General features: G+C 69.9%; 816 protein-coding genes, 4 tRNA genes, 3 rRNA genes, 1 other RNA gene, 6 pseudogenes and 3 riboswitches (1 of these 833 only partly in view). Of the genes and pseudogenes, 349 read left to right on the top strand and 481 right to left on the bottom strand.

All coding sequences use genetic code 11. The annotated features are described in order from the left end of the window. Positions 1-146: 146 nt before the first annotated feature. The 4 genes from FB561_RS38295 to recA all read right to left on the bottom strand — a co-directional run bounded on the left by FB561_RS38295 (position 147) and on the right by recA (position 3,531). The gene (locus FB561_RS38295; RefSeq protein WP_202880722.1) at positions 147-869 is read right to left on the bottom strand and encodes an antitoxin; all 723 of its coding nucleotides are present in this window, start codon (positions 867-869) and stop codon (positions 147-149) included. A 188-nt stretch (positions 870-1,057) separates the two neighbouring features. Beyond that, positions 1,058-1,552 carry an NUDIX domain-containing protein gene (locus tag FB561_RS23650; RefSeq protein ID WP_145810335.1) on the bottom strand — a complete coding sequence of 165 codons (495 nt, stop codon included), beginning with the start codon at positions 1,550-1,552 and terminating at the stop codon, positions 1,058-1,060. Between the two features lie 52 nt (positions 1,553-1,604). After that, a complete protein-coding gene (locus FB561_RS23645; RefSeq protein ID WP_238335009.1) occupies positions 1,605-2,186 on the bottom strand; it encodes a regulatory protein RecX in 582 nt (193 codons plus the stop codon). 277 nt (positions 2,187-2,463) lie between these two features. Then, a complete protein-coding gene (gene recA / locus FB561_RS23640) occupies positions 2,464-3,531 on the bottom strand; it encodes a recombinase RecA (protein ID WP_145810333.1) in 1,068 nt (355 codons plus the stop codon). A gap of 246 nt (positions 3,532-3,777) precedes the next feature. Here recA and FB561_RS23635 point away from each other — a divergent pair, with 246 nt between their 5' ends. The 3 genes from FB561_RS23635 to FB561_RS23625 all read left to right on the top strand — a co-directional run bounded on the left by FB561_RS23635 (position 3,778) and on the right by FB561_RS23625 (position 7,471). Continuing rightward, a complete protein-coding gene (locus FB561_RS23635; protein ID WP_145810331.1) occupies positions 3,778-4,569 on the top strand; it encodes a hypothetical protein in 792 nt (263 codons plus the stop codon). Between the two features lie 71 nt (positions 4,570-4,640). After that, on the top strand, positions 4,641-5,204 hold the full coding sequence (locus FB561_RS23630) for a GrpB family protein (protein ID WP_145810329.1): 564 nt from the start codon (positions 4,641-4,643) through the stop codon (positions 5,202-5,204). Between the two features lie 191 nt (positions 5,205-5,395). Further along, on the top strand, positions 5,396-7,471 hold the full coding sequence (locus tag FB561_RS23625; RefSeq protein WP_238335007.1) for an MMPL family transporter: 2,076 nt from the start codon (positions 5,396-5,398) through the stop codon (positions 7,469-7,471). A 40-nt stretch (positions 7,472-7,511) separates the two neighbouring features. Here FB561_RS23625 and FB561_RS23620 read toward each other — a convergent pair whose 3' ends face one another. After that, positions 7,512-7,706 (bottom strand): DUF3046 domain-containing protein, encoded by a 195-nt coding sequence (locus tag FB561_RS23620; protein ID WP_145810326.1) that lies wholly within the window; start codon positions 7,704-7,706, stop codon positions 7,512-7,514. Further along, entirely contained in the window at positions 7,703-8,827 is a 1,125-nt protein-coding gene (locus FB561_RS23615) for an LppM family (lipo)protein (protein WP_145810324.1), read from the bottom strand. The genes FB561_RS23620 and FB561_RS23615 overlap by 4 nt, the downstream gene beginning before the upstream one ends. 80 nt (positions 8,828-8,907) lie before the next feature. On the opposite strand from FB561_RS23615, the gene FB561_RS23610 reads away from it, so the two are divergent. The 3 genes from FB561_RS23610 to FB561_RS23600 all read left to right on the top strand — a co-directional run bounded on the left by FB561_RS23610 (position 8,908) and on the right by FB561_RS23600 (position 14,827). After that, positions 8,908-13,506, top strand: a complete 4,599-nt coding sequence (locus FB561_RS23610) for an ATP-dependent helicase (protein WP_145810322.1) — start codon at positions 8,908-8,910, stop codon at positions 13,504-13,506. Then, positions 13,506-14,291, top strand: a complete 786-nt coding sequence (locus FB561_RS23605; RefSeq protein WP_145810320.1) for a DNA-formamidopyrimidine glycosylase family protein — start codon at positions 13,506-13,508, stop codon at positions 14,289-14,291. The genes FB561_RS23610 and FB561_RS23605 overlap by 1 nt, the downstream gene beginning before the upstream one ends. An 86-nt stretch (positions 14,292-14,377) precedes the next feature. Further along, on the top strand, positions 14,378-14,827 hold the full coding sequence (locus FB561_RS23600; RefSeq protein ID WP_145810318.1) for a DUF4262 domain-containing protein: 450 nt from the start codon (positions 14,378-14,380) through the stop codon (positions 14,825-14,827). Between the two features lie 14 nt (positions 14,828-14,841). Here FB561_RS23600 and FB561_RS23595 read toward each other — a convergent pair whose 3' ends face one another. The 10 genes from FB561_RS23595 to FB561_RS23550 form a co-directional block, all read right to left on the bottom strand. Then, a complete protein-coding gene (locus FB561_RS23595; protein WP_145810316.1) occupies positions 14,842-15,132 on the bottom strand; it encodes a helix-turn-helix domain-containing protein in 291 nt (96 codons plus the stop codon). 163 nt (positions 15,133-15,295) lie between these two features. After that, positions 15,296-15,799 (bottom strand): CinA family protein, encoded by a 504-nt coding sequence (locus FB561_RS23590; protein ID WP_145810314.1) that lies wholly within the window; start codon positions 15,797-15,799, stop codon positions 15,296-15,298. 77 nt (positions 15,800-15,876) lie between these two features. Further along, positions 15,877-16,500 (bottom strand): CDP-diacylglycerol--glycerol-3-phosphate 3-phosphatidyltransferase, encoded by a 624-nt coding sequence (gene pgsA / locus FB561_RS23585; protein ID WP_145810311.1) that lies wholly within the window; start codon positions 16,498-16,500, stop codon positions 15,877-15,879. After that, the gene (gene rimO, locus FB561_RS23580) at positions 16,497-18,158 is read right to left on the bottom strand and encodes a 30S ribosomal protein S12 methylthiotransferase RimO (protein ID WP_145810308.1); all 1,662 of its coding nucleotides are present in this window, start codon (positions 18,156-18,158) and stop codon (positions 16,497-16,499) included. The genes pgsA and rimO overlap by 4 nt, the downstream gene beginning before the upstream one ends. Positions 18,159-18,392: 234 nt before the next feature. Then, complete coding sequence (locus tag FB561_RS23575) at positions 18,393-19,145, bottom strand: helix-turn-helix domain-containing protein (RefSeq protein ID WP_145810306.1); 753 nt, start codon at positions 19,143-19,145, stop codon at positions 18,393-18,395. Between the two features lie 88 nt (positions 19,146-19,233). After that, complete coding sequence (locus tag FB561_RS38760) at positions 19,234-20,049, bottom strand: hypothetical protein (protein WP_238335006.1); 816 nt, start codon at positions 20,047-20,049, stop codon at positions 19,234-19,236. A gap of 3 nt (positions 20,050-20,052) precedes the next feature. Further along, a complete protein-coding gene (locus FB561_RS23565; RefSeq protein ID WP_145813303.1) occupies positions 20,053-22,518 on the bottom strand; it encodes an FtsK/SpoIIIE family DNA translocase in 2,466 nt (821 codons plus the stop codon). A 274-nt stretch (positions 22,519-22,792) separates the two neighbouring features. After that, a complete protein-coding gene (locus FB561_RS23560; RefSeq protein WP_145810304.1) occupies positions 22,793-23,584 on the bottom strand; it encodes a DUF4184 family protein in 792 nt (263 codons plus the stop codon). 48 nt (positions 23,585-23,632) lie between these two features. Further along, positions 23,633-25,723 carry a DUF6351 family protein gene (locus tag FB561_RS23555; RefSeq protein ID WP_145810302.1) on the bottom strand — a complete coding sequence of 697 codons (2,091 nt, stop codon included), beginning with the start codon at positions 25,721-25,723 and terminating at the stop codon, positions 23,633-23,635. A gap of 90 nt (positions 25,724-25,813) precedes the next feature. Continuing rightward, the gene (locus tag FB561_RS23550; protein WP_145810300.1) at positions 25,814-26,329 is read right to left on the bottom strand and encodes a DinB family protein; all 516 of its coding nucleotides are present in this window, start codon (positions 26,327-26,329) and stop codon (positions 25,814-25,816) included. A 97-nt stretch (positions 26,330-26,426) separates the two neighbouring features. Here FB561_RS23550 and FB561_RS23545 point away from each other — a divergent pair, with 97 nt between their 5' ends. The 3 genes from FB561_RS23545 to FB561_RS23535 all read left to right on the top strand — a co-directional run bounded on the left by FB561_RS23545 (position 26,427) and on the right by FB561_RS23535 (position 30,259). Then, a complete protein-coding gene (locus tag FB561_RS23545; RefSeq protein ID WP_170284746.1) occupies positions 26,427-27,356 on the top strand; it encodes an N-acetylglucosamine kinase in 930 nt (309 codons plus the stop codon). A 67-nt stretch (positions 27,357-27,423) separates the two neighbouring features. Then, entirely contained in the window at positions 27,424-28,716 is a 1,293-nt protein-coding gene (locus FB561_RS23540) for a neutral/alkaline non-lysosomal ceramidase N-terminal domain-containing protein (protein WP_145810296.1), read from the top strand. A 47-nt stretch (positions 28,717-28,763) separates the two neighbouring features. Further along, positions 28,764-28,877, top strand: a riboswitch (SAM riboswitch). A 14-nt stretch (positions 28,878-28,891) separates the two neighbouring features. Beyond that, positions 28,892-30,259 (top strand): aminotransferase class V-fold PLP-dependent enzyme, encoded by a 1,368-nt coding sequence (locus FB561_RS23535; RefSeq protein WP_145810294.1) that lies wholly within the window; start codon positions 28,892-28,894, stop codon positions 30,257-30,259. A gap of 52 nt (positions 30,260-30,311) precedes the next feature. Here the strand turns inward: FB561_RS23535 and FB561_RS23530 are convergent, their stop codons facing one another. The 5 genes from FB561_RS23530 to dapA form a co-directional block, all read right to left on the bottom strand. Then, the gene (locus tag FB561_RS23530; RefSeq protein WP_145810292.1) at positions 30,312-32,378 is read right to left on the bottom strand and encodes a prolyl oligopeptidase family serine peptidase; all 2,067 of its coding nucleotides are present in this window, start codon (positions 32,376-32,378) and stop codon (positions 30,312-30,314) included. A gap of 126 nt (positions 32,379-32,504) precedes the next feature. After that, entirely contained in the window at positions 32,505-34,034 is a 1,530-nt protein-coding gene (locus FB561_RS23525; RefSeq protein ID WP_145810290.1) for an alkaline phosphatase D family protein, read from the bottom strand. An 85-nt stretch (positions 34,035-34,119) separates the two neighbouring features. Then, positions 34,120-35,151 carry a LacI family DNA-binding transcriptional regulator gene (locus FB561_RS23520; protein ID WP_145810288.1) on the bottom strand — a complete coding sequence of 344 codons (1,032 nt, stop codon included), beginning with the start codon at positions 35,149-35,151 and terminating at the stop codon, positions 34,120-34,122. A gap of 37 nt (positions 35,152-35,188) precedes the next feature. Beyond that, positions 35,189-36,883: a ribonuclease J gene (locus tag FB561_RS23515; protein WP_145810286.1), complete on the bottom strand. Its 1,695-nt coding sequence runs from the start codon at positions 36,881-36,883 to the stop codon at positions 35,189-35,191. Then, positions 36,880-37,794: a 4-hydroxy-tetrahydrodipicolinate synthase gene (dapA, locus tag FB561_RS23510; protein ID WP_145810284.1), complete on the bottom strand. Its 915-nt coding sequence runs from the start codon at positions 37,792-37,794 to the stop codon at positions 36,880-36,882. The genes FB561_RS23515 and dapA overlap by 4 nt, the downstream gene beginning before the upstream one ends. 230 nt (positions 37,795-38,024) lie before the next feature. Between dapA and FB561_RS23505 the strand changes: the two genes are divergently transcribed. Further along, positions 38,025-38,549 carry a hypothetical protein gene (locus FB561_RS23505; protein ID WP_145810282.1) on the top strand — a complete coding sequence of 175 codons (525 nt, stop codon included), beginning with the start codon at positions 38,025-38,027 and terminating at the stop codon, positions 38,547-38,549. Between the two features lie 20 nt (positions 38,550-38,569). Here the strand turns inward: FB561_RS23505 and FB561_RS23500 are convergent, their stop codons facing one another. The 7 genes from FB561_RS23500 to paaA form a co-directional block, all read right to left on the bottom strand. Continuing rightward, complete coding sequence (locus FB561_RS23500) at positions 38,570-39,304, bottom strand: leucine-rich repeat domain-containing protein (RefSeq protein ID WP_145810281.1); 735 nt, start codon at positions 39,302-39,304, stop codon at positions 38,570-38,572. Then, the gene (locus FB561_RS23495) at positions 39,301-40,107 is read right to left on the bottom strand and encodes a metal-dependent hydrolase (protein ID WP_238335004.1); all 807 of its coding nucleotides are present in this window, start codon (positions 40,105-40,107) and stop codon (positions 39,301-39,303) included. Before FB561_RS23495 ends, FB561_RS23500 begins: the two co-directional genes overlap by 4 nt. A gap of 94 nt (positions 40,108-40,201) precedes the next feature. Further along, positions 40,202-41,293, bottom strand: coding sequence for a 1,2-phenylacetyl-CoA epoxidase subunit PaaE (gene paaE / locus FB561_RS23490; RefSeq protein WP_145810279.1), 1,092 nt, complete (start codon positions 41,291-41,293; stop codon positions 40,202-40,204). Positions 41,294-41,311: 18 nt separating this feature from the next. After that, complete coding sequence (gene paaD, locus FB561_RS23485) at positions 41,312-41,791, bottom strand: 1,2-phenylacetyl-CoA epoxidase subunit PaaD (RefSeq protein WP_145810277.1); 480 nt, start codon at positions 41,789-41,791, stop codon at positions 41,312-41,314. Further along, on the bottom strand, positions 41,785-42,528 hold the full coding sequence (gene paaC / locus FB561_RS23480; RefSeq protein ID WP_145810274.1) for a 1,2-phenylacetyl-CoA epoxidase subunit PaaC: 744 nt from the start codon (positions 42,526-42,528) through the stop codon (positions 41,785-41,787). The genes paaD and paaC overlap by 7 nt, the downstream gene beginning before the upstream one ends. Next, on the bottom strand, positions 42,525-42,803 hold the full coding sequence (gene paaB / locus FB561_RS23475; protein ID WP_145810272.1) for a 1,2-phenylacetyl-CoA epoxidase subunit PaaB: 279 nt from the start codon (positions 42,801-42,803) through the stop codon (positions 42,525-42,527). Before paaB ends, paaC begins: the two co-directional genes overlap by 4 nt. Continuing rightward, complete coding sequence (paaA, locus tag FB561_RS23470) at positions 42,800-43,735, bottom strand: 1,2-phenylacetyl-CoA epoxidase subunit PaaA (RefSeq protein ID WP_238335003.1); 936 nt, start codon at positions 43,733-43,735, stop codon at positions 42,800-42,802. Before paaA ends, paaB begins: the two co-directional genes overlap by 4 nt. A 188-nt stretch (positions 43,736-43,923) precedes the next feature. Here paaA and FB561_RS23465 point away from each other — a divergent pair, with 188 nt between their 5' ends. Then, a complete protein-coding gene (locus FB561_RS23465) occupies positions 43,924-45,141 on the top strand; it encodes a DUF418 domain-containing protein (protein ID WP_238335002.1) in 1,218 nt (405 codons plus the stop codon). A 90-nt stretch (positions 45,142-45,231) separates the two neighbouring features. Beyond that, a complete protein-coding gene (locus tag FB561_RS23460) occupies positions 45,232-45,837 on the top strand; it encodes a GNAT family N-acetyltransferase (RefSeq protein ID WP_145810268.1) in 606 nt (201 codons plus the stop codon). Positions 45,838-46,950: 1,113 nt separating this feature from the next. Here FB561_RS23460 and FB561_RS23455 read toward each other — a convergent pair. From FB561_RS23455 to FB561_RS23435, 5 genes are all read right to left on the bottom strand, one after another. Further along, a complete protein-coding gene (locus FB561_RS23455) occupies positions 46,951-47,394 on the bottom strand; it encodes a DUF5655 domain-containing protein (RefSeq protein WP_145810266.1) in 444 nt (147 codons plus the stop codon). A 4-nt stretch (positions 47,395-47,398) separates the two neighbouring features. After that, positions 47,399-47,659 carry a hypothetical protein gene (locus FB561_RS23450; RefSeq protein ID WP_145810265.1) on the bottom strand — a complete coding sequence of 87 codons (261 nt, stop codon included), beginning with the start codon at positions 47,657-47,659 and terminating at the stop codon, positions 47,399-47,401. Between the two features lie 37 nt (positions 47,660-47,696). Then, positions 47,697-48,134, bottom strand: a complete 438-nt coding sequence (locus tag FB561_RS23445) for a VOC family protein (protein WP_145810263.1) — start codon at positions 48,132-48,134, stop codon at positions 47,697-47,699. Next, complete coding sequence (locus FB561_RS23440) at positions 48,131-48,688, bottom strand: DinB family protein (protein ID WP_145810261.1); 558 nt, start codon at positions 48,686-48,688, stop codon at positions 48,131-48,133. Before FB561_RS23440 ends, FB561_RS23445 begins: the two co-directional genes overlap by 4 nt. Before the next feature lie 119 nt (positions 48,689-48,807). Next, positions 48,808-49,101, bottom strand: a complete 294-nt coding sequence (locus tag FB561_RS23435; protein WP_145810259.1) for a hypothetical protein — start codon at positions 49,099-49,101, stop codon at positions 48,808-48,810. Between the two features lie 55 nt (positions 49,102-49,156). On the opposite strand from FB561_RS23435, the gene FB561_RS23430 reads away from it, so the two are divergent. Both FB561_RS23430 and FB561_RS23425 read left to right on the top strand, forming a co-directional pair. After that, on the top strand, positions 49,157-49,798 hold the full coding sequence (locus FB561_RS23430) for a TetR/AcrR family transcriptional regulator (RefSeq protein WP_145810257.1): 642 nt from the start codon (positions 49,157-49,159) through the stop codon (positions 49,796-49,798). A 115-nt stretch (positions 49,799-49,913) separates the two neighbouring features. Further along, entirely contained in the window at positions 49,914-51,632 is a 1,719-nt protein-coding gene (locus FB561_RS23425; RefSeq protein ID WP_145810255.1) for an alpha/beta hydrolase, read from the top strand. Between the two features lie 501 nt (positions 51,633-52,133). Here FB561_RS23425 and FB561_RS23420 read toward each other — a convergent pair. The 15 genes from FB561_RS23420 to FB561_RS23350 form a co-directional block, all read right to left on the bottom strand. Next, positions 52,134-54,626, bottom strand: a complete 2,493-nt coding sequence (locus FB561_RS23420; RefSeq protein WP_145810253.1) for an ATP-binding protein — start codon at positions 54,624-54,626, stop codon at positions 52,134-52,136. Positions 54,627-54,785: 159 nt separating this feature from the next. Then, on the bottom strand, positions 54,786-55,226 hold the full coding sequence (locus FB561_RS23415; protein ID WP_145810251.1) for a hypothetical protein: 441 nt from the start codon (positions 55,224-55,226) through the stop codon (positions 54,786-54,788). Next, positions 55,223-55,969 (bottom strand): 4-hydroxy-tetrahydrodipicolinate reductase, encoded by a 747-nt coding sequence (gene dapB, locus FB561_RS23410; protein WP_202880720.1) that lies wholly within the window; start codon positions 55,967-55,969, stop codon positions 55,223-55,225. Before dapB ends, FB561_RS23415 begins: the two co-directional genes overlap by 4 nt. Before the next feature lie 181 nt (positions 55,970-56,150). Beyond that, positions 56,151-56,597, bottom strand: coding sequence for a GNAT family N-acetyltransferase (locus FB561_RS23405; protein ID WP_170284745.1), 447 nt, complete (start codon positions 56,595-56,597; stop codon positions 56,151-56,153). A 4-nt stretch (positions 56,598-56,601) separates the two neighbouring features. Next, positions 56,602-57,606 (bottom strand): ABC transporter ATP-binding protein, encoded by a 1,005-nt coding sequence (locus FB561_RS23400; protein ID WP_145810243.1) that lies wholly within the window; start codon positions 57,604-57,606, stop codon positions 56,602-56,604. After that, positions 57,606-58,604: an ABC transporter ATP-binding protein gene (locus FB561_RS23395; RefSeq protein WP_145810241.1), complete on the bottom strand. Its 999-nt coding sequence runs from the start codon at positions 58,602-58,604 to the stop codon at positions 57,606-57,608. The genes FB561_RS23400 and FB561_RS23395 overlap by 1 nt, the downstream gene beginning before the upstream one ends. Further along, a complete protein-coding gene (locus FB561_RS23390) occupies positions 58,601-59,497 on the bottom strand; it encodes an ABC transporter permease (protein WP_145810239.1) in 897 nt (298 codons plus the stop codon). The genes FB561_RS23395 and FB561_RS23390 overlap by 4 nt, the downstream gene beginning before the upstream one ends. Then, positions 59,490-60,416, bottom strand: coding sequence for an ABC transporter permease (locus tag FB561_RS23385; protein WP_145810237.1), 927 nt, complete (start codon positions 60,414-60,416; stop codon positions 59,490-59,492). Before FB561_RS23385 ends, FB561_RS23390 begins: the two co-directional genes overlap by 8 nt. Further along, positions 60,413-61,996, bottom strand: a complete 1,584-nt coding sequence (locus tag FB561_RS23380; protein ID WP_238335001.1) for a peptide ABC transporter substrate-binding protein — start codon at positions 61,994-61,996, stop codon at positions 60,413-60,415. Before FB561_RS23380 ends, FB561_RS23385 begins: the two co-directional genes overlap by 4 nt. Positions 61,997-62,352: 356 nt before the next feature. Beyond that, entirely contained in the window at positions 62,353-64,134 is a 1,782-nt protein-coding gene (locus tag FB561_RS23375; RefSeq protein WP_145810232.1) for an ABC transporter ATP-binding protein, read from the bottom strand. Between the two features lie 179 nt (positions 64,135-64,313). Further along, complete coding sequence (locus tag FB561_RS23370; RefSeq protein WP_145810229.1) at positions 64,314-65,717, bottom strand: FAD-binding oxidoreductase; 1,404 nt, start codon at positions 65,715-65,717, stop codon at positions 64,314-64,316. 62 nt (positions 65,718-65,779) lie between these two features. After that, positions 65,780-67,093, bottom strand: a complete 1,314-nt coding sequence (locus FB561_RS23365; RefSeq protein ID WP_145810226.1) for a M16 family metallopeptidase — start codon at positions 67,091-67,093, stop codon at positions 65,780-65,782. Further along, on the bottom strand, positions 67,090-69,300 hold the full coding sequence (locus tag FB561_RS23360) for a polyribonucleotide nucleotidyltransferase (protein WP_145810225.1): 2,211 nt from the start codon (positions 69,298-69,300) through the stop codon (positions 67,090-67,092). Before FB561_RS23360 ends, FB561_RS23365 begins: the two co-directional genes overlap by 4 nt. A gap of 280 nt (positions 69,301-69,580) precedes the next feature. After that, positions 69,581-69,853 (bottom strand): 30S ribosomal protein S15, encoded by a 273-nt coding sequence (gene rpsO / locus FB561_RS23355; RefSeq protein WP_145810222.1) that lies wholly within the window; start codon positions 69,851-69,853, stop codon positions 69,581-69,583. 116 nt (positions 69,854-69,969) lie between these two features. Continuing rightward, positions 69,970-70,932 carry a bifunctional riboflavin kinase/FAD synthetase gene (locus FB561_RS23350; protein WP_145810220.1) on the bottom strand — a complete coding sequence of 321 codons (963 nt, stop codon included), beginning with the start codon at positions 70,930-70,932 and terminating at the stop codon, positions 69,970-69,972. A 120-nt stretch (positions 70,933-71,052) separates the two neighbouring features. On the opposite strand from FB561_RS23350, the gene FB561_RS23345 reads away from it, so the two are divergent. Continuing rightward, positions 71,053-72,087, top strand: a complete 1,035-nt coding sequence (locus FB561_RS23345) for an SGNH/GDSL hydrolase family protein (RefSeq protein ID WP_238334998.1) — start codon at positions 71,053-71,055, stop codon at positions 72,085-72,087. A gap of 88 nt (positions 72,088-72,175) precedes the next feature. Here the strand turns inward: FB561_RS23345 and FB561_RS23340 are convergent, their stop codons facing one another. The 8 genes from FB561_RS23340 to rimP form a co-directional block, all read right to left on the bottom strand. Beyond that, positions 72,176-73,018 carry an NAD-dependent protein deacetylase gene (locus FB561_RS23340; RefSeq protein WP_238334997.1) on the bottom strand — a complete coding sequence of 281 codons (843 nt, stop codon included), beginning with the start codon at positions 73,016-73,018 and terminating at the stop codon, positions 72,176-72,178. Between the two features lie 80 nt (positions 73,019-73,098). Then, a complete protein-coding gene (locus FB561_RS23335; protein WP_145810213.1) occupies positions 73,099-73,962 on the bottom strand; it encodes an LLM class flavin-dependent oxidoreductase in 864 nt (287 codons plus the stop codon). 311 nt (positions 73,963-74,273) lie between these two features. Further along, the gene (gene truB, locus FB561_RS23330) at positions 74,274-75,191 is read right to left on the bottom strand and encodes a tRNA pseudouridine(55) synthase TruB (protein WP_238334996.1); all 918 of its coding nucleotides are present in this window, start codon (positions 75,189-75,191) and stop codon (positions 74,274-74,276) included. 4 nt (positions 75,192-75,195) lie between these two features. Further along, a complete protein-coding gene (gene rbfA, locus FB561_RS23325; RefSeq protein ID WP_145810209.1) occupies positions 75,196-75,633 on the bottom strand; it encodes a 30S ribosome-binding factor RbfA in 438 nt (145 codons plus the stop codon). A gap of 139 nt (positions 75,634-75,772) precedes the next feature. After that, the gene (gene infB, locus FB561_RS23320) at positions 75,773-79,000 is read right to left on the bottom strand and encodes a translation initiation factor IF-2 (RefSeq protein WP_145810206.1); all 3,228 of its coding nucleotides are present in this window, start codon (positions 78,998-79,000) and stop codon (positions 75,773-75,775) included. Positions 79,001-79,113: 113 nt separating this feature from the next. Further along, complete coding sequence (locus tag FB561_RS23315; RefSeq protein WP_272952559.1) at positions 79,114-79,437, bottom strand: YlxR family protein; 324 nt, start codon at positions 79,435-79,437, stop codon at positions 79,114-79,116. Positions 79,438-79,488: 51 nt separating this feature from the next. Continuing rightward, entirely contained in the window at positions 79,489-80,481 is a 993-nt protein-coding gene (gene nusA / locus FB561_RS23310; RefSeq protein WP_145810203.1) for a transcription termination factor NusA, read from the bottom strand. 1 nt (position 80,482) lies between these two features. Then, complete coding sequence (rimP, locus tag FB561_RS23305; RefSeq protein ID WP_145810200.1) at positions 80,483-81,010, bottom strand: ribosome maturation factor RimP; 528 nt, start codon at positions 81,008-81,010, stop codon at positions 80,483-80,485. Positions 81,011-81,161: 151 nt separating this feature from the next. On the opposite strand from rimP, the gene FB561_RS23300 reads away from it, so the two are divergent. The 9 genes from FB561_RS23300 (at position 81,162) to FB561_RS23255 (ending at position 90,883) form a co-directional block, all read left to right on the top strand. Next, positions 81,162-81,713: a cell division protein FtsK gene (locus FB561_RS23300; RefSeq protein ID WP_145810197.1), complete on the top strand. Its 552-nt coding sequence runs from the start codon at positions 81,162-81,164 to the stop codon at positions 81,711-81,713. Then, a complete protein-coding gene (locus FB561_RS23295; protein WP_145810193.1) occupies positions 81,710-82,120 on the top strand; it encodes a ferritin-like domain-containing protein in 411 nt (136 codons plus the stop codon). Before FB561_RS23300 ends, FB561_RS23295 begins: the two co-directional genes overlap by 4 nt. A 350-nt stretch (positions 82,121-82,470) precedes the next feature. Further along, positions 82,471-82,875 carry a cupin domain-containing protein gene (locus FB561_RS23290; RefSeq protein ID WP_145810191.1) on the top strand — a complete coding sequence of 135 codons (405 nt, stop codon included), beginning with the start codon at positions 82,471-82,473 and terminating at the stop codon, positions 82,873-82,875. After that, entirely contained in the window at positions 82,868-84,259 is a 1,392-nt protein-coding gene (locus tag FB561_RS23285) for a class I tRNA ligase family protein (protein ID WP_145810190.1), read from the top strand. The genes FB561_RS23290 and FB561_RS23285 overlap by 8 nt, the downstream gene beginning before the upstream one ends. Before the next feature lie 3 nt (positions 84,260-84,262). Beyond that, a complete protein-coding gene (locus FB561_RS38290) occupies positions 84,263-86,689 on the top strand; it encodes an FAD-dependent oxidoreductase (protein ID WP_202880719.1) in 2,427 nt (808 codons plus the stop codon). Continuing rightward, the gene (locus FB561_RS23270; RefSeq protein WP_145810187.1) at positions 86,686-87,060 is read left to right on the top strand and encodes an avidin-fold protein; all 375 of its coding nucleotides are present in this window, start codon (positions 86,686-86,688) and stop codon (positions 87,058-87,060) included. The genes FB561_RS38290 and FB561_RS23270 overlap by 4 nt, the downstream gene beginning before the upstream one ends. 2 nt (positions 87,061-87,062) lie before the next feature. Next, positions 87,063-88,328: an ATP-grasp domain-containing protein gene (locus tag FB561_RS23265; protein ID WP_145810184.1), complete on the top strand. Its 1,266-nt coding sequence runs from the start codon at positions 87,063-87,065 to the stop codon at positions 88,326-88,328. Further along, entirely contained in the window at positions 88,325-89,611 is a 1,287-nt protein-coding gene (locus FB561_RS23260; RefSeq protein WP_145810181.1) for an MFS transporter, read from the top strand. The genes FB561_RS23265 and FB561_RS23260 overlap by 4 nt, the downstream gene beginning before the upstream one ends. Positions 89,612-89,623: 12 nt before the next feature. Then, the gene (locus FB561_RS23255; protein WP_145810179.1) at positions 89,624-90,883 is read left to right on the top strand and encodes an ATP-grasp domain-containing protein; all 1,260 of its coding nucleotides are present in this window, start codon (positions 89,624-89,626) and stop codon (positions 90,881-90,883) included. An 84-nt stretch (positions 90,884-90,967) separates the two neighbouring features. Here the strand turns inward: FB561_RS23255 and FB561_RS23250 are convergent, their stop codons facing one another. Continuing rightward, positions 90,968-91,999 carry a LacI family DNA-binding transcriptional regulator gene (locus tag FB561_RS23250; RefSeq protein WP_145810177.1) on the bottom strand — a complete coding sequence of 344 codons (1,032 nt, stop codon included), beginning with the start codon at positions 91,997-91,999 and terminating at the stop codon, positions 90,968-90,970. A 171-nt stretch (positions 92,000-92,170) separates the two neighbouring features. Between FB561_RS23250 and FB561_RS23245 the strand changes: the two genes are divergently transcribed. From FB561_RS23245 to FB561_RS23225, 5 genes are read left to right on the top strand one after another with little or no spacing between them, the layout of a single operon-like run. After that, positions 92,171-93,133: an ABC transporter permease subunit gene (locus FB561_RS23245; RefSeq protein WP_202880718.1), complete on the top strand. Its 963-nt coding sequence runs from the start codon at positions 92,171-92,173 to the stop codon at positions 93,131-93,133. After that, positions 93,130-94,011, top strand: a complete 882-nt coding sequence (locus FB561_RS23240) for a carbohydrate ABC transporter permease (RefSeq protein ID WP_145810175.1) — start codon at positions 93,130-93,132, stop codon at positions 94,009-94,011. The genes FB561_RS23245 and FB561_RS23240 overlap by 4 nt, the downstream gene beginning before the upstream one ends. An 18-nt stretch (positions 94,012-94,029) precedes the next feature. Then, a complete protein-coding gene (locus FB561_RS23235; protein ID WP_145810172.1) occupies positions 94,030-94,848 on the top strand; it encodes a twin-arginine translocation signal domain-containing protein in 819 nt (272 codons plus the stop codon). Between the two features lie 18 nt (positions 94,849-94,866). Next, positions 94,867-95,664 (top strand): type 2 periplasmic-binding domain-containing protein, encoded by a 798-nt coding sequence (locus FB561_RS23230; protein ID WP_145810170.1) that lies wholly within the window; start codon positions 94,867-94,869, stop codon positions 95,662-95,664. 46 nt (positions 95,665-95,710) lie between these two features. After that, positions 95,711-99,127 (top strand): CBM96 family carbohydrate-binding protein, encoded by a 3,417-nt coding sequence (locus FB561_RS23225; RefSeq protein WP_145810167.1) that lies wholly within the window; start codon positions 95,711-95,713, stop codon positions 99,125-99,127. 304 nt (positions 99,128-99,431) lie between these two features. Here FB561_RS23225 and FB561_RS23220 read toward each other — a convergent pair whose 3' ends face one another. The 5 genes from FB561_RS23220 to hisD all read right to left on the bottom strand — a co-directional run bounded on the left by FB561_RS23220 (position 99,432) and on the right by hisD (position 104,643). Next, positions 99,432-100,850 carry an alkaline phosphatase PhoX gene (locus FB561_RS23220; RefSeq protein WP_145810164.1) on the bottom strand — a complete coding sequence of 473 codons (1,419 nt, stop codon included), beginning with the start codon at positions 100,848-100,850 and terminating at the stop codon, positions 99,432-99,434. 89 nt (positions 100,851-100,939) lie between these two features. Then, positions 100,940-101,581 (bottom strand): imidazole glycerol phosphate synthase subunit HisH, encoded by a 642-nt coding sequence (hisH, locus tag FB561_RS23215; RefSeq protein ID WP_145810162.1) that lies wholly within the window; start codon positions 101,579-101,581, stop codon positions 100,940-100,942. A gap of 10 nt (positions 101,582-101,591) precedes the next feature. Then, a complete protein-coding gene (gene hisB / locus FB561_RS23210) occupies positions 101,592-102,191 on the bottom strand; it encodes an imidazoleglycerol-phosphate dehydratase HisB (RefSeq protein WP_145810160.1) in 600 nt (199 codons plus the stop codon). Next, a complete protein-coding gene (locus tag FB561_RS23205; RefSeq protein ID WP_145810158.1) occupies positions 102,188-103,306 on the bottom strand; it encodes a histidinol-phosphate transaminase in 1,119 nt (372 codons plus the stop codon). The genes hisB and FB561_RS23205 overlap by 4 nt, the downstream gene beginning before the upstream one ends. Beyond that, the gene (gene hisD / locus FB561_RS23200) at positions 103,306-104,643 is read right to left on the bottom strand and encodes a histidinol dehydrogenase (RefSeq protein ID WP_145810155.1); all 1,338 of its coding nucleotides are present in this window, start codon (positions 104,641-104,643) and stop codon (positions 103,306-103,308) included. The genes FB561_RS23205 and hisD overlap by 1 nt, the downstream gene beginning before the upstream one ends. Before the next feature lie 127 nt (positions 104,644-104,770). Here hisD and FB561_RS23195 point away from each other — a divergent pair, with 127 nt between their 5' ends. From FB561_RS23195 to FB561_RS23185, 3 genes are all read left to right on the top strand, one after another. Beyond that, positions 104,771-105,439 (top strand): LON peptidase substrate-binding domain-containing protein, encoded by a 669-nt coding sequence (locus tag FB561_RS23195; protein WP_145810152.1) that lies wholly within the window; start codon positions 104,771-104,773, stop codon positions 105,437-105,439. Positions 105,440-105,503: 64 nt separating this feature from the next. After that, positions 105,504-105,740: a ribbon-helix-helix domain-containing protein gene (locus FB561_RS23190; RefSeq protein WP_145810151.1), complete on the top strand. Its 237-nt coding sequence runs from the start codon at positions 105,504-105,506 to the stop codon at positions 105,738-105,740. Further along, entirely contained in the window at positions 105,740-106,045 is a 306-nt protein-coding gene (locus FB561_RS23185; protein ID WP_145810148.1) for a type II toxin-antitoxin system PemK/MazF family toxin, read from the top strand. Before FB561_RS23190 ends, FB561_RS23185 begins: the two co-directional genes overlap by 1 nt. Positions 106,046-106,105: 60 nt before the next feature. Here FB561_RS23185 and ilvD read toward each other — a convergent pair whose 3' ends face one another. Beyond that, a complete protein-coding gene (gene ilvD, locus FB561_RS23180; protein ID WP_145810143.1) occupies positions 106,106-107,956 on the bottom strand; it encodes a dihydroxy-acid dehydratase in 1,851 nt (616 codons plus the stop codon). Between the two features lie 152 nt (positions 107,957-108,108). On the opposite strand from ilvD, the gene FB561_RS23175 reads away from it, so the two are divergent. Genes FB561_RS23175 through recQ form a run of 3 tightly spaced genes read left to right on the top strand, consistent with a single transcriptional unit; the run spans position 108,109 to position 111,253 of the window. After that, positions 108,109-108,954 (top strand): AraC family transcriptional regulator, encoded by an 846-nt coding sequence (locus tag FB561_RS23175; protein ID WP_145810140.1) that lies wholly within the window; start codon positions 108,109-108,111, stop codon positions 108,952-108,954. After that, the gene (locus FB561_RS23170) at positions 108,951-109,373 is read left to right on the top strand and encodes a VOC family protein (RefSeq protein WP_145810138.1); all 423 of its coding nucleotides are present in this window, start codon (positions 108,951-108,953) and stop codon (positions 109,371-109,373) included. Before FB561_RS23175 ends, FB561_RS23170 begins: the two co-directional genes overlap by 4 nt. Positions 109,374-109,420: 47 nt before the next feature. Then, positions 109,421-111,253 (top strand): DNA helicase RecQ, encoded by a 1,833-nt coding sequence (gene recQ / locus FB561_RS23165; protein ID WP_145810135.1) that lies wholly within the window; start codon positions 109,421-109,423, stop codon positions 111,251-111,253. Positions 111,254-111,291: 38 nt separating this feature from the next. Here recQ and FB561_RS23160 read toward each other — a convergent pair whose 3' ends face one another. Together FB561_RS23160 and FB561_RS23155 are read right to left on the bottom strand one after the other, a co-directional pair. Beyond that, the gene (locus FB561_RS23160) at positions 111,292-111,663 is read right to left on the bottom strand and encodes a VOC family protein (RefSeq protein ID WP_145810133.1); all 372 of its coding nucleotides are present in this window, start codon (positions 111,661-111,663) and stop codon (positions 111,292-111,294) included. Between the two features lie 23 nt (positions 111,664-111,686). Then, on the bottom strand, positions 111,687-112,562 hold the full coding sequence (locus tag FB561_RS23155) for a helix-turn-helix transcriptional regulator (RefSeq protein ID WP_145810131.1): 876 nt from the start codon (positions 112,560-112,562) through the stop codon (positions 111,687-111,689). 78 nt (positions 112,563-112,640) lie between these two features. On the opposite strand from FB561_RS23155, the gene FB561_RS23150 reads away from it, so the two are divergent. Both FB561_RS23150 and FB561_RS23145 read left to right on the top strand, forming a co-directional pair. After that, on the top strand, positions 112,641-113,843 hold the full coding sequence (locus tag FB561_RS23150) for an MFS transporter (RefSeq protein WP_145810129.1): 1,203 nt from the start codon (positions 112,641-112,643) through the stop codon (positions 113,841-113,843). Continuing rightward, the gene (locus FB561_RS23145) at positions 113,834-114,619 is read left to right on the top strand and encodes an alpha/beta fold hydrolase (RefSeq protein ID WP_145810127.1); all 786 of its coding nucleotides are present in this window, start codon (positions 113,834-113,836) and stop codon (positions 114,617-114,619) included. The genes FB561_RS23150 and FB561_RS23145 overlap by 10 nt, the downstream gene beginning before the upstream one ends. Here the strand turns inward: FB561_RS23145 and FB561_RS23140 are convergent. The 3 genes from FB561_RS23140 to dnaE are packed head-to-tail and all read right to left on the bottom strand — an operon-like array spanning position 114,612 to position 120,721. Beyond that, positions 114,612-116,438, bottom strand: a complete 1,827-nt coding sequence (locus FB561_RS23140) for a DUF3352 domain-containing protein (protein ID WP_145810125.1) — start codon at positions 116,436-116,438, stop codon at positions 114,612-114,614. The genes FB561_RS23145 and FB561_RS23140 overlap by 8 nt on opposite strands. A gap of 49 nt (positions 116,439-116,487) precedes the next feature. Further along, a complete protein-coding gene (locus FB561_RS23135) occupies positions 116,488-117,102 on the bottom strand; it encodes a hypothetical protein (protein WP_145810123.1) in 615 nt (204 codons plus the stop codon). 46 nt (positions 117,103-117,148) lie between these two features. Then, entirely contained in the window at positions 117,149-120,721 is a 3,573-nt protein-coding gene (gene dnaE / locus FB561_RS23130) for a DNA polymerase III subunit alpha (RefSeq protein WP_145810121.1), read from the bottom strand. A 178-nt stretch (positions 120,722-120,899) separates the two neighbouring features. Here dnaE and FB561_RS23125 point away from each other — a divergent pair, with 178 nt between their 5' ends. Together FB561_RS23125 and FB561_RS23120 are read left to right on the top strand one after the other, a co-directional pair. Beyond that, positions 120,900-121,523, top strand: a complete 624-nt coding sequence (locus FB561_RS23125) for a DJ-1/PfpI family protein (RefSeq protein WP_145810119.1) — start codon at positions 120,900-120,902, stop codon at positions 121,521-121,523. 17 nt (positions 121,524-121,540) lie between these two features. After that, entirely contained in the window at positions 121,541-121,990 is a 450-nt protein-coding gene (locus FB561_RS23120; RefSeq protein ID WP_238334994.1) for a MarR family winged helix-turn-helix transcriptional regulator, read from the top strand. 4 nt (positions 121,991-121,994) lie between these two features. Here the strand turns inward: FB561_RS23120 and FB561_RS23115 are convergent, their stop codons facing one another. Genes FB561_RS23115 through FB561_RS23100 form a run of 4 tightly spaced genes read right to left on the bottom strand, consistent with a single transcriptional unit; the run spans position 121,995 to position 124,745 of the window. Beyond that, entirely contained in the window at positions 121,995-122,618 is a 624-nt protein-coding gene (locus FB561_RS23115; RefSeq protein WP_145810115.1) for a Type 1 glutamine amidotransferase-like domain-containing protein, read from the bottom strand. Then, complete coding sequence (locus FB561_RS23110) at positions 122,615-123,523, bottom strand: RluA family pseudouridine synthase (protein ID WP_145813292.1); 909 nt, start codon at positions 123,521-123,523, stop codon at positions 122,615-122,617. Before FB561_RS23110 ends, FB561_RS23115 begins: the two co-directional genes overlap by 4 nt. A 20-nt stretch (positions 123,524-123,543) precedes the next feature. After that, positions 123,544-124,320, bottom strand: a complete 777-nt coding sequence (gene lspA, locus FB561_RS23105) for a signal peptidase II (RefSeq protein ID WP_145810113.1) — start codon at positions 124,318-124,320, stop codon at positions 123,544-123,546. Next, entirely contained in the window at positions 124,293-124,745 is a 453-nt protein-coding gene (locus FB561_RS23100) for a TraR/DksA family transcriptional regulator (RefSeq protein WP_145810110.1), read from the bottom strand. Before FB561_RS23100 ends, lspA begins: the two co-directional genes overlap by 28 nt. Here FB561_RS23100 and FB561_RS23095 point away from each other — a divergent pair. Together FB561_RS23095 and ileS are read left to right on the top strand one after the other, a co-directional pair. Beyond that, the gene (locus tag FB561_RS23095; RefSeq protein ID WP_145810108.1) at positions 124,744-125,022 is read left to right on the top strand and encodes a hypothetical protein; all 279 of its coding nucleotides are present in this window, start codon (positions 124,744-124,746) and stop codon (positions 125,020-125,022) included. The two genes, FB561_RS23100 and FB561_RS23095, sit on opposite strands and share 2 nt — an antisense overlap. Positions 125,023-125,490: 468 nt before the next feature. After that, complete coding sequence (ileS, locus tag FB561_RS23090; RefSeq protein WP_145810106.1) at positions 125,491-128,670, top strand: isoleucine--tRNA ligase; 3,180 nt, start codon at positions 125,491-125,493, stop codon at positions 128,668-128,670. Between the two features lie 209 nt (positions 128,671-128,879). Here the strand turns inward: ileS and FB561_RS23085 are convergent, their stop codons facing one another. The 6 genes from FB561_RS23085 to FB561_RS23060 form a co-directional block, all read right to left on the bottom strand. Continuing rightward, a complete protein-coding gene (locus FB561_RS23085; protein WP_145810103.1) occupies positions 128,880-129,644 on the bottom strand; it encodes a DivIVA domain-containing protein in 765 nt (254 codons plus the stop codon). A gap of 206 nt (positions 129,645-129,850) precedes the next feature. Further along, positions 129,851-130,156, bottom strand: a complete 306-nt coding sequence (locus tag FB561_RS23080) for a YggT family protein (RefSeq protein ID WP_145810101.1) — start codon at positions 130,154-130,156, stop codon at positions 129,851-129,853. Between the two features lie 37 nt (positions 130,157-130,193). After that, positions 130,194-130,781 (bottom strand): cell division protein SepF, encoded by a 588-nt coding sequence (locus tag FB561_RS23075; protein ID WP_145810099.1) that lies wholly within the window; start codon positions 130,779-130,781, stop codon positions 130,194-130,196. A gap of 70 nt (positions 130,782-130,851) precedes the next feature. Next, positions 130,852-131,580, bottom strand: a complete 729-nt coding sequence (locus FB561_RS23070) for a YggS family pyridoxal phosphate-dependent enzyme (RefSeq protein WP_238334993.1) — start codon at positions 131,578-131,580, stop codon at positions 130,852-130,854. Next, positions 131,577-132,317 (bottom strand): purine nucleoside phosphorylase YfiH/LACC1 family protein, encoded by a 741-nt coding sequence (locus FB561_RS23065; RefSeq protein WP_145810097.1) that lies wholly within the window; start codon positions 132,315-132,317, stop codon positions 131,577-131,579. The genes FB561_RS23070 and FB561_RS23065 overlap by 4 nt, the downstream gene beginning before the upstream one ends. 74 nt (positions 132,318-132,391) lie before the next feature. Next, positions 132,392-133,363, bottom strand: a complete 972-nt coding sequence (locus FB561_RS23060) for a S41 family peptidase (protein WP_145810094.1) — start codon at positions 133,361-133,363, stop codon at positions 132,392-132,394. A 58-nt stretch (positions 133,364-133,421) separates the two neighbouring features. On the opposite strand from FB561_RS23060, the gene FB561_RS23055 reads away from it, so the two are divergent. Next, positions 133,422-133,955 (top strand): ArsR/SmtB family transcription factor, encoded by a 534-nt coding sequence (locus FB561_RS23055; protein WP_145810092.1) that lies wholly within the window; start codon positions 133,422-133,424, stop codon positions 133,953-133,955. Between the two features lie 803 nt (positions 133,956-134,758). On the opposite strand, the pseudogene ftsZ reads toward FB561_RS23055, so the two are convergent. From ftsZ to mraZ, 13 genes and pseudogenes are all read right to left on the bottom strand, one after another. Continuing rightward, a pseudogene (ftsZ, locus tag FB561_RS38755) lies at positions 134,759-135,781 on the bottom strand (cell division protein FtsZ); the annotation flags it as partial. A 187-nt stretch (positions 135,782-135,968) separates the two neighbouring features. Continuing rightward, positions 135,969-136,730 carry a cell division protein FtsQ/DivIB gene (locus FB561_RS23045; RefSeq protein ID WP_145810087.1) on the bottom strand — a complete coding sequence of 254 codons (762 nt, stop codon included), beginning with the start codon at positions 136,728-136,730 and terminating at the stop codon, positions 135,969-135,971. Positions 136,731-136,743: 13 nt separating this feature from the next. Then, a complete protein-coding gene (gene murC / locus FB561_RS23040) occupies positions 136,744-138,183 on the bottom strand; it encodes a UDP-N-acetylmuramate--L-alanine ligase (protein WP_145810084.1) in 1,440 nt (479 codons plus the stop codon). After that, on the bottom strand, positions 138,180-139,268 hold the full coding sequence (gene murG / locus FB561_RS23035) for an undecaprenyldiphospho-muramoylpentapeptide beta-N-acetylglucosaminyltransferase (protein ID WP_145810082.1): 1,089 nt from the start codon (positions 139,266-139,268) through the stop codon (positions 138,180-138,182). The genes murC and murG overlap by 4 nt, the downstream gene beginning before the upstream one ends. Positions 139,269-139,273: 5 nt before the next feature. Next, positions 139,274-140,551, bottom strand: coding sequence for a putative lipid II flippase FtsW (gene ftsW, locus FB561_RS23030; RefSeq protein ID WP_145810079.1), 1,278 nt, complete (start codon positions 140,549-140,551; stop codon positions 139,274-139,276). A gap of 4 nt (positions 140,552-140,555) precedes the next feature. Then, positions 140,556-142,013: a UDP-N-acetylmuramoyl-L-alanine--D-glutamate ligase gene (gene murD / locus FB561_RS23025; protein ID WP_420371346.1), complete on the bottom strand. Its 1,458-nt coding sequence runs from the start codon at positions 142,011-142,013 to the stop codon at positions 140,556-140,558. After that, entirely contained in the window at positions 141,998-143,089 is a 1,092-nt protein-coding gene (mraY, locus tag FB561_RS23020; protein ID WP_145810074.1) for a phospho-N-acetylmuramoyl-pentapeptide-transferase, read from the bottom strand. Before mraY ends, murD begins: the two co-directional genes overlap by 16 nt. Continuing rightward, entirely contained in the window at positions 143,086-144,480 is a 1,395-nt protein-coding gene (locus tag FB561_RS23015; RefSeq protein ID WP_145810072.1) for a UDP-N-acetylmuramoyl-tripeptide--D-alanyl-D-alanine ligase, read from the bottom strand. Before FB561_RS23015 ends, mraY begins: the two co-directional genes overlap by 4 nt. Further along, on the bottom strand, positions 144,477-146,006 hold the full coding sequence (locus tag FB561_RS23010; RefSeq protein WP_238334992.1) for a UDP-N-acetylmuramoyl-L-alanyl-D-glutamate--2,6-diaminopimelate ligase: 1,530 nt from the start codon (positions 146,004-146,006) through the stop codon (positions 144,477-144,479). Before FB561_RS23010 ends, FB561_RS23015 begins: the two co-directional genes overlap by 4 nt. A 65-nt stretch (positions 146,007-146,071) precedes the next feature. Beyond that, on the bottom strand, positions 146,072-147,802 hold the full coding sequence (locus FB561_RS23005) for a peptidoglycan D,D-transpeptidase FtsI family protein (RefSeq protein ID WP_238334991.1): 1,731 nt from the start codon (positions 147,800-147,802) through the stop codon (positions 146,072-146,074). A 529-nt stretch (positions 147,803-148,331) separates the two neighbouring features. Beyond that, a complete protein-coding gene (ftsL, locus tag FB561_RS23000) occupies positions 148,332-148,979 on the bottom strand; it encodes a cell division protein FtsL (RefSeq protein ID WP_145810068.1) in 648 nt (215 codons plus the stop codon). Beyond that, positions 148,979-149,953, bottom strand: coding sequence for a 16S rRNA (cytosine(1402)-N(4))-methyltransferase RsmH (gene rsmH / locus FB561_RS22995; protein ID WP_145810065.1), 975 nt, complete (start codon positions 149,951-149,953; stop codon positions 148,979-148,981). Before rsmH ends, ftsL begins: the two co-directional genes overlap by 1 nt. A gap of 351 nt (positions 149,954-150,304) precedes the next feature. Further along, the gene (mraZ, locus tag FB561_RS22990) at positions 150,305-150,736 is read right to left on the bottom strand and encodes a division/cell wall cluster transcriptional repressor MraZ (protein ID WP_133800118.1); all 432 of its coding nucleotides are present in this window, start codon (positions 150,734-150,736) and stop codon (positions 150,305-150,307) included. A 318-nt stretch (positions 150,737-151,054) separates the two neighbouring features. Here mraZ and FB561_RS22985 point away from each other — a divergent pair, with 318 nt between their 5' ends. From FB561_RS22985 to FB561_RS22975, 3 genes are read left to right on the top strand one after another with little or no spacing between them, the layout of a single operon-like run. Beyond that, positions 151,055-151,993 (top strand): AAA family ATPase, encoded by a 939-nt coding sequence (locus FB561_RS22985; RefSeq protein WP_420371362.1) that lies wholly within the window; start codon positions 151,055-151,057, stop codon positions 151,991-151,993. 4 nt (positions 151,994-151,997) lie between these two features. Beyond that, the gene (locus FB561_RS22980; protein WP_145810063.1) at positions 151,998-153,284 is read left to right on the top strand and encodes a DUF58 domain-containing protein; all 1,287 of its coding nucleotides are present in this window, start codon (positions 151,998-152,000) and stop codon (positions 153,282-153,284) included. After that, complete coding sequence (locus FB561_RS22975) at positions 153,281-155,650, top strand: transglutaminase TgpA family protein (RefSeq protein ID WP_145810061.1); 2,370 nt, start codon at positions 153,281-153,283, stop codon at positions 155,648-155,650. The genes FB561_RS22980 and FB561_RS22975 overlap by 4 nt, the downstream gene beginning before the upstream one ends. A 98-nt stretch (positions 155,651-155,748) precedes the next feature. On the opposite strand, the gene FB561_RS38285 is transcribed toward FB561_RS22975, so the two are convergent. The 7 genes from FB561_RS38285 to FB561_RS22940 all read right to left on the bottom strand — a co-directional run bounded on the left by FB561_RS38285 (position 155,749) and on the right by FB561_RS22940 (position 160,749). Then, positions 155,749-156,264, bottom strand: a complete 516-nt coding sequence (locus FB561_RS38285) for a DUF6458 family protein (protein ID WP_202880717.1) — start codon at positions 156,262-156,264, stop codon at positions 155,749-155,751. Between the two features lie 239 nt (positions 156,265-156,503). Then, on the bottom strand, positions 156,504-156,980 hold the full coding sequence (locus tag FB561_RS22965) for a DUF3040 domain-containing protein (protein ID WP_238334990.1): 477 nt from the start codon (positions 156,978-156,980) through the stop codon (positions 156,504-156,506). Positions 156,981-157,241: 261 nt separating this feature from the next. Next, positions 157,242-157,988, bottom strand: a complete 747-nt coding sequence (locus FB561_RS22960; RefSeq protein WP_145810056.1) for a class I SAM-dependent methyltransferase — start codon at positions 157,986-157,988, stop codon at positions 157,242-157,244. A gap of 290 nt (positions 157,989-158,278) precedes the next feature. Further along, the gene (locus FB561_RS22955) at positions 158,279-159,202 is read right to left on the bottom strand and encodes a hypothetical protein (RefSeq protein ID WP_145810054.1); all 924 of its coding nucleotides are present in this window, start codon (positions 159,200-159,202) and stop codon (positions 158,279-158,281) included. After that, positions 159,199-159,720 carry a SigE family RNA polymerase sigma factor gene (locus FB561_RS22950; protein ID WP_145810052.1) on the bottom strand — a complete coding sequence of 174 codons (522 nt, stop codon included), beginning with the start codon at positions 159,718-159,720 and terminating at the stop codon, positions 159,199-159,201. Before FB561_RS22950 ends, FB561_RS22955 begins: the two co-directional genes overlap by 4 nt. Positions 159,721-159,919: 199 nt before the next feature. Continuing rightward, a complete protein-coding gene (locus tag FB561_RS22945; protein ID WP_145810050.1) occupies positions 159,920-160,393 on the bottom strand; it encodes an SAV_6107 family HEPN domain-containing protein in 474 nt (157 codons plus the stop codon). Further along, on the bottom strand, positions 160,390-160,749 hold the full coding sequence (locus tag FB561_RS22940) for a DUF6504 family protein (RefSeq protein ID WP_145810048.1): 360 nt from the start codon (positions 160,747-160,749) through the stop codon (positions 160,390-160,392). The genes FB561_RS22945 and FB561_RS22940 overlap by 4 nt, the downstream gene beginning before the upstream one ends. Before the next feature lie 346 nt (positions 160,750-161,095). Here FB561_RS22940 and FB561_RS22935 point away from each other — a divergent pair, with 346 nt between their 5' ends. The 3 genes from FB561_RS22935 to FB561_RS22925 all read left to right on the top strand — a co-directional run bounded on the left by FB561_RS22935 (position 161,096) and on the right by FB561_RS22925 (position 163,273). Then, positions 161,096-161,698, top strand: a complete 603-nt coding sequence (locus FB561_RS22935; protein ID WP_145810046.1) for a DM13 domain-containing protein — start codon at positions 161,096-161,098, stop codon at positions 161,696-161,698. Positions 161,699-161,767: 69 nt separating this feature from the next. Beyond that, on the top strand, positions 161,768-162,793 hold the full coding sequence (locus tag FB561_RS22930) for a DUF4037 domain-containing protein (protein ID WP_145810043.1): 1,026 nt from the start codon (positions 161,768-161,770) through the stop codon (positions 162,791-162,793). A gap of 9 nt (positions 162,794-162,802) precedes the next feature. Further along, positions 162,803-163,273 carry a YbaK/EbsC family protein gene (locus tag FB561_RS22925; RefSeq protein ID WP_145810040.1) on the top strand — a complete coding sequence of 157 codons (471 nt, stop codon included), beginning with the start codon at positions 162,803-162,805 and terminating at the stop codon, positions 163,271-163,273. On the opposite strand, the gene FB561_RS22920 is transcribed toward FB561_RS22925, so the two are convergent. From FB561_RS22920 to FB561_RS22895, 6 genes are read right to left on the bottom strand one after another with little or no spacing between them, the layout of a single operon-like run. Beyond that, positions 163,266-164,141, bottom strand: a complete 876-nt coding sequence (locus tag FB561_RS22920; protein WP_145810038.1) for a nucleotidyltransferase domain-containing protein — start codon at positions 164,139-164,141, stop codon at positions 163,266-163,268. The two genes, FB561_RS22925 and FB561_RS22920, sit on opposite strands and share 8 nt — an antisense overlap. A gap of 4 nt (positions 164,142-164,145) precedes the next feature. Further along, positions 164,146-165,678, bottom strand: a complete 1,533-nt coding sequence (locus FB561_RS22915; protein WP_145810036.1) for an alpha-N-arabinofuranosidase — start codon at positions 165,676-165,678, stop codon at positions 164,146-164,148. Next, on the bottom strand, positions 165,675-166,628 hold the full coding sequence (locus FB561_RS22910) for a glycoside hydrolase family protein (protein ID WP_145810034.1): 954 nt from the start codon (positions 166,626-166,628) through the stop codon (positions 165,675-165,677). Before FB561_RS22910 ends, FB561_RS22915 begins: the two co-directional genes overlap by 4 nt. Then, the gene (locus tag FB561_RS22905) at positions 166,625-167,443 is read right to left on the bottom strand and encodes a carbohydrate ABC transporter permease (RefSeq protein ID WP_202880716.1); all 819 of its coding nucleotides are present in this window, start codon (positions 167,441-167,443) and stop codon (positions 166,625-166,627) included. Before FB561_RS22905 ends, FB561_RS22910 begins: the two co-directional genes overlap by 4 nt. Next, positions 167,440-168,399 (bottom strand): carbohydrate ABC transporter permease, encoded by a 960-nt coding sequence (locus FB561_RS22900; RefSeq protein WP_202880715.1) that lies wholly within the window; start codon positions 168,397-168,399, stop codon positions 167,440-167,442. Before FB561_RS22900 ends, FB561_RS22905 begins: the two co-directional genes overlap by 4 nt. Then, a complete protein-coding gene (locus FB561_RS22895; protein ID WP_145810032.1) occupies positions 168,396-169,628 on the bottom strand; it encodes an ABC transporter substrate-binding protein in 1,233 nt (410 codons plus the stop codon). Before FB561_RS22895 ends, FB561_RS22900 begins: the two co-directional genes overlap by 4 nt. A 92-nt stretch (positions 169,629-169,720) precedes the next feature. Here FB561_RS22895 and FB561_RS22890 point away from each other — a divergent pair, with 92 nt between their 5' ends. Beyond that, on the top strand, positions 169,721-170,752 hold the full coding sequence (locus FB561_RS22890; protein WP_202880714.1) for a LacI family DNA-binding transcriptional regulator: 1,032 nt from the start codon (positions 169,721-169,723) through the stop codon (positions 170,750-170,752). Positions 170,753-170,915: 163 nt separating this feature from the next. Here FB561_RS22890 and FB561_RS22885 read toward each other — a convergent pair whose 3' ends face one another. Beyond that, positions 170,916-172,835: an N-acetylmuramoyl-L-alanine amidase gene (locus FB561_RS22885; RefSeq protein WP_145810030.1), complete on the bottom strand. Its 1,920-nt coding sequence runs from the start codon at positions 172,833-172,835 to the stop codon at positions 170,916-170,918. Between the two features lie 192 nt (positions 172,836-173,027). Between FB561_RS22885 and FB561_RS22880 the strand changes: the two genes are divergently transcribed. The 3 genes from FB561_RS22880 to FB561_RS22870 all read left to right on the top strand — a co-directional run bounded on the left by FB561_RS22880 (position 173,028) and on the right by FB561_RS22870 (position 177,268). Then, positions 173,028-173,639, top strand: coding sequence for a DUF4126 domain-containing protein (locus tag FB561_RS22880; protein ID WP_145810027.1), 612 nt, complete (start codon positions 173,028-173,030; stop codon positions 173,637-173,639). Then, positions 173,639-174,946 (top strand): phytoene desaturase family protein, encoded by a 1,308-nt coding sequence (locus tag FB561_RS22875; protein WP_145810024.1) that lies wholly within the window; start codon positions 173,639-173,641, stop codon positions 174,944-174,946. Before FB561_RS22880 ends, FB561_RS22875 begins: the two co-directional genes overlap by 1 nt. A gap of 114 nt (positions 174,947-175,060) precedes the next feature. Beyond that, a complete protein-coding gene (locus FB561_RS22870; protein ID WP_145810022.1) occupies positions 175,061-177,268 on the top strand; it encodes a HelD family protein in 2,208 nt (735 codons plus the stop codon). Here FB561_RS22870 and FB561_RS22865 read toward each other — a convergent pair. Both FB561_RS22865 and metF read right to left on the bottom strand, forming a co-directional pair. Further along, positions 177,265-177,795 carry a SixA phosphatase family protein gene (locus FB561_RS22865; protein WP_145810020.1) on the bottom strand — a complete coding sequence of 177 codons (531 nt, stop codon included), beginning with the start codon at positions 177,793-177,795 and terminating at the stop codon, positions 177,265-177,267. The two genes, FB561_RS22870 and FB561_RS22865, sit on opposite strands and share 4 nt — an antisense overlap. Before the next feature lie 66 nt (positions 177,796-177,861). Continuing rightward, positions 177,862-178,776: a methylenetetrahydrofolate reductase [NAD(P)H] gene (gene metF / locus FB561_RS22860; protein WP_145810017.1), complete on the bottom strand. Its 915-nt coding sequence runs from the start codon at positions 178,774-178,776 to the stop codon at positions 177,862-177,864. A 56-nt stretch (positions 178,777-178,832) separates the two neighbouring features. Here metF and FB561_RS22855 point away from each other — a divergent pair, with 56 nt between their 5' ends. Next, positions 178,833-179,903 carry a polyprenyl synthetase family protein gene (locus FB561_RS22855; protein WP_145810015.1) on the top strand — a complete coding sequence of 357 codons (1,071 nt, stop codon included), beginning with the start codon at positions 178,833-178,835 and terminating at the stop codon, positions 179,901-179,903. A 26-nt stretch (positions 179,904-179,929) separates the two neighbouring features. Here the strand turns inward: FB561_RS22855 and FB561_RS22850 are convergent, their stop codons facing one another. After that, positions 179,930-180,340 (bottom strand): helix-turn-helix domain-containing protein, encoded by a 411-nt coding sequence (locus FB561_RS22850; protein WP_145810013.1) that lies wholly within the window; start codon positions 180,338-180,340, stop codon positions 179,930-179,932. A gap of 79 nt (positions 180,341-180,419) precedes the next feature. Here FB561_RS22850 and FB561_RS22845 point away from each other — a divergent pair, with 79 nt between their 5' ends. Next, entirely contained in the window at positions 180,420-181,163 is a 744-nt protein-coding gene (locus tag FB561_RS22845; RefSeq protein WP_145810010.1) for a YqjF family protein, read from the top strand. On the opposite strand, the gene FB561_RS22840 is transcribed toward FB561_RS22845, so the two are convergent. Genes FB561_RS22840 through thiE form a run of 3 tightly spaced genes read right to left on the bottom strand, consistent with a single transcriptional unit; the run spans position 181,141 to position 182,656 of the window. Then, complete coding sequence (locus tag FB561_RS22840; RefSeq protein WP_145810007.1) at positions 181,141-181,569, bottom strand: barstar family protein; 429 nt, start codon at positions 181,567-181,569, stop codon at positions 181,141-181,143. The genes FB561_RS22845 and FB561_RS22840 overlap by 23 nt on opposite strands. Next, positions 181,566-182,000: a guanyl-specific ribonuclease gene (locus FB561_RS22835; RefSeq protein WP_202880713.1), complete on the bottom strand. Its 435-nt coding sequence runs from the start codon at positions 181,998-182,000 to the stop codon at positions 181,566-181,568. Before FB561_RS22835 ends, FB561_RS22840 begins: the two co-directional genes overlap by 4 nt. Further along, the gene (thiE, locus tag FB561_RS22830) at positions 181,997-182,656 is read right to left on the bottom strand and encodes a thiamine phosphate synthase (RefSeq protein ID WP_145810005.1); all 660 of its coding nucleotides are present in this window, start codon (positions 182,654-182,656) and stop codon (positions 181,997-181,999) included. The genes FB561_RS22835 and thiE overlap by 4 nt, the downstream gene beginning before the upstream one ends. A gap of 86 nt (positions 182,657-182,742) precedes the next feature. On the opposite strand from thiE, the gene thiO reads away from it, so the two are divergent. The 7 genes from thiO (at position 182,743) to FB561_RS22795 (ending at position 190,561) form a co-directional block, all read left to right on the top strand. Then, positions 182,743-183,939, top strand: a complete 1,197-nt coding sequence (gene thiO, locus FB561_RS22825; protein WP_145810002.1) for a glycine oxidase ThiO — start codon at positions 182,743-182,745, stop codon at positions 183,937-183,939. Beyond that, positions 183,936-184,148 (top strand): sulfur carrier protein ThiS, encoded by a 213-nt coding sequence (gene thiS, locus FB561_RS22820; protein WP_238334989.1) that lies wholly within the window; start codon positions 183,936-183,938, stop codon positions 184,146-184,148. The genes thiO and thiS overlap by 4 nt, the downstream gene beginning before the upstream one ends. A gap of 10 nt (positions 184,149-184,158) precedes the next feature. Then, the gene (locus FB561_RS22815; protein WP_145809999.1) at positions 184,159-184,935 is read left to right on the top strand and encodes a thiazole synthase; all 777 of its coding nucleotides are present in this window, start codon (positions 184,159-184,161) and stop codon (positions 184,933-184,935) included. Positions 184,936-185,127: 192 nt separating this feature from the next. Continuing rightward, positions 185,128-186,141, top strand: coding sequence for a LysM peptidoglycan-binding domain-containing protein (locus tag FB561_RS22810; protein WP_145809997.1), 1,014 nt, complete (start codon positions 185,128-185,130; stop codon positions 186,139-186,141). A 147-nt stretch (positions 186,142-186,288) separates the two neighbouring features. After that, entirely contained in the window at positions 186,289-188,355 is a 2,067-nt protein-coding gene (gene pknB, locus FB561_RS22805) for a Stk1 family PASTA domain-containing Ser/Thr kinase (protein WP_145809995.1), read from the top strand. Between the two features lie 90 nt (positions 188,356-188,445). Then, the gene (locus FB561_RS22800) at positions 188,446-189,327 is read left to right on the top strand and encodes a DMT family transporter (RefSeq protein ID WP_238334988.1); all 882 of its coding nucleotides are present in this window, start codon (positions 188,446-188,448) and stop codon (positions 189,325-189,327) included. Positions 189,328-189,337: 10 nt separating this feature from the next. Next, positions 189,338-190,561 (top strand): glycoside hydrolase family 15 protein, encoded by a 1,224-nt coding sequence (locus FB561_RS22795; RefSeq protein ID WP_145809990.1) that lies wholly within the window; start codon positions 189,338-189,340, stop codon positions 190,559-190,561. Positions 190,562-190,664: 103 nt separating this feature from the next. Here FB561_RS22795 and FB561_RS22790 read toward each other — a convergent pair whose 3' ends face one another. Further along, positions 190,665-191,738: a glycoside hydrolase family 172 protein gene (locus FB561_RS22790; protein WP_145809987.1), complete on the bottom strand. Its 1,074-nt coding sequence runs from the start codon at positions 191,736-191,738 to the stop codon at positions 190,665-190,667. Positions 191,739-191,812: 74 nt separating this feature from the next. Beyond that, a complete protein-coding gene (locus FB561_RS22785; RefSeq protein WP_145809985.1) occupies positions 191,813-192,340 on the bottom strand; it encodes a hypothetical protein in 528 nt (175 codons plus the stop codon). Positions 192,341-192,484: 144 nt separating this feature from the next. Here FB561_RS22785 and FB561_RS22780 point away from each other — a divergent pair, with 144 nt between their 5' ends. Further along, positions 192,485-195,607 carry an amidohydrolase family protein gene (locus FB561_RS22780; protein ID WP_145809983.1) on the top strand — a complete coding sequence of 1,041 codons (3,123 nt, stop codon included), beginning with the start codon at positions 192,485-192,487 and terminating at the stop codon, positions 195,605-195,607. A gap of 33 nt (positions 195,608-195,640) precedes the next feature. Here FB561_RS22780 and FB561_RS22775 read toward each other — a convergent pair whose 3' ends face one another. The 6 genes from FB561_RS22775 to FB561_RS22750 form a co-directional block, all read right to left on the bottom strand. Further along, a complete protein-coding gene (locus FB561_RS22775; protein ID WP_145809980.1) occupies positions 195,641-196,420 on the bottom strand; it encodes an ANTAR domain-containing protein in 780 nt (259 codons plus the stop codon). A gap of 80 nt (positions 196,421-196,500) precedes the next feature. After that, positions 196,501-197,478, bottom strand: a complete 978-nt coding sequence (locus FB561_RS22770; RefSeq protein ID WP_145809978.1) for a ribose-phosphate diphosphokinase — start codon at positions 197,476-197,478, stop codon at positions 196,501-196,503. An 84-nt stretch (positions 197,479-197,562) separates the two neighbouring features. After that, complete coding sequence (locus FB561_RS22765; RefSeq protein ID WP_337692319.1) at positions 197,563-198,594, bottom strand: threonine aldolase family protein; 1,032 nt, start codon at positions 198,592-198,594, stop codon at positions 197,563-197,565. Then, positions 198,591-199,964 carry a class II 3-deoxy-7-phosphoheptulonate synthase gene (locus FB561_RS22760; protein WP_238334987.1) on the bottom strand — a complete coding sequence of 458 codons (1,374 nt, stop codon included), beginning with the start codon at positions 199,962-199,964 and terminating at the stop codon, positions 198,591-198,593. Before FB561_RS22760 ends, FB561_RS22765 begins: the two co-directional genes overlap by 4 nt. A gap of 69 nt (positions 199,965-200,033) precedes the next feature. Next, positions 200,034-200,426: a DUF2237 family protein gene (locus FB561_RS22755; RefSeq protein ID WP_145809976.1), complete on the bottom strand. Its 393-nt coding sequence runs from the start codon at positions 200,424-200,426 to the stop codon at positions 200,034-200,036. A gap of 35 nt (positions 200,427-200,461) precedes the next feature. Next, a complete protein-coding gene (locus tag FB561_RS22750; RefSeq protein WP_202880712.1) occupies positions 200,462-201,262 on the bottom strand; it encodes a lysophospholipid acyltransferase family protein in 801 nt (266 codons plus the stop codon). A gap of 262 nt (positions 201,263-201,524) precedes the next feature. On the opposite strand from FB561_RS22750, the gene FB561_RS22745 reads away from it, so the two are divergent. Genes FB561_RS22745 through FB561_RS22735 form a run of 3 tightly spaced genes read left to right on the top strand, consistent with a single transcriptional unit; the run spans position 201,525 to position 204,362 of the window. Next, on the top strand, positions 201,525-202,289 hold the full coding sequence (locus tag FB561_RS22745) for an alpha/beta hydrolase (protein ID WP_145809973.1): 765 nt from the start codon (positions 201,525-201,527) through the stop codon (positions 202,287-202,289). Next, positions 202,282-203,082 carry a hypothetical protein gene (locus FB561_RS22740; RefSeq protein WP_145809970.1) on the top strand — a complete coding sequence of 267 codons (801 nt, stop codon included), beginning with the start codon at positions 202,282-202,284 and terminating at the stop codon, positions 203,080-203,082. The genes FB561_RS22745 and FB561_RS22740 overlap by 8 nt, the downstream gene beginning before the upstream one ends. A gap of 50 nt (positions 203,083-203,132) precedes the next feature. Then, the gene (locus FB561_RS22735) at positions 203,133-204,362 is read left to right on the top strand and encodes an ornithine cyclodeaminase, nickel-pincer nucleotide-dependent (protein WP_145809968.1); all 1,230 of its coding nucleotides are present in this window, start codon (positions 203,133-203,135) and stop codon (positions 204,360-204,362) included. 3 nt (positions 204,363-204,365) lie between these two features. Here the strand turns inward: FB561_RS22735 and FB561_RS22730 are convergent, their stop codons facing one another. After that, positions 204,366-204,743, bottom strand: a complete 378-nt coding sequence (locus tag FB561_RS22730; protein ID WP_145809966.1) for a VOC family protein — start codon at positions 204,741-204,743, stop codon at positions 204,366-204,368. Positions 204,744-204,770: 27 nt separating this feature from the next. On the opposite strand from FB561_RS22730, the gene FB561_RS22725 reads away from it, so the two are divergent. Further along, positions 204,771-205,520 (top strand): enoyl-CoA hydratase family protein, encoded by a 750-nt coding sequence (locus tag FB561_RS22725; RefSeq protein WP_145809964.1) that lies wholly within the window; start codon positions 204,771-204,773, stop codon positions 205,518-205,520. 3 nt (positions 205,521-205,523) lie between these two features. On the opposite strand, the gene FB561_RS22720 is transcribed toward FB561_RS22725, so the two are convergent. The 5 genes from FB561_RS22720 to FB561_RS22705 are packed head-to-tail and all read right to left on the bottom strand — an operon-like array spanning position 205,524 to position 211,556. Then, positions 205,524-206,870 (bottom strand): type 2 periplasmic-binding domain-containing protein, encoded by a 1,347-nt coding sequence (locus FB561_RS22720; RefSeq protein WP_202880710.1) that lies wholly within the window; start codon positions 206,868-206,870, stop codon positions 205,524-205,526. Next, the gene (locus FB561_RS38280) at positions 206,795-207,205 is read right to left on the bottom strand and encodes a hypothetical protein (RefSeq protein WP_202880709.1); all 411 of its coding nucleotides are present in this window, start codon (positions 207,203-207,205) and stop codon (positions 206,795-206,797) included. The genes FB561_RS22720 and FB561_RS38280 overlap by 76 nt, the downstream gene beginning before the upstream one ends. Positions 207,206-207,239: 34 nt before the next feature. Then, a complete protein-coding gene (locus tag FB561_RS22715) occupies positions 207,240-208,163 on the bottom strand; it encodes a carbohydrate ABC transporter permease (RefSeq protein WP_145809962.1) in 924 nt (307 codons plus the stop codon). Then, positions 208,160-209,155: an ABC transporter permease gene (locus FB561_RS22710; protein WP_145809959.1), complete on the bottom strand. Its 996-nt coding sequence runs from the start codon at positions 209,153-209,155 to the stop codon at positions 208,160-208,162. Before FB561_RS22710 ends, FB561_RS22715 begins: the two co-directional genes overlap by 4 nt. 25 nt (positions 209,156-209,180) lie before the next feature. After that, entirely contained in the window at positions 209,181-211,556 is a 2,376-nt protein-coding gene (locus tag FB561_RS22705) for a glycoside hydrolase family 95 protein (protein ID WP_170284744.1), read from the bottom strand. A gap of 147 nt (positions 211,557-211,703) precedes the next feature. On the opposite strand from FB561_RS22705, the gene FB561_RS22700 reads away from it, so the two are divergent. From FB561_RS22700 to FB561_RS22690, 3 genes are read left to right on the top strand one after another with little or no spacing between them, the layout of a single operon-like run. Continuing rightward, positions 211,704-213,023 (top strand): L-fuconate dehydratase, encoded by a 1,320-nt coding sequence (locus FB561_RS22700; protein WP_145809955.1) that lies wholly within the window; start codon positions 211,704-211,706, stop codon positions 213,021-213,023. Beyond that, on the top strand, positions 213,020-213,775 hold the full coding sequence (locus FB561_RS22695) for a FadR/GntR family transcriptional regulator (RefSeq protein WP_145809952.1): 756 nt from the start codon (positions 213,020-213,022) through the stop codon (positions 213,773-213,775). The genes FB561_RS22700 and FB561_RS22695 overlap by 4 nt, the downstream gene beginning before the upstream one ends. Before the next feature lie 40 nt (positions 213,776-213,815). Then, positions 213,816-214,571, top strand: a complete 756-nt coding sequence (locus FB561_RS22690) for a phytanoyl-CoA dioxygenase family protein (RefSeq protein ID WP_145809950.1) — start codon at positions 213,816-213,818, stop codon at positions 214,569-214,571. Here FB561_RS22690 and FB561_RS22685 read toward each other — a convergent pair. The 6 genes from FB561_RS22685 to FB561_RS38745 form a co-directional block, all read right to left on the bottom strand. Then, positions 214,540-215,364: an endonuclease/exonuclease/phosphatase family protein gene (locus FB561_RS22685; RefSeq protein WP_238334986.1), complete on the bottom strand. Its 825-nt coding sequence runs from the start codon at positions 215,362-215,364 to the stop codon at positions 214,540-214,542. The genes FB561_RS22690 and FB561_RS22685 overlap by 32 nt on opposite strands. Then, complete coding sequence (locus FB561_RS22680) at positions 215,361-216,530, bottom strand: ROK family glucokinase (RefSeq protein WP_145809948.1); 1,170 nt, start codon at positions 216,528-216,530, stop codon at positions 215,361-215,363. The genes FB561_RS22685 and FB561_RS22680 overlap by 4 nt, the downstream gene beginning before the upstream one ends. 85 nt (positions 216,531-216,615) lie before the next feature. Next, complete coding sequence (locus FB561_RS22675) at positions 216,616-217,581, bottom strand: ROK family glucokinase (RefSeq protein ID WP_145809945.1); 966 nt, start codon at positions 217,579-217,581, stop codon at positions 216,616-216,618. Further along, positions 217,572-218,120 (bottom strand): hypothetical protein, encoded by a 549-nt coding sequence (locus FB561_RS22670; protein WP_145809942.1) that lies wholly within the window; start codon positions 218,118-218,120, stop codon positions 217,572-217,574. The genes FB561_RS22675 and FB561_RS22670 overlap by 10 nt, the downstream gene beginning before the upstream one ends. Continuing rightward, complete coding sequence (locus tag FB561_RS22665; protein ID WP_145809939.1) at positions 218,117-219,445, bottom strand: ArsA family ATPase; 1,329 nt, start codon at positions 219,443-219,445, stop codon at positions 218,117-218,119. Before FB561_RS22665 ends, FB561_RS22670 begins: the two co-directional genes overlap by 4 nt. A gap of 5 nt (positions 219,446-219,450) precedes the next feature. Continuing rightward, the gene (locus tag FB561_RS38745; RefSeq protein WP_145809936.1) at positions 219,451-220,374 is read right to left on the bottom strand and encodes an SRPBCC family protein; all 924 of its coding nucleotides are present in this window, start codon (positions 220,372-220,374) and stop codon (positions 219,451-219,453) included. 101 nt (positions 220,375-220,475) lie between these two features. On the opposite strand from FB561_RS38745, the gene FB561_RS22655 reads away from it, so the two are divergent. From FB561_RS22655 to FB561_RS22630, 6 genes are all read left to right on the top strand, one after another. Then, positions 220,476-222,266 carry an AMP-dependent synthetase/ligase gene (locus FB561_RS22655; RefSeq protein ID WP_145809934.1) on the top strand — a complete coding sequence of 597 codons (1,791 nt, stop codon included), beginning with the start codon at positions 220,476-220,478 and terminating at the stop codon, positions 222,264-222,266. 81 nt (positions 222,267-222,347) lie between these two features. Continuing rightward, positions 222,348-223,064, top strand: a complete 717-nt coding sequence (locus FB561_RS22650) for an alpha/beta fold hydrolase (RefSeq protein WP_145809931.1) — start codon at positions 222,348-222,350, stop codon at positions 223,062-223,064. A gap of 116 nt (positions 223,065-223,180) precedes the next feature. Further along, entirely contained in the window at positions 223,181-223,630 is a 450-nt protein-coding gene (locus tag FB561_RS22645) for a hypothetical protein (protein WP_145809929.1), read from the top strand. A 92-nt stretch (positions 223,631-223,722) separates the two neighbouring features. Then, a complete protein-coding gene (locus FB561_RS22640; protein WP_145809926.1) occupies positions 223,723-224,466 on the top strand; it encodes a nucleotidyltransferase domain-containing protein in 744 nt (247 codons plus the stop codon). Between the two features lie 111 nt (positions 224,467-224,577). Then, complete coding sequence (locus FB561_RS22635; protein WP_145809924.1) at positions 224,578-225,009, top strand: hypothetical protein; 432 nt, start codon at positions 224,578-224,580, stop codon at positions 225,007-225,009. A 249-nt stretch (positions 225,010-225,258) separates the two neighbouring features. Continuing rightward, positions 225,259-226,455 (top strand): lipid II:glycine glycyltransferase FemX, encoded by a 1,197-nt coding sequence (locus tag FB561_RS22630; RefSeq protein ID WP_145809922.1) that lies wholly within the window; start codon positions 225,259-225,261, stop codon positions 226,453-226,455. Positions 226,456-226,462: 7 nt separating this feature from the next. On the opposite strand, the gene FB561_RS22625 is transcribed toward FB561_RS22630, so the two are convergent. From FB561_RS22625 to FB561_RS22600, 6 genes are read right to left on the bottom strand one after another with little or no spacing between them, the layout of a single operon-like run. Next, complete coding sequence (locus tag FB561_RS22625) at positions 226,463-227,014, bottom strand: cysteine hydrolase family protein (RefSeq protein WP_145809919.1); 552 nt, start codon at positions 227,012-227,014, stop codon at positions 226,463-226,465. A gap of 31 nt (positions 227,015-227,045) precedes the next feature. After that, entirely contained in the window at positions 227,046-228,362 is a 1,317-nt protein-coding gene (locus FB561_RS22620; RefSeq protein ID WP_145809917.1) for a winged helix-turn-helix domain-containing protein, read from the bottom strand. Positions 228,363-228,416: 54 nt separating this feature from the next. After that, positions 228,417-229,307: a carbohydrate ABC transporter permease gene (locus FB561_RS22615; RefSeq protein ID WP_145809914.1), complete on the bottom strand. Its 891-nt coding sequence runs from the start codon at positions 229,305-229,307 to the stop codon at positions 228,417-228,419. A 4-nt stretch (positions 229,308-229,311) separates the two neighbouring features. Beyond that, positions 229,312-230,364 carry a carbohydrate ABC transporter permease gene (locus FB561_RS22610; protein ID WP_202880708.1) on the bottom strand — a complete coding sequence of 351 codons (1,053 nt, stop codon included), beginning with the start codon at positions 230,362-230,364 and terminating at the stop codon, positions 229,312-229,314. Positions 230,365-230,372: 8 nt separating this feature from the next. Then, a complete protein-coding gene (locus tag FB561_RS22605; protein WP_145809912.1) occupies positions 230,373-231,635 on the bottom strand; it encodes an extracellular solute-binding protein in 1,263 nt (420 codons plus the stop codon). Beyond that, a complete protein-coding gene (locus FB561_RS22600) occupies positions 231,632-232,906 on the bottom strand; it encodes a hypothetical protein (RefSeq protein ID WP_145809909.1) in 1,275 nt (424 codons plus the stop codon). Before FB561_RS22600 ends, FB561_RS22605 begins: the two co-directional genes overlap by 4 nt. A 125-nt stretch (positions 232,907-233,031) precedes the next feature. Between FB561_RS22600 and FB561_RS22595 the strand changes: the two genes are divergently transcribed. Further along, positions 233,032-234,798: a glycoside hydrolase family 36 protein gene (locus tag FB561_RS22595; protein ID WP_145809907.1), complete on the top strand. Its 1,767-nt coding sequence runs from the start codon at positions 233,032-233,034 to the stop codon at positions 234,796-234,798. Positions 234,799-234,834: 36 nt separating this feature from the next. Further along, positions 234,835-235,842 carry a LacI family DNA-binding transcriptional regulator gene (locus FB561_RS22590; protein ID WP_170284743.1) on the top strand — a complete coding sequence of 336 codons (1,008 nt, stop codon included), beginning with the start codon at positions 234,835-234,837 and terminating at the stop codon, positions 235,840-235,842. Here FB561_RS22590 and FB561_RS39035 read toward each other — a convergent pair. Together FB561_RS39035 and FB561_RS22580 are read right to left on the bottom strand one after the other, a co-directional pair. Then, positions 235,775-236,110: a helix-turn-helix domain-containing protein gene (locus FB561_RS39035; protein ID WP_202880707.1), complete on the bottom strand. Its 336-nt coding sequence runs from the start codon at positions 236,108-236,110 to the stop codon at positions 235,775-235,777. The two genes, FB561_RS22590 and FB561_RS39035, sit on opposite strands and share 68 nt — an antisense overlap. A 26-nt stretch (positions 236,111-236,136) precedes the next feature. After that, positions 236,137-237,330: an MFS transporter gene (locus FB561_RS22580; RefSeq protein WP_238334984.1), complete on the bottom strand. Its 1,194-nt coding sequence runs from the start codon at positions 237,328-237,330 to the stop codon at positions 236,137-236,139. A 73-nt stretch (positions 237,331-237,403) separates the two neighbouring features. Here FB561_RS22580 and FB561_RS22575 point away from each other — a divergent pair, with 73 nt between their 5' ends. The 3 genes from FB561_RS22575 to FB561_RS22565 all read left to right on the top strand — a co-directional run bounded on the left by FB561_RS22575 (position 237,404) and on the right by FB561_RS22565 (position 241,031). After that, entirely contained in the window at positions 237,404-238,381 is a 978-nt protein-coding gene (locus FB561_RS22575; RefSeq protein WP_202880706.1) for a DUF5937 family protein, read from the top strand. Positions 238,382-238,531: 150 nt separating this feature from the next. Beyond that, complete coding sequence (locus FB561_RS22570; RefSeq protein ID WP_145809901.1) at positions 238,532-239,560, top strand: EamA family transporter; 1,029 nt, start codon at positions 238,532-238,534, stop codon at positions 239,558-239,560. A gap of 49 nt (positions 239,561-239,609) precedes the next feature. Further along, complete coding sequence (locus tag FB561_RS22565) at positions 239,610-241,031, top strand: carboxylesterase/lipase family protein (protein WP_202880705.1); 1,422 nt, start codon at positions 239,610-239,612, stop codon at positions 241,029-241,031. Here the strand turns inward: FB561_RS22565 and FB561_RS22560 are convergent. The 7 genes from FB561_RS22560 to FB561_RS22530 all read right to left on the bottom strand — a co-directional run bounded on the left by FB561_RS22560 (position 241,028) and on the right by FB561_RS22530 (position 249,804). Further along, complete coding sequence (locus FB561_RS22560) at positions 241,028-242,191, bottom strand: alanine--tRNA ligase-related protein (RefSeq protein WP_145809897.1); 1,164 nt, start codon at positions 242,189-242,191, stop codon at positions 241,028-241,030. The two genes, FB561_RS22565 and FB561_RS22560, sit on opposite strands and share 4 nt — an antisense overlap. A gap of 214 nt (positions 242,192-242,405) precedes the next feature. Next, positions 242,406-243,515 carry a glycosyltransferase family 4 protein gene (locus FB561_RS22555; RefSeq protein WP_145809895.1) on the bottom strand — a complete coding sequence of 370 codons (1,110 nt, stop codon included), beginning with the start codon at positions 243,513-243,515 and terminating at the stop codon, positions 242,406-242,408. After that, a complete protein-coding gene (locus tag FB561_RS22550; RefSeq protein ID WP_238334983.1) occupies positions 243,512-244,801 on the bottom strand; it encodes a M48 family metallopeptidase in 1,290 nt (429 codons plus the stop codon). The genes FB561_RS22555 and FB561_RS22550 overlap by 4 nt, the downstream gene beginning before the upstream one ends. Beyond that, positions 244,794-246,656, bottom strand: a complete 1,863-nt coding sequence (locus FB561_RS22545; RefSeq protein WP_238334982.1) for a DUF4412 domain-containing protein — start codon at positions 246,654-246,656, stop codon at positions 244,794-244,796. Before FB561_RS22545 ends, FB561_RS22550 begins: the two co-directional genes overlap by 8 nt. 144 nt (positions 246,657-246,800) lie before the next feature. Then, on the bottom strand, positions 246,801-247,853 hold the full coding sequence (locus FB561_RS22540; protein ID WP_145809892.1) for a C40 family peptidase: 1,053 nt from the start codon (positions 247,851-247,853) through the stop codon (positions 246,801-246,803). A 244-nt stretch (positions 247,854-248,097) separates the two neighbouring features. Beyond that, the gene (locus FB561_RS22535) at positions 248,098-248,313 is read right to left on the bottom strand and encodes a hypothetical protein (RefSeq protein WP_337692318.1); all 216 of its coding nucleotides are present in this window, start codon (positions 248,311-248,313) and stop codon (positions 248,098-248,100) included. A 183-nt stretch (positions 248,314-248,496) separates the two neighbouring features. After that, entirely contained in the window at positions 248,497-249,804 is a 1,308-nt protein-coding gene (locus tag FB561_RS22530) for an NYN domain-containing protein (RefSeq protein ID WP_145809888.1), read from the bottom strand. A 217-nt stretch (positions 249,805-250,021) separates the two neighbouring features. Between FB561_RS22530 and FB561_RS22525 the strand changes: the two genes are divergently transcribed. The 5 genes and pseudogenes from FB561_RS22525 (at position 250,022) to FB561_RS38725 (ending at position 258,083) form a co-directional block, all read left to right on the top strand. Beyond that, complete coding sequence (locus tag FB561_RS22525; RefSeq protein WP_145809886.1) at positions 250,022-251,827, top strand: DEDD exonuclease domain-containing protein; 1,806 nt, start codon at positions 250,022-250,024, stop codon at positions 251,825-251,827. A 79-nt stretch (positions 251,828-251,906) separates the two neighbouring features. Further along, positions 251,907-252,194, top strand: coding sequence for an Lrp/AsnC family transcriptional regulator (locus tag FB561_RS22520; RefSeq protein ID WP_145809884.1), 288 nt, complete (start codon positions 251,907-251,909; stop codon positions 252,192-252,194). Positions 252,195-252,244: 50 nt separating this feature from the next. Then, a pseudogene (locus FB561_RS39260) lies at positions 252,245-252,346 on the top strand (DUF2510 domain-containing protein); the annotation flags it as partial. 1,173 nt (positions 252,347-253,519) lie between these two features. Next, positions 253,520-255,583 (top strand): hypothetical protein, encoded by a 2,064-nt coding sequence (locus FB561_RS38730; protein ID WP_238334981.1) that lies wholly within the window; start codon positions 253,520-253,522, stop codon positions 255,581-255,583. Between the two features lie 589 nt (positions 255,584-256,172). Further along, on the top strand, positions 256,173-258,083 hold the full coding sequence (locus FB561_RS38725; RefSeq protein ID WP_238335216.1) for a mediator complex subunit 15 domain-containing protein: 1,911 nt from the start codon (positions 256,173-256,175) through the stop codon (positions 258,081-258,083). A gap of 92 nt (positions 258,084-258,175) precedes the next feature. Here FB561_RS38725 and trpD read toward each other — a convergent pair whose 3' ends face one another. The 3 genes from trpD to FB561_RS22495 are packed head-to-tail and all read right to left on the bottom strand — an operon-like array spanning position 258,176 to position 260,629. Then, positions 258,176-259,234: an anthranilate phosphoribosyltransferase gene (trpD, locus tag FB561_RS22505; RefSeq protein ID WP_145809879.1), complete on the bottom strand. Its 1,059-nt coding sequence runs from the start codon at positions 259,232-259,234 to the stop codon at positions 258,176-258,178. A 10-nt stretch (positions 259,235-259,244) separates the two neighbouring features. After that, positions 259,245-259,664, bottom strand: coding sequence for an Rv3143 family two-component system response regulator (locus FB561_RS22500; RefSeq protein WP_145809878.1), 420 nt, complete (start codon positions 259,662-259,664; stop codon positions 259,245-259,247). 47 nt (positions 259,665-259,711) lie between these two features. Next, positions 259,712-260,629: a cytochrome c oxidase assembly protein gene (locus tag FB561_RS22495; protein WP_145809876.1), complete on the bottom strand. Its 918-nt coding sequence runs from the start codon at positions 260,627-260,629 to the stop codon at positions 259,712-259,714. 65 nt (positions 260,630-260,694) lie between these two features. Between FB561_RS22495 and ctaE the strand changes: the two genes are divergently transcribed. From ctaE to qcrB, 4 genes are read left to right on the top strand one after another with little or no spacing between them, the layout of a single operon-like run. Next, the gene (gene ctaE / locus FB561_RS22490; RefSeq protein ID WP_202880704.1) at positions 260,695-261,408 is read left to right on the top strand and encodes an aa3-type cytochrome oxidase subunit III; all 714 of its coding nucleotides are present in this window, start codon (positions 260,695-260,697) and stop codon (positions 261,406-261,408) included. After that, positions 261,405-262,274, top strand: a complete 870-nt coding sequence (gene qcrC, locus FB561_RS22485) for a cytochrome bc1 complex diheme cytochrome c subunit (protein WP_145809871.1) — start codon at positions 261,405-261,407, stop codon at positions 262,272-262,274. Before ctaE ends, qcrC begins: the two co-directional genes overlap by 4 nt. A 16-nt stretch (positions 262,275-262,290) precedes the next feature. Beyond that, on the top strand, positions 262,291-263,334 hold the full coding sequence (qcrA, locus tag FB561_RS22480) for a cytochrome bc1 complex Rieske iron-sulfur subunit (protein ID WP_202880899.1): 1,044 nt from the start codon (positions 262,291-262,293) through the stop codon (positions 263,332-263,334). Then, complete coding sequence (gene qcrB, locus FB561_RS22475) at positions 263,331-265,022, top strand: cytochrome bc1 complex cytochrome b subunit (protein WP_145809867.1); 1,692 nt, start codon at positions 263,331-263,333, stop codon at positions 265,020-265,022. The genes qcrA and qcrB overlap by 4 nt, the downstream gene beginning before the upstream one ends. Positions 265,023-265,087: 65 nt before the next feature. Here the strand turns inward: qcrB and FB561_RS22470 are convergent, their stop codons facing one another. Then, a complete protein-coding gene (locus FB561_RS22470) occupies positions 265,088-265,564 on the bottom strand; it encodes a MarR family winged helix-turn-helix transcriptional regulator (protein ID WP_145809865.1) in 477 nt (158 codons plus the stop codon). A 40-nt stretch (positions 265,565-265,604) separates the two neighbouring features. Here FB561_RS22470 and FB561_RS22465 point away from each other — a divergent pair, with 40 nt between their 5' ends. Beyond that, the gene (locus FB561_RS22465; protein ID WP_202880703.1) at positions 265,605-266,465 is read left to right on the top strand and encodes an alpha/beta fold hydrolase; all 861 of its coding nucleotides are present in this window, start codon (positions 265,605-265,607) and stop codon (positions 266,463-266,465) included. A gap of 14 nt (positions 266,466-266,479) precedes the next feature. Next, complete coding sequence (locus FB561_RS22460) at positions 266,480-266,917, top strand: GNAT family N-acetyltransferase (protein WP_145809863.1); 438 nt, start codon at positions 266,480-266,482, stop codon at positions 266,915-266,917. Positions 266,918-267,065: 148 nt separating this feature from the next. Here FB561_RS22460 and FB561_RS22455 read toward each other — a convergent pair whose 3' ends face one another. The 4 genes from FB561_RS22455 to ctaC form a co-directional block, all read right to left on the bottom strand. Then, positions 267,066-268,295, bottom strand: a complete 1,230-nt coding sequence (locus tag FB561_RS22455; protein ID WP_238334979.1) for a L,D-transpeptidase — start codon at positions 268,293-268,295, stop codon at positions 267,066-267,068. A 225-nt stretch (positions 268,296-268,520) separates the two neighbouring features. Continuing rightward, positions 268,521-268,916 (bottom strand): cytochrome c oxidase subunit 4, encoded by a 396-nt coding sequence (locus tag FB561_RS22450; protein ID WP_145809861.1) that lies wholly within the window; start codon positions 268,914-268,916, stop codon positions 268,521-268,523. Further along, on the bottom strand, positions 268,913-270,697 hold the full coding sequence (gene ctaD, locus FB561_RS22445) for an aa3-type cytochrome oxidase subunit I (RefSeq protein ID WP_145809858.1): 1,785 nt from the start codon (positions 270,695-270,697) through the stop codon (positions 268,913-268,915). The genes FB561_RS22450 and ctaD overlap by 4 nt, the downstream gene beginning before the upstream one ends. Next, positions 270,694-271,593, bottom strand: a complete 900-nt coding sequence (gene ctaC, locus FB561_RS22440; protein ID WP_145809855.1) for an aa3-type cytochrome oxidase subunit II — start codon at positions 271,591-271,593, stop codon at positions 270,694-270,696. Before ctaC ends, ctaD begins: the two co-directional genes overlap by 4 nt. 94 nt (positions 271,594-271,687) lie before the next feature. On the opposite strand from ctaC, the gene FB561_RS22435 reads away from it, so the two are divergent. From FB561_RS22435 to pulA, 6 genes are all read left to right on the top strand, one after another. Continuing rightward, positions 271,688-272,815 (top strand): cysteine desulfurase family protein, encoded by a 1,128-nt coding sequence (locus tag FB561_RS22435; protein ID WP_145809853.1) that lies wholly within the window; start codon positions 271,688-271,690, stop codon positions 272,813-272,815. Beyond that, on the top strand, positions 272,812-273,021 hold the full coding sequence (locus FB561_RS22430) for a sulfurtransferase TusA family protein (RefSeq protein WP_170284741.1): 210 nt from the start codon (positions 272,812-272,814) through the stop codon (positions 273,019-273,021). Before FB561_RS22435 ends, FB561_RS22430 begins: the two co-directional genes overlap by 4 nt. 50 nt (positions 273,022-273,071) lie before the next feature. Then, positions 273,072-273,638: a GNAT family N-acetyltransferase gene (locus tag FB561_RS22425; RefSeq protein ID WP_145809851.1), complete on the top strand. Its 567-nt coding sequence runs from the start codon at positions 273,072-273,074 to the stop codon at positions 273,636-273,638. Further along, a complete protein-coding gene (locus FB561_RS22420) occupies positions 273,631-274,335 on the top strand; it encodes an SIR2 family NAD-dependent protein deacylase (protein WP_145809849.1) in 705 nt (234 codons plus the stop codon). Before FB561_RS22425 ends, FB561_RS22420 begins: the two co-directional genes overlap by 8 nt. Before the next feature lie 131 nt (positions 274,336-274,466). Continuing rightward, positions 274,467-275,486: an ATP-binding protein gene (locus tag FB561_RS22415; protein WP_202880702.1), complete on the top strand. Its 1,020-nt coding sequence runs from the start codon at positions 274,467-274,469 to the stop codon at positions 275,484-275,486. Between the two features lie 81 nt (positions 275,487-275,567). Continuing rightward, positions 275,568-281,291, top strand: coding sequence for a pullulanase-type alpha-1,6-glucosidase (gene pulA, locus FB561_RS22410; RefSeq protein ID WP_145809844.1), 5,724 nt, complete (start codon positions 275,568-275,570; stop codon positions 281,289-281,291). Positions 281,292-281,342: 51 nt separating this feature from the next. Here pulA and FB561_RS22405 read toward each other — a convergent pair whose 3' ends face one another. After that, positions 281,343-281,723 (bottom strand): DoxX family protein, encoded by a 381-nt coding sequence (locus FB561_RS22405; RefSeq protein ID WP_145809842.1) that lies wholly within the window; start codon positions 281,721-281,723, stop codon positions 281,343-281,345. Between the two features lie 121 nt (positions 281,724-281,844). Between FB561_RS22405 and sigJ the strand changes: the two genes are divergently transcribed. After that, entirely contained in the window at positions 281,845-282,699 is an 855-nt protein-coding gene (gene sigJ, locus FB561_RS22400; RefSeq protein ID WP_145809840.1) for an RNA polymerase sigma factor SigJ, read from the top strand. A gap of 3 nt (positions 282,700-282,702) precedes the next feature. Here the strand turns inward: sigJ and FB561_RS22395 are convergent, their stop codons facing one another. Continuing rightward, a complete protein-coding gene (locus FB561_RS22395; RefSeq protein WP_238334977.1) occupies positions 282,703-283,818 on the bottom strand; it encodes a diacylglycerol/lipid kinase family protein in 1,116 nt (371 codons plus the stop codon). Between the two features lie 35 nt (positions 283,819-283,853). Between FB561_RS22395 and FB561_RS22390 the strand changes: the two genes are divergently transcribed. Continuing rightward, the gene (locus FB561_RS22390; RefSeq protein ID WP_145809838.1) at positions 283,854-285,230 is read left to right on the top strand and encodes a serine hydrolase domain-containing protein; all 1,377 of its coding nucleotides are present in this window, start codon (positions 283,854-283,856) and stop codon (positions 285,228-285,230) included. 72 nt (positions 285,231-285,302) lie between these two features. Beyond that, complete coding sequence (locus FB561_RS22385) at positions 285,303-286,241, top strand: NAD-dependent epimerase/dehydratase family protein (protein ID WP_145809836.1); 939 nt, start codon at positions 285,303-285,305, stop codon at positions 286,239-286,241. 12 nt (positions 286,242-286,253) lie between these two features. Here FB561_RS22385 and rox read toward each other — a convergent pair whose 3' ends face one another. Continuing rightward, on the bottom strand, positions 286,254-287,699 hold the full coding sequence (gene rox / locus FB561_RS22380; protein WP_145809834.1) for a rifampin monooxygenase: 1,446 nt from the start codon (positions 287,697-287,699) through the stop codon (positions 286,254-286,256). A gap of 243 nt (positions 287,700-287,942) precedes the next feature. Here rox and FB561_RS22375 point away from each other — a divergent pair, with 243 nt between their 5' ends. Continuing rightward, on the top strand, positions 287,943-288,386 hold the full coding sequence (locus FB561_RS22375) for a class I SAM-dependent methyltransferase (protein ID WP_170284740.1): 444 nt from the start codon (positions 287,943-287,945) through the stop codon (positions 288,384-288,386). 6 nt (positions 288,387-288,392) lie between these two features. On the opposite strand, the gene FB561_RS22370 is transcribed toward FB561_RS22375, so the two are convergent. Genes FB561_RS22370 through FB561_RS22360 form a run of 3 tightly spaced genes read right to left on the bottom strand, consistent with a single transcriptional unit; the run spans position 288,393 to position 291,538 of the window. Continuing rightward, positions 288,393-288,893 carry a DUF3830 family protein gene (locus tag FB561_RS22370; protein WP_145809829.1) on the bottom strand — a complete coding sequence of 167 codons (501 nt, stop codon included), beginning with the start codon at positions 288,891-288,893 and terminating at the stop codon, positions 288,393-288,395. Beyond that, on the bottom strand, positions 288,890-290,326 hold the full coding sequence (locus FB561_RS22365) for an amidase (RefSeq protein ID WP_272952557.1): 1,437 nt from the start codon (positions 290,324-290,326) through the stop codon (positions 288,890-288,892). The genes FB561_RS22370 and FB561_RS22365 overlap by 4 nt, the downstream gene beginning before the upstream one ends. A gap of 33 nt (positions 290,327-290,359) precedes the next feature. Further along, complete coding sequence (locus FB561_RS22360; RefSeq protein WP_238334975.1) at positions 290,360-291,538, bottom strand: D-2-hydroxyacid dehydrogenase; 1,179 nt, start codon at positions 291,536-291,538, stop codon at positions 290,360-290,362. A 768-nt stretch (positions 291,539-292,306) separates the two neighbouring features. On the opposite strand from FB561_RS22360, the gene FB561_RS22355 reads away from it, so the two are divergent. The 4 genes from FB561_RS22355 to FB561_RS22340 are packed head-to-tail and all read left to right on the top strand — an operon-like array spanning position 292,307 to position 296,582. Further along, positions 292,307-292,990 carry a maleate cis-trans isomerase family protein gene (locus FB561_RS22355; protein ID WP_238334974.1) on the top strand — a complete coding sequence of 228 codons (684 nt, stop codon included), beginning with the start codon at positions 292,307-292,309 and terminating at the stop codon, positions 292,988-292,990. Continuing rightward, positions 292,991-294,178 carry a M24 family metallopeptidase gene (locus tag FB561_RS22350; protein WP_145809822.1) on the top strand — a complete coding sequence of 396 codons (1,188 nt, stop codon included), beginning with the start codon at positions 292,991-292,993 and terminating at the stop codon, positions 294,176-294,178. It begins immediately after the preceding gene. Between the two features lie 4 nt (positions 294,179-294,182). Next, on the top strand, positions 294,183-295,388 hold the full coding sequence (locus tag FB561_RS22345) for an aminotransferase-like domain-containing protein (RefSeq protein WP_238334973.1): 1,206 nt from the start codon (positions 294,183-294,185) through the stop codon (positions 295,386-295,388). Between the two features lie 15 nt (positions 295,389-295,403). Continuing rightward, positions 295,404-296,582, top strand: coding sequence for a M20 family metallopeptidase (locus FB561_RS22340; protein ID WP_145809820.1), 1,179 nt, complete (start codon positions 295,404-295,406; stop codon positions 296,580-296,582). A gap of 40 nt (positions 296,583-296,622) precedes the next feature. Here the strand turns inward: FB561_RS22340 and def are convergent, their stop codons facing one another. After that, positions 296,623-297,246, bottom strand: a complete 624-nt coding sequence (gene def / locus FB561_RS22335; protein WP_145809817.1) for a peptide deformylase — start codon at positions 297,244-297,246, stop codon at positions 296,623-296,625. Positions 297,247-297,305: 59 nt separating this feature from the next. Here def and FB561_RS22330 point away from each other — a divergent pair, with 59 nt between their 5' ends. Then, on the top strand, positions 297,306-297,779 hold the full coding sequence (locus FB561_RS22330) for an ArsR/SmtB family transcription factor (RefSeq protein WP_145809815.1): 474 nt from the start codon (positions 297,306-297,308) through the stop codon (positions 297,777-297,779). 8 nt (positions 297,780-297,787) lie between these two features. Here FB561_RS22330 and FB561_RS22325 read toward each other — a convergent pair whose 3' ends face one another. Beyond that, positions 297,788-300,754, bottom strand: coding sequence for an FAD-binding and (Fe-S)-binding domain-containing protein (locus FB561_RS22325; RefSeq protein WP_145809813.1), 2,967 nt, complete (start codon positions 300,752-300,754; stop codon positions 297,788-297,790). Between the two features lie 46 nt (positions 300,755-300,800). Between FB561_RS22325 and FB561_RS22320 the strand changes: the two genes are divergently transcribed. Together FB561_RS22320 and FB561_RS22315 are read left to right on the top strand one after the other, a co-directional pair. Next, entirely contained in the window at positions 300,801-301,520 is a 720-nt protein-coding gene (locus FB561_RS22320; RefSeq protein ID WP_202880701.1) for a maleate cis-trans isomerase family protein, read from the top strand. Beyond that, positions 301,517-302,164: a GntR family transcriptional regulator gene (locus FB561_RS22315; protein WP_145809810.1), complete on the top strand. Its 648-nt coding sequence runs from the start codon at positions 301,517-301,519 to the stop codon at positions 302,162-302,164. The genes FB561_RS22320 and FB561_RS22315 overlap by 4 nt, the downstream gene beginning before the upstream one ends. 97 nt (positions 302,165-302,261) lie before the next feature. Here FB561_RS22315 and FB561_RS22310 read toward each other — a convergent pair whose 3' ends face one another. The 3 genes from FB561_RS22310 to FB561_RS22300 all read right to left on the bottom strand — a co-directional run bounded on the left by FB561_RS22310 (position 302,262) and on the right by FB561_RS22300 (position 304,873). Further along, positions 302,262-302,726, bottom strand: a complete 465-nt coding sequence (locus tag FB561_RS22310; protein WP_145809807.1) for a VOC family protein — start codon at positions 302,724-302,726, stop codon at positions 302,262-302,264. 12 nt (positions 302,727-302,738) lie between these two features. Continuing rightward, positions 302,739-303,332, bottom strand: a complete 594-nt coding sequence (locus FB561_RS22305) for a TetR/AcrR family transcriptional regulator (RefSeq protein WP_238334972.1) — start codon at positions 303,330-303,332, stop codon at positions 302,739-302,741. 74 nt (positions 303,333-303,406) lie between these two features. Beyond that, positions 303,407-304,873, bottom strand: a complete 1,467-nt coding sequence (locus FB561_RS22300; protein WP_145809805.1) for an NAD-dependent succinate-semialdehyde dehydrogenase — start codon at positions 304,871-304,873, stop codon at positions 303,407-303,409. An 85-nt stretch (positions 304,874-304,958) separates the two neighbouring features. Between FB561_RS22300 and FB561_RS22295 the strand changes: the two genes are divergently transcribed. The 3 genes from FB561_RS22295 to FB561_RS22285 all read left to right on the top strand — a co-directional run bounded on the left by FB561_RS22295 (position 304,959) and on the right by FB561_RS22285 (position 308,794). Continuing rightward, entirely contained in the window at positions 304,959-306,212 is a 1,254-nt protein-coding gene (locus FB561_RS22295) for an aspartate aminotransferase family protein (protein WP_145809802.1), read from the top strand. Between the two features lie 172 nt (positions 306,213-306,384). Continuing rightward, positions 306,385-307,920, top strand: a complete 1,536-nt coding sequence (locus FB561_RS22290; protein WP_145809799.1) for an amidase family protein — start codon at positions 306,385-306,387, stop codon at positions 307,918-307,920. 31 nt (positions 307,921-307,951) lie between these two features. Then, positions 307,952-308,794, top strand: a complete 843-nt coding sequence (locus tag FB561_RS22285) for a MerR family transcriptional regulator (protein ID WP_238334971.1) — start codon at positions 307,952-307,954, stop codon at positions 308,792-308,794. Between the two features lie 224 nt (positions 308,795-309,018). Here the strand turns inward: FB561_RS22285 and FB561_RS22280 are convergent, their stop codons facing one another. Both FB561_RS22280 and FB561_RS22275 read right to left on the bottom strand, forming a co-directional pair. After that, on the bottom strand, positions 309,019-310,428 hold the full coding sequence (locus FB561_RS22280) for an MFS transporter (RefSeq protein WP_145809795.1): 1,410 nt from the start codon (positions 310,426-310,428) through the stop codon (positions 309,019-309,021). Positions 310,429-310,759: 331 nt separating this feature from the next. Next, positions 310,760-311,461, bottom strand: coding sequence for a TetR/AcrR family transcriptional regulator (locus tag FB561_RS22275; RefSeq protein ID WP_145809793.1), 702 nt, complete (start codon positions 311,459-311,461; stop codon positions 310,760-310,762). 349 nt (positions 311,462-311,810) lie between these two features. On the opposite strand from FB561_RS22275, the gene FB561_RS22270 reads away from it, so the two are divergent. From FB561_RS22270 to FB561_RS22255, 3 genes are all read left to right on the top strand, one after another. Beyond that, the gene (locus tag FB561_RS22270) at positions 311,811-313,181 is read left to right on the top strand and encodes a DHA2 family efflux MFS transporter permease subunit (protein WP_202880700.1); all 1,371 of its coding nucleotides are present in this window, start codon (positions 311,811-311,813) and stop codon (positions 313,179-313,181) included. Between the two features lie 705 nt (positions 313,182-313,886). Continuing rightward, positions 313,887-314,771, top strand: a complete 885-nt coding sequence (locus FB561_RS22260) for a hypothetical protein (protein WP_145809789.1) — start codon at positions 313,887-313,889, stop codon at positions 314,769-314,771. Then, complete coding sequence (locus tag FB561_RS22255; RefSeq protein WP_145809787.1) at positions 314,768-316,579, top strand: Dyp-type peroxidase; 1,812 nt, start codon at positions 314,768-314,770, stop codon at positions 316,577-316,579. Before FB561_RS22260 ends, FB561_RS22255 begins: the two co-directional genes overlap by 4 nt. 147 nt (positions 316,580-316,726) lie before the next feature. Here FB561_RS22255 and FB561_RS22250 read toward each other — a convergent pair whose 3' ends face one another. Together FB561_RS22250 and FB561_RS22245 are read right to left on the bottom strand one after the other, a co-directional pair. Next, the gene (locus tag FB561_RS22250) at positions 316,727-317,089 is read right to left on the bottom strand and encodes a HesB/IscA family protein (RefSeq protein ID WP_145809785.1); all 363 of its coding nucleotides are present in this window, start codon (positions 317,087-317,089) and stop codon (positions 316,727-316,729) included. Positions 317,090-317,266: 177 nt separating this feature from the next. Continuing rightward, positions 317,267-318,361 (bottom strand): glycerate kinase family protein, encoded by a 1,095-nt coding sequence (locus FB561_RS22245; protein WP_145809783.1) that lies wholly within the window; start codon positions 318,359-318,361, stop codon positions 317,267-317,269. Between the two features lie 81 nt (positions 318,362-318,442). Here FB561_RS22245 and nfi point away from each other — a divergent pair, with 81 nt between their 5' ends. Beyond that, positions 318,443-319,096: a deoxyribonuclease V gene (gene nfi, locus FB561_RS22240; RefSeq protein WP_145809781.1), complete on the top strand. Its 654-nt coding sequence runs from the start codon at positions 318,443-318,445 to the stop codon at positions 319,094-319,096. A 30-nt stretch (positions 319,097-319,126) separates the two neighbouring features. Here nfi and FB561_RS22235 read toward each other — a convergent pair whose 3' ends face one another. The 9 genes from FB561_RS22235 to FB561_RS22195 all read right to left on the bottom strand — a co-directional run bounded on the left by FB561_RS22235 (position 319,127) and on the right by FB561_RS22195 (position 329,026). Next, positions 319,127-319,876, bottom strand: coding sequence for an SRPBCC family protein (locus FB561_RS22235; protein ID WP_145809779.1), 750 nt, complete (start codon positions 319,874-319,876; stop codon positions 319,127-319,129). Continuing rightward, positions 319,873-320,727, bottom strand: coding sequence for an FAD binding domain-containing protein (locus FB561_RS22230; protein WP_145809777.1), 855 nt, complete (start codon positions 320,725-320,727; stop codon positions 319,873-319,875). The genes FB561_RS22235 and FB561_RS22230 overlap by 4 nt, the downstream gene beginning before the upstream one ends. Next, positions 320,724-323,108, bottom strand: a complete 2,385-nt coding sequence (locus FB561_RS22225) for a xanthine dehydrogenase family protein molybdopterin-binding subunit (RefSeq protein WP_145809775.1) — start codon at positions 323,106-323,108, stop codon at positions 320,724-320,726. The genes FB561_RS22230 and FB561_RS22225 overlap by 4 nt, the downstream gene beginning before the upstream one ends. Beyond that, positions 323,105-323,572, bottom strand: a complete 468-nt coding sequence (locus FB561_RS22220; protein WP_145809773.1) for a (2Fe-2S)-binding protein — start codon at positions 323,570-323,572, stop codon at positions 323,105-323,107. The genes FB561_RS22225 and FB561_RS22220 overlap by 4 nt, the downstream gene beginning before the upstream one ends. Positions 323,573-323,641: 69 nt before the next feature. Then, positions 323,642-324,865 carry an XdhC family protein gene (locus tag FB561_RS22215; RefSeq protein WP_145809771.1) on the bottom strand — a complete coding sequence of 408 codons (1,224 nt, stop codon included), beginning with the start codon at positions 324,863-324,865 and terminating at the stop codon, positions 323,642-323,644. Beyond that, the gene (locus FB561_RS22210; RefSeq protein WP_145809769.1) at positions 324,858-325,988 is read right to left on the bottom strand and encodes a vWA domain-containing protein; all 1,131 of its coding nucleotides are present in this window, start codon (positions 325,986-325,988) and stop codon (positions 324,858-324,860) included. The genes FB561_RS22215 and FB561_RS22210 overlap by 8 nt, the downstream gene beginning before the upstream one ends. 6 nt (positions 325,989-325,994) lie before the next feature. Further along, on the bottom strand, positions 325,995-327,047 hold the full coding sequence (locus FB561_RS22205) for an AAA family ATPase (protein WP_145809768.1): 1,053 nt from the start codon (positions 327,045-327,047) through the stop codon (positions 325,995-325,997). Between the two features lie 38 nt (positions 327,048-327,085). Beyond that, positions 327,086-327,784 carry a nucleotidyltransferase family protein gene (locus FB561_RS22200; protein WP_145809766.1) on the bottom strand — a complete coding sequence of 233 codons (699 nt, stop codon included), beginning with the start codon at positions 327,782-327,784 and terminating at the stop codon, positions 327,086-327,088. A gap of 24 nt (positions 327,785-327,808) precedes the next feature. Continuing rightward, positions 327,809-329,026, bottom strand: coding sequence for an NAD(P)/FAD-dependent oxidoreductase (locus tag FB561_RS22195; RefSeq protein ID WP_145809765.1), 1,218 nt, complete (start codon positions 329,024-329,026; stop codon positions 327,809-327,811). A 77-nt stretch (positions 329,027-329,103) separates the two neighbouring features. Between FB561_RS22195 and FB561_RS22190 the strand changes: the two genes are divergently transcribed. From FB561_RS22190 to FB561_RS22180, 3 genes are all read left to right on the top strand, one after another. Continuing rightward, on the top strand, positions 329,104-329,805 hold the full coding sequence (locus FB561_RS22190; protein ID WP_145809762.1) for an MBL fold metallo-hydrolase: 702 nt from the start codon (positions 329,104-329,106) through the stop codon (positions 329,803-329,805). 45 nt (positions 329,806-329,850) lie between these two features. Further along, complete coding sequence (gene nadA, locus FB561_RS22185; protein WP_145809760.1) at positions 329,851-331,032, top strand: quinolinate synthase NadA; 1,182 nt, start codon at positions 329,851-329,853, stop codon at positions 331,030-331,032. A gap of 118 nt (positions 331,033-331,150) precedes the next feature. Continuing rightward, the gene (locus tag FB561_RS22180) at positions 331,151-331,861 is read left to right on the top strand and encodes a helix-turn-helix domain-containing protein (RefSeq protein ID WP_202880699.1); all 711 of its coding nucleotides are present in this window, start codon (positions 331,151-331,153) and stop codon (positions 331,859-331,861) included. On the opposite strand, the gene FB561_RS22175 is transcribed toward FB561_RS22180, so the two are convergent. From FB561_RS22175 to FB561_RS22150, 6 genes are all read right to left on the bottom strand, one after another. After that, positions 331,843-332,418: a dihydrofolate reductase family protein gene (locus FB561_RS22175; RefSeq protein WP_145809758.1), complete on the bottom strand. Its 576-nt coding sequence runs from the start codon at positions 332,416-332,418 to the stop codon at positions 331,843-331,845. The genes FB561_RS22180 and FB561_RS22175 overlap by 19 nt on opposite strands. A 96-nt stretch (positions 332,419-332,514) precedes the next feature. Further along, entirely contained in the window at positions 332,515-333,702 is a 1,188-nt protein-coding gene (locus FB561_RS22170; RefSeq protein ID WP_145809756.1) for a glycosyltransferase, read from the bottom strand. After that, positions 333,702-334,118 carry an FAD synthase family protein gene (locus FB561_RS22165; protein ID WP_145809750.1) on the bottom strand — a complete coding sequence of 139 codons (417 nt, stop codon included), beginning with the start codon at positions 334,116-334,118 and terminating at the stop codon, positions 333,702-333,704. The genes FB561_RS22170 and FB561_RS22165 overlap by 1 nt, the downstream gene beginning before the upstream one ends. Continuing rightward, positions 334,118-334,876, bottom strand: a complete 759-nt coding sequence (locus FB561_RS22160) for a CDP-alcohol phosphatidyltransferase family protein (protein ID WP_145809748.1) — start codon at positions 334,874-334,876, stop codon at positions 334,118-334,120. Before FB561_RS22160 ends, FB561_RS22165 begins: the two co-directional genes overlap by 1 nt. Continuing rightward, positions 334,873-335,313 (bottom strand): adenylyltransferase/cytidyltransferase family protein, encoded by a 441-nt coding sequence (locus FB561_RS22155; protein ID WP_145809746.1) that lies wholly within the window; start codon positions 335,311-335,313, stop codon positions 334,873-334,875. The genes FB561_RS22160 and FB561_RS22155 overlap by 4 nt, the downstream gene beginning before the upstream one ends. Before the next feature lie 148 nt (positions 335,314-335,461). Then, a complete protein-coding gene (locus tag FB561_RS22150; protein ID WP_238335191.1) occupies positions 335,462-336,646 on the bottom strand; it encodes a glycosyltransferase in 1,185 nt (394 codons plus the stop codon). Positions 336,647-336,768: 122 nt separating this feature from the next. On the opposite strand from FB561_RS22150, the gene FB561_RS22145 reads away from it, so the two are divergent. Further along, a complete protein-coding gene (locus tag FB561_RS22145; protein ID WP_238334969.1) occupies positions 336,769-338,475 on the top strand; it encodes a right-handed parallel beta-helix repeat-containing protein in 1,707 nt (568 codons plus the stop codon). A 1,240-nt stretch (positions 338,476-339,715) separates the two neighbouring features. After that, a complete protein-coding gene (locus FB561_RS22140; protein WP_238334968.1) occupies positions 339,716-340,942 on the top strand; it encodes a right-handed parallel beta-helix repeat-containing protein in 1,227 nt (408 codons plus the stop codon). 192 nt (positions 340,943-341,134) lie between these two features. Here the strand turns inward: FB561_RS22140 and rpsR are convergent, their stop codons facing one another. From rpsR to FB561_RS22105, 7 genes are all read right to left on the bottom strand, one after another. Continuing rightward, entirely contained in the window at positions 341,135-341,341 is a 207-nt protein-coding gene (gene rpsR, locus FB561_RS22135) for a 30S ribosomal protein S18 (RefSeq protein ID WP_238334967.1), read from the bottom strand. Positions 341,342-341,432: 91 nt separating this feature from the next. Beyond that, positions 341,433-342,428 (bottom strand): ABC transporter substrate-binding protein, encoded by a 996-nt coding sequence (locus FB561_RS22130; RefSeq protein ID WP_145809738.1) that lies wholly within the window; start codon positions 342,426-342,428, stop codon positions 341,433-341,435. Then, a complete protein-coding gene (locus FB561_RS22125; protein ID WP_145809736.1) occupies positions 342,428-343,216 on the bottom strand; it encodes an ABC transporter ATP-binding protein in 789 nt (262 codons plus the stop codon). Before FB561_RS22125 ends, FB561_RS22130 begins: the two co-directional genes overlap by 1 nt. A gap of 1 nt (position 343,217) precedes the next feature. Then, positions 343,218-344,306, bottom strand: coding sequence for a FecCD family ABC transporter permease (locus FB561_RS22120; protein WP_145809733.1), 1,089 nt, complete (start codon positions 344,304-344,306; stop codon positions 343,218-343,220). Continuing rightward, complete coding sequence (locus FB561_RS22115; protein WP_145809731.1) at positions 344,303-344,746, bottom strand: class I SAM-dependent methyltransferase; 444 nt, start codon at positions 344,744-344,746, stop codon at positions 344,303-344,305. Before FB561_RS22115 ends, FB561_RS22120 begins: the two co-directional genes overlap by 4 nt. A gap of 72 nt (positions 344,747-344,818) precedes the next feature. After that, positions 344,819-346,219 (bottom strand): mannitol dehydrogenase family protein, encoded by a 1,401-nt coding sequence (locus FB561_RS22110; protein WP_145809728.1) that lies wholly within the window; start codon positions 346,217-346,219, stop codon positions 344,819-344,821. Between the two features lie 91 nt (positions 346,220-346,310). Further along, entirely contained in the window at positions 346,311-347,306 is a 996-nt protein-coding gene (locus FB561_RS22105) for a LacI family DNA-binding transcriptional regulator (RefSeq protein WP_145809726.1), read from the bottom strand. A 153-nt stretch (positions 347,307-347,459) separates the two neighbouring features. On the opposite strand from FB561_RS22105, the gene uxaC reads away from it, so the two are divergent. Then, complete coding sequence (gene uxaC, locus FB561_RS22100) at positions 347,460-348,866, top strand: glucuronate isomerase (RefSeq protein ID WP_145809724.1); 1,407 nt, start codon at positions 347,460-347,462, stop codon at positions 348,864-348,866. A 396-nt stretch (positions 348,867-349,262) separates the two neighbouring features. Beyond that, positions 349,263-350,597, top strand: a complete 1,335-nt coding sequence (locus tag FB561_RS22095) for a right-handed parallel beta-helix repeat-containing protein (RefSeq protein WP_238334966.1) — start codon at positions 349,263-349,265, stop codon at positions 350,595-350,597. A 65-nt stretch (positions 350,598-350,662) separates the two neighbouring features. Here FB561_RS22095 and FB561_RS22090 read toward each other — a convergent pair whose 3' ends face one another. Both FB561_RS22090 and FB561_RS22085 read right to left on the bottom strand, forming a co-directional pair. After that, a complete protein-coding gene (locus FB561_RS22090; protein ID WP_238334965.1) occupies positions 350,663-352,138 on the bottom strand; it encodes an O-antigen ligase family protein in 1,476 nt (491 codons plus the stop codon). 10 nt (positions 352,139-352,148) lie between these two features. After that, complete coding sequence (locus FB561_RS22085) at positions 352,149-353,780, bottom strand: Wzz/FepE/Etk N-terminal domain-containing protein (RefSeq protein WP_145809721.1); 1,632 nt, start codon at positions 353,778-353,780, stop codon at positions 352,149-352,151. A gap of 235 nt (positions 353,781-354,015) precedes the next feature. Between FB561_RS22085 and FB561_RS22080 the strand changes: the two genes are divergently transcribed. Further along, complete coding sequence (locus tag FB561_RS22080; RefSeq protein WP_145809719.1) at positions 354,016-356,214, top strand: LamG-like jellyroll fold domain-containing protein; 2,199 nt, start codon at positions 354,016-354,018, stop codon at positions 356,212-356,214. A gap of 129 nt (positions 356,215-356,343) precedes the next feature. Next, entirely contained in the window at positions 356,344-357,873 is a 1,530-nt protein-coding gene (locus FB561_RS22075) for a PQQ-binding-like beta-propeller repeat protein (protein WP_145809717.1), read from the top strand. Between the two features lie 97 nt (positions 357,874-357,970). Here FB561_RS22075 and FB561_RS22070 read toward each other — a convergent pair whose 3' ends face one another. The 5 genes from FB561_RS22070 to FB561_RS22050 all read right to left on the bottom strand — a co-directional run bounded on the left by FB561_RS22070 (position 357,971) and on the right by FB561_RS22050 (position 363,631). Next, positions 357,971-359,245, bottom strand: coding sequence for an MATE family efflux transporter (locus tag FB561_RS22070; RefSeq protein WP_145809715.1), 1,275 nt, complete (start codon positions 359,243-359,245; stop codon positions 357,971-357,973). After that, positions 359,242-360,051 (bottom strand): WecB/TagA/CpsF family glycosyltransferase, encoded by an 810-nt coding sequence (locus tag FB561_RS22065; protein ID WP_145809713.1) that lies wholly within the window; start codon positions 360,049-360,051, stop codon positions 359,242-359,244. Before FB561_RS22065 ends, FB561_RS22070 begins: the two co-directional genes overlap by 4 nt. A 96-nt stretch (positions 360,052-360,147) precedes the next feature. Then, positions 360,148-361,131 (bottom strand): GDP-mannose 4,6-dehydratase, encoded by a 984-nt coding sequence (gene gmd / locus FB561_RS22060; protein WP_145809711.1) that lies wholly within the window; start codon positions 361,129-361,131, stop codon positions 360,148-360,150. Then, positions 361,128-362,072 carry a GDP-L-fucose synthase family protein gene (locus FB561_RS22055; RefSeq protein WP_145809709.1) on the bottom strand — a complete coding sequence of 315 codons (945 nt, stop codon included), beginning with the start codon at positions 362,070-362,072 and terminating at the stop codon, positions 361,128-361,130. The genes gmd and FB561_RS22055 overlap by 4 nt, the downstream gene beginning before the upstream one ends. Further along, on the bottom strand, positions 362,072-363,631 hold the full coding sequence (locus tag FB561_RS22050) for a sugar transferase (RefSeq protein WP_145809707.1): 1,560 nt from the start codon (positions 363,629-363,631) through the stop codon (positions 362,072-362,074). The genes FB561_RS22055 and FB561_RS22050 overlap by 1 nt, the downstream gene beginning before the upstream one ends. Before the next feature lie 352 nt (positions 363,632-363,983). On the opposite strand from FB561_RS22050, the gene cysC reads away from it, so the two are divergent. The 5 genes from cysC (at position 363,984) to FB561_RS22025 (ending at position 370,113) form a co-directional block, all read left to right on the top strand. Then, positions 363,984-365,351: an adenylyl-sulfate kinase gene (gene cysC / locus FB561_RS22045; RefSeq protein ID WP_238334964.1), complete on the top strand. Its 1,368-nt coding sequence runs from the start codon at positions 363,984-363,986 to the stop codon at positions 365,349-365,351. A gap of 2 nt (positions 365,352-365,353) precedes the next feature. Continuing rightward, on the top strand, positions 365,354-366,328 hold the full coding sequence (locus tag FB561_RS22040; protein WP_145809703.1) for a sulfite exporter TauE/SafE family protein: 975 nt from the start codon (positions 365,354-365,356) through the stop codon (positions 366,326-366,328). Beyond that, positions 366,318-367,400, top strand: a complete 1,083-nt coding sequence (locus FB561_RS22035) for a CDP-glycerol glycerophosphotransferase family protein (RefSeq protein WP_145809701.1) — start codon at positions 366,318-366,320, stop codon at positions 367,398-367,400. The genes FB561_RS22040 and FB561_RS22035 overlap by 11 nt, the downstream gene beginning before the upstream one ends. A gap of 262 nt (positions 367,401-367,662) precedes the next feature. Continuing rightward, positions 367,663-368,810 (top strand): IS3 family transposase gene (locus FB561_RS22030; RefSeq protein ID WP_145801226.1). Its coding sequence is split into 2 segments (ribosomal slippage): positions 367,663-367,942 and positions 367,942-368,810, totalling 1,149 coding nucleotides; the frame shifts between segments, so codons are not numbered across the junction. A 220-nt stretch (positions 368,811-369,030) separates the two neighbouring features. Next, positions 369,031-370,113 (top strand): IS110 family RNA-guided transposase, encoded by a 1,083-nt coding sequence (locus FB561_RS22025; RefSeq protein ID WP_145813238.1) that lies wholly within the window; start codon positions 369,031-369,033, stop codon positions 370,111-370,113. A gap of 199 nt (positions 370,114-370,312) precedes the next feature. On the opposite strand, the gene FB561_RS22020 is transcribed toward FB561_RS22025, so the two are convergent. The 4 genes from FB561_RS22020 to FB561_RS22005 all read right to left on the bottom strand — a co-directional run bounded on the left by FB561_RS22020 (position 370,313) and on the right by FB561_RS22005 (position 380,342). Continuing rightward, complete coding sequence (locus FB561_RS22020) at positions 370,313-371,128, bottom strand: LamG domain-containing protein (RefSeq protein WP_145809699.1); 816 nt, start codon at positions 371,126-371,128, stop codon at positions 370,313-370,315. Then, complete coding sequence (locus FB561_RS22015; RefSeq protein WP_145809697.1) at positions 371,125-373,938, bottom strand: PKD domain-containing protein; 2,814 nt, start codon at positions 373,936-373,938, stop codon at positions 371,125-371,127. Before FB561_RS22015 ends, FB561_RS22020 begins: the two co-directional genes overlap by 4 nt. A 130-nt stretch (positions 373,939-374,068) precedes the next feature. Continuing rightward, positions 374,069-376,906 carry a PKD domain-containing protein gene (locus FB561_RS39030; protein WP_145809695.1) on the bottom strand — a complete coding sequence of 946 codons (2,838 nt, stop codon included), beginning with the start codon at positions 376,904-376,906 and terminating at the stop codon, positions 374,069-374,071. A 79-nt stretch (positions 376,907-376,985) separates the two neighbouring features. Beyond that, positions 376,986-380,342 carry a PKD domain-containing protein gene (locus tag FB561_RS22005; protein WP_145809693.1) on the bottom strand — a complete coding sequence of 1,119 codons (3,357 nt, stop codon included), beginning with the start codon at positions 380,340-380,342 and terminating at the stop codon, positions 376,986-376,988. 428 nt (positions 380,343-380,770) lie between these two features. Here FB561_RS22005 and FB561_RS22000 point away from each other — a divergent pair, with 428 nt between their 5' ends. Genes FB561_RS22000 through FB561_RS21965 form a run of 8 tightly spaced genes read left to right on the top strand, consistent with a single transcriptional unit; the run spans position 380,771 to position 391,203 of the window. Then, positions 380,771-382,102, top strand: a complete 1,332-nt coding sequence (locus FB561_RS22000) for a hypothetical protein (RefSeq protein WP_145809692.1) — start codon at positions 380,771-380,773, stop codon at positions 382,100-382,102. Further along, positions 382,099-383,328, top strand: coding sequence for a hypothetical protein (locus FB561_RS21995; protein ID WP_145809689.1), 1,230 nt, complete (start codon positions 382,099-382,101; stop codon positions 383,326-383,328). Before FB561_RS22000 ends, FB561_RS21995 begins: the two co-directional genes overlap by 4 nt. Next, positions 383,325-384,233: a sulfotransferase family protein gene (locus FB561_RS21990; protein ID WP_145809688.1), complete on the top strand. Its 909-nt coding sequence runs from the start codon at positions 383,325-383,327 to the stop codon at positions 384,231-384,233. The genes FB561_RS21995 and FB561_RS21990 overlap by 4 nt, the downstream gene beginning before the upstream one ends. Continuing rightward, positions 384,230-385,549, top strand: a complete 1,320-nt coding sequence (locus tag FB561_RS21985; protein WP_145809686.1) for a GumC domain-containing protein — start codon at positions 384,230-384,232, stop codon at positions 385,547-385,549. Before FB561_RS21990 ends, FB561_RS21985 begins: the two co-directional genes overlap by 4 nt. Continuing rightward, positions 385,549-386,502: a glycosyltransferase family 2 protein gene (locus FB561_RS21980; RefSeq protein ID WP_145809684.1), complete on the top strand. Its 954-nt coding sequence runs from the start codon at positions 385,549-385,551 to the stop codon at positions 386,500-386,502. The genes FB561_RS21985 and FB561_RS21980 overlap by 1 nt, the downstream gene beginning before the upstream one ends. Beyond that, positions 386,499-388,241 (top strand): hypothetical protein, encoded by a 1,743-nt coding sequence (locus tag FB561_RS21975; protein ID WP_170284737.1) that lies wholly within the window; start codon positions 386,499-386,501, stop codon positions 388,239-388,241. The genes FB561_RS21980 and FB561_RS21975 overlap by 4 nt, the downstream gene beginning before the upstream one ends. Beyond that, a complete protein-coding gene (locus FB561_RS21970; protein ID WP_145809680.1) occupies positions 388,241-389,827 on the top strand; it encodes an oligosaccharide flippase family protein in 1,587 nt (528 codons plus the stop codon). The genes FB561_RS21975 and FB561_RS21970 overlap by 1 nt, the downstream gene beginning before the upstream one ends. Next, positions 389,827-391,203, top strand: coding sequence for an RCC1 domain-containing protein (locus tag FB561_RS21965; protein ID WP_145809678.1), 1,377 nt, complete (start codon positions 389,827-389,829; stop codon positions 391,201-391,203). The genes FB561_RS21970 and FB561_RS21965 overlap by 1 nt, the downstream gene beginning before the upstream one ends. 26 nt (positions 391,204-391,229) lie before the next feature. On the opposite strand, the gene FB561_RS21960 is transcribed toward FB561_RS21965, so the two are convergent. The 10 genes from FB561_RS21960 to FB561_RS21915 all read right to left on the bottom strand — a co-directional run bounded on the left by FB561_RS21960 (position 391,230) and on the right by FB561_RS21915 (position 401,649). Further along, positions 391,230-392,375 (bottom strand): glycoside hydrolase family 26 protein, encoded by a 1,146-nt coding sequence (locus FB561_RS21960; RefSeq protein WP_145809676.1) that lies wholly within the window; start codon positions 392,373-392,375, stop codon positions 391,230-391,232. Positions 392,376-392,434: 59 nt separating this feature from the next. Next, positions 392,435-394,243, bottom strand: a complete 1,809-nt coding sequence (locus tag FB561_RS21955) for a CBM96 family carbohydrate-binding protein (protein ID WP_145809674.1) — start codon at positions 394,241-394,243, stop codon at positions 392,435-392,437. 7 nt (positions 394,244-394,250) lie between these two features. Beyond that, positions 394,251-394,447: riboswitch (cyclic di-AMP (ydaO/yuaA leader) on the bottom strand. Between the two features lie 315 nt (positions 394,448-394,762). Next, positions 394,763-395,332 (bottom strand): glycosyltransferase, encoded by a 570-nt coding sequence (locus FB561_RS21950; protein WP_145809672.1) that lies wholly within the window; start codon positions 395,330-395,332, stop codon positions 394,763-394,765. Continuing rightward, the gene (pssD, locus tag FB561_RS21945; RefSeq protein WP_145809670.1) at positions 395,332-395,829 is read right to left on the bottom strand and encodes a PssD/Cps14F family polysaccharide biosynthesis glycosyltransferase; all 498 of its coding nucleotides are present in this window, start codon (positions 395,827-395,829) and stop codon (positions 395,332-395,334) included. The genes FB561_RS21950 and pssD overlap by 1 nt, the downstream gene beginning before the upstream one ends. Continuing rightward, a complete protein-coding gene (cysN, locus tag FB561_RS21940) occupies positions 395,826-397,070 on the bottom strand; it encodes a sulfate adenylyltransferase subunit CysN (RefSeq protein WP_238335189.1) in 1,245 nt (414 codons plus the stop codon). The genes pssD and cysN overlap by 4 nt, the downstream gene beginning before the upstream one ends. A gap of 8 nt (positions 397,071-397,078) precedes the next feature. Next, a complete protein-coding gene (gene cysD, locus FB561_RS21935) occupies positions 397,079-397,984 on the bottom strand; it encodes a sulfate adenylyltransferase subunit CysD (RefSeq protein WP_145809666.1) in 906 nt (301 codons plus the stop codon). After that, positions 397,981-398,745: a 3'(2'),5'-bisphosphate nucleotidase CysQ gene (locus tag FB561_RS21930; RefSeq protein ID WP_145809664.1), complete on the bottom strand. Its 765-nt coding sequence runs from the start codon at positions 398,743-398,745 to the stop codon at positions 397,981-397,983. Before FB561_RS21930 ends, cysD begins: the two co-directional genes overlap by 4 nt. 77 nt (positions 398,746-398,822) lie before the next feature. Beyond that, entirely contained in the window at positions 398,823-400,334 is a 1,512-nt protein-coding gene (locus FB561_RS21925; RefSeq protein ID WP_238334963.1) for a sugar transferase, read from the bottom strand. A gap of 224 nt (positions 400,335-400,558) precedes the next feature. Continuing rightward, positions 400,559-400,834, bottom strand: coding sequence for a PspA-associated protein PspAA (gene pspAA / locus FB561_RS21920; RefSeq protein ID WP_145809660.1), 276 nt, complete (start codon positions 400,832-400,834; stop codon positions 400,559-400,561). Next, on the bottom strand, positions 400,831-401,649 hold the full coding sequence (locus FB561_RS21915; RefSeq protein ID WP_145809658.1) for a PspA/IM30 family protein: 819 nt from the start codon (positions 401,647-401,649) through the stop codon (positions 400,831-400,833). The genes pspAA and FB561_RS21915 overlap by 4 nt, the downstream gene beginning before the upstream one ends. A gap of 184 nt (positions 401,650-401,833) precedes the next feature. On the opposite strand from FB561_RS21915, the gene FB561_RS21910 reads away from it, so the two are divergent. From FB561_RS21910 to FB561_RS21850, 13 genes are all read left to right on the top strand, one after another. Continuing rightward, positions 401,834-402,424 carry a DUF3043 domain-containing protein gene (locus tag FB561_RS21910; RefSeq protein WP_145809656.1) on the top strand — a complete coding sequence of 197 codons (591 nt, stop codon included), beginning with the start codon at positions 401,834-401,836 and terminating at the stop codon, positions 402,422-402,424. Between the two features lie 426 nt (positions 402,425-402,850). Further along, a complete protein-coding gene (locus tag FB561_RS21905; protein ID WP_145809654.1) occupies positions 402,851-403,864 on the top strand; it encodes an aldo/keto reductase family protein in 1,014 nt (337 codons plus the stop codon). Next, entirely contained in the window at positions 403,861-404,070 is a 210-nt protein-coding gene (locus FB561_RS21900; RefSeq protein ID WP_145809652.1) for a hypothetical protein, read from the top strand. The genes FB561_RS21905 and FB561_RS21900 overlap by 4 nt, the downstream gene beginning before the upstream one ends. A gap of 337 nt (positions 404,071-404,407) precedes the next feature. After that, the gene (locus FB561_RS21895; RefSeq protein WP_145809650.1) at positions 404,408-405,118 is read left to right on the top strand and encodes an SCO2322 family protein; all 711 of its coding nucleotides are present in this window, start codon (positions 404,408-404,410) and stop codon (positions 405,116-405,118) included. Then, positions 405,119-406,216: a CbiQ family ECF transporter T component gene (locus FB561_RS21890; RefSeq protein ID WP_145809648.1), complete on the top strand. Its 1,098-nt coding sequence runs from the start codon at positions 405,119-405,121 to the stop codon at positions 406,214-406,216. Then, entirely contained in the window at positions 406,213-407,823 is a 1,611-nt protein-coding gene (locus FB561_RS21885) for an ABC transporter ATP-binding protein (protein ID WP_145809646.1), read from the top strand. The genes FB561_RS21890 and FB561_RS21885 overlap by 4 nt, the downstream gene beginning before the upstream one ends. Then, positions 407,820-408,629: an ECF transporter S component family protein gene (locus tag FB561_RS21880; RefSeq protein WP_145809644.1), complete on the top strand. Its 810-nt coding sequence runs from the start codon at positions 407,820-407,822 to the stop codon at positions 408,627-408,629. Before FB561_RS21885 ends, FB561_RS21880 begins: the two co-directional genes overlap by 4 nt. Next, positions 408,622-409,326 carry a bifunctional adenosylcobinamide kinase/adenosylcobinamide-phosphate guanylyltransferase gene (locus FB561_RS21875; RefSeq protein ID WP_145809642.1) on the top strand — a complete coding sequence of 235 codons (705 nt, stop codon included), beginning with the start codon at positions 408,622-408,624 and terminating at the stop codon, positions 409,324-409,326. The genes FB561_RS21880 and FB561_RS21875 overlap by 8 nt, the downstream gene beginning before the upstream one ends. 90 nt (positions 409,327-409,416) lie before the next feature. Beyond that, positions 409,417-410,271, top strand: coding sequence for an adenosylcobinamide-GDP ribazoletransferase (locus FB561_RS21870; protein WP_238334962.1), 855 nt, complete (start codon positions 409,417-409,419; stop codon positions 410,269-410,271). A gap of 228 nt (positions 410,272-410,499) precedes the next feature. Beyond that, positions 410,500-411,675, top strand: a complete 1,176-nt coding sequence (locus FB561_RS21865) for an ROK family transcriptional regulator (protein WP_145809640.1) — start codon at positions 410,500-410,502, stop codon at positions 411,673-411,675. A gap of 127 nt (positions 411,676-411,802) precedes the next feature. Beyond that, positions 411,803-412,876, top strand: a complete 1,074-nt coding sequence (locus FB561_RS21860) for a substrate-binding domain-containing protein (protein WP_145809638.1) — start codon at positions 411,803-411,805, stop codon at positions 412,874-412,876. 88 nt (positions 412,877-412,964) lie between these two features. Then, entirely contained in the window at positions 412,965-413,780 is an 816-nt protein-coding gene (locus FB561_RS21855; protein ID WP_145809636.1) for an ATP-binding cassette domain-containing protein, read from the top strand. Further along, on the top strand, positions 413,777-415,093 hold the full coding sequence (locus FB561_RS21850) for a sugar ABC transporter permease (protein WP_202880697.1): 1,317 nt from the start codon (positions 413,777-413,779) through the stop codon (positions 415,091-415,093). The genes FB561_RS21855 and FB561_RS21850 overlap by 4 nt, the downstream gene beginning before the upstream one ends. 166 nt (positions 415,094-415,259) lie before the next feature. Here the strand turns inward: FB561_RS21850 and FB561_RS21845 are convergent, their stop codons facing one another. From FB561_RS21845 to gcvT, 6 genes are all read right to left on the bottom strand, one after another. Continuing rightward, entirely contained in the window at positions 415,260-416,318 is a 1,059-nt protein-coding gene (locus FB561_RS21845; protein WP_145809634.1) for an ABC transporter ATP-binding protein, read from the bottom strand. A gap of 8 nt (positions 416,319-416,326) precedes the next feature. Next, positions 416,327-417,448: an ABC transporter ATP-binding protein gene (locus tag FB561_RS21840; RefSeq protein WP_202880696.1), complete on the bottom strand. Its 1,122-nt coding sequence runs from the start codon at positions 417,446-417,448 to the stop codon at positions 416,327-416,329. A 41-nt stretch (positions 417,449-417,489) separates the two neighbouring features. Then, complete coding sequence (locus FB561_RS21835; protein WP_145809632.1) at positions 417,490-418,482, bottom strand: ABC transporter permease; 993 nt, start codon at positions 418,480-418,482, stop codon at positions 417,490-417,492. A 104-nt stretch (positions 418,483-418,586) separates the two neighbouring features. Next, on the bottom strand, positions 418,587-420,347 hold the full coding sequence (locus tag FB561_RS21830) for an ABC transporter substrate-binding protein (RefSeq protein WP_145809630.1): 1,761 nt from the start codon (positions 420,345-420,347) through the stop codon (positions 418,587-418,589). 40 nt (positions 420,348-420,387) lie between these two features. After that, positions 420,388-421,395, bottom strand: coding sequence for an ABC transporter permease (locus FB561_RS21825; RefSeq protein WP_145809629.1), 1,008 nt, complete (start codon positions 421,393-421,395; stop codon positions 420,388-420,390). 498 nt (positions 421,396-421,893) lie between these two features. Continuing rightward, the gene (gene gcvT, locus FB561_RS21820) at positions 421,894-422,991 is read right to left on the bottom strand and encodes a glycine cleavage system aminomethyltransferase GcvT (RefSeq protein ID WP_145809627.1); all 1,098 of its coding nucleotides are present in this window, start codon (positions 422,989-422,991) and stop codon (positions 421,894-421,896) included. A gap of 144 nt (positions 422,992-423,135) precedes the next feature. Here gcvT and FB561_RS21815 point away from each other — a divergent pair, with 144 nt between their 5' ends. Continuing rightward, a complete protein-coding gene (locus FB561_RS21815; protein WP_145809625.1) occupies positions 423,136-424,629 on the top strand; it encodes a leucyl aminopeptidase in 1,494 nt (497 codons plus the stop codon). 228 nt (positions 424,630-424,857) lie between these two features. On the opposite strand, the gene FB561_RS21810 is transcribed toward FB561_RS21815, so the two are convergent. After that, positions 424,858-425,175 (bottom strand): hypothetical protein, encoded by a 318-nt coding sequence (locus FB561_RS21810; RefSeq protein ID WP_145809623.1) that lies wholly within the window; start codon positions 425,173-425,175, stop codon positions 424,858-424,860. A 272-nt stretch (positions 425,176-425,447) separates the two neighbouring features. Between FB561_RS21810 and lpdA the strand changes: the two genes are divergently transcribed. The 3 genes from lpdA (at position 425,448) to FB561_RS21795 (ending at position 430,051) form a co-directional block, all read left to right on the top strand. Then, a complete protein-coding gene (lpdA, locus tag FB561_RS21805) occupies positions 425,448-426,830 on the top strand; it encodes a dihydrolipoyl dehydrogenase (protein WP_145809621.1) in 1,383 nt (460 codons plus the stop codon). A 102-nt stretch (positions 426,831-426,932) separates the two neighbouring features. Continuing rightward, positions 426,933-428,792 (top strand): 2-oxoglutarate dehydrogenase, E2 component, dihydrolipoamide succinyltransferase, encoded by a 1,860-nt coding sequence (gene sucB / locus FB561_RS21800; protein WP_145809619.1) that lies wholly within the window; start codon positions 426,933-426,935, stop codon positions 428,790-428,792. A gap of 368 nt (positions 428,793-429,160) precedes the next feature. Continuing rightward, positions 429,161-430,051 (top strand): TIGR01777 family oxidoreductase, encoded by an 891-nt coding sequence (locus FB561_RS21795; RefSeq protein ID WP_145809617.1) that lies wholly within the window; start codon positions 429,161-429,163, stop codon positions 430,049-430,051. Between the two features lie 59 nt (positions 430,052-430,110). Here the strand turns inward: FB561_RS21795 and FB561_RS21790 are convergent, their stop codons facing one another. After that, complete coding sequence (locus FB561_RS21790; protein WP_145809615.1) at positions 430,111-430,950, bottom strand: polysaccharide deacetylase family protein; 840 nt, start codon at positions 430,948-430,950, stop codon at positions 430,111-430,113. Between the two features lie 58 nt (positions 430,951-431,008). Here FB561_RS21790 and FB561_RS21785 point away from each other — a divergent pair, with 58 nt between their 5' ends. After that, positions 431,009-431,440: a MerR family transcriptional regulator gene (locus FB561_RS21785; RefSeq protein ID WP_145809613.1), complete on the top strand. Its 432-nt coding sequence runs from the start codon at positions 431,009-431,011 to the stop codon at positions 431,438-431,440. Positions 431,441-431,511: 71 nt separating this feature from the next. Here FB561_RS21785 and FB561_RS21780 read toward each other — a convergent pair whose 3' ends face one another. Then, a complete protein-coding gene (locus FB561_RS21780) occupies positions 431,512-431,736 on the bottom strand; it encodes a helix-hairpin-helix domain-containing protein (RefSeq protein ID WP_145809612.1) in 225 nt (74 codons plus the stop codon). Between the two features lie 52 nt (positions 431,737-431,788). Continuing rightward, the gene (locus FB561_RS21775) at positions 431,789-433,687 is read right to left on the bottom strand and encodes a protein kinase domain-containing protein (protein ID WP_145809610.1); all 1,899 of its coding nucleotides are present in this window, start codon (positions 433,685-433,687) and stop codon (positions 431,789-431,791) included. A gap of 119 nt (positions 433,688-433,806) precedes the next feature. On the opposite strand from FB561_RS21775, the gene lipB reads away from it, so the two are divergent. Both lipB and FB561_RS21765 read left to right on the top strand, forming a co-directional pair. After that, positions 433,807-434,529, top strand: coding sequence for a lipoyl(octanoyl) transferase LipB (gene lipB, locus FB561_RS21770; protein WP_145809608.1), 723 nt, complete (start codon positions 433,807-433,809; stop codon positions 434,527-434,529). A 260-nt stretch (positions 434,530-434,789) separates the two neighbouring features. Beyond that, positions 434,790-436,253 (top strand): prolipoprotein diacylglyceryl transferase, encoded by a 1,464-nt coding sequence (locus FB561_RS21765; protein ID WP_145809606.1) that lies wholly within the window; start codon positions 434,790-434,792, stop codon positions 436,251-436,253. Between the two features lie 76 nt (positions 436,254-436,329). Here FB561_RS21765 and FB561_RS21760 read toward each other — a convergent pair whose 3' ends face one another. From FB561_RS21760 to FB561_RS21735, 6 genes are all read right to left on the bottom strand, one after another. Beyond that, positions 436,330-437,298, bottom strand: coding sequence for a LysR family transcriptional regulator (locus tag FB561_RS21760; protein WP_145809605.1), 969 nt, complete (start codon positions 437,296-437,298; stop codon positions 436,330-436,332). Between the two features lie 108 nt (positions 437,299-437,406). Next, on the bottom strand, positions 437,407-438,585 hold the full coding sequence (locus FB561_RS21755) for an ABC transporter permease (RefSeq protein ID WP_145809603.1): 1,179 nt from the start codon (positions 438,583-438,585) through the stop codon (positions 437,407-437,409). After that, positions 438,582-439,463, bottom strand: coding sequence for an ABC transporter ATP-binding protein (locus tag FB561_RS21750; RefSeq protein WP_145809601.1), 882 nt, complete (start codon positions 439,461-439,463; stop codon positions 438,582-438,584). The genes FB561_RS21755 and FB561_RS21750 overlap by 4 nt, the downstream gene beginning before the upstream one ends. A 130-nt stretch (positions 439,464-439,593) precedes the next feature. Further along, positions 439,594-439,968, bottom strand: a complete 375-nt coding sequence (locus FB561_RS21745; RefSeq protein WP_145809600.1) for a sigma-70 family RNA polymerase sigma factor family protein — start codon at positions 439,966-439,968, stop codon at positions 439,594-439,596. Then, a complete protein-coding gene (locus FB561_RS21740) occupies positions 439,965-440,837 on the bottom strand; it encodes an RNA polymerase sigma-70 factor (RefSeq protein ID WP_238334961.1) in 873 nt (290 codons plus the stop codon). Before FB561_RS21740 ends, FB561_RS21745 begins: the two co-directional genes overlap by 4 nt. Before the next feature lie 47 nt (positions 440,838-440,884). Further along, entirely contained in the window at positions 440,885-441,106 is a 222-nt protein-coding gene (locus FB561_RS21735; RefSeq protein WP_145809596.1) for a hypothetical protein, read from the bottom strand. Positions 441,107-441,303: 197 nt separating this feature from the next. On the opposite strand from FB561_RS21735, the pseudogene FB561_RS38715 reads away from it, so the two are divergent. Then, positions 441,304-442,398 (top strand): annotated as a pseudogene (locus tag FB561_RS38715) (low temperature requirement protein A); the annotation flags it as partial. 30 nt (positions 442,399-442,428) lie between these two features. Here FB561_RS38715 and FB561_RS21725 read toward each other — a convergent pair. Together FB561_RS21725 and FB561_RS21720 are read right to left on the bottom strand one after the other, a co-directional pair. Then, on the bottom strand, positions 442,429-443,088 hold the full coding sequence (locus FB561_RS21725) for a response regulator (protein WP_145813233.1): 660 nt from the start codon (positions 443,086-443,088) through the stop codon (positions 442,429-442,431). Positions 443,089-443,111: 23 nt separating this feature from the next. Further along, positions 443,112-444,593, bottom strand: coding sequence for a histidine kinase (locus FB561_RS21720; RefSeq protein WP_145809594.1), 1,482 nt, complete (start codon positions 444,591-444,593; stop codon positions 443,112-443,114). A 92-nt stretch (positions 444,594-444,685) separates the two neighbouring features. Here FB561_RS21720 and lipA point away from each other — a divergent pair, with 92 nt between their 5' ends. The 4 genes from lipA to FB561_RS21700 all read left to right on the top strand — a co-directional run bounded on the left by lipA (position 444,686) and on the right by FB561_RS21700 (position 448,192). After that, complete coding sequence (lipA, locus tag FB561_RS21715) at positions 444,686-445,630, top strand: lipoyl synthase (protein ID WP_145809592.1); 945 nt, start codon at positions 444,686-444,688, stop codon at positions 445,628-445,630. A gap of 21 nt (positions 445,631-445,651) precedes the next feature. After that, positions 445,652-446,347 (top strand): DUF4191 domain-containing protein, encoded by a 696-nt coding sequence (locus tag FB561_RS21710; protein WP_145809589.1) that lies wholly within the window; start codon positions 445,652-445,654, stop codon positions 446,345-446,347. Between the two features lie 126 nt (positions 446,348-446,473). Further along, complete coding sequence (locus FB561_RS21705) at positions 446,474-446,818, top strand: VOC family protein (RefSeq protein ID WP_238334960.1); 345 nt, start codon at positions 446,474-446,476, stop codon at positions 446,816-446,818. A gap of 87 nt (positions 446,819-446,905) precedes the next feature. Next, on the top strand, positions 446,906-448,192 hold the full coding sequence (locus FB561_RS21700) for an SAM-dependent methyltransferase (RefSeq protein ID WP_145809585.1): 1,287 nt from the start codon (positions 446,906-446,908) through the stop codon (positions 448,190-448,192). A gap of 134 nt (positions 448,193-448,326) precedes the next feature. Here the strand turns inward: FB561_RS21700 and FB561_RS21695 are convergent, their stop codons facing one another. Beyond that, positions 448,327-448,800 (bottom strand): RDD family protein, encoded by a 474-nt coding sequence (locus tag FB561_RS21695; protein ID WP_145809584.1) that lies wholly within the window; start codon positions 448,798-448,800, stop codon positions 448,327-448,329. Between the two features lie 168 nt (positions 448,801-448,968). Here FB561_RS21695 and glnA (FB561_RS21690) point away from each other — a divergent pair, with 168 nt between their 5' ends. Further along, on the top strand, positions 448,969-450,393 hold the full coding sequence (glnA, locus tag FB561_RS21690; protein WP_145809582.1) for a type I glutamate--ammonia ligase: 1,425 nt from the start codon (positions 448,969-448,971) through the stop codon (positions 450,391-450,393). A gap of 120 nt (positions 450,394-450,513) precedes the next feature. Here the strand turns inward: glnA (FB561_RS21690) and FB561_RS21685 are convergent, their stop codons facing one another. The 5 genes from FB561_RS21685 to FB561_RS21665 all read right to left on the bottom strand — a co-directional run bounded on the left by FB561_RS21685 (position 450,514) and on the right by FB561_RS21665 (position 457,054). Continuing rightward, positions 450,514-452,061, bottom strand: coding sequence for a DHA2 family efflux MFS transporter permease subunit (locus tag FB561_RS21685; RefSeq protein ID WP_238334959.1), 1,548 nt, complete (start codon positions 452,059-452,061; stop codon positions 450,514-450,516). A 17-nt stretch (positions 452,062-452,078) separates the two neighbouring features. Beyond that, complete coding sequence (locus tag FB561_RS21680) at positions 452,079-453,032, bottom strand: DUF5996 family protein (RefSeq protein ID WP_145809579.1); 954 nt, start codon at positions 453,030-453,032, stop codon at positions 452,079-452,081. A 26-nt stretch (positions 453,033-453,058) separates the two neighbouring features. Continuing rightward, positions 453,059-453,796, bottom strand: coding sequence for a flavodoxin family protein (locus FB561_RS21675; protein ID WP_145809578.1), 738 nt, complete (start codon positions 453,794-453,796; stop codon positions 453,059-453,061). Continuing rightward, on the bottom strand, positions 453,793-454,125 hold the full coding sequence (locus tag FB561_RS21670) for a GNAT family N-acetyltransferase (RefSeq protein WP_145809576.1): 333 nt from the start codon (positions 454,123-454,125) through the stop codon (positions 453,793-453,795). Before FB561_RS21670 ends, FB561_RS21675 begins: the two co-directional genes overlap by 4 nt. A gap of 196 nt (positions 454,126-454,321) precedes the next feature. Next, positions 454,322-457,054 (bottom strand): AAA family ATPase, encoded by a 2,733-nt coding sequence (locus tag FB561_RS21665; protein ID WP_145809574.1) that lies wholly within the window; start codon positions 457,052-457,054, stop codon positions 454,322-454,324. Between the two features lie 201 nt (positions 457,055-457,255). Here FB561_RS21665 and FB561_RS21660 point away from each other — a divergent pair, with 201 nt between their 5' ends. The 6 genes and pseudogenes from FB561_RS21660 to FB561_RS39255 all read left to right on the top strand — a co-directional run bounded on the left by FB561_RS21660 (position 457,256) and on the right by FB561_RS39255 (position 461,570). Continuing rightward, complete coding sequence (locus FB561_RS21660; protein WP_145809572.1) at positions 457,256-458,134, top strand: ABC transporter ATP-binding protein; 879 nt, start codon at positions 457,256-457,258, stop codon at positions 458,132-458,134. A 50-nt stretch (positions 458,135-458,184) separates the two neighbouring features. After that, on the top strand, positions 458,185-458,904 hold the full coding sequence (locus FB561_RS21655; RefSeq protein WP_145809570.1) for an ABC transporter permease: 720 nt from the start codon (positions 458,185-458,187) through the stop codon (positions 458,902-458,904). 78 nt (positions 458,905-458,982) lie between these two features. Next, on the top strand, positions 458,983-459,822 hold the full coding sequence (locus tag FB561_RS21650) for an alpha/beta fold hydrolase (protein WP_145809568.1): 840 nt from the start codon (positions 458,983-458,985) through the stop codon (positions 459,820-459,822). A gap of 4 nt (positions 459,823-459,826) precedes the next feature. Then, positions 459,827-460,225 (top strand): DUF4260 family protein, encoded by a 399-nt coding sequence (locus tag FB561_RS21645; RefSeq protein ID WP_145809566.1) that lies wholly within the window; start codon positions 459,827-459,829, stop codon positions 460,223-460,225. Between the two features lie 53 nt (positions 460,226-460,278). Next, positions 460,279-461,135 (top strand): annotated as a pseudogene (glsA, locus tag FB561_RS38710) (glutaminase A); the annotation flags it as partial. 45 nt (positions 461,136-461,180) lie between these two features. Further along, positions 461,181-461,570, top strand: coding sequence for an STAS domain-containing protein (locus FB561_RS39255; protein ID WP_420371361.1), 390 nt, complete (start codon positions 461,181-461,183; stop codon positions 461,568-461,570). 3 nt (positions 461,571-461,573) lie between these two features. Here the strand turns inward: FB561_RS39255 and FB561_RS21635 are convergent, their stop codons facing one another. Then, on the bottom strand, positions 461,574-462,512 hold the full coding sequence (locus tag FB561_RS21635) for an SDR family oxidoreductase (RefSeq protein WP_145809564.1): 939 nt from the start codon (positions 462,510-462,512) through the stop codon (positions 461,574-461,576). Between the two features lie 123 nt (positions 462,513-462,635). Here FB561_RS21635 and FB561_RS21630 point away from each other — a divergent pair, with 123 nt between their 5' ends. Further along, positions 462,636-463,466: a helix-turn-helix transcriptional regulator gene (locus tag FB561_RS21630; protein ID WP_170284736.1), complete on the top strand. Its 831-nt coding sequence runs from the start codon at positions 462,636-462,638 to the stop codon at positions 463,464-463,466. 12 nt (positions 463,467-463,478) lie between these two features. Here the strand turns inward: FB561_RS21630 and FB561_RS21625 are convergent, their stop codons facing one another. Then, positions 463,479-464,354 (bottom strand): aldo/keto reductase, encoded by an 876-nt coding sequence (locus FB561_RS21625; RefSeq protein WP_145809561.1) that lies wholly within the window; start codon positions 464,352-464,354, stop codon positions 463,479-463,481. 88 nt (positions 464,355-464,442) lie between these two features. Between FB561_RS21625 and FB561_RS21620 the strand changes: the two genes are divergently transcribed. Further along, positions 464,443-465,054 (top strand): TetR/AcrR family transcriptional regulator, encoded by a 612-nt coding sequence (locus tag FB561_RS21620; protein ID WP_145809559.1) that lies wholly within the window; start codon positions 464,443-464,445, stop codon positions 465,052-465,054. 36 nt (positions 465,055-465,090) lie between these two features. Here FB561_RS21620 and FB561_RS21615 read toward each other — a convergent pair whose 3' ends face one another. After that, positions 465,091-466,089: an aldo/keto reductase gene (locus FB561_RS21615; protein ID WP_145809558.1), complete on the bottom strand. Its 999-nt coding sequence runs from the start codon at positions 466,087-466,089 to the stop codon at positions 465,091-465,093. A 123-nt stretch (positions 466,090-466,212) separates the two neighbouring features. Between FB561_RS21615 and FB561_RS21610 the strand changes: the two genes are divergently transcribed. After that, positions 466,213-467,274 carry an LLM class flavin-dependent oxidoreductase gene (locus FB561_RS21610; RefSeq protein ID WP_145809557.1) on the top strand — a complete coding sequence of 354 codons (1,062 nt, stop codon included), beginning with the start codon at positions 466,213-466,215 and terminating at the stop codon, positions 467,272-467,274. A 45-nt stretch (positions 467,275-467,319) separates the two neighbouring features. Here FB561_RS21610 and FB561_RS21605 read toward each other — a convergent pair whose 3' ends face one another. Further along, positions 467,320-468,750 carry a DUF2252 domain-containing protein gene (locus FB561_RS21605; RefSeq protein WP_145809555.1) on the bottom strand — a complete coding sequence of 477 codons (1,431 nt, stop codon included), beginning with the start codon at positions 468,748-468,750 and terminating at the stop codon, positions 467,320-467,322. 157 nt (positions 468,751-468,907) lie between these two features. Here FB561_RS21605 and FB561_RS21600 point away from each other — a divergent pair, with 157 nt between their 5' ends. Next, the gene (locus tag FB561_RS21600) at positions 468,908-469,822 is read left to right on the top strand and encodes a peptidoglycan recognition protein family protein (RefSeq protein ID WP_170284735.1); all 915 of its coding nucleotides are present in this window, start codon (positions 468,908-468,910) and stop codon (positions 469,820-469,822) included. A 99-nt stretch (positions 469,823-469,921) separates the two neighbouring features. On the opposite strand, the gene FB561_RS38700 is transcribed toward FB561_RS21600, so the two are convergent. The 3 genes and pseudogenes from FB561_RS38700 to FB561_RS21590 all read right to left on the bottom strand — a co-directional run bounded on the left by FB561_RS38700 (position 469,922) and on the right by FB561_RS21590 (position 473,655). Next, on the bottom strand, positions 469,922-470,341 hold the full coding sequence (locus tag FB561_RS38700; RefSeq protein ID WP_475422035.1) for a transposase: 420 nt from the start codon (positions 470,339-470,341) through the stop codon (positions 469,922-469,924). A gap of 337 nt (positions 470,342-470,678) precedes the next feature. After that, positions 470,679-471,251: pseudogene (locus tag FB561_RS38695) on the bottom strand (IS110 family transposase); the annotation flags it as partial. Between the two features lie 502 nt (positions 471,252-471,753). Next, positions 471,754-473,655 (bottom strand): DUF2264 domain-containing protein, encoded by a 1,902-nt coding sequence (locus FB561_RS21590; protein ID WP_145809553.1) that lies wholly within the window; start codon positions 473,653-473,655, stop codon positions 471,754-471,756. 183 nt (positions 473,656-473,838) lie between these two features. On the opposite strand from FB561_RS21590, the gene FB561_RS21585 reads away from it, so the two are divergent. Both FB561_RS21585 and FB561_RS21580 read left to right on the top strand, forming a co-directional pair. After that, the gene (locus tag FB561_RS21585) at positions 473,839-474,174 is read left to right on the top strand and encodes a nucleoside triphosphate pyrophosphohydrolase family protein (protein ID WP_202880695.1); all 336 of its coding nucleotides are present in this window, start codon (positions 473,839-473,841) and stop codon (positions 474,172-474,174) included. Positions 474,175-474,215: 41 nt separating this feature from the next. Then, positions 474,216-474,449, top strand: coding sequence for a hypothetical protein (locus FB561_RS21580; RefSeq protein WP_145809550.1), 234 nt, complete (start codon positions 474,216-474,218; stop codon positions 474,447-474,449). Positions 474,450-474,459: 10 nt separating this feature from the next. Here the strand turns inward: FB561_RS21580 and FB561_RS21575 are convergent, their stop codons facing one another. The 3 genes from FB561_RS21575 to FB561_RS21565 are packed head-to-tail and all read right to left on the bottom strand — an operon-like array spanning position 474,460 to position 477,289. After that, positions 474,460-476,013 (bottom strand): DUF6297 family protein, encoded by a 1,554-nt coding sequence (locus tag FB561_RS21575; protein ID WP_238334957.1) that lies wholly within the window; start codon positions 476,011-476,013, stop codon positions 474,460-474,462. Then, positions 476,010-476,651 carry an ABC transporter ATP-binding protein gene (locus tag FB561_RS21570; RefSeq protein ID WP_145809548.1) on the bottom strand — a complete coding sequence of 214 codons (642 nt, stop codon included), beginning with the start codon at positions 476,649-476,651 and terminating at the stop codon, positions 476,010-476,012. Before FB561_RS21570 ends, FB561_RS21575 begins: the two co-directional genes overlap by 4 nt. Next, positions 476,648-477,289 (bottom strand): O-methyltransferase, encoded by a 642-nt coding sequence (locus tag FB561_RS21565; protein ID WP_145809546.1) that lies wholly within the window; start codon positions 477,287-477,289, stop codon positions 476,648-476,650. Before FB561_RS21565 ends, FB561_RS21570 begins: the two co-directional genes overlap by 4 nt. A 95-nt stretch (positions 477,290-477,384) precedes the next feature. On the opposite strand from FB561_RS21565, the gene FB561_RS21560 reads away from it, so the two are divergent. Then, positions 477,385-478,365: a carbohydrate kinase family protein gene (locus tag FB561_RS21560; protein WP_145809544.1), complete on the top strand. Its 981-nt coding sequence runs from the start codon at positions 477,385-477,387 to the stop codon at positions 478,363-478,365. A 55-nt stretch (positions 478,366-478,420) separates the two neighbouring features. After that, complete coding sequence (locus FB561_RS21555; protein WP_145809542.1) at positions 478,421-478,768, top strand: TraR/DksA family transcriptional regulator; 348 nt, start codon at positions 478,421-478,423, stop codon at positions 478,766-478,768. A 2-nt stretch (positions 478,769-478,770) separates the two neighbouring features. Here the strand turns inward: FB561_RS21555 and FB561_RS21550 are convergent, their stop codons facing one another. Both FB561_RS21550 and FB561_RS21545 read right to left on the bottom strand, forming a co-directional pair. Then, complete coding sequence (locus FB561_RS21550) at positions 478,771-481,296, bottom strand: polynucleotide kinase-phosphatase (protein ID WP_145809541.1); 2,526 nt, start codon at positions 481,294-481,296, stop codon at positions 478,771-478,773. Next, positions 481,296-482,723, bottom strand: coding sequence for a 3' terminal RNA ribose 2'-O-methyltransferase Hen1 (locus tag FB561_RS21545; protein ID WP_145809539.1), 1,428 nt, complete (start codon positions 482,721-482,723; stop codon positions 481,296-481,298). Before FB561_RS21545 ends, FB561_RS21550 begins: the two co-directional genes overlap by 1 nt. A 268-nt stretch (positions 482,724-482,991) precedes the next feature. Between FB561_RS21545 and FB561_RS21540 the strand changes: the two genes are divergently transcribed. Next, complete coding sequence (locus FB561_RS21540; RefSeq protein WP_145809538.1) at positions 482,992-483,303, top strand: hypothetical protein; 312 nt, start codon at positions 482,992-482,994, stop codon at positions 483,301-483,303. 1 nt (position 483,304) lies between these two features. On the opposite strand, the gene folE is transcribed toward FB561_RS21540, so the two are convergent. After that, complete coding sequence (gene folE / locus FB561_RS21535) at positions 483,305-483,952, bottom strand: GTP cyclohydrolase I FolE (RefSeq protein WP_145809536.1); 648 nt, start codon at positions 483,950-483,952, stop codon at positions 483,305-483,307. Between the two features lie 73 nt (positions 483,953-484,025). Here folE and FB561_RS21530 point away from each other — a divergent pair, with 73 nt between their 5' ends. The 8 genes from FB561_RS21530 (at position 484,026) to FB561_RS21495 (ending at position 493,746) form a co-directional block, all read left to right on the top strand. Then, entirely contained in the window at positions 484,026-484,682 is a 657-nt protein-coding gene (locus FB561_RS21530) for a helix-turn-helix transcriptional regulator (protein ID WP_145809535.1), read from the top strand. A 196-nt stretch (positions 484,683-484,878) separates the two neighbouring features. Further along, positions 484,879-486,129: an MFS transporter gene (locus FB561_RS21525; protein WP_202880694.1), complete on the top strand. Its 1,251-nt coding sequence runs from the start codon at positions 484,879-484,881 to the stop codon at positions 486,127-486,129. A gap of 21 nt (positions 486,130-486,150) precedes the next feature. Further along, on the top strand, positions 486,151-489,855 hold the full coding sequence (locus tag FB561_RS21520; RefSeq protein WP_145809533.1) for a nitrate reductase subunit alpha: 3,705 nt from the start codon (positions 486,151-486,153) through the stop codon (positions 489,853-489,855). Next, positions 489,855-491,519 carry a nitrate reductase subunit beta gene (gene narH, locus FB561_RS21515; protein ID WP_145809532.1) on the top strand — a complete coding sequence of 555 codons (1,665 nt, stop codon included), beginning with the start codon at positions 489,855-489,857 and terminating at the stop codon, positions 491,517-491,519. Before FB561_RS21520 ends, narH begins: the two co-directional genes overlap by 1 nt. Next, positions 491,516-492,166 carry a nitrate reductase molybdenum cofactor assembly chaperone gene (narJ, locus tag FB561_RS21510; protein WP_145809530.1) on the top strand — a complete coding sequence of 217 codons (651 nt, stop codon included), beginning with the start codon at positions 491,516-491,518 and terminating at the stop codon, positions 492,164-492,166. Before narH ends, narJ begins: the two co-directional genes overlap by 4 nt. After that, on the top strand, positions 492,163-492,879 hold the full coding sequence (gene narI, locus FB561_RS21505) for a respiratory nitrate reductase subunit gamma (protein ID WP_145809528.1): 717 nt from the start codon (positions 492,163-492,165) through the stop codon (positions 492,877-492,879). Before narJ ends, narI begins: the two co-directional genes overlap by 4 nt. Before the next feature lie 88 nt (positions 492,880-492,967). Continuing rightward, a complete protein-coding gene (gene ybaK / locus FB561_RS21500) occupies positions 492,968-493,459 on the top strand; it encodes a Cys-tRNA(Pro) deacylase (protein WP_145809526.1) in 492 nt (163 codons plus the stop codon). A gap of 26 nt (positions 493,460-493,485) precedes the next feature. Beyond that, positions 493,486-493,746, top strand: coding sequence for a hypothetical protein (locus FB561_RS21495; protein ID WP_145809525.1), 261 nt, complete (start codon positions 493,486-493,488; stop codon positions 493,744-493,746). A gap of 533 nt (positions 493,747-494,279) precedes the next feature. On the opposite strand, the gene FB561_RS21490 is transcribed toward FB561_RS21495, so the two are convergent. Beyond that, the gene (locus tag FB561_RS21490; protein WP_145809523.1) at positions 494,280-494,471 is read right to left on the bottom strand and encodes a hypothetical protein; all 192 of its coding nucleotides are present in this window, start codon (positions 494,469-494,471) and stop codon (positions 494,280-494,282) included. A 65-nt stretch (positions 494,472-494,536) separates the two neighbouring features. Next, positions 494,537-495,625 carry a 3-deoxy-7-phosphoheptulonate synthase gene (locus FB561_RS21485; protein ID WP_145809521.1) on the bottom strand — a complete coding sequence of 363 codons (1,089 nt, stop codon included), beginning with the start codon at positions 495,623-495,625 and terminating at the stop codon, positions 494,537-494,539. Positions 495,626-496,221: 596 nt separating this feature from the next. Here FB561_RS21485 and FB561_RS21480 point away from each other — a divergent pair. From FB561_RS21480 to crcB, 5 genes are all read left to right on the top strand, one after another. Further along, on the top strand, positions 496,222-496,743 hold the full coding sequence (locus tag FB561_RS21480) for a GNAT family N-acetyltransferase (protein WP_145809520.1): 522 nt from the start codon (positions 496,222-496,224) through the stop codon (positions 496,741-496,743). A gap of 145 nt (positions 496,744-496,888) precedes the next feature. Beyond that, positions 496,889-497,686: a hypothetical protein gene (locus FB561_RS38690; protein ID WP_238334956.1), complete on the top strand. Its 798-nt coding sequence runs from the start codon at positions 496,889-496,891 to the stop codon at positions 497,684-497,686. Positions 497,687-497,695: 9 nt separating this feature from the next. Beyond that, positions 497,696-498,244, top strand: coding sequence for a histidine phosphatase family protein (locus FB561_RS21470; RefSeq protein ID WP_145809518.1), 549 nt, complete (start codon positions 497,696-497,698; stop codon positions 498,242-498,244). Beyond that, on the top strand, positions 498,234-498,614 hold the full coding sequence (locus FB561_RS21465; protein ID WP_145809517.1) for a FluC/FEX family fluoride channel: 381 nt from the start codon (positions 498,234-498,236) through the stop codon (positions 498,612-498,614). The genes FB561_RS21470 and FB561_RS21465 overlap by 11 nt, the downstream gene beginning before the upstream one ends. Next, positions 498,611-498,967, top strand: coding sequence for a fluoride efflux transporter CrcB (crcB, locus tag FB561_RS21460; protein ID WP_145809515.1), 357 nt, complete (start codon positions 498,611-498,613; stop codon positions 498,965-498,967). The genes FB561_RS21465 and crcB overlap by 4 nt, the downstream gene beginning before the upstream one ends. A gap of 24 nt (positions 498,968-498,991) precedes the next feature. Here the strand turns inward: crcB and FB561_RS21455 are convergent, their stop codons facing one another. After that, positions 498,992-499,942: a MerR family transcriptional regulator gene (locus FB561_RS21455; protein ID WP_170284734.1), complete on the bottom strand. Its 951-nt coding sequence runs from the start codon at positions 499,940-499,942 to the stop codon at positions 498,992-498,994. Positions 499,943-500,104: 162 nt separating this feature from the next. On the opposite strand from FB561_RS21455, the gene FB561_RS21450 reads away from it, so the two are divergent. Further along, the gene (locus FB561_RS21450) at positions 500,105-500,398 is read left to right on the top strand and encodes a WhiB family transcriptional regulator (protein ID WP_083933465.1); all 294 of its coding nucleotides are present in this window, start codon (positions 500,105-500,107) and stop codon (positions 500,396-500,398) included. 158 nt (positions 500,399-500,556) lie between these two features. On the opposite strand, the gene FB561_RS21445 is transcribed toward FB561_RS21450, so the two are convergent. The 6 genes from FB561_RS21445 to FB561_RS39250 form a co-directional block, all read right to left on the bottom strand. Next, the gene (locus FB561_RS21445; RefSeq protein ID WP_145809350.1) at positions 500,557-501,009 is read right to left on the bottom strand and encodes a PLD nuclease N-terminal domain-containing protein; all 453 of its coding nucleotides are present in this window, start codon (positions 501,007-501,009) and stop codon (positions 500,557-500,559) included. 91 nt (positions 501,010-501,100) lie between these two features. Further along, positions 501,101-502,000 (bottom strand): sulfite exporter TauE/SafE family protein, encoded by a 900-nt coding sequence (locus tag FB561_RS21440; protein WP_145809349.1) that lies wholly within the window; start codon positions 501,998-502,000, stop codon positions 501,101-501,103. A 127-nt stretch (positions 502,001-502,127) separates the two neighbouring features. Then, positions 502,128-503,027 carry an ABC transporter permease gene (locus FB561_RS21435; RefSeq protein WP_145809346.1) on the bottom strand — a complete coding sequence of 300 codons (900 nt, stop codon included), beginning with the start codon at positions 503,025-503,027 and terminating at the stop codon, positions 502,128-502,130. Beyond that, a complete protein-coding gene (locus tag FB561_RS21430) occupies positions 503,014-503,811 on the bottom strand; it encodes an ABC transporter ATP-binding protein (protein ID WP_145809345.1) in 798 nt (265 codons plus the stop codon). The genes FB561_RS21435 and FB561_RS21430 overlap by 14 nt, the downstream gene beginning before the upstream one ends. Positions 503,812-503,839: 28 nt before the next feature. Further along, positions 503,840-504,916 (bottom strand): ABC transporter substrate-binding protein, encoded by a 1,077-nt coding sequence (locus FB561_RS21425; protein WP_238334955.1) that lies wholly within the window; start codon positions 504,914-504,916, stop codon positions 503,840-503,842. A gap of 79 nt (positions 504,917-504,995) precedes the next feature. After that, positions 504,996-505,082 (bottom strand): putative leader peptide, encoded by an 87-nt coding sequence (locus FB561_RS39250; protein ID WP_420371360.1) that lies wholly within the window; start codon positions 505,080-505,082, stop codon positions 504,996-504,998. A gap of 166 nt (positions 505,083-505,248) precedes the next feature. On the opposite strand from FB561_RS39250, the gene FB561_RS21420 reads away from it, so the two are divergent. The 5 genes from FB561_RS21420 to FB561_RS21400 all read left to right on the top strand — a co-directional run bounded on the left by FB561_RS21420 (position 505,249) and on the right by FB561_RS21400 (position 511,953). Continuing rightward, a complete protein-coding gene (locus tag FB561_RS21420; RefSeq protein ID WP_145809343.1) occupies positions 505,249-506,511 on the top strand; it encodes an NAD(P)/FAD-dependent oxidoreductase in 1,263 nt (420 codons plus the stop codon). A 35-nt stretch (positions 506,512-506,546) separates the two neighbouring features. Next, complete coding sequence (locus FB561_RS21415) at positions 506,547-507,236, top strand: DUF1365 domain-containing protein (RefSeq protein ID WP_238334954.1); 690 nt, start codon at positions 506,547-506,549, stop codon at positions 507,234-507,236. Then, on the top strand, positions 507,233-508,471 hold the full coding sequence (locus tag FB561_RS21410; RefSeq protein WP_145809339.1) for an SAM-dependent methyltransferase: 1,239 nt from the start codon (positions 507,233-507,235) through the stop codon (positions 508,469-508,471). The genes FB561_RS21415 and FB561_RS21410 overlap by 4 nt, the downstream gene beginning before the upstream one ends. 4 nt (positions 508,472-508,475) lie before the next feature. Continuing rightward, entirely contained in the window at positions 508,476-509,210 is a 735-nt protein-coding gene (locus tag FB561_RS21405; protein WP_145809337.1) for an SDR family NAD(P)-dependent oxidoreductase, read from the top strand. A gap of 94 nt (positions 509,211-509,304) precedes the next feature. Then, positions 509,305-511,953, top strand: a complete 2,649-nt coding sequence (locus FB561_RS21400; protein WP_145809335.1) for an alpha-L-rhamnosidase — start codon at positions 509,305-509,307, stop codon at positions 511,951-511,953. Here the strand turns inward: FB561_RS21400 and trmB are convergent. The 3 genes from trmB to FB561_RS21385 all read right to left on the bottom strand — a co-directional run bounded on the left by trmB (position 511,931) and on the right by FB561_RS21385 (position 516,305). After that, positions 511,931-512,638, bottom strand: coding sequence for a tRNA (guanosine(46)-N7)-methyltransferase TrmB (gene trmB / locus FB561_RS21395; protein WP_145809327.1), 708 nt, complete (start codon positions 512,636-512,638; stop codon positions 511,931-511,933). The genes FB561_RS21400 and trmB overlap by 23 nt on opposite strands. 51 nt (positions 512,639-512,689) lie before the next feature. Beyond that, positions 512,690-513,217, bottom strand: a complete 528-nt coding sequence (locus FB561_RS21390; protein WP_145809325.1) for a SigE family RNA polymerase sigma factor — start codon at positions 513,215-513,217, stop codon at positions 512,690-512,692. Between the two features lie 103 nt (positions 513,218-513,320). Continuing rightward, complete coding sequence (locus FB561_RS21385; RefSeq protein ID WP_145809322.1) at positions 513,321-516,305, bottom strand: bifunctional [glutamine synthetase] adenylyltransferase/[glutamine synthetase]-adenylyl-L-tyrosine phosphorylase; 2,985 nt, start codon at positions 516,303-516,305, stop codon at positions 513,321-513,323. A gap of 187 nt (positions 516,306-516,492) precedes the next feature. On the opposite strand from FB561_RS21385, the gene FB561_RS21380 reads away from it, so the two are divergent. Then, complete coding sequence (locus FB561_RS21380; RefSeq protein WP_238334953.1) at positions 516,493-516,903, top strand: hypothetical protein; 411 nt, start codon at positions 516,493-516,495, stop codon at positions 516,901-516,903. Positions 516,904-517,016: 113 nt separating this feature from the next. Here FB561_RS21380 and FB561_RS21375 read toward each other — a convergent pair whose 3' ends face one another. Continuing rightward, positions 517,017-520,661 (bottom strand): outer membrane protein assembly factor BamB family protein, encoded by a 3,645-nt coding sequence (locus FB561_RS21375; RefSeq protein WP_145809318.1) that lies wholly within the window; start codon positions 520,659-520,661, stop codon positions 517,017-517,019. Beyond that, entirely contained in the window at positions 520,658-521,740 is a 1,083-nt protein-coding gene (locus tag FB561_RS21370; RefSeq protein ID WP_145809315.1) for a HupE/UreJ family protein, read from the bottom strand. Before FB561_RS21370 ends, FB561_RS21375 begins: the two co-directional genes overlap by 4 nt. A 132-nt stretch (positions 521,741-521,872) precedes the next feature. Here FB561_RS21370 and FB561_RS21365 point away from each other — a divergent pair, with 132 nt between their 5' ends. After that, the gene (locus FB561_RS21365) at positions 521,873-522,475 is read left to right on the top strand and encodes a peptidylprolyl isomerase (RefSeq protein ID WP_202880692.1); all 603 of its coding nucleotides are present in this window, start codon (positions 521,873-521,875) and stop codon (positions 522,473-522,475) included. A 4-nt stretch (positions 522,476-522,479) separates the two neighbouring features. Here FB561_RS21365 and glnA (FB561_RS21360) read toward each other — a convergent pair whose 3' ends face one another. Beyond that, entirely contained in the window at positions 522,480-523,820 is a 1,341-nt protein-coding gene (glnA, locus tag FB561_RS21360) for a type I glutamate--ammonia ligase (protein WP_145809308.1), read from the bottom strand. A 123-nt stretch (positions 523,821-523,943) separates the two neighbouring features. On the opposite strand from glnA (FB561_RS21360), the gene FB561_RS21355 reads away from it, so the two are divergent. Further along, positions 523,944-524,348, top strand: coding sequence for a hypothetical protein (locus tag FB561_RS21355; RefSeq protein ID WP_145809300.1), 405 nt, complete (start codon positions 523,944-523,946; stop codon positions 524,346-524,348). On the opposite strand, the gene FB561_RS21350 is transcribed toward FB561_RS21355, so the two are convergent. Together FB561_RS21350 and FB561_RS21345 are read right to left on the bottom strand one after the other, a co-directional pair. Beyond that, entirely contained in the window at positions 524,274-525,272 is a 999-nt protein-coding gene (locus tag FB561_RS21350; RefSeq protein WP_145809292.1) for an HTTM domain-containing protein, read from the bottom strand. The genes FB561_RS21355 and FB561_RS21350 overlap by 75 nt on opposite strands. Beyond that, positions 525,269-525,745 (bottom strand): hypothetical protein, encoded by a 477-nt coding sequence (locus FB561_RS21345; protein ID WP_145809284.1) that lies wholly within the window; start codon positions 525,743-525,745, stop codon positions 525,269-525,271. The genes FB561_RS21350 and FB561_RS21345 overlap by 4 nt, the downstream gene beginning before the upstream one ends. 141 nt (positions 525,746-525,886) lie before the next feature. On the opposite strand from FB561_RS21345, the gene FB561_RS21340 reads away from it, so the two are divergent. Beyond that, on the top strand, positions 525,887-526,249 hold the full coding sequence (locus FB561_RS21340) for a nuclear transport factor 2-like protein (protein WP_145809277.1): 363 nt from the start codon (positions 525,887-525,889) through the stop codon (positions 526,247-526,249). Between the two features lie 40 nt (positions 526,250-526,289). Beyond that, complete coding sequence (locus FB561_RS21335) at positions 526,290-528,128, top strand: DUF2207 domain-containing protein (protein ID WP_145809275.1); 1,839 nt, start codon at positions 526,290-526,292, stop codon at positions 528,126-528,128. A 12-nt stretch (positions 528,129-528,140) separates the two neighbouring features. Here FB561_RS21335 and FB561_RS21330 read toward each other — a convergent pair whose 3' ends face one another. Continuing rightward, a complete protein-coding gene (locus FB561_RS21330; protein ID WP_145809273.1) occupies positions 528,141-528,635 on the bottom strand; it encodes a hypothetical protein in 495 nt (164 codons plus the stop codon). Between the two features lie 131 nt (positions 528,636-528,766). On the opposite strand from FB561_RS21330, the gene FB561_RS21325 reads away from it, so the two are divergent. Beyond that, a complete protein-coding gene (locus FB561_RS21325; RefSeq protein ID WP_145809271.1) occupies positions 528,767-529,033 on the top strand; it encodes a hypothetical protein in 267 nt (88 codons plus the stop codon). Between the two features lie 71 nt (positions 529,034-529,104). On the opposite strand, the gene FB561_RS21320 is transcribed toward FB561_RS21325, so the two are convergent. Then, positions 529,105-530,256: a DUF418 domain-containing protein gene (locus tag FB561_RS21320; RefSeq protein WP_238334952.1), complete on the bottom strand. Its 1,152-nt coding sequence runs from the start codon at positions 530,254-530,256 to the stop codon at positions 529,105-529,107. A 146-nt stretch (positions 530,257-530,402) separates the two neighbouring features. Between FB561_RS21320 and FB561_RS21315 the strand changes: the two genes are divergently transcribed. Next, positions 530,403-532,175: an NAD+ synthase gene (locus tag FB561_RS21315; RefSeq protein WP_145809269.1), complete on the top strand. Its 1,773-nt coding sequence runs from the start codon at positions 530,403-530,405 to the stop codon at positions 532,173-532,175. Between the two features lie 152 nt (positions 532,176-532,327). Next, positions 532,328-534,712 (top strand): 3-methyl-2-oxobutanoate hydroxymethyltransferase, encoded by a 2,385-nt coding sequence (panB, locus tag FB561_RS39300; RefSeq protein ID WP_475422032.1) that lies wholly within the window; start codon positions 532,328-532,330, stop codon positions 534,710-534,712. 21 nt (positions 534,713-534,733) lie between these two features. Here the strand turns inward: panB and FB561_RS21305 are convergent, their stop codons facing one another. After that, positions 534,734-535,639: an aldo/keto reductase gene (locus FB561_RS21305; RefSeq protein WP_145809267.1), complete on the bottom strand. Its 906-nt coding sequence runs from the start codon at positions 535,637-535,639 to the stop codon at positions 534,734-534,736. Positions 535,640-535,746: 107 nt separating this feature from the next. Between FB561_RS21305 and FB561_RS21300 the strand changes: the two genes are divergently transcribed. Continuing rightward, positions 535,747-536,244, top strand: coding sequence for an NUDIX hydrolase (locus FB561_RS21300; RefSeq protein ID WP_145809265.1), 498 nt, complete (start codon positions 535,747-535,749; stop codon positions 536,242-536,244). A gap of 3 nt (positions 536,245-536,247) precedes the next feature. On the opposite strand, the gene FB561_RS37960 is transcribed toward FB561_RS21300, so the two are convergent. Next, a complete protein-coding gene (locus FB561_RS37960; protein ID WP_170284538.1) occupies positions 536,248-536,424 on the bottom strand; it encodes a hypothetical protein in 177 nt (58 codons plus the stop codon). Between the two features lie 62 nt (positions 536,425-536,486). Next, a complete protein-coding gene (locus tag FB561_RS21295; RefSeq protein WP_145809263.1) occupies positions 536,487-537,233 on the bottom strand; it encodes a helical backbone metal receptor in 747 nt (248 codons plus the stop codon). Positions 537,234-537,621: 388 nt separating this feature from the next. Between FB561_RS21295 and FB561_RS21290 the strand changes: the two genes are divergently transcribed. Beyond that, positions 537,622-538,248: a histone H1-like repetitive region-containing protein gene (locus FB561_RS21290; protein WP_145809261.1), complete on the top strand. Its 627-nt coding sequence runs from the start codon at positions 537,622-537,624 to the stop codon at positions 538,246-538,248. Between the two features lie 67 nt (positions 538,249-538,315). On the opposite strand, the gene FB561_RS21285 is transcribed toward FB561_RS21290, so the two are convergent. Then, a complete protein-coding gene (locus FB561_RS21285) occupies positions 538,316-538,504 on the bottom strand; it encodes a hypothetical protein (RefSeq protein WP_145809259.1) in 189 nt (62 codons plus the stop codon). A 52-nt stretch (positions 538,505-538,556) separates the two neighbouring features. Between FB561_RS21285 and map the strand changes: the two genes are divergently transcribed. Next, positions 538,557-539,405 carry a type I methionyl aminopeptidase gene (gene map, locus FB561_RS21280; protein ID WP_145809257.1) on the top strand — a complete coding sequence of 283 codons (849 nt, stop codon included), beginning with the start codon at positions 538,557-538,559 and terminating at the stop codon, positions 539,403-539,405. A gap of 6 nt (positions 539,406-539,411) precedes the next feature. On the opposite strand, the gene FB561_RS21275 is transcribed toward map, so the two are convergent. After that, positions 539,412-540,911, bottom strand: a complete 1,500-nt coding sequence (locus FB561_RS21275) for a S10 family peptidase (protein WP_202880690.1) — start codon at positions 540,909-540,911, stop codon at positions 539,412-539,414. A gap of 49 nt (positions 540,912-540,960) precedes the next feature. After that, positions 540,961-541,770, bottom strand: coding sequence for a maleylpyruvate isomerase N-terminal domain-containing protein (locus FB561_RS21270; RefSeq protein WP_202880689.1), 810 nt, complete (start codon positions 541,768-541,770; stop codon positions 540,961-540,963). 61 nt (positions 541,771-541,831) lie between these two features. Between FB561_RS21270 and FB561_RS21265 the strand changes: the two genes are divergently transcribed. Continuing rightward, positions 541,832-542,200, top strand: coding sequence for a DUF952 domain-containing protein (locus FB561_RS21265; RefSeq protein ID WP_145809255.1), 369 nt, complete (start codon positions 541,832-541,834; stop codon positions 542,198-542,200). Between the two features lie 9 nt (positions 542,201-542,209). Next, positions 542,210-542,611, top strand: an RNA gene (gene rnpB, locus FB561_RS21260) — RNase P RNA component class A. Between the two features lie 2 nt (positions 542,612-542,613). On the opposite strand, the gene FB561_RS21255 is transcribed toward rnpB, so the two are convergent. Then, entirely contained in the window at positions 542,614-542,811 is a 198-nt protein-coding gene (locus tag FB561_RS21255) for a DUF899 family protein (protein ID WP_145809253.1), read from the bottom strand. A gap of 101 nt (positions 542,812-542,912) precedes the next feature. Between FB561_RS21255 and FB561_RS21250 the strand changes: the two genes are divergently transcribed. Continuing rightward, complete coding sequence (locus FB561_RS21250) at positions 542,913-544,058, top strand: alpha/beta hydrolase family protein (protein WP_145809251.1); 1,146 nt, start codon at positions 542,913-542,915, stop codon at positions 544,056-544,058. Here the strand turns inward: FB561_RS21250 and FB561_RS21245 are convergent. After that, positions 544,055-544,570 (bottom strand): GNAT family N-acetyltransferase, encoded by a 516-nt coding sequence (locus FB561_RS21245; protein WP_145809249.1) that lies wholly within the window; start codon positions 544,568-544,570, stop codon positions 544,055-544,057. The genes FB561_RS21250 and FB561_RS21245 overlap by 4 nt on opposite strands. Before the next feature lie 55 nt (positions 544,571-544,625). Here FB561_RS21245 and FB561_RS21240 point away from each other — a divergent pair, with 55 nt between their 5' ends. Further along, complete coding sequence (locus FB561_RS21240; RefSeq protein ID WP_170284732.1) at positions 544,626-545,183, top strand: TetR/AcrR family transcriptional regulator; 558 nt, start codon at positions 544,626-544,628, stop codon at positions 545,181-545,183. Here FB561_RS21240 and FB561_RS21235 read toward each other — a convergent pair. From FB561_RS21235 to FB561_RS21215, 5 genes are all read right to left on the bottom strand, one after another. Then, positions 545,172-546,608, bottom strand: a complete 1,437-nt coding sequence (locus FB561_RS21235; RefSeq protein ID WP_145809245.1) for an RNB domain-containing ribonuclease — start codon at positions 546,606-546,608, stop codon at positions 545,172-545,174. The genes FB561_RS21240 and FB561_RS21235 overlap by 12 nt on opposite strands. A gap of 217 nt (positions 546,609-546,825) precedes the next feature. Beyond that, the gene (locus FB561_RS21230; protein WP_145809243.1) at positions 546,826-547,944 is read right to left on the bottom strand and encodes a bifunctional RNase H/acid phosphatase; all 1,119 of its coding nucleotides are present in this window, start codon (positions 547,942-547,944) and stop codon (positions 546,826-546,828) included. Further along, complete coding sequence (locus FB561_RS21225; protein WP_145809241.1) at positions 547,941-548,654, bottom strand: zinc ribbon domain-containing protein; 714 nt, start codon at positions 548,652-548,654, stop codon at positions 547,941-547,943. The genes FB561_RS21230 and FB561_RS21225 overlap by 4 nt, the downstream gene beginning before the upstream one ends. A 90-nt stretch (positions 548,655-548,744) precedes the next feature. Then, on the bottom strand, positions 548,745-549,878 hold the full coding sequence (locus tag FB561_RS21220; RefSeq protein ID WP_145809239.1) for a Nif3-like dinuclear metal center hexameric protein: 1,134 nt from the start codon (positions 549,876-549,878) through the stop codon (positions 548,745-548,747). 122 nt (positions 549,879-550,000) lie between these two features. Continuing rightward, on the bottom strand, positions 550,001-551,656 hold the full coding sequence (locus FB561_RS21215; RefSeq protein WP_145809237.1) for a glycoside hydrolase family 13 protein: 1,656 nt from the start codon (positions 551,654-551,656) through the stop codon (positions 550,001-550,003). A gap of 131 nt (positions 551,657-551,787) precedes the next feature. Here FB561_RS21215 and FB561_RS21210 point away from each other — a divergent pair, with 131 nt between their 5' ends. Next, on the top strand, positions 551,788-552,990 hold the full coding sequence (locus tag FB561_RS21210; RefSeq protein WP_145809234.1) for an ROK family protein: 1,203 nt from the start codon (positions 551,788-551,790) through the stop codon (positions 552,988-552,990). A gap of 21 nt (positions 552,991-553,011) precedes the next feature. Here FB561_RS21210 and nagZ read toward each other — a convergent pair whose 3' ends face one another. Next, positions 553,012-554,469, bottom strand: coding sequence for a beta-N-acetylhexosaminidase (gene nagZ, locus FB561_RS21205; RefSeq protein ID WP_145809232.1), 1,458 nt, complete (start codon positions 554,467-554,469; stop codon positions 553,012-553,014). A gap of 1,299 nt (positions 554,470-555,768) precedes the next feature. On the opposite strand from nagZ, the gene FB561_RS21200 reads away from it, so the two are divergent. From FB561_RS21200 to FB561_RS21180, 5 genes are all read left to right on the top strand, one after another. Then, positions 555,769-557,352: an alkaline phosphatase D family protein gene (locus FB561_RS21200; RefSeq protein WP_145809231.1), complete on the top strand. Its 1,584-nt coding sequence runs from the start codon at positions 555,769-555,771 to the stop codon at positions 557,350-557,352. A 381-nt stretch (positions 557,353-557,733) separates the two neighbouring features. Next, positions 557,734-561,993, top strand: coding sequence for a glycoside hydrolase family 38 N-terminal domain-containing protein (locus tag FB561_RS21195; protein ID WP_145809229.1), 4,260 nt, complete (start codon positions 557,734-557,736; stop codon positions 561,991-561,993). Continuing rightward, complete coding sequence (locus tag FB561_RS21190) at positions 561,990-562,655, top strand: DUF7158 domain-containing protein (RefSeq protein ID WP_238334951.1); 666 nt, start codon at positions 561,990-561,992, stop codon at positions 562,653-562,655. The genes FB561_RS21195 and FB561_RS21190 overlap by 4 nt, the downstream gene beginning before the upstream one ends. Before the next feature lie 10 nt (positions 562,656-562,665). Further along, positions 562,666-563,583, top strand: a complete 918-nt coding sequence (locus FB561_RS21185) for an ROK family protein (protein ID WP_145809227.1) — start codon at positions 562,666-562,668, stop codon at positions 563,581-563,583. A 437-nt stretch (positions 563,584-564,020) separates the two neighbouring features. Then, positions 564,021-564,572, top strand: coding sequence for a hypothetical protein (locus FB561_RS21180; RefSeq protein ID WP_145809225.1), 552 nt, complete (start codon positions 564,021-564,023; stop codon positions 564,570-564,572). A 342-nt stretch (positions 564,573-564,914) separates the two neighbouring features. On the opposite strand, the gene FB561_RS21175 is transcribed toward FB561_RS21180, so the two are convergent. Further along, the gene (locus tag FB561_RS21175; protein WP_145808826.1) at positions 564,915-565,883 is read right to left on the bottom strand and encodes an IS481 family transposase; all 969 of its coding nucleotides are present in this window, start codon (positions 565,881-565,883) and stop codon (positions 564,915-564,917) included. A 160-nt stretch (positions 565,884-566,043) separates the two neighbouring features. On the opposite strand from FB561_RS21175, the gene FB561_RS21170 reads away from it, so the two are divergent. Next, complete coding sequence (locus FB561_RS21170) at positions 566,044-566,616, top strand: P-loop NTPase family protein (RefSeq protein ID WP_145809223.1); 573 nt, start codon at positions 566,044-566,046, stop codon at positions 566,614-566,616. 6 nt (positions 566,617-566,622) lie between these two features. Here FB561_RS21170 and FB561_RS21165 read toward each other — a convergent pair whose 3' ends face one another. The 6 genes from FB561_RS21165 to FB561_RS21140 all read right to left on the bottom strand — a co-directional run bounded on the left by FB561_RS21165 (position 566,623) and on the right by FB561_RS21140 (position 580,391). Further along, a complete protein-coding gene (locus FB561_RS21165) occupies positions 566,623-577,824 on the bottom strand; it encodes a non-ribosomal peptide synthetase/type I polyketide synthase (RefSeq protein WP_145809221.1) in 11,202 nt (3,733 codons plus the stop codon). A 515-nt stretch (positions 577,825-578,339) separates the two neighbouring features. Next, the gene (locus tag FB561_RS21160) at positions 578,340-578,885 is read right to left on the bottom strand and encodes a DUF1697 domain-containing protein (protein ID WP_145809219.1); all 546 of its coding nucleotides are present in this window, start codon (positions 578,883-578,885) and stop codon (positions 578,340-578,342) included. Beyond that, positions 578,882-579,292 carry a RidA family protein gene (locus tag FB561_RS21155; RefSeq protein ID WP_145809217.1) on the bottom strand — a complete coding sequence of 137 codons (411 nt, stop codon included), beginning with the start codon at positions 579,290-579,292 and terminating at the stop codon, positions 578,882-578,884. Before FB561_RS21155 ends, FB561_RS21160 begins: the two co-directional genes overlap by 4 nt. Before the next feature lie 76 nt (positions 579,293-579,368). Then, positions 579,369-579,440, bottom strand: a tRNA-Val gene (locus tag FB561_RS21150). A gap of 20 nt (positions 579,441-579,460) precedes the next feature. Next, positions 579,461-579,937 (bottom strand): peroxiredoxin, encoded by a 477-nt coding sequence (locus FB561_RS21145; RefSeq protein ID WP_145809215.1) that lies wholly within the window; start codon positions 579,935-579,937, stop codon positions 579,461-579,463. Between the two features lie 7 nt (positions 579,938-579,944). Then, positions 579,945-580,391, bottom strand: coding sequence for a DUF3052 domain-containing protein (locus tag FB561_RS21140; RefSeq protein WP_145809213.1), 447 nt, complete (start codon positions 580,389-580,391; stop codon positions 579,945-579,947). 297 nt (positions 580,392-580,688) lie between these two features. Here FB561_RS21140 and aceE point away from each other — a divergent pair, with 297 nt between their 5' ends. From aceE to FB561_RS21125, 3 genes are all read left to right on the top strand, one after another. Next, positions 580,689-583,421, top strand: a complete 2,733-nt coding sequence (gene aceE, locus FB561_RS21135) for a pyruvate dehydrogenase (acetyl-transferring), homodimeric type (protein ID WP_238335185.1) — start codon at positions 580,689-580,691, stop codon at positions 583,419-583,421. 151 nt (positions 583,422-583,572) lie between these two features. Beyond that, positions 583,573-585,069 carry a peptide MFS transporter gene (locus tag FB561_RS21130; protein ID WP_145809209.1) on the top strand — a complete coding sequence of 499 codons (1,497 nt, stop codon included), beginning with the start codon at positions 583,573-583,575 and terminating at the stop codon, positions 585,067-585,069. Positions 585,070-585,170: 101 nt separating this feature from the next. Continuing rightward, entirely contained in the window at positions 585,171-585,731 is a 561-nt protein-coding gene (locus tag FB561_RS21125) for a hypothetical protein (protein WP_145809207.1), read from the top strand. A 37-nt stretch (positions 585,732-585,768) separates the two neighbouring features. Here FB561_RS21125 and ykgO read toward each other — a convergent pair whose 3' ends face one another. Both ykgO and FB561_RS21115 read right to left on the bottom strand, forming a co-directional pair. Further along, positions 585,769-585,891, bottom strand: a complete 123-nt coding sequence (ykgO, locus tag FB561_RS21120; protein WP_145809205.1) for a type B 50S ribosomal protein L36 — start codon at positions 585,889-585,891, stop codon at positions 585,769-585,771. A gap of 73 nt (positions 585,892-585,964) precedes the next feature. Continuing rightward, a complete protein-coding gene (locus FB561_RS21115) occupies positions 585,965-586,975 on the bottom strand; it encodes a pirin family protein (protein WP_145809203.1) in 1,011 nt (336 codons plus the stop codon). A 139-nt stretch (positions 586,976-587,114) separates the two neighbouring features. Between FB561_RS21115 and FB561_RS21110 the strand changes: the two genes are divergently transcribed. The 8 genes from FB561_RS21110 (at position 587,115) to FB561_RS21075 (ending at position 595,521) form a co-directional block, all read left to right on the top strand. Further along, positions 587,115-588,158: a PHP domain-containing protein gene (locus FB561_RS21110; protein ID WP_145809201.1), complete on the top strand. Its 1,044-nt coding sequence runs from the start codon at positions 587,115-587,117 to the stop codon at positions 588,156-588,158. A gap of 54 nt (positions 588,159-588,212) precedes the next feature. Then, a complete protein-coding gene (locus tag FB561_RS21105; RefSeq protein WP_145809199.1) occupies positions 588,213-588,767 on the top strand; it encodes a cysteine hydrolase family protein in 555 nt (184 codons plus the stop codon). Positions 588,768-588,809: 42 nt separating this feature from the next. Beyond that, entirely contained in the window at positions 588,810-590,003 is a 1,194-nt protein-coding gene (locus FB561_RS21100; protein WP_420371359.1) for a PucR family transcriptional regulator, read from the top strand. 79 nt (positions 590,004-590,082) lie between these two features. Then, positions 590,083-591,273 (top strand): acyltransferase domain-containing protein, encoded by a 1,191-nt coding sequence (locus FB561_RS21095; protein WP_145809197.1) that lies wholly within the window; start codon positions 590,083-590,085, stop codon positions 591,271-591,273. A gap of 2 nt (positions 591,274-591,275) precedes the next feature. Further along, positions 591,276-592,274, top strand: a complete 999-nt coding sequence (locus FB561_RS21090) for a beta-ketoacyl-ACP synthase III (protein ID WP_145809196.1) — start codon at positions 591,276-591,278, stop codon at positions 592,272-592,274. Positions 592,275-592,346: 72 nt separating this feature from the next. Next, positions 592,347-592,595, top strand: coding sequence for an acyl carrier protein (locus tag FB561_RS21085; protein WP_012920191.1), 249 nt, complete (start codon positions 592,347-592,349; stop codon positions 592,593-592,595). A gap of 166 nt (positions 592,596-592,761) precedes the next feature. Then, a complete protein-coding gene (fabF, locus tag FB561_RS21080) occupies positions 592,762-593,997 on the top strand; it encodes a beta-ketoacyl-ACP synthase II (protein ID WP_145809194.1) in 1,236 nt (411 codons plus the stop codon). Between the two features lie 90 nt (positions 593,998-594,087). Beyond that, positions 594,088-595,521, top strand: coding sequence for an acyl-CoA carboxylase subunit beta (locus FB561_RS21075; RefSeq protein ID WP_145809192.1), 1,434 nt, complete (start codon positions 594,088-594,090; stop codon positions 595,519-595,521). 223 nt (positions 595,522-595,744) lie between these two features. Here the strand turns inward: FB561_RS21075 and FB561_RS21070 are convergent, their stop codons facing one another. The 5 genes from FB561_RS21070 to FB561_RS21050 all read right to left on the bottom strand — a co-directional run bounded on the left by FB561_RS21070 (position 595,745) and on the right by FB561_RS21050 (position 602,277). After that, positions 595,745-596,242, bottom strand: coding sequence for a DUF3145 domain-containing protein (locus FB561_RS21070; protein WP_145809190.1), 498 nt, complete (start codon positions 596,240-596,242; stop codon positions 595,745-595,747). A gap of 153 nt (positions 596,243-596,395) precedes the next feature. Continuing rightward, complete coding sequence (locus FB561_RS21065) at positions 596,396-599,158, bottom strand: AfsR/SARP family transcriptional regulator (RefSeq protein ID WP_145809188.1); 2,763 nt, start codon at positions 599,156-599,158, stop codon at positions 596,396-596,398. A gap of 104 nt (positions 599,159-599,262) precedes the next feature. Next, positions 599,263-600,216, bottom strand: a complete 954-nt coding sequence (locus tag FB561_RS21060; RefSeq protein WP_145809186.1) for a VWA domain-containing protein — start codon at positions 600,214-600,216, stop codon at positions 599,263-599,265. Continuing rightward, a complete protein-coding gene (locus FB561_RS21055) occupies positions 600,216-601,205 on the bottom strand; it encodes a DUF58 domain-containing protein (RefSeq protein ID WP_238334949.1) in 990 nt (329 codons plus the stop codon). Before FB561_RS21055 ends, FB561_RS21060 begins: the two co-directional genes overlap by 1 nt. A gap of 37 nt (positions 601,206-601,242) precedes the next feature. Then, positions 601,243-602,277 carry an AAA family ATPase gene (locus FB561_RS21050; RefSeq protein ID WP_145809183.1) on the bottom strand — a complete coding sequence of 345 codons (1,035 nt, stop codon included), beginning with the start codon at positions 602,275-602,277 and terminating at the stop codon, positions 601,243-601,245. A 282-nt stretch (positions 602,278-602,559) separates the two neighbouring features. Here FB561_RS21050 and FB561_RS21045 point away from each other — a divergent pair, with 282 nt between their 5' ends. Then, on the top strand, positions 602,560-603,450 hold the full coding sequence (locus FB561_RS21045) for a hypothetical protein (RefSeq protein WP_145809181.1): 891 nt from the start codon (positions 602,560-602,562) through the stop codon (positions 603,448-603,450). 73 nt (positions 603,451-603,523) lie between these two features. On the opposite strand, the gene FB561_RS21040 is transcribed toward FB561_RS21045, so the two are convergent. From FB561_RS21040 to FB561_RS21010, 7 genes are all read right to left on the bottom strand, one after another. Further along, on the bottom strand, positions 603,524-603,784 hold the full coding sequence (locus tag FB561_RS21040) for a CBU_0592 family membrane protein (RefSeq protein ID WP_145809179.1): 261 nt from the start codon (positions 603,782-603,784) through the stop codon (positions 603,524-603,526). 21 nt (positions 603,785-603,805) lie between these two features. After that, positions 603,806-603,875: riboswitch (guanidine-III (ykkC-III) riboswitch) on the bottom strand. Positions 603,876-604,102: 227 nt separating this feature from the next. Further along, complete coding sequence (locus FB561_RS21035; RefSeq protein WP_145809177.1) at positions 604,103-604,999, bottom strand: aldo/keto reductase; 897 nt, start codon at positions 604,997-604,999, stop codon at positions 604,103-604,105. A gap of 111 nt (positions 605,000-605,110) precedes the next feature. After that, positions 605,111-606,064 carry a PD40 domain-containing protein gene (locus FB561_RS21030; protein WP_145809175.1) on the bottom strand — a complete coding sequence of 318 codons (954 nt, stop codon included), beginning with the start codon at positions 606,062-606,064 and terminating at the stop codon, positions 605,111-605,113. Positions 606,065-606,173: 109 nt separating this feature from the next. Next, positions 606,174-607,253, bottom strand: coding sequence for a lactonase family protein (locus FB561_RS21025; RefSeq protein WP_145809173.1), 1,080 nt, complete (start codon positions 607,251-607,253; stop codon positions 606,174-606,176). Continuing rightward, a complete protein-coding gene (locus FB561_RS21020) occupies positions 607,250-608,836 on the bottom strand; it encodes a CocE/NonD family hydrolase (RefSeq protein ID WP_238334948.1) in 1,587 nt (528 codons plus the stop codon). Before FB561_RS21020 ends, FB561_RS21025 begins: the two co-directional genes overlap by 4 nt. Before the next feature lie 77 nt (positions 608,837-608,913). After that, positions 608,914-609,834, bottom strand: coding sequence for an oxidoreductase (locus tag FB561_RS21015; RefSeq protein WP_145809171.1), 921 nt, complete (start codon positions 609,832-609,834; stop codon positions 608,914-608,916). Between the two features lie 39 nt (positions 609,835-609,873). Then, positions 609,874-611,367 carry a M4 family metallopeptidase gene (locus tag FB561_RS21010; protein WP_145809169.1) on the bottom strand — a complete coding sequence of 498 codons (1,494 nt, stop codon included), beginning with the start codon at positions 611,365-611,367 and terminating at the stop codon, positions 609,874-609,876. Between the two features lie 205 nt (positions 611,368-611,572). Here FB561_RS21010 and FB561_RS21005 point away from each other — a divergent pair, with 205 nt between their 5' ends. After that, the gene (locus tag FB561_RS21005) at positions 611,573-612,724 is read left to right on the top strand and encodes a winged helix DNA-binding domain-containing protein (RefSeq protein WP_145809167.1); all 1,152 of its coding nucleotides are present in this window, start codon (positions 611,573-611,575) and stop codon (positions 612,722-612,724) included. Positions 612,725-612,742: 18 nt separating this feature from the next. On the opposite strand, the gene FB561_RS21000 is transcribed toward FB561_RS21005, so the two are convergent. Genes FB561_RS21000 through FB561_RS20965 form a run of 8 tightly spaced genes read right to left on the bottom strand, consistent with a single transcriptional unit; the run spans position 612,743 to position 622,817 of the window. Next, on the bottom strand, positions 612,743-613,765 hold the full coding sequence (locus FB561_RS21000) for a M48 family metalloprotease (RefSeq protein ID WP_145809165.1): 1,023 nt from the start codon (positions 613,763-613,765) through the stop codon (positions 612,743-612,745). Positions 613,766-613,780: 15 nt separating this feature from the next. Further along, positions 613,781-614,917: a VldE C-terminal domain-containing protein gene (locus tag FB561_RS20995; protein ID WP_145809163.1), complete on the bottom strand. Its 1,137-nt coding sequence runs from the start codon at positions 614,915-614,917 to the stop codon at positions 613,781-613,783. A 25-nt stretch (positions 614,918-614,942) separates the two neighbouring features. Further along, the gene (locus FB561_RS20990; protein ID WP_145809161.1) at positions 614,943-615,836 is read right to left on the bottom strand and encodes a hypothetical protein; all 894 of its coding nucleotides are present in this window, start codon (positions 615,834-615,836) and stop codon (positions 614,943-614,945) included. 7 nt (positions 615,837-615,843) lie between these two features. Continuing rightward, a complete protein-coding gene (locus FB561_RS20985; protein ID WP_145809159.1) occupies positions 615,844-617,841 on the bottom strand; it encodes a hypothetical protein in 1,998 nt (665 codons plus the stop codon). Then, positions 617,838-620,990 (bottom strand): ATP-binding protein, encoded by a 3,153-nt coding sequence (locus FB561_RS20980; RefSeq protein ID WP_145809157.1) that lies wholly within the window; start codon positions 620,988-620,990, stop codon positions 617,838-617,840. Before FB561_RS20980 ends, FB561_RS20985 begins: the two co-directional genes overlap by 4 nt. Next, positions 620,987-621,550: a hypothetical protein gene (locus FB561_RS20975; RefSeq protein ID WP_145809155.1), complete on the bottom strand. Its 564-nt coding sequence runs from the start codon at positions 621,548-621,550 to the stop codon at positions 620,987-620,989. The genes FB561_RS20980 and FB561_RS20975 overlap by 4 nt, the downstream gene beginning before the upstream one ends. Continuing rightward, on the bottom strand, positions 621,551-621,841 hold the full coding sequence (locus FB561_RS20970; protein ID WP_145809153.1) for a hypothetical protein: 291 nt from the start codon (positions 621,839-621,841) through the stop codon (positions 621,551-621,553). 49 nt (positions 621,842-621,890) lie between these two features. After that, entirely contained in the window at positions 621,891-622,817 is a 927-nt protein-coding gene (locus tag FB561_RS20965) for a conjugal transfer protein (protein ID WP_170284731.1), read from the bottom strand. A gap of 729 nt (positions 622,818-623,546) precedes the next feature. Here FB561_RS20965 and FB561_RS20960 point away from each other — a divergent pair. Together FB561_RS20960 and trxA are read left to right on the top strand one after the other, a co-directional pair. Next, positions 623,547-624,422 carry an aldo/keto reductase gene (locus FB561_RS20960; protein WP_145809149.1) on the top strand — a complete coding sequence of 292 codons (876 nt, stop codon included), beginning with the start codon at positions 623,547-623,549 and terminating at the stop codon, positions 624,420-624,422. Positions 624,423-624,602: 180 nt separating this feature from the next. Next, entirely contained in the window at positions 624,603-624,992 is a 390-nt protein-coding gene (gene trxA / locus FB561_RS20955) for a thioredoxin (RefSeq protein WP_145809147.1), read from the top strand. Positions 624,993-625,133: 141 nt separating this feature from the next. On the opposite strand, the gene FB561_RS20950 is transcribed toward trxA, so the two are convergent. The 4 genes from FB561_RS20950 to FB561_RS20935 all read right to left on the bottom strand — a co-directional run bounded on the left by FB561_RS20950 (position 625,134) and on the right by FB561_RS20935 (position 629,608). Next, positions 625,134-625,859, bottom strand: coding sequence for a hypothetical protein (locus tag FB561_RS20950; RefSeq protein WP_145809145.1), 726 nt, complete (start codon positions 625,857-625,859; stop codon positions 625,134-625,136). After that, a complete protein-coding gene (locus FB561_RS20945) occupies positions 625,856-627,187 on the bottom strand; it encodes a hypothetical protein (RefSeq protein ID WP_145809143.1) in 1,332 nt (443 codons plus the stop codon). Before FB561_RS20945 ends, FB561_RS20950 begins: the two co-directional genes overlap by 4 nt. Next, positions 627,178-628,035 carry a hypothetical protein gene (locus FB561_RS20940; protein ID WP_145809141.1) on the bottom strand — a complete coding sequence of 286 codons (858 nt, stop codon included), beginning with the start codon at positions 628,033-628,035 and terminating at the stop codon, positions 627,178-627,180. The genes FB561_RS20945 and FB561_RS20940 overlap by 10 nt, the downstream gene beginning before the upstream one ends. A 307-nt stretch (positions 628,036-628,342) precedes the next feature. Continuing rightward, positions 628,343-629,608, bottom strand: a complete 1,266-nt coding sequence (locus FB561_RS20935; RefSeq protein WP_145809140.1) for an NAD(P)/FAD-dependent oxidoreductase — start codon at positions 629,606-629,608, stop codon at positions 628,343-628,345. Between the two features lie 90 nt (positions 629,609-629,698). Here FB561_RS20935 and FB561_RS20930 point away from each other — a divergent pair, with 90 nt between their 5' ends. After that, positions 629,699-631,252, top strand: coding sequence for a PucR family transcriptional regulator (locus FB561_RS20930; RefSeq protein WP_145809138.1), 1,554 nt, complete (start codon positions 629,699-629,701; stop codon positions 631,250-631,252). A 474-nt stretch (positions 631,253-631,726) separates the two neighbouring features. Here FB561_RS20930 and FB561_RS20925 read toward each other — a convergent pair whose 3' ends face one another. The 3 genes from FB561_RS20925 to FB561_RS20915 are packed head-to-tail and all read right to left on the bottom strand — an operon-like array spanning position 631,727 to position 634,316. Continuing rightward, positions 631,727-632,743, bottom strand: coding sequence for an NAD(P)/FAD-dependent oxidoreductase (locus tag FB561_RS20925; protein ID WP_145809136.1), 1,017 nt, complete (start codon positions 632,741-632,743; stop codon positions 631,727-631,729). After that, entirely contained in the window at positions 632,740-633,267 is a 528-nt protein-coding gene (locus FB561_RS20920; protein ID WP_202880688.1) for an isoprenylcysteine carboxyl methyltransferase family protein, read from the bottom strand. The genes FB561_RS20925 and FB561_RS20920 overlap by 4 nt, the downstream gene beginning before the upstream one ends. Continuing rightward, a complete protein-coding gene (locus tag FB561_RS20915) occupies positions 633,267-634,316 on the bottom strand; it encodes a type III polyketide synthase (RefSeq protein ID WP_145809134.1) in 1,050 nt (349 codons plus the stop codon). The genes FB561_RS20920 and FB561_RS20915 overlap by 1 nt, the downstream gene beginning before the upstream one ends. Before the next feature lie 18 nt (positions 634,317-634,334). Here FB561_RS20915 and FB561_RS20910 point away from each other — a divergent pair, with 18 nt between their 5' ends. Next, positions 634,335-635,156 carry a UbiA family prenyltransferase gene (locus FB561_RS20910; protein WP_238334947.1) on the top strand — a complete coding sequence of 274 codons (822 nt, stop codon included), beginning with the start codon at positions 634,335-634,337 and terminating at the stop codon, positions 635,154-635,156. A 5-nt stretch (positions 635,157-635,161) separates the two neighbouring features. Here the strand turns inward: FB561_RS20910 and FB561_RS20905 are convergent, their stop codons facing one another. After that, the gene (locus tag FB561_RS20905) at positions 635,162-636,037 is read right to left on the bottom strand and encodes a LysR family transcriptional regulator (protein WP_145809132.1); all 876 of its coding nucleotides are present in this window, start codon (positions 636,035-636,037) and stop codon (positions 635,162-635,164) included. 129 nt (positions 636,038-636,166) lie between these two features. Between FB561_RS20905 and FB561_RS20900 the strand changes: the two genes are divergently transcribed. Together FB561_RS20900 and FB561_RS20895 are read left to right on the top strand one after the other, a co-directional pair. Beyond that, positions 636,167-637,702, top strand: a complete 1,536-nt coding sequence (locus tag FB561_RS20900; protein ID WP_238334946.1) for an MFS transporter — start codon at positions 636,167-636,169, stop codon at positions 637,700-637,702. A gap of 24 nt (positions 637,703-637,726) precedes the next feature. Next, entirely contained in the window at positions 637,727-638,140 is a 414-nt protein-coding gene (locus FB561_RS20895) for a hypothetical protein (protein ID WP_145809130.1), read from the top strand. Positions 638,141-638,226: 86 nt separating this feature from the next. On the opposite strand, the gene FB561_RS20890 is transcribed toward FB561_RS20895, so the two are convergent. After that, on the bottom strand, positions 638,227-639,693 hold the full coding sequence (locus FB561_RS20890) for a lysyl oxidase family protein (RefSeq protein ID WP_238334945.1): 1,467 nt from the start codon (positions 639,691-639,693) through the stop codon (positions 638,227-638,229). Between the two features lie 276 nt (positions 639,694-639,969). Between FB561_RS20890 and FB561_RS20885 the strand changes: the two genes are divergently transcribed. Then, positions 639,970-642,177, top strand: coding sequence for a fibronectin type III domain-containing protein (locus FB561_RS20885; RefSeq protein ID WP_238334944.1), 2,208 nt, complete (start codon positions 639,970-639,972; stop codon positions 642,175-642,177). A gap of 55 nt (positions 642,178-642,232) precedes the next feature. After that, positions 642,233-642,955: a DUF427 domain-containing protein gene (locus FB561_RS20880; RefSeq protein WP_145809128.1), complete on the top strand. Its 723-nt coding sequence runs from the start codon at positions 642,233-642,235 to the stop codon at positions 642,953-642,955. A gap of 24 nt (positions 642,956-642,979) precedes the next feature. Here the strand turns inward: FB561_RS20880 and FB561_RS20875 are convergent, their stop codons facing one another. Continuing rightward, on the bottom strand, positions 642,980-643,753 hold the full coding sequence (locus FB561_RS20875; protein WP_145809126.1) for an SDR family NAD(P)-dependent oxidoreductase: 774 nt from the start codon (positions 643,751-643,753) through the stop codon (positions 642,980-642,982). Between the two features lie 89 nt (positions 643,754-643,842). On the opposite strand from FB561_RS20875, the gene FB561_RS20870 reads away from it, so the two are divergent. Both FB561_RS20870 and FB561_RS20865 read left to right on the top strand, forming a co-directional pair. Next, on the top strand, positions 643,843-645,042 hold the full coding sequence (locus FB561_RS20870; RefSeq protein ID WP_145809124.1) for a mandelate racemase/muconate lactonizing enzyme family protein: 1,200 nt from the start codon (positions 643,843-643,845) through the stop codon (positions 645,040-645,042). A 257-nt stretch (positions 645,043-645,299) separates the two neighbouring features. Then, the gene (locus FB561_RS20865; RefSeq protein ID WP_170284730.1) at positions 645,300-647,513 is read left to right on the top strand and encodes a bifunctional SulP family inorganic anion transporter/carbonic anhydrase; all 2,214 of its coding nucleotides are present in this window, start codon (positions 645,300-645,302) and stop codon (positions 647,511-647,513) included. Positions 647,514-647,654: 141 nt separating this feature from the next. Here FB561_RS20865 and FB561_RS20860 read toward each other — a convergent pair whose 3' ends face one another. From FB561_RS20860 to FB561_RS20850, 3 genes are all read right to left on the bottom strand, one after another. Then, positions 647,655-648,596 (bottom strand): neutral zinc metallopeptidase, encoded by a 942-nt coding sequence (locus FB561_RS20860; protein ID WP_145809120.1) that lies wholly within the window; start codon positions 648,594-648,596, stop codon positions 647,655-647,657. A 2-nt stretch (positions 648,597-648,598) separates the two neighbouring features. Next, positions 648,599-650,701 carry a S41 family peptidase gene (locus FB561_RS20855; RefSeq protein WP_145809118.1) on the bottom strand — a complete coding sequence of 701 codons (2,103 nt, stop codon included), beginning with the start codon at positions 650,699-650,701 and terminating at the stop codon, positions 648,599-648,601. Positions 650,702-650,815: 114 nt separating this feature from the next. Then, positions 650,816-651,466 carry a dihydrofolate reductase family protein gene (locus FB561_RS20850; protein WP_145809116.1) on the bottom strand — a complete coding sequence of 217 codons (651 nt, stop codon included), beginning with the start codon at positions 651,464-651,466 and terminating at the stop codon, positions 650,816-650,818. A gap of 131 nt (positions 651,467-651,597) precedes the next feature. On the opposite strand from FB561_RS20850, the gene FB561_RS20845 reads away from it, so the two are divergent. Continuing rightward, positions 651,598-652,305, top strand: coding sequence for a M50 family metallopeptidase (locus tag FB561_RS20845; RefSeq protein WP_145809114.1), 708 nt, complete (start codon positions 651,598-651,600; stop codon positions 652,303-652,305). 14 nt (positions 652,306-652,319) lie between these two features. Beyond that, complete coding sequence (locus tag FB561_RS20840) at positions 652,320-652,886, top strand: hypothetical protein (RefSeq protein WP_145809113.1); 567 nt, start codon at positions 652,320-652,322, stop codon at positions 652,884-652,886. Between the two features lie 58 nt (positions 652,887-652,944). Here the strand turns inward: FB561_RS20840 and FB561_RS20835 are convergent, their stop codons facing one another. After that, entirely contained in the window at positions 652,945-653,976 is a 1,032-nt protein-coding gene (locus tag FB561_RS20835) for an aldo/keto reductase (RefSeq protein WP_145809111.1), read from the bottom strand. Positions 653,977-654,103: 127 nt separating this feature from the next. On the opposite strand from FB561_RS20835, the gene FB561_RS20830 reads away from it, so the two are divergent. Next, entirely contained in the window at positions 654,104-654,604 is a 501-nt protein-coding gene (locus FB561_RS20830; protein WP_145809109.1) for a mycothiol transferase, read from the top strand. Here FB561_RS20830 and FB561_RS20825 read toward each other — a convergent pair. Then, the gene (locus tag FB561_RS20825; protein WP_238334942.1) at positions 654,597-655,802 is read right to left on the bottom strand and encodes a hypothetical protein; all 1,206 of its coding nucleotides are present in this window, start codon (positions 655,800-655,802) and stop codon (positions 654,597-654,599) included. The two genes, FB561_RS20830 and FB561_RS20825, sit on opposite strands and share 8 nt — an antisense overlap. Before the next feature lie 9 nt (positions 655,803-655,811). Further along, complete coding sequence (locus FB561_RS20820) at positions 655,812-656,681, bottom strand: exodeoxyribonuclease III (protein ID WP_145809108.1); 870 nt, start codon at positions 656,679-656,681, stop codon at positions 655,812-655,814. A gap of 211 nt (positions 656,682-656,892) precedes the next feature. Between FB561_RS20820 and FB561_RS20815 the strand changes: the two genes are divergently transcribed. Continuing rightward, positions 656,893-657,636 carry a GAF and ANTAR domain-containing protein gene (locus tag FB561_RS20815; protein ID WP_145809107.1) on the top strand — a complete coding sequence of 248 codons (744 nt, stop codon included), beginning with the start codon at positions 656,893-656,895 and terminating at the stop codon, positions 657,634-657,636. On the opposite strand, the gene FB561_RS20810 is transcribed toward FB561_RS20815, so the two are convergent. From FB561_RS20810 to FB561_RS20795, 4 genes are all read right to left on the bottom strand, one after another. Beyond that, positions 657,633-659,555: a SpoIIE family protein phosphatase gene (locus FB561_RS20810; RefSeq protein WP_145809105.1), complete on the bottom strand. Its 1,923-nt coding sequence runs from the start codon at positions 659,553-659,555 to the stop codon at positions 657,633-657,635. The two genes, FB561_RS20815 and FB561_RS20810, sit on opposite strands and share 4 nt — an antisense overlap. 200 nt (positions 659,556-659,755) lie before the next feature. Continuing rightward, the gene (locus FB561_RS20805; RefSeq protein WP_145809104.1) at positions 659,756-660,418 is read right to left on the bottom strand and encodes a formylglycine-generating enzyme family protein; all 663 of its coding nucleotides are present in this window, start codon (positions 660,416-660,418) and stop codon (positions 659,756-659,758) included. Positions 660,419-660,491: 73 nt separating this feature from the next. Then, a tRNA-Asn gene (locus FB561_RS20800) sits at positions 660,492-660,564 on the bottom strand. Positions 660,565-660,679: 115 nt separating this feature from the next. Further along, positions 660,680-661,150 carry a hypothetical protein gene (locus tag FB561_RS20795; protein WP_238334941.1) on the bottom strand — a complete coding sequence of 157 codons (471 nt, stop codon included), beginning with the start codon at positions 661,148-661,150 and terminating at the stop codon, positions 660,680-660,682. A gap of 133 nt (positions 661,151-661,283) precedes the next feature. Between FB561_RS20795 and FB561_RS20790 the strand changes: the two genes are divergently transcribed. Then, positions 661,284-661,357, top strand: a tRNA-Ile gene (locus FB561_RS20790). Positions 661,358-661,515: 158 nt separating this feature from the next. Beyond that, entirely contained in the window at positions 661,516-662,706 is a 1,191-nt protein-coding gene (locus tag FB561_RS20785) for an IS481 family transposase (protein ID WP_145806691.1), read from the top strand. A gap of 156 nt (positions 662,707-662,862) precedes the next feature. Here FB561_RS20785 and FB561_RS20780 read toward each other — a convergent pair whose 3' ends face one another. Together FB561_RS20780 and FB561_RS20775 are read right to left on the bottom strand one after the other, a co-directional pair. Then, entirely contained in the window at positions 662,863-663,537 is a 675-nt protein-coding gene (locus tag FB561_RS20780; RefSeq protein WP_145809097.1) for a hypothetical protein, read from the bottom strand. A gap of 185 nt (positions 663,538-663,722) precedes the next feature. After that, a complete protein-coding gene (locus tag FB561_RS20775) occupies positions 663,723-664,868 on the bottom strand; it encodes a glycerol dehydrogenase (protein WP_145809095.1) in 1,146 nt (381 codons plus the stop codon). A 277-nt stretch (positions 664,869-665,145) separates the two neighbouring features. Here FB561_RS20775 and FB561_RS20770 point away from each other — a divergent pair, with 277 nt between their 5' ends. Beyond that, on the top strand, positions 665,146-665,940 hold the full coding sequence (locus FB561_RS20770) for a nucleotidyltransferase domain-containing protein (protein WP_145809093.1): 795 nt from the start codon (positions 665,146-665,148) through the stop codon (positions 665,938-665,940). 60 nt (positions 665,941-666,000) lie between these two features. On the opposite strand, the gene FB561_RS20765 is transcribed toward FB561_RS20770, so the two are convergent. Both FB561_RS20765 and FB561_RS20760 read right to left on the bottom strand, forming a co-directional pair. Then, a complete protein-coding gene (locus FB561_RS20765; RefSeq protein WP_145809092.1) occupies positions 666,001-666,837 on the bottom strand; it encodes an alpha/beta hydrolase in 837 nt (278 codons plus the stop codon). Positions 666,838-667,138: 301 nt separating this feature from the next. Next, the gene (locus tag FB561_RS20760) at positions 667,139-667,954 is read right to left on the bottom strand and encodes an alpha/beta fold hydrolase (RefSeq protein WP_170284729.1); all 816 of its coding nucleotides are present in this window, start codon (positions 667,952-667,954) and stop codon (positions 667,139-667,141) included. Positions 667,955-668,094: 140 nt separating this feature from the next. Between FB561_RS20760 and FB561_RS20755 the strand changes: the two genes are divergently transcribed. The 4 genes from FB561_RS20755 to FB561_RS39245 all read left to right on the top strand — a co-directional run bounded on the left by FB561_RS20755 (position 668,095) and on the right by FB561_RS39245 (position 670,395). Then, complete coding sequence (locus FB561_RS20755) at positions 668,095-668,886, top strand: class I SAM-dependent methyltransferase (RefSeq protein WP_145809089.1); 792 nt, start codon at positions 668,095-668,097, stop codon at positions 668,884-668,886. Positions 668,887-669,042: 156 nt separating this feature from the next. Continuing rightward, complete coding sequence (locus FB561_RS20750) at positions 669,043-669,486, top strand: Hsp20/alpha crystallin family protein (RefSeq protein ID WP_145809087.1); 444 nt, start codon at positions 669,043-669,045, stop codon at positions 669,484-669,486. Positions 669,487-669,518: 32 nt separating this feature from the next. Beyond that, on the top strand, positions 669,519-669,815 hold the full coding sequence (locus FB561_RS20745) for a hypothetical protein (protein ID WP_145809085.1): 297 nt from the start codon (positions 669,519-669,521) through the stop codon (positions 669,813-669,815). Between the two features lie 217 nt (positions 669,816-670,032). After that, positions 670,033-670,395: a J domain-containing protein gene (locus FB561_RS39245; protein WP_145809084.1), complete on the top strand. Its 363-nt coding sequence runs from the start codon at positions 670,033-670,035 to the stop codon at positions 670,393-670,395. Between the two features lie 82 nt (positions 670,396-670,477). Here the strand turns inward: FB561_RS39245 and FB561_RS39025 are convergent, their stop codons facing one another. The 4 genes from FB561_RS39025 to FB561_RS20720 all read right to left on the bottom strand — a co-directional run bounded on the left by FB561_RS39025 (position 670,478) and on the right by FB561_RS20720 (position 673,715). Then, positions 670,478-670,768, bottom strand: a complete 291-nt coding sequence (locus tag FB561_RS39025) for a DUF2231 domain-containing protein (RefSeq protein ID WP_272952555.1) — start codon at positions 670,766-670,768, stop codon at positions 670,478-670,480. 134 nt (positions 670,769-670,902) lie between these two features. Continuing rightward, on the bottom strand, positions 670,903-671,628 hold the full coding sequence (locus FB561_RS20730; RefSeq protein WP_145809082.1) for a GAF and ANTAR domain-containing protein: 726 nt from the start codon (positions 671,626-671,628) through the stop codon (positions 670,903-670,905). Between the two features lie 240 nt (positions 671,629-671,868). Next, complete coding sequence (locus FB561_RS20725; RefSeq protein ID WP_145809080.1) at positions 671,869-672,621, bottom strand: GAF and ANTAR domain-containing protein; 753 nt, start codon at positions 672,619-672,621, stop codon at positions 671,869-671,871. A 221-nt stretch (positions 672,622-672,842) separates the two neighbouring features. Beyond that, the gene (locus FB561_RS20720; RefSeq protein ID WP_145809079.1) at positions 672,843-673,715 is read right to left on the bottom strand and encodes a LysR family transcriptional regulator; all 873 of its coding nucleotides are present in this window, start codon (positions 673,713-673,715) and stop codon (positions 672,843-672,845) included. An 82-nt stretch (positions 673,716-673,797) separates the two neighbouring features. Between FB561_RS20720 and FB561_RS20715 the strand changes: the two genes are divergently transcribed. Both FB561_RS20715 and FB561_RS20710 read left to right on the top strand, forming a co-directional pair. Continuing rightward, positions 673,798-674,676, top strand: a complete 879-nt coding sequence (locus tag FB561_RS20715) for an EamA family transporter (RefSeq protein ID WP_145809077.1) — start codon at positions 673,798-673,800, stop codon at positions 674,674-674,676. Between the two features lie 110 nt (positions 674,677-674,786). Further along, complete coding sequence (locus FB561_RS20710; RefSeq protein ID WP_145809076.1) at positions 674,787-675,809, top strand: Gfo/Idh/MocA family protein; 1,023 nt, start codon at positions 674,787-674,789, stop codon at positions 675,807-675,809. A gap of 69 nt (positions 675,810-675,878) precedes the next feature. Here FB561_RS20710 and FB561_RS20705 read toward each other — a convergent pair whose 3' ends face one another. Then, positions 675,879-676,268 (bottom strand): hypothetical protein, encoded by a 390-nt coding sequence (locus tag FB561_RS20705; protein WP_145809075.1) that lies wholly within the window; start codon positions 676,266-676,268, stop codon positions 675,879-675,881. 128 nt (positions 676,269-676,396) lie between these two features. Then, complete coding sequence (locus FB561_RS20700; protein ID WP_145809074.1) at positions 676,397-677,158, bottom strand: HD domain-containing protein; 762 nt, start codon at positions 677,156-677,158, stop codon at positions 676,397-676,399. Positions 677,159-677,313: 155 nt separating this feature from the next. On the opposite strand from FB561_RS20700, the gene FB561_RS20695 reads away from it, so the two are divergent. The 3 genes from FB561_RS20695 to FB561_RS20685 all read left to right on the top strand — a co-directional run bounded on the left by FB561_RS20695 (position 677,314) and on the right by FB561_RS20685 (position 681,423). Further along, on the top strand, positions 677,314-678,471 hold the full coding sequence (locus tag FB561_RS20695; protein ID WP_238334939.1) for a flavin-containing monooxygenase: 1,158 nt from the start codon (positions 677,314-677,316) through the stop codon (positions 678,469-678,471). Next, the gene (locus FB561_RS20690; RefSeq protein WP_145809072.1) at positions 678,455-680,086 is read left to right on the top strand and encodes a multicopper oxidase family protein; all 1,632 of its coding nucleotides are present in this window, start codon (positions 678,455-678,457) and stop codon (positions 680,084-680,086) included. Before FB561_RS20695 ends, FB561_RS20690 begins: the two co-directional genes overlap by 17 nt. 122 nt (positions 680,087-680,208) lie before the next feature. Then, on the top strand, positions 680,209-681,423 hold the full coding sequence (locus tag FB561_RS20685; RefSeq protein ID WP_145809070.1) for a chymotrypsin family serine protease: 1,215 nt from the start codon (positions 680,209-680,211) through the stop codon (positions 681,421-681,423). Here the strand turns inward: FB561_RS20685 and FB561_RS20680 are convergent. Next, the gene (locus FB561_RS20680) at positions 681,399-682,496 is read right to left on the bottom strand and encodes a serine hydrolase domain-containing protein (protein WP_145809069.1); all 1,098 of its coding nucleotides are present in this window, start codon (positions 682,494-682,496) and stop codon (positions 681,399-681,401) included. The genes FB561_RS20685 and FB561_RS20680 overlap by 25 nt on opposite strands. Before the next feature lie 82 nt (positions 682,497-682,578). Further along, positions 682,579-683,256, bottom strand: a complete 678-nt coding sequence (locus FB561_RS20675; protein WP_145809067.1) for a DUF899 domain-containing protein — start codon at positions 683,254-683,256, stop codon at positions 682,579-682,581. Between the two features lie 117 nt (positions 683,257-683,373). On the opposite strand from FB561_RS20675, the gene FB561_RS20670 reads away from it, so the two are divergent. Both FB561_RS20670 and FB561_RS20665 read left to right on the top strand, forming a co-directional pair. Next, positions 683,374-684,864 carry an FAD-dependent monooxygenase gene (locus FB561_RS20670; protein WP_145809065.1) on the top strand — a complete coding sequence of 497 codons (1,491 nt, stop codon included), beginning with the start codon at positions 683,374-683,376 and terminating at the stop codon, positions 684,862-684,864. Beyond that, positions 684,861-685,424, top strand: coding sequence for a TetR/AcrR family transcriptional regulator (locus FB561_RS20665; RefSeq protein ID WP_145809064.1), 564 nt, complete (start codon positions 684,861-684,863; stop codon positions 685,422-685,424). The genes FB561_RS20670 and FB561_RS20665 overlap by 4 nt, the downstream gene beginning before the upstream one ends. Positions 685,425-685,493: 69 nt before the next feature. Here FB561_RS20665 and FB561_RS20660 read toward each other — a convergent pair whose 3' ends face one another. Next, on the bottom strand, positions 685,494-686,108 hold the full coding sequence (locus FB561_RS20660) for a DedA family protein (protein ID WP_145809061.1): 615 nt from the start codon (positions 686,106-686,108) through the stop codon (positions 685,494-685,496). A gap of 261 nt (positions 686,109-686,369) precedes the next feature. Between FB561_RS20660 and FB561_RS20655 the strand changes: the two genes are divergently transcribed. The 4 genes and pseudogenes from FB561_RS20655 to FB561_RS39240 all read left to right on the top strand — a co-directional run bounded on the left by FB561_RS20655 (position 686,370) and on the right by FB561_RS39240 (position 689,641). Beyond that, positions 686,370-686,921, top strand: a complete 552-nt coding sequence (locus tag FB561_RS20655) for a phosphatase PAP2 family protein (protein WP_238334938.1) — start codon at positions 686,370-686,372, stop codon at positions 686,919-686,921. A gap of 55 nt (positions 686,922-686,976) precedes the next feature. Beyond that, on the top strand, positions 686,977-687,657 hold the full coding sequence (locus FB561_RS20650) for a response regulator transcription factor (protein ID WP_145809059.1): 681 nt from the start codon (positions 686,977-686,979) through the stop codon (positions 687,655-687,657). After that, positions 687,654-689,081: a sensor histidine kinase gene (locus tag FB561_RS20645; protein WP_145809055.1), complete on the top strand. Its 1,428-nt coding sequence runs from the start codon at positions 687,654-687,656 to the stop codon at positions 689,079-689,081. The genes FB561_RS20650 and FB561_RS20645 overlap by 4 nt, the downstream gene beginning before the upstream one ends. A 36-nt stretch (positions 689,082-689,117) precedes the next feature. Continuing rightward, a pseudogene (locus FB561_RS39240) lies at positions 689,118-689,641 on the top strand (vitamin K epoxide reductase family protein). 77 nt (positions 689,642-689,718) lie between these two features. Here the strand turns inward: FB561_RS39240 and FB561_RS20635 are convergent. From FB561_RS20635 to FB561_RS20590, 11 genes are all read right to left on the bottom strand, one after another. Next, positions 689,719-690,174 carry a YciI family protein gene (locus FB561_RS20635; RefSeq protein ID WP_202880686.1) on the bottom strand — a complete coding sequence of 152 codons (456 nt, stop codon included), beginning with the start codon at positions 690,172-690,174 and terminating at the stop codon, positions 689,719-689,721. Positions 690,175-690,282: 108 nt separating this feature from the next. Next, a complete protein-coding gene (locus FB561_RS20630) occupies positions 690,283-691,866 on the bottom strand; it encodes a glycoside hydrolase family 43 protein (protein ID WP_170284728.1) in 1,584 nt (527 codons plus the stop codon). Positions 691,867-692,021: 155 nt separating this feature from the next. Next, positions 692,022-692,522, bottom strand: coding sequence for a hypothetical protein (locus FB561_RS20625; RefSeq protein WP_145809049.1), 501 nt, complete (start codon positions 692,520-692,522; stop codon positions 692,022-692,024). After that, complete coding sequence (locus tag FB561_RS20620) at positions 692,519-693,301, bottom strand: class I SAM-dependent DNA methyltransferase (protein WP_145809046.1); 783 nt, start codon at positions 693,299-693,301, stop codon at positions 692,519-692,521. The genes FB561_RS20625 and FB561_RS20620 overlap by 4 nt, the downstream gene beginning before the upstream one ends. Before the next feature lie 131 nt (positions 693,302-693,432). Further along, the gene (locus tag FB561_RS37955) at positions 693,433-693,573 is read right to left on the bottom strand and encodes a hypothetical protein (protein WP_170284727.1); all 141 of its coding nucleotides are present in this window, start codon (positions 693,571-693,573) and stop codon (positions 693,433-693,435) included. Positions 693,574-693,662: 89 nt separating this feature from the next. Continuing rightward, on the bottom strand, positions 693,663-694,544 hold the full coding sequence (locus FB561_RS20615; protein WP_145809043.1) for a sigma-70 family RNA polymerase sigma factor: 882 nt from the start codon (positions 694,542-694,544) through the stop codon (positions 693,663-693,665). Positions 694,545-694,728: 184 nt separating this feature from the next. Next, positions 694,729-696,699, bottom strand: coding sequence for a DNA primase (gene dnaG, locus FB561_RS20610; RefSeq protein ID WP_145809040.1), 1,971 nt, complete (start codon positions 696,697-696,699; stop codon positions 694,729-694,731). A gap of 16 nt (positions 696,700-696,715) precedes the next feature. Then, on the bottom strand, positions 696,716-697,957 hold the full coding sequence (locus FB561_RS20605) for an NAD(P)/FAD-dependent oxidoreductase (protein WP_145809037.1): 1,242 nt from the start codon (positions 697,955-697,957) through the stop codon (positions 696,716-696,718). Positions 697,958-697,989: 32 nt separating this feature from the next. Then, positions 697,990-699,216: a deoxyguanosinetriphosphate triphosphohydrolase gene (locus FB561_RS20600; RefSeq protein WP_145809034.1), complete on the bottom strand. Its 1,227-nt coding sequence runs from the start codon at positions 699,214-699,216 to the stop codon at positions 697,990-697,992. A 270-nt stretch (positions 699,217-699,486) separates the two neighbouring features. Next, entirely contained in the window at positions 699,487-699,918 is a 432-nt protein-coding gene (locus tag FB561_RS20595; protein ID WP_145809031.1) for a nuclear transport factor 2 family protein, read from the bottom strand. 111 nt (positions 699,919-700,029) lie between these two features. Then, a complete protein-coding gene (locus tag FB561_RS20590) occupies positions 700,030-700,641 on the bottom strand; it encodes a dihydrofolate reductase family protein (protein ID WP_145809028.1) in 612 nt (203 codons plus the stop codon). Between the two features lie 71 nt (positions 700,642-700,712). On the opposite strand from FB561_RS20590, the gene FB561_RS20585 reads away from it, so the two are divergent. Continuing rightward, positions 700,713-701,258, top strand: coding sequence for a winged helix-turn-helix domain-containing protein (locus FB561_RS20585; RefSeq protein ID WP_145809024.1), 546 nt, complete (start codon positions 700,713-700,715; stop codon positions 701,256-701,258). After that, positions 701,255-702,538: an MFS transporter gene (locus FB561_RS20580; protein ID WP_145809021.1), complete on the top strand. Its 1,284-nt coding sequence runs from the start codon at positions 701,255-701,257 to the stop codon at positions 702,536-702,538. Before FB561_RS20585 ends, FB561_RS20580 begins: the two co-directional genes overlap by 4 nt. Here FB561_RS20580 and FB561_RS20575 read toward each other — a convergent pair. Next, positions 702,478-703,113, bottom strand: a complete 636-nt coding sequence (locus tag FB561_RS20575) for a TetR/AcrR family transcriptional regulator (protein WP_145809017.1) — start codon at positions 703,111-703,113, stop codon at positions 702,478-702,480. The two genes, FB561_RS20580 and FB561_RS20575, sit on opposite strands and share 61 nt — an antisense overlap. 162 nt (positions 703,114-703,275) lie before the next feature. Here FB561_RS20575 and FB561_RS20570 point away from each other — a divergent pair, with 162 nt between their 5' ends. Beyond that, the gene (locus tag FB561_RS20570) at positions 703,276-704,157 is read left to right on the top strand and encodes an alpha/beta hydrolase (RefSeq protein ID WP_145809014.1); all 882 of its coding nucleotides are present in this window, start codon (positions 703,276-703,278) and stop codon (positions 704,155-704,157) included. Here FB561_RS20570 and FB561_RS20565 read toward each other — a convergent pair. Next, positions 704,119-705,645, bottom strand: a complete 1,527-nt coding sequence (locus FB561_RS20565) for a helix-turn-helix domain-containing protein (RefSeq protein ID WP_145809011.1) — start codon at positions 705,643-705,645, stop codon at positions 704,119-704,121. The genes FB561_RS20570 and FB561_RS20565 overlap by 39 nt on opposite strands. Positions 705,646-705,802: 157 nt before the next feature. Here FB561_RS20565 and FB561_RS20560 point away from each other — a divergent pair, with 157 nt between their 5' ends. Beyond that, positions 705,803-707,011, top strand: a complete 1,209-nt coding sequence (locus FB561_RS20560) for a hypothetical protein (RefSeq protein WP_145809009.1) — start codon at positions 705,803-705,805, stop codon at positions 707,009-707,011. A gap of 10 nt (positions 707,012-707,021) precedes the next feature. Here the strand turns inward: FB561_RS20560 and FB561_RS20555 are convergent, their stop codons facing one another. The 8 genes from FB561_RS20555 to FB561_RS20520 form a co-directional block, all read right to left on the bottom strand. Next, positions 707,022-707,300 carry a YciI family protein gene (locus tag FB561_RS20555; protein ID WP_145809006.1) on the bottom strand — a complete coding sequence of 93 codons (279 nt, stop codon included), beginning with the start codon at positions 707,298-707,300 and terminating at the stop codon, positions 707,022-707,024. Between the two features lie 113 nt (positions 707,301-707,413). Next, positions 707,414-708,244 (bottom strand): class I SAM-dependent methyltransferase, encoded by an 831-nt coding sequence (locus tag FB561_RS20550; RefSeq protein ID WP_145809005.1) that lies wholly within the window; start codon positions 708,242-708,244, stop codon positions 707,414-707,416. Between the two features lie 59 nt (positions 708,245-708,303). Further along, entirely contained in the window at positions 708,304-710,970 is a 2,667-nt protein-coding gene (gene ppdK, locus FB561_RS20545; protein ID WP_145809003.1) for a pyruvate, phosphate dikinase, read from the bottom strand. A 281-nt stretch (positions 710,971-711,251) separates the two neighbouring features. After that, positions 711,252-713,219: a vWA domain-containing protein gene (locus FB561_RS20540; RefSeq protein WP_145809002.1), complete on the bottom strand. Its 1,968-nt coding sequence runs from the start codon at positions 713,217-713,219 to the stop codon at positions 711,252-711,254. Position 713,220: 1 nt separating this feature from the next. After that, positions 713,221-714,618, bottom strand: a complete 1,398-nt coding sequence (locus FB561_RS20535; protein ID WP_145809000.1) for an ATP-binding protein — start codon at positions 714,616-714,618, stop codon at positions 713,221-713,223. Between the two features lie 45 nt (positions 714,619-714,663). Beyond that, positions 714,664-715,362 (bottom strand): MerR family transcriptional regulator, encoded by a 699-nt coding sequence (locus FB561_RS20530; protein WP_145808998.1) that lies wholly within the window; start codon positions 715,360-715,362, stop codon positions 714,664-714,666. Positions 715,363-715,386: 24 nt separating this feature from the next. Then, entirely contained in the window at positions 715,387-716,673 is a 1,287-nt protein-coding gene (locus FB561_RS20525; protein ID WP_145808996.1) for a serine hydrolase domain-containing protein, read from the bottom strand. A 10-nt stretch (positions 716,674-716,683) separates the two neighbouring features. Next, on the bottom strand, positions 716,684-717,400 hold the full coding sequence (locus tag FB561_RS20520; RefSeq protein WP_145808994.1) for a Clp protease N-terminal domain-containing protein: 717 nt from the start codon (positions 717,398-717,400) through the stop codon (positions 716,684-716,686). 73 nt (positions 717,401-717,473) lie between these two features. Between FB561_RS20520 and mug the strand changes: the two genes are divergently transcribed. Further along, positions 717,474-717,983, top strand: a complete 510-nt coding sequence (gene mug, locus FB561_RS20515) for a G/U mismatch-specific DNA glycosylase (RefSeq protein WP_202880685.1) — start codon at positions 717,474-717,476, stop codon at positions 717,981-717,983. A gap of 3 nt (positions 717,984-717,986) precedes the next feature. On the opposite strand, the gene FB561_RS20510 is transcribed toward mug, so the two are convergent. Both FB561_RS20510 and FB561_RS20505 read right to left on the bottom strand, forming a co-directional pair. Beyond that, positions 717,987-718,700 carry an alpha/beta hydrolase gene (locus tag FB561_RS20510; protein ID WP_145808992.1) on the bottom strand — a complete coding sequence of 238 codons (714 nt, stop codon included), beginning with the start codon at positions 718,698-718,700 and terminating at the stop codon, positions 717,987-717,989. Between the two features lie 30 nt (positions 718,701-718,730). After that, a complete protein-coding gene (locus tag FB561_RS20505) occupies positions 718,731-719,660 on the bottom strand; it encodes an alpha/beta hydrolase (RefSeq protein ID WP_145808990.1) in 930 nt (309 codons plus the stop codon). A 118-nt stretch (positions 719,661-719,778) separates the two neighbouring features. Here FB561_RS20505 and FB561_RS20500 point away from each other — a divergent pair, with 118 nt between their 5' ends. Both FB561_RS20500 and FB561_RS20495 read left to right on the top strand, forming a co-directional pair. Beyond that, positions 719,779-720,351: a TetR/AcrR family transcriptional regulator gene (locus tag FB561_RS20500; RefSeq protein WP_145808987.1), complete on the top strand. Its 573-nt coding sequence runs from the start codon at positions 719,779-719,781 to the stop codon at positions 720,349-720,351. Between the two features lie 25 nt (positions 720,352-720,376). Then, the gene (locus FB561_RS20495; RefSeq protein WP_145808983.1) at positions 720,377-723,712 is read left to right on the top strand and encodes a hypothetical protein; all 3,336 of its coding nucleotides are present in this window, start codon (positions 720,377-720,379) and stop codon (positions 723,710-723,712) included. A gap of 302 nt (positions 723,713-724,014) precedes the next feature. Here FB561_RS20495 and ligD read toward each other — a convergent pair whose 3' ends face one another. The 5 genes from ligD to FB561_RS20470 form a co-directional block, all read right to left on the bottom strand. Beyond that, positions 724,015-724,986 (bottom strand): non-homologous end-joining DNA ligase, encoded by a 972-nt coding sequence (ligD, locus tag FB561_RS20490; protein ID WP_145808980.1) that lies wholly within the window; start codon positions 724,984-724,986, stop codon positions 724,015-724,017. Between the two features lie 25 nt (positions 724,987-725,011). Continuing rightward, the gene (gene dusB, locus FB561_RS20485) at positions 725,012-726,133 is read right to left on the bottom strand and encodes a tRNA dihydrouridine synthase DusB (protein ID WP_145808977.1); all 1,122 of its coding nucleotides are present in this window, start codon (positions 726,131-726,133) and stop codon (positions 725,012-725,014) included. A 1-nt stretch (position 726,134) separates the two neighbouring features. Beyond that, positions 726,135-726,788 (bottom strand): hypothetical protein, encoded by a 654-nt coding sequence (locus FB561_RS20480; protein ID WP_145808974.1) that lies wholly within the window; start codon positions 726,786-726,788, stop codon positions 726,135-726,137. A gap of 2 nt (positions 726,789-726,790) precedes the next feature. Continuing rightward, positions 726,791-728,176 carry a glycine--tRNA ligase gene (locus FB561_RS20475; RefSeq protein WP_145808971.1) on the bottom strand — a complete coding sequence of 462 codons (1,386 nt, stop codon included), beginning with the start codon at positions 728,174-728,176 and terminating at the stop codon, positions 726,791-726,793. A 92-nt stretch (positions 728,177-728,268) separates the two neighbouring features. Further along, complete coding sequence (locus FB561_RS20470) at positions 728,269-728,562, bottom strand: antibiotic biosynthesis monooxygenase family protein (protein WP_145808967.1); 294 nt, start codon at positions 728,560-728,562, stop codon at positions 728,269-728,271. A 73-nt stretch (positions 728,563-728,635) separates the two neighbouring features. Between FB561_RS20470 and FB561_RS20465 the strand changes: the two genes are divergently transcribed. Further along, complete coding sequence (locus FB561_RS20465; RefSeq protein WP_145808965.1) at positions 728,636-728,944, top strand: DUF6703 family protein; 309 nt, start codon at positions 728,636-728,638, stop codon at positions 728,942-728,944. Between the two features lie 3 nt (positions 728,945-728,947). Here the strand turns inward: FB561_RS20465 and FB561_RS20460 are convergent, their stop codons facing one another. Next, positions 728,948-729,487: a TetR/AcrR family transcriptional regulator gene (locus FB561_RS20460; protein ID WP_145808962.1), complete on the bottom strand. Its 540-nt coding sequence runs from the start codon at positions 729,485-729,487 to the stop codon at positions 728,948-728,950. 100 nt (positions 729,488-729,587) lie between these two features. On the opposite strand from FB561_RS20460, the gene FB561_RS20455 reads away from it, so the two are divergent. Next, positions 729,588-730,811: an FAD-dependent monooxygenase gene (locus FB561_RS20455; RefSeq protein WP_145808959.1), complete on the top strand. Its 1,224-nt coding sequence runs from the start codon at positions 729,588-729,590 to the stop codon at positions 730,809-730,811. Between the two features lie 332 nt (positions 730,812-731,143). Here FB561_RS20455 and FB561_RS20450 read toward each other — a convergent pair whose 3' ends face one another. Next, positions 731,144-732,478: a YibE/F family protein gene (locus FB561_RS20450; RefSeq protein ID WP_145808955.1), complete on the bottom strand. Its 1,335-nt coding sequence runs from the start codon at positions 732,476-732,478 to the stop codon at positions 731,144-731,146. 52 nt (positions 732,479-732,530) lie between these two features. Between FB561_RS20450 and FB561_RS20445 the strand changes: the two genes are divergently transcribed. The 4 genes from FB561_RS20445 to FB561_RS20430 all read left to right on the top strand — a co-directional run bounded on the left by FB561_RS20445 (position 732,531) and on the right by FB561_RS20430 (position 735,774). Continuing rightward, positions 732,531-733,511 carry a metal ABC transporter substrate-binding protein gene (locus tag FB561_RS20445; RefSeq protein ID WP_238334936.1) on the top strand — a complete coding sequence of 327 codons (981 nt, stop codon included), beginning with the start codon at positions 732,531-732,533 and terminating at the stop codon, positions 733,509-733,511. Beyond that, positions 733,508-734,305: a metal ABC transporter ATP-binding protein gene (locus tag FB561_RS20440; RefSeq protein WP_238334935.1), complete on the top strand. Its 798-nt coding sequence runs from the start codon at positions 733,508-733,510 to the stop codon at positions 734,303-734,305. Before FB561_RS20445 ends, FB561_RS20440 begins: the two co-directional genes overlap by 4 nt. Then, a complete protein-coding gene (locus tag FB561_RS20435) occupies positions 734,302-735,306 on the top strand; it encodes a metal ABC transporter permease (RefSeq protein WP_145808948.1) in 1,005 nt (334 codons plus the stop codon). Before FB561_RS20440 ends, FB561_RS20435 begins: the two co-directional genes overlap by 4 nt. Positions 735,307-735,378: 72 nt before the next feature. After that, positions 735,379-735,774, top strand: coding sequence for a Fur family transcriptional regulator (locus FB561_RS20430; RefSeq protein ID WP_238334934.1), 396 nt, complete (start codon positions 735,379-735,381; stop codon positions 735,772-735,774). 3 nt (positions 735,775-735,777) lie between these two features. Here the strand turns inward: FB561_RS20430 and FB561_RS20425 are convergent, their stop codons facing one another. Further along, positions 735,778-736,413: a TetR/AcrR family transcriptional regulator gene (locus tag FB561_RS20425; protein ID WP_170284726.1), complete on the bottom strand. Its 636-nt coding sequence runs from the start codon at positions 736,411-736,413 to the stop codon at positions 735,778-735,780. A gap of 127 nt (positions 736,414-736,540) precedes the next feature. Here FB561_RS20425 and FB561_RS20420 point away from each other — a divergent pair, with 127 nt between their 5' ends. From FB561_RS20420 to FB561_RS20405, 4 genes are all read left to right on the top strand, one after another. After that, positions 736,541-737,554 (top strand): alpha/beta hydrolase, encoded by a 1,014-nt coding sequence (locus FB561_RS20420; RefSeq protein WP_145808938.1) that lies wholly within the window; start codon positions 736,541-736,543, stop codon positions 737,552-737,554. Further along, the gene (locus FB561_RS20415; protein WP_170284725.1) at positions 737,542-738,900 is read left to right on the top strand and encodes an ABC transporter substrate-binding protein; all 1,359 of its coding nucleotides are present in this window, start codon (positions 737,542-737,544) and stop codon (positions 738,898-738,900) included. Before FB561_RS20420 ends, FB561_RS20415 begins: the two co-directional genes overlap by 13 nt. 182 nt (positions 738,901-739,082) lie before the next feature. Beyond that, positions 739,083-739,895 (top strand): carbohydrate ABC transporter permease, encoded by an 813-nt coding sequence (locus FB561_RS20410; protein WP_202880683.1) that lies wholly within the window; start codon positions 739,083-739,085, stop codon positions 739,893-739,895. Continuing rightward, positions 739,892-740,716 carry a carbohydrate ABC transporter permease gene (locus FB561_RS20405; RefSeq protein ID WP_145808931.1) on the top strand — a complete coding sequence of 275 codons (825 nt, stop codon included), beginning with the start codon at positions 739,892-739,894 and terminating at the stop codon, positions 740,714-740,716. The genes FB561_RS20410 and FB561_RS20405 overlap by 4 nt, the downstream gene beginning before the upstream one ends. Positions 740,717-740,723: 7 nt before the next feature. Here FB561_RS20405 and FB561_RS20400 read toward each other — a convergent pair whose 3' ends face one another. From FB561_RS20400 to FB561_RS20360, 9 genes are all read right to left on the bottom strand, one after another. Then, positions 740,724-741,653: a HEAT repeat domain-containing protein gene (locus FB561_RS20400; RefSeq protein ID WP_238334933.1), complete on the bottom strand. Its 930-nt coding sequence runs from the start codon at positions 741,651-741,653 to the stop codon at positions 740,724-740,726. 31 nt (positions 741,654-741,684) lie between these two features. Next, a complete protein-coding gene (locus FB561_RS20395) occupies positions 741,685-742,350 on the bottom strand; it encodes a HEAT repeat domain-containing protein (protein WP_238334932.1) in 666 nt (221 codons plus the stop codon). 120 nt (positions 742,351-742,470) lie between these two features. After that, positions 742,471-743,490 carry a LacI family DNA-binding transcriptional regulator gene (locus tag FB561_RS20390; protein ID WP_238334931.1) on the bottom strand — a complete coding sequence of 340 codons (1,020 nt, stop codon included), beginning with the start codon at positions 743,488-743,490 and terminating at the stop codon, positions 742,471-742,473. Positions 743,491-743,535: 45 nt separating this feature from the next. Further along, complete coding sequence (locus FB561_RS20385; RefSeq protein WP_238334930.1) at positions 743,536-744,450, bottom strand: carbohydrate ABC transporter permease; 915 nt, start codon at positions 744,448-744,450, stop codon at positions 743,536-743,538. Then, positions 744,447-745,358, bottom strand: coding sequence for a carbohydrate ABC transporter permease (locus tag FB561_RS20380; RefSeq protein ID WP_145808926.1), 912 nt, complete (start codon positions 745,356-745,358; stop codon positions 744,447-744,449). Before FB561_RS20380 ends, FB561_RS20385 begins: the two co-directional genes overlap by 4 nt. Further along, on the bottom strand, positions 745,355-746,638 hold the full coding sequence (locus FB561_RS20375) for an ABC transporter substrate-binding protein (protein WP_145813203.1): 1,284 nt from the start codon (positions 746,636-746,638) through the stop codon (positions 745,355-745,357). The genes FB561_RS20380 and FB561_RS20375 overlap by 4 nt, the downstream gene beginning before the upstream one ends. A gap of 39 nt (positions 746,639-746,677) precedes the next feature. Then, entirely contained in the window at positions 746,678-748,132 is a 1,455-nt protein-coding gene (locus tag FB561_RS20370; RefSeq protein WP_145808924.1) for a sulfatase-like hydrolase/transferase, read from the bottom strand. A 225-nt stretch (positions 748,133-748,357) separates the two neighbouring features. Further along, complete coding sequence (locus tag FB561_RS20365; RefSeq protein ID WP_202880682.1) at positions 748,358-748,963, bottom strand: MBL fold metallo-hydrolase; 606 nt, start codon at positions 748,961-748,963, stop codon at positions 748,358-748,360. Then, on the bottom strand, positions 748,963-750,057 hold the full coding sequence (locus FB561_RS20360; RefSeq protein WP_145808919.1) for an S-(hydroxymethyl)mycothiol dehydrogenase: 1,095 nt from the start codon (positions 750,055-750,057) through the stop codon (positions 748,963-748,965). Before FB561_RS20360 ends, FB561_RS20365 begins: the two co-directional genes overlap by 1 nt. A 125-nt stretch (positions 750,058-750,182) precedes the next feature. On the opposite strand from FB561_RS20360, the gene FB561_RS20355 reads away from it, so the two are divergent. From FB561_RS20355 to FB561_RS20340, 4 genes are all read left to right on the top strand, one after another. After that, positions 750,183-751,070 carry an ABC transporter ATP-binding protein gene (locus FB561_RS20355; RefSeq protein WP_145808917.1) on the top strand — a complete coding sequence of 296 codons (888 nt, stop codon included), beginning with the start codon at positions 750,183-750,185 and terminating at the stop codon, positions 751,068-751,070. After that, complete coding sequence (locus tag FB561_RS20350; protein WP_145808914.1) at positions 751,070-751,894, top strand: ABC transporter permease; 825 nt, start codon at positions 751,070-751,072, stop codon at positions 751,892-751,894. Before FB561_RS20355 ends, FB561_RS20350 begins: the two co-directional genes overlap by 1 nt. A 72-nt stretch (positions 751,895-751,966) precedes the next feature. Next, positions 751,967-753,184 carry a sensor histidine kinase gene (locus FB561_RS20345; RefSeq protein WP_238334929.1) on the top strand — a complete coding sequence of 406 codons (1,218 nt, stop codon included), beginning with the start codon at positions 751,967-751,969 and terminating at the stop codon, positions 753,182-753,184. Further along, entirely contained in the window at positions 753,181-753,834 is a 654-nt protein-coding gene (locus FB561_RS20340; protein ID WP_145808910.1) for a response regulator transcription factor, read from the top strand. Before FB561_RS20345 ends, FB561_RS20340 begins: the two co-directional genes overlap by 4 nt. A gap of 18 nt (positions 753,835-753,852) precedes the next feature. Here FB561_RS20340 and FB561_RS20335 read toward each other — a convergent pair whose 3' ends face one another. Then, positions 753,853-754,569, bottom strand: coding sequence for an isoprenyl transferase (locus FB561_RS20335; RefSeq protein ID WP_238334928.1), 717 nt, complete (start codon positions 754,567-754,569; stop codon positions 753,853-753,855). 361 nt (positions 754,570-754,930) lie between these two features. Between FB561_RS20335 and FB561_RS20330 the strand changes: the two genes are divergently transcribed. The 5 genes from FB561_RS20330 to FB561_RS20310 all read left to right on the top strand — a co-directional run bounded on the left by FB561_RS20330 (position 754,931) and on the right by FB561_RS20310 (position 758,485). Then, on the top strand, positions 754,931-755,545 hold the full coding sequence (locus FB561_RS20330; RefSeq protein WP_145808906.1) for a hypothetical protein: 615 nt from the start codon (positions 754,931-754,933) through the stop codon (positions 755,543-755,545). Beyond that, positions 755,539-756,273: a hypothetical protein gene (locus FB561_RS20325; RefSeq protein WP_145808903.1), complete on the top strand. Its 735-nt coding sequence runs from the start codon at positions 755,539-755,541 to the stop codon at positions 756,271-756,273. Before FB561_RS20330 ends, FB561_RS20325 begins: the two co-directional genes overlap by 7 nt. A gap of 32 nt (positions 756,274-756,305) precedes the next feature. After that, positions 756,306-757,453 (top strand): IS3 family transposase gene (locus FB561_RS20320; RefSeq protein ID WP_145806198.1). Its coding sequence is split into 2 segments (ribosomal slippage): positions 756,306-756,585 and positions 756,585-757,453, totalling 1,149 coding nucleotides; the frame shifts between segments, so codons are not numbered across the junction. Between the two features lie 42 nt (positions 757,454-757,495). Beyond that, entirely contained in the window at positions 757,496-757,807 is a 312-nt protein-coding gene (locus FB561_RS20315; protein WP_145808902.1) for a hypothetical protein, read from the top strand. Between the two features lie 69 nt (positions 757,808-757,876). After that, positions 757,877-758,485 (top strand): hypothetical protein, encoded by a 609-nt coding sequence (locus tag FB561_RS20310; RefSeq protein ID WP_145808900.1) that lies wholly within the window; start codon positions 757,877-757,879, stop codon positions 758,483-758,485. A 2-nt stretch (positions 758,486-758,487) separates the two neighbouring features. Here the strand turns inward: FB561_RS20310 and recO are convergent, their stop codons facing one another. The 4 genes from recO to FB561_RS20290 are packed head-to-tail and all read right to left on the bottom strand — an operon-like array spanning position 758,488 to position 761,786. Continuing rightward, positions 758,488-759,249 (bottom strand): DNA repair protein RecO, encoded by a 762-nt coding sequence (gene recO, locus FB561_RS20305; RefSeq protein ID WP_145808898.1) that lies wholly within the window; start codon positions 759,247-759,249, stop codon positions 758,488-758,490. 12 nt (positions 759,250-759,261) lie between these two features. Next, a complete protein-coding gene (locus tag FB561_RS20300) occupies positions 759,262-760,119 on the bottom strand; it encodes an SDR family oxidoreductase (protein WP_145808896.1) in 858 nt (285 codons plus the stop codon). Beyond that, on the bottom strand, positions 760,116-761,105 hold the full coding sequence (locus tag FB561_RS20295; protein ID WP_145808894.1) for an aldo/keto reductase: 990 nt from the start codon (positions 761,103-761,105) through the stop codon (positions 760,116-760,118). The genes FB561_RS20300 and FB561_RS20295 overlap by 4 nt, the downstream gene beginning before the upstream one ends. Before the next feature lie 48 nt (positions 761,106-761,153). Then, on the bottom strand, positions 761,154-761,786 hold the full coding sequence (locus FB561_RS20290; protein WP_145808892.1) for an alpha/beta hydrolase family protein: 633 nt from the start codon (positions 761,784-761,786) through the stop codon (positions 761,154-761,156). A 203-nt stretch (positions 761,787-761,989) separates the two neighbouring features. Here FB561_RS20290 and FB561_RS20285 point away from each other — a divergent pair, with 203 nt between their 5' ends. Beyond that, complete coding sequence (locus FB561_RS20285; protein ID WP_145808890.1) at positions 761,990-765,109, top strand: FtsX-like permease family protein; 3,120 nt, start codon at positions 761,990-761,992, stop codon at positions 765,107-765,109. Between the two features lie 11 nt (positions 765,110-765,120). Here FB561_RS20285 and FB561_RS20280 read toward each other — a convergent pair whose 3' ends face one another. Beyond that, a complete protein-coding gene (locus tag FB561_RS20280) occupies positions 765,121-766,374 on the bottom strand; it encodes an IS110 family RNA-guided transposase (protein WP_145801888.1) in 1,254 nt (417 codons plus the stop codon). 266 nt (positions 766,375-766,640) lie between these two features. Between FB561_RS20280 and FB561_RS20275 the strand changes: the two genes are divergently transcribed. Both FB561_RS20275 and FB561_RS20270 read left to right on the top strand, forming a co-directional pair. Further along, positions 766,641-767,480: an ABC transporter ATP-binding protein gene (locus tag FB561_RS20275; RefSeq protein WP_145808888.1), complete on the top strand. Its 840-nt coding sequence runs from the start codon at positions 766,641-766,643 to the stop codon at positions 767,478-767,480. Then, complete coding sequence (locus FB561_RS20270) at positions 767,477-768,133, top strand: ATP-binding cassette domain-containing protein (RefSeq protein WP_145808886.1); 657 nt, start codon at positions 767,477-767,479, stop codon at positions 768,131-768,133. Before FB561_RS20275 ends, FB561_RS20270 begins: the two co-directional genes overlap by 4 nt. 118 nt (positions 768,134-768,251) lie before the next feature. On the opposite strand, the gene FB561_RS20265 is transcribed toward FB561_RS20270, so the two are convergent. Together FB561_RS20265 and leuA are read right to left on the bottom strand one after the other, a co-directional pair. Further along, on the bottom strand, positions 768,252-769,718 hold the full coding sequence (locus FB561_RS20265; RefSeq protein WP_145808884.1) for an NUDIX domain-containing protein: 1,467 nt from the start codon (positions 769,716-769,718) through the stop codon (positions 768,252-768,254). 69 nt (positions 769,719-769,787) lie between these two features. Beyond that, positions 769,788-771,461 (bottom strand): 2-isopropylmalate synthase, encoded by a 1,674-nt coding sequence (gene leuA / locus FB561_RS20260; RefSeq protein WP_202880889.1) that lies wholly within the window; start codon positions 771,459-771,461, stop codon positions 769,788-769,790. 293 nt (positions 771,462-771,754) lie between these two features. Between leuA and FB561_RS20255 the strand changes: the two genes are divergently transcribed. Further along, entirely contained in the window at positions 771,755-772,195 is a 441-nt protein-coding gene (locus FB561_RS20255; protein ID WP_145808880.1) for a PPOX class F420-dependent oxidoreductase, read from the top strand. Positions 772,196-772,236: 41 nt separating this feature from the next. Beyond that, complete coding sequence (locus FB561_RS20250) at positions 772,237-773,235, top strand: GNAT family N-acetyltransferase (RefSeq protein ID WP_238334927.1); 999 nt, start codon at positions 772,237-772,239, stop codon at positions 773,233-773,235. Between the two features lie 6 nt (positions 773,236-773,241). Here FB561_RS20250 and FB561_RS20245 read toward each other — a convergent pair whose 3' ends face one another. After that, complete coding sequence (locus tag FB561_RS20245) at positions 773,242-773,622, bottom strand: phage holin family protein (protein ID WP_145808876.1); 381 nt, start codon at positions 773,620-773,622, stop codon at positions 773,242-773,244. Positions 773,623-773,728: 106 nt separating this feature from the next. Here FB561_RS20245 and FB561_RS20240 point away from each other — a divergent pair, with 106 nt between their 5' ends. Continuing rightward, positions 773,729-774,235, top strand: a complete 507-nt coding sequence (locus tag FB561_RS20240) for a hypothetical protein (RefSeq protein ID WP_145808875.1) — start codon at positions 773,729-773,731, stop codon at positions 774,233-774,235. Positions 774,236-774,259: 24 nt separating this feature from the next. Here FB561_RS20240 and FB561_RS20235 read toward each other — a convergent pair whose 3' ends face one another. The 9 genes from FB561_RS20235 to FB561_RS20195 form a co-directional block, all read right to left on the bottom strand. Then, positions 774,260-775,180: a phosphotransferase family protein gene (locus tag FB561_RS20235; protein WP_145808873.1), complete on the bottom strand. Its 921-nt coding sequence runs from the start codon at positions 775,178-775,180 to the stop codon at positions 774,260-774,262. Between the two features lie 432 nt (positions 775,181-775,612). Continuing rightward, the gene (locus tag FB561_RS20230) at positions 775,613-775,885 is read right to left on the bottom strand and encodes a hypothetical protein (protein ID WP_202880681.1); all 273 of its coding nucleotides are present in this window, start codon (positions 775,883-775,885) and stop codon (positions 775,613-775,615) included. A 41-nt stretch (positions 775,886-775,926) separates the two neighbouring features. Then, entirely contained in the window at positions 775,927-776,643 is a 717-nt protein-coding gene (locus FB561_RS20225; protein WP_145808871.1) for a GNAT family N-acetyltransferase, read from the bottom strand. Beyond that, positions 776,644-777,573: a GTPase Era gene (gene era, locus FB561_RS20220; RefSeq protein WP_145808869.1), complete on the bottom strand. Its 930-nt coding sequence runs from the start codon at positions 777,571-777,573 to the stop codon at positions 776,644-776,646. Continuing rightward, positions 777,557-777,892 (bottom strand): cytidine deaminase, encoded by a 336-nt coding sequence (locus FB561_RS20215; protein ID WP_145808867.1) that lies wholly within the window; start codon positions 777,890-777,892, stop codon positions 777,557-777,559. Before FB561_RS20215 ends, era begins: the two co-directional genes overlap by 17 nt. Before the next feature lie 16 nt (positions 777,893-777,908). Next, positions 777,909-779,222 carry a hemolysin family protein gene (locus tag FB561_RS20210; protein ID WP_145808865.1) on the bottom strand — a complete coding sequence of 438 codons (1,314 nt, stop codon included), beginning with the start codon at positions 779,220-779,222 and terminating at the stop codon, positions 777,909-777,911. 33 nt (positions 779,223-779,255) lie between these two features. Next, positions 779,256-779,729, bottom strand: a complete 474-nt coding sequence (gene ybeY, locus FB561_RS20205; protein ID WP_145808863.1) for an rRNA maturation RNase YbeY — start codon at positions 779,727-779,729, stop codon at positions 779,256-779,258. Then, positions 779,726-780,652 (bottom strand): PhoH family protein, encoded by a 927-nt coding sequence (locus tag FB561_RS20200; RefSeq protein WP_238335182.1) that lies wholly within the window; start codon positions 780,650-780,652, stop codon positions 779,726-779,728. Before FB561_RS20200 ends, ybeY begins: the two co-directional genes overlap by 4 nt. 197 nt (positions 780,653-780,849) lie before the next feature. Next, positions 780,850-781,821, bottom strand: a complete 972-nt coding sequence (locus FB561_RS20195) for a hypothetical protein (RefSeq protein ID WP_145808860.1) — start codon at positions 781,819-781,821, stop codon at positions 780,850-780,852. Positions 781,822-781,942: 121 nt separating this feature from the next. Here FB561_RS20195 and FB561_RS20190 point away from each other — a divergent pair, with 121 nt between their 5' ends. Together FB561_RS20190 and FB561_RS20185 are read left to right on the top strand one after the other, a co-directional pair. After that, the gene (locus tag FB561_RS20190; RefSeq protein WP_238334926.1) at positions 781,943-782,452 is read left to right on the top strand and encodes a SigE family RNA polymerase sigma factor; all 510 of its coding nucleotides are present in this window, start codon (positions 781,943-781,945) and stop codon (positions 782,450-782,452) included. After that, complete coding sequence (locus FB561_RS20185) at positions 782,449-783,570, top strand: Gmad2 immunoglobulin-like domain-containing protein (protein ID WP_145808858.1); 1,122 nt, start codon at positions 782,449-782,451, stop codon at positions 783,568-783,570. The genes FB561_RS20190 and FB561_RS20185 overlap by 4 nt, the downstream gene beginning before the upstream one ends. Here FB561_RS20185 and FB561_RS20180 read toward each other — a convergent pair whose 3' ends face one another. The 6 genes from FB561_RS20180 to FB561_RS20155 form a co-directional block, all read right to left on the bottom strand. Further along, complete coding sequence (locus FB561_RS20180) at positions 783,571-784,218, bottom strand: class I SAM-dependent methyltransferase family protein (protein WP_145808856.1); 648 nt, start codon at positions 784,216-784,218, stop codon at positions 783,571-783,573. Positions 784,219-784,295: 77 nt separating this feature from the next. After that, positions 784,296-785,018: a 16S rRNA (uracil(1498)-N(3))-methyltransferase gene (locus FB561_RS20175; RefSeq protein ID WP_145808854.1), complete on the bottom strand. Its 723-nt coding sequence runs from the start codon at positions 785,016-785,018 to the stop codon at positions 784,296-784,298. A gap of 13 nt (positions 785,019-785,031) precedes the next feature. Continuing rightward, on the bottom strand, positions 785,032-786,174 hold the full coding sequence (dnaJ, locus tag FB561_RS20170) for a molecular chaperone DnaJ (protein ID WP_145808852.1): 1,143 nt from the start codon (positions 786,172-786,174) through the stop codon (positions 785,032-785,034). Positions 786,175-786,214: 40 nt separating this feature from the next. After that, positions 786,215-787,234: a heat-inducible transcriptional repressor HrcA gene (gene hrcA / locus FB561_RS20165; RefSeq protein WP_145813201.1), complete on the bottom strand. Its 1,020-nt coding sequence runs from the start codon at positions 787,232-787,234 to the stop codon at positions 786,215-786,217. A gap of 137 nt (positions 787,235-787,371) precedes the next feature. Continuing rightward, positions 787,372-788,463 carry a Gfo/Idh/MocA family protein gene (locus FB561_RS20160; RefSeq protein WP_238334925.1) on the bottom strand — a complete coding sequence of 364 codons (1,092 nt, stop codon included), beginning with the start codon at positions 788,461-788,463 and terminating at the stop codon, positions 787,372-787,374. After that, positions 788,460-789,101 (bottom strand): ThuA domain-containing protein, encoded by a 642-nt coding sequence (locus FB561_RS20155; RefSeq protein ID WP_238334924.1) that lies wholly within the window; start codon positions 789,099-789,101, stop codon positions 788,460-788,462. Before FB561_RS20155 ends, FB561_RS20160 begins: the two co-directional genes overlap by 4 nt. A 172-nt stretch (positions 789,102-789,273) precedes the next feature. On the opposite strand from FB561_RS20155, the gene FB561_RS20150 reads away from it, so the two are divergent. The 3 genes from FB561_RS20150 to FB561_RS20140 all read left to right on the top strand — a co-directional run bounded on the left by FB561_RS20150 (position 789,274) and on the right by FB561_RS20140 (position 792,268). Then, positions 789,274-789,687: an EF-Tu/IF-2/RF-3 family GTPase gene (locus FB561_RS20150; RefSeq protein ID WP_145808849.1), complete on the top strand. Its 414-nt coding sequence runs from the start codon at positions 789,274-789,276 to the stop codon at positions 789,685-789,687. A 56-nt stretch (positions 789,688-789,743) separates the two neighbouring features. Next, a complete protein-coding gene (locus FB561_RS20145; RefSeq protein WP_145808847.1) occupies positions 789,744-790,628 on the top strand; it encodes an MBL fold metallo-hydrolase in 885 nt (294 codons plus the stop codon). A 104-nt stretch (positions 790,629-790,732) separates the two neighbouring features. After that, the gene (locus FB561_RS20140) at positions 790,733-792,268 is read left to right on the top strand and encodes an NCS1 family nucleobase:cation symporter-1 (protein ID WP_145808845.1); all 1,536 of its coding nucleotides are present in this window, start codon (positions 790,733-790,735) and stop codon (positions 792,266-792,268) included. A gap of 60 nt (positions 792,269-792,328) precedes the next feature. On the opposite strand, the gene rrf is transcribed toward FB561_RS20140, so the two are convergent. The 6 genes from rrf to FB561_RS20110 all read right to left on the bottom strand — a co-directional run bounded on the left by rrf (position 792,329) and on the right by FB561_RS20110 (position 800,538). After that, positions 792,329-792,446, bottom strand: a 5S ribosomal RNA gene (gene rrf / locus FB561_RS20135). Positions 792,447-792,595: 149 nt separating this feature from the next. Then, positions 792,596-795,720: ribosomal RNA gene (locus FB561_RS20130) — 23S ribosomal RNA — on the bottom strand. Positions 795,721-796,162: 442 nt separating this feature from the next. Continuing rightward, positions 796,163-797,682 (bottom strand): 16S ribosomal RNA (locus tag FB561_RS20125). Together the 16S, 23S and 5S rRNA genes form the textbook arrangement of a ribosomal RNA operon. 492 nt (positions 797,683-798,174) lie before the next feature. Next, the gene (locus FB561_RS20120; protein ID WP_145808843.1) at positions 798,175-799,446 is read right to left on the bottom strand and encodes an RNA polymerase sigma factor; all 1,272 of its coding nucleotides are present in this window, start codon (positions 799,444-799,446) and stop codon (positions 798,175-798,177) included. A gap of 12 nt (positions 799,447-799,458) precedes the next feature. Next, positions 799,459-799,830 (bottom strand): YciI family protein, encoded by a 372-nt coding sequence (locus tag FB561_RS20115; protein ID WP_145808841.1) that lies wholly within the window; start codon positions 799,828-799,830, stop codon positions 799,459-799,461. Between the two features lie 48 nt (positions 799,831-799,878). After that, positions 799,879-800,538, bottom strand: a complete 660-nt coding sequence (locus FB561_RS20110; RefSeq protein WP_145808839.1) for a DUF998 domain-containing protein — start codon at positions 800,536-800,538, stop codon at positions 799,879-799,881. A gap of 184 nt (positions 800,539-800,722) precedes the next feature. Here FB561_RS20110 and FB561_RS20105 point away from each other — a divergent pair, with 184 nt between their 5' ends. From FB561_RS20105 to FB561_RS20090, 4 genes are all read left to right on the top strand, one after another. Further along, a complete protein-coding gene (locus FB561_RS20105; RefSeq protein ID WP_238334923.1) occupies positions 800,723-801,208 on the top strand; it encodes a hypothetical protein in 486 nt (161 codons plus the stop codon). An 81-nt stretch (positions 801,209-801,289) separates the two neighbouring features. After that, a complete protein-coding gene (locus tag FB561_RS20100; RefSeq protein ID WP_145808837.1) occupies positions 801,290-801,544 on the top strand; it encodes a type II toxin-antitoxin system Phd/YefM family antitoxin in 255 nt (84 codons plus the stop codon). Next, a complete protein-coding gene (locus FB561_RS20095) occupies positions 801,541-801,936 on the top strand; it encodes a type II toxin-antitoxin system VapC family toxin (RefSeq protein WP_145808835.1) in 396 nt (131 codons plus the stop codon). The genes FB561_RS20100 and FB561_RS20095 overlap by 4 nt, the downstream gene beginning before the upstream one ends. A 48-nt stretch (positions 801,937-801,984) precedes the next feature. Then, positions 801,985-802,809: a DUF3097 domain-containing protein gene (locus FB561_RS20090; protein WP_145808833.1), complete on the top strand. Its 825-nt coding sequence runs from the start codon at positions 801,985-801,987 to the stop codon at positions 802,807-802,809. Between the two features lie 3 nt (positions 802,810-802,812). Here the strand turns inward: FB561_RS20090 and FB561_RS20085 are convergent, their stop codons facing one another. Beyond that, the gene (locus tag FB561_RS20085) at positions 802,813-805,398 is read right to left on the bottom strand and encodes a DUF3376 domain-containing protein (RefSeq protein ID WP_145808831.1); all 2,586 of its coding nucleotides are present in this window, start codon (positions 805,396-805,398) and stop codon (positions 802,813-802,815) included. A 139-nt stretch (positions 805,399-805,537) separates the two neighbouring features. Between FB561_RS20085 and FB561_RS20080 the strand changes: the two genes are divergently transcribed. From FB561_RS20080 to FB561_RS20070, 3 genes are all read left to right on the top strand, one after another. Then, complete coding sequence (locus FB561_RS20080) at positions 805,538-806,308, top strand: hypothetical protein (protein ID WP_145808829.1); 771 nt, start codon at positions 805,538-805,540, stop codon at positions 806,306-806,308. Next, the gene (locus FB561_RS20075) at positions 806,301-807,134 is read left to right on the top strand and encodes a hypothetical protein (protein WP_145808828.1); all 834 of its coding nucleotides are present in this window, start codon (positions 806,301-806,303) and stop codon (positions 807,132-807,134) included. Before FB561_RS20080 ends, FB561_RS20075 begins: the two co-directional genes overlap by 8 nt. Positions 807,135-807,240: 106 nt before the next feature. After that, a complete protein-coding gene (locus FB561_RS20070) occupies positions 807,241-808,209 on the top strand; it encodes an IS481 family transposase (protein WP_145808826.1) in 969 nt (322 codons plus the stop codon). Positions 808,210-808,242: 33 nt separating this feature from the next. Here FB561_RS20070 and FB561_RS20065 read toward each other — a convergent pair whose 3' ends face one another. The 5 genes from FB561_RS20065 to FB561_RS20045 all read right to left on the bottom strand — a co-directional run bounded on the left by FB561_RS20065 (position 808,243) and on the right by FB561_RS20045 (position 815,100). Then, positions 808,243-809,262, bottom strand: a complete 1,020-nt coding sequence (locus FB561_RS20065) for a LacI family DNA-binding transcriptional regulator (protein ID WP_145808824.1) — start codon at positions 809,260-809,262, stop codon at positions 808,243-808,245. A 195-nt stretch (positions 809,263-809,457) separates the two neighbouring features. Then, complete coding sequence (locus FB561_RS20060) at positions 809,458-810,774, bottom strand: ABC transporter substrate-binding protein (RefSeq protein WP_145808823.1); 1,317 nt, start codon at positions 810,772-810,774, stop codon at positions 809,458-809,460. 270 nt (positions 810,775-811,044) lie between these two features. Further along, complete coding sequence (locus FB561_RS20055; protein WP_145808821.1) at positions 811,045-812,142, bottom strand: LacI family DNA-binding transcriptional regulator; 1,098 nt, start codon at positions 812,140-812,142, stop codon at positions 811,045-811,047. After that, complete coding sequence (locus FB561_RS20050; RefSeq protein WP_145808819.1) at positions 812,102-814,132, bottom strand: DUF2264 domain-containing protein; 2,031 nt, start codon at positions 814,130-814,132, stop codon at positions 812,102-812,104. The genes FB561_RS20055 and FB561_RS20050 overlap by 41 nt, the downstream gene beginning before the upstream one ends. Then, positions 814,129-815,100: a hydroxyacid dehydrogenase gene (locus FB561_RS20045; RefSeq protein WP_145808817.1), complete on the bottom strand. Its 972-nt coding sequence runs from the start codon at positions 815,098-815,100 to the stop codon at positions 814,129-814,131. The genes FB561_RS20050 and FB561_RS20045 overlap by 4 nt, the downstream gene beginning before the upstream one ends. A gap of 215 nt (positions 815,101-815,315) precedes the next feature. On the opposite strand from FB561_RS20045, the gene FB561_RS20040 reads away from it, so the two are divergent. From FB561_RS20040 to FB561_RS20025, 4 genes are read left to right on the top strand one after another with little or no spacing between them, the layout of a single operon-like run. Continuing rightward, positions 815,316-816,266 (top strand): ABC transporter permease, encoded by a 951-nt coding sequence (locus FB561_RS20040; RefSeq protein ID WP_238334922.1) that lies wholly within the window; start codon positions 815,316-815,318, stop codon positions 816,264-816,266. Continuing rightward, positions 816,263-817,291, top strand: coding sequence for a carbohydrate ABC transporter permease (locus tag FB561_RS20035; protein WP_238334921.1), 1,029 nt, complete (start codon positions 816,263-816,265; stop codon positions 817,289-817,291). The genes FB561_RS20040 and FB561_RS20035 overlap by 4 nt, the downstream gene beginning before the upstream one ends. A 10-nt stretch (positions 817,292-817,301) precedes the next feature. Beyond that, the gene (locus tag FB561_RS20030) at positions 817,302-818,969 is read left to right on the top strand and encodes a type 2 periplasmic-binding domain-containing protein (RefSeq protein WP_145808815.1); all 1,668 of its coding nucleotides are present in this window, start codon (positions 817,302-817,304) and stop codon (positions 818,967-818,969) included. After that, positions 818,966-820,237 carry an alpha-L-fucosidase gene (locus tag FB561_RS20025; protein ID WP_145808813.1) on the top strand — a complete coding sequence of 424 codons (1,272 nt, stop codon included), beginning with the start codon at positions 818,966-818,968 and terminating at the stop codon, positions 820,235-820,237. Before FB561_RS20030 ends, FB561_RS20025 begins: the two co-directional genes overlap by 4 nt. 68 nt (positions 820,238-820,305) lie before the next feature. On the opposite strand, the gene FB561_RS20020 is transcribed toward FB561_RS20025, so the two are convergent. The 6 genes from FB561_RS20020 to FB561_RS19995 all read right to left on the bottom strand — a co-directional run bounded on the left by FB561_RS20020 (position 820,306) and on the right by FB561_RS19995 (position 830,686). Continuing rightward, complete coding sequence (locus tag FB561_RS20020) at positions 820,306-821,703, bottom strand: M60 family metallopeptidase (RefSeq protein ID WP_202880680.1); 1,398 nt, start codon at positions 821,701-821,703, stop codon at positions 820,306-820,308. 173 nt (positions 821,704-821,876) lie between these two features. After that, positions 821,877-824,267, bottom strand: coding sequence for a polysaccharide lyase 8 family protein (locus FB561_RS20015; protein WP_145808811.1), 2,391 nt, complete (start codon positions 824,265-824,267; stop codon positions 821,877-821,879). A gap of 162 nt (positions 824,268-824,429) precedes the next feature. Beyond that, positions 824,430-825,638, bottom strand: coding sequence for a radical SAM family heme chaperone HemW (hemW, locus tag FB561_RS20010; protein ID WP_145808809.1), 1,209 nt, complete (start codon positions 825,636-825,638; stop codon positions 824,430-824,432). Positions 825,639-825,814: 176 nt separating this feature from the next. Continuing rightward, positions 825,815-826,168 (bottom strand): hypothetical protein, encoded by a 354-nt coding sequence (locus FB561_RS20005; protein ID WP_145808808.1) that lies wholly within the window; start codon positions 826,166-826,168, stop codon positions 825,815-825,817. An 85-nt stretch (positions 826,169-826,253) separates the two neighbouring features. After that, on the bottom strand, positions 826,254-828,494 hold the full coding sequence (locus FB561_RS20000; RefSeq protein WP_170284724.1) for an MMPL family transporter: 2,241 nt from the start codon (positions 828,492-828,494) through the stop codon (positions 826,254-826,256). 356 nt (positions 828,495-828,850) lie between these two features. Then, the gene (locus FB561_RS19995; protein WP_145808804.1) at positions 828,851-830,686 is read right to left on the bottom strand and encodes an AMP-dependent synthetase/ligase; all 1,836 of its coding nucleotides are present in this window, start codon (positions 830,684-830,686) and stop codon (positions 828,851-828,853) included. A 243-nt stretch (positions 830,687-830,929) separates the two neighbouring features. Between FB561_RS19995 and FB561_RS19990 the strand changes: the two genes are divergently transcribed. Continuing rightward, complete coding sequence (locus tag FB561_RS19990; RefSeq protein WP_145808802.1) at positions 830,930-832,486, top strand: hypothetical protein; 1,557 nt, start codon at positions 830,930-830,932, stop codon at positions 832,484-832,486. Positions 832,487-832,489: 3 nt separating this feature from the next. On the opposite strand, the gene FB561_RS19985 is transcribed toward FB561_RS19990, so the two are convergent. The 3 genes from FB561_RS19985 to FB561_RS19975 all read right to left on the bottom strand — a co-directional run bounded on the left by FB561_RS19985 (position 832,490) and on the right by FB561_RS19975 (position 835,778). Next, entirely contained in the window at positions 832,490-833,521 is a 1,032-nt protein-coding gene (locus FB561_RS19985) for an aspartate-semialdehyde dehydrogenase (RefSeq protein WP_145808800.1), read from the bottom strand. Between the two features lie 491 nt (positions 833,522-834,012). After that, positions 834,013-834,198, bottom strand: a complete 186-nt coding sequence (locus tag FB561_RS19980) for a tautomerase family protein (protein WP_145808799.1) — start codon at positions 834,196-834,198, stop codon at positions 834,013-834,015. 65 nt (positions 834,199-834,263) lie between these two features. Further along, complete coding sequence (locus tag FB561_RS19975; RefSeq protein WP_145808797.1) at positions 834,264-835,778, bottom strand: sodium:solute symporter family protein; 1,515 nt, start codon at positions 835,776-835,778, stop codon at positions 834,264-834,266. A 154-nt stretch (positions 835,779-835,932) separates the two neighbouring features. Between FB561_RS19975 and kduI the strand changes: the two genes are divergently transcribed. The 3 genes from kduI to FB561_RS19960 are packed head-to-tail and all read left to right on the top strand — an operon-like array spanning position 835,933 to position 838,331. Then, positions 835,933-836,772 carry a 5-dehydro-4-deoxy-D-glucuronate isomerase gene (kduI, locus tag FB561_RS19970; protein WP_238334920.1) on the top strand — a complete coding sequence of 280 codons (840 nt, stop codon included), beginning with the start codon at positions 835,933-835,935 and terminating at the stop codon, positions 836,770-836,772. Then, positions 836,769-837,521: an SDR family oxidoreductase gene (locus FB561_RS19965; protein WP_145808793.1), complete on the top strand. Its 753-nt coding sequence runs from the start codon at positions 836,769-836,771 to the stop codon at positions 837,519-837,521. Before kduI ends, FB561_RS19965 begins: the two co-directional genes overlap by 4 nt. Before the next feature lie 45 nt (positions 837,522-837,566). Continuing rightward, positions 837,567-838,331 carry an IclR family transcriptional regulator gene (locus FB561_RS19960; RefSeq protein WP_238334919.1) on the top strand — a complete coding sequence of 255 codons (765 nt, stop codon included), beginning with the start codon at positions 837,567-837,569 and terminating at the stop codon, positions 838,329-838,331. Here the strand turns inward: FB561_RS19960 and FB561_RS19955 are convergent. From FB561_RS19955 to lepA, 4 genes are all read right to left on the bottom strand, one after another. Next, positions 838,328-839,539 (bottom strand): MFS transporter, encoded by a 1,212-nt coding sequence (locus FB561_RS19955; protein WP_145808789.1) that lies wholly within the window; start codon positions 839,537-839,539, stop codon positions 838,328-838,330. The two genes, FB561_RS19960 and FB561_RS19955, sit on opposite strands and share 4 nt — an antisense overlap. Then, positions 839,536-840,162, bottom strand: coding sequence for an MOSC domain-containing protein (locus FB561_RS19950; protein ID WP_145808787.1), 627 nt, complete (start codon positions 840,160-840,162; stop codon positions 839,536-839,538). Before FB561_RS19950 ends, FB561_RS19955 begins: the two co-directional genes overlap by 4 nt. Positions 840,163-840,371: 209 nt before the next feature. Next, complete coding sequence (locus tag FB561_RS19945; protein WP_145808785.1) at positions 840,372-841,283, bottom strand: aminoglycoside phosphotransferase family protein; 912 nt, start codon at positions 841,281-841,283, stop codon at positions 840,372-840,374. Positions 841,284-841,333: 50 nt separating this feature from the next. Then, positions 841,334-843,220: a translation elongation factor 4 gene (lepA, locus tag FB561_RS19940; protein ID WP_145808783.1), complete on the bottom strand. Its 1,887-nt coding sequence runs from the start codon at positions 843,218-843,220 to the stop codon at positions 841,334-841,336. 135 nt (positions 843,221-843,355) lie between these two features. On the opposite strand from lepA, the gene FB561_RS19935 reads away from it, so the two are divergent. The 5 genes from FB561_RS19935 (at position 843,356) to FB561_RS19915 (ending at position 847,792) form a co-directional block, all read left to right on the top strand. Continuing rightward, a complete protein-coding gene (locus FB561_RS19935; protein ID WP_145808781.1) occupies positions 843,356-843,892 on the top strand; it encodes an RNA polymerase sigma factor in 537 nt (178 codons plus the stop codon). Continuing rightward, positions 843,889-845,112, top strand: coding sequence for a hypothetical protein (locus FB561_RS19930; RefSeq protein ID WP_145808779.1), 1,224 nt, complete (start codon positions 843,889-843,891; stop codon positions 845,110-845,112). Before FB561_RS19935 ends, FB561_RS19930 begins: the two co-directional genes overlap by 4 nt. Positions 845,113-845,350: 238 nt before the next feature. Next, positions 845,351-846,106, top strand: a complete 756-nt coding sequence (locus FB561_RS19925; RefSeq protein WP_170284723.1) for a phosphotransferase family protein — start codon at positions 845,351-845,353, stop codon at positions 846,104-846,106. A 46-nt stretch (positions 846,107-846,152) separates the two neighbouring features. Beyond that, positions 846,153-846,680 (top strand): RNA polymerase sigma factor, encoded by a 528-nt coding sequence (locus FB561_RS19920; RefSeq protein ID WP_145813195.1) that lies wholly within the window; start codon positions 846,153-846,155, stop codon positions 846,678-846,680. Next, complete coding sequence (locus FB561_RS19915) at positions 846,677-847,792, top strand: YncE family protein (RefSeq protein WP_145808775.1); 1,116 nt, start codon at positions 846,677-846,679, stop codon at positions 847,790-847,792. Before FB561_RS19920 ends, FB561_RS19915 begins: the two co-directional genes overlap by 4 nt. Here the strand turns inward: FB561_RS19915 and FB561_RS19910 are convergent. Further along, positions 847,789-850,740 (bottom strand): S8 family serine peptidase, encoded by a 2,952-nt coding sequence (locus tag FB561_RS19910; protein ID WP_238334918.1) that lies wholly within the window; start codon positions 850,738-850,740, stop codon positions 847,789-847,791. The two genes, FB561_RS19915 and FB561_RS19910, sit on opposite strands and share 4 nt — an antisense overlap. A 220-nt stretch (positions 850,741-850,960) precedes the next feature. Between FB561_RS19910 and FB561_RS19905 the strand changes: the two genes are divergently transcribed. Further along, the gene (locus tag FB561_RS19905) at positions 850,961-851,449 is read left to right on the top strand and encodes an SRPBCC family protein (RefSeq protein ID WP_170284722.1); all 489 of its coding nucleotides are present in this window, start codon (positions 850,961-850,963) and stop codon (positions 851,447-851,449) included. 136 nt (positions 851,450-851,585) lie between these two features. Next, positions 851,586-851,846, top strand: coding sequence for a 30S ribosomal protein S20 (gene rpsT, locus FB561_RS19900; protein WP_145808768.1), 261 nt, complete (start codon positions 851,586-851,588; stop codon positions 851,844-851,846). Positions 851,847-852,493: 647 nt separating this feature from the next. On the opposite strand, the gene holA is transcribed toward rpsT, so the two are convergent. From holA to FB561_RS19880, 4 genes are all read right to left on the bottom strand, one after another. Beyond that, the gene (gene holA / locus FB561_RS19895) at positions 852,494-853,477 is read right to left on the bottom strand and encodes a DNA polymerase III subunit delta (RefSeq protein ID WP_145808766.1); all 984 of its coding nucleotides are present in this window, start codon (positions 853,475-853,477) and stop codon (positions 852,494-852,496) included. Between the two features lie 57 nt (positions 853,478-853,534). Further along, a complete protein-coding gene (locus FB561_RS19890; protein WP_145808764.1) occupies positions 853,535-855,955 on the bottom strand; it encodes a ComEC/Rec2 family competence protein in 2,421 nt (806 codons plus the stop codon). Further along, positions 855,942-856,715 (bottom strand): ComEA family DNA-binding protein, encoded by a 774-nt coding sequence (locus FB561_RS19885; RefSeq protein WP_145813194.1) that lies wholly within the window; start codon positions 856,713-856,715, stop codon positions 855,942-855,944. The genes FB561_RS19890 and FB561_RS19885 overlap by 14 nt, the downstream gene beginning before the upstream one ends. An 80-nt stretch (positions 856,716-856,795) precedes the next feature. Then, complete coding sequence (locus tag FB561_RS19880; protein WP_145808761.1) at positions 856,796-857,638, bottom strand: DegV family protein; 843 nt, start codon at positions 857,636-857,638, stop codon at positions 856,796-856,798. A 52-nt stretch (positions 857,639-857,690) separates the two neighbouring features. On the opposite strand from FB561_RS19880, the gene FB561_RS19875 reads away from it, so the two are divergent. After that, on the top strand, positions 857,691-858,203 hold the full coding sequence (locus FB561_RS19875) for a pyridoxamine 5'-phosphate oxidase family protein (protein WP_145808759.1): 513 nt from the start codon (positions 857,691-857,693) through the stop codon (positions 858,201-858,203). 550 nt (positions 858,204-858,753) lie between these two features. Here FB561_RS19875 and FB561_RS39020 read toward each other — a convergent pair. The 9 genes from FB561_RS39020 to FB561_RS19830 all read right to left on the bottom strand — a co-directional run bounded on the left by FB561_RS39020 (position 858,754) and on the right by FB561_RS19830 (position 870,293). Next, positions 858,754-861,324, bottom strand: coding sequence for an ATP-binding protein (locus FB561_RS39020; RefSeq protein ID WP_145813193.1), 2,571 nt, complete (start codon positions 861,322-861,324; stop codon positions 858,754-858,756). Positions 861,325-861,518: 194 nt separating this feature from the next. Further along, positions 861,519-861,725 (bottom strand): hypothetical protein, encoded by a 207-nt coding sequence (locus FB561_RS19865; protein WP_145808758.1) that lies wholly within the window; start codon positions 861,723-861,725, stop codon positions 861,519-861,521. A gap of 100 nt (positions 861,726-861,825) precedes the next feature. Beyond that, entirely contained in the window at positions 861,826-862,230 is a 405-nt protein-coding gene (locus FB561_RS19860; protein WP_145808756.1) for a YjbQ family protein, read from the bottom strand. After that, positions 862,230-864,710, bottom strand: coding sequence for a leucine--tRNA ligase (gene leuS / locus FB561_RS19855; protein WP_202880679.1), 2,481 nt, complete (start codon positions 864,708-864,710; stop codon positions 862,230-862,232). Before leuS ends, FB561_RS19860 begins: the two co-directional genes overlap by 1 nt. A gap of 214 nt (positions 864,711-864,924) precedes the next feature. Continuing rightward, positions 864,925-866,439 carry an alkaline phosphatase family protein gene (locus tag FB561_RS19850; RefSeq protein WP_202880678.1) on the bottom strand — a complete coding sequence of 505 codons (1,515 nt, stop codon included), beginning with the start codon at positions 866,437-866,439 and terminating at the stop codon, positions 864,925-864,927. 104 nt (positions 866,440-866,543) lie between these two features. After that, positions 866,544-867,461, bottom strand: a complete 918-nt coding sequence (locus tag FB561_RS19845) for a helix-turn-helix domain-containing protein (protein ID WP_145808754.1) — start codon at positions 867,459-867,461, stop codon at positions 866,544-866,546. Continuing rightward, entirely contained in the window at positions 867,458-868,225 is a 768-nt protein-coding gene (locus FB561_RS19840; protein ID WP_145808752.1) for a phytanoyl-CoA dioxygenase family protein, read from the bottom strand. Before FB561_RS19840 ends, FB561_RS19845 begins: the two co-directional genes overlap by 4 nt. A gap of 102 nt (positions 868,226-868,327) precedes the next feature. Next, positions 868,328-868,594: a hypothetical protein gene (locus FB561_RS19835; RefSeq protein ID WP_145808750.1), complete on the bottom strand. Its 267-nt coding sequence runs from the start codon at positions 868,592-868,594 to the stop codon at positions 868,328-868,330. 19 nt (positions 868,595-868,613) lie between these two features. Further along, on the bottom strand, positions 868,614-870,293 hold the full coding sequence (locus FB561_RS19830; RefSeq protein ID WP_145808748.1) for a sodium:solute symporter family protein: 1,680 nt from the start codon (positions 870,291-870,293) through the stop codon (positions 868,614-868,616). Positions 870,294-870,453: 160 nt separating this feature from the next. Here FB561_RS19830 and FB561_RS19825 point away from each other — a divergent pair, with 160 nt between their 5' ends. Both FB561_RS19825 and FB561_RS19820 read left to right on the top strand, forming a co-directional pair. Continuing rightward, a complete protein-coding gene (locus FB561_RS19825; RefSeq protein ID WP_202880677.1) occupies positions 870,454-871,617 on the top strand; it encodes a sensor histidine kinase in 1,164 nt (387 codons plus the stop codon). Beyond that, positions 871,614-872,258, top strand: a complete 645-nt coding sequence (locus FB561_RS19820) for a response regulator (RefSeq protein WP_145808746.1) — start codon at positions 871,614-871,616, stop codon at positions 872,256-872,258. The genes FB561_RS19825 and FB561_RS19820 overlap by 4 nt, the downstream gene beginning before the upstream one ends. A gap of 18 nt (positions 872,259-872,276) precedes the next feature. Here the strand turns inward: FB561_RS19820 and FB561_RS19815 are convergent, their stop codons facing one another. Continuing rightward, positions 872,277-873,272 (bottom strand): endonuclease/exonuclease/phosphatase family protein, encoded by a 996-nt coding sequence (locus FB561_RS19815; RefSeq protein WP_145808744.1) that lies wholly within the window; start codon positions 873,270-873,272, stop codon positions 872,277-872,279. A gap of 279 nt (positions 873,273-873,551) precedes the next feature. Here FB561_RS19815 and FB561_RS37950 point away from each other — a divergent pair, with 279 nt between their 5' ends. After that, positions 873,552-874,157, top strand: a complete 606-nt coding sequence (locus FB561_RS37950; RefSeq protein WP_170284721.1) for a hypothetical protein — start codon at positions 873,552-873,554, stop codon at positions 874,155-874,157. A gap of 6 nt (positions 874,158-874,163) precedes the next feature. Here the strand turns inward: FB561_RS37950 and FB561_RS19805 are convergent, their stop codons facing one another. Further along, positions 874,164-875,189, bottom strand: a complete 1,026-nt coding sequence (locus FB561_RS19805) for an ABC transporter substrate-binding protein (protein WP_238334917.1) — start codon at positions 875,187-875,189, stop codon at positions 874,164-874,166. 110 nt (positions 875,190-875,299) lie between these two features. Between FB561_RS19805 and FB561_RS19800 the strand changes: the two genes are divergently transcribed. Continuing rightward, positions 875,300-875,626 carry a hypothetical protein gene (locus FB561_RS19800; protein ID WP_145808742.1) on the top strand — a complete coding sequence of 109 codons (327 nt, stop codon included), beginning with the start codon at positions 875,300-875,302 and terminating at the stop codon, positions 875,624-875,626. Continuing rightward, positions 875,623-876,003, top strand: coding sequence for a MerR family transcriptional regulator (locus FB561_RS19795; RefSeq protein WP_145808740.1), 381 nt, complete (start codon positions 875,623-875,625; stop codon positions 876,001-876,003). The genes FB561_RS19800 and FB561_RS19795 overlap by 4 nt, the downstream gene beginning before the upstream one ends. 184 nt (positions 876,004-876,187) lie before the next feature. Here the strand turns inward: FB561_RS19795 and FB561_RS19790 are convergent, their stop codons facing one another. The 5 genes from FB561_RS19790 to FB561_RS19770 form a co-directional block, all read right to left on the bottom strand. After that, on the bottom strand, positions 876,188-877,846 hold the full coding sequence (locus FB561_RS19790) for a type 2 periplasmic-binding domain-containing protein (protein WP_145808738.1): 1,659 nt from the start codon (positions 877,844-877,846) through the stop codon (positions 876,188-876,190). A 28-nt stretch (positions 877,847-877,874) separates the two neighbouring features. Then, the gene (locus FB561_RS19785) at positions 877,875-878,786 is read right to left on the bottom strand and encodes a carbohydrate ABC transporter permease (RefSeq protein ID WP_145808736.1); all 912 of its coding nucleotides are present in this window, start codon (positions 878,784-878,786) and stop codon (positions 877,875-877,877) included. After that, positions 878,783-879,781, bottom strand: a complete 999-nt coding sequence (locus FB561_RS19780) for an ABC transporter permease (RefSeq protein ID WP_145808734.1) — start codon at positions 879,779-879,781, stop codon at positions 878,783-878,785. The genes FB561_RS19785 and FB561_RS19780 overlap by 4 nt, the downstream gene beginning before the upstream one ends. A 417-nt stretch (positions 879,782-880,198) precedes the next feature. Then, positions 880,199-881,197 (bottom strand): Gfo/Idh/MocA family protein, encoded by a 999-nt coding sequence (locus tag FB561_RS19775; protein ID WP_145808732.1) that lies wholly within the window; start codon positions 881,195-881,197, stop codon positions 880,199-880,201. Next, positions 881,190-881,930: a ThuA domain-containing protein gene (locus FB561_RS19770; protein ID WP_145808730.1), complete on the bottom strand. Its 741-nt coding sequence runs from the start codon at positions 881,928-881,930 to the stop codon at positions 881,190-881,192. The genes FB561_RS19775 and FB561_RS19770 overlap by 8 nt, the downstream gene beginning before the upstream one ends. 100 nt (positions 881,931-882,030) lie before the next feature. Between FB561_RS19770 and FB561_RS19765 the strand changes: the two genes are divergently transcribed. Then, on the top strand, positions 882,031-883,023 hold the full coding sequence (locus FB561_RS19765) for a LacI family DNA-binding transcriptional regulator (RefSeq protein ID WP_202880676.1): 993 nt from the start codon (positions 882,031-882,033) through the stop codon (positions 883,021-883,023). On the opposite strand, the gene FB561_RS19760 is transcribed toward FB561_RS19765, so the two are convergent. Continuing rightward, positions 882,936-883,562: a GNAT family N-acetyltransferase gene (locus tag FB561_RS19760; protein WP_145808728.1), complete on the bottom strand. Its 627-nt coding sequence runs from the start codon at positions 883,560-883,562 to the stop codon at positions 882,936-882,938. The genes FB561_RS19765 and FB561_RS19760 overlap by 88 nt on opposite strands. 297 nt (positions 883,563-883,859) lie before the next feature. On the opposite strand from FB561_RS19760, the gene FB561_RS19755 reads away from it, so the two are divergent. After that, positions 883,860-885,128, top strand: a complete 1,269-nt coding sequence (locus tag FB561_RS19755) for an MFS transporter (RefSeq protein ID WP_145808726.1) — start codon at positions 883,860-883,862, stop codon at positions 885,126-885,128. On the opposite strand, the gene FB561_RS19750 is transcribed toward FB561_RS19755, so the two are convergent. Beyond that, positions 885,125-886,102 carry a TerC/Alx family metal homeostasis membrane protein gene (locus FB561_RS19750; RefSeq protein WP_145808724.1) on the bottom strand — a complete coding sequence of 326 codons (978 nt, stop codon included), beginning with the start codon at positions 886,100-886,102 and terminating at the stop codon, positions 885,125-885,127. The genes FB561_RS19755 and FB561_RS19750 overlap by 4 nt on opposite strands. Before the next feature lie 430 nt (positions 886,103-886,532). Between FB561_RS19750 and FB561_RS19745 the strand changes: the two genes are divergently transcribed. Next, positions 886,533-886,766: a DUF6458 family protein gene (locus FB561_RS19745; RefSeq protein ID WP_145808722.1), complete on the top strand. Its 234-nt coding sequence runs from the start codon at positions 886,533-886,535 to the stop codon at positions 886,764-886,766. Positions 886,767-886,772: 6 nt separating this feature from the next. Here the strand turns inward: FB561_RS19745 and FB561_RS19740 are convergent, their stop codons facing one another. Both FB561_RS19740 and FB561_RS19735 read right to left on the bottom strand, forming a co-directional pair. Further along, entirely contained in the window at positions 886,773-887,567 is a 795-nt protein-coding gene (locus FB561_RS19740; RefSeq protein ID WP_145808720.1) for a siderophore-interacting protein, read from the bottom strand. Beyond that, positions 887,564-888,553: an ABC transporter substrate-binding protein gene (locus FB561_RS19735; protein ID WP_145808718.1), complete on the bottom strand. Its 990-nt coding sequence runs from the start codon at positions 888,551-888,553 to the stop codon at positions 887,564-887,566. The genes FB561_RS19740 and FB561_RS19735 overlap by 4 nt, the downstream gene beginning before the upstream one ends. A gap of 115 nt (positions 888,554-888,668) precedes the next feature. Between FB561_RS19735 and FB561_RS19730 the strand changes: the two genes are divergently transcribed. The 4 genes from FB561_RS19730 to FB561_RS19715 all read left to right on the top strand — a co-directional run bounded on the left by FB561_RS19730 (position 888,669) and on the right by FB561_RS19715 (position 891,371). Next, the gene (locus FB561_RS19730; RefSeq protein ID WP_145808716.1) at positions 888,669-889,478 is read left to right on the top strand and encodes a helix-turn-helix transcriptional regulator; all 810 of its coding nucleotides are present in this window, start codon (positions 888,669-888,671) and stop codon (positions 889,476-889,478) included. Positions 889,479-889,520: 42 nt separating this feature from the next. Further along, positions 889,521-890,129, top strand: coding sequence for a hypothetical protein (locus FB561_RS19725; protein WP_145808714.1), 609 nt, complete (start codon positions 889,521-889,523; stop codon positions 890,127-890,129). 36 nt (positions 890,130-890,165) lie between these two features. After that, positions 890,166-890,324, top strand: coding sequence for an FCD domain-containing protein (locus FB561_RS39235; RefSeq protein WP_145813186.1), 159 nt, complete (start codon positions 890,166-890,168; stop codon positions 890,322-890,324). A 288-nt stretch (positions 890,325-890,612) separates the two neighbouring features. Further along, positions 890,613-891,371, top strand: a complete 759-nt coding sequence (locus FB561_RS19715) for a class I SAM-dependent methyltransferase (RefSeq protein ID WP_145808712.1) — start codon at positions 890,613-890,615, stop codon at positions 891,369-891,371. Between the two features lie 104 nt (positions 891,372-891,475). On the opposite strand, the gene FB561_RS19710 is transcribed toward FB561_RS19715, so the two are convergent. After that, positions 891,476-892,915, bottom strand: a complete 1,440-nt coding sequence (locus FB561_RS19710; RefSeq protein WP_145808709.1) for a GuaB1 family IMP dehydrogenase-related protein — start codon at positions 892,913-892,915, stop codon at positions 891,476-891,478. Between the two features lie 165 nt (positions 892,916-893,080). Between FB561_RS19710 and FB561_RS19705 the strand changes: the two genes are divergently transcribed. Continuing rightward, positions 893,081-893,153: transfer RNA gene (locus FB561_RS19705), tRNA-Ala, on the top strand. Between the two features lie 80 nt (positions 893,154-893,233). Here FB561_RS19705 and FB561_RS19700 read toward each other — a convergent pair. Continuing rightward, positions 893,234-893,722: a GNAT family N-acetyltransferase gene (locus FB561_RS19700; protein WP_145808707.1), complete on the bottom strand. Its 489-nt coding sequence runs from the start codon at positions 893,720-893,722 to the stop codon at positions 893,234-893,236. Positions 893,723-893,931: 209 nt separating this feature from the next. Here FB561_RS19700 and FB561_RS19695 point away from each other — a divergent pair, with 209 nt between their 5' ends. The 7 genes from FB561_RS19695 to FB561_RS19665 all read left to right on the top strand — a co-directional run bounded on the left by FB561_RS19695 (position 893,932) and on the right by FB561_RS19665 (position 899,871). Then, the gene (locus FB561_RS19695) at positions 893,932-895,170 is read left to right on the top strand and encodes an MFS transporter (protein ID WP_145808705.1); all 1,239 of its coding nucleotides are present in this window, start codon (positions 893,932-893,934) and stop codon (positions 895,168-895,170) included. Between the two features lie 28 nt (positions 895,171-895,198). Then, on the top strand, positions 895,199-895,672 hold the full coding sequence (locus FB561_RS19690; protein ID WP_145808703.1) for an SRPBCC domain-containing protein: 474 nt from the start codon (positions 895,199-895,201) through the stop codon (positions 895,670-895,672). Beyond that, on the top strand, positions 895,669-896,001 hold the full coding sequence (locus tag FB561_RS19685; protein WP_145808701.1) for an ArsR/SmtB family transcription factor: 333 nt from the start codon (positions 895,669-895,671) through the stop codon (positions 895,999-896,001). Before FB561_RS19690 ends, FB561_RS19685 begins: the two co-directional genes overlap by 4 nt. 474 nt (positions 896,002-896,475) lie before the next feature. After that, on the top strand, positions 896,476-897,030 hold the full coding sequence (locus FB561_RS19680) for a MauE/DoxX family redox-associated membrane protein (RefSeq protein ID WP_170284720.1): 555 nt from the start codon (positions 896,476-896,478) through the stop codon (positions 897,028-897,030). A 16-nt stretch (positions 897,031-897,046) separates the two neighbouring features. Continuing rightward, complete coding sequence (locus FB561_RS19675) at positions 897,047-897,598, top strand: TlpA family protein disulfide reductase (protein WP_145808697.1); 552 nt, start codon at positions 897,047-897,049, stop codon at positions 897,596-897,598. 12 nt (positions 897,599-897,610) lie between these two features. Further along, complete coding sequence (locus tag FB561_RS19670) at positions 897,611-898,075, top strand: S26 family signal peptidase (RefSeq protein ID WP_272952551.1); 465 nt, start codon at positions 897,611-897,613, stop codon at positions 898,073-898,075. Then, positions 898,072-899,871 carry an ABC transporter ATP-binding protein gene (locus tag FB561_RS19665; RefSeq protein ID WP_145808694.1) on the top strand — a complete coding sequence of 600 codons (1,800 nt, stop codon included), beginning with the start codon at positions 898,072-898,074 and terminating at the stop codon, positions 899,869-899,871. The genes FB561_RS19670 and FB561_RS19665 overlap by 4 nt, the downstream gene beginning before the upstream one ends. Here the strand turns inward: FB561_RS19665 and FB561_RS19660 are convergent. Together FB561_RS19660 and FB561_RS19655 are read right to left on the bottom strand one after the other, a co-directional pair. Then, a complete protein-coding gene (locus tag FB561_RS19660; protein ID WP_202880675.1) occupies positions 899,856-900,305 on the bottom strand; it encodes a DUF6069 family protein in 450 nt (149 codons plus the stop codon). The genes FB561_RS19665 and FB561_RS19660 overlap by 16 nt on opposite strands. Before the next feature lie 42 nt (positions 900,306-900,347). Next, on the bottom strand, positions 900,348-901,343 hold the full coding sequence (locus FB561_RS19655; RefSeq protein ID WP_145808692.1) for an RNA polymerase subunit sigma-70: 996 nt from the start codon (positions 901,341-901,343) through the stop codon (positions 900,348-900,350). A 187-nt stretch (positions 901,344-901,530) separates the two neighbouring features. Here FB561_RS19655 and FB561_RS19650 point away from each other — a divergent pair, with 187 nt between their 5' ends. Then, positions 901,531-901,905, top strand: a complete 375-nt coding sequence (locus FB561_RS19650) for an alpha-isopropylmalate synthase regulatory domain-containing protein (RefSeq protein ID WP_145808690.1) — start codon at positions 901,531-901,533, stop codon at positions 901,903-901,905. A gap of 7 nt (positions 901,906-901,912) precedes the next feature. Here FB561_RS19650 and FB561_RS19645 read toward each other — a convergent pair whose 3' ends face one another. The 5 genes from FB561_RS19645 to FB561_RS19625 all read right to left on the bottom strand — a co-directional run bounded on the left by FB561_RS19645 (position 901,913) and on the right by FB561_RS19625 (position 907,602). Next, entirely contained in the window at positions 901,913-902,296 is a 384-nt protein-coding gene (locus tag FB561_RS19645) for a nucleoside kinase (protein ID WP_145808688.1), read from the bottom strand. A 5-nt stretch (positions 902,297-902,301) separates the two neighbouring features. Further along, on the bottom strand, positions 902,302-903,333 hold the full coding sequence (locus FB561_RS19640) for an alpha/beta fold hydrolase (RefSeq protein ID WP_145808686.1): 1,032 nt from the start codon (positions 903,331-903,333) through the stop codon (positions 902,302-902,304). A 42-nt stretch (positions 903,334-903,375) separates the two neighbouring features. Continuing rightward, positions 903,376-904,647, bottom strand: a complete 1,272-nt coding sequence (locus FB561_RS19635; RefSeq protein ID WP_145808684.1) for an adenylate/guanylate cyclase domain-containing protein — start codon at positions 904,645-904,647, stop codon at positions 903,376-903,378. Between the two features lie 128 nt (positions 904,648-904,775). Then, the gene (locus tag FB561_RS19630) at positions 904,776-906,767 is read right to left on the bottom strand and encodes a hypothetical protein (protein ID WP_145808682.1); all 1,992 of its coding nucleotides are present in this window, start codon (positions 906,765-906,767) and stop codon (positions 904,776-904,778) included. Between the two features lie 121 nt (positions 906,768-906,888). Further along, positions 906,889-907,602 (bottom strand): hypothetical protein, encoded by a 714-nt coding sequence (locus FB561_RS19625; RefSeq protein ID WP_145808680.1) that lies wholly within the window; start codon positions 907,600-907,602, stop codon positions 906,889-906,891. A gap of 506 nt (positions 907,603-908,108) precedes the next feature. On the opposite strand from FB561_RS19625, the gene FB561_RS19620 reads away from it, so the two are divergent. Then, entirely contained in the window at positions 908,109-908,657 is a 549-nt protein-coding gene (locus tag FB561_RS19620) for a hypothetical protein (protein WP_145808678.1), read from the top strand. Positions 908,658-908,674: 17 nt separating this feature from the next. On the opposite strand, the gene FB561_RS19615 is transcribed toward FB561_RS19620, so the two are convergent. The 9 genes from FB561_RS19615 to FB561_RS39015 form a co-directional block, all read right to left on the bottom strand. Beyond that, complete coding sequence (locus FB561_RS19615) at positions 908,675-911,089, bottom strand: ATP-binding protein (protein ID WP_145808676.1); 2,415 nt, start codon at positions 911,087-911,089, stop codon at positions 908,675-908,677. Positions 911,090-911,282: 193 nt separating this feature from the next. Then, positions 911,283-911,582: a hypothetical protein gene (locus FB561_RS19610; protein WP_145808674.1), complete on the bottom strand. Its 300-nt coding sequence runs from the start codon at positions 911,580-911,582 to the stop codon at positions 911,283-911,285. Between the two features lie 12 nt (positions 911,583-911,594). Continuing rightward, complete coding sequence (locus tag FB561_RS19605; protein ID WP_145808672.1) at positions 911,595-912,782, bottom strand: epoxide hydrolase family protein; 1,188 nt, start codon at positions 912,780-912,782, stop codon at positions 911,595-911,597. After that, the gene (locus FB561_RS19600) at positions 912,779-913,225 is read right to left on the bottom strand and encodes a MarR family winged helix-turn-helix transcriptional regulator (protein ID WP_238334916.1); all 447 of its coding nucleotides are present in this window, start codon (positions 913,223-913,225) and stop codon (positions 912,779-912,781) included. The genes FB561_RS19605 and FB561_RS19600 overlap by 4 nt, the downstream gene beginning before the upstream one ends. A gap of 42 nt (positions 913,226-913,267) precedes the next feature. After that, positions 913,268-913,915 (bottom strand): histidine phosphatase family protein, encoded by a 648-nt coding sequence (locus FB561_RS19595; protein ID WP_145808670.1) that lies wholly within the window; start codon positions 913,913-913,915, stop codon positions 913,268-913,270. After that, positions 913,912-914,295, bottom strand: coding sequence for a ribosome silencing factor (rsfS, locus tag FB561_RS19590; RefSeq protein ID WP_145808668.1), 384 nt, complete (start codon positions 914,293-914,295; stop codon positions 913,912-913,914). Before rsfS ends, FB561_RS19595 begins: the two co-directional genes overlap by 4 nt. A gap of 19 nt (positions 914,296-914,314) precedes the next feature. Then, positions 914,315-914,926, bottom strand: a complete 612-nt coding sequence (gene nadD / locus FB561_RS19585) for a nicotinate-nucleotide adenylyltransferase (RefSeq protein WP_145808666.1) — start codon at positions 914,924-914,926, stop codon at positions 914,315-914,317. 20 nt (positions 914,927-914,946) lie between these two features. Beyond that, positions 914,947-915,105 carry a hypothetical protein gene (locus FB561_RS37945; protein ID WP_170284719.1) on the bottom strand — a complete coding sequence of 53 codons (159 nt, stop codon included), beginning with the start codon at positions 915,103-915,105 and terminating at the stop codon, positions 914,947-914,949. 158 nt (positions 915,106-915,263) lie between these two features. After that, positions 915,264-915,395 (bottom strand): hypothetical protein, encoded by a 132-nt coding sequence (locus FB561_RS39015; protein WP_272952549.1) that lies wholly within the window; start codon positions 915,393-915,395, stop codon positions 915,264-915,266. A gap of 143 nt (positions 915,396-915,538) precedes the next feature. On the opposite strand from FB561_RS39015, the gene FB561_RS19580 reads away from it, so the two are divergent. The 3 genes from FB561_RS19580 to FB561_RS19570 all read left to right on the top strand — a co-directional run bounded on the left by FB561_RS19580 (position 915,539) and on the right by FB561_RS19570 (position 918,064). Then, positions 915,539-915,988, top strand: coding sequence for an Lrp/AsnC family transcriptional regulator (locus FB561_RS19580; RefSeq protein ID WP_145808664.1), 450 nt, complete (start codon positions 915,539-915,541; stop codon positions 915,986-915,988). Positions 915,989-916,494: 506 nt separating this feature from the next. Next, positions 916,495-917,331, top strand: a complete 837-nt coding sequence (locus FB561_RS19575; protein WP_238334915.1) for a winged helix-turn-helix transcriptional regulator — start codon at positions 916,495-916,497, stop codon at positions 917,329-917,331. A 43-nt stretch (positions 917,332-917,374) separates the two neighbouring features. Continuing rightward, positions 917,375-918,064 carry a 4'-phosphopantetheinyl transferase family protein gene (locus FB561_RS19570; protein WP_145808648.1) on the top strand — a complete coding sequence of 230 codons (690 nt, stop codon included), beginning with the start codon at positions 917,375-917,377 and terminating at the stop codon, positions 918,062-918,064. 39 nt (positions 918,065-918,103) lie between these two features. Here FB561_RS19570 and FB561_RS19565 read toward each other — a convergent pair whose 3' ends face one another. The 5 genes from FB561_RS19565 to rpmA form a co-directional block, all read right to left on the bottom strand. After that, complete coding sequence (locus tag FB561_RS19565; RefSeq protein ID WP_145808646.1) at positions 918,104-919,348, bottom strand: glutamate-5-semialdehyde dehydrogenase; 1,245 nt, start codon at positions 919,346-919,348, stop codon at positions 918,104-918,106. Between the two features lie 43 nt (positions 919,349-919,391). Next, on the bottom strand, positions 919,392-919,901 hold the full coding sequence (locus FB561_RS19560; protein ID WP_145808644.1) for an HXXEE domain-containing protein: 510 nt from the start codon (positions 919,899-919,901) through the stop codon (positions 919,392-919,394). Further along, a complete protein-coding gene (gene proB, locus FB561_RS19555) occupies positions 919,901-921,013 on the bottom strand; it encodes a glutamate 5-kinase (RefSeq protein ID WP_145808642.1) in 1,113 nt (370 codons plus the stop codon). The genes FB561_RS19560 and proB overlap by 1 nt, the downstream gene beginning before the upstream one ends. 4 nt (positions 921,014-921,017) lie before the next feature. Next, positions 921,018-922,604, bottom strand: coding sequence for a GTPase ObgE (gene obgE, locus FB561_RS19550; protein ID WP_145808639.1), 1,587 nt, complete (start codon positions 922,602-922,604; stop codon positions 921,018-921,020). A gap of 113 nt (positions 922,605-922,717) precedes the next feature. Then, positions 922,718-922,746: the final stretch of a 50S ribosomal protein L27 gene (gene rpmA / locus FB561_RS19545; protein WP_145808637.1), read on the bottom strand. It continues 232 nt past the right edge of the window; 29 of the gene's 261 nt are visible here — the last part of the coding sequence; its start codon lies beyond the right edge, outside the window — the gene reads right to left on this strand; the stop codon is at positions 922,718-922,720.

Here is a 922,746-nt window from a genome sequence, read left to right as displayed (position 1 = left end):
GCCCGCCTTCGTCGAAGGCGGGCTCTCCGTCAGGCGATGTCTGGCGCAGTTTCGCTGTCAGCTCCACCTTGATTCGCAGTGCGTCGCCGGTAGAACTGCCGTGCGTCGGCCGGCGGTCGCGTGGTCGTGCTGCTGCTACTGCGGTGTCAGCTGTCTCGAGGACCGGGGAGGCCACCCTCGTCGGTCTTGTCCTGGCTGGTGGCGCCTGGCTGGGTCGAGGTACCGCCGGTGCCGGCGCCTTCGGTGGTGGAACCGGTGGACGCGGCCGGCTGGTCTGCCGGGTTCGGGGTTTCGCCGCCGACCACGCCGCCGCTCGAACCGCCGGCGCCGTCCTGGGTCGCCGCGTCCGGGGCACCGTCGCCTCGACCGGCTGCTGATTCCTCACCCGTCTCGGTCGGCGACTGGTCGGCCCGGGCCTCACCGGTCTGGTCCGCTTCGGCGCCCAGCGGATCAGCGGAGTCGTCCGCGGATCCGGCCGGCTCGGAGTCGTCGCTCATCCCTTCCGGAGGCGGCGTACCTCCCCCGGGCGCTGCCGTGTTCCCGGAGCCGGCGGTATCGCCGGGCGCCTCCGAGGCGGTGGATCCCGAGGCGGATCCCGAGGTGCTCGAGGCCGTGGTGGTCGAGTCCGAGGTGGTGGAGTCCGGGGTGCTCTGGTCGCCGGAGGAGGTGGACCCGGACTGGTCACCGGACTGGGAGTCGACGTATTGGCCGACCTTCTCCTGCACGGAGTCGACCTTCTCGGCGTACTTCCCGCCCGTCTGCTTGTCGATCAGGTCGCCGGCTTTCTCGACTCCGGCTTTGATCTTGTCCGGGTTCTGCTTGACGACGTTCCGGAGCCAGTTCTTCGCCTGTTCCTGGAAATCGCTCATTGCACCCTCCGCGAGGTGTCAGGGGCGGATCGACAAAAAGCCCAGCCTACGGACCGGTCCCAAGAACCGCTCCGTACTTCGGATGACACACCGCCCACCCCCAACCGTCAACAACCCTCGCCGTCCGCCACCCCACTTCTCCTCCCCCACCCGCCCCAGCAACCACCCTCCTCACTACCCCGTTTGAGCTAGTTCGCTTGGAAGGTGTTGGTGCGGCGGTAGGCCGTGAAGAGATTCAGGACTGCCCGGGTTTGGGGCTGGAGGGGTTCGGGCGGTTCGGCGGGGTTCTGGAAGGTCGCTTGCCGGACTTCAGTGGGATCCGCGGTGAGGGTGCCGGTCCATCGGCGGGTGTAGAAGCAGAGCGCGAAACAGTGCATGCGGTCGCCGTTGGGATACGTGATCTGGTGGACGGCCGGATCGGAGAGGGACGCGAACGGGATCAGGTCGGATTCCTCGACCTGGAGACCTGATTCTTCGCGGAGTTCCCGAGCTGCCGTACTGCGGAATGTGGTGCCCGGCTCGGCAGCGCCGGCGGGGAACTCCCACAGGCCGGAGTCCGCGCGTTGCTGGAAGAGGATGCGGTCCTCATGGTCGATGACGAGGACTTGCGCGCCCGGCATCAGCAGGAGTTCCGAACCGACGTGCTGGCGCAATTGCCACGTGTACGAGCCGACGTATCCCATGACGGGAGTATCCCGGCGATGCGAGCCGCGGAAGGCTGTCGGGGTGTTGGGCCTACTCCGCCTCGAGGCCGGAGTCGTTGAGGAGCGGGAGCTCTTCTTCGGAGGCGGCCAGCTCTTCCTTGACGACCTTCATCGCGAGGGGGCCTGGGTACCCTTTGCGGCCCAGGAGACCGAGCAGGCGGCGCATGGCGACTTCGCGTTCGAGGGAACGCATCGAGCGGAGCTTCTTGCGAACCAGGGCACGTGCCGTTTCTTCTTCCTGGTCCTGGTCCAGCTCTTCGAGGGCGTCGCGGGCCAGTTCGTCGTCGACGCCGCGGCGGCGGAGCTCCTGGGCGAGAGCGCGTTTGCCGAGACCACGGCCGCGATGACGGGACTCCACCCAGGCGGTCGCGAACGCGGCGTCGTTGATCAGGCCCACCTCGACGAAGCGGTCGAGGACTTCGTCGGCCACGTCGTCCGAGATCTCCCGCTCGGCCAGGACGTCGGCCAGCTCCGCGCGGGTCCGCGGCTGGCCGGTGAGCTTGTCGAGCAGGATCGTGCGGGCCGCCGCGTGCGGATCCGCCGGTGGGTCGAGCTCTGGATCGACCGGTCCGTCCGGGTCATCAGGCGTCCTGGCTCGGCCACGCTTGGACAAGGTGGAACCGAAGCGCCGGGTCCGAGGAACCCGCCGCGTACTCCCACCGCGTTCTCCCGTGATCGAGTCAGCGCGACCAGCCGGGCGGGCTCCAGGTGCGGTCTCCCCCGCAAACGATCCTCCCGCCGAAGACTCCGATGGGGTCGCGGGAGCTGGGGAGACGGGACCTCGGGCCAGCAGCTCGCGGGCCATGGCCAGGCGCTCGGACTGGTCCAGGGCGAGCCGCCCGGGGGCAGCGTCTCCCGATGTGGAGGCGCTGCTTCCCGGGGTAGCGGAATCAGAAGTCGACATCGACCTCGGCCGGTGCCGCGGCCGGCTCGTCCACGGTCGGGCCGATGCCCATCTTCTCCTTGATCTTCTTCTCCAGCTCGTTGGCCAGATCGGGGTTGTCGCGCAGGAAGTTCCGCGCGTTCTCCCGGCCCTGGCCGAGCTGGTCGCTCTCGTAGGTGAACCAGGCGCCGGCCTTGCGGACGAAGCCCTGGTCGACACCGAGGTCCAGCAGGCTGCCCTCACGGCTGATGCCCTGGCCGTAGATGATGTCGAACTCGGCCTGCTTGAACGGCGGGGCCACCTTGTTCTTCACGACCTTGACGCGGGTCCGGTTGCCGACCACGTCGCTGCCGTCCTTGAGCGACTCGATCCGGCGGACGTCCAGCCGCACCGACGCGTAGAACTTCAGCGCCTTACCACCGGTCGTGGTCTCCGGCGAACCGAACATGACGCCGATCTTCTCGCGCAGCTGGTTGATGAAGATCGCCGTGGTCCCGGTCCCGCTGACCGCACCGGTCATCTTCCGCAGCGCCTGGCTCATCAGCCGGGCCTGCAGACCGACGTGGCTGTCGCCCATCTCGCCCTCGATCTCGGCGCGCGGCACCAGCGCGGCCACCGAGTCGATCACGACGATGTCGATCGCGCCGGAGCGGACCAGCATGTCGGCGATCTCCAGCGCCTGCTCACCGGAGTCCGGCTGGGAGACCAGCAGCGCGTCGGTGTCGACACCGAGCTTGCGGGCGTACTCCGGGTCGAGCGCGTGCTCGGCGTCGATGAAGGCGGCGATCCCGCCGGCCCGCTGGGCGTTCGCGACCGCGTGCAGCGCGACCGTCGTCTTACCGGAGGATTCCGGGCCGTAGATCTCCACCACGCGACCGCGCGGCAGACCGCCGATCCCGAGCGCGATGTCGAGCGAGATCGAGCCGGTCGGGATGACCTCGATCGGCGCCTTGCCCTGCTCACCGAGCCGCATCACCGAACCCTTGCCACACTGCCGCTCGATCTGCGTCAGCGCGGTCGCCAGCGCCTTCTCACGATCCGCCGCGGCGCGCTCCGCACTCGCTGCACCAGCCATGTGACTGCCACCTAACCCATCTAGTGATCGGGGCCGCTGTGCCAGCCGCCCGAAGGAATTTCGTTGTCGCCAGAGACGGTACGGGTCACGTCGGACAGTTTTCGGAGCAGTTCCGGATCTGTGGAAAACCCCGGGCCACCCGACGCACACCACAACATAGCCCGAACACGTGTTCGAATCACAACTGACACGCCGGAACTTCGCAGAACGTCCGGGCTGGCCCTGTCCGTCCTTACCCTGACGGTCGTGACCGACCGCCCCGACATCCCGGACTCCGCCGTCGTGCTCGCGTTGAGCCGGGCCGAGTTCGGCATCGACTCCGTCCTCGACGCGCTCCGCACCCAGGACCCGTTCGGCATCCGCAGCATTCTCACCGAGTACTCCGACCAGGAGAAGCCGAACCTCGCGGAGAAGGCCCTCATCGTGGCGATCGATCGGCTGCTGCGGATGCGCGTCCCCGGCCACACCGAGTGGCCCACGTTGCCCTTGTCCGAGCGGTGCGACTGGTGGGTCGAGCGGCTCGGCGGATTCGCGGCCGTGGTCGCCGGACTCCCCCGGCTCAGTGGTGCGGCCGCCGATCGCCTTCCGCTCAAGGACACGCTCGGCGCGTCGGTCCAGGCGATGGTGATCGGCGCGGTGTGCCGCGAGTACGGCGTGGAGGACCACGCGGAGCGCACGGCGATCATGGCCCGCGTCCTGACGTCCCGGCCGATCACCCCGGACGACGTGCTCAAGTACGACGACCCCACGACCGCCGGTAAGGACGTCGCCGTGCAACTGGGAATCGGCGACGAGTCCGAGGAGAAGGGACTTCGCAAGAGCCTGCGCCTCGTCTGGCGGCTCTCCAAGCTCTTCGGCGGGCTCGGCGAGGTGTTCGAGGAGCGGCCGCGTGGCAGTATCGGCGCCCGGATGCTCGGCCAGCTGCCGATGGTCGGTTTCGTCGGCGGCTTCTTCGACGAGCGCAAGGGCATCCGTAAGGCCGCGTACGCCGCCGCCGAGTTGCTCCACACCAGCGCATACCGCCTCAAGCCGGTCTGACAGCGGCCGCACGCCCGATCCCGCGGACAACACCTGTCGGCGGGACGGTGAGCGCTGCCATGATCTTGCGCATGAACGCGATCACCATCGTCCGGCCCGACCCGACGTGGGCGGCGCAGTTCGACAAGACCGCCCGCACCCTGCAGGGCATCCTCGGCGACACGGCCCTGCGGGTCGACCACATCGGCTCGACGTCGGTACCAGGGCTCCCGGCCAAGGACGTCCTCGACATCCAGGCGACGGTACCGACCGAGCCGCAGCTGGACGACGCCGCGCAACTCCTCGCCGAGGCCGACTGGGAACTCCGTCCACCTCGCCGCGACCACCCCGTACCAGGGCTGCCGCAGGACGAGTTGCAGTGGGTCAAGCGGCTCGTGGTGGAGCCGATGTACCGGCGACGCGTGAACCTGCATCTCCGCGTCGACGGACGCGCCAACCAGCGGTACGCCCTGCTGTTCCGCGACTATCTCCGCGCGCACCCGGACACGGCCACGGCGTACGGGCTGTTCAAGCAGCGGGCCGCGAGGCTGCCGATCGAGACGACGGGTGAGTACGCCGACCTGAAGGACCCTGTCTGCGACCTGATCTACCTGCCGGCCGAGGAGTGGGCTGCGCGCACCGGCTGGACGCTCTGATCGGTACTGCGCGCACAGTGATCGCAGGACTACGCGACGCCCGTTGACGCGTTCCCGGGCACCCACCAGGCTGGTCGAGGGGGATCAGTCGTCGGCAGCTCGGCGGATGACGGGCGGGCGGTCCCCTGAGGGTGGGGGCGTGGTACCCGATGGGCGGAGCAGGACGACTGGCAGCGTTGCCGTGCGGCAAGGTGTCGAAGTGGATCGTGCTGGCGCTGTGGATCGTCGTGATGGCGGCCGCGGCCGGACCGGCGAGCAAGCTGACCGGTGCGCAGGAGAACGATGCGGTCTCCTGGTTGCCCGGCAACGCCGAGTCCACCGAAGTCCTGAAGACCACCGAGCAGTTCTCCTCACCGGACGAGATCCCCGCGGTCCTGGTGTACGAACGCCCGGCCGGATTGACCCTGGCCGACCGGCAGGCCGTGGCCGCGCAGGTCGCCCAGTTCGCCGAAGTGGAGAACGTGGACCGCGAGGTCGTCGGGCCGATCCCGTCCGAGGACGGCAAGGCGCTGCAGGTGATCGTGCCGATCAATGCGGGTTCGGGTGGCTGGGAGACACTCGGCGATCGTGCCCAGGACATCCGCCGGATCGCGGCCGACCGGCCGGAGGGGTTGTCGTTCCACCTGACCGGCCCGGGCGGATTCGCCGCGGACTCGCAGGAGGCGTTCGCCGGGATCGACGGCAAGCTGCTCTACTCGGCCGCGGCCGTCGTCATCATCATCCTGCTGTTCACGTATCGCAGCCCCGTGCTCTGGCTGTTGCCGGTGCTCTCGGCAGGTACCGCGCTGTTCTCCGCGCAAGCCGTCGTGTACCTGCTCGCGACGAAGGCCGACCTCACCGTGAACGCACAGAGCGCAGGCATCCTCACTGTGCTCGTCTTCGGTGCGGGGACCGACTATGCCCTGCTGCTCGTCGCCCGCTATCGGGAAGAGCTCCGCAGACACAAGGACCGGCACGAGGCGATGGCGTTCGCGCTGCACCGGGCGGGACCCGCGATCCTCGCCTCTGGTTCGACGGTGGTGGCCGGCATGCTCTGCTTGCTGCTGGCCTCGATGAACTCGACCAGGGGCCTCGGACCGGTCGCCGCTGTCGGCATCGTGATCGCCCTGATCGCCATGCTGACGTTGTTGCCCGCGCTGCTGGTCATCTGTGGGCGCTGGGTCTTCTGGCCGATCCGTCCGACGTTCGGATCCGCGGACCACACCGAGACCAGCGTGTGGGGCCGTATCGGCCGCCGGATCGCCATCCGTCCACGGCTCACGTGGATCACCACCACGGTCGTTCTGCTCGCCGCGTCGCTCGGCATGCTGACCCTGGACGCGAACGGCCTGTCCAACGCGGAGTCGTTCACCGGTACGCCGGACTCGGTCGTCGGCGAACGTGTCGTGGCCGCGCACTTCCCAGCGGGCGCGGGTAGTCCGCTGGTGGTGGTCAGCAACGCGGACAAGGGCGCGGAAGTACGTGCTGTGCTCGCGTCCACCCCAGGAATAGCGGCTGTCACCGAGCCGGTCACAGGCGGCGGACTCGCTTATCTGGAAGGGACTCTGGCCGATCCGGTGGACAGCCAGGCCGCCAAGGACACCGTGGACCGCGTACGGGCGGCCGTGCACGCCGTACCAGGTGCGGACGCGTTGGCGGGCGGCGGTACGGCGATCCTCCTGGATACGCTGCGCGCGTCCTCGTACGACAACAAGGTGATCATCCCTGCCGTGCTGCTGGTGGTCTTGTTGATCCTGGCTGTCCTGCTCCGTGCGATCGTGGCGCCGATCATGCTGGTGGCGACCGTGGTGTTGTCGTTCGGAGCCGCGCTCGGGCTGAGTTCGCTGGTGTTCCAGGCGCTCGGCTTCGGCGGGACGGACACGTCGTTGCCGCTGTTCGTCTTCGTCTTCCTCGTTGCCCTAGGCATCGACTACAACATCTTCCTGATGACCCGCGTCCATGAGGAGGCCAAGCAGCACGGGACCAGGCGCGGCGCCCTGATCGGGGTGGCGGCGACCGGCGGCGTGATCACGTCGGCCGGACTGGTCCTGGCCGGCACGTTCGCCGTCCTGGCCACGCTGCCGGTGGTCGCGTTCGCGGAGATCGGCATCGCGGTCGCGCTCGGGGTGCTGCTGGACACGATCGTCGTACGCTCGGTGCTGGTCACCGCGCTCAACCTCGACATCGGCCGGCACCTGTGGTGGCCGAGCAAGCTGGCGCAGAAGCGGGACCCCGACGACGGCGTCCCGCTCACCGAGGAACCCGAGCGCACGCTGGCCGGAAGCTGAGTCCGTCAGCGCAGGCTCGGCGGGAGCTGAGCTGAGTCCGTCAGCGCTCGCTGGGCGGCAGTTGCTGGTGTGCCCAGACCGCGCGCCAGACGGTCTTGGCGGACTCACCCTGGTCCAGCGCCTCGGCCACCGTGCGGCCGCCGAGCTCGCTGAGGACCTGGGTCTCGGCCCAGGTCCGTGCGTACGCCGAGCCGAGATGCCGGTTCATCCGCTCCCAGAACTCGGTGAGCCTCATGCCCGCCCGTCGTCCCGGGGCGGCTGGTTCCAGCCACCCTGCTGCGGGGGCTGCTGACCCTGCTGCGGAGGCTGGTTCCACCCGCCGCCCTGCTGCGGAGGCTGCTGTCCCTGCTGCGGCTGACCCTGCTGCGGCTGACCCCAACCACCCTGCTGCTGAGGCGGCGGACCCTGCTGCGGCTGCTGCGGACCGCCCCACTGCCCCTGACCAGGCTGGCCCTGACCCGGCTGACCCTGCTGGGGCTGGCCCGGGTACTGCGGCTGGCCCTGCTGCGGCTGTCCGGGGTACTGCGGCTGTCCGGGGTACTGCGGCTGGCCCGGGTACTGCTGGCCCGGCTGGCCGAAGCCCGGTCCCTGCGGAGCACCCGGCTGACCGTACGGACCAGGCTGGCCCTGCTGACCGTACGGACCCGGCTGACCGCCGTACTGCGGTCCCCACTGGCCCGGCTGGCCCTGGAACTGGCCCGGGTACTGCTGCTGGCCCTGCTTGGTGCGGCCGCGCAGGACGAAGAAGACCACGGCGGCGATCGCGAGCAGCAGCAGGACGACGATCAGGATGATCGCCCACACCGGGAAGCCACCGCCGGACTCCGAGACCAGCGAGACGTTGCCGAGCTTGTCCAGGCTGTCGTACGTCGCGGTCCGGCCGCTGACCTGGGCGCCGGCGTCGTGCTCGACGATCTTGCCGGGCATGGTGATCTTGAAGTTGATCACCGGCTGCGCGTTCTGCGGCACCTGACTGCTCAGGTTCGCGCCCTTGACCGAGACGCGGAACTTGTCGCCGTCCTTCTGGAAGCTGACGCCTTCGCCGGTGGAACTGCCCATCTCGCTGAACGGCACGCTGTCGAACTCGCACTTGGACCCGACGTACTGGTCGTCCTCGGAAGCGGAGCAGCTGACCCCGTCGGTCGCGGTCTGCTTGATCTGCTTCTCGATCTGCTGACGGACCGTGTCCAGCGACTGGCCGCCCGCCGCGACGATCTTCTTGTCGACGCCGATCTGCATGGAGCCGGAGACGGTCTCGTCCGAGTTGACCTTGAGATCGGCATCCAGCTTCACGCAGCCCGTCAGGGCGAACAGACAGGCCACGGTGACCAGTGCGATGCGCACGCGGTTCTTCATGGCCCCGATCATTCCAGACAACGGGGACACTGCGGCGCCCGGACTCCACCGGCCGGAAACTGTCGGCGGGACCCGGCAAGATGGTCGGTGTGAAGAAGTCAGACGCGTTCAGCCGCTTCTCGCCCGCGACCCGGGCGTGGTTCGGCGACGTCTTCGAGGCGGCCACCCCGGCCCAGCTCGAGGCGTGGGACGCGATCACCGCGGGCCGGGACGCGCTGGTGGTCGCGCCCACCGGTTCCGGCAAGACGCTCGCCGCTTTCCTCTGGGCGCTGGACCGGTTGTCCACGACGCCGCCGCCCGACGAGCCGAAGCAGCGCTGCCGGGTGCTCTACGTCTCCCCGCTGAAGGCCCTCGCGGTCGACGTCGAGCGCAACCTGCGCGCCCCGCTCATCGGCATCCGCGAGACCGCGCGCCGGCTCGGTGAGGCGCCGCTGGACGTCGAGGTCGCGGTGCGGTCCGGGGACACACCGGCCGCCGAGCGGCGGAAGTTCGCGAGCAAACCGTCCGACGTCCTGATCACCACCCCCGAGTCGCTCTTCCTGATGCTGACCTCGCAGGCGCGGGAGTCGCTGCGCGGCGTCGAGACGATCATCGTCGACGAGGTGCACGCGGTCGCCGGGACGAAGCGCGGCGCCCACCTGGCCCTCACGCTCGAGCGGCTCGACGCCCTGCTGCCGAAGCCGGCCCAGCGGATCGGCCTGTCCGCGACGGTCCGGCCGGTCGAGGAGGTGGCGCGGTTCCTCGGCGGTGAGCGGCCGGTGACGGTCGTGCAGCCCAAGTTCACCAAGCAGTGGGACCTCGGCGTCGTGGTGCCGGTCGAGGACATGGCCGAGCTGGCGAACACGGAGATCGAGGAGTCCGGGCCGGCCGCGGGTCCACCTCGGCACGCGTCGATCTGGCCGCATGTCGAGGAGCACGTCTTCGACCTGATCGCCGAGCACCGGTCGACCATCGTCTTCTCGAACTCCCGCCGGCTCGCCGAGCGGCTGACCGCCAGGCTGAACGAGATCGCCGCCGAGCGCGCGGAGCTGGAGCTGCCCGAAGCCGGATCGCCGGCCCAGGTGATGGCGCAGTCGGGCGCGTCCCAGGCCGCTCCACCGCTGGTCGCCCGCGCGCACCACGGCTCGGTGAGCAAGGAGCAACGGGCCCTGATCGAGGCCGACCTGAAGTCCGGCCGGCTGCCTTGCGTCGTGGCGACCAGCAGCCTCGAGCTCGGGATCGACATGGGCGCGGTCGATCTGGTCATCCAGGTCGAGGCCCCGCCGTCGGTCGCGAGCGGCCTGCAGCGCGTCGGCCGAGCCGGGCACCAGGTCGGCGCGATCTCGCGCGGCGTGCTGTTCCCGAAGTTCCGCGGCGACCTGGTCGACACGGCCGTCGTGGTGCAGCGGATGCGGGAGGGGCTGATCGAGAGCCTGCACATCCCGGCGAACCCGCTCGACGTGCTCGCCCAGCAGATCGTCTCGATCGTCGCGCTGGACACCCTCGACGTGGACGAGTTGTTCGCGCTGGTCCGCCGGACGGCACCGTTCGCGACGCTGCCGCGGTCCGCGTACGACGGTGTCCTGGACATGCTGTCGGGGCGGTACCCGTCGGACGAGTTCGCCGAGTTGCGTCCCAGGATCGTGTTCGACCGGGTCAGCGGGGAGATCTCCGGCCGGCCGGGCGCCCAGCGGCTCGCGGTGACCAGCGGCGGGACCATCCCGGACCGCGGGCTGTTCGGCGTGTTCCTGGTGGGTGAGTCGAGCAACCATCGCGTCGGCGAGCTGGACGAGGAGATGGTGTACGAGTCCCGCGTCGGCGACGTCTTCACGCTCGGCGCGTCGAGCTGGCGGATCGAGGACATCACCCACGACCGCGTCCTGGTCTCCCCCGCCCCCGGGCAACCAGGGCGACTCCCGTTCTGGAAGGGCGATGCCGTCGGGCGTCCCGCCGAGCTGGGGGCCGCGACCGGTGCGTTCGTGCGGACGATGGCGGCCCTGCCGGCGGCCAAGGCGATCAAGCGGGCCCGCGACGCGGGTCTCGACGAGTACGCGGCGAACAACCTGGTCGCGTATCTCGGCGAGCAGCGCGAGGCGACCAGCCGGGTGCCCGACGACGTGACGATCCTAGTCGAGCGGTTCCGCGACGAGCTCGGTGACTGGCGGGTCTGTATCCACTCCCCCTACGGCGGCCAGGTCCACGGCCCGTGGGCGCTGGCGATCGCGGCCCGCCTGCGCGAGCGGTACGGGATGGACGCGCAGTCGGTGTCGGGGGACGACGGGATCGTGCTGCGGTTGCCCGAGACCGACGAGGCTCCGCCGGGCGCCGAGCTGATCCTGTTCGACCCGGCGGACATCGAGGACGTGGTGACCGCCGAGGTCGGTGGGTCGGCCCTGTTCGCGTCCCGGTTCCGCGAGTGCGCCGCGCGGGCGTTGCTGCTGCCGCGGCGCAATCCGGGCCGTCGATCCCCCTTGTGGCAACAGCGGCAGCGGTCGGCGCAATTGTTGAGCGTGGCAAGCAAGTACGGCTCGTTCCCGATCGTGCTGGAGACCCTGCGCGAGGTCCTGCAGGACGTGTACGACCTGGACGCGCTGAAGGATCTGCTGACCGGTATCGGTGAACGCCGGATCTCCGTGGTCGAGGTGGAGACCCCGGAGGCGTCGCCGTTCGCGAAGTCGCTGCTGTTCGGGTACGTGGGCGCCTTCATGTACGAGGGCGACGCGCCGCTGGCCGAGAAGCGGGCGGCCGCGCTTGCGCTCGACCAGAGCCTGCTCGCCGAGTTGCTCGGCCGGACCGAGCTGCGCGAGTTGCTCGACGCCGAGGTCGTGCTGCGGACCGAGGCCGAGCTCCAACGCCTCGCCGAGGACCGTCGTGCGCGGGATGCGGAGGGCCTGTTCGACGTACTACGCCTCGTCGGGCCGCTGTCGATCGCGGCGGCGTCGCAGCGTTGTGTGGACGGGTCCGATGCCGAGGCCTGGTTGACCGATCTGGCCGCGGCTCGTCGGGTGGTGCGCGTCCGGATCGCCGGCGAATACCGGTGGGCCGTCGTCGAGGATGTCGCCCGCCTGCGGGACGCGCTCGGTGTTCCGCTGCCACCTGGTGTCGCAGAGGCGCATGCGGAGCCGGTCGCGGATCCGCTCGGCGATCTGGTGTCGCGGTACGCACGGACGCACGGTCCGTTCCGCGCTGTCGATCTGGCGACCCACTTCGGCATCGGGGTCGCCGTGGTGACCGATGCGCTGCGGCGGCTGGGTGCTGTCGGGCGGGTCGCGGAGGGCGAGTTCCTGCCGGGTGGCATCGCGATGGAGTGGTGCGACTCCGAGGTGCTGCGGTTGCTCCGGCGGCGCTCGCTCGCGGCTCTGCGCAAGGAGGTCGAGCCGGTTGATCCCGCGGCGTTGGCGCGGTTCCTTCCCGCCTGGCAGGGGATCACGAGCAGCCGCGGCCGTGGGTACGACGTCCTGTTGGGTGCCGTGGAGCAGTTGGCGGGATGCGCGGTGCCGGCGTCGGCGCTGGAGTCGATCGTGCTGCCCTCGCGGGTCCCTGGGTACCAGCCCTCGATGCTGGACGAGCTGACCGCGACCGGCGAGGTGGTGTGGGCCGGTTCGGGTTCGCTGCCTGGCACCGATGGGTGGGTGTCGCTGCACCTGGCCGACAATTGCGACCTGACCTTGCCGGATCCGGATCCCGCCTTCGAGCTCGGCGAGACGCATCAGGCGGTGCTGGACGCGTTGGCGACCGGCGGGGCGTTCTTCTTCAGGCAGTTGAGCGACGCCGTCGGGTCCGCGGTCGGCGTGGTCGACGACGAGACGATGGTGAGCGTGCTGTGGGATCTGGTGTGGGCCGGACACCTCACGAACGACACCCTGACCCCGGTGCGTTCCCTGGTAGGCGGTGGCCGCGGGAGTCACCGTGCCCGGCGTGCGACGCCACGGACGCGCCCAGGGCGACCGACGCGACCAGGGCGGCCTTCCATGCCCTCACGGACCGGGCCGCCGACGGCCGGCGGTCGATGGTCCCTGCTTCCCGAGCGGAATCCGGACGCCACTCGCCGTGCGCATGCGGCCGCCGAGACGCTCCTCGACCGGTACGGGATCGTCACTCGGGGTTCCGTGATCACCGAGCGGACACCAGGTGGGTTCGCGGCCGTGTACAAGGTGCTGAGTGCGTTCGAGGAGTCCGGGCGCTGCCGTCGTGGGTACTTCGTGGCTGGGCTCGGGGCGGCGCAGTTCGCCTTGCCAGGCGCCGTTGATCGGTTGCGGGCGATGGCTGACGTACTGCCTGACGCCGCCTCGGGATCACCTGGTCCCCGGGGGAAGCGGGAGGAGCCGGTCGCGCGGGCGGTCCTGCTCGCCGCGTCCGACCCGGCGAACCCGTACGGCGCCGCGCTGCCGTGGCCCGAGCGGGAGAACGCGGGCGGCCATCGGCCCGGGCGGAAGGCGGGTGCGTTGGTCGTCCTAGTGGACGGTCGACTGATCGTGTACGTCGAACGTGGCGGCCGGACCGTGCTGAGTTTCACCGAGGACCCCGATCTCCTTCAGCCGGCGGTGGACGCGCTCGCGCTGGCGATCCGGGACGGGCATCTCGGCAAGCTCGCGGTGGAGACCGCGGACGGCGAGCAGGTCCGGCATACCGCGTTCGGTGACGCGCTGGCGAAGGCGGGCTTCCACGCGACACCGCGAGGCCTGAGAATGCGGGCCTGATGCCTGAAGGAGACACCGTCTGGCGGGCGACCAAGCGGCTGCACCAGTCCCTGGCCGGCAAGGAGCTGACCCGGACCGACTTCCGGGTGCCATCGCTGGCCACGACCGACCTGAGCGGCCGGACGATGCTGGAGGTCGTTGCACGCGGCAAGCATTTGCTGATGCGGGTGTCGGACGGACTGACGATCCACAGCCATCTCCGGATGGAGGGCAGCTGGCACCTGTACCGGACGGGTGAACGCTGGAAGGGTGGACCAGGCCACCAGATCCGGGCCGTGCTGGAGACCGAGTCCTGGGTCGCCGTGGGGTACCGGCTGCAGGTGCTCGACCTGGTGGCGACTGACGACGAGGACAGCGTCGTCGGCCATCTCGGGCCGGACCTGCTCTCCCCCGACTTCGACCGCGCACTCGCCGTCGCCAACCTGGCCGCCGTGCCGGAGCGCACGATCAGCGAGGCCCTGCTCGACCAGCGCAACCTGGCCGGCATCGGGAACTTCTACCGCAACGAGGTCTGCTTCCTGCTCGGGCTCCACCCCTGGCGGCCGGCCGGTTCGGTGGATCTCGGCGCCGCTGTCGACCTGAGCCGCCGGATGCTGAAGTCGAATCTCGTCCACGCGGCCCAGGTCAGTACCGGCGTGGATCGGCCGGGCCGGCGGACGTACGTGTTCGAGCGGGCCGGCAAGTCGTGCCGGCGCTGTGGGACCAGGATCCAGATGGGCCCGATCGGCGAACCGCCGCGCGAGCGCATCACGTACTGGTGCCCCACCTGCCAACCCGAGAACTGACCTGTGGACAACGGTCGTCCCACCTCGGAACACGGATACCTTCTCTGACAGATCGAACATTTGTTCGAACAGAGAGGAGATCGACCATGTGCGACCTGTGCAACGGGGCGACCGAGCACGACTACCGGCAGTACGTCATCCGGGCCATCCAGCGGTACGGCTGGGCCGTGCAGTACGTCGAGGGCGACGGGGCCCGCAATCCGAGCTTCGCCTACACCGTCGGCCTGAGCCGGGTGCGCCATCCGGAGTTCATCGTGTTCGACTGCTCAGCGCAACGCGGGTACCACGCGCTCGCGCAACTCGCCTGGCAAGTGGCGGCCGGGATGAGCTTCGACGAAGGCGACAACGTCAACACCTTCTACCCGCCGCCTGAGCGTGCCGCGTTGCTGCGCTTCCCCGACTCGTCCACGCACCTGTTCACCGCGAACGATCTGTATCGGCGAGACGGCGACCCACCACTCCCGGCGCTCCAGCTTCTCTGGCCGGACCCACTCGCGCTGCTCCGCAGGCCCGTCGAAGGCGAGGGCGTGCGGTGAAGCGCGGGGACGACTCAGGCAGCCGAGGCGACGACAGCGGGCTCGATGGCCGGGTGCGCCAGAACCAGCGCCTCTTCCCGAGCCAGGTCCTCGCTCACCTCGGCGAAGATCGTCGAGAGCGGGACGTCCAGCGCCGTGCAGATGGCCGCGAGCAGCTCGCTCGACGCTTCCTTCTGACCGCGCTCGACCTCGGAGAGGTAGCCCAGGCTGACCCGGGCCTCGGCGGACACCTCGCGCAGAGTACGCCCCTGGCGCAGCCGCTTACGCCGCAGCACGTCGCCCAGCAGGCCACGAACCAGCACCATGAGGTTTCTCCCTTCCACCTGTCCGGCCGAATCTACTCGCACGGTAGCTCGACCGTGAGGACCAACGGTACCCGTTGCTGGGTCACTACTCGTCACTCTGTCCAGCTTCGGTGCGCCGTGGCGTCGTGGCCTACCTCCACCCATGCTGGTCTCAACACCGCGATCAGCCCGGATCTTCCATCACCACCTCCGCCGCGAGCCGCAGCACGGCGTCCACACTCCCCTGCCGGATCGCCGCCCGGTCACCGCTCAACGCCAGCTCCCGCACCCGGACGCCGCGCGGACCGGCCGCCGCGACGTACACCGTGCCGGCCGCGATTCCCGCCTGCGGATCAGGTCCGGCCACCCCGGTGGTCGCCAGCCCGTACGTCGCGCCGAGACGGTCACGGACGCCCGTCGCGAGGGCGGCCGCCGTGTCGGGGTGGACCGGTCCGACCGCGGCCAGGAGCTCGTCGGGGACGCCGGCCAGCGTGGCCTTCAGGTCCGTGGCGTAGACGACGACCCCGCCGCGGTAGACGGCCGACACGCCCGACACGTCGGTCAGGGTGGCGCCGACCAGGCCGCCGGTGAGCGACTCGGCGGTGGCGAGGGTCTGCTGCCGGGCCTTGAGCTCCTGGATGAGGGTGTGGAGAGCTTCCCCGGCCTCACCGTGTTCGTCGAGGTTCACCCACCCAGTGTCCGCCACGACCGAAACCAAGGGCTCGACGGTACTTGGTCAGGGCAGGGGTGTCCGGACGAGCCTTGTCAGGGCAGGGGGCGTTTGGCGGCGGCGCGGAGGCGGAGGGCGCGGCCGACGTAGTCCAGGCCGGTGACGACCGTGACGATCACGGCGGCACCCATGAACACCACGGCGGTCCAGTGCAGGATCGCCACCGACTGCCACGGAAGGAGGTAGAGCCCGAGTGCGATCGCCTGCAGCACGGTCTTCAGCTTGCCGCCCCGGCTGGCCGGCATCACGCCGTGCCGGATCACCCAGAAGCGGAGCGCGGTCACTCCCCACTCCCGGACCATGATCACGATCGTCACCCACCAGGGCAGCTCGCCGAGAATGGACAGCCCGATGAACGCGGCCCCGGTCAGCGCCTTGTCGGCGATCGGGTCGGCGATCTTGCCGAAGTTGGTGACCATGTTCCACCGGCGCGCGATGTCGCCGTCGAACCGGTCGGTGACGATCGCGACCACGAACGCCGCCGTGGCGAGCAGCCGGTTGCCCTCGTCGGTGCCGCCCTCGCGCAGCAACAACCAGACGAACAGCGGGACCAGGACAAGCCGAAGGACGGTCAGCGCGTTCGCCACGTTCCAGGCGCTCGGCGCGCTGATCGGCCCGGGTGCGGCATGCGGCACCGGGTTCGTCGGCGGGTTGGTCACGCGGTCAGGTTAGCTGCCGGAGCGACTTCACGGGGTCGCCCGTGCGCGGCGTATTCCGCGACCAGGTCGACTCCTTCGCTCCCGATCACCTCGGCGACGACCAGATCACCGACAGCGAGCCCTTCCGGGAACCCGGTCAGCGTGGTCGATCCGTCGACCTCCGGACCCTGGTGCGCGGCGCGACCTTCGGCCGTGTCGCCGTCCAGGGACTCGACCAGGACCTCGACGGTCTCGCCGATCCGGGCCTCGGCACGGACCGACGTGACGTCCTCGGCGAGCCGGGTGACCCGGTCGAGCCGGGCCGCGATCGTGTCCTCGTCCAGCTTGCCGTCGTACGTCTCCGCCTCGGTGCCGTCCTCGTCCGAGTACCCGAACACCCCGATCGCGTCCAGGCCGGCGCGGGAAAGGAAGTCGCAGAGAATGTCCACGTCCTCCTCGGTCTCCCCTGGGAAGCCGACGATCACGTTGCTCCGGATCCCAGCGGCCGGCGCCTCGGCACGCACCATCTCGATCAGCTGCAGGAACCGCTCCGCGTCACCGAACCGGCGCATCCGCCGCAGCAACGGGCCGGACGCATGCTGGAACGACAGGTCGAAGTACGGGACGACGCCTGGGGTCGACGTCATCGCCTGGATCAGCGTGGGCCGCATCTCGGCCGGCTGCAGATACGAGACGCGGACGCGGGACAGGCCCGGCACCTCCGCGATCTCGGCGACCAGCGTCTCGAGCAGGCGGAGGTCGCCGAGGTCCTTGCCGTACGAAGTGGAGTTCTCCGAGACCAGGAAGACCTCGCGGACGCCCTGCCCGGCGAGCCAGTGCGCCTCGGTGAGGACCTCGGTCGGACGCCGCGACACGAACGCGCCGCGGAAGGCGGGGATCGCGCAGAAGGCGCACCGCCGGTCACAGCCCGATGCGAGCTTCAACGGCGCCATCGGCCCACCGTCGAGCCGCCGGCGAACCACCCGCGGTCCGCTGGCCGGAGCGGAAGCCAGGTCCGGCGCGTCGATCGTCAGGGCGGTGTCGTCCCCACTCGAGCTGACGACGCGGCCCTTCAGCGCCCGCGGCTCACCACCAGCCGCAGTGCCGGCGAGTGCCCCGTCGGCGCCGTCGGCGTCACCGGCGACCAAGCCGTCGACCAAGCCGTCGACCAAGCCGTCCGCCGTGCCGTCGACCTCACCGTTGGTGTCGCCGTGGCCCGGGAGTGCTACGCCGTGGTTGGTGGCGCGGTCGGCCGGTGCCAGCGGGAGGAGCTTGCGGCGGTCGCGGGGTACGTGCGACTGGTGCTTGGTGCCCGCGAGGATGGAGCGGAGGCGATCGGAGATGTCCGCGTAGTCGTCGAAGCCGAGGACCGCGTCGGTCTCCGGCAGGGCTTCGGCGAGCTGCTCCCCGTACCGCTCGGCCAGGCATCCGACGGCGACGACGGCCTGGGTCCGGCCGGTGTCCTTGTAGTCGGAGGCGGCGAGCAACGTGTCGACCGAGTCCTTCTTGGCGGCCTCGACGAATCCGCAGGTGTTCACCACCACGGTGTCCGCGTCGGCGGCGTCCTCGACGAGCCGGAAGCCACCGGCCTCGAGCCGGCCGGCCAGTTCCTCGGAGTCGACGTCGTTGCGAGCACAGCCCAGCGTGACCAGGGCGACGGTGGTGGGAGTCTTAGTCATCACCCCCGAGTATGACGGCTCGCCCGCCGGCACAGAAACTCGCGGTCTGGACCACGGGCCCACTCCCCGCACCCATCAACCACCCCACCAGCCACCCAGAGCAACGCTATGGCTGGTGAACCGGCCGCATCAGACGGCGTGAGTGGTCAACAGCTCGGCCCACGCCGGCCTCCCGGCCCACTCCGGACAACGCCGACTTCCCGGCCGGTCCGTGGATCGGCCGGGAAGAGCAGGTCAGTCCGCCTTCGCGATCGCCCCGGTCGGCGTGATCATGAAGCGCTCGGTCTTCGGGTACACCCGCTGGCCGTTGACGAAGACCGCGAGGTTGCCGATGTTGCCCACGGTGACCCGGATCGAGCCCGGGTACGTCACCGTCTGCGTCGAACCGCGGCCCAGCAGGCCCTGGAACAGCCGCTCGCCGTAGTAGTTCCGCAGGGTCACGTACGAGCCGTCGCGGGCCGCCTTCAGCGTGATCACGACCTTCGGCGACTTCGGCGTCGGCTTGACCGTCGGTTTCGCGGGCGGCTTCGGCGCCGACGGCTTCGCGGTCGGGGTGGTCACGGCGACCGTCGGGGTCGTCTTCGACGCGTTCGCCTCGACGTCGTTCGGCACGGTGAACAGACGGACCATCCCCCAGCCCATCAGTCCGACCAGGATCGCGCCCAGGACGACCGCCCACCGCGGCCGGGCCGGGTGCAACGCCGGCTTCTTCTTGAGCTCGGCGCGCTCCTCCTGCCGGTTCAGCTCCGGGTCAGCCTGCGGATGGCTCTCGTCGAAGGCGGCCAGCAGGGCCGCCGGATCCGCCTGGACCGCGCGCGCGATCGAGCGGATATGACCGCGTGCGTAGAAGTTCCCCCCACAGCGAGTGAAGTCGTCGGCTTCCATCGCGACGATGAGCCCGGATCTGATCCGGGTCGCCGCGCTCAGCTGCTCGACCGTCATGCCCGCTCGCTCGCGGGCCGCCGTGAGCTCGCTGCCGATGCTCACGTCCCCACCGCCTTTCCACCGTCCAACAACTCCGCAGATCCGCCGACATCACAGTCAACGGCCATGGCACGACGGGGTCACGCAGAGGTCAGAGCTGTTCCCTGACCGGACACCTGGCGTCCGCCAGCATGTGCAGTGCCTGGACCACTTCCCCGTTCGACGGTTTTGCCGTCACTCCGAACGGTACCGCGAGTGACGACCCGGTCAACCGACGGTTCGCATCGGTCGTCCGTCGTGACTTGGCCGACATCTCGCTGAGGACCGGCCCCGGATCGAGCAGATGCACCGCGATCCGGCCGTCGTCGAGCGGATGCCGGCGCCGCAGTACGGTGACTTCCTCGATCTCTTCCCAGCGCGTCCCGATCCAGTCGTTGCGAATCCGCAACCTGATCCCGACCTGGTCGGCGACCAGCATGTCCCCCACCGTCAACGCCCGGGCGCAGACCACCGCGAGGACGCCGAAGCCCGCGGCCGCGATCCAGCGCAGGATCCCGGTCGCGCTGGTCGACGCCGAAGTGGCGAACCCGATCGCCACCAGCCCGGCCCCGATCGCGAGTCCGCCGTGCACCTTCTGCGAGGCGCGGATGGTGAACTGCTGGGCCCGGTCCTCGTCGACGGCGAAGCCCTCGAAGTGCGCGGGCTCGGCACTCCCCGCCTCGTACACCTCGACCCGGCCCTCGTCGCCCCCGGCCACACCCGACCGATCGCCGGGCAGCTCGCCGGACTCCTCGTCGAGCTCCTGGCCGGACGAGGTCTCGTCGACGTCCACCCGGGCGTCGCTCGAACCATCACCGGCGTCGTGGCCGTCCTCGGGCCGGCTGTCGCCGTACGGGTCGGCCTCGTACGGCGCGGGCCGGGGTTGGCGGGGTTCACCGGACCGGGGCATCGCGGTTCGCGCGGTCACGACTCACTCTCCTCGCAGGGTGGCGACGAAGTCCTCTAGGTCGTCCGGTTTCACCAGGACGTCGCGGGCCTTGGACCCCTCGCTCGGCCCGACCACGCCCCGGCTCTCCAGGATGTCCATCAGCCGGCCCGCCTTCGCGAAACCGACCCGGAGCTTACGCTGCAGCATCGACGTGGAGCCGAACTGCGTGGAAACGATCAGCTCGGCCGCCTGGACCACCAGGTCGAGGTCGTCCCCGATCTCGTCGTCCAGGTCCTTGCTCGGGCCGGGCGCTGCCGTGACGTCCTCACGGTAGGTGGGCTGCAACTGCTCCTTGCAGTGGTCCACGACGCCGCGGATCTCGCCCTCGGTGACCCAGGCGCCCTGGATCCGCATCGGCTTGCTCGCGCCCATCGGCAGGAACAGCCCGTCACCCTGGCCGACCAGCTTCTCCGCGCCCGGCTGGTCCAGGATGACCCGGCTGTCGGCCAGCGAGGAGGTCGCGAACGCCAGCCGCGACGGCACGTTCGCCTTGATCAGACCGGTGACCACGTCGACCGACGGGCGCTGGGTGGCCAGCACCAGGTGGATGCCCGCGGCCCGGGCGAGCTGGGTGATCCGGACGATCGAGTCCTCGACGTCGCGCGGGGCGACCATCATCAGGTCGGCCAGCTCGTCCACGATCACCAGCAGGTACGGGTACGGCGCCAGCACGCGTTCGCTGCCGGCCGGCGGCTTCACCTTGCCGGAGCGGACCGCCTTGTTGAAGTCGTCGACGTGCCGGAAGCCGAACGCGGCCAGGTCGTCGTAGCGCATGTCCATCTCGCGGACGACCCACTGCAGCGCCTCGGCGGCCTTCTTGGCGTTCGTGATGATCGGCGTGATCAGGTGCGGGATGCCCTCGTAGTTGTTCAGCTCGACCCGCTTCGGGTCGACCAGGATCATCCGTACCTCGTCCGGCGTGGCCCGCATCAGGATCGAGGTGATCAGCGAGTTCACGAACGACGACTTGCCGGAACCGGTGGCGCCCGCGACCAGCAGGTGCGGCATCTTCGCCATGTTCGCGACGACGAACCCGCCTTCGACGTCCTTGCCGAGCCCGGCCACCATCGGGTGGTGGTCGTTGCGCGCGGTCGCCGACCGGATCACGTCGCCGAGGCTGACGATCTCCTTGTCGGTGTTCGGGATCTCGATGCCGATCGCGGACTTGCCCGGGATCGGCGACAGGATCCGCACGTCGGCCGAGGCCACCGCGTAGGCGATGTTCTTGGACAGCGCGGTGACCTTCTCGACCTTCACCGCGGCGCCGAGCTCGACCTCGTACCGGGTGACCGTCGGGCCGCGCGTGTACCCGGTGACCTGGGCGTCGATGCCGAACTGCTCGAACACCTCGGTGAGCCGGTCGACGACCTGGTCGGACGCCTTGGTCCGCGCCTTGTGCACCGAACCAGGCTTGAGCATCTGGCCGTCGGGCAGGGTGTACGTGATGTCGCCGGACAAGCTGAGCTGCTCGACTCGCTGCGGCAGCGGCGTGTGCGGCGGCGGCTCCGGCGCCGACTCCGGCTTCGAAGCTCGCGAACCGGCACCCCCGCCGACCACCGGGCCGGCCGCGGCCGCACCAGCGACGGCAGCATCGGCACCGGAAGCAGAGGATGAGTCACCGTCGACGTCGTACGCGTCCTCGTCGGCGGCCTTCTTCGACTTGCGGCCGCGCTTGGACAGCTCGCGGCCCTCGAGCACAGGCGAGTCGTACGGCCGGACCGTGGGCTCCCCGTCCTCGTCGGTGCCCGCGGACTTGCCGCGGCGCTCCTTGCGGGTGAGGCGCACGGTGTCGTCGGTCGCGGCCCGGTCGGCCGCCACCGACGGCGAGTCCTCGGGCAGTTCGGTCCGGCCGAGCAGGACGTCGAACGCGGCGCGCACCCGCAGCGGGATCGCGTACACCGGGGTCCCGGTGACGACCAGCGCGCCGAAGATCGCGAGCAGGACCAGCAGCGGCGCGGCGACGTACTGGGTGAGCAGGTCGGACAGCAGCGAGGAGACGACGTACCCGATCGCGCCGCCCGCGTCCTGCAGCGGCGCGTCCTCCGGGTTGTTCGGCCGGGGGATGCCGTTGGCGATGTGGACCAGGCCGAGCACGCCGAGCGCGATCGACGACCAGCCGATCACCTGACGGCCGACCGGGCCGTTGCGATCCGGGTTCCGCAGGGTTCGGACCGCGATGAACAGCAGCATCAGGGGCACGGCCCAGCCGAGCATGCCGACGCTGCCGCTGACCACGGTGCGCAGACCGTTGCCGACGGCTCCGGGCAGCTCCCACCAGATCGCGGCGGCGACAACGACCGCCAGCCCGATCAGGAAGAGGCCCGCTCCGTCGCGCCGATGCGCCGGGTCGAGGTCGCGGGCACCGTTGCCGATGCCGCGGACGAGGCCGCCGAGCAGGTGCGCGATCCCGATCCAGACCTTCACCAGGCCACGGCCGAGGGCGAGCATCGCGGCGGCGAACGGACCCGCACCGCCACCGGATTTGGGCGTGCTGTTCCGCGCGGTGGTGCTGCCACCGCGCTTCGCGCTCTGCCCACGTTTCTGGGCGCCTGACGGACGGGAGCGTCCACCGGCAGTCGACCGCGCCGAACTCGGGCGGCTGGCTGCCGACTTCTGCGCCCGCGCCGGGGAAGACGTGCGGGTCGCCATGTTTAGCAGGCTACCCCGAGCACCACTGCAGTCACACGTGTCACACGCCGATCACGCCGCCCCATCCGTAGCGTCACGGCCGGGCTACTCCCCCGCGCAGCCGCCGCAACCGGGTCAGGTGCCAGAGCACGACGTACCAGCCGAGTGCGGCCACGACGCCCGAGGCGAGACCGGTCAACGCGAACCGGGCGACCGCCTCCCCGACCAGGTCCTCCCCCGCGCGCTGGACCTGCACGACGGCCCCGGTGAGACCGATCGCCACCATCGCGCCGAGCACGACGTACCGGGCCCAGGACGGGACCTGGTCCCTCGGCTCCACCAGACGCGGCTCGGTTCGGCGGAACCAGCGGTAGCACCAGATCGCCAGGACGACGCAGCCGCCGACCGTACTGACGTACTGCAGCACGCGGTTCACGTCCCCGGCGAAGAAGTCGCGGTAGCGCTGGACGAAGTACCCGTCGTAGTGGGTGAACGAGTCCCAGAGGACGTGGGTGAACGCACCGATCACGGTCGACACCACGATCCAGAACAGCACGACCAAGGACGGCAGCCGGACCGCGGTACCCGGTGAGGGAAGACGTGCGGCCAGGGACGCCGGGGCCAACGCCAGCAGGGGCCGCTTGAGGACCAGGGTGAAGGTGGCGAGCAGGATCAACGCCAGCAGCGGATCGAGCCAGAGCACCGACGTGAGCTTGTGCGTGAGCGTCAGGGTCAGGTTGCCGTGGATCTCGCGCGTCGCGAACCGGTACAGCGGGTCGAGGTAGAGCAGATCGGGAGCGACCGAGCCCGCCACCAACGCCGACGCGATCAAAGGCCGTCGGACGAGGGGGAGGACTGCTGCCGGGTGCGCGAGAGTGAAGGGCACCCGGCGCAGCATAGGACCTCAGGGAGTCGCCGCTCCGCGATCAGTACCTCAGAACGTCGGCCAGGCAGGCCCCAGTCCCCGCTGGCCGACACCGCGCGCGTCCCAGTCGCAGACGCCGCCGCGGAAGACCTGCCGCAACCGCTGCGACTGCTCGGCCGTGAAGGGCACGCGGTAGTCCGTCGGCGACGCCGGACGGACCTTGCACTTCACGATGTCGTTGACGACCTTCCCACCCGCGACCTGGCGCGGCGACGGCCAGACCGGGTACAGCGTGTTGCAGCGGGTCGTGCGGACGCCGTCGATCTGCGGTTCGGCGATCTTCTCCCCCGCCGGCGTCCAGCAGGCGTCGACCAGCTCGGCCGGCTTGTTGCGGACCACCTTGGCGTGGGCGCTGCCGGGGCGGTCGTCCGCGTCGGTCGACTCCAGCCAGCGGTCGAGCGACGCGAGCGCGTCCGCCATCACCGGGTTCGCGGTACTGAACCCGGGCCCGCTGTTGCTCTGCACGAGCATCACGTGGTTGCCGACGTCACCGTTCGCCTTGCGCAGCCGCTCCCGCAGCGAGAACGAGTGGAACCGCAGGTGGATGTCGCCGTTGGCCAGCTCGTCGGTGTACTGCCGGTAGTCCACGATCGGCGTACTCGCCAGCCCGCCCCCGCCGTTGGTGAGCTGCCCGGTCCGGTACGCCGTGTCGACGGCTCGCGCGTCGGCCACGGTCCGGCCGGGGACGAAGTTCGCGTCCTGGTCGAACCCGCCCACCTTCGCGTTCAGGTCCAGGAACTGGTCCACCGAGATCGTGCCCGCGTTGAGCGCGGCCAGGCCGTACTGGATCCCCACGTTGTCGAGCGGACGCCGGGCCGCGCCGTCCGCCGTACCCCAGACGTTCGCCTGGTGGTCGTACACGTCGCAGCGGGCGCCGTCCGGGTTCTTCACCGGGTCGTACCGCAGCTCGGCCGGGAGCTGGGCCGGGCAGTAGACGCGCGGGTCGATCCGTTTCCCGGCGCCGGCCAGGTTCGCGATCGTGCCGACCTTGCCGAAGCCGGACGCGGCCCGCTTCTGCTCGTCGGTCCACCCGGTCGCCGTGCCGAAGTAGTGGTCGAGCAGCAACGCGTCCGTGATCGTGTGCAAGGTGGCGAACCCGACCTCGGGGAACACGCAGGCCGCCAGGATCCCGTCCAGCAGGCCCGGGTAGTTGTCGGCGATCTGGAACACCTGGTACGAACCGCCGGAGCAGCCCCAGCCGATCGTCTGCCGCGGTACGCCGATCGTCTCGATCACGTGCTCCCGGGTCATCGCCATCGTCTCGGCCGCGAGTACGCCGTTGCAGTTGATCCCGAACACGTTCAGGCTCGACGAGGCCACCGCGTACCCCCGGCCGAGCATCACGTCGTCGTTGATCCCGCCGGTGTTGCCGCCCTGCTGGTACCACCCGCCGGGGCAGCCGCCGCCGAACGTGTAGACGAGCCCGCCGTTCCACCCGGTCGGCCCGGTCCGCGGAGTCGGCTCACCGGCCTCCGGATCGTGCAGCACGGCGTACTCGTAGATGGACCGGTTGATGACGCCGGTCTCGACCCGGACGATGTACGGCACGGTGCGTCCCGTGGTCGTGGTCGTGGTGGCCAGATCCGGCGGAGTCGTTGCCGGGAGCACCTTCAGCTTGCGGTCGACGGTGGAGCGGTAGAGGTAGTCGACCCGGGTCGGCGCCGAGCAGTTCGCGTCGGTCGGCGCACCGAGCTTGGCCCCGGCGAGCGTGGTGAAGCCGGCCGTCCCGCAGACGAACGGCTTCTCGTGCGGACCGGCCAGCATCGGGCCGGTGCGCGGGTGGTTCGTGAGGACCAGCCGGGCGGTCGCTGCGGTCACCGTGGCGCGGCCGGGCTTCAGGCCGTCGACCAGGCCGGTCATCGACCCGCCACCTGGATCCACCGTGAACGCGGACGTCACGTCGCGCCCGTCGACCCGGACCTTGACCCGGTCCAGCCCGGCGCCGGACACCCGGAGCAGGGCGTTACCGTCGCTGACCTGGTCGGGGCGAGGCGAGGACAGCAGGTCGATCCGGACGCCGTCGGACGCGGCGGCCGGGGCGACGGCGAGTCCGAGCAGCAGGGTGAGGGCGAGCACGATCAGGGCGGCTGGTCGCTTCATGCGACGAGTCGATCACAAGAAGCGACCCGGTGGAAGGCTTCGCGGCAATCGGTTTCCATCGATCGCCGCGATCCGGTGAAGCGTTGACGATCAGGCGCCGGTGGTGCCGTCCAGGTGCTCGCGGACCAGGTCCGCGTGACCGCAGTGCCGGGCGTACTCACCGATCAGGTGGATGTAGATCATCCGCAGCGTCGACTCCGTCCCCGCGAAGGTGAACCGGTCGTCGAGGTCATGGCCGGCGGCCGCCTCGTCGGACAGCTTCCACTCGGCGATCAGGCCCTCGTACTCGGCCTGGGCGCGGGCCGGGTCGATCAGCTCGAAGTCCGCGTCCTTGCCGAGCTCCGGCGCGAACAGCGGCTCGGCCGGGACCTCGGCGAAGTGGATCCGGAACCAGATCCGCTCCACCTTGGTCAGGTGCCGGATCAGCCCGAGCAGGGACAGGGTCGACGGCGGCGCGCTCCGGACCGCGAGCTGCTCGGCGGTCAGGCCGGCGCACTTGTAGAGCAGGGTGGCGCGGTAGAAATCGAGGTAGCCGGCCAGCAGATCCCGCTCGGGGGCCACCAGCGATCCGGAGGGGCGTTCCACCTCGGGCGCGGTCCAGGTCATCCGGGCATCCTCTCCCGGGCCGCCGGGACGACAGCCGGTGGGGTGACCCGCCGATATCGGACTGGACCAGTAGGTAACCGGGATGCTACAGAGAGGTATGCCGTCCACCAGCCGCGGATCCGTGGCGGACAACGGTCCGGCGACGGTCGCGATCGACGGCGGCCAGTCGTCGCTGCGGCTGCGCGTGCTCGCGGACGGCCGGACCGGCGAGGGGCCCGGCTTCGTGCACGGCGGCGACACCGTCCAGGACACGCTCGCCGCGGTCCGCCAGGCCGCGACCGACGCGCGCCTGGACGAGCCGGTCGACGTGGTCGCGCTCGGCCTCTGCGGACTGCCGAACGACGTCGTCCAGGCGGAGGCGCTGGCCGACGGCGTCGCCGAGGTCCTCGGCGCCACCGAGGTCCGGGTCTGCGAGGACATGGTCACCGCGCACGCGGGCGCGCTCGCCGACGGGTACGGCGTGGTCGTTGCCGCGGGCACCGGAGTGGTCTGCCTGGCGATCGACCGGGACCGGTCCTGGCACAAGGTGGACGGGCACGGCTACCTGTTCGGCGACGCGGGCAGCGCGTTCGCGATCGGCCGGGCCGGACTGGTCGCCGTCCTGCGAGCCCGGGACGGACGTGGTCCCGCGACCGCGCTGGCCACGGCACACCTGGACCCGTGGACGTACTACTCCTCCCCCACGGTCGTCGACGACGTCGCCCGGTTCGCGCCGACGGTGCTCGGCCACGCCGCCGACGGGGACGCGGTGGCCGGCGGCATCGTCGACCAGGCCGTCGCCGATCTGGGCGAGACGATCCGGACCGCCGTCGCGACGATGCGTCCGGGCGAGGAGATCCCGGTCGCCTGTGTCGGTGGGCTCTTCGACGCCGGTGACCAGCTGCTCGAACCACTGGCCCGGCAGCTCGACGACCGCGCGGCGCTGACCAAGCCCCTCGGGACACCGCTGGACGGCGCGGCCCGGCTCGCCCGCGGAACGCTGCAGCCGTACGACGACCTGGTCACCGTGCACCGCCGCCCGGAGTGACCCCTTCCGCCGACCGGTCGGTGCGGTCATCGTTGGTAGCCGTCGCCGACAGGCAGAGGACACGACGATGAGCAGACGACAGCACCCACCCTTGTTGCTTGGCGCAACCACCTTGGACATCACGCCGCCCGCCGGGCATCCGATGGACGGGTACGCCGGCCGCCTCGGCCCCGCGACCGGTACGGCGGACCCGCTGCGCGCCACCCTCGTCTGGCTCAGCACCGAGGACGACTCCGGCGTGCTCTGGCTCAGCCTGGACGCCGTCGCCACCACGACCGAACTCGCCACCGAGCTGGCCGAAGCGGCAGCCACCGCGACGGGCATCCCCGCGGAACGCGTCCTGGTCTGCGCGTCCCACACGCACTCGGGTCCGTCCGGGTGGTCGGGCCGGATCCACCCCGTGATGACCGCCGAACGCGAACCCGACCTGGTCCGCGCCCTCACCACGACCGTCGCTACCGCCGAGATCGCCCGCATCCCGGTCACAGCGAGCTGGCGATCCACCGAGGTTCGCGGCGTCGGGACCAACCGCCATCACCTCGATGGTCCGCACGACGCCACGGTCGGCATCCTCGCCCTGACCGACCAGGCGGGGACCACGGCCGCGGTGTTGGTCGACTTCGCCTGTCACCCGACCGCGTACGGCGCCGAGAACCTGCTCTGGTCCGCCGACTGGCCGGGCGCCGCACGGGATCGGCTCGACAGTCCCGTGGTCGGCTTCCTGCAAGGGGCGGCCGGCGACGTCAGTCCGCGGTTCACCCGGCAAGGTCGGGACGCGGCCGAGATCGGCCGACTCGGCGGACTCCTGGCTACCGCGGTCAACGACGCCCTGGCCGAGGGCGGGATCCCGTTGCCGTCGATCGCGCCGACCGTGCGGCGGACGACGATCCGCCTGCCCGTTCGCGAACTCCCTTCTCCTGAAGAGGTCTCCGCGATGGTCGACGCAGCCGAGGCCGCCGTCCGCAGCGGAGACGGACCAGCCGCCCGAATCGCCCGCACCCGGTTGGAGGGCGCGCGTGGTCAGGCCGCGATGCTCGCCGCGGACCTGCCGGCCGAGCTCGTGGTGCCGATCACGGTCGTCTCGCTCGGCCACGTCGCCTGGATCCACCTGCCGGTCGAGCCCTTCGCGATCCACGGCCGCCGGCTGCAGGACGGAAGCGAGTACGGCGTCACCCGGGTGATCGGCTACACGGACGGGTACTTCGGGTACCTGGTCGACGCGGAGGCCCGCCGGACCGGTACGTACGAGGCGCTGATCAGCTACTTCGACCCGGCCGCGACCGATCGTCTCCTGGCGGCGGCGACCACGCTGTCGATCCGAGCACCTTCTCACGATGTGTCCACAGATCTCATTGAATGAGATAGCTGCTGGCGCGCGGACCGGGCTGTTGGTTACCGTCTTCGGCAGGTCATGAGTGCCAGCGACAAGCCCCGGCTAGCTGGCCGGCAACCCTCCTCCGCGGTGGGGTGCCCCGGGTGAGGACCAGGCCGTGCGGACACCCCGTTCGGCAAGTGCGGACCCACCGGGAGCCAGCGTGTCCATCCTCTCCATCCTCGAGCCTGCCAATCACACCGCCGTCGTCCGGCCGTCCGTGGCCCGGCTCAGCACCGGTAGCATCCCCGCGACCGTCGGCGCCGACCTGCTCGTCCCGCTGGCCGACGGCCGGGTGACGGACTACGCCAACTTCGACCACGGGGCCAGCGCGCCCTGTCTGGAGTCGGTGCGCGCCGCCGTCGAGGCCGCGCTGCCGTCGTACGCCTCGGTGCACCGCGGCAACGGGTACGCCTCCCGGATCACCACCCAGTGGTACGAGCGGGCCCGTCGGCAGGTGCACGAGTTCGTCGGCGCGCGGGACGACTACCAGGTGATCTTCACCCGGCAGACCACCGACGCCCTGAACCTGCTCGCCCGCGCGGTCCCGGCCGACGCGACCGTGATCGTCTTCGAGTCCGAGCACCACGCGGCCCTGCTGCCCTGGCCCGCGGAGCGCACCGTCCGGCTAGCGGCGCCCGAGTCGCCGGCCCAGGCCATCACCGCCGTCGCCGACGCGCTGCGGACGGCGCCCGAGGGACCACGGCTCGTGGTGGTCACCGGCGCCTCGAACGTCACCGGCGAGATCTTCCCGATCGCCGAGCTGGCCGCTGTCGCGCGAGCCCACGGTGCCCGGATCTGCCTCGACGCCGCACAGCTCGCCCCGCACCGCGAGGTCGACATCGCCGCGCTCGACGTCGACTGGGTCGCCCTGAGCGGCCACAAGCTGTACGCCCCGTACGGTGCGGGCGCGCTGGTGGGCCGGACCGACTGGCTCGACGCGGCCGACCCGTACCTGCTCGGCGGCGGCGCCACCGCGGCCGTAGCGGGCGACACCACCGTCTGGAACGAAGGGCCGGCCCGGCACGAGGGCGGCTCCCCCAACGTCATCGGCGCGATCGCCCTGGCGGCGGCCTGTGCGGCGATCAGCGAGCACCGTGATGCGATCGAGCAGCACGAGCGCAGCCTGCTAGCCCGGCTCCGGACCGGACTGGCCCAGCTCCCCGGCGTCACCACGTACTCGGTCTTCGGCGAGGACGCCGACCGCGTCGGTACGGTCTGCTTCACCGTGGACGGCCTGACGTCCACCCTGGTCTCCGCGGCGCTGTCGGCGGAGTACGGGATCGGGGTGCGGGACGGGAAGTTCTGTGCGCACCTGCTCGTCGGTCACCTGCTGAACGACTCCCCCGAGCACGGCACCGCCGTCCGGGCGAGCCTCGGCCTCGGGACCACCCGCGAGCACGTCGACCGCCTCGTGAACGCCGTCCGCACGCTCACGACGAGCGGCCCGCGCACCGCGTACGAGGAGTCCGCGCACGGCTGCCAGCCGGCCGAGGACCCGCGCGACCTCGAGGCTCCCAAGATCTGGTGAGCCCTGCTGTGCCGGCCGGCCCACCGCTCGGGTGGACCGGCACAGCGACAAGCTACTTCGGCGACAGACCTGTGTGGTGAGCGGCGAACGCCAGCAGGTCGGCCCACTCCGAGGCGACCATGGCGGCGGGTTTGCCGAAGCCGTGGCCGGTGTCGACCTCGACCCGGGTCAGGACCGGAGCAGTGCCCGCCTGCGCGTGCTGCAGGGCGGCGATGAACTTGTGACTGTGCAGCGGGACGACGCGGTCGTCGTGGTCACCGGTGACCACGAGGGTCGCCGGGTACCGCGTCCCGTCGCGCAGGTTGTGCAGAGGTGAGTACGCCAGCAGGTCCTCGAACTGGTCGGGGTCCGACGGCAGACCGTAGTCCGAAGCCCAGCCCGCGCCGACGGTGAACAGGTGGAACCGCAGCATGTCCAGCACGCCCACCCCGGGCAGCGCGACCGCGAACAGGTCGGGCCGTTGCGCCAGCACCGCACCGACGAGCAGACCACCGTTGCTGCGCCCGTGGATCGCGAGCTGCGCGGCCGTGGTCACCTTGGTCGCCTGCAGGTGCTCGGCGACCGCGATGAAGTCGTCGAACACGTTCTGCTTGTTCTTCAACCGGCCGTCGTCGTGCCAGGTGCTCCCGTACTCGCCGCCGCCGCGCAGGTTCGCGATCACCAGCACGCCCCCGGCCGCGAGCCACCCGGCCCAGCCCGGCTTGTAGTCCGCGAAGATCGGGATCCGGAAGCCGCCGTACCCGTACAGCAGGGTCGGCCGTGGTTCGGAGAGGTCGAGATCGGCCCGGTGGATCAGGAAGTACGGCACCTCGCGGCCCGGTTCGACGTGCCGGGTCACCGTGACCTCGGGCGGCGTGAACCCGGACCCGCCGGACGGCACCAGCTCCGGCAACGCGCGGATCGACCCTGTCGCGGCGGACACGACGTACGCAAGGGTCGGCTCGGTGGTCGAGGACAGGCCGATGAAGACCTCGTCGTTCTTCACCGAGGCGTTCACCCCGACGACGCCGCCACCGGGAAGGTCGACGGTCCGGGTGGTCCCGCCGTCCAGGTCGTGCAGTCGAAGAACCGGTTGCGCGTCGACCAGCGTCACCGTGGCGAGGCCGGCCTCGGTCGCGCGGACCTCGATCAGCGTGCCCTCGTCCTCGGGGACCAGGTCGGTGAAGTTCGCCTCCAGGTCGCTGCTGACCACACGGCCGCGCGGGGCGTCGCGGTCGGTCCGCAGGACCAGCTGGTCCCCCGCCATCCGGACGAACTGTGCCTCGTACGCGAACTCGTCGATCACCTTGACCGGCTCACCGAGACCGCTGCCCTCGGTGATCGGGTAGAGCCAGAGCCGGGTCCGCGGGTCCGTGCCCTCGAAGATGTGCAGCACGGCGTACCGGTCGTCGTCGCTGATCTCGACGTCCAGGTACAGGCGCTCGCCGTTCGGGAGCCGCAGGATCAGCTCGTCCTCGGACTGCGGCGTCCCGATCCGGTGCAGCTTGAGCTCGCCGGTCCCGAGCGCCTTCGTCTCGGTTCCCTCGCTCCGCCCGCCGGACGGGTAGTGCACGTACAGGTACGCGGACGAGTCCGGCAACCAGGTGGCCGTGCAGAACTTGGCCTCGGTGACCACGTCCTCGACGGCGGATCCGGTCGCGACCTCGAGCAGCCGGAAGGTGATCCAGTCGCTACCGCTCTCGTTGATCCCGTACGCGAAGTACTTGCCGTCCGGGCTGACGGTGAAACTGCCGAGCGAGTCGGTGCCGCTCTCGGACAGCTGGTTCGGGTCGATCAGGACCCGGCCGCCTTCGAGCAGTCCGGCCAGCGAGTCCGCCACGAACACCCCGTCCTGAGCCTGCGTCCCGTCGTTGCGGCCCACGAAGTACCAGCCGGACTTCTTCGCCGGGACACCTGCGCGCGGCCGGGCCAGGACCGCGGCCATCGTCCGCTGGAACCACGCCCGCTCCTGGTACCCCGCGAGCTCGGCCTGGGTGAACGCGTTCTGCCGGTCGACCCAGTCCCGCGTCGCGGCCGAGTCCGGGTCCTCGAGCCAGCGGTAGGGATCGGCGATCCGGTGTCCGTGCAGGGTGTCGGCGACGTCGTCGCGCCGGCTCTCCGGGTACTCAGCGGCGGTCATGGGAGACAACCTAACCCGGCTCCGGTGACGGGCTCACCGGGTTTGCGGATCCCACCCGCCGGGCCGCCGGTGGGCGGCATCCCGCACAGGCGCCGGGACCCGGCGGGTGGGACCTCACCGGGATGGTCAGCGGCGGCCGGCCGGGTCGAGGTCCTTGCGCCACAGCACCTCGCCGAACAGGTTGCGCAGCGACACCGTGAAGACCTCGGTCCGCGGGTCGATCGCGACGTGGCCGAAGAACTGGTTCCCGCCGCTCGGCGGCTGGTTCGGGAAGTCGGCCGCCTTGACGAACTCGAGCCGCGGCCCGAACGTCGGATCCAGCGGGTTCGGGCCGAAGGTGCCCGCGTTGACCGGGCCGGCCACGATCTCCCAGAACGGGTCGAAGTCGGTGAACGCGGCGCGGGCCGGGTCGTAGTGGTGCGCGGCGCAGTAGTGCACGTCCGCGGTGAGCCACACAGTGTTGCGGACGTTGCGCCGCTTGAACTGGCTGAGCACCCACGCGATCTCGTGCTCACGACCACCCGGCGCCCCACCGAGCCCGTTCGCGACCGCCTCGATCAACGGGCCGTCCGGGACCAGCACGCCGAGCGGCATGTCGCTGGCGATCACCTTCCACGCCGCCTTCGACGCGGCCACCTCGCGGACCAGCCACTCCAGCTGCTCCTGGCCGAGGATCGGCACCGGTCCCGCGACACCCGGCTCCGGGTTCGTCCCGCGGTACGTGCGCATGTCCAGGCAGAACACGTCCAGCAGCGGGCCGTAGCTCACCTTGCGGTAGATCCGGTTCCGGCCGCCCGGGTGCACCATCGGCAGGTACTCGCCGAACGCCTGCTTCGCCCGGGCCGCGAGCACGTCGACGCGCTTCTCGGTGTAGCGGGCGTCGGTGAGGACCTCACCGGGGTACCAGTTGTTGACGGTCTCGTGGTCGTCCCACTGGCTGACGATCGGCACGTCCGCGTACAGCGCGCGGACGTTCTCGTCGAGCAGGTTGTACTTGTACCGGCCCCGGTACTCGGCCAGCGTCTCGGCCACCTTGGCGACCTCCTCGGTCACCACGTTGCGCCAGACGGTGCCGTCGGCAAGCTTCACCTCGGCCTCGATCGGCCCGTCGGCGTAGATGTTGTCGCCGGAGTGCAGGAAGAAGTCGGGCCGGGTCTCGTGCATCGCCCGGTACGCCCGCATCCCGCCGAACTCGGGGTTGATCCCCCAGCCCTGGCCGGCGGTGTCACCGGTCCAGACGAAGCTCACCGGCTTGTTCCGGCCCGGCGTCACGAACGAACCGGTCGCGGTCTCACCCCGGCGCCCGGACGCGTCCTCGAACCCGACCCGGTACTCGTACCGCTGCCCCGGCCGCAGACCCCGGACCGGGAGCTGGGCGGTGAAGTCCGCCTCGGGACCGGTCACGGGACCCCGCAGCCGGATCGCCCGGTCGAACCGGCCGTGGCTGGTCAGGTCCACGACAAGACGGGCCCGACGGTCGGTCCGCGACCACACCACGGCCGAGTTCGCGGTGACGTCGCCGGACATGATCCCGGACGGCAGCCCGGGCCGGTCGCGACGGACGACGGCCGGGACCGCGGAGGCGGTGACGGGCAGGGCGAGCGAGGCACCCGCGACAGTGGAAGCGGTGAGTAGCTGGCGGCGGCTCAAGGTCATGAGCAGAAGGTGCTCCGCCCTGATGACAGCCAGGTGAAACGCAGGAGAACCGGGCGCCAAACCCGCTGGTACTAGCCCATCGGGACTAGCCCACCGGGGCGATCTCGCCGGAGCCGCGGATCGTCAGCTTCACCGGGACGCGGACCGTCCTGCCGGGACGGTGCGGCTCGGGCAGGCGTTCGGTCATCAGCTGGATCGCGGTGCGGGCCATCACGTCCGCGGACTGGGCGACCGCGGTGAGACCCGGGCTGAGCAGGTCGCCGAGGGCCAGGTCGTCGAAGGAGACCAGGGCCACCTGGTCGCGGCGGCCGGCCAGGCCGCGGAGTACCTCGGCGGTGGTCATGTTGTTGGCCGAGAGCAGCGCGGTGGCCGGCTCGGGCCGGTCCAGCACGGCCGACAAGGTGATGCCGATCCCCTCGGTGGTCGGCTCGGACAGGTGGACCAGGTCCTCGTCCACGTCGATCCGGTGCCGGGCCATCGCCGCCCGGTACGCGACCACGCGTTCCCGGGCGGTGAAGATCCGCTCGTCGTCGCCGAGGTACGCGATCCGGCGATGTCCCTGCCGGACCAGGTGGTCGATCGCCTGGTCGATCCCGCCGGCGTTGTCGGCGAGCACGGCGTCGGCCTCGATCCCGTGCGCGGGCCGGTCGATCGTGACCACGGCCATGCCGGCGTCGACGTGCGGCGCGAGGTAGTCCTGGGTCTCCCCGATCGGGGCCATGATCAGCGCGTCCGGGCGGCGGGCGACGAACTCCAGGCAGACGTCCTTCTCCCGCTCCGGGTCCTCGTCGGTCAGGCCGATCATCACCACGGATCCGCTGGACCGGGCCCACAGCTCGACGGCGCGGCCGAGCGAGGCGAAGAACGGGTCGCCGATGTCGCGGATGACGACCGCGATCGTGCCGGTCTTGCCGCGGCGCAGCATCCGGGCGCTCTCGTTCGGCGTGTAGTTGAGCTCCTTGATCGCGGCCTGCACCTTGGCGGTCAGCTCGGGGCTGACGTTCGGCTCCTCGTTCACCACCCGGGAGACGGTCTTCAGGGCGACCCCGGCGCGGGCCGCGACCTCCTTCATGGTGGGCCGGCGCTGCCCCGTGCTGCTCAAGCCGTTGATGCTCATGCCTGGCCCACCCTCTCTGGTTCCGTCAGCGACCGGCTCAACTCTCCACGACGACCGGGATGATCATCGGGCGGCGCCGGTGGGTGTCGCTGACCCACTTGCCGACCACGCGGCGGATCACCTGCTGCAACTGGTACATGTCGTCCACCCCGCTCCCGATCGCCTTCTCGATCTCGGCCTCGATCCGCGGTTTGAGTTCGTCGAAGACGGCGTCGTCCTCGGCGAACCCGCGCGCGTGGATCTCCGGCCCTGCCGTCAGTTTGCCGGTCACCGAGTCCATCACGGCGATCACCGAGATGAAACCCTCGTCGCCGAGGATCCGCCGGTCCTTCAGCGAGGTCTCGGTGATGTCGCCGACCGTGGAGCCGTCGACGAACACGTACCCGCACTCGACCTTGCCGGCCACCTTCGCCCGGCCCTCGACCAGGTCGACGACGACCCCGTCCTCGACCACGACCACGTTCTCCGCCGGGACCCCGGTCTGCCGGGCCAGCTCGGCGTTCGCGTGCAGGTGCCGGATCTCGCCGTGCACCGGCATCACGTTGCGCGGCTTGACGATGTTGTAGCAGTACAGCAGCTCGCCCGCCGACGCGTGGCCGGAGACGTGGACGAGCGCGTTGCCCTTGTGTACGACGTTCGCGCCGTGCCGGGTCAGGCCGTTGATCACCCGGTAGACCGAGTTCTCGTTGCCGGGGATCAGCGAGGACGCCAGGACCACGGTGTCGCCGGGCTGGATGTGCACGACGTGGTGGTCGTTGGCCGCGATCCGGGACAGCGCCGACATCGGCTCGCCCTGCGACCCGGTCGACACCAGCACCACCTGCTCCGGCGGGTAGTTGTCGAGTTCACGCATGTCGATCAACGTGTCGCCCGGAACGGTGAGGAACCCCAGGTCGCGGGCGACGGCCATGTTGCGGACCATCGAGCGGCCGACGTACGCGACCTTGCGGCGGTGCTTCACGGCGGCGTCCATCACCTGCTGGACGCGGTGCACGTGGGAGGCGAAACAGGCGACGATGATGCGCTGGTTCCGCGCGTTGGTGAAGACGCGGTCGAGCACCGGCGCGATGTCGCGCTCGTGGGTGGTGAAGCCGGGGACCTCGGAGTTGGTGGAGTCGACACAGAACAGGTCGACGCCCTCCTCGCCGAGCCGCGCGAACGAGCGCAGGTCGGTGATCCGGTTGTCCAGCGGCAACTGATCCATCTTGAAGTCACCGGTGTGCAGGACCAGGCCGGCCGGGGTCCGGATCGCGACCGCCAGGGCGTCCGGGATCGAGTGGTTCACCGCGACGAACTCGCACTCGAACGGGCCGAGCCGGATCGTCTCTCCCTCGGCCACGGTCTGCTGCGGGACGTTGCGGTGCCGGTGCTCCTTCAGCTTGCCCTCGAGCAGCGCCAGGGTCAGCTGCGAACCGATCAACGGGATGTCGCCACGCTCGCGAAGCAGGTACGGCACGCCGCCGATGTGGTCCTCGTGGCCGTGCGTCAGGACGACCGCGACGATGTCGTCCAGCCGCTCCCGGATCGGCTCGAAGTCGGGCAGGATCAGGTCGACGCCGGGCTGGTTCTCGTCCGGGAAGAGGACGCCGCAGTCGACGATCAGCAGCTTGCCGTCGTACTCGAAGACGGTCATGTTCCGGCCGACCTCGCCGAGGCCGCCGAGCGGGATCACCCGCAGCGCGCCAGGGGTCAGCGGGCCGGGCGCCGCCAGGTCCGGATGGGGATGGCTCATACGGTCAGTCCTGCGTTCTTCAGATCGGTGGTGAGGCCGTCGACCAGCCCGGCACTCGCCTCGACCAGCGGCAGCCGGACGGTCGTGTGCTCCAGGATCCCGGTCAGCTTCAGCGCGGCCTTCACCATGATGGCGCCCTGGGTCCGGGTCATGATCGCCTCGACCGCCGGGATCACCTGCCGGTCGATCCGCCGGGCGGTCTCCAGGTCGCCGGCGACGGCGGCGTCGATCAGCTGCCGGTACTGCGGGCTCGCGACGTGCGCGACGACGCTGACGATGCCGACCCCGCCGATCGCGAGGGTGGCCAGGTTCAGTTCGTCGGCGCCGCAGTAGTAGACGAGGCCGGAGTTGGCCAGCACCTTCGTCGTGGCGGCGAGGTCGCCCTTCGCATCCTTGACCGCGACGATCCGCGGGTGCTCGGCGAGCGCCAGCAACGTCTCGGTCCGGATCGGCACCCCGGAGCGGCCGGGGATGTCGTACAGCATGACCGGCAGGCCGGTGGAGTCGGCGACGGCGGTGAAGTGCGCCTTCAGCCCGTCCTGCGGGGGCTTGTTGTAGTACGGGGTGACGACCAGCAGCCCGTGCGCGCCGGCGGCCTCCGCGGCCTTGGCGCCCTCGATGGTGTGCGCGGTGTCGTTGGTCCCGACGCCGGCGACGACCTTGGCCCGGTCGCCGACCGCTTCCAGCACGGCCTCGATCAGCTGGACCTTCTCGGCGTCCGAGGTGGTCGGCGACTCGCCGGTGGTCCCGTTCACCACGAGTGCGTCGTTGCCCTGCTCGACCAGGTGGTTCGCCAGCTTCTGCGCAGCAGCCAGATCGAGTGCGCCGTCAGGCCGGAACGGGGTGATCATCGCCGTGGTCAGCCGGCCGAAAGGCAGGGCCGCCGAGGCGGGAGTTGCTGCTGAGGACATGGGGGTCAGATTACCGCTCCAGCAGCCTCGGGAAATGAGTAGGCCTGGTGGCTGTCCGCTCGGGGGTCCGGGCAGCCACCAGGCTCACTCGTCCTATCGGGCCGGGCCCAGCAGTCGTTACAGCTTCATCCAAAAAAATCCGAAAAAGTTCCTGCAAGCACTGTGCGCGACCAATTGATCACTCTGTGACGACGAAACCCCTTCATCCGCTACCGTTTCACCCTGTGTCGATGCCCCTGAACTCCCCGCGGCCCCCGGCGGCCGCCTCGCTGACCATGGTGACGGCCTCGATGATCGCGGCCGTCCCGATGATCACAGTCGTCATGTACTTCGTCCTCGCCCCCGACGACGGTCTCGGCGAGTTCCCCACCACGGTCGCGCTGATCCTGCTGGCGGCCGCGGTCGCGGCGTACTCGGTCTGTGAGCTGGCCGGGTTCCGGACCGCGCCGATGCAGCACGGTGGGACGCCCGCCCAGGTCGAGGCGGCCTCGTGGCAGCGGTTCACCGCATCGACGTTCGTCCGGTTCGCGATCTGCGAGGCCGTGTTCCTGGTATCGATCCCGCTCGCCTTCATCGTGAAGAGCTACTGGCTCGTCCTCGTCGGCGCGGTCCTGGGACTCGCCCTGTTGGTCTGGGAGGTCTGGCCCGGCGCCCGGAACCAGCGCCGCTTCGCCGCCGCCCTGGAGGCCCGCGGCGTCCCGTCGTACCTGACCGGCCGGCCGCAGGACTACACCCGGCCGCGGGACCTGGGCTGACCTACAAAGGCGGCCAGGCGTCAGGCCGCGGTGCGGTAGACCAGGCAGCCGCGTCGCTCGAGCTGGTGCACCCACTCGGGGACCACGGGGAGGTCGAGCCAGCGCAGGTCGAGCTTCTCCAAGGCCGGGAACGCTTCCGGCCCGAGGTCGGGCAGCCAGGTGATCCTGTTCGCCCGCAGATCGAGGTGCCGTAGGCGCGGGAGCCGGGCGAGCTGGACCGGCAACTCGGTCAGCGCGTTCGCCCGGAGGCTGAGCACGCGGAGCTCGGTCAGCTCGTCGAACGTCCCCGGCAGATGCGCGAGCTGATTGCGATCCAGGTGCAGCTCGCGCAACGCCGTCAGCCCGCCGTACGTCTCGGGCAAGGTGGTCAGGCGATTCCCGTACAGCCGGAGCTCGGCGAGCTCGGTCAGCCGGCCGAGCGACGCCGGAACCTCGGTCAGGGCGTTGCCGGTCGCGCCCAGGTACTGCAGGGAGCCGAGGTCGCCGAGGGACTCCGGCAGTACCGAGATCTCCAGCTCGCTGACATAGAGGAACTCGAGCCGGCCGAGACGCCCGAGAGTCTCCGGGAGAACCAGCAACGGCTGGTGGCTCAGATCCAGGATGCGCAGCTCGGCGAAGTCACCCAGCCAGTCCGGCAAGGTGGTCAGCCGATTGCCGTGCAGGTACAGCTCGCGCAGACCGACGTGCTCGCGAATCGCCGGATCGAGGTCGTCGATCCCGGACTCACCCAGGTTGACGGTGCGCCCTGGCGTCATCCCCCGGCCACCCAGACCGAGGTGGTCGACACGATCGCGGCCAGCAGGCCCTGAACCACGGACAGGGCACCGGGCAACAAGAGGACGCCACCGATCACCAGCAGCGGCGCGATCACCGCCTTCTCCACCCAGCCACCGGTCCGGAACCTGAGCAGCTTCGGCAGCCGGATCTCGTACCAGGTCTCGCCGCGGATCGGCAGCGGCCACAACCACGGGCAGCCGGCCCGGGTGAGGCTGTCGCCGAGACAGTGCACGAAAATCCCGACCGCGACCGCGACCCCGATCCAGCTGCCGATCTCGGCCAGCCCGGCCTGGACCGCGTCGGCTGCCGTGGTGCCGGGGATCGCGGCGCCCGCGACCGACCAGACCGCGGCGCCGATCACGATCGTGATGATCCAGTCGCCGAGCACATCGGCCGCGAGCAGCAGACCCGCGAGCGCCACGGCCAGGACGGCCCACCGTCCACTCGATCCGGCGCCGGCCGCGAGGAACCCGAGACCGACCGCGGCCGCGAGCGTGTGGGTCGCGTGCCGGTGTTTGCCGGTGCTGTCCTCGTCGCGCGGGCCCTTGGTGATCCGGTAGAGCAGACCCGAGAACGTCCGCACCGCGCCGGAGACGATCCGCGTGATCGGGCCGAGCAACGAGGACGCCTTCGCCCCCGGGTGGTCGAGATCGGGCACCAACGCGTACCCCGCGGTCGCGGCCGCGAACGGCACCACCTCGGCGACGCTGGTGAGACCGATCAGCGGAGCCACCGCCAGCCCGGCGCACCACCCGGACAGCGCGTGCGAGCGCCCCATCATCTGCCGCAACCCCCTTGTTTTGTGGAGGGTTGAGTATCGCAGCGGCCGCCGACAGTTTCGGCCCGACACACCATGGTGCCGGTGGCCGGAACCGTCAGGCGTCGAAGTCGAGCGTGACCTTCGGGCTGGTCGGGTGGGACTGACAGGTGAGCACGTACCCGGCCCGGATCTCGTCCTGCTCGAGCGCCCAGTTGGTGTCCATCCGGACCGTGCCCTCGGTCACCTTGGCGCGGCAGGTCCCGCAGACACCGCCCTTGCACGCGAACGGCGCGTCGGTCCGGACGGCGAGCGTCGCGTCGAGCACCGCCTTCGCGTGCTCGCCGAGCGGGAACGTCGACCGCCGGCCGTCCAGGATCACGGTCACCTCGGCCGCGTCCTCGTCGGCCACGCTCTCCTCGACCCGGGCCACCGGCGCCTCGTCGCCAATGTGGAAGAGCTCGGCATGGACGTTCTCGCGCGGGACGCCCTCGGACAGCAGCAGGTCCTGAGCGCCGACGACCATCGCGTACGGCCCGCAGAGGAACCACGCGTCGACCGTGTCGGCCGGCAGGATCGTGTCGATCATCCGGCGCAACCGGTCACTGTCGATCCGCCCGCTGAACAGCTCGACCTCGGTGGACTCCCGGGACAGCACGTGGACCAGGTGCAGCCGCTCGGCGTACCGGTCCTTCAGGTCGGCGAGCTCGTCGGCGAACATCACCGATCCCGCGGTCCGGTTGCCGTACAACAAGGTCACCCGGCTGAGTGGTTCGACCTGCAGGATCGTCGCCACCAGGGAGAGCACCGGCGTGATCCCGCTGCCCGCGGCGACGAACGCGTAGTGCTTCACGTGGCCCGGATCCAGCGGCGTCCCGAACCGGCCGAGCGGCGTCATCACCTCGAGCGTGTCGCCGACCTTCAGCTCGGTCGCGGCGTACGAGGAGAAGTCGCCGCCGGGGATCCGCTTGACCCCGATCCGCAGCACGCCCGACCCGGCCGGCGCGCAGATCGAGTAGCTGCGCCGGACGTCCTCGCCCGCGCGTCGCACGGTGAGGTGCTGGCCGGCGGTGAAGTCGTACTCCGCGGCCAGGTCGGCCGGGACGTCGAAGGTGATCGCGACCGAGTCGTCGGTGATCGCCTCGATCGCCTGGACCTTCAACGGGTGGAACGTCGCCCTCCGGCGGGGCAGCGTCGTGGTGGACGTCATCGGCTCGCCTCGGGGGGGTCAGAGGTTCTTGAAGTGGTCGAAGGGTTCGCGGCAGGAGTTGCACCGCCACAGCGACTTGCAGGACGTGGATCCGAACCGGCTCAGCTCGGCCGTGTCCGGCGAACCGCACAGTGGGCAGCGGACCGACAGGGTGAGCGGGATCGGCCCGTCGACGGCGCGCGTGCCGGTCGGCGGGGCGATGCCGTACTCGACCAGCTTCGCCTTGCCCTCGTCGCTCATCCAGTCCGTCGTCCAGGCCGGCGACAACACCGTCTCGACCCGGCCGTCGACGCCGAGGTGGTTCAGGGTCAGCTCGACCTCGTGCCGGATCACGTCCATCGCCGGGCAGCCCGAGTACGTCGGGGTGATCGTCACGACCACGTCGTCGCCCTCGTGCCGGACCCCGCGGAGAACGCCGAGGTCCGCGATCGTCAGCACCGGCACCTCGGGGTCCGCGATCTCACCGACCGCGTCCCGGATGTCCGTGTCGGTCACCATGTTGCCCCCGGGTGTGAGCGGGCCACGTGCTGGAGCTCGGCGAGCAGGTAGCCGAGGTGCTCGGTGTGCCGCCCGTCGCGACCACCGGAGTGCTGGTACGCCGACTCGGGACGGATGCAGGTGGACTCATCGATCACCTGCATGACCCGACGCAGCCACGCGTCCTCCAGCGTCGACGGATCGACGGCGACACCCGGCAGGCGCAGTACGAGGTAGTCGGTGGCGAACAGCTCGGCCGTGTACGGCCACGACGCGTCCAGGCCGTCCTGCATGCGCCGGTGGCTCTCCTCGGTGCCGTCGCCGAGGCGCAGTACCCACTGGGTCGCGTGGTCGACGTGGTACGCGACCTCCTTGACCGCCTTGCCCGCGACACCGGCAAGCGTCTCGTCCGTGGACGACCGGAGCTCCTCGTAGAGCAGGTGCTGGTACGTCGCGAAGTACAGCAGCTTGGCGATGGTGTGTGCGAAGTCGCCGTTCGGGAGCTCGACCAGTTGCGCGTTGCGGAAGTCGCGCTCGTCGCGGAAGTACGCGAGGTCGTCCTCGGTCCGGCCGGCGCCCTCGACCTCCCCGGCGTACTGGAGCAGTGCGCGGGCCTGGCCGAGCTGGTCGAGCGCGATGTTGCCGAGGGCAACGTCCTCCTCGAGCTGCGGGGCGGCCGCGATCCACTCACCGGTGCGCTGCGCCGCGATCAGCGCGTCGTCACCGAGCCGGAGCGCGTAGCCGAACAGGTCGTTCACAGGTGATCGACGCCTTCCGGGACCTGGTAGAAGGTCGGGTGCCGGTACACCTTGTCGCCGGCCGGGTCGAAGAACTCGTCCTTCTCGTCCGGGCTGGACGCGGTGAGGTCGGCGGCCCGGACCACCCAGATCGACACACCCTCCTGACGCCGGGTGTAGACGTCGCGGGCGTTGCGCAGCGCCATCGTCGCGTCCGGCGCGTGCAGGCTGCCGACGTGCGTGTGCGACAGGCCGCGACGGGACCGGACGAAGACCTCCCACAGCGGTTCGGTCATGCGGCACTCTCCCCCGCGGCCTTGCGCGCCGCCTGCTTCTCGGCGTACGCCGCCGCGGCCTCACGCACCCAGGCGCCGTCCTCGTGCGCCTTCACCCGATGGGCGAGCCGCTGCTTGTTACAGGGGCCGTTGCCCTTCACTACCTGGTACAGCTCCTCGTAGTCGGGCTCGGTGAAGCTGTAGTGCCCGGTCGCCTCGTCGTAGCTCAACCCGTCGTCCGGGACGCGCAGGCCGAGCACGTCGGCCTGCGGCACGGTCATGTCGACGAACCGCTGCCGCAACTCGTCGTTGCTGTGCCGCTTGATCCCCCACGCCATCGACTGCTCGGAGTGCGTCGAGCTGGCGTCCGGCGGACCGAACATCATCAGGCTCGGCCACCACCATCGGTCCAGTGCGTCCTGCGCCATCGCCTTCTGCGCGGCGGTGCCGTTGCACAAGGTGTGCAGGATCTCGAACCCCTGCCGCTGGTGGAACGACTCCTCCTTGCAGACCCGCACCATCGCCCGCGCGTACGGCCCGTACGAGCAGCGGCACAGCGGTACCTGGTTCACGATCGCGGCGCCGTCGACGAGCCAGCCGATCGCGCCGATGTCGGCCCAGGTCAGCGTCGGGTAGTTGAAGATGCTGGAGTACTTCTGCTTCCCGCTGTGCAACAGGTCGAGCAGCTCGGCCCGGTCCACGCCCAGCGTCTCGGCCGCGGCGTACAGGTAGAGCCCGTGCCCGGCCTCGTCCTGGACCTTGGCCATCAGGATCGCCTTGCGGCGCAGCGACGGGGCCCGGCTGATCCAGTTGCCCTCCGGCTGCATGCCGATGATCTCGGAGTGCGCGTGCTGCGCGATCTGCCGGATCAGGGTCTTGCGGTACCCCTCCGGCATCGCGTCGCGCGGCTCGATCCGGCCGTCGGCGTCGATGGTCGCCTGGAAGCTGTCCATGCCGGTCAGCATAGCCCAGGTGTGACACTTCGTCTGCAAAATCGACAACAAGTGTCACAAGAACGGACAAGGTGGTGGTAGCACCACCTCGGGAGTGGGCGCAGGCCGCTGGGTCCGCCGATCCGGCGGCGACAGGATTCCAGGTAACAGCTCAAGGCATACACAGTTTCCCGAAGGGACGGTCTCCCGTGACCACCACCTCAGCCGCCACCCAGCCCAGGACCGATCACCGCGGCCCGGTCACGGGGAAGGAGCGGGCCCTTGCTCCCGACCTGATCCGCGGCGCGATGCTGCTGCTGATCGGCCTCGCCAACAGCGCCAACTTCGCCTTCGCCGGCCAGCCCGGTGTCGACGGCGCCCCGACCGGTCTGCTCCGCGTCTTCAACCTGCTCAAGCTCACCCTCGTCGACGCCCGCGCGTACCCGGTGTTCGCGGTGATGTTCGGCTACGGCCTGATCCAGCTCGCCCGCCGCCAGTCGAACTCGGGCGCCACCCCCGGCGCGGTCCGCAAGGTCCTGCTGAAGCGCAACGTCTGGCTGATCGCGTTCGGCCTGGTGCACGCGACCCTGCTGTACTTCGGCGACTTCCTCGGCGCGTACGGGATCGTCGGAGTGCTGTGCACGCTCGTCCTGCTCAACCGGGGCGACCGGTTCCACAAGATCGTGCTGTGGATCTGGGGATTCCAGCTGGTCTACGTCCTCGTCGCCGGGGCGCTCGGCGTCCTCGCGGTGCTGAACTCGTCCGGCCCGGCCCACCAGCTGTCCAACAGCCCGAACCCGTCGCTGGCCGCGACCTCGTACGGCGCGAGCCTGGTCGACCGGCTGCACGAGTACCCGTCGCACACCGCGTTCGTGCTCGGCTTCGTCGTCGTCGTCTGGTTGGGCATGTACGCCGCCCGGCAGCAGATCCTGGAGCGCCCGGCCGAACACCGCACCCTGCTGACCCGCGTCGCCGTCGTCTGCCTGGGCGTCACCGTCCTCGGCGGTCTCCCGCTCGGCCTGGTCGGCGCCGGCTGGCTGCACGTCGACGAGAACGCGGTGGGTTCGCTGGAGTTCCTGTCCCACATCAGCGGCCAGTTCGGCGGCCCGGGGTACGTCGCCCTGTTCGGCCTGATCGTCGCCAAGCTGACCGCCCGCCGCCCGGCCGACCAGCTCGGCCTGCCGCTGACCGCGATCTCGGCACTCGGCCAGCGGTCGATGACCGGGTACCTGTTCCAGTCCGTCTGCTGGCTGGTCCTGCTGGCACCGTTCACGCTGCACCTGGGCGAGCGGCTCGGCCACACCGCCTTCACCGCGGCCGGCTGCGCGACCGCCGTCTGGGTGGTCTCGGTGATCGGCGCCCAGCTGATGCGCACCCGCAAGTACCGCGGTCCGGCCGAGACGCTGCTGCGGCGCCTCGTGTACTGATCGCCTCGCCGGGTGCTTCTCCGCGGCGGCCTTCGGTGGGACAGCGGTCCTGCCGGAGGCCGCCGCCGTGTGCTTTGCGAGGATGGGCACATGAGCAACGAGTTCGGCGTACCGGAACCGGAGAGCCTGACGGCGATGAACGAGGCGCCGATCGCGGAGAGCAGCGTGCGGCTCGCCCTGCCCGCCGAGGCGAACCGGATCGGCGAGATCCAGGTCGCCGCCTGGCGCCAGTCGTACCAGGGCCTGCTGCCGGACGACGTCCTCCTCGACCTCAACCCGGCCCAGTTCGCCGCCCAGTGGCGCGCCGCCCTCATCTCCCCCGGCGAAGCCCGCAACCGCGTCATGGTCGCCCTGGCCGGTCGCGACCTCGTCGGCTTCGCGGCCATCACCCCCTCCGACGACCCCGACGCCAACCCGAAGCACGACGCCCTGATCGCCGAACTCGCCATCGACCCGGCGGCGACGCGGTCAGGTCACGGATCGCGCTTGCTGCACGCGGTGGTCGACACGATCCGGGCGGACGGCTTCACCCGGCTGACGCTCTGGGTGAACTCGACGGACGACATCCTGCGCGCCTTCCTGACCGAAGCAGGCTGGGGCCCCGACGGCGCCCACCGCGAACTGGACCTCTACGGAGACGAGTCGATCCGCATCAAGCAGATCCGCATGCACACAGACCCCGGCACCACCGACTGACCCACCGCGGGTCGCCCGTTGCGCCTCGGGTTGTGGATGACGGGTTGTTGGACGAACAGCGCGCTACAACCCGCCAGACACCCACCAAGCCCGTCAACCACCCAACAACCCGCCAGCCGCCAGCCGCCAGCCGGACGCTCACCGAGCTGACGCTCACCGACGCCCCCGGGGACCTGAGTCACCCACTGGGTGGGGACCCAGGACACAAACCAGGGACCTGGGACACCAACTGGGACCGCAGCTGGGTGCCACACCCGCACACCTCGGACACCACCCGGGCACCTCGGACGGTTCGCACACCGGAAACCTCGGACACCAACTGGGGACCTGGCTCAGGAACCCGGGGGTGAGCACAGGGCAGAGCCTGTTCACGGTCCCGGTTGGGTGGTCACGCGAGGGCCGAGTGCGATCACGCTCCACCACGGAGTACGCCGAGGGGCCGGTCGGCAGCGGCCGCGTCGACCGGATCGGTACCTGCTACCCAACCGAGGCAAGTCCGGCATTCGTCGGGGCTGCTAGGTGTGATGGTCGCCGGGCGGCGCTGGTCTTGGTGGATGACGGGTTGTTCGACCGCTAGCGCGCTACAACACGCCAGGCACCCAACAACCCGCCAGCCACCAAGCACCAAGCCGACCCCCAAGCTCCCGCCGACAACGCCCGAGCCGGGACCTGAGTCACCCCCTGCGGGGACCCGGGACCAAACCAGAGACCTGGGACACCATCCGGGGATCGTGGCCGGGTCGCCCACCCGCACACCTTGGACACCATGTGGGGACTTCGCACACCAGCTGGGGACTTCGGACGGGTGGCTGACCGGCAACCTCGGACACCAACTGGGGACCGTGGGTTAGGAATCTGGGAGTGACGACAGGGCACAACCTGTTCACGGTCCCGGCTAGGTGTTCACGAGGAGGCGAGGGCAGCAAGGTCCCAGCTCGCCGGCCGCAACACATCCGCCATCCGCCGGGCGGTCCGGCGGGTGACGGATGCCGGGTTATTGGACGGGATAGCGCGCTACAACACATCAGTCGCCCAACAACCCGCCAGCCGCCAGCCGCCAGCGTTGGCCGAGCCTGGCGACGGTGCAGGTCGTCGAGAAGCGGCAGGTTCGGTTTATCCGTTCAGGTGGTGTTGGCGGCCGACCGCGTACGCCTGGGTCAGCCACGCCTTCACCTCTTCGTCTACTTCGGTCGGGGTGTAGAGGCGGAAGGCGTGGAGGATGTTGTGGCGGGAGTACGTCTCGATCCTCAGGAAGCGGGCGCTTTCGAATCGCTCGGCGAGCACTACGTGGCCGTCCAGCCAGTGCCTGCGCGGGACGAACGCGGCGAAGCTCATCCTTGTGTGGAAGGCGATGCGGGACTTCTCCGGCAGGATCTCGAACGGGCCAAGTAGCCGGACCACCTCGACCACGCGGTCGAAGGTCTCCCGGACCACTTCGTCCTTGCCGGCGAAGTGGGTGGGGAGTTTGCCGAGGGGTTGGCAGGTGTGGGACTGGTTGCGGTTGGCGAAGGTCCGGCCGCAGTTCGGGCAGATCCACAGCGCCCGCTCGTCCGGCATCGCGCTAGTCCCCCGGTCGGCCGAGGCGGTTGTACGCGTCGGCGGCAGTAGCTTGCTGGACCCGGCCCTGGGCGACGGCCCAGGTTCGGGAGGCTCGGTCGACCGCGATGACGGTCCAGCCTTCGCCGTCTTCGTCGCTGAGGTGGATGAGCACTGTCTTCGCGTCGTGCTCGACCCGCAGACGGTGGTCCGGGTTGCCGGACTCGCGCAGGATGCGTGGTGGATGCTCCCCCGGATCCGCCACGAACGACGACCATCTCGCCATCTCGCACCCCCAACCGCCGGCCAGGAACCGCCCTGCCCTAGGCCAAGCAGAACTCGTTGCCTTCAGGATCGCGCATGATCAGGTGAAACCCGTCCTCTTCCGCGAACCGCTGGGCCACGCTCGCCCCGAGCTCGACCAGTCGCGCGGACTCGGCCTCGATGCGCTCGCGCCGGTCGGCACCGTCGAGACCGGGTGCGACCTTGAGGTCGAGGTGGACGCGGTTCTTTCCGGCCTTCGCTTCCGGGACTCGGAGGAAGAAGATGTCGGGACGGCTCCGCTCCCGATCGACCAGGGTGCGGCCGGAGTTGCGGTCCTCTTCGGGGATGCTGTTCGCGTCCGCCCACTCCTCCCAGCTCGCGAATCCGTCCGGGACGCCGACGGGGAAGTCGTACCCACCGAGGGCCGCCATCCAGAAACGGGCCAGCCGATCCGGGTCGGCGCAGTCGAAGACGACGTGGAGGTCGAAGGCGGTCATCGGGCCGCACCGGCTCGGTAGAGGTCGCGGAGCAGGCAGATCTCGGCGCCGTGGTGCATGACCTCACGGTTGAGGTGCGTGATCAGGGCGAGCATCGGGTCGTCGGCGTACTGGCCGCCCTTGGGACCCAGTGGCTTCCACAGCGCTTGCTCGTCGAGACCGCGGATCGCGTCGTGCCAGCGCTCGTACCAGTGGTCGAGGAACGCGAGGCCGTCGGTGGCGGTGAGCGGCAGGTCGGTCGGGCGGTGGCGGGGATCGAACATGTCCGCGTCGGCGGGCACATTGCCGTCGCCGAAGAAGGTGCTCCAGCGGATCGCGAAGCAGCCGACGCCGATGTGGACGAGGCGCCAGGCGATCGTCGGCACCGGCGGCGGTGTGGGCTCGGGGTACTCGAGATCGAAGACGGCCTGGCCGGTGCCGTCCTCGTGCACGGTCCAGCTGGGTTGGGCCGGCGCCCACTGGTACTCGTCGTCGGTCAGACCGTCGAGCCGGGGTCGGAGGTGGTAGTCCCAGTAGAACTCCAACTGGCCGATCAACAGGTCGCCGCACTCCATGGGGTCCACCTCCGGACGAGTTCGTTCCCCAGAGGCTAGGCGTCCCCACCGACAGCCCGACACACCGACAGCCCTGGTACGCCGACACCCCCAGCGCCGACGTACCAGGAGAGCGGGAATCAGCGTTCGTCGACCAGGTCGTACCGCTCCACCGTCGCGTCCTTCACCAGCGCGAAGGCAGCCTTCGCCTCGGGCAGGTTCGGCGCGACAGCGGTGACCTGGTCGAGTGCCTCGCCGGACTCCCAGCGCCACACGTCCAGCCAGGTCTCGTCGTCGACGCGGGCCAGCTTGGTCTCGGTCAGGCTGTCGGTCGTGGCCCGGACCGCGGCGATCAGGGCGGCCCGCGCGGCCAGGATCTCGTCGACCTGTTGCGGGTCGGCGGCGACGAAACGGGTCAGGCGCAACACACTCATCGAAAACTCCTTGTAGTTGAACTCTAGTGACTAACTCTAGAGATAGACTACAACCATGAGTCCGGTCAAGAAGGTCGACGGCAGAGCCGAGAAGTCCCGTCTCACCCGCGCCCGCATCCTCGACGCGGCGGCCGAGCTGTTCGTCCGGGACGGGTACGGCGCGACCTCCTTGCAGGACATCGCCGGGGCGGCCGGGGTCGCGGTGCAGACGATCTACTACGGGTTCGGCAACAAGCAGACCGTGCTGAAGCAGGTGGTCGACCGGACCATCGCGGGCGACGACGAGCCGGTCGCCACGCTGGACCGGCCGTGGTTCCAGGAAGTGCTCGCGACCGGCACCGCGGCCGAGCACGTTCGCCGGCACGTCCAAGGGACGCAAGCCGTCCTGGAGCGGGTCGCGCCGATCACGAAGATGCTCGAAGCGGCCGGCGCGAGCGATGCGGGGATCGCGAACCTGTGGCCGCACGAGCAGGATCCGCGCCTCACCGTCCAGCGCGCCGCGGCCGAGAGCCTGCTCGGCAAACCAGGGGCGCGATCCGATCTGACGACGGAGCGGGCGGCCGACATCCTGTTCGGGTTGCTGAGCACGGAGTTCTACCTGCTGATGGTCGGCGATCGTGGCTGGGACCCGAAGGACTGGGCCGCGTGGGTGACCGACCTGCTCCTTCCCCAGCTCTGCACACCGCCGTTCAGCTGAATCCCCTTACCACCAGGGCGATCACGCGACGGGCCGGGGGTGGTGCTCGACGGGATCAAGAGGGCATGACAGATTGCGACGGTCCCGTCACGCTTGGCCATCCGTTGGAGGATGTATGAAGTTCCGTACCCTGGCCGTCCTCGGCCTCGGTATCAGCCTTCCCGCCCTGCTGATCGTTCCCGGATCCGGCGCCACCGCCTCGGTCGGTACCGCCGCCGGTCAGGGCCGCGAGAGACCGGCGTACGTGGCGAAGAAGTACCTGGAGCAGAAGCTCACCTGGAAGCCGTGTGGCGAAGCGGAACTGCGGACGTACTGCGCGAAGGTGAAGGCGCCCCGGGACTGGTGGAGCGCGGCCGCTCCCGAGGAGATCGAGCTCGCGGTCAGCAAGGTCGCGCCCAAGAAGGGCAAGCCGAGCCGGGTCGTGTTTGGCAATCCGGGCGGGCCAGGTGGCGCGGGGCTCGGGATGGCGCCGTACCTCGCCAGCCAGCCCGCGCTCGCCAAGAACCACCTCGCCGTCGGCTTCGACCCGCGTGGGACCGGCGACAGCACGAACGTCAGCTGCGACGGCGCACCCGGGTACTCGATGGACGCGCGCGACCGCGACCGGGACAACCTCGACCTCATCGCCGAGGCGTCCGGCCTGGTCCAGCCGTACTGCGAGACCCAGTCGCGCGGCCTGCTGCCGTACGTGAACACCGCGCAGACCGTGCAGGACATGGACCTGATCCGCCGGCTGCTCGGCTTCGACCAGGTGGACTACGTCGGGTACTCCGGCGGCACCTGGCTCGGCGCGTACTACCAGACCTACTTCCCCGAGCACGTCGGCCGGTTCGTGCTCGACTCCAACACCGACTTCACCCGGTCCTGGCTCAACACGTTCGAGGCGCAGCCGCAGGCGTTCGAGCGGCGGTTCCGCGAGGACTTCGCGCCCTGGGCGGCCAAGTACGACCAGCAGCTGAAGCTGGGCCGGACGCCGCGGCAGGTGATCCGGATGTACGAGAAGCTCCGCGCGGACCTCAAGGAACAGCCGGCCGTGGAGGAGTTCCTGGACGGGTCGATCAAGATCAGCTACGACCAGAACACCCTCGACAACCTCGTCGTCGGCGACCTGTACACCAAGCAGGACTTCACCTCGCTCGCGATCGACCTCGCGTTCTTCCGCGACCTCGCCGAGGCCCAGCGCGAAGGCGGTCCGCGTGCGGCTCAGCGCAAGGTGGACGCGCTGTCGCCCGCGCGGCAGCAGCAACTGGTCAGCCGGGCACAGCGCGGTACGGTCGGGCTGCCCGCGATCGGGGCCACCCGTCCGTTCGCGGACGACGCGGAGGACGCCACCTTCACCGCGGTCACCTGCAACGACTCGGTCTGGCCGCAGGGCCGTGAGTACGGCGACCTGATCTCGGCGCAGCAGGGACCGAAGTACCCGTTGCTCGGCTGGGGCATGAACGAGAACCCCTGCTTCTACTGGGCCCGCCCGCAGCTCACGACGCCGACACCGGACGGCAAGGGCCTGCCGCCGACCTTGATGGTGCAGTCCGTGAACGACCCGGCGACCAACGTCTCGCTGGCCCGGTCCGCGCACAGCCGGTACGCCGGATCGCGGCTGGTGACCGTCACGGACGAGGGCGACCACGGCATCTACGGCGGGGTGAACAAGTGCGCGGACAAGGTGGTGAACACGTTCCTCACCACCGGCAAGGCGCCGGCCGCGGACGTCACCTGCAAGGGTGAGGGCATCCCGGCACCGAGCGCGCCGGACCCCGGCGAGTACACCGGCTCCGCCCCGTTGCACCGGATCGCCGGCTTCACCAGGTCGGTGTCGGGCTACCTGCACTGATTCTCGGTCACCGAGCGCATCCGTCGGGTGAGTTCGGCCACCACCCTTCGGGAGCGCCCGATCACGGTCCGCGCCGCCTGATCCGAGTCAACGTTGTCAGGACATGTTTGTCAGGGCGATGTCAGGGTTCCGTCCCTGTGCGACGCTGCGTGACCAGGACAACCTTGAGTCAGCGCGGGAGAACCAACCGTCGACTTGGGAGGGCTCGACGGGAGGGGGACATCGCCGACGCGGCTTCGGCCGGCTGTGGAGGTGGGGGGACTGCCTGGGGGGTCAGACAGTGCACAGCCGGCCGTGAGCCGCCGCTTTCGTCCATTCCGCGGAGACCCTCGCGGGGTGCCGTCGATCCCCCAGGTCGTGGTGCTCCGCGAGGCAGGACCACTCCGCTACCGATCCGGTACCACGACGCGCGACGCGTCGCCCGTTCGGTGAGCGGTTCGAGCCCGGGACGTGCGCTCTGGTGGGCGCACACCCCGGGCTCGGCTTCTGTCCACGACCCGATCAGAAACGGGTCGAGCGATCGGGCGCGGCGGCCGGACCGGGGTAACCGTCAGCGACCGCCGACAGCGGCGTCGCCCGTCCCGCGGACCACGCCGCCTTGAACGCCCGGTGGTCCAGCGCCCGCTCGACCGCCTCCCGGGTCGCCCGCAGATCGGCCTGCTCGACCTCGGGCACCGGCGCGCCGATCACCTCGCGGATCCCGTCCGCGGCGCCGAGCAGGAACGCGGCGTACTCCGCCCGGTCCCGGTCCCGCGCGACGGTCGCCAGCTCCTCCAGCACACTCGCCGAACGCCACCGGTCGCCGAGATCGCGGTGCTCGGCCAGGCTCTCGTCGAGCAGGTGCACGGCGCGATCGGTCAGCCCGCGGCGGCGTTCGACGATGCCGAGCTGGTTGAGCGACCACGCCACCCCCTCGCGGTACCCGAGCCGCTGCGACAGCGCCAGGCTCTCCTGCAGCAGGTCCTCCGCCTCGGTCAGATCGCCCCGGTACTGCGCGATGGTGCCGAGGCTGATCAGCGACCAGGCCAGCCCTTCGCCGTCGCCGAGCACGCGGAAGCTGTCCCGCGCCTTGCGGCACCGCCGGGCGCCGATGTCCAGGTCACCGCGCAACCAGGCGACGAAGCCGAGGTGGTTGTGCGCCCACGCCATCCCGGACCGATCACCGAGGCTCTCGAACAGGTCGAAGCTCTGGCAGTGCAGGGCTTCCGCGGCCCCATAGTCACCGCGCTCCCGAGCGACTCCCCCGAGCCGCTGCATGACCAACGCGGCACCGGCCGTGTCACCGAGCTCCTGGTACTGCGTGAGCGCCGACTCCAGCCGCTTCGTGGCCCCGTCGTACTCGCACTGCAGGAACGCGAGCATCCCCGCACCGAGCCGCGCCTTCGCCTGGTACGGGCGCAGATCCGCGGCGTCGTCGGTGAGAGCGAGCGCGCGTTCGAGCCACTCGCTGCCCTCGGCGTAGTGACCGCGCAGGTAGCAGAACAGCCAGAGTGCGCCGGCCAAGCGGATCGCCTCGGCACTCGCCCGGGTCCGCAGCGCCCAGCTGATCGCGGCTCGCAGGTTGTCCAGCTCGCCGTCCAACCGGTCGAGCCAGTCCCCCTGGTTCGACCCGCGCAGATGGGCCTCCGCCTCCTCGGCGAGGGCGAGGTAGAAGGCCGCGTGGTGCTGGGCCGCGTCGTCGGCCCGGCCGCTCACCGCGAGCTGGTCGACGGCGAACTCCCGGATCACCGCGAGCATGTCGTACCGCGCGCTGCCGCGATCGCGGTGGACCCGGATCAGCGACTTGTCCGCCAGCCGTCCGGTCAGGTCCAGCGCCTCGGCGCGTTCGAGCGGACCCGCCTTCGTCTTGCCGGCGAACACGGCAGCGGCCGCGTCCAGGCTCCAGCCGCCGACGAACACCGACAACAACGCGAACAGGCCCCGCTCCGTCCGGGTGAGCAGCTCGTGGCTCCACCCGATCGCACCGGCCAACGACTGCTGCCGTGGTCCCGCCGTACTCGCGCCGCCGCTGAGGATCGCGAACGAGCTCTCCAACTCGGCCGCGAGCTCCTCCACGGTGAGCACGTTGGTCCGGGCGGCGGCCAGCTCGATCGCGAGCGGCATCCCCTCCAACCGGCGAACCACCTTCGCCACGTATTCGATCTGGTCTCCCGGTCGATGGCCACGGGCGGTCGCGCGATCCATGAACAAGCGGACCGCCGGGGACGCGTCGAGCTGTTCGTCCGTCTCGGGCACGGCCAGCGGCGGGACGACGTACACGCACTCGCCGGGGATCCGCAAAAGTTCGCGGCTGGATGCGAGGACGGTCAGGTTCGGGCAGTACTCCAGCAGTGCGGCGCAGACGGCGGCCGTGTCGGCGACGACGTGCTCGCAGTTGTCCAGTACGAGCAGGAGGTGGCGGCGGGCGATCTGCTCGGCGATCTCCTCGACCAGGCGTGCGCCGTCCACCGGATGCAGGCCGAGGCCCGCGGCGATCGCGGGTGCGACCGCGGTCGACTCTGAGATGGTGGCCAACGGCACCCAACACACGCCGTCCTCGAAGCCGGCGGCGACCGCACCGGCGACGGCGAGGACGAGCTGGGTCTTGCCGACGCCACCGGGACCGCTCAACGTCAACAGCCGGGTCTGCCGCTCCCCCACCAACCGGCCCGCCTCGGCGACCTCCGCGGCGCGGCCGACGAGCTCGACGGTGGCCACGGGGACCGGGCGCACCGGTGACCGCTGGGCCTCGCCGTCACTGTGCGCGGCCGAACCGAGCGCGGCCCGATCGGAGGCGCCCAGCTTCAACGCGTCGGCGAGCAGCCGCAAGGTATGCGGCCTCGGCGCCCGACGACGACCCCGCTCCAGCGCCGCGATCGCGTCGACGCTCAGTCCGGCGAGTTCCGCCAGCCGCTCCTGCGACAACCCGGCGTCGCGCCGGTGCCGGCGGAGCAGATCCCCGAAACCCGTCCCCTGAACGTCGTCCGTGCCACGGCGAGACCCGTCTGATGGCAAAGGACGGCTCCACCCAGTCTCCGACCTCACGTGGCGGTCGCCACGTCCCTTGAAGGTATCCCGTCCGGAACCGGGTTGTCAGGCACTGTCCGGAGTTCGCGGACAACTCACCGGCCGGTCCCAGCAAGCGCCCTCGGCAAGCAAACGCGTGCTTGAGGATCAGCGACGATCGTGGTGCCCGATCGCCGTCCGCATCGCCGCCCGCGCCCGCTTCCGGTCCCCCGCCGCGTCGTACGCCGTGGACAGCCGGAACCACGCCCGCCAGTCGTCCGGCGCCGCCTCCGCCTCGGCCTGGTACTTCGCGAACGCCGCGTCGGCCGCGGACCGCTCGATCCGGCCCGACGGACGGCGTGGCAGATCGTCGACGGGGAGCAGGCCCTGCGCGTCGAGCTCGCGGGCCAGGTCCTCGGTCCGGCGGCCGAACTGGAGCTCCCGCCAGACCAGGTACGCGCCGACGACCGGGATCACCAGCACCGCGAGGCCGAGCACGATCGCGACCGGATCGCCGGTCCCGATCAGCAGCACACCTCGCCAGCCGAGCAGCACGGCGTACGCGACGAAGACCACCGCGAGGACGATCGCCGCGCGCTTGGCGGTCATCCGACGTCGAGGAAGTTCTCGAGGCCGACGGTCAGGCCCGGGGTGTCGACGATCCGCCGGACCCCGAGCAGGACGCCGGCCATGAACGACTCCCGGTGCATCGAGTCGTGCCGGATCGTGAGGGTCTCGCCGGTGTCGCCGAACAGCACCTCCTGGTGCGCGACCAGACCGCGCAACCGGATTCCGTGCACCCGGACCCCGTCGACGTCGGCGCCGCGGGCCCCGTCGAGCCCGGTGGTGGTGGCGTCCGGACTCGACCCGAGCCCGGCCTCCCGGCGCGCGGCCGCGACCAGCTCCGCCGTCCGCCGCGCCGTCCCGGACGGGGCGTCGACCTTGTCCGGGTGGTGCAGCTCGACGATCTCGACCGACTCGTAGTACTTGGCGGCCTGCGCGGCGAACTGCATCATCAGCACGGCGCCGATCGAGAAGTTCGGCGCGATCAGGACACCGGTGCCGGGGCTCTGCTCCAGCTGGGACCGCAGCGTCGCGAGCCGCTCGTCGTCGAACCCGGTGGTCCCGACGACGGCGTTGATCCCGTGCCCGATGCACCAGCCGAGGTTGTCCATCACGACCTCGGGCCGGGTGAAGTCGACCACCACCTGGGCCCCGGCCGCGGTCAACGCGTCCAGGTCGTCGCCCAGATCGAGCCGGGCCACCAGCTCGACCCCGTCCGCCGCCTCCACCGCCAGACAAGTCTGGGCTCCCATCTTGCCCTGAGCACCCAGCACCCCGACCTTGATCATCCGCACCCTTCCTCGCACACACCGAACCCGCCCAAATATCTCACCCCACCACCCGCACCCCTTCCGCGCCCGCCGACTTTGAGCACGTACCGGTCACCTCGGCGCGCGGAATTCGGCCGGTGCGTACCCAAAGTCGGGCTCGGCGGCTGGTGCGTGCACGAAGTGGGGTGGGGGCGCGGGGTCAGGCGAGGGACTTGAGGTAGCAGAGGGCGGTGGGCTGGCGGGCGTACTTGCCGTACGGCTGGGTGGGTCGGTACCCGGCCGACTGGTACAAGGTCATCGCTTCGGGCTGGCGGCTGCCGGTGGCGAGGCGGAGGGTGATGGCGCCGCGGTGCCGGGCCAGGGCCTCGGCGGAGGTGATCAGCCGGCGGGCGATGCCCTGGCCGCGGTGGTCGGGGCGGACGTACAACCTCTTGATCTCGCCCACCCCGTCCACCACCGGCATCAGCCCGACGCAGCCGACCGCGTCGCCGCCGGCCACGGCCACCAGGAAGGTGGTGGCCGGGTCGACCGGGTGCGACCGGCTGGCCGGGTACCGGGTGAACAGCTCCTGCAACGCCAGGTCGAGCAGCAGGACGAGGCCCAGGTCGTCGCGTGGGCGCGGCTCGATCAGGACACGGGTGAGCACGCGGTCAGGATGGCACGGCCGTGGTGTACGCGGCTTGTGCATTTTCGGCGAAGTGGCACGCGACCTCCTGACCGGACGGGATCACCCGCAACTCCGGCACGTCGACCGAGCACTTCGCCTCGGCCCGCAGGCACCGGGTGTGGAAGCGGCACCCCGACGGCGGCGACACCGGCGAGGGCGGGTCGCCGGCCAGCACGATCCGCTGCCGGCCCTGCCGCGCCATCCCCGGTTCCGCGGACAGCAGCGCCTGCGTGTACGGGTGCGCCGGCACGTCGTACACCTCGTGGTGCACGCCCAGTTCGGCGACGCGGCCCAGGTACATCACCGCGACCCGGTCCGAGACGTGCCGGACCACCGAGAGGTCGTGCGCGACGAAGATGATGCTCAGCCCGAGTTCACGCTGCAGCCGCATCAGCAGGTTCACCACCTGCGCCTGCACCGACAGGTCGAGCGCGGACACCGGTTCGTCGCAGAGCAGGATGTCCGGGTTCAGTGCGATCGCCCGCGCGATCCCGATCCGCTGCCGCTGGCCCCCGGAGAACTGGTGCGGGAACTTCGTCTCGTCCTCGGCCCGCAACCCGACCAGCTCGAGCAGTTCGCGGACCCGGGTCCGGATGTCCATCCCCTGGGAGACGTCCGGGTGCACCTCCAGCGGCTCCGCGACGATCTCGCCGACGCGCATCCGCGGGTTCAGGCTGGAGTACGGGTCCTGGAACACCACCTGGACGTTGCGGCGCCACTTCCGCAGGTCCTTGGCGCCCAGCTTGGCCACGTCCACACCGCCGTACCGCAGCTCCCCCGAGGTCGGCTTCTCCAGGGCGGCGAGCAGCCGGACGAGGGTGGACTTGCCGCAGCCGGACTCGCCGACGATGCCGAGCGACTCGCCCTTGCGGAGCACCAGGTCGACGCCGTCCACGGCCCGGACCAGGGTCTTGGTCCCGAACGAGAACGCCGGGCTGATGTCGTAGTGCTTCACCAAATTCGTTGCTACCAGCAACTCTTCGGCCATCAGACCGCCTCCTTCGCCGAGATCGTGGTCCGCCGGATGCAGGCGGCGTCGCGGCCGGGCGCGACCGTGAGCAACGGCGGGACCTCGGCCGCGCACTCGTCGATGGCCTGCGGGCACCGGGTCCGGAACGCGCAGCCGGACGGGATCGCCCGCAACGACGGCGGCGTGCCTGGGATCGTCGGCAACTCCTGGCCCTTCAGGTCCGCCGACGGCATCGAGCCGAGCAGACCCTCGGTGTACGGGTGGACCGGATTCTCCAAGGCGTCCGCCGTCGACGCCCGCTCGACCACGTGACCGGCGTACATCACCACCACGTTGTCGGCGACGTCCGCGACCACGCCGAGGTCGTGCGTGATCAGCACGACGCCCATGTCCCGCTCGGCCTGCAGCTCCGCGATCAGCTCGAGGATCTGCGCCTGGACGGTCACGTCGAGCGCCGTCGTCGGTTCGTCGGCGATCAGTACGTCGGGGTCGAGCGCGAGCGCCATCGCCAGCATCACCCGCTGCCGCATGCCGCCGGAGAACTCGTGCGGGTAGTCGCGGACCCGTTTGGCCGCGGCCGGGATCCGGACCCGGTCGAGCATCTCCGCGGCCTTCTTCATCGCGTCGGCCTTGGACGTCCCGCGGTGCACCCGGTAGCACTCGGCGATCTGCTTGCCGACCGACTGGACCGGGTTCAGCGCGGACAGCGAGTCCTGGAACACCATCGTGATCCGGTCCCCGACGATCTTGCGCCGCTCCTTGACCGACATCGCGATCAGGTCGTCGCCGCGGTACTCGGCGGTGCCGGACACGATCCGCCCGGGCGGCATCTCCAGGATCCCGGTGAGCGCCTGGGTGGAGACGCTCTTGCCGGACCCGGACTCACCCAGGATCGCCAGCGTCTCCCCGGCCCGGACCTGCCAGGACACCCCGTCCACCGCCCGGACCGGACCACGCGGGGTGTCGAACTCGACGCTCAGGTCACTGACCTTCAGCAGTACTTCGCCGCTCGTCATCTCATCAACTTCGGGTCCAGGGCGTCGCGGATCGCGTCGCCGATGATCATGAACGAGATCGTCATCGTGGAGATGAACAACGCCGGCCAGATGAACAGGTGCGGCGTGTCCCGGTACGACGCCGCGACGCCGAACTGCGAACCCCACGAGATCGACGGGGGCTGCAGGCCGACCCCGAGGAACGTCAGCGCCGCCTCCAGCCCGACCATGCCGCCGATGCCGAGCGTGGTCATCGCCAGCAACGGCGCCATCGCGTTCGGGAACACGTGTTTGCGCAGGATCCGGACCGGTGGCACCCCGATCGACCGGGCCGCCAGCACGTACTCGCGGTTGCGGACCGAGAACACCGTGGACCGCATCAGCCGCATCCCGCCCGGCCAGCCGATCACCAGGATCACCCCGACGATCACCCAGATACTGCGGTTCGGCACCGAGTTCAGGATGACGATCAGCAACACGATGCCGGGGACCGCGAACAGCACGTCCGCGGTCCGCGAGATCAGCCCGTCGACGAAGCCCGGGAAGTACCCCGCGAGCAGGCCGAGGGTGCCGGCCAGCAGGAAGATCCCGAAGCTCGCGATGATGCTGACCAGGACCGACGGCCGCGCGCCGTAGATCACGTTGGCGAAGTAGTCGCAGCCCTGGATGTCGAAGCCGAACGGGTGCCCGGCCGACCGGCCCTGCCGGCTCTTGGTCAGCTCGCAGAACCGCGGATCCACCGAGGTGAACAGCTTCGGGAACGCCGCCATCGTGAAGAACACGAGCAGCAGCAGCGAGCAGAGGACGAACTGGGGTTTGCGCAGCAGCGCCCGCAGGAGTTCGGTGTTGGACAGTGTCCGGCCGTCGCCGAGTTCCTGCGCCTCGGCGCCGACCACCGCCTGGACCTCAGACATTGCGCACCCGCGGATCGAGGATGCCGTACAGGATGTCGACGGCGAGGTTGATCAGGATGAAGGAGCCGAACGCCAGGGTCGACAGCAGCACCACGACACCACCTTCCTTCAGCTTGATCGCCTGGAACATGAACTGACCGAGACCGGGCAGGTTGAAGATCGACTCGGTGATGATCGCGCCGCCGAACATGCCGGCCAGGTCGATCCCGATGAAGGTGACCACCGGGAGCAGCGCGTTCGGCAGGATGTGCCGCCACAGCACCCGCTGCTCCCCCAGTCCCTTCGCCCGGGCCGTCTTGACGAAGTCGGCGTTCACCGTCTCCACGATCGACGTCCGCATCAACCGGGCCAGCCCGGCGAACCCGAGCAGCCCGATCACCAGCGCCGGCAGCAGGTACGAGCGCGGGAAGCCCTCCAGCACGCCCGACACCGGGAACCATTTCAGCTCGACACCGAACACGTACTGGGCGGCGAAGTACGCCACCAGCCCGGGCACGGCGAGCAGCACCAGCGTTGCCAGCAGCAACGACTTGTCGATCATCCCGTTCCGCTTGAAGCCGGCGTAGATCCCGAAGAACAGGCCGAGGGTCCACTGGAACGCGTTCGCCAGCAGGGTCAGCTTGAGCGTCACCGGGATCCGCAGCCGGAGCTGGTCGGCGATGTCGGCACCGGCGAACGTGGTGCCGAAGTTGCCGGTGACGATGTCCTTCATCGACAGCAGGTACTGCACGATGAACGGCTGGTCCAGGTGGAACTGGGCCCGCTTGGCGGCCAGCACGGCGGCCGGGATCGGCTTGTCCCCGGCCAGTTCCCGCAGGGGGTCTCCGGGCATCGCGAACACGAGCGCGAAGACCCCCAGCGTGACGATCACGCCGATCGGGATCGCCGTCAGGACACGGCGGGCGACGAACCGGGTCACTTGAACGTCGCGTAGAGCGCCGACACCCCGACGTACTTCGAGACCCGGGGCTCGATCTTGGCGGAGTGCAGGTAGGCGTTCTGCTTGGCGTACAGCGGGATCAGCGGCAGGTCGGCCAGCGCGATGTCCTCGGCCTGCTGGTACAGCGCGATCGCCTTCTCCTGGTCCGGCTCGGCGTCGCCCTGGGCCAGCACCTTGTCGAGCGCGGGGTTGTTGTACCCGGAGAAGTTCGCGTCACCGCTGGACTTGAACATCGGGGTCAGGTAGTCCTCGATCGACGGGTAGTCGTGACCCCAGCCGCTGAACCGCAGCCCGTCCAGCTTGCGGGTGTCGGCCAGCTCGGTGATCTCCGAGCCCTGCTTGCCGGTGTACTTCACCTCCAGGCCGAGGTTCTGCCGGATCATGTTGCCGATCGCCTCGGCGAAGATCTGGCCGGTGGCCGAGCTGGTGTTGTAGTTGATGTTCACCGGACCGGAGAAGCCGCCGGCCTCCTGCAGCAGCTGCTTGGCCTTGCCCGCGTCGAACGAGCAGACCTTGCAGGCGTCGGCGCGGTAGCCGTTGATGTCCGGCGCGATCAGGCCGGTGGCCGGGGTGGCCAGGCCGACCAGGTCGGCGAACGCCTTGCGGTCGATCGCCTGCGAGAACGCGGCCCGCAGCTTGGGGTTCTTGAACCGGGCGTCCCAGGCCGGGAAGACCAGGTAGTTGGCGCCCGAGCTCTCGCTGGTGACCCACTGGTCCGGCGCGTCGGTCTTGAAGGTCTTGATCTTGGTCGACGGCACGTCCACGAAGTCGACGGTGCCGGCCAGGAACTCGTTGTACGCGGTGTCGGCGTTCGGGATGAACCGGTACGTGATCGCGTCGGCCGCGGGTGCGTTCGGGCCCTTGTACCCGTCCCACTTGGCCAGCTTGATGTCGTCGCCGGCGTTCCACTCACCCTCGAGCTTGTACGGGCCGTTGCCGATCGGCTTGCGCTTGTACGCGTCGGGGTCCTTGCGGACCTCCTCCGGCAGCGGGGCCAGGCCGAGGTACTGCAGGGTCAGGCCGAACTGGGAGAACGGCACCTTGAGCTTGACCGTGAAGGTCAGGTCGTCGACCTGCTTCAGGCCGCTCAGCGCCTTCACCGAGGTCGGCTTCGGGGTGGCCCCGTCCGGCGTCGGCGGGTTCAGCGCCTCGTAGCCCTCGACCTTGGAGAAGAAGCCGTTGTTCTTCCAGCCGTTCGAGCCCTGCGCGGTCAGGTTCCAGCTGTCCACGTAGTCCTTCGCGGTCAGCGGCTGGCCGTTCTGGAAGGTGTTGCCGGACTTCAGCTTGATCGTCCAGGTCTGGCTGGTCTTGTCCGGCGTGACGGACTCGGCCAGCACGTTGACGGTCTTGCCGGTGTTCGGGTCGGTGGTGACCAGCGGGGCGAACATCGCCATCGCGACCTGGATACCCGGGCTGCCGTTCTCGTTCAGCGGGTTGATGTACTCCAGCGGGTCGGCGGCGATCGCGATCGTCTCGCTCTTCGCCCCACCGCTGCCGCTGCTTGCGCTGCTGCCGCCGTCGCCACAGGCACTCAGGGCCAGGGCGAGACCGAGAGTCACCCCCACTACTCCACTCAGACGTCGCACGGTCGTACCAACTTTCTCGGCGGGGGGCCGCTAGGCGGGGAAACCAGTCGTCATGTTGGCTGGTCGAAACTGCGCATGTCAACGTTGTCTTGAACAAACGTCATGCACGTAACACACGCGTTACTTTCAGCACTCACCACGAGACCTCAGAGCACCCGCGGAACTCGGGGCGCAACATCCGAAGATAATCCCCGAAATCGGAGAAGTCATCAGATGTCACGTGAGATCTTTCCCAAAGATCACGCACACAATCGATCACCACCGAAGGACTTTCGGTAGCGCCCCACCCCGGCCGTCCTTCGTTGTCGTGACGCAGTCGACCTGCCTTGTCACCGCGAGCGAGCAGCGCCGCGTTCCACTTCGAGCTCCTGGTCGGTGAAGATCGCGGCGAACCGGCTGCCCTGGTCCGCCAGCAGGCTCGCGTACGTGCCCTGCTCGACCACGGCGCCGTCGTCGATCACGTAGATCCGGTCCATCTCGCGCAGCGTCCAGGCCCGGTGCGAGACGACGATCGTGATCCGGTCCGCGCCGGATCCGCGGAGTCCGGCGAAGATCTCCCGCTCGGCCTCGGCGTCGACGGCCGAGGTGGGTTCGTCGAGGATCCACACCGCCGCGTCCCGCAGGTAGATGCGAGCCAGGGCGAGCCGCTGCCACTGGCCGCCGGAGATGCCGGTACCGCCCCACTGCTGGCCGAGTTGGTCGTCGAGCCGCAGTCGCCGGGTGAACACCTCCGCCTCGGCCGAGCTCAGTGCCCGGTACACCTCGTCGTCGGTGACCGGACCCGGGCGGCCCAACGCGACCACGTCCCGCAGGCTGAACTCGAACCGGCCGAACTCCTGCACCAGCAACCCGACGTACCCGAGCCGCTCCGTCTCGGTCAGCTCGTCCGCGTCGGTCCCGCCGATCAGTACCCGGCCCTCGTCAGCGGTGAGCAGGCCGACCAGGACGTTGATGAGCGTGGTCTTCCCGGCCCCGTTCACGCCGACCAAGGCGATCAGCTCGCCGCGGTTCGCGTGGATCGACACGTCCTTCAACGCGGGCTCGGCGGCGCCCGGGTACGTGTAGCTGACGTGCTCCAGGCGCACGGACGCAGCTTCCCGCGTGACGGACTGCGGTTCGGCCGGGCGAGCCGTCGCGAGGAAGTCCCGGTAGATCGTGGCCTGTGGGGTCGCGGTGATGATGACCCCGACCGCGTACCCACACAGCCGGATCGCGTTCAGGCCCGAGATCGCACCGGCGACGGCCGCCGCCGCATCCGCACCGGTCGCTCCCCCGGTCACCAGGGCGACCAGGGCGGCACCGAAGATCACCGCGGTTCCCAGCGCCGCGACCAGCTCCATCCGCATCGCCGTGCCGATCATGCGGTCCAAGACGCGCATCGCCTCACCCCGCCGAGCCGCGACGGTGGCCGCCACCTTCGGCCCGGACCCGAGCACCGCCAGCTCGGTCGCCGGCCGCTGCTGGACGAGTTGTTCGGTGGCGTACTCCGCCGCGCGCTCGAAGGTCGCGACCGCCGGCCACTCGCGCGCCTCCATCCGGGCGATCACGGTGAACGCGAGCACGGTCGGCAGCAGCGCCGCCACGATCAACAGGCCCGCGACCGGATCGATCCGCCAGACCACGGCACACAGGACGGTCGAGGTGATCCCAGCGCCGACGACCTGGAGGACCTTGCCGGCCACGTGGTCGATCGCACCCGTTGCCGTCTGGCTGGCCGTCAGAGCCGCGCCGACGTCCGGCCGGGCGATCCGGCTCGGTGCCAGCCGCGCGATCGCGAAGGCCAGATCGGACCGGTACCGCAACCGCAGGCGGAGCGCCATCCGATGGGTCGACGCCAGGTACACCTGGCCCATCGGGTACATCAGCCCCACGACGGCCGTGAGTCCCAGCAGCGGGCCCCACAGCGGCGCCTGGTCCGAGGACGTGAGCGCGTTGATCAGCTGCTGCAACAGCACCACCTGCGCACCGGGGAGGAACGCCTGCGCGATCGTCAGCACCGAGCACAGCACCAACCAGGAGGTGGCGTACCGCGCGGCGTCGCGAACGGAGTCGGTGGCGGTCCGGACGGTCAGCCGGAGGGATTCACGGGTGGACAGGTCATCGGTGCGCACGGGGGCTGCTCCTCGAGCATCGCGGGCCAGGTCCCATGCCGGATCGGGCGGCCTGCGAGGCCACCGGGCACGGGATACAGGACCGCCAAGTGCGATGCGATTCCGTCCAGCGGGAATCCAGAGGCAGATGACGTGTCGGCGTATCGCCGAATCAGGAAACTAACACACTCCGGGCCGGATCAGGCCGGCGAGATGTTCTGGTTCAGGTGGAAGAGATTGGCCGGATCGTAGTGCCGCTTCAGCGCCTTGAGCCGATCGAAGGCCGCGGCGCCGTACGCGGACCGGATCCGATCCTCCCCCTCGTCGGACAGGAAGTTGACGTACACCCCGGACTGGTGCGGGGCGAGCCGCTGCCAGGACTGCCGGGCCCAGTCCCGCTGCTCCGGGAAACCCTCGGCTCCGACCGTCGAACCGACGAAGTTGAAGGTGTGCCCGCTCGACCGGCCGCCGAACGCCGTCGCCTCCGGAGCGACCCGGGCGACGGCGCCACCGAGCTGGAAGATCGGGTACGAGCTCCACGGCGCATTGATCGCCCTTCCACGCTCGACGGCGATGTCGATCACCTCGTCGGACAACTCGTCGACGTCGCAGGAGCGCATGTGGTACCAGCGGCCGTGCGGGTAGCTCGCGTCGAACATCGACTGCAGCGCGAGGTACGGTCTCGGCGCGCAGAGGTCCAGCAGCGGCGGCGCGAACGCCTTCAGCGGAGCCAGCACCCGCTCGCCGTCCTCGATCGGACCGGCGTAGCACGCGAGGACCATCACCACCGGGCGGCCGTGATGCTCCGCCGGGATCGTCGGCAGCGGCGGCAGCCACCGTTGGATCACGGCGGTGGTGAGCTCGTCCGGTACCGCGGTGATCCAGTCGCGGTAGAAGTGCAGGAGATCGACCGCCGACTCCATCGGCCAGATCACGGGGCCGGCCGGCAGGATCGGTCCGACCGGGTGCAGCCGGAACTCGAACTCGGTGACGATGCCGAAGTTGCCCCCACCGCCGCGGACGCCCCAGAACAGCTCGGTGTTGGCCTCTTCGTCGGCGGTCACCAGTTCGCCCTCGGCGGTGACCAGGTCGACGGAGAGCAGGTTGTCGACACTGAGCCCGTACTTGCGCATCAGCCAGCCGATCCCACCGCCCAGGGTGAGCCCTGCGACGCCGGTATGGGTGACGATGCCGGACGGCGTGGCGAGGCCGAACGCCTGGGTCTCGCGGTCGAGCTCCCCGAGCAGGACCCCGGCCTGTGCCCGGACCGTCCGGCGGACCGGGTCGACCCGTACGCCCTTGAGCAGCCCGAGGTCGACGAGCAGCCCGCCGTCGCAGGTCGAGTGGCCGGGGAAGCTGTGGCCCCCACCGCGTACCGCCACCGTCAGGCCGGTCCGCCGGGCGAAGGCGAGGGCCGCGCGGATGTCGGCCACCCCGGTACACCGGGCGATCAGCGCCGGTCGCCGGTCGATCGCGCCGTTCCACACTTTGCGCCGCGCGTCGAAGGCCGGATCGGCCGGGCGGATCAGCTCACCGTGAAAGTCCGAGACCAATGCGTCGAGCGCGGCTGGATCGAGATGTACGTCCGCAGCGGTGGTACTCATGGCTGGGCCCTCCCTTCTCGCCAGTCTGCGCTTGCCGCGCAGACGTGTCGAGGAGGGTGCGGTCAGAGGTCGAAGGCGGTGGTGGACTCGTCGTACGGGCCCATCACGGTGAGCGCCGGGGTGCCCGCGTACAGCTCGGCGGCGAGGTCGACGACGTCGTTCAGGGTGACCGTGTCGATCCGGTGCAGCACCTCGTCGACGGTGGGCAGCTCGCCGTAGACCAGCTCGGCCTTGGCGATCCGGGTCATCTTGGCGCCGGTGTCCTCCAGCCCCATCACCACGGAGCCGCGCATCTGGCCCTTGCCGCGGAGCAGTTCGTCGGCGCTGATCTCGCCCTTCGCGATCGCGGCCAGCTCGGCCCGGACCACCTCGAGCACCTCGGGCGCCTTCTTCGGCAGGCAGCCCGCGTACACGCCGACCATGCCGGAGTCCGCGTACGCCGACCCGAAGGTGAACACCGAGTACGCCAGGCCGCGCTTCTCCCGGACCTCCTGGAACAGCCGCGACGACATCCCGCCGCCGACGATGCCGTGCAGCACCCCGGCGACGAACCGGCGCCGGTCGTTGCGGGCCAGCCCGGGCAACCCGAGCACGAGATGCGCCTGCTCGGCGTCGCGATGGTGGACCCGCGTTCCCCCGTACGTCGGGACGCGGCGCGCCGACCCCCGGCGTACCGGGGTAGGCTCGGCCTCCGCGGTGACCCAGTGCCGCTCGAACGCCTTACGGACCAGCCGGACCACGTCGGAGTGCTCGACGTTGCCCGCGACCGAGACGACGATGTTGTCGGGGCGATAGCGGCGCCGGTACCAGCCGACGACCTGCCGGCGGGTCAGGCCGGCCACCGACTCTGGCGTCCCGGTGATCGACCGGCCGAGCGGGGACTCGCCCCACAGTTGCTCGGCGAACAGGTCGTGGATGTGGTCCGACGTCTCGTCGGCGTGCATCGCGATCTCTTCGTCGATCACGTCCCGCTCGCTCTCGACGTCTTCGGGAGTGAGGGTCGCCGAGGTGATCATGTCGCAGATCACGTCCACCGCGAGCGGCAGGTCGGAGTCGAGGACCCGCGCGTAGTAGCAGGTGTACTCCTTGCCGGTGAACGCGTTCATCTCGCCGCCGACCGCGTCCAGCGAGGCGGAGATCTCCAGCGCGTCCCGGCGCTCGGTGCCCTTGAACAGCAGGTGTTCTAGGAAGTGGGTCGCACCGGCCAGGTGGACCGGCTCGTCCCGCGAACCGACGCCCACCCAGACGCCGAAGGTGACCGAGCGGAAGCCTGGGACGGACTGGGAGACGACGCGGAGCCCGGAGGGAAGGACGGTCCGTTTGACCGGACCGCCCTGCTCCGGGCTCAGCAACGTGCTGGTGATCGCTCGGGTCACTCGGCGGACTCGTCGGCCTTCTTGTCGTCGTCGCCCTCGACCACCGGAATCAGCGACAGCTTGCCGCGGTCGTCGATCTCGGCGATCTCGACCTGGAGCTTCTGGCCGACCGAGAGCACGTCCTCGACCGCCTCGACCCGCTTGCCACCGGCCAGGCCGCGCAGCTTCGAGATGTGCAGCAGGCCGTCCTTGCCGGGCAGCAGGCTGATGAACGCCCCGAAGTTGGTGGTCTTGACGACGGTCCCGAGGTACCGCTCGCCCTTCTCCGGCATGGTCGGGTTCGCGATCGCGTTGATCGCGGCCCGGGCCGCCTCGGCCGAGGGACCGTCGGTGGCGCCGATGTAGACGGTGCCGTCGTCCTCGATCGAGATGTCGGCGCCGGTGTCCTCGGTGATCTGGTTGATCATCTTGCCCTTCGGCCCGATCACCTCGCCGATCTTGTCGACCGGGACCTTCACCGAGATGACCCGCGGCGCGAACTCGCTCATCTCACCCGGCGCGTCGATGGCCTTGGCCATCACGTCCAGGATCGTCAGGCGGGCGTCCTTGGCCTGGGTCAGCGCACCGGCGAGCACGCTGGCCGGGATGCCGTCCAGCTTGGTGTCCAGCTGCAGGGCGGTGACGAAGTCCTTGGTACCGGCGACCTTGAAGTCCATGTCGCCGAACGCGTCCTCGGCGCCCAGGATGTCGGTCAGCGCGACGTACTCGGTCTTGCCGTCGACCTCACCGGAGATCAGACCCATCGCGATGCCGGCGACCGGGGCCTTCAGCGGCACACCGGCGGACAGCAGCGACAGCGTGGAGGCGCAGACCGACCCCATCGAGGTCGAGCCGTTCGACCCGAGGGCCTCGGACACCTGACGCAGCGCGTACGGGAAGTCCTCGCGCGACGGCAGCACCGGCACCAGGGCCCGCTCGGCCAGCGCGCCGTGACCGATCTCGCGGCGCTTCGGCGACCCCACCCGGCCGGTCTCACCGGTCGAGTACGGCGGGAAGTTGTAGTTGTGCATGTACCGCTTGCGGGTCTCCGGCGACAGCGTGTCCAGCTGCTGCTCCATCCGGAGCATGTTCAGCGTGGTGACACCCATGATCTGGGTCTCGCCGCGCTCGAACAGCGCCGAACCGTGCACCCGCGGCAGCACCCGCACCTGGGCCTTGAGCGGCCGGATGTCGGCCAGCCCGCGGCCGTCGATGCGGACCTTGTCCTTGAGCACGCGCTGCCGGACCAGCTTCTTGGTCAGCGACCGGAACGCCGCGGACAGCTCCTTCTCGCGGCCCTCGAAGTCGGCGGCCAGCTTGTCCACCACGGCGGCCTTGACCGCGTCGGTGGCGCTCTCGCGCTCGTGCTTGCCGGCGATGGTGAGGGCCTGCGACAGCTCCTCGGTCGCGGCGGCCTCGACGGCGGCGAACGCGTCGTCGGCGTAGTCCGGGAAGACCGGGAACTCGCCGGTCGGCTTCGCGGCCCGCGCGGCCAGGTCGGCCTGCGCCTCGACCAGGGTCTTGATGAAGCCCTTCGAGGCCTCCAGGCCCTGGGCGACGATCTCCTCGGTCGGCGCCTGGGTGCCCGCGGCGACCTTGTCGAAGGTCTCCGGGGTCGACTCGGCCTCGACCATCATGATCGCGACGTCACCGGAGTCGGTGACCCGGCCCGCGACCACCATGTCGAAGACGGCGTCCTCGAGCTCGGTGTGGGTCGGGAAGGCGACCCACTGGCCCTCGATCAGCGCGACGCGGACGCCGCCGATCGGGCCGGAGAACGGCAGGCCGGCGAGCTGGGTGGACATCGACGCGGCGTTGATCGCCAGCACGTCGTACAGCTTGTCCGGGTTCAGCGCCAGGACGGTGATGACGACCTGGATCTCGTTCCGCAGGCCGGACACGAACGACGGCCGCAGCGGGCGGTCGATCAGCCGGCAGGTCAGGATCGCCTCTTCCGAGGGCCGGCCCTCGCGGCGGAAGAACGAGCCGGGGATCCGGCCCGCGGCGTACATCCGCTCCTCGACGTCGACCGTCAACGGGAAGAAGTCGAACTGGTCCTTGGGCTTCTTGCTGGCCGTGGTGGCCGACAGCACCATCGTGTCGCCGTCGAGGTACGCGGCGGCCGAACCGGCGGCCTGCTGGGCCAGCCGGCCCGTCTCGAAGCGAATGGTCCGGGTGCCGAAAGTGCCGTTGTCGATCACGGCTTCGGCGAATTCCGCGCCCTCCATGGGCGCGCTGGTGGATCCCGACACGGGATACCCCTCTCTCACAGTGGACGACTGCGAGGCGCGAGCTTCCGGGGTGCCGGTCTTCGATCGAGGCCCGCGGGTGTCGTGCTACCTGTCACCCGAAAGCCACTACCGAGGACCGGTCGTCCTCCCGCCACGCGCTTCGCGTCGCCTCGTTTCGTCTTACTACTTCCGTGCTTTGTTCAGTTGTGGGACCGCCACCCGGGGCGGATACGCCAGGAGCGGCCACCCGGCGTACGGGAGGCCGCTCCTCGCGACGTCAGCGGCGGAGGCCGAGCCGCTCGATCAGCGATCGGTAGCGGTTGATGTCCTTCTTCGCCAGGTAGTTCAGCAGCCGGCGGCGCTGGCCGACGAGCAGCAGCAGACCACGACGGCTGTGGTGGTCGTGCTTGTGCTCCTTGAGGTGATCGGTGAGGTGCGCGATCCGGTGGGTCAGCAGCGCGACCTGGACCTCGGGAGAACCGGTGTCACCCTCGGTCAGAGCGTACTCACCCATGATCTTCTTCTTCGTTGCGGCATCAACAGATGACACGGAGTTCCTCTCGATTTCCGTTGCGCGGCGCACCGGGGCATTCGTCACCCGAGCACTCTCTTTCCGCGGCCGTTCAGACGGCAGCGCCCAGAGTATCAGCCTGTGGACAACGACCCCTAATCACCCTGGAGCGAGCGGCGCGCCGCGTCCACGTCCTTCTTCATCTGGACCAGCAGGTCGTCGATCGAGTCGAACCGGATCTGGGTGCCGCGGAGCCGGGCCACGAAGTCGACCGCGATCTTCGAGCCGTACAGCTCGAGGTCGTCGCGGTCCAGCACGTACGACTCCACCCGGCGGTCGACGCCGTCGAAGGTGGGGTTGCTGCCCACGCTGATCGCGGCCGGCAGCGGTTCGCCGTACGCCGGGCTGCCGGCGGCCGGTTCGAGCACGGTCACCCAGCCGGCGTACACCCCGTCGAGCGGCACCGCGGCGCCGGGATCGGCCGGGATGTTCGCGGTCGGGTACCCGAGCTCGCGGCCGCGCTTGTCGCCCTCGACCACGACGCCGGTGACCCGCAACGGCCGGCCGAGCGCGTTCGCGGCGCCCTCGACGTCACCGGCGGCGATCAGCTCGCGGATGTACGTCGACGACCACGGCTGCGCCTCGCCCCGCAGGGTCAGCCCGACCACCTGGAACCCGGCCGACGCCCCCGCCTCGGCCAGGGTGTCGACATGGCCCGCGGCCTTGTGACCGAAGCGGAAGTTCTCCCCAACCACGACGGCCTTGACGTGCAACGTGTTCACCAGCACGCGCTCGATGAACTCCTGCGGGGACCAGTTCGACACGTCCTTGTCGAACGGCAGCACCAGCACCGCGTCCGCGCCGGCGGCACCGAGCAACTCGGCCCGCTGCGCGGCGTCCGTGATCGCCGCGGGAGCCCGGTCCGGCCGCAGGACGACCATCGGGTGCGGGTCGAACGTCAGCGCGACGACCGGGAGGCCACCGAGCTCGGCGGCCAGCGTCCGCGCGTGACCGAGCACCTCCTGATGACCGCGGTGCACGCCGTCGAAGTTGCCGATGGTGACGACCGAGGGGCCGAACTCAGGGCCGACCTCGTCCAAACCGTGCCAGACACGCATGACAGCAGGATTCCATGCCACCGGCCGATCCGTCGCAGCAGGTCCATGGTCACCCCTTGTGATCAGGCGCTCACTCAACCTAGGGTGGGCCGCGCACTGGTCGCTTCCCCGGGAGGTCTTGTGAGATTCCACCGCGTCGCCGCCGCGCTGACCGCGCTGGTGAGCGTGAGCACGTTGTCGATCACGAGCACCGCCCAGGCCGTCGCGCCGACGCGGGACGCCGCCCCGGCGTACCAGAAGTACGTCGCGCTCGGTGACTCGTACACCTCGGCCCCGCTCGTCCCGCTGCCCGAGCTGCTGTCGCTCGGCTGCGTGCGCTCGACCAGCAACTACCCGAAGCTGGTCGCCGCGATGTTGCGGATCACGGACTTCACCGACGTGAGCTGCGGAGGCGCGGACACCACGAACATGACCGAGCCGCAGGACACCGTGCTCGGCAGCAACCCGCCGCAGTTCGACGCGCTCACCCCGGACACGGACCTGGTGACGCTGGGCATCGGCGGGAACGACTTCGGCGTCTTCGGCCGGATCATCGACACCTGCCCGAAGCTGCGGGCGAGCGACCCGACCGGGTCCCCGTGCCGGGAGAAGTTCACGGTGAACGGCGTCGACACGTTGAAGGCCGACCTGGCCAAGACCCAGGCCCGCATCGTGGATGTTGCCAACGGCATCAAAGCCAGGGCGCCGCAGGCAACGATCGTGCTGGTCGGCTACCCGCAGATCGCGCCCGCCTCCGGGACCTGTCCGAGCATCCTGCCGTTCGCGGACGGCGACTACGCGTACCTGTACTCGATCGAGCAGGAGCTGAACAAGGCCGTCGCGTCCGCGGCGAGCGCGACCGGCACGCAGTACCTGGACACCTTCGGCCCGTCCACCGGCCACGACGCCTGCGCCCCGGACGGCCAGGCCTGGATCCAGGGCAAGGACGTGAACCTGCTCCGCGCCCTGAACTACCACCCCCGCTTCGAGGGTCAGGCCGGCGTCGCGCTGCTGACGGCCAAGCAGCTCACCGGCGCCGACCCGACCGTCACCGCCGCGGAGCAGGCCGGGTTCGCCCGGCAGGCCCGCGAGCTGAGCCGGCAGGCGGCGAAGGCCGACCTGCCGCAGGCCTACGAGGCCTCCCTGAACCGCCTACGGACCGGCGCGCAACGCTGACCCTTTCCAACCGTACGGCGGACGCCGGGCCGGGCCACTTCACGCGTGGCCCGGCCCGGCGGTTCTTTTCCCGTACTGGCTGATCGGGTCAGTTGAGGGCGGCGGTGAGGTCGGTCAGGGCCTGGCCGAGCGGCAGGTCGATCCGGTGGGTGGCGTAAAGGTCCCCGCGGGTGATGCCCTGGTTGACGATCAGCACCTGCTTGCCCGCCTTCGCCGCGTACCGGACGAACCGGAACCCGGACATCACGGTCAACGAGGACCCAAGGACGAGAACCGAGTCCGCCGCGTCGATCAGCCGGTAGCAGCGTTCGACGCGGTTCTTCGGCACGTTCTCGCCGAAGAACACGACATCGGGTTTGAGCACCCCGTCCTCACAGCGCGCGCACTCGACGACCCGGAACCCGGCGACCGCCTCCTCCGGTAGATCGACGTCCCCGTCCGGGTTGATCCGCGTCGCCTCGGCCTCGAACACCGGGTTCGCCGCGCGCAGCCGCCGATCCAGCTCCTCCCGCCCGAATGTCCCCTGGCAGCCCAAACAGATCACCCGATCCAGGTTGCCGTGCAGCTCGACCACGTCGCGCGCCCCGCCGGCCTGGTGCAGCCCGTCGACGTTCTGCGTGATGATGCCGTCGACGTACCCCCTGGCCTGCAGCGTGGCGACGGCGCGATGCCCGTCGTTGGGCGAAGCGCGAGCGATGGTCCGCCACCCGAGGTGACTGCGTGCCCAGTACCGCTGCCGCCCGCCCGGACTGCCGACGAAGTCGCCGTACGTCATCGGGGTATGCGTGCGCAGGCTGCCGGTCTCGCCGCGATAGTCGGGAATCCCGGACTCGGTGGAGATCCCGGCCCCGGACAGGACCACGGTCCGGCCCCGCGCGACCACCTCGGCCAACGGCCCGACATCCGAGGCCCCGGGCGCAAGCGCCAGCACCTCAGGACCAGGAGTCCAACTCAAAGTAGGCCGCGACCGCACCCCACCAGATTACGCACGCCCGGAAACCGGCTGGTCGCTCAGGCGATTCGGGGTGGGCCGGCGGTGAGGCGGCGCTCGGCTTCGGCGCGGACGACGACCGGGTCCATCGAGGACCAGTCGGCGTCGATCCACCAGGTCGCGCCGGCCTCGGCCCACGGGCGGACGGTTGCGGCGGCGTCGGGGTCGTCGGCCTTGGTGGTGCCTTCGCTGACGATGTCGTAGCCGTCCATCGAGAGCCCGTGGTCCGCGCGCTCCTTCCGGATCCACTCGACACCCTCGGCCAGCTCCTTCGGGGTCAGCTCCCCCGGCTTCTCGCCGGGCTCGACGACGGGAGCGAAGTTCGGCAGCCAGCCGTCCTGCAAGGCGGCCCGCCGCATCGACCGCGGTCGAGGCCAGGCACCGACCACCCAGGTCGGGATCCGCGGCTGCTGCACGGGCGGCGGCGGAGCGGGCGGCATGAGGTCCGCGATCTTCCGGGAGCGATAGTGCTTGCCGGTGAACTCGAAGGCCTCGTCCCGCCAGAGGTACCGCAGCATCTCGAGCGACTCGTCCATCAGCTCGGCCCGGACCTTGCGCCCGGGATCGTCCTCGAACAGCCAGAACCGATCGTCACCGGTCACCCCGAGCCCGACGGAAAGAATCACCCGCCCGTTGCTCAGGTTGTCGACCGTCGAAGTCTGCCCGGCGACATCCCAGGGCTTCCGCCGAGGCAGCGGCGTGAGCATGGTCCCGAGCCGAATCCGCTCGGTCGTCATGGCGGCGGCGGCCAGCATCGCCCAGGCATCGATCCCCCAGATCGACTCCCAGACGAAGAACCCGTCCCACCCATGAGCCTCCGCAATCCCAGCCAGCTCAGCCGCGGCACGAGCATCCCCATAAGGCATCACGAATCCATACTTCATACGAACGCACGCTAACGCCCCCCACCGACAGAACCCGCACACGAGCAGTACCCGGCGCCCACTGTCGACTTGTTTGCCCGATAACGCCCCTACAACAAGCCACCCACCAAACAACCCGCCAGCGACCGAAACGAAAGCGCTCCAGCAAACCGCACGCCGCAGCACGCCAGCCGTCAAGGAAGCCGCCAGCGGGCGAGGCCTCGATGCTTCGGCTGGCTGGGAGGTGGAGGCCGACGCCCGCCTGCAGTGCTGGGGTGCTGGAGGGATGGCGTGCTGCATCAGCGCCATCCGTCCGACAACTTGTCAGGTGGTCAGCTCACGAAGACTGCTGTTGGTTTGGCTACTGGGCCGTGGGGTTCGTAGAGGGCCAGGAAGACGCCCGACGGGTCGAACATTGCTGTCTGACCCGGCTCCAGCTTCAGCCCGGACAACGGGCGCCCCGTCCGGATGGCCGCCGCCTGCTCAGCATCCGCGTCGTACCGGGGGAACGTCTCCCCCGCCACCTGCGCGATCGGCAGCCAGGTGAAGTCCTCCGCCAGCTCCTCCAACGTGTGCGCCGTGTCCATCCCGAACGATCCGACCCGGGTCCGCCGGAGCATCGTCAGGTGGCCGCCGACCCCCAGCTCGGCCCCCAGATCGCGGGCCAGAGCGCGGATGTAAGTGCCGCTCGAGCAGTCGACCGTGACGTCGACCTCGATCGCGGCGACACCCGGCCGGACATCGGTCACGTCGTACCGGCTGACCGTCACGCTGCGAGCCTTCAACGCGACCTCTTCGCCGTCGCGCACCCGCTGGTACGCCCTGCGCCCGTCGACCTTGATCGCGGACACCTTCGACGGCACCTGGGAGATCTCGCCGCGGAATCCCGCGACGGCCGCTTCGATCGCCTCGGCCGTGACCGCGCCGACCGCGGTCGGTGCGGCGGTGTCGACGATGGTGCCTTCGGCGTCGTCCGTGGTCGTGGTCGCGCCGAGCAGGATCGTGGCGTCGTACGACTTGTCGGCGAGCTGGAGGTGGCCGAGCAACCGGGTGGCCCGGTTGATGCCGACCACCAGGACGCCGGTCGCCATCGGGTCCAGGGTGCCCGCGTGGCCGACCTTGCGGGTGCCGGCCAGTTTGCGGATCCGCGCCACCACGGTGTGCGAGGTCAGCCCGGCCGGCTTGTCCACCACAACGATGCCGTCGGCAACCGGCGGTTCCACGGAACCCGTCGGTGCGGGGGTCACCACGGAGTCAGTCTTCGTCGCTGTCATCGTCCTCGCGGCGCTTGTACGGATCGGCCTCACCGGCCGGGCGGGCGTTCACGGCCGACTTGGCCACCTCGGCGTCGGCCTCGCGGGCCTTGGCGAGCAGTTCCTCGATGTGGCCGGCGTTCTCCGGGACGGCGTCGAGGAAGAACGCGACGCTCGGGGTGTGCCGCAGGCCGAGCGCCTTGCCGACCTCGCTGCGGATCAGCCCACGGGCCGACTCCAGCGCGGCAGCGGTGTCCGCGCGGGCCTGCTCGTCGCCGTACACCGTGTAGAAGATGCTGGCTTCGCGCAGGTCACCGGTGAGCCGGGCGTCGGTCACGGTGACGAAGCCCAGCCGCGGGTCCTTCACCCGGCGCTCCAGCAACTCCGCGACGAGGACCTGGATCCGGTCGGCCAGCTGCTTGGCCCTTGCTTCACCCATCCGGGCTCACTCCCTCTATTCATGCGTAACGTCCGCAACGGCGGCGCGAAAACCGCCACTGCGGACGTTACCCCGACTGCTTCGACGTTCGGTCACTCGGGCAGCCGCCGCGACCGTGGCCGCGGCGGCGGTACCCGGATCAGCTCCGCGGCTTCTCGCGCAGCTCGAACGCCTCGACGACGTCGCCGATCTTGATGTCGTTGAAGTTGTTGATGGTCAGACCGCACTCGAAGCCCTCGCGGACCTCGGACGCGTCGTCCTTGAACCTCTTCAGCGACGACAGCTCGGTGTTGTCCACCACCACCGCGCCGTCCCGGATCAACCGGACCTTGGCGTTGCGGCGGAGCAGACCACTGGTCACCCAGCAACCGGCGATGTTTCCGACCTTCGAGGAGCGGAAGATCTCGCGGATCTCCGCCTGGCCGAGGACGGCCTCCTCGTAGATCGGCTTGAGCATGCCCTTCAGGGCGGCCTCGATGTCGTCGATCGCCGAGTAGATGACCGAGTAGTACCGGACATCCACGCCCTCGCGCTCGGCCAGGTCACCGGCCTTGCCCGCCGGCCGCACGTTGAAGCCGATGATGACGGCGTTCGACGCGATGGCCAGGTTGACGTCGTTCTCGTTGATCGCACCGACACCGCGGTCGATGATCCGCAGGTTGACCTCATCGCCGACCTCGATCCGGACCAGCGCGTCCTCCAGCGCCTCGACCGAACCGGACACGTCGCCCTTGAGGATGAGCAGCAGTTCCTGCGTCTCGCCCTTCTCCATCGAGGCCATGAAGTCCTCGAGGGTACGACGGGCGCGCCGCTTGGCGTTGGCGGCCGCACGAGCGCGGGCTTCCCGCTTCTCGGCGATCTGCCGGGCCATCCGGTCGTCGTCGACCACCAGGAACTTGTCACCCGCACCCGGGACCGCGGTCAGACCGAGGACCAGGACCGGACGCGACGGGGTCGCCTCCTCGACGTTGTTGCCGTACTCGTCGAGCATGGCCCGGACCCGGCCGTGCGCCGGACCCGCCACCATCGAGTCGCCGACCTTCAGCGTGCCGCGCTGCACCAGCACGGTCGCCACCGGACCACGGCCCTTGTCGAGGTGCGCCTCGATCGCCAGACCCTGGGCCGGCATGTTCGGGTTGGCCCGCAGGTCCAGCGCCGCGTCCGCGGTCAGCACGACGCTCTCGAGCAGACCGTCGATGTTGATCCGCGACTTCGCCGAGACGTCGACGAACATCGTATCGCCGCCGTACTCCTCGGGCACCAGGCCGTACTCGGTCAGCTGACCGCGCACCTTGCTCGGGTCCGCGTTCGGGACGTCGATCTTGTTCACCGCGACCACGATCGGGACGTTCGCCGCCCGGGCGTGGTTCAGCGCCTCGATCGTCTGCGGCATCACGCCGTCGTCGGCCGCGACCACCAGGATGACGATGTCGGTGGCCTGCGCACCACGGGCACGCATGGCGGTGAACGCCTCGTGACCCGGGGTGTCGACGAAGGTGATGGCGCGCTCGGCGCCGTCCACCTCGGTCGTCACCTGGTACGCACCGATGTGCTGGGTGATGCCACCGGCTTCCTTGGCGACCACGTTCGCGTGCCGGACCGCGTCCAGCAGCTTGGTCTTACCGTGGTCGACGTGACCCATCACGGTCACCACCGGCGGCCGCTGGACCAGGTCGGAGTCGTCGCCCTCGTCGGACCCGAAGTCGATGTCGAACGACTCGAGCAGCTCGCGGTCCTCGTCCTCCGGGGACACGATCTGGACGTCGTACTCCAGCTCGGTGCCGAGCAGCTGCAGGGTCTCCTCGTTGACCGACTGGGTCGCGGTCACCATCTCGCCGAGGTGGAACAGCACCTGCACCAGCGACGCCGGATCCGCGCCGACCTTCTCGGCGAAGTCCGTCAGGGACGCACCGCGGGCCAGCTTCACGACCTCGCCGTTGCCGTGCTTGACGCGCACGCCACCGACGGCCGGAGCCTGCATGTTGTCGAATTCCTGGCGCTTGGCCCGCTTCGACTTGCGACCCCGCCGGGCCGGACCACCCGGACGCCCGAAGGCACCCTGGGTCCCACCGCGACCGCGGTTGCCCGGACCCGGACGACCGCCGCCACCACCGGGCGGGCCGCTCGGGCCGCCGCCACCGGGACGGAAGCCGCCGCCACCGCCACCACCGCGCGGACCGCCACCGGGACCACCCGGGCCACCGCCCGGACGGCCGCGGCCGCCGCCACCCGCCGGAGCGGACGGGCGACCGGTGAACGTTCCGGCCGAGGACTTCGGCATCATCGCCGGGTTCGGCCGCGGGGCGCCCGGCACACCGCCGGAGCGCGGGCGGTCCGAACCGCCGCCACCGCTGCGGGCCTGCGGAGGCCGCGGCGGCATCCCGGCCGGGCTCGCACCCGCCGGAGCGTTCGAACCCGGACCCGGACGACCGCCACCACGCTGCATGCCCTGGGTGGAACTGAACGGGTTGTTGCCCGGCCGCGGGGCGCCGGGACGGCCACCTCCGCCGCCCTGACCACCCGGACGCGGACCGCCGCCCGGACGGGGAGCACCGGGACGGCCACCGCCACCCGGCGCGGCCGGACGCGGAGCACCCGGGCGCGGGCCGGCACCCTGACCACCGGGACGCGGCGCCGGACGACCGGCGTCGGCCGCCGGACGCTGCGGAGCGGGAGCCGGTGTCGCGGGCTTGGCCGGAGCCGGAGCCGGCGTCGGCGCGGTCTTCTCGGCCGGAGCCTCGGCGCGCGCGGCCGGAGCCTCGAACGCGGGCTGACCGCTGCTGCTGCCCCCACCGGCCGGACCCGGACGGGCCCCACCCGGCGTGGGGGTCTCGGTCCGCGGACCCGGCCGGGGGCCAGGACGCGGGCCCGGACGCGCCGCACCGGTGCCGGTGGCACCACCGCGAGCGGTCTCGGGCGTGTTGCTCCGCGACTCGGCGGCCGGCGCCGCCGGAGCGGGCGTCGCACCAGCCGGCGCGGCGTCCGTCGCACCAACCGGCGCGGCGTCGCTCGGGGTGGCCGGAGCCTTCGGCGCAGGGGCCGCCGGAGCCTCGGCGGCCGGCGCGGCACTCGCCGCGGGCCGAGCGGTCTCGGCGGGGGTCGCCGGCGCCTTGGGCGCGGCGGTCTCCGCTCGCGTGACCGGTGCGGTCGCCTGCGGCGCCGCGGACGTGCTGGCGGCGGCCTTCTTGGCCGCGCGCTTCTTCGGCGGGTTCTTCTCGAACTCCTCCGCCAACCTACGGACTACGGGTGCCTCGATCGTCGAGGACGCCGATCGGACGAACTCTCCCATGTCGTTCAGCCTGGTCAGGACGACCTTGCTGGTAACTCCGAGCTCCTTCGCGAGCTCGTAGACCCGGACCTTTGCCACTACTCTCCCTCTGGTCCGAGCCTGGGGCGCGGACCGTTAGTTGACGTACATGCTCATCGCATTGCACTCATCGTTCGACACTCATCGAGTGGTCATGAGTCGATGACCCGCCTTCATGTCGTCGCGACGGTTGTCGCGGGCGGCCGGGTGGCCGCACTTGTCGTTGCGTACTGCTCGACCTGTGCCCGCACAGCAGACACGTCAAGCGCCCCGTGGACCCGGAAGGCCCTCGGGAACGCCTTGCGCCGCTCTGCGAGGTCGAGACACGCGGTCGCCGGGTGCAGGTGCGCCCCGCGGCCGGGTGCCCGATGCGCGGGATCCGGGAGGACCAGACCTCCGGAAACCGTCATCCGCAGCAGGCCGGACGGACTGTCCCGCTTCCTGCACCCTATGCAGGTACGCTCCCGGACCTTGCCGGGGCGTGCCTCCGCAGTCACTGTCAGGTGATCCTCAGGGTGTGGTTGCGACTCAGTCGACCGACCGAGAGGTCAGTCTACCTTCTCGTCCCCACGAGTCACATCGGTATCCGGCCGGATGTCGATCCGCCAGCCGGTCAGCCGGGCGGCGAGGCGGGCGTTCTGCCCTTCTTTGCCGATCGCCAGCGACAACTGGTAGTCGGGGACGATGACGCGCGCGGCGCGAGCCGCCGCGTCGACAACCTCTACAGATGAAACCTGCGCCGGGGACAGCGCATTCCCGACGAAGGTCGCCGGGTCGTCGCTGTGATCGATGATGTCGATCTTCTCACCGTGCAGCTCGTGCATGATGTTGCGCACCCGCTGCCCCATCGGGCCGATGCACGCGCCCTTGCCGTTCACCGACGGGTTCAGGGTGCGGACCGCGATCTTGGTCCGGTGGCCGGCCTCGCGGGCGATCGCGGTGATCTCGACCGTCCCGTCGGCGATCTCCGGGACCTCCAGCGCGAACAGCTTCTTCACCAGGTTCGGGTGGGTCCGCGAGACGGTGATCTGCGGTCCCTTGAAGCCCTTGCGGACTCCGACCACGTACACCCGCAGCCGGGCGCCGTGCTCGTACTTCTCCCCCGGTACCTGCTCGGGCGCCGGCAGCACGGCCTCGATCTTGCCCAGGTCGACCATCACCGACCGCGGGTCGCGGCCCTGCTGGATGACGCCGGAGACGATGTCGCCCTCCTTGCCGGAGAACTCGCCGTACCGGACCTCGTCCTCGGCGTCGCGCAGCCGCTGCAGGATCACCTGCTTGGCCGTGGTCGCCGCGATCCGGCCGAAGTCGGCGGGCGTGTCGTCGTACTCGCGGGCCAGCGTGCCGTCCTCGGCCAGCTCGCGGGCGTACACGGTCACGTGACCGGTCTTGCGGTCCAGCTCGGCCCGGGCGTGCTGCTGCGCGCCCTCGGTGCGGTGGTACGCGACCAGCAGCGCCTGCTCGATCGCCTCGACCACGACGTCGAAGGAGATGTCCTTCTCCCGCTCCAGCGACCGCAGCACGGCCATGTCGATGTCCATCTCAGCTCTCCTCCGCCGGGCCGTCGGCCGGCGCTTCTGGGGCGGGGTCGTCGGTCCCGGCCGCCCGGTTGAACTCGATCTGGACCTTCGCCGTCGCCACGTCGGCGTAGGCGATCGTGCGCGGCTTGCCGTTCACGTCCAGCTCGGCAGCGTCGTCCGCGGCCGACTTGATCCGCCCGGTCAGCTTGTCGCCGCCGGTGAGCGTGATCTTCACCAGCCGGCTGACGTTGCGGCGCCAGTGCCGCGGCAGCGTCAGCGGGCGGTCCACACCGGGGCTGGAGACTTCCAGGGTGTACGGGCCGTCGCCCATCACGTCGGCCGCGTCGAGCGCCTTCGAGAGGGCCCGGGTCACGTCGGCGACGTCGTCCAGGCTGATCCCGCCGTCGCGGTCGACGAGCACGCGCAGCAACCGGCGTCGGCCGGCCGGCGTGACGTCGGCGGCCTCCAGGTCGCAGCCGAACTGCTCGACGATCGGCCGCAGGAAGTTCTCGAGGCTCGAGGGGTCCGTGTGGTCAGTCCTTCGGCTCACAGGTAGACCTGCCTCTCTCTCCAGTTGTGCACCCGTTGCCGCCTCGGCGATCCGACCGAGGGCAGTAGCCCACCCTATCCGGCCGCGCGCCGAGTCCCCAGCACCGCCCTGGCCGCCTGCGTCGTGCCCTGCCCCGGGATAGGGTGCGGGCGTGCCGAACCATGCCCTTCGTCCGTCACGCCGCGCCGTCCTGACGACCGCGACCCTCGCCGCCGGGACCGCCGTACTGGTCACCGGCTGCGACGACGATCCGGGCGACTCCGGGACCGGCCGCACCCCTCCGGGCGGCAAGGACGGTACGCCCGAGCCGGCGCCGCCGAGCAAGGATCCGGCCGCCGTCGCCGCGTTGACCACGGCCGCCACCCAGGTCGAGCAGATCGCCCTGCGGTACAGCGCGGTCGGCCAGGCGTTCCCGGCCCTGCGGACTCAGCTCGCCTCGGGGGTGAAGTCCCGCGCCGCGCATCTGGCCAAGTTGAAGGAGATCGGTGGCTCCGAGCCGCCGCAGCCCGGCAAGCTGCCGGCGCTGCCGAAGACCGCCGTCGCCGCATTGAACGATCTCGCCGTCCGGGAGCAGAAGCTGTCCGTCGCCCACGCGACCGCGGCGACCAAGGTCTCGGGCGAGGCGGCCCGGCTACTGGCGATGCTGGCCGCGGCCGAGAGCCAGCTGGCCCTCACCCTGGGCCGGAAGAAGACGGCCACGTGACCGAGGTCGAGGCGCTGCAGGCGGCGATCGCGGGCGAGCACGCGGCCCTGTACGGCGTGGGCGTGGCGGGCGGGAAGCTCAACGGAGCCCGGTTCCGCACGGCCACCACCCTTTACGAGCGGCACCGCAAGCGCCGGGACCAGCTCGCCGATCTCCTGCTCGCGGCCGGCCAGACCCCGGCGGCGGCCGAGCCGGCCTACGACCTGCCGGTGACCGTGACGACCGCGGCCACCGCGGTGGCCCTGGTCCTCGGGATCGAGCGGCGGCTCGGCGCGGTGTACGGCGACCTGGTCGAGGCGGCCGAGCAGGACCGGATCCGGTCGTTCGCGGTCCAGGCGCTGATCGCCACCGCACAGGACCAGCTCTCCTGGAGCGGGACGCCGGCCACCTGGCCGGGCCAGGTCTGACCGAATCCGTCCGGCCCGGGCAGCCGTAGCTGTCTGGTCCGGTTGCGATCTGTGCCCGCCCGGGCACCCATAGCAGCCAGGAAAGCGCGCACACGAGTAATTTCCTGTGCGCTGACGCCGTTTCTGGATCTCGTTGCGTACCGCCCTTTACTCCGAGCGTTACCTTCCCTATATTTCCGGTCACGGAGACTGGGGGGTCGCCGGAGTTTCACCCTTGGCCGCAAGGGCTTACGCCGTTGGCGGCGCTGGTGATGATCCAAGGCTGAATCAAAGCGTCTGTTCGTACTTCCTTTTGCAAATTGCCGACTTCTCGTGTCGCGCCCTGCCGCGGCTACGGAGGGTAGTGAAGCATGCGTACATTCGAATTGGTCTCCGGCGAAAGCCTGTTCGTGAACGATCTGCGCGTGGTCAGGTGGGAGCAGTACGGCCTCGGCGCGGAGCTGCCGTTCCAGGCGATGTGGTACTCCGTGCCGCCCGGCTCGGAGTCCCCCACGGACCAGCACCCGGAGCTGGAGTTGTCCATCGTGGTCGCGGGCACCGCCCACGTCCTCGTCGGTGGTGAGGTGCGCGAGGTCCCCCAGGGCGACGCGTTCCTGCTCGGCAGCGAGGAGGCCCACGTCGTCCAGAACCGCTCGGCCGACGAGGTGCTCACCGTCTTCAGCGCCTACTGGTACCCCGAGGCGGCCACCGCCGCGGCGGCCGTGCTCGCCGACCGCGACCGGCCCGCCGAGACCGTGGCGGCCGGCCATGACTGATCCGGTCACCGGCGCGGTCCCTGCCCCGCCGGACGGCAAGGTCACCGTCATCACGTTCCCGCAGCCGACCGCGAACGGCCCGCTGCACGTCGGTCACCTGTCCGGCCCGTACCTCGCGGCCGACATCGCCGCCCGGGCAGCGCGCACCCGGGGTGAGCAGGTGGTCGTCACCACCGGCCTGGACGTGCACCAGAACTACGTCCTCACCCGGGCCGAGCACGAAGGCGTCGAGGTCGGCGTGATGCTGGCCGATTTCCGCGCCGACATCATCGACACGTACCGGCAGGCGCGGGTCGGGTACGACCGGTTCAGCGACCCGCTCACCGACGAGCACGCGCCGATCATCCGCGACCTGATGAACCACCTGGTCGCGAGCGGAGCCGCTCCGCTGCGCGAGGTCACCCTGCACGCCTGTGAGGACTGCGGGCGCACCCTGCACGAGTCGTACCTGTCCGGGCTCTGCGGATGCTGCCACGCACCCGCGGCCGGTGGCGCGTGCGAGCAGTGCGGGAGCTTCACGCAGGTCGGCACGATGGTCGATCCGGTCTGCGGGCGCTGCGGTGGAGCACCCCGTCCGTACCGGGCGACGGTGCCCGTGCTGCGGATGGAGGACTACCGGGCCACGCTCACGTCGGTCTGGCTGCGGGCCCAGCTGCCGCCCGCGGTCCGCGCCCTGATCGGCCGGCAACTCGCCGGCGAGCTGCCCGAGATCGCGCTCGCCTATCCGACCAACTGGGGCATCGAGGGCGACGGCGAGCTGGCCGGGCTGCGGATCGGCTCGTACACCGAGATCGCGCTCACCGACCTCTACAACGTCGCGCGGGCGATCGACCCGGAGGCCACCGACCTGCCCGCGTACCTGGCCGCGCTCGGCCGGGCCGACCAGCTGTGGCACTTCCTCGGACTCGACAACGCGTACTGGTACGCCGTGTACTGGCAGGCGATCTGGGCCGCCGTCGGGGTGAATCCGCTACCTCTTTCCGGGCTCGTGGTCAACGAGTTCTACACGCTCGACGGCAGCAAGTTCTCGACCAGCCGGAATCACGCCATCTGGGCCGGCGAACTGCTCCGGAAAGAGAATCCCGCCGTCGTCCGGTTGTTCCTGGCCTGGGACCGGCCGGACCGTTATGCCAGCGACTTCACCTGGAAATCCTTCCAGGCGTTCAGCGACCGGGTGGAGCCGTTGCTTGACGGCAGCCGGGCGATCACCGAACCGCTCCCGCCCGCGTTGGCCCAGCGTGAACTGGCCCGCGGGGAGGCGGCGTTGCGGCCGGCCGGGTTCGATCCCGCGCTCGCGGTCCGGAGCCTGATCACGTTGCTGGCCGGCGGTGCCGAGGACACCGGGCACCTGCGCGCGGCGCTCACCGGGACGGGTGGCGAGTAGGCCATGCGGGTCTGCGTGATCGGCGCCGGGATCGCCGGCACGTTGCTGGCCTGGCGTCTCGGTGCGTACCCCGGCGTCGAGGTCGACCTCGTCACCGGGGTCCCCGGACCGGACGCCACCGCCGCGTCGGGAGGTGGGGTCCGGGGCTTCGAGACCCATCCCGAGCAACGCCGGCTGGCGGTCGAGAGCCTGGCCGAACTGTTCGAGACACCCGGCCTGCTGGACCGGGCCGGGTACACCGAGACCGGATCGACGTACCTGCTCGCGCCGTGGGCAGGGTTGGCGGACGCCGTCGCCGAGGTGGAGCACGCGCACCCCGGCTCGGCCGAGCTCGTCGACGGCGGCACCCTCTACCGGCTCGGCTGGCGCGGGTTGCCGGACGGGACGGTCGGGGTGCTGGAGAAGCGGGCCGGGTTCATCCGGCCCGATCAGCTGCGGACGCTGGTCCTGGACCAGCTCGCCCGCGGCCGGAGAAGCAGGGTCGTCAGCGGCCCTGTCCTCGGGCTCGTCCCCCGCTCCGACGGATCGGTCAGCTGCCGTGTGCCGCACGGCGACGACCGGTACGACGTGGTCGTCGTGGCGGCGGGTCCGTGGACGCCGGGACTGCTCGCCGGGAACGCGTTGCCGGCCGAGCCGTACCGGACCAAGGCGATCCAGGTCGCCGTGCACCAAGTGGCCGGCGCCCTGCCGACCATGTTCGTGGACGAGACCAGCGACCTGTACGGGCGCCCGACAGCGGACGGCGGTCTGCTGCTCGGTGTCGACACGCACCGCTGGTCCGTTCCCCCGGGCAGCAGCGAACCGATCCCCGACCTGACGGCACGCGCCGTCCGGATCGCCGGTGAGCGGCTGCCGCACCTCCGGCTCCTGGAGACCGCGCACACGGTCACCAACGCCGACTGTTATGCCGATCCGCCGGTACTGACCCTGTGGTCGGTGCTCGGCAGCACACATCGGCTCTTCACCTTCACCGGTGGGTCCGGCGGCAGCGTGAAAACCGCGCTCGCCGCGAGCCGGACGGCCGCGAGCGACCTGCTCGGGCCTTCCACCACCGGTGGGATCTCGCGCACCACCACTTCGCGGACGGAGAACAAGCGCATGACCATCATGGAACCAGGCACCCAGCCCGCCAGCACCGAGCCCATGCTCGGGCCGGACACCACGACGCCGAGCGTGACCCGGTACCACACCGTCGGGATCGGCGCCGGCCCCTCGAACCTGTCGCTGGCGGCTCTGTACAAGAACGTCACCACCGAGAAGCTCGCCCTGTTCGACTCCCGGCCCGTCGCCGGCTGGCACACGCCGCTGCTGTACCCCGGCGTGCGGATGCAGACCGGCTGGATGAAGGACCTGGTGTCGCTGGTCGACCCCCGGCACGAGCTCTCGTTCCTCAACTACCTGGTCACCTCCGGACGGCTCTACGCGCTGATCAACTCCCAGTTCGACGCGCTCCCCCGGATCGAGTACGAGCGCTACCTGGCCTGGGCAACCGAGCGGCTGGGCGTGGTCCAGTTCAGCTCCCGGATCGACCGGATCTCGGTCACCGACGACGGGTTCGAGATCTGCGTCGACGGTGAGCCGGTGGCCACCTCGGAGCACCTGGTGCTCGGTCTCGGCACCCGGCCGGTCTGGCCCGAGTACGTCCGGAACCTGCCCGGCAGCCAGGCCTTCATCGCCGACGAGCTCGGGGTCCGGCTGCCCGACCTCGAGGCGACCAAGGCGGACCCGATCGCGGTCGTCGGCGGTGGCCAGACCGGGCTGGAGTGCGTGCTGCGGCTGCTCGGTTCGGGCTTCACCGACATCCGGTGGCTCGGCCGGAACCAGTGGTTCCGCAGTATCGACGACTCGCCGATGGCGAACGAGCTCTACCGCCCGTCGCACATCGAGTACCTGCAGGGCCTGAATCGCGGCAAGCGGCGCGAGATGATCGTCGACTCCCGCTACAGCGGCGACGCGATCACCCCGGGTGGACTCCGGGCGCTCTACCAGGGCAACTACGACGGGCTCCTGACGCTGGGCCGGTTCCCGGTCACGCTGCTGCCGGGCCGCGACGTCACCTCGTCGGAGCTGCTGCCGGACGGCCTGCTGCGGCTGCGCTGCTCGACCACGTCCGCGCCGGAGGAGCACGACGTGCGGACCGTGGTCGTCGCCGCGGGCCGTGAGCACGTGCGGGCGCCGTTCGACGACGACCTGCGGGACCGGATCGATTACGACGACGACGGCGAGATGCTGGTCGAGCCGGACTACTCCGTGCGCTGGAAGGGGATGAACGGGCACCGGATCTACTCGTTCAACGCGAGCCGGTACAGCCACGGCCTCACCAACGCCGGCCTGACCCAGCTGCCGGTGCGTGCGGCGATGGTGCTCAACTCCATGTTCGACCGGGAGATCTACCCGATCTCCGACGAGCTCTGCGCGGTGCAGTGGTGACCGCGGCCGCTTCCGAATCGGTGGCTCCGGACGTCGACGGCGTCTGGTTCCAGCTCGTCGTCGACGACCCGGCCGGCGGTGCGCCGTACGGGCAGTACCACCGGGAGGACGACCTGGTCTGGGCGGAGTTCTTCGCCGGCGGCCGGCTGCGCAGCGGCCGGCTGGTCGGTCACCTGCAGGCCGACGGGTCGATCAAGGCCGCGTACTGCCTGCTGATGGCGACCGGCGACCTGGTCAGCGGCGAGTGCCTGAGCGTCCCCGAAGTCGATGCCCGGGGCAACCTCCGGATCGCCGACCACTTCCGCCGCAGCGACGGCACCACCGGGATCAGCTACATCGAGCAGATCCCCGCACCAGTCCGGGAGGCCTGACCATGAATCCGACCACCGAACGACCCCACCTGCTGGTCGTCGCGACCGGGATGCGGCTGTTCCGCGAGTACATCCTGCGCTCCGTCGCCCCGCAGTACCGGATCCACATGTTCCTGCACGCGGAGCCGACCTGGGAGCAGGAGTACATCGAGGGGTGGACCGTCCTCGAGACCACCCTCGACGCGGACCTGCTGGTCGAGGCCGCGAAGAAGCTGCACGCCGAGCAGCCGATCGACGGCGTGCTCTGCTGGGACGAGGCCCGCATCCTGCAGACCGCCCACATCGCCGAGGTGCTCGGGCTGCCGGGTGGTGACGTGGCGATGATCAACCGCTGCCGGGACAAGCACCTCACCCGGACCGCGCTCGCCGAGCACGGCGTCCCGCAGCCCGAGTCGGTGCTGGTCGAATCCGTGGACGACGCGCTCGTCACCGCCGACAAGCTCGGGTACCCGGTGATCCTCAAGCCACGCGCGCTGGCCGCGAGCCTCGGCGTGGTGAAGGTGAACTCGGCCGCGGAGCTCAAGGACAACTGGGACTTCGCGCACGACACCACCGTGCCGGAGGCACCGCACTACGACGTCAAGGTGCTGGTCGAGGAGTTCGCCGACGGGTACGAGATCAGCATCGACGCGGCCGTGTTCCAGGGCCAGGTGACGCCGTTCTGCCTGGCCCGCAAGGAGATCGGGTACCCGCCGTACGCGGAGGAGATCGGCCACTTCGTCGACGCGGCCGACCCGTTGCTGGCCGACGAGCACCTGATGCAGGTCCTCGTCGACGCGCACACCGCGATCGCGTTCACCGACGGGATCACGCACACCGAGATCATGATGACCGCGGACGGGCCGAAGATCATCGAGATCAACGCCCGGATCGGCGGCGACATGATCCCGTACCTCGGCCTGCAGGCGACCGGCGCCGACCCGGGTCTGGCCGCGGCCGCGGTCGCCACCGGCCGGGCGCCCGAGCTCGTACCGGACCGCGCGGTGGTCGGCGGGGTGCGGTTCTTCTACGTCGACGAGAACGACACCGTGCTGGAGTCGGTCGAGTTCGACGAGACCGGGCTGCCCGGCACGATCGACCAGCTGGTCCCGCTGATGACCGCCGGTCAGACCACCAGTCCCCCGCCGGACGGCACGTTGTGGGGCCGGATCGCGTACGCGACGGTGGTGGCCACCTCGGTCGACGAGTGCCGGGCCGGCCTGGACGCCGCGGAGAAGGCGCTGCGCTGGTCCGGCAACCCGAAGGAGCCAGAGGAGGCCGCCCAGTGAGTACCGGCACCGACGGAAGTACCGAGATCTGGGCGACCATCAAGGACGCCCCGGTTCCGGTGAAGGCGCTGCTGGTCGGCGTCTTCGTGAACAAGCTCGGCTGGTTCCTGCAGGTCTTCCTGGTGCTCTTCCTGACCACCTCGAAGGGCTTCACCGACGTCCAGGCCGGCACCGCGCTGGGCATCTACGGGGCCGGTTCGGTGCTCGGCCTGATCATCGGCGGTTCGCTGTCCGACAAGGTCGGGCCGCGGGCCGCGGTGATGATCAGCATGTTCGGCATGGCCGCGTTCGTGCTCGCGATCGCGTACGTGCCGAGCTACCCGGCCGTCGTGGTCGTGGTCGCGCTGGCCGGTGCGGTCGGGCAGTTCTACCGGCCCGCGTCGGCGGCGCTGCTGACCGAGCTGACACCGAAGAACCGCCAGGTGATGATCTTCGCGGTCTACCGGCTGGCGATGAACCTCGGGACCACGGCCGCACCGCTGATCGGTGCGGCCCTGGTCGCGGTCTCGTGGAACCTGCTGTTCATCGGCGAGGCACTGGCCGCGCTGGCGTACGCGGTGGTCGCGATCGTCGCCCTGCCGAAGCGGCGGCCGTCCGAGACCGCCGAGGTCCAGGACACCGTGGCCGGCGAGACCCCTGCGGCCAACGGCGGCGGGTACCTCGCGGTGCTGCGGGACTACAAGTACGTGCTGTTCCTGCTGTGCATGTTCATCAACGCGGCCATCTACATGCAGTACCTGGCCGTGCTGCCGTTGCACATGAAGGCGGACGGGCTGTCCACGTGGTGGTTCAGCGCGGTAGTCGCGCTGAACGGCTTCATCGTGATCACCTGCGAGTTGCTGGTGACCAAGGTCGTGCAGAACTGGCCGGCCCGGACCGTCGCGATGATCGGTTTCGTCCTGCTCGGCGGCGGCCTCGCGTTCTACGCGTTGCCGGGCGGGATCGCGATCTTCGTGATCGGCACCCTGCTCTGGACGCTGGCCGAGATCATCGGCGGGCCGACCATGTTCGCCTATCCCGGCATGGCCGCGCCGAAACCGTTGCTCGGCCGGTACGTCGGGTCGGCACACGCGATGTTCGGACTCGGCTCCGCGCTCGGTCCGTTCCTCGGTGTGTGGGCGTGGAACTCGGTCGGCACCCAGGTGTGGGTGTGGTGCGGCCTGGCCGGTGCGGTCGGGATCGCGCTCGCGTACTTCGGGATGTCCCGCGCCGCCGCGTCCGACGAAGAACCCGCAGTGGACATCACCCCGGCCGCCGAGCCGTTGCCGAGCGAGAGCTCGTAGGAGGACCCCGAAATGACTGAGCAACTACCTTCCCCCGGCCGGTACACGATCATCGTGGACCCGCTGTCCACCGGCCAGGAGTACCCGGCCGCCTTCGAGGAGGCCGGCCAGATCCCGGTCGCCGTGCTGAGTGGGACCGAGCCGCCGCCGGCGTACACGACCAGCTGGCACCCGGACGACTTCGAGCACGTGCACTACTTCACCGGCGACGTGGCCGCGTTGGCCGAGGAACTGCGGCAGTACGAGCCGGAGTACCTGGTCCCGGGCGCCGAGAGCGGCGTGGAGCTGTACGACCAGCTGGTGGAGATCCTGGTCCCCGGGACCGGGAACGTCCCCGAGCTCGCCGCGGCCCGGCGGGACAAGTGGGAGATGGCCGAGGCGCTCCGCGTCGCGGGTGTCCCCCGGCTCCGCCAGCTCCGGACCGCCGACCCGGCCGAGGCCGAGCGGTGGCTGAAGGAGAACGACCTGCTCGGCCGGCGGCTGGTGATCAAGCCGCCGAAGAGCGCCGCCGGCGACGAGGTGTACGTCGTCTTCGAGGACGGCGACTGGCGCGAGCGGTTCGACCGGGTACTCGGCCGGACCAACAAGATGGGCCTGGTCAACGACGCGGTGCTGATCCAGGAGTACGCGGAGGGCACGGAGTACCTGGTCGACAGCTACACCGTCGACGGCAAGCACTCGCTCGTCGACGTGTGCCGCTACACGAAGATCAGCCGCGGCGACAAGATCGGCATCTACCACCGGATCGACTTCCTCGCGGCGGACGACCCGGAGGTGCTGGCGATCTGGCCGTACACCCAGCAGGTGCTCGACGCGGTCGGCATCCGGACCGGCTGCGGCCACGCCGAGGTGATGATGACGGCTGACGGGCCACGGCTGATCGAGGTCGCGGCGCGGCCGGCCGGTGGCGGTCACCAGATGGTCAGCGAGCTGGCCACCGGTGACAACCACATCAAGCGGACGGTCGCGCACCGGGTCCGCGGCGAGGTGCGGGACAGCTTCGACCTGGTCCAGCACCTGCGCGGCATCTTCGTCTCGGCCTACCGGGACGGATACTTCCGCAACCGCGAGGTCTTCGACGGGATCGAGAACCTCAAGTCGTTCCACTGGATGAAGATCCTGCACGACGAGGACGCGGTGGTCCCGGAGACCGTGGACCTGTTCACCTGTCTCGCCTGGGTCATCCTGATCCACAGCGACGCGCAGACCCTCGACGACGACTACCGCCGGGTGCTCGAGATGGAGGCCGCCATCGTCATCGACGAACCGTAGGAGCTGAGGATCAGCCGAGACCCCCCAGGCCGACCGCTGATCCGGACCCCGGGTACGCCGTGCGTACCCGGGGTCCTTTGCGTTTCAGGTGGTCCGGCGGGTGACGCTCTCGCGCAGGACGAGATGGGTGCCGAGTTTGAGCCGGGTGTCGGCGTTGCGCTCACCGGTCGCCATCTGGGCCGCGATCTGGCCGAGCTGCTGGGCCGGGATGTGGACCGTACTCAGCCGCAGGTCGGCCGCGAAGGCGGCGTCGTCGAAGCCGATGATGGACAGGTCCTCGGGGACGCGCAGCCCGGCTTCTCGGATCGCCTGGATCGCGCCGGCGGCCACGTTGTCGGTGTACGTCGCGACGGCGGTGAAGTCGCGGGTCCCGTCCTGGAGGACAGCGCGCATCCGTTGGTACCCGGTCTCCCGGTCCCAGGCCTGGCCCGCCTCGAGCGCGGGATCGGCGTCGCCACCGAGCGCCTCGATCGCGCGGCGGTACCCGGCAAGGCGTTGCAGGCTGGTGTTCTGCCCTTCGGGTCCGCCGAGGTGCAGGATGCGCCGGTGGCCCTGGACCAGCAGGTGACTGGTCGCCGCGTACGCGCCGCCCTCGTTGTCGTACTCGACCACGGACGTCCCCGGGGCCTCGTCGATCGGCGGGCGGGCGCACAACACGAGCCGGGTGCCACTGCCCGAGAGCGAGGCGGCGAACCGGCCGAGGAAGTCCCGGTACTCCTCGGTCTCGACCACGGCGCCGATCAGGATGATCGACTGCACGCCCTGGCCGCGCATCTGTTCCAGCACCTCCAGCTCGCGCTCGGCGTCGACCCCGGTGGTACCGATCAGGCAGAGCCGGCCGGCCGCGGCGAGCTCGGCCGCGATCGACTGGACCACCTTGAGCAGGAAGCCGTCGTCGAGCATCCGGAGCACCATCGCGACCGTGGTCGACTCCTGCCGGATCAACGCCCGGGCGTGCGGATTCGCGACGTACGACAGCTCCTGGACCGCGCGCATCACCCGGTCCCGGGTCTTCGGCGCGGGTGAATAGCTGCCGTTCAGGATGCGCGACACGGTCGAGACCGACACGCCTGCCCGTTCGGCGACGTCGCGGATACTCGCTCGGCCCTGGGCCATCACCACACTCCCTCGTCCCCGGTCCTGGTGACCGAAGTAAAACGGTTGCGCTTCTCTGACCTGCCCAACAGTAACGCACTCGGGGAGCACGCGGTGGACTCTTGACAGCAAAAGATGGAAAACGCTTTACTCGCTGCCACCCACCCCTCCGTCAGGATGCCGAGCAGACACATGGCTGTTACCGCGCCAGTCGACGTCGACGCGTCGACCCGGCCTCGCACCACCACCGGACGAGGCCGCCTCACCCGCCTCGTCCGGGACCGCACGTTGCTGCTGATGATGCTTCCCGGCCTCGTCTTCTTCCTGCTGTTCGAAGGCGCCGCCCTGCTGGGCAACGTGGTGATCTTCCTCGACTACGTGCCGTTCCTCGGCTTCTCCGGCAGCCGCTGGGTCGGCCTGGACAACGCGGTCGAGCTCTTCGCCGATCCGAGTTTCTGGCAGGCGCTGGTCAACACCGTCGCACTCGCCCTGCTCCAGTTGATCTTCTTCTTCCCGTTGCCGGTCGCGCTGGCGTTGTTGCTGCACAGCATCACCCGGGACTGGATCCGCAAGTCCGTGCAGAGCATCGTCTACCTGCCGCACTTCGTGTCCTGGGTGATCGTGGTCGCGATGTTCCAGCAGGTGCTCGGCGGCGCCGGGCTGCTGAACGGCGTGCTCGCCGACAACGGCCTGCACACGGTCAGCATCTTCAGCGATCCCGCGCTGTTCCGGCCGTTGATGGTGGCCGAGCTGATCTGGAAGGACTGCGGCTGGGGCACGATCATCGTGCTCGCCGCCCTGCACAACGTCGACGACCAGCTGTACGAGGCGGCCGCGATGGACGGCGCGTCGGCCGCCCGCCGGCTGTGGCACGTGACGCTGCCCGCGTTGCGGCCGATCCTGATCCTGCTGCTGATCCTGCGGCTCGGCGACATCCTCAACGTCGGCTTCGAGCAGGTGCTGCTGCAGCGGGACAGCTTCTCGCCGCGGGTGGCCGAGGTTCTCGACACCTTCACCTACTACCACGGCGTGATCGGCGGGAACTGGGGCGGCGCGGCCCTGGCCGGCGTGATCAAGGGCCTGATCGGCCTCGCCCTCGTGATCGTCGCCAACCGGATCGCGCACCGGCTCGGCGAGGAAGGGGTGTACCGATGAGCCGCCCGGTCTGGCAGGAGAAGCCCCGGCCGATCACCTTGGCAGGCAAGGGCATCGGGCTCGTCGTCACCGTCCTGCTGATCGTGCTGCCGTTCTGGGTGGTGATCGCGACCAGCCTGTCCCCCGACGCCCAGGTGATCCGCAACGGCGGCTGGTCGATCTGGCCCGAACGCCTCTCCCTCGACGCGTACCGCTTCATCTTCGCCAGCGGCGTGGTCGGTCACGCGATGGCGATCTCCGCCCTCGTCACCGTGATCGGGGCCCTGGCCAGCCTGGCCGCGACGGTCCTGCTCGCGTACGCCCTCGCCCGGCCCGGCGTCTTCGGCGGCAAGCCGATCATGCTCGGCATCCTGGTGACGTTCCTCTTCCCGGCCCAGATGATCCCCAGCTTCCTGGTGGTCGACGCGCTGGGCCTGCGCAACAACTACGCCGCCCTGATCGCCCCGGTCCTGATCAGCACCTTCAACCTGGTGATCATGCGGGGCAGCTTCCAGGGCCTGCCGGCGGAGCTGTACGAGAGTGCCCGCCTCGACGGCGCCGGCGACTGGCGGGTGCTGTGGAACGTGACGCTGCCGTTGTCGAAGGCGGTGATCGCCGTGGTCGGCTTCTACTACGCGGTCGGCTACTGGAACCGCTTCTTCAACGCGATGCTCTACCTCGACGACCAGAACAGCTGGCCGTTGCAGCCGCTGCTGCGGCAGATCGTTCTGCTCGGGGCCAACCCCGACACCTCGATGGCGGCCGGGGCGGCCGAGCTCGCCCCGCAGACCACCACCATGGCCACCGTCGCGGTGGCCGTGTTCCCCATCCTGGTCGCCTTCCCCCTGGTGCAGCGGTTCTTCGCCAAGGGTGTGCTGACCGGGGCCATCAAGAGTTGAACCCAGGCAGGAGAAGTCATGACCAGAATCTCCCGGCGATCGGCCCTCAAACTCGTCGGCGCCGCGGCCGTCGCCGTCGGTACCGGCGGACTGACCGGCTGCGGGACCGGCTCCGGCCAGGTCGGCAACGCCGGCAAGGACGCCGCACCGTTCCCCGAGTACCACCCGCGCACGTTGGTGAAGCCGGATCTGCCCGGCACCGAGGGCGGGATCCAGGACGCGTTCCTCAAGTACCCCCGGCAACCGGTCCGGACCGTCGCGGAGAAGCCTGGTGACGGCTCCGTGGTGACCGCGGTCGTGATCACGTACGGCAGCGCGCCCGCCCCGGCCGAGCGGAACCGGCTGTGGGCCGCGCTCAACCAGGCGATGGGCGTCGATCTGCGGCTGACGATCGTCAACGCGGCCGACCTCAACGCCAAGTACGCCACCCTGATGGCCGGCGGCGATCTGCCCGACATCATCGCCACCATCGACACCACGATGCCGAACGCGCTCGCGTTCACCCAGGCCAAGTGCGCGGACCTGACCGAGTACCTGTCCGGCGACGCGATCAAGGCGTACCCGAACCTGGCCAACCTGCCCGCGTTCGCCTGGCAGTCGGTCGGCCGGATCGGCGGCCGGCTGTACGGCATCCCGGTCCCCCGGCCCCGGATGGGCGGCGCGAACTTCGGCAACGCCGAGGCGCTCACCCGGGCCGGCATCACTGGATCGGGGATCAGCGCCGAGCAGTTCGGCGCCGGACTCGGCCAACTCGTCGGCGGCCGCCGGTACCCGCTCGGCGGCAACTCCTTCGGGACCTACTACCACCTGTGGGCCGACGGGATCGCGGGCAGCTAGTCGCTGGTCGACGGCACCGTGAAGACCGCGTACGACGACCCGCGGTACCCCGAGACGCTGAACCGGCTGCGCGAGTGGAACGCCAAGGGCTACTACTACCCCGACATCCTGGCCACCCAGATCACCCAGGCGCAGACGCTGTTCATGAACGGCACCACGTACTCCATCACCAACGGCATCGGCAGCTACCCAGCACTGGTCTCCGGCGTCGGCAAGGCGTTCACCGTCGACGTCGTTCGGCCGTACGGCACGAAGCCGTCGGTCGGTCTCGGCAACGGGATCTTCTCCAACAGCGGCCGGGGTGGCTTCACCGCGTTGAAGCAGGCCGCGCCGGAGCGGATCAAGCTGCTGCTGCGCGTCCTCGACTTCCTGGCCGCGCCGTTCGGCAGCACGGAGTACGAGCTGATCAACTACGGCGTCGAGGGCGTGCACTTCACCCGGTCGCCGGAAGGTGATCCGCTGCCGACCAAGCTGGCCACCGACGGCGGCGAGAACAACACCAACCTGCCATTGCGCTACATCGCGGCCGGCCCGTCGGTGCTGTACTTGCCGGGGGCACCGGAAGCGACCCGGCGCAACCACGCGGCGCAGAGCGAGATCGTCCCGCTCGGGATCGCCGATCCGACCGTCGGTCTGGTCTCGGAGACGCAGGCCGCGAAGGGCCCGAAGCTCACCCAGCTCGTCAACGACGCGCTCAACGAGATCATCGGCGGCAAACGCCCGGTGTCGGACTGGGCCTCGGTCGTCGAGCAGTGGAAGCAGCAAGGCGGCTCCGCCGTCACGAGCGAGTACGCCGAGCAGTACACCGGCCGCTGATCCTCCCGCAGTCCCGCCTTCCGACGAAAGCGAAGGTCGTCCCGTCATGCCCTCATCCTCGTCACGCCTGCTCCGGCCCCTCTCCGTCGCGCTGGCCGGCCTCCTGGTCCTGGCCGGTGCGGTGACCGCGGCTCCGGCCGAGGCCGCCGCGCCGATCGAACCACCGGCCAGCGTCGTCGACCTGGTCTCCCCCACCCATCCCCGCGTGCTCGCCACGCCCTCGACGTTCACCACGCTCGCCGATCGGCTGCGCACCGACCAACGGCTCCAGCGCTGGCAGGCCGAGCTACGGCGTGACGCCGACGCCATCCTCACCCTGCCGGTCCCGAAGGAGGACGGCTCGAACGTCTCCGGCGAGCTGGAGGACGAGATCAAGCGCCGCGTCTACACGCTCGCGCTGGAGTTCCGGCTGACCGCCGACCAGCGGTACGCCGACCGCGCGATCGCCGAACTGCTCGCCGTCGCCGGCTTCACCGACTGGAACCCGTCGCACTTCCTCGACGTCGGCGAGATGGCCAGTACCGTTGCCGTCGGCTACGACTGGCTGTACGACGAGCTGACCGCCGGCCAACGGTCCACGCTGCGAGCCGCCCTGGTCGCCAAGGCACTCCGGCCGGCGCTGACGTACTACGCGCAGCCCACCAGCTTCTTCACCCAGCCCCACAACTGGAACCTGGTCTGCAACGCGGTAGCGCTCGCCGCTCTGGCGATCGCGGACGAGGAACCGGAGATCGCCGACCAGGTGCTGCGGGCCAGCATCACCTCGATCCAGAACGGCATCGAGGAGTACCACCCGGACGGCGGCTACGCGGAGAGCCCGGTGTACTGGGCGTACGGCACCGAGTTCCTGGTCGCCTACCTGGCCGCGATGACCACGGCCACCGGGACCGACTTCGGTCTGAGCAACCTGCCGGGGCTGGCCGGCACCGGCGACTTCGCGATCCACGCCACCGGCCCACTCAGCCAGGCGTACAACTTCGGCGACGGCGGGTCCGACTTCTTCGGCTCGGTCACGCCCAGCTGGCACCTACCGTCCATGCAGTGGCTGGCCGATCGGTACGACAAGCCGTACCTCGCCGCGTGGGCATCGGAGCGCGCCGACCAGTCCCCGAGTCCGCTCGACCTGATCTGGTACGACCCGGCGACCTCTGGTGGTCCGACGCATCCGGGCACGACCGACTCGACGTTCGACGGGGTCGAGTTCGCGACCGCCCGCAGTGCGTGGGACGACCCGTACGCGGTCGGCGTCGCCACCAAGGGACTGCGCGCGGGGTACGACCAGGTGGTCGCGCACGAAGGGCTCGACGCCGGCAACGTCGTCGTCGACGCGAACGGGGTCCGCTGGCTCGACGAGCTCGGCAGCGACGGCTACGGCCTGCCCGGGTACTTCGACTGGAGGCTCGATTCCGGCGGCCGCTGGGACTACTACGTGGCGCGGGCCGAGGGCAACAACACGATGGTGCTCGGCAACGGACCGGTCCCGTCCCGCGCCCTGACCGCCGGCGCCCCGATCCGGACCGTCGAGTCCAGCCCGCACCGCTGGTCCACGATCACCGATCTCACTGCGATGTACGGCGTGCCGCGGGCGCAGCGAGGTGTGCAGCTCTTCGACGATCGACGTCAGGTGCTGATCCAGGACGAGGTGCAGGCGTCGTCGGCCATCGACTACACCTCGATCCTGCACACACGGGCCGACGTGGTCACCGCCGCCGACCAGCGATCCGCGATGCTCTATCGCTCGGGACAACGGCTGTGGCTGCAGGTCCTGACCCCGGGCGCCAAACTGACCGTCGGTACTGCGAAGCCGCTGCCTGGTAGTCCCGCGCCCGCTGGTCAGAGCAGTCAGCCGGGGGTTCGTACGGTGCGGATCTCGCTCCCGTCGATCACGAGCACGACGGTCGCTGTCCGGCTCGTACCGCTGGCCGCGGGCGAGGAGCCGCCGACTTCGGTGCCTGCTGTTGTGCCGTTGTCCGACTGGGGCAACGAGGCGGCCGCGAGCTCGGCCGGCCCTCAGCGGATCGCGGTCGGTGGTGCCGCGTTGCCCGGGTACTCGCCGAACCGCTTCCGGTACGACGTGACGCTGCCCGCTTCGGCAACCGTTGCGCCGCGGATCACGGTGGCGAGTGGACCGGACGTGCGGGCGACCGTGAGCCAGGCGAGCGGGGTCGTCGGGGTTGCCACGGTCGCTACGTCGCGGCGGGTTGACGGTCGGTGGGTGGCGGGGGCCAGGTACCAGGTGCACTTCCATCAGCCTGGCCGGGTCGGTCGCGCGGTGCCGATCGCGAACGTCAGCGCCGACGTGGAGGACGGGACCCCGGCGGCGAACGTGGTCGACGGGAGTCTCGGGAGCCGGTGGTCGGCCGCGAAGGACGGTGCGTCGGTGACGCTGGATCTCGGGAATCGTCGGACAGTTGGTGCGTTCGCGACCGCCTACTACAACGGCTTTGCGCGGACTTCGACGTTCGATCTGCAGGTGTCGACCGATGGGAAGGCGTGGACGACCGTCCTGGATCGCGTGACGACGTCGGGGCGGACGGACGACCTCGAGGTGTTCGGGTTCGCCCCGCGGCCGGCCCGGTACCTGCGGCTGGTCGGCCACGGGAACTCGGTGAGCTCCTTCACGTCGATCCTGGAGCTCCGCGTCTACGCAAATCAGGCCGAGGCTGATGCGCCGCCACGGCAGGACCGGTTGACCACCGTGATGGCGACGCCCTCGACACCTACGTTGCTGGTCGGCGCAGGCGTACGACTCCAGCTGGCTGGTACCGCCTCGGACGGGAGCGTTGTCGACCTGTCCACGGCGAAGGTCTCGTGGTCGAGCGACGGTCCCGGGATCGCGTCAATCGATGCCTCAGGCAACCTAACCGCGGTCGGTGGCGGCCGGACCACGGTGACCGCCCTGGTCGAACTGGGCTCCGCATACGCCGTCGCGCGTGTCCCCGTGACCGTCGACGACCCGTCCCACCTCGAACCCAGCGCGGACGGGTACGTCTACGCCGGTACCCCGGACACGACCACCAGCAAGGGCACGACGCTGGAAGTCCGCAACAACCCCGACCTCGGCAGCGGCTTCGAACGCATCGCCTACCTGACCTTCAAGGCCGACCGCTACGGCTGCACCATCCAGCAAGCCGTCCTCCACCTCTACGGCGTGATCGGCAGCGGCAACGAGGTAGCGGCGGTGGACACGATCCGCGCAGTCACCACGCCCTGGTCCGAATCCACCCTCACCTGGAACAACCGCCCGGCCGTTGGCACTCCCCTGGCCACCATCAACCTCACCAAAACCCCAACCTGGTCAACAGCAGACCTCACCACCTACGTCCGCACCCAACTCTGCGCAGGCCAGGACATAACCCTCGCCCTGACCTCCGCAGCAACCACCTACGGCCCCCTGACCCGCTACCCCAGCCGAGAAGCCCAAACCAACCGCCCCTACCTCCAACTAACCCTCCAGAACTGAGCTCACCATGCCGCGCGTGCCTTTGGGGTGGACCTGCACCACTCATCAACCCCCCACCCGGCCGGCCAGCTGTGGCCCCCCACGCCTACTGCAGTCCGACACCCATGCGGCCGCGCAGGTTGATGAGTGCTGCAGGTCCGCCATCTCGGCCAGACACCTGCCAACCGCCTAGGAGAACAACTGCAAGCTTGCTTGCGTACCCAGCCCACGTCCACCGCAACTGTCCGAGCGGCGGCCCGGTGGCAGAGACCAGAAACCTCCTACAGCGCAAGGGCTGTAGGAGGTTTTGGCTCATCTCAGGTACTTACCGCCGCCGGCGCCACGGTCCCGTGATGGCGTAGGTGATGCCTGGGTTGTAGACGTTGAAGAACATCGTCCGCCCGTCGGCCGAGAAGCCCGCGCCGGCCAGTTCGCCGTACTCCGGCTCCTCCGCGGTTCCGTTGTTCACCCGGTTGCGGGCGAACTTGAAGACTTCGCCGTCCTCGGTGGTGCCGAGGATGTGCTGGTCGCCGAGACCGTCCTCGCACATCATCAGCCCGCCGTACGGCGACATCGTGATGTTGTCCGGGGCGTCGAACTCGGGGTTGTCGGAGCCGGGCGACGGGCGGGTGAAGATCACCTCGAGCCGCAGCGTCTTCTTCCGCGGGTCGAACCGCCAGACCTGGCCGTCGTGGTCGACCTTCGGGCCGAGCTCGGTCCGGGCGAACGACGACACGAAGTACACGCAGCGGTCCCGCGTCCCCCACCAGCAGCCTTCCAGCTTGTACCCGCCGGTGATCGGCTTGCCGTAGTCCTGCGCGCGGACCGACTCGGTCGTCGCCAGCGGGTCCGGCACCTTGATCCACTGCACACCGTGGAACTCGGCCCCGGCCTCCTGGACCACGGACAGGTCGGGCAGCCCCGGGATGTGCATCGCCTGCAACTCACCGCCGGCCCGCAGACTCCCCCACCCACCGCGCGGCCGGTTCGGCAGGAACCGGTAGAACCCGCCGAGCGGTGCGACGAACGCGTCCTCGGTCTCGTACACGATCCCGGTCGCCGGGTCGATCGCGACCGCCTCGTGCTGGAACCGGCCCATGTCCTTCAGCGGCGTCGGGTTCACGTTGCGCCGGTCGTCGTACGGGTCGACCTCGAAGATGAAGCCGTGGTCCTTGGTGTACCCGGTGGTGCCGGCCTTCGCCTCGGTCTCCTCACACGTCAGCCAGGTGCGCCACGGCGTGATCCCGCCGGAGCAGTTGATCGCCGTCCCGCCGAGGCTGACGAACTCCTTGGACGTGTGGTTGTGCCGGTCGACCACGAGCGTGCTCGTACCCCCGGCGCCGCCCGGGTCGTACGTCCGCTCGGGCGGCGCGACCACCTTGATCGTGGCGGTCGGGCTGCACTCGTGGTTGCGGACCAGCCGATTCCCACCCTGCCGGTCCGGGAAGGTGCCCATCCCGTCGAACCGGCTCGGCGTCTTCAGCCCGTCGGGGCGGACCGTGCCTTCACGGGACAGGACGTTGTAGCTGAACCCGCGGGGCAGGTCGAGCATGCCGTGCGGGTCCTCGATCAATGGGCCGTACCCGATCTTCGGGCCGGACGTCCCGAGCGCCGGCTGGGCCGTGTACAGCGCCTCGACCGACCCCGCGACGCTGACGGCAACACCCGCCACGGCGGCTCGGGCGACGAACTGCCGCCGGGACAGGGGCAACTTGTCGGAGGGGGACTGCGACTCTACGGACACGGGCGAGCCTCCTAGTCTGCGCAAGCAGTGGACGCCAGTGAACGTACGGTAAACATCTGCCCAACGGCAAGAGAACGAGTGTCAGGTACTCACAGTGAGCGGACCCAGTTGGCCAGCAGCTCCGCGCCCGCGTCGCCGGACTTCTCCGGGTGGAACTGGGTCGCGCTGAGCGGGCCGTTCTCGACCGCGGCGACGAAGCGGTCGCCGCCGTACTCGGACCAGGTCACCGCCGGCCGCACCGACTCGCGGGTGTCGTTCAGCTGCCAGTCGCGGACGCCGTAGGAGTGGACGAAGTAGAACCGCTCCTTGTCGATACCCTCGAACAAGCTCGACCCGGTCGGAACGTCGATCGTGTTCCAGCCCATGTGCGGGACCGGCTCCCCCGTCTGCGGCTGGAGCCGCTCGACCGTCCCCGGCCACTGCTCGCAGCCGTCGGTCTCGACCCCATGCTCGATGCCCTTGGCGAACAGGATCTGCATCCCGACGCAGATCCCGAGCACCGGCCGCGACCCGGTCAGCCGCCGGTCCACCAGCTCGTCACCCCGGACCGCGCGGAGCCCCGCCATACAGGCCTCGAACGCGCCGACGCCCGGGACCAGCAGGCCGTCGGCGTTCAGGGACTGCTGGTAGTCGGACGTGACGGTGACGTCGGCGCCGACGCGTTGCAGGGCCCGCTCGCCGGATCGGATGTTGCCCGACCCGTAGTCGAGCAGCACGACCTTCTTGGTCACAGCGCCACCCTCACAGAGCGCCCTTGGTGGACGGGATGCCCGGCTGCCGCGGGTCCGGCTCGGCCGCGTCCCGCAGCGCCCGCGCGAACGCCTTGAACTGGGCCTCGACGATGTGGTGCGGATCGCGGCCGGACAGTACCCGGATGTGGATGCAGATGGCCGCGTTGAACGCCAGCGTCTCGAACACGTGCTGGGTCAGCGAACCGGCGTAGTCGCCGCCGATGATCGCGTACACCTGGCCGTCGGGCTCGCCCGTGTGCACGCAGTACGGCCGGCCGGACAGGTCGACGGTGCAGTGCACGAGCGCCTCGTCCAGCGGCACGGTGGCATCGCCGAACCGGCGGATGCCGCGCTTGTCGCCGAGCGCCTGCTTGAGCGCCTGGCCGAGCCCGATCGCGGTGTCCTCGACGGTGTGGTGCGCGTCGATCTCCAGGTCGCCGACCGTGTTCACGTGCAGGTCGAGCAGCGCGTGCTTGGCCAGCGCGTTGAGCATGTGGTCGTAGAAGCCGACACCGGTGGAGATGTCGGCCCGGCCGGTCCCGTCCAGGTCGAGCTCGACCAGGACCTTGGACTCGCTGGTCTCCCGGTCGATCCGCGCCGTCCTGCTCATGATTGCCTTCCCACGTCGGTCTTCAGCACTTTCTCCAGCGCGGCGCGGAACGCCGCCATCTCGGCGCCGGTGCCGATCGAGACCCGCAGCCAGCCGTCCGGCCCGGTCTCACGGATCAGCACCCCGTCGTCCAGCAGCGACTGCCAGACCGCGTGCCGGTCGGCGAACGTCCCGAACAGCACGAAGTTCGCGTCCGAGTCGACCGCCCGCAGACCCTGGGCCCGCAGCCACTCGACCGTCTCGTCCCGCTCGGTCCGCAACTGCTCGACCCGGCTGAGCAGCTCGTCGGAGTGCCGCAGCGCCGCCCGCGCAACCGCCTGGGTCACCGCGGACAGGTGGTACGGCAGCCGGACGATCCGCAGCGCGTCGACGAGTTGCTTGCTCGCGGCGAGGTACCCGACCCGGGCCCCGGCGAGCGCGAACGCCTTCGAGGTGGTCCGGGCGACGGCGAGGTTCGGGTACTTCGGCAGCAGGGTCACCGCACTCGGCGTCCCGGCCCGGCGGAACTCGGCGTACGCCTCGTCGACCACCAGCACGGCGCCGGTCGCCGCGGTCCGTTGCGCGAGCGCCTCGATCACGTCGATCGGCAGCGCCGTCCCGGTCGGGTTGTTCGGCGAGGCGACCAGGACGACCGACGGGTGGTGCCGGGAAATCGCTGCCAGTGCCTTGCTCTGGTCCAGGGTGAAGTCCTCGGCCCGGCGGCCGGCCACCCAGCCCGTGTTCGTGTCCCGCGCGTACTCCGGGTACATCGAGTAGGTCGGCGCGAACGACAACGCGGTCCGGCCCGGTCCGCCGAAGGCCTGCAGCAGGTGCAGCATGACCTCGTTCGACCCGTTGGCGGCCCAGAGTTGCTCGGCGGTCAGGTCCGCGCCCGACTCCCGGCCCAGGTACGCCGCCAGATCCGCGCGCAGGGCGAGGAACTCACGGTCCGGGTACCGGTTCAGGCCGCGGGCCGCCTCGGCCACCGACGCGGTGATGTCGGCGACGGTGGCCTCGCTCGGCGGGTACGGGTTCTCGTTGACGTTGAGCAGGATCGGGACGTCCAGCTGCGGGGCGCCGTACGGCTCGAAGCTCTTCAGCTCGTCGCGGATCGGCAGCCCGTCGAACCGGCCCATCAGCGCTCCCCCGGGAACCGGGCGGACACCGCGGCACCGTGCGCCGGCAGGTCCTCGGCGTGGGCCAGCGTGACCACGTGACCCGCGACGTCCCGCAGCGCATCACGCGAGTAGTTCACGACGTGCACGGCCTTGAGGAAGCTGCGCACCGACAGACCGGACGAGTGGCACGCGCACCCCGCGGTCGGGAGGACGTGGTTCGACCCGGCGCAGTAGTCGCCGAGTGAGACCGGCGACCAACTGCCGACGAAGATCGCGCCCGCGTTGCTGATCAGGCCGGCCCGCTCCTCGGCGTCGGCGGTCTGGATCTCCAGGTGCTCGGCGGCGTAGGCGTCCACCAGCGCGGTGCCCTGGTCGAGGTCGTCGACCAGCACGACGGCGGACTGCTGCCCGCCGAGCGCCTCCTCGACCCGCTCGCGGTGCTTGGTCCGGGCGACCTGGACGGACAGCTCCGCCTCGACCGCGGTGGCCAGCGCCTCGCTCGGGGTGACCAGCACGCTCGCGGCCATCGGGTCGTGCTCGGCCTGGCTGATCAGGTCGGCGGCGACGTGGGTGGGATCCGCGGTGTCGTCGGCCAGCACGGCGATCTCGGTCGGCCCCGCCTCGGAGTCGATCCCGACCTCACCGAGCAGGAACCGCTTGGCGGCGACGACGTAGATGTTGCCCGGACCGGTGATCAGGTTGACCTTCTTGCAGGCCGACGCACCGGTCCCGAAGCCGTACGCGAACCCGGCGATCGCCTGCGCGCCGCCCATCGCGTACACCTCCTCGATCCCGAGCATCGCGCAGACCGCGAGCACGGTCGGGTGCGGCAGACCGCCGAACTCCTGCTGCGGCGGCGACGCCACGGCCAGCGACGGCACCCCGGCGACCTGGGCCGGGACCACGTTCATCACCACGCTGGACGACAGCGGCGCGCGGCCTCCGGGAACGTACAGCCCGACGCGCTGGACCGGGACGTACCGCTGGGTCACCCGGCCACCCGGCGCGGGCTCGGACGCGACGTCCGCGGTCAGCTCGTCCTGGCTCACCTCGCGGACCCGCCGGATCGATTCCTCGAACCCGGCCCGGATCGCGGGGTCCAGCTCCTCCAGCGCGGTCTTCAGCGCCTCCGCGGGGACCCGCAGGTCCTCCACCCGGACATGGTCGAACCGCTCGCCGTACTCCCTGATCGCCTCGACTCCGCGATGGCGGACGTCCAGGCAGATCGGTCGGGCGACGTCGAGAGCCTTCTCGACGTCGAACACAGCTCGGGGGACGAGGGCGTTCACTTCGGCTTGGAGGTCGGTCACCTCTCCGGCCGCCACTCGGCCCCGCAGGTCGACGCGGCGAATCATGGGGCTCAGTCTAGTGGTCACCGCGACCCGGCCCGCCCCGGCGTCCACGGGCTGTGACCCTGGTCGTGACCAGGCCCGCCCGTGGTTCGCGGTACGCGCCGCCGGTCGTTGCCATAGGCTCGGGCGCATGGATTCGCGCCTGCCTCTTCTCACCGTCGAAACGGTGATCTTCCCTGGGCTGGTGCTCCCCATCCCCGTCACCGACGTCCAGGGCCGCGCGGTGGTCCGCGACCTGGTCGAGAACGGGGGTGAACTGGCCTGCGGCGCGGTCGCGGTCCGGGACGGGTACGAGCTCGGCGACCGGGTGTTCCGCTCGCTCTACGGCACCGGCTGTGCCGCCACCATCTCCGAGATCACGCTGGAGGCGGGCGACGAGGCGCCGGTCGAGATCACCCTCACCGGCAACCGCCGGTTCAAGGTCGACCAGCTCGACAGCAGCGGCGACTACCTGATCGCCGACGTCGAGTGGCTGCCCGAGGAGCTCGGCGAGGACCCGCTCGGGACGGCGACGATCGCGGTCGAGCGGTTCCGCCGGTACGCCGCCGCGGTGACCGAGATCAGCCGGCCCGGCCTGCACATCGGCTCCCTGCCCGACGACCCGAGCACGCTGTCGTACCTGATGTCGGCCGCGATGACGCTGCAGACGCCGGATCGGCAGAAGCTGCTGGAGGCCGAGGACACCACGTCCCGGCTCGTCCACCTGGTCGGCCTGCTCGACGCCGAACTGGCCGCGATCGCCGCGCTGCCGTCGCTGCCGGACGACGAGATGTCCTGGTCGACGATGCACCCGAACTGACCGAGGCGGCAACCCCGGGACGCGGGCGGTGGAGAATCGAATCCCAGCCCGGTATGGTTTTGGTATGAGCAAACAGATCACCGTGCGGCTGCCGGACGAGCTGGTCGAGTTCATGGACCGGCTGGTGGACGACAACAAAGCCTCGTCCCGGGCCTCCGTGGTGGCCCGGGCGATGGAGCGCGAGCGCCGCCGGGAACTGGCGGCCCGCGACCTGGCGATCCTGACCGAGCGGGGCGAGGACCCCGAGCTCGACGGGCTCGCCGCCGCCGCGAGCGGCACCGTACTGTCCGACCTCGACTGATGCGGCCGATCCACGTCGCCCGCTTGGACAAACCACGGCCGGTGGTCGTGCTGACCCGGGAGCTGATCCGCCCCCGGCTGACCAACGTCACCGTCGCGCCGATCACCAGCACCATCCGCGGCCTCTCCACCGAGGTCCCGGTCGGGCCGCGCAACGGCCTGGATCACCCCAGCGCGATCAGCTGCGACAACATCCAGACCATCCCCAAGCTCCAGCTCGGCCGCCTGATCGGCTACCTCCTCCCCGACCAGGAGCCCGAACTCGCCGAAGCCATCACCCTCGCCTTCGACCTCGACGCCCTCTGAACCGACGAGCCGCCGCCAGGACCGTGGTCCCGGCGACGGCTCGCTGTGGTCCGGAGCGGGTCAGCCCAGCTTGGTGACGTCGCGGACAGCGCCCTTGTCGGCGCTGGTGGCCATGGCCGCGTAGGCGCGGAGGGCCTGGCTGACCTTGCGGTCGCGGTCCTTGGGGGCATACACCCCGCCCAGGGCTTCGCGGCGCGTGGTCAGCTCCTCCTCGGACACGAGCAGGTCGATCGAGCGGTTGGGGATGTCGATCCGGATCCGGTCGCCGTCCTGGACCAGGGCGATGGTGCCGCCGGACGCCGCCTCGGGCGAGGCGTGGCCGATGGACAGTCCTGACGTACCGCCGGAGAACCGGCCGTCGGTGACCAGGGCACAGACCTTGCCGAGGCCGCGGCCCTTCAGGAACGAGGTCGGGTACAGCATCTCCTGCATCCCCGGGCCACCCTTGGGACCCTCGTACCGGATCACCACGACGTCGCCCGGCTGGATCTGCTTGGCCAGGATCTTGTCGACCGCTTCCTCTTGCGACTCGCAGACCACGGCCGGTCCTTCGAAGGTCCAGATCGACTCGTCCACGCCGGCCGTCTTCACCACGCAGCCGTCGACGGCCAGGTTGCCCTTGAGCACGGCCAGGCCGCCGTCTTGGGAGTACGCGTGCTCGAGGTCGCGGATGCAGCCGCCCGCGGCGTCGGTGTCCAGCGTCTCCCAGCGCTCCGACTGCGAGAACGCCGTCGCGGACCGCACGCACCCGGGCGCCGCGTGCCACAGCTCGACGGCCTCCGGCGACGGCGACCCGCCACGCAGGTCCCACGTCTTCAGCCACTCGTCGATCGAGTCGCTGTGCACGGTGTGGACGTTCTCGTTCAGCAGCCCGGCCCGGTGCAGCTCGCCCAGGATCGCGGGGATGCCGCCGGCCCGGTGCACGTCCTCCATGTAGTACGTGCCGCTCGGCGCGACGTTCGGCGCGACCTTGGCCAGGCACGGGACCCGGCGGGACACCGCGTTGATGTCGTCCAGGTCGAAGCCGACCTCGGCCTCCTGGGCGGCCGCGAGCAGGTGCAGGATCGTGTTCGTCGAGCCGCCCATCGCGATGTCGAGCGCCATCGCGTTGCCGAACGCCTCCTTGGACGCGATGTTGCGCGGCAGCACGGTCGCGTCGTCGTTGTCGTAGTACCGCTTGGTGATCTCGACGACGGTCTCGCCGGCCTTCTCGTACAGGGCGCGCCGGGCGGTGTGGGTGGCGAGCACCGAGCCGTTGCCCGGCAGCGACAGGCCGATCGCCTCGGTCAGGCAGTTCATCGAGTTCGCGGTGAACATGCCCGAGCAGGAGCCGCAGGTCGGGCAGGCGTTCTCCTCGATCCGCAGGATGTCGGCGTCGGAGACGTTCTCGTTGACGGCCTCGGACATCGCGTCGATCAGGTCCAGCTTGCGCACCGTGCCGTCGACCAGGGTGGCCCGGCCGGCCTCCATCGGGCCGCCGGAGACGAACACGGTCGGGATGTTCAGCCGGAGCGCGGCGTTCAGCATGCCCGGGGTGATCTTGTCGCAGTTGGAGATGCAGACCAGCGCGTCCGCACAGTGCGCCTCGACCATGTACTCGACCGAGTCCGCGATCAGGTCCCGCGACGGCAGGCTGTACAGCATGCCGCCGTGGCCCATCGCGATGCCGTCGTCGACCGCGATCGTGTTGAACTCGCGCGCGATCCCGCCGGCCGCGTGGATCGCCTCGGACACGATCCGCCCGACCGGGGCCAGGTGGGTGTGGCCGGGGACGAACTCGGTGAAGCTGTTCGCTACGGCGATGATCGGCTTGCCGAAGTCCTCCCGGGCGACACCGGACGCCTGCATGAGGGCGCGGGCGCCCGCCATGTTGCGGCCGTGGGTGACAGTGCGGGATCTCAGCTGAGGCACGACGATCTCTCCCAAACGTGTTCCGTGAGCGGCACCCGCCGCCCAGAGCATCGTGCCACTTCTGTCCGGATGACGGTACAGCGGTCCCGTATGCCGGCCGTCGTGGCCGCGTCCGGATCCGGATTGTCGGCATCCGGTTCTACCCTCGGGACATGGAGCCGGTGTTCGAGCACCACGTCCGCGCGGCGGTCCCCGCGTTGCGGCCGTACGTCGCGGCGCTGACCGGCTACGCGTACGCGGGTGAGCCACCGGCCGTCCACCGCGGCCTGCCCTCGCAGTACCTGACGATGGTGATCACCTTGGACGAGCCGCTCGGGGTCGCATGGCCGGGGGCGCCGGTGGACAAGTTCCACACCCTGGTCGGCGGGCTGCACTCGACCGCGGTCCGGATCGGCGACTCCCCCAACGTCGCCGGGATCCAGCTCGCCCTGACCCCGGCCGGATCGCGCGCGCTGCTCGGCGTACCGCCGGGTGAGCTGGCGTCGACGGTGATCGACCTGGACCTGCTGCTCGGCCGGCCGGCGCGCGAGTTGACCGAGCGGATCCGCGAGCTGACGAGCTGGGACGAGCGGTTCGGCCTGGTGGAGTCGCTGCTGCTGAACGCGTGGCGGGACGAGCCGGTTCCCGAGCCGCGGGCCGAGCTCGGGTGGGCCTGGCAGCGGTTGTGCGAGACCGCCGGCGGCGTCGGCGTCCAGCAGCTGGCGAGCGAGGTCGGGTGGAGCCGCCGGCATCTGAGCGAGCGGTTCGGGCAGGAGTACGGGCTGCCGCCGAAGGTCGTCGCGCGGGTGCTCCGGTTCGGGCAGGCGGTGGATCGGCTGAAGCGCCGGCCGCGGACCCGGCTGGCCGACCTGGCGGCCGACCTCGGGTACGCCGACCAGGCGCACCTGACCCGCGAGTGGCACGCGCTGGCCGGGTGTTCGCCGCGGGTCTGGATGACCGAGGAGCTCCCATACGTACAAGACGCCGCCGCCTCCGGATCGGCAGAGTCGGAGGCATGAACATGACCAAGAACGAGACCGTGATCGGAGTCTGGCCGACGCTGGTGTACCGCGACGGGCAGGCCGCGCTGAAGTTCCTCACCGAAGGCCTGGGCTTCACCCTGGTCGCGTCGTACCCGGGAGCCGCCGAAGGCTCGATCGCGCACGCCGAGCTGGCCTGGCCGCCCGGTGGTGGGGTGATGGTGAGCTCCGCCGACCGCAACGCCGAGCCGAACGAATTCGACAAGCTGACCGAGCAGAGCCAGTCCGTGTACCTCGTGCACGACGCACCGGATGCCCTGCTGGCACAGGCGATCGCGGCAGGTGCGACCATCGTCCGCGAGCTGCGTGACGAGGACTACGGGTCCCGCGGCTTCAGCGTCGCGGACCCGGAAGGCAACCTCTGGAGCGTCGGCACGTACCGCGGCGAGATCCGGTAATCCACAGGGGTCCCGCGGATCCGCGCGGACCTCCGTAGAATCGCCGGGTGGCTGAGACAACGCAACTGCCCGAGTCGGAAGCTCTGCAGGTCCTGCACCGGGTGTTCGGCTACGACGCGTTCCGTGGCGAGCAGGGCGACATCATCGAGACCGTGGTCGCCGGTGCCGACGCGCTGGTGCTGATGCCGACCGGTGGCGGCAAGTCGCTGTGCTACCAGATCCCCGCGTTGGTGCGCTCGGGCGTCGGCGTCGTCATCTCGCCGCTGATCGCGTTGATGCAGGACCAGGTGGACGCGCTGACCGCCCTCGGCGTCCGGGCCGGCTTCCTGAACTCGACCCAGGACTTCGAGCAGCGGCGCGAGGTCGAGCGGGCGTTCCTGGCCGGTGAGCTGGACCTGCTCTACCTGGCGCCCGAGCGGCTCCGGGTGGAGGCCACGGTCCGGTTGCTCGACCAGGGCAAGATCTCGTTGTTCGCGATCGACGAGGCGCACTGTGTGTCCCAGTGGGGGCACGACTTCCGGCCCGACTACCTGATGCTGTCCGAGCTGCACGAGCGCTGGCCGGAGGTCCCGCGGATCGCGCTCACCGCGACCGCGACCGAGGCGACCCACCGCGAGATCGCCACCCGGCTGAACCTCACCGACGCGAAGCACTTCGTCGCCAGCTTCGACCGGCCGAACATCCAGTACCGGATCGTCGGCAAGGACAACCCGCAGCGGCAGTTGCTCGACCTGCTGCGGACCGAGCACGCGGGCGACGCCGGCATCGTGTACTGCCTGTCCCGCAACAGCGTCGAGAAGACGGCCGCCTTCCTGACCCAGAACGGGATCGAGGCGCTGCCGTACCACGCAGGGCTGGACAGCAGGACCCGCGCGGCGAACCAGGCTCGCTTCCTCCGCGAGGACGGGCTGGTCGTGGTCGCGACGATCGCGTTCGGGATGGGGATCGACAAACCCGACGTCCGGTTCGTCGCCCACCTGGACCTGCCGAAGTCGGTCGAGGGCTACTACCAGGAGACCGGACGGGCGGGCCGTGACGGTCTCCCCTCGACCGCCTGGCTCGCGTACGGGCTGCAGGACGTCGTCCAACAGCGCAAGATGATCGACACCTCCGAGGGCGACGCTGCGCACCGGCGCCGGCTCGGTACGCACCTCGACGCGATGCTCGCACTGTGCGAGACCGTGGAGTGCCGGCGCGCCCAGCTGCTCGCGTACTTCGGCCAGCACGGCGAGCCCTGCGGGAACTGCGACACCTGCCTCACCCCGCCGGAGTCGTGGGACGGCACGATCCCGGCGCAGAAGCTGCTCTCGACCGTGTACCGGCTGCAGCACGAGCGCAATCAGAAGTTCGGCGCCGGCCAGGTGATCGACATCCTGCTCGGCAAGCAGACACCGAAGGTGAGCCAGTTCCGGCACGACGAGCTGACCGTGTTCGGGATCGGGACCGAGCTGAAGGACACCGAGTGGCGCGGCGTCGTCCGGCAACTGCTGGCCCAACGGCTCCTCGCGGTCGAAGGCGACTACGGCACCCTGGTCCTCACCGCCGACAGCGCGGAGGTGCTCGGCCGGCGGCGCGACGTGATGATGCGCCGCGAGCCTGAGCGCGTGTCCCGGAGCCGGTCGTCGAGCAGCAGCAAGAAGACGGTGGACCTCCCGGCCGAGGCGGCCCCGGTCTTCGAGCGTCTGCGCACCTGGCGTGCGGCGGTCGCCAAGGAGCAGGGCGTCCCGGCGTACGTCATCTTCCACGACGCCACCCTGCGCCAGATCGCCACCGACCTACCCGCTTCCCTCACCGACCTCGGCCGCATCAGCGGCGTCGGCGAGAACAAGCTCGCCAAGTACGGCGAGGGCGTTCTGGAAGCACTGGCCGAGGTCGGGTAGTCCCACGCCGTACCGACAGCCGCGCGCAGTAGGCGGGCCTACTGCTCGACCAGGTACAGCGTGTTCGCGTCGGGATCGCGGAAGGTGAACATGGGTGGGACGCCGGGCCAGGAGATGAGGTCGTCGGTGGCCACGCCGGCCGCGGTGAGGCCCTGATGTGCGGCCGCCGCGTCGGAGGTGGTGAAGCGGATCCCGGTGTCGCCGCCGGCCGGGTCCTCCGGGGTCGCCGGGACGAGGGCCAGGCTGGTCGTACTACCGGGGGGCGCGACGACGATCCAGCGGCCGCCGAGTTGCGGCAGCGGGGCGTCGAGGTGCTTGTCGAAGCCGAGCGTGCCGACGTAGAAGTCGAGGGCGCGGTCCTGGTCGGTGACGGGGATCGCGACGGTACCGATACCGGTGATGGCGTTCATGGTTACTCCTCCTGAGGTTGCTCTCACCCCTGGGTAGAAGCCGGCGGCCGGATTTCGACATGCTCCGGGAGAAGTTTCTCGAATCGGGCGGCCGTGCTCCCGTCGAACGTGTAGACGACCAGCCACTGACCGGGGACGTCGAGCACCGCGGTCACCTCGTAGCCGATCGTGATCCGGCCGAGCCGCGGGTGGTCGAGCCGTTTAGCACCCGACACGCGTTCCCGCACGTCGCGCCTGGTCCAGCGAGCGGCGAACTCGGGGCTCGCCGCGGTCAGCTCGTCCACCAGTGCCCGCAGGGCGGGATCGTCGACCAGATGGCCGGCGGCCGAGCGGAGATGGGCGACCGTGTCGTCGGCGACCTCCGGCCAGTCGACGAAGAAGTCCCGCGCGACCTCGGTACAGAAGATATAGCGCGCGTTGTTCGAGGCCGGGCCCGGCCGCTCCCCCGGCGCCGGCAACCGGCCGGGGAAGAGCACGGTGGCGGCGTGGTTCCAGGCGAGGACGTCGCCGGTCCGGCCGAGCACGATCACCGCGGTCGGCGGGACGAACAACTCCAGCAACCGCACTGCCGAGGCGGAGACCCGTTCACCATCCTCCGCCCGGACCTGCGTCGGCGCTGAACCACCTAGCGCCCGCAGATGCCGCGTCTCGTCCTCGGTGAGGTGGTACGTCCGAGCGAGCGCGTCCAGCACGCTGTCGGACGGATGCGGGGCGTGGCCCTGTTCGAGCCGGGTGTAGTACCCGACGCTCAGGCCGGCCAATTCGGCGACCTCCTCGCGCCGCAGTCCCGGCGTCCGCCGTGGTCCGTCCGGGAGGCCGACCGTGGCCGGGGTCAGCCGGTGCCGCCGCTCCCGCAGGAACGCGCCGAGCTCGCGCGACCGGCCGGCGTACCTCGACATGCCGTTCCTCCTGACTGTCCCTGACAGGTGCACCCGGCAACCTTTCCCCGGCGCCCGGCACCGACCACGGTAGTCGGTATGCCCTCCCGCATCCCCGCGTTGTCCGCGGTCACAGCGTTGCCCGCGGCCTGTCTGTCGTTCTTCCTGATCACCCTGAACGCCTCGATGGTGACCACCGCGCTGCCCACCATCGGCCGGGACGTCGGTGGCGGACCGCGGCTCGCCTGGGTACTGACCGGGTACTCGCTCGTCTTCGCCCTCGCGCTGCTCCCCGCCGGATCCTGGTCGGACCGGATCGGCGCCCGCCGCGCGTTCCTCCTCGGGACCAGCGTCTTCGCGACCACCTCGGCGGCGTGCGCGCTGGCCGACGACCTCGCCTTCCTGCTCGCCGCCCGGGCGATCCAGGGCCTGGCCGCGGCCGCGATCCTGCCGTCCGGGCTGGCCCTGCTGAACACGGCCCTCCCCGATCCGGTCCGCCGGGCCAAGGCGATCGGTCACTGGGCCGCGGCCGGCGCGGTCGCCCTGGTCGTCGGCTCACCCGTCGGCGGCGCGATCACGACGACGCTCGGGTGGCAGGGCACCTTCTGGCTCACCGTCCCGCTCGCCCTGCTCGCTTTGGCTTTCGCGCTGCCCCTCTCCCCTGTACGCCGGGCGCCGGCTGCCCGTGGTTCGACCCGGTCCCACCGGCCGACGTTGGTGGTCAGCACGGTCACCGGGTTCGCGGTGAACTTCAGCTCGTACGGCGCGATCTTCGTGGTCACGTTGTTCCTGCAGAACGAGCTCGGCCGGTCGGCCTGGATCACCGGCCTCGTCTTCGTCCCGATGACGCTGCTGATCATCCCCGCCAACCTGCTGGCCGGCTCGTTCGGGACCCGGCGGATCCTGGTCGTCGGTCAGACCCTGATGGCCGTCGGCCTGGTCGGGCTGTGCACGGTCGGCCACGAGGTCGCGCTGTGGGTCGTGATCACGTGGCTGCTGCCGATCGGGATCGGGGCCGGCCTGGTGGCTCCGGCGATGACGACGGTGATGCTCACCGGCGTACCGGCCGAGCGCAGCGGGTTCGGGGCGGGCCTGCTCAACGCGAGTCGCCAGGTCGGCAGTGGGATCTCGGCCGCGCTGTTCGGCGTCCTGCTCGGAGCCGGATCCTTCCTGACCGGATTCCGGGTGAGTCTGGTGCTCGCCACGATCGCGGTCGTGGTCAGCACGATCCTGGCGGTGCGTGTCCCTGTCAGGAGTACCCAGCCGGCCGCCGGGTCGGAGAGGGTGGACGCATGCCAGTGATTGCCTTGCACAACAGACGGTTCCACTACGAGGACTCCGGTGGTTCCGGGACCCCGGTACTCGCCCTGCACGGGTCCTTCGGTCGGGGGACGACGTTCGCCCGGATCGCCGAACTGCTGGCCCCGGAGTACCGGGTGATCGCGCCGGATCTGCGCGGACACGGGCTGTCCGAGGGTGGTGGGCCGTTCGGCCGGGACGAGTTCGTGGCCGACGCGGCCGGGTTCGTCGAGGCGTTGGAGTTGGCGCCGGTGCTGCTACTCGGTCATTCGCTCGGCGGGGTGACCGCGTACCAGTTGGCGGCACGACGGCCGGAGTTGGTCCGTGCGGTCGTGGTCGAGGACGTGGGCGCGGTGACCGACGTCCCCGAGGTGGAGCAGCCGGTGCTCGACGTGACCAGGTGGCCACGGAGCTTCTCGACGTACCAGGAGGCGGTGGAGTTCTTCGCGATGACGCCGGCGCCGGGGTACTTCCTGGAGAGTGTCGTGGAGCGGGGCGGCCGGTGGGAGTTGCTGTACGACCTCGACGAGTTGATGGCCGTCCAACGCGGCAACACGGGAGCGTGGTGGGACGACTGGGTCGCCGTTCCGCGGCCTCTTCTGTTGCTTCGAGCAAGCAAGAGCTTCCTGCTGAGCTCCGGCCAGGCGGCGGAGATGGTGGCCCGGCGGCCGGGGACCGAGCTGGTCACGCTCGACTGCGGGCACTGGATCCACAGAGAAGACCCGGACGGCTATGTCGCTGCCGTCCGGGCCTTCCTCGCTGCTGTGCGGACTACTTGACGACCACGCGGAGGGTGAAGTCCGCCTTGCCGTCGTCGGTGGTCCGGACCGAGAAGCCGCCGGACCGGAGCGCGGCCGCGTCCTTGTTGTCGCGCAGGTCGTTGCTCAGGCCGGACGCCGCCTCGAAGTCGACGTAGCCGACCATCACGGCGCCCTTGGGGTCCGGCACCGCCTGCTTGAAGTTCTCGGACTGGCCGAGGGTGCCGCCCTTCAGCACCTGCTCGGCGTAGCTCTGGTCGGTCGCGATCACCAGCGTGTCGTCGTCCTTCGCCTGCTCGATCGGGATGTTCGTCCCGGTCTTGGCGCGGATCGCGGACATCACCTTGGCGACGGTCTCGCTCGCCTTCGCCGGGTCGGTCTCCATCCGGGCCGCGATCTTCGGGCCGTCGGAGCTGTTCTTGTCCACCGCGACCGCGAGGTTGCGGCCGAGCAGCGGCTTGAGGTCGTCCGGCAGCGCCAGCCCGTACTCCTCGGTGAAGTCCGAGGTCAGCTCCTTCAGGTTCCCGCCGGCCGACTTCTCCAGCTGGGTCCAGACGGTGTTGAGCAGGTTCTCGCCGTCGGACAGCGCGATCGCACCGGCGGTCGTGTCCGGCAGCTGCGAGATCAGGTCACCGGCGTCGGACGAGTTCACCTTGACGCTCTGGTCGCTGTGCACGATGCCCTTCAGCTCGACGTACGAAGCGTCGAACCGGAGCGCGGCGGCCATGCTGCCGTTCGGCAGGGCGGACCGCTGCTCGTCGCTGAGCGAGCGACCGCCGACCGCGGCCAGGCCCTTCATATCGGCCCACACCGAGGCGAACCCCTGCTCGCCGAGCGCGTTCATGTCCGCCTCGAAGGTCGGGTTCTTCGCCAGCGGGTTGTCCTTGCTCGCGGCCACGGCGGCGTCGACGACCTGCTGGTCCTCACCGAGCAGCACGTACCCCTCGGTGAACGCGCGGCCGGGCTTGTCGTCCTCCTTGGCGAACAGCTTGTCCAGGCCCTCGTTGGCCTTGCCCTCGTTGGTCACCTGGACCGCAACGATCGCGTCCGGCGACTTCCCGCCGTCGCTCGCCGGGACCGCGGCCACCCCGGCCCGGTCACCGAGCCACGGCTTGACGTCCTGCTCGAAGTCGACGTCGGCCAGGTCGTCGCCGGCTTCCTTCTTGATCAGCTCGAACAGCTTCTGCCGCAGGTCGTCGTCGTCGCTGCTGAGCCCGATCTTCTCCTTGGCGGAGGGGAACTTCATCAGGAACCGGAGCGCGGCCACCCGCTGCCCGGCCGACGGGTTCAGGTCGATCCGCGAGTACGCGATCGCGTTGCCCGGCAGGACCGCGGCCGGCTGCTCGCCACCACCGTTCAGCCGCGCGTACGCGAACACGGCGCCGCCGCCGATCACGGCGAGTACGGCGACGATCGCGACCAGCGGGATCAGCTTGCCGCGCTTCTTCTTCGGCTCCGGCTGCCACTGCTGGGCCTGCGGGTACCCGGGTCCGAACGGCGGCTGCCCACCACCCTGCCCCTGCGGCCCGAACTGCTGCTGCTCGTACTGACCGTACTGCTGGCCGTACTGCTGGCCGTACTGCTGGTTCTGTCCGTACTGCGGCTGCCCTTGCTGCGGACCCTGGGGACCACCCTGCTGCGGACCCGGCTGGTACGGCCCGGACTGCTGACCCTGGTACGGCTGCTGACCCTGGTACGGCTGCTGACCGGTGTACGGGCTTTGGTTGCCCTGTGCACCGGATTGGTTGCTGGGTGCACCCTGACCGTACGGGCCGGGCTGCGGACCACCGGCCGCACCGGGATGGTGCGGGTTGACCGGCGGGGTGGTGTTGTCGGACATCAAGCCCCCTCGCGTCGTCCGGTGGCCTCACCCACCGGGCCCGATCAGGCTATTTCACCTGCGGCGAGGTTTCTGACGCGCCCGATACCGATGTGGTTGCAACTGGTTCGGCCCGCCAGGTGGTGGCCGCGATCAGGGCAGTCGCCAGCGCGGCGCCGACCAGCCAGGCGGCCAGCGGCGTCCAGGTGTGCAGCTCGAGCGGTGCCGGAAGCAGGTCGCCCGGTTTCGCCGCCTCCAGCCGGGGCTCCAGCGGGTCGTGGCCGAGCAGCATGCCGACGCCCCAGGCCACACCCGAGCCGAGCGCGGCACCGAGGACGACGATCCCGACCGCCCACGGGCCGTAGTCGCGCAACCACCAGAACAGCGCGGCGCCGAGCACCAACGCGGTCAGGAACCCGATCGCGACGAAGGTGCCGTCCGGCCCGAACACCCGGGTCATCTGCTCTTCGCCGAGGGAGCCGCCGTTCTCGTCGACGGTGTACTGCGCGAGCGGGGCGAACTGCTGCCAGGCCCAGCCCGCGATCGCGCCGGCGACCAGGAACACGGCCAGCGTGACCCCGATCGCCTTGCTCCACGGCAGGCTCGGCGCGGACGGGGGCGGCGCCCCGTACGCCGCTCCGAACGACTGCGGAGTGTACGGACCCGGTTGCACTGGCTGACTCACCTCGCCAGTGTGACTCATCCCCACCAATTCCTCCCCAACGACCCGGTCAGCTCTGCAGGGCGGACGGGCCGAGCAGCTGCTTCATGTCGGCCATGAAGGAGCTGCCGCCGTCGACCTTCCAGCCCGGCAGGGCGAACTTGAGCACGCCGCCGCCGCGCTGCCGCAGGTGGATCTGGACCGGCCGGTCCCCTTCGTGCGCCTGCAGGATCTCCTTGATCTCGGAGACCAGGTTCGGCACCACCTGGGTCGGGCGCATGGTGACGACGATCGGCGGATACTGCGAGTTCTCCACGCTCGAGATGTCGAGCGGGGCCAGCTCCTGACCGTAGATGTTCAGCGAGCCGTCCCGCTCGTTCAGCCGGCCGCGGACCGAGATGACGGCGTCCTCCATCAGCTCCATCGAGACGGCCAGGTACGACGACGGGAAGAACAGGATGTCGATCCCGGTGTCGTGGTCCTCGATCGTCACGATCGCCCAGGTGTCGCCGCGCTTGTTCACCCGGCGGTCGACCTTGGTGATCATCCCCGCGACCCGGACCTCGCCCTCGGTCCGGTCGCCGTCGATCAGGTCGATCAGCCGGACGTCGCGGTTGCGCTCCAGAATCGGCTGGGCGCCGTCGAGCGGGTGCGCGGACACGTACAGCCCGAGCATGTCCCGCTCCTGGGCGAGCAGGAACTTGCGGTTCCACTCCGCGATCGTCTCGTCGATGTCCACGCCGAACTGGTCGGCGTCGTCGCCCGCGGCCTCCGGCTCGTCCATCGACGCGAACAGGTCGTACTGGCCGTACTGCTCGGCCCGCTTGACCTCGACCACCGCGTCGACCGCTTGCTCATGGCAAGCGATCAGCGCGGACCGGCGGTGCCCGAGCGAGTCGAACGCGCCGGCCTTGATCAGCGACTCGATCACCCGCTTGTTGCAGACCGTCAGCTCCACCTTGGCGAGGAAGTCGGAGAACGAGGTGAACTTGCCCTTCGCCTCCCGGGTCGCCACCAGCGACTCGATCACGTTCGCCCCGACGTTGCGGATCGCCTTGAGGCCGAACCGGACGTCGTTGCCGATCGCGGTGAAGTCGGCGATCGACTCGTTGATGTCCGGCGGGAGCACCTTGATCTGCAGCCGGCGGGCGTCGGCGAGGTACACGCCCATCTTGGTCTTGTCGTCGTCGACCGAGGTGAGCAGCGCGGCCATGTACTCGGCCGGGTAGTTCGCCTTCAGGTAGGCGGTCCAGTACGAGACCAGTCCGTACCCGGCGGTGTGGGACTTGTTGAACGCGTACCCGGAGAACGGGAGCATGACGTCCCAGAGCGCCTGGATCGCCTCGTCGGAGTACCCGTTGCCGCGCATGCCTTCCTGGAACTCGGCGAACGACGCCTCCAGGACTTCCTTCTTCTTCTTGCCCATCGCCCGGCGCAGGATGTCCGCGCCACCCAGGCTGTACCCGGCCAGCTCGCGGCTGACCGCCATGATCTGCTCCTGGTACACCAGCAGGTGGTACGTGGTCCCGAGGATCGGCTCGAGCGCCTTCTCCAGCTCGGGGTGGATCGGGGTGATGACCTGCCGGCCGTTCTTGCGCTCGGCGTAGTTGATGTGCGCGTTCGCCGCCATCGGACCCGGCCGGTACAGCGCCAGCACCGCGGCGATGTCCTCGAACCGGGTCGGCTCCATCAGCTTCAGCAGGTTCCGCATCGCGGTGCCGTCGAGCTGGAACACGCCCAGGGTGTCGCCGCGGCCGAGGAGCCGGAAGGTGGTCTCGTCGTCGAGCGGGATGTTCTCGGTGGTCAGCTCGGTGCCGCGGTTCTCCTTGACCACCTTGAGGGCGTGGTCGATGACACCGAGGTTGCGCAGGCCGAGGAAGTCCATCTTGACCAGGCCCATGGCCTCGCAGGACGGATAGTCGAACCCGGTGATGATGGTGCCGTCCTTGTCCCGTCGGTGCAGCGGGATCAGGTCGAGCAGCGGCGTCGAGGACAGGATCACGGCCGCGGCGTGCACACCGGTGCCGCGGATCAGGCCCTCGATGCCCTTCGCGGTGTCGATCACCTTGTGCACGTCGGGATCGGTCTCGTACAGCGACCGGATCTCGCCGGCCTCGCCGAACCGCGGGTGCGCGCTGTCGAACATGCCGGTCAGCGGCATGCCCTTGCCCATCACGTCCGGCGGCATCGCCTTGGTGATCTTGTCGCCGACGGCGAACGGGTACCCGAGGATGCGGGAGGCGTCCTTGACGGCCGCCTTGGCCTTGATGGTGCTGAAGGTGTTCACCTGGGCCGTGTACGCGGCGCCGTACTTCTCGGTGACGTAGCGGACCATCCGGTCGCGCTGGCGGTCGTCGAAGTCGAGGTCGACATCGGGCGGGCTGATCCGCTCCGGGTTCAGGAACCGCTCGAACAGCAGGCCGTGCTCCAGCGGGCAGAGCTCGGTGATGCGGATCGCGTACGCGATGATCGAGCCGGTCGCCGAACCACGGCCGGGGCCGATCGGGATGCCGTTCTCGCGGGCGTAGCGGCAGATGTCGGCGACGACGAGGAAGTAGGAGTCGAAGCCCATCGGCGAAATGACGCTGAACTCCTTCTCGACCCGGTCGAGCACCTCCTGGCTCGGGTTCGGGCCGTAGCGGAGCAGGATCCCCTTCTCGGTCTCCTTGCGCAGCCAGGACGACTGGGTCTCGCCCTCGGGCACGTCGAACTGCGGCATCCGGTCGACGTAGTCGAAGGCCTCGGAGTAGTCGCCGACCCGCTCGGCGATCAGCAGCGTGTTGTCGCAGGCCTCGGGCAGCTCGGAGAACAGCTGCCGCATCTGGTCCGCGGTCTTGATGAAGTAGCCGGAGCCGTTGAAGCGGAACCGGTTGGGGTCGTCCTTGTTCCGGCCCACGCCGACACACAGCAGCGAGTCGTGCGCGTCGGACTGGTCCTCGGTGACGTAGTGCGAGTCGTTGGTCGCCAGCAGCGGGATGTCCAGCTGCTGGGCGATCTTCAGCAGGTCGGCCCGGACGTTGCGCTCGATGTCGAGCCCGTGGTCCATCAGCTCGAGGAAATAGTTGTCCTTGCCGAACATGTCCTGGTAGTCCGACGCGGCCTTGATCGCCTCGTCGAACTGACCGAGCCGCAGCCGGGTCTGCACCTCGCCGGACGGGCAGCCGGTGGTCGCGATGATGCCCGCGGCGTGCTCGGCGATCAGCTCCCGGTCCATCCGCGGCTTGCCGTAGTACCCCTCGTAGGAGGCCAGCGACGACAACCGGTACAGGTTCCGCAGGCCCTGGACGTTCTCCGCCCACATCGTCATGTGGGTGAACCGGCCACCACCGGAGACGTCCTTGCCGCCCTCGCCGCCGTCGTCCTGGGTCTTGGTGCGGGTGTCGGCCCAGAACACCTGCTTCTTGTGGAACCTCGACGCCGGCGCCAGGTACGCCTCGATCCCGATGATCGGCTTGACGCTGCTCTGCTTCGCGGTCTGGAAGAACTCGTAGGCGCCGAACATGTTGCCGTGGTCGCTCATCGCGACGGCCGGCATGCCCAGCCGCTCGACCTCGGTGAACAGCTTGCTGTTCTTGGCGGCGCCGTCCAGCATCGAGAACTCGGTGTGTACGTGCAGGTGCACGAAGCTGTCGGCTGACGCCATGTCTACGCAGACCTCCCAGGGCGCGGATGAGCGGGACGGAGATCAGCTTATGCGGGCCCTCGGACAGTTCCCGACCAACCCTCCGGGCACCTGCCGACCGGCCCCCGAAACGCCCGATATCCGGGCGGTGTGCCTCACAAGGATTGACAACACCTTGTCAAAATGACAAGGTGTTGTCATGACCGAGAACACCCTTCGCACCGTCCACGTCGCCGTCTACGACACTCTCGCCGACTGGGAGATCGGGTTCGTCACCGCCCACGTCAACAGCCCCGCCTGGCACCGCACGCCGGGCCGGTTCGCCATCCGCACGGTCGGTGCGACCGACGCGCCCGTCACGACGATGGGCGGACTGCGGGTCCTGCCCGACCTCACCCTCGACGCCCTCACTCCGGCCGACAGCGCGATGCTGATCCTGCCCGGCAACGAGTTGTTCGCGACCGAGGCGTACCACCCGTATTTGGCCAAGGCCCGCGAGTTCCGGGCGGCCGGGGTCCCGGTGGCGGCGATCTGCGGCGCGACCGGCGGGCTCGCACTGGCCGGGTTGCTGGACGACCACGAGCACACCAGCAACGCGGCCGAGTTCCTCAACGGGCTCGGGTACGGCGGGGCGCACCTGTACCGCGACGAGCCGGCCGTGAACGATCGCGGCCTGATCACCGGTGCGGCACAGGCACCGATCGAGTTCGCCCGGGCGATCTTCGCCGAGCTGGGCATCTACGAGCCGGGCGTCCTGGACTCCTGGTACAAGCTGTACGGTCGGCAGGACCCGGCCGGCTTCTACGAGCTGATGTCGGCCTGACCGTCGGAGGTGGCAGCGTGGTGAGTCGCGACCAGGAGTTGCTCAGTGCGGCGGCGCTGACCACGTTCAAGCTCAACGGCCAGTTCCTCGAGGTCGCCGAGGGACTGGCCCGCCCGGCCGGACTCACCGCCACCTGGTGGCAGGTCCTCGGCGCCGTCCTGCAGACCCCGTTGCCGGTGTCCGCGATCGCGCGCGAGATGGGCATCACCCGCCAGGCCGTCCAGCGCACCGCGGACGTCCTGGTCGAGCGCGGCCTCGCGGAGTACCGGGACAACCCGGCCCACAAACGGGCGAAGCTGGTCGCCGTCACCACCGACGGGCTGGCCGCCGTCCGGGCGATCAGCCCGGACCACGCCCGGCAGGCGAAGCGGTTGAGCAACCTGCTCGGCCAGGAGGAGTTCGCCCGGGCCGTCGAGGCGCTCACCCTCCTGTCGAAGGCGCTCGACACCTTGGCCAAACAGCCCTGACTGGTCAGACCAGCTCGCGCCGATCCCCGTCGACGACGTACGCCTGCCCGTCCCGCATCGGCAGATACGGCACGCCGGTCCGCTCGTACGAAGCTCGCACCTTCTCCACCAGCTCCGTCTCGGGATGCCCGGGTGAGTCGAGGTGCGGCACGATCGCCTCGTCGAGCAGGCCGAGCCCGTCCCAGATCGGCTCACCGTCCACCGCGGTGACGTCGTCGCACAACTCCAGGCCCCGCAGGCTCGGCGCAAGGACACACGGACCCGCGCTGTACCCCGCGTAAACGAGCTGCTCCGACCTGATCAGCTCGGGCAGCACCTTGTCGGCCCCGCTGCGCGCCAGGGCGACCCGGAGCACGAACACGTTTCCGCCGCGCACCCAGAGCCCGTCGTACTGCGTGAGCCGGGCGGCTACGTCCTCCGGTGAGCATTCACGCAGGTCGACCCCCTCGGGCCGGAGACCGAGGTCGGTGAGCCACTCGAGCTCGGCGGTGACCTTCTCGGCCCGCAGTACGGCGTCCTCGCTGTCGAGCGCGTTGCAGATCACCGCGATCCGGGCAGCCGGCGGCAGCAACGCGACCAGGTGCTCCGGGTGGTCGCCGAGCCGGAACGACGACAGGTACAGCTTCACTGCGCGTCGACGAGACGGTCGAGGGCCTGGTCGAGGTCCTCGGGGTACTCCGAGGTGAACTCGACGTACTCGCCGGAGCCGGGGTGGGTGAAGCCGAGCCGCATCGCGTGCAGCCACTGCCGGCCCAGCTGGAGACGTTCGGCCAGGACCGGGTCCGCACCGTAGGTCAGGTCGCCGCAGCACGGGTGGCCGATCGCGGACATGTGCACGCGGATCTGGTGCGTGCGGCCGGTCTCCAGGGTGATCTCGAGCAGCGTCGCGAACCGGAACGCCTCGAGCGTCTCGTAGTGCGTCACGCTCGGCTTGCCGCCGGCCACGACGCCGAACTTGTAGTCGTGGTGCGGATGCCGGTCGATCGGCGCGTCCACGGTGCCGGTGAACGGGTCCGGGTGACCCTGCACCAGCGCGTGGTAGATCTTCTTCACCGTGCGCTCCTTGAAGGCCCGCTTCAGCACGGTGTAGCTGTACTCCGTCTTGGCGACCACCATCAGCCCGGAGGTGCCGACGTCCAGGCGGTGCACGATGCCCTTGCGTTCGGCGGCGCCGCTGGTGGAGATCGCGAACCCGGCGCCGGCCAGGTGGCCGATCACGGTCGGGCCGGTCCAGCCCGGGGACGGGTGCGCGGCGACGCCGACCGGCTTGTCGACCACCACGATCTCGTCGTCGTCGTGGACGATCCGCAGGTTCTCGACGGTCTCGGGGACAACGGTGACCTCGGCGGGCGGCGGCGGCAGCTCGACGTCGAGCATCACCCCGGCCGCGACCCGGGACGACTTGGGCGCCGGGGATCCGTCCACCTGGACCAGACCGGACTCGATCAGCTCGGCCGCCTTCGTCCGGGAGACCCCGAAGAGCCGGGACAGTGCCGCGTCCAGGCGTTCGCCGGCCAGGCCGTCCGGCACCATCACCGTGCGGGAGTCACCGCTCACTTCTTCGCCACTTCCCGGGTACCGTCCAGGCGGATCCCGCGCAAGGTCTGGACGATCAGCAGGATCGCGGCCGAGGTGACGGCCATGTCGGCGATGTTGAAGATCGCCCAGTGCGGCAGCTGGAGGAAGTCGACCACGTGCCCGTGGAACGGCGACGGCTCGCGGAACACCCGGTCGGTGATGTTGCCGACGGCACCGCCGAACAGGAAGCCGAACGCGACCGCCCAGCCGAGCGACCCGAGCCGGCGGGAGAACCAGATCACCGCCACCGCGACGACGATCTGGATCGTGCTGATCACCGGGGTGAAGTCCGACCCGAGGCTGAACGCGGCGCCCGGATTCCGGATCAGGTTGAACCGCAGGAAGGTACCGATCACGTCGACCGGCTCGCCCGGCGTGAGGTGATGCAGCGCCAGGACCTTGGTCAACTGGTCCAGCCCGAGCACCACCAGCCCGACCACGGCGAACACCGCCGTCAACCGCCAGGACCGGCCGCCAGGAGCCACGCCCCCGGCCGACGCTCCGTCATCGGAAGCGTCTGGGTCCTTCGCGGCGTCGTCCGTGGCCGCGTCAGCGGTGGTGGGCTCCGTCAGGTCGGCGTCGTCCGGGTGGCTCTCCCCCGCTTCGGCGGCAGGCGTGGCCGCCGCTGCCGAAGTGGGGTCCGGAGACGACGACGAACCGGCCGACGTGGGGTCGGCCGGTTCCGTCTGCTCTTCGGCTGGCTGGCGGGTCGAGTCGGAGTCGCTCAGCGGCGTTCTTCGCGTTCTTTGCATGACACGCACAGTGTCGCACGCGGGAACGCCTGCAACCGCCCCTTGCCGATCGCCTTGCCGCAGCTCTCACAGATGCCGTAGGTGCCGTCGTCGATCCGGGCCAGCGCCCGCTCGATCTGGTCCAGCATGTCCCGGGCGTTGTTCGCCAGCGACATCTCGTGGTCCCGCTCGAGCGTGGTCGAGCCGACGTCGGCCTGGTCGTTGCCGGCCCCGTCGCCACCGTCGCGGAGCAACCCGACGATCTCCAGCTCGGCGTCGCGGATCTCCTCCTTGAGGTGCACCACGTCGGCCTCGAGCTCACCGCGCAGTTCCTCGAGCTCGACCGGGGTCCACGGGCTCTCGCCCTCCCGGACGCTCAGGGCCTCGGCTTTCTTGGGCGACTTGGCCGGCGCCGTTGCCGGGGTCCTGTTCTCGTTCGTCTTCATGGCCACCCTCTTCGTCGAAGCTGCTTGCTTGGCAGGGGATTTCTTGGCCGGGGCTTTGGTCGCCGGCGTCTTCTTCGTCGGTGTCTTGGCCGGCTCGGTGGTTTTCGCGGCGCTCTTCTCGGCCGCGGCACTTCGTTTGGGGGCGGACTTCTTCGCCGATGTAGCCATGCTCGACTACCCCCTGCCTTCGTCGGAGACTGAAGCGGACTGGTCGCAAGACAGTAGGCCACGTGGCGCCTACGTGCCAGCCGACGCGCAGACCGTGGACATACGGTAGTCGCATCGTGCGGGCCCGCTCGATCATCGGCGCGTCACAGCCGGATCTCGGACCGGTTCCGCCGACCCAACGCTTCGGCGTCACCCCGAGTGCGCTTTCTCCCCCTCCAGTTGCGCCAGTTCGTCCCCGGCCGCTGGCACCGTGCACCAGGGTAACCGCCAAAGCGCGAACCCCGAAGAGCACACCGGGAGCATTCTTGTCCGGTCAGCGGCCGCCGGCCACCCATTAACGATTCGTAGTTGCCTGGGCCACGGTCGTACACTGCGAGTGCCACCGCAAGGCAGTGATGGGGCCATCACCCCGGAGCCGCCGGAAGAACGGTCCCGCAGCGGACTCACTAGACCCGGCCGCGGAGCACAACGAAGTGGGTGACCCCCGGTCACCAAGGAGGGTGGTACCGCGGAGCCCGGCGACGTCGCCGGCGCCTCGTCCCTTCGTCCGGCAGCAGCGACGAAGGACGACGGAACAATGGCGGACAGCCCCAGTACTTCCAGCGGGCCCAGCACCCCGTGGCAGCAGGTCCCGGCCCAGGTCGACCTGCCCGCGATCGAGCGTGAGGTGCTCACGCTCTGGGACACCCACGACACCTTCGCCAAGAGTCTCGAGCAGTCGGCCGGCGGGACGCCGTGGACCTTCTTCGAGGGTCCGCCGACCGCCAACGGCATGCCGGGCACCCACCACATCGAGGCCCGCGTCTTCAAGGACGTCTTCCCGCGCTACCGGACCATGAAGGGCTTCTCGGTCGAGCGCAAGGCCGGCTGGGACTGCCACGGCCTGCCGGTCGAGGTCGCGGTCGAGAAGGAGCTCGGCTTCAGCGGCAAGAACGACATCGAGGCGTACGGCATCGCCGAGTTCAACGCGAAGTGCCGTGAGTCCGTGCTGCGGCACGTGGACGCCTTCGCCGACCTGACCACCCGGATGGGCTACTGGGTGAACATGGACCACCCGTACCGGACGATGGACCCGCAGTACGTCGAGTCCGTCTGGTGGTCGCTGAAGCAGATCCACGACAAGGGCCTGCTGGTCGAGGACTACCGGATCACGCCGTACTGCCCGCGCTGCGGCACCGGGCTGTCCGACCACGAGCTCGCCCAGGGGTACGAGACGGTCGTCGATCCGTCGGTGTACGTGCGGTTCCCGCTCACCTCGGGTCCGCTGGCCGGTCAGGCGTCGCTGCTGGTCTGGACGACGACCCCGTGGACCCTGGTGTCCAACACCGCGGTCGCCGTACACCCGGACGTGGAGTACGTGGTCGCCACCGACGGCACCGAGTCGCTGGTCGTCGCGAAGCCGCTGCTCGGCACGCTGGGCGAGGGCTGGACCGTGACGGACGAGTACGCCGGCCGCGAGATGGAGCGGTGGACGTACCAGCGCCCGTTCGAGCTCGTCCCGTTCGACGAGCCGGCCCACTTCGTCGTGCTGGCCGAGTACGTCACCACCGAGGACGGCACCGGTCTGGTCCACCAGTCCCCCGCGTTCGGCGCCGACGACCTGCTGGTCTGCCGGGCGTACGGGCTGCCCGTGGTCAAGCCGGTCGGCCCGGACGGCCGGTTCGACGCGGACCTGGACCTGGTCGGCGGCCAATTCTTCAAGAAGGCGGACGAGGACCTGGTCAAGGACCTCGGCGCTCGCGGTGTGCTGTTCCGGCACGTGCCGTACGAGCACCCGTACCCGCACTGCTGGCGCTGCCACACCCCGGTCATGTACTACGCGCTCCCGTCCTGGTACATCCGCACCACCCAGGTCAAGGACGCGCTGCTCCGCGAGAACGAGAAGACCAACTGGTTCCCGGAGTCGGTGAAGTGGGGCCGCTACGGCGACTGGCTGCGCAACAACATCGACTGGGCCGTCTCCCGCTCCCGCTACTGGGGTACACCGTTGCCGATCTGGCGCTGCGGTGAGGACCACCAGGTCTGCGTCGGTTCGCTGGCCGAGCTGAGCGAGCTGGCCGGCCGGGACGTCAGCGCGACCGACCCGCACCGCCCGTTCGTCGACGACATCACCTTCGCCTGCCCGACCTGTGGCGGCGAGTCGCACCGGGTCGCCGACGTGATCGACGCCTGGTACGACTCGGGCTCGATGCCGTTCGCACAGTGGGGCTACCCGTGGGTCGAGGGGTCCAAGGAGCGGTTCGAGAAGGCGTACCCGGCCGACTTCATCTCCGAGGCGATCGACCAGACCCGGGGCTGGTTCTACACGCTGATGGCGATCGGCACGCTGGTCTTCGACGAGTCGTCGTACCGCAACGTCGTCTGCCTGGGCCACATCCTGGCCGAGGACGGCAGGAAGATGTCCAAGCACCTGGGCAACATCCTCGAGCCGATCTCGCTGATGGACGCGCACAGCGCGGACGCGGTGCGCTGGTTCATGGCCTGCTCCGGCTCGCCGTGGAAGGCGCGCGGCATCGGCCCGAACGTGCTGAACGAGATCGTCCGGAAGGTGCTGCTGACCTACTGGAACACGGTCGCCTTCCACGCCCTGTACGCCCGGCTCGCCGACTGGGACCCGGCCGACGTGCCGCCGGTCGCCGAGCGGTCGGTGCTGGACCGCTGGCTGGTCAGCGAGACGCACCGGCTGGTCCGGGACGCCGACGACGCGTACGCCACGTACGACACGCAGAGGCTGGGCGCCGTCATCGGCAGCTTCGTCGACGTGCTGTCGAACTGGTACGTCCGCCGCTCCCGCCGCCGGTTCTGGGCGGGTGACGCCGGTGCGCTGGCGACGCTGCACGAGACGCTCGAGGTCCTGACCCGGCTGATGGCGCCGCTCACCCCGTTCGTCACCGAGCGGGTCTGGCAGGACGTGTTCCGCCCGGTCACGCCCGGGCTGCCGGAGTCGGTGCACCTGGCCGAGTTCCCGAAGTACGACGCGGCGTTGATCGACGACACGCTGGCGACGCACGTGTCGATGGCCCGCCGGGTCGTCGAGCTGGGCCGGTCGGCCCGGGCCGAGGCGAAGGTCCGGACCCGGCAGCCGCTGAGCCGGGCGCTGGTCGGCTCGGCCGCGATCGCGGACCTGTCCGGCGAGCTGCTGCGGGAGATCGCCGACGAGCTGAACGTCGGTTCGGTCGAGCCGCTGTCGTCCGCCGGCGCCGACCTGGTCGAGCACTCGGCCAAGGGCAACTTCCGCGAGCTCGGCAAGCGGTTCGGCAAGCAGACGCCGGTGGTCGCCAAGGCGATCGCGGCCGCGAACGCGGCGGAGCTGGCGGCTGCCTTCAAGGCCGGCGGTACGGCGACCGTGGTGGTCGACGGCGAGAACGTCGAGGTCGGCGCCGACGAGGTGGTGCTCTCCGAGCGGCCGCGGGAAGGCTGGTCGGTGGTCAACGAGCAGGGCGAGACGGTCGCGCTCGACCTCGAGGTGACCCCGGAGCTCAAGCAGGCCGGTCTGGCCCGCGAGGTGGTCCGGACCCTGCAGGAGGCCCGCAAGAACGCCGGGCTGGAGGTCTCCGACCGGATCGACGTCTGGCTCGACGCCACCGACGCCGAGCTCGCCGACGCCCTCGGCAAGCACGCCGACGACGTGGCCCGCGAGGTGCTGGCCACCAGCCTCACCCCGGCGGCCCCGGCCGACACCGACGGCCTGGCCACCGGGACCGACGAGGAACTCGGCCTGACCTACTGGCTCACCAAGGCCGCCACCACGGCCTGACCGGTCAACGCAGCGGGGCCCGGCCTGGGGTTCAGGCTCGGGCCCCGCTGCGTTGCTCCGTTCGGCTTCGGTCAATCTTCGGGCTGACCAGTCCCCGGACTCGTCACTGACAGTGTGTGACTCCGGTAGGACGGTCAGTCAGAAGTTCCCGGACATGACGAAGAGGCGGTGCCGCCGGAAAGCACCGCCTCCAAGTCCGAGGTGTTGTCCTACACGCCGTGACCGTGGGCCTGGGCGCGGGCCTCCGGGCGGAAGCCGTTGCGCGGGCTGAGCGTGTCGTCGCCGTTGCCGAGCGCCTTGAGCTGCTCGGTGAAGTACGTCTTCAGGCGGCTGCGGTACTCGCGCTCGTAGGCGTGCAGGTCGTCGATCGTGCGCTCGAGCTGACCCTTCTGCTTCTCCAGGGTGCCGAGCATCTGCGCGCGCCGCTCGGCGATCTCGCCGTCGAGCTTCTCGGCGCGGGCACGGGCCTCACCGGTCATCCGGTCGGCCTTGCCGCGGGCCTCGTTCTCCAGCCGCTCCGCCTTGGCGCGGGCCTCGCCGATGATCTTGTCGGCGGTGTCCTTCGCCTCCTGGACCAGGTCGTCGGAGTGCTTGGTGGCCATCTCCAGCAGCCGGACCGCGGAGCTGGACGCGTCACCAACGGTTCCAGCTGCCGCAGCAGCCCCCGCGGCCGCTACAGCCGGTGCGACGGGCGGCTTCTCCTCGGGCTTCTCGACGATCGGAGCGGGCTTGGGCTGTTGCACCACGGGCGGCAGCGCGGCGGTCTGGTCGACCGGCCGTTCCTGCTGCTGCCCCGCACCAGCGCGCTGCGCCGCCGCGAGCTTCGCGCGCAACTCCTCGTTCTCCGCGAGGAGGCGCTCGAGCTCGGCTTCGACCTCGTCGAGGAAGGAGTCGACCTCAGTGACGTCGTAGCCCTCCCGCAATCGGACGGGCGTGAATTGCTTCGAGCGGACGTCATCCGGCGTCAGCGGCATCTTTCACCTCGTTTGTCTGTGTCTTGGCGGAGTCCCCGTGGCCTTCACCTCGGCGACTCAGTAGATCACGTTATCGCTTCGTTGTGTTGTGACGGAATCCGGGCGGGCGATAACGATCCCCGTCTCCCCGTGTTCGGGTCCTTCCTACCCCTTCCGCGGGTCCATCAAGCTCCGACTCCGCCGCCGGTCACCGGGTTCGGTCCGGTTCACAGCGACCTGAGCGCGGTCGAGTTGATCGACATCGCCAGCGAGACGAGGACGAACAACATCAGCATGGACAGATCGATCCGGATGCCGCCGGCCCCGATCGGGGGCAGGATGCGCCGGAGCGGCCGCAGGAAAGGATCCGTGACCGAGTAGACCAGTTCGAACAACAGCAGCAACGGCCCCTTGGGGTGCCACTGCGGTGCGAACATGACGATCAGGCTGAGGACGAAGCGCGCCACCAGAATCAGGAAGAAGGCGAGCAACACCCAGCTGAGAACACTGAGGACCAGCGCGAGAGCAACCATGTCAGGGAAGAGTGTAGAGGGCCGGAAAAGTCACCGGTCAGCTCTGGTTGTAGAAACCGTCCGCGGCGATCTTCTCCTTCTCCTCGGCGGCCACCGAGACGTTCGGCGGGCAGACGAGGAAAACCTTCGTGGTGATCCGTTCGATCGAACCACGGCAGCAGAAGATCAGTCCGGCCGCGAAGTCGACCAGCCGCTTGGCGTCGGCGTGGTCCATCTCGGTCAGGTTCATGATGACGGGCGTGCCGTCGCGGAAGTGCTCACCGATGACGCGCGCCTCGTTGTAGCTGCGCGGGTGCACGGTGGTGATGCGGGCCAACTCGGTAACCTCCGGGGACGGTACGACTCCACGCCGTTCTGGAAACTTGGAGACCGTGCCCACCTGCTCGTCGCGGGCGTCACGACTGTCGCGATTGTCACGACTGTCGCGATTCTCACGCTCGCGGCCGTCGCGGTCGCGCGTGTCCCGCGGGTCGCGGGCCGGCTCGGTCTCCTGGGACTCCCCGTCGACCACTTCGTCGTCATAGTCGTCGTAGTCGTCGTACTCGTCGTCGTAGCGCGCGTTGTAGCGCTCGCCGTCCTCGACCAAGCCGAGGTACACACCCATCTTGCGCAACGCGCCGCTCATGGCCCTCCAGCCCTTCGATCCGGTTTCTACGCCGACAGCGAGCCGGTCGGAAACCTGCTCGCAGTTGACACTAGCCCAGAGGGGGACGCGTTCCGAGTAATGCGCGCCCGAGCCGAACGTGTGTCGCCCCGTGCCTGATCGCGGCGTCCAGATCGCCGCTCATCCCGGCCGAGATCCAGTCGGCACCGGCATGTTCGGAGCGTAGCCGCGAGGCTACTTCACGCAGGCCGGCGAACGCCTCGCCGGGGTCACCACCGAGCGGCGCGACGGCCATCACCCCGCCGAGCTCCAACCCGTCCGCGGCCGCGACGCCGGCCGCCAGCTCCGCCACATCCTCCGGTTCCACGCCGCCTCGGGCGCGCCCGGTCGCGGCGTCCCGGGGCCCGAACGAAGCCAGGCTCACCTGCAGCAGGCAGCGGACGACGCGCTCCTCGGCGACCGCGGCCTTCGACAACGCGGCGACCAGCGACGCCCGATCCACCGAGTGGACGACCGCGGCATGGCGGACCACCGAGCGCGCCTTGTTGGTCTGCAGCTGCCCGACGAAGTGCCACGTGACGTCCTGGCAGTCCGGCGCCTTCGCCTTGAGTTCCTGCTCGCGGTTCTCGCCGAGGTCCCGCACTCCGAGCGCCGCCAGCGCCCGTACGTCGCTGATGGGGAAGGTTTTGGTGATCGCGACGAGGGTCACGTCGTCCGCGGGCCGCCCGGCCGCCGTACAGGCCGCCTGGATCCGCTCACGGACCAGCCGCAGGTTGTCGCGCAGCTCGTCCTCGCGCGTCGTCACGCCGGCATCGTTCACGGGTACAGCCTGACCAGACCGGCGTGCCGGCCGCTCACCTGGCCCTCACGCCGGTATGAGTAGACGTCCTTCGACTCGATCGTGCACGTGGTCGCGTCGACCACCGCGACCCCGAGCTCGCCGAGCTCGCCGAGCTGCGCGATCACGCCGGCGGCCACGTCGATCGACGGAGTACCCCAGCTCGTCTCGGCGTACGACGCCGGCACCCGCTCGGCGACTTCGGCGCGCATCTCGGCCGGTACCTCGTAGCAACGGCCACACGCGTACGGACCGAGGACGGCGGTGATCGCCTCGGCCCCGAGGGCACGCATCGCGTCCACAGCGGCCGGCACCACGCCGGCGTACAGGCCGGGGCGACCGCAGTGCGCTGCCCCGATCACGCCGTTGACCGGATCCGCGAGCAAGACCGGGAGGCAGTCGGCCCCGCGAACGCAGAGCACGACATCGGTCCGCGTCGTCACGATCGCGTCGGCCGACGGCTGCGGGCGGACCGGGAGGTCGTCGCCGGGCCGGACCACGTGGACCGCGCGGCCGTGCACCTGACTGACCCGGATCACGGCCTCCGGACCGACACCGAACTCCTCGCCGACCCGGCGGAAGTTCTCCGCGATCGCGTCCGCCTCGTCACCGGCCGCGCTGCCCAGGTTCAGTTCGCCGTACGGCTCCGCGCTGACGCCGCCGTACCGGTCGGTGAACGCGAACCGGACTTTGTCGAGAACCTCGTCGTAGCCGAGCACACCTGAAATCTACCCAGGCACGGCATCCGGCAGCGCGGCGGCCCGGTAAGTGACCGAACTCGCCGCGAACCCGCTCATCCCCGCAGCGCAGCGACGGGCCTCAGCTCGTCGGCCGCCGCGCTGCGCCCCGAACCGGGGGGAAGCGCGAGCACGTACTCGACCGCACGCCGGCGCGCCTCGTCGAAGGCGTCAGCGGCCGCGACATCCACCTGCGGCCAGACACCAACCCCCTCCCAGTTGGTGCCGGTGAGGGGGTTGATGGAGCGTTGGACCGGGATGGTGGCTTCGAGGTTGGGGTGGAGGCTGAAGCCGCGACGGGGATGGGCGCCGCCGCCGGTGCGTTCGCCGACGACGGTGGCGCGGCCGAGTGTCTGGAGGTTGTACGCCAGCTCCTCGCCGCCCGAGAACGTCGCCGCGCTCGTCAGGACCCAGATCGGCTTCGTCCCGCCGTACCGCGGACCCGGCAGGGCGGGCGTCGTCCAGAACTGGCGGACCGTGCCGTCGGCGGGAGTGACGAGGTCGTTGAGGTGGACCGGTTCGGAGCCGACCAGATGGCTGCAGAGGTACGCGACCTGGTCCGGGGAGCCGCCGATGCAGCCACGCAGGTCGACGATCAACGCATAGGTTGCCGAGAGCAACGACATGGCCGCGGACACGGCCGGGGCGGCGTGCTGCGGCGGGTAGAGGATCGGCCGGATCTCGAGCACGCCGATGTTGCCGGGCAGCCGTTCGGCCCGGGCCATCCCGCCGGCGTGCAGCCTGGCCTGCCCGAGCCAGTACGCCTCCTCGGCGGCCGGATCCGCCTCGTCCGGCACCTCCTCGCGGTTGTACTTCAGGCGCAGGTGCTTGTCGAGGTTCCCCTCCTGCAGGTCGGCGGTCACCCGCTCGGCCAGCTGCTCGGGCTCGGTGAGCTCGTCGTACCGGCCGGCCGCCGATGCCGCGGCCAACCGAGCGGCGACTTTCTGGCCGACTTCGGGGAAGACGTAGTGCACGGCCACCAAGGCGGCCAGCCGGTCGGTGATGGTTCTGATCTCGTCGGTGCGCATGGTGGCGAGTGAAGCACGCGGTTTGACAAAGCGTCAATAGTTCTTGACGCTTGATCCCATGACCGAGAACGCGGAGTCGGCGGAGCAGTACGAGGTCTCGTCGGCGGCTCAGTTCAAAGCGCTGGCGCATCCGCTCCGGCACCGCCTTCTGTTCGCGCTGGGCCAAGAACCGGCGACGATCAGCCAACTCGCCACCACCCTCGGCACAGCAAAAGGCAACATCAACCACCACCTCGGCGTACTACGCGACGCAGGCATGGTGCGCGTAGTCGCCACGAAGCAGGTCCGAGGCGGGACGGAGCAGTACTACCGCCGAACGGCCCGCAAGTTCATCTTCTCCGGCGAGGGCGCGCGCGCAAATACGACTGTCGCGCTGCAGGCCGTCGCGGCAGACCTCGAAACGGCCTCAGGCAAGCCCCTCGTCAACGTCCGCAACCTCCGCCTCACCGAACACCAAGCAACCGAGTTGGCCGCACGGCTGGACGACCTGGTCACCGGCCTGACCGACGCGGGCGCAGGCGAGGCCCGCTACGGCGTGGTCGTCTCCGTCTACCGCCCCCATCAGGCGGAGCCAGGCACTCCCCCGAGCTGACCCGCCGGCCGACTCACGCCACACCCACCTGGTACCCCCAGCGTGCTGGGGTGCTCAGCCACGTACTGCGTGCCCCTGCCTGTGCCGTAGGTGGTCCTCGGCTGGGAACCCGAGCGAGCTCGCGGCCGAGGTCGGGGCGGACGCGCAGCACCCACCAACCTCTGCTGAGAGGTGGTCTTCGGCGCTTCGCACGCCTGGGACGGGCGGGGTGCCCGGGATTGGTGAGTGGTGCAGGTCCGCCCGCGCCAGACATGCAGCACCCCCGGTGGTTGGGCCGGGGGTGCTGGGGGTCACTTCAGGAAGTCTGGAATGTCCAGGTCTTCTTCTGGTTCTTGCTTGCGGGGTGGGCGGGCCGGCGTCGGGTTGGAGTACGGGGCCGGGTTGCTCGGTGGGGTGCGGACCTCGCCCGGCTGGGGGCGGGCCGAATTGGTCGTGCCCGCGCCGGAGCGGGGTTCGGTCGGGGTGGGGACCGGGACCGTGTCGTCGGTCGGCGGCTGGGTGCCGAACTGGCCCTGGGTCACCTGGCCGTTGCCCGTCTGCGGTGTGACCGGCTGAGGCGCCGGGGTCGACGCGGCCGGGGCCGTCGATGGCGTGCCTGCGCCCGGCGCACCGGTCGAAGGCGTTCCCGGAGTACCGGTTGTCGGTGCCGCCGGCTGGCTGGTCGACGGAACCGGGGAGACCTGCGGCGGGGTCGCCGAGGTTGCCGGAGTCGCGGCCGGGCCCGGCGCGGCCGCAGGCGGGGTGCTCGGTGGGGCCTGCTGCTGGTGCATCTGGACCGAGTACTGGCCGTTGTCCGGGCGTGGAGCCGGGTCGGCCGCCGGTGGGCGTTGTTGCTGCTGGGGGCGGGCGCTGTTCATCGCCTGCTCGCGGCGCTTGGGCATGCCGCCGTCGAAGCCTGCCGCGATGACCGTCACCCGCACCTCGTCGCCGAGGGCGTCGTCGATCACGGCGCCGAAGATGATGTTGGCGTCGCTGTGCGCGGACTCCGAGACCAGCTGGGCCGCTTCGTTGATCTCGAACAGGCCCAGGTCGGAGCCGCCGGCGATCGAGAGCAGGACGCCGTGCGCGCCCTCGATACTTGCCTCAAGCAACGGTGAGGAGATGGCCGCCTCGGCCGCCGCGACGGCGCGGTCCTCGCCCCGGGACGAGCCGATGCCCATCAGCGCGGAGCCCGCGTTGGACATCACCGCCTTGACGTCGGCGAAGTCCACGTTGATCAGGCCGGGCGTGGTGATCAGGTCGGTGATGCCGGAAACACCTTGCAGCAGCACCTGGTCGGCCTGCTTGAAGGCGTCCAGCACCGAGACCGCGCGGTCCGAGATCGTCAGCAGCCGGTCGTTCGGGATCACGATCAGCGTGTCGACCTCCTCGCGGAGGGTGCTGATGCCGTCCTCGGCCTGGGTCGCCCGGCGCTTGCCCTCGAAGGAGAACGGCCGGGTCACCACACCGATCGTCAGCGCGCCGAGGGACCGGGCGATCCGGGCCACCACCGGCGCACCACCGGTGCCCGTGCCGCCGCCCTCGCCCGCGGTGACGAAGACCATGTCGGCGCCCTTCAGCGCCTCCTCGATCTCCTCCGCGTGGTCCTCCGCGGCCTTCTGCCCGATCGCCGGGTTCGCCCCCGCGCCGAGGCCACGGGTCTCCTCGCGGCCGATGTCGAGCTTGACGTCCGCGTCGCTCATCAGCAGCGCCTGGGCGTCGGTGTTGATGGCGATGAACTCAACGCCCTTCAACCCGTGCTCGATCATCCGGTTGACGGCGTTCACGCCGCCGCCGCCGATGCCGACGACCTTGATGAGTGCCAGGTAGTTCTGCGGTGCCGCCACGTCCGCGCCTCTCGCCTCGTTCTGTCCCGTTGTGACCAATTGGCCGTGTCCAGCGAAAGTTCCAGCGAAAAGACTGAACCTCAAGTGGATGCTTAGACTTATGTCAACTTTAGATTACGTCGCACGCTACGGGACGTCTTCGGGCCGAGTCCAAGCGACTCGCCGCCGTGTCCCGGGATGTGTCCTGCTACTTCTTTTCCCCTTTGGTGACAGGGAGATCGGGCGCCGACACGTCGTACACCTTCGCGTCCCGCCGCATCAGCACGCTGAGTACCTCGGCCTTGCGCGCGCTGTCATCGGAGCTGCCCCACACGACCCTCACCCCGGACGGGAGGTTGAGGGTGATCGAGTCCGGTGAGCTGGCCGAGATCGACCGTACTTCGGAGCGCAGCCCGGCCGGCAACGCGGCCGACACGGTGACCACCGAACGGATCGTGACATCGCGCCGCGAGCCCACCACCAGCGCCTCCGGCAGGCCCTCCGGCCGCTCCGGCACACTGCGGAACGAGACCCCGGTCGCGTCCACCAGCTCGTACGAACTGCCGTCGGTGACCACCACCACCGGGACCCGCTCGGTCACCACGATCACCAGCTGGTGCGGCCACGCCCTGGTCACCTGGGCGTCGGCCACCGCCGGGATGGTCCGGACCCGGCCCGCGATCGCGTTCAGGTCGACCTTGGCCAGCGGGGTCCCCAGCGGCGCGTCGGCCACTTGCGTAACCGTTGCCGTGGGCACCGTTTCGGCCCCGGTCACCCGGACGCCTGTGACGGCCAGCGCCGAGGAGAAGTAGAACAGCCACACCGTGATCCCGCCGGCCAGCAGCAGGAACCCGCCGATCGCCCACGGCAGCCAGGCCCGCCAGCGCACCAGCCGCTGCCGGCGCGCGAACCGCTCCTGAGCCCTCGCCAGGTCGCCGCTCGCGTCCGCTCCCCCACCGCGCTGACTCATTCCGGCCCCGGGCTCACTCGATCAGGGCGGCGTTCACCGCGGCCCGCTCGGCCAGCAACCCGACCACCTCGGGCCCGATCAACGTCACGTCACCGGCCCCGAGGGTGACCACCAGGTCGCCCGGCAGGGCGAGATCGGCGACCACCCGCGGTACCGCGGACCAGGACGGCTCGAACCGGACCTGATCGGGCTTCAGCGGCACGTGGTTCGCGATCAGGGCGCCGGTGATCCCTGGTTCGGGGTCCTCGCGGGCCGCGAACACGTCCATCACCACGACCTCGTCGGCCAGCGCCAGCGCCTCGGAGAACTCCGCGGCGAAGATCCTGGTCCGGCTGAACAGGTGCGGCTGGAAGCACGCGATCACGCGGCCCTCCCCCGCGACCTGACGTGCCGCGGTGAGGTCCACGGCGAGCTCGGTCGGGTGGTGCGCGTACGAGTCGAACACCCGGACGCCGTCCTCGAGGCCCTTGAACTCGAACCGCCGGCCGGTCCCGGTGAACGACGCGAGCCCCTCGGCCAGGTCGGCCGCGGAGAACCCGAGCCCGAGCCCGACCATCAACGCGGCCGAGGCGTTCAGCGCGTTGTGCTTGCCCGCCTGCTGCAACTGGACCACGGGCAGCTTGCGGCCCCGGTACACCGGGACGAAGCTCTGCGTGGCCCCGGTCGCGGTGATCTCGGTGACCCGCAGGTCCGCGTCCGCCGACTCGCCGTACGTCCGGACGTCGAGGCCACGCTTGCGGGCGTACTCGGCCAGCTGCCGGGCGCCGGCGTCGTCGTGGCAGATCACCATGAACCCACCCGGCTGGACGCGGCCGCAGAAGTCCTCGAAGGCCTTCCGGTAGCTCGCCTCGTCGCCGTAGTTGTCCAGGTGGTCCGGCTCGACCGACGTGACGATCGACACGACCGGGGAGTACGTCAGGAACGACTTGTCCGACTCGTCCGCCTCGGCGACGAAGAGGTCACCGGTCCCGTCGTGGGCGTTCGAGCCCGACTCGTTCAGGTTGCCGCCGATCGCGTACGACGGGTCGGCCGCGCAGTGCTGCAGCGCGACGGTCAGCATCGAGGTGGTCGTGGTCTTGCCGTGCGTCCCGGCGACCGCCAGGGTCCGGCGGCCCACCATCACCGAGGCGAGCGCGGCCGCGCGCGGCAGGATCGGGATCCCGGCGGCCTGGGCGGCGACGACCTCGGGGTTCGTCTCGCGGATGGCCGTGGAGACGACCACGGTGTCCACGTCCTGCACGTGCTCGGCGGCGTGGCCGACCCAGCAGGTGGCGCCGAGGGCCCGGAGTGCGGACAGCACCTTGCCGTCCTTGGCGTCCGAGCCGGACACCTCGATCCCGCGGGAGGCCATGATGCGGGCGATGCCGGACATCCCGGCGCCGCCGATTCCGACGAAGTGGACCCTGCCCAGCTTCTCGGCGGGCAGGGTCGTTTCAGGGGCGGTGACGATCACGAACCAGACCTCACCACATCGAGGACGATCTGCGCCAACCGGTCGTCGGCATCTGTACGGATGACGCCCTGTGCTGCTGCGGACATGCTGGACAGACGCACCGGGTCGTGCAGAAGTTGCGGCACGGTGGCGCGAACCCAGTCCGGCGTCACCTCGGCGTTGTCGACCAGCAGGCCGCCGCCGGCGTCGACCACCGGTTTCGCGTTCAGGCGTTGCTCGCCGTTGCCGTGCGGCAGCGGCACGTAGATGGCAGGCAAGCCCACCCCCGAGACCTCGGTCACCGTGTTCGCCCCCGATCGGCAAACCGCCAGGTCGGCCGCCGCGTACGCGAGATCCATCCGGTCGACGTACGACAGCACCACGTACGGCAACGGCCCCGTCTGCTGAACCTCCAGCGTGTTCTTCGGGCCGATCGCGTGCAAGACCTGAACCCCGGCCGCCTGCAGATCCGCGGCAGCACCGGCGAACGCCTCGTTCAACTGCTGCGCACCCTGTGATCCGCCGGTCACGAACAGCGTCGGGGCGTCCGGGTCGAGGCCGAAGAACTGCCGCGCCTCGGCCCGGGCCGCGGCCCGGTCGAGGGTGGAGATGGCGCGGCGGATCGGCAGCCCGACGTACGACGCGTGCGGCAGGTCGGTCCCGGGGAACGACACGGCGACGTGCTCGGTGCAGTACTTCGCGGCGAACTTGTTCGCGATGCCCGGGACCGCGTTGCCCTCGTGCACGACGATCGGCGTCTTCCGCCGCCAGGCCGCGACGTACGCCGGAGTCGAGACGTACCCGCCGAATCCGACCAGGACGTCGGCCTTGGCCTCGTCGAGCACCTTCCGGGCGGCGCTCACCGAGGCGAGCATCTTGCCCGGGACGGCGAACAGGGCCGGCGTCGGCTTGCGCGGCAGCGGGACCGGCGGGATCAGCTCCAGCCGGTACCCGGCCTCGGGCACGACCTTGGTCTCCAGGCCGCGCTCGGTCCCGACGGCGACGATCTCGATCGTCGGGTCGATCCGGCGCAGCGCGTCGGCGGTGGCGATCAGGGGTGAGGTGTGGCCGGCGGTACCTCCACCGGCCAGGACGATGCTGGGCACAGCTCTCAACGCTCCCGCGTGGTCTCACGGCCGGTAGGGCCAGGCGTACGCCACGACGACATCCACCCGAACAACGGCCGCCGGGTCTCCTTCAGGGCGGCCTGCGCGCCGGGCTCGGCCTTCGCGAAGGACAGCAGCATGCCGACCGCGATCAGGGTCGGCAGCAGTGCGGACCCACCGTACGACAAAAGCGGCAGCGGGATCCCCACGATCGGTAGCAGTCCGATCACGGCGCCCAGGTTGACCAGCGTCTGGGCCATGATCCAGACGGTGATCCCAGCCGCGCAGTACCGGACGAACGGCTCCGTGGTCCGGGTCGCGATCCGGACCCCGGCGTAGGCGAGGGTGAGGAACAGGCCGAGCACGGTGAGCGAGCCGATCAGCCCGAGCTCCTCACCGATCACCGCGAAGATGAAGTCGGTGTGCGCCTCGGGCAGGTTGCCCCATTTCTGCCGGCTGTTGCCGATCCCGACACCCCACCAGCCACCGGTGGAGAGCGCGTAGAACGCGTGGTACGCCTGCCAGCCGACGCCGCCCGGGTCGGCGAACGGGTTCATGAACGACTGGACCCGGTCCATCCGGTGCTGTGCGGTGGTGACGAAGTACGCCGCGATCGCGCTGACCACGATCATCGTGCCGACGAACAACCGGGTGGGCGCGCCGACGACCCAGATCATCCCGATCATCACGGCCATCAGCACCAGCGACGTGCCCAGGTCGTGCTGGCCGACGATCAGCGCGATCACCAGACCGCAGACCGGGACCATCGGGACCAGCAGGTGCTTCCACTGGGTGAGCAGCTTCTGTTTGCGCGCGTACAGGTCCGCGCACCACATCACCAGCGCCAGCTTGGCGAACTCGCTCGGCTGGATCTGCAGCGGACCGCCGAAGGTCAGCCAGTTCGTGTTGCCGTTGACGTTCTTGCCCAGTGCCGGCACGTAGGTGAGGACGAGCAGGAACACCGACCCGAGCAGCGCGACGTACGCGAGCATCCGGAAGTGCCGCGGCGTCATCCGGGACGCGACGTAGGCCATCGGCAGCCCGACGCCGACCCAGATCAGCTGCCGGTAGAAGATCGCGTACTGGTTGCCGTGGTTGACCTTGTACGACAGCACGCTGGACGCGGACAGCACCATCAGCAGGCCGAGGATCATCAGCAGCCCGGTCGCGCCCAGCACCAGGTGGTACGACGTGAGCGGGCGGTCCAGCAGGTTGCGCAGCGCGACGAGCCAGGTGCGCTCGGTACTGGTCTTCTGCTCCGGCCCGTCCGCGATCGAGGTCACCCGATCACCCCTGGGCGTCGCCCAGCCGGTGGACGGCTGCGGCGAAGGCGTCTCCGCGGGCTCCGTAGTTGGCGAACATGTCCCAGGACGCGCAGCCCGGCGCGAGCAGCACGGTGTCGCCCTGCTGTGCCAGCTTCGTCGCCTCCCCCACCACGGTCTGCATGGCACCAGTGTCCGTTGCCTCGACAGTGATCACCGGGACATCGGGCGCGTGTCGGGCAAGAGCTTCGGCGATCACCTGCTTGTCCTGGCCGAGCAGGACCACGCCGCGCAACCGGCCACGGGCGGCCGTGACCAGGTCGTCGAACGTGGCCCCCTTCGCCTGGCCGCCGGCGATCCACACCACGTGCTCGTACGCGAGCAAGGACGCCTGCGCCGCGTGCGGGTTCGTCGCCTTCGAGTCGTCCACGTAGTTGACCCCGGCAACTTCCGCGACGTGCGCGATCCGGTGCGCGTCCGGCCGGAACCCGCGCAGCCCGTCGCGGACCGCGGTCGCCGGGACGTCGAACGCCCTTGCCAGCGCGGCAGCGGCGAGCGCGTTGGCCACGTTGTGCGGGGCAGGGGGCGTGACGTCGTCGATCGAGGCCAGCTCCAACGCGGACGAGGCCCGCTGCTCGACGAATGCGCGGTCCACCAACAGCTCGTCGACCAGGCCCACCATCGACATCCCGGGAGTCCCGAGGGTGAAGCCGATCGCGCGGCAGCCCTCGATCACCTCCGCGTCCATCACCAGCTGCTCGGTGGCCGGGTCGGCGACGTTGTACACGCAGGCTACCTGGCAGTTCTCGTAGATCCGGCCCTTGTCCTTGACGTACGCCTCCAGCGAGCCGTGCCAGTCGACGTGGTCGGGCGCGATGTTGAGGACGGCGGCCGAGTGCGCCGACATCGAGTCGGTGAAGTGCAGCTGGTACGACGACAGCTCGACCGCGATCACGTCGTACGGTTCGGGGTCCATCACCGCCTCCAGCAGCGGCAGCCCGACGTTGCCCGCGGCAACGGCACGGTGGCCCGCGGCCTGCAGGATCGCGGTCAGCATCTGCACCGTGGTGGTCTTGCCGTTGGTCCCGGTGACGCACAGCCACGGGGCCGCGGTCGCCGGGTCACGCAGCCGCCAGGCCAGCTCGATCTCGCTCCAGATCGGCAGCCCGCTGGCGGCCGCGGCGGCCAGCAACGGGGCGTACGGCGGGATCCCGGGCGAGGTGACGACGACCTCGGTCCCCTCGGGCAGCCCCGCCGTACTCCCCGGGCCGAGCCGGAGCTCCGCGCCGAGCGTCTCGAGGATCTGCGCCTTCTCCCGCAACTGCTCGTTGTCCCGGTCGTCCAGGACCACCACGTACTCCGCGCCCGCCTGCAGCAGCGAATCGGCGCACGCGTAGCCCGCGGTGCCGAAACCGAGCACGACGAACCGGGTCGTCGCCCAGCCGTCGGCGGTCCGTGTCTCGAGGCTCATCCGGCCACCCATTCCGCGTAGAACAGACCGAGGCCGGTGGCGACGCACAGACCCGAGACGATCCAGAACCGGATCACGACGTTGACCTGTTCCCAGCCGAGCATCTCGAAGTGGTGCTGCAGCGGCGCCATCCGGAACAGGCGTTTACCCACTCCGCCGGTCCGCTTGGTGATCTTGAACCAGCTGACCTGGAGGATGACCGAGGCGGTGATGATGACGAACAGGCCGCCCAGCAGCAGCACCAGCAGCTCGGTCCGGGTCATCACGCCGAAGCCGGCCACCGCGCCGCCCAGCGACAGCGACCCGGTGTCACCCATGAAGATCTTCGCCGGCGACGCGTTCCACCACAGGAAGCCGAACAACGCCCCGGTGAGGGCGGCGGCCACCACGGCCAGGTCGAGTGGATCGCGGACCTCGTAACACTTGGATCCCGGCGCGGTCGCGCAGCTCTGGTTGAACTGCCAGATGCAGATCAGCGTGTACGCGCCGAACACCATCATCGACGCGCCGGTGGCCAGCCCGTCCAGGCCGTCGGCCAGGTTGACGCCGTTCGACATGCCGGCGATCAGCAGCAGGATCCAGATCACCACGAGCACCGGCCACAGGTGCAGCCAGTTGATGTCGCGGATGAACGAGATGAACGGCGACGCCGGGCTCTGGCCGCGCTCGTCCGGGAACTGCAGCGCGAGCACCGCGAAGACCACCGCGACCATCGTCTGACCGGCCAGCTTGGCCTTGCTCCGCAGGCCCAGGCTGCGCTGCCGGAAGATCTTGATGAAGTCGTCCAGGAAGCCGACCGCGCCCATCCCGGCGAACAGGAACAGCACCAGCAGGGCCGACGCGCTCGGTGGGGTCCCGCCGCCGAGCGCCCAGGTGAACAGCTTGGCCGCGAAGTACCCGATGATCGTGGCCATGATGAACACGGTGCCGCCCATCGTCGGCGTGCCGCGTTTGGTGTGGTGCGAGGTCGGGCCGTCGTCGCGGATCTCCTGGCCGTAGCCGCGCCGGGCCAGCACGTTGATCGCCAGCCGGGTACCGAGCAGCGTCAGCACCATCGACACGGCGCCCGCGAACAGGATCGAGATCACTGCGCGTCCTCCTCGACCAGCGCGTCGGCCAGACTTCGCAGCCGCGCCGCCTTCGACGACTTCACCAGGACCACGTCACCGCTGCGCAACTCCTTGCGGAGCAGTTCCAGCGCCTCGTCGATGGTGGGGACGTACGCCGATTCGTTGCCCCACGAGCCCTCCAGGGACGCGCCGAGGTGGATCGGTTTGGCGCCCTCGCCGACCGCGATCAGCCGATTCACGTCGAGGCGGACCGCGAGCCGGCCGACCGCGTCGTGCTCTTCGCTGCTGGTGTCGCCGAGCTCGAGCATCTCGCCGAGGACGGCCCAGGTCCGTGCCTCGCGGGCCCGGCCGATCGCGATCAGCGCCTTCAGGGCGGCCCGCATCGACTCGGGGTTGGCGTTGTAGGCGTCGTTGATCACGGTCACGCCGTCGGACCGCTCGATCAGCTCCATCCGCGCCTGCGAGATCCGGCCGGCCGAGTTCAGCCCGTCGGCGAGCTGCTCAGGGGTCAGCCCGACGGCGAGGGCGACCGCGGCCGCGGCGAGCGCGTTGGCGACGTGGTGCTCGCCGATCAGCTGCAGCTGGATCCGGCTGCTGAATTCGCCGACATGCAGGGTGAAGCTCGGCCGCCCCTCGGCGTCGAGGGCCAGGTCGGACGCCCGGACGTCGGCGCCCGCCGCCTCGCCGAAGGTGAGGATCCGCTGCTCGGTCCGGCTCGCCATCGCGACGACCCGGGGATCGTCGGCGTTCAGGATCGCGGTCCCGCCGGGCCGGACGTTCTCGATCATCTCGCCCTTGGCCTGCGCGATCGCGTCCTGGCTGCCGAACTTACCGATGTGGGAGTGGCCGACGTTCAGCACCAGGCCGACCTTCGGCGGCGTGATCCGGCACAGGTAGGCGACGTCGCCACGGTTCCGCGCACCCATCTCGGCGACCAGGAACCGGGTCTCGCGGTCCGCCTGCAACGCGGTCAGCGGGTGCCCGAGCTCGTTGTTGAACGAGCCCTCCGGCGCCACCGTCGCGCCGTACGGGCGGACCAGCTGGGCGATCAGGTCCTTGGTACTGGTCTTGCCCTGCGACCCGGTCAGCCCGATCACGGTCAGGTCGGGCAGCTGCGCGACCACGAACCGGGCCAGCTCGCCGAGCGCCGCCTGGGTGTCCGCGACGACGATGCAGGGACAACCGTCGACCGGCCGGGTGGTCAGCGAGACGGTCGCACCGGCCGCCGTCACCGCGGGGACGAAGTCGTGCCCGTCGACGTGTTCCCCGGGGAGGGCGACGAACAGACCCCCGGGGACGATCTCGCGCGAATCCCGCACCACCGCGGCGTCGACGACGGCGGCCGGTTCGACACCGGCCAGCTCACCGCCCACGGCCGCGGCGATCTGGCCGCAACTGACTCCGATCACCGGGACTCCTCCAGCAACTCACGTACGGTCTCGCGATCGTCGAACGGGTGGATCACACCGCCGACGTCCTGCCCTGTCTCATGGCCTTTACCCAGCACGACGACGGTGTCGCCCGGACCGGCCAGCTCGATCGCGGTCCGGATCGCCGCCCGCCGGTCACCGACCTCGCGCAGGTCCGCGGCCGGGACCGCTGCCCGGGCTCCTTCGAGGGCGGCGGCGCGGATCGCCGCCGGGTCCTCGCTGCGTGGGTTGTCGTCGGTGACGATCACCGCGTCGGCCGTCCGGGCCGCGGCCGCGCCCATCGCGGGCCGCTTCCACGGGTCGCGGTCGCCGCCGCAGCCGACGACGGCGTACAACCGGCCCTTCGTCGTCCCGCGGGCGGCGCGCAACGCCAGCTCGACCGCGTCCGGGGTGTGCGCGAAGTCGACGATCACGGCGAGCCCGTCCGCGCCGAGGAACGTCTCCATCCGGCCGGGGACCCGCGCGGTCCGCAGCCCCGCGGCGATCTTGTCCGCCGGGACGTCGAGCTGCCGCAGCATCGCCACCGCGAGCAGCGCGTTGGCCACGTTGAAATCGCCGGGCAGCACGATCTCGACCGTCAGCGTCTCCCCCGGACCCTGGATGTCGATCACGGTGCTGCCGTGCTCCGACTGGTGCGTACCGGTGACGGTCCAGTCCGCTTCACCGGTCGTCGACACGGTGACCAGCGGGACGACGGTCTGCGCGGCCAGCCGGCGGCCGTACTCGTCGTCGATCGACACCACGGCCAGATCACACCGCTGCGGGGTGAACAACGACGCCTTCGCGGCGAAGTACTCCTCGAACGTCTTGTGGAAATCCAGGTGGTCCTGGCTCAGGTTGGTGAACCCGGCCACGGCGTACCGGGCGCCGTCCACCCGGCCCTTGGCGAGCGCGTGGCTCGACACCTCCATCGCGCACCAGCCGACGGCCTGCTCGCGCATCACCGCGAACAGCGCCTGCAGGTCGGTCGCCTCCGGCGTCGTCATCGCGCTCTTCACGACCTGGTCGCCGATCCGGGTCTCGATCGTGCCGACCAGCGCCGCCTTGCCGAGTTCGCGCAGGACGGAGTCGAGCAGGAACGTCGTGGTGGTCTTGCCGTTCGTCCCGGTGACGCCGAGCAGGTGGAGCTCGCTGGTCGGTTCGCCGTACACCTTCGCCGCGACCGCGCCGAGGACGCGCCGGGGATCGGCGACCACGAGGACCGGCAGCCCGGCGGACCGGGCCCGCTCCTCGCCCTCGGGATCGGTCAGGACCGCGACCGCGCCGGACGCCGCGGCACCGGCGACGAACGCGGCTCCGTGGGTGACGGCACCCGGGAGCGCGGCGTACAGGTCACCCGGAAGGATCGACCGTGAGTCGAGCGAGACACCGGTCACGGCGACGGCACCGATGGCCGCGGGAACCTTGGCTCCCGCGGCTTCAGCGAGGTCGGCGAGCGCGACCGGTACGGTGTGCCGCGGCCTGATCGCGGCAACGGCGCCGCCTGCGGCAATGGGGTTGGACACGGCCCCAGAGGCTACCGCTCCGGACCCTGTGACACCTACCTGACCCTCAGTCACCAGCCAGCGCGTCACCAGGTAATGGGCACGACGGGCTGCTTCGCACCGGTCGGCGGGACGGCGTACTTCTGCAGGGCGTAACTCATCACATCGCGGAACACCGGGCCTCCTTGACCTCCACCGCTGCGCCCGTTGGTCGGGTTCTGCAGTACGACGTAGGTCACGAAGCGTGGGTTGTCGGCCGGCGCGAATCCGGAGAAAGAAGTCGCCCACTTGCGGTAGCAGCCGCACGCCGAGTCCACTTCCTGCGCGGTCCCGGTCTTACCGGCGACCCGGTACCCGGGGATCGCGGCCTGGGTCGCGGTCCCGCCCTTCGCGGTGACGGCCTCCATCATCGTCGAGACCTGCTTGGCCGCGTTCTCGCTGACCACCCGGCGCGGCTCGGCCGCCTGGTTCGGGGTGAGGTTGCCGTCCTCGTCGACCCAGTCCTTGACCAGCTTCGGCGGCATGTACACCCCGCCGTTGGCGACGGCGTTCACCGCCGCGGTCATCTGCACCGCGTTCGCGGACAGCCCCTGACCGAACGCCACGTTCGACCGGGTCAGCTCGCTCCACTCGTCGCCCGGCGGCATCAGGCCGCGGCTCTCACCGGGGAAGTCCAGCCCGGTCGGCTCGCCGAAGCCGAAGTCCTTCAGGTAGTGCACGAAGTCCTGGATCGGCATCTGCTGCGCGGCCATGATGGTGCCGACGTTCGACGACTTGGCGATCACACCGGCCATCGTCAGGTTCAGCGTGCCGTGGTCGAAGTGGTCCCGGATGGTGCGCCGCTGCACGGTGTACTCGCCGGGCACCTTGAGCTTGGTGTCCAGCGAGATCAGCCCGGCGTCGGCGAGGGCGGCCATCGTGACCACCTTCTGCACACTGCCCGGCTCGTAGACCTGCTCCAGCGCCGGGTTCTTCAGCGCGCTCGCCTTCACCGGCTTGTTCGGGTCGTAGGTCGGGTAGTTCGCCATCGCCAGCAGCTCGCCGGACTTGACGTCCATCGTCACCACGGTGCCCGAGCTGGCCTTGTACTGCTTGACCGCCTGCTCGATCCGCTTCTCGGCGAACCACTGCAGGTCCGCGTCCAGGGTGAGCTGCGCGGACACGCCCGGCTTCGGCTCCTCGACGGTGTGGTCGGCGTTCGGGATCTTGTTGCCCTTGGCATCGACCTCGTACATCGCCTTGCCGTCCCGGCCGGACAGCTTGTCGTTCAGCCCGTACTCCAGTCCGGCCAGGCCCTTGCCCTCGGCGCCGACGACGCCGACCACGTTCGCGGCGATGGTGCCGTTCGGGTGGCTGCGGATGGGGTCCTGCTCGGTGTACAGCCCGACCAGCGACGGCAGCTTGCGCTCGACCGGGAGCTCCTTGTTCTGCTCCTTGATCTTGGCGTTCTGCTGCTTCATCTCCTCGGTGACCTGGTTCCAGGTCTGCGGGCTGACCTGGCGCGCCAGCACCACGTACCGGCCCTTGCGGGTCAGCTGACCGAGCAGCTTGTCGTAGCTGGTCCCGCTCAGCTTCGGCGCCAGGATCGCGGCCAGTTGCGGCGCGACCTTCGTCGTCTGGCTCGGGTCGGCGGTGATCGCGACGGCGTCCTCGGAGACCGAGAACGGCACGCCGTTGCGGTCCAGGATCGCGCCGCGGGAGGCGTGCAGGTCGAACGGCCTGGTGTTCTCCTTCGTCGCGGCCAGCGCGTACGAGTCCGGGTCCACACCCTGCAGCAGGACGAGGCGGCCGGCGAACAGCGAGAGTACGAACGCCATCACGCCGAACGTCACCCGCAGGCGCAGCGTCGGACGGCCGAGCTTCAGTGTCCGCGGTGGCCTCGGCGCGCGTGGTGGCCTGCGCTTCTGCGGTGGCCGCTTCCGCGGAGCCGCCGCCTTCTTCGCCGCCGGGCGCCCGTCCTTGCGGACCAGCGGCCGACCGTCCGGCCCGGTACGCCGCGGCGCGGATCTCCCGTTCCCGCGCGCGGCCTCCTTCCTGGGCCTGTTCGGCGCTGCCTTCTTGGCCGCTGTTCGCCGGGGATCCGGCTGCTGCCTGGGGCGGCGCTGCTCCCCCTCGGGAGGTCGCTTGCGAGGAGCGTCCCTGGCCGCGGCTGTTTTCCGGGGCCGCTGCTCCCCGGGTGCGGCCTTGCGCGGCCGGGGCTTACCGTCCTCGGCGGGACGGCGTGCAGCGGACCGGTTGCTGTCGGTAGCAGACGAACGGCGAGACGAAGTTTTTCGAGGCGGGTTGTCCCGCTCCGGCCGACCACCACGGCGTGGTGGTTCGTTACCCCGTCGGTCCGTCATCCGATCAGCCCCCGGTCGCTGTCGTACTCGTCGCCGGTGGCGTGGTGTTGGCCGCCGGCGGCTTGCTGGTGGTCGTGGCCGGCGGCTTCGTTGCCGTCGCGGCCGGTGGTTTCGTCGCGGTGGTCGCCGGTGGCTTGGTGGCCGTCGCCGCCGGTGGCTGGACCGGTGTAGTGGCCGGTGGTGCGACCGGTGGCAGCACCGGGGTCGACGGCTTGGCCGTCGGTGTCCCCGGGCCGAACATCGCCGCACCCGTACCCGCTTTGCCCTCCGCCGGAACGCCCAGCACCTGGCCGTCCGGCAACCGCAGGAACACCGGGTTCGGGTTCGGCACCATGCCCATCCGCAGCGCCCGATCGGCCAGGTTCTGCGGTGACTCGAGCGTGCGGACCTGCCGCTCCAGCAGCTCCTGCTGGTCCCGCAGCCCGTCGGCCTGCTGGTTCAGCGCCGTCACCTGGAACGTGCCGCGCTGCAGCTCGGTGTTGAGCAGCAGCAGGCCGACCAGGCCGGCGGCGAGCAGCGACACCACGAACAGCACGAACGGCATCCGCGGCGGCCGGAACGGCGCACCGTAGACGATCCGCAGCTTCGGCTCGGACCGCTGCGCCGGCGCCGGAGTGACCCGCGCCTTCGAAGGACTGAAGACAGTACTCATCAGGCCACCAACCCCTTCGCCCGTACCCGCTCAGCTGCCCGTACCCGCGCGGAAGCAGCTCGCGGGTTGACCGCCACCTCTTCCTCGGTCGGCCGCTCGGCCCCACGCGTCAGCAGCTTCAGGTACGGCTCGTGCCCGGCCGGGATCACCGGCAGGTCGTCCGGTACGTCGGTCCTGGTGCCGGCCGCCAGCGTCTGCTTGGTGATCCGGTCCTCCAGCGAGTGGTAGCTCATCACCACGATCCGGCCGTGCAGGGCGAGCGCGTCGATCGCGGCCGGCAGCGCACGCCGGAGCACGTCGAGCTCACCGTTGACCTCGATCCGCAGCGCCTGGAAGGTCCGCTTCGCCGGGTGTCCCCCGGTCCGCCGGGCCGCCTGCGGGATCGCGTCGCGGACCAGCTCGGACAGCCGGGCGCTGGTGGTGAACGGCTCGGTCTCCCGGGCCCGGACGATCCGGTCCGCGATCCGGCGGGCGAACTTCTCCTCGCCGTACTGGAACAGGATCCGGGCCAGGTCGGCCGCGCTGTAGGTGTTCAGGATGTCGGCGGCCGTGGTCGGCGCGGTCGAGTCCATCCGCATGTCGAGCGGCGTGTCCTGGGCGTACGCGAACCCGCGCTCGGCCTCGTCCAGCTGCATCGACGAGACCCCGAGGTCGAACAGGATCCCGTCGATCGCGGGCACGCCGAGCTCGGCCAGGACGCCCGGCAGCTCGTCGTAGACGGCGTGCACGAACGTGGTCCGCTCGGCGTACGGGGCGAGCCGCTCGCCGGCCAGGCGGAGCGCGTCGGGATCACGGTCGAGGCCGATCAGCCGGGCCTCGGGGAACTCGCGCAGGAACGCCTCGGAGTGACCACCGAGGCCGAGAGTGGCGTCGACGACGACAGCGCCAGGCTGCTGGAGCGCGGGCGCGAGCAGGGCGACGACGCGGTCGAGCATGACCGGGACATGGCGATCGGACGGCTGGGGACCGGGCATGTCAGCCCACCTGCCCCTGCGCGTACCGCCCAGCACCGTCCATCTCGACCCTTCCATAGCCGCGGGTGCGACCCTGCCCCCGCGGGTTCTCGACTGCTGTCCTGCTGTCTGCCGGCTGCGCTTGCGGGGGCGGTTTGGAAGGCCGGTGACCGTCCGGGTGGTGCGAAGTGGAGTGCCTTGGCTGGACTCCGGTGGAGCAAAGTGGAGCGCCGGTGGCTCCGGCCCTTTCGTCCGGTCAGATCGCGGGTACGCCTCCCGGGGAAGTACCCGAGGTCTTGGCGCCGGGGAAGTGACGCCAACACCCGAGTCGGAAGTCGGACCCGTGATCTCACCGGACGACCGGTGCGGTGCTCAGAAGATGCCGGGCAGGACCTCCTCGGAGAGATCGGCGAACGCCTGCTCCTGCTCCGCTGAGTACCTGTTCCAGTTCTCCGTGTTCCAGATCTCCACCCTGTTCATCGCCCCGATGACGACGCAGTCGCGATCCAGTCCGGCGTAATCGCGCAGCATCGGCGGGATGGTGACCCGGCCTTGCTTGTCGGGCACTTCGTTCGAGGCTCCGGCGAACAGCATCCGCAGATAGTCCCGCGCACCCTTGTTGGTGATCGGCGCCTGCTTCAACTGCTCGGTCAGCTGGACGAACTCGGCCTCGGGCCACACGAACAGCGACCGCTCCTGTCCGCGGGTGATCACCAGACCCTCCGCCAGCTCGTCCCGGAACTTCGCCGGCAGGAACAGTCGGCCCTTGTCGTCGAGCTTGGGGAAGTGAGTTCCGAGGAACACGCTCCACCTCCCCGTTGCGGACTCTCCGTCTCAGGTCGAGCTGTTTCCACCATTCCAGTACCACTGCGCTCCACCTTACTCCACTTTGCCCCACCGTCAACCAAATCCATGCTGTTTCGCGCCCGGTTACGCTGGAGGTCACAGATTTGCAACGTGGGGCGAGGGCAGCGCTGGATGGACGCCGAAACGACTGGTAACGAAATCCACGCAGGGCTAGGCCGTGCCCCGGGGCCGGGTCAGAATGAGTCGGCTATCAACCAATGGGGAGGACTCAGGGTGAGCACCACCGCGACCAGCTCGGCCATGGACTTCGACGAGCTGACAGAGGTGGCGGGACGGGTCCGCCGAGCCATCGAGCAGGTCATCGAGGGCAAACCCGACGTCGTCGAGACAGCCGTGACGGTGCTGCTCGCCGAGGGACATCTGTTGATCGAGGACGTGCCGGGCGTCGGCAAGACGATGCTCGCCAAGGCGCTGGCCCGGTCGATCGACTGCAGTGTGCGCCGGATCCAGTTCACGCCCGATCTGCTGCCCTCGGACATCACCGGCGTGTCGGTCTTCAACCAGGAAGTCCGGGACTTCGAGTTCAAGCCGGGCGCGGTGTTCGCGAACATCGTGGTCGGCGACGAGATCAACCGCGCCTCGCCGAAGACGCAGGCCGCGTTGCTGGAGTCGATGGAGGAGCGCCAGGTCACCGTCGACACCACCACGTACCAGCTCGAGGCGCCGTTCATGGTGATCGCGACGCAGAACCCGATCGAGATGGAGGGCACCTATCCCCTCCCCGAGGCCCAGCGGGACCGGTTCATGGCCCGGGTCTCGATGGGCTACCCGGAGCCGGCCGCCGAGCTCCGGATGCTCGACGGGCACTCCGCGACCGATCCGCTCAGCACGCTGCAGGCCGTGACCGACGGGCAGGAGATCCTCCGCCTGGTGAAGACGGTGCAGTCGGTGCACGTGTCGGAGTCGGTGAAGGAGTACGCCGTCGCCCTGGTCGGCGCGACCCGCCGGTCCCAGGAGCTTCGCCTCGGCGCGAGCCCGCGGGCCACGCTGCACCTGATCCGGGCCGCCCGGGCCGCGGCCGCGCTGGACTCGCGCGAGTTCGTGCTGCCGGACGACCTGCAGGAGCTCGCGGTCCCGGTCCTGGCGCACCGCGTCCTGCCGGCCGCGGAGGCGCACCTCGGTGGGCGGGGTTCGGCCGAGATCGTCTCCGGGCTGGTCGGCTCCGTGCCGCTCCCCCGCACGCGTCGGGACTGAGGACATGCGGCAGGCACTGCGTGGGCTGACCACCAGAGGCCGGGCGTTCGTGGCGGCCGGGATCACCGCGTCGTTGTGCGCGCTGCTGCTCGGCCAGAAGGACCTGTTGCGGGTCGGCATCCTGCTGGTCGCCCTCCCGGTGGTGGCCGCGTTGGTGGTCGGCCGGACCAGACTGCGTCTGCAGGTACGTCGCAGCCTGGCGCCCGACCAGGTACCGGTCGGCACCCAGGCCACGGTCGAGCTCGCGCTGAGCAACGAGGGCCGGATGCCGGCCGGGTTGCTCCTGCTCGAGGACCGGATCCCGTACGTGCTCGGGCACCGGCCGCGGTTCGTGGTGGACCGGGTCAGCCCGAACTGGAAGCGCACGGTCACGTACCCGGTCAAGTCGGACGTGCGCGGGTTGTTCCAGGTCGGCCCCTTGATGCTGACCGTGGCGGACCCGTTCGGTCTGGTCGAGACCAGCCGCACGTTCACCCGGAGCCAGCACCTGCTGGTGACGCCGAAGGTGCACCGGCTGCCCGAGGTACGGCTCGGTTCCGACCGGGCCGGCTCGGGTGAGAACCGGCCGCGCGCGATCGCCGCGGCCGGCGAGGAGGACGCGACCGTCCGCGAGTACCGCGACGGCGACGACCTCCGCCGGGTGCACTGGCGGTCGACCGCCAGGCGTGGCTCGCTGATGGTGCGCCGGGAGGAACAGCCCTGGCAGAGCCGGTGCGCGATCTTCCTCGACGCGCGGACCGTGTCGCACCACGGGCACGGACCGTCGTCCAGCCTCGAGTGGGCGGTCAGCGCGGCCGCGTCGATCGGCGCCGACCGCATCCGCCGCGGGTACGTGACCACTCTCCTCGGCGGACCGACGACGCTGTCCGCGATCAGCCACCGCAGTTCGGCCGCGATCCACCAGCCGCTCACGAACCAGACGCTGCTCACCGAGTGCGCGACGGTGGAGGAGCACAAGTACGCCGAGATCGGTCCGCTGCTGACGGTGGACCGCAACGCGCAGGAGCCGAGTCTCGCGATCGCCATCCTCGGTGCGTGCGGGACCGACGACGTGATGGCGCTGAACCGGTGGCGGACGGGTCAGGCGACCGGGGTCGCGCTGTTGCTGGACGCGACCAGCTGGGCGGTCGGCGCCGAAGGGACCGAGAAGGCGGCCCGGCTGACAGCGGCCACGGACGCCACCGAGCAGGAGCTGCGGCGCAACGGCTGGCGGGTCGCCAGGGCGCGTCGCGGTGACCACCTGCCCACCGTGTGGTCCAGCCTCGGACTGCGGAGCGGAAGGATCGCATGACCGGCCACGTCAGGATCTCCCTCGCCGCCTGGGCGGCCACCGTGCTGGGCTCACTGGTGCTCGCCCCGGTGTTCTCCGGCCCGTTCCTCTTCATCAGTGCGTTCCTCTGCGCCGCGGTGACCGGCACCGGCATCCTGCTGCAGAATCTGCGCGCCCCCCGGTTCGTCGTACCGATCGTGCAGCTCGTCGTCCTGATCGAGCTGCTCTCGCTGTTCTTTCTCTCCGAGACGCTGAAGTTCGGGATCGTGCCGTGGACGGACACGGCACTCGCGTTCAACCAGCAGATGGTCGACGCGCTGGACGCGATCAACCGCTTCAGCGCACCGCTGCCGCCGGACGAACACCTGACGCTCTTCGCCGCATCCGTCATCGCGGCGACCGGGCTGCTGATCCATCTGATCGCGGTCCAGCTCCGGCAGGCCGCGTGGGCCGGGCTGCTGCTGCTCACCATGTACACCGTGCCGGCCGCGACCGTGCACGGCGGACTGCCCGCGCTCCTCTTCATCCCGCCGGCCGTCGGGTACATCGTGCTGCTGGCGGCCGAGGGCCGGACCAGGCTGAGCCGCTGGGGCCGGCGGATCTCCGGGGTCTCGCACCTGGACGCGGCCGAGCCGATCGAGGCGTCCGCGCTCGGTCAGGCGGGCCGCCGGATCGGTCTCAGTGTGGTCGCGCTGGCCGCGGTGCTGCCGGCCTTGCTGCCCGCGTTGCCGGAGGGTGTCGTGGGCAACGGTCTGGCCGGTGGCGGGTCCGGGTCCGGGATCGGTGCGTCGATCTCCTCGGCGAACCCGATGCTGGACATGGGCAAGAACCTGAAGCGCGGCGACAACGTGACCGCGCTGACGTACACCGGCGGACCGCCCGGCGGCATGTACCTGCGGCTCACCGCGCTCGACATGTTCGACGGCCGGACCTGGCAGCTGTCGCCGCGTCCCGAGGGCCGCAAGATCACCAACGACGACCTGACCCCGCCCCCGGGGTACACGGGTGACCTGAGCAAGGTGCAGAGCAGCAAGGTGAAGGTCGAGGTGACCCGGAACTTCCGGTCCCAGTTCGCGCCCGCGCCGTACCCGTTGCGCAACATCTCGCTGAAGGACCAGTGGCAGTTCGACCCGGGCGCGCTCGACGTGGTGTCCCGGAACGGTCGCGGCGTCGCCGGCAAGGACTACACGCTGCACTTCTACGAGCTGAACCCGACGCCCGAGCAACTGCGGGACACGATCCCGTCGGCCGAGCCGGACCAGTACACCAGCGAGGTGCCGCGGAGCACCCCGGAGCGGATCAAGGCGCTCGCCGCCGAGGTGACGGCCGATGCCAAGGGCAACCGGTTCGGCCAGGCCGTACTGCTGCAGAACTGGTTCCGCAACGGCGACTTCACGTACAGCACCGACACCGACAGCACGAGCGGGATGCGGGCGCTGAACGCGTTCCTGTTCGAGAACAAGACCGGGTACTGCGAGCAGTTCGCGACCGGGATGGCGCTGATGGCCCGGACGCTCGGGATCCCGGCGCGGGTCGGGATCGGGTTCCTCCCCGGGCAGGCCGGCAAGAACGGCCAGCACATCGTCCGGATGCACGACATGCACGCGTGGCCGGAGCTGTACTTCACCGGGATCGGCTGGATCCGGTTCGAGCCCACCCCGTCGGCGCGGGTCGCGTCCACGCCGAGCTGGACCGAGCAGGCGGCGCCGTCCCCGACCTCGCCGACCTCCGGTCCCAGCACCGCGCCGACGACGCCGACCCAGTCCGAGGAGCCGGACATCAGCCGGCCGAACCAGGACCGCAACCTGCCGGACGACAACGGCGTCGCGGTCGTCGACCCGGGGAACTGGTTCACCAACGGCGGCAACAAGATCATCGCCGGAGCGGCGGCCGTCCTCATCCTGCTGTCGATCCCCTGGCTGGTCCGCGCCCTGACCCGGCGTAAGCGGTTCGCCCGCGAACCAGGGCGGCTCGGCGTCGAGGGACTGTGGGCGGAGATCCGCGACACCGCCCGGGACCTGCGGCTGGACTGGTCGGACAGTTCGACGCCACGGCAGCTCGGTGACTGGCTGGACGAGCGGCTCCCCGAGGATGTCCGGCCGCAGGCTCGCCGGCTCGCGCGCGGGCTGGAGGCGGTGCGGTACGCCGGGTTGGCGGATGACAGCTCGATTGATCTGCGGTCCGAGGCGCGCGACGTCCACAAGGCGTTGTGGAGCCAGGCGAAGGTGCTGGCCCGGATCCGGGCGACGGTGTTGCCGCCGTCGTGGCGGTGGTACCTCAACCGGGGCAGCGCCGAGGCGACGGATCTGCTGGACGACTTCGATCTGTTGCTCGCGCGGTTGCGTTCGACACTGCTCCCCCGATCCCGCCGAGGCGAAGCGAACTAGGTCATTTTGAAAGGCTCCGGTCCCCCGCTGGTTCGCGGGAGACCGGAGCCTTTCTGCTGGCCCTGTGCTCTTGGGTCTGTTGGTGCTGTGCTCCTCGGTCAGCGACGGACGCGGCGACGGACCGGGTGCTCCGGCAGGCCACTCGCCGTCGGGTCCAGGTCGATGGTGCGCGCGTCCGCGGACACTTCTTCGCTGTACTCCTCGCTCGGACCGCCCTCGACGACGGTGCGCTCGACGGCCGTCTCTTCGGCGACCGGCTGCTCGGCAACGCGCTGCTCGGCGGCACGTTGCTCGGTGGCGGGTTGCTCAACGGCAGGTTTGTCGGTGACCGGTCGTTCGGTGACGGGCGTCTGCTTCGGCTCCACCGGACGCGTCTCGGTGGCGAGGTCGTCCTCGACGATGCGGTACTCCTCCTCGACGGCGGGATCGATCGCGCTGTTCCGAACCCGGCGCTTGGCGTTGGTGAGGTGGTACGACAACCAGATCCCCGCGGCACCGGCCAGCATGATCACCACTCCCACCACGGTCAGGTTGACTGTGCTGGACGTGTCCCGGATTCCGAAGGCGAGAATCGCCCCAGCGGCAATCAGGAAGATGCCAACCCCGATACTCATGCGCGGCTCCTAACCAGCTCTGCGTGAGACCTTCCGGTACCCACAGCCACCACGCCGACACCCCCAACGGCAGCGGGCACCGGTTCAGCTGGGGTGTCGGCGTGCCGTTCACCTCAGGCCGCGCGGAATCCGATCAGGGCCAGCGGCGGCCCGCACGCGGTCCGCGGGGAAACCAGAACCACACCCGGCGCGGGGCGCGGGTGTGGTTCGGAGTGACTCGAAGTCGGCCTAGGGCGCGCTCAGAGGTCTTCGTCGCGACGACGACGCCAGCGGTCTTCCATCCGCTCCATGAAGCTCCCGGAGGAGTCGTGTTTGGTCCGGTGCCGCTTGGTCGGCGGCGGCGGAGGGGCGGGCGCGTCGTCGCCATCACCCGCGTGGCTGATCCGCTTCATGCTCAGCGCCGCGATGTACAGGCAGGCGACCATCACCACGAAGCCGATGACTCCGATGATGGTGTTCGGGATGATCGCGCCGGCCATCAGGATGCCGATGCCCAGCACGAATCCAACGCCGGCAAGAACTGCCCGGCGCTTGTAGTACAAGCGCACATTGGTCCCTCGCATGGCGGAGACGAACTTCGGGTCTTCCGCAGCGAGGGCTCGTTCGAGCTGCTCGAACTGGCGCTGCTCTTCTTCCGAGAGGGGCACCGTCGATCCCTCCATGGTGAGCGCGATCTCGATAGGCCGAGTCCAGTCTAGGACGCGGGTGCGGTCCACGAAACCCTGACCGCCTGTCCCGCGCGTCACGGTCCCACAACTCCGCGCTGTAATCATGCGCCCTGCACCCCCGATCCCCCAAGAGCCCCGCCTGAAAGAACCGAAATCGGCCGCTTCGGAGCGGTGGATCCGGGCCCGCGTCCGGGAACCACGCACGCACTGTGACAACAGGACTTTGCAGCACCTGTGAGCGATCCCACAGGTCGGTGCGCCCGAACCGACCCGCGGATCCGCGACCACGGAGGGCCGAGGATCCGGGCGTCAGCGAGTGGCGAGGATGTGGAGCTGGGTGGCGATGGCGCGGAACGCCGGGTGCTCGCTGGCGGCGCGTTCCAGCTCGGCGAGCGCCTCCCCCGCGCGCGGCTCGGAATCCACGAACGCGGCCGGCACCAGGTCGGCGAACGTCCGGACCCCGTGCACTGTCCGCACGTCGAACCCGGCCTCGGCCAGCTCACCGGTGATCCCCGCCTCGTCGAAACGCCGCGGCATCGGGTCGGCCGCCCCCCAGCGACCCTCGGGGTCCTGCAGTGCGACCCTCGCCTCGGCCAGGTGCCCGGCCAGGGCCCTCGCCAGGACCACCGCGTTGCGCTGAGCAACCAAGAGGCTGAGCACACCACCCTCCCGCAGGACCGACGCCATCGCGAGCAACGCCTGCGCGGGATCGTCGACGACCTCGAGCACGCCGTGGCACAGGACCGCGTCCGCGGTGGCCTTCCCCGCGAGCCCAGGCAGCTCAGCAGCGTCACCCTGGACGCCGCGAACCAGCTCGCTGACCCCTTCGTCCCGGGCCCGCCGCTCCAGCGAAGCCAGCGCGTCCGGACTCGGGTCGACCACGGTCACCCGATGCCCCTCGACCGCCAACGGCACCGCGAATCCGCCGGTCCCACCGCCGAGGTCGACGATGTCCAGCCCGCCGGCCGGATCGGTCTGCGCCCGACCGGCCAGAGCCACCCGCAACGCCTCCGCGACCAGCGCGGTACGCACCGATCGGCGTCGTCGGTCGACCATCCTGAGTGCCCTCCTCGCCTCCAGAACCCTGCAGCCCACACCCTACTTCCCCACCACTCCCACACACCGAGCCGCCACCAGGCACCAGGTACCCGGTGGCGACTCAGGGTGCGCTGGACCGTCACCAGCGTGGACATCGAAGGCGGAGTGGGGATGCAGGTGCACGACGACTTGCTCTACCCGTGTCCGTCCAACCCGTTCGCGACGGTCTGCGCCGATGCCGGCGGCAAGCGCCAGGCGTACTGCGGCTGGGAGATCTTCACCGGCGTCGACCGTGGCGGCGCCGTGGGCTACTCGGCTGTGTCCAACGTGGGGTCGGTGACCGTGGCGATCAGTTGGGCGAGGGTGACGCTGGGGGCTTCCACCGGGTTCTCGGTGGACGGGTCGAGGCCGGCGAAGGTGCCGGGGTCGGCCAGGCGCGCGTCGCCTTCTACCGTGGCGACGGCCAGTTGGCCGTCGGGGCGGACGTAGCCGGCCCAATAGGCCTGCTTGCCTCGGGTGCCTACGCGGACCTGCTGGCCGGCAGCCGTTGTGGTGACCCAGCAGGCGGTGAACTCGGAGCGGTCGTCCATCAGGCCACAGGTGTCGGCGCGGGGGTGGGGGATTCCGTTGCCATTCGGGGGCTCGTGGGCGGATTTCGGGATGACCGCGATGGCGGCCCAGCCGAGGCCGCCGGTCTCCGACCAGTCCGATCGGGCTCCTGCAGAGCCGGTGCGGCCGCAAGGCCCGGTGTCCGTGGGAATGACCGCAGTGCTCGAGCGTCCGACCAGGTGCTGGCGGTTCGGGTCGGCGTGCGAGGCGAAGACATCCAGGTGGTTCGACGGGGGCGGCAGCGGACGCCCGGGCGCCCCTGCGGGTGGCACGAACTTGCTCGCAGGACACGTGTACTTCGGCCCGCCCGGCGTCGGCTGGACGACGTAGCTCCCGTCCGGCCGGAACTCGATGCTCGCCCCGGGCGGGACCAGGCTGTGCTGGACCGTCGCCTGGTTCTGCCCGGACCCAGCCGGGTCCGTCGTACCACCTAGGTGCGCGGTGGCCAGGCTCCCACCCGTGGCGACCAGCGCAACAGCGCAAGCGCTGCCGGCTCCGACAAGAGCCCGGCGCCGGCGCAACCGCCGGCGACCACGCAGAAGGTCAGCAGTCGGATCGGTAGACAGCGAATCGGTCCACGCCGTACTGCGGGCCAGTTGCTCGTGCAAGTCGTTCTCGTTCATGAGGCGTCCTCCATCAGTTCCGCGAGTCGGGAGTCGGCCAACTGACCCCTGAGGTTCTGCAGGGCCTTCGAGCACTGGCTCTTCACCGTGCCGGCGGTGATGCCCAGGTCGGCGGCGGCTTCCTCGACGGAAAGACCCAGCCAGTAGCGCAGGATGATGACCCGCCGCTGGCCAACCGCCAGCGTGCTCAGTGCCGCCATCAGCTCGTCGCGGTCCTCCAGCCCGAGCCCCTCGTCCATCGGCCGCTCCGGCAACTCGCCGGACGTCTGCTCGCGCCGCCAGGGCCGTCGGCTGGCGTCGATCCCGGCGTTGACCAGGATCCGCCGGACGTAGGCGTCGGCGCCGTCTGCGCGCCGGACCCGCGGCCAGGCGACGTAGAGCTTGGCCAGTGCTGTCTGGACCAGGTCCTCGGCCTGGTGCCGGTCCCCGCAGAGCAGGTAGGCGGTGCCCACCAGCCGCGACCGGCGGGTCGCGACGTACTCGGAGAACTCCTGGTCCCGCCGCTGTTTCCCCAGCATCTGCGCGTCCCGTCGTCGCCGGATCAGTTGACGATCACAAGTACGGGACCCGGTCCCAACAGGTTGCCTCGGCCAGGGGGTCGTGTCGGCCCCTGGGCGGCGGGATGCCGAATCGGCAACCTTAGATTTCCTCCGGCCCGGCCCGGCAGTTGGAGAGTTCGTGATGCCGCGCCGGCCGTTCAGGCCCGCTGCGCGACGGTCAGCTGGCCTGCATCCAGGGCTGGGCCAGGACGGACTGAGGGTCGGAGGCTTCCGGCAGGACGGGTTGGGCGGTGAGGCGAAGGCTGGACTCGACCAGCTCGTAGAAAGTCTCCACGGCGCGGATCAGGTCGTCGGCCTCCCGGGTCGTGACTGCTCGCTCGAGGCCGGCCTCGGCGGCAGCGCGCCGAGACGCACCGGCGGCGAAGAACGTCGCCCACTCGCCGAACTCGGGCGCCACCTCGGACAGCAGCACCCAGGCGTTGCGCTGGACCCGGCGACGAGCACCGGAGCGCACCGGACGGGCGCGGACGGCGAGCACCGCGGCGGCCACCCGGAGGGCGGCCACGTGGGCGCTCGAGTACTTGATGAGGTGGTCGTCGGTCTCCCGGGCCTCGGCGAGCGCGTGGCGGGCGCGGGACAGATCGCGGCGGGCCGCGGGCGCGGCTGCCGGGGACACCGGTGAGACTGTCATCGGTCGGTCACCCTCTCCAGTTGCCAGCGGCCGGAGTCCGGGTCGTGGGCGAGGTCGAACACCTCGCGCCGCCCCTGCCGGCCGCAGCCTGCTTCCACTCGGTAGACCGCACGCTGCGGTCCCCACTTTTCGTCCAACACCCCGACGGCCGCGGATGATCCCGCCACCGCCGTCGCGGTCGCCGCGCCGACGCCGGAGCCGATCACCCCGCGCTCCCACCAGGCGGCGGTCTCCACCCAGTACGACTGCACGGAGCAGACTCGCCAGAGCCGGCCGCGCCACAGGAACTGCGCCGGAGCCTCGACGCCGTTCACGACGCCCGAACGCACCTCGACAACCTCGTCGAACTCCCACATGCTCCATCGCCTCCTGTGCCCGAACTTCCCCTGGTCGACGGCCCGGCGGGTGGACGCGAGGTGGGGGTCGAGGTCCACCTCGGCGCCCGGCCCACCGGGACCGCCTGAGACCGATGCGGCCGCAACTCCGCACCGGGACCGAACAGTCGTCCTGATCGCTCCGGACCGGCCTCCCGACGAAACCGGCAGCGACTCAATCGAACATCTGTTCGAACACTGAAAGCGTAGCCGCGCCCGCCGACAAACGTCAACGGGCCGTAAGCCCGGCGCGTCCCCGTCCGGCCGCTTCCCCGGCCAGACTGATACCAGCACCGAATCGGCGGAGCAGGAGCGAGGGAGCAGCAGCATGGCGAAACCCGGTCGTCGAACGCTCGTGGTGAGCTTCGTTGCCCTGGCAGCGGTAGGAGCGGCCGTGGCGCTGCCGCTCTTCCAGCCGTGGCGGATCTTCACCGACAAAGTCGTCGACGAGGCGCTGCCCGGCGCTGCTCCGATCTCCATGCCCTCATCCTCACCGGCGGCACCGACAGTTTCCGGCGATCCGTCCGGAACCCCGAGCCGTCGCCCGTCCGCGAGCACCTCGGCCAAGCCGGCCACGCCGAGTACGGAAGCAGGGGGTCGGCTGATCAGTCACGAACACGAGACCACCGGGTCCGTCGCGATCGTGCGGCTCCCTGACGGCTCACGGATCCTGCGCCTGCAGGATCTCGACACGTCCGACGGCCCCGACCTCGAGGTCTGGCTGAGCGACGCCGCGGTCCGGCCGGGCCGGGCGGGCTGGCACGTCTTCGACGACGGCGAGTACCGCAGCCTCGGCCAGCTGAAAGGCAACAAGGGCAACCAGAACTACGTCATCCCCGCGGACGTCGACCTGACGGACTTCCGCAGCGTGTCCATCTGGTGCAACCGGTTCAACGTCTCGTTCGGAGCCGCCGAGCTCGTCGCATCCTGAGGAAAACCCCACCCAGGGCTACGGAAAACCGGATGTTGTGGGGTCTCGGCCCGAACTACTGTCGCCGGTATGACGACCTTCACTTCGGCCAGAGACCTCGGGGCCGGCTTCCATGCCGAGGTGATCCGCCCGCTGCTCGGCGACGTGCCGTATGCCGCCGGGCTGGTCGGTTGGGGGTCCGATGTCCTCGGCTACGACACGGCCCGGTCGACGGACCACGGGTGGGGTCCGCGGCTGCACGTCTTCGTGGACGCCGACGAGGTCGAGCGGGTGCGGAAGCGAATCGACGACAACCTCCCCGATCTTTACCAGGGCCACCCGATCCGCTTCGGGTGGGACACCCAGACACCGATCCACCACATCACCGTCACGACGATGGCCGACTGGTTGACCGGGCACCTCGGCTTCGACGCCACCCAAGGGATCAGGACGCAGGACTGGCTGATCACGCCGCAGCAGATGCTGCTCGGCGTGACCTCGGGCGCGGTGTACGCGGATGACGGGCGGCTCGCGCCGGTTCGCGAGGCGCTCCGGTGGTATCCGGACGACGTCTGGCTGTGGATGCTGGCGTGCCAGTGGTCCCGGATCGGGCAGGAGGAGCCGTTCGTCCAACGCACGGACGAGGTGGGCGATCACCTGGGTTCGCGGGTCCTGGCGGCTCGGTTGGCCCGGGACGTGATGCGGCTGGCGCTGTTGATGGATCGCGCGTACGCGCCGTACTCGAAATGGCTGGGGACGGCCTTCGCAAGGCTCGACCATCCGGACGGGCTGGATCGGAGGCTGGCCGAGGTGCTCGCCGCGGACGAGTTGGCGGATCGCGAGCGCGCGCTGGTCGGGGCGTACGAGGTGATGGCGCGGCGGCACAACGCGTTGGGGATCACGGCGGCGGTGGATCCTTCGGCGCGGCAGTTCCACGAGCGGCCGGCGACGGTGCTCGGGGCGGAGCGGTTCGTGGCGGCGTGCCTGGAACGGGTCCGGGATCCGCGGCTGCAAGAGCTGGAGCTGGTGGGGTCGGTCGACCAGTTCGCGGACAACACTGATTTGCTGACTACGACCGCTGCGTACCGGCGGTTGATCGGGATCTACGAGAAATAGGGTTACGACGTGAGCACACATCCCAACGTCCAGCGGGTGGCCGACGCCTTGGCGGCGGCCGGGGCCACCGGTGAGATCCGGATCCTCGACGAGGCCGTCCCGACCGCGGCCGCCGCGGCGGCGGAGCTCGGCTGCGAGGTCGGGGCGATCGCGAACAGCCTGATCTTCGACGGGGACGGTGAGCCGGTCCTCATCCTGACGTCGGGCGCGCATCGGGTCGACACCCAGAAGCTGGCGGCCGAGCTCGGGATCGGGAAGTTGCGCAGGGCAACTCCGGAGTTCGTCAAGCAGCACACCGGGCAGTCGATCGGCGGCGTGGCACCGGTCGGGCACCCGGCGCCGGTGCGGACGCTGGTGGACACGGCCCTCGAGCAGTACGACGAGGTGTGGGCGGCCGGTGGGATCCCGCACTCGATCTTCCCGACGACCTACCAGGAACTCCTCGACCTCACCTACGGGACCCCGGTCGTCGTCAGGTGATGCGGCTGTCGTCGACCGAGCCCGTGGCCGTCGGGTCGGCGAGGAGCCTTGGAATCGCGGTGTGCAGGTAGGTGCGGGTGAGGTGTGCTCGCCGCGCACGCCACCGCGGCGAGTAGGCAGCGAGCGATCGTGGAGTGAATCCAGCGCTCCACCCGGTTCCACCGGGCCGCTCGCGCTCACGGCCGCGGAAGAACTGCTGCGGGTCGACCTGCTCGGACGCGGTGCCGTAGCGGCGGTGGTGGATGTCCGCGACCACCTCTTCGGGCGCGCCCAGCTCAGGGAGCAGGGCGAGGGCTTCTCGTTTGGTGATGAGGGTGCCCGATTGCAGCGTCCGCGTCGCTCGGGCGTACGTGATGAGCGAGAGGTCCACCCAGATGTCGCGGTACCACGGGAGCCGTTTGGTGGTGACCGGGTGCCAGAAGGTCCCGAGGTCCGCGCGGATGAACGCCGCCAGGTCCTCGTCGGACGTTGCCGGCAGCAACTCACTCGGTGGCGGGCCCGAGAGTGACCGGTCGGCCAGGGTGAGTTCGCGGCGGGCGACCAGGCCGACCGGGCGGTCGAAGTACCGGCGCTGGGCGAAGGTCGGGTGCCGGAGTGAGGGGTCGGCCAGCGCGTTCACCGGGACGTACGTGCAGTGGAGCCGCGGGCCCACCGGCGACGAGCGCATCAGCCGCCGGTGGAACTTCGCCAGCGCCGAGGGGTCCGGGATCGGCCCGTCGGTCAAGCAGACCAGGTCGAGGTCGCTCCGCGCGGGGACGAAGTCGCCGAGCGCCAGCGAACCGTGGACCCAGATCGCGACCACCGGGACCACGTCCACCACCGAGGCGACGAAGCCGTCCAGCAAGGTCCGTACAGCTTCGTCGGTCATGGCCTCAGACTAGCCGCAGGCTCACAGTCGCGAAGGAGTGCGGCGGCAAGTTCACCCGCAGACCACGCGGATCCTCGGTCACGTCCAACTCCGAGGGGACGACGGCCGCCGGTTCGGCGAAGGTGTTGTGCGCGTGCAACTTCGGCGCGGCCAGGATCCGGCCCACCGACGACGCGAGTCCGGCACCCCGCAGATCGAGGACGACGTCCAACGCCGACGTCGGATCCAGGTTCGTCAGCGAGACGAGCCCAGCACCGTCCTTGACGCTCGCCGAGGCCGAGACGAGTTCCAGGTCCTTCCCATCCACCGAGTACGCCGCGGGCCGGTCGACCACGTGGACCGGGACCGAGGTGGCGTCGTGGTGCCCCTTGTTCATCTCGAACACGTGGTACGTCGGGGTGAGGACCAGGCCACCGGTCTCATCGGTCAGCAGCATCGCCTGGAGGACGTTCACCGTCTGCGCGATGTTCGCCATCACCAGTCGCTCGGCATGCCGGTGGAACACGTCGAAGTGCAGCGACGCGACCAGCGCATCCCGGAGCGCGTTCTGCTGGTACAGGAAGCCCGGGTTCGTCCCCGCCTCCACATCCCACCACGTGCCCCACTCGTCGAGCACCAGGCCGACCTTGCGCTGCGGGTCGTACGCGTCCATCACCGCGGAATGGCCGGCGATCACGCGCTCGACGTCCTGCGCCTTGAGCATCGTCCGGTAGTAGTCGTCGACGTCGAACGAGGTCGCGCTGCCCTTGTGCGCCCACGGCCCCGGCACCGTGTAGTAGTGGAACGAGACCGCCTGGAAGATGTTCCGTGGCTCCTTGCCACAGCCGAGACAGCTGATCACCTTCATCAGCGCCTCGGTCCAGGCCAGGTCGTCGTCCGCCGCGCCGGCCGCGATCCGGTACAACTTGTTGTCGCCGTGGTCCTTGAGGAAGGTCGCGTACCGGGTGGCGAGGTCGGCGTACGCGTCGGCGCGGAGGTTGCCGCCACAGCCCCAGGCCTCGTTACCGATCCCCCAGAACGGCACCGTCCACGGTTCGTCCCGGCCGTTCTCGCGCCGGAGCCGGACCATCGGGCTGTCGCCGTCGCGGGTCAGGTACTCGACCCACTCGCTCATCTCCTGGACCGTGCCGCTGCCGACGTTGCCGTTCACGTACGGCTCGGCGCCGAGCAGCTCGCACAACGCCATGAACTCGTGCGTACCGAAGTGGTTGTTCTCCTCGACGTCACCCCAGTGCGTGTTGATCATGCCGGGCCGCTGCTCCTTCGGCCCGATGCCGTCCTTCCAGTGATACTCGTCCGCGAAGCAGCCGCCCGGCCAGCGCAGGTTCGGGATGTTCAGCGCCCGCAGTGCCTCCACCACGTCGAGCCGGAGCCCCGCCTCGTGCGGCAGCTCGGACGACTCGCCGACGTAGAAGCCGCCGTACACGCACCGGCCGAGGTGCTCGGCGAAGTGACCGTAGAGGTGACGGCTGATGGTCGGGCCGGGCACGTCCAGGTCGATCACGACACGGGCGCTGGGGGTGGACTCCGTGGTCAAGAGGGATCTCCTTCGAGGGATCGTCGTAGGTCCAGGGCGACGGGTTCGTCGCGGTCACAAACAAGCTGGTCGCCGTCGGCACGCAGCACGGCGACATGCACGTCGGTCAACCGACCCGGATCGGCAACCACCGGATCCGGTACAGCGCGGTGGGCGAAGTAGAAGACCCACCCGACCTCGCCCCCACCGGGCTCCGTCCCGACCACCACGTCGGCGTGATGACCGAAGCCCTGGTCGAGCGGATGGGTCCCAGGCGCCGCGAGAATCAGGCCGCTCCGCTCCCACCGGGTCAGGTCGTCGGACCGATGAACGGCCTGTCCGCGCCACTCGTCGGTGATCATCCAGTAGTACCTACCCAACCGGAACACGTTCGGCCCTTCGTGCGGCGCCCCTGTGATCACCGGCACCGGTTTCGACCACTCGGACAGGTCAGCGGAGTCCACCGACCACGTGGTCGACCCCCGCGCCTCGTCCTTGTACCAGAGCCGCCAACCACCCGACGGCAACCGATGAACGCAAGCGTCGATCACCCGGTCGGACTCCAGCGGCAGCGCCCCCTCGTACCGCCAGGTCAGCAGGTCGGTCGACGAGTGGTGCAGGATCGACCGCGGATGACCCTCCCACCGATCCGGCACACCCGGGACGTAGCTGGTGAAGATGTGGAACCGCCCGTCGGCGCTGACCACCTCCGGCGCCCACAACGTGTTCCGGCCCGGCCGTGGATCGAGGCCTTCGGCAACACCTTCGTACGCCCAGGTGAGCCCGCCGTCGGGCGACGTGGCGATCCCGATGTCGGTGCCGTGGACCCACCGCACTCCCCCGTCCGGCTCGGCAGCGCGGCGCTGGGTGTAGAACATCCACCACCGCCCGTCCGGTCCCGCGATCAGGGTCGGGTCGGTCGGTGCCCGGTGCAACGGATCCGTGTACAGCGGGGACGGTGCCCGCCTCACGACTTCACGCTGCCGGCCAGGAGCCCGCTGACGATGTGCCGCTGGGTCAGGATGAAGAAGACCACCATCGGCACCAGCACCAGCACGCTCATCGTCATGAACGCCGGCCAGTCCGTGGTGAACTCCCCCACCGAGTTGTAGACCTGCAGCACCAGCGTGCGTTTCTCCGGTGAGCTCAGGAACACGTTCGGGGTGATGAAGTCGTTCCAGATCCACATCGTCTGGAACACCCCGACGGTGACCAGGATCGGCCGGATCAGCGGCAGCACGATCCGCCAGTAGATCTGGAACGGCCCGGCCCCGTCGATCCGGGCCGCCTCGATGATCTCGAACGGCAGCCGGCTGATGTACCCCTGGATCAGGAAGTAGCAGAAGATCGCGCCGCCGGTGTAGATCACCACCAGCCCGCGCAACGTGTCCACCAGCTCGACGTCGACCAGCATCCGGTACAGCGGGATCAGCGTCGACTGGCCCGGCACGATGAACCCGAGCAGCAGCACCGCCCCGAAGATCCGGTTGAACCGGCTCATCCGCATCGCCATCGCGTACGCGGCCGTGGACCCGACGAACAGCTGGGTCAGGATCGACGCCGCCGTCACCAGGAACGTGTTCAGGAAGCTCTGCCCGAGCGGCACGGTCTCGAAGATGTGCCGGTAGTTGTCCAGGAAGATCCCGGTCGGCAGCGCGAGCGGCGACGCCGTCATCTCCGCCTGCGTCTTGAAGGTGTTCACCACGATGTAGTAGAGCGGGACGCCGACCACAGCGGCCAGCGCGAGCATCACCACACTCGTGAGCGGGGACCGTCGTTGCTTCACAGCACCCTCCGTTCGATCCGCCGCGACACCCACAACTGGGCCACGGCCACCAGGCCCACCGCGAACGTGAACAGCACCGCCAGCGCCGACGCCAGCCCGTACCGGCCCTGGGCCACGCCGCTGGTGATGATCGACTGCGTGATCGTGTACGTCGAGTATCCGGGCCCGCCCTTGGTCAGCGTGAACGGCAGGTCGAACACCTTCAGCCCGCCCGTCATCAGCAGGAAGTTGCTGATCACGATCGCCGGGGTGAGCAGCGGCAAGGTGATGTGCACGAACTGCTGCCGCGCCGAGGCGCCGTCGATCGTGGCCACCTCGTAGTAGTCCGCCGGAATCGACTGCAGGTACGCGAGGTACAGCACCGCGTGCCAGCCCATTCCGCCCCAGACGGCCACCACGATCACCGACAACCGGGCCAGCGTCGCGTCCGACAACCACGGGTACGGCCCGGCCCCGAACAGGCTGTCCAGGACCGAGTTCAGCACGCCCGAACCGAGCGGGGACAGGATGTACCCCCAGACCAGGCCGAGGATCGCGATACTCGGGACGGCCGGGAAGAAGAACACCGAGCGGACCAGGTTCCGGGCGAAGAACTTCTTGTTCAGCACCACGGCCAGCGGGATCGCGAACGCGGTGATGAGGACCGCGGTCCCGATCGTGTAGGCCAGCGTGAAGCCGAGCCCGGCCAGCATCGACGGATCGGTCAGCACCTTGCCGTAGTTGCTCAGGCCCACGAACTTCGCGTCGGCCGAGTACCCGCTGAAGTCGGTCAGGCTCCAGTAGAACGTCTGGGTCAGCGGCACCACCAGGAGCACCACGAACACCAGCGCGACCGGCACCAGGAAGAGCTGGTTCGCCGACACCTCGCGCGCCCGGGACCAGCTGAACCGCCTGGTCGCCTCCGTGGCCGTCGGCGCACCGGCCGTCGGCACGGAGGCGAGAAGGCGACCCGTCACGACGTGCTCGCCAACTTGGTGTCGAGGGCAGCGGCGACCTGCTCGGGCGTGGCCTTGCCCTGGACCAGCAGCTGCAACTGCGCGGTGGCCTCGACGTTGAGGATGTCCTCGGCCCGCTTCCAGGCGATCTGCGGCAGGTACACGTTGCCCGCCCGCACGTCGGACACGATCGGCGTCAGCGCCTCGTCCAGTTGCGGCTGGAAGTCCTTGGTCACGGTGATCGCGCCGGTCGCCTTCTGGTACAGCGCCATCGCCTCGGGCGTGTCCAGGAACGCGAGGAACTTCTCCGCGGCCTCCTTGTTCTTCGCCTTCGCGTTGATCGCGTACCCCGGGCTGGCCGCGCCGGCCAGGTACGGCTTGCCGCCGGCGATCCCCGGGATCGGCGCCATCGCGATCTTCAGCTTCGGCGCCTCCTTGCGCACGCCCGGCACGTCCCACGGCCCGGCCACAATCATCGCGGTCCGGCCGTTGCTGAACTCGGTCCGGACCTGATCACCGGTCAGGCCCGTCACGCTCCGGGTCACCAGGCCCTCCTGCCACAGCCGGGACCACTGCGTCAGCGGCTCGACCCAGTAGTCGGTGAACTTCGCCGACCCGTCGAAGATCTTGCTGTCCATCTGGTTCCCGGCCGCCGCGTTCTGGGCACCGAGGAAGGCGGCCAGCGGCGTCGACATCGCCTGTACCGACTCCAGGTACGGCGTGATCCCGGCGTCCTTCAGCTTCTTGCAGAGGGCAAGGAACTCGTCCCAGGTCTTCGGCACCGAGGTCGCGCCGACCTTGGCCAGCAGGTCCTGGTTGTAGAGCACCCCGGCACCCCAGGACGCGACCGACAGACCGTAGACGGCGCCGTCCGGCCCGGAGTACGTGGTCTTGTTGAAGTCGGGCACGTTGGCCAGGAACGGCTTGTCCTTCAGGTCCACGACGTGCTTGCCGTTGATCAGGTTGGTCTTGTTCTCGGCCGCGATCACGAACACGTCGGCCGCCGTCCCGGACAGGATCCGCGACTGCAGCGTGGAGATGTACTCCGCGACCGGCGGGGCGTTGGAGAACTCGACCTTGACGCCCGGGTTCTGCTCCTCGAACTTCGCGATCACCGGCCGCATCGTCTCCTCGTTGTCCCAGGAGAAGAACGTCAGCTTGCCGTCACCACCACCGCTGCCACCACTGCCGCCGCAACCGGCCAGCATCACCAGGGCCGTCAAGGCGGCCAGGATCGAGCGCAGTTTCATCGCATCTCCCAGGGGTTCGAAGGGGAACTAGGTCGTGTCTGGTGATCCCGCGCCGTAGGCGGGGACTGCCCGACGCGGCCTAAGGTGAGGTCATGAAGAAGCCGTCCAGCGTCGTGACGATGGCCGACGTGGCGCGGTCGGCGGGGGTGTCGACGATGACGGTGTCGAACGTCATCAACGGCCGGCCGCGGGTCGGCGCCGAGACCCGCGAACGGGTACTGGCGGCGATCACCGAGCTCGGGTACCAGATCAACCTGGCCGCCCGGCACCTGCGGGCCGGCCGGACCGGCGTGGTCGGGCTCGCCGTCCCCGAGCTGGAGCGGCCGTACTTCGCCCAGTTGGCCGCGCGGCTGGCGGACCGGTTCGAGCGGCACGGACTGCGGATCGTGGTCGAGCGGACGAAGGCCAGCCGGCAGGGCGAGCTCGACGCGGTCGCGTTCTCCCGGCTCCGGATGTACGACGGGCTGATCCTCAGCGTGGTCGACCTGGATCCGGCCGAACTGGCCCAGGTCGGCACCGAGTCGCCGGTGGTCGTGATCGGCGAACGGGTGACGCCGTCGCGGTTCGACCACGTGATGATGGACAACGTCGACGGCGCCCGGCAGGCCACCGCGCACCTGCTCGCCACCGGGTCCCGCCGGATCGCCCTGCTCGGCGGCACCCCCGGCACGGAGGCGACGAGCATGCCGACCCTGCGGGCCCAGGGTTGGGCCGAGGCCCATGCGGCGGCCGGTGTCCCGACCGACTCGCGGCTCGTCGTCCCCTCGTCCTTCCGGCTCGAGGACGGGTACGAGGACGTGAAGTCCCTGCTGGAGCGCGGGATCGGCTTCGACGGCGTGTTCGCACTGACCGACGTCGTCGCGATCGGCGCGCTGCGAGCCCTGGCCGACGCCGGGCTGAGTGTGCCCGGTGACGTCCAGGTGGTCGGCTTCGACGACGTCGACGAGTCCCGCTACCTGGTCCCCTCGCTCACCTCGGTGAACCCGGGCCACGACGCGATGGCCGACGCCATCGTCGATCTGCTGCTGCGCCAGATGGGCGACGCGCAGCCCACCGAGCCGCACGAGCACGTCGTCCCCGCCCGCCTGGTGGCGCGGGAGACGACCAGGCCGCTCCAGGCCTGACAGCGCGGGCTTCCTCATCGCGAGCACCTCCTCGACGGCGATTCGTTGCGATGAGGTATATCGATAAACCTCCTGCGCGGCAAGACCTCACGGCGAACGAAAACAGCGGGCCGCCCAGCCCCACGGCTGGACGACCCGCTGTGACGAACGGGTGGACGAACGACTACACGGCCGGTCGAAGATCCACGTCGGCGGCCCGGACGTACGCCATCCGGTGGCCGAACCAGATCTGGTAGTACCGGTCCTTGCCGAGTACCTGGACGTGGTCCGTCGGCGGCTCCCCGGCGAACGTGGTCGCCCGGTAGTAGTCGGTCTCGATGGACGCGTCCCCGACCGGGTACGCCTGGCCCGCGCCGATCGAGTACTGCAGCGGCGTCACCGTCTGGTACGGGATCCCCGCCGGGTACGCGGCCTGCTCCGGGTACGCGCGGCCGTACACCGGCACCGTGGTCCTGCCCGCCTTGGGCTTCACCACCAGCCCCGGCTTGGCGAACGCGTCCGGCGCCGCGGCCGGGCTCTTGAACCACGCCAGCGCACCGAGGTACCAGACCGCGACCCAGTCACCCTGGCGCTGCGCCACCACGTACTGCGAACCGGCGGCCGCGCGGGCGCCGATGTCGGACACCTGCGTGGTCGAGGCGGACGCGCCGGGCCGCAGACCGATGTCCTTCACCAGCGGAGCCGCGTCGTCCGGGCCCTGCCGGAGGTACACGAAGTTGGTGCCCTGCGGGGTGCAGGTGGTCCCGGCGCCGGTGCAGCCGGTCACGACCTGCGCGTTGTCGGCGAACCCGGGCTTGATCGTGACGATCGAGCCGACCTTCACCGGGAAGACGTTGTGCCCCCAGATCGGCGCGCCGAGCAGGTCGAAGTAGTGCTCCCAGTCCCAGTACGGTCCCGGGTCCCAGTGCATCCCGGCGACGGTGGTCGGCAGCGTGCCCGGGACCTGGTCGTGGCCGATGATGTGGGCCCGGTCCAGCGGGATGTCGTTCTTCTGCGCGAGATAGCGGACCAGCCGGGCCGAGTTCCGGTAGAGCGCCTCGGTGTACCAGGTGGCGCCCTGGGCCGCGAAGCCCTCGTGCTCGATCCCGATGCTGTGCATGTTCACGTACCAGTTGCCGGCGTGCCAGGCGACGTCGTCGGCCTTGACGTGCTGCCAGGTGTGGCCGTCGGACGAGCGCATCGTGTACTGCCAGCTCACGTACGTCGGGTCCTGCACCAGGTTGAGGGTGCCTTGCCAGCCGCCCTCGGTGTCGTGGATGACGATGTAGTCGATCTTGCCGGTCTTCGGCCGGTTCGCCAGGTCGTGGTTGCCGTAGTCGCCGCCCCCGGTCTCCTGGTACGGCGCCGGCAGCGACTCACACGCGAGGGCGGCCGGGCACTCGACGCCGGCCGCGCCCTTCTGCTGGGCCACCCCGGCAGACAGCTTCAGCCGGGCGACCTGGTCCTTCGCCGGGTTCACCCGCTGGGCCGGCATCGCGACCTGCTGGCCGACGTTCGTGGTCCGGGCCGCGCCGCGGGCGAGGATGGCGTACACGTCGTCGGCGAAGGCCGACGCGCCGGTGCGGTTCGACGAGCCGGAGTACGCCGCGACCGCGCCGTACCAGTCGGCCGGCGAGGTCTCGCTCCCGACCGGGAGACCGAGCTCCTTCTGGTACGAGGCGAGCACGGCGGCGCCACCGGCCACGTTGGCCGAGGCGTCGTTGCGCAGGGCGGCCGGGTCCAGGCCGGTCAGGTCGGATGCCTTGTAGAGCGTGCGGAGCGAGTCGCCCTTCGCGAGCTTCTGCCCGGCGGACCGCTCGACCAGCGCGCTCGGCTCGACCGCGGTCAGGTGCATCGGGCCGTAGCCGCCGGATGTGCTCGACTGGCCCTGATGGTCGTCCCACCGGGTCTCCGCGTAGGAGACGGCCAGCAGGACGGACTCCGGTACGCCGTACTGCTGGGCGGCGGCCTGGAACGCGGCGGCCAGCCCGGGCGACGGTGTGGACGCCACCGCTGCCGGGGGGCCGCCGGACGACACGCCGGTCACGGCCATCGGCAGCGCTACCGCTGCCAGTGCGGCGAGAATCTTCGGACGACGACGCATGTTCGCTTCTCCCTGATCTGGAGTGCCAGTTACTCAGACTGGCAGCCCGTTCACTGTGGGTCGCGGCGCGGAGGATGTCAACGCTTAACCAAAAGTCGGGCCGGTCGGTTCGATTCTGACTACCTCCAGGCCCGGATACTGGCGGCAGGCGTGGTCCACGGGGGCCGCGACAGAAGGTGATGGAGCAGGACGATGGAAGCGTTGCCGTTGGCGTTCACGACGGGCTGGGCGAGCGGCATCAACGCGTACGCCTGTGTCCTCGTCCTCGGTCTGCTCGGCCGGTTCGCCGGGGCCGACGACGTCCCGGTCGCACTGACCGGCAACGGCGTCCTGATCGGGGCCGGTGTGTTGTTCGCCTTCGAGTTCGTGGCCGACAAGATCCCGTACGTCGACTCCGCGTGGGACACGATCTCCACCTTGATCCGGCCGACCGTCGGCGCGATCATCGCGGCCCTGATGTCCGGCCAGGCGAGCACCCTCGAGCAGGCCTTCATCGCCACCACCGGCGGCCTGGTCGCGTTGCTGTCGCACCTGGTGAAGTCGAGTCTGCGGCTGGCGATCAACACCTCCCCCGAACCGGTCACCAACATCGCGGCGTCCTCCGGCGAGGACGTGGCCGTGCTCGGTGTCGTCTCGCTCGCCGCCGTGAACCCGACCGCGGCGCTGATCGTGGCCGGGGTCCTGCTGCTGATCGGCCTGGTCGCCGTCTACTTCGCCTTCCGCGCGATCAAGCGCGGGATGGCCCGTTTCCGTGCCTGGCGAGAACGCCGGCGCGCCCCGCTGACAGGGAGCAGTGCCGTCTGATGGCCCGCGTGATCGTGATCGGGGCCGGCCTCGCCGGGCTCGCGAGTTCCGTCCGGCTGGCCAAGCTCGGCCACCAGGTGACCCTGTGCGAGGCCGAGGACCGGCTCGGCGGGGCCCTCGGCCGGATCGAGGCCGACGGCTTCAGCTGGGACGCGGGCGCGGCCAGTACGACGTTGCCGGCCGCGCTGCGGGACCTGTTCCGCAAGTCCGGCCGGCCGATGGAGTCGCTGGTCCAGCTCGACCCGATCACCGAGCCGCGCCGGCATCTGTTCGGCGACGGGTCGATCCTGGACCTTCCGGTCGGCGACCGCGGCGCGCAGCAGGAGGCGTGGACCGACCTGGCCGGTGAGCCGGTCGCGAAGGCGTGGACCGACCTGGTCGACGGATACGGCGAGACCTGGCAGATCCTGCGCAAGACTTCGCTCGAACCGCCGCTGACGGACCGCTGGTCGCTGGCGGCGATCCGCGGACTCAAACCGTGGCAGTCGCTCGACCGCGTCGCCGAGCGGCGGCTGCCCGACGACCGGGCCCGCGCGGTCCTGCGGTACTTCGCGACCCAGCACGGTTCGGAGCCACGGCTGACCCCGGGGTACGTCGGGGTGTGGTCGTACCTCGAACGCACCTTCGGCCGGTGGACCGTGGCCGGCGGCTTCGGCGCGATCGCGGACGCACTCGCGCAACGGACCAAGGAGCGCAAGGTCGACGTCCGGACCGGGACCGAGGTGGTCGGGATCGACACCTCCGGCGGCCAGGTCACCGGCGTCCGCCTCGCCGACGGCGGCACGCTGCCGGCCGACGTCGTGGTCAGCGACGTCGATCCACGGGTGCTCTACACCCAGCTGATCACCGACCCGGCCGCGAAGAAGCTGCGGAAGACGGTCGAACGCACTCACCAGGCGCAGGCGGCGTACGTGGTCCACCTCGGCCTGCGGGAGCCGGTACCGAGCCTGCCGTTCGAGACCGTGCTGCACGGCTCGCCGACGGTGACCGTGCGGACCGGCGGCCAGGCGCCTGCGGGCCACCAGGCCTGGTCGGTCCTCGTGCACGGGTACCCGACCGACGACGTCCTCGATCTGCTGGTCGCACGCGGACTGCACGTCCGCGACCTGGTCGTCACCCGGCAGACGTCCGCGTCCTGGCTGGCCGGCGTCGCCTGGGAGGGGTACCGCACCGCCCGCCGACGCGCCGCGAACGTCTCCCCGGTCAAGGGCCTGTACTGCGTGGGCGCGGGCGCTCATCCGGGCTCGGGGGTCCCGGCGACCACGCTCGGTGCCGCGATCGTCGCGGACGCGATCGGCAAGGCCTGACCATCCGCGACCGCCGAGGCCGGACCGGACTGGGGTCCGGACGACGGCCGCACTAAGATTGACCGTTCATGTGTTCCGTGTCGGGGAAGTCGCCCGGCAGTAGAGAGGACCCCGGTGGATCAATCCCCCACGTCACCCGATCTCGAAACCGTCGAGCGGGCTGAGCTGGAGGCCGAGCAACAGCACGTCGATCGGGTCTACGACCGGGTCGCGGAAGCCGCCCGATCGGCGTCCCGGATCGCGGTCGAGGGCCACCAACGCGGCCAGGCGCAGAACGTCGGCCGGGTCCGCGAAGAGGAGCAGACCGGCCTCTACGAGCGCGACGTCCTGGTGTTCGCGGCGGCCCGGCGGATCGCGGAGCTGGACGCCGAGCACGAGGGCCTGGTCTTCGGCCGGCTCGACTCCGACGGCGGCGACGACAAGCCCGCGGCCGAGCAGGCCACCGACCTGGAGAAGCTGTACGTCGGCCGGATCGGCGTCCGCGACGCGGAGTACGAGCCGCTGGTGATCGACTGGCGGGCCCCGGCCGCGGAGCCGTTCTACCGGGCCACGGCCGCGGACCGGCTGGGTGTCGTCCGCCGCCGCGTCCTGCGCAACAAGGGGGCCCGCATCATCGGGATCGAGGACGACCTCCTCGCGCCGGAGCGCGCCCCGGAGGATCTGCCGGTGATGGGTGAGGGCGCGTTGATGGCGTCACTGTCACGGGCTCGCGGACACACGATGCGCGACATCGTCGCCACCATCCAGGCCGAGCAGGACAAGGCGATCCGGGCCCCTGCCCGCGGTGTCACGATCATCGGCGGCGGTCCCGGGACCGGGAAGACCGTGGTCGCGCTGCACCGCGCCGCGTACCTGCTGTACAGCGACCGCCGCCGGTTCGAACGCGGTGGCGTCCTGGTGGTCGGACCGTCGGCCGCCTTCATGGCCTACATCGAGCGCGTCCTGCCCAGCCTCGGCGAGAACACCGTGTCCCTGCGGGCCGTCGGCGAGCTCGTCGACGGGGTCCGGGCGACCGCGGTCGACGAGGCGGAAGTTGCCGCGATCAAGGGTTCGCTGCGGATGCGGACCGTGCTGTCGAAGGCCGCCCGGGACCGGGTACCGGGGGCACCGACGACGCTGCGGCTGTTCGTCGGCGGGACGACGATCGAGCTGGACGCGAACCAGCTCGACAACGTCCGCCGCAACGCCCTCCGCCGGACGCCGCGGAACAGGGCCGCCGCCGAAGCGCGGAAGGGCCTGGTCGGCGCCCTCTGGCAGCGGTTCCCCGAGGACCTGCGGAACGGCGTGTACGCGGATCGCGAGTCCTTCGGCGACGTGGTCTCCGACCTGCCGGCGTACCGGTCCTTCCTGGCGTCGTGGTGGCCGATCCTCACCCCGCAGGCGGTACTGCGCTGGCTGGGTGACGCGCGCCGGTTGTCCCGGTGGACGCGGACCGACTTCACCCCGGCCGAGGTGGACGCGCTGGCCGCGGCGATCCGCGGGACGGACGAGTTCACCGTCGCCGATGTCGCGTTGCTGGACGAGCTGGTCCACCAGCTCGGCCGGCCGCCGGTCACCGAGCAGGGCAAGGACGAGGAGTTCGACTGGCTCGAGGGCCTGTCCGACGGGGTGAACGAGGTGCTCACCACGTCGGAGCGACGGGCCCGGGCCGCCGCGGCCGCCGACGCGGACGAGCCGGAGGAGTACGCGCACGTCCTCGTCGACGAGGCGCAGGACCTCTCCCCCATGCAGTGGCGGATGGTGACGCGGCGTGGTCCGCAGGCGAGCTGGACGATCGTCGGCGACCCGGCGCAGAGCTCGTGGCCGGACCCGGACGAGGCGCGGCAGGCGATGGAGTCGATGCTGTCGCACCTACAGCGGCACACGTTCCGGCTGTCCACGAACTACCGGAACTCGGCCGAGATCTACGCCTTCGCCGGCGAGGTGATCCGGCGGCAGATCCCGGACGCGGACCTGCCCGACGCGGTCCGGCAGACCGGCGTCGAGCCGGAGCACCGGGTCTTCGACGCCGGCAAGGTGGCCGAGGCCGCCGCCGACGCGGCGGGCGAGCTGCTCAGGCTGGTCGAGGGCACCGTCGGCGTCATCGTCCCGCCGAAGCTCCGCCCGTCGATCGACCCGGCGCTGGCCGACCTCGGCGACCCACGCGTGGTCGCGGTCAGCCCGCTGGACTCCAAGGGCCTCGAGTACGACGCGGTCGTGGTGGTCGAACCCGACCGCATCGTCAGCGACACCCTGGGCGGCGTCCGCGCGCTCTACGTGGTGCTGACCCGGGCGACCCAGCGCATGATCACCGTCAACAGCACCACCAACTGGCTCCCTTAACCGCGGGGCACCGTGTAGCTGACCAGGTCGCAGTCGTTGGCGGCCAGGTCGGCCCAGCGGGACTGGTGGTGGAGGACAGCGAGGCCGGTGGTCGGGTACTTGCGGGTGAGCTCGACGCGTTCGGGGCTGGTGCCGTCGAGGGCCAGCTCGTCGGCGAGCCACGGCACGCCCGGACCGTGGCCGACCAGGATCACCGTGCGCGCCTCGGCGGGTGCCTCGTGGATGACGGCGAGCAGCTCGTCGCTGTCGGCGTTGTAGATCCGCCGGTCGTACCAGACGTCCGCGGCGGTCGCGCCGCCCTCGGCGGCGTACTTCCAGGTCTGCCGGGTCCGGGTCGACGGCGAGCACAGGACCAGGTCCGCTTCGATGCCTTGGGCAACGAGATACCGGCCGGCGGCGGCCGCGTCGGCGCGGCCGCGATCGGACAACGTGCGGTCCAGGTCGGGCATCGTCTCGGGCGGTACCGCCTTGGCGTGCCGGAGCAGGACGAGGGTGCGATCGATCAGCAGATCGGACGGGTCGGCCATCGCCTCACCATAGCCGCCCGGCACCGCCGACGGGCAGTACACACCGGGCGAGCCAGGCCGATCCGGTCAGACCGTGGTGCCCTGCAGGTTGAGGTACACCTGACGGGTCGCGGTCGAGCGGTTCAGGGTGATGAAGTGGATCCCCGGCGCGCCGCCCTCGAGCAGCCGGTCGCACAGCTCGCTGGCGATCTCGATCCCGGCCGCGCGGACCGCCGCCGGGTCCTCCTCGACGGCGTGCAGCCGGTCGGTCACCGCGGTCGGCAGCGCCATCCCGGTCAGCTCGGCCATCCGCTTGATCTGCTTGATGTTCGTCACCGGCATCACGCCCGGCAGGATCGGGATGTCGCACCCGTACGCCGCGGCCCGGTCGACCAGCTGGAAGTAGTCGTCCGCGCCGAAGAACATCTGGGTGATCGCGTAGTCGGCGCCCGCCTTCGCCTTCGCGGCCAGCATCCGGGCGTCGAAGTCGAGGTCGCTGGCCTCCGGGTGCTTGTCCGGGAAGGCCGCGACGCCGACACAGAAGTCCCCGAGCTCGCGGACCAGCTCGACCAGCTCGATCGCGTGGTTGAGGCCCTCCGGGTGCGCGACCCACGGCTTGGTCGGGCCACCGGGCGGGTCGCCCCGCAGCGCGAGCACGTTGCGGACGCCGGCGCCGGCGTAGGCACCGATCACCGAGCGGAGCTCGTCGCGGCTGTGCGCGACGCAGGTGAGGTGGCCGAGCGGGGTCAGCGAGGTGTCCTGGGCGACCCGCTCGGTGACCCGGATGGTGCCGTCGCGGGTGGTGCCGCCGGCGCCGTACGTGATCGAGACGAAGGTGGGGCGGAGCTGCTCGATCTCGCGGATCGACCGCCACAACACCTCTTCGGCCTCGGGCGTCTTCGGCGGGAAGAACTCGAACGAGAAGGACCGGTCCCCTGATCCGAGCAGTTCACGAATCGTCGGCGTGCTGCCGGGGCGCGTCGAGGGAAGACCGTTGACCATCCCCCAAGGCTACCGGGACGTGGGCGCACCAGGGCGGACCGACTACCCTCCGAGACGTGCATGCCGACGCAGACATCCCGACCGAGATCCAGCGGGCGCTGACCGAGTTCCTCGACGTCCAGCAGACCCGGCTGGCCGAGATCGGCCCCGAACTGACCGAGGTGGTCCAGGCCGCCCGCGACGCCACCAGTGGCGGCAAACGCCTGCGGCCCTCCTTCTGCTACTGGGGATTCCGGGCCGCCGGCGGTGATCCGCGCGAGCCCATCCTGACGGCCGCGGCGAGCCTGGAGATGCTGCACGTCAGCGCGCTGGTGCACGACGACGTGATGGATTCCTCCGACGTACGCCGTGGCGCGCCGGCCGCGCACAAGCGGTTCGAGGCGCTGCAGCGGGCCCGGTCGGAGGCGAGCGGACTCGGCGCCGACCCGGTCGGCTTCGGCCTCGGCGCGGCGATCCTGCTCGGCGACCTGTGCCTGATCTGGGCCGACGAGATGCTGCACACCTCCGGGTTCGACGCGGCCGCACTGGCGGCGGCGTCCAAGTTCTTCGACGCGGTCCGGGTCGAGGTCACCGCCGGCCAGTACCTCGACCTGGTCGCGCAGGCGAGCGGCGAGTCCGACATGGATCGCGCGTTGCGGGTGCTGCGGTTCAAGGCGGCCACCTACACGATCGAGCGACCGCTGCACATCGGCGCCGCGCTCGGCGGTGGCGGCCAGCACCTGGTCGACTCGCTGTCCGCGTACGGCCTGCCCCTGGGCGAGGCGTTCCAGCTGCGCGACGACCTGCTCGGCGTCTTCGGCGACCCGACGGTCACCGGCAAGCCGGCCGGCGACGACCTGCGCGAGGGCAAGCGGACCGTGCTGATCGCGTACGCCGTGGACCACGCGTCCGAGGTGCAGCTGGCCGAGTTCGACCGGTTGTTCGGCCGGCCGGACCTCGGCGACGACGAGATCCAGCTGCTCCGCGAGATCCTGCAGGACAGCCGCGCGGTCCAGGCCTGCGAGGACCTCATCACCGAGCGGACCGAGGACGCCCTGGACGCGCTGGACCGGGCCCCGATCGAGGACGAGGCGGCCCGCAAGGCGCTGGCCGATCTCGCGGTCGCCGCGACGTCCCGCAAGCTCTGAGCACGGGGCACCAGTGGCCCAGCGCCTCAGGAGTCGGCGAGCATCGCGACCAGGTGCAGCAGCTCGGCGGTCGACCGGGGATCGCCGAGCAGGATGACCTTGAGCACGCCGCGTTCGGTGTCGTGGATCAGCTCGGCCCGGATCCGGCCGATGCCGTCCTGCTCCAGCGTGGCGGTCACGTAGGTGCTGATCCGGTCGGCGCCCGCCTTGTCGATCGCGTCGATCTGCACGATCGCGGACACCTCGACCGAGCGACCAGCCGCGCCCGGGGCGACGCTGGTCCCGGTGAACTCCTCCAGGTCCTCGCGGGCGATCCGGTACTGCTTGCCGATCCGGTGCGCCTTCAGCCGACCGTCGCGGATGTAGTTGCGCACGGTCCGGACGTGCAGGCCGAGCCGGTCAGCCACCTGGTCGACGGAGAGCAACTCCTGCGGCATCGGACTCCTTAGAATTCCCTAGAGATGAGCCTGTGAGGAAGTTTACGGAACTTTGAGGACATGCTCTAGATTGCGCGGTATGGTGGAACCGGTCACCGCGGTCGCGCCGGCGTTGCGGCGGCTGCGGATCCTGCGGCAGGACTGGCTCGACCTGTCCTTCCTGCACTGGGCCGTGGAGCCGTCGAGCATCGCCCGCTTCTTCCCGCCCGGCACGGTGCCCGACGTCTTCGACGGTGCCAGCTATGTCGGGCTGGTGCCGTTCCGGATGGCCGACAGCGGGTTCCCGCACGGCCCGGCGTTGCTCAGCACGTTCCTGGAAACGAACGTCCGGCTGTACTCCGTCGACGTCACCGGTCGCCGTGGTGTCGTCTTCCTCAGCCTCGACGCCAACCGGCTCGACGTGGTCGCCGCGGCTCGGACGGTCTTCGGCCTCCCCTACCGATGGGCGCGGATGCGGTACCGCCGACAGGGTGCCCACCACGCGTACAGCACGACGCTGCGCCGGCCGGGAGTCAGCGCGGCCAGCACCGTCGAGGTCCAGGCCGGCGCCGCCTTGTCCGCGGGACCACTGGAACACTTCCTCACCGCGCGGTGGGGTCTGCACGTCGCCCGCGCCGGACGGACGTGGTACCTCCCGAACGACCACCCCGCGTGGTCCCTGCGGACCGCCGAGCTCACCGCTTTCGAAGACGACGGCCTGCTCGCCTCGGTCGGACTCGGCGAGCTCGGCACCCGTCCACCGGACCACGTCGCGTTCAGCAACGGCGTACCGGCTCGCTTCGGCCTACCCGTCCCAGCGACTACAGCACGGGCAACGCGCTGACCAGGTCCGGCACGTCGGCCGCTTCGCGGAGCAGGATCCGCAACTGGCCGGACTCGTTCGCGTCCTCGGCGAAGATCTGCAGCGCCACGTCGACGGTGTCACGGTCGTGGTCGAGCAGCTCGCGCCAGCCCTCCCACAGCACCACCTCGGGCTCCCCCGTCGACCGGTCGCTGAGGGAGTCGGCCAGCGCGTCCCAGTTCCGGCCGAACCAGCGCGGCAGGTCGAACGCGGTCGCGCAAACGTCGAGGAACCCGGCCTTGTCGAGCACCGCCGTGGTGTCCAGCAGCACGAACCCCCAGCCCTCGGTGGTGACCGTCTGGCGGACCTGGTCGGCCGGCTGTGTGGACAGCAGGCGGTAGACGCCCGGGCGGACTCCCTCGTCGAGCACCTTGCGCAGCTCGGTCATCCGGCCTTCCCCTTGTCCTCGGCGATCCGGCGGAACGACTCGTAGTGGTCGTCGGTGTAGTAACGCTCACCGTTCTTCCCGGTCACGATCCGGCGCGCGCCGCGACTTTTCTCGCCCGGCGTCTTCACGGTGTACTCGCGGTAGTACCCGCGGTCGTGCTGCGGCAGGATCTTCTCGAAGTTCCCGAACACCACACCGTCCCGGTCGTACGGGTACGGCCCGCCCTGGTCGATCAGCTCGAGCGTCTGCCGCGCCTCGGACGGCAGGTCGGCCGCCGCGACGTACGTCAGCCCGCTGTCCGGGTCCTTGCCGGACGCGCCGCTCCCCTTGTCCGCCGCCGCGCAGCCGAACAGCGACGCGGCGAGCGTGATGACCAGCATGGCGATCACGACGACCGCGATGATCCGGGCCGTCTTCGGGTTGTTGATCACCCGGCACCCGCCAACCGCCGGACGAACTCGGCGGCCGCGGCGCCCGGGTCGTCGGCCTCGGTGATCGCGCGGACCACGACCACCCGGGTCGCGCCGGCCTCGACCACCTCGTCCAGCCGGCCGAGGTCGATCCCGCCGATCGCGAACCACGGCTTCGGCTGCGTCCGGCTGGCGGCGTACGCGACCAGCTCGAGTCCGGCGGCGGACCGGCCCGGCTTGGTCGGGGTCGCCCAGGTCGGGCCGACGCAGAAGTAGTCCGAGCCGACTTCCTCGACGGCCGCGTTCACCTGGCTGAAGGTGTGGGTGGACCGGCCGACGACCGGCTCCGGCCCGACGATCGCCCGGGCCGCGTGCACCGGCAGATCGCGCTGGCCGAGATGCAGGACGTCGGCGCCGGCGGCGAAGGCGAGGTCGGCGCGGTCGTTCACGGCCAGCAGCTTGCCGTGCCGCTTGCACGCGTCGGCGAACACCTCCAGCGCGGCCAGTTCGTCGGCCGCCTCCATCTCCTTCTGCCGGAGCTGGACGATGTCGACCCCGCCGGCCAGCGCCGCGTCGAGGAACTGCGGCAGGTCGCCCTGCCGTTCCCGCGCGTCGGTACACAGGTAGAGCCGGGCTGCTTCGAGTCGGTCACGGGGTCCCGCGGTGTGGTCTGTCACAACGCTCAGCCTGCCATGTCTGTCATCTGTATACCGACGTCCTGACCGGGGCGGTGGGGCGGGGAAGGCATTAGTACTGTTAGCGCATGGTCGAGGAAACCACCGATGTCGTCGTGGTCGGCGCCGGGCTGATCGGCCTGGCCGTCGCCTGGCGGCTCGCGGCATCCGGTATCCAGGTGACGGTATGTGACCCGACACCCGGCACCCAGACCTCCTCGGTCGCGGCCGGCATGCTGGCCCCGGTCACCGAGGTCGAGTACGGCGAGGACGACCTGCTCGCGTTGAACCTCGACAGTGTGGCCGCGTGGCCCGCGTTCGCCGAGGAGCTCGAGTCCCTCACCGGGCTCCCCGCCGGCCTGCACCGCACCGGGACGTTGTCGGTCGCGTACGACGTGGACGACGCGGCCGCGATCCGCCGGCTGGCCGAGTACCAGGAGCGGCTGGGCCTGGACGTCCAGGTACTGACCGGCCGGGAGACCCGCAGACGCGAGCCCCTGTTGGCTGCCGGAGTCGCCGGTGGAGTGTGGGTCCCGGGCGACCACTCCGTGGACAACCGCCAAGCCGTTGCCGCACTGCTCCGCGCGGTCGAGGTGACCGGGGTCCGCCTGGTCCGGCAGAAGGTGGCCCGTGTCCTCACCAGCGGCAACAGAGCCCTCGGGGTCGAGCTGGAGAGCGGCGACACGATCAGGTCCGGCCAGGTCGTCGCCGCGGCCGGTCCGTGGACCGCGCAGCTGGCCGGAGTCCCCGACGAGCTTCGGCCGCCGGTCCGGCCGCTCAAGGGCGAGATCGTACGGCTCCGCGTTCCCGAGGCGTACCGGCCCGCGTTGCAGCACACGGTGCGCGCGACCGCGAAGGGGTTCTCGGTGTACCTGGTCCCCCGGCCCGGCGGCGAGCTCGTGGTCGGGGCGACGACGTCCGAGCTCGGGTACGACACCCGGGTGCTCGCCGGTGGGGTGTTCACGTTGCTCCGGGACGCGCGGATGGTGCTGCCGATCACGGACGAGCTGGAGCTGGTCGAGACGGTCGCCGGACTGCGGCCCGCGACGCCGGACAACGCGCCGATCCTCGGTCCGTCCGGCCTGGACGGACTCGTCTGGGCGACTGGGCACTACCGCAACGGCGTCCTGCTCACGCCGATCACCGCGCAGCACATCGCCGAGACCGTGCTGACCGGCTCCGTCCCGAAGGCGGCCGGGTCGTTCCTGGCCGAGCGGTTCCGCGGATCTCACGGTGGGCACCGAGCGGACGGCGACGCGTCCGGCCGACCTAAGCTAGCGAGGTGAGTGAGGCCATGAAGGTACTGGTCAACGGCAGCGCCGAGCAGCTGGACGCGGGGACCACGGTCGCCGAGGTCGTCGACCGCTGGGCCCGTAGCCCGATCGGGGTCGCGGTCGCGGTGAACGAAGCGGTGGTGACCCGGGCGGAGTGGCCCGGCACCACCTTGGCCGATGGGGACCGGGTGGAGATTCTCACCGCGGTCCAGGGCGGGTGAGGAGGATCCGATGAGTGACGACACCCTGGTCCTGGCCGGGATCGAGCTGACGTCGCGGCTGGTGATGGGGACCGGCGGTGCCCCCAGCCTCGAGGTGCTGGAGGAGGCCCTGGTGGCGTCCGGCACGCAGCTGACCACGGTCGCCCTGCGCCGGCTCGACCCGGGCCAGCAGGGCTCGGTACTGGACGTGTTGCGCAAGCACGACATCGCCGTCCTGCCGAACACGGCCGGTTGCTTCACTGCGGGCGAGGCCGTCCTCACCGCGCGGCTGGCGCGGGAGGCCTTGCAGACCGACCTGCTCAAGCTGGAGGTCGTTGCCGACGACCACACGTTGCTACCCGACCCGGTGGAGCTGCTCGACGCCGCCGAGACGCTGGCCGCCGACGGTTTCCAGGTACTTGCCTACACCAACGACGACCCGATCCTGGCCCGCCGGCTGGAGCAGGCCGGGTGTGCCGCGGTGATGCCGCTCGGTTCGCCGATCGGTTCGGGCCTGGGGATCCGGAACCCGCACAACATCAGCATGATCGTCGAGGCCGCGCAGGTTCCGGTCGTCCTCGACGCGGGGATCGGGACGGCGAGCGACGCGGCGCTGGCGATGGAGCTCGGCTGCGACGCCGTCCTGCTCGCGACCGCGGTCACCCGCGCGGAGCGGCCGGCCCTGATGGCCGCGGCGATGCGGGACGCGGTCACGGCGGGACGCGGTGCGCGGCTGGCCGGCCGGATTCCCCGCCGGTTCCACGCCGCGCAGGCCTCGTCCCCGCTCGAAGGCCGCGCCTCGTTCTGATCCGTACCCCGATCGGTTGCTCTCGGCACCTGTTGCCGAGAGCAATTTTATGTGGGGGTGAACAACACCGATGTAGTTCAGGCGTCAACTGTCAAGGTTGGATAACAGCCGTAACAAAAGCCCCACTCGCACCTGTTGTCACATCAGCACCACCACTTACGGTCAAGGGACGTTGACACGGGGAGATGGATGATGAGCAACCCGAGCGAGCAGACACCGGAACCCGGCCAGGACGTCCACCCGAGCAGCCGCCGACGGACGATCGCGCGAGTGCTGACCGGCCTCGCGGTCCCGGTCATCGCGGCCGCCGTCATGACCGCGGGCTCCCCCGGACTAGGCCAGTACCGGGTCAAGCAGGGCGACACCCTGAGCCACATCGCGGCCCGGCACGGCACCACGGTCAAGGCACTGGTCTCACTGAACAACCTGCCGGGCAACGGCAACGCGATCTACGCCGGCGAGGTCCTCCAGGTCCCCGGCCCGAGGAGCACGCACAACCAGCCGAAGCAGGCCCCCGCGCAGTCGAGCCGCGGCCGGATCACGTACGTGGTGAAGTCCGGTGACACGATCAGCGGCATCGCCAAGCGGTACCACGTGACCCAGGGGTACCTGCTGTCGGTGAACGGGATGAAGCCCTCGGACCACATCTTCATCGGCAAGCCGATCCAGGTCCCGGTGCCGGTCCCGGCCGCGAAGCCCAAGAAGAAGAACAACACCTTCGCCGGCCGGACGTACGCCGACCACGTGGTCGAGGCCGCCGACCGGAACCGGGCGACGCTGAAGAAGCGCAAGCTGCCCGGCCGTGGCCAGGTCCGGTCGATGATCATCGCCACCGCCAAGAAGCACGGCGTGGACCCGGAGCTCGCGCTGGCGATCTCCTGGCAGGAGTCGGGCTGGAAGCAGCGGGTCGTCTCCCCGGCCAACGCGGTCGGCGCGATGCAGGTGATCTCGTCGACCGGGCGGTTCGCGTCGGACATCGTCGGCCGCGACCTGGACCTGCTGCGGACCCAGGACAACATCACCGCCGGCGTGGTCCTGCTCGACCGGCTCACCGCGGCGGCCCCGCTCGACGTGGCGGTCGCGGCGTACTACCAGGGGCTCGGCGGGGTCCGGAAGAACGGGATGTACGCGGACACGAAGGTGTACGTGCAGAACGTGCTCCGGATCAAGGCCAAGCTGGAGTCCGGCTGGAACCCGGCCGCCTGAGCGGGTCCCGGTCACGGGGCGTCAGCGGCGTGGCCGGGTCGCCCGGAGGCTGTGACTGAGCGTGGTCCGGCGCGGCGACCCGGAGCGGCGTGGGCGCCTTATTTACACTCTCAGAGCAGACAGGCTTCGAGAGGCGGCTCACCGCACGTGACGGACGACGTAGACACCCAGGTCGGCGATCGCCTGGTCGGGCGCGTGCTCGACGGGCGGTACCGCGTGGGTGCGCGCGTCGCCAAGGGCGGGATGGCGACCGTCTACGAGGCCCTGGACATGCGGCTGGACCGGGTCGTCGCGCTCAAGGTGATGCACCTCGGGATGGGCGACGACGCCGAGTTCGGCCGCCGGTTCGTGGCCGAGGCGCGGGCCGCCGCCCGGCTGTCCCACCAGAACGTCGTCGCCGTGTTCGACCAGGGCGAGGACGACGGCACGCTGTTCCTCGCGATGGAGTACGTCCCCGGCCGCACCCTGCGGGACGTGATCCGCCAGCACGCCCCGCTCTCCCCAGGTCGCGCGCTCGACCTGCTGTTGCCGGTGCTGTCCGCGTTGTCCGCGGCCCACGACGCCGGCATCGTGCACCGCGACATCAAACCCGAGAACGTGCTGATCTCCCACGACGGCACGGTCAAGGTCGCCGACTTCGGCCTCGCCCGCGCCGTCACCACCACCGGTCAGACGGCGACCCAGGGCCTGTTGATGGGTACCGTCTCCTACCTCGCCCCCGAGCTCGTCACCGACGGCAGCGCCGACGCCCGGTCCGACGTGTACTCCGCGGGGATCCTGCTGTACGAACTCCTCACCGGGTCCAAGCCGCACACCGGCGAGACCCCGATCCAGGTCGCGTACGCCCACGTCCACACGGACGTCCCGCCGCCGAGCCAGGTGCAGCCGGACATCCCGCCGTACGTCGACGCGCTGGTCCAGCGGGCGACAGCAAGAGACCGGGACCACCGTCCGTCCGACGCGCGGGTGCTGAGCCGCCAGGTCCGCCGGGTCCGCAGTGCGCTCGAGGAGGGCCTGCCGGACGACCCGGAGCTGACCGGGGACCTGACGATCCCGCTGCAGCAACTGCGCGAAGAGGGCGGGTACGACGACGACGGGTACACGCGCGGTGCGGGGTACGTCGAGCACCGGCCGAACGAGTACGACGCCGACGAGTACGGCCCCGGTCGGTACGGGTACGCGGAGTCGGAGGGGTACGGCCGGGGGCAGGAGCGGCCGCGGCGGAACGACACGATCATCGTGCCGGTCGACCGTGGGCGTGATCCCGGTCAGGCCTCCGGTCGTGGTTCCGGCTCCGGTTCGACGCCGCGGGTGCAGCCGATCCAGCCTCGCCGGGGACGCGGCCTGATCGCGCTGATCGTCGTGCTCGCGCTGGCGCTCGGCGTCGGCTCGGCCGCGTGGTACTACGGCATCCACCGGTACACCGCGACCCCCGTCCTGCTGAACCTCAGCGCCGCCGAAGCGAACACCAAGGCCGGCGAGCTCGGCCTGCGGACGACGTTGCGGGGCCAGGACTTCTCCGAGACGGTGCCGCGCGGTCAGGTGATGAGCACCGAGCCGGGCCCGGGCGACCGGATCCGCAAGAGCGGCGAGGTCGGCCTGATCGTGTCGAAGGGTCCCGAGCGGTACCGGGTGCCCCAGCTGGCCGGTCTCGAGACGGACGCGGCCAAGCGCGCGATCGAGGCGCTCAAGCTGGTCACCGGCAAGGTCACCGAGGCGTACAGCGAGACGGTGCCGGTCGGCCGGGTGATCACGTTCACGCCGAAGTTCGACACGGTGATGAAGCCGGGCAACACGGTCAATCTCTGGGTGTCGCTGGGCCGCAAACCGATCCAGGTCCCGGACCTGACCGGCAAACCGTTCAAGGAAGCCAACCGCACGCTGCGCAAGGCCGGCTTCGGCATCGAGCGCACCGACGCGTACGACGAGAAGGTCCCGGCCGGGTCGGTGGTGAGCCAGACGCCGAAGGACGGCACCCTCTTCGCCAGGGACAAGGTGAAGCTGGTCGTCTCGAAGGGCCCGCCCCTGGTCGAGGTCCCGAACGTCCGCCGCAAACAACTCGCCGAAGCCCAGAAGCTCCTCACCGACGCGGGCTTCAAGGTCAAGGTCGAAAAGGCCCCCTTCCACCTGGGCCTCAACCTGGTCGCCGGCCAGAACCCCGCCGCCGGCCAGAAGGCCCAACCAGGCACCACCATCACCGTCACCATCCTCTGACCCCAGCCGCGGCCGCGGGGAACGTGATGCCGGCTACGTCCGGTGCAGGTGGGCGGTTCGGGCCGGTTCGGGGTCTGGTTAGCTTTGGCCGTGAATCGGGCGCGGGTTGCTGTTCTTGCCTTGCTGGCGGTGGCCGCCGCTTGGGGATCGACGTTCTTCCTGACCAAGGATCTGCTCACGCGGATGGACGTCGCCGACTACCTCGCGGTGCGGTTCCTGATCGCCGCCGTCGCGCTGATCCTGGTGCACCCGCCGGCGATCTCGAAGTTGTCCCGGCTCGACCGTGGTCGTGGGGTCGCGCTCGGTGTCACCTACGGCATCGCGCAACTCGTCCAGACCGAGGGCCTGCGGCATACGTCCGCGAGCGTGTCCGGGTTCGTCACCGGGATGTACGTCGTGTTCACCCCGCTGCTCGCCGCGGTCATCCTGCGGCACCGGATCGGCCGTTGGGCCTGGATCGCGGTAGGTCTCGCCACCATCGGTCTCGGGGTGCTCTCGCTGCGCGGGCTCAGCCTCGGGACCGGGGAGATCCTCACCCTCGCCTCGGCCGGCCTGTACGCGCTGCACATCATCGGGCTCGGCGCCTGGTCCACCCCGTCGAACGCCTTCGGCCTGTCCGCGTTGCAGATGGTCGTGATCACCGCCGTCTGCGCGATCGGGGCGATCCCGGGCGGGTTCTCGTTGCCCAGCGGCGGTGGTGACTGGGTCCGGGTGATCTACATGGCCCTCGTCGCCGGCGCGCTCGCGTTGATCGTGCAGACCTGGGCGCAGGCTCATCTCACCCCGACACGGGCCGCGATCGCGATGACAATGGAACCTGTGTTCGCGTCGGTGTTCGCCGTACTGTTCGGGGCGGACCAGGTCACCGCGCGGCTGCTGATCGGGGGTGCCCTGGTGGTGAGTGCGATGTACCTGGTGGAGCTGGCGCCGCGACGGAAGATCGAGGCCGAGGTCCAGCATCTCGGGCAGTAGGAGGGTAGTGATGCGGGACGACAGCGCGCGGCGGATCCGGTGGTACCCGGTCGCCGTCATCGCCGTCCTGGTCGCCGTGCTCGCGGCCGGGACGGTCGCCAACCTGCGCCGTAATCCGCAGCCTCAGCTCGTCGCCGACGGGATCCCCGGCCGCCCGTTGCCAGCGGCAAGCACGTTGACCGCGGCCAGCCCCTTGTCCGCGTCCAGCGACCTGGTCCGGTACGCACTCGCCGACCTGGACGCGCTCACCCTGCCCAACGGCGCGACCCTGGCCGGCTGGGACGGACCCTGGCGGTACGTGTGGCCGCGGGACGCCTCGTTCGTCGCCGCCGCGTACTGCTCCGTCGGCCGGTACGCCGAGGCGGCCGGCGTTCTCGGGTTCCTCGATCAGGTGCGGCCGTCCGCGGGGCGCTGGGCCGCTCGGTACTCCGCGGAGGACGGCAAGGTCATCGAGGACGGCCGGGAGGACCAGTTGGACGGGTCCGGCTGGGTCCCGTGGGCGACGTGGTTCTGCGGGCGGGACCTGTCACGGTACTGGCCGATGGTGAAGCAGTCGGCGGATCAGATCGTCGCCGAACTCGGTCCGGACGGCCTGCCCGCCGCCTCCCCCGACTACTGGGAGCGCCCCGAGAACGAGGTCACCCTCGGTACCGTGGCTCCCCTGCTCACCGGGTTGCGCGCCGGGATCGCGATCGCGCGGACCCTCGGTCACCGGACCGAGCTGGACAGCTGGCAGAACGCGCTGGACCGGTTGTCCAAGGCAACGGACACCGCCTTCGGCCCGGAGTACCCGAGAACGCCGGCCCGGGCGGTCTCCGCGCTGGAGCCGGGGCTCGGGCGGAGCAGGATCGGTGGTGGGGCGGACGCGATCGTGACCGTGCTCGGCCCGCCGTTCGCACCGGAGCGCGCCGAGGTCCGTACCGCGATCGAGCGGACGCACGGAGTCCTGACGTTGCCGAACGGCGGCGTGACTCCGGGCGAGCAGTGGCGGGCCGACGGGGTCGCGTGGACTCCGCAGACCGCGTTGTTCGCGCTGAGCGCGGCGGCCCGTGGTGACCGCGAAACCGCCACGGACCTGCTGCGCTGGATCGATGATCACCGGACGCCGTCGGGCGCGATCCCGGAGAAGGTCAACCGCGATCTCCAGCCGGCCGGCGAGGCGCCGCTGGGCTGGACGTCCGCGATCGTCGTCCTCACCGTCGCCGCCCTCGACCGACCGCTACCGACTCCGTAGCGGTCACCCACCACTCACCAAGCTGCGCACGACCGCCGCCCCACCGCGGAGTTCAGCGGTGGGGCGGCGGTGGGGCGAAGGTTAGTGAGTGGTGGGTGCCCGGTCAGCAGATCTCCATCACGTCGTGGGTCGGCGCCTCGGGGCGGTTGGTGCTCGTGCGGGAGCTGTAGAAGAAGGCGGTCGAGGCGATGTCGTCCTGGAGCGGCAGGTAGCGGCCGCCGGAGCGCCAGCCGAGGGCCTGGACGTCGGCACGCAGCTTGCTGCTGAAGCGGATCGGGTCGGGCAGGTGGAACCGGTACATGCCGAACCGCTGCTGGCTCGCGTACAGACCGTCGGGCCGGATGACCTGCGGCATGCCGAGGTACGGCGTGCTGAACTCCGCGTAGCCGCCGCGTTCGACGCCGAGGTCGAAGTTCCAGGCGCCGCCGAAGTAGTCCTCGGTCCCGGTGCCGCAGATGGTCGGGAACTCCTCGTCGTCGTCCAGGTAGAACTTGACCTCGCCCTCACCCCACCAGCCGGAGCTGTTCACGCCCCACGCGATGTACGTGCCGACGTAGTGCCCCGGCCCCTCGACGCCGTCCAGCAGCACATGCGTGGTCTTCGACGGGAGCGGGTTGCTCCGGCGCCACTGCGCGTGCAGGTACGCCGACTCCTCGGCGACGTCGCCGAGCCAGTAGTCCACCTGGAAGTAGACGATCACCGGCTCGTCGTGGGTGTTCTCCAGGGTCAGCCGGGCCTGCGAGCGGAACGGCATCTCCCAGTAGCAGTTGAAGCCGCCGTTCGGGTTGACGGCGACCGGCAGCGAGTTGACCTGGGCGAACCGGCCCCAGCCGGAGCAGAAGAAGTCGCCGACCGGTGCCTCGATCGCGGGCGCCTCGTCACCGTCCCAGTGCGCCCGCAGGACGAGCTGGCGCCAGTGGTTGCGGTGGGTGGTGAGCCAGATGTGGGTGATGGCGCCGGAGCCGGCGATGTCGGCCAGCGTGACCGTCTCGCCCGCTCCGATCTCGATCGACGGCGACACCTTCCAGCCCTGGCCGAGGTCGCGCGCCGCCCGCGCCCCGGTGCCTTCGGTACGGCGCCCGCCCTGGCCGGGCTCGCCGGTCGGGTTCTCCGCGCTGATGGACCGCGTCCGGGCGGCCGAGATCGCGCTGATACCGGTCAGGTTCCCAAGAGTCATGCCAGCGACCCTAACAAGAAATCGATTTCCAGCGCGATGGTTCGCCCCGGAGTACCCGACCTGGGTACTGCCGATCAGCAGGGCCGGACCTCCGCGGTGAAGCCGTGCACGAAGGAGAGGCAGGCCCACGGGCGGCCCTGATCGGCCTTGGCTCGGACGATGAGCGGGTACGCGTCCGCGCCGCGGATCTCGGGACTGCGCTCGGTCTTCAGCGAGCCGACGGCACCGCCGCGCGCTTCGGCGGCGGCGCGAACGTCCTCCACGGTGACGGCGCTCGACCCGCCCTTCGCCGCGGCGGCCTCGGCGTCGTCGGCGACCGCCAGCGCGAAAGCGATCTCCGGCGGTTCGGACCACACCGTCGACGTCACCGGGAAGACCACGCCGAACATCACCAGCCCGACGACCGCGATGATCTGCCGGGCACGCCGGCCCCGGTCGGCGGCCAGGATCCCGGCGCACCCGAGGGCCATCGCCAGGGTGAGGCCTCGCAGGACCCAGTGCCGGTCGAGGCGGACGTCGACCGCCAGAGCGGCGACGACGGCGATCACCAGACAGGCCGCGGCGGCCAGGCCCGCGCGGGCGCGCGGCGAGAGGGAGGTCATGGGCGCAGACGATAGTGCGCCACCGTTCGTCGCAGCGAACCAGCCGTTCGGCGCGCCGATCCGGGTACAGGTTCAACCAGTGCGGACGCTGCTGGCAGATTCGTCGGTGTCGTCCCACCCGCCCCCGAGGGATTGGACCAGTCTGTGAACGACGTCCCCGAAACCCCAGGCCCCTGGAGCATCTCGCGTCGCCGTGCCCTCCAGCTCACCGGCGGTCTGGCCGCCGCCGGCACCGTCTCGACCACGACGGCGACCTCGACCGCGTCCGCAACCGGTACAACCGAGTCGGCTCAGGCAGGCCCCGCGACCTTGACGCAAGGCACGAACTTCATGGTGTCGGTGTCGCCGGACGGCCGGTGGCTCGCGGTCGACCTGGTCGTGGCGATCTGGGTGATCCCGGCCGCGGGTGGAGCGGCGCGGCGGCTCACCGACGACCTGCAGGACGCGACCCGGCCGCGCTGGTCGCCGGACGGCCGCGAGCTGGTGTTCCAGTCGTACCGGGACGGGAACTTCCAGCTCTGGACGATCCGGCCCGACGGCAGCGGACTACGCCAGCTCACCACCGGCAGGTACGACCATCGTGAACCGCACTTCACCCCGGACGGTCGCTCGATCGTGTTCTCGTCGGACCGCGGCGGCAGCTACGGCGTCCACCGGCTCGACCTGGCGACCGGCGAGATCGTCGCGCTGACCGACGAGCCGAGCGAAGAGGCCGAGCCGACCGTCTCGGCGGACGGCGGCAAGATCGCGTTCACCGTCGACACCGCCTCGATCGCCGAACTCGACCTCACCACCGGACAGCGGCGGACCGTCGTCGCCGCGCAGACCGGCGTCACCCTCTTCGGCCCGTCGTACTCCCCGACCGGCGAGCTCGCCTACGTCCGGCTCGGTGGACCGATGTGCGACCTGGTGATCGGCGATCGGACCGTGACCAGTGGCAAGGACGTGTTCGCGGTACCGCCGTCGTGGGCGTCGGCCGAGGCGCTCTACTTCACCGCCGACGGCCTGGTGATGAAGCACACCGTCGGTGGTGCGGCCGAGGTCGTACCGTTCACCGCGAGCGTTCCGGTGACGTCACGGCGCCCGCGTCCGAAGACACCCGACCTCGACTCCGGCCGGCGACGGCCCGTTCTCGGGATCGCGAGTCCGACCGCCTCGCCGGACGGCAAGTGGCTCGCGTTCCGGGCGCTCAACGCCCTCTGGCTCGCACCGGCCGACGGACGTGGCCGGCCCCGGAAGATCGTTGCCGACGGCTACTTCAACTCGGACCCGGACTTCTCCCCCGACGGCCGCAAGCTGCTCTACGCGAGCGACCGGGATGGTACCGCGGACCTCTGGCTGCACGATCTCGCGACCGGTGCCGACCGCAAGCTCTCGTCGTTGCCCGGGGCCCAGACCGCGCCGCGGTTCTCGCCGGACGGCCGGCAGGTGGCGTACCAGGACCAGGACGGCATCGCCTGGGTGCTCGACCTCGCCTCCGGGAAGCCGCGGCAGGTGTCACCGACCTTGTTCCAGCCGGGCCGGGTGAGCTGGTCGGCGGACGGGCGGACCCTCGTACTCGCCGCGGTGAAGCCGTTCTCGAAGCGGTTCCGCGAGGGCACCAGCCAGCTGTTGTACGTGGACGTGGCGACCGCCGAGTTCGAGTACGTCGCGCCGATGCCGTTCCGCTCGCTCGCGACCCGGGGCGACGACGGCCCCGTCTTCTCGCCCGACGGCGAGCGGCTCGCGTTCGTGGTCGAGAGCGTCCTGTACGTCGTACCCGTGGACGCGCGTGGCCGGTTCACCGGTGAGCCGAAGGCGGTGACGTCCGAGGTCACGGACTCGCCGCTCTGGCTCGACGACACCACGGTGCTCTACCTGAACAACGGCCGGTTGCGGCGTACCGATGTGGACGGGGCCCGGCCGCGGACCGTGAAGCTCGACCTGCAGTGGGAACGCGCCCAGGTGAACCAGCGGCTGACGATCCACGCCGGCGCCCTCTGGGACGGCCGGGCCGGGGAACTGCGCGACGACGTCGACCTCGTGATCGACGACGGGAAGATCGCCGCGGTCCGCCCGCACCGGGGTACCGCCGACGTCGATGCGTCCGGGCTGACCGTGATGCCCGGACTGATCGACGCGCACAACCACTGGCATCTCCGCGGTCGCGCCTGGGGAGCTCGCCAGGGCAACCTCTGGCTGGCCTACGGGATCACGAGTACGCGCTCACCCGGCGATCCCGTGTACCAGATGCAGGAGACCCGGGAAGCGCTGGCGCACGGCACGCTGACCGGTCCGCGGTACTTCGCGACCGGCGAGGCGATCGACGGGTCGCGGGTCTACTACAACTTCATGCGGCCGACCCTGTCGTTGCGCCAGTTGGAGCTGGAACTGGACCGCGTCGAGGGACTCGGGTACGACCTGGTGAAGACGTACGTGCGGCTGCCGGTCGAGTACCAGCGTCGCGCGGTCGCCGCCGTCCACCGGCTCGGGCTGCAGCTGTCGTCGCACTACCTCTACCCGGCCGAGCACTTCGGGATGGACGGGATGGAGCACACCGGCGCGACCAACCGGCTCGGGTACTCGCACACGGTCAGCCGGCTCGGCCGCGCATACGCCGATGTGGTCACGTTGTTCACCCGGGCCGGGCTGTCGGTCACGCCGACGTTGTTCAACTCGACGATGGCGCACGTGGACGACCCGTCGCTGCTCACGGATCGGCGGACGACGACGCTGTTCCCCGAGTGGGAGTACGCCGCGTTCCAGGCCGAGGTGGACACCGCATCCGGACCGGCCGGGGTGACGACGCGCGAGCTGCTGCGGGGCAACGTCGACATGGTGCTGCGGATCCACCGGGGTGGTGGGTTCGTCATCGCCGGGACCGACGCGCCGCTCGACAACGTCGCCGTCTCGCTGCACGCGAACCTCCGGTCGATGGTGGCCGGCGGGTTCACCCCGTACGAGGCGTTGACGACGGCGACCCGGAACCCGGCCCGCTGGCTGAACCTCGAGGACCAGCTGGGCGTGATCAGGCCGGGTGCCCAGGCGGATCTTGCGTTCGTCCAGGGAAACCCGCTCGCCGATATCCGCGCGGCGGCCGCGGTCCAGCAGGTGATGATCGCGGGCAAGCTGCACACGGTCGACGAGTTGCTCAAGCCCTTTACGAGCACCGCGCGCACCACGGCGGCCGGGCCGAGGCCGTTGCAGCGAGCCAAGGCGCATGCGCACGACAGCGAGTACTGGTGGCACGAGCCGGAGTGGTTGCACCGAGTCTGCTGCGAGGGCTGAGCCCGGGCACCGGATCCGATCGGGACGCCCTGGTCAGGAATGTTCGACGCGGTCGGTGGCCAGACCGCGGCTGGCCAGGGCATCCGCGAGGGTGCCCCGCTCCTGGGCGGCGACGAGCTCGGCGGCCAGGTCGCGCAGCTTGAGGTTGGAGTTCTGCGAGCCGCGCTTCAGCACCTCGAACGCGACCTTGGCGTCCACCTCGTACCGGTGCATCAGCAGGCCCTCGGCCTGGCCGATGACCGTCCGCGTGTCCAGCGCCTTGTACAGCTGGTCGATCAGCGACCGGCTGTCCAGGAACATCTGCGCGTTGTCGAACGCCACCCCGGCGTGCATCGCGAACAGCAGCGCCAGGTCGTACGTGATGTCGCCGAACGCCTCGGGCTTGGCGGCGAACAGCACGAACGCGGCGCCCGACCCGTTGCGCGCCGGCAGCGGCAGCAGCAACGCGCTGCGGTACCCCGCGTTGAGCATCGCGGCGGTGAACTCCGGCCAGCGCCGGTCCCCCGCCGCGTCGCCGATCCGGTGCGGTTCGCCGTACGCGAGGACGTCCTGGAGCGGGCCGTCTAGGCGGAGCAGCTGGTCGCCGAGGGTCGCCCGGGCCGGCTCGATCGCCTCTGGTGCGGTCGAGTGATGCCGCGCGATCACCTCGAAGCGTTGCTCGGTGCCGATGACGATCTCGGCCTCGTCGCAGTCGGGCACCCCGCCCACGACCCGGCGGACGAACCGGTCCAGGGTCGCCGCGACGTCGTCGGTCTCCACCAGGCGGCTGACCTCGGCCAGCTCCTGCGCGATTGCGATGATGTGCTCTGCCACTCTTGCATTTTGCCCTGCCAAGCCGTCATTCCCTACATCGTCGGCCCAGAACGACGGGCTGTCGTCAGGCCGTCACCGGATCAGAACGGCAGCTTCGGCTGCGGCGGCCCGTGCGTCGGGTCCACACCGTCGAACAGGCTGCTCACCGACTCGCCGACGTGGATCCGTTTGATCGCCTCGGCGAACAGCGTGGACACCGAACGGGTCTTCAGCTCCGGGAACCCGTGCGGCCGCGGCACCGTGTCGGTACTGATCACCTCGGTGATGGACGGGTGCGACCGGAGCCGCTCGACCGCCCGGCCCGCGAACAGCCCGTGTGTACAGGCGATCGCGGCCTGCGTACAGCCGAAGTCCTTCAGCCGGTCCAGCAGCTCGATGATCGACCCGCCGGTGGCGATCTCGTCGTCCAGCACGATCGCCTTCCGGCCGGCCACGTCACCGACGATCGCGTCGATCACCACCCGGTCGTCGGCCAGCCGCTGCTTGCTGCCCGCGGCCACCGGCAGCCCGAGCAACCGGGCGAACTGGGTCGCGGTCTTCGCGTTGCCCAGGTCCGGGCTGACCACGACGGTGTCGCGCAGGTCGGTGGCGCGGAAGTGCTCGGCCAGCTCGCCGATCGCGGTCAGGTGGTCGACCGGGACGGAGAAGAACCCGTGCACCTGCGGCGCGTGCAGCGCCATCGTCAGCACCCGGTCGACGCCGGACGCGACCAGCAGGTCCGCGACCAGCCGACCGCCGATCGAGATCCGGGAGGCGTCCTTCTTGTCCGACCGGGCGTACGCGTAGTGCGGGATCACGGCGGTGATCTGGGCCGCCGACGCGCCGCGGGCGGCGTCGGTCATCAGCAGCAGCTCCATCAGGTGCTCCTGGGTCGGCGGCACCAGCGGCTGGATGATGTACACGTCCCGCTGCCGGCAGTTCGCCTGCAGCTGGACCTGCAGGCAGTCGTTGCTGAACCTGCTGATCTCCACCGGCGAAAGCTCCACGCCGAGCTCGGCGCAGATCCGCTCCGCCAACTCCTGATGGGCATTTCCGCTGAACACGACGATCTCTCGCACGGCTCTCCCCGAACGCTGTGACCCGACGCCCCGCAGCTTATCCCGATCGCGTCCCGTCCCCGACCACGCGTCCACAGCCCAGCGTCAGCTGGTCAGCAGGCGCGCCAGGGTCTGGGCGGCGGTACGGCAGTCGGCCGTGGACGCGTCGAGATGGGTGACCAGGCGGAGCTGGGTGGCACCGACGCCGCCCACGAGGACGCCTTCGGCGCGCGCTGCCTCGACCACCTCGGCGACCGACCTGCCGGTGGCAGCCAGGTCGGCGACCACGATGTTCGTCTCCACCTGGTCCGGCTTGACCGAACCAGGCGCTGCGTCGGCCAGTACCGCCGCGATCAGGCGGGCGTTCGCATGGTCCTCGGCGAGGCGATCGACGTTGTGCTCCAGGGCGTACAGGCCGGCCGCTGCGAGGACTCCCGCCTGCCGCCAGCCGGCGCCGAGACGCTTGCGCCAGACGCGGGCTTCGCGAATCAGCTCGGCGGATCCGACGAGCACCGAGCCGACCGGAGCACCGAGCCCCTTCGACAAGCACACGCTCGCCGCGGCCGCCCGGGACGCGTACGCCGCGACCGGTACGCCGGACGCCACCGACGCGTTCCAGAGCCTGGCGCCGTCGAGGTGTAACGGCAACTCGGCCTCGTCGAGCAGGTCGGCGAGGGCGTCGAAGCCGTGCTGGATCGCGCCGCCGCCGAAGTTGTGCGTGTTCTCCACCGACACGGCCGCCGTGGTGACGAAGTACGGGCCGAGGTCCGGGGCGATCAGGGCGCGGACCTGCTCCAGGTCGATCTGGCCGGCCGGGGCGCTCCACGTCCGCGTGGTGACCCCGCTGACGGCCGCGTGGGCACCCAGTTCGGCGCGGGCGATGTGGGCGCTCGCCTCGCACAACACCTCGGTCCCTGGCGGTGCGAGGGCGCGAACGCCGAGCACGTTCGCGAGCGAGCCGGTCACGGTGAACAGCCCGGCCTCGTGCCCGAGCAGGTCGGCCACCGTCTCCTCGAGCTGGTTGACCGTCGGGTCCTCGGCGTACACGTCGTCGCCGAGTGGGGCGCTCGTCATCGCGGCCAGCATGCCCGCCGACGGGCGGGTCACCGTGTCCGACCGGAGGTCGATCACGGTCACGCCCGGGCGCCGTGCAACCGCTCGGCGACCAGGAACGCCAGCTCGAGGGACTGGTGCCTGTTCAGCCGCGGGTCGCAGGCGGTCTCGTACCGGTTGACCAGATCCTCGGCAACCAGTTCCTCGCCGCCGCCCAGGCACTCGGTGACGTCGTCGCCGGTGAGCTCGACGTGCAGGCCGCCCGGCCAGGTGCCGACCTGCTCGTGCGCGTCGAAGAAGCCCTGGACCTCGTCCACGACGTCGTCGAAGTTGCGGGTCTTGTACCCGTTCGGGGTCTCGAAGGTGTTGCCGTGCATCGGGTCGCACACCCACGCGATCGGCGAACCGTGGTCGCGGACGGCCTCCAGCAACGGCGGCAACGCCGCGCGGATCTTGCCGGCGCCCATCCGGGTGATGAAGGTCAGCCGGCCCTCGACACCCTTCGGGTTCAGCTTGTCGATCAGGGCGCGGATGTACTCCGGGGTCGTGGTCGGCCCGATCTTGACGCCGAGCGGGTTGCTCAGCGAGGCCAGGAACTCCACGTGCGCGCCGTCCAGCTGGCGGGTCCGCTCGCCGACCCAGAGCAGGTGGCCGGACACGTCGTACGGCTGCTGGGTGCGCGAGTCGATCCGGGTCAGGGCGTGCTCGTACTCCAGGATCAGCGCTTCGTGGGACGCGTAGAAGTCGACCGTCCGGAACTCCTCGGAGTTCGCCCCGCAGGCGCGCATGAAGGCCAGCGCGCGCTCGATCTCGGTGGCCAGCCGCTCGTATTTCTGGCCGACCGGCGAGGACTTCACGAAGTCGGTGTTCCAGGCGTGCACCTGGTGCAGGTCCGCGTACCCACCGGTGGTGAAGGCGCGGGTCAGGTTCAGCGTGGCGGCGGCCGCGTTGTAGACGCCGCGGAGCCGCTCCGGGTCCGGGATCCGGGCCTCGGGGGTGAAGTCCAGCCCGTTCACCGCGTCGCCGCGGTACGACGGCAGCGTGACGCCCTCGCGGGTCTCGTCGCCGGAGCTGCGGGGCTTGGCGTACTGGCCGGCGATCCGGCCGACCTTCACCACCGGCACGCTGGCGGCGTACTGGAGCACGACCGACATCTGCAGCAGCACCCGGAGCTTGGCCCGGATGTTGTCCGCGGTCACGCCGTCGAACGTCTCCGCGCAGTCACCGCCCTGGAGCAGGAACGACTCGCCGCGCGTCACCGCGCCGATGCTGGTGGTCAGGTCGTCGCACTCGCCGGCGAACACCAGCGGCGGCAAGGTCCGCAGCTGACCGATCACACCCTCCAGCGCCGCCTGGTCCGGCCACTCGGGCTGCTGCAGCGGCTTCAGGGCCCGCAGCTCGTCCAGAGTCGGGACTCCCGGTACGACCCCCGCGCTCAATGTCGCAAAATGCATGGGCCAACCATATTCGAGCGGCTCCGGACCGTGCGCGGCCGTCTCACCTCAGCCGACTCCGCTGACCGCTCAGCTCAGCGTGCTCAGGTCCGGCGGCACGTCGACCGCGTGCGCCTGCAGCACCGACAACGGGATCGTGTCCAGCGACCGGGCGTGGGTCGCGGCCAGCACGACGGGCGCGGCGACCCCCGCGTGGTACGCCTGCAGCCAGCGCACCGCGACCACGCACCACCGGTCCCCCGGCCGCAGTCCCGGGAAGTCGTACTCGGGGCGCGCCGTGGTCAGGTCGTTGCCGATCGATTCCTGATGCGCCAGGAACTCCGCGGTCATCACCGCGCAGACCGTGTGACTGCCCTGGTCCTCCGGGCCGGTCGCGCAGCAGCCGGTCCGGAAGAACCCGGTCATCGGCTCGGTCCCGCACTCGTCCAACGGCCCACCGAGGACGTTCCGCTCGCTCTCCACCCGCCCATCCTCACCCGGCGGCGCGGAGTTCGGGGTCAGGAGGCCTTGGTGTCGTCGAGTCGCGGCTTGAGGTGGTCGTCGACCTTCTCGCCGGCCTTGATCAGGTCCTTGGCCTTCTCGGCGTACATGTCGACGTACTCCTGGCCGGACAGCTCCATCATCGCGTACATGATCTCGTCGGTGACCGAGCGGAGCACGAACCGGTCCTTCTCCATGCCCTCGTACCGGGAGAAGTCCAGCGGCTTGCCGATCGCCACGCCCGGGCGGACCAGCCGCGGCAGCCGGCGACCGGGCTCGCGGATCAGCCACTGCGGCCAGAGCGTGCCGGGCGGCTGCAGCTTCTCGGTGTCGATCATCGCGACCGGGATGACCGGGACGCCGGCCACGATCGCCATCCGGGCCACACCGGTCTTGCCCTTGTACAGCCGGCCGTCCGGTGAGCGGGTGCCCTCGGGGTAGATCCCGAACAGCTCGCCCTTGTCCAGGATCTCCAGGCCGGTGTTCAGCGCGGCCAGCGAGGCGCGGCCACCGGACCGGTCGATCGGGATCTGCCCGACGGACCGGAAGAAGGTGGCGACCAGCTTGCCCTTCAGACCGGGTGCGGTGAAGTACTCCGACTTGGCCGGGAAGACGATCTGCCGGGGCACGGCCACCGGCAGGAAGATCGAATCGCAGAACGCGAGGTGGTTGCTCACCAGCAGCGCCGGGCCCTCACTCGGGATGTTCTCCAGCCCCGTCACCTTGGGGTGGAACAGGAGCTTCACGATCGGGGCGACGAAAAACCGTCTGAGGAACAGGTACAGCACGCCCTTCACCTCCGCCGTTCGGGCTGACATCCAGTGTCCAACAGCGGTAGTCCACAGGCCATCCGCACCGCCGAGGGAGGACACTACGTTCCAGCTTCCTCCTCAGGCAATGTCACCGCCAGGGATTCTGGGGTTGCACTCTGTGTTGAACTGTGGTTGCAGACTGGGTTCCGGACCCGGTGCGACCTCGATCACTCCGGGACCGGCGACACCCGAGCGGGGCTGGGCGAGGCGGCCCCGGGCTGCGACCATGGCCTCTCGGGAACCGAGTTTCACTGCCGAGGAGTGACCTGTGCCAGTGCAAGCCCACGCGGAGGAGTTCCGCAGTCCCGGGAGCGGCCCGGAGGCCGCCACCGGAGTGCTGCTGAGCCACGGCTTCACCGGATCGCCGAAGTCGATGCGCCCGTTCGCGGAGCACCTGGCCGCCGAAGGCTTCGGCGTGTCGGTGCCGCGGCTGCCCGGGCACGGTACGCACTGGCGGGAGGCGAACAACACCCGCTGGCAGGACTGGTACGCCGTGCTCGACAACGAGCTGGAGCGGCTTCGCAAGGAGCACGACCGGGTGGTGCTGGCCGGTCTGTCGATGGGCGGCTGCCTGGTGCTGCGGCTGGCAGAGGAGCACGGTGCGGACGTGGCGGGTGTGATTCTTGTCAACCCGTCGGTGCAGACCGACGACAAGCGGCTGGCCCTGCTGCCGGCGCTGCAGCGGGTCGTCCCGTCGTTCCCGGGCATCTCGAACGACATCAAGAAGCCGGGCGTCGACGAGGGCGCGTACGACCGGATGCCGCTGCGCGCGCTGTACTCGCTGTCACAGCTGTGGAAGGTCACCCGGGAGGATCTGGCCAAGGTGACGCAGCCGGTGCTGCTGTTCCGCAGTACTGTCGATCACGTGGTGGAGCCGAGTTCGGGCCGGACGGTGCTGGCCCGGATCTCGTCCCGCGACGTGACCGAGACCCTGCTCGAGGACAGCTACCACGTGGCCACTCTGGACAACGACGCACCGCGGATCTTCGCGGACTCGACCGCCTTCGTGCGACGGATCGCCGCCGATGCGTGACAACGGACTCACCGCCGCGGCGTACACGTCGATGGGCGGCATCGACCCGCTCGTCACCGAGCCGGTGCTGACCGCGCTCGCCGAATCGGGCATCGCCGCGTACTGCGGTCCGCCCGGTGAGGCGGAGGCGACCGGCGACCCGGCCGCACCGGACCAGGCCGACAGCGGCGACCCCGCGGACCAGCCGGCCACCGGCGAGGGGCAGGCGGAGGCGCCGGCCGAGGCCCCGGACAAGAAGACCGAGGCGCCGGAGAAGAAGATCCCCGCCGGGTTCGAGGAGATCTTCGTCGACGCCGAGTCGGTCGAGGCGGCCCGCGGCGTGATCGACCGCAGTACCGAGGACGCCGAGTGGGCGTCGCTGGTCGAGCAGTTCAACGCGCCGTCCGCGCCCGGCCACGACACGCCGCCGGTCCCCCGGTGGCCGGCCAGCGAGGACGTCGACGACGACTCGTACGAACCGCTGATCGACGTCCCCGCCGGGCTGATCGTCGGCGACGCCGACGAGGACCCGCCGGAGGAGCCGCCGGCCCGCAGGACCGACGACCCGCATGACCACTACGTCCCGCCGGAGCCGACCCGCGGCCCGCGGCTGGACTGGATCACCCGGGCCGCCTGGCTCGGGCTGCTCGGTGGCCCGCTGCTGCTGATCGTGGCGGCCGTCTTCGACTTCGGCACCAGCCGGATCCAGCTGCTCGGCGTGGTCGGGTTCATCGCCGGCTTCCTCACCCTGGTGATCCGGATGAAGGACCGGCTGCCCCCGGACGACACGCCCGACGACGGTGCGGTCGTCTGAGTTACAGTGCGGATCGTCGGACAATCCGACGAACTCCGAGGGAGGTCCCCGTGCAGGTCACCGAGACCGTCGAGATCACCGGCCATCTGATGGACTCCGGGCTACTGTCCCGGGTGCTGGACGACATCCGCGGCTACGGCGGCGAGTACACGCTGGACAAGTTCGACCTGGGCTACGACAAGGACGATCCGTCCACGGTCCGGATGACCGTCGGCGCCGAGGACGAGGAGTCCCTGCAGCGGCTGCTGATGCGGATCCAGACCAAGGGCGCGAACCTGGTCCATCCCGGCACGCCGGAGATCTCCGAGGTGACCCAGGACGGGGTCTTCCCGGACGGGTTCTACTCGACCACGAACCTGCCGACCAGCGTGCGGCTCGGCGGTCGCTGGGTGCAGGTGCGGAACCCGGAGATGGACTGCGGGCTGGTGGTCGAGGGTGATGCGGTGCGGACCATCCCGATGTCGGACGTGAAGGCGGGGATGCGGATCATCTCCAGCGCCCAGGGCGTCCGGGTGACGCCGCCGATCGTCGCGAACACCGAGGAGTCGTTCGGCTTCATGGAGTCGGACGTGTCCAGCGAGAAGCCGCAGCGGGTGCTGGTGATGCAGGTCGCCGACGGGATGCGCGAGGCCAAGGCGAACGGCCAGAAGGTGCTCTGGGTCGGCGGTCCCGGCATCGTGCACACCGGGGCCGCGCCGGCCATGGTCGCGCTGGTCGAGGCCGGTTTCGTCGACGTGCTGTTCGCCGGGAACGCACTGGCCACGCACGACATCGAGTCCTCGTTGTACGGCACCTCGCTGGGCGTGGACCTGTCCCGTGGCCGCGGGGTCGAGCACGGGCACGAGCACCACATCCGGGCGATCAACACGATCCGCAAGGCAGGGTCGATCGCGGCCGCCGTCGAGCAGGGCGTGCTCACCTCCGGGGTGATGCACGCGCTGGTCCGGAACGGGAAGCGCTTCGTCCTGGTCGGCTCGGTCCGCGACGACGGCCCGCTGCCGGACGTGTACACCGACGTCCTCGACGGTCAGCGGGCGATGCGCGCCGAGCTGCCCGGCGTCGGGTACTGCCTGATGGCGGCGACCATGCTCCACTCGGTGGCCACCGGCAACATCCTGCCGGCCTCGGTTCCGCTCAGCTGCGTCGACATCAACCCGGCCACCGTGACGAAGCTGGCCGACCGTGGCTCGTCCCAGGCGCGCGGCATCGTCACCGACGTCGGCCTGTTCATCGAGCACCTGGCCCGCGAGCTCTGCCGGGAGTACGCCGCCGGGAAGTAGCCGTCAGAGGTAGAGGCAGAACGGGTGCCCGGCCGGGTCGAGCATCACCCGCACCTTCTCCTGCGGCTGGTACTCGGCCAGCTCGGCACCCGCCTCGACCGCGTGCGCGACGGCCTCGTCGAGGTCGTCCACCTGCAGGTCGAGGTGCATCGCCATCTGCGGCTTGCCGTCCTCGGCGGGCCAGACCGGGCGGACGTACTTGGTCTCGGTCTGGAAGGCCAGGTTGTACCCGGCGTCCCTACTCGGCGCCAGGGTCACCCAGTTCGGGTCGTCGGCGAACAGTTGCCAGCCGAGCAGGCGCTGGTAGAAGTGGCCGAGTTCGCGGGCGTCGGGGGCGTCCAGCGCAACCCCGAACCAGTGAGATTTCGTTCGCAGTGCCATGTCTCCACGATGAGGCAGGATGAGGCCATGACCGAACTGGTGCATGTCGCGGTGGCGGACGGGGTCGCGACGATCACGCTGGACTCGCCGCACAACAAGAACGCGCTGTCGCAGCAGCTGACCGGTGAGCTGCTCGCGCATCTGGAGACGGCCGGGACCGACGACGCGACCCGGGTGATCGTGATCCGGTCGGCCGGGGACGTGTTCTGCTCCGGCGCGGACCTGTCCGAGGCGACCACGGTCGGCATGGGGGTCGGCGCGCAGCGGATGGTCGACGTCCAGCGCGCGATCGTGGCGAACCCGAAGCCGGTCGTCGCCCGGGTCACCGGCCCGGTCCGCGCGGGCGGCATCGGGATCGTCGCCGCGGCCGACATCAGCATCGCCGGGACCGGCGCCAGCTTCGCTCTCACCGAGGTCCGCCTCGGCCTGGCCGCCGCGACCATCTCGCTGACGGTCCTCCCCCGCCTCACCGACCGGGCCGCCGCGCTGACCTTCCTCACCGGCGACACCTTCGACGGCGCGAAGGCGGCCGAGCTCGGGCTGGTCACCCAGGCGGTCCCGGACGAGGAGGTCGACACCGCCGTCGCGGCCGTCCTGAAGTCCCTGCTGAAGGGCGCGCCGCAAGGTCTGCACGAGACCAAGAAGCTGCTCACCCGCGAGCTGCTCGCCGACATCGATGCCCGTGGCAAGGATCTCGCCGAGCTCTCCGCCGCGCTCTTCGGCAGCCCGGCGGCCCAGGAAGCGATGCTGGCCTTCCTGAGCCGCAAGAGGGGCTGAACTCTACTTCGGGACCTTGTCGTACGCGGTCTGCTGGATCTCCAGGTACCGCTTCAGGCCGAGACCCTCCAGCCCCTTCACGTAGGCGTCCCAGTCCTTGCTGATGTCCTTCGAGCCGGTGATGAACTGCAGCGCGTTCTGCTGGACGTAGTTCTCGATGTTCGTCTGCAGCGTCGCCACCTCGGTGCCGAGCGACGGGTCGATCCACACCTTCCAGTACGGGTAGACCTGCGCCTTGTCCTCCTTGCCGTCGTACAGCTTGGTCGCCTCGAACAGCCGCCGCTCGTAGCCGGACTGCGCGTACAGGTCGGTGCTGATCGACTCGGCGGCGCGGAAGTCGGCGGTGTTGTTGTACTGCGCGAGCGGACCCCAGGACGCGTTCGGCGGTGTCGCGCCGGCCTTGGTCGGGATCTGCCGGTACAGCGGCTTCATGCTCTGGTCCAGCGCCACCTCGCCGGCCTTCGGCTTGGCCCAGGTCTTGCCCTCGGTGCCGAACATGCCGTTGATCTCGCCCTCGGGGGTGAAGATGTAGTCGAGCATCTTGATCGCCTGGATCTGCTCCTCCTGCGTCGCCTTGCTGGTCAGCACGAAGGTGGCGCCCGGCACGCTCGGGAAGTTGTACCCGGTGAACGCGGACCCGTTCGGCCCGGTCAGCGGCGGCACCGCGTCGTACTGCTTGTCCCGGCCGTCCGGCGATCCGATCGTCACGAAGATGCCGGGGTGCAGGACGGTGGCCGAGCCGAGCACGACGGTGCCGGCGTTGTCGCCCTGCTGCTGCAGCGCGTCGGAGTTCTGGGTGAAGGCGCCCTTGTCGATCAGGCCCTCCTTGTAGAGCGAGTTCAGGTACGTCAGGCCCTCGCGCCAGCCGTCCTTGTTCGCCTGCAGGTCGATCTTGCCGTCCTTCAGCACCAGCGTCGAGTTGTTGTTGCCGCTGGTGCCCTGCGGGTCGTAGATGAAGGCGTTCATGAAGTACGGGATCAGCGAGTCCCGGACGTTGGCGCTGATCGGGATCTCGTCGGCCTTGCCGTTGCCGTTCGGGTCCTGGGTCTTGAACGCCCGCAGGACCGTGCGCATGTCCTCGGTCGTCTTCGGCTGCTCCAGGCCGAGCTTCTTCAGCCAGGCCGAGTTCATCCAGAGCTTGCCCTGGTAGGAGCAGTGGTAGCAGTCCACCCACTGCGGCATCCCGTAGATCTTGCCGTCCGGCGCGGTCGCCATCGCCTTGAAGTCCGGGTTGCCGTCGAGCGCCTTCTTGATGTTCGGCGCGTACTGGTCGATCAGCTGTTCAGCGGGACCACGACGCCCTGGCCGGACAGCTTGAGCAGATCGGCCTGGGTGAACTGGTCGACCCACGGGATCAGCAGGTACAGGTCCGGGTAGTCGCCGCTGGCGAGCGAGATCTGCCGCTTCTCCTTGGCCGGACCGGCGTCCCAGGTCGCGGTCTGCCATTTGAAGGTGACGTTGAACTGCTTGCCGATCTTCTGGGTGAACTCGTTCTTGGCCAGGTCCGTGTCGGGCCCCTGCTGGGAGAACACGTCGAGCGTGACGGCCGGGTTGCCGGTGATGGTGGGCAGCGGTTTGCTCTGGTCCGCCGCGTCGGATCCGCCGGAACAGGCGGCCAGCGCGAGGGCGAGTACGCCGAGGCCGGCGACGGCCGCGGACTTCTTCCTTCCGAGGTGCACAGACATAGGTCCCTCACAGGGGTCGAAACGGTGCGGAGGATCAGCCCTTGACGGCGCCGATCAGGATTCCCTTGGTGAAGTAGCGGGCGACGAACGGGTAGATCAGCAGGACCGGCAGGCTCGAGACCACGATCAGCGAGCACTTGAGCAGGTCGGCCAGCTGCTGGCGTTGCAACGCGACCGACGCGTCCATCGCGCCACCGCTGTAGGTGTTCAGGATCAGCACGTTGCGCAGGACCAGCTGGAGCGGGAAGAGGTCCTGGTTCTTCAGGTAGATCAGCGCGTCGAAGTACGAGTTCCACTGCAGGATCGCGTACATCAGCGCGACCACCGCGATCATCGGTTTGGCCAGCGGGATCACCACCGACCAGAGGAACCGCAGATCGCCGCAGCCGTCCAGCTCGGCCGCCTCGACCAGTTCCTCCGGGATCGCGGTCCGGAAGTAGGTGCGGGCGATGATGACCTGCCAGACCCCGATCGCCTGCGGCACGATCAGCGCCCACCGGGTGTCGAGCATGCCGAGCGACTGGACCACCAGGTACGTCGGGATCAGGCCGCCGGTGAACAGCATCGTGAACAGGATCAGGCTCATCACGACGTTCCGGCCGACCAGCGTCCGGCGCGACATCGGGTACGCGATCGCGATCGTCAGCGTGACACTCACGATCGTGCCGACCACCGTGTAGAACAAGGAGTTCCCGTACCCCTGGATCACCTGCGGGTTGCTCAGGACGGCCTCGTACCCGCGCAGCGAGAAGTCCACCGGCCAGAACAGCACCCGGCCGGCCGAGACCGCCTCGGGACTGCTGAACGAGCTGGCCACGATGTAGAGCAGCGGCAGCAGGACGACCAGCAGGAACCCGATCAGCAGGATGTAGACGCCGAACAGGAAGATCCGGTCGGTCTTCGACTCCTGGATCCGGCGGGCCTTGGCCGCGCGCCGTTCCAGCACCCCGGCCCTCATGACCACAGCCCGTTCCCCGTGACCCGCTTGGCGATCACGTTGACGAACAGCAGCAGGAACAGGTTGATCACCGAGTTGAACAGGCCGACCGCGGTCGCCATGCTGAAGTCCGCGTTCAGCAGCCCGGTCTTGTAGACGTAGGTGGCGATGATCTCGGCCTGGCTCAGGTTCAGCGGGTTCTGGAACAGGAACGCCTTCTCGAACCCGATCGCCATGATGTTGCCGACGGCCAGCACCAGGATGATCACCGCGGTCGGCATGATCCCAGGCAGGTCGACGTGCCAGATCCGGCGCAACCGGCCGGCCCCGTCCACCTTCGCGGCCTCGTGCAGCGCGGGGTCGATCCCGGCCAGGGCGGCGAGGTAGATCACCGCGGAGTACCCGGCTGTCTGCCACACCTCCGACCACACGTAGATGTGCCGGAAGTAGTCCGGATTGCCGAGGAAGTCGATCGCCGGGATCCCGAAGAACCCGAGGCCCTCGTTGACGATGCCGAGCCGTGGCGACAACACCAGGATCGTCATCGACACCACGACCACCGTGGAAATGAAGTACGGCGCGTACGTCACCAGCTGGACCGTCTTCTTGAACAGCCCGACCCGGATCTCGTTCAGCGCCAGCGCCAGGATGATCGCGATCGGGAAGCTCGCGAGCACGGTGTAGAAGGACAGCAGGAAGGTGTTCTTCACCAGGGTCCAGAACACCGGGTTGGCGAAGAACAGCTCGAAGTTCCTGGTCCCGATCCAGTCGCTGCCCCAGATCCCGCGGACCACGTTGTAGTTCTTGAACGCGATCACCGCGTTCGACATCGGGATGTACTTGAACACCGCGAACCAGATCAGCGGCAGGACCATCAGCAGGTACAGGGTCCAGTGTCTGCGCAGACTGCGGCGCAGACCGCGGATCCCGGGGCGTTCCCGCTTTCGGCGGCGCCGGTCGCGTCCGAGCGGGACGTCGGGCGCCGGTGGCCGTACGGGGGTCAGTGTCGTCATGGGGCCTCCTCGTCCGGGTCTGCGGTCAGCTCCAGGTCACCCGGTGGCCGGTACCTGCGGTCAGCCGGACCGGGACGCGCCGGTCACCGTGGCGGACGATCCGCTCGGTGTCCCGGTCGGCGGTGAGGACGGCGTCGATGCCGTCCGGAGTCCAGCTGAGGTCGACGGTCAGGCCGCCGCGCGCCCGTAGTCCGGTCACCCGGCCGCTCGTCCACTCGGCGGGCAGCGCCGGCAGCAGGTCGACCTCGTCGGTGTGGCTCTGCAGCAGCATCTCCGCGATCCCGGCGGTGGCACCGAAGTTGCCGTCGATCTGGAACGGCGGATGCGCGCAGAACAGGTTCGGGTACACGCCGGCCCCGATCCCGACGTACCCGGTCCGGGTGTCGTCGGCGGGCATCAGGAACCCGCGGATCAGCCGGTGCGCCGCGGCCGCGTCGCGGAGCCGGGCGCGCAGGTTGACCCGCCAGGCCAGCGACCAGCCCGTCGACTGGTCACCGCGCAGGTCCAGCGTGCGCGCGGCCGCGGCGGCGAGTGTCGGCGTACCGTCCGGGGTGATCGCCTCGCCGGGGTGCAGGGCGACCAGGTGGGACGTGTGCCGGTGGTGCGGGTCCTCCTCGGGCAGATCGGCGGCCCACTCCTGCAGTTGCCCCTGGCCGCCGACCTTCGGCTCCGGGATCCGCTTGCGGGCCGCGGCGAACCGCTCGACCAACGGGTCGGAGATGTCGAGCAGGTCCGCGGACAGCTCGCAGCGGTGGAAGAGATCGGCGATCAGTGCGAGGTCCATCGTCGCGGACACGGTGACCGAGGCAGGCTTGCCGTCGGCGGCGATGTAGTCGTTCTCGGGCGAAGTGGACGGCGCGGTACCGAGGCTGCCGTCAGGGAGTTCGACCAGCCAGTCGAGGCAGAACTCGGCGGCCCCGAGCAGCACCGGCCAGGCCCGGCGGAGGAAGTCGAGGTCCTCGGTGAACGCGTAGTGGTCCCACAGGTGGCGACTCAACCAGGCACCGGCGAGCGGCCAGTTCGACCACCGCGGGTCGCCGTCGACCGGGATCGACCAGCACCACGCGTCGGCGTTGTGGTGCGCCGTCCAGCCACCGCATCCGTACCGCTCCCGGGCCGTACTCCGGCCCGCCTCGGCGAGGTGCTCCAGGTACGTGAGCAGCGGTTCGTGGCACTCGGACAGGCCGGTCGACTCGGCCGGCCAGTAATTCATCTCGGTGTTGATGTTCACCGTGTAGTTCGAGCTCCACGGCGGCCGGAGTTCCTCGTTCCAGATGCCCTGCAAGGTCGTCGGCAGCCCACCGGGCCGCGAACTGGCGATCATCAGGTACCGGCCGTAGTTGAACACCAGCGCGGCGAGACCGGGATCGTCGTGCTCGACCGCGCGGGCCAGCCGCCGGTCGATCGGCAACGCCTCGGCCTCGGCCTCGATCACCAGCTCCAACGCGGACCGCCGGAACAACGCCTGGTGGTCCGCCTGGTGCTCGGCCAGCAGGTCCGCGTGCTCACGACCGAGCGCGGCGACGACCTTCTCGTCGGCCGCGGACCAGCACTCGAACCCGGTCCGGGTCGGGGTGACCAGCGGCCCGTCGTACCCGGTGGCGGTGGAGAGGACCAGGACGACCTCGCCCGCGCCTTCCACGGTGAGCTGGCCCGCGCCGCGGAGTACGCCGTCGGTCTTGCCGCGCAGGGCGATGGCGGCCGCCATGCCACGATCAGCGCCCTCGGAGTACCGGATCGGCTCGTCCTCCCGGACGTGCGGCGGGGCCACGTTCGCCGGCGCCTGCAGGAGGAGGCTGAGGCCGTCCTCGACGACCTGCGGCTCCGATCGCAGCGGTGATGTCAGTCGGGCGGCGAGCGACAGGGCGCCCGGCTGCGACGCGGTGATCCGGTAGACGAGGACCCCGGCGGGTGCGCTGACGAAGACTTCCTGCCGGACCGTCACTCCCCCGATCTCGTACTCCGCGACCGCTGTCGCCGCGTCCAGGTCGAGCACCCGGCCGTACCGGGTGAGGTCTGCCTCGCTGGCCGCGGTGCCGTTGACCTCGAGGTCGATCAGCAGGTCGCCGAGCGGCAGGTACGCCTGCGAGTAGCCGGAGTGGAAGCCCTTGGCCAGGTCCTCGGCCGTCCGGACATCGCCGGCTGCGATCGCCGCCCGGACTGCGTCCACGGCCTCGGCGCCGACGGCCCCGTGCGACTCGGCCAGCCGGCGCGCGGTCTCCGGACTGCCGGACCAGCAGGTCTCGTCGTTCAGCCCGATTCGCTCGTGCCCGACGCCGCCGAAGCACATCGCGCCGATGTGGCCGTTGCCGAGCGGTACAGCTTCGAGCCAGGTGCCGGCCGGACGGTCGTAGCTCAACCGCGTTCCCGCCGTCCGGTCCGAGCCCACCAGGTTGCTCATTCCAGGACCTCCGTCGATGATGAGGAGATAATCGTCATATGAATGACGGGGATCGTAGCGAGGAGGCTCGCTGTGGTCCAGACTGAGACCATCGAAAATCGTCGAAATCATAGGATCTATTTCTCTCGACCGCCCAGAGGGGGCTCCATGGCACGCATCACGTCGGTGGAAGTCGTCGACGTCCGCTTCCCGACTTCGCTGACCCGCGACGGTTCCGACGCGATGAACAAGGACGGTGACTACTCCGCCGCGTACGTCGTCCTGCGCACCGACGACCCGGCGCTGAGCGGGTACGGCTTCACGTTCACGATCGGCCGCGGCAACGACCTCTGCGTCGCCGCCGCCGCCCAGCGCGCTCGCCCCCTGGTCGGGCGCGACGTGGACGCGCTGTGCGCCGATCCAGGCGGCGTCTACCGCGAACTGCAGTCCGACTCGCAGTTGCGCTGGCTCGGCCCGGACAAGGGCGTCGTCCATCTCGCGCTCGCCGCGGTGATGAACGCGTTGTGGGACCTGGCCGCCCGGCGAGCCGGCAAGCCGCTGTGGCGGTTGCTGGCCGACATGTCCCCCGCGGAACTGGTGGCCGCGGCGGACCTGCGGTACCTGTCCGACGTCCTCACGCCGGAGCAGGCGATCGCGTTGCTGGCCGACCGCGTACCCGGCCGGGCCGCGCGGATCGAGGAACTCGAGGGCAGCGGGTACCCCTGCTACACCACGTCCGCGGGCTGGCTCGGCTACTCCGACGACAAGCTGCGCCGGCTCTGCGAAGAGGCTGTTGCCGAGGGCTACAAGCACGTGAAACTCAAGGTGGGCGCGGATCTGGACGACGACATCCGCCGCTGCGGGATCGCCCGCGAGGTGCTCGGACCGGACGGTCATCTGATGATCGACGCGAACCAGGTCTGGGACGTCCCGGAGGCGATCGAGTGGGTCCGGGAACTGGCCCGGTTCGACCCGCTCTGGATCGAGGAGCCGACCAGCCCGGACGACATCCTCGGCCATGCGGCGATCCGGACCGCGGTCGCGCCGATCGGCGTCGCCACCGGTGAGCACGGGATGAACCGGGTGCTGTTCAAGCAGCTCTTCCAGGCCGGCGCGATCGACTACTGCCAGCTCGACGCGGCCCGGCTCGGCAGCGTCAACGAGGTCCTCGCCGTGTACCTGCTGGCCGCACATTTCGACGTCCCGGTCTGCCCGCACGCGGGCGGGGTCGGGCTGTGCGAGCTCGTCCAGCACCTCGCGATCTTCGACTACGTGGCCGTCTCGGCGTCCTTGGACCGCCGGGTCACGGAGTACGTCGACCACCTGCACGAGCACTTCACGGACCCGTGCGTCGTGCGCAACGGAGCGTACGTCCTGCCCTCCGCGGCCGGGTACAGTGCCGAGATGCACGCACTGTCACTAGCGGAGTACGCGTTCCCGCACGGGACGTACTGGGCCTCGCGCGACGGCACGGAGTCGGTCGCGTGAGCCCGAAGGCGCCGCGGACGGCGGAGGAGGGCCGCGGCGGCGGTTCGCAGACCGACGTCGTCGTCCAGGGGATCAAACGCCTCATCATCGAGGGGACCCTGCGGCCAGGCGACCGGCTGCCGGTCGAGAAGGACCTCGCCGAGGCGCTCGGCGTGTCCCGAAGCCCTTTGCGAGAAGGGGTTCGGGCGCTGTCGATGCTAGGCGTCCTGGAGACCCGGCAGGGTGACGGGACGTACGTCACCGCGCTCGACTCCTCGTTGCTGCTGGCCCCGATGGGGTTCGTGGTCGACCTCCAGGACCGGAGCGGCGCGCCGCATCTGCACGCCGTCCGCCGGATCCTGGAGACCGAGGCGGCCGCGCTCGCCGCGACCAGGATCAGCGCGGACGACCTGGCCGCCGCGGACGAGGTCCTGCGCCGGACGGAGGCCGAGCTGGCCGACGGCGAACCGGACCACGAGGTGCTGATCGACAACGACATCGCCTTCCACCGGATCATCGCGAAGTCCGCGGCGAACCCGGTACTCGAGGCGCTGATCGAGGCCCTCGGCGGCCGGACCACCCGCGACCGGCTGTGGCGCTCGATCAGCCAGAAGGGCGCCGACGAGTCCACCCACAGCGAGCACCGCGCGATCCTCGCCGCGCTGCAGGGCCACGACCCCGACCGGGCCCGGACCAGGATGGCCGCGCACCTGTTCGGCGTCGAGGACTACCTGCACCAGCGCCCCGTCGACACCGAGGCGATGGCCCGGTAATTCGGTTGTCCCACCGCGTCGTCACTGGTGCACTGGTCCGATGCCAGTGATCAGCGACGACCAGCGGAAAGCCTTTCGTACCCAGGGTTTCGTGGTCGTACCAGGTGTGCTGACCGACGACCAGATCGCCGCCGGCCGGGCCCTCGTCACGCGCGAACTGGACCAGCAGCCACCACCACCCGGGCACGTCGGTATCCACTTCACCTGGCCGCGGTTCGAGGACGGCGGACATGCGCTGCTCGACTTCTACCGCGAGACCGGTGTCGGCGGACTCGCCGCACAGCTCGTTCGTACCGACCTCGGGCTGGACGAGCCGGACTTCGCGCAGGTCGCGACCACGACGCCGCCCTGGCCGCACCGACCAGGTGGACCCCATGTCGACGGACTCAACCCGCCCGCGCCCGACGGGACGCCGTACACCTTCTCGCTGCTCGCGGGGATCTGGCTGACCGACCACGAAGAGCTTGACCGGGGCAACCTCTACGTCTGGCCGGAGACGCACCTGCGGTTCGGCGAGTACCTGCGCGAGCACGGTGGCGCCGACGCGATGATCCACCGGGACGGCTGGAACGAGGGCCCGTACCCGAAGGTGGATCTCGGTGAGCGGACCCAGGTCAGCGGTCCGGCCGGCAGTGTGTTGTTCGCGCACTACCTGCTCGCGCACAACATCGGCGGCCACTCGGGGACGTCCGACGACGAGCGCCGGGAGACCTTGTACTACCGGCTCAGCGCCGCCGGCCACCGGGAGCGGTGGCGGGACGTGGTCACCGATCCGCTGCTCGAGTTCGCGGAGTAGTCAGCTCGATCAGCATCGGCAGGTGATCGGAGGCGGCCGCGAGGTCGGCTTGGGTGATGCCCTCGATCTCGTCCAGGGGGACGACGCGGCCGGTGAGTCCAGGGGCCAGGTGGGCGCCGTCGATCCGCTTGTGCGGGTCGGCGGAGCTGAACGTGGGCCCCGCGTCCTGGCCGAGGTCGGTGAGGCCTTCGTCGGCGAGGCGCTTCCAGACCGGACCGTCGGGTTCCTCGTTCAGGTCGCCGACCAGCAGGTACGGCAGGCCGAACGACTTGCAGCCGCGGAGCACCTGGTCGAGTTCGTGCTGGCGACCGCGAATGTGCAGGCCCAGGTGACAGACGACCAGCGCGAGCTCGGTACCACCGAGGGTGACGCGGCCGCCGACCGCGCCGCCGGGGAGCTGGGTGGCGATCAGGTTGAGCCGGCGCCGGACGAACGGCCGCCAGACCCGCCAGTGCAGGGCCGCCGCCAATTCGGTGCCCTTGGCAACCAGGATCGCGTTCCGCGCCGAGGCGGCGACATACGTCATCCCGAAGGTGGCCGCCATCGCCCGCCGCTTCCGCCGGGTCCCCCACCAGGTCGGCGCCTCCTGGATCAACGCGACCTCGGCAGCACAAGCCCGCACCACCCGGGCCAGCGCGGCCCGATCATCACCCCACCTATGCACGTTGTACGACAGCACCCGCAAGGTCGGCCCCTCAGGCACCAGGCTCCGATCAGGCGACCCCTCCGCCAGCGGGTCAGCCGGGCGGTCCCCCGAGCCGGCGTCGCCGGAGTCGGGCGGGCTGGTCGTCATGCGTCGTGGTCGCCCGGGACGTCGGCGGGGTGCTTGTGGTGCAGGTCGTCCGGGTCGTCGAGGCGCAGCTCCGGCTCGGCCGTCCGCATCCCGGTCCGGCGGCTCGCGGACTTGCGGGCCGCTCGCTCCATCCGCGCCCCGCGACCGCTGCGGGCCGCCGTCTTCGCCGTGACGGCCGTCGTCTTCACGCGGACCCGGCGCAACCAGGTCGCCTCTTCACGAGCCAGGTCAGCCGCGCCGACCAGGCCGGCCTCCGGACCCAGTACCGCGCGCACGATCCGCGCCTCGGGCCGGAACCCACGCCCGGTCAACGTCCGCTTGAACGCCTCCCGGGCCGGCGCCAGCAGCAACTCCCCCGCGTCCGACACGCCCCCACCGATGACGAACGTCCCCGGATCCAGCGCGGCCGCCAGGTTCGCCAGCCCGATGCCGAGCCAGCGGCCGACGTCCTCGAGCAGCTCGACCGCGACCGGGTCGCCGTCCTTGGCCAGCTCGGTCACCATCGGCCCGTTGATCTTGCGCGGATCCCCGTCGGCCCGGCGGAGCAGGTTGTGCGCGACCGGCGACCCGGACAAAGCCAGCTCCCGCGCCTCCCGGGTGAGCGCGTTCCCCGAGGCGTACTGTTCCCAGCAGCCACGGTTGCCGCACTCGCACCGATGACCGCCGGGTACCACCTGCATGTGCCCGAACTCGCCCGCGATCCCGAACTTGCCGCGCTGCAACGCTCCGTCGTTGAGGATGGCGCCGCCGATCCCGGTCCCGAGCGTGACGCAGACCAGGTGGCTCTCGCCCTGGCCGCCGCCGAACCGCCACTCCGACCAGGCGGCCGCGTTCGCGTCGTTCTCGACCACCACGGGGAGCCCGAGCCGGCGCTCCACCGCGTCCCGGAGCGGCTCGTGCCGCCAGGCCAGGTGCGGCGCGAACAGCACCGACGACCGCGTCCCGTCGACGAACCCGGCGGCGCCGATCCCGACCGCGATCACGTCGTGCCGCGACTCCAGGTCGTGCACGACCTCGGCGATCGCGTCCTCGGTCTCCTTCGGGTCCTTGGTCGGCGTGTCCCGGCGGAGCCGGTCCAGGATGTTGCCCTCCGGGTCGACCACCCCGGCGGCGACCTTGGTGCCACCGATGTCGATCCCGATCGTCAACGCCTGCGTCAGAGCCATCGCCCGAGCCTCCTCGCGGTACCCCCAGATCCCAGCCAACCAGTTGTCAGGTCCAGCCAACCACGACACGCCAACCGCGCCGGCCTCACTGCCGCGGCTCCGGCGCCTCCAAGCGGGCCAGGTCGGCGGCACCGATGATGCCGGCGTCGTTGCCGAGTTCGGCGATCCCGAACGGCGGGTGCGGGCGGTTCGCCTTGGCCGGCAGGTTCCGCTCGAAGGCGACCAGCGCGGACTTCGTGACCAGGTCCTTCGCCGCGCTGACCCCGCCGCCGAGCACGATCAGGCTCGGGTCGAACAGGGTCACGATGCTCGCCAGACCCTCGCCCAGCCAGCGGCCGAGGTCGTCCAGCAGCTCGACCGCGCACGGGTCGCCCTGGGTCGCGGCCGTGGTGATCATCGGGCCGGTCAGCTCGGCGGAGTCGGTGATGCCGCACACGCTCAGCATCTGCGCCGCGGCGAGCGACCCGGAGTCCGCCTGCGCCCGGCCCTCGCGGACCAGCGCGCGGCCGGAGGCGTACTGCTCCCAGCATCCGCGCGCACCGCAGCCGCACCGGTGTCCGCCCGGGACGACGCGCATGTGCCCGAGCTCGGCGCCGACACCGTGGGCGCCGCGCAGCATCTCGCCACCGAGCACCACGCCGCCGCCGATCCCGGTGCCGACGGTGATGCAGACCATGTCCTGGACGTCGCGCGCGGCGCCGAACGCGAACTCGCCCCAGGCGGCCGCGTTCGCGTCGTTCTCCACCACCACCGGGACCTTGAGCGCGTCGCCGACGCGGGCGCCGAGCGGCTCGTCCCGCCAGGCCAGGTTCGGCGCGAACAACACGGTGGAACGGTCCGCGGAGACGAAGCCGGCGGCACCGATGCCGACCGCCTCGATCTCGTGGTCCGCGATCAGCTCGGCGGCCGCGTCGATGATCGCCTTCGCGGTCTGGTCGACCGAGTCGGCCGGCGTGTCCCGGTGGGTCCGGGCGCCGATCTTGCCGTCCGGGCCGACGACGCCGGCCGCGATCTTCGTTCCGCCGACATCGATGCCGATGCTCAGTCCCATGGTTCGGGGTCCTCACTCACGTCGATCCGGTCCACCCGGGACCGCACCGGTTCGTCCGCCTCCGGCTGACCGGCGGTCCGCGACTCTGCGTCCGTCCGGGCCTGGCGCGCCGCCTCGGCGGCCGCCTCCAGCAAAGATCTCATCGACCCGAGCACCCCGGCCGCGGCCGTCGACAGCTGCTCGATCGTCTCAGGACTGGTACTCCGCACCCGGTTGATCAGCTGACAGACCGGACACCACTGACACTCCGGCCCCCGCCCGATCCCGTGCAGATGCTCCTCACCACGCCCAGCATCCGCCTCTCCCCCGCCGTCACCTTCGTACGCGTCGGCACCCCGCCCCGCGCCGCCGCGGGAGGCGCGACCCGCGCTCGGGTCGGCCACGTCCTCCCCCGCACCGCCGGCTGCCGCCGGACCGGGCGCCTCAGCGCCTTCCGCACCGTGTGCGTGCGCGCCGCGGGCTTCGGCGGCGGCTTGCTGGAGGACGGCGAAGAGTTTGGCGGCTTCTTCGGCGACGGATCCGACCGGGTCCTTGCTCACCTGGTGCCCTCCGTCATCGCCGCATGCTCCGCAGCGAGCTCGGAGTCCATCTGCTCGCGGATCTCCTGCGCCAGCTCCTGCGCGGACTCCAACGGCCCGGCCCCGGTCGGTACCTCCGCCGCCGGCGCCCCGACGCGCTGCGCCGGCTCCCGCGGAGCGAAGCGCACCTGCAGCCGCCCGTCGTCCAGCCGCGCCCCCGCGACCACGCCGCGCGCCAACGCGGCCGGCAGCGGGATCACCCGGCGGTACGACCCGACCGTGATGATCAGCTCGTCGCCGTGCCGGGCCAGCTCGAGATCGGCGGCGGATGCCAACGGCAACGGCATCGTCAGCGTGTACGTCCGCCCGTCGGTGTCGATGTGCCGGTCCACCAGCAACGAGGTCGCGTCCGAGGCCCGCGCGAACGGGTCGTCCCCGCCGTACATCTCGACCGCGAACGCGGCCAGCTCCTCCACGCCGACCGGCTCGCACGCGCGGTACGGCGACTCCCAGATCGGCAGCGGGCTGAACGAGTCGGCCACGTCCTCCAGGATCCCGCGTTGCGCGGCGACCCACTGCCGGCGCCAGTTGTCCGCGCCGGCCGCCGGGAACACCCGGTTCGCGACGATCCCGTCCACCCGGTACCCGTACAGCGACAACGTCGTGAGCGACCGACGCGCCTCGGCAACGACCACGGCCTCCGGCGTCAGCACCAGCCGCACGGACGCGTCCGGCCCGGCCAGCAGCGCCCGGATGTCGGCCAGGTCGCGCTGCAACCGCCGGAGCGCGTCGAACACGTTGTCGTCCGGCATCGGCAACCCGGACGCCCGCCCGAGCAACGGCCGCAGGCTGCGGATCACCTTGCGCTCGGCGTGGATGATCCGGTCCATGTACCAGTTGAGCGCCTCCGGCAACGCCAGCAGTCGCAGCGTCTCGGCGGTCGGCGCGCAGTCCACGACCACGACGTCCCAGCGGCCCGAGCGGACGTGATCGCGCACTTCGAGCAGCGCGAGCACCTCCTCGGCCCCCGGCAGCACGGTGAGCTCCTCGGCCTCGATCGGGTCCACCCCGACGACGTGCAGCACCGACCGCAGGTACGCCTGAATGTCGCCCCAGGACCGCTCGAACCGGCGTTGCGTGTCGATCTGCTGGACGAACAGCAGGTCGTCGATCTCGGTCGGCTCCTGGCCGACCTCGGAGTCGAACGCGTCCGACAGCGAGTGCGCCCCGTCGGTGGACAGCACCAGCGTGCGCAGTCCCCGCAATGCGGCCAGCGTGGCGGTGCCGGCCGCGGACGTGGTCTTCCCCACGCCGCCCTTACCTGTGTACAGCAGAACCCGAGTCACTGGAATCAGGACTCGACGCGCTTCTTGAGCCCCTTCAGGGCCGTGTCGATGATGACCTTCTCGGCCTTGCGTTTGAGCATGCCGATCATCGGGATCGCGACATCCACCGCGAGCCGGTACGTCACCTCGGTCTGCCCGTCGCCGGCCTCCCGCAGCACGTACGCCCCGTCCATCCCCTTCACCATCTTGGCCTGCACGAGCGACCAGGTGACCTCGTTGCGGGACCAGACGTAGTCCAGCGTGTACTCGTCGGAGATCGCCCCGGCGTCCACCTTGAACCGGACCTGTTTCGGCCGGCCGGCCTCGTCGGTGGACAGCACCTCGGTCTCGCGCATCGAGTCGGCCCACTGCGGGTACGCCTCGAAGTCCGCGATCACCGCCATGATCGCCTTCGGGGTCGCGTTCACGACGATGGTCGAGGTGGTCTGCTCTGCCATCGATTCACCTCTTCGCTGCCGGGACGGTTGCTCTGACGCTCCGGCCGCTGGCCTGGTCGGCGGCACAGCCGGTCGCGGGGCGCCGGGGCCCCCACCGGAGACTATCGCGGGTTCCCAGCCGGGCCTGCGCTCGCCCGCGGCGCGGCCCGTCTCGATCTCGTCCTTGAACCGCCAGATGTTGGCCCGGTACCGCGCGACGTACTCCTCCTGGAGCCTGCGCAACGCCCGCGGACGCAACGGCCGCGCCGGGTCGACCCGGAGGTACCAGTGCACCACCACGCCGTCGCGGACCTGCTCCAGCCACCACTCCGCCGTACCGGTCGCGGCGCCGGTGACGGCCCAGCGGACGCCCTCCAGGCCGCGGCGCTCGGACGGCGTCAGGACCAGGTCCGGCCACCACTCACGCCACAGGGTGTCCGAGCCGAGCCGGTCCGCGACGTAGGCTGGTTCGGCAACGACCAAGTCGTCGCAACTGATGTCGAGCGATGGCATACGTACCTAGTTCCCTGGGTCACACTCGTCTGGCTACTTACGGGTAGGTGACTGTAGCGTGCGCCGGAGTCGACAAATCGTGACCGACTGAGGAGACGCGGATGCGTGAGTACACCGTTCCTGCTGTGATCGAGCCCCCGACGACCGGCGGGCTGGGCGACGCCGTCTGGGCGAACGCGTCCTCTCATCCTGACACCGCCGTGTTCAGCCGCCGGGTCCAGGGCGGCTGGCAGGACGTGTCGGCCGCCGAGTTCGCCCGCCAGGTCGGCGCGGTGGCCAAGGGCCTGATCGCGGCCGGCGTCCAGCACGGTGACCGGGTCGCCCTGCTCAGCGCCACCCGGTACGAGTGGACCCTGGTCGACTACGCGATCTGGTCGATCGGCGCCGTCACCGTCCCGATCTACGAGACGTCGTCCGCGTCCCAGATCCAGTGGATCCTGACCGACTCCGAGGCCGTCGCCGCGATCGTCGAGAACGCCGCGCACGGTGCCGTCGTCGAGTCCGCCCGGTCCGACGCGCCGTCGCTGCAGGAGGTCTGGCAGCTGGACTCCGGCGCGATCGAGGAACTCACGGTCATCGGCCAGAACGTCACCGACACGGAGCTGGACAAGCGCCGGAGCGCGGTGACCCCGGACGACCTGTCCACGCTGATCTACACCTCGGGGACCACCGGCCGGCCGAAGGGCTGCCGGATCACCCACGCGAACTTCATGGACGAGCTCGGGACCGCGGTGAAGGTGCTCGACGACCTGTTCGACGTGAACGGCGCGTCCACCCTGCTCTTCCTGCCGCTGGCGCACGTGTTTGCCCGGATCATCCAGGTCGGCTGCGTGATGATGCGGGTCAGGCTCGGCCACAGTTCCGACGTGAAGAACCTGGTCACCGACCTCGGTGAGTTCAAGCCGACGTTCATCCTCAGCGTGCCGCGGGTGTTCGAGAAGGTCTTCAACACCGCCAGCCAGACCGCGCACTCCGCGGGCAAGGGCAAGATCTTCGACGCCGCCGCGGAGACCGCGATCGCGTACTCCCGGGCCCAGGACGACGGCGGCCCGGGCTTCGGGCTGAAGGCGAAGCACGCCCTGTTCGACAAGCTCGTGTACGGCAAGCTGCGGACCGTCCTCGGCGGCCAGGTCGACTACGCCGTCTCCGGTGGCGCCCCGCTCGGCGAACGCCTCGGCCACTTCTTCCGCGGTATCGGCGTCCCCGTCCTGGAGGGGTACGGCCTGACCGAGACCACGGCCGCGTTGTCGGTCAACCTCCCCGACGACATCCGCATCGGTACCGTCGGCCGGCCGCTTCCGGGGGTCACGGTCCGGGTTGCCGACGACGGCGAGCTCTGCTTCAAGGGCGGCCAGGTGATGCAGGGCTACTGGAAGAACGACGAAGCCACCGCGGCCTCGATCGATGCCGACGGCTTCTTCCACACCGGCGACCTGGGCGAGTTCGACGCCGACGGCTTCATCCGGATCACCGGCCGCAAGAAGGAGATCCTGGTGACGGCCGGCGGCAAGAACGTGGCCCCCGCCGTCCTCGAAGACGCGATCCGTCTACACCCGCTGGTCAGCCAGTGCATGGTCGTCGGCGACGGCAAACCGTTCATCGCCGCCCTCGTCACCCTCGACCCGGAAACCATCCCGGCCTGGGCCACCCAGCACGGCAAGCCGACCGACCTGCAAGCGCTCGTCGACGACAAGGACCTGCTCGCCGAGATCCAGAAGGCGATCGACGAAGCCAACACCGCGGTCTCGAAGGCCGAGGGCATCAAGAAGTTCACGGTGCTCCCCACGGACTGGACGCAGGAGAACGGCGAGCTGTCCCTCAAGCTCTCCCTCCGCCGCCACATCGTGATGAAGAAACACGAAGCCGACGTCGAGGCGCTGTACGCGAAGTAGCCCCCACGCCCAGCTCCGCCGTCGCTCAGCTCACCGCCCGGCAGCCGACACCCTGTCTCCAACGCATTCGGAGCACCGTAGATGCAGCTGGCAAGCACGGTCTGGGACGGCGGCGGGCGGGTCGTCGTCCTGCTGCACGGGATGATGGGGTGTGCCGAGCAGTTCTGGCAGGTCGGGCCGGCCTTGGCCGAGCTCGGCTATCGAGCGGTTGCCCTCGATCTGCCGGGCCACGGTGAGTCGCCTTCGGCGGCGGCCGCGGACCTGGGGTTGTTCGCCTCCTCGGTGGTGGAAGCGGTCGGCGCGGAGCCGGAGTTGGCCATCGGGCATTCACTCGGTGCCGTTGTGCTCGCCGAGGCGCTGCCTGCTCTTCGGCCGTCCAGGGTCGTGTACGTCGACGTCCCGCTGGCCGATGATCGCGGGTCCTCCCCGTCGGCCCAGGAACTGGCCGCGACGTTCGCCACGGCAAAGGCGGGGCGCACCGTGGAGGCGCTCACGATCAGCCGGCCGGAGTGGACCGACCAGGATCGCCAGGTCGAGGCGGCTGCGGCTCGTCGGTTCGATGTCGGTACCGCGGTCGCGGTCGAGCTCGCGTACGCGAAGAATCCGCGCACGCGGCCGCCTGGTACCGACAGACCGTCATTGGTGATTCGCGCCGAGCCGAGCCGGTACGTGTCCGCGGCGCGCGCTGCCGTACTGCGGGAGCTCGGCTTCGAGGTTCGTTCGATCGCCGGGGCCGGGCACAGCGTTTGGTACGGGCATTTCCCCGAGTTCATGGCGGCGCTGGACGGCTGGGTCTGACCGAGGTCTTCAGGCTGTCGGAATCTGTCAGTGTTCTGACAGTGGGGTGGAGTTAGGTGAGGGCAGCACCGCGGATTCGTTCGTAGGGCTGCTCGCCTTTCGCCTCTGGAGGACTCATGTTGAAACGTCGTCTCGCCGCCCTGGCGTTGACGTTGGGTATCGCGGTCGCCGGTCTGGTCACCGTCACGCAGCCGGCCAACGCTGCGACAACAGCCGCCACGGCCACCTGCAACGCGGGGAGTGCCTGCCTCTACTGGTACAACACCGACGGCTCCGCCACCCTCAAGTACCAGAACGCCGGCAACATCCACGGCCTGCTCGGGGTCGGGTACTGGGGTGGTTACGTCTGGAACAACGGAAAGAAGTACCCCGGCGCAGACCACATCACGCTCACCACGAAACTCTATGACGTTCGCTGGCGGATCTGCCTGCACTACGGCGCGGTGAACTTCACCCAGGGGACCGGTGTCGCGACGGCCGGCAAGCTCCAGGACGAAGAGACCGTCACCGGCTGGACCTGGCGCGGTGAGTGCGCCGCGGGCGAGGACCGCTGGCACAGCTACTGACCCACAGACCGCCTCGGCCGGCGGTAGGCCCCCCGATTCCCGCCGGCCGAGGCGCCGTTCCTTGAAACCGCGCCGCCCGTACAGTCGGGGCCATGTCGACCGACGATGCGTTCCTCGCCGACGTCACCTCCCGCCTCGCCGCACTGCCGGCCGTCGAGGCGGTGGCACTCGGTGGATCGCGGGCCGTGGGCAACCATCGACCCGACAGCGACTGGGACTTCGCGATCTACTACCGCGGCCCCTTCTCCCCCGGCGACCTCCGCGCGATCGGCTGGCCGGGTGAAGTCTCCGAGCTCGGCGGATGGGGCGGCGGCATCTTCAACGGCGGCGCCTGGCTGACCGTCGACGGGCGCCGGGTCGACGTGCACTACCGCGACCTCGACGACGTGGAGCACCAGCTCGCCGAGGCGCGAGCGGGCCGGTTCGGGATCGAGCGGCTGATGTTCCATCTGGCCGGCGTCCCCACCTACATCGTGGTCGCCGAGCTCGCCCTCAACCAGGTACTCCACAGGGCCCTCCCCCGCCCCGAATACCCCGAGCTCCTCAAGCAACAAGCCGGCCGGCGCTGGCGGGACGAGGCGCGCTTGACCCTCGACTACGCGCGCACCGCGTACGCAGCTCGCGGCCTCGTCACCGAGACGGCAGGCGCGATCGCGACCGCGGCCTGCATGGCGGCGCACGGAGTACTGGCTTCTCGTGGCGAGTGGGTCACCAACGAGAAACGCCTCCTCGAGCGAGCCGGGTTCCGTACCGTGGACTCGGTTCTCGCCACGGACAACCTGACCGCTGCCATCGACGACGCCTCCTCGCTCCTGGGGCTCACCTCACCGCGCTGAGCCGCTGTCCGTTGGTGTCAGTGATCTGACAGCGCGACGGAGTTGGGTAATGGCACGCCCCGCGAAGCCGGTTCGCGGGGCGACTCATCGCATCGCTCCAGGAGGACAGAAATGTTGAAACGCCGTCTCGCCACTTCGGTGGTGACGTTGGGCATCGCTGTGGCCGGTCTGGTCACCGTGACACCCGCGGCCAACGCGGCCACCTGCAACTCGGGCAGCGGCTGCATCTACTCGACCAATCCCGATAACAGCGACTCCCTCATGTACCAGACCGCGGGCAACCTCCGGACGGCGAAGACCGTCGGCTACTACGGCGGGTTCGTCCGGAACAACGGCACGCGGTATCCCGACGCCGACCACCTCACCGTCACGACCTTGCACAACGGCGAGCGCTGGCGGATCTGCCTGCACTACGGCCCGGTCAGCTTCACGGAGGGAACTGGCGCCACCACGGCAGCTCACCTCCAGAGCGAGGAGACCGTCACCGGCTGGACCTGGCGCGGTGAATGCGCCGCGGGCGAGGATCGCTGGCGCCGCTACTGACCCGGACCGTTCCGGCCGATTCCGCCGGCCTCGGCCACGATGCCGGGACCGCGGACAAGCTGTGCCTTGTCCGTGGTCCCCAGTACCTGTCCGCGGTCCGGTCCCCACCCGCTCCGCGTAACGAATTCCTGCTCTCACTGCGTCTGAAAAGTCAAAGGGCGAACGCGAACAGAACTATTTCGGCGCCTGCTGCCGTCTTCTCAGTAGGACGGCACCGAAGGTTGGCTCGACTTCGACGGGAGCTTGTGGATGAGGGCGAATGGGTGGACCGGCTCTGCGCCAGAGGGCTTCGACTCGGCAACAGTGCGGGGCGAGTTGACGATCGGTGAGATCGAGCCGGCGGAGTACCAAGGCGCGGCGGACCTTCATGGTGGAAGGAGTTTCCTGCAGCTCGCGTCCTGGGCAGAGGTCAAGCCCGACTGGTCGTCCGACCTGCTGGCTTGGCGGGATGCGGACGGCCGGGTCGTCGGTACGACTCTCGTCCTGTTCCGCCGGTTGCCCGGGCTGTCCCGGTGGTACGCGTACGTGCCCGAGGGACCGGATATCGACTGGGCCGATCCCTGGCTGGAACGCTGGCTGGACCCGTTGCTCGATCACCTGGAACGGCGCGGCGCCTTCGCGGTACGGATCGGCCCGCCGGCTGCTCTCCGACGGTGGCAGGCGACCACCCTCAAAGCTGCCGCTGGTCGTCGGCGACACGTCGATCACGTACTGGCCGACGTCGTCGAACCGGCCGGCTCAGCTGCTTCCGATCGGCTCAGATCCCTTGGCTGGCAGCGATGCGGCGCGGGACGCCTGGCGATCGACGCCCAGCCGCGGTACCAGTTCCAGGTACCGATCGGTGGCCGGGACCACGACCTGCTGGCCGGGTTCGGCAAGGAGTGGCAGCGCAACATCCGCAAGGCGATGAAGGTGGGCGTCCGGACCCGGCGTGGATCCGAGCACGACCTGGCGACCTTCCACGAGTTGCTGCGGCAGACCGAACTACGCAACGGCTTCCGCCTCGGCAGGTCGTTGGCGTACTACCAGCGGCAGTACCGGGCCCTCAACCGCGATGCGCCGGACCGGATGCGGCTGTACCTGTCGAGCTGGAACGGCGAGGTGCTCGCCGCCCACACGATGAACGTCGTCGGGCGCCGGGCCTGGTACCAGACGGGTGGATCGGCCAGTCATCGTCGCGAGGTCCGGCCGAGTCACATCCTGCAATGGACGATGATGAGGGACGCACAGAAACTCGGCGCCGAGCGGTACGACATGCGCGGCGTGTCCGGATGTCTCGACCCCGAGGACCCGGCGTTCGGCCTGCTGCGCTGGAAGCTGGGCACCGGTGGCGAACTCGTCGAGACCGTCGGCGAGTGGGAGCGGCCACTTCCCGGACCGATGAACCTCGCCCTGCACCGCGCGATGCTCCGCTACCGCGACCGGCCGAATTCCCTCGACGGCTAGGGCAACGTCAGCTCGGGCGGAAGCTGACCTCGGCGGCGTGCGGTACCGACTCGAGTTCGTCGCCGAGGGCCCATTCGGCGACCCGGGAAACCACCTCGGCCGGTACCGGGTCGGCACCGTTCATCGCCGGGATCCCCGTCGTCGCGTGGGCGTCGCGCGGGAGGACGACACGGAAGCCTCGAGCCAACGCGGTCCGCGCGGTCGCGCTCACGCACATCTCGGACATCAGGCCGCACACCACCAGCGAACCCACGTCCCGCTGCGCCAGCAACTCGGTCAGCCCGGTGTCCGCAAAGGCGTCGTCATGCACCTTGCGTACCACGGGCTCGCCGTCGACGACCGGGAAATGCAAGTCCCAACCCGGCGTACCGGGCGCATCGGACAGGCCCTCGGCACCGTCGTTCTGGACATGGACGACAAGCGCACCGGCCGCGCGAGCGTGATCCAGCAAGGTCGTCGTCTGCGCGACCAGCGCATCGGCGGAAGGGACCGCGCCGGGTCCGGTGACATGGGCCACCTGGACATCGATGATCAGCAGCGCGTCGACGGGCTCTCGCATGGCCCGATCCTCAGCGCTCATTCCGCCCAGGTCAAACCGATTCCCGCCCGGTCAACTCCGCCAGCAGACGACCCAGTTCGGAGGACGCGGTCACCTGGACCTGTTCGAGGTCCAGCCAGTGAGCCATCAGGGTCAGCTCGGCGGCCAACTCCGGCGCGATCGCGGAATCGGCCACTCCTGGTTCGGGCGTGACGGTCGGGACCAGCAACGCGGAGTTGCGGCGGTCGGACTTCAGGTCGACGCGCGCGACCAGGCGATCGCCGAGGAGGAACGGGAGCACGTAGTACCCGTGGACCCGTTGCGCGGCCGGGGTGTAGATGCTGATCCGGTAGAAGAAGTCGAACAGCCGGTGCACCCGATCGCGGTTCCAGATCAGCGTGTCGAACGGCGACAGCAGGGCGCGCGCGTGGACCGGCCGATCCTCCGCGTCCCGCCATCGGTAGCTCTGCCGGCTCTCCCCCTCGACCTGTACCGGGACCAGCTCCCCGGCCTCCACCAACTCCCCGATCACCCGCTTCCCAGTTGCCGTGAGCAAAGGAAAGTGACCCTGGGCACCGCACAACTCCCGCGCCGTGGCCACGCCGAGAGAGCGGGCCGAGATCCGTACCAGCTCCCGCAGCGCCTCGTCGGTACCGAGGTCACCCCCGGCCAGGACAGCCGCAGGCAGCACGCGCTCGGTGAGGTCGTAGTGCCGCTCGAAATTGCGCCGGCCCGCGATCGTCACCCGGCCCGCGCTGAACAGGTACTCCACCGCGATCTTCGCGTCCTGCCAGTTCCACATCCGGCCCGTACTCGGATCCGGGTCCGGTTCGTCGCGGCCACGGCGTACCCCGTCCGGGCTGGCCTGACCGGCGGTGACCGGGCCGCGGTCCGTCACCACCCCGAGCACCTCGTCGACGAACCCGGGCCGCTCGACGGTCAGCCGGCGCATCCCCGCGACGACCGACCACGGCGCCGACAACTCCGGGTCGAGCTCGGCGTCCCAGTCCTGACGTTCGGTGGCCCGCATCCGCCAGCGCAGCAGGGGGTACTGGCCGACCGGGATCAACGCCGCCTTGTGACCCCAGAAGTACTCGAACAGCGTCCGGTCGTCGCTCCAGCACATTCGGTCGAGCGTCGCCCGCGAGTACGGTCCGAGCCGCGCGAACAGCGGCAGGTAGTGCGAGCGGCAGAGTACGTTCACCGAGTCGAGCTGCAAGACTCCGAGCCGCTCGACCACCCGCCGAAGGTGCCGTCGATCGACCCGCCCAGCCGGTCGCGGCTCGGCGAATCCCTGCGCCGTCAGCGCGATCCGGCGCGCAACCTCGCTCGGGATCCGCTCGCCCGCCGGGCGCCCAGCCGCTGCCATACCGCCGAACCTACCGCCCGTCCAACGCACTTGGGAACGACCGGGGCCCGGGGATCACCGGCCGCCCGTGAACGTGATCCCGTTCGTGATCTGCTTCTGCGCCAGGAAGAAGATCGCCAGACACGGCAGCGTGATCAGCACCGAGGTTGCCATCAGCAACGGGGTGTCGGTGCCGTTCACCGACTGGAACCCGGCCAGTGCCAGCGGCAACGTCTTCCACTGGTCGGAGTTGATGTAGATGGCCGGCCCGAGGAAGTTGTTCCAGTACCCCATGAACAGCAGGATCGACACCGCCACCACCGCGGGCCGCGCCAGCGGCAGGTACACCAGCAGGAACATCCGGAACCAGCCGCAGCCGTCGACCACCGCCGCGTCGGCCAGCTCCCCCGGCATCCGGGCGAAGAACTGGCGGAACAGGAAGATGTAGAACGGCGAGCCGAAGAACGCCGGCAGGACCAGCGGGTACAGCGTGTCGATCATGCCGAGGTTGTTGAACAGCATGAACTGCGGCACCATCGTCACCTCCCCCGGCAGCAGCATCGTCGCCAGCACGACGGCGAAGATCACGCCGGAGAACCGGACCCGCAGCCGGGCGAACGCGAACCCGGCCAGCGCGCACGAGAAGACCGTGCCGACGATCGGGATCACCGTCGTCAGCACCGAGTTCAGCGTGTACCGCCAGAACGGGAACGACGTGATCGCCCGGGTGTAGTTGTCCCAGAGGAACTCGTCCGGCCAGATGCTCGCGCCGGCGCTGCCGACCCCGGCCAGCGAGCGCAGCGACGTCGCGATCATCCACAGGAACGGGTACACGAACGCCGCCGACCCGAGCACCAGCACGACGTACAACAACAGCGTCGTCGGCAGGTTCCGGCGCCAGTACGGGCGGTCGGCGCGCCGGATCGCCGGCGTCTCCGCCGGACGGGTCTCCACCAGCACAGCCATGACGTCAGCCCTTCCTCAGCCGCGGCCGGCGCCGGCCGCCCAGCTCGGTCTCGTAGTAGACGGCGAAGGCGCTCCCCCGCAGCGTGACCGCGGTCAGCGCCATGATGATCACGAACAGGATCCAGGCCAGCGCCGACGCGTACCCCATCCGGAAGTTCTGGAACGCGTTGTCGTACAGGTAATAGACGAAGAACAGCAGCGAGTCCTTCGGGCCGCCGTTCGCGATGAAGCCCTGGGTGAAGATCTGCAGCGCGCCGATGATCCCGGTCAGCACGTTGAACAGGATGATCGGGCTGAGCTGCGGCAACGTGATGTGCCAGAACAGCCGGACCACGCCCGCCCCGTCCAGCGCCGCCGCCTCGTACAGGTTGCTCGGTACGTCCTTCAGCCCGGCCAGGTAGATCACCATCGCGCCGCCAACGGTCCACAGACTCATCAGGATCACCGTCGGCAGTGCCCAGGACGCGTCGTTGAACCAGCCCGGCCCCTCGATCCCGGCCTTGCCGAGTAGGTCGTTCGCCAGCCCGTACTGCGGGTTGAAGACCCAGAGGAACAGCACGATCTGCGCCACCCCGGACACCAGGCTCGGCAGGTACCAGATCGTCCGGAACAACCGGATCCCCGGCAGGTCCACGTTCATCAGCAGCGCGACCAGGAACGCGAGCGCCGTCTGCAACGGCACGCTGATCAGCGCGTACAGCAGCGTCACCTTGATCGCCTGGGCGACCCGCGGGTCCTGGAACGCCTCGGTGTAGTTGGCGATGCCCACGTACTTCGGCGGCGTGATCAGGTCCCACGAGGTGAGGCTGACGTACACCGACGACAGCATCGGGCCGACCGTGAAGACCAGGAAGCCGATCAGCCAGGGCGAGATGAACAGCCAGAACGCGATCGTCTTGTCGGCCCGCGGCCACTTCCGCTTGGCCCCGTACGCCGCCAGTCCGATGACGGCGTACAGGACGGCCAGCAGGACCAGGAACGGGACCAGCGGCACCAGGACTCCCGGGACACCCCAGGACTCCGCGAGCTGCCGGATCCAGCCGATGGTCGGATTCACGTCCTACCTCACTGCTTCAGTGCCGCGGTGCACTTGTCGTTGAGCCCGGGCAGCACCTTGGCCACGTCGTCCTTGCCACTGCCGAGCGGGGTGTAGCTGGTGATGCCCTTGTCCGCGTCGCCGGAGATCTGCGCCTCGCGCGGAACCGAGGGGCTCACCAGGCCGGTCTTCATCGCGGTGGTGAACGCGGCCAGGTTCTTGTCGGCCGGCAGCACCTTCTCCAACGTTCCCGTCGACTCCGCGATGATCGGTACGCCGAGCGCGGTGTTGCCCTGGATCAGCTGGTCCTGTGCCTCCTTGGCGGTGCTGGCGAACTCGACGAACTTCTTCGCCGTCTCGGCCTGCTTGCCGCTCGCCGTCTTCGAGATCGCCAGCCCACCGACCTCCATCGGGAACCCCTTGCCGGGGACCGGGACGAGGGTCCAGTTCGGCTTGGTGAACTTCGCGAAGTCCGCGACCGTCCACGGCCCGAAGTCGCTGAACGTCCCGAGCCGCCCGGCCGCGAACCACTGCGCCTGGTCCTGACCCTCGACGTCCAGCGAGGTCGGCGCGGACCCCTCCTTCTGCAGGTCCACCACGTACTGCGCGGTCTGTACGCCCTGCTCGTCGCCGAAGGTGCACGCGGTCGCGTCGGCGTTGTAGAACCCGCCACCGGCCGCGGTCAGCCAGCCCTTGAACCACAGGTTGCTGGCCCCGTACACCCGCTTCTTGCCCTCACCGTGGGACAGCTTGGCGGCGATCGTCTTGTACTCCTCCAGCGTCAGCGGCGTGGTCGCGCTGGGCAACGGCAGCCCGGCGGCCTTGAACGCGTCCACGTTGATCGCCATCACCTTCGGCTTCGCGGTGAACGGCGTCGCGTAGTACTTGCCGTCGAACTTCAGCGCCGCGGAGATGTTCGGCTGGACGAACTTCGCCGGGTCCACCTGCTGCTCGGCGAAGCTGGGCGCGAACCCGGCCAGGCTGGTGTTGCTGATCTCCATCACGGTGGACTGGGTCCCGGCCGCGATCGACGTCTGCAGCTTCTGCTCGTAGTCGGCCTGGATCCAGTTCGTGGTCACCTTGGTGCCGGGGTTCGCCTGCTCGAACGCGGCCGCGATCGCCTTCAGCGAGGCCGCCTCGGAGTTCGTGCCCCAGAAGGAGAAGCTGATCTCGGCGCTGTCGTTCTTGCCGCCGTTGTTGGCGGCGGGCTGGCTGCCGGTCGCGCAGCCGGCGGCGAGCAGGAGTGCTGCCAGACCGGCGCCGGCCGGGAGCAGGCGGTTGCGAAGCTTCATGAGGGGTCCTTCGTCTGAGAGGTCACCCGGGCGGTCTCGCCGGGTGTGAGGGTCGTCCGTCCGGCGGTGCCGACCCGCACCGTCAGCGGCCCCGGTCCGCTGTGCACGGTGAGCTCCGTCGTGTGCCGGCCGGTCTGGCTGATGCGGAGGTCCCACGCACCGACCCGGACGTGGTCCGCGGTCAGCCGGCCGACGGCGGCCGGCAGGTGGGAGTCGATGGTCAGAGTCGCCGTCGCCGCGTCCGGCCGGAGCCCCAGCAATCCCGCCACCAGGTGCTGGACCACCGTGAAGGAGATCTCCGGGTAGTCGTCGCGGCTGTCGATCAGGTGCCGCAGCCAGCGCCAGGCCGACTCGTCGCGGCGGTGCCGGAAAAAGACCTCCGGCAGGTAGCTGAACGCCTCGATGTTCGCCGGCGGCGCCAGCTCGAGCTGCTGCTCCACGAAGTCCAGGTACGCCTCGGTCCGCGGGCCGTCGCCGGTCAGGCCGGTCATCGGCGCGATCCAGCTCGCCTCGAGCCCCCAGGCGAAGTCCAGCTCACCGCTCACCGAGCGGCCGCGGGCGAACCGGCCGAGCGACTCGCTCCACCAGCCGTCCAGGTACCGGCGCTGGATCCGCTCGGCCTGCTCGCGGTACGAGTCACCGTGCAGCCGGGCGACCGCGAGCAACGCGGCGTAGTGCAGCGCGAGCCCGTCGGACGCCACGGTCAGCGGCGCCTCCGAGTGCTCGTTGTACGTCGCCGTGCCGACGAAGATGTCGCCGGTCCCGGACGCCTCGGGAATTCCGTCCCCGTCGCCGTCGTGCCCGGCGACGAAGTCCTCGACCGAGCGCCGGTAGTACGCCGCCAGGTCGGGGTCGTCGATCCAGGCCCGGTCGCCGGTCCAGGCGTACTGCTCCAGCGACCGCCAGGTCAGGTCGAACACCGCGGGGATCTCCCGCACGAAGTCGTCGTCACCCCGGTAGTCGAGCGCGGCCGGCGTCCCGTCGAAGTGGAACGCCCACAGCGGGTACCACTTGCGCGCCGCCGTCGCGGACCGGGCGAAGTGCCGCAGCATCGCGAAGTTCTCCGCGTCCAGCCCGAGCAGGTGCGCACCGACGGCCTGGTGACAGACGTCCCGCGAGTAGAACATGTCCCGCGACGGGTAGCCCGCCCAGTACGACGGCAGGTTGCCCTTGGCAACGTCCGTCTGGACCCAGCCGAGGGCCCGCTTCCGGGCCCAGGAGAACGCCTCCTCGACCAGCGGGTTGTCCGACGTGACGGTCAGCGCGACCATTCCGGCCACCTTCCGTGGAATCGACTATTAGCGCTAAAATTAGGCATCCGATCCCCGATAGTCAATATGTTCGGCGGGACGGATTTTACCGCTATAGTCGGCGGTGACGACGAAGGAGACCCAGCATGACGCCTGCCCCGCCCGCGGCCGGATTCGAGGTCCGCTCCCCCGCCGGGACCCTGCGCCGGACCGGTGCGGTCACCGGTGCCACGGTCACCGAGCTGCCCGTCCAGGAGCCCGGTGTGCTGCGGTTCGAGCTGATCGCCACCGACCTCGCGACGGAGCCGGTGCGGATCCGCTGGACCTGGCCGGTCGAGACCGCGGCGACGTTGTGGCGGGCGACCCAAGGCTCCCACCGCGAGCTGCCGACCGACTGGGGTTCGCACCGCGACATCCGGTCCGTCCGGTCGGCGCCGGTCGCCGCGTTCGTCGGCACCGACGACATCAGTCCGCTCGCCGTCTCGCTCTCGTCGGCCGTACGCGGCTGCGACTTCGCCGTCGGGGTAAACGAGGAATCCGCCGAGCAGTTGGTCCAGCTCACGGTCGACGACGTCGAGGCGGTCGACGGGGTGCACCGCTTCGTGCTCCGGATCGACCTTCGCGGGCTGCACTTCGCCGAGGCGCTCCGCGGCGTCACCGCCGACTGGTCCGCCGAGCTCGGTGACCGCGTCGTCGAGGTGCCGGCGCTCGCCCGGGAGGCGATGTACTCGACCTGGTACTCCGACCACCAGCACGTCTCGGCCGAGTCGGTCGAGCGGCACGCCGCCGAGGGCGCGGAGTACGGGTGCCGAGCGGTGATCGTCGACGACGGCTGGCAGACCGAGGACACCGCCCGTGGGTACGCGCACTGTGGTGACTGGGAGCCGACGAGTTCGACGTTCCCCGACATGGCCGAGCACGTCCGCCGGGTGCACGAGCTCGGCGTGGACTACGTGCTGTGGATCGCGCCGCCGCTCCTTGGCGAACACTCGAAGGCCTGGGACCGGTTCGGGGACCGCGTCCTCGGCTACGTCGACGGGCTGAGCGCGTGGGTGCTCGACCCGCGCTGTCCCGAGGTGCGCGAGCACATCGTCGAGTGCTGCGTGCGGCCGGTCCGCGACTGGGGTGTCGACGGGCTGAAGATCGACTTCATCGACTCGTGGGCGTGGACGAATCCCCCGGCCGCCCCGGACGGCGACTGCGCGACCGTCGACGAAGGGGTCGAGCTGATTCTCGCCGCGGTCACGGCCGAGCTGCGCCGGTTGCGGCCGGACCTGCTGATCGAGTTCCGGCAGGACTACGTGAACCCGCGGCTGTGGCAGTTCGGCACGTTCCTCCGAGCCGGCGACTGCGCGATGGACGCGGTGGAGAACAGGGTCCGTACCATCGACGCGCGGCTGCTCGCGGGTGACCGTGCGGTCCACTCCGACATGCTGATGTGGCATCCGGAGGCTTCACCTGTGGCCGTGGCCGAGCAGTTCATCGGCGCGTTGTTCAGTACGCCGCAGGTGTCGGTCGAGTTGCGGTCCCATTCCGCCGAACACCAGCAGGTCGTGCGGTACTGGCTCGACTTCGCCGGCGAGCACGCGGACACGTTGCTGCACGGCGTACTGACTCCGGTGCGGCCCGATGCCCGGTACACGCAGGTCGCCGCGTTGTCCGAGGACAAGGCGATCGTGGCCGTGTACTCGAATCCGGTTGTCCGGCTGGCCACGCCGGTCGCGGTGACCCTGTTGGTGAACGGCGGCAACGAGCCCGCGATCTTCCTCGACGGTGCCGGCCCTGGACCCGTCGAACTCGTAGTGTCTGACTGCTCGGGGGCCGAGGTGTCGCGGACGACCACGACGCCGCCGCCGGGGTTGTGGCCGATCGGAGTCCCGGTCGGTGGGGTGGCCCGGATCGAGCGGGTCTGACGGAGGGGGCCGGCCTTGGCCGAGCGGAGGAAGACGGTGACGCAACGGCGGACGACCGTGGCCGACGTGGCCCGGAAGGCGGGCGTGTCCGCGATGACGGTGTCGAACGTGCTGAACGCGCCGCACCGGGTGAGCGACCAGACCGTCCAGGTGGTCCGGGCCGCGATCGACGAGCTCGGCTACATGCCGAACCACGCGGCCCGGGCGCTGTCGTCCGGACGTAGCCAGGTGATCGGCCTGCCGCTGTACCAGGAGGACGACACCTTCAGCGACCAGAACCCGGGCCTCGGCGGCTTCCTGCACGGGCTGCTCGGTGGACTGGTCAAGGCGGCGGCCGTGTCCGGGTACGGCGTGCACGTGACCACGCCGACCGAGGGCGCGACCGAGATCGCCCTGTACGAGAAGCTGATCGCGGCCCGGCAGGTGGACGCGATCGTGGTACTGGAGACGATGCCGCACGACCCGCGGATCGAGTTCCTCAGCCAGCGCGGGTTCCCGTTCGTCGCCTTCGGCCGGACCGGTCCCGGGCAACGGCAGTGCTGGGTGGACGTCGACAACGCGGCGTCCATGGCCGGGATCGGCGAGCACCTGCGGTCGACCGGCCGGGAGCGCGCTGCGTACCTGGCTACGGACACCTCACTGCCGTGGGTGCATCAGCGGCAGGAGGGTTTCCTGCAGGCGTTCCCGGCGCCGCGGTCGATGGAGTCGTTCGGCGATCTCACGGCCGTGGCCGGGCACGTGGAGGCCTTGTTCGACGCCGCCGATCACCCGGACGTGGTCGTCGCGGACAACGACGCGTTCGCCGTGATCGCGATGCGGGCGCTCCAGCGGCGCGGTGTCAAGGTGGGCCAGGACGTCGCGGTGACCGGGTTCAACGACTTCCCGTTCGCGAGCATGCTGGACACTCCGCTGACCACGGCCCGGATTCCCCTGCGGGACATCGCGTCCTGCTTGTTCGACCGGGCGCTGCGGGAGATCAGCGGGGATCCTGACCAGCCGGGTCAGCTGGTAGTGGCTCCGCTGGTGGTTCGCTCGAGCGCCTGACCGCGGCGTCCTGGGTCTTGCGGACGGCGGCGTCGAGGGCCGCCAGGACGGCGACCGCCTCCGCGGCCAGCGTCTCCCCCGCCTCGGTCAGGGCCAGCCGGGCCGAGGACCGGTCGAAGAGGTCCACGCCGACGCGTCGTTCGAGCTGGCGCATCGCGCGGGACAGCGGGGGTTGGGCGATGCCGAGCCGTTCCGCCGCCCGGGTGATGTTCAGGTCCTCGGCGACTGCCTGGAAGTAGCGCAGCTCGCGGATCTCGGGTTCCGGCACCCCACCAGAGTATGGGCGGCAGGCAATCAAGGCGTGGTCAGCGCGCGCCGGGCCAGCCAGAGCGTCACGCAGGTCCCGAGCACGCCCGCGATCGCGATCGTCAGCCCCGGCCGGATCAGCGTTCCCACCACTCCGGCGAGCGCGATGCTCACCCCCTGGATCGCCATCAGCCCGCTGGTCTGCACGGTGAACAACCGCCCCCGGTACGCCGGATCGGTGGCGCCGAGGATGAGCGGGTCGATGCCCTGGTTGAACGCGAACCCGCTGCCCGCGATCGCCAGCAACACCGCCGCGACCGGGACCGACGGCGTGGCCAGGAACGCGATCGCGGGGACCTGGCTCGCGAGGACCAGCGGCAGCACCAGGCGGCGCCGGGTCTCGGGTGACAACCGGGCGACGACGAGCTCGCCGAGGACGGTCCCCGCGGCGTACCCGGTGAAGAGCGCACCGGCTGCGGTCGCGGCGGCCCCGGCTTCGGCGGTGTACGCGACCGCGAGGCCGTCCGGGACCGAGGAGAACGCCGGTGCGACCCAGGTGAGCAGGATGAGATTGCGCAACCGCCGTCGGCCGAAGAGGTACCGCAGACCAGCGAGCGAGTCCTGCACCGTGCCGCGGTCGGAGGGGACCGCGGGGGTGAAAGGCGTCCCGAATCCGATCAGCGCGGCCGAGGCCACGAACGTCACCACGTCGAGCGCGAGCAACCAGGTCGGGCCGATCGCGGCGACCGCGACCGCGCCGACGGCGAACCCGGTCAGCACGGTCAGCTGACTGATTGCCCGGAGCAACGACCTGCCGATCGGGAAGAGGTCGGCCGGCAACAGGTGCGCGAGGCTGGCGGCCCGGGCCCCGGCGAAGATCGGCGCGACCACCCCGGTAAGCAGGAGCAGCCCGAGCAACGCGGCCACCGGCAGTCCGGGGATCAGCATCAGCGTGATCGCGGCCGCGCTGACCAGATCGCACCCGACCAGCACGCGCCGCGCCGGGAACCGGTCCGACAGCGACGAGAGCGCGGTCCCACCGAACGCGTACGGCAGGAACGAGCAGACCAGGACCAGGGCCGAGAGCAACGGCGACGCGGTCCGCTCGAACACCAGGATGGACAGCGCCACCTGGGCCGCGACGGTACCGAGCATCGAGACCGCGTGCGCGCCGAAGACGGCCGGCATCCCGGCGATGCGGAGCACCGTGCGATAGCCGTTCGCCGGCAGGGTTGTCGTCATGGCTCCGAGCTTCGGGCCGTTCGCCGCTCGGGAGTAGACTTTCGGGTCACGCCGAAACAACGAGGTGGCCCCGATGACCGTGCTGCGGTTCAGCCAGGCCGATACACTGCGCTGCCGGTTCGGCCTGTCCCCGTTGTGGGAGACGATGTCGGCGGTCCGGGTCCTGCACAGCCGCCGGCACCGGCCGCTGTACGCCGGATGGGTGGCCGCGAAGGCGGAGACGGCGGCCAAGCTCGACCTGGGCATGCTGAAGGCGGTCCAGCCACGGACCGGGTTCACGCCCGACTTCCTGACGCCGCCACCGAAGGCGAGCCGGGCCAGATTCGGGACGGAGCTCGCCCGGGTCCGCGCGACCCCGCTCGACCTGGTCCGGTCCGAGCTGATCCGGTCACGGGACGAGCTCGGCAATCCCGGCGGCCCGCAAATCGACCGGATGCTGGCCGATCTCGCCGGGACCCGGGAGCGGTTCGCCGACCAGCTCGAGACCGCGTGGACGGCGTTGGTGGAACCGGACTGGCCGATGCTCAGCCGGGTGCTCGAGGACGACATCGCGTACCGCGGACAGCAGCTGACCACGGGCGGACTGGCCCGGCTGTTCGACGATCTCCACCCGACGCTGTCCTGGCAGGGCGATCAGCTGGTCGCCGCCAAGTACCGCGAGCCCGACCACGAGCTGACCGGACAAGGGCTGCTGCTGGTACCAGGCGTGTTCGCGTGGCCGCATCTCGTCGCCGTGGTCGGACCCAGCTACCAAACGACCCTGGTGTACCCGGCACGGGGTGCGGCCCGGCTGTGGTCGGACGCGCCGGCTCCCCCGGATCCGCTGGCCCGGTTACTCGGCCGGACGAGGGCGACACTGTTGGTCGCGTTGGACCCGCCGGCGACGACGAGCGCGCTCGCGGCCCAGTACGGGCTGGCCCTCGGGACGGTGGCCGAGCACCTGGCGGCGTTGACCGGGGCGGGGCTCGCGGCGCGGCGACGGACCGGTCACCAGGTGCACTACCGGCGGACCGAGGTCGGGCAGGCTGTGGTCGACGCGTCGGTCGGCTGATCCTGACCTGCGGCGACGACCGTGGTGCGTGGCGCCATCTTGCGGTTCACCGGCTGAGAATGCTCTCGACGGCGTGTAATGAGTGTGAGAGCGTTATGCCCATGTACAGGCGCCGGCCTCGCGCGGCCGGATGAGGTAGTGGGAGTGGACATGCAGGACGCGGCTCGCAGGAAGTCGATCGGGCTGGGGTTCGCCGTGTTCTCGGCGATCACGTTCGGTGGGTCGGGGCCGTTCGCGAAGGCCCTGATCGGGGCCGGGATGTCGCCGCAACAGGCCGCCTGGCTGCGCATCCTGGGCGCCGCCGCCTTGCTCGTCCCGCTCGCCCTGATCCTCCGCGGCAGTGCCGGGATCCGCGCTGCCCGGGCGTCCTGGCCGCAGCTCGTGCTGTACGGCCTGACCGGGATCGCCGGTTGCCAGACGCTGTTCTTCATCGCGGCCAGCCGGCTGCCGGTCGGGATCGCGATCCTGCTCGAGTTCTCCGGCCCGGTGCTGGTGGTCGGCTGGCTGAAGTTCGGCCGCAAGGTCGCCGTCCCGCGCTCGGCGGCGCTCGGCGTCGGAATCGCGCTGGCCGGGCTGGCCGTGGTGGTCGAGATCTGGTCCGGGTTGCAGCTCGACCTGATCGGCCTGCTCGCCGGACTCGGCGCGGCCGCCTGCCAGGCGACGTACTTCCTGCTGATCGACAAGCTCACCGGGGTCGCCGATCCGCTGGTGATGACAGCGGCCGGCAGCATCGTCGGCGCGCTCCTGCTGACCGCGATCGCGGCGCCGTGGGGGATCCCGTGGCACGCGCTGACCGACACGATCGCGATCGGTCAGCGGTCCGCGCCCGGCTGGGTACTCGCCGCCTGGCTGATCGTGATGAGCACGGTGATCGCGTACCTGGCCGGCGCGGCCGCGGTACAACGGCTGTCCGCGGCGATCGGCGGCGCGGTGGCGTACGTCGAGGTGGTGGCGGCGAGCCTGTTCGCGCTCGTGCTGCTGAACGAGACGTTGCGGACGAACCAGATCATCGGCGGCGCGATCGTGCTGCTCGGCGCGTTCGTCGCGCAGTCCTCGGTCGGCAAGGTCGCGCCCCCAGAGATCCCACCGGCAGAGGAGTTCGACGCCGACGACGAGGCCGCGCTGCTCGGCGATGCGGGCAAGACCGGGCGGACCGATCTGGACCCCGCCGGCCTCTGACGTCGACAGGCCGCGGCCCGGCCCGGCCCGGCCCGAGAGGATGACGACCATGGAATCGATCGTCACTGTGCCGGGCGGCCAGGTCCGCGGAGCCACCGACCACGGAGTCGCCCGGTACCTCGGCATCCCGTACGCCGCGGCCGCGGCCGGCCCCGCCGCCTTCGAACCACCCCGCCCGGTGGTGGCGTGGGACGGCGTGCGCGACGCAACGGTTCTCGGTCCGACGGCACCGCAACCACCGTACGAGCCGCCGTTCGACGGGCTGCTGGCGAACCCGTTGCTCCCTGGTGACGAGTTCCTCAACCTGAACGTCTGGACTCCCGGTGGTTCCGGGCTGCCGGTGCTCGTCTTCTTCCACGGTGGCGCGTTCCGGAACGGCTCCAACGCGATCCCGGCGTACGACGGAGCCGCCTTCGCCCGGGACGGCGTGGTGCTGGTCGGCGTGAACTACCGGCTCGGGGTGCAGGGCTTCGGCGTGGTCGAGGACGCGCCGAGCAACCGTGGCCTGCTCGACCAGGTGGCCGCGCTGGAATGGGTGCGGGACACCATCGCGACGTTCGGCGGCGACCCTGACCAGGTGACGATCTGCGGGCAGTCCGCCGGGGCGATGAGCGTGGCCACGCTGATGGCCGTCCCGGCCGCGCGAGGGCTGTTCCGACGCGCGATCGTGCAGAGCGGCAAGGCCGATGCGACCGCGAGCGAGAGCGACGCCGCCCTGGTCACCGCCGAACTGGCCAAGCGCCTCGGCGTACCGGCCACGGTGGCGGGACTCGGATCGGTCCGGGTCGAGGACCTGATCGCGGCTCAGCGTCAGGTCGCACTCGAACTGCGGCAGGCACCCGACCCGCAGCGGTGGGGAGCGACCACGATCAGCGCGGGCGGCGGGATCATGCCGTTCTTCCCGGTGATCGACGGGGACCTCCTGCATGAGCAGCCGTTGGCCGCGATCGCCGCCGGTGCGTCGTCCGGACTCGAGTTGCTGGCCGGGACGACGCGGGAGGAGTTCAACTTCTTCATGGTGCCGACGGGTCAGGCCGCCGCGATCACCGCCGAGGCGCTGCCGCTGTTGCTCGCCCGGCTCGGCCTCGATCCCGCGGTCGCCGCGACCTACGCTCCCGGCCGGACCCCGGGCGAGATCGTGATGGCGATCACCGGCGAGTACTTCTTCACCCAGCCCACGATCCAGCTGGCCGAGGCCCAACGCGCGGCCGGCGGGACGGCGTACCTCTACCAGTTCACGTGGCCGTCACCGCTGGAGGGTATGGGCGCGTGCCACTCGCTGGAGCTGCCGTTCGTGTTCGACAACCTCGCGACGGCGACCTCCCCGCTCTACGGGACCGAGCCGCCGCAGGAGCTGGCCGATCGGATACACGCCGCCTGGGTGGCGTTCGCGACCACCGGGGACCCGGGCTGGTCACCGTACGAGGCGACCGCCCGGGAAGTCCAGGTGTTCGGCCAGACCCTTCCCTAGATCGCCGGTTCGAGCAGGGAGACGACGAGATCGCGGGGCAGGCCGTGGGTCTCGTGCAGGTACTCGAAGTCGCTGTCGTCGAGGGTCTTGTCGAACCGGTCGTGGCTGAGCACCTTGCGGCCGCGCTCCAGCAGGTTGGTGAACCGGATCTCCTCGTCGATCAGGATCCGCCGGACCAGCGTGACCAGCTCGCCCTGGTGGAAGTGCTCCAGGGTGTGCTCGAACAGCTCCAGCGGCAACTCCGACAGGCTGCGCGACTCGTCGGTCCGCCAAAGGATCGTCAGCACCCGGCGGATCAGCCGGCGCAGCACGTACCCGCGGCCGGTGTTCGACGGGTGCACGCCGTCGCCGACCACGACGATGCTGGACCGCAGGTGGTCGATCACGATCCGCTCGTCGGTCTCGTCCAGCTTCCACAGCCGCGGGATCGTCCGCCGCCACGGCTCGAACAAGCTGGTGTCGTAGACCGAGTCCTTGCCTTCGAGCAGCATCGTCAGCCGCTCCAGGCCGAGCCCGGTGTCGATGTTGCGGCGCTCCAGCGGTTCCAGCGAACCGTCGCCGAGCCGGCGGTACCGCATCATCACGTGGTTCCACACCTCGACCCAGCGGTCGTCGGTGGTCGGCGTCCCCTCGGGTGAGCCGTCGCCGGTCCACAGGAAGATCTCCGAGTCCGGGCCACACGGTCCGGTCGGGCCGTTGGACCACCAGTTGTCGTCCGTGGTCAGCTCGATCGGGACCCCGAGCGACTGCCACGTCCGCAGCGACTCCTGATCCAGCTCCACCTGGTCGTCACCGCCGAACACGGTCACGTACAGCTGGCCCGGGTCGATCCCGAATCCCTCGGTGAGCAGCTCGTACCCCCAGCGCAGCGTCTGCTCGGTGCCGTAGTCACCGAGCGACCAGGAGCCGAGCATCTCGAACACGGTCAGGTGGGTGGAGTCGCCCACTTCGTCCAGGTCGGTGGTGCGCAGACATCGCTGGATCCCCACCAGTCTCGGGCCGAGCGGATGTGGCTCACCCTCCAGGTAGGGCGTGAGCGGATGCATGCCCGAGGTCGTGAACAGCACCGGATCGCCCGGCCGCGGGATGAGCGAGGACCCGGTGGTCGGGACGTGGCCGCGCTGGTGGAAGAAGTCGATGAAGGTCTTGCTGAGGTCCATGGCAGGTGTCCTTGTCGGTGAAGGACCGGAACGGAACCCTGGCCTCGGCAACGAGAAAACCGGCGAACCGTTTCCGGTCGCCGGTTTCTGGAGGAAGACGTCAGGCAGCGGCAGCCGGTGAGCACTGAGCTCGTACGGCTGCGGCAAGGCGCGACATCTGATGCATGGAGCCCAGAGTACACGCTCCGCGCCGGTTGTCCTCGTGGGTTCCGGATCAGAGCGCGAGCAGCTCGCGGAGCAGGGCGCCGGAACGCTCCCAGGTCCAGGTGCTCCGGACCCACTCCCGGCCGGCCGCGCCGAGCTCGCGGGCGTGCGCCGGATCGGTGAGCAACTCGACCAGGCGGACCGCCGTCGCGACCGGGTTGTACGGGTCGGCCAAGTACCCGGTCTCGCCTGGCAGCACGGTGTCCGCGGTACCGCCGGAGTCACCGATGACGACGGGCTTGCCGGTGGCGGACGCCTCCAGGGTGGCGATCCCGAGGGCCTCCGGCTCGAGGCCGAATCGCCTTGTCCTGCTGGGCATTGCGACCACATCGGCGGCGTCGAGGTACGGCGGGATCTCGGTCCACGGCACCGCGCCGGTGAACCGGACAGATTCGTGGCCGTCGGCAAGCTTCTCCAGGCGGGCCCGGTCCGGTCCACCGCCGACCAGGAGCAGCACCGCGGCCGGGACTTCGGCGAGCACGCGCGGCCAGGCACGGATCAGGGTGTCCTGACCCTTCCGCGCGACCAGCCGCGCCACGCACGCGACCACGGGCCGGCCGTCGAGACCGAGCCGCTTGCGGATCAGAGCTCCCCCGCAGTCCGGGTGGAAGCGGGCCGTGTCGACCCCCGGGGTCAGCCGCCGGATCCGCCGGGCCGCTGCCGGTGAGAGCGCGGGGGCGATCTGCTCCTCGCACCAGGACGAGACCGTGGTGAGCGTGTCCGCGGCGTCGCCGATCCGCCGCAGGGCTTGACGGGCCGCCGGGAGCTTGGCCCACCAGGTCTCATGGCCGTGGGTGAGCCCCACGATCCGCTCCGCCCCGGCCTCGCGCAACGCCGGTCCCATCAGTCCGAGCGGGGCGGCCGCCCCGAACAGTACCCGGTCGGCGCCGTGCTCGCGCATCAGCTGGACGGCCCGCCGGGTCACGCGAGGCGTCGGGAGCAATACCGTGCTGCGATCCCGGACCACGCGGAACGGGAGCGTCGCGTCGTACTGCTTGTCGTCTTGGGCCCGCGAGGTCAGGACGACCAGGTCGTCGAGTTGGTCGCACAGGGAGCGGACGAAGGTCTCGATGCCACCTTGCCGCGGGGGAAAGTCGTTGCTGACAACGAGAACGGTCATCGCTGGACCAGTGGCGGGACGGGGTCGCCGTGCTCGTCGCCCCAGGCGCGGCCCATCGCGATCCGCTCCGGCGGCGTCGGGTGGCTGGCGAACATCCAGTACCGCCAGCGGGCCGGGTCGAGGCCGGAGATGTTCCGGACCGAGAGCGCGTGCTGCATCTCGACGAAGGTCCGCGGGTCGTCGGTCAGCCGCAGCGAGTGGTAGTCGGCGCGGGCCTCGATCTTGCGGCTGATCAGATTCTGCACCGGGGCGGCCAAGGTGGTCCCCAGGACGATCAAGGCGAGCAACAGCGCGGTACGCCGTGGATCGGCCACCTTCGCTCCGAGCAGCAACCGCAGCAGGATCACCGCGAACGCCGCGCCGAGCGCACCGATCGCCGTCCCGTGCAGCACGTCCCCCTCGGCGGCATGCCCGAGCTCGTGCGCCACGACCAGCTTGACCTGAGCGGGTGACGCGCCGTTGAGCAACGTGTCGTAGATGACCAGCCGGCGGGTCGACCCGAAGCCGGACACGTACGCGTTGAGCGCGGTCGTCCGCTTCGACGCGTCCGCGACCAGCACGTCTTTCACCGGGACGCCGTCCTCGCGCGCCATCTGCAGGAACTCGTCCCGTTGCGGGCCGGGCGCGAGCGACGTGAAGTCGTTGAAGCGCGGCTCCACCAGCACCGGGTACGCGAACGAGACGCCGAGGACCAGGACCGCGGCCGCGATCGAGGCGGGCACCCACCACCACGTCCGCCAGCGCTTCGCCAAGGCGATCAGGCCGACCGCGATCGCGATCAGCGCGAGCGAGGTCAACGCCCAGTTCACGGCACGATCGCGGAGCCACAGCCCCCAGCTCTCGGTGGACAGTCCGTAGTCGCGGGTGACGCGCTCGGCCATCACGTCGAACGGTGCCGTCAGCACGCTGGTCAGCAGGACGAGCCCGGCGACCAGGACGGGGACGGCGAGGTACCAGCGGCGGAGCGGCAGCGCGTCGTACATCCGGCGGCCGAGCGGGCTGAACCCGATCACCAGCGGGACCAGCAGCGAGACGATCCAGGAAGCCGTTGACCAGGGCAACAACTCGGCCCGGAACCGTTGCTGGCGGTCGATCTCGGCCGTGGTGAAGTCGAGCGCCGGATCCGGCTTGGGCAGGTCGATCAGGTGCCACGGGGTGGTCGTGACGATCACCACGACGAGCGCCGCCGCGACCAGCACACCGGCCAGCCAGGGCACGCGCCGGCCCAGCTCGCGCGACCTCGGCGGCTCGGCCCCGGTGGCGGGACCGGACGGCCGCTCAGACACCCGCGAGCCTCTGGATGTACTTCTGCCAGTCCGCGACGAACTGCTGCTCGGTGGTGCCCAGCACGGTGCGGAACGCGTCGGCGAGACCGGTCGGGCTCTTCGACGCGTGCACGGTCCGGTAGAACTTGACCAACTTGCTCTGTCCCTCCCGCTCGGCGATCAGGCGGCACGCCAGCCAGCCCGACTCGTAGGCCTGCGGGAGTTCGGACGACGTCGCGGCGAACGCCTCCGGCGGCGGCAGGGTCTTCGGTACCTTGCCGGCCCGGACCGCCTTGAACAGTTCCTTCGCCGCCGACTCGTCCTGCACGGAGACGGCGGTGAACGCGACGTAGTCGGCGAATCCCTCGGCCAGCCACAACGGTACCGGCGAGGCGGTAGCGGTCGACGCGACGTGGGTGGTCTCGTGGGTCAGCACGATCCGCCGGCCCTGCTTGCCGAGCTCCTCGAAGAGCTTCGGGTTGGCCACGATCCGGACCGGGGCGCCGGCCGCCGGCGTGTCCAGCTCGGCCATCGTCACCGCGGCGATCTGGCTGTACGTCCCCTGCGGCGCGCCGAGCACGTACTCCATCTGGGACTGCTTGGCGGGCAGGTAGACGACCGCCTTCTTCCGCCAGTTGTCGCCCCAGACGTCACTGACCGCGTCGACCGCGCGATCGGTCACCGTGGCGTAGTCGTCCGCGTTCGCCTGCGAGTTCAGGCTGATCACCAGGGCGTGGTCGCTCTTCGCGACGTCGATGGCACCGAGCGCCCAGATCGGCCGCCGCTGCCCGGCGACGAACCGCTCCGAGAACGACGCCGCGTACGTCGTCCCGCCGCGCTGCACGAACGTGACCGGCAGCGTCTCCCGAGCCGGCTTCGCGTCGTACCCGCTGAGCTGCCAGGACACCTCGATCTGGGCCAGCCAGGACTTCTCGCCACCGAGCGTTCGCTGCCGGTCGGGCTCGAGCGCGCCGGGGTCGTCGCTCACGTACCGCAGCTGGAACGTGGCCAACGGCAACTTGTCCAGGTTGGTGTAGATCATCCGGGCCTGGTCGTCGAAGTCCTTGGCCTGCGGGTCGATCGTGTCGAGGAACGCGCTGCGGTCCTGCGTCCGTACGGCCTCGACCATCTTCCGCAGCACGGCGCCACCGTCGGTAGCGCGCTGCACACCCGCGGCAGCCTCGTCCGGCGTCGCGCTGGTGTGCCCGGGCACGGTGGAGTGCGACCCGACCGGCGCGGCCGGCGCATCGGCGAGCTGCCGCAACCCGGCGAACGCGGCCACCGCGACGACCAGTACTGCCGCGCCGAGCGCAACCCGCTTCGCCAACGGCTTCGGCATCGGCCAGATCACGGACGACCCGAGCCGCACCTCCCCCGGCGGCCAGGATCCGCTGCCGCCACCACCGACCCGCTTGGCGGCGTGCTGGGCCGGGATGATGATCGTCGTCTGATCCGAAGAGAGCTTCCGCCCGAGCGCCTCGGCCCCGTCCCCGTCCCCGTCGGAACCTTCGGAGCCCCACGCGGCCACCGGCACAGCAAGCCGCTGAATCCGCTCCCCCCGCCCGCCTTCCGTCGAGCGGTCCGGCGGCGTCCCCTCAGGCTGCGCCCCAGACCGCCGCACCACACCCTCGCGCGACTCCTGCGGCGTGCCCTCATGCTGCCTCGGGTCCCCCGGTGCGGATTCGTGCGGCGCTGGGTCCCGCGGCGCGGACTCGCGCGACGTGCGCTCCGACGACGCTCGGTCCCGCGGCGCCGGCTCGTGGGGTGTGTCGGGTTGGGTGGGGAGGACGACGGTGGGCTGGTCGGCGGACGTGGGGACGTGGCCCTCGCGCGTCGAGGCGCGGGGCGGCGCGGTCCGCCGTTCGTCGTCGTTCACCTCGGCCCCTCGCTCCTCACCTGCCCCAGTCAGGGGAGTCACTCTAGGTGCCTCCACCGACAACAGTGAAGCACGCGGTTGGTGAAACGACGCGGCCCCGGGGAATCCCCGGAGCCGCGATCATGATCGGGAGTGCGACCGGGCTCAGCCCGGTCGAACGGCCGTGGTGTACGGCATCAGGTCGACGTCGTCGGTCTTCACCGGCTTGCCCGGGCGGCTCGCGTGCACGATCCGGCCGCCGCCGATGTACATCCCGACGTGGCTGATCGGCTGGTAGTAGAAGACCAGGTCACCCGGCTTCAGCTGGCTCTTGCTGACCCGCCGGCCCTCGCTGGCCTGCGCCTTCGAGGAGTGCGACAGCGACACGCCGGCCTTGCCCCAGGCGTACAGCATCAGGCCGGAGCAGTCGAACGAACTCGGCCCCTCGGCACCCCACACGTACGGGTCGCCGAGCTGGGCCAGCGCCACCTGGACGGCGGTGCCGGCGCGACCGCTGACCGGCACGTCCGGCAGGTCGTCCATCCGGTCGCCGTTGCGGCTCGGGCGGCTCTTGCGCGCCTCTTCGGCTTCCTTCTCGTTCTCGGCCTGGATCCGGGCCCGCTCCGCGTCGCTCAGCTTGTCGAGCACCTTCTCGGCGGCGTCGAGATTGGTCTGGATCTGCTTCTTCAGCGCGTCCTGCTTGGACTGCACGGTCTGCAGGGACGCCAGCTCGGCCTGCTCGCTGGCCTGCAGGTCGTTCAGCTTGCCCTGCGCGGCCTGGAACCGGCGGAGGGCCGAGTTCTGCTGACCGGCGTACGCCTGCGCGGTGGAGGCCTGGCTGAGGAACTGGTCCGGGTTCGTCGACAGCAGCAGCTGCGCCGTCGTCGTCATCCCGGAGGTCTGGTAGCCGGCGACCGCGAGCGAGCCGATCTGCCGCTTCACCCCGTCGACCTGGACCTGCTGCTTCTTGATGCCGGCCTGGAGCGCCTTGACCCGGTCGTTCGACGACTTGATCTGGCCCCGGAGGTCGTTCGCCGACTCGCCGGCCTGCTCGGCCTTGTGCTGCAGGTCGGCCACCTGGGCCCGGGCCTGCGCGATCGTCGGTTTCGGATCGGCGTCGGCTGCTCCCTGGATGAACATCACCCCGGCGGCGACTGCCGTGCTCGTGATGGCGGCGAGAGCGATTCCCTTGGTGCGGTTGATGCGGCCGATGGACACAGCTCCGGTCGATCCCTTCCTCTGCGCGACGCCGTCCCCGTCACCACGCTGGGAAGCAGAGCACTACCGCAGTACTCCGACGACCTGGCGGGTCACCCTCGGCTGGTGCTGCCCGGCCGGCCAGGACGGCCGACACGCTGAGGCAACGAGAGGTAACAGTAGTAACCGATTCGTGACCAGTGCAATTCGCCCCTCGGGTTTGATCCAAAATTAACGTCGGATCCGCCCGCGCCGCCCCACCGGATCAGACCGCATCCGCCGCCGCGTCGCCGTCGGCAGCCACGTCCGGCTCGACGCTGCTGACAGCGTGGACCAGGCGCAGCGGTGGAACCAGGCCCGACTCGGCCAGCGTCGCGAGGGCCGCCGCCTCCTCGTCGTCGATCCGCAGCACACCGGCACGCTCGGCCGACAGCCCGAGCACCACGGTGACCACGCAGTCCTGGCACCCAGGACCTCTCATCACACAAGCGTCGCAGTCGATCAGCACAACGTCCTCCAAAGTGGGGAAGCCCCGGACTTGCATCCGGCTGCCAAGGACGCTAGAGACACCCACCGACAATTCCCGGCCGGACACCTTCTCGTTGCCCTCGGCCCGCGCCACCCAGCGGTACGTCTGCGCAGGTCAGGCGCAGTCAGGCGCAGGTCAGGCGCGGGCGATCCGGCTGAGCAAGGTGGTCGCCGAGAGGGCGCGCGCGCCGAGGGCCTTGATGCTCTCGGCAACTTCCCGGTCGGAGGAGACGACCACGATCGGCCGGCCCGGCGGTTCGGCCCGGACCAGCTGGCGGATCACGTCGTCCGCGATCACACCGGCCGGGCTGAACCGCACGCGGACGCCCCGCGGTGGATTCAGCTGGACCGGCCCGGACAGCTCCGCGCCGTCGAACACCACGGTGACCTCGATCCGTCGCTGCGCCGCGAGCGCGCCCAAGGCCGTCGCCAGCCGCTGCCGCTGGGAGTGCAGGGGTGAGTTCGGCCATGCGGTCTTCGTCACGTTGTACCCGTCGACGATGAGGTGCACCTGCGGCAACGCCAGCAACTCGTCGAACAACGCGGGATCGTCGTCCGGCGCCGACCGCCCGACCGGAGCCGCCGACGGCTCGACCCCGGCGACCGTGTCCGCGGGGCGCAGCTCTCCCCCGGGTGGCAGGGCGAGCTCCCGGCGGAGACCGGCGGCCGCCTCGACCATCGTGTCCAGCAGCAGCCTGGTCCGTGTCGACGCCAGCTCGCGCTCCTGTCCCGCAGTACGCCGGGCCGCGTGTTCCACCGCTTCCAGCTCGGTGATCCGGGCCCGGAGCTTGCGCAGCTCACGCTCGACCTCGGCGCGCGCCGCGTCGACCCGCTCGTCGGCGGACGCGGCTTCCGCGGTACGCACCTCGAGGTCGCCCTGCAGAGCACTGATCCGCTGCCGTGCTTCGTTGAGCTTGCGGCGGAGCGTCGTGTTCTCGGTCTTCAGCTCGGCCACCTGCTCGCGCAGCCGGTCGCGGACCTGGCGGGTCTCGGTCCGCGCCTGGTCGAGCTGCTCGGTGAGCCGGCCGACCACCTGCTCGTCCACGGTGGGCTGCTCGGGCCGCAGCTGCGCGGCCGCGCCGACCAGCTTCTCCCAGTCGTCCGGCCGGAGCAGGTACGCCAGCGCGGCCACCTCGACCGGCTCGGCCGCGGGCACGGCGACACCTTCGGCCACCGCGTCACCGAGTTCCGGGTGCTCGCGACGGACCTCGAACGCGACCAGCCGCCGGAAGTGCTCGTCGGTCTCCAGCACCGGACCGAGGACGGACGCGGACAGCTTGGCGCGCCTGCCGGGCGCGAAGCTGGCGAACCGCCGCAGCGGCGCGGGGATGTCGGTCGCGGGCAGCTGACCAAGTGCCTGGGCGGCCAAGGTGAGTACCCGTTGGCGCACCGGTTCGGGCAGGGGCGTGGCAGCGGAGCCGGCGGCGGTGCCTGCCTCAGCCACCGGTCCGCAGTCCGGCCGGAACGGGGGCCTGGCTCCGCCAGTGAGGCAGACCACACCGACCCACGGCACGGGCCGGGGACGCGGTGGTCGCTTGGATACGCATACACAGAGCCTAGTGCCCCGCGTCGGAAGTTGTGTCGGCAATAGCGGTGTCCCTGGCCGGTCGCCGCGCGTGTCACCTGCGGAATTGTCGGCGGCGCCTTCTAGCGTCGTCGGCATGAGCAGCCCCGTGCCCGACTCCGCCGCTGCCCCGGCGCCCGACCCGGTCCCGCCGATCCGCGGCGTGCAACCGAGTTTCGACGATCTGGGCACTCCGCTGCGCGACGTCACGTTCTGCGTGGTCGACCTGGAGACGACGGGCGGCGCGCCGGGCGATTCGGGCATCACCGAGATCGGCGCGGTCAAGGTCCGGGCCGGCGAGCTGGTCGGCGAGTTCCAGTCCCTGGTCAACCCGGCCGAGCCGATCCCGCCGTTCATCGCGGTGCTGACCGGCATCACCGACCTGATGGTTGCCACGTCACCGCGGATCGGGTCGGTGCTGCCCGCGTTCCTGGAGTTCGCCCGCGGGTGTGTCCTGGTCGCGCACAACGCCCCGTTCGACGTCGGGTTCCTCAAGCACGACAGCCAGGTGCACGGCTACGACTGGCCCGACTTCGCCGTCGTCGACACCGCATTGCTGGCCCGCCGGGTGATCACGCCCGACGAGGCCCCCAACTGCAAGCTCGGCACGCTGGCGAAGCTCTTCCGCGCGACCACCACGCCGAACCACCGCGCCCTGTCCGACGCGCGCGCCACGGTCGACGTACTGCACGGGCTGTTCGAGCGGGTCGGCTCGCTGGGCGTGCAGACGCTGGAGGACCTGCAGACGTTCTCCGCCAGGGTCGCGCCGCAGGTCCGGGCCAAGCGGCACCTGGCCGAGTCGTTGCCGCACGCACCAGGTGTGTACCTGTTCACCGACGACCGCGGCGAGGTGCTGTACGTCGGCAAGTCCAAGGACCTGCGGACCAGGGTGCGCTCCTACTTCACCGCCTCCGAGACGCGGACCAGGATCGGCGAGATGATCGGGATCGCGTCCGGCGTCCGCGGGATCGAGTGCGGGACGTCGCTGGAGGCGGAGATCCGCGAGCTCCGGCTGATCGCCGAGCACAAACCGCGGTACAACCGGCGCTCCAAGTTCCCCGAGCGGCAGCACTGGCTGAAGGTGACCGTCGAGCCGTTCCCGCGGCTGTCCCTGGTGAAGCAGGTGCGCGACGACGAAGCGGGGTACCTGGGTCCGTTCAGCTCCCGCAAGACGGCCGAGCGGGCGATGGCCGCGTTGCACGAGGCGTTCCCGATCCGCCAGTGCACGGCCCGGATGTCGCGGACACCACGGCTCTCCCCCTGCGTCCTCGCCGAGATGAACCGGTGTGTCGCGCCCTGCGACGGCCGGATCGACATGGACTCGTACGGCGAGTTCGTGGCCAGGCTGCGGACCGCGTTGACGACGGACCCGACGCCGGTGATCACCGCGCTGACCAAGCGGATCGACGTCCTCTCCGCCGACGAGCGGTACGAGGACGCCGCGGTGCACCGGGACCGGCTGGGCGCGTTCGTCCGCAGCAGCGCGCGGATGCAGCGGATGGCCTCGGTCACGGGATGTGCGGAGATCTGCGCGGCCCGACGCCTCGACGACGGTGGCTGGGAGCTGCACGTGATCCGGCGTGGCCGGCTCGCCGCGGCCGGGATCGCGGTCCGCGGCACCGACCCCCGCCGGTACCTCGACATGCTGCGCGCCTCGGCCGAGACGGTGCTGCCCGGTGTCGGACCGGTCGCCTCCGCCTCGCCCGAGGAGATCGACCTCGTGCTCCGCTGGCTGGACCAGCCCGGCATCCGCCTGGTGGAGATGGACGGCACCTGGACCTGCCCGACCAGCGGCGCCGGCCGCCACCTCAGCCGCCTCGACCCACCCAGGTCGGAGGAGCACCACCACCCCGGCGAACGCCGCCGCCGGCTCCGGCCACTCGGAGCGGCCCGGGCGAGCTGACGACGGCTGGACGCGGCTCCGGCATCACGCCCGCACTATGCTTCACGGCGGTAAACCCCTGCACCGAGGAGAGGACGACATGGTCACGGCGATCGTGTTCATCAAGGCCGATGTCGCGCGGATCCCGGAGGTCGCCGAGCAGGTCGCGGCGATCGACGGCGTCAGCGAGGTGTACTCGGTGACCGGTGGGCTCGACCTGATCGCGATGGTCCGGGTCGCGCACCACGACGACCTCGCGACGGTCATCCCCGACCACGTGAACCGGGTCCCCGGCGTCGTCAGCACCGAGACCCACATCGCGTTCCGGACGTACTCGACGCACGACCTGGAGGCCGCGTTCAGCCTCGGTCAGGAAGACGGTGTCTGAGGGCCGGAGCACGGGCCGGGATTGACACGAGTCGAAGTTACGGTGAACCCATGAGCAACCCTCCCGCCGGCTGGTATCCGGACCCCACCGGACAGCCGGACACCATCCGCTGGTGGAACGGGACGCAATGGACCAACAAGACCGAGAAGGAAACCCCGGACCAGGAGCCGAAGACCAGCCGGCCGTCTGACGCTGCGTCGGGGTCGGCTGGGTCGTCGTCCGGGTCTTCGACGAAGTCGTCGCCCGGGCCGGCCTCGGGGTCGTCGTCCGGACCGGCGTCGGGGTCGTCGTCCGGTGCGCCTGTGACTTCGATCGGTGGCGCGGCGCAGGGCGGTACGAACTCGGCTCAGGGTTCAGGGCAAGGCTCGGCCCAAGGTTCCGGTACGGATCCGGGCTGGGGCCAGGTCGGCGCCGCCGCGGCAGGGTGGACCGCCGACGGAGGCGCCCCTGCGGCGGGCAGCACCAACCAGCCGACGCCCGAGCCCGACCCGTCGACCCCGAAGAGCAGCGCGGCCGACCGAGCCAAGGCCACCTGGACCCAAGCTCAGGGAACCCCCACCGGCGGCAGCCACTGGACGCAGAAGCCGGCCGCCGACCCCTCCACCGAATCCCCGACCCCCACCCAGCCGACCGACCAAACACCCGAGTTCAACCGCACCCTGACCCTCGCCACCGACCCGACGACGGACCCGCAGGCCACGGGCGCAGCGGGTACGAATTCGCCGGTGGATGCCGCGGGGGCGGGCTCGTCCGACTCCGGTTCGGAAGGCGTACAGGCAGCAGGCGCAACGGGTACGGAACCGCAGGCGAGCACCGCGGGACCGGGCTCACCCGACGCTGGTTCGCAGGATGCGGGCTCACAAACGGCGGGCGCGACAGGGACCGGTTCAGCCGACGCCGGCTCGCAAGGCGCGGGTGCACAAGCAGCGGGCGCGACGGGAGCGGGTTCGTCGGATGCCGGCTCGCAAGGAGCGGGCGCGGCGGGCACGGGCTCGCAGGCAGGCTCCGCGGGAACGGGCTCACCCAACGCCGGTACGCAAGGTGCCGGTTCGCAGGGTGCGGGCGGTAGTGGCTCGCCGGCGACCGGTGCGGCGGGTTCGCAGGCGACGGGTACTGGTGGGTGGGCGGCTGAGGGGGCCGCGCAGGGGCAGCAGGGTGGTCAGGACGAGCCCACGCAGCAGATCCCGCTCCCCGACAATCAGGACACCGGCGGGCACTGGACCTCCGCCGACCCGCAGACCGGCGACACGGTCGCCAACAGTTCCCCGGCGAGTTCCGGTGGATCGCCAGCCGAGCAGAGCCAGTCCGGCAACAGCGGCTGGGGCATGGAGCCAGCACAGCCCACGAACGGCGGATGGGGTGTCGACAACGCCCAGTCCGAGGACAACGGCTGGGGCGTCGGCGGCGGTCGGGCCGCGAGCAACGACTGGGGCGTCGACGGACAGGATTCCGGCAACGACGGCTGGGGCACCGACCAGAACAGCGGCTGGGGCGTCGACACCCCCGACCAGCCGGACAACAACAGCTGGGGCAGCAACCAGCAGACCGGCCAGACGGAACCCCAGACCACCAACAGCGGCTGGGGCGTCGACAATCAGCAGGGCGGTCAGCCGGAGTCCCAGACGACCAACAGCGGATGGGGCATCAGCGACCAGCAGGGCGGTCAGCCGGATTCGCAGTCCACCAGCAGCGGATGGGGCGTCAGCGACCAGACCGCCGGACAAGGCGACGCCTCATCCACCAACAACGGCTGGGGCTTCGACAACCAGCAGGGCGGTCAAACGCAGTCCCCGACGCCCAACAGCGGCTGGGGTGTGAGCGGCGAGCCCGCCAACCAAGGTGGATCCGCCGACGGCTCCCAACCCACCAGCGGCTGGGGCGTCAGCAGCACGCCGACCGGTCAGGACAGCTCGCAGGCCGACGGCGCGCAGTCCGGCGGCTGGGGCATGAGCGGTACCGACCAGCAGGCAGACCACGCCCAGACCAGCAGCGGCTGGGGCGTGAGCAGCGGTCAAGGCGATCCGCAAGCTGACAACTCGCAAGCCGGCGACGGCTGGGGATCCAGCAACCAGCAAGCGCCCTCCAACCAGTGGTCCGCCCAACCCGCCGACGGCGCGCAGGGACAGTCCAGCAGCGACCAGTGGGGTACGGACGCGAACCAGCCGGCGGACGGTAGTACGTCGAACCAGTGGCAGGCTTCCGGAGACCAGGCCGACGGCAACCAGTCCCAGACCGGTACCAACCAGCCGGTCGGGAACCAGTGGGAGCCGGACAAGCAGTGGGAGGTCGAGCAGGCGCACGGTGCCGACGGCAACGGATGGCAGCAGACCGGCGGCGGAGCCGGCACGGACCAGTCGCAGACCGGTAGCAACCAGTGGAACACCACCGCGCACACGACCGAGAACCCTTGGGCCACCGCTCCGAACCAGGGCGGAGATGCCTCCGGCAACCAATGGCAGTCCGGTGGGACAGCGGCTGGTTCCTGGCAGTCGGGCGGGCAGCAGAGCACCCAGCACGGCGGCGGCTCCGGCGGAGGCGGCCCGTGGGGCGGTGGCGGTGAAGGCGGCAGTCAGTGGCAGGGCGGTCCGCCACAGCTCGGCGGGAAGCGGCAGAAGCCGGACGACGGGAAGGGCGGCGGTCCGCCGAAGGCGATGATCGCCATCGCGGGCGCGGTCGCGCTGGTCCTGATCGCCGTCGCGGGCGTGTTCTTCTTCGTCAACCGCGGCGACGACAAGACGACCGGTGGCGACCCCTCGCCGACCGGTCAGCCGACGCAGCAGCCGACCGGTTCGCCGTCGACGAGTACGTCGCCGAGCAGCCAGCCGACCTCACCGGGCAGCCAGAACACCCAGCCGCCCGGCCAGTCGAAGAACCCCAAGCTGCACGAGGGCAACCGGATCGCCTCGGACGCGATCTCGTTCCCGCGGGTCGGCCCACCGTGGTCGGACCGCAAGCGCCTCGTCCCGCAACTGCAGAACTCCAGCGGCCAGTACGTCCTGCTGCAGGAGAACTTCGACGGCAAGAACGACTGGTACGCCGACATCTTCGTCGGCTCGCTCGGGACGTCGGTGCTGTTCAACGGCGACCCGCAGGCGACCGCGTCGGAGCTCATCTATCAACTGCACGGCGCGATGTACGGCAAGATCCCGGTGACCTTCAAGCAGCTGCGCAACGCGGCGGCGAAGCGCTCCGGGAAGAACGGCTGGTACTACCAGGAAGCCGTCACCGTGAACAACGCCAAGGTGACCACGCGCACCCTGACGCTGACCGTCGCCGTGTTCGATCTGGGTGACGGGACGGCGGTCGCGTACATCAGCGACATCCCGACGAACCGGCCCGACCTGGTAGCGGCCGAAGCCAAAGTCTTCCAGGGGATCACCGTTGGCTGACAAGGAGAATCCACCCCCGTTCCACCCCACCCGACCAGCCGACCAGACCCCACCCCCCAGCAACGCCCCACAGCCGGGAGCCCCCATGCCCAACGACCCCAACCGCCCCGACCCCCTGTCCGGCCCCCACCCAGGCGACTCCCTCTCAGGCACCTCCCACCCGATCAGCTCACCCCCGGAGCACCCCCGTTCCACCGACCCGCTGTCCGGTGGGTCGCTGTCCGGTGGGTCGCTGCCCGGTGGATCGCACTCTGGTGATGCGTTGTCGGGTGGGACTCAGTCGGGTGGTGCGTTGTCGGGTGATTCTTCGGGTGGGGATGCGTTGTCGGGTGGGACGCGGCCGCCGGAGCCGGCGTTCGCGCCGCCGCGGTCGGAGGACAAGCGGTCCGTCGAGCCGCCGGTTGGAGACGCGTTGTCGGATCCGTTGCTGGGCGAGTTCTCGGCACCCGCTCCCCCACCGCCGCCTCCCCCGCGCCCCCGCACCGAACCGCAGGCCCAGGCGTACGGCGATCGCCCCGCCCAGCCGCAGCAGCCGTCCCACGCGCAGCAGCCTGGTGTGGCGCAACCGTCCCCGGCGCAGCAGCCTGGTGTGGCGCAACCGCCTTTCCCAGCGCAGCAGCCTCGCCGGCCCGAGCCGCAGCGCGCACAGCAGCCGGACCAGTGGGCCCAGCAGCAGGAGTACCGCGGCCCGGCGACCGGCGGCACCCAGGCGACCCCGTACGGCCAGCCCCCGGTCCCGCCCAACCAGCCGCAGCAGCCCCCGCGCGCAGCCGGGCAGCACGCCGCAGCTCCGTCCACCCAGCCGAACCTCGGCGGACCGGCCCTCGGCGGACAGAGCCTCGGTGGACTGCAGGCGTCTGATCAGCAGCCAACGAGCAGCAATCAGCCTCAGCACTCGGCCGGCCAACCCCCACGTTCGGGCGACCAGCGCGGCGGCGACCAGCAGCGGCTGAACCCGCAGCACTCGAGCCAGAACCCGCAGCGGGCTGAAGGCAACCAACCGCAGTTCCCCGGTCAGCCGTCGCAAGATGGTCCGGGCCAGTCTCCGGTCGGTCAGCCGTTCGGCGCGGGCCAGCACCCGACGGGCGGCGGACGACCGCAGCAAAGCACCGGTCCGCAGGCATCGAACCAGTGGTCCGGCCAGCAGTCCCCAGGCAACCCGGCCCAGCGCCCGTCGGCCCAACAACCGCAGCCCGGCCAACCAGGTGTCGGCACCAGCCCGCAATACGGGCAGATGCCGCAGAGTGGGTCGCAGCATGGGCAGTTCTCGCAGGGCGGGTACCAGTACGGCCAGGCGCCGCAGGGTGGAGCTCCGCAGGGACTGCCGCCGCAGGGTGGTTCGCCGTACGGGCAAGCGCAGCAGAGCGGTCCCCAGCACGGGCAAGCGCCGGGTCGTCCTCAGTACGCCGGCGGTCAGGGCGGACCTGCGCAAGGCGGGTACGGCCAAGGCGGACACGGACCCGGCGACCGTGACCAGAGTGGGTACGGCACGAGCGCACAGAGCGGCGGACCCGCCCAAGGCGGATACGGCCCCGGCGGACCCGCCCAAGGCGGATACGGTCCTGGCGGCCACGACCAACGCGGATACGGTCCTGGCGGTAACGACCAAGGCGGGTACGGGCCTGGTGGTAACGACCAAGGCGGGTACGGGCCTGGTGCGTACGGCCCGGGTGGGTATGGGCCCGGTGGGGAGCAGGGTTCTGCGCGGGCTGGTGCGGGTGAGTGGGTTGCGCAGGAGTACGGGCAGACTCGGCGGCCGAAGGGTCCGGCCGATCCCGACGGTGGGAACCGGGCGCGGTTGGTCGGCGCGCTGGCACTCGTCGTGGTCGCGGTCCTGACCACCGTGCTGTCGGTCAACTGGATCTGGAGCAAGGCCGACGCCGTCACGCCGGTGGACCTGCCGGCGGCGAAGGGGTCGCCGTTGGAGACGATCAGCCCTTCGGTGAAGCCGACGCCGACGCCGCCGCCGACCGGCAAGGTGGTCGGCAGCAAGATTCTTGCCTCGAACAACGACTCGATGCCGCTGATGGGTTCGGCCTGGGGCGACTACGGCGAGAACACCGGTCTGTACGGTGGCGCCGCGACCTGGCTGACCGTGCACGAGAAGTACGACGGCAAGAAGGCCAGTTGGGGCAACTACGTCGCGTTCGGCGGGCTGAACAAGAAGATCCCGTACACGAACACGCCGGCCGGGCTCCGGGAGGCGACCATCCAGGCGGCGAGCAACGCGATCGTGCGGCTGTACGACGACAAGGTGAAGCTGCTCGGCAAGGCGACGCACCGGCCGATCACCGTCCAGGGGCACCGCGGCCACGAGCTGACCGTCAAGGTCGAGGTCAAGCAGCCGATGCTGAAGGAGACGTTCTCCACCGTCATGGTCGCCGTGATCGACCGCGGTGACGGCACCGCCGACGTGGCGATCGCCGACATCGCCGGCTCCACGCCGCAGTGGCTGCCGGTCTGGCGCACCAAGGTCTCCCAGATCCAGTTCGCCAACTGACCCGACCAAGCCGACCAAGCCGACCAAGCAAGAACGAACGAAGCGGCCCCCGAGGAGATCCTCTCGGGGGCCGCTTCCTTGCCCAAGAGACGTCAGCCCGGGTTCTTCACCTCGGCGCAGGCCGTGACCCACCGATCCAGGACGTCCTTGGCCGCGCCGGAGTCGATCGCCTCGGCCGCCTTGTCCATCCCGGCGCGGATCCGCGTGACCACGCTCCCGGTCGACGCGTCGTACGCCGCCAGGGCCGCACCCGCGTTGAGCAGGACCACATCGCGGACCGGGCCGGTCTCGCCGTCGAGCAGGGCGCGCACGACCTTCGCGTTGTACGGCGCGTCGGCACCCTTCAGCGAACCAGCAGGCACCGGCTCGATCCCGAGATCGCGGGGGTCCAGTGTCACCGGGCCGTCGACCTCGCCGCCCGCGATCGACCACACCTGGGAGGTCGTCATCGTGGTGAGCTCGTCGAGGCCGTCGTCACCGTGGAACACCAGCGCGTCGATCCCGCGCCGGGCCAGCACGCCGGCCATCAGCCCCGCGATCCGGCCGTCCCCGACGCCGACCGCCTGGGCCGACGGGTTGCCCGGATTCGCCAGCGGGCCGAGGAAGTTGAAGGTCGTCGGTACGCCCAGCTCGCGCCGGGGTACGGCGGCGTGCCGGAGCGCCGGGTGGAACGCGGGCGCGAAGCAGAACGTGATCCCGGCCTTCTCCCCCACCGCGGCCACCTGAGCCGCCGTGAGGTCGAGCGGGATCCCGAGCTCCTCCAGGACGTCCGCGGCACCGCACGCCGAGGACGCGGCCCGGTTGCCGTGCTTGAGGATCTTCGCGCCGGCGCCGGCCGCGACGATCGCCGACATGGTGGAGATGTTCACAGTGTGGGCTTGGTCACCTCCGGTCCCGACCACGTCGAGCGTCCGGCCGGGCACCGTGATCCGGGTGGCGAAGTCCCGCATGGTCGTGACCAGGCCCTCGACCTCGGTGACCGTCTCGCCCTTGGACCGCAGGGCGATGACGAACCCGGCCAGCTGGGCCGGTGAGGCCGCGCCGGAGAGGATCTGTTCCATCGCCCAGGCGGTCGCGGCGGCGTCCAGGTCCTGATGCCGGAGCAGCGGGCCGAGGACCTGCGGCCAGCTCTGGGCGGCGGCGGCAGTCATGGCCGGCGGATCAGGAGCTGATCGCGGCGCGCGCGGTGACCCGCTGCCGGAGCAGGTCGGCGGTCACCTCGGCCAGCCGGATCGGGTCGATCGGGTGCGAGACCGCGGCCTCGGCGCGCGACCAGGTCGCCAGCCAGGCGTCCTGCGGCCGGCCCGTGAGCACCAGCACCGGCGGGCACTGGAAGATCTCGTCCTTCAGCTGCCGCGCGATCCCCATCCCACCGGCCGGTACCGCCTCGCCGTCCAGGATGGCCAGGTCGATCCCGCCCTTGTCCATGGTCTTGATCACGGCCGGCTCGGTCGCGCACTCGAAGTACTCGAGCTCGGGCAGGTCGGCCCCCGGGCGCTTGCCCAGGGCCAGCCGGACGGACTCCCGGGTCGTACGGTCGTCGCTGTAGACCAGGACCTTCAGCGGACGCTCTGAACTCATCGATCCATCCCAAGCTGTGTGTCTGTGACGAGTGGACACCGCGAATGCTACCGGGGCGCCTGGTCCGCCTTGCGCGCCTGTTCCTCCAACCGGTCCAGCCGGCGGTCCTCACGCCTGGCCTCCCGCTGCGACTGCTTCACCCATTGGACGAACAGCACGCCGAAGAACAGGATGCCGACGATGTCACCCGTCCCCCACAGCAGCCCACCCGCGATGTACTGGTCGCGCAGCGGCGACGGCGGCCAGGCGCGGCCGAAGCTGGTGTACCAGTCCTCGGCGATCAGCGTGGTCGCGCTCATGATCGTGATGCCCAGGAAGGCGTGGAACGGCAACGACAGGAAGATCAGCAGCAGCCGGAACGGGTAGATCACCCGGCCCGGGACCGGGTCCAGGCCGACCAGCGGCCAGAAGAACAGCGCGCCGACCGCGATGAAGTGCACGTGGAGCAGGTCGTGCAGCAGGGTGGACTGCAGGGTCGCGTCGTACCAGTTGCTGAAGTACAGCGCCCACGGGCTGAGGACGAAGAACGCGAAGCCCACCAGCGGGAAGCACAGCACCTTCGCGAACCGCGAGTGCAACACGGAGAGCAACCAGCCGCGCGGCTTCTGTGGAAGCGTGCGCAGGGCAAGGGTCACCGGGGCGCCGAGCGCCATCGCCAGCGGCGTGAGCATCGACAGGATCATGTGCTGCGCCATGTGCACGCTGAGCAGCACCGTGTCGTACGTCCCCAGCGCGGACTGGGTCGCGATCACTGCACTGCCGAGACCCACTCCGACGAACGAGAAAGTCCTGGCCCGGGACCACGAATCACCGCGGGCGCGGAGCCGGTGGACGCCGTACAGGTACACCGCACCGGTGAGGATGATCACTGCCAGTAACACCGGCTCGAACGTCCACGCCGTCAGCAACCGCAGCGCGGTGAACGGCTCGATCTGGTCGCCTGGCTCGGCGTGGAGGGGAAGCACCCTTCAACAGTAGTCAGGACCGAACGGCGTGCGGCGGCTGGTATCGGAAAGGTGAAGTCGCCGACATGCATGGGGGTGGGCGTGCCGTCAGATACCTCGACAGACATAATGACCGCGTGGCCACTGCAACCGCACTCCCAGCGTCCCGTGAGCACGGACATCACGACCGTCCCAGCATGGTCAGTGTCGGCACGATCGTCTGGCTCTCGAGCGAACTGATGTTCTTCGCCGCGCTGTTCGCGGCCTACTTCACGATCCGGTCGGTGACGACCGCCGCCGCGGCTCCTGGCGCGGACACCCTCTGGCACACGTCGACGGAGATGCTGAACATCCCGTTCGCCTCGGTGAACACGTTCATCCTGGTCGCGTCGTCGTTCACCTGCCAGGCGGGCGTGTTCGCCGCCGAGCACGGCAAGGTGGGCCGGACCGGCTCGCTGCTGAACATCCGTGCCTGGGGCATGCGTGAGTGGTTCATCCTCACGTACCTGATGGGCGCGGTCTTCATCGCCGGTCAGGTCACGGAGTACGCCACCCTGGTCCACGAGGGGATGACGATCTCGTCCTCGCCGTACGGATCGGTGTTCTACCTGACCACCGGGTTCCACGGTCTGCACGTGACCGGCGGTCTCATCGCTTTCATCTACGTCCTCGCGAGGACGTACATGGCCCGTAAGTTCACCCACGAACAGGCCGTCTCGGCGATCGTCGTGTCGTACTACTGGCACTTCGTCGACGTGGTCTGGATCGCCCTGTTCGCGACCATCTACCTGCTCAAATGAGTGAGAAGAGACTTTCCTTGTCACCGGCGCGCTTCCTCTCCGCGCGGCGACGGCACCGGTCCGCCGGCCTCGTCGTGCTCCTGTTCGGCCTCCTGGCAGTGGGTTCGGCGTACGCCGCCTTCGCCCCTGACAACGCGGTCGCGGACAACTCGGCCCAGTCCCAGCAGATCGAGGAGGGCAAGAAGCTCTTCGCGGTCGGCTGCGCCAGCTGCCACGGCCTGAACGCCGAGGGCGGCAACAACGGCGAGGGCGACCTGGCCGGGCCGTCCCTGATCGGTGTCGGCGCGGCCGCCGTCGACTTCCAGGTCGGGACCGGCCGGATGCCCGCGATGCAGCCGGGCGCCCAGATCCCGCGGAAGACCCCGGCCTACACGCCGGAGGAGATCGAGGCCCTGGCCGCGTACGTCGCGTCGCTGTCGCCGGGCCCGGCGGTCCCCGCGGAGGAGTCGTACGACATCAGCAAGGCCACCGACGAGCAGGTCACCCGCGGTGGCGAGCTGTTCCGGACGAACTGCACGGCCTGCCACAACTTCGCCGGCAAGGGCGGCGCCCTGCCCAACGGTCGGTACGCGCCGTCGCTGATGGGGGTCGACCCCAAGCACATCTACGAGGCGATGCTCACCGGTCCGCAGCAGATGCCGGTCTTCTCCGACCAGGTGCTGCAGCCGGAGGACAAGCGCGACATCATCGCGTACCTGAACGCACTGCAGGAGCAGAAGGACCCGGGCGGCTTCGGCCTCGGCCGGCTCGGCCCGGTATCCGAAGGGCTGTGGGGCTGGCTGGTCGGTATCGGCCTGCTGGTCTGCATGGCCGTGTGGATCGGCGCCAAGGGCGTCAAGGCCAAGGGAGCGAAGGCCAGTGAGTAACGACGACAAGCCGAACCTGCCCGCGGTCAGCGGGGAGGACGAGCACGGTCACGGCTCCGCCGTCGAGGTGGCGGAGCCGATCCCGGACCCGGGTATCGAGCCGCACGAGCCGCGGATCACCGACATCGACCCGAAGGCGGCCGACCGGGTCGAGCGCCAGGTCGCCACGATGTTCACGCTCGCGGGCCTGCTGTCCGTGGGCGCGTGTGTGGCGTACTTCGCGATCCCGCGCGACGCCGAGATCGCCTTCGGTCCGCTGTCCGGCAACGCGAACAACATGACGCTGGGCCTCACCCTCGGGCTGGCCCTGTTCCTGATCGGCGCCGGCGCGATCCAGTGGGCCAAGAAGCTCATGGTCGACACCGAGATCTCCGAGGACCGGCACCCCGCCAGCTCCTCCCCGGAGCAGCGCGCCGAGATCATCGACGCGTTCCAGCAGGGCGTGGCCGAGTCCGGCTTCACCCGGCGCAAGATGATCCGCCGCTCGCTGCTCGGCGCGATGGCGCTGCTCGGGCTGCCGGCCATCGTGCTGCTGCGCGACCTGGGCCCGTCCCCGGGCCGCAAGCTCTACGACACCATCTGGGCCAAGGGCATCCGGGTCGTGAACGACGTCACTCTGCGCCCGATCAAGCCGTCCGACCTGATCGTCGGCCAGCTGGTCAACGCGGCGCCGGCGAACCTGGCCCCGATCCAGGAGGAGAGCCCGGTCGAGTACCAGAACGCCAAGGCCAAGGCCGCTGTGATCGTGGTGCGGATCGCGCCCAACGAGATCCGCACGGCTCCCGGCCGGGAGAACTGGGGCATCGACGGGATCCTCTGCTACTCCAAGATCTGCACCCACGTCGGTTGCCCGATCTCCCTGTACGAGCAGACCACGCACCACGTGCTCTGCCCGTGCCACCAGTCGACGTTCGACCTGGCCGACGGTGCCAAGGTCGTCTTCGGCCCGGCGGCCCGTCCGCTGCCTCAGCTACCCTTGGCGGTGGATGCAGAGGGCTACATAGTCGCGCAGAGCGGCTTCACCGAGCCGGTCGGCCCGAGCTTCTTCGAACGAGGGTGACAGCAGTGGCAGACAAAGACTTCCCCGCTCCCGTCGCATGGGCCGACGACCGGCTCGGGATCGGCAAGATCGGCAAGAAGAACCTGCGCAAGGTCTTCCCCGATCACTGGTCCTTCATGCTCGGCGAGATCGCGCTGTACAGCTTCATCATCCTGCTGCTCAGCGGCGTCTTCCTGACCCTGTGGTTCAAGCCCTCGATGGCCGAGGTCGAGTACCAGGGCTCGTACAGCCTGCTCAAGGGCCTGCACATGTCGGAGGCGTACGCCTCGGCGCTGGACATCTCGTTCGACATCCGCGGCGGTCTGCTGATGCGGCAGATCCACCACTGGGCGGCCGTGCTGTTCGTCGCCTCGATGATGGTCCACCTGCTCCGCATCTTCTTCACCGGCGCGTTCCGCAAGCCGCGTGAGCTGAACTGGGTGATCGGCTTCGGGATGCTGTTCCTCGGCATCATCGAGGGCTTCATCGGCTACGGCCTCCCCGACGACCTGCTCTCCGGTACTGGTCTGCGCATCACCCAGGGCATGATCCAGGCGTCCCCCGTGGTCGGTACCTGGATGAGCTTCTTCATCTTCGGCGGCGAGTTCCCCGGCGACGACTTCGTGCCCAGATTCTTCACGATCCACGTGCTGCTGATCCCCGGGTTGATCCTGGCCCTGGTCACGGCCCACCTGTTCCTGGTCGTGTACCACAAGCACACCCAGTACCCGGGTCCCGGCCGGACCGAGAAGAACGTCGTCGGCTACCCGCTGATGCCGGTGTACATGGCCAAGGCCGGCGGCTTCTTCTTCGTCGTCTTCGGCATCACCGCGCTGATGGGCGCGCTGCTCCAGATCAACCCGATCTGGTTGTACGGCCCGTACAACCCGGCGGAGGTGACCGCGGGCTCGCAACCGGACTGGTACATGGGCTGGCTGGAAGGGTCGGTCCGCATCATGCCGGGCTTCGAGTCCGAGTTCTGGGGCATAACTCTGTCCTGGAACCTGATCATCCCGGCCCTGCTGATACCCCCCGCGTTCGTCACCCTGGTGGCCCTCTACCCGTTCATCGAGCAGTGGATCACCGGTGACAAGCGCGAGCACCACCTGCTGGACCGGCCGCGCAACATGCCGACCCGGACCGGTATCGGCGCCGCGTTCATCACCTTCTACGGCCTGCTCTGGATCGGTGGCGGTAACGACCTGATCGCGACCCACTTCGGCATCTCGCTGAACTCGGTCACCTGGTTCCTGCGCGTCGCGGTGTTCCTCGGCCCGGTGCTCGCGTTCTGGGCCGCCCGGCGGATCGCGATCTCGCTGCAGCGCGCCGACAACGAGCGGCTGCTGCACGGCCTGGAGTCCGGCGTGATCATGCGGTCCCCCGACGGCGAGTACACGGAGAAGCACACCCCGATCTCCAAGTACGAGGCGTACGAGCTGACCGCCCGGGAGCGCATCCTGCCGCTCGAGGTCGGTCCCGAGACCGACGAGAACGGCGTCGCGGCCCCGCACCGCGGGATCAAGAAGGTCCGGGCCGCACTGTCGCGGTTCTACTTCGCGGACGCGGTCCAGAAGCCGACCCGCGAGGAGATCGAGGCGGCGCACTCGCACGGTCACGGTCACGGCGACCACGACGAGCTCGGTCACTCCGACGAGGCCGAGGTCGAGGCCGGCGAGGCGACGACCCGCGAGCAGGTCACCAAGCACTGACCAGCGCACCACCCAGCACGACCGAAAGGCCCCGCCCAGGCGGGGCCTTTCGCTTTGCCCTCGTGTCAGTCCGCCTGGACGGCCGTGGTGACCGCGTCGAGGTACTTGGTGACGGCAGCGCGTTCGTCGGGGGTGAGTGCTTGGGTAGCGTCGACGAGGCGGTCGAGCAGGGTGCCGAAGAAGGTCCAGCCGAGGTCGACGGCTTCCGCGCTGACGCGGAGGTGGGTGCTGCGGCCGTCAGACGGGCTTCTGACGCGTTCGACGTGGCCGGCCGCTACCAGGCGATGCAGGACGGCTGTCGTCGCCTGAGACGTCATTCCAAGCTGTTTGGCTAGCCAACTCGGCGTCGCCTCCACTCCCCCGCGCTCGGCATCGAGCAATCGGATGAGCGCCCGCACGTCCGTCGCGTGCAGCCCGGTCTCCTTGGCGAACGCCGAAGCAGCCAGCTCGAGCCGCAGCGCGACCTCCCGCAGCCGGTGCACGACCTCCAACACGGCCGCCCGCTCGGGATCCGCCGGGGTGACACCTTCCCGTCCACTCACGGCCTCGAATTTACCTCACTGAGTGAGCTATCGTGCGATCGTGAGCGCCTTCGACGTTGCGTACGACGACCTGCTCGGGCGCTGGGGAGTACCGGTCGAGCAGCTCGAGGTACGAGGCGAGTTCGGCACGACCCACGTGAACGCGTGCGGGCCTTTGGACGGCCCGCCGGTCGTCCTTCTCGCCGGACATGGGGCGACGTCGGCGGTCTGGTTCACGGTGGCGCCGCGGTTGGCGGCGACCCATCGCGTGTATGCCGTGGACCTCCTCGGCGACGCGGGCCGGAGCGTGATCGACTCAGGCTCGGGTACAGCCTCAGGCTCGGGGCGTGGTGGTGCTCCCCCGCGTTCGGTCGTCGAGCTGATGAGCTGGCTCACCGGGGTGCTGGACGGGCTCGGGCTCGATCGGGTGACCGTGTGCGGTCACTCGTACGGGGCGTGGATCGGGCTGACGTACGCGCTCGCCTCGCCGGAACGAGTGGACCGGATCGCGCTGATCGACCCGACCGACTGCTTCCTCGGTCTGCGCGCGGGGTACGTGGCTCGCGCATTGCCGATGCTGCTGAGGCCGTCTGTGCGGCGCTTTGAGGCGTTCTTGCGGTGGGAGGTGGGTGGGGTCCAGGTCGAACCCGCCTGGATCCGCCTGGCGGCCCTGGGGACGCTGGAGGACACGGCCCGCCCGGTACGACCCCGGCGCCCTACAGCCGACGCGCTGCGCGGGCTCCAGGCGGACCTCCAGGTGGTGGTTGCCGGCCGCACCAGAGCCCACGATCCACGAAAGCTGGCGGATGCGGCCGCGGAGTACGGCGCGGACGTGGTGTGGATCGACGACGCGACCCACCATTCGTTGCCTGCCGCCCACACCGACGAGCTGCTACCCGTACTCCTGAAGCACCTCGGCTGAGCGAAGATGAGCGAGTGTCTGGGGACCAAGTACTCGTCCGTCCTGCCCGTACCGGCGATCGCGACCAGGTGTGGCCACTCGCCCGCGACTTCGCCACGTCCTTCCACCCGGAACGCGAGGCCTTCAACACCACGTGGTCCCGGCTGCTCGAGTCACCGGAGTCGCTCCTGCTGGTGGCGGAGCTGCCCGAGCGCGGGATCGTCGGCTATCTCCTGGCCAACAGCCACCTGACGTTCCTTGCCAACGGCCCGGTTGCCTGGGTCGAGGAGCTGATGGTCGACGAAACCCAGCGCAAATCCGGAGTCGGCCGCAGCCTGATGGATGCCGCCGAGCACTGGGCCCGATCCACCGGCGCCGCCTACCTGGCTCTGGCCAGCCGCCGCGCCGGCCCGTTCTACCTGGCCCTCGACTACGAAGACTCCGCCGTCTTCTACAAGAAGAACCTCGGCTGACCGACGCGATCTGCTCGGCTGACCACCTGCACCTTGAACAGGGACCGGGGACCTCGGACAAGAAATAGCTTGTTCAAGGTCCCCGGTGGGTGTTCGCGAGAGCCGGCGTGGGGCCGGATCAGGCCCGGTGCTGGGTCAGGGTGCTGGGTCAGGCGAGGGCCGAGCCCTGCTTGTACTGGCCCCAGGACTGGTTCCAGTCGGTCCAGCCGTTGCCGGTTTCCATCTTGCGGCTGGTGCCGGTGACGATGACGGGGTCGCCGCGCAGCGTCTGGGAGAAGTACCAGGCGCCGTCCTTGAGGCTCATGCCGACGCAGCCGTGGCTGACGTTCTCGCTGCCCTGGCTGCCGCTGGACCACGGAGCGCCGTGCATGAACTCACCGGAGCTCGTCACACGCTGGGCGTACTGGACGTCGTGGATGTCGTAGTATTCGGGGTCGCCGGGCTGGATGCCGACGGTGCGGGCGTCCATCCGCTTGGTCCGGTACTTCTCCATGATGACCTTGACGCCGCTGCGGGTGGTGAAGCCGTCCTTGCCCGCGGTGATCGGGATCGTCCGGACGTGCTTGCCGTTGATCGCGACGTACATCTGGTGCTTCTTCACGTCGACCTTGGTGACCACGGACTTGCCGATGGTGAAGCCGATCTCCCGGCTGGCGGCGCCCCAGACGTTGCCGCCGGCGTTGACGCCCTGGGTGTCGATGTTCACGGTGACCTTGGTACCGGCCGGCCAGTAGTTCTTCGGGCGGTAGTTGACCTGCTTGCTGTTCAGCCAGTGCCAGGTGCCCTCGACCGGGACCGACGTCGTCACCTTGAGCCGCTTCTCGACGGCGGCGCGGTCCTTGACCGCGTAGTTCCAGAAGATCTGGATCGGCATCGCGACGCCGACGGTCTCGCCGTTGAGCGGGGCGACCGACGCCTTCAGTCCGCTGCCCGCGGTCAGGGTGCGGAAGGTGGAGTTGATCGGGACGTCCTTGCCGTCGCCGCCCTTCGCGGTGCCGGTCAGGGTGTACTTCGCGCCCGGCTTGAGCTGGGCCGCGGAGGTCCACTGCGACTTCTCGTCGTTGAAAGTGCCCTCGACCTTGTCGCCCTTGCTGTCACGCAGCGTAACGTTCTGCAGGGTACCGCCGGTGGTCGCGACGGTGACCGGCTTGTCCGGCCGGACCGACGACGCACCCTTGGCCGGCACGATCGAGACCGTGGCCGCCGCCTGCTCCTCCTTCGGGGTGGAGGAATCCCCTGGTGTGGTGGACGCGCCCGGGGTGGAACTCGTCTGCGGTGTGCCGGACGGCGACGAGTCCGCCGCGCCCGTGTCGCTGCACGCCGTACCGGCGGCCAGCATCACGCAGATCCCCACCACGGCCAGCCCGTGCTTCTTCACCGAACCACCGAACAACATTCCCCTGTGCTCCCCTGTATGCATTCAGTCGCCGGGACAGACTAACCCGCCCTGTACCCCGACCCACGGAAACACCGCCATCGGCAAGCGCGTCAGCCCTTGCAGATGACGGTGCGTAGTGGTACCGCACGGTCCCGGGACGGTCTCCCGGGTCCGTTCATAAGACGCACACCACCGGCCGTTGGTTGGCCGGTGGTGTGCGGTTTGTCAGTGCGCGTGGTCTCCGCGGTAGTACTCGAAGACCCAGCCGGACAGCGTGACGATGCCGATCGCGCTGCCGATGATGAACAGCCACCACCCGAAGACGATGCCGAGCACGATGACCGACAGCGTCAGCGCGCACCACAGCGGCCACCAGGAGTACGGCGGGAAGAAGCCGAGCTCGCCGGCACCTTCCACGATCTCGGCTTCCTTGCGGTCCTCCGGACGGGGGTCCATCCGGCGGGCGGTGATGCTCAGGTAGAACGCCACCAGCAACGACAGGAAGAACGTCATCACCAGGGCGGTGGTACCGGTCGGGTCCTCGGACATGAACCAGTAGATCGGGGTGACGACCACCAGGAACAGCGTCAGGATGCCGAAGACCCAGGCCTCGACCTTCATGCCTTACCCTCTCCATCCGCGCCGGTCGAGCCGGTGCCTGCGTTCAGGTTGCGCTCGAGGTTCTCCACCCGGCCCTGGTCCTCACCCGCGTCGAGCAGGTTGTCCCGCGGCGCACCGCTGTCGGCGTACTCCGCGAGGGCGATGTCCGGGTGATGCAGGTCGAACGCCGGGCTCTCGGACCGGATCCGCGGCAGCCGGGTGAAGTTGTGCCGCGGCGGCGGGGAGCTGGTCGCCCACTCCAGCGAGCGGCCCCAGCCCCACGGGTCGTCGACCCCGACGAGCGGCGCCTTACGGGACTTGTAGACGTTGTAGAAGAACGGCAGCATCGACAGGCCGAGCACGAAGGCACCGATGCTGGACACCTCGTTCAGCGTGGTGAAGCCCTCGTTGGCGCCGTACGACGCGTACCGCCGCGGCATGCCCTCGACGCCCAGCCAGTGCTGCACCAGGAACGTCGTGTGGAAGCCGATGAACAGCAGCCAGAAATGCAGCTTGCCGAGCTTCTCGTCGAGCATCCGGCCGGTCATCTTCGGCCACCAGAAGTAGAACCCGGCGAACATCGCGAAGACCACGGTGCCGAAGACGACGTAGTGGAAGTGCGCGACCACGAAGTACGAGTCGGACAGCTGGTAGTCCAGCGCCGGCGAGGCCAGGATGACGCCGGTCAGCCCGCCGAAGAGGAAGGTCGTCAGGAAGCCGATCGACCACAGCATCGGGGTGTCGAAGGAGATCGACCCGCCCCACATCGTGCCGATCCAGTTGAAGAACTTCACCCCGGTCGGGACCGCGATCAGGAATGTCATGAACGAGAAGAACGGTAGGTTCACCGCGCCGGTGACGAACATGTGGTGCGCCCACACCGCGACCGACAGGACCGCGATCCACAGCGTCGCCGCGACCAGACCGATGTAGCCGAAGACTGGTTTGCGGCTGAACACCGGCAGGATCTCGGTGATGATGCCGAAGAACGGCAGCGCGATGATGTAGACCTCGGGATGCCCGAAGAACCAGAACAGGTGCTGCCACAACAGTGGCCCGCCGTTCGCGGCATCGAAGACGTGAGCGCCGAGTAGTCGGTCGGCCTCCAGCATCAGCAGCGCGCCGGCCAGGATCGGGAAGGCGATCAGGACCAGGATCGACGTGACCAGGATGTTCCAGGTGAAGATCGGCATCCGGAACATGGTCATGCCCGGCGCCCGCATCGTGATGATCGTGGTGACGAAGTTGACCGCGCCCAGGATGGTGCCGAGACCGGCCATCCACAGACCCATGATCCACAGGTCACCGCCGATGCCCGGCGAGCGGACCGCGTTCGACAGCGGGGCGTAGGCGAACCAGCCGAAGTCGGCCGCGCCGCCCGGGGTGAAGAACCCGCTGATCGTGATCAGGCCGCCGAACAGGAACAGCCAGAAGCTGAACATGTTGAGCCGCGGGAACGCGACGTCGGGGGCGCCGATCTGGACCGGCATGATCACGTTCGCGAAGCCGACGAACAGCGGCGTCGCGAACAGCAGCAGCATGATCGTGCCGTGCATCGTGAAGAGCTGGTTGTAGACCTCTTCGTTCACGATCTGCAGGCCCGGCCGGGCCAGCTCGGCGCGGATGACCAGCGCCATCACACCGCCGATCAGGAAGAACGCGAACGAGGTCAGCAGGTACAGGTGACCGATCAGCTTGTGGTCGGTGGTGGTGAGCCACTTGACCGCGATCTGGCCCTTGCTGCGCCGCAGCGGTCGCGCGGTCGCCCCGATGGCGCCCGTGCGCTCGGCGTAGTCGGTCACTTCTCGCCCTCCTGCTCCCCGTGGCCGGGAATGGTGGTCGCGTCCTGACCACCGGTCGCGGCGCCGGTCTGGCCCTTCGCGGCCAGCTCCCGCAGGTGCGCCTGGTACTCGTCGGCCGTGACCACCTTGACGGTGAACACCATCCGGCTGTGGTAAAGCCCGCACAGCTCCGCGCACTTACCCGCGAAGGTGCCGGTCTTGGTCGGGGTCAGCTCCAGCTTGTTGGTGCGCCCCGGGATGACGTCGAGCTTGAAGTAGAACGACGGAACCCAGAAGGAGTGGATCACGTCCGGCGAGGTCAGCTCGAAGTGCACCGACTCGTTCACCGGGAGCCACAGCTCGGCCGGCTTGTCCAGGGTGCCGGTCTCCCAGACCCCGTCCTGGCCGTCGACCGTCTCCTTGTAGTTGAAGGTCCACTGCCACTGCTGGCCCACCACGTTGATGGTGTGCTGCGGGTTGTCCGACATCGCGGTGATCTTGTTGCCGTGCTCGACGGTGTAGAAGAAGAGCACGCCGATGATCGCGAACGGGGCCAGCGTGTACAGGACCTCCAGCGGGAGGTTGTAGCGCGTCTGCCGCGGGGCGTCGTCGTTCCGCTTGCGGTACCGGACCGCGGCGTACAGGATCAGCGCCCAGACCAGCACGCCGATGATCAGGGCGGCGATCCAGGCGCCGATCCACAGACTCCGGACGGCTTCCGTCCGATCCGTTGCACCCTCCGGCAGACCAAGTCGTTTCCACTGCGCATTGGTCTCGGCCGAGCAGCCGGCCAGCACAAGCGTGCCGACCACCACTGCTGCGGGGACCAGCAGGCGTCGCTTCGCCGGACGTGCGGCGGCGCGGATCTTCCGACCCGTCGCGCGCGCGACCACTCCGGGCGTGCCGTTCGAACCCACGGGGCGCCTTTCCCTTCCCAGGTGAGACTGACGACAGAACACTACTGGACACCACTTCGCGTTCTGCGCACAGGTAGCCCTTAGCGTTTCTCTTATGAACGAGCGTGCGTACCTGGATGCGGCGACGTCCGAACCGTTGCACCCGGCGGCGCGCGAGGTGTTGCTGTCGGCCCTGGATTGCGGCTGGGCCGATCCGGCCCGTCTGCACCACGAGGGGCGGACCGCGAGACTCCTGCTGGACAACGCCCGCGCGGTCCTCGCCGACGCGGTCGGAGTGCGTCCGGACGAGCTGTATCTGACCACCTCCGGGACGGCCGCGATCCAGGCCGGCGTGACCGCGATCGCGGCCGCCCGCCGCCGGATCGGGGCCACGGTCGTCCACTCCGCCGTCGAGCACTCCGCCGTACTCCACGCCGCCGCCGCGGCCGGTACGCCGTCCGAGGTGGGCGTGGGTCTCACCGGCAGGGCCGACCTCGCCGCGTTCGGTGACGCGGTGAGTGCGCCCGGTGTCGCGTTGGCGGCGCTGCAGTCGGCCAATCACGAGGTGGGGACGCGGCAACCGATCGAGCAGGCCGCGGACCTGTGCCGGCAGGCCGGGGTACCGCTGCTCGTGGACGCCGCCGCGTCGATCGGGCACGAGGACGTACCGGCGGGCTGGTCCGCGTTGATCGGGAGCGCCCACAAGTGGGGTGGTCCGGCCGGGGTCGGGCTGCTCGCGGTCCGCAGGGGGACGCGGATCACGCCCTCCTGGCCGATGGACGAACGCGAGGACGGTCTCTCCCCCGGTCACCCGAACATACCGGCCGCCCTCGCCGCCGCGGCCGCGCTGCAGGCTCGCCGGGTCGAGGCGGCCGACCTCGGCGAGCAGCACCGCGCCTGGATCGACGAACTCCGGCACCGCCTGGCCGCGGAGCTCGAGGACGTCGAGGTCGTCGGCGACCCGGACGACCGGCTCCCGCATGTCCTGACCTTCTCCTGCTTGTACGTCGACGGTGAGGCACTCGTGACCGCGTTGGACGCCGAGGGGTTCGCGGTGTCGAGCGGATCCGCCTGTACGGCGAGCACGCTGCGCCCGTCCCACGTCCTCGCGGCGATGGGCGTCCTGACCCACGGCAACGTCCGCGTCTCGCTCGGCCGGACCACCACGTACGACGAGGTGGACCGGTTCGCGGCCGTACTCCCCGGCATCGTCCGCCGGATCCGCGCGGAGGTCGGCCTGTGACGACGCTCGACTGCCGCGGGATGCTCTGCCCGCTGCCCGTGATCAAGCTGGCCCAGGCGTTCCCGGGTCTCGCGGTCGGCGACACCATCACCGTGCTCGCCGACGACCCGGCCGCGGCCACCGACATCCCCGCCTGGTGCCGGATGCGCTCGCAGGCACTGGTCTCCGCGGCCGGCGGGACGTACGTGGTCCGCAAGCTCGCGTGACGGCGTAAAGGGTTGGCGCGAGCTCGGTGGTTGCGCCCAAGCTACGTCTCGTGACCGACTTCAGCCACAAGCCCACGTTGGCCGGCGAGCGGGTGATCCTGCGACCGCTGGACGAGGCCGACTTCCCGATGATGCGGGCGGCGATGGCCGATCCGGAGGTGGCCCGGCTGACCTGGAGCCAGGCCGCGATCAGCGAGGAGAAGGCCCGCGAGTGGTTGCGGACCCGCAAGGACCAGCCGGACCGGCTCGACCTGGCGATCGTCGACAAGGCGAGCGGTGAGTCCGTCGGCGAGGCGGTGCTGAACGAGTACGACCCGGACAACCTGTCCTGCAACTTCCGGATCCTGATCGGCCCGGGAGGGCGGGACCGCGGTCTCGGCACCGAGGCGACCCGGATGATCGTCGGGTACGGGATCGAGGAACTCGGGCTGCACCGGATCAGCCTCGGCGTGTACGCGTTCAACCCGCGCGCCCAGCGGGCGTACGAGAAGGCCGGGTTCGTGGTCGAGGGCCGGCTCCGCGACGAGCTGCGCTGGGAGGGCGAGTGGGTGGACTCGATCGTGATGTCCGTCTTGGCCCCGGAGTGGAAGGCTGCGCTACGTTCGTCGGGTGAGTGAGCGCATCGCCGTCCTGACCGGCGCCGGCATCTCGACGGCGTCCGGGATCCCGGACTTCCGCGGGCCGCAGGGGCTGTGGACGAAGGACCCGGGAGCGGCGGCGCTGTTCGACATCGACGAGTACGTCGCGGACCCGGCGATCCGGGTCGCCGCGTGGAAGCAGCGCCTCGCCGGACCCGCGTGGTCCGCCGAGCCGAACGCGGGCCACCGCGCCCTGGTCGAGCTGGAGCGGCAGGGCCGGTTGACCGCGCTGATCACCCAGAACGTCGACGGCCTGCACCAGAAGGCGGGGTCCAAGAACGTCCTCGAACTGCACGGCACCGTCTGGTTCGTCGACTGCCTCGCCTGCGACCACCGGATCCCGATGGCCGAGGTGACACCCCGCCTCGAAGCCGGCGAGCAGGACCCGGCCTGCAGCCTCTGCGGCGGCATCCTCAAGTCCGCGACCGTCTCCTTCGGCCAGTCCCTCGACCGGCAGGTACTGGACGCCGCGACCGCCGCCGTCGAAGCCTGCGACACCTTCTACGCCATCGGCACCTCCCTCCAGGTCTACCCGGCCGCCGGCCTCTGCGACGTGGCCCTCTCCGCCGGCAAACGCCTCGTCATCCTGAATGCCCAACCCACCCCGTACGACGAGGAAGCCGACACCGTCCTGCACTCCCCCATCGAAACCACCCTCCCCACCCTCGTCACCTGACCGACGGACCGTCCCGCACGAACCAACGGGACGAATCCGCAGCTAGGCACGGGACGAATCCGCAGCGGGACCCCGGACGAATCCGCAGTAGGATCCGTCCGTGGAGATCGTGAAGCGGGCTGTCGCCGACCTTGTGCGACGAGGCGCAACTGGAGCCCAGCCTGTTCCGGGCGATCAAAGCCGAGATCGACCGGGACCGGCGGCCGGGGCGTTTCCTCCTGACCGGCTCCTCGCGGCTGCTCTCCGCCCCGGACATGGCCGCCTCGCTGGTGGGCAGGGTGGAGACGATCGAACTTTGGCCCTTCTCCCAGGGTGAGCTGCTCGGTACCAAGGAAGACTTCGTCGATCTCATCTTCGACTCTCCCGCCGATCTCATTCGCACGACGCAGGTCACCAGAACCGAACTCGTCAAGCACGTCGTCACCGGCGGGTACCCCGAGGTCGTCCGGAGGCAGCCCTCCCGTCGGCCGGCCTGGTTCGAGAGCTACCTGACGACGATCACCCGATCGGTGATCGGCGGGCTGTCTGCGATCGAACGTCTGGCCGAGATGCCCAAGCTCCTCAGGTTGTGCGCTGCCCGAACCGGCAACGAGCTCAACGTCAGCGCGATCGCCGGCGACCTCGGGTTCCCGGCCCGGACGGTCGACGGGTACTTGAGCTTGCTGACCGAAGCCTTTCTCATCGATCGGATCCCCGCGTGGTCGACCAACCTGAGTAGCAAGGTGGTCCGACGGCCGAAGCTCGTCGTCACCGACACCGGCCTGGCCGCCCACCTGATCGGCGCGCACTCGGCAACCATCGACCGGCCAGGTGGACCGTTCGGCCAGTTGCTCGAAACCTTTGTCGCCAATGAGATCCGCAAGCAGGTGACCTGGTCCGCCGCGCGGCCGACTGTCTGGCACTTCCGGGATCGCAGCGGCGCAGAGGTCGACCTGGTTCTCGAACATCCCGACGGCCGCATCGTGGGTCTTGAGATCAAGGCGACCAGCAGCCCCGGACTCGACGATCTGCGCGGGCTGCGGTTCCTGGCGGACCGGCTGGGTGATCGCTTTCATTTCGGGGTGCTTCTGCACAGCGCACCCGAGGCGACGCGATTCGGGCCGAAGCTGGCAGCTCTGCCGACCGCGGCTCTGTGGAACACAGTGACCTGACCGCGATCTTCGAGGTCTTCCGTCGGGCGGGGGGCCGGGTTAGCGTCCCCGCAGGTTGTTCCGGTTGGGGAGGGGACCCGCATGGTCAGGTTCGTACGGTTTCGGGCTCGTTGGGTCGCCGGGGTCACGGCGGCCGCTGTTGTTGCTGTCGGCCTCGGTACGCCGGCTTCCGCGCCTGCTGGACCGGCCGCGGACCGGGTGATCACGCTGGCCGGTTCGCTGCAGAGCGAGCTCGGGTGTGCCGGGGACTGGGATCCTGGCTGTGAGCAGACCCGGCTGGGCACGGCCGCGCCGTACGGGAAGGTGTTCGACGTCCCGGCCGGCTCGTACGAGTTCAAGGTGACCGTCAACGGGAGCTGGGACGAGAACTACGGCGCCGGTGGCGTCCTGAACGGGCCGAACCTGCCGCTCCGGATCGAGGGACCGGCGAAGCTCAGGTTCAGCTACGACGACACGAGTCACGTGGTCAGCGTGCAGCCGGTCGACCTGGCCGGTGGCCTGAGCCCCGCCGACAAGGCGCTCGCGACGCCGAGTCTGCGGCAGGACCTGACCAAGGAGCGGTTCTACTTCCTGATGGCGGACCGGTTCGCCAACGGGGACCGGTCCAACGACGCGGGCGGTCTCACCGGCGACCGGCTGAGTACCGGGCTCGACCCCACCGACAAGGGCTTCTACCACGGTGGCGACCTGGCCGGCGTGATCCAGAAGCTCGACTACATCAAGTCGCTCGGGACGACGAGCATCTGGCTGACCCCGTCGTTCAAGAACCGCCCGGTCCAGGGCGCCGGCGCGGACGCGAGCGCCGGGTACCACGGGTACTGGATCACCGACTTCACCCAGATCGACCCGCACCTGGGCACCAACGCGGACATGCGCCGGCTGATCGATCTCGCGCACCGCAAGGGGATGAAGGTCTTCTTCGACATCATCACCAACCACACCGCGGACGTGATCGCGTACGAGTCCGGCCAGTACGGGTACATCCCGAAGGCGACCAGCCCGTACAAGGACGCCGCCGGCACCGTCTTCGACGACAAGCAGTACGCCGCCGGGGACACCTTCCCCGCCCTGGACCGGAACACGTCGTTCCCGAACGTGCCGGTGTTCCGGACCCCGGCCGACGCGACCGTCAAGGTACCGGCCTGGCTCAACGACCCCACGCTCTACCACAACCGCGGCGACTCGACCTTCGCCGGCGAATCGAGCGAGTACGGCGACTTCGTCGGACTGGACGACCTGTTCACCGAGCAGCCGAAGGTCCGGGACGGGATGACCGACGTCTACAAGGCGTGGGCCGAGTTCGGCATCGACGGGTTCCGGATCGACACCGTCAAGCACGTGAACCTGGAGTTCTGGCAGAAGTTCTCCCCCGCGATCCTGGCCGCGGCCAAGGCGAAGGGGTCGAAGGACTTCTTCATGTTCGGCGAGGTGTTCGACGCGGACCCGAGGTTCATGTCGACCTACACCACCAAGGGCGCCCTGCAGGCCACCCTCGACTTCGGGTTCCAGCAGAACGCGGTCGCCTTCGCCCAGGGCAAGCCGACGGCGCAACTGCGCGACTTCTACGCAGGAGACGACTACTACACCGACACGGACTCGAACGCGTACCAGCTGCCCACGTTCCTCGGGAACCACGACATGGGCCGGATCGGGCTGTTCCTCAAGCAGGGCGGCGCGGCCGGTACGGAACTGCTGCAACGGGACAAGCTGGCGCACTCGCTGATGTTCCTGACCCGCGGCCAGCCGGTGGTCTACTACGGCGACGAGCAGGGCTTCACCGGGCCGGGTGGCGACAAGGACGCGCGGCAGGACATGTTCGCCACCAAGACCGCGGACTACGCGGACGACGAGGTGGTCGACGGGACCGGGACGACCACGATCGGCAGCAAGGACCGGTACGACGTCAACGCGCCGATGTACAAGCACATCGCGGAACTGCAGAAGCTGCGCGCGAAATACCCGACCCTCGCCGACGGGACCCAGGTGCACCGGTACTCGTCGACAGCGGGCGGCCTGTACGCGTTCAGCCGGATCGGTGCCGACAAGGTCGAGTACGTCGTGGTCGCGAACAACTCCACCTCGGCGAAGACGGCGACCATCCCCACGTACGGCTCGAACAGCAACTTCCGTCCGGTGTACGGCGGGACGAAGACCGTCCGGACGGACCGGGAAGGCCGGGTTCAGCTCACCCAGGCCCCGCTGTCCGTCACGGTGTACCAGGCCCAGTCGAAGGTCCCCGGTCGCAGCAAGGCGCCCGCCGTGTACCTGAGCGCACCGGAGCCCGGCGGTACGGTCGGTGGTCGCGCGGAGATCGCCGCGGCCGTCCCGGAGAACACCCCGGCCACTGTGACCTTCGGATACCGCCCTGTCGGTACCACTGCCTGGCAGTGGCTCGGCTCGGACGACAACGCGCCGTACCGCGTGTTCCACGACGTCTCCGCTCTCCCCAAGGGGACGCTGCTCGAGTACCGCGCGGTGCTGAAGGACTCCTCCGGCAACTACTCCGTGTCCGGCTCGTACGGCCTGGTCGGGGATGCCCCGGCTCCCGGTGGCGGCGGGGGCGGTGGCGGCGGCCCCGTGGTGCAGCCGGCGAACGTCAGCGTGCCCGGTGACCACAACAGCGAGATGGGCTGCCCGGCGGACTGGTCCCCCGACTGCGACCAGGCGCAGCTCACCCTGGACGCCAACGACAAGGTGTGGAAGGGCACGTACTCGCTGCCCGCCGGCGAGCACGCGTACAAGGCGGCGATCAACAAGACGTGGGACGAGAACTACGGAGCCGGCGGGGACCGGAACGGCGCCAACATCTCGTACACCGCGCCCGGCACCCCGGTGAAGTTCTACTACGAGCACGGCCGGCACTACGTCACGTCCGACGCCCAGGGACCGATCGTCACGGTGCCCGGGTCGTTCCAGTCCGAGCTGGGCTGTTCGGCGGACTGGTCACCCGACTGCATGCGACCCTGGTTGACCGACCAGGACGGCGACGGGACGTTCACCTGGTCGACGACCGAGTTGGGAGCGGGCAGCTATGAGGCGAAGGTCGCACACGGCCTGTCCTGGGACGAGAGCTACGGCGCGGGCGGCAGTCCGACCGGGGCGAACATCCCGATCAACGTGCCGGGCGACGGGCTGGTCGTCACGTTCTCGTACGACCTCGCGACCCACGTGCTCACCGTGACCACGGCGAAGCCCGGCGCGCAGCCGGATCTCAAGCAGGCCAAGGCGTACTGGCTGACGAAGGACCTGCTCGCCGTACCGGCCGTGGCGCACCCGGAACGGTCCCGGTGGCGGCTGCACTGGTCGCCCACCGGCGAGCTCGCCGTGGACGCGGGCGACCTCGGCGGCTCCTCCTCGGCCCTGCGGTACGACGCGGCCGGGATCCCCGCGAAGGTGCTCGCCAAGTTCCCGGCGCTGAAGGACTACGTCGCACTCCGGCTGGACAAGGCGGACGCGCGGAAGATCCTCACCGGCCAGCTCGGCCTCGCCCAGTACGACGACGCCGGTCGGCTCCTCGACGCGACCGGCGTCCAGATCCCCGGGGTCCTGGACGACCTGTACGGCGGATCCGCGGCGAACCGCTCGTACGGTGTCACCTGGCACGGCGGCGTCCCGCGGTTCACCGTGTGGGCGCCGACCGCGCAGAAGGTGGACCTGCTCGCGGGTTCGCAGCGGATCGCGATGCGGCCGAACTCCGACGGGTCGTGGTCCGTCGACGGCCGCCGGAGCTGGGCGAACGCCTTGTACCGGTACGAGGTGACGGTGTTCGCACCGAGTACCGGCAAGGTGGAGACGAACGCAGTCACCGACCCGTACTCGGTCGCGCTGACCACCGACTCGACGTACTCGGTGGCCGTGGATCTCGACGACCCGGCCGGGAAGCCGTCGCTCTGGTCCCACACCCCGGCTCCGAAGCTGGCTCGTCCGGTGGACTCGACGATCTACGAGCTGCACGTCCGGGACTTCTCGATCAACGACCCGACCGTGCCGGCCGCACACCGCGGGAAGTACCTCGCGTTGGCGGACGAGGGGAACGGGACCAAGCACCTGCGCAAGCTCGCGCAGGCCGGGCTGAACACGGTGCACCTGTTGCCGACGTTCGACATCGCGTCGATCCCCGAAGGCGTCCAGTCCTCGCCCGACTGCGACCTGAAGGCGATGCCGCCGGACTCCGAGCAGCAGCAGGCCTGCGTGACCGCGACCGCGGCGACCGACGGGTTCAACTGGGGCTACGACCCGTACCACTGGCTCGCGCCCGAGGGGTCGTACGCGACGAAGAAGGACGGGCTCGATCGGGTCGCCGAGTTCCGCACGATGGTGGGTGGGCTGCACAAGTCTGGGCTGCGGGTCGTCCTCGACCAGGTGTACAACCACACCCCGTCCGCCGGGCAGGCGCCAACCTCGGTGCTGGACAAGGTGGTCCCGGGGTACTACCAGCGGCTGAACGCGAGCGGCTCGGTGGAGACCTCGACGTGCTGCAGCAACATCGCCACCGAGCACGCGATGGCCGAGAAGATCATGGTCGACAGCACGGTCAGCTGGGCCCGGAACTACCGGGTGGACGGCTTCCGGTTCGACCTGATGGGCCATCACAGCAAGGCGAACATGCTCAAGGTCCGGGCCGCCCTGGACCAGCTCACGCTCGCCAAGGACGGCGTCGACGGCAAGGCGGTGTTCCTCTACGGCGAGGGCTGGAACTTCGGTGAGGTCGCGAACGACGCCCTCTTCGTCCAGGCGCGCCAGGGCAACCTCGGCGGGACCGGGATCGGGACGTTCTCCGACCGCCTTCGCGACGCGGTCCGGGGCGGTGGACCCTTCGACGAGGATCCGCGCGTGCAGGGCTTCGGATCAGGTGCCGCCTCCGACCCGAACGGTGCCCCGGTCAACGGCTCACCCGCCGACCAGGCCAAGCGGCTCGCGCACGACACCGACCTGGTCCAGCTCGGCCTGGCCGGGAACCTGCGCGGCTTCACCTTCCGGTCGGCCGACACCGGTGCCGTGGTCCGCGGCGACGGCGTCGACTACAACGGCTCCCCCGCCGGGTACGCCGACCAGCCGGTCGAGGTGATCACCTATGTCGATGCCCATGACAACGAAACGCTGTGGGACTCGCTGACCTTCAAGCTGCCCGCGACGCTGCCGATGGCGGACCGGGTCCGGATGAACACGGTGTCGCTGGCCACGACCGCGCTGGCCCAGACCCCGTCGTTCTGGCATGCCGGGTCCGACCTGCTGCGGAGCAAGTCGCTCGACCGGAACTCGTACGACTCGGGCGACTGGTTCAACACGCTGGACTGGACCGGCGCCGACAACGGGTTCGGGCACGGGCTGCCACCGAAGCCGGACAACGAGGAGAAGTGGTCGTACATGCGGCCGCTGCTCGGGAACCAGGCGCTCAAACCGTCCGCGGCCGACGTGGCGGCGGCCGGTGGGCAGGCGACCGACCTGCTGAAGCTCCGGTTCTCGACGCCGCTGTTCCGGCTGGGAACGGCCGAGCTGATCAACCAGAAGGTGTCGTTCCCGCTCAGTGGTACCGCGGCCGCCAAACCCGGGGTGATCACGATGCGCGTCGACGACACCGTCGGGCCCGACGTCGACCCGGCGCTGAAGGGCGTCCTGGTCGTCTTCAACTCGTCCGGCGCGGCCGTCACCCAGCAACTCGACGGCCTCACCGGGGCGGACCTGAGCCTCTCCCCCGTCCAGGCGGCCGGCTCGGATCCCGTGGTCAAGCAGACCAGCTGGAACGCGGCCACCGGTACGGTCACCGTCCCGGCCCGCACGGTCGCCGTCCTGGTCCAGCGCTGACCACCCCGATCAGGAGCTTCGCCGCCACAGAATCTCGACCAACGTGCCTGGTCAAGACAGCTGACCGAGGGCGGCGAATCGAGTCGCGGCGACGAACACGCATCCGCTCAGGATCAGCAGGTTCACCGCCACCGATCCCGGCTCCCTCAAGGAGGCGTGGCTGATCGCGGCACCCACCATCACGACGCCCAGGCCGACCGCGGCGAGCGGCGTGAGGTACCGCGCGGTGTCCGTGAGCCACGGCGCGAACAGCCCGGCGACGGCGAGCAGTTCGCAGATCGCGACCCCGCGGACCAACGGCAACGGGAACGGCGCGATCCCGGTCTGCCCGGACGCGATCAGACGGTCCCGGGACATCGTCGACTTGGCGACCCCTGACACGGTGAAGACGGCAGCGAGCAGGCCGGTGACGACCCAGGTGGCGAAGGTCATGGTGTCTCCTCTGGTGTGGGGATACGGTCGGAGACGATCGACCAGACCTGGCTGTGACTGCTTCCGGGACGATGACCTGGACTGTCACGGGCGGATGCCGTGGATCGTCCTAGAGGGTGTGATGGATCAAGCCGGTACCTCGCTGCGCCCGTTGCTGCTGTCGATCGCGTACCGCATGCTCGGCCGCTTCGGCGACGCGGAGGACGTCGTCCAGGAGGCGTACCTGCGCCTGCACCGGGAGACCGACGAGGTCGCGTCGCCGAAGGCGTTCCTCACCACGGTGACCACACGGCTAGCGATCGACCAGTTGCGTTCGGCTCGCCGCCAACGGGAGGTGTACGCCGGGCCGTGGCTGCCGGAGCCGGCCGTGGACGAGTACGTCGACCTCGCGGATCGCGTTGCCTTGTCCGACTCGCTCGCCACCGCGTTCCTCCTGGTACTGGAGCGGTTGTCGCCGGATCAGCGGGCCGTGTTCCTGCTGCGGGACGTGTTCCAGTACCCGTACGACGAGGTGGCCGCGATGCTGGCGAAGAGTCAGCCGGCCGTGCGGCAGCTCGCGGTCCGGGCTCGGCGGTTGCTCGCAGAGGAGCGGCCGCGGTTCGAGCCGTCGGAGTCCGAGCGGGACGAGTTGACGCGACTGTTCGTTGCCGCGTGTGAGGACGGCGAGCTGGAGCCGTTGGTCACTCTGCTCGCGCCCACGGTGACGTTCGTCGGCGACGGCGGCGGCAAGGCGCAGGGATTGCCGCGCCCGGTGGCCGGATCGGACCGGGTCGCGCGGCTGCTGATAGGGGCCTTCAGCAAGTTTTCGGCCGTGGGGGTGACGGTCGAACCGGTCCATGTCGGCGGGCAGCCCGCGCTGCGGATGCTCGGGCCGGACGGGCGGACCGTGGCGGTATGGTCGATGGTCCTCGCCGACGGCCGGGTGGCCGCGATCCACGGGGTGGTCAACCCCGAGAAACTCGGCCACCTTCCCTGAGCGTCAGGGGATGCGGACCACCAGGGCGGACGGGTCGACCTTGGCGCTGAGCGTGGTGCCGTCGGCGATGGCGTCGCCGTCGAGTTGCCGACGAACCGTCTTCGTGGCCTTCACCTGGATCCGCTCGCCGGTGAAGCGCTCGATGTGCCGGCCCTCGTTGATCGACTTGACCACCAGGCCGAGCGCGAGCCGGGGCCAGTGGCTGAGCCGCCGCGGCGCCAGGACCACGGCGTCGATCCGGCCGTCGTCGGGCGCGGCCTCGGGCAGCAGCGGGATGTTCGCCTGCAGGGTGCCGACGTTGCCGATCACCACGGTCCGGGCCCGCCGCGTCACCGGCGGCTGGTCGTCGACGACGATCTCCACCTTCACGAACGGGTGGTTCAGGTTCTTCAGCGTCGACACCACGTACGCCGCCCAGCCGACCCGCTTCTTCAGTTCGTCCGGCGCGTCGGCGATGATCGCCGCGTCCAGGCCGAGACCGGCCATCACCACGAACCGGTCGGTGGTCAGCTCGTCGCCCTCGATCAGCACGCTGTCGATCCGCTGCTCGGCCCCGTCCAGCAACTCGCCGAGCGCGGCCTCGAGGTCGAGCGAGATGCCGAGGTTGCGGGCGAGCAGGTTGCCGGTCCCGGCGGGCAGGACGGCGACCGGGATGTTGGTCCGGGCCAGCTCGGCGCAGGCCACCCGGACGGTCCCGTCCCCGCCGGCCACCACGACCAGGTCCACCGTCTCCTCGATCGCGCGGCGCGCCATCGTCACGCCGGCGTCGTCCTCGGTCGTCTCGAGCCAGAGCGGCTCGTCGAACCCACGCTTGGTCAGCGCGGCCCCGACGGTGTCGCGGAACACGTCGGCGTCCCCGACCTTGATCGGATTCAGGATCACCGCCACCCGCCGCGCCTCGTCGTCCACGGCTTGATCGGCCGCCGCCTGGCCGGCTGCGCCCTGATCGGTCGAGGCTTTGTCCGTGGTGGCCTGGTCCGCGGGTGGCTCGGTCGGTTCGTCGTCGTCCGCGGTGGCTTGCTCGGACTGGGGGTGGTCCGACGTCGCCGGGTTGTCGTCCGGGGTGGCGTCCGGCGCGGGGCAGCCGTCGAGGTCTTCGGGCGGGGTGGACTCTGTCACCTGATTTTGTCCGTTCGGAGCGCTAGCGTGCTGGCGTGAGCAGCCTTCCACGGAGTACGCCCGAAGCCCAAGGCCTGACGGCCACCGTCCTCGACGATTTCGTCGCGGCCCTCGACGCGTCGAGCCAGGAGATCCAGACCGTGATGCTGGTGAAGAACGGTCACGTCGTGCTCGAGGAGGAGTGGTCGCCGTACCGGCTGGCCGATCCGCACCTGCTGTTCTCGGTGTCGAAGAGCTTCACCTCGATGGCGGTCGGACTGGCGATCGAGGCCGGCCTGCTCACGCTCGACGACAAGGTGGTGTCGTTCTTCACCGCCGACGAGCTGCCCGCGACGATCGGCGAGCACCTCGCCGCGATGGAGGTCCGGCACCTGCTGACGATGACGACCGGACACAGCGAGGACACCGTCGAGGCGCTCACCCGCGACCGCCGGATGGTCCGGATCTTCCTCGGCCTGGAGGTCGAGCACGCTCCGGGCACCGCTTTCGTCTACAACAGCGGCGCGACGTACATGCTGTCCGCGATCCTGCAGCGGCTCACCGGCGAGCGCCTGCTCGACTACCTGCGCCCGCGGCTGTTCGAGCCGCTCGGCGTGACCGAGGCGACCTGGGACGTGTCCCGCGAGGGCATCACCACCGGCGGCTGGGGTCTGAGTATCAGCACCGAGTCGCTGGCCAAGTTCGGCCAGTTCCTGCTCCAGCGCGGTGAGTGGGAGGGCCGGCAGCTGGTCCCCGCCGCATGGATCGACGAGGCGACCGCCGGCCAGGTCGACAACAGTCACCGCGACACCGCGGACTGGCGGGTCGGCTACGGGTACCAGTTCTGGCGGGCCCGCCACAACGCGTACCGCGGCGACGGCGCGTTCGGTCAGTTCTGCCTGGTCCTGCCCGACCACGACACCGCGGTGATCATCACCAGCGCCGGGTCCGACATGCAGGCCACGATGGACACGATCTGGGCCCACCTGCTGCCCGCCCTCGAAGGTCGTGCGCCGGAGACCCCCTTGGCACCTCGACCCGAGAAGCTGGAGCTGCTCCCACCGACGGGTCCGGCACCCACAGCCGGCGACGGGAGGACGTACACCTTCGAGCCGACCGTGACCGGCCTCGTCGCCGTACGCCTCGACCCGGACGGCACCGGCACGTTCACGTTGTCCTCGGGGCAGGGCACCCAGGAGATCCGGTGCGCACCGGGCGACTGGCAGGAGCAGTACGACGTCCTCCAGGAGCCCAAGCAGCGCATCGTCACCTCGGCCCACGGCGGCGACGGCACGTTCACGGCCACCATCCGGTTCCTGGAGACTCCCTTCGTCGCCACCTTCACCTGTCGTCCGGCCGATCAGGGGATGACGGTCGACGCCGCCGTCAACGTCGCGTTCGGCCCGACGGAGCACACCCTCACGTCGTTGTGACCCAGGTCATGTCACACCTTCGTCCGGCTGCGTGTCCTCCGCGATGACAAGCAGTCGACAAGGAGGACCGAGATGAAGGTCTTGGTGGCAGGCGCAACCGGCGGACTAGGACGCTCGCTGGTACCGAAGCTGGTGGCGGCCGGGCACGAGGTGACCGGGATGATCCGGTCGGAGTCCGGCGCGGCCACGGTCCGGGCGCAGGGAGCCGACGTGGTCCTGGCCGACGGGCTCGACACGGCCGCGGTGAAGGCGGCCGTGGCCGGGGTGGCGCCGGAGGTGGTGGTGCACCAGATGACCGCGCTCAAGGGCGGCATCGACTTCAAGCACTTCGACGACAGCTTCGCCCTGACGAACAAACTGCGCACCGAAGGCACCGACAACCTGCTCGAGGCGTCCCGCGCGGCCGGGGTCCGCCGGTTCGTGGTGCAGAGCTACGCCGGGTGGAACCTCGCGCACGGCGGCTCCCCGACCAAGTCCGAGGACGTACCGCTCGACCCGCACCCGCTCCCGGCCACGCGTCGGACGATGGCGGCCATACAGCACCTGGAGTCCACGGTCACCGGCGCGACCGGGATCGAGGGCATCGTGCTTCGGTACGCGAGCTTCTACGGGCCGACCGGCGACATCGGCCAGGGCGGTTCGATGGTGGAGCTGATCCGCAAACGCCGGCTCCCCCTGATCGGTGACGGCAGCGGCATCTGGTCGTTCGTCCACTACGACGATGCCGCCGACGCCACCGTCAAGGCGATCGAGAGCTCGGCCACGGGGGTGTACCAGATCGCCGACGACGATCCGGCGGCCGCGTCGGTCTGGCTGCCGGAGTTCGCCCGCATCCTCGGCGCGAAGCAGCCGCTCCGGCTGCCCACCTGGCTGGCGCGACTGGCCGTCGGCGACGTCGGGGTCTCGGCGTTCACCGAGATCCGCGGCGCCGACAACTCCCTGGCCAAGAAGACGTTCGACTGGCAGCCCGGCTACGCCAGTTGGCGCGAGGGATTCCGCAAGGGCCTGTGACCGCCCAGCTGCTCAGCCGGTGGGAGCGCCGAACCACTTCGGCAGCCGGCTGAGCAGCTCGTCCTGGTCATCGCCGACCCAGGCCACGTGGCCGTCCGGCCGGAGCAGGACCGCGGGGACGTCGAGCTCCTCGCTGACGTCGACGAGGTGGTCGACGCGATCGGCCCAGCCGGTGACCGACAGACGGCCGGTCTGGTCCAGGAGCAGACCACGGCCGGCGTGCAGCTCGGCGTACAGGCGGCCGCGCTTGAGCTGGATGTCCCGGAGCCGCCGGCCGAGCAGTTCGTGGCCTTCGCCATGGCCTTCGCCTTCGCCGAAGTCGTAGCAGATCCCGATCGCGATGATCTTCTCGATCAGGTAGCGGTTGACGTCCTCGAAGTCCATGAGTTCGGCGAGCAGCCGGCGGACCGATGCGGGCCCTGGTTCGAGGGACAGCAACTCCATCTGGGCTCGGGTGTTGTCCAGTACCGCGGCCGCGACCGGGTGCCGTTCCGCCTCGTACGTGTCCAGCAGGCCGTCCGGCGCCCAGCCGTTGAGGTCGGCGGCCAGCTTCCAGCCGAGATTGAACGCGTCCTGGATCCCGAGGTTGAGGCCCTGTCCTCCGGTCGGCGGATGCGTGTGCGCCGCGTCCCCGGCCAGAAGGACCCGACCGACCCGGTACCGCTCGGCCTGACGGGTCCCGTCGCCGAACCTCGAGAGCCACCGCGGCGAGTGCGCACCGAAGTCGGTCCCGGCGTGCACCCGAAGCTGCTGCTTGAACTCCTCGAACGTCGGCGGGACCCCGCGGTCCTCGGCGACCCCCTCGGCGGGCACGCCCACGCGGTACACCCCGTCCTCCAACGGCATCGCCCCGAACCGCAGCTGCGTCTTGCGGACCTCGGTCACCACGGCCATCAGCGTCTCGGGCGAGACGTCCACCTCCATCTCGCCGAGCAAGGTCTCGACCCGGCTGGGCTCACCCGGAAAGCCGATCCCGACCAGCCGGCGCACCGTACTGCGGCCGCCGTCGCAACCGACCAGGTACCGCGCTCGGAGCTGCGTTCCGTCGGCCAGCTCGACGGTCACCGCGTCGTCGTCCTGGCTCAGCCCGGTCACCTCACAGCCCCGCTGGATCTCGGCACCGAGCTCCGTGGCGTGCTCGGCCAGCAGGCGGTCCGTGATGGTCTGCGGGATGCCGAGAACGTACCCGTGAGCGGTGTCCAGCCGCTCCGGCGCGGGCTTCTGGATCCCGGCGAAGAAGCCACCGAGCGGGTACTGCTTGCCGAGTGCGAGGAATCGGTCCAGCAGACCCCGTTGATCCATCATCTCGATGCTGCGCGCGTGCAGTCCGAGCGACCGCACCACCTTGGTCGGTACGCGGTCCTTCTCCAGCAGGAGTACCTCGATGCCGTGCAACCGCAGTTCCGCGGCGAGCATCAATCCGGTCGGTCCCCCACCGGCAATGATCACGTCGAACATGAAACCCCCGAGTCACGAAGATGCGTTTCCGCCGGTCGATCCGGCTTCGGCGGGAGATTCTGCAGCACGCACCGGGGCTTGCGGCAAGTCCCCCAGTGAGCTATATCTTGAAAGTGGCAGGGAGATTCGCTCTCCTTGCCGCTTCTTTTTGGGTTGCCTGGAGCAACGGGTGGAGAGGCGCGGATGATTCCTGAGCGGATCAGGTGGGCGGTCGACGTGGTCGCACCACAGCCCGCGGAGCGCTTGCTGGAGATCGGTTGCGGCCCGGGCGTGGCCGCCGAACTCGTCTGCGCCCGGCTCACGCGCGGGCATCTCCTCGCGACGGACCGCTCACCTGTCGCCGTCACGCGGACGACCAATCGCAATCGCGCGGCGGTCTCGTCGGGCCGGCTCGCCGTCCGGCAGGTCGCGCTGAACGACCTCGACCTGGTCGACGGCGAGCTCGACAAAGCCTTTTGTGTGAACGTGAATCTCTTCTGGGTCGGCTCGGCCCAGCGTGAATTGCAACTACTGGGCCGAGCACTTCGATCAGGCGGCCGGTTGTTCATTCTCTACGGCGCTGACGGCCCGACCGGCTCGGACCGCATCACGCCGAAAGTCGCCGAGGCTTGCCGGACGGCCGGCTTCGCCGACGTCGAGACCCTCAGTGCGGATCACGGCATCGGCGTCACCGCGCAGGCGCCCTGACGATTCTCAGTCCCGGCGGGTGAAGCTGAGGGTCTCGCCGCGGACGCCGCCCATCCAGAGGTCCTGGCAGGCGGCGGCCAGTTCGTCGAGCCCTTCGACGATCGTGCCGAAGACATTGCCCGGGATCCAGCCCTGGTCCCCGTTGATCAGCAGGTTGTTCCGGCCGTAGAACAGCGCCAGGTCGACGATCGCGCCGGTCGTCCCGGTCCCGGTGGTGTTCTCGTACCCGTACGCCGGGTTGCCCAGGTCGTCGGAGTCGAACGAGAACCAGCACAGGTCGCCCGGGATCGGCGTCACCGTGGTGTTCTCCTTGCCCGGGGCAACCGCTGTGAACCCGGGCAGCAACGTGTAGATCTCGTTCCGCGCGTACTTCCCGTGGAACACCTGACCGCTCAACGGCAACGCGTCCCATACCGCCGCGCAGGTCCGGGGCGCCGCGTCGTCGAGCAACCGGGCGACCCCGCTCACCCCGCGCTTGTCCAGCGACACCGTGATGTACCTGCTCATCGAGCCTCCTCAGCCAGAAGTACGGGAGTACGGTCGTGCCAGTCGGTCGCGGCCTGGTACGCCTGGCCGACCCGCAGGACGAGCGCGTCGGCATGCCGGGCGCCGACGATCTGCAACCCGATCGGCAGCCCCGCGGACGTGAACCCGCACGGCACGCTCAACGCGGGCTGCTGGGTCAGGTTGAACGGGTAGGTGTACGGCGTCCAACTCGTCCAGTCCGGCGAGGTGGATCCGTCCGGTACGTCCTGCCCGACGGGGAACGCCGCCAGCGGCAGCGTCGGCGTGATCAGCACGTCGTACGTCCGGTGGAACTGGCCCATCAACCGGCCGAGCTCCATCCGGACCGCGGTCGCGTCGAGGAAGTCCGACGCGGTGTAGTCCGCCCCGGCTTCGGCGGTCCGCCGGAGTCCCGGATCGACCTTGTCGCCCACGGCGTCGCCGTACCCCTGGAGGACCTTCGCCGCGCCGGAGAACCAGAGCACGTTGAACGCCTCGATCGGATCCGCGAACCCGGGATCCACCTCGTCGACCTTCGCGCCGGCGTCGGCGAGTACGTCGATCGCGGCGCGGACCGCGGCATCCACCTCGGGGTCGTTCCGGACGAACCCGAGATCCGGGGAGAACCCGATCCGCAGCCCGGCGACCCCGTCGTCCAGGCCGTCCAGGAACGAGGAGATCGGGGTCGGCATCGCGGACCAGTCGCGCGCGTCGTACCCGCTGATCACGTCGAGCAGGGCCGCGTTGTCCTTCACGGTCCGCGTCATCGGTCCCGCGTGCGACAACGTGCCGAACGCGCTCGGCGGGAAGAGCGGGATCAGCCCGTACGTCGGTTTGAGCGCGACCGTCCCGGTGAACGCCGCCGGGATCCGCACCGATCCACCGCCGTCCGTCCCGACCGACCACGCCCCCATCCCGAGCCCGACCGCGGTCGCCGAACCACCGCTCGATCCACCACTCGTCTTCGCCGGATCCCACGGGTTGCCCGTCGCACCGAACTTGGACGAGTCGGTGACGCCCTTCCACGAGTACTCCGGGGTGGTGGTCTTGCCGAGGATCACGGCGCCGGTCTCCCGCAACCGCGCGACACAAGGCGCGTCCTCGTCCCACGGTCCGGCCTCGTCGATCAAGGTACTGCCGCGCAACGTCGGCCAGCCGCGGGTCCAGAGGGCGTCCTTGATCGAGGTCGGTACCCCGTCACCGGGACCCAGTGGTTCCCCTGCCCGCCACCGGGACTCCGACTCCTTCGCGGCGGCCAGAGCACCCTCGGCGTCCACCAGCACGAAGGCGTTCACCCGCTCGCCGAATCGCTCGATCGCCTCCAGCGCAGCCCTGGTCGCCTCCACCGGCGACACCGTCCCGAGCCGATACTCGGCCACCAACTCAACAGCCTGCGGAACCCTCAACCCAAACCTCCAGCACCGTCGAACCCTCACCGACCCCCGCAAGACCACCGCACGACCGACCCGTCACCCCCACCCGACGCCGATCCCACCAGCCCCCACCCCACCACCACCACGCCCGGAATCTTCAGACCCGGACTCTCCTGTCCTGCCGGCCCTCGCGCGACCCCCGGCCGGGCCGGCGGCATCCGCTGTCGACGCATCGCCTGCCGAGGCGTTCGGAGGTACTGGTCCGGGGACGTAGCCGAGCTTCTTGTCCACGACGTTCAGGAGCGGCTCGTCCGCCAACCAGCGGCGGACGTTCTCGGCGAACTGGGCGGCGAGCACCTCGCGCCAGCCCACGACGTCGCCGGACATGTGCGCCGTGATCGTCAGGTTCGGCGCGTCCCACAACGGGTGATCGGCCGGCAACGGTTCCTCGTCGAACACGTCCAACGTCGCCCCCGCGAGCTGCCCGTCCTCGAGCGCCGCCAGCAACGCCGCGTTGTCGACAATCGGACCGCGAGCAATATTCACCAGTTGCGCATCCGGCTTCATCGCCGCGAGCACGGCCGAGTCCACCAACCCCCGCGTCTGTTCGGTCAACGGCACCGCCAGCACCAGGTGGTCGCACCACCCGACCTCGCCGGCAAGGTTGCTACTAGCAACCACCTCGCCGAAGTCGGGATCCCCGGATCGCGCCGTCCGGCCGACGCCGCGGACCTCCGTCCCGACGGCCCGCAGCAACCGGGCGATCTCCCGCCCGATCCCACCGGTACCGACCACCAGCGCCCGCGAACCGGCGACACTCCGGGTCTCCCGATACCGCCACTCGTGCCGCCGCTGGTACTCGTAACCGCGCCGTGAGTCCTTGGCGTGCGCGATCACCGCGCCGAGCACGTACTCCGCGATCGGCCGGTCGAAGACTCCATGGGCATTCGTCACCACCACGTCGGAGTCCCGCAGTTCGTCGAAGAGCAACGTGTCGACACCGGCCGCCGTGACGTGGATCCACTCCACCGATCCGGCATCCGGCCACACGTCACGGAGCGCCGTCGAGAAGTAGTCCCACAACATCAGCCCCCGAGCACCGCGGACCGCCTCGGCCAATCCGGCGGCGTCGCAGTACCGGAACACGACGCCGAGCGACTCCAGATCCTCAAGCCCTGGGGGCCGATCCGTGGCCCGCTCGCACAACACGGCTACGACGGACCGCACACCACGGTCCGCCCTGTCGTGGCCCTCACGGCCCGTGGTCGTCGGCACACGTTCGAGGCTAGGAATCGATCCGTAGGATTGTCAACAATCCCTTGCTGGACGCCAGCCAAGGACCCCACACTGAGTCCCATGACCGAAGCTCACCCCGGCACCCCCGCCGCGGCCGGCCAAGACTCCGCCGCTCTGCAAGCGGCCTCGGAGCACCCTGAGCCCACCGCGCCGGCACACCGCCGTCTCCGCGCTCCCCGTCGGATCCGCCCGGGAACAGCCGCGCCCCTCGCACCCCACCCCGACCCGTCCACCCGGACAGCACCCCCGACCCGGTCCGGTGCAGGAACCGAGGCGCAAACGGTCGACGCGGCGACGGAGGCTTCGACGGAAGCGTCGGCTGGAGGGCAGGCGACGGCTGCGGCGAACGAGGCTGCGCCTGGAGCTGTCCCGCGTGTCACGGCGGGAGCTGTACCTGGTCTCGCGCCGGGTGCCCAGGCTGGAGCTGTGGCTGGAGCTGTGGCCGGAGCCCTGCCCGGTGCTGCGCCGGTTGGAGCTTCAGATGGGCATGAGGGTGTGGTTGGTGGGGGTGGGGTGACGGCTGGGCTTGGGGTTGCTCGGTCTGGGGTTCTGCATCTTGTGGAGCCTGCTGTGCTGCGGGCTGTTTGGCCTGCTGAACCTGAGCTCGACTCACCGCACGTGCGTCCGCCTGCAGGGCGGCGTCAGGCCGCGGGCGGCTCGGGAGCTGGGATTGGTTCTGATCGGGTGGGGGTGAGTGGTTTGCCTTCAATTGGTTCGGGTCCGCCGCTACTGCAGACGGGGATCGGGGTGGTTGCCCCTTACGACTTCGCGCTGGACCGGGAGCTGTGGCGCTGGGTTCCGGACGACGTCAGCCTCTACCTGACCCGGATGCCGTACGTGCCGCTCGCCGCGACCGTCGAGATGGCCATGCACATCTCCGAGCCGGCCCTGGTCGCCCGTGGTGCGATCGACGTCCTCGCGGTCTCGCCACTCGTCACCGCGTACGCGTGTACCTCGGGCAGCTTCATCGGTGGGCTGTCCGGCGAGGCGGCCCTGGTCGCCGCGATGGAGGAGGCCGGTGCTCCCGCCGGCGTCACCACGAGCGGGGCCCTCCTGATCGCGCTCCGGCATCTGGGGATCACCCGGATCGCCGCCGTCACGCCGTACACCGAGGACCTGACCGACGGCCTCGGCGCGTACCTCGCGGAGGCCGAGGTGGAGGTCGTCGCGACCGCCGGGCTCGGGTTGACCTCCGAGATCTGGACGGTGCCGTACGCGACCACGATCGACCTGGTCCGCGACACGGACACGCCTGACGCCGAGGCCGTCTTCGTGAGCTGTACGAATCTGCCCACGTACGACGTGATCGCCGCGCTCGAGGCGGATCTGGGCAAGCCGGTGCTGACCGCGAACCAGGTCACGATGTGGGCCGCGTTGACGCTCGCCGGGCGCAAGGCCGTCGGTCCTGGCCAACGTCTGCTGGAGCGGTGAATGCCTGCCGACATCCTGATCCAGGCGGTCGACGCCGGGGAGTACGCGGATCGGCTGCGGCGCGTGCGCGAGCGGATGCGGGAACACCAGTTCGGGGCGCTCGTCGTAGCCGACCCGGCGAACCTCTTCTACCTCACCGGGTACGACGCCTGGTCCTTCTACACACCGCAGTGCCTCGTCGTACCGCTCGACGGTGAGCCGCATCTGTTCGCGCGGGCGATGGACGCGGCCGGGGCGGCCTTCACCTGCAACCTCCGGGCCGAGCAGATCCACGGGTACCCCGAGGAGCTCGTCCACCGGCCCGACGTGCACCCGTTCGACTGGATCGCGGCCATCGCCCGTGAGCTGATCCCGAAGGGCGAGCTGGTCGGGTTCGAGGGCGACGCGCACTTCTTCTCGGCCCGCGCGTACCTTGCCCTCAGCAACGGGCTGCCCGGGCACCGGCTGGTCGACTCGGCCGAGCTGGTGAACTGGGTCCGGCTGGTCAAGTCGCCGCACGAGCTCCAGCAACTCCGGATCGCCGGCTCGATCGCCGAACGCGCGATGCGGATCGCCTGCGACCAGCTGATCCCCGGCCGGCGGCAGTGCGACCTGGTGGCCGAGATCCTCGCGGCCCAGGCGATCGGGACCCCGGAACACGGCGGCGACTACCCCGCGATCGTGCCGATGCTGCCGACCGGCGACGCGGCCGGTACCCCGCATCTGACCTGGACCGATCGCCCGTTCCGGCAGGGCGACGCGACCACGATCGAGCTGGCCGGTGTCTTCGGCCGGTACCACGCGCCGCTCGCCCGGACGGTGATGCTCGGCGAACCCCCGTACCGCCTGACCGAGACGGCCAAAGTGGTTGCCGAGGGCATGCGGGCCACGCTGGAAGCGATCCGCCCGGGGGTGACCGCCGAGAGCGTGCACCGGGCGTTCGACGACGTGATCCGGGCGCACGGGCTGCGCAAGGAATCACGGATCGGGTACTCGATCGGGATCGGGTACCCGCCCGACTGGGGCGAACGGACCGTGAGCCTGCGCCCGGCCGAGACGACCGAACTCGCGGCCGGGATGGCGTTCCACGTCATCCTCGGGATGTGGATGGACGGCTGGGGCTACGAACTGTCCGAGCCCGTCGTCGTCTCCCGGACCGGGGTGGAACGCCTGACCGATCTTCCGCACGAACTGACCATCAGGAGGTAACCAAGTGCCGACCAGGGTGAAACTCCCGTACGCCGAACGCGCCGCCGGGCTTGTCGGATCGGTGATCGACTCGAGTACGTCGCTGCTGCACAAGCAGTCGCACGACATCGTTCGGCTAGCGATGGGCAGCCCGGCGGCCGAGGCGGTCCCGTCGGAGATCCTGGCCGGGATCGCCGAGGTCGAGCTGAGCAAGTCCGACGCGTACGACTACGCCGCGACCGAGGGCGATCCGCCGTTGCACGCCGCGTTGCTGGAGATGCTGCGCGGGACCAGCGACGAGACCACCGCGGATCGGCTGACGATCACGGCCGGCGGGATGCAGGGGCTCGACCTGTTCTGCAAGATCTTCGTGGACCCGGGCGACCTGGTGGTGGTCGAGTCCCCCACCTATACGAACGGCAGCGCGACCGCCCTCTCGTACGGCGCCACACTGCTCGAGGTCCCCGTCGACGACGACGGGATGGACGTGGACGCGCTGGCCGACCTGGTCGCCGCGGCCGGGCGCGTCCCGAAGGCGATCTACACGATCCCCACGTTCCAGAATCCGTCCGGCGCTACCCTCTCGCTGGAACGACGGCACCGCCTCCTCGACCTCGCGCGCGAGTGGGGTTCGATGGTGCTCGACGACGACCCGTACGGGCTGCTCCGGTTCGAAGGCGACCCGTTGCCGACGTTGCGGGAACTCGGTGCCGGTGATCCGCTGGTGTTCGCGGTCCGCACGTTCTCGAAGATCGTTGCCCCCGGCCTCCGGGTCGGCTGGGTGGACACGGTGCCCGAGTTGCAGCCGCTGCTGATCAACGCGAAACAGGCGATGGACACCTGTACGAACCTGCCCGCGCAACGGCTCCTGCACGGGTTCCTCACCGGCGGCCATCTGGAGGACCACCTGGTCACCCAGCGCGCGGAGTACAAGCGGCGCAAGGAGGCCATGCACGAGGCGCTGCGCGAGCACTTCGGCGACATCGCGCGATGGACCGATCCGGAGGGTGGGTTCTTCCTCTGGGTCACGCTGGACAACGGCGTCGACGCGGAGAAGCTGTTCCCGGTCGCGCTGACCGAGGGGGTCGCGTTCATCCCCGGCTCGGCCTTCTCCCCCAGCGGCCGCTTCACGGACGCGCTCCGGTTGTGCTTCGCCTCGACTCCCCCGGATCGCATCCACGAGGGCGTCCGCCGCCTTCGCCGTGCCGTCGATCTCCTCGCCAAATCCTGACCCTGAGGTGACCGCGTGACCATCTCCTCCGCCGAGCAGGCCGTGCTCGACACCATCGACGAGGCCTGGCTCGTCGACCTGACCCAGTCGTTGCTCAGGGCTACTGGGCAGAACCCGCCGGGCGACGAGGCCGCGACGGTGGCGGTCCTCGGCGACGCCGCCCGCAAACTCGACCTGGATGTGGTCGAGACCGTCGTCGAACCAGGCCGGTCCAACCTCAGCATCACGGTCGAGGGCGGCGACGGTCCCGGCCTGCTCCTGCTCGGCCATACGGATGTCGTTCCGATCGGGGACGGGTGGACGAAGGATCCGTTCGGCGGCGTCCTGGAGAACGGTCGCCTGTACGGTCGCGGCGCCTCCGACATGAAGGGCGGTCTCGCGGCTTCGCTGGCGGCGATGTCCGTACTGCGCGGCGCCCGGCTGAGCGGGCCGATCGAGCTCGCCGCCCTGGTGGACGAGGAGGAGACGGGCAAGGGCATCCGCGCGTACGTCGAGACCACGCGGCGCCCGTTCCTCGGTTGCATCACCGCGGAACCGACCGACCTGCAGACGATCATCGGCGCGCGCGGCGACTCGTACCTGCGGGTCGAGGTGCACGGTCGCGCCTGCCACGCGGGCAACCCCGGCGACGGCGCGAACGCGATCTACGGCGCGGCCGCGGTCGTCGCCGAGATCGAACGCCTGCACGCGGAACTTGCCGAGAGCCCCCATCCGCTGCTCGGCCCGGCCACCTGGAGCGTCGGCCGGATCGACGGCGGTACGGGCGGCTCGATCGTGCCGGCTGAGTGCGTGATCGTCGCCGACCGCCGGTTGTTGCCGGGCGAATCACCGGCCGCCGTGCTCGACGATCTACGCACCCGGGTCGCGGCGCTGCGGCTGGAGGATCGTGGCCTCACCGTCGACCTGGTGATGCCGATGGAGATGCCCGCCTTCGAGACTCCGGCCGATGCCGAGCTGGTCCGGGCCACGGACGCCGCGCTGTCGGCTGCTGGTGGTCCGGGTCTGCCGCTCGGTGGTTGGACGGCCGCGTGTGACGGCGGGTTCGTGGCGCGCGATCTCGGCGTACCGGTCGTTGTCCTCGGCCCCGGTTCGGTGACGACGCAGGCACATCGGGCCGACGAATCCGTTGCCGTGGACGACCTTCTCGTGGCCACCCGCACCTACGTCCTGACCGCGTTGCGCCTGCTGGGCTGAGGGTTTGGTGTTGGTGCGAGAACCGGTCGGGGCGTGACTGCTACTTGCCGAGCAGCTGCTGTCGTGCTGCGCGTTCCTCGAAGACCTCGTCCCGGCGTACCGCGGACTCCGCGAGTGCACGCTCTCGGTCAGCCGGCGTGAGGTGGTCGACGTACAAGGTGCCGTCGAGGTGCTGGGTCTCATGGATGAGGCAGCGGGCGAAATAGCCCGCGGCCTCGAGCGTGAACGGGCGGCCGTCCAGGTCGAACGCGTGCAGGGTCGCCCTGGCCGGACGTGCGAGCGGCGCCCTCGCTCCCGGGACCGAGAGGCATCCCTCGCTCGCGTCCTCGTCACCGAAGAACCCGGACGCCGCCTCGACGCGCGGGTTGAACGCGTGCCCGAGATGCCGAACCCCGTCCTCGTCGGTCAGGTCGTACACGAACAACCGGGCGTCCAGGTCGACCTGGTTCGCCGCCAGGCCGCAGCCCTCGGCGATCCACATCGTCGTGAACAGATTGTCGACAATCCCCGCCCACCGCTCGGCGCCGAACTCGGTCACCTCCCGGCAAGGCCGGTGCAGGATCTCCTCGCCGTACTCGGTGATGCGCAGCGGCGTACCCCGCCGGATCTCGTCGGTGAGCTCGGGCAGACGACGGACCGGACGGCCCTGGACGAAGGTCGGCATGCAAAGACCGTACTTTGCAAAGCTGGCTCTTTGCAAAATCTGCGACTAGGGTTGTCCACGTGCCTATCCGAAGGTCGAGCCGGCGAGGTCCCGTGCACGGCCACCCGCTGCGCGACGCTCTGCTCGAGCTGATCGACCGCGACGGCACGACCACGTCGACCCTCGCGGCGAAGGAGCTGGGTGAGAGCACCGGGTCCTGTTCGTTCCACCTCCGCCGACTGGAAGTACTCGGCCTGATCGAGCCGGATCCGGAAGCAACCGGCCGGGTGAAACCGTGGCGCCGGGTCCCGACCACGCAGGCGTCGCTGAACCGCGAACTGGAGGACGTCGCGTACGCGTCGTGGCTGCAGCAGAAGTCGTCGGACGATCAGGACTTCGCTTTCAGCGAGGTCGTCGCCCTGACCGAAGGCCAACTCACCGAACTCCGAGCCCGCCTGCACCGAGTCCTCCACGACTTCACCAGGACGATCCCGATCCCCAAAGACACAACCCCCACAGCAGTCATCATCCGTGCCTTCCCCATCCAGGAGTAGGACCTTTCCTACTCGTCACGGTCGAGGGCGTCGGCGAGGAGTTGGGCGAGGTGGAGTGGGTGTCGGGTCGTGCCGTGGGTGATCTGGGTGCGGCAACTGAACCCGTCGGCAACGATCGCCGTCTGCTCGTCGGCCTCGCGCACCGCCGGCAGGAGGACCCGCTCCCCCACCGCCTTCGACACCTCGTAGTGATCCCGCTCGAACCCGAAGTTCCCCGCGAGCCCACAACACCCCGCATCCGGCACGACCGCCTTGATCCCGGCCGCCGCCATCACCGACCGATCCGCGTCGAACCCGAGCACCGCATGCTGATGACAATGCGTCTGCACCAGCGCCTCTCCCCCGACCTGGGGCGGCTTCCACTCCGCCTGGTCGAGGAACTCCGCGAACGTGTACGTCGAAGCCGCCGCCGCGACTGCGAGCTTGCTCCCCTCAAGGAGCTCGGGCGCGTCCTGCCGTAGTGCCGCCGTACAACTCGGCTCCAACCCGACGATCGGCGTACCGGCGGCCAGGTGCGGAGCCAGCGCACGCAGCGACCGCTCCATCACGGTCTTCGCCATCCCCAACTGCCCGGTGGAAACCCAGGTCAGCCCACAACACACCGGCTTCTCGGGCAGCACCACCTCGTACCCAGCAGCCTCCAGCACCTCGACCGCGGCCCGCCCGATCTCCGGCGCCAAGTAGTTGGTGAACGTATCCGGCCACAACACCACCCGCCCCTTGCCACCCCCGACCTCGCCGCCCGGCACCTCACCGCCCTGGCCCTCGGCGCCGCGGCGGCCGGCCATCGCGTCCTGGCTCGGCTGGGAGTTGCCTCGGGCAACGAACCAGTCGGTGAAGCTCTGCTCGGCGAACGCCGGCACCTCACGCTGCTCTGCGATACCTCCGAGCCTCTTGACCAGCGCCGACTTCGTCACCTTGTTGACAATCCGCGGCGCCCGCGACGCGATCCGGGACCAGACCGGCAACCACCCCATCGACCAATGCGACAACGGCCGCGCCCACGGCCTCCGCGCGTAGTGGTGATGCGTGAACTCCGCCTTGTACGTCGCCATGTCCACGTTCACCGGGCAGTCCGACTGGCAGCCCTTGCACGACAGACAGAGGTCGAGCGCATCGCGGACCTCGGTCGACCGCCAGCCGTCCGTGACCAGGTCGCCCTCGAGCATCTCCCACAGCAGATGCGCCCGGCCGCGGGTGGAATGCAGTTCCTCACGCGTCACCTGATAACTCGGGCACATCACCCCGCCCGACGTCTGGCGGCACTTGCCGATCCCGACACACCGCCGCTGCGCCTGCGCGAAGTCGTGATTGTCGTCCGCATACGCGAACACGGTCAGCAGCTTGCGATCCTTCGCCGGACCGTCGTGCCTGATCCCCGCGTCGACCGGAAGAGGGTCGACAATCACACCAGGGTTCATCACCCGGCGCGGATCCCAGATGTCCTTCATCTCCGTGAGCAGCCGCACCCCGTCCTCGCCGTACATCCGGGCGAGCAGCTCCGAACGCGCCCGGCCGTCGCCGTGTTCGCCGGACACCGAGCCGCCGAGCGAGACGACGAGGTCGGTCGCCTGTTCGACGAAGTCCCGGTACGTCGCGAGCCCGCGGCGGCTGAGCAGGTCGAAGTCGATCCGCATGTGCATGCAGCCCTCGCCGAAATGCCCGTACGACGCGCCCGACAACCCGTGCTGCCCGAGTACCTCGTCGAGCCCGCGCAGGTAGTCGCCCAGCCGCTCCGGTGGTACGGCGGCGTCCTCCCATCCGCCCCAGGCCTCGGCGCCGTCGGCCCGGCGAGTCGCGAGGCCGGCCGCGTCGGTACGGCATCGCCACAGCACGCTCTGAGCACCAGGATCGGTGACGAGCGAGGCGGACGCCGGCGAGCCGGAATCGCGGAGTTCCTCGAGCATCTTCCGCGCGGCAACGGCGGCCGACGCCTCGTCCTCACCGCCCATCTCGACCAGCAACCAGGCCTGTCCCGCGGGCAGCCCGGCCTCGACCGCGGCGTCGCGAACCTCGGAAGGAAGCCGTTCGACGAGGTCGAGGTTGATCGACTCCATCGTCAGCGGGCCGTGCCGCAGCACCACGGGCACGCAGTCCGCCGACGAGATCGAGTCGGCGAAGCCCAACACGCAGAGCACCTTCGCCGCCGGCAACGGAGTCAGTGCAACGGTCGCCTGCAGAGTCGCGGCGAACCCGCCCTCGCTTCCACAGAGCAGCCCGGCGACGTCGTACCCGTTCCCCGGCAGCAGCCGGTGCAGCGCGTACCCGGAGATCTGCCGCGTGAACTGCCCGAACCTCCGCCGGATGATCAGCTCGTTCCGATCGACGAACCCCTGCAACCGCCGATGCAGCTCCCCCTCCGCCCCACCCCGCCCAGCAAACCCTTCCCGGTACCGAGCAACCTCCTCTGCCGATCCGGCGAGTCCCGCGTCGAAGGTGCAGCGGGTCCCGTCGGCGAGGAGAACGTCGAGGGAGCGGACGTTGTCGGCCGTCGTCCCCCAGGCGACCGAGTGGGCGCCGCACGCATTGTTGGCAATCATCCCGCCGAGCGTCGCGCGACTCCCCGACGACGGATCCGCGCCGAACGCGAGCCCGTAGGGCCGAGCCGCGGCCAGCAGATGGGTGAGCACGACCCCCGGTTCCACGATCGCGGTCCGGGCCTCCCGATCGATGCCGAGGATCCGGTTCACGTGCCGGGAGGCGTCGATCACCACCCCACCGATCGCGTTCCCCGCCATCGACGTACCGCCGCCGCGCAGCGTCACCGGAGCACCCGCGGCGGCGGTCAGCCGGACCGCGGTCGCGAGGTCGTCCTGGTCCGCCGGGACCACGACGACATCGGGCACATCGCGGTAGTTCGACCCGTCGGCCGCGTACAAGGCCCGGCTTCTCGTGTCGTCGCCGACCGTGCCACGAAGGTTCCCCCGCAGCTCGCGGGCGAGACCGGTCACGTCGTACGCAGCTGGGGTTAACATTGTCGACAATCTACCTATTTCGTTGTCGATCATCCAGGGAGACAGCATGGTCACAGTAGGCCTCCTCTACCCGGGTCACAGCGCGGAAGACGACTACCCGGCCCTCGAGGCCAGACTGGACGGTGCGGTCCGGCTCCCGGTGGTGATCACTTCCGTCGGCGAGGACGCCCACCGGGTGGACGCGCTGCTCGACCTCGGCCGCGCGGAACGTCTGGCCGACGGCGCCGCCGAGCTCGCGGCGGAGCGACCCGACGCGGTGATGTGGGCCTGTACCTCGGGCAGTTTCGTCTTCGGTCCCGAGGGCGCGCGCAACCAGGCGTCCGGCGTCGCGGCCGCGGTCGGTGCGCCGGCCTCGTCGACCTCGATCGCGTTCGTGGACGCGCTGAACCATCTCGGCCTCACCAAGGTCGCCATCGCCGCCTCGTACCCCGAGGACGTGGCCGGTCACTTCGTCCGGTTCCTCACCGCCGGCGGGACCGAGGTGGTGTCGATGGGCAGCCACGGGATCATCACCGCGGCCGAGGTCGGCACGCTCGCGGCCGACCAGGTGATCTCGATGGTGAAGGCGGCCGACCACCCGGACGCCGAGGCGATCCTGGTGCCCGACACCGCGATGCACACACTGGCGATCGTCGACGAACTCGAGGCCGCGGTCGGCAAACCGGTCCTCACCGCGAACCAGGTGACGGTCTGGAAGGGGCTTCAGCTGGCGGGCCCGGTACCTTCTCTCCCAGGGTTGGGATCACTCTTTGGAGAGCAACAGTGACAAACTTCATCGAGCCGCTGGTTCAGCAGTCGACGCCGAGCATCATCGCCGACAAGCTGCGCCAGGCCATCGGCCACGGGGAATTGAAGCCCGGCACCCAGCTGGGCGAGGCCGACCTGGCCCGCAAGCTCGGGGTCAGCCGCGGGCCGCTGCGCGAAGGCATGCAGCGGCTCACCCAGGAAGGGCTGCTGGTCGCCATTCGCAACCGCGGGCTGTTCGTGGTCGACATGACGCCCGAGGACGTCCGCGACATGTACCTGGCCCGCGAGGCGGTCGAGCGCGCCGCCGCCCGGAAGATCCTCGAAGGCGACGACCACGCCGCGGCCGGCGACGAGCTGCTCCTCGTCGTCGACCGGATGGCGGCCGCGATCACGCCGGCCGAGGTCGGCGAGGTCGACATCACGTTCCACGAGCGGCTGGTCGAGCTCGCCCGCAGCCCGCGGCTGTCGCGCATCCACCAGACGTTCATCACCGAGACGCGGATGTGCATCCACGCCCTCGAGGAGACCTACTCCGCGTCCGAGGTCCGCGTCGAGGAACACCGGGCCCTCGCCACCGCCATCCGCGCCGGCGACCTCCAACTCACCGACGAGCTCGTGATGGCCCACATGGACGACGCCATCGAGCGCCTCACCACCCGCTGACCGCCGCCAGTACGACCAGCGCGCGGCCGTCGAGCGAACGCGCGCTGTCCGGGTGTACCGGAACGCGCCGCCCGGACGACGCGCACCGTCCGGCGAGCTACGGCTGGATCGGGGCGAAGAGTTCCAGCTGGATGTTGTCGTGATCGCGGAACACCAGCACCGAGGCGTACGGCTCGTCGGCGATCGGTGACTGGGTCAGCGGCTTGTCGGCCGTCTCGGCCCGGACGACGCCGTGCGCTTCGAGGTGGTCCTGCCAGGCTTCGAGGTCGGCGCGGGTCGGGACGCTGAAACCCGCGTGGTCGAGTCCGGTCCGGATCTCCGCGCACAACCGGCCGTCGTTCGCGTCGTGGTGATGCAGCGCGATCATCAGCTGCTGGTCGGGGTCGGCGAGGATCCGCCCGACGCCGCCCGGATGCGGGACGTCCATCACCGGATGAACGCCGAAAACCTCCCCGTACCAGCGGACGCTGGCGTCCAGGTCGGTGACGGTCAACGCGAGGTGGTGCAACCGGGCCGGGCTGACAGTGCTCGGCGCGGGCGGGTTCGTGGGCGTGGTGGACATCGGGTGCCCCCTTCAGGAACTGGGTCTCGCGAACTCCGCGAGGAACATCCGGACCACGTCGTCGACGAGCCGGGTCCACCGGTCGCCGCCCGGGTCGTTCGCGACCTGCTGGTCGACCAGACCGGTCGTCACGGCGGTCCAGATGTCGAGGTGCCGCTGGTCGTGCACGCCGTTGCGTGCGAGGAGCCCGCGGGTCGCCTCGAGGGCGCGCACCGCAAGCTCGTACGACTCCGCCGACGGTACGAAACCGGGGACGGAGTGCTGGAACAGGAGCTGGTACCGGGGGACGTCGGACACGCCGAACTCGACGAACGCCCGCGCGTCCGTGAGCAGGTCCTGGCGCGGGTCGTCGGTCGTCGGCAGCGCCGCCTTGAGATCGGCGAACGTCCGCGCGGCCTCGGCGAACATCGCGTCGACGATCGCGTTCTTCGACTCGAAGTACGCGTACACCGTCGGCGTGGTGATGCCGGCCCGCTTGGCCAGTTCGCGCAGGGACAATGCGGTCAGCCCGTCCTCGCGGACCAGCTCCCAGGCAGCCGCCAGTACCGCGGCCCGGGCGCCCTCCCGCCGAGCCTCACGCCACCCTCCGGACGGCTGCCTTACCACAGTTCGAATTATTTGTACGCCGTATAAGATTGTCAACAATCCAGTGGTGGCCACCTTGTGCGGCGTGATCCCGCCTACTGCAGCGTGATCCCGATGTACTTCGTCTCCAGGAACTCGTCGATCCCGACCGACCCACCTTCGCGCCCGAGGCCGGACTGCTTGATCCCGCCGAACGGCGCCGCCGGGTTCGACACGACGCCCTGGTTGAGTCCGACCATGCCGGTCTCGAGCGCCTCGGCGACCCGCAGCGCGCGGCGCAGGTCGTTGGTGAACACGTACGACACCAACCCGTACTCGGTGTCGTTGGCGGCCGCGACCACCTCGGCCTCGTCCGTGAACGGGGTCAACGGCGCGACCGGGCCGAAGATCTCCTGGTCGGCCATCCGCGCGTCCCGCGGTACACCCGTGAGCACCGTCGGCGGGTAGAAGTACCCGTTGCCTTCGGCCACCGATCCCCCGGTGAGCACGGTCGCACCGCGGTCGACGGCGTCCGCGACCAGCGACCGCACCTTGCCCAGCCCGGCCTCGTCGATCAGCGGTCCGACCTGCACGCCTTCGGTGGTGCCGCGGCCGACCGTCATCGCGCCCATCCGCTCGGCCAGCCGGCGGCCGAACTCGTCCAGGACCGACGCGTGCACGTAGATCCGGTTGGCCGCGGTACACGCCTCGCCCATGTTCCGCATCTTCGCCGCGATCGCGCCGGTCACCGCCTCGTCCAGGTCGGCGTCCTCGAAGACGATGAACGGGGCGTTGCCGCCGAGTTCCAGGGACGTCCGCAGTACCTTCTCGGCGCACTGCTCCAGCAGGATCCGGCCCACCTTGGTCGAACCGGTGAACGACAACTTCCGCGCCTGCCCGGACCGGATCAGCGGTTCCATCACGCCACCGGCGTCCATCGCGGTGACGCAGTTGACCACGCCGGCCGGGACGCCGGCCTCGTCCAGGATGCCCATCAACGCGAGCATCGACAGCGGCGTCTGGTGCGCCGGTTTGATCACGCTCGTACAACCGGCCGCGATCGCCGGGCCGAGCTTGCGCGTCCCCATCGCCATCGGGAAGTTCCACGGCGTGATCAGCAGACATGGGCCGACCGGCTGCCGCGCGACCAGGAACCGCGCTCCCCCGGCGGGCGCGGTCTGGTACCCACCGTCGATCCGGACCGCCTCTCCCGCGAAGTGCCGGAAGAACTCGGCCGCGTACGTGATCTCGCCGCGCGCCTCGGCGAGCGGCTTGCCCATCTCCAGCGTCATCAGCAGCGCGAGCTCGTCGATCCGCTCGTGCAGCAACTCGAAGGCGCCGGTGAGCATGTCGGCGCGTGCCCGTGGCGAGGTCGCGGCGAACGCGGCCTGCGCGGCGACGGCCGCGTCGAGCGCGGCCCTACCATCCGCAGGCGTGGCATCCGCTACCGCGCACAGCTTCCCCCCGGTGGAAGGGTCCACGACGTCGAAAGTTCCCCCGTCCGACGCCTCGACCCATTGCCCGTCGATGAACAACCGCTTCTCGACGTTGTCGACGACCTTGGCCTCGTCCTGCTCGCTCATCCGAACCCCTTCACCGGCGCGATCACCTCAGATACGCTGATTGTCGACAATCTACCCGTCGACAGGCAAGGGGAAGGGGAAGGCCGTGGCTGAGCTCTCGCAGATCCTCAAACAGGCGACCGGCGTCATCGCCGCCCGTGGTGAGGGCGTGCTGCTCTACGACGAGGACGACCGCAGATACCTCGACTTCACCGCCGGCATCGGCGTGACGAGCACCGGCCACTGCCATCCGCGGGTGGTCGAGGCCGCCCAACGTCAGGTCGGAACGCTCATCCACGCCCAGTACACGACCGTGATGCATCGCCCGCTGCTCACCTTGGTCGACCGGCTCGGCGAGGTCCTCCCGGCCGGGCTGGACCGGATGTTCTTCGCGAACTCGGGCAGCGAGGCGATCGAAGCGGCGCTCCGCCTCAGCCGGCAGGCGACCGGGCGGCCGAACGTCATCGTGTTCCACGGCGGCTTCCACGGCCGGACCGTGGCGGCGGCGTCGATGACGACCTCGGGGACCAAGTTCCGGTCCGGGTTCAGCCCGCTGATGTCCGGCGTCCACGTGTCCCCGTTCCCGGATCCGGGCCACTTCGGCTGGCCGGTCGAGCAGGCGACCGACTTCGCCCTCGCCCAGCTCGACTACGTGCTGCAGACCCTGAGCACGCCGGCCGACACGGCCGCGTTCTTCGTCGAGCCGGTGCTGGGCGAAGGCGGATACGTGCCCGCGAACGAACGGTTCCTCGCCGGACTCCGCGAGCGAGCCGACCAGCACGGGATCCTGCTGGTCGTCGACGAAGTACAGACCGGCTTCGGCCGGACCGGGAAGTTCTGGGGCGGCGACCACTTCGACGCCAAGCCCGACATCCTGGTCACCGCCAAGGGCCTCGCGTCCGGATTCCCGCTCTCGGGGATCGCGGCGTCGTCGGCCCTGATGGAGAAGGCGTGGCCCGGTTCGCAGGGCGGCACGTACGGCGCGAACGCGGTCGCCTGCGCCGCCGCGATCGCCACCCTCGACGTGATCCAGGACGAGCACCTGGTCGAGAACTCCGCCGAACGGGGCGCCCAACTCAAGCAAGCCCTGCAGACCGTCGCGGACAAGCACGAGCAGATCACCGACGTCCGCGGACTCGGTCTGATGATCGGCAACGAGTTCCGCGACGCCAACGGGAAGCCGGACCCGGTCACGGCGGCCGCTGCTCAACAAGAGGCGGCGCGTCGTGGTCTGCTCCTGCTGACCTGCGGGGCGTGGGGCCAGGTGGTGCGGTTCATCCCGGCGCTGGTGGTCAACCCGGCCGAGATCGACGAAGCAGCAAGCATCTGGTCCGACGCGGTGAGCGCCGTCGTCTCCTGATTCGCCGCACCCCGGTACCGAGGTCGGCGCCGGGTGCGGAGGAGAGACGGAATCAGGGGGCGTCGGTGGGTACGGGGACCCGGGGACCGGGATCGGAGCCCCGGTCCCCGGGACCGACGGACCCGGGGACGGTGGTTGACTCTGACACGGTGTCAGGGCCTAGACCGGTGGCATGAGAGAACTCGCGTACTGGACCGCCACCGAGCTCGCCGACGCGATCCGGGCCGGCGAGGTGACGTCGCTCGAGGTGACGACCCAGCTCCTCGATCGGATCGCGGCCGACACCACCGTCAACGCCATCGTCGAAACCCGCACCCCACAAGCCCTCGCCGCCGCCACCGCAGCCGACGAAGCAGCCAATGATGCAGCAGGTGAAGTAGCCGACAATGTGGTCGATCCGGCGGCTGATCGCGAGCTCGGGCCACTGCACGGAGTACCGATGACAGTGAAGGAAGCCTTCAACGTCGCGGGGCTGCGGACGACCTGGGGTGAGCCTGCGTTCGCCGAGTTCGTGGCCGGCTGGGATGCGACCGTCGTCCAGCGGCTGGCCGCGGCCGGGGCGATCATTGTCGGCAAAAGCAATGTGCACACGATGCTTGCCGACTTCGGGCAGACGACGAACGACCTGTACGGCCGGACGAACAACCCGCACGACCCGACGCGGACTCCCGGTGGTTCCGGAGGCGGAGGTGCGGCCGCACTCGCCGCCGGGCTCACCTATCTCGAATTCGGCTCGGACCTCGTCGGCTCGATCCGCCTCCCGGCAAGCTACTGCGGCGTCTACGGCCTCCGCCCAACAGCAGGCGTCGTACCCCTCCGCGGCTTCCAACCGCCCGACGCCCCGTCGCCGACAGAACCATCGAACTCGTCGGCCGCGGACCATGGATCGCAGCCGGGGTCGAAGGCGGCGGCCGAGTCGAAGGCGGCGGCCGAGTCGGCTGGTTCACCGACGTCGGCACAGGCTGACTCACCGGCACCGGCGCAGGTTGCTTCGCCGGTGTTGGAGTTGGAGGTTCCGCAGTTGTCTGTTGTCGGGCCGTTGGCGCGGTCGGCGGCGGATCTGCGGACTGCTCTCGTGGCGACCGGTGGACCCGTGGGTGCGCGTGAGGCTTGGCGGTTGCGGCCTTGTCGGCGTACTCGCCTGAACGAGTTCCGCGTTGGTGTTGCGCTCGATCATCCGGCGGCGCCGGTGACGAGCGAGGTGGGCGCGGTGTTGTCCGACTTGATGGACGACCTGGCGCGGCGGGGCATGCAGATTGTCGACAGTTGGCCGACCGGTGTCGAGGCGGGCGAGATGTCGGAGGAACTCGGATTCCAGGTCGAGCTGTTCTTCGCGCTCTACGGAGGCGACCCGAACTTCGCCTCACTTGGCGAGATCCTCGACCACGAACGTCGGCGGATGGCCGCGCGGGAGAGGTGGCGCACCTACTTCGAGGACGTCGACGTGTTCTTGAGTCCGACCTCCTTCACTGCGGCGCCTCCGCACGACGATCGCCCGTACGACCAACGAACGATCAGCACGTCCCAGGGCGAGCGGCCGTACACCGACCAGGTGTTCTGGATCGCCCCGGCGTCGTGGCTCGGCCTCCCCGCGTTGAGCATGCCGGCCGGGCGTACGCCGGGCGGACTGCCGGTCGGACTCCAGGTGATGGGCGACCGGCACGCCGACGACACCGTGATCACGTTCGCGGAGCTGGTAGCTGGCTGACACTTTGCTGGACAGGCGGGAGCGACTTTTGTTGACAATCGGCGACTTCGCACGGCACGGCCGGGTGTCGGTACGAATGCTGCGGCACTACGACGGTCTCGGCCTGCTGCGACCGGCGCACGTGGACTCGGCGACGGGATACCGGTACTACGACGCGAGGCAACTGTGGGACCTCAACCAGATTGTCGCGTTGAAGGATCTCGGGTTCTCGCTCGACCAGGTCGGCGCATTGCGTGCGGCCGATCTCAGTACCGATCAACTCCGTGGATTGTTGACAATGCGCCGCGCGGAACTGGAGGCCGAGCTCGCCGATCGCGAATCCCGGCTGCTCGAGGTGGAGTCCCGGCTACGGGCGCTGGAACTGGAGGACCAGTCCGCGTTCGACATCGTGGTGAAGGAGCTGCCGGCGGTACGGCTGGTCGCACTCACGGCGACGGCGGCGACCTTCACTCCCGAGGACATCGGCCCGGTGATTCGTCCGTTGTGCGCCGAGCTCGGTGATCGGTTGTCGGCGGCAACTGTCCGCCCAACTGGCCACCTTGTCTGCTTTTACGCACGAGTTCCAGACCGCCGCAACTCTCCGGACGATCGGCAGGCGGACGAGGACGAGGTACGGATCCACGCCGCGGTACCGGCCGACGTCTCCCCCGGCGACGAACTCAACGGGCTGATTGTCGTCGATCTACCGGCTACGTCCGCTGCCACGACGATTCACCGGGGCCCGATGAGCGGCGTACTCCCAGCCTGGCAGGCGTTGGCGCGATGGGTCGACGAAAATCGTCGACAATCCGGCCGGCCATCCCGCGAGCTCTACCTCGAATCCCCCGAAGACGAGTCCCACTGGGTCACCGAACTCCAGGAACCACTCGCCTGAGGCAATCGATGGATTCCGCCGAACAGCGCTTGCGCACCGACCGCCGCGTCCCCTACGTACTGGCTTTCACCGCTGGGATACAGGGCTGTCGCCGCTGGGGATAGAGAGCTGCCATCGCTGGTGATACACAGGGCTGTCGCCGCTTGGTGCCAGGTGTGCGAGACCGGCCGCACACCTTCAGGTCGGGGTGACCTGGAGATGTGCGGCCGGTCCGTTTCAGCTGGTCAGGCTCTGGTGGGTTCGGGCTCCAGGGCAACCGGGGGCGGGGCGTCTTCGGTCCCCGGGGTTTCCGTTCCGTTGAGCGGACAACGGGTGGTCTCCGGGACCTTGAGCAGGGCGATGCCACCGACGATGCAGGCGGCCATCATGTAGTACGCCGGCACCAGACCGTCGCCGGTCTTCTGGGCCAGCCAGTCGTTGATCGCCGGCGCGGTACCGCCGAACAGCGAGGTGGAGACGTTGTACGCGATCGCGAACCCGGCGTACCGGACGTGGGTCGGGAACATCGCGGGGAAGGTCGCCGAGATCGTGGCCAGCTGGGGCACGTAGAGCAGACCCAGGACCGCGAAGCCGATGATCGCGCCACCGACACCCGAGCCCATCAACAGGAACATCGGGACGCCGGCGATGAACAACCCGATCAGCGAGAACCACCACAGCGGTTTGCGGCCGACCCGGTCCGACAAGCGGCCGGCGAACGGGACGAACACCATCATCGCGAGCATGCCGATGATCGGTACCACCAGCGACTGGTCGGAGCTCAGCCCGATCTCGCTCTCGAGGTACGTCGGCATGTAGGTGAGGAGGGTGTAGTTGACGACGTTCAGCGCGACAACCAGGCCGCCGAGTTGCAGGATCGGCTTCCAGTAACCGGAGAGCAGATCCTTGAACTGTGTCGCGGTCTGCTCCTCCTTCTGGCCCTTCGCCTCCAGCTCGCGGAACACCGGAGTGTCCTCGAGCTTGCTCCGCAGGTAGATGCCGACGAGGCCGAGCGGCGCGGCGACGAGGAACGGAAGTCGCCAGCCCCACGCGTGCATCCGGTCGTCACCGAGGATCAGGGAGAAGCCCAGCATCAGCAGGGCACCGAACGCGAACCCGGACAGGGTGCCGAACTCCAGGAAGCTGCCGAGGAATCCCCGGCGACGGCTCGGCGCGTACTCCGCCATGAACGTTGCCGCGCCACCGTATTCACCACCGGTGGAGAAGCCCTGGATCATCCGGAGCAGCACCAGCAGGATCGGGGCCCAGAGGCCGATCGAGTCGTACGTCGGCACGAGTCCGACGCACAGGGTCGCGCCGGACATCAGCAGGATCGTGATCGCGAGTACCTGCTTGCGCCCGAGCCGGTCGCCGAGCGGGCCCCAGATGAGCCCACCGAGCGGCCGGACCAGGAACGAGACCGCGAAGGTCATCAGAGCGAGCAGTGTCGCGCTCTCGGTGTCACCGGGGAAGATCGCCGCGGAGATGTACGTGACGCCGTAGGCATAGATGCCGTAGTCGAACCACTCGGTGGCGTTTCCGATCGCCGATGCGGCGATCGCTTTCTTGAGCACACCTGGGGGCGGCTCGGTCTCGACTGTGGGTGGCTGCGCCTGTTCGGAACCCACCGGGTCCTCCTCGTCGTAGTTCGACATACCTCCCGCAGGTGCCCACCTCACGCCACCGCATGCAGTGACGAACACCGCAGAGGAATGGTCGTAGTTTTGTTGACAATCCGAAGGTTAGCCATGTGCGATCGTGAACCACAAGCGATTGGCCGCTACCTGACGGTGAGTTTGTGACCTTGATCGGCCGAGTCGGACACGCGGTGGCGAACGGGGTTATCACGGGTCACAGGGGCCTGGAAGCCCCCGCGCCGCGCATGTCTGGATTGTCGACCGGCGAACAATCCGGCCGTCGACGGACACCTCTGGTGACGACACGGGTACTTACTGCGCCCGTTCGCCTCCGGGTCCGGGTGTCGGTTTATGGGGCCAGGGAGGCGAGGCCGGCGGTGATGATCTGGATGCCGAACTCGAAGCGTTCGTCGCCCGACCCCCCGGCAGTGAGAGCCGGCGCCAGGGCGACGGTGAGCGGGAAACGGCTGGAGTCGAGGGACTCGAAGTACGTGCGGAGGTCGGCGACGAAGGTCTTGATGTCCGCTTCGGTCCACTCGGCGGCGCGTTGGACGCTCTCCTCGAAGGCGGTCGCGGTGACGTAAAGCGGGATCAGGTCGACGGCCCACGCGGCGGCCTGGTCGGGGACGTTGCCGGCCTTGAGGATCGCGAGGAGCTGCTCGGTGGTGAGCATCGCGCGCTCCCCCAGCGGGACCTGGCCGATGGCGGCGCGGGCGACCCCCGGGTACGCGCGCAGGACGCGGAGCATCTCGCGCATCGCTTCCTTCAGTTGCTCCTGCCAGCGGGCCGGATCGGGTTCGGGGAAGCGCATCTCCTGGGCGGCGCGGTCGACGAGGAGATGGTCGAGCTCCTGCTTGTTCGCCACGTGGGCGTAGAGGGAGGCCGGGCCGGTACCGAGCGCCTGGGCGACCTTGCGCATCGAGACGGCCTCGTAGCCCTGGTCGACCAGGAGCCCCATCGCGGCGTCGACGATGCGGTCGCGGGTGAGCGGCTCGCGGGAGGGGCGGGCCGGCTTCGCGGGGCTGATGGGCTGCCAAGGCGACTGACTCATGCGGACCACTGTAGCGAACACCGTACTTGACTAGAACGGTGTTCGCGCGTAGAACGGTGTTCGTTAGCGAACACCATTCGTCATTCTGGGAGCAACGATGACTACCTCAACCACTCCGCCGGGTCAGGCCGGTGAATTGAGAAAGGACCGCAGGCCCGCGCCGGACGTCGAGGACGCGCAGCGCGGCACGAATCCGGCCGATGCGAAGGCCGGCACGTCAGCGGGCCGGCAGCCTGGTTCGGCTTCTGCGGATGCGCAGGCTGGTTCGGCTTCGGCGGGCGGGCAGGCTGGTTTGGCTTCGGTGGATGCGGAGGCTGAAACGACGCCGGCGTATCGGTGGCGGTGGATTGTGCTCGGGACCGTTCTGGTCGCCGAGATCATGGATCTTGTCGACGCGACGATTGTCAACATTGCGGCGCCGTCGATCCGGAACGAGCTGGGCGGGTCGACGTCCGCGCTGCAGTGGATGCTCGCGGGGTACACGCTCGCCTTCGCGATCGGGCTGATCAGCTTCGGCCGGCTCGGGGACCTGGTCGGGCGGCGACGGCTGTTCGTGATCGGTGCGGTCGGCTTCACGGTGGCTTCGGCGTTGTGCGGGGTGGCGAACTCCCCCGAGATGCTGATCGGGAGCCGGGTGGCGCAGGGGTTGCTCGGAGCGGTGATGATCCCGCAGGGGTTCGCGATCATGAAGGCGGTGTTCCCGCCGCACGAGATCGGCAAGGCGTTCGCGATGTTCGGGCCGGTGATGGGATTGTCGGCAGTCGCCGGGCCGGTACTCGCCGGGGTGCTGATCGACGCGGACTGGTTCGGCGCCGGGTGGCGGATGATCTTCTGGATCAACGTGCCGATCGGGATCGTCGCGATCGCCGGCGCGCTGCGGTATATGCCCGAGGTGAAGACGCCGGGAGCTCGCGGTCTCGACGCCGCCGGAGTGATTCTCGTCAGCCTCGCGTCCGGGTTGCTGATCTACCCGCTCGTCCAGGGGCGCGAGCTCGACTGGCCGCTGTGGTCGATCCTGATGATGATCGCGTCCGTGCCCGCGTTCGCGCTGTTCGGCTGGCGCGAGCGGCGGTCGGGGAACCCGGTGATCGACCCGTCGCTGTTCCGCAGTCGCGGGTACGTCGCGGGGCTCGGCGTGATCACCACCTTCTTCCTGGCGATGTCCGGATTCACGCTGGTGTTCAACCTGTTCACCCAGCTCGGTCTGCACTACAGCCCGCTCAAGGCCGGGCTCGCGATGGTGCCGTTCTCGCTCGGGATCGCGATCGGCGCGCCGCTGTCCGGCGGACTGCTCGCGCCGAGGCTGGGCCGGCGGGCGCTGCAGCTCGGGATCGTGGTGATGACGCTGGCGATGGTCGGCGTGTGGTTCACGCTGCGGGCCCACGGGACCGCGACGACGATCTGGGACCTGGTGCCGGCGACGCTGTTCGTGGGGATCGGGGCGGGCATGGTGTTCGCGCCGCTGTTCGACATCATCCTCGCGTCGATCGACGACCAGGCGGCGGGTTCGGCGTCCGGCGTCCTGACCGCGGTCCAGCAGTTCGGCGGCGCGATCGGGATCGCGGTGATCGGGACGATCTTCTTCCAGCTGCTGCCGGCGCACGAGTTCCTCGGCGCGGCGAAGACGAGCACGCTGGTGTCGGTCGGGCTGTTCGTGGTGAGCCTGCTGGTCTCGACGCTGCTGCCGGCGCGGGCGCGGCAGGGTGCACCGGCGCACTGAGGTGAGGACGATACGCGCCCCACGCAACGAACCTCGCGGTGGGGCGCGTCGCCATCAATGGGTCGGAGCGCGGTACGCCGGTGCGGGGTCATGGGCGTGGGGGTCGGGTTGCGTGGGGTGGGTTCGCTGGGGGCGTGGGAGTGTTTGGGTGTGGAGATTCGGGCTGAGGTTGGGGCGGCTTTGGGTGAGGCTTCTGCGGCTTCTTGGGAGCGGCGGGCTTTGGCTGGGCGGGCGTTGGCTTCTTTTGCGGCCGTTCCTGAGGTTGCTGAGGCTTTGGCCAGGTTGTTGCTGGATGATGAGGACACCGCGGTGACTCGGCGGACGGCGGCAGCGTTGGCTCGGGTGGGGTCGGTGGATGCTGTTCGGTTGATTGCGGTTGCGGTTGATCGGGCTGATGAGAATCACGCGGATTGGTTGCAGACCGGGGTTCTTGACGCGGTTGCGGGTTCAGCCGACTCGACGGACTTCGTGAGGGTTTGCGGTGAGGTCGGCCGGGACTCGGAGGACGGTGTTCGGCGGGGAGCTGCCGAGATCTTGAGCTGGGTGGGCGGCGTCGGAGGCTGAGCCGCCGGGCGGCGGTCATCGCGGACCTGGGGTGGATTCGGGCTTACCAACGGTGGGTTCGGGGCCTAGGGTTCCGCCATGGGGATGGTGGGGAGATTTGAGACGCCGGGGGCTGTTCGGGATGTTCCACTGGGATCGCCGTTGTACGAGCGATGGCATGCGGCGATCGACGGGCTGATCGCGTCGTCGACCGCGCTGAGTGGGACCGGGGCATATGTCGATCCGAGTGAGCACGAGCTGAAGGTGAGTGCGGGCCGGGCTTGTACCTGGACCGGGTTCTCGCGGCCGTTGTTCATGAAGCATCGTGACGATCGGGAGGCCGCTTTCGCCGAGGGTGAGGATCGGCGGACCCAGATCGAGTACCTCGAGTGGCATGTGGAGCGGGATGCCGACGAGGTGATCCGGCGGGTGACGTTCACGACGGAGACGCCGGAGTACTGGTCGTTGCTGGCGGCCGTGGATCCGGAGCGCGTCGTCGCGCTGTATCGGGAACTGGTCGGGGCCGCGGTTCGGCGGGAGGACCTGTTCGATGCCGAGGGCAACTACCTGCCGTTGAACCGGTGGAACACGATCGACGGGATCGTGCACTACGTGATGCCGATCAACTCGATGAAGGACCTGCTCGGGGTTTCGCAGGAGGTCGAGCGGAGTGGGCGGGCGGTCGACGGGTACGACGCGTTGCCGTATCGGCGGGAGACCGGGGCGGATGCGCGGATCAACGTAGATCTCTGGTCGATCAGCCGGAAGGGGTACCGCGTCGGGACGGAGGATCCGCCGGGGCCGCTGATCATCGACTGGGACGACTCCGGGTGGAGTACGCCGGACGGGTTTCCGGTGGGCGATCACTGGACTGTTGTCCGGGGCAAGCGGGGTGCGGCGCTGCGGGTGGTGTACGAGGTGCCGGCGGGGCTGGGGTATCGGGTTGGGGACATTCGGATCGGGGGGCGGCGCGTGGAGTACGGCGGGCAGTTGGCGGAGCACGTGATCATGTCGGCTCACGGGGTGATCGATCGGGGTACCCGGTGAACGGCGAGGCGGCGGCCGCGCTGGCCGCGCTGGCGGAGACGCAGACGGCGTTGCTGTCGGGGGTCGAGCTTCCTACCAGCAACGGAGGCACGGCGGCCGACGGCCGGCGCGTTGAGCTGAGTCGCGAGGACGCGGCAGCCGAGACGGATGGTGGGGATCTGGCCGGTGAGGGGCCTGTGCGTGAGCGGGTCACCGCTTTGCGGCGGGGAGCGGTGCGGGCGCGGGTTCTGCCTGGGGAGCCTGTTTACGGGGTTCGGGCTGCTGGGGCCATTCAGGGGAATGTCGTTCCTGGGTTCAACAAGGACCATCAGCAGTTCCTGTTCCTGCGGTTCGGCTCGCCCGAGCGGGCTCGGGACTGGGTGGGCTGGCTGGCGCCTCGGGTGACCGGCATGGACGAGGTGCTCGACTTCCGGCGCGAGTTCCGCGCGCTCCGGCTGCGGCTCGGGGTACGGGAACCCGGGCTCACCGCCACCTGGACCGCGGTCGCGTTCTCGTACTCCGCGATCGTCGCGCTCGCCGGTGAGGAGGACGCGCGGGCTTTCGGCGAGCAGAGTTTCCGGCAAGGTCTGGCCGAGCGGTCCACGTACCTCGGTGATCCGACCGACCCCGCGCACCGCGGGCATCACCGGAACTGGGTTGTCGGCGGACCGGACAACCAGGCCGACGTACTCGTCATCGTCGCGGCCGACGACCCGAGCGACCTGGAGACCGCGGTCGCCGAGATCCTCGACCGCGCCGACGACCACGGGCTCACCCTGGTCTTCGGGCAGCGCGGCGACACCTTGCCCGGGAATCTCCAGGGGCACGAGCACTTCGGGTTCAAGGACGGCATCTCGCAACCGGGGATCCGCGGCCGGCGGGCGACGTCGCGGGACGACCAGCTGACACCGCGGTTCCTGGCGGCCGACGATCCGCACGCCGAGTTGTTCGCCAAGCCGGGTCAGCCACTCGTCTGGCCCGGGCAGTTCCTGCTCGGCGAACCACGCCAGCACCCCCAGGACCCGACGAAACCGGCCCCGCCCAGCAAGGCGTACCCGAAGTGGGCGCGTCGTGGTTCGTACCTGGTGTGCCGGCGCCTCGACCAGGACGTCGTCGGCTTCTGGGAACTCGCGGCGACGGCGGCGGCCGCGATGGGGACGACCCCTGTCCGGCTCGCGTCGATGCTTGTCGGGCGATGGCCGAGTGGTGCGCCGTTACTGCGCTCCCCCGGTACGGACGACGCCGCGCTGGCCGGGGACGAGTTCGCCAACAACCACTTCCTGTTCGACGACGACACCCGGCCTTCGTCGATGACGCCGTTGCCCGGGTACCCCGGCGACACGCATCGCCCGGCGACCGAGGACCTGCTCGGCGAGGTGTGCCCGTTCGCGGCCCACGTCCGCAAGGTGAATCCACGCGACAGCGCGACCGACTTCGGCGCGCCCGCGGACACCTTCCTGCGGTTGATGGTGCGCCGCGGCATCCCGTACGGCGAACCGATCGCCGGGATCGCCGATCCCCCACCCGACCTGGTGAAGGCCGAACGCGGCCTGCTGTTCGCGGCGTACATGGCGTCGATCGAGGACCAGTTCGAGTTCGTCACCCGCCGCTGGGCCAACTCCCCCGTCCAGCCCAACGTCGGCGGTGTCGACCCGATCATCGGCCAGCGCGACCGCCACGGCGACCGCAAACGCACCCTCGACCTACCGCATCCCGACGGCTCGACCACCACCCTCGAACTCCCCGAAGACCTGGTCACCCCCACCGGCGGTGGCTACTTCTTCGCCCCACCCATCACAGCTCTTCGCACCGTCCTCGGCCGACGCTGACAGAACCTGGAGGCCGACGGTCGCGCCGGCTAGTCGCCTCGTCAGGTGACCGGCGAGGTCCGGACAGCAACTGCGCAGAGGTTCTGAACAGGTTTGGACAGGACGAAGCCCCCGGCACCTCAGGGTGCCGGGGGCTTCGGGTACGGCTCAGTTGAAGGAGTCGCCGCAGGCGCAGGAGCCGGTCGCGTTCGGGTTGTCGATCGTGAAGCCCTGCTTCTCGATCGTGTCCACGAAGTCGATCGACGCGCCCTTGAGGTACGGAGCGCTCATCCGGTCGGTGACCACGCTCACGCCACCGAAGTCGGCCACCACGTCACCGTCGAGCTGCCGCTCGTCGAAGAACAGCTGGTACCGCAGACCGGAACAACCACCCGGCTGTACGGCGACACGCAGCGACAGGTCGTCGCGACCCTCCTGGTCCAGCAGCGCCTTCACCTTGGCCGCGGCCCCGTCGGTCAACAGGATCCCGGTCGCGGTGGTAGCGCCCTGGTCGGTCTGCGCTTCGGTCATTCCTGACTCCAGTCATCTCTTGAGCGCCCGGCCGCCGGTCAGCAGGCGGTCGCGCGCGGAAAGTTCCGCTGTCAACCGGGGCAACAGCACCCGCCCCGGATCCATTCCCATGGTCGCACACATATTTCACCGATCAACCACGCGCCTCGCTCACCGGACGCCGGCCGATCCGGGCCGTCAGCGGGCCCAGGTCCGGGCCACTCGCTCGGCCACCGCGGCGAGCGAGCCGTGCGGGTCCGCGAAGGCCTTCTCCTCGCCGACGGCGTCGACCAGCGAGTACGCCGACTCGACCCCCATCGTGCGCATCTCGCGGGACCCGATCTGCACCTTGCCGGCCAGCACCACGCACGGCCGCATCGCCTCGTTGGCGACCTTCGCGACCCCGGCGATCACCTTGCCGTCGCGGGACTGGAAGTCGAACGCGCCCTCGCCGGACAGCACCAGGTCGACCTTGCTCGCCTTGTCCTTCAGCCCGGTCAGCTCGGCGACCAGGTCGATCCCGGAGATCCGCTCCGCGCCGAGCAGCAGCAGGGCGTACCCGAGTCCGCCCGCGGCGCCGGCGCCCTTCGCGTCGGCGGTCTTGCGGCCGGCCAGTTCGGCGAACCGGGTCAGCCAGCCGTCGACCTCGGGCTTGCGCTCGTCGGTGATGCCCTTCTGGGTGCCGAAGACGTTGGTCGCCCCGCGGAGTCCGAGCATCGGGTTCTCCACGTCGCTCGCGGCGACGAACTCGATGCCGGCCATCCGGGTCCGGGCCGGTTCGAGGTCCACCTCGGTCAGGTCGGCCAGGCCCCGGGCCCCCGCATCCAGGCTGCCGCCCGCGCCGGTAGCACCGAGCGCGGCGAGCAGGCCGGCGCCCGCGTCGTTCGTCCCGGAGCCGCCGAGGCCGAGGATGATCCGCTTCGCACCGGCGTCCACGGCCGCGGCGATGAGCTGGCCGACGCCGTACGTCGTGCCGTCCTCGGGGCGGCGGTCCGCCTTCTCGACCAGGTGGAGCCCACAGGCCTGCGCGGTCTCGACGTACGCCGTCTCGCCCGCGAGCAACACGGTCGCGGGGACCTCGTCACCGAGCGGACCACGGACCGTGACCGAGAGCAACGTCCCGTCGACGACGGCCTCGAGCACGTCGATGAATCCGGGCCCGCCGTCGGCCATCGGCGCGACCAGCACCTCGGCCTCGGGATCACGGCGCCGCCAGCCCTCCTCGATCGCGGCCGCGGCCTCGACCGCGGTGAGCGTTCCAGCGAACTTGTCCGGAGCAATCAGCACGCGCATGCCGACATCCTCCCAAACCGCCCCCGGGTTCCGCCCGCCGCCAACCATCTGGCGGACGCCACCCCGAGTACCCTCACCCGCGTGCACCCGTGGCCGGCAACTCCCGAGCAGGCGATCGCGCTCCAGGAAGAACTCCGCCACCAGGTCGACCCGACCGATTCCGGCGCCGAACCACCGCGCTACGTGGCCGGCCTGGACGTCGCGTACGACGGGGACCGGCTGGCCGCGGCCGTCGTCGTCCTCCAGGAACTGCGCGAGGTCGACCGGGCCGTGGTTCTCGGGCGGACCACGTTCCCGTACGTCCCCGGGCTGTTCGCGTTCCGGGAGATCCCCGCGCTGGTCGAGGCGCTCGGCCGGTTGCGGATCACGCCGGACCTGCTGGTCTGTGACGGCCAAGGGCTCGCACATCCGCGCCGGTTCGGCCTTGCTTGTCATCTCGGGGTACTGACCGGGTTGCCGAGTGTCGGGGTCGCGAAGACCGCGTTCGTCGGGAGTTGGGCCGAGCCGGGTCCCAGCCGCGGTGCCACGAGTGACCTGGTCCTCGACGGCGAGGTCGTCGGCCAGGTCGTGCGGACGCAGAACAAGACGAAGCCGGTGTTCGTCTCAGTGGGGCACCGGATCGGTCTGGGGACGGCGGTCGAGCGCGTCCTCGGACTGACACCGCGTTATCGGCTGCCGGAGACCACCCGGGCTGCCGACCACCTGTGCCGTCAGGCGTTGAAAGGGAGCAGCTGACGGCGTTCGGCCTCGCGCCCGCCCTGTTCTTCAACCGGCCTTTCTGACGAAGAAGCGCCGCAGGATCAACGCGACCGCCGCCCCGATCAGGTACGGCGCGATCCGGCGAGCGAGGACCGGGACGACTGCGGCCCCCAGATCGAGCTCGACGTCGGGCGCCGGCGCCGGTTCCTCGGACACCTCGCCGTTCGGATGCGGCCAGTCGGACTCGGCTCGCTGCGAGGTCACCGAGGTTCGCCGGGCGGATCCGGCGGTCGTCGCCGACGGAGCGAACGCGGTCTGCTGGGGCGCGTCCGGCGAGACCCCGGCGGTCCGCTCGGCCTTCTCGGTGGCCGGTCCGCCCAGCCGCTCGGCCAGGCAGGCGACGAACTGGTCCAGCAACTTGTCCGAGATCTCCTGCATCAGCCCGCGCCCGAACTGGGCCGGCCGCCCGGTCACCGTCAGCTCGGTCTCCACCGACACCGCGGTCCCGCTCGCCCCCTCGGGCGCCAGCCGCGCGGTCACCCGGGCCGTCGCGGTCCCGTTGCCCCGGCGATCCTTGCCCTTGGCCTCGACCACGGCGCGGTGGTTCGCCGGATCACGGTCCACGAAGGTCCCGTTCCCCGCGTACTGCAGGGCGACCGGGCCGACCTTCACCTTGACCGACCCGGCGAACCCCTCCCCGTCGTACGAGGTCAGCGTCGCGCCCGGGAAGCACGGCACGACGCGTTCGAGCTCGTTGAACGCGGCCCAGGTCGCGTCGACCGGAGCCGGGACCGAGAAGCTGTGCTCGAGCTTCATCCCGTACCCGCTGCCGCCAGGACGGCCCGCCGGGTGAGCACCGAGGCGAGATGCCGCCGGTACTCCGCGTCGCCGTTGAGGTCGGTGGGCGGTGACGTCCCCTCCGCCGCGTGACTCGCGGCCGCGCGGATCGCCTCGACGGTCGCCGGTCCCCCGATCAGTACCTCCTCGACGCCGCGCGCCCGGACCGGTACCGACCCCATGTTCGTCAGGCCGACGCGCGCCTCCGCGATCGTGGTGCCGTCCAGCCGGACCGCTGCCGCGACCGCGACGATCGACCACTGCTGGGCGACCCGGGTGAACTTCTCGTAGCACGCACCCCAGCCGGTGTACTTCGGGACACGGACCTCCACGAGGACCTCGTCCTCGCCGACCGCGGTCGTGAACACGCCCTCGAAGAACTCGGCCGCCGGGACCGTCCGCCGGCCTCCTCCCCCGGCGATCACGAACGACAGGTCCAGCGCCACCGCGACCGCGGGCAGATCGCCGGCCGGGTCCGCGTGTGCCAGCGAACCGCCGAAGGTCCCGAGATGCCGTACCTGGGGATCCCCGATGGTTGCCGTGGCCAACGAAATCAGCCGGGCGTGCTCGGCGACCAGCGGGTCCGCCTGGACCGCACTGTGCGGGGTCGTTGCCCCGATCACCAAGGCGTCACCGTCGTCCCGGACGCCACGGAGCTCCGCGATCTTGCCGACGTCGACGATCGTTTCCGGCGCGGCCAGCCGCATCCGGAGAACGGGCATCAGGCTCTGACCGCCGGCGAGGACCTTGGCGTCGGGGTGCTCGGCGAGCAACCGTACCGCCTCGTCCACCGACGTCGGCGCGAAGTAGTCGAAGGATGCGGGGATCATGACGAAGCTCCTTCCTGCAAGGCCTTCCAGACCCGGTACGGCGTGCACGGCATCGGCACGTCGGTCACGCCGAGATGCCGGACCGCGTCGAGGACGGCGTTCACCACGGCCGGGGTCGAGGCGATCGTGCCGGCCTCACCGACACCCTTCACGCCGAGCGGATTCGTGGTCGCTGGCGTCTCGGTCCGCGACGACTCGATCGTGGGCAGATCGGCCGCCGACGGGACCAGGTAGTCCACGAAGGTGCCGGTGAGCAACGTCCCGGATTCGTCGTGCACCGCCTCCTCGTACAGGGCCTGCGCGATCCCTTGCGCGACGCCGCCGTGCACCTGTCCTTCGACGATCAACGGGTTCACCGCGACACCGACGTCGTCGACGCACACGTACGAGCGGATCCTTGTCCCACCTGTCTCGGTGTCGACCTCGATCGCGCACAGGTGGGTCCCATGGGGGAACGAGAAGTCGTCCGGTTCGTGGGTCGCCTCGGCGTCCAGCGAGCCCTCGCCGGCGCCGCCCAGCTTGTGGCCCTGGAAGACGGCGAAGGCGAGTTCGCCGAGCGTCATCCCGGCCTCGGTCCCGCGGACCCCGAACCGGCCGCCCGCGTACTCGAGGTCGTCGACGTTGGCCTCGAGCAACTGGGCCGCGACCGGCTTGGCCTTCTCGATCACCCGGTCCGCGGCCGCGAGCACCGCCATCCCGCCGACGGTGAGCGAGCGCGATCCGTACGTGTCCAGGCCGCGCGCGGCGACCTGGGTGTCACCGTGCAGGACCTCGACGTCCTCGAACGCGACCCCGAGCCGATCCGCGACCAGCTGACTCCACGCGGTTTCGTGGCCCTGGCCGTGCGGACTCGTCCCGGTGATCACCTCGACCTTGCCGGTCGGCAGCATCCGGACCGACGCGTGCTCCCAGCCGCCACCGACGTACCCCATCGAGCCGAGCCAGCGCGACGGGGCCAGCCCACACATCTCGGTGTACGTCGAGACGCCGATCCCGAGCTGGACGGGATCTCCGGCGGCCCGTCGTTCGGCCTGCTCGGCGCGCAACGCGTCGTACCCGAACAGCTCCTTCGCCTTCGCGGTCGCGGCCTCGTAGTTGCCGGAGTCGTACTGCAACCCGGCGACCGTGGCGAACGGGAACTCCTCGTGCTTGATCCAGTTGCGCTCCCGGATCTCCAGCGGGTCCACGCCGACGACGGCGGCGAGCTCGTCCATCGCCCGCTCGACCACGAACGTCGCCTCCGGCCGCCCGGCGCCGCGGTACGCGTCGGTCCAGGTCAGGTTGGTGAAGACGTTGGTACAGGTGAAGCGGTACGCGCCGAACTTGTAGATGCCGTTGTACATGAACGCGCCGAGGATCGGGACGCCCGCCGTGACCAGGCCGAGGTACGCACCCATGTTGGCGAGCAGGTCCACCTTCAGCGCCCGGACGGTCCCGTCCCTATCGGCCGCCAGGGTGACCTTCTGCCACTGGTCGCGCCCGTGGTGGGCCGCGGACAACGACTCGGACCGGGTCTCGGAGTACTTGCACGGCTTGCCCAGCCGCCGGGCCGCGGCGACGGTCAGCACCTCCTCGGGGATGAACTGCAGTTTGCCGCCGAAGCCGCCGCCCACGTCCGGCGCGATCACCCGGATCTTCTGCTCCGGGATCCCGAGCACGAGAGCGAGGAACACCCGGACGAAGTGCGGGACCTGGGTCGAGGACCAGACCGTCAGCTGCTCGCCGGTCGGGTCGGCCACGATCGAGCGCGGCTCCATGAACGACGGGATCAGCCGCTGCTGCCGGAACTCGCGTTCGATCACGATCCCGTCGGTCCGCGCCGCCTCGATCGCGGCGTCGACGTCACCGCCCGAACCGCTCTCGGCCGAGTCGTACCGGAACACCGCGGACACGTTCGACCCAAGGTCGGGATGCGCCAGCACCTCGTCCGCGGCCGCCGCCTTCAGGTCGAGCGCGGCCGGCAGTTCCTCGTAGTCCACGTCCACCAGCTCGGCCGCGTCGATCGCCTCGGCCGCGGTCCGGGCGACCACCATCGCGACGACCTCCCCCGCGAACGCGACCCGGTCCACCGCCATCGCGGGATGCGTGGGCTGCTTCTGCTCGGGCGTCGCCGTCCACGCGAACGGCATCGCGCCCTGCTCGTCAGCCAGGTCCGCGCCGGTCAGTACCGCCTGGACGCCGGGTGCCGACCGGGCCGCTTCGGTGTCAACAGCAACGATCTTCGCGTGTGCGAGCGGGCTGCGCACCATCGCCAGGTGCAGCAGCCCGGGGAGGACGACGTTGTCGGTCCACTTGGTCCGGCCGGTGATCAGCCGGGCGTCCTCCTTGCGCCGGCGCGGCGTACCGACCTCGGTCCGCGGACGATCCTGGGTCGCGGTCATCGGTCATCTCCCGCGGCCGCCGCCCGGACAGCGCGGACGATGTTCTGGTACCCCGTGCAGCGGCAGAGGTTGCCCTCCAGTCCCAGCCGGATCTCGTCGTCGCTGGGGTCGGGGTTCTCGGCCAGCAGGTCGATCGACTGCATGATCATGCCGGGCGTGCAGTACCCGCACTGCAGGCCGTGGTTCTCGTGGAACGCCTGCTGCATCGGGTGCAGCTCGCCGTTCGTCCCGAGACCCTCGATCGTGGTCACCTCGTGGCCGTCGGCCTGGACCGCGAGCAGCGAGCAGGACTTCACGCTCCGCCCGTCCAGGTGCACCGTGCAGGCGCCGCAGTTGCCGGTGTCGCAGCCGACCACGGTGCCGGTCTTGCCGACCAGTTCCCGCAGGTACTGCACCAGGAGCATCCGTGGCTCGACCTCGTCCACGTAGCTGTTTCCGTCCACCTTCATGCTGATCCGGCTCATCCCCGCCCCTCCAGAACTGTCGGTTCCGTGTCTCCGATCGTGCGCCAGCCGTGACGTGCATCACAAGACTCAGTGGTGGATCGGGCCCGCCTGGTGCGAGAGCCGGTCGCCTGCGCCGCCCCAGCGCAGCGCGATGATCTCGGCGGCGATGCTGACCGCCGTCTCCTCCGGCGTCCGCGCCCCCAGGTCCAGGCCGATCGGGCTCGCCAGCCTGGCCAGCTCGGCGTCCGTCAGCCCGGCCTCGCGCAGGCGTTTGAGCCGGTCGTCGTGCGTCCGCCGCGACCCCATCGCCCCGACGTACGCGACCTCCGGCAGCCGCAACGCCACCTCGAGCAGCGGGACGTCGAACTTCGGGTCGTGGGTGAGGACGCAGATCACGGTGCGGGCGTCGATCCGGCCGGCCGCGACCTCGCCGGCCAGGTACCGATGCGGCCAGTCGACCACCACCTCGTCGGCCGACAGGAACCGCGAAGCCGTCGCGAACACGCCCCGCGCGTCGCACACCGTGACGCGATATCCGAGGAACGAACCGACCCGCGCGACCGCCGCCGCGAAGTCGATCGCGCCGAACACCAGCAACCGCGGTACCGGCGCGAACGAGGACACGAACACCCGCATCCCCTCACCTCGCCGCTGCCCGTCCGGGCCGTACTCCAGCGTCTCGGTCCGGCCGGCCGCGAGCAGTCCGCGGGCGTCGTCGGCGACCGCGTCGTCGGCCCGCTCCGATCCCAGGCTCCCGGCCGTCGCCGCCTGGTCGATGGTTGCAGCCCGGTCGATGGTTGCCGCCTCGTCGGTCGTCGCCGGCTTCTCGCTGGTCGCAGCCCGGTCGGTGGTCGCAGCCCGGTCGGGGGTCGCCACCGGGCGGACGATCATCCGGCGGCCGACGCGGGTGGGATCGGGATGCGCGACGACCGTGGCGACGGCGACGGGGCGGCCCGCGGTGATGTCGGCCGCGACCTCGCCGAGCTCGGGGTAGGAGGTCCGGTCGACCCGCTCGACGAACACGTCCAGGATGCCGCCGCAGGTGAGGCCGACCGCGAACGCGGACTCGTCGCTCACGCCGTACCGCTCCAGCACCGCGGTCCCGCTGTCGAGAACGTCCTCGCCCAACTGATACACGGCGCCTTCGACACATCCACCCGAGACGCTGCCGACGGCCTCCCCGTCCGGGCCGACCAGCATCACCGCGCCCGGTGGCCGCGGTGCCGACTCGAACGTCGCAACAACGGTGCCCACGGCAACCGATTCACCCTCGCCCCACCACTTCACCAGCTGCGTCAGCACGTCACGCATCCGCCACCACCCCCAACAACTCCGCGAAGCTCGCCAGACTGTGCCCCGCGATCAGGTCGTCCACCGACGGCAGCACGGCCACGATCCCGGCCTGAACGGGCAGGTACCCGGGCTTGCCGCGATGCGGGTTCAGCCACACCACCCGATGCGCCAGCCGCGCGAGCCGCCGCAGCTGCGCCCCGAGCAACGCGGCGTCCCCGCGTTCCCACCCGTCGCTGCAGACCACGACCACCGCACGCCGCGCCGTACCCCGCTGACCCCACCGATCCAGGAACACCTTGAGCACTTCACCGAGCCGGGTGCCACCCGACCAGTCCGGGACGACCTCACCCGCCTTGCGCAGGGCGTACTCCGCGTCGCGATGCCTGAGTGCGGACGTGATCCGGGTGAGCCGGGTCCCGACGGTGAAGACCTCGACCTGGCGCGGAGCCACCCGGACCATCGTGTGCGCCAACCGGATCAGGCTGTCCGCGTACGGCCGCATCGACCCGGAGACGTCGATCAGGAACACCACACGCCGCGGCCGGGTCCCTCGTCGGCGATAGAGGACGCGCGCTGGTTCCCCGACCTGCTGGAGCTGGGCCCGGAGCGTACGGCGCGGGTCGATCTCGCCCGAGGACGAGGGGCGCCGGCGCGGGCTGCGTCGTGTCGGGGCGCGTGGTTTCAGGGTGGCGAACTGGCGGGCGAGGGTGGCTCGGTCGGCTTCGGACAACTCGGCGATGTCGCGGTGACGCAGTATTTCGGTCGGGCTGGCCGACATCGCCAGAGACCGGCCCTCGTCATTCGTGCCGCCTGGGTTGACGTCGAGGGTGGCCTGGGCCTTCGCCGGCGCGAGGTTCATCGTCCGGACCACCCGGCGGGGCCGCTCGCCCGAGAACCAGGCGTCGAACACCTCGTCGTACCGCGCCGTGTCGTCCGGCCCGGAACAGAGCACGGCCCGTCCGGCCCAGTACACGTCAGCCGTGAGCCCGGCATCCAGAGCAGCCACGGCGCGGAGGAAGACGTGCACGCGGTCGGCGGTCACTGCCAAGCCGGCCGACCTCAGGGCAGCGGCGAATCCGGTCAGCACGAGGTCTGCCGACAACTCCGCGCCGTCTGGTCGATCGTCCTTCCCCCGGGTCATTTTGGATCAGCTCGCCAGGAGTCGGTCCAGGGATTCGCGGACCCGGTCGGTGTCCTCGCGATATTTGAGTACCGCGCCCAGCGTCGCGGCGGCGGCTTGGATGTCGAGGGTGTCGGTCCCGAGCGCCTCGATCGCACGCGCCCAGTCCAGCGTCTCCGCGACCCCGGGCGGCTTCAGCAGATCGAGCTCGCGCATCCGATGGACCGACAGCGCGACCTGTTCGGCCAACCGACGCGACACACCGGGTAGGCGGGTACGGACGATCTCGACCTCGCGTTCCAGGCCGGGGTGGTCGATCCAGTGGTACAGGCACCGGCGTTTGAGCGCGTCGTGCACCTCGCGGGTCCGGTTCGAGGTGAGCACGACGATCGGCGGTACGGCCGCGGTGATCGTCCCGAACTCCGGAATCGTCACCTCGTGCGTCGACAGAACCTCCAGCAGGAACGCCTCGAACTCGTCGTCCGCCCGGTCGATCTCGTCCACCAGAAGCACCGCGGGACTCTCCCGCAAAGCCCGCAGCACCGGCCGCGCCAACAAGAACCGCTCGTCGAACAAGGACCTCTCGATCTCCTCGACCTCGTCCCGCCGCCCCCGCCCCTCCCGGAAGCCGTCCCCACCCCGACTCGGCCGGCCACCCGAGCCGTCACCATCCCGACTCGACCCACGCCCCGAGCCGTCACCATCCCGCCCCCGCACATCCTGCGAGCCGTCGTCGGGTGCGTCCGGTGAGCTTTCGGATTGTCGACGATCGACAACCGTTCCACGGCTGGTTGCCTCGATGGTGCGCAGGTGCAGGATCTGGCGCGGGAAGTCCCAGTCGTACAGCGCCTGAGTCGCGTCGATCCCCTCGTAACACTGCAACCGGATCAGCGGCAGCTCCAGCGCCTCCGCGAGGGCAGCCGCGAGGGCCGTCTTCCCGGTCCCCGGCTCGCCTTCCAGCAGGAGCGGGCGATCGAGAGCGAGCGCAAGGTAACCGACGGTGGCCAATCCACCGTCGGCGAGGTACCCGGTGCCGCGCAGCCGCTCGGCCAGCTCCTCAGCGCCGCCGACGACGTTCATCTGCTCAGGATCACCCCGCCCACCCCGAATGTGAAGAATCACCGCACCCGATGCCCCGGCGGCAACTCGCGAGGATTGTCGACATCCCGACCGTCGACAAGGTCCCCACACTCGACCTCGACCACAGCCCGCCCCCGTAAGTACTCCCGAGCCCCCGAATCACCACCAGCCGAAGCAACCACCCCACCCCAATGCCCCCGCCCCAGAACCACCGGATGCCCCACCACCCCGCCATAAACCGCCCGAACCAGAACAGCCGCCGGCTCCGGAGCATCTGTCGCGGCTCGGATTCGGTGGACAACCTCGGCGGTCAGGCTCGGCATGTCGACCGGTACAACCAGGACGGCAGCGATCTCGGACACCGACCGAGGCTCCTCGCCGTCTGGGTTGGGCCACGCCTCCGGGTCGACGGACCCCGCGCGTCGCCGACCGTAGACCTCCAGCGCTTCCAGGCCGACGCGGAGCGAGGCTCCCATGCCCTCAGCCCAGTTCTCGGCTGTGACGATCTCGACCGGTTCCCCGAACAGTTCGTGCCGGACTCGGTCAGCCTCCGCGCCGACGACCACCAGCACCGGCGTACAGCCGCCCCCGAGCACCGCGCGAACTGTACGAACAACCCACGCGACCCCGTCCGCATCCCGCACCAGCGCCTTCGGCCCACCCATCCGCCGACCAGCACCTGCGGCGAGTACCAGCCCAGCTACCGCCCTGGATCCCTTCCCCACATCCGCCCCCATCCCACGCGGGCACTCACCGATCCATCAACCAGCCAGCGCGGCAGCGACCGTGTTCGCCGCGCGCCGTCCCGAGACCAGCGCTCCCTGGATCGACGCGGTATCCCGGTGGTCGCCCGCCACGTACAGACCGTCGCCCAGATCCACCGGCTGCCGCGCCTCGAGCGGAGGGAGCTGATCCGGCAGCGCCTCCGCGATGTCATGCCGTACGACGACCTCCCACGCCCCCGCCGACCGCCCATACATCCGCGTCAGCTGGATCCGTACCTCGCTCTCCGTCGCCTCCGTCGGATAGAGCGTCGTCGCCTGGATCAGCTGCCGGCCCGCCGGTGCGTACGACGGCGCCGCGGTCGTCATCACCGCCGTGTTCACCACGGGCCCGTCCCGGCGACCGTCGACCACCAGCAGATTGTCGGTCCGCGGCGCATCGTCCGCGGCGAACCAGTACGTACGCAGCCCCTTCATCCGAGGCGCCCGCACCCGGACCACCGCGCCCGCGGTCGTCGGATCCGTCGCCACCACCACCGCCCGCGCTGGCTCCTCGCCCGCCGTCGTCCGCACCTTCGGCCCCGACTCGATCGCGGTCACCGTCTCCCCCAACCGAACCGGTTCCCGCAGCCGCCCCGCCAACTGCTCAGGCAGTGCCGCCATCCCGTCAGCCGGCACCGCCGGAGTCCCGAGCAGGAAGCTCCGCACGAGCAGTCGCACAAACTTCGCCGACGTGCTCCCGTCGTCCGAAGCGAGCACGCCCGCCAGGAACGGTTCGAGGATCTCCCGCCGGATCCGCCCGTCCACGCCTGCCTCGTCGAGCGACTCCTTCAACGTCATGTCCGGCCCGTCGAGCAACCGCGACACCGGACCGAGCGCGGGCGCCGCCCAGGCCGCCAACCGGGTCAGCTCCAACGGCCGGGCGAACCCGCTCAGCAGCGAGCGACCGATCAACCCCGGCTGCCGACGCGGATCGCCGACCACCGTCGTACCGGCGTCACCCGCCACCGCGACTCCGGCCGCGAAGGATCGCAGATCCAGGGCGGGCAGGTCGACGTACCTCCGGACCGCCGGGTACGACGGGTTGAGCAGCTGGAACCCGCGATCGCAGCGGTACCCGTCGATCACGTCCGTCCGGACCCGCCCACCGACCGCGTCACCGGCCTCCAGCACGGTGACCGAAAGCCCTCGGTCCTGCAGCGTGAGCGCGCAGTTCAGTCCTGCGAGTCCGGCTCCGACCACGATCACATCAGCCATGCCTCGATGCTGGCACAGCCGTCTGCCCGGAGCAGATCTCCTCGGTCCCCGGCCTGTCGCCGCCTATTGTCGACAATATGGAGCTCGTCGAACTCACGCCGCGCCTGCACCTGCTCCTATTCGCCGTCGGCCAGGCGTACCTCTGGCAGGACCGCGACCAGCTCACCCTGATCGACACCGGCCCGATCGGCGTGGGCGACGCGATCCGGCTCGCGATCCAGGACCTCGGCCGTCGCCCGGAGGAACTCACCCGGATCGTCCTCACCCACGCACACGGTGACCACGCCGGCTCGGCCGCCGAGATCCGGACCTGGAGCGACGCGGACCTCCTCGCCCACCACGCCGACGCTCCGCTGGTCGAGGGCCTGCTCCCGGTACCACCGCCGGTACTGCGGGACTGGGAGCGGCCGCTGTACGCCCAGGTCGACGGGCACCTCGCGGCCCCGCCGATCCAGGTGGACCGCGAACTCGGCGACGGCGACGTCCTCGACTTCGGCGGCGGCGCCCAGGTCGTCTGGATCCCCGGTCACACCGCGGGCAGTATCGCGGTCCACCTACCGCAACACGGCGTACTCCTCACCGGTGACGCGGTCGCGGAACACGGCGGCGACGTGATCCTCGGTGTGTTCAACCAGGACCTCACCGCGGCCGCGCATTCGCTGAGCCGGCTGGCCGGACTCGACACCGAACTCCTCGGCTTCGGCCACGGCGATCCGGTCCTCACCCACGGGACGAAACGGCTCCGCGAACTGGCCCTGGTTTCGCATCCTGAGCAGTGACGCGGACCACGCGAGGTGCGCTGATCATCGTGCGAGGATATTGACGTGACGACGATCGCAGACGGCCCGAAGTCCCTCCCCCTGCTGTTCCTGGGCAAGGACACCGACCCGCACTCGGAGCGCGGCGTGGAGTGCCCCGGCGCGTTGCCACCGGCCTCCGACCCGGACCTGGTCGAGCGGGCCCGGAAGGCGAAGGAGGCGCTCGGCGACAAGGTGTTCGTGCTCGGGCACCACTACCAGCGCGACGAGGTGATCCAGTTCGCCGACGTCACCGGTGACTCGTTCAAGCTCGCCCGCGACGCCGCGGCCCGGCCGGACGCGCCGTACATCGTCTTCTGCGGTGTGCACTTCATGGCCGAGTCCGCCGACATCCTCACCAACGACGACCAGACCGTGATCCTGCCGGACCTGGCCGCCGGGTGCTCGATGGCCGACATGGCCCGGATCCAGCAGGTCGAGGCCGCCTGGGACGCGCTCGCCGACGCGGGTGTCGCCGACGTGACGGTCCCGGTGACGTACATGAACTCCAGCGCCGACATCAAGGCGTTCTGCGGCCGCAACGGTGGTGCCGTCTGTACGTCGAGCAACGCCGACGTCGCCCTGGACTGGGCGTTCCAGCAGGGCGAGAAGGTGCTCTTCCTCCCCGACCAGCACCTCGGCCGCAACACCGCCGTCCAGAAGATGGGCATCAGCCTCGACGAGTGCGTCGTCTACGACCCGCACAAGCCGGGCGGCGGCCTCACCGCCGACCAGCTCGCGGCGGCCAAGATGATCCTCTGGCGCGGCCACTGCTCGGTCCACGGCCGCTTCACCGCCGAGTCCGTCGACGACGTCCGCGCCCGCGTCCCCGGCGTCAACGTCCTGGTCCACCCCGAGTGCCGGCACGAGGTCGTCACCAAGGCCGACCTGGTGGGCTCCACGGAGTACATCATCAAGGTCCTCGACGAAGCCGAACCCGGCACCTCCTGGGCCGTCGGCACCGAGCTCAACCTGGTCCAGCGGCTCGCGAAGCAGCACCCGGACAAGAACATCGTCTTCCTGGACAAGGCGGTCTGCTACTGCGCGACGATGAACCGCATCGACCTCCCCCACTTCGTCTGGGCCCTGGAGAACCTCGTCGCCGGCACTGTCGTCAACCCGATCAAGGTCGACCGCGAAACCGAGCACTACGCCAAGCTCGCCCTCGACCGCATGCTCGCCCTCCCCGGCAAAACCGCCCGCGACTGACCGGCTACAGCCGTCGTCCGCAGTGGGCGCTGACGAGTTCCAGGGCCGTGGTCCGGCCCAGGTCGCGGGGCGCGGTGGTGCAACAGAGCTTTCGACGCGGGCCACTACGATCAGGACCGTGGGGTTGATTCTCGAGACGCGCGCGTCCGACTCGCCGTGGCTCGAGTCCGTCTGGACCTGCCGCAGCGAGCAGGTCTCGGAGATGACCTCGGTCGCGTCGGAGACCTGGGGACTGGTGTTCTGGCAGAGACAAGGGCAACGGTACGCGGCGATCACCGGACCGGAGCGCCGCACGAGTACGGCGCCGGTGCCTGAAGAGGCCGACTTCGTCGGTCTCCAGTTCGCGGTCGGGACGTCGCTGCGGGCGGTGGCGCTCAGGTCACTGGTCGACGGTGGAGTGGTGCTGCCCGACGTGACCGGCAGGACCTTCTGGCTCGACGGTGCCCACCGTGAGATCCCGCGCCCCGACGATGCGGAGGCATGGGTGGACCGGCTCGTCCGAGAGGGGGCAGTGGCCGGCGACCCCCTGGTGTCGACGACGCTGCGCGGGACGGCCCCTGAGGTGACCGAGCGGACACTCGAGCGTCGTTTCCGCGCAGCAACGGGACTCACCCAGGGCGCAGTCCGGCAGATCGGACGTGCGCGGACCGCCGCGCAGCTGCTGATCTCTGGAGAGACGGCCGGCGACGTCACCGCGAAGCTCGGGTACTACGACGAACCCCATCTGGCCCGGGCGCTGCGCCGGTACATCGGCCGCACCGCCCAGCAGCTACGGGCCGGGACCGGCGGCCCGATCGCGCTCGCTCCCGGTCAGCGCACGACGTCGTAGACGAGCTTGGTCACGCCGTTGGAGTAGGTGGCCGAGTCCCGCAACTCGAGGGTCTGCTTGGCACGGTCCGCGCGGCTGAACAGGTGTTTGCCGGCACCCAGCAGCACCGGGAACACGAGCAGGTTGTACCGGTCGATCAGGGCGGCGTCCGAGAGGTTCCGGGCCAGCTCGGCGCTGCCATGGATGTAGATGGCGCCGCCTTCGGACTCCTTCAGCTTCGCGACGTCGTCCGTGCTGCGCAGGATCGTGATCGGGCCCCATCCGTCGATCAGCGCGTCCTCGCTCAGTCCGGCCGAGACGACGTACTTCGGCAGATCCCTGTAGTCGACGTGATCCTCCGAATCGCGCCAGATCGGAGCGAAGGCCTCGTAGCTGCGGCGGCCGAACATCAGTGCGGTCGTATCGGCGAGTTCCTCACCTTTGAGGGCGAATGCCTCGGGCACGAGCTCGGTGTCCACCACCCAGCCGCCGCTGCGGTGTCCCTCGGCCTCGCTGCCCGGCGAGTCCACCACACCGTCCAGCGAGATGAAGCCCGTGTAGACGAGTTGGCGTGTCATTGGTGCCCTCCTGATCATGGGCCGCGTTTCGGCCTGCGGCCAGCTTAGGAGCGACCATCGCCGCTGTCTTGGATGAAACCGACACGGCGGTGACAGTCAGCGCGGTACCTCGGTGCAGCCGTACCACTGGGCGAGGATGTCGGGCAGGCGGTCCGGGCCCCAGCGGTCGACCGGGGTGATGCGGCCTTCGAGGGAGCGCAGGGCTTTGGCGAGTTCGCCGACCACGTCGCCTCGCCAGCCGACGACCGCGCCTTCGTCCGGGCCGACGATGACCGAGGGGCCGCCGCGATCGAGGCACACCACCGGGCAGCCCGACGCCAGCGCCTCGGTGACCGCCCAGCCGGCTGCCTCTCGCATCGCCGGTGCCAGCAGGGCGTCGGCTCGGAGCATCGCCGCCAGCACTTGCTCCCGCGGCAGCGCGCCCGCGAACTCCACGCGATCCCGGACGCCCAGACTCTCGGCCAGCCGCTCGGCGCGACCCCACTCGGGTCCGTCACCGACCACCCGCAGCTCCCACCCGTCCGCCTCCGGGCGCGCCAACGCGCTGATCGCCAGCGCCACGCCCTTCCACGGGATCAGCCGTCCGACGAACAATGCCGTCCGTACCCCGTGCGAGTACGGCTCGTACGGCCCGGACGCGCTCGCGAAACGCCGGATCGCGACGTTGGGCTGGACCGTGATCTCGCGGGCGTACCGGCCGAAGACCTCGGCCACATCCTTGTTCTGGGCAACGACCAGGTCGGCGGACTGGGCCAGCCGGCGCCCGACCACCTTGCGCGTGAACCCGGTCCACACCCGCCGGACCAGCTCGCCCGCAACCCCTCGACCGCCGAGCCAGTGCGCCATCGACAACGGGACCGCGGTCGAGCCGCCGACCGGGCCCCAGATCACCTTCGCCGTCGACGGCTGCACCACCCCCGCCGGCATCCAGTCCGTCGCGAACGTCAGGTGGTGGATCACGTCGAACTTCTGCTCCGCGTGCAACCGCGCCGCCGTCCGGCCGGCCAGGCGCTGCCAGAGCGGGTAGTACCAGTACACGTCGGCGTGGCGGCGTCGGAGGTTGAGCAACCACTTCGGCAGTTCCAGCGGGACCACGGTCAGCGACGGGATCGGGCGCTGCGCCAGCTCGTCGGCGATCTCGTGCGCGAACTTGCCCCGGGTCAGCAGCCACACGTCGTGGTCCCGCGCGGCCGCCTTCGCCCAGGCCCACCCGGCGCCCGGCTCGGATCCACCTTGCGGCCGACACGCGTACGCGCTGAGCAGGACCTTCGGCCGGCCCGCCATCAGAGGGTGCCCTCCAGCAGCCGGCGCAGATCGGTACTGGAGGTGGAGGCCGTGTACGGGAAGTAGTGCACGCGGGCGCCGACCTCGCCGAGCAGCTTCTCCAGCCGGAGACCCTTCTCGGTCCCTTTCCAGTCGTCGCCCTTGAACAGCACGTCGTACCGCAGTTGCTTCCACAGCTCGAACTTGTCGCTGGACCAGTCCGAGACCACCTCGTCGACGATCCCGATCGCGCTGACGACCTCCATCCGCTCGTCCTGCGGCACCACCGGCGGCCGGCCCTTGATCCGGGTCACGACGTCGTCCTCGACCACCCCGGCGATCAGGTGGTCGCAGTGTTCGCGGGCGCGCCGCAGGATGTTGAGATGACCGATGTGGAACATGTCGTACACGCCGGGCGCGTAACCGACGACGCCCATCAGCCGGCCGTCCCGGGCGAAGACGGGACCTGCGCGGCCGGCCGCAGTGCGGCCATCTCCCGGTACCACTTGGCGATCGCGGCCAGGAGGAACAGCAGGTTCGCCGCCAGCAACAGCCCGTACAGGAGGACGAACGCCGTCGGCCACCCGAACGCGAGGAACACCAGGCACAGGATGCCGTAGTCGGTCGGTGCTATCAGCAACGACTTCACGATCGAGTCGCCGCGGACGTTCGCGGTCACCCCACCGTGCCGGCGGCGGAGCTGGTCGATCAGGATCAACCCGAAGAACATCACCGCCGACACGCACAGGTACGCCAACGGGACCAGCAGCACCACATCGTTGCTGAAAGCATCGAACCGGAAGAACGAGATCAGTACCGCGCTGTGCAGCAGGCAGATCTTCACGCAGTCGATCATGTGGTCCAGCCACTCGCCCAACGGCGACCCGCCACCGCGGAGCCGGGCCAGCTGCCCGTCGGCGGAGTCGAGTGCGTAGCCGAGGACCAGCAGCAGCGTGACCCCGATCGCCAACGGCACGCTCGGCTCGGTCAACGCGATCAGCCCGATCCCCACCAGCGAGCAGAATCCGCTGGCCAGGCTGACCTGGTTCGGGGTCCGGCCGAGCAGGAACGCGCCCGCGGCCAGGTACCGTCCGAGGCGCCGGTTGAGGAACCGCGAGTACGCCGGGGTCCCGGCCGACGGCTTCTGCGCCTGCGCGAGTTGCGCGACGACCGCGCCGAAGGAACGGCCGCTCATGCGACGGAGCTGCGGGACTGCCGCTGGTCGATCGCGGCACGCAGGATCTGACTGCGGGACTCGCGTCCGGCCGGCAAGGTACTGATCAGCTCGGTGGGTACTCCGTGCAGCTCGTCCGGGCCGAGTACGCCGTCCGTCCCCTCGACGGCGAAGACTGTGGCGGCGGCCAGGTCGGCGAGCCAGGCCGCCTCGATCTCGTCGACCACGACGACCTCGTCGACGCACCGCAGCTGTTCGACGATCTGGGCCCGCTCGACCAGTGGTACGAACGGGTGGGTGCCCCAGGCCTGGACGGCCCAGTCGTCGGACAGGACGCCGACCACCAGGCGGTCGCACAACCCGCGCGCGCGTTCGAGCACGTCGAGGTGGCCGACGTGGAACAGGTCGAAGACCCCGGCCAGATACCCGACCCGCTGCCGCACCGTGTGCTCCCCCACTGACCCTCCGTGGATTCGTCCGCGCGACCCCGCCACGCTGCCGGACTTCTGCGATCCCAGCTCCTGGTCGGACCCCGGCCGACCGGCCCCCACCGGGCTTGCCGGGACTTTACACCGGGTGATCGGATTCGCCCCAGCGCGCGGTGCGTCAGGCCCGGCCGCGGGGGTCGCCGGCGGCTGCCCGGGCGATCGCATCGGTGTAGATCCTCTCCGTCGCCGCCAGGTCCCGCTCCGGCGTGAAGCGGTCGAGATAGACCTGGCGAGCTCGCTGGCCGCAGGCTATCGAAGTCTCGGGGTCGCCGATGACGCGCAACGCCTTGCGCAACCCCTCCCGATCACCGGGCTCGGTCAACGCCCCGGTCTCCCCGTCGTCGACCAGCTCCGCGAGCGCCCCGATCCTGGACGCGACCACCGGTACCCCATGCGCGAACGCCTCGACCACGACGAGCCCGAACGACTCGTACGACCGCGCCGGGACGACGACGAGGCGAGCGGTCCGCAGGACGGCCATGCACTCGTCCCACGGCAATGCGCCGAGGACTCGCACCGAGGAATCGCGGGCAGCCAGCGCGTCCGCCTCGGCGCGCAGCGGCCCGTCACCGATCACGACCAGCTCGCCGAGCGACGCGTCCCAGGTCTCGAGCAGGTCGGCGAACCCCTTGTCCTCGGTCAGTCGGCCGAGGAACACGACCGGACCACCCGCACCCTCCCGGACCACACCCGAGAACGGCACCGCGTGGGGCTTCACCACGATCTGGTCCGCGGCGTACCCGGCGGCGACATAACGGGACCGGACGAATTCCGACGGGGCCACGAAAGTCGTGACATAGCGAGGCCAGGTGTGCAAGGCGTTGTGCACGGTGATTCCGGCGACCAACGGCAGGCTCTGCACCTTGGAATCGCGATAGCACCCGTGCACGGCACCACGCCACGGAATGCGGCCGATGCACGCCTCACAAGGACCGCCGTTGCGTTGCAGGACGCCGTTCGCGCACAACAACCGGAAATTGTGGAACGTGACCACGACCGGGAGCTCCAGCCGGCGCGCGGCCCGCAGGACCGATGGGCTCATCAGCGGGAACGTGTTGTGCACGTGGACGACGTCGGGACGCGATTCTTGCAATCGGAAGGTTAAATCGCGTTCCGTCACCGGTGACCAGATGGAGCGGAGAGGTAGCAGAGCGCGATCTTTCCGGCCGTACTGCGCGATGTCGTCGCTGTTCCACGCGTACAACGTGACTTCGTGCCCTGATTCGCGCAGAAAATCAGCCGTTTGATCGACGACCGTGTTCTCGCCGCTGGGTTGACCCGATCGATAACGGTTGTGCAGCATGGCGACCCGCATGACACCACCCTAAGTCCTCAGGTGGTGACAACTGGCACGTGCTCCGGCGTGGGGAAGCCCGGACCGCGTGCGGTATATCCGCCCCGGAGGGTGACTTGAGGAAGTTGTTGTTGGCAGCCCCCATCGCCGTCGTGGTCGCTGTCGCCGCAGTCGCCTACCCCGTCCTCGCCGACCATCGGAACGCCGCCGACGCCGGCAGGTCCCGCAGTACCGAGGACACGGCCGCGAGCGGATCGGGCGTCCTCCCTTCGAAGCAGCCCAGCTCCCCCTCGACTCAGCCGCCGGGCACCGTGTCGACCAAGCCGCCAACGGTCACGCCTCCGGGCAAGACGGCTGCGCCTAAGGCGAGTCCGACCGCTCCGAAGGCGACCAAGACGACCGGTACTGGCCCTGGTACTGGCACCGGTACGACGAAGCCGGTCGTCGGCGACGGAAGCGCGGGACCCTCCAAGGCCGGACCGTGCAGCGGCGTCTCGATCAAGCCGAGCCAGAACGCGCAGTCCGTGGTCAACGCCCACCCCGCCGGTACGACGTTCTGTTTCACCGCCGGCCTGCACCGCATCACCGAGACGATCCGGCCGAAGTCGGGTCAGACGCTCGCGAGCGCGTCGCGGGCCGTCCTCACCGGTTCGATCCCGCTGACCGGCTGGAGCAAGTCGGGCGCGGCCTGGGTACTCCGCGGCGCGCTGCCCTCGGCGTACGGCAAGGCGGGGCAGTGCGAGGACGACGCCGCGAACATCTGCAGTCTCCGCGAGCAGCTGTACCTCGACGGCGCCCACCTCACCCGGGTCGCCTCCCTCGGCGCCGTCAAGGCCGGCACGTTCTACGCCGATTACGCCGCGGACGCGATCTACCTCGGCAGCAACCCGGTCGGCCGCGCGGTCGAGATGGCGAAGACGGCGACCGCGATCGAGTCGAACCAGCCGGGCGTCACGGTCCGCGGCCTCACCATCGAGCACTTCGCCAGCGCCGCCCAGGCCGGTGCGCTCGTCTCCGGTCCGGGCTGGAAGGTGAAGGCGAACGAGGTCCGCTGGAACAAGTCGGTCGGCCTGATGCTGGTGAACGCCGACAACGCCCGGATCGAGCGGAATCTGGTCCACCACAACGGTCAGCTCGGCCTCGGCCAGTACAGCTCGGCGAACGCGACCGTGTCGGCGAACGTGATCAGCGCCAACAACACCGACGGCTTCTGGATCGCCGACTGGGAGTCCGGCGGGATGAAGTCGACCCGCTCGTCCGGCACCGTCAGCGGCAACCTGATCCGCGACAACCTCGGCGTCGGGATGTGGGCCGACGTCGCCGACGACGGCCGGGTGATCAGCAACAACCGGATTGTCGACAATGCGGCGGACGGGATCCGATTCGAGATCAGCCGCAACGGTGTCATCGAGAACAACACGATCACCGGCAACGGCTTCGGCACCGGCCGTGGCTCCGGGACCTCGCTGTGGGACGGCGGCGGCATCAACGTCAACACCTCGTCCAACGTCCAGGTCCGCAACAACACCGTCAGCGGCAACGTCAACGGCATCACGATCCAGTCCCGCACCCGCGGCGACGGCCCCTGGGGCCTGTACGTCCTCCGCAACGTCCGCGTCACCAACAACCTGATCAAGATGACCGGCGGCACCCAAGCCACCGGCATGGTGCAGAACTCGGGCTCCCCCGTCCCAGCCGGCCAACTCACCTTCACCGGCAACCGCTACATCCTCGACGGCCTCGCCACCGCCCGCTTCGCCCGCTTCGGCACAAAACTCACCCCCACCGGCTGGCAAAAGGCCGGCCTGGACACAGGCGCCACCTTCACCGCCAATTGAGCCGCCCACCACGAGCCTCATCCCATCCGGATTCCTCCCGCCGGACCCTCCCCACCGGTTGTCTGCCGGGCCTCCCCCCGGCCCGGCAGACAACCCTCACCATCGCAAGAACCTTCGCGCGACCCCTTCCGGCTCGTCGCTCTCCGCAATAGACTCAGTGCCCTCGGCAACGTATTGCCCACAGCAACCGAATCCACCGGGTCCGGTCGTTGCCACCGGCCCGAACACGGGGGCACCATGCACAACTTCACACAGCTGAACGGTTTCTCCAGGTACTAGGTCTCTGCGGCCGCACCAATGGGGGGTGCAGACAAGAGACCAACCCCGGAGGCACACCGTGAAGAATCCAGCGACCATCACCATCGTCGCCCTCAGCGCCATAGCTCTGACCCCAGCGGCACCAACAGCAACCGCAGCCGCCGGAACACCAGGTCCCGCGCAATCAGCACCCCGCGCCGCAGACCCAACACAGGCAGCGCGAGACGCCGCCGAGCCCGGCCGGCCTGATACGCCCGCAGCAGCTGATCCGTTCCTGGCGTTCCTCGAACCGCCCTGGTCCGCATCCCCGGCCGCGCAGAGCCTGTCCCCGTCCAACCCGGACCGGCTCCGACGGTCGAACGCCCCGAACTCCCCGGGGCAGTCCTTCCCGAACGCCGCGAACGGAGGCGCGACGAACGGGAACGAATGGATCACCGCCACCAGCAACGACACCGGCGGCGACAGCGCGAACGGAAGCACAAGCGACCCCTCGACCAACGAGCACTACACCAGCTCCGGTGGGGCCGCCGGGGACGGCACGACCGCAAACGGCACGCCCGGTGGCGAGTCGGCCGACGACGTGTGGACCAGAGGCATGTCGACCGGCGATATGTCGAGAGGCGGCATGTCGACCGGCGGCGAGTCGACAATCGACAATCCGACGAATGACTATGGGCTCCAGAGCGGAGCAGCCGGCGGCTACGGTCAGACTGACCGGCCCACCACTCCGACGGATAAGCCGATCGGGCCGACGAGTCTGCCGACCAGGCCGCGCAGTCCGCTCGATGATCCGCCTCCACCGGGCCTCGGCGCCGACGCAATCCAAGCCGGCCCTTCTCAGGCGCCCGCCTGTACCGGCGTCCGAATCGCGCCCACACAGGACGCCGCGGAGATTGTTGACAATCATCCGAACGGAACCACGTTCTGCTTCGCCGCCGGCCTGCACCGGATCACGCGCACCCTCAAGCCGAAGACGAACCAGGTGCTCGCCAGCGACCAGGGCGCGATTCTCACCGGATCAGTCCGACTCACCCGGTGGACCGCAACCGGTGGCGACTGGGTGACGAAGGGCGTGCTGCCCGCGGCGTACGCGCGGACGGGGCAGTGCGAGGACAACGTCGCGAACATCTGCTACCTCCGCGAGCAGCTCTTCCTCAACGGCAAGCACCTGCAGCGCGTCGCCAGTCGAGACAAGGTTGCCTCTGGCACCTTCTTCGGCGACTACGCGAACAATCTCGTCTACGTCGGCGACAACCCGGCCGGGAAGTCGGTCGAGATGTCGAAGACCGAGACCGCGATCGAGTCCGACGCATCCACCGTGACGGTGCGCGGCCTGACCGTCGAGCACTTCGCCTCCGCACCGCAGGGCGGCGCGGTGGTCCTCGGTCCCAGCTGGACGGTGTCCGCGAACGAGATCCGCTGGAACCACGCGATCGGCGCCATGCTCGTCAACGCCGACCGGGCCGTCCTGGAGAAGAACTTGATCCACCACAACGGCCAACTCGGCGCCGGTCAGTACAGCAGCGTGAACGCGACCATCACCAGCAACGAGATCAGCAGCAACAACACCGACGGATTCTGGATCGCCGACTGGGAGTCCGGCGGCATCAAGACCACCTGGTCCACCGGCGGTTCGGTCTCGCGGAACCTGATCAAGGCCAACAAGGGCGTCGGCCTGTGGAGCGACGCCTACGACGACGGCCGGACCTTCGCGAACAACGAGATTGTCGACAATGCAGCCGACGGCGTTCGGTACGAGATCGGCCGGAACGGGGTGGTCGAGTCCAACGTGGTCAGGGGCAACGGCTTCGGTACCGGTCGTGGTTCCGGGACGTCCTTGTGGGACGGCGGCGGGATCAACGTCAACACGTCGGCGAACGTTCGGGTCCGCTACAACACGGTCGCCGACAACGTGAACGGGATCTCGATCCAGTCCCGCACTCGGGGCGACGGACCCTGGGGACGCAACCTCCTCCGCGACGTGATCGTCACCGGCAACCAGGTCACGATGGACCGCGGCACCACGTCCACCGGACTCGTGCAGAACTCCGGCGCCGCCATCCCACCCGGCGAGGTCACCCTGAGAGGCAACACGTATCTCCTGGACAGCCTCACCGCCAACCGCTTCCAGAAAGCCGGCCGCTGGTACACCGCCACCCAGTGGCGCCAAGCCGGCTACGACACCGACAGCAAGTTCACCACCCGCTGAACCAACTGGCAGGCGGCATCGGTATGAGCGGTGCAACCGGCGGCGACACGGGCGACGCCTGACGCCGAACCGATGAGGTCCGGCGCGACGGCTCGGTCGCCTGGAAGGACCTGTGCCGTTGGCCGCATGCCGTCACGCATACGGCCAACCGCCCGGCTGGGAGCTCGACCCAACCGCACAGGTCAGAAGAGCTCAGCGCTGGGATGAGTGGTACGGCAGGAGCGCCATCTCTCGGGCGTTCTTGATCGCTCGGGAGACCTGCTTCTGCTGTTGCACGGTCAGGCCGGTGACGCGCCGCGATCGGATCTTGCCACGGTCGGAGATGAACTTCCGCAGCAGCGCCGTGTCCTTGTAGTCGATCACGGTCACGCCGTCGCGGACGAGAGGGTTCTGCCTCACCTCCGTCCTGCCGGCCGGACCCACTCCTCGTCGGGCCATCACTGGCCTCCTTCCTCGCGGCACTCGTTCCGGTGCTCGTTCGCGGACGGGTTCACCGTTGGAGGCCGCGGACATAGGTGGCGAACTTCTCCAGGCCGTCGATGTTGCGGGGTCCGCTGATGCCCTCGTTGTAGTCGAGGACGAAGAACTTGTTGTTCTTCACGGCGGGCAGGTTCTTCGTGCGGGCGGAGGTCTTCAGGAACTCGATCTTCTTCGCGGCCGGCTGGTCGCCGTAGTCGAGGATGATGATCACTTCCGGCGCCGCCTTCGCGACCGCCTCCCAGCCGACCTGGGTCCAGCGCTGCTCGAGACCGGCGAAGATGTTGCGTCCGCCGGCGAGCTTGATGATGTCGTTCGGCGGTACCTGGTTGCCCGCGGTGAACGGCTGGTCGGTGCCCGAGTCGTAGAGGAACACCGACACCGGGTTCTCCTTCGGCGCCTGCTCGACCACCTTCCCGACCCGCTGCTTCAACCCACCGACGACCTCGGTGGCCTTGCCGGAGACACCGAAGATCTGGCCCAGGCGTTCGAGGTCGGAGTACAGCGCCTCGAACGGGGGCAGCTTCTGCGGGAAGCCCGGGTAGTTGTAGCAGCTCTCGGAATGCATGAAGCTCTGGATGCTGAGCCCGTCGAGGATCTCCGGCGTGATTCCGCGCTGCTCGCTGAATCCGGACCGCCATCCCGCGACCACGAGGTCGGCCCGGGCCTCGACGACGACCTCCTTGTTGAGCAGGTCGTCGCTCAGCATCTTCACCTTCGCGTAGTCGGCGGCCCAGGGCGACTCACTCACCGGCGGATTGGCCGGCGGCATCACGTACCCGGCGACCTGATCGACCAGGCCGAGCGAGAACAACTTGTCCGCGCTGCCACCCTCGTACGCGACCGCACGTTCGGGTTTGCGGTACTCGACCGATTCCCCGCATCGCATCACCTGCACGCGATCGGAGGCTTGCGGGTCGTCCTGGACCGAGGCGCCGCAGCCGGCCAGCAAGGCGGCCACGACAGCGGCGGCGAGCGTGGTTCGTACGGGTCGTTCATGCGCGAACATCAGTGGGCGTCCTTCACAGGTTGAGCGGTCACGGAGTACAGAAGTTGGGGATCCCCGGTCAGGGGATGACGGACGACGCTGGCGCGCACGCCGAACACGGAGGCCATCAGCTCCTCGGTGAGTACCGACTCCGGCGTGCCGCTGGCGACCAGCGCACCGCCGGACAACACAGCGAGCCGATCGCAGGCGGCCGCGGCCAGATTGAGATCGTGCAGAACGACCAGGACGGTCGGTCCCAGGCCTCGCAACAGCGACAGGAGTTCGAGCTGATGACGGATGTCGAGGTGGTTGGTCGGCTCGTCGAGGACCAGGACCTCCGGCTCCTGGACGAGCGCCCGGGCGATCAGTACCCGCTGCCGCTCGCCGCCGGACAGCGTCATGATGCTGCGACGTGCCAGCCGCTCGACATCGAGACGCCGCATCGCCGCCGTGCAGAGCTCGACCTCCCGCGCGGTCAGCGGCTCGGTGCCCTTGAGGTACGGGGCCCGGCCGAGCGCGACGACCTCCTCGACCGTGAAGTCCAGCTCGATGCCGGCTTCCTGGGTGACCGCGGCAACAAGCTGCGCACTGCGCCGCAACGACAGGGAGGCGACGTCCGTCCTGCCGACCCGGACCACTCCCGTCTTCGGCCGCAAAGCGCGGTAGATGCTGCGCAGTGCAGTGGACTTGCCGCTTCCGTTGGGTCCTACCAGCCCGACGACCTCACCGCTGCCGACCTGCAGGGACAGGTCTCGCAGGATCTTGCGGCCGTCGAGGTCGAGATCCACGTGCTCCAAGGCGAGTTCCACGTCAGCGTCCTCCGAACAGGTAGCCGCGTCGCCGCATCAGGGCCACGAACACCGGTACGCCGATCAGTGCCGTGATCACGCCGAGCGGAAGTTCGCGCGGCGCCACCACCGTCCGCGCGAGCAGATCGGCCCAGACCATGAAGACGGCCCCGACGAGCGCGGTCAGAACGGTCACCCGGGCATGCCGCGCGCCGACCACGAGCCGGACCAGATGCGGCATGACCAGGCCGACGAACCCGATCGCCCCGCTCACCGCGACCATCGCGCCCGTGGTGATCGATGACAGCAGCAACAACTCCTTGCGCAACCGGTCCGGCGAGGTACCGAGGCTGGCGGCTGTCTCGTCCCCGAGCGCCATCACGTCGAGGGATCGGCTCCGCCGGCGCAGCACCTCGAGCATCCCGACCACGACCACGCAGACGATGGGCAGGGTCGACCAGGTCGCGGCGCCGAAGCTGCCCATCGACCAGTAGAGGACCGTGCTGGTCGACTCGCTGTTCGGCACCAGGTAGACCAGCAGACTCATGACGGCCTGCAGACCGAACGACATCGCCACCCCGGTCAGTACCAGCCGCAACGGCGACAGCGTGGCCTGTTGACGGGCGGCCAGGTACACCAGGATCGACGCCAGCATCGCCCCGGCGAACGCACCGGCCGACAGCGCGTACACGCCAAGCCCGGCCAGCGACCCGGTGATCATCACCCCGACAGCGCCCACCGACGCCCCGGACGAGATCCCGAGCACGTACGGATCCGCGAGCGGGTTGCGCACCAACGCCTGCACCGCGACACCGACAGCGCTCAGCCCGGCGCCCACGATCGCGGCAAGCAGTACGCGAGGCGTCCTGATCTGCCAGATGATCTGGTACGTCGAGACCTCGTCAGCGGTGATCGTGCCTCCACTGATCGCGGCCCACAGGTACCGCGCCGTGTCCGCCGGCGAGATCGCCGCCGGTCCCAAACCGATCGCGACGATCACCGAGGCGAGCAGGACCAGCAACAGGCCCGTCGACGCCAGCACGATCCCCCGGCGTCGCGGCGCCCCGGGGGCAAGCTCGTCCGTCCGGACCGCCTCGGCAACCTCGGTCACGCCGCCACCACACCGTCGACGTGGCCGGTCGCGATCAGTGAGTCGGCAACGAGTTCCCAACCGTGCCGCAAGCGCAGCGGCGGAGTCACCTCCGGCCGGACCGTCCCGACCGCTTCGTACACCAACCCGACGAACGCCATCGCGCCGCGATTGGTGACGTCAGCCGTGTGGGCGTGCAGGTGCTGAAGGCCGGCCTGCTTTGCGGCGACCTCCGGTCGTTGCACCAGGTGCGTCGTCAGATCGACGGCATCGACGCGTCCGGCCGCTCCTACCCTGCGCGCCGCCGGGAGGGCCGAGCCGCCCGCGCCTGAGCAGGCGTCGAGGACACGCTCACCCCGCTGCGGCGCCGCGGCGTCGACCAACTCGGCACCCAAGGGATCCCTGAGCAGGGGTGGCCAGCGGAGGAAATCTTCGGCATCAGCGTCATAGACAGGCGGCACCCGCCGAACTGTACATGACAATCATTATCAACAAGGCGCGCTCCCACAGTCTGGAGGAGCGCGCAGCCGAGGTCAGCTGGTCAGGCGGGTGACATGGTCGACCAGCAGGCTGCGGAAAACGTCGTTGTCGCGGAGGTCGGGGGTGAAGATCGTTTCGACGGACAGCAGGGCGTCGACCGTCGCGGTGGCTGTGGTCACACCCTCCAAGGCGGACTTGAGCCGGGTCGCCTGCGGGTCGTCGACCTCGGCGGACTTGGCGACGTAGACCATCCACGCCGCGACCGCGAGGGAGATGACGGTGGGCTCGGCTCCGGCGGAGAGGCGGTCGCGGACCGTGCCGAGGAGGCGGACGGGGAGCTTGACCGAGCCGTCCATCGCGACCTGGGCCGTGCGGTGCTTGAGGGCCGGGTTGGCGAAGCGCTCGAGGACGCTGGCGCCGTACGCCGGGAGGTCGAGGCCGTCGGGCGGGGTCAGGGTCGGGATCACGTCGGTCCGCATCAGGTCCTGCGCGAGACCGGAGAGCTCTTCGTCGCGGACCGCCTCGGCGATCGTCTCGTACCCGCGGAGCGCGCCGAGGTACGCGAGCATCGAGTGGGTCGCGTTGAGCATCCGGAGCTTGGCCTGCTCCCACGGGGCGACGTCCCGGGTGAGGACGGCACCCGCGGACTCCCAGGCAGGGCGGGGACCGGCGAACTCGTCCTCGATGACCCACTGCAGGAACGGCTCGGCGACGACGACGGCCTCGTCACGGACACCGAGGAGGCGGGCCGCTTCGGCGCGGTCGGTCTCCGTGGTCGCCGGGACGATGCGGTCCACCATGCTCGCCGGGAACGTGGCCAGCTCGAGCTGCTCGGCCAGGCCCTTCAGGTCGGCCGCCTCGGCGTAGTCCTGGACGAGCCTGCGAAGAAAGGGGCCGTTGGCAACGAGGTTGTCGCAGGACAGGATCGTCAGCGGCTCGCCGTGCTCGGCGCGGCGGGCCAGACCGGCGGCAAGCTGGCCGACGACGGTCCGCGGGGAGCGCCCGGCCAGGTCGGCCTGGATCTCCGGGTCGGCCAGGTTGAGGCCGTCACCGGACGCGCGATACCCCTTCTCGGTCACGGTGAGCGTGACGACGGAGACCGCGGGGTCGGCGATCCGCGCGACCACGGCGTCCGGGTCCTCCGGGACGGTGAGCACGTCGCGGACGCTGCCGATCACCTCGATCGACGGGTCGCCCTGGCCGCGGGTGAGGACGGAGTACAGGCCGTCCTGCGGGGCGAGCTGGTCGCGGACCGTGGTGGACCGCTGGCTGACCCCGGTGATCCCCCACCGGGTGTCGCCGCTGATCCGGGCGGCCTGCTCGGTGAACACCGCCTGGTGGGCCCGGTGGAACGCACCGATGCCGAGGTGGACGATGCCGACGGTGAGACCGCGCGGATCGACGGCCGGCCCGGTGGGCAGCTCGGTCAGGGTGGTCAGGTCGAGGCGGTTCATGCCGATACCTCCGCTGTGGCGGCGTGTGCGCGGATACGTGCGGTCGCCGGGGCACGGCGAGTACCGCGCCCCGGATCGTCGTGGACAGGTCTCATCGGGCGGCGTCCGCGGTGGAGTCGCGGACCATCAGCTCGCCGGTCAGGGCTCGGTGGGCAGGCCTCTCCCGCTCGGTGGAAGCGGGGATGTCCAGCAGGCTGAGCAGCAGCTCCACCGCAATCCGGCCGGCCTGCTGCTTCGGGAGCCGGACCGTGGTCAGGGTCGGCCGGGCCATCGCGGCCATCTCGATGTCGTCGATCCCCACCACGCTCAGGTCGTCGGGGACGAAGAACCCGCGGAAGTGGAGCCGGCCGAGCAGGCCGATCGCGACCAGGTCGTTGTACGTGATCACCGCGGTCGCACCGGTCGCGACGACCTGGTCCGCGGCGGCCATGCCTCCGTCGTAGTACGGCGGGAAGTGGCCGACCTCGACCAGCTCGACCCCCTGGGCGGCGGCCGCGGCGGCCAGGCCGGCACCACGTTGCTCGCTGGACCAGGAGTTCGCCGGTCCGCCGACCCAGGCGATCCGGCGATGCCCGAGCGCGACCAGGTGGGCGACGGCCTGCCGCATCCCGTCGCGGTGGTCGAACACCACCGCCGGCAGATCGTCGACCAGCCGGTTCACCAGGACGACCGTGGTCTCGGCCGCGATTTCGCGCAGCTCGTCGTCGGTGGAGCGCGGGGAACACAGGATCAGCCCGTCGACCTGTTTCGCCAGGGCGCGGACGAGTCCGATCTCGGCCAGGTCGTCCTCGTCGGTGTCGGCGACGAACACGGCGACGTCGGCCGCCCGGGCCCGCGCCTGGACGCCCTTGACCACACTCGGGAAGAACGGGTTGGCCAGATCCGGCAGCACCAGACCAAGATTCCCGGTCCGGCCGGTGATGAGGCCGCGGGCCGCGCGGTTCGGCGCGTACCCGAGGGAGGCGGCGGCGGACTGGACCTTCGCCCGGGTCGCGGCGTTCACCAGCTCGGGCACCGAGAGGGCGCGGGAGACGGTCGAGGTGGACACGCCCGCCAGCCGGGCGACGTCGCGGATGGTCGCGGCCACGCCCACCTCCCGAGTCGAGTCCTGGGTCGAATGCTGGTCCGCCGAGTGTGCAATCGGTTGTAGTGCCGTGTCAATCGACACCCCGACTTGTGCTGTAAAACAAGGACTGCAATCCTTTGCGGTAGTTGTTGCAGCCGAGTCGTGGAGGATCCGATGCCGAAGCCCCTGCAGCCCCACCCGGACCGCGCCCTGCCGGCCGGCGAGGCGCGCGATCTCGCCCGCCGGATCCACCGGTCGACCAAGGACCTGCCGCTGCTGTGCCTGCACGGCCACGTCGACGCGAACCTGTTCGCCGCCGACGAGGCGTTCGGTAACCCGGCCGACCTGCTGGTGGTCCCGGACCACTACGTGACCCGGATGCTGATCTCCCAGGGCGTCGCGCCGGACCGCCTCGGCCTGCCCCGCCGGGACGGCAAGCCGGCCGCCGAGCCACGCGAGATCTGGCGCGAGTTCTGCTCGCACTGGCACCTGCTCCGCGCGACCCCGAGCCGGTACTGGCTGGAGCACGAGTTCGCCGAGGTCCTCGGGCTGACCGTGGCGCCGTCCGCCGAGACGGCCGACGCGCTGTACGACGAGATCTCGGCGCGGCTGGCCCAGCCCGACTTCCGGCCGCGGGCGCTGCTCGACACCTTCAACATCGAGCTGATCTCCACCACCGACGCGGCGACCGACGACCTGGCCCCGCACGCGAAGGTGGCCGCGGACCTGCCCGGCCGGGTGATCCCGACGTTCCGGCCCGACGCCGTCGCGTACGTCGACCGGCCCGGGTGGAGCGACCTGATCCAGCGGCTCGGCGAGCTCGCGGACACCGACACCACGACGTACGCCGGGTTCCTGCAGGCGCTGCGGCAGCGTCGTCAGGCGTTCATCGCCGCGGGGGCGCGAGCGACCGACCACGGGCACTTCAGCGCGGCGGCCACTCCCCTGTCCGACGCGGAGGGCGAGCGGATCTACGCCAACGCGCTGCGCGGCGAGGTCACGGCGGAGGACACCGCCGCGTTCGCCGGGGACATGCTCTTCCAGATGGCGACGATGTCCGCCGAGGACGGGCTGGTCATGCAGCTGCACCCCGGTGTGCTGCGGGATCACCACCCCGACATCCACGCGACGTACGGGCCGGACCAGGGCCACGACATCCCGGTGGCGACGGAGTTCACCCGGTCGCTGCGGCCGGTGCTCGAGCGGTTCGGGCACGTCGAGGGGTTCCGGCTGGTGCTGTTCACGGTGGACGAGACCGTGTACTCGCGGGAGCTCGCGCCGCTGGCCGGGGTCTACCCGACCGTCCGGCTCGGTGCGCCGTGGTGGTTCCTGGACAGCCCCGACGGGATGCGCCGGTTCCGCGAGCTGGTCACCGAGACGGCCGGCTTCTACAACACCTCCGGCTTCGTCGACGACACCCGGGCGTACCTCTCGATCCCGGCGCGGCACGATCTCGCCCGCCGCATCGACGCCGGGTACCTGGCGAACCTGGTGCTCGAGCACCGGCTGGACGAGGACGACGCGTTCGAGGTGGCGAAGGACCTGGCGTACAACCTCGCCAAGGACACGTACCTCAGCTAGGCACGTCGGCCGCTGATCACCTCAGCTCGCGGCAACCCCGGCGCCGACGCGGCCTTGGGCGATATCCCGTAGCTGTAGACCCTTCTCTCATCGAGCGGTGGGAGGAGGGTTTAGGGTTGGGCGACTTCGGCTGGGGTGCGCAGTGTGAGGGCGGTGGGCTTGGTGGGTGTGGGGCGGCTCCGGGGTGCCTCGGTCCGTGCAGGACGGGGCTGGGCTGCGCTCGGACTGGCAGTCGCTCTGGTCGGCGTTGCGGGCTGTACCGACACGCCCGATGCGGGTGGCGATGCACCGCCGACAGAGGTGACGGTGACCGTTCCTACCGCACCGCCTGCCGCCGCGTCGGTCGAGTTGGGCACCACCGGGCCCGCGAGTGCGCCACCTTGTACGGGGATTGCCGTGCGGCCCGGCGCTGACGTGCAGGCAGTGATCGACGGGCATCCGGCGGGGTCGACGTTCTGCTTCGCCAAGGGGTTGTACCGGCTCGGCAAGGCGATTCGGCCGACCGAGGGTTCGACATTGGCCAGCGCAGAAGGGGCCGTGCTCAGCGGGTCGGTCGTGCTCACCGGCTGGCGGCGTGAAGGAGCGACGTGGGTACTGCGGGGAGCGCTGCCGCCCGCGTATCCGTTGAAGGGCCAGTGCGAGGACCAGGCGACGAACCCTTGCCGGCCAGGTGAGCAACTCTTCCTCGACGGGAAGCACCTGCGCCGGGTGATGTCGCCTGATGCCGTCGTCCCCGGGACGTTCTACGGCGACTATGCCGCCAACGCGATCCACCTCGCCGACGACCCGACGGGCGTCCAGGTGGAGATGGCGAAGACGCGCACCGCGATCGAGATCTCGGCCACCGGCGTGACCGTCCGGGGGTTGACGATCGAGCACTTCGCGAGCCGGCCGCAAGGGGGTGCGCTTCAGGTCGGGACCGGGTGGAAGGTCGAGAGCAACGAGGTCCGGTGGAACCACGCCGTCGGGATCATGGTGATCGAGGGCGACCGCGCCGAGCTGCAGCGGAACACGGTCGCCGACAACGGGCAGCTCGGAATCGGGCAGTACAAGTCCGCCGACGTCCGCATCACCGAGAACCTGGTCACCCGGAACAACACGGACGGGTTCTGGATCGCCGACTGGGAGTCCGGCGGGATCAAGTCGACCCGCTCGTCGGGTGTGGTCGAGGGCAACGACATCGTGGCGAACCGCGGGATCGGGTTCTGGAGCGACATCGCGGAGTACGACCGGCGGATCGTGGCGAACCGGATCCGGGACAACGCGGCGGACGGGATCCGGTACGAGATCAGCTACCAGGGCTCGATCGAGCAGAACGTGGTGGAGAAGAACGGGTTCGGGACCGGGCGGGGTTCGGGGACGAGTCTGTGGGACGGCGGCGGGATCAACGTCAACACGTCCACCGGGGTTCGCGTCGTGGGCAACCTGGTCCGCGCGAACCGGAACGGGATCTCGATCCAGTCGCGCACCCGCGGTGAGGGCCCACGGGGGAAGTACGTCCTGCGGGATGTCGTGGTCGAAGGCAACCAGGTCGTGCTGGACGGCGCGACCGCGAGCACCGGTGTCGTGGAGAACAAGAAGTCGCCGACCGACGACGCTTCGGTGCGCTTCCGCCGGAACAGCTATCGGGTCGAGGGCGGGGCGCAGAAGCGGTTCGCGTACAAGGGCCGGACGATGAGCTGGTCCGAGTGGCAGGCGGCCGGCTTCGACACCGACAGCGTCACCAGCTGACCGCGCGATCACCCAGCGGCCGCAGCGGGACGAGCCGCTGAAGCGCGGCCGGCGGGGTCGGGCAGCTACAGCGGCGGGATGGTCCTGCGGCGTTTGCCGGTCTGGACGATGGTGTCGTCCATCGCCCACTCCGTCTGCGCCGCCATCTCCGCCGTCTCCTCCAACGCATCCGGACTCGGAGACCGGCGAGCGGCAGCAGCTGCAGCAGGACGTGGAGGAGCCGCAGGAGGCGAGGAAGGCAGTACCCCAGCACGCCGCGGTGGCGGAGGTGGTGAGGCGGTCGCCAACCGCGCCCGATGTCGGAGCCGATCCGAATCACAGACCGCCGCCGCCACCAGCAGATGCAGCGTCATCGAGCTCAGGTCCGACAACCCGCTCTCGTTCAGCGAAGCCGCGGTCACGTAACCCAGCAGCAAAGCCCCGCACGCCTTCACGTACGGCGTCGGCGCCCGCAGCACCGACACCCACGCCACGATCACCGCGATCCCCACGATCGCCACCGCGAGCAGACCGGTCTCCCAGTACAACCCGAGCCAGCTGTTGTCGATCGCCATCACGTCGATGTCGCCCTCACCGCGACGCAGCAGGACCCGCTTGTTGCCGAGGCCGTGGCCGATGATCGCGGTCTGCAGCGACACCTCCTCGTCGATGACGGCCTGCCAGCTCGTGGTCCGGCCACTCAGCGAGGTGATCTGCCGGGTCCCCTGACCGCGCACCAACCAGGTGTGCAACGTCGGGACCACCATGAAGAGCAACCCGATCAACCCTGGTACGCCCAGCGCCACGATCCGCCCGAACCACGTCTTCCGGGTCAGCAGCAACGCGAGGAACAGCCCGAAAGCGATCGCGGCCGCCGCCGTCCGGGTCCGGCTCAGCGCGATCAGCGTCATCCCGAGCCCGATGAACGCGGTCGCCGGGATCAGCGCGAGCTTGCGGCAGACGAACGCGATGATCGCCAGGCCGAGCAGGATCGCGCCCACCTCGCCGACGCGCGGCGGCAGCATCGGGATGATCACGCCCTGCAGGCGGTAGCCGGTACCGAACGCGGACAGCGGCCGCCACGCCTGTCCCGGTGCGTACGCGAGGCTCGCGACGATCGTTGCGGCGAGCAACAGGTGGGCCCAGAGATGGGCCCGCAGCAGCCGCTCCGGAGTCTGCAGCAGCGGACGCCACAACAAGAAGAGCAGCACCAGGCCGACCATCAACCGGGCCAGCCGCAACAACGGCCCGACCGGGTCGGCCAGCAGGAACACCGTCGCCGACGCGAACAGCACGTACATCACGTACAGGGTGGTGACCGGGCTGATCCGGGTCCGGAAGCCGGGCCTGGTCGCGGCCAGCACGATCAGGAAGATCGCGCCGAGCAGGACACCCTTCATCAGGCTGTTCGTCGAGCCGGTCGTGCCCTGCGGAGCGGCGGCCCGGGAGGACCAGGGCTGGACGCCGAGCACCAGCAGACACCACAGGATCATCCAGAAGAACGTCGGTTTCTCGCTCTCCTCGACGGTGGTCCCCGGCACCGGTGGCGCCGTCAGCGTCATCGCGACACCGTCAGCGCATCGGCGGCGGAGAGGGTACGCCGGTGTCGGCCGGCGTGTAGTTCAGCGGGATCCCGAGAGTCTCGTCGTGCTGCGAGGCGCCGACCAGGACGACGCCGAGAACGGGCGCGCCCGCGAACGCCAGCGCCGCGGTGAGCCGGCTGACGTCGGTGTCCTTGTCGTGGCCGACCTGGACCACCAGGACGGAAGCGTCGACCGCGGCCGCGAGCGGGGTGATGCCGTGCCGGCCGACCGAGGCGGGGCCGTGGATGACGACCGAGTACCCCGGCGGCAGGTCCGCGATGATCCCCGGGACCAACGACGGGCCGACCGCCAGGGCGGAGTCGTCGAAGGTCAGACCGGGCGGCAGCACGTACAGGTCGGCGACCGTGCCCGGGCGGAAGAGCTTGCGCGCCCGGACCGCCCGCGTACCGGCCGGCTCGGCGACCAGATCGGTCAGTCCCTCGTGGTCGGTGACGTGGGACAGGACCGGCGTACCGTGCAGGTCGGCGAGCACCAGCAGGGTCTCGCGGCCGTCGCGCGCGCTCGCCTCGGCCATCGCCAGGGCGATCCCGGCCGAGTTCGGCGTCGGGGAGGCGGACACCACGAGCAGGGCGCCCGCGCCGCCGGTACCGATTCCGCGGGGGTTCAGCTCGCGGCGAGCGAGCGCGCCGCTGGCCTCGGTACCGAGGGCGGTGAGCTCGGACGGCGGGAGCTGCGGTGCGGCCCTTCGCCAGAACCGGCGGCGGCCGATCGACGCGGTGATGACCGGTGCGCTCGCGGCCTTGGCGGCCTGGTCGCGGGTCAGGACGAACGGGCTCAGGTGCGTACTCACCAGGGCGAGGCCGAAGCCGAGGACGAGACCGAGGATGCCGCCGACGGTGATGTCGCGGGCCACCTTCGGCGAGGAGGTGGCCGTCTCCGCGGTGGCCGGGGTGACCAGCTGGCTGCTCGACCCGACGCCCGTCAACGCCTTGCGCATCGCGGACGCCTCGTCGGCGGCCTGCCGGGCCTCGGTCGCCAGACCGACCCGCTGGTCACGCAACGCGGCCGCGGTCTGCGAGTCGCCCCGGGCCACGGCCTCACCGATCTGGCTGACCAGGCTCCTCGACTGCGCGTTCGCCGTCTTGGACCGATCCGTGGCCTGGGTCGCCAGCGTGGTCAGCAGCACCTTCGCCTCGTTCGTGCGCTGGGCCAGGTAGATCCGGGAGATCGCGTTCGCGCGGCGGGCGGCCTCGGAGGCGGTCGGGCCGTCGATGGTGACCAGGTACGCGTTGTCGGTGACCGCCTTGACCCGGGTCACCGCGGCGAGCTCCTGGACCGACTCGTCCGTCGTCGGCAGCTCCAGCGACTTCGCCACCTCGCGCAGCAACGTGGGACTGGCCATCACCCGGGCCTGGGTCTCGGCCGGCAGGTCCATACCGAGCGGGCCGGTCTTGTCGGTCCCGGTGGGGAGCTTGCCGACCAGCGCGGGCGGGACCGCCGGGCCGATCACGACCTGGCTCGAGGCGGTCCACCGCTCGGTCTGCGACAGCGAGAAGAACGACGCGCCGACCAGGCCGAGCAGGACGCAGCCGAGGATCAGCCACTTGTGCCGCAGCAGCGACTGGGCCGTGTCCCGCCAAACCACCGTGCCGGGCTCCATCCGGTCCCCCAACTCCTTCGCCGATGACCGGCATCACGATGGGTGACCGGCTCCCTGCCGCAGCACAGGATATCCGGAACGTCATTCCCACGAAACCGCGCCGGACGCCCGGGACGCACCGGGAGTTTCCCCTCCGTTGGGCCCGGTGACCTACGCTGCTCCCCGGGGGTCCGGGGCAGCTGTGTCGGATCGGGGACGCCGGGGTCGGCGTCACGTGGAGGGGGACTACCTCAGCATGAAAAGAAGATGGCTCGTCGCACGCCTCGGTGTGGTGGGTGCCCTGCTGGCGACGGCGCTGACGCCGACGCCCGCGCAGAGCATCGGCGCCTCGCTCTCGGCCGCCGACAGTCCGGTCTGGCAGACCAACGCCAGCGTGCAGGGCATCACCGTGGCCGCGGGCAGGGCGTACGTCGGCGGACGCTTCACCAGTGTGCGGCCGCCGGGTTCGCCGGCCGGCACCAACGAGGTGGGCCAGGCGTACCTGGCCGCCTTCGACGCGGCCACCGGGAACCTGGTCACCGCGTTCACCCCGGTCCTCGACGGCCAGGTGTACGCCGTGGCCGCGTCCGCCGACGGCTCCCGGTTGTACGTCGGCGGTGACTTCACCACCGTCAACGGCGTCACCCGGAACAGGATCGCCGCGTTCGACACGGCCACCGGCGAGCTCGTCCCGACCTGGAAGCCGTCGGTCTCCTACCGGGTCAAGTCGATCGCGGTCAGCGGCGGCACGGTGTACTTCGGTGGCTCGTTCGGCCTCGTCAACGGACAGGACCGGCCCCGGCTCGCCGCGGTCTCGCAGGACGGCACGTTGTTGCCGTGGGCGCCGGCCATCGACGGCGACGTGTACGCCGTGGACGTGGCCGACGACGGCTCCAAGGTGTACGCGGGCGGCCAGTTCAGCACGGTCAACGGCACCAGCCAGAACACCGTCTCCAGCCTCGACCCGGTGAGCGGCGCCGTGCTGCCGTTCCCGGCCGCCGCCGCGGTCCCGCCGCCGAACGGGCAGTGCAAGACCCGGGTGAAGGCGATCGACACCAGCGGCGACAAGGTGTACTTCGGCAACGGCGGCGACGGCCAGGGCTGCTTCGACGGCACCTGGGCCGCGGACGTCGGGACCGGCGCGCTGATCTGGAAGAACGAGTGCCTGGGCGCCACCGAGGCCGTCAAGGTGGTGGACGGCTGGCTGTACAAGGGCTCGCACGCGCACGACTGCGCTTACAACGGCACCGGTGGTTTCCCGCAGGGCTTCGGGTACCGGTTCCTGCTGACCCAGTCCCTCACCGACGGCAAGCTGGGACCGTGGTTCCCGAACACCAACGCCGGAGCGCCCACCGAGGTCGGCCCGCTCGCCTTCGCCAGCGGCGGCTCGGACCTGTGGGTCGGCGGTGACTTCACCACCAGCAACGGCGTCGCACAGCAGGGCCTCACCCGGTACACCACCGCCGGTCCGGGCACCGCTCCGGCCAAGCCGGCCAAGCTCATCCCGTACAGCGTGCAGCCCGGTGTCGTGCAGATCCACTTCCCCACTGTCGTGGACAACGACGACAGCACGCTGACGTACCGGCTGCTCAAGGGATTCAGCAACACCACGATCGCGACCTTCACGGCCACCTCCACTCCGTGGGACCGGCCGTGGCTGCACTACACCGACACCGACGTGACGCCGGGTGAGGTGACGAACTACCGGGTCGAGGTGACCGACGGGACGAACACCCTGCGCGGCAACTACTCCGACCCGATCACCGTGGCGAGTACCGCGTCCACCGCGTACGACCAGCTCGTCGGATCGGACGGGCCGCAGGCGTACTGGCGGCTGGGTGAGTCGTTGGGCACCACCACGTCGGTGGACTCGTCCGGGCAGAGCAACAACGGCACGTTCACCGGGATGACGCTGGGGACGGCCGGGGCGATCGCGGGCAACACGGCGGCGACCGTGAACTCCAGTACCGGGCGGATGGTCGGCGAGAAGGCGTACAGCTTCCCGCAGCAGTTCACCGTCGAGGCGTGGGTGAAGCAGAGCTTCCTCCGCGGCGGCCGGATCGTCGGATTCGGCAACAACCGCACCGGCAACGGCGCGAACGGTGGCGACCGGATGCTCTACATGCGCAGCAACGGCGCCATCACCTTCGGCGTCAACGACGGCAGCCAGCGCACCCTCACCAGTGCGAGCGGCAAGAACGACAGCCAGTGGCACCACGTTGCCGGGACGTACGACAACGGCACCATGAAGCTGTACGTCGACGGCGTCCAGGTCGGTAGCCAGACGGTCGGTTCGCTGGCCACGTACTACGGCTGGTGGCGGGTCGGGTACGACAACATCGGCGGCTGGCCCGGCGGCGGCGCGTCCCAGACCGGCATGGTCATCGACGAGGCCGCGGTCTACCCGTACGCCCTGGACGCGGCCCGGATTCAGGCACATCACGCGGCCCGCTGAGCGGATCGTCACGCGCTAACAGCACAACGTCATAACGCTGACGGCAGGCCGCCTTCCTGGTGGCCTGCCGTCACCGCTAGATTTTCGCGGGTCACAGAAGCCCGCCCGCTTTCAGTCCGAAGGACGTTGATGAAGAAGTTAGTCCTGGCCCTGGTCACCGTCGGAGCCGTCGTGGCCGCCGCGCTGATCCCCGCAGGTCCGCCCGTCCAGGCGGCCTCGCCCGGATTCGGCACCGCGGTGTCCGCGCTCAAGCAGAGCTCCTGGCAGACCAACGCACCCGTCAACGCGGTCGCCGTCGCCGGTGGCTCCGTGTTCATCGGGGGCCTGTTCAGCCGGGTCCGTCCGCCGGGCAAGCCGGCCGGTCAGGGCGAGGCGGTCCGGACGTACATCGCGTCCTTCAACCGGACCACCGGCAACGCGTCCAGCTTCGCGCCGAAGCTGAACGGCCCGGTCTGGAGCATCGCCGCCTCGCTGGACCAGAAGTGGATCGTCGTCGGCGGCGACTTCACCACCGTCAACGGCCAGCCGCGGAACCGGATCGCGATGTTCAACGCGGCCACCGGCGCGCTGTCCAGCTTCCGCCCGTCGGTCAGCTACCGGGTCAAGGCGGTCGCGATCTACGGCAACAGCGTCTTCATCGGCGGCTCCTTCGGCCGCGTCTCCGGCGTCGTCCGGAACCGGCTCGCCGCCCTCGCGCTGAACAGCGGCGCCCTGCTCCCGTGGAACCCGAACGCCAACGACGAGGTGTACGCGATCGACGTCGCCGACAACGGCACCAAGGTGTACGCCGGCGGCCCGTTCACCACCGTCTACGGCCAGCACCACAACACCCTGGTCGCGCTGAACAACAGCACCGGCATCCCGTACGCGATGGCGGCCGCGTCGGCCATCCCCGAACCGACCAGCCGCTGTGTCACCCGGGTGAAGGACATCGACACCTACGGGTCCAAGGTCTACGTCTCCAACGGCGGCGACGGGACCGGCTGCTACGACGGCATCCTGGCCGCGGACGTGGCGACCGGCAAGCTGCTCTGGCAGAGCAAGTGCCTGGGCGCGACAGAGGCGATCAAGGCGATCGGTGACTGGGTCTACAAGGGCTCGCACGCGCACAACTGCCAGATGGACGACCCGGCGTACTTCCCGGACGGCACCGGCACCCACTACCTGCTGGTGCACAGCGGGGTGACCGGCAAGCTCGGGGCGTGGTTCCCGAACACCGACGCCGACCAGAACAGCGCGACCAAGGTCGGTCCGCTGGCGATGGCCGCCGGCGGGAGCGACCTGTGGGTCGGCGGTGACTTCCTGCACGTGAACGGTGTGGCGCAGCAGGGCATCACCCGGTTCACCAACGCGGCGCCGGGAGCGAAGGCGAAGACGCCGGCCGCGCCCAAGTCGAACAGCCCGGTCGCGGGCAAGGTCGGGCTGTCGTTCAACACCGTGGTGGACCCGGACAACATCACCCTGACCTACAAGCTCTACCAAGGCACCCGCCTGGTCGGCCAGTGGAACCGGAACTCGTACGGCTGGCACAGCTCGACGCTGGTCACCCACACCGACACCGGCGCCAAGAGCGGCTCGGTGGTCAGCTACCACCTCGAGGTCCTCGACGGCCGCAACGTGGTCAAGTCGGCCACCTCAGCACCGATCACGGTGAAGTAGAAAAAGGCGCTGAAAGAGAGGCCCTCGCCCGGCACCGGGCGAGGGCTTCTTGCTGCCGCGACACTCGCTTGGGGTGGAGGTGAGGGGCGACGATTGGTCAGAGTCTGTCGGGGTTCGGGACCGGGGTGGGGTTGTTGCGGTGGGCTTTGATTGCTCGGTGGGCTTCGTGCCACCAGAGCAGCAGGGTGCAGAAGGCGGCCAGGGCGAGGCCCCAGGCGGCGCCGGGTGGGCCGCCCAGGTACGCGCCCGTGATGCCTGAGGCGATCAGGACGACCGACGAGATCAGCCTGACCCGGAGACCACGGGACGCGGCGGCCAGGGCGCGGAGGATGGCGAAGGCGCCCGCGTTGGAGGCGCCGAGGGCCTGCAGCAGGATCACCGGGATCATCACCGCGCTCGCCTCGGCCCACACGCCCGGACCGAGCAGCTCGCGCCCGACCGCTTCAGGCAACAGCAAGAAGATCGCGCCCCACCCGAGCGCCCCCGCGCCGACGCCGGCCGAGATGACCAGCCCGACCCGCCACAGCCGACGGTACGAATGCCGCAACGCGCGCGCCGCCTCCGGTACGGCGACCGCCCGGATGCCCTGGTTGAGCACGTTCACCGGGCCCAGCAGGACCTGCGCCCCGCGGATGCCGGACACCGCCGCGATCCCCGCGACCGCGGTGATGCCGAGCATGTACACCTGGATCGTGCCGCTCACCGCGAGCATCTCGCCGACGTACTTCGGAGTCAGGTCACGGTTCGCCCGCAACCAGTCCTTCACCAACTGGAACCGCGGCGCCACGCCGGCCTGGAACCGCCCGGCGATCGCCGCGATCACCGCCCCGAGTCCCCAGCTCAGCGTCAACGAGAACGCCGACGCCGACCCGGTCAGGTACAACGCGGCGAACAGCACGCCCATCGCGACCAGCCAGATCAGGTCGTTGACGAACGCCTTCCGCCCCTCCCCCACCACGAAGAACGCCCACCGCCACGCGTCCTGCAGCAACAACCCGGGCATCGTCACCGCGAAGGCGAGCAACACCAGGTGCGACGGTACCCCCGGAACGGCCGCGATCACCAGGCCGACGATCATCGCCGCGACGCCGGCCAGGAACGCGGTCGCCGTACTCGCGCGAACCGCCTTGTGCCAGGTGGGGGTACGGCTGCCCGCGTGCCGGACGCCGAGCGGTTCGGTGGCGATCGCGCGGGAGACGTTCAGCGCGATCGTGTAGCCGCCGAACGCGAGCGCGTACACACCGAAGTCCGCGACACTGCTGCTGCGGGCGACGAGGACGCCGACCGCGAGGTTGCTGAGGCTGGACAACCCCTGGTCGGCCAGCCCCCAGCCCGCGCGACTCGCCGGGCCCGCGAACCTGCGGAGGTTCAAGAAACCGGCCGCGGTGGCCGGCGCAGGATGGCGAGGCAGAACCGCGGAATGCCCAGCACGTACCGCTTCCAGAGCCGCCGCGGCTCCTTGGAGAGCCGGTAGCTCCATTCGAGCCCGGCCTTCTGCATCCACACCGGGGCCCGGTCGAGCCGGCCGGTGTGGAAGTCGAACGCGGCGCCGACGCCGATCAGGATCGCGGCGTCCAGCCGGTCCCGGTGGTCGGCCATCCAGCGCTCCTGCTTCGGTGCGCCCAGCCCGACCCAGACGATGTCCGGCGCGGCCGCGTTGATCCGGTCCACGACCTCCGCGGTCTCCTGCGGCGACAACGCCCGGTACGGCGGGGAGTACACGCCCGCGACCTTCAGCCCCGGGTGCTTCGCGGTGAACGTGTCCCGCAACTGCTCGACGACGCCGTCGGCCCCGCCGTAGAAGTACTGCGACCAGCCGCGCTCGGCCGCCTCGGCCATCACCCGCTCGAGCAGGTCGGGACCACAGACCCGAGCCATCTGCCCGAAGCCGGCCTTCTTCCCGGCCCAGACCAGCGGCATCCCGTCGGCCAGGGTGAGGCCGGAGGTGTTGTACACCTCGGTGAGCCGCTCGTCGGCGCGGGCGTGCAGCAGGGCGTTCATGTCCGAGACGCAGACCAGCTGCCGGTCGTCGTTCGCGATCCACTTGCCGAACCGGTCCACGGTGTCGTCCATGTCGGTGACACTGACGTGGATCCCGAGCACGTCGACACGCGCGTCTCCGGTCCGGGCTCGATCGGCGTGGCCGGTCGCGGGCGGGCCCGTCATCTCGGCGGTCATTGTTGTTCCTCAGTCCTGTGGGGGGCTCAGTCCTGTACGGGGTGGTGCGAGGCGCGCCGGTAGTGGGAGGGCCGGCGCTGAGTCGGTCGTGCTGGGTCAGTCTGGCTCGGCGAGGGCGGCGAGGTCGGCGTCGACCATGATCCGGACCAGTTCGGGGACGTGCACCTGGGCCTTCCAGCCCAGCTCGGTCTGCGCCTTCGACGCGTCACCGATCAACGAGTCCACCTCGGTCGGCCGCTCGTACCGGGCGTCGTAGTCGACGTGCGCCTGCCAGTCCAGGCCGGCGTGCTGGAACGCGAGCGCCACGAAGTCGCGGACCGAGTACGACGTCCCGGTGGCGACCACGTAGTCCTCGGGCTTGTCGTGCTGCAGCATCCGCCACATCGCCTCGACGTACTCCGGTGCGTAGCCCCAGTCGCGGCAGGCTTCCAGGTTGCCCAGGTAGAGCCGCTTCTCCCGGCCGAGCTTGATCCGCGCGACCGCCCGGGTGATCTTGCGGGTCACGAACGTCTCGCCGCGGCGCGGGCTCTCGTGGTTGAACAGGATCCCGTTCACCGCGAACATGCCGTACGCCTCGCGGTAGTTCCGGGTCATCCAGTACCCGTAGACCTTGGCCGCGCCGTACGGCGAGCGCGGGTAGAACGGGGTGTCCTCGTTCTGCGGTGGGGCCGCGGCGCCGAACATCTCCGAGCTGCTCGCCTGGTAGAACCGGCAGTCCAGCCCGATCATCCGGATCGCCTCGAGCAGCCGGGTGGTGCCCATCCCGGTGGTGTCACCGGTGTACTCCGGCTCGTCGAAGCTCACCCGGACATGGCTCTGCGCGGCCAGGTGGTACACCTCGTCCGGCTGGATCGTGGCCAGCAGGGTGACCAGCCTGGATCCGTCGGTGAGGTCGCCGTAGTGCAGGAACAGCCGCTTGTCCTGCTCGTGCGGGTCCTCGTACAGGTGGTCGATCCGGTGCGTGTTGAAGGTGCTGGCCCGGCGGATCAGGCCGTGCACCTCGTAGCCCTTCCCGAGCAGCAACTCGGCCAGGTACGAACCGTCCTGGCCGGTGATCCCCGTGATCAGGGCCTTCTTCATTCCGCTCCTCCCAGCTGGCCGCGGTACCAGGCGTACGTGCTCGCCACGCCGTCCGCGAGATCGATCCCCGGCTTCCAGCCCAGCGCGCTCAGCCGGCTCACGTCGAGCAGCTTGCGCGGGGTCCCGTCCGGCTTCGACGGGTCGGTGCTGATCGTGCCGGTGTAGCCGATCGTCCGGGCGACCAGCTCGGCCAGCTCGCGGATGGTCACGTCGGTGCCGACGCCGACGTTGATCGGCTCCGGCTCGTCGTAGTGCTCGAGCAGGTGCAGGCACGCGTCGGCCAGGTCGTCCACGTGCAGGAACTCCCGCCGCGGCGTCCCGGTCCCCCACAGCACCACCTCGGCGGCGTCCGTCGACGCGGCCTCGTGGAACCGGCGGATCAGGGCCGGCAGGACGTGCGAGCTGGCCGGGTCGAAGTTGTCGTTCGGCCCGTACAGATTGGTCGGCATCGCCGAGATCCAGGGCAGGCCGTACTGCCGGCGGACGGCCTGGACCTGCATGATGCCGGCGATCTTCGCGATCGCGTACGCGTCGTTGGTGGGCTCCAGCTCGCCGGTCAGCAGGCTCGACTCGCGGATCGGCTGGTCGGCGTACTTGGGGTAGATGCAGGACGAGCCGAGGAAGAGCAGCCGGGGCGTCCGGACCGCGAGCGCGGCGTCCATCAGGTTCACCTGGATGCGCAGGTTGTCGCTGAGGAACTCGGTCGGGTGGTCCCGGTTCGCCAGGATCCCGCCGACCCGGGCGGCCGCGTCGATCACCACGTCCGGCCGGTGCTCGGCCAGGAAGGCGAAGGTGGCGTCCCGGTCCCGCAGGTCCAGCTCGGCCGAGGTCGCGCCGATCAGCCGGCTGAATCCGGCCGCCTCGAGCCGGCGCCGGACCGCGGAGCCGACCAGGCCCCGGTGGCCCGCGACGTACACCACGGACCGTGGGTCGATCGTCATCAATAGGCTCCTGATCCGTAGAACACCGCGCGCAGCGTCTTCCAGAGGATGAGCAGGTCCAGCGTCATCGACCAATTGTCCACGTAGCGCAGGTCCAGCCGGACCGATTCGTCCCAGGACAGGTCGCTGCGGCCGCTCACCTGCCACAACCCTGTCATGCCCGGCTTGACCAACATCCGCCGGGAGTCGTCCGCCGCGTACAGCGCGACCTCCTCGGCCAACGGCGGCCGCGGCCCGACCAGGGACATGTCGCCGCGCAGTACGTTGATCAGCTGCGGCAGCTCGTCCAGCGAGAACCGCCGGGTCCACCGGCCGAGCGGCGTGACCCGTGGGTCCTGGCGCATCTTGAAGTGGACGCCGTTGCCGTCGCTCAGGGTGTACAGGTCGCTGAGCCGCTGCTCCGCGTCGGTGTACATACTGCGGAACTTCAGCATCGTGAACTCGGTCCCGGCCCGGCCGACCCGGCGTTGATGGAACAGCACCGGACCCGAACTGGTCAGCTTGACCGCGAGCGTCAGCCCGATCAGCAGCGGTGCCATCAGGACGATCAGGGCGAGCGCCACGATCCGGTCGAAGATCGCCTTCATCAGGTGCGGACCACCACTCACCGACGGCCGCTCCAGGTGCAACAAGGACAGGCCGGCGACCGGGCGGACCGAGATCCGCGGCCCGGCGACCTCGATGATGCCCGGCGACACGATCAGCTCGATCCCCCGTTGCTCCAACGCCCACGACAACCGGCGCAGGGACTGCCCGGCGAGCTCTGGGTCGGTGGCGACGGCGACCACGTCGACAGCATGCCGGTCGACGGCGGCCAGGATGTCCGGCTCGTCCAGCTCGTCCGGGCGCAGCGGGCCGGTGCCGCGGCTGTCGTCCCGTGGCCGGCAGGTCGCGACGACGCGGAACCCGTCCGACGGGCGGCTCTCGAGGTGCTCACACAAAGTTGCGGCCGGCCCCCTTCGGCCGACCACGAGAACCCGGTGCATGCAGCGACCTCGGAGCCGATGCCGATGCAGGTCCTTGCGCAACCCGTACCGCAGCAGCAACGCCGCGAGCACCGTGACCGGGATCGCCAGGACCACGAAGCCGCGGGCGATCTCGCTCCTGGTCGCGTACGACGCCATCGCGATCGCGGCGGTCAGACCGACCCCGGCGCGCAGCAGGGATCGCAGCTCCTCCGGCCCGGCGCCGAAGTACCGCGGGTCGTAGCCCTTGGTGAGCGCGACCGCGGCGACCCAGGCCAACGGCAGCAGACTGCCCATCACCAGGTACCCGTTGCCGACGTGGTAGCCGAAGCGGGTCAGCAGCGCGATCGAGATCCCGATGACCGCGGCCAGCAGGTCGCCGCCGACGGCGGCCCAGCGGTACACCCCGATCCAGCGCGGCTCGGTCGAACTGGACGGCAGCGGGACGATCGCCGGGACCTCGTGCGGGACCACCCACATCGGGCCGTGCCCGTCGGCGAGGTCGGAAGGCCGGACCGGAGTCCTGGATCCGGGCGGGTCCTGCTCGGGCGGGACGTCCTGGGGCGTCGCGGGTACGTGTTTCCCTCCGCTCACACCAGCCCCTCGTCTCCAGCCGTCATGCACACTCAACGGCGTCCGACGGCAGTGGCCCCTAGGGGAGTTTGCAGGCTGCCGGACAGCCGTGTCAAAACCGCTTCGGAGCACAGCCGGTAGCCGGTGCGGTACCAACCGTAGAGCAGGCTTCCGGCTGCCGACAGCGCTGACACCAGGACGATACGCGACCGTTGCCGATCGCCTCCGGAGGTTGCTGGCGCGGCGGCCGTCGATGGGTCAGACTAGGCGGGTCGGATGACCGAGAGTCACCGGCGGGGGAGATCGAGCGGGGGCCCGGCGGCGCGGAGGGTGTGACCGCGGGACGGGCAGTTTCACAGCTGGGGGGCTGGTTGTGCTGGAAAACGTCACTAGACCGTTGCTGCGCGCGGATCCTGGCCGGCCGGTGCTCTGTCCGGGTGACCAGGTGATCGCCGACGTCGGGCTGTCACTGTCCGGAATCAAGGTGCCGTTGGCGGTTCTCGGCGACGCCGTGCTCGGGCACCCGCCCGCGCCCGGCCGGGTCCGGGTGCCGGCCACCGCCGACGAGATCGGGCGCGCCCTGCTCGCGAGCGAGGTGGTGATCGCCGACGGCGAGTCCACGCCGGTCGCGATCCTGTCCGAGCTCGCCATCTCGTCGCCGGACGCCGGCTGGATCGAGGGCCGGCTGCACCCGGTCGGGCCCGAACCACTCGGCCTGCCCGCCCGCGTCGGCGGAAGCCGCGTCGTCGTCGTCCCCGGCCGGCCGCTCACCGCCGCCGACCTGAAATCGCTGCGGGCGTTGGAGGCCGAGGAACTCGTCCTGGTCGTACCGACCGCGGGGCCGACCCCGGACGGGATCCCGGCGGACGTCCTCGGACAATGCTTGGCCAAGGTCGTCCCGAACACGTTCACCGTCCTCCCCCTCCCCGTCCACTGGCGGGGTACGGACGTCGACCACGCCCTCGCGCTGGCCGTGACGGCCGGGCTCGAAGGAACCCACCTGTGGCATCCGAAACCGGCCACCGGGCGAGCCGCGAACTCCGCGACCGAGCCGGCCGATCGCCGCTGGTCCGACGTGCTCGACGCCGTCCGGCAGGCGACCACCGAACCGGCGACCAGTACGGACCGGCTGCTCGCCGCGGTCCTGCCGATCCTGACCCACTGGCGGCCGCCCCGGCAGTACCGCGGTCTCGTCGTCTTCTTCACCGGGTACTCCGGCTCGGGCAAATCGACGCTGGCCAAGGCACTCGCGGACCAGCTCGCCGCCACCACCGACCGCAAGGTCACGCTGCTCGACGGTGACCTGGTCCGGCGGATGCTCTCGTCCGGCCTCGGCTTCGACCGGTCCGGGCGCGACCTCAACGTCCGGCGGATCGGCTTCGTCGCGGCCGAGGTGGCCCGGCACGGCGGGATCGCGGTCTGCGCACCGATCGCGCCGTACGCCGAGAGCCGCGCCGCCGTCCGCGCGATGGTCGAGGCGGTCGGCGACCTGGTCCTCGTCCATGTCGCGACACCGCTGGAAGAGTGCGAGCGCCGGGACGTGAAAGGCCTGTACCGCAAGGCCCGCGCGGGCGTGGTCACCCAGTTCACCGGCATCAGCGACCCGTACGACGAACCGCTGGACGCCGAGATCCGGGTGGACACGACGCAGCGGGACCCGGCCGAGACGCTCGCCGTGATCACCGGGTACCTCACCCGCGGCGGCTGGCTCGGCGGAACCGATCAAGCTCCCGGCGGCTGACCGTGGATCTGGCACTCGCGGCCGCCGCGTTCGGGGTCGGGGTCGTCGTCGGGCTGACCGGCATGGGCGGCGGCGCGCTGATGACGCCCGTCCTCGTCCTGTTCTTCGGCGTACCCCCGTTGGCCGCCGTCTCCAGCGACCTGGTCGCCGGTGCGGTGATGAAGCCGGTCGGCGCGGCCGTCCACCTGCGCCGCGGCACCGTCCATCTCAAGCTGGTGTTCTGGTTGTGCATCGGCTCGATCCCGGCCGCCTTCGGTGGGGTACTGATCGCCCGTGCGCTCGGCGACGGCGAAGAGGTGCAGGCGATCATCCAGCGCGCCCTCGGTGTCGCCCTGCTGATCGCGGCGACCGGGCTCACCGTCCGCGCGTACATCCGGCTGGTCGAACGGGCCCGCAAACGCGACGGCCTGCTGCCGCCACTCCCCCAGGGCCGGCCGCGGATCACGGCGCGGCCGATCCCGACCGTCCTGGTCGGCGTCGTCGGCGGACTCGTGGTCGGGCTCACCTCGGTCGGATCCGGGTCGCTGATCATCATCGCGTTGATGGCGCTCTACCCAGGGCTGAAGGCGAGCGAGCTCGTCGGGACCGACCTGCTGCAGGCGGTACCGCTGGTCGCGTCGGCCGCGCTCGGGCACCTGTTGTTCGGCGACTTCGAGTTCGGGCTGACCGTGGCGATGCTGGCCGGCTGCGTCCCCGGGGTGTGGGTGGGCGCGCGGATCTCGTCGCGGGCTCCCGGTGGGCTGATCCGGCGGATCCTCGCGTTCGTGCTGCTCGCGTCGGCGCTGAAGCTGCTCGGTGTACCGAACCAGGAGACCGTGGTGATCCTGCTGGCCGCGCTGCTCGTCGCTCCCCCGTTGTGGATGCTGATCCGCCGCCGGCACGGGTTCCCGTTGCTGACCGAGCGGCACCTTGTCCGAGCGCTGCAGGGCGCCCACGTCGTCCCCGAGAAACCAGGAGGTCCGGCCGATGAGCGCTGACACGGTCGTGTTCGAGAGCTGGCGCGGCAAGTACTCCGACAGCCCGCGCGCGGTGTCCGAACGCCTAGCCGTCCTACGGCCCGACCTGCGCCGCATCTGGGTGGTCTCCGGGCCCGACGTCGATCTGCCCGACGACGTGGAGCGGGTGGTACGCAACACCCCGGCGTACTTCCTGCGGATCGCGACCGCGCGGTACTTCCTCGCGAACGACATGATGCCGCGCTATCCGCTGAAGACGGCGCGCACGACCTACGTCCAGCTCTGGCACGGCACGCCGTTGAAGCGGATCGGCTTCGACGTGCCGGACGCGCAGTACGCGGGTGCCGACGTCTATGCCAAGCGGCTGGCGAAGGACATCCGGCGCTGGGACCACCTGGTGTCGCCGAACCGCTTCTCGACCGACAAGTTCCGCCAGGCGTTCCGGTACACGGGCTCGGTCCTGGAGATCGGGTACCCCCGGAACGACGTGCTGTCGGGGCCGAACGCGGACGATCTGCGGGAGAAGGTGCGCGCGGATCTCGGGCTGACGCCGGACACGCGGGCTGTGCTCTACACGCCGACTTGGCGGGACGACGCGTTGACGGGATCCCCGGCGCCGAATCCGCTGGCCGCCGAGGTGGAGCAGGTGCTCGCGGGGTTGCCGGAGAACACGGTGCTGCTGTTCCGCTTCCATCACCTGGTCGCGGCGGCGTCCCCGGTACCGCGGCACCCGCGCGTGCGGGACGTGAGCGGGCACCCGGACATCCAGGCGCTGTACCTGGCGGCCGACGCGATGGTCACGGACTACTCGTCGACGATGTTCGACTTCGCGATCACCGGGCGACCGATGGTGTTCTTCACGTACGACCTGAAGGACTACCGGGACCAGCTGCGCGGCTTCTACTTCAATCTGGAGGAAGAAGCCCCGGGCCCGCTCGTGACGACGACCGGCGAGCTGACGGAAGCCTTGGCGGAAGAGGAAGCGGTCGGCCGGCAGCACGCAAACGCCTACGAAGCCTTCCGAACCCGCTACTGCCACCTGGACGACGGCCAAGCCTCGGACCGCCTCATCGAATCAATCTTCGAGAACTGAACCGAGCAACACAGGCGGTCGCGGTCAACCTCACCCCGCCGAACGGCCGAGGACGCGAGCAAGCTCGCAGCAGTTGTTGAGGCACGCGGTCCGGCGGTCGTGGGTGGGAGCGGACCTGCACCACTCACAGTGAGGATGATGGGTGTGGTCCCCCGCGGTGGTCGTCCTGACTCAAGCACTCACTGACTTCGGGGGGACTGCCCCGGGTTCGGTTGACTCCTGATCTGTGAGGACTTGGGTCCTTGCTGGAAGGATGTCTGTCGTGCCGAAAGCGTTTCCGTTGGAGTTCCGTCGTGATGTGGTCGCGGTTGCCCGCAAGGGTGAGGCGCCGATCGCGCAGGTCGCGAAGGACTTCGGGATTTCCGTGTCGTGTCTGCAGCGCTGGCTGAAGCTGGCCGATATCGAGGACGGTCACCAGTCGGGCGCCACTCGGGAGGAGTCGGCTGAGCTGCGCGAGGTGAAGAAGCGCAACCGGCAGTTGGAGCAGGAGAACGAGATCTTGCGGCGCGCCGCGGCCTACTTCGCCCGCGACGTCAACCCAAAATGATGTACCCGCTGGTCCTTGACCTCGCCGCCGACGCGATCCCTGTCGCGGTGACCTGCCGGGTACTCGGCTTCACCACCCAAGCCTTCTACAAGTGGCGCAAGAATCCTGTCACGCAAAGAGATTTCGACGATGCGCACCTGATCAACGTCGCCATCGACATTCACGCCGATGACCCGACGTTCGGGTACCGGTTGATCGCCGACGAGCTCGCCGACGCCGGAGTCGCCGCGGGTGAGAACCGGGTCGCCAGGTTGTGCTCGCAGGAGCGGATCTGGTCGATCCACGCCAAGAAACGCGGCCTGACCCGCAAGGCCGGCCCACCGGTGCACGACGACCTGGTGAAACGCGGGTTCAGCGCGGCCGGACCGAACCTGATCTGGCTGACCGACATCACCGAACACGCCACAGCTGAGGGCAAGCTCTACCTCTGCGCGATCAAGGACGTCTACTCCAACCGGATCGTCGGTTACTCGATCGGGTCACGAATGAAGGCGTCCCTGGCGGTGTCAGCGCTGCGGAACGCGATCGCCTTGCGGGCACCAACTGCCAATCTGATCGTGCACTCGGATCGCGGCAGCCAGTTCCGGTCCACGAAATTCGTCCGGGTCTTGAAGGCCTACCAGCTGCGCGGATCAATGGGCCGCGTCGGAGCTTGCGGCGACAACGCCGCGATGGAGTCATTCTTCGCCCTGCTGCAGAAGAATGTTCTGGACCGACGACGCTGGACCACCAGACACGAACTGCGTCTGGCGATCGTGTCCTGGATCGAGACCACCTACCACCGCCGACGCCGCCAACGCGGCCTCGGCAAACTCACACCCATCGAGTTTGAGACACTTCAACCGGTCGTACTCGCGGCCTGAACCACCACACCCCACGAGTCAACTGAACTCGGGGCAGTCCCGGGTCTTGAATTGGATATGTCGGTCGACCACTGCGGGGGTCACGTGCACTCACCGGACGAGGGGTTTGTGACCTCATAGGAGCCTGTGCCAGCAGGCACCCATCACTGTCTTGTCCGCTCGCCTCGGCTGGTGCGTGCCGCCCTCATCCCTAGCCAGTGGAAGGACGGCAGTACCCACCATGCCACGAGCAGAGGCCCGGTCCCAGGTCGAGATCACCGGTGGTGTCGACACCCACCGAGACACTCACACCGCGGCCGCGATCGATCAGACCGGCCGGATGCTCGGCCATGCCACGTTTCCCACCACCCGGGCCGGCTATGCCGCGCTGCTGGCCTGGCTGCGGTCGTTCGGGCGGCTGGTCCTGGCCGGAGTGGAGGGCACCGGCGCCTACGGGGCCGGTCTGACGACCTATCTGAGCGAGCAAGGCATCACGGTCGTCGAGATCGACCGGCCGAACCGTAAGACCCGCCGCCGGGCCGGGAAATCCGACCCGATCGATGCCGAAGCCGCCGCCCGCGCCGCCCTGGGCAAAGTCCGCACCGGCACCCCCAAAAACCGCGACAGCCAGGTCGAGGCGCTGCGGAACCTGCGGGTCGCCCGCACCAGCGCCGTCGACCAACGCGCCGGCTGCATGCGCCAGATCAAAGCCCTGATCGTGACCGCACCCCATGGTCTGCGCGACCAGCTACGAGGCCTCACCACCGCCCGCCTGATCCACACCTGCCGCAACCTGCGACCCGATTCCACCCAGATCGGCGTCCCCGAACAAGCCGTCAAAACCGCGCTGCGTTCACTGGCACGCCGCTACACCACCGCCCAACAAGAGATCGCCGAGCTCGACACCCTCATCACAGCACTGATCGAAACGATCAACCCGGCCCTTCTCCAGCTCACCGGAGTCGGCCCCGACATCGCCGGGCAGCTCCTGGTCACCGCCGGCCCCAACCCCGAACGGATCCACTCCGAAGCCGCCTTCGCGATGCTCTGCGGCGCCGCCCCGATCCCCGCATCCTCAGGCCAAACACAACGCCACCGCCTCAACCGCGGCGGCGACCGCCAAGCCAACAAAGCCCTCTACCTCATCGTCATCAACCGACTCCGCTGGGACCCACGCACCCACACCTACCTCGCCAAACGCACCGCCGACGGCCTGTCCAAAAAAGACACCATCCGCTGCCTCAAACGACTCATCGCCCGCGAGATCTACTACACACTCCGCCAAACACAACCCACCACCAACAAGCAACCAGCCACTACTTGACATCCATAGGAGCATCCAACCTCCCCACCAACCGACCGCCCCACGCCCTGCACGCCTACTCCAGTCCGACACCCAGCCGGCCGCCCAGGTTGATGAGTGCTGCACGTCCGGCAGCCCCGGCCCAACTCCCCAGCTTGCTGGGTGGTTGGGCGCTGGGCTCGCGTCACCTGCGTGCCGACATCAACCACGCGCAGACACTTCAGATTCTCAGGTAGCTGACGTTGTCGATCCAGCCGTTGAACTGGTCTGTGCTGGAGCGGACTACTTCGCCGTCTGCTCCTATTTTGGCTCCTATGGAGAGCGGCTCGGTTCCGATCAGGTCGAGGGTGCCGATGGCGCCTGTCTTCTCCACCACGAGAGGTGCCGCGTCCGACCCCACCTCCGACACGGTCAGCGTGACCGTGCGGTCCAGGCGGTGGCAGCTCAGGCGGTACCACTTGGCCGGGTCCAGGTCTTGTTTGGACTTCACCACCACCGCGCCCTCGCTGCCGCGGATCACGCAGGAGGGGCGGTGTTTGTCGACCTGGATCTTGTACTGGGCCGAGTCGGCGAAGAGCCCCCTTTGGAGGACGTTGTCGCCGTTGTCGATCTCGCTGCCGTTGGTGAGCTTGTTGAGTCTGATGTCGGCGCCGAACGTGAACTCCGCTTCGCCCGGCGACAACCACTCCTCCGGCTCGATCCGCAGTGCCGCGAACGAGCCTGACGACGTGCCCGAGTACGCCGGGAACCTCAGCGCCGTGCTGCCGTTGCTCCCCTTCTCGAAGGCGGCCGTGGCCTTGTTGACGGTGAGCATCTCGACGATGGCCGCGGAGCCGCCGTCGCTGCGGATCTCGCGTCCCGCGGCTGATCCTGCTTCCTGGTCGTCGAACGTGAGCAGCAACTGTGGCGGCGGCGGTGTCGCGGTGGACGCGATCTCGTCCATCGCACCGTCCTCGCCCGCGGCCGGACCGCACCCCGTTGCCGTACCGAGGACGACCAACGCCGTCCCCACGGCGATCCACCCTCTTCGGTTCATCGCGGACTCAACAGCAGGGTCCACATGGTCGCGGAGGAGTTCGAGCTGTTCGCGGTCGCGGTGAGGCCGCCCTGCGATCCCGTCGGTACCGCGGCACCCCGGTCCGTCAGCAGCGTGGAGATGTAGCCGCTCGGCAGACCGAAGGACGTACTGCGGACCTGCTCCCCCGCCGGCGCCGTCCAGGCCGTCGTCGCCGAGGACTTGTCCGCCCAGTACGACACGCGCCACGCGCCCGGGATCGTCGAGTTGATCACCGGGGTCGTGTGACCGGCCCTGGTCACCGTCTCGGTCGCCGAGGCGAAGGCGCCCACCGGGCTCGTCTGGCTCGTGCCCGAGTACGCCGCGACGGTGAGACCCGCCTTGCTGTAGGCGGACAGGTTCACCGACACGCTCTGGTTCGCGTCGTTCGGTCCAGCCACCTTCTGCCAGACCCTGGTGACGTACCCCGAGCCGGTGACGGTCCGGAGCAACGTCCAGCCGGTCACGCCGGTCGGTCCGGTCAGGGTCGCCGAGGTGTTCTGGGTGAAGAACAGCAGCAACCCGTCGCCCGCACTCGTTGCCGGTGGCACCGTCACGGTATGGGTCAACGCGTTCTGGTTCGACGAGTTGGCGCCGACGAACTCGATCGGGTTCGCGACGTCGGACACGGTCAGCGGCCGGCTGTCGGTCCCGGTCGCGCCCTCGTTGTCGGTCACCGTCAGCGTCACCGTGTACGAGCCGGGCGCCGTATACGTGTGCGACGGGGTCGCCCCGGTCGCCGTACTGCCGTCGCCGAAGTCCCACTCGTACGTCGCGATGCTGCCGTCCGGGTCGCTGGAGCCGGTCCCGCTGAAGTCGCAGGCCAGCAGGTCGCAGGTCCCGGACCAGGCGGCCGACGGTCGGATGTTCGGGACCGGGCCGGTGCCGGCGAGCAGGAACGAGCCCTGCGACCGCCAGTCCTGGCCGTCGATCCCCGGACCGCTGACCACGACCGCGGTCCCGGCCACCGGGACGTTGTTCGCGAAGTTCACCCGGTGCAGGTTGCCGTCACCGCTGGTCGCCCAGTACAACTGGTTGCCGGACAGGAACATCCCGGCCACCTGGCTCCAGTTCACCCCGGTGAGGTTGCCGCTGGCCACGAACCGGCTGGCGCCGACCACCTGGCTCTCCGGGGTGAAGTACCGGTAGTACAGCGAGGACTGGCCGGCCACGGTATAGAACAGCCGGCCGTTGCTGAAGTACATCCCGGTCGCGTTCCGCAGGTCGGTCGCGAAGGCGGTCAGGCCGCGCAGGTTCACGGTCGCCGCCGGACCGAACGTGGTGCCGTTGAAGGTCCGGCGGGTCAGCGTGCCGTCGGTCGTCCCGGTGTACAGGTTGCCGTCGATCATCACCGCGCCGCGCGCGTTCGCGAAGCTGGTGGTGCCGGTGTTCACCGGGTTCGCCGAGCCGGCCGTGGTGCCGTCGTACGAGCGGACCGTCGTGGTCGCGCCCAGCCGGTACACCGGGCCGGGCAGCTGGCCGGTGTACCCGGGCGGCGGGACCAGGGACGAGTTCGGGAACATCGCCAGCCGGCCGTGGAACTCGTAGTTCTGGCCGACCCGGTCGGTGTCGCTGCCCATCAGCAGCCCGCCCGGGACCGCGGTCAGGTCGAAGACGCCGACCCCGCGGGTCCGGGTCGGGTTCCAGGAGAACGGCAGGCCGTTCAGCGGGTCGAGCGCGGCCAGACCCTCCCGGGAGACCGCGCCCGGCGCCGCGTTGTTGCTGCCGCCGGTGTTGTTGACCCAGCGCTGGTGACCACCGATGTACACCGCGACACTGGTGATCCCGACGCTCCAGAGCGTGTCACCGCCCGTGTAGTTGATCCAGCTCGGCTGCAGGTTGCTCCCGGTCGCGTTGGTCTCCCAGCGCGACGCCGAGTCGCACAGCCGGTTCGGTGGGGTGCCGCCCGTGGTGACGACGACGAAGTACGCGCCGTCCGGCGAGAAGTCGACGTCGTGCACGTACGTCCAGAACTGCGAGGAGCAGTCCGGTTCGAACCGGGCCGTGTGCCAGTTGCGGACCGTGGCGGTGGCGCCGGCCAGGTCCAGCATGACGATCTGGGTCCGGGACAGCCCGCCCACCTGCGAGAAGTTGCCAATGGCAATCAGCTTGCTGCCGTCCGGGGTGATGTCGAACTTGTCCACCTGCAGCTCGGCCCCCCGGACCGGCGCGGCGAAGGTGATCGCGAGGAACGGGTCGACCGCGCCGGTGTCCGGGTCGACCGCCGCCAGGACGGTCCGCGGCTGGCCGCCGACCGCCGTGAACAGCCCGCCGAGGTACAGCCGCCCGCCGGACTTCTTGAGGTCGTACACCTGCCGGTTGACGCTCGGCCGGAACGTGGTGACCAGGCTGCCGTTGTCCAGGTTCACCCGGGCCAGCCGCGGCTGGCTGGTGCCGTTGACGGTCGTGAAGCCGCCGCCGATGTACACCGACTGCCCGTCGTCACTGGCCAGCAACGTGTCGACCGACCCGTTCACCACCGGCAGGAAGGTGGGATCCAGGGCGCCGGTGGTCGCGTTGTACGCGAAGATCGAGCGCCGGCTGATCTGGGTCGAACTGGTCGCCGACCGGATCGTGGTGAACGTCCCGCCGACGATCACCCGGTTCCCGATCTGGATCAGCGCGTGGACCTCTCCGTTGAGCGCGTGCGGGGTCCAGTCCACCGGGTTGTCGCTGACGATCGTGGTCTGCGGCAGCTGGACTGCGTCCGCTTCCCGTTCGGTCGCCGCGAGGCCGAGTGCGGCCACCAACGCGAGGACAACGGCGAACAACGGCCAACGGCGTAAGGCCATCTCAACCCCCTGTACACGGGCTCGGCTGGAACGCCGGTGTCCGGCGCCTCCCCCCAGCCAAGGCCCTCGGTGTGGTGGACCGGAACGCGCTCCGCGGGAAGAGCTCCGGTCCACCGGTTGTCCCGCTGTACTACGGCGCCGGTGCCACCACGACGCTGAACATCAAGGCCCGCGCCGACGCGGAGTCCGCGACCGCGGTCAGGCCGCCGAGCGTGCCGGGGCTGAACGGGCCGCTGTCCCCCACCAAGGTGGTGATCCGGCCCGACCCGCTACCGGTCGTGGCGGCACGCACCGTCAGACCGGCCGGCGGGGTGAGGGTCGTCGTGGCGGACGACTTCTCGCCCCAGTAACTGATCAGGCGCGCGCCGCTGACCGAGGAGGCCACCGTCGGCGTCGTGTGGGCGTTCTGCGCGACCGTCTCGCTCCCCGCCGCCGACGCCGCGACCGGTGTGGTCCCGGAGACGCCGGAGTACGCGAGGACGGTCGCACTGCCCTTGGTGAGTGCGGACGTCGTCACGCCGACGACGCTGCCCGCGTCGGCCGCGGTGGCCGTCTTGCGCCACACCCGGCCCTGCTGGTTGGTCGAGCTCGCCGTATGCACCTGGGTCCAGCCGGCCGGACCCGTCACCGTCGGCGCCGGGTCGTTGTCGGTGAAGGTCAGCAGCAGCAACGCGCCGGCCGGAGTCCCTGGTGGCACGGTGACGTTGAACTGCGTGGCGTTCGTGTTCACGCTGTTCGCCCCGACGAACGTGATCGGGCTCGCGCCCACCGGTGCGACGCTGACGGACTGGGTCCGCTGTCCGGTCCCACCGGAGTTGTCGGTGACGGTGAGCGAGACCGAGTACGTCCCGGCCGTGGTGTAGGTGTGCGTCGGGTTCGCCGCGGTCGACGTCCCGCCGTCACCGAAGGTCCACGCGTACGACGCGATGGAGCCGTCCGGGTCCGACGAGCCGGCCGAGGAGTACGTGCAGCTCAGTCCGCTGCAGCTGATCCCGACCTGGGCCACCGGGTTCTGGTTCGGAGGCGCCTGGACACCTAGAAACAGGAAGAGTGCCCGGGACCTCCATTCTCCGGTCGAGACCACGGTCGACGACCCGGTCGGTACCCCCGTCGCCTGGGACCAGCCGGCCCGGCGCAGATCGCCGTCCACCGAGCTCGCCCAGTAGATCGCGGTCGGAGTGACGAACATGCCCTGGACCTGGGACCAGTTGATCCCCGCGACGTTGCCGGTCGCGGTGTACCGGAGCGCGCCGACGACCCCGCTCTGCGGCGTGAAGTACCGGTAGAACAGGCTCGACTGCCCCGCGAGCGTGTAGTAGATCCGGCCGCTGTCGAAGAACATGCCGGAGATCTGGGCCACCTCACTGTGCCAGGTGGTCATGTTCACGAGCAGGTCCCCGGTGTTGATCGCCGTCGGCGTCCCGAACGTGGTGCCGTTGTAGGTGCGCCGGTTGAACGTCCCGTCCGACCAGCCGGCGTACAGCGACCCGTTGAGCATGAACGCACCGCGGTTCGTCGAACCCCAGGTGATCCCGCCGTTCCCGGCCGAGGCCGGCGTCCCGAACGTGGTCCCGTCGTACGTCGTCCGGGTGACCGTGTCGGCCTGCGGGTTCCGCGGACCGGCCTGGTAGATCGTGCCCGGCAACGTCGGTGTCACGTTGGGCTGGATCAGCGTGCCCCCGGAGAGCGGGAAGAACGCGATCCGCGGGTGGTACTCGAAGTTCTGCCCGAGGTGCTCGGTGTCCGAACCGACCCACAACCCGGTCGAGGTGGCGAGCAGGTCGAACACGCCGACCCCGCGTTCCCTGGTCGGGTTCCACGAGAACGGCAGGCCGTTGGCCGGATCGAGGGCGGCGATGCCCGGCCGGGACACGGCGCCCTGACCGGCCCGGTCACCGGCGAACGGGTTGTTCTGCCAGCGCTGGTGCCCGCCGACGTAGACCGCGGTCCCGGTGGCCGCGACGGCGTACGTGGTGTCGCCGCCGGTGTTGTTCAGCCAGTAGTACGTCAGGCCGCTGCCGCGTGCGTTGGAGTTCCAGCGGGCGGTCGAGTCGCACGCCGTCCCCGCCCCGCCGTACGCGCCGGTGGTGGAGATGACGAAGTACGAGCCGTCCGGCGAGAAGTCCAGGTCGCGCATGTAGGTCTGGAACGAGCGTGAGCAGGCGGTGTTGTAGAAGTTGGTCTGCCAGTTCTCCACCGCCGCGGACGCGCCGCTCAGGTTCAGCATGAACGCCTGGTGGTGCTGCGACCCGGAGATGGTGTCGAAGTTGCCGATGGCCACCAGCTGGTTGCCGTTCGGGCTGACGTCCATCTTGATCACGGTGGTGTTGCCGCCGTTGTGCACGCCGGCGATGACCAGGCTCATGTACGGGTCGTACGCGCCGGTGGTCGCGTTCACGGTGGCGAGCGCGGCCTGCGCCCGGCCCTGCACGTGCGTGAAGGTGCCGGCCAGCCAGAGCCGGTTGCCGACCAGCCGCATGTCCTTGATCCGGCCGGTCAGCGCCGGCGGCACGAAGGTCGTCACCCGGGCGCCGGTGGTGGCGTTGATCCGGGCCGTGCTCACCGAGGCCGCGCCGCTGACATTGTTGAACGAGCCGCCGATGTAGACCGTCGACCCGTCACCGGACGGGATGATCGTGGTCACCTCGCCGTCCGGATTCGGCGCGAAGCTGGTACTGATCGCGCCGGTGGTGGCGTCGAACGCGGCGAGGTTCCGGCGGGCCAGGATCGGGCCGCCGGAGGCCGCTTGGATCTGGGTGAACACACCGCCGATCAGGATCGTGTTCCCGACCTGCACGATCGACTTGACCGAGCCGTCGAGCACGTTCGGCGTGAAGTTGGCCGGATCGTCGCTGACGACCCGGTCCTGTGGCACCTGGACGGCCTGTGTGGCCTGAACGGGTACCAGCCAGACGGCGATCGCGGTCGCGATCGCCAGCACGACAGAACTCAGACGTCTACCTGCCACTTCCACCCCTCATCCCCAGTCTCGTTCCTTCCCCCGGTGGTCCGCGGTCACCGTCGTGACCGCGGACCCTTCCTGTCTCTCAGTTCGGCGCCAGCACGACGGTGAACATCAGCGCCCGCGCGCTGGCCGAGTCGGCCGTCGCGGTGAGACCGCCGACCGTCCCCGGGACCACGGGGGCGTTGCTGTCCACGGCGAGTGCCGTGGTCCGGCCCGACCCGCTGCCGGTGCTGTTCGCCCGGACGGTGGTCCCGGCCGGTGCCGTCATCGTCGTCGTCGCCGAGGACTTCTCGGCCCAGTAGCTGACCAGCCGGCCGCCCACGGTCGACGTGGTCAGCGTCGGCGTGGTGTGCGCGGCCTGCGTCACCGTCTCGCTCGCCGTGGCGGAATTCGCGATCGGGTTCGCCGCCGTCCCGCGGTACGCGAGCAGTGAGGCGTCCGCCTTGGTGAGTGCCGAGGTGGTCACCTGCACGGTGGTCCCGGCGTCGGTCGCGGTCGCCGTCTTCCGCCAGAGCCGGCCCGCCTGGTTGCTGGAGGCAACCGTATCGACGAGCGTCCAGCCGGCCGGCCCGGTGATCGCCGGGGCCGGGTCGTTGTCGGCGAAGAACAGCAGCAGCGCGTCACCGGCGGTGACCCCGGCCGGGACCTGGACCGGGAACGTCGTGGCGTTCGCGTTCACCCGGTTCGCGCCGACGAAGTCGATCGCCCTGGCCGGGTCGACCACGGACACCGAGCGCGTCGTCGAAGCGGTCACGCCGTCGTTGTCCGTCACGGTCAGCCCGATCGTGTACGTCCCCGCCGCCGCGTACGTGTGCGATGCCGTGGCCCCGGTCCCATTGTTGCCGTCACCGAAGTCCCAGGCGTACCCGGTGAGGGTGCCGTCCGGATCGGCCGAGGCGCCCGCGTCGACCGAGCAGGCCAGGTCCGTGCAGCTCGCGGTGAAGCTCGCCGTCGGCGCCTGGTTCACCCGACTCACCGTGACCTGGTGCGAGGTGGTGTTGGTCCCGCCCTCGTTGTCGGTGACGGTCAGGCTGACGGTGTACGTCCCGCTCGCCGGGTACGTGTGCGACGGGGTCGCCCCGCTGCCCGTCGTGCTGTCGCCGAAGTTCCACGCGTACGTGGCGATCGTGCCGTCGGTGTCGGTGGACCCGGATCCGTCGAACGCGCAGGTGAGGCTGTCGCAGGACTGGCCGAAGCCGGCTGTCGGCAGCTGGTTCACGTGGGTCACGGTGACGTTCTGGGTCTTGGTGTTCGTACCGCCCCGGTTGTCGGTGACGGTCAGCGCGACCGAGTACGTCCCGGCGGCCGCGTACCGGTGCGTCGGGTTCGCGTCGGTGCTGGTGGCGCCGTCGCCGAAGTTCCACGCGTACGAGGCGATCGTGCCGTCCGGGTCACTCGAACCCGTCGACGAGTACGCGCAGCTCAGGTCGGTACAGGTAACTCCGGCCTGGGCGGTCGGCAGCTGGTTCGTGCCCTGGCCGCCGCCGTCCTGGTAGAGGAACAGGGTGCGCGCCCGCCAGTCGATGCCGGTCGTCAGTGTCTGCGCGGTGCCGGCGACCGGGAGGCCGGTCGCCGGGTTCCAGGTCGCCCGGCGCAGCGTACCGTCGGTCGACTGGGCCCAGTACAGCGTCGAGCCGGCCAGGAACATCCCGTTCATCTGGGAGAAGTTGATCCCGGTCAGGTTTCCGGTGGCGGTGAAGACGTTCGCGCCGACCACGTCGCTCTCCGGCGTGAAGTACCGGTAGAAGAGCGAGTTGCTGCCCGAGCGGGTGAAGTAGATCCGGCCGGAGTCGTAGAACATGCCGGTGATGTTCGGCACCTCGTTGTTGTGCCAGGTGGTCATGTTCGTCAACTGGTCGGCGGTGTTCACCGGCGTCGCGGCGCCCAGCGTCGCCCCGTCGAAGCTGCGCCGGTCGAAGGTTCCGTTGGACCAGCCCGCGTACAGCTGCCCGTTGAGCATGAACGCGCCGCGGTTCGTCCCCCAGCTCACCCCGCCGTTCGGGACCGAGGACAGCGGCGACGGACTCGTCCCGTTGTGGAAGGACTTGTTCAGCGTGTTGTCCCAGTTGACGATGATCGTGCCGGTCCGCCGGCCCGCGACGTAGATGTCGTTCGGCAGCGTCGGGGTGGCGTTCGGCGCGATCGTGGTCCCGCCGGTCAGCGGGAAGAACGCGATCCGGGCGTGGTACTCGGAGTTGCCGATCCGGTCGGTGTCCGAGCCGACCCACAACCCGTTGGGCGTGGCCAGCAGGTCGAACACGCCGACGCCACGGTCCCTGGTCGGGTTCCACGACAGCGGCAGCCCGTTGACCGGGTCGAGCGCCGCGATCCCCGGCCGCGACACCGCGCCCTGGCCGGGCGTGTCCCCGGCGAACGGGTTGTTCTGCCAGCGGGCGTGACCACCGGTGTAGACCACCGTGCCGGTGATGGCGACCGCGTACGTGGTGTCGCCGCCGGTGTTGTTGATCCACCGCGCCGTCAGTCCGGAACCGCGGGCACTGGTGTTCCACCGGGCCGTCGAGTCGCAGGCGGCCATCGACCCGCCGTACGCGCCGGTCGTCGAGACGACGAAGTACGAGCCGTCCGGGGAGAAGTCCAGGTCGCGCATGTAGGTGTCGAAGGAACTCGAGCAGGCGGTGTTGTAGAAGTTCGTCTGCCAGTTCTCCACCGCCGCCGACGCGCCGGTCAGGTTCAGCATGAAGATCTGGTGGTGCTTGGTCCCGCCGACGGTGTCGAAGTTGCCGATGGCCACCAGTTCGCTGCCGTCCGGGGTGATGTCGATCTTCATCACGGTGGTGACACCGCCGTTGTGCAGCCCGGCGATCGGCAGCGACATGTACGGGTCGTACGCGCCCGTCGTCGGGTTCACCGTGGCCAGCGCCGGCCGGGCGTTCCCGGCCACCGTGCTGAACAGACCGGCGATCCACAGCCTGCCGTTCGACAGCCGCAGATCCCTGATCCGGCCGTCCAGCTTGGGCGGCTTGAAGCCGGACACGCGGGCACCGGTGGTCACGTTGATCTTCGCCAGGCTGGCGGACCCGCCCCCGCTGATGTTGTTGAAGTATCCGGCCACGTACGCGGTGGTGCCGTCGCCGGACGGGATGATCGTGGTCACCTCGCCGTCCGGGTTCGGCGCGAACGTCGCGTCGATCTCACCGGTGGTCGCGTTGAACGCGGCCAGGTTGTTCCGGGTGTAGGTGGTGGTGCCGTCGCGGGACTGGATCTGGCTGAACACGCCGCCGATCAGGATCCGGTTGCCGAACTGCTGGATCGACTTCACCGACCCGTCCAGCACGTTCGGCGTCCAGTTCGCCGGATCGTCGCTGACCACCCGGTCCTGGCTGACCTGGACGGCGTCCGCCGGCGGTCCCACCAGGACCAGCCAGCCCGCCAGCGCCGTCACCAGCGCCGTGAGCCCACACAAAAGCGTCTTGCGCACAGTCGTACTCCCCCCACCCGGACGGCCTCGCGACCCGCCGAACGGACACACCCGATGCCTGGCGCAGCCCCCCAGCCCTCCAGGTCCCCTTGGACGGACAGTAAACACCCTCGGAGCACGGCCCGGCAGTCCCTGCAAGGCATAAACCGGGCCCCTGGAAGCAAATCGCGTTACAAAGAACTTCAGGCCACGCCCAGATCACCGAAAGTGACGGTTTCGGCCCCGCTCCCGAGGGGAAGTCCACCCGGTCGTCACGGACAGGTGCAGAAATCGTCACCGATCATTGGCGATCCGTATCCCTTCACCTATCCTCGTCTGGGGAGAGCACGCGGGCCGGGGGGCTCAGCGCGTGCTCGGGAGCAACGGGTGGGGGAATCCAGTTGTCGTCACACAACATTGTCGCGTCCACTGACGCTGTCAGCGCGGCCGTGGCGCCGCGCCGGCGTCGTCGCTGGTCCGCGAGCTGGCCGCTGTCCGCGCTCTTCCTCGGCTTCCCGTTGTGGTGGGTGCTCGGCATCGCCGACTTCGCCTTCTTCCTCGCCGCGATCCCGATGGCCTGGTCGCTGATCAGCCGCCGGACCGTCCTCGCACCGCGCGGCTTCGGCTGGTGGATCGGCTTCCTGGTGGTCGTTCTGGTCAGCGGCACGATGCTCACCACCGACGCACCGTTCAGTACCACCGGCCCGCTCGGCGGTTCGCTGCTGACCTTCTGCTACCGGCTCTGCTGGTACCTCGCGGTCACCGTCGTCCTCTTGTACGTCGGCAACACCAGCTCCAAGGACCTGCCGACCGGCAAGGTGGTGCGGCTGCTCGCGTACATGTTCGTGGTGACCGCGTTCGGCGGCCTGCTCGGGGTGCTGATGCCGCACCTCGAGTTCAGCTCGTTGCTCGAACTGGTGCTGCCGAAGTCCGTGGCGAACAACCGGTTCCTGCACGCGCTGATCCACCCGGCGACCGCCGACATCCAGAACGTGCTCGGGTTCGCCCAGCCACGCCCCCGGGCGCCCTTCGCGTACGCGAACTCCTGGGGCGCGAACCTCTCCTTCTTCCTGCCGTTCTTCCTGTACTCCTGGTTCAGCAAGGACGCGGGCTGGCGCCGGATCGCCGGCTGGCCGGTGCTCGCGGTCGCCGCGGTCCCGGTCGTGTACTCGCTCAATCGCGGCCTGTGGGGCGTCCTGGTCGTCGGCGCGCTGTACGCCGTGGTGCAGGTGATCCGGTTGCGCGGCTTCAACGCCGTCGTCTGGCTCGCCCCGGTCGCCGCGATCGCGGTGGTGGCGATCCTGATCTCGCCGTTGCCCGGCATGATCAGCGAACGGTTCGCCCACCAGCACAGCAACGACCGGCGCGGCGAGCTCGCGTTCAAGACGGTCGAGTCGACGGTCAAGGGCTCACCGCTGATCGGTTTCGGCAACACCCGGGACGTGGAGGGCAGCTTCGGGTCGATCGCCGGTGGCGCGACGCTGGGCTGCCCGGCGTGCGCGGTGCCGCCGTTCGGGACCCAGGGACACCTGTGGCTGGTCGTGTTCGCGCAGGGCCTGCTCGGGACCTTCTTGTTCCTGGCCTTCTTCCTGGTCCGGTTCGCCCGACACGTCCGCAGCCGCGAACCGGTCACCATCATCGGGCTCGCGGTGCTGCTGTTCTTCCTGATCGAGATCATGGTCTACGACACGCTGGGGTCTCCCCTGTTCACGCTGATGATCGCGCTCGGGCTGATGTGGCGGACGGATCGCGAGGCGCAGCTGGGGGTGGCGGCCCGATGACCTCCGCTGCCGATGCCACCGTGGATCGCTTGCTGAGCACGGTTTCCCGGCTCTGGCCCGGGCACGCGGTCGACCTGGTCCACGGCCGCCGGTCCGCCGATCGGGAACTGATCTTCGTCCCGTCGAGCGCGTCGCCCCGGCTGCTCGTACCGGCGGGACATCCGGCCGCGGCCGCGAGCGGACTGCGCCGGTTCAGCCGCGCCCTGTCCACCAAGGAGCGGGTGATCCGGCTGGCCGGTTCGGTCGGCCTGCGGGTCGGGGCGGAGCGGTTGCTCGCCGACCGGATCCGGATGACACCGGTCGGCATTCCGGGCGACACGATCGAGCAGCACCTGTCCACGGTGCTCGGGACCGAGGTCGTGGTCGGGCTGGGCGTCGGCTCGCTCCGCGCCAACCAGAAGCCGATCCTGCAGGTGTTCGACCGACGCGGCCGCTGCATCGCCTACGTCAAGGTCGGCGACTCCGAACTCACCACCGGCCTGGTCCAGCAGGAAGGCGCGAACCTGGCTCGTCTAGGTCAGCACGACTGGCGGCTGCTCGAACTCCCGGAGTTGCTGCACCTGGGGACCTGGGAAGGCCTTGAACTGTTGGTGATCTCGGCCCTCGACACCGCGATCCGCCCGGCCGGTGGTCCGCTGCTGCAACCACCGCTCGCACCGCTCGACGAGTTGTACGACCAGTTCGACGAGGGATCCGAGGCACTCGGCGGCACGGTGTACTGGGCCGACCTGGTCGGCACGGCGAAGCGGATCGAGGACGACTGGCAGCGCACGGCGTACCGGGAGGCGCTCGCGCGGATCGAGGCCGGGCACGGTGACACCGCGATCCGGATGACGGCGTGGCACGGAGACTTCGCACCGTGGAATCTCGGCCACCGGCGCGGCCGCCTGCAGCTGTGGGACTGGGAGCGGTTCGCGACCGGCGTACCGGCCGGGCTGGACCGGATCCACTACGTGCTGCACACCAGCACCCGGGCCGCCGGCTTCTCGGACAGCGTGGTCGACACCGCGCTCGCGAGTCCGTACACCCATCACCCGGACTGTTCGCCGACCCTGCAGGACCTGACCGCGGTCCTCTATCTCGCCTCACTCGCCGCGCGCTACCTGATCGGGAGTCAGGGCCCGCAGGGCGAGGTACTGCGCCCGACCACCCGCACCGTGCTCGACGCACTGACCCGGCACAGCCGGCGGATCACCGCCCCGGCGCCGAAGGGAGCCACCCGATGACCAGTACCGGCCTGACCGCCAAGCGCACCGCCGTCCTGCGGTCCACCCGCGACATCGTCCCGGACGGGACCCAGGAGGCGATCCGCAAGGCCACCCGCGCCGTCGGCCGGGCCACCTCGGGCGTCCGGATGTTGCCGGACTTCCTCGTCGTCGGCGCCCAGCGCTGCGGCACCACCACGCTGTACCGGTTGCTGGTCGACCACCCCGCGATCGTCAGACCCCTGTTCCACAAGGGCATCGGGTACTTCGACATCGGCTACGACCGGCCCTGGTCGTGGTACCAGGGCCACTTCCCGGTGGCGGCCGTGGCGGCGGCGCGGACCCGGCGGACCGGGGCGCCGATGACGTTCGACAGCAGCGGGTACTACCTGTTCCACCCGCTCGCCCCGGAACGGATCGCGGCGCACCTGCCCGGCGTGAAGATCGTCGTCCTGGTCCGGGACCCGGTCGAGCGGGCGTTCTCGGCGTACAAGCACGAGCGGGCCCGCGGGTTCGAGACCGAGGACTTCGAGACCGCGCTCGCGCTCGAGCCGGCCCGGTTGTCCGGTGAGGTCGAGCGGATGCGCGAGGACCCGGCGTACCTGAGCTTCCACCACCGGCACCACGCGTACGTCGGCCGCGGCCGGTACGCCGAGCAGATCGTCCGGTTCCAGCAGGCGTTGTCGCCGGAGCAGGTGTTCGTGATCGACGCGAACCGGTTCTTCGACCAGCCGGTCGAACAGTTCGCCCGGTTGCAGGAGTGGCTCGGTCTGCCGGTCCACCACCCGGCCAAGGTCGAGCAGGCGAACGCGCGGCCGAGCAAGCCGATGCCGGCCGGGCTGCGGACGGAACTGCTGGCCGGGTTCGAGTCCTCCGACGCCGAGCTGACCACGATCCTCGGCACGACCCCGAGTTGGCGCTTGTGAGGACCAGCCGGCCGGCGCGCGACGACGCCATCGAACTGTCCGCCTACCTGCGCGCGATGCGCCGGGGGCTGGCAGCGGTCGTCGTCTGTGCCGTGGCCGGCGCGATCGTCGGCGTCGCCTGGATGGCGCGCACCCCGAAGGTGTACTCGTCCACGTCGGCCGTGTTGGTCGCCGACGCGCCGCTCTACCTGGCCCGCAAGGGCGAGGAGGGCGCGAAGTGGTTCACCATCGACACCGAGTCGTCGCGGCTGATCTCCGCACCGGTGCTGGCGGCGGCCCGCAAGGCCACCGGCGAGCAGAACATCCAGGCACACGCGCACATCTCCGCGGTCCCGACCACCAAGGTCCTCAAGGTCACCTATCGGTCCACCAACCGGGTCGCCGCCGAGAAGGGCGCGGCGGCGATGACCGCGACGTACCTGCAGCTGCGGCGGGCCGAGTTCGAGGCGCGCCGCGACGACCGGGTCGAGGTGATCGGCCAGCAGATCACCACCCTGAACGCGCGGCTCGACGAGACCGTCGTGCGGGGCAAGGCCAGTGCCGGCAAGATCGCCGAGATGCGGGCCAGCCGGCAGGCGATAGCGGCCCAGATCGCGGCCCGGCAGACCGAGTCCCGCCAGGTCCGGACCACCAGCGCGTACCCGGGCCAGGTGCTGCGGATCGGCGGTACCACCACCGCGACCCGCGACAACCCGTTGGTACCACCGGTCGCGGGCCTCGTCCTCGGCGGACTGGCCGGCCTGCTGATCGCGGCGTTCCGGTCGTCCCGCCTCGGCAGCCCGTCCGACGTGGCCCGCCTGGTCCCGGGCGGCTCGGTGGTCAGCGTCCCGCAGTACCGGATCGGCCGGCCGAGTCCGCGGGCGTGGGACCCGATCACCACCGGCGTCCTCGGGATCGGCTCCGGCACCGTGATGGTCGCGCCGCCGGACCACCCGCCCACCGACCTCGAACGCACCGCGGCGGACCAGCTGTCGGCCGCGCTCCGGTCGCACGGCCGGGAAGCGCGCGTCGTCGACCACACCGTGCTCGCCACCGACAGCGTGCCGTCCCCCGGACCCGCGACCGAAGGACGAGCGAAGGCGAGCACCGTCCTGGTCACCGGCGGCGGCGTGACCAGCGAGCCCGGTTCGGTGCTCGCGGCACTGGCCGGCCACGTCGTCCTGATCGTCACCCCGCGCACCCGGCAACGGGCACTGGCCCAGGCCGTGCACCGCAGTGCCGAGGTGGGCGCCACCATCCACGGAGTCGTGTTGCTGACCCGGTTCGCTTTCACCGGCGGCCGGTTCGTGCCCGCTGTGCTGAGAAGGAGTACCTGATGACCACACCGCCTGCCCCGCACAGCACCGCGTCGCCGCCGGTCAGTGTCGTCGTCGCGACCCGGAACCGGCCCGAACTGTTGCGCAAGGCCCTCACCTCGATCGCGGTCCAGGACTACGCCGGGCCGATCGAGCTGGTCGTCGTCTACGACCAGAGCGAACCGGAGACCGGGCTCGGCGCCGACCTGCCGCTCACCGGCCAGGCCGGCGAGCGGACGGTCCGGGTCGTCACCAACACCCGCAACCCCGGCCTGGCCGGCGCCCGCAACAGCGGCGTGACCGCGTCGGCCGGTGAGCTGCTCGCGTTCTGCGACGACGACGACAGCTGGCAGCCGGACAAGCTGCGCAGCCAGGTCACCATGCTGACCCTGTCCGACGCGGGCCTGTCGGTCTGCGGGATCCGGATCACGATCGGCGACCAGACCCACATCCGGATCCCGGCGCCGGCCGACGTGACCGTGGACGAGCTGGCCCGCCGCCGGGTGATGGAGGCGCACCCGTCCACCGTCGTGGTGACCCGGGCCGCGTTCGACCGGATCGGCTGGGTCGACGAGGACCTGCCCGGCGGGTACGCCGAGGACTACGACTGGATGCTGCGCGCACTGGCCGCCGAGAAGGTGGCCGTGGTGAGCAAGCCGCTGGTCGAGGTGCTCTGGCACCCGGGCTCCTTCTTCACCACCCGATGGGCGGTGATCATCGAGGCACTCGACTACATGGTCGACAAACACGCCGTGATCCGGAACAGCCCGCGTGGGCTGGCCCGGATCTACGGCCAGAAGGCGGTGGCGTACGCGGCGCTGCGGCGACGGACGGACTCGTCGCGGTGGGCGTTGCGGGCGCTCCGGCTGGCACCTGGGGAGAAGCGCGGATACCTCGCGCTGGCGATCGCGTCTGGGGTCGTCCCGGCGAACAGAGTTCTGCAATGGGCGAATGCGAGAGGGCGGGGAGTATGAGCACGATGACCGAGACGGCCGGGCCGGCGCCCGGGAGCAGGTTCAACTGGGCGGGCCTGGTTCGCCGGCTGCCGATCGTGGTGCTGCTGGCGGCGGTGGGGACCGCGCTGGGCCTGCTCGGCGCTCGGCAGCAGCCGGCCTCGTACACGGCGACCGCGACCGTGCTGGTCGAGCCCGCCGACGGCAACCCGTACGCCCCCGGTACCCGCGGCCAGAACCTGGCCAACCTCGGGACCGAGGCGCAGCTGGTCAGCTCCGACGCGGTGGCCCAGATCGCGAAGACGTCGCTGCGCAGCAACGCGTCGGTGGCCGCGCTGGTCGAACAGCTCGCGGTGACCACCCCGCCGAACTCGCAGGTGCTCGAGGTGGCCTACACCGACAGCACACCCGTTGCCGCGCGCAACGGTGCGAACGCGTTCGCGAACGCGTACCTGGTCGCCCGCGAGCGGCGCGCGGCCGAGTCGGTGCAGGCGCAGATCAACAACCTGACCAAGGCCCGCACCGCCAACCAGTCCGCGCTGCAGCGCAACGTGGCGGCGCTCGGCAAGACGGCCGCCGGGTCACCGGCCCGCGCGCTCGCCGAGCAGCGGGTGCAGGCGGCGACCGCCGAGGCGTCCAAGCTGGAGGGGCAGATCAGCGACCTGCGGCTGTTCCAGGGCGACCCGGGCCAGGTCCTGTCGCCGGCCACCACGCCGACCTCGACCGCCGGACTGCCGAGCTGGATCATGCCGGTCGCGGGAGCCGCGATCGGCCTGCTGCTCGGGCTGGTGCTGGCGATCTGGCGCGCGCTGAACGACAGCACGCTGCGGACCGTCGACGATGTGTTGGCCCTCGGGTACCCGGTGCTCAGTACCGTCCGGACCTCGGCCGGCGGCGGGACCGACGTCCTGCTGACCGACGCGGCCGCTGAACTCCCCGAGGGAGCACGGTTGCTGCGCAGCGTCCTCGGGGTGAGCAGCCCGGACGGTGACGCCGTCCTGCTCGTCCCGGCCGGATCCACGGCCTCCCACACCGGTACGCCGATGGCCCTGGCGGCCGCGTTGGCCCGGGCGGACCAGACGGTCACCCTGGTCGACGCCGAGGGCGACCTGACCGAGGCCGCGCGGCTCACCGACGTCGCCGGGCTGACCGAGGTGCTGAACGGTGCCGAGCCGGGTTCGGTGGTGAAGGAGTACCAGCCGAACCTGCGGTTCGTCCCGGTCGGCAGCGGGTACGCCGGATCGGTCGACAAGCTCGCCTCGCCGCAGATGCGCGAGTTCCTGGCCGCGTTGACGCCGGACGCCCGGTGGCTGCTCGTCGCCGGACCGATCGCCTCGGCCCCGGAGACGCTGACGCTCGCCGACCTGTGTTCTGACGTGGTGATCCTGGTCAGCCTCCGGCACACCACCGCGGCCGACCTCCAGCGGGCGGCCGAGGCGGTCACCCGCGGCGGCGCCAAGCTGGTCGGGGTCGTCGTCGACACCCCGGCGCCGAGCCAGTGGTTCCGCAAGTCGCAACCTGCCAAGGTCGTTGCTTCTGACAACGTCACCGAAACCGACACCGTAGACGGCGAGGTCGTCACGGCGGAGGACGAGTCCACCGGCGTCGTCGCGACGAGTGGCGACGACCGGACCGAGGAGATCGCGAAGGTCGACGCGGCGGCGCCGGACCGGGCCGACCCGGTCAAGCCCTGGTTCCCGGACGACGGGGACGAGGCGACCGACCAGACCGACTTCGCCGGATCACGGAGAACGATGTAGTGACCGCACCGCTCGCCGGGACGGCCGGCTCGCACCCGGCCAGCCTGGGGAAGATCGCCCGCAGCGGCTCCGCCAACCTGGTCGGCGCCGCGGGCGGGGCGATCCTGACCCTGCTGCTCACCTGGGTGGTCACCCGGTCCACCGAGGCGGACGTGGCCGGCAGTCTGTTCGCGCTCACCTCGGTGTTCCTGATCGTGGCGGCGATCGCCGAGCTCGGGTCGGACGTGTCGCTGTCCAAGTTCCTGCCGCACTTCCTGGTCGAGGACCGGCTGGCCGACGCCCGCTCGACGGTCCGGATCGCCGCCGGAGTGTCGTTCTGCGGTGGCGCCCTGGTCTCGCTGGTGCTGATCCTGCTGCGCGGCCAGGTCGCGGACGCGATCGTCGGGACGAACGGCGGCGGGTCGAGCGCGGTGGTCGTGCTGTCGATCTGCATCCCGCTCACCGCCGTGATGAACACGATGCTCTCGGCGACCCGCGGGCTGACCACGATCCGGCCGACCGTGCTGGTGGACAAGATCGGCCGGGCCGCGATGCAGGTCGGCTGCATCCTGGTCGCGGTCGCGGCCGGCGCGGATCTCGGCGGACTCACCCTGGCCTGGGCGTTGCCGTACGCGATCGGTACGGTCGTCGCGATCTGCTGGTACCTGGCGATCGAGCGCCGGCTGGTGGCCCAGCGCGGACTCGGCCGGCCGGGTTCGGCCAAGAAGGCGCTCTGGCGGGAGTACGCCGTGTACACCTGGCCGCGGGTGATCTCGCGGATCAGCCAGAGCATCCTGCAACGCGCCGACATCGTGCTCGTCGCCGCGCTCCGGTCCCCCGCCGAGGCCGCGGTGTACACGGTCGCCACCCGGCTGTTCGTGATCGGCCAGCTCGGGACCCAGGCGATCCAGCAGGTCGCGGCACCGCATACCAGCGCGCTGCTCGCGTCCGGGGACCAGCAGGCCACCAAGCGCGTCTTCCAGACCGTCACGGCGTGGACGATGTCGCTGACGTGGCCGTTCTTCCTGGTCTGCCTGACGCTGGCGCCGTTCCTGCTGCACGCGTTCGGCGGCTCGGCGTACCGGACCGGGGAGGACGTCGTCGTGGTGCTGGCCGTGGCCGCGTTGCTCGCCGCGGCCGGCGGACCGGTCGACCTGATCCTGCTGATGGCCGGCCGGAGCGGGCTCAGCCTGGTCAACGCACTCGTTGCCCTGGGCGTCAATCTGTCGCTGAACCTGCTGCTGATCCCGCGGATCGGGATGGTCGGCGCCGCGATCGCCTGGGCCGCGGCCGTGGTGGTCCGCAACGTGCTCGGGATGATCCAGGTGTCGGCGAACCTGCACTGGCTGCCGTTCAGCCGGCTGTCGGTGTACGTCGGCGGGCTGGCGCTGCTGTTCTTCGGTGTCCCGGCCCAGTTCCTCGAGCTCGTCGCGGATCCGTCCGACGGACTGCTCGTGGCCGTCCTGGCGGTGGGGGCCGCCGGGTACCTGGCCGCGCTCTGGAAGCTGCGCGACCAGCTCGCGCTGACGGCGTTCACCGCGATGCTCCGGCGCCGTCGTGACCCCGACCTGGCCGGTGTCCTGCCGGCCCTGGAGAAGAAGACGTGATGACCTCCGGCACCGCCTCGCGGACCTCTGGGCGTTTCCCCCACCTCCCGCGGGCCACCTTCCGTACCTCGTCCTCGCCGCGCGCCTTCGTGCGGTCCTGCCTCGGCGCGCTGGGCCTGGTGACCGCGGTCGCCCTGGCCGGGTGCGCGGAGGCCCAGCCGCTCGCCGGTCCGACCGCGGCCGGGCCCGTGAACACCGGCGGCCTGGTGCTGTCCACCGGGTTCTCCGACGCGGGCCAGCTCGGCCGGTCCGCGCCGACCGGGATCCGGACCGGCTTCGGCCCCGTGGTCGACGTGAACGGGACGAACCTCGTCGGCGTCGTCGACCTGGCCGCCGGCGAACAACACTCGCTCGCCCTCCTGCACGACGGCCGCGTCCTCGCCTGGGGCGCGAACGAGGACGCCCAGCTCGGCATCGGGACCCGGGCGCCGACCGAGGTCCCGACCCTGGTCCGCGCACCCGAAGGCGGCCCCGGCACGTTGACCGGGGTGGTCGAGATCGCCGCCGACTCGAACACGTCCGTTGCCCTGCGCAAGGACGGCACCGTGGTCGTCTGGGGCCGGGCGAACTCCGGCCAGCGCGGCAACGCGGAGACCAGCTCCGACCCGCTGACGCCGAGCATCGTGCTGAACCCGTCCGGCTCCGCGCCGCTCACCGGGGTCCGGGCCATCTCGGTCGACGGTGGGACCGAGCTCGCCCTCACCGATCAGGGCACCGTCCTCGGCTGGGGCGACAACACCTACGGCCAGCTCGGGACGTCGGCGCCGCTGGTGGCCAAGCTGCCGGTGCCGATCACCGGGAAGGACCGGGCTCCGTTGACCGGCGTCCGCGCGATCGCCATCGGCGGGCAGCACTCGGTCGCGTTGCTCGGGGACGGTCGCGTCGTCGCGTGGGGCCGCAACGAGGTGCACCAGCTCGGCGACGGCGGCCGCGTCGATCGCAGCGAACCGCAGGAAGTGCTCGTCTCGCCCGGGCAGCCGTTGTCCGGCGCGACCGAGATCTCGTCGGCGGAGAAGCACACACTGGCGCTGCTCAAGGACGGCACCGTGGTCGCGTGGGGCCGCAACACCGGCGGCCAGCTCGGCGAGGGCACGATGAAGTCCCGCTCGTACGCGACCCCGGTCCGCGGCCAGGGCAAGGACGACAAGCTGCAGGACGTGTCCCACGTGATCGCGGGCGAGGGGTACAGCGTCGCGGTGATGCAGAACGGCGCGATCCTGACCTGGGGCGCGAACGGACGCGGCCAGCTCGCCACCGGCGATCGCACCGACCGCCGCAAGCCCGGCCCGATCACGGTGGAGAACGGCGTCCCACCGCCGAACTGGGTGACCGCGGTCGGTGCCGGCCGGCGTCACCTCCTGATCGCGCTGCGCTGAACCCCTTGGGCTGAAGGGGATCCGGCTCAGCCGGGGACCGGTGGCGGCTTGAGCTCAGCGGAGCCGAGGGCGTCCCGGAGCACCTGGATCGACGGGTCGCCCGGCCGGAGCTCGGTCGCGCCGACCGGGTCGAAGTCGGTCTCGTTCCAGTAGACCAGCGCCTTCACCTGACCGAACGCGGCCAGCTGGGTCGCCATCATCGCGAACACCGCCTTGCGCTTGGTCTCGCCGAGGTGCCGGTCGACGCCCCACTCCCCCAGCATGATCGGCTTGTCCGGATGCCGTTTGCTCGCCCAGGTGTAGAAGCCGGGCCAGGCCGGATAGCTCTTCTGGACCCGGTCGATCGCCCGGCCGAGACCGGTGGCCCACTCCGGATCGGAGCCGAAGATGTACGGGTCCTCGGCGATCCAGTCGACCACGTCGTCGCCCGGGTACAGGTCCTCGAACCACGGCTGCGAACCCCAGTGCGGCGTCCCCATGTAGTTCATCACCGTGATCGCGTTGGTCACTCCCTGGGAGCGCAGCCGCTCGACCACGTGCCGGTACATCGCGGCGTAGTCCTTCGCCGTGTACCCCGAACCAGGTGCCGGGACGACCTCTTCCTCGGGCTCGTGGTGGATCGTGAGGAAGAACTTCTCCGGGAACGTGGTCTTCAAGTACTGCGCCTCGGCGTCGATCGCCTGGTCCACCTCGGGATCACCGGCGGCGACCTGGGCCCAGGTGCGGCCCATCTCGGGCTTCCAGTTCAGCAGCAGGATCCGCTTCTTCCCCGGTTCGCGGGCGCGCTTGATCATCTCCGCGGTGGGGAACAGCTTGGGGCTCGCGTTGTAGTAGTGCGCGATGTCCACCGTCCGGCCGAGCGCGGCCTCGAACGCGGGCAGCGCCTCGTCCCAGGACTCGTCACCGAGCGGGTTCGCCGCGACACCGAACCACACACCGCACGACGGTACGAGGATCGCGGACACGGTGCACCCGGCCGCGCTCTTCCCGGGCGTCGGCCGATCCGGTGCGGAGCTGGGCCCCGCGACCGATGGTTTGCCGCCCGACGACTTCCCGCCGTCGGACACGATCGCGCAGCTCACCAGCGCAAGAACGACCGCAGCGGCGATCACCGCTGCGGTCGTCAGCCAGCGGCCCCATCGGGGCCCTCCGGCCGGGAAACGCACGCTCATCTGGAGATGTTACTCCGCGCGCCTCCCGAACCGGAGCAGTCCGGATGGCCGGATATCGCCTAGTTCAGGCGACGGGCCAGCGGTCCGCTGTCCAGGACCTCCTGGGCGGCGGACCTGGCACCACTGGACGAGTCCAGCCGGGTCTCGCCGACCGGGTCGAAGTCGGTCTCGTTCCAGTAGACCAGCGCCTTGATGGCCGGCCGCTTGGCCAGTCCGTCGTGCACCGTGCGGAGCATGTCGGCCTTGTTCTTGCCGAACATGGTCTGCTCGTCGACGCCCCACTCACCCAGCATGATCGGCTTGCCCGGGTGCTTGGTGGTGGCCCAGGTGTAGAAACCCGGCCAGTTCGGGTTGGTGTAGGTGTCGGTCCGGTTCACGGCCTGGCCGAAGTCGGTCCACCAGTTCGCCGAGTCACCGAAGATGTACGGGTCCTCCGCGATCCAGTCGACCACGTCGTCACCCGGGTACAGGTCGTTGAACCACGGCTGCGAACCCCAGTGCGGGGTGCCCATGTAGTTCATCACGAACACCGCGTTGGTGACGCCCTTGGCCTTCAGCCGCAGCGCCACGTGCCGGTACATCGCCGCGTAGTCCTTGGCCGTGTAGCCCGAGCCGGCGGCCGGGCGGACCTCGTCCTCCGGCTCGTGGTGGATGCCGAGGAAGAACTTCTCCGGGAACGTGGTCTTCAGGTACTCCGCCTCGGCGTCGATCGCCTTGTCCACTTCCGCGTCACCGGCGGCCACCTGGGCCCAGGTGCGGCCCATCTCCGGCTTCCAGTTCAGCAGCAGCATCCGCTTCTTGCCGGGCTCCCGGGCGCGCTTGATCATCTCCGCGGTCGGGAACAGCTTCGGGCTGGAGTTGTAGTAGTGCGCGATGTCGACGGTCCGGCCGATGGTCGACTCGAACGTCGGCAGCGCCTGGTCCCAGGACTCGCTGCCGAGCGGGTTCGCCGCCGCACCGAACCAGGCGCCGCAGGACGGCACCAGCTTCTCGGACACCGTGCACCCGGGACCGGCCGTCGGGGTCGACGTCGGCGCCGTAGTAGTCGGGGTGACCGTCGGTTTGGGGGTCGTGGTGGTCGGCGTGGACGTCGGCTGCGTCGTGGTCGGCGTCGTCGTCGGCTTGGTGGTCGTCGGCGTCGACGTCGGGGCCGTGGTCGGCGGCTTGGTCGGCGACGTCGTGGTCGTCGGCGCCGAGGTCGGCGTGGACGGCTGCGGGGAGCCGCCGCCCTTGACGTAGCTGATCTCCAGCTTCGACTGCTTCACGCCGGACTCGCGGGCACCGAACACGGCACCGCCCCGGCCGACCGGCTGGGTGATGGCGAGGTTCAGCGTGCCGGCCTGGGTCACCGCCGCGGACACGTCGATGCGCAGCTGCGCCGACCTGCCGTCGTCGTCAGCCGTCGTGACGGTCGCACCCGGGGTCGGCGCGGTCGCCGCGGTGACGCTCTCGGTCCAGCCGCCCGGCGCCTTGGAGACGCGGATCTTGCTCGGGTTGCTGGTGGTGAGCCGGTTCAGGACCAGGGTGGCCTTGCGGCTGTAGCCGTCCGCCACCGCGGGCACGGAGTACCGGACGAAGCTGGTCGACTCACCCTGCTTGACCACGAGGCGGGTGGACCAGCCGTGGCGCTGGGTCGGCGACTTGGTGGAGACGTACGCGTCGGCGGTCGGGTTCACGCCGACCGGGGCCGGATCCTGGGTGGGCGTCAGGGCGGCCACGCCCAGCCCGGCGGTGGTGATCAGCAGGCTCACGCCGGCGACGATCGGGACGATCGTGCGACGGCCGGCCTTGGCGACCGGCTCGTTCAGTGCGTCGGAGGGAACGGCAGCGCGATGTCGTGCGTGCCGACGGGAAAAGGCATCCCCCATGAGGGGCAAGTCCTTCCTGCACGCCTGTGAGGTTAGCTGTCGGGCTCGGATCGGAAGTGTTACCCGGCCGCGGGGGTGCGGCTTCGCCCCAAGGACCGGCCGTGGGCGTGGCCGGTCCGGAGAACCTGTGGTTTCCCCACTTCCGCCCTCGGATGCCATTGAGGGGTCACCGGCCCGGAGGGCGGAACTCGGCGTTGCGAGCCGGCGGAGTACTCGGTCTGCTGGCCGCCCCCAGGCCGGTCCAGGCGCGGGTGAGCTTACGCAGGTCCGCGCGCGGGCCTCAAGACATCGGACGGCGCCCTTAACATCACTCTCGGTAGCCGATTTACCCAGCGTTACATCACAGCTGGATAACGGCCCCGAAAGTGACGCAGCGTCGACCATGTCCGGGTATGCGGACACCGAGGGCAACTATTCGAACTTGCTCCGAGGTCGAGATCCGCCGACTCTTTACATCACACCGGGCCTGTCGCGAACCTTTCCACCACTGCTCAAACGCTTGCTTCGCAAGGGTTTCCGCTACGACCGGGCCAACCGGCGTCGCGCGTGCGAGACCGCCAGGCCGTCGATGATCCGGCCCGCGGCGTCGACCGCCGCGGCCACTTGCAGGCTGTCACGACGATTCTCCTCCGCCGAGACCGCGTGCCCCTCGGGGTCGGCGAGCACGGCACTCAGCGCCGTCTCGAACGAGGACCGATCCTCACAGAGTGTGACCAGGCCCAGCTTTCCCATCCGGCGGGAGAACTCCTGCTGGTGCTGGTCGATGTGCTCGCCGAGCAGCGGGTCACGCGGCACCACGATCGGCTTGCGGCCCTGCCGGCGGACCTCGAGCATCGTGGCCGGACCGCCGTGGCTGACCACGGCGGTCGCCTGCCGCATCCGGTCCTGCAACTCGGTCCAGGCGATGATGCCGACGCCCTTGGCCCGGCGCGGTGGCATGCTCCCGCCGTACTGGACCAGGGCGCGCAGCGACTCGTGACCGGGCTGCTCCAGGTAGTCGTCCAGCCAGCCGATCAACCGGTCGAACCGATGGTGATCCGTGCCCAGGATGACCAGGACATCGAGCTGGTCGGCGTTCTCGGCGGGCATCACAGCAACCTCCCGACCACGGTGGAATCGGCGTACAGCTCCTGCTGCTCGTCCCACTGGACGAGCATCCGGCTGGTGAACGGTTTGCACAGCCGCGCGGTCAGCGGGGCGTGGTCGATCCGGTCGAAGACCTCGATGTAGACGGTCGGGATCCGGCCGAGCTTGCCGAGCACGAAGAACGGCAGCGCGACCCCGGCGCCGGTGGTGACGATGACGTCCGGCCGTTCCCGGGCCAGCACCCGGACCGCGAGCACCGCGTTGCGGACCAGGTTCTTCAGGCTGCGCGTCGTCGGGTGGTACGCGTACACCGTGCGCTGGCCGGCCAGCAGCGACTTGCCGTCCTCGGTCGCGAAGGTCACCCAGCACACGTCGCGCTGCGACCACCACGGCCGCAACGTCATCAGCTGGGCCAGGTGACCGCCGCTGGAACACACCATCAGGACCCGGGTCGACGCCGCCAGCTCGTCGTCGGTCTGCGGGGACTCGAGAGTCGTCATCGTGCCTCGTTCACCATGCCGGCGCCGACCGTCCGGTTCGTCGCCTCGTCGATCAGCACGAACCCGCCGGTGGACCGGTTCCGCTTGTACTCGTCGCACAACAGCGGCTGGGTGGTCCGCAACCGGATCCGGCCGATGTCGTTCAGGCCGAGGTGGTCCGCGGCCATGTCCCGGTGCAGGGAGTTCACGTCGAGCCGGTACTGCAGGTCCTTCACCATCGCCCGGGCCGACCGGGTGGTGTGCTTGATCGCGAACTTCTGGCCCGGGCGCAGCGGCGCGTCGTCCATCCAGCAGACCATCGCGTCCACGTCCTGGGTGACCGTCGGGGCGTTGTTGACCCGGCAGATCATGTCGCCGCGGGAGACGTCGATCTCGTCGGTCAGCCGGATCGTCACCGACATCGCCGGGAACGCCTCCTCGACCGGGCCGTCGGCGGTCTCGATTGACCGGATCGTCGTACTGAACCCGGACGGCAGCACCATCACCTCGTCCCCGGCCCGCAGCACCCCGCCGGCCACCTGACCGGCGTACCCGCGGTAGTCGCGGTGGGTGTCCGACTGCGGCCGGATCACGTACTGGACCGGGAACCTGACGTCGATGAGGTTGCGGTCGCTGGCCACGTGCACGTGCTCGAGGTGGTGCAGCAGGCTCGGCCCCTCGTACCAGTCCATCCGCTCGGACCGGGTGACGATGTTGTCGCCGACCAGCGCGGACACCGGGATCACGGTCAGGTCCCCGATGTCCAGCTTGGCCGCGAACTGGGTGAAGTCCGCGCGGATCGCCTCGAACACGTCCTCGGCGTACCCGACCAGGTCCATCTTGTTGACGCACAGCACCAGGTGCGGCACGTGCAACAGGGTGGCCAGGAACGCGTGCCGCCGGCTCTGCTCCAGCAGGCCCTTGCGCGCGTCGACCAGGATCAGCGCCAGGTCCGCGGTGGAGGCGCCGGTGACCATGTTCCGGGTGTACTGGATGTGGCCCGGGGTGTCCGCGACGATGAACTTGCGCCGTGGTGTCGCGAAGTACCGGTACGCGACGTCGATCGTGATGCCCTGTTCGCGTTCGGCCCGCAGGCCGTCGGTCAGCAGGGCCAGGTTCACGTAGTCGTCGCCGCGGTCCCGGCTGGCCCGCTCCACCGACTCGATCTGGTCGGTGAACACCGACTTGGTGTCGTACAGCAGCCGGCCGATCAGGGTGCTCTTGCCGTCGTCGACGGATCCGGCCGTCGCCAGTCTGAGGATGTCCACGATCAGAAGTACCCTTCGCGCTTGCGATCTTCCATCGCGGCCTCGCTGAACTTGTCGTCGCCCCGGGTGGCGCCGCGCTCGGTGATCCGGGTACTCGCCACCTCCGCGATCACCTTGTCCACCGTGTCCGCGTCCGACCGGACCGCCGCTGTCAGCGACGCGTCCCCCACCGTCCGGTACCGCACGGTTGCCGTGAACGTCTCCTCGTCACCGCGCGGCCGGCAGTACTCGTTGGCCGCGAAGAGCATCCCGTTCCGCTCGAACACCTCGCGCTCGTGCGCGTAGTAGATCGACGGCAGCTCCAGCCGTTCCCGGGCGACGTACTGCCAGATGTCCAGCTCGGTCCAGTTCGACAGCGGGAAGACCCGGATGCTCTCGCCCAGGTGGATCCGGCTGTTGTACAGGTTCCACAGCTCGGGCCGCTGGTTCTTCGGGTCCCACTGGCCGAACTCGTCGCGGAACGAGAACACCCGCTCCTTCGCCCGCGCCTTGTCCTCGTCCCGCCGGGCCCCGCCGAACACCGCGGTGAACTGGTGCTTGTCCAGCGCCTCCAACAGGACCGGGGTCTGGATCCGGTTCCGGGTCCCGTCCGGCGGCGCCTGCACCACGCCCCGCTCCAGCGCGTCCGGCACACTCGCCACCACCAGCTGGACCCCGAGCTCGGCGACCCGCCGGTCCCGGAACTCCAGGACCTCGGCGAAGTTGTGTCCGGTGTCGACGTGCATCACCGGGAACGGGATCCGGGCCGGGTGGAACGCCTTCTGCGCCAGCCGGAGCATCACGATCGAGTCCTTGCCGCCGGAGAACAGCAACACCGGCCGCTCGAACTCGGCCGCCACCTCGCGGAAGATGTAGATCGCCTCGGACTCCAGCGTCTCCAGCTGGCTCAGTTGGTAGCTGCGGCTCATCGGGATCCCACCTCCTCGGCGATGTGTTTGCCAATGGCAAGCAAAAGGTCGGTGGCGAACTCCGGCCGGCAGACCAGCAGGTCCGGCAGGGTCGGGTCCGGCTGGTTGTACCGCAGCGGCGACCCGTCGATCCGGCTGCAGAACAACCCGGCGGCGCGGGCGACCGCGACCGGCGCGGCCGAGTCCCACTCGAACTGGCCGCCCGCGTGGACGTACGCGTCCACCTCGCCCCGCAGGACCGCGGTCGCCTTGACGCCCGCCGATCCCATCGGGACCAGCTCCGCGTCCAGGTCGGCCGCGAGGCTCTCCACCAGCGCGGGCGGCCTGGTCCGGCTCACCGCGATCCGCAGCCGGTCGTCGTGCTGCCGTGGTTGGAGCCACGGTTCGTTGGTGTCGTGCACGATGCGCTGGGCGGGCAACGAGACGGCACCGGCCGCCAGCTCCCCGTCCTCCCAGAGCGCTACGTGCACGGCCCAGTCGACCCGCGGCCTCTCGCCGTACTCGCGGGTGCCGTCGAGCGGATCGATGATCCACACGCGCCGGGCGGTCGTCCTCGCCGCGCTGTCCACGGACTCCTCGCTCAGGACCGCGTCGTCAGGCCGACGCTCCCGGAGTCCGCCGATCAGCAGATCGTTCGACAGCTCGTCGCCCTGGGCCCCCAGCTCGCGGCCGGACAACCCGGTCGCGCGCAACTCGAGCAACAGGTCCCCCGCCGCGACAGCCAGTTCAACGGCGAGCAGGCCGTCTTGTCTCGTCGCCATCCATCCCCCTCCGTCAAATCCCCCCGAGCCGGCCGACTGCTGTCGCCGGGCCCGTCGTCGCTGTTCCCCAACAGCGACTAGTACGCGCCGGAACCCTTCAGCACCGCGCGCGCCGTCTTCCACAGGATCAGCAGGTCCAGCGTCATCGACCAGTTGTCGACGTACCGCAGGTCCAGCAGCACCGAGTCGTCCCAGGACAGGTCGCTGCGTCCGCTCACCTGCCACAACCCCGTCAGCCCCGGCTTGACCAGCATCCGCCGGGTGTCGTCGGCGGCGTACTTGGCCACCTCGCTCTCCAGCGGTGGCCGCGGCCCGACCAGCGACATCTCCCCACGCAACACGTTGAGCAACTGCGGCAACTCGTCCAGCGAGTACCGCCGCAGGAAGCCGCCGACCTTGGTCACCCGCGGGTCGGACCGGAGCTTGAACAGCACCGTGTTCCCGTCGCTGTGCGGGGTCAGGTCGGCCAGTCGCGCCTCCGCGTCGACGACCATCGTGCGGAACTTGAACATCGTGAACGTCGTGTTCCCCCGGCCGACCCGGCGTTGCCGGAACAGCACGGGACCCCGGCTGGTCAGCCGCACGGCGAGCGCGAGTCCCAGCAGCAACGGCAACGCCAGCGTCACCAGGATCAGCGCCATCACGCGGTCGAAGACGTTCTTCAGCAGATGCGGCCCGGCACTGGCCGACGGCCGTTCCAGGTGCAGCAACGACAGCCCGGCGACCGGGCGGACCGAGATCCGCGGGCCGGCCACCTCGATGATGCCGGGCGACACGATCAGCTCGACACCCTGCTGCTCCAGCGCCCAGGACAACCGGCGCAGCGACTGCCCGGACAACTCGGGGTCGGCCGCGATCGCGACCACGTCCACCGAGTGCCGGTTCACCGCGGCCATGATGTCGGCCTCGTCCAGGCTGTCCGGCGGGTTCGCCGTGCCGGGCCGGATGTCACCCCGCGGCCGGCACACCGCGACCACCCGGTACCCGTCGGCGGGCCGCTTCTCCAGCCGCTCCCGCAGCGTCGCCGCCTCGCCGTTTCGGCCGACGACGAGCACCCGGCGCATACAGCGGCCGCGGTACCGGTGCCGGCTCAGGTCACGGCGCAGTCCGTACCGCAGCAGCAGCGCGATCACGACCGTGACCGGGATCGCCAGCACGACGAAGCCGCGCGCGATCTCGCTCTTGGTCGCGTACGACACGATCGCCACCACCGCGGTCAGCCCGACCCCGGACCGCAGGATCGAGCGGAACTCCTCGGCCCCGGACCCGAACGACCGGGACTCGTACCCGCGCGCCAGCCCCACCGCGGCCACCCAGGCCAGCGGCAGCAGACTGCCGAACACCAGGTACCCCGCGCCGACCTGGTAGCCGAACCTGGTCAGGAGCGCCACCGACGCCCCGATCACCGCGGCCAGCAGGTCACCGCCGATCGCGGCCCACCGGTACACCGCCACCCACGGCGGCTGCGTCACCCACGTCGACCGCGGAACGATGGCCGGCACCGTGTCCGGTACCACCCAGACCGGCCGCCGCCGATCCGCCAGGTCCGCCTCGCCCGAAGAGCCGGCCTGTGTCGCGTTTTCCCCCACGACGGCACTATCCGTCACCCTCAGTCACCCCCCGGTGAACTCCGTACCCCGTCTCCCCCGGGTACGGTTTCCCGCCTGTTCGCCGCCCCGACAGCGGCAGTTCAGCCGAGAGTACTACGCACGTTCCATGTGGGATAGCAGAAACGAACGTTCGGCCGCAGCCGATCCGGAACGCACGAAGGGCCGACCCGCAATGGGTCGGCCCCGCGAGGAATCCGTTGCTGTCAGCCCGCGATCAGACCGTCACCGCTGATCAGCTCACGCATCTCGGCCAGGCTGCTGTCACCCGGCGGCAGGATCGCGTCGGAGTCGTGCAGTTCGTCGTCCGGCACCCGCTCGCCGGAGCGGACGAAGGTCAGCAACGCGGCGAAGGCGGTCCGGAAACCGTCCTCGTCGCCGGCCGAGACGGCCTTCTCCAGGTCGGTGTCCACCGCGTTCAGCTCCTCGAGCTTCTCGTCGGCGAGCCGCCACTGGCCCTCACCCATGATGCGAACGATCATCGAACGTCTCCGTCCTGCGGTCGAGCCGGCTGAGCCTCCGGCGTGGCCTGCTGCGCGGGCTGCTGCACCTGAGCGGCGCCCGGGGTGTCGCCGGCCAGCTCCTTGGGGGTGCTGGGACCGGACAGCTGGGCCTTCATCGCGGCCAGCTCGCTCTCGACGTCGGAGTTGGACGACATCCGCTCCAGCTCGAGGGTGATGCTGTCCTTGCTGGTCCCGGTGGCGTCGTCGAGCGCGCCGGAGGCGAGCAGCTCGTCGATCGCGCCGGCCCGGGCCTGCATCTGCTGGGTCTTGTCCTCGGCCCGCTGGACCGCCAGACCGACGTCGCTCATCTCCTCGGAGATCCCGGAGAAGGCCTCGTTGATCCGGGTCTGCGCCTCGGCCGCGGTGTAGGTGGCCTTGATCGTCTCCTTGCGGGTCCGGAACGACTCCACCTTCGCCTGCAGCCGCTGGGACGCGAGGGTGAGCTTCTCCTCCTCACCCTGCAGCTGGGCGTGCTGGGCGGTCAGGTCGTCGATCTGGCCCTGCAGGCCGGACTTGCGGGTCAGGGCCTCGCGGGCGAGGTCCTCCCGGCCCACCGAGAGCGCCTTCTGGGCCTGGTCCTGCAGCTTCTGCGACTGGGACTGCAACTGCGACGCCTGCAGTTCCACCCGCTTCCGGCTGGTGGCCACGTCGGCCACACCACGGCGTACCTTCTGCAACAGTTCCAGTTGCTTCTGATACGAGTAGTCAAGGGTTTCGCGAGGATCTTCGGCCTTGTCCAAAGCTGTGTTCGCCTTGGCCTTGAAGATCGTCGACATCCGCTTGAAGATGCTCATCGATATCCGTACCCCTTCTGTGCCGGCGAGTGGACCCGGCGTGCGTGTCAACCACCCTATGTCCCCATGGGTCACCACACCATCAGGACCGGCCCCGATAAAGTGGTGCAAAGGTCCGGGGACCACCCCGAGTGACCAGGCAGGCCCCGACCGCGCAGCACAGCCCGAATGAGGTTCAGACCCCGTGTTCCGTCGTACCAAGTCTGAGACATCGCCCGCACCGGCCGAACCGGCCCCCCAACCGAAGCCGGGCGGCAAGGGTCGCCCGACCCCCAGCCGCAAGGAGGCCGAGGCGGCCCGCAAGGCCACGTTCAAGAAGCCGCGGAACCGCAAGGAGGCCGCGGCGCTGCGGCGCGAGAAGGTCCGCACCGAGCGGGCCAAGATGCAGGACGCCATGCGCACCGGCGACGACCGGTACCTGCCCGCCGCCGACAAGGGCCCGGTCCGCCGGTTCGCCCGCGACTACGTCGACGCCCGCTGGTCGGTGATGGAGTTCGCGCTGCCGGTGCTGCTGGTCGTCTCGCTGCTCGGCGTCGTCTTCTCCGGCGTCTTCACCTGGCTGCCGGCGGTGGTCAACCTGCTCTTCCTGGTGATGATCGCCGCGATCGCGCTGGACTGGCTGATCCTGACCAGCGGCCTGAAGAAGTCGGTCACCGCCAAGTTCCCGAAGGAGTCCCCGAAGGGCATCGGCTTCTACGCCGTCCGGCGCACCATGCAGATGCGCCGCTGGCGGTTGCCGAAGCCGATGGTCGCCCGCGGCGAGAAGCCGGCCTGACCCACGCCGGCCCCGACACCACAGCCGCCGTGCCCCCACCGGCACCACGGACACCTACTGGGGACCGCGCACCACTCGCCCGGGACTTCGGACACCCAATTGCATGGTCACGGTCCCCATAATTTGTTCACGGCCAGCCGCGATACCAGTCATGGTGGCTCCGGACCCCACCAACCCGGCGTCTTCGGACACCATCCAGGGACCTCGGACATCAAAGAACGTGTCCGAGGTTCCCAGTAGGTGTCCGAGGTTCCCAGTAGGTGTCCGCGGTCCCGCATGGTGTCCGCGGTCCCCGCTTGGTGTCCGCGGGCCCCGCTAGGTGTTCACGGGTGCTCGGAGTGGCGGGTTGGGTCGGGTCGTGGGCGGTGGGGTCGGACCGCGCGGGTTCGGAGGGCTTGTGGGGGTGGTGGGAAGTAGGGTCGGTCCATGGACTTCCGTTATCTCGGGAACAGTGGACTGAAGGTCAGCGAGATCTCCTACGGGAACTGGCTGACGCACGGATCGCAGGTGGAGAACGAGCAGGCCGCGGCCTGTGTGCGGGCCGCGCTCGAGGCCGGCATCACCACGTTCGACACCGCGGACACGTACGCGAACACCGCCGCGGAGAGTGTGCTCGGCGAGGCGCTGGCGGGTGAGCGCCGGGAGTCGCTGGAGATCCTCACCAAGGTGTACTGGCCGACCGGCCCGGGCGGGCCCAACGACACCGGGCTGTCCCGCAAGCACCTCCACGAGTCGATCAACGCGTCGCTGAAGCGGCTCCGGACCGACTACGTCGACGTGTACCAGGCCCACCGGTACGACACCGAGACGCCGCTCGAGGAGACGATGGAGGCGTTCGCCGACGTCGTCCGGGCCGGCAAGGCGCTGTACATCGGCGTGTCGGAGTGGACCGCCGACCAGCTCCGCGAGGGGCACCGGCTGGCCCGCGAGCTGCGCTTCCCGTTCGTCTCGAACCAGCCGCAGTACAGCATGCTCTGGCGGGTGATCGAGCCCGAGGTGGTACCGGTCTCGGAGGAGCTCGGGATCGGCCAGGTGGTGTTCTCGCCGATCGGCCAGGGCGTGCTCACCGGGAAGTACAAGCCGGGCGAGCAGCCGCCGGCCGGGTCCCGCGCGACCGACGAGAAGGGCGGCGCGAACTTCATCAAGCGGTACCTCACCGACGACGTGCTGACCCGGGTCCAGGAGCTCCGGCCGGTCGCCGACGAGGCCGGGCTGAGCCTGTCCCAGCTGGCCGTCGCCTGGGTCCTGCAGAACCCGAACGTCTCCTCCGCCATCATCGGCGCGTCCCGGCCCGAGCAGGTCGCCGAGAACGTCAAGGCGGCCGGCGTGAAGCTCGAGGAGAGCGCGCTGAAGCAGATCGACGAGATCCTCGGCGGCGTCGTCGAGCGGGATCCGGCCAAGACCGCGCAGAACGCGCCGACGACCCGGCCGGGCTCGTGAGCTGGACGTGGCGGTTCGAGACCGCCGCCGGTGAGCCGGCCGATCCTGGCGACCTCGGCGGCGCCGAGTTCTCCGCCCAGGGCGACGCCGAGAGCTGGCTCGGGGAGATCTGGCGGGAGCTGGCCGACCAGGGCGTCGGCCAGGTGTACCTGATCGAGGACGACCGCGAGGTCTACGGCCCGATGAGCCTGGCCGCGCCCGAGTAGCACCCAAGGCCGACAGCCCGTACTGCGAACCGCGCGCCGCCGCGGCCCGCGGTACGGGCTCGGTGTTGTGGGCTGTCGCACGTTCGCAGGGCCGGGCCGGGTCCGGGTGGATCGCTGAGCGGTAAGCTGCGCTCGAACCACTGCCGTGTCACAGGGAAGCCGGTCCGAATCCGGCGCTGACCCGCAACCGTAGGCCGCGCACCGTCGCGGCGAGCCGGAACACTGCGGCACCAGGCAGCAGGCTCACCTACCCGCCGAGGTCCGCGGGAGGAGCCGGCCCGTGCCTCCGTGTCATGGTGCCCTCCTCCGTCGGGCCCGGCCCGATCGAGGACACGAGATGACTGCACACCGGACCGTACGACTGGTCCTCAGCCTGCTGGCGGGTCTCCTGCTGGCTGGGACCGTCACCACCACCGCGCATGCCGAGGACGGCTACCGCTTCTGGGGCTACTACCAGTGGACGAACGGCCAGTGGGCCTTCGCCCAGAAGGGGTCCGAGGCCGTCGTCCCCGCCGACGGCGCCGTCGAGGGCTGGCGGTACGCCCTGGGCGGTACGAAGCCGCGGGTACCGCGGGCGGCCGGCGACTTCGCCGCGATCTGCGGCCCGACCCCGGCCGAGTCCGGCAAGAAGCGGGTGGCCGTCGTCGTCGACCCGGGGACCCCGGAGGACGCCCCGGCCGGTGCGACCCCGAAGGCGGCGACCGGGACCTGTGTCGTCACCGACCCGGCCGCGACCGGTGCCAAGATCCTGGCCGCGATCGAGCCGGTCCGGATCGAGAAGGGCCTGAGCTGTGGCATCGGCGGCTACCCGGCCCAGGGCTGCGGTGAGCCGGTGAAGAACATCAAGGTCCCGGCCACCGACGCGCCGGTCCAGCTGCAGGTCGGCGCCGCGGTCGGTTCCACCGCCAAGCCGGCCACCGACAACCCGGCCCAGACCGAGGACAGCGGTACGCCGTGGGCGGGCATCGTGATCGCCGCGCTCGTGGTGCTGGTCCTGGCCGGAGGCGGCGTCGTGGTCGCCCGGCGTCGCGCGAGTCAGCAGGGCTGAGTGCGCTCCGTCCACCAGCCGACCGTCCCCCGGGCCCTGCACCCGGGGGCCTGGTGGCTGTGGGCGATCGGGCTGGCCGTGGCCGCCAGCCGGACCCGGAACCCGGTACTGCTGATCCTCATCCTGGCCGTGGCCGGCTTCGTCGTCGCGGCCCGCCGGAGCAACGCGCCCTGGGCGAACAGCTACCTGGCGTTCCTCAAGCTCGGTCTGGTCGTGATCGGGGTGCGGATCGTCCTGCAGGCGTTGCTGTCCACGCGTTCGCAGGGGAACGCGGTGCTGTTCACGCTGCCGCTGATTCCCTTGCCGGACTGGGCGAACGGGGTCAAGCTCGGCGGTGAGGTGACCGCCGAGGCGTTGCTGACCGCTCTGTACGACGGCCTCCAGCTCGCCGTCATGCTGTGTTGTATCGGCGCCGCCAACGCCCTGGCGAGTCCGCGCCGGCTGCTCAAGTCGTTGCCTGGGGCCCTTTATGAGATGGGTGTCGCCTGCGTGGTCGCGCTGACGTTCGCGCCGCAGCTCGTCATCGACGCCAGGCGGATCCGCGCGGCCAGGCGGCTGCGTGGCCGGACCCGGGGATCCTTCCGGACCACGGCGATCCCGGTCCTGGAGGGCGCGCTCGACCGGTCCGTCGAACTGGCCGCGGCGATGGACTCCCGCGGGTACGGCCGGACCGCGCACGTCCCGCGCCGGCAGCGTCGGATCACCGGGACCTCGGTCCTGCTCGGGCTGCTCGGCATCATGCTCGGCGTGTACTCGCTGCTCACCGACGCGATGGCCGGTCCGCTCGCCGCCGGCTTCCTGGTCCTCGGTCTGCTGCTGGCGACGGGCGCGCTGGCCGTGGGCCGGCAACGGGTGACCCGGACCAGGTACCGGCCCGATCCGTGGGCGTTGCCCGAATGGCTGGTCAGCGCGTCCGGGGCGGCGGTCGCGGCGACGATGATCATCGCCTCCGCCCGCGGCGTCGAAGGCCTGTACCTGGCCGGCCCGCTGGTGATCCCGCCCGTACCGGTCCTCCCGGTCCTCGGCCTGTTGCTCGGCCTCGCCCCGGCGGTCGCCGCCCCTCCGCTGACCCCCCGACGGGAGCTGGTACCGGCATGATCGAGTTCAACCGGGTGACGATGACGTACGACGGCGCGGACCGGCCCGCGTTCCGCGACGTCAGTTTCACCGTGCCCGAAGGGGAACTGGCGCTGGTGATCGGCCGGACCGGCTCGGGCAAGTCCACCCTGTTGCGCGCGATCCACGGGCTGGTCCCGCACTTCACCGGCGGCACCCTGGCCGGCCGGGTCCTGGTGGCCGGCCGTGACACCCGCGAGCACCGGCCGCGGGACCTGGCGGACGTGGTCGGCATCGTCGGGCAGGACCCGATGGCCGGCTTCGTCACCGACACGGTCGAGGAAGAGCTGGCGTACAGCATGGAGTCGATCGGCATCGCGGCCGACGTGATGCGCCGCCGCGTGGAGGAGACGCTCGACCTGCTCGGACTGGCCGAGGTCCGGGACCGCCCGCTCACCTCGCTCTCCGGCGGACAACGGCAACGGACCGCGATCGGCGCGGCGCTCACGTCCCACCCGGCTGTCCTGGTCCTCGACGAACCGACGTCAGCGCTCGACCCGCAAGCGGCCGAGGAGGTCCTCGCGGCGTTGCAGCGGCTGGTGCACGACCTGGGCGTCACGGTGATCATGGCCGAACACCGCCTCGAGCGCGTGATCCAGTACGCCGACCGCGTGATCGAGGTCCCTGGTGGGAGCGAGCCGGTGTCGACCGGCTTGCCCGCCGACCTGATGGTCACCGCGCCCGTCGCCCCGCCGGTGGTCGAGCTCGGCCGCCTGGCCGGCTGGTCCCCGCTCCCCCTGTCGGTCCGGGACGCCCGGCGCGCCGCCGGTGCGCTGCGGGACCAGCTCGATGGGACCACGCCGCCGCAGCGGGTCGCGGCCGCCGGTACCGAACTTGCCAAGTGCAACGACCTGGTCGTTGGCTACGGCAACGTCCTGGCGTTGCGCGGGGTGTCGCTGAGCCTGCGGTCCGGCGAGATCGTCGCGCTGATGGGCCGCAACGGCGCCGGCAAGTCCACGCTGCTGAACGCGCTGGTCGGCCTGGTCCAGCCGCGCTCCGGCAAGGTCACGGCCTCCGGACTGGACCCGCGCCGGACGAAGCCCGCGCAGCTGGTCAAGGCGGTCGGTCTGGTCCCCCAGGAGCCGGCCGACCTCCTGTACGCCGCCACCGTGGCGGGCGAATGTGCGGCCGCCGACGCGGACTTCCAGGTCACCCCCGGGCGCTGCCGGTCGCTGCTGGACCGGCTCGCACCGGACATCGACGACCAGCTGCATCCGCGGGACCTCTCCGAGGGACAGCGGCTCTGTCTGGCGTTGGCCGTGGTCCTCTGCGGCGCTCCCCCGCTGCTGCTGCTCGACGAGCCGACGCGCGGCCTGGACTACGGCGCCAAACGACGACTCGTCGCGATCCTGCGCGAGCTCGCCGCCGAGGGCCACGCGATCGTGTTGTCGACGCACGACGTGGAGCTGGTGGCCGAGGTCGCGACCCGGGTGCTGGTCCTGGCCGAGGGCGACCTGGTCAGCGACGGCGAGACCGCGACCGTGATCGCCGGCTCCCCCGCGTTCGCGCCGCAGGTGGCGAAGATCCTGGCCCCGTTGCCGTTCCTCACCGTCGGCGAAGTGGAGACCGCATTGGAACGCGCGTCGTGAGACTCGTCCAGCTCAAGCCCCGGAGTACGGCGACGCTGATCCTGGCGTCGCTGGTCGGCGTACTCGCCTTCGGCTGGCCGCTGCTGTGGCAGACCTCGCAGGCGGGTGAGTCGGCGATCGGACACACGACGGACGCGCCGTGGTTGTTCGTGCTGCTGCTGCCGTTGCTGGTGGCCGTCGTCCTCGCCGAGCTGGCCGAGTCGGGCATCGACGCGAAGACGATCTCGCTGCTCGGGATGCTCGCCGCCGTCGGCGCAGCGTTGCGGGCGCTCGGACCGGGGACCGCGGGACTCGAGCCCGGGTTCTTCTTGCTGGTGCTGGCCGGCCGGGCGTTCGGGGCCGGGTTCGGGTTCGTGCTGGGGTCGGTGTCGTTGCTGGCGGGCGCGCTGATCAGCGGTGGCGTGGGACCGTGGATGCCGTTCCAGATGTTCGCCTGCGCCTGGGTCGGGTGTTTCGCGGGGCTGCTTCCCCGGATCGGCGGGTGGCTCGAGATCCAGGTACTCGCGCTGTACTCGCTGGTGGCGGGGATCGGGTACGGACTGGTGATGAACCTGTGGTTCTGGCCGTACGCGACCTTCGGCAGCGACTTCTCCTTCATCCCGGGCGACTCCCTGGCCGAGAACCTCCACCGGTACGTCCTCTTCGTCATCGCCACATCACTCGGCTGGGACATCCCGCGCGGCATCCTCTGCGCGACCCTCGTGCTGCTGCTGGGCAAGCCGGTCCTCGCCGCCTTCCGGAGGACGGCGCGCAAGGCCGCGTTCGACGTACCGGTGGTGTTCGACCGCGGGAGGGCCGATGGCTGACCTGGTGACGGGACCCGACGGCGCCGTGGTCGACGGCGTACTCCGCCTCGGGGTCGAGGGGACCGTCGGCGCCGCGGGGTACGAGGTCCGCAGTACGGCGACACCCGAGGGCCTCAGGTACGACGTGCGCACGCCAGACGGGAGCCTGGTCTCGTGGACGGCGCCCGGTCTCGGGGATCAACGGACCCTCGTCCTCGGCGGAGCCCGCTCGGGCAAGTCGACCGAAGCCGAGCGCCTTCTCGCCGGGCACCCGGACACCTTGTACGTCGCGACCGGTGGTGACGGGTCGGCCGATCCGGAGTGGGCCGACCGGATCGCGATCCACCGGGCCCGTCGCCCGTCGACGTGGGGGCTGGCCGAGACCATCGACCTGGTGCCGTTGCTCGCGGAACCGGGGCCGCCGTTGCTGATCGACTGCCTGACGCTCTGGCTCGCCCGGACGATGGACGCCGCCGAGGTCTGGACGGACCACGGCCGGGTCGTGATGGTGGAGCGGGCGATCGACGAACTCGGCACCGCCTGGTCCGTGACTCCACGCAAGGTGGTGGCCGTGAGCAACGAAGTGGGCACCGGCATCGTCCCGCCCGACCCCGGCACCCGCCTCTACCGGGACCTGATGGGCCGCCTCAACACCACCATCGCCCACCACTCGACCACGGTCCTCTGGTGCGTGGCCGGCCGGGTGACCACCCTGTGAACCGGATCCTCACCACTCACCAACCTCGCCCGGGCTGCCTCTCCCGCGTCGCCGAGTGCGCGGCACACCCTGGCCGCGCAGGGTTGATGAGTGCTGCACGTCCGCACGCGGGTGACGGGCGTGCGTGGCGAGCGGGGTGACGGCGTGACGGGCGTGGGTGACGGACTGCGGTTGGCGTTCGGCACGTTGACCGTTCTGCCGGCGCCGATGCCGACCCGGGTCGACCGGCGGGTGGCCGGGTGGGCGATGGTGCTGGCTCCCGTGGTGGGGTTGGTGCTCGGGGCGATCGCGGCCGCGGTGGTCGGCCTGGTTCAGCTGGTGAAGCCGGACGCGGAGCTGCTGGCCGCGGTCCTCGGGATCGTCACGCTGGTGGTGTTGTCCGGGGCGCTGCATCTCGACGGGCTGGCGGACTTCGCCGACGCGCTCGGTAGCCGGCGGGATCGCGAGACGATGCTGCGGATCATGAAGCAGAGCGACATCGGCCCGTTCGGGGTGATCGCGATCTTCGCCGTCCTGCTGATCGACGTCGCCGCGCTGACCACCTGCCTTCAAGCCGGCTTCGGCTGGCAGGCGATCCTGATCGCGACCACGGCCAGCCGACTCACCCTCGCTTGGTCCTGCCGCACCACGATCCCCACCGCCCGCCCCGACGGCCTCGGCGCCCTCGTAGCTTCCACGGTCCGCCCGGCCACTGCGGTAGTCGTCACCGTCCTCGCCGTCTTGGCCGCCCTCAACCTGACCTGGCTGACCTCGCTCGTCGGTGACGGCACCCATCTGCGGACGATGATCGGCGCGCCCCTCGTTGTGCTGGCTGCGGTTGCCGCCGGCATCGCGGTCACCCGCAAGGCCCGCAGCTCCCTCGGCGGCATCACCGGCGACACCCTCGGTACTGCAGTGGAGATCGCCCTCCCCACGGCGCTTCTCGCCCTCGCCCTCATCGCCTGAACTCGGCCGCTCTCCGCAACTATCTCGGTACAGCGAGTGGGATCAGTCCACCGTGCAGGCGGGTCTGGTGCCACTGGGGCTGTTGGTGCATTACTGTCGCGGCGAGCGTCCTGGTGGGCAGGACCACGCGGAACGGCGAGGGCGGATGACGATCACGAGCAGGGCCGGCGCGGGCTCAGCGCCCGCCGACCACTCGGTGTGGACCTTCGGATCCGTTATCTTTATGTAATGAACGCAACCCGCCCAGCACCTGGCTCACAGGCTTCGCTCCGCGAAGCCAATCGTGAGCGTGTCCTGGGGGTTGTCCGGCAGCACGGACCGCTCACCCAGGTCGAGATCGCTGCCGCCTCCGGGCTCTCCGCCGCGACCGTGTCGAACATGGTGAAGGAGCTCGACCAGGCCGGCCTGGTCGGCCTGGCCCGCAGCATCCGCAACGGCCGCCGCGCCGTCCTGGTGTCGCTGGCCTCGGGCGGCGGACTGCTGGCCGGCGTCGCGTTCGGCGAGCGGGACGTCCGCGTCGCGATCGCGTCCGAGAGCCGCGAGATCCTCGCCCAGCAACTGATGCCGCTGCAGGCCGACCACGTCGCCGACGAGGGGATGGAGCGGGCCGCCCGGCTGCTCGCCGACCTCGCCGAGACCGTCGGCCAGGGCGTCGAGGACATCAGCGGCGTCGGCTTCGGCCTACCCACCCCGGTCGACTCGGTCAGCGGCCAGGCCGGGTCCGACACCGTACTGCCCGGCTGGCGCGGAGTGAACGTCGCCGAGGCGATGTCCGGGTACGTCAACGCGCCCGTCGGCCTCGACAACACCGCGAACCTGGCCGCCCTCGGCGAACTCCGCAGCGGCGCCCTGCGCGGCGTCCAGCACGGCTGCTACCTGAAGTTCTCGTACGGCGTGGGCGCGGGCCTGGTGCTCGGCGGCGAGGTGTTCCGCGGGTCCGCCGGGACGGCCGGCGAGATCGGCCACCTCACCATCGACGAGAACGGGCCGATCTGCCGCTGCGGCAACCGCGGCTGCCTGGACACGTTCGTCGGATCCCGCGCGTTGATCGGTTCGCTCGCGGCTTCGCACGGACCGCTGCGGCTGCGTGACGTGATCACCAAGGCGCTGGCCGGGGATCTCGGCTGCCGCCGGGTGATCGAGGACGCCGGCCGCCGGGTCGGGCTCGCGGTCGCCGGCCTGGTGAACCTGGTCAACCCCGAGGTGATCGTGGTCGGCGGCAAGATGGCCGAGGCGGGCGACCTGGTGATGGCCCCGTTGCGCGAGGCCCTGGACCGGTGCGCGATCCCGAGCGCGGCCGCCTCGGTCGAACTGCGGCCCGCCGAGCTGGGCGACGAGGCCGACGTCCTCGGCGCCATCCAGCTGGCGTCCACGCTCTCCCACGCCCAGGCGGCCCGCGGCTGACCGACCTTCCGAGACGCAGGTGTTACCGCAATATGTCTATTTCTTGAATTCAAGTCTTGACGCCAAGCCTGGACCCGGCTTGACTCTGCTCAGGCCTACTCGGGCTTCCACGTCAAGGAGTCACCGCATGTCCGTCACACCAACCCGTCTCGTCGGCCTCGGCATCGCCGTCTCGGCCCTCGCACTCTCCCTGGTCGCCTGTGGGTCCGGCGACTCCGGTTCGGCCGGCAGCGGCTCGGGCGGCAAGAAGGTCGCCCTGCTCCTGCCCGAGTCCAAGACCACCCGGTACGAGGCCCTCGACCGGCCGCTGTTCACCGAGGCGCTGAAGACCGCCTGCGCCGACTGCGAACTGATCTACAGCAACGCCGACCAGGACGCCGCCAAGCAACAGCAGCAGGCCGAGGCCGCGCTGACCCAGGGCGCCAACGTCCTCGTCCTGGACCCGGTCGACGGCAAGGCGGCCTCCGCGGTCGTTGCCTCGGCCAAGAGCCAGAACGTCCCGGTGGTCGCGTACGACCGGTTCATCGAGGGCGCGAACTACTACGTGTCGTTCGAGAACGAGGCCGTCGGCAAGCTCCAGGCGCAGACCCTGGTGGACCTGCTGAAGGCGGCCGGCAAGACGTCGGGCAACCTGGCCATGATCAACGGCTCGCCGACCGACCCGAACGCGGCCGACTTCAAGAAGGGCGCGCACAGCGTGCTCGACGGCAGTGGTTTCAAGATCGCGGCCGAGTTCGACACCCCGGACTGGAGCCCGGACAAGGCGCAGGCCTGGATGGAGGGCCAGCTCAGCGCGATCAAGAACGGCCTGGTCGGTGTGTACGCCGCGAACGACGGCACCGCCGGTGGCGCGATCGCGGCCCTGAAGGGTGGCGGCGTGAAGCCGCTGCCGCCGGTCACCGGGCAGGACTCCGAGCTGGCCGCGATCCAGCGGATCGTCGCCGGCGACCAGGCGATGACCATCTACAAGGCCGTGAAGCCGGAGGCGGAGGCGGCCGCCAAGGGGGCGGTCGCGCTGGCGAACGGCGGCAAGCCCGAGGCCACCGGCGACAAGGAGGGTGTGCCGGCCACGATTCTCGATCCGGTCGCCGTGACCAAGGACAACATCAACGACACTGTGGTGAAGGACGAGCTCTACAAGGTGTCCGACATCTGCACCGCGTCGTTCGCGACCGCCTGCGCAGCCGCCGGCCTCAAGTAAAGCCCTGTTCCGGCGGCACCCCGGCCCGGATGAGGCCGGGGTGCCGTCCGGGTGCAGGCCTGAACGTTAGCCCCAGGAGGCTGAATCGATGACCGTCACTCCCACCCCCGCCTCGGTTGCCGCCGGCACCGTACTGGCGCTGCGGGGTGTCTCCAAGCGCTTCGGCGCGGTCCAGGCACTGAAGAACATCGACCTGGACGTCCGCGCCGGCGAGGTGCTCGCCCTGGTCGGCGACAACGGCGCCGGCAAGTCGACGCTGGTGAAGACGATCGCCGGGGTGTACACCGCCGACGACGGCACGATGGTGTTCGACGGGCAGGAGGTCCGGGTCGGCAGTCCGGCCGAGGCACAGCAGCTCGGTATCGCCACGGTCTTCCAGGACCTGGCCCTGTGCGACAACCTCGACGTGGTCGCGAACCTCTACCTCGGCCGCGAACTCCGGCAAGGCCGGGTGCTCGACGAGGTGGAGATGGAGCGGTCCTCCTGGGAGCTGCTCCGCCAGCTGTCCGCGAAGATCCCGTCGGTCCGGATCCCGGTGGCCAGCCTGTCCGGCGGCCAGCGGCAGACCGTCGCGATCGCCCGCAGCCTGCTCGGCCAGCCCAAGGTGGTGATGCTGGACGAGCCGACCGCCGCCCTCGGTGTCGCCCAGACCGCCGAGGTGCTGAACCTGGTCGAGCGACTGCGGGAACGCGGTCTCGCGGTGATCCTGATCAGCCACAACATGGCCGACGTGATGGCGGTCGCCGACCGGGTCGCGGTCCTGCGCCTCGGCCGCAACAACGGCGTCTTCACGGTCAGCGAGACCAAGACGCAGGACATCATCGCCGCGATCACCGGCGCCACCGACAACGCGGTGTCGGAGCGCGCGGCACGCCGTACGCACCAGGAGGGGTCGGCTTCATGAGTGTCGAGAATTCCGAGGCACGGGTCCAGGACACGGTCCCGCCGGGTGCCGACGGCAACGGAAAAGGGGCAGCGGGCAACGAGACCGCGCTGCCGGCCGACCTGCAGGACGAGCGGCTGATCGCGAGCCACGGGGTCGGCGGGGCGATCTCGGCGTTCACCGCGCGGCTGAAGTCCGGTGACCTGGGCTCGGTACCGGTCGTGGTCGGGCTGATCATCATCTGGGCGGTGTTCCAGATCGCGAACAGCTCCTTCCTGTCCAGCCGCAACCTGGTGAACCTGACCCTGCAGACCACCTCGGTCGGCGTGATCGCGATCGGCATCGTGCTGGTCCTGCTGCTCGGCGAGATCGACCTGTCCGTCGGCTCGGTCAGCGGCCTGGCCGCCGCTGTCCTCGGGGTCACTTTCGTCAACGAGGGCTGGCCACTGGTCCTGTCGCTCGTCGCCGCCGTCGTCCTCGGTTTGGTGATCGGGTTGTTCTACGGCGCGCTCTACAACCGGTTCGGCGTCCCCAGCTTCGTCATCACGCTGGCCGGTCTGCTCGGTTTCCTCGGTCTGCAGCTGCTGGTCCTGGGCAAGGAAGGTTCGCTCAACCTGCCCTTCGACTCCGCGCTCGTCGGTTTCGCCACCCGCAGCTTCCTCTCCCCCGCACTGGCCTACGGGCTGGTCGCGGTCGTCGTCGCGGTGTACGTGCTGACCCGGCTGCGCGGTAGAGGCGCCCGCGTCGCGGCCGGTCTGTCGGCGGCACCGAACTCGATGATCGCGGTCAAGGCCGGTGCCCTCACCCTGGTCCTGCTGGTCCCGGTCCTGGTCCTGAACGGCGACCGCGGCGTCTCGTCGATGTTCGTGCTGTTCCTCGCCCTGGTGGTGGCCACGGACTTCGCGGTCCGCAAGACCCGGTGGGGCCGCTCGGTGATGGCGGTCGGCGGCAACGTGGAGGCCGCGCGGCGAGCTGGGATCAACGTCCGGATGATCTACCTGTCCGTGTTCGCCGCGTGCTCCACCTTCGCGGCCGTCGGCGGCCTGCTCGCGGCGGCCCGGCTGGTCGCGGTGAACCAGAGCAGCGGTGGCGGTGACACCAACCTGAACGCGATCGCGGCCGCGGTGATCGGCGGGACCAGCCTGTTCGGCGGCCGCGGTTCGGCGTACTCCGCCCTGCTCGGCGCGCTGGTGATCATGTCGATCTCCAACGGCCTGGCGCTGCTCAGCCTGGACTCCAGCGTGCGGTACATGGTCACCGCCGGCGTGCTGCTGATCGCCGTCACCATCGACTCGCTCAGCCGCCGCAGCCGGCAGGCCCACGGCCGGGCGTAGACCCTCGAAGTCCATCCGGTCCCCGGGGCAGCTGCCCGCTCGGCCCCGGGGACCACGGGTCGCCGCTCTCCGCCCGAGCGGCGACCCGTTTCCTTTGCCTCAGGCCCATTACGACGAAGACCCTCACCCCGCTCGGGGTGAGGGTCTTCCTGGTCGTGCGGCCGGCTCAGGCCGTGGCGGCGGTCAGGTCGACCTTCGGCTCGGCGAAGTGGCAGGCCGCGGTGTGGCCGCCGGTCGAGCGCGGCTTGATCTCCAGCAGCGGCTCCTGGGTGGCGCAGATGTCCTCCGCCTTCCAGCAACGGGTCCGGAACCGGCAGCCGCTCGGCGGGTCGATCGGCGACGGGACGTCCCCGACCAGCCGGATCCGCTCCTTCGGCGGGACGCCGCGGATGGTGCCCAGGTCCGGCGCCGCGGACAGCAACGCCTGCGTGTACGGGTGCTGCGGGGCGCCGTAGATCTGCTCCCGCGGTCCCTGCTCGACGATCTTGCCCAGGTACATCACGGCGACCTGGTCGCAGAAGTGCCGGACCACGCCGAGGTCGTGCGCGATGAAGACGAAGGCGATCCCGAGGTCGCGCCGCAGGTCCTCCATCAGGTTCATCACCTGGGCCTGGATCGACACGTCCAGCGCGGAGACCGGCTCGTCGGCGATGATCACCTCCGGCTCCACCGCCAGCGCCCGGGCGATCCCGATCCGCTGCCGCTGGCCGCCGGAGAACTCGTTCGGGTACCGGTTGTGGTGCTCCGGGTTCAGGCCGACCCGCTCGAGCAGCTCCTGGACCCGCTCGAGCTCCTTGCCCTTCTTCACCAGGTTGTGCACCCGCAACGGCGTACTGATGATGTTGCTGACCGTCTGCCGCGGGTTCAGCGAGCTGTACGGGTCCTGGAAGACGATCTGCAGCTCCCGCCGGAACGGCCGCAGGTCCTTCTCCTTCAGCCGGGCGATGTCGGTGCCCTTGAAGAGGATCTGGCCGGACGTCGGGGTGAGCAGCCGGGTGATCATCCGGCCGGTGGTCGACTTGCCACAGCCGGACTCGCCGACCAGGCCGAGGCTGCCGCCGGGCTTCAGGTCGAAGCTGACCCCGTCGACGGCCTGCACGACCTTCTTGGTGCGGCCGAGACCGGCCGCCTCCTTGATCGGGAAGTGCATGGTCAGATCGCGGACCTGCAGCAGCGGGGTGGTGCCGGCGGAGGTCGCGGTGGTGTCCTGCGCGTTCGTGCTCATCTCTCTCCTCAGCCCAGTCTCGGTGCGACCTCGGCCTCGTAGACGGAGGCCTTGTCGTGCAGGTGGCAACGGGACGTGTGCGCGCCGGCGCCGTCGACCGGCAGCAGCTCGGGCAGCTCGGTGGTGCAGCGCTCGCCCTTCACCCGGTCCTTGTACGGGCACCGCGGGTTGAAGGAACAACCGCCGGGCAGGTTCAGCAGGCTCGGCGGCAGGCCCTTGATCGGGCGCAGCCGCTCGCTCGCGGCCGACACCGTCGGGATCGACTCGAGCAGACCCCAGGTGTACGGCATCCGCGGGTTCGCCAGCACGTCCTCGGCGGTGCCGTACTCGACGCAGCGGCCGGCGTACATGACCAGGACGTCGTCGGCCATCTCGGCGACCACCCCGAGGTCGTGGGTGATCAGCACGATCGCCGAGCCGAACTCCTTCTGCAGGTTGTTCAGCAGGTCCAGGATCTGCGCCTGGACGGTGACGTCGAGCGCGGTGGTCGGCTCGTCGGCGATCACCAGCTTCGGGTCGTTGACCAGGCCCATCGCGATCATCGCGCGCTGCCGCATCCCGCCGGAGAACTCGTGCGGGTACTGCTTGAACCGGCGCTGCGGGTTCGGGATGCCGACCAGGTCGAGCATCTCCAGGGCGCGCTTCTTGGCGACCTCCTTGCCGACCTTGTGGTGCACCAGGTAGGCCTCGGCGATCTGGTTGCCGACGGTGTAGAGCGGGTGCAGCGAGGACTGCGGGTCCTGGAACACCATCGACACCGCGTCGCCGCGGATCTTCATCAGGTCGTTCTCGGACAGGCCGACGATCTCGTCGCCGCCGAGCCGGATCGACCCGGTGATCTGGGTCCGCTTGCGGTCGTGCAGGCCCATCACGGCCATGCTCGAGACCGACTTGCCGGAACCGGACTCGCCCACGATCGCGAGCGTCCGGCCGAGCGGCACGGTGTAGCTCAGCCCGTTCACCGCGCTGACGAGGCCGTCGGCGGTGGGGAACTTCACGGTGAGGTCGCTCACCTCCAGGTACGGCTTCTCCCCGCTCGGGTTGAGCGAGGCCTGGCGGCGTTCGCGGGTGGCGATGGCCGGGCCGCGCCTGGCGTCCGGCGCGGCCGTCGCGTCTGCGGAGTCGGCCATGGTGTCCTGGATGTCCTTCCGTCCGTCGTCCGCCGGGGTGCTCACGAGAGCCTCACCCGCGGGTCGACGATGCTGTAGGCCACGTCGACGAGGAAGTTCATCGCGACGAGGATGACCGAAGCGACCAGCACGGTGCCCATGATGACCGGCAGGTCGTAGTTGTTCAGGCTCTCCAGCACGAGGTTGCCGAGACCCGGCAGATCGAAGATCCGCTCGGTGAAGATCGCGCCGGCGAGGCTGCCGGCGATGTCCAGGCCGAAGATCGTGATGACCGGGATCAGGCCGGAGCGCAGCGCGTGCTTGTAGGTGACCTTCCGGTCCGACAGGCCCTTGGCCCGGGCGGTCCGGATGAAGTCCTCGCTGAGCGTCTCCACCATCGAGCCACGCGAGTAACGCGCGTACTGGGTGCAGTTGTAGATCCCGATCACCAGCCACGGCGTGAGCAGCCCGAGGAACCACTTGGCCGGGTTCTCGGACAGCGGCGTGTAGCCGCCGCGCGGCAGGATCGGGTACAGGATCGTCAGGTACAGCGAGATCATCAGCGCGACGATGTAGTACGGGACCGAGCTGAGGATCAGCGTGCTGGACATCAGCACCCGGTCCCCGACGGTTCCGCGTCTCTTCGCGGCCATCGAGCCCACGAAGACACCGATGGTGAGGACCAGCACCGCGTAGCCGGCCACCAGCGACACCGTCACCGGCAACCGGTCCTTCAACATCTCGGTGACCGGCCGGTCGTTCTTGAAGGAGAAGCCCAGGCAGGGCGCCGCGCACTCCTGCGTGGTGCCGGACGTCTCGAAGGTCCGCCCGGCGAAGATGCCCGCCGTGTACTCGGCGAACTGCTGCACCTTCGGCTTGTCGAGGTGCAGGTTCTGCTTGATTTCGTTGTAGCGCTCCTGGGTGCAGTTGCGCTCACCACAGATCGCCGCCGCCGGGTCCGTCGGCGCGACGAAGAACAGCGTGAAGGTCGCGATCAGCGTGACCAGCACGACGCTGAGCGCGCTCACCAGCCGGCGCGCCACGAAGTAGAGCACGAGGGATTCTCCTCACCGATCGGGGTGGTGACCGAACCGAGGTCCGGTCACCACCCCACCATCAGATGATCAGACTGCTAGATGTTGCTCGACCGCAGTCCGGATCAGGGCTGCTTCAGGTACAACGAGGTGAACTCGGGCAGGCCCTGGGTCACGTCGTTGATGGCGTGGCCGATGTTCTTGCCGACCGGGAACGCGGAGCCGGCGTAGTACAGCGGAACCGCCGGGAGGTGCTTCTCCAGGATGTTGCGGTCGACCTTCATCCACTCCTTGAGCTGCTCGTCCGGCGTCAGGTTCGCGACGCGGTCGATCTCGGTGTCGAGGGCCTTGTCCTGCAGCTGACCGACGGAGTTGCCCAGGCCGATCGCGTCGGACTTGAACAGCACCGGGTACCAGGAGGTACCGGCCGGCCAGTCGGAGCACCAACCGGTCGGGGTCTTGCCGACGTTCACCGGCGCGTTCTGGTCACCGGTCAGGGTGCGGATCTTCGCCTTCGGGACACCGATGGCCTTCACCTTGAAGCCGGCCTTCTGGAAGACCTGGGTGCGCAGCTGGTTGACCTGGGTGGCGATCTTGTCGTCGTTCGAGTAGTACCAGCTGAGCTCGAAGTTCTCCTTGCCGAGCTCCTTCAGCTTCGCCTTCACCTCGTTGGCGACAGCCTCGTCCTCGGCGCCCTTACCGGTGCCGTTCAGGCCCGGCAGCTCGTACTTCTCGTAGCCCGGGACGGCCGGCGGCAGGATCGTCGAGGCCGGGATCGCGGTCTGCGGGTCGAGACCGGCGACCTTGCGCCACGAGTCGTACGGGTACGCCTTGGCGATCAGCTGACGCACCTCGAGCGGGATCTTGCGGGTGTCCATCGGCCAGGTGATCGTGCACGGCGAGGCGCCCTTGATGATCTGGCTCTGGTCCTTGACCTCGGGGTAGAGGCTGACGTCCAGGTTCGAGTAGTTCAGCGCGCTGGCGTCCGGGCCGGAGGAGGCCAGGACCTGACGCTGCACCTTGATGGTGTCCTGCGCGAACTTGAAGTCGAACGCGTCCGGGTACTGGTGCCGGACCGGGTCGCTGTTCGCGTCCCAGTTCGGGTTCTTGCTGAGCTTGAGCTGCGAACCCGGGGTGTACGACTCGACCTGGTACGGGCCGGTCGCCATCGGCTTCTGCTCGTAGTTCTTCTTGGTGTCCTTGGCCTTCGGGATCGGCGTGAACATCGGGAACGCCGCGTAGAACGGAAGGTCGTCGAACTTCTTGGCCAGGTGGATGACCAGGGTGCTGTTGTCCGGGGTCTCCACACCGGCGTAGGCGTCGCCGCCGGCCGCGTACGGGCCCTTGTACTTGTCGCCGTCCTTGAAGAACTGCATCTGGTACGTGGGTCCGGCGTCGTACAGGTCGTGCGCGAAGGACCGCTTGATCGCGTACGCGAAGTCCTCGGCCTTGACCTCGGAGCCGTCCATGTACTTGATGCCCTGCTTGAGCTTGAACGTCCAGGTCAGGCCGTCGGCCGACTTGGTGCCCAGGTCCTCGGCGAGGTCCGGTACCAGGACCGGCTTACCGGTCTTCTCGTCCAGCTGGTACTGGGTCAGCGACCGGTACATCAGCTTGGCGATCTGGTTGCCGTCGGTGTAGTAGATGTTCGTCGGGTCGAAGGTGTCCGGCGTCACGTCCGACAGGACGGTGATCGTGCCACCCTTCTTCGCCCCGTCGATCTCCGCCGCCGGGCCCTTGAGGGTCGGGTCGGTGGCCTTCTCCTGGGCCTGGCCGGCATCGCCCGTGTTGTTGCCGCCGCTGTTGTTGTTCGACGAGGGGCTACCGCAGGCCACGGCGGCCAGCATGACCGTCGCCGCGACAGCGGTGATCCGCTTCCACTGCATTGTCGTGTTTCTCCTTTTCTGCCGCTGGGGCAACGCCGGGCTACCGGCGGGTCTTGGGGTCGAAGGCGTCTCGGACGGCGTCACCGAGCAGCGCCAGTGCGAGCACCAGCGAGGTGATGCCGAGCACCGGCAGCCACAGGTACAGCGGGTCGGCCTTGAACCAGTTCGTCGCGGTCGCGATCGTCTGACCCCACGACGGGATCGGCTCGATCAGACCGACGCCGAGGAAGGACAGCCCCGCCTCCGCGGTCACGTAGGCCGGCAGCGCCAGCGATGCCGAGATCACGATCGGCGCGACCAGGTTGGGCAGCAGCTCCTTGAAGAGTACTTGCCGGGTCGGCACGCCGATCGCCTTCGCAGCGAGCACGAACTCGCGCTCACGCAGGGACAGCACCTCGCCCCGGATGATGCGGGCCAGACCCGCCCAGCCGAAGAACGAGAGTACGAAGATCAGGACGAAGAACCTCGTCGAGGCCTGCTCGTCGGGTGTGAGGTTGAACGAACCGCCGCGCAGCGACTCCACGATCGGCACCATCGCGATCGCGAACAGCAGGTACGGCAGGCTCAGCACGAAGTCGATGCACCAGGAGATGACCCGGTCCACCCAGCCGCCGAGGAAGCCGGCCAGCAGGCCCATCACGACGCCGACGACGGTGCCGAAGATGGTCGCGGTGAAGGCGACCATGAGCGACGGGCGGGCGCCGTACACCCAGCGGGCGAAGTTGTCCCGGCCGGTCTTCGGCTCGACGCCGAACCAGTGGTCCGGGGTGATGCCGATCACCGGGAAGCCGTAATCGTCGACCAGATCCGGCTGGAAGGTACCGATGTCGGCGCCCTCGAGCTTGGCCAGCAGCGGCGCGAAGATCGCGATCAGGATGAAGAACAGCACGATGCTCGCGCAGACCACCGCGACCCGGTCCTTGCGCAACCGGTCCATCGCGATCCGGGTCGGCGACTTGCCGTGCGCGACGGTCGCGTCGCGGACCGGCTCCGCCGAGGCCGGGTGTTCCTCGACCCCTACGGTCGAGTCGGGTGAACCGATGCTCATTCGCGCTCCGTCAGCTCTGTCAGCCAGATTCCCGATGCCGGTCCGGCCACGGTCTGTAGATCGGGCCGAACCTTGGTCCTGCGGTGGTTCGGGGCAAATCCCCTTGACACCCCGGTCCCCCACAACCGCGCGCTAGCCTGCCCGACGATGTGACAGCAGACCAGCGGTGTCCGGCAGCAGTGTACAAATCGTTACCGGAACGCATATCGCACCGGTACATTTCGTTCCAATGCTTACGGTGTGCAACCGATCGTCCACGAAAAGCGGCGGCACAGCACCGACACTGGCCCATTTGTGCCAGAATGTCACACACCGTGAAGAAAGTTGAGCGGCTCGTCGATCATTACAGCGAGTGATCAAACGACGTTTTCCGGGCCGCTCAGCTGCCGTCGAAGAGCATAGACGGCGGCCGCAAGGCCCCCGGAATCCGCACCGCTTCCCCCGGGCAGACCGAAGCCCCGGCCACCTCGTCGAGGCGGCCGGGGCTTCGTGGCCCGGTCAGCTCTCGCGGACGTGGACCGTGACGAACGGGGGCTTCACGACGTCGAACAGCTCCTGCCGGCCGCGGATGTCGACGGCGACCTGGTCGCCCTCCTTGACGCTCGCGTCCAGCAGGGCCAGCGCGATGCCCTTCTTCAGGGTCGGCGAGAAGGTGCCCGACGTGACCTCGCCGAGCGCGCCGCCGTCGGGACCGACGACGTTCATGTGCGGCCGCGGGATGCCCCGGCCGACCGCGCGCAGGCCGCGCAGGATCCGGGCCGGGCCGGCCTCCTTCTCGGCACGCAGGGCCTGGTCGCCCCAGAAGTGCTCCTTCTTCCAGCCGACCGCCCAGCCGGACCGCGCCTGCACCGGGGTGATGCTCGGCGAGATGTCCTGCCCGTGCAGCGGATAGCCCATCTCGGTCCGCAGGGTGTCCCGCGCGCCCAGACCGGCCGGGACGATGCCGTACTGCTCCCCCGCGGCCAGGATCGCGTCGAACACGGCGACGGCCGCCTCGTTCGGGACGACGAGCTCGTACCCGCGCTCGCCGGTGTACCCGGTCCGGCAGACGACGACCGGGGTACCGGAGAAGTCGGCGACCGCGAAAGCCATGTAGTCGTGGCCGATCGGCAGGCCGAGCGCGGAGACCACCTCGTCGCTGTGGGTGCCCTGGACCGCGAGGATCGCGTAGTCGTCGTGCCGGTTCGTCACCTCGACGCCCTCGGGCGCGGACTCCTGCAGGCGCCGGACCACCTCGGCGGTGTTGGCCGCGTTCGGGATCAGGAACACGTTGTCGTCGGCGTGCAGGTACGCGATCAGGTCGTCGACCACACCGCCGTCCTCCGCACAGCAGAGCGTGTACTGCGCCTGGCCGGAGGCGATCTTGCCCAGGTCGTTGGTCAGGCAGGCGTTCACGTATGCCGCAGCGCCCGGACCCGTCACGGTCGCCTTGCCGAGGTGGCTGACGTCGAACACACCGACCGCGGTCCGGACCGCGGTGTGCTCGGCCACCACCCCGCCGTACTCGAGCGGCATCTCCCAGCCGCCGAACTCGGCGAACTTGGCTCCCAGGGCGACGTGCCGTTCGTGCAGCGGGGACTTCTTCAAGGTGCTCATGGAGCGGAACCTACCTGAACGTGCCCTGCCGCGACGGTCGGGCAAGCCACTGCGGGGCACCGGCGCGTAGCATGCGGAGGCAGCATGCACGTACCGTCACGACCGGGCACATCTGCCACCCGGTCAAGGAGGACTGAGGATTCCGTGAGCACCATCACCCTGAGCAAGTCCGATGCGGCGAGCGTCAAGACCGACGTCGTCGTCATCGGCGTCGTCAAGCTCGACGGCGGCGTCGCCCTGCCGGCCGGCACCGAGTCGCTGAACGCCGCGTACGACGGCAAGCTGGTGGAGGTGCTGTCGGGGCTCGGCGCCACCGGCAAGGCCGGCGAGGTGACCAAGGTCCCCGGCCCGAAGCCCGGCAAGTCGGCGCTGCTGGTCGCGGTCGGCCTCGGCACCGCCCCGGACGGCGAGCTGAAGACCGAGGACCTGCGGACCGCGGCGGGAGTGGGCGTACGTGCTGCCAAGGCCTCCCAGTCCGTCGCGTTCGCGCTGCCGACGCCGGACGCCGATTGCGTCCGCGCCGTCGCCGAGGGCGCGCTGATCGGGCGGTACGCGTTCACCGCGTACAAGTCCGAGGCGACCAACGACGCCCCCGGCAACCTCACGGTGCTCACCGACCTGGCCCGGAACAAGGACGCCAAGGCCGCGCTGGAGCGGGCCTCGATCGTCGCCGACGCGGTGCACCAGGTGCGCGACTGGGTGAACATGCCGCCGTCCGACCTGCACCCGGCCGAGTTCGCCGAGCACGTGCAGAAACTCGGCAAGGAGTACGGCGTCAAGGTCGAGGTGCTGGACGAGAAGGCGCTGGCCAAGGGCGGGTACGGCGGCATCCTCGGCGTCGGCCAGGGCTCGAGCCACCCGCCGCGGCTGATCCGGATCAGCTACACGCCGAAGAAGCCGGTCACCCACCTCGCGTACGTGGGCAAGGGCATCACGTTCGACTCCGGCGGCCTGTCGCTGAAGACCGCGAGCGGCATGATCAGCATGAAGGCGGACATGGCCGGCGCGGCCGCCGTCGTCGGCGCGACCCTGGCGATCGCGCGGCTCGGCCTGCCGGTCCAGGTCACCACGTACGCCGCGATGGCGGAGAACATGCCGTCCGGTTCGGCGGCGCGGCCGTCCGACGTGCTGACGATGTACGGCGGCAAGACGGTCGAGGTGCTGAACACCGACGCCGAGGGCCGCCTCGTCCTCGGCGACGCGCTGGTCCGGGCGTCCGAGGACCAGCCCGACCTGATCGTCGACGTGGCCACCCTGACCGGCGCCTGCGTCGTTGCCCTCGGCACCAAGGTGGCGGGCGCCTTCGCGAACACCGACACCGCCCGCGAGCGCGTGGTGGACGCCGCCCTGGCCGCGGGCGAGGCGATGTGGCCGCTGCCGATCCCCGCCGAGATGCTGGACAAGCTCAAGAACCACTCCAAGGTCGCCGACCTGGCCAACATCACCGGCGAGCCGTGGGGCGGCGCGCTGGCGGCAGCAGCCTTCCTGGGCGACTTCGTCGAAGAAGGCATCGACTGGGTCCACCTCGACGTAGCGGGCCCGGCCTTCAACGACGGCGGCCCCTCCGGTTACACCCCCACCGGCGGCACCGGCTACGCAGTCCGAACCCTGGTAGAGCTGGCCGCAGCCACAGCCTGAAGTAGTGCAGTACCACCCGAGCCGCCGGAAGCCTGAGGGCCCCGGCGGCTCGGCCGTTCCAACCGTTGGTTGCCGGCGGCGCGGGTTGCTCTGAGCAGATAGCTGACCGGGCTCCACAGGTGGGTGTACGACCCACAGACGAGCATGCTCGCGTCCCCAGCCCCCCAGACCAGCGATCAGCTGACCGCCGCGCCAACTAGCTGAATCCGCGTGCGAGGTTGGTCGTGGTCAGGCCAGGCCGTTCTTCTTCTGGCGGGCGTTGTACTCGCGCATGCGGGGTGGATAGCCGACGACGGCCGCGTCGTACGACGGGATGCCCAGCTTGTTGGCGAAGGAGTGGGCCCACTCGACCGACGGCACGCGGCGCCGCGTCCACTCGCCGTCGATGGCGACAAGCAGCATCGTGTAGTCCGTCACCGCCGTGCGCGGCTCGACGAACCCCTCGACGCCCTGCCGCGTCTGGGCGAACTCCCGGAGGTGCGCCTGGTCCGGATTGTCCGACCGGCGCATCGTGCCCGGCCTCTGCCGGCGACCGAACCACTTCATGACGTAAGTGTCCCCTATCACCGCAAGTCCCTCCCAGCACCACGCCCACCAACGAAACGCCCGCCCCCGGCCGGTACGACAGCTCGACCACGCCACGCCGGCAGCACGCAGTACGCGAGTGGTCACCAGCTACGACGCCGACAACGCCCCGGAAGTTGTCTCACCGGGCATCCCGGGCGGCGCGGAGCGGGGTGACGGTGACAAGATGACGCCCGGGCCGGTACTCCGCGATCCGGGGCCGCCCCGCCGACCAGAAGCCCACGGAGGAACTCGTGACGAACACGGCAGACAGCACGTACGACCTGGTGATCCTCGGCGGCGGCAGCGGTGGGTACGCCGCCGCACTGCGGGCCGCGACCCTCGGCCTGTCGGTGGCGCTGGTGGAGAAGGACAAGCTGGGCGGTACCTGCCTGCACCGCGGCTGTATCCCCACCAAGGCGCTGCTGCACGCCGCCGAGGTGGCCGACTCGGCCCGCGAGGGTGAGCAGTTCGGGGTCCGGACGACGCTCGAGGGTGTCGACATGGGCGGCGTGAACAAGTACAAGGACGGCATCGTCGACCGGTTGTTCAAGGGGCTGCAGGGCCAGATCAAGGCTCGCGGCATCACCGTGATCGAGGGCGAGGGCCGGCTCACGTCGCCGACGACGGTCGAGGTCGCCGGTGCGACGTACACCGGGAAGAACGTCATCCTCGCCTCCGGGTCGTACTCGAAGTCGCTGCCCGGGCTCGAAGTGGACGGCCGGCACGTCATCGCCAGCGAGCACGCGCTGACGCTGGACCGGGTGCCGGAGTCCGCGGTGGTGCTCGGCGGTGGCGTGATCGGGGTGGAGTTCGCCAGCGCGTGGACGTCGTTCGGGACCAAGGTGACGATCGTCGAGGCGCTCCCCCGGCTGGTTCCGGCCGAGGACGCGGACTGCGGCAAGACGTTGGAGCGAGCATTCCGCAAGCGCAAGATCGCGTTCAGGACGGGCACGCCGTTCGAGTCCGTCGAGACTTCCGAGAACGGCGTGAAGGTGACCGTCGCGGGTGGTGAGGTGATCGAGGCCGAGGTGCTGCTGGTCGCCGTCGGCCGCGGCCCGAACACCAGCGGCCTCGGGTACGAGGAGGTCGGCGTCGCCCTGGATCGCGGGTTCGTGACCGTCGACGAGCACCTGCGGACGAGTGTGCCGGGCGTGTACGCGGTCGGCGACATCGTGCCGGGGCTGCAGCTCGCGCACCGCGGCTTCCAGCAGGGCATCTTCGTCGCCGAGCACCTCGCCGGGCTGAACCCGACCCCGATCGACGAGGCCGGCATCCCACGGGTCACGTACTCCGAGCCCGAGGTCGCGTCCGTCGGACTCACCGAGGAGCAGGCGAAGGCGAAGTACGGCGACGTCGAGGTGCTCAACTACAACCTGGGCGGCAACGGCAAGAGCCAGATCCTCAAGACCCAGGGCTTCGTCAAGCTGGTCCGGGCCAAGGACGGCGCCGTGGTCGGCCTGCACATGGTCGGCTCCCGGGTCGGCGAACTGATCGGCGAGGCCCAGCTGATCTACAACTGGGAGGCGTACCCGGCCGACGTGGCCCCGCTGGTGCACGCCCACCCGACCCAGAACGAGGCCCTCGGCGAGGCGCACCTGGCGCTGGCCGGGAAGCCGCTGCACTTCCACGACTGACGGCGCGGCCGGTTCCGGTCACCGGGTGACCCGGCTCCGGTTGGCGCGCGCGACACCGTAGGCTGACAACGAGTCCGATCAGACGAAGGAGCAACCACCGTCATGCCGACCTCTGTAACCCTGCCGGCCCTCGGGGAGAGCGTCACCGAAGGAACCGTCACCCGCTGGCTCAAGCAGGTCGGCGACACGGTAGCCGTCGACGAGCCCCTGCTGGAGGTCTCGACCGACAAGGTCGACACCGAGATCCCCTCGCCGGTGGCCGGCACCCTGCTGGAGATCAAGGCCGCCGAGGACGAGACCGTCGAGGTCGGCGCCGAGCTGGCCGTCGTCGGCGACGCCGGCGAGAGTACCGGCTCCTCGGCCCCCGCCGAGGCCGCCCCTGCCGAGGCCGCTCCGGCTCGCGCCGAGGAGGCCCCTGCTGAGGAGGCTGCCCCGGCTCCGGCCGCTGAGGCTGCGCCCGCCGAGGAGGCCGCTCCGGCTCCGGCCGCCGAAGCCCCCGCCGCTGAGGCCGCCCCCGCCGCTGGGTCGGGTTCCGGTACGCCGGTGACGCTGCCCGCGCTGGGTGAGAGCGTCACCGAGGGCACCGTGACCCGCTGGCTGAAGCAGGTCGGCGACGATGTGGCGGTGGACGAGCCGCTGCTCGAGGTCTCCACCGACAAGGTCGACACCGAGATCCCGTCGCCGGTCGCGGGCAAGCTGCTCGAGATCAAGGTCGCCGAGGACGAGACCGTCGAGGTCGGCGCCGAGCTGGCCGTCGTCGGTTCCGGCGACGCGGCGCCCGCCCCGGCCGAGGCCCCCGCCCCGGAGGCTGCCCCGGCTCCCGCCGCTGAGGCCCCCGCTGCCGAGGCCCCGGCTGCTGCTCCGGCTCCCGCTGCTGCTCCTGCACCGGCTCCGCAGGCCGCTCCGGCTCCCGCTGCTGCTCCTGCCGCGGCTCCGGCCCCGGCCGCTGCGCCGGCTCCGCAGTCCGCTCCCGCCGCGGCTCCGGCTGCGTCGGCTCCGGCCCCGTCGGCTCCGGCGGCCGCGTCGAACGGTTCCTCCTCCGAGGGCCCGAACTACGTGACCCCGCTGGTCCGCAAGCTCGCCGCCGAGCACCAGGTCGACCTCGGGTCGGTCCAGGGCACCGGCGTCGGTGGCCGGATCCGCAAGCAGGATGTCATCGCCGCCGCCGAGGCGAAGAAGGCCGCCCCGGCGCCTGCCGCCGAGGCCCCGGCCGCCGGCCAGGCGAAGTCCGCGGCGCCGGCGATCAGCCCGCTGCGCGGTACGACCGAGAAGATGAGCCGGATCCGCAAGGCCATCGCGAACCACATGGTCAACTCGCTCAAGGTGTCGGCCCAGCTGACCACCGTGGTCGAGGTCGACGTCACCGAGATCGCCAAGCTGCGGAACGCGAAGAAGGCCGAATTCCAGGCCCGCGAGGGCGTCAAGCTGTCCTTCCTGCCGTTCTTCGCCCTGGCCGCGGTGGACGCGCTCAAGCAGTACCCGAAGCTGAACGCCTCGATCGACGACGAGAAGGGCGAGGTCACCTACCACGCCGCCGAGCACCTCGGCATCGCCGTCGACGCGGAGAAGGGCCTGATGGTCCCGGTCGTCCACAACGCCGGTGACCTGAACATCGCCGGCCTGGCGAAGAAGATCGCCGACCTCGCCGACCGCACCCGCAACAACAAGGTGCTGCCGGACGAGATGGCCGGTGGCACGTTCACGATCACGAACACCGGCAGCCGCGGCGCCCTGTTCGACACCCCGATCCTGAACCAGCCCCAGGTCGGCATGCTCGGCACCGGTGCCGTGGTCAAGCGCCCGGTCGTCATCACCCACCCGGAGCTCGGTGAGACCATCGCCATCCGCCAGATGGTGTACCTGGCCCTCACCTACGACCACCGCATCGTCGACGGCGCTGACGCGGCCCGCTACCTGACCGCGGTCAAGCAGCGCCTCGAAGAAGCCCAGTTCGACGTCTGAGGTTGCCGTCAGCACCAGCTGACTCAAGCACGACCTGAAGCCGGCCCGCCGCCCACCGCGGCGGGCCGGCTTTCGTTGCCCCCAGCTACTTCCACCGACCGCGACCCAGTCCCGCAGCCGTCGCCCGGCGCGTCGGCGACCGATGCGACTCATCAGCAGGTAGCAAAGGGGCAGACGACTCCGCGAGCTAGTCAGAGGCGGGCTGGCCGAGCTGGGCTGGGGCGTGGATTGGTGAGTGGTGGGTAGTTGTTGCTGGTGGCCGCGTCGGAGGTGAAGACGCGGCTTTGGAGGGACGGTTGGTGCGCGCGGAGTACCGTGCGGACCGTTGGCGTTGGATGGCGAACAGGGCGATCCCGGGAGGATCCGAGATGAAGTACGTGCTGGCCGGTTCGTCCGGTTTCCTCGGCAAGGCGCTCGCGCGTGACCTGCTGGCCGACGGGCACCAGGTGACCCGCCTGGTCCGTCGTGCGCCGAGCCAGCCCAGTGAGGTCCGCTGGGACCCGGCCGCGGGCACTCTCGACCCGACCGCCCTCGAGGACGCCGACGTCCTCATCAACCTGGCCGGTGCGAACATCGGCCGCCCGTGGACCCCGAAGTACCGCAACGTCATCCGTGAGAGCCGCGTCAGCACCACCGGCACGCTGGCGGCAGCCGCCGCGAAGCTGGATCGGAAGCCCGTCTTCCTCACCCAGAGCGGCGTCGGCGGCTACGGCAAGGACTGCGGCGACCGCATCCTGACCGAAGAGTCCGAGCTGGGCGATGGCTTCCTCTCCGACGTGGTCCGCCTCTGGGAAGGGGCCGCCGACCCGGCCCGTGAAGCCGGCGTCCGCGTTGCGGCCCTTCGTACCGGCGTAGTCCTCGACCATGCCGCGCCCGCCTTTCAGCTCATGTCTCTCCCCTTCCGTCTGGGCTTCGGCGGCCGCCTCGGCTCCGGTGATCAGTACTTCCCCGTCATCTCCCTCACCGACTGGCTCCGCGCGGTCCGCCACGTCGCCGAGACCGAGTCCGTCGAGGGCCCGGTCAACCTCACCCTCCCGAACCCCGTGACCAACAAGGAGTTCACCAAGTCGCTGGCCGGGGCCCTCCACCGCCCGGCCGCCATCCCGGTGCCGTCCTTCGTCCTCACCACCGTCCTCGGCGAATTCGCGTGGGAACTCCTCGGCAGCAACCGAGTCCTCCCCCAGAAGCTGGAGTCCACCAACTTCACCTTCGACCACCCCACCGCCGACCAAGCCATCGCCGCGGCCCTCAAGCAGTAACGGCATCCACCTCGGCCACCACCGCGATCCGCCTGGGCGCCGACGTGTCGACCTTGGTCTCAGCTCGTCAGATAGTGGGTTGCGATCTCGTCCGAGGTCGTCAGCCAGACATCTGGCCGCGCGGCGATGTACTCCAGCGCGAGGTCGAGGTACTTCGCACGGAACGCCTGACCGATGACGAACGGATGCAGCGCGAGTGCCATCACTCGACCGCTCGCGGCCGACTCGTCGCGTAGTACGTCGAACTGGTCCTTGACCATCTGGAGAAAGTCGGGACCGCTCAGGCCGCGGAGGAACAACCCAAGATCATTGAGTTCGACGGTGTACGGCACGCTGATCATTCCGGGGACGTTCAGATGGTAGGGCTGGTCGTCATTGGTCCAGTCGAGGACGTACTGGTAGCCATGCTCCCGCAGCAGCGCCGGCGTATTGACAGTCTCGGTGAGTGCCGGCCCCATCCACCCTCTCGGCCTCCGGCCGGTGGCGGACTCGATCGCGGTCGTGATTTCGGTCAGGATGGGGCGCTCGTCGTCCGGCAGGTAGCCGGTGTGCAGGATCGAGTTGGTCTGGCCGTGCGCAAGCCATGCCCAGTCCCGCTCGACGCCGGCCCGGATGATCTGCGGGTTGTGCTCGACAACCATCGAGTTGACCAGTGCGCTGGCGCGAATCCCGTAGCGGTCGAGGATGTCGATCGTCCGCCAGATTCCGACCCGCGCGCCGTAGTCCCGCCAGCCGTGGTTCAGCGGGTCGGGTGTGACGTCGAGTGGCCAGATACTGGTTGACGGCTCTCCGGGCAGGAAGTGCTCGAGATTGAGTCCGACATAGAAGGCGACCCGCTTACCGTCAGGCCAGGCGATCGGTGGGCGTTCAGTGATCGGGCTGTAGTTGAACAGAGTCATACTCTGACGGTAAGAGTTGACATCAGTGTCAGGTTCAAGCGGCGAAGTGGAGTGGCTTGTGCGGATCGGTGAGCTGTCTCGTCGGACCGGAGTCAGCGAACGGTCTCTGCGCTACTACGAGACGCAGGGGCTGCTCAGCTCGGACCGCAGTCACGGCGGTCACCGTCAGTACACCGAATCCGCGGTCGACCGGGTCATCCTGATCCAGCAGCTTCTCGCGGCCGGGCTGTCCAGCAGGAAGATCGGGCAGTTGCTGCCGTGCATGCGCGACGCCGACGGCGGCCCGAATCAGCACGCGACCCCTGCGTTGGTCACCGAACTGAAGGTGGAGCGTGACCGCATCGACCAGATGATCATTCACCTGGCTACGTCGCGCACCGTGCTCGAAGACGTGATCGCGACCGCGAGCCGCGAACTGAACATCACAGGCCCGGACCAGCCAGTCTCACTCGCCTCCACTACCTCGAGTCGCTCGCACCCTCATCGATGAGCTCCTCTGCAGTCGCCTCCGACCTGTCGGCAGGGACTGCCGCCGCCATGATCTGCCCCTAGGCGCCGCCGTTAGTGAGGTTGGCCCCCGGCGAAGGACTGCCCCCTGGCGGTGAGCTCTTCGGTGAGGAGGCGGACTGCTTTGGGTCCGACCCCGTGGATCTCGAGCAGTTCGGCCGGTGTGACCTTCGTGAGTTGGTCGAACGTGGTGAAGCCGTTGAGGGCCAGTTCGCGACGTGCCGTTCGGCCGATGGACTGCGGGTACTCGGTGGGGACCGGGGAATCCTCTGGGGGCATCACGGCTCCTTGGTTATCAGTGCTCGCGCCGATGGTCGGCGTGTGGTGGTCGTCAGGCCTTGGTGATGGCGGCGATGCGCCAAGTGTTGTTGGTGGCGGTGAGGGTGATCCGGCGGGGTGTGGGTGTGCCTGGCTCGAAGGTCGTGCGGTGGCCCGCTTTGTCTGTGGCCGTGCCTGAGTAGAGGCGGTCGGTGACGCGAAGGACCGTTGTGGTGGGGTCGGCCTTCTCGATCGTCAGGTGCTGGATCTGGATCTGCAGGTTGTCGATGCGGACTTGCTGGGCCTTGTAGGTGGCGAGGAGAGCTCGGTCGGCGGTCCAGGGTGGCGAGCCGGGGTGGTAGACCGCGCTCAGGGCCGTGGGATCGAGGGAGGCGAAGGCGCGGGATCTCTGCTGGTCAAGGGATTTCAGGATCTGTAGCCAGGCCGAGGGTTGGTTGCTGGTGGCATGCGGAGCTGAGGGATTCACCGCCGTTGTGGTTGATGGCGGCGGTGTTGTCGAGGTGGTGGGTGCGGGGGTCAGGGCTGGGGTTGTTGGGGTCGGGGTTGTCCGGGTCGGATCGGCCGTGGGGGTTGAGGCCGCGGCGGGGTTGGTGGTCGGGGTGCCGAGGACGTCGAGGGTGATGAGGCCGAGGACCAGGACGATGACCGCGGCGAGCGCGGCTGCGGCGAGGATGCCGTAGGCGGCTTGCTTACGGCCGGCGGCTTGGCGGGCGGTGGTGAGGATCCGGTCGAGGCGCTGGGATGTGGTGCGGCGTGGCTTACGGCTCGGACGGCTGGTGCGGCGGAGTTGGCTCCTTCCTCGGCTGTGACTGCGGCGGGCTTTGGCCGGGCGGGATCGGCGGGTCTGGGCAGGACGGTTCGAGGAGGTAGCCGATCCAGGGCTGGGTGACGACAGGTCAGGCGTGGGCAGCGGTCCGTTTGGCGTGGCCAATGAAGCAGACGTTGGCGGCGAAACGTCTGCTGGGCGGGCTGATGGGGTGGGGGCGGCCAGTCTGGGGATGGGGCTCGTCGGGGCGGCATTCGTCGGAGCGGGGTTTGTCGGGGCGGGGTTTGGCGCGTTGGGGTTGGGCGGGGTTCGGGTGGGCGTTTCGGGCCGGTGGTGGTCTGTGCTGGGGACGACGAGGAAGGGTCTGCGGGCCAGGGCTTGGCTGCTCGGGGTGGTGGGTTTGCGGCGGGGTGGGAGGCGCCGGGCTGTCAGGTTGATCGGCTTGGGCTGGACCTCCTTTGTGTCGGTGGGTGGACTGGTCGAATCGGTAGCGAGTGAGGTGGTTTCTGCTTCGAAACCGAGGTTGAGGGCTACGGGTTCGGCCAGCCGGAAGACCGTCTGGGCGAGGGTTCTGGCGTCGGCGGCGAAGAGGCCGTCCGGGAGCAGGTCGATGTCGGCGCCGGCTCGGCGGGCGAGGGTGGCCAGGACTGCGAGGTCCTCGGCTGCTGTTCCGGTCGGCTGGGTCGCAGTGGGTTGGGTCGCAGCCGGTTGGGTTCCGGTGGTTTGGAGGGTGCGGAGGCCGGCGTCGGTGATGACGGGGCGGCCGTCGGCGTCGAGCATGATGTTGGTCAGGCTGAGAGCACCGTGATGAAGATCCAGCTGGTGCAGCGTGGAGAGGGCTTGCGCCAAGGGACCCATCAGGGTGACGAGCTCGCCTCGGGTGAGGTCCCCTCGACGTTTCAGCAGAGCGCCCAGGGTGCCGGCGGGGACGTACTGGCTGAAGAGGAGCCAGTCGGTCTCGGTCTGGCGGACCTCGATCAGGCGGGCGATGTGGGCGTGGTCGATGCTGCGGATGAGGGTCAGGTCACGGTGGAACTCCTCCGGGTCGTGGATCGCGGTGGTGGGGATGCGTTTGAGCACGGCGTGCCGGCCGGAGGCGAGGTCGCGGAGCAGCCAGACAGTCCCGACTGATCCGGCCCCGAGCCTCCGGCGCAGGCTGTAGCCGGCGATGTCTTCGAGTGCCATGCAAAGAGAGTGCACGACTCGGCCGGAGCAGCGCGGAAGTTATCCACAGCGGCCTGTTCCGACCTGGGCCTGTGGATGGGGAGACAAGGGCCGGAGGCGGCAGGCATACACTCGAAGGCGTGAGGGCTATCAAGTACGTGGAAGCCGGATTCGGCGCCGACGCGGTCGACTACGAGAGCGCGTGGGCGGAGCAGCGGCGCCTGCACTCGGCGGTTGCCGAGGGCACGGAGTCGGACACGGTGATCCTGCTCGAGCACCCGCCGGTGTACACGGCGGGCAAGCGGACGGAGCCGCACGAGCGGCCGATGGACGGTACGCCGGTGGTCGACGTCGATCGGGGCGGCAAGATCACCTGGCACGGTCCGGGGCAGCTGGTGGGGTACCCGATCGTGAAGCTGGCCTCACATGTGTACGTCGTGGACTACGTTCGGCGGCTGGAGGAAGCGCTGATCGCGGTCTGCGCCGAGCTCGGGGTGACGACCGGACGGGTGAAGGGCCGCAGCGGGGTGTGGGTGGCGGCCGACGATCGTGGCCGGGAACGGAAGATCGCGGCGATCGGGATCCGGGTCTCGCAGGGTGTGACGATGCACGGGCTCGCGCTGAACTGCGACAACGATCTGGGCTGGTTCGATCGGATCGTGCCGTGTGGGATCTCCGACGCGGACGTGACCACGCTGTCGAAGGAGCTCGGCCGCGACGTGAGCATCGCCGAGGTGCTTACGCCGGTGCGACGGGAGCTCGATCGCATGCTCGCGTGGGACGAGTACGACCGCACACCTGACCTCGACCACGAGGACACGGCGCCGACGGGCATCACGTACGGGCTCGCCGTCACGCCGTAGTCGGCCAGCTCGCGGGATCTGGGGACAGCGTCTGCTCTCCCCCACGGCGGCGCTTCCCCGCATGCTGCGCGTTCGCGGGCTCGAATCGGCTGGCAGGGTCGGTGGATTGGTCCGGAATCCCCGCTGACGTTGTGGGTTGGTGTGTGGGGCTGTGGGTTTGCGGGTGGGATCAAGTGTTTGTGTGAGCGCACGTCGCAGCGTGTAAAGGTTTCGCGAAGTGTCTGCGGGGTGTCGGGCTCGATCGTCGCTACGGTGGGCACGTGTCCAAATTCCTTGGGTTCCTTCTGGGAATCGCTGTGGCGGTGGCTCTGCCGGCCGGGTTCGGAGTGCTGGCCGCCGAGGGCGGTATCGAGCTGAGTGCGAAGGAGATGGCGCTCGCCTACGGCATTGCGGCGCTGATCTTCTGGGCGGTGGTTTCGTACTTCGCGGGAGCTGCGGCGCTCGGGGCGGCGTTGACGTTCGGGCTGATGATCTACGCGGTGCACTGGATCCCGAATCGGACGACGAACTTCCTGAACGACGTTCCCGGGGTCACGACCGGGATGATCGACGGGCTCAAGCAGTACGTGCTGAACGGTGTCGTGCCGATTCTCGCGGTGATCTCGCTGGTGTACTCGATCCAGTTGATGACTCGGGCCGTTCAGCGGCGACGGGCGCGGCGGGCCGAGGCCGAGCGGTTGCAGCGCGAGCAGGAGGAGGCCGCCGCGGCCGAGGCTGCTCAGCTCGCCGGGGCGTACCCGGCGGCGGCCGCCGGGGGTGAGTACGGGGCGGAGAACCGCTTCTCGAACTTCGGGAACACCAGCTACGACGACCTGTTCGACGAGGAGCCGGAGCCGGTGCGGCCGCGGAACCAGGCGGACGAGCACACGATGCAGTTCGCGCCGTCCGAGGTTGACGATGCCGAGGGCAACGATCTGGACCGGACGGTGTTGGTGCCGACCGATCGGGACGAGACCGTCGCGGTTCCGGTCGCCGAGGAGTCGGGCGATGCTGGTCGGGCGGTTCAGGCTGAGGCGCCGGTACAAGCTCCTGTCGAGGATCAGGCTCAGGCTGCGGACGCGGGGCAGGTTCCGGCTGAGGCTGATCGAGACGTGACGGTTCAGGAGCCCGGGCAAGCCGACGAGGTACCGGAGGCGCCTTCGCAGGAGCCGCAGAGCGGCAGTTCAGATGAGTTGCAAGGTTCGCCGTCGCAGGGTGGTGACGGTCGCGAGGGTGGTGGCGACGGTGACACTGGTGCTCGCGATGCCGCTGATGGTGCTCGTGACGGCGGTGATGATCGCGGTGCGGGTGGTGGTAGTGGCGACGGGGTAGTGGGTGGTGGCTCTGGGCAACCGAGTCAGCAGGCGGCTGGTTCGCAGTCGGCGGCTTCCCCTCAGCAGGCGGCTCCTTCTCAGCAGGCTGGTCCTGTGGGGCGGGCTGAGGATGTTCGGGAATCTTCGCCGGAGGCGCCCAGTGGTGAGGCTCAGGGAGTTTCCCGTGCTGGGGGTGCTGGGGGTGCGCCCGTTGCCAAGGCTGGTGTGGAGGGTGAGGTGAAGGCTGCTTCGGCTTCTGTCGGCAAGGTGCAGGAGGTTGGGCAGCAGTATCGGGAGCGGATGGAGGGGTTCAATCCTGAGGACACCGGGGAGATGTTCTTCGGCGGGTTCGTGAATCCTGGGTTCGGGGTCGACAACTCGTCGATGGGTGGGAATCCGATGATGAACTCGCCTCGGGCGGCCGGCGCCTAGCCGGGTTCCAAGACCCGACGACGAAGTCAGCGCAACGAGAGAGGGCCCGCCGGTCGGCGGGCCCTCTGTCGTTGCGTCAGGCTACGTGCATGCGTTGTTGGTGCCGGCCTCGGCGGGCGTGTTCGGCGAAGGCTTCGTCGTAGGCCTGGATCGCCATCTGGCAGACGTCGGAGGCCATCTGGGCGCGGGGCGACTCGGTGCTCCAGGCCAGCAGGAGGCGGCGGTGGATCGGGTCGCCCTCGAGGGCGCGGGTGGTCACGTCGCTGGAGAGCATGCGGTACGAGGTCGGTGAGACCAGGGCGACGCCTTGTCCGCTGGTCACGAAGCCCATCAGGACCGAGGTGTCGACCGAGTGGTGTTCGACGCGCGGGCTGAAGCCGGCGGTCTCGCAGGCGGCACGGAAGAGGACGTGGAAGCCGCTGTCGTCCGGTGGTTCGCCGATCCACTCCTCACCGGAGAGGACGGCCAGGTCGATCTCGCCGCGGAGCCGGGTGGCGACCGCTTGCGGATGATCGGCGGCCAGGACCACGTAGGCCGACTCGGACTCGACGATCGTGCAGGCCTCGACACCGGTCGGAAGGCGGAGCTCGAAGCCGGGGAACTCGCGCAGCAGGGCGAAGTCGAGGCGGCCGCTCTCCAGCTGCTGCAGGAGCACGCTGGTCGACCATTCGACCTCGATGCTGACCTGCTCGATCTCGCCGTGGTCGCGCAGCCGGCTGGCGATGCCCGACATCGGTGCGGTCGGGAAGCCGCCGAGGCGGACCGCGCTCGACTCCACCGCGGTCATCGCGGACACGGTGGCCGAAAGATGGTCGACGTCGACGAGGATCGCGCGGGCCCGGTCCACGGCGTACCGGCCCAGGGCGGTGGGGGTGACACCGGTGCGGGAGCGCTCGAACAGCTCACCGCCGAACGCGGTCTCGATCCTTTTCAGCTGCGCCGTGAGGCTCGGCTGGCTGACCTTCAGCCAGCGGGCGGCCCGTCCGACGGACCCCGCTTCTGCCACCAGGACCACCACCCGCAGGTGGCGCAGCTCGACGTTCATGCGTTGAGACCGTAGTCGAGGTCCGGACACAGCTCACAGTGATCACGTGTTGCGGTTTCGTCACAGCCGGGGAGTTTCCTGTAACGCTTCCCCGGCTGTGACGATAAGTCATGACGCCTTCAGCGCCATCGCCTCCCGGTACCCGAGCCGGCGGCCGGTCTGCAGCAGGGTCCGCTCGTACAACTTCGCCCCGAGCCGCACGATCAGGACCGTCGCCAGCAGCAACAACACGATCGCGACCAGCGGCTGCCAGAGCGGCACGTCCTCGGTCAGCATCCGGCCCGGCATCGCCATCGACGACGCGATCGGGATGAACGAGGCCACCGTCTTGGCCGACGAGCCGGCGAACACCGAGAAGAAGAACGGCACCATCAGGATCATCTGGCCCGGCAACGTGGTCGAGCCGAGGTCCTCCTGCCGGGTGGCCAGCGACCCGGCCACCGCCCACAGTCCGGCGAGCGCGACGAACCCGAGCACGAAGAAGACCACGAACCAGCCCGCGACCGGCGCGATCACCTCGAGGATGTCCGCCTGGCCGGTGACCAGCAGGCCGACCATCGACGCGGCCGCGATCACCACGATCTGGGAGAGCGCGAGCACGGTGTTGCCGATCACCTTGCCCCACAGCAGCGCCCGGATCGGCACCGCGGCGGCGAGGATCTCGACGACCCGGCTCTCCTTCTCCTGGACCACGCTCTGCGCGATCATCATGCCGAAGCCGAGCGCGGTCATGTAGAAGACCAGCGCGAGCCCGATGTTCACGAACTCGGCGACCACGTCGGGCAACGGGCCCGGGTTCAGCAGTTCCTCGGTGAGGGCCGTGTTCGCGCGCAGCTGCTCGGGGGTGAGGCCGGCGCCGGCGGCGTTCTGCTCCATCCCGAGGTTGACCACGGCCTCGCGCAGGCTGGTCTGGATGCCGGAGTCGACCCGGTCGTCGCCGAGCACGATGTACCCGTTGTCGGCCGGCAGCAGCGCGGCCTTCGCGTCTCCGTCGGTCACCGAACGCTCGGCCGCGGCCCGGTTCGCCACCTGTACCGGCTCGAAGCTGTCGCCGCCCTTGATCAGGTCTGCGGTCTGCACGATCTTCGCGCCGGCGTCGTTCAGGACAGCGATCTTGTCCGCGCCACCGCGGCCCGCGATCATCGCCGGGATGATCACGGCAGCCAGCACGATGATCAGCATGAACGCGGTCGACCCGAGGAAGGTCTTGTCCCGCAGTTTCGTACTGACCTCGCGGTGGGCCACCAACTGCCAGGGGTGCCGCAATCGGCTGTGCTGCTCGCTCATCGGGTCGCCTCCCGGAACACGTCGCTCAACGCCACCCGCTCGGGACCGAACTCGATCACCGAACCGCGGCTCATCGCCTCCTGCAGTACCTGTTGCTCCCGGCCCGCGTCCGTGACGTCGAACAGCGCGCTGCCGCCGGCCACGTCGCGGACCTGGATCCCCGGCACGTCGCGCAACCAGCCGGCGTCACCGTCGACCACCAACCGGTACGTCGCGGTGGAGGTCGCGGCCAGCTCGGAAACCGGGCCGGCGGCAACCACCTTGCCGCGGGACAGCACGACCAGGTCGTCGCACAGACGCTCCACCAGGTCGAGCTGGTGACTGGAGAACAGCACCGGGACCTCAGGGCTGACCTCTTCGCGGAGCAGGTCGACCATGGCGTCCACGGCGAGCGGGTCGAGTCCGCTGAACGGCTCGTCCAGCACCAGCGCGATCGGCTCGTGGACGAGCGCCGCGGCGATCTGGACGCGCTGCTGGTTACCGAGCGACAACGTCTCCAGCATGTCGCCGGACCGCTCGGCCAGCGACAGCCGTTCGAGCAGCTTGTCGGTCCGCTCCCCCGCCCGGACCGGGTCCAGCCCGTGCAACCGGCCGAAGAACACCAGCTGGTCACGGATCTTCATCTTCGGGTACAGCCCACGCTCCTCGGGCATGTACCCGAAGTCCTGCCGGACCTGCTGGGTCAGCGGGCCGCCCTGCCACCGCACCTCGCCGGCGGTCGCCCCGAGTACCCCGAGGATGATCCGCATCGTCGTCGTCTTGCCGGCCCCGTTCGCCCCGACGAACCCGGTCATCCGGCCCGGCACGACGTCGAAACTCACGTCGTCCAGGGCGAGGTGATCACCGAACCGCCGGGTCAACCCAGCAACGCTCAGCATCCGTTCACCGTTCCTCTGCTGCCTCGGCCCCCGGACCGGACCCGTGTCCGGCCACTCCCGACGCGGGAGCATCTCCAAAGCTAGTGATCACGGCTGCCGCACACGTCGGCCCGCAGGGTGATCGGTCACATCATCCGTGGGACGGACTCCGGTGGTTCCAGTGGCGCAGCTTGTCCGGGTTGAGCACGATCCAGACGGCGGTGACGAGCGGACCGTCGACGGCGAGGCTGATCACCGCCTCGGTCACCCCGGCGCGGAGTACGACGAGGCCCGTGCCGCCGTTGACGTCCGCGAGCTCCACTTCGGCAGCAGGGCGCGCGGCGAACAAGGCGATGACTCGTTCGGCACTCGCGGACCACCCGCGGATCGGGCGCAGCGGTGCGAGGACACGGCCACCGCTGTCGACGACGAGCTCGACGTCGACGGCCAGTACCCGGACCAGCGCCTCGGTGTCCCCCGCCGCGCACGCCTCGGCGAAGCGGAGAACGACCTCGCGCGTGGTCACCCAACCGCCCCCAGCTTGCCCGGGTTCATCATCCACAGCACCTGCTCGATCCCCTCTGCGGAACCGTGGACGGTGAGGACCGCGAAGGTCTCCCCGTCGTGCCGCAACAGCGCGGCCGCCTGACCGTTGACCGTGGCGAACCGTACGTCGACGTCCACCCAGAAGCGGTCCTTGAAGGCAGCGATGTACCGCGCGACCCGGTCCGCGCCGAGCACCGGGATCCGCGAGGCCCGGACGATGCCGCCCCCGTCGGACAGGCTCTTCACGTCCGGCGCGAACAACTTCTCCAGGGCGGCCAGGTCACCCGACCTCGCCGCGGTCACGAAGGCGCTCAGGAGTTCCCGCTGCTCAACACCGCTCACCGGCTTCCGCCGATCGCCGGTGACCTGCTTGCGGGCGCGGCTGACGAGCTGGCGGACCGCGGGTTCGCTGGTCTGGAGGATCTCGGCGATGTCCGAGTACGGGTAGTCGAACGCCTCCCGCAGGACGTACGCGGCTCGCTCGTTGGGCGACAGGCGTTCCAGCAGGAGCAGTACGGCGAACTCCAGCGCCTCACCGCGTTCCGCACCGAGGAGCGGGTCGCTGCTGGTGTCGACCGGCTCGGGCAACCACGGACCGACGTACGTCTCCCGGCGGACCCGGGCGGACTTGGCCACGTTGATCGCGAGCCGCGTGGTGGCCGTCGCCAGGTATGCCCCCGGGTTGGTGACGACGCCGCGGTCGGTCGCCTGCCAGCGCAGCCAGACGTCCTGGACCAGGTCCTCGGCCTCGCTCGCGCTGGCCAGCATCCGGTACGCGATGCCGAACAACCGCGGCCGCAACTCCGCGAACACCTTCGCCGCCTCTTCGAGGTCCTCCCAGTCGGTCACCCGCGCTCCTCCGCCGTCCGCCGGTTCGCCGTCTCCCACATCTTCGGTCATACGTCGCCGTGGTGGTACGCGTCGCCCTCCAACGCCTCGACGGCTCCCAGCAGGCTGCGCAGACCGATCTGCTCGCGCTCGACCTCGGCCGGGTCGACCAGCCACTCGGTGACCGGTGCGGCCGCGGCCTCCTCCGGGCGGCTGTCCGCGATCATGCCGAGATCGGCTTCCACCTCAACCTCCAGGCCGTGCAGGAACTCGCCGGGTCCGGTGCTCATCGCGACACCATGCTCTGCATGCTCGTCCTCCTGTCCGCGGGCACCTGATGGCCGCCCTGGTGCCAGCTAAGACAGGACAGCAGGCCGCGTTGTGACCACTGCAGGAAAGTCGCCGGTCACAAATCGCCGGTCTGTCCGGTCTGTGTGGACGGACCGAGAGGAGTCACACCGTGCCCGTAGCCAGGATCAGGATCCGGATGACCGCCCGCGCGATCGACGAGCCGCATCGAACGGCGAGCCCGCTGGAGCTGCTGTTCGATCTGACCTTCGTGGTGGCCGTCGCCGCCGTCACGGCCGAGCTGGCCCATGAGATCGAGGCCGGGCACGCCGTCGACGGGCTGGTGCCGTTCCTGCAGGTGTTCTTCGCGATCTGGTGGGCGTGGATGAACTTCACCTGGTTCGCCTCGTCGTACGCCATCGACGACGTCCCGTACCGGTTGCTGACGATGGTGCAGATGGGCGGTGTCCTGGTCCTGGCCGCGGGTGTACCGGCGGCGGCCGCGGACGGGGACTACCGGGCCGTGCTGCTCGGCTACCTGATCATGCGGGTCGCCCTGGTCGCGCAGTGGGTACGGGCCGCGCTGGAGGATCAGGCCGGACGGCGGACGGCGCTGCGGTACGCGGGCGGGATCGCGTTCGCCCAACTCGGGTGGATCCTCGGCCTCGTCCTGGCCGGCGGAGCGCTCCAGCTGCCGGTGTTCCTGCTGCTGGTTCTGCTCGAACTAGTGGTCCCCCTGTGGGCGGAGCGAACCCACCCGACGACCTGGCACCCGCACCACATCGCGGAGCGGTACGGCCTGTTCGCGATCATCCTGCTCGGCGAAAGCGTGCTCGCGGCAACCAGGGGCGTGCAGGTCGCCGTGACGCGCGGGGACGTGAACGGCTCCGTCGTCCTGATCGCCGCGTCCGGGCTCGTCCTGCTCTTCGCGCTGTGGTGGCTCTACTTCCTCCAGCCGGCCGCGGGTGGACTGAGTGAACGGCGCGAGCGCTCGTACCGGTGGGGGTACGGGCACTACGGGATCTTCGCCGCGCTCGCCGCTGTCGGTGCGGGCCTTGAGGTGGCTGTCCAGCCGAGCAGTCACGAGCTCTCCCCCATACTGCTGAGCTACACGGTCGCCGGACCGGCGGGGGCGTTCCTACTGTTGCTGTGGGCCGTCCACCGGCCGATCGTGACGACACCCGTACTGAGGCCGCGCGTCGTCCTCGGCTCGGTCGCCGTTCTCGCGGGGCTGCCGCTGCTTGCCGAGCAGGTCACCGCGCCGGCCGTGGTGGCGTTGACGGCGCTAGTGGCCGTGGTGGTGATCGTGCTGACCGGGATCGGATCAGGAAGCTGGGTCGTCGCCGGGGACGACGAGGCCGCACTCGTAGGCGAAGACGACCGCCTGGACGCGGTCGCGGAGACCGAGTTTGAGCAGGACCCGGGAGACGTGCGTCTTCACGGTGGCCTCGCCGACGAACAGCTGGGCCGCGATCTCGGTGTTGGTGAGGCCGCGCGCGATCAGGCCCAGGACCTCCCGTTCGCGCTCGGTCAGGTCGGCCACCAGGTCCGGCCGGTAGACGCGCTCGCCGCTGCCGGTGAACCGCTTGATCACCCGCCGGGTCACCTCGGGGGCGAGCAGGGCGTGGCCGGAGTGGACCACCTGGATCGCCTCGACCAGGTCCTCGGGCGCGGTGTTCTTCAGCAGGAACCCGCTGGCCCCGGCGCCGAGTGACTCGAACAGGTAGTCGTCGCGGTCGAACGTGGTCAGGATGACCACCTTGCCCGCGTTCGCGGCCACGATCCGCTGGGTCGCGGCGATCCCGTCCAGCCCGGGCATCTGGACATCCATCAGCACCACGTCGGGGCGCAGCTCGGCGGCCAGCTCGACCGCCTTCTCGCCGTCGGCGGCCTCACCGACCACCTCGATGTCGGGCTCCACCGAGAGGATCATCCGGAAGCCCGCGCGGACGAGGTCCTGGTCGTCCACCAGCAGGACCCGCATCGGCGGACTGGGGTCGGTCGCGGTCACGGCTGATCTCCTTCGGTGCGGCGGTCACCGGTCGCGCCGGTCGGTACGGCATCGAGCGGCTGGTCGTCGGGCAGGTCGGTCGGGGCCTTCAGCGGGATCCGGGCGCGGACCCGGAAGCCACCGACCGGGCGCGGTCCGATCTCGCTCTCGCCGCCGAGCAGGCTGACCCGCTCCCGGATCCCGACATGGCCGAGCCGGCTTCCGACCGGGGCGTGCTTGGGGCGGCCGTCGTCGATCACCTCGACCTCGACGGCGACGTCACCCAGGTACCGCAAGGTGACGTGGGCGCTGCGGGCGGTGGAGTGGCGGCGGACGTTGGTGAGCGCCTCCTGCGCGATCCGGTACACCGAGACCGACACCGTCTCCGGCAGCTGGACCGGCGTCCCGATCTGGTGGAACCCGACCGACAGACCGTCGTCGCCGACCGTGGCGACGAGCGCAGGCAGCCGTTCCGCCCCGGCCTGGGGCGCCTTCGGATCGGGACCACCGAGGTCGAGGTCGGGGTCCGCGGCCCGGAGCATGCCGAGGAGCTGGCGCATCTCGTTGACCGCGGTGCGGCTGGAGTTCTCGATCACGCTGAGCGCGTTCTTGGCGGCCTCGGGGTCCTTCGCCATCACCCGGCGGGCGCCGCCGGCCTGGACGCCGATGCTGCTGATGTGGTGGGCGACGACGTCGTGCAGTTCCCGGGAGATCCGGAGCCGCTCGTCGATCACGGCGCGGCGGGCGTTCGCCTCCTGCTGGGCGGCCAGCTCGGCGGCCTGCTCCTCCAGCTCGTGCCGCTGCCGGGCGATCCCCCAGGCGGTCCGGCCCCAGAAGTACGCCCCGAAGAAGTACACGACGTTGAGGGCGAAGTTGAGCAGCACGAACGAGACGTACGGCGGCAACATCCCCTCGTTCGCACCCTGGATCGCGTCCTCGCGGAGCGCCTTGACGAAGCCGTAGAAGAGCCAGCAGAACATCCCGGCGAAGATCAGGACGACCGTCACCTTCATCCGCCGGCGGTTCCGCGCCCAGGCCACGGCGGCGTAGATCGCCATGAACTGGGTGGCCTGGGTGACCAGGTTGCCCGCGAAGGCGAACGGGGTGCGCTCGCCCGAGACCACGAAGAGCGCCGCCACCGCGACCAGTGCCATCAGCGGGTACCGGCGGCGGAAGCACAGCGGCAGCGTGATGGCCACGCTCAGTACGTACGCCTCGACGCCGCCGAGCCCCATCTGCACCGGACCCGGGGAGATGGCCTTGGCGAGCTCGGTCCCGATCAGGCCCGCGACGGCCATCGCCAGCCCGAGGAAGACGTCGAACCGGCGCTCCCGCTTCGTCGGGCCCGGCCGCTGCCAGTCCCCGCTCACCCCGGCCGCCGGCGGCTGACCCGGCTGGGCGCCGATCAGCGTCTCGGCGGCTGCGGCGGACTTCGTCCCGGCGGGGGCCGCCGAGGCGGTGCCGGCCGGGGCGGCGACGCCGGGCTGAGGGGTGGACATGGGTCCCAAGACTAGGTGGTGTCCGATCTTCGGAGCGCGTGGACGGCGTCCGGGTGGCCGGGCGCGCTGAGGCGGCGCGTACTCTGGGGGGCGTGACGATCGCCCCAGAAGGACGGAAACTGCTCAGGCTCGAGGTGCGCAACGCGGAGACCCCGATCGAGCGCAAACCCGAGTGGATCAAGACGCGCGCCAAGATGGGCTCGGAGTACCAGAAGCTGCAGAAGCTGGTGAAGTCCGAGGAACTGCACACGGTGTGTCAGGAAGCGGGCTGCCCGAACATCTTCGAGTGCTGGGAGGACCGCGAGGCCACCTTCCTCATCGGCGGTGACCAGTGCACCCGGCGCTGCGACTTCTGCCAGATCGACACCGGCAAACCGCAGGCGCTGGACCGGGACGAGCCGCGCCGCGTCGCCGAGTCGGTCCGGACCATGGGCCTGCGCTACGCCACCGTGACCGGCGTCGCCCGCGACGACCTGGACGACGGCGGCGCCTGGCTGTACGCCGAGACGATCCGGCAGATCCACGAGCTGAACCCGGGCACCGGGGTCGAGATGCTGGCGCCCGACTTCAACGCGGTGCCCGAGCAGCTGGCCGAGGTGTTCTCGTCCCGGCCGGAGGTGTTCGCGCACAACGTCGAGACGGTGCCGCGGATCTTCCGCCGGATCCGCCCCGGCTTCCGGTACGAGCGCTCCCTCGACGTGATCACCCAGGCCCGCGACTACGGCCTGGTGACCAAGTCCAACCTGATCCTCGGCATGGGCGAGACCCGCGAGGAGGTCAGCCAGGCGCTGACCGACCTGCACGACGCCGGCTGCGAGATCATCACCATCACCCAATACCTGCGCCCGTCGGTGCGGCACCACCCGGTCGAGCGCTGGGTCCGGCCGGAGGAGTTCGTCGAGCTGCAGGCCGAGGCGGAGGAGATCGGCTTCGCCGGGGTCATGTCCGGTCCGCTGGTGCGTTCGTCGTACCGGGCCGGTCGGCTGTACCGTCAGGCGGTGGAGTCGCGGATGACCGCCGCGACCCAGGACGCGTAGAGACAACGGACAAAGGTAGAGATGGCCAAGAACGACGCCCCCGCCGAGAAGACCGGCCGGCTGAAGCAGATCCGGTCGGCGTACCAGCTGACCAAGAAGTCCGACCCGCGGATCGGGCTGCTGCTCGCCGCGATCTTCCTCGGCCTGGTCGCCGTGTTCGTCGTCCTCGGCATCTTCGTCGGCCCGCTGCTGGTGTGGATCCCGCTGGGCGTGGCGCTCGCGTTCCTGGCCACGACGATCGTGTTCGGCCGCAGGGTCGAGAAAGCGGCGTACAGCCAGATCGAGGGTCAGGCCGGTGCCGCCGCGTCCGCGCTGCAGACCCTGCGTCGCGGCTGGAACGTGACGCCCGCGGTCGCGGTCACCAAGAACGCCGACATCGTGCACCGGGTGGTCGGCCGGCCGGGCATCGTCCTGGTCGGTGAGGGCCAGCCGAGCCGGGTGAAGAACCTGCTCACCGCGGAGCGCAAGAAGCACTCCCGGGTGGCCGGCGGCGCGCCGGTGATCGAGATCATCGCCGGTCAGGGCGAGGGCGAGGTCGACATCCGCAAGCTGACCAAGCACGTGATGAAGCTGCCGGCCGCGCTGCAGCCGTCCGAGATCACCGACCTGCTGCAGCGGCTCAAGGCGCTCGACGCGGTCCGCCCGCAGGTCCCGATGCCGAAGGGGCCGGTCCCGACCAGCCTCAAGGGTGCCCGCCAGGCGATGAAGGGCCGCTGAACCAGCCCCGATCGGTCGCCTGCTGGGCGGTCGGGCGTCGATTTCCGGTCTCCTCGTTCGTCAGGTTGAGGTCCTACCCTGCGAACGAGGAGGTAACCGATGGCCGCCGACGACGTTTTTCCTATCGTGACCACTGCTGGCCTGGAGCGGCTGCTGCCGTTCTACACCGACGTGCTCGGTGGCGAACTGACCTACCAGTTCCCGCCCACCGGGCCGCCGGCGTACGTCAGCCTACGGTTCGGCAAGGCGTCGCTCGGCCTCGGCCACGACCCGGAGTACCGCCGGACCGACGGCACCCCCGCGATCGCGCTGTGGCTGTACGTCGACGACTGCCAGGCGGCCGTCGACGCGATCCGGACGGGTACCGGCAGGGTCACCGAGGAACCGACCGAGCAGCCGTGGGGTGAGCGGGTCGCGCGGGCCGAGGATCCCGACGGCAACCGCCTCGTCCTCGGCCAGCGGGGCAGCTGAGACCACCGTGTCCTCGTGTCGCACCTTTTCGTCGCCTCGCGGCCTTAAGGTGCGACCAGGACGCCGCGAAACCAGAGGTAGACAGACATGACGGATCTCATCCCGGCGGTGCACCAGCCGGTGGCCGAGACGTGGCCGACGCTGGTCGCGCCCCGGTCGAACCCGGTCCGGCGCGCGGGCGCGCTGGCCGCGATCCGTTTCATCGGCAAGGACCTGCCGGCCACGATCACGATGGACAACCGCACGTACGGACGGGGTGGGACCGGCGATCCGGCGATGCGTGTCCACCGCAGCGGCCCGTTCCTGGACCGGCTCAGCCAGGACGCCGGATCCGGCTTCGGCGAGGCGTACCTGGCCGGCGACTGGGATCCCGCACCCGGGACCGACCTCGGGGACCTGTTGCTGCCGTTCGCGCAGCGGTTCAGCGACGAGGAGAAGCGGCAACTGCTGCCGAAGTGGGCGCAGTCGCTGCGCTGGCTGGTGACGCGGTCCCAGCCGGGCGAGCAGGAGAACGACCGAGCCGGCTCCCGGCAGAACATCAGCCGTCACTACGACCTGTCCAACGCGATGTTCTCCGAGTTCCTCGATCCCACCCTGACGTACTCCGCGGCGTACTTCGGTGAGCGGGCGACCGCGGATCTCGCGACCGCGTCGTACGACGAACTCACCGCGGCCCAACTGGCCAAGCTGGACGCGATCCTGGACGCGGCCGGGGTACGGTCCGGGTCCAGGGTGCTCGACATCGGGTGCGGGTGGGCGAGCCTGGCGATCAGGGCGGCGCAACGGGGTGCGTGGGTCACGGCGATCACGATCGCGTCCCAGCAGGCGCTGCTCGCCCAACGCCGGATCGCCGACTCCGGGGTGAGCGACCGGGTCCAGGTCGCGCTGCGGGACTACCGGGACCAGATCGGCGAGTTCGACGCCGTGCTCAGCGTGGAGATGATCGAGGCGGTCGGCGAGAAGTACTGGCCGGTCTACTTCGACGCGATCGAGCGCCGGCTCGCGCCCGGCGGAGTTGCCGTGGTCCAGGCGATCGTGATGCCGCACGAACGGATGCTGGCGACGCGGAACACCTTCACCTGGGTGCAGAAGTACATCTTCCCGGGCGGACTCATCCCGTCGGTGAAGGTGATCAAGGACGTCACCACCGAACACACCGGCCTGCAGGCCCAGGTCCTCCGCCACCTCGGTCCGGACTACGCCCGCACGTTGCGGATCTGGCGCAACCGCTTCGTCGACCAGTGGCCGAACATCGCGGCGCTGGGCTTCGACGAGACCTTCAAGCGGATGTGGGAGTTCTACCTCGCGTACTCCGAGGCAGGCTTCCGCTCCGGCTACCTCGACGACGTCCAACTGCTGCTCACGAAGCGCTAGGTACTCCCCACGCTCGCCAGGCAGCGCTTGCCTTTCCTCTGAAACACAACCAGTCACCTGAGGATCGCGAAGAATCCTTAGATGATCCTCGTCACATTCCCGCCATCCCCATCACCACCTCACAATCCGGATCTTCAGCGGCGGACGATGATGGTGTTGGCGGCTCGGTCGTGGAGGCCTCGGTGGTCGCGGTCGTAGATCACCGCGGGCAGGACCAGACTCACGAGCAGCGCGCGGATCGCTCCCGACAGCAGGCCGACCTGCGCCGCGTACCCCTCGGCTTTCACGTCGGTTCGCTTGGTCGTGATCACGCGCATGCCGAAGACGCGGTGGCCGATCGTGGAGCCGACCAGGCCTACCAGGATTGCTGTCATGGCGAAGAAGACGACCAGCTGGGCGGTGTTGTAGTCGTTGCCTCCGGCCCAGATCGGCTTGCTGGTGACGGCGCTCGCGACCAGGCCGGCGATGAACCAGTCGAGGAAGAGGGCGAGCACTCTGCGTCCCCAGCCGGCCACCGAGCCGGGGCCCTCCTCGGGGAGGCCGAGACGGTTGCCCGGATAGCGGAACTCTTCGGCGGGTCCTGTTCCGGACTGCGGGGATGATGCCATGATGCAACCTTACGGAGGACGGGCGAGATCTCACTCCCCTCCCCCGCGTACACCAGTGGGTCAGCGCGGACACGCTGGGCGTAACATCCGCGAAACATTGGGGTCACGGCCGAGTAATCGGCAGGGCCTACGTTCAGATCAATCTCTGAGCCACCCCGAGGAGTACGAATGTTTTCCAGCGCTGAGGAGCTGCTCGCCTACGTCAAGGACGAGGGCGTCGAGATCGTCGACGTCCGATTCTGCGACCTGCCGGGCATCATGCAGCACTTCACCGTCCCGGTGTCGTCGTTCGGACCCGAGGTCTTCGAAGAGGGCCTGGCGTTCGACGGGTCGTCGGTGCGCGGATTCCAGCAGATCCACGAGTCCGACATGAAGCTGCTGCCGGACCCGACGAGCGCCTACATCGACGAGTTCCGCACCGCGAAGACGCTGGTGATCAACTTCTTCGTGCACGACCCGCTGACCGGTGAGGCGTACTCGCGTGACCCGCGCAACATCGCCCGGAAGGCGCAGGAGTACCTGAAGTCGACCGGCATTGCCGACACCGCGTTCTTCGCCCCCGAGGCCGAGTTCTACGTCTTCGACGACGTCCGGTTCGAGACCAAGTCGAACAGCTCACACTACTCGATCGACTCGATCGCCGGCGCCTGGAACACCGGCCGGGTTGAGGACGGCGGCAACCGAGGGTACAAGGTCCGCTACAAGGGTGGCTACTTCCCGGTCGCGCCGACCGACCACTTCGGCGAGCTGCGCGACGACATCACGCTGGCGCTGGAGCGGTCCGGTCTGATCGTCGAGCGCGCCCACCACGAGGTCGGCACCGCGGGTCAGGCAGAGATCAACTTCCGCTTCGACGAGCTGCTCAAGGCCGCCGACGACGTGATGAAGTTCAAGTACATCGTCAAGAACAAGGCGTGGGAGGCCGGCAAGACCGCGACCTTCATGCCGAAGCCGATCTTCGGTGACAACGGGTCCGGCATGCATTGCCACCAGTCGCTGTGGAGCAACGGCGACCCGCTGTTCTACGACGAGTCCGGGTACGGCGGCCTGTCCGACACCGCCCGCTGGTACATCGGCGGCCTGCTCAAGCACGCCCCGTCGCTGCTGGCCTTCACCAATCCGACGGTGAACTCGTACCACCGCCTGGTCCCGGGCTTCGAGGCGCCGGTCAACCTGGTCTACTCGTCCCGGAACCGCTCGGCCTGCATCCGGATCCCGATCACCGGGTCGAACCCGAAGGCAAAGCGGATCGAGTTCCGCTGCCCCGACCCGTCGGCGAACCCGTACCTGGCCTTCGCGGCGCAGCTGCTGGCCGGCCTGGACGGTATCCGCAACAAGATCGAGCCGGCCGACCCGGTCGACAAGGACCTCTACGAGCTGCCGCCGGAGGAGCACGCGGGCATCGCCCAGGTGCCGACCTCGCTGCCGGCCGTGATCGACGCCCTCGAGGCCGACCACGAGTTCCTGCTCGAGGGTGACGTGTTCACCGCGGACCTGATCGAGACCTGGATCGACCTCAAGCGCGAGCAGGAGATCGCCCCGATCCAGCTCCGCCCGCACCCGCACGAGTTCGAGCTGTACTACGACGTCTAGTCACAGCTAGGCGTAGCGCTCGAACCCACCGTTCGACAACGAGGCTCCGGCATTGCCGGAGCCTCGTTGCTTTTCTCAAGTCTCGTCGGGCCAGACGTAGATGACGCCCGGACCAAGCCGTCAGGTCTGAGCGAGCGGGCCTTGACTCGGTCGTCCGGAAGCCGCCTCGGCGGGTGGGTGGATCTGTGGTCCTGCCACGCCGCAATGCGTAAGCTTTTCGACCCGGATCCGTGGCCCGTCGTCAGGTTCGATCGGCCCCCGCATGAAGACGGCAGCCAGCACGGCTCCACCCACGAAGAGGGCTGCGATCAACGTTGTGGCCTTGGAGAATCCGCCGGCGAAGTCCGCCGGGCTGGTGTACGCGTCGCCGCTCAGTCCGACCATGACCGGGATCACCGCGACTGCGAGCAGTCCTGCGGCGCGGGCCACTGCGTTGTTCACCCCGGAGGCGACACCGGCCAGACGGTCCGGCGCGGCGCTGAGTACGGCGGCGGTCAACGGCGCCACCATCACGGCGAGGCCCGCCCCGAGAACAGCGACGGGCAGCAACACGTCGACGATGTACGAGGCGCCGGCGTCGATCCGTGCCATCCACAGGACCCCGAGCGCAGCGATCAACGGACCGACCGTCATCGGCAGCCGCGGTCCGATCCGCTGGGCCAAGGCGCCGGCGCGGGAGGAGAACAGCACCATGATCACCGTGACGGGGAGCATGGCGACGCCGGCCAGCAGTGGGGTGAATCCGGCGACCACCTGGAGCTGGAAGGTCAGGAGCAAGAACAGCGCTCCGAGAGCGCCGTAGACCAAGAGTGTCACGGCGTTGGCCGCGCTGAATTGACGAACCCGGAACAGCGCGAGCGGCACGAGCGGATGCCGGCTGCGAGCCTGAACGACCACGAAGCCGGTCAGAGCGAACAGGCCGACGAGGACACCGGCGATGGTCGTCGTGTCGAAGCCTTCCTCACCTGCGGCGGTGAGGCCGAAGGTCAGGGCCCCGAGACCGACGACGGTGAGTATCGTGCCGGTCAGGTCGAGCCTGCCCGCAGCGCTTTCGTCGCGGCTCTCGGGGACGTGCCGGGACGCCACGGCGACGATCAGCACGGCGACCGGAAGGTTGACGAGGAACACAGCACGCCAGCTCCACTCGACCAGCCATCCACCGACGAACGGGCCGATCGCGCCGGCCAGCCCCCCGAGACCCGACCAGGCACCGATGGCGGCGGCGCGGTCCTGCCCGCGGAAGGAAGCGGAGATGATCGCGAGACTCCCCGGGGTGAGCAGCGCGCCGCCCACCCCCTGAAGGGCGCGGGCAACCACCAGCGTCTCGATGTTCGGGGCCAGCCCGCACAGGAGGGAGGCAACCCCGAACCACACCACTCCGACGACGAAGACCCGACGTCGCCCGTACCTGTCGCCCAGGGAGCCCCCGAGCAGGATGAGCGAGGCCAGAGTCAGGGTGTAGGCGTTGACGGTCCACTGCAGCCCGGCAAACCCGGCATCGAGATCGGTGCCGATCTGGCGCAGAGCCACGTGGACGACAGTGGCGTCCAGCATCGCCAGGCCCGAGCCGAGCACCGTGGTCAGCAGCACCCAGCGACCCCGAGCGGTCCCCATCCGCAGCGGCGTCTGCGGGTTCGCAGACGATCGGCTCGCCGGCGGCAGGCGCACGGAGTCACCGTCGGTTGTCACCGCCGGTGCCCGTGTCGGTGTTGTGGCCATCGGGCCGGATCGTCCTCCAGGCTCTTCCGATCCCAGCCACCGAGATCCGCGGCAGCCTGATAAGTGGTGTGCAGGAACTGCTCAAGACTCTGGTCGGGGTCCTCGGCATCGGCCACCGCCTCGTAGGGCAACAGGAACTGGCCGTTCTCGACGCTGTAGTACGCCCCGTCCGGGCCTACCGGAAAGTCGGGGAAACCGTCGGGCTCGGGGTAGGCGTAGGCGTAGAAGGCGCCTTCCTCGCCACCACCGGGCCAGAACCCGCAACTGCTCAGCTCCCGGGAGTACCCCTCGACCATCACCCAGTCCCCACAGTTGGGGGCGCCGCCGGGATGCTCGGGCGCCGCACGCCCGGAGAAACGGGTACAGGCCAGGTCCATCGCGCCCCAGAAGAAGTGCACGGGGCTGACCTTGCCGACGAAGTGGGAGCGGAACTCGCCCATCACCCGATCGGCTTGCACGAGCTGGCCCCAGAACAGGTGAGCCGCCTCGGGGTCGTAGGTGGCGTTCCGATGATTCTCCGCGAACGGGATCGACGGCTCCACCTCGTTGGGTCGTGCGCCGATCGTGGCCTCGATGCCGAGTTCCTGCAGCGCTCGCATGGTCTCTTGGTAGAAGTCGGCCACCGGACGCGACGACAAGGCGACCAGACGCTCGCCACCGTTGCTGCTGCGCGCCCTGAGGCGGTGCTCGACGAAGTCGAACTCCAGGTCGAACATTCCGCCACGGTGAGGGATCGCACCGGTCGTCAGCCCGCGCGGACTGACGTACAGGGTGACCTGCCACCAGTGGTTGAGCAGCGGGGCTTGCGAAAGCCGGATCTTTCCGACGATCTGGGTCCACATGTGCACGGTGTCGCGGGTCTCGGTCCAGTCGTCGACCCGGAGCCGCGGCCACAACTTTGCTGGGCTGATGGTGGCCATCAGGTGTTCTCCTTCTCGGCAGGGTTCTATCGGTGCTCGGGGTTGACCTGATCCGGGGCACAGCCGGCGTCCCACTCGCTGCGTCTGTTGCCGTACGCCGGGATGCCACCCGCGGCACGCAGCATCGCCGCGAGGTGCATCAGGTTGTAGGTCATGAACGTGGTGTTGCGGTTGGTGAAGTCGTTCTCGGGGCCGCCCGACCCGGGGTCCAGGTGGGACGGCCCCGGTCCGACCGGCCCGATCCAGCCCGCATCGGCCTGCGGCGGAACGGTGAAGCCGAGGTGTTGCAGGCTGTAGAGCACGTTCATCGCGCAATGCTTGACGCCGTCCTCGTTGCCGGTGATCACACAGCCGGCCACGCGTCCGTAGTAGGCGTACTGACCCGCGTCGTTCAGCGAGCCGGAGCAGCCGTAGAGCCGCTCGATCACCCGCTTCATCACCGAGCTGTTGTCTCCGAGCCAGATCGGCCCCGCCAGGACCAGGATGTCCGCGGCCAGCACCTTGCCGAACAGCGCCGGCCAGTCGTCGACGTCCTCGCCGTGCTCGGTCATGTCCGGCCACAATCCGGTCGCGATGTCGTGGTCGACGGCTCGGACGACGTCGACCACAACCCCGTGCTCCTGCATGATGCGCCCGCTGAGACGGACCAGCCCCTCCGTGTTGCTGGGCTCCGGCGAGCGCTTGAGGGTCGCGTTGATGAAGACGGCCTTCAGCCCGTCGAACCGTGGCGGCACAGCTGCGGCGGCTGCTGCGGATTCCGTCATGACTGCTGCCGCTGGTCACCAGCTGCGGACCGCGGCGCGTTGTACAGCAGGTCCCGGTACTCCGGGTGGTTGCGCAGCCAACCGACGATGAAGGGACAGATCACCAGCGCCCTCAGTCCCCGCTCGCGGATGTCGTCGAGCGCGGCGCGGGCGAGGGTGCTGCCGATCCCTCGGCCCTCGAACGCCGGGTCGACCTCGGTATGGGCCAGGACGACCAGCTGACTGGTCTCTTGGTAGTCGACGAACCCGGCGACCGTCGCCGACCCGGTGACGGCCTCGTACCGCTGACGAGCAGCGTTGTTGGTCACGGTGACATCGTTCGTGGACATGTGGGTGGGGCCCTTCCTTCGTTGATTTGATGCAGGTCGTCAGCTGGTACTTCCGCGCCGACCTCGACGAGCCGGCCCGGGAGCGCGCCCGACCGCCCCGAGCCTGGTGCCTGAAGCGATGACTTCGCATCGGTGAAGATCACTGAGTACTCGACGCTGCGACGCCGAGCTGACGAAGGTGAAGGGTCGATCGTGCTCAGGTGAGGCGCAGATCCTTCAGGTGGCGACGTGAGGTGATGCCCAGTTTGCGGAAGATGTTGCGCAGATGGGCCTCGATCGTCCGGGGGCTGAGGAACAGTTGCGCAGCCACCTCACGCGAGGTCGCCCCGGTGGCTACCACGCGCGCGATCTGCAGTTCCTGTGCGGTGAGGACATCGGTGGGTTGGGCGAGGCGTTTGCGCGGGTGCTCACCGGTGGCACGGAGTTCCCGGGCGGCTCGCGCGGCGAACGCCCCCGCACCCATGTCCGACAGCATCTGGTGGGCGGTGCGGAGCTGTTCGCGGGCATCCTGGCGGCGACCCTCGCGGCGGAGCCACTCGCCGTAGACGAGATGCGTGCGGGCGAGGTAGACCGTCATCCGGCAGTCTCGGAGTCGCTCGATCGCCTCCCGATAGTGCGCTTCAGCGGACGGGCCGACGCTCATCAGCGCCCGCGAGCGTGCGGCCAGCCCGATCGCCCAGGCCGTTCCTGTCGCGTCGGCGCGCGCATCGATCTCGTCCGCCGCCGCTTCCGCGCGTGCTGGGTCGTTGGACCGAACACAGGCCTCCACGAACTCGGGCAGACCCGCGCTGCTGAGCGACAGCTCATGGGACTCGCAGGCACGCGACGCCGCATCCCTCGCGGCCGCATAGTTCCCCAATCCGTTGTGCAGGACCGACATCGCATAGCGGGCCAGAGAAGCATCGGTGCCCTCGTCCGGGTGGGCAGGATCCTGGGCGGTGACAGCACTGAGCGCTGTGGTCTCCGCCTCGTCGCCGCACCACGCGCTCAAGATGATGTGAGCGTGCCGCAGGTGCACACCACCGGTGTCCCGGGTGATGGCCTTCGCCTCCGCCGCGAGCTCGCCGGCTCGGGCGAGCTCGCCCATCAGTACCGAGGTGATCGACAGGAAGCTCAGGGCCGCGGGAAGCGTCGCCAGCGCACCGGCTGCCCGGGCGAGCTGAACGTTGCGACTGGCAAGGACGTACACCAGTTCGTCGTCGAGGATCGCCACCGCGTTGCGGCCGGCCAGCCACAACCAGCGGTCGTCGTCGGGATCGTGGAGGCGATCCTCGTGCGGGCTGTCACGAAACGCCTCGAGGGCTCGGCGCAGCTTGGGCGCTCCCGCCGCGAAGCCTCCCGTCAGGGTGGCCACGAGACCGTCGAGCAGGCGGTCGACGGGTCGCGGTGGAGTGCCGGCGGCGGGGGCGGTCAAGGCCGCTTCGGCAATACGCACAGCCTCACCTCCGCCGTTGATGATCGCCGCATCCAGCGCGTGCAGGTACGTCTCCCGGGCCAGCGCACCGTCGAGCGGAGCGAGCGAACCAGCGGCGGCGACCATCATTCCCGGCGAGTCGAGGTCGCGTGAGAGATGGAACCTGATCTGCGCGTCCAACAGGTCGCTACGGCCCTGCTGGAGAGAATCCAGCGGTCCCACCCTCGCGACAGCGAGCAACTGGAGGGCGGCCTCGGACGCGCCTGCCTCGTGCTTGGCGAGTGCGGCTTCCAAAGCCCGCCTCGCGCGATCGGCGGGCTCGGGTGACAGATCGGCGGCCTGCTGGAGGAACGCCGCCGCGGCCGCCACACCACCCCGTGCACGCGCCCGCCCCGCCGAATGCTCCAGCTGAGCTGCCACCGATTCGTCGACTCCCCGCACAGCCTGCGCGCTGTGCCACGCACGGCGGTCAGGATCGAGCCGTGGATCAGTGGCCGCGGCCAGTGCGCGGTGCGCTCGGCGACGATCCGGTGGCGAAGCCGCTCGGTAGACCGCCGAGCGCACCAACGGATGGCGGAACCGTACGCGAGCGTCGATCATCACCAGCTCGGCGGCTTCGGCCGGCTCAGCCGACTCGGGAGCGATCCCGAGCTCGCCCGCCGCGCGCCACAACAGCTCCGCGTCACCAGTCGGCTCCGCCGCGGCGACCAGCAGCAACAGCTGGGTCTCCGCGGGCAGGCTGACGGAGCGGAGCCGGAACATGTCCTCGATCCTGCGCGGCAGGCCCATGGTGTCCGGCAGTGCGAAACCTCCGGCCAGACGGGCGGGCGAGGCGCTCCGTGGCAGCTCCAGCAGGGCGAGAGGGTTGCCTCGTGCCTCGGCGATGATCCGCTCCCGAACCCGCTCGTCGAGGGGTGTGGGCACGACGTCGGCCAGTAGCTCCCGCGCGTCCCGCAGGCTGAGTCCGTCCAGGCGGAGCTCCGGCAAGCCCTCGAACGAGCTGACATCGCCGCCGTCGCTGGGGTCACGGAGCAGGATCAACAGGGCCACCCGCTCGGCCGCCAGCCGCCGGGCAACGAAGGCCAGCACCTGGGCGGTACCTTCGTCCTGCCACTGCGCGTCGTCCACGAGGCACAGCAACGGGCCGTCCTCAGCGACCTCGGCCAGCAGGTTCAGCACAGCCAGCCCGACCAGGAACCGGTCGGGCGCAGGACCGGCCTGCTGCCCGAACGCGACATTCAGCGCGGCCTGCTGTGGCGGCGGCAGGGCATCCAGATGGTCCATCAGCGGCAGGCAGAGCTGATGGAGACCTCCGAAGGCGAACTGGGACTCGGACTCGATCCCGACCGAGCTCTCGACCCGGAAACCCGAGGCGGTGGCGATCGCGCGCGTGTGCTCGAGCAGCGCCGTCTTCCCGATGCCCGCTTCTCCTCGCACCACGAGCACACGGCTCCGGGCGGCCCGAGCACCTTCGAGCAGGTCCTCGACCGCTTCGCGCTCGGCGCGCCGGCCCACGAGCTTCACCAGAAACGCTCCTGTCCGTCGGGTCGGCGGCCTAGGTGATTCTTACCGATGCGAACCAGGCCCGCCAGGTCACCCCCTCGCCGCACCGGACGAGGGACCGCTCCACCATCGGGGCCTTTCACCGACGCGAAGACTCCGCGAGCTGGGCGAACCTGATGACACGGCACTCGGAAGAACGACAGGAGCGGTCCCATGCCCGAAACGCCCGTGATCGACGTCGAAAGCCTCACCGTCACCTACGGCGACTTCACTGCCGTCCGGGACCTCTCCTTCCAGGTCAGGAGCGGGGAACTGTACGCGTTGCTCGGCACGAACGGGGCCGGTAAGACGTCCACGCTGGAAGTCGTCGAAGGTCACCGCCAGGCCACCGGCGGTACCGTGCGAATCTTCGGCGAGAGCCCGCAGAATCGGCGTGCGGTGCGGCCACGGACGGGGATCATGCTGCAGGAGAGCGGCCTCTCCCCCGACCTGACGGTCCGTGAGTCGGTGGGTCTCATCGGCACGCTGAGCGGACGGCGCGACGACGTCGACCGGGTACTCGGCGTCGCCGGTCTCACCCGCAAGGCCGGCACCCAGGTCTCCCAGCTGTCCGGCGGCGAGAAGCGTCGGCTGGACTTCGCCACCGCCGTCTACGGCGGCCCCGCCCTGGTCATCCTGGACGAACCCACGACAGGCCTGGACATCCAGTCCCGCGACGCGCTCTGGGCCGCTGTGGACAGGCTCCGCGAAGAGGGGTCCACGGTCGTTCTCACCACCCACTACCTGGAGGAGGCCCAGCAGCGCGCCGACCGGATCGGAGTGATGCACGAGGGCACGCTGCGCCGGGAGGGGACCATCGCTGAGCTCACGCAGACCCTGCCCGCGGTGATCAGTTTCGCGTTGCCGCCAGGAGCGCCCGAACCGCCGACCGTAGGTGCGCTCAACGGCGGCTTCCACATCGAGACGTTCAGCCTCCAGCAGGACCTCCACCGACTCCTGGACTGGGCTCACGACGCCGATGTGGAGCTGCTCGACCTCAAGGCCGGCCCGACCCGCCTCGACGACGTGTTCCGCACGCTCGACGCCGCCTGAACTCCGGTCCGCTCACCACCACGACACCTCACCGCGAAGGGAACGCTGCCATGCTCGCCATCGCTCGTTCTGAGCTGATCCAGATCTTTCGGAACCGGCTGGTGCTGGTCACCGGGCTGCTGATCCCCGTCGTCGTCAGCGGTTTCTTCGTCTACCGGCACGACCTGTTCGCCGACGAAGCCAGTCTCGGCTACATCGCGGCCATCGTCGTGTTCACAGTCATGGCGTTCGGGCTCTACACCACGGCAGTGACCACCGTGGCCTCGCGGCGGCAGAACCTGTTCCTCAAGCGACTGCGGTCCACCACTGCCGGCGACGCCGAGATCCTCGCCGGGCTCGTCCTGCCCATCACCGCCATCGCACTTGTCCAGGTGGTCGCGATCCTGGTCGTGTTCGGCGTGGTCGCCACCAGCCCGGCCAACGTCCCCTTCCTCATCGCGGCGGTCCTGGCGACGACAGGCATGATGGTCGCGCTGGCCTTGGCCACGGCGGGACTCACGAACTCTCCCGAGCATGCGCAGGTGACCACCCTGCCCGTCAGCCTGGGAGTCATCGCGGTAGCCAGCTGGGTGGGGCTCACCGGCACCGAGGAGCTCGGTCTGCTCAAGCGCCTTCTGCCCGGCGGCTCGGCCACCGTACTGGTCGTCGACTCATGGAACGGTGGCGTTCCCGTTGCCGACTCGCTGCCACTGGTGGCCGTCACTTTGATCTGGCTCGTCGTCGCCGCCGGGGTGGCTGCCCGCCTGTTCCGCTGGGAACCGCGTCGATGAGCACTCCCGAATACTGCGGGCGCTACGAAGCCCAGTTCCCAGTGTGAAGCAGCAGCACTTATCAGGAAGGACCAAGCCATGGGACGCATCACCGTCGGGGAAGAGAACTCCACTCCGATCGACCTCTACTACGAGGACCAGGGGACGGGTCAGCCCGTCGTCCTGATCCACGGGTACCCACTGAACGGTCACAGCTGGGAACGGCAGACCCGGGAACTCCTCGCCGCCGGCTACCGCGTCATCACCTACGACCGCAGAGGTTTCGGCAGTTCCTCGAAGGTCGGCTCCGGCTACGACTACGACACCTTCGCCGCCGACCTCAACACGTTCCTGGAGGCCCTCGACCTGCGCGACGTCGTGCTGGTCGGGTTCTCGATGGGCACCGGCGAACTGGCCCGCTACGTCGCGCGCCACGGCCACGAGCGGATCGCGAAGCTGGCGTTCCTCGCCTCGCTGGAGCCCTACCTGCCCCTCCGCGACGACAATCCCGACGGCGTGCCGCAGGAGGTTTTCGACGGCATCGAGGCTGCGGCGAAACAGGACCGCTACGCGTGGTACTCCCAGTTCTTCGCCAACTTCTACAACCTGGAGGAGAACCTCGGCAAGCGCATCAGCCAGGAGGCCGTCACCGCCAGCTGGAACGTCGCCGTCGCCAGCGCACCGGTCGCGGCCTACGCCGTGGTGTCGTCGTGGATCGAGGACTTCCGCGGCGACGTCGAAGCGGTGCGTGCGAGCGGGAAGCCCGTGCTGATCCTGCACGGCACCGCGGACAACATCCTGCCGGTCGACGCGACGGCTCGCCGATTCCGTACCCTGCTGCCCGACGCCGAGTACGTCGAGATCGAGGGCGCGCCACACGGGCTGCTCTGGACGCATGCCGACGACGTCAACGCGGCGCTGCGCGCGTTCCTCGGGTGAGTCGATGACCGGCCAGGTCCGTGTGACCCAGCGGATCGAGGCGGGGGCGGTGGCACTCGTCGCCCTCGCCGCCGCCGTCGCGCTGTATCCCGACTGGTGGTGGGTGGTCTTCGCGGCGTTCCTCGCCTTCGACCTGTCGATGCTGGGATACGTGCGATCGACCGTCATCGGCGCCACGACGTACAACGCGGTGCACAACTACGCGTTTCCGGCGCTGGCGGCGCTGGCCGCACTCGTCCTCGAGGGGGTGCCGTCGACGGCGGCCGGTGTGCTCGCGTGCGCGTGGGCCTTCCACGTCGGTGTCGACCGCGCCCTCGGGTACGGACTGAAGCTGCCGGACTCGTTCCAGCACACCCACCTCGGACGCATCGGCGGCGATCGGGCGAAGGAACGACCATCCTGACCTGGAGGCCCAAGGAAGCCGGCGTTCTCACCACCCGATGAAGGGGCAGCGGCATGCGTTCACCCATTCCCGTCTACCTGGCCGAGGCCGTGGCGGGGGTCGCAGCGGACACCTCCGGTGCTCCGGCGGGGTACATCCCCGAACTCGCCACCGCGGAGCCCGAACGCCTGGCCGCGGTCTTCGCCACCGTCGACGGCGAGATCTACGGTGCCGGCGACATCGACGTCGAGTTCACGATCCAGTCGATCTCGAAGCCCTTCACCTACGCGCTGGCCCTGGCCGACCGCGGCTTCGACGCCGTACTGACCAGGGTCGGCGTCGAGCCGTCCGGCGAGGCGTTCAACGAGATCTCCCTCGAGGTCGGGTCCGGTCGTCCACGCAACCCGATGATCAATGCCGGCGCGATCACTACTCACTCCCTTGTTGGTCCCGAGTCGCTGGACCCCGCGGGCCGGTTGGAGCGGGTGGTCGCCGGTCTCTCGGCGTTCGCCGGTCGTCGCCTGGAGCTGGACGAGTCCGTGTACCGCTCGGAGCTGGCGCACGCGTACCGCAATCTCGCCATCGCCAACATGCTCCGCAGTCACAACATCCTCAGCGAGGACCCTCCGTCGTTGTCGACGGGTACACCCGGCAGTGCTCGCTGCTCGTCACGGCCCGCGACCTGGCCCTGATGGCCGCGACGCTGGCGAACCGCGGGATCAACCCCCGCTCCGGCCGGCGAGTGGTGCCCGAACCGGTCGTACGCCAGGTGTTGAGCGTCATGGCCACCTGCGGGATGTACGACTCCGCCGGTGACTGGGCGACCCAGGTCGGCATTCCGGCGAAGAGCGGCGTCGCCGGCGGAATCATCGGTGCGCTGCCGGGCCAGCTGGGACTTGCGACGTTCTCACCACGGCTGGACTCGCACGGGACCAGTGTGCGAGGAGTTTCCCTGTTCGAACGATTCTCGTCCGACATGGGCCTGCACGTCATGGAGGTTCCCCCGGCGGCCCGCGCGGTCGTCCGCTCCCATCACGTCGTGGGTACCGGGCCCGATGCGACCAGAGTGCTGCAACTCCAGGGCGGGATCCGATTCGCCGCAGCCGAGAGAGTTGTGCGGGAGGTCGTCGACGCGGGTCCAGCAGAACCACGGGTGGTTTTCGACCTCACGGCCGTCTCTTCGATCGACGACGTGGCACGGCGCATGCTCCTGGAGGTCGCCCGACGACTCACCCTCGACGGTCTGGCCATCTACCTCATCGACCCGGAATCGATCCTCCCCGACCCCGACCCAGGCGACGGCGGCCACATCATTGCCATCAGCAACCTCGAGGACGCCGTCGACGCCGTCGCGAAGATTCCGTAGACGTCAGCTGAACGGAACGGCTGTCAGTTGTTCGGAGGTGGTCCAGAGGCGGGTTGCTTCTTTGGGGTTGCGGAGGGGTTTCCACAACTTCTGCGGGCCGGGTGGGCCGCCTACGTTGCCGGGCCATTGGGGGCCGTAGAAGGCGCCGTCTTCGGTGGTTGGGCCGGTTGCGGCGAGGAGGGCGGGGAGTTTGGCTGTTTCGACGGTGCCGACTACGAGGCCGTGGGTGGAGAGCCAGCGGATGATTCGTACTCCCCTGGTGTCTGCTGATCGGCCGACTTCCGGGCGGGCGGCGAGGAGGTTGGTCGGGGCTACGCCTGGGTGGGAGATGGTGCTCGTGATGCCCCAGCCGGCGGCGGCGCTTCGGCGGGTGAGTTCGAGGCCGAAGAGTCCGCAGGCGATCTTGGACTGCCGGTAGGCGCTCATCCCGTCGTACGAGCGCTCCCAGTTCAGGTCGTCCCAGTTGATCGCACCGCTGCGGGCGGCGATGCTCGCCTGTGTCGTCACCCGGGCCCGCCCGGCCACTAGCAGCGGCAGCAGGTGCGCGGTGAGGGCGAAGTGGCCGAGGTGGTTGGTGCCGAACTGCAGCTCGAACCCGTCCGCCGTGGTCTGGCGGTCCGGTGGGGTCATCACGCCCGCGTTGTTGATCAGGAAGTGGATCGGTTCGTCCTCGGCCCGCAGCTTCTCGCCGAGGGCCGCCACCGACGCCAGCGAGGACAGGTCCAGCTCGGCCAGGACGAGCCGCGCCCCCGGTACCTGCTCGCGGATCGTGGCCGCGGCCCGTTCGCCCTTGGCCGGGTTCCGGACCGGCATGACCACCTCGGCACCGGCCGCGGCGAGCCTGGTCGCGATACCGAGGCCGACGCCGTCGCTGGCTCCGGTGACCACCGCTCGCCGGCCGGTCAGGTCGGGAACCGTGATGTCGTACTCCCTGCGTGGCATGCGCCTTCTCCTCCGTCGTCCGCTGCGACCCTTGCGGTACCCAAGCTCGCCGACCGCCGGGAAGTTATCCACGGCCTGACGATCCGTGGCTCACCGGTCCGTTCGCACGAGACCATGGCGAGCATGATCGATCGAAGCGGACTCGCCGCGTTCCTCCGAAGTCGCCGGGAGGCGTTGCAACCGGAGGACGTCGGACTGCCGCGGGGGCAGCGCCGGCGGACCGACGGGCTGCGCCGCGAGGAGGTCGCCGTGCTCTGCCACATGTCGACCGACTACTACTCGCGCCTGGAACGGGAGCGCGGGCCGCACCCGTCGGAGCAGATGATCGCGTCGATCGCCCAGGGACTGCACCTGTCCCTCGACGAACGCGACCACCTGTTCCGGCTCGCCGGGCACCAACCGCCGACCCGTGGACCAGGCAGCGACCACATCAGCCCAGGAATGCTGCGGATCCTCGACCGCCTCGTCGACACCCCGGCGGAGATCGTCACCGAGCTCGGTGAGACGTTGCGCCAGACCCCGCCGGGGATCGCGCTCGTCGGGGATCTGGCCAGGTTCAGCGGACCGGCGCGGAGCATCGGGTACCGCTGGTTCACCGAACCGGCCGCCCGCGACCTTCACCCGGCCGAGGACCACGCCTTCTACTCACGGATGTACGTCTCGGGCCTCCGCCGGGTGGTCACCCTGCGCGGACCCGGCTCCCGCGCGGCGTACCTCGCGGACCTGCTCTCCGGGCAGAGCGAGGAGTTCCGTGCTCTGTGGAAGGACCACGAGATCGGTCTGCGGCCGCGCGAGGTCAAGCGGTACCAGCATCCGACCGTCGGGCTGCTGGAACTGAACTGCCAGATCCTGCAGGACCCCGACCAGTCGCACTCACTGCTCGTCTACACCGCCGTACCGGGCAGCGACAGCTACGAGCGGCTGCAGCTACTGTCCGTCCTCGGCACGCCCTGAGGACAGCCCGGCTCAGGATGCGATGCCGTCCAGGAGCCTGAGCGCTTCGGCATCGAGGCGTACTTCGGCGGTGCGGACGTTGTCCTCGAGGTGCTCGATGCTGCGGGTGCCGGGGATGAGCGCGGTGTACTCGTCGTGGGCGAGGATCCAGGCCAGGCTGACTACGGCCGGCGAGACGCCGAGCTCTGCGGCGATCTTCTGGACCACCGCATGCTCGGTGGGCGACGGCAGCCCGTCGAAGGCCGAGCCCAAGGGGAAGAACGGGATCCACGCGATGCCGTTCGCCGCGCACAGCTTCAGCAGCTCCTCCGAGGAGCGGTCGAGCACGCTGTAGGCGTTCTGGACGCAGACGATCCCGGCCGGCAACGCCTGCTCGAGCTGCTCGGTACCGACGTTGCTCAGACCGATCCCGCCGATCAGTCCTTCGTTGCGCAGGGCAATCAGCTCGGCGAGCTGGTCGTCGAGCGGGACGGCCTGGTCCCCCTCGACGCTGATCCCCGGGCCCCGGTCCGCGCGACGCAGGTTGACGACCGGCACCTGCTCCAGCCCGAGCGTCGCGAGATCGAGCTGAACCTGCTCCCGCAACTCTTCCGGCCGCTGAGCGGGGACGAGCGGAAACGGCGCGTCCACGCGGCGCGCTCCGACCTTGCTCACGAGGACGAGGTCGTCCGGGTAGGGGTGGAACGCCGCGCGGAGATGGCCGTTGACGGTCGCGTGACCGTAGAACGAGGCGGTGTCGAAGTGGTTGACGCCCAGCTCGACGGCCCGGCGGAGGAGGTCCCCGGCTGCTGCGCCGTCGACGTGCTCGAGCTGCATCGCGCCGTACCCGATCCGGCTGATCTCGTACGGCCCCAGTCGCAGGGTGCCGCCTGGTCGTTGAGGTGTCATCAGCGTGCTCCCCAGGTAGAGTGGTGGCGGAAATGGAGATTTCTCCGTTCTGAACCGACCGTACCACGAACTGGAGGTTTCTCCACTTATGCGCAGGGACGCAGCGCGGAAACGCGAACAGGTGGTGACCGCGGCCGGTGACGAGCTGGCCGAGCTCACCCAGGCCGCGCGCGACGGCGAGGCTGTACGCCTGTCCCTCGACAAGATCGCGGCCCGGGCCGGCGTGGGCATCGCGACGCTGTACCGGCACTTCCCGACCAGGGAGGCGCTGCTCGAGGCGGTCTACCGCCAGGAACTCGCCCGGGTATGCGACGCTGCACCGGCCCTGGCGGAGGCCGGTCCGCCCGATGCGGCGTTGCTCACCTGGATGCAGCACTATCTCGACTTCGTCGACTCGAAACGGGTGATGGGCGACGACCTCCGGGCATTGGTTGCCTCAGGCACCATCACCCAGACCGACACCCGGGCCCGGCTCGCCGACGCGGCCCAGTACCTCCTGGCCGCCGGCGTGACCGCCGGAACGTTCCGGGACGACGTCACCCCCGACGACCTCGTCGCCGGGATGGCCGGCGCGGCGATCGCTGCCGCGCCTGACCGGCAGCGGGAGCAGTCGCAGCGCCTGATCACCCTCCTCGTGGACGGTCTGCGCGTTCACCGTGCAGCCGGACAGGACGTGGTGGACCCAGCCAGGCCCACCTGACCGAGCCGGACGCTCAGCCATACCGGCCGACAGCGCCTACGTCCTGTCGATCTGTGCGAGCTCTTCCTCGGTGAGAGGTGGGAAGTCGAGGGCGGCGAGGTTGTGGTCGAGCTGGGCCGTGGAGCTCGCACCGAGGATCGCGCTGGTGACCTCGGGTTGGCGGAGGACCCATTGAAGGGCGAGTTGGGCAAGGGACTGGCCGCGATTCAGGGCGAGCTGGTTGAGCGCCGTGGCGCGCTCCCGGTATGACTCGTCGAGCTGGTCGGGCGAGAGGAAGGCGCTGTTCGCGGCGCGGGCGTTCGGCGGGATCGTGCCGTCCAGGTACTTGTCGGTGAGCAGACCCTGGGCGAGCGGGCTGTAGACGACCAGGCCGAAACCGTCGACGGCCGCTTGTTTGAGCAGGCCGGACGTCTCCGTGGTGCGGTCGAAGAGGGAGTACCGCGGCTGGTGGACGAGCAGCGGGACCCCGGCTCGGCGGAGAAGCGCAGCCGCTTCATGAGCGCGATCGGTCGGGTAGTTGGAGAGGCCGACGTACAACGCCTTGCCCTGTTCGACCGCGCTGACCAGGGCGCCAACCGTCTCCTCCAGCGGCGTCCCGGGGTCCGGGCGGTGGTGGTAGAAGATGTCCACGTAGTCGGTGCCGAGGTCGCGCAGGCTGTGGTCGAGCGAGCTCAGCAGCGACTTGCGGGAGCCACCCTTGAAGTACGGGCTCGGGCCGATCGGGTTGCCGGCCTTGGTTGCGATCACGAGTTCGTCGCGGTACGGCGCGAGGTCGGTCCGGAGCAGGCGGCCGAGGAGCTTCTCCGCGGCGCGGTGCGGCGGACCGTACCGGTTGGCGTTGTCGATGTGCGTGATGCCCAGGTCGAACGCGTGCAGCACGATCTCGCGCTGTGTCGTGAACGGGTAGTCGGTACCGAACTTCTGCCACAACCCGAGCGAGAACGCGGGCAGGTCGAGCCCGGAGGCGCCCGCGCGGCGGTACTCCAGTCGCTCGTATCGCTGGTCGGCGGCGTGGTAACTGGTCTCGTGGGTCATCGGTGGGTCCTTCTGTTCGGGCGATGAGACGACGCAATGTCTACTAATCAGATTGAAATAGAATTTTTTGCAGTCCCGCTCACCGTCTCAGCCGGCGGTCACTCCGCCACGAAGGGCCCGCGCATGAGTCTCGAGTTCCTCTGGTACATCCCCAATCAGGTCCAGCCCGGTCACCGCGGCGACGACACCGTCGAGGGCCACAACAGCCTGAACCGGCTGACCGACCTGGCCCGCCTCACCGAGGACCACGGGTGGGGCGGCGCGTTGCTCGGCACCGGCTGGGGTCGCCCGGACACGCTCACCGTGGGGACCGCGCTCGCGGCGCGGACCAGTACGTTCCAGCCGCTGGTCGCGATCCGCCCGGGCTACTGGCACCCGGCCCACTTCGCCTCGGCCGCGTCCACGCTCGACCAGCTCAGCGACGGCCGGCTGCTGATCAACATCGTCTCCGGCCAGGACAACCTCGCGGCGTACGGCGACTCCGAGGGCGACCAGGCACAGCGGTACGCCCGGACGAAGGAGTTCCTCCAGTTGGTCCGTCGGCTGTGGACCGAGGAGGACGTGACGTACCAGGGCGAGTACTTCTCGGTCACCGGATCGACGGTCGCCACCCGCCCCGCTGTGCGCGAGGGTCGGCGGCACCCGCGGCTGTACTTCGGCGGTGCGTCCGCGGCAGCCGAGCGGGTGGCCGCCACGGACGCGGACGTGCAGCTCTTCTGGGGCGAACCGCGCGACGGCATCGCCGAACGCATCGACCGGCTCCAAGGACTGCAGTCCGAGCTCGGCCGCGACCACGCCCCACTGGAGTACGGCCTGCGGATCACGACGCTGATCCGCGACACCACCGAGCAGGCGTGGACCGACGCCGAGGCCAAGGTGGAGCAGATGGCGCGGGACAACAACTTCCGCGACGAGCGCCGCTTCAGGGCCGTCGGCCAGCAACGCCTGCTCGAACTCGCCGACCGCGGCGACGTCCTCGACGACAACCTCTACACCGCCCCCGGCAAGTACGGCGGTGGCGGCGCGGGCACCACCTGGCTGGTCGGCTCGGCCGAGGACGTCGCCAAGTCACTGCGCAAGTACCAGGACCTCGGCATCACCCACTTCATCCTCTCCGACACCCCGTACCGCGAGGAGATCATCCGCGTCGGCAACCAACTCCTGCCGCTGCTCGAAGACCAGTAAGGAGGCGATCGGTCAGCCCTCGGTCGAGAGTGGTCCCGATCCCGGTCAGAGCCCGGTGGACGCGGTCGCCCGTCCCGACGCGATCGCATCGGCGAGCGCCTGGTGGTCCAGTTCGTTCTGGTCGGCGTAACTCTCCGCGAAGTCGGCGACGGCGTGGTCGAACGCCTCCGACTTGCCCAGGTACGCGGCGATCGCGAACCGGTCACCGGCTCGCGCGTGCGCCCGGGCCAGGGTCCAGCCGCAGAGTTCGGCGTACCGGTGCAGGTCCTTCGGACTCAGCTCGGCGATATCGGCGGAGAGCTTCCAGTCCCGCAACTGGCGGACGTAGTAGTCGTCCTCGGTCCCCTCCGGCGTGATCGTCCGCAGCCAGCCCAGGAAGATGTCGCTGGTCGCCTGCATGACCCGTTGCCCGGCGACCACCCGGTGCCCCTGGTTCTCGTACTCCGACGTGCCGGCGAACCCGCTCAGGACCGACGGGCCGGCCTGCTTGGCCTGGAGCAGCAGCGCGTCGTTCTCGACGGTGGACTCCATCAGCAGGATCCACGCCCGGGTCCCGACGCTGCCGACCCCGACCACCTTGTGCGCGATGTCGGACAAGGTGAAGTGGTCGAGCAGGTGGCCGCGATCCGACTGGAGCGTCTCGCGGTAGGCCAGGACCAGGTCGCGGAGCCGGGTGAACACGAAGTCGGTGTCCACCCCGGCCAGGTTCTCGACCGGGACGATCAAGGGCGGGTCGGAGACGATCCGCCGGCGCCCCTCCGCCGGTCGGGTCAGCTTGCCGATGGCCTGCAGGCGGTCGTGGCTGTGCGCCTTCGCGACCACCGAGTCGGCCCGCTTGAACCGGTCCTTGCGCTGTTTGAGCTGGCGCGCGGACAGCGACGCGCGATAACTGGCGACGACCTCCTCGACGTCCAGGTGCGCGTACCAGACCGCGAGGATCGGCTGCCGGGCGAAGTCGCGGATCGCCTCGCGGTAGCTGGTCACCGAGGCGAGCGCGGCCTTGCGGCACTGCTTGCGGCCGAATCCGTTGTCCCGGCCCGCGACCACGAAGCTGGTGGCCAGCCGTTTGACGTCCCACTCGAACGGGCCGGGCAAGGTCTCGTCGAAGTCGTTGATGTCGAACACCAGCCGCCGCTCGGGCGACGCGTACGCCCCGAAGTTCGACAGGTGGGCGTCCCCGCAGAGCTGGGTCCGCAGTCCCGACGTCGGCGTCGTACTGAGGTCCGCGGCCATCACCAGCGCCGCCCCGCGGAAGAACGCGAACGGCGAGGCCAGCATCCGCCCGTGCCGGATCGGGACCAGTTCGGGGACCCGGGTCTCGTCCTGACTGAGCAGCAACCCGACCGGATTCCGCTGGTCACCCGGCTTGAACTCGGAATGCGCCGAACGCGGAACGTCGGCGCGAGCAGCCTTCCCCGACGCCGCCCGGTCCTTTGCGCTCGCCGGTCCGTCCGTCGCCCGTCCTCCGCTCACCATGGTCCCCCTCCTCGTGCTCGGCCCCTCGTCCAGCGTCTCGCCGGGCCCGGCGATTGGCCAGAGAGGTTGATGCCTGGCCGACCTGGGCCATACGGTACGTGGAAGGCTCACCACTGATGGTGACGGCGGGCCCCTGTGAGGCGAGTGAGGTGTTGTCTTGGCCAGGCCGATGACGGCTGATCAGTTGGTGGCGGCCCTGAAGAAGTGGGGCGTCAAGTACCGCGAGTACCCAGGCTGGCGGACACGTGGGCGACCGGGCGGGATCACGGACGCGCGCGGCATCCTCGTCCACCACACCGGCAGCAACTCGCAGAGCAACGACTACCTGGATTTCCTCTTCGTCCGCGGCCGGCCCGAGGACGGCATCCCGGGTCCGTTGTGCAACGTGGCGACGGACATGGACGGCGATCTGCATCTCGGCGCGGTCGGCCGGGCGAACCACGCCGGCAGCGGATCGCAGACGACGCTGAGCCGGGTGACCGCGCAGAACTACGCGGGGTACACCTCGGAGCTGCGCCCTGGTGCCGACGGGGTGAACGGCAACGCGCACTACTACGGCAACGAGATCCGGTACGACGGGGCCAAGCCGATGACGGCAGCCGCGTACCGGACGGCGCTGCTGTACGCGGCGGCCGTCTGCGACTTCCACGGGTGGAGTGCGCTGTCGGTGATCGCGCACCGCGAGCACACCCGCCGCAAGAACGACCCGGGCCACTGCCCGATGAACAAGTTCCGCACCGACCTGGCCACCGTACTGAAGGCCGGACCCGATGGAGACGACATGGCAAACGCCGACGAGGTTCTCGCCGAGCTGAGGAAGTTCCAGGCCGCCGAGGCGCAGCGCTACGCGGACCTGGCGAACCGCGTGCAGGCGCTGATCGACCAGGAGGAAGGGCGCTACGCCGACATGCAGCGGCGGGTCCAGGGGTTGGTGAACCAGGAGGCCGGGCGGTACCAGGACTACGTTCGGCGGTTCAACGCGATCCTGGCGGCGCTGCCGAACGCGGCCAACATCCCACCGGTCGAGGAGCCGCCCGCCACGGCTCCTGACGAGACCGAGCCAAAAGCCTAAGTACACAAGAGAAAAACCTTCGAAGAGTGAACTGCCGGCTGGATCCCGGCGGTTCACTCTTCGTTGCTCTGGGCTGGGTACGCGAGCAAGTGTCCTGTGTCAACGTGGGTGGTTGGTTTGGGGTGTGAGTAGGCGTTGGAGTGCGTGGTGGTGGGTGGGTTGGTAGGGGGTGTGTTGTTGCCAGCAGTGCCAGATGATGTGGAGCCAGGCGCGGGCGAGGATGCGGACGGCGTGGGGGTGGGTGTGTCCGCGGTTGCGGGCTTGGTGGTAGAGGTTGGCGGCCCAGGGGTTGGTTTTGCGGGAGTCGGCGGCGAAGTCGCAGATGGCGTCGCGGAGTTGTTTGTCGGCGGCGAAGCGGTAGTGGACGGTGCGTTGGGTGCCTGATTGGCGGGTGGTGGGAGCGACGCCGGCCAGGCAGGTCAGGGCTTGTGGGGTGGGGTAGCGGGCGCGGCAGTCGCCGAGTTCGCTGAGTAGGCGGGCGGCGCGGATGGTGCCGGAGCGGGGCAGGCTGGTGAAGATGTGCGCGTCGGTGTGGTGGGCGAGTTGGGTGGCGATCTGGTCGTTCAGGGTGGTGATCTGGGTGTTGAGACAGGTCAGGACGGCGACCAGGGCGTGGGTGATGTGGCGGTTGGCGGTGCTGGCGGGGCCGGTGGTGCCGCGGGGTGCGGTGGTTAGCCGGGTGTGCAGGACGGCGGGGCTGGTGCGGCCGCAGTAGCCGGTCGAGCGGAGCCAGGCGGCCAGCCGGGTCGGGGTGAGCCAGTCGGCGCGGTCTTGGCAGTCGAACCGGGGTCAGGAACCGCAGGCTGATCGGGGCGTCGATCCGGTTGAACAGTCCGACCGCGCCGGGGAAGTTGATCAACAGGTGGGCGCGTAGCTGGTTGGCCACGGCCACGCGGTGTTCGACCAGGTCTTTGCGGGCCCGGCAGGTCTGGCGCAGGGTGATCGTGGCGGGGCTGTCAGGGGTGAGTGGCCGCAGCCGGGCCCGGTCGGTGCGCAGGGTGTCGGCCAGCACGAACGCGTCGAACCGGTCGTCTTTGTTCCCGGCCGATCCGTACCGGCCGCGCAGGTTCCTCAACTGGTTCGGGCTGATCACCACCACGGTGAGTCCGGCCTCGAGCAGTGCCGCCACGACCGGGCCGTCACCGCGTTCGATCGCTACCTCGGCCACGCCCAGTTTCTGCAGCCGCTCGACCAGCCGCCGCAGCTGCGGGCCGGTGTTGGGAACCGTCCAGCGCTCACACTCGACACCGCGGCCATCGACCACCGCGACCGCATGATCATCACGCGCCCAGTCCAGACCGGCGGTCACACCGTTGAGTGGTTCCTCGGACAGGGTGTTTCTGGCAGACTCCACGTCAGCCTCCTCGCTGCTAGTCCCAGTGGGGAGGCACCCCTTTTGGGTGCGGGGTCCAGGCCACGACTGCCGCATCGCTCACTGTCGGCGCTCCACGGCGCAAAGCCCTGTCGACGGTCGGCATGACCCAGAAACCGCCGAACCCCGCACAACTTGCTCCGGACATCCCCCAGCATCCAGCTCGCACGGCGATGATCCGACGGCCCCCAGGGGTGCATCGGTAACCATCCACGGCCACCAACACCACCAGGGTCCACCAGTGAGCTCGCGGGTGGGTTGAGGCGGAGCGTGCGGTCGGGTGAGGCGGTGCGGTCGTGCTGCCCGGCGGTTCACACTTCGGTGCTCTGGGCTGGGTACGCGAGCGAGCTCGCGGATCGGTGTCCCCTGAGCGTGAGGCCAGGCGGCGGTGATCGGCTGGTGGTCGAGCCGTCGGTGGTCGGCAACCACCCGCCTCGGCCCGGGCGCACGCTCTACCTTCATCCAGCCGCGAGCTTGCTCGCGTACCCGGCCCGAGACGACGAGGAGCAAGCCGCCGAGCGGCATGACCGCCCTACCTCATCGCGATGGTTTCTGGGTTTCAGCTTTTGGTGAGGTTCAGGGGGTCTGTGGTGGTGTCGGGCCAGTGGATTTCTTGGGGTTGGCCTTCGGGGGTGTGGTTGAGGGTTGGAGAGGGTTGGAGCGGGCCTCGGCCTGTTGCCAGGGCTGCGGCGTACCAGTGGCCCTCGATGGGGCTGCCGTCGGTCGTGCGGCAGGGGACTGTGGTTCGGAGCGACAGCGGGGTTGCGTTGTCGGCTTCGACGTCGGAGGCGATCGGTAGGCCACCGAGGTCGAGTACCAGTGATTGCAGGGTGTCGTCGTCGGTGGGGATCGCGGTTCCGCCGACGCGTAGAGCTGCGCCACGGTTGCCTGGGCCGACTCTGATCAGGCGTACTTCCCAGTCGCCGCGGACGTAGGACCAGACCTCCAGGTCGGCGGCGGGTTCGGCTGGTCCTGGGCGGCCCCAGCCGAGGTCGTTGTCGGTGTGGTCGGCTTCGACCCAATGCGCTTTCCCGTGGGACGCGGCGTACATCGTGCCCGAGGGAAGGCGGCCGATCGGGCCTCGGGTGAAGCCGGTTCGTGAGGTGGCGCGGCCTTCGTCGTCGAGCAGCACCACCGAGGCGTCGAGCGGACTCTCCAGCCCTTCCCCGGCCAGGATCGGACTGGTCGCTGTGGAGTACGTCAGCCGCGCGTACAGCGGCCCGTCGCGCAACACATCACCGGGCGACGCGTGATCGGTGCCGTGGTTGACCACGCGCACGATGCCGTCCCGTGGCGTCGAGCTGACCAGCCAGCCCGGCGACTCCATCACGACCGCCTGCTCCCCCACCTCCACCGGCAGCGGCTGCTCGACTGCGGTCCAAGCCGGGTGATCCGCGGGCAGGCTCAGGCCGAGCAGGCCCTTCGACGCCCAGTACGGCGAACCGGGGCCCGAGTAGTTCTGCGCGATCGGACGCCAAGCGCCGTGCCATCCGAGGGTGAGCAGGCCGTCCTCGTCCGGGGCGCCCGCGTCCACGAAGTGCCGAGTGATCCCGCTCGCGGCCCGCCGGAGCTGACCCGGATCGGCGGCGACCTCGGCCCGCGCGGCCGCCCAGAAAGGCGCTGCCGCCGCGAAGCGATAAGTCAGGCTGCGCCCCTGGATCAGCGGTGAGCCGTCGGCCCCGATCAACCGCAGCCCGTCCCCCAAGTACTGCTCGGCGCGTCGCAGGTAGGTGGCCCGCATCTTTTCGGCCGCCGCCTGCCCCTCGGCCATCTCCAGCCACAGCAGCGGATAGAACTGCAACGCCCAGCCGGCGTAGTGGTCGTACGAGCGGGCGGCACCGTCGGAGTACCAGCCGTCGGGTTGCGCCCACTCCTCCAGCGCAGCCAGGTCGGCCTCGATGTCGGTCGCCGACGACGGCCCGCCGACCGAGGCGAGGAAGGTCTGCGTGACGATCTGGAACCACAGCCAGTTGTTCGGGTGGTACGGCACCCCGACCGCGGCGGCCAGGTAGTCGACGGTCTGCTCGCGGACCCGGTCGTCGAGGCGGTCCCACAACCACGGCCGGGTCAGGTGCAGCACCAACGCGATCGACGCGGCCTCCACCTTCGCCTGGTCGTGCTCGTCCAGGCGGACCCACCGCTCGGGTGACTCCGGATCGACCCCGGCCGCCAGCCCCTCGGCGTACCAGTCGAGGAAACCGTTCGGATCGGCCCCGCCCTCACCCGCGACCCGGAACCCGGCCGCCAGGAAGGTACGGGCGAACCCTTCGAGGGCGTCGACGCGACTCCCGTACCCGCCGGGCGCGCCCGGGAACGCGATGCCGGCCCGCAAGGGCGTGCCGTGGCGGCGAGCGGCGAGCAGTAAGTCGTCGGCGAGCAGACCCCAGGTGTCCCGGGTCCAGCCGGTGATCGGCGAGAGCGTGCGGTCCTCGGTGGCGCGGAGGCGATCGGACAATGACATCAGCAGGCGGATCCTTCCGGGACGGGGCCGGTCGAGTCGCACACCCGGAGCACCGGCAGCAGCCGGATCCGTTGCGCGGGACAGTCGATCGAAACCGATCGAATCATCGCATGCGACCCGCCAGCGCTGATCAGCGTGATCCGCCGACGCGGTCTTGTCGGTGCAGCCTGGTTGGGTTGCGCGGTGGACATCACGGAGCTGACCGAGCGGCTGGAGAAGTTGTCGGCGAACTACGCCGAGCACTACGGATTCGAGCGGACCGGGGACTGGTTCCTGCTCAAGTTGCAGGAGGAAGTCGGCGAGCTGACCCAGGCTCATCTGCAGACCACGGGCCGCGCTCGCACCAAGGGGCGTACGCCCGAGGAACTGCGGGAGACACTCGAGCTCGAGTTCGCCGACGCACTCTGTCAGCTCATCCTCTTCGCCCGCCACCACGACGTCGACCTGCCGTCCGCGGTCGAGCGCAAGTGGCTCAGCAAGGAAGCCGGCTGGACGAGGCAGGTTTTGGACGCGACCTAGACTCGCGGCAACTGGTGGGCGAGGACGTGGAGGGACGGTCGATGGCAGTGGCGGAGCAACCGGTTCAGGTCGAGGTCGACGGAGAGCGGTTCGAGATCACCCCGCGCCAAGGGCAGCCCGGAACGTACGACTACAGCTGGCTCTCAGGTCCGGACGCCGGCTACGGATACAGCTCGTCCTCCTCCGACCCTCGCCCCCTGACCCCGGCCGAGCACGAGCAGTCGATCCGCGACTTCCTCGCCCAAACCAACCCAGAAACAGGCCACCTCGACTGAGGCTGCGAGCCTAGGCGGCTTGTTTTGGTTTGACGGCGAAGAGGATGGCCAGGACGACGGCTGGGATCAGGAGGATCCAGCGGTCGCTCCAGCCGAGCAGCACGGGAGCCAGACAGAGCAGGAGGAGGTCGGGGCCGCGCATCGGCTGGGAGAACAGGCCGGGCGGGATGGCGCCTGCCGGTGAGGTGATCAGGGGGCCGCTGTACGACGGGGGCGGTGCCGAGGCTTGCCGGACCACTCCGGTCAGGACGCCCGCCGCGACCGCGAAGGCGGTGGCCGGGCTGCCGAGGGCCGGTGAGGCGATCGCCATCCACGCGGTGACGAAGACACCCGGGACGACGGCCATCGCGACACGGAGTTCGCGCAGCTCCATCCCGAGGGCGCGGACGAGGCCGGTCGAGCGGCAGACCGAGCGCAGTCCGTCCATCAGGGGCCGGGTCGCGATGAAGCCCGCGATCCCGGCCGCGAGCGGGACCAGTACCTCGTACCCCGTGCCCGCGACCGCGTACGGGACGACGAGCAGCCCGGCGGCCACGATCAGCCGGCGCGGCCAGCGCAGGACCCGGCGGAACTCGCGATGGACGATCGCCTGGACCCGCGCCCCGCGACCGCGGCGCGACTTCAGCCGGCCGACCGTCCGCCAGTGCCGGCCGGCGACGACGTCGGCGAGCAGGCTGACGTCGAGTGTGATCGCCGCCCCCGCCATCCCGGCGAGCAGTTCCCCACCGGCGATGACGCTCTGCTTCGGCAACCGGTTCAGCTGCCGCGCGGTCAGCACGACCAGGGCTATCGCGACCACGAGCGCGACAGCGGAGAGGATCAGCAGCCGGACCTGCTCCGGGGTGAGCAGCGGGTCCGGCTCAACACCGATGAAGCGGCCCTTGAAGGTGTCCCCGCTCTCGACGGACCGGTTCCGGAAGGCGAGCACCAATGCGGGGATCGCGGCCACCACCAAGAACCCGTCGGCGACGCGCAGCGCCCACCGCGTCCGCGCGGCCTCCTGCTGCGCCCAGACGGTCGCGCACGCCGTACAGACCAGCAGCACGATCGTCAGCAGCGCGGCCTCGCCGACCGTCGTCCACCCGGCACCGAAGAGCGCGAAGCCGACCAGCGCGGCCACCATCCCGGCGACCGCCGCGCCGAACATCACCAGCCGGTACGTCGGCCGCAGCAGCGCTGCGCGATCCACCGGAGTGGAGAGCAGCCAGAACCCGGTCGCCCGGGACGCGGAGACCGGGCCGATGCTCAGCAGCACGCGCAGCATCGACGAGACGAGCAGCGGCAGCAGGATCCACGGCACGGTGTCGAGCAGCCAGGAGCACGAGGCCGACGCACAGGCGGAGGATCGCTCGTTCAGGTTCAGCAGGACGTTGCCGCCGGTCGCGCCGAGCATCACCAGCGCGAAGATCACCAGGTAGACGTCCTCGAACACCTGCCAGAACGAGCGGTCCGCCTTGCCCCGCCGGACCTTGCGCATCCACCGGCGCAGCTCCTTGGCCCGCGGGACGGCGCCGAAGTCGGCCGGATCGAAGACGACCGGGCCCTCGTTGTCCACCGCGCTCACGACCGTGGGGTGAGCTCGACGGTGTCGTCCGCCACGGCCGCCACCAGGTCCGGGTCGTGACTGGCGAACAGGATCGACGTACCGGCCGCCTTCTCCTCCTGCAGGCGCTCCGCGAGCCAGGCGACCCCGGCCGTGTCCAGCCGGGCCTCCGGCTCGTCGAGCACGAGCAGCTTCCGGGGCCGGACCAGGGCCGTCGCGAGGGCGAGTCGCCGGCGCTGACCGGACGACAGCGAACTCGGCAGCTGGTCCGCGGCCGCCAGCAGCCCGACGTCGTCGAGCAGGGTGTCGACGAGGTCCTCGGGCTCCGGGTTGCCGTGGGCGCGGGCGAGCAGGTCGAGGTGCTCGGCCGCGGTCAGGTCGGGGAAGAAGTCGAGGTCGTCGAGCAGCGCCGCGACGTCCCGGCGGACCGTCTCGGCCCGCTCGTCGACCGCGACGCCGTCCAGCAGGATCTTCCCGGCGGCCGGCTCCGCGGATCCGACGACGCAGCGCAGCACCGTGGTCTTGCCGGAGCCGTTCGGGCCGACCAGGGCGATCGCCCGGCCGGCCGGCAGCGTGAACGACAGGTCCTCGATCACCGCGCGGTCGGCGTACAGGTGCCGCAGGCCGGCGACGCTGAGCCGGGGCGCGGTGCGGCTCACCGCTTGCGGACCAGGGTCAGTCCGTCGCCGATGCCGAGCATGACGACGTCGACACGCTCGTCCTTGGCGATGTGGGCGTTGAACTCCTTGCGGTCCACCGGGTCCTCGTCGTGCTGCCCGACCACCTTGCCGCCGGCCAGCGTGTTGTCGAACAACAGCAGCCCGTTCGGCCGGATCCGCGGCACCAGCCGCTCGAAGTACTCGATGTACCCCGGCTTGTCGGCGTCCACGAAGGCCAGATCGAATTCGCCGTCCAGCTCGGCCACCGACTGGTGCGCGTCGCCGATCCGCAGGTCGATCTTGGTGTCCACCCCGGCCCGCTCCCAGTACCGGCGGGCGATCGACGTCCACTCCTCGCTGACGTCGAGGCAGATCAGCTCACCGTCGTCCGGCAGCCCGCGCGCGATCGCCAGCGCGGAGAACCCGGTGAACGTGCCGATCTCGACCGCGCGCCGGGCCGAGACCAGCCGGGTCAGCGTGGTCAGCAGGCCCGCCTGGTCGGGCGTGGTCAGCATCCGGGCCGGGCCGCCGAGCTGCTCGGTCTCGGCCACCAGCTCCTCGGCGATCGCGTCCAGCGGCATGCCGTGCCGGATCATGTAGTCGTGCAACTGCTCGGTCACCTGTACCTGATGCCCCATCGGTTCCCGCCGTCCTGATCGTGATGGTTCCGTCGCCTGTAGTCTCTACGGGTTGCCCGACCGACCGACAACCACCCCTCCGAGGAGACCCCCGCATGCGTATCGCCGTCGCCGGATCGATCGCGACCGACATCCTGATGACGTTCCCCGGACGGTTCAAGGACCAGTTCCTCGAGGAGCAGATGCACAAGGTGTCGCTGTCGTTCCTGGTCGACGAGCTCGTCGTCCACCGCGGCGGCGTCGGCGCGAACATCTGCTACGGGATGGCCCAGCTCGGCCGGGAGTCGCTGCTGGTCGGCTCGGTCGGCTCCGACTTCGCCGACTACGGCGCCGCGCTGACCGAGGCCGGCGTGGACATCTCGCACGTCCGGATCTGCGACAACCTGCACACCGCCCGGTTCACCTGCACCACCGACCTGGACGCGAATCAGATCGCGTCCTTCTACACCGGCGCGATGGCCGAGGCCCGGGAGCTCGACCTGGGCGCGATCCACGCCGCGACCGGCGGGATCGACCTGGTCCTGGTCGGCGCCGACGACCCGGACGGCATGCTCCGGCACACGGCGCTGGCCAAGGAGCACGGGATCGCGTTGGCGGCCGACCCGTCGCAGCAGCTGGCCCGGATGGAGGGCGAGCAGATCAAGCAGCTGATCGACGGTGCGACCTACCTGTTCAGCAACGAGTACGAGTCCGGCCTGATGGTGCAGAAGACCGGCTGGAGCCACGCCGAGATCCTGGACCGGGTCGGTGTCCGCGTCACCACCCACGGCGGCGACGGTGTGGTGATCGAGAACTCCGAGGGCGTCCTGGCCAAGATCCCGGCCGTCCCGACCCCGGGCCTGGTCGACCCGACCGGTGGCGGCGACGCCTTCCGGGCCGGCTACCTGACCGGCCGGGCCTCGGGCCTGGACCACGAGGCCGCCGCCCAGGTCGGCTGCACCCTGGCCACCACGGTCCTGGAGACCGTCGGCACCCAGGAGTACAAGCTGGACCGCCCCGCCTTCCTCCAGCGTCTGGCCGGCGCCTACGGCCAGGAAGCGGCCGACGCCGCGGGCACCGCCCTCGGCCTGGTCTGACCAGCTCACCGGCCTGATCGGGCCCGTCACCCGATCAGGCTCCCGGGGAGGATCGATGAGCCCGGACGACCAACAGGTACGGACGGCGCTGGCCGCCGATCGAGCGGCGACCGCCGAGCGGGTGGCCGCGTTGACGCGGGACCTGGAGGCGATCGTCGAGGCCTCCCGGCTGGTGGCGACCGACGACGAGCACGACCCGGAGGGGTCGACCATCGCGTTCGAACGCTCCCAGACCACGACCCTGCTCGCCGACGCACGCCGGCGCCTGGCCGAGCTCGACCAGGCGCTGGTCCGCGTCGAGGCCGGGAGCTACGGCCGCTGTGAGACCTGCGGCAGGCCGATCGCGACCGAGCGCCTGCTCGCCCGCCTCACCACCCGTACCTGCATCGACTGCGCCTCCTGACGTCAGAGGCGGGGGTCGACCGGCTCCGACTCGAGGGCCAGGACGGCGAACACGCACTCGTGGATCCGCCACAGCGGCTCGGATCGGGCCGCCCTCTCCAGAGCCTCCAGGCCGAGGGCGTACTCACGCAGTGCCAGTGAGCGTTTGTGGCCGAGGTTGCGGCTGCGGAGGCGGTCGAAGTTGGCCGGCTCGGTGTAGTCGGGCCCGTAGATGATGCGCAGGTACTCCCTGCCGCGGACCTTCAGGCCGGGTTGCGCCAGCCCCTTGGCGGTACGGACCAGGTTGGCGGCCGGCTTGACCACCATGCCCTCACCACCGACCCCGGTCAGCTCCTCCCACCAGGTGATGCCCGCGTCCCACGACGTCGCGTCCACGAACAACCGCCGGGTCGGCGTGACCATCGACGGCCCGGCCGCGACCAGGCGATCCGCGATCCCGAGATGCCACGCGTGCGGCCGGTCGTGGTACGTCGCCCCTTCGGACGCGAGCACCTGGAACGGCGCGATCCGGACCCCGTCCAGCCCCTCGGTCGGCCAGCAGTACTGCCGGTACGCCGCGGTGAAGAGCCCCGCGTTCTCGGTCCGGCGCTTCGTCCGGTCCAGCAGGTCAGTCACGTCGAGCCCGCCCGCGGCCGCCGACTCCAGCGCAGCCGTTGCCGCGGGCAAGGAGGCACGCGCGGCCGCACCGACCGCGGCGTACTGGTTGCGCAGCAGGTCACCCGCCTTCGCACTCCACGGCAGCAGCTCGGCGTCCAGCAACAGCCAGGACGTGTCCAGCTCCTCGAACAGCCCGGCCTCCTCGACGACGGTACGGAGCCGGAGCAGCAGCTCGTCGGTGAGCTCGGGACCGAAGAACGATCGCCCGGTCCGTGTGTGCACCGCGCCGCGCCCGGCCAGGCCGAACCGCTTCTCCGCGACCGCGTCGTCCCGGGTGACCAGGACGACGGCCCGCGACCCCATGTGCTTCTCCTCGCACACCAGCTCGGTCACGCCCTGACCCTGGTACGCCTCGAACGCCTGCCGCGGGTGTTCCAGGGTCCCCGGCTCGTTCGACGTCGCGACCGGGCTCATCGTCGGCGGCAGGTAGAGCAGGAACCGCGGGTCGATCGCGAACCGGCTCATCACCTCCAGCGCCGCACCGGCCTGCTCCGCGCGGACGCTGAGCCGCCCGTGGGTCGACGTCTCGATCACCCGGCGGCCGGTGACGTCGGTGATGTCGAGGACGTCGGGCTCGCGACCCGGCGCGGCCACCGCGTGCAGCGGCTTCGCGGGCGCGTAGTACTCCTGGGCTGCCTGGACCGAGACCAGCTCGCGCTCGGGGTACCGGAGGGCGGTGAGGGCGCCGCCGAAGACGACGCCGGTGTCGAGGCAGATCGTGTTGTTGATCCACTCCGGCTCGGGCGTCGGGGTGTGCCCGTAGACGACGGTCGCGCGGCCGCGGTAGTCCTGCGCCCACGGGTACCGGACCGGGAGGCCGAACTCGTCGGTCTCTCCCGTCGTCTCGCCGTACAGGCAGAACGCCCGGACCCGGCCGGACGCGCGGCCGTGCATCCGCTCGACCAGGCCGGCGTGCGCGACGACCAGGTTGCCGCCGTCGAACACGTAGTGCGAGATCAGCCCGTCGATGAACTTCTCCGTCGCGGCCCGGAACTCGGCCGGCTCGGCGGCCAGCTGGTCCAGCGACTCGGCCAGGCCGTGGCTCAGCTTGACCTTCTTGCCACGCAACGCCCGGAGCAGCTTGTCCTCGTGGTTCCCGGCCACGCTGTACGCGTTGCCCGAAGCAACCATTCCGCTGACCAGCCGGAGTACGCCCGGGGTGTCGGGGCCGCGGTCGACCAGGTCGCCGACGAACACGGCCCGGCGCTCGGGGTGCCGCGCGTCCACCGGGCGGCCGAGCTCGTCCCGGGTCAGCTCGTAGCCCAGGTCCGTGAGCAGAGTCTCAAGCTCGGCCCGGCAGCCGTGGATGTCGCCGACGATGTCGAACGGGCCGGTCTGGTCGGTGAGGTCGTTGTACAGCTTGGTCCGCTCGATCCGGACGGCGTCGATCTCCTCGACCGATCCGAGCACGTGGACGCCGCGGAACCCCTCGCGTTTCAGGCTGCGCAGCCCACGCTTCAGCTGGGACCGCTGGCGGACGATCACCTTCGCGCCGAACTGCCGGTCCGCGCGCTGCTCGTTCCGCTCGACGCACACCCGCTCGGGCGGATCGAGCACGATCGCGACCGGCAGCACGTCGTGCTCGCGGGCCAGCGCGACCAGCTCGCGCCGGGCCTCGGGCTGCACGTTGGTCGCGTCGATCACGGTCAGCCGGCCGGCCGCCAGCCGCTTGCCGGCGATGAAGTGCAGGATCTCGAAGGCGTCCTTGGTCGCGGCCTGGTCGTTCTCGTCGTCGGCGACCAGCCCGCGGCAGAAGTCGCTGGAGACCACCTCGGTCCCGAGGAAGTGCCGGCGCGCGAACGTGGACTTGCCGGAACCACTGGCGCCGACCAGCACGACCAGACTCAGCGCGGGAAGCTCGAGCGTCGTCATCACACGGCCTCCTTCCGGCGGAACAGGGCGAGCTGGGTCGGCGGACCGACCTCCGGGTCGTCCGGACCGACCGGCCGGAACGACACTTCGTACCCGTGCCGGCGGCAGACCTCGTCGGCCCAGTCGCGGAACTCGGCCCGGTCCCACTCGAACCGGTGGTCCCGGTGCCGGAACGTCCCCGGGGGCAGCGACTCGTACCGCACGTTGTACTCCGAGTTCGGCGTCGTCACGACCACGTTCGCCGGGCGCGCGGCACCGAACACGGCCCGGGCCAAGGCGGGCAGCCTCGGTGGGTCGACGTGCTCGACCACCTCCATCAGCACCGCGGCGTCCAGGCCGGCCAGCCGGTCGTCGGCGTACGTCACCGACGACTGGAACAGCCGCAGCCGCTCGCGTTGGCGGTCGGACATCTCGCGAACGTTCAACCGGCGCTCCGCCCTCGTCAGCTCACCCGCGGACACGTCGGTCGCGACCACCTCGTCGTACCGGCCGTCGCGCAGCAGCTCGGCGACCAGGGCGCCCTCACCGCAGCCGAGGTCGGCGACGCGGCGCGCACCGAGCTCGCGCAGGACCTCGACCACCGCCGTCCGCCGCTCGACGGCCAGCGAGACCGGCCGCTCGGCCGGGACCGCGTCGTCGCCGACCTCGGCCGTGCTCTCCTCGGTCAGCTCGAGGCCGTCCGCCTCGGCGAACCGCTCCAGCGCCGCGTTCGCGAGGGATCGCCGGTGCGCCAGGTACCGACGGCTGATCAGCTCCTTGTCCGGGTGCGCGCCGAGCCAGCCGTCGCCCGCGCGGACCAGCTTGTCGACCTCGTCCGACCCGACCCAGTAGTGCTTGGCGTCGTCGAGCACCGGGAGCAGTACGTACAAATGGTTGAGCGCGTCCGCGAGCCTCAGCGTCCCGCGAAGGGTGAGCTGGACGTACCGCGAATCGCCCCACTCGGGGATCTCGGGGTCGAGCGGGACGGGCACCGCGTCAACCGACCAGCCGAGTGGCCCGAACAACGTCTCGGCGAGCGCGGGACCGCCGTTGCAGGGCAGCGCGGGGATCTCGATCGTCAGCCCGATCGGCCGGGCGGCCAGCTCGGGACGGGCGTCGCAGCGGCCGCTCATCGCGGTCCGGAAAAGCTTGCCGAGGGCCACTGCCAGCAGGCTGGACGCGGCGTACGGGCGGTCGTTCACGTACTGGCCGAGGGTGAAGCCCTCGGTCGCCTTGCCGCGCCCGGCGCGCACCAACGCGATCGGGTCGATCTCCAGCAGTACCGCGACCGTGCAGCGCTCGTCGGTCGCTTCCGGGTAGACCACATGGACGCGGCCGGCGGTGACCTCCAACGACTGCGGTCGCGCCGGGTTCTTGTGCAGCAGGTACCCGAGCTCCGCCGCGGGGGCGCCGAGCTCTCCGGTCGTGGTGGAGATCGTCAGGAACACCCGGCCATTCGATCACGCGCACCGGTCCGTCCTCCGCGATCCGGCCGGGCGGGCTCGGTGAGACACGCGGGCCCAGCTCTGGCGGTCCGGCCGGATTGGTTCTAGCTTGGTGGACAGAAGAACAGTTGCTACAGACCGTCCTTCCCCGTTGACAGCCCGTAATGTTCCGGTTTGTGGCGAGCATGCCCAGTCACGCCGACCACGGGGAAAGGACCATGTCTTCAGCTCGCTTCGGCCGTTCGGCCGCCGGCACCACGGGGGTCCGCCGGTGAAACCTCAGACCTTTCAACTCGTCCGCTTCACCGATGTCAGTGGTGTCTCCGGGACCGGGGTGGTGGCGGAGGGGTGCGTCTTCACCGACGGCTCCGTCGCGCTGCGCTGGCACGGCGACAACCCGTCGACCGCGGTCTGGCCGGACCTCGACTCGATCCTCGCCGTGCACGGTCACGCCGGCGCGACGGTGGTCCGCTGGCTCGAAGACTCCGACCTGGAGCCGACGGCCGGAACGCACCTGCTGCCCGGCGAGGTCGCGCACGCATTGGCCACCGGCCGGCGCCCACCGGTCGTCGCCACGGCCTGAGTCAGGCCGCGATCCCGGTCAGCGCGAAGAACTCCTGACGCGAGGCCGGGTTGGTCCGCAGCACCCCGTGGACCGACGAGGTGACCGTGCGGGAACCGGTGGCGCGGACCCCGCGCAACGACATGCACTGGTGCTCGGCCTCGATCACGACCCCGACGCCCTTCGGGGCGAGGTGGCCCTGCAGCCAGTCGGCGACCTGCTTGGTCAGCCGCTCCTGCACCTGCAGGTCGCGGGCGAACAGCTCGACGACGCGGGCCAGCTTGGACAGCCCGAGGATGCGGTCGCCGGGCAGGTAGCCCACGTGCGCCACGCCCTCGAACGGGAGCAGGTGGTGCTCGCACAGCGATTGCACCGGGATGTCCCGGGCCAGCACCAGCTCGTCGTACCCCTCGTCGTTGGGGAACGTGGTGAGGTCGAACTCGCGTGGCGTCAGCATTTCGGCGTACGCGTTCGCGACCCGGCGCGGGGTGTCGGCGAGGTGGGCGCTGTCCGGGTCCCGGCCGAGGGCGCGGAGCAGATCGGCGACCGCCTGCTGGGCGGCGGGCAGATCGATCCCGGGGCGGCCGCCGACCACGTGCAGTTTCGCCGGTGCGTCCGGGTCGGCGAGCTGAGTGGTGGGATCGGCGAGTTCGGATCGGATCGTGGTCATCGGGGCCCCTCCAGGTCGGGTGTCGCCCCCAGCTTACTGTTTTATCAACGAAAGTTGGCGATAGAATCATTCCGTGGACAGGCAAGCGCGGCTGCAGGCGGTCGCGGCGCTCGACGAACCGACCCGGCGCCGCCTCTACGAGTACGTCGCGGCGCGGGCCGAGCCGGTCGGCCGGGACGAGGCGGCTGCCGCGCTGTCCCTCCCCCGCACCACCGCGGCCTTCCACCTCGACAAGCTCGCCGCCGAGGGCCTGCTCGACGTCGCCCTCGAACGCCGCTCCGGCCGGACCGGTCCCGGCGCCGGCCGCCCGGCCAAGCTGTACCGCCGCTCCGAGCAGGACATCGAGGTCACCCTGCCCGAGCGCCAGTACGCCGTCGCCGGCCGCCTGCTCGCGGGGGCCGTCGAGGACGCCGAGGCCGACGGCAGCTCGCCCCGCGAGGCGCTCGAACGCCGGGCCCGCGAGTACGGGCGGTCGCTCGCGCAGACCCCGGCGGGTGGCAGTCCCGTGCTGCGGGTGCTCGAGGAGCACGGGTTCGAGCCGCGGCGGGAGGGCGAGACGGTCGCGCTGGGCAACTGCCCGTTCCGGGTGCTCGCCAAGGACCATCCCGGCCTGGTCTGCACGATGACGCTGCGCCTCGTCGAGGGTCTGCTCGACTCCGACCCCGGCTTCGAGGCCCGGCTCCAGCCGACGCCCGGGCACTGCTGCGTCCGCCTGCACCCGACGCTCTGACTCTCGACTCGCCGTTTGCGGATAAGTACGGTGGGTAACGGGTAGCGGCTCTGCGGGGCAGGGCATTTCGGCGGGCGGGCGGAGGACTCCCGGCCCTTCCGTCGATGCCGCCCGGCCCGCAGGCTGTGGGTGTCACCGCGATACGGCCGGCGAAGTGGCCGTCGGCAACGTCTCGGAGCGGGCGGAGGGGGCAGCGATGGCGAGTCGAACCAGTGTCACCGGGGCCGGTGGCAGCGAGAGCACCGTGGCCGCGCCGCGCTCGCCGTGGCTGATGCTGACGATCGCGACGATCGGGTTCGCGGTGAACTTCTGGGCCTGGGCGCTGCTCAGCCCGTTGGGACCGTTGTTCCGGACCGAGGGCACGGTCGGCACGTTGTCGGAGTCCGACGTCGCCCTGCTGGTCGCGGTCCCGGTGCTGGTCGGTTCGGTCGGCCGGATCCCGATCGGCGCGCTGACCGACCGGTTCGGTGGCCGGCTGATGTTCCCGCTGGTCTCGGCGGCGACCATCGTCCCGGTGCTGTTCCTCGCGTTCTTCGGCCTGGACTCGTACGCCCTGCTGCTGGTCGGCGGTTTCTTCCTCGGCATCGGCGGCACCACGTTCGCGGTCGGCGTCCCGTTTGTGAACGCGTGGTTCCCGCCGGAACGCCGCGGCCTGGCGATCGGGATCTTCGGCGCCGGCATGGGCGGGACCGCGATCAGCGCGCTGACCACGGTCAAGCTCTACAACGGCCCCGGCCACAAGGTCCCGTTCCTGCTCACCGCGGCCATCCTGGCCGTGTACGCGGTCGCGTCCTGGGTGCTGCTCCGGGACGCCCCCGGCCGTACCCCGCCGAGCGGCTCGCTCGTCACCCGGCTCGTCGCGACCGCGAAGCTGCCGATCTCCTGGCAGGCCTGCATCCTCTACGCGGTCGCCTTCGGCGGGTACGTCGCGTTCTCCGTCTACCTGCCCTCGTACCTGAAGACCGCGTACGACCTGACCGCGGCCGACGCGGCGAACCGGATGGCCGGCTTCGTGGCCGTCGCCGTCCTGATGCGCCCGGTCGGCGGCTGGTTGTCGGACCGGCTCGGCCCGATCCCCGTCCTCGCCGCCGGGTACGGCGTGGTCGTGGCCGGCGCGGCCGTCGCGGCGTCCACCCCGTTGCTGGAGTGGATCGGCACGGTCGCGTTCCTGGCGATGGCCGCCGCGCTCGGTTCGGGCAGCGGGGCCACCTTCGCGCTGGTCGCACGCGTGGTCGAGCCCTCCCGGGTGGGCGGCGTGACCGGTCTGGTCGGCGCCGCCGGCGGTCTCGGCGGCTTCGTCCCGCCGCTGATCATGGGCTACGTCTACGGCCGCACCGACTCGTACGCGATCGGCCTCGGCCTGCTGTCGGTCACTGCGGCCCTGACCCTGCTTCTCACCCTGACCGTCGTCAGATCCACGGCGAACAAGGCAGTCCAGCAGCGGTAGCCGACCAGCGAGGGGAACGACATGGGCAGTGAGGCTCGTCCGAACGGGCAGCACGGCGAGATCGGTCTGGACAGCGGGCTGAGCGAGGCCCTGGTCCGCACCCGCCGGTACTTCACCCGCGGCGAGGTGTCCGCCGACCTGCGCACCCTGCACCAGATCGGCGGTCGCGACGCGGACGACTTCTACCGGGACCGCTGGAGCCACGACAAGGTGGTGCGGTCGACGCACGGGGTGAACTGCACCGGCTCCTGCTCGTGGAAGGTGTACGTCAAGGACGGCATCATCACCTGGGAGACCCAGCAGACCGACTATCCCTCGGTCGGCCCGGACAAACCGGAGTACGAGCCCCGCGGTTGCCCGCGCGGCGCCGCCTTCTCCTGGTACACCTACTCGCCGACCCGGATCCGCTATCCCTACATCCGCGGGATCCTGCTCCAGCTCTACCGCGAAGCCAAGGCCGAACTCGGTGATCCGGTCGCCGCCTGGGCGAGCATCGTCGACGACCCCGCCCGCGCCGCGCAGTACAAGGCGGCCCGCGGGAAGGGCGGGTTGGTGCGAGCGAGTTGGGACGAGGCGACCGAGCTGGTCGCCGCGGCGTACGTGCACACGCTGAAGAAGTGGGGCCCGGACCGGATCGCCGGGTTCTCGCCGATCCCCGCGATGTCGATGGTGTCGCACGCGTCCGGGGCCCGGTTCACCTCGCTGGTCGGCGGCACCATGCTGTCCTTCTACGACTGGTACGCCGATCTGCCGGTCGCGTCGCCACAGGTCTTCGGCGACCAGACCGACGTGCCCGAGTCGGCGGACTGGTGGGACGCGGGCTACCTGATCATGTGGGGCTCGAACCTGCCGGTCACCCGGACCCCGGACGCGCACTGGATGGCCGAGGCGCGGTACCGCGGCCAGAAGGTGGTCGCGGTGGCGCCGGACTACGCCGACAACGTGAAGTTCGCCGACGAATGGTTGCCTGCGGCCCCTGGTACCGACGGCGCGCTGGCGATGGCGATGGGCCATGTGATCCTGCGCGAGTTCTTCGTCGACGCGCAGACCCCGTACTTCACCGAGTACGGCAAGACCTACACGGACCTGCCGTACCTGATCCGGCTCGAGGAGACCGCGGACGGGACGTACCGGCCGGGCAAGTTCCTCACCGCGGCCGACCTGCCCGCCTTCGTCGCCGAGGAGAACGCGCAGTTCAAGCCGATGCTGCTGGACGGCCGGACCGGCGATCCCGTGGTCCCGAACGGATCCCTCGGGCACCGCTTCGGCGAGACCGGCGCAGGCCGCTGGAACCTGGACCACGGCGACGTCGATCCCGTCCTCACCCTGCTCGGCGACCAGGCCGAGCCGGTCCCGGTCGAGCTCGCCCGCTTCGACGACGGCACCGCGGCCGCCGAGATCCGCGGCGTCCCGGCCCGGCGGATCGAGGGCCACCTGGTCACCACCGTCCTCGACCTGATGCTGGCCCAGTACGGCGTCGCGCGGCCCGGGTTGCCGGGCACCTGGCCGACCTCGTACGACGACGCCGACGCGCCGTACACCCCGGCCTGGCAGGAACGCATCACCGGTGTCCCGGCGGTCGCGGCGGCCCGGATCGCACGCGAGTTCGCCCAGAACGCGGCCGACTCCAAGGGCCGCTCGATGATCGTGATGGGGGCCGGGACGAACCACTGGTTCCACTCCGACACGATCTACCGGGCCTTCCTCGCGCTGACCACGTTGACCGGCTGCCAGGGCGTGAACGGCGGCGGTTGGGCGCACTACGTAGGCCAGGAGAAGTGCCGCCCGGTCACCGGCTGGGCCCAGCTGGCAGGGGCGCTGGACTGGTCCCGGCCGCCTCGGCAGATGATCCAGACCGCGTACTGGTACCTGCACACGGACCAGTTCCGGTACGACCGGTTCGACGCCGGCACCTGGTCCGCCGGAGCGGGCAAGCTGACCGGGCGATCGACGGCCGAACTGATCGCGCTCAGCGCCCGGCTCGGCTGGATGCCGTCGTACCCGACCTTCGACCGGAACCCGCACGACCTCGCCGACGAGGCGCGCGCGGCCGGTCGCCCGGTGGCCGAGCACGTGGTGGACCAGCTGAAGTCGGGCGCGCTGCGGTTCGCCTGCGAGGACCCGGACGCGCCGGAGAACTTCCCGCGGATCCTGGCGATCTGGCGGGCGAATCTGCTCGGCTCGTCGGCCAAGGGCAACGAGTACTTCCTCGAGCACCTGCTCGGCGCCGGATCGTCGTTGCGGGCCGCGGAAGCACCACCGGAGCACCGGCCTCGTGAGGTCGAGTGGCACGACGAAGCACCGCGAGGGAAGCTGGATCTCCTGCTGACGCTGGATTTCCGGCAAACCAGCACGACCTTGTTTTCCGACGTCGTGCTGCCGGCCGCGACCTGGTACGAGAAGCACGATCTCAACACGACGGACATGCATCCGTTCGTGCACTCGTTCAACCCCGCGATCGCTCCACCGTGGCAGACCCGGACGGACTGGGACGCGTGGCAGACGATCGCGGAGAAGTTCAGCGAGCTCGCGGCGTTGCACCTCGGCGTCCGGCACGACCTCGTCGCGGTCCCGCTGCTGCACGACACCCCGGACGAGCTCGCGACTCCGCACGGCATCGTCAAGGACTGGAAGGCCGGTGAGTGCGAACCGGTCCCGGGTCTCACGATGCCCAAGCTGGTCGAGGTCGAACGCGACTACCCGGCCGTGGCCGCGAAGATGGCCGCGCTCGGACCGCTGCTCGACAAGCTCGGCGCGACCACCAAGGGCGTGACCTACGACGTCAAGGAGTCGGTCGACTACCTGCGGGCGAAGAACGGGCCGATCCGCGGTGGACCGGCCGACGGGCGGCCCTCGTTGCGGCGCGACATCCACGCCTGTGAAGCGATCCTGGCGTTGTCCGGGACCACCAACGGCAAGCTCGCGACCGAGGGGTTCAAGACCCTCGAACGCCGGGTCGGCAAGCAACTGCACGACCTGGCCGCCGAGCACGAGGGCAAGCAGATCACCTTCGCCGACACGCAAGCCGCGCCGACCCCGGTGATCACCTCGCCGGAGTGGTCCGGGTCCGAGACAGGCGGCCGGCGGTACTCCCCGTTCACCGTCAACGTCGAGCGGCTGAAACCGTGGCACACGCTGACCGGGCGGCAGCACTTCTTCCTCGACCACGACTGGATGGCCGAACTCGGCGAGAACCTCCCCGTGTACCGGCCGCCGCTCGACCTCGGCGCGTTGTTCGCCGAGCCGGAGCTCGGGTCCGTCACCGAGCACGGCATCACGGTCCGGTACCTCACGCCGCACAGCAAGTGGTCCATCCACTCGGAGTACCAGGACAACCTGTTCATGTTGTCGCTGTCCCGCGGCGGCCAGACGATCTGGCTGAGCGACCGTGACGCCGCCAAGATCGGGGTCGCGGACAACGACTGGATCGAGGCCGTCAACCGCAACGGCGTCGTGGTCGCCCGGGCGGTCGTCTCGCACCGGATGCCCGAGGGCACCGTCTACATGCACCACGCGCAGGACCGGTTGATCGACGTCCCGATCGCGGAGACGTCGAAGAAGCGCGGCGGCATCCACAACTCGCTGACCCGGTTGCTGATCAAACCGAGCCACCTGATCGGCGGGTACGCGCAGCTGTCGTTCGCCTTCAACTACCTCGGCCCGACCGGGAACCAGCGCGACGAGGTGACCGTGATCCGCCGGCGCTCGCAGGAGGTGACGTACTGATGCGCGTGATGGCCCAGCTCGCGATGGTGATGAACCTGGACAAGTGCATCGGGTGCCACACCTGCTCGGTGACCTGCAAGCAGGCGTGGACGAACCGCACCGGCACGGAGTACGTGTGGTTCAACAACGTCGAGACCCGGCCCGGCCAGGGGTACCCGCGCACGTACGAGGACCAGGAGACCTGGAAGGGCGGCTGGACGCTGAACCGGCGCGGCCGGCTCGCCTTGAAGGGCGGCGGCCGGCTGCGCAAGCTGCTGACGATCTTCTCGAACCCGAAGCTGCCCTCGTTGCAGGACTACTACGAACCCTGGACCTACGACTACGCCACGCTGACCGACGCGCCGGCCCAGGAGCACACCCCGGTCGCGCGGCCGCGGTCGCTGATCACCGGCCAGGAGACCAAGGTGACCTGGTCGGCGAACTGGGACGACGATCTCGGCGGCTCCAAGGCGACGGCCGAGCGGGACCCGATCCTGAAGGCGGTCGGCGACAAGGTCCGGTTCGAGTTCGAGCAGACGTTCATGTTCTACCTGCCGCGGATCTGCGAGCACTGCCTCAATCCGTCGTGCGCCGCGTCCTGCCCGAGCGGGGCGATCTACAAGCGCGAGGAGGACGGCATCGTCCTGGTCGACCAGGACCGCTGCCGGGGCTGGCGGATGTGCGTGTCCGGCTGCCCGTACAAGAAGGTCTACTTCAACCACCGGACCGGCAAGGCGGAGAAGTGCACGTTCTGCTTCCCCCGCGTCGAGGTCGGCCTGCCGACGGTCTGCTCGGAGACCTGCGTCGGCCGGCTGCGGTACATCGGGCTGGTGCTGTACGACGCGGACCGCGTGCTCGCCGCGGCGTCGACGACGGACGAGCACGGCTTGTACGAGGCACAACGTGAGGTCTTCCTCGACCCGAACGACCCCGAGGTCCGCCGGGAGGCCGAGCGCGCCGGGATCCCGCACGACTGGGTGGAGGCGGCCCAGCGGTCCCCCGTGTACGCATTGATCAACAAGTACAAGGTCGCGCTGCCGTTGCATCCGGAGTACCGGACGATGCCGATGGTCTGGTACATCCCGCCGTTGTCGCCCGTGGTCGACGTGGTCAAGGAGACCGGCGAGGACCCGGAGGACCGCGGCAACCTGTTCGCCGCGATCGACGCACTGCGGATCCCGATCGAGTACCTGGCCGAGCTGTTCACCGCGGGCGACGTGGCTCCTGTCGACGCCGTCCTGCACAAGCTGGCCGCGATGCGCTCGTACCTGCGGGACATCAACCTCGGCCGGGACCCGGACGCCCGGATTCCGGCGAGCGTCGGGATGAGCGAGGAGGACCTGTACGACCTGTACCGCCTGCTGGCGTTGGCGAAGTACGACGAGCGGTACGTGATCCCGCCGGCGCACGCGGAGCAGGGGCACGCGCTGGAGGAGCTCGCGACGGAGTGCTCGCTCGACTACGAGGGTGGCCCGGGGATGGGCGGATCCGGGCCGTTCGGCGAGGGTTCGGGGGCGCCGACGCCGGTCGCGGTGGAGAACTTCCGGATGCTGCGGGACCGCCAGACCGCCGACACGATGGCGTCGCCCGAGGACAAGGGCGAGCGGGTGAACCTGCTCAACTGGGACGGCAAGGGCGCGCCGCAAGGGCTGTTCCCACCGCGGTCCGACGGAGATCCGCAATGACCGGCAAGCGTCCGGGGCCGCGGTTGCCGGCCGAGCAACTGGCGATCGCGTGGCAGTCCGCGTCGTTGCTGCTCGACTATCCGGACGAGGAGCTCGCGTTCCGGCTCGACCTGATCCAGCGGTTGTCCGGCCAGTTGCCCTTCCCCGTCGGTGAGCCGTTGCGACGTACGGTCGCGCGGCTCGGGGCGATCGCGCTCCCGCTCGCGCAGCGCGAGTACGTCGAGTGCTTCGACTCGCGAAGGCGAACGAACCTGTACCTCACGTACTTCGCGCACGGCGACACCCGGCGACGAGGGGTCGCGCTGCTGCGGTTCAAGCAGACGTACCTGCGCTCCGGGTACGTCCTCGACGACACCGAGCTGCCCGACCACCTGTGCGTCGTCCTGGAGTACGCCGCGACCGTGGACCAGCGACTCGGCTGGCGGCTCCTGCTCGACCACCGCGCCGGGCTCGAACTCCTCCGGCTCGCGCTGGCCGACGCGGACTCCCCCTGGCTCGGCGCGGTCGAGGCGGTCACGGGGACGCTGCCGCCGTTGGTGGGTGACGAACTCACCGCCGTCCGCCGGCTCGCCGCCGAAGGCCCACCGCGCGAAGAGGTCGGCCTCACCCCGTACGCCGTGCCGCCGATGCCGGGAGCCCGCCGATGAACGAGATCCTCTGGGTGGTGTTCCCGTACATCTGCCTGACCGTGTTCGTGGTCGGGCACGTCTGGCGGTACCGGTACGACAAGTTCGGCTGGACCACCCGGTCGTCGCAGCTGTACGAGACCCGGTTGCTGCGCTGGGGCAGCCCGTTGTTCCACTTCGGCATCCTCGCGGTCTTCCTCGGCCACGTGATGGGACTCGGGATCCCGAAGTCGTGGACCGAGGCGGCCGGCGTCTCCGAAGGGCTGTACCACTTCTTCGCCGTGTCGATCGGTGCCGTGGCCGGCTTCTGCACCGTGGTCGGGATGACGATCCTGATCTACCGGCGGCGGACCGTCGGCCCGGTGTTCTCCGCGACCACGGTGATGGACAAGGTGATGTACCTCTTCCTGGCCACGGTGATCCTGCTCGGCCTGGCGAACACCGTGGTCGCCAACCTGGTCGGCGACTACGACTACCGGGAAGGGGTGTCGGTGTGGTTCCGCGGCATCTTCCGGTTCGACCCGCACCCCGAACTGATGGCCGACGCGCCGTTGACCTTCCAGCTGCACGGCCTGGTCGCGATCGCCCTGTTCGCGCTCTGGCCGTTCACCCGGCTCGTCCACGTCTTCAGCGCGCCGCTCGGGTACCTCACCCGGCCGTACATCGTCTATCGCAGCCGCGACACCGCCCGGCCCGGTACGCACGCACCGCGGCGGGGCTGGGACAACCGCTGACCGCACCAGATGGTCCTGGGTCTAGGGCGTGGCTGGTAGTTCCGCGCAGTAGGCGGGGAATTGCCAGACATGCCCTAGGCTCGGCGTCGTGGCGAAAAGCAAGCAGGCCGGGCAGGGAACGCCGGCGACGGTCGCGCTGATCAAGGCGGGGTTGCCGTTCACGACGCACGCCTACGAGCACGACCCGGCCGCGAAGTCGTACGGGCTGGAGGCGGCCGAGGTGCTCGGGCTGCCGGCCGAGCAGGTGTTCAAGACGCTGCTCGTCGAGGTCGACGGCAAGCTCGCCGTCGGCGTCGTCCCGGTCGACCGGCAGCTCGACCTGAAGGCGGTCGCGGCCGCGCTCGACGGCAAGAAGGCCGTGATGGCCGACCCGGCCGCGGCGGAACGCACCACCGGGTACGTGGTCGGCGGGATCAGCCCGATCGGCCAGAAGCGCCGGCTCCCGACGGTCGTCGACACGACCGCCACGCAGTACCCCACGGTCTACGTCTCCGGCGGGCGCCGCGGGCTCGACCTCGGCCTGACCCCCACCGACCTGATCACCGTCACCACCGCGCGCACGGCGGCGATCGCCCGCTGACCCCCACCCCTTCCCAGGAGTCCGCAATGGACGACCCCCACATCGAGACCGAGCCCTCCCTGCGCGGCTACCTCGAGCTGTACGCCGCCGGCTTCGTCGAGCGCGAGGAGATGCTGTCCGCCGTCGCCGCCTGGCCGTTTCAGCAGGAGGACCACGACGAGGGCCGGATCGAGCCGTCCCACCAGGACAACACCCTCTCGGTGGTCTCCGGCGCCCGCCTCCTCGGCCAGCTCACCCGCGAGGACGTCGAGGAGATCCAACGCCGGATGAGCGGCCCGTTGTTCTAACCACACCACCCCACCGCGCCCCAACCTCGCGTCCTCGCCCCCCCCCACCACACCGCGCGCCACCCTCGCGTCCTCACCCTCGCGTCCTCGCGCGCCACCACCACACCGCGCCCACCCCTGCTCGCCCGCTCCCTGCACCTACCCCGCTTGCCGCCCTCCCCACCGCCCCTCCCCGCCGCCCTCCCCGCCGCCCTCCGCACTTTGTGCGCGGGTCAGCTGTTTCTGGCCGTTCGACATGCCTGGCGGGTGCACAAGGAGAGTTGGGCACGACCGACCCGCGCACAAAGTTCGTCAGCAGGAACACCCACCTCACCGCCCAGCTCTCCCGCCGCGCGCCGTCACTTCCCGAGCCTGTACTGGCCGCGCCGACCGCACTTCGTGCACAAGCCCGCCATCTCTCACGCTCCGACGTGGCCGATGCGCGCCCAAAGTGATCCGGGTACGACTGATCCGTGCACAAAGTGCGCGGGTGGGGCTGGTGACCGCGGGTGGGACCTAGGCGGTGAGGCCGCGGCCGGATTCGACGTGGCCGGTCAGCCGGCGGCGGTACGTCGGGTCCTCGGCGACCTGTTCTCCTGCATCAGCACGATCACGTGCTCGACAGCCTTCAGTCCACCCGATCGCATCGGTTGCGCCATCGCCTGGTGCAGCGACGGTGGGAGCAACGAGAACGCTGCCCCACCGGCCGCCGCACCGAGAACCCGACGGCGGGAGATCTCAGTCATGGCCCGGACGCTAGTTCAGCCCGGACCGGTCGCGGGATCCCTTCTGCTGTGGGTTCCGCAGAGGTTCACGCGTTGGTACGACGGCGGGCCAGCACCGCGTCGCGCAGTCCCTCGAGCACGGTCTCGGTGGTCTCCCAGCTCAGGCAGGCGTCGGTGATCGACTGACCGTAGATGAGCTCGCGGGTCGGGTCCAGGTCCTGGCGGCCCTCGACCAGGAACGACTCCAGCATCACGCCGACGATCGCGCTGTTCCCGGCCGCCACCTGGGCCCCGATCTCGGCCGCGACCTCGGGCTGCCGGCGGTGGTCCTTGCGGGAGTTGCCGTGGCTCGCGTCGACGACGACTCGCTCGGGCAGGCCCGCCTTGCGGAGCAGCTCCAGCGCCCCCTCGACGGACTCGGCGTCGTAGTTCGGGCCGGCGTCGGAGCCGCGCAGGACCAGGTGGCAGTCGGGGTTGCCGCGGGTGTGCAGGATCGCCGGGGCGCCGTCGTGCGCGATACCGGTGAACACGTGCGGGACCGCGGCCGCCTTGATCGCGTCGACCGCCGTACCGATGCTGCCGTCCGGGCGGTTCTTCATCCCGATCGGCATCGACAGCCCGGACGAGAGCTGCCGGTGCACCTGGCTCTCCACCGTGCGGGCGCCGATCGCGCCCCAGCCGACGGTGTCCGCGATGTACTGCGGGGTGATCGGGTCGAGGAACTCGCAGCCGACCGGCAGGCCCTTGTCCAGGACCTCCAGCAGCAGCGCGCGGGCGGTCCGCAGCCCGGTGTTCACGTCACCGGAGCCGTCCAGGCCGGGGTCGTTGATGAGCCCCTTCCAGCCGAGCGTGGACCGCGGCTTTTCGAAGTACACGCGCATCACGACCAGCAGGCCGTCGGACAGCCGCTCGGCGACGGGACGCAACCGGTCGGCGTACTCCAGCGCGGCCTGGGCGTCGTGGACCGAGCACGGGCCGACGACGACGAGCAGCCGGTCGTCGGTACCGTCCAGCACGCGGGCGACCGCGTCCCGGCCGGCCACGACGGCGTCGGCGAGCTTGTCGGTCAGCGGCAACTCGTCGTGCAACGTCGCCGGGGTGACCAGCGGGACGGTCTTCTCGATCCGTCGGTCGACGACCGCGCCCTGATCGGTACGGTGCGGCAGGGTGTTCATCCTGGGGGACCTTTCCGCCGGCACCTGAACCCGAGGACAGCGCCGGCTGACATGACAAAAGGCAAGGACGGTTGTCCTTGCCTTCGGGCCGGCTCTGGTGCGGGGAGGTGGGCGTCAGCGATCGGCTGAGTCGCCCGGCACCAAGGCCGGCCACTCAAAAAATCGCCAATAGCTGCGCTTCACGTGCCTCAACCTACCACCCTCCTCCCACCCACTCCCCCACCTGTCCACTCCCCGGGCTCCCACCGGGCTCCCCGGGTTTCCACTTTGTGCACGCGTCGACCACCCAACAGCACCGAAAACGACCGGCCGGTGCTCAAAGTCGGCAGAACTCGAGGTCGCTGACGGCTTGTTGAACGGATGGCGCGTTACAACCCGCCAGCTGGCCAACAACCCGCCAGCCATCACCGAGCCCAACCCCCACTGGCTACCGAGCTACCTTGTGCACGCACCGACCACCCAGCTGCACCGCGGACAACCGGTCGGTACACAAAGTCGGCGGGCCTCGCCGGCCGGCGGCCGGCGGACCTTGCGCACGGAGTCGGCCGGCCATTATCCCGTCGCTCGGTCGGGGCCTGGCGTGCTTTGCTGCGCGAGTGCCCGAACGCCTTGCGCTCCCCAGTGATCTGCCCAGCCTCCCTGCCCTCGAAGTCGCGGCCGGCGATCTCTTCCGGCAGATCGGCAGGGTCGAGGTCGCCGAGCATCCACCGCCGACCGCCGAGGTGTTCGAGCATTTCCAGGCAGCCGGCCGCGCGTGGGTCAGTACCGACGCCGACGACCGGCCGGTCGGCTTCGTCCTGGTGAAGCTGATCGACGGCGCCGCTCATGTCGAGCAGGTCAGCGTGCATCCCTCGTCCGCGCGCCAGGGCCGCGGCCGGGCGCTGATCGACACCGTGGACGCTTGGGCTGCCGCGCGTGGGCTGCCGGCCCTCACCCTCTCGACCTTCAGCAGCGTGCCGTGGAACGCGCCGTACTACGCGCGGCTGGGCTTCCGCGAGCTCTCGGCAGACGAGCTGACGCCGGGCCTGGTCGAGGTACTGACGGCGGAAGCCGCGATCGGGCTCGACCCGGCCGAGCGGGTCTGCATGCGGCGTGAGACAACTCGGGTCGCGGTGTGAGACAGCTGCTTTCCGGTCAGTAACCAGGGGCCGGGGTCCGTCGTTGAGGGTCGCAACGACAGTCGACGATCGAGGAGTCGAGCACGGTGGCGGGTCCGGCGGGCGAGCTACGAACAGGCAACTGCGACCTGGTCGAGGACCCGAGATGAGGCCGCGGACGTTCGAGCTGGTCCGGTACCGCGACCTGAGCGGCGTCTCCGGCACCGGCGTGGTCGCCGAAGGCTGCGTCTTCACCGACGGCTCCGTGGCCCTGCGCTGGCGCGGCAGCAACCCGGCCACGGCCGTCTGGCCCGACCTGGACTCCATCCTCGCCGTCCATGGTCACCAAGGCGCCACCGAAGTGCACTGGCTCGATCCCGACGCCTCCCCCACGCCAGACCCGCTGGAGACAACGACCGACCCGCTGGCGGCCTCTCCCACCTCAGTCGGTACGACCACGCTGGGGACCCTGACCGCCCGCCTCGCCCCGAGCCAGACCGCCGCGGCCACCACCCGCCCGGCCCCGCCTGCGATCCCGCCGAGCCTCGCGCCGCGCCCAGCTCCGGCGTCGGAGCCGACCCCGCGCTCTGTCCCCGCCACACTCACGCCGCGCCCCGCGCCCTCGTCCGTCGCCGCCGGCGCCCCGCCGGTGTCCGCTGGTCGGGCTGGGCACGGTCCCCGCCTCGAGGACGCCGGCTCGCGGCCGACGGAGGCGATTCCTACCGGGTTCGCGCCGCGGTCAGGCTCTGGTTCGCCGACCAGCTTGGCTGGGGTCGGGCCGCGGCCTGTTCCGCACCATGGGGCAGCGCATCGGGCCGACGGCGAGGCAGCTCCTCCGTACGGTGGGTCGGCCGAGCGGTACTCCGACAACGACCCGCTGTTCGGGGTCCAGCATGCGGTGCGGCCGCCTGGTGAGCCCGGGAGCCACGCGCGCGGGTGGGCTGGTGCTCGGCATCTCCGGTAGAACTACGCCGTGACCCACATCTACCTGGTCCGGCACGGCGCACCGGACTACGACGCCGTGGACTCCCGCGGCTGGCCCGGCGTGGCGGCCGGCATGGCTCCGCTCAGCCCAGCCGGGATGAAGCAGGCCGAAGAGGTCGCCGACCTGCTCGGCGGCATCGGCGCGACGTACCTGGTCAGCTCGCCGTTCACCCGGGCCCTGCACAGCGCCTCGATCATCGGGCACCGGCTCGCCCTGGGCGTCCGGGTCGACCACGAGCTCCGCGACTGGCTGCCGGACAGTACCGGGTGGTGGCGCGGGGTCGCGGACGTCCGGGCGGCCCAGGCCGAGTTCGAGGAGTACGCCGGCGAGTGGCCGGAGGGGATCCCGCGACCGTGGGAGCCGCTGTCCCAGGTCCGCGAACGCGCCCGCGCCGCCCTCGCCCGGCACACCGCGCACACCGACGGCCCGGTCCTCGTGGTCACGCACGCGATGGTGATCCGCGCCTTGTCCGGCGAGCGGGACACCGCACACGGCGCGCACGAGTACTACCGCTACGATCCCGCTGATGAGCGCTGATCCCGGCCTGCCGCGGATCCTCGGAGTGATCGCGGCGGGCGGGATCGCCGGATCGCTGGCCCGCTACGGTCTCGCCGAGGCGATTCCGCACAGTCCGGGCGGGTTCCCCTGGTCGACGTTCGTCACCAACGTGGCCGGCTGTTTCGCGATCGGCCTCCTGCTCGCCCGGATCACGCCCCGCACCCACTCGCTGCTCCGGCCGTTCCTCGCGACCGGCGTCCTCGGCGGGTTCACCACGTTCTCCACCTTCGCGGTCGACACCGAGCGGCTGCTCCCCCACCACGCGATCGTTGCCCTGGTCTACTTCTTCGGCACTCTCCTGGCCGCCCTGCTCGCGGCCGCGCTCGGTGACTGGGTGGCGAGCCGGTGAACGTCCTCCTGGTCGCCGCCGGCGCCGCGGTCGGGGCACCGCTGCGCTTCCTCACCGACCGGTACTTCGTCACCCGGATGATGCGCGGCCGGACGAAGCCGTTCCCGTGGGGCACGCTCGCGGTGAACGTCCTCGGCAGCTTCGTCCTCGGCCTGATGACCGGCATCACGGACGACACGGCCACGCTGCTCGTCGGCGTCGGGTTCTGCGGCGCGTTCACGACGTACAGCACGTTCGCGGCCGAGACCGTCCAGCTCGCCGTCGCGGGTGGACGCGGCCGGGCCGTGCTCAACGTGGCCCTCAACCTGGTCCTCGGCCTCGGCGCCGCGATCCTCGGCGCCCTCATCATTTGAAGCAAGGCCGCGACAACAAAGCCTCTACGGGCGGACGGCGAGCATCAGCGCGTCCACGGCCTCCTCCAGCGTGCCGACCCAGCCGTGCGGCCGGCCCATCGATTCCCAGCCCGGTCCGCCGACGACCAGCGCGTACGGCGGGCGGGTGCGGGCGAGCACCTTCAGCGCCGACAGGTCCGCGGTCGCGGGCGCGCTGGACCAGATGAACACGGCGGCCGGCCGGATCCGGCGGACCGCGGCCGACAGCGAGCTGACCGGGGTGGCGGCGCCGAGGGTACGGACCCGGACGGATCGCTCGGCGAGCGCGGCCGCGAGCGCGAGCAGCGGCAACGCGTGGTCCTCCCGCTCGAGGCAGGCGAGGACGACGGCGCGCTCGGACTCGTCCGGGCGGAACCGCTCGACCGCGCGGCGGGTGTGGTACCGCAGGCCGGCCGCGACCGCGTCGGACGCGAGGTGCTCGACCTCGACACAGGCACCGGTGGTCTCCCACTGGTCGCCGACGTCGACGAGCAACGGCGCGAGCCGGTTCGTCCAGGACTCGACCGCGCCGGCCCGGTCCAGGCTCCGCGCGACCTCGTGGGTCAGCCGCTCGCTGTCCATCGCGTTGGCGAGCGCGAACAGGTCCGCCGGACGGGCCGGTTCGCGCCGCACCTTCGGCCGCGGCTGGGCCAGCGGACGCGTCACGACCTGGGTGTCGGCGACCGAAGTGGTGGAGATCACAGTCGAGGCCGCGGGCGCGTACACGCGGTCCCGGACCACCGACGCCGCCTCGGCCGTCGGCACGCCCTCGTTGACCATCCGGAGCATCGCGCGCAGCCGCGCCAGATCCTCCAGGCTGTACCGCCGATGACCGCCTGTACTCCGCGCGCTCGGGCGCAGTCCGTACCGGCGCTCCCAGCTCCGCAGGGTGGGCGCGGCGATCCCCAGACGACGCGCGGTGGCGCCGACAGTGAGCGTCTCCGTCTGCGACTGCACGGACTTCATGATGCCCGGTTTACGCCTCGAAGCGACGGAAATCCGCACCCGCCGATAACGAATGGACCGAAGTTCGAGACAACAAGGGTTGAACTACGCATGAGTTGAGCATAGTTTTCACCGAGCGCCCGTCCGCGCTCACGGTGAGTCAAGGAGGTTGCCATGTCGAGAGGGATGCCTCGCCTACCCCGCCCGCTCATGGATCTGTGGGACTGGCAGTCGCAAAGCGCTTGCCGCGACGTCAACCCGGAGCTGTTCTTCTCCCCCGAATCGGAGCGTGGCGTGCGCAAACGCGCCCGCGAGATGGTGGCGAAGTCGCTCTGCGGAACCTGCCCGGTTCAGCCCGAATGCCGCCAGCACGCGCTCTCCGTCGGGGAGCCGTACGGCGTCTGGGGCGGGACCACGGAGTCCGAGCGGGACAACGTCGTACTCGCCGAGCACCGGAAGTCCGCCTGACGCGGCCGCCGGGAGCTGAACCACCCCGACCCACCCGGGTCCGGTCCCACCAGGCCGGACCCGGCCCGTCCTCAGCACTGCGCTGAGGCCCACCGTCCGCAGGACCTCCGACACGCGGGCCAGCTCCTGCCGTCGTCCTCAGGGCCCCGACCGGCCGGCTAGCTCTTGCCGTCGTCCGGTTCGGTCGGGGCGCCCGACTCGGAGTCCTCGGGCTTCTTCTTCTCCGGCCGCGGCTTCTTCTTGTCCTCGGCCGGCTTCGGCTGCTCCGGCGGCTTCGGCTCGTCCTCGGCCGGGTGCTCGTCGCCCGGCTCCGGGTGCGGCGTCATCCGCGGATCGCGATAGCGCTCCAGCGACGCGAGGAAGTCGGGATCGTCGTCGGGCGCGACCGGCCGCGCGGGCGGACCGGCGGGCCGGGCCGGGCGCTCGGAGCGCTGCACCCGCCGCGCCATCAGCAGCCAGATGATCGGGCCGGCGAACGGCACGAACACGATCAGCACGATCCACACCAGCTTCGGCAGGTGCGGGACGTCCTCATCGCGCGTCTGGATGCAGGAGAAGAGCGCGTAGACGGTCAGGACCAGGCTGATCAGGAACGGCAGGAATCGGACCACGCTCCAACAGTACGGCGCCGCGCGAACACCCACCGCCGGAACCGGGCCGAGGCGCGGTCGTCCCGCCCAGAAGTGGCCAAGCCGTAATCGTTCAGCGGCTCGCGGAGGTCTCCAGCTCGGGCTCCGGCTCCGCCTCGGTCCGCCGGCCGAAGCTCTTCACGCAGTACGCGACGAACCCGGCCCACAGCAGCACCAGCGCGGCGTAGATCGCGTACCGCGGGCCGGCGCTGACGTCGAGCCCGTTGAGCAGGGTCCGCGTGTTGGTGAGGATCAGCACCAGGCCGATGCCCACCCCGAGCCAGCGCGTCGCCAGGCGCGACACCAGCCAGGCCGCGAGCGGTGCGGCCAGCACGCCACCGACGAGCAGCGCCGCGACGAGGTCGAAGGGCACGTTCTCGTTGCCGAGCCCGAAGAGGAAACCGATGCTCGCGGCCACCGACACGATGAACTCGGCCGCGTTGACCGAGCCGACCGTCTTCCGCGGCGCGAGCTTGCCGCTGCTCAGCAGGGACGACGTGGCCACCGGACCCCAGCCACCGCCGCCGGTCGCGTCGACGAACCCGGCGAACAGCCCCAGCGGGCCGAGGAACCGGCCACCGAGCTTGCCCTCCAGCACGGCCCGGGTCTTCCCGGTCGCGAAGCGGGCCAGGATGTAGACGCCGAGCAGGATCAGCAGCGCGGCCACCCACAACGAGGCCGACTCGGTCGACAGGCTGGACAGGAAGGTCGCTCCCGCGAACGCGCCGACTCCGCCGGGCACGCCGATCAGCGCGACCACCCGCCAGTCGACGTTGCCGAACCGCCAGTGCGACAGCCCGGACGCCAGCGTCGTACCGACCTCGGACAGGTGCACCGCCGCCGACGCGATCGCCGGCGTGATCCCGGTGATCAGCAGCGCCGTCGTGGCGGTGACGCCGTACGCCATGCCGAGCGTGCCGTCGACGAGTTGGGCCAGCGAGCCGAGCAGGGCGACGAGGATCAGACGACGCACAGGAAGGGTCCTTCCGGTCGTGACTTCCGGGCCGTGGTGCGGGAGTTCCCCATGGAAGCAGACAAAGTCAGCCGAATTTGTCGGGTATTGCGATCTGAGACGCCACCCCGCTCCCCCGCGCGCCGGGTTACAAGAGGCCGCGGGTCCGCAGCACGCGGTTCTCCAGCGGCCGGAAGACCAGCAGCTCGATTCCGACCCCGACCACGAAGATCAGGAAGATCCCGGCGAACACCATCGAGATGTCCGACAGCGACATCCCGTTGTGCAGGTACTGGCCGAGGCCCTCGCCGAGATCCGGTGAGGTCGCGATCAGCTCGGCCGCCATCAGCGACCGCCAGGAGAACGCCCAGCCCTGCTTGAGTCCGCCGAGGAACCCGGGCAACGCGGCCGGCAGCAGGATGTACCGGATCCCGTCCAGCCGGCCGGCGCCGAGGGCCTTGCCGACCCGCGGCAGGATCGGCGGGACCTGGTCGAGCCCGGACACCAGGCCGTTCGCGATCGACGGCACCGCGCCGAGCAGGACGACCCAGTAGATCGCCCGGTCGTTCAGGCCGAACCACAGGATCGCGGCCGGTACCCAGGCCACCGACGGCAGGCTCTGCAGCCCCGAGACCAACGGGCCGATGCCGCGCCGGACCACGGTGATGTTGGCGATCGCGAGCCCGAGCGGGACCGCGATCAGCAACGAGATCGCGAACCCGATCACGGCCCGGTGCACCGACGTCCAGAACAGTCCGAGGATCTCCCCGGACGTCACCAGCTGCCAGATCTGCGCCCAGACGTCGACCGGTGCCGGCAGCTTGAACTCCGGCCAGAACGCGGCCGCCCAGAGGATCTGCCAGATCAGGACGAACAGCGCGATCGCCCCGATCGGCGGCAGCACCTTGCCGACGATCCGCCGGAGCAGGCTGGGCCGGCGATCCACCAGCGGCGTATCCAGCGCGTCCAGGCCCGCGCCGACCGACCCGGCGTCCAGCTCGGCCGGTGCGGCGGTTCGGTCCTTCAGGTCGCTCTCAAGCCGCGGCATGGCTGCTGATCACCTTCCGGAGCGCGGCGTTGATCTCCTCGATCGCGGTGTTCTCGGCCGCGCCGGAGAGGCCGTCGACCTCCCACTCCCGCACGACCCGGCCGGGCCGCGACGACAACAACACCACGCGCTGGCCGAGCCGGACGGCTTCGCGGACGTCGTGGGTGACGAAGAGGATCGCCGTCCCGGTCGCCCGCCAGATCCGCAGCAGCTCACCCTGCAGGACGTCGCGGGTGATCGCGTCCAGCGCGGAGAACGGCTCGTCCATCAGCAGCAGCGACGGCTTGCCCGCGCCCGAGCCGGTGTTGTCGGTCGTCGAGGCGAGCGCCCGCGCCAGCGCGACGCGTTGCCGCATCCCGCCGGACAGCTCGTGCGGCCGCTTGTCGCCGAGGCCGGCCAGCCGGACGAGCTCGAGCAGCTCGGCCGCCTTGGCGCGCCGCGCCGCCTTGCCGACGCCGGCCATCCGCAGCGGCAGCTCGACGTTGCCGGCCGCGGTCAGCCACGGCATCAGCGCGGCCTCCTGGAAGACCACCGCCGGCCGGGACGTGTCCAGCTCGATCCGCCCGCTGGTCGGCCGGTCCAGCCCGGCGACCAGGTTGAGCAGCGTGGTCTTGCCGCAGCCGGAGGCGCCGACCAGGGTGGTGAACTCCCCGGCGGCGACCGCCAGGTCCACCTGCTCCAGCGCCACCACGGCCTTGTCCCCCTGGCCGAACGTCTTGCCGACCTGATGGAAGCGCACCGGTGCCGTGGTCCGGGTCACCGGGGTGTCGATCGTCGCGGTCATCGGGTGCTCCCCCACTCCTCGGCGTCCGCTACTTCTGGTCCAGCCCGGCGGCGTCCACCGCGGGCTTGCCGGCCTTGCTCAGGACCTCGTTCAGCGCGGTCAGGTCGGCGAAACCGGCAACGGCCGGCGCCTCCTTCGCGATCCCCGCGGTGACCTGGTCCTTGGCGAGCTGCGGGAACTGGCCGGCGACCGGGTCGGCGGTGATCGAGATGTTCGCGAACGCGCGGTCGATCACGGCCGGCTTGAGCGCCTTGCCGGTCAGCTCCAGCAGCTGGTCGTTGACCACCTTCTTGGTCGCCGCCTGGTCCTTGCCGCTCGCGTCGATCGCCGCGACCAGGCCGGTCAGCAGGGCCTTGACGCTCTGCGGGTGCTCGCGCAGGAACTGGGTCCGGACGATCAGCACGGTGGTCGGGAACTTGCCGCCCGGCCACAGCGACGCCTCGTCCAGCAGCACCTTCGCGCCGGCGTCGAGGACCAGCCGCGACGACCAGGGCTCGGGCAGCCAGGCCGCGTCGACGTCGCCCTTCTTGAACGCGTCCAGCGTCTGCGCGTTCTCCAGGTTGGTCACCTTGACCTTGCCGGTCAGGTTCTTCTCGGCCAGCCACTTCTTCAGCGACACGTCCTGGGTGTTGCCCAGTTGCGGCGTGACCACGGTCTTGCCGGCCAGGTCCTCGGGCTTGGCGATGCCCGGCTTCACCACCAGCTGCGCCCCGCCGGAGGTGGCGCCCGCGATCAGCCGGACCGCCTCGCCGTTGGACTTCGCGTACGCGTTGATGGCCGGGCCGGAGCCGATGAACGAGGCGTCCAGCGAACCGCCGAGCAGCGCGCCGACCGCCTCGGGTCCGGCGTTGAACTTGGTCGGTACCAGCTTGGTGCTGCCGAGCTCCTTGGTGAACAGTCCCTCGCCGAGCCCGACGAGGGCGGCGGCGTGCGTGACGTTCGGGAAGTAGCCGAGCCGCAGTTCGGTGGCCGGGCCCTTGTCGTTCGCGGCGACCGGGGCCGGATCCTCCTCGGCCCGGGAGCAGCCGGCGACGGCTGCCAGGAGCGAGACGACGGCGACGGACGCGGCTGCCACGCGGGTGGCGGAGATACGCAGGTTCCTCACGATGTGACCTTCAGGTGCGGGCGACCGGGCGAGTCGCGAGCTGACATGTACTGGCCGTGCAGGGGGGCACCGTCGGGGGTCAACACACCGCGGAGGCGACGCGGAGCAGATCGACATGCCGCCGGCGTGTCAGTACGCCGGTGGCGGGGGTGGTGACGACCTGCATGTCCCCATGAAAGCAAAGAAAGTTCATCAATTGCGTTTTGTTTCAGATGACGAGACAGGAAAATCACTGACCGAGACGACCCATCAACCCGGCAACCGGCTCCGAAGTCCTGGCGGAGCAGAGCTGAGAAATTGTGCAGAACTTATGCAGCCGGGAGACTTTCGCCATGACCGGACATCGTCGTTCCGCCGCTGTCATCGGCTCGGGGGTCGCCGGACTGACCGCGGCCCACCTGCTCCGCAACAGCCACGACGTCACCGTCTTCGAGGCCGACGACCGGCCCGGTGGCCATGCCCACACCCATAACGTCATCGACACGACCGGCTCGGCCCTGCGGGTCGACTCCGGCTTCATCGTGCACAACGACCGGACCTACCCGTACCTGCTCAGGTTGTTCGCCGAGCTCGGAGTCGAAACCCGGCCGACCGAGATGAGCATGAGCATTCACTGCGACGGCTGCGGCCTCGAGTACGCCGGGGGCCGCGGCGCCACCGGCATCCTGGGCCAGCCGCGGCGCTCGCTGGATCCGCGGTTCCTCCGGATGCTGACCGAGGTCCCCCGCTTCCACCGGGCCGCGCGGGAGGTGCTGGCCGACGGCGACGACGGCCTCACCTGGTCCGAGTTCCTCGCGACGCGTGGCTTCTCGGCGTATTTCGTCCGGCACTTCGCGGTCCCGCTGGTGTCGTGTGTCTGGTCGAGCGGATCGGCCGACGCGGGCCGCTACCCGGCCCGGTACCTCTTCCGCTTCCTCGACCACCACGGGATGCTCACCGTCAGCGGATCGCCCGAGTGGCGCACCGTCGTCGGCGGCTCCCGGACGTACGTGGACCGCGTGGTCGAGCGGATCGGCGACGTCCGCACCTCCACCCCGGTACGGACCGTGCTCCGGCACGCGGACGGCGTCGAGGTGACCACGGCGGATCGGACCGAGGAGTTCGACCACGTCGTCCTAGCGACTCACGCCGACACCGCGCTCGACCTGCTCGGTGACGCCACCGCGGACGAGAAGGCCTTGCTCGGCGCGTTCGACTACTCGGTGAACCCGACCTGGTTGCACACCGACGCGTCCGTCCTGCCGAAGGCCCAGCGGGCCCGGTCGTCCTGGAACTACCGGATGCGGGACTGTGGTGAGGACCAGCCGCAGGTGCTCGTCAGCTACTGGATGAACCGTTTGCAGGGCCTCGATTCCGGCGACCAGTACCTGGTGACGCTGAACCCCGACGGCTGGGTCGATCCCGACCGCGTGCTTCGGCGGATGACGTACGCGCATCCGGTCTTCACGCCCGAGTCGGTGGCCGCGGCGGACGGGCTGCGGTCGGCCGGCGGTCCGCGGCTCGCGTTCGCCGGGGCGCACCTGGGCTGGGGGTTCCACGAGGACGGCTGCCGGTCCGGGGTCGAGGCGGCGGAGAGGTTCGGCACCAGGTGGTAGCCCTCCCCCAAGTTCCTGCGATCGTTCCCGGGTACGTGAGCCACGCCCGCAGGTTCCCCCAGGACCACCGGTTCCGGTACCGGACGTACCAGTGGCTCGTCGATGTCACCGATCTCCCGGAGCACCGGCCGCTCGCGTCGTTCCGGGTCTCCGACCACCTCGGCGATCCGGACCGCTCGTTGCGGGAGAACGTGGCCACCTTCACCGCGGCGCACGGCGTCCCGCTGGCCGCCGACGACCGGGTCCTGATGCTCGCGAACGCGCGCAACCTCGGGTACGTGTTCGACCCGCTCACGGTGTTCTGGTGCTTCACCGCGACGGGCGAGCTGCGCTGTGTCGTGTTCGAGGTGCACAACACGTACGGCGAACGGCACGCGCAGCTGGCGAAGCCGGACGACCACGGCCGGTTCTCGCTGGCCAAGGAGTTCTACGTCTCGCCGTTCTTCACCGTCGACGGGCGGTACGACGTGACGCTGCGGCTGGAGCCGGACCGGGTCGCCGTAGTGGTCGAGCTGACCCAGGACGACCGCCGGGTGTTCTCCGCGACCTTCGCCGGGCGGCCCCGGCCGGCCCGCGGCGGGGCCGTGGTCAAGGCGGCGCTGCGGGTGCCGTTCGTGACCTATCAGGTCTGGGCGCTGATCCGAATGCACGGTGTCTGGCTCTGGTTCCGCCGCCTGCCGGTGATCCAGCGCCGTCGTCACGTTCCGCCGGAAGGAGTCCGATGAGCACCACCCTGCAGCTGGTCGACGCAGAACGGTGGCCCGGTGTCGCCCGGGTCCCGCACAGCCCGGTTCGGGCCGCGGCCGCGCGCCGGATCCTGCACAGCGCCGTCCGCGACCTGCCGCTCGTCGTCCAGTTGCCGGACGGGACGAAGCTGGGTGCGGGCGCCACGGGGGCGCCCGAGCTCCGGATCGTCTCGGACGCGTTCTTCCACCGGATCGGCACCGACCTGAAGATCGGGTTCGGCGAGGCGTACATGGCCGGCGACTGGCGGGCCGCCCCGGGCACCGACCTGGCCGAGCTGCTCACCGTCTTCGCCCGCAAGCTGGCCGTGCTGGTGCCGCCGGCCCTGCAGCGGTTCCGCCGGCTGCTCGAACGACCGATTGCCGAGCGCAACGACCGGACCGGGGCGCGGGCCAACATCGCCCGGCACTACGACCTGTCGAACGAGTTGTTCGGTACCTTCCTCGACCCGACGCTGTCGTACTCCTCGGCCTGGTTCAGCGACGACCGCGGTGACAGGCCCGGCGCGCTGGCCGAGGCGCAGCGGCGCAAGATCGAGGGCGTGCTCGACTACGCCGGGGTGCGGGACGGATCACGGGTCCTGGAGATCGGGACCGGCTGGGGCCAGCTCGCCATCCAGGCCGCCCAGCGCGGCGCCACGGTCCGCTCGATCACGCTGTCGGCCGAGCAGCGCGACCTGGCCCGCAAGCGGATCGCGGAAGCCGGGGTGACGGCGACCGTCGACCTGTGCGACTACCGCGACGTCCAGGGCCAGTACGACGCGATCGTGAGCGTGGAGATGATCGAGGCGGTCGGCGAGCAGTACTGGCCGACGTACTTCGCGACCGTGGACCGGTTGCTCGCGCCCGGCGGCCGGTTCGGGCTGCAGTCGATCACGATGCCGCACGACCGGTTGCTGGCGACCCGGCACGCGCAGGGCTGGATCCACCAGTACATCTTCCCGGGCGGCCTGATCCCGTCGCTGGAGGCGATCGAGCGGATCGCCGCGGCGTCCGGCGGCCTGGCCGTCACCGACCGGCGTGACTTCGGGGCGGACTACGCGCGCACGCTGCGGCTGTGGCGCGACCGGTTCACCGCCGAGGCCGCGACCGTGGCGAACCTCGGGTTCGACGCGGTGTTCCGGCGGATGTGGGAGTTCTACCTCGCCTACTCCGAGGCCGGTTTCCGGTCCGGGTACCTGGGGGTTTTGCAGTTGTCACTGAGCCGGAGGAGCTGACCGGATGGACCTGGCCGGACGCAGGATCTGGATCGTCGGAGCGTCCTCCGGCATCGGCGCGGCGGCGGCCCGCGAACTCGCCGACCGCGGCGCGCGGGTGGCCGTCTCGGCGCGTCGCGAGGACGCGTTGCGCGAGGTTGCCGGGGACCGGATGGCCGTGGTGCCAGTGGACATCACCGACCGGGCCGGGGTGCGGCGGGCCGCCGAGGAGGTGGACCGCGCGCTCGGCGGGCTCGACATCGTGGTGCTGAGTGCCGGCTTCTGGGAACAGATGAAGGACTTCGACGTCGACTCGTTCCAGCGGCACCTGGACGTCAACCTGACCGGGACGGCGAACTGCCTGGACGCGGTGATCCCGCGGTTCCAGGCCGCCGGCGCCGGCATCATCGTCGGCATCTCCTCGGTCGCGGGGTACCGCGGTCTGCCCGGGGCGGAGGCGTACGGCGCGACGAAGGCCGCGCAGCTCAACCTGTTCGAGGCGCTGCGGGCGAGACTGCGGCCGGACGGGATCGACGTGCTGACCGTCTGCCCGGGGTTCGTCGAGACCGAGATGACCGAGACGAACACGTTCCCGATGCCGTTCATCATCCCCGCCGACCAGGCCGGCCGGGCGATCGCGGACGGGATCGCGAAGCGGTCGGCGCGGATCGTCTTCCCCTGGCAGATGGCCTGGCTGATGCGGTTGGCGAAGCTGGTCCCGGACCGGCTCTGGGCGCTCGCTCTCACCCCTCGGTCCTGACCTGTCCGAATCAGGACACAGGTGTTGCCGCGAGGACCGCGGCCTGCCTACGGTCCTGCCGGACGTTGCCGCCTGCCCTGAGGAGCCCGCTCACATGGCCGACCGCGATTCGTTGGACGGGTGGCGCCTCGGCGGCCCGCTGACCGTGGCCAAGGTCACGACCGAGTACGCCGAGACCCCGCTCGGGACCGACGTCGGCCGGCCGCGGCTCGGCTGGGTCGCCACCGCCCCCGGGTACGGCGCGACTCAGTCGGCGTACCAGCTGCTGGTGGCGACGGATCCCGGACTCCTGGCCGACGGACGCGCCGACGTCTGGGACTCGGGCCAGGTGGAGTCCGCCGCGATCCAGACCGAGTACGACGGACCGGCGCTGACCCCGAGGACCCGGTACCACTGGGCCGTCCGGCTCTGGGACGGGACCGGTGCCGCCGGCAACTGGAGTGAGCCGGCCTGGTTCGAGACCGCCTTGCTGGACGAGGGATTCGGCGCCGCGGAGTGGATCGGCGGACCCGGTGACGCGGCTCCCTTGCTGCGCCGTGAGTTCGCCGTGACCAGTCCCGTGGTTCGCGCGCGGCTCTATGCCTGCGGTCTCGCGTACGCCGATCTGCGGCTCAACGGTCGAGCGGTGGGCGACGCCATTCTCGATCCCGGGTTCACCGACTACGACAAGACGGTGCTCTACGTGACCCACGACGTCACCGAGCTGATCGGCACCGGCGGCAACGTCCTCGGCGCCGAGCTCGGCCGCGGCTTCTACGGGCTGACCACGCCGAACGTCTGGCGCTGGCACGAGGCACCGTGGATCGGCGATCCACGGTTGCTCGCCCGGCTGGTGATCGAGCACGAGGACGGTTCGGTCAGCGAGGTGGTCACCGACTCGAGCTGGCGGTTCGCCGCGGGGCCGACGGTGTCCGACTCGCTGTACGCCGGAGAGACGTACGACGCCCGCCTCGCCCGGCCCGGCTGGGATGCGATCGGTTTCGACGACTCCACGTGGTCCCCGGTCGCCACCTTGCCCGCACCGCGAGGTTCGCTGGTCGCCCAGGCGCACGAGCCGATCCGCGTGATCGAGGACGTCCGGCCGATCGCGGTCACCTCACCGCGGGACGGTGTGCGGGTGGCCGACTTCGGGATCACCACGGCGGGCTCGGTGGCGATCCGGGTGACGGCGCCGGCCGGGACGCGGATCAGCCTGCAGTACGGCGAGACGGTCGGCGCGGACGGGTTGGTCGAGGCGTTCAGCCATCACGTCGAGGGCGGCCGGTTCCAGCGCGACGAGTACGTCGCCGCGGGCCACGGCGTCGAGGAGTGGGAGCCGCGCTTCTCGTACAAGGGCTTCCGGTACGTGCAGATCGACGGGCCGGGTGAGGTGGAGCTGACCGCCCGGGTCGCGCACTCCGACGTCCGCGACATCAGCCGGTTCACCGCCGACGCGCCGCTGTACGACCAGTTCGAGCAGGCGATGCGCCGGACCGTGCTGAACAACCTGCACGGGATTCCCACCGACACCCCGATGTTCGAGAAGAACGGCTGGACCGGGGACGCCCAGGTCGGCGCGCCGACGATGCTGGCCCAGCTCGACCTGGCCCGGTTCTTCACCAAGTGGCTCGGCGACATCCGGGACAGCCAGCAGGACGACGGCAAGCTGCCGGTGATCGTGCCGAGCGGCGGCTGGGGATTCACCGAGCTCTCCCCCGCGACCGAGTGGCCGACGGTGTACCCGTTCCTGCTCCGCGAGATGCACCGGACGTACGGCGACTCCCGGCTCCTCCACGACCACTGGGACGCCGTCCTGCGGTACGTGGACTGGGAGCTCGCCCGGGTCGAGGACGGCCTGTCCGTCAGCGTTCTCGGCGATTGGCTGCCGCCCGGATACGGTCAGGGCCCGGCCCCCGAGGACCGCCGGCTCACCGGCACGGCGTACCTGTACCGCGCAGTGCTCGCGACCGCGGAGATCGGTGACCTGATCGGCCGGGCGGGCGAGGCCGAGCGACTCCGCAAGGCCGCGGCCGAGCTGGCCGAAGGGCTGAACCGGGCCTTCCTCGACCGCGAGGCGGGGATCTACCGGACCGACTCGGACCCCGACTACCGGCAGACCTCGAACGCGGTCCCGCTCGCCTTCGGGCTGGTCCCGGACGACCTGGTCCCGCGGGTCGTGGCGAACCTGGTCGCCGACATCGAGGCGCGTGACTTCCACCTGAACACCGGCTGCCTCGGCGTCGGCGTCCTGTTGCCGGTGCTCACCCAGTACGGGCGCGCGGACGTGGCCACCAAGGTCGCGCTGCAGCGGACGTTCCCGAGCTGGGGGTACTGGATCGACCAGGGCGCGGACACGATGTGGGAGAAGTGGGAGCTGGACTCACGGTCCCGCAACCATTACTTCCAGGGCACCGTGGTCCAGTGGCTGCTGGAGAACGTGGCCGGGGTCCGCAACCTCGCCAACGGGTGGGAGCGGATCCTGGTCCGGCCCGACGCGCGGGCCGAGGTGAAGTCCGCGTCGCTGCGGACCGACACGGTCCGCGGCAAGGTGGTCGCGACCTGGAAACGGTCCGGCCGGGTGCTGCAACTGGAGGTCCAGGTCCCCGTCGGCTCGACGGCCGAGGTGCACGTCCCGGCGCGGGCGGTCGCGGACGTCAGTGCGGTCCCGGCGCCGTACGCGGGTGAGCCGGTCTGGCGGGACGGCTACGCGGTCTTCACCGTGCCGGCCGGGCAGTGGAACTTCACGACCCGGACCGCTTCGTGAACAGCAGGTCCCGGCAGTCCCGGCCCTCCGCCTGAGCCCGCGCCTCGAACTTGGTGACCGGCCGCCATTCGGGGCGCGGCGCCCAGCCGTCGTACTGGTTGGCCAGCGACGGCTCGGCGGTGCAGATCTCCAGCATCCGCTCCGCGTAGTCGGCCCAGTCGGTGGCCAGGTGCAACGTTCCGCCGGGGCGTAGCCGGGATGCGACCAGGCGGACGAACGGGCCGGTGACGAGGCGGCGTTTGTGGTGCCGCTTCTTCGGCCACGGGTCGGGGAAGTAGATCCGGACGCCGTCCAGCGACTCCGGCGGCAGGTGGTCGCGGAGGAAGTCGAGCGCGTCGCCCTGCAGCAGCCGGACGTTGGTGAGGTCGTACTTCTCCACCCAGAGCATCAGCTGCCCGAGACCGGCCGGGTACACCTCGGCGGCCAGGTGGTTCACGTCCGGGGTGGCGACCGCGAGCTGGGCCGTGCCTTCGCCCATGCCCGAACCGATCTCGAACACGGTCGGCGCCTCCCGGCCGAACCAGGCGGCCAGATCGACGGCGCCGGGCGGCAGGTCCTCCTGGGTCCGGCCGAGCTCGGACCACCGGGTGGCCCAGACCCGCTTCTGTCCGACGGTCATCCGCACGCTCCGCCGGACGGTGCTGAACACCCCCGCCTGCCGTACCTGATCCAGCGTCGTCTCCACCGGCCAAACCTAACCCGGTACCCCGGGCGCGGCCGAAATCGGCGACGACCGTCAGGCCGTCCTCCGCCGGCTCGGGCGGCCGTACTCGTGCAGCACCGGGTCGACGCGGAGCCGGGCGAGACCACGGCTCGACTGACTCTTGACGGTCCCGACCGAGCACCCGACCACGGCGGCCGCCTCGGCCTCGGTCAGCTCGGCCAGGTAGCGCAGGACCACGACGGTACGCATCCGCCGCGGCAACCGGCCGAGCGCCTCGGTGAGCACCTCCTCGTGCTCGATCCGGGCGAAGTGGTCCACCGGGACCACGGTCGCCGGCAGCTCGTCGGTCGGGAACTCGAGCTTGCCCTTCTTCACCCGCCACCAGGCCCGGCAGGTGTTGACCAGCACCTGCCGCACGTACGGCCCGGGGTCGGCACCGTCGATCGTCGGCCAGGCCCGCCAGCACTTGGCCAGCGTCGTCTGGACCAGGTCCTCGGCCAGTCCCCGGTCCTGCGTCAACGCGTACGCCGTCCCCAGCAGACTGCCGTACCGGGTCGCCACGAAGTCACTGAACTCCGTGGCCGCCGGCAACTCCTCCATGCGATCGCCCCCCAGGCGTGCACTGCCCTCGTACCGCAGCAGGCTCGCGCAGAGCGCTTTCACCGCGCATTCATCACCGGCCACCCGATGAATGCGCCCGCCGTCACTCGCCCCAGAACAGGTGGTCCACCACGATCCGGGCGCGCCGGGTCCGGCGCCGGTAGTCGTCGGCGAACCGGCTGCTCTCCCCCGGCGGATAGCCGCAGATCTGGGCCACCGCGGCGAGGTCACGTGGATCCCGAGGCAGCGAGTCGCTCGGCCGCGCCCGGACCAGCATGATCGCGTTCCGGATCCGGGTCGCCAGCTCCCACGCGGAGCGCAGGACCGCCGCGTCCTCCGCGTCGACCAGACCGGCGTCGACACCCGCCTGCAGAGCTCGGAGGGTCCGGGTCGTCCGCAGCCCCTCGACGCGATGGGCCTCACGCATCTGCAGCAGCTGGACCGTCCACTCGATGTCGGCCAGGCCGCCGCGCCCGAGCTTGGTGTGGGTCGCCGGGTCGGCACCGCGCGGCAGGCGTTCGGCGTCGACGCGCGCCTTGATCCGGCGGATCTCCAGCACGTCCGAGTCCTTGATGCCCTCCTCCGGGTACCGCAGCGGATCGATGAGGGCGCGGAACTTCTCGCACAGGTCGGCATCCCCGCACAACGGGTCCGCCCGCAGCAACGCCTGCGCCTCCCACACGGCCGACCAGCGCGCGTAGTACGACGCATAGGAGGCGAGTGTCCGCACGAGCGGGCCCTGACGTCCCTCCGGCCGCAGGTCCGCGTCGACCGCCACGGCCGGGTCCGCGCCGGGCAGGGCGAGCAGGCGGCGCAGCTCGGTGGCGGCCTGGGTGGCGAAGTCGGTCGCCGCCTTCTCGGAGGCTCCCGGGACCGGGTCGTGCACGAACATCACGTCCGCGTCGCTGCCGTAGCTGAGCTCGTGCCCGCCGAACCGGCCCATCGCGACGATCGCCATCCGGGTCGGCTCCTCGCCGCCCTTGGCCACCGTCCGTCGGGCCACCTCGAGCGCCGAGGTCAGGGTCGCGATCGAGACCGTGGTGAGCGCCTCGCCGACCGCGTGCACGTCGAGCATCGACGACAGATCCGCCGCCGCCACCCGGAACAGCTCGCGCCGCCGGACCGCGCGGATCGCGGCCACCCCGGCCTCCGGCTCCTCCTGCCGCTTCGCCGCGGCCGCCATCTCGGTCTGCAACGCGGGCAGCGTCCGGGGGACCAGCTCGCGTTCGTCGGCGAGCATCGCGGTCGCCTCGGGCGCACGCTGCAACAGGTCCACGGCGTACCGGCCGCTGGCGAGCAGGTGGGCCAGCCGCTCCGCCGAGGCGCCCTCGTCGCGGAGCTGGCGCAGGTACCAGGGGGTGGAGCCGAGCCCGTCGGAGATGGTCCGGAACGCGAGCAGCCCGGCGTCCGGGTCGGGCGACTCTGCGAACCAGCCGAGCATCGCGGGCAGCAACGCCTTCTGGATCGAGGCCCGCCGGGACACCCCCTCGGACAACGCCTCGATGTGCCGCAGCGCCGAGGCGGGATCGGCGTACCCGAGGGCGGTGAGCCGCTCCTTCGCGGCCTTCGGGGTGAGCCGGATCTCCTCCCCCGGGATCCGCGCGACCGCGTTCAGCAGCGGCCGGTAGAACAGCTTCTCGTGCAACCGGCGGACCTCGAGCGCGTGCTTCTTCCACTCCGCGGTCAGGTCGGTGACCGGGTTCTTGGTGAAGCCGAGCGACCGTCCGAGCCGGCGCAGGTCGTCCTTGTCGTCGGGAACCTGATGGGTCCGCCGCAACCGGTACAGCTGGATCCGGTGCTCCATCAGCCGCAGGAACCGGTACGCGTCCGCGAGCACGGCGCCGTCGGTCCGGCCGACGTACCCCGATCCGGTCAGCTCCTCCAACGCGACCAGCGTCGTCCCGCTCCGGACCGACTCGTCGCCGCGCCCGTGCACCAACTGGAGCAGCTGGACCGCGAACTCCACGTCCCGCAGTCCACCGGGACCGAGCTTGAGCTGGCGGTCCACGTCGGCCGCCGGAAGGTGGTCGACCACCCGCCGGCGCATCGCCTGGACGTCGTCGACGAACCCGTCCCGGTCGGCGGCCGACCAGGTCAGGCTGCCGATCCGCTCCACGTACTCCTTGCCGAGGTCGGCGTCACCCGCGATCGGCCGGGCCTTCAGCAGGGCCTGGAACTCCCAGGTCTTGGCCCAGCGCTGGTAGTAGGCCAGGTGGCTGTCCAGCGTCCGGACCAGCGGGCCCGCCTTGCCTTCGGGACGCAGTGCCGCGTCGACCGGCCAGAGTGTGCCCTCGGCGGTGTGCGCCGAGCAGATCCGCATCGTGGCCGCGGCCAGCTGGCTGCCCGTCTTCAGCGCGGCCGCCTCGTCCTCGTCGGCCAGCGGCTCGGCCACGAACAACACGTCGACGTCGCTGACGTAGTTCAGCTCCCGGCCACCGCATTTGCCCATGGCAATGATCGCGAGCCGGCAGTCGGCGGCGTCCGGGTGCTTCGCGAAGTAGTCGTTCCGCGCGATCCGCAACGCCGTCTCCAGCGCACCACCGGCGAGGTCGGCCAGGACCGCGGCGACCTCGTCGACGAGCAGCCCTTCGGCCAGGTCGCGCGCGGCGAGTCGGAGCAACAACCGCCGGTACTCGACCCGCAGCGCGTCCACCGGGTTCTCCGCGTCGACCGCGGTGGCCAGGCACGAGGCCACGTCGTCCGGGGTCGGCCGGACCTGGGCGAGAGCGGGATCGGCGAGGTCGTACCAGTGCCGGGGATGCACGCTCAGGTGCCGGCCGAGCGCCTCGCTCGCGCCCAGGACGCAGCACAGCCGGCGGCGGAAGTCGTCGTCCATGTCCAGCGTCCGCGCGAACGCGGCCAGGTCGTGGCCGTGCTGGTGCAGCGATTCGGCCAGGCCCAGCAGCCCGTGCAGGGCCAGATCGGGATCGGCCGTCTCCGACAGCGAGGCGACCAGCTGGTCGGTCGCCATCGGGCTGTACGAGTCGAGCGCGTCCAGCTCCTCGAGTGTCCTGCCGGCCCGCTGCGGGTCCGCGAACCCCAGCCGGGCCAGTCGCCCCTCACCAGAAACCTTCCGCGACTCTGCCACCCCCGCAGGTTATCGAGTCCCGCCCGGGCGGCCGGACGGCAGATTGCGATGGGATTGCGGAAAACACACGGAGTCGTGTAGCGAAAACGCTCGGTGACGGGCATGATGCTTGGTCATGGTCATGATGACGGGGTCGCTCTCTGTCCGGGGCTCGGTGGTCTGGTTGACGCCCCAGCAGGGTGGGCGAGTGTCCGGGCCGCCTGAGCCGGACTACGACTACGACTACACAGCCACCGCCTACCTGCCGCCGCGCACCGTGGAGGACGAGCAGGTCGGCATCGCACTGCGCCGGTTCGCGCCGGGTGCCTGGCGGTCCGCCGCCGAGGGCATCCTGGTGCCCGGGCACGGGTACCGCGCTCAACAGGTGGTCCCTGGATGCCTGGTGGTGGTTACCGAGGGAGTCCGTCCGGTCGGGTTCCTCACGATCGAGGAGGTGTCCGCGTTGGCGCCCGACGGCACGCCCGTTCCCGAGCCGCGCCGCACCGACCCGGCCATCACCGGACTGACCCGGCTCGAACCGGTCCCGGCGGACCCGCCGTACCGGCACTCCACCGCGGCCTCGCGGTGGACCACCCAGGAGCCGGCCGCCATCCCTTAAAGAAGGAGACGCGCCCCGACAGCACCTCACCTGCCGGGCACGTTCCGAGACAACCCGAAAGGCCGGCGGTCGTCGCGACCGCCGGCCCTCCTCTTGGCGTCCAGCCGGTCCGCTCAGAAGGCGAACTGGTTCAGCACCGCGAACTTGTCCGTGCCACCGCCGTTGGCGGCGACCACGATCCGCCGGGTGATGGTGTGGCTCGCCGTCGTGGCGAGGTCCAGCTTGAACTTGCTCATCGTGAAGTTGCTCTGCGAGTACCCGGTGAACGCGCCGCTGTCGGCGGAGTACACGAGTCCGTAGGTCTCGTTGTCCGCGCTGGTCCCGGCCTGGCCGATCCACCGCTTCACGTCCGGTACCTGGCTGAACGGACCGCCGCTGGTGACGACCGGGGAGCCCGACACGGCCGATCGCGAGCCCGGTCCGTCGTGGTCGAGCGCGTCACCGGCCCAGACCGACAACGCCGCGCCGGAGTCGTTGGTGAACGTCGTCGCCGCCGTGACGTACTGCTCGTCGGCCGTCGCGGTGTAGGTGGTGACGATCTTCAGCCCCGGGTGTTCCGCGGAGGTGCCGGTGACCCGGACGACCGCCTTCTCGCCGGTGTTCTCGACGATCCGCACGTCGTTCGACCGGGTCTGCAGCTGCGCCCACGCGTTCCCGCCGGTCGGCTCCGCGGTGCTCACGTAAGGCAGATTGATCCAGTCGATCTGGTCCGGCCGGCCGGTGATCGCCAGGTCCAGGACCTTGCCGGTGGTGGACTGGTTCAGCTGCGGATCGTTGTAGACCTTGGCGATCGCCATCGCCAGGTGCTTGTTCTCGATCACCACGTCACCCGGCCCACCTTCGACCAGGCCGCTCGGCAGCCGCTTGCCGATACTCGCATCGACGGTCACCGGGGCCACCTCGAGATCCACCTGGGCCGAGCCGCCCTCGCCGACCTCGATCTCCCGGGCCGCGGTGCCGAACCCGAGCTGGGCGACCTGGATCGTGTACCGGCCCGCGCCCTGCGGCAGCCCGACCCGGTAGTTGCCAGCGGCATCCGTCGTGGTGCGGCCGATCGCCGTCCCGTTCTGGACCACCAGCACCGTGCTGCCGGCCGCGGCGCCACCGGTCGCCTTGTTGGTGACCTTGCCGGAGACCAACGGCCACGGCTTGGCCGCGACCCCGCCGGGCGTGAACGCGTACAGGTTGCCATCGAACGCCCCGGCGACCACGGTGTTCCCACTGACCGCCGGACCCGCGGATACCCAGGTACCGATGTTCTGCGACCACAACGGCTGCCCGGTGCGGAGGTCGAGCGCGGAGAACCCGCCACTGTTCGCGCCGACGAACAACGTGTTCCCCGACACCGCCGGTGAGGTGAAGGAGCCACCCCGGTACTGCGAGCCCGGCAGCAGCTGGTCCCAGATCACGGCACCGGTGTTCGCGTCCAGCGCGGTGACCGCACCGCTGGGGAAGGACATGTACACGGTATTGCCCTTGATCGCGGCCGCCGACGGCGTCGCACCGCTGCTCGCCAACGACGGGTGCGCGCTGGTGTAGCTCCACAGCACCGCGCCGGTCGCACCGTCGCGGGCCACGATGCCGTTGTTCGACCCGATGTAGACCTTGCCGTCAGCGGCGGACGGTACGCCGTCCTGCCAGCCGCCGAGGGTGTCGCTCCCGGTCCACAGCTTCTGACCGGTCTTCAGGTCGTACGCGATCACGACGCTGCCGTCCTGGTTGCCCACGTACACCCGGCCGTCCGCGACCGCGGGCGTCCCGTCGGACATGGTGTTGCCGGCCATCGGCGAGGCCCACACCCGCTGCCCGGTCTTCGCGTCCAGAGCGAGCAGCAGTCCGGCCGCCGCCTCACCGAAGCGGGTCTGGAACGGGAAGAGCACCTTGCCGTCGGCAACGGTGACGCCGTAGTACCCGTAGGTGCGCTGGTTGCTGCCGGCCGGCGCCGTCTCCGGGTCGTGCCGCCACTTCAGCCGACCCGTCTTCGCGTCCACCGCGAACAGCGTGCCGCGCAGGGTCGGGACGTACACGAGCCCGTCCGCCACGGCCACACTGCCGTGCACCGACGACGGCACGGAGTAGCTCCACAGCTTCTTGCCGGTGGCGAGGTTCACCGCGTGCACCGCGCTGTTGCCGTCGCCGTTCTCGTCCCGGGTGCCGGCGTAGACCACCCCGCCGGCAATCGCGGGCGAGCCGGTGAGGAAGGTGCCCTTGGTCCGGTACGACCAGGCGAGCCGTTGTCCGGCGGCGATGGCGTCCTGGGCGACACCGCCGTGCGACGCGTCCCCGTGGTGCTGGGACCAGTCAGCGCCGGCGACCGGACGGATCGCCTTCTCGGCGGTGAGGGTGAACTTCGACGTACCCTTCCAGGTCGCCCCGGTCCGGTCGGCGGCCTCCACTTCGAGGGTGTGCCGGCCGACCTTGGCGCTGGGCGGCAGCTCGGAGTACCAGGTGAACTCACCGGTGGAGGTCAACGGGTGCCAGCCGCCGTTGTCGAGGCGGTACCGGACCTTCTTCGGCGCGTCGGTGGTGTCGTACGCGTTCACCTGGATCCCGGGGAACCGGTCCAGCGGGACCGACGACCCCGGGGCCGGGCTGACGATGGTGAGGTCCTTCTCGGCGCCGTAGATCCGGAACGGGTTGTCGAAGGTCTTGGTGTCCATGTTCACGAACCGGAACCCGCGGGGCGAGTTGTCGATCGTGTACGAGCTGGACACCGTCTGGATGTGCTTGGCGGTGCCGGCGAAGTCGCTCTTCGGCTCGACGTCGTTGCTGTGCTCGTGCCCGACCAGCACCAGCTCGGCGCCGTACTGCTCCAGCACCTTGCCGTACTCGTCGTACACCGACGGTGAACCGAACGGCACGTTCATCGGCTGGTGGGCCAGCACAACCAGGTGCTTGCCCTTCTTCATGTGCAGGGCGAGGTCGGCCTTGACCCACTCGAGCTGCTCGGCGAACGGGGCGGCGCCGTTGTTCTCCAGAACCAGGAAGTGCCGGTCGCTGTAGTCGAAGGAGTACCACTCCGGGCCGACGTGCTGGCGGTAGTTGTTGATCCGCGCCCCGTACGTCGAGCCGGCCGAGTACTCGTGGTTCCCGACGGCCGGCCAGACCGGCACCTTGGACTTGGCCGTGCCTGCCTTGTACGTGCTGAACTCGGCGTCGGTCGCGTTGTTGGTCAGGTCGCCGCTGACCTGGATGAAGGCGAGGTTCTGCCGGGTCGAGTTGATCTCGGTGATCTGCTCGGGCAGCTGCGCGTTGACGTGCGGGTCGGCCACGTTGCCGAAGGTGAAGCCGCCGTTCGCCGACTGCTTGTCCTTGCGCAGACCGAAGTCGGCCAGCTGGCTGTCCCCGGCCGCGAGCCGGCCGAGGTTCCGGTAGAACCTGGGCGTCATGGTGTCGTCCGTACCCACCGAGTAGCCGGACGGCTGGTTGACGAAGACCAGGTCGACGTCACGGCGTTCGACGTCGGTACTGAAGCTGTAGTGGCCCTGGGCATCGGTCACGACGATCTGCTGACCGTCCGAGACGCTGACCCCGGCCAGCGGGGTCTCGCCCTGGTCGAACCGGTTGTCGTTGTCCCGGTCCTCGAACACCGTGCCCGAGATCGTCGCGCTGGGCGCGTCGACGGCATCGGCGATGACGCCGGTCAACGGAACCGCGACGACCAGGGCGGTCAGACCGCCGGTGAGGCCGTACAGGAGTTTGTGCCACTTCGTCGTGGCAGCTGGGTGATCGCTCGACTTACGGGTCAGGCGGATCATGCGAGGAAGAACCTTTCTACGAACCAGCAGAGGCCGAAGGCGGCGACGACCCCGGTCGCCGAACGCACCGCCGGAACCGAGAAACGGGTCCGGCGGATCAGCAGGACCAGCGGGAACACGGCGACCAGCAGGAGCGCCTGGCCGACCTCGATGCCGACGTTGAAGCTCAGCAGCGAGACCAGCAGTTCCGGACTGACCCGATCGGTGATCCGCAACGACCCGGCGAACCCGAGGCCGTGCAGGAGACCGAATCCGAACACCACCGGCAGCCGGTGCCGGGTGGAGCCGAGCAGGTTCTCGACGGCGACGAACGCGATCGAGAGCGCGATCAGCGGTTCGACCACCACCGCCGGTACCGTGAACCCGCCCAGCAGGGTGGAGACGAGCGTGACGCTGTGCGCCACGGTGAACATCGAGACCACCTGGACCAGGCTGCGGAAGCTGGTCGCGCCGAGCATCAGGGCCACCACGAACAACACGTGGTCCAGCCCGAGCAGGATGTGCTCGACGCCCATCTTGCCGAACTGCAGACTCGACCCGGCCAGCGTGTTGTCGCCGACGGTGAAGTCGTGGTGGCCGCGGTCGAACACGGTCCGGCCGGTCTCACCGCCGAAGGAGTACTCGACCAGGTTGGTGTGGTCGTCGGCGACCGCCTCCTCGTCGCCGAACACGGTGTACTTCAGGTGGTACGACCCGCCGTCCCCGGCACACGTGTACACGAGCCCGAGTTCGGCGTACGCCTTCTGCGCGCGCTGACCGACGGACGTGGTCTCCAACTCTGGCTCGCAGGCGGCGCCGTCGAGCGCCACCACCACCCGGTCGTGCAGGTACTCCGCGATCGCCGGCTTTCCCGCGTCGAGGGCCTGGGCGCGCCGGCCGTCGTCGGTGGCGGGGGCGCCGAGGTCGACGGCCCGCGCGAGCACGGCGTACTCGAGGCTGAGCTGATAGGTGACCCGGTGACCGTCCTGGTGGACGGTCGCGTACCCGGTGGAGGCGATCACGTGGGCGGAGGCGGTGGCCGCTCCCCCGGCGAGGAGGAAGAGGACCAGGCCCGCGACAGCGAGGAGGCGGCGGCGCATGAGACCCCATCCCACGCGGCCCCGGCGACCAATCAGTGACAGCTCAGGAAACTATTTGCCGCCGGATCACGGCCAAATGTCACCAGGTGCGAACCTGTCGCAGCACGTACACACAGTGTTACCGTCATCACTATGCGTCGATGGAAGCGGGTCCTCGCAATCGTCGTTGTCGCCGCTCTCGCGTTCGCGCTGGAGGGCTGGATCGCCAGTGCGCAGGCCGCGTCACCGATGTTCCACACCTGCACCTACACCCGGACGGCGGCGACCGGGGCCGAGCGGCCGCCGTACTCGCTCGCGCCGACGCTGGGCCTGGTCAAGGTGGTGGTCGACACCAGCGCCGGACCGATCGAGCTCGAGCTGGATCGGCGGCAGGCACCGTGCGCGGTGCACAGCCTGGACCACCTCGCGCTGCGCGGGTTCTACGACGGGACGTCGTGCGACCGGCTCACGGCCACGCTGCTGGAATGCGCGCCGGCCGACGCGGGGTACACCTTCCGCGCCGAGGCGAGCGGGCGCGAGACGTATCCACGAGGCACGGTGGCCCTGTCCGGTACGGGCTCACACGGCAGCAGGTTCTTCGTCGTCCATCAGCAGGTCGACCTACCCGCGCGGTACACCGTGGTCGGCCGAGTCGTCGCCGGGATCGGCGTGCTCGACAATGTGGTTGCCGGCGGCATCGGCGCCGATGGTAGGCCGCGGACGCCGGTGACGATCACCGACGTCCGCGTGGGCTGAGCCGCTACAGGACCGGCAGCAGCTTGTTCAGCTCGAACGGGGTGACCTGGCGGCGGTAGTCCTGCCACTCGACCCGCTTGTTCCGCAGGAAGAAGTCGAAGACGTGCTCGCCGAGCGTCTCGGCGACCAGCTCGCTGTCCTCCATCGCGCTGATCGCCTCGGCCAGGCTGCTCGGCAGCGGCTTGATCCCGAGGGCGCGGCGCTCCCGGTCGGTCAGCGACCAGATGTCGTCCTCGACCTCGCGCGGCAGCTCGTAGCCCTCCTCGATGCCCTTCAGCCCGGCCGCGAGCATCAGCGCGAACGCGAGGTACGGGTTCGCCGCCGAGTCCAGCGAACGGAACTCGACCCGGCTGGACTGGCCCTTGTGCGGCTTGTACATCGGCACCCGGACCAGCGCGGACCGGTTGTTGTGGCCCCAGGAGACGAACGACGGCGCCTCGTCACCGACGGCGAGCCGCTTGTACGAGTTCACCCACTGGTTCGTCACCGCGGTGATCTCGGCCGCGTGGTGCAGCAGCCCGGCGATGAAGGCGCGGCCGGTCTTGGACAGCTGGTACTGCGCGCCGCCCTCGAAGAACGCGTTCCGGTCGCCCTCGAACAGCGACATGTGGGTGTGCATCCCGGACCCCGGCTGGTCGCTCAGCGGCTTCGGCATGAACGACGCGTTGATGCCCTGGCTGAGCGCGACCTCCTTCACCACCACCCGGAAGGTCATGATGTTGTCGGCGGTGCTCAGCGCGTCGGCGTACCGCAGGTCGATCTCCTGCTGACCCGGGCCGCCCTCGTGGTGGCTGAACTCGACCGAGATGCCCATCGACTCCAGCATCGTGATCGCCTCGCGGCGGAAGTCGTTGCCGATGCCCTGCGGGGTGTGGTCGAAGTACCCGGACGAGTCCACCGGCTCCGGCACCGTGCCGGGCGCGCCGGTCAGCGACTTGAACAGGTAGAACTCGATCTCGGGGTGGGTGTAGAAGGTGAACCCGAGGTCGGCCGCCTTGGCCAGGGTCCGCTTCAGCACGTACCGGGGGTCGGCGAAGGACGGCGAGCCGTCGGGCATGTTGATGTCGCAGAACATCCGCGCCGTCCCCATCGTCTCGCCCCGCCAGGGCAGGATCTGGAACGTCGACGGATCCGGTTTGGCCAGCATGTCCGCCTCGGTGACCCGGGCGAACCCCTCGATCGCCGACCCGTCGAACCCGATGCCCTCGGCGAACGCACCCTCCAGCTCGGCCGGCGCCACCGCCACCGACTTGAGGAAGCCGAGCACGTCGGTGAACCAGAGCCGTACGAACCGTACGTCGCGCTCCTCGAGCGCCCGCAGGACGAACTCCTGCTGCTTGTCCATCGGCGTGTCCACCTCTCTTCTCAGACGAATCCGCGGGACCTCACACAGTGTGCCCCCGCTCTGTTAAGCAGACGTTACGTGCAGGCCGGGACAACCCGGTGGTGAGGGGCCTAACGTTCTCCCGTGCAGACGATCTTCCACACCGCGCTCATCGTGGCGGCCGTGCTCTGCATGAGTGATCTGCTGCTCAGCACCGGGCGGTTCGTCCGGTCCGTCCAGCGCCGCCGCCCCGCCGAACTCGACGTCCTCGGCCGCCGCTGGCTGCCGTTGCCGGAGCTCGGGTTCGGCATGTTCGCGTTCTGCTGTCCTGGCCTGGTCACGCTCGGCCTCACCTCCGACGGCGAGACCCTGCCGACCGTCCGGATCCTGCTCGCCGCCCTGGTCTTCGGGTACGCCGGGGCAGTGCTGTCCCGGATCGTCCGGACGCCGGGCCCGGGCGGCCGCCGGTTCCGGCTACGCGCCGGGCTGCTGCTGGGCCTGCCGGCCTTCTTCGGCCTGGTCTTCGGGCTCTCCGGCGTCGCGACCTGACGTCGCCTGCTCCGTCGGCGCGTCGCCCGCCCGGGCCGCCCGCCGCCGGCGGAACCACGGCACGATCCGCTCCATCGGCGCGAAGGCGAGCCAGCACACCACCGTCGGCAGGAAGTGGATCAGCAGGATCGCGGTGTTCGCCGCGTGGAAGCCGACGAAGAACAGGGCCCCCAGCAACTGCCAGCGCCCCTTGAGCCAGAGGATCACCGGCGACAGCAGCTCGGCCACGAACCCGACCCACTGCATCACGTGCAGCATCCACGGATGGTGCAGCAGCCACTCCCCGACCGGATGCGGGCGCCGCACGATCGCCCAGGTCAGGACCGCGCTGCCCGGCCAGGTCAGGGCCCAGCCGGCACTGCGGAGCTTGGCGACCGCGGACAGGAAGTACGTCGCGATCACACTGATCTGGACACACCGGATCGCCCAGCCGGCCGCCTCGGACCGGGTCTGGTCGCCGTACGCGCTGAAGCCGCGGGCGGCTGGCTTGACGGTCGGCAGCACCCAGAGCGCGACCACGAGCGCGAGGTGGTCGTGGTCGACCTTGCCGTCGCTCATCCCGATCAGCACCCACCAGGTGAACGCGGGCGCCACGATCCAGCCCGCCAGCCGGGGCAGCCGGTTGCTCGCCCCGAGGAGACAGGCGGCGATCAGGACGAAGTACAGGATGGTCGTGTTCGTCACCGACGGCTTCGGCAGGTCGAACAGGCGGGCCAGGAACAGCGGCTGGTACAGGCCGGGGTGCTCGCCCTTCAGCCGGGTGTCGCGGACGAACGCGTGCATGTCGAGGATGACGAAGAGGTACAGCACCGTCCGCAGCCAGGCGATCCGGCCGAGCGCGATCGCCGGTGTGAACCAGCCCGCGACCGCCTTCACCCTGCTGGGCCTGTCCGTGCTCGTGTCCGGGCTCGTGGTCGCGGTCATCGGCGCACCTGCCAGGTCGCGAGGACCTCGGAGGTCGGCGGCCCGTCCACCCGGCCCTCGACCAGCTGGGTGGTGTCGCGGATCAGCTCGAGCTTCACGTACTTCGGCTTGTCCGGGTGTTTGCGGGCCCACCCGTCGGCGACCTGCTGCAGCAACGACGGGTCCTTGACGATCTCCCCGGTCCGCGCCTCGATCTCGGCCCGCGCGACCCCGGCGCCCTCGATGTTCAGCGGCACGTCCACGGTGGTCCCGGCGTCGGTCTGCGCGTCGATCCGCGTGTAGGTGACCGAGGCGTCGTCCGGCACGCTCATCGCGTACTGCGACATCGGCCCGAACGGCCAGACGTCGTCCGTGGCCCGCACCGACCCGTTCACCAGCAGAACGATCCCGGTCACGACCACCAGCACCCGGACAACCCGCCCAGCAACCCCGAGCCGAACCACCCCGCCATCACCCTTCGTCACGCCCGCCATTACACACCACTCTCACAGCCCGAACCCCCAGCACTCACGAACCACCAGCACTGCGCGTGATCAAGCGGTCCACCAGCGGGCGCCGCGGACTGACCCTGAGGTTGGTGAGTGTTGGGGGTCCGGCTCTGAGAGGATCGCGGGATGGCGACGATTCAGCAGGTGGCGGAGGCCTTCGCCACGCACCGGTACTCGGAGGTCTATCCGTTCCTTCATCCGCAGGTGACCTGGACGCTGGTCGGGGCGGCCCGGTTGCAGGGGCGCGACGAGGTCGTGGTGGCCTGTGAGGGTGCGCTGGAGCGGATGGCGCGCAGCTCGAAGCAGTTCCTCCGGTTCAAGACCATCGCCAGCGCGGACGCCGTCGTCGTCGACGCGGTCACCCGGTACGTCGACCAGCTGTGGCAGTCGTCGTTCATCTCCTCGTGCGACATCCTGGAGTTCACCCAGGGCAACCTGACCGCGATCACCTCGTACACCGCCGCCGTCGATCCGGACACGCTCGACTGATCCATGCAACCGCGGGCCCACCGCGCGCATCTATTCGGGCATGAGATGCCGGTTGCTGTGGGTGTTCCTCGCGCTGGCGGCCACCACCCTCGGGCTGGCCGCCCCGGCCGCGGCGGCGAAACCGCCCCGGCCCTCGGGAGACCAGGTCGACACGTTCTCGGTCACGTACCGGGTCGACTCCGCCGGCGTGCTGCACGTCGAGGAGAAGATCGTGTACCGGTTCGGTACCCGCTCCGGGCGCCACGGGATCGTCCGCGACCTGCTCGTCCGGGAGCCGTTCGACGATCACCAGGACCAGCGGTACGACGTGTCCGACGTGCGCGCGAGCAGCCCGAGTGGCGCCGACGCCTCGGTCCAGCTCGAGCGACTCACCTTGGGCGGCCGGCGGACCGAGGTCCAGCGGGTTCGCATCGGGTCCGCCGATCGCACGGTCACCGGCCCGACCGCGACGTACGTCATCAGCTACCAGGTCCGTGGAGCGCTGCGGCATTTCGACGATCGCAGTGAGCTGTACTGGGACGCGACCGGCCGGAACTGGGCCGGACCCCTGCAGACGGTGGACGTCACCGTCGACGTCCCCGGCGGCGTCACCCGAGTCGGTTGCTTCGCCGGTGTCGTCACCACCGAGAGCCCGTGCGCTCGCGCCGAAGTCGCCGACGGCCGCGGCCGGTACGGGCACGGCGTGCTGCCACCCGGCCAGCAGCTCACGATCGTCGCCGCGATCCGGCCCGGCCAGGTCGCCCACGACGTCCCGTTGATCGAGCCGGCCGCCGAGCCGCCGCCGCTCACCTCGTGGGCGCTGGTGCGGGTGCTCGGGTCGGTCCTCGCCGTGATCCTCGCCCTCGTCGCCGCTGTCGCCGCGTACTTCCGCTGGAACCGCCGGGGCGAGCGACCCAAACCGGTGACGACTCCCCCGCCGATCAGCGTCGCCGAGGCCTGCCTCCTGGTGAACTCCACCCTGCATCCCGAGGCCACCCAGGCGACCATCCTCGAACTCGGCCTGCTCGGCGCGCTGCGGATCGAGGAGGAGGACGCCGAGGACGACGACGCACCGCAGACCCTCGTCCTGGTGGACTCGGACCTGGCGAAGCGGCCGCATCACCGTGCCTTGCTGAAGGGGCTCTTTCCACTCCTCAAGCCCGGCTCGACCGTCCAACTACGGCGCCGCTTCAAGGAGAACCGCCGCCTGCTCGACGCGCAGAAGGCGATGGTCACCGCACTGCGCGAAGAGGTGGCGACCAAGGGCTGGTACCACGAGCTGCCGTCGGCCCGGCGGAAACCACCGGTGCTCGGCCGGACCCTCGGACGCCGGCTGACCCGGATCGCGATCGCGGTACCGATCATCGCCACCGTGCTCGGGTTCGCCGGCGCGATCACCGAGACGGCCACCCAGCGCCCGCTCGACGGTGTCCTGATCGCGGCGGTCGTCCTGGTGGCCGGCCTCGCGGTCTACGTTCTGCGCCGGGTGGTCTCGCGGGGCCGGTTGACCTCGCGAGGACGGGAGCTGGCGGTGGAGGTGCGGCGGTTCCGCGCGTACCTGGCCGACGTGCCCGCCGACGCGGTACCGGAGCAGCAGCTGATCGAGTTCCTGCCTTGGGCGATGACGCTCGACCTCGGCGATCGGTGGGAGCAGATGCTGGCCGGCGGTGACCCGGTCCGGTTCTGGAGCACGATCGGGCTCTTCCGGGTCGGCAAGTTCCGGCGCACGGTCGCCGCGTTCATGGCCGGCACCCTCGTCACCGGATCGGGCCCGGGAGCTGCTGCCTACGCGGACGATCGCGCCAACTCGTACGGGGGCGGTGGTGGTACGTCGTCCGGGTTCGACAGTGGAGCGGGCGCGGGCGGTGGTGGAGGTGGCGGTGGTGGCAGCTCCTGGTGAGTGCTGCCGACGTCAGCCCCGTTCGTACCGGGCGATCGATCGGTAGTTGCCGAACACCGGAAGGTCCTCCCACTGCGAGTCCATCGGCACGTCGGTGTACTCGAAGACTTCCTGGGACCGTTCGACCTTGTTCTTCACGACCCGCTTGACGGTGCCGTCCTCGCGATAGTTCACCGTCTCGTGCCATGACGAACTCGAAAGCCGCAGCCCGGGCTCGTCGGTGGGATAACCCCACAAACTGACGCGGGACAGGAACAGCCTCGGGTCGGTCTTCTTCAGGAAGGTGTACTCGGCCGCCTTCCGCCCCGGCTCGTCGAGAAACGTCACCACCACGACACCGGTCTTCCGCACGACCGTCACCAGTACCGGCGCGGTCGTCCCGTCCCGAGGCGGCAGGACCGCGGTGTACTCCTCACCCGCACTGTCGCGCGAACGCGCCTCCTCCTCGGTCAGCAGGTCGCCAGGGCAACTGTCGGCGTAGTTCCACTTGAAGCAGTAACGCACCATGACGTCAGCCTCGCACCTACGCCCTGCCTTCGTGCTGGCGCGACGGCAGCGGGCCGACAGTTCGGCGGCAGTCGGCACTGCTTCGCTTCCCCGCAGTCAGTCCAAGCTTTTTCCCCTGAGGAGTTGAGGACATGGTTCGAGCCAAGCGCATGCTCGCCGTCGCCGGTATCGCGGCCGCGGGCTTCGTACTGCCGGTCGCCACGGCCGCCAGCGCCCACGCAACGACGACACCGGCCGCGTCCGGTCCCGTCGTGACCGCGAGCAAGGGCACCTGGGGCTGTGGGTGGAACCGGCCGGCTTGTGTGGCCAAGCAGAGCGAGTTCAAGCGCTTCCTGTGCAAGGTCGACCCGATCTACTACCTGCCGACGAGCGGCTACTGGTTCAACTGGTACTGCTGACGGTGTAGATCGGACGGAGAACCTCCGGACGGGTACGGCCTGCGACGCCGAACCACGGCCGGAGGTTCTTCTTATCTCGACGGCACCCTCTGCTTCGAGCGGTAGGTGAAGCGGCGGATCAGTAGCTCGAACGGGCCGCGGTAGCCCGCGCGGTTCATGCGGTCGGCGGCGAGGACCGTCGCGGCCCAGGTCGCGGTCGCGAGGACTGCGGTGCCGGTGATGCCGAGGTCGTCGGAAAGGTCCAGTAGGTAAGGGGTGAACACGATCGTCCACACCACCGACTGCGCAAGGTAGCAAGTCAGGGATCGCTGTCCGGTCGCCGCGATCGCGCGGGTGATCGGGCCGGGTGCGTCGGCGAGACGGATCGACCACAACGCGATCAGGGCCGCGTACCCGAAGCCGCCCAGGACGCCGGTCGCGTCGTGCAGCGGGCCGAAGTAGTCCAGGTGGTCCTGCCGGTCGATGACCCGGGCAATCATCAACGCGACCGGCTGGGCCCCGAGGACGGCCGCGGTGATGCCGACGATCGCGGTACCGCGGAGCAGGGTCCGGTGCCGGTCCGGGAACTCGAGGATCCGGCGGCGACCGGCCCACAGACCGATCAGGAACGGACCGGCGAACCCGATCGGCCCGAGGGCGGCGATCAGTGGCGTCACCTTGATCCGCTCGACGAACTGGGTCGCCAGGTCCGGCGGCACCATGGAGACATCCGGCCCATCCGTGGTGATCGCCAGCGACCCGTCACTCGGCAACGCGGTCAGCACGAAGACGAGGACGGCGATGATCCACAACCACCGGTCCTTCCACCGCACCGTCCACGCGCCGAGCAGCAGCAGTACGCCGTACGCGCCGAGGATGTCGCCTACGTACAACAGCGTGCCGTGCAGGAGTCCGAGGACGATGAGAACGAGACTGCGGCGCCAGAGCAACCGCCGGGTGTCGCGGGGACGGCCGCTCTGCCGTCGGACGATCTGCGCGACGCCGTACCCGAAGAGCAGGCCGAACATCGGGAACGCCCGGCCGTCCACGAAGGTGGCGATCGTCCAGCTGATCGCGCGGTCCACCACCCCGCCGTCCTGCGGGAAGCCGCCGAAGTACGACGTCCCGCGGACGAAGTAGTGCGAGTTCGCCAGCGCGATGAACAGCAACATGAACCCGCGCGCCAGATCCGGTCCGAGGGCGCGCTCCCGGACCTCGGTCGGCCCTTCCCGAAATGTCGTCACAAACTCAGTCAAGCGACCACCGGTCCGGGCCACAGCCGCAGAAAGTATCGACCGGATCGAACCTTCGTCGCCGATCCGTCGTCGGACCCGGCGAACGGTCCACAGGTGTGAAGGCGCGGACGCGTCTCAACCAGTAAGGTGCTCCCGTGCCTCAGCTACGCCTTGCTCTCGCTCAGCTCGACGTGACGGTCGGTGATCTCGACGGGAACGTCGAGAAGCTCGTCGCGTGGACGCGCAACGCGGTCGAGCGAGGCGCGCACGTGGTGGCCTTCCCGGAGCTCGCGCTGACCGGCTATCCGGTCGAGGACCTGGCCCTGCGCGGCTCGTTCGTGGATGCGTCCCAGGCCAAGGTCCGGTGGCTCGCGCAACGGCTCGACGAGGAAGGACTCGGCGACGTCGTCGTGGTCTGTGGGTACCTCGACCGCGCGACCGGGACCGCGATGGGGCTCGACCGGCTCGGCCGGCCGAAGGGCTCCCCGACGAACTCGGCCGCCGTCATCCACCGCGGCCAGGTGATCACCTCCGCGGTCAAGCACCACCTGCCGAACTACGGCGTCTTCGACGAGTTCCGGCACTTCGTCCCCGGTAACACCCTGCAGGTGATCCGGATCCACGGCGTCGACGTCGCCCTGGTGATCTGCGAGGACCTCTGGCAGGACGGCGGCCCGGTCGCCGTGGCCCGCGCGGCCGGGGCCGGCCTGCTGCTCGTCGTGAACAGCTCGCCCTACGAAGCCAACAAGGACGACCTCCGCGGTGAGCTCGTCACCCGGCGGGCCCGCGAGGCCGGCTGCTCGCTCGCGTACGTGAACCTCGTCGGCGGCCAGGACGAGCTGGTCTTCGACGGCGACTCGCTGATCGCCGACGCCGACGGCAAGGTGATCGCCCGCGCCCCGCAGTTCGAGCAGGGCAGCATGGTGGTCGACCTGGACCTGCCCGCCCCGACCGGGACGCCGCACGGCGAGTACGAGGGCATCGCGATCGTGCACACCGTGCTGCACGAGGAGCCGCTGCCGGCGTACGAGCCGATCGAGGCCGCGCAGGCGCCCCGGCTGTCCGACGAGGCCGAGATGTACGGCGCGATCGTGCTCGGGCTGCGCGACTACGTCCGCAAGAACGGCTTCAAGTCGGTGCTGCTCGGGTTGTCCGGTGGCATCGACTCGTCCCTGGTCGCCGCGATCGCCTGTGACGCGATCGGGGCCGAGCACGTCTTCGGCATCTCCAACCCGAGCGTGTACTCCAGCGACCACTCCCGCGACGACGCCGCCGAGCTGGCCGCGCGGACCGGGCTGAACTACCGGGTGATCCCGATCCAGCCGATGGTGCAGCCGTTCCTGGACACGCTCGGCCTGACCGGGCTGGCCGAGGAGAACCTGCAGGCCCGGGTCCGGGCGGTGATTTGGATGGGGCTGTCGAACGCCGACGGCCACCTGGTGCTTGCCTGCAGCAACAAATCCGAGCTGTCCGTCGGCTACTCGACCATCTACGGCGACGCGGTCGGTGGGTACGCACCGCTGAAGGACCTGCCGAAGACGGCGGTCTGGCGGCTGGCGAAATGGCGCAACGCCGAGGCGCGCAAGCGCGGCCAGCAGCCGCCGATCCCGTCGAACGCGATCGCCAAGCCGCCGTCGGCCGAGCTCCGGCCGGGACAGAAGGACACCGACTCGCTGCCGCCGTACGAGTTGCTCGACGACCTGCTCGACGACTACGTGGAGCAGGACCGCGGCAGTGCCGAGCTGGTCGACGCCGGGTTCGACCCGGAGCTGGTGAGCAAGGTGATCCAGCTGGTCGACAAGGCGGAGTACAAACGGCGGCAGTTCCCGCCGGGCCCGAAGATCACCCACAAGGCGTTCGGCCGGGACCGCCGGCTCCCGATCACCAGCGCCTGGCGTGAGGACGCGCGAAAGGCGGCCGACAACTGAGTGGATCATGGCGGAACCGCCCTTCCTCCGACAGCCCGTGGAGTCCTGCCGAGGACTTCCCGGATCGCTCCGGCCTGCCCGCCGACGACGTGAGCGACCGCTCACGCACAGCCGGTGGTGCTCACCCTCCGCAACGGTGGGACGATGAAGACATGGTTGACAACTTCCTGTCGGCCGGTACCAACGGCGACGCCGACGACGAACTGCCGGCGCCGTACGGGACCGGACCGAAGAACCGGACAACCGAGGAGCGCGCCGACTACGGCTACTCCGGCGACGACTCGGGTGCGGGCTGGCGCGACCGGCCCACCTCACTCGAGGGCCTCGACCCCTCACCGTCCCTGCCGAACGCGCCCCGCAGTTACGAACGCGGCCCGGTACCGCAACAACCGTACGTGCCGAAGCCGCCATACCTGTCCGGCCCGGAGCGCGGGTACCCGAGCCAGTCCGCCGAGCCCCAGCAGCCGTCGTACGACGAGCCGTCCCGGCAGGCCGACCCTCAGCGGTACGACGAGTCGCCGTTCGCGCCGTCGTCGTACCAGGAGCAGGCCAACCCGTTCCGGCCGTCGACGCCTCAGGGCCAGCCACCGCAACCTCAGCAGCAGCAGGGGCGGCCGAGTCCGTTCGCACCGCAGCCGGGGCAGAACGGGACCGGCGCACCGCAGAACAGACCCCCGCAGCAGGGACCAGGCGGACCGTCACAGCAGGCACCGCGTCCCGCTGGACCACCCGGAAGCAACGGTGTGTCCGCGCCACACGGTTCGAACGGATCCAGCAGCAACGGCTGGAACAACCCGGGCCCGGGTCAAGGCAGCAACACGCCGCCGTCGGCGTCGAACGGGTTGAGCAGCAACGGACTCAGCTCCGCCAACAGCCTCACCGGCGGCAACGGCCTCGGCGACGACGGCAGCAGCTACGGACTTGGTCACGGCAGCAACGGTTTGAGCCGTGCCGGCAATGGGCTCAGTGGTGGGAGCAGTGCTCCCCCGCCACCCAGCAACGGGCCGCACCACCCGCACGCGCCGCAACAGCACCGGCCGTCCGCGGCGCAGCCGACTCCTCCGCAGACAGCGCCGCCGGCGGCACCGCAGTCGTCCTCGGCCCAGTCGTCCGCGCAGTCCGCGCCGCCCTCGACTCCGCAGCAAGGTTCGCAGGCCGGATCCCGGCCGGGATCGCCCAGTGAATCGCAGGCCGCGGCGCCGTCGGGCCCGCACCCAGGCTTGCCGTCAGGTTCGCAGTCAGGGCCGCACGCAGGATCGCAGTCGGGCTCGCCGTCAGGCTCACAAGCCGGGTCGCCGTTGGGCTCGCAGGGCGGGTCCCGGCAGGGATCGCAGGCCGGGCCGCAGCAAGGATCACAGCAAGGCTCGCAGGCCGGCGCAGAGGCTGAGGCGTTGTCGGGCTCGCAGCCTGGGCCGCAGTCGGGTGCGCAGACCGGACCGCAGGGTCCGGCCCGGTCGAACTCGGCGACGAACGGCTACCCGACCGACCCGAGCGCGGAGTACGAGAGCACCGCATCGGAGAGCAAGCCGGTCGGCGCGCGTCGCCGGGCGGACGTGCAGCAGGACGCGCCGAGCCAGGTGCGTACCGAGTCGATCAGGGCGCACCGCGCGGCACGCCGGGCCCAGCCCGCGGCTCAGGTCGACCCGACTCCCACCGGCAACCTGGGCCAGCCCCTCACCCCGACCGCCTCCAGCACCCCGCCATCGGGTGGCTCCGCGTCGACGGGTGAAGGCAGCAAGCGGCCGCGCAAGTACCGCGTCCACCACCTGCGGGACATGAAGAACCGCGGCGAGAAGTGGGCGATGCTCACGGCGTACGACCAGTACACCGCCGAGATCTTCGACGAGGCCGGGATCCCGGTCCTGCTGGTCGGCGACTCCGCGGCGAACAACGTGTTCGGCTACGAGACCACGCTCCGCGTCACGGTCGACGAGCTGATCCCGCTGGCCCGTGCGGTGGCCACCGCGGCACCTCGCGCCCTCGTGGTCGCGGACCTGCCGTTCGGGTCGTACCAGGCCTCCCCCGAGCAGGCGTTCCACACGGCCGTCCGGTTCATGAAGGAGGCGGGCGTCCAGGCGGTGAAGCTGGAAGGCGGGCGCACCGTCGTCCCGGCCGTCGAGAAGCTGACGCAGTCGGGCATCCCGGTGATGGCCCACATCGGCTTCACCCCGCAGAGCGAGCACAGCATCGGCGGCTATCGCGTCCAGGGCCGCGGCGACCAGGCCGCCGGTCTGATCGACGACGCCGTCGCGCTGGCGGAGGCGGGCGCGTTCTCGGTGGTGCTCGAGATGGTGCCGGGGGACGTCGCGGCCGAGATCAGCAAGCGGATCCCGGTCCCGACGATCGGTATCGGCGCGGGCCGCGACACCGACGCGCAGGTGCTGGTCTGGCAGGACATGGCCGGCCTGCGCTCCGGCCCGATGCCACGGTTCGTCAAGCAGTACGCGAACCTCCGTGGCATCCTCACCCAGGCCGCCACCCAGTACGCCGCCGAAGTCGGCAACGGCACCTTCCCCGCCGACGAGCACACCTTCTGATCCGAGCGCTCGGCCCTAGCCCTAGATCCAGGGCAGGGCCGAGCGCTCGGTCCAGTACTCGTCGCGCTGCTGGACGAACTCCGCCGTCGGGCCGACGGTCACCGGCCTGAGGTTGCTCTCCAGCTGAGCTTTCGTGGTCGCGCCGCTGAGGACGATGTCGGTCCACGGGTTCGCGAGTGCGGCACCGAGGGCGATCGCGTCCGGGGTCGCGTTGTGCTGGCCGGCGAAGACCGTGAACGGGGTGCGGCCGGCGCGACCGGTGAGGCGGCCGTTGGCGACCGCTTCCTTGAGGACGACGAACCAGCCGGCGTCGTGCGCTTCGGCGAGCGCCGGACCGACCGACGGTTCGAGGACGTTCCAGGTGGACTGGACCGCCGTGAAGGGACCGTTCGACGCGAGAGCGGCGCGGAGCGTCTCGGCCTGTCGCGGGCCGCTCGTGGACAGACCGACGCGGACACCTTCGGCCGCGAGCTCGCCCAGACGATCCAGCAGCGCCTTGTCCGCGAGCGCCGGGCTGTCCGAGGTGAGGCTGTGCACCAGGTAGAAGTCCGGCGGACCGCCCAGCGCTTCGAGAGTCTCGGGCCACTGCCGTTCGAAGGTGGCGAGCGAGTGGTCTTTCACCTCGTGCACGTCCGCGTCGGCGCGCCAGTCTGCGACGTACGTGTAGCCCCACTTCGAACCGACGGTCACCTGGTCGCGGCGCCCGGTTCTCCGCAGCCACTCCCCGAGGAAGCGCTCGGCCAGACCGTACGAGCGGGCCGCGTCGAAGTACCGCACGCCGGCCTCCCAGGCGGCGTCCAGGAGTTCGTGGGTCCGGGCGCGGAGGTCGTCCACCGCGCGACCGGCGGACAGGTCCTGGTCGTGTCCGAGGTTGATGTACCCGGGCCGGCCGAGGGCGGCCAGACCGAGTCCGATGCGCGCTGTCATACCGCGATCGTCTCACCCTCGCAGGCGGCCCAGCTGGTGGGACGGCGGGACGAGACGCGCCGCGTGAGGAGTCGGAGGACGGGATGGTTCGTCTAGCGTTCTGAGCTGTGACAGATTCCCGCCTGCCTCCGCCCGGCACCGTCGTCCGGCGTACGACGGCCCGTGTCCTGCCTGTCCGACCGGACGGCAAGGTGCTGTTGCTGCACGGCTGGGATCCGCTGAAGCCAGACGTGCCGTACTGGTTCACCATCGGTGGCGGCGTCGAGGCGGGCGAGACCGCGGCCCAGGCCGGCAGCCGGGAGCTGCGCGAGGAGGTCGGCATCGTGCTGCCGCCCGAGGCGCTCGGCCGGCCGGTCGCGACGAACACGATCGAGTTCGAGTGGGGCGGTTGCCCGATCATCCAGCGGCAGACGTTCTTCGCGGTCGGCGTGGACGCCGTCGAGGTCACGTTCGCGAACCAGGAGGAGCTGGAGCTGGAGACGATCAGCGCGCACGGCTGGTGGGACGCCGACGCGCTGGAGGCGACCGGTCAGGCCGCGCACATCACCATCCCCGGACTGCTGCGCCAGGCCGTCTCCGCGATCGACCTGCGCAAGGCGTCCTGAGACTCAGCGCTCGCGCGCCGTCTTCAGCACCTTCTTCTTGACCTTCTTGTCGACCACGTAGTGGCGCAGGTCGAGCCGCTCCGCGCAGCCGGCATCGGCCAGCCGCTTGAGGACGACCGGGCACTTCTTGCACCTCGGCTTGTCCTTGCAGCACTTCTTCTTGGCGGTCATGGTCGGCACACAGCGAGAGTAGGTGAGGCAACCCTTACCGTCTAGCTGAGGCGGCAGGGTCGTGGCGCAGCTCACGCGAGCTGTCCGCTCAGCAGTTCGCGCGCGCCGACCAGCGACGGCCCGTACCAGGTCAGGTGCCGGCCGGACACGCAGTGCGCGGGACCGCCGAACGCCTCCGGCCCGTCGTCGGGCGAGAACGCATACGGCTCGTCCGGCAACACCACCACGTCGTACGCCGGCAGCTCGGCCGGATCGAACCGCGGATAGCGGTCGGCGGATTCCGCGAGCACGTTGTCGATCCCGAGTTTGTCCAGCAGATCACCGGCGAAGGTGTTCCGGCCCAACGCCATCCACGGTCGTCGCCAGATCGGAATCACTGCCCGCCGGCGCGGACCCGAGTACGGCGGACTCCACACGGCCGCGGCCTCGTCGACCCAGCCGGGCACGGTGCCGGTGATTGCCGAGAGCATTCGGCGCAGTGATTCCAGTGACTGTTCGACCGTTGCCGGCGACGTCACCCAAACGGCCAGACCGGCCGCTCGCAACGCGTCCAGATCGGCGCCGCGATTCTCCTCGGCATTCGCGATCACGACATCGGGTCCGAGCCGGCGGATGAGGTCGACGTCGGGATTCTTCGTACCCCGGACCCGGGTCACGTCGAGGTCTTCGGGATGACTGCACCAATCGGTCGCACCGACCAGCAACGACGCGTCGGTGACAGCGATCGACTCGGTCAGCGACGGCACGATGCTCACCACCCGGCGCACCCGCGAAGGCAGCTCGACAACGAGATCCAGGTCGTCGCGCAACGGTGTCATCAGCTACCTCACAAGGTCGTTGGCACCAGCATCACAGCACACTTCAAGGACGCTTCGCGAGACCGCGCACAGCGCGCTTCGCGACCCGTTCGTCGGGTCGTCCGGCAAGACGTTGCCCAGGACAACACTCACCGAAAACGTGCCGGCGACCCACAACAGCGGCCAGTTCGTGCGCGTGTCGCCAACATTTCTTGCCGCCGGTCCGGCATGCTCGACGTGCACCGAAATCCCTTCTGCACAAGGATTTTCGGCATTACCGCCCGAATTGACGGCTCAGAGGCCTTGACCTGCTGGCGTTTCAGGTGCTTTACGTGGGCACCAACTGTTGTCATCATCATGACGACGAGGAATCCACCGTGGTTTTCCTCAGCCGCACCAAGGAGGCAGAGTGCCAGCCAAGAAGGCAGCCGCAGGGAAGGCGACAGCCAAAAAGGCTTCTCCCGCCAAGAAGACTGTCGCCAAGAAGTCCCCAGCCGCGAAGACGACCGCCGCGCGCAAGGTCACCGCTGCGAAGAAGACAGTGACGAAGAAGGTGAGTGCGGCGAAGAAGACGGTGGCCAAGAAGGCCCCCGCCAAGAAGGCGACCGCCACCAAGGCCGCGGCGAAGAAGACCACGGCGAAGAAGGCGACGACCGCCCGCAAGACGGTGGCCAAGAAGGCCCCCGCGAAGAAGACCGCGGCCAAGAAGACGACCGCCGCCAAGAAGGCGCCGGCGAAGAAGGCGACGACGGCGAAGAAGACCGTGGCCCGCAAGACCACCGCCGCGAAGAAGGCGCCGGCCAAGAAGGCCACCACGACCCGCAAGGTCGCGGCGAAGAAGGCGCCGGCCCGCAAGGTGGCCGCCAAGAAGGCGCCGGCCAAGACCGCGGCGAAGAAGACGGCGACGAAGCGCGTCGCCGCCAAGAAGGCGCCGGCGAAGACCGCGGCCAAGAAGGCCACCACGGCCCGCAAGACGGTCGCGAAGCGCGCCCCCGCGCGCAAGGCACCGGCGAAGCGCGTGGCCAAGAAAGCCTGACGCCAGTCACGTTCTGAGGGGCACTACCCGGCCCGGGTAGTGCCCCTCAGAACGTCTGGTGCGAAGCTCAGTCGTCGTCCCACTTCGGGTCGTTGTCCCAGGACTCGTTGCGTTCCTGCACCTTGTCCAGGGCGCGCGCCGCTTCCTCCGGGGAGTTGTACGGGCCGAGCCGGTCGGCCGACTTCGACCCCTGGTACGGCTCCACCTTGCCGGTCTTGACGTTGTAGTACCACTCGTTGCTGTGATCGTCGCTCATCGGGATGACCACCTCCTGGAGTCTTGTCACCGCTCACTAGAATGATCTCACCATGTCGCTTCTCACTCCCGGCCTCATCTCGCCGCGCCGTCCGGTACCCGCGTCCATTCCCCGACCGGAGTACGTCGACAAGCCCGCCCCCGCGCCGTACGACGGGTCGTACGTCACCGCGCCGGAGCTGATCGAGAAGATGCGGGTCGCGAGCAAGCTCGCCGCACAGGCCCTGCAGGCCGTCGGTGCGGCCGCCAAGCCGGGTGTCACCACCGACGAGCTGGACGCGGTCGGCCACGACTACCTGGTCGAGCGCGGCGCGTACCCGTCCACCCTCGGCTACCGCAGCTACCCGAAGTCGTTGTGCACGTCGGTCAACGAGGTGATCTGCCACGGCATCCCCGACGACCGCCCGCTCGAGGACGGCGACATCGTCAACGTCGACATCACCGCGTACCTCGACGGTGTGCACGGTGACACCAACGCGACGTTCCTGGTCGGCGACGTCGACGAGGAGAGCAGGCTGCTGGTCGAGCGCACCCAGGAGGCGCTGAACCGCGGCATCAAGGCGGTCAAGCCCGGCCGCCAGGTCAGCATCATCGGCCGGGTGATCGAGTCCTACGCCAAGCGCTTCGGGTACGGCGTGGTCCGCGACTTCACCGGGCACGGCATCGCCACCGCGTTCCACTCCGGCCTGATCATCCCGCACTACGACGACGAGCGGTTCGACGACGTGATCGAGCCGGGGATGACGTTCACGATCGAGCCGATGCTCACCCTGGGCAGCTACGACTACGACCTGTGGGACGACGGCTGGACCGCCACCACCAAGGACAAGTCGCGCACCGCCCAGTTCGAGCACACCCTGGTCGTCACCGACACCGGCGCCGAGGTCCTCACGCTGCCCTGATCGGGGTCAGCGGTTCGAGGCCGCGCGGACGAAGGCGGCGAGGTCCTCGGACTGTTGGACGCGGGTCGGTTCGTGGACGTACATCATGTGCCCGGCCGGGTAGTACCGGACCTCGATGTTGTCGCGCAGTTCGGCCGGCACCTGCAACCGGGCGAGCGTGTGCTCGGTGGCGAAGTACGGCGTCGCGCAGTCGTAGTGGCCGGACGAGACGTGCACCCTGAGGAACGGGTTCGCCCGCATCGCCTCGGCGAGTTTGTCGGCCACGGTGACCTGCTGGTTCTCGAACTCCTTGAACGACCAGTCCTTCGCGGCCTGGCTGCTCAGCACCTCGTACGGCACGTCGTTGAGGTACCCGAGCTCGGCGCGGACGTAGTGGTTCAGCGCAGCGGTGTACGGCCCGGTGATCGCGCGGAACGACGGGTCGTCGACGGACTGCTCGCCGGCCGAGTCCGCATCCCACCCGGTGAACCGTCCGTCGAGGCGCCCGACGACCTGACGCCGGGAGCGCAGCAACTCGGCGAAGAAGCGGGTGTGCTCGATCCGCAGGTTCACCCGGTCCAGGTAGTCCTCCGACAACCCGGTCAGCCCGGCCAGCCGGGTGATCACCTCGGCCCGGTAGTCGGCCGGCAGACGGTTGCCCTGGGCAAGCGCATTCGGGTACCGGCCGCCGGCGTACCGTTCCGCGTCGGCCAGCACGTCCGCGAGCTCCCGGTCCGGGATCAGCCCGTGGTAGTGCGCGACGGCCGCGTACGAGGGCAGGAAGAGCGCGTACGGCAGGTCGTTGCCCGGGGTGAAGTCGAGGGTGCCGAACTCCAGCACCGCGGAGATCAGCATCACCCCGTTGAGGTACATCCCGTGCCGGTCCTGCAGGTGCGCCGCGAGTCCGGCCGCACGGGTGGTCCCGTACGACTCGCCGGCCAGGAACTTCGGCGACATCCACCGGCCGTTGCGCGAGGTCCACAACCGGATCACCTCGCCGACCGACTCCAGGTCGCGGGTGAACCCGTGGTACTCGCCCGGTTTCTCCCCCTCGACGGCGCGCGAGTACCCGGTGGAGACCGGGTCGATGAAGACCAGGTCGCTGTGCTGCAGCAACGTCTCCGCGTTGTCGGCCAGCCCGTACGGCGGCGGCGCGAGCTCGCCCGCGTCGCCGGACACCACGCGCCGCGGTCCGAGCAGACCGAGGTGCAGCCAGATACTCGACGAACCAGGGCCGCCGTTGAACGCGAACGTCACCGGGCGCTGCGCCGCGTCCGCGCCATCGAGCGTGTACGCGGTGAGGAAGACCTCGGCCTTCGGGACGTGCCCGTCGAACTTCCCGTCGGTGAGCACCTCCTGCCGGAGCACGACGCGGCCGGTCGTCGCGGTGTACCGCAGCTTCTTCCGGCCGATGGTGAGGGTGTGCTGTGTCGTGGTCAGGTCGTCCGTGGGCTTCGTCTTCGCCGGCCCCGGCTCCGCCTTGGCCTCGTCCGGCGTACCCGTCGATCCCTGCTCAGCCGTCGTCATGCGCCGACCCTAGTCCAGCCGGTGATCCCGCCGCGTCCGCACCGCGAGGTCAGATTCGGAAGAACAGATTCAGGTACCGATCGGCGACGGCCCGGTCGCCGCGGATCGTGCCGGCGTTGCTGCGGCCGAACGCGGTCAGCACGAAGCTGCCCGGGTCGAACTCGAGCACGGACTCCAGGTCGTCCACCGAGCCGCTCGCGTAGTCCATCCCGTCCGGGCCGACCCGGACCCGGGTGTCGCCGGCGTTCGGGCCGCTGGTGATCCGGATCCCGAGCTCGCACGGTTCGAGGTTGCCGGTCGTGGCCTGCCACAGGACGAACATGAACGGCACCAGCAGGTCGGCCGCGTCCCCGGCCAGCCCGTGCGCGCGGCCGGTCCCCTGCCGGACGTCCCACGAGTGCACGCCGTAGTCCATCAACTGGAAGGCCGGGTAGAAGAAGGCCGGCAACGGGCCCATGTAGAAGTGCGCGACCGTCAGTCCGGCCCAGTCGTCCGGCCCGAGTGCGTCGAGGATCTCGGACATCCGGTCGAAGTCCTGGCGCAATCGCGCGACCAGTTCGGGCCGCGGTACGTCGCGCAGGGCGAGCGCCCGCTGGTCCACCCGCTCGGCCATCCCCGGCAACCCGTAGGCGGCCGGCAACTCGTGGCCCGACCGGGCCGCGTCGAACCCGATGAAGTACGCCTCGGTGGTGTCGACGAGATGGGCGACCACGTCCCGGACCTGCCAGTGCCCGGCCCCGGTCGGCGCCCGCCAGCTCGCGTCGTCGTCGACCAGCGCGAAGAACTGCTCGGCCTCGCTCCGGACCACTCGCAGCAGATTGTCCTTGCCGTCGAAGGACATGGCGTTCCACCCGCCCATGCTGTCAACGTACTCCGCAACCTGACGTCCGGCGAGGGTCCCAGGCGTTATGGTCGGGCGTATGGCGAGGATCTTGCACATCGCGTTCGTGGCCGAGTGGGAGGCGGCGAAGGCCGCGCGGGCCTATCGGATCTCCACCCGCGGGCAGTCGCTCGACGACGGGGCCCGGTTCATCCACGCGTCCCGGCCGGAGCAGGTCAGCCTGGTCGCGAACATCGCCTACGCCGACGTGACCGACCCGCTGTGCCTGTTGGTGATCGACACCGAGCGGCTCGTGTCCGCGGTCTGCGACGAGGACCTGGACGGGACCGGGACGACGTTCCCGCACATCTACGGCCCGCTGAACCCCGACGCCGTCGTCGACGTCCTGCCGTACGTCCGCGGTGCCGACGGTCGTTGGCCGGAGGTGGCCCCGCAGGCCGTATCCTGAGGGACGGAACGGGCCGGCCGGGCGACCGCGTCGTCCACCGCGAGGTGGGCGCCGAGGAAAGTCCGGACTCCGAAGGGCAGCGTGGTGGGTAACGCCCACCCGGGGCAACCCGCGGGACAGTGCCACAGAGAACAGACCGCCAGCGGCCTCGATGGACCCCGTGGTTCATCGAGGTGCGGGTAAGGGTGAAACGGTGGTGTAAGAGACCACCAGCTCCGCAGGTGACTGCGGAGGCTCGGTAAACCCCACGCGGAGCAAGGCCAAGAAGGGCGACGGGCAACCGCCGCCCGCGCGAGCGTTCGAGGGCTGCCCGCCCGAGCTCGCGGGTAGGCTGCTGGAGGTGACCGGCAACGGTCACCGTAGATGGATGGTCGCCTGAGACAGAATCCGGCTTACGGGCCGGCCCGTTCCACTCAGTGGCAGTGCGGCTCCCCCGCGCGCAGGGTGATGCCGGGGTCGCCCGCCTTGGCGCCGAGCCCGGTGCTGCGGCCGGCCGGCAGCTCCCACGCCTCCTGACGTCCGAACGCGGTCAGGTCGAGCACGTTCGGGACGAACCCCATCGAGTCGGTCCCCCGCCCGTACGTGGAGTACGTGTGGTCGACCCGCACCATCGGCAAGCGCCGCGTGGGCGTTTCGCCGATCTGTTCCGACGCGCCTTCGGACACACGCCGGGACACACGACCGGACGCCGTCCGGATGGCACGATCGAGGCATGAGGCTGCGACGAGTCCTGCGAAAGGTGGCCCTGCTGGTCCTGGTCGTGCTGTTCGCCGGCGCGGGGTACCTCGGCTGGGTGGGGATCCAACGCTCCCAACCGCTCGATCTCCCCGCGCCCACCGGTGCGTACGCGGTCGGCCGGACGACGTACGACTGGACCGACACCGCGCGCAAGGACCCGTTCTCCCCCGAGGCCGGGACGCCGCGGAAGCTGTCCGTCTGGATCTGGTACCCGGTCTCCCCCAGCACGACCGGGCCGCGGGTCCCGTACGCCCCGGGGCCGTGGGACGGGCTGCACCTGAAGGGACCGGCCGGCCTCCTGCAGGGTTCGTTCGACACGTTCCGGGACCGCGCGCTCGACGACGCCCCGGTCGCCCCGAGCCGGTTCCCGGTCGTCGTCCTCCAACCAGGGATGGGCTTCTCGGCACCGCAGTACGCCGCCCTCGCCGAGGACCTCGCCAGCCACGGGTACCTGGTCGCCGGCTTCACCCCGACCTACAGCGCGAACCTCACCGTGCTGGACGGCCAGACCGTCGGCAGTACCGAGCAGGCCAAGCCCGACGACCTGGACGAGCACGGGGACCGGATCGTCCAGGTGTGGGCCGCGGACGCCCGCTTCGTCGCGACCACGCTCGCCGCCCTCGACGAGGGACCGTTGGAGGGCCGGGTCAATCCGGCCACCAAGGTCAGCTACGTCGGGCACTCGTTCGGCGGCGCGGCCTCGTTGGAGGCGTGCCGGCTGGATCCACGTTGCGGTGCCGCGATCGACCTGGACGGCACCCAGTACGGCGAGGTGGTGAAGACCGGGCTGAAGGCCCCGTTCCTGCTCGTCGGCTCCGAGGACTCGTGTATCACCGGCAGCTGCGGACAGCAGGCGAAGGACGACACCGCCGACCTCGAACGCGCCCGCTCGTTGATCAAGGCAAGCACCGCGGCGAAGTGGTGCGCCACCGTCGACGGCGCCCGGCACTTCAACTTCACCGACTACGGCGCGTACTACCTGGCCTGGCCGTTGCGGGCGGCCCTTCCGCTCGGTGACATCGACCCCGAGCGCGCCCTGACGATCCAGAACGGGTACGCCGTCACCTTCCTCGATCACGCGATCCGCGGTACCGCGGCTCCGGGCGCGCCGACCTGTTAGCTCAGATCCAGCTCGTAGGTCTGGCTCAGCAGGTCGTTGCCGAAGAGGTCGTGCGGCTCGGAGCCGGTCAGGCGGAAGCCGCGGGCCAGGTAGATGTGCCGGGCCGCGACCAGCGGGTCGTTGGTCCACAACACCATCCGCTTGTACCCCGCCGACCGGGCGAACTCCAGGCAGGTGTCGACGAGCCGCCCACCGAGGCCCTGCCCACGGCCGGACGGCGCCAACAGCAACAACCTGAGCTTCGCGGTCGCCTCGTCGTCACCGCGGACGCAGAAGACACACCCGACCCGCTCGCCGTCGACGGTCGCGATCCACGCCGCCTCCCGACCCAAGTCCTGATCGGCGTTCTGATCCGCGTTCTGATCGGCCGCGAAGTCCGCGACGATCCGCGCCACCAGGGTCTCGAACGCCGGCCCCCAGCCGTACTCCGCGGCGTAGATCTCGCCGTGTGCCTGGACCACCCAGCCCAGATCGCCGGGCTCGCCCAGCCGCCGGACCACCGCTTCGGACATCCGCACCACCCACTCTACTGACACGACTGTTTCAGTGAGCGATACTAGCCGGGTGGTGACGACGAATCCAGCCCCCTCGGCCCGTGAGCGCGAACTCCTCGAGCTCGCCTACGAGTACGCGCTGACGCACGGGCTGGCCGAGTTGTCGTTGCGCCCGCTGGCGGCCGCGATCGGCTCGAGTCCACGGGTGCTGCTGTTCCTCTTCGGCAGCAAGGACGGCCTGATCCGGGCGTTGCTGGCCCGCGCCCGGACCGATGAGCTGGCCCTGCTCCAGCAGCTCCGGTACGACGACAAGCCCGGCCTCGACGTGGTCGCCCGCGAACTGTGGACCTGGCTCGCCGCCCCCGAACGACGCTCCCTGATGAACCTCTGGGTCGAGGCGTACGGCCGCTCGCTGGTCTCCCCCGACGGCCCGTGGGGCGACTACGCCCGCTCCACCGTCGACGACTGGCTCGAACTGCTCCAGACAAGCCAGCCCGACGGCCACACCGCCAAAGCCCGGGCACGCCGAACCGCGGTCCTGGCCCTGCTCCGTGGCGCCCTGCTCGACCTGCTCGCCACCGGCGACCTGGACCGCACCACGAAGGCGGTCCGGCAGGCGTTATCCGACTAGCTCGAACGCGATCGTGCGCTTGGCGATGTCGGCTTCGGTGAGCTTCACGCGGGCCTGCTGTCCCAGCGGCAGCGGGCTGGTCCCGGTGACGCGGCCTTCGATCGCGAGGGTCGACAACGCGACCACGCCACGGGTCTCCTCGCGTTCGTCGACGTCGGTGATGACGCCGTCGAACGTCGCGCCGACGTGTTCGGCGACCAGGCCGGCCTCGACCATCGAGACGATCGACCGTTCGTACGCGTGCGCCTTGCGGTCCGCCTCGTCCATGATCTTCGGGATGTCGTCGAGCGACTCGCGGATCCACTCCGGCACCTCGGCGCCCGCGGACAACGCGACACAGATCTCGCTGGTCCAGCGATCCACCAGACGCCGCAACGGAGCGGTGACGTGCGCGTACTCCGCCTTCATCGCCGCGTGCTGCGGGTGCTCCGGCACACCACCCGCGAACGACGTGTACCCGGCGCCGCGGAACAACACCGTGCACGCCGCCAGCATCGCCGCGTGCGCCGGGACCTTCGGGTCGAGCCCGTGGATGAACTGCGCGTACGAGGTCTCGGCGGACCAGGAGATGCCGAGCGCCTTCGCGGTGTTCTCCAGCTTGCGGCGCAGGTCGTCGGGTGACTCGGGCAACGTTCGCAGGATGCCGATCTCGCCCTGCATCATCAGGTGCGCGGCCGCCATCCCGGTGAGCAACGAGATCTGCGCGTTCCAGCCCTCGACCGGCAGCGGGGCGCGGAACTCCAGGGTCCACTCGCCGTCCGACGCGACCACTTCCTGGTCCGGGATCGGCAGGTTGACGCCGCCGCGGTCCAGCTCGCGCTGCTCGCGGAGCTTGCCGACCTCGCGGAGCAGCTGCAGCGATTCGGAGGCGGTCCCCGCGTCGAGCTCCTCTTGCACGCCCGCGTAGTTGAGCTTGGCCCGCGACTTCACCAGGGCACGCTGGCAGAGCACGTCGGTACCCTCGCCGGTCGCGTCCACCGTGATCGTCCACAGCACCGCGGGACGTACCTCGCCGGCGAGCAACGACGCGGCGCCCTCGGACAACTCGGGCGGGTGCAACGGAGTCCGCTTGTCCGGTGCGTACAAGGTCTCGCCGCGCTTGCGGGCCTCGACGTCGATCGGGTCGCCCGGCTGGACGAACGCGCCGACGTCCGCGATCGCGTAGTACACCGTGAAGCCGTCGCCGGCCCGCTCGATGAAGACGGCCTGGTCGAGGTCCATCGAGTCGGGTGGATCGATCGTGACGAACTCGAGGTCGGTCCGGTCCAGCTCCGGCAACCGCGGCTGCGCCGCCACCTCGAGCGCGGCCGCGACCACCTCGGCCGGGAACTCCGCCGGCACCTCGAGCTCGGTCCGGATGTCCTGCAACGACGCCCGGAAAACCTCAGGAACGTCCTCGGCGAAGTGCACTCTCTGCAACGGCACCCGATCACTCCGTCCTGTCCACCCGTACCTCGATGTACGGGTGGGGTCAGACTAGGCCCTGTCCGGTCATCCGGTGCAGTAGCGAGCAGGTGCTCGGTGCGGTGGCTCGGCGCGCTGGAGGGAAGGCCTCGATGCTGGTGCATCGTGGCCTTTGCTCCAGTGCGGCGAGGTGCCGTGCCGAGTGCCGCGCAGCACGCACGGGATGACCGGACAGGGCCTACAGGCCAGGTTGGAGGTTGAAGGACCTGAGGGACGCGAGGCCGTCGGCGTACCAGTGGATCTCGGTGAGGGTCGCCGGGCGCAGCTCCATCCGGAACATCGAGGACATCGGCGCCTGCAGGACCCCGCGGACCATCAGCTTGATCGGCGTCACGTGGGTGACCACGACGACCGTCTTGCCGGGGTACGACGCGAGCAACCCGTCGCGCGCCGAGCGGGCCCGCCGGGCGCAACTGTCGAACGACTCACCGCCGGGCGGCGCGACCGTGGTCGACTCGAGCCAGTCCTTGAGTGCCTCCGGCCACTTCTCCTGCACCTCGGCGAAGGTGTGCCCGTCCCAGTCGCCGAACGAGCACTCGACCCAGCCGTCCCGCACGTCGACCTCGAGCCCGAGCCTGTCGGCCACCACCGCGGCCGTCTGCCGGGTCCGCCGCATCGGCGACGTCACGACCGCGTCGACCCCACCGAGCCGGTCCAGGTACTCCGCGGCCGCCCGCGCCTGCGCCTCGCCGGTCTCGCTCAGCCCCGGGTCGTCCCCGCCCGAACCGGAGAACCGCTTGTCCACCGTGTGCGGGGTCTCGCCGTGCCGCAGGAAGAGCAGCCGCGTCGGCGGTTCGGCCGGCGCACCCCAACCACGCAAGGCCTTCTGCAGGTCCGACGGCTCCGTGGCGACCGGGGCCGCCGAGCTCTCGGCCGGCTTCAGCGGTACCGGCTTGCCGTCGAGCGCCATGTTCGCGAGCGCGTCGGCGGCCGCGTTCTTGGCCCGCGGCACCCACGTCCACTCGGTACCGAACGGAGCCAGGCCCTGCGCCTTGATCGCGAGCGGCTTGAGGTCCGGGTGCTTGACCTTCCACCGGCCGGCCATCTGCTCGACGACCAGCTTGGAGTCCATCCGGACCTCGATGGACGCGTTCGGCGCGTACTCCGCGGCCAGCTCGAGCCCGGCGATCAGACCGCTGTACTCGGCCACGTTGTTCGTCGCGACACCGATCGTCACCCCGGCCTGCGCGATGACCGCGCCGGTGGCCGGGTCCCGCACCAGCGCACCGTACGCCGCGGGGCCCGGGTTGCCCCGGGAGCCACCGTCGGCCTCGACGATGACGTGGTCCGGGCTCATACGCCGCTCTCCGAAGTCCGGACGAGGATCCGCCCGCACTCCTCACACCGCAGCACCACGTCCGGCGCGGCCGCGCGGATCCGGTTCAGGTCGGACGGGGCGAGCTCCATCCGGCAGCCCATGCACCGCTTGCCGACCAGCGGCGCGGCACCGATCCCGCCGTTGCGCTCACGCAGCCGCTGGTACTGCGTGACCAGGTCGTCCGGCAGCTCGGCGGCGACGGTGGCGCGCTGGTCGCCGACGGTGGCGCGCTGCTCGTCGAGGTCCTTGGTGGCGGCGTCCCGGCTGGTCTCCAGCTCGGCCTGCCGACCCGCGAACGCCTCGGCCCGGGTACGCAGCTCGGCCTGGGTCGCCTCGGCGGCCTCCAGCTTCTCCATCACCTCGAGCTCGGCGTCCTCCAGATCGGCGATCCGCCGGTCCAGCGAACCGATCTCGTGCTGCAGTCCCTCCAGGTCCTTCGGCGACGTGACCTGGCCGGAGTCGAGGCGCTGCTGGTTGCGCGCCTTCCGCTGCCGGACCTGCTCGACGTCGCTGTCGGCCTTCTTCTGTTCGCGTTGCAGGTCGGACACCTCGGTGTCGGCGGTGACCAGCTCGCGGTCGACCACCGACTTCTCGGCGGCCAGTGCGGTGAGCGCCTGGTGCTCGGGCAGCGACTTGCGCTTGTGGGCGACCTGATCCAGCTGCAGGTCGAGATCCTGCAGGTCCAGCAACCGGCGTTGGACAGCGGGCTCGGCGTTCAGGGTCGGCTCCTTCGCTACGGCGCGTTCAGTTGTTCAGCTGCTGCCGACGCGGTCCCGGGGTCAGAGCCGCAGGGTCCAGGCGTCCGTGCAGAGCGTCGAGATGTGAGTGTCCACGGTACTGCCCTGCTCTGCCAACCCCGCGACCAGGAGGCGTTCGGCGTCCCGCAACCACGGCCACTCGCTGGCCCAGTGCGCGACGTCGACCAGCGCGGGTCCCTCGGCGTACGCGCGGGCCTCGGTCGCCGGGTGGTGCCGCAGGTCGGCCGTCACGTACGCGTCCACGCCGGCCGCCCGGACCCGGTCGAACTCCGAGTCCCCTGCTCCCCCGACCACGGCGACCGACTCGATCAGCCGCTCCGGATCACCCGAGACGCGCACCCCGTGCTCGGTCCGCGGCAGACCGTCCTGGACGATCCGCGCGAACTCGGCCAACGGAACCGGCCGCGGGAGTACGCCGATCCGGCCACCGCCGCGCACGCTCGGCAACGACGCCATCTCGTACACGTCGAAGGCCGGTTCCTCGTAGGAGTGCGCGGCCCGCATCGCCGCGACGACCGCGCGCCGGCGGGACCGCGGCAGCACCATCTCGACCCGCGACTCGGGCACGACCTCGATACCGCCGACCTCGCCGATGGTCGGGTTCGCGCCCGCCAACGGCCGGAAGGTTCCCTCGCCGGTGGTGGACCAGGCGGCCCGGTCGTAGTCGCCGATCCGGCCGGCGCCGGCGGCCGCGAGCGCGTCGATCATCGCCTGCGTCTCGGCGACGGGGACGTACACGACGAGCTTGTCCATCGCCTCGGCCGGCATCGCCTTCAACGGGCGCGTCCCGGTCAGGCCGAGCGCGGCCGCCAACGCGTCGCTCACACCCGGGTTCGCGTTGTCCGCGTTGGTGTGGCAGACGTGCAGGGCGACGCCGTTCCGGATCAGGTCGTGCACGACCCGGCCCTTCGGCGTGGTGGCGGCGACACTGTTCACGCCACGCAGGAGCAGGGGGTGGTGACTGACGATCAGGTCGAACTTCCCCTCGATCGCCTCGTCCACCACCGCGCGCATCGGGTCGACGGCGAAGAGGATCCGCCGCACCGGCTGACCAGGATCCCCGCTGACCAGGCCGACGGCATCCCAACTCTCGGCCCAGGCCGGGTCGTACAACGCGTCTAGTACCCGAACGACATCCCCAAGCGAAGCAGTCACCCGCCCATCCTGCCGCACCGGGCGGACGGGCGGGTGGCCGGAGTGAAACCCCCGCGGACGCGTGACCGGGCTGAGGGGAGGTACCCGGTCGCGCGTCCGCAGTCTTTACTGAGCCGGTCGGCTCAGATCAGCCAGGCGGTCGTGTCGGTCGGCAGCTTCGCGCCTTCGAGCGGACCGCTCGACAGCACGACCACCGCACCCTCGGGCAGCTCCACCGGGGCCGCGCCGAAGTTCGTCACCGACTGCCAGCCGCCGGGCCGCTTGAAGTGGAGCAGCCAGTCGACACCGTCCACCCACTCCAGCCCTTCACCGGTCTGCAGGCCACGACGGACCGCGAGCGCCTTGCGGTACAGGCTCAGCGTCGAGTCCGGGTCGCCGACCTGCGCCTCCACGGAGTACCCGCCGAACCAGGTCGGCTGCAGCAGGTGCGACCCGCCGGTGCCGAAGCCGAACGACAGCCCGCCGACCGTCCACGGCAGCGGCACGCGGCAGCCGTCCCGGCCCTTCTCGGCACCCTTCGAGCGGAAGTACGCCGGGTCCTGCAGGTTCGCGGCCGGCAGCTCGCCGACCTCCTGCAGCCCGAGCTCCTCGCCCTGGTACAGGTACGCCGAGCCCGGCAGCGCCAGCATCAGCAGCACCGCCGCACGAGCCCGGCGCAGCCCCTGCTCGACGTCGACCGTCGGCTCGGTGCCGTTGCTGAGCAGCCACGCCTTGCCGTCCTGCCAGCGCCCGTTCGGGTCCTTCGGCAGCCCGTACCGGGTCGCGTGCCGAACCACGTCGTGGTTGGAGAACACCCAGGTCGAGGACGAGCCGTTCTGCTCGACCAGCGCGAGGTTCTCCTTGATCACCTGGACGAACCGGTCGTAGTCCCAGTCCGCCTGCAGCAGGTCGAAGTTGAACGCCTGCCCCAGCCCCTGGGCACTTGCGTACCGCGCGCGGCGGGCGGCCGGTACGAACGCCTCGGCGACCGCGGACCGCGGCGGGTCGTAGTCGTTCAGGACCTCGCGCCACTCCTGGTAGATCTCGTGCACCTCGTCGCGGTCCCACAGCGGGTGGATGCCGTTCGACTCCGACTGCCGCGGCAGCGTGGTCTTCGACGGCAGCGGCTCGGTCAGGTCCTTGACCAGCGCGTGCGCCACGTCGACCCGGAAGCCGTCCACGCCACGGTCGGACCAGAACCGCAGCGTCTTCAGGAAGTCGTCGCGGACCTCCCGGTTGTCCCAGTTCAGGTCCGGCTGCTCGGCCGCGAACAGGTGCAGGTAGTACTGGCCGTCCTCGATCCGGGTCCACGCGGAGCCGCCGAAGACCGAGTCCCAGTCCGACGGCGGCTCGTCGCCGGCACCCTCGCGGAAGATGTACCGGTCCCGGGCCGCCGAGCCCTTCGCGGCCTTGAGCGCCTCCTGGAACCAGACGTGCCGGTCGGAGGAGTGGTTCGGCACGATGTCGACGATCAGCTTGATCCCGGCGCCGTGCAGCGCGCCGACCAGTTGGTCGAAGTCGGCCAGGGTGCCGAGCCGCGGGTCCACGTCGCGATAGTCGTCCACGTCGTACCCGCCGTCGGCCAGCGCGGACGGGTAGAACGGGCTCAGCCAGACCGCGTCGATGCCGAGCTCGACCAGGTACGGGACCCGGCTGATGATGCCCTGCAGGTCGCCGACGCCGTCGCCGTTGGAGTCGGCGAAGCTGCGCGGGTAGATCTGGTAGACGACGGCCTGGCGCCACCAGTCCGGGTCGGAGGGGCTCACTGCGCGGGACGCCTGGAGGTCGGTGCTGGTCAAGGGGGCCTCACTCAGGATCGGCGGTGGTGTTGCCTGGAGGTGACGGCGACATTGCCGCGAAATTTATATAGACTCTATATTTAGATTCTGCAGTATTGTGCGCGGGGTTCTGCGAGGAGGTCAAGAGGGTTATGCCGAAGACTTCGGCGGCCACGCCGCCCCTGTTGCGCCGGGTCAATGCCGGCAAGCTACTCGGCGTGCTCTCGACCGCGGGGGTGATGACCGGAACAGGCCTGATCGAGGCCACCGGACTGACCCGCGCGACCGTGCACGCGGTCTGCAACGACCTGATCGAGATGGGCTGGGTGGTCGAGCTCGACCCCGGCCGCGACGACACCACCGTCGGCCGGCCGTCCCGCCGGTTCGAGTTCAACAGCCAGGCCGGGTACGTGCTGGGCATCGACGTCGGCGCGAGCAAGACCATCGTGGTCGCGGCGAACCTGCGCGGCGAGACGCTGGCCCGGGCCGGCCGCTCGTTCACCGGCCAGGAGACCCCGCAGCAGCGGACCGACCTGGTCGACCAGGCGGTGGCCGAGGCGGTCGCGGAGGCCGGGGTGACCGACTCCGACGTGATCGCGGCCGGGGTCGGCGTCGCGGCCCCGGTGGACCGGACCGGCAACATCCTGGCCGACGACGAGTTCTGGCGCCGGTTCGACACCGGGCTGACCGCGCGGCTGTCCCAGCAGCACGGCTGGCCGGCCTTGTTGGAGAACGACGCGAACCTGGCCGTCCTCGGCGAGCACTGGCGCGGGGTCGGGCGCGACGTCGACGACCTGGTCGTACTACTCGCGGGCGAACGCTTCGGTGCGGGCCTGATGGATTCCGGCCGGCTCCTGCACGGCAGCCGCGGCGGTGCCGGCGAGATGGTGTACCTCAAGCTGGTCGAAGGCGTCGGCGACACCCACGGCATCGCCCGCACCGCCCGCGAGCTCGGCACCGCCGCCCTGGCCGATCCGGCCATCGACACGATCCTGCGCGACCTGGCCGGGCCTGATCCGGTCACCGCCGAGCTGGTCTTCGCGGCCGCCGCCAAGGGCGATCTCATTGCCCAAGGCATCCTTGCCGAGGTGGCCGCGCGGACCGCCCGCGTGGTCGCCACCCTCGCGATCCTCTTCAACCCCGAGCTGATTATCCTCGGCGGCGCCGTCGCGGAGGCGGCCCGCGCCCTGCTCCCCGCCGTCGAGGAGCAACTGGCCACCTTCACCACGACCCCACCCCGCGTCGCGGCCTCTCCCCTGGGCGACACCATCGTCTCGGTCGGCGCCGTACGGCACGCCCTCAACTACGTGGAACAGAACGCCCTGGACCTCACCCTGACCGCCCGCCGCTTCTGACCACGACGGGCGGTACGTCGCTCAGGCGTTGCGGGTGAGCACCTCGGCGACGGACTCCAGGACGACCAGGTTGCGGCCGTAGGTGACCGCGGTGGGGACGCCGGCCGGTACGAGGGCGCGGTCCTCGGGGATGCCGGTGCACAGGACGAAGACGTCACGCTCGCGGCCTCGCAGGAGTTGTTCGAGCGCCGCGCGCATCCACGGCGTACGGACCGCGTCCTGGATCGCGATGACGAGTGGCCGGCCGGTCGCGGCGGCCTGGGCTTCGGCGAGGGCGGCCGGGTCCTCGGCGCGGAGTACGACACCGGCCGAGTCGGTCGCGATCCGGCGGAACACCTCCGGGAGGCCGCTGAAGTACGGGTTCCAGGCCGGGTGCAGCCCCTGCGTCAGATCCACCACGTACGGCGCGCTGCCGAGCGCGGGGAACTCCTGACCGGCCACCACGCGAGCAGCAACCTCACGCACCGGGGCGCCGTCGAGCCCGGACTGACGGGTCCGTGTCGCCAGCGTCGCACCGAGATCGCGGACCCGGGACGCGGCTTCGGCGACCCGGGCGGCGTCCAGGGATCCGGTCCGGACAGCCTCGACGATTCGGTCGGTCAGGGCCTGCGGATTCGCGTCGCCGACCGCGATCATCGCCAGGTCCGCGCCGGCCCGGATCGACGCGACCGCGGCGTCCTCGATCGAGCGGGTGTTGGTGATCGCCTGCATCTCCAGCGCGTCGGTCGTGGTCACGCCGGTGAACCCGAGCTCGTCACGGAGCAGGCCCTGCAGGATCCGGTGGGACAACGTGGCCGGCTGGTCGTCGTACGCGGAGAAGACGATGTGCGCGGACATGATCACGTCGGCGCCGGCCTCGATGGTGGCGCGGAACGGCGCGAGTTCGACGGCGCCGACCTCCTCGATCGACCGGTCCACCCGCGGCAGCGCGAGATGCGAGTCGACCGCGACGTCACCGTGCCCCGGGAAGTGCTTCGGGCAGGCGGCGATCCCGGCGTCCCGGACCCCCTGGACGAAGGCGACCCCGTGCCGCGAGACGAGATCCGCGGTGGTGCCGAACGAGCGGGTCGAGATGATCGGGTTCGCCGGGTTGCTGTTCACGTCGACCGACGGCGCGAGCATCACGTCGATCCCGAGCAGGGCCAGCGTGGCCGCGGCGTCGCGGGCGGACGCGCGGGTCAGCTCGACGTCGTCCAGTTCGCCGAGCGAACGCGGGGAGGACAGCGGCCACGGGTTCGCCGGCGACAGATGGGAGAACTCGCCACCCTCGTGATCGATCGCGATCAGCAGATCCGGCCGCTCGGCCCGCAACGCCGCCGTCAACGCGGCGACCTGGTCGGCGTCGACAACGTTCCGGGTGAACAAGATGACGGCCCCAAGCCCAGCCGCAACCGCACGCCGAAGCTCATCCGAAGGCGTCGCCCCATGAAAACCGACAATCAACGCACCAGCAGCATCCCGCTCGAGTTGGTCGCTCATCCCGACACCCTCTCACCCCCACCCCAACCCCGCCCCGCCACTCCACCCTCCCCACCACCTCACCCGCACTCCGCCGCACCTCCCCAACGCCCTTCACCGCACCCCGCCGCATCCACCCCCGCCTCGCCCCGCCCCGCCGCACCCGGTCGCATCCCGCCCAGCCTCGCCTCGCGCCGCCGCACCCGGTCGCATCCCACCCCGCCCCGCCTCGCCTCGCCCCCTCGCCTCGCCCGCCTCGCCTCGCCGCCCCACGCCTCGCCGCACCTTGTGCACCCACCAGCCAACCCCCTCCGTACCTTGAGCACGTGCCGTCCACCGCGAGACCACACGACCGACCGGCCCGTGCACAAGGTCGTACGCCCCGCCCCTCCCCAGCTTGCTGGGGGTGCTCAGCCACAAACCCGCGCCCCTTGCTCTGCCTACATCGCCCACCGCCGTCTCCGGCCGGGCACGCGAGCTAGCAGCCGCGGTCGCCGACAGCCGCCTCGGCGCACTTTGTGCACCCACCAACCGTTGCCCCACGCACTTTGAGCACACACCAGCCACGGACAGCCCCCTCCGTCCACCGGCCCGTGCACAAAGTCATACGCCCCAGCCGCCGGCTGCCTCGGCGCACTTTGTGCACCGACCAACCGTTGCCCCACGCACTTTGAGCACACACCAGCCATGGACAGCCCGCTCCGACGACCGCCACGTGCACAAAGTCGTACGCCCCGGAGCTGCCCCGGCTTGCTGGGGTGTTCAGCCCACAAACCCGCGTCACGATCTCCATCTGCAGCACCCGGCGCTGTCTTCGGTCGGGCACGTGAGCTCGCAGCCGCGGTCGCCGCCGGCTGCCTCGGCGCACTTTGTGCACGCACCAACCGTTGCCCCACGCACTTTGAGCACGCACCGGTCGCGGTGGACCTGCTCCGCCGACCGGCCCGTGCACAAAGTCGTACGCTCCCGGCCTTCCCCAGCTGGTTGGGGTGCTCAGCCCACAACCCCGCGCCACGATCCGCAGCTGCAGCACACGGCGCCGTCTTCGGCTGGGTGCGCGAGCTCGCAGCTGTGGTTGAGGCCCGGCTCGGTCGGGTGGCGGGCGAGCGGGTGGGCGGGTGGTCAGGTGAGTGGTCGAGGTGGGGTGGGTGGTCGAGGTGGGGTGGGTGGTCGAGGTGGGCGGGTGGCCAGGTGGGTGGTCGAGGTGGGTGGGGTCGGGTGGAAGGTTCACCGGGGGCATGCCGGGGTGTCACCTGGGGTTCTTGGGCGGAGAGAAAGGTGTCGGGGAATCCTTTTCCCGATCAGTCACGGAGCTCCGCCATGCCCGTTACACCGATCAACCGCCCGCTCACCCGGCGCGGCCTGCTCGCCGCTACCGCTGTCGGCGCCACCGCTGTCGCCGCCGGTACCGTCCCGGCCTCCGGGTCGCCCGTCCCGGTGGAGTCTGCCGGTTCGCGGCAGACTCTGACCGATCCTTTCACGCTTGGTATCGCGTCCGGTGACCCCGACTTCCGGAGCGTCGTGCTGTGGACCCGGCTCGCGCTCGACCCGCTCGCGGCCGACGGTATGGGCGGGATGCCCAGCCGCCGGTACAACGTGCAGTGGCAGGTCGCCTTGGACCCGCAGATGCGGCGCGTCGTCCGCGCCGGCGTCGTCTCCGCCGGGCCGGAGTCGGCTCACGCCGTGCACGTCGAGGTCGGCGGGTTGCTGCCCGGCCGCGAGTACTACTACCGCTTCCGTTGCGAGAAGCACCTGTCCGCCATCGGCCGCACGGTGACCACGCCGCTGCCGGGGACGTACGGGAGCCCGCTGCACATGGCGTTCGTGTCGTGTTCCAACTACGCCGGCGGGTACTTCACCGCGTACCAGCGGATGGCCGAGGAGCACCCGTCGCTCGTACTGCACCTCGGTGACTACATCTACGAGGGTGCCGGTGGCAGTGGGGCGCGTGCGCACTCCCCCGCCAAGGAGATCTGGACGCTGGCCGACTACCGGGTCCGGCACGCGCAGTACCGGACCGACCCCGACCTGCAGGCCGCGCACGCGGTGGCGCCGTGGGTCGTGGTGTGGGACGACCACGAGCTCGAGAACAACTACGCGGACGAGATTCCGTCACCCGCGGGTCAGGCCGGCTTCCTGGAGCGGCGCGCGGCGGCGTACCGGGCGTACTACGAGAGCATGCCGTTGCGCCGGTCGAGCATCCCGCGCGGGATCGACATGCAGATCTACCGGCGGATCCAGTGGGGGCGGCTCGCCGAGTTCCACATGCTCGACACCCGGCAGTACCGCAGCGACCAGGCGTGCAGCGACACCGCGTCGGACTGCCCGGCCGCGTTCGACCCGGCTCGGTCGATCACCGGACCCGACCAGGAGAAGTGGTTGCTCGACGGGCTCGGCCGGTCCTCGGCGACCTGGGACGTGATCGGGCAGCAGGTGTTCTTCGCGGCTCGCGACTTCACCGCCGGACCGTCCGTCACGTACAGCATGGATGCCTGGGACGGGTACGTCGCGTCCCGCCAGCGCATCCTCGACGGCATCCAGCAGCGCAACGTCACCAACCCGGTCGTGCTCACCGGTGATGTCCACAAGCACTACGCGAACGACCTCAAGGCCGACTTCCGCAACCCGGACTCGGCCACCGTCGGCGTCGAACTGGTGACCACCTCGATCACCTCCGGCGGCGACGGCCAGGACATGCCGACCGGCGGCCAGCTCCAGCTGGACGAGAACCCGCACATCAAGCTCATCAACAATCAGCGCGGCTACGTGAGCACCACCATCACCCGCGACTCCCTGCGCGCCGACTTCAAGACCATCCCCTACGTGACGACCGCCGGCGCGCCCGTCACCACCCGCGCCACCTTCGTTGTAGAAGCCGGCAACCCCGGCCTCAACCAGGCCTGAACTCCCGCCCGGCCCGGGGTGCCTTGCGCATCCCGGGCCGGCTCTTGTCCTGAGCGTGCACGAGGACAGGAGGTAGTCCCCAACTCGCGAACTCGGCCGGCGGACCCTGGCCGCTCGCTCAGCCGAGACGCGACATCCTCCTGTCCACCTGCACACCGCGACCGGTGGTTCGGCTGATCTGGTGGTCAGGGGTGATTCTGGGGGTTGATTGGCTTGTCAGGACGTTCGTTGTCAGGGGGTTGTCAGGCGGCTGACGGCGGATTCTTCGCTGGTTGGGGCGCGGTGATGGGTGATTAGCTGGGCTTACCCCTCGCTGTATCGGCCTCTTGCGGATAACGTTGTCTCTCGACCTGACCGCCTGCCAGACGGAGTCCGATCGCCTTGACCGTTCAGATCACCCGTGTCTCCTCGCCCGAGTTGTTCGTCGGGAGTGACGACGATCCGCGCCAGGTGCTGCGGATCGAGCTCCACCGGACGAGCGCCGACGGGGTACTCGGTGTGCGCGTCGAGGGCGACGGCGTGAGCGGTACCGCGGAACTGCCCGCCGGTGACGGGGACGCGCGGGTCGAGGTACCGCTGGACGTCGACGCCGAGCTACGGACCCGGTACGGCGCGGAGGTCGCGGCCACCGTCACGGTCGAGGCCGGTGGGGCCGAGGTCGCGCGGGACGCCGGGGTGATCGTCATCGCGGAGCCGGGCTGGACGATGGTGATGGTCAGCCACTTCCACTACGACCCGGTCTGGTGGAACACGCAGGCGGCGTACACGACCAGCTGGGACCTGCAGGGCCCCGACGGCACCACCCGGCCGGTGTACACGCACAACGCGTTCAGCCTGGTCGACGCGCATCTCAAGCTCGCGCTGCGGGATCCGGCGTACTGCTTCGTACTCGCCGAGCTCGACTACCTCAAGCCGTACTTCGACACCTTCCCCGAGAACCGGGCCGTGCTGCGGCGGTTGATCGCGGAGGGCCGGGTCGAGATCATCGGCGGTACGTACAACGAGCCGAACACCAACCTCACCGGTGCCGAGACCACGATCCGCAATATCGTGTACGGGGTCGGGTACCAGCGCGACATCCTCGGCGGCGACCCGCGGAACGCGTGGCAGCTGGACGTATTCGGGCACGACCCGCAGTTCCCGGGGTACCTGGCGAAGGCCGGGCTGACCGGGTCCGCCTGGGCGCGTGGCCCGTTCCACCAGTGGGGCCCGCTGCGGCAGGCGTGGGGCGACCCGAAGTCGGGGACGGCCGCGGTGATGCAGTTCCACAGCGAGTTCGAGTGGATCAGCCCGAGCGGCGACGGCGTCCTCACGCACTACATGCCGGACCACTACGGCCCGGGCTGGGACCTGCAGCACGCACCGAGTGTCGAGGCGGCCGGCGACACGGCGTACCAGCTGTTCGCCACGCTGAAGACGGTCGCGGCGACGAAGAACACCCTGCTCCCGGTCGGCGGCGACTACACCCCGCCGAACAACTGGATCACCGCGCTGCACCACGACTGGGCCGAGCGGTACGCGTGGCCCAAGTTCGTCTGCGGCACCACCAAGCACTTCATGGACCGGGTCCGTGCCGAGCTCGACACCGAGGGCCGCAAGCCGTCACCGCAGTCGCGCGACATGAACCCGATCTACACCGGCAAGGACGTGTCGTACATCGACACCAAGCAGGCCCAGCGCGCGGCCGAGGTCGCGGCGGTCGACGCGGAGAAGCTCGGCACGTACGCCGATCTGCTCGGGCTCGGCCGGTTCGCCGAGGCCTCGCTGGACAAGGTGTGGCGGCAGCTCGCGTACGGCGCGCACCACGACGCGATCACCGGGTCGGAGTCGGACCAGGTGTACATCGACCTGGTCACCGGCTGGCGCGAGGCGCACGACCTGTCCGACGAGGCCCGGACCGCGTCGCTCGAAGCGTTCGCGGCCCGGATCGACACCAGCGCGTTCGGCGCGCACGCGATCGTCGTCACCAACACGCTCTCCTTCGCCCGGACCGACCTGGTCACCGTCGAACTGCCCGACGACAGCCCCCGCACCGTCGTCGGCGCCGACGGCGAGCAGGTCCCGTCCGTTGTCGAGGGCAACAAGCTGACCTTCCTCGCGGAGGACGTCCCCTCGCTCGGCTGGCGCGGCTACGGCCTCGTCGACGGTACGGCGGGAACGTGGGGCCCGGCCGAGTCCACCGACGCCGTGGAGAACGAGTTCTTCACCGTCACCGTGGATCCGTCCCGCGGCGGCGCGGTGAGCGGGATTGTCGACAAGCGGACCGGTCGACAGGTCCTCAAAGGTCTCGGCAACGAGCTCCGCGTCTACCAGGAGTACCCGGACCACCCGCGGTTCGGCGAGGGGCCCTGGCACCTCACCCCGTCCGGCCCGGTGGTCGGCTCGACCGAGGCGCCGGCCAAGGTGTTCACCCAGTCCGGGCCGCTCGGCAGCCGGGTGATCAGCCGCGGCGAGGTGGACGGGATCTCGTACGAGTCGGTGATCACGGCGTACGCGGGGCTGGACCGGATCGAGTTCACCACCCGGATCCTCGACCACGCCCAGTCGGACCGGCTGGTCCGGGTCAAGTTCCCCGCGGACGTCCCGGGCGCGCTGCCGTTGAGCGAGGTCGCCGGGGCCGTGGTCGGGCGCGGGTTCGGGCTGATCGACGTGGACGTCGAGCAGGCGCCGTGGACGCTCGACAACCCGGCGAACACCTGGTTCGGCCTCGGTTCGACGGCGCGGATCGCCCTGACCGATGCTGACGGCAACCACGTCGGCACCCGCCCGCTGGCGGTCGCCGAGATCGTCGTGCCGGACGGTTCCGAGCCGGCCGACGTCCGCGACCTGGTCGTCGCCCTGGCCCGCGTCGGGGTCACGGCGACCACCTCGCTGGCCGGCGGCTCGCGGTACGGTTCGCTCAAGGTCGACTCGAACCTCCCCGACCTCCGCATCTTGGTCGCCGACGCCGCCGCACTCCTCGGCGACGACACGGGCTCCGGGTCCGATCCGTACTACGTGCCGCCGCGGACCGCGCTCGCCGAGGTCTGGCAGCCGAACGCGGACGTCCGCGACGTCCGCGCGATCCCCGCCCTGGTCCTGCCGACGGCCGAGGCTGTCGCGACGGCCGTCGAGCAGCTCGGTCAGGCACGCATCACGGCGACCGTCTCCGGCGACGGCGTGATCGAGGACTTCAGCGATGTCACCGTCGCGCTGCTCACGTACGGGCTGCCTGGGTTCGCGGTCGACGCGACCGGCGCCCTGCACGCCTCGCTGCTGCGGTCCTGCACCGGGTGGCCGTCGGGGATCTGGATCGACCCGCCGCGCCGGTCCACGCCGGACGGTTCGTCGTTCCAGCTGCAGCACTGGACCCACGAGTTCCGGTACGCGCTGTCCACCGGCGAAGGCGATTGGCGGGCGTTGCAGCTCCCGGCCCGCGGCCAGGAGTTCTCCTCACCGTTGCTGGCGGCAACCACCACCGCGCACGACGGGACGCTGCCCGCGACCCACTCGCTGCTCCAGGTCTCCCCCGAGCGGGACGTGCTGGTCTCCACGCTCAAGCCGGCCGGCAATCCGATCGCGCACGGCTCCGGCCGCGCCTCCGACCCGCGGGACGGGGTCACCTTGCGGTTGATCGAGGCAACGGGTCTCGGCGGTACCGCCACCGTCACGTCCGCCCTGCCGATCACCGGCGCCACCCACGCCGACCTGCTGGAGTCCCGCGGTGCGCCGATCGAGGTTGCCGACGGCAAGCTCACGGTCGAGCTGACCGGCTCGGCGGTGGACACCTTCGTGCTCGACCTCGACGGCGCCGCGGCCGAGGGCGAAATCCTCGGCCAGGCCGGCGAGCTCGCGCAGCCGTCGTACTCGCGGTACTGGCTGCACAACCGCGGCCCCGCGCAGATGGGCTTCCTGCCGGTCAGCCTCTCGGTGTCGCCGACTGTCGCCCGGACGGCGGGCAAGCCGTTCGAGGTCTCGATGGTGATCGCGAACCAGTACGTCGACGCGGTGGCCGAAGGCACCCTGACCCTCGATCTGCCGGCCGGCTGGACCACCGATCAGCCCGACCGCGCCGTGCGCCTGGAACCAGGCGGCTACGTCCGCCACCTGGCGTACGTGAACCCGCCGGAGAGCTGCGAGCCCGGCCAGTACTTCGTCGCCGCGCGCGTCGTCACCAAGACCGACGAGCTCGCTGGTGGCGCCGGCGTCCAGGCGGTCGAGGACGTGGTCACCGTGTTCGTCGGGGAGAGTCCGGAGCTGACCGCGGTGCTCGGATTCGGGATGGCGCCGACCGAGCCACCGGACCACGGCGCCGGTGCCGTCGAAGGCGAGCCCGGCCGCGCGACCGGGCTGACGGTCTCCCCGTCGACCCGGGATCTGCGGCTCACCGCGGGGACGACCGAGACGCTCGAGCTGGAATTCCTGAACTCCACCTCCTCGGAGATCCGCGCCGAGCTGCAGCTGGCCTCGCCGTACGGGACGTGGTCGTGGCTGCCCGAGCCGGTGCGCTCGGTCGTCGTCCCGCCGAAGGCGTCGGTGACCGTCCCGGTGCCCGTCGTGGCCCCGGCCGACGCGGGTCCGGCGCACGCGTGGGTGTTGCCGAAAGTGATGTGGTTCGGCCGGGCCCAGTACGCCCCGACGGTCCGGCTGGAGATCCGGTGACGGCCACCCTCGCCGTCGGCCACGGTCATGGCCACGGCCACGGTCATGGCCACGGTCATGGGCAGGGCCACAGTCACGGGCACAGTGAGGCGCCGGTCGCGCCGCCGGAGGTGATGGCGTACCTCAACGGTGAACCCGTCGCCCGCGAGTTGCTCGACGAGCGGCTCGCGGCGCTCCGGGCCAGTGACGCGGCCTGCGTGCTCCCCCGCCCGGACAGCCGGGAGGGACGGCAGCTCGCCCGCTGGGTCGCCCAGGTCGTCCTCACCGAGCAGCTCTGCCTCGACGAACTGCGCCGGCGCGGTGACGACGCGTCGCCGGCCCCGGTCACCCCGCTCGACGTGTCCACCGCCATCGCCGTCGGCTCGATCACCGCGGCGGCGCTGGCCGGGTCCGCGGCGGTCCGGCGGGTGGCCGAGCTGGTCAGCGCGGACGTCCGGATCCCAGCCGGTCAGCTCGCGTACGCGGCCGACGTCCTCGGTGAAAAACCGCCTGCGGATCCTGCCGTCCCGGTGGCACGGTGGCATCGGGAGCTGGTGGACAGCGCGCGACTGGAGGCGTTCGCGCGGTGGCTGAACCGGGTGATCGCCGAGCGGGTCCAGCTGGTCCGCGGGCTGGAGCATCCCGGCGACAGCAATCAACCTGACAACCTGCACCGGCACTGACGGGGGGACCATGAGCGACGTTGCAGCGACCGTTCTCGGCATCGACATCGGCGGCACCAAGATGGCCGCCGCGCTGGTGGCCGAGGACGGCGAGATCATCACCGAGGACCGGATCATGACGCCGCCGGGAGACGCCGAGCAGGTGTTCGCGGCGCTCGCCGAGCTGATCGGCCGGGTCCGGGGGGACGTCCGGCCGGTCGCGGTCGGCATCGGTTCGGCCGGACCGCTGGACCTGCGGCACGGCCTGGTCTCACCGGTGAACATCGTCGGCTGGCGGAACTTCCCGCTGGTCGACCGGGTCCAGGCGCTGGTCGGTGACCTCCCGGTCGCGCTCGGCGTCGACGGTCACTGCTTCGCGCTCGGCGAGTTCTGGACCGGCGCCGGCCGGGCGGCCGAGAACCTGCTCGGCATCGTCGTCTCCACCGGGGTCGGCGCCGGCCTGGTGGTGGACGGCGAGCCGATGCTCGGCCAGTCCGGCAACGCGGCCCACCTCGGCCATATGGTCGTCGACCTGGACGGCGAGGCCTGCGCGTGCGGCTCGTACGGCTGCGTCGAGACGTACGCGAGCGGCCCGCGGATGGTGGCCCGGGCCCAGCGGCGCGGCTGGCGGTCCGGCGAGGCCGTGGACGCGGCGGTACTCTCCGCCGACGCGGCGGCCGGTGACGAGGTCGCACTCGCCGTGTTCGACGACGGCGCCCAGGCGCTCGCCGCCGGGATCGTCGCGACCGCGGTCACCGTCGACCTGACCAGCGTCGTGATCGGCGGCGGCGTCGCGAAGGCGGGCCCGGTGCTGTTCGACCCGGTCGAGCGGTGGGTCAAGCGGCTCGCCCAGCTCCCGTTCGTCACCGACCTCACCGTCGAGCCGGCCCAGCTCCCGAACGCCGGTCTGCTCGGCGCCGCCCGGCTCGCCTGGAACACCGCCGCCTGACCCCACCCGGCCCCGCGCCGGGGTTCGATGCACCGGATCGGCCGGATGGATGTTGTCGGACAAGCTGACATTCCGTCCGTCCGGCAGTCCGGATCGCTGCCGTCGCAGCGACCAAGGCCGTGGTGACGAATCGTCGTCCGGTCGGCGACGTACCGCACACAGAACTGCGGTGCGGAAACGGATCTCCCGCGCAATTTTGTGCAATTTTTACTCAATCCCGCAATCTGTGTAACGAGCTGCCCTTGGGGCCCGATGCAACGGATGGATGGGGTGGGGGGCACGCCGTCCGAGGGCAATCAGGGGGCCTGCATGTCAGGGATTGGCCGTTCGCGTGTGCGGTGGAGGGGTGACCCTTCGCCGCTCGCGTGGACAACCGGGTCGTACGTACGTCCACCAGCGTTGTCCGGGGCAACGCTCGACCGTAGGGACAGGTCCTGATGGACGTCGCGGTACTGCTCGTCTTCGCCTTCTTCTTCTCCGGCGTGGTCGTGCTCGCGATCACGCCGCACGGCCGGCTCCGGACCTCCGTCCGCCGGCCCCGGCTCCTCCAGCTCGCCGTCGTCGCCGCCGCCGCTGTCACCGTTCCCGTGGACCTGTACGCCGTCGTGTACGGCACTCTCGGTCCGCACGGGGCGTCGCTCGGTGAGGTCGCCGACCGGTTGCTGCTGCTCAACGTCGCCGCCTCCTGCGGCGTCGCGGCCCTGCACGAGTCCATCCGTGGTTCCGCTGTACCCCCGACCTCGGCCGACGAGGCGCCGGCCGAGGACGAGCAGCCGGTACGGATGGGCGTGCTGGGCTGGACCGGCCCGCTGATCGCGCTGGTCGCGGTCACCGCCGTCGTCGCCCTCGGCTCCCGGGGGAACGGACCGGGCCTGGGAAACGTCGGATCCGTCTGGGCGGTGTACTCGCTGCTCATCTGTGTGATCAGTGCGTTCGCGCTGCTCCGCCGACGGACCCCGGCGACTGCGATCGATCCTCGGGAGGGATGAGGATCGCACGCGGGTTCTGCACCACGGACGGTGGGCCGGTGCCGACGGGAGGGCCGGCATCGGGCCGCTCCCCCGTCCGCGGTGCAGAACCAACCCCTCGAGACCGGCCGGGCCGCACCCCGAGGCGGCCCGGCCCTTCGAGCCATAACCTGATCCGTTACCGCTAGTGCCCCGTGTTGGAAGTTTCTTGAGTGATTGCGGTGGTCAGGTGCGTGCATCGCGGTGCCGGACGAGCGTCCTCGATGCGGTGCCATCGTGGATGATCGGCCGGTGCCGCGAGGTGCGTGCCTGGGCGCCGCAAGCGCCAAGCAACTTCCAACACGGGGCACTAGATGTACCCGGTCATGAGGTTGGTTGCAGTCGGGTGATGGGTGGGTGTCCTCCGAGTGCGGTGTGTGGGCGTTGAGTGTTGTAGGACTCGAGCCAGGGTGCAAGTGCGGCGGTGCGTTCGGTGTTGGTGGTGAAGACCTGCCGGTAGGCCCACTCTGTTTGCAGGGTCCGGTTGAGGCGCTCGACCTTCCCGTTCTGCCAGGGGCAGTGGGGTTTGATGAATTTCTGGGTGATGGCGTGGGTGGCGCAGACCTCGCGCAGTGACCAGCGGTAGGACCAGGCGTTGTCGGTCATCAACCGTTCGATCCGGGTGATGCCGTGCGCGGCGAAGAAGGCGATGGCGCGGGTCAGGAAGCCGGCGCAGGTGGGGCCTTTCTCGTCGGGCAGGATCTCTGAGTAGGCCAGCCGGGAGTGGTCGTCGACGAGTGAGTGCACGTAGTCGAACCCGACCCGGGTGCTGCGGTCGCGGCGGGTCGAGGCGCTGGCGCGGCCGTGTGCGCGCCAGCCGCCGCCGTCGGGGATCCGGCCGATCTTCTTCACGTCCATGTGGACCAGTTCGCCTGGCCGGTCCCGCTCGTACCTGATCGCGGTGGTCTTGGAGGCCCGGATCACCTGACCGGTGATCGGGTCACACACGGCCAGATGCGGCACCCGGTGGCGGCGCAGGATCCGCGACACCGTCCGGGCCGGTACCCCGGTCTGGGCCGCGATCGGTTCCGGACCGAGCCGCAACCGCTCCCGCGCGTCCAGGACCCGCTGCTCGACCTCGGCCGGCGTACGCCGCGGACACCGATGCGGCCGCGACGACCGGTCCCGCAGACCCGCCTCGCCTTCAGCCTCGTACCGATCGAGCCAGGTCTTCACACACTTGCGCGACACACCCATCGCCTTCGCGATATGCGCCTGCGCCCACCCGGCCCGGTGCCGCTGCACGATCAGCAACCGGCCATGAAACGTCGTACGCGCGTTACGGTGGGACACGAGAACCTCCGGTGAGTGTGAAGCCTTCGACAAGCCACACCCCAACCGGAGGTTCTCCTCACGTCAACCCCACCCCACCTGCCACCAACGTCTCGACCCGGTACAACTAGAGCAGTTGCGTCTTGGACCGCCAGGACCCGGCGACTCCAGAATCGGCGCCATGAGTACCTCGGGTCCATCACCACGCAAAGTCCTCATCGCCGGCCTGGGCGGATCGGGCAAGACGACGCTCGCTCGCCGGCTCGCGCCACTCCTCGGCCTGCCGCTGTACGAGCTCGACGCGCTGTACTACGGGCCCGACCTGCGGATGGCGCCCAGCTTCGAGGCCGAGATCGACCGGATCACGGCGGGCGGGGCTTGGCTGTTCGACTCGCAGGGACCGCCGGCCGATTCCGAGGCGCCACCGCGGATCCGCGAACAGCTGTGGACCCGGGCCGACACGCTGCTCTGGCTCGACTATCCGCGACGGGTGGTGGTGAGCCGTGCGGCCAAGCGGTCGGTCCGGCGGATCGTCACTCGGGAACGCTTGTGGCACGGGCACCGCGAGACCCCGTTGTGGTGGCTGCGGCCCGAGCACCCGATCCGCCGGTCGTGGCGGCTCAGCGCGGTACGGCATCGCGAACTCACCGAGCGGACCCGGCAGCCTCGCTGGTCCCACCTGGCCGTCGTCCAGCTGACCGATCCGCGAGCCACTTCGGAGTGGCTGGCAACTGTCGAGCGGACGCGGTGCTAGTACGGGTCAGTCCTTGAGCCATTCCGGTTCGGGGAGGCGGGCGCGGTCGAGCTTGCCGCTGGCGTCGAGCGGGAGATCCTCCAACGGGATCAGGTCGGCCGGGACCAGGTAGATGGGCAGCTCCTTGGTCAGCTCCATCATCAGCCTGGTCAGCACCGCGGGATCCCCGTCGGCCAGCACGACGTACCCGATCAGGCAGGTCTCGCCGCCCGGATCGGTACACGCGACCACGACCGCGTCGGTCACGCCCGGCAGGTCGGCGAGGACGTGCTCGGTCTCGCCCGGCTCGACCCGGTGGCCGCGGATCTTCACCTGGTCGTCGACGCGGCCGAGGTAGTCCAGCGTGCCGTCCGGACGCCAGCGGGCCAGGTCACGGGTCCGGTACAGCCGGCCGCCCGGATGCCCCGGGTCGCCGACGAACACGGTCAGCGTCTCGTCCGGCCGGCCGACGTAGCCGTGGGCAACGGCCAGGCCGCCGAGGTGGATTTCGCCGATCGCGCCGACCGGGACCGGCCGGAGTGCCTCGTCGAGCAACCGGACCACGACGCCGTCGATGGGCCGGCCGATCGACGGCCGGTCGTCGTCGGGGTCGACCCGGTGGATCGTGGTGACCACGGACGCCTCGGTCGGCCCGTACTCGTTGTAGAGCACGCAGTGCGGGTGCGCGGCGAGGAAGTCGCGGATCCCGTGCGTCATCACCATCGCCTCACCACCGGCGACGATCTCGCGCAACGCGGGCAGCTCCGGCATCTCCTCGAGCGTGGCCAGCAACGCGGTCAGCGGGGTGAACGTCATGAACAACCGCTGCACGGAGTACTCCGTGAGCGCGGCCAGCACCGCGTCCGGGTCGTACCGGTCGTCCTCGCCGATCAGCACCAGCGCGGACCCGGAGGCGAGCGCGGTGAACATCTCCTGCACGTGGACGTCGAACCCGAACGAGCTCCACTGCAACGTCCGCAGCGACGAGCGGGTCCGCAGGTAGTGCCGGATCAGGTTGACCGGGCCGCGATGCGGGACGAGGACACCCTTCGGGCTGCCGGTCGAGCCGGACGTGTAGATGCAGTAGGCAACGTCATCCGCGGCGGCCTGGACCGGCGGTGCCTGCTTGGCCCGGGCGTCCGCGTCGCCCGCGCCGACCGGGATCAGCCGCAGGCCGAGCCGATCCGCGAGCGCCGCGTCGTCCCCGACCATTGCGACCGCGGCCGCGTCGTCGGTCATGAACGCCCACCGCGACTCCGGCACGCCCGGGTCGAGCGGGAGGTAGGCGGCGCCGGACTTGAGCACGGCGAGGACTGCGATCACGAGCTCGGCGCTCCGGCCGACGCGGACCGCGACGACCTGGCCCGGCTTCACCCCGAGATCGACGAGCTGCCAGGCGACCGCGTTCGCGCGACGGTCGAGCTCGGCGTACGTGATCTCGCGGGCGCCCTGGATCAGCGCGATCGCGTCCGGCGTCCGGGCGACCTGCTGCTCGAACAACGTGTGCAGCCCGCTGAGTTCACCGGCCACGACGGCGTCCCGGCGGGACCGGCCGACCGGACCGGACGCGGGCGGCTCGCCCTCCAGTTCGCCGAGGAGGTCGAGGTCGTTGCCGATCGGGGCCATCAGCTCGGGCAGCGAGCGACCGAACTCGCTGGTCGCGCGACGCAGGACGGCTTCCAGGTACGCGAGGACGCGGACGATCGTCGACTCGTCGAACAACCCGGTCCGGTAGGTCGCGGTACAGGTGATCCCACCGGGCTGATGGGTGAGCGTGAGCCGGAGATCCAGGTCGGCCGCGAGCTCAGCGTCCGACGGCTCGAACTCGACGAGCACCTGGAACAGCGGATCCTGCTCGAGGACGGCGAGGTCGGCGCCGGCGTGGTCGAACGCGGCCGTCGTGGTCTCGCGGACGCGCTGCGCCAGTTCGCCGAGATCCGGCTCACCGGACAGGTCGAGGCGGAGCGGCAACGGCTTGGCGCCCTGGCTCCGCAGCGCGGCGGCGCCGATGGTGACGTCGTCCTGGGCGGCGAACCGGCCGAGCACGGTACCGACGGCGGCGAGCATCGTCATCAGCGGACTGACCCGGCGATCGCGGCTGAACGCGAACACGGCGTCGCCGAGCGCGGCGTCGAGATGATGCACGACTTCGGCCGTCGCGGATCCACCGGCCGGGCGCGGGCGATCCGTGGGGAGGACCAACGGCTGGGCGCCACTCAGCGCGGCCTGCCAGTACCCGAGGTCAGACTGCCGCTTGCTGTCGGTCCGCAGAACCGGTGCGGGGGTGGCGTCCTGCTCGGTGCCGGGGATCGGCGCCGAGTCCTGTCTTTCGTCCTGCTTCTGGGTGGCCGTGGCTTCGTCGAGTGCGTCGAGGACCTCGGTGTTCGCCGGCTTTGCCTGGTTGGGGTTTTCGGGCGGGGCGGTCGCGGCCAACGGGGTCGCTTCGGTCAGGAGGGCGAGCTGTTCGTGCATCAGCTTGGTGACGCCCTCGACCAGTTGGCTCGCGACGCGCAGCTGCTGCGACATCAGCGCGGCCATGCCCGATCCGGGGAGCTCGGCCTCGCTGGTCGCTGCGGCGGCCGCGTCGACCTTCGCCGCCAGTTCGGCGAGCCCGGAACCGAGAACCGCGAGCGCGGCCCGCGAGTCCTGCGGCTCCTCGACCGGGGCCGGCGGAGTGAGCAGGTCGAGGGGATCGACGGGGCCGCCCGGGTTCGTCCGCGAAGCCACCGCGGAGGCGAGCTGGTGCGGGGTCTTCAGCTCGTCGAACAACTCGCTGACCGCGACCTCGACGTCGAACCGCTGAGCCACCACCTCGACGACCCGCAGCATCGACAGCGAATCCGCGCCGAGCTCGACGAAGGTGTGGTCCACGGTGACGTCGTAGGGATCCAACCCCAATTGCTCACCCGTCAGGTCCAGGACAACGCCCAGCGCCTCCCGGTACCGCTCAGCCGCATCCAGAGCATCCGCCGCAACGTCCCCGGCGTCAGCAACCTCCGCGTGGGCAGCTCGGACTTCAGCAGCCTGTACTTCAGCGGTCTCGGCACCCTCTGCTTCAGTGGCCTCTGCTTCAGTGGCCCTTTCGTCAACAACCTCCGTGTCAGCGACCTGCGCTTCAGCACTGACACCCTCAGCAGCAGCAACCGCATGCTCGGAAGGTTCGGCTGCTACGTCCGCCGCGGCCATCTCGGCGCCCGGCTCCGCCGCCTGCAACGGACGGCTCTCGGCCTCAGCGGCAGGGGTCGCCTTCGCGGATACCGCCGCGGCCTCGCCCGGCACGCCGGCCTTCGCGTCGACGTCGGCCTTCGCGTCGACTCCGGTCTGGATGGCCTCGGCGGCGCGTTGGGACTTCTTGCCGGTGACCAGCTTCACCTTGACTTCGGTGCCTGCGGCAACCTCTGGGACGGTCGGGCGCACGGTGGCCGGCCGGTCGTGGTCGTCGGCCGGGATGGCGAACGGGGAGCTGTCCGGCTCGGCCGGCTCGACCTCCGGCTCGGCCGCCTTCGCGCTGGCCGGCGGCGGGTCCAGCGGGATGCGCTTGAGCGATCCCGACGTCCGCTCGACCGGGCGCTCCTCCTCCACGGCCGGCTGGTGGATCCGCGCGACCGGGCGGGCGCTCGGGTCGACCGGGTGGTGGATCCGACGGAACGGGTACGTCGGCAGCGGAACGCGCCCACCGTCCGGGTACACCTTCGACCAGGTGATCTCTGTGCCCTGCAGATACAGCTCGGCGAGGCCGTTCATCGTCGCGAGGACGGGGTCCTGGCCGAGACGCTGGGCCGGGATCCACGTGCTGTTCGGGGCGATCCGGCGGCCGGCCGGGCTGAGTACGGCGTCCGGGCCGAGCTCGAGGAAACGACGGCAGCCGGCCGCGGTCAACGCCTCGACCGCGTCGCCGAAGAGCACCGGCTGGCGCAGTTGCCCGACCAGGTAGTCGCTGTCGAGGATCGTGCCGCTCTCCAGCAGTTCACCCGACCACGACGACACCATCGGCAGCCGCAACGGCTTCAGCTTGATCCCCGCGACCACGGCCGCGAAGTCCGCGAGGATCGGGTCCACCAGCGAGCTGTGGAACGCGCGATCCACGTCCAGCCGCTGCCACGCGACCTCGAGCCGGTCGAGCTGTTCGGCCAGCTGCCCGACGATCACCTCGGACCCAGCCAGGACGAACGACTGCGGACCGTTGCCCGCAGCAACCTCAACGCCTGGCGTCTGCGCCAGCTCCCGCACTCGATCCGCGTCGGCGCGGACCGCGACCATCGCGCCCGGCACGGTACCGCGCTGCATCAGCTCGCCGCGCTTGGCCGTCAACCGGACGCCGTCCGCCAACGACAGCGCGTCGGCCACGCACAGAGCGGCGTACTCGCCCACGCTGTGCCCGACGACCAACGCGGGCTGCACCCCGAACGACTGCCACAACCGCGCCAGCGCCAACTCGAACGCGAACAACGCGGGCTGCGCCGTCTCGGTCGGCCAGACCCCGTCGGTACCGGCGGGGGTGAGCAGCAGGTCGAGCAGGCTCCCACCGAACTCCTCGGCGTACACCTTGTCGCACTCGTCCAGGACGGCCCGGAACACCGGGAACCGGGAGGCGAGCGCGGCCGCCATCCCCCGACGCGCCGCGCCCTGGCCGGTGAACGCGTACCCGAGCGGACCGGGGCCACCCCGCGGTACCTCGGACGCGATCGCCGTCCCGAGTCCCTCGGCCAGCTCGCGCTCCGACGATCCGGTGACCGCGATCCGATGCCGATGCGCCGGCCGGCCGAGCGCCGCCGTACTCGCGAGGTCGATCAGGCGATGCCCGGTGCCGTCCTCGAGATCGGTACCGAACAACGCCGCGAGATCGGTCAGGCCATGCGAATCCGGCGCCGACAACGGAAGGACCACCGGTCCGTCGTCGCCGCGGCGAACCTGGCGCGGCGCCTCTTCGAGGATGACGTGTGCACTGGTGCCGTGGGCATCGAGTGCGCTGACGCCCGCGCGCAACGGGGTCCCGGACTCCCAGTCGCGGACCTCGGTCCCGATCGTCAGCGGGCCGCCGGCCAACGGGAGCTCGGGATGCGGCTTGTCGACGTTGATCGTCGGGACCAGGGTCCGGTGCTGCAGCATCAGCACGGTCTTGATCAGGCCGGCCATCCCGGCGGCGCTGTCCAGGTGGCCGATGTTCGGCTTGACGGAGCCGATCGTGCAGAAACCCACCTTGTCGGTGTGCTTGCGCAATGCGGTCGACAACGCGCGGAACTCGGCGACGTCGTCGGCAGCCGACCCGGCCGCGTTGGCCTCGAGATAGCTGATCGACTCGGCCGGTACGCCCGCCTTCTCCAGCGCCCGCTCGACGAGCTCGACCTGCCCGTCCCCGTTGCTCACCGCGGAACCCCGGATCACGGCGTACACCGTGTCCCCGTCCGCGATCGCCTGGTCGAGCCGCTTGAGCAGTACCGCGGCGACACCGTTCCCACCGACGGTCCCGTCGGCTCCCGCGTCGAACGCCCGCACCTGCCCGGTCGGCGACATGATCGACTCGGGGGTCGCGTGATAAGCCGTTGCCTGCGGCACGTGGACAGCGGCGGCACCGGCGAGCGCGAGATCCGCGTCCCCACTGCGCAAGGCCTGACATGCGAGGTGCACGGCAACCAACGACGAGGACGACGCGGCCTGGACGCCGATCGCGGGCCCGGTCAGCCCGAGCCGGTACGCGACCCGGGTGGCGAGGTTCTCCCCGGCCTGGTTCTGCTGGGCGTACAGGTTCATCCCGGATCCGGCGAAGATGCCGATCCGCCCACTCGGCCCGGCGTACCCACCGTGTTCGAGCGCCTGCTGGCAAACCTCCAGGAACAACCGCTGCGCGGGATCGGTCAGCTCGGCCTCGCGTGCACTGAGCCCGAAGTAGGCGGCATCGAACGACTCGACGTCATCCAGCGCGCCACTGACGGCAACCAGCTCGTCGTCCCCGAAGGCCTCACCGCCGCCCCGAACCTCATCCGGAGCGAACCGGCGAATGCTCTCGACCCCACCGACCAGGTTGTCCCAGAACTGCTCCAACCCATCAGCCCCGGGCAGCCGCGCGGCAAGCCCGACAACGGCGACGGCATCGCCTTGTCCAGCAGCACTAACGGCCTTCGCCCGGGTCGCAACGGGTTGCTCGACGGCGGCCCGCTCGGGCGCGGGGGCGGTCGGCAACTCGTCGACGACGGCAGCTTCATCAACGGCGGGCGCCACAACCAGCCCATCGCCAACACGATCCTTGAGGGGTGCCGCGCCGTCGGCAACCTGGTCATCAACAGCGTCGCCTTCAGCCCGCGCGACCTGCTCCACCGGGCTGTTCTGGTTGCGCTCAGGAACCTCACGCACTGCGGCAGTACCAACCGGCGCGCTGACCCCAGCAAACTCCGCCGCAACTGGCTGCCCGCCCTCCGCCCGCCTTTCGGGAGCCCGCGCAGAACCGTCGACAGCCCGCTCGAACTCAGCAGCAACCGGCCCGCGACGCACCTCCGCAGTGCCAGCGGACTCATCGTCAGTCCGTACACCACCGCGCGCCTCAGCAAGCGAACCCGCCCGCGTCCGCGTCGGCGAAGCAACCTGCTTGTCGCCAGCCAGAACAACAGGCCCATCGGCAGACGCATCCGCCTCAGCGGGTACTCCACCTGGCACGTCGTCGGATGTCACCGCATCTGCGTCGCCGGACTCGCCTGCTACCGCATCAGCGGATACCGGAACGATCGCGGCGTCAGCGGACGCATGCGCCTGAACCTCGGCAGCTCGCTCGCCATCGGCAGCACTCGCCTCGGCCTCAGCGGTTCCGTCCGCCGTCGGGTCGTCCGACTGCTCTTCACTGGCCGCGACCTCTTGCGCCTCGGCGGGTGCAACAGTCTGCACATCCTCAGCTTCGGCATCCGACTCGTCGTCAGTGATTCCGTCCCCGCGCACGACAGGAGACTGCTCATCAGCATCGGAGGGCTTCTGCTCATCGGCATCGGATGCCGTCTGCTCATCAGCGGAATCATCTGCCCGAGCGGCGACAGACGCCGTCTCGCTCCCGTCGTCGGCAGGGACACTCTCCTGCAGGTCGGCACGAGGTTCAGCGCTGCCCGTTTCCTCAGCGCCCTCGCTAGACGGCTCGTCCGAGGTCCCAGCGAGCTGCTCCCCAGAACCAACGACCTGCTCGCCTCCCGTACCGGCGACCTCCTCGGCACCGGCAGGCCGCTCACCTGCCGCACCAGCAAGCTCCTCCGGACCGACAGGGTGCACACCCGCTGCACCGGAGACCTCCTCCGGACCGACGGGCTGCTCACCTGTCGTACTGGCGAACTCCTCGAGACCGACGAGCTGCTCACCAGCCGTACGGGCGAGCTCCCCGGACGCGGCGAGCTGCCCGACTCCGGTACCGGTCGTCTGCTCCCCGGGCGCAGTGACAGGCCGCGCCTCGGCAGAATCAGCCAGCTCTTCGTCAGCCGTGCCGGCGTCCAGCGCGTCAGGCTCACCGGCAAACGGCTCCTCTGCGGCATCCGCCTGCACATCCGCCGAACCGTCAAGCTGCTCGTCGGTCGTCTCGGCGTCCTGCTTGTCCGACGCGCCAGCGGTCCGGTCCTCGGCGGTAGCGCTTGCCGCTTCCGCCGCGCGAGCGAGCTGCTCGTCGGTCGTCTCGGCGTCCTGCTTGTCAGGCGCCTCGGCGAACTTCTCGTCCGGGGCTACCGCCGGACCAACCAGCTCGTCGGCCATGCCGGAGTTCTGCTCGTCCTGTGCATCGGCGAGCTGTGGCTCCGCGGCGGTCGGCTGTTCCACCAACGAACCAGCCAACAGCGCCTCCGTGGCGCCGACGGACGACTCGTCCTCGGAACCGGCGGCGATCTGGTCTGCCGTACCAACTGGCTGCTCTTCCGTCGCACCGACGGGCTGCGCGTCCGTGGTGATGGCGGCCAGCTCGTCCTTACCGGCGAGAGGTTCGACGTCTGTCGACGCGGCCGAGTCGGCGAGAGTTACGCCAGGCGCTTCGGCAAGGCGCTGATCGTCGAACTCGGCCGGCAGCTGAGCGTCGGCTGGTACGTCGGGGGTTGCGCTGGCGTCGGCGGTGGTTTGCGCGGCTGCGGGATCGGCCGTCGTGGCGTCCGTGGTCGCGGTCGGCAGACCGTCGGCCGGCGCCTCCGACTCGACATCCGCGAGTACCTCCGGCTGGTCGTCCGTAGTTGCTGCGGACAGACCGTCGACGCTCAGCTCCGGCTCGGCGTCCGCGGGTACGTCCGGCTGAGCGTCAGTCGATACCGCCGACTCAGCGTCCGCGGGTACGTCCGGCTGATCGTCAGTCGATACCGCCTGTACGTCCGGCTGAGCGTCAGTCGATACCGCCGGTACGTCCGGCTGAGCGTCAGCTAGTACCTGTGGCTGGGTGTCGGCCGGGACGGCTTCCGTTGGTTCGGACGGAGCTGCAGAGGCCTGTTCCGCCGAGGTCGGAACCTCGGCCGGTACGTCCGCGACTGCTTCCGGCAGGCCGGGCACCTCATCGTCGGTGTTGCCTGGAGCAGATGCGGCTTCTGCAGCTTCGGCAAGCGCGGGGGCGTTCGTGTCGGCGGAGGGCTCGGCGTCCGCCGGTGCGGTTGATTCGGTGTCCTGCGTGGCCGGCTCCGCTGCCGTCACCTCGTCCGCAAACTGACCGTCGGCAGGTACCTCTGGCTCGGCGCTCTGCTCGAGCGTGAGCGCGCTCGCGTCGGAGGACGGTCGAGCGTCGGCGGGTCCAGCCGGGTCGGCTTCCTGCGTGGTCGGCGTCGACGCAGCCGACCGGGCCTTGGATTTGATGGCAGGGAGGACTGTGGTTTCGGCGTCATCCAGCTGAGCCGAGGCTGCCTGCTCCGATGCGGTAGACGCCTCAAGTGTCGCCGCGCCGTCCGGGGCCGGTGCTTCAGTGGACACCTCGTCGGCTGCTTCCACGAGCGCCGCCGACTGCCCATCGTCGGTCAGCCGAGTACTGTCCGTCGGCTCGGCACTGTCCGTCGGCCCAGCGCTCTCGGTCGACCCAGCGCCCTCGGTCGGCTCAACGCTCTCGGTCGGCTGAGCGCTGTCGGTCAGCTCAGCGTTGTCAGTCAGCTCAGCGTTGTCAGTCGGCTCAGCGTCGTCGGCCGGCTGAGCTGCTTCGGTTTCCTGCGTCCCGTCGTCCGACGGTGCAGCAGTGTCGGATGCCTGGGCGTCGGCAAGCTTGGACCTCACAGCTGGAAGGAGCGTCGTCTCGGCATCGTCCACGGCCGCGGCACCACCCGCGTCGGACTCGGACGGCGGCGTGGAGAAGGCCTTGCCGTCGAAGAAGTGCTCTTCCTCGTCGGGCTCCTCGTCCTCGCGACTCCCGCCCAACGTCGGGCGTTCCGGCGGCTTCGGGATGGATTCCTTCAGCTCACGACGCCACGCCAGCCGCACCACCGGCAGCTCCGTGGTCCGCTCGCTCGGGTCGTCCTCCTGGACGCGCGCGGCCGGCTCAGGCACCGGACGGTCGAGTGTGCCTTCGATCAGTCGCTGCTTGAGCAGCGGCCGGATGACCTTGCCGCCGGGAGTCGTCGGGAAGTTCTCCCGCGGCACCGGCACCGGCTGAGCGGTCAGTCCGAGACGTTCGTACAGCACCAGGCGAATGCCCTCGGCAACGGATTCCGGCGACTCCGGCGTGACGGCGTAGAACACGACCAAGCGGTCCGACCCGGTCCCGGGGTCGGCGACACCACAGGCCGCGACGAGGCCGTCGACCGTACCGGGGACGGCGCCGGCGAGGGCTTCGAGGTCGTGGGCCAGGTGGTTCTGGCCGTCGAGGACGATGCGGTCGCTGTCCCGGCCGGTGATGACCACCTGGCCGCCGGTGATGAACGCCTGGTCGCCCGTCGCCAGCCACTTCCGGGCCGGCCAGTTGCCCGCGGGGAACGCGGCGCGATCGGCGTCCGGGTTGCCCAGGTACCCCGGGGTGACGCGGGCGGAGGCGATCTGCAGCTGACCGATGCGGCCTTCGGGCAGGACCGCGCCGTTCGGGCCGACGATGCGGACCGTCGTCCCCGGTGCCGGGGCGCCCACCGAGACCAGGCTCAGGACGCCGGGTGCCTCGGTCCGCGCCTTGCCTGGGCGCGCGACGGCGACCTTGCCCGGGGTCGTTGCCTGGTCCACCCATTCGACGGCACCGGACGCGGAGATCCGGACCCGGTGCACGTTCGGCGTCAGGCCGGGCCGGGCGAACGTGATCCCGGTGACGGTCTCGGTCATCCCCCAGGCCGCGACGAAGGTCTCCGGAACGACACCGAAGCGGTTCGTCAGCCGGAGGAACTCGCTCGTCACCGGCACCGTGATCTGCTCGCCGCCGCTGACCAGGCTGCGCAACGCTGACAGGTCCCAGTGCCGGTCCGGGTCCTCCGCGATCGCGCCGGTCACCAGGCGGTAGCCGAAGTTCGGCGCCCAGGAGTGGTTCACCCGGTGCTGGTCCATCAGGTCGAGCCAGCGCAGCGGGGCGGCCCGGATCCAGTCCGGGCTGACGTGGATGTTCGTGCAGCCGGTGAAGACGGGCAGCAGGTGGTACAGCAGGAACGCGCCGCTCTGGTCCAGCGGCAGCCAGTTCAGCGTGACCTGGCCCGGCCGGACCGGCAGCATCGCCGGCGTCCCGGCGGCGAACTCGACCAGGCCGCGGTGGGTCAGCTGGATGATCTTCGGCGTACCGGTGGTGGTGCCGGACGACGTCATCAGCAGCGCGACGTCGTCGGCGGCCGGGCGGTGGTACTCCGAGGTCGGCTCGTGTCCGGCGAGCGCGTCCGGGTCGAGGACGGGCAGGCCGAGGTCGTCGGGCAGGTCGGCGGGGCGGCCGATCAGGACCGTCCAGCCCAGCAGCTCGGTGATCCGGCGGAGCCGCTCGCGGCCCTCCTCGGACCGGTCGCCCTCGGGAGCCGGTGCGATCGGCAACGGCCTGATCCCGCCCAGCGCACAGGCCCAGAACGCGGCGAAGAAGCCGACCGGCTCGGTGCAGTGCACGACCGCTGGGTCGCCCGCGCGCACGCCGTTCGCCCGCAGGCCGGCCAGGATCCGCGCGGCCAGCTCGAGCAGGGTCGGGAAGTCCAGCCGGGTCTCGCGGCCGTCCGGGCCGATCTCGACCACGCCGGCCGCACCGAAGTCCCGCGCCGCCCGCAGCAGCGCGCTGGGCAGGTCGCGGGGATAGCCGGCCGGGATCATCAGGGCCGGTCCGGTACTGATCGCCGGCCGGTCCACGCCGTTCCTCACCACGCCGATCCCACCACCAGCACGGCCGGGGCCGAAAGGGGCAGTCTGCAGTGCGAGAAGAGGTCGGGGCGGAGGGGCTGGGCGGGGGCAGAGCTGGTCTTCCGAAGCTCGGAGACGCCTGTCAGTCGGCGACCCACGGACACGTGCCTCCCCAACTGGACGGAGCCGGGCTCAGGGCACACCCGTCTCGCTCTCACCGACAGAACAGGCCCCGTTCCGCCGGACGGAACCACGCCGCGCACCGGTCCGAACCGGGTGCGTCATCGTGCCGACCGACAGCCGTGAACCCTACCAGCCGCGAGCCGGGCCGGAGGAGTCCGATCGGGACAGCCGATGGTTAAGAAATCAGCGGCCGTCACCACCTGGACAACGAGCGGGCGGCGTGGACGACACGGCTGACCGGGAAGGAATCTCGACCGGTGAGAAGGGGCGGACGCAATGGGGCGCTCCGGGAACAGGCGACCAAGGTTGAGAGGCTTGTTCCAGCTTGGGGTCGGTCTTGGATCGGCCGGCAATCAACCTGGGGTCGTGGACAGCTCGAGCAGCCGTGTTGTCGTGCGCCAACTGCGTACAGTCATCTGTCGGAAGACAGGCAGGCTCATGAATCGGGTGATGCGCGTTTTTCTTGCCTGTGCTGCTACACGCGAGAAATAGAGCACATCAGCACCGGGAGTGATTGAGTCCACGCCCTCTCGCAGTTCGGGCATCTGTTGCATCGCGGCTTCGACGGTCAGGGGTCGTTTCAGAAAGAACACTTCGCTCCGCAGCTCTTCGGAGTCGTGCCCGTCAGGAGCATTGGCGACCGTTCCGGCCAGATCATCTTTCGACCGGACCACGGTGGGAATCGAGATACCGAATCTCTCGGAGAGCAAGCCGTCCAGCCTGGCTTCCAGCTCAAGGCCGTCCGTCAAGTCGGTATCGAACAGGACATTGCCGCTTTGTAGATGCGTCCGCACATTCAGGTACCCGGATTCCTCGAAGCACTCGACAAGCGCGGGCATTCCGACCGGGTTTCGTCCGCCGACGTTGATCCCTCGAAGCAGGGCAACGTACGAGGTCATCGGCGGCTCACGGCGGCGACCACGGCGATCTCGACCAGCGCACCCGGAACTCCAAGGGCTGAAACGGTGGCACCCGTAACAAGTGCCGGTTCGTTGCCGGCGAGTTCAGGAGCGATCGCGCGATATGCCGCACCAACATCGACACCGTCCACGAACAGCACCGTCCACTGCACAACATCAGCGAACGTGGCATCCGCAGCGGCAAGGGCTGTCTTGACGTTCTCCAGGGTTCGAACAGACTGTGCCGCGACATCGCCCTCACCAACCAGTACGCCGTCGGCATCGACGGAGTTCTGACCACCGACGTAGATTGTCGTTGCGCCGGGCGGGATGACAGCGACATGACTGAAAGCCGGGCTTTGCACCAGACTCGGCGGGCTGAGACGTTTGATCGACACGTTCGTCATGCTACGTAGTCGCAAGATCACCGGCCAGCCCCAGCAGGTACGCCCGAGACCGGCCGAACCCGTAGGACACTTCGGGTGGGTGCTGAGGGGATCGAACCCCCGACATCTTCCTTGTAAGGGAAGCGCTCTACCGCTGAGCTAAGCACCCGAAGACCGCGAGCGCGCAGTCTATCCGAGATCGAGACCCAGACTCGCCAACGCGTCGGCGTAGTCGTCGACGCTGCGGGCCTCCCCGATCGGATTGACCACGGACCAGCGGATCACGCCGCCGGGATCCACCACGAACGTCCCCCGCACCGCGGCCCCCCGGTCGGCGTCGAACACGCCGTACCGGGACGCGATCGCGCCGTGCGGCCAGAAGTCGCTCAGCAGGCCGAACTCGAGCCGCTCGGCCTCGGCGTACGCGCGGAGCGTGAACATCGGGTCGCACGAGACGGCCAGGAAGTCCGCGGCCGCGAGCAGGTCCGGGCGGTCCCGCAACGCGCCCAGCTCGCTAGTACAGACACGGCTGAACGCGTACGGGTAGAACACCAGCACCACGGCGCGCCGGCCCCGGTGGTCCGAGAGCCGGAACTGTTCGCCGTGCTGGTTCCGGGCGGTGAAATCCGGTGCCTGACTGCCGACCGCGGGGACGGCAGTGGTCACCGCGACGTCACTTCTTGACCCGGGGCGACTTCGGCATCACCAACTTGGTGGCGGACCAGTTCTCGGTCACGGTCAGGCTGCTGGTCGTGGACAGACCGGCCGTCGGCGCCGCCTCGGCGATCTCGCTGGCGTCGACGTACCCGTCCCGGCCGACCTTGGGGGTCATCAGCCACACCACCCCGCCGGCCTTCAGGTCGGTCAGTACGTCGAACAGGGCGTCGACCAGGTCGCCGTCGTCCTCCCTGAACCAGAGCAGCACGGCGTCCACGACGTCGTCGGTGTCCTCACCGGCGAACGCCTCGCCCGTCATCGCCTGGATGGCGTCGCGGAAGGCGTCGTCGCAGTCGTCGTCGTAGCCGAGCTCCTGCACGACCGTGCCGCTCTCCAAACCGAGCCGCGCAGCCATGTTCGGCTCGCCGCCCTTGTCGTCCGCGTGGTCCGCGGTCGCGCTCACGTGTCCTCCTCCGTCGTCCCCGTCTGGCCGGGGCTAGGCGTCAGTAGCAGTAGTCCATCGTGGCCTACCGCGTCGCGCAAGTATGCACGAGGGTTCCGTGACGTGTCCGGTATCCGCGTGGCGCAGACTGTGCGTGTCCGGTATGACATGGTCGCCCGGACCGGAACCTGCAGCGGAAGGGACGCAAAGTAGAACGCATTCCGAACAGGTGACAGGATTGCTTGGAGTACCTACTAGACAGAACGGCAGGACACCGTGGCTTCCGGACACGAACCACCAGCCATCATCACCGAGGGGATGCCGACCCAGCTCCCCGACATCGACCCCGACGAAACTCGTGAGTGGGTCGAATCGCTCGACGCGGTCCTCGACGAACGGGGCAAGGCGCGAGCGCGCTACCTGATGCTCAAGCTGATCGAACGGGCCCGGGAGCGACAGGTCGGAGTGCCCGCACTGCGGAGCACCGACTACATCAACTCGATCCCGCCCGAGCGCGAGCCGTGGTTCCCGGGAGACGAGCACATCGAGCGGCGGATCCGCGCCTTCATCCGGTGGAACGCCGCCGTGATGGTGAGCAAGGCCAACCGCAAGGGCCTGGAGGTCGGCGGCCACATCGCCACCTACCAGTCCGCGGCCAGCCTGTACGAGGTCGGGTTCAACCACTTCTTCCGCGGCAAGGACCACCCGGGCGGCGGTGACCAGGTCTTCATCCAGGGTCACGCCTCCCCCGGCATCTACGCCCGCGCCTTCCTCGAGGGCCGGCTGTCCTCGGACCAGCTGGACGGGTTCCGCCAGGAGGTCTCGCGCGGTCCCCGGAAGGGCCTGTCGTCGTACCCGCACCCGCGGCTGATGCCGGACTTCTGGGAGTTCCCGACCGTCTCGATGGGGCTCGCGGCGCTGGACTCGATCTACCAGGCCCGGTTCAACCGGTACCTGCACAACCGTGGCATCAAGGACACCAGCCAGCAGCACGTCTGGGCGTTCCTCGGCGACGGCGAGATGGGCGAGCCGGAGTCGCTCGGCGCGATCGGCCTGGCCGCCCGCGAGGAGCTGGACAACCTCACCTTCGTGATCAACTGCAACCTGCAGCAGCTGGACGGTCCCGTCCGCGGCAACGGCAAGGTGATCCAGGAGCTGGAGGCGTACTTCCGCGGCGCCGGCTGGAACGTGATCAAGGTCATCTGGGGCCGGGAGTGGGACTCGCTGCTCGCGCAGGACCACGACGGCGCCCTGGTGAACAAGATGAACACCACCCCGGACGGCCAGTTCCAGACCTACTCGGTCGAGTCCGGCGAGTACATCCGGAACAACTTCTTCGGCGGCGACCAGCGGCTGCAGCAGATGGTCAGCAACCTGTCCGACGAGGACCTGCGCAAGCTGCCCCGTGGTGGGCACGACTACCGCAAGGTGTACGCGGCGTTCAAGAGCGCGACCGAGCACGTCGGCCAGCCGACGGTGATCCTGGCCCAGACGATCAAGGGCTGGACGATCGAGGCGCTGGAGGGCCGGAACGCGACCCACCAGATGAAGAAGCTCACCTCGGACGACCTGAAGGCGTTCCGCGACCGGCTGTACCTGCCGATCGAGGACAAGGACCTCGAGGACGCCTACAACCCGCCGTACTTCCACCCCGGCACCGACTCGCCGGAGTACCAGTACATGATGGAGCGGCGGCACCAGCTCGGCGGTTCGCTGCCGGAGCGCCGGGTGCAGCCGAAGACGTCGCTGAAGCTGCCGGACGACACGGTGTACAAGCCGCTGGCCAAGGGCAGCGAGAAGACGCCGGTGGCGACCACGATGGCGCTGGTCCGGCTGTTCCGCGACCTGATGAAGGACCCGGAGATCGGGCACCGGATCGTGCCGATCGCGCCGGACGAGTACCGGACCTTCGGGATGGACTCGATGTTCCCGACGGCGAAGATCTACTCGCCGCACGGCCAGCAGTACGAGGCCGTCGACCGCAACCTGCTGCTGTCGTACAAGGAGCACGAGACCGGTCAGCTGCTGCACGAGGGCATCAGCGAAGCGGGCGCGATGGGCTCGATGATCGCGGCGGGTACGTCGTACGCGACGCACGGTGAGCCGATGATCCCGTTCTACATCTTCTATTCGATGTTCGGGTTCCAGCGCACCGGTGACTCGCTGTGGGCGTTCGGCGACCAGCTCGGCCGGGGCTTCCTGATCGGCGCGACAGCCGGCCGGACCACGCTGACCGGTGAGGGCCTGCAGCACGCCGACGGGCACTCCCCGCTGCTCGCCTCGACGAACCCGGCCGCCGTGCACTACGACCCGGGCTTCGCGTACGAGGTCGCGCACATCGTCAAGGACGGCCTGCGCCGGATGTACGGCTACGGCACCGACGAGAGGCACCCGTACGGCGAGGACGTGTTCTACTACCTCACCGTCTACAACGAGCCGGTCGCGCAGCCCGCGGAGCCGGAGAACCTCGACGTCGCGGCCCTGCTCAAGGGCATGTACCGCTTCAGCGAGTACCCGGCCGCCGAGGGCGACGACGCGCCCCGGGTCCAGCTGCTCGCGTCCGGCGTGGCGCTGCCGTGGGTCCGCAAGGCGCAGGAGATCCTCGCCGAGGAGTACTCGGTGGCCGCCGACATCTGGTCGGTGACCTCGTGGAACGAGCTGCGGCGTGAGGCCGTCGCCGCGGAGGAGCACAACCTGCTCCACCCGGAGGAGGACGAGCGGGTTCCGTTCGTCACCGAGCAGCTGAAGGACACCAAGGGCCCGGTCGTTGCCGTCAGCGACTACATGCGCTCGGTCCAGGACCAGATCTCCCGCTGGGTGCCGAACGACTACACCTCGCTGGGGACCGACGGCTGGGGTCTGGCCGACACCCGGGCGGCGGCGCGCCGGCACTTCCAGGTCGACGCCGAGTCGGTCGTGGTCGCGGCCCTGGAGATCCTGGCCAAGCGCGGCGACGTCAAGCGCGAAGTCGCCGCCGAGGCCGCCCGCAAGTACCGGATCGACGATCCGACCGCGGTCGCCGGTGTGAAGCAGGAGGGCGCGGGCGCCTGACGCACAGCAGCAAGGCCTGAAGGGTCGTCCACCGTCGAGGTGGGCGGCCCTTCGGCTTGCCGGTGGGTTTTCCCACCCCGTTTCGTGGTTGGGAAGTGCAACCAACTACCGTCGGTCCGGTACCTGTTCGCTCTACCAGGAGTAATCGACCGTGTCCGCACCGCAATCGTCCGCAGCCGGCGAGAAGACTTTTCTCGGCCATCCGCGCGGGCTGATGACGCTGTTCACCACCGAGTTGTGGGAGCGCTTCAGCTACTACGGGATGCGGGCCATCCTGCTGCTGTACCTGACCGACCAGGCGTACGGGCTCGGGCTCGGGCAGTCGCTCGGTGAGGCGGTCGTCTCGATCTACGGCGCCTCGGTGTACCTGCTGTCGGTGCTCGGCGGCTGGTTCGCGGACCGCGTCTTCGGGGCCCGGAAGACGGTGCTCTACGGCGGGTCCGTGATCGTGGCCGGGCACCTCTGCCTGGCCCTGCCGGCCACCGCGACGGCGTACGCCGGGATCGCGCTCGTTGCCCTCGGCACCGGGTTGCTGAAGCCGAACGTGTCCACCCTGGTCGGCACCCTGTACGAGGCCGGCGACGACCGGCGCGACTCGGCGTTCTCGATCTTCTACATGGGCATCAACATCGGCTCGTTCACGGCGCCGTTCGTGGTCGGGTTCCTGCGCCGCGAGTTCGGCTTCCACGTCGCGTTCGCGGCCGCCGCGGTCGGGATGACGCTCGCGCTGATCGCGTACCTGCTCGGCCGGCGCACCCTGCACGGCCGCGGCGACACCCCGCCGAACCCGCTCACCGCCGAGGACCGGCCGACGATGCTGAAGATCAGCCTGGCCGTGCTCGCGGTGCTGGCGGTCGTGTTCGCCTGGTCGGCGTGGCGGTCCGGCGGGATCGGGCCGAAGCCGGTCGTCGACGCGATCTCGTACCTGTGCTTCCTCGCCCCGATCGCGTACTTCGTGATGCTCCTTCGCAGCCCGCTGGTCACCCCGGTCGAACGGCAGCAGGTGCGGGCGTACATCCCGTTGTTCGTCGCGGCGATGTTGTTCTTCATGCTGTTCGAGCAGGCGGCGACGACACTGACCACGTTCGCGGCAGACCGGACCGAGCTGGACCTGTTCGGCATCACGATCTCGCCGGAGTTCTTCCAATCGGTGAACCCGTTCACGATCATCGTGCTCGCGCCGGTGTTCGCGGCGATCTGGATCAAGCTCGGCGACCGCGGACCGGGGCTGGGGCAGAAGTTCGCCACCGGGCTGCTGCTGGCCGGGATCTCGTTCGCGGTGATGGCGCTGGCGTCGTCGATCACCGGGACCGGTCTCGCCTCGCCGTTGTGGCTGGTGCTGGTGTACGTGATCCAGACGCTCGGCGAGCTGTTCCTCTCCCCCGTCGGCCTGGCCGCGACGACGGTGCTGGCCCCGAAGGCGTTCCTCAGCCAGATGATGGCGCTGTGGTTCCTGGCACCGGCCGCGGGTCAGGCGATCACGGCCCAGCTGGTGCAGGCGACCGAGGACGCGTCGGACACGGCGTACTTCGGCGGGCTGGCCGTGGTGACGATCGCGTTCGCGGTCATCCTGTACTTCCTCTCGCCGTGGATCCGCCGGCACGCCGACCCGCGGAAGCTCTCGGCGCAGGCGCGACAGCAGCACTGACCGGACGGGCGTCTCGCGAGTGCGAGGCGCCAACCGTCGGAGGGAGGCGCTTCACCCCCACGGGTGAGGCCGCACCGGTCGTCCGGCCAGAGGCTTGGACCATGACGACGACCTTTCGCGGGACCCAGCGCCGGACCAAGGCCGGAACCGAGCGACCGGTACCGCGCTGGGCTCTCGTCCTCGCCCACGTCATCCCGCTGCTCACCCTGCCGTCCGGACTGTGGCGCCTCGGCCTGGCGGCTGGTTCGTCGATGGGGATGCTGGACGACGCCGGCAACCCGGCTCACGTCCACGGCTGGGAAGTCTGGTACATCGTCGGCCTCAGCCTGTTCTCCGAGGCGGTCGCGCTGACCGCGTTCGGCCTGGTGAAACCGTGGGGCGAGGTCGCGCCGCGCTGGATCCCGCTGATCGGCGGACGAAGGGTGCACCCACTCGCCGCGGTCGTCCCGGCGACTCTCGGCGGACTAGGGCTGATCGCGATCTGGACCTACGGCTTCCGCGACGCGTTCAGCGGCGACTTCATCCCCTTCGCCACCGACGCCGGCGCCGCCCTGATGATCGCCTGCTACGCGCCCCTCCAACTGTGGGGACCAGCCCTCCTCGTCCTCACCTGGGCGTACTACCGCCGCCGCACGCGCGAGCACGCCGGGACCCTCGACTAAGGGTCAGGGCTGCTCGCGCTGTACCGACGCTGGTTGGTCAGGCCTGGCGGGACTTGAAGCGGGGGTCGCGGCGGTTGATCACGTAGACGCGGCCCTTGCGGCGGACCACCTGGGCGCCGGGCCTGGACTTCAGGGCTCGGAGTGAACGACGGACCTTCATGGCTCCTCCTTCGATCGGCTGACCGACTCAACACCGGAGGACGCCTTGATGTTCCCGCTGGATGAACGTCCTCTCAGCGGGACCGTGGGCGGGGTTTGAGGCGAGTGGCCGGGAGCGGTGGGGCGGGGAGCGGGTCGCCTTCGTAGCCCCGGACGACCGGGAAGCGGGCCGAGCCGCCGGACTCCAGGGACGCCATCCAGTCATTGCGTGCGGCAACCACCTCGTCGTGGTCGCGGCCGATGAAGTTCCACCACATCACCAGCTGCTCGTCGAACGGTTCGCCACCGAGCAACAGGCAGCGCGCGCCCTCCGCCGACGCGGTCACGTCGATCGCCTCGCGCCCCGTCCCGAAGTACGCGAGCTCGCCGAACCCCGGCGCCAGCTCCCCGGCCGAGAGCGACCCCTCGACCACCAGGACGCCGTACTCGAACTCGGGGCTGAGCGGGATCGTGACCGTCCAGCCCGGCTCGATCGTCAGGTCTGCGCCGACGAGGGGTGAGTACGCGGGAGCGGGCGAGGTGACTCCGCCGACGGCGCCGACCATGACCTTGGCACGGGCGCCGTCCAGCTCGAGGACCGGGAGGTCGGCGTACGCGTTGAAGGCGGGGGTGACCGTGTTCCGGACCGAGTCGGGCAGCGCGACCCACAGTTGGACACCGTGCAACCTCGGCGGCGCGGCCGGCGACGACACCTCCGAATGCGCGATGCCCGGACCCGACGTCATGATGTTCAGCTCGCCGGGCCGGACCAGGGCGTGCGAGCCCGCGCTGTCCCGATGCTCGATCTCGCCCTCCAGCAACCAGCTCACCGTCTGCAGGCTGGTGTGCGGGTGCGGTGGGACGAGCATGCCGCGCTCGCCCGGGACGCCGTACGAGTCGACCCTGCTGGTCAGGTCCTCCGGTCCGTAGTGGTCCACGAAGCACCAGGCGCCGATCATCCGGCGGTTCTTGTTCGGCAGCAGTCGGCGGACCGTGGTGGTCCGGCCGAGGACGACGTGCCGCGGCTCCAGCAGTTCCAGGACCGGTCCGTCGACGCCGGGAGCCTCGACGACCAGTTCGGCCGGATCCTTCTCCAGATCGCTCATAGGGACGAGTATGACCGCGCTCCGGTAGTCCGGCGGCCGATAACCGGTTGTTCCACCGCTGACCCTGGTGCAGCACGTCAGGGATCCGACAACCCGCCAGTCGCCGGGAATGGTCCGTGCCGCACGTCATGATGGGGAGATGAGCGACAAGGCAGGTGTTGCGGACGCGGTCGAGGCACTGCGCGCGATCGGGTACTACCTGGAACGCGACCGGCAGCCCACGCACCGGGTGAAGGCGTACCGGCGCGCCGCCGACACGATCGAGGCCCTGCCCGCGGCCGAGGTCCGGGCCCGCCGCCGGGCCGGTACGTTGACCGAGCTGCCCGGCATCGGTCCGAAGACCGAGGCCGTCATCCTCGAGGCGATGGACGGCACCACCCCGTCGTACCTGGTGAAGCTGGAGGAGGCGGCCAGCGAGCTGACCGAGACCGGGACGGCGCTGCGCTCGCAGTTGCGCGCGGATCTGCACCTGCACTCCGACTGGTCCGACGGCGGCAGCCCGATCGAGGAGATGGCGCGGACGGCGGCACGGCTCGGGCACAGATACATCGCGCTCACGGACCACTCCCCCCGGCTGACCGTGGCGAACGGGCTGTCCCGCGAACGCCGGCTCCAGCAGCTCGAGGTGGTTGCCGAGCTCAACAAGAAGCTCGCCGACGAGCTGGACGGATTCACCATCCTGAACGGGATCGAGGTCGACATTCTCGAGGACGGCTCGCTCGACTGCGACACCGAGATCCTGGCCCGGCTCGACGTGGTCGTCGCCAGCGTCCACTCCAAGCTCCGGATGCAGTCCGAACCGATGACCGAGCGGATGGTCCGCGCGATCGCGAACCCGCACGTCGACGTCCTCGGGCACTGCACCGGCCGCCTGGTCACCGGGAACCGCGGGACCAGGCCGGAGTCCGAGTTCGACGCCGAGGTGGTCTTCGAGGCCTGCCGCCAGTTCGGGACGGCGGTCGAGATCAACTCCCGCCCGGAACGCCTGGATCCCCCGAAGCGGCTGCTGTCGATGGCGGTCGAGACCGGGTGTGTCTTCTCCATCGACACGGACGCGCACGCCCCGGGCCAGCTGGACTGGCAGGTGTACGGCTGCGAACGCGCCGAGGAGTGCGAGGTCCCGGCCGACCGCGTGATCAACACCTGGGAGTCCGGCAAGCTGCTCGACTGGACGAACGCCTGATTTCTGTCCCCGGCCGGGTCTAGGGTCCGAAGTACCGATCTCCGGGGAGGAACCATGGCCACACTCGAGAACCGTCCGCACCAGGCGCTGGTCGTCATCGACGTCCAGAACGGCGTGGTCAGCGGCGGTCACCACCGCGACGCCGTCGTCGCCAACATCGCCACCCTGGTCGACCGGGCCCGGCAGGCCGAGATCCCGGTGGTCTGGGTCCAGCACTCCAGCGAGGAGCTCGCCAAGGAGTCGGAGCAGTGGCAGATCGTTCCCGAGCTGAAGCCGGCCGACGGCGATCCGGTGGTGCACAAGACCTGGGCCGACTCGTTCGAGGAGACCGACCTCGAGGACGTCCTCGCCGGGTTGCGGGTCGGGCAGCTGGTCGTGACGGGCGCGCAGACCGACGAGTGCGTGCGCTCGACCCTGCACGGCGCGATCGTCCGCGGGTACGACGCAACCCTGGTCGAGGACGCACACACGACGGAGGACCTGAGCGAGTACGGCGCCCCACCACCGGACCAGGTGATCGCCCACACCAACCTGTACTGGAAGTACCACCGCGCTCCGGGCCGGACGGCGGGCACGGTGGAGACGAAGGACGTGAGCTTCGGGAAGTAGCAGGCGGGTCCCCCGGAGGACGTGGGTAGGGTCTGCAGCGTGGTGACGGGTACGGGTAAGGCCCATCTGGCGCGCGCCGACCGGTTGCAGAAGGCGACCGGGGCGTTGGCGACCGCGGCGATGGCCGCGATGGACGATGAGCTGCCCTGGTTCGGGCAGCTGTCGGCGCAGGACCGGTCCTGGATCGGCCTCGTGGCCCAGTCCGGGATCACCGCCTTCGTCGACTGGTTCCGGGATCCGGAGGCGCACTCGTCGATGCCGACCCGGATGTTCGGGTCGGCGCCGCGGGAGTTCACCCGGGTGATCAGCCTGCACCAGACCGTCGAACTGCTCCGCACCACGATCGAGATGATCGAGAACACGATCGGCGACCTGCTGCCCGAGGACGACGTCCCCGTGGTCCGGGAGGCGATGCAGCGGTACGCGCGGGAGGTCGCGTTCGCCGCCGCGACCGTCTACGCACAGGCCGCCGAGATGCGCGGTGCCTGGGATGCCCGGCTGGAGGCGCTGGTCGTCGACTCGGTGATCCGCGGTGAGGCGGACGAGTCGGTCCGGTCCCGCGCGTCGGCCCTGGGCTGGACCGGGACGGCGAACTCGGAGGTCGCCGTGGTCGTCGGCCGCGCGCCGTCGTCGGACACGGGCGGCACGAACGTGGCCGACGCCGTCCGGCACGTCGCCCGGGAGTCGGGTGCCGACGCGTTGTGCGCGATGCAGGGCGACCGGCTGGTGGTGGTACTCGGGGGTACGAGCAAACCTGTCGAGACCGTACAAAGACTGACCGACTTCTTCGGACCGGGACCGATCGTCGTCGGGCCGGTCGTCCCGGACCTGATGGCGGCCGTGACGTCGGCGCGCGCGGCCGTCGCGGGACTCCGGGCCGCACCGGCCTGGCCGGCGGCGCCACGGCCCGTGCAGGCCGACGAGCTGCTCCCCGAGCGGTCGTTGTCGGGTGACGGTCACGCGCGGCGACAACTCGCCTCCGACGTGTACGGCCCGCTCACGTTGGGCGACGGGGTCCTGCTCGACACCGTCTCGACGTACCTGGACTCGGGTGGTTCGATCGAGGCGACGGCCCGGGCGCTGTTCATCCACCCGAACACGGTCCGGTACCGGCTGAAGCGTGTGGGCGATCTCACCGGGTACTCCCCGGCGAGTCCCCGCGACGCTTTCACGTTGCGTGTCGCACTGACCTTGGGCCGCCTGCTCAACCCGGACCCCGGATCGTCGATTTTGTAGAATTCCTACAAAGTCGGGGCAGTAGAATTCGTGCGGCGTCCCGGCCCGCGAACGGCCCCGGCTCAGGGAGAGTTGTCACGTGCTCGTCATCGTCGCGCCCGGACAGGGCGCCCAGACCCCAGGTTTCCTCGAGCCGTGGCTGGAGGACCCCGCGTTCGAGAGCCGGCTGCACTGGCTCTCCGCGGTGGCCGGCCTCGACCTCGCCCACTACGGCACCCAGGCGGACGCGGAGACGATCCGCGACACCGCGATCGCCCAGCCGCTGCTGGTCGCGTCCGGCCTGCTGGGGGCGCTGTCGGTCTTCCCGCACCCGGCGGACGCGTTCGCCACCATCGGCGCCGCGGCCGGCCACAGCGTCGGCGAGATCGCCGCGGCGGCCGGGGTCGGCGTGATCAGCGCCGAGCAGGCGATGGTGCTGGTCCGTGAGCGCGGCAAGGCGATGGCGGCCGCCGCGGCCCAGACCGCGACCTCGATGACCGCGGTGCTCGGCGGCGACCGCGACGAGGTGCTCGCGAAGATCGCGGAGCACGGCCTGACCGCCGCCAACGACAACGGCCCCGGCCAGATCGTCGCGGCCGGTACGGTCGAGGAGCTCGCCGCGTTCGCGGAGGACCCGCCCGCCAAGGCCCGCCTGGTCCCGCTCTCGGTGGCCGGCGCCTTCCACACCAAGCACATGGAGCCCGCGGTCCAGACCCTCGACCGGTACGCCGCGGCCGTCAGTACGCACGACCCGCGGACCCGGCTGATCTCGAACCGGGACGGCCAGGTCGTGCACGACGGTCGCGAGGTGCTCCACCGGCTGGTCCAGCAGGTCAACTCGCCGGTCCGCTGGGACCTGTGCCTGCAGACCATGGCGGACCTGCAGGTCACCGGCATCCTGGAGATGCCGCCGGCCGGCACCTTGACCGGTATCGCCAAGCGCGCCCTCAAGGGCGTCGAGACGTTCGCGCTGAAGACGCCGGACCAGCTGGACGACGCCCGCACGTTCGTCGAGAAGCACGGCAGCCCGTCGGAGATCGACGCGTCGCCGACCTGGCGCCTGCTGGTGGCACCGTTGAAGGGCACCTTCACCCGCGAGGGCCGGGTCCGCCGGGAGTCCGGCGACACGGTCGAGGCGGGCGAGGTGGTCGCCACCGTGAAGAGCCTCCGCGACGAGCTCGAGGTCCGGGCCCCGCACGGAGGCATCGTGGTCGAGTGGCTGGCCGAGGAGGGTGACCCGGTCGCACCCGGTCAGCCCCTGGTCCGGCTGCACCCGAGCGGGGGAAACTGAACATGACCGGCACCATCACCACCGCCACCGGCTCCACCCACACCGCGGTCCTCGGCCTCGGGTCGTACCGGCCGCGCCGGGTGGTACCGAACGCGGAGATCCTCGAGCACATCGAGTCCAGCGACGAGTGGATCCGGACCAGGTCCGGGATCCGCGAACGCCGCTGGGCCGAGGCCGACGAGACCGTCCTGATGATGTCGGTCGAGGCGGCGAAGTCCGCGCTGGCCGACTCCGGGATCGACCCGGCCCAGATCGGCTGCGTCGTCGTCGCCACCGTCACGCACCTGTACCAGACCCCGGCGATCGCGACCCGGATCGCCACCGAGATCGGGGCGCCGACGGCGGCCGCGTTCGACATCTCGGCCGCTTGCGCCGGGTTCTGCTACGGCGTCGCGCTGGCCAGCGACCTGGTCCGGGGCGGCAGCGCCAAGTACGTGCTCGCCATCGGCGTGGAGCGGCTCAGCGACCTCACCGACCGGACCGACCGCAGTACGGCGTTCATCTTCGCCGACGGTGCGGGCGCGGCCGTCGTCGGTCCGGCCGAGGAGCAGGGCATCGGCCCGGTGGTGTGGGGCTCCGACGGCAGCCAGCACGAGCTGATCAGCCAGAAGGAGTCCTGGCAGGAGGCGGCCGGCAGCTACAACTGGCCGCATTTGCGGATGGACGGCAACCCGGTCTTCCGGTGGGCGGCGTTCGAGATGGCCAAGGCGGCCCAGCAGGCCCTCGACGTCGCCGGCGTCAGCGCGGACGACCTGGACCTGTTCGTCCCGCACCAGGCGAACATGCGGATCACCGACGCGATGCACCGCGCGCTCAAGCTGCCCGCCCACATCAAGGTGGCCCGCGACATCGAGCGGCAGGGCAACACCTCGGCCGCGTCGATCCCGCTCGCGATCAGCGCGATGCGGGAGAACGGTGAGGCCAAGAGCGGCGACCTCGCCCTCATCATCGGCTTCGGCGCCGGGCTGGTGTACGCCGCCCAGGTGATCCGGCTGCCGTAACCTCCAGCTGTCCGGGACCGGCCCAGCCGGGTCCGGAATCCAAGGAAAGAAATCCGAAAGGGAATCGAACAGATGGCCAGCACCGAAGAGATTCGCTCCAGCCTCGCCGAGATCGTCAACGAGATCGCGGGCATCCCGGTCGAGGACGTCCAGCTGGACAAGTCCTTCACCGACGACCTCGACGTCGACTCGCTCTCCATGGTGGAGGTCGTGGTCGCGGCCGAGGAGAAGTTCAGCGTGAAGATCCCCGACGACGAGGTGAAGAACCTGAAGACCGTCGGCGACGCGGTGGCGTTCATCGAGCGCGCCCAGAACGGCTGATCGAACCCTCGATCGTGCTGGCAGCCGGGGAGCTCATCGGGCGGACCATCCGCCCGGTGGGCGACCGCGCCGGCCGGGCTCCGGGCCCGTTCTCCCGGACGGCGGCCCGGTCCGCCACCCACCCCTCGTTCACCCACCAGCTCTCTCGCCGAAGGATGAGGTAACCATGTCGAAGACCCGAGTCGTCGTCACCGGGCTCGGAGCCACCACCCCCCTCGGGGGCGACGTGTCCAGCACCTGGGAAGGACTGCTGGCCGGCCGGTCCGGGGCGAAGCGGCTGACCCAGGAATGGGTGGAGAACCTACCGGTGCAGATCGCCGCGCCCGCCGCGGTCGAGCCCACCGAGGTGATCGAGCGGGTGAAGGCGCGCCGGCTCGACCGGAACGCGCAGTTCGCCGTCGTCGCCGCGCGGGAGGCGTGGGCCGACGCCGGTCTGGCCGACGCCGACCTGGAGCGCGAGCGGCTCGGCGTGGCCGTTGCCTCCGGCATTGGTGGCCTGCACACCACGCTGGCCAACTACGACGCGCTGAAGTCGAACCCGCGGCGGGTCTCGCCGCTGGCGATCCCGATGCTGATGCCGAACTCGGCGGCGGCGTACGTGAGCCTGGAGTTCGGCGCCAAGGCCGGGGTACACACCCCCGTCTCGGCGTGTGCCTCCGGCAACGAGGCGATCGCGCTGGCGCTGGACCAGATCCGGCTCGGCCGTGCGGACGTCGTCCTGGCCGGCGGCACCGAAGGCTCGATCCACCCGCTGCCGCTGGCCGCGTTCGGCCAGATGATGGCCCTGAGCAAGCGCAACGACGAGCCCGAGCGCGCGTCCCGGCCGTGGGACGTGGACCGGGACGGCTTCCTGCTCGGTGAGGGCGCGGGTGTCCTGGTGCTCGAGTCGTACGAGCACGCCAAGGCCCGTGGCGCGAAGATCTACGCCGAGCTGGCCGGTGCGGGGATCTCCGCCGACGGACACGACATCGCCCAGCCCGACCCGACCGGATCCGGCGCGCGCCGGGCGATGGAGCGGGCGCTGCGCGAGGGCGACCTGACCCCGGCCGACATCTTCCACATCAACGCGCACGCGACCTCGACGCCGCAGGGCGACATCGCCGAGTCGCTGGCGATCCGGCAGGCCCTCGGCCAGGACGCCGACCACGCGATCGCGACCGCGCCGAAGTCGATGATCGGTCACCTGCTCGGCGCGGCCGGCGCGGTCGAGTCGCTGGCCACCGTGCTGGCGATCCACCACCGGGTGTCGCCGCCGACCATCAACGTGGACAAGCTCGACGACCAGATCGAGCTCGACGTCGCGACCGAGCAGCGCAAGCTGGCCGACGGGGACATCGCGGCGCTGAACAACTCCTTCGGCTTCGGCGGACACAACGCCGCCCTGGCCTTCAAGTCGGTCTGACCCTGGACCAGGCGGTCCGACGCGTACGGCGGGATGGCCGGCCGAACCATGGCCGGTCGTCCCGACAGCCCCTGTGAACCGGGAGGACCCATGACGACCGCCCCGCAAGCGCCGGCCAGACCGCAGAAGGTCCCGCGGGAGCAGGATCCACGGCATCCGGTCACCCGGCTCACCGCACTCTTCGACCCGGGCAGCCTCGAGCTGATCACGCCCGACGACCTCTCCGGCATGCTCGCGGCCCGCGGGACCGTGGCGGGCGCGCCCGTGGTCGCGTTCTGCTCCGACGCGACCGTGATGGGCGGCGCGATGGGCGACCAGGGCTGCGAGGTCGTGGTCCGTGCGTACGAGGTCGCCCGCGCCGAGGAACTGCCGATCATCGGGCTCTGGCACTCCGGTGGGGCCCGGCTGGCCGAGGGCGTGCTCAGCCTGCACGCGGTCGGCCGGATCTTCTACGCGATGACCCAGGCCTCCGGCAAGATCCCGCAGATCTCCGTGGTCCTCGGCCCGGCGGCCGGCGGCGCGGCGTACGGGCCGGCGCTGACCGACGTGGTCGTGCTCGGGCCCGAGGGCCGCATCTTCGTCACCGGGCCGGATGTGGTCCGCTCGGTCACCGGCGAGGACGTGGACATGCTCCGCCTCGGCGGACCCGAGCCGCACGGCCGGCGGTCCGGCGTCGTCCACATCACCACCGACACCGAGGCGGCCGCGATCGAGCAGGCGCGGCGGCTCGCGGACCTGTTCGCGAATCAGGGCGAGGTGGCCGCCGACGTCCCCGACACCGACCTGTCCGGATTACTGCCCGAGTCGGCCAAGCGCGCGTACGACGTCCACCCGTTGGTCGGCGGGGTCCTCGACGACGGAACCGGCGTCGAGCTCCATCAGCGCTGGGCCCCGAACATCGTCACCACGCTCGGCCGCCTCGGCGGACGGACGGTCGGTGTGATCGCGAACAACCCGCTCCGCCTCGGCGGCTGCCTGGACGCGTTGTCGGCCGAGAAGGCGTCCCGGTTCGTCCGGATGTGCGACGCGTTCGGTGTCCCGCTGGTCGTGCTGGTCGACGTCCCCGGGTACCTGCCCGGCGTCGGTCAGGAGTGGGACGGCGTGGTCCGGCGCGGCGCCAAGCTGCTGCACGCGTTCGCGGAGTCGGTCGTCCCGCGGGTCACGCTGGTGACGCGGAAGACGTACGGCGGGGCGTACATCGCGATGAACGCGCGGTCGCTCGGTGCGACCCGGGTGTTCGCCTGGCCGCGGGCCGAGGTGGCGGTGATGGGAGCGATCGCCGCGGTCCGGATCCTGCATCGGCGCAAGCTGGCCGAGGTGGAGCCGGAGCTGCGTCCCAAGGTGGAGGCGGAGCTGGCCGCCGAACACGAGAAGATCGCCGGCGGGATCGAGCGGGCCCGCCAGATCGGGGTCGTCGACGAGGTGGTCGAGCCGGGGCTGACCCGGTCCAAGCTGGCCGCGGCGATCGCGGCCGCCGAGGCGGGCGGCCGCGTCCGCGGGCGGCACGGCAACATCCCGCTCTGAAGCAGGCCTGAAACAGCGGAAGGGCGCGAACCCGTTGGGGTTCGCGCCCTTCTCACGTGGTGCGGCCGCTGTTGTTCACGACAACCGGGGGTGTCCCGACACCCGGTGGCCCAGCGGCCACGGCTCCTCACCCTTGGCGGGAAGTCTGACTCACAGCCTGGTGGAAAAGTTCGCTCCTGTCTGCGGAGGACGGCGCTTTCTTCAGAAGTTCTCAGGTTCGCGGTCAGACCACCTGGTGGAGCCAGCGGACCGGAGCACCGTCACCGGCGTACCGAAACGGTTCGAGCTCGTCGTCCCACGGCCGGCCGAGCAACCGCTCCACCTCCTCGGTCAGGTCCGCCTCGCCGCCGGCCGCCTTCAGCATCGCGGCCTTCAACCGGTCCTCGGGCACCATGATGTCGCCGTGCACGCCGATGGTCGCGTGGAAGACGCCGAGCGTCGGCGTGAACGAGTACCGCTCGCCCTCGACCCCGTTGCTCGGCTCCTCGGTGACCTCGAACCGCAGCTTCTGCCAGCCGCGCAACGCGGACGCCAGTTTGGCCGCCGTGCCGGTCTCCGCCTGCCACGACAGCTCGGCCCGGTACGTCCCCTGGGCCGCGGGCTGCGGCGTCCAGTCCAGCTTCACGGGCACGCCGAGAACGCCGCCCGCGGCCCACTCGACATGCGGGCACAACGCGGACGGCACGGTGTGGACGTACAACACGCCACGAGTCGTCGCCACCGGGACCTCCTGTGCTCGAGGGGCGCCTTCCCCAGCGTTCTCGAACAGGTGTCTGAAAATCCCGGACAGCTAGTACATACTGCACCACAGACCCCACGGATACCAGCAACTTGGCCGTGTCAACTACATCACCGTCGTGTCGCGGCTCGCCGATCAGAGTGTTCGCAGCACCTGGGTGATTTCGGACCGGCTGAGTTTCGCATTGTCCGGGGCGTCCAGGTCGTCGAGCAGCCAGAGCGCGCGGGCGAGCACCGTCCTCGCCTCGGCCGCCCGGCCCGCGTCGCGCAGGACGAGGCCGAGATTGCGCAGGCTGTCGGCCTCGATCCACCGGTCGCCGCTGTCCCGCGCGATCTCGAGCGAGCGCTCGAACCAGCGCAACGCGTCGTCGTACTCACCGCGGGCGGCGTACGCGGTGGCCAGGGTGTCGGCGGCGTACCCCTCGAAGTCCCGATCCCCTGCCTCCGCGTGGATCTCGACCGCACGCCGCGCCGCGGTCACCGCCTCGTCGGTCCGGCCGAGATCCAGGTAGGCCATCGCCAGGTTGTTCAGCGTGACGGCCTGGTCGTTCGCCGTCCCGCTGACCTCGTGCAGTTCCAGCGAGCGGGCCTGATGCGTGGCCGCGGCCTCCGGATCGCCCATCAGCCGGAGCACCAGACCCAAGTTGCCCTCGGCAATCGCTTCCCGGAACCGGTCCTCCAGCCCGGCGAAGAGCCGGACCGCCCGCTCCAGCGAACGGATGGCGCCCGGATAGTCGGCGGCCCGGCTCTGGCTGTTCCCCAGCCGGTTCGCGATGCTCGCCTCCGCGGCGCGATCGCCGAGCCGTTCGGCGGCCGCCGCGGCCAGGGTCAGTACCTGCACCGCCTCGGCCGGCGAGGACCGGCGGTTGAGATGGACCGCGGTGGCGACCGCAAGCTGGACCACCGCCTGATCGTTGCCGTCAGCCACCAACCGCGGGAGCAGCCGGCCGAGGCTCTCGCGCTCCTGGTCGAACCAGCCGAGCGCGGCATCGAGATCACCGAACTCCGTCGCCACCACTCCGGGGACCCCGGAACGATCACTCAGGACCGGGTTGAACGGCTGGATGGCACGCCGCGCGTTCTCGGCCGACCGCGCGTACCAGTCGCCGAGCCGGTCGGACGCGGCCGCCCGCTCGTTCGGGCCGAGCTCGGTGAGCAACTCGGCCGCGTAGAGCCGGACCAGGTCGTGCACCTGGTACGTCCGCGGCTCGGGGCTCCGGAGCAGGTTCACCGAGCAGAGCGTGTCCAGGGCGAGCCGTGCCTCCCGCTCGGACACAGCGCCGAGCGCCGCCACCGCCGGTACCCGGAACACGGAGTCCGGGCAGAGCGCCAGCAAAGGGAACAAGCGGCTCGGCCAGGCGTCCTTGGGGAGCGCCCGGTACGACCAGGACAGCACCACCCGGACGTCCGCGTCGGGATCGTCGGGCGGCGCGAGCTCGTCGAGCCGGCCCCGTTCGTCGCGCAGGTCGTCGAGCAGGCCGGCCAGGTGGTCCGGCCCGCGCTCGACCTTCTCCGCGGCCAAGGTGAGGGCCAAGGGCAACCTTCCGCAGATCGCCGCGATCTCGGTGAGGGCCTCGGTCCCACCCTGGACCGTCCCGTTCGCCGGGAGACGTCGTCCGAGGAGGGCGACGGCGGAGGACTCGTCCAACTCGGCCAACTCCAACCGGTGGACGCGATGCCGGGCCGCGAGTCCGGTCAGCCGCGTCCGTCCCGTGATCACGACGACCGGACCAGGACCGGGCAGCAGGGTCTTCACCTGCGCGGTGTCCCGGACGTTGTCGAGCACGATCAGCATCCGGCGTCGAGCGGTCAGGCTCCGGAGCAGCGCCGACCGCTCGTCGGCCGTGGCCGGGATCCGCTGGTCCGGCACACCCAGGTCGCGGAGCAGCCGGCCGATCACCGTCGCCGGCTCGCTGGGCTCCCCCGCCGAGTACCCGTGCAGGTCGACGTACAGCCGGCCGTCGGGGAAGCGGTCCCGGACCAGGTGGGCCCAGTGCAGGGCCAGGGTTGTCTTCCCGACGCCGGCCGGGCCGGTGACGATCACGACGCCGGGCTCGGTGGAGTCCTTCGGGGCCGGGGCGAGCGCCTCGTCGAGCACGGCCAGCTCGGCGTCCCGCCCGTACAGGCGCTCCACACCGGGCGGCACCTGCTGCGGTACGACGACCGGCTGGACGCCCAGCACCGGCGGCTCCTCGGCCAGGATGCTGGACTGGATCCGGCGCAGCTCACGGCCTGGTTCGACGCCCAGTTCCGCGACGAGCCGGTCCCGGGTCTGCTGGTAGACGGCGAGCGCCTCGGCCTGGCGGTCCCCCTGGTGCAGGGTGATCATCAGCTGGGCGGCGAACCGTTCCCGCAGCGGGTGCTCCTCGGTGAGCCGCTTCAGCTCGGCCGTCGGCGTACTCCCGGTCGCCAGCTCGGCGTCGTACATCGCCTCGAGGGTGTCCACCCGCAGCTCGTCCAGCCGAGCCGCCTCGGCCCGGACCGACGGCAGGTCGACGTCCGCGTACGCCGGTCCGCGCCAGAGCTCGACGGCTTCGCGGAGCAGGTCCCGGGCGGTCTGTGGGTCGTTGGCCGCGAGCGCCTGCAGCCCGTCCCCGTGGAGTCGCTCGAACCGCTCGGCGTCGTGCTCACCGGGGCGGGGCCGCAGCCGGTACGTGCCCTGCTCGTGCTCGATCCGCTCGGGGTCGTCCAGGACCTTGCGCAGCCGGTGGACCTGGGTCTGCAGCCGCGGCAGCGGGGCACCCTCACCCGGCCACAGCTCGTCGGCGAGGACCTCGGCGGGGACCGGACGGCCCGCGCGGGACAGCAACAGGCTGACCAGCTGGCGCTGGATCGACGAGCCGACCGGCTCCCCGGCACGAGCCAGGATCCGCACCGGGCCCAGCACCAGGAACCTCATCCACCAAGCCTCCCACGGTCAGCGGGCCGTCCAGGCCGGCCAGGGCGAGCCGTGACGAAGGCTTGACGAACGGTTCGCCGGCCCGGGACCGCCGGCCCCGGGTCCTACGGGAACCTGGAGGCCAGCGCGATACAGGCTCCGGCGGCGGCCAGGGTCAGCAGCATCGCGATCCCGGCGAACCGCGAGGTGACCTCCTTGTCGACCTTGTCGTAGCCGACCGAGCTGCCGATGTCCTTGTAGACGTCCTCCAGCTCGCCCGCGGACTCCGCCGTGTACGCCTGGCCGTCGGTGATCTCGGCGACGCTGCGCAGCTCGGCGCGGTCCGGGGGAACGCGCTGGCGGATGCCGTCCATCTCGATGAAGCCCGAGTCGGTACCGAAGGTGATCGTGTACACCGGGGTGTTCTTCGACTTGGCTGCCTGCGCACCTTCCTGCGCGGTCCGCCCGACGGTCCGCTTGCCGTCGGACAGCAGCACGATGCGGGCGGGGGCCGGGTCGTTCGGGTGCTCCGGGTCCGGCGGGACCTGGGTCAGCGCCTGCAGCGAGGTGAAGATGCCCTCACCGGTCGCCGTCGACTCGGCCAGCTCCAGCCCGTCGATCGAGCGCTGCACGGTGGCCCGGTCGGTGGTCGGCGGGACGATGATCGACGCCGTCCCCGCGAAGCTGACCAGCGAGACGTTGAACTTGGACGGCAGCTGGTTGACGAAGTTCTTCGCCGACTTCTTCGCGGCTTCGAGCCGGTTCGGGTCGACGTCGGTCGCCATCATCGACAGCGACACGTCGATCGCGACCACGATGGTGGCCCGCTCCCGCGGCACCTTCACCTCGTCCTTCGGCTGCGCGAACGCCACGATGCAGGAGGCCGCGGCCAGCAACGCCAGTACGACGGCCACGTGCCGCCGCCACTGCGGACGCCGCGGCGCGACCCGGTCCAGCAACGCGATGTTGGTGAAGCGCAGGGCGTACTGCGCGCGCCGGTGTTGCAGGTAGACGTACGCTGCGACGACCAGCGGAATCAGCAGCAGGAACCACAGTCTGGCCGGAGACAGGAACTCCATCAGCGAGCCACTCCCTTCGGCGGTTGGTGCAGGCGGGGGGCGACTCGGCGGTACGCGAGCACGAACCGCACGGTGTCGGCCACCCAGTCACGGTCGGTCCGCAGAACCAGGTGTCCCGCTCCTACCCTACGCAGGGCGGTCCTGGTCCGTTCCCGCTGCGCGAGCGCGGCCGCGGCGTACTCCTCGCGGACGCGGCGCTTGCGGGTGTCGAGCTCGCGGATCGCGCCGGTCTCCGGGTCGCCGATCATGACGACACCGATGTTCGGCAGTTCGAGCTCGCGCGGGTCGACGATCTCGACGGCGAGCACCTGGTGCTGGACGGTGAGCTTGCGCATCGCGCGCTCCCAGGACGGCTCCGCCCGGCTGTCGGTCTCGCCGTCCTCAGGGGTGAGGAAGTCGGACACGACCACCCGCAGTCCCCGCTTGCGCTGGGTCCGCGCCATCGACTCCAGCGCCCCGGCCAGGTCGCTGCGCGCCTGCTGCTCGCCGTGGTCCTTCTCCGCGAGCAACGCCCGCAACAGCCCGTACAGCGCGAGTCGTCCCGAGCGGGCCGGCCAGCGGCGCAACGCCGAGTCGCGCAGCATCAGTCCACCGAAGCGGTCGCCGAGCCGGTGGGTCAGGAAGCCGACGGTCGCGACCGCGGCCACGGCCAGTTCCCGCTTCTCCAGCTGGGTGGTGCCGAAGTCCATCGACGCGGACAGGTCGACCAGCGCCCAGGTCTCCAGCTCACGGTCCGCGATCAGGTCGCGGACGTGCGGCATCGTGGTCCGGGCGGTGACGGCCCAGTCCATCCGGCGGACGTCGTCGCCGACCTGGTACTCGCGGGCCTCGGCCAGCTCGGTCCCCGGTCCCGGCAACAGGCCGAGGTGCTCACCGTGCAGGTACCCCTCGAGGCGCCGGACGACGGTGAGTTCGAGCCGGCGCAGCGCGCGTTCCGGGGCGAGCTGCGAGATCGTCATCGCAGCCCGTGGGTCCGGTCGGTTCGCCATCAGCGCGCCGTACCGGTCGGTGGTGGGCAGCCGCGCACTAGACGAACTCCGGGCGTCCGGAGCCGTCGTTGCCGTCCCGCCAGACCGGCTGCGGCGGCGGCACGGTGGCCAGGATGCGCTCGACCACGGCGCGCGGGTCGATGTTGTCCGCGATCGCGTCGAAGGTGAGGCCGAGCCGGTGCCCCATCACGTCCAGGGCGACGGTCTGGATGTCGCTCGGCAGCAGATAGTCGCGGCCGTGGATCAGCGCGAGCGCGCGACCGGCCGCGATCAGGCCCAGGGTGGCCCGCGGGCTGACGCCGAGCTCGATGATCGGCTCCAGGTCGGGCAGGTGGAAATCGGTCGGCGTCCGGGTCGCCATCACCAGCCGGACCGCGTACTCGGCGACCAGGTTGTGCACGAACACCTGCTCGGCCGAGCGCTGCAGCTCCAGGATCGTCTCGGGCTTGAGCACCTGGCGCGGCTGCGGCGGGTCCACGCTCATCCGGCGGAGGATCTCGAACTCCTCGTGCCCGCGCGGGTGCGGTACGTCGATCTTGACCAGGAAGCGGTCCCGCTGCGCCTCGGGCAACGGGTACACGCCCTCGGACTCGATCGGGTTCTGGGTCGCGATCACGATGAACGGCTTCGGCATCGGGAAGGTCTGGCCGCCGATCGACACCTGCCGCTCGGCCATCAGCTCCAGCATCGCCGACTGCACCTTGGCCGGGGCCCGGTTGATCTCGTCGGCGAGCACGAAGTTCACGAACGTCGGGCCGAGCTCGATGTCGAACGTCTCCCGGGTCTGCCGGTAGATCCGGGTGCCGACGATGTCGGACGGCACCAGGTCCGGGGTGAACTGGATCCGGGCGAACGTCCCGCCGACCACCGAGGCGAAGGTCCGGACCGCGAGCGTCTTGGCGACCCCCGGCACACCCTCGAGCAGGCAGTGGCCCTTGGCCAGCAGCGAGACCATCAGCGTCTCGACCATGTGCTCCTGGCCGACGATCACACGTTTGACCTCGTTGATCGCCTCACTGACCAGGTGGGACTGCTGGGCCACAGACCCTGCCGGCACAGTGGTTTCGGTCATGCCTGTCCTTCCGGGGTCCCGAAGGACCATGTACGGTCGCGAACACCTGCCATTCCATCAGATCTCCGGGTCCGCGCACGGCACGCCCCGCCCGGTCCCGCATCCCATCCTCCCCGTCCGCGCAAATCCCCATGCGTCCCGACCGGGCCCGGGAGCGCGGTTCCGGCGGGCCGGCGGTGGGCCGGGCGGGGTACGGGTGGGGCGCGGCGGACTGGTGAGGTCGGCGGGGTTCGGGCTGGGTTGGGGGACAGTGTTACCGGTCATGTGGTGGGATTGGTGCTGATGACCGCGACCGAATCCCAGCCCGCCGCGCCGCCGGCCACCCCCACAGAGGGTGCGCCGCCGCGGTTGGTGCCGGACGCACTGCCGCTGCAGCCGGAGGACCCGCCGCGCGTCGGCGAGTACTGGTTGCGCGGGCGGCTCGGTGCGAACGCGGCCGGCTACCTGTACGTCGCGAGGACCGATGACGGCCGCGGGGCCGTGATCGCGATGATGACCGAGGGGTCCGCGGACGACGCCGCCGCGCGGGACCGGTTCGTCACCGCGGTCGACGAGCTGCCCGGGTCCGCGGTGCTCGCGCACAACGACGCGGACGACGACGACCTGGCGCTCTGGGTCGCACTGGGACCGGTCCGCGAGGACGACGGGTCGAGTTCGGCGACGGACGAACGCTCGATTGCCGAGCGGCGCGGCGAGGACGTGCTCTCCGCCGTCCTGATGGACCGGATTCCGCAGCTCGGCCGCCTCCGGGGCCCGGACTTCCGGCACCATTGGGAGAACCGCCGCCGCCCGGGCCTGTTCCGGATCTGGCCGCTGCCCTGGCCCGCGGTCCTGCGTCCGGCCTCGCGAGTGGCGCTGATGCTGTCCCTGCTGGCGATGGCGCTGATCATGGCGCTCGCGGTCCTGATCGCGTGGCTGTTGTTCCGCAACGCGCCCGAGGTCGACCCGGGCCCGGTGATCCCGCCGAACACGAACGGCACGGCCACCGTGACGATCACCCCGACGACGCCGCCGCCCGGGACGACGGGCTCGCCGACGCAGGGGCCGAGCAGCAGCCCGAGCCAGACCAGCCCGGGCCAGACCCCGAGCCCGACCGGGACCGGCACCCGCCCGGCCCCGACCGGTACGCCCGACAGCCCCGGCACACCGGCCGATCCCGCCGACCGCTTCTGACCGGTCCTGGGCTTCGGTCCAGTCCTGGGCCTCGGCTCAGGACTGGGCTCCGGCTCAGTGCTGGAGGGTCGGCTCAGTGCTGGAGGGTCGGCTCGGGTTTGCGGCGGAGGACGGCGATCAGGCCGAACAGGCTGACTACAGCCCAGGTCCCTTCCAGCAGCAGGAAGCCCCAGGACGCCTGGACGAGGGCGATCGCGGCCAGCACCGCCGAGCCGACCAGGTTGAGCAGCTGGTAGCTGCGGGTCTTGGTCGCCAGGCGGCCCGTCTGGGAAGCGGTGAAGGCGATCAGGATGGTGATCGCCCCGACGATCTCGAGAATGTCGACTGCGTGCATCGCGTACGCCCCTCCAGGGGCTCAGCGCCGTCTTTGCGTCGACCGGGTACGGCGCCCTCGTCCGGGGTCCGGCCAAGAACGGCGGACCTGAGTTTCAGAGTAGCCAGCCAGCCGGCCGAAGGTGGTGGCCGGGGTCACCGGACGCTGGTGATCCCGCCCACCACCTCGCTCGCCGCCCCGGCTTCGATCAGGAGCAGTGGTCAGACGCTTCGGTCAGATGCTTCCGTCGGTGCGCTTCGGTCAAGCACCTCGGTCAAGCACCTCGGTCAAGCACCTCGGTCAAGCGCCTCGGTCAAGCGCCTCGGTCAAGCGCCTCGGTCAGGGGCCGGTCAGGAGGGCGGTGAGGTCGGGGTCGTCCCAGAGCTGGGCCGGGATCGGCCGGCGGACCAGGGCCGCGTCGGCGCGGATCTCGGCCGGGCTGCCCGCTTCGACCAGGACCGACGTCACCGCGGGATGCCGGCTCGGGAACGCGACCGCGAGCTGCGGCAGCGACACGCCGTACGGCTCGCCCGCCGCCGCGATCCGCCGCGCCCTGATCTCCTCCAGGACGGACGGCGCCGCGGTCCCCGATCCGGAGATCACCGGCCCACCGGACGAGAGCGCACCCGAGGACAGGGCCCCGGCCACGATCGCGCTGATCCCTCGCTCCGCGCACAGGTCGAGCAGCGGTGCCGCGGTCCGGTCGAGCAGGGAGTACCCGCCGTCGAGCTGGACGGCGTCCGGCTCGGTGTCGCGGGCGAACGTCTCGAGTCGGCGCCAGTCCTTGCTCTCGGCCCCTATCGCGCCAATGACACCCTGGCTGCGAAGTTCCTGCAGCACCGGGCAGATCTCGACCAGGGCCCGCTCACCCGGCTCGGCCACGAGCACGAGGTCGACGAATGACGTGCCCAACCGACCCAGGCTCGCGTCCAGCGATCGCCGGACCTCATCAGCGGTCAGGTCACCCCCGACCTTGGTCGAGACCAGGAACTCGGCTCGCGGGGATCCGGCCAGCGCGGTCCCAAGACGGGCCTCCGCCCGTCCGTCGCCGAACCACGGGGCTGTGTCGAAGAAGCGGAGCCCGGCCCGGTACGCCGCGGCGACGGTGTTCGTCGCGGCCCGCTCCCCCTCGACGTCCGCGGGCAGGCGGCCGAGCGGTGCGCCGCCCAGCCCGAAGTGGGGCGGACGGAACCGGACGGTGGAACGTGGTGCGAGTACGCGGCTGGGAGCTGTCATGGGGGTCCTCCCTGGTCGGCTCTTCCAGCATCCGTCCTCGCCGACCACTTCGCATCCCGAATTCCGCCCGCGCGCCGGGCCGCACCAGCCCGGCCCGCGGACGGTACGGAATCAGGACACCCGGGGCGCCCAGTCGAGTCCCTCGGGCCCGTCGTCACCGACGATCGGCCCGACCAGCGTGTAGCTGTACGACCCGTCCGGCAGGTACGCCCGGACCTTGAACCGTTCGTCGCTGTCCACCTCGTCCGGCAGCGCGTCCCGGTTGAACTGCATCGCCGCGATCTTCAGCCCGTCCGGCGACCACGCGACGCCGTTGAAGAAGATCCCGTTCGGATACGCGCGGAAGCTCACCCGGTACGGCTCCCCCGCCCCACTCCGCGGCAACGTGACCAGCTCGCTCCGGTACGACCCGCGGTACCGGTTGGTGACGAAGGCGATCTTCTGCGAGTCCGGCGACCAGTCCGGGTAGTTGTTCAGCACGCCGGCCGGGCTCGCCGTCAAGGTGCGCAGGTTGCTGCCGTCGGGGTGGACCAGCTTGATCGTGTTCCCGGTGCTGAACGCGATCCGGCTGCCGTCCGGCGACCAGGCCGGCGCGTCGACCACGGTTCCCGCCGGCGCCGTCCAGATGGTCGAGACGGCACCGGTCGCGAGGGTGATCCGATCCAGTTTGGCCCCGTCCGACACGACCAGCGAGCCCGCGTCCGGCGACCACGCGAGCGCGTGCTTGTTGCTCGTCCACGGGTACTGGTAGATGCGTTGCTCGGCGCCGGTGGCCAGGGTGCGCAGGTAGATCCCGTCCACCTGTTGCGGATTGCCCGGGTTCTGCTCGGGCCGTACGAACGCGAGCCGCCGGCCGTCCGGCGAGTGCTTCGGCCGGATCCCGTCCGACGGCAGTACGGTGCGCGTCCCGGTACTCCCTGCCTGGATGGCCAGCAGGCTCCCGTTCGACACGAAGACCACGTCCCCGTTCTTCGGAAGTGCCGCGGTAGCCGCTGTGGCCGGTGCGGTGCCGATGATCGCCAGCCCCGCGATCAGGGCAGCGGTCAGCCTTGTTCTCCCCCTCATCCGATTCCCCCTCGGAGTTCGAGCGCGATTCCCCCCACGCTTTCGGCGCACGATACCGCCGACGGTGCCGGTCCCGCGCCCTTTCGGGAGCACGGGACCGGCCTCGAAATCAGCGGCCCGACCGGCTGAGCGTGCAGGCCGGGACCGGCGTACTGAACTCGGCCGCCGGAGTCAGAGTTCCGGTCTGTTGGTTTCTGTGAAAGGTGGTGATCGTGTTCGACCGTTGGTTCGCGACGAACAGCAGCGCGCCGGACTTGTCGAGTCCGCAATGCCGGGGCCAGTCGCCGCCGCAGGACGGGGTGTCCACCAACCGCAGCTCCGCTCCCCCGGCTTCGACCGCGAACACGGCGATGCTGTTGTGACCGCGGTTCGTCAGGTACACGAACCGGCCGTCCGGCGACACGAGCACCTCGCCCGGATAGTTCTGCGGCGCGCCCGGTGGCGTCGTCGGCAGCGACGTCCCCGGGGTCAGCCGGCCGGCGTCGTACCCGCAGATCGTGATCGTGCTGTCCAGCTCATTCGCGACATAGGCGTACACGCCCGACGGGTGGAACGCGAGGTGCCGCGGTCCGGCGCCTTCGTTCATCGTGGCCGTCGCTTGGAGCGCGAGCTTGCCCGCTGTGGAGAGCTCGTAGGTGTAGACCGAGTCGGTGCCGAGATCCACGGCCAGGACGTACTCGCCGGCCGGATCCTCGACCACCTGATGAGCGTGTGGCGCGGCGCCTTCGTGCTGGACCAGATCGGTCCGCTCGCCGAGGCTGCCGTCCGCGTTCACCGGGTGTACGGCGACGTCGCCCGAACCGTAGTTCGCACTCAGCAGGTAGTTGCCCTTGGCTACCAGGGCGAGGTGGCAGGGCGCGGAACCACCGGTGGGTTGGCGATTCAGGATCCGGAGTTTGCCTGGGGCATCGACTGCGATCGCCGTTACGCCGCCGTCGGGTTGCTCGTTGACGGCGTAGAGGAAGCGGTCCGTGCCGATCAGGAGCGACGGCTCCGCGACGCCGGCGAGGACACCTGTGGAGGTGATCATGCCGGACGCGGGGTCGTAGGTGGCGACGCCGAGGCCCCCCGGGGCGTAGGCGCCGATGTACAGGGTCTGGCTTTCGGCGGCTCGGGCGGTCGGGGCGCCGACGATCGCGGTGCCGACCGCGGTCGCGCCGAGTCCGAGGAAGGTGCGGCGTGACGTCATGCGATCGGCACGCTGAGCCAGGCTGGGTCTCCTGCGGGCGAGCTGAAACTGACCGACGAGCCGAGCGCACTGCGGCCGAGGTACCGCGGATCCACCGTGTCGACGACGAGGACCAGCCGATGCCCGGCCGCCACCTGCCAACTGGTCGCCTCGAGCCGGAAGTCCAGCGGAACCGCCTTGCCAGGTGTTGCCCCGCGCACCGTGTACGGCTTGTGTGTGACCAACGACCCGACGCCCAGCGCGTCCACGTCGTACAGGTAGGCGAACAGCGACGTGTCCCGCGCGCTCGGCGTGACGGTCACGTGCAACCGAGGCGCACCGTTGACCACGGCCCCTTGTTGGTAGACCGGTCCGGCCCACACCCCGGCGAACGAGCGATCCACCAACGGCGTGGCGACCCCGGTCGGGATCGACAGCAACCCTTGCAACGCACCCGAGACGAGGGCGACACCGCTGTCCGCGCGTGTGGGTACGCCCGCTCCGATCCGGTTGCTCCATCCCGTCGACGCCTGCCCCTGCAGCCCGCCGGTACGCGACAGGCCGACCGGCTTCGACAGGTACGACGTGCGCTGTTCGCCGACCGCCGCCCAGTTCGGGTATCCCCGCCAGACGCCGCGCTGGTCCTTCACCTGGACCGCGGCACCGTCGTCGCCACCCGTCCCGGTCAGGTGCTGCCGCAACCAGGGCACGAGCTTGTCCCACGTCTCGTTCGGGAGCCCGATCCCGCCGGTCGCCTCGGGGGTCGCGTGATCCCCGTGCGCCAGAAGCAGCCGTTTCGGACCGGTCAGCCGGGTGAAGAAGTCGGTGTACTGGGTCGGCGGGAAGATCGAGTCCTCGAACGCGCTCGCGAGGAACACGGCCGGCCGGTTCCGGTTGGTCTCGTCGACGACCGTGGCCGCCGACCGGACCGGGGACAGCTGCCGCGCGTCCGCGATCGCGCCGTCGTAGTCGCCGGTGAGGAACTTCGTCTGCAGCGACCGCATCTCCGGACCCGGCCGGCCGGTGACGTTGCCAAGAGCAAGCAGGCCCGCGACCGCCTGCAGCGCGACGCTGTCGTTCGGATTCAGCGAGCCGATCAGGTCGGCCCAGCCACTCAGCGCGCCGACCGCCTTGATCCGGTCGTCCCGCGCACCCGCGAGCAAGGACACGCCCGCGCCGTACGAGATGCCGACAGCGGCGACCCGGTCCGTGTCGGCCGGCGTGTACTCGTCGGCCCAGTCGATCACCTTGCTCACGTCGGCCACGGTCGGCGGCCCGGCGATGTCGATGCCGCCGCCCGAGTCCCAGAACCCGCGACTCGAGTACGAGATCACCTGGAATCCCGCCGTCGCCAGCTTCGCCCCCTGCCCGACGTACTCGACATTGGGCACGCCCCAGCTGGACGGCATCACGACCAGCGGAAACGGTCCCTCGCCCTGACCCGTCGGCGTGAGCACGACCGCACCGAGCTGCGAGCCACCGTCCCCGGGGATGCGCTGGTACGCCGTACTGAAGCCCGCCGCGGTCTGGGCTTGGGTCTCGGCGATCGGCGTGACGACGGTGAAGGCGAGAACTGCTGCGACGACCGGGGCGAGTCTGCGCACGGTGAACCTCCGGGGCTTCGGCGATTACTGCACAGTAACCACGAAGCTGCCCGGTGTCACTAGTGGAGTACGGTGCGTCAGAAGGCGTCGACGCCGGTGGCCTCGACGGTCCACTCCCAGAGCCGCCGGGCCAGTTCGGGGTCACGGGCGGTCCGGGTCGGGGTGACTTCCTTCGGCGCGCCGCGGTACTCGAAGAAGCTCGGCCCGTAGAAGGCGCCAGGGCGGACCTCGGGCGCCGTGGCCGCGTACAGACTCGGCCAGGCGCCGGCCGCGGCAGACTGGGCAACGAGCTTGGTGAAGCCACCGATCACCCGCGCCTCCAGCGCGTTCCCGGCCAGCACGGGACCGGCCGTCTGCAGATGGGTGGACGCGTACCCGGGGTGGGCGGCGAGGCTGAGCAGGTGCGAACCGGCGGCCCGGGCGCGGCGGTCGAGCTCGAGCGTGAAGAGCACGTTCGCGAGCTTCGACTTGCCGTACGAGTCCCACTTCCGATAGCCGCTCGCGGCCCGGAAGTCGCCCTGGCTGATCCCGCGCACCGTCTTGTGCATGAACGAGCTGACCGTGACGACCCGCGGTTCGCCGGCCGCCTGGAGCAGCGGCAGCAACCTGGCCGTGAGGGCGAAGTGGCCCAGGTGGTTGGTCCCGATCTGCAGCTCGTACCCCTGGGCGGTGGCCAGGTGCGGCGGCGCCATCACACCCGCGTTGTTGATTAGCAGATCAAGCTGGTCGTGATGCTCGGCAACCGTCTTCGCGGCGCGCTCGACGCTGTCCAGATCGGCCAGGTCGAGAGCGACCACCTCGGGTCTCGGCCGTCCGGTGACCGCGGCGAGCCGGTCGGCGGTCGCGGCCGCCTTGTCCGCGTTCCGCGCGGCGAGGAGCACCGTGGCGTCGTGCCTGAGCAGCTCGGCCGCCGTCTCGTAGCCGAGGCCGCTGGTCGCCCCGGTGACGAGGGCCCGGCGTCCGGTGAGGGTGGGGATGTCCACTGTGCTCCAGGTCATGCGCCCACAGTAGCCGTGGACGCATGACCCGAACCGTGGTTACAGGATCTTGCGGGCCTTGAACGCCTGCGTCACCTGGTCGGCGGTCGGCTTGCCGTACAGCAGCCGGGCGGCCTGGACGGTGACCCGGGCCGCGTCGGCGAACGAGGTGTCCGGCGCGTAGAAGAACGTGCCCTGCAGGATCACCTTGTTCGCCTTGTTCCGGCCGAGCGCCTGGTGGATGTCCCACAGCGCGTTCGACCAGATCTCACCGTCGGCGTGCACCTGGCCGACGATGTCGTCCGTGGTCTTGCCGGTGTCGGTCCGGCGCAGGCAGTGCTTCGGGCCCTCGGTGTACGAGGTGGCGTCCCAGTCCATCACGCAGGGCAGGTCGTACCCCTTGCTGACCGGGATCGACATCGTCACGGCCCAGTAGTCGCCGAAGCCCTCACCGATCGAGCCGGCCTGCAGGGATTCACCGAAGCCGGGTACCACGTCGTCCTGGATCGCGTGACCGTACTCGTGCCAGATCACCTCGGCGTCCTCGGCGTCGTCGACCCCGCCCTCGCCCATCGTGATCAGGTCGATCGACGGGTCGTAGAACGAGTTGTCGCCGGCGAAGGTGTTGATCGAGAAGTCCTGCGACTCGTTGTTCACCTCGGTGAAGCCGAGCTGGTGGATGTACTCCTGGGTCTGGTTGACCTGGTAGTACGCCATCACCTGCTCGAACTTGTCGTTCTGCCGCTGGTAGACGAACGTGTTCGTCTTGCTCTGCGCCAGGCCGCCCTTCGCGTCCTTGATGTTGACGTAGCTGCCGTTGAGCTTGCCGCTGCCGTCCAGGTTGCGCAGGATCACGTTCTTCTGGGCCAGGAACAACGCATCGGAGTTCTTGTCGTTCTGGTCGGTCAGGTCCTCGTTCTTCTCGCTGACCACCGGGTTCGGGTCGAACACCGAGCCGCGGCCGTCGACGTTGTCGCTGATCACCTTCGACTCGACCACGGACCCGCTCTTGGCGTCGACCAGCGAGCGGGTGACCCCCTCGGCCGACCGCGAGGTGACGTTCCAGACCAGCCGGGCGTTCGGCCCACCGACGACGGCGAGCTGGGCCGCGCCGCTGGTGGCCGTCGGAGCCGGGGTGACGTTCTTGTTCGGCCCCGCGATCCGGGTCCGCGCAGCGCGGGCGCTGACGGTGTCGTTGGCCGACTTGGTCGCCGTTGCCGACGGCACCTTCGCGCTGACGTCGAGGTCCGCCGGTACGGCGTCCCGGCCGTCGGCGACCTGGAGTACCTGGCCTGCCTTGTCGACGTGCTTGGCGTAGTACCCGTTGACGACGGGCAGGCCCTTGAAGGTCTGCTGGTACCAGTAATGCTTGCCAAGTAGCGAGCTCTTCGTCCGGATCAGCTTGAGGTTCGCCGGTACGGCGTCGGCCGCGACCGCGGTACTGCTGGCCGGCGCCGCCCCCGCGACGCTGGTGTACGAGATCCCCAACGTGACGGCGACGAGCCCCGCGGTGACGGCGGCGACCGCCTTGCGGCGATCCACGCGCTTCGTCATGGTCCCTCCCTAGGTAGACGAACGTGGTGGTACGACTACGATCCGTCGCGAGATTAGTTCGCCGCCGACCTTGCTGGGAAGCACTTCCGCCGGTGAATCCCCACGGGCAAGGGAAAACATCTCTTGGTTCGAAGGTCGCCGAAGCGGACAAGAGCTGGCCGCTTCTCGTCCTACCGTTGTCCTCGTCCGTGAGAGAGGATCAGCCATGCCGAAGTCGAGCCGTCCCGCGCCCAGCCGTACCACCGTCCGCTCCCGTGCGCTGAGCCGGCGCGCGCTGAGCCGCGCCACCCTGGTCCGGCAATGGCTGGTCGAACGCCAGGACGCGACCGCCCTCGAAGCGATCGAGCACCTGGTCGGTATGCAGGCCCAGGCACCCCTCGCCCCGTACGTCGGCCTGTGGTCCCGCCTCCGCGACTTCGACCCCACCGAACTCGCCACCCTGCTGGAGAACCGCGAGGCCGTCCGCGGCTCCGCGATGCGCGCCACCATCCACCTGATGTCGAGCCGCGACTTCCTCGCCATCCGCCCGCTCATCCAGCCCCGCCTGGACCGCGAGATCTACCAGAACCAGACCTACGGCCGGCACCGCCTCGAAGGCCTCGACATGGACGCCGTCCTCGCCGCCGGCCTCGAGGAACTCACCGCCGGCCCCAAAACCGCCACCCAACTCCGCGAAGCCCTGGCCCCCCGCTTCCCCGACCGCGAACCGGCCGCTCTGGCCCACGCGGTGCGCTGCCTCCTCCCCACGATCCAGATCCCGCCCCGCGGCATCTGGGGCAAAGGCGGCAACCCCACCCTCTCCACCGCCGACCTCTGGCTCGGCCGGCCGATCGACCCCAACCCCTCGGTCGACCAGGTGATCCTCCGCTACCTCGCCGCCTTCGGCCCCGCCTCGGTCCAGGACATCCAAACCTGGTCAGGCCTGACCCGCCTCACCGAAGTCGTGGACCGCCTTACCCCCGACCTCCAGATCTACACCGACGCCGAATCCGGCCGCACCCTCTACGACCTGGCCACCATCACCCTCCCCGAAGAAGACCTGGAAGTCCCCACCCGCTTCCTCCCCGAGTACGACAACCTCCTCCTCTCCCACGCCGACAGAACCCGCTGGATCGAAACCGAAACCCGAGCCCGCCTAACCCTCCAAGAAGTCCTCACCCGAGGCTCAATCCTCCACGAAGGCACTGCAGTAGCCCTCTGGCGCCTGGACCGCAAAACCAAGAAGACCGCAGTCCTAGAGATCGAACCAATCGTCAAACTCACCAAGAAGGCCCACCAGGAAATCGAAGCCGAAGCCGGTGAATTGCTGACCTTCGCGGCCTCAAATGCTCAAGCTGAGATCAGGATCACCAACTGAGCGCACGAACTCGCCTGATTAGAACCGCTGAGCGTAGGTCTCCAACGCTCGAATCCGCTCGCTCACCGAGGACTGCCCACCCAGCCACTCAGGCTGTGCCAGGCCGAGTCGCCGTGACGTCTCCTGATGCTGGGCTTGCCATCCGTAAAAGACCTCGAGCAACTGTCGCCCATAGCCAAGGTCTGCCACCGCGCGATCGGCCATCCGCTCGTTCCAGTGGGAGAGCATGGCAAAAACCAGTGGCAGCACCAGGGGCGAGAGGAACTGCAAAGGCACGGAGAGACTGTCGTAGAACACCAGCGCGAAGAGAATGATGCCGATGTAAGAGAGCAAAAGGAACCCGACGAGGGTACATCCGACGGCGGGAACCGTACGGCTCAATTTGAGCAGCTTCTTGATCCCGTAGGTGACCACACGCGCGGGCAGGGAATACCACATGGCCAACCTGCTGAGCCAGGTGTGACCGCGAAGACTGCTTGCGAGACTGAATGCCATGACCGCCTCGAGATGGCCCGGCGGCAACGTGTACATGGCCCAACCAGTGATGCCGACGGGTCGTCCGCCCATTGCGGCAGCTGTCGCACTCTCCGAGTTCTGGATCCAGAGGAGTCGACTCCTGGGGTCGATGCCGGCTCGCCCGGCCAGCGCGTACCAACTCGGCGTCAGACGTTGTGATTCGACCATCGTGGGTTGCCGTAGCCCAAGCAGATAACGGCCGGCCAGGACTTCCGCATTGGGCCAAACAAGGGCCGCCCCCGACGCCAGCCACAGCAGGATGAAGATCCATGTCGACCCCTCGGCGCCGAACAACTGCGTGAACCAGTAGATGATCAAGAAGCTCGTCGCGGTCCAGGCAAGTGCGTTGGCAATCTCCGATGCCAGGAGTCCACCACCACCGGGCGCGCCAGGCTTGGCCTCCGGATAGGGGGCCGAGTCCGGCTGCTGTGGGGTGTGGGGCGGTCGATACTCCTGGGGCCTGTCGTCGCCCGGCTCGTGCGGACGCCGTTCCGGCTGATTCGGCGCTCCATCAACACCACTCATGCAAAGCCTCAACCATCAGTAAAGTGACACGTGGACGTGGTCGAAGTGCCCACCTGTCGCATTGTTCGGGTCGTAGATGCCGCCACCGTTATAGGTCTTCCATTGCCCGGTGCGAGCACTCCAGATCTTGCCGTACCAGATCAAGTACCTGATGCCGGTCGTGCCTGCGGTCTGAATCGTCCAGTTCGCGATCGCGTCGCCCTTGGCCCGGGCTGCGACAGAGCGACGTCCATCACCACCGACGAAAACATCACATGCCTTGCCCTTCGGATGATCGCTGGTCGGATTCCAGACGTGCGCGTCCCAGCAGCTCATCGGAGGATTGCTCAACGTGCTTCGAGCCTGGGCCACCCACTGAGCGGTCCGGGGCGTCACCATGCCGCCCGTGCCGGTCGGATCTGTCACAGACGCATCCTCCGGCGGCCAAACGCCGTTGACCGGCCGCCCGGAGATCAGTCCCTGACCGACCGCGCATTCGTCGATCTGCTGAGGATCGGCAGAAACTGCCGAGTCCGCGGGTTTCGGGCCGGCGCGGCCCGCATAGGGGTCGCCCGATCGATCCAGGTCGATTCCTGCCTGAGCGGCGATCTGCCTTGCCCTGCGTTCATGCCGCGCGTACGCGTTGGGGAAGGCCGAGACCTGAACCGCCTGAGCTGCCTCGGTGAAAGACATCGCGGGCCAACCGTCGATGTCCACCAGGCCGGGTGGGCTCGGCGGGTTCACACCTCCGAAGAACGCCTCGCTCGCGTAGGTTGGATCCAGGATGTCATCGACAGTTCCCCAACCGGCTGAAGGACGCTGCTGGAAGAGCCCGACCGAGTCACGGTCGCCGTAGTCGATGTTCTCCAGCTGGGATTCCTGCAACGCCGTCATCAAGGCAACAAGTGTTGCCCGGCCCGGGAGCCCACGGGCAACGGCAACATCGTCGATGATCTTCGCGAACGCGATCTGCCGAGCCAGAACCGACGCATTGGCCGGCGGGTCAACTCCGCGCCCAGAATCACCGCTCGGACAAGCAGCAGCGACATGGTTGCCACCCGCCCCGAACGGCACAATCATCACGAATCCGAGGAGACCCACCAAGGCCGCTACGCCAATGAACTTGTAGATCAGGGTGCTTCCACCTTGGATGGCGTCCGTTGCTCCGGCCATGAACATAGTTAGCCCACCAGCCCGCTCATGGTCCGGCCCCGCCGTTCATGTCACTGATCACCCAGGTCGAGCCCTCGGGAACGAGCGTAACCAGTAGGGGCAACTGAATACGCCTGGGCTCATTGCCGGTGACATCGATCGTGATATTCACCAATCGACTGATTCTGGTTGGTGTGTCGACCGGCGCTGACTCGGGTCTCGGTGGGGTTACCGTGATTGCGGCCACCGCAGACTTGCCACTGCTGGTCTTCAACGCCTCGTAGGTCGTGTCTCCCGCCGCTATCAGGCTCTCCGCAACCTCGTCAGTGACGTAGGGTGCGGTCTTCCCGACCAGGTCGGCATAGGCCTCCGCGGCGGGATCTCGCGTGTAGAAGGTTCGAGCCCAGGACTTCACCACCTCGTCCGTTGCTGCGGCCGACGCCGCTGGCGGTCGCTCGGTCAAGATCGGTGGTGTCGAGTTCGTCGCCGACGGCGCGGAGGTCGGGCTTTGTTCAGTTGTTGTCACCGTGGCACCAGGCTGCGTCGGCCCGGCCGTAGGCGTTAGTAGGCCGATCGGTTCCCCGCTCGATTCGTCTCCCCCGAGGATGCGGGGCAAGCCTCCGCCCAAACCGAGTACGACAATCGCAAGGATGATCACGACGACGACAATGGTGACAGGGCTCGTCGGCTCTGCCTGACGCTGTTGCCGGAGCCACGCCATTCGCTGAGCATGGTCGTCGCGACGCCAGGTGCGTTTCGCTCGGCGCCTGTCGCGGCGACCCAGTTCGTCCAGTTCCTCGGGATACTCATAATCGGAACGGACAACATCCCGCCAGGACTCCGGCTCGTCCGGACGCAATCGACCGTTCTCGCGGGCTCCGGCATCCCGATCATCCGGGAACCGGCCGCGCCGTTCCTCCTTGCGGTCGCGCCTCCTCATCCCAAACTCATCTGCGGTTCGGCACCATGACGGTCACGCCGTCCTTGGTCACGCTCGAGTAGTCCCGGAAGCGACGCGGCCCACCGGAGGACGAACCGCGGTGCTCACGACTACGCTTCGGCGGTCCATCACGCAAGCTCGCCGTGTGCACGCGAGACCTCGGCTCGAAACGGCTTGGTGCCGCTGGTGCGGTACGGGATTCGCGGGATCGTCGAGTCCGCTTCGCCTCTCCTGTTCCCTTGCTCGAGGAGCCGCCCGTAGCGGCGGCGGAAGTACGTGCCGACCCGGACGGAATGCCAACAGCGATGGCTTTTCGTCCGCCGCTCGAGCGGTCGGTGTCGCCAGAGGCGGAGGAAGCGACGCTCCCTTGAAGGATACGAGCCTGATCCTTCAACCGACCGGACTGCGCGTCGTTGCGACTTCCGAACGCTCCCGCCTGCCCACTGTCCAAGGCCCGCCGTTCTTGGGGAGATCCCAGCTCATGAGCCGGTCGTTGGCGCGAGACTATCGACGTGCCTGCTCCAGGCGCGGGCGCCTGACGGAATATGCGGACTGCGGTCGCCCGCTCGACTGCGCTCTCGTTCGTCGACTTCCGCGCGGTCGGTCGATCCGTGACGCTCGGGCTCGCAGCCCTGCTGCCCATCGCGCCCATGACACGTCGAACTGCGGTCATAGCACCGCGTCGCGCGAGTCCTCCCATCACCAGACTGCCCATTCCCGGGCGCATCATCGTTCCCATGCTCTCGAACATCCGTCGGAGTCGGAATCCGGCGATCAGTACGGCGATCGCCAGACCGCTGACAGGGAGCCAGCCGAGAGTGTCCGTCAAGCCGAAGACAGCTGTGACCAGAGCCAAGGTGGTCGAGAATACAAGCAGAGCAAGGATGGACTGCAGGATCAGTCCCAGCAGAGTCTCGAACCAGTTCATCGCCCACTGTCTTGGCCGGCCCGGGATTGCCCAAAGGCAAGCAAAGAGAACTCCCACGACCAACAAGAGCATGCATCCGACGAATGCCATCAACGCGGTAAAGGCTAACGAGACAGCCAGGAAGGCAAAAAGGGTGGCCGCGATCGCACCGAGGGTCAAGACTCCAACTCGCCCGAAAGGGCTCTTTCCCTTGGCCCACTCGACGGTCGCAGCGCTACCACCACCTTCGGCCTTGCTCATGTCCCCGCGGATGTAGTCCAGCCGGGCATCGCCGTCCGTACCACGATCCAGAATCTCCTTGCCGTAGCGCTGGCACGCGGCGATCGAGCCGAATTCCGCGACGCACCATGGCGTGGCCGCAAACGCACGCCAAGTCGCATCGCCGGACTTTCGGAGCAAGGTGTCCTGCTTTGTCCCAGCGAAACTTGGCTCCGGGAACTCCATCGGCTGCTTCATGGTGCTACCGAGGACCTCGGTCGAGGTGCTCACCACGGCACTCGAGCCAACCTGGCGTGCGCCGTCGACGCCGTTCAGCCAGGTCGCCGGAGCCATCGCGAAGCTCGTGGCGATCAGGCCGGCGGCGAAGACCCACACCAGCTGACCCATGGCGCTGCCATTGGCGCGACGCTGCGCGTACGCGGCAATCGCGCCGAAGGCGAGGGCGGACGGCAACAGCCAGCCGACGAGTTCAGTGTTGACGTTCCCGATCGCCGCCGAGGCCGTGTCCGTGAGGGACTGGATGTTGGTGAAGGAGAACAACCACCAGCCGACTGCGATGGCTCCGCGAGTGATCGCGATGATGTACAGCATCATCATGTTCGCGTAGCCGTTGAACACTCCTTGGAAGGGATCTCGGAGGCTCGTCTCCGAATCGAGGCCGTACGCCATTGGGCTGTACTGCTCGAACAGAGTTCTCGTGTCCCCGTGGACCAGGTCAGGCGTCGGGAGCAGATCGGCGAAGCCGGTCGGGTTGGTTGGCTCGGTGTTGGGGTCGGCGGCGAGGGCTGCTTGGCTGGTGAGGATTAGGGAGATTGCTAGGACGGTTAGCGCCGTTCTTGTGCGGCGCTGCCATCTCATGCGACGTGCTCCTTGTTGCCTTTGGGCTTTTCTCCGGTGTTGCTTTCGTAGGCGTTGTACATCGCCTCGTTGTAGGCGGCTTCGTCGGCTTCCTGGTCGTAGACCTCGTCGGGGCCGATGGGCTCTTCGTAGCGTGGGGGGTGGGGGCGGTCGTGGCCGTTGGGGTCGGCTGGTGGGGGTGGGGTTGCCGCGGATTGGTGGGCGGCGGGGGTTTGGTGCTGGTTCTTGGTGAGGGCCGGCTGGGGGTCTTGGGCCGGGGCGTCGGGCGGCTGCGGGGCGCTGTGGCGGGCGGGCGGCGGGGTTGCGCCGTTCGAGCCGTTCGAACCAGTGGTGCCGTTGGCCGTCGAGGCAGCAGGCGCTGAGCCAGTCGGCGTCGAGGCAGCAGGCGTTGAGGCAGGGGACGTCGAGGTAGCGGGCGTTGACGCGATGGGCGCCGACGCGGTCGAGGCTGTGTCGCCCGAGGCCGTGCCGTTAGGGGATGCGCCGTTCGAGGCCGTGCCGTTGGGGGTGCCGTTGGCCGACGTGGGGTGGGAGCCGTTGGCGGGCACCGGGGTGTGGTGGGGCTCCAGGGTGTGGGCTTCGGCCTGGGCTTGGGCTGTCGCGGCCGGCTCGGCTTCTTCCTCGTACTCGTCTTCCGCGAAGGGGTCGACTTCTTCGTACTGGGGGGCGATCGGCTGGGTCGGTTCCAGGTCGTGTTCGGACTCCGGGGTGGTGCGGAGGAGTTCGGCGACACGCTGGCTCGGGATGTCGATCTGGACCGTGGCGACCTCGTCCCAGCGGTCCCGCATGATGCAGTGGCCGTGCCGGATGCTCTTGCCGTTCGCGGCGGTGTTGATGCCGCGGACCAGGGTCTGGTACGGCGGGGTCTGCGGGCGGCCGAGGAGTTCGAGGAGGGAGTCGACCTGTTCGCGGGAGCGCAGACTGAACGCGAACAGGGTGGTGATCTGCTCGACCAGGCCGGGCAGTTTGAGGATCGAGGCCGGGTCCTGGGTGTCCAGGACGAGCGAGGCACCGAGGGCACGGCCGACGCGGGCGATGTAGTCGAGGAAGCTCGCGCCGTCGGGGGTCTTGGTGAGCAGGTGGACCTCGGGGACGATGACGACCTTCGAGCGGCCGCGGAACTCACGCCGGCCGGTGGTACGGATCATCCAGGCGAGGCACCCGCGCAGGCAGGCCATGCCGACGCGCTCGATCGGGGACCACGACTCGGGCGCGGACTCCGGCGAGGGCAGGGTGAGACCGGGCATCTGGACGACCCAGAGACCCGGGTTCGTGGTCAGCGAGGACAGGCCGGAGGGCGGACCCGCGACGACTGAACCGAGGCCCGTCTCGACCAGGTCGCGCAACGCGAACCCGACCGTCCGGGTGGTCTCCGAATCGGATGCGCAGAGCCGCTGGATGACGCCCCAGGAGGACGGGTCCGGCGACTGGATCTCGGCCCGGGTCGCCGCGACGACCGGGGCTTCGGCGGCACCGCGAAGGTGCGGCGGGAGCAGCAGCATCAGCTGGGAAGGTGCCTGCAGCAACGCATCGTCGACGGGCAGGACGCGGAGCAGGTCCGCGGCACCCGAGAACTGGGCCGTGATCTCGATGACGGCGGTGGGTACGCCGTACTCCGCGGCGACCGCCGAGACGCCGGCCGCGTCACCCTTCAGGTCGAGCAGCGGCACCCAGGCACCGGCGAACGCCGAATCCAGGCCGCCCATCATCGCGGCGGTCGTCTTGCCCCGCCCGGATCGGCCGAGGAAGAGCGTCGTGGTCGCGTCGCCGAGGGCCGAACCGGCGGCCGCGTCGAAGCGGACCAGGCCGGGCGTGGAGCCGGTGAGGTACCCGATCGCGGGGCCGGTGGCGTCACCGATCGACGCACCGCCCCAGAACCAGGACCCGAAGAACGCCGTGGACTCCCGGACGTGGCCGAGGTCCGGGACGCGGAGTTGGTCACCGGGCAGCGATTCGAGCCAGAGGTCGCGCTGCTCGTCGGCACCGGCGGCCACGGTGATGCCGCGGTCGGCGTAGTGCGCGATGACGGCGTCGACGTAGGTCTCGAGGTCCTCGCGGGTGTCCGCGCTGACCAGCAGGCGCGGGTGGTCCTCGACCAGGGTGAGGCCGCTGCGGTTGATGTCCCGCTTGACCTCGCGCATCACTCGCTCGGTCTCGACGATCTCGTCGGCGGTCTCCTCGGCCGTCCCCTTCGCGGCGGACCGGCGCTGCTCCTTCGCGCTCTTCCGGGTCTCGTCGACGAGGCTCCGCGCGGTCTTCTTGGTGAGCACGCGGAACCGCACCGACGCCTCGACGGTGACATCGATCTCGTCGCCGTCGTCGTCGATCGCCTTGATCTCCGACAGCGTCCGCAGCCACTCCCCCGCGCCCGGGGTCTCGAGCTCCTCGGGGAAGTCGGTCATCGCGAGCACAGTCGTGTACGCCGCGATCTGGCCGCGGGTGTCGTAGATGCGCAGGTGGTCGGTGTACGGGACGACCCGGCCGGCCGTGAGGCGGGCCAGCGAGGCGCCGGTGATCAGGCCACGGCGCGGAGCCGCGACAGCGCCACGGTGCATCTCGCGGCTGACCAGCCAGGAGATCACCTCGGCGGGGGCGGTGTGCGCGCGCCAGACGGTCGAACCGAGCTGGCGGGCGAGCTTGCGGACCCGCTCGTCCAGGTGGGCGAGCTCGCGGGCGCTGACCCGCCAGGACGTGGTCCCCAGGGCGTCGCTGATAGAGCCGCGCACCTGGGCGGTGGCGCGCGGATCCCGGTCGCTCAGGTGCACGCCGAGCGCGACGTACCGCTCCGGCATCCGCATCTCGTCGATGCGGTCCGCGCGGGTCTGCGCCCAGGCGTCGTGGTCGCCGAGGCGGTAGTGGCCGGACATGCTGTCGATGTAGTCCTGGCCGGTCGACCGGCCCCAGACCACCTTGAGGTGGCTGAGCCGGTCGCCGAGGATGGTCGCGGCGGCACTCACCGCGGCGTCCAGGGCCGCGTCCTGCTCGGCCTCGGTGGCCAGGTCCGTGTTCGCGACCGAGATCAGGAACCACGCCTCGGCGCTCCGCTCGGTCACCAGCAGGCCGTCGGCGATCGCCACCAGCCGTGGTGGCGGCAGGCCGCGCTCACGGCCCACACCGACGAGGTTCAGGAGCTTGTCAGCGATCTTCATCCGTGCCTCTTCCCCGACGACGTCCTGCGACTGACCCTCTGCACGTGATCCGCCCCCAGGAGGCGGGCCCGCTGGTTCACGGTGATGTCCGAGCCGGCCCGGACCTGGGGGTCGAGTTCCACCACAACCTCGCGTTCCCATTCCGGGGTCACCCTGGCCTTCGCCAGACTGGCCACCTTCTGGGTCGCGACGCGCTCACGCCATGGCAGGTACTCCGTCTTGTCGGCGGCCCGGGCGCCGAGTCCGATGATCGGGCGATGGGCGCGCAACGCGTAGCGGACGGCGAGCGCCCACTCGGTCACGCGGCGGCGGCGTTCGTGGTGCTTGCCGGCCCGCCAGCCGAACGCGGTGATCACGAACGGCGGTACCACGTACAGGCTGACCGTGGGTTTTTTCGGCACCCCGATGAACGGGATGAGCAGGGCGACCCAGAGCAGGATGATCACGGCCCCGAAGATGATCATCCGCCGACGGGCACCCTCTCCGAGGTCGATGCCGAGCAGGTCGTACTGCCGGGTCTCGATCTCGAAGTGGTGGGTCAGGGTCCGGCCGACGCGCATTCAGTTACCCCCGGAGAGCAATCCCCAGAAGCCCTTCAGCACGTTGATCGTCTGGTTGTTGGCATAGATCAGCCCACCGACCAGGACGCCAGCGGCGATATGGCCGAACAGCTCGCCCCACTCGCGCTTGAAGTAGTGGCCGATGGCCCGCAACACGAGGATCGCGATGAAGATGTTGCCCGCGATGACCAGGACCCAGTCCTTGAAATCCGCGCCGGTCGGGACGTTGGGATCGGCCAGCGGCGCGGCGAGCTCCACCACGCTCGCGACCAATGGGTGAGTCGTCATCATTGCGGTGTCTCCCTTGTTGCTCCGGTGGTTGGACGGCAGTGAGCTGTGATCATCCGACGGCAGCCACTTGCCATCGCTGTGCCCCGTTGGCGGCGACGGTCCGCCGCAACGTGAGCTGGTAGGTCTGGTCGAGGGTGGTGTCCCCCGTCCCGGCCCAGGTGACGGACGCGGTCGCCTTGCGTTCGTCTTCGTTGCCGGTGAAGACCTGCCAGTTCTTCAGGTCGCCGAGCTTGACGACACCGTTGAGACTGCGGATCTCCGCTCCCGGGGCGGCCACCGCCTCGACCTTCGCGTCGGACTCGGCGTACGCGCTGAAGAAGGCCTCCGCGTCCTTCAGCGTCGCGGCGGTCAGGTCGTCGTCGGGCACACCGGCATCAGGCATGTTGTCGGGCAGGGCGACGCGCGCGTCGGCCACGAACGTCGGCGGGCCGCTGGCGACGACCCGTGATGACGTCCGCGCGACCGGCACGGAGACGCGCTGCCAGGAGTAGTCGCCGCCGGCCCAGCCACGCCCCTTCTTGGTGAAGGGCCGCACCTGGACCCGGACGTCGACGACCGCGGTGACGCCACCCGGGTCCACCTCGACCTCACCCGGGTACGCCGCGTTGGCGGTCTGCTTGCCGCGCCCGTTCCACCCGGCGCGGGCGTCCAGGCCCGCGGCCAGGTCGATGCCGACCTGGGCCGGCCGGGCCTCGGGCTTGTCCTCGTCCCAGTTCAGGTAGGACACCGCGTACCGGGTCGCGACCGCGCGGGCCTCGTCGGCCGGGAAGCCGGACTGGTTCGTGACGACCGTGTCGGGCGGGTTGTTCGGCCGGATCCAGGACCGGACGCCGCTGATCGCCGCCAGCAGCAGCACGGCGACGACCAGACCCCGGAAGAACCGCCGGGCCCAGGTCGAGAACGACGACTCCGGCTCGGTCGACCAGGGTGGCTGCTGACCGGGATCGACGGGACCACGTGGCGGCTGGGGTGCCACGTTGTCTGCGTGCGGCGATCGCTGCCGAAGCCGTTCGGGTGACCGGGGACCGGGTGCCTGCTGGCCGTCCGTACGGGCCGCCGGTTGCGGGCGGCGTGGAGGGGCCATCACGTTGCCGTTGCCGGGCGGGGGTGCGCTGTACTGCGCGGCTACACCCTGTGCCTGTCGAGGGGTCGGCGACACCGGACCGTCGGGGTGCTCCCACCACTCCGGCGCGGTGCTCTGCGGGCGTCCACGGCCCGACTTCTTCGGACGGCGTTGGTCCGACCAGTGCTCACCTTTTGGCGGCAGGTTCAGCAACGTTCGCCACCAACTCATCGCTACCCGCCCCTCAGACAGCAGTTACGCGGACAGTAGCCGGGAGAATACGGCAAGCAACTGCCCTCCGGGAGTCCTGGGACCAGGATCCGGATGCTCCATCGCTCCCCGCAGCCATACTGTTACTACCCCGGGGAAGGGGCGGGTCACACTTCTCGGTGAAGCGTGACAGCTTCGGTACCGTCGCCATAGCTCCTCTCTCACGTCCGGCCGGCTCGACCTGGCAGCGCACACCATGCCACACCGCAAGGACAGGTTCGAAAATCCGTGCGAACAACATGGTAAAGAACGTATCAACCTCGTCACGCATAGTAACCGCTGCCGGCATCCGGCCTGTGGAAAACTCTGTCGTGGCGCGGGGTCAAAGTAATAGGTTCTTGGCTGACTTGCAGGCCACTGAGAGGACATCTGATGGAGACTCGACGGCTGGGGCGGCTCGGGCACCACAGTTCGGTACTGATCTACGGTGCGGCATCACTCGGTGGGGTGGACCAGGATCGTGCGGACGCGTCGATCCAGGAGGCGCTCGATGCCGGGATCAACCATTTCGACGTGGCCGCGGACTACGGCGACGCGGAGCTGCGGCTGGGGCCGCGGATGGGTGAGATCCGGGACCGGATCTTCCTGGCCACGAAGACCGGCCGGCGGACCGCCGAGGAGGCCTGGTCCGAGATCAATCGTTCGCTCGAACGGTTACAGACAGATCAGGTGGATCTTCTGCAGATGCACGCCGTCTGCGACCTGGAGAATCTGGACCTCGTGACCGGCAAGGGCGGGTCCCTCGAGGCCGCGATCCGAGCCAAGGAGGAAGGCCTCGTCGGCGCGATCGGGATCACCGGTCACACCGCCCAGGCACCGGCCGTGCATCGGGAGGCGCTGCACCGGTTCGACTTCGACTCGGTGCTGACCCCGTTGAACTACCGGCTGGCCAAGGATCCGCGGTACGCGGCCGACTATGCGGCACTGGTGGAGGCGGTCCAGGCTTCGGACGTGGCGCTGATGACGATCAAGATGATCGCCCGGCGGAACTGGCAGGACGGCGAGGAGAGGACGTACGACACCTGGTACCGCCCGTTCGACGAGCAGCGGTACGTGACGGCGGCGACCGCGTGGCTGCTCAACGGGCACCCGGAGATCACCGGGCTGGCGACGGCCGGGGAGACCAGGTTGCTGCAACAGATGGTCACGGCCGAGCAGGAGCGGGCCGAGCTGAGCCCGGAGGACGCGGCCGCGATCCTGGACGAGGTCCAGGACTACGCGTCACCCTTCGTCGACGCCCCGATCTGAGCCACGCCCGCTCCGGGTCGGGCCCGGGCGGTGCGGGTGGGGTGGGTGCTTGGGCGTGGGGCTGGTGGGGCAGGCTTGGGTGGTCGGACCGGCGGGTCCGGGTCGGGGTGACGCGCCTGGGGAACACCGGAGGGGTCGGCGCTGTTGCAATGACCGTATTCCCTAACTTCGGAGGTCGTAGTGGCAACGGTCGAGCTGTCCCAGCAGAACTTCGACGAGGTCGTCGGTTCCGACGGGCTCGTCCTGGTGGACTTCTGGGCGGAGTGGTGTGGTCCGTGTAAGCAGTTCGGGCCGGTCTTCGAGAAGTCCTCGGAGACGCACACCGACATCACGTTCGGAAAGGTCGACACGGACGCACAGGTCGAGCTGGCCCAGGCGTTCCAGATCCGCTCCATCCCGACGCTGATGGCGGTCCGGGACGGCGTGGTGCTGTACTCCCAGCCGGGCGCGCTGCCGCCGGCCGCGCTGGAGGACCTGATCACCCAGCTGCGTGCGGTGGACATGGAAGAGGTCCGGGCCCAGATCGCCGCCCACGAGGCGGAGCACGGCACGGAGCCGCACACGCACTGAGCCCACGTACTGAGTCGTCGCACCAGAAGCACGACGGGACCCGGCAGGCCTGAGCCCCTCAGGCCCGCCGGGTCTGCGCGTTTCGAGGCGCCTACCCGCCGGGTCGGCGGATTGTGGCCCGCGCACCCTCAGCCGCAGGGGTCAGTTGGTGACAGGGCGGGCGAGGATGCGTTGGGCCAGCCGGGTGCGATCCGGGTCCTCGTGGATGTGGACGTCGGATCTGATCAGGGCCGAGAGCTCGGTGCGGGTCGGTTGGGACAGCCGCGGCCAAGCCCGTTCGGCAAGCTTGAGACCGTGGTACTGCTCGTTGCCGGTGCGTGATTCCGCGATCGCCGACCGGAGGATGTCCGGGCTGAGCAAGGACGGATCACCTTCCATCAGCCCCAGCGCCAGGACCCGCATCACCGGAGACCCGGCGTAGAAGAGCTTGTGGACCTCCTCGGCGTCGAAGCGGTGCGTCGTCGCGGCCGAGGTGGCCTCGGCCACGAGTTTGTCCAGCAGGCGTTTGCGGTACGGGAGCAGGTCCGGGTCGGTCAGCTCGTTGTAGACGAACGCGTACGTCTCGAGGTCGCGGGCCATACCGGTCTGTTCGAGCAGGCCGGCCGTCTTCGGGGCGCCGAGGTTCGCGACCTGCTGGGTGAACTCGAAGTCGAAGCCCTGGGGCGTGACCGAGAACTTCTCCAACCGATCGACGACGAGCGGCAGGACGAGCAGTACCGCGCCGACGATGAGCGCCGCGGTGCTGACCTCGTCGTCGCGGAAGAACTCGATCACCACGGCGACGATCAGCGCGGCGCCGGTGAGCAGGACGAGGGTGCGGGCGACGAAGGTCACCCACTCGGTACTGCGCCTCGGGAAGTCGCTCATGCGTTCATCGCCGCCGGTGGTGGTTCGTCGGTGGTGTGCAGCCGGATCTTCGCCGGCGGCTGCGGATCGTCGACCAGGGTCCAGCCGGGATAGACCGCGTCTTCGATCAGGTTCCAGATCGGCCCCTCCGTCGACCGGTCGTCCTCCTCTTCCGCGACGAAGGTCACCGGGGACGAGGTCACAGCAGAAGCAGCCGGAGTCACCGGTGCAGGGTCGGCCCGAGGTGGGGTGGTCGAAGGGCCGGGGCGGTCGGTGGGGGCCGGGGTCCCGCCAGGGTCAGGGAAGTCGGGTGGTTCTTGGAGCCAGCCGCGAGCGAAGGAATTCAGGAGCTGGTCGGCCGCCGAAGGGACCGCCGTGGTCGGGAGTTGGTGGTCCAGCCAGGCAACGGCTTGCCGGAGGCGGTGATCGAGGAGCTCGTCCGCGCCGTGCCAGAAGGTGGTGAGGTCGCCGCTGCCGGAGCCGACGAGCAGGGCCGGGATCAGGATCTGGGCGGCTTTCGCCAGTCCCCCGTCCAGCAGGTACTGCGAGTCGCACAGGCTCAGCTTCATCGGATCCGACAGGCGGCTGTAGTTCCGGCCCGGCGGGATCACGGGGCAGGGCGCTGTCCCGATCAGCTGTTGAGGCGAGAAACGCCGCGCCGGCCCGATCGCGGGATCGCTGCCACGGTGCTCGAAGTACCGGCTGCCGACCGCAAGACCGTGCAGGCCGGCGAACTCGCCCCGATGCGGCCCCGATCGCCAGATGCCCGCAGCGGTCAGCTCCACGTACAACTCCGCCAGCGCAGCGGCCTCCGAAGACGCGAGCGAGTACTCCCAATCGAGCAGGACAGCCTCTGCGTACACCCGTACCGCGTGGCGTAGGCGATCCGGTGCTCCCTCGATGAGTCCGCGGATCAGGCTGAGCGGCGGGCCGTTCCCTTCCAGCTCCAGTTCCCGCGTGGCGTCCTGGAAGTACAGACCACCCGCGGTCGGCCCATCGGACGCGGGCGCCGGCGTCGGCCGACCCGGCAGGCCGGCGCCGCCGGGACCGAGACCTGTGGCCAGGTAGGCGCGACGGATCGCCTCGCGGATGCCGTCGAGGGAGCCGAAGGCGATCTCCGTGCCCTCGTCGTCGAAGAAGCCGTCCTGGAACGACGCCCGGGCCGCGCGGAGTCCGGTGGTGATGCGGCCGAGCGGGATCGGTTCGAGTTCGGGGACACTCAGGAAGACCGTGGTCTCGGCCTCGGTGACCCGGTCGGTCCGCCGGATCGCCGGGTCGCTGCGGGAGGCGAACGCGACTCCGTCGAACACGGCCCACGCGTCGATGAACCAGGGCGTCGCTACTTCCACTGGTACCCCCTCCCGTGCAGCGTGACGATCCGGTGCCGGAGGCCGTACCGCGCGAGCTGGTCGCCGATCCAGTCCCGCCGCTGGAGCCACTCCTGATCGACCTGGTCCAGCGGCGTACCGCGGTCGCGGCAGTTGCGGAGCGAGGTCTCGATCGCGGTCTCGTCGGGCGACTCGCGGACCTCCTCCACCGAGCGTGGCGCGAACGACCCGTCCAGGTGCACCTCGATGAACTCCTGGTCCCTGAGCACCGTGTCCGAGACGGTGCCGCTGGTGACGAGGCGGAGGTCGTGGCCGAGTTCGAGCAGGACGCGGAGGACGGCCATGTCGACGCGGTCGGTGTCCCAGTCGCCGCGGAGGGCCCGCAGCCGGTCCTCGGTGAGTGGCAGGCTCCGGAACGGCTCCAGCTCGATGTCGAACGAGTCGCGGTCGAGGAGCCGGGCGCGTCCTTCCACCTGGTCGAGGGAGAGGACGAGGCAGTACTCGCCGTAGTACCGGACGCCGGCGCCGCCGAGTGCGGCCGCGCCGAAGTACGTGCGGGGCCCGAGGCCGAGGGCGTCGTCGACCCGCTTGCGCATCGGGGACGGTTCGCGCGGCCGGCCGCCGATGGCGGGGCGGTCGTAGAGATTCTTGTACGCGTTGTCACGGAGCACGATGTGGAGCGAGAACGCGGTGATGTTGACGACCATCCGCAGCCCGGTCTCGAGGTCGCGCAGGACGTCCCGGACGACCTTCGCGTTGCCACCGGAGAAGCCGGCGCGGTGCTTGGCGATCCAGCGGTCCACCCGGTCCGACCAGTCGTCCGCGCTGAAATAGGTCTGGTCGAAGCCAGCCGGGTACAACTTCACCATTCCGCCCGAGCCCCCCTCGGCGAATCCACCCCTGGATGGGCCTGATGATCCTCCCGGCCCCGGTCCCGGGCAAGGCATCACCCGACGGGACTTTCCTACCGTTCGAAGGTGATTGCCGTCGACATCCGCCGACGGCGCGCGGAGCGGCAACTGCCTGAGAGCGCGACCCCGGACACCTCGCGCCTTGCAGGGAGGCGGTGATCCGGGGTCGCGCTCTCGCCTCGTCAGGTCCCCCGCCTGACGTGGCGGCCCGCTTCAGGGGTGCGGGTGAGACCCTCCTCAGCCGACCTGGAGGAGGGGGTTCGGGTCAGCGCAGCGGGTTGAAGGGCGCCAGTTCGGCCGGAGCGCGGCCCGTGGTGATGGTCTCGGCGAGGAGCTGGCCGGTGATCGGGCCGAGCGTGATGCCCCACATGCCGTGGCCGCCGGCCGCGTAGACGCGCGGGGACGAGGTCGCGCCGATCAGCGGCAGGCCGTCCGGGGTGCACGGCCGCGGGCCGACCCACTCGAACGTCCGGGCGTCGAGGTCAGCGTCGCGCAGGAGCGGACGGGCGGCCTCGACGATGGCGTCGATCCGGCGCGGGTCCAGCTTGGCCTCGGGCTTGCGGAACTCCATCATTCCCGCGACGCGGAGCCGGTCGCCGAGCGGCGTGCAGGCGACCCGCTGGGCCGGGAAGTACACCGGGCCGGCCGGGACGTGCGCGATCGGGACGCTGAAGGAGTACCCGCGGCCCGCCTGGACCACGGTCTTCACGCCGTACTGCCGGGCCAGGTCGCCGAGCCAGGCGCCGGTGGCCATCACGACCGCGTCGTACGGCTCGCTCTCGCCGTCGGCGGTGACCACGCGGACCCCGCGGATCTCGTCGACGACGTCGTGGACGGCCACCCCGGTCCGGATCTGGCCACCGCGGGCCACGACCGAGTCGGCCAGCAGCTGGACGTACTCGCCGGGGTTGATGAAGCGCTGGCCGTGCAGCCGGATCGCGGCGCCGATCTCGTCGGACAGCGACGGCTCGATCTCGCGGGCGTCGTCGCCGGTGATCGCCTCGAACTCGATGCCCTGGCCGGCCGCGTGGATCTGCTCGATCTCCTCCAGCAGCACGGCCCGCTCGGCCTCGGTCCGGTACGCGGCGAGGAACGACTTGGCCTCGTACGTCTGCGCCTCGACGCCGGCCTTGGCCAGGAAGTCGAACGCGTGCAGCGCCTGCCGGTTGATCGGAACCAGCGCGCCCATCGCACTCTGCCAGCGGCGGGCGGTGCTGTTGCGGGCGAACCGGGTCAAGAACGAGAGCAACCGCGGGTTCGCGGTCGGCGGGACGTACACCGGCGAGGACGGGCTGAGGACCGCGCGGACGCCGTACTTGAGCACGGCCGGCTCCGGCAGCGGGGTGGCCAGGCCCGGGGTGAGCCAGCCCGCGTTGCCCCACGACGCCCCGGCCGCGACACCGTCGCGGTCGAGAACGGTCACCTCGATACCGCGTTCCTGGAGGAACCAGGCGGTGGCGAGGCCGACCATGCCGGCGCCGACGACGGCGACCTTGTCGGGGACGATGTGGGTGCCCTGTGCTGCGACCATGCTTCGATGGTCCGTCGGTCCTGGACCGCTGTCATGGTGCGATCGCACCAAGGATGGCGCGAATGACAGTGCTCATCGCACAATAACTCCATGATCACCGCACCAGACCTGGTCGTCGCAGTCGGCCCGGCCCTGTTCGAGGTCGTCGTGACCGGCCGCGGCGACGGCGAGGTCCGGGACGTGTTCCTCGCCGATCCGCAGGAGCCCGCCACCGGCCAGCCCGGCGACCTGGTCCTCGGACTCGGCCTGCGCAACGCGGAGGAGGCCGTCGAACTGCTCGAGCGGTGCGCCGCGACCAACGCGTCCAGCGTCGTCCTGCGGACCGGGCTGGCCCAGGATCCCGAGGTGGTGGCGACCGCGGAGCGATGGCTGCTCACCCTGATCGCGTTGCAGCCGAGCGTCACCTGGGCGCACGTGGTGTGGCTGCTGCGCGGTGTCCTCGACCGGGCCGCGGCACCGAACTCCCCGGCCGCCGGTGACGCCGGGGTGCACCAGGAGCTGTTCGCGCTCGCCGACGCCGCCGCGGCGATCGTGGACGCCCCGGTGACGATCGAGGACAACCAGTCCCGCGTCCTGGCGTACTCGTCCCAGCACAACATCTCCGACACCGACCCGGCCCGGGTCTCCACGATCGTCGGCCGCCGGGTACCGCCCGAGGTGATCTCGCACTACCGCGCTCGCGGGGTGTTCCGCCGGCTCGCGCGATCGAGCGAGCCCTTCTTCGTACCGCCCGGTCCCAACGTGCGTCCCCGGCTCGTCGTCCCGGTCCGGGCGGGCGGTGAGTGGCTCGGGTCGATCTGGGCGATGGTGGGTGGCCCGGTGACCGACGAGGTGACCGCGGAGCTCAGCAACGCGGCCTCCGTACTCGCCCTGCATCTCCTGCGGCTCCGTGCTCAGGCGGATGTGGCCAGGCGCAGCGCGATCGACCGTCTGCGGACCGTACTCCGTCAGTTCTCCCCCGACGCGCCCATGGACGTACGGCTCCCGCAGCCGCCGTGGCGCGTCGTCGCCCTGGCCACCCCGGACGGGTACGACGAACCGCAGCAGCTGGACCTGTGGGAGTCGAACGGCCGCCGTCACGGCTGGAGCGAACCGTTGCTCGCCGACCTCGACGGCACCGTCCTCGCCGTGGTCTCCGACGACACGGACGGCCCTGGTTCGTGGCGGTGGCTCCGCAAGCTGGCGATCGACCTCGCCAAGGACTCCCCCGGTACCGCGGCAGCCGCCGGCGGACTCGCGAGGTACCCGGCCGACCTCCCGAGTTCCCGGGCCGAGGCCGTCGAACTGCTCGGTCTGGTACGCCGTGGTGTCGCCGAGGGGCCGGCGCTCCGGGTCGAGCAGGCGTGGCACCTCCTCACCGTGCACCGCGCGGTCACGTCGTTGGACACGACCAAGCTGGACGGGCCACTGGCGACGTTGCTGCGGCACGACATCGCGCACGACACCGGGTTCGTGGAGACGTTGCAGGCGTGGCTCAACTACCCGGGTCAGCCGCAGCAGGCCGCCAAGGAGCTGCACCTGCACACGAACACCTTGCGGCACCGGATGAAACGGATCGGTGAGATCGCGGACCTCGACCTGTCGGACCCGCGGGAGCGGCTCGCGCTGCAGCTCCAGATCGCGGCGGTCCGCACCGAACACTGAATTCCCTGTGCTACCGCGGAATGCACTGAAACCACTGCCCACACTGGTTTGCCCGGCACCACCATCACGACCCACAAAGGGGTCACGAACCCCCTTGTGGCGTTGAGATCTACACCACAGGCCCAGGTAACAAGGCTTTACATTCCGGCAATCGATGGGCAATGTCCGGCTGGAAAAGTACTGCTCAGAGGGAAACGGGATCCACCGCTCGCACAGCAGGATCTCCCCTCCCGGATCGTCCCAGCATTTCACCAGGATGCTGGGGCCACCGTCCCAGCTTTTCACCAGGAAGCTGGGCCGGACCGGTCCGAGCTTTTCACCAGGAAGCTCGGGCCACAGCGTGCGGCCCGGCGGTTGTCTGAGCGACCGCCGGGCCGATCGCCGTTTCCCGGGCCGGCCGGCATCACGCCCGCGCGGATCAGGCCCGCACGATCAGGCCGCGCGGATCAGGCCCGCACGATCAGGCCGCGCGGATCAGGCCAGCCGGTTCACGATCGCCCCGTAGACCCGCGGCAGCCGCACCGCCGCCGGCACGATCCTTGGCGCGAGCAACGACCTGTTACGGGCCCACAGCAACGAAGCCGTCAGCAGCCGGCACTCCCACGACACCCGCCGCCACGCCGCTTCGTACTCGGCGGCGTCGTCGCGTTCCACGCAGCGGACCAGCTCGGCCGACGTGCGCAGCGCGACCGCGATCCCTTCTCCGGTCAGCGCGTCCACGTACCCGGCCGCGTCGCCGACGAGCATCACCCGGCCCGCCACGCGACGCCGTACCACCTGGCGCAACGGTCCGGCCCCCATCACCGCCGACGCCGGGGTCGCCTCCGCGAGTCGCCGCTGCAACCGCGGGAAAGCCCGCAGATGCGACTTGAACGAACCACGCGCGGAAGTGAGCACGGCGACCCCGACCACGTCATCGGCCACCGGGGTCACGTACGCCTCGCCCAGCGCGGACCAGTACACCTCGACCAGATCGGTCCACGGCGCGATCGCGAAGTGCTGCCGTAATCCCCGTCGCCTCGAACCCTCCGGGGCACCGAGCAGACCGAGCTGCCGCCGGATCGGCGAATGCAGCCCGTCCGCGGCCGCCAGGTACCGAGCCGTGTGACCCGCCGCGCTCACCGACTCCGCGTCCTGCGTCACCCTGCTGACCCGATCCCGTACAACGGGGACGCCGAGCGCCTTCAACCGATCGTGGAGTGCCTGATGCAAGACGGTCCGCCGTACGCCGAGGCCGGGGCCGGCGTGGAACCGCGCGTCCACGCAGGACCGGTCGTCGAGGTACCGGATCCCGCGGAACGGCCGGCCCTCCAACTCCACCCCCAGCCGCCCGAGGTACTCGACGGCGCTGCGCGCGATCCCCTCGCCGCACGCCTTGTCGATCGGCGTCTCCCGCGGCTCGATCACCACCACGGACAGCCCCGCCAACGCGGCGCGGATCGCCGTCGCGGCCCCGGCCGGACCGCCACCCGCGACGAGGAGGTCGATCATTTCGTCAACGCCGAGGTCAGCGCCGCCTCCTCGGTCCGGATCCGGACCGCGAGCAGCGGGATGTTCAGCACCGTGAAGACCAGCGCGGTGATCCACGCGGTGTGGACCAGCGGCAGCGCGATCCCCTCCAGCACCACGGCCACGTAGTTCGGGTGCCGCATCCACTGATAAGGGCCTGCAGCAACCAGATGGAGGCCGGGGACGACGATCACCCGGGTGTTCCACTGCTTGCCCAGCACGGTGATGCACCACCACCGCAGCCCCTGGGCCAGGAATACCAGCACCAGCATCGGCCAGCCGAGCCACGGGATGAACGGCCGGTCCGCGCCGATCGCCTCGACCAGGCAACCGACCAGCAGTCCGGTGTGCAGCACCACCATGAACGGGTAGTGGCCCTGCCCCGACTCCACACCGCCCTGCGCGAAACTCCACTTCGCGTTCCGCAGTGACACCACCAACTCGGCGACCCGTTCGAGGCCGACCAGCAGGACCAGGACGACGTACCACCACAACGACGGATCCATCACCACTCCAGCAGGACGAGCTCGGAACAGAAGCCGGGGCCCATCGCCAGCAGCAACCCCGTCCCCGAAGGATCCAGCCGCAGGGTGTCACCGAGCACGTGCAGCACCGACGACGAGGACAGGTTGCCCACGGCGTCGAGCGACTTCCATGTCATGTCCAGCGCCCCCGGTCGCAGGCGGAGCGTGTCCGACACGGCCTCCAGCACCTTCGGCCCGCCCGGGTGACTCACCCAGGTCCCGATCTCGGGCACGGTCAGCCCGTACTCCGCCAGGAACGCGGTCACGTCGTCGCCGAGATAGCGCCGGACCACGTCGGGCACGTCCGCGCCGAGCACGATCCGGAACCCGCCGGACCCGACGTCCCAGCCCATCACCCGCTCCGAGTCCGGGTACAACCGGCTGCGGGTGGCCAGGACGGTCGGCCCCTCGGTCGACCCGGACACCTCGGACCCGGTCATCACGACTGCCGCGGCCCCGTCGCCGAAGAGCGCGCCGCCGACCAGGTTCGGCAACGACGAGTCGTCCCGTTGCAACGTGAGCGAGCACAGCTCCACCGACAACAGCACGGCAACGTGCCCGGGCCACGCCGTCAGGTAGTCGTGCACGCGCGCGATCCCGGCCGCTCCACCGACGCAGCCGAGTCCGAACAAGGGCAGCCGTTTCACGTCCTCGCGCAGTCCGAGCCGGACCGCGACCCGCGCGTCGATCGACGGCGCGGCCACGCCGGTCACCGTGGTGAACATCAGCAGGTCGACGTCCTCGACGCCCAGCCCGGCCGCCGCCAACGCACCGCCGACCGCCTCGGCGCCGAGCTCCACCGCGGTCGCGATCCACTCGTCGTTCGCCTCGCCGAAGTCCTTCAGCACGCCGTACCGCTCGAGCGGCAGGGCCAGATGCCGGTACGAGACGCCCGCGTTCTCGTGCAGGCGGCGCAACAGCGCGTGGCCCTTGCCGTCGGGCAGGCAGATCGCGGCGAACGCGTCCGTCAGCTCGGCCTGCTCGTACCGGTACGGCGGCAACGCTGCGTGGACCGCTGCGATCCTCGTCATCGTGGCATCGTTACGTCGGTGAGCAACGATGTCGGCCGTACCGTCAAAGGTCTGGCCCTGGCCTGCCACCCGGGCCCGACCGTCGCCGTGACCGCCCTCGTCACCGCGGTCGCCTGGTCGGCGGGCCGCAGCCCGGCGGGGTGTCTCCTCGTCGCCGCAACGATCCTCACCGGCCACCTCTCGATCGGCTGGAGCAATGACGCGATTGATGCTGCCCGCGACACCATTGTGAACCGCCGTGACAAGCCGGTGGTGCGTGGCTTGGTGAGTCGGCGGACGCTGTGGATCGGTGCGTACGTGATGCTCGTGGTCACCATCCCCGTCTCGCTGGCGAACGGGATCGCCGCCGGCCTCGTCCATCTGCTCTTCGTCGCCTGCGCCTGGGCGTACAACCTGGGCCTCAAATCCACCGCGTTCTCGTGGGCCCCGTACGCCGTCGCGTTCGGCGGGCTGCCGTCGTTCGTCACACTCGGCACGACCCGGACCTGGGCGCCGTGGTGGGCCACCGTCGCCACGGCCCTGCTCGGAGTCGGTGCCCACCTGGCAAACGTGGTGCCCGATCTCGACGACGACCTGGCCACCGGAGTCCGGGGCTGGCCGCAACGACTCGGCTCCGCGGCCCGCCTGCTCGCACCTCTCCCCCTGGCCGTCGCCACAGCCCTGCTCGTCCTCGCCCCGCCAGGACCACCGGGTGTCGTCGGCTGGCTCGCCCTCGCGGTCAACGCGGCCCTGCTCCTGGTGATCCTGTTCTGGCCGAAGGCCCCCTTCCTCCTCACTATCGCCGTCGCCGCGGTCAGCGTCATCACCCTGATCGCCCGCGGCGACAGCTTGGTGCCCTAGGCCAACTAGTTGCTGGCGGGTTTGAGCGGGGCGTTGCTGCCGAGGATCGCGGCGGTGAGGGCTTCGGCCGGTTCCTTCGCGGCCCGGGGGTTGGTGATCAGGACCAGGTCGATGGACGGCAGCTCGGGCAGACCGGCGCTCGGCGGTGGCTCCTCCAGGTCGGCCGGCAGCAGGGAGCGGGCGAAGATCGCGATGCCGAGGCCGGCCCGGACCGCGGCGAGCACCCCGTTGACGCCGCGGACGATGCAGGTGATCCGGCACGAACGGCCCGCCTGTTCCAAAGTCTGGACACCGAGCGAACGGCTCAGGCTCGGGGCCTGGTACGCGACCAGCGGGACCGGGCCGTCGGGCGCGATCCGGGTGCCGTTGATCCCCGCCCAGACCAGCGGGTCGCGCCGGACCAGCCGGCCGTTCGGCTCGTACCCGCCGCCGCTGGGGTGCTTCACGTACGCCAGGTCGAGGTGACCCGACTCCACCCGGCGGAGCAGGTTGGGGCTCTGGGCCACGGTCAGCTCGAGGTCGATCCGCGGGTAGAGCTGGCGGAAGTCGCGCAGGATCCGGGGCAGCGGGGTGAGCGCCAGGTCGTCGGTCACCCCGAACCGCAGCCGGCCGCGCAACTCCGAGCCGGTGAAGTAGCCGACCGCCTCCTCGTGCGCGGCCAGGATGGTCCGGGCGAACCCGGCCATCGCCTCGCCGTCCGCGGTCAGCGTCACGGTCCGGGTGTCGCGGACGAACAACGGCCGCCCGACCGCCGCCTCGAGTTTGCGGATGTGTTGACTGACGGTCGGCTGCCGGATGCCCAGTCGTTCGGCCGCCTGGGTGAAGCTGAGGGACTGCGCCACCGCGAGAAACGTGCGCAGCTGGTCCGGATCGTAGGCCACCGCTCCTCCTCCGTCCCGACATCATTGCGAGACGCAATAAGACTAATAGGAGTAATTCGCTGTAGGAATTCGGGCCCGAGCAGCGAGGATGGTACGGACCTCCCCTGCACGTCCACTTTCTAAGGGTTCATGTTGAGCACCCGGGCCACCGGCTCCGTCCAGTCCGTTCCCGATTTCCACACCCATAACCCTCCCCCGGCGACCCCGGACACCCTGCCCCCGGCCCAGCGCCGACCCGGCTTCCGGGACACCTTCAGTGCGTTGCAGGTCCGCAACTTCCGGCTGCTGGTCAGCGGCCTGCTGGTCAGCTCCACCGGCGGCTGGATCCAGCGCATCGCGCAGGACTGGCTGGTCCTCACCCTCACCGGCAGCGCCACCGCCGTCGGGATCACCACCGCGCTGCAGTTCCTGCCCACCCTGCTGCTCGGCCTGTACGGCGGTGTGATCGCCGACCGCTTCCCGAAGCGCAAGGTGCTGCTGGTCACCCAGACGACGATGGGCGCCGCCGCCGGTGTGCTCGCGGTGCTGGCCTTCAGCGGCCAGGTGCAGGTCTGGCAGGTCTACCTGATGGCGTTGTTCCTCGGTCTCGCGACGGCGGTCGACAACCCGACCCGGCAGTCGTTCGTCACCGAGATCGTCGGCAAGGACCGGGTCCGGAACGCGATCAGCATGGTGTCGTCGACGTTCCAGCTCGGCAGCCTGATCGGCCCGGCGCTGGGCGGCGCGCTGCTCGGCACCATCGGGACCGGCTGGGCGTTCGCGCTCAACGCGGTGACCTTCTTCGGCTCGATCTCGGCGCTGCTGATGATGCGGGAGTCCGAGATGCCCGGGCTGCAGGCGGCCCGCAAGGCGAGCGCCGGCATGCGGATCCGGGACGGCCTGCGCGACGGTCTGCGGTACGCGTTCCACGAGCCGGCTGTCCGGTGGGCGATCGCACTGGTCGGGATCTACGGCATGTTCACCATCAGCCTCCCGGTCACGCTGACCGCCTTCGCCGACCGCGTCTTCCACACCGGCGCGTCCGGGTACGGCGTCCTGAACTCGGTGGTCGCGGGTGGCGCGCTGGCCGGTGCGCTGCTGTCCGCCCGGCGGGTCCGCCCGACCCGGCTGCGGAACCTGGTCGGGATCGCCGCGCTGCTCGCGATCGCGCAGATGGTGGCCGCGATCCAGCCCTCGCTGTGGACCTTCATGCCGCTGCTGGCCCTGCAGGGCACCGCCACGCTGATGTTCCTCACCGCGGCGCAGTCGATGGTCCAGCTGACCACGCCGGACGGTCTGCGCGGCCGGGTCTCCGGGATCTACAACCTGGTCTTCATCGGCGGCGGCGCGATCGGCGGGCCGATGGTCGGCGCGCTCGCGCAGCACTTCGGCGCCCGCTCCAGCCTGTTCCTGGCCGGCCTGGTGCCCGGGATCGCGACGATCGCGATCGGGATCAAGCTGGCCCGGGCCGGCCGGTTTCGGGTCGTCCTGGTCCGGTCCACCCGGTCGCCGTGGCGGCAGCCGCCGGTCACCCTCGGCCTCGAGCAGACGCCGATCCGGGTCGCCGCGCCGGAGGCGCCGCTGGTCACGCCGTCCCGCCCGTTCGTCATCGGCCGCCGCCGGCACGCCCGGACCGACCCGCACACCCGGCCGGTACGGACCAGGCGCAAGCCGTTGCACCGCTGACCCGCGGTTGGGTACCACGGGGGTATGAACCGAGCAGAGCACGAGCGCCCCGACGGAGTGGACGACCTCACCGTGTCCGCCGTCGGGGCCCTGACCGAAGCGCTGGAGACGGCGGCCCGGGCGCGCGGCCACCTGTACTCGTTCCACCAGCTGACCGGGTCGGCCGACCTCAAGCTGGACCGGGCCGTCGAGCAACTGCGGAAGGCGGGCCACGACGCGCTCGCCGACCGGATCGAGACCGAGCTGATCGGGCGCAACGTGATCCCGGGCCGCTGGACGTTCCAGATCGTCGAGGAGTACGACGACGACTACTTCGCCCTGTTCACCGAGCTGGAACGGCAGGCCCGGGACCAGCTCACCGGCGGCCGGCGCCACCTGGCCGAGGCGGAGATGAAGCGCCGCCGGATCACCCCCGGCGAACCAGGGCACGAGTTCTGACCCGCGGCCCCTCGGACGGAGAGGGGACCGCGGGCCCGGACCGGTCCCCGGCGGGCGGGCCGGGGCCGGTGGTCAGGACGACGGCGTCACGGCCGGTCGACCACGCCGACCGGCGGAACGTCGACCGTGCGGTGATGCGGCGTCCCGCCGAGGACCACCTTGCGCAGCGCCACGTTGTTCGCCGTACTGGTCTCGTAGAGCCGCTTGTCCGGGTTCGCGACGACCTGGATGTAGTACGTGCCGTTGGGCAAGCCGGTCACGTCGAACGACTGGCCCGGCAACGACTGCACGTAGGTGTCACCCGATCCGACATCGAGGACCTCGCGGACCGACAGCGAACTGTGGTCGCCGCACGCGGTGTGCAGGTCGGTGTTGGACGGGTGCCAGTTCGCGTTCTCGACGGTGTAGTCGATCGAGTCGGTCGCGGCCAGGCAGAACGCCTCCTTCTGGCTCCGGACCGCCTCGCTCTGGTCCGCCTTCAGCAGGCTGTACCGGGCGAAGTCGGTGAAGTGCCAGTGGTTGTGGCCGTCCCGCGCGTCCCACTCCATCGTGCCGGTCTTCTGGTACCCGACCTGCCGGCCGTGGTCGTCGTAGAAGTACTGGAACGCGTCCATCAGGTCCTTGCCCTGCTGCCGGAACCCGTCCAGCACCAACGGCGACGGTCCCGCGTTCCACACGTTCGCGGAGAACTGCAGGAAGTCGCGGTTCGCCGCGGGCGTCCCCTTCTCGCCCGGGCCGACCGAGATCTCCCACGCCGGCAACGCCCGCAGGTCCGGCTTGGGCCCCTTCGGCACCCCGGCCGTCCCGGTCGGGCGGGCCGGATTCGGCCGCGGCTGAACGGCCGGGCGGTCCGTGTCGTCACCCATCAGGCTCTTCGGGCGAGCGGCCGTACGACACCCCTCCGTACTCGCGGCCCCGCAGCCCTCTCCGTCCTTGACGGTGAGGTTCAGCGAGACCGCCGAGTCGTACGCGCCGATCTTGAAGAAGTCCCGGTACGCCTTGCTGATCGTCACCCGGGCCTTGTACTTCCCGGCCGCCAGGTCCACCGGCTCGGCGTCGACGGCCGTCGTGTTCGCCGACCACCCGGCCTGCAGCCCCCAGACCGCGCCGAGCGTGAACGGGTTCGCCGTACAGTCGTCCGGGTACGGCGAGGTGTCCGGCGCGTCCGGCCGGGTCCGTGAACCCTCGCCGTTCAGGCAGACGGTCTGGTCCCGGTCCAGCACCTTCTTGCCCGCGGCATCGGTGATGGTGACGTGCAGGAACTTGCCGAGTCCACTGAAGTCGGTGACCGCTCCCGGTGGCAACGGCCGGTCCGCCCCGGTGACGACCTGGCGGGCGATCACCTGGTCGGCGTACGACGCGCGGCTCGCCCGCACCTCGACCGGTTTCGACCCGGCGACCAGGTGGGTGCCGAGATCGAGATCGACGCCGTACTCCGGCACTCGTTCCACCGTCACTTCGGTGCTTCCGGCCACCAGTTTCAGCGGCGACTCACCGGCCGCGCCGGCCATCGCCGTGGTCCCACCGGCGGCCAGCGCCGCGAGTGTGACCACGCCGGCGACACCGAGCGCCGTCCGCCTGTTTCCCTTGGACGCGTTGATGATGAACCCCTCCCGCCGCGGGCCTGGTCCGCCCCACACGGACCACCGAGCCCTCTCGCGAAGTACGACGCGGGCCGGCGCGGGCGGAGTTCGTCTCAGTTCGCGCGCGGTTCGATCACGGTGATCGCCGACCGGGATCACTCAGAGTTATCGCCGCTTGTTACTTGACCATGTAAATTAACCACCCCTAGGCTCAGCGGAACCCGCCCGACGAGTCGGAGGAGATCCATGTCAGTCCCCTCTGGTGCCGCCCCCGGCGCCGCCCATCGCCGAGTCCCCCGCCCCCACCGCCGCAGCCGCCGGACCGCGGTCGCCGCCGTCGCCGTGTCCGCCCTGGTGTCGGCGGCGCTCGCGATCGCCCCGGCCGACGCGAGCGTTCCGCGCAGCAACTCGGACCGCAGCCCCGTGACCGGGCAGCCCGGACCGAAGCCGGCGCTGGTGGAGCCGGACTCCGCGTTCCAGGGCCAGGCGCCGCTCGAAGCACCACTGGCCCAGCGCGCCGTGCCCGCGAAGTACCCGCAGCTCGCCGCCAAGCCGTACCTGGGCTGGAGCAGCTGGAGCCTGCAGTCCACGAACTACCCGGGCGTGAACCCCGACGGCCCGGGCAGCTTCATCAGCGAGAAGAACGTCCTGGCCCAGGCCCAGGTGATGGCCTCGAAGCTCAAGCCCTTCGGCTACGAGTACATCAACGTCGACGCCGGCTGGCAGAACGGCGGAGACGAGTACGGCCGGCCGGTCGCGAACACCGCCCGCTTCCCGCGCGGGATGAAGGCGATCGGTGACGACCTGCACAAGCTCGGCCTGAAGTTCGGGATCTACACCGTGGTCGGCCTCGGCTTCGACGTCTACCGCGACGGCAACACCCCGATCCACAACGCGCCCGGCTGCTTCACCCGGGACATCGTCTACCCGGACCTGCGGACCACGAACGGCTGGGACCAGGCGTACAAGATCAACTACGCCAGCCCGTGCGCACAGAAGTACGCGGACTCGATCGCGAAGTTGTTCGCCAGCTGGGGCGTCGACTTCATCAAGATGGACGGTGTCGGCCCCGGCTCCTGGAAGGGCGCGCCGGACGACCCGAACCACAACAACACCGCGGACGTCGAGGCCTGGTGGCGCGCGGTCCAGAACGCCGGCCGCCCGATGCTGTACACGCTGTCGTGGTCGCTCAGCCACCGGTACGCCGAGACCTGGAAGGCGAACTCGCATGGCTGGCGGATCGACACCGACGTGGAGTGCTACTGCGACACGATCGTGCGCTGGAACGGCTCGCTCGTCGGCCGCTGGTGGGACCTGCCGCAGTGGGTCGACGACGCGGGACCGGGGCACTGGAACAACCTCGACGCGATCAACGTCGGCAACGGCGAGATGGACGGCATCACCGAGATCGAGCGGCAGAGCTACATGACGTTCTGGGCGATGAACGCGGCACCGCTGTTCATCGGTGACGACCTGACCAAGCTGGACGCGTACGGAATGAAGTTGCTGACCAACCGCGAGGTGATCGCGATCAACCAGGCCGGCGTCCCGGCCCGCCCGCTCAACCAGGACCAGCTGCAACAGGTCTGGCACGCGAAGAACCCGGACGGATCCGTCACTGTCGGCCTGTTCAACCTGGCCGACTCCCCCGCGACGGTCACCGGCCGGTTCGACCAACTCGGCGTGACCGGCCAGGCGACGGTCCGCGACGTCTGGGCGGCGAAGAACACGGCGGGTGTGACCGGCCAGGTCAGCGCCGAACTCCCGGCGCACGGCTCGAAGCTGTACAAGATCACCCCGGCCAAGGTGGCGTCGCCCGGGAAGCCGGCCGACCTGACCGCGACCGACGCCGACAGCACCACGGTCTCCCTGGAGTGGCAGCCGAGTACCGGCGCCACGTCGTACGCCGTGTTCGCGAACGGCCGCCAGGTCGGGACCAGCTCGTCCACCACCGTCGTCGCGAAGGGCCTGCAGCCGCAGACGGAGTACACGTTCACGGTGAAGGCACTGCACAAGGGCAAGACGTCGGAGCCGAGTGCGCCGATCACGCTGCCCACGTCCAAGGCGGACGGCCCGGTCCGCTACGAGGCGGAGGCGCCGACCAGCACGCTGACCGGCAACGCTGGGATCTCCGACTGCTCGCTGTGCTCGGGTGGCAAGAAGATCGGCAACATCGGCGGTGACGCCTCGGTGACACTCAACGGCATCACCGTGCCGACCACCGGTACCTACCTGGTCCGGATCGCGTACACCGACGGCGACACCAGCCGGCAGAGCATGCTGACCGTGAACGGCCAGGACAGCTACTGGGTGAACTACCACGGCCTCGGCGACAACGACTGGGGAACTCCGCAGGTCACCTACCTGCCGATGAAGCTCCAGGCCGGGGAGAACTCGATCAAGGTGCACAACCCGACCGGGTACATCGCCGACATCGACTGGATCGCGGTCTGATCCGCTCGCGGGGCCGGCCTTCCCTGGGGCCGGTCCCGCGTTCTTTACTGGAGACATGACGTACCCCGACCCGATCGTCCCGCCCGGCCTGGTCGCTCCGGTTCCCCGGCGGATCCGCGCGACGCTGGCCGGCCGCTTCGTCCTGGACACCACGGATGCCCTGTACCTGTGGGAGTTCCCGCCCTATCCGCAGTACTACGTACCGGTGGCCGACGTGGCGGAGGGTGTGCTGACCGACACGGGAGAGACGCGGACGTTCGGCCATGGCATCGCGCGGGTGCACACCGCGGGATCCGGCCGGGCCTGGGTGTACGACGACGGCGTGGCGAAGGACCGGGTGCGGTTCCAGTGGGACGCGCTGGACCACTGGTTCGAGGAGGACGAGGAGGTCTTCGTCCACCCGCGCAACCCGTACGCACGATGCGACGCGATCCGGTCCGGCCGGCTGGTCCGGGTGTCGGTCGACGGCGACGTGCTGGCGGAGTCGCGGTCCACGGTGATCGTGTTCGAGACCGGGCTGCCGCCGCGGTACTACTTCCCGCGGACCGAGGTGAACTTCGACCGGCTCACCCCGAGCGACACCCGCACCGCCTGTCCGTACAAGGGCCGCACCTCCGCGTACTGGTCGCTGGGCGGCCGCGATCTCGCCTGGTCCTACGACTTCCCCACCTCGGCACTGCTCCCGGTCGCCGGCCTCGTTGCCTTCTTCAACGAACACGTGGACCTGGACCTCGACGGCACCCCGATCCCCCGCCCGATCACCCCGTTCTCGGACTGACCGCTGCCGGGCCTTGCGCGGTCATCAGATGGCCGAGGTGACGCCGCCGTCCATCACGATGACGGCGCCGGTGACGTAGCTGGCCAGTGGGGAGGCCAGGAAGACGGCGACGTTGGCGACCTCGGCCGGGTCTCCGGCGCGCCCGAGGGGGATCTCCGCGACCATCTCGGTGAGCAGCTCGTCCTTCGGCCGGCCGCTGGCGCGAACCGCCGCCTCAAGGCCTTCGTCGACGCGGTCGGTCAGCGTCATCCCGGGGTTGATCACGTTCACCCGGACCCCGCGACCCGCGTACGCCTTGGCGTAACCGACCGACGCGAGCATCAGTGCCGCGTTCGCCGCGCCGCCGCCGATGTGCAGCGGGTTCGCCTGCCGGCCGCCCTGGCCGACCACGTTCACGATCGCGCCGCTGCCGCGCTCTGCCATCCCGCGGATGATCGCCTCGGTCGCGTGCATGTAGGTGAAGTACTTCGCCTCCATCGCCGCGTGCAGCGCCTTGCTGTCCAGCTCGTCCACCGGCGTCCGGCGGGCCGCGCCCGCACAGTTGATCAGGATGTCGGGCACGCCGATCCGGGCGAAGACGGCGCCGGTCGCGTCGGCGTCGGTGAGGTCGACGGCCTCGACCTCGTACCCCAGCCCCTCCTCGGCGAGCTGCTGCTTCGCCTTCGCGAGATTGGCCGGGTCCCGGGAGATGCCGGTCACCTGGGCGCCTTCCCGGGCGAGTGCGGCGGCGCAGGCCAGCCCGATCCCTTTGCTCGCACCGGTGACGACCGCGGTCCGCCCTGACAACTGAAGATCCATCAGCTCTCTCCTGGTTGGTTGCCCCGATCGTAGTTTCCGCCGGCCGCGACCTTGGTACGGATGTCCAAAACGAGCGAGGGAGCACACGGATGCGGATCACCGCCGTCGAGACCATCAGGCCCGAACTCCAGCCGAACCTGCTGTTCGTCCAGTTGCACACCGACGACGGGCGGTGCGGACTGGGCGAGGCGTTCTTCGGCAGCCGCACGGTCGAGGCGTACCTGCACGAGTCCGTCGCCGGCGTCCTCTTCGGGATGAGCGACCCGACACCCGAGGCGGCGGCCCGTGCGCTCGCGTCGTACACCGGGTACGCGGGTGGTGGCGCCGAGACGCGGGGTAACGGGGCCATCGACCTGGCGCTGTGGGACCTGGTCGGCCAGGAGGCCGGGCTGCCGCTGGTCCGGTTGTTCGGCGGACCGGTGCACGAGTCGTTGCCGACCTACAACACCTGCGCCGGACCGGGGTACATCAGTACGAGCACCCAGCAACGCTCCGACAACTGGGGCGTACCGACCGGGCGGGCGCAACGGTACGACGACCTGGACGCGTTCCTGCACCGGCCCGCGGCGCTGGCCCGTGACCTGTGGGACGAGGGAATCCGCGGGATGAAGGTGTGGCCGTTCGACCAGGCGGCCGAGCGGACCGGGGGTACCGACCTCTCCCCGGCCGAACTCTCCCGCGGTCTCGCGGTGATCGAGGCGATCCGGACCGAGGTCGGCTTCGACATGGCGTTGATGGTCGAACTGCACGGACTGTGGAACCGGCGCGGCGCGACCACGATCCTGCAGGCGCTCACCGAGTACCGCCCGTACTGGGTGGAGGACCCGATCCGGCCCGACGCCGTGGACGCGCTCGCCGCCCTCTCCGCCGACACCGACGTCCCGATCGCGACCGGCGAGACCGTCGTCGGCCGGCGCGGGTTCCTGCCGTTGCTCCAGCGCGACGCCGTCGACGTGGTGACGATGGACGTGCAGTGGACCGGCGGACTCACCGAGGCCCGCAAGATCGCCGCCCTCGCCGACACATTCGGGGTCCCGGTCGCGCCGCACGACTGCACCGGACCGGCGACCCTGGCGGCCTGCGTCCACCTCACCCAGTCCGTGCCGAACGGCCTGATCCAGGAGACGGTCCGCGCCTTCCTGCGAACCTGGTACGCCGAACTGGTGGAAGGGTTGCCGGAGATCGTGGACGGCCGGGTCACCGCGACGCCGGTACCGGGGCACGGGGTCCGGCTGCGGGACGGGCTGGCCGAGAGCGACCAGGTGGAGCGGCGCGTCTCCACCCCCTGATCCGACGTACTGGGGGCTGACGGCAACCACAATGTTGCCGGCGGATGTCCTCCGATTGCGCACAGATGTCCGAGCCGTGGCCGGTACGGGCAGGAGGCAACGATTTCGCCACGGCGCCAGGGGATCCGCGCCTGCGGCAACGAATTCGGGCTCGTCGGGTCTTGAACGGATGGGTACCATGAGTAACCAGATCGACACTCTTTGTTTCGACGTTCCGATGCTCTGTTGCACCGACGCCGGAGGGACCCGTGCCGACCATGGCCACTTCTCATTCCCCACCCACTTCTACGCCTGCGCCCGATCGCAGGACCTGGCACTCCGTTCTCCGCCATGACTTACCGGCCTCGCTGGTGGTCTTCCTGATCGCGATCCCGCTCTCCCTGGGGATCGCCGCAGCTTCCGGAGCCCCGCTCATCGCGGGGCTCGTCGCCGCCGTCGTCGGCGGTGTCGTCGCCGGCGCACTCGGCGGCTCCCCCTTGCAGGTCAGCGGTCCCGCCGCCGGCCTCACCGTTGTCGTCGCCGGGCTGGTCAGCCAGTTCGGCTGGGCCGCGACCGCCGCGATCACCTGCGCGGCCGGCCTCCTGCAGATCCTGCTGGGCGTGACCCGCATCGGCCGGCTCGCCCTCTCCCTGTCCCCCGCGGTCGTGCACGGCATGCTCGCGGGGATCGGCGTCACCATCGCCGTCCAGCAGTTGCACGTCGTGCTCGGCGGTCAGGCCCAGAGCTCGCTGATCGCCAACCTGGCCGGGCTTCCCGGCCAATTGGTGGCCCACCATCCGGCCTCCGTCGTGGTCGGTGTGCTGACCGTGGTGATGCTGCTGATCTGGCCGCGACTGCCCAAGGTGAAGGTGATTCCGGCTCCCTTGGTCGCCGTCGTCGCCGTCACCGTGCTGGCCGCGAGCCTGCGGCTCGACGTGATCCGGGTCAGCCTGCCGGACAACCCGTTGCAGGAGCTCGTCGTGCCCGCGATGCCGACCGGCGGGCCGCTCGCGATCGGGACCGCGGTACTCACCGTCGCCCTCGTCGCCAGCGTCGAGTCGCTGTTGTCGGCCGTTGCCGTCGACAAGCTTCATCGCGGCAAGCGGAGCAACCTGGACCGCGAACTGATCGGACAGGGTGCCGCCAACGCGGTGTCCGGCGCTCTCGGTGGGATGCCGGTCACCGGAGTCATCGTGCGCAGTTCGACCAACGTCGCCGCGGGGGCGCGCAGCCGCGCGTCGGCGATCATGCACGGCATCTGGATCGCCGTGTTCGTCCTGGCCGCAGGGGCGTTGCTGGAGCTCATCCCGATGGCCGCACTGGCCGGCGTCCTGCTCGTCACCGGGCTGCGACTCGTCCAGCTCGCCCACATCCGGACGCTCAGACGCCACGACGAGTTGCTCGTGTACGTCGTGACCGCGGCCGGCGTGGCTGTCCTCGGTCTGGCCGAAGGCGTCCTCGCGGGACTCCTCCTCGCGCTGGGGCGCGTCCTCTACCGGCTCGCCCGGGCGACCGTCACCGCGACCGAGGAGGACGGCGTCTGGATCGTGAGGATTCGCGGCACCCTGGTCTTCCTGGGCGTCGCTTCCTTGGTACGCACACTGCGGACGATCCCGGTGGGCGCCACGGTCCGGGTCAAGCTCCAGGTCGATCACCTGGATCACGCCGCGTACGAGGCGATCGAGGACTGGCAGCGCGGACACGTCGCGCGTGGCGGGACGGTCGAACTCAACCGGTCCGCGTTCCGGGCGGCCCTGCACGGCGGTACGACCGGGCCCCGCTGGTTGACCAGGTGGCAACACGACCAGGTGGTGCCCGCGCCGGACCAGCGGGTGTCGACGCTGGACGGCATCCGTGAGTTCGAGGACTCGGCCGACCTGATCCGGCCGATGCTGGCCCAGCTCGCGGCCGACGGGCAGAAGCCGGCGCAGTTGTTCATCACCTGTGCCGACTCGCGGATCGTGCCGAACATGATCACCACCACCGGCCCCGGCGAGCAGTTCTGCGTCCGCAACGTGGGCAACCTGGTCCCGCCGTACGGGTCGAACAGCAACTCGGTCGACGCCGCCGTCGAGTACGCGGTCACCGTGCTCGGGGTCTCGTCGATCGTGGTCTGCGGGCACTCGCACTGCGGTGCCGCGGGCGCCGCGCTCGACGGCCCGCCCGACGACGGCTCCGGTCTGCGGACCTGGCTCCGGCATCTCGAACCGTCGGTCCGCCGGGCCGTCGCGCTGCCGGACATCGTCGACCCGGCGACCGGGGTACGGCTCTCCCCCGCCGACAAGCTGTCGGTCGCGAACGTCGCCGTCCAGCTGGAGAACCTGCGCAGTTTCGCCAGTGTGCGCAAGGCGGAGGACGAAGGGCGACTCGAGCTCGTCGGCCTCTGGTTCGACATCGGCGCCGCCGCGGCCCGGCTGGTCCTCGACCGCCGGCCGTATCTGGTCCGCGCCGACGAGGAGCTGGCCGCCACCGCGGCCCCGGCCGACCTCTGATCCACCCCCTTTCCCGCGGGACCGGCGTCACCCTCGCCGGCCCCGGGACCACCCTTGACCCGGCGGGCGCGCGTCCCGGCGCGCCCGCCGGCTTCAGCTACCCGCACCTGGCCGGCTTCAACTCACCCGCGCCCGCCGGCTTCAGCTCACCTCGGCCGACGAGGCCGTGAAGGTGTTGCAGCGGGCCGGGCTCGCGCTGTCGAGACCGGCCAGGGACCAGCGGTTGTGGTTCGCCTTGTTGCCGTGGTCGCGTCGGCCGCTGCCGTCGTCGCCGGTGTTGCGGACCGTCCAGCGCCAGTTCTCCAGCCGGCTGGTCCCGGCCCGGAACCAGGTCCGGTTCGCGCCGAAGAACACCCCGCTCAGACAGGACGCCTGCAGCTCCATCCGGCGCAGTTCCTCGTGGTACGGATCGATGCTGGACAGGATGCTGAGCCGCTCGCCGAGATGGGCGAGGATCCCGGTCAGCGTCTGCACGTGATGCCCGTACTCGTGCGCGATCAGGAACGCCATCGACGCCAGCGTCCAGCTCGGGTCCGAGTCACGGTAGTTCCGCAGATCGCGCGAGGCGTCGATGTAGATCGTGCCGTTGGCGCAGTAGAAGGCGTAACTCTCGGCCACGTTGCACGGTGCCGCCTTGGCCCGGCCGACACTGACCACGAGCTTGGGCGGCCGGAAGGTGTACCCGGCGCGCTGGACGACGGGCGCCCAGGTCCGGTCGAGACAGGCGAGCGCCGCGGTGTAGAAGGCGCGGACCTGGGCCAGCGACGTCGGCCGCGCGGCCGGCTCACGGCAGGTCCCCGACGGCAACCGCCCCACCTGGTAGAGCGGGTTCGCCGTCAACGCGGCCGGCTCGGGACGCTTGGTGGGCGACGCCTTCGCGGCTCCCCCCTGCGAGGACGGCATGGTCGGCGGCGTGCTCGTCGGTACGGCGGTCGCCGGGCCCGCGGACCCTGGACCGGCGGACTCGCCGGCCGACGTACAGCCCGTGCCGACGGCAACAATCGCGAGGAAGGTGGCGAGCGGTCCCCGTCGCCCGAGGAGATGACCGAGCCGACGGGGACCGCTCGCGAGCTCGAACCCCAACCTCAGACCCGTACCCGGCGCGACGCGACCAGGTCGTCGGTGGCGTACCCGTCGGCGCGCAACAGCTGCCCCGCGGTCACGTCCAGGATGTCGATACCGAGTGGCGCGGCGGTCAGGTCCTCGGAGCTGATCGGCCGGTCGTCCAGGTAGAGGTCGACCCGGTTGATCCCGGTCACGCTCAGCCCGACCGTCAGCGTCGTCCCGGCCAGCGAGGTGGTCACGTCGAGCCGGCGCGCGGGCATCGTCGCGAGCAACGCCCCGGCCGCCTCGAGCAGGTCCACGTTGCCGGACAGCAGGTCCGCACGGGTCATCTGGTGGGTCACGTCCGGCCGGACCCCGAGATCCTCGACCGGCGTCCCGGACAGCTCGCCGACCCGCAGGGTCCGGCGGATCGCGACCCGCAGGTTCGCACCGTTCGGCAACGCGACATACGGCGAGGTCGGGTCGGGTGGCGGTGGTTCGTTCAGCAGGGTCGCGAGCAGGCCGTGGGTCCAGACGTTCGCGCCGCCGGCTCCGGTGTTGTCGTCGACGCCGAGGATCATCCCGATCCGGTGGTCGGCGAACCCGGCCGCGAAGATGTCGGTCGCCGAGTAGCAGCGCGCATCGGTGACCAGCACGACCGGCCCGTGGTACGTCTGGCCGATGTCGTTCGCGCCGGCCTCCGGGGTGATCGGCTTCGCCGCGGAGAACCCGGCCCCGGTCTCGGTGGCCAGGTCGAGCGAGTCGAACCAGGGCCCGAGGTCGATCCCGGACGGGTTGTCCTTGTGCCGCCGGCAGATCCGCAGGTTCAACGGCGAGCTGATGAACTGCACCGGCTCGGGCGCGATCCGGCGCGGCGTCATCGTCTGCAGGGTGAACTCGCTGGCGTGGATGTGGCCGCCGCCGTTGTCCCGGACGTCGACGATCAGCCCCTGCTGCGGAAGGGCCGCGATCAGCCGGACGAACTCGTCCCGGAACGCGACCGGGTCGGTCACGCTGAAGGTGAAGATCCGCACGTGCCCGTAGGTCCCGGCCGAGGTGGTGACCGCGCGGGCCCGGAAGACGCCCGGCATCGTGGTCGGCAGATCGGCCCCACCGACGGCGACCGGATCGTCCAGAGCTGCCGAACTCCGGCCGCCTTCGAGCTCGACCACCTCGCGGACGTACAGCGCCTTCTTGGCCCGCGCCTTCTCGTCCGAGTCGAGGTCGAGCCCCATCGACGCCGACGCCTCGGACAGCGCGTCCAGGTCGGTCATCGGCGGCAGGTTCGTGGTCACCATCCACTGCTCGCGCAACTCCTGCTCCGACCCGTCCAGGCCGAGGTAGGACAGCGTCACCCAGTCCTCGTCCGGCGGGGCCTGGATCACCAACGGACGCAGGGTCAGCGACTCGAGTCCGCGGGCCAGGTTCGCCGCGTCGTTGCTGCCGGCGAAGGCCGCACCGTTGAGCGCGACGGCCCGCGCGATCGGCGTACCGTTCCAGTGCGTCACCTCGGCGCCCGGCCCGAACTGCGGCGCGGTGTACCCCGCGACCGTGCGGCTGACCAAGTAGTGGTCACCGGTGGCGTCGTGGCACTTCTCGATCATGAACGGCAGGAACGCGATCTTGCCGGCGAACGGCGCGGGCAGCAGGTAGTTGGTGTGCAGGTCGCGGACCGAATGGAAGATGCTCGACATCTGCCGGTGGAAGATCCACTCGGCCTCCATCGTCTCGGCGGTCTGCCGTTCCATCCTCGCGCGCATCACCCGCAGCCGCTGCAGCGGATTGACGGCGTGGATCGCGGCCTTCAACGGCAGGTGCACGTAGTTCTGTTCGAGCAGCAGCAAGGCCTGGTCGACGAGCAGCTTGCGCTGGCCGATCGTCAGGGTGCCGGCCGACGCGAGGAACTGCGGCAACGGGGTCGCCGCGGCGGCCTCCGCGGCGACCGCCTGCCGGGTCTCCGCGGTTCTGGTCCGGGCCGCTCTGGTGGTGGCCGGTTGGCGGGCCGTGGATCCCTTGCGGGCAACGGTTTTCGGCTGATCCTTCGACTTGGACCCGCGCTTGGCCGAACTGCTCTTGGCTGTCCTGCTCTCGGCTTTGGAGTCGGCTGCGGCCGACTTGCTGACGGTCCTGCGTGGCTGTGCCATGACATCCCCCAACGGGCGGCCTCACCCCTGAGCCGCGACCCCTCCACGGTCCGCCGCCGCCTGCCGGATGTCAACGACAGACGGCGGTGGATCCAGACCCCTCGGTAAGCCGTTCTAGACCACTGTTTCCTTGCCGTCCACGACGGCGAACTCGCCGGCGCCGGTGGTCCCGAATCCGGTCTGCCGCAGGGTCAGCGAGACGACGCCCGCACCACCGGGGAGTACCTCGCCCTCGGTGATCTTGTACGAGGCCGGGAGGCCGTGGCCGAACAGGCGCTTGCCGTCGCCGACGACGACCGGGAACTGGATCAGCCGGTACACGTCGACCAGGCCGGCGTCGTGCAGGGTCCGGGCGAGCTGCCAGCTGCCGTGGACCTGGAGTTCGCGGCCCGGCTGCTCCTTGAGCTTGCGGATCTCCTCGACCACGTTCGCCCGAATCACGGTGGTGTCGCCCCAGGCGGCGTCCTCGTCGGACAACGTGGTGCTGACGACGTACTTCTTCCCGGCGTTGAGCGCGGTGGCAACGGTGTTGTCCGGGTCGGTGACCTGGGGCCAGTAGGCACGCATCATGTCGAAGGTGCTGCGGCCCAGCAGAACGGCGTCGGCCTGCTTGAACCAGCCGTCGACCGAGTCCAGTTGGCCTTCTCCACTGTGCGGAACCAGCCAGCCGCCACGGTCGAAGCCGTTGCTGGCGTCCTCGCCGGGGCCGCCCGGGCCCTGCATGACACCGTCGAGGCTGACGAAGACGTTGACGCTGAGTTCCATGATTCTCTCCTTGGTAAGTGCGCTTCTTGCCCCTGCGTCGAAGGCTCCGGGCGGGGATCGACATCTCGGTCAGAAGTTTTCTCGGGGTGCGGCGCTCGGGTTGTCGACCACCGGCCTGCAAGGATGTCGAGGTGAACGACGTCTGGGACAGCATCACCAGCACGCAGCCCGCCCCGTCGCTGCGAGTGCTGATCGGGACCGGGGTCGTCGCGCTGCTGCTGATCGCCTGGCGCCCGATCTGGCGCTACACCCGGCAGGTGGTGACGATCGCGCACGAGGGCGCGCACGGTCTGGTCGCCGCGCTGGCCGGGCGCAAGCTCGCCGGGATCCGGCTGCACTCAGACACCTCCGGCGTCACCGTGTCCCGCGGCAAACCGACCGGCGCCGGGATGATCGCGGTACTGCTCGCGGGGTACCCGGGTCCCGCCCTGTTCGGACTCGCGGCCGCGTTCGTCCTCGGCCAGGGGTACGCCGTCGCGTTGCTGTGGGGACTCCTGCTCGCGTTGGTGGTCCTGCTGCTGCAGATCCGGAACCTGTTCGGGCTGTGGTCCGTGGTGGTGTTCGGCGCCGTGGTATTCGCGGTGTCGTGGTGGGGGTCGGCCGACGTGCAGTCCGCGTTCGCGTACCTGCTCACCTGGTTCCTGCTGCTGGCGGCACCACGGGCGGTGATCGAGTTGCAACACTCCCGGCGCGGAGGAGGCGGCCGCAGCTCCGACGCGGACCAGCTCCGCCGTCTCACCGGTGTCCCGGCGCTGGTCTGGGTCGCCTTCTTCGGGCTCATCACCCTGGTCTGCCTCGGCCTCGGCGTTCTCTGGTCCGGCGTCCTTCCCAGTCAGTGATTTAGTCTCAAGGCGTGGGGAGAGGGCCGTGGACCTTCGATCCGGTGCTGGTGGGGAACCGCGAGACGGATGCCTGGGTCGCCTATTACCGACGTGACTGGATCAGGTTCCTGGTCGCGTCGGTCGGGCTCGTCGCGGCCGGGTTCGGGATGGGACCGCTGCGAACGCTCCAGGGGGCCTGGTACGTGCTGCGCGCCAACCAGGCGTGGTCGCCGTACCCGGACAACCAGCCCGACGTCGCGCGGGCGTACATGCGCCGCTTCTACACGCTGATCGGGATCCCGCCGGACGCGGCCGAGGCGGCGCGGCGGGAGGTGGAGTGGTGGCGGGTCCACCGCGAACACCAGCACGACCCGACCGTCAGCGAAGGACAGCTCATCGACGCGCTGGTCAGTCTGTACTCGTACGTGTACGCGGTGGACAAGGTCGACATCCGGCCCGCCGCCCTGCACCGGGTCGAGGCGATGACCCTGTCCGACCAGTGGGTCGCCGGCGGCTGTCGCGCCGACGACCCGACCCTGATCAAGGAGCGGCAGGCACTCGTCGCCTCGTACTCCGCGCTCCACCAGGCCGTCGCCTGACATTCCTTGTCAGCACCCTTGGTCGGCGCGGCCGGCCGGCGCCGATGAGGCGGTGTGGTCAGCCGCGGCCGCCGGTGACCGGGCGGTCCCGCTGGGCGACGCCCGGGCCGCCGTACGGGTAGTCGGCCGCACCCGGGTCGCTGGCGGCGTCCAGGTGGGTGCGCTCGTCGTCGGTGAGATGCAGGTCGGCGGCGGCCAGGTTGTCGTTCAGCTGGTCGAGAGTGCGCGCACCAAGGATCACGGACGTCACGGCCGGCCGGTCGACGAGCCAGGCGAGCGCGACCTGCGCCATCGAGATCCCGCGCTCCGCCGCGATCTTCCGGACCGTCTCGACGACCGCCCGGACCCGCTCGTTCTTGTTCCGCCGCGCCCACGCCTCGACGCCACGCTCCGGGTTCTCCCCCAACCGCGTGGCGCCCGTCGGCGCCTCGTCGAACGAGTACTTCCCGGTGAGCCACCCACCGCCGAGCGGCGACCACGGCAACAGCCCGAGCCCGTTGTCCTGCGCGGCCGGCACGATCTCCCACTCGATCTCGCGCACCAGCAGGTTGTACTGCGGCTGCAGCGTGACCAACGGCGACCAGCCGTACTTCTCGATCAGCCCGCACGCCTTCTGCAGTTGCCAGCCGGTGAAGTTCGACAGACCGCCGTACGCGATCTTGCCGTCGCGGACCGCGTCCTCCAGGAAGCTGAGCGTCTCCTGCAACGGCGTCACCGGGTCCCACGCGTGCAACTGGTACAGGTCGACGTGATCGACCCCGAGCCGCTGCAACGAGGCGTCGAGCGCCCGCCGCAGGTGCCGCCGGGAGGTACCGACGTCGTTCGCGCCGTCGCCGGTCGGGAAGCGGCCCTTCGTCGCCAGGACCACGCCGTCCCGCGCCGAGCTCTTCGCCAGCCAGCGGCCGACGATCTCCTCGGACACGCCCGCCGAGTACACGTCAGCGGTGTCGATCAGGGTGCCGCCGGCCTCCACGTACCGGTCGAGCTGAGCGTGCGAGCCGTCCTCGTCCGTCTCGTGCCCGAACGTCATGGTGCCCAGCGCATAGGTCGACACGACGGCGCCGCTCGTGCCCAGGGTGCGGTATTCCACAGGGAACTCCTTCGAGGGGGTGGGGGTGTGTCAACCCTAGCGCCGGGGAACACGGTTCCCGGGATCGGCGGAACTGTCCGGGGTCCGGACTACTGTGGCGGAACGTCCAGCTGACGAAGGGGAAGCGATGAACACCAGCGAAGTGCTGGCCGACGCGTTCGGCCGGATCCAGGAGGTCGTGCACGAGGTCGCCGACGGGCTCGCCGACGACCTGGTGGGCACCCGGCCGGACGACCGGGGCAACTCGATCGGCTGGTTGCTCTGGCACCTGACCCGGATCCAGGACGACCACCTCGCCGACGCCGGAGGGTACGAGCAGGTGATCACGGCCGACGGCTGGCACGAGCGACTCGGGCTGCCGTTCGACGCGGCCGACACCGGGTACGGCCACACCGCCGACCAGGTCGCCGCGGTCACCACCCCGATCGCCGTGCTCGTCGGGTACTACGACGCCGTGCACGCACGCACCCTGGAGTACCTGAAGGGCCTGACCGACCAGGATCTCGACCGGGTCGTCGACACCCGGTGGAATCCGCCGGTCACGTTGGGGGTGCGGCTGATCAGCGTGATCTCCGACGACCTGCAGCACGCGGGTCAGGCGGCGTACGTCAAGGGACTGATCAGCTGAGCTCGGTCTTCCAGAGCGCGAGTTGCCCGTCGGCGGGACCGGCGACCAGGTAGAGCGTCCGGCCGACCAGCCGGGCGTCCTTCACGATGCCCTCGGGTCCGGCCGCGCCGTTCGCCCCGGTCGAGTCGTGGACGGTCCAGGTGCCGTCCCCGGACCGGACCAGCTTGACCTGGTTGCCTTGGGCAATGAGCTGGACGGTCTGGCCGGCGTCGTCGATCGGCGGCGGCAGCTTGTCCTTGTCGCCGACGGTCAAATCGGGGACCCCGGCGAGCCGCTTGGCCCCGGCGTCACCTGACTTGTCCGGCTCGAGCTGCCAGAGCGCCAGCTTGCCGTCGACGTACCCGGCGATCGTGCAGAGCGAGGTGGAGCAGCTCATGCTCACTCCCTGGCTCCGGTTCCCTGGCTCCGGAAGAGCGACGCGACTCCACCCCTGGTTCAGATCCGCCGATCGCCAGACCGCGGCCTCCTGCTGGACGACGTTCGGCGCGATCCGGACCTGCGACCCCGTCTGCACGATCGACGGCCCCGCCGAGGTCCCGTAGCTCGGCCCGACCAGCAACGACGGCGTACTGCGGAGCGCGGTACCGGCCGAGTCCTGCCGGACCCACTTGGCCGGCCCCTCGGGCAACCACACGGCGCCGTCCAGGCCGGAGGTGGAACTCCCCCACGATCCCAGCAACGCCTGACCGGTCGACGCGATCACCGCGGAGAACAAGGCGCCCGCGGTCTGGCCGCCGAACGTGTTGAACTCCTGCGGGTACTCGGTCAGCTTGCTCGTCGTCCCGGTCCAGACGGTCCACCGGGTGTTGGAATGCGCGCCACCCGCGGCCCCACCGAGCGCGACCAGCCGGCGCCCGTCGTACGCGATCGACTGCCAGATCGCCTCGAACGCGTACGGGCTCTTCGGCGCGACCGCGATCTCCTGCTGGCGTTCGCCGTCGAACAGGACGAGCCGCGGCGCCACCTTCGCGTCGCGGTCCCGTAGTCCGACGAGGAGCTGGGCACCGTTCCCGGACAGGACGACGGGCTCGGCGGGCAGGTCGACCTTGGTCCACGCGACCGGCTCCGGCGCGGCCGCCTCGTCGTCCGAGCACGCGGCCAGCGAAGCCGCGACCAGGAGGAGCGCGGACCACGTCGCGCGACGTCGTCCGGCCGATCCGGTCCGGCGGGCTGCGGCGTACCCCAGAACGCTGCGCATCCCGGCGGCTCAGCGGTTCTGCGGGAGCTTGGTGGTGCGCTTACGCGTGGTCCGCGGCGCCGACGGGGGTGGTACGACCGGACCGAGGTCGCCGTCGGGAGCGACGTCGAGATCGACGATCACGGGCGCGTGGTCGCTCGGTCCGGTGCCCTTGCGGGCCTTGCGATCGATCCACGCTGCCTTGACCCGCCCGGCCACCGGGTCCGACGCGAGCATCAGGTCGATCCGCATCCCGAGGTCCTGGTGGAACATGCCGGCGCGGTAGTCCCAGTAGCTGAAGACCCGCTCGTCCGGCCACCGGTCGCGGACGACGTCATGCAGTCCGGCGCTCGCCATCAGCTCGGTCAGCGCCTTCCGCTCCGGCCCGGTGACGTGCGTCGACCCGACGTACGCGGCCGGGTCGAACACGTCCGCGTCGGTGGGTGCGATGTTCATGTCGCCACAGACGATCTGCTCGCTCGGTCCGGCGCCGACGACCTCGGTCAACGCGGCGAGCCAGGCGAGCTTGTACTGGTAGTGGTCCGAGTCCGGCACGCGCCCGTTCGGTACGTAGAGGGAGTGCACGCGGATCCCGCCACACGTCGCCGCGACCGCCCGCGCCTCCGGCTTCGGGAATCCCGGCGCACCGGCGACCCCGGTGACGACGTCCTCCAGCCCGACCTTGGACAACAGGGCGACGCCGTTCCACTGGACCTCGCCGGACAACGCTGTCTCGTACCCGCGCGCGGTGAGCTCCGCTCCGAGCAACGCGGTGAACGCGTCGTCGGCGAGCTTCGTCTCCTGCAGGCAGACGACATCCGGCTGCCGCTCGTCCAACCACCCGAGCAACCGCGGCATCCGCTGCTTCACCGAATTCACATTCCAGGTCGCTACTCGCACCCGACCTACGGTAGCCCGGGTAGGGGACGAAACCGGGCGAGTACGGAGCCGGTCCTCTCGATCGCGGAAAGATTGTGTTGCGACTTCCCTGGAGGTGGCGTGTCCCTGCGATCCGTGCCACGGTGGACGGAGTCGCGGTTCCCCTCGGGCGGTCGTCGCGGGCCATCAGGCAGTGGCGTCCGAAACATCCGCGGCGGAGAGCCGACAGCTCATGACGCTCACACGGAAAGACCCGCTGTCGCCGACCCAACTGGCGCAGCTGGCCGCCGACCTGCACGCCTGTCCCGATCAGACCCACACCGAAACCGCCGCCGTCGAAGCGGCGGCCGCCTTGCTCGGCTCACCGGTCGGGCTGGTGATGACCCACCGGCGACAACCGGTTGCCGTCACGGCGACCGACCCTGGCCTGCACGCGGCGAACCTCGAGCAGATCCGGCTCGGCGAAGGCCCCGCACTCGATGTCCTGCTGCGCCAGGCCAACCAACCGACCGCGGCCGACCTGGTCGTCGACTCACCGTGGCCGGCCTGGTCACCGGCGGCGATCGAGCTCGGCTGGCGCAGCGTGCTCGGCGCCCGCCTGACCAGCCGGAACAAACACGTGATCGGGGCGCTGATCGTCGCCGATCCCCGGCCGGACATGTTCGGCCCGGCCACGATCCGCGCGACCGGGCTGCTCGCCGCGCACGTCACGGTCGCGCTGGACGCCGCCCGGATCCTCGACAACCTCGAGCTCGCCAGTGACAGCCACGGCCTGGTCGGGCGCGCGGTGGGCATCCTGATGGAGCGGTTCAACCTGGACAGCGAGCAGGCGTTCACCGTGCTGCGCAGGTACTCGCAGGACACCCAGACGAAGCTCAACCAGGTCGCGGCCCACCTCGTCGACACCCGACAACTCCCCGACGACCACGTACCGCGGACCCGCGCCGGCTGGCCCAACAGCAGACCACCGGACTAGCCGGAGCCGTTCATCGTCGTGTGCGGCAAGGCGGTCAGCACCATCACGTGATGCGCCGGGCTGCCCGCCGGCGCCTGCAGGATGATCCTGTTCCCGTTGCTCCCGGCCCGGGCGACGGCGTCGAACAGCACCTGGACCCCGGCGCTGGCCAGGTGCGTAACGTTGCCTAGGTCAACGGTCACCGGACGGACGGCGTGCCGTGCGACGCGGCGCAGGACCCGGTTCAGCTCGGCGGCGCTGCCGATGTCGACCGGCCCGCTCACCGCCACCGTCGGTCCGTCGACGGCGACGGTGAAGCCGTGGCCCGGTCCCCGCACCGGCCTGGCCGCGACCCGGCTCGTCCGGCCCGGACGGCTCACCCGTTGCTCGATGACGACCTCGGTCCCGGTCTCTCCGTGGTCGACGGTGAGTCGCTCGACCATCGACCCGGCCATCGCCAACCCGCGTCCCCCGGGCCGCTCCCCCGGCTGCCGCCAGGTCCCCTGGTCCGCCACCGTTACGCGGACCACCCCGTCGGTGGTGAGCCGGACGTCGAGCGCTACGGGTCCCGCTTCGCCCGCGTACGCGTGCTCGACCACGTTCGAGGTCACCTCGAGGACCGCGTGCTCCAGCCCGATCATCGTGGCGAAGTCGATCTCCAGTTCGTGCAGCCACCGATCCAGCTCGACCCGCCAGCCCCCGACCGTCCGCGTGGTCGCCGTTCCTTCACGATGCAGCGGCTCGATCGGCGGACAGCGGTGCGCGACGAGCAGGGTGACGTCATCGCTGTGCCCGGTGACTCGGGTGATCAGCTCCATCGTCTGCTCTGCGACGCGCGCACTGGTCCGAGCGGGCCCCGGCAAGGCGAACGCCTTACCGGCCGCCGTCTGGGTGGCCGCGCTGAGTAGGTCCACGGTCGCCTGCTTCGCCGTACGCGCCGGCCGCTCGACCAGGCCGTCGCTGTAGAGCAGGAGGACGTCCCCGAGGTCCAGGTGCTCACTGACGGACACGTACTCACCGGACGACGCCAGCGGCCGGCTCCCCGGTGCGAAGAGGAAGCGGGCGGCACCGCCGTCCCCCGGGACCACCATCGGAGGCGGATGCCCGGCGGAGCAGTACGTGAGGGCGCCGCTGCTCGGGTCGATCACGGCGACGCAGACGGTCGCGGTGGTCGTCGCGCGGGTCGTGGTGGCGAACCGGTCCAGCCGTTCCACCGCGGCCAACGGATCCGCGGTCTCCAGCAGGAACGCGCGCAGTACGGCGCGGAGCTGGCCCATCGCGGCAGCCGCTCGCACTCCGTGACCGACCACGTCCCCGATCACCAGACCGACCCGGCCGCCGGGCAGCGGGATCGCGTCGTACCAGTCGCCGCCCGCCGCGTTGTCCGCCTCGGCGAGCAGGTACCGCGCGTCGATGTCGAGCCCGGGAACCACGGGCAGCCCGGTCGGCAACAACGCCTGCTGCAGGGTGCCCGCGATCTCGCGAGCGGCCAGGATCTGCCGCCGGAACCCCTCGGCGTCCAACTCCGCCTGCCGCTGCTCCAGCACGTACTCGGTGACGTCCTGTGCGACCGCGGCCACGCCCCGGATCCGCCCGTCGGGGTACCGCCACGGACTGAGGACGAAGGTCATGTACCGCTCGACGAACCCGCCGTCGGCGGTGGGGAGCTGGATCCGCCACTCGGTCCCGGTGTACGGCTCGCCGGTCCGCAGGACGTCCTCGAGCCGCTCGAAGTACGTCTGCCCCTCCGCCTCCGGGAACACCTCGCGGACCGAGCGGCCGATCGCGTCCCGGCCGCCCAGGTTGGCGAGTGCCGCCGGATTCGGCGCGACCATTCTCAGCTCGGGTCCCTCCAGGCCCATCAGCAGCACCGGCAGCTGGTCGTAGAGGGACCCCACGGTCGCCGGTCGCTCGGCGTCCTCCGGTTCGGTTCCGGCCATCGCACCCCTCAAGCCGCATCGTGGGGACGACACCAGACAACACTCCGCACCCGCCTCGGCTCAACCCCTTGCACCACTTCGCCCCGGTACCCGCCGCAGCGCATTCCACCCATTACTTGGGGTATCGGCTGACCGGTGTGGACCGGTTTGCGTCGAACACGTTTGCCGCTGGCAACACAACCGGTTGCCCTCAGCCCGGGTCAGGCGGTGCGCGCGACCCGGAACCCGACATCGTCGATCGCCAGGGTCGGGTGACTCCGCCGCCGCACCGATGCACGGCAACTCCAGTGCTCGTCGTACCACCCGCCGCCACGCAGGACGCGGTAGCTGCCGTACACGTCGGGGTCGTACAGGTCCCAGCACCACTCCCACACGGTGCCGAGGAGATCGTGGAATCCCCACTCATTCGGCTGCTTCCCACCGACCTCGTGCACGCGCTCACCGGAGTTCGCCCGGTACCATGCGATGTCGTCGAGCCGGCCGTACCGCGCCCCCGTCGTCCCGGCCCGGCAGGCGTACTCCCACTCGGCCTCGGTGGGCAACCGGTACCCGTCGGCCGCCCGATCCCACCTGACATCGTCGGCCGCCAGCTCGTACGCCGGGACCAGGCCGGCCTGCTCGGACAGCGCATTGCAGTACCGGACCGCGTCCCACCACGACACCGACTCGACCGGCAATCGCCCACCGTCCGACGCACTCGGCCGATCACCCGTCACCGCGGCGTACTCGGCCTGTGTCACCGGATGGACGGCCAGCCGGTACGCCGCGAGCTCGACCGTCCAGGCCTGCTCGGTCCGCCGGTCCGACAACGTCACGCGGCCGGGTCCGACGAGACGCGTGGTGACGTCCAGGTGGGGGTCCATCGGAGGTGGTCCTCAGGGTGTGCGGGAACGAAGAAGGCCGGTTCCTGGTGTGGAACCGGCCTGTCTGTGATTGCTCCCGCGACTGGACTCGAACCAGTAACCTGCCGGTTAACAGCCGGCTGCTCTGCCAATTGAGCTACGCGGGATCAGTGGTGTTTCCTGCCCCCGATCCCCGAGGACCGGATTAGGTTAGCAGGCGGACGCCGAACTACAAAAACGGGATTCGGGCCCCCGGATCCGGCCGTCCAGGTGCCTGCCGGATCAGATTCCGAACTCCTCCCGGACCGCCCGCAACGCCCCCTCCGCGGCCTCGATCAGACCCGGCCGATCCGGCTCCAATCCCTTGTCCAGAACGAAGTTCCACGTCACCGCCGCGTCCCGCTCGGCCGGATTCCGCCGCCCGACGATCCGGACGCCCTTCTTCCCGACCAACGGCACGTGCCGCTGCACCAGCACACTCGCGTCGACCCGCTCCCGCAGCAGCTGCCCGAACCGGCCCGGGTCCTCCACCGCGAGCTCGGTCACGTTCAGCGGGGTACCGAACGCGGTGGTCTCGAAAACCCGGAGAACGGACGCGTCCGCGTCCCAAGCCGCCCGCTCGATCGCCTCCCACCCGACCCGCCGCAACTTGTCCCCGTCCGGCAGGAAGACCGCGGCCCGCGACCCGGCCACCCACCCACCATCGGCGAGCTGCACGGCCGCAAGCACCTCCTCCTTGCCACCAGCAGCCACCCGGACACTCTCGACAACCTCAGCAGGCCACGCAGTACGACGGAATCTCACCCCTCCATCCTCCCAGCCCACCCAACCGCCCCACCCCCGCCCCGTCCGATACCATCACCCAACCGAGCGTCACCAAAAGCAAGGGGCGGTAGCTCAGCCGGTCAGAGCAGAGGACTCATAATCCTTGGGTCGTGGGTTCGAGCCCCACCCGCCCCACCCCACAAATGTGCAGTCTCGCCTGATGATGGACAGATCCGTCTCGGGTGAGGCTTTCCACCGTCTCGGCTGATGGTTTACGCCGTCTCGGTTGATGCTTGACACCCACTCCCTGCTCGTTCTCGGCTTGATTGCTGAGGAGCAGAGGGGGTGGGCTGATGCTTCGGGAGCTCAGCGTGGTCGAGCAGCGATATCAGGCAGTTCTTGCGGTCGTCGAGGACCGGTTGTCGGTGACCGAGGCGGCGGCGAAGGTCGGGGTTTCGCGGCAGACGCTGCACAACTGGTTGCGCCGGTATGCCGAGCAGGGTCTGGATGGTTTGGCTGACCGGTCGCACCGCCCGGTGTCGTGTCCGCATCAGATGGCCGCCGAGGTCGAGGTGCGGCTGGTCGAACTGCGGCAGCTACATCCGGCCTGGGGTCCGGATCGGCTGCTGTATCGGTTGGGGCGCGACGGGGTGGAGCCGCTGCCGTCGCGGGCGGCGGTGGGCCGGGCGTTGGCCCGGCTGGGGCTGGTGGCCCCCGGGCGGCGGCGCCGTAGCCGGGACAGGGTGTATCGGCGCTGGGAGCGGGGCCGGCCGATGGAGCTGTGGCAGTTCGACGTGATGGGCGGCGTCTTGCTCAACGACGGTCGGGAACTGAAGGCGGTGACCGGCGTCGATGATCACTCGCGGTTCTGTGTCGCGGCCGGGCTGGTGGAACGGGCCTCGACCCGCCCGGTCTGCGCGGTGTTCGCGGCCGCGCTGGGCCGTCACGGGATCCCGACCCAGGTCCTGACCGACAACGGCAAGGTCTTCACCGGCAGGTACAACAGCCGTCCGGTGGAGGTGTTGTTCGACCGGATCTGCCGCGAGAACGGGATCGAACACATCCTGACCGCGCCGCGGTCACCGACCACGACCGGGAAGATCGAACGCTTCCACGGCACCTTGCGCCGCGAATGCCTGGCCGGGCGGACCTTCGCCTCGATCGCCCAGGCGCAGGCGGTGATCGACGCCTGGGTGCACGAGTACAACACCGACCGGCCACACCAATCGATCGGCCGCTGCACGCCGGCCGAACGCTTCGCCACCCGCGCCACCGACCCCGGCCCCGCCCTCGACCTGACCGCCCTGGCCGACCGACGCACCGGCACCGACTGGATCACCCGGCGCGTCGCCTCCAACGGCGTCGTCTGCGTCGCCTGGCAACAGGTCTCCGTCGGCAAACACCGCTACGGCGAACTCGTCGACGTCCATGTCACCGACCGAATCCTCGAGTTCTGGTCCGGCAACGACCTCCTCCGCACCGTCGTCCGCGAATCGAGAGGAGAAATCCGTAAGAAGCGGGCCGCCAAACCCGCCTCAACCTAACCAAAACCGTCAAGCATCAACCGAGCACCGCACGTCAACCATCACCCGAGACTGGACAGCCCCACCCCACAAACCCGCGTCTGCGGCCCGGATCAGGACCCATCAGGTGGTCCGGGGGTGCATCGCCGCGCGTCGGCCGGGGGTGGCGTTGCGGTGTCAGCCAAGCGCTCGAGGATCGCGGGGCGTGTTGGTCGTTGCTGGTGGGCGGCGTGGTGCCTCGCCGTGTCGGGCGGCCGCGTTGTTTTCGGTCTGCTGGGCGCCGCTTTTGTTGTCGAGGCCTCGGGTGGAGGCTGCGAGGTGAGCAGGTGCTTGGCCGGCACTGGCGAATCTGTCCGGCGAGACCTCTTCGGCGTAGGTCTGCTTCAGTTCGGCGCGCCCGATGATGTACGGCTTGGCAAGATCGAGTGACCCATCGGCCAGTACGGAGCAGGCGAATCGGCAATCGGCGGAACCGTACTGCGGCTCGCCCCACGGCGCGTTGATCCAGACCGGGCCACCGGTCGGGTTCTCGATAGCCCGGATCCGCCCCTTGGCCTGAAACACTCCCGGCTCGCTCGTGGCGTCGTAGAGTGCCTCGAACTTCTCCGGCTCGACGGCGTACTGCTCACCACCGGGGTTCTCCACCACCCAGTGCTCCGCCGGTGCCATCCGATCAGTCTCCCGCGTCCCATCCGCCAGCACCGTGGCCAGGGGTGTGTCCTGAGTGAGCTGCCATGCCTTCACCTTGGTCGTCTTGCGATATGTCCTGGCCTGGCTCGACGCGAATCGGCCGGCGTACTCCGACGAGGTCAGGTCGACGTAGGTGTGACCCCTGTGGTCCGGCTCAGTCATATTTGCGCCCTCGAGTGGTCGAATAATCCGGATAACGCTGTCGCAGCCCGGCGACCTGAGCGCACTTCCCGATCAGCTCAGCGAGTGCCTCCAGATCCGCAGCGCAAGGATTCCACGGCCGCAGGCCATCGCTGCCGAGACGACGCAGACGATGTCGAATTTGCGGTTCCCTCGAATCCCGTCGGTCAGTGACCTGCCACGTAAGGGACCGGGGCCGGCAGACCGGCGTCGGCACGAACCTGGACGGCGAACCGCTCGATCGAGGCGAGCGCACTCACGACGTCGTCGCTGGCGACGTCGAACGGCATCGAGTGGATCGTCTCGCCAGGCACGGTCGCGGCGGCGGCCACAATACGCAGCGAGTCGAGATCGTCGGCTCGGAGTCCGACCTCGGTGAGTGTGTTCGGCAGCCCGACCCGCGTGGTGAACTCGATGAACTCGCGGATGTCGCTGGTCGGCGCGCCCTCGAGAACGAGCTGGGTGACCGAGCCGATGTTGACCTTCTGTCCGTGCGCCAGACCGTGCGTGGCGCCGACAGCGGTCAAGCCGTTGTGGATCGCGTGCGCCGCGGCGAGGCCACCGGACTCGAAGCCGAGCCCGGAGAGCAGCGTGTTGGCCTCGATGACCTTCTCCACGGCGGGCGTCACCTGATGGTCCCGTACCGCGTCGATGGCCGGGAGCGCGTTATCCCAAAGGACCTGCCAACTCAGCTCGGCTAGAGCCGTTCCGGTGACGGTGGGCAGTCCCCCGGCCATCGTCTTCGAGCCCGACCGCGCGGTAGCACGCGCCTCGAGCCAGGTGGCCAGCGCGTCGCCGACGCCGGCGACCAGGAGCGAGACCGGCGCGTTGGCGACGACCTGGGAGTCGACGAGCACGAGGTCGGGGTTCCGGGGAAAGAAGCGGTACTCCTCGAACTCGCCGTCCTCGGTGTAGATGACCGACAACGCGCTGCACGGCGCATCGGTCGAAGCGACTGTCGGCACGTTGGCCCAACGGATGCCGGCCAGGTGCCCGGCGGCCTTGACAGCGTCGATCGTGCTGCCGCCGCCTGCGGCCACGACGATGTCGGCCTTGGCGTCCTTGATCGCGGTGACCAGCCGCTCAACCTCCTTGGCACTGGGGATGCCACGGAACTGCTCACGCTGAAACGGCAAGCTGGCGCTCTTGAGTGACGCCTCGATGTCGTGCCCGACGAGGCCCCAGACGAGATCGTCGGCGACGAAGAGCGGGGTCGAGCCCAGCTGCGCAAGGTATTCACCGATCGTATGAATGGCACCCTTGCCTTGTACGTAGCGACCTGGGCTGATGACAGTGCGAACGGTATTCGACATCTGATGCTCCTGCTGTTGGAGATGACTGCTGTCACACGACTGCTGAGGGACGTTAGGTCTCGAGGCAGAGCGGGTGGGAGGGGGTAGGAGTCTCAATATGAGACCGGCAGCGGTGTGCAGATGCGATTGCCGACTTCACTGAACCTTGTCAACCGCTGATTGTGCGGGTGTCGTAGACCAGGACCGTCTTCTCGTCCGTTTGCGAGGAATCGGGTTATGCCGGTTGCCTGACCAAGTGTTACGTTGATCTGCTTTGCTCCGACCGGAAGGAAAGCAGATGGACGTCCCCTCCCTGCACAGTCGGTTCCTCAGCGAGGCGCTTCCTCGGATCCGGCAGGATGCGCGCGTGGCCGGCGTGGCGATCACCGGGTCCATCGTGGGAGGCCGCCCCGATGTCTACTCGGACGTGGACCTGATCCTGGTCATCGATGACGAGGCGTACGACGCGGTCATGCGGGAACGGCTCGTGCTGATCGGCTCCTGGGCCTCCCTGGTGGCCGGATTCACCGGGGAGCATGTCGGCGAGCCACGCCTGATCATCACGCTCGTCGGGCCGCCTCTCCTGCACGTCGACTTCAAGTTCGTCCGTGCTTCCGACTTCGCCGAGCGGACCGAGGACCCGGAGATCCTGTGGGACCGGGACGCCGCCCTGGCCGGCGCCCTCGCCCGGCAGCCGCCAGTCACTGCGGCGTTCGACCTCCAATGGATCGAGGACCGGTTCTGGATCTGGGTGCACTACGGCGCGACGAAGCTCGGCCGCGGCGAGCTGTTCGAGACCATCAGCTTCCTCACCTACCTGCGCGAGACTGTGCTCGGCACTCTGGCCGCCCGCCGGGTGGGCGCGATCCCCCGTGGCGTACGCCACCTGGAGGCCATCGCGCCCGAAGAGGCGCGCGACCTTCAGGCGACGCTGTGCGGCTACGACCGCCACGAAGCCGAACGGGCGCTCCTCGCGACCGTCGATCTCTACCGCCGATGGTCCGATGCCGATGGAGCGATCGTTGAACGGCGCCACCGCGCCGAGAAGCTCGCCATGCAGTACCTCCACGACGTCATCGATCAAGACCGCTGACCGAAGCTGGCTGACGACGCGAGGGAACCGGCAGCGTGAGCAAGCGTGCTCGTGCTGCGGCTAGGTTCTTGCGTTGCGCACCGCCCAGTCGAGCGAGTAGTCCGCCACCTCCTCCCAGCCGTCCTGGGAGAAGGTGGAGTGGGAACGGTCGGGGTACTCCTTGAGCTCGGTGAGCGCGCCGGTCTTCTTCTGGATCTTGTAGGCGGCGCGGGTCGAGACCGCGGGCACGGTGTGGTCCTTGCCATTGGCCAGGAACAGCAGCGGCGCGCGGCTCGAGTTGTGCCGGTTGACCCTCGTCACCGCGTGGGGCGTGAAGTTCGCAAGCGCCGCCTCGAAGAGCGGGCGCCCCGGCCCCGGTACCGCGAGCCTGTCGTAGATCGGCCTCGACTCCTCGAGCGTGCGCGTGTTGGTGAAGCCGTAGTGGAACTCCTCCGGCGTGAGCATCACGGTCCGGTGGCGATTGGCCGGGTTCTTCAGCGCCACCGACGCGACCTTGGCCTGGGCGACGGGCAGCACGTACACGCCGTGGATCTGCGCCGGGCTGATCGCCACGGCCGAGGCGCCGAGGCCGCGATCCAGCAGGAGCTGCGTGATGAGGCCACCGAACGAGTGGCCCATGATGATCGGCGGGGCATCGAGACCGCGGATGATCCGGTCGTAGTGGTCGGTGATCTCCTTGACCCCGAGCCGCTCGTACCTGAAGGTGTTCAGGCGAACCTCCTCCACCGTCCCCTCGAGCCCCGGCCAGGCCGGTGCGAGCACGGTGTACCCCTTCGACTCGAAGCGCTGCTGCCAGCCTTCCCAGCTGAGCGGCGTGAGCCAAAGACCGTGAATGAGGACGATGGTCGGCTTCTGCGCCGCCGGGGTGGCGTCGGCGTCGGGTGGGTTCGTGGTCATGAGGCTCCGATCCAGGGTTCCCGCCCAGACTGGTCCAGTCCGCCGGGACAGGCATCACCCGGTACGGATGAGACGACGCGCAACCGCGTCGGCCGGACGCAGCGCGAACGGCTGCTCCGGTGGCTTGCCGTGCTTCTCGCTGACTTGGACACGCTCCCGGGGGCCTTCGGCAACCGTTTCAGGCCGGACGCCTTCCAGGTCATCGGCGACCACCGGCGAGGGCACGGGCGGACCGCCGAACGAGGTCGGTGAAGCTCATCGCCTGTGCGGGACACACCACCAGGTCGCCGTGCGCGGTTCCCTAGGTCAGCTCGCAGACGTGTGGTCGGAGTGCTTTGGCGAAGGGTTGGGGGTCGGCCAGGTAGGCCATGTGCCCGCCGGGCAGTTCGACGAGCGGGGTGTCGAGGTGGTGAGCGAGCCACTCGGCGGCCTCATAGCGCCAGTGGCCGGCTGCTTCCGGATCTCTGTTCGTCGCACCGGCTGTCACCACGCGCGGTATCCGGATCGACCTGAGCTCGGCGGGCGAGGGATCGTAGGTGAGGTAGTGGTCGATCTCGATCCCCAGCAGAACATCCGCATTCCCCAGCAGCCGGTCACGGAGCTCGCGGTCGAGCGACGCGTACGCCTCGTCGCCCATGACGCTGCGGAGGAACAGCTCGGTCGCGAGCCTGGGACCGCCCTGGGCGAGACCTTCGTCCACCAGTTTCCTGCGCCCGGCCCGGACCTGGTCGATGGTGGACACTCCCGAGGGAAAGGGCGGCTCGTGGAAGATCGCCCCACGCAGTACGTCGGGGTGGCGCAGGCACAGGGCGGCCAGGATTCCGGCGGCCGCGCTGGTACCGAAGGCGACGGCCGGGGTCAGCTCCAGTACGGCTAGCAACTCCGCGGCGTCGTCGGCCTGCTCGAGCATCGTGGTTGTGGTCCAGTCCGCGGGGCGCGGGCTGCGCGAGTTTCCCCTGCGGTCGTAGGTGATGACTGTGTACTCATCGGCGAAGGCGTCGGCGATCCCGGTCCAGTGACCGGCATCGCCACTCGCTCCGGAGATGAACAGGACCGCCGGCCCGCTACCACGACGCTCGTAGTACAGCCGTGCACCGTTGACGTCCGCCCAAGCCATTCGCATCACCGCGCCCGTCCATCATCCCGTCTCGGTCCGACGGCCACCTGGACGGCTAATTTCGTTGAGCCCGCACCCGTGATCGTGTTGGCTGGCGGCTCCGAACTGTCGGTACCGCTTGCTGGAGCAGGGAGTTGAACGTGCCGGACGATGTTGTCGACCCCGGTGCCCACAATCGGGCGGCCTGGGACAAGTACGTCCAGGCGGGGAACGAGTGGTCGCGGCCGGTGAGTACCGAGGAGGTCGAGCGCGCCCGCAGGGGCGACTGGTCGATCGTCCTCATCGGGCGTGAGCCGGTCGACCGGTCCTGGTTGCCGGCGGACCTGACCGGCAAGGACGTGTTGTGCCTGGCCTCCGGTGGTGGTCAGCAGGGTCCGATCCTCGCCGCGGCCGGAGCGCGGGTCACCGTGTTCGACAACTCGCCCCGCCAGCTCGGCCAGGACGAGATGGTGGCGGCGCGCGACGGGCTCGAGCTGCGCACCGTCCTGGGTGACATGCGTGACCTCAGCGCCTTCGGCGACGCGGCGTTCGACGTTGTGTTCAACCCGGTCTCGAACGTATTCGTCCCCGACCTGGCGCCGGTGTGGCGTGAGTGCTTCCGCGTCCTGCGACCGGGCGGAACTCTGCTCGTGGGCTTCCTCAACCCCGATGCGTACCTGTTCGACCACGAGGCCCTCGACGAGCGCGACGAGCTGATCGTCGTGCACAAGCTGCCGTACAGCGATGTGACTCAGTACTCCGCTGAGGAACGCGCCGCGAAGTTCGGCGCGGACGCCGCTCTCGAATACAGCCACACCCTCACCGACCAGCTCGGCGGGCAACTGGCCGCGGGATTCGTCCTCACCGGCTTCGCGGAAGCACCGGACCACGCCAACGCATCCGCCCAGTACATGTCGAACTACTTCGCGACGCTGTCGGTCAAACCAGCCTGACCGGCCCGTGAATCAGACCAGGACGCCGTCCGGGCCGAGCCTGCCGGTGCGTCATTGAATCGGTGACATCCATTCTTGTCATCGTTTCGACGACATGATAGAACCGGAGGTGCGTATTGACGACACAGCCGATGTCTCACGAGGAGGTGCAGACCAATGTTGATGCGCACGGATCCCTTCCGGGAACTGGACCGACTGACCCAGCAGGTCTTCGGGGGCGGTGCGACGCCAGGGACCTGGTCGAGGCCGAACCCGATGCCCTTGGACGCCTACCGTTCGGGTGACGAATACGTGGTGGCGTTCGATCTGCCCGGAGTGACGGCGGATGCGATCGAGCTCGACATCGAACGCAACGTGTTGACGATCAAGGCCGAGCGGCGTCCGCCGAAGCTCGGCGAGAACGTCGAGATGCAGGTCTCCGAACGTCCGCTCGGTGTCTTCTCGCGCCAACTGTTCCTTGGCGAGACCCTGGACACCGACCGGATCGAGGCCGGCTACGAGGCCGGGGTCCTGACGTTGCGGATTCCCATCGCCGAGCAGGCCAAGCCGCGCAAGATCGCCATCAGCGGAACCGACGAGCACAAACAGATCGGCGTCTGACCCGATCTGAGCTCGAGGTCTGGAGCGGCGCGATGAGCACCATCACGGCCCCGACGGCCGAGCCCGGCCTGGAGCGGCTCGCACGGGATGAGTTCCTCGACCTGGTCTGCGACGACGTCGACCTGCTCCGGGCCGAATTCGATGCCCTGATCGCGGCGAGCTGGGACGATCCACCGGGCCGGCGACCGCCCAGTCCGCCGCAGCGGCCGGCGGAGTTGCCGCACGCGTACCGGCGACCGGCACCGGTCCACAGTGGCCCGGAGGAAGTCGTCGACCCTTCGACCGCCGTGGCTCGGCAGCGCGGGCCCCCGCGCACCGAAACAGGATGAATCGCAGGTCAACCGTCCGAGAAAGGAGGTGGTCCACTCCGACGCCGAATCGGAGTCACACCCACGCTTGAGCCCCAGTTGGCGATGTGGCGGCCCGCGGTACTGATCGGGGACCGCGACACCCCGCGCCGTCCCACCGGATCGCACGATTCAACGGCGAGGCCGTCACATCGCCCGCATCACCCCGTCAGCCCTACTCACGGATTCCACTCCGACCATGACCGCACCGGCAACCCAGGACCTGTATGCCCTGCTCGGTGTCGCGCCGACCGCCGACGGCACCGAACTCGACCACGCCTTCCGCGTCCTCGCCCGCCGTCTCCACCCCGACCTGCGGACGCCGGACGCCGACAGCGACGCATTTCAGCAAGTTCTCGCCGCCTACGCCGTGCTCCGTGACCCGATCGCTCGCAGCGACTACGACCGAGGCCGGGCATCAGCCGCCCCGGCCGCTGGTACGACCGAGACTGCGATGTCGACACCGGCGGCCGATCGAGGCCGCGGACGAACACGGGCACGACCTTCAAGCGGACCTGCGCTGCGGGTCGGCCCGGTGCACCGCCATCGAAGTGCACCTTGAGTACGCCCTGCGTTCAGCTCAGCGAATCGCCGTAACGGCTGTCCGTGCGCCGGGTTGGTGGTGGGTCGCTGCTAGCGATGGGTCAATGGGTAAAGCCTTCGCGTTGAGCCTGTTCGTCGGCGACGCGGACGCCGTAGCGGTACGCGAGTTTGCCGCCGAGCCAGCCGGAGATCCCTAGTATCGCCAGCGCGATCAGGCTGAGGACGAACCCGGCAACGCTCGCCTCTTCGTATCCCTGGCTTGCGCGCACGACGAAGCTCACGACGAACAGCGCTACGACCGCGAGGTTCGGAAGACCGCCGCGGCCAAGGCGCCGATCGGTACGGTCACGAGGACCGGGTGGAAAGGAACCCGCCGAAACCGGGGTCCGCACCCGGACGCCGGTGCGAAGGAGGTTGCGCGGCCCCCGCAGGCCATCGCGTTCTCACTGGATGCCACCGCATGTCCGCGGGCCTGCGTCTCGGGAAGCAGGTCACGGTGCTGAGCTGCGCGGTGCGCGCTCACCTGTTAGTTGCTGAGTTCGTCCTCTTCAGACGCTTCGGCCGGCGGTTCGCTGGCGGAGATGATCTCTTCGGCGACGTCACGCGGCGAGGTGTCGGTTTCCTCCGCGTACTGGTGCAGGACCGCGTCGGCGGCCGAGGAGGTGAGGTCGTGACGTTCCATGAGGATCCCGGTCGCCGTGCCGAGGAGCTGCTCGCTCTTCACCCTCTTGACGAGTTCCTGTTCGGCCTGGGCGTCGTCGACCGCGATCTCGGCGTACGTAGCCAGGACGGACTCGGAGGCGGCGTCGGTGCTGAAGGCGTCGGTCTTGGTGCTGTACAGGCTGAGCACCCCGACGACGAGGTCGCCGGCTCGCAGCGGAATGTGGAGCATGGAGCGCAGTCCGGTGCTGAGGGCGGCCCCCTGCCAGACCGGCCAGGTTGTCGCGGTCGCGACGTCAGGGACCCGAACGGTCTCACCCTCGGTGAACGCGGTCAGCATCGGGCCTTCACCGGCCTTCAGCTGCGCTCGGTACAGCTCCAGCACGACGGGGTCGGTGACCGCCGCCGGCGCAGGGCGGCCGGCGTCGTCGGCCAAGACAACTCCGGCCTGGACCGAGTCGAGCTCGGCCACCGCGAACGCGACCACCGCCTCGACCGTCTCGGCCACCCCCGGCAGGGCATGCAGTTGCAGCCGCAGATCGGCGAATCGCTGCGCGGCAGGACTCGATCGCTGCTCCTCGTCGCGGCTCATCCCGACAGCCTGCCACGATCCGTGACCGGCGCGTAGCCGCCAAACTTGTGCGCGGACGATGTCGAAGCCTCCGTCGCCGGCACCGCCCGGCGGCCTGCCCGGAGGAGTGGGGACGGTCCGGGTCCGCTGCCGGTCTGAACGGGCCCCGACCTCGAAACGATCCGGCCCCCGAGAAAGCCGTGACCGTCTCTACCGGCCCGGTACCCAGCGACCGCGCGCTGATTCATCCGCCGACCGACGTCAGTGTGGCAATCTGCGGGTGTCGATCAGCTGCTGTGCGACGTCCCGTAGCTTGGTGTTGTTGTCCTGGGAGTAGCGCTTGAGCACGGCGAAGGCCTGGTCGGCGTCGAAGTCGTAGCGCTCCATCAGAATGCCCATCGCCTGACCGACCAGTTTCCGGGCATCAACCGCCGCGGCCAGCGTTTCCTGGTGTTTGGCGGTGGCCACCGCGACCGAGGCGTGACGAGCCAGGATGTGGGCGATCGCCTCTTCGTCCGGGCCGAACGCGTCCGGTTCGCTGCTGTAGAGGCCGAGGACACCGTGTGTTCCCTGCGCGGTGGTCAGCGGCACGTCGAGCACGCTGCGCACGCCGAGTCCGAGGACTTTGCCGGCCCAGTCCGGCCACCGGCTCTCAGCGGCGGTATCTGTCACCAGCACCGTCGTGTGATTGCGCATCGACTCCACCAGCGGCCCGTCCTGGCCGGCCATCTGGAACTGGTAGATCTCGGCAACCACCGGGTCGGTGACCGCGGGTACCTCCGGTTGCCCGCCCCGGCTGTACAGCGCGACGCCCGCATGGCTGCAGCTCAGCGCCTGGAGCGCGAACTGCACGACAGCGTCGACGGTCTCCTCGACGCCGGCTGCGTCGTGCATCTCGGTCGCCAGCCGCGCGAAGACCTCGACGGTATCCTCACCCTTTGCCGAGATCGGCTGGGGCGACGGTTCAGTGGTGGCTCCAGTGGAGACCGGCCTGGAGCGACTGTTCTCCTCCATATCGTCATCATGCCCCCAACCTGGCGAGAATGACCCATACCGGGAGGCGCACACGACGAGCACGACCTACGAAACGTCACTCGGCCGGCGTACGTCCTCAGACGGGTGCGGTCTCGACGAGGTCAGCCCCGGCGAGGACCACACGCTGCGGTGGATCTACCTGCACCTGCCGACCGCGTATTTTCGACGTTCAACGGGTCTGTATCGCGCTCGACGGGGCATCAGCCGGCGGACCGCGGTGACAAGCGCTCCAGTACTACGCGTACGGGTGGCCAGCGGTCGCGGCCTTGGCGGGTTGCCGCGTACGCCCGCAGGGTGACGTGGGGTTCGTGCAGTGGGAGGACGGTGACTCCGCTGCGAGTGGGCCGGTCGGTTGGGAGGAGTGCGACGCCGTGGTGGGCTTCGATGAGCTCCTCGACGAGGTCCAGGGAATCGATCCGGTGGACGATCGCCGGCGTGAACCCGGACATCGACGCCAGGATGCGCAGTACTTCCTCGTCGGCGGTGTTGCGGGAGTTCACGATCCAGGGGCGGGCCGCGTACGCGCCGAGATCCCGGGCGGTCTCGTCACTCGGTACGCCGAGACCCCAGTCGGCCGCCCAGAGCGCTGCGACCTTGTGCTCACTCCGCCAGGACACCGGGGCCAGGTTGTAGTCGTAGGTGAGGACCACGTCCACGTCGTCGCGGCTCAGCAGGTCGACGGCCTCCAGCGGCTCGTGTTCGTGGATGCGGACCTCGACGCCGGGATGGGACCGGGAGAGGTCGTCGATCGCGGGCAGCAGTGACCGCCGGATGGCGGTCTCGAAGCCGGCGACCCGCACAACACCGGCGGGTTCGGCCGCCGGGTCGAGGTCCAGGCGCGCGGCGTCGACGGCGGTCAGGATGGTGACGGCGTGCTCGGCCAGTCTGGCGCCCGCCGGGGTGAGGCGTACCCGGCGACCGTGCGGCTCGACGAGCGGCGTACCGACGTCACGGGCCAGGGCGGCGATGCCTTGCGAAACGGTGGAGGTGGTCGTGCCGAGTTCGGCCGCGACCTCGTGCATGGAGCCGAGCCTGGACAGTTCGAGCAGCAGCCTGAGCCGACGGACGTCCACCCACGCATTGTGTGAGTTTCCTGAACGCTATGTCCATGAATTTCACGTGGACGTGAACGGTCTCGGTGCGTTCACTGGGGACATGGCTACTTCCCCCGCACGGACCGGCGCCGCGATGGCGGTGGCGTCCATGCTCTGCGTCCAGCTCGGCCTGGCCGTCTCGATCGGCCTGATCGACCGGATCGGTGCTGACGGAGCGGCCTGGCTGCGGTTGTTCTGGGCGGGCCTCCTGCTCGCGATCGTCGTCCGGCCGCGACCTTCGACCTTCAGCCGGAAGACGTTGCGGGCGGGCGTCGCCCTCGGGCTGGTCACCACTGGTATCACCATGCTCTTCATGGCGGCGGTGGAACGGCTCCCGCTGGGAACGGCCAGCGCCCTCGAGTTCCTCGGACCGCTGGGTGTGGCCGTAGCGCGGAGCCGCGGTTCGGCGCGGGTGTGGGCGCTGGTGGCCGCCGCGGGTGTGGTGTGCCTGACCCAGCCGTGGGCGGGCGGCGCCGACCCCGTCGGGGTCGCGTTCGCGCTGGCGGCGGCCGCGTGCTGGGCGGCGTACATCCTGCTCACGCAGAAGGTCGGCGACTCGGTGAACGGCATCGCCGGCCTCGCGATCTCCCTGCCGGTCGCGGCCGTCGTCGCCACCGTCGTCGCCGGACCGGCGGTCCTCCCCCGCCTGACTCCGGAGCTGCTGATCATTGGTCTGGGGCTCGCCGTCCTGCTCCCGGTCGTGCCGTTCGCCCTGGAGATGCTGGCCTTGCGCCGTCTGACCACCGGCGCGTTCGGCACCCTGATGGCCCTGGAACCGGCCTTCGCGCTCGCCATCGGTTTCGCCGTCCTGCACCAGGCTCCGAACCTGCTCGCCGTCGCCGGCATCGGCCTGGTCGTCGCCGCAGGCATCGGCGCCGAACGCACCGGCTCGCGCCGACCACCGGCAACTGCTCCGGTGATCGCCCCCGCCGTTCCTTGAGATACGCCCCGCGCGCGGGCCGTCCGGAGCGAACCTGCCAGGATGTTGCCAACGTTGTCATACATCGCTGAGCAGGTCCGCTCGGATGCGGGCCGGGGAGGATTCGCCGGATGCGGATCGTGCAGGTTGGACTGGGTGGTTTCGGGCGGAACTGGGCCGAGGAGATGATCCCGCAGGTGGCGGAGGTCGAGGTGGTGGCGACCGCCGATGTCGCCGAGGCGTCCCGGCAGGCCGCGATCGACGCGGGGATCGCGGACCCGAAGACCTGTTACGCGACCACCGAGCAGGCCATCGAGGACAGCGACGCGGACGCGGTACTGGTGACCGCGAGCCTGGTCGGGCACGTACCGGCGGTCCGGGCCGCGCTCGAGGCCGGCAAGCACGTGATGGTGGAGAAGCCGTTCGCGCCGACCGTGGCCGAGGCCCGCGAGCTGGTGGACCTGGCCGAGTCGGCCGGCCTGGTGCTCGCGGTCAGCCAGAACTACCGGTTCTTCCCGGCTGTCCGGGCGGTCCAGCAGTTGGTCCGTTCCGGTGACCTGGGCGACCTGCACGCCGTCGAGCTGGACTTCCGCCGGTTCTCCGGTTCCGACGGACGCCGCGGCCCGCACCACTTCCTGGACGAGCCGCTGCTGGTGGACATGTCGATCCACCACTTCGACCTGTTCCGTGCTGTCCTCGGCCAGAACCCCACCCAGATCACCTGCAAGACCTGGGATCCGGAGTGGTCGCTGTTCAGCGGACCGTCCGAAGGAGTCGCGCTGATCGACTTCGAGGCCGGGGTGACCGCCAGCTACCGCGGCAGCTGGGTCAGCCACGGTACGCCGACTGCCTGGGCCGGGCAGTGGCGGATGGACTTCACCGACGCCAGTGTGGAGTGGACCAGCCGCGGCGACGGCAAGGACGGCTGGACCTCCGACGAGGTGTGGATCCGCCGGGGCGACAGCCTCCGCCAGGTGGAGCTGCCGACCATGCCGCTGACCGACCGGGCCGGCAGCCTGACCGAGTTCGTGCAGGCGATCAAGGACGGTCGCGAGCCGGAGAACTCGGGCCGGGACAACCTCAGCAGCCTGGCCCTGACCTATGCCGCGGTCGAATCCGCGGCCAACGGCCGGACCGTCAAGGTCGGCGCCTGAGCATCCCGGCTCAGCCCGGGTCCCCGACGCAGAGGTCCTCTCCGATTCTGGAGAGGACCTCGGCGTTCGTCAGCGGGCGATGGGCTTCGTCGTCCTGACGAGCGTGGCGGTGTCGGTCGCCGGGTCGTACGTCCAGAGACCGACCACCACCGAGCTGGGACCGCCAGGTACGTCGGCCGGAGCGCCGACCGTGACGGTGCCGGACGCGCCGTTGCAGTAGATGACGCTGCGATACGTCGGATACTCCGTGGACCCCACGTAGGGGGTGACCGAGGCGAACCGGCAGCCGCTTCCGGAAACCGAGTGGAGAATGCCCGTGGCCGAGACCGAGCGGTTGGAGAAGCTGACGCTGCCCGAGTAGTAGCTGGCGCCATAGGTCAGGGATCGGAAAGGAATCGCGGCGGTTTCGGCCGCTTGGGCGGAAGGCGCGGCAACGCCGATCGTGCCGAGAGTGGCCACCAGGCCGACAGCAGCCGCAACAAGTCGTCGCACATCTACTCCTTGGAGTTGTGGTCGATTCGCAAGGAGTTTGCGACCCGCACCCCCAACAGCGGAAGCCTTTTGCAGCTTGTGGCAGCGCGGAACTGTCACCCGCGGAACGGAGCCAGCCTGATCGTCACGTCGCTGAGGGCGAAGCGGTGGAGGTACCAGGCGCGGCCGTGCGGGACTTGTTTGGCTTCGGCTCGGAACAACCTGCTGAACTCCCGCTTGAAGCCTAGGCGTGGGTAGTCCCGCACGACTGTCTCGCGGACCGCGTCGGGGATGTGATTGCTGCGCAGCCCGAACACGTCGACGGCCGCGCCGGAGGACAGCAGGAAGGCTTCGGCACCGCGATCGACGCCGACGCCCGGGGTGTGGTGCAGGGCGATCGCGTTCGTCACGAGCTCGCGTTCTCTCTCCGGTACGTCGTGGCGGTCGGTGAAATCGCGGGCCAGTGCCGCGCTGCGTACCGTGAAGTCGACGTCGCGGGTCCGGCTCGGTAGGCCGGTGTCGTGGAACATCGCGGCGACGTACAGCAACTCGTGATCGAACTCGACGTGGTCGAGCGCGGCGATGGCCGCGCCCCAGGCGTACGCACGGCGCGAGTGGTTGAGCAGAGCCGGTGTGAGGACGTCCTGGGCAGCAGCCTCGGCGTCTCTTGCCAGTACGGAATCCGGTGGGACCAGCGCATCCGGTGCGACCGAAGCCCGGCGGCCCGCATGGGTTCGCGTGGCCATCGCGAGGTTGCCGACAACGATGTCGCGGTGGCTGCGCAGGAGTGGCCGGGCCAGCGAGATTCGTTCGCGCAACGTCAGCACACCACCGGTGCGCTCGGTCCACCCGATGGATCCGATGGCGGGTTGGTTCATGCGAATCTCACCGTTCCTCGTCGGTGTCAGGGTAACTGCCGGGTCGACAGCACCGACCCGTAGCGCGAAACTGCCAGCAAGGCCGCGACACCGCGCATCCCGGGGGCGCGCAGGTACCGCCAGACGTCGGCGGCGGTCGGGGGAGGTGTTCGGACGTGAACGATGGCAGGACCGAAGAGCAGCTGGAACCGGCAGAAGCCGACCGCGTGGAGGTCGTCGTGGTGGGCGCCGGCCAGGCCGGGCTGGCGATCGGGTACTTCCTGGCCCGGCAAGGTCGCCGGTTCCTGATCCTCGAGGCCGCCGATTCGGTGGGCGCGGCCTGGCGGGACCGGTGGGACTCGCTCGCCCTGTTCACACCACGCCGGTACGACGCACTCCCCGGCCTGGCCTTTCCGGGCGAGCCCGACGGCTACCCGAACCGCGACGAGGTGGTCTCGTACCTCACCACATACGCGGAGACCTTCAAGCTCCCGGTGGTTCTGAACACCGCGGTCAGGTCACTCACCCAGATCGACGACGGGTTCGAGCTCAACTGCGTCGGCAGGAGAGTGCGGGCCGACCAGGTCGTGGTGGCGACCGGTCCGTTCCAGCTGCCGTCGACGCCGGCGCTGGCCGGTCAGCTCGGTCCCGAGGTCGTCCAGCTGCACAGCACGGGGTACCGGCAACCGGGCAACCTCCCGGCCGGGACCGTGCTGGTGGTCGGTGGGGGCAACACCGGCTTCCAGATCGCGACGGAGCTGGCCGGTACCCACGCGGTCCACCTCTCGGTCGGCTCGCGGCAGACGCCCTTGCCCCAGAAGATCGGGCGTCGCGACCTGTTCTGGTGGCTCACCAAGACACGGCTGCTCACCCTGACGGTCGATTCCCGCCTCGGGCGCCGGCTGAGCAAGCGGGAGACCCTCATCGGCTCGAGCCCGAAGCAGCTCCGACGTCTCGGGGTCGAGCTGCATCCACGAGCGGTCAGCGCGTCGAACGACACCGTGAACTTCGCCGACGGCACCCACCTCCGCGTCGACGCGGTCGTCTGGGCCACCGGGTACCAGCCCGACCGCTCCTGGATCGACCCCTCCGTCCTCGATGCCGCGGGGCGGGTCCGCCACCACCGTGGAGTGACCAGTCTGCCGGGTTTCTACTTCCTCGGCCTGTACTGGCAGCACACCCGCGGCTCGGCGTTGCTCGGCTGGGTGAAGGACGACGCCGAGTACCTCGCCGCCCGGATCCAGATCCTGGCCGACAGCCGCGAACCACCGCGAGAGACAAACACCCAGGCGACGGCAGACCAGGAGGAGGCCAGCCATGTCGAGCCACAGTGACCACACCGAAAGCGTGAACTTCCCCACCGACCTCCGTGACCTCCCGGCATCCCGGCCCACCGAGAGCGTCACTCTCGCGAACGGGGAGGAGTACGCCCTGAGGATCGCGCCGATGGTCAAGCAGCTGGGCGATGTGGCTGTGCGCATGCTTGCGTACAACGGGTCGGTGCCCGGGCCGACGCTGCGGGTCCAGCAGGGGTCGGAAGTGGTCGTCAACGTGACCAACGAAGCCGACACCGAGGCCACCGTGCACTGGCACGGGCTGCGGTTGGAGAACGCGTACGACGGGACCCACGAGACCCAGACGCCGATGCGGGTGGGACAGAGCTTCAGCTATCGGCTGCAGTTCCACGATCCCGGCCTGTACTGGTACCACCCGCACATCCGCGAGGACTACGGCCAGGAGATGGGCCTGTACGGCAACATCGTGGTCGTCCCGTCGGACCCCGGCTACTGGCCCCCGGTCAACCGGGAGGAGCTGATCACCCTCGACGACGTGCTGCTCGAGGACGGTCGGATCGCGTCGTTCAGCCGCACCGAGACGACGTACGTGGCGATGGGTCGATTCGGCAACACCATGCTCGTCAGCGGCGACCTGACCGCCGAACTGTCGGCCGACCTCGGCGAGGTGGTCCGCCTCTACCTCACCAACACGGCCAACACGCGCGTCTTCAACGTCGGCTTCGACCGGGCCCGGATGAAGCTGGTCGGCGGTGACAGCGGCAGGGTCGAGCAGGAGGAGTTCGTCACCGAGGTGATGCTCGCGCCGTCGGAGCGGATCGTCGTCGACGTCCTGTTCGACCGGCCCGGCACGGTGACCCTCGAGCACCGGCATCCGGAGCGTACCTATCCCCTGGCGTCGGTCACCGTTCGCGACACCCCGGCCGAGCCGGCGCTGAGCGAGCAGTTCGAGGTGCTCCGTACCAACGCCGACCTGACCGCCGAACGGGATCGGCTGCGCCGGTACCGCGAGGTGGCGCCGGACAAGACGCTCGCGTTCGTGGCGGAGATGGACCTGGGCGAACCCGGAGGCGCCACCACCTACACCTGCCCGATGCATCTCGACGTCGTGAGCGACGCGCCCGACCGCTGTCCGCAGTGCGGGATGAAGCTCATGCCGTCAGAACTCGTCCACCAACTCCAGGAGGATCACCGCGACGAATCCACCTCATCCCAGCACCACGCGGGTGGTCACGGCCATGAGGCGACCGGTGGTATCGAGTGGGAGGACGACATGGTGGACGTCAATCGGATCACCACCCCAGCCACCATGCGCTGGAAGCTCGTCGACCGCAGCACCGCGGCGGAGAACCACGCGATCGACTGGCGCTTCACAGTCGGCGACCAGGTGAAGATCCGGCTGGTCAACGAGATGGACTCGGACCACCCGATGCACCACCCCTTCCACATCCACGGCGCGGGCCGCTTCCTGATCCTGAGCCGCGACGACACCGTCGACCCCAACCTGGTCTGGAAGGACACCGTCCTCGTCCGCACCGGCGAAACCGTCGACATCCTCCTCGACGTGACCAACCCGGGCCTGTGGATGGCCCATTGCCACATCGCCGAACACCACGAGAGCGGGATGATGTTCAGCTTCACCGTCGACCCCTAGGTTCCCCGTCAGTTGCAGCTTCTTGCAGCTATCAAGCGCTTGACTATCCACGGTGCTGGGCCGAGGCTTCCGTGGGGATGCGGCTCGCGCATGCCCACTCCGTCCAACAGTCAGGGGCTTACGTGCGCAAGTTCGGCGCCGCGGCGCTTCTTCTTGCTCTTTGCAGCTCGGTCGGCGTCATCGCCACGAGCGGTACTCCGGCCACAGCGGCCGGCGATGCCACGTCCGCGAGTCGGGCCAGGACCGACGAGCTCACCCTCCGAACCGGCCAAACTCTCGCGAAGGTCAAAGCGTCGATTCCGTCCGGCAGCTATGCGGGCGCCTACGTCGACCCGAGTTCCGGTACCTTGCGCGTCCTGGTCACTCAGCAGGCGAAGGCGCCCGCCTTGGACACGCGGGCCGACGCTCCGCTCGAACTCGTCAAGGCGCGGTACTCGCTGGCGTACCTCGAGCAGCGGATGGGTGAGGTCTTCGCTGCCCGGGAGAAGCTGAACGGCAAGAACTCCCGCATCGTGAGCGTCGACGTCGACGAGGCCGCGAACTCGCTCCAGGTGGCCGTCGACGGGCCGATCGACGCCGCCCTCCGCGGCCGGATCACCCGGCTCGCGCCGGACACCCCGCTGGAACTCGTCCAGGGGAACTCCTTCGCCCCGCAACGGTACGCGGGGAGTCGCGTCGACGACTTCGCGCCTTGGAGTGCGGGCGTCTTCATCTACAACAAGACCACCGGCGGCGGATGCTCGTCCGGTCCCGGTGTCCATGTCGGCTCGACGAAGTACATGGTCACGGCCGCCCACTGCGCGACGGCCACGGGTCAGCAGTTCTACCAAGGACACCAGGACGTCCCGTCGGTCACGCCCGAGCTGGTCGGCACGGTGGCGAACCGGTCCGGGTACCCCAACCTCGACGCCATGCTGGTGAACGGCAACACGGCCAACACGGTGTACCGCTCCTGGTACAACTTCTACACCGCGAGTTCGGCGCCGTGGGAGAGCCTGACCGGCCAGACGGTGTGCACGGGCGGCGCCTACTCGGGTGAGCGGTGTGGCCTCGTCATCGGGCAGACCAACGTCTGCAGCGACAGTCTCCGCAGCTGTGGTCTGACGATCGCCACCGGTCCCGTCAACACCGTCGCGGCCGGCGAAGGCGACAGCGGCGGACCCGTCTACATCACGGCACCAGGCCTGCGGTACAGCGGAATCGTCACCGGTCCGGTGAACCCCGCGAACAGCATCACCTGCCTGAACTATCCCAGCGGACTCCGCAGCTGCTCGAACGCCATCGTCTTCACCAGGATCCAGAACATCCTGGCCTATTTCGGAGCTTCCCTGAACTGACGTCCGTGGCGGGTCTCGTCGGCCACGATGGCGGTGACCGACAGCGCGGTGTCGAAGTTCGGGACGAGCTGGGTTTTCGTCAATGCGAAGGCGATTCCGCCGGCCGGGTCCGCGTACGCGTAACTCCCACCGCCGCCCGGCCACCCGAACGCGACGGACTTCTCCTCGGCCGGGGCGCCGATCCGGCCGAGCGGGAAGCCCAGCCCCATCCGTGCCGGCGTGCCGAACACCTGATCCACACCTTCGAACGCCACCGCGGAAAGCGGCGCGGGGTCCACCAGTTCGCCTTGCAGGACCGCGTTGAACATCGCAGCCAATCCGTGGGCCGTGGCACTACACACCGACGGGATGTCGGCCCGCAGGATCTCGCCGTCGTTGCCGAACTCGGCACTCGGCCCGCTCTCCCAAGGCGCCAGTACCGCGTCACCGTCCTCCGAGCCGGCCGGCCATTGCGACGCGTCCTGCTCCAAGTGCGCCAACTCCGGCAACGACTCGTCCGGTACGCCGAAGTAGAGCTCCCCGTCGATTCCGAGCGGCACGGTGATCCACTCCCGCAGCAACTCCCCCATGGTCCGCCCGGTCGCGCGACGAGCGAGCTCCCCGACGAGATACCCGAACGTGTACGAGTGGTACCCCAGCTCGGCACCAGGTCGCCAACGGGGCCGGGCAGCGGCCAGGGCAGCACAGACCCTGGACCAGTCCGGAAGCTCTCTCGGCGTGATCTCGCGCGGCATCGACGGAAGGCCGGCCGTGTGGGTCAGCACGTGCCGAAGCGTCGCCGTTTCCTTGCCGTACGCACCGAACTCGGGCCACAGCTCCGTGATCGGGCTGTCGAGCTGGACGTACCCCCGGGAGACCAGCAGCTGCGCGAGCGTGGCCGTGACGTTCTTGCCGGTGGAGAAGCTGAGGACCGGCGTACCGGAACCGAGCGGCCGCGTCGGGTCGGCCGCGCCGGACACCGCGTCGACGATCAGCGTGCCGTCCCGATAGACGGCGACCTGCAGCCCGGACTCCGCGCCCGTACCGACCAGCAGGTCGATGTGTTGCTGAATCCGGTCCTGCAGGTCACCCATGCTCTCCACCTCTGTTCAGCTGCCCTGCCAGAAGCGACGTCGGAGCCGACTCAGCAGCTTCGACATGCCCCGACGGACGCCCTCAGTAGGAGTCGTGCAGCCGCATCCACTCGTACGGAGGGGTCTGTGGCCAGCCTTCCGGCGAGTCCTCCCAGTTCTCCTGACGCCCGTACGGCGTGAGGTCGAGCAGGTCGAAGACCACCATGAACGGCTCCTCGCCCCGCGCGTACGTCGTCCAGGTGTGGAAGATCTCCTCGCCGTCGCGGAGGAAGACGCTGATGCCCTGGATCTCCTCGCCGTCGACCGTGACCCCGAAGTCCTCGTTGAACGTGCTCCGCCCGGACGACACCCACGGCAGCGACCAGCCCATCCGCTTCCGGAACGGCAGCAGCGAACTCAGCGGGGCCCGCGACGCCAGCACGAACGACGTGTCGCGCGTGTGCAGGTGCGACAAGGGCCCGATGTGGTCGGCCATCATCGAGCAGCCGTCGCACCCCGCTTCCCAGTCGGTGCCGAACATGAAGTGCTGGACGATCAGCTGGCGCCTGCCCTCGAACAGGTCCAGCAGCCCCACTTCGCCCTGCTCGCTGTCGAACCGGTAGCCGGTCTCCACGCGGACCATCGGCAGCCGCCGTCGCCGGGCACTGACGGCGTCCTTCAGCTTGGTCAGCGCCTTCTCGTGCGCCAGCAGTTCGGCCCGCGCGCGCTCCCACTCCGCTCGGCTGACCACGGGCGGCCGTGCGCCGGATTGTTCAGTCATGCTCCCCATCCACGAACTCGGGTCGGCCGGTGCCGACGGACCAAGCATCGCGTCCCGGCGGGCCAACCACCGGGTGTGTACCATTTGGAACATGCACAGATCCCGGAGGTGTTCGCGGTGAGCGTTCTCGTGGCCGGAGCGGGTCCGACAGGGATGGTGACGGCGTTGACCCTCGCCGCCAACGGCGTGCCCTGCCGAGTACTGGAGCGGCGTCCGCAGTCGAGCGGCAGCTCCCGGGCACTCGGGCTGCAGGCTCGATCGATGGAGCTGCTGGCCGGTCTCGGCCTGGCCGACGAGGTCGAGCGGGTCGCGTACCGGCTCTCCGGCGCGTCGATCATGCGCGGCGACGCGGAGCTCTCCCGGCTGAGCTGGGTACCGCCGCAGAGCCCCTATCCGTACACGTACGTCCTCCCGCAGTCCGGGCTCGAGGAGATTCTCCGGGGCCGTCTGCGCGAGGTCGGCGTCGAGGTCGAGTACGGCGCGGAGGTGCGGACCGTCGTCCAGTACGACGATCGCGTCGGCGTGCAACTCGCCGACGGCCGGCCCCTGGAAGCGAGCTGGCTGGTCGGCGCGGACGGCTCCCGCAGCCGGGTACGCACCGAGCTCGAGATCGCGCTCGACGGCGGGGCGACCGGGGAGACGTACTACCTCGCCGACGTCGTCCTGGACGCGGCACCGCCGTTCCGGGACAGCGCGATGTGGCTGGGTCCCGCGGGCCCGCTGATGCTGATGCGGCTGCCCGGTCCGGTCGAGCTCTGGCGGATCTTCGTCGACATGACCGACGCGGCGCAGACCGAGGAACTCCCTGAGCCGAGCATCGCCGTACTGCAGCAACTCCTCGACGAACGCGGTCCCAGCCGGACCCGGATCGCCGACGTGCCGTGGACCTCGATCTTCCGTACCCGGGTGTGCCTGGCCGCCGAGTACCGTCGTGGCCGGGCCTTCCTCGCCGGGGATGCGGCGCACGTGTTCCCACCGTTCGGCGGGCAGGGCATGAACCTCGGGATCCAGGACGCGGTCAACCTGGCCTGGCGATTGGCCCGTGTCGAGCAGGGCGCGTCGGACCGCCTGCTCGACGGGTACGAGGCAGAACGTCACCCGGTCGCGGCCGCCACCATCCGCGACGTCGAGCGCCGACGGCAGCTGTACGCCCTGCGGAACCCGATCGCCCGGTCGCTCCGGGACGCGATGCTCCGGTTCGGAGCTCGGGTGCCGGGGGCCGCGCGGCAGGCGAGTCTGCAGAACTCGCAACTCGACCTCAGCTATCGCACCGGGCGCCGGCGACCGTTCAGCCCGGGTCCCGAGATCGGCGACCGCGCACCGGACGCCGCCCTCGCCGAAGGAACCGTCCACGACCGTCTCGGCGTCGACCACCTCACGCTGCTCCACTTCGATACCGCGCAGGGTGAACGTCTCGACGAACCCGGGACGGTGGTGGTGCGGATCGACGACGAGACGGACCCGGCCGGTACGACGCGGGCCCGCTACGGTCTGCGCCAGGGGTACGTCCTGATCCGCCCGGACGGCTACCTCGCCTCTCGCGGGACCGACCTCGCCGAGGTCCGCCGCGTGGTTGCCTCGATCAACGAACCGGCCCGGATCCGATGACCGGCGGCCGGGACGCGCTGCTGGAACGCGTGGTCGCCTGGTTCGCCGTCAACGGTGTCGGGGACACCAGTCTGCGCACCATCGCGGCCGGCGTCGGCAGCAGTCATCGCATGCTGATCTACCACTTCGGCTCCCGAGACGGACTCCTGGAGGCCGTCGTCGCCGTGACCTGGGGCGAACAGAAGCGAACGCTGGCCGGCCTGCTCGAGTCCGCAGCCGACCCGTACACCGTGGCGTACTCGTTCTGGCATCGGATCGCCGACGAAGCCTCGGTGTTCGGCCCGCTGTTCTTCGAGGTCGCAGCCGCCGCGATGCACGGCAAACCGTGGGCCGTCCTGCTGAAGCAATGGATCGAGGAGTGGAAGACCGTCCTGACCACGCTCTTCGTCCGGGCCGGCCACGACGAGGCGGAAGCGGCTCAACTGGCGCACATGACTCTCGCGCTCGCCCGCGGCCTGCTGTTCGAACTCGCCATCACCGGCAACGACGCCAGCGACCGCGCCTCAGCCGACAACGCGATCCGAACCTTCCTCGAGTCGACCCGAACGACCACGCGGTAGCCGAGGAGCCGACCCCGATCCCAGCCCAGTCAGCAGACACACCGAGTTGTGCGCACCATGAGCTCATCATCATTGCCTGGCTCGGTCTGTTCTGCGGCGGCGGATTCGCCAGGTGACGACGGCGGCGAGGACCACGGCGAGTGCGATCAGGGCGGTCGCTCGGCCGAAGGTTTTCTCGATCTGGGCGTACGAGTTGCCGGCCAGGTAGCCGATGAGGACGACGGCCGTACCCCAGACCGCCCCGCCGGCCGCGTTGTACGCCAGGAACTTCGGGTAGTGCATGCGAGACAGCCCAGCGAGAGCGGGCATGGTGGCTCGGAAGAACGCGACGAAGCGCCCGAAGAACACGGCCGTACCGCCGCGCTCGGCGAGTTGCTTCCGAGCGGCGTCGAGACGATCGGCCCGGCGGACCAGGAACCTGCTGCCCAGCAACTTCGGCCCGAAGGTCCGGCCAAGTTCGTACCCGACGGTGTCGCCGAGGATCGCGGCGAAGATCACGACGAGCAGGATCCCCGGCAGCGACACGTGACCGAGGCTCGCCGCCACCCCACCGAGCACGGCAGCGGTCTCACCGGGCAGGACGAACCCGACGAACAACGCGTCCTCCGCGAAAACGAGTAGCCCCACCAGTGCGTACACGGGCAGGCCGTCCAGCCCCAGCAACCAGTCGGTGAGCCGGGTCATGGCTGTGCGCGATCAGAGGCGCGATCAGAGGCACGATCAGAGGCCCGGTCGGAGGCACTGCGGGGAGCAGGTTTCATAGTGGCAAGGGTGGCGTGCACTCCGTGAAGAGCGGATGAAGGCCGCCTTCATCGAGGCTTCATGGAGCCCTGCCTACGGTCGACGAGACGCGGGTGACCCGGCCTGCGCGACGACGACCCGGTGGTGCGCGTGAGCGGTGGATCAGTGGTGTGGGATCAGAGCCAGGAGGATTGGTTCGGGGCCGTGAACCACCTGGCGCGGATCACTCCGTGGCTGCACACCCCCGCCCGCGTGTACGCCCAGCTCGGCGTGGGTGCGTTCGCCGGCCTGCTGCTGTTGTCGTGGTGGCTCGCCCGCGGGGACGGCGACCTCCGCCGGGTCGCCGCGGCTCTCTGGGCGCCGATCGGGATGCTGCTGGCGATCGGGATCAACCAGTACCTGGTCGCCGCCTTCGCCGAGCCGCGCCCGTACACGGTGTTGCCGCACTCGCTGGTCTTGGTCTCTCGGAGCAGCGACTACTCGTTCCCGAGCGACCACGCCGTGATGGCAGGCGCGGTCGCGGCCGGGATCTGGATAGCGCACCGCGTACTCGGCCTGATCACCGCGGCGCTCGCGGTACTGATGGCGTGGACCCGTGTGTACGTCGGAGCGCACTTCCCCCTCGACGTGGCCGTCGGTCTGCTCGTGGGAGCGGGAGTCGTCCTGGTGTCCTACGCCCTCGTCCGTCCACTCGCCAGACACGTGGTGGAGTTGCTGGAGCGGACCCGGGTACGCGTCCTGGTCACGGCGCTCTGACCGGACGGGTCGCTCGCACGGGTACTACGTTGAGTAGTGGCGAAGGGAGTGGTCGATGCGGGTCCTGGTCGCGGAGGACGACGTCCGGCTGGCCGCGTTGCTCCGGGAGACCCTCGAGGAAGCCGGGTGGCAGGTCGAGGTGGTCAACGACGGCCGCGCCGCGTACGACCGGCTGCTCGTCGACACGGCGTACGACGTGGTGCTGCTCGACTGGATGCTCCCCGGCATGGACGGAGTCAGCGTCGCCCGGCAGTGGCGGGGCCTCGGGATCGCCGTACCGATCCTGATGCTGACCGCGCGCGGTGACGTGCGGGACCGGATCGACGGCCTCGATGCGGGCGCCGACGACTACCTGCCGAAGCCCTTCGACCTCGACGAGTTGCTGGCCCGGCTCCGCGCGCTCTACCGCCGCAACGCCTTCGGCAGGGAGTCCCCCGCGCAGGTCGGCGACCTGGTCGTGGACCCGGTGGCGCGCCGGGTGTCGCGGGGTGGAGTGGACATCAACTTGTCCACCCGCGAGTTCGACATCCTGTACCTGCTGGCGTCGCACGCGGGCCAGGTCGTCACGCGGCTCACCATCCTCGACGAGGTGTGGGACGGTGAGACCGATCTGCGCAGCAACGTGATCGACGTCCACCTCGCCGCCATCCGGGCCAAGATCGACAGACCGTTCGGCGCCGACACGATCACCACGCTGCGCGGCACCGGGTACCGCCTCGAGACCGGGATCCGATGAGCGTGCGGGCCCGGCTGTCGCGGCTGCCACTCCGGGCCCGCCTGGTCGCCGGGTTCTCCGCGGCCACCTTCGTCGTCCTCGTCGCCGCCGGCGGCTTCGTGTACTGGCGGGTCGACTACGCCCTGGACCGCAGCCTGGACACCGAACTGACGCAGGCGAGCACAACCCTGGAGCCCCTGGTCCGACCCGACGGGCAGGTGTCCAACCGGGCAGCGGCCGAAGCGACCGGCGCGGCCTGGCAGATCCTCGACGCGAACGGGACGGTACTCGACCACGGCGGCCCCGCCGGGACGAACAGCCTCGTCGGTCAGGAGCAACTCGACCAGGTCGGGACCACCCCGCACACCTTCGACGTGGGCGCCTTCCTGCCCGTCTCCCACGAGCCGTACCGTCTCCACGTCGCCAAGCTGTCGGCATCGCAGTACCTGCTCGTCGGGGTACGCCGCGATCACCGTGACGAGGCCTTGCGCGAACTCCTCCTCCAACTCACGCTCGCGGGGCTCGGCCTCCTGGTCGTCACCGCGTTCGTCGGGGACCGGCTGGCCAAGGCCGCACTCCGCCCGGTCGAGCGGTACCGCCGCCGCGCCGCCGAGATCGCGAGCGGCGCCGCCGACCTGCGGCTCGACGTCCCACCCGATCGCGACGACGAGATCACCCGGCTCGGGCACACGTTCAACGACATGCTCGCCACCCTCGAAGGCGCGCTGGAGCGGGAACGCCAGTTCGTCAACGAGGCCAGCCACGAACTCCGGACCCCGATCACCCTGCTGACGAGCCGGATCCAGCTCGCCCTCCGCAAGCCGCGCACGCTGGAAGAGCACGAACGCACGCTCACCGAGCTCAAGGTCGACCTCGATCGCCTCGCGGCCCTCGCCGAGCAACTCCTGCAACTCAGCAGCCTCGACGGCAAGGGCCAACGGTCCGGCGATCTCGTCAACGCGACCGGCCGCGTGGTCAACCAGCGACGGCTCGCCGATCCGGGCGACGTCGGCCGGATCACCGTCAAGCTGCCGACCGGCGACCTGGAGGTACCCCTCGCCGACTTCGAGATCGACAGGATCCTCACCAACCTCCTCGACAACGCGGCCACCCACGGCACCGCGCCGTACGAGGTGACCGTCGACGAACCCGAGCAAGGCTGGGCCCGTCTCACCGTCACCGACGCGGGACCAGGCATGCCGCCCGCCCTGCTCGCGAACGCCACCCAGCGTTTCGCCCGAGCCGACGAAGCCCGCACCCGTCCAGGCTCCGGTCTCGGCCTCGCCCTGGTCGCCACCCTCGTCACCCAGGCCGGCGGCGAACTCCGCCTCTGCCACGCCAATCACCACACCACCCACGGCCACGGGGTACCGATCCCGTGCACCCACGGCCCAGCGATGACTGCCACCGTCCTCCTGCCTGGCGTTGACGCGACGCGAGCCTGAGTACGACGTGGCTCCCGGACACCACGACCGCTCCGACTGGTTAGCTACGCTGGGCGGCATCATGGACGGTTCCGGGTCGATGCGGCGGATCGGCGGACCGACAGCCCCTTCCCGACGCTGCTGCCCTGGCTGCTGCTGGTCGGTGGGGCCGTCGGTCTCACCGCCGCGGTCGTCCTGACGATCGAGAAGATCGCGCTGCTCCGCGACCCGGCGTACATCCCGAGCTGCAGCATCAACCCGATCCTGTCCTGCGGCTCGGTGATGACGACACCCAGGCCGAGGCATTCGGCTTCCCCAACCCGATCCTGGGCATCGCCGGCTTCGCGATCGTCACCACGACGGGCGCGGCCCTGCTGGCCGGTGCCCAGTTCCGGCGCTGGTACTGGCTCGGCCTCCAAGTGGGCACCACCTTCGGCGCGGTCTTCGTGCACTGGCTGATCTTTCTCCGCGTCGTCACCACGGCCACCAGATACCACGCAGTCGTTCTCACCGCCTGGTACGTCCTGGTGCTCGCCCTCATCACCGAACGCTTCTGGACCTACTGGACAACTCTGCTCTGAAGAAATCGCTCAGCCCGGTCGGATCGCGAATCGGTTGTGTGGGTGGCGCCGGGTGAAGCTGGGTGGCCGGTGAAGGGTCAGCGGCGGCCGCCGAAGGCCCAGAGGTGGACCTCGGAGCTGGGGTCGCCGTCGGCCTGGAGAATCGCGGCCGCGGTCTCGGAGTCAGGTGCTTCGAGCATCGCGGCCCGGCCGACGCGCTGGCCGTCCTCGAGCGTGAGGAGTTCGCCGTACACGATCAGGTGCTTGGACGTGACCGGTACCGACTCGCTCTCGGTGATGACCAGGTAGCGGTTGTAGCCCTCGACGGCTTCCGCGAAATCCCACATCGTGCGGCCGGCCAGCTTCTCGAACCGGTACACGCGAACCGAGTCGAACACCCCGGCCCGGTAGTACGGGTCCTCGTACGCGAACGCGCGAGCAGCCTCGTCGTCCGGAACCTCGACGACATGCAGACTGCCCGTCGTCTCGTCGTCGTCCCCGTACCCCGTGAGCGTGGGCCCGCGAGCGATCAACCGATCCCCGTAACCGTCCATGAAGGACTAGTGCTCCTCGGTCAGACTCACCTTGAGCCCGAACGACCCCGGACGATCGTGACCATAAACGAAGTACTCCACAATCCCGCACCCTAGGCGACGTCCCGGTCAGCGATGCCGCGGCTCCACCCGGTACCGGAATCCGTCGAACCGCGCCGCCCCGACATCGTCAGCCGGCCCGGTACTGAAGAGCGCGATGCGCGCGCCACGGTAGTCCGACCACGAGACGCTGTCCGTATTGCCAACCGGTTGATACGTCTCGCCGTCGAGGCTGAACGCGTACGTGACGTAGCCGCGGGCATCGATCACGAGCCGCAGCCAGACCGGGCCCACATCGATCGTCGGTCCGGTGGCGTCGTGCTCACCGGACGTCGCCAGGCCGAGCACATCGCCGTCTCGGCAAACCGTGATCGACGAGCTGTCCCGGCACAACATCCCCAGCCCCGCCGACTGCCCATCGCCCAGCCTGTCGGTGCCGACGCGAACGGTCGCGGTCGAGCCGTTTGTACCGAGCATGCGCCGCGTGAGCGTCGACGGAATCGCTCGCAGCTCGCCTGGCCGCAACGGCCTGGAAGCACGCAGCACGAGCCCGTCCGCGATCTCCCAGGATCCGGGCCGAGGAGCGTGGTTCCACTCCCACTCCGGGCCGAGCACCTCGCCATCGAAATCCTCGTCCAACGCCAACTCCGGCGCCGACTCCAGCTCCGGCGCCAACTCGAGCGAACCTTCCACGGGGCCGCGGCCGCCAGGTTCGTGGTCGGCAGCTCGATCGGCGAGCACCGGAAGCTCGGCCCGCCAGAGCATGCGCCCGGGGTCGGCCGGATTGACGACAGGCCAGCCGTCCTTCCACTCGACGGGAAGAACGCTGATGGGGCGGCCTTCGGCGTAACCACCTCGGCCGTGATGAGTGACCAGCGACCAGGATCCGTCCGGATGATCGACGAGGGCACCTTGGTTCGGTTCGCGCTCGCGGTCCGGGCCTTCGCCTTGGAGGAGGAGGCGCTTCTCCCAAGGACCGGTCAGCGCCTCCGCTCGCATGATCACCAGCACCCGGTTGCCGTCGCCCCGGACTTCGTTGTGCAGCACGTAGTACCGACCGTCGATCCGGTGGATCTTGTTGCCTTCGCTGGTGTGGAAGTCGTCGATGACGGTCCGAGCCGCGAGGTCGATCGACCTCCCATCGGGGCTCATCGGGATCAGCTGCGTGATCCACCGGCCGTGCCCCGGTGAACTCGCGACCAACCAAGCCCGGCCGTCGTTGTCCCACAACGGACAGGGGTCGTCCCACCCGGCCTCGTCGCTCAAACAGTGCAGCGGTGTCCACGGGCCGGCGGGATGCTCGGCCGTGGTCACGAAGATGCCCTCGTCGAGCGTCGTGAAGTGCACCCAGTACCGCCCGGCGTGGAAGCGCAAGCTACCCGCATAGATCCCCAGGTTGTACCGCTCCATCCGATTCCACCGGTAAGCCGGACCGAGCTCCGAAACATCCGGCAGCACCGCCCCGACGTGGCGCCAGGAGATCAGATCACGCGAATGGAGTACCGCCATTCCAGGCGAGTACTGGAAGGTCGAGGTGATCATCCAGTAGTCGTCACCGACCCGGATCACATCCGGATCCGAGTAGTCACCCGGCAGAACAGGATTCGCATAGATCCCGTCCCCCAGCAACCCCCAACCGTCCAACGACCCCACGCTCACCAACCCTCTCCACGAACACCCTCACCGCAAGAGCAGTCACGTGACACCGTCGCCCAGAGTCCACCTCCCAAGTTCTACCGACCACCCCCCGCGCGACCCGCCCAAATACCAGCAGCCGGACAACCACTCCCGGGCCACTCCCTGGTCCTTCAATGCCTCCGTCGGCCCCGCGTTGGCCGAAGCGCATACCACACGACGACGGTGAAGCTGAGCAGTCCGACCGAGAGCATCACCCCGGCCACGATGAGGACGCCGCCGGGCTTGGCTAAGTCGTTCGCGTCGACAACCGCGATCACCTCAGTGGGCTCGTCCTGCTGGTAGAGGATCGGGAGCGGAGGCGCATACCGAGTACCGGGCTTCGGCGGCTGGCGACCGTCCTTGGCGCCCTCGGCGTCGCCCAGGAACTCCTTCAGGTCGGCATGCACCAGTTCGCCGGCCGCGGATCGCAGGACAACGTCGACCCGATCGATGTACAGCCCGCCTTTGCCGTCCGAGAACTTCAGCTCCACCTCGTATGCCGTCGCTGGCCGGCCCGTCGAGAGAAAGTCCCGCGCCACGTCGCGTTGTGCGAGGGTGTCCGCCAGGACGACGGCGCCGGCGATGGCGAGTGCCAGGGTCGGTGCGCCGAGGTTCAGCCGCCAGCGGTTCACCCGGTCATGGTCGCAAATGTCGACGGTGACGAAGTCGGATCAACCGGAGGGAGGCGGTACGTCGAGACGTGGGAGGGGGAATCGGCGGTGAACGGGTTGCCTTGCCAGTCTGCGTGGCGGGATTCGAGGGTGAGGCCGGCCAGTTGGGCCATCAGGTCCAGCTCGGCGGGCCAGATGTAGCGGTGTGGGGTCCGGAAGAGCTCGGCTGTTCTTCCTTCGCCGAAGTGGAAGTGGTGGGAGACGACGTGCTGGTTGAGCACGTCGTAGGTGTCGAGGCCGATATAGCCCGGGTCGCTGTGGCAGACCGTGGCTTTGCGGCCGGGTGGGAGTTGGCGGAGCTCGGGGACCCAGAGCTCGATCACGAAGCGGCCGCCTGGGACCAGGTGGCGGGCCGCGTTGCGGAAGCAGGCGACCTGGTCGGCCTGGGTGAGCAGGTTCGCGATCGTGTTGAAGACGAGGTACACCAGGGTGAACTCGCCGGGCACCTCGGTCGTCGCCATGTCCCCGACGATCACGGGGACGGTGTCCTCGTCGACCTTCTTGCGGAGCTCGGCGATCATCGGCCGGGACAGCTCGAGACCGGTGACCGGGACGCCGCGCTCGGCCAGCGGGACCGCGACGCGGCCGGTGCCGATCGCGAACTCCAGGGCACGCCCGTCACCGGCGAGGGCGGCCAGGCGGTCGACCGTCGGCGTGATCACCTCCGGCGCGAACATCCCCGTCCCCGGGGTGTCGTACGCACGGGCGGCTGTCTCGTCCCAGATCTCGTCCTGACGCATGAGCCTCACCCTGGCAGGAAGCCCAGCACCGAGCCATCGAATATCGGCACCCGGATCGGTCCTCCGGCCAGGGGGTGAGGAAGAGGTGCGGGCCCGGTCCGGAGCGCCGGGCACGCACTTGACTCGCCGGGTCAGCCGTTGTTCTTGCGACGCTCCAGCGCGCGCTGGATACGGTGCTGTGGTTGACCGGTCAGCTTGGCGATCAGCGGCACGCGGTACTTGTACGCCGCGACGGCGCCGACCACGAGTACGAGCAGGATGAACCAGCCCATCGGAGTTCCCTTCGTTCGGACTGCCTCCATCATCCCCTGCCGACGGAAATGGACACTCCGTCGAAGCCCTGACCGGCCCCTGGTTTCGGTCAGGGGACGTACTCGCGGAGCGTGCGCAGGCACCGCTTCCGCAGTGACCGCAGCGCCTCCCGCTCCAGCCGGCGCACCCGCTCGGGCGGCAGACGGAGCTTCGCGGCCGTCTCCTCGACGGTCGAGGGCGACGTGTCGTGCAGGCCGAAGCGGTACCGGAGAACGAGCTGGTGCAGGTCATCGAGGAACTCCAATTGGTGGTGGAGGTCGCGGCGCAACGCGGCCCGGTAGGTAAGCGTGTCGTCGTCGACAGGCTGATCGGCCTCGGTCAGGTCGAGCGACTGCGGTCTGAGCTTCCACGCCTGCGCCCGATGGACACGGGCAACGGTGAGCGAGGAACCGGTCGCGAGCTCGGCGGTCGTCGGCTCGCGGCCGAGTCGCTGGAGCAGCTCACGATGCACCGTGGCGACGCGACCGGCATCCGCATACGCCTGCGCGGGCATCCGGACCAGGCGGGACCGGTCCGAGATGGCGCGGCCGATGGACTGCCGGATCCACCAGATCGCGTAGGTCGAGAAGCGGTGGCCGAGCTTGTGGTCGAACCGCTCGACCGCCCGCATCAGGCCGAGATTGCCCTCCTGGATCAGGTCGAGCAGCGAGATCCCCTTGCCCGTGTACCGCTTGGCGAGGGACACGACCAGGCGCAGATTGCCCTCGATCATCCGGCGGCGGGCGGACTCCCCCGCCGCGACGACGGCCCGCAGGTCGGCGGCCTCGGCGGGCGCCGCGACCGGCAGCCGCTCGGTGGCGAGCAGACCGGCCTCGATCCAGGACGACAGCTCGCTGACCTCTTCCAGCGTCAGCAGCTCGTGGCGTCCGATGTCGCGCAGGTACGCGACGAATGCGGTCATGTCTGCGGGTTCGCAGTCCAGGTCGGCCATGGCGACATCCCCTCTCTTCTGTGAAGGGATGGTGCCGCGAAATCAACCGCCCGGACGGCCCGATTTCAGATCGGTGGACAACTACGCCAAGTGACTTCGCAGTAACCGAACGTCTGTGGACAACTCGACCGGAGGTACTGCCGAATCTCTGTATCCTCCCCGCCGAGAGGAGGCCAAGATGAATCTAGATTGCGCCCGAGATGGCCTGGTCGCGCAGCTCGGTGCGGTAGCGCTCGAGGGCGATCAGCTCGCCGAACATGCGGTTGTAGTCGTCCGCCTTGTCGATCGGGTTGGTCCGTTGGAGCTTCGACTTCAGGTCGGCGATGCGGCGCAGGCAGGTGAGCTCCTGAAGCCTCGCGACCAGAGCCCGCGCGTACTGCTCGTCGGGGTCGCGTCCCAGCCGGAACGAGTCGACGGCGAGCGCGCTGACCACGGCGACCGCAGGGTCGTTGCCCATGGCGTCGCGGACTGCGACCACCCACGCCTCGCCGGGCGCGGCGCTGGCCGGACCGCCCACCTTCGACACCGCGGTCCGGACCGCTGCCAGCCAAGGATGAGTGAAGTCCTGGTCGTCGAGCTCGTCGAACGCCGGACCCAGCAGCGCCGGGTGCTGCATCGCGATCTTCAGCACGTCCCACTCGATCACGAACCGCTGGTCCCGCGGCGACGGCAGATCGGCCCGTGGCGCAGGCTGCTGCGGCGCGTCGGCCGCGCCGGCACCATGACCCGAACCATTACCCGGACCGTTGCCCGTCGGCCCACGACCAGCCGGCCCGCCACCCGGTCCACTGTGATTCCCCGAACCACCGGCGGAGCCCTGCCGAGCGGCGGCCCGATGCACCTCCGTGCGGACCTGGTCCACCTCCAGGCCGAGCTGACCCGCGAGCTCCCGGGTGAAGGCGTCCACCTTCGACCGGTCACGGATGCTGATCACCAGGCGGGCCGCATCGCGCAGCGCGTCGATCCGCGTGTCGGCCCGGTCCAGGTCGTACCGCGACAACACGTTGCCCAGCACGAACCGGTACAGCGGGACCCGTCGGCCGATCAGCTCGCGAACAGCGGCGTCGCCCTTCTGCAGCCGCAGGTCGCAGGGGTCGAGCCCGTCCGGTTCGACGGCGACGTACGTCTGCGAGGCGAAGGCCTGGTCACCCTGGAACGCCTTCAACGCCGCCCGCTGACCCGCCTCGTCCCCGTCGAAGGTGAAGATCACCTCGCCACGGAACTGGTCGTGGTCGAGCAACAGCTGCCGAAGCACCCGCGCGTGGTCGTCGCCGAACGCCGTACCGCATGTCGCGACCGCGGTCTGCACGCCGGCCAGATGACACGCCATCACGTCCGTGTACCCCTCGACCACCACGGCCTGCCGGCCCTTGGCGATCTCGCGGCGGGCCAGGTCGACGCCGTACAGCACCTTCGACTTCTTGTAGATCGGCGTCTCAGGCGTGTTCAGGTACTTGGCCTCGATCCGGTCGTCGTCGAACAACCGCCGCGCGCCGAACCCGATCACGTCACCGCTCGCGTCCCGGATCGGCCACATCAGCCGCCCCCGGAACCGGTCGTACAGCCCGCGCTGCCCTTCGGCGGCGAGCCCGGATGCGACCAGCTCCGCGGTGGTGAACCCGCGCCCGCGCAGATGCGACGTCAGCACCTCACCGCCGCGCGGCGCGAACCCGACCCCGAACCCGAGCGCCGCGTCCCGGTCGAACCCGCGCTGGTCGAGGAACTGGCGGCCCATGTTCGCCTCGGCCGACTCGAACAACTGCTCCGCGTAGTACTGCGCGGCGACGCGGTGCGCCTCGACCAGCCGCGGCCGCTGGTTGGACTGGGACTTCGGGATCGGCGCGCCGGACTCGTCGTACCGGAGCTGGATGCCGACCCGGGCGGCCAGCGTCTCGACCGCCTCGTGGAAGCTGATCTGGTCGATCTTCTGGATGAAGTCGATGACGTCGCCGCCCTCTTGGCAGCCGAAGCAGTAGAAGAAGCCCCGGGCCGGGGTGACGTTGAACGACGGCGACTTCTCGTCGTGGAACGGGCAGAGCCCCTTCAGCGATCCGCCCCCGGCGTTCTTCAAGGTCACGTACGAGCCGACGACGTCGTCGATCCGGGCTCGCTCGCGAACGAGCGCGATGTCCTCTTCCTTGATCCTGCCTGCCACGCGGCGAGTCTACGGGTCAGACCTCGGACAACTCGACCGAGGAGTCCGCCAGCCGCCCCGGATCCACCGAACGCCGCGACCGGATCAGGTCCTGGATCGCGTCGATGGTGTCCCAGGTGTTCACGTGCATCCCGGCCAGGACGTGGTTGTCGTCGTCCAGCCAGAAGGCCAGGTACGCCCCCGAGGAGGGGTCGCCGCGAAGCACCACGTGGACCGACGCGCCGCGCGGGACGTCACCCGCGTACTCCATGCCGAGGTCGTACTGATCGGTGAAGAAGTACGGGATCGCGTCGTGCGTGGCGTCCTGGCCGAGCATCGCCTTCGCGGCCGTGGCCCCGCTGTCCTTCGCGTTGGCCCAGTGCTCGACCCGGACGGACCGGCCGAACAGCGGGTGCTCCCAACGGACCACGTCGCCGGCGGCGTACACGTCGTCCGCCGACGTCCGCAGGTCGGGCCCGGTGACGATGCCGCTGCCGTCCTCGCGGGCGGCGACGCGGATCCCGGCGGACTCGGCCAGCTCGGTGTTCGGCTGGACGCCGACGCCGACGACGACCAGGTCGGCGGGGATCACCTCACCCGTGGACGTCCGGACGCCGGTGACCTTGTCGGTCCCCTCGAACGCCTCGACGCCCTCGCCGAAACGGAGGTCGACCCCGTGCTGACGGTGCAGCTCGGCGTAGAGCTCACCGATCTGCTCGCCCATCACCGACGCGAGCGCCGTCTTCTGCGGCTCGAGGACGGTCACCTCGCAGCCTCGTTCGCGCGCGGCGGCCGCCGACTCGAGCCCGATCCAGCCGGCGCCGATGACGACGACCCGCGGCTTCGCGGCGTACGCGTCGGTGAGGGCCTTGGACTCGGCGGAAGTACGGAGGTAGTGGACGCCGGGCAGGTCGGCACCCGGTACGTCGAGGCGGCGGACCCGGGAGCCGGTGGCGATCAGGAGCCGGTCGTACCCGACGGTCGAGTCGTCGTCGAGCGTCACGGTGTGCGCGGCCGGGTCGATCGCGGTGACGGTCCGGCCGAGACGCAGCTCGATCGTGTTGTCGTCGTACCACTGCTGGTCGTGGAGCTGGGCGACCTCGGGCTGCTCCTTGCCGAGCAGCACGTCCTTCGACAGCGGCGGCCGCTCGTACGGCAACTCGCTCTCGCTGCCGATCAGGACCACGGCACCGGCATAGCCCTCCGATCGCAGGGTCTCCGCGGCCGACGCACCGGCCAGGCTCGCTCCGACGATGACGATCCGCTGTGTCTCGCTCATACCGACGACCTTAGTCCTCCTGGGCCGGACGATCAGGTCGACAGCTGAGCGTGCCACGCGACAGCCGACGGATCGGTCAAGGACGCGACCTGGTCGATGACCACGCGGAGCCGGGCGCCGTCGTCGGTGGCCTCGGCGTAGTCGGCCGCGAACGGGACGTCGAGCTCGCGCGGCGCGGTCTTCGCCAGCCGCTCGACCAGCTCGGTGAGCAGCTCACGCTGGATCGCGCGACGCTTCTGCCGCTCGGGCGAGTTCAGCACGTGGAACATGCCGACGCCCTTGAGCAGCGCGATCTCGGTGCGCACTCCGTCGGGCACGACCAGATCCGCTTCGTACCGGATCAGGCGGCTGCGGCCGAACCTGGCGTGCGTCGCCTGCTCCGCGGCCGTGCAGAACCGGCCGATCAGCTGACTGGTCAGGTCCTTGAGACCGCCGAGCGCGCGCCGGCTGTCGTCGAACGGCCCGCTCGGCCAGTACGGCAAGGAGGTCAGCCGCTGCCAGCCCTCGTCCAGCTCGGCGTCGGTCGCCTCCGGCAGGTAGGCCTCCCGGACGGTCTGCCAGTACTGCGCGCGCTCTGCGTCGACGTGCGCGAGGTCGATGCTGTGGGCAACGATGCCGTCCTCGACGTCGTGCACCGAGTACGCCACGTCGTCGGCGAAGTCCATCACCTGCGCCTCGAGGCAGCGCTGGTCGGTGAGCCCGTGCCGGAGCCAGCCGAACACCTCGAGGTCGTCGTCGTACACCCCGAACTTGCGCTCGCCGTCACGGCGGGGCCATGGGTACTTGGTGGCCGCGTCGAGGGTCGCGCGGCTGAGGTTGAGCCCAACGCTGCGCCCGGATGGACCGAAGGTCTTGGACTCCAGCCGGGTCAGCAGCCGCAGCGTCTGCGCGTTGCCCTCGAACCCGCCGATCTCCGCGGCGAGCTGGTCGAGGGCGCGCTCGCCGTTGTGCCCGAACGGTGGGTGGCCGAGGTCGTGGGCGAGACAGGCGGCGTCGACGATGTCGGGGTCGCAGCCGAGCGTGCTCGCCAGCTCGCGGCCGATCTGCGCGACCTCGAGGCTGTGGGTCAGCCGGTTCCGCACAAAGTCGTCGCTGCCGGCCGTGACGACCTGCGTCTTCGCGGCCAGCCGGCGCAGCGCGGCGCTGTGCAGGACGCGCGCGCGGTCGCGAGCGAAGGCCGTCCGCCCCGGCCGCTTGACCGGCTCGGCGACCCAGCGCTCGGCGTCGTGCTCGTCGTACCCCTCATGCTGCTTCCTCATCACCCCTCAAGATAGCCGGGCCCACCGACACTTTCCCCAACTCCAGAAGGCGATCCGCCAAAGCCATGAAAGGCGAGGCCGACTGGCGGTGAAGGCGAGGGAAGGCGTGGTGGTGGGGAAAGGCGAAGCCTCGGAAGGCGGGGGCGGTGGTTGTGAAGGTGAGGGAAGGCGTGGTGGGTGGGTCGGTGGGTGGAGGTGAGGGAAGGCGTGGTGAGTGGTGGGATAAGGCGGTTTGGGGGCGGAGCGGTCCGGCCGCTCCGCCCCGGGGGATCAGGTCCAGCCGCCTTGGATCATGGTTTGGAACTTCCAGGTGCCCTGGGACTTCACCAGGAGGTCGGCGTAGCGGATGGGCTGGGTCTGGCCAGCGTACGTCATCGTGCCGTCGCTGATGACGAAGACCAGGTCCGCGGACAGGAAGTGCGGCGTCCTCGTCGTCTTCAGCTCGACCTCGGCGTCGCCGCCCATCACCTGCTGCATCTGCGCCACGAAGGCGGCCCGGTCCAGCTGTTCCGCCTTGCCGTTGCCCTGACCGTCGTCGGTCACCTCGTTCAGGGGGAACAGCGCCTCGTCCGCCATTCCCTCGTAGTCCCGCGCCGCCGCCAGCCCGTCGTACCGCTCGAACCACGCCAGCACGCTCGCCACGTCGGCCTCGCTGGGAACGAACCCCGCCGTCGCCGGCATCTGCTGCGTCGTCTCGGTCAACCCTTGCTCCTCACGTCGGAACCAGCAAACTTCGTACAGTGTACCCAGTACAACGACGCGCTCAAACCTTTTGTTCCCAGCACCCAGGATTCAGGCCGTACAGCAGCGGAATCAGGCCGTGCAGTACCGCATCCAGACGACGCCGCCCTCGAAGACCTCGGTGTTCGCATGCCGTAACCCCAGCCGCCCACCGAACGCCCCGAACCACCGCCGCCCCGCCCCCACCACGACCGGATGGACCAGCAGACTCACCTCGTCGACCAGGCCCAGCTCCAGCAGGACCCCGACCAACGTGCCTCCACTGTCGACCCGGACCACCTGGGCGTCGCGTCGAGCAGCGAGCTTCTCCAGCACCTCGGCCAGATCCACATGCTCGTACCCCGTGACCAGCTCCGCCGTCGCACTGTCGGGCGGCCGCGCCGGGCTCTGATCGGCGTACAACGCGAGCACATCCGACCAATGACCGAGGCGGCGCAGTCGATCCCACTCGCGAACACGCGCCCGGCCGTCCACGACCGCGAGCAACGGACCCTCCTGGCGCGGACCAGGCTGCGGCGCCGAGATCAGCGCGGGCTCCTGGGCCAGGATCGTGTCCGACCCGACCAGCGTCACGTCCTCCTGCCACAACGTCGCCAGCGCGTAGAAGCGCGCAAGGTCGACCGCGAACCCGGTCGTCGCGCCGTCGACCGAGACCGCCAGATGAGCCACCACATGAGGCCGCATGCCCAGGACCGTAACGGCCGGCTCCGACAGAAAATCCAGTGCCACAGATCTTGCAGAGGATTCTCTGCATCATGCGAAGGATCGATGCCCGGAGTCTGCGCGGCCTGGCCCACCCGTTGCGGATGCGCATCCTCGAGGCCATGGAGCTCGACGGCCCCGCCACCTCGACCACCCTGGCGACACGGCTCGGCGAGAACACGGGCACGATCAGCTGGCACCTGCGACTCCTCGCCGAGCACGGCTACATCGAGGAGGACCCGGACCGCGGGACGAAGCGGGAGCGCTGGTGGCGGGTCCCGGCCGAGCCGACCGTGCTGAACCCGGCCGAGTTCCGCGAGGACCCGGAGACCAGCGGGGCGCTGCGCGTGTACCTGCAGGACCTGGTCCAGCGGTACTTCGATCGCGTGCAGGCGTACGTCGAAGCGGACTGGCCGGGCGAATGGCAGGAGGCGGCCGCGTTGTCCGACTGGCGCGACCTCCGCCTGACCCCGGACCAGCTCACCGCCCTCAACGACGAACTCGGCAGCGTCATCGCGCGGTACGCCGAGGTCGGGCCGGCCGGGGACGACGCCGAGCGGGTCATCGTCCAACTCCAGTCGTTCCCGCGCGAGTCATGAGCCTGCTCCGCCGGCACCGCGACTTCCGGCTGCTCTGGATCGGCGAGACGGTCAGCCGGTTCGGCAGCGCGGTCACCACGGTCGCGTTGCCGCTGCTCGCCATCTCGGCGCTGGAGGCCACCAGCTTCGAGGTCGGCCTGCTGACCGCGGCCGCCTGGTTCCCGTGGTTGCTGATCGGGCTGCCGGCCGGCGCCTGGGTGGACCGGCTCCCCCATCGGCCGATGATGCTCACCGCCTCGGCCGCGTCGTTCCTGCTGCTGGCGTCCGTTCCGGTCGTGGTCGCGTTCGACGCGCTGACGATCCACCTGCTGCTGGTGCTCGCGGTACTGACGGGCATGGCGGCCGTCTTCTTCCAGACGGCGTACACCGCGTACCTCCCGACACTGCTCGAGTCGGCGGATCACGCGGAGGGCAATGCGAAACTCCACGGCAGCGCGGCGGCCGCGCAGATCGCGGGACTGGGGTGCGGCGGCTTGGTCGTGCAGTTCGCAGGGCCCGTCAACGCGTTGCTCGTGGACGCGCTGACCTTCTTGCTCGCGCTGGCCTGCCTCGCGGCGATCCGGTTCCGGGAGCGACCGCCGACGGGCGAGCAGCGGTCCGGGATCCGGGCCGGCCTGGACCTGGTCGCCAAGGACGTCTGGCTCCGGACCCTGACCGTCTTCGGCGCGGTCTCCAACCTCGCGTTGATGGGATACCAGTCGATCGTGGTGGTCTTCCTGGTCCGCGAGGTCGGCCTCACTCCGGGCGCGGTCGGCGGCCTGGTCGCGGCGGCCGCGGGAGGCGGGGTCGTCGGCGCGTTCGCGGGACGGCGGCTCGCGGCCCGCTTCGGTACGGCGCGCGCGATGTTGCTGTGCGAGCTGGGCCTCCCGTCCCTCGCGCTGCTGATCCCGCTGAGTACGACGAGCCCGGTGTTCTACCTTGTCGGGGCGTTCGGGGTCGGCGTCGGAGTTGTCGGCGGCAACGTCATCAAGGCAACGTTCCAGCAGTCGTACTGTCCGCCGGACCTGCTCGGCCGGCTGACCGCGACGAGCTCGTTCGTCAACTACGGCACGATCCCGCTCGGCGCGTTGCTCGGCGGCACCCTCGGCGAACTCCTCGGCCTCGGCCCGGCGCTGTGGATCACCACGGCCGGTGTACCCCTCGCCGGGCTGGTGCTGCTCCTCTCACCGATCCGCGGCCGCCGGGACCTGCCAACCCACCAGCTCGGCGGAGCCGAGGATCACCAAGGCAGCAAGGCCGAGTCGGTCAGCACCGACTCGAGCCGGGTCCGGACCGACTGACGGGCCTGGGCGTACACGGTGTCGTGGTCGTTCCGGAGCAGGGATGCCAGGTTGGCCGACTCGTAGTACGCGTTGAGCTCGAAGGCGAGCTGGGCCGGATCGGCCGCTAGGTCGCCGGCCTCGACCGCACCGGCGACGGTCAGCTCGATCAGCTTGATCCACTCGCTGTCGACGGTGGCCAGGAAATCGTGCACCGGGCCGGTCCGCGCGCCGAACTCGTGCGAGGTCCGGGCGAAGAAGCAGCCGCCTGGGAACACCCGGCGCCGGGAGTAGTCGAGCCAGCTCTCGCTCAACGCCCAGACCCGGCCGAGTCCCGGCGGAACCGCGAACGCGGGCTCGACGACGACCTCGGCGTAGATCCGGCGGGCGGCCCGAATCGTCGCCAGCTGCAGCTCTTCCTTCGAGCCGAAGTGCGCGAACAACCCGCTCTTGCTGATCTCCAGCTCCTTCGCGAGCCGGCCGATCGACAGCCCCTCGAGCCCGCCGACGGACGCGATCTCGACGGCCCGGCGCAGCACGGCCCGGCGTGTCTGGTCACCGCGGACCACCCGCCCGTCGACCTTCGCGGTCTCCATCTCCCCACCACCTCCGCGGCGATCCTAATGCCGTTGACGAACCGGCTCGCGCAAACTAATAATACGACCGTTCGTATAATTTGCCAGTGCCACTCCCCTGGAGGCCCAACCCATGCCCGACCCGAGACAGCTCGGCCGCGCTCCCCTGTGGAGTGCCTCGTGATGCGACGCCTGATCAGCACGGCTCTGCGGGCGACCGCGGTTCTCTCCCCCACGCTCGCGGGTCGGCTCACCTTCGAGTTGTGGCGGCGCCCGATGATGCGCGGCCAACTCCGCGAGGCCGAACGCGCGATCCACGCCGACGCCCGGGTCGAGGTGATCGACGGCGTCGTCACGTACGCGTGGGGCGATGGCCGCCGACCCGTTCTGCTGGTCCACGGCTGGCGTTCGCGTGCATCCCGGTACTACGGGTTCGTGGCTCGCCTGGTCGCGCTCGGGTACAGCCCGGTCTCGTACGACGCTCCCGGGCATGGCGACTCGCCCGGCAGAGTGGGGACGATCCTCGACCACCAACGGATCATCCGGTCCCTGGCCGACCGGCACGGTCCGTTCGAGAGCGTCGTCGCGCATTCCATGGGGGTGCCGTTCGCGCTGTACGCCGTGCGGGAGGGCGTCGTGGCCGGGCGGATCGTCGCGATCTCCGGGTTGGCCGAGTTCGGCTACCTGGTGGACGCGTTCTGCGCCGCGCTCGGGGTCGGGCCGAGGATCAACCAGGCCCTGCGGCGCGCGGTCGAGACCCGGTTGTTCCACGGTGACCGCGAGATCTGGGAACGGTTCTCGGTCGGCGCCGGCGACGCCGACCTGCTGGTGATCCACGACGACGGTGACGACGTCGTGGTCCCCGCGCAGGCCGACGTGCTGACGGCGCGGTACGGACCGAAGGCGAGAGTGCAGCGGACGAGCGGCCTCGGCCACAGCCGGATCCTGGCCGACGACCAGGTCGTCACCGAAGCCGTCCGCTTCCTCACCCGAGCGCCGGGCGAACCCGGCACCACCGACCAGGCCTCAGATGTCGCGGAACGTCTCGATCTGGGCGCCCAGTGAGTTGAGCCGGGTGGCCAGGTCCTCGTAGCCGCGGTTGATCACGTACACGCTGCGCAGCACCGAGGTGCCCTTGGCCGCCATCATCGCGATCAGCGTGACCACGGCCGGCCGGAGCGCGGGCGGGCACATGATCTCGGCGCCGGAGAAGTGCGTCGGGCCCTCGACCATCACCCGGTGCGGGTCGAGCAGCTTGACCCGGCCGCCGAGCTTGTTCAGGTCGGTCAGGTAGATCGCGCGGTTCTCGTAGACCCAGTCGTGGATCAGCGTCTGCCCGGTCGCGGTGGCCGCGATCACCGCGAAGAACGGCAGGTTGTCGATGTTCAGCCCCGGGAACGGCATCGGGTGGATCTTGTCGATCGGCGCGTGCAGCTGGGACGGCTTGGTGGTCAGGTCGACCAGCCGGGTCCGGCCGTTCTCGGCCAGGTACTCCTCGGAGCGGCTGTAGTCCAGGCCCATCTCCTCCAGCAGCGCCAGCTCGATCTCCAGGAACTCCACCGGCGCGCGCCGGATGGTGATCTCCGAGCCGGTCACGATCGCGGCGGTGAGCAGGCTCATCGCCTCGATCGGGTCCTCCGACGGCGCGTAGTCCACGTCGACGTCGATGTCCGCCTTGCCGTGCACGGTCAGCGTGGTGGAGCCGACGCCGTCGATCTTCACGCCGAGCAGGTCGAGGTAGAAGCACAGGTCCTGGACCATGTAGTTCGAGCTGGCGTTGCGGATCACCGTGACACCGTCGTACCGGGCGGCGGCCATGATCGCGTTCTCGGTCACGGTGTCGCCGCGCTCGGTCAGCACGATCGGCTTGCCCGGGGTGACCGCGCGGTTCACCATCGCGTGGTACTCACCGCCGGTCGCCTTGATGTCCAGGCCGAACGGGCGCAGCGCCGACATGTGCGGCTCGACCGTCCGGGTACCCAGGTCGCAGCCGCCGGCGTACGGGAGCTGGAAGGTGTCCTCGCGGTGCAGCAGCGGACCGAGGAACATGATGATGCTGCGGGTCCGGCGGGCCGCCTCGGCGTCCATCCCGGCCAGGTTCAGGTGCTCCGGCGGGACGATCTCCAGGTCGCCGGCGTCGTTCAGCCAGGTGGTCTTCACGCCGATCGAGTTGAGTACCTCGAGCAGCCGGTTGACCTCCTCGATCCGGGCCACCTTGCGCAGCGTGGTCCGGCCCTTGTTCAGCAGGCTGGCGCACAGCAGCGCGACGCCGGCGTTCTTGCTGGACTTCACGTCGATCGCGCCGGAAAGCTGCCGTCCGCCCGCCACCCGCAGGTGGACCGGGCCGCCGCCGAGAGAGACAATTTCGGAATCGAGCGCTTCGCCGATCCGGGCGAGCATCTCGAGAGTGAGGTTCTGATGACCCTTTTCGATCCGGTTCACCGCACTTTGGCTGGTGCCGAGCACTTCGGCGAGCTGGGCCTGCGTCCAGCCGCGGTGCTTGCGGGCGTCCCGGATGAGATTGCCGATCCGGCTGAGGTAGTCATCAGTCATGCGCGGGACCATATCTCACATGTGAGATACCGCTGTGCCGACCCGCCGCTCCGAGCGTAGCGAATGTCACCCCGACCCCACCGGCCACCCCCGGTACCGGGTCGGCCCCCTACAGTAGGCGCCACCCCCGCCGCCGCCCTTCGGAGAGGACCACCAGATGCCCGACGACGTCGACACCGCGGTGGTGACCGAGTTCGAGGCCGAGTCATGGCCGCTGGACGCCGCGGCCGAGAGCCTGGCCCAGGTCATCGAAGGCTTCCAGCACGGTGACACCCGGCCGCTGGTGATCGGTGACGGCGACCAGCCGGTCCTGGTCGTGCTGGCGATCGCCGACCTGGCCGACTTCCGGGCCCGGATCAACGAACTGCTCGGCAATCCGGTCGACGCCGGCTGGCTGCGGTACTACCTGCGCTCGTCGTTCGACCTGAGCTCGGAGCGGCTGGTCGAGCTGCTCGGGGTGGACACCGACCACGGGCTCAGCTCGCTGGCCAGCCAGGTGTCGGTCGAGCAGGCCGCCGTGCTGCTGCCGGACCACCTGCGCCGGACCGAGGCGGGCGGCAACCCGCTGATGCTGATCGGCGACGGGATGATGGCGACCGCGGCGCTGATCGCGTTCCCGGCGTTCTCGGTGCTGCTCGCCATGGAGGGTGGCGGCAAGGACGACGACTCCTGCGCGCACGACGAGGAGGAGAAGCCGACCACACCGCTGGAGGTGCTGGCCGAGCGGCTCGGCCCGGTCTCGACGCAGATCGTCGCGCAGATCAACGCCGGCCGCGAGCCCGGACTGCCGCGGTACGACCTGCACTTCGAGGACGACCTGGTCGAGCACCTGAAGGACCTCGAGCAGCGGGCCCAGAAGGCGCCGAACGGTGGTGCGCACGACGAGCTGAGCAACCTGCTGCACTCGTTCGACCAGATGCGCAGCGGTCGGCTGGCGGACCAGGAGCCCGAGGAGGCGCCGTACGTCGAGGCGTCGGACCTGCCCGCGTCCCTGGAGGACCTCCGGGAGAACTTCCGGCACGGCGCCGACGACCCGTACCTGATCGGGATCGAGGGCACGCCGCTGGCCGGGCTCATCTCGTACGACCTGTACGTCGAGCTGCAGCAGGTCTCGGTCGACCTGGACGGCCACGACGGGGCGCCGGTGCTGCCGTTGCCGAAGCCGCAGTGGGAGAGCGGTCCGGAGCTGCTGCCGTTCGACGTCGCGGTCGAGGTGTGCGGTGCCGTCTGCGAGGACATCTCCGGGGGCGAGGGCTCGATGCTGTTCATCGCCGACGAGGCCGGTGAACCGGAGCTCGTCCTGGCCCCGCTCGCCTGGCTGTGGGCCTACGTCGACCACCTCGACCTGGAGACCCCCGAGGCCTGACGCCCGGGGATCAGCCGAGCGGGAAGAGCGGCTGCCACTCCTTGAGGGTGACGAGCTCGTATACGTCGGCCGGGGTGTACGGGTCCTTGGCGAGGATCTCGCGCAGCTCGGCCTCGTCGGCCACGTCGTACACCAGCAGCGCGCCGGTCTGGTCCTCGAACGGGCCGGCCGTGACGAGCTTGCCGGCCTCCTTCAGCGCGGTGAGGTACTCGCGGTGGGCCGGCCGCACCTGCAGGCGGCGGTCGGTGTCGGTGTCGGTGAACCGGAGCTGGACCACGAAGATTGCCATGCCGAAAACCCTATAAGAAAAAGGGGTTTGGTGCGGGAAGGGAGTCACGAGCCGCCACAGCGGCTGGTTCGGTTCGGACCCGGAAGTCGACGGTGATGTCCCTTCCCGCCCGGCTATCTTGTCCTGCTCGCTGCACCCGAAGCAAGGGGTTGCGGGGTACGAATTGCTGCGGTGAGTTGCGTCAGGTAACGCTTCGTCACCGAACCGCCGTCCGCGTCGATCAGGGCTCCCAGGCAGGTGTACAGACCGTCACGCGCCGCCGATGTCAAGGCCCGATGCCCCGAATACGAGGACAGCAGATCGAGGTACTCCGCCTTCGAGTACGTCAGCTCCCACTCGTACCGGCGGAACTCCACCGGGCCGAACAACCCGGTCGCGTCGATCTCGGCCGGATCGTCCGGGACCGTGGCCGCCGGCTTCGGCCCGCCCTCCTCCGCTTCCCCCATGAACCGCAGGTAGCAGTCCTGCATGTCGGTGAAGAACTGCTGGCTGCCACCTTCCACGTGATGCGTCGACACCACCGCGAGCAGACCGCCGGGGCGCAGCGCCTCCGCGGTCCGACGCACCCGCGTCGCCGGGTCGAGCCAGTGGAACGCGGTCGCGGACAGGACCAGGTCGAACCGCTCGGCCGGCAGCGGCCAGGTGTCGAAGTCGGTCGTGACCACCTCGAGCTCGGGCAGCCGGTCCCGCGCGACCCGGCCGAGGTCCGGACTCAGCTCGACCGCCTTCACCGACCAGCCGCGCGCGATCATCGGCGCCGTCGCCTGGCCGGTCCCGCACCCGATCTCGAGCACCCGCGGCCGGGTACCGGAGGAACGGGCGGGGATCCCGAGCAACTCGGCGAGGTCGTCGTACAGCCGGCGCGGGTACGTCGGCCGGACCCGGTCGTACAGCTCCGCGTCCTCCCCGAACGTCCGGCGCAGCTCCACACGGGATGAGGACATGCCCGCAAGGCTAGACCCGGTGCTCAACGGATCGCCGGTGAGCACCGCGCCTCGGCGGGTCAGTCCAGAGCCGCGCGTCCCGCTTCGAGTCGGGCGACCGGGACGCGGAAAGGCGAGCAGGACACGTAGTCCAGTCCCACCTCGTGGAAGAAGTGGATGCTGTCCGGGTCGCCGCCGTGCTCGCCGCAGATCCCGAGCTTCAGGTCCGGCCGGGTCGCCCGGCCGCGCTCGACGCCGGTCTTCACCAGCGCGCCGACCCCTTCGCGGTCGATCGACTCGAACGGCGACACCGCGAAGATGCCCTTTTCCAGGTACCGGGAGAAGAACGAGCCCTCGACGTCGTCGCGGCTGAAACCCCAGGTCGTCTGGGTCAGGTCGTTGGTCCCGAAGGAGAAGAACTCGGCCGCCTCGGCGATCTGGTCCGCGATCACCGCGGCCCGGGGCAGCTCGATCATCGTGCCGACCGGCGTCACCCACTCCACGCCCTCGGACCCGGCCACCTCGGCCAGGACCTGCTCGACCTCGTCGCGAGCCAGCTGCAGCTCCTGGACCGCGCCGACGAGCGGGATCATGATCTCGGGCCGCGGGTCCTTGCCCTGCTTCTTCAGCTCGGCGGCGGCCGACGCGATCGCCCGGACCTGCATGGCGAACAGGCCGGGGATGACCAGGCCGAGCCGGACGCCGCGCAGACCGAGCATCGGGTTCTGCTCGTGCAGCCGCTCGACCGCCGACAACAGCGCCGCGTCGTGGCCCGGGTCCTCGCCACGCTCCTTGGCCAGCGCGACCTTGACGGCGAGGTCCTCCATCGACGGCAGGAACTCGTGCAACGGCGGGTCGATCAGCCGGATCGTCACCGGCTGCCCGTCCATCGCGGCCAGCAGTTCGAGGAAGTCGCCGCGCTGCAAGGGCTCCAGCTCGGCCAGGGCGGCGTCCCGGTCGGTGTCGTTCTCGGCCAGGATGAGCCGTTCGACCGAGGCCCGGCGCTCGCCCAGGAACATGTGCTCGGTCCGGCACAGGCCGATCCCCTCGGCACCGAATCGGCGGGCCCGCGCGGCGTCCTCGGCGGTGTCCGCGTTGGTCCGGACCCCGAGCCGGCGGATCTCGTCCGCGTGCGCCATCAGCCGGTGCACCGAGGCGACCAGCTCGTCGCCGGCGTCCGCGGCCAGCGTGCCCTCGAAGTACCGGACCACCGGGGACGGTACGACCGGGACCTCACCGAGGAACACCTCGCCCGTGGTCCCGTCGATCGAGATGACGTCGCCGGCGCCGATCGTCGTCCCGTTCACGGTGATCGTCTGCGCGGACGAGTTCACCTCGAGCTCCTCGGCCCCGCAGACACAGGTCTTGCCCATCCCCCGGGCGACCACGGCCGCGTGCGAGGTCTTGCCGCCGCGGCTGGTCAGGATGCCTTGCGCCGCGATCATCCCGTGCAGATCGTCCGGATTCGTCTCCCGGCGGACCAGGACGACCTTCTCACCCCGGCCGGCGGCCTCGACCGCGGCGGCCGACGTGAACACCACCTGGCCGGACGCGGCCCCCGGCGACGCCCCGATCGCCTTGGTGATCAGCTTCTTCTCGGCGTCCGTGTCGAACCGCGGGAACATCAGCTGCGCGAGCTGGGCGCCCTTGACCCGCTTCAGCGCCTCGTCGGTGCCGATCACGCCCTCGTCGATCAGGCTGGTCGCGATCCGGAACGCCGCGCCCGCGGTCCGCTTGCCGACCCGGGTCTGCAGCATCCAGAGCTTGCCACGTTCGACGGTGAACTCGATGTCGCACAGGTCGCGGTAATGGCCTTCCAGCGTGGCCATGATCGCCATCAGGTCGTCGTACGACTTCTTGTCGATCGTCTCCAGGTCGGCCAGCGGGACCGTGTTCCGGATCCCGGCGACGACGTCCTCGCCCTGCGCGTTCTGCAGGTAGTCGCCGTACACGCCGGGCTGGCCGCTGGCCGGGTCGCGGGTGAAGGCGACGCCGGTTCCGGAGTCCATGCCGAGGTTGCCGAAGACCATCGAGCAGATGTTCACCGCGGTCCCGAGATCGGCCGGGATCCGCTCCTGCCGGCGGTACAGGATCGCGCGCTCGGCGTTCCAGGAGCCGAAGACGGCCTCGATCGCCAGGTCCATCTGCTCGCGCGGATCCTGCGGGAACTCGCGGCCGGTGTGCTCCTTCACGGCCGCCTTGAACGTAGTCGCCAGCGCCTTGAGGTCGTCGGCGTCCAGGTCCAGGTCGTTCCGCGTGCCCTTGGCCTGCTTGGCCTGCTCGATCGCGTCCTCGAAGACGTCACCGTCCATCCCGAGCACGGTCTTGCCGAACATCTGGATCAGCCGCCGGTACGCGTCCCAGGCGAACCGCGGATTGCCGGAGTGGTGTGCGAGCCCGTTCACCGAGTCGTCGTTGAGGCCGACGTTGAGCACCGTCTCCATCATCCCGGGCATCGACACCGCGGCGCCGGACCGGACCGAGACCAGCAGCGGGTCGTCGGCCTGGCCGAGCTTCTTGCCCATCTTCTGCTGCAACGCGTCGACGTGGTGGTCGATCTCGTCGGCCAGCTCGGGCGGGACCGACCCGGTCGCCAGGAACACCTTGCAGGCCTCGGCCGAGATGGTGAACCCGGGCGGCACCGGCAGCCCCAGATTGGTCATCTCGGCGAGGTTCGCCCCTTTGCCGCCGAGCAGCTGCTTGAGGTCCTTGTTGCCTTCGGCGAAGTCGTAGACGAGTTTCGGCACTGTCACTCCCTGGTGTCCTGGGCGGTGCTCACTTTGCGCGGTGTGGTGTCCGCTGGCCCCTCGACTCCGATGGCGCGGGCGTGGTTTCAGAGTAAGCCCAGAAAACAGTCCAGTTGAACACTGGTCTCACGACGAGAGGGTGACCCTGCCCACACATCAATGGCCGGAAAACCCTTACCCCATTGACAACGCAGGACATTCGCAGGTTTTCCCGGAGAAACGACGAAGCAGGGTGTCACCCACCTTCGGGATGGGTACACACCCTGCTTCGGTCCGCCGGATCAGAGCTTGCGGCGGGTGCGCAGATAGTCACCGACGACGGCCGCGCCGAGTCCGTCGGGGTCCGGCGCGAGCACCCGGCCGCCGCTGCGCCGGGCGAGCAGGTCGACGAACGCCTCGAGCCGCGGATCGTCGCCGAGCCGGAACACGGTCACCGTCGCCCCGAGCTTGGCCAGCCGGTCCACCTCGAAGATCGTCTTGCGCAAGGTGGCCGGCTCCGGCGGGTAGGAGAACTCCGCGGTACCGTCCGGTTCCAGGTGGGCGGTCGGCTCCCCGTCGGTGACCATCAGGACGACCGGTTGCGCGTCCGGATGCCGGCGGAGGTGGCGGCCGGCGAGCAGGAGTGCGTGGTGCGCGTTCGTCCCCTGCTCCCAGGTCCCCTCCAGACCGATGAGCTGCGGCAGTTCGACCACCCCGGCGTACCGGCCGAAGGTGATCAGCTGGAGCGCGTCGTTGCGGTACCGGGTGGAGATGAGCTGGTGCAACGCGAGGGCGGTCCGCTTCATCGGCAGCCAGCGGCCCTCCTGGACCATCGACCAGGAGGTGTCCACCAGCAACGCGACCGCGGCCCGGGCCCGGTGCTCGGTCTCCGCGATCTCCACATCCGCCACGTCCAGCTTGACCCGGCCCGACCGCGACGACCCGGCCGTCCGCAGTACGGCGTTGCGCACGGTCCTTGGTACGTCCCAGGGCTGGGTGTCGCCGAACTGCCATTGCCGGGTCGAACCACTCAGCTCCCCCGCTGCCCCGAAGGCGGCCGAGTCGCGTTCGCCCTGGGGTGAGCGGGCCGCACGGAGTACGTCGGACAGCGCGGTCTGGCCGAGCTGGCGCAGGGCCTTCGGGGACAACCGGAGCGAACCGTCCGGGGCGCGTTCGAGCAGACCCTGGTCGCGGAGTTCGCGTTCGAGCTCGCTCAACCGGCGGGCGTCGACGGTGGCCTCGTCGCCGAGCTGCCGGGTGAGCGCGTCGAGGTCGATGTCCTCCAGCCGCGCGCCCGGGTACGACTGGGCGAGCTGCTCGGCCAGGGCGTCGAGCTCGGCCAGGTCCGACATCGCCCGCGCGCCCTCCGCCAGGCCGAGCGGGTCGTCCCCGCTCAGCTGCTCCGAGGAGTACCAGTCCTCGCCCGGCCGCAACGCCTGGAGCTGGGCGTCGAGCTGGGAGAGTTGCTGGGACAACTGCGGACTACCGAACGCCTGCTGGGACAGCTCGGCCAGCTCGGCCCGTTGTTCGGGGGTCATCGAGTTGAGCATCCGCTGCGCCGCTGCGGCGCGTTGCGCGAGCGCGTCGATCAGCTCCTCCACGCTGCGCGGGTTCTCCGGGAAGAACTCGCCGTGCTCGGCCATGAACTGCTCGAACAACTCGTCGACGTCCGGGCGGCCCTGGGCGTGGGCGGCGAGCAGGGCGTTGAGGTCGGTCAACATCTCGTTGATCCGCTCGACGTCCTGCGGCGTCGTGTTCTGCAGGGCCTCCTTCATGCCCTCGAACCGCGACCCGAGCAGCTCCTTGCCGAGCATCTCCCGGATCTGCTCGTACTTCTCTCGCGCCTGCGACGACTGCCAGTCGTAGCCGGCCAGCTCCCGCACCTGCGCCGCCGTCCCGGCCGGCAACGCGTCCAGCTGGGCCTCGCGGAAGCGGGCGTCGTCGGACGGGTTCGGGAAGAGCTCGTGCCGTTCGGCCTCCAGCGCCTCGTCGAGCAACCGCTGGACGTCTCGCAGGGTGCCGTCCAGGTTGTGCCGGCGCTGGATCTCGCGCCGCCGCTCCCACAGCCTGCGGGTCAGGTCGTCGAGGCCCTGCGTACTCCGGGTCCCCCGGCGCAGCAGCTCCTCCAACGCGGACCGCGGCGACGACCCGGCCATCACGTCCCGGCCGAGCTCGTCGAGCGCGTCCCGCAGATCCACCGGCGGCGCCAGCGGATCCGGCCCGTCGTGCCACGGCCCGTAGGACCAGCCTTCGGGGATCGCGTGCGACATCTCAGGCTCCGTAGACCGTGGTGTCGTCGTCGGCGTCCTTGGCCAGGCGTTTCGACAGGTACAGCGCCTCCAACGCCAGCTCGATCGCGGCGGCGATGCGGCCCGGCGAGTCGTCCGGGTCGACGCCCGCGCGGGCGGCCACGTCGTGCAGCACGGGCAGCTCGGGCAGGGCACCGAGGACGTCCCGGCCGGGGACGCGTTCGCCGGTGGTGACAAGGTGGCCGTCGGCAACGGCCTGCGCGAGCGGGGTGAGGTCGAGGCCGGCGAACCGCTCCCGCGCGGTGTCGGCGACCGAGCGCCGGAGCAGGTACTCCAGCAGTTCCGCCTCGCGCCCTTCCTCGCCGGGCTCGAACTCCAGCTTGCCGCGCAGGACGGCCGGAACCGCCTCGAGGTCGACCGGCCGCGCCACCGCCGGCTCCTCACCGGTGATCGCGCTGCGCCGCAGGGCCGCGGCGGCGACCGTCTCGGCCGCGGCGACCGCGAACCGCGCGGAGACACCGGACCGCTGGTCGATCGAGGTGGACTCGCGCAGGTGCCGGACGAACCGGGCCAGCACCTCCAGCAGTGGCTCGCCGACCTCGGCGGTCAGCTCGGCCTCCTGCCGGACCACTTCCACCTCGGCGTCCACGTCGAGCGGGTAGTGGGTCCGGACCTCGGCGCCGAACCGGTCCTTCAACGGGGTGATGATGCGGCCGCGGTTGGTGTAGTCCTCCGGGTTGGCCGTTGCCACCAGCAACACGTCGAGCGGCAGCCGGAGGGTGTAGCCGCGGACCTGGATGTCGCGCTCCTCCATCACGTTGAGCAGCGCGACCTGGATCCGCTCGGCCAGGTCGGGCAGCTCGTTGATCGCGACGATGCCGCGGTGCGCCCGCGGCACCAGGCCGAAGTGGATCGTTTCAGGGTCACCGAGGCTGCGGCCCTCGGCCACCTTGACCGGGTCCACGTCACCGATCAGGTCACCGACGGACGTGTCCGGGGTCGCCAGCTTCTCGGCGTACCGCAGGTCGCGGTGCAGCCAGGTGACCGGGAGGTCGTCACCGAGCTCGGCGGCCCGGCGTTGCGATGCGGGCGTGATCGGGTCGAGCGGGTGCTCGGGCAGCTCCGCTCCCTCGATCACCGGGGTCCACTCGTCGAGCAGACCGATCAGGGTGCGCAGCAGCCGGGTCTTGCCCTGGCCACGCTCACCGAGGAGGACGACGTCGTGCCCGGCGAGCAGGGCACGTTCGAGCTGGGGGACGACGGTCCGGGAGAAGCCGACGATGCCGGGCCACGGGTCCTCGCCGGCTCGGAGCTTGGTCAGCAGGTTGTCCCGGAGTTCCGCCTTGATGCTGCGGGGGACGAATCCGGCGGCGCGCAGCTCGCCGGTCTTACGGGGCAGTTCCAGGGGTGCACTGGTCACTTTGACGACGTTAGCTCGCCGGACCCAAACCGCACCCGCGATTTCTCAAGCTCGTTCGAGGTACGCGTGCAGCAGCGCGGCACCGTGCAGCATCGCCCTGGTCCGCCGGTCGTGGGCCGCCCGGCGCTCGGCGACAGCGGCGCGGAGAGCCTCCGTACTCCCGGTCTGGCGGAGACCGTCGAGGACGGGCCGGATCTGGTCGAAGCCGTACCGACCCTGACGGAGCATGGTGATGATCCGCGCGTCCCGGATCTGGTCCGGCGTGTACCGGCGGTAGTTCGTCCCGCGCTCGCGGGTCGGCAGCAGCAACCCGGCCGACTCCCAGACGCGCAGCGCGGACGTCCTGATACCGAGGCGGTGAGCCAGTTCGCCGACCCGCAACGCCGGTCCGGTCGGCGGCTCCGCGTCGAGGAACTGCTCGGCCGCCGCGCCCAAGGCGGTACTCATCGCGTCGGTGGCCAGCCGCTGCTCGTTCACGGTCGCATGCGTCGCGTCCACGACCCGGTACGCGAGGGCCAGGTCGCCGTCGTGCACGGCCCGCATGATCGCGGTCGCGCTCTCCGCACCGAACCCGGGCGCCAGCGCACGGTACGTGAGCAGCGCGGCGAGGTGGTCCTCGTCGTACTGCCTGTACCCGCTGTCGGTCCGCGGTGCGGGCGGCAGAACCCCGGCGGCCTCGTAGTTGCGGACGAGCTGGGTCGAGATCCCGGCCTGGCGAGCCAGGTCGACCGGTCGCAGCGCCATTCGCCGTCCTCCCCGGGTCCGCGCTCAGCCCTGGACCCGCGGCGTCACGCGGCCCGAGGTGAACAGGTAGCCGGGCTCGAAGGTCACCGGGACCCACGGCTGGCCGGCGGACTCGCGGGTGACGAAGTGGTCGCCGTCCAGCGGTTCGGCCGGGACCAGCTCGTACTCGTGCACGGGCTCCTCCGCGAACGCGAGCCGGTCGCCCGTCGCCTGGAAGGTGAGCACCAGCTTGCCGTCCCGCCGGAGCACCTCCAACGCGGCACTGGCCCGCTCGTACCGGCCGACGTGCCGGTCGTCGGTCGAGGCGTCCGCGGCCGGTTGCGGCGGCGCCGGCACCCCGACCCCGACGTACTCGGTGAACACCTCGTCGACCACGGACTCGAACAGCGCGGGTGCCTTGCCCGAGTTCGTCAGCAGGCAGACGGCGAGCCGCGCCTCCGGATCGACCCGCAGGAACGCGAGCTGCCCGATCGTCGTGCCGTCGTGACCGAACAACCGCCGCCCACCCCAGTCGTACAGCCGCCAGCTCAGCCCGATCCCGGTGATCCCGCCGGCACCATCCGGGTACCGGACCTGGGGCTCGCGCATCCCGGCGTACCGGTCGTCGTTCAGGTGCGTCCGCGCGAACCGCAGCAGGTCGCTCGCTGTGGTCGCGATGAGCCCGGCCGGACCGAGGCTGCGCGGCAACTGCCAGGTGCTCACCGTGGCGCCGTCGGTCGCGACATGGCCGACCGCGGCACGATGCAGGATCGCCTCCTCGGGCAACGTGACCGTGGCTTCCAGGCCCAGCGGCTCGACCAGGCGGGCCCGGAGCGAGGCGTCCCAGCTCCGCCCGTCGAGCACCTCGACGATCCGGCCGAGCAGGACGAAGCCCGCGTTGCAGTACGAGTACGCGGTCCCGGGCTCGAACAACTGGTCCACGTCGGCCAGCAGCGTGACGTACCGTTCGAGGCAGTCGTCGCCGCGGCCGGTGTCGGTGAACACGTCCCCGTCCAGGCCGCTGGTGTGGGTGAGCAATTGCCGGACCGTGATCCGCGGGTCGATCGAGGCCTCGGGCAACAGGTTGACGACCGGGTCGTCCAGGTCCAACCGGCCCTCGGCGGCCAGCTGGACGATCAGCGTCGAGGTCCACGGCTTGCTGATCGAGCCGAGATGGAACACCGAGTCCGCGGTCGTCTCCACCCCGGTCCGCCGGTTGAGCAGCCCGTACGGCTCGACGATCTCGTTGCCGTCCGCCCAGATCCCGAGCACGGCCCCCGGCACGTCGGCGGCAGCGGCGAGCTCGGCCAGGCGAGCGCTCCAGTCCGTCATGGACGTCAACCTACTTGGCGCGCATCAGCTCCAGCAGAGCGGCCTTGACCGCCTCTCGGGCCGCGTCCCCATTCAGCCCCAACCGTTGCAGCACCTGGGCCGCGACCCCGCCTGGGTGGCGATAGAGCGAGAGCAGTAGGTGTTCGGTGCCGATGTAGTTGTGGCCCAGGCCCAGCGCTTCGTCCAGCGTGTACTTCAGCACGCTCACCGCAAACGGAGTCATCGGCAGCGCGACGTCGTCGGCGGGCAGCTGGTCCGCCGAGCCGTCCGGCGCGATCGCCTGCACGGCGTCGGTCACGGCCTGCTCGGTGAGCCCACGACCGTCGAGAACCTTGGCCGCGACCCCCTCGGGCTGGGTGTAGAGCGCGAGCAGCAGGTGCTCGGTACCGACGAACGGATGGTTGTGCTGGCGGGCGACGCCTGGGGCGGCTTCGAGGACCGACCTCGTCCGAGCCGTGAAGCGCTCGAACGACGGCTTGGCGGACGCGGAGTCCGCGAACCGCTTGTGCGCGGCCTGCTTGCTGACGCCGAGCACGCTACTGATCTCGAGCCACGATCTGCCCGCTGCCCGGGCCTGGTCGACGAAGTATCCGAGGGCGGCGTCGGAGGTGTCGGTCAGCTCGGTGATCGTGGTCGAGGCGGTCGCCAGCTGCGCGAGGACGTCGTCGCTGCCGGCGTCGGTCCGGATGAGGTCGATGAGTTGCTGGAGATCGGGTACTGGCGTCATGCGTCAACCCTAGGTTGACGAAATCGGCCCGTCAACCCTGGGTTGACGGCCGTCGCCTTCTAGGGTTTTCGGCATGCAGGAGTTGCCGGATGTGATCGCGCCCGGGTTGCGGGTGTTGTTCTGCGGGATCAATCCCGGGCTGGTGTCGGCCGAGACCGGGCACCACTTCGCCCGGCCGGGGAACCGGTTCTGGCCGGCGCTGCACCTGTCCGGCTTCACGCCGCGGCAACTGCTCCCGGCCGAGCAGGGTGAGCTGCCGGCCCTCGGTCTCGGGATCACCAACGTGGTGGACCGGCCGAGCGCACGGGCCGACGAGTTGTCCAAGGCCGAGTTCGTCGAGGGCGGGCGCCGGCTGGAGAAGAAGGTGCTCGAGTACGCCCCCAGCTGGCTCGCGGTCGTCGGCGTCACGGCGTACCGTGACGCGTTCTCGGAGCCGAAGGCGCGGATGGGCCGGCAGGAACGCACGATCGGCCCGACCCGGGTCTGGATCCTGCCGAACCCGAGCGGGCTGAACGCGCACTACACACTGCCCAAACTCGCCGCCGCCTTCGCCGAACTCCGCGAGCTCAGCTCGGCGCCCTGACGCTCAGCTCAGTGCCTTGAGGATGACGTCGGCGACCGCTTCCGGCTGGGAGACCGCGACCGAGTGGGAGCCCTCGATCTCGACGACCGTGCCGCCGGATCGCTGGGCCATGAACCGCTGCGCCTCCGGGTGGATCGCGTTGTCCTGGGTGGAGACCACGGTCCACGACGGCAGCTTCTTCCAGCCCGGCTCGACCGGCATCTCCTCCTCCAGGCCGAGCACCGCGATCGGCCGCTGCGCCACGGCGAGGACCCGGGTCACCGCCTCGGGCAGGTCAGCGGCGAACACCTCGTGGTACAGCGCGGCGTCCAGGTGAACCTCGGGCGCCTCGGTCCCGTCGGCCAGCGGGAACAACGACGGCCGGATCGCCGCGCCGAACGGAGTCTCCGGGAACCTCGCGGAGATCCCGGCCAGGCTCTCCCCCGCGTCCGGGACGAAGGCAGCGACGTGGACCAGGCCGACGACGTTGCCGAGCTTGGGCGCGGCCGCGTTGATCACGGCGCCGCCGTACGAGTGGCCGACCAGGAGGACGGGGCCGTCGATCCCCCGGACCACGCTCTCCAGGTACGCCGCGTCCAGGCTGAGCCCGCGCAACGGGTTCGCGATCGCCTGGACCTGGATCCCGGTCTTCTGCAGGGTGTCGATGACGCCGTTCCAGCTGGCGGCGTCCGCGAAGGCGCCGTGGACGAGGACGACGGTGGTGGCCTTGTCGGTCATGAGGGGTGATCCTTTCGGGAGTTGGTGAAGTCAGGCGAGGGCGGACTTGAGGGTGCGGACGGCGAGGTCGATGGCGGCGTTCGCGGCCTGGGTGTCGCGGAGGGCGTCGAGCATCACGAAGTCGTGGATGATGCCGGCGAACCGGACCGCGGTAACGGCGACGCCGGCCTCGCGGAGCTTGCTCGCGTACGCCTCGCCCTCGTCCCGGAGCACGTCGGCCTCACCGGTGATCACGAGCGCGGTCGGCAGCCCGGACAGCTGCTCGATCGTGGCCCGCAGCGGCGACGCGGTGATCTGGTTCCGCTCGGCCTCGTCGGTCGTGTACTGGTCCCAGAACCACTTCATCCCGTCCCGCTGGAGGAAGTAGCCCTCGGCGAACTCGCGGTACGAGGCGGTGTCGAAGGACGCGTCCGTGACCGGGTAGAACAACACCTGCTGGCGGAACGTCACGTCGCCGCGCTCCTTCGCGAGCAGCGTGACCGCGGCCGTCAGGTTGCCGCCGACGGAGTCGCCGGCAATCGCGATCCGGTCGGCGTCCAGGCCGTTGTTGCCGCCCTCGGCCACGATCCAGCGGGCCACCGCGTAGGCCTGCTCGAGCGCGTGCGGGTACCGCACCTCGGGCGACAGGTCGTACTCCGGGAAGACCACCGCGGCGCCGGCGCCGACCGCGAGCTCGCGGACCAGCCGGTCGTGGGTGTGCGCGTTGCCGAAGACCCAGCCCGCGCCGTGGATGTACAGGATCACCGGCAGCACCCCGGTACTCCCGGCCGGGCGGACGATCCGCGCCTTGGTGCCGTCGGCGGCGGTGACCCACTCCTCGTCGATCTCGAGCTTCGGGTAGTCGGTCGTCTGCACCTCGTCGACCAGCTTGCGGCCCTCGGCGGGCGGCAGCTGGAACAGGAACGGCGGGGTGGCGGTCGCGTCGGCGAAGGCTTGGGCGGCAGGCTCCAGAACGGTCATCGAACTCTCCTCCTGAGGATCGGTATCCGGTGAGAACGCTCGTTCTCCCCGGTGCTGCTACTGTAGGAGAACGTTGGTTCTCCCGCAAGTGGGGTGGCCCGGATCACAGGAGGCGACGATGCCGATCGACACGGCGACCGCGCAGCGGCAGGTGCTCGACGCCGCCGACTCGCTGTTCTACGAGCGCGGCGTGCAGGCGGTCGGGATGGACGCCATCCGGGCCGCGTCGGGCGTCTCGCTGAAGCGGCTGTACCAGCTCTTCCCGTCCAAGGACGCGCTGATCGAGGCGTACCTGGACCAGCGCGACCGGCTCTGGAAGCAGATGCTGCAGGAGCACCTGGACGCGGCGACCGATCCGCGCGAGCGCATCCTCGCGGTGTTCGACTTCCTCTACAGCTGGTTCACCCAGCGCGACTTCCGCGGCTGTGCGTTCATCAACTCGTTCGGCGAGCTGGGCGCGGTGTCGCCGCGCGTCGCCGAGCTCGCCCAGGAGCACAAGGCCGGGTTCCGGCGCGCGCTCACCGAGCTCGCCGAGGCGGCCGGCGCCCGCGACCCCGAGCAGCTGTCGGACCACCTCATCCTGCTCAGCGAGGGTGCGATCACCACGTCCGCGATCTCGGGTTCGCCGGAGCCCGCCAAGCGCGCCCGCGAGGCCGCCGAACTGTTGATGGACGCCTCCCTGCCGTCCTGACACCGAGGCTCGGCAGGATGGGTCCATGCGAGCGTCGGAACTGCTGCGGACCGTCGACCCCCTGCCGTACCACGACCGGGTCCGCCTGGCCGCGGGCGAAGGACGACGGCTGCGCGGTACCGCGGAGCTGACCGACCTGCTCGGCGAGCTCGGCCGCGGCGACTCGTACCAGCGCCACCTCGGTCTGCAGATCGCGTCGGCCGCCGGCGACGCCGGGTACGTGACCCGCCTGCTCCGCGATCCCGACCCCTCGGTCCAGACCCGGGCGCTGGGCGCGGTCCGTCGCGGCGTCGACGTGTCGGACGACGACCTGCGGATCCTGTACGACGACGCGCCCGCGGCTCTGCGGAAGCGGCTGCTCCGGGTGATCCGGACGACCGGGCGTTCGAGTCTGGCCACCCGGCTGATCGACGAGCACCGCGAACGCTGGGGCGACCTCGCCGCGACGGGGCTGCTGACCAGTACCGACAGCGGTACCGTCGACCGCCTGCTGCCGGAGCTCGCGTACTGCCTCACGCTCGGCGAGTGGCAGCGGCTCGGCACGCGGCATCCGCGGTCCGTCCTCGACTACGCGCACCGGGTGATCCCCGACGGCCCTGACAAGGACGAGTGGTGGCGCGGCCCGGCGTACGGGGTCGTCGCCGCGCTCGATCACGACGCGACCGGGGTCCTCGGCCTGGTCAAGGCGGCGCTCCCGGCCGACAAGTTGCCCGCAGCAATCATCCAGGTCCTGGGTCGGTTCGTGGACCTGGATCCGGCGTGGACGCTGTCCGTCCTGCTGTCGCCCGACCGGTCCTCGGTACTGCGGTACGCGCTGACCCCCGCGGTCCGACGGCGCCTGTACCGGTACTCCGACGAGGAGCTGACCGCGCTCGGCAAGCTCGTGTGGCCGTTCTTGACCGAGCTGCTGAGCGACCTTCCGCCGTCCCGCCGAGCCACCGTGTTCGCCGCGGTGACCGCGTCGGTCGAGCTCGGCCAGAGAGTGTTGCCCGACGACCTGCTGCGCGTTCTTCCCCGGGCGGTCCGCGTCGACGAAGCTGGCCGGATGCTCACCCTCGCGCCGGTCCAGGCCGACCTCCATCGCAGTTGGGCGGTGACGTCGTTCCTGCCGTACGAGGAGGCGTTCGCCCGGCTGGAGCCCGAGATCCGCCGGCCGGAGGCGGGCGACCGGGCCGCCGTGTACGCCGCGGTGATCGGCGCGGCCGGCCACTCGCGCGAACCGGCGCACCTGGTCGATGCGGTCACCTGGGCGGCCAGGGCCCGCAACGACCGGGACCCGGTCCGGGTGGCCATGCTCACCGCGGTGTCGCAGGTGCCGCCGTCCGCGTTGACCGACGAGCTGGTGCCCGGACTGGACACGTTGCTCACCGATGCACTCGAGGCGCGCGACACCTCCTGGCCGTCCCGGGCCGCGCTGAAGAACGTGGCCGAGACCGCGGTCCGGCAAGGGGCCCTGAGCAACCGAACCACCTTGCTCGACTGGGGTTTGCGGGCACACGCGCGGATCACGGAGGAACGCGGCCGCGTGCCGTTGTACGGGATCGTCGACGGCCTTCCACGGGGCCAGGAGCAAGGTGTGTACGACGTGCTCCGGCCGTTCGTCGAGGCGGGCGCGGCGCGGGAGGAGTACTCGCTGGCCCTGTCGATCGCGGGGGCATTCGAGCGACGCGGGTGGACCAACGAGCACCTGCACAGCGTGCTCGAACAGGCGGTGTGGTCGGCCGAGGAGATGCCGTCGCGGCAAGCCACCGAGTTCTGGCTCGAACCACCGGCCACGCGGAACGAGCGGGTCGGCCGGATCATCGAGCGCGACGTCAGCATGGCTCGCTGGGGAGTCGTCTGGTCCGCGGTCACCGTGGAGCGCACCGATCTCCTCGACGCCGTTCTGGCCGAGCCGGTACGGTCCCAGCGCTTCGAGCGGAACCACCCGCTCTGGCTCGTCCCCGACTACGCCCTGTACCGCTGGGTCCCGCGGCAACGGGCCCGGTACGCCGAGCTGGTGACGGCTGCGGCCCGGGATACCCGGCTGCCCGATGTGGTGCGCGCGACCGCTGTCTCGACACTGGGCCATGTGCCTGGGATCGGGCGAGCTGCGGTGGAGCCGTTCCTGCAGAGCGACGAGGTGCTGCTGCAGGAGGCTGCGCTGGCTGCGTTGGCGTGGACCGATTCGCCGGAGCAGGCGATGCCGGTCCTGCTCGCCCATGCCGGGGACGATCGGGCCCGCGTGGCCGTGTACGCAGCCACCCGCGCGGCCCGGTTCGTTCGGCCGAGCCGGTTGCCTGGGTTGTTGCACCCCGTACTCGCCGGCGAAGGCGTGAAGGTCACCGCCCGCAAGGAGGCCGCCCGGCTGCTCGGCGAACTGCGCGCACCCGGCGCGTCCGTCGTACTGACCGAGGCGTGGGCCGGGGCGCATCGGGACGTGCGGGCCGCGATCACGAGCACCGCGGCCCAGTACCTGCTGCACGAGCCGGCGAGTTGGGCGGTACTGCAGCAGGCGGTGCACGACAGCGACGCGACCGCGATCGCGTTGACCCAGCGGACGCCGTACGGGATGGCGCCGAAGTACCGGTCGCGGTACGCGGATCTGCTGATCGCGGTGACGGCCCGGCCAGAGCCAGAGGTGGTCCAGGCGGCGGTCCAGGCGCTGCGGCAGTGGTCCCGGTGGAATCCGGAGATCGCCTCGGTCTGCGCGGGCTTCGTCACCGATCTGTCGAATCGGACCACGGTCTGGGTCGACGCCCTCTCGGTGCTCACCGGCCTGGTCGCGGCCGAGCCCGATCGCGGGATCGACGAGCTGGTGGCGACGGTCCGCCTGTTGCTCCGGCTGGAGAGTGACCCGAACCTGCCGAACGCGACGCCCGACCGGGATCGGCCCGCACGCCAGCGGCTCGCGCGGCTGATCGAGTCGCTTGCGATCGCCTTCACGCTCAAGCCGACCGAGGCGCGGCAGGTCCTGAAGCAGGTCGTGACCGAGCTGGGCGACGACGACCAACTCGAACTCCGGCTGCGGCTGCTGATCACCTCGCTCGACTGGTCCCAGCTCCCGGAGGAACTGGATCGCGTCGCCGTCGCCGTAGAAGGCCGGCCACTGGCCGCGCTGGAGGCTGCTCAACTCCTGAGCGCGCGATTGACCGGCGGTCCGGCCCACTGGTCACCGGAACTGGTCGAACCCGCGGTCGCGCAACTGGTCACGGGCGAACGGCTGGCGGATGGTCTGCTGGCCCACACCTTCGTCGCCGCGGCCGGTCACCGCTCCGGCTGGCCCGGCCCCTGGCGCGACCACTTGATTGCCCTACGCAACCACCCGCTGGCCGACGTCCGCACCCGAGCCCTCCACCTCACCACCGCCGCCGAGACATAACCCCCGCACCACCCTCACCGGCCCGCCCGCCTGCGTCCCGCCCGCCTGCGTCTTGCCCGGCCCGCCCGCCCGCCGCCCGCCTGCCCGCATCATCTGGTGGGTTAACCCATCAGATGGTGGCTTGGCCCATGGAATTCTGATGGGCCAAGCCACCACCGCAAGGGTTAACCCAGCAGACGACGGCGGCGGGGGTGGGTGCGCGGGTGGGTGCGCGGGTGGGTGCGCGCGGGTGGGTGCGCGGGGGTGGGTGCGCGGGTGGGTGCGGGGGCGGGTGCGCGGGGGGGGTGCGCGGGGGGAGGGGGTCAGACCTCCTCGCCGGCTTCGCGGCGGGCTCGTTTGCGGCGTTTGCCTTCGTGCATGGCTTGGACCCGGGCGACCGGGATCGCCCGGCCTTCTTCCAGGACGTCGGCCGGTACCGTCTGGGGCGCGGGAAGTTGCTCCGCCCACGGATCGCGGTCGCCGAGCAGCTTCGGGGTGTTGCGGATGGTGAAGTCGCGCGGCGTGACCTGGTCGATGTCGTCCCAGCCGACCGGGAACGACACCGGCGCACCTGGCCGGATCCGTGGACTGTAGGCCGCGGCAACGGTCGCACCACCGGCCCGGGTCGAGTCGATGAACACGCGCCCGCCCCGGTCCTGCTTGATGTACGCCGTGGTCGCCAGGTCCGGGTCGATCCGCTCGGCGCGGGCCGCGATCGCGCGGGTCGCCGCGGCGGCGTCCTCGATCGGCAACTGGTCGTCGATCGGCACGATCACGTGGACGCCTTTCGCGCCGCTCGTCTTCACCGCGCCGGCCAGCCCGCAGTCGGTCAGCGCCTGCCGGACCAGGTGCGCGGCCTGGACCGCGAGGCCGAACGTCTCCCCCTCGGGTGGATCGAGGTCCAGGACGAGGTGGGTGACCCGGTCCCAGCGGTCCGCGCGCATCAGCGTCGGGTGGTACTCGACCGCGCGCTGGTTCGCGAACCACAGCAGCGTCTTCCGGTCGTCGCACAGCGCGTACGACACCTCGCGCTTGGACGCCTCGGCCCACACCGTCACGGTCTTGACGTAGTCGGGCGTGTACTTGGGCACGTTCTTCTGCATGAACGGCTCCTGGCCCGGCCGGATCCGGAGCACCGACAACGGCCGCTCCCGCAGCTCGGGCAGGATCCGCTCGTGGACGGCGTCCAGGTAGTCGACCAGGTCCCGCTTGGTCGCCTCGGCCCCGTCGAACAACGGCTGGTCCAGGTTGGTCAGGCCGACCCCGTCACGTGTCTCGTCCGGCTTGCTCGCCATGACAGGACTGTACGGGGTGAGGGCGTCAGCCGCCGGAGACGCCGATCTCCGCGTCGGCCAGGTCCGTGTTCAGCCCGTCGGTGTCGTCCAGCCAGCCGTACGGCAACACGATGTGGTCCCGTGGCGAACCCTGCCGGCCGCGCGGCGCTCCGAGCTCGGCCACCGGGAACGGGACCACCGGGTCCAGCTCGGCGAGCAGCTCGTCCAGCCGGGCCAGCGAGTCCACCATGCCGAGGGCGGCCCGCAGTTCGCCGCCGGCCGGGAAGCCCTTCAGATACCACGGGACGTGCTTGCGGAAGTCCCGCAGTCCGCGCTGCTCCCCCATCAACTCGGCGAGCAGCTCCGCGTGCCGGCGCATCACCACGGCCACCTCGCCCAGCGTCGGCAGATTGAGCGCCTCCCCACCCGCGAACGCGATCGCCAGGTCCCGGAACAACCACGGCCGGCCGAGGCACCCCCGTCCCACGATCACGCCGGCGCACCCGGTCTCCTCGACCATCCGGAGCGCGTCGGCCGCCTCCCAGATGTCACCGTTGCCGAGCACCGGGATCGAGGTGTGCTCGACCAGTTCGGCGATCTTGGTCCAGTCGGCCTGGCCGGAGTACGCCTGGGCCGCGGTCCGTCCGTGCAGGCCGATCGCGGCACACCCGGACTCCGCGGCGATCCGGCCGGCGTCCAGGTACGTCTGGTGGTCGGCGTCGATGCCGATCCGGGTCTTCATCGTCACCGGGATGCCGTACGGACCGGCCGACTTGACCGCGGCGTCCAGGATCGCGCCGAGCAGGTTCCGCTTCCAGGGCAGGGCCGCGCCGCCGCCCTTGCGGGTCACCTTCGGGACCGGGCAGCCGAAGTTCAGGTCGATGTGGGCGACGCCGTAGGAGTCACAGAGGATCTCGACCGCGCGGCCGATGTAGACCGGGTCCACGCCGTACAACTGGACCGAGCGGACCGTCTCCCGCTCGTCGAACGTGAGCATGTCGAGGCTCTTCTGGTCGCCCTCGACGATGCCGCGCGAGGTGATCATCTCGCACACGTACAGACCGGCGCCCTGCTCCGCGCACAACCGCCGGTACGCCGCGTTGGTGATGCCCGCCATCGGTGCGAGCACCACCGGGGTGTCGATCGTGAGGTTCCCGAGCTGGAGCATGTCAGGCCTTCGACACCAGGACCTGGCCGTTGCCGGAGACCTGGGCGCGGTACGGCTGGACGGCGTTGTCGACGGTGGTGACGTCGCACTGGATGCCCTGCGCGGTGTGCTTCACCACGGCCACGTCGTCCATCGTGCAGGTCACCTTGGCGGCGCCGGACGCGGCCCGCTGGACGGCGTCGACCACCTTCGCCTTGGCGATCGCGACCGACTCCGAGGTGAACCTGTAGGACGCGCTGTACTGCTTCGCGTCGACGGTGAGCGTGCCCGAGTACGGCTTGCCGGCGTACGTCACCGTGCAGGTCAGGCTGTGCTCGCCGGGCTTGTCGGCGTCGTCGATCCCGGGGCAGCTCACCTTGGTGGTGGCCGCCTTGCCCGCGGCGATCTGGGCCTGCTTGGCGATCGCGAACCGGATCCGCTCGGCCAGCGGGGCGTCGTCGTCCGGGGCGCCCGTGACCTTCGGCGTCGGCCACGGCTTCGTCGGCGTCGGCAACGGGGTCAGCGTCGGCGTCGAGGCGGTCGGGATCGGCGCGCTGGTCGATCCCGCCGGCGTGGACGGCGCGGGCGTACTCCCTGCCTCGGGCGGCGAGTCGGAACACCCGGCGAGTACGAGCAACGCGACAGCGGCGATCGCCGGCACCGTCCAGCGCCTCATCGTCAGCAGCCCACCAGTCGCTGGGCCAGGTAGCCGGACACCTCGGTCAGCGCGACCCGCTCCTGCTTCATCGAGTCCCGTTCCCGGATCGTCACGGCCTGGTCGTCCAGGGTGTCGAAGTCCACGGTGATGCAGTACGGCGTCCCGATCTCGTCCTGCCGGCGGTACCGGCGGCCGATCGCGCCCGCGTCGTCGAAGTCGACGTTCCAGAAGCCGCGCAGTTCGGCGGCCAGGTCCTTGGCCTTCGGCGAGAGCTCGGCGTTGCGCGACAGCGGCAGCACGGCCGCCTTGACCGGGGCGAGGCGCGGGTCGAACCGCAGCACGGTCCGCTTGTCCACGCCGCCCTTCGCGTTCGGCGCCTCGTCCTCGGTGTACGCGTCGAGCAGGAAGGCGAGCACGTTGCGGGTCAGCCCGGCGGCCGGCTCGATCACGTACGGCGTCCAGCGCTCGCCCTTCTCCTGGTCGAAGTACGACAGGTCGGCGCCGGAGTGCTTGGAGTGCGTGGACAGGTCGAAGTCGGTCCGGTTCGCGATGCCCTCGAGCTCGTCGAACTCCTTGCCGCCGAAGTTGAACCGGTACTCGATGTCGACGGTGCGCTTGGAGTAGTGGCTGAGCTTGTCCTGCGGGTGCTCGTAGAAGCGCATGTTGTCCGGGTTCAGGCCGAGCCCGAGGTACCAGTCCCAGCGCGCCTTCAGCCAGTACTCGTGCCAGTCCTCGTCCGACCCGGGCGCGACGAAGAACTCCATCTCCATCTGCTCGAACTCACGGGTGCGGAAGATGAAGTTGCCCGGGGTGATCTCGTTGCGGAAGCTCTTGCCCACCTGGGCGATCCCGAACGGCGGCTTCTTGCGCGCGGTGCCCATCACGTTGGCGAAGTTGACGAAGATGCCCTGCGCGGTCTCGGGCCGCAGGTAGTGCAGCCCTTCCTCGGACTCGACCGGGCCGAGGTAGGTCTTCAGCAGCCCGTTGAACATCCGCGGCTCGGTGAAGGTGGCCTTGTTGCCGCAGTTCGGGCAGGCGATCTCGTCGAGCTTGACCTCGTCGGCGTCCTTGTTCTTCCGCCGGGCGTAGTCCTCGCGGAGGTGGTCGTCGCGGAACCGCTTGTGGCAGGCCTGGCACTCGGTCAGCGGGTCGACGAACTCGGACAGGTGCCCGGACGCCTCCCATACCTTGGTCGGCAGGATCACCGACGAGTCCAGCCCGACCACGTCGTCGCGGCTGGTCACCATCGCCCGCCACCACTGGGTCCGGACGTTGTTCTTCAGCTCCACCCCGAGCGGTCCGTAGTCCCAGGCCGACTTGGTCCCGCCGTAGATCTCGCCGCACGGATAGACGAAGCCTCTGCGCTTGCTCAGGCTGACGACGGCATCGACGGTGTCCACGGGCACTTTTCTGACTCCAGACAACAGGCACGGATGGGTGGTACGGAAGGGTCCAGGCTAGCGGGCCGATCGGGCCCTCGTCGCATCCCCGAGACCGGTCAGGGAAGCGGCACGGGATCGAGCGAGTCGTACGCGGTCGGCTCGTCGATCGCCTCGGACAGCAACGGCACCGCGGCCAGCTTCACCTCGTACGGCGAGAGCGCGCGCCGGTAGCTGCCGATGTTCTCCCACTCCATGCTGAGCGCGAGCAACTCGGGGTCGTCCGCATTCCGGCCGGTCCGCGCGGCGACGAACCCCTTCTGCCGCGACAGCACCTCGACCGCGGTCTGCAACCGGGCCACGAACTCGGGCTGGGCTTCCTCGCCGACCCGGAACCTGATCACCACGAACACCCGCGCAAGCGTACGGCCTCACCGGCCGCCGTCCGCACCGGGACCTGGCCGGGCCACCTGGAACAATGGGTTCATGAGTTCCTCCAGCGGCCAGCCGGCCAGCCCGCTCCGGCAGCGGATCACCAAGATCAGCTACCCGTACGTGGCCAAGCTGCACTCCATGCCGAAGCTGACGCTGCCCGGTATCACCCTGGTCCTGGCCCTGCTCGGCGTCTTCGCCCCGGTCCCGGCCGCCGTCCCGGCCCTGATCCTGCTGGCCCTGCTGCTGAGCTGGCTCGGCTTCCTCTCCTGGCCCGTGGTCAGCAACGGCCAGCGAGCCTTGCGGGTCTTCGCGGTCCTGGTCATCCTGCTCTTCGCGGTCTCCCGGATCGCCGGCGCCTGACGGCTACCGCCCCAACGTGTCGTACGCCGCGTCGACCGCGGCGGTCCGCAACTCGTCGACGTCGACGCCCTCGAAGACCACGGCACAATCGGAGAGCCCGCCGATCGCCACCATGCCGCGGACCTGATCGGCCAGCGACGGCGACTCCCCGATCAGCAGCGCGACGATTCGCCGGCGCCAGCCGGTGACGTGGTCGGTCAGGTGCATCTCCTGCAGCACGGACAGATCGCGGAGCGCGAGCAGCAACAGGCCGCGATGCCGGTACGTGAGGTCGAAGAACGAGCCGAGCAACTCCCGCGGATCGGGCGCCACCTCGGCCTCCCGGGCGTCGACGTACGCGTCGAAGTCGTCGATCAGGGGTTTGGCCAGACTGCTGACCAGCTCGTCGCGCGACGCGAAGTGGTAGTACAGCGCCGGTTTGGTCATCCCCAGCCGGTCCGCGATGTCGCGCAGGCTGGTCTGCCGCAGACCCTTCGCGGCGAACAGGTCCAGAGCGGCCTGCTGGATCCGGGCTTTGGTGTCCCCGCTGCGCGTTCTCGGCATGACCAGAAGTTTAGCTGACCTACCGTTAAGTAAGGCATTGACAAGCCGCTGCCGTTTTTGCTTACCTTCCGTTAAGTAAACAAATCGGAGGAGACAGCCGGTGCAGAGGATCCTGATCTCGGGAGCGAGCGTGGCCGGGCCCGTGCTCGCCTACTGGTTGCGGCGGTACGGCTTCGAGCCGACGGTGGTCGAGCGCACTCCCGCGCTGCGGCACGGACTCGGTGGGCACGCGGTCGATCTGTTCGGATCCGGCGTCGAGGTGGCGCGCCGGATGGAGCTGTGGGCGCAGATCCACGAGGCCCGGACCCAGACGACCACGATGTCGGTGGAGCGGCACGGCAAACGGCCGGTCACCGTCGACATCGACCGGCTCAGCGCCGGGATCTCCGACCGGCACGTGGAGATCCTTCGCGGCGAGCTCACCAAGCTCCTGTACGAGGCGACGCGATCGGACGTGGAGTACGTCTTCGGCGACTCGATCGCCACGCTGGACGACGACGGCGACGGCGTGGACGTGACGTTCGAGCACGCGGCACCCCGCCGGTTCGACCTGGTGATCGGCGCCGACGGTATGCATTCGACGGTCCGCCGGCTCGTCTTCGGGCCGGAAGAGGCCGTCCGCCGGCACCTCGGCGGCTATCTCGCGGTCTACTCGATGCCGGACCTGTTCGCTCTCCAGGACCGGATGCTCGTCCACGTCAGCGTCGACCGGATGGTCAGCACCTACGGCGTTCACCAGACCGGCCAGGCACGCGCGGCCTTCCTGTTCCGCACGGCCACCGAACTGCCCTACGACTACCGGGACCGGGAGCAGCAGCGCCGGATCGTCGCGGACGCGTTCGGCGAGTACGGCTGGACGGTGCCGCGACTGCTCGAGCACCTGGCGGCGGCCGACGACTTCTACTTCGACGCGATCTCGCAGATCACGCTCGACAGCTGGCAGCGCGGCCGGGTCGGCCTGGTCGGGGACGCGGGGTTCTGCCCGGGCCCGGCGATCGGCGGTGGGACCAGCCTGGCCGCGGTCACGGCGTACGTACTGGCGGGCGAGCTCGCGGCGGCCCGGAGCGACCTGCCCTCGGGGCTGCGCAACTACGAGCGGAAGGTGCGGGAGTTCGTCGACCTGAGTCGCGCCGCGGCGCCGAAGGTGATGAAGTCGGTCATCCCCGGCAGCGCGACGGCCGTCCGCTTGGTGCCATGGGCAACAGCCATGCTGGTCCGCCTGCCCACGCCCGTCCAGAAGCTGGTCTGGGCCCAGAACGGCGTCGGCAAGGCCCTCGGCTCGCTCCCCCTCCCCAACTACAGCGACCTGATCAGAACGCCATGAGCGGCAACGCCTGCAGCCACGAAACCCGGCAATTCCCCAACCGCGAACACCATCCCGGGACCGCGGTCACGCAATACCCCGACAACCCGCCCCAACCCCCGACAACCCCGCCCCAACCCCCGACAACCTGACCGCACCCCCGACAAGCCGACCACACCCCCGACCGGGCGGCCTACACCTCGCGAGGCCGATCGGGTCTGAAACAAGTACTCGGGGGTTGGGACACGCTCTACCTTGTCCGAGGTCCCCACAACTGCGGCGAGGACAGGGCGACCCGGCCCCGGCAGGCCAGCAGTCAGGCGGAACCCGGCGGGGCGACGGGGTTGGTGCGGTCAGGGGGCCTGCGTGGGGCCCGGGGGCGGGGTGGGGTCCGGGGTGGGGGGTGGGTCGGGCTGGGCGACCAGGTTCGGGGAGCGGTCGGCTACGGCCAGAGCGGCGAGAGCCGTGGTGAGGGGTACGGCGGCGATGATGCCCAGGCTGCCGACCAGGCCGCGGACGATCTCGATGGCGACCATTTCGGTCGTGATCACGTACTTCGCGTCGACGCCGCTGACGGCGAAGATCATCAGCAACGGGAGTGCCGCGCCGGCGTACGCGAGGACCAGGGTGTTGACCACGGACGCCACGTGCGCGCGGCCGATCCGCAGGCCGGCACTGAAGAGCGAGGCCCGGCCCGCCGCCGGGTTGGCTGCCGAGAGCTCCCAGACCGCGCTCGCCTGGGTCACGGTCACGTCGTCGAGGACGCCCAGCGCACCGATCACGATGCCGGCCGCCAGGACGCCGGCCAGGTCCAGGTCCGGGACGAACGCCTTGATCTGCGACGCGCCCTCCGCGCCGACGCCGGACAACGAGGCGACCTTGACGAACATCCAGCCGAGGACCGCGGTCAGCCCTAGTGCCGCGATCGTTCCCGCCAGGGCGACCGACGACTGGGCGTTGATGCCGTGAGTGAGGTACAGCGCGATCGTCATGATCACCGCCCCGCCCACCACCGAGACGAGCAGCGGATTCTCGCCGCGGAGAATGGCGGGCAGGACGAACTGGGTCAGTGTCACCGCGGTGATGCCGAGCGCCACCAGGGCGGCCAGGCCCCGCCAGCGGGACAGCACCACGACCGCCACCGCGAAGACGACCGCCAGGATGAGCAGGGGCCGGCCGCGGTCGTGGTCGGTGTACGAGTAGCGCTCCTCGATCGGCGCGCCGTCCTGGAACCCGAGCAGGAGCTTGTCGCCCACCTCGATCGGCAGCGCGGCCTGCTTGCCCTTCGGGACCTCGACCGGCGCCTCGACGCCCTGGTCCCCGTCCGGGCCCGAGGTGATCTTCACCGTGGCGAGGTCACACGCGTCCGGCGACTCGGCGCACGGCTCGAGCTTGACGACCTCGCCGCTGGCCCCCGCCTGCGGGGGCAGGTCGGCCTTCAGGTCGCCGCTCGGCCAGAGGACGACCATCGCGATCACGGCGGCCGCGATCAGCGGGATCAGCAGTGCCGCGACCACGACCCGGACCCGGCGGGCGACGACCGCGTCGCCGTCGACGACCGACGTGTCCACGACCTGATCGCCGTGCCCGTGCCCGTGGCCGTGACCGTGCCCGGTGGGAATGTCGATGCGGCGTCGGCGGTTGCCCCTGGGGTCGGCTCGCCTACGTCCCACGTTCCGCCTGGCCATCGGTCAACTCCCTGTTTTGACAACCATCTCCGATTAAATGAAAATGATTGTCATGAGATCTAGTCTGCGCGCTGTCACTGCCGGCCTCGCCGCCCTTGCGGTCCTCACTCTGGCAGGTTGCGGCGGCGACGCCACCGGCGGCTCCGGCGGCGACGGCGACAAGGTCGACGTGGTCGCCTCGTTCTACCCGCTCCAGTTCATCGCCGAGCAGGTGGGGGGCGACGCCGTGAACGTGACCACGCTGACGGCGCCCGGGGTCGAGCCGCACGACCTGGAGCTCACTCCGAAGCAGGTCGGCACGATCACCGAGGCGAAGCTGGTGCTGTTCGAGAAGGGACTGCAGCCCGCGGTCGACGAGGCCGTCGAACAGAACGCGAAGGACGCCGGCTTCGACGTCGCACCGGCCGCGAAGCTCGAGGCGACCGGCGCGCACTTCGAGGACCACGACCACGAGGAAGAGGGCGGCGCCGGCGGTCCGGCTGCCGTGCTCCCCGGCTCGGCCGGCAACGAGGACGTGGATCCGCACTTCTGGCTCGACCCGGTCCGGTACGCGGGGGTCGTCCAGGCCGTCACGGACAAGCTCGTCGAGGTCGACGGAGCGCACGCTGACGGTTACAAGGAGCGCGCGAAGAAGCTGCTCGGCGAGGTGACGAAGCTGGACGGCGAGTTCAAGTCCGGCCTGGCCACTTGCAAGCTGAAGACGTTCGTGACCAGCCACGAGGCGTTCGCCTACCTGGCGAAGCGGTACGGTCTGCAGATGGTCGGGATCGCGGGCTTCACGCCGGACGCCGAGCCGACCCCCCAGCGGATCAAGGAGGTCCAGGACATCGTGCGGGCCGAGCAGGTGACGACGATCTTCTACGAGGAGCTCGTCAGCCCGAAGGTGGCCGAGTCGATCGCCCGCGACCTCAAGGTGAAGACCGCGGTCCTGAGCCCGATCGAGGGGCTCTCGGACGCGAACTCCGAGCAGACCTACCTCACCCTGATGCGGGAGAACCTGCAGGAACTCCGGAAGGCGAACAGCTGCGCGTGACCGTTCAAGACCACCCCGCCGACCGGTCCCGCGCGCCGGGGCCGGACGGTGGTTCCGCACCCAAAGCCGTCCAGGTCGCCGATCTCTCGGTCGACCTGGGCGGCCGGCTCGTCCTGCGGGGCGTCGACCTGCAGATCCGCCAGGGCGAGGTGGTGGCCGTGCTCGGCACCAACGGCTCCGGCAAGTCCACCCTGATCCGGACCATGGTCGGCCTGCTCCCCGCGGCCCGCGGCCAGGTGAAGCTGTTCGGTACGCCGGTCCCCCGCTTCCGCCAGTGGAACAAGGTGGGCTATGTCCCGCAGCGGATCACCGCGGCCGGTGGTGTCCCGGCGACCGTCCAGGAAGTCGTGTCGTCCGGGTTGCTCTCGAAGCGGCGGCTGTTCCGCCCGTTGAAGGCGGCCGACCGGGCCGCGATCGACGAGGCGCTGGAGATCGTCGCGATGGCGGACCGGCGCAAGGACGCCGTCGCCGAACTGTCCGGCGGCCAGCAGCAGCGGGTCCTGATCGCCCGCGCACTCGTGGCGGACCCGGACCTGCTGATCCTGGACGAGCCGACCGCCGGCGTCGACCTGGCCAGCCAGGGCATCTTCGCCGACGCGATCCGGGAGCGGGTCGCCCGCGGGACCACGGTGGTGATGGTCAGCCACGACCTCGGCCCGATGGACGCGCTGATCGACCGCTCGGTGGTGCTGCGCCGCGGCCGGATCGTGTACGACGGGGCGCCGCACGCCTCCCAGACCCACGCCCACGTGCACCCGCACGTCGCCGACGACGAGCCGGGGTTGCTCTCATGACCTTGTTCCAGCTGGAGTTCATGCAGCGGGCCCTGATCGCCGGCCTGCTCACCGGCCTGGCCGCGCCCGCCATCGGGACGTACCTGGTCCAGCGCCGGTTGTCGCTGATGGGTGACGGCATCGGGCACATCGCCATCACCGGGGTCGCGCTCGGCCTGCTCACCAAGACCGCGCCGACCCTGACCGCGATCCTGGTCGCGATCGCCGGCGCGACCGCGATCGAGCTGATCCGGGCCCGCGGCAAGGCCAGCGGCGACGTGGCCCTGGCGCTGCTGTTCTACGGCGGTATTGCGGGCGGCGTCCTGCTGATCGGGCTGGCCGGTCAGGGCGCGGCGACCCTGAACACGTTCCTCTTCGGCTCCCTCACCACGGTGTCCCCGAGCGACCTGTACGTCGTGGTCGGGCTGGCCGTGGCCGTCCTGGTGGTCGCGATCGGGCTTGGGCCGCAGCTGTTCGCCGTCTGCCAGGACGAGGAGTTCGCCCGCGTCACCGGACTCCGGGTGCAGCTGCTCAACCTGGTGATCGCGGTGATGGCGGCCGTGACCGTGACGGTGGCGATGCGGACCGTCGGCCTGCTGCTGGTCAGCGCCTTGATGGTGGTGCCGGTGGCGACCGCGCAGCAGGTGACCCGGTCGTTCCGCAGTACGTTCGTCACGGCCTGCGGGATCGGGGTCGTGGCCTGCCTGGCCGGCATCGTCACCTCGTACAACGCGGACGTCGCTCCGGGCGCGACCATCGTGATCCTGGCGCTGGCCGGGTTCGTCGTGGCCGCGGTCGCGGGTGCGCTGATCCGGCGCCGCCGCGGTCACGTCGTCCCGCTGGCCGACGAGGAGCCCGAGATCGGCGTACCGGGTCCCCAGCCGCATGTGGTCAGCCCGGGGCACCCGCACGACCACAACCCGGCCTGCGGGCACGCCAAGGTGGAGCACGGGGACCACGTCGACTACGTTCACGACGGGCACCTGCATGCGGCGCACGGGGACCACTGGGACGAGCATTGAGAGTTCGACTTGTCGCGTAGTGAAAGAATGGCCGATTGCCGGGCAAGCCACGGCGAGACGACAGGAGGCACGGTGGCCATCGGAACACGCTCGACCCGTCAGCGCGCAGCGGTCGCTTCCGCGCTCGACAACCTCGACGACTTCCGGACCGCGCAGGAGATCCACCAGGAGCTCCGGTCCTCCGGCGAGGCCGTCGGGCTGACCACCGTCTACCGGACCCTGCAGGCGCTGGCCGACTCGCGTGAGGTCGACGTGCTGCGGACCGCCGACGGCGAGACCGCGTACCGGCGCTGCTCGAAGGGGCACCACCACCACCTGGTCTGCCGGAACTGCGGCCGCACCGTCGAGGTCGAGGGCCCGGCCGTCGAGCGCTGGGCCGACAAGGTCGCCGCCGAGCACGGCTACACCGACATCAGCCACACCCTGGAGATCTTCGGCACCTGCAAGGAGTGCCAGGCCGGGTCCTGACCGTCAGGACGGCGCCGGCTCGGTGGCCAACTGCCTGGTCTGCTGGGTCGCCCAGTGAGCGGCTGCGTCGGCGACCGGGATCGTCGGGTCGACCAACCACGCTGCTTCGAGGCCGTAGCAGAACGTGATGATCTCCATTGCCTTGAGCCGCGGGTCGATGTCGTCGCGCATCTCACCGCGCTGTTGCGCGGATCGCAGGGTCGCCGTCACGCGGTCGATCGTTGTTCGGTAGCCCTCGACCAGGCGTGCGTGGAGGTCGGTGTCGGGGCTGACGTTCTCGCCGAGGACGACGGTGTTCATCCCGAGCAGACTGGCCACTTTGTCGTCGTGCTGGCTCGGCCAGCTGGAGATGTGCCTGGCGATGACGTCGACGATCTTGAGGCCGGGGTCATCTCCGTCGCCCCACAGCCACTCCTCGCTGAAGGCCAGGTGGCGATCCATGACAGCGTTGAGCAGCGCCTCCTTGCTGCGGAAGTGGTAGAGCAACCCGGTTTGTGACACGCCGGCCTCGGCCGCGATGTCGGCGAGGCTGGTCCCGCGCGCGCCGTTGCGGGCGATGAACCGTACGGCGACGTCGATGATGCGTTCCCGTGTCTCAAGGCCCTTCGCTGAGGTCTTGGGGTTCTGGGCAGCGGACACGGTTGAGCTCCTCGCTCTGGTCGGGACAGCGTCATCGCCAAGCATAGACAAACCGACTGAGCACTCGGTAGTTTTTCCAAAAACAGACTGAGTACTCGGTCTGAACTTTGGCGAGAGGCGCGATCGGATGAGTGCAGCTTCCCGGCCGGAGAATCCGGTCATCCACCGCGAGGGCGTTCCCCTCCGGCCGCACGAGCAGGTTCGGGCCTTCCTGGACAGCTCCGGATCATCGCCTGACCCGTGGTCCGCCGAAATCGCGGCCGTGCGGGCGGACGCGCGGGCAAAAGTCCTGGCCGTGACTGGCGAGCTCGCGCCGGTGGCCTCCGTCGAGTGCGTCGACGCGAACGGCGTACCGGCTCGGCTCTACCGGCCCACGGGCGCGGAACAGGAGGTGCTGGTCTGGGCGCACGGCGGCGGCTGGATCCATGGGGACCTCGACACCGCGGACGGTGTCGCCCGGGCACTCGCGAACCGGGCCGCGTGCGCGGTCCTGTCCATCGACTATCGGCTCGCGCCCGAGCACCCGTTTCCAGCCGGCTTCGACGACACCTGGACGGCCGTCACCTGGGCACGCGGCAACTTCGGCAGTGTGGCCGTCGGCGGGGACAGCTCGGGCGGCAATCTCGCCGCGGCGGCCGCGCTCAAGGCGCGTGATGAAGGCGTTCGACTAGCCGCCCAACTCCTCGTCTACCCAGCGCTCGACAGCGTTGAGAACACCGACTACAAGGTCGCGTTCCGGCGGCGGTACGAGACGTTCGCCGGCCGGTCGGGTTTCGGCCCGAACAGCTACCGTCGGCTGCAGTACATCTGGGAGACCTACGTTCCCGATCCTGCTGTGCGTACCTCTTCGTACGCCTCGCCGCTGCACGCTGAATCTGTGCGCGGTGTCGCCCCCGCGACGATCATCACGGCCGAGCACGATTTCCTCCGCCGCGAGGCCGAGGACTACGCCCGGCGTCTGGAGGCGGCCGGCGTCCCGGTCGACCTGATCGAGTACGCAGGTCAGATCCACGGCTTCTTCGAGATGTTCGCCGTCATGACCGACGCGCATCACGCCGTTGGCAGGGCCGGCGACGCCGTCCGAAACGCGTTCCAGTCACACCCACCATCGAGCCTCGAGGACTTCTCGTGCGAACACTGACCCAGTACCGCGGAATTCTCCGGGCGGCAGCCGGCGCCGCGGCGGCTGCTCTGCTGCTCGCCGCCTGCGCACCGGGCGGCAACTCCGAAGCCGGCCCGGCGCCCTCCGAGCCGGTGTCCATCGGTGTCGGCAGCGAGCCGGTCACCCTGAAGCTGCTCGTGACCAGTGGCGTCGATGTCCCGCTCTACACCGCCCTCGGCAAGCTGTTCAGCGCCAAGTACAGCAACGTGACGGTCAAGGTGGAGAACCAGGACTACGCCACCTTGACCACGACCATCGCGCGCACACTCGCAGGGAACAACGTGCCCGACCTTGTCCGCGTGCCGCAGCTCGGAAACCTGACCAAGGACCACCTCCTGATCAGCCTCGACCCCTATGCCAAGGCGTACGGGTGGGACAAGTGGCCGCAGTCGCAGTTCGCCTCCACCCGTGTCGCGGCGGACGGCAGAGAGCGAGGAACAGGTCCGTTGTACGCTGCCGGCGCCGGTTTCGGCCTGACCGGGGTGTATTACAGCAAGGCGCTGGCGCAGCGGATCGGTATGACCCGGCCACCGGCGACTGTCGCCGAGTTCGAGCAACTGCTCGCCAAGGCGAAGGACGCCGGGCTGCAGCCGATCATGATCAACGGTAAGGACGGCGGCAGCGTCTATCCGCTGCAGAACCTGGTGATGTCGTACGCCGGTGACGCGCAAGCCGTCCAGGACTGGAACTACACCAAGCCCGGCGCAAGTATCGACACGGAGGCGACGGTCAAGGCCGCCACGACGTTGCAGCGTTGGGGCGAGGCGGGATACCTGCCGGCCGATGTGAACGACATCGACCAGACCCGGGCACCGGCCGAGTTCCTCAAGGGCAACGGCGTGTTCTTCCCGAGCGGCAACTGGCAGGCTCCCGGACTCGACAAGACCGGATCCGGTCAGTTCGGGTTCTTCCTGGCCCCGCCCGACGTTGCCGGTGGGCCGTCGTACGCGATGACCGCGGCCGCCAACCTGGGGATCCCGGCGAGGTCACCCAACGCGGATGTCGCGGCCGCATTCCTGGACTTCGTCCAGACGGACCAGTCGGCGCGGCAGGAGACGGTGACACTCGGCGGTCTGGTGCCGGCAGGCCCTTCGGACGCGCCCGTTCCGGCCGCGCCCGAGGGGTCGGCGGTCGCCGCCACCGTCAGCGCGTTCCAGGAGTTGCTGAAGAACAACGAACTGGTCGGCTTCATGGCGGATGCGACCGCTTCGATCCACGTCAACAGCCTTGTCCCGCAGACGCAGCTGCTGCTGGCCGGCAAGACGACGCCCGAGTCGTTCGCGGCCAAGGTGCAGTCCGACTACGAACGCGACCTCGGGCGATGATCGCCGGCCGACCTGGAGGTGATGCGGTGCCGTCGATCTCGGCCCCGAGGGCGGTGCGGCAGTCTTCGGCCCTGACCGATCCGCGGAGCACTCCTGCCGCACGACAGCCCACTGCCCGGCGTCCCCCCGGACGCCGGCGGCGGAACTGGAGCGCGCTCCTCTGGATCACACCGGCGTTCGGTATGTACGCCGCTTTCGTGCTGCTCCCGATGCTCCAGTCCGTGCAGTACTCGTTCTACGACTGGGACGGCGTCGGCCCCGCGACGCCTGCCGGACTCGAGAACTGGAAAGCGATCTTCACCCAGCCGGAGCTGCTGCAATCAGTGGTGCACGCGTTCGTCCTCGTCTTCTTCTACACGGTCTTGCCCGTGGGCCTCGGCCTGGTCGCGGCGTCGTTCATCCGCGAACTGAAGCCTGGCGCGTTCAGCACCACCGCCCGGATCGTACTGTTCGTCCCGCAGGTGCTTCCGCTGGTCGCGGCCGGGATCGCGTGGACGTGGATGTACTCGTCGGACGGGCTGGTCAATCAGGTCCTGCGCGCGGTCGGCCTCGATCGGTACACGCGGGCCTGGCTCGGTGACTTCACGTTCGCCCTGCCTGCGGTCGGTGTGATCGGAGTCTGGGTCATGCTCGGGTTCTGCACGGTGCTGCTGCTCGCGGGTATCGGCAAGATCGACCCGGCGCTGTACGAGGCGGCCCGGCTGGACGGCGCCGGCCGGATCAGCGAGTTCGTCGCCGTGACGCTGCCCGGCCTGCGGCGAGAACTCGTCGTGTGCACGACCTTCACGATCATCGCCGCGTTGGCGAGCTTCGACGTCGTCCAGATCGCGACGCAAGGCGGACCCGGCTACCAGACGATGGTCCCTGGCGTACAGATCTACCGGTTGACCTTCCTGCAGCAACACATCAGCCAGGCCTCGGCGCTGTCGGTGTTCCTGGCCGCGCTTGTGTTGCTGGTGATCTGGCCGATCCAGCGTCTCGGGAGACAGCAATGACCACATCGGGGCTCGCCCACCGAGTAACGCGTACCGCGATCCTGCTCGCGCTGATGTTGTTCGCGATCGTGCCGCTGCTGAGCATGTTCACCACGGCACTCGCCGCTCCAGGTAGCACGCCGCAAGGCCTCAGCTGGCCGAGCGACCCGCACTGGCACAACTTCGTCGACGCTTGGAGCGCGGCCAATCTCATCGCCCTGTTCCGCTCGAGCGCGCTCATCGTCCTGGGCGTCGTCCCGGCCACGGTCGCCATGGCCACCGCCGCGGGCTACGCGCTCGCTCAGCTGAACGTGCCCTTCGGCAGGGCGATCTACGGCCTTCTCCTCGTCGGGCTCACCCTGCCGTTCGAGGCGCTGATCACCCCGCTGTACTACGACCTGCGAAGCATGGGACTGCTCGGGACGCGACTGGCGATCGTCCTGCCCCTCATCGGCCTGCTCATGCCGTTCGGAGTCTTCTGGATGCGCGCGCACTTTCTCGGCGTCGAACCGGCGCTCACCGAAGCGGCGAAGGTCGATGGCGCCACCACCTGGCAGACGTTCCGCCGCATCCACCTGCCGCTCGCCACCTCGGCGTGGTCGGCGCTGTCCGTGCTCTTCTTCCTCGCCAGCTGGAACCAGTACCTGCTGCCCCTCGTGCTCGTCGACGACCCGACGAAACGGACCGTGGCCGGTGGGCTGGGTGCCTTCCAAGGCCAGTACGGCACCGACACAGTGCTCCTGTGCGCCGGCTCCCTCCTGATCATCCTGCCGTCCCTGGTGATCTTCCTGATCTTCCAACGCAACTTCGTCAAGGCACTGATGCAAGGGGCCGTCAAGTGACTGCCGGTCAGGCGAGCAGGGCCTTGGCGGTCAGGGCGACCGCGTGTTCCGGGTCCCGGACGAGGGACTGGAGGGTCTCGCGGGTGAGGCCTTGGGGAAGCTCGCCGAGGGCCTGGGCGAGGCGGATCCGTGCGTCGGGCGCGGTTCCTGGAGCGGCCAGCTCGGCGCGGAGTACGGCCAGGATCTCAGGTCCGGCGTCGGGGATCATCGCGAGCGTCTCGGCGGCTTCGACGTCGTTGAGACCTTCGACGACGAGAGTGATCAGGGTCGGGACAGCCGCGGTCTCCCCGCGGCGGCCGAGGGCGATCGCGGCGTGTTTGCGGACGGTCAGATCGAGGTCCTCCAGGGCACCTGTGAGGACTGCGGTCGCGTCCGCGCCGGGCACCTCGGCGATCGCGACGATCGCACGGCGGCGGATGACCAGGTCGGCCGAGCGAAGCGCGGGAGCCAGCGCCGCCAGGACGTCGTCCGTGGACCGTGCGAGGGCCCAGCGCAGGGCACCGGCCACGTTGGGGTCGGACTCGGTGAGCAGGGCGGCGGCCAGTACTTCGCTGGGCAGTTCGTCGTCCGGGGTGAGGGCGGCCTGCTGGCGACGGGCGGCGTCGACCGAATCGAGGCCGCGGAGCAGCTCGACGACGCGGAGGACATCGGGCCAGTCGTCCGGCCCGGCGGAGTCGATCGCTTGGAGCCGGTCGAGCAGCTCCTGCTCCTGGCGCAACCGCTCCTCGGTCCGCTGGACCAGCTCACCCAGCAGTCCGCCCGGGGTGAATTCGGGATCGTCGAGGGCACGGCCGATCTCCCGCAGCGTCAGCCCCAGCGAACGCAAGGCCTCGACGTGGAAGATCCGCCGGATGTCGTCCGCGGCGTACTCGCGGTAGCCGCCCACGGTCCGGCCGGTCGGGCTCACCAGCCCGAGGCGGTCGTAATGCCTGAGCATCCGTGCACTCACCCCGGACCGGCGAGCCACCTCACCGATGAGCACGCCGGTCCCGTACCTGTTGGGGGCCGAGAGCAACGGCTCGCCTCGCCTCGTCGAGCGCCGTCCCGAGGTCGGCGCCGGGATTCCGCAGCAGCTGCTCCGTGGCCCGCGCGTGCGCCCGCACCTCCGGCCTCGCGCTCGACAGCGCTGAGGTCAGCGGGCCCTCGGCCGCCGTACCGAGCGCGACCAGGGCGCGGCTGAGGCTCAGCTGTACGTCCCGTGTACCGCGCCCCAGCTCCGTCACCAGCTCTCCAGCCAACTGCTCCTCCTCGCCGTACGGCACCAGCCCGACCGCCGTCCGCCAGGCAGTCCGCGCGACCTCGTCGTCGGCATCGTGCAGCAACTCCACGGTGATCGCCGACCAGGTCGCCGGGTCGCCGATCTTGGACAAAGTGTGCAGGGCCTGACTCCGGGCCTGGGCGTTCCCGGACCGCAACTCCGCCACGACCCGCGGCACCGTCAGCTCCGCCGGCAGCTGGACCAACGCCCAAGTCAGCATGTCCCGCACGAAGAAGTCCGGCTCCACGCCACACCGGACCACCAACGCCTCGACCAGTTCCACACCAGCCGGTACCTGCGTCCCTGCCGCCATCGCCGCCCGCAGACGCGCGGACGTTTCAGCCGCCTGCAGCGCGTCGCTGTACCTCGTACTCACGAGAACCACCTCCGGTCCCCAGCCAAAACGTTGTCACCGTGACAAGGTCAAGTCGGCCACACGGAGGTCCGACGCAACTACCCTCGCGGCGCGGCAGGCGGAGGATCGCCGGACACGACCCTAACCGCCCGTGCTCTCGCGGACGACCAGCTCGTACCCGACCGGTTGTTCGGACACCTCGTACGGCGTCCCGCTCGCGGCGGCCTCCATCTGCGCGAGCAAGGACTCGACCGACAACCGGGCGATCGCGGCCCGGTCGGGCGAGATCGTGGTCAGCGTCGGAGTCGCGGCGCGGCCGTACGGGATGTCGTCGAACCCGACCACCGCGACGTCGTCCGGCACCCGGAGGCCGTGGGTCTGCAGTGCGCGGATGACGCCCAGCGCCACCCAGTCGGTCACGCAGAACACCGCGTCCGGCGGCCGGTTCCGGTGCTCGGCGAGCAACGCGGCCATCTGCAGCTCGCCCTCCTCGCCGAGGTTGTTCCGGATCGGCCTGATCAGGTCGTCCGACTCGGGCAGCCCGGCCGCGCGCAGGGCCCGCCGGTACCCCGCGAGCCGGGGGTGCTGCCGGTCGGTCGGTCGCGTCCCGATGATCGCGATCCGCCGCCGGCCCCGCTCGATCAGGTGGTTCACCGCGGTCTCGGAGGCGGCGACGTTGTCGATCGAGACGTGCTGCGCGATGCCTTGGAAGTTCCGCTCCCCCAGCATCACCAGCGGGGTCCGGTCGGTCCGCTTGCGCAGATCGGCCGGCCGGATCCGTGGCGAGCTCAGAATCAGTCCGTCGATCCGCTGCGGGAAGTGTCCGGCCAGCGCGTCCCGCTCGACCGAGGTGTCCTCCCCGGTCTGCTGGATCAGTACCACCCAGTTGTGCCGGGCGGCCGCCTCCAGGATCTGCCCGGACAGCGCCGCGAAGTACGGCATGTCGAGCTGGGGAACCACCAGCGCGATCAGGCCGGCCCGGCCGAGTGCGAGGTTGCGGGCGGACAGGTTCGGCCGGTACCCGATCTCGTCGATCGCGGCCTGCACCTTGGCCCTGGTCTCGGGCGCGACGTGCCGGAAGTCGTTGATCACGTTCGAGACGGTCTTCATCGACACGCCCGCCCGCGCGGCCACGTCGGCCAGCCTCGGTCTGCTCGTCACCCGCACCGCTCCTCGCCGATCACGCCCGACAGGCTACCCGCCGGATCACTTCAGGCCGGTGGTGGCGACCCCCTCGACGATGCGCCGCTGGAACAGCACGAACGCCACCAGCACCGGCACCATCGTGACCAGGCTCATCGCGAACATCTGGCCCCACTCCGACTGCCCGGACGAGTCCAGGAACGTGCGCAGCGCCAGCGGTACGGTCAGTCTGGCCGGGTCGGACACGTAGATCAGCGCGGTGAAGAAGTCGTTGTAGCTCCAGATGAAGGAGAAGATCGCCGTCGTCACCAGCGCCGGGCGCAGCAACGGCAGCACGATCCGCAGGTAGATCTGGAACACCCCGCAGCCGTCGATCCGGGCCGCCTCGTCCAGCTCCCGCGGCAGCCCGCGGATGAACTGCACCATCAGGAAGATGAAGAACGCCTCGGTCCCGAGGAACTTCGGCACCACCAGCGGCAGGTAGGTGTCCACCCAGCCGAGGTCGCGGAAGATCGAGTACTGCGCGATCAGCGTGACGTGCGCCGGCAACATGATCGTGCCGAGCATCACCCCGAACAGCACCCGGCGGCCGACGAACGACATCCGCGCGAACGCGTACGCCGCGAGCGAGCAGGACAGCACGTTGCCGACGATCGTCAGCGCGCAGATCAGCAACGAGTTCAGCAGGTACACCGAGAACGGCGCGCCCGGACCCGACCAGCCGGCCGAGTAGTTGTCCAGGCTCGGCGACTTCGGGACCAGCGAGGTGGAGCCGAAGATCTCGGTCGTCGGCTCGAACGAACTGCTGAGCATCCACACCAACGGGTAGACCATCACCAGGCCGATCAGGATGATCGCGGCATGGGCGACGGTACGGCGCGACATCAGCCCTTGCCGGTTCGCGGCGCGGGTGCGCCGTGGTACCGACCTGGGCGCGCTCTCGGTCCGGGGCGGGCGCTGGCGGACCGGCGTACTCATCGGGCCTCCCGTTCGTCGGCGTAGAAGACCCACCGCTTGCCCATCACGAAGTTGGCCGCGGTGAATCCGGCGATGATCAGCAGCAGGACCCAGGCCATCGCGGCCGCGTAGCCCATCTCGAAACTGCCGAACGCCTTCTGGTAGAGGTACAAGGTGTAGAAGAGCGTCGAGTCGGACGGGCCGCCGCTGCCGCCGGACACGATGAAGGCCGGTGTGAACGCCTGGAACGCGCCGATGATCTGCAGGACCAGGTTGAAGAAGATGATCGGCGACAACAGCGGCAGCGTGATGTGGACGAACCGGCGGACCCGCCCGGCGCCGTCCACCTCGGCGGCCTCCAGCACGTCCCCCGGGATCTGCCGCAGCCCGGCCAGGAAGATCACCATCGGCGCGCCGAACTGCCAGACCCGCAGCAGGACCAGCGTGAACAGCGACGTGTCCGGCGAGGAGATCCAGCCGGGCCCGTCCAGGCCGACCGTGCCGAGCACCTGGTTCACCAGGCCGTCCGCGCCGAAGATCTGCCGCCACAGGATCGCGATCGCGACGCTGCCGCCGAGCAGACTGGGCACGTAGTACACGGCCCGGTAGAACGCGACCGCCTTCAGCCCCTGGTTCAGGACGACGGCGACCGCGAGCGCGAACACCATCTCCAGCGGCACCGACAGCAACACGTAGGTGAAGGTCACCACCAGCGAGTGCTGGTACCGGTCGTCGGACAGCATCCGCTGGTAGTTCGCCAGACCTTCCCAGACCGGTGGGGCGAGCAGGCTGTAGTCGGTGAACGAGTAGTACAGCGACAACACCATCGGGATCAGGGTGAGCCCGAACAGCCCGATCAGCCACGGCGCCAGGAACGCGTACGCGGGCAGGCTCTCCCGCAACCGGCCGGGGAGGGTCTTGCTGATCATGCGCCCAGGACCCGGCCGGCCTCGGAGGCGAACTTGTCCGCCGCGGCCGCGGGGTCGGTCCGGCCGAACCCGATGTCCTGGTTGAGCCGGGTGAACACGGTGCCCAGTTCGCCGTATCCCTTCGGCCAGGGCTGCGGCGACGGGCCGACCTGCTGCTCGATCTGCTCGACGTACGCGATCGCGCGGCCGGCCGGGGTGTTCGGCTGGGCGGCGAGCAGGTCGCGGGACTTCTTCGACGGCGGGACCCCGAGGGTGAGCCCGATCGCCTTCACCGCGCGGTCGTCGTTCACCAGGAAGTCGATCACCTGGGCGGCGCCGTCGGGGTTCTTGGTCGTCCCGGAGACCGACCAGAAGTCGAGCGCCTTGAGGAACTGGCCCTTCAGCGAGCCCGCGGTCCGGCCCGGGACGGCACCGACGACGAGCTCGGCGTCCTTGACCAGCGGCTGGTAGAAGGCGAGCTGCTGGACCCAGCCGAACTCGATCGGCGACGCGCCCTTCGACAGCTGCGAGGTCTCGAACGAACCACCCTCCGCCGTCACATCCGCGCCCGGCGCCGCCTTCGCCTTGCGCAGGTCCTGCCAGTACGCGAACCAGCCCTCGATCACGTCCTTGGCGACCGCCAGCTTGCCGTCGGCGAACACCTCGGTGCCGTACTCGCGGGACCAGACCTCGAAGATCTGGAACTGCCCGCCGGCGTCCCCGGTGCCGTACTTGCCCGGGCCGGCGTCGCCCGCGAAGTCCTTCGCGAAGGTGGCGAAGCTGTCCCAGCTCCACTCGGCCGGCAGCTTGCCGCCGAGCTTCTCGACCAGCTGCGGATTGCGGAACGTCGCGTGCGTGATCGAGGACTGCCCGATCCCCATCAGCTTGCCGTCGATCCGGCCGCTCTCCGCGACGTCCTTGTCGAGCGTGTCCACCTTGATCGCGCTGCCGGCCTTGTCGGTCAGGTCGAGCAGGGCGCCGCGCTGGGCGTACTCGGAGTAGTAGCTCATCGACATCCGGAAAACGTCCGGGCCCTTGCGGCCGGCGGTCTGCGTCGCCAGCTTGTCCCAGTAGTCGCCGAACGCGGCGCGCTCGGTACTGAGCTTCAGGTCCGCGTGGTCGGCGGTGAAGTCGGCGAGCGCCTTGTCCATCGCCTTGTGCACCGGATCGCCGCCGTACCAGGCGACCCGCAGCCCGTCGGCGGATCCGCCGCTGTCACCGCCGCCGCAACCGGGCAGCGCCACGGCCGCCGCGGTCGCCGCTCCGAACCCGAGAAATGACCGTCGGGTGAGTCCTGCCATCGTGTGCCTCCAGGGGTGAGGTACGCCGGCGCCGGTCCCTCAGGACCAACGCCAGTTGTGCTTGGTCGTCTTCGGTGTGTAGACCCCGACCGGGAGGTCGTCGGCGACGCGGATCAGCCAGCGCACCAAGGTGGCCTGCAGGGCGTCGGACACGGCCCGGTGGGCGGGGTCGTCGGACAGGTCGACCAGCTCGGCCGGATCGGCGCGCAGGTCGTACAGCCGGCGGCGGCCGCGGTCGTCCACGATCAGCTTGTGGTCGCCGCTGACCACCATCCGTTCGCCACCGCTCTGGGTGACGCTGTTCAGCTCGTCATACGTGCGCCCCTCGTAGGGGAAGTGCAGTGCGGGCCGGTCGTCCTCGTCGTACGAGACGCCGCCGTACCCGAGCTCGGCGTAGATGCTGCCGAACTCGGACTCGGGCCCCGGCTCGCCGGCCAGGACCGGGGCGAGGCTGCGGCCCTGGACCCCGGCGGGCAGGTCGGCCCCGACCAGCTCGCACAGGGTCGGGAACAGGTCGACCATCGAGACCAGCTCGTCCCGCGGCCCCGCCGTGACGCCGGGCCCGCTGATTACGAACGGGATCCGCATCAGGAAGTCGGACATGCCGGCGCCCTTGCGCTGCAGCCCGTACTCGCCGACGTAGTCGCCGTGGTCGCTGACGAACACCACCAGCGTGTCGTCCAGCCGATCACCGAGCCGGTCGAGCAACCGGGCGATCTGGTCGTCGATCAGCCGCAGCATGCCGAGGTAGTTGGCCCGGTACCGCCGCCACGCGTCGTCGTACCCGGGCCGCTTGCCGGTGGTCAGCTCGTGCAGCCAGCGGTACCGCCAGCCGAGCTCGGGAATCGCCTCCGGCCCGGCCAGCCGCTCGGGCACCTCCGACTCGGCGAACTCGCTGAAGTACGGCTCCGGCACCTGGTACGGGTTGTGCGGTTCGGGGAACGAGACCCAGAGGAAGAACGGGTCCTCCTCGGTGGTCGAGTCCAGCGCGTCGATCGCGCCCGACACGATCCGGTACGGCAACTGCGCCTCCACCGGGAACGGCGTCGGTTCCGCCGAGACCCCGTGGTCCAGCTCGTGCAGCCACTGGTCGAAGGCCGCGTCCGTCGCCGACTCCGCCGGACCGTGGTCGTGCAGGAACGGTCCGTGGAAGCTGTCGAAGTCCTCCGCCGTCCGGTACATGTGCGGCTTGCCGGAGAAGTGCAGCGAGTACCCCGCGGCGCGCAGCACGTCGAGGAGGTCCTCGGAGTACAGGGCGTGCTTGGCGGCGCTGTTCTGCCGGACCCGGTGGGCGGTCGGGAACCGGCCGGTGAGCAGGCTGGTCCGCGCGGGCACACAGGCCGGGTAGCTCGTGTACGCGCGGCCGAAGGCGGCACCGGCGGCCGCGACCTTGTCCAGACACGGCATGGTGTCCAGGTCCAGACCGGAGCCGGCGGTGAAACCGGCACGGTGCTGGTCGGTCATCAGCAGCAGGATGTTGGGACGGCGGGACATCCTCGGTGGGCACCTTCCAGGACGGCGGGCAGGGTCGGACAGGGCAGCCGGCAAGGACTTCTCCGGCGACCTGGGGCCAGACGTTACAGCGCTGTAAACGCTGTGTCCATAGATTGTCCGGGACCAAACGGAAGGACCGGCGATCGATTGCCTAAGGCAACCGCATCGCCGGTCCTCGGACCGCTGGTGCCCCGCGCCGGAACCTCCGGCGCGGGGCGTTGGATTTCAGTCGGCGGCGTTCGCCTCCGCGGCGATCGTCGTGGTGTCGCCGTGACCGGTGTGCACGACCGTGCCGGACGGCAGCGTCAGCAGCCGCTCCCGGATGGACTTCAGGATCGTCGGCTTGTCACTGTACGAGCGGCCGGTCGCACCCGGGCCGCCGTGGAAGAGGGTGTCGCCGGTGAACACCGCGTCGAGGTCCTCGGCGTACAGGCAGGTGGAGCCGGGGCTGTGCCCGGGCGTGTGGATCGCCCGCAGCGTCGTCCCCGCGACCTCGAAGGTGGTGCCGTCGGTCAGGTCGTGGTCGGGCGCGTCGTCGTACAGCGCGGCCCAGAGCATCTGGTCGGCGGAGTTGAGCCAGACCGGGACCTTCAGGACCGCCTGGACGCCGCCGACCGCGTTGATGTGGTCGTTGTGCGCGTGGGTGCAGACCAGGGCCACCACCCGCCGGTCCCCCACCGCCTCGAGGATCCGCTGGGCGTCGTGCGCCGCGTCGATCACCAGGACCTCGCTGTCGTCACCGATCAGCCAGACGTTGTTGTCGACGTCCCACGTCCCGCCGTCGAGGCTGAACGTGCCCGAGGTGACCAGGCGCTCGATCCGGGCCGGCATCAGAACACCACCACCGAGCGCAGCACGTCACCGTGGTGCATCTTGGCGAACGCGGCCTCCACGTCGTCCAGCGCGATCGTCTCGGAGACGAACCGGTCCAGCGGCAGCCGGCCCTGCAGGTGCAGGTCGATCAGCAGCGGGAAGTCGCGGCTCGGCAGGCAGTCGCCGTACCAGCTGGACTTGAGCGATCCGCCGCGGCCGAAGAAGTCGAGCAGCGGCATGTCCAGCCGCATGTCCGGGGTCGGGACGCCGACCAGGACCACGGTGCCGGCCAGGTCGCGGGCGTAGAACGCCTGCTGCCAGGTCTCCGGGCGACCGACCGCGTCGATCACCACGTCCGCGCCGAAGCCGCCGGTGAGTTCCTGCACCGCCTCGACCACGCCGTCCTGATCCAGGCCCTTCGAGTTGATCGTGTGGGTCGCGCCGAGCTCCTGCGCGACGGACAACTTCCGCTCGTCGAGGTCGATCGCGATCACCCGGGCGGCACCGGCGAGCCGGGCGCCGACGACGGACGCCGTACCGACGCCGCCGCAGCCGATCACCGCGACCGAGTCGCCGCGGCCGACGTTGCCGGTGTTGATCGCGGCACCGAGGCCGGCCATCACGCCGCAGCCGAGCAGTCCGGCCACCTCGGGCTTGGCCGCCGGATCCACCTTGGTGCACTGCCCGGCCGCGACCAGGGTCTTCTCCGCGAACGCGCCGATACCCAGCGCCGGCGAGAGCTCGGTGCCATCAGCAAGGGTCATCTTCTGCTCGGCGTTGTGGGTGTTGAAGCAGTACCACGGGCGGCCGCGCAGGCAGGCCCGGCAGTTGCCGCAGACGGCCCGCCAGTTCAGCACCACGAAGTCACCCGGCGCGACATCGGTCACCCCCTCGCCGACGCTCTCCACGATCCCGGCCGCCTCGTGGCCGAGCAGGAACGGGAAGTCGTCGTTGATCCCGCCCTCGCGATAGTGCAGGTCGGTGTGGCAGACCCCGCAGGCCTGCACCTGGACCACCGCCTCGCCCGGCCCGGGATCCGGGATCGTGATCTGCTCGATCGTGACCGGGGCGCCCTTGCTGAGGGCTACGACTCCACGCACTGTCTGGCTCATGTGCCCGACGCTAGCCGCCGACCGTACCCGCCGTCAGCCCCGCCGCGCGTGTCCACCGATCGGGGGACAGCCGGTCACCCGTCCGGCGCTCCCGGCGACCGGCCGGCCCGGGCGAGAGTTGAGCCATGAACGAGAACGACTACGCCGTACGGGTCCGCGGACTCGTCAAGCGCTACCCCGACAAGGTCGCCGTCGACGGGGTCGACCTGGACATCCACCGCGGTGAGGTGTTCGCCCTGCTCGGGCCGAACGGCGCCGGCAAGACCACGGCCACGGAGGTACTGGAGGGGTACCGCCGGGCCGACGAAGGCGAGATCAGCGTGCTCGGCGTCGACCCGGCGCACGGGGACCGGCGGTGGCGGTCCCGGCTCGGGATCGTCGCGCAGTCGTCCCGGGACGAGGCGGAGCTGTCCGTCGCCGAACTCGTCCACCACTTCGCCGGGTACTACCCGAACCCGCGCGATCCCGACGAGGTGATCGCCTCGGTCGGGCTGCAGGACAAGCGCAAGACCCGGACCCGCAAGCTCTCCGGCGGGCAACGGCGCCGCCTCGACGTCGCGCTCGGCGTGATCGGGAACCCGGAGCTGCTGTTCCTGGACGAGCCGACCACCGGGTTCGACCCGGAGGCACGGCGGCAGTTCTGGACCCTGATCGAGAACCTTCGGACCGCGGGGACCACGATCCTGCTGACCACCCACTACCTGGACGAGGCCGAGCACCTGGCCGACCGGGTCGGAGTGATCGCCGACGGCCGGATGGTCGAGGTCGGAACCCCGGAGACCCTCGGCGGCCGCGGCGCCCGCACCGCGCGGGTGTCCTGGCTGGACGCCGACGGAGCGCACGAGGTACGGACCGACGAGCCGACCGCCGAGGTGGCGCGGCTGATGCAGCGGTTCGGCGGCGAGGTCCCGGAGTTGCAGGTCCGGCGGCCGAGCCTGGAAGACGTCTATCTGGAGTTGATCGGGTCCGTCGGTACCGCCGCCGAGCCCGCCGTCGAGGTCGGAGCCGCCTGATGAACACCGTCGTCGCCACCGCGCTGCCGTCCACACTGCGGATCGGCCTGTCCCGGACCTCGCTCGAGGTCAAGCAGTTCTTCAGGGAGCGGGACCAGCTGGTCTTCACCTTCTTCTTCCCGATCATCTTCCTGGGCATCTTCTCCGCGGTCTTCGGCGGCACGACCGACTTCGCCGACGGCGTCGACGCGGCGACCTACTTCACCCCGGGGATGCTCGCCTCCGGGATCTTCCTGACCAGCTTCCAGTCGCTCGCGGTCACCATCGCGATGGAGCGGGACGAGGATCTGCTCAAGCGGCTGCGCGGGACACCGATGTCGCCGCAGGCCTACTTCATCGGCAAGATCGGGCTGGTCCTGGTCACGTCGGTGCTGCAGTTCACGCTGCTGCTCGCGGTGGCCGGGCTGGCGCTCGGGGTCGACCTGCCGACCGAGCCGGCGAAGTGGCTGAACTTCCTCTGGATCTTCGTTCTCGGCACGGCGTCCGGGTCGGTCCTCGGGATCGCGTTCTCGGTCGTACCACGCTCCGGCAAGGCGGCGTCCGCGGTGATCACCCCGGTGGTGCTGCTGCTGCAGTTCATCTCCGGCGTCTACTTCGTCTACAGCAGCCTGCCCGCGTGGATGCAGACCGTGGCCGAGATCTTCCCGCTGAAGTGGCTGGCGCAGGGCATGCGGTCGGTGTTCCTGCCGGACGGGTTCGAGGCGAACGAGCCGGGCGGCTCGTGGCAGCTCGGGACCGGCGCGATCGTGCTGTCGCTGTGGCTCGTCGTCGGTCTGGTCGTCGCTCAGCGGGTCTTCCGCTGGACCCGGCGCGACGCCGGCTGACGCGTGACGGGCGTGGCGGGCGTGGCTGGGCGGGTGCGGTTCGGCCCGAGGCTTTGGGTCAGAATGGCGACCATGGAGACGGAGGGAGTCGTGAGTCAGGCGGTGTGGACCCGGACGTTGGTCGTCTGGCACGCGGTCTTCTACACGATGCTCGCCATCACCGCGCTGGTCTCGCTCCTCTCAGACGACCTGACTGGCGGACCGCGGCTGGTGTTCCTCGGCGTCCTGGCGCTGCTCGGCTTGGCGTACCAGTTCATCGGCCGCCCCGCGATCGGGAACCACGCCCCCGTGCGGGCCCACCTGTACCGGGTCCTGCTGATCGCCGCGATGGCGGTCCTGGTGATGCTGTACCCGCAGAGCATCTTCCTGTTATTCCTCGCGTCACCGCAGATCTGGCTGCTCAACGAGCGCATCCTGGACGGCGTCCTGTACAGCATCGCGCTGCTGGTCGCGGTCGGTACCGCTCAGCTGTACGCGGCCGGCTGGACGTACGAGGCGTTCCGGGACATCCTCCCGTGGATGCTCATCAGCCTGGTGGTGAGCATGCTGCTCGGGATCTGGATCGAGAAGGTGATCGAGCAGAGTGAGCAACGCGCCGAGCTGATCCGCCAGCTGCACGCGGCCCGGGACGAGCTGGCCGAGGCGCACCACTCCGCCGGCGTGATGGCCGAGCGGGAGCGGATGGCCCGCGAGATCCACGACACTCTCGCCCAGGGCATGACCAGCATCGTGATGCTCTCCCAGACCGCCTCGGTCGAACTCGGCCGCGGTGGCGTCGACGGGGTCGCGGCCCGGCTCGCCGCGATCGAGGACACCGCCCGGGAGAACCTCGCCGAAGCCCGCGCCCTGGTCGCGGCGTTCACGCCGGTCGCATTGCACGAGGCCACCCTGGCCGAGGTGCTGCGCCGCCAGGGCGAACGGTTCGCGGGCGAGACCGGGATCGACGTCCAGGTCACCCTCGACCTCCCCGACGACGAGGTCGCCGCATTGCCGCAGGGACAACAGGTGGTCCTGCTCCGCGCGGCCCAGGAGGCGCTGGCCAACATCCGCAAACACGCCGGCGCGACGTCGGTACGCATCACGCTCGGCCGGTCCGCGGAAGGGCTCGGCATCGAGATCCGCGACGACGGTACCGGCTTCGAACCAGCCGCCCCGGCGACCGGCTTCGGCCTCACCGCGATGCGTGGCCGGGTGGAGGAGTCCGGCGGCTCCGTCCAGGTCGACAGCGCACCCGGCCGCGGTACGCGCATCCAGGTCCTCATCCCCTCGACAACACAGGAGAAGTCGTGACGGAAACCGTCCGGGTCCTGGTGGTGGACGACCACCCGGTCGTGCGCTCGGGCCTCATCGGCATGCTCGCCGTCACCGAGGACATCGAGGTGGTAGCCGAAGCCGGCGACGGCGAGGAAGCCCTCGCCCAAGTAGCGGCCACCAACCCCGACGTGGTCCTCATGGACCTCCGAATGCCCCGGCGCGACGGCGTCTCGGCCACGGGAGCGATCGTCTCGACATACCCGTCGACGAAGGTGTTGGTCCTGACCACGTACGACACCGACACCGACATCCTGCACGCGGTCGAGGCTGGAGCTGCGGGGTACTTGCTGAAGGACACACCGCATGCGGAGCTCCTGGAGGGCATCCGCGCGGCCTCTCGCGGCGAGACGGTGTTGGCTCCGCCGGTTGCGGCTCGGCTGATGAATCGCCTACGTACGCCCGCGCCGCCGGCCGCCGCTCAGCCGTCACCGCGTGAGCTGGAGGTGTTGGCAGCGGTGGCGCGGGGGCTGAGCAACGCGGAGATCGGCCGCGAGTTGTTCATCGGGGAGGCAACAGTAAAGACCCACCTCCAACGCCTCTTCACCAAACTGGAAGTAGACGACCGAACAAGAGCCGTCACAGTAGCCATCGAAAGAGGCCTCCTCCCCTCCCCCGGCGCCCGCTGAGCCTGCCCACCTGGATACCTAGCTGCCAGCGACCTCGTTAGGAACAGCCCCGCCGTACCGCCGATCCCTCTGCGCGTAAAGCTCGATCGCCCGCCACAGATCGCGCCGGTCGAAGTCCGGCCACAGCGTGTCCAGGAAGACCATCTCCGCGTACGCCAGCTGCCAGACGAGGAAGTTCGACGTCCGCTGCTCCCCCGACGACCGGACGAACAGGTCCACCTCCGGCACGTCCGGCGCGTACAAGTGCCGAGCGACCGTGGTCTCGTTGATCCGGTCCGGCTTGATCTTGCCCTCGGCAACATCCCGCGCGATCGACCGCATCGCGTCGGCGATCTCGGCCCGACCGCCGTAGTTCACGCAGAACTGCAGGGTGATCGTGCTGTTGTTCTTGGTCCGCTCCTGCGCGTACTCCAGCTCGTCGATCACCGACTTCCACAACCGCGGCCGCCGCCCCGACCAGACGACGCGGACCCCCATCGCGTCCAGCTCGTCCCGGCGCCGATGGATCACGTCCCGGTTGAACCCCATCAGGAAGCGCACCTCCTCCGGCGACCGCGCCCAGTTCTCCGTCGAGAACGCGTACGCCGAGATGTACTTCACCCCGATCTCGATCCCACCCTTGATGACGTCGAGCAGCGACGCCTCCCCCATCTTGTGCCCCTCGGTCCGGGGCAACCCCCGAGCCTTCGCCCACCGGCCGTTCCCGTCCATCACGATCGCCACATGCCGAGGCACCAATTCCGCCGGGATCGACGGCGGCCGAGCTCCCGAAGGATGCGGGTCAGGAGCAACAACCTCCCCCACCCGAGCACCGACATCCCCACGACCCCGACGACGACCCAAAGGCGACATAACCCCGAGTCTGCCAAACCCCGAGCCCCACCCGGACGCCCGCCCCAACCCCGAGATCGCGCCCCGCACCCCGCCCACCCAAGGAGCGCGAAACCACGTACACCACTCAACGTAACCCCGTCAGCACCCCCACACTGCAACTTCCTGCAGCCTGTGGATAACCCCAGCCCCAGCACACCCTCCGTATGGCAACCTATTACCGTCCGCAGTCCCCGACTACCGTCCGCAGCCCGAACGGAGCCAGATGAGCCGCCGCCCGCAAGCCGTAGCAGCCCTCGCAGTGTGCGCCACCCTCACACTCACAGCCTGCAACGACTCCCCGGAAGCCGGCCGCCCCGACCCAGCCCCGTCCACATCCACCACCACCACCACCACCACAACCCCGTCGCCAACCCCAACCACCACCTGGACCCCCGAAGAACAACAGGCGATAGACGCCGCCACCGCGCGGTACAAGACAGCTCGCGCTGCGATCGACAAGGCACTCGCCAATCCCACACAGTCCAGCCGCGAGCCGCTTGAAGCCGCCGGCCTCGGCGGGGAGTGGCTCATTGCTGCCATTGGCGATGTGCGCTCCCTACGCAACGACGGGTGGTATCGCTCGGGCTCAGTCAAGATCGCATCGCTGGCGGTGGAGTCTGTCGCTCTGGATTCTGAGCAACCGACCGTTCAGTTGAAGTCGTGTGTTGACAGCGCCGGCACTTCCCTGCATTTCCAGAAGGACGGCAAGCCAGTGCACGTCGGCTCGAAGTCGGGGCGCCGCGTCGCCTTCCGCGCCAAGCTGGTCTACGCATCGCCGACCGGCAAGCCGACGAAGATGTGGTTCGTGGTCGAAGAGAAAGGTCTCGGCAAATGTTGAGACCGATCCTCGCGAGCGGCGTGCTTGCTTTCGGGATCCTCTTCCTGTCATCGACACATGCGAATGCAGATCCGGACCCCAAGATCGACATCCCACCAAAGCCTGGGCCGGAGTACGTGCTCCGGTGCTCGACGACCGAATTCACCTGCAATTGGTTCCTGATCAAGGACACTAACCGAGCCGGCGACGGAGAGGATCAATCCAAGCCCGGCGCCAAGAAGGTCAAGCAGGTCTGCAATTTCGGCGGTACACCGCAGGCGTGCACCAACAGCGAGCTAGGCAATTGGTCGAACAGCCAGCAGTGTTACCTCCAGCGTGAGACGCCTCAGCCTCCGTACTCCGATCCGCGCTGGCAAGGTCACACCGAGGGGTCGATCTGGGCGTGCCTTCGGGAGCAGGGGTACGACGAGGGCCGTCATATCGTGACCAGATGGGTCTGGTTGCCAGGGGAACCTGACACGGTCGTCATCGACCCTGAGACGCTTGCGTACCGAGCGATTGCCTCCATGCAACTGGGGAAGCCCCAGATTCGTACCGCTCCCGGCGCCGGTCAGATTGGGTTGGTGAACATGCCGGTCTGGCTGTGGGTGGACAAATCCGAGAACACCTGGGGTCCCATCGTGCGGCAGGCAAGTGTCCCTGGTTTGACGGTGACAGCTACCGCGCAGGTCAAAGCACTGAACTGGTCCATGGGACTGCCCCGGGTTCGGTTGACTCCTGATCTGTGAGGACTTGGGTCCTTGCTGGAAGGATGTCTGTCGTGCCGAAAGCGTTTCCGTTGGAGTTCCGTCGTGATGTGGTCGCGGTTGCCCGCAAGGGTGAGGCGCCGATCGCGCAGGTCGCGAAGGACTTCGGGATTTCCGTGTCGTGTCTGCAGCGCTGGCTGAAGCTGGCCGATATCGAGGACGGTCACCAGTCGGGCGCCACTCGGGAGGAGTCGGCTGAGCTGCGCGAGGTGAAGAAGCGCAACCGGCAGTTGGAGCAGGAGAACGAGATCTTGCGGCGCGCCGCGGCCTACTTCGCCCGCGACGTCAACCCAAAATGATGTACCCGCTGGTCCTTGACCTCGCCGCCGACGCGATCCCTGTCGCGGTGACCTGCCGGGTACTCGGCTTCACCACCCAAGCCTTCTACAAGTGGCGCAAGAATCCTGTCACGCAAAGAGATTTCGACGATGCGCACCTGATCAACGTCGCCATCGACATTCACGCCGATGACCCGACGTTCGGGTACCGGTTGATCGCCGACGAGCTCGCCGACGCCGGAGTCGCCGCGGGTGAGAACCGGGTCGCCAGGTTGTGCTCGCAGGAGCGGATCTGGTCGATCCACGCCAAGAAACGCGGCCTGACCCGCAAGGCCGGCCCACCGGTGCACGACGACCTGGTGAAACGCGGGGTCAGCGCGGCCGGACCGAACCTGATCTGGCTGACCGACATCACCGAACACGCCACAGCTGAGGGCAAGCTCTACCTCTGCGCGATCAAGGACGTCTACTCCAACCGGATCGTCGGTTACTCGATCGGGTCACGAATGAAGGCGTCCCTGGCGGTGTCAGCGCTGCGGAACGCGATCGCCTTGCGGGCACCAACTGCCAATCTGATCGTGCACTCGGATCGCGGCAGCCAGTTCCGGTCCACGAAATTCGTCCGGGTCTTGAAGGCCTACCAGCTGCGCGGATCAATGGGCCGCGTCGGAGCTTGCGGCGACAACGCCGCGATGGAGTCATTCTTCGCCCTGCTGCAGAAGAATGTTCTGGACCGACGACGCTGGACCACCAGACACGAACTGCGTCTGGCGATCGTGTCCTGGATCGAGACCACCTACCACCGCCGACGCCGCCAACGCGGCCTCGGCAAACTCACACCCATCGAGTTTGAGACACTTCAACCGGTCGTACTCGCGGCCTGAACCACCACACCCCACGAGTCAACTGAACTCGGGGCAGTCCCCATGGGTGACGGCAAGACTGTGCGCTGTGAGACCGCCGGCACACCGTACGACAAGGCGATGGGCATCAAGGACTCACCTGACTGCGGACACCGGTACGCCAAGACTTCGCGAGAGCAGGCTGACTGCAAATACACCGTCAACGCGGCGGCGCAGTGGGACATCACCTGGCAGAGCACGCTTGGCGACAGCGGACAGATCTCGATGACTCAGCAGGCAGCAACAGGCCTGCAGATCGGAGAGGCTGTGCCTGTGTTGGTTGATTCAGATGGTGGAGGAACACAAATTCCTTCCACGCAGCAGCCCTGTGGATAAAACATCACCACGCCCGTTGAGTGGAGCACTGTCTGCCCTCCAACCCTCGATTGAGACGGGGACGTCCGAATGATCCGCCGACCGGTCTCCTTCGCAACGGCAGCGGCTTGCGCAGTTGTCCTCGCCTTGGCCGCCTGCCAAGGATCACCCGAAGCCGGACACTCTGGGACGACGTCGCTCCCTTCTACCGCAGTCTCCTCGTCAACCTCCCCAGAACCTCCACGGTGGAGTGCCGAGGAGTCGCAGGCGATCGAGGCGGCCAAGGCACGCTACGCCGCTGCCCGCGCGGCCATCGACGCCGCGATGAAAGCCCCGGCCAAGTCCACTCGCGCCGCGCTCGCGAAGGCTGGTAACGGTGGCAACTGGCTCATCGAGGTCGACCATTCCGTGAACCAGTACAAGAAGTACGGCTGGTACCGAGCGGGCGAAGTCGCCGACGTCTCAACTGTTGCGAAGTCCGTCGAGCTCCGCGCCGCGCAGCCGAAGGTCGTCTTTGACGTCTGCATCGACAGCGCCAAGACACAGATCCGATTTCAGAAGGACGACAAGCCGGTGCCGATAGGTTCGCGCAGCAATCCGCGCCAGCGGGCACAAGCTACGTTGATTTTCGCGCCGCCCCTGCATCAGACCACCGCGATGTGGTTCCTCATAGATGAGAAGTCAACCGGCGAGTGTTGAGGTCAGGCGAGGTCGATTGTTGTTTGTTGGGTGGTGCTCAGGTCGAGGTGGGGTAGGGAGCGGAGTTGGCGGTCGAGGTGCCAGGCGACGAAGGCCGCTACCAGGGTGTCGGCTTCTCTTTTGGTTCTTGAGTCGGCCTTTTCCGCTACTGGCCAGTCGCCGCTGAGGAGGGCGGCGAGGAGGGTGACTGTGGCTGGGGCGGGCATGGCTGAGGCTGGGGGGCGGCAGGTGGTGCAGACCATGCCGCCGGCTTGGGGGTTGAAGGCTCGGTGGGGGCCTTCTTCGCCGCATTTGGCGCAGTCGGCGAACGAGGGGGCGTAGCCGGAGATGGCCAGGCTGCGGAGGAGGAAGGAGTCGAGGACCAGGCGTGGTTCGCGTTCGCCCGTTGAGAGGACGCGGAGGGCACCGGCGAGGAGGAGGTGTTGCTGGGTGGCTGGTTCCTTCTCCTCGACGACGAGGCGGTCCGCGGTTTCGAGCAGGACGGTACCGGTGGTGTAGCGGGCGTAGTCGTTGACGATGCGTTCGCCGTACGCCGCGATCGACTCGGCCTGGGTGATCACGTCGAGGGTGCGTCCCGTGGCGAGCTGGAGGTCGACGTAGCTGAACGGTTCCAGCCGGGCGCCGAAGCGGGACGAGGTACGGCGGACCCCCTTCGCCACGGCGCGGATCTTGCCGTGGGTCCGGGTCAGGAGCGTGGCGATCCGGTCGGCCTCGCCCAGCTTCTGGGTCCGGAGCACGATCGCCTCGTCACGGTAGAGCGGCACGCCCCCAGTCTCTCAAACCCGGGCCAGGTACTCGCGCAGGCCGATCGGTGGCCGCCCGGTGATCTCCTCGACCGCGCTGGACACCTCGCTCAGGTCCCCGCTGGCGATGGCCGCGTACGACGTGACCCAGCCGGCCACCTCCCAGGAAGGGGCACCGTACTGTTCGCGGGAGCGGTACGCCTCGTCCAGCGTCTGCGGCTCGTACCGGACCTTCTGGCCGCCCGCGTCCGAGATCCACGCGGCCGCCTCGGTCAGGGTGAACGCCTCCGGCCCGGTCAGGTCGTACGTCGCGCCGTTGTGCCGCGGGTCCACCAGTACCCGTGCCGCCACCGCCGCCACGTCGTCCCGGGCGACCGCGGCCACCCGGCCGTCTCCCGCGGGACCACGAATCACGCCGTCCTCGCCGACGAACCCGGGGACGAAGTCGAGGTACAGGTTGTCCCGCAGGAAGGTGAAGTCCGCGCCGCTCGCCCGCAGGTGCTGCTCGGTGTGCCAGTGGTCCCGGGCGAACGTGAAAGTCGCGTTCGCGGTCGCACCCACGAACGAGGTGTACACGATCCGGCGGACCCCGGCCGCCACCGCCGCGTCGACGGTTGCCTTGTGCAAGGAAACCCGGTCGGCGGTCTCGGTGGCGCTGAGCAACAACAGGGTCTCCACCCCGTGCAACGCGTTCACCAGCGCGGGGTGGTCCCCGTACGAGGCCTGCGCCACCTCCGCGCCGGGCAACTCGGGCGCGCGAGCGGGATCCCGGACGACGAGACGTTGCCGGATCCCGCTCTCGGCCAGCAGCCGGGCCACCCGTGATCCCAGTCGACCGGTCGACCCGGTCACCGCGATCGGCCCGGCCGCGGAGCCGTCGGCTGAGCTCATTTGCCGACCATGCTCATGCCGCCCGCGTTGTACCGATCACCTGCCACCGCGTCCGGCGGGAACGCGGCGTCCAGCGCTGCCAGTTCGGCCGCGGTCAGCTCGACGTCGACGGCGCCGAGGTTCTCGGCCAGGTACTTGCGCCGCTTGGTCCCCGGGATCGGGGCCACGTCATTGCCCTGGGCAAGGAGCCAGGCGAGCGCGAGCTGACCCGCGGTGACGCCCCGGGCGGCGGCGAGCTCGCGGACCTTTTCGACCAGGTCCAGGTTCTTCTGGAAGTTCTCACCGGTGAACCGGGGCATCTCGCGGCGCATGTCGTCCGGCTCGAAGTCCGCCGGAGACTTGATCTGGCCGGTCAGGAAGCCGCGGCCGAGCGGGCTGAACGGGACGAACCCGACCCCGAGCTCGCGCAGCGTCGGCAGGATCCCGGTCTCCGGGTCGCGGGTCCACAGCGACCACTCGCTCTGGACGGCCGAGATCGGGTGCACCGCGTGCGCGGCCCGCAGGGTGTCACCGGACACCTCGGACAGCCCGAGGTACCGGACCTTGCCGGCCTGGACCGCCTCGGCCATCGCGCCGACGGTCTCCTCGATCGGCACGTTCGGGTCGCGCCGGTGCAGGTACCACAGGTCGATGTGCTCGACGCCGAGCCGCCGCAGCGAGGCGTCGAGCGCGACCCGGGAGTACTCCGGGCTGCCGTCGACGACGTTCGGCATCGAGTCGCTGGGCTGGGCCCGCTTGAACCCGAACTTGGTGGCCAGCACCGCCTGGTCGCGCCGGCCGGCCAGGGCGCGGCCGACGAGCTCCTCGTTGGCGCCGTCGCCGTACACGTCGGCGGTGTCGATGAAGGTGCAGCCGGCATCGATCGCCGCGTGCACGGTCGCGATCGACTCGGCTTCGTCGTTCTGGACGCCGTAGGACTGTGACATCCCCATACAGCCGAGGCCGAGGCTGGAAACGGTCAGTTCACCTAGCTGGGATTCACGCATGGGTCCGAACCTACCCCGACCACCGGCCGGAGCACCTGGCGGCATCCGTCAGCTGGTACGACGCTGAGTGAGCGAGCCGTCCGGCTGCGCGCTGGGCAGTCCCCGGGCCGGAACCCGCAGGTACCGCGTGGCCCAAGCGGCCAGCATCGTGGCCGCGTAGGCGGCGTCGGCGGACTCGGTCAGCAGGTGGTCGGCGCCGTCGAGGGCCAGGAACGACTTCGGGTGCCGGGCCGCGACGAACAGGCTGCCGGCGTTCTGGATCCCGACCTGCTGGTCGGTCGGCGCGTGCATCACGAGCAACGCGGTCCGCGGCGGCGGGATCTCGCCGGCCGACGCGTTGATCGTCACTACCGCGCTGATCCCGGGGACCAGGTGGGACGCCGACAGTACCGCGACGCCACCGAGCGAGTGACCGATCAGCAGCTCCGGCGACTCGTAGTTGGCGCGCAGGTGGTACGCCGCCAGGACCACGTCCGCGACCGCACCGGCGGGCCCGATCTCGAAGGCGAGCACGGCGATGCCGGCCTGGTTCAGGGTCTCGGCGATGACCTCGACGGTCTCGGGTGCGCAGTGCGCCAGTACGGCGTAGGCGCGGACCTCGCCGGCCGGCAGGGTCATCAGTGCGTCGAGTGATCCACCCTGCGGCCTGTCCAGCTCCAGCGTGACCTTTGGATCCGTCATCGGACCAGCATCTCCAACCGGGCGAACCGGTGTCCGCATCGACCCACGGTGACCGGCGGTTGTCACTGGGTAGTTATGGACGGCGCGGAACCAGCCGACCAGGCAACGAAAGTGCATCGGTGCCCACCGACGTCCTGACGGTGACACCGGTCACTCCGTAAGTTCTCGGCAGGGTTTCACGGAGTCCTGGGGGGTACGGAAAGATGTTTCTGCGGCGCGCCTTGCGGTACCGATGGTCCCAGGCGGTGGTCCTGGCCGGGGTCAGCCTGCTGATCGGCACCTGCGCGGCGTTCGCGCCCTGGTTCTCCCGGGCGGTCGAGCAGACCGTGACCACCGAGATGCTGACCGACCGGCCACTGGTCGCCTCCTGGCAACTGGAGGCGCTGCCGCCGGCCTCGAGCCGGGCGAAGTCCGGGCCGACCGCGCCGGAGAAGCTCCAGGAACTCGTCCCGGCCGACCTGCGCCCGCTGTTCAGTCCGCCGGTGATCGGGGAGCACGTCGACATCACCTGGGTCACCGGCCCACAGATCACCGCACCGAGGATCCCCACCCGGTTGACTTGGCGCGACGGGTACTGCGAGCGGCTCAAGCTGGTGGAGGGCCGCTGTCCGCAGGCGCCGAACGAGGTGGTGGGGTCGACCGTCGACGTCACGAACCACAGCATCAAGGTCGGCCAGAAGTTCGACGTCGTTCCGGACCAGTACGTCGGCAAGGGCGTCCTGACCGTGGTCGGCCTGTACGTCCCCAGCGACGCGCTAGACCTCTACTGGAACGGCCGGCCGCCGACCGGGCACTCGTTCCCGGAGATCGGCAACCGGTTCGGCGCGCTCGACAACCTGATGACGGACCGGAGCACCTTCGAGCAGAACGCCTGGGGCAACCGCAGCACCTTCGACACCAGGCCGCTGCCCGAGCTGACCCGGGTGGACGACCTGGACCGGCTGAAGGCGGCGAGCCTCGCTGTCGCGGACACAGCAGCGGCTCCCGCCTACAACGCCGGCAACAACTCGGGACTGGTCGGGCTGATCGACTCGATCGACGCGGAACGCCGGCAGGCGGCGACGATCATCCCGCTCGTGATGGTCCAGGTCGCCCTGTTCGGTGTCGTCGTGCTGGCGCTCGCTCTCGCCGCGGTGGTCGATCAGCGCAGACCTGAGCTCGCCGTCGCCCGGCTGCGCGGACTGAGCGCACGCCGGACCGGCCGGGCGGTCATGCTCGAACTGGGCGTCGCGGTCACGGCCGGGATGCTGCTGGGCGCGGGCACCGGCTTCGGCCTGCTCCTGGTGGTGCGGGCGACCTGGCTGGACGGAGGCTCCCCGCTCGAACTGCCCTGGACGGTGCCCGCCGCCGTCGCCGTCGCCCTGGCCGTCGGCCTCGCTGTCACGGCGTCGACGGTACGGTCGGTCGCGCGCCAGCCCATCGCGACGCTCCTCCGCCGGATCGTCCCCCGGCGCCGCGCCAGAACCGTGGCGATCGCCGATGTCGCCATCGTCGTGCTGGCGACTGCCGGGCTCGTCGGAGCGCTCACCGGTGGTGGGCGGGGACCCCTGCCGGTACTGACTCCGACGTTGCTCGCGCTGGCCGTCGGTCTGACCTTCGCCCACCTGCTGCTGCCGGCCGCGGCCCTGATCAGCCGGCGAGCGTTGCGGGCCGGGCGGCTCGGCCTGGCCCTCGGCGCTCTCCAGGTATCCCGCCGGCCGGCCGTCACCCGGATCGTCGCCGTCGTCGCGGTGGCCACCGCGTTGGTGTCGTTCGCCGGGCAGGCCGCGTCGGTGGCCAACGACAACCGGCAGGCGAGGGCCGGGTACGAGGCGGGCGCGGCCGGCGTCCTCTCGGTCAACGCGACCTCGCTCGGCGACTTCACCAAGGCGCTCGACGGCCTGGACCAGGAGCGGCAGTGGCTCAGTCCCGTCCTCGTCGCGAGGACGACCGCGCCGGACTCGCTGCGGACGGTCATGATCGAGCCGGACAGCTTCCGCCGGATCGCGTTCCACGGCGGCGACCTCACCGACTCGGAGGGATTCGAGCAGCTCACGGCACCGCGGGAACCGGCCGCGATCGAGCTCCGGGGCGAGAGACTGCGGGTCAGCGCGAGCACCGGGCCGATGAAACCGGTCCTGCCGAAGACGCTCGACGGGACGCCACCGCCGAAGCAGGACCCGGCCCGATGGGTGATCATCCAGGCCACCATGGTCAGTCTCAGGGACGGCGGCCGGTACGTCGTCAGTTTCCCGAAGCTGCCGCTGGTTCCGGGCCGGACCGTCGACCTGACCGCCACGGCGCCGGGATGCGCGGGTGGCTGCCGCCTGATGCGGCTCGGCATCGCCCGGGATCTGGACGATCAGACCGGGATCGAAGGTGAGGTCGTGCTGAGCAAGTTCGGGACGGAGCGAACCCCGAACACACCGCTGGGCGCAGCGGGCGACTGGGACGAGATCCCGCAGCTCAGCAAGGACGTCGGCAGCGTCGTCGCCAAGGACGGGCCGACCGGGGGTCTGACCCTGCAGATCACCAGCATGGGTCTGGAAACCGTCCTGCAGCACAGGTCGGCTCCGGTCCGGATCCCCGCGCTGGTGACCAGTGGCTACCCGCTCCAGGAGGGTACGACGGTCCCGGCGCTGGACGGGTTGGCGCAACTGATCGGCCCGGTCGATCGGTTGCACGGTCCGATCAACCGGTTCCCCGAGCGCGCCGCCGTGGTCGATCTGGAGACGCTCCGGCGGATCGGCGGTACGGTTGCCCTGAGCAACGTTTCGTTCGAGGTCTGGCTCTCCGCGGAAGGGCTGGCCAAGGCCGACCAGGCGATCGCCGCACTCGGCCAGGCCGGGATGGAGGCCCGGCTGGTCGACCGCAGCGCCGAACGCGAGGCGGCGTACGGGCGGTCGGCCAGTGCGCTCGCGCTGCAGCTCACCCCCATCATCGGTGTGGCCGGCTGGTCGCTGGCTATCATCGTGCTGCTGCTGATGGTGGTCACCTCGTGGCGGTCGCGGGCGCAGGACTACGCGAGCCTGCGGATCACCGGCGTCCCGGCGTCGACGACCGGACGGGCGGCGCGCTGGGAACAGACCGGACCGGTGACGCTGGCCGTCCTGCTCGGATCGATCTGCGGCGTGGTCGGCGCGAAGGTCGCGCTGCCGCTGATCCCGCTGTTCGCCGAGACCGGTGAGCCGTCACCGATCCCGCTCGACCTCGGCACCAACTGGGCGGTCGCGGGCGTGCTCTGGCTGATCGGCACCGTGGTCCTGACGACCACGACCGTACTGCTCGGCTCCGGGGTGAACCGGCGGGCCGGCTACAGCCGGATCAAGGAGGAGCTGTCATGAGAAGCCCTGTGTCAACCCGCCTCCTGCTGGGTGGGGTTGAGGATGTGTTGCAGAGCGTTGTGTTTGGTGGGGTTGTAGGCGGTGTTGTTTTGCCAGCAGTGCCAGATGACGAACAGCCAGGCGCGGGCGAGGATGCGGACGGCGTGGGGGTGGTCGTGGCCTCGGGATCGGGCTCGGTCGTAGAGGTCGGCTGCCCAGGGGTTGGCTCGTCGGGAGTCGCCGGCGAAGTCGGTGACGGCGTCGCGGAGTTGTTTGTCGCAGGCCCAGCGGAAGCTGACCGTGCGGAGTTTGCCCGATTGCCGGGTCGAGGGTGCGGCTCCGGCCAGGCAGGCGAGGGCTTCGGGGGTGGGGAAGCGGGCGCGGCAGTCGCCGATCTCGGCCAGGAGCCGGGCGGCGCGGACGCGGCCGGAGCGGGGCAGGCTGGTGAAGATGTGCTGATCGGTGTGCGTGGTGAGCTGGTCGCTGATCTGGCCGGTGAGGGTTTTGATCTGGTCGACCAGCGTGGTGAGCAGTGCGACCAGGGCGTGGGTGATCTGGGCGTTCAAGGTGGCGTCGTGGCCGGTCGCACCGCGGGGTGCGGCGAGCAGGTAGGTGTGCAGCGCGGCAGGGTCTTTCTTGCCGGAGTAGCCGACCGATGCCAGCCAGGCGCCGAGGCGTTTCGGCGAGAGCCAGTCGGCGCGGTCTTGGGTGTCGAAGCGGGTCAGGAACTGCAGGCTGATCGGAGAATCGATCTCGGCGAACAACCCGACTGCCCCGGGGAAAGCGTTCCGCAGGTGGGCGCGGAGCTGGTTCGCGACCGCGACCCGGTGAGCGACGAGGTCTTTGCGGGTCCGGCAGGCGCGGCGCAGTACGACGGTTTCGGGGCTGTCCGGGGTGAGCGGTGCGAGCCGGGCCCGATCGGTGCGCAGGGTGTCGGCCAGGACGTAGGCGTCGAATCGGTCGTCTTTGTTGCCGGCCGATCCGTAGCGGCTCCTGAGGTTCTTGACCTGGTTCGGGCTGATCACGACCACTGTGACACCGGCTTGCAGAAGGGCATCGACGACCGGGCCGTCGGGTCGTTCGATCGCGACCTCGCCGACACCGTTGCGTCCCAGCACGGCGATCAGGTCGCGCAGGCCGGCGGCGGTGTGTTCGACGGTGCACCGGTCGACTTCTTGGCCGCGGGCGTTGACGACCGATACGGCGTGGTCGTCGCGGGCCCAGTCCAGGCCGGCTGTGACGGCGTTGAGAGGTTCTTCGGGCAGGGTGTTTCTGGCAGACTTCACGTCAGCCTCCTCGCTGCTAGACCCAGTGGGGAGGCACCCTTATGTGGTGCCGGGACGCTGCTGCCGGTTCGCTCACTGATCGGCGCTCGCAGCACACAGCCCTGGCGCTCAGCCCTGTCGACGGTCGGCACGCCCCGGGTAACCGCCAGGCCCTGCAGATCTCATGACGGACGTCCAAGACGTCAAGCGAGCAGGGCAGTGACCAGACGGCACCTCGGGTGCATCAGCAACCAATCCACAGTTACTGACCAAAGGATGGTGCACCAGTGAGCGGACTCGCGATCACCACCAGCGGGCTGGTGCACATCTACCGCAGCCAGGGCCACGACGTCGCGGCACTGTCCGGGATCGGGATCTCTGTCCGCCCAGGGGAACTCGTCGGCCTGCTCGGTCCGTCCGGCGCGGGCAAGTCGACCCTGCTCCAACTGTGCGGCGGGCTGCTCACGCCCAGCGCGGGCCGGCTGCACATCGGCGACCACAACGTCGCCACGATGACCGAGGCGGAGCTGGACCGGATGCGTTCGGCCGACGTCGGCATCGTCCTCCAGGGCGCCGGCCGGAACCTGATCCCGTACCTGACGCCGATCGACAACGTCCGGTACGCCCAGCGCGCCGCGCCGCGGGACCGGGACCTGCCGCCGCCCGAGGAGGTACTGGCGCTGGTCGGCCTCACCGGTCAGGCCGACGCACACCTCGATACCCTCACCCCCGGCCAGATCCAGCTCACCGCGGTCGCGGTCGGGATCGCCACCTTCCCCGGGCTGCTGCTGGCCGACGAGCCGACCAGCCAGCTCGACCACCAGGCCCGCGACGAGATCCTGGCGGCGATCGCGACCATCAACCGGACCACCGGGATGACGGTGCTGTTGATCACCCACGACCCCGACGTCGCCGCCGCGCTGCCCCGGACGATCACGATCCGGGACGGCCGGATCGCGTCGGAGGGCCGCTCCGGCGAGGAGTTCGCGGTGGTGGCGAGCGACGGGTCGCTGCCGTTGCCGCCACACGTCGCCGATCTGCTCCCACCCGGCATGCTGCTCCGGGTCACCACCACCGAGGACGGCGAGGTCCGGCTCAGCCCGGTCGAGCAGGAGGGCACCCGATGAGCGCGACCCAGGGCATCACCGCGACCGGCCTCACGGTCGCGTACGGCGAACTGGTGGCTGTCGCGGACGTGTCGCTCCGTGTTCCGCCGGGGTTCGTCCTCGCGGTCAGCGGGCCGTCGGGGGCCGGCAAGAGCTCGTTGCTGTGGGCCCTCGCCGGGGCGATCGCGCCGAGATCGGGCACCGTTGAGCTGGACGGCGTCCCGGTGGTGGACCGACCGGGGGCGGCCAAGCAGGGCGTGGTCCTGGTGCCTCAGGGCAACGGGCTGGCGCGGGTCCTGACCGCGCGGGAGAATCTCGAACTGCCATTGCTTGCCGAGGGCAAGAAAGATGTCGACCGGGTGATCGACGAGGCGCTGAAGGCGGTCGGGCTCGAGGAGAGCGGCGATCACCTGGTCGAGGAACTGTCCGGTGGCGAACAGCAGCGGGTCGCGGTGGCGCGCGGGCTGTCCCAGCAGGGTCGGGTGGTGCTGGCGGACGAGTCGACCAGCGAGCTCGACAGTACGAACCGCGAGCGCGTGCTCGAGTTGCTCCGGCGCGAGGCCGATCGCGGGGCCGCTGTCATCGTCGCCACCCATGACCCCACCGTCGCGGAGGCGGCCGACGGTCACGCCACCATGGACGAGGGCCACCTGAGCTGGCAACGCCACCTCTGACCGCTCACCACCGGGTCGGCACGAACAAGGGCCCCGCATCACCAGATCCACTCACCCCCCGAAGCTAAACCCGAACCCCAACTCAGGCAGCTCTTCTCACACCCTTCAACCACACCTCTCACAGACCCAGGAGATGTGGAGTTTCCGGTGGGCCTTCGGTGAGGAGGTGGTGGATGAGGGTGGGGAGGGCTCGTGGGGCGAAGGTTGCGGGGCCTTGGTGGGTGTGAAGTTCTTCTTGGGTCCACCAGCGGTGGCCGTGGACGTTTTCTTCGGCCAGTTCTTCGGCCGACATGGTGCCGGCTGCTTGGTGGCTGTCGACGCGGATCAGGAAGTAGTCGTTGATGACGCCGTCGTAGCCGGTGGCGTGGCCTTGGGCAACTACTTGCTGGTGCCAGAGGTGGGGTGGGTCGGCCGGGGGTTCGAGGCCGATCTCTTCGCGGAGTTCGCGGGTCAGGGCGTCGTGCAGGGATTCGCCTGGTTCCACGCCGCCGCCCGGGGTTGCCCACACCTCGTTGCCGTCGTCGAAACGGAAGTGCATCAGGAGCAGCCGGTTCTCCGCGTCCAGGACGACGCCGCGGGCTGCCGGCCGGAGGTTGGCGACGGTGAGCTCGAGTTCGCGGTTCTCCTCGACCGGGACGAAGCCGAACTGGTCGTTGATCCGGCGCATCGCCGCGATCGACTTGGCCGTCCACGTGTGCAGGCGGACCTGCGTACTGCGGTGCTTCGCCAGCTGGTCCAGGTTCGCCAGTTTGAGGTGTACGCCGAGTCGGTGGCCGCGGTGGTCGCGGAGTACCAGGGTGTCGGACTGCATCGCGTTGTCCGGGTCCGACGGCATCAGGTGGAGCTGCGTGTACCCAGCGGGCGTGCCGTCGAGCGTGTGCGCCATTGTCACCAGGGTGAGGTACGAGGCGGCCATCCGTTCCTCGTTGGTGCGCATCCGGTCCACGGTCCACGGGGCCGGGTTCCACGTCATCCCGCCGGTGGGGACGTCCTGGTCCATCGCGGTGTGCAGGTCCGCGTACTCCTGCAGGTGCTCCTCCGGACACGGCCCCGCCCACGACGTCAGGCGGTACCCGTCCAGCTCCCCCACCGACGACCGCAACCGTTCGAGCCGCGCCTCGTCGTACGGGAGCGGGACGACCAGGTGATCCTCCACATGCTCGACCGTGAACCCGAGACCGGCCGCGAAGACGGCACCCGGCCACGGCTCCGACGGCACACCCTGCTCGGTCTGGATCACCGTGCGACCGAGGGACCGGGCCCGTGCGGACGCCCAACGCCAGAGCACGGTACCGGCACCGCGTCGGCGGTCGGCCGGCGGAACGTCGATCTCCACCTCGACCGAGTCCAGGTTGTCGAGCAGCCGGTACTCGAACAGCATCGCGCCGACCAGCCGGTCCCCGTCGAACGCGCCGACCGGGATCCGCCGCTTGGCCTCACCCGGGTTGCGCAGGGAGTACGTGAGCGCCTCCCGGGTGACGAGCAGGGCGTCGGGCCGTTCGTACCCGGCTCCGGCCCGGAACGCGGCGTACCACCGGCCGAACAGGTCGTCGTCGAACGGGTCCACCTCGCGCGCTGTGATCACCTGCCGACCCAACCAAACCACTGGGCCGCCCGCCACCGAAATACGGTGCGGGCGGCCCGGTGGTCGGACTCAGCGGGTGGCGCGGTTGATCGCGGAGACGACCGCCTTCAGCGACGCGGTGAGAATGTTGGCGTCCTGGCCGACGCCCCAGTACACGTCGTCGCCGACCTCGCACTCGACGTACGCCGCGGCCAGCGCGTCACCGCCGGCCGAGAGCGCGTGCTCGTGGTAGTCCAGCACCCGGACGTCGTACTTCAGCGGCTTGATCGCGTCCACGAACGCCGACACCGGGCCGTTGCCCTCACCGGTCAGCTCGTGCGGGACGCCGTGCGAGTACACCTGGACCCGGAGCGCGTCGCCCTGGCCCTCGCCGGACGACGAGTTCACGGTCAGCAGCGACAGCTGGCCCGGCGCCAGGTACTCGGCCGCGAAGATGTCCCACATCTGCTGCGGGCCGACCTCGCCGCCCTCGGCATCGGTGTGCTGCTGGATCACCCGGCTGAACTCGATCTGCAGCCGGCGCGGCAGGTCGAGCCGGTGCTCCGACTTCATGATGTACGCGACGCCGCCCTTGCCGGACTGCGAGTTGACCCGGATGACCGCCTCGTACGACCGGCCGACGTCCTTCGGGTCGATCGGCAGGTACGGCGCCTCCCAGGTGACCTCGGAGACCGGCTTGCCCTCGGCCGCCGCCTGCTTGTCGAGCGCCTCCAGGCCCTTCTTGATCGCGTCCTGGTGCGAGCCGGAGAAGGCGGTGTAGACCAGGTCGCCCGCGTACGGCTGCCGCTCGGGGACCCGCATCTGGGTGCAGTACTCGACCGTGCGGCGGATCTCGTCGATGTCGGAGAAGTCGATCTGCGGGTCGACGCCCTGGCTGAACAGGTTCATCCCCAGCGTGACCAGGTCGACGTTGCCGGTCCGCTCGCCGTGGCCGAACAGGCAGCCCTCGACCCGGTCCGCGCCGGCCATCAGGGCCAGCTCGGTCGCCGCGACCGCGGTGCCGCGGTCGTTGTGCGGGTGCAGGCTGATCGTGCTGTACTCGCGCCGGGTGAGCTGGCGGCCGAACCACTCGATCTGGTCGGCGTAGACGTTCGGCGTGCTCATCTCGACCGTGGCCGGCAGGTTCAGGATGATCTCGCGGCCCTCGGCGGGCTGCCAGACGTCGCTGACCGCCTCGCAGACCTCGAGCGCGAACTCCAGCTCGGTCCCGGTGAAGATCTCCGGGCTGTACTGGTAGCCGAACTCGCAGTCGCCGAGAATCTCGTCGGCGTACTTCATCACCGTCTCGGTGCCGCGGACGGCGATGTTGCGGCACTCGTTGCGATCGACGTTGAAGACGACGCGGCGGAACAGCGGCGCGGTCGCGTTGTACAGGTGGATCGTCGCCTTCGGCGAGCCCTGCAGCGACTGCACGGTCCGCTCGATCAGCTCCTCCCGCGCCTGGGTCAGGACCGAGATGGTGACGTCGTCGGGAATGACGTCGTCTTCGATCAGGCCGCGGACGAAGTCGAAGTCGTACTGGCTGGCGCTCGGGAAACCGACCTCGATCTCCTTGTAGCCCATCTTCACCAGCAGGTCGAACATCCGCCGCTTGCGGGCCGGCGACATCGGCTCGACCAGGGCCTGGTTGCCGTCCCGGAGATCGGTGGACAGCCAGCGCGGGGTCCGGTCGACGGACTTGGCCGGCCAGGTGCGGTCGGGCAGGTCGATCGGCGGGAACGGCCGGTAGCGGTGGATGGGCATACCGGACGGCTGCTGGACGGGCTGGGGCTGATTCTGCGGCGACACGGGGGTTCTCCTCGGAGGGGGTGTACTGCGGGGTCGTGGACGACCGGCGTACGACAGAACTCCGCGGCGAGGAAACCGGCCTGCGTCAGGCCTCGCCGCGGCAGCGAAGGAGGAGAAGCTGGTGCCGCATGATGCCAGTGAGTCTATGCACAACCCGCTCCGGCCGTCGAACCGGGGGTCTCGGTCGCTGAGACACGGAGCGTGACGGTGTTGCGCTGAAGTGGACTTGAATTCCTAGGCTGGACGGTATGAGCGACTCCCTCGAAGACCGGCTCGGCGGTCACGGCCTCGGCGTCCTGGTCACCCTGAAGCGGGACGGCCGGCCGCAGCTGTCCAACGTCACCTACGTGTACGACCCGGACCAGCGGCGGATCCGGATCTCCCTCACCGCCGACCGCGCGAAGACCCGCAACCTGCGCCGCGATCCCCGCGCCAGCCTCTACGTGAACGGTCCCCAGGGCCGGTCGTACCTGGTCCTCGAAGGCAAGGCCGAGCTCAGCCCGGTCGCCGCGCACCCGCGGGACGAGGTGGTCGAGGCGCTGGTCGACTACTACCGGACGGCCTCCGGCGAGCACCCCGACTGGGACGAGTACCGCCGGGTGATGGTCGAGGACGGCCGGGTGATGTTCACGATGACGGTCGAGCACGCGTACGGGATGCCGGCGCCGGAAGTCACCGACCACGGATAAATCACTCGCGGTGAAGGTGCGCCGCGGTGGACGCTGGGTCGGTGGAGATCACCAGACTCGCCGCCGACGACGAGGTCGGCTGTGCGGACGCCGCGGCGCTGCTCGTCGCCACGAACAAGCTCGACTGCCCGGAGGCACTGATACCGACGGCCCGGTCGTTCGCGGCCCAGCTCCGGTACGGCTGGGACGGCGACCCCGGCCAGGCCTTCGCGGCCCGGGACGAGGACGGCACCCTGGTCGGGCTGATCCACGCCGAGATCCCGACCTTCGACAACACCGACCTGGTCTGGTTCGAGGTCGACGTGCACCCGGACCACCGCGGCCGCGGGATCGGGACCGCGCTGGTCCGCCACGGTGAGCAGCTGGCCCGGGACCTCGGCCGCACCTCGCTCGGCATGAGCCACTGGGACCTGCCGAAGGCCGCCGCGTTCGCCCGGCGGAACGGGTTCGAGGCGAAGGCGATCGAGGTGAACCGGCGCCAGGACCTCGGCGCGCTCGACTGGACCGTCGTGCGGGCCCTGTACGACGAGGCGGTGCGCGCGTCCACGGCGTACGAGCTGGTCCGGGTCGACGGGCGGCTGCCGGACGAGTTGCTCGACGGCATGGTCGCGGTGACCGAGTCGATCAACGACGCGCCCAAGGACGACCTCGACATCGAGGACGACGTGTACTCCCCGGAGCGGCTGCGCTCGTACGAGGAGGCCCAGTTCCAGCACGATCGCGGCTTGTACCGGGTGATCGCGCGGGAGAAGGCGACCGGTGTGCTGGCCGGCCACTCCACCATCACCGTCGAACGCGAGCGCCCGTGGATCGCCGAGCAGGCCGACACCGCGGTCGCCCGGGAGCACCGCGGTCACCGCCTCGGCGCCCTGGTGAAGACGGCCATGCTGCTCTGGATGCGCGAGGCCGAACCGGCGCTGACCCAGCTGGACACCTGGAACGCCGAGTCCAACGCGCACATGATCGGCATCAACGAACAGCTCGGCTACCGGATCGTGGCGCGCGCGATCGCGACCCAGAAGACGCTCCCGGCGACCTGAGGCCGCTCAGGTCTCCAGCTTGTCCGGGAGCAGCACGTTCGCCAGCCAGCTGACCACGGTGATGATCAACGCGCCGACCACGGCCGTCCAGAACCCGTCGACGTGGAAATCCAGGTCGAGCAGGTCGCTGATCCAGGAGGTCAGCAACAGCATCAACGCGTTGATGACGAAGATCAGCAACCCGAGCGTGAGCACGATGAACGGCAACGAGAGCAGCAGCGCCAACGGCTTCACGATCGCGTTGACGATCCCGAAGATCGCCGCCACGGCCAGCAACGTCAGCGCCCGCCGCGTATCGGTCGACCCACTGATGCTAATGCCGTCCAGCAACCAGGCCGCGACACCGAGCGCGACCGCGTTCACCAGAATCCGAACCAGGAACCTCATCTGCACCCTCCCCTGACCTCGGCCGGCCACCTCAGGAGCCGACCATGCCACGGTAAGCGCGGCCGGCCCCGGCCGGCGATCCTCGATGCCCCGCGGCCATGGAACCATGACGAAGGTGATCGACCTCAGCGATTCCGTCGCCATGCACACCGTGAAGTTCGGACGACCGGTGAAGGGCAGTGACCTCATCGACGCCGTGAGCGCCACGTGCGAGCACGAGTTCGAATTCGTCAAGCAGCACAGCTACAACGACGGCCATCGCTATGTCGTCGGCCGCAAGTCCGTGAACCAGGCAGAGAACCTGGTGGTCACGCCGACGAAGACTGACCCCTACATCTACCCGGACGAGTCCTACGACTCTGCCGTGGTGGTGAGCCACGGCCTAGGCGGATCGCGGTACGAGAAACACAGTCCCGAGGAGAAGATCGGCCAGGTGCTCAAGTTCGCCGACGGGCTCCAGCAACAGTTCCCGGCCGGACAACAGCAGGAGCAGGCCGAGCGGTCGCGCGATCCGTACGCCCCAGCGGCCGGCGCCGTCGCGAGCCAGCCGGCCGCGTCGAGCCCGGCCGCCTGGCGAGGCGTCGGATCAAAGACCGAGCCTCGCGGCTACTGAACCACCCAGGAACCGAGCCCGAAGCTAGAGCAGCGTCTCGAGGTCCGGGAGGCGGCTGAACAGGTCGGGGAGGCCGCGGAGGCCGTTCTGTACGGATTCGTGGGACAGCGCCAGGTCTGGGCCGGTGCTTGCCTCGACGTCTGCGAGGCAGCGGAGGATGTTCCATCTCGTGTGGCCCAGCCAGCCGCCAATCAGGTAGACGAACCAGCTCGGACCCGGTGGCGGCAGTACTCCACCTCCTGCGACGTAGCCGTCGAGCACCGCGCGGAAGATCGTTGGCTCGATGCTGTCGAAGCCAGGACCTTTCGCGAGGCTCAGTGCGGTCGAGCCGAGTTCGCCGGCCAGGTCGAGCAGGCCCGAGAGCTCCCAGTCGAGTACCACCGGCCGGCCGTCGCGGGCGAGCAGGTTCCACGGCTGGATGTCTTTGTGGGTCAGGACGACGGGGCCTGGACGCTCGCAGGTGTCGACGAAGTGGGCGATCGCGAGGAACGTCTCCGTCTGGGAGGCGAGGTCGCCGGCCCACGGCTGTCCGGTCGCTGCCGCCCGTGCGGCGAGCTCGGGCCAGTCCCGTGCCGTCGGCTCCTCGATCGCGCCGTGGGTCCACTCGACGTCGAGTGCGTGGATGCGCGCGAGGATCTCACCGATCTCGACCGCGAACGCCGCCGACACCGGTGCCTCGGGCACCTTCTCCCCCTCGACCCACCGATGGACGAGCGTCTGGTGGTCGGCCGAGATCGGCTCCGGCATCGGGATCCCCGCGGCGAAGGCCGCCCGCTCGAACCTGAACACATCCTCGACGTGATAGATGAGGCGGCGGTCGGCGAGGTTCAGCTCCTTCACCGCGAACGACCCCCGATCGGTGTCGAGCCGATACATCCGATTCGCGAACCCACCATGAACGCGAACCATCGACCCCACCGGCACCCCGAACTGCGAAAGATCCACCCCACGCAATCTAGAGCGCCCCACCCATCGATGCACTGGAATAAACGGGATCGCTGGGGGGTCCTGCAGGCACTACGCTCGGCGGGGACAGCGAGATCGTAGGGGCGACTGGTGACACCTGAGGAAGGCTCGGACCAGCCAGAGGGCCGCCTCGGTCTTGCCCCTGATCGTGGCGACACACTGATTGGGTTGGCGACAGTCGCTGCGCTTCTCGTAGTCATGGCGATTGCGGTCGATGTGCAGGTCGCGGTCATCCTTCTGGGAATCCTTGCCGGGACGTACGTCGTGCTCGCGTTGGTCCTCTCGCTCGTGCACCGAGACCTCAGGCGTGGATTCGGGAACGCTGTGCGATGGACTGTCGGCGTTCTGGGGCGTTGGTTCACCTTCTGGTAGTCGCTGGTGAGGGTCCAAGCCCTGCGGGTCTCGCCCCCGTCAGAGGCTGAACAGTCCGGTCACTCGCTTGGTCAGTTCGTCCTCGGTGGTGCCGACCTCGACCGGTACTCCCTGCAGGCCGAGACGCGCGGTCGTGCTTGTCAGGCGGTCGGTGAGCAGCGGCTCCACCAGCTCCGGCAACAACCGGAAGCCTTCGACCACGGTCGGCACCGCTGGAAGGCGGAGCAGATCGTCGACGATCAGGCCGAAGCCCTCCCCCGTACTCGGCGGACAGGCGGCGGGCGATGGTGGACTTGCCCGCGCCGGTGCCACCGTCCAGCCAGTGGACGTTGGCCCGCTGCTCGCAGGCAGGATCACAGCGCCTGGATGATGGTGACCTTCATGCGGTTGGTGATGATGAAGCCCAGGGATTCGTAGAGGCGGATGGCTCGCGTGTTGGTGCCGCCGGTGTGGAGGAAGGCTTGGTCGCCGCGGTCCTCTGCACCCGCTACTACTGCGCGGATCAGGCGGGTGGCGAGGCCTTGGCCGCGGTGGTCGGGGTGGGTGCAGACCGCGCTGAGCTCGACGTGGCCGGGTGGGTGGAAGCGCTCGCCGGCCATCGCGATCAGCTCGCCGTCCCGGCGGAGGCCGAGGTAGGTGCCGAGAGCAACGGTACGGGTGCGGAACGGGCCCGGGTCGGTCAGCGCGACCAGGGCCAGCATGTCCGGGACGTCGTCCGGGCCGAGGCGTACCAGCTCGGTGTCGGCGAGCCCGAACGACGGCGGCGCCGCGAACTGGACCAGGTCGAACTGCCGATCGAGCTTGAACCACTCGGACGGGATCGGCAGGTCCGGGCGCATCAGGGCCGCGGTATGACCTGACCCGACCAGCTCGGCCGCGTCGGCCCAGTCCTGGTCGGTCGGGTCCGTCGGCAGGCCGAGGAACGGCGCGACGTCGGACGGGTACCTGCGCGCGTTCCCCCGGATCTCGGCGAACTCGGCGTGCGGCCCGGTCAGCGCGGCGTATGCCGGGTTGGTGAGCACGGCCGCCGACGAGTCACCAGGGGCAACCGGGTCGAGCGTGGTGCTCACTCAGAAGCCCAGTTTGCGCAGGTGCTTGGCGTCGGTCTGCCAGTTCTTGGCGATCTTGACGTGCAGGTCGAGGTATACCGGGGTCCCGAGCAGCGCCTCGATCTGGCGGCGGGCGTTCGCGCCGACCTCGCGCAGCCGGGTGCCCTTGTGCCCGATCACGATGCCCTTCTGGCTGTCCCGCTCGAGGAAGATGTTCGCGTAGATGTCGAGCAGCGGCTTGTCCTCCGGCCGGCCCTCGCGCAGCCCCATCTCGTCGATGGTGACCGCGATCGAGTGCGGCAGCTCGTCCCGGACACCCTCCAGCGCGGCCTCCCGGATCAGCTCGCCGACCAGGATCTCCTCCGGCTCGTCGGTGACGTCGCCGTCCGGGTACAGCGGCATGCCCTCGGGCAGCAGCCTCACCAGCTCGTCGGCGACGACGTCGACCTGGAAGCCGTCGACCGCGGACACCGGCACCACCGAGGCCCACTCGATCCCGACCGACTCGCCGAGCGCGGCGATCTCGGTCAGGTGCTCGGCCATCCGGTCCGGGCTGACCAGGTCGGACTTGGTGGCCAGCGCGACCTTCGGGGTCTTCGCGACCTTCGCCGCCTCACCGACCAGGAACCGGTCGCCGGGACCGATCTTGTCGCTGGCCGGCAGGCAGATCGCGATCACGTCGACCTCGGCCCAGGTGGTCTTGACCAGGTCGTTGAGCCGCTCACCGAGCAGGGTGCGCGGCTTGTGCAGGCCGGGGGTGTCGACCAGGACGAGCTGCGCGTCCGGCCGGTGCACGATGCCGCGGACGGCGTGCCGGGTGGTCTGCGGCTTCGACGAGGTGATCACGATCTTCTGCCCGACCAGGGCGTTCGTGAGCGTGGACTTGCCCGCGTTCGGCCGGCCGACGAAACAGGCGAAGCCGGACCGGAACTCCTCAGGTGTGGACAACATCACGAACCTCTCCGTTGCCATCAGCAACGACTACCGGCAGCGCGGCGCCACCGAAGTACCGGACCACCTCGACGTCGACCTCGCCGCCGTCGGTGACCACGGCCGCGGCCTCCAGGCCCTTCACGCCGGACGACACCGCCATCGCCGTCGCCAGCTGCAGGGCCGACAACAGCACGGTGTCGAGCTGGACGGTGCAGGCGGCGTACGTGCGCCCGTCGGAGTCACGGACGGCGGCGCCCTCGGCAGCTCGGGTCCGGGCCCGGGCGGCACGGGCGAGCGTGACCAGTTTGGTGTCCTCGGCCGAGAGATCAGCGGTCAAGTCGGGGCTCCAAGGTTCAGGCGGTCTGGTGACTGGGGTCCTGCGGCTGCTCGGCGACCTCGTCGGTACGCCGGACCAGAACAGTACCGACCTGGTTGCGCCGGCCGGACGGGCGCTCCGCGGTGAGCGACAGTCCGAGGTCCGGGATCTCCACCTCGGCACCGGGGATCGGCACCTTGCCGAGCAGCTTGGCCATCAGCCCGCCGACGGTGTCCACGTCGTCGTCGTCCAACGGCAGCCCGAACAGCTCACCCAGCTCGTCGACCGGGTACCGGCTGGAGACCCGGAACGCGCCGTCGGCCAACGCCTGCACGGCTTCCGGGGCCTCGTCGTACTCGTCGGTGATCTCGCCGACGATCTCCTCGAGGATGTCCTCGATGGTGACCAGGCCGGCCGTTCCGCCGTACTCGTCGACGACGATCGCGACGTGCATCCGCGCCGCCTGCATCTCGCGGAGCAGCTGGTCGGCGGGCTTGGAGTCCGGGATGTACATGCACGGCCGCATCACCGACTCGACCCGCTCGGTCGACTCGGACTGGGCGTTGTCGTACACCCGGCGCATCACGTCCTTGAGGTAGACGACGCCGACGATGTCGTCCAGCGACTCCCCGATCACCGGGATCCGGGAGTACCCGGACCGGAGCGCGAGCGAGGTGAGCTGGCGCAGCTTCTTGTGCCGCTCGATGTAGACCATGTCGGTCCGCGGCACCATCACCTCGCGGGCGATGGTGTCACCGAGCTCGAACACCGAGTGGATCATCTGCCGCTCGCCGGACTCGATCACCGCGGACTTCTCCGCGTAGTCGACCAGCGCGCGCAGCTCGGACTCGGTCGCGAACGGGCCCTCGGCGTACCCCTTGCCCGGGGTGAGCGCGTTGCCGAGCAGGATCAGCAGCTTCGGGATCGGGCCGAGCACGCTCGTCAGCGCCATCACCGGACCGGCCGAGAGCATCGCGAACCGGTCCGAGTGCTGCCGGCCGAGGGTCCGCGGGGCGACGCCGATGATGACGTACGAGACCACCACCATCAGCACGGCGGTGATCAGGATGTGCTCCCAGGTCACCGCGAACACGTTCGACAGGGCCTGGGTGACGAGCACGATCGCGGTGATCTCGCAGATCAGCCGGACCAGCAGCAGGGTGTTGAGGTACCGCGGCGCGTCGGCGAGCAACTCGGCCAGCTTGGCGGCCCGGGTGTTGCCCTGCTCGACCTGCTCGTCCGCCCGCACCTTCGAGTACGACGAGAGCGCGGCCTCGGCGCCGGCGAACACACCGGCCAGCACCACGAGCACCGCGGCCACAACCAGCAGAACGCCGTCGTGGTAACTCACTGGAACTTCACTCCTGTCCGCGCAACGGGACCATCAGACGCCCTCCAACCGGTTCCCCGGTGCCCGCCATGCTTCCAGCAGCCGGCCCTGGACGTCCCACATCTCCGCCTTCTCGGCGGGTTCGGCGTGGTCGTAGCCGAGCAGGTGCAGGATGCCGTGCACCGTCAGCAGCTCCAGCTCCGCCCACGTCCCGTGCCCCGCCTTGGCGCCCTGCGCGGCGGCGACGGTCGGGCAGAGCGCGATGTCACCGAGGTGACCGAGCGGCGGCTCGGCGTCGTCCTCCGCACCGGGCCGCAGCTCGTCCATCGGCCACGACATCACGTCGGTCGGACCGGGCAGGTCCAGGAACTCGACGTGGTAGCGCGCCATCGTGTCCTCGTCGACCAGCTTGATCGACAGCTCGCACTCCGGGTGCAGCCGCAGCGACGACATCACGAACCGGCTGAGCCGCATCAGTCCGTGCGCGTCGATCTCGACCCCGGACTCGTTGTTGACCTCGACGTTCATCTGATTGGTTCAGCGCTGCCTTCGTAGTTCTCGTACGCCGACACGATCCGGCCGACCAGTTTGTGCCGGACCACGTCGTGCGAGGTGAGCCGGCAGAACGCCAGGTCCTGCACGCCTTCGAGGATCCCCTGCACGACCCGCAGGCCGGAGTTGGTCCCGGTCGGCAGGTCGACCTGGGTGACGTCACCGGTGACGACCATCTTGGACCCGAACCCGAGCCGGGTGAGGAACATCTTCATCTGCTCCGGCGAGGTGTTCTGCGCCTCGTCCAGGATGATGTAGGCGTCGTTCAGGGTCCGGCCGCGCATGTACGCCAGCGGGGCGATCTCGATCGTGCCGGCCGTCATCAGCCGCGGGATCGACTCCGGGTCCAGCATGTCGTGCAACGCGTCGTACAGCGGGCGCAGGTACGGGTCGATCTTCTCCGACAGCGTGCCGGGCAGGAACCCGAGCCGCTCGCCGGCCTCGACCGCGGGCCGGGTCAGGATGATCCGGTTGACCTCCTTGGCCTGCAGCGCCTGCACGGCCTTGGCCACGGCCAGGTACGTCTTGCCGGTACCGGCCGGGCCGATGCCGAACACGATCGTGTTCTTGTCGATCGCGTCGACGTAGCGCTTCTGGTTCAGCGTCTTCGGCCGGATCGTGCGGCCGCGGCTGGACAGGATGTTCTGGGTCAGCACGTCGCGCGGGCTCTCGGCCGTGGCGGCCTTGATCATCGCGATGCTGCGCTCGACCGAGTCGGCGGTCAGCTCGTGACCGGTCCGGACCACCGCGATCAGCTCGTCCACCAGCCGCTCGGCCAGGGCCAGCTCGGCCGGCTCACCGGTCAGGGTGATCTCGTTGCCACGGACCAGGATGTCGGCGGCGAACTCCTTCTCGACGATCCGGAGGAATTCGTCCCGGGCGCCGAGCAGTGCCACCATGTCGATGCTGTTCGGCACGACGATCTTGTGGGACGCCCGGTTCAGAGCGCCGTCCGCACTGCGGTCGGCGCGCGCCGCGTCGGGATGCGACGGCTCGATACTGCGTGGCCTGGACAGCCTTTCCTCCTGATGACAGGTGAGCTTGACTGAACCATGCTAGCCGCCCACTCCGACAGCCTCACCCGATAAACCGCCGCTCACCCCCGGCCCGCCCCCTGACCTGGGGTTTTGCCGCGAAGGCCGGCCGCCCGGCCGCCCGTGTCCCGGTGGTCTCCCGGCCGGGCAGCGGCCGCTCCGCCGGTCCGGGCCGGACCGGACGTGGCCGCGCCGAGGTACCGCGCCGCCTGGTCGGGACCGACCGCGGGCTGGAGGACACCGTGTTCCAGGGCGAGCCGGCGATTGCGTTCCTGCTCCCATTCGCGGCTCGGGTGCAGGTTGACCGTCACGCCGTTCGGCGACGCCCGGGTCATCGGCTCCAGGGTCTGGGCGATCAGCAGCTCCGCCTGACCGGGATCCTGCCGGCCCAGCTCGTACGCCCGCAGCATCCGGTACGTGGCTTCGACGGCTGCCTGGGTGGATCCGGACGCGGCCGGCGGTTCGTCGAACTCGTCGGAGTGCGTGTTCAGCCCGTCCTCGAAGCCGACCATGTGTGAGGGGGTGAAGATGTGCAGTGACTCGACCGGGGCGGTCGGGTCTCCCAGGTACACCGCCTCCGCCCGCCAGGCGTGGGCACCGCTGTAGCTGTCCTGCAACGCGTGCGCCGCAGCGCCGAGTCCGCGCATCTCCCCCGGCAGGTCGGTCGCGGTCCCCGCCGCTCGTAACTGCTCGTGCAGGTACTCCGTGTTGTTGGCGAGGTTGTCCTCGCCGCGCAGGTACGGGTCAGCCATGAAGTGCTCCCGCTGCACTCCCGGGTTCGCGTACGCCGAGTGCGTGGTCGGGCCGAGGACGGACAGCTGGCTCCGGCCGGTGTTGCGGAAGTTCTCGATCCGGTTCACGCCGAGCAGCCGGTCCTGGTGCGCCTGGGCCCGGTCGAGGGCGTCGGCGTACTCCGCCCGGGTGATCCCGCGCAGCCGGTCGTCCGGCCCGGCCAACCGGCGGAACAGCCGATGGACGGCCGCGTACGTGAGCTCGCGGTGCCCGGACCAGGACTGGTCCCCGTGCTGTTTCACCTCGGCCTCCTGGTCGCGTGCGTCACATTCTGCCGGGAATCAGGCGCATGGTTGTCAACCTGGGACGCGACTTTGGCGTCCCTGTCACGTGGCGCTGCTCGAGGTGGTGTACGAAAAGGGCGTGGCTCAGGAGTCCTCGTGGGATGCCGACGAGGCGCTGACGGCTGTCTACACGGCGCACTACACGTCGTTGGTCCGCCTCGGCGCCCTGCTGTTGCGTGACACCGGGTCGGCGGAGGAGATCGTGCAGGACGCCTTCGTCGCCATGCACGCCCGCTGGCACCGGCTGCGCGATCCGCACAAGGCGCTGGCGTACCTGCGGACCGCGGTGGTGAACCGCTGCCGGTCCCGGCAGCGGCACCTGGTCGTGGTGGACAAGCACACCCCGCGGACGTTGCCGGACGAGCCGAGCGCCGAGCACGCCGCACTGCGGACCGTCGAGACCGACCGGGTGATCGACGCGATGCGCACCCTGCCGGAGAAACAACGCACCGTGATGGTGCTGCGGTACTACGGTGACCTCTCGGAGGCGGAGATCGCCGACGCGATGGGAATCAGCCGCGGATCCGTGAAGAGCCATGCCGCGCGGGCGACCAAGTCGCTGCGCCAGGTCCTGGAGCAGAGCCGATGAACGACCACCCGAACGACCCGTTCGACGAACTGATGCGGCGGTCCCTGCACGCGGAGGCCGACCGGATCGAGCCGGCTGACGGCCTGCACGAGATCCAGGCCCGCGTCCGCGACCAGCGCAAGCCGGCCGGCCGGAAGCCGTGGATGCTCACCGCCGGCGCCGCGATCGTCGGGACCGCGGCCGCGATCGGCGCGTTCACCGTGCTCGACGACAGCAACCAGGCCGGGAACGACACCGAGGTGGCCGGTCCCGGTAGCCCGTCGTCGAGCGTCAGCGCGTCCGCCTCGACCGACCACCAGCCGACCACGGCGCCGACCCCGAGCCCCGCCGCGACCCGGAAGCCGGGCACGAGTCCCACCGAGCCGAAGGTCGAGCCGACCGAGCGGGGCCGGCTCGAGCCGGTCACCAGCCGCGCGGTCCCGGTGTACTGGCTGGGCAAGGCCGTGGGGATCGAGGCCGGGCCGAGTGTGCGGCTGTACCGGACCTGGTCGCGGATCAAGGGCCGGCCGGCGTACGAGGCGCTGCAGCTGATGACGTCGGGCAAGACGAACGACCCCGACTACACGTCCCCGTGGACCGGTGCGAAGGTCAGCTCGGTCACGCTCACCAAGGACGGGATCACGGTCGACTTCAAGCAGCTGCCGCGGGAGACCCTCGACCCCGAGGACGCCCACATCGCGACCCAGCAGCTCGTCTACACCGTGCAGGGCGCGACGGACGTGACCGCGCCGGTCAAGGTCACCGAGCGCGGTCAGCCGACCGATCAGCTGTTCGGTGTGGCCGCGCGGCAGCCGATGAGCCGGGCCCAGGCCCAGGACGTCCAGGCGTACATCTGGATCGACTCCCCCGAGAACAACGTGGTGGTCGACTCACCGGTCAAGGTGACCGGGATCGCCGCTGTGAACGAGGCGCAGCTCAACTGGCGGGTGATCTCCGAGCAGACCCAGAAGGTCGTCGACGAGGGTCCCGCTCGGACGAGGGAGGCCTTCAAGCTGACGCCGTACGCGTTCGTGGTGCGGCCGCTGCCGGCCGGGAAGTACGCGCTCGAGGTGTTCGAGATCTCGGCCGCGGACGGTCGGCAGACCTCGACCGACTCGAAGACCTTCGTCGTCAAGTAGTCAGCGGACGAAGGTGAACAACTGCTCGTCCGCGGGCAGCGGGCGGGGATCGGCGGCGAAGCGGTGGCCGCCGACTGCCCAGCCGGTATCCGGGTCGCCGTCAGGCGCGGCCTCGAAGGAAAGCTCGTCGAAACCGGCTTCGGCGAACCACTGCCGGATGGCCGGCCGGATGTCGGGGTCGAACCGGCCGCACGTCCACACCACGGTGGCACCGGGCGAACAGAGCGCGGGCAGCGCGGTGATCGTGCGCCGGACGTCCTCAGGGCTGATGTTGCCGAACACGCCGCAGAACAGGACGAGGTCGGCGGGGACCGCGTCGCCGTAGTTGGCCGTGTTCCCGGCGTCGGCCTCGACCACGTCGACCGAGGTCAGCCCGTTCACGGCCGCGGCGGCCCGGGCGATCGCGACGTTGCGGTGGTCCAGCTCGACCAGCCGGGCCGTGACGCGACCCCGGGCAGGATGGGTGGCGAGCACCTCGAGGAGATCGCGGCCCTGACCGGCGCAGGCGCTGACCGCGCGGATCGGTCCGTCCGGCCGCGCGTCCAGGTGAGCCCGGATCACTGCCTGGACGGCGTGCAGTCGCTGACTCAACGGCGAGGTGTCGTCGTCGTACGGCGTGTGCCATTCCAGCCAGTCCGTCGAGCTCATGCGGCGTCCTCCAGGGTCGGTCCAGCGGATGGGGCCCAGCGGTCGAACAGGTCCAGCGATCAGGTGGCCTCGGCCGGTCAGGTCCAGCGGGTACGGGCGAGCAGGACCGAGGCGGCGGCGACTCCTGCTGTCGATGTTCGCAGCACGGTGTCGCCGAGCAGGACCGGGGGCGCTCCGAACGTCTCCAGCTCGGCCGGGGTGAGCCCGCCCTCCGGGCCGACGACGATCACGATGTCACCCGGCGGCAGGGGGTCCAGGGCGGCGAGCCGGAGGTCGGCCTCCTCGTGCAGGACGACAGCGAGACCGGCCTTCGCGACGAGGGCGGCCACTTCGGCTGTCGACGCCACCGGCGCCACGTCGCAGAACCACGTCCGCCGGGCCTGTTTGCTCGCCTCGAACGCCCAGGCCTTCCACTTCGCGTGCGTCTTGGCGACCCGCTCGGGATTCGTCCGGAACTGGCTGCGGTCCGCGTTCCACGGCACGATCTCGTCCACGCCGACCTCGGTGAGCATCTCCACCGCGAGCTCGGCCCGCTCGCCCTTGGGCAACGCCTGGACCACGACGATCCGCGGCCCGGGCCGCGGTACCGCGCCGCGCTCCTCGACCGTGACGACCAGCCCGCCCTTGGAGGCGGACGTGACCGTCCCGTCGGCGTACGCGCCCTGTCCGTCGGTCAGGCGGACCCGCTCGCCCGGTCCGATCCGGCGGACGACGGCCGCGTGCCGGCCCTCGGCGCCGGTGAGGGCGAGATCCGGGGTGTCGGTGGACACCTCGGCGTGGTGGAAGACGGGGATACCCATCGGCCGGTGAGGCTCAGTGCGCGCCGAACGCGTCACGCAGGCGCCCGAAGACGCCCTTGTGCGCGGCCTGGACCTGACCCTGCGGCCGCTCCTCGCCGCGCAGTTCGGCGAGCTGGCGGAGCAGGTCGGACTGGGCGTCGTCGACCCGCGTCGGCGTCTCCACGATGACCTGGACGATCAGGTCGCCGCGGCCCGCGTGCCGCAACCGCGGGACGCCGCGAGCGGTCAGCGTGAGCGCCGTCCCGGACTGCGTGCCCGCCCGGATCTCCAGCGGCGTGGTCTCGCCCTCGAGCGTCGGCAGGTCGATCGTCGTACCGAGCGCGGCCGCCGTCATCGGCAGCGTCACCGTGCAGTGCAGGTCGTCGCCGTTGCGGGTGAAGATGTCGTGCGGCTCGACCTCGATCTCGACGTACAGGTCGCCGGCCGGGCCGCCGCCGGGGCCGACCTCGCCCTGGCCGGACAGCTGCACCCTGGTCCCGCTGTCGACGCCGCCGGGGATCTTCACCGTGACGGTGCGGCGGGACCGGACCCGGCCGTCACCGGAGCACTCGACGCACGGGTTCGGGATGGTGGTGCCGTAGCCGCGGCAGTTCGGGCACGGGCGCATCGTCCGGACCTCGCCGAGGAACGACCGCTGGGTGTGGGTCACCTCGCCGCGGCCGTGGCAGATGTCGCAGGTCACCGGCTCGGACCCGGCCGCCGCGCCCGACCCGGAACAGGTCGGGCAGAGCACCGCGGTGTCCACCTTGAGCTCGCGGGTGGTCCCGAACGCCGCCTCGCCGAGGTCGATCCGCAGCGGGATCAGCGCGTCCTGGCCGCGCCGGGTCCGCGGCCGCGGCCCGCGGGTGGCCCCGCCGGTCTGGCCGAAGAACGCGTCCATGATGTCGGTGAAGGTGAACGCCTGGCCGAACCCGGCCCCCGCACCGGCCCCGGCCGCGGTGCCCAACGGGTCGCCGCCGAGATCGTGGATCTGCCGCTTCTGCGGGTCGCTCAGCACCTGGAACGCGCGGCCGATCTCCTGGAACTTGTGGTGCGCGTCCTCGGAGTCGTTGACGTCCGGGTGGTACTGGCGGGCCAGCTTGCGGTAGGCCTTCTTGATCTCGTCCGCGGACGCGTCACGGCTGACGCCCAGGACGGCGTAGTAATCGGTGCTCATACTCCAGACCAAAGGTTGATGGCGGGGATCGTGGTGCTCGTCATGAGTCGGCCAGGATCTGGCTGACGTACCGCGCGATGGCGCGGACCGCGCCCATCGTGCTCGGGTAGTCCATATGGGTCGGGCCGACGATGCCGAGGGTGGCCAGCGCCTCCGACTTCGACCCGTACCCGGTCGCGACCACCGACGTGGTGGCCAGCTCCTCGTACGGGTTCTCGTGCCCGATCCGGACCGTGAGGGTCTGCGGATGGGTCGCCTCACCGAGCAGCCGGAGCAGGATCACGTGCTCCTCGAGCGCCTCCAGTACCGGCTTCACGTTGCGCTCGAAGTCGTCGCCGTACCGGGTCAGGTTGGCGGCGCCGCCGACCGCGATCCGCTGCTCGCCCTCGTCGGTGAAGGCCTCCAGCAGCGTGGTCACGATCGCGGCCACCAGCGGCCGGTCGGCCGGCGCGAACAACTCGGTGACGCTGGCCAGCGACGTCGCCGCGTCGGTCAGCCGCTGGCCGGCCAGGGCGGTGTTCAGCCGGGACCGCAGATCGGCGACCAGCCGCTCGTCCACCGCGGCCGGCGACTCGACGATCCGCTGCTCGACCCGGCCGGTACTGGTGATCAGCACCAGCAGCAGCCGCCGCGGCGTCATCGTGACCACCTCGACGTGCCGGACGCTGGACCGGATCAGGGTCGGGTACTGCACGATCGCGACCTGCCGGGTGATCTGGGCGAGCAGCCGGACCGTCCGCCGGACCACGTCGTCCAGGTCGACCGCGCCGGCGAGGAAGGACGAGATCGCCTTCTTCTCCGCCGGGGACAGCGGCTTGACCGTGCTGAGCTTGTCCACGAACAGCCGGTACCCAGCGTCAGTCGGGATCCGCCCCGCGCTGGTGTGCGGCTGGGTGATGTACCCCTCCTCCTCCAGCGCGGCCATGTCGTTACGGACCGTGGCCGGGGAGACGCCGAGGTTGTGCCGGTCGACCAGCGTCTTCGAGCCGACCGGCTCGTGGGTGGCGACGTAGTCCTCGACGATGGCCCGGAGTACGTCCAGCTTGCGGTCGTCCAGCACGCGCACCACCCTCTCCGTCGGCCCTGCCATCTCACTGGCACTCAAATCGTCCGAGTGCCAGTCTACCGAGCCGTACCGACTCGCACGGCCGGACCGTGGCGTGGGCCAGGTCTCAGACCCAGTCCTCTGGCCAGGTGTCAGGCGAGGTCGGGCGACGCCCCCAACGGTACGGCGGCCGGCCGGTCGACCGTGCTCGCCACGTCCAGCGACTGGTCCTGGGCCGCCGACTCGAGCAACGACTCCATGATGTCGAGCACGTGGTAGGCCAGCGCGCCGTCCGCGCGGTGCTTGCCGCCGGTGCGGATCGCGCGGGCCATGTCCGCGACCCCGACGCCCCGCCCGGCCCCGGCGTACCCGCCGGCCACGGGGAGTTCGGTCCAGTCACGCTGGGTGGCCGTGGCCAGCTCGACCTTGCCGTCGAACGCGTTCGGGTCCGGGACCGACAGGCTGCCCTCGGTCCCGTGCACCTCGATCCGCGGCAGCCGGGCCGCCCAGATGTCGAACGACATCAGCACCGTGGTCAACGCGCCCGACTCGTGCTCGAGGATGCCGGTGACGTGGGTCGGCACGTCGACGCCGAACACGGTCCCGGCCCGCGGCCCCTTGTGGACCTTGCGCTCCTGGTGCGCCCGGCCGGCGCGACCGGTGACCCGGCGGACCGGACCGAGCAGGGTGACCAGGCTGGTGACGTAGTACGGCCCCATGTCGAGCAGCGGACCGCCGCCGGCTTGGTAGTAGAACTCGGGCGCCGGGTGCCACAGCTCGTGCCCCGGCGTGACGAACGATGCGGTCGCCGCGGTCGGTACGCCGATGTCGCCCCGGTCGATCGCGGCCCGCGCGGTCTGGGTCCCGGTCCCGAGCACGGTGTCCGGTGCGCAGCCGATCCGCAGGTCGTTCGCGGCCGCCAGCTTGAGCAGCGGCTCCGCCTCGGCCCGGTCGACGGCCAGCGGCTTCTCGCCGTACACGTGCTTACCGGCCCGCAACGCGGCCTCGTGGACGGGCGCGTGGGCGGCCGGGATGGTCAGGTTGAGCACGATGTCGACGGCCGGGTCGGCCAGCAGGTCGTCGGATGACAAGGCCCGGACACCCGGGTGGTTGTCCGCGACGGCCTGGGCCCGGCTCACGTCCAGGTCGGCCACCGCGACGACCTCGACCCCGGGCAGCTTGCCGAGGTGGTCGAGGTACGTACCGCTGATGACGCCGGTGCCGACGATCCCGATCTTGGTCACTTGCTCGCCCACAGCAGCCCCCGCTCGATGATCGTCCGGACCTGCGGCGTCTCCAGGTCGTCCAGCTTGTGGCCCGGGGTACAGACGAAGATCTTGCCGTCGCCCCAGGTCCGGGTCCAGACGGCCGGCATCACGGCGCCGTCGATCCACGGGTAGTCGGGGTGCGCCCGGACGGTCGTGGTGGCGAGCACGGTGTTGGTCGGGTCCGCGTGCACGTAGTACTGCTCGGTGTGCAGGTCGAAGTCCTCCAGACCGGCCACGATCGGGTCGTCCGACACGATCGAGATCCGGTGGTCGATGAATCCGCCCGGGTGCGAGACGAACTGGCCGCCGGTCATGAAGTGGTAGTCGGCCTTGGTCCGGAACGAGTCCGCGATGCCGCCGTGCCACCCGGCCAGCCCGGTGCCGGCGCGGACCGCGGTTTCCAGGCCCTTCAGTTCCTCGTCCGCGATGTCGCTCATGGTGATGCACTGCACCACGAGGTCGACCCCGGACAGGTCGAGGTAGCTCGAGGTGCTCCCGGAGACGGTGACCTCGAACCCGTTGTCCCGCAGGAAGGGGATGAACAGGTCGGTCGCCTCGACCGGGACGTGGCCTTCCCAGCCACCCCGCACCACCAGTGCCCGTCGTGTCGTCACGCCGTCCGCCCTTCGCAGAGATCGGATGAATGTCGGAACCGCCTAGGCGACCCTAGGCGGCACCGGAACCGGCAGCAAGAGGGATTCCGGCCGGTGGATAGGGCTTGCCGGCGGTGCCTGCCACGGTGTCCGTATCCGGCCGGGGACCGGATGCGCATTAAGGTCGGCGACCATGGGATGGAAGTTCTGGAAGCGCGAGCCGAACCCGATGGATCCACAGCAGCTGCTGGCCCAGGCGCGGCAGGCCGGTCCCGAGCCCCAGCACGGTCCCGGCCGGCGGCCGCAGGACACGGTCCACCGGCCGCAGGACATACCGTCGGGCGGATTCCAGCTGACGGTCGAGGACGTCTTCACGATCACCGGGCGCGGGACCGTCGTGACCGGGCGGGTCACCTCCGGCCTGATCAGGGTCGGCGAACAGGTCGTCGTCAGCCGGGCCGGGCAGCAGCTCGGTGCGCTCCAGGTCACCGGGGTGGAGATGTTCCGCAAGACGGTGAACGAGGCGCGGGCCGGCGACAACGTCGGGCTGATGCTGAGCGACGTACGGCGCGACCAGATCGAACGCGGCGACGTCCTGACCAACTGACTGCTTCCGCGGGGGCGGGCGTTGCGGAGTGGGGTGCGCCGGTTAGGGTCGGGGCCATGAGTGAGTGGACCGAGCTCGGGGATCGCTGCTGGGTCCGCCGGTACCCGGAGTGGGACGTCAACGTCGGCCTGGTCGTCGGGAGCGAGGGCGCCCTGGTGATCGACACCCGCGGCACCACCGAGCAGGCCCGCGAGGTGCTGACCCACCTCGGCGAGGTGACGGACGTACCGGTGCGCTGGGTGGTCAACACGCACGCGCACTTCGACCACACCTTCGGCAACTCGGTCTTCACCGACGCGGCGATCTACGCCCACGAGAACGCGGCCGCCGCACTCGCCGACCGTGGTCCCGCTCTCCAGCAGCACTACCGCGACAACCCCGGCCCGGACCCGGCGTACCCGGAGATCGCGCCGGCGGTCCTGGCCGACGTGGCCGCCGCCGAGCTGGTTGCCGTGAGCAACACGTTCGCGGTGGCGAAGGTGATCGACCTCGGCGACCGGCGGGTCGAGCTGCTCCATCTGGGCAACGCGCACACCGACGGCGATCTGGTGGCCGTGGTACCGGACGTGGACGTGCTGTTCGCCGGCGACCTGGTCGAGGAGTCCGCTCCCCCGTCGTACGGCGACGACTCGTACCCGCTCGAGTGGCCGGACACGATCGACCGGGTGATCGGCATGCTGTCGCCCGACACGAAGGTGGTCCCCGGTCACGGGGCCGTGGTGGACGCCGAGTTCGCCCGCGACCAGGCCGGCGATCTCGGGACGGTCGCGAACACGATCTCCGGTCTGCACCACGGGGGTACGTCGCTCGAGCAGGCGCTCGCTCATACCGAGGACTGGCCGTGGCCCGTCGAGCACCTGGCGACCGCGATCCGCAGGGCATACGAGGTCCTCGGGACGCCGCGCCGGCCGACGCTGCCACTGCTCGGTGGACACGACTAGCCATTGGGCTGCTACCAAAAGTCGTGATCCGTTGACACGGTGATCCCGCTTCCCGCACGTTGTTGGCAACGCGAGTGCCACAGCGAGGGGACGAGGTGGGACCGATGGCTGGTACGGAACAGACCGTTCACCCCGACGGACGCGTCGAGCTGACCGACCGGGCCGCGATCGCGGACAGCCGGTACGCCAATGCCGAGCTCGCTCCGACCCGGATGAGCGAGCGCAAGTGGACGACGTACAACTACACCGCGCTGTGGATGGGCATGGCGCACAACATCCCCAGCTACCTGCTCGCGTCCGGGCTGGTAGCGCTCGGGATGAACTGGCTGCAGGCGTTCCTCACGATCACGCTCGGGAACCTGATAGTCCTCGTCCCGCTGCTGCTGAACAGCCACGCGGGCACGAAGTACGGCATCCCGTTCCCGGTGTTCGCGCGCGCCTTCTACGGGATCCGCGGGGCGAACCTGCCGGCCTTGCTGCGTGCCTTCATCGCGTGTGGGTGGTTCGGCATCCAGACCTGGATCGGCGGTCAGGCGATCTACACCATCGTCGGCGAGCTGGCCGGATCCGGCTGGTCCAACGCGGCCACGATCAGCGGGCAGCCGTGGACGCTGTGGCTCAGCTTCCTGTTCTTCTGGGCCCTGCAGATGTGGCTGATCTGGCGTGGCATCGAGGGGTTGCGCCGGTTCGAGAACTGGGCGGCCCCGCTGGTCACGGTCGCGTTCCTGGCGCTGATGATCGCGATCCTGGTGAAGGCCGGCGGACTCGGCCCGATCCTGGACCAGCCGTCCAAGCTCGGCTGGGACGCCGACTTCTGGAAGATCTTCGCGCCGGCGTTGATGGGGATGATCGCGTTCTGGGCGACGCTGTCGCTGAACATGCCCGACTTCACCCGGTTCGGCAAAGGGCAACGGCAGCAGATCCTCGGCCAGATCATCGGGCTGCCGACGACGATGTCGTTCATCGCCCTGGTCTCGATCATCACCACGTCCGGGACCGTGCTGGTCTACGGCTCCGCGATCTGGGACCCGGTCGAGCTGACGACCAAGTTCGAGAGTCCCGTCGTCGTGACGATCGGTCTGGTGATGGCGATTCTCGCGACCATGTCGTGCAACGTTGCCGCGAACGTGGTGAGTCCGTCGTACGACTTCGCGAACGCGCTGCCGCGGTTCCTGAACTTCCGGACCGCCGGGTTGCTCACCGGGATCATCGGCATCGTGATCCAGCCGTGGCGGTTGATCGCCGACCCGTCGATCTACATCTTCGTCTGGCTCTCGTTCTACGGCGGCCTGCTCGCCTCGGTGGCGGGTGTACTCATCGCGGGGTACTGGTTCGTCGACAAGACGAATCTCCAGCTGGCCGGGCTGTACCTGCCGGGGAGCCGCTACTGGTACAACGCGGGCTGGAACTGGCGAGCTGTGGTGGCGACCGCTCTCGGGTCCGTACTGGCCGTTGGCGGGGCGTACTCGGCGCCGGGGGCTGGCCCGTTCCCGGAGGACGGGCTGATTCCGTTCTTGCAGCCGTTGTACGACTACTCGTGGGTGGTCGGCCTGGTCGCGGGGTTCGTCGTGTACCTGGCGCTGACGCTTCCCGCGTCCCGCCGGTCGACGGCCACGACGCAGGCCACAGCCGGCATCTGAATCTGCCTGTACATATGTTAAGGGCCACCCCGAGATGGGGTGGCCCTTAACAGTGTGAATGTCCGGCGACGTCCTACTCTCCCACGATCTCCCGATCGCAGTACCATCGGCGCTGAAGGGCTTAACTTCCAGGTTCGGAATGGAGACTGGGTGTTTCCCCGACGCTATGGCCACCGAAACTCTATAGAAATATCAACCACAACCACACGAGTACCAGCCAGTGCTGGTACGTGGTTCTGACCGTATTCCGGGAACCGTACAGTGAACGCGAACAACTCGTATCGCAGCTTGACGTTTTGTTGAGACTCAAACACCCAGGTGGGTGTGTGTGACAAGCCCTCGGCCTATTAGTACCAGTCAGCTCCACACGTTGCCGTGCTTCCACTTCTGGCCTATCAACCCAGTGGTCTACTGGGGGCCTTACCCGATTAACTCGGTGGGAGACCTCATCTTGAAGCGTGCTTCCCGCTTAGATGCTTTCAGCGGTTATCACTCCCGAACGTAGCCAACCAGCCGTGCTCCTGGCGGAACAACTGGCACACCAGAGGTTCGTCCACCCCGGTCCTCTCGTACTAGGGGCAGCCCTTCTCAAGTCTCCTGCGCGCGCAGCGGATAGGGACCGAACTGTCTCACGACGTTCTAAACCCAGCTCGCGTGCCGCTTTAATGGGCGAACAGCCCAACCCTTGGGACCTACTCCAGCCCCAGGATGCGACGAGCCGACATCGAGGTGCCAAACCATCCCGTCGATATGGACTCTTGGGGAAGATCAGCCTGTTATCCCCGGGGTACCTTTTATCCGTTGAGCGACGGTGCTCCCACATGCCACCGCCGGATCACTAGTTCCGACTTTCGTCCCTGCTCGACATGTCTGTCTCACAGTCAAGCTCCCTTGTGCACTTACACTCGACACCTGATTGCCAACCAGGCTGAGGGAACCTTTGAGCGCCTCCGTTACCTTTTAGGAGGCGACCGCCCCAGTCAAACTACCCACCAGGCACTGTCCCTGATCCGGATAACGGACCTAAGTTAGACAGCCAGAACAACCAGAGTGGTATTTCAACGATGACTCCACCCGAACTGGCGTCCGAGCTTCACAGTCTCCCACCTATCCTACACAAGTTGTACCGACCACCAATACCAAGTTGTAGTAAAGGTCCCGGGGTCTTTCCGTCCTGCTGCGCGTAACGAGCATCTTTACTCGTAATGCAATTTCGCCGAGTCCATGGTTGAGACAGCGCCCAAGTCGTTACGCCATTCGTGCAGGTCGGAACTTACCCGACAAGGAATTTCGCTACCTTAGGATGGTTATAGTTACCACCGCCGTTTACTGGCGCTTAAGTTCAAAGCTTCGCCGGCCGAAACCGACTAACCTGTCCCCTTAACGTTCCAGCACCGGGCAGGCGTCAGTCCGTATACATCGAATTACTTCTTCGCACGGACCTGTGTTTTTAGTAAACAGTCGCTTGGGCCTGGTCTCTGCGGCCATCAACGCCTCGGCCAGCAAGTGGCCTCACGTATCAGGCCCCCCTTCTCCCGAAGTTACGGGGGCATTTTGCCGAGTTCCTTAACCATGGTTCACTCGATCGCCTTGGTATTCTCTACCTGATCACCTGTGTCGGTTTGGGGTACGGGCGGCTCTAACACTCACTGCGAAGTTTTTCTCGGCAGCATGGGATCATCCACTTCCCCTGAACGGGTCCGCCTCGGCTCTCAGGCTATATGAGACACGGATTTGCCTATGCCTCGCCCTACCACCTTGCCCGCGGATCAGCTTGCGCCTACCATCGCCGCGGTTGGACTACCCTCCTGCGTCACTCCTCAGTGCACCTACTACCACCTCGGGTCAAAACCTCCACCACGCAGCCCGAAGGCCTTACGGATTCAGTTTCTTAGCATCAGCGGGTTCGGCCGGGTCGTGTTAATGCCGGTACGGGAATATCAACCCGTTGTCCATCGACTACGCCTGTCGGCCTCGCCTTAGGTCCCGACTTACCCAGGGCAGATTAGCTTGACCCTGGAACCCTTGATCATCCGGCGGACGGGTTTCTCACCCGTCATTCGCTACTCATGCCTGCATTCTCACTCGTGCAGCATCCACAACTCCATCACTAGGCTGCTTCACACGCTGCACGACGCTCCCCTACCCATCCACACACCTGGACCACACCCGAAAGTGAGGCCGGGTACAAGTGTGAATGCCACAGCTTCGGCGGATTGCTTGAGCCCCGCTACATTGTCGGCGCGGAATCACTTGACCAGTGAGCTATTACGCACTCTTTCAAGGGTGGCTGCTTCTAAGCCAACCTCCTGGTTGTCTGGGCAACTCCACATCCTTTTCCACTTAGCAATCGCTTAGGGGCCTTAGCTGGTGATCTGGGCTGTTTCCCTCTCGACTACGGAGCTTATCCCCCGCAGTCTCACTGCCGCGCTCTCACTTACCGGCATTCGGAGTTTGGCTGATTTCGGTAAGCCGGTAAGCCCCCTAGACCATCCAGTGCTCTACCTCCGGTAAGAAACACACGACGCTGCACCTATATGCATTTCGGGGAGAACCAGCTATCACGGAGTTTGATTGGCCTTTCACCCCTATCCACAGGTCATCCCCCAGGTTTTCAACCCTGGTGGGTTCGGTCCTCCACGCGGTCTTACCCGCGCTTCAACCTGCCCATGGATAGATCACTCCGCTTCGGGTCTAGAGCATGCGACTCAAACGCCCTATTCAGACTCGCTTTCGCTACGGCTACCCCACACGGGTTAACCTCGCCACATACCACTAACTCGCAGGCTCATTCTTCAAAAGGCACGCCGTCACACACCCAAAGGCATGCTCCGACGGATTGTAGGCAACCGGTTTCAGGTACTATTTCACTCCCCTCCCGGGGTACTTTTCATCTTTCCCTCACGGTACTAGTCCGCTATCGGTCACCAAGAAGTATTTAGGCTTAGCGGGTGGTCCCGCCAGATTCACACAAGATTTCAAGAGTCCCGTGCTACTCGGGAAAACACTCAAGAGTCACCGTCTTACGCCTACGGGGCCATTACCCACTACGGCTCAACATTCCAGAAGATTCGACTTCAACGATGATTTATAACTCTTCGGACCCACGGCATTAGGCCCAGAATGCTCCCACAACCCCACATACGCAACGCACGCCGGCTATCACACGCACATGGTTTAGCCTCATCCGCTTTCGCTCGCCACTACTCACGGAATCACAATTGTTTTCTCTTCCTGCGGGTACTGAGATGTTTCACTTCCCCGCGTTCCCTCCAGAACCCTATGTGTTCAGGCACTGGTAACTGGCTTTAGAATGCCAGCTGGGTTTCCCCATTCGGACACCCCCGGATCACAGCTTGGTTGCCAACTCCCCGGGGCTTATCGCAGGCTCCTACGTCCTTCATCGGCTCTTGGTGCCAAGACATCCACCGATTGCCCTTAGTAGCTTGTCACAAAAAAACAACAAAACACTACAAAGAGATGCTCGCGTCCACTATACAGTTCTCAAAATACGGGCAGGAAAACCGACCCTGAAACCACCACTAACCAAGAACACCTGGCAGTCTGGTGAGAGCCGGCCCCAGCCACACACCAACCCCGAACCCAACGGTCCCGGTTGGTTGCGACCCAGAAAAACCGTCCACCCAAGAAGAAAAAACTCGCTTCTCCAGGGCGGCCCGATTTCTCAGGACCCAACAGCGCGCCTCGAAACATTCCTCCACCAGCCACCGCGTTCCACGCTCACAAAAGAGCAGTACTAACGACACCCAGCATCGGTCCGAATCTAATGGTCAATGTTCCACATTCCGAAGCACGGCCGCCCCGAGACACTCGCTCGAGAAACGACCTGTAGACACCAGCCCCTTACGGGAACCAGTGCCAAATGCTCCTTAGAAAGGAGGTGATCCAGCCGCACCTTCCGGTACGGCTACCTTGTTACGACTTCGTCCTAATCGCCAGCCCCACCTTCGACGGCTCCCTCCCACAAGGGGTTAGGCCACCGGCTTCGGGTGTTGCCGACTTTCATGACGTGACGGGCGGTGTGTACAAGGCCCGGGAACGTATTCACCGCAGCGTTGCTGATCTGCGATTACTAGCGACTCCGACTTCATGGGGTCGAGTTGCAGACCCCAATCCGAACTGAGACCGGCTTTTTGGGATTCGCTCCACCTTACAGTTTCGCAGCCCTTTGTACCGGCCATTGTAGCATGCGTGAAGCCCTGGACATAAGGGGCATGATGACTTGACGTCATCCCCACCTTCCTCCGAGTTGACCCCGGCAGTCTCCTATGAGTCCCCACCATAACGTGCTGGCAACATAGGACGAGGGTTGCGCTCGTTGCGGGACTTAACCCAACATCTCACGACACGAGCTGACGACAGCCATGCACCACCTGTATAGGACCCTTACGGACCTCCCATCTCTGGGAGATTTCCCTATATGTCAAACCCAGGTAAGGTTCTTCGCGTTGCATCGAATTAATCCGCATGCTCCGCCGCTTGTGCGGGCCCCCGTCAATTCCTTTGAGTTTTAGCCTTGCGGCCGTACTCCCCAGGCGGGGCGCTTAATGCGTTAGCTGCGGCACGGAGGACGTGGAATGTCCCCCACACCTAGCGCCCAACGTTTACGGCGTGGACTACCAGGGTATCTAATCCTGTTCGCTACCCACGCTTTCGCTCCTCAGCGTCAGGTAAGGCCCAGAGAGCCGCCTTCGCCACCGGTGTTCTTCCTGATATCTGCGCATTCCACCGCTACACCAGGAGTTCCGCTCTCCCCTGCCTACCTCTAGTCTGCCCGTATCGGAAGCAGGCTCGGAGTTAAGCTCCGAGTTTTCACTCCCGACGTGACGAACCGCCTACGAGCCCTTTACGCCCAATAATTCCGGACAACGCTCGGACCCTACGTATTACCGCGGCTGCTGGCACGTAGTTGGCCGGTCCTTCTTCTGCAGGTACCGTCACTCTCGCTTCGTCCCTGCTGAAAGAGGTTTACAACCCGAAGGCCGTCATCCCTCACGCGGCGTTGCTGCGTCAGGCTTTCGCCCATTGCGCAATATTCCCCACTGCTGCCTCCCGTAGGAGTCTGGGCCGTGTCTCAGTCCCAGTGTGGCCGGTCGCCCTCTCAGGCCGGCTACCCGTCGACGCCTTGGTAGGCCATTACCCCACCAACAAGCTGATAGGCCGCGAGCCCATCCCCAACCGCCAGAACTTTCAACCAAAAACCATGAAGAAATTGGTGATATCCGGTATTAGACCCGGTTTCCCGGGCTTATCCCAGAGTTGGAGGTAGGTTGCTCACGTGTTACTCACCCGTTCGCCGCTCGTGTACCCCCGAAGGGGCCTTACCGCTCGACTTGCATGTGTTAAGCACGCCGCCAGCGTTCGTCCTGAGCCAGGATCAAACTCTCCGTTGAAAAATATGACAAACCACAAAGTGGTGAGTCGACATCGAGTAGATCCCTTGAATCAGAAACAATCAAACTGACTTGAATCAATATTTCAAAGGAATCCGCCACAGCACAACAGACAACCCAACACCCAAAATCTCGAAAAGACTAGGGGAGTCAGAAATCATCCAATGCCTGTGAACGGGGTTAATGCATCTTTCGGCATTGACTTTCGGCACGCTGTTGAGTTCTCAAAAATCGGGCGCACACCGCGCTTCAAACTCCCGCTTGAAGCCCTGGGGCAACTCGGTAAACCTTACTGATCCCATCCCAGCCGGTCAAATCGGCCTTTCCAGAACCAGCCCCCGGCGTGACTCAGTGACTGAAACCCACTACAGGGCGTGTTCCAGCGACCAGGACTTCCAGGGTTTTGCTGGAGCAGCCGGCCGCTTTCGCGTCCTGCGCCTCGCTCCAACAAGAAGAACCTTACACAGATTCCACCGTCCGTCCAAATTGGTTTCACCTGGCCGGTTCATCGGGCTGGATCGCGGCCGCTCGGCCCTGCAGATAGCGCTGTTCCGCCTCGTTCTCGGTGAGCTCCGCAGCCGCTCGGTACGCCGCCTGCGCACCCGGTCGATCCCCGACGGACTCCAGCAGATGCGCCCGCACTGACAGCTCACGTTGGCGGGTCAGCGGGTTCTCCGAGAACCGGTACGTGCGCTCCAGATCGTCGAGCAGGGCCAGCCCGCGTTGCGCCCCGTACGCCTTGGACACCGCGACGACTCGGCTCAGGCTGATCGGCGATGTCGGCGTGAGGCGTTCGAGCCAGAGGTAGAGCCCCGCGATCTGCGGCCAGTCCGTCTCATCCGCAGTCGGCGCTTGAGCGTGGACCGCGGCGATCGCGGCCTGCAGCTGGTACGGCCCGACCTCCCGCTGCTTCCAGGCGGACTCGATCAGCGTGACTCCCTCGGCGATGAGCTCCTGGTCCCACGCGGAACGGTCCTGGTCCTCGAGCAGAATCAGCTCCGCCTCGTCGCCGGTCCGCGCAGTACGCCGGGACTGGGCGAGCAGCATGAGCGCGAGCAGGCCGGCCACCTCGGCATCGTCCGGGCGCGCGCTGGACAGCATCCGGGTGATCCGGATCGCCTCCTCGGTGAGCTCCACCCGTTCCAGCCGGCGCCCCGCGGTCGCCGTGTAGCCCTCGTTGAAGATCAGGTAGAGCACCTGCATGACCGCCTCGAGCCGGGCCGGGAGCTCGGCCGGATCCGGTGGTACGAAGCGGGCGCCGGACTCCTTCAGGCGCTGCTTCGCCCGGCTGATCCTGGTCCCCATCGACGACTCGGCGGATCCATACGCGTGCGCGATCTCCCCTGTCGTGAGTCCGCCGACCGCGCGCAGGGTCAACGCGACCTGGGACGTCGGGCTGAGCGTGGGGTGGCAACAGAGCAACAGGAGCAGCAGGCTGTCGTCCTGGTCCATCACCCCCGGCTCCGGGGCGGACGGATCGAGGACGGCGGGATCGGCGAGCCCGGCTTCCTCTTCACGGCGTCGCGCGGACTGCTCCGAGCGGACCATGTCGATCATCCGGCGATAGGCGACGCGGATCAGCCAGCTCCGCGGCCCCACCGGGATCCCCTCGACCGGCCATCGCCGGCTCGCGACCAGCAGCGCCTCCTGGACCGCGTCCTCCGCGATGTCGAACCGGCTGAACCTCCGCACCAACGCACCGAGTACCTGCGGCGCCTCGGTACGCAGCAGGTCCTCGATGGTTTGCTCGGCAGCGGCTCCCACGACGCTCGCGCCTCAGGCCCCGAACTCGTCGCACATCACCGGCCGGATCTCGATCGGCTCACCGAGGATCTCCACGATCCGGGTGACGATGTCGGTCGCGCGGTCCAGGCTGACGCAGTCGATCACGGCGAAGCTGGCGAGCACTTCCTTCAGTTCGGCGAACGGGCCGTCGGTCGCAACCACGGCGCCGTCGGACTTCCGCACGGTCCTGGACATCGCCGGGTGACCGAGCCCCTCGGTACTGACGAACTCGCCGGTCGCCCGCAGCTCCGCCTCGAACTGCTGGTACGTCGCGAACGCGGCCACCGCCTCCTCGGACGGTACGTCGGCGGTTTCGGCATCCCAGGCGGCCGCGGGTGTGTAGCCGAGCAGGAGAAACTTCATGGTCGTCCTCCGATTCAGATTGTCGACAACGATACGAGCGGGACGTGGTCAGGACCGGCGCCGAAGCCGGAGCGCCGTGACCGTGGTCCAGGTGAACGCGATCAGCCCCGTGAACGCGATCTGCAGGCTGATCGGGACCGACGGCATCGGTACCAGCAGAACGACGGCGACAACCCCATGACCGACAGCGGCGGCGACCTGGCGACGGCGTACGCAGCGGACCACCAGGGCGATGCAGGCGACTGCCAACGCGGTGAAGGCGATCGCGGCCGCGGCGGAGTGGACGATGCCGTTCCACGACATCGCGGCGGCGGGACCGTCCGGGGTACCGATCGGGAACCCGTGCTGCGGGTCCATCACGAACAGGCCCGCCAGGATCAGCCCGGCGCCGAAGACGGTCAGGAGGAGCGGGACGAGGCGCCGTCCGACGCCTTCGGTCACGAGTCGCCGGTACGCGACAGCCAACGCGACCACACCGGAGCCGGCCAGGACGAAGGTCGCCATCTGGATCCAGCCGAGGTCGCCGGTCGCGAGCTGGCTGATCGGGTGGATCCGGAGATCGAAGCCGTCCCGGGTGAGTCCCTGCGCGGCCGCGGAGGTGAAGAAGAGCGGGCCCGCGAGCGCGGCGGCCGTGAGCAGGTGCCGGGTCGACGGCCGTACGGCGGACTGCGTCGTGTCGCGGTCGGTGGTGGTGGCGAGTGAAGCCATCTTGTCCTCCTCAGGACGAGTTGGGTCCGAACACCGCTACCTCGGTCGGCGGCTGCCGGCTTTGACATCACTCGGGCGTGACCTGGATCACAGTGCGGCCGATGTGGAAATCCCGGCCGCGGCTCCGAGGTGACGGTGAACGCGGCCATCAGGGACCGCGGACGACCGACCGAGGAGCAGCACGATGAACCACACCGAGAACCAGCAGACGATCGCGGACGAGTGCGCCGACCAGGGCATGTCCTACGGCGCGACCGAGCCGCCGACCGACGCCGTGCGGGCGCTCGACCGGCTCGTCGGTACGTGGACCGTGAGCGGAGGCGCCGAGGGCACCGTCCGGTACGAGTGGATGCAGGGCGGCTACTTCCTGTACCAGCACGTCGAGCTGACGCAGTACGGGACGAAGGTGAGCGGCCTGGAGATCATCGGCCACCTGCACCCGTTCGGCGAGCCCGTCGGGACGGACGTGGCGTCCCGGTTCTACGACTCCCAGGGCAACACCTTCGACTACGTGTACGACCTCACCGGTGAAACCCTGACGATCTGGGCCGGCGCCAAAGGCAGCCCGGCGTACTACGAAGGCACCTTCAGCCCCGACGGCACCACCGTGGAAGGCGCCTGGACCTACCCCGGAGGCGGCGGCTACTCCTCCACCATGACCCGCGCCTGAGTCCTGGGGTGCGGCTGCGCTTGTGATCCGCACGCGAACCGTTCTACGGTTAGCTAAGTAGACTAATCGGAGGAGGTTCGGGTGGGCGAGGCAGCGGCGCAGTACAACATGCACGAGGCGAAGACTCAGCTGTCGCGCATCATCGAGCGCGTCGAGCACGGCGAGGAAGTCATCATCAGCCGCGCCGGCCGGCCGGTGGCGAAGGTGATCCCGCTACCGGCCACGGTGCGGCGCTCCGGACGCGGCGCGTTGTCCGGACGGATCAGCTTCGCCGAGGACTGGGACAGCCCGGAGACCAACGCATCGATCGCCGACGACTTCGGCCTGCCGTCGTGACGCCGGCGACAGACGCGGACCGGCTCCTGCTGGACACCCATGTCCTGCTGTGGTGGCTGGCGGACAGCACCGAACTCTCGGACGACGTGAAGGAACGCATCGACACCGAGCTGGAGGTGTACGTCAGCGCCGCGACGGTCTGGGAGGTCTCGATCAAAGCCGAAGCGGGCAAGCTGACGGTCCCCCGCGCGTTTCCCGACGTCGTTCGGGACAGCGGGGTGGCCGAACTCCCGATCCGGTACCAGCACGCGAGCCGCGCGGGTCGGCTGCCGCTACTGCACCGGGACCCGTTCGACCGCATGCTGATCGCTCAAGCCCAGACCGAGAACCTCACCCTGGTCACCCGTGACGCCGCGATCCAGGCGTCCGGCGTGGCGGTCCTCAAGGCATGACCCGCGGGTCGGGGCTGGTGGGGCCGGCCGGCGGATTACGGTTTGGGGGTGGCTGATCGGTATGGGAACGACGTGCTGGCCGGGGACTGGCGGAAGCCCAAGAACGGGCGGACCGTCGACGTGGAGATCGCGAAGGGGATGGTGGTCGAGGAGCCGTCCTCGGGGTTCGTCGGGGCCGTGGTCCGGTGGGAGCACGGGGTGGTGCACCTCGAGGACCGGCACGGGCGGGTGCGGTCGTACCCGATGGGGCCCGGGTTCTGGATCGACGGGAAGCCGGTGTCGCTGCAACCGCCGAAGAAGGCCGCGCCCGCCAAGAAGACGCGGACCGCATCCGGCTCGGTGGCCGTGGACAACGTCCGGGCCCGGGTCGCGCGGGCCAGCCGGATCTACGTCGAGGGCCGGCACGACGCCGAGCTGGTCGAGCGGGTCTGGGGCGACGACCTACGGATCGAGGGCGTCGTGGTCGAGTACCTCGAAGGGGTCGACGACCTGCCCGCGATCGTGAACCGGTTCCAGCCAGGGCCGGGGCGCAAGCTCGGGGTCCTCGTCGACCACCTGGTCGAGGGGTCGAAGGAGTCCCGGATCGCGGCCCAGGTCACCGGTGCGCACGTGCTCGTGGTCGGGCACCCGTTCATCGACATCTGGGAAGCGGTCAAGCCGAAGTCGGTCGGCATCAACGCCTGGCCGAAGATCCCGCACGGCGAGGACTGGAAGAAGGGCGTCCTGCGCACCTTCGGCTGGCCCGCGTCGGACCAGGCCGACGTCGCGGCCGCGTGGAAGCACATCCTGTCCAAGGTGAACTCGTTCGCCGATCTCGACCCGGCCCTGCTCGGCCGGGTCGAGGAGCTGATCGACTTCGTCACCAACGACTGAGGTCTACTGCTGGCGGGGCGGGCTGATCGGCGGCATCCGCTGCTCCACCCACCGCAGGATCCGGCGCCGCGTCCGTCGCACGGACCACCCGAGCACGAACAACGCGGCGCCGACCGCCAGCACCAGGCCGGCCAGCAACGCAGCGATCAGCGTCACGGCCGTCGACCCGACCACCCCGGCAACGACCAGCAGGATCACGGCGACCCCGAGTGCGGCGGCCGGCAACCACTGCTGGAAGAGCAAGGGCCGCTTGGTGTCACCGAGTTCGGCACCGCGGACCAGCCGGTTCCACACGCTCTCCCGGATCGGCTTGGCGAACCACCGCACGCTCCGGAGGATCCACGGCCGCGGCTGGTTCTTCCGGGCGGCCGCCGCCTTGACCCAGTCGCCGACCTGCGGGCCGAGTCCGCCGGACACCTCGATCATCCGATCGGCCAGGCCCTTCGTCGTCGCGCGGCCCTCCTTCGACTGGTTCAGCTCGTCGCGCATCGTCGTGAGAGCGCCGAGCCCGGCCTCGACCGGGAAGTCGCCGGCCAGTTTGCGGACGTGCCGGGCGACCTTGTCGGCGGTCCAGTTCTCCGCCTCGAGGACCTGCCGCTGGGTCTCGCGGATCCAGTCCGGGTCCGCGCCGAGCATCGCGCCGAGGTGGGCGACGCAGTGCAGCCGGCCCATCAACCAGTCCCATTTCCGCCAGTCCGCGGCCCCGAACGCGCCGAAGTGGCCGACCTGGGTGCCGTACAGGATCCGGTCCTTGAGGTCGTTCGCGATCGAGCCCTCGGGCAGGTCGTCCAGCAGCCGCAACGGAATGTCGGGGCCGAGCCGAAGGAACTGGAACGGCGCGCTGCGTTGCTGCGGCGTCCGAGCGGACGTACAGCGGGAGACGATCTCCACCTCCAGCGCGGTCTCCACCATCACCGGGCCGATCGCGGTGATCAACGCCGCGAACTCGGCCCCGAGCGCCCGCTGGACGTGGAGCTTCTCGAAGATGTCGTTCAGCCCGACCGCGACCGCCTCGGCACCACCGGCGGGCCGGAGGTCGAGATCCGCCTCGGCCAGCTCCGCCGACAGCGCGTCCCGCACCGCCTGGACCCGTTGCAGTGCGTCGCTCGCCGCGATCAACCGCTGCTCCAGGATCGGCCGGTCCGCCTGGTCCGCGTTGTCGATCTGGGTCCGCAACGAGCGCAGGATGAGCCGTACGACGCGTTCCGCGGCACCAGTTCCCCACGGCCAGCACTGGTCGCCCTGATCGTTCGGTCGCAACGGCGCCGTCGATCCGTCCGGGTTCGGGACCCACGGGTGCTCGGTGGCGAGGATCTCGTCCACCTCGGTCTCCGACAACGCGGTGGCCGGTTCCAGGACGGTCGCCTGGTCGTGGGTCGCGATCGTCACCGCCTCCCACACGCCCCCGGCCGCGCGGCCCCGCGAGTACACGGGCTGCAGCAGCACCGCGGCCTCGTGCAACGGCCCACGTTCTGTTGGTTGCGCTAGGCAACGGTCGAAGAGGCGCTGGGTGTCGGACCAGGACGCGTCCGCTTCCAGCAGCAGCCGCTCGAGCTGTTCGACGTCGGACCGGAAGTCCACCTCCCGCGGGAACTGCACCGCCGACAACGCCGCGACCTGCCACCCCGGTTCGGTGGCGTCCGGCAACTTGGTCTCGGCCAGCCCGATCCCGGCCGACGGGACCACGTACAGCACGTACCGGCTGGCCCGGCCGGACACGGGGCGCCGTGCGACCACGTCGAGGACCGGCCCGAACGGCGCGTTGTCCAGGACGCCGCCGTCGACGAGCCACGCACCGGACTCGGCCTGGCCGGGCTGCAACCGAGGCGGGGACGCGGCCATCCGGGGCGTCTCCAGGACCGGTCCGAAGGCCGCCGGGAACGAGGCCGACGCGCGGGCCGCCCGGGCGAGCAGCTTGGTGTCCTCCAGCCCGTTCGTCTCCGACACCGAGAACGATCGCGTACCCCGGTCGTACCTGGCCGTCTGCTCGCTGGTGAACCCGAACAGGTACCGATGGTCCGGTACGACGAACCGCTGGCCAGCCGCGTCCTTCGCCTCGAACTGCTGCACGCCCAACCCGGACGCGGTGACGAACAACGTGACCGGTTCGGAGATCCCCGTCTCCCCTGCCCCGGCGACGTCCTCGAGCAGCGAGTTCAGCTCCTTGAGGAAGTAGTTGCCGTCGAGCACGGACGTGGACGGCTTGCCCGCGGCCGGGACCAGCTTGCCGACCTCCAGCGATCCGAGCCGGACCCACTTCTGCCGCAGCCAGGGTCCGTCGTCGCCTTCGCTGCCCGGGTCCAGGGTCGAGCCGTGCGAGATCGCGGTCGCCAGCAGCGAGCCGTTCAACCCGCCGGCACTCGTCCCCGCGATCACGTCGACGACCAGCCGGCGTCGATCGGTTCCGCGCCGGCACAACTCCTTCCACCGTGCCGCCAGCACCTCGTCGTACGGCTGCGACGGTGGCAACGCGGTGTCGGCCGAAGCCCGGCGGATCAGGTCGAGCTCGTGTGTGACACCGCCCATCCAGACCGCCAGACTGACGCCCCCGTTCAGTACCAGCGCGATGCGGATCTCGTGGTCCCCCATGGATCCCCCCTCCTCCTTCGTCACAGATACCACCGTGTGACCGCGAGGGACAGACGTCGCAGCGGAGCGTGAACAAAGAAGGCCGTCGGCTGTTGTCCCGGGCCACCACTCAGCGTCATTCTGAGAGGGGGTGGTCGCGGTGGGCAGACGGCTCGGAGCACTCGTGATCGCGGTCCTGCTGGTCCTGGCCGCGGCGTGTACCGACAGCACGGGCGACGGGACCGACGGCACGGACTCACCCACGACCTCGGACACCACGACGACCGCGCCGACGACCGCGCCGACGACCGGTGGACCCACGACGGAGGACACCACCGAACCCACCCTCGAACCGACCGAGCCGGAGACCACGCAACCGACGCGGCAGAAGCCGTCGATCCAGCTCGCGAACGCCCCGATCGGCGGCGACGTCGACGCCGACGGGGAGTACCAGTGCGCCGAGGTGAACTGGCTCGGCCGCAATCCGATCCCGGCCGGGACCGCGATCCGGACCGGGGCCCGGGCGCTCGAACCCGGCGGCATCTTCCGGTTCGACCAGAGCGCCTGCCGGCCGGACGACCGTCCCTGCATCAACGTCGACTGGCAGGAGCAGAACTTCCGCCCCTGCTACATCGGGGTCCGGCAGGTGCAGAGCGGGACCGAGGACGAACCGGTGACCCTGATCCTCGAGGCGGTCGCGGTCTGCGCGACCCAGTCCGACTGCGACACCCTCGTCGGCGACCAGCCCGGCAGCCAGATCACCTTCGTCCCCGATCCGACGGTCGGTCCGAGCGAGACCCCCAGCGTGGCGCCGAGCTCGACGAGCGGATCACCAGGTACGGCCACGCCCTCCGAGGCGACCTCCGAGTCGCCGTCGAGCTCGCCCTCGGACGCGCCGTCCGACCCTGCCACCGGCGCCTCGGGTGGCTGACGACCGGTCCCAGCTGGAACGCTGGGCGAGTTTCGCGGCCGGAATCGTCGCCCCGATCACGGTGGTCAGCGCGTTGCTGTTCTACTTCGGCTACGTCAGCGCGCGGGCGCAGTACGAGTACTTCGGCATCGACGTCGACACGATCGGCCTGAGTACCCAGGACTACGTGATGCGCAGCCCACAACCGCTCTTGGTGCCTCTGCTCGCGCTGACGTTGCTCGCGGTCGCCGGCGTGGTCCTGCACACCGCGGTCCGCCCGTCCGCGACCGGCATTCGCCGAGCCCGCCGGATCGCGCTGGCGGTGCTCGTCCTGGGTGTCCTCGTCCTCGTCGCGTACCCGCTCGCCGGCGACCTCCCGTACTACCCGCTGGTGGTGCCGGTCGTGATCGGCCTCGCGGCGGCGGCCCTCGCGTACCTGTCGTACCTGGCCGCGAGGACCGCCGAACTCCGGCCACCCGTGGTCCTCATCGTGCTGCTCGCCATCGTCACCACGACCTGCGCGTTCTGGGCGACGGCCACCACCGCGCAGTACTCCGGACGTGGGCTAGCGAAGGCGCACGCGGCCGACCTCGGTCAGTTCCCGGTCGTCATCCTGGACACGAAGGAACGGCTCCAGCTCCGCTCCCCCGGCATCGAGGAGACCGCGTTGCGACCGGGCGCGGGGCAGACCTTCCACTACCGGTACCGCGGGCTGCGGCTGCTCGTCGTCGGCCAGAACCGGCTGTTCCTGGTCCCGCAGAACTGGAGCGGGTCGAACACCACGCTGGTGGTCCCGCTGAACGACTCGGTCCGGGTGCAGTTCCAGTTCCAGAACGACCCGCCCTAGTTGTACCGGGTCGAGACGTTGGTGGCAGGTGGGGTGGGGTTGACGTGAGGAGAACCTCCGGTTGGGGTGTGGCTTGTCGAAGGCTTCACACTCACCGGAGGTTCTCGTGTCCCACCGTAACGCGCGTACGACGTTTCATGGCCGGTTGCTGATCGTGCAGCGGCACCGGGCCGGGTGGGCGCAGGCGCATATCGCGAAGGCGATGGGTGTGTCGCGCAAGTGTGTGAAGACCTGGCTCGATCGGTACGAGGCTGAAGGCGAGGCGGGTCTGCGGGACCGGTCGTCGCGGCCGCATCGGTGTCCGCGGCGTACGCCGGCCGAGGTCGAGCAGCGGGTCCTGGACGCGCGGGAGCGGTTGCGGCTCGGTCCGGAACCGATCGCGGCCCAGACCGGGGTACCGGCCCGGACGGTGTCGCGGATCCTGCGCCGCCACCGGGTGCCGCATCTGGCCGTGTGTGACCCGATCACCGGTCAGGTGATCCGGGCCTCCAAGACCACCGCGATCAGGTACGAGCGGGACCGGCCAGGCGAACTGGTCCACATGGACGTGAAGAAGATCGGCCGGATCCCCGACGGCGGCGGCTGGCGCGCACACGGCCGCGCCAGCGCCTCGACCCGCCGCGACCGCAGCACCCGGGTCGGGTTCGACTACGTGCACTCACTCGTCGACGACCACTCCCGGCTGGCCTACTCAGAGATCCTGCCCGACGAGAAAGGCCCCACCTGCGCCGGCTTCCTGACCCGCGCCATCGCCTTCTTCGCCGCGCACGGCATCACCCGGATCGAACGGTTGATGACCGACAACGCCTGGTCCTACCGCTGGTCACTGCGCGAGGTCTGCGCCACCCACGCCATCACCCAGAAATTCATCAAACCCCACTGCCCCTGGCAGAACGGGAAGGTCGAGCGCCTCAACCGGACCCTGCAAACAGAGTGGGCCTACCGGCAGGTCTTCACCACCAACACCGAACGCACCGCCGCACTTGCACCCTGGCTCGAGTCCTACAACACTCAACGCCCACACACCGCACTCGGAGGACACCCACCCATCACCCGACTGCAACCAACCTCATGACCGGGTACACCTAGTTGCCGCGGGGCACAGCAATCAGGCCGAGCCGCGGACGATCAGCTCGGTGGTGAAGATCTCCGGACTCGTCAGTTGCGCACCGCTGATCTTGGCCAGCACGATCTCGGCCAGCCGCACACCCAACTGCTCGACGGGCTGCCGCACCGTGGTGAGCTTCGGCGTGGTCGTCGTGGCCACCACCGAGTCGTCGAACCCGACCACGGCCACGTCCGCCGGTACCCGCCGCCCGCTCTGCGACAGCACCCGCAACGCCGCCGTCGCCATCAGGTCGGACGCGACGAACAACCCGTCCAGATCCGGGTGCTCGTCGAACAGCTTCAGGGCGGCCTGCTCACCGCCGTCCGCGGTGAAGTCGCCATAGGCAACGGCCTCGGCGAACCCGGCCTCCTTGGCGACCTGCCGGTAGCCGGTCAGGCGGTCCAGACCGGCGGTCATGTCGAGCGGACCGGCGATCGTCCCGATCCGGCTCCGCCCGATCGACACCAGGTGCTCGACCGCGGTCCGGGCCCCGGCCACGTTGTCCACGTCGACGCTCGCGACCGCCTTGTCGACACCGAGCGGGCGAGCGCTGAACACGATCGGCAACGGCAACTGCGCGAGCTCCTGCAAGACGTTGTCGCGCCCGTGGTGGCTGACGATGATCGCGCCGTCCACGTGCCCGCCGCGCAGGTACCGCAGCAACCGCTGGTCGTCACCCTCGGCGGGCTCGATCAGCAGCACCAACTGCGACGAGGTCGGCGCCAGCGTCATGCTGACCCCGCGGAGAATGCCCGCGAAGAAGGGATCCGAGAACACCCGGCTGTCCGGCTCCGGGACGACCAGCGCGACCGAGTCGGTGCGCCGGGTGACGAGAGCGCGCGCGGCCCGGTTCGGTACGTACCCGAGCTGGCCGATCGCCCGCTCCACCGCGGCGACGGTGTCGGGCAGGACCTTCGGCGACCCGTTCACCACCCGCGAAACCGTCGCTCGCGAAACGCCCGCCAGCGCGGCGACCTGCTCCAAGGTCGGTGTCCCACCGTTCTGCCCAGCAACCGTCATGGGACCTCCCAGCCTGATCGTGACGTTCCAAAGGTAGTACGCCCCCCGGCGCAATCATTCCCAGCCGCACCCGCCCCACGCGAACCAGCCAGAACCTGAATTTCCTGCCACTTTCCGCCACCCCGGATTCCCCACCAGGCACGCCGGAGTACGCGCGCCCCACCCCATCCCACCGGACCGACGCAGGACGGGGCACTAGTTGGTGGGGCGGGTGGTGGCTGTTCTCTCGGCTGTGCGGAGGGCTTGTTTCCAGGCGGCTGCTGGACTCTGTCGGCCTTCGTCGACGCGGGCGAGGGCTTCGGTGAAGACCTGGTTGATCTCGCCGTCGCGGGGACCCTTGTGTTGTTTGAGGATGACGGTGCGGGCCCGGTTGATGAAGATCTCGCCGACGGGCGCGTTGTTGAAGTACTCGTTGACCTGCTTCTTCACCTGTTCGTCGTCGTAGGCGTCCGTGGTGGACGGGAACGAGCCGACCTTCTGGAAGACCTTGATCTGCTGCTCGGGCGCGGTCAGCCAGGCGGCCAGTTTCGCCGCCTCGGCCGGCTGGGACGACTGGGTCGGGACGGTCAGGTACGAGCCGCCCCAGTTGCCGCCGCCGCCCGGGAACACGTCGGCCACGTCCCACTTGCCCTTGCCGAAGGCGCCCGCGTTGTCCTGGATGACGCCGAGCAGCCAGCCCGGACAGGCCATCGTGGCGAACGCGTCGGTCCGGAACGCCTTCGTCCACGCGTCGCTCCAGGCCGGAAGCTTGGCGGACAGCCCGTCGGCGGTACCGGCGACGATCTGGTCCCAGGTGCGTTTCAGCAGCGGGTTCTCGTCACCGAGGTAGCGGTCCTGGTTGGAGTAGTACGCCTGGATCAGCTGGTTGCGCATCGCCTCCCAGGTGAGCACCGCCGAGTCGTACCAGGCCGAGTTCGGCACCTTCGCCTTGAACCGGCGGCCGTAGGAGAAGTACGACGCCCAGTCCGGGAAGAGTTTGGCCACCTCGGCCCGGTCGGTCGGCAGCCCCGCCTTGGCGAACAGGTCGCGGCGGTAGCAGATCGCCTCCGGACCGATGTCGGTGCCGTAACCGATGATCCGGCCGTCGGTGGTGGTCGCGCCGGACAGCTTCCAGTCCAGCCAGCGGTTCTTCACGTCGTCGGCGCCGTACTGGCGCAGGTCGGCGAACTTGTCCGCCTTGGCCAGGTACTTGTAGATCCAGCTGACCTCCATCGCCTCGATGTCGGCCATCCCCGACCCGGACCTCAGGTTGGTCTCGAGGTTCGCGATGTGGGCGTCGACGGTCGCGGCGCGGCGCTCGGTGATCCGGACGTTCGGATGCAGCGCCTCGTACTCGCGGTACAGCTCGGTGTAACCGAACTCGTTGAAGGTGGCGATCGTCAGTTCGATCCTGGGACCGTCGGCGTCGTCGGACGCGCCGGACGGGTCGTTGCCGCCGCAGGCCGAGACCAGCAGGGTGAGGCTGCAGGCAAGGGCGACGGCTGCGGTGCGACAGCGGGCACTGGGCCGCATTACGAAGCTCCCTGAGTTTCGGACGGGTTGAGAGCGTTCTCCCGAAGGAAAAGTGACCCGATCCTGAGGTGCGGTCGCGGACTGTGTCAAGGACCACACCGTCACTCTGAGACATGTGACCCGCTACGTCAGTACATAGCCGGGCCGGTCGTCACGGTGTGCACCAGATCGATGACGGAGTGCTTGCCTACCAGGGAGTTCTCTGGTTTGTCCGGACGAGAAACGGCTGTCGGCAGACCGTCGGCGACGACCTCCTTCGACCACGAAGGGTCAGCGTGGCGGTGGTGCGACCGAGTCGCGGACGACGACCACGGTCCCGAGGGTGGTGACCGGCCGTTGATGGGCGAACGGGTCCGCGTTCTTCTCCAGCCCGGACAGCCCGGCCCGGACCGCGGCGCGGCCGAGCTCCTCGAGCGGGACCCGGACGGTGGTCAGCGCCGGCTGGAGCTCGGACGCGACCGGGACGTCGTCGTACCCGACCACCGAGACGTCGGCCGGGACCGACCGGCCGCGTTCGCGCAGGGCGACATAGACGCCCGCGGCAACGATGTCGTTGGCCGCGAAGATCGCGGTGAAGTCGAGTCCCTCGTCGATCGCGCGCAGGGTCTGCTCGTACCCGAACTGCCGCCCGAACGCCCCGGTCCGGACCAGTGCCGGATCGAGCTCGTGGCCCCGGGCCCGGAGCGCCTGCTCGAACCCACGCAGCCGCGCCGTCGTCGTGGAGAGCGCCGTCGGGCCGCCGAGGTACAGGATCCGGGTGTGCCCCGCGTTCAGCAGGTGGTCCGTGATCGCGGCCGCGCCGCCGGTGTTGTCGTACTCCACCGCGTACGCCGGGGCGTCGGAGGCGAGGCCGGGACGCCCGCACAGGACCAGGCTGGAGCCGCTGGCACCGAGTTGCCGGGCTCGGTGGTCGACGGCGGCGAAGTACTCCTTGTCCTCGACCGCGCCGCCGACCAGGATCACCGCGTCCGCGCGTTGCTCCAGCAGCAGGTCGACGAACTTCAGCTCGGCCGCCTGGTCGCCCTGGGTCGAGCAGACCAGGCAGAGCCGGCCGGACGCGACCGCCTCGGCCTGGACGCCGCGGGCGATGTAGGCGAAGAACGGATCGACGATCTCGTTGACGACGATGCCGACGACCCGGGTGGTGGACCCGGCCAGTGCCCGGGCGTGCGCGTTCGCGACGTAGCCGAGCTCGCGCATCGCCCGTTCGACCGCGGCCCGGGTCGAGGCGGCGACGGGATAGTTGCCGTTGACAACACGGGAGACGGTCGCCGTGGACACGCCGGCCCGGGCGGCCACGTCGCGGATGGTCCGGGCGGCCTCGGGATCACGCCGTTTCGCCCGCGGCCGCGGGGTTTCCGCCGCCATCCACGACCACCTCCTCCTGTCCACCGGCCGTTCGCACCAGGCATCGCGGCCCGTCCGCCACCGCACCGAGGCGGACGACGGCACCCGCGCCGTCGGCGAACTCCACGTCGACCCGCAGGCCGTCCACGGCCACCTCGACACTCTCGGCCATCGCGACCGGCCATACCGTGTCGCCGGACAGTATCACCGCCGAGACCAGGACCAGCGGACCTCCCGGATGCACCTCGCGCACCAGGTACGGCGTCGCGGAGTGCGGGCCGAAGGCGTTCGCGTCCAGGTCCCGCCAGACCGCGGCACCGTCGTACCCGTGCAGCCCGACGACGGCCGAGGCGAGCCCGTCCGCACGAATCACGTGCGCCCACGGCCGGCCGGATCCGCCGGTAACAGCGTCAGGGCGTTGCTCGGCGGCGAGGGCGTATCCCCCGTGCCGGATTACGACGCCGCCGGGACCGTCGACGAGGACGCAACGGATCTCCCACGCCCCGTGAACGACCGAGGCGGTCTCGATCCGCCAGGGACCACGGTCCGGCAACCAGGCGTGGGACCACGAGGACGCGTAGCTCCCGCCGGCCCCGATGCGGTTGATGCTGCCGCGGTGGCTCGTCGTACCGTCCGCGCCGACGATCGCGACGTGGTTGTCGATGCGATTCCGGGACGCGATGGGTGCGGCTTCCGGCGCCGTGTGGTTCGAGTACGCCAGCCGGTCGTAGTGCGGATCGGCGGCCGGCTCGGGTTCACCTGGTTTCCCCGGGGACGCGTGGTCGCTGCCGTGGTTGAGCAGGCGGACCACGCCGTCGTGATGCGTGCTGTGGACCAGGAAACCCGGTGCCGCCATCGCGCGGACCTGGTCGCCCTCGTCGCCCGGGAGCGCGGCCTCGCGATCCGTCCAGACCGGGTGATCGGCCGGCAGCAGCAAGCCGAGGAACCCCTTCGACGCCCAGTACGGCGAGCCCGGACCGGAGTACGGCTGCGTCGTCGGCAGGAACTTGTGGTGCCACCCCAACGACAGCAGCCCGCGCCCGTCCGGTACGCCGTGGTCCACGAAATGCCGCAGGACACCCGAACACAGTCGCCGCGTCGCTCCCGGAGCCAATGGGGTCGCGTCGAGCAGCGCGCCCGTCCAGTACGGGGCGACCGCGGCCATCCGGTAGCAGAGCGAGCGCCCGTGATGCACCGGAGCGCCGTCGCTACCGACGAGGTGCACCGCATCCTCGAGGAAGCGATGCAGCCGCTCGCGGTAGACCTTCAGCCGATCCTCGTACTCCGTGCCCGGGGTGGCCGCGGCCATCCGGGTCCACAGGGCCGGATAGAGGTGCATCGCCCAGCCGATGTAGTAGTCGTAGTTCTGCCCATCTCCGTCGGTGTACCAGCCGTCCCCGACATACCAGTCCTCGATCCGCTCCAGGCCGCCCTCGATGTCGTCCTTCGAGTACGGCGCGCCGACCGAGGCGAGGAACTGCTCACCGACGACCTGGAACAGCCGCCAGTTGTTGTCCCAGGTCCGCGAGCCGACGAAGCCGGACAGCCAGTCGACCACCTTCTGCTGCTCCGCCGGGTCCAGCTGGTCCCACAGCCAGGCGCGGGACTCGTGCAGCGCGACCGCGATCGCCGCGGCCTCGACCATCTGCTGCGAGCAAGGGGTGAGCCGCGGCCACGCCTCCGGGTGATCCGGGTCGGCACCGGCGACCAGACCACGGGCGTACCGCTCGATGAGTGGTTCGCAGCCGCGACCCTCGTCGGCCGCGATCCGGAACGCGGCCAGCAGGAACGACCGGGCGAAGCCCTCCAGCCCGTCGCAGGTCGCGCCCGACCAACTCCCCCGCCCGGGCAACCTGACCTGCGCCGCCCCGGCAGAGAACCACGGCATCATCGAGTCGAGCAGGTGATCGGCGACGGCCAGCCAGGTCTCCCGCGTGTACCCGGTACGCGCGGACAGCAGCCGGTCGGGCGCGGGCAGGCGGAGCGAGCCGCCCACCTTCCGGACGGTCATGCGATCCGCCCGAAATCCTCGGCCCGGATCGCGTGGACCATCGACTGCCCGGCGGCGAGGCGTTCGAGCTCGGCGACCGCGGCCTCGCCCAACCGGCGAACTTCGTTGCCCATGGCACCGGCCAGGTGCGGGGTGACGAAGACGTTGGCGAGCCGGAACAGTGGTGAGTCGGCCGGCAGCGGCTCCGGGTCCGTCACGTCGAGGACCGCGTCGATCCGGCCCGACTCGCACTCGCGTTCCAGCGCCACCTGATCCACCAGACCACCGCGGGCCGTGTTGATCAGCACCGCCCCGTCCGGCATCGCCGCCAGCAGCTCAGCGGTGACCAGGCGCTCGGTCTCGGGCAGTAGCGGGGCATGCAGGCTCACCACGTCGCTCTGCGCGAACAGCGTCTTCAGGTCGCACAACCGCGCACCGAGACGGGCCGCGTCCACCTCGTCGACGTACGGGTCGCTCAGCAGTACGTCGACGTCGAGGCCGCGCAACCGCTCGAGGACCAGCCGGCCGGTTCGCGACGCCCCGACCAGGCCGATCGTCGTGCCGTAGTTGCCGATCACGGGCGCACCCGGCAGCGGGCGCTTCACGTGCGAGGTCCGGTACCAGTCCCGGTGCCGGAACGCTCGCTTGCCGGCGAACACGATCGCGGCCAGCGCGAACTCCGCGACCGGGACCGCGTTGGCGGCGGCCGCGGACGACACCGCGATGCCCCGCTCGAACACCACCGGGTCGACGAAGGTCTTCACCGTCCCGGCCGCGTGCACCACGGCGAGCAGGTTGGGCGCCGCGTCGAGCACCTCGGCGGTGATCGGCGGGCAGCCCCAACCGGTCAGCAGCACCTCGGCCTCGGCCAGCTCGTCCGCCGCCGCGGCGAAGGAGCCGATGGCTCCACCGGCCGCGATGTCGGCGACCCGCTCGAGGCGTTCGGACAGGGCGGACGAGAAGAGCTCCGCCCGGGTCGGTTCGGACATCGCCACGAGCGTACGCAGCCGGCGGGGACGCGCCCCGGCCAAGGCGGCTTGGTCATTCGGCACGGATCACTCCTAGTAAACGGTTGCTGAAAACCTAAGCTTCGCTCGGCCTACTGGTCAAGACTGATCGGGCGCATCTCCTTGACACGCGCCACCTGGCGTTCCTAAGTTGCTCCCACCGCAGATAGCAAACGTTTTCTATCAGGAGGAGGGTCATGCGCCTCTTCACCCGACCGGACGGCGCGACGCCCGCCCCGGCCCGGCCCGGCCTCGGGACCCGGCTGCGGCGGGACCGGACGATGCTGCTCCTGGTCCTGCCCGGGTTCTTGTTCTTCGTGGTGTTCCACTACGTCCCGCTGCTGGGGAACGTGATCGTCTTCCAGGACTACCAGCCGTACCTCGGCTTCCGGGACAGTCCGTGGGCCGGGCTGAGCAACTTCGCCGTGTTCGGCGAGCCGGACTTCTACCGGGCGCTGCTGAACACGCTGAAGTTCGCGTTCCTCCAGCTGGTGCTCTTCTTCCCTGCCCCGATCGCGCTGGCGCTGTTGCTGAACAGCATCCTCAGCTCGAAGCTGCGCCGGTTCGTTCAGAGCGTCGTGTACCTGCCGCACTTCATCGGCTGGGTGATCCTGATCTCGATCAGCCAGCAGCTCGTCGGCGGGACCGGGCTGCTCCCGCAACTGCTCGGCGAGCTCGGGCTGCCGCGGGTCGACCTGATGACCAGCCCGGAGTTCTTCCCCTGGCTGGTGACACTGCAGCTGATCTGGAAGGACGCCGGCTGGGGCACGATCATCTTCCTGGCCGCGCTGCTGAACATCGACACCGCGCACTACGAGGCGGCCGCGATCGACGGCGCGAACCGCTGGCGCCGGCTCTGGCACGTCACGCTGCCCGGGATCGTGCCGGTGATTCTGCTGCTGCTGATCCTCAACCTGGGCAGCATTCTGTCGGTCGGCTTCGAGCAGATCCTGCTGCAACGAGACGCGGTCGGCGCGGACGCCGCCGAGGTGCTCGACACCTACGTCTACTTCCACGGTGTGCTGGACGGCCAGTGGGGATCGGCGGCCGCGGTCGGCCTGGTCAAGGGCCTGATCGGGCTCGTGCTCATCCTCGGCGCGAACAAACTCGCCCACCGGTTCGGCCACGAAGGGATCTACCGTCGATGAGTCTCCGCACCGAGCATCCCGACGCGGCCGCCGGCCCAGGCACCACCCAGGTCAACGGCCAAGCCGGCGGCGCGGCCGATCACGCCGCCGGCCGTCATGGCCGGCGCCGAGCGGACAGGTCGACGAAGGCGCGGCGGCCGTCCAACCGGCCACCGTGGATGGAGCCACCGAGCCGGTTCGGCCTGGCCGCCAAGGCGGTCGCGATCGTCGTCGTCTGCCTGGTCGTGCTCTACCCGTTCGTGAACATCGTCGCGACCAGTTTCGCGGGCGAGCCGGAGATCGTCCGGCGCGGCGGCATCATCCCGCTGTTCCCCAGCGAGCCGACGCTCGCGGCGTACCGGACGATCTTCGCGGGCGGGGTGGTCAGCCACGCGCTACTGGTCAGCGCGGGGATCACCGTGATCGGGACCGTGCTCAACCTGGTGGTCACGATCGGGCTCGCGTACGGCCTGAGCAGGCCGATCGTGGCCGGCCGGTTCGTGCTCACCACGGTGCTGTTCACGATGCTGTTCGGGGCCGGCATCATCCCGAACTTCCTGCTGGTCAAGCAGCTCGGCCTGTACGACTCGTACGCCGCGCTGGTGATACCGGGCCTGGTCAGCGCGTTCAACTTCCTGGTCCTGCGCAACTTCTTCCAGAACATTCCCGAGGAACTGATCGACAGCGCCCGGATCGACGGCGCCGGGGATCTGGCGATCCTGGTCCGGATCGTGCTGCCGCTGTCGAAGGCGGTGCTCGCCGTGGTCGCGCTGTTCTACGCGGTCGGGCACTGGAACGCGTTCTTCAACGCACTGCTCTACCTGAGCGACACGAACAAGTGGCCGCTGCCGCTGGTGCTGCGCCTGTACGTCCTGCAGGGCCAGCCGGTCGGCGCCGGGGCCGAGTCCCCCGGCGAGGCGGTCGCCTCGATCCAGGCGCTGCAGATGGCCGTCGTCGTCGTGGCGCTCGTCCCGATCCTCTGTGTCTACCCGTTCCTCCAGCGCTACTTCACCAAGGGCGTCCTCACCGGTGCCATCAAGGGTTAGGAGAAAGACCGTGACCACCCCCACCTCCCGGCCGGCGGGCCTCAGCCGGCGCAGCTTCCTGCGCAGTGCGGTCGGCGTCGCCGCGATGAGCGCGATCGGTGTCCCCACGCTCGCCGCCTGCAGCAGCGGCGGCGCGGCCGGCGGGACGGCCCGCGCCTCGTCGCTCACCCTGCCGACCTACGTCGCGTTCGCGGGTCCGAAGCCGGACCTGCCCGGCACCGCCGACGGCGTCCCGCCGGGGTACCGGGTCTATCCCAAGGACCTGGTCACCACGGTCGAGAAGCCCCCGCTGTCCGGCGGCAAGGTCAGCGTGATGACGAACATCTTCGACCCGTTGCCGCCGTCGAAGGACAAGAACTCGGCCTGGCAGGAGGTCGAACGCAAGCTCGGCGGCAGCCTGGACCTGACCATCGTCCCGGCGAGCGACTGGGAGACGAAGTTCCAGACCGTGCTGGCCGCGAACGAACTGCCCGACCTCACCCTGCTCGCCGACCCGGCCGCGGTGAACAACCTGCCCGCGTTCCTGGCCGCGAAGTGCGCCGACCTGACCCCGTACCTGTCCGGTGACAAGGTCAAGGAGTACCCGAACCTGGCGAACGTGCCCGCGATCGTCTGGCAGGCGTGCGTGGTGGACGACAAGCTGTACGGCCTACCGATCCCGCGCAGCATCACCGGCGGTTCCGGGTTCTACAACCAGCGGCACCTGGACGAGGCCGGTGTCGGGTACCCGACATCGGCCGAGGAGTTCCTCGCCGCGTGCAAGGCGCTGACCAAACCGCAGCAGGGCCGCTGGGCGATCGTGAACTCCAAGGGCAACACGTTCTTCACGATGATCCAGCACATGTTCGGCGTCCCGAACGGCTGGCGCTCCGACGGCGGCAAGCTGGTCCGTAGCTTCGAGACCGAGCAGTACAAGGCCGCGCTCGAGTTCGCTGTCCAGCTGGTCAAGGCCGGCGTCGTGGTGCCCGGTTCGGACGGGATCGACAGCCAGGCCCGCAAGAACGCGTTCAAGGCCGGCAAGGGCGCCTTCGTGTACGACGGGTTCCCGGCGTACCCGGACTACGTGAAGGACATGCACCGGCTGGACGCCAAGAACGACCCGCGCGCGTTCGTCCCGATCGCGCCGGCCGGTGGCAAGGCGGTCACCTGGTCCGACAACATCCTGTTCGCGTACACCCTGATGAAGAAGGCCGACGAGGCCCGCGTGAAGGAGCTGCTCGGCGTCGCGAACTTCTTCGCCGCCCCGTTCGGCAGTACCGAGAACCTGTTGCTCAGCTACGGCGTCGAGGGCGTGGACTTCACCCGGGACGCGAACGGGAACCCGAAGCAGAACGCCAAGGGCGAGGCCGAGCTGACCGTGCCGTGGAAGTACATCGCCGGTCCTCCGCAGACCTTGTTCAACGCCGACGACCCGACGTACGTCGACAAGGCGCACGCGGACCTCGGCAAGCTGATCGCGCTGGTGGTCGAGGACCCGACCGCGAACCTGATCTCGCCGACCGACGACAAGTCCGGCGGCGACCTGGGCCAGGCACTGACCGACGTCCGCAACGACGTGATCGCCGGGCGCAAGCCGATGACGGCGTTCGACGCCGCGGTGAAGAAGTGGGCCAAGGACGGCGGCGACAAGATCCGGGGCGAGTTCGAGCAGGCGCTGGGCGGTGCGTCGCCGCGATGACCGCTGACACCAGCTGGCTGACCGAGGCCCGGCTCGGGTTGTTCGTGCACTGGGGCATCTACGCGGCCGCCGCGCGGCACGAGTGGGTGAAGTCGTACGAACGGCTGACCGACGAGGACTACCAGCCGTACTTCGACCACTTCGAGCCCGACCTGTACGACCCCGAGCAGTGGGCCGAGGACGCGTGGGCCGCCGGGATGCGGTACCTGGTCATCACCACCAAGCACCACGACGGGTTCTGCCTGTGGGACTCGGCGCTCACCGACTACAAGGCGACCAAGACGCCGTGGGGCAAGGACCTGCTCGCCCCGATGGTCGAGGCGTTCCGTGCCCGCGGGTTCAAGATCGGGCTGTACCACTCGCTGCTGGACTGGCACCATCCCGACTTCCCCGTCGACCTCTACCACCCGCAGCGCGACGACGTGGACTTCATCGACCGGACCGCTGACCGCGACGTCACGAAGTACGCGGACTACCTGCACGGGCAGGTCCGCGAGCTGCTCACCGAATACGGGAAGATCGACGTGCTGTGGTTCGACTTCTCCTACGCCGGTCGTGGGTTCAACGCGAAGGGGCCGGACGAGTGGCGGTCCGCCGAGCTGCTCGCGATGGCCCGGGAGCTGCAGCCGGGGATCCTCGTGAACAACCGGCTCGGTCTCGGCCAGGGCGACTTCACCACGCCGGAACAGGTACAGCCGCCGGGCAACGAGGTGGCCGCGGGCAACGGTACGCAGGTGCCGTGGGAGGCGTGCCACACGCTCAACGGCAGCTGGGGCTATCACCGTGACAACCACGACTGGAAGTCGCCGGCGCTGCTCATCCGGATGCTGGTCGACTCGGTGTCGAAGGGCGGCAACATGCTGCTCAACGTCGGCCCGAACGGCCGCGGCGCCTGGGAACCGCGGGCGCTCGAGGTCCTGGCCGGGATCGGTGCCTGGATGCGGCTGCACGAACGCTCGATCCGTGGCTGCGGGCCGAGCGTCCACGTCCCGCCGGCGGACTGCCGCTTCACCCAGAACGGCAACCGGCTGTACCTGCACGTCTTCGCCTGGCCGATGGGCCATCTCCACCTGCCGGGTCTGGCCGACCGGGTCGAGTACGCGCAGTTCCTGCACGATGCCTCCGAGGTCCGCCGGGTGAAGGTGGATCCGCACGAGCCGGGCCACACGTACCTGGCCGGGCTGCCGGACAACACGTTGACGCTCAAGCTGCCCAACCGGGCGCCGGACGTCGACAGCGTCGTGATCGAGCTCTTCCTCCGCGGCTGAGCTCCTCCCCAGAACGGCGAAGGCACCCACCTCGACCCGGTGGGTGCCTTCGTCCTTTCTCGGTGTGATCAGCTGGGCGGGGTCTGCCGGAGGGTGGTCGGGTCGACCGGCGGCGGGGTGAGGCCGAGCGCGTCGAGCTGGCTGATCGCCTCGGCGTCGACGGGGAATCCCCAGGCCTGGAAGAAGTCCCTCAGGTCGTACCCGGCGGTCCGGCTGGTCAGCACGACGAAGTTGCGCAGCCGCAAGGCCTCGTCGGTGTAGCTGCCCGCAGCCGGCCGCTCGACCCGGACGAGCTTGTGCAGCCCCGGCCAGAAGTCCGGGCCGAAGGCCATCCGCAACTGCTCGAACATCACCAGTTTCTCGTACGGATCGAAGGTGGTGCCGTAGTTCACGCCCGGTTGCCGCAGCTTGCCCGGTGCGCTCTGCCACGGGGTCAGTCCGGTCTTCGCGTCCGGGGCGTGCAACCTCGGCACCTGCCCGTACTTGGTGGCGAACTCGGCGTTGACGGCCAGCGAGTACAGGTTGACCGTGACCTCGGTGAGCGAGCTCGGCTTGTAGGTGATCTGCTGGTGCTGGTGCCCGAGCTCGTGGTAGATCCCCCAGCCCCGGGTGCGCAGGCCCTCGACGGTGAGCATCCGGTCCTGGATCGGCGGCGGGAACGACATGTGCCCGTGCGTCGCGTAGGCGCCCACTCCGGTGATCGCGGCCGGGTAGCCGACGAAATGGTACGGGTGCGCCTGCCGGGCGTGCAGCGACGAGGATCCGTCGAACCCGCTCAGCGCGTCCTCGATCCGGACGATGTCCTCGTAGGTGGACAGCAGGGTGGCGTGGTTCTCGGTGCGGAACTTGAGCGCCGACTCGCGTTCGACGGTGATCATGGTGTGCGGTGCGACGAGTTCGACGTACGGGGTGGTCCGCTCGTCGAGCTGCTGCTGGAACTCGGCCTCGGTGGTGCGGCCGAGGACGAAGTACGGCATCGGCCGGGCCTGGTCGCCGAGGCTGACCTTGGCCTGGCCGGTGCTGCCGATCAGCTTCAGGTAGACGACGCCACCACCCGCGTCGATGACGGTGTTGCGGCCGACCCGGAGCTGGTACTCCCGGGGTGCCTTGAACTCCTTGCGGGCGTCGGCGTCCGGGGCTCCGACGACGAGGGTCGGGAGCAGGCTGCCGTCGTGCACGACGACGTTGAGCGCGGTCGCCGCGGGCAGGTAGAAGCCGGTGGACCGCAGCTCGGTGTTGCTGAGCGAGTTCTGGGTGCGGTCCAGCTCGGTGGTCCTTGCCGAGGGCAACGCCTGGATCACGAAGGTGTGGTTGACCTCCGCGGCCGGCGAGGCCGTCGCGGTGATCGTCTCCGTGGCCGGTACTGCGGACGCGTGGACGGCGGTGACGTCGGCCAGGGTGAGGACCGCGGCCAGGGCGGAGACTGTCCTTCGCTGCCGGCGAAGAGTGGGTCGGACGTGCGGCATCAGAACCTCCAGGTGTGGTGCCAGCACACGGCGACCCGGCCGGCTCGGGTGCCGACCCCGGGTGCTTGCGGAGTACTGCGACGTTTCGGCACCGCGCCAGATCGGCGCGGCCCGAGACGGTCTGTGGGTGAACGGGGCAGGCGGTCAGGTCTTTGGGTGACCGCCTGCCGCGGTCAGCGCCGGAAGGTGGCTGTGTGGGTGGCTCCCCGGCTGCCGCCGACGGCGATGTCGAGCACGATCTGCTTGCCAGTGGCAACGACGGTGACGGCGGCGTCCTTGCTGACCAGGTCGCCGCAGCGTTCGTCGACGGTGACGCGGACGGTCTGGACGGTCCGGCTCGGTTCGGAGACCGCGATCCGCAGGGTCGGCCCGTCCTTCCCGGCCACCACGGACGCGGGCCCGGTCGCGGTGATCCCACCCGCCGATCCGGCTGCCCAGAAGTTCGCCAGCACCAGCTGGTCGCGAGCGGACCGGACCGCCTGCACGGTCGCCGAGTTCGCGAGCACCGTGATCCCCGGGTCCCGGGCCAGCTCGGCAGTCCGCCGCTTGGTGGCCCCCGGCACCAGGATGTACGCGTAGCCGCCGTCGACCGGATCCACGCCGTGGTCGAGGACCAGGGACAGGTACCGCCGGGTGATCGGCGTCGTCGAACCGGCCGTGTCGTTGCCGGTGTTGATCTCCCGCCAGGATCCGGTCCGCTCGGTCCTTGCCGCGCGCAACGTCCCGCCGGCCGGGAAGAGGTACCCGCCGACGCCGTCCAGATGCGCCCAGCGTGGTCCTTCGAACGAGCCGGACCAGCCTTGATCCACGGGGTGCGTCGTGCCGTCGATCGACAGCGCCGCGACGCCGTCCACGTGCAGGTTCCGGTTCTCGACCACGGTCTCGGCGGCGTACCCGTCGGTGCCCGCGATCCCGGCACCCAGCGCGACCACCGAGTCGGACAGGCAGAACCAGGACTTCCTTGCCTGCAAGGACTTGTCGTGGTTGATCAGGTGCATCCCGACCGCGCCGGCCCGGCCCTGGTACGACGCCCCGCCGACCCACTCGGCGTACGCCGCCGTCGTCCCGGTCCCGCCGCCGCTGCCGTGCGGTTGCCGGGGCTTGGTACTGACCGTTGTGCCCGGCATCCGTTGCGCGTCGACGGTCGGCCAGAACGCGTCGTAGTACTGCGAGTGGTCGTCGTTGTAGAGATATGTCATCCCGTCGCCGACGTACCAGCCGCGCAGGTTCTCGCCGTTGCCGAACTCGTACCGCGCCATCCGCTTCGACGACAGCGCGAGCGCGAAGGTCCAGCCGTCGCGCCGATGGACCACGCGGTCCTGGTTGTGGAACTGGAAGTGCCGCGGTCGCGCCGGTGCCGCGACCACGGCCGCGTCGTCGAGGACCGCCTTGGCCCGGGAGATCTCCGGGATCGACGCGCCGGTGAGGTAGTCGCTTAGCCGATCACGGGTGATCCAGCCCTTGGCGAGTTCCTTGTACCGGCTCGCGTACGGCTCCGCGGCTCCCCCGGCGAGCAGCAGCACGCTGGACGTGGTGCCGTGGCCGTTGCGATGGTCGCCGGCGCGTTCCCGGGAGATGGCGCGGCCGGAGACGCTGTCCATCATCAGCCCGTTGACGACGAACGGCGCGAAGCTCGCCTCCACCGCGTCGAGGATCACGCTGCGGTTCGGGTCCGTGATCTGCCAGGTCGATCCACCGAGCAGGGCGAACAGGTTGGCCACACCACCGAGGGCCACGTTGCCGTAGGTCCCGACGTACGCGAGGTTGCCGTGCTGGACGAACGAGCCGTCCCGGTAGAACCCGTCGCCGCTGGTGACGTACGTGAAGACGCTGTTCTTGCCGGCTTCGGCCACGTCGCTCAGCGCGTCCCGGGCCGCGGCCACCTTGTCGGCGGACTTGCCGACGATGCCGCGGAGGGCGACGATCAGCGCCTTGTCGACACGGTTCGCACCGGTCTCGCGCAGTGACGGGGAGTTGGTCCGGCGGTTCGGGTCCGGGACGAAGCGGTCGACGGCCCGCAGGTACTTGGCGACCCGGTCGGCGTCGAGCAGGTCGACCGCGAACGCGCAGGTGTCGAGCAGCGCCTTCGGGGCGCCGATCTCCCAGAACCACCAGTTACCGGTCTCCGGGAGGGTCTCGTTGTACGCCTTGGCGTTCAGGAAGTCGAGCGCCTGGACGAGCCGCTCGGCCGGGTCGCCGGACAAGGTGGTGCCCTGGGTCGCGCGGGCGAGGGCGATCGTCCGGAGCCGGGTGTAGCTGATCGAGAAGTTGCCCGTCGTCGGTCCGAGCGGCAGGTCCGGCCAGAGCGCGGTGCGGGTCGCGCTGGTGTCCAGGGTGTCGAGGAACCCTTGGGCGTCGGCGCTGAGCCGGGCCAGCGCGTCGGCGTACTCGGGCTCGGCGGGATCGATCGCGCCGCCGGTGTTCATCGCTGTCCAGCGCGTGCGCAGGGTGTCGAACTCGTCGGCCGCCCGGCTCGGGGTACCGAGTCTCAGGTCGACGGCGGTGAGGGCACAACCAGCGAGACCGGCCTGCAGGAGCAGGCGTCGGCGGATGAAGGACGGCATCGCGACTCCTCGGCAGTAAGCGTTTGCTATAGCATTCCGGGTGCGCGCAGCAGTCGTCAACGGGCTGGCTGTGATCAGTTTTGATCACTTTCGCCAAATCCGGCGAAGAGGTAGCCGGTCAGGAGGTTCGCGCGGGCCCGGCCGAGGGCGGGCCGGCCGGGGTCAGGGCAGGAGGTCGCGGACGACGGCATCGGCGAGGAGGCGGCCGCGGGGGGTGAGGACCAGGTGGTCCTGCTCGCGGACCAGCAGGTCGCCGAGGAGTTCGCCGGCCGCGGCTCGGCCGGCTTCGTCGAGCACGTCGAGCGGCAGGCCCGCGCGGAGGCGGATCTCCAGCAGTACGCGTTCGATCCGGCGGGTCTCGTCGTCGAGGAGTTCGCGCGCGTGCGCCGGGCTCTCGCCTGCGGCCAGCCGCTCGGAGTACGCGGTCGGGTGCTTCACGTTCCACCACCGGACGCCGCCGACGTGGCTGTGCGCGCCCGGCCCGATCCCCCACCAGGTGTCGCCACGCCAGTACAGCTCGTTGTGCCGGCAGCGCGCCGCGTCGGTCCGCGCCCAGTTCGACACCTCGTACCAACCGAGGCCGGCGCCGCTGAGCAGTTCGTCGGCGAGCCCGTACTTGTCGGCGAGGTCGTCGTCGTCGGGCATCGGCAGCTCGCCCCGGCGGACCCGGCGAGCCAGCTGGGTACCGTCCTCGACGATCAACGCGTACGCGCTCACGTGGTCCGGGTCGGCCGACAGCGCCGACTCCAGCGAGAGCCGCCAGTCGTCGAGGGACTCGCCGGGCGTGCCGTAGATGAGGTCGAGGTTCACGTGCTCGAACCCGGCGGCCGTCGCCTCCTTCACCGCCTGCAGCGCGCGACCAGGAGTGTGCTGCCGATCGAGGATCCGCAGCACGTGCGAGGACGCGCTCTGCATCCCGAAGCTGACCCGGGTGAACCCGGCCTCGAGCAGGGCCTCCAGGTACGCCGGGTCGACGGACTCCGGATTCGCCTCGGTCGTGACCTCCGCGTCCGCGGCCAGCCCGAACTCGTCCCGGACCGCGGCCAGCATCGCTCCGAGATCCTCGGCCGGCAACAGAGTGGGCGTCCCACCACCGAAGAACACCGTGTCCACCGGCCGGTCCAGATCGGTCAGCACCCGCCGCGCCAGCCGCACTTCCTCGACCGCGGTCCGCGCGTACGAGGCCTGCGAAGCACCGCCGCCGAGCTCCTTGGCGGTATAGGTGTTGAAGTCGCAATAGCCGCACCGGGAAGCGCAGTACGGCACGTGCAGGTAGAACCCGAAAGGCCGCTCGCCGGCCTCGGCAACAGCGCTCTCCGGCAGCGACCCGTCCCGGGGCGCAACCTCCCCCTCGGGCAATGTCGACGGCACCCACCCATGCTACGGACCACCCCCACCCCAGGCCCCACCACCCGGCCCAGACCTGGTCACGGTCCCCGGTCCCTGTCCGAGCACGGACCGTTGGGAACCCTTTGATCACCAGGGCGGGACCTGGGACACCCCATCGGGATCGGGGCGGCGAGTGTGACGGCTGTTCCAGGGCGCCGTCAGGTGTCTGAGGAACGGTTGGCGCGGTGGGGAGTGTCCGTGGGGCCGGACTTCTTGGCGGGGCGGGGGCAGCGGGGTTCGCCGTTCAGGTCGGCCTGGTCCACGGCGACCAGCTCGCAGCGGGTGCAGAAGAGGATGCCGAAGTCCGGGTCGGCGAACAGGTCGTGGCCGCGCGCGTCCGTGATGCCGAACGCGATGCCCGGGCAGGGGCGTTCCTCGATCGCCAGCCGGTCCGCGAACTGTGTGTCACAGATCACGCAGAGGGACCGCTTGATCACCCGGCCACCGGAGGCCGTCAGCGGCACGGCCACGACGCGGTGACCGTTGATCTCCGCGAACGACGACTCGTCCATCCCGCTCACTCCCACCGGCTGTCCGTCCTCCCACCGGCAATGTGCCCAGGACAACCGTTTCGTAGCCCTCCGACTTTTCTTCGCCTCATCCGCCGGGCGGGACACCGGCGGGCTCCCGCGGCTGCGGCTCCGGTTCGGCGCCGCCCTCGAGCTGGATGTCCGGGACGATCCGGTCCAGCCAGCCCGGCAGCCACCAGGCCTTGTCCCCGAGCAGCGTCATCACGGCCGGCACCAGCACCATCCGGACCACGCTGGCGTCGATCAGGACGGCGACCGCCATCCCGACCGCGAGCATCTTCACGGTCGCGTCGTCGTCCAGCACGAAGCTGAGGAACACCGCGATCATGATCGCCGCCGCGGTCGTGATCACCCGGGCCGTCGCCCCGATCCCGATCGCCACCGCGCGGTGGGCGTCCTGGGTCGTCGTCCACGCCTCGTGCACGCGCGACAACAGGAACACCTCGTAGTCCATCGACAACCCGAACACGATCGCGAACATCAGCATCGGCACGAACGACGGGATCGGCACCTTCTCGTCGATCCCGACCAGCGAGGACCCCCAGCCCCACTGGAACACGGCCACGATCACCCCGTACGCCGCGCCCACCGACAGCAGGTTCAGCACGGCCGCCTTCAACCCGATGACGATCGACCGGAACGCCACCGTGAGCAGCACGAACGCGAGCAGCACGACGGCCCCGATCAGCCAGAGCATCCGCGCCGACACCTTCTCGGTGAAGTCGACGTACCCGGCGGTGGTCCCGACCACGTAGGTCTGGTCCGGTACCCCGGGCAGGACGTCGTCGCGGATCCGGTTCACCAGGTCCTGGGTCTCGTCCGACGACGGTGACGTGGTCGGGATGACGGTGATGACGGCCGTGGTCCCGGCGGAGTTGGTCGACGCCGGTTGCACGGCCGCGACCCCGGGTTGCTTCTGGAGCTCGCTGGACAGGTTGTTCAGGGTGGTCTGGTTGGTACTCGCGTTCTGCTGGTCGAGCGAGACGACCACGGTCAACGGCCCGTTCGCCCCGGGACCGAATCCCTGCGCGATCAGGTCGTACGCCTTCCGGCTCGAGTCCGTCTTCGGGTCCGTCCCGGCGTCCAGCTGGCCGAGGTTGATGGACAGCAACGGGATCGCGAGCACCAGCAGCAACAGCGTCGCCACGATCCCGTACGGCCACGGGCGCGCGCTGACCCGGCGGCCCCACCGGGCGAACGCGGACTGCTCGTGCTTGGCGTCACGGCGAGCCCGTTCCTCGGCCCGGTGCGCCGCGACCGCCGCCTCGTCCGGGAGAGCCGCCTCGAGATCGTGCTCCGCCGCGAGGTGCTGCCGATCCTTCCGGTTCAGGACCAGCAGGCGGTTCAGTCCGAGCAACGCGGGGATGAGCGTCAACGCCGCGAGCACGGTCACGGCGACGACGATCGCGGACGACAACCCGAGCGCCCCGACGAACGGCACCCCCGACACGTACAGGCCGAGGATCGCGATCACCACGGTCCCGCCGGCCACGAGGATCGCTGCCCCGGACGTCGATTCCGTCTGCCCGATCGACTGCTCGACCGCCATCCCGTTGTCCATCTGCTCGCGATGCCGCGACACCATGAACAAGCCGTAGTCGATCGCGACCCCGAGCCCGAGCAACGTGGCCACGGTGGGTGCCGTTGTCGGGAACTCCTTCACCGCCGCGAGCAGAGCCAGTATGGCGAGCCCACCGCCGACGCTGAACACCGCCGAGACCAACGGCAACGCGGCCGCCACGACCGAGCGGAACATCAAGTACAGCAGGAGCAACGCGAGCCCGAGCCCGATCACCTCCGACAAGAGGTCGTCGGCCTGCCGCCCGATCTGGCCGGCGCCCCCGCCGTACTCCACCTCGAGCCCGGCATCCCGCGCCGGCTTCACCGCGGTGTCCAGCGAAGCCAGGTACGTCTTGTCGAGCGAAGCCGGCACGACCGAGAACGACACCGGCGCGTTGACGATGCTCCCGTCCTTCGACACATAAGGCGATGGCGAGGTCGACAACGGATCCACCGCCGACACGACATCGGGCAACTTGGCCACGTTGTCCATCGAGGTCTTCACGGCCGCCCCCTGCGCCGAGACCTCCCCCTGCTGCGCATGGAAGACGATCGACCCCGCGTAACCACCCTGCTTCGAGAAGTCCTGGTTGAGTACGTTCAGCCCGTCCGACGACTGGCTGCCGGGCACCGTGTAGTTGTTCACGTAGGTCCCGCCGAAAGCCGACCGCAGCACGAACAACCCCACCACGACGATCAGCCACCCGCCGATCACCCACCAGTGCCGCCGAGCGGCCCACCGCCCCAAACCCGCCAGAAAAGCATGCACGAAGACCCCCAAAGCCGCCCCGCCCAAGTCGATCCCCCGGCAGCCCTGCCCACGACACTAGGACGACCGCGTTCCCCCGACAACAGCCCGGCCTCCAACAAGCGTTTGGCAGTGGAGGTGTGGCTGGAGCAGAGGCGGGATGGCGGGTACGGAAGCTTTCAGGTGGAGGTAATGGGGGCGTGAAGCAACTACCTGTCCGCGCCGAGAGCCGGTGCTGTTCACCGACAGACCCCGGCACCACCTGACGACCGCACGCACGAGCACAGGAGCGAGCGGGTGGCGGATGCGTGGGGTCGGCGTACCGGCCGCACCCGCATCCGCCCCACCAAGGCAGCTCAGTCGTACATCTTGTCCAGGACGTCGGCGTACGTCGTCTCCACGTGCTTGCGCTTGAGTTTCAGGCTGGGCGTCATCTCGCCGCCCTCGACGGTGAGATCCCTGTCGAGGATGGTGAACTTCTTGATGGACTCCCACCGGTTGAGCCCCGCGTTGAGCTCGTCGACGTACCCCTCGACCATCTTGCGCGCCGCGTCGGAGGTGACGATCTCCGCGTACGTCCTGCCGCCGAGCCCGTTCTGGTCGGCCCAGCCCTGGATCGCGTCCGGGTCGAGCGTGACCAGCGCGGAGACGAAGTTGCGCTGGTTGCCGTGTACCAGGAACTGGCTCGCGTACGGGCAGATCATCTTGAAGCGACCCTCGATCACCTGCGGCGCGACGTACTTGCCGCCGGAGGTCTTGAAGAGGTCCTTCTTCCGGTCGGTGATGAAGAGGAACTCGTCCTCGAAGTGCCCGATGTCGCCGGTGTGGAACCAGCCGTCGGCGTCGATCACCTCGGCGGTCTGCTCGGGCAGGTTGTGGTACCCGCTCATCACGCCGGGGCCCTTGATCAGGATCTCGCCGTCCTCGGCGATCTTGAACTCCGACGCCGGGAAGATCGGGCCGACGCTGCCGAGCCGGTAGTTCTCGGGCCGGTTCAGCGACGAGCCGGCCGCGGTCTCGGACAGCCCGTACCCCTCGAGGATCAGCAGCCCGGCGGCGTGGAACCACTCCGCCAGGTGCTTGTCGAGGGCGGCGGACCCGGAGACGAAGAAGCGGATCCGGCCACCGAAGCGGGCCCGGATCTTCGACAGCACGAGCTTGTCGGCGACCGCGTACTGGGCCGCGAGCACACCGCTCGGCTCCTTGCCCTGCTGGCGGAGCTTCGAGACCTTGGCGCCGACGCCGAAGGCCCAGTGGAACAGTTTGGCCTTCACCCCGCCCTCGGACTCCATCATCGTGACGATCCGCGCGTGCGCCTTCTCGAAGACCCGCGGCGCGGCGGCCATGAACGTCGGCTGGACCACGGCCGCGTTCTCGACGATCTTGTCGACCCGGCCGTCGATCGCGGTCGCGAAGCCGATCTGGAACTGGACGGCCAGCAACACCTGACCGAACACGTGCGACAGCGGCAGCCAGAGGTACTGCAGGTCGTCCGGGCTGAGGACCTTGATCCCCTCCACGGCCGCGCCCTCGTACGTCCAGACCGAGTGCGGCAACCGGACGCCCTTGGGCCGTCCGGTGGTCCCGGACGTGTAGACCAGCGTGCAGAGGTGTTCCGGCTTGATCTGCGCGATCCGGTCGTCGACCGCCTCCGGGTGCTCGTCGAGGTACTGCGCGCCGAGCTCGTCGAGTTTGGCCAGGCTGATCACCCAGTCGCCGTCGCGCTCCTCGGGTTCGCCGTCGATCAGGATCACCTTGTGCAGCGAGGGAATCTCGGACCGGTGCTCGCGCAGCTTGGCGACCTGGCTCTCGTCCTCGGCGAAGACGACCTGGACCTCGGCGTCGGCGACGATGTACGCGACGTCGCCCGCCATCGTGGTCGGGTAGATCGTCGTCGTCGCGGCCGCGGCCACGACGGCGCCGAGGTAGCACTGCACCCATTCGAGCCGGGTGTTCGCGGCGACGGCGACGCGCTGCTCGGGTTCGACGCCGAGCGCGATCAGGCCGGCGCCGCGGCGGCGGACCAGTTCGTCGGTCTCCTGCCAGGTGACCGACTTCCACTCGGTGCCGACCGGGTGACGAAAGGCCTCGCGCTGCGGTGTCGCCGCGACGCGGTCGAGGAACATCTGAGCGAGGTGCTCCTTGCGGGAGCTGAGTACGGAGAGCTGCGGTCCGTCGGCAACGGGCTTCATTTCTGGCCTCCCAGGGGTCAGGTAACCGCAGAGTAGTGAACCCCGCTCCCCGTGACCATGGTCCTCGCCCACCGCAGCCCGGCATCCGCATTACTTTTCCGCAACAGCGCGCGACCACCACCCCGGTACCGTCACGAGCCGTCGCCCAGCGCGTACGCCGTGTCGCGGCCGGCCGGGTGACCCCGGGGTCACGGGATGCTGTTGCGGCCCGAACTGCGGAAGTACGAGGAGTGAGTCAGCGCGATGTCGTCGGACTGGTACACCGAATACCGGCAGAACAAGCAGCTCGACCAGCTCCGCGGCGAGATGGAGTCCGCCGCCTGGGAGACGTCGAGCCTGCGTTCCCGCCTCTCCCAGCTCCAGGGCAGCTTCGAGACCAGGCTGGAACGGCTGTCCGCCGCGTTCGACGCGTACGTGGAACTGTCCGACATCCGGCACGAGATGGCCGGCTTCCTCGACGCCGCCGAGGTCCGCCGGTACGCCGGGCAGGTCCTCACCGCGCTCGCCTCGGACACCGCGTTGCCCCGGCCGGTCGACGACGTTCCCGGGTACTGGCTGCGGCCGGCGGTCGACGCGCTGATCGCCCTGAGCGGCAAGGGCGTCCAGGACGGACCAGCTGAAGCACCCGCGTCCACCGAAGGGCCGTTGGCCGAGGCGCTGCGCGTCGACGAGCGGCGGACCTCGGTGTTCCTCTCCCTCGCGCTCGCGACGCTCGGCCTGCGCCACCAGGTCCGTACCGAGTGGCTGGACACCGCGTTCGGCGTACCGGCGGCCGACGGCACCATCACCCGGTTGCAGCGCGTCCTGTGGATCACGGGCGCGCGAGGCGGATTCGGCGCCGAGGGACTCGCGTTGGTGGTGAAGCGGCTGCAGTCGGTCGCACCGATGCAGGCCGACTGGGCGATGCGGATCGAGAGCCGCGGGACTGCGAACTCGGTGCCGCGGACCCGGTTCGAGGAGGTGGCCGACCAGGTGGAGGCGGCGATCCGGGTCAGCCGGATCCGCTCCGCCGTCGAGACCGTCACCGGGAACACCGAGGCGCTGGAGCCGGCCCGCGACCTCGCGGACGCCGAAGCCGAGAAGCCCGACGAGTACTCCGCGTCGGCCTTGCTGCGGCTGCTGATCTCGGAAGGCAGCGAGCCCGAGCGGGAGTCGCTGGCCCGGGTCGCGCTGCTCCGCGCTCAGATCACCGGCGACGGCAAGGCGGGCGCCGGGACGATCGGCGATCCGGCCGCCCAGGTCGAGCAGTTGCTGCGCGAGGACCTGCAGAACGGGAAGGAACCGCACCTGGCGATCGCCGCCCTGCGCGTGGTCGCACCGAGCGTGCTGCCCGGCGTCGAGAAGGTGGCCGCGACCGCGAGTCGGCCGAGCCCGGCCGAGGTGGTCCTGGCGGCCAACTCCGCGAAGGTGACGATCCGCCCGGACGGACCGGACGCGCTGATGTTGTCGCAGGCGGAGGCCGCGATCGTCGAGACCGTGGGTCCGCCGGCGCCCCGCGATCTGGCCGGCCCGGGCGTGTGGTCCGCGGCCGGGTTGGTGGTCGCGGTGGGACTCGGGCTGGTGCACTGGTTCTGGATCCTGGTCGGCCTGGTGCTGATCGGGATCGGCGTGAACCGCTACCTCCTGGTCCGTCAGGAGAACGCGCAGGCCAAGAAGGCGGCGCGGGATCAGGCCGACCGGCTCCGGGAGCGCTGCACGTCCGCCGCCGATTCGCTGGCCGCCTACGCCCGGGAGACCGACGAGCGGATCGCGAACGTCGCGGCGGACCTCACCGAGATCCGCCGCCGGCTGACCGCCTGAGGGTCAGCGCTTCTTCTCGAGCAGGAGCTCCGCGATCTGGACCGCGTTCAACGCGGCGCCCTTGCGGAGATTGTCGTTCGAGACGAACAGGACCAGCCCGCGGCCGTCCGGTACCGACTGGTCCTGACGGATCCGGCCCACGTACGACGGGTCCTGGCCGGCCGCCTGCAACGGGGTCGGGAGGTCGGCCAGCTCGACCCCGGCGGCGTCCGCGAGCAACTCGGTCGCGCGCTCCGGCGAGATCGGCGCGGCGAACTCCGCGTGGATGCTGAGCGAGTGACCGGTGAAGACGGGCACCCGGACGCAGGTCCCGGCGACCGGGAGGTCCGGCAGGTGCAGGATCTTGCGGCTCTCGTTCCGCAGCTTCTGCTCCTCGTCGGTCTCACCGGTGCCGTCGGCAACGATCGACCCGGCGAGCGGGAGCACGTTGAACGCGATCGGCGCGGCGTACACCTGGGGCTCCGGCAGCGCGATCCCGGCGGCGCCGCGAGCCAACCGGCCGGCGCCCTCGACCAGGCTCTGGGTCTGGTCCTCGAGCTCACGCACCCCGACGCCGCCCGAACCGGACACGGCCTGGTACGTCGAGACGACGAGACGGGTCAGCCCGGCCTCGCGGTGCAACGGGGCGAGGACCGGCATCGCGGCCATCGTCGTGCAGTTCGGGTTGGCGACGATGCCCTTCGGCAGGTGGTCGAGGTCGCCCGGGTTCACCTCGGCGACGACCAGCGGGACCTCGGGATCCATCCGCCAGCCGGACGAGTTGTCGACCACGACCGCACCGGCCGCGGCGACCTTCGGGGCGAGCTCCTTCGAAGCCGTCTTCCCGTTCGAGAACAGCGCCAGGTCGAGCCCGGCGAAGTCGGCCGTCGCGGAATCCTCGACGGTGATCTTCTCGTCCCCGAACGGCAACTGCGTCCCCGCCGACCGGGCGGACGCGAAGTACCGCACCTGGTCCAGCGGGAACTTCCGCTCGACCAGCAACTCCCGCATCACGCCGCCGACCTGACCCGTCGCACCAAAAACCCCAACTCGCATGCCCCAGAGCGTATAGCCGACCACCCCAGCTCCCGCCCGAATTCCACCATCCGGCCGGAGCCGCACTACCAAAACAATCCAAGAGACGAGCGGTAGAGACCGCGCCCAGCCGACCGCCGCCCCGTAGCTAAGGCTTTTCAGGAGATCGGTGGTGACGCCCAGCGCGCCCGGGGTGGCTGAGGCTTTTCAGGAGAACGAGGGGTGGAGGCCGCAGCTCATCCCGAGCGCTGCCCGGGGCTGAGACTTTTAGGCGAGGTGGCGGCCGCGCTCGGCTTGAGCGTCGGCTTCTATCCACATCGCTTGAAAAGCCCCAGCCACAGGCCGCGATCAGGCTGGGCGCCGCCGACCACAACCGCCTCATGAAAGCCCCAGCCACAGGCCGCGATCAGGCTGGGCGCCGACTTCCACCACCGCTTTTGAAAAGCACCAGCCACAAGCTGCGGTCAGGCCGGCGCCGACGGCACCCCCGCCTCTCAAGAGGTTCTTCTGGGTCAGGAGTCGGAGACGAGGACTCCGCCGTTGGCTACGTCGGACTTCTCGATCTCGGTGAAGACGATGCGGACCGCCTCGCGCTTGGCGCCGAGGATGGCGATGGCGGAGTCGGTGACGGCGGCGACGAACTCGCGGCGCTGGTCCAGGGTGCGGCCGGAGAGCAGTTCGACGGTGATGTTCGGCATAAGTGCGAGCTCCTCAGATCAGTGATGTCGGTTCTTTCAGATGGAACATTGTTCCAGAATCACGCTCAGCCCAGCGCGGCCGTTCGCCTGGCGAGCACCTCGTCGGTCTCGTCCGGGTCGGAGTTCAGCGAGTCGACCAACTCGTCCACGTCGGCCCGGCGTTCCGGCAGCAGCAACCCGAGCCCGACGTACACCACCAAGGAAGTTGCCAACGGCAACGCAACGACCAGCGTGGTGTCGGTCGACCCGATCCCCCACTTGACGATCGCCCAGACCACCAGTCCGACCGCCCACGAGACCAGCGCCGCCCGCGCCCCGCTGCGCTTGAACCAGGGCAGCAGGCCGAGCATCAACGGGATCGAGATCGGCCCCATCGTCGCGGCCACCAGGTCCACCACGATCTTCAGTACCACGCCCTGCCCGTTGGTCGCGATCGCGATCAGCATGCTCACCGTGACGAAGGTGAAGGTGGTGATCCGGGCGAACTTCAGCGTGGCCGCGTCGCTCAGCCGGCGCAGCTTCGGGACCAGCACCGGGCCGAGGTCGCGGGTGATCACGGACGAGATCACGTTCGCGTCGGAGGCGACCATCGCCATAGTGTGCGAGAAGAACCCGGCCAGCACGAGCCCGATCAGCCCGGTCGGCAACAACAGCTGCGCCAGTTCGACGTACGACTGCTCCGGCTTGCCGAGATCCGGCACGAGCAACGGCGCCGCGCACATCGGGATGAACAGCACCAGCGGCCAGATCAGCCACAGCACCGACGAGAGCAACGCGGACCGCTTCGCCTCGGACCCGCTCGGCGCCGCCATGTACCGCTGCGCCAGGTTCCACATGCCGCCGTTGTACTCGAACGTCTTGATGAACAGGAACGCGATCAGGAACACCGTGGTGTACGGGCCGTTCAGCGGATCACCGTGTCCCTCGGGCAGCCGGTCCCACATCGTCCACAGGGTCGGGATCCCGTCGAGGTGGGTGAGCACGCCGACGAACATCGCGATCCCGGCCGCGAACTGGATGACGAACTGGCCGAAATCGGTCAGCACGTCGGCCCACAACCCGCCGAGCGTCGCGTACAGCATCGTCACCACACCGGTGAGCAGGATGCCCCAGCGGATCGGTACGCCGGTGAAGCCGTTCAGCAGGACGGCGATCGCCACCCACTTCGAGGCGATGTCGACCACCTTGAGCGCGGCCCCGGAGTACGCGAGCGCCTGCTGGGTCGGCAGGTTGTACCGCCGGGCCAGGTACTCCAGCGGGGAGACGACGCCGTGTTTCGCGCGCAGCCGGTTCCAGCGGGCGGCGAAGACGAACGCCCCGATCCCGACCCCGACGCCGATCGAGACCGCCCACCAGACGTAGACCGTGATGCCGTAGCTGTAGGCGACCGCGGCGAAGGCGACGAACATGACCGCGCTGTAACCGGACATGTGGTGCGAGATCCCCGACAACCACCACGGGATCCGGCCGCCGGTGGTGAAGTAGTCGACGACGGTCTTGATCTTGGTGCGGGACCAGACCCCGATCAGCACCATCAACACGAAATAGCCGGCCAGAACCGACCAGTCGAGTGCGGTCATGGGTTACCTCCAGTGGGCGGGACGTCACTCGGAGGTTCCATTCACCAGAACACGGTGTCAAGAGGCGGAACCGCAATCGCCATAGAACCGCAGCAGAGCGTTTCACGACCCGGCAGCGTTTGACAGGATGTTCCGTGGAATAGAACCTTGTTCTGTGACGACACCTCAGCACCCTCTCCAGGTCAGGCACGCCACCCACCCCGCCCAGGTCCCCGGGTTCGACACCGCCGGTCTCCGCGCGGCGTACCTGGTCGACGACCTGTTCACCCCGGACACGATCACCGCGGTGCTCACCCACCACGACCGGATCGTGCTGGCCGGCGCCCGTCCGGTCTCCGGGCCGCTCACCCTCGGCACCTGGCCGGAGCTGCGCAGCGAGTACTTCCTGGAGCGTCGCGAGGCCGGCATCGTCAACGTCGGCGGTCCCGGCACGATCACCGTCGACGGCACCAAGTACGAGCTCACCACCGGCGCCTGCCTGTACGCCGGACGCGGTGCGCGCGAGGTCGTGTTCAAGGGCGAGGAGGCCGCGTTCTACGTGTTCTCCGCCGCCGCGCACACGGAGTACCCGACCACCCTGATCCATCCGGGCGAGGGCAACCGGCTCGAGCTCGGCGACCAGCAGACCGCGAACCGGCGGACCATCGACCAGTACATCCACGCCGACGGCGTCCGCAGCTGCCAGGTCGTGCTCGGGGTCACCACGCTGCACGCGGGCAGTACGTGGAACACGATGCCCGCGCACACCCACGACCGCCGGACCGAGTGCTACTTGTACTTCGGCCTGCCCGAGACCGAGCGGATCGTGCACCTCCTCGGCGAACCCGACGAGACCCGGCACCTGCTGGTCGCGGACCGCCAAGCCGTGATCTCGCCGAGCTGGTCGATCCACTCCGGCGCCGGCACGTCCTCGTACAGCTTCGTCTGGGCGATGGCCGGGGAGAACCAGGCGTTCGGCGACATGGACGGCGTCGACGTGGCGGAGCTGCGGTGACTTTCTCCCTGGCCGGCCGGACCGCCCTGGTCACCGGCGCCCGGCGCGGGATCGGCGCTGCCATCGCCGCCGGGTACGCCACGGCCGGGGCGGACCTGGTCCTGCTGGCCCGGGACACCGCCGTCGACGAGACGCTCGACGCGATCAAGCAGAACGGCGGCGGCGCGGCGACCGTGGTCACCGCCGACTTCGCCGACCCGGAAGCGGTCGAGGCGGTCGCCACCGAACTGGCCGCCGAGCGCCGGATCGACATCCTGGTCAACAACGCCGGCACGATCCGGCGAGCCCCCGCGGCGTCGACCACGGCCACCGACTGGCAGCACGTGATCGATGTGAACCTCAACTCCACCTGGGCCGTGACCCGGCCGATCGGGGCCGCGATGGCCGAGCGCGGCGCGGGCAAGATCGTCACGATCGCGTCGTTGCTCAGCTTCCAGGGCGGGATCACGGTGCCCGCCTACACTGCGAGCAAGCACGCGGTCGCGGGACTGACCAAGGCGCTCGCCAACGAGTGGGGACCGGCCGGCGTCCAGGTCAACGCGATCGCGCCGGGCTACATCAGTACGGACAACACCACCGCACTACGGGCCGACCCTGACCGGGAGGCCTCGATCCGGGAGCGGATCCCGGCCGGGCGGTGGGGGCGGCCGGAGGACCTGGTCGGCGCCGCGGTGTTCCTCGCCTCGGCGGCGGCGGACTACGTCAACGGTCATGTGCTCGCGGTCGACGGTGGCTGGCTGGCCCGATGAGAGGTTGCTTCCGCCGCGGCGGAGGACCGGAGGAGAGGTGACAGGATGAGCGACATGAGTTCGCCCTCGGCCATCGACAAGACGCTGATGGTGCTCGACGCCGTCCTCGAGCACTCCCGGTTCACCGACGTGGTCACCGCGACCGGGCTGGCCAAGTCGACCGTGCACCGGATCATGGCGTCGCTGGTCGAGCACGAGTTCGTCGCCCAGGCCGAGAACGGGTCGTACCACCCGGGCCCGAAGGCGCTGCGCCTCGCCGGTCACGCGCTCACCAACGTCGACCTGGCCACGGTCGCCCGGCCCGTGCTCGCCGACCTGGTCGCGCAGACCCGGTGCACGGTGCACGTCGGCCTGCTCAACGGTGACGAGGCGATCTACGTGGCCCGCCTGGACGGCCCCAAGCCGTACCGGATGCCGTCCCGCGTCGGCAAGGCGTTCTGGCTGCACTGCACCGGGATCGGCAAGGCGTTGCTGGCCGAGAAGTCCGAGGACGAGCTGGACGCGCTCATCACCAGGACCGGGCTGCCGGCGCGAACCCCGCTCACCCACACCACCGCGGCCGCGTTGAAGGCCGACCTCGCCCAGGTCCGCGCCCGCGGGTACGCGCTGGACGACGAGGAGAACGAGCCGGGGATCCGCTGTGTCGCGGCCGTCATCCACGACCACACCTCGACCGCGATCGCCGCGGTCAGCATCTCCACGTTGTCCCTGGAGCAGTCGATCGCGCAGGTCGCCCTGATGGCCCCGGCCGCGACCGAGGCCGCCCACAAGATCTCCGCGGCTCTCGGCTACCTGGAGCCGACGGTCTAGACGAGTGCCGGCTGGGGTTTGCGCGCCGCGGCCCAGCGGACGACCGGGACGAAGAGGATGCCGATCCCGGCGAACCAGACCCCGAGGATGAGCCAGCCCGGTACCCCGAGACCGAGCGGGAGCAGGGCCAGGACGGTGGGGGCGAGCATGGTGCTGATCGACATGCTCGTGTTCCAGACACCCTGGTACTGACCTTGGGCGCGGTCGTCGGCGAGATCGAAGCCGAGCAGGAACGAGCCGGACGACTGCAGCAGCTCGCCGATCACCTGGACCAGCGCACCGACCGCGAGCAGGGCCACCGCGACGATCACGCCGCCCCCGGCCGCGCCGGCGAACAACGCCATCGAGGCCAGAAGCAACAGTCCCGCGGTCCGGGTGGCCTTGGCGGCCGACGCCGGGTCGGCGATCCCGCGGCTGGACCGAACCTGGAACAACGCGACCACGACCGTGTTGATGCCGAGCAGCAGGGCCACCGTCCACCGAGGCGCGTCCGTGTGGTCGACCACCCAGAGCGGGATCGCCACGTCGAGGACGGCGTAGTGGATCGACATCCCCGCGTTCAGCGCCGCCACCGCGAGGTACCCGCGATCTCTCAGCGCGATCCAGACGGGACCGCCGTCGGACTTCGGCTGCGGCGCGACCCGCGGTACGGCGAGCACGACCAGCGCGGCGACCACGCTGAGGCCCGCGTCCAGGACGAACATCAGCCGGTACGCCGTGGCGGTGTCGAAGTGCAGCGCGAACACCGCGATCCCGGCGCCGGCCGTGATCCCGATGTTGGTGATCGCGCGGAGATACGCGCGTGCCGCGACCCGTCCGGCGCCCTGCGTGACGGCGGCGATCAGCGCGACCCGGACCGCGCCCGCGCCGCGGTCCACGATCGTCAGGACGACCGAGACGACGAGGAACTGCCAGAAGTTCTCGACCAGCAGGTAGAGCAGGGACAACCCGCAGAGAACGATGCTCAGCACAACGAACAACGTCCGTGGCCCGCGCCGATCCGCAAGATGACCGAACGGCACCGCGGACAACAGACCGAACAAGCCGGCGACGGTCAGGCCGAGCCCGATCTGCGCGACCGACAACCCGACGATCCGGCTGAAGTACAGCACGCTGACGGTCATCAGCAAGCCGTTCCCGATCCGGCTCAGCAAGGTGGCGAGCGCCAACGGCCGCAACGGACCAGGCGCGGGCAGGACCCCCGTCATCCGCGCGCCGCGACGCGCTGCGCGATCTCCCGTAGTTCGTCCATCAGGTCGACCCCGGAGTCGAGCATCACCTGCATCTTGCCGGGATCCTGGTCCCCGAACATGTGCCCGATCGTGACTTCGTGCTCCGGCCGGTGCAGTACCTCGATGGAATCGTCCGCGGCGATCGTGCCGGTCTTCAGCACCTTGAGGTACGCCCCGGGCCGGCCGGCTTGATGGAACCGTTTGACCCAGCGCGGGATCCGCATGCGGTGCTGGAACGTGATGCAGGGGATGCGGGGCGCGCGGACCATCACCTCGACCTCGGGGCCGATCCGCCAGGTCTCACCGAGGAGGGCGTCGGTGATGTCGATACCCTCGGTGCGGAGGTTCTCGCCGAAGAGTCCGGTCGGGATGTCGCGCTCGATCTCCGCCGACCACCAGTCGGCGTCCTCCTGCGCGTAGGCGTAGACCGCCTGATCCGGGCCCCCGTGGTTCGCGGTGTCACAAACCCGGTCCCCGAGCAGCCCGAGCTCACCCACCGGTACCCGTCCGGGTTGAGGTCGCTTGTCGATCGCCGTGAACCCGGACTCCTTGGGCCCTGGAAGAAGCTCCTCGACAACATTCACCGTCAACAACCGCATACCCGAATCTTCACCCCCAAGCCCACCTCCCATCCACCGAGTTTCCTGACGGCGTACTGGCGGACGCGAGCCCGGCGAGCCCTGATCCAGCCCAGCGGTCCCGGGGTTGCTGACTGTCTGGGGCAGGCGAACGGACCTACCCCGGCCAGGCAGGATCCTTGGACCGCGGCACCGGGCTGGGCACGCGCTGACGGGGCGACTCTAGGTACTCAGTCTTGGATTGCTTTGGCGATTGCGATGTTTCGCGTCACCCAGTCCTGCGGCAGGGACTCGTCGGTGCCCGCCTCCTGCAGGGTCCACAACACGTTCAGCAGTTGCCGCACGATCACCCAGTCGCGGGCCCGATCCTCATCCAACCCGCCCGCGTCGATTGCCGCGTAGAACCTCTGCCGCACACGGAAGCGAAGATCGCCGGAGGCAACTACTTCGTCCCAGCGGTTCCACAGCAGCGGCGCGACCTCGTAGCACGGATCACCGGAGAGCGGCTTCGGGTCGATCACCAACCACGGTTCCCGCTCCCCCGCCAGCACGTTGAAGTAGTGCAGATCCGTGTGGATCAACACCCCGTCGCACGACGGATCCGACGCGAAGTCCTCCCCCAGCGAGATCGCCTGCTCCACGTACCGATGCGGCACCGGCGCCGACGACGGCAACTCTCGAAACCCCTGGATCCACCGCTTCAACTCACCCGACAACGTACGGAACTGCGGCCCAGCCGGCACGTGCAGCCGCGAGTAAGCCGCCCCGACCACCTCGCACGCGTCCACGTCGCCGATGGTCGTCAGATCGCGTGACTCCAGCCGCTCCATCAGGATCGCGAAGCGCCGCGGATCCGCCCGCAGCATGCGTACAGCGCCGTTGCCGTCCCAGATCCGCAGAGCCAGGTGCTCGGTCTCCGCCTCCCAATGCGGGAACTGCACCTTCAGTACCGCGCGTGCCCCGTCCGACGTGAGCACGGGAACCACCACCGCGCAGTTCCCGTACGCCGGTCCGCCGTCGACCCGCAGTTCCCACTCGTCGAGCAGTTCGCGGGTCAGGCGCGGCAGCTCGTCGAGCCACGCGGCCCAGTCCGGTCCACGGGACGCTACGACGAGGAAATCGGCCGGGATCTCAATCGGCACTTGGTGGGTCTCCTGACTCGAAGGGAGCGGGGCAGACCCACCCTGACGACCTACTTCTTCGCCTTCTCCGGGCTGTCGCTGGTGCGCAGGGCGGCGATGAAGGCTTCTTGGGGGACCTCGACGCGGCCGACCATCTTCATCCGCTTCTTGCCCTCCTTCTGCTTCTCCAGCAGCTTGCGCTTCCGGGTGATGTCACCGCCGTAGCACTTCGCCAGCACGTCCTTGCGGATCGCCCGGATCGACTCCCGGGCGATGATCCGGGACCCGATCGCGGCCTGGATCGGCACCTCGAACTGCTGGCGCGGGATCAGCTCCTTGAGCTTGCCGGCCAGCGCGACGCCGTACGCGTAGGCGTTGTCGCGGTGCACGATCGCCGAGAACGCGTCCACGGTCTCGCCCTGCAGCAGGATGTCGACCTTGACCAGCGCCGCGGACTGCTCACCGGTCGGTTCGTAGTCGAGCGAGGCGTAGCCCTTGGTCTTGGACTTCAGCTGGTCGAAGAAGTCGAAGACGATCTCGGCCAGCGGCAGCGTGTAGCGCAGCTCGACCCGGTCCTCGGACAGATACTCCATGCCGAGCAGGTTGCCGCGCTTGGTCTGGCACAGGTCCATGATCGTGCCGATGTAGTCCTTCGGGCTGAGGATCGTCGCCCGCACCACCGGCTCGTAGATCTCGGCGATCTTGCCCTCGGGGAACTCGCTCGGGTTGGTGACGACGTGTTCCTTGCCGTCCTCCATCTCGACCCGGTAGACCACGTTCGGCGCGGTCGAGATCAGGTCCAGATCGAACTCGCGCTCGAGCCGCTCGCGGACGATCTCCATGTGCAGCAGGCCGAGGAAGCCGCAGCGGAAGCCGAAGCCGAGCGCACCTGAGCTCTCCGGCTCGTACTGCAGGGCCGCGTCGTTCAGCTGGAGCCGCTCGAGGGCGTCGCGCAGCGTCGGGTAGTCGTCGCCGTCGATCGGGAACAGGCCGGAGTACACCATCGGCTGGGGGTGCTTGTACCCGCCGAGGGCCTCGGTGGCGCCGTGCACCGCCGAGGTGACGGTGTCACCGACGCGGGACTGACGGACGTCCTTCACACCGGTGATCAGGTAGCCGACCTCGCCGACGCCGATGCTCGGCGACTTCATCGGCTCGGGCGAGATGACGCCGACCTCGAGCATCTCGTGCACCGCGCCGGTGGACATCATCTTGATCTTCTCGCGGTGGGTCAGCTCGCCGTCGACGACCCGGACGTAGGTGACCACGCCGCGGTAGGTGTCGTACACCGAGTCGAAGATCAGCGCCCGCGGTGGTGCGTCCTTGACACCCTTCGGCGGCTCGACCTGGGCGACGATCTCACTGAGCAGGTCCTCGACGCCCGCACCGGTCTTGGCCGAGACGCGCAGGACGTCGGACTCCTTGCAGCCGATGATGTGCGCCAGCTCGGCGGCGTACTTCTCCGGCATCGCGCCGGGCAGGTCGATCTTGTTCAGCACCGGGATGATGTGCAGGTCCGCGTTCAGTGCGAGGTACAGGTTGGCCAGCGTCTGCGCCTCGATCCCCTGCGCCGCGTCGACCAGCAGGACCGCGCCCTCGCACGCCTCCAGCGACCGGGACACCTCGTAGGTGAAGTCGACGTGGCCGGGGGTGTCGATCATGTTCAGGATGTACGTCGTGCCGTCGGGCGCGAGCAGGCCGCCCGGGGTGTCCGGCTTCGGCGTGAACGGCAGCCGGACCGCCTGGGACTTGATCGTGATGCCGCGCTCACGCTCGATGTCCATCCGGTCCAGGTACTGGGCCCGCATCTGCCGTGGATCGACCACGCCGGTGATCTGCAGCATCCGGTCGGCCAGCGTCGACTTGCCGTGGTCGATGTGGGCGATGATGCAGAAGTTCCGGATCAGCGCCGGGTCGGTGCGACCCGGCTGCGGAACGGTCGTGGGTCCAACGGGCACGGAGGGATCCAGTTCGTCTGAGGGTGGAGACAGGACAACTGCTCCATCTTCCCATGACACGCCAGCCGTTTCCGCATCGAAGCGTCCGGCCGTGCAACAAACGGCGTGGACCGGGGTCTCTCTACCGTGACCAACATGACACTGGGCCTGGGCCGATCCCCTGCTCATCCACCACCTGACGCGGAGCGTGAGGCGGCGATCACCCTCCTCTATCGGGAGCACTGGGCGGGAATGGTCCGGCTGGCGCTGCTGATGCTGGGCGACCGCGCCTCGGCCGAGGACGCCGTGCAGGAGTCGTTCGCGGCCGTGTACCGGCGCTGGGACAAGATCAAGGACGGGACCAGGGTCGAGGCGTACCTACGGTCGGCCGTGCTGAACACCAGCCGCTCGGTCCTGCGCCGCCGCAAGCTCGCCGTACTGCATCGGCAGCCCGTCGATCCGCCGGTCTGGTCCGCCGAGAGCCAGGCGATGCTCGGCGAGGACCGCCGCGAGGTGCTGGCCGCGCTGGCGACCCTGCCGACCCGGCGGCGAGAGGTGCTGGTGATGCGCTTCTACCTGCACCTGTCCGACGCCGAGATCGCCCAGACGCTCGGCATCACCACGGTCACCGTCCGTTCCACCATCTCCCGGGCGCTGAAATCCCTGGGCGCGAAGCTGCAGGAGGATCGATGAACCTCGACCAGCGTCTGACCGACGCCCTCGACGCCGCGGCCCGGACCGTCCCGGGCGACGCCGTACCGCCGCCGGTTCCTGTTCGGCCGGTACGGCGTACGCGGCCGGTCCTGGTGATCGCGGTCGCGGCGGCGGCCGTGATCGCGGCGGTCGCCGTACCGGTGGTCCTCTCCCGGAACGACGACCGCGGCCAGGTCGCCACCGGCACCTGCGCCGCACCGCCGGCCGTCGAGCCGTTGGCCTACCCGCGGCAGAACGGTACAAAGCCGGCGACCCCGGAACTGGACAAGCTGCCGTTCGGCCCGCCACCGCGAGTCCCGTTCACGATGGCGCCGAACCGCGAGGGGGCGGGTGGCTACCTCGAGGACCTGGGGGTTCGCGTTCCGGTCGAGAAGGGCTTCACGTACTTCAGCCTGGGCCGGGTCGACTGTGGGTGGATCATCGGCCGGCAGCGCTACGGCTCCGGGGGCGAGCTCGAGATCGGGCGGCTGGACACCTCCGGCGCGTACCGGTCGTTCGGTCCGTTCACCGGCGACGGGTTCAGCCTCTCCCCCGACCGGTCGCAGGTCGTGTTCGTCACCCCGACCGGGGACGACCAGGCCCGGGTGACCGTCCGAAACGTTGCCACCGGCAAGGAGGCCACCTCCTGGCCGACCGACCGGGAGGCCGAGGTGCTGGGCTGGAACAGCAACGGGATCTGGTTCATGCCCGAGCGCGAGCGCTCCCGGACCCAGCTGTGGGTGCCGGGCTCCGACCCGGTGTCCGTGGACACCAGCGGGCGGCGCCTGACGGCGTACCGGACGACAGACCGCCTGCTGCTCAGCGAGCAGGAGCAAGTCGACGAGGACGGCAAGGGGCCAGGTCCCTGTGTCCGTGTCGCCGTCCTGGAGGGCACCCGGTTGCGAACTGTCCGGGAACAGTGCGGCGCCAGCGGCGCGGCGCTTTCACCGGACGGGGAACTCCTCGTGACCGGAGGCGCCGTGGTGGCAGGGATCGAGGTCGAAACCGGGGCCAGGACGCGGCTGAACGTATCGCCGCTCCTGCTCGACGCGGACTTCCAGGCCATCTGGGAGGACGACACTCACCTGATCGACCAGACGGGAGTGGGGTCGACCCGCGAAGCGACCCTTCGCTGTGACGTCGCCGGTGGGCGCTGCGAGCGGATCGAGGATGGTCCCCAGCAGACCGGCCCGGCCGGCCCCGACCTCGGACGCCCCTGATCCCTTCCAGCGGCAGAGCCACCGGCCGGGCGACAGTCCGGCCGGTGGAAAACCGGCCGCGGCCGGGTGGCGAGACCATCTACCCTCGGTAGGCATGGCGCACGCACTGGGGACCCGCTTGGCCTACGAACAGGCTCCGGGGCGGGTTCGGGCCTGGGTCGAGGACTCGCTCGGGTCTGCTGTGGTTTCGGCTTCTACTCAGGTGGGCGGGTTTTCGCCTGGGGTTGCCGCTCGGTTGGTGACCGCTTCCGGCCGGCGGGCTTTCGTCAAGGGCGTCGGGCCGGAGCTCAACCCCGACACGCCCACCCTGTTCCGCCGGGAGATCGCCGCCATGCAGGCGATCTCGCCGCTCCCCCAGGTGCCGCGGTTGTACGAGGTGTACGACGACGGCGAGTGGGTGGCGATGTTGCTGGAGGACATCGACGGCCGCCTTCCCCCGCACCCGTGGGACCGCGCTGACGCCGACCGGGTCCTCGGTGCCCTCGCCGACCTCACCGAGGCGCTCACCCCGTCGCCCTGGCCGGATGCGCCGGTCGCCGCGGTACGGAGTGAGGGGTTCCTCTCCCGGTGGGACCTGGTGATCGCCGACAACCTCCCGGTACCGGACTGGGCTGCCGGCCGTGAGGAGGAGTTCGCCGAGCTCGCGCGGACCGGGATGCGGGCGCTGGCGAAGACCGAGGCGCTCGCGCACTGGGATCTACGGGCGGACAACCTGATCCTCACCGACGACCGTGTGGTGTTCATCGACTGGGCGCACGCGGCCGCCGCGCCCACGTGGGCCGACCCCGTGATCCTCCGGGCCGACATGCGCGGATCGCTGACGCTCCCGGATTTCCCGGACGACGACGGCATCACCGGGTTCATCGCGGCGTTCTCCGGTGGGCTCTGGTGGGGCTCGGCTCAGCCGGCTCCGCCCGGGTTGCCGACGATGCGTTCCTGGCAACGCGAGTTCGCCCTGGTCTGCCTCGACTGGTTGCGTGAACGAGTGACCTGATGCAGCGTTCCGGCGGCTCGCGCGTCTCTGGGGTGTGACGAATCCGATGGTGAGCCTCGGGCGAGCCCAGCCGGTACCGGTCCCCGACGACCGGACGGCCGCTGTCGCGAGGCTGTACCGCGAGCACTGGCTGGGCCTGGTGCGGCTGGCCGTGCTGATCGTCGACGACCGGCCGTCGGCCGAGGACGTGGTCCAAGAGGCCTTCACCGAGTTGTACCGGCGGTGGCCGTTGAAGGACGACACCAAGGCGCTGCAGTACTTGCGCAGCACAGTTCTCAACCGCAGCCGCTCCGTACTGCGCAGGCGTCGCGTTGCCCGTCTCTACCTACCACCTGCCGTTCGTCCGGACGAGTCCGCCGAGAGCGCGGCCGAGCTGAGCGAGAACCGGCGAGAGGTGCAACTCGCCCTGCGCAGCGTGCCGCTCCGGACCCGCGAGGTCCTCGTCCTGCGGTACTACCTGGACCTCAGCCACGCCGAGATCGCCCGCCTGCTCGGGATCAGCGAGTCCGGCGCCCGGTCCACCGCGTCGCGTGGCCTCGCGATCCTGACCCGCAAACTCGAGGAACAGCGATGACCGACAGCGAGACCCGTCTCCGCGACCTCCTCCAGGCGGAGGCCGGCCGGATCCCCGAGGACGCCGAGCTCCCGTCCCTCGATCTCGATCGCCCAGGCCGTCGCCGGACCTGGCCGGCTCTCGCCGCTGCGGCCGCCGTCGTCGCGATGATCGCCCTGGCCGTCCCGCTGGTGATCCACTGGACGCGCTCGGACGAGCGGCCGCCCACCGACGAGCCGGTACCGGGCCTGGGCGTTCCGTACCTGGTCGTGGACAAGCAACAGACGCTGCACGACGGAGCGCGCACCGTTCAGCTTCCGGCCGGAGCGTGGACCGTCGACCAGCGGGTCGCCGCGGGCTGGCTCGTGGGGACCGTGAAGCAGCAGGACAGCCATCGCGCCGGCGTCCTCCACCCCGACGGCACGGTCACATTGGTCGGTCCGCTCGGCCCGCGAAGCGTCGCCGTGTCACCCGACCGGACCCGGATGGCCACGTCGGTGAGCGACGACCGAGGACGCGCCCGCATCGTCGTGGTCGACCTGTCCAGCGGGAAGGAGATCGCGGCCAAGACGGTCCCCCATCAGACCGTCGACCTGTTGGCTTGGAACATCAACGGGCTCTGGTGGCAGCCGGCCTACACCAGCACCGCGCAGCCCTCCGTGTGGGATCCCCGGACGGACCGCGTCACCACGCTCGACGTCCCCGGGTACGCGCTCGGGCTGGCCGCACCGGGCAGTACCGATCGGGTGCTGCTGACCACCGGGTACGGCGGAAAGGCATGCTTCGTGGCGGGCCGGTTGGTGCAGGGCAAGCTCACGGTCGATCGCGAGTACTGCCGCGCCGAGACTCCTCGGCACGACGATCCGGTGCTCTCCCCGGACGGCCGGACCATCGTGGACATCGACGAACGCCACGCCGTCTCGGTGGACTCCGGCAAGGTCACCCAGTTGGCGGTGGAGGGGATCGTGAGGCCGTTGGCGCAGCCGGTCTTCGAGGACGCGAACCACCTGCTGGTGGTCAAGCAACTGGACCGGTCTCGGCAGTCGGTGTACCGCTGCGACGTACGGACGGGCGGCTGTGAGGTCGCCTACACCTCGCCGCCCGTCCGCGCCTTCAGGCTGATCCAGCCTTAGCCGTTCACCCGGACGACCGTCGTACCGCGGCCGTCCGCTCCGTCCGAGAAGTTCAGCTGGCCCAGGTACCGCGTGCCTGCGGTGAGGCCGGTCCAGGCCGCTGTGACCGACACCTGGCTCGCAGCGGTGACCTGCTGGGTCTCCGGGGTCGCGGTGAGGTTGCCGGTCGAGGCGTTCACCTCCCAGTGGTCCAGCTTGACCGCCTGTTCAGCGGCTCCCGCGTAGAAGTCCACGTACACGTCGTACGCACCGCCCGCGGGCTGGGCCAGGTTCACCTCTTCCTCCGCCGAACCACCCGTACTCGAACCGAGCAGCGTCGACGTCCCCGCGCGGTACACGAACACGTCGAGGTCTGTCCCCGCCGGGTAGTCCGCGTCGAACGTGGAGAACCGCGCGTACTTCGTCCCGGCCGGCACGTTCACCGTGAACTTGGCGACGTGGTCGTTCGGCGCCGGGTTCGTCGTCGGGAAGGACACGCCACCCGGGTTCTTCAGCGTCGCCTGCTCGGTCGTCGCCGGGACCAGGCCGCTCACCGAGGTCTGCAGCGTGCCCGAGTACCCCGCGGTGAGCGGGACCTGCACCGAACCGCTGGTACCCGCGCCGCTCACCTGGACCGGCGCCTTGACCGTCAGCGGGCGCACCGCGACCGTGCTGCTCACCACGTGCCGGGCGGAACGCCAGTTGAGCTTGCCGAACGAGTACTGCTCGAGCGGGGCGCCGTTGTGCTCGACGGTGACCTTGTACGTCGCCGACTGGCCCGGCAGGACGACCAGGACCTTCGGAGTGACCGTCACCTTGAACCCGGCGAGTCCCTCGACCTTCGGGAAGTACGCCTCGGGCAGCTTGCCGACGTTGCGGACCGTCCGCTGGACCGTCTGCTTGCCGGCCAGGTCGCCGATCGCGATGGTCGGATAGTTCAGGTCGCTCGGGTCGATCTTGCCCTTGGCGCACAGTTCGTGCGTGGACGCGACCTGGCCGGATCCGCAGACGAACTTGGCCCAGTCGTCGTAGGAGGAGTCGTAGACCAGACCCGGGTCCATCGCGTTCTTCGGCTGGATCAGGCCGGCGCCGTAGCCGAACGGGTTGCCCGGCGACCCGGAGTCGTTCTGGATCGGCTTGCCGCTGCTGTCCAGGTCCGTCCCGGTGGTGAGCAGCGCCGACTTGATCGCCATCGGGGACCAGGTCGGGTACTTGCCCTTGAGCACCGCGGCCGCCCCGGCGACGTGCGGCGCCGCCATCGAGGTTCCGCTCATGAACGCGTACTGGCCGCCGGCCGCGCTGAACGCGGTGGTCGCGGCGAGCACGTTGGTCCCGGGCGCCATCACGTCCGGCTTGAGCAGGTCACCGTTCCCGGCGAGGGCGGGACCGCGGCTCGACGTACTGGCGACCTTCGGCGCGTTCACCCGCACCGTCTGGGCCGCGCCGATCTGCGCGGTCGGGGCCGTGGTGGACCCGACGTACGCCTTCACCTCGGGGCCGGCGACGTGGTCCAGGTGGACCGTCGGGACCGAGTGCAGGTCGGAGTCGAGCGTGCTCGCGGTCGGGTTGACCAGGATCACGCCGATACCGCCCGCGTTCTTCACCTGCAGGCTCTTGTCGACGCGGGCGCTCACCCCGCGGTCGCAGACGACGATCTTGCCCTCGACCTTGGCCGGGTCGAGCGTGTCCGGCATGCACAGCACCAGGTTGGTCTGGTTCGCCCCGGCGACGCCCGCGTCCTTGGCCAGGATCACCGGCGCGGACGGCGTCCCGGCGCCGATGCCCGCGCCCGTGTACGCCTTGCCGTTGCCGAGGGTGACCGTGGTCTGGACGTCGCGGTCGTGGGTGCCGTTGGCAACCGTCGTCACCCACGGGTAGTTCTTGCCGACCGTGCTCACGCCGGGGCCGGTGTTGCCCGCGCTGGTCGAGACGAAGACGCCGGCCCGCGCGGCCCGCAGGAACGCCAGGCCAGTCGCGTTGACGAAGGTGGACCCGGATCCGGAGATCGAGTAGTTGATCACGTCCACGCCGTCCGCGACCGCCGCGTCGATCCCGGCGACGATGTCCGCGTCCGTACCGCTGCCGCCACCGCTGGCGTCCACGGCCCACAGCACCTTGTAGATCGCGAGCCGCGCGTGTGGGGCGATCCCGGAGCCCTTGCCGTAGTCCCGGCCGAGCACCGACATGTCGACGCCGTAGTTCCCGGCCGCCGTGCTCGCGGTGTGGGTGCCGTGGCCGCCGTAGTCACGAGGCGAGCGGTACTCCTCGGGGATCGGGCGGTCGCCGATTCCGGCGTCGAAGTACCGCGCGCCGATCACCTTGTTGTTGCAGGTGACCGGGGCCTCGGTACCGGCCTGGCAGGTGCCCTTCCACTTCTTCGCGATCAGCGCGTCCGACTGCTTGGTCGTCTTCAGCGGGGCGAAGCTGGCCCGCTCCGGCACGAACCCGGAGTCGATCACGCCGACGATGACGCCGTCACCGGCCTTGTCGACGCCACCGGCCTGCTGCCACGCGCCACCGCGGCCGGACAGTCCCAGGAACCGCGGGGTGTCCACGGTGTCCTGCTTCTGCAGTTCGCTCGGCTCGACGCTCTTCACACCGGACGCCTTGGCCAGCTTGACCGCCTCGTCGTGCGACATCCGCGCCGAGAACCCGGCGTACGTGTAGTTGTAGTCGTACAGCTTCTTCACGTCGGGGACCTGGGCCAGCACCTCGGTGCGCTCACGGGCCAGGTGCTCGACGTACGACACGACCTGGGTCGCGGTCCGGAGCAGCTTGCCGCCGGGCACGATCCGGGTCGCGGGCAGACCGGCGATGTCGCCGTCGTACTCCGCGACCGGGCTGTCGTCGAGCTGGACGATGTAGGCGCCGGTCGCGGACTCCTTGACCTGCGGTTCCGGCTCGCTGCCGGGAGTGGTGGACGCGGTCGCGTGGTTCACCAGCGAGACGACCAGAGCGGTCGCGGACACGGTGGCCACGGTGATCACTTTCAGGCGCCTGCGGGCGGATGCTGGCACGGAGTTCCTCCAGGGCTGAACAGAGCAGTGGACGGAGCTGGGTGGAGCAGAGTGGCTGCGGCACCGTGACCACGAGGGGGCCACGGGGCCCCGAGTATGCCGGTGCGCCCCGCTGATGTCACGCTCGGTCCGACCCGTGTCACCCCCGCACCCGGGACAGCAGGAGGAACCGATGCCCGACGTCCACGAGTCGATCACCGTCCAGGCCCGGCCGGCCGACGTGTACGCCCTGGTCGCCGACCTTCCCCGGATGAGCGAGTGGAGCCCCGAATGCACCGGCGTCACCTGGACCGGGCGCCCCAGACACGCGGTCCCCGGCGCCCGCTTCATCGGCCACAACCGGGCCGGTGTGGCCCGCTGGCACACCCAGGGGCGGATCCTCGTCGCCGAACCAGGGCGCGAACTGAGGTTCCGCATCCACTTCGGTCCTCTCCAGGTCGCCGAGTGGAAGTACGAGTTCCGCGCCGTCGACGCAGAGGGAGTGGACGGCGATGACGCGGCGAGCGGGTGCGTGGTGACGGAATCGTGGACCGACTACCGACCCCGTCTTCTGCGCCAGGTCATGAACCGCCTGATGGGTGACCGCCGGGACCTCAACGCCCAAGGCATCAGAACCACCCTGACCCGCCTGAAGGCCGCCGCCGAGGCGATCCCCGCCTGAGCTGGGTGGCGGCTGGTTTGGTGGAGGTGCGGGGTTGTTGGTAATCTGTTTCTTCGCGCGTGTGCGTTGGTACTCACCCGTGCACGCACCACCTTTTCCTGTACTGACCGCATACTCCTGATCGAGGCTCTGCTCCGTGGCGAACATCAAGTCCCAGATCAAGCGCAACCGCCAGAACGAGGCTGCGCGACTTCGCAACAAGTCGGTGAAGTCGACCCTCAAGACGGCAGTTCGTGCTTTCCGTGAGTCCGCCGAGGCCGGCGACTCCGCGAAGGCGCAGGAGCACGCCCGCGTGGCCGGCCGTCTGCTCGACAAGGCCGCCAGCAAGGGTGTCATCCACGCCAACCAGGCTGCCAACCGGAAGTCCGCCATCTTCAAGAAGGCCGCTTCCCTCTGACAACGCCCGAACGATCGGCCCTCCAGCACCATTGGACCGGGCCGATCGTTTTTGCGTGCCTGGAGCCAGCACCACCTCGCCCATGAGGCCCGCGCTGAGCTGACCCCGCGTGATCTGCCGGGGACCCGCCCCAAGCGACTTGTACTCCGCCGTGGCTGCCCGCGCTCTGCGGCAGCGGCTGAATTGTGGTGTTCGGGACCTGCTTGACCCACTGGATTCGACCCGCTGCGGCTCGTGTTCTGTTGCGCGAGCGCCTACTGTGGATCGTCTGTCCGTCCTTGCGCCGATCCGCACCACTTCGTGAACCGCTTCAGACAACAGAATCGGTCGGCGCCGGGTGTACCCCAGGACCGGGAGCAGTCCGTGCTGGGCAGCACGTGCAAAGGTCCGTCCACCGAAAGCGCCTACTCCAGGATCCGTGTGCGGTAGCGAATCCATCGATCGAGTAGGCGCCAAGGACTGCTCCCCGGTCGCCCTCCACCCCCGGGCTCGCTCCCCGCAGGGTGCGAGGGCGACCACCCACTTTCGTGGAAAGCCACCCACTTCATTCAACGCACGACCGGCGGAACAGTTATCGCCGGATTTCCCCCGCCGGATCGCGCCGGGTCAGCAGCGGTCGTCCCGGATCAGCGCCGGATCGCGCCGGGTCAGCGGCGGCCGTGTGCGTGGCTGACGGTGATGACCATCCGCTCCAGGGCGTACCCCGCGTCGCCGGACGCGCCTTTGACGTCCGCGTCCGCCTGAGCGACGGCCTTGATGGCCCGGGCGAGACCGCCGGCCGTCCAGCCCCGGGACTGCTGCCGCAGTTGCTTCAGCTTCCACGGCGGTACGCCGACTTCGCGGGCCAGGTCGGCTTCGCGCAGCCCGGTCGGGGCGCTGGAGTACTTCGCCAGGCCGCGGAGACCGCCCGCCATCGCGCTCGTCACCAGGACCGGGGCGACACCGCAGTCCAGGGCCCAGCGCAACTGCTCCAAGGCCGGCTCGGTCCGGCCCGCGATCGCGGCGTCCGCCACGGCGAAGCTGGTGACCTCGGCCCGGCCGCCGAAGTACTGGCCGATCAACTCGGTACTGACCGGCTGACCGTCGGAGTCGGACACCAGCTGCGAGCAGGCGCCGGCGAGTGCGCGCAGATCATGGCCGACCGCGTCCACCAGGGCCGCGGCTCCGCGCTCGTCGATACTGCCGCCGAGCAGGCGGATCTCGCCGACCACGAACTGCGGCAGCTCCCACGTCTTCGGCGCGGTCGCGACCACCTTGTTGACCGAGGCCTTGCGCAGCTTGTCGAGTGTGCCCTTGCCCTTCTGCCCGCCCGAGTGGACGAGCACAGCCAGGACGTCCTCGGCCGGGGAGCCCGCGTACTCGACGAGGTGCGGCACCATCTCGGCCGGCAGGTTCTCGATCGCGCGCAGGACGAGGACCCGCTCGGCCGCGAACAACGACGGACCGGTGAGCTCGGCGAAGACGCCGACGTCCAGGTCGCCGGCCCCGACGTCGGTCACCTCGACGTCCGTCTTCCCCTTGGACACCGCCGCGATCGCCGAGCGCACGGCCCGGTCGGCCAGGAACGTCTCCGCTCCGGTCACGAGCAGCACGTCGCCGAGCTTGGGCGCGGAGTTCTTTCGAGCAGCCATATCGCGCTCAGCATCCCACGCCCCGCCGACAACCTCGCCGCCACCTGCCGGGATCGGTCAGGGCGAAGGGCCGGAGGTCGTGGTGGAGAGCCGGTTGCCGGGATTGGTGACGGCGATCGAGCCGGATTGGTCGGTCCTCCTGATCGTGGTGCCGAGCCGGGTGAGCAGGTCGAGCGTCCTCGGCGCCGGGTGACCGTAGTCGTTGTCGAGGCCGGCCGAGATGAGGGCGAGGCGGGCCCTGGTGGCTTGGAGGAACTGGTCGCTCTGATACGCCGAACCGTGGTGCGGAACCTTGACGACATCGGCGCGCAGGTCGGGGTGATCGGCGAGGATGGCGCGTTGGGATTCGGGCTCCAGGTCGCCGGTGAGAAGGAGGCGAAGGCCGGCCGCCTCCGCGAGGAGGGTGATGCTTGCGTTGTTCTCCGGCGAACCCTCGTCCGTGGACGGAGCGGTCGACGTCCCCGGCAGCGCCGGAACCCGGGCCGGCCACAAGGTCGTCCACGTGAGCGCGCCGACGGTGCGCCGTTCTTGGTAGGTGACGGCGCGGACCGGGATCCGGTGAGCGGCCGCGAGGGCTTGTACTCGGCGGTGCTCGGCTGGTGGGGACGCATAGGGAGTCACCTCGATCTCGTCGACCTTGCGGTTGTGCAGGACTCCCGCGAGACCGCCCGCGTGGTCGGCGTGGAAGTGGGTCAGGATCAGCACCGGGACATGGCGGATCCCGAGTTCTTGGAGACAGCGGTCCATCGGGGTCGGGTCCGGGCCGGTGTCCACGACGACGGCCGAGCCGGGCGCGACCCGCAGTACGAGGCCGTCGCCCTGGCCGACGTCGCACGCGACCATCACCCAGTCCCCCGGCGGCCAGCCAAGACGGCCGGTCGGCCGGAGCACGGCGACCACCAGCAGCACCACCGCGAGCAACATCGCGATCGGGCGGGCCAGGATCCTGTGGAGGCCGAAGCACAGCGCGAGGCACAGGGCGGTGAGGATGGCGACGCCGACGACCGTGGCCGGCCAAGGGTTCGTAGCGCCGGGGAGGTCGGCGCCTCGCTCGGCGATGAGGATGATCCAACGGGCCGGCCAGGCCGCGAGCCAGCCGGCCCACCGAGCCAGATCCGCACTCAGCAAGGCGATCCCGGCCGCGCCGAAGCCGAGGATGGTGGCTGGGCCGACCGCTGGACCGGCGAGGAGATTAGCGGCGACCGCGACGAGCGAGACCTCACCGGAGAGCCACGCCACGATCGGAGTACAGGCGAGCTGGGCCGCCAACGGACAGGAAACCGCTTCGGCCAGGCGAACCGGGAGCCACCTGGCCAGGGCATCACGCCAGGCTGGTCCGAGCAGGACGATGCCCGCCGTCGCCAGAACGGACAACGCGAACCCAGCTGAGCGGGCGAGCGAGGTATCGAGCAGGAGCAGAGCAATCACGGCAACCGAGAGACTGCGTACCGCGCGACGTCGGCCGCCGGACCCGGTCATCGCGGCGAGCGCGACCAGGCCCATCGCGGCGGCTCGGAGCACGCTCGGTTGCGGTCTGGCCAGGACGACGAAGACGACGACCATGGCGAGACCGACAACGGTGAGGCCACGGGCCCGTACCCCGAGCAGGCGGGCCAACGGGAGGACGAACGCCAGCAGCAACGTCAGGTTCGTCCCGGAGACCGCTGAGAGGTGGGTGAGGCCGGTGGTCCTGAAGTCCTCGATCAGCTCGGCGGGAAGCGCGGACTCGTCGCCCATCACGAGAGCGGGGACGAGCCCACGAACATTCGGGGGTTGATCGGCAACGGACTCGCGCAGACCGGCACGGACGCGTTCGGCGGCGCGGAGCCACCAGGCTGGATCGTCGAGAGGCTTCGGGGCGGAACGAGCGGACAGGATCGCGGCGACGTCGGAGCCGGAATCGACCGGGCCGAGCCGGCCGGTGGCTTCGACAGACTGACCGAAGCGGACGTGCCGCCATTGTTCGGAGCCGATGACGAGGACCGGAGTGCGAACCTTGGTGGATTCGCCGCGAGCGGTGACCTGCTCGAGGGTCGCCTTCACGACGACGTACGGCGGGCGCCGGGACCCGGGCGTACTGCGGACCGCCGGATCACCGGCGAGCTGGAGGCGGACCTTGGCGGTGGCGTTCTTGGCGGCGAGGTCGGGGACGGGGCCGGAGGTCAGTTCGAGGACTTGGAGGGCGGCGGCGCCGGACATGCCTGCGGTCACCGTGAGGATGCCGAGGCAGGTGATCAGCAGCTGTCGCCGGTGGACGAGTCGCTTGCGAAGCCAGAGCAGTAAGGCGAGGGCGCCGGCCAAGGCGGTGAGGACGATCGCCGCAGCCAGGCCGAAGCGCGCCGACCGAGCGGTGAGAACGACCGCGGCCAACCAGCCGAACGCGGCCGGTAGGAGGAGCCGGGCGTCCAGATTCTGCTCAGGCACAACGGGGTCGGCGGCCGAGGCGGTCGCGTCGACGGCGGGGTCAGACGCGGACATGAGGTTTGAGGGATTCGTACTTCTTGGCGCCCACGCCGGAGACCTCTTGCAGCTCCTCGACGGAGGTGAAGCGGCCGTTCTGGGTGCGGTAGTCGAGGATGCGCTGAGCGAGGACCGGGCCGACGCCGGGAAGCTCTTCGAGTTGGGCGAGGGTGGCGGTGTTGAGGTCGACCGGACCGGTTGACTGCTTCGGTCCTCCTGGAGTGCTGGGGACCGGCTGATTGCCGGGGACTCCGACGAGGATCTGTTCGCCGTCGGTGACCGGGCGGGCGAGGTTGAGGGTGGTCAGATCGGTACCGGGCAGGGCGCCGCCGGCCGCGGTGAGAACGTCCGCGACGCGGGCGCCGGGGCGGGTCCGGATGAGGCCGGGGCGGCGGACCTTACCGGCGACGTGGACGACGACGGTGGAAGCGGCCGATGGGGTCGAGGTTGGTTGCGCGGCGGTCGGCGGAGCGCCGGTGACCGGGTTGCCGGTGGTGACGGTGCTCGGGGTCGGGACGGGCTCGGGTTGGGCGCGGATCAGGGAGCAACCGGCCCAGGTCAGGCCGGCGGCGAGGATCAGGACGAGGATGACGACGTGGCGAGGCGCGAGGGTGAGGCGGGTGGTTCGGAGGCGGTCGGGCAGAACGGGGTCGGGGATCCAGCCACCACGCACTTGCTCCTCCTGTTCGTCGGCCGGTCTCGCGGGCGCCGCGGCGCGCAGCCGGGCCAGCGAGTGCTGACGGTCGGCCGGGTCGGGTGCCGGAGGACGGCGGGACATCTTCACGCCCAGGAAGGTACGAGCGAATCCCCCATCGGAAGCAGGCGATCCTCAGCCTGTGGAGAACTGCGGAGGCAAGGTCAGCGCGGGGCCACGACGACGGCGAGCAGGCCGGGACCAACGTGAGCGCCGATGACCGCGCCTACTTCGCGGAGCACGATCTCGTCGGCTTCCGGCAGTCTTTCGGTGAGGCCGTCGGCGAGGGTCTGGGCCTTGTCGAGGTTGGCCAGGTGGTGGACCGCCACCTGGACCTCGCCTTCGCCGGCGCGCTGGACGGCGATGTCGGCGAGCCTGGCGATGGCGCGGCTCGAGGTGCGGACCTTCTCCAGCGGCACGATGCGTCCGCCGCTGATCGTCAGCAGGGGCTTGACCGCCAGCGCCGTACCGAACAGGGCCTGGGCCGCGCCGATACGGCCACCCCGGCGCAGGTACTCCAGGGTGTCCACGTAGAAGTACGCCGAGATCGCACCCATTCGCGCCCGCGCGGCCGCCTCCACCTCGGTCACGCTCGCACCATCGGCAGCGGCGGCCGCGGCGGCCAGGACCGGGAAACCCAGGCCCATCCCGAGGGAGCGGGAATCGATCACGCGGACCGGGATCGGCGACGCCTTGGCCCCGATCATCGCGGCCTCGAACGTCCCCGACATGTCCCCGGACAGGTGGATCGACACGATCGAGCCGGCACCGCCGGCCGCGCACTCGGCGTACGTGTCCGCGAAGGTCTGCGGGGCCGGGCGGCTCGTCGAGACCGGGGTGAAGGTCTTCAACGCCTCGGCGACCGCGTCCGCGCTGGTCGCGCCGTCGTCGTACGCCGTGCCGCCGATCACCACCTGCAGCGGGACGACGGTCACCGGGTACCGGTGCACCTCGTGCGCCGACAACCCCGCTGTGGAGTCCGTGACGACGTGCACGCGGCCTGACATGCAGCGAGGTTACCGGACGGTTTTCGTCGGCGCCCGGTGTCAGACTCCGAGGATGAAGGAGACCAGCGAGGAACTCAGCGAGCTGCAGCGGCTCCTCGACGCCGCCTACGCAGGCTCCACGGACCACCTGAAGGCGATCATCCACGGCGAGCGCAAACTGGACGCGACCGAGCTGACCAAGGCGCTCACCGGCATGCGCACGCTCAACCTGGCCACCGTCACCGCCCGCCACGAACCCAGGATCAGCGCGGTCGACGGCCACTTCCTGCACGCCCGCTGGGTGTTCACCACCTCCGGTACGGCCGCCAAGGCGCGGCACCTCCGGGCCAGACCGGCAGCGAGCGTGTCGTACGTCGACGGCGAGCGGATCGGCGTGTTCAGCCACGGCGACGTCGAGTTCCTCACCGCGGCGGATCCGGACTTCCAGGAGATCGAGGACCACCTCACCGCGCACTACGGCAGCTCGCCGTCGAGCTGGGGCGACGAGATCGTGTACTGCCGGCTCCAGCCGCACTGGATGGTCGGGTACGCCTTCGACAAGGCGGCCGCGCTCGGCGAGTCCTGAACGAGCACGGCGAGGTGACAGCCAACCCCTCCTTGACTGTCACCCCACCGGTAGCTGACTCCCCCTCGTGGTCAGCTGAGACTGCCCCCCGGGGAGCCCCAGTGGCCGGCCCACCGGCAGGTGACCAAACCTGCCGGTCGTCCCGTACCGGCCGAGCCCGCACTCGTCCCCTGTGTCGTGTGCCTGGCTCCAACTGGGACCCCGCCCCGGGTCCGCGGCCCTGACGGTCCGCGGTTCCCGGTGTGTGGTGGGACAGGCCCGCACGGCGCAGCACTCCGGAGATCTCGACAGCCGGTCGGCGCCCCCGCCGTCCGGTCGCCGGATGTCCTCCGCGTCGCCTCGACCCGGCTCGAAACCTTCCCTGGCAGCTCGGTACATCGCGGTTGCCTGATCGCGATCACCGCCCCGTTTCCGCCGCTGTTGCTCGAACCCGACCGTGGTCTCTGCGTGCCCGTGGAACCTGTCCCACGGCCTCTATCCTCGATCGGCGAGGCACGGCCGGACGAGGCAGAAGGACCGGCAGTTGCCCGGCAGCTTCCGCCGATCCGCGTCAGGAAAGGGCGATCAGTACGTCGTCGGCCAGCCGGCGCACCGACTCGGCCGGATCGTTCTCGGGCCAGCCCTCGGCCGTCGTGGCGCGCTCGCACGACTCCTGCAGGACGGCCCACGCCGTCGGCAGCATCGGCGGGTCCATCGTCCGCTGCCACGCGAGCAACTGCCCGCAGAGCCGATCCGCGTCCTCGGACTGCCCGGCGGCATGCAGGACCGCGACGGCCTCGGGCAGTACGTCGAGGAGGTAGACGACCCGTCCTTCGAGCAGCAGCCGGCTCACCGCGTCCTTGATCGCGGAGCGGGCCACCGCGAGATCGCCCGAGCGCCGCGCCAGCCGGCTGCGGTACAGCATCACCAGATAGTCGAAGTAGCCGCGGTGACCCTGGATGTCGGCCGCCGCCTCGTCCAGCAGCGCCTGCGCGACGTCGAACCGGCCGGCCTGGAACTCGACCATCGCCAGACACCCGGCCACCTTGGTCCGCTCCGGGTCGTCGGACGCCTGGCTGTCCCGGGCCAGCTCCGCCCAGCGCCGCGCCTCGTCCAGGTTGCCCAGCTCCAGCTCGACCCGGCTCAACGCCATGTACGCGATCTCGTCCGGATACACGCCCGGGTTGACCAGCGCGGCCTGCCAGGCGAGCAGCAACTCCTTGGCCTCCGGCAACCGTCCCCACCGGGCCAGCGCGAGTCCGCAGATCGCCTGGACCGTCGCGGACCGCTGGACGTTGCCGTGCTCGCGCGCATCGGCCACCAGGCCCGGGATCTCGGCCAGCCCGAGCGGATCCAGCAGCAGCGACCCGGACGACACCAGGCCGCCCCTGGCCACCAGGCCCAACTCCGACCCGGGCGCGAGCAACGTCCGCGCCTCGCCGTAGTACGAGCGGGCGGCCCGGACGTCGCCGGTCAGGTTCGACAGCCGGCCCGCGATCGCCAGCAACATCCCGCTGGTCTCCTCGCCGGCCACGTTCTCCGCGGCGGCGACTGCCCACCGGATCCCGCTCTGCGCCACGCTCGCCTGGTACTGCCACGCGACCCGGAACCCGAGCACGATCCGCGCGGCCGTCTCCCACTCACCGAGCTCGGCGCACCGCTCGAGTGCCACCTCGAAGGTCGCCGAGTTCGCGTTCGCCGCGCGGTACCGCCGATCGCGGTCCGGACTCCCCCACGCCCCGTCCAGGCCCTTCACGTACTCCGCGCACCAGGCGACCGCGCGATCGCGGAACTCGGTCAGGTCGTTCCCCTGCGACGACAGCCCCGCGTACGCGTGCTCGCGGATCGTCTCGAGCATCTTGTACCGGGCGCCGTACAACTGCTCGAACTCCAGCACCGGCTGCAACAGCGACTTGTCGGCCAGCTCGGCCAGCAACATCGGGACGTCGAGCTCGTCGATCGGCTCGCCGGTACACACCCCGACGACGGCGTCCAATGTGAACGGCGACCCCAGCATCGACGCCCGGTACAGCAGCTGGCGGGCCGGGTCCGACAACGCGTCCACGCTCCACGCGATCGTATCCGCCAACGTCCGCTGGTGCGGCGCACCGAAGCGCCGTGGCCCGGACAGCAACCGGAACCGGTCGTCCAGCGCGGCCAGGATCGTCTCGACCGACAGCGACCCGGCCCGGGCGGCCGCGAGCTCCAGCGCGAGCGGCAAACCGTCCAGCCGCTGGCACAGCCGAGCCACGGTCGCCGCGTTGTCCGCGGTCAGCCGGAAGTCGGGCCGGACCCGGGTCGCCCGGCGCACGAACATCTCCACGGCCGGGCTGGCCGCGATCTCGGCCAGGTCCTTGTCGTTCGCCGGGACCCCGAGCACCTGGACCCGGCGGACCACCTCGTCCGGCAGCCCGAGCGGGATCCGCGAGGTCACCAGCACGCCGACCCCGGGGAAGCTGCGCACCATCCGATTGGCGACGGTCGCGACTCCGTCGAGCACGTGCTCCGCGTTGTCCTCGACGATGACCAGGTCACCGGGTTTGCGGCCGGACAGCACGTCGTCCAGATCCGACGTCCCAGGCGCTGTCCCGAACGCGTCCAGGATCGCCGACGGGACGGCGGCGTCGCGCTGCACCGTGGTCAGGTCCACGACGACCACCGTGGTGTCCACGCCGGAGAAGCGGTCGGCGGCCGCGAGGGCGAGCTCGGTCTTGCCGACACCGCCCGGACCGACCAGGGTGACCAGCCTGTTCTGCCGGAGCAGGTCCTCCAGCTCGGTCAGCTCCTGTTCACGCCCGACCAGGCCGTCGGGGATGGGCCGCGTCCCCCGCCAGCGCAGTCCGGTCGGCACCGGGTCGGCGACCGAGACCACCGAGACGGCCTGCCGGGGTGGGGCGTGACCGGCAGCGGTGAGGAACGTCGCCGCGTCGCCGTCACGCAGGCCGAGTCCTTCGGCGAGCAGGCGGACCGAGTCCTTGCGCGGCCGGGCGACCCGGCCCGCTTCGAGCTCGCGGATCGTCCGCACACTCAGTCCGGCCCGATCGGCCAGCTCCTCCTGGGAGAACCCGGCCTGGACCCGCAAGTCGAGCAACAGCTCGGCGAAAGCCCGCCGTCCGTCCACCCGGCTCTCCGCGTCAGCCAAGCCCGTCACCCCTTCAGACCCTCACCCGTCCACCGCACAACATAGCGTGACCGCGGGCCTGATTCCGGACGCACCCGGTGACCATGGACAGGGACGGTACCGCGGCGCGGCCCGGACGGAAGGCGGGGAACCACCGGCGAACAACCGGGAAAAGAAATGCCGCGCGCAATTACTGTGCCGGCAGGAATTGCGGGTCAGGCGCTGGCCCGGACGTCCTCGGCCGCATTCTCCGCGGGGTAGAGGGAAAGCACGCCGGACCAGTCCTCGATCCGGGCGCTGGTGACGGCGCGGCCGGCGTTGGCGTTCAGCACGCTGCCCGCGCTGATCCCGCGGGTGGCGCGAACGACCAGCTCGGCGCCGAAGCCGAGCCAGTGTGCGCGCAGAGAGTCCAGGGCCGCCATGCCGGTATTCAATCGAAGACGTGTTTCGCGAACGTAACGCGATCCGCAACATCACGATAAGTCAGCAAAATGCGCGCCCGCGGGGTTACTCGGTAGTCCTTTAACCGGCCAGCCAGGAAAGCCGGACCTGCCGGTCGGGATTGTCGACGTTGGTGTCGACCAGACAGATCGACTGCCAGGTCCCGAGCTGCAACCGGCCGCCGAGCACCGGGATGCTCGCGGACGGCGGGATCAGCGCGGGCAGCACGTGATCGCGCCCGTGACCCGGCGTCCCGTGCCGGTGCCGCCAGCCGAAGTCGCGCGGCAGCAGGTCCTCCAGGAGTGCGAGCAGGTCGGTATCGCTGCCGGCCCCGGTCTCCAGGATCGCGACCCCGGCGGTGGCATGCGGGACGAACACGTGCAGCAGCCCGTCGCCGCGGCCGTTGACGAAAGCCTCGCACCGGCGGGTGAGGTCGAGGACGACCTCACCCGATCCGGTCGAGACGTCGATCAGCTCGGAGTCCATCAGGCCGGGACGATGTTGACCAGCTTCGGCGCCCGCACGATCACCTTGCGGACCCCGCGGCCGGCCAGCGCCTTCTGCACCGGGTCCGAGGCCAGCGCCAGCTGCTCCAGGTCCGCGTCGCTGATGTCCGGCGCGACCTCCAGCCGGTCCTTCACCTTGCCGGCGATCTGGACCACGCAGGTCACCGCGTCCTCGACCAGCAGCGCCGGGTCGACCTCGGGCCAGCCGGCCTTGGCGACGGTCGGCGCGTGGCCCAGGCTCTCCCACATCTCCTCGGCCGTGTACGGCGCGACCAGGCTCAGCAGGATCGCGGTCGCCTCGACCGCCTCGCGGACCGCCGGGTCGGCCGCCCCCGGACCGGAGTCGACCGCCTTCCGGGTGGCGTTCACCAGCTCCATGATCCGGGCCACCATCACGTTGAAGCGCAGCGATTCGATCAGCTCGGTGGCATCGGCGATGGTGCGGTGGGTGACCTTGCGCAGGGCGACGTCACCCGTCGACGGGTCCGCCCCGACCGGCGCCTCGACGCCGTGCGACAGCCGCCAGGCCCGCTGCAGGAACTTCAGCGAGCCACCCGGCGACAGGTCGGCCCAGTCGATGTCGTCCGACGGCGGCCCGGCGAACACCATCGTCAGCCGGATCGCGTCGACGCCGAACTCGTCGATCTGGTCGCCCAGGTTGACCCCGTTGCCCAGCGACTTGCTCATCGCCTTGCCCTGGTTGATCACCTGGCCCTGGTTCAGCAGCCGGGTGAACGGCTCGACCGCGGTCAGCAGGCCCATGTCGTGCAGCGCCTTGACGAAGAAGCGCGCGTACAGGAGATGCAGGACCGCGTGCTCCTTGCCACCGACGTACTGGAACACCGGCATCCAGCGCTCCGCGACCGCCGGGTCGAACGGGCCCTCGGTGTAGTCCGGCGACAGGTAGCGCAGGAAGTACCAGGACGAGTCGACGAAGGTGTCCATCGTGTCGGTGTCCCGCTCGGCCGCGCCGCCGCACTTCGGGCAGTCGACCTCGACCCACTCGCGGGCCGCCGCCAGCGGGGACACGCCCTTCGGTCGCAGGTCCTCACCGCGCAGGTCGGGCAGCTCCATCGGCAGCTGGTCGTCCGGGACCGGCACCTCGCCGCAGGACGGGCAGTGGATGATCGGGATCGGGCAGCCCCAGTACCGCTGCCGGCTCAGCAGCCAGTCACGCAGCCGGTAGTTGATCGTCCGCTCGCCCAGGCCCTTGCCGGCCAGCCAGTCGATGATCCGGGCCTTCGCCTCGTCGACCTCCAGCCCGTCCAGGCTGATCTCGGCGTTGGCGCTGTTGATCGCCGGGCCGTCCCCGGTGTACGCCTGACCGTCGAAGTCCTCCGGCGGCTGCACGGTCCGGACGATCGGCAGGCCGAACTTCTCCGCGAACTCCCAGTCCCGGGTGTCCTGCGCCGGGACCGCCATGATCGCGCCGGTGCCGTAGTCGGCCAGCACGTAGTCGGCGGCCCAGATCGGGATCCGCTCGCCGGTCACCGGGTTGATCGCGTACGAGCCCAGGAAGACGCCGGTCTTCTCCCGCTCGGTGCTCAGCCGCTCGATCTCGGTGGTCGCCTTGACCGCGGTCAGGTACGCGTCGAACGCCTCCCGCTGGTCCGGCGTGACCAGCTCGGCGGCCAGCTTCGCGTCCGGCGCGACCACCATGAAGGTGGCGCCGAACAGCGTGTCCGGGCGGGTGGTGAAGACGCGGATCGGCTCCTCGCGGCCCTCGACGGCGAAGTCCGTGAAGGCGCCCTCGGACCGGCCGATCCAGTTCCGCTGCATCAGCAGGATCTCTTCGGGCCACTCCAGCTGGTCCATGTCGTCCAGCAGGCGCTGCGCGTACTCGGTGGTCTTGAAGTACCACTGGGTCAGCTCGCGCTTGGTGACCTCGTGCCCACACCGCTCGCAGCGGCCCTGGACGACCTGCTCGTTGGCCAGCACGGTCTGGTCGTGCGGGCACCAGTTCACGAACGACGCCTTGCGGTACGCCAGGCCGCGCTCGTAGAACCGCAGGAACAGCCACTGGGTCCAGCGGTAGTACTCCGGGTCCGAGGTGTGCAGCCGGCGGGACCAGTCGAAGCTCAGCGCGTACCGCCGGATCGACTCCGCCTGGGTCTCGATGTTGCCGTAGGTGTACGTGGCCGGGTGCTCGTTGCGCTTGATCGCGGCGTTCTCGGCGGGCAGGCCGAAGGAGTCCCAGCCGATCGGGTTCAGGACGTCGTACCCGCGCTGGAACCAGTACCGCGACACCACGTCGTGCAGCGCGAACACCTCGCCGTGGCCCATGTGCAGGTCGCCGGAGGGGTAGGAGAACATCGTGAGCGCGTACCGCCGCTCGGCCGAGCCGTCGTCCTTGGCCTTGAACGGGTCCAGCTTCTCCCACACCGGCCGCCACTTGGCCTGCATGGCGTTGAAGTCGTAGCCACCCCGGTCGATGGGGGTGTCCTCCACCTGCTCGCTCACGGTCCTACTCCATACTTCGTGTCTTGGTTGAGCCTAAATGTGCCAGATGGCACCCCTGGACAGAAAAAAGCCCCTCGCACAGGAGGGGCCGCCGCACTGACCGGCGCTCAGCGGCGCCAGGATGCCAGTACGGCTACGTAAGGAGCAGGCTCACTCGCATGAAGTCAGAATAGCACCGCCGCTCGAACGGCAGCCGGAACCGCGTCCAGGCGGCTCAGCGGCGACCGGGCGGCGGCGTGGTGGGCCGGCGGCCAGGAGCCTGGGACGGCGGGGTCTGGTGATCCCGCCGGGCCACCGGCGCCGGGAGGTTCGCCACCTCGTACTCGGCCAGTCGGAGCTGACCGGTCGTACTCGGCATCGTGGGCGGTTCGGCGGGGCGGCCACGGAAGCGGAGTGCCGAGGTCATGTCGCCGAAGGTCCGGCGGCGCCACGGGCTGATGTTCGTGCATTCGACACCGGTCACGCGTTCCAGGAACCGCAGGTGCGAGGTGTGGTCGAACAACTCGCTGCACACCCAGCCACCGGCCGTCCAGGGTGACACGACGATGCACGGCACCCGGAAACCCGCTCCGAGGGGCAGACCGGCGCCGTGAACGCCACCGGGTGAGGTGAGCTCGGTCGACTCGCCCGGGGTGCCCGCCGGCGCGGTCGGCGGCGGTACGTGGTCGAACATGCCGCCGTTCTCGTCCCAGACCAGCAGGAACACCGTCTTCGCCCACACGTCCGGGTTCGCCGCGATCGCGTCGATCTTCGAGGCGATGTACTGCGCTCCCGCGGCCGGCGTGCCCTGGTTGGGGTGCTCGTTCGCCGCGACCGGCGGGAACAGCCAGCTGACCCGCGGCAGCCGGTCGTTGACGGCGTCGTACTCGAACTGGCCGGCGGCGGCCGGGGTCCTGGTGTTCAGGTACAGCGGCGAGTTCGGCGCGGCCTCGCGGAACCCCTTGAAGTACGGGTAGGCCTGACTCTTCATGCCGCCGTCCTCCCAGTAGAACTTCCAGCTGACGCCGGCGTCGGTGAGGTTCTCGGCGTACGTCCGCCAGGAGTTGACGTTCATCGCGTTGGTGAGAACCGGACCGCCGCGCTCACCCTCCGGGTCGACGGTGCCGGTCTCCCACATGACCCGGTTCGGCGTGGTGGATCCGAGGATCGAGCAGTGGTAGCTGTCGCAGATCGTGAACGCGTCGGCCAGCGCCCAGTGGAACGGGATGTCCTGCTCCTTGAAGTACCCCATCAGCAAGGGGATCCGGGACTGGTCGCCCGAGATGTAGCGGTAGCTCGCCGGCATCCACTGATCCATCCGGCCGCCGTTCCACGCCATGTGCGACGGGTCCCAGGCATAGGCGCCGGCCGACGGCATGCCCAGCGCGGACGTGGTCCGGCTGTCCAGGTGGAACGGCAGCTGGTACCCGTCCGGGTTCTTGTCGGTCGGCTGGTAGAACACGTTCCGGCCGGTCGGCAGCCGGATCGCGTCCGGATCCGAGAAGCCGGCTACCCCGGACATCGCACCGAAGTAGTGGTCGAAGCTCCGGTTCTCCTGCATCAGCAGAACGACGTGCTCGACGTCCCGCAGCGACGGCTGCTTGCTCGGCGGCGGTGACGCGAGCGCCTTCTCGACGTTGGGCGCCAGGGCCGCCAGGGCCATTCCAGCTCCCCCGGCGGCGGCCGCGGAACCGAGCAGCCGGCGCCTGGTGAACGTCGTACCGCGCGAAGCCTGGCTCTCGTCGGTCATCTCTGCTCCAACCCTCGGTGTCGACCAGCGGCCTGCACCGTACGGCTGGGTCCGTGAACCCGCTGTGGCGTGCCGAGGACGCGGAGCACAACGTCAGACATCCCCTAGAGGAACTCCGTCCCACCGGTCCGCCGGTGCTCCCCCGGCGTCCGGCCGTAGTGGCGGCGGAACGCGGTCGAGAACGGGCGTACGTCGGAGTACCCGCAGGCGCGGGCCACCTCGGTGACGGTGACCGATGGATCCAGCAGGAGCTGTGCGGCCAGTTCGAGCCGGAGGCGGCGCAGCGTGGCCATGATCGACGCACCGGTCTGCTGGTTGAAGAGACGCTCGGCGTGCCGCTCCGAGAGATGCGCGGCGGCGGCCACGTCCCGCACGGTGATCGGCCGGGACAGGTTGTCGCGGAGGTGCCGCTGCATCGCCTCGACCACCAGCAACCCGCGGTCGCGGCGTACCGGCTCCACGGCGAGGTCCTCGTCCACCGCGAAGGCGCGCGCGGTCTCGACGACCAGGGTGGAGCCGAGTGCCGCCAAGGTCGTGCTGTACCCCGCAACGGGTGCGGCTGCCTCGGCGGCGAGCGCCGTGATCAGCGCGGGCAGGGTGCCGACGCGGTCCGACATCACCGGTCCACCGGTACGGACGAGGCCGGACCACCACCCCGGCTCACCAGGGTCCGCCGCCGGCCGGTTGTCCGTGGCGACCGGCCGGAAGGTGAAGCCCCAGAACGCGATCCCCAGTGGTTCGGACCGGCTGGACTCGATCTCGTGGACGTCGCCCGGTCGCGCGAGGAACACCGACCCGGGCGCGATGTCGTACTGCACCGCACCGTTGTTGAAGCGGCCCTCACCCGTGTAGGCGAGGCAGACCTCGTGGAACGAGTGGCTGTGCCAGTAGTTCCGCCAGTACTCCGGCCGGTAGTGCCCCCAGCTGAGGAAGTCCGCGCGGAACCCGTCGGCCTCGCAGGACTCCAGCAGTCCGGCGAGGTCGACGAAACGGTCCGCGGTCGCGACGTCCGCGAGGGTCAAACGCCACTCCTGTGGGTCGGGTCGGTGCCTCGCAGCATCATGCCCTGCCCGAGCGAGTGGTCGTGCGTCTTCACCGTCGGCGGGTCCGCCGGGTCGCGGTACTGGATCAGCCAGGTGGTCCGCGCCTCCTCGCTGACGTTCACGCCGGAGCCGTGCACGGTCAGGTACGTGAAGAACAGCACGTCCCCGGCCTCCGCGGGCTGCGGCGTCGCGGACTCGAACGGGACGTCGGGCAGGTGGTACGAGCCTTCCGGGTCGTGCTCGCGCGGACCCTGCAGGTGGCTGCCCGGAATCACCCGGACGCAGCCCTTCTCCTCCGGCGCGTCGTCGAAGTGGAAGATCGCGGCGCCGACCCGGTGGTACTGGTGCGGGAAGAACGGGTGGTCCTGGTGCAGCGGGAACGGCGACCCGTTCTCCGGCGGCTTCACGAACAGCTTGGTGTGGTGCAACTGGACGCCCTCCACTCCCATCACCGCGGCGGCCACGTCGGTGAACCGCGGGTCCACCATCAGCCGGGAGAAGGCCGCGTCGTAGAACTGCGCGTCGTGCAGGTGCTGGAGCCGGGTGGCGCCACCGGACAGGCCCATCGCCGACTTCCAGGTCGGGTCGTCGTGCCGGTTCAGCTGGGCCAGCAGCGTGTGGCTGCGCTCGCGGTAAAAGGCCGCTTCTTCCTTGCTGAGCAGGCCTTTCACCAGCACGAAGCCGTCCGTGGCGTACTGCTCGGCCAGCGCGGACAGGTCCGGCGAGCGGTGCGTGATCGTCATCTCGAAGTCCTCCTGATCGGGGTACTTCGAGCCTACGAACACCGGCGTCCGGTGGGCAGGACCGGACCGGACGCCGATGTTCGTCAAACGGACATCACCAGCTCACTCGGACGCGGCCGGCGCGTCCTCGTCGGCGGCGGATTGCACCACGATCGGGCGCAGCCGGGCCCAGAGCACGAAGCCGGCCGCGAACACCAGCATCGCGATCCCGCCCCACAGGTTGATGTTCAGGCCGTCGGCCTTGGCCACCTCGTCCGGATCCGCGATCAGGCCGAGGATGGTCAGCACCAGGCCGTAGATCCCGATCAGCGCCGCGATCACCACCCGGATGTCGAACGCGCCGGTCTTCTTCTGCTGTTGGTCAGCCATCGGTCCAGTCCTTTCCGGGTCAGCCGAAGACGATGTTCAGGGCGACGGTGAGGGCGAGCGCGATCCCGGCCAGCAGCGTCGGCCGGCGGTACCAGCCGTGGTCGCCTTCCTGCGCGACCTCGGTCCGGGCCTCCTTCGGGGTCAGCGAGTACACCAGCCCGATCAGCTCGGTGTCACGCTTCGGCGTGGTGACCAGGCTGACCACGACGCTGACCAGGATGTCGACGACGAACGCCACCCCGGCGCCGACGAAGCTGGCCCCCTGGCCGGGCAGGTTGATCACGCCGTTCTCGGACAGGATGAAGACCAGTACCGCGGTCCCGGTCCCGGTGACCAGGCCGATCCAGCCGGCCGTCGGGGTCATCCGCTTCCAGAACATGCCGAGGATGAAGGTGGCGAACAGCGGCGCGTTGAAGAACGAGAACAGCTGCTGCAGGTAGTCCATCAGGTTGCTGTAGCCGGACGCGATCGCCGCGGTCCCGATCGCGACCAGGGTGCCGGCCACGGTCACCCAGCGACCGGTCTTCAGGTAGAAGTCGTCGTCGCGGCCCTTGAGCCCGTACCGCTCGATCAGGTCGTAGGTCATCACGGTGTTGAACGAGCTCAGATTCGCCGCCATGCCGGCCATGAAGGAGGCGAGCAGACCGGTGATCGCCAGGCCGAGCATGCCGTTCGGCAGCAGGTCGCGCATCAGCAGCAGCAACGCGTCGTTGTAGTCGACCTGGCCGCCGCCGGACTCCTTGAACTGGGTCAGCTCCGGCACGACCACGGCCGCGATCATGCCGGGGATGATGACGATGAACGGGATGAACATCTTCGGGAACGCGCCGATGATCGGGGTCCGCCGGGCCGCCGACATGTTCTTGCTGGCCATCGCCCGCTGGACCTCGACGAAGTTCGTGGTCCAGTAGCCGAAGGACAGCACGAAGCCGAGACCGAACACGATGCCGATCACCGAGAGGAAGCTGTTGGTGAATCCGCTCAGCTGCTCCCCCGGCCAGGCGCTCAGCTGCTCGGCGCCGCCCTTGGAGTCGGTCACCTTGTCCACCAGGCCCTGCCAGCCGCCCACCTTGTGCAGCCCGACCAGGGTCAGCGGCAGCAGCGCGGCCACGATCACGAAGAACTGCAGCACCTCGTTGTAGATCGCGGCCGACAGCCCGCCGAGGGTGATGTAGCTGAGCACGATGACCGCGGCGACGATCGTGGAGACCCAGATCGGCCAGCCGAGCAGCACGTTGACGATGGTGGCGAGCAGGAACAGGTTCACCCCGGCGATCAGCAACTGGGCCAGCGCGAAGCTGATCGCGTTCACCAGGTGCGCGGGTTTGCCGAACCGGCGGAGCATGAACTCCGGCACGCTGCGGACCTTCGAGCCGTAGTAGAAGGGCATCATCACGACGCCGAGGAACAGCATCGCCGGGACCGCGCCGACCCAGAAGTAGTGGAACGTGGGCATCCCGTACTCCGCGCCGTTCGCGGACATGCCCATGATCTCGATCGCGCCCAGGTTGGCCGAGATGAAGGCCAGCCCGGTCACCCAGGCCGGCAGCGAGCGGCCGGACAGGAAGAAGTCCAGGCTGTTCGAGACCGCGCGTTTGGCCAGGTACCCGATGCCGAGCACGAAGGCGAAGTACAAAGCGATGATGATGTAGTCGATCGCCTGCGCGTCCAGCCGCAGGATCGAGTCTTGCGCGAGCATCGGCCCTCCGCATCGTCGAATGTGACGCATGGTGGTGTTACCGGTGAGGAACGTTACTCCTGCTCTCCATCATGCTCCCGCCGACCCGCGCCGCGTCTCCCTCCGGGTCTCCACCCAGGGGTTGTTCAGCCGGTGACCCCGGAGTCGTTACCGTCGGTGCGTGGGCCTGAACCGGATGACGCGGCACGGCGAGAGCGGGTGGCTCGGCCGGCTGCTCACCTCGGGAGTCGCCGTCGCGGTCCTGGCCACCGCCCGCCCGGCCGAGCCGTGGGCCTGGTTCGTCCTCGCCGCCGGTTTCGCCGCGTTCCTGATCGGCACTTTCCTGATGACGGCGCGGGAGTGGTGGGCCTTCGGGCTGCTCGGGTACGCCGTGGTGAGTTCCGCGCTGATCGCGGGGATGCCCGGGTCGAACGCGCTGGTGCTGGTCCTGGTCTCGATCACCGACATCGCCGTGATGCCGTTCGGCCGGGGCCGCCGGAACAGGCCGATCATCGTGGCCGGGGTCGCCACGGCGCTCGCGTACGGCGGGTCGGCGCTGCTGTTCGACCGCGACCTCACCTGGTGGCTCGGCCAGCTGGGGTGGGCCGCGGTGCTGATCGCGTTCGGGCTGAACCGGCGGCAGTACGAGATCCAGGCCCGGCAGACCGAGCAACTGCTCGCCCAGACCCGGGTCGCCCAGCGCGAACACGCCCGCGCGGCCGCCCTGGACGAACGGGCCCGGATCGCCCGTGAACTGCACGACGTCCTGGCCCACTCGCTCGGCGCGCTCAGCGTCCAGCTCGAACTCGCCGAGGCGCTGCTCGAGGACCGGCAGGATCCGGCGGCCGCGCTCGACCGGGTCCAGCGCTCCCGCAAGCTCGCGCGTCAGGGCCTCACCGAGGCACGGAACGCGGTGGCCGCACTCCGGTCCGACGACGTCCCGGCGTTGCCCGAGGCGCTCGCGACCCTGGCCGAGCAGCACCGCCGCGACCACGGGACGACCGTGCGGGTGACCGTGGACGGTGCGCCGGGAGTACTCGACTCGGCCGCGGTGGTCGCCCTGCTCGGCGCGGCCCGCGAAGCCCTGACGAACGCCGCCCGGCACGCCGCCGGCCGGCCGGTCCAGGTCCACCTGACCGGCGGTACCGGCGTACGGCTCGAGGTTCGCAACCCGATCCCCGAGCAGCCCGGGGACGGTGGCGAGGCCGGGTTCGGGCTGACCGGGATGCGGGAGCGGCTGGCGTTGGTCGGCGGGACACTGACGGCCGGGCCGGTCGGGACGGAGTGGGTGGTGGTGGCCGAGGTGACGGGTGAGCGAACGACGCTGGTGGAGGTGCCGGGATGAGTGATCGACCGATCCGGGTGGTGGTGGCGGACGATCAGCAGGTGGTCCGTGAAGGGCTGGTCGCGTTGCTCGGCCTGCTGCCCGACGTCGAGGTCACGGGCGACGCCGCGAACGGCGCCGAGGCCGTCCAGCTGGTTGCCGAGGGCAACGTCGATGTGGTGCTGATGGACCTGCGGATGCCGGTCCTGGACGGGATCCAGGCCACCGCTCGGCTGACCGCGGAGTACCCGGAGGTACCGGTCCTGGTGCTGACCACCTACGCCGACGACGAGTCGATCGCCAAGGCCCTGCGCGCCGGCGCCCGCGGGTACCTCACCAAGGACGCCGGCCGGACCGAGATCGGCGCCGCGCTCCGGGCCACCGCGGCCGGTCAGTCCACCTTCGACCCCGAGGTGTCCCACCGCCTGGTCGCCGGGCTCGACCCCGCCCCGGTCCCGGCCCGGGACGGGCTGACCGCACGCGAGACCGAGGTGCTCCGGCTGATCGCGCAGGGGCTGAGCAACCCCGAGATCGCCGCGCTGCTGTTCATCGGCGAGGCGACGGTCAAGACCCACATCAACAACACCTTCGCCAAGATCGGCGCCCGGCATCGCGCCGAGGCCGTCCGCTACGCCTACCGCCACGGCCTCGCCGAAGCCTGACCGACCACGGCCGGGTGGTCAGATCCGCAGCTCGGCCACGACCGGGCGGTGGTCGGATCCGGTCTGCTCCATCACCCAGGCCTTCGTCGGGGTGACGCCGCGGACCATGATGTGGTCGATCCGGGCCATCGGGAACTTGGCCGGCCAGGTGAACCCGAAGCCGTGCCCGGCCGCGCCCTGGGCCGAGCGCAGGCCGGCCGTGATCGGGGCCAGGCTGCGGTCGTTCGCGGTGCCGTTGAAGTCGCCCATCAGCACGACCCCGGCGCGCTTCTCGGTCGCGATCTGCTGGCCGAGCTGCTTGATGGTGTCGTTGCGCTGGTTCGAGGTGAAGCCGCTGGCGCCGATCCGGACCGAGGCCAGGTGCGCGACGTACACCGCGACCTTGCCCTCCGGGGTGCTGACCTCGGCCCGCAGCGCCCGGGTCCAGCTGAACCCGACGTCGACCGACCTGCTCTCCTCCACCGGGAACTTCGACCACAGCGCGACCGTGCCGCGCGTCACCACGTGCGGGTACGCCTTGGCGAACTTGGCCTTGTAGACCTTCAGATCGGCCGAGGTGATCTCCTCCAGCGCCATCACGTCGGCGTCCGCGGTCAGCAGTTCCTTGGCGGTGGCGGCCGGGTCCGGGTTCTCCGCGTCGACGTTGTGCGACAGCACCCGCAGGTCGTACGCCCCGCCGTTGCTGCTCGGGATCAGCAGGTGACCGAACATCATCGACCAGACCGCGATCGGTACGAGCAGTGCGACCCCGGCGGTCGCGGACCGGCGGACCAGGGCGGCGACAGCGAGGACGGGGATGGCCAGGCCGACCCAGGGCAGGAAGGTGTCCAGCAGGCTGCCCATGTTGCCGAACGAGTTCGGTACGCGGCGGTGGAACAGCAGCGGGAGCGCCGTCAGTACGGCGAGGACGGCGATGATCAAGCCACGCCGCCACCTGCCGGCGCGACGACGCTGCCTGGCGGCGGCTCGCGGCTTCGGCTTCCGGTCGGTCGCGGTGGTCTGGCTCGGGGGCATGACAGCGATTGTTACGGACAGCCGGGCCGTGCCAAAGTCCACGGCCGCCCGGAGCGCGGATTTCCTCCCTGCCGATCCTCCGGAGGAAGGAGGAACGGACCGAAAGGACGACGTTTCACCCCGTCACAAACCTGATGCCGAAGGCAACATTCCCGGCGCTACCTCGGTCCGGCCGGCCCCGGCTGCTGGTGGTGATGTGCGAGCTCGCCGAGAACGACGCGGGTTAGGGACTCGCCAGAGCCACTGGTGCGCGACCCCGCCGGTACCGACAATGCGGATATGTCGGAGGAGTCCACGCGGCCGTTCGTCGTCCGCAGACAGCGCTGGGAGACCACCTCGTTCATCCTGTACGCCGGGGTGGTCGTCTTCGCGCTGATGCTGTTGCTCACGCTCGGCTGTGTCGTGGTCGCATGGGCGCGGGACGAGTCGCCGCGGGGGCCGTTGGAGGCGGTGTGGCTGTCCTTCGGCGGGATGCCGCTGATCTTCGCGGTCGGGCTGCCGGTGCTGCTCGGGGTCGGCTTCGTCACCACCGCCGAGGCGCGCCGCGAGTCCGGCGACGAGGACGTGCTGCTGATGATCGAGGACGACGGCGTCTACCTCGGCGGCGACCGCCCGCAGCGGCTGCCGTGGTCCGACGTGCACGGGATCTGCCGGGTCGAACGCCGCGACGTCGACGGGGACGGCGAGGAGACCTGGCACGCCCACGTCGTGGTGCTGCGTCATCCGGACTCCGCGCTGCCCAAGCTGTCGAAGAACTGGGGCCCCTCCTGCGACTGGCCGGAGGGGCTGCTGGCCAAGCACCTCACCTTCGAGGAACTGACCGCCGCGGTCCACGAGCACGCGCCGCACGTCGCCGTGACGGACCGCGGGCGCGTACTCGACTAGGCCCCGTCAGCTCTGGGGAGCGAGCAGCTTCTCCAGGTCGGAGAGCACGTCCATCGCGCCGATCGGCCCGAGCCCGAGGAACCACACCTCGTCGTCGACCCGGTCGACGTGGCCGGCCTTGACCGCCGGCAGTGACTTCCACAGGTTCCCGTTGACGACCTTGGACTCGTCGGTGGTCTCCGGCTTGCCGTAGCTGGAGTAGTAGATCCGGTCGCCGTCGGCCTGGCCGATGTTCTCCTGCGAGACCTCGACCGCCAGGTCCTCGACGTCCTGCACCTTCGGCCGCGGCAGCCCGATGTCCTTGACGATCACGCCGATGAAGGACTTGTTGCCGTACAGCCTGATCTCGCCCGGGCGGAACCGGACCAGCGAGATCGTCGGCGAGCCGTCGACCTTGCCCTTCACCTCGTTGGCGCGCTTCTGGTACTCGTTCAGCAGCCCGGTGGCCTTGGCCTCCTCGCCGACCGCGTCCGCGACCAGCAGGAAGTCCTCCTTCCACGGGAACCCGGGCCGGATACTCATCACCGTGGGGGCGATCGCGCTGAGTTTGTCGTACAGGTCGTTCGCGCGCAGCTTGCTGCCCAGGATCAGGTCCGGCTTGAGGTTCGCGATCGCCTCCAGGTTCAGCTCGCTGATCCCGCCGACGGTCTGGATCCCCTGCGCCTTGCCGGCCAGGTAGCTGGGGACGCCGCTCTGGCCCGCGGTGGTCGCCATCCCGACCGGAGTCAGACCGAGCGCCAGGACGCCGTCGAGCTCACCGCTGTCCAGGACGACGATGCGCTCCGGCTTCTTCTCCAGCTTGGTCTCGCCGAGCGCGTGCTTCACGGTCCGCGGGAAAGCCCCGTCCGCAGCGTCCGAACCGAGCTTCGCGGTCTCGGCGTCGGCGGTGGAGAACAGCCGGCCGCCGGTCGCCACGTCCGTGTCGCCGGGTCCGTTGTCGGACGCCTTGGTGTCGCCACCACTACAACCGGTCAGCAGGACGCCGAGCGCCACCGCGCCCACCACAGCCGTCCGGATCCGACTCCCCATCATGTGTTGCCTTCCTTCGCTCGAGCGGAACGCCGCAGACATTACAGGCCTTTGGTTAGGCAACCCTCACCTGACTGGAATCTGGGACCGCGGTACAGGGTGAAGCTGGTGACATGACCGAGAACCTCGACTGGATCGACTCCTCCTGCACGCTGCCGACCGCCGACCGCCCGCTGCGGGTGGCCGAGTTCGACGCGCTCTTCCGGACCGCGGTGCGCGCGGTCGACCGGCCCACGTCCAGCCTGCTCGTCCTCCACCTCGACCCGGCCGCCGAGTCCGAGGCCCGGGAGCTCACCGCCCGGGAGAACGCGTGCTGCTCGTTCTTCGACTTCACCTTCACCGCCGGTGCCGACGACGTGCTGCTCCGGGTCGAGGTCCCCGCCGGCCGGACCGCGGTACTGGACGGACTCGCCGGCCGGGCCGCAGGCTGGTCGACATGAGAAGCGGAGAACTGGCCGCCGCGGCCGGGGTCAACCAGCAGACCCTCCGGTACTACGAGCGCCGCGGCCTGCTGCCCGAACCCGATCGCAGCCTCGGCGGCCACCGCACGTACCCACCCGAGGCCCTCGAACGGCTCCGCCTGATCAAAGCGGCCCAGCGCCTCGGCTTCACCCTGGCCGAGATCGCCGGCCTGCTCTCCCCGCACTGGACCAGACCCGGCCTTCAGGAAACCGCGGCCGCCAAACTGACCGAGATCGAAGCCCGCATCGCCGACCTGACCACCGTCGCCCAAACCCTCCGCCAAGCCCTCACCGCCGGCTGCCAGGACCTCACCACCTGCGCCCACACCCCCACCTGCCCCCTCCCCCTCACGTGACACCGGGGCCTGACACCCGAGTCGGCCAAACTGAACGCCATGACCGTCCAAGTCCGGCCCGCCACCGCCGCCGACGGCCACGGTCTGCGCGCCGCCGCCGGATAGCGAGCTCCGCAAAGGGGTGCGGCCGCGGCGGGGAGCCTGGACGGTGGCTTCCCCGGCGCGGCCGCTGGTCAGGTGGCTGCTATTTCGGGCCGGACTTGTACTTGTCGTAGGCCTCTTGCTGGATCTGGAGGTACCGGGTCATGCCGGTGTTGTCCAGGCCCTTCACGTACGCGTCCCAGTCGGAGTCGAGGTTCTTCGAACCGGTGATGAACGCCAGCTGGTTCTGGTTCACGTAGTTGTTCAGGTTGGTCTGCAGGGTGGCGATCTCGTTGCCGAGCGCGGGGTCCGGCCAGACCGAGGTCTGCGGGAACCAGAGCGCCTTGTCCTCGTGCCCCTCGTACTGCTTGGTGGCCTGGAACAGCCGCCGCTCGAGACCGTCCGAGCTGTAGATGTCGGCCGGTACGACCTGCTCGTTGCGGAACGCCAGGGTGATGTTGTACTGCGCCATCGCGTCCCAGGACAGGTTCTTCGGCGCCTTGTCACCGGAGAACCGGTACCAGCCCGGCTTGCCCTCCAGCGCGATGTCGCCGGCCTTCGGCGCCCGCCAGCCCACGTTCTCCGGGCCCATCAGGCTGACCTTGCGGCCCTCGTCGCCGTAGATGTAGTCGAGCATCTTGATCGCGGCGACCTGGGCCTCCTTGCTGGCCTTGTTGGTCAGCATGAAGGTGTACCCGGTCGAGCTCGGGTAGTTGTACCCGGTGTAGCTCTTCCCGTCCGGCCCGGTCAGCGGCGGCACCGCGTCGTACTGCTTGTCCCGGCCGTCCTTCGAGTCGAGCTGGACGAAGATGCCGGGCCAGAGCACCGGGACCGTGCCGAGCGTGACCGCCTTCGGGTTGTTGCCCTGGGCCTGCAACGCGGAGGCGTTCTGGGTGAACGCGGCCTGGTCGATCAGCCCGTCCTTGTAGAGGGAGTTGATGTACTTCAGGCCCTCCTTCCACTCCGGCGTGTTCACCGGGGTGACCACCTTGTCGCCGTTCAGGGTGAGCAGCGAGCGGACGCCGTTGTTGGCGCCGACCGGGTTGTAGGCGAAGGCGTTCATCAGGTAGCCCATCAGGCTGCTGTCCTGGACGTCGGTCGTCATCGGGATCTCGTCGGCCTTGCCGTTGCCGTTCGGGTCCTGGGTCTTGAAGGCCTGCAGCACCTTGCGCAGGTCCTCGGTCGTCTTCGGCATCTGCAGGCCGAGCTTCTTCAGCCAGGCGGTGTTGATCCAGAGCTTGTCCGGGTAGGTGCAGTGGAAGCAGTCCGACCACTGCGGCAGCGCGTAGATGTGACCGTCCGGTGCGGTCGACATCTCCTTCAGCGTCTTGTTCTCGTCCAGCGCCTTCTGGATGTTCGGCGCGTTGTCCTTGATCAGCTGCTCCAGCGGCAGCGCGACGCCCTGGGTACCGAGCTTCAGCACCTCGGCCTGGGTGAAGCCGTCCACCCACGGGATCAGCAGGAACAGGTCCGGGTAGTCGCCGCTGGCCAGCGCGATCTGCCGCTTCTCCTTGGCCGGTCCACCGTCGAAGGTGGTGGTCTGCCAGCGGAACTGGATCTTGAACTTGTCACTCATCACCTTGGTCACCGCGTTGGTGTCCAGGTTGGTCGTCGGGTCGGCCGGCGCGAAGGTGTCGATGACCACCTTGTCGCCGTTCATCTCCGCCTTGGCGCTGTCGTCGGACTTGTCCGAACTGCAGCCGGCCACGGCCAGGGTGACGGCGGCCGCGAGCGCGGCCACCTTGCTCACTGTCGAGCGCATTGCGGGGTTCCTTTCTGGCAGGGCCGAGTCAGCCCTTGACGGCGCCGATCATCACGCCTTTGGTGAAGTGACGGGCGACAAACGGGTAGATCACAAGTACCGGCACCGTCGAGATCACGATCAGCGCGTACTTGAGGACGTTCGCCAACTGCTGCTGGTCGAGCTGGTTGGCCAGGTCCTGGGAGGATCCGGTCTGCGAGTTGAGGATCAGCACGTTCCGCAGCACGATCTGCAGCGGGTACAGGCTGGGGTCCTTGAGGTACACCAGGGCGTCGAAGTAGCTGTTCCACTGGAAGATCGCGTACATCAGCGCGATCACCGCGATCACCGGCTTCGACAGCGGCAGCACCACCGACCAGAGGAAGCGCAGGTCGCTGGCCCCGTCCAGCGTCGCCGCCTCGTACAGCTCGTTCGGGATGGTGCTGCGGAAGAAGGTGCGGGCGATGATCACCTGCCAGACCCCGATCGCGCTCGGGATCACCATCGCCCAGCGGGTGTTCAGCATCCCGAGGTCCTGCACCACCAGGTAGGTCGGGATCAGGCCGCCGGAGAACAGCATCGTGAAGAGCAGGAAGCTCATGATCACGTTCCGGCCGAAGAACGTCGTCCTGGACAACGGATAGGCGATCGCGATGGTCAGCGTGACGCTGATCAGGGTGCCGCCGGCCGCGTAGATGAAGGAGTTCAGGTAGCCCTGCATGATCTGCGGGTCGCCGAACGCCACCTGGTACGCGCGCAGGCTCGGCTCGACCGGCCAGAGCAGCACCCGGCCGCCGGACACCGCGGACGCGCTGCTGAACGAGTTGGCGACGATGTAGATCAGCGGCACCGCGACCGCGATCAGCGCCAGCCAGAGCAGCAGCTTGACCACCAGCAGGAAGATCCGGTCACCGCGGGTCTCCGCGATCGACGTCGGCTTGACACTCGTGCGGGCGCTCATGACCAGAGTCCGTTTCCGGTGATGCGCTTGGCGGCGAAGTTCACGCCGAGCAGCAGGAACAGGTTGATGACCGAGTTGAACAGGCCGATCGCGGTGGCCATGCTGAAGTCGGCGTTGATCAGGCCGGTCTTGTACACGTAGGTGGCGATGATCTCGGACTGGCTCAGGTTCAGCGGGTTCTGCAGCAGGAAGACCTTCTCGAACCCGATCGACATGATGTTGCCGACGCCGAGGACCAGGATGATCACCGCGGTCGGCAGGATGCCGGGCAGGTCGACGTGCAGGATCCGCTGGATCCGGCTGGCACCGTCGATCTTGGCCGACTCGTGCAGCGCCGGGTCGATCCCGGCCAGCGCGGCGAGGTAGATCACCGCGGAGTACCCGGTGGTCTGCCAGACGTCGGACCAGACGTAGATGTGCCGGAAGTAGTCCGGGTTGCCGAGGAAGTCGATCGCCGGGACGCCGAACAGGCCGATCGCGTCGTTGACGAAACCGAGCCGCGGCGACAGCACCAGGATCGTCATCGAGACGACCACCACGGTGGAGATGAAGTACGGCGCGTAGGTGACCAGCTGCACCGCCTTCTTGAACAGCCCGACCCGGATCTCGTTCAGCGCCAGCGCCAGGATGATCGGGATCGGGAAGCTGGCCAGCACCAGGTACAGCGCCAGCAGGAAGGTGTTCTTCAGCAGCGTCCAGAACACCGGGTTGGCGAAGAACAGCTCGAAGTTCTGGAAGCCGACCCAGTCGCTGCCCCACGGGCCCTTCACCGGGCTGTAGTTCTTGAACGCGATCACCGCGTTCGCGATCGGGATGTACTTGAAGATGACGAAGTACGCGACCGGCACGAGGATCAGCAGGTAGAGCTGCCAGTGCCGCCGGAAGCTCCGCCGGGCCGCGGTCCGCCGGCTCGTCCGCCGGGGCCGGCCGGACGGCGCCGGCCGCTCCACCACCGGGGCCGGGGGCGCCGGTCTCACCTCGATCGTTCCGCTCACACCGCGTCCCTTCCCTGCCCGCACGGCCCGTGATCGCCCGGCCACCGCTCGGAGTCAAACCGATATCCGATAGGATCTCGGAATCCTTTCCCCGGGAATATGACACAGAACCCGCGACAGTGGAAGAGCCTCGGCCCGGGTCGATATCCGATGTTGACCGAGCGCCGGAATCCCTTGCCTACAAGGGATCCACGCAGTTGCCGACAGCAAGAAAACCCGGGAAACGCCGAGCGGATCCCCAGGCTTCGCCGAGGGATCGGAGGCAGGATCGAGTACCGGTCGGAGACGTTCTGAGCGGGCGTCTCCGGACCGGTCCGGTTTTATTTCTTCCGTTAACTATGTCGCAGTCAACTGTGCCGGCGCGAACATGTCAAGACTTGCCGGCTGTGTCGTTCAGCCGCGCGCGACCCGTACTGTTCAGGCGCGCGCGGTCAGCACCTCGGCGAGCTCGACCCGCCGCTGCTCGGTGGCGGACAACACCGCCGCCTCGACCATCGCGAGGCTGTGCACGTTGCTGCGCGCATCGGTCTGGGAAGGCTCACCAGTTCGCACGCAATGGACGAATTCCGCCAACGAGCCGGCCGTCTGCTCCGGGGCGTCGCCGACCTCGAACTCCTTGACCGGATCCCCCGTCGTCGGGGCGTCGTCCCCGTTCCACAAGGCCGTACCGTGTTCGCCGCTCACCCGCCATGCGCTGTTCCACGAGGTCTCCTGGCCGGGTGCGCACCAGCTGCCGTGGAAGACGAACCGGGTCCCGCCCGCGAACTCGAAGATCGCGGTCGCCGCGGCGTCGCCGGCGAACCAGCTCCAGCCCGGGTTGTACGACTCGCAGTACACGCTGACCGGATCCGCCCCGAGCAACGCCCGGGCCGAGTCGAACTGGTGGATCGCCATGTCCACCAGCAACGGGTACGGCATCTGCTCGCGGAACCCGCCGAAGTGTGGCGCCTTCGCGAACTCGCAGGACACACTCGCGATCCGGCCGAGCTTCCCGGTCGCCTCGCGGAGTGCGGCGAACTGGTTCAGGTACCGCCGTGACTGGCTGATCATCAACAGCTGCCCGGTCTCCTCGGCCACCCCCGCGATGTACTGCGCGGCCGCGACCGTCGGCGCGATCGGCTTCTCACACAGCACCGGCAACCCGGCCCGCAACGCCTCCTCGTTGACCGGGTTATGCGCACCCGGCACGGTCACGTTGAGAACGGCGTCCGCACCGGTCGCGTCCTTGAGCTCGGACAACGACCGTGCCACGGGGACGACGGCCGCCAGCTCCTCCTCGGTGACGCGCTGGGCGAGCTCGAGGTCGAGGTCCACCAGGCCGACCAGCTCGGCGTCAGGGGAAGCGGCGATGGTGTGCAACCAGGCCCGGCCCATCGCGCCGGCCCCGACCTGGAGGATCCGCAGTGGCTCAGGCATCGAACTCACCGACCGCGTGCCGGTTCAGGACCGGGATCCCACGGGCAGGCCGGTCGGTGTACGCCCAGGCGACGCCGTTCGCGATCACCTTGCGCACGTCCCGGTGGTGGTACACGGGATAGTCCTGGTCGCCGGGTGAGAAGTAGAAGATCCGGCCGTGGCCGCGCCGGAAGGTGCACCCACTGCGGAACACCTCGCCGCCGCTGAAGTTGCTGACGAACACCAGCTCGTCGGGCACGGGGATGTCGAAGAACTCGCCGTACATCTCCTGCGCCTCGATCTCGATCGGCTGCGGGACGCCTTGGGCGATCGGGTGCGTCGGGTCGACGGTCCAGACCAGCTCGCGGTCCCGCTCGTTGCGCCAGCGCAAGGTGCAGGTCGTCCCCATCAGCTTGCGGAAGATCTTCGACCAGTGGCCCGAGTGCAGCACCACCAGGCCGAGTCCGGCGAGGACGTGCTCCTGGACCCGGTCGACCACCTGGTCGTCCACCTCGTCGTGTGCCGCGTGGCCCCACCAGACCAGGACGTCGGTCTCTGCGAGCACCTCGTCGGTCAAGCCGTGCTCGGGCTCGTCGAGGGTAGCCGTGCGGACCGTCGCGGCGGCGCCGAGGTTCTCCTCGATGCCGCGCTGGATCGTGGTGTGCATGCCGTCCGGGTAGAGCGCGGCGACGTTCTCGTCGCGCTGCTCGTGCCGGTTCTCGCCCCAGACGAGGACGCGCAGCGGTTCGGGCATGGGTGATCGCTCCCGGGCAGCTGGTGGAGTGGGCGGTAAAACGCTTAACCTGAGGTGAGGTTAGCCGCCGTCGGGGCGGCGCTGTCAAGAGGAGGTCCGGGTGCCGACCGTGCGCGATGTCGCCGAGCGCGCCGGGGTGTCGGTCGCGACCGTGTCGTTCGTCCTGAACGGCACCAAACCGGTGACCCCGGCGACCCGGCAGCGGGTCGAGTCCGCGGTCGCGGAGCTCGGGTACCGGCGCAACGAGCTGGCCCGGGCACTGGCGAGCCGGCGGACCAGGATCGTCGCGCTCGCGCATCCGACCGGGGAGCACCGCTTCGGCAGTTCGACACCGGATTTCGTCACCAGTGCCGGCCGCGCGGCCCGGTCCCGCGGGTACCACCTCGTGCTCTGGCCGGTCGACACCGATGGCGGCGAGCTCCGCGAGTTGCTCGGGCAGGGCCTGGTCGACGGGGTCGTGCTGATGGAGGTGCGGATGGAGGATCCCCGGATCGGCGTCCTGCGGACCGCGGGGACGCCGTTCGCGTTGATCGGGCGGACCGCGGATCCGGCCGGGCTGGTGCACGTCGACATCGACTTCGACCGGTCGGTGGCGATCGCGCTCGACCATCTCCAGAAGCTCGGGCATCGTGACATCGCCTTGGTGACCGCGCGGAGCCCGTTGCCCGACTACGGTCCCAAGGTGCGAACGCGGGCGGCGTACGAGCGGCTCTGTGCCGAGCGCGGGCTGACGCCGCAGCTGTATGACTGCGATCCGACGGCACCGGCCGGGCGGGCTTTGGTCCCTGAGCTGGTCGAGCGAGCGACGGCGGTAGTGCTGATGAACGAGTACGCGACGTTCGGCGTACTCACCGGCCTGGCCCACGCGGGGTACGTCGTACCGCGGGATCTCTCCGTGGTGGCGTTCATGTCACCGGACATGGGCGCGCTCGCCGATCCGCCGCTCACCGTCCTGCACTCCCCCGGGCCGGACCTCGGTCGCTTGGGGGTCGAGGCGTTGATCGATCAGCTGGAAGGGACGGCGCCCACGGAGCCGGCGTTGCTGCCGTACGTGTTCGAGGAAGGACGGTCGACCGCCCGCGTCCGGGCGTGAACGTGGACGTCGTGCCAGCCGTCGAGGTGTTGCCAGCAACTGCGGAGAACGCCTTCGAGCGCGTACCCGGACTTCTCCGCGACCCGGCAGGACTGCACGTTCTCGGTCGAGTGCTCCAGGGTCAGCCGCCGGAAGCCGATCTCCTCGAAACACCAGCGCTCCACCACCCCGACCGCCCGGGTCGCGAGACCACGCCCCCGAGCCTGCGGCAGCATCCAGTACGAGAGGTGCACCGACGCGCCGGCCAGATCGACGCCACGGAGCCCGACCTGACCCAGGGCCTCGTCCCCGTCGTCGACGATCGCCCAGCTCGCCGCGTCCTCGTCGGCCCAGCGGCGGCCCCATTGCGCGATCCAGTCCCGCGCCTCGTCCTGGTCGTCGATCCGGAGCAGGTGCCAGCGCTGGATCTCCGCGTCCCCAAAGGCTTCCCGGACCTGGCCGGCATCCGCTGGACGCCACGGCCGCAGCCCCGGCAGTACTGGCTGATCCCGCTCCCGCAGCGTCCCGGCGGGCAACACCGGAGGGACCAGCTTCGGCATGAGAAACGTCCTCGTCTGACAGCAAAGACCTGACCCGACCATCACGGGGGAACGGCCGGGCCAGGCTACTTCCGATGGTACCCCCGACGGCCGGGGTCAATCGGCAAATTCGGAGGCGGAAACGCCGGTGTCCCACTTACTCTTGCGCGCATGCAACGTCCTTCCTGAAAGCGCACCTCCGCGCTCCGGTGATCCGCCGGAACCGCCGTCGTGCGTCACGTTCCAGCGCCGGGCCGTCACTGCCGGCCGCGCTGCGTCCTGTCCGCATGCCGTGCTGCTTCCAGGAGCCGAACACCCATGTCCTTGCCTGCCCGCGGAACCGCCGACGCGGTCCGCACCTACTACGCCTTCAACGGCGTCTGGTCCTTCCTCCTCGCGCTGACGTTCACCCTCTCCGCGGTGTACTACGTGCGCGACGTCGGGCTGAGTCCGCTGCAACTGGTCCTGGTCGGGACCACGCTCGAGCTCTCCTGTTTCCTCTTCGAGATCCCGACGGGGATCGTCGCCGACCTGTACAGCCGCAAGCTGTCCATCATCATCGGGTTCGTCCTGATCGGCGCCGGGTTCCTGCTCCAGGCGCTGGTGCCGGCGTTCCTCGCGATCCTCGCCGCCCAGGTGCTCTGGGGAATCGGGTACACGTTCACCTCCGGCGCCGACCAGGCGTGGATCACCGACGAGATCGGCGCCGACCGGGTCGGTCCCGTGTTCGTCCGCGAGCAGCAGGTCACCCTCACCGGCACGATCCTCGGTACCGTCACCGCGGGCGCGCTCGGCCTGATCGCGCTGCCGGTGCCGATGACGGTCTCCGGGGCCGGGATGATCCTGCTCGGTCTGGTCCTGGTGCTGGTGATGCCCGAGCGCAACTTCCACCCGACCCCGCGGGCCGAGCGCGAGACCTTCACCCATCTGGCCAAGACCTTCCGGACCGGGATCGCGGTGGCGCGGAGCCGTCCGGTGGTCCGCAGCCTGGTCCTGATCAGCCTGATCTCGGGGTTGTCGAGCGAGGCGTTCGACCGGCTGTGGACGGTGAAGGTGCTCGAGTTCCGGTTCCCCGAGGTGTTCGGCACCTCCGATCCCGCGTTCTGGTTCACGGTGCTCGCGCTGATCGGGACGTTCCTGGCGCTGGCCGCCTCGCTGGTCGTCAACCGGGTGTCGGCCGCCCGCGTGAACAACCTGCACCCGAACGGGTTGCTCGCGTTCCTGGCCGGGCTGCAGGTCGTCGGCGTGATCGGGTTCGCGCTGATCGGCAGCCTGTGGTTCGCGCTGGCGGCGATGTGGCTGAGCCGGGTCGCGCTCACCCTGGCCGCGCCGATCGAGGCAGCCTGGCTGAACCGCAACCTGGAGTCCGGCTCGCGAGCCACGGTGATCTCGATGGTGTCGCAGGCGAACGCGATCGGTCAGGTGGCCGGCGGTCCGCCGCTCGGCGCCCTGGCCGGCCGCAGCCTGCGGACGGCACTGATGGTCTCGGGCCTGATCCTGACCCCGATCCCCTGGCTGTACCTCCGGTTGCGCCCGGCCCCGGACCGGGCAGTCACGGACCGGGCGGCCACGGCCGGCGCGGACTAGTCCGCCTCGGCCTCCAGGCGGCGACGGTCGTAGCCGGACTTGATCAGGCTGGCGACCGTCGTCACCAGCAGCGTGCCGGCGATGAAGCCGAGCGAGGTGGCGATACCGATGTGCGGCAGGTGGATCGCGCCGATGTCGTCGATGTGCGAGCCGTGCAGCGCCTCGATGATCAGCTTCACGCCGATGAACGCGAGGATCACCGACAGCCCGACGTTCAGGTAGATGATCCGTTCCAGCAGCCCGCCGATCAGGAAGTACAGCTGGCGCAGCCCCATCAGCGCGAACGCGTTCGCGGTCAGCACGATGTACGCGTCCTGGGTGAGGCCGAAGATCGCCGGGATCGAGTCGAGCGCGAAGATCACGTTCGCCATCCCGATCGCGGAGATCACGATCACCAGCGGCGTCAGCATCCTGCGGCCGTCGACCCGGGTGGTCAGCCGGGCGTCGTCGTAGTCGTGCGTCAGCGGCAGGATCCGGCGCATCCCGCGCAGTACCGCGTTCTCCTGGAAGTCGCTCTCCTCGTTGTCACCCTCGAGGGCCAGCCGGACCGCGGTGTAGACCAGGAACGCGCCGAAGATGTAGAACACCCAGCTCGCCGCCGCGATCGCGGCCGCACCGGCCAGGATGAACACCGCGCGCAGCACCATCGAGACCACGATGCCGATGTACAGCACCTTGTCCTGCGCGATCGGCGGCACCGCGAACCGGGCCATGATGATCACGAACACGAACAGGTTGTCGACGCTGAGGCTGTACTCGGTGATGTACCCGGCGACGAACTCGCCGCCCGAGGCGCCCGGGCTGAGCACGAACAGCCCGACCGCGAACAAACCGGCCAGGCCGACGTAGAACAGCACCCAGCGGGTGGCGTCCTTGATCGTTACGGTGCGCTTGCGCCGGGCGATCACGATCAGGTCGAAGGCGACGATCGCGAGCAGACCGGCGATCGTGAGGATCCAGACCGCAGGGGACATCGCTGAGACCATGACGAACCTCCGGACGACAGCTTCCAGGTCCGGAGGTCTCTTCCGCCCGGCGAACCGCCCGGACCGGCAGCACCGGGCCGGCCGTCCAGGCCTTCCGTGATGACGACGCTGCCGCTACGGACCCGGTCGAGCCGGGTCCGGGAGGAATACTCCCCTCCACGCCCGCACGACGAACCACCACGGCGGGCGGACCGGCGTACGCACAAACGGGCCGATCGTACCCGTCGCGGTGGGCCGGAGCCGTGCGCCAGATCACAACCGATCCATTCGGCATCAATGTATACCGGATACCACCTTCCGGCCAGTCCCGCGGGGCGCCTCGTTTGACCGCCGCCGGGACCGGGCACCGGAGGCTCCGCGGGGGCGGCAGGTGGAGCCGGACTCCACCGGCGTGAGGCATGGCACGAGGAGGACTTCGATGGGTATCGGTGCGGGAATCTTCCTGCTCGCGGTCGGCGGCATCCTGGCGTTCGCGGTCTCGGACCGGATCAGCGGGATCGACCTGACCGTGGTCGGCTACATCCTGATGGGCGCCGGCGCGCTCGGCCTGATCCTGGCCGTGGTCATCAACGGCCAGCGGTCCCGGACCAGCCACACCGTGGTCGAGGAACGCCGCGACGCGCGGCTGGACCCCCGCGACCCGCGGCTGTAGGACGCGTCAGTCGTCGGCGTGGTCGGCGGCGCCCCGCTTCCAGTAACCGGTGACGAGGTGGTCCAGCCGGTTCTTGCTCCAGGCACGGAGCGGGCGGATCCCGTCGGCCTCGCCGGCCGCGAACAGGAACGCGCGGCCGGCCGCCGGCGGCAGCTCCATGACCGTTGCCGCGAGCAATGACCTTGGCACCCAGCGGACCCTGACCCCGGGCCGCTCGGCCAGCGGGTACGCCGTCTCGTCGTCGTGGTCGAACTCGACGACGAGATCGGCGGACACGTCCTCCGGCGACTCCTCCAGCCACCTCGCGGCCGCGGGCAACCCGGTCGGATCCACGGCGAACACGTAATGGTCGTAATTGTGCGGGAACGCCTTCGCCCCTGGCGGACCAGCGATCGCGACCTCGTCCCCGATCGCGAGCGCCTCGGCCCAGGTCGCCGCCAGCCCACCCGGATGGACGACGAACTCCAGCTCCAGTTCGCGCCCGGCGTACCGCCGGACCGTGTAGCGCCGCGTCGTCGGGATCGGGCGCGGCCAGTCGAGCATCTGGCGGTCGTTCGGGACCGGGACGCGGTGGGTGCCGTCGGGATCCGGGAACACGATCTTCACGTGGTCGTCGCACTGGTAGCTGTGGAACCCGTCCAGGCCAGGGCCCTCCAGGGTGACCCGCAGCAGGTGCGGGGTGACGTACCGCTTGGCGGCGACCTTCGGGGTGCGGATGCCGATCGGGTACGGGATCCGCTCGATGACGGTGCCGTCGGTGTGCAAGGCGGCGACGCGTTCCTTGGCGTGGTCGCGGTTCATCGGTTCAGCAACGGCGCGAACGCCTGGTCGAGTGAGTCGAGGGTGAGCCGCGCGGACTCGTACGTCGCCGCCTGGGTGTAGCGGATCGGGTACACCCGGCCGGCCTTGACCGCGGGCAGGCTCTTCCACAACGGCGAGTCGAGCACGAACTTGATCGCGGGACCGACGGTGCCGTCCGGTTCGAGCGTGTACGTGATCGCGTCGGCGTCCCGGAGGCTCTCGGGCAGCAACTCGATCGACTCCTGCTCGGACACGTCGAGACTGCCGCCACCCTTCTTCTTCACCTCGCCGTAGTACGTCACGCCGACGTCCTGCGCGATGTTCGTCCCCCAGGACCGGGCGTACTCGCGCATGAAGTTGCCCTTGGCCACTTGCCCGTACCCGCCGACGTGGCCGAACTTCAGCGAGCCGAGCACGCCCGCGTACTTCGTCTTCAACGCGGCCGCCTTCTCGTCGTACGCGGCCTTGGCCCGGTCGAAGGTGGCGGTCCGGCCGGCCGCGTCGGACTGGCGGCGGGACAGCTCGCGCCACGCGTCCGGCACGGTCGGGCCGATGGCAACGACAGGGGCGACCCCCTCGAGGCGTTCCAGGTCGATGTCACCGAGTACGGGTGCCGGGACCCCGATCACGATCAGGTCGGGCTCGGCCAGCGCGATCTTCTCGTAGTCGGTCTCGTCCGCGGTCTCGCCGGCGATCTTGTCCAGCGCGTCGTACTTCGCCTTGTCCTCGGCCGACATCATCGGGATCCCGCGTTGCCAACTGGAGATGCCGACGAGTTTGGCGTCCGCCTCGATCAGCGCGGGCACGGCGTACCCGGTGGCGACGACGCGTTGCGGATCCTTCGGGATGGTGATGTCGCCGTTGTCGGCGGCGAACACCCGGGTCTCGGCCGCGGCCGCTCCGGTGTCGTCGGACGAGCCGCAGGCGGTCAGGCCGAGGGTGACGGCGAGGAGGGTGGCGAGCGCACCGGACAGGCGCAGGGACATGGCTGGCGGGGTCCTTCTCCAGGGGTCGGCGGTCGAAGTTAGGCTAGCCTTACCAATCGCGTCCCGATAGCGCGGACGAGACACCCACTGTCGCCGGGAGGACACCTTGAACCTGGTGACCGCGTTCGGCACCGACCCCGAGTCGTGCCAGGAGTTCGGCTACGGCCTCGGCACTCCGGGCGGCATCCTCGTCCTGCGGTACCGGTCCGCCGGGACGTTGGAGTTCACCGAGAGCCGGCAGGACTTCCTGCACCAGTTGTACTGGTCCCCCGACGGCCCGCTCTCGGTCGCCCACGGCACCAGCACCCACTTCGTCGACTCCACCGAAGCGGCCTGGATCCACCGAGCGGTCACGCACTCGGTCCACACGGCCTCCGTCGATCGGCAGACCGTGTACCGGGTCTGTCTGCGCGAGGTCCCGCCCGCCCTGACCGGCGTCCGGATCGGGATCGCGGGAGTATCCCCCGAAGTGGCGGACGTGATCGAGTCGCTCGCCTCCCCCGGCATCGCCGAGGCGGTCGCCCTGGAAGCCCGCGGACGGCTGATGGCCGGCCTCGAACCAGCCGGCCGCGACCTCACCGGATCCCCGAGCACCGGCCCCGGCTTCGCGCTCCGCGTCGCCCGCGCCCTCGCCCACGACCCGGCCGACCCGACCACCCTGGAAGCCTGGGCCACCCGGCTGCACATCAGCCCCAAGACCCTGCAACGCGACTTCCACCGCGAGTTCGGCCGCTCCTTCACCACCTGGCGCACCGACCTCCGCCTCCGCGCCTCCCTCGTCCTCCTCGACACCCACCCGGTCGGTGAAGTAGCCCACCGGGTCGGCTACTCGACCCCCAGCGCCTACATAGCCGCCTTCACCAGAACCTACGGCCACACCCCAGGCCGCCACGCAGTACGCCACTCCCGCTTCGACGCCGGCTGAGCGCGCCGGTTCGTGGGGTGGGGTGGTGGGTACCGCTGACGGATGGACGGTGAGCGGAAAGGTGCGGTTCTCGATGCGCTGACCACTGAGCACTACGTGCTGCAGAGTGCTGCTGGGACTGCGATCAGTGAGAGCGGGGCGCGGGCCACCGGCTTCGTGCTGACAGTTTCGTCATCGATGGTGGCCATCGGGTTCACCGTGGGGAACGAGACCGCCTTCTGGCCGTTCGTCTCGGCGGTACTGCCGTTGTTGTTCGGGCTGGGCGTCGCGACGACGGTGCGGCTGGTGGAGAACGGCGTCCAGGGGTTGATGTTCCAGCAGGCGATCGCCCGGATCCGAGCCTTCTACCGGACCCTGGACGAGGACCACGCGCGGTACTTCGGGAAGTACAGCCGGCACGAGAACCCCGCCGAGGCCACCGAAGCGCTGGCGATGCTGGCGACCAGGACACGGCCCGAGATCGTCAGCATCGCGGCGACGACCGCGCTGATCACCGCGGCCATCGGCGGGATCGCGGTCGCCTTGCTGGTGGTGCGGATCGCCGGCACCGACCGGGTCGCGGTCGCGTACGCCATCGGTGCCGTCGTCGTCGGGATCCTGATGACGTGCTTCTTCGCCTTCGAGCGTTCCCGCTACCGCGACGTGCTGTGAGAACGCCGACGTCGCCGTCGCAGCTACGAGGGTCAGATCGAGCGCCAACTCCCGGTCTCCACCACCATCGACCAACACCGCGCCATCGCCGAAGCAGTCCGCGCCCAAGACCCCCAAGCCGCGGCTGCCGCCATGCGCAAACACCTCAAACAAACCGAAAAAGACCTGACGGCCGCGTTGAGGGCAGCCATCTAACACCCCCACCCATCAGACAGGCCGCACCCCGACGCGGTATCGGCGAGGCACCGGCGAAGTACCGGCGTGCCCGCGCGCGCTCCGGCTGGAACGCGGCCGTCCGCGAGTACACCTCGAACAGGAATCAGGGACCGCGGACATCACACAACCTGTCCACGGTCCCGACGAGCTGTCCGAGGTCCCGGCGTGAGGTGCAACGCCCCGGCGACGCGTCCGAGGTCCCGGCGATCTGTCCGCAGTCTCGGCGTCTTGTCAGCCGAGAACCGAGCGATACCTAGAATCGCGGGTATGACGACTCCTTCTGGGCATGCGGTGAGTCAGTACTCGGACGGGAGTTCGCGGTTGCGGGCCCGGATGGGGATTCACGAGTTCGGGACGCATCCGCAGGGGTGGTACTCCTGGTTGGCGGAGCGGTTGCCGGTGCGGGGGGACGTGCTCGAGGTCGGGGCGGGGAGCGGGCGGCTCTGGGCCGAGGTTCCGCACGACGAGGCGCGGTTGACGTTGACCGACTTCTCGGCCGGGATGTGCGAGGAGCTTCGGGGTGTACCCGGTGCCGAGGTGCGGCAATGCGATGCGACCGAGCTGCCGTTCGAGGATGCGAGCTTCGACGCGGTGATCGCGAACCACATGCTGTACCACGTCGACGATCCGGAGGCCGCGCTGCGGGAGTTCGCGCGGGTCCTGCGGCCCGGCGGGCGGCTGGCCGCAGCGATCAACGGGCGCGACCACATGCAGGAACTCCGCGAACTCGGCCCCGCGATCGGACGGCCCGGGTTGCTCCGCGGGCTGGTGGTGAACGACTTCGCCGCGGACAACGGCGGCGCGATCGTCGCCAAGTACTTCGCGGACGTCGACGTCGAGCGCTATTCCAGCGACCTGGAGATCCCGTCCGCCGACCCGGTGCTCGCGTATCTCGACAGCCTGGGAACCGCGGACCTGACGCCGGCCGAGGCCGCGGCGGTGCGGGACCTGGTCCAGGCCGAGATCGATGCCCAGGGCCACTTCTTCGTCCGGCGGCACTCGGCGCTGATCACCGCGACCCGCTGATCACGGCGATCCAGCTGACCCACGCCGATCCGGCCGAGCACTCGCGATCCCGCTGAGGACACGCGATCTCGCTGCGCACCGCTGAGGACCCACGATCCCGCCGATCACCAGCTGGAGTCGACGGGCTGGCCCTCGGTGTACCCGGCCGCGGTCTGGACGCCGACGGTCGCGCGCTCGTGGAACTCGGTGAGGTCGGCCGCCCCGGCGTACGTGCAGGAGCTGCGGATCCCGGCGACGATCTCGTCCAGTACGTCCTCGACGCTCGGGCGGCGCGGGTCGAGGTACATCCGCGCGGTCGATATGCCCTCGTTGAAGAACTCCTTGCGGGCTCGCTGGAACGGGCTGTCCTCGGCCGCCCGGGAGCGGACCGCCCGCGCCGACGCCATCCCGAAGCTCTCCTTGTAGATCCGGCCCTGCCCGTCGCGATGCGGATCGCCGGGTGACTCGTACGTCCCGGCGAACCAGGATCCGATCATCACGTTCGACGCCCCGGCCGCGAGGGCGAGCGCCACGTCCCGTGGATGCCGGACGCCGCCGTCGGCCCAGACGTGCTTGCCGAGCTCCCGGGCCTTCGCCGCGCACTCCAGGACCGCGGAGAACTGCGGCCGCCCGACTGCGGTCTGCATCCGGGTCGTGCACATCGCGCCCGGCCCGACCCCGACCTTGACGATGTCGGCCCCGGCCTCGATCAGGTCGGCGGTCCCGGCCGCGGTGACCACGTTGCCCGCGACGACGGGGACCTGCGGATCGAGGGCGCGGACGGTCCGCAGTACGTCGAGCATGCGCTCCTGGTGACCGTGCGCGGTGTCCACGACGAGGAGGTCGATCCCGGCGTCGAGCAGCGCCTTCGCCTTCTGGCCGACGTCGCCGTTGATCCCGAGCGCGGCGGCCACCCGCAGCTTGCCCGCGGCGTCGACGGCCGGCTCGTACAGGGTCGCGCGCAGCGCCCTCGTCCGGGTCAGGATGCCGACGATCCGCCCGGACTCGTCCACGACCGGAGCGAGCCGGTGCCGTCCGCCGTGCAACTGGTCGAACGCCGCCTCCGCCGCGATCCCGGCCGGCAACGTCAGCAACTCCCGCGACATCACCGCGTCCAGCTGCGTGTACCGGTCTACGCCGGCGCAGTCCGCCTCGGTGACGACCCCGACGGCCTGGCCGCGCCCGTCCACCACGATCACGGCCCCGTGGCCGCGTTTGGGCAGCAGGTTCAGCGCTTCGCCGACGGTCCCGCTGGGCGTCATCACCAGCGGGGTGTCGTACACGGTGTGTCGCTGCTTGATCCACCCGGTCACCTCGGCGACCACCTCGACCGGGATGTCCTGCGGGATCACCGCCAGCCCACCACAGCGCGCCATCGTCTCGGCCATCCGCCGCCCGGACACCGCGGTCATGTTCGCGGCGACGATCGGGATCGACGCCCCACTCCCGTCCCGCGTCGACAGGTCCACGTCCAGCCGCGACGCCACCTCGGACCGGTTCGGGACCAGGAAGACGTCGTTGAACGTGAGGTCCTGCCCCGGCACCTGCCCCTGCAGAAAGCGCATCCCGCACCTCCGAAGCTCACCGCGCACCACCCGCCACCGGCTCCCGAGCGTACGCCACAGTCCGTCCCGCCAACCCCCACCGACCCCCGCCCTCACCACCCCCAACCCCCGATTTTTCTTTGAGCCCAGGTGTCCGCTAAACTTCCGGAGTCGCAAGGACAACGCGGGGCTTTGGCGCAGTTGGTAGCGCGCTTCCATGGCATGGAAGAGGTCAGGGGTTCGAATCCCCTAAGCTCCACCCCAGGTCAGAGGCCGGTTTCCCTTCGGGAGACCGGCCTCTTGCATGACTTGAGTGACTGAGAACGACCCGGTGAGACCTCACTGGTCGAGGGCGGCGCGAAGTACGACGCTCTGCTCGACGAAGCCGAGTTTGTCGTAGAACGCGCGAGCGGACCGGTTGGCGGCGTAGGCGGTGACGGAGATGGCTGCGGCAGCGTGGGACCGAGCCCAGGTTGTGAAGTAGCGGACCATGGCCTGGCCCATCCCGGTGGAGCGAACAGCTTCGTCGACGTAAAGACTGCGGATCTCAGCAGTACGTCGGCCGAAACGGGTAGGCGACGGACCTGTCAGGTAGCCGACGAGGTGTCCGGCGATTCTCTCGTCCTGCCTTGCGACGAGAACGAGGGCGGACTCGTTGTCGATGAGGCGGATGAAGTCTTCTCGCGCATGTTGCCCTGGCCAACTGACATCGACGAGCGCGTCGTGGGTACCGGCGTCCTCGAGGAAAAGGCGCGTCTCGAGGCGGATCAGGTCGTCGACATCGCCGGCGTTCGCGACCTCGACGCGAATGCTGCGCCTATCGGACATCGACCCATGCTACCTAGCGTGCCTCTGGGAACACCCGGCGTTCGGTTTGACGACGATCCAGCCGCACCTCAAGGACGCCGGCCGGGATGACGTGATGGTCCGCGACGCGTCCAGCGGCTGATCGATACTGCAACCGATAGGTTGCAATCTTCGAGGTTGTGCGGCAAGCTTGACTGCAACCATACGGTTGCATGTTCTTGGAGGTTCTGATGTCTGACCCACGGAGACTTCCCGGTGCTGGTCGTTCGCGGGTGGCGATCGTCCTGGGCGCGTTGTTCGCCGGAACGTTCGTGATGGGGTGCGCCGAGATGCTCGTGGCGGGAATGCTCGATCTGATGGCCGCGGACCTGGCGGTACCGCTGTCGGCAGTGGGCGCGCTGGTGTCCGCGAATGCGCTCGGGATCGCGATCGGTGGGCCGCTGCTGACGTTCCTGACCGCCCGGCTCGGCCGGCGACCGGTACTGCTGGTCGCGCTCGCCGTGTTCACCGGACTGAACCTGCTGCCCGCCCTCGGTGCCGGTCTGGAGGCTTTCATCGCGGCCCGGGTCGTGATCGGTGCGGCGGAGGGGCTCTTCATCGCCGCGGCCATCACGACGGCGACCTCGATCGTGCCGCGGGAGCGAGTCGGCCGCGCGATGGCGGTGGTGATCTCCGGTTTCGCTGTCTCCGGTGCAGTGGGGATGCCGCTGGGCCGGCTGCTCGGCGAAGCCGTCGGCTGGCGGGTGTCGTTCCTCGCCGTCGTGCTGACAGCCGCCGTCGTTCTCGTGATCGCCTTGCTCGTGGTGCCTCGTGTGCCGGGCGAGAGCGAGGTCGGGATGCTGGGCCAACTGCGGTTCGCGTTCGCCCCACCCGTACTGGCGGTGCTCGCCGTCGGCGTCCTGCTGTTCGCGGGCGTCTCGGCTGCACAGACCTACCTCGTTCCCTTCCTGGACGGCGTCGCCGGGGTCTCCGGGCCTTGGATCGGGGCGTGCCTGATGGGCTTCGGGATCGCCGCCGCGATCGGGTCGTTCGGCGGTGGCAGGTTTGCTGATACCGGCGCCGCACGCGCCCTGATCCTCGGCGCCGTCGGTGTCGCGGCATCGCTCGTCGCGATGGTGCTGTGGGGCGCGAACCCGGTCGTCGCGGTGATCGCGCTGCTCGGTCTCGCCCTGTGCAGTGCAGGCATCACGAGCCCCTGGCAGCACCGCGTCGAACACCTCGCCGGCCCCGGCGTGATCCTCGCGGCCTCGCTGCCCGCCTCCGCCGGGAACCTCGGCGACGCCGTCGGCGCCTTCAGCGGAGGGCAGGCGATCGACCTCGGCGGCATCCCCACAGCGATCCTCACGGCCGCGATCCTCGCCATCGGGTCCATCGCCGCCGCGATCGCCAGCCGGTCGTTGCGGCCCGCCCGCCGGCCGCAGACCGAATCGGCCCTGCGCCAGGAAACCGAACCTGCCACCGTCCAGTGACCATCGACCGAAGAACGAGGACAGACGCATGGAGAGCACCCACAACCCTCAGGCCGTGATCGACGCTGACACCTTCAGCGTGCGCCGGACGATCCACATCAGCGCCCCTCTGGAGAAGGTCTGGCGCACCGTCACCGAGCCCGCGCTGGTCTCGCAGTGGTTCGGCCAGCTCGCCCTCACCGGTACAGGTGCCGGCGCCCTCGGCACGATCGGTTGGCCGGACGAGCGCCGGGCGCCGATCAGGGTCGAGACCTTCAACCCGCGCTCAGAGGTCTCCTACCGCTGGTGCAACGCGGAAGACCCGCTCCCGGAGACTCTCGACGAGCAGCGCTCGACGGTCTTCACCTTCACCCTCGAAGCGACCTCCAGCGGCACGCAGCTCACCGTCGTCGAGACGGGCTTCGAGCGCACCAGCGATCCGGCACAGGTCATGGCCGACCACCGTGAAGGCTGGGACGGGGAACTCGACAAGCTCGTCGCCCTGCTCGAGCGCGACGCATGAGCGGCCGAGCACTGCCGGACGGAACCGTGGTCGCCCTGTGCAACGCGCTCGGCGAAGAGACCCGTTGGAGCATCCTGACCGCCCTCAGCGAGGGCGACGCGTCGGCATCCGCCCTCGCCCGACGCCTGCCCGTCACCCGGCAAGCCATCGCGAAACATCTCGCGGTGCTGCACGAGGTCGGACTCGTGGAGACGGTGCAAGCCGGGCGCGAGGTGCAGTACCGGGCCATCGGCGCACCGCTCAGCGCTATGGCCCGCCGGCTCGACGCCATCGGCACCGAATGGGACCGCCGCCTCGCCACTATCAAGCACATCGCCGAGAACCTCTGACGCACCAACCACCAGGGGTCGTCCCGAGGACGGTCGAGAGCGCACCCGGACCCGCGCGGTGCGGGCGGAGTACGGGCAGGGGGGCGATGTCGGGGGCTCGTAGTCTGCGCCAGATCGAGGTGGCCGGAGGGCTTCTCGGGGGCTCGATGATCGGTTCCGCACCCCGACCGTGGAGGTTTCTATGACGAGGTTGTTCCAGAGCATGGGCGACGGCCTGCTCTCCGTGTTCGCACCGAAGATCCAGGCGTCGGCGGCTTGTCCGCCTTGCCGGATCGTCGGCCAGTGTGGTGGCTGCAACGGGAACCGCCGGTACCGCTCCAGGGTTTGCTACTCGGGCCCTGGGTGCCAGCGGGAGACCGTCACCTGCGTCGCCGTCTCCGAGTGCGCGCCGTAAACCCGTAGTGATCGGCGGCGGCGTTCGAGCGAACGCCGCCGCTCCGCAATCCCGGGTGGACATCGTCGATCGAGGTGGGCGTGGAGTATCTGCAGTTCGGCTGTCAGGTCCTGGTGGGCGGCGTGTTCGCCGTGTCCGCCGGCTCCAAGGTGTACTCGCGGGCCGCGTTCGCTGACTTCGCGGCAGCGACGACGCGGCTGACCGGAGCCGGTACGGGCCGAGCGCGACAGCTCGCCGCCGGCACGGTGGCAGCCGAGATCGCAGTCGTGGTCGCCTTGATCGTCCCCGTCCTGGTTCCGTGGGGGTTCGCCGGAGGCATCGGCCTGCTCGCCGTGTTCTCGGCGGCGATCGTGCGTTCCCTGCGTCGTGGGCAACGGGCGCCTTGTCGTTGCTTCGGTGCGTCGAGCTCGCCCCTCGGTACGCAGCATGTGGCCCGCAATGCCGTGCTCGCCGCGATCGGCGCCCTCGGGATCGCCGCGAGCTTGAGCGAGGTTACGTCCTCGCTCGACATCGGACTGGCCTGCGTCGTCGCCTTCGCCGCGTTGCTCGGCGTCGTGCTGACGGCCCGGCTGGACGACCTGATCGGACTGTTCCGAGCGACGACCGCCACGTCCCAGCTCGGCAAGCACCAGTGAAAAGAGGCTGGATCCCGTGACGACGTTTCTCACCGCGCTGGTGATCGTGGTCGGCATTGTCGGCGTACTGAACCTGTTGCTGCTGTTCGGCGTCGTTCGCCGGCTGAAGGAGCACGACCAGGCGATCGCGAACATCCCGTACGGCCCGCTGCAGAGCCCGCCGGCGGATTCGATGCGGGCGCCGGGCTCGGAGGTCGACGAGTTCACCGCGCTGAGTACGGACGGCGTTCCGGTCACCAAGGACTCGCTGACCACGGAGACGCTGGTCGGCTTCTTCTCGGTGTCCTGCGCGCCCTGCGTCGAGGGCGCCCCGAAGTTCGCCGCCCACGCCGCCGGAGTCGGGAAGGACGCCGTGCTCGCGATCGTCATCGCCGACGAGGGCGAGGATCCGGCCGAGTTCGTCCGCGTCCTCGGCGACAGCGCCCGGGTCGTCGTCGAGGGGTACGAGGGACCGGTCACCACCGCGTTCGGCGTGACCGCCTTCCCGACCTACGGCGTGGTCGCGGCCGGACGGATCACCGCGAGCGCGATCGAGTTCACCGCGCTACCGGTACCTACTCCGGCCTGACCGGACCTCGCGGTGCTACGGAGAGTTGTCGCTGGCGTTGGTGCGCTCGCGTTGCTCGTACTGCTGGTGCGGGTGCGACGGCTCGTGGTGGTCGACGTTCGGGGCCCGAGCATGGAACCGGCCTTGTACGACGGCGACCGGGTCCTGGTCCGGCGCGCCCCCCTGACTGCGCTCCGGACCGGTGACCTGGTCGTCGTCGCCCGTCCGCACTCCCCCGAGTTCGCGGCCGCCGGCGCCTGGGTGATCAAGCGCGTCGCCGCGACGGCCGGCGAACGGGTACCACCGGTCATCCGGGACAGCTGGGCCGAGAACGAGATCAACTTCGCCGGTGAGGTCGTGCCGGAGGGCCGGCTGTTGTTGCTCGGGGACAACGCCGCCCGCAGCGGAGACTCCCGGCACTGGGGCTTCACGACAGGGGATGCGGTACTTGGCGTGGTCACCAGATCGCTGCGTCCACAGGCCAGGAGCCGGACTTGAGCCGGCGTACGGGCCGAGGGTTGGCGCCAGCGGCGAAGCTGGCGTTTCGGGAGGCCCCCGCGCAGCTCGCGCTGCTGAGCGCGATCGCGTTGGTCGGCGCCGTACTCCCGGTCGCGATCACCTGGCTGACCAAGCTGGTCATCGATTCGGTGACCGCGGGCACCGCGATCGACGATCTGCTTCCGCTGGCGATCGTCCTTGCCGTACTCGGCGCCCTGACCGCGACGCTGCCGCAGCTCACGCAGTACTTCTCCGCGGAGGCGCAGCGGCGTGTCAGCCGTGCGGCCAGGGACCGGCTGTACCAGGCGGTCAACCGGTTCCCCGGACTCGGCCGGTTCGAGGATCCGCAGTTCCTCAACCAGTTGCGCCTGGCCGAAGCCGCCGACACGGCTCCGGCACAATTGACCGTCGCAACCATTCAGCTGGTCAAGAACGTGATCGCGGCGCTCGGCCTGTTCGGCTCGCTGGTCATCATCAGCCCGCTCATCGCCGGCATCGTGCTGGTCGCCGCACTGCCGACCCTGCTGGCCGAGCTCGCGCTGGCGAGACGCCGCGTCAACACCACCGTCCGGCTGAGCCCGGACGAACGCCGCGAGCTCTTCTACCAGCTGCTGCTGTCCGACGAACGCGCCGGCAAGGAGATCCGGCTGTTCGGTATCGGCGACTTCCTGCGCGGCCGGATGATGCGCACGCTGTCGGGGATCCACGCCGCGCGGCGTACCCTCGACCGCCGCGAGCTGTTCGTCCAGAGCGGGCTCGAACTCTTCGCCGCGGCCGTCGCCGGGGCGGGTCTGGTCTGGGCGATTCTAGAGGCGGGCCGCGGCGAGCTGACCGCGGGCGACATCGCGCTGTTCATCGCCGCGGTCGCCGGGGTGCAGACCGCGGTCGCCGGCATCGTGTCGTTGCTGGCCCAGACGACCGAACAGCTGATGATCTTCGACCGCTACACCGCCGTACTCGGCGCGCCACCCGAGCTGCCCATCGCGGAGCACCCGGTCGGGACGCCGGCACTCCAGCGAGGCATCGTGTTCGAGGACGTCTGGTTCCGCTACGGCGACGACCTGCCCTGGGTACTGCGGGGCGTGACGGTCACCATTCCTTCCGGGCTGGCCGTCGGGCTGGTCGGGAAGAACGGCGCGGGCAAGTCCACCGTCGTCAAACTCCTGTGCCGGATGTACGACCCGACCAAGGGCCGCATCACCTGGGACGGCGTCGACCTGCGCGACCTCGACCCGGCCCAGCTCCGGGCCAGGGTCGGCGCGGTGTTCCAGGACTTCATGTCCTACGACCTCACCGTGACGGAGAACATCGCACTCGGCGACCTCACCGCACTGGAGGATCCGGACCGGATCACCGCGGCCGCGACCCAGGCCGACATCCACGAGGTCGTCGAGAAACTCCCGAGCGGCTACCGCACCCTGCTCAGCCGGATGTTCGCCGACGACGACGGCTCGGACGGGACCGGGGTCGTCCTCTCCGGCGGACAGTGGCAACGACTGGCCCTGGCCCGCGCCTTCCTCCGCGCCGACGCGGACCTGCTGATCCTCGACGAACCGAACGCGGGCCTCGATCCGGAAGCCGAAGCCGAGCTGCACGCCAGGATCAGTACCTTGCGCGCCGGAAGCACGTCGGTCCTGATCTCGCACCGGCTCGGTACTTTGCGTGACGCCGACCTGATCGTGGTCCTGGACGACGGAGCGGTCACGGAGACCGGTACTCACACTTCCTTGCTCAGCACTGGCGGCACCTACGCCCGCCTCTTCACCACACAGGCAAAGGGCTACCAGGGCTCCTGACGGAGGCTCCTCGCAAGGATCGAGATCATCACTGCCGAAGCGACGAGGTGCAGTCCGATGAGCCCAGCGACGGTGGCCGTGGCTGCCCCGGAGAGAAGGGGCGGAACGAACGAGATCGCGGTCAGTGGCACGGTCGTCCACACGAAGCGCTCGGCGGGGCGAGCGCTCCACCGACGAAGCGCGACGGCGATGACGACGCCCATGACCGAGAAGACGCCGGTGACCACGGCGAATCCGCCCAACGGGATCGTTTCGCCACCTTCGGGGACCTCGAAGTCGACCCCGGCTGCTTGTGCGAGCGCAGCGGCGACAGTGGTGGCAACCATCGCGGCGATCGCGGCCAGGAGGCCGGTGACGACGAGCCCGCGCAATCCGTACCTTTGCGCCGATTCCGGGCCTGCGAACAGCCCGCTGCCTTTCCTGTTGCTGTTCATGTCGTTCCTCATTCGCCTCAGCGCGGTGCGTCCGGACCTGGACTACGCCGGCAGGCGCTCGGGCAGGTCGAGCCGCGGGAACTGGTCGGCGTGGAACGTGGTGATCTCGGCGATCGCGCCGCCGGTGATGCGCAGGACGTCGATCGTGAGCGGCAGGTAGGCGCCCTCTCGGTCCTGCCGGTGGTAGACGGCGACGGCGGGCTGCCGGTTCACGGAGGTGAGGACGGCGCGCAGGCCCGTCATCTGCCCGAAGCCGCTCTCGATCCAGTCGTTCACGACTGCCTCGCGGCCGACGTACAGGCCCGGCGTGGGCGGCATCGAGCAGCGGACGTCGTCCCGCAGCAGCGCGGCCAGCCCATCGATGTCCGTGGTCACACTCGCCTCGGTATAGCGGCGTACCAGCTCGCGCGTCCTGGTGTCCTCCTCGCTGCCGGTCCAGTCCTGCCGCTCGGCGGGCAGATGCTCCCGCAGGCCGGCGCGGGCGCGCTGCAACGCGCTGTTCACGGAGTTGACGGAGTCGCCGAGGAGCTCCGCGACGTCCTTGGCCGGCCAGCCGACCACATCCCGCAGGATCAGCACGGCCCGTGGGCGCGGCGCGAGATGCTGGACCGCGACCAGGTACGCCAGCTCGATTGTCTCCCGCGCGACAGCGACGGTCTCCGGCTCGTCCGCGTCGTCCGCTCGCAGTTCGTCGAGCAGCCGGTCCGGGTAGGGCTGCAGCCACGGGACCTCACCCCCGGTGGCGGGCTCCGGGCGGCGCGCGGCGAGCAGGTCCAGGCAGGCGTTGGTGGCGATCCGGTACAGCCAGGCCCGGAACGTCGACCGCCCCTCGAACGTCTCCCGCCGCCGCCAGGCCCGGAGGAACGTCTCCTGCACAGTGTCCTCGGCGTCCTGGAACGATCCGAGCATCCGGTAGCAGTGCACGTGCAGCTCCCGGCGGTGCCGCTCCGCCAACGCCGTGAACGCCGGCTCGTCGACCATGCCGAGGTCCCTCCCACCGCTCACGCCCAGCTCCTTCAGCAGTGTGTCCGTACTCATCACCCGTCATCCTTCCGTCTCGTCGTGTCTCGTCGGAGGTATGACGGCCGCGGGCTCGACAACTCATCACTCGGCGATGTGTGGCCCGTTCGCAGGTCGCCGGTTAGGCTCCGGCTGAGGGGTGCCGGGCGCAGGATGCTGCCGGGGAAGGACCGGCCCTGGCTCGGCAGGACATCAGGGGGATCGCATGACGGAGCTGTCCACCAGTTGGCAGGTCGACGCCATCACGTACTCCGGGGGCACGCAGGACGGACCGCGCGCCAACGTCAAGCTCTCGCGAGCTGGGGAACAGGTCCACGCCGAGGGCTCGGGGACCGGCCTCATCGACGCGGTGTGCCACTCGATCTCGCAAGCGACGGGCGTGCAGGCGCGGGTGGTCGGGTTCCGCGCGTACTCGGTCGGCCCGGGCAGCGAGGCGGTCGGAGAGGTCGAGCTCGAGGTGGAACTGCCAGGCCGCAGGGTCGCGGTCCGGGCATCGTCCGCGGACGTCGTCGAGGCCGCCGGCCTGGCCCTGGTCGCAGCCCTCAACCAGTACACCGCGAAGCGACCGGCCCGAGGCTGAACTGACCCTAAGCCTCAGCAGATCTGAGGACAGCGTCGACGACTTCCTCGAGCGGGCGGTCCGTGTCGATCACGATGCCCCGGGTGTCCACGTCCAGCACGATGACCTGGTCGAAGAGGTCCAGGAACTGGTGGAAGTTCCTGGATCCGCCGCAGAAGAAGGCGATCTCCTCTTCGTTGCTCGCGGCAATCTCCCGGACCCGGTCCACGTCCCAGATGTGCTGCTCGTGCCGCCCGGGCCCGTCGATCCGCTCCCCCGTTGCGGGGTCGCCCTGGTACGCGAGTTCGTTGTCACCGTCAACGGCTTGGTACCCGCGCCGGCGGAGTTCGCGGCAGACCGAGCTCTTACCTGTCCCTGAACCGCCTTCGACCAGGTAGTTGCGCTTCGCCATGGTCCCTACAGAGACTCGTCGTCGGTGAGGTAGCCGAGGCCGTCGCAGCTGGGGCACGGGCCGAAGGAGCTACCCATCCCGCTGCCCATGTTGGTGGTCTTGACCAGCCCCGGAAGGCGGGCGGCACCACGGCATTCGGGGCATCGACGGCGCGGACCCTGTCCCGAAGCGGCCGACTCCACGGCACTGAGGAGCGAGTCGAGGAACGAGTTCACGAGCTCGCGGAAAGCAGCGGGATCGTCGATCCACGGAGTGTGGCCGGCGTTCGGCTGGACGACCACCTGGGCGTCGGGGAACAACGCGGCGTACTCCGCCAGGACCCGCGGAGTCGGCGCAGGATCCAGCTCGCCACCGATCAGCAGCACCGGCGCCGCCAGCTCGGCAAGGGCAGCTCGCGTGATCGCGGGATCCCCGAAGGACCCCGGGCTACGGAATCCGATCCGCGCGGCCGGGGCGATCTGCTCGACCCAGCGTTCTTCGGCGGCGCGGGCCTCCTCGGTCCACGGGCCGTAGAACAGCGGAGCCGCCTGGAGCCGGTCGGCGAGCTCGGTGGATCCGTCGTCCAGACGCATCAACGCGGCGAACGCCTCCTCGTACCAGGGCTCGCCGGACCGCCGTCGTACCGCCTCCAGCCACTCCTCGTCGGTGAAGTCCAGGCCGACCGCGTCGAATCCCGGAGCCACCAGTACGGCGCTTCCGACTCGGTCCGGGTACCGAGCCGCGTACAGGCTCAGCAGGTTGCCCGCGGCCGAATGCGCGAGCAGGTCGAGGTGGTCGAGTCCGAGGTGCCGCCGCAACGCCTCGACGTCGTCGACCAGCCGCTCACACCGGTACGTGTCCGGGTCGTCGGGCACCGCCGACTCCCCCGAACCACGGCTGTCCAGCAGGACCAGCCGACGATCCGCCGACAACCCACCGAGGTCGCCCAGGTACTCCGAGGCGCGTGCGGGTCCGCCTGGCAGGCAGACGAGGATCGCGCCCTCGCCTCGCACGTGGTACGCCAGCTCGGTCCCGTCGTACGAACGAAAGGTCGGCATGTCCCGGGACGCTAACAGGCCGCCTGGTCGATCGGCTCGCGATTATCCGGTCGCGCCGTCGAGCAGGTACGTCTCCATCGGGCCCTTCCCCTTGACCTCGATCGTGCCGCGCCGGCGGACGGTGAACTCCGGGCCGAGCGCGATCGCCGCGCGGTGTGTGAGCTGGATCTGGCCGGGCGGACCGTGCGACTCCATCCGGCTGGCCGTGTTGACCGTGTCGCCCCAGAGGTCGTAGATGAACTTGCGGCGCCCGATCACGCCGGCCACCACCGGACCGGTGTCGATGCCGATCCGGACCGCGAGCCAGTCGCACCCCGGCTGGGCCGCGATCCGGGCGATCTCGGCGCGCATCGCGAGCGCGGTCCGGGCAACAGCGGCGAGGTGGTCGGGCCGGGGCACGGGCAGGCCGCCAACCACCATGTACGCGTCGCCGATCGTCTTGATCTTCTCGACGCCCGCGGCGTCGGCGAGCCGGTCGAAGGCGGTGAAGACCTGGTCCAGCAGCTCCACCACCTGTTCGGCCGCCATCGCCGCCGAGTGCGCGGTGAACCCGACGATGTCGGCGAACAGCACGCTCACCGCCTCGTGGCGTTCCGCGATCACCCCCGGCCGGGTCTTGAGTCGTTGGGCGATCGGCTCCGGCAGGACGTTGAGCAGGAGGCGCTCGGACCGTTCCCGCTCGGCCTGCAGCTCCCGGTGAGCCCGGTCGCGCTGCTCCACGAAGTACGCGAGCATCACGTACGCGCACACCGTGACGCTCGCGATGTTGAGCACCAGGAACGTGACCACGAACCCCGTCGACAGCGCGGCCGGAGAGCGCGCCAGGCGGGCGTCGGGCAGGGCGAGCAGCACCAGGACGGCGAGCAGGGCGCCCAGCCACGGCAAGGATCGACGCACCCCGAGCAGTGCCAGCGCCGCCAGCGGCATGACGGCCGCCCACAGGATCATCCCGCTGGAGGCCACGAATCCACCGAGCGAGATCTGCAGCAGGGCCGGCAAGACCAGGAACGCCGCGAGCTGCGTACTGCGGAAGACGCCGAACCGCTTGGTCCGGGCCAGGACGACCAGACCGACGACCGTGATCACCTGGTACGCGCCGGGAATCGCGGCCGAGACCGGGTCGCCGTACGCGAAGTAGGTGGTGACCCAGATCGTGGAGAGCACGGTGATCAGGACCGACAGGAAGACAAGCGTGCCCCGCCGGAGCCGCTCGTCGTGCGAGTCCTCCGGCCGAGCCCCGATCTCGGCCAGCCGCTCCAGCCCGCGGACCGCCCACGCCCGCGGGCCCCGGACGGCCACCCCCGACCCACCCACCGCTCGATCGTAAGCGGCCGGCGCCGCGATCGCCCCGGGATGCTCGACCGGACGAGCTCGGCCAGCCCTTCAGTCGAGCCGGCCGAGCTCCGCGTGCTGGCGTCCGGTCCCGGCGACAGCTAACGCTGTCAGTACCCCGCAACGCCTGAAGGCTGGCCGATCGCGGTGACGAAATCCTCGAGAACGGTCCGCAGGGTGCGAAGGTAGGCCGTGTTCTTCTCCGCTGCCGCGAGTGGTTGCTTCACGTGACCGGTCAGAACCAGGTTGTGACTAGCGACGACCATCCACTGGTCCTGCCACGAGAATGGTCCGCCGCAGCCTCGGGCGGAGGCATTCGAGGGCGAGTCGCAGCCTCGATGCCTCAGCTCCTCCAGGATTCGCGGCGTCGGCACCTCCTCGTACTGGCGGAGAAGGCCATGGCCCGGCCACTCGAAGACCGACTCGATACCGAAGGCGCCCTGCCCGTCGAGCCCGAAGGTCGAGGGCCGGCTGGAGGTGGCCGACGGGTCGGTGGCCGGAACGGCGAACCGGCCTTCGAAAGCTGCCAGCTGGCGCCTCGCCCGATCGGCCGCGTACCGGGCTTCCTGGTCGGACCGATAGGCCGTCGTGGAAAGCGTGATGAAGTCACGCGGTTCGGCGACGGCGTTGAACTGCCAGGTGGTTCCGCCGGCCGGACTCGCGAACTCGCATCCGCTCCGGGGGTCAGGACAGGCGGCCGCGCCGTCGAACAAGCGATAGCCGTTCGGCAGGTGACTCTTCGCGACGGTCTCGACCGCATCGCGCACCTGCTGCTTGGAGTACCCCGGCGCGCGGGTGTTGAGGTCCCCCGGTGACAACTGCTCCGACCACGACTTGATCGGTCGATAGGCCACGTTCAGCTCACCACTCGGGCCGTCGATAAGGCCGGCGACGAAGTTCAGCTCCGCCGACAGCCCCACCTTCGCCCCGAAGTCGGCCGCTGCGCTGACCGTCACGGGCCCACCCTTGGGCCGCGTGCGGGTGATGGTCTCGGTCCCCTCGAAGGTCACCTCCAGCCCGACGTCGAGGTCGGCGATCGACTTCCCGGTCGTGATCCCGATCCACACTCCGGCCGCGGCCTTGAGCTTGCCCTCAGCAACCAGAACGGTGTCGAAGGTCCAGTCCAGGGGTTGTGACACCACCTCGTACTCCGGCTTCGTCGCGCGGTCGGACCGCCAGTGGAACCGACCGTCGAAGACTCCGGATCCGGTCCAGGAGCCTGACACCGCGCCACGCACGGTCGGTGCGGCAGAGAGAATTCCCTTGATCTGGCACGACACCGGGAGTGTCAGCTTGAGAATCTTGATCACCAGGCCGGCTCCGCAGAGGTGCTTCAGCTGGCCGATCCCGCTCTTCAACGGCACCTCGACCCGGCCCTTCTCGTCCGTGATCTCGGCCGCGACCTCATAGCCCCACTGCTCGTCGTAGGACAACTTGGGATGGATCAGGACGTCGAGGTAGTCACCGTCCGATCGCCATCGCACCTCACTGTCCTGGAGGTCGACGGCCAGCCTGCCCTTGCGATGGACCCGGGCCTCGACCGGTCCGAGCGGAACGGTCCCGGCGAACTCGCCATCCAGACCATGCTCGACCGGTGCCCCGGAGAACGTGAGGCGACCATCCGGAAGAGCCTCCAGCAACCGAGCGGGTGCGGTTCGCACCACCACGGTGCCGGCGTTGACGGTGATCCCGACGACCTTGACACACAGCCCACCAGGGGTCTTCGGACCGTGGCCGGCCAGGATCGTGTCGCCCAGGCGTAGCCGGTCGGAGTACGGGCCGCGGGAGATCACCACCTGGTTCGCGGCCACGGCAACGATCCGGGGACGGGTGGCCGCGTCGTCGATGATCTTGGTCGTGTCCGGGACAGTCACCAGATAGGACGCATCCACGACCAGCGTGCGACCGGGCTCGACCACCACGGTGCGGGGCTCCTCGATCCCGTGACGACTCGAGGCGGAGACCCGGACCGGCAGCACCGTCACGGTGTAGCGGCCGGGGTTCACGTCCAGCTCACGGGATCCCGCCAGATCCCAGTGATCGCCGGCGCCCTCGACGCGGACCTTGGCGGCCGCTCCGTTCGGTAGGCCGTTCACCGTCACCTGCAACCTGCCTTTGCCTGCTGAGACAGGCGGGTCGGCAGCAGGAGGCGACGACGTACAGGCGGCGAGGGCGCCGGCGACTAGCGCCAAGCAGGTGGGCAGGAATGCGGCACGTTTCACGTCAGGGCTCTCTCGGGTCCATGTACTGCGCAGACTCCGACAGGATCCGGACCGACGTGACGTAACCGGCGAACTCGCGCCCGGAGTAGCTCGAGCCGAGAAGATCCGCACGGACGTCGACGACGATCTTCCAACCGCCTGAGTAGACGATCCCCCCGACCCCCGAGCGAACCTGCCGCTCTACCGCAGCAGGCCAGCCCGCAGGCCCGCGAAGGAGCGGCCAAACGGCACGGAGGCCGGTCAGCAGCGTTGTGCCCGACGCCCCGGGATCCGTCCGATGGCGGGCGGAGAACCTCAGGTCGTCGATCCCCGGCCCGTCGTCGGCGAAGGTCACCGCGACCCGCTGGCCGGGGGCGATCTCGGCCTGGCTGCAGTCGAGTGTCGCCCGGATGCCGATCCGGCCCAGGGAGGACGGCTCGGGCGACTGATCGGCCTCGTCGAAGTCACAGTCCCACCGGCCTGCCTGCCGCAAGGCCTGAAGCAACTGTTCCTTGGTCTGTTCCAGGCGCGACGAAGGTGGACGGATCAGGCCTGGCAGTCCCTTGATGGTGAGCGCCAGTGCGTCGTCGTACCCCTTGCGCTCGAGTTGGTGAGTCTTGCCCCAGCCGATCGTGGTCCCGTCGGCGGCGAGGACAGCCGCGTCTTCCGGGCCGACCACCTGCGGAGCGACAGCGCCAACCACTTCCGCATCCGGATCCTCGTCGGAGAAGACCACCTGGACCACCGTGCCGTCCGCTGCGGCAACGAATCTCACCGAGTTCGTCCGCCAGCTCTGATAGGAGAAGCCGCCGGTGTCGTCGTGGGCGGTGCTCCGGGTGCCGTGCGTACACACCCGGAAGAGGAAATCGTCGCTGTCGAAGTCGGAGCAGTTGTAGCCCCGGTCACGCAGGACCGTCGTCGCCCGGTCGACTTGGCCGGGGTTCGATGCCCAGGCGCGGACGGACGCGCTGCTGGTCGCCTCTGAGGCGGACGGCTCGTCGGTACTGCCACCGCAGTTGGCCAGCGGCAGAACTGTGACCCCGAGCGCGGCAGCCGCCGTGACCAATCTCCTGTGCCTTGTCATGGCACGACTCTCGCGAACCGCGCGGGGGATGACCCGGCGTTCAGTCAAAGTTGGTCATGCGGGCCTGACTCGCGTTGACTCGGAGTCGGGCGGCGTGGCGAAGGGATCGGCAGGATCGGGGTATGCGACTTCGATGGTGGCACGGGAAGGACAAGGCGATGTCGAGAGCGAGGCGAGCCATCGCACTGACAGGGCTGGTCGTCGGCATGCTGGCGACCAGCACTGGCAATGCCGCGGCTGTGGACCTGCTGGAGCAAGGCAACCCGGCCGGCCCGCTGGTGGCCACCAGCTCACCTGTGATCAAGATCGAATGCGGTACCGCGCTGACATCCCCGGACGGCCGCCGGCTGGTCAGATGCGGTCAGATCCTCGGCGATCAGGGGCGAGTGGGCACCCTCGATCAGGCGACCGGGACTTACACCTGGGCGAGTTGGTACCCGCTGTACGAGAGTCAGGCCCCTGGTCGATGGGGTCCGGTGCCGGCGACGGACGGCGTGAGCGGCCGCTTCCTCGGCAACCCACGACTCGCCATCGGCGCGGCGGGGACGACCTTCGGGGCGCAGTACAAGCAGGACGCGGAAGGTCGTTGGTACGGGCGCTGGGGTTCGTACGACCACGCCACCGGACTCTTCCATCCGACCGGTGACTGGTTGCGCAGTTCTTGCCCCGCAGGGGGTACCTGCCCGACCTGGCACCTCGAGCCCTGACGGATCGGGACTGCCGATCAGTCAGTTCCGTCGAGCAACGTCGCCAGCTCGACCGCCTCGGGGGTGCCGAGCTCGGTGTACAGGCGAATCGCTTCCTTCAGTTCGGCCTCGCCGTTCCCGGCTCCGGCGGCCAGCAGGCATCTTCCGATGCCCTCATGTGCTCGGGCCTGCTGATACCGGTTACCGATGGTGAGAGCCAGCTCCAACGCCTCCCGATGCCGGCCGATCGCTTCGTCGCCGCGACCCAGCAGCCGCAGGTCGGTCGCCACGTCATTGACCTCTTCCGGCTCGCTCTCGCTGTAGCCGATCTCGCGCGCGATCGCCCGGGCGAGTTCGTGATGGTGCAGCGCCTCGGCAAACTGTCCCCGGCTGCGGTACAGGCCGCCGAGGTTTCCGAGTGCGACGCCCTCGCCGAGCCGGTCGCCGAGTTCACGAGCCAGGAGCAGGTGGTGCTCGCCGTGGCGCTGGGCCTCATCGTACCGTTCGAGCCGCTGGTAGAGATGACAGAGGTTGCCACTCGCGATCGCCTCGTTGGACCTGTTCCCGGCCTTCCGGTGGGTCGCCACCGCACACTCGAGTTGCTCCGCGGCCCGCACATGGTCGCCGATCTGGGCATAGGCGACGCCGAGATTGCCATGTGCGCGTCCGGCGCCCACCGGATCACCGTGTTCGGCGTAGCGGGCGAGCGCCTCCAGGTAGCGCTCGATGGCCTCCGAGTACCGGCCCAGCCGGAACAGCGTGGCGCCCAGATTCACCAGCACCCGGGATTTTTCGGTGCCATCGGCAACGACGCTGGCATGGCCGTGCAACTGGAGGGCATCCCGATGGCGCGCCGCCTCGTCGAGGTAGCCGAACAAGGTCGCCGACAAGTCGACCGCGGGGTGCGGCGAGCCAGTCGCGCCTGGCTGAAGGGCGACCGCAACCATCGACGGGTACTCGCCGTCGAGCCACGCCTTCGCGTCGGCTCGGTCGGCGAACGACGGCAGATCGCGCCCACCGTCCGGCACCCGCGGCCGGCCGGCTTGGCTCTGAGGTGAGTACACGTCCATCGCCACGACGGCCGCGGACCGGTAGTACTTGGTCAACCGGTCGATCGCACTGCGGCGCTCCCCCGGTGACTCACTCGTCCGCGCCTGTTCCGCTGCGAACACGCGCACCAGGTCGTGCATCGAGTAGCGGTCCGTCCCAACAGCCTCCAGCATGCTCCGGCTCACGAGCGCGGTGAGGAGTGGTCCGAGAGGATCGCGAAGACGGCCGGTGAGGGCTGCCGCCGCGTACCCGTCGAACTCGCGGCCAGGATGCAGCGCGATGAGGCGCAGCAAGCGGCGCATCTCCGCGGGCAACTGTTCGTACGACGAACGGAAGGCCAGCTCGACCCCGTCGGCCAGCCGGCCGCGCTCGCGATCCTCGAGCAACCAGTCGAGGTGGTCGGTCAGCGTGTAGTTGCTCTGGGCACCGATCCGCCCGGAGATCAGCGCGAGCGCCAGCGGGAGCCGGCCACCGAGATCGGCGATCCGCGCCGCGGTCCGTGGTGCGGCGTCGACCGCCTCCGGGCCGAGGCGTGAGCGGAGCAGTTCCACGGAGTCAGCCGGACTCAAGGCACCGAGGACGATGCGCTTCGCTCCCGCCAGGTCGAGAACGTCCCGGCTGGTGACCAGCACTGCACAGTCCACGCCGGCCGGGATGAGCGGCCTCACCTGCTCGGCGCCGGCCGCGTTGTCGAGCAGTATGGTCGCCGACTGTCCGGCCAGCAGCGCGGCGAACCGCTCCCGGCGCGCAACCAGACCGAGTCGGCCGATCTCGTGACCGGCGACGCCGAGGGCCCGAAGGAATCCGTCCAGGACGGCGGCCGGATCCGCCGGCGGGTAGTCGAGGTCGTATCCCCTGAGGTTCACCGCGAGGTCCACCCGGCCGCGACCGGCGCGCCGATGCGCCGCGCGCACTGCCAGCGTGGTCTTCCCCATCCCCGGCATACCGCAGATCACGCTGACGGCCGGCCCGGGGGTCGCGGTCCGCAGGCCGGCGAGCAGTTCGGTCAGCTCGGCCTCACGACCTATGACGCCCTTCGGGTCCGCGGGCAGCCGCCGATCGACCTGGACCACGGTCGTTTCGTCGGCACGACCCGCGATCACCTGGCAGGCCTGCCGCCACTCGTGACCGCCCGCCTCGTCGCCGACCACGACGCGGGCGAGGTCCACGACCAGATCCACGTCGATCCTGGCCCGGCGGCGTCCCCCCGGCCGGACGCAGCGACGGACGGTCTCGAAGGCGGGCACCTCCGGCACCCCTCGCTCTTCACGATCACGGAGGACCCGGCGGTGAGCCTCGCGGATCGTGATGCCTGCCCACGCCAGCAGCTCGCTCAGGCGGGCCGACAGTTCGTCGTACGACCGAGCACCGATCGGGCTGGGCGGTCTGCCGTTGGACTCCATCGCCCCCACCCGCTCTGGGTGACGCCTGTCGCGTCACACGTTCGAGAAGGCTATCGAGCGGACCGGGTCGCGTGCCCACGGGGCGAGGCGGAGGCCCAGCGGAGATCCGCCGTCCACTCCGCCCGGATCTTTCGACGGGATGAAGCGGCCGCACGGGAACATCAGCCGGCGCCGGGACCTTTGACGCCGCCGATCAGCCGAGGAACTCGACCGCGAAAAGCTCGGTCCGGGCGATCACTCGGTCCCGCTCGTCGGTCAGCGCAAGACGCCGCGGGTCCTGGAGGAATCCGTCCAGGGCCGCCTGGTCCCGGAAGCGGAAGAGCTGCACCTCGTGCGCCTGACCGTCGGCGCCGGTCGAGCGGGCCCGGCTCACGACCGCGCCACCGTGCTCCGGTACCAGGGCCAGCACCTTGTCCTCGTACGCCGTCAGGCCGGCCTCCTCGCCGTCACGGGCCCACAGCAGGCAGCAGAGCTGGATCTCGTCGTTCGGCATGGGCGGAAGGTATCAGCGGCGATCGCGGAAAGTACGGCGGAGGTCTTCGGTCCACTCCTGCGGGATCTCCCACGGGATGAAGTGGCCGCCGTTGGCATGCGCGGTCAGGTTCACGTGGTTGTACCAGCCGGCGCGGTCGGTCGAGAGGAAGTGCTCGACCCGGTCCGCGGTGGTGACGCCCGGTGGGTTCTCATGGGCGACGAACGTGATCCCGGTGGGCGCCTCGATCTGCGGGATCCGGTCGTGCGACGGGGTCCACGGGTAGCGGTTGTTGTTCGCGTACGTGCGGATCGAGGAACCGATCGTGTTGGTGACCCAGTAGATCGTGGCGAACGTGAGCAGCTCGTCCTGGCTGAACACGGTCTCCTCCGCCTTCCACGAGAGCCAGCGCCGCAGGACCCACGCCAGCATCCCGGCGGGCGAGTCGGCCAGCCCGTACGCGAGGGTGCTCGAGTCGAGGACGTGGGCCGCGAGATGCACCGCGAACCGCCGATCCAGCTCGACCACCCGCGCGTGCACCTCGGGCGCGAGGCCCTCGGGAATCGGCCGGCCCCCGCTGAAGTCCCAGGCCCGGTCACCGGTGAAGAGGTCGAGCTTGAGCCCCGAACCGATGTGGATGCCGTAGAGCTCCCCGGCGTACTTGTGGCCGAGCTGCCCGGTGACCAGCGCGCCCACGTCGCACCCGGCGGCGGCGTACCGCGGGTGGCCGAGGGTCTCGGTCATCAGGGTGTGCCAGAGGTCGGCCACCTTCCAGTAGTTCATCTCGCGCGGTACCGGCGTCGAGAACCCGAAGCCGGGGAACGACGGCACGATCACGTCGAACGCGTCCGCCGGATCACCGCCGTACGCGCCCGGGTCGGCCAGCGGGTCGATCACCTTCGCCCAGTGCCAGAAGGTCCACGGCCACCCGTGCGTCAGGATCAACGGGATCGGGGCCGGGCCGACGCCGGGGCGCCGCAGGAAGTGGATCGGTACGCCGTCCACCTCGACGCGGTAGTGGTCGTACGCGTTGATCGCCGACTCCGCCTGGCGCCAGTCGTACCCGGTACCCCAGTACTCGACGAGCTCGCGGAGCAGGGTGAGGTCCACCCCGTAGTACGGGTCGTCGTAGCCCTCGCCGGCGGGCCAGCGGGTCAGGGCGAGCCGTTGCCGGAGGTCGGCGAGCACCTCGTCGGGGACGTGGATCGGTTCGGGCTTCATGCCTGGCCCCCTTCGCGGTGGAGCTGGACCAGGCGGGCGAGCGCGGGCAGGGCGACGGCGATCGCCGCGCGTTCGGCCGGGGTGAGGTGGTCGGCGAGCTCGGTGAGGCGCGCGTTGCGCTCCGCCTGGCGACCCTGGGTGATCGCGGTCCCGGCCGGGGTGATGTGGACGAGCGTCGCCCGCCCGTCGGACGGATCCGGGTGCCGCTCGACCAGACCGTCCCGCTCGAGCTTGGTCACCAACTGGGTGATCGCGGGCTGGGTGACCTGCTCGGTGGCGGTCAGCTCGCTCAGCCGCTTGGGGCCGTCGTGGGTGAGCGTGTGAAGCACCGACAACGTGGTGAAGCTGAGCCGTTGCAGGGCGGGCAGCCGGATGTTCATCCGGGTGAACTCGCCCAGCACGGACGTCAGCTCGGGAATGCTCAACTCGGGAGGCGTCGACACCTGCCGAAGTAGATCACATACTTATCTAAATTGCTAATGCATTTACCGTTGCGGGTCGTCGCTCATCACCGGCTCGGGCAGCGAACCCGCGTTCCACTCCTCGATCCGCCAGCGACCACCGCGGCCTGGCAGCAGCGAGACCCAGTTGCAGTTGGACAGACCGCCGAACGCGGGCCAGTACTCCTGCGGAATCCCGAGGAACCGGCAGATCCCGACCCGGGCGGCCAGGCCGTGGGTAGCCACGACGACGGTGTCCGACGGCTCACCGTGCTCGACCACGCGGGCCAGCGCCGGCGCGAACCGCTCCGCGACCTCCTCGACGGTCTCGCCGGCCGTCCCCCGCCGCTGCGACTCGCCGGACCGGATCCGGGCCGCGGCCTCGGGGTTGGCGTCGGCCAGCTCGGCCATCGTCAGCCCGGCCCAGTCGTCGACGTCGATCTCGCGCAACGCTTCGTCGTACTCGATCTTGAGCCCGGTCAGCGCGGCCAGCTCGCCCGCGGTCGACGCCGCGCGGCGCAGATCGCTGGAGAACAGCCGGGTCGGCGCCAGCGACGCCAGCCGGGCCGCCGCGACCCGGGCCTGCTCGACCCCGACCTCGTCGAGCGGGATGTCGGCCTGACCCTGGATCTTGTCCTGCAGGTTCCACTCCGTCCGGCCGTGCCGCCAGACGATCAACCGGCCTGCCGTCATTCGGCCGTGGAGCCGGGGACCGGCGACGGGAGCGGGATCACCGGGCAGTCGCGCCAGAGCCGCTCGAGCGCGTAGAAGCTGCGCTCCTCGTCGTGCTGGACGTGGATCACGACCTCGAGGTAGTCGAGCAGCACCCAGCGGCCCTCGCGGGCGCCTTCCCGGCGGACCGGCTTGGCGTCGAAGTCGACCCGGAGCTTCTCCTCGACCGCGTCGACGATCGCGCGGACCTGCCGGTCGTTCGAGGCGGACGCGACCAGGAACGCGTCGGTGATGGCGAGTTGTTCGGAGACGTCGAACGCGAGCACGTTCTCCGCCTTCTTGTCGTGGGCCGCCTCTGCTGCCGCGGTGAGCAGCTCGACGGCGCGTTCGGAGGCTGGCATCTGTTCCTTCTCGTACCTTCTAGTGGTTGGTGTAGAGATCGCGCTTGGCGATGTACTGGACGATCCCGTCCGGGACCAGGTACCACGTCGGGTGGCCCTTCGCGACCCGCTGCCGGCACTCGGTCGACGAGATCGCCAGCGCGGGCACCTCGAGCAGCGTGATCCGGTCCATCGGCAGCCGGTCCAGCGGCAGCTCGGCCGCCTCGGTCCCCGGCCGGGTACAGCCGACGAAGCGGGCCAGCTTGAACATCTCGTCGACGTCGCGCCAGGTCAGGATCTGCGCGAGCGCGTCGGCCCCGGTGATGAAGAACAGCTCGGCCCCGGGGTACAGCTGGGACAGGTCGCGCAGCGTGTCGATCGTGTACGTCGGGCCCGGGCGGTCGATGTCGACCCGGCTGACCGAGAAGCGCGGATTGGAGGCGGTCGCGATGACCGTCATCAGGTACCGGTCCTCGGCCGGGGACACGTCCCGGTCCGACTTCTGCCAGGGCTGGCCGGTCGGGACGAAGATGACCTCGTCCAGGTCGAAGTACGACTGCACCTCGCTGGCCGCGACCAGGTGGCCGTGGTGGATCGGGTCGAAGGTGCCACCCATCACGCCGAGGCGCCGGACCCGCTCCGGGGAGTTCACGTCTGCCCGCTGTCGGCCGCTCAGCTGTGCGGCCGGCCCTTGCCCATGATCAGGGTGACGGCCAGCAGACCGGCCAGCACGACCAGGGTGAACCCGCCGTACCACCACGGGGAGATGTGCGCGGCCTCACCGGCGGCCTCTTCGAGCGGAGCCAGCTGCGGCAGGAGTTCGGAAACCATGGGGCGAAGCCTATCTCCTGTCCCGGCAAGCGAGCGCGACCGGTGGGCCTGGACGGCCTGCCGGTCGCGCGGAGCCTGGCGGCTGGTCGATCAGCGGCCGGACCGCTGCACGGTGCGCGGCCGCTGGGAGTGGGGCTGGGAGTGAATCGGTGGACGGATCAGTGGCGGCGGGTGGTGCGGGTGAGCAGCCGGCGCCAGACCGAGGGGGACGCGGCGACACCGCGGTGCTGCAGAGCGGCGACACGGCGCATCTCGTCGATGTGGGCACGGGCGACTTCGGGGGTGATCATGATTCCTTCACAGAGTTGGTTCCAAGACTCGGGGCGGCGACCCCGAACGCTTGAAATTGTACGCTGGAGACCGGGCGTACACAACGAATTAAAGGCAGATTCGATGATCTCCCTACGAATCTGCGGCGAACGGGAGGATTCACATGGACGCGATCGATCGGCAACTGGTCGAGGCACTGCGCGCGAACGGCCGGTCCAGCTGGGCCGAGCTGGGCCGGGTGGTCGGGTTGTCCGGCCCGAGCGTCCAGGAAAGGGTCAAGCGACTGGAGGAACGCGGCGTACTCCTCGGCTACCGCGCCGTGGTCGCGCCCGATCACGTCGGCCTCGGGACCAGCGCCCTGATCGGTCTCTTCCAGCGCGACGACGTGGAGACCGACGACATCGTCGACCAGGTCCGCGAGATCCCCGCCGTCGAGGACTGCTGGTTCGTAGCCGGCGACCAGGAGCTGGTGGTCAAGGTCCGCGTCCCGGATGTGATAGCGCTGGAGGCCGTGGTCGGCTCACTGCGCCGCGTCAACGGCGTAGTCAGAACCCGAACGACGGTAGTCCTCTCCACCCGCTGGGAAGGCCGCCCAGCCCCCCTCCCCGACTGATGCGTTGTTTGCCGAGTGACGGGTTGTTGGGCCGATGGCGTGTTGCAGCGCGCCATCCATCAAACAACCCGCCACCGACCAACCGGCAGCACCGGCTGAGCCGACCTTCAACCCGAGCTGCCCGCACCCCGGCCAACAGCATCTGCACCCGGCCGCCACCTCGCACCGCCTGCTCCCCGCCTGCCCGCATCCTGACCGGGCAACCTCCGCAGCTGCCGGGCGTGCTCGCTGGCGCGTTGTTGTGCGAGTGACGCGTAGTTTGGCGGGTGGCGTGTTGCAGCGCGCTATCCATCAAACAACCCGCCATCGGCCGGCCGCCAGTGCCACCGTGCTCGCCGTCCGTGCCCGTGCTGGCGGGAGTCGTAGCTCGGGTGGGGGTGTTGCGTTGGTTGGTCGGGGCCGGGTGATGGTGGTGGGGGTGGCGGTTAGCGTGGGGGTTCGGTTTCTGGTGGTTGGGAGGGTGGCTGGTGCGGCGGAGTAGTTTTGCTCCGGAGGCGGATTGTGCGGTGGCTCAGGCGCTGGCGGTGGTCGGGGACGGGTGGGAACTGCTGATCGTCCGGGATCTGGCGCGGGGGCTGGATCGGTTCGATCTGCTGGCGGATTCTCTGCGGATCTCCCGGAAGGTCCTCACGGAGCGGCTGACCGGATTGCTCGACAACGGGATCGCCGAGCGGACTCCGTACCAGGTGCGGCCGACTCGGTACGCGTATCGGCTGACCGCTCGGGGCCGGGCGTTGCTGCCGGTGTTGGTGGCTTTGCAGGACTGGGGTGATCGGTGGTTGCTGGACGACGGCGAGCTCACCGGGACGAACACCGAGGACGAGCTCCCGGCCCAGCGTCTGCACGAGCTGGTGGGGCACCGCATCCCCACGGATCTGTTGCTCCCGGCTACCAACGGCGAACAGGTGGACGTGGTGTCCGGCGAGGCGAGGGCGACCGTGCTCTTCGGCTATCCGGCGACCGGCCGACCGGCTCCGCTGCCGGACGACTGGAAGGACATCGCCGGCGCGCACGGGTGCACGTTGGAGAACCGGTTGTTCGCCGAGCGGTCCAGCGAGTTCGCCGCCGCCGGGATCGCCGTACACGGGGTGAGTACGCAGCGACCGGACGAGCAGAGCGCCTTCGCGGAGCTGGAGAAGATCCCCCACGTCCTGCTCTCCGACGTCGAGCTCGGACTCACGGCCGCACTCCGCCTCCCGACCTTCCGCGCCGGCGGCATCGAACGCCTCAAACGCTTCGTCCTCGTCGCCGCGCCCGATCGCACCGTCCAGGCCGTCCGGTACCCCGTGACCGACCTGGCCGACGCGGTCGACTGGGCCGCCCGGACCGCAACCGCCTCATGACCTCTCCCAACCGACCACGCACGCCTTGCAGGGGTGAGGCATCGTGAGTGCCGTCGAGGTTTGGTGGGCCCGCCTGGACGACAGTCGCCCGGCGTTGGCCGACGACCTGGACGCGGTCGAGCGGGAACGCCTGAACGCCTACGCGCGGGACGAGGACAAGGCGCGGTTCCTCCTCGGTGTGGCGATCGTGCGCCGGGTCCTCGGAGTACACCTGCTCCTTCCCCCGGCCGCGGTCCAGCTCGATCGCACCTGCCCGGACTGCGGGCGGCCGCACGGCAAGGTGCACGCGGACGGGATGCAGGTCTCCGTGTCGCACTCCGGGGACCTGATCGGGGTCGCGTTCCACCCGAGTACGCCGGTCGGACTCGACGTCGAACTCGTCGACCCCAAGCTCGACCCCGACGCCCTCGCCACCATCACCCTGGCCGACAGCGAGGCCGCCCACCTCACCCGGTACGCCGAAACCGATCGGGCGCGCGCGTTCACCCAGTACTGGACGCGCAAGGAGGCGCTGGTGAAGGCGACCGGGGACGGGATCCGCGCCGACTTCCGCAAGATCGTCGTCACGCCGCCCGATCAACCGGCCGCGGTCCTCGACTGGCCGGCTCACACCGGTCCGGTCCAGCTCGCCGATCTCGCGGTGGACGCCAAGCACGTCGCCTCACTCGCGGCGCTCACCTCGGCCGCGCTCACCGTCCACTCCATCGACGCCGCCCCGTTGCTGACCAGGTGACGACACTGACCCGGTGACGACGCCGGCCCCGGTAGGACGTCAGGTCCGGATCTGGCCCTCGCCGGTGACGACGTACTTGGTGCTGGTCATCTCCGGCAGCCCCATCGGGCCACGGGCGTGCAACTTCTGGGTGGAGATGCCGATCTCGGCGCCGAAGCCGAACTCGCCCCCGTCGGTGAACCGCGTGCTCGCATTCACCACGACCGCCGCCGAGTCGACGGCCTGGACGAACCGCCGGGCGGTGGACTGGGACCGGGTGATGATCGCGTCCGTGTGGGCCGAGCTGTACTTGCGGATGTGGTCGATCGCGGCGTCCAGCGAGTCGACGACGGCCGCGGACAGGTCGAGCGAGTTGTACTCCCGGCCGTAGTCCTCGTCGGTCGCGGCGACCACCCCATTGCCCTGAGCAACAACCGCGGGATCGCCGTGGACGGTCACGCCCGCGGAAGCCAACGCCGGCAGGGCTTTCGCGAGGAACTCGTCGGCGACCTCGGCGTGCACCAGCAGCGACTCGGCCGCGTTGCAGACACTCGGGCGCTGGGTCTTCGAGTTGAGCAGGATCGTCAGCGCGAGGTCGAGATCGGCGTCCGCGTCGACGTACACGTGGCAGTTGCCAACCCCGGTCTCGATCACCGGCACGGTCGACTCGGTCACCACGGTCTGGATCAGGCCCGCGCCACCGCGAGGGATCAGCACGTCGACCAGCCCACGCGCCTGCATGAGCTCCTTCACCGCGGCCCGGTCCCCCGGAACGCCCTGGATCACGTCCGCGGGCAGCCCGGCCTCGACCACGGCGTCGCGCAGGACGGCGACGATCGCCTCGTTCGACGAAGCGGCCGAGGCGGAACCACGCAGGAGCACCGCGTTCCCGGACTTCAGGGCGATGCCGGCCGCGTCGGCCGTCACGTTCGGCCGGGCCTCGTAGATGATGCCGACCACGCCGAACGGCACCCGGACCTGGCGCAGCTCCAGGCCGTTCGCCAGGGTGTAGCCGCGGACCACCTCGCCGACCGGGTCCACCAGGCCGGCCAGCTGCTCCAGGCCCGCCGCCATCCCGTCCACCCGGGCCGGGTCGAGGGCGAGCCGGTCCACCGTCGACTCCGGGGTCCCGGCTTCGCGCGCGGCGGCCACGTCCTTCGCGTTCGCCGTGACGATCGCGTCGGTGTGGGCACGCAGCGCCGCCGCCATGGCACGCAGGGCGGTGTCCTTGGTCGCGCGGGACGCCGCGGCCAAGGCGTACGACGCCTCCCGCGCCCGCCGGCACAGTTCGATGATCTCGCTCACGCCTTCATCGTATTGCGATCGGCCCGTCCGCCGCGCAGCCGTCTCAGCGCCTGTGGACAACCTTCCGCCGCAGCAGCCGAGGCAGCCGGGCGACCAGATGCGACAACGGCACCACCGCGGCCAGCGCCAGGTTGAGCCGCACATCGGACGGCGCCTGCGGTACGCCGCTCAGTCGCAGCCGGCGCCAAGCCCACAAGGAGTACGGGATGACCACGAGCGGCGTCGTCACCAGCCCGGGCGTGTACCCGCGGTGCAGCGCGGACTGCGCGAGGTGCGTGCCCGCGTGGAGGCCGAATCCGGTCAGCGACGCCTGGAAGAACTTGCTCCGCCCGCCCGTCGCCGCGCCCGCGGCCGAGGCGGCGGCCATCGCCACACCGGTCAGGCCGACCGCGGTCGCTGCTTCAGCCCGTGACATCGGCAGGATCTTGCCGATCGGCGCCGGGAGATCGGCGGCCGCCCGCTGGGACCAGCCGGGCATCGTCGCGAGTTCCTCGAGGTCGTGGACGATCCACGCCGCGAGCAGCCCCCACGCGACCTTCTGCACGGCGTCCATCAGAGCAGGACGAGGTCGTCGCGGTGCACCACTTCCCGCTCGTACGCCGCGCCGAGTTCACGCGCGAGATCCCGGGTCGACCGGCCGAGCAGATCGGGCAGCTCGGTGGCGTCGTAGTTCACCAGCCCGCGCGCGACGACGACGCCGGCGGGCGAGACCAGGTCCACCGGATCTCCCGCCGAGAACGTCCCCTCGACCGAACTGATCCCGGCCGGCAACAACGACGTACGCCGCTCCGTCACCGCCCGGACCGCGCCCTCGTCGAGCTGCAGCCGGCCCTGACCCGAGGTGGCATGCGCGAGCCACAGCAACCGCGTCTTCCGACGACGCCCGGTCGGGTGGAACAGCGTGCCCACCTTGTCCCCGCGCAGCGCCTCGCCGACGTGGGCCGCCGACGTGAGCACCACCGGAATCCCTGCCTCCGTGGCGATCGCGGCCGCCTCCACCTTCGTCTGCATCCCGCCGGTACCGACGCCGGAGGACCCGGACCGGCCGATCTTCAGCGGCTCCAGGTCCGCGGGACCACGAACGTCGGTGAGCATCGTCGTCCCCGGGCGGCGCGGATCCCCGTCGTACAGGCCCTCCACGTCGGAGAGCAGGACCAGCAGGTCGGTGTGCACCAGGTGGCTGGTCAGGGCGGCGAGGCGGTCGTTGTCGCCGAACCGGATCTCCGTGGTCGCGACGGTGTCGTTCTCGTTGACGATCGGGACCACACCGAGCTCGAGCAGCCGGGCGAACGTCCGGTACGCGTTCCGGTAGTGGCTGCGCCGGGTCACGTCGTCCACGGTCAGCAGCACCTGGCCGACCTTGAGCCCGTGAGCCGCGAAGGCGTCGCTGTACCGGGCCATCAGCAGGCCCTGGCCGACGGACGCGGCCGCCTGCTGGGTGGCGAGGTCGCGTGGCCGGGAGCGCAGACCCATCGGGGCCAGGCCGGCCGCGATCGCGCCGGAGGAGACCAGCACGACCTCGGTCCCGCCGACCCGCCGGGCCGCGAGGGCGTCGACGAGCAACCGGAGGCGCTCGAGGTCGATCCGGCCGCGCTGGGTGAGCGACGAGGAGCCGACCTTCACCACGATGCGGGTGGCCTCGACGACCTCCGCGCGTTGCTTCATGCGATCACTCGTTCTGGTCGAGTTCCTCGTCCGCGGCCCGCTGGAGCGCTTCCTTGCGCGCCAGCTTCGCCGCGGCTCTGGCTGCCGCCTTCGCCTCCGCCGGGGACAGGTCCACCTCGTCCTCGCCCCAGTTCTGCCCGTACTCCGACAGGTCCGCCGGCCGCTCCAGCTCGCCCGACCGGCGGGCGTGGTACTCCTCGTCCTTGGCGCGCCGGCGCAGTTCGGCCGGCCGGACCTCGTCCAGCCGGTGGTCCTCGCCGCGCCGGGCCAGGATCTCCGCGCCGGCCTGCACCTCGGGGGCGAAGTCGAACACGACCGCGTTCGGGCCGTCGCCGATGATCACCGCGTCGCCCTCGATCGCGCCCTTGTCCAGCAGCGTCTTCTCCACGCCGAGCCGGTTCAGCCGGTCGGCCAGGTACCCGGTCGCCTCGGCGTTCGCGAAGTCGGTCTGCCGGACCCAGCGCTCGGGCTTCTCGCCGGTCACCAGCCAGCCGCCCTCGGGGGTCTTGCGGACCTTGAACTCCGGCCCGCCGGCCACCTGCGGGCGGATCACGATCCGGGTCGTGTCGGGCTTCTCGGTCTCGGCCCGGCGCTTGGTCACCAGCTCGGCCATCGCGAACTTGAGCGCCTCCAGGCCCTCGTGGCTCGCGGTCGAGATCGAGAACACCTTCAGGCCGCGCTGCTCCAGCTCGGCCGTCACCATCTCGGCGATCTCGCGGGCGTCCGGCACGTCCACCTTGTTCAGCGCGACCAGCCGGGGCCGGTCGTCCAGGCCGCCGTGCGCGGTGAGCTCGGCCTCGATCGTGTCCAGGTCGCTGAGCGGATCGCGGCCCGGCTCGTACGTCGCGCAGTCGATCACGTGGATCAGCGCGGCGCACCGCTCGACGTGGCGGAGGAAGTCGTGGCCGAGACCGCGGCCCTCGCTCGCGCCCTCGATCAGGCCCGGCACGTCCGCGACAGTGAAGGTGGTGTCCCCGGCGACCACGACGCCGAGGTTCGGGATCAGGGTGGTGAAGGGGTAGTCCGCGATCTTCGGCCGGGCCCGGCTGATCGAGGCGACCAGCGAGGACTTGCCCGCGCTCGGGAAGCCGACCAGGCCGATGTCGGCGACGACCTTGAGCTCGAGGACGACGGTCCGCTCCTCGCCGTCCTCGCCGAGCAGGGCGAAGCCGGGCGCCTTCCGGGCCGAGCTGGCCAGCGCCGCGTTGCCGAGACCACCCTTGCCGCCCTGGGCCGCGACGAACTCGGCGCCCGGTCCGACCAGGTCCGCGAGCACCTCGCCGTCCGGCGTACTGACGACCGTGCCGTCCGGGACCGGGAGGACGACGTCGCCGCCCTTGCTGCCGGCCTGGTTGTCGCCCTTGCCCTGGGCACCGTTCGTCGCGGAGCGGTGGCCGGACCGGTGGTAGTCGACCAGCGTGGTCAGGTCCGGGTCGACGCGCAGGATCACGCTGCCGCCGTCACCGCCGTTGCCGCCGTCGGGGCCGCCGAGCGGTTTGAACTTCTCCCGGTGCACCGAGGCGCAGCCGTTCCCGCCGTTGCCACCGGTGACGTGCACCGTGACCCGGTCGACGAAGCTGGGGATCGCCATCGATGTCTCTTTCCTTCGGACTGCTGGGGTTCGTGCTACACACAGCGAAAGGGCGGGTCCGCGGTATTCCGCGACCCGCCCTTTCACAAGGCTTGCTGTACCGGGTGGCGGTGTTACTCCGCCGGGACCGGGACGATGTTCA

This window comes from Kribbella amoyensis, from assembly GCF_007828865.1.
GTDB lineage: Bacteria > Actinomycetota > Actinomycetes > Propionibacteriales > Kribbellaceae > Kribbella > Kribbella amoyensis.
This window is presented reverse-complemented; position numbering and strand designations above follow the sequence as displayed.

Bases quoted from the DNA above. Each gene is read 5' to 3' on its own strand.
- FB561_RS22785 (WP_145809985.1), bottom strand. From the start codon at position 192,340: ATGACCTCCCTCTCGCCGCGCGCCCGCGCGGGCCTGGCCGCCGCGGCC.
- FB561_RS20255 (WP_145808880.1), top strand. From the start codon at position 771,755: ATGAGCGACTCCCTCGAAGACCGGCTCGGCGGTCACGGCCTCGGCGTC.
- FB561_RS22710 (WP_145809959.1), bottom strand. From the start codon at position 209,155: ATGACGACACTGACCCCCGTACGGCCACCGGCGCCCGACGTCCCGCTC.
- FB561_RS23140 (WP_145810125.1), bottom strand. From the start codon at position 116,438: ATGTCCGACAACACCACCCCGCCGGTCAACCCGCACCATCCCGGTGCG.
- proB (WP_145808642.1), bottom strand. From the start codon at position 921,013: ATGAAGCAACGCGCGGAGGTCGTCGAGGCCACCCGCATCGTGGTGAAG.
- FB561_RS21635 (WP_145809564.1), bottom strand. From the start codon at position 462,512: ATGCCACGCAGGGAGTACGACATCACGGTTCCCGACCTGACCGGCCGG.
- FB561_RS20915 (WP_145809134.1), bottom strand. From the start codon at position 634,316: ATGACGAGGATCGCAGCGGTCCACGCAGCGTTGCCGCCGTACCGGTAC.
- FB561_RS22220 (WP_145809773.1), bottom strand. From the start codon at position 323,572: ATGAGCCGGATCAGCATGAAGGTGGACGGAAACAGCTACGTGGACGAG.
- ligD (WP_145808980.1), bottom strand. From the start codon at position 724,986: ATGGCGAGCAAGCCGGACGAGACACGTGACGGGGTCGGCCTGACCAAC.
- FB561_RS22215 (WP_145809771.1), bottom strand. From the start codon at position 324,865: ATGCGTGACGTGCTGACGCAGCTGGTGAAGTGGTGGGGCGAGGGTGAA.
- FB561_RS22210 (WP_145809769.1), bottom strand. From the start codon at position 325,988: ATGACCCGGGGGAAGGACGATCGACCAGACGGCGCGGAGTTGTCGGCA.
- FB561_RS21580 (WP_145809550.1), top strand. From the start codon at position 474,216: ATGGCAGTGGCGGAGCAACCGGTTCAGGTCGAGGTCGACGGAGAGCGG.
- FB561_RS22015 (WP_145809697.1), bottom strand. From the start codon at position 373,938: ATGGCCTTACGCCGTTGGCCGTTGTTCGCCGTTGTCCTCGCGTTGGTG.
- ybeY (WP_145808863.1), bottom strand. From the start codon at position 779,729: ATGAACGTCGAGGTCAACAACGAGTCCGGGGTCGAGATCGACGCGCAC.
- FB561_RS20240 (WP_145808875.1), top strand. From the start codon at position 773,729: ATGACGAAGGTGATCGACCTCAGCGATTCCGTCGCCATGCACACCGTG.
- FB561_RS37955 (WP_170284727.1), bottom strand. From the start codon at position 693,573: ATGGGCTGGTTCATCCTGCTCGTACTCGTGGTCGGCGCCGTCGCGGCG.
- FB561_RS22875 (WP_145810024.1), top strand. From the start codon at position 173,639: ATGGCCCGCGTGATCGTGATCGGGGCCGGCCTCGCCGGGCTCGCGAGT.
- FB561_RS21255 (WP_145809253.1), bottom strand. From the start codon at position 542,811: ATGGTGCGGGTCGACCACACGTACTCCACGTACGGGCGGGGGACCGAC.
- FB561_RS20180 (WP_145808856.1), bottom strand. From the start codon at position 784,218: ATGAGCTCGACGGACTGGCTGGAATGGCACACGCCGTACGACGACGAC.
- FB561_RS23110 (WP_145813292.1), bottom strand. From the start codon at position 123,523: ATGGTGCCGGACGGCCTGGCCGGCGAACGCCTGGACGCGGCACTGTCC.
- FB561_RS19685 (WP_145808701.1), top strand. From the start codon at position 895,669: ATGAGCGGCCGAGCACTGCCGGACGGAACCGTGGTCGCCCTGTGCAAC.
- FB561_RS20110 (WP_145808839.1), bottom strand. From the start codon at position 800,538: ATGGCTTCACTCGCCACCACCACCGACCGCGACACGACGCAGTCCGCC.
- paaB (WP_145810272.1), bottom strand. From the start codon at position 42,803: ATGACCGAACCGCTGTGGGAGGTCTTCGTCCGGTCCCGTCGCGGCCTG.
- FB561_RS20400 (WP_238334933.1), bottom strand. From the start codon at position 741,653: ATGCTCAGGCATTACGACCGCCTCGGGCTGGTGAGCCCGACCGGCCGG.
- FB561_RS20760 (WP_170284729.1), bottom strand. From the start codon at position 667,954: ATGGCTTGGGCGGACGTCAACGGTGCACGGCTGTACTACGAGCGTCGT.
- FB561_RS21725 (WP_145813233.1), bottom strand. From the start codon at position 443,088: ATGCGGGTCCTGCTGGTGGACGACCAGGACCTCGTCCGCGCGGGCTTC.
- FB561_RS20060 (WP_145808823.1), bottom strand. From the start codon at position 810,774: ATGCGGCCCAGTGCCCGCTGTCGCACCGCAGCCGTCGCCCTTGCCTGC.
- FB561_RS20115 (WP_145808841.1), bottom strand. From the start codon at position 799,830: ATGAAGTTTCTCCTGCTCGGCTACACACCCGCGGCCGCCTGGGATGCC.
- FB561_RS22325 (WP_145809813.1), bottom strand. From the start codon at position 300,754: ATGTTAACCCCAGCTGCGTACGACGTGACCGGTCTCGCCCGCGAGCTG.
- FB561_RS38290 (WP_202880719.1), top strand. From the start codon at position 84,263: ATGCGGGTCTGCGTGATCGGCGCCGGGATCGCCGGCACGTTGCTGGCC.
- FB561_RS19800 (WP_145808742.1), top strand. From the start codon at position 875,300: ATGACCGAGAACCTCGACTGGATCGACTCCTCCTGCACGCTGCCGACC.
- FB561_RS23610 (WP_145810322.1), top strand. From the start codon at position 8,908: ATGGTCGGTGTGAAGAAGTCAGACGCGTTCAGCCGCTTCTCGCCCGCG.
- FB561_RS22940 (WP_145810048.1), bottom strand. From the start codon at position 160,749: ATGTGGGAGTTCGACGAGGTTGTCGAGGTGCGTTCGGGCGTCGTGAAC.
- FB561_RS21365 (WP_202880692.1), top strand. From the start codon at position 521,873: ATGCGTCGATGGAAGCGGGTCCTCGCAATCGTCGTTGTCGCCGCTCTC.
- FB561_RS21035 (WP_145809177.1), bottom strand. From the start codon at position 604,999: ATGACAGCTCCCAGCCGCGTACTCGCACCACGTTCCACCGTCCGGTTC.
- FB561_RS20615 (WP_145809043.1), bottom strand. From the start codon at position 694,544: ATGGCCGACCTGGACTGCGAACCCGCAGACATGACCGCATTCGTCGCG.
- FB561_RS21760 (WP_145809605.1), bottom strand. From the start codon at position 437,298: ATGAACGTCGAGCTGCGCCACCTGCGGGTGGTGGTCCTGGTGGCAGAA.
- FB561_RS19750 (WP_145808724.1), bottom strand. From the start codon at position 886,102: ATGTCCCCTGCGGTCTGGATCCTCACGATCGCCGGTCTGCTCGCGATC.
- FB561_RS21370 (WP_145809315.1), bottom strand. From the start codon at position 521,740: ATGCGCCGCCGCCTCCTCGCTGTCGCGGGCCTGGTCCTCTTCCTCCTC.
- FB561_RS22950 (WP_145810052.1), bottom strand. From the start codon at position 159,720: ATGCTGGGGAAACAGCGGCGGGACCAGGAGTTCTCCGAGTACGTCGCG.
- FB561_RS20940 (WP_145809141.1), bottom strand. From the start codon at position 628,035: ATGGTGAAGTTGTACCCGGCTGGCTTCGACCAGACCTATTTCAGCGCG.
- FB561_RS20525 (WP_145808996.1), bottom strand. From the start codon at position 716,673: ATGACGGACTGGAGCGCTCGCCTGGCCGAGCTCGCCGCTGCCGCCGAC.
- FB561_RS19930 (WP_145808779.1), top strand. From the start codon at position 843,889: ATGAACCTCGACCAGCGTCTGACCGACGCCCTCGACGCCGCGGCCCGG.
- FB561_RS21430 (WP_145809345.1), bottom strand. From the start codon at position 503,811: ATGACCGCGACGATCGACACCCCGGTGACCCGGACCACGGCACCGGTG.
- ftsL (WP_145810068.1), bottom strand. From the start codon at position 148,979: ATGAGTACTGTCTTCAGTCCTTCGAAGGCGCGGGTCACTCCGGCGCCG.
- FB561_RS21520 (WP_145809533.1), top strand. From the start codon at position 486,151: ATGGGCAGTGAGGCTCGTCCGAACGGGCAGCACGGCGAGATCGGTCTG.
- ykgO (WP_145809205.1), bottom strand. From the start codon at position 585,891: ATGAAGGTCCGTCGTTCACTCCGAGCCCTGAAGTCCAGGCCCGGCGCC.
- FB561_RS20605 (WP_145809037.1), bottom strand. From the start codon at position 697,957: ATGAGCGAGACACAGCGGATCGTCATCGTCGGAGCGAGCCTGGCCGGT.
- FB561_RS19790 (WP_145808738.1), bottom strand. From the start codon at position 877,846: ATGCGCTCGACAGTGAGCAAGGTGGCCGCGCTCGCGGCCGCCGTCACC.
- FB561_RS21055 (WP_238334949.1), bottom strand. From the start codon at position 601,205: ATGGCGAACCGACCGGACCCACGGGCTGCGATGACGATCTCGCAGCTC.
- FB561_RS19615 (WP_145808676.1), bottom strand. From the start codon at position 911,089: ATGGAGTCCAACGGCAGACCGCCCAGCCCGATCGGTGCTCGGTCGTAC.
- FB561_RS21960 (WP_145809676.1), bottom strand. From the start codon at position 392,375: ATGAGCGTGCGTTTCCCGGCCGGAGGGCCCCGATGGGGCCGCTGGCTG.
- FB561_RS22205 (WP_145809768.1), bottom strand. From the start codon at position 327,047: ATGAACGTCGTCGGCGGCGCTGAGGAGCTGGCCGAGCGGCTGCGCGGC.
- FB561_RS20565 (WP_145809011.1), bottom strand. From the start codon at position 705,645: ATGACTGATGACTACCTCAGCCGGATCGGCAATCTCATCCGGGACGCC.
- FB561_RS20825 (WP_238334942.1), bottom strand. From the start codon at position 655,802: ATGCGCAGCGTTCTGGGGTACGCCGCAGCCCGCCGGACCGGATCGGCC.
- FB561_RS21495 (WP_145809525.1), top strand. From the start codon at position 493,486: ATGGACGACCCCCACATCGAGACCGAGCCCTCCCTGCGCGGCTACCTC.
- FB561_RS20555 (WP_145809006.1), bottom strand. From the start codon at position 707,300: ATGGCAATCTTCGTGGTCCAGCTCCGGTTCACCGACACCGACACCGAC.
- FB561_RS22320 (WP_202880701.1), top strand. From the start codon at position 300,801: ATGGTCACAGTAGGCCTCCTCTACCCGGGTCACAGCGCGGAAGACGAC.
- FB561_RS22725 (WP_145809964.1), top strand. From the start codon at position 204,771: ATGACCGAACTGGTGCATGTCGCGGTGGCGGACGGGGTCGCGACGATC.
- FB561_RS21065 (WP_145809188.1), bottom strand. From the start codon at position 599,158: ATGAGGTTCCTGGTGCTGGGCCCGGTGCGGATCCTGGCTCGTGCCGGG.
- dusB (WP_145808977.1), bottom strand. From the start codon at position 726,133: ATGCTCCAGCTCGGGAACCTCACGATCGACACCCCGGTGGTGCTCGCA.
- folE (WP_145809536.1), bottom strand. From the start codon at position 483,952: ATGACCACGATCCGATCCGAACTCGCCGATCCCACCACTCAGCTCGCC.
- FB561_RS19885 (WP_145813194.1), bottom strand. From the start codon at position 856,715: ATGTCCCGCCGTCCTCCGGCACCCGACCCGGCCGACCGTCAGCACTCG.
- dnaJ (WP_145808852.1), bottom strand. From the start codon at position 786,174: ATGAGCACCGATTACTACGCCGTCCTGGGCGTCAGCCGTGACGCGTCC.
- FB561_RS21620 (WP_145809559.1), top strand. From the start codon at position 464,443: ATGCGCAGGGACGCAGCGCGGAAACGCGAACAGGTGGTGACCGCGGCC.
- FB561_RS20645 (WP_145809055.1), top strand. From the start codon at position 687,654: ATGAGCGTGCGGGCCCGGCTGTCGCGGCTGCCACTCCGGGCCCGCCTG.
- FB561_RS22225 (WP_145809775.1), bottom strand. From the start codon at position 323,108: ATGACCGCGACCCAGGATCGTCCGCGGACCGAGGTCGGTACGCCGCGC.
- FB561_RS20715 (WP_145809077.1), top strand. From the start codon at position 673,798: ATGGCTACTTCCCCCGCACGGACCGGCGCCGCGATGGCGGTGGCGTCC.
- narI (WP_145809528.1), top strand. From the start codon at position 492,163: ATGAACGAGATCCTCTGGGTGGTGTTCCCGTACATCTGCCTGACCGTG.
- FB561_RS19865 (WP_145808758.1), bottom strand. From the start codon at position 861,725: ATGGCGGCCCTGGACTCTCTGCGCGCACACTGGCTCGGCTTCGGCGCC.
- FB561_RS20005 (WP_145808808.1), bottom strand. From the start codon at position 826,168: ATGGACGAGTCGTCGTTCGCGGAGATCAACGGTCACCGCGTCGTGGCC.
- FB561_RS20885 (WP_238334944.1), top strand. From the start codon at position 639,970: ATGTCAGTCCCCTCTGGTGCCGCCCCCGGCGCCGCCCATCGCCGAGTC.
- FB561_RS22945 (WP_145810050.1), bottom strand. From the start codon at position 160,393: ATGACAGTCTCACCGGTGTCCCCGGCAGCCGCGCCCGCGGCCCGCCGC.
- paaA (WP_238335003.1), bottom strand. From the start codon at position 43,735: ATGGACAGCTTCCAGGCGACCATCGACGCCGACGGCCGGATCGAGCCG.
- FB561_RS21780 (WP_145809612.1), bottom strand. From the start codon at position 431,736: ATGCCCCCAGAGGATTCCCCGGTCCCCACCGAGTACCCGCAGTCCATC.
- FB561_RS19755 (WP_145808726.1), top strand. From the start codon at position 883,860: ATGTCCTTGCCTGCCCGCGGAACCGCCGACGCGGTCCGCACCTACTAC.
- FB561_RS21590 (WP_145809553.1), bottom strand. From the start codon at position 473,655: ATGTCATTGTCCGATCGCCTCCGCGCCACCGAGGACCGCACGCTCTCG.
- FB561_RS22935 (WP_145810046.1), top strand. From the start codon at position 161,096: ATGGCGAAACCCGGTCGTCGAACGCTCGTGGTGAGCTTCGTTGCCCTG.
- FB561_RS21795 (WP_145809617.1), top strand. From the start codon at position 429,161: ATGAAGTACGTGCTGGCCGGTTCGTCCGGTTTCCTCGGCAAGGCGCTC.
- FB561_RS20510 (WP_145808992.1), bottom strand. From the start codon at position 718,700: ATGACCGACAAGGCCACCACCGTCGTCCTCGTCCACGGCGCCTTCGCG.
- FB561_RS22055 (WP_145809709.1), bottom strand. From the start codon at position 362,072: ATGACGATCGACCCACGGTCCGTGGTGTACGTCGCGGGCCACCGGGGC.
- FB561_RS20690 (WP_145809072.1), top strand. From the start codon at position 678,455: ATGTCGAGCCACAGTGACCACACCGAAAGCGTGAACTTCCCCACCGAC.
- FB561_RS23155 (WP_145810131.1), bottom strand. From the start codon at position 112,562: ATGTCGAGGTACGCCGGCCGGTCGCGCGAGCTCGGCGCGTTCCTGCGG.
- FB561_RS23085 (WP_145810103.1), bottom strand. From the start codon at position 129,644: ATGCCGCTGACGCCGGATGACGTCCGCTCGAAGCAATTCACGCCCGTC.
- FB561_RS22730 (WP_145809966.1), bottom strand. From the start codon at position 204,743: ATGGCACTGCGAACGAAATCTCACTGGTTCGGGGTTGCGCTGGACGCC.
- FB561_RS20310 (WP_145808900.1), top strand. From the start codon at position 757,877: ATGATCCGCCGACCGGTCTCCTTCGCAACGGCAGCGGCTTGCGCAGTT.
- FB561_RS20175 (WP_145808854.1), bottom strand. From the start codon at position 785,018: ATGGGTATCCCCGTCTTCCACCACGCCGAGGTGTCCACCGACACCCCG.
- FB561_RS20150 (WP_145808849.1), top strand. From the start codon at position 789,274: ATGGGATGGAAGTTCTGGAAGCGCGAGCCGAACCCGATGGATCCACAG.
- FB561_RS21170 (WP_145809223.1), top strand. From the start codon at position 566,044: ATGAGTACCTCGGGTCCATCACCACGCAAAGTCCTCATCGCCGGCCTG.
- FB561_RS19835 (WP_145808750.1), bottom strand. From the start codon at position 868,594: ATGGCTGACCAACAGCAGAAGAAGACCGGCGCGTTCGACATCCGGGTG.
- FB561_RS21675 (WP_145809578.1), bottom strand. From the start codon at position 453,796: ATGACGGAATCCGCAGCAGCCGCCGCAGCTGTGCCGCCACGGTTCGAC.
- FB561_RS20850 (WP_145809116.1), bottom strand. From the start codon at position 651,466: ATGGAACTCAGCGTCAACGTCTTCGTCAGCCTCGACGGTGTCATGCAG.
- FB561_RS19745 (WP_145808722.1), top strand. From the start codon at position 886,533: ATGGGTATCGGTGCGGGAATCTTCCTGCTCGCGGTCGGCGGCATCCTG.
- FB561_RS23495 (WP_238335004.1), bottom strand. From the start codon at position 40,107: ATGATGGGGCGCTCGCACGCGCTGTCCGGGTGGTGCGCCGGGCTGGCG.
- FB561_RS20025 (WP_145808813.1), top strand. From the start codon at position 818,966: ATGACCGCTGACACCAGCTGGCTGACCGAGGCCCGGCTCGGGTTGTTC.
- FB561_RS19830 (WP_145808748.1), bottom strand. From the start codon at position 870,293: ATGCTCGCGCAAGACTCGATCCTGCGGCTGGACGCGCAGGCGATCGAC.
- holA (WP_145808766.1), bottom strand. From the start codon at position 853,477: ATGGCTGCTCGAAAGAACTCCGCGCCCAAGCTCGGCGACGTGCTGCTC.
- rsfS (WP_145808668.1), bottom strand. From the start codon at position 914,295: ATGCCAGCCTCCGAACGCGCCGTCGAGCTGCTCACCGCGGCAGCAGAG.
- FB561_RS21330 (WP_145809273.1), bottom strand. From the start codon at position 528,635: ATGGTGCGTTACTGCTTCAAGTGGAACTACGCCGACAGTTGCCCTGGC.
- FB561_RS21435 (WP_145809346.1), bottom strand. From the start codon at position 503,027: ATGCCGCGGCTTGAGAGCGACCTGAAGGACCGAACCGCCGCACCGGCC.
- FB561_RS22250 (WP_145809785.1), bottom strand. From the start codon at position 317,089: ATGACCGAAGCGCAGACCGACCAGGGCGCTACCACCGCGACCGGGATC.
- FB561_RS21840 (WP_202880696.1), bottom strand. From the start codon at position 417,448: ATGGCCGACTCCGCAGACGCGACGGCCGCGCCGGACGCCAGGCGCGGC.
- FB561_RS19920 (WP_145813195.1), top strand. From the start codon at position 846,153: ATGGTGAGCCTCGGGCGAGCCCAGCCGGTACCGGTCCCCGACGACCGG.
- FB561_RS22150 (WP_238335191.1), bottom strand. From the start codon at position 336,646: ATGCTGCACAACCGTTATCGATCGGGTCAACCCAGCGGCGAGAACACG.
- FB561_RS20920 (WP_202880688.1), bottom strand. From the start codon at position 633,267: ATGGATCCGTCGTTGTGGTGGTACGTCGTCCTGGTCCTGCTGGTCGGC.
- FB561_RS23335 (WP_145810213.1), bottom strand. From the start codon at position 73,962: ATGAAGTATGGATTCGTGATGCCTTATGGGGATGCTCGTGCCGCGGCT.
- FB561_RS19820 (WP_145808746.1), top strand. From the start codon at position 871,614: ATGAGTGATCGACCGATCCGGGTGGTGGTGGCGGACGATCAGCAGGTG.
- sucB (WP_145809619.1), top strand. From the start codon at position 426,933: ATGCCGACCTCTGTAACCCTGCCGGCCCTCGGGGAGAGCGTCACCGAA.
- FB561_RS20590 (WP_145809028.1), bottom strand. From the start codon at position 700,641: ATGCGGCCTCATGTGGTGGCTCATCTGGCGGTCTCGGTCGACGGCGCG.
- FB561_RS20870 (WP_145809124.1), top strand. From the start codon at position 643,843: ATGCGGATCACCGCCGTCGAGACCATCAGGCCCGAACTCCAGCCGAAC.
- FB561_RS20345 (WP_238334929.1), top strand. From the start codon at position 751,967: ATGGAGACGGAGGGAGTCGTGAGTCAGGCGGTGTGGACCCGGACGTTG.
- FB561_RS22850 (WP_145810013.1), bottom strand. From the start codon at position 180,340: ATGCCGCAGGAGTTGCTCTCCGTCGACCAGGTGGCTGACCGGCTCGGC.
- FB561_RS22500 (WP_145809878.1), bottom strand. From the start codon at position 259,664: ATGAGTTCAGAGCGTCCGCTGAAGGTCCTGGTCTACAGCGACGACCGT.
- FB561_RS20880 (WP_145809128.1), top strand. From the start codon at position 642,233: ATGACGTACCCCGACCCGATCGTCCCGCCCGGCCTGGTCGCTCCGGTT.
- FB561_RS22625 (WP_145809919.1), bottom strand. From the start codon at position 227,014: ATGCGAGAGCCCGTCGACGCGCTGCTGATCATCGATGTCCAGGTGGCC.
- dnaE (WP_145810121.1), bottom strand. From the start codon at position 120,721: ATGGCGTCAGCCGACAGCTTCGTGCACCTGCACGTACACACCGAGTTC.
- FB561_RS20980 (WP_145809157.1), bottom strand. From the start codon at position 620,990: ATGAAGATCGCTGACAAGCTCCTGAACCTCGTCGGTGTGGGCCGTGAG.
- FB561_RS22960 (WP_145810056.1), bottom strand. From the start codon at position 157,988: ATGGTCGACCGACGACGCCGATCGGTGCGTACCGCGCTGGTCGCGGAG.
- FB561_RS21775 (WP_145809610.1), bottom strand. From the start codon at position 433,687: ATGGCACTCGAAGACATCGCCGGCTACAGCCTGCGCCGGAGGCTCGGG.
- FB561_RS23240 (WP_145810175.1), top strand. From the start codon at position 93,130: ATGAGCCGCCCGGTCTGGCAGGAGAAGCCCCGGCCGATCACCTTGGCA.
- FB561_RS22165 (WP_145809750.1), bottom strand. From the start codon at position 334,118: ATGGGCGTCGTCGGTTACGCGCCCGGCGTGTACGACATGTTCCACATC.
- FB561_RS23435 (WP_145810259.1), bottom strand. From the start codon at position 49,101: ATGAGTGTGTTGCGCCTGACCCGTTTCGTCGCCGCCGACCCGCAACAG.
- FB561_RS21050 (WP_145809183.1), bottom strand. From the start codon at position 602,277: ATGACCGAAACCACTGTGCCGGCAGGGTCTGTGGCCCAGCAGTCCCAC.
- FB561_RS22740 (WP_145809970.1), top strand. From the start codon at position 202,282: ATGCGTGACAACGGACTCACCGCCGCGGCGTACACGTCGATGGGCGGC.
- FB561_RS22520 (WP_145809884.1), top strand. From the start codon at position 251,907: ATGGTCACGGCGATCGTGTTCATCAAGGCCGATGTCGCGCGGATCCCG.
- FB561_RS23450 (WP_145810265.1), bottom strand. From the start codon at position 47,659: ATGGCGAGATGGTCGTCGTTCGTGGCGGATCCGGGGGAGCATCCACCA.
- FB561_RS20405 (WP_145808931.1), top strand. From the start codon at position 739,892: ATGACCACATCGGGGCTCGCCCACCGAGTAACGCGTACCGCGATCCTG.
- aceE (WP_238335185.1), top strand. From the start codon at position 580,689: ATGCCGACCCAGCTCCCCGACATCGACCCCGACGAAACTCGTGAGTGG.
- FB561_RS21860 (WP_145809638.1), top strand. From the start codon at position 411,803: ATGTCCGTCACACCAACCCGTCTCGTCGGCCTCGGCATCGCCGTCTCG.
- gcvT (WP_145809627.1), bottom strand. From the start codon at position 422,991: ATGAGCACCTTGAAGAAGTCCCCGCTGCACGAACGGCACGTCGCCCTG.
- dapA (WP_145810284.1), bottom strand. From the start codon at position 37,794: ATGTCCTCAGCAGCAACTCCCGCCTCGGCGGCCCTGCCTTTCGGCCGG.
- FB561_RS22035 (WP_145809701.1), top strand. From the start codon at position 366,318: ATGAGCGCTGACACGGTCGTGTTCGAGAGCTGGCGCGGCAAGTACTCC.
- FB561_RS21230 (WP_145809243.1), bottom strand. From the start codon at position 547,944: ATGAGCCCGGACCACGTCATCGTCGAGGCCGACGGTGGCTCCCGGGGC.
- paaD (WP_145810277.1), bottom strand. From the start codon at position 41,791: ATGGTGACCGACACGGACATCCGGGACGCGGTCGGTGAGATCGCGGAC.
- FB561_RS20445 (WP_238334936.1), top strand. From the start codon at position 732,531: ATGAGATCTAGTCTGCGCGCTGTCACTGCCGGCCTCGCCGCCCTTGCG.
- mug (WP_202880685.1), top strand. From the start codon at position 717,474: ATGCAGGAGTTGCCGGATGTGATCGCGCCCGGGTTGCGGGTGTTGTTC.
- FB561_RS23460 (WP_145810268.1), top strand. From the start codon at position 45,232: ATGAGCAACGAGTTCGGCGTACCGGAACCGGAGAGCCTGACGGCGATG.
- FB561_RS19770 (WP_145808730.1), bottom strand. From the start codon at position 881,930: ATGCCCGAACCGCTGCGCGTCCTCGTCTGGGGCGAGAACCGGCACGAG.
- FB561_RS23075 (WP_145810099.1), bottom strand. From the start codon at position 130,781: ATGAGCGGCGCGTTGCGCAAGATGGGTGTGTACCTCGGCTTGGTCGAG.
- FB561_RS19605 (WP_145808672.1), bottom strand. From the start codon at position 912,782: ATGAAGCCCGAACCGATCCACGTCCCCGACGAGGTGCTCGCCGACCTC.
- FB561_RS23080 (WP_145810101.1), bottom strand. From the start codon at position 130,156: ATGGTTGCTCTCGCGCTGGTCCTCAGTGTTCTCAGCTGGGTGTTGCTC.
- FB561_RS21410 (WP_145809339.1), top strand. From the start codon at position 507,233: ATGAGCACCACCCTGCAGCTGGTCGACGCAGAACGGTGGCCCGGTGTC.
- FB561_RS21695 (WP_145809584.1), bottom strand. From the start codon at position 448,800: ATGGCATCATCCCCGCAGTCCGGAACAGGACCCGCCGAAGAGTTCCGC.
- FB561_RS19935 (WP_145808781.1), top strand. From the start codon at position 843,356: ATGACACTGGGCCTGGGCCGATCCCCTGCTCATCCACCACCTGACGCG.
- FB561_RS22535 (WP_337692318.1), bottom strand. From the start codon at position 248,313: ATGAGAGGTCCTGGGTGCCAGGACTGCGTGGTCACCGTGGTGCTCGGG.
- FB561_RS22235 (WP_145809779.1), bottom strand. From the start codon at position 319,876: ATGAAGCTCGAGCACAGCTTCTCGGTCCCGGCTCCGGTCGACGCGACC.
- FB561_RS21375 (WP_145809318.1), bottom strand. From the start codon at position 520,661: ATGATCCGCCTGACCCGTAAGTCGAGCGATCACCCAGCTGCCACGACG.
- FB561_RS20810 (WP_145809105.1), bottom strand. From the start codon at position 659,555: ATGGCCGGAACCGAACCGGAGGACGCCGAGCGACCGGCGACCGTGGGG.
- FB561_RS19875 (WP_145808759.1), top strand. From the start codon at position 857,691: ATGAAGGAGACCAGCGAGGAACTCAGCGAGCTGCAGCGGCTCCTCGAC.
- FB561_RS19650 (WP_145808690.1), top strand. From the start codon at position 901,531: ATGACGGAGCTGTCCACCAGTTGGCAGGTCGACGCCATCACGTACTCC.
- FB561_RS21210 (WP_145809234.1), top strand. From the start codon at position 551,788: ATGCCGAAGACTTCGGCGGCCACGCCGCCCCTGTTGCGCCGGGTCAAT.
- FB561_RS23150 (WP_145810129.1), top strand. From the start codon at position 112,641: ATGCCCTCCCGCATCCCCGCGTTGTCCGCGGTCACAGCGTTGCCCGCG.
- FB561_RS21000 (WP_145809165.1), bottom strand. From the start codon at position 613,765: ATGAGTGGTGTTGATGGAGCGCCGAATCAGCCGGAACGGCGTCCGCAC.
- FB561_RS20960 (WP_145809149.1), top strand. From the start codon at position 623,547: ATGGAGACTCGACGGCTGGGGCGGCTCGGGCACCACAGTTCGGTACTG.
- FB561_RS21825 (WP_145809629.1), bottom strand. From the start codon at position 421,395: ATGAGCATCGGTTCACCCGACTCGACCGTAGGGGTCGAGGAACACCCG.
- FB561_RS19640 (WP_145808686.1), bottom strand. From the start codon at position 903,333: ATGCCGACCTTTCGTTCGTACGACGGGACCGAGCTGGCGTACCACGTG.
- FB561_RS21025 (WP_145809173.1), bottom strand. From the start codon at position 607,253: ATGACGTCACGCCGCACCTTCCTCGGACTCGGCGCGACCGCGGTCGGC.
- FB561_RS23425 (WP_145810255.1), top strand. From the start codon at position 49,914: ATGAAGTTCCGTACCCTGGCCGTCCTCGGCCTCGGTATCAGCCTTCCC.
- thiO (WP_145810002.1), top strand. From the start codon at position 182,743: ATGGTCGAGGAAACCACCGATGTCGTCGTGGTCGGCGCCGGGCTGATC.
- FB561_RS20325 (WP_145808903.1), top strand. From the start codon at position 755,539: ATGTTGAGACCGATCCTCGCGAGCGGCGTGCTTGCTTTCGGGATCCTC.
- FB561_RS20500 (WP_145808987.1), top strand. From the start codon at position 719,779: ATGCCGATCGACACGGCGACCGCGCAGCGGCAGGTGCTCGACGCCGCC.
- FB561_RS19580 (WP_145808664.1), top strand. From the start codon at position 915,539: ATGGACGCGATCGATCGGCAACTGGTCGAGGCACTGCGCGCGAACGGC.
- FB561_RS23045 (WP_145810087.1), bottom strand. From the start codon at position 136,730: ATGAGTCAGCGCGGTGGGGGAGCGGACGCGAGCGGCGACCTGGCGAGG.
- FB561_RS21115 (WP_145809203.1), bottom strand. From the start codon at position 586,975: ATGAGCGATCTGGAGAAGGATCCGGCCGAACTGGTCGTCGAGGCTCCC.
- FB561_RS22880 (WP_145810027.1), top strand. From the start codon at position 173,028: ATGGAAGCGTTGCCGTTGGCGTTCACGACGGGCTGGGCGAGCGGCATC.
- FB561_RS23600 (WP_145810318.1), top strand. From the start codon at position 14,378: ATGTGCGACCTGTGCAACGGGGCGACCGAGCACGACTACCGGCAGTAC.
- FB561_RS20020 (WP_202880680.1), bottom strand. From the start codon at position 821,703: ATGCCGCACGTCCGACCCACTCTTCGCCGGCAGCGAAGGACAGTCTCC.
- FB561_RS22020 (WP_145809699.1), bottom strand. From the start codon at position 371,128: ATGAACCGAAGAGGGTGGATCGCCGTGGGGACGGCGTTGGTCGTCCTC.
- FB561_RS20140 (WP_145808845.1), top strand. From the start codon at position 790,733: ATGGCTGGTACGGAACAGACCGTTCACCCCGACGGACGCGTCGAGCTG.
- FB561_RS22645 (WP_145809929.1), top strand. From the start codon at position 223,181: ATGTTGAAACGTCGTCTCGCCGCCCTGGCGTTGACGTTGGGTATCGCG.
- FB561_RS23370 (WP_145810229.1), bottom strand. From the start codon at position 65,717: ATGAGTACCACCGCTGCGGACGTACATCTCGATCCAGCCGCGCTCGAC.
- FB561_RS21855 (WP_145809636.1), top strand. From the start codon at position 412,965: ATGACCGTCACTCCCACCCCCGCCTCGGTTGCCGCCGGCACCGTACTG.
- FB561_RS21555 (WP_145809542.1), top strand. From the start codon at position 478,421: ATGAGCCCGGACGACCAACAGGTACGGACGGCGCTGGCCGCCGATCGA.
- FB561_RS22685 (WP_238334986.1), bottom strand. From the start codon at position 215,364: ATGACGACCAGCCCGCCCGACTCCGGCGACGCCGGCTCGGGGGACCGC.
- FB561_RS23390 (WP_145810239.1), bottom strand. From the start codon at position 59,497: ATGTCTGAGGTCCAGGCGGTGGTCGGCGCCGAGGCGCAGGAACTCGGC.
- FB561_RS22975 (WP_145810061.1), top strand. From the start codon at position 153,281: ATGACCGGCCACGTCAGGATCTCCCTCGCCGCCTGGGCGGCCACCGTG.
- leuA (WP_202880889.1), bottom strand. From the start codon at position 771,461: ATGCCCATCCACCGCTACCGGCCGTTCCCGCCGATCGACCTGCCCGAC.
- FB561_RS23055 (WP_145810092.1), top strand. From the start codon at position 133,422: ATGACCGAGAACGCGGAGTCGGCGGAGCAGTACGAGGTCTCGTCGGCG.
- FB561_RS19805 (WP_238334917.1), bottom strand. From the start codon at position 875,189: ATGATGGGGAGTCGGATCCGGACGGCTGTGGTGGGCGCGGTGGCGCTC.
- FB561_RS22525 (WP_145809886.1), top strand. From the start codon at position 250,022: ATGAGCAGCCCCGTGCCCGACTCCGCCGCTGCCCCGGCGCCCGACCCG.
- FB561_RS22560 (WP_145809897.1), bottom strand. From the start codon at position 242,191: ATGGACCTCAGCAAGACCTTCATCGACTTCTTCCACCAGCGCGGCCAC.
- FB561_RS23615 (WP_145810324.1), bottom strand. From the start codon at position 8,827: ATGAAGAACCGCGTGCGCATCGCACTGGTCACCGTGGCCTGTCTGTTC.
- FB561_RS20700 (WP_145809074.1), bottom strand. From the start codon at position 677,158: ATGAACCAACCCGCCATCGGATCCATCGGGTGGACCGAGCGCACCGGT.
- FB561_RS22620 (WP_145809917.1), bottom strand. From the start codon at position 228,362: ATGGCAGCGGCTGGGCGCCCGGCGGGCGAGCGGATCCCGAGCGAGGTT.
- FB561_RS23595 (WP_145810316.1), bottom strand. From the start codon at position 15,132: ATGGTGCTGGTTCGTGGCCTGCTGGGCGACGTGCTGCGGCGTAAGCGG.
- FB561_RS20055 (WP_145808821.1), bottom strand. From the start codon at position 812,142: ATGGCGGCGGAAACCCCGCGGCCGCGGGCGAAACGGCGTGATCCCGAG.
- FB561_RS22795 (WP_145809990.1), top strand. From the start codon at position 189,338: ATGCGGGACGACAGCGCGCGGCGGATCCGGTGGTACCCGGTCGCCGTC.
- FB561_RS20145 (WP_145808847.1), top strand. From the start codon at position 789,744: ATGAGTGAGTGGACCGAGCTCGGGGATCGCTGCTGGGTCCGCCGGTAC.
- FB561_RS21955 (WP_145809674.1), bottom strand. From the start codon at position 394,243: ATGGGGGATGCCTTTTCCCGTCGGCACGCACGACATCGCGCTGCCGTT.
- FB561_RS20620 (WP_145809046.1), bottom strand. From the start codon at position 693,301: ATGCGTCAGGACGAGATCTGGGACGAGACAGCCGCCCGTGCGTACGAC.
- FB561_RS20560 (WP_145809009.1), top strand. From the start codon at position 705,803: ATGCCCGACGACGTCGACACCGCGGTGGTGACCGAGTTCGAGGCCGAG.
- FB561_RS21525 (WP_202880694.1), top strand. From the start codon at position 484,879: ATGGCGAGTCGAACCAGTGTCACCGGGGCCGGTGGCAGCGAGAGCACC.
- FB561_RS21610 (WP_145809557.1), top strand. From the start codon at position 466,213: ATGAGTCTCGAGTTCCTCTGGTACATCCCCAATCAGGTCCAGCCCGGT.
- FB561_RS23185 (WP_145810148.1), top strand. From the start codon at position 105,740: ATGCGGCCGATCCACGTCGCCCGCTTGGACAAACCACGGCCGGTGGTC.
- FB561_RS20065 (WP_145808824.1), bottom strand. From the start codon at position 809,262: ATGACGGTTGCTGGGCAGAACGGTGGGACACCGACCTTGGAGCAGGTC.
- FB561_RS20085 (WP_145808831.1), bottom strand. From the start codon at position 805,398: ATGGGGGACCACGAGATCCGCATCGCGCTGGTACTGAACGGGGGCGTC.
- FB561_RS20925 (WP_145809136.1), bottom strand. From the start codon at position 632,743: ATGATCGACCTCCTCGTCGCGGGTGGCGGTCCGGCCGGGGCCGCGACG.
- FB561_RS22075 (WP_145809717.1), top strand. From the start codon at position 356,344: ATGAAGAAGTTAGTCCTGGCCCTGGTCACCGTCGGAGCCGTCGTGGCC.
- FB561_RS39255 (WP_420371361.1), top strand. From the start codon at position 461,181: ATGGGCCTGCACGTCATGGAGGTTCCCCCGGCGGCCCGCGCGGTCGTC.
- FB561_RS22200 (WP_145809766.1), bottom strand. From the start codon at position 327,784: ATGGGGGCGGATGTGGGGAAGGGATCCAGGGCGGTAGCTGGGCTGGTA.
- FB561_RS37950 (WP_170284721.1), top strand. From the start codon at position 873,552: ATGTCGGAGGAGTCCACGCGGCCGTTCGTCGTCCGCAGACAGCGCTGG.
- def (WP_145809817.1), bottom strand. From the start codon at position 297,246: ATGCCGACCTTCGTCCAGGGCCGTCCGGTCCGTCGTCTGCCCGAGCTC.
- FB561_RS20780 (WP_145809097.1), bottom strand. From the start codon at position 663,537: ATGACTGAGCCGGACCACAGGGGTCACACCTACGTCGACCTGACCTCG.
- recA (WP_145810333.1), bottom strand. From the start codon at position 3,531: ATGGCTGGTGCAGCGAGTGCGGAGCGCGCCGCGGCGGATCGTGAGAAG.
- FB561_RS20975 (WP_145809155.1), bottom strand. From the start codon at position 621,550: ATGCGCGTCGGCCGGACCCTGACCCACCACTTCGAGATCGAGACCCGG.
- FB561_RS22435 (WP_145809853.1), top strand. From the start codon at position 271,688: ATGAACGAGCGTGCGTACCTGGATGCGGCGACGTCCGAACCGTTGCAC.
- FB561_RS23415 (WP_145810251.1), bottom strand. From the start codon at position 55,226: ATGACCGCCAAGCGCGCGGCGATCGTCCTCGCGGTGGTCTTCGTCGCG.
- FB561_RS19795 (WP_145808740.1), top strand. From the start codon at position 875,623: ATGAGAAGCGGAGAACTGGCCGCCGCGGCCGGGGTCAACCAGCAGACC.
- FB561_RS19905 (WP_170284722.1), top strand. From the start codon at position 850,961: ATGCCCGACGTCCACGAGTCGATCACCGTCCAGGCCCGGCCGGCCGAC.
- FB561_RS20380 (WP_145808926.1), bottom strand. From the start codon at position 745,358: ATGATCAGCAAGACCCTCCCCGGCCGGTTGCGGGAGAGCCTGCCCGCG.
- FB561_RS23265 (WP_145810184.1), top strand. From the start codon at position 87,063: ATGAATCCGACCACCGAACGACCCCACCTGCTGGTCGTCGCGACCGGG.
- FB561_RS23525 (WP_145810290.1), bottom strand. From the start codon at position 34,034: ATGACCTTGAGCCGCCGCCAGCTACTCACCGCTTCCACTGTCGCGGGT.
- FB561_RS21605 (WP_145809555.1), bottom strand. From the start codon at position 468,750: ATGGTGAGCGGAGGACGGGCGACGGACGGACCGGCGAGCGCAAAGGAC.
- FB561_RS20770 (WP_145809093.1), top strand. From the start codon at position 665,146: ATGGACGTCCCCTCCCTGCACAGTCGGTTCCTCAGCGAGGCGCTTCCT.
- FB561_RS23145 (WP_145810127.1), top strand. From the start codon at position 113,834: ATGCCAGTGATTGCCTTGCACAACAGACGGTTCCACTACGAGGACTCC.
- FB561_RS21655 (WP_145809570.1), top strand. From the start codon at position 458,185: ATGCTCGCCATCGCTCGTTCTGAGCTGATCCAGATCTTTCGGAACCGG.
- FB561_RS21885 (WP_145809646.1), top strand. From the start codon at position 406,213: ATGATCGAGTTCAACCGGGTGACGATGACGTACGACGGCGCGGACCGG.
- FB561_RS22600 (WP_145809909.1), bottom strand. From the start codon at position 232,906: ATGGTCGCGCTGACCGTCACGTCGGACAACCCGCTGGTCGAGGAGGCG.
- FB561_RS21565 (WP_145809546.1), bottom strand. From the start codon at position 477,289: ATGGGGCATCAGGTACAGGTGACCGAGCAGTTGCACGACTACATGATC.
- FB561_RS20315 (WP_145808902.1), top strand. From the start codon at position 757,496: ATGGGTGACGGCAAGACTGTGCGCTGTGAGACCGCCGGCACACCGTAC.
- FB561_RS23125 (WP_145810119.1), top strand. From the start codon at position 120,900: ATGACCGAGAACACCCTTCGCACCGTCCACGTCGCCGTCTACGACACT.
- FB561_RS19995 (WP_145808804.1), bottom strand. From the start codon at position 830,686: ATGAAGCCCGTTGCCGACGGACCGCAGCTCTCCGTACTCAGCTCCCGC.
- FB561_RS20045 (WP_145808817.1), bottom strand. From the start codon at position 815,100: ATGTCCGAACCGACCCGGGCGGAGCTCTTCTCGTCCGCCCTGTCCGAA.
- FB561_RS21390 (WP_145809325.1), bottom strand. From the start codon at position 513,217: ATGGAGGAGTTGCCGGCGGCCACGGAGTTCAGTGACTTCGTGGCGACC.
- FB561_RS20050 (WP_145808819.1), bottom strand. From the start codon at position 814,132: ATGACCGTCCGGAAGGTGGGCGGCTCGCTCCGCCTGCCCGCGCCCGAC.
- FB561_RS23500 (WP_145810281.1), bottom strand. From the start codon at position 39,304: ATGACGCCAGGGCGCACCGTCAACCTGGGTGAGTCCGGGATCGACGAC.
- FB561_RS22955 (WP_145810054.1), bottom strand. From the start codon at position 159,202: ATGAACGAGAACGACTTGCACGAGCAACTGGCCCGCAGTACGGCGTGG.
- FB561_RS21335 (WP_145809275.1), top strand. From the start codon at position 526,290: ATGAGATGCCGGTTGCTGTGGGTGTTCCTCGCGCTGGCGGCCACCACC.
- FB561_RS23530 (WP_145810292.1), bottom strand. From the start codon at position 32,378: ATGACCGCCGCTGAGTACCCGGAGAGCCGGCGCGACGACGTCGCCGAC.
- FB561_RS21125 (WP_145809207.1), top strand. From the start codon at position 585,171: ATGACGACGACCTTTCGCGGGACCCAGCGCCGGACCAAGGCCGGAACC.
- FB561_RS21755 (WP_145809603.1), bottom strand. From the start codon at position 438,585: ATGAGCGAGCAGCACAGCCGATTGCGGCACCCCTGGCAGTTGGTGGCC.
- FB561_RS22350 (WP_145809822.1), top strand. From the start codon at position 292,991: ATGCCTGCCGACATCCTGATCCAGGCGGTCGACGCCGGGGAGTACGCG.
- FB561_RS21490 (WP_145809523.1), bottom strand. From the start codon at position 494,471: ATGACTGAGATCTCCCGCCGTCGGGTTCTCGGTGCGGCGGCCGGTGGG.
- FB561_RS21110 (WP_145809201.1), top strand. From the start codon at position 587,115: ATGAGCGACAAGGCAGGTGTTGCGGACGCGGTCGAGGCACTGCGCGCG.
- FB561_RS20930 (WP_145809138.1), top strand. From the start codon at position 629,699: ATGATCACCGCACCAGACCTGGTCGTCGCAGTCGGCCCGGCCCTGTTC.
- FB561_RS22290 (WP_145809799.1), top strand. From the start codon at position 306,385: ATGAGAGAACTCGCGTACTGGACCGCCACCGAGCTCGCCGACGCGATC.
- FB561_RS21090 (WP_145809196.1), top strand. From the start codon at position 591,276: ATGACCGGCACCATCACCACCGCCACCGGCTCCACCCACACCGCGGTC.
- FB561_RS22815 (WP_145809999.1), top strand. From the start codon at position 184,159: ATGAGTGACGACACCCTGGTCCTGGCCGGGATCGAGCTGACGTCGCGG.
- era (WP_145808869.1), bottom strand. From the start codon at position 777,573: ATGTTGTCCACACCTGAGGAGTTCCGGTCCGGCTTCGCCTGTTTCGTC.
- FB561_RS20495 (WP_145808983.1), top strand. From the start codon at position 720,377: ATGCGAGCGTCGGAACTGCTGCGGACCGTCGACCCCCTGCCGTACCAC.
- FB561_RS21405 (WP_145809337.1), top strand. From the start codon at position 508,476: ATGGACCTGGCCGGACGCAGGATCTGGATCGTCGGAGCGTCCTCCGGC.
- FB561_RS19960 (WP_238334919.1), top strand. From the start codon at position 837,567: ATGAGCGACATGAGTTCGCCCTCGGCCATCGACAAGACGCTGATGGTG.
- FB561_RS21625 (WP_145809561.1), bottom strand. From the start codon at position 464,354: ATGACACCTCAACGACCAGGCGGCACCCTGCGACTGGGGCCGTACGAG.
- FB561_RS20950 (WP_145809145.1), bottom strand. From the start codon at position 625,859: ATGAGCGACTTCCCGAGGCGCAGTACCGAGTGGGTGACCTTCGTCGCC.
- FB561_RS38745 (WP_145809936.1), bottom strand. From the start codon at position 220,374: ATGCCATCGCTCGACATCAGTTGCGACGACTTGGTCGTTGCCGAACCA.
- nusA (WP_145810203.1), bottom strand. From the start codon at position 80,481: ATGGACATCGACATGGCCGTGCTGCGGTCGCTGGAGCGGGAGAAGGAC.
- FB561_RS19620 (WP_145808678.1), top strand. From the start codon at position 908,109: ATGTCGAGAGCGAGGCGAGCCATCGCACTGACAGGGCTGGTCGTCGGC.
- FB561_RS22385 (WP_145809836.1), top strand. From the start codon at position 285,303: ATGAAGGTCTTGGTGGCAGGCGCAACCGGCGGACTAGGACGCTCGCTG.
- FB561_RS21295 (WP_145809263.1), bottom strand. From the start codon at position 537,233: ATGACACCGTTGCGCGACGACCTGGATCTCGTTGTCGAGCTGCCTTCG.
- FB561_RS20465 (WP_145808965.1), top strand. From the start codon at position 728,636: ATGAGTTCCTCCAGCGGCCAGCCGGCCAGCCCGCTCCGGCAGCGGATC.
- FB561_RS23395 (WP_145810241.1), bottom strand. From the start codon at position 58,604: ATGACGAGCGGCGAAGTACTGCTGAAGGTCAGTGACCTGAGCGTCGAG.
- FB561_RS19985 (WP_145808800.1), bottom strand. From the start codon at position 833,521: ATGCGAGTTGGGGTTTTTGGTGCGACGGGTCAGGTCGGCGGCGTGATG.
- FB561_RS21060 (WP_145809186.1), bottom strand. From the start codon at position 600,216: ATGGAGTTCCTGTCTCCGGCCAGACTGTGGTTCCTGCTGCTGATTCCG.
- FB561_RS20480 (WP_145808974.1), bottom strand. From the start codon at position 726,788: ATGAGGCGCTGGACGGTGCCGGCGATCGCCGCTGTCGCGTTGCTCGTA.
- FB561_RS23555 (WP_145810302.1), bottom strand. From the start codon at position 25,723: ATGAAGCGACCAGCCGCCCTGATCGTGCTCGCCCTCACCCTGCTGCTC.
- FB561_RS20995 (WP_145809163.1), bottom strand. From the start codon at position 614,917: ATGGCCGGAGCAACGGACGCCATCCAAGGTGGAAGCACCCTGATCTAC.
- FB561_RS20665 (WP_145809064.1), top strand. From the start codon at position 684,861: ATGACCGGCGGCCGGGACGCGCTGCTGGAACGCGTGGTCGCCTGGTTC.
- rsmH (WP_145810065.1), bottom strand. From the start codon at position 149,953: ATGCCCGGTCCCCAGCCGTCCGATCGCCATGTCCCGGTCATGCTCGAC.
- FB561_RS21875 (WP_145809642.1), top strand. From the start codon at position 408,622: ATGGCTGACCTGGTGACGGGACCCGACGGCGCCGTGGTCGACGGCGTA.
- FB561_RS23235 (WP_145810172.1), top strand. From the start codon at position 94,030: ATGACCAGAATCTCCCGGCGATCGGCCCTCAAACTCGTCGGCGCCGCG.
- FB561_RS20650 (WP_145809059.1), top strand. From the start codon at position 686,977: ATGCGGGTCCTGGTCGCGGAGGACGACGTCCGGCTGGCCGCGTTGCTC.
- FB561_RS21420 (WP_145809343.1), top strand. From the start codon at position 505,249: ATGACCGGACATCGTCGTTCCGCCGCTGTCATCGGCTCGGGGGTCGCC.
- FB561_RS22160 (WP_145809748.1), bottom strand. From the start codon at position 334,876: ATGAGCGGCCGTTCCTTCGGCGCGGTCGTCGCGCAACTCGCGCAGGCG.
- FB561_RS22280 (WP_145809795.1), bottom strand. From the start codon at position 310,428: ATGTCGAACTACGACGAGGAGGACCCGGTGGGTTCCGAACAGGCGCAG.
- FB561_RS20775 (WP_145809095.1), bottom strand. From the start codon at position 664,868: ATGTCGAATACCGTTCGCACTGTCATCAGCCCAGGTCGCTACGTACAA.
- FB561_RS22760 (WP_238334987.1), bottom strand. From the start codon at position 199,964: ATGCATTTTGCGACATTGAGCGCGGGGGTCGTACCGGGAGTCCCGACT.
- FB561_RS21735 (WP_145809596.1), bottom strand. From the start codon at position 441,106: ATGAGCACCGGACCCGGCGAGTTCCTGCACGGCCTGGAGGTTGAGGTG.
- FB561_RS22090 (WP_238334965.1), bottom strand. From the start codon at position 352,138: ATGACGCTGACGGCGCCACCGGTGCCGGGGACCACCGTCGAGGAGAGC.
- FB561_RS21155 (WP_145809217.1), bottom strand. From the start codon at position 579,292: ATGACGAACGTGTCGATCAAACGTCTCAGCCCGCCGAGTCTGGTGCAA.
- FB561_RS23285 (WP_145810190.1), top strand. From the start codon at position 82,868: ATGACTGATCCGGTCACCGGCGCGGTCCCTGCCCCGCCGGACGGCAAG.
- FB561_RS22300 (WP_145809805.1), bottom strand. From the start codon at position 304,873: ATGAGCGAGCAGGACGAGGCCAAGGTCGTCGACAACGTCGAGAAGCGG.
- FB561_RS23520 (WP_145810288.1), bottom strand. From the start codon at position 35,151: ATGAGCATCAACGGCTTGAGCAGCACGGGGCAGCGCCGGCCCACCATG.
- FB561_RS19850 (WP_202880678.1), bottom strand. From the start codon at position 866,439: ATGACCGACGAGAGCCAGGCTTCGCGCGGTACGACGTTCACCAGGCGC.
- FB561_RS21660 (WP_145809572.1), top strand. From the start codon at position 457,256: ATGCCCGAAACGCCCGTGATCGACGTCGAAAGCCTCACCGTCACCTAC.
- FB561_RS21325 (WP_145809271.1), top strand. From the start codon at position 528,767: ATGGTTCGAGCCAAGCGCATGCTCGCCGTCGCCGGTATCGCGGCCGCG.
- FB561_RS23095 (WP_145810108.1), top strand. From the start codon at position 124,744: ATGGCCACCCTCTTCGTCGAAGCTGCTTGCTTGGCAGGGGATTTCTTG.
- FB561_RS38690 (WP_238334956.1), top strand. From the start codon at position 496,889: ATGAGGCCGCGGACGTTCGAGCTGGTCCGGTACCGCGACCTGAGCGGC.
- FB561_RS19660 (WP_202880675.1), bottom strand. From the start codon at position 900,305: ATGAACAGCAACAGGAAAGGCAGCGGGCTGTTCGCAGGCCCGGAATCG.
- FB561_RS22025 (WP_145813238.1), top strand. From the start codon at position 369,031: ATGCCACGAGCAGAGGCCCGGTCCCAGGTCGAGATCACCGGTGGTGTC.
- FB561_RS20745 (WP_145809085.1), top strand. From the start codon at position 669,519: ATGAGCACCATCACGGCCCCGACGGCCGAGCCCGGCCTGGAGCGGCTC.
- FB561_RS23565 (WP_145813303.1), bottom strand. From the start codon at position 22,518: ATGCTCGCCCTCGGCCGTGGCCTGGTGAAGGTCTGGATCGGGATCGCG.
- gmd (WP_145809711.1), bottom strand. From the start codon at position 361,131: ATGAAGAAGGCCCTGATCACGGGGATCACCGGCCAGGACGGTTCGTAC.
- FB561_RS37945 (WP_170284719.1), bottom strand. From the start codon at position 915,105: ATGGTTTCCGAACTCCTGCCGCAGCTGGCTCCGCTCGAAGAGGCCGCC.
- FB561_RS22655 (WP_145809934.1), top strand. From the start codon at position 220,476: ATGCGTGAGTACACCGTTCCTGCTGTGATCGAGCCCCCGACGACCGGC.
- FB561_RS21075 (WP_145809192.1), top strand. From the start codon at position 594,088: ATGACGACCGCCCCGCAAGCGCCGGCCAGACCGCAGAAGGTCCCGCGG.
- FB561_RS20040 (WP_238334922.1), top strand. From the start codon at position 815,316: ATGCGCCTCTTCACCCGACCGGACGGCGCGACGCCCGCCCCGGCCCGG.
- FB561_RS21950 (WP_145809672.1), bottom strand. From the start codon at position 395,332: ATGCCCGCCGAGAACGCCGACCAGCTCGATGTCCTGGTCATCCTGGGC.
- FB561_RS20540 (WP_145809002.1), bottom strand. From the start codon at position 713,219: ATGTCGCACGCGATCCCCGAAGGCTGGTCCTACGGGCCGTGGCACGAC.
- FB561_RS23505 (WP_145810282.1), top strand. From the start codon at position 38,025: ATGCCCCTGAACTCCCCGCGGCCCCCGGCGGCCGCCTCGCTGACCATG.
- FB561_RS20530 (WP_145808998.1), bottom strand. From the start codon at position 715,362: ATGGCGCTGCGACCGGTCGACCTGGCTCGCCAGGCCGGGATCTCGACC.
- FB561_RS20935 (WP_145809140.1), bottom strand. From the start codon at position 629,608: ATGGTCGCAGCACAGGGCACCCACATCGTCCCCGACAAGGTCGCCGTC.
- FB561_RS20035 (WP_238334921.1), top strand. From the start codon at position 816,263: ATGAGTCTCCGCACCGAGCATCCCGACGCGGCCGCCGGCCCAGGCACC.
- FB561_RS21560 (WP_145809544.1), top strand. From the start codon at position 477,385: ATGCGTATCGCCGTCGCCGGATCGATCGCGACCGACATCCTGATGACG.
- rbfA (WP_145810209.1), bottom strand. From the start codon at position 75,633: ATGGGTGAAGCAAGGGCCAAGCAGCTGGCCGACCGGATCCAGGTCCTC.
- FB561_RS22895 (WP_145810032.1), bottom strand. From the start codon at position 169,628: ATGAAACTGCGCTCGATCCTGGCCGCCTTGACGGCCCTGGTGATGCTG.
- FB561_RS19690 (WP_145808703.1), top strand. From the start codon at position 895,199: ATGGAGAGCACCCACAACCCTCAGGCCGTGATCGACGCTGACACCTTC.
- hisB (WP_145810160.1), bottom strand. From the start codon at position 102,191: ATGAGCAGGACGGCGCGGATCGACCGGGAGACCAGCGAGTCCAAGGTC.
- FB561_RS19725 (WP_145808714.1), top strand. From the start codon at position 889,521: ATGGACGGTGAGCGGAAAGGTGCGGTTCTCGATGCGCTGACCACTGAG.
- FB561_RS23630 (WP_145810329.1), top strand. From the start codon at position 4,641: ATGAACGCGATCACCATCGTCCGGCCCGACCCGACGTGGGCGGCGCAG.
- FB561_RS38285 (WP_202880717.1), bottom strand. From the start codon at position 156,264: ATGAGTATCGGGGTTGGCATCTTCCTGATTGCCGCTGGGGCGATTCTC.
- FB561_RS21030 (WP_145809175.1), bottom strand. From the start codon at position 606,064: ATGAGGGGGAGAACAAGGCTGACCGCTGCCCTGATCGCGGGGCTGGCG.
- FB561_RS19975 (WP_145808797.1), bottom strand. From the start codon at position 835,778: ATGACCGCACTCGACTGGTCGGTTCTGGCCGGCTATTTCGTGTTGATG.
- FB561_RS20635 (WP_202880686.1), bottom strand. From the start codon at position 690,174: ATGGACGGTTACGGGGATCGGTTGATCGCTCGCGGGCCCACGCTCACG.
- FB561_RS22245 (WP_145809783.1), bottom strand. From the start codon at position 318,361: ATGCGCGTGCTGATTGCTCCGGACAAGTTCGCTGGAACGCTCACCGCG.
- ctaE (WP_202880704.1), top strand. From the start codon at position 260,695: ATGCATGGGGGTGGGCGTGCCGTCAGATACCTCGACAGACATAATGAC.
- FB561_RS19645 (WP_145808688.1), bottom strand. From the start codon at position 902,296: ATGGCGAAGCGCAACTACCTGGTCGAAGGCGGTTCAGGGACAGGTAAG.
- FB561_RS21270 (WP_202880689.1), bottom strand. From the start codon at position 541,770: ATGGGCGGGTGGAACGCCATGTCCTTCGACGGCAAGGACAATCTGCTG.
- FB561_RS22450 (WP_145809861.1), bottom strand. From the start codon at position 268,916: ATGAAGGTCGAGGCCTGGGTCTTCGGCATCCTGACGCTGTTCCTGGTG.
- FB561_RS19840 (WP_145808752.1), bottom strand. From the start codon at position 868,225: ATGACGATCACGCACCGCTCGCCGGACCTGTCCGCGCTGGCCGAGCAG.
- FB561_RS22575 (WP_202880706.1), top strand. From the start codon at position 237,404: ATGACCGTGCTGCGGTTCAGCCAGGCCGATACACTGCGCTGCCGGTTC.
- FB561_RS21285 (WP_145809259.1), bottom strand. From the start codon at position 538,504: ATGAGCGACGATCACAGCAACGAGTGGTACTACAACGTCAAGACCGGC.
- FB561_RS20350 (WP_145808914.1), top strand. From the start codon at position 751,070: ATGAACACCGTCGTCGCCACCGCGCTGCCGTCCACACTGCGGATCGGC.
- FB561_RS20575 (WP_145809017.1), bottom strand. From the start codon at position 703,113: ATGGAGACCGCGAAGGTCGACGGGCGGGTGGTCCGCGGTGACCAGACA.
- FB561_RS22230 (WP_145809777.1), bottom strand. From the start codon at position 320,727: ATGATCCCCGCATCCTTCGACTACTTCGCGCCGACGTCGGTGGACGAG.
- FB561_RS22605 (WP_145809912.1), bottom strand. From the start codon at position 231,635: ATGAAGCTTCGCAACCGCCTGCTCCCGGCCGGCGCCGGTCTGGCAGCA.
- FB561_RS19655 (WP_145808692.1), bottom strand. From the start codon at position 901,343: ATGAGTACGGACACACTGCTGAAGGAGCTGGGCGTGAGCGGTGGGAGG.
- FB561_RS21700 (WP_145809585.1), top strand. From the start codon at position 446,906: ATGACGGATCTCATCCCGGCGGTGCACCAGCCGGTGGCCGAGACGTGG.
- FB561_RS22865 (WP_145810020.1), bottom strand. From the start codon at position 177,795: ATGGCCGACCCGTCCGATCTGCTGATCGATCGCACCCTCGTCCTGCTC.
- FB561_RS23005 (WP_238334991.1), bottom strand. From the start codon at position 147,802: ATGGCGTTCGTACTCTCGCTGTTCGCCGGCCGCCTCGTCCTGCTGCAG.
- FB561_RS21160 (WP_145809219.1), bottom strand. From the start codon at position 578,885: ATGACCTCGTACGTTGCCCTGCTTCGAGGGATCAACGTCGGCGGACGA.
- fabF (WP_145809194.1), top strand. From the start codon at position 592,762: ATGTCGAAGACCCGAGTCGTCGTCACCGGGCTCGGAGCCACCACCCCC.
- FB561_RS38280 (WP_202880709.1), bottom strand. From the start codon at position 207,205: ATGTCTGTGCACCTCGGAAGGAAGAAGTCCGCGGCCGTCGCCGGCCTC.
- FB561_RS20985 (WP_145809159.1), bottom strand. From the start codon at position 617,841: ATGAGATGGCAGCGCCGCACAAGAACGGCGCTAACCGTCCTAGCAATC.
- FB561_RS21345 (WP_145809284.1), bottom strand. From the start codon at position 525,745: ATGGCGGGCGTGACGAAGGGTGATGGCGGGGTGGTTCGGCTCGGGGTT.
- FB561_RS22195 (WP_145809765.1), bottom strand. From the start codon at position 329,026: ATGGCTGATGTGATCGTGGTCGGAGCCGGACTCGCAGGACTGAACTGC.
- FB561_RS21865 (WP_145809640.1), top strand. From the start codon at position 410,500: ATGAACGCAACCCGCCCAGCACCTGGCTCACAGGCTTCGCTCCGCGAA.
- qcrC (WP_145809871.1), top strand. From the start codon at position 261,405: ATGAGTGAGAAGAGACTTTCCTTGTCACCGGCGCGCTTCCTCTCCGCG.
- FB561_RS19880 (WP_145808761.1), bottom strand. From the start codon at position 857,638: ATGTCAGGCCGCGTGCACGTCGTCACGGACTCCACAGCGGGGTTGTCG.
- FB561_RS20200 (WP_238335182.1), bottom strand. From the start codon at position 780,652: ATGGTGGCACTGCTCGGCGCCCGGGACGAATTCCTCCGGATCGTCGAG.
- FB561_RS23290 (WP_145810191.1), top strand. From the start codon at position 82,471: ATGCGTACATTCGAATTGGTCTCCGGCGAAAGCCTGTTCGTGAACGAT.
- FB561_RS21005 (WP_145809167.1), top strand. From the start codon at position 611,573: ATGCCGAAGTCGAGCCGTCCCGCGCCCAGCCGTACCACCGTCCGCTCC.
- FB561_RS22690 (WP_145809950.1), top strand. From the start codon at position 213,816: ATGCCAGTGATCAGCGACGACCAGCGGAAAGCCTTTCGTACCCAGGGT.
- FB561_RS20270 (WP_145808886.1), top strand. From the start codon at position 767,477: ATGAGCGCGACCCAGGGCATCACCGCGACCGGCCTCACGGTCGCGTAC.
- FB561_RS23605 (WP_145810320.1), top strand. From the start codon at position 13,506: ATGCCTGAAGGAGACACCGTCTGGCGGGCGACCAAGCGGCTGCACCAG.
- FB561_RS22930 (WP_145810043.1), top strand. From the start codon at position 161,768: ATGACGACCTTCACTTCGGCCAGAGACCTCGGGGCCGGCTTCCATGCC.
- FB561_RS20580 (WP_145809021.1), top strand. From the start codon at position 701,255: ATGAGCCTGCTCCGCCGGCACCGCGACTTCCGGCTGCTCTGGATCGGC.
- FB561_RS23515 (WP_145810286.1), bottom strand. From the start codon at position 36,883: ATGAGCCATCCCCATCCGGACCTGGCGGCGCCCGGCCCGCTGACCCCT.
- metF (WP_145810017.1), bottom strand. From the start codon at position 178,776: ATGGTCAACGGTCTTCCCTCGACGCGCCCCGGCAGCACGCCGACGATT.
- FB561_RS23400 (WP_145810243.1), bottom strand. From the start codon at position 57,606: ATGGCCGAAGAGTTGCTGGTAGCAACGAATTTGGTGAAGCACTACGAC.
- FB561_RS20300 (WP_145808896.1), bottom strand. From the start codon at position 760,119: ATGAGCTCAGCCGACGGCTCCGCGGCCGGGCCGATCGCGGTGACCGGG.
- uxaC (WP_145809724.1), top strand. From the start codon at position 347,460: ATGCCGAAGCCCCTGCAGCCCCACCCGGACCGCGCCCTGCCGGCCGGC.
- hisD (WP_145810155.1), bottom strand. From the start codon at position 104,643: ATGATTCGCCGCGTCGACCTGCGGGGCCGAGTGGCGGCCGGAGAGGTG.
- FB561_RS22405 (WP_145809842.1), bottom strand. From the start codon at position 281,723: ATGACCTTCGCCACCTGGGTCGTCACCGGCCTGCTCGCTGCCGTCTTC.
- FB561_RS22570 (WP_145809901.1), top strand. From the start codon at position 238,532: ATGCAGGACGCGGCTCGCAGGAAGTCGATCGGGCTGGGGTTCGCCGTG.
- FB561_RS20330 (WP_145808906.1), top strand. From the start codon at position 754,931: ATGAGCCGCCGCCCGCAAGCCGTAGCAGCCCTCGCAGTGTGCGCCACC.
- pspAA (WP_145809660.1), bottom strand. From the start codon at position 400,834: ATGATCGTTCGCATCATGGGTGAGGGCCAGTGGCGGCTCGCCGACGAG.
- FB561_RS21400 (WP_145809335.1), top strand. From the start codon at position 509,305: ATGGCCGACCGCGATTCGTTGGACGGGTGGCGCCTCGGCGGCCCGCTG.
- FB561_RS21615 (WP_145809558.1), bottom strand. From the start codon at position 466,089: ATGACCCACGAGACCAGTTACCACGCCGCCGACCAGCGATACGAGCGA.
- FB561_RS21650 (WP_145809568.1), top strand. From the start codon at position 458,983: ATGGGACGCATCACCGTCGGGGAAGAGAACTCCACTCCGATCGACCTC.
- FB561_RS22890 (WP_202880714.1), top strand. From the start codon at position 169,721: ATGAAGAAGCCGTCCAGCGTCGTGACGATGGCCGACGTGGCGCGGTCG.
- cysD (WP_145809666.1), bottom strand. From the start codon at position 397,984: ATGAGCCGCAGCTACCAACTGAGCCAGCTGGAGACGCTGGAGTCCGAG.
- narH (WP_145809532.1), top strand. From the start codon at position 489,855: ATGCGCGTGATGGCCCAGCTCGCGATGGTGATGAACCTGGACAAGTGC.
- ileS (WP_145810106.1), top strand. From the start codon at position 125,491: ATGGCGGACAGCCCCAGTACTTCCAGCGGGCCCAGCACCCCGTGGCAG.
- FB561_RS19695 (WP_145808705.1), top strand. From the start codon at position 893,932: ATGTCTGACCCACGGAGACTTCCCGGTGCTGGTCGTTCGCGGGTGGCG.
- obgE (WP_145808639.1), bottom strand. From the start codon at position 922,604: ATGGCGATCCCCAGCTTCGTCGACCGGGTCACGGTGCACGTCACCGGT.
- FB561_RS19735 (WP_145808718.1), bottom strand. From the start codon at position 888,553: ATGTCCCTGCGCCTGTCCGGTGCGCTCGCCACCCTCCTCGCCGTCACC.
- FB561_RS23550 (WP_145810300.1), bottom strand. From the start codon at position 26,329: ATGACCTGGACCGCGCCCGAGGTGGAACGCCCCTCCGGATCGCTGGTG.
- FB561_RS23255 (WP_145810179.1), top strand. From the start codon at position 89,624: ATGACTGAGCAACTACCTTCCCCCGGCCGGTACACGATCATCGTGGAC.
- FB561_RS20375 (WP_145813203.1), bottom strand. From the start codon at position 746,638: ATGGCAGGACTCACCCGACGGTCATTTCTCGGGTTCGGAGCGGCGACC.
- FB561_RS19815 (WP_145808744.1), bottom strand. From the start codon at position 873,272: ATGCCCCCGAGCCAGACCACCGCGACCGACCGGAAGCCGAAGCCGCGA.
- FB561_RS21250 (WP_145809251.1), top strand. From the start codon at position 542,913: ATGAGGCTGCGACGAGTCCTGCGAAAGGTGGCCCTGCTGGTCCTGGTC.
- FB561_RS22130 (WP_145809738.1), bottom strand. From the start codon at position 342,428: ATGTTCGCGCATGAACGACCCGTACGAACCACGCTCGCCGCCGCTGTC.
- FB561_RS23060 (WP_145810094.1), bottom strand. From the start codon at position 133,363: ATGCGCACCGACGAGATCAGAACCATCACCGACCGGCTGGCCGCCTTG.
- FB561_RS20450 (WP_145808955.1), bottom strand. From the start codon at position 732,478: ATGGCCAGGCGGAACGTGGGACGTAGGCGAGCCGACCCCAGGGGCAAC.
- FB561_RS22920 (WP_145810038.1), bottom strand. From the start codon at position 164,141: ATGACCGACGAAGCTGTACGGACCTTGCTGGACGGCTTCGTCGCCTCG.
- FB561_RS21180 (WP_145809225.1), top strand. From the start codon at position 564,021: ATGGACGTCGCGGTACTGCTCGTCTTCGCCTTCTTCTTCTCCGGCGTG.
- FB561_RS21105 (WP_145809199.1), top strand. From the start codon at position 588,213: ATGGCCACACTCGAGAACCGTCCGCACCAGGCGCTGGTCGTCATCGAC.
- FB561_RS21340 (WP_145809277.1), top strand. From the start codon at position 525,887: ATGGCGACGATTCAGCAGGTGGCGGAGGCCTTCGCCACGCACCGGTAC.
- FB561_RS22715 (WP_145809962.1), bottom strand. From the start codon at position 208,163: ATGAGGGCCGGGGTGCTGGAACGGCGCGCGGCCAAGGCCCGCCGGATC.
- FB561_RS21485 (WP_145809521.1), bottom strand. From the start codon at position 495,625: ATGAACACCCTGCCGCACCGTACCGATCAGGGCGCGGTCGTCGACCGA.
- FB561_RS19610 (WP_145808674.1), bottom strand. From the start codon at position 911,582: ATGCCGAACGACGAGATCCAGCTCTGCTGCCTGCTGTGGGCCCGTGAC.
- FB561_RS23175 (WP_145810140.1), top strand. From the start codon at position 108,109: ATGGAGCCGGTGTTCGAGCACCACGTCCGCGCGGCGGTCCCCGCGTTG.
- narJ (WP_145809530.1), top strand. From the start codon at position 491,516: ATGACCGGCAAGCGTCCGGGGCCGCGGTTGCCGGCCGAGCAACTGGCG.
- FB561_RS19715 (WP_145808712.1), top strand. From the start codon at position 890,613: ATGACGACTCCTTCTGGGCATGCGGTGAGTCAGTACTCGGACGGGAGT.
- FB561_RS20105 (WP_238334923.1), top strand. From the start codon at position 800,723: ATGAACCACACCGAGAACCAGCAGACGATCGCGGACGAGTGCGCCGAC.
- FB561_RS39245 (WP_145809084.1), top strand. From the start codon at position 670,033: ATGACCGCACCGGCAACCCAGGACCTGTATGCCCTGCTCGGTGTCGCG.
- FB561_RS22680 (WP_145809948.1), bottom strand. From the start codon at position 216,530: ATGGCTCTGACGCAGGCGTTGACGATCGGGATCGACATCGGTGGCACC.
- FB561_RS23160 (WP_145810133.1), bottom strand. From the start codon at position 111,663: ATGAACGCCATCACCGGTATCGGTACCGTCGCGATCCCCGTCACCGAC.
- FB561_RS20360 (WP_145808919.1), bottom strand. From the start codon at position 750,057: ATGAGCCAGACAGTGCGTGGAGTCGTAGCCCTCAGCAAGGGCGCCCCG.
- FB561_RS21085 (WP_012920191.1), top strand. From the start codon at position 592,347: ATGGCCAGCACCGAAGAGATTCGCTCCAGCCTCGCCGAGATCGTCAAC.
- FB561_RS21845 (WP_145809634.1), bottom strand. From the start codon at position 416,318: ATGAGCACGAACGCGCAGGACACCACCGCGACCTCCGCCGGCACCACC.
- FB561_RS22635 (WP_145809924.1), top strand. From the start codon at position 224,578: ATGTTGAAACGCCGTCTCGCCACTTCGGTGGTGACGTTGGGCATCGCT.
- FB561_RS21895 (WP_145809650.1), top strand. From the start codon at position 404,408: ATGACTGCACACCGGACCGTACGACTGGTCCTCAGCCTGCTGGCGGGT.
- FB561_RS22170 (WP_145809756.1), bottom strand. From the start codon at position 333,702: ATGGCGGGCCGGCCGAAGGTCCTGCTCAGCGCGTACGCGTGTCGGCCG.
- FB561_RS21645 (WP_145809566.1), top strand. From the start codon at position 459,827: ATGACCGGCCAGGTCCGTGTGACCCAGCGGATCGAGGCGGGGGCGGTG.
- FB561_RS20600 (WP_145809034.1), bottom strand. From the start codon at position 699,216: ATGAGGAAGCAGCATGAGGGGTACGACGAGCACGACGCCGAGCGCTGG.
- FB561_RS21265 (WP_145809255.1), top strand. From the start codon at position 541,832: ATGGCGAGGATCTTGCACATCGCGTTCGTGGCCGAGTGGGAGGCGGCG.
- FB561_RS23430 (WP_145810257.1), top strand. From the start codon at position 49,157: ATGAGTCCGGTCAAGAAGGTCGACGGCAGAGCCGAGAAGTCCCGTCTC.
- FB561_RS20420 (WP_145808938.1), top strand. From the start codon at position 736,541: ATGAGTGCAGCTTCCCGGCCGGAGAATCCGGTCATCCACCGCGAGGGC.
- FB561_RS20550 (WP_145809005.1), bottom strand. From the start codon at position 708,244: ATGTCCTCATCCCGTGTGGAGCTGCGCCGGACGTTCGGGGAGGACGCG.
- FB561_RS21750 (WP_145809601.1), bottom strand. From the start codon at position 439,463: ATGCTGAGCGTTGCTGGGTTGACCCGGCGGTTCGGTGATCACCTCGCC.
- FB561_RS20900 (WP_238334946.1), top strand. From the start codon at position 636,167: ATGTTGAGCACCCGGGCCACCGGCTCCGTCCAGTCCGTTCCCGATTTC.
- FB561_RS21200 (WP_145809231.1), top strand. From the start codon at position 555,769: ATGCCCGTTACACCGATCAACCGCCCGCTCACCCGGCGCGGCCTGCTC.
- FB561_RS20680 (WP_145809069.1), bottom strand. From the start codon at position 682,496: ATGGGTGACCTGCAGGACCGGATTCAGCAACACATCGACCTGCTGGTC.
- glnA (WP_145809308.1), bottom strand. From the start codon at position 523,820: ATGGACAAGCAGCAGGAGTTCGTCCTGCGGGCGCTCGAGGAGCGCGAC.
- FB561_RS38295 (WP_202880722.1), bottom strand. From the start codon at position 869: ATGAGCGATTTCCAGGAACAGGCGAAGAACTGGCTCCGGAACGTCGTC.
- FB561_RS21350 (WP_145809292.1), bottom strand. From the start codon at position 525,272: ATGACCGCGACCACGAGCCCGGACACGAGCACGGACAGGCCCAGCAGG.
- FB561_RS19890 (WP_145808764.1), bottom strand. From the start codon at position 855,955: ATGTCCGCGTCTGACCCCGCCGTCGACGCGACCGCCTCGGCCGCCGAC.
- FB561_RS22615 (WP_145809914.1), bottom strand. From the start codon at position 229,307: ATGGCTGTGCTGGTGGAGACCCGTCCGGCGGAGACGCCGGCGATCCGG.
- FB561_RS22675 (WP_145809945.1), bottom strand. From the start codon at position 217,581: ATGGGACTGAGCATCGGCATCGATGTCGGCGGAACGAAGATCGCGGCC.
- FB561_RS22790 (WP_145809987.1), bottom strand. From the start codon at position 191,738: ATGACTCTTGGGAACCTGACCGGTATCAGCGCGATCTCGGCCGCCCGG.
- FB561_RS20875 (WP_145809126.1), bottom strand. From the start codon at position 643,753: ATGGATCTTCAGTTGTCAGGGCGGACCGCGGTCGTCACCGGTGCGAGC.
- FB561_RS22810 (WP_145809997.1), top strand. From the start codon at position 185,128: ATGAGCAACCCGAGCGAGCAGACACCGGAACCCGGCCAGGACGTCCAC.
- FB561_RS22080 (WP_145809719.1), top strand. From the start codon at position 354,016: ATGAAAAGAAGATGGCTCGTCGCACGCCTCGGTGTGGTGGGTGCCCTG.
- FB561_RS22750 (WP_202880712.1), bottom strand. From the start codon at position 201,262: ATGTCAGCCCGAACGGCGGAGGTGAAGGGCGTGCTGTACCTGTTCCTC.
- FB561_RS22555 (WP_145809895.1), bottom strand. From the start codon at position 243,515: ATGACCGTTCTCGTTGTCAGCAACGACTTTCCCCCGCGGCAAGGTGGC.
- FB561_RS20730 (WP_145809082.1), bottom strand. From the start codon at position 671,628: ATGAGCCGCGACGAGGAGCAGCGATCGAGTCCTGCCGCGCAGCGATTC.
- FB561_RS23205 (WP_145810158.1), bottom strand. From the start codon at position 103,306: ATGGGCCGGTTCGACGGGCTGCCGATCCGCGACGAGCTGAAGAGCTTC.
- FB561_RS19740 (WP_145808720.1), bottom strand. From the start codon at position 887,567: ATGAACCGCGACCACGCCAAGGAACGCGTCGCCGCCTTGCACACCGAC.
- FB561_RS21850 (WP_202880697.1), top strand. From the start codon at position 413,777: ATGAGTGTCGAGAATTCCGAGGCACGGGTCCAGGACACGGTCCCGCCG.
- FB561_RS20990 (WP_145809161.1), bottom strand. From the start codon at position 615,836: ATGAGGAGGCGCGACCGCAAGGAGGAACGGCGCGGCCGGTTCCCGGAT.
- FB561_RS21930 (WP_145809664.1), bottom strand. From the start codon at position 398,745: ATGGCGACGAGACAAGACGGCCTGCTCGCCGTTGAACTGGCTGTCGCG.
- FB561_RS23545 (WP_170284746.1), top strand. From the start codon at position 26,427: ATGCCGTCCACCAGCCGCGGATCCGTGGCGGACAACGGTCCGGCGACG.
- FB561_RS22640 (WP_145809926.1), top strand. From the start codon at position 223,723: ATGTCGACCGACGATGCGTTCCTCGCCGACGTCACCTCCCGCCTCGCC.
- FB561_RS22595 (WP_145809907.1), top strand. From the start codon at position 233,032: ATGACGCCTGCCCCGCCCGCGGCCGGATTCGAGGTCCGCTCCCCCGCC.
- FB561_RS22370 (WP_145809829.1), bottom strand. From the start codon at position 288,893: ATGAGCAGGTACATCACGGTGTCGCTGGACAAGCGCGGGGTGAGCGGG.
- FB561_RS21790 (WP_145809615.1), bottom strand. From the start codon at position 430,950: ATGACTCTGTTCAACTACAGCCCGATCACTGAACGCCCACCGATCGCC.
- FB561_RS22840 (WP_145810007.1), bottom strand. From the start codon at position 181,569: ATGACCGAGCTGCGCAAGGTGCTCGACGAGGGAGTCCGCCCGGGCGTC.
- FB561_RS21980 (WP_145809684.1), top strand. From the start codon at position 385,549: ATGACCACACCGCCTGCCCCGCACAGCACCGCGTCGCCGCCGGTCAGT.
- pssD (WP_145809670.1), bottom strand. From the start codon at position 395,829: ATGACGACTCTCGAGTCCCCGCAGACCGACGACGAGCTGGCGGCGTCG.
- FB561_RS20855 (WP_145809118.1), bottom strand. From the start codon at position 650,701: ATGGCACAGCCACGCAGGACCGTCAGCAAGTCGGCCGCAGCCGACTCC.
- FB561_RS22700 (WP_145809955.1), top strand. From the start codon at position 211,704: ATGGCACGCATCACGTCGGTGGAAGTCGTCGACGTCCGCTTCCCGACT.
- FB561_RS20895 (WP_145809130.1), top strand. From the start codon at position 637,727: ATGAACCGAGCAGAGCACGAGCGCCCCGACGGAGTGGACGACCTCACC.
- FB561_RS20435 (WP_145808948.1), top strand. From the start codon at position 734,302: ATGACCTTGTTCCAGCTGGAGTTCATGCAGCGGGCCCTGATCGCCGGC.
- FB561_RS21185 (WP_145809227.1), top strand. From the start codon at position 562,666: ATGAGCGACGTTGCAGCGACCGTTCTCGGCATCGACATCGGCGGCACC.
- FB561_RS20710 (WP_145809076.1), top strand. From the start codon at position 674,787: ATGCGGATCGTGCAGGTTGGACTGGGTGGTTTCGGGCGGAACTGGGCC.
- paaE (WP_145810279.1), bottom strand. From the start codon at position 41,293: ATGACGTCCACCACGACGCTGCCCCGCCGGAGGGCGACGTTCCACCCG.
- FB561_RS23245 (WP_202880718.1), top strand. From the start codon at position 92,171: ATGGCTGTTACCGCGCCAGTCGACGTCGACGCGTCGACCCGGCCTCGC.
- FB561_RS23190 (WP_145810151.1), top strand. From the start codon at position 105,504: ATGAGCAAACAGATCACCGTGCGGCTGCCGGACGAGCTGGTCGAGTTC.
- FB561_RS19700 (WP_145808707.1), bottom strand. From the start codon at position 893,722: ATGTCCGATAGGCGCAGCATTCGCGTCGAGGTCGCGAACGCCGGCGAT.
- FB561_RS22580 (WP_238334984.1), bottom strand. From the start codon at position 237,330: ATGACGACAACCCTGCCGGCGAACGGCTATCGCACGGTGCTCCGCATC.
- FB561_RS21720 (WP_145809594.1), bottom strand. From the start codon at position 444,593: ATGTCCACCCCTCAGCCCGGCGTCGCCGCCCCGGCCGGCACCGCCTCG.
- FB561_RS23225 (WP_145810167.1), top strand. From the start codon at position 95,711: ATGCCCTCATCCTCGTCACGCCTGCTCCGGCCCCTCTCCGTCGCGCTG.
- FB561_RS19710 (WP_145808709.1), bottom strand. From the start codon at position 892,915: ATGCGCTTTCTGCAGGGGCAGGTGCCGGGGCAGGACCTCACGTTCAAC.
- FB561_RS22565 (WP_202880705.1), top strand. From the start codon at position 239,610: ATGGAATCGATCGTCACTGTGCCGGGCGGCCAGGTCCGCGGAGCCACC.
- FB561_RS21045 (WP_145809181.1), top strand. From the start codon at position 602,560: ATGACCGCGACCGAATCCCAGCCCGCCGCGCCGCCGGCCACCCCCACA.
- FB561_RS19950 (WP_145808787.1), bottom strand. From the start codon at position 840,162: ATGCGGTTGTTGACGGTGAATGTTGTCGAGGAGCTTCTTCCAGGGCCC.
- sigJ (WP_145809840.1), top strand. From the start codon at position 281,845: ATGGATCAAGCCGGTACCTCGCTGCGCCCGTTGCTGCTGTCGATCGCG.
- FB561_RS22630 (WP_145809922.1), top strand. From the start codon at position 225,259: ATGAGGGCGAATGGGTGGACCGGCTCTGCGCCAGAGGGCTTCGACTCG.
- FB561_RS21670 (WP_145809576.1), bottom strand. From the start codon at position 454,125: ATGTCCACGAACGATGTCACCGTGACCAACAACGCTGCTCGTCAGCGG.
- FB561_RS21630 (WP_170284736.1), top strand. From the start codon at position 462,636: ATGATCGATCGAAGCGGACTCGCCGCGTTCCTCCGAAGTCGCCGGGAG.
- FB561_RS20245 (WP_145808876.1), bottom strand. From the start codon at position 773,622: ATGAGGTTCCTGGTTCGGATTCTGGTGAACGCGGTCGCGCTCGGTGTC.
- FB561_RS38730 (WP_238334981.1), top strand. From the start codon at position 253,520: ATGGAGCCAGCACAGCCCACGAACGGCGGATGGGGTGTCGACAACGCC.
- FB561_RS20815 (WP_145809107.1), top strand. From the start codon at position 656,893: ATGACGCTCACACGGAAAGACCCGCTGTCGCCGACCCAACTGGCGCAG.
- FB561_RS23360 (WP_145810225.1), bottom strand. From the start codon at position 69,300: ATGGAGGGCGCGGAATTCGCCGAAGCCGTGATCGACAACGGCACTTTC.
- FB561_RS20805 (WP_145809104.1), bottom strand. From the start codon at position 660,418: ATGGACCCCCACCTGGACGTCACCACGCGTCTCGTCGGACCCGGCCGC.
- FB561_RS20185 (WP_145808858.1), top strand. From the start codon at position 782,449: ATGAACGACCACCCGAACGACCCGTTCGACGAACTGATGCGGCGGTCC.
- pulA (WP_145809844.1), top strand. From the start codon at position 275,568: ATGGTCAGGTTCGTACGGTTTCGGGCTCGTTGGGTCGCCGGGGTCACG.
- FB561_RS23250 (WP_145810177.1), bottom strand. From the start codon at position 91,999: ATGGCCCAGGGCCGAGCGAGTATCCGCGACGTCGCCGAACGGGCAGGC.
- FB561_RS19775 (WP_145808732.1), bottom strand. From the start codon at position 881,197: ATGCCTGAGCCACTGCGGATCCTCCAGGTCGGGGCCGGCGCGATGGGC.
- FB561_RS20385 (WP_238334930.1), bottom strand. From the start codon at position 744,450: ATGAGTACGCCGGTCCGCCAGCGCCCGCCCCGGACCGAGAGCGCGCCC.
- FB561_RS21905 (WP_145809654.1), top strand. From the start codon at position 402,851: ATGGACTTCCGTTATCTCGGGAACAGTGGACTGAAGGTCAGCGAGATC.
- FB561_RS39250 (WP_420371360.1), bottom strand. From the start codon at position 505,082: ATGCAGGTCGTCACCACCCCCGCCACCGGCGTACTGACACGCCGGCGG.
- FB561_RS21450 (WP_083933465.1), top strand. From the start codon at position 500,105: ATGTCGAGAGGGATGCCTCGCCTACCCCGCCCGCTCATGGATCTGTGG.
- FB561_RS20285 (WP_145808890.1), top strand. From the start codon at position 761,990: ATGTTTCTGCGGCGCGCCTTGCGGTACCGATGGTCCCAGGCGGTGGTC.
- FB561_RS20365 (WP_202880682.1), bottom strand. From the start codon at position 748,963: ATGCCGGCCCGGATCGAGCGCCTGGTCACCTCGGGCACGTTCAGCCTC.
- FB561_RS19980 (WP_145808799.1), bottom strand. From the start codon at position 834,198: ATGCCGAACATCACCGTCGAACTGCTCTCCGGCCGCACCCTGGACCAG.
- FB561_RS21710 (WP_145809589.1), top strand. From the start codon at position 445,652: ATGGCCAAGAACGACGCCCCCGCCGAGAAGACCGGCCGGCTGAAGCAG.
- FB561_RS20785 (WP_145806691.1), top strand. From the start codon at position 661,516: ATGCTTCGGGAGCTCAGCGTGGTCGAGCAGCGATATCAGGCAGTTCTT.
- FB561_RS20295 (WP_145808894.1), bottom strand. From the start codon at position 761,105: ATGCGTGAATCCCAGCTAGGTGAACTGACCGTTTCCAGCCTCGGCCTC.
- FB561_RS21275 (WP_202880690.1), bottom strand. From the start codon at position 540,911: ATGACGACGGCTGAGCAGGGATCGACGGGTACGCCGGACGAGGCCAAG.
- FB561_RS22885 (WP_145810030.1), bottom strand. From the start codon at position 172,835: ATGCGTCGTCGTCCGAAGATTCTCGCCGCACTGGCAGCGGTAGCGCTG.
- FB561_RS20865 (WP_170284730.1), top strand. From the start codon at position 645,300: ATGGCCACTTCTCATTCCCCACCCACTTCTACGCCTGCGCCCGATCGC.
- FB561_RS22845 (WP_145810010.1), top strand. From the start codon at position 180,420: ATGGTGGAACCGGTCACCGCGGTCGCGCCGGCGTTGCGGCGGCTGCGG.
- FB561_RS20570 (WP_145809014.1), top strand. From the start codon at position 703,276: ATGCGACGCCTGATCAGCACGGCTCTGCGGGCGACCGCGGTTCTCTCC.
- FB561_RS19915 (WP_145808775.1), top strand. From the start codon at position 846,677: ATGACCGACAGCGAGACCCGTCTCCGCGACCTCCTCCAGGCGGAGGCC.
- FB561_RS20290 (WP_145808892.1), bottom strand. From the start codon at position 761,786: ATGACGGATCCAAAGGTCACGCTGGAGCTGGACAGGCCGCAGGGTGGA.
- dapB (WP_202880720.1), bottom strand. From the start codon at position 55,969: ATGATCAAGGTCGGGGTGCTGGGTGCTCAGGGCAAGATGGGAGCCCAG.
- FB561_RS20505 (WP_145808990.1), bottom strand. From the start codon at position 719,660: ATGACCGTTCTGGAGCCTGCCGCCCAAGCCTTCGCCGACGCGACCGCC.
- FB561_RS23455 (WP_145810266.1), bottom strand. From the start codon at position 47,394: ATGCCGGACGAGCGGGCGCTGTGGATCTGCCCGAACTGCGGCCGGACC.
- FB561_RS22650 (WP_145809931.1), top strand. From the start codon at position 222,348: ATGCAGCTGGCAAGCACGGTCTGGGACGGCGGCGGGCGGGTCGTCGTC.
- FB561_RS20675 (WP_145809067.1), bottom strand. From the start codon at position 683,256: ATGACTGAACAATCCGGCGCACGGCCGCCCGTGGTCAGCCGAGCGGAG.
- FB561_RS19560 (WP_145808644.1), bottom strand. From the start codon at position 919,901: ATGGACGCCGTGCAGAAGGTCGCGTGGGGGCTGCTCGCGGCGTGGATC.
- FB561_RS23170 (WP_145810138.1), top strand. From the start codon at position 108,951: ATGAACATGACCAAGAACGAGACCGTGATCGGAGTCTGGCCGACGCTG.
- FB561_RS21305 (WP_145809267.1), bottom strand. From the start codon at position 535,639: ATGACAGCGCGCATCGGACTCGGTCTGGCCGCCCTCGGCCGGCCCGGG.
- FB561_RS23620 (WP_145810326.1), bottom strand. From the start codon at position 7,706: ATGAGGCTCACCGAGTTCTGGGAGCGGATGAACCGGCATCTCGGCTCG.
- FB561_RS19785 (WP_145808736.1), bottom strand. From the start codon at position 878,786: ATGAGCGCCCGCACGAGTGTCAAGCCGACGTCGATCGCGGAGACCCGC.
- rimO (WP_145810308.1), bottom strand. From the start codon at position 18,158: ATGACTAAGACTCCCACCACCGTCGCCCTGGTCACGCTGGGCTGTGCT.
- FB561_RS22190 (WP_145809762.1), top strand. From the start codon at position 329,104: ATGGAGCTCGTCGAACTCACGCCGCGCCTGCACCTGCTCCTATTCGCC.
- FB561_RS23100 (WP_145810110.1), bottom strand. From the start codon at position 124,745: ATGAAGACGAACGAGAACAGGACCCCGGCAACGGCGCCGGCCAAGTCG.
- lspA (WP_145810113.1), bottom strand. From the start codon at position 124,320: ATGCAAAGAACGCGAAGAACGCCGCTGAGCGACTCCGACTCGACCCGC.
- FB561_RS21990 (WP_145809688.1), top strand. From the start codon at position 383,325: ATGACCAGTACCGGCCTGACCGCCAAGCGCACCGCCGTCCTGCGGTCC.
- FB561_RS22175 (WP_145809758.1), bottom strand. From the start codon at position 332,418: ATGACACGCCAACTCGTCTACACGGGCTTCATCTCGCTGGACGGTGTG.
- FB561_RS23350 (WP_145810220.1), bottom strand. From the start codon at position 70,932: ATGCGTGTCTGGCACGGTTTGGACGAGGTCGGCCCTGAGTTCGGCCCC.
- map (WP_145809257.1), top strand. From the start codon at position 538,557: ATGTCGCTTCTCACTCCCGGCCTCATCTCGCCGCGCCGTCCGGTACCC.
- FB561_RS21465 (WP_145809517.1), top strand. From the start codon at position 498,234: ATGAGCGCTGATCCCGGCCTGCCGCGGATCCTCGGAGTGATCGCGGCG.
- FB561_RS19955 (WP_145808789.1), bottom strand. From the start codon at position 839,539: ATGACGGGGGTCCTGCCCGCGCCTGGTCCGTTGCGGCCGTTGGCGCTC.
- FB561_RS19595 (WP_145808670.1), bottom strand. From the start codon at position 913,915: ATGACGGCAGGCCGGTTGATCGTCTGGCGGCACGGCCGGACGGAGTGG.
- FB561_RS22085 (WP_145809721.1), bottom strand. From the start codon at position 353,780: ATGGAGCCCGGCACGGTGGTTTGGCGGGACACGGCCCAGTCGCTGCTG.
- FB561_RS21040 (WP_145809179.1), bottom strand. From the start codon at position 603,784: ATGCACGCAGTCGACATTCTCGAGATCGTCGGGGCGATCACCATCCTG.
- glnA (WP_145809582.1), top strand. From the start codon at position 448,969: ATGTTTTCCAGCGCTGAGGAGCTGCTCGCCTACGTCAAGGACGAGGGC.
- nagZ (WP_145809232.1), bottom strand. From the start codon at position 554,469: ATGAGCGACCAACTCGAGCGGGATGCTGCTGGTGCGTTGATTGTCGGT.
- FB561_RS20585 (WP_145809024.1), top strand. From the start codon at position 700,713: ATGCGAAGGATCGATGCCCGGAGTCTGCGCGGCCTGGCCCACCCGTTG.
- FB561_RS20410 (WP_202880683.1), top strand. From the start codon at position 739,083: ATGTACGCCGCTTTCGTGCTGCTCCCGATGCTCCAGTCCGTGCAGTAC.
- FB561_RS20370 (WP_145808924.1), bottom strand. From the start codon at position 748,132: ATGTCCCGCCGTCCCAACATCCTGCTGCTGATGACCGACCAGCACCGT.
- FB561_RS23445 (WP_145810263.1), bottom strand. From the start codon at position 48,134: ATGACCGCCTTCGACCTCCACGTCGTCTTCGACTGCGCCGACCCGGAT.
- FB561_RS21550 (WP_145809541.1), bottom strand. From the start codon at position 481,296: ATGACGACGCTCGAGCTTCCCGCGCTGAGTCTGGTCGTGCTGGTCGGC.
- FB561_RS19760 (WP_145808728.1), bottom strand. From the start codon at position 883,562: ATGCCGAAGCTGGTCCCTCCGGTGTTGCCCGCCGGGACGCTGCGGGAG.
- FB561_RS21810 (WP_145809623.1), bottom strand. From the start codon at position 425,175: ATGAAGTGGTTCGGTCGCCGGCAGAGGCCGGGCACGATGCGCCGGTCG.
- FB561_RS23650 (WP_145810335.1), bottom strand. From the start codon at position 1,552: ATGGGATACGTCGGCTCGTACACGTGGCAATTGCGCCAGCACGTCGGT.
- FB561_RS20970 (WP_145809153.1), bottom strand. From the start codon at position 621,841: ATGATGACGACTCACCCATTGGTCGCGAGCGTGGTGGAGCTCGCCGCG.
- FB561_RS21915 (WP_145809658.1), bottom strand. From the start codon at position 401,649: ATGAGCATCTTCAAGCGGATGTCGACGATCTTCAAGGCCAAGGCGAAC.
- rox (WP_145809834.1), bottom strand. From the start codon at position 287,699: ATGTTCGACGTGATCATTGCCGGTGGGGGACCGACCGGATTGATGCTC.
- FB561_RS23440 (WP_145810261.1), bottom strand. From the start codon at position 48,688: ATGGAGTGCGGCGACCTGTTGATCGGCCAGTTGGAGTTCTACTGGGAC.
- panB (WP_475422032.1), top strand. From the start codon at position 532,328: ATGGTTGACAACTTCCTGTCGGCCGGTACCAACGGCGACGCCGACGAC.
- FB561_RS21015 (WP_145809171.1), bottom strand. From the start codon at position 609,834: ATGACCTGGAGCACAGTGGACATCCCCACCCTCACCGGACGCCGGGCC.
- FB561_RS20015 (WP_145808811.1), bottom strand. From the start codon at position 824,267: ATGCCGTCCTTCATCCGCCGACGCCTGCTCCTGCAGGCCGGTCTCGCT.
- FB561_RS21680 (WP_145809579.1), bottom strand. From the start codon at position 453,032: ATGGCCACCATCAGCCCAGCAAAGTTGTGGCCGCGGCTCCGGGTCGAC.
- FB561_RS23540 (WP_145810296.1), top strand. From the start codon at position 27,424: ATGAGCAGACGACAGCACCCACCCTTGTTGCTTGGCGCAACCACCTTG.
- FB561_RS20355 (WP_145808917.1), top strand. From the start codon at position 750,183: ATGAACGAGAACGACTACGCCGTACGGGTCCGCGGACTCGTCAAGCGC.
- FB561_RS20725 (WP_145809080.1), bottom strand. From the start codon at position 672,621: ATGGAGGAGAACAGTCGCTCCAGGCCGGTCTCCACTGGAGCCACCACT.
- FB561_RS23195 (WP_145810152.1), top strand. From the start codon at position 104,771: ATGGATTCGCGCCTGCCTCTTCTCACCGTCGAAACGGTGATCTTCCCT.
- FB561_RS22705 (WP_170284744.1), bottom strand. From the start codon at position 211,556: ATGAGCAACCTGGTGGGCTCGGACCGGACGGCGGGAACGCGGTTGAGC.
- FB561_RS20520 (WP_145808994.1), bottom strand. From the start codon at position 717,400: ATGACGCCAGTACCCGATCTCCAGCAACTCATCGACCTCATCCGGACC.
- FB561_RS22310 (WP_145809807.1), bottom strand. From the start codon at position 302,726: ATGTCCACCACGCCCACGAACCCGCCCGCGCCGAGCACTGTCAGCCCG.
- FB561_RS22980 (WP_145810063.1), top strand. From the start codon at position 151,998: ATGCGGCAGGCACTGCGTGGGCTGACCACCAGAGGCCGGGCGTTCGTG.
- FB561_RS20660 (WP_145809061.1), bottom strand. From the start codon at position 686,108: ATGACCCGGCTCACCGACTGGTTGCTGGGGCTGGACGGCCTGCCCGTG.
- FB561_RS21975 (WP_170284737.1), top strand. From the start codon at position 386,499: ATGAGCACGATGACCGAGACGGCCGGGCCGGCGCCCGGGAGCAGGTTC.
- FB561_RS21010 (WP_145809169.1), bottom strand. From the start codon at position 611,367: ATGACGAAGCGCGTGGATCGCCGCAAGGCGGTCGCCGCCGTCACCGCG.
- FB561_RS20460 (WP_145808962.1), bottom strand. From the start codon at position 729,487: ATGCCGAGAACGCGCAGCGGGGACACCAAAGCCCGGATCCAGCAGGCC.
- FB561_RS19860 (WP_145808756.1), bottom strand. From the start codon at position 862,230: ATGGACTCCGAGCTGATCGACGTCTCGACCGGATCGGGTGAGGTCGTC.
- FB561_RS22110 (WP_145809728.1), bottom strand. From the start codon at position 346,219: ATGAACCGCCTCGACCTGACCACCCTGACCGAGCTGCCCACCGGGCCG.
- FB561_RS39015 (WP_272952549.1), bottom strand. From the start codon at position 915,395: ATGATCACCCCCGAAGTCGCCCGTGCCCACATCGACGAGATGCGCCGT.
- FB561_RS22065 (WP_145809713.1), bottom strand. From the start codon at position 360,051: ATGACCGCCGAGATGACGGGCCCGCCCGCGACCGGCCACGCCGATCGA.
- murD (WP_420371346.1), bottom strand. From the start codon at position 142,013: ATGGGTGGCCGGATGAGCCTCGAGACACGGACCGCCGACGGCTGGGCG.
- FB561_RS19990 (WP_145808802.1), top strand. From the start codon at position 830,930: ATGTCGTCGGACTGGTACACCGAATACCGGCAGAACAAGCAGCTCGAC.
- FB561_RS21965 (WP_145809678.1), top strand. From the start codon at position 389,827: ATGACCTCCGGCACCGCCTCGCGGACCTCTGGGCGTTTCCCCCACCTC.
- FB561_RS21830 (WP_145809630.1), bottom strand. From the start codon at position 420,347: ATGCAGTGGAAGCGGATCACCGCTGTCGCGGCGACGGTCATGCTGGCC.
- FB561_RS21995 (WP_145809689.1), top strand. From the start codon at position 382,099: ATGACCTCCGCTGCCGATGCCACCGTGGATCGCTTGCTGAGCACGGTT.
- FB561_RS22275 (WP_145809793.1), bottom strand. From the start codon at position 311,461: ATGAGTCAGTCGCCTTGGCAGCCCATCAGCCCCGCGAAGCCGGCCCGC.
- FB561_RS20750 (WP_145809087.1), top strand. From the start codon at position 669,043: ATGTTGATGCGCACGGATCCCTTCCGGGAACTGGACCGACTGACCCAG.
- FB561_RS20765 (WP_145809092.1), bottom strand. From the start codon at position 666,837: ATGACCACGAACCCACCCGACGCCGACGCCACCCCGGCGGCGCAGAAG.
- FB561_RS21245 (WP_145809249.1), bottom strand. From the start codon at position 544,570: ATGTCCGAAGCGGTGGTCCGGCGGCTGGGCGAGCCCGGCGATCTGGGC.
- trpD (WP_145809879.1), bottom strand. From the start codon at position 259,234: ATGACTGCCGCCGCCGCCCAGAGCTGGCCGCAGGTCCTCGGCCCGCTG.
- FB561_RS20830 (WP_145809109.1), top strand. From the start codon at position 654,104: ATGAACACCAGCGAAGTGCTGGCCGACGCGTTCGGCCGGATCCAGGAG.